Annotated in this window: 757 protein-coding genes, 15 tRNA genes, 3 rRNA genes, 2 other RNA genes, 12 pseudogenes and 4 riboswitches (2 of these 793 running past the window's edge); of the genes and pseudogenes, 353 read left to right on the top strand and 436 right to left on the bottom strand. The window is 72.4% G+C overall.

Annotated features, from left to right (window positions below):
- The 7 genes from murD to rsmH form a co-directional block, all read right to left on the bottom strand.
- Nucleotides 1-814, bottom strand: the 5' portion of a protein-coding gene (gene murD, locus PV796_RS27930) for a UDP-N-acetylmuramoyl-L-alanine--D-glutamate ligase (RefSeq protein WP_274916156.1). 638 nt of this gene lie to the left of the window's left edge; the window shows 814 of its 1,452 coding nt (coding positions 1-814); it begins with the start codon at nt 812-814; the stop codon falls past the left edge of the window.
- Nucleotides 811-1,875: a phospho-N-acetylmuramoyl-pentapeptide-transferase gene (mraY, locus tag PV796_RS27925; protein ID WP_274916155.1), complete on the bottom strand. Its 1,065-nt coding sequence runs from the start codon at nt 1,873-1,875 to the stop codon at nt 811-813. The genes murD and mraY overlap by 4 nt, the downstream gene beginning before the upstream one ends.
- A gap of 5 nt (nt 1,876-1,880) precedes the next feature.
- Nucleotides 1,881-3,323 (bottom strand): UDP-N-acetylmuramoyl-tripeptide--D-alanyl-D-alanine ligase, encoded by a 1,443-nt coding sequence (locus PV796_RS27920; protein ID WP_274916154.1) that lies wholly within the window; start codon nt 3,321-3,323, stop codon nt 1,881-1,883.
- A 62-nt stretch (nt 3,324-3,385) separates the two neighbouring features.
- Nucleotides 3,386-5,125 carry a UDP-N-acetylmuramoyl-L-alanyl-D-glutamate--2,6-diaminopimelate ligase gene (locus PV796_RS27915; RefSeq protein WP_274916153.1) on the bottom strand — a complete coding sequence of 580 codons (1,740 nt, stop codon included), beginning with the start codon at nt 5,123-5,125 and terminating at the stop codon, nt 3,386-3,388.
- A gap of 18 nt (nt 5,126-5,143) precedes the next feature.
- The gene (locus PV796_RS27910; RefSeq protein ID WP_274916152.1) at nt 5,144-7,117 is read right to left on the bottom strand and encodes a peptidoglycan D,D-transpeptidase FtsI family protein; all 1,974 of its coding nucleotides are present in this window, start codon (nt 7,115-7,117) and stop codon (nt 5,144-5,146) included.
- Nucleotides 7,118-7,222: 105 nt separating this feature from the next.
- Nucleotides 7,223-7,846 (bottom strand): septum formation initiator family protein, encoded by a 624-nt coding sequence (locus tag PV796_RS27905; protein ID WP_274916151.1) that lies wholly within the window; start codon nt 7,844-7,846, stop codon nt 7,223-7,225.
- Entirely contained in the window at nt 7,843-8,802 is a 960-nt protein-coding gene (gene rsmH, locus PV796_RS27900) for a 16S rRNA (cytosine(1402)-N(4))-methyltransferase RsmH (protein WP_274916150.1), read from the bottom strand. The genes PV796_RS27905 and rsmH overlap by 4 nt, the downstream gene beginning before the upstream one ends.
- 492 nt (nt 8,803-9,294) lie before the next feature.
- Here rsmH and PV796_RS27895 point away from each other — a divergent pair, with 492 nt between their 5' ends.
- From PV796_RS27895 to PV796_RS27880, 4 genes are all read left to right on the top strand, one after another.
- The gene (locus PV796_RS27895; RefSeq protein ID WP_274916149.1) at nt 9,295-9,852 is read left to right on the top strand and encodes a beta-class carbonic anhydrase; all 558 of its coding nucleotides are present in this window, start codon (nt 9,295-9,297) and stop codon (nt 9,850-9,852) included.
- A gap of 259 nt (nt 9,853-10,111) precedes the next feature.
- Nucleotides 10,112-11,137: an AAA family ATPase gene (locus PV796_RS27890; RefSeq protein WP_274916148.1), complete on the top strand. Its 1,026-nt coding sequence runs from the start codon at nt 10,112-10,114 to the stop codon at nt 11,135-11,137.
- Nucleotides 11,137-12,519: a DUF58 domain-containing protein gene (locus tag PV796_RS27885; RefSeq protein ID WP_274916147.1), complete on the top strand. Its 1,383-nt coding sequence runs from the start codon at nt 11,137-11,139 to the stop codon at nt 12,517-12,519. Before PV796_RS27890 ends, PV796_RS27885 begins: the two co-directional genes overlap by 1 nt.
- On the top strand, nt 12,516-14,930 hold the full coding sequence (locus tag PV796_RS27880; RefSeq protein ID WP_274916146.1) for a transglutaminase family protein: 2,415 nt from the start codon (nt 12,516-12,518) through the stop codon (nt 14,928-14,930). Before PV796_RS27885 ends, PV796_RS27880 begins: the two co-directional genes overlap by 4 nt.
- Before the next feature lie 439 nt (nt 14,931-15,369).
- Here PV796_RS27880 and PV796_RS27875 read toward each other — a convergent pair whose 3' ends face one another.
- The 3 genes from PV796_RS27875 to PV796_RS27865 form a co-directional block, all read right to left on the bottom strand.
- The gene (locus PV796_RS27875; RefSeq protein ID WP_274916145.1) at nt 15,370-15,768 is read right to left on the bottom strand and encodes a DUF3040 domain-containing protein; all 399 of its coding nucleotides are present in this window, start codon (nt 15,766-15,768) and stop codon (nt 15,370-15,372) included.
- Between the two features lie 387 nt (nt 15,769-16,155).
- The gene (locus tag PV796_RS27870; protein WP_274916144.1) at nt 16,156-16,911 is read right to left on the bottom strand and encodes a methyltransferase; all 756 of its coding nucleotides are present in this window, start codon (nt 16,909-16,911) and stop codon (nt 16,156-16,158) included.
- 105 nt (nt 16,912-17,016) lie between these two features.
- Complete coding sequence (locus PV796_RS27865) at nt 17,017-17,550, bottom strand: SAV_6107 family HEPN domain-containing protein (RefSeq protein WP_274916143.1); 534 nt, start codon at nt 17,548-17,550, stop codon at nt 17,017-17,019.
- Between the two features lie 232 nt (nt 17,551-17,782).
- On the opposite strand from PV796_RS27865, the gene PV796_RS27860 reads away from it, so the two are divergent.
- The 5 genes from PV796_RS27860 (at nt 17,783) to PV796_RS27840 (ending at nt 23,978) form a co-directional block, all read left to right on the top strand.
- A complete protein-coding gene (locus PV796_RS27860) occupies nt 17,783-18,574 on the top strand; it encodes an ATP-binding cassette domain-containing protein (protein WP_274916142.1) in 792 nt (263 codons plus the stop codon).
- Nucleotides 18,546-20,753 (top strand): YhgE/Pip domain-containing protein, encoded by a 2,208-nt coding sequence (locus PV796_RS27855; RefSeq protein WP_274916141.1) that lies wholly within the window; start codon nt 18,546-18,548, stop codon nt 20,751-20,753. The genes PV796_RS27860 and PV796_RS27855 overlap by 29 nt, the downstream gene beginning before the upstream one ends.
- Before the next feature lie 35 nt (nt 20,754-20,788).
- Nucleotides 20,789-21,403, top strand: a complete 615-nt coding sequence (locus PV796_RS27850; RefSeq protein WP_274916140.1) for a TetR/AcrR family transcriptional regulator — start codon at nt 20,789-20,791, stop codon at nt 21,401-21,403.
- Nucleotides 21,404-21,763: 360 nt separating this feature from the next.
- Nucleotides 21,764-22,384 (top strand): DUF4126 domain-containing protein, encoded by a 621-nt coding sequence (locus PV796_RS27845; protein WP_274916139.1) that lies wholly within the window; start codon nt 21,764-21,766, stop codon nt 22,382-22,384.
- Between the two features lie 70 nt (nt 22,385-22,454).
- The gene (locus tag PV796_RS27840; RefSeq protein WP_274916138.1) at nt 22,455-23,978 is read left to right on the top strand and encodes a phytoene desaturase family protein; all 1,524 of its coding nucleotides are present in this window, start codon (nt 22,455-22,457) and stop codon (nt 23,976-23,978) included.
- 84 nt (nt 23,979-24,062) lie between these two features.
- Here the strand turns inward: PV796_RS27840 and PV796_RS27835 are convergent, their stop codons facing one another.
- From PV796_RS27835 to PV796_RS27815, 5 genes are all read right to left on the bottom strand, one after another.
- Nucleotides 24,063-25,118 carry a hypothetical protein gene (locus tag PV796_RS27835; protein ID WP_274916137.1) on the bottom strand — a complete coding sequence of 352 codons (1,056 nt, stop codon included), beginning with the start codon at nt 25,116-25,118 and terminating at the stop codon, nt 24,063-24,065.
- 36 nt (nt 25,119-25,154) lie between these two features.
- Nucleotides 25,155-26,072 (bottom strand): methylenetetrahydrofolate reductase [NAD(P)H], encoded by a 918-nt coding sequence (gene metF / locus PV796_RS27830; RefSeq protein ID WP_274916136.1) that lies wholly within the window; start codon nt 26,070-26,072, stop codon nt 25,155-25,157.
- Between the two features lie 133 nt (nt 26,073-26,205).
- A complete protein-coding gene (thiE, locus tag PV796_RS27825) occupies nt 26,206-26,856 on the bottom strand; it encodes a thiamine phosphate synthase (protein ID WP_274916135.1) in 651 nt (216 codons plus the stop codon).
- A 103-nt stretch (nt 26,857-26,959) separates the two neighbouring features.
- Nucleotides 26,960-27,325: an Rv2175c family DNA-binding protein gene (locus tag PV796_RS27820; RefSeq protein WP_274916134.1), complete on the bottom strand. Its 366-nt coding sequence runs from the start codon at nt 27,323-27,325 to the stop codon at nt 26,960-26,962.
- A 110-nt stretch (nt 27,326-27,435) separates the two neighbouring features.
- A complete protein-coding gene (locus tag PV796_RS27815) occupies nt 27,436-28,707 on the bottom strand; it encodes an NAD(P)/FAD-dependent oxidoreductase (RefSeq protein ID WP_274916133.1) in 1,272 nt (423 codons plus the stop codon).
- Between the two features lie 140 nt (nt 28,708-28,847).
- Nucleotides 28,848-28,960, top strand: a riboswitch (TPP riboswitch).
- On the opposite strand from PV796_RS27815, the gene thiO reads away from it, so the two are divergent.
- The 3 genes from thiO (at nt 28,958) to PV796_RS27800 (ending at nt 31,282) form a co-directional block, all read left to right on the top strand.
- Complete coding sequence (gene thiO, locus PV796_RS27810) at nt 28,958-30,190, top strand: glycine oxidase ThiO (protein WP_274916132.1); 1,233 nt, start codon at nt 28,958-28,960, stop codon at nt 30,188-30,190. Its footprint overlaps the riboswitch before it by 3 nt.
- Nucleotides 30,187-30,438, top strand: a complete 252-nt coding sequence (thiS, locus tag PV796_RS27805) for a sulfur carrier protein ThiS (protein ID WP_274916131.1) — start codon at nt 30,187-30,189, stop codon at nt 30,436-30,438. Before thiO ends, thiS begins: the two co-directional genes overlap by 4 nt.
- A 7-nt stretch (nt 30,439-30,445) precedes the next feature.
- Nucleotides 30,446-31,282 carry a thiazole synthase gene (locus tag PV796_RS27800; protein WP_274916130.1) on the top strand — a complete coding sequence of 279 codons (837 nt, stop codon included), beginning with the start codon at nt 30,446-30,448 and terminating at the stop codon, nt 31,280-31,282.
- 27 nt (nt 31,283-31,309) lie between these two features.
- Here PV796_RS27800 and PV796_RS27795 read toward each other — a convergent pair whose 3' ends face one another.
- The gene (locus PV796_RS27795) at nt 31,310-31,711 is read right to left on the bottom strand and encodes a MerR family transcriptional regulator (protein ID WP_274916129.1); all 402 of its coding nucleotides are present in this window, start codon (nt 31,709-31,711) and stop codon (nt 31,310-31,312) included.
- A 203-nt stretch (nt 31,712-31,914) separates the two neighbouring features.
- On the opposite strand from PV796_RS27795, the gene pknB reads away from it, so the two are divergent.
- Entirely contained in the window at nt 31,915-33,885 is a 1,971-nt protein-coding gene (gene pknB, locus PV796_RS27790) for a Stk1 family PASTA domain-containing Ser/Thr kinase (RefSeq protein WP_274916128.1), read from the top strand.
- A 76-nt stretch (nt 33,886-33,961) separates the two neighbouring features.
- Entirely contained in the window at nt 33,962-34,861 is a 900-nt protein-coding gene (locus PV796_RS27785; protein ID WP_274916127.1) for a deoxyribonuclease IV, read from the top strand.
- Nucleotides 34,862-34,890: 29 nt separating this feature from the next.
- Here PV796_RS27785 and PV796_RS27780 read toward each other — a convergent pair whose 3' ends face one another.
- Entirely contained in the window at nt 34,891-35,511 is a 621-nt protein-coding gene (locus PV796_RS27780; RefSeq protein WP_274916126.1) for a sulfite oxidase-like oxidoreductase, read from the bottom strand.
- A gap of 156 nt (nt 35,512-35,667) precedes the next feature.
- Here PV796_RS27780 and bfr point away from each other — a divergent pair, with 156 nt between their 5' ends.
- Complete coding sequence (gene bfr, locus PV796_RS27775) at nt 35,668-36,144, top strand: bacterioferritin (protein ID WP_274916125.1); 477 nt, start codon at nt 35,668-35,670, stop codon at nt 36,142-36,144.
- A gap of 37 nt (nt 36,145-36,181) precedes the next feature.
- Here bfr and PV796_RS27770 read toward each other — a convergent pair whose 3' ends face one another.
- Both PV796_RS27770 and PV796_RS27765 read right to left on the bottom strand, forming a co-directional pair.
- Nucleotides 36,182-36,505, bottom strand: a complete 324-nt coding sequence (locus PV796_RS27770; protein ID WP_274916124.1) for a (2Fe-2S)-binding protein — start codon at nt 36,503-36,505, stop codon at nt 36,182-36,184.
- Between the two features lie 156 nt (nt 36,506-36,661).
- Nucleotides 36,662-38,011 carry a class II 3-deoxy-7-phosphoheptulonate synthase gene (locus tag PV796_RS27765; protein WP_274916123.1) on the bottom strand — a complete coding sequence of 450 codons (1,350 nt, stop codon included), beginning with the start codon at nt 38,009-38,011 and terminating at the stop codon, nt 36,662-36,664.
- A 263-nt stretch (nt 38,012-38,274) separates the two neighbouring features.
- Between PV796_RS27765 and PV796_RS27760 the strand changes: the two genes are divergently transcribed.
- Complete coding sequence (locus PV796_RS27760) at nt 38,275-40,398, top strand: anthranilate synthase family protein (RefSeq protein ID WP_274916122.1); 2,124 nt, start codon at nt 38,275-38,277, stop codon at nt 40,396-40,398.
- On the opposite strand, the gene PV796_RS27755 is transcribed toward PV796_RS27760, so the two are convergent.
- The 5 genes from PV796_RS27755 to PV796_RS27735 form a co-directional block, all read right to left on the bottom strand.
- On the bottom strand, nt 40,364-41,380 hold the full coding sequence (locus PV796_RS27755; protein ID WP_274916121.1) for a 2-hydroxyacid dehydrogenase: 1,017 nt from the start codon (nt 41,378-41,380) through the stop codon (nt 40,364-40,366). The genes PV796_RS27760 and PV796_RS27755 overlap by 35 nt on opposite strands.
- 144 nt (nt 41,381-41,524) lie before the next feature.
- Complete coding sequence (locus tag PV796_RS27750) at nt 41,525-42,553, bottom strand: 6-phosphofructokinase (RefSeq protein ID WP_274916120.1); 1,029 nt, start codon at nt 42,551-42,553, stop codon at nt 41,525-41,527.
- 189 nt (nt 42,554-42,742) lie between these two features.
- Nucleotides 42,743-43,414, bottom strand: coding sequence for a response regulator (locus PV796_RS27745; protein ID WP_274916119.1), 672 nt, complete (start codon nt 43,412-43,414; stop codon nt 42,743-42,745).
- 66 nt (nt 43,415-43,480) lie between these two features.
- Complete coding sequence (gene macS, locus PV796_RS27740; RefSeq protein ID WP_274919273.1) at nt 43,481-44,695, bottom strand: MacS family sensor histidine kinase; 1,215 nt, start codon at nt 44,693-44,695, stop codon at nt 43,481-43,483.
- Between the two features lie 191 nt (nt 44,696-44,886).
- Nucleotides 44,887-45,588: a lysophospholipid acyltransferase family protein gene (locus PV796_RS27735; protein ID WP_274916118.1), complete on the bottom strand. Its 702-nt coding sequence runs from the start codon at nt 45,586-45,588 to the stop codon at nt 44,887-44,889.
- Nucleotides 45,589-45,850: 262 nt separating this feature from the next.
- Here PV796_RS27735 and PV796_RS27730 point away from each other — a divergent pair, with 262 nt between their 5' ends.
- Together PV796_RS27730 and PV796_RS27725 are read left to right on the top strand one after the other, a co-directional pair.
- The gene (locus tag PV796_RS27730; RefSeq protein WP_274916117.1) at nt 45,851-46,648 is read left to right on the top strand and encodes an alpha/beta hydrolase; all 798 of its coding nucleotides are present in this window, start codon (nt 45,851-45,853) and stop codon (nt 46,646-46,648) included.
- Nucleotides 46,635-47,243 carry a hypothetical protein gene (locus PV796_RS27725; protein ID WP_274916116.1) on the top strand — a complete coding sequence of 203 codons (609 nt, stop codon included), beginning with the start codon at nt 46,635-46,637 and terminating at the stop codon, nt 47,241-47,243. The genes PV796_RS27730 and PV796_RS27725 overlap by 14 nt, the downstream gene beginning before the upstream one ends.
- 54 nt (nt 47,244-47,297) lie before the next feature.
- Here the strand turns inward: PV796_RS27725 and PV796_RS27720 are convergent, their stop codons facing one another.
- The 6 genes from PV796_RS27720 to PV796_RS27695 form a co-directional block, all read right to left on the bottom strand.
- The gene (locus PV796_RS27720; protein ID WP_274916115.1) at nt 47,298-47,993 is read right to left on the bottom strand and encodes an endonuclease/exonuclease/phosphatase family protein; all 696 of its coding nucleotides are present in this window, start codon (nt 47,991-47,993) and stop codon (nt 47,298-47,300) included.
- Between the two features lie 182 nt (nt 47,994-48,175).
- Entirely contained in the window at nt 48,176-49,117 is a 942-nt protein-coding gene (locus tag PV796_RS27715) for an ROK family glucokinase (RefSeq protein WP_274916114.1), read from the bottom strand.
- Between the two features lie 61 nt (nt 49,118-49,178).
- Entirely contained in the window at nt 49,179-49,652 is a 474-nt protein-coding gene (locus PV796_RS27710) for a DUF5304 domain-containing protein (protein WP_274916113.1), read from the bottom strand.
- A gap of 109 nt (nt 49,653-49,761) precedes the next feature.
- Nucleotides 49,762-50,970 carry an ArsA family ATPase gene (locus tag PV796_RS27705; RefSeq protein WP_274916112.1) on the bottom strand — a complete coding sequence of 403 codons (1,209 nt, stop codon included), beginning with the start codon at nt 50,968-50,970 and terminating at the stop codon, nt 49,762-49,764.
- 2 nt (nt 50,971-50,972) lie between these two features.
- Nucleotides 50,973-51,458 carry an SRPBCC family protein gene (locus PV796_RS27700; protein ID WP_274916111.1) on the bottom strand — a complete coding sequence of 162 codons (486 nt, stop codon included), beginning with the start codon at nt 51,456-51,458 and terminating at the stop codon, nt 50,973-50,975.
- A gap of 137 nt (nt 51,459-51,595) precedes the next feature.
- Nucleotides 51,596-52,372 carry a metallophosphoesterase family protein gene (locus PV796_RS27695; RefSeq protein WP_274916110.1) on the bottom strand — a complete coding sequence of 259 codons (777 nt, stop codon included), beginning with the start codon at nt 52,370-52,372 and terminating at the stop codon, nt 51,596-51,598.
- A 270-nt stretch (nt 52,373-52,642) separates the two neighbouring features.
- On the opposite strand from PV796_RS27695, the gene PV796_RS27690 reads away from it, so the two are divergent.
- Entirely contained in the window at nt 52,643-54,439 is a 1,797-nt protein-coding gene (locus PV796_RS27690; protein ID WP_274916109.1) for an AMP-dependent synthetase/ligase, read from the top strand.
- Nucleotides 54,440-54,484: 45 nt separating this feature from the next.
- Here the strand turns inward: PV796_RS27690 and PV796_RS27685 are convergent, their stop codons facing one another.
- Nucleotides 54,485-55,627, bottom strand: a complete 1,143-nt coding sequence (locus PV796_RS27685) for a glycosyltransferase family 4 protein (RefSeq protein ID WP_274916108.1) — start codon at nt 55,625-55,627, stop codon at nt 54,485-54,487.
- Between the two features lie 188 nt (nt 55,628-55,815).
- Here PV796_RS27685 and PV796_RS27680 point away from each other — a divergent pair, with 188 nt between their 5' ends.
- Nucleotides 55,816-57,147, top strand: a complete 1,332-nt coding sequence (locus PV796_RS27680) for a glycosyltransferase 87 family protein (RefSeq protein WP_274916107.1) — start codon at nt 55,816-55,818, stop codon at nt 57,145-57,147.
- On the opposite strand, the gene PV796_RS27675 is transcribed toward PV796_RS27680, so the two are convergent.
- The 5 genes from PV796_RS27675 to PV796_RS27655 all read right to left on the bottom strand — a co-directional run bounded on the left by PV796_RS27675 (nt 57,104) and on the right by PV796_RS27655 (nt 62,796).
- Nucleotides 57,104-58,495 carry a hypothetical protein gene (locus PV796_RS27675; RefSeq protein ID WP_274916106.1) on the bottom strand — a complete coding sequence of 464 codons (1,392 nt, stop codon included), beginning with the start codon at nt 58,493-58,495 and terminating at the stop codon, nt 57,104-57,106. The genes PV796_RS27680 and PV796_RS27675 overlap by 44 nt on opposite strands.
- A gap of 53 nt (nt 58,496-58,548) precedes the next feature.
- A complete protein-coding gene (locus PV796_RS27670) occupies nt 58,549-59,595 on the bottom strand; it encodes a C40 family peptidase (protein WP_274916105.1) in 1,047 nt (348 codons plus the stop codon).
- A gap of 235 nt (nt 59,596-59,830) precedes the next feature.
- The gene (locus tag PV796_RS27665) at nt 59,831-60,856 is read right to left on the bottom strand and encodes a C40 family peptidase (protein WP_274916104.1); all 1,026 of its coding nucleotides are present in this window, start codon (nt 60,854-60,856) and stop codon (nt 59,831-59,833) included.
- 308 nt (nt 60,857-61,164) lie between these two features.
- Entirely contained in the window at nt 61,165-62,481 is a 1,317-nt protein-coding gene (locus PV796_RS27660) for an NYN domain-containing protein (protein ID WP_274919272.1), read from the bottom strand.
- Nucleotides 62,482-62,556: 75 nt separating this feature from the next.
- Nucleotides 62,557-62,796, bottom strand: coding sequence for a hypothetical protein (locus tag PV796_RS27655; protein WP_274916103.1), 240 nt, complete (start codon nt 62,794-62,796; stop codon nt 62,557-62,559).
- A 186-nt stretch (nt 62,797-62,982) separates the two neighbouring features.
- Between PV796_RS27655 and PV796_RS27650 the strand changes: the two genes are divergently transcribed.
- Both PV796_RS27650 and PV796_RS27645 read left to right on the top strand, forming a co-directional pair.
- Complete coding sequence (locus tag PV796_RS27650) at nt 62,983-63,714, top strand: rhomboid family intramembrane serine protease (RefSeq protein ID WP_376565913.1); 732 nt, start codon at nt 62,983-62,985, stop codon at nt 63,712-63,714.
- Nucleotides 63,711-63,992, top strand: coding sequence for an Lrp/AsnC family transcriptional regulator (locus tag PV796_RS27645; RefSeq protein WP_274916102.1), 282 nt, complete (start codon nt 63,711-63,713; stop codon nt 63,990-63,992). The genes PV796_RS27650 and PV796_RS27645 overlap by 4 nt, the downstream gene beginning before the upstream one ends.
- A 796-nt stretch (nt 63,993-64,788) precedes the next feature.
- Here PV796_RS27645 and PV796_RS27640 read toward each other — a convergent pair.
- From PV796_RS27640 to ctaE, 6 genes are all read right to left on the bottom strand, one after another.
- The gene (locus PV796_RS27640; protein ID WP_274916101.1) at nt 64,789-66,159 is read right to left on the bottom strand and encodes an aminotransferase class V-fold PLP-dependent enzyme; all 1,371 of its coding nucleotides are present in this window, start codon (nt 66,157-66,159) and stop codon (nt 64,789-64,791) included.
- A 204-nt stretch (nt 66,160-66,363) separates the two neighbouring features.
- Nucleotides 66,364-66,481, bottom strand: a riboswitch (SAM riboswitch).
- Between the two features lie 84 nt (nt 66,482-66,565).
- On the bottom strand, nt 66,566-67,630 hold the full coding sequence (trpD, locus tag PV796_RS27635) for an anthranilate phosphoribosyltransferase (protein WP_274916100.1): 1,065 nt from the start codon (nt 67,628-67,630) through the stop codon (nt 66,566-66,568).
- 141 nt (nt 67,631-67,771) lie between these two features.
- On the bottom strand, nt 67,772-69,409 hold the full coding sequence (qcrB, locus tag PV796_RS27630; protein ID WP_274916099.1) for a cytochrome bc1 complex cytochrome b subunit: 1,638 nt from the start codon (nt 69,407-69,409) through the stop codon (nt 67,772-67,774).
- Entirely contained in the window at nt 69,406-70,449 is a 1,044-nt protein-coding gene (qcrA, locus tag PV796_RS27625; protein ID WP_274916098.1) for a cytochrome bc1 complex Rieske iron-sulfur subunit, read from the bottom strand. Before qcrA ends, qcrB begins: the two co-directional genes overlap by 4 nt.
- Nucleotides 70,446-71,255, bottom strand: coding sequence for a cytochrome bc1 complex diheme cytochrome c subunit (gene qcrC / locus PV796_RS27620; protein WP_274916097.1), 810 nt, complete (start codon nt 71,253-71,255; stop codon nt 70,446-70,448). Before qcrC ends, qcrA begins: the two co-directional genes overlap by 4 nt.
- A gap of 77 nt (nt 71,256-71,332) precedes the next feature.
- Complete coding sequence (ctaE, locus tag PV796_RS27615) at nt 71,333-71,953, bottom strand: aa3-type cytochrome oxidase subunit III (RefSeq protein WP_274916096.1); 621 nt, start codon at nt 71,951-71,953, stop codon at nt 71,333-71,335.
- Nucleotides 71,954-72,237: 284 nt separating this feature from the next.
- Between ctaE and PV796_RS27610 the strand changes: the two genes are divergently transcribed.
- On the top strand, nt 72,238-72,651 hold the full coding sequence (locus tag PV796_RS27610; RefSeq protein ID WP_274916095.1) for a hypothetical protein: 414 nt from the start codon (nt 72,238-72,240) through the stop codon (nt 72,649-72,651).
- A gap of 27 nt (nt 72,652-72,678) precedes the next feature.
- Here PV796_RS27610 and PV796_RS27605 read toward each other — a convergent pair whose 3' ends face one another.
- The 4 genes from PV796_RS27605 to ctaC form a co-directional block, all read right to left on the bottom strand.
- Nucleotides 72,679-73,956: a L,D-transpeptidase gene (locus PV796_RS27605; RefSeq protein WP_274916094.1), complete on the bottom strand. Its 1,278-nt coding sequence runs from the start codon at nt 73,954-73,956 to the stop codon at nt 72,679-72,681.
- Nucleotides 73,957-74,087: 131 nt separating this feature from the next.
- Complete coding sequence (locus tag PV796_RS27600; protein ID WP_274916093.1) at nt 74,088-74,486, bottom strand: cytochrome c oxidase subunit 4; 399 nt, start codon at nt 74,484-74,486, stop codon at nt 74,088-74,090.
- The gene (gene ctaD, locus PV796_RS27595) at nt 74,483-76,213 is read right to left on the bottom strand and encodes an aa3-type cytochrome oxidase subunit I (RefSeq protein ID WP_274916092.1); all 1,731 of its coding nucleotides are present in this window, start codon (nt 76,211-76,213) and stop codon (nt 74,483-74,485) included. Before ctaD (PV796_RS27595) ends, PV796_RS27600 begins: the two co-directional genes overlap by 4 nt.
- Nucleotides 76,210-77,172 (bottom strand): aa3-type cytochrome oxidase subunit II, encoded by a 963-nt coding sequence (ctaC, locus tag PV796_RS27590; protein ID WP_274916091.1) that lies wholly within the window; start codon nt 77,170-77,172, stop codon nt 76,210-76,212. Before ctaC ends, ctaD (PV796_RS27595) begins: the two co-directional genes overlap by 4 nt.
- 282 nt (nt 77,173-77,454) lie before the next feature.
- On the opposite strand from ctaC, the gene PV796_RS27585 reads away from it, so the two are divergent.
- Nucleotides 77,455-78,855, top strand: coding sequence for a cysteine desulfurase/sulfurtransferase TusA family protein (locus PV796_RS27585; RefSeq protein WP_274916090.1), 1,401 nt, complete (start codon nt 77,455-77,457; stop codon nt 78,853-78,855).
- 57 nt (nt 78,856-78,912) lie between these two features.
- Here PV796_RS27585 and PV796_RS27580 read toward each other — a convergent pair whose 3' ends face one another.
- On the bottom strand, nt 78,913-79,887 hold the full coding sequence (locus tag PV796_RS27580) for a carbohydrate kinase family protein (RefSeq protein WP_274916089.1): 975 nt from the start codon (nt 79,885-79,887) through the stop codon (nt 78,913-78,915).
- 308 nt (nt 79,888-80,195) lie between these two features.
- On the opposite strand from PV796_RS27580, the gene PV796_RS27575 reads away from it, so the two are divergent.
- Nucleotides 80,196-81,659, top strand: a complete 1,464-nt coding sequence (locus PV796_RS27575; protein ID WP_274916088.1) for a hypothetical protein — start codon at nt 80,196-80,198, stop codon at nt 81,657-81,659.
- Between the two features lie 82 nt (nt 81,660-81,741).
- Here PV796_RS27575 and erpA read toward each other — a convergent pair whose 3' ends face one another.
- Nucleotides 81,742-82,095: an iron-sulfur cluster insertion protein ErpA gene (erpA, locus tag PV796_RS27570; protein WP_274916087.1), complete on the bottom strand. Its 354-nt coding sequence runs from the start codon at nt 82,093-82,095 to the stop codon at nt 81,742-81,744.
- A gap of 329 nt (nt 82,096-82,424) precedes the next feature.
- Between erpA and nadA the strand changes: the two genes are divergently transcribed.
- Together nadA and PV796_RS27560 are read left to right on the top strand one after the other, a co-directional pair.
- On the top strand, nt 82,425-83,660 hold the full coding sequence (gene nadA, locus PV796_RS27565) for a quinolinate synthase NadA (protein WP_274916086.1): 1,236 nt from the start codon (nt 82,425-82,427) through the stop codon (nt 83,658-83,660).
- A 293-nt stretch (nt 83,661-83,953) separates the two neighbouring features.
- Nucleotides 83,954-84,871 (top strand): MBL fold metallo-hydrolase, encoded by a 918-nt coding sequence (locus PV796_RS27560; RefSeq protein ID WP_274916085.1) that lies wholly within the window; start codon nt 83,954-83,956, stop codon nt 84,869-84,871.
- 124 nt (nt 84,872-84,995) lie between these two features.
- Here PV796_RS27560 and PV796_RS27555 read toward each other — a convergent pair whose 3' ends face one another.
- The 5 genes from PV796_RS27555 to PV796_RS27535 form a co-directional block, all read right to left on the bottom strand.
- The gene (locus PV796_RS27555; protein ID WP_274916084.1) at nt 84,996-88,169 is read right to left on the bottom strand and encodes an efflux RND transporter permease subunit; all 3,174 of its coding nucleotides are present in this window, start codon (nt 88,167-88,169) and stop codon (nt 84,996-84,998) included.
- A 233-nt stretch (nt 88,170-88,402) separates the two neighbouring features.
- On the bottom strand, nt 88,403-89,089 hold the full coding sequence (locus tag PV796_RS27550) for a response regulator (protein WP_274916083.1): 687 nt from the start codon (nt 89,087-89,089) through the stop codon (nt 88,403-88,405).
- A 16-nt stretch (nt 89,090-89,105) separates the two neighbouring features.
- Nucleotides 89,106-90,416 (bottom strand): sensor histidine kinase, encoded by a 1,311-nt coding sequence (locus PV796_RS27545; RefSeq protein WP_274916082.1) that lies wholly within the window; start codon nt 90,414-90,416, stop codon nt 89,106-89,108.
- Nucleotides 90,417-90,497: 81 nt separating this feature from the next.
- Nucleotides 90,498-90,776 (bottom strand): PspA-associated protein PspAA, encoded by a 279-nt coding sequence (gene pspAA, locus PV796_RS27540; protein WP_274916081.1) that lies wholly within the window; start codon nt 90,774-90,776, stop codon nt 90,498-90,500.
- Between the two features lie 80 nt (nt 90,777-90,856).
- A complete protein-coding gene (locus tag PV796_RS27535; RefSeq protein ID WP_274919269.1) occupies nt 90,857-91,639 on the bottom strand; it encodes a PspA/IM30 family protein in 783 nt (260 codons plus the stop codon).
- 342 nt (nt 91,640-91,981) lie between these two features.
- On the opposite strand from PV796_RS27535, the gene PV796_RS27530 reads away from it, so the two are divergent.
- Nucleotides 91,982-92,578 (top strand): DUF3043 domain-containing protein, encoded by a 597-nt coding sequence (locus tag PV796_RS27530; RefSeq protein WP_274916080.1) that lies wholly within the window; start codon nt 91,982-91,984, stop codon nt 92,576-92,578.
- 65 nt (nt 92,579-92,643) lie between these two features.
- Here the strand turns inward: PV796_RS27530 and PV796_RS27525 are convergent, their stop codons facing one another.
- Entirely contained in the window at nt 92,644-92,856 is a 213-nt protein-coding gene (locus PV796_RS27525; protein WP_274916079.1) for a hypothetical protein, read from the bottom strand.
- Between the two features lie 210 nt (nt 92,857-93,066).
- Here PV796_RS27525 and PV796_RS27520 point away from each other — a divergent pair, with 210 nt between their 5' ends.
- From PV796_RS27520 to PV796_RS27465, 12 genes are all read left to right on the top strand, one after another.
- Nucleotides 93,067-94,311, top strand: coding sequence for a bifunctional adenosylcobinamide kinase/adenosylcobinamide-phosphate guanylyltransferase (locus PV796_RS27520; protein ID WP_274916078.1), 1,245 nt, complete (start codon nt 93,067-93,069; stop codon nt 94,309-94,311).
- A gap of 62 nt (nt 94,312-94,373) precedes the next feature.
- Nucleotides 94,374-95,021, top strand: a complete 648-nt coding sequence (locus PV796_RS27515) for a class I SAM-dependent methyltransferase (protein ID WP_274916077.1) — start codon at nt 94,374-94,376, stop codon at nt 95,019-95,021.
- Nucleotides 95,022-95,118: 97 nt separating this feature from the next.
- A complete protein-coding gene (cobT, locus tag PV796_RS27510) occupies nt 95,119-96,165 on the top strand; it encodes a nicotinate-nucleotide--dimethylbenzimidazole phosphoribosyltransferase (RefSeq protein ID WP_274916076.1) in 1,047 nt (348 codons plus the stop codon).
- A gap of 104 nt (nt 96,166-96,269) precedes the next feature.
- Nucleotides 96,270-98,018: a phosphatidylglycerol lysyltransferase domain-containing protein gene (locus PV796_RS27505; RefSeq protein ID WP_274916075.1), complete on the top strand. Its 1,749-nt coding sequence runs from the start codon at nt 96,270-96,272 to the stop codon at nt 98,016-98,018.
- Entirely contained in the window at nt 98,015-98,731 is a 717-nt protein-coding gene (locus PV796_RS27500; protein WP_274916074.1) for a hypothetical protein, read from the top strand. The genes PV796_RS27505 and PV796_RS27500 overlap by 4 nt, the downstream gene beginning before the upstream one ends.
- 52 nt (nt 98,732-98,783) lie before the next feature.
- Nucleotides 98,784-99,590 (top strand): adenosylcobinamide-GDP ribazoletransferase, encoded by an 807-nt coding sequence (locus PV796_RS27495; protein ID WP_274916073.1) that lies wholly within the window; start codon nt 98,784-98,786, stop codon nt 99,588-99,590.
- Nucleotides 99,591-99,780: 190 nt separating this feature from the next.
- The gene (locus PV796_RS27490; RefSeq protein ID WP_274916072.1) at nt 99,781-101,325 is read left to right on the top strand and encodes a leucyl aminopeptidase; all 1,545 of its coding nucleotides are present in this window, start codon (nt 99,781-99,783) and stop codon (nt 101,323-101,325) included.
- A gap of 313 nt (nt 101,326-101,638) precedes the next feature.
- Nucleotides 101,639-103,027, top strand: coding sequence for a dihydrolipoyl dehydrogenase (gene lpdA / locus PV796_RS27485; RefSeq protein ID WP_274916071.1), 1,389 nt, complete (start codon nt 101,639-101,641; stop codon nt 103,025-103,027).
- 53 nt (nt 103,028-103,080) lie between these two features.
- Nucleotides 103,081-104,817 carry a 2-oxoglutarate dehydrogenase, E2 component, dihydrolipoamide succinyltransferase gene (gene sucB, locus PV796_RS27480; protein ID WP_274916070.1) on the top strand — a complete coding sequence of 579 codons (1,737 nt, stop codon included), beginning with the start codon at nt 103,081-103,083 and terminating at the stop codon, nt 104,815-104,817.
- Nucleotides 104,818-105,013: 196 nt separating this feature from the next.
- Nucleotides 105,014-105,637: a GntR family transcriptional regulator gene (locus tag PV796_RS27475; RefSeq protein ID WP_221909007.1), complete on the top strand. Its 624-nt coding sequence runs from the start codon at nt 105,014-105,016 to the stop codon at nt 105,635-105,637.
- Between the two features lie 316 nt (nt 105,638-105,953).
- On the top strand, nt 105,954-108,629 hold the full coding sequence (gene aceE / locus PV796_RS27470) for a pyruvate dehydrogenase (acetyl-transferring), homodimeric type (RefSeq protein WP_274916069.1): 2,676 nt from the start codon (nt 105,954-105,956) through the stop codon (nt 108,627-108,629).
- Nucleotides 108,630-108,851: 222 nt separating this feature from the next.
- Nucleotides 108,852-109,979, top strand: coding sequence for a helix-turn-helix transcriptional regulator (locus PV796_RS27465; protein ID WP_274916068.1), 1,128 nt, complete (start codon nt 108,852-108,854; stop codon nt 109,977-109,979).
- Here the strand turns inward: PV796_RS27465 and PV796_RS27460 are convergent.
- The gene (locus PV796_RS27460) at nt 109,939-110,901 is read right to left on the bottom strand and encodes an SDR family oxidoreductase (protein ID WP_376569491.1); all 963 of its coding nucleotides are present in this window, start codon (nt 110,899-110,901) and stop codon (nt 109,939-109,941) included. The two genes, PV796_RS27465 and PV796_RS27460, sit on opposite strands and share 41 nt — an antisense overlap.
- Nucleotides 110,902-111,027: 126 nt before the next feature.
- Entirely contained in the window at nt 111,028-112,932 is a 1,905-nt protein-coding gene (locus PV796_RS27455) for a hypothetical protein (RefSeq protein ID WP_274919267.1), read from the bottom strand.
- A gap of 174 nt (nt 112,933-113,106) precedes the next feature.
- Between PV796_RS27455 and PV796_RS27450 the strand changes: the two genes are divergently transcribed.
- The 3 genes from PV796_RS27450 (at nt 113,107) to PV796_RS27440 (ending at nt 116,050) form a co-directional block, all read left to right on the top strand.
- Entirely contained in the window at nt 113,107-113,625 is a 519-nt protein-coding gene (locus PV796_RS27450) for a DUF4240 domain-containing protein (RefSeq protein WP_274916067.1), read from the top strand.
- 85 nt (nt 113,626-113,710) lie between these two features.
- Nucleotides 113,711-114,604 (top strand): TIGR01777 family oxidoreductase, encoded by an 894-nt coding sequence (locus PV796_RS27445; RefSeq protein WP_274916066.1) that lies wholly within the window; start codon nt 113,711-113,713, stop codon nt 114,602-114,604.
- 174 nt (nt 114,605-114,778) lie between these two features.
- On the top strand, nt 114,779-116,050 hold the full coding sequence (locus PV796_RS27440; RefSeq protein ID WP_274916065.1) for an FAD-dependent oxidoreductase: 1,272 nt from the start codon (nt 114,779-114,781) through the stop codon (nt 116,048-116,050).
- 24 nt (nt 116,051-116,074) lie between these two features.
- Here the strand turns inward: PV796_RS27440 and PV796_RS27435 are convergent, their stop codons facing one another.
- A complete protein-coding gene (locus PV796_RS27435; protein ID WP_274916064.1) occupies nt 116,075-117,526 on the bottom strand; it encodes a regulator in 1,452 nt (483 codons plus the stop codon).
- Nucleotides 117,527-117,838: 312 nt separating this feature from the next.
- Between PV796_RS27435 and lipB the strand changes: the two genes are divergently transcribed.
- The 4 genes from lipB to PV796_RS27415 all read left to right on the top strand — a co-directional run bounded on the left by lipB (nt 117,839) and on the right by PV796_RS27415 (nt 120,899).
- A complete protein-coding gene (gene lipB / locus PV796_RS27430) occupies nt 117,839-118,654 on the top strand; it encodes a lipoyl(octanoyl) transferase LipB (RefSeq protein ID WP_274916063.1) in 816 nt (271 codons plus the stop codon).
- A gap of 141 nt (nt 118,655-118,795) precedes the next feature.
- Nucleotides 118,796-119,746, top strand: coding sequence for a lipoyl synthase (gene lipA, locus PV796_RS27425; RefSeq protein ID WP_274916062.1), 951 nt, complete (start codon nt 118,796-118,798; stop codon nt 119,744-119,746).
- A 222-nt stretch (nt 119,747-119,968) separates the two neighbouring features.
- Nucleotides 119,969-120,184, top strand: a complete 216-nt coding sequence (locus PV796_RS27420) for an SCO2195 family GlnR-regulated protein (protein ID WP_274916061.1) — start codon at nt 119,969-119,971, stop codon at nt 120,182-120,184.
- Nucleotides 120,185-120,194: 10 nt separating this feature from the next.
- Nucleotides 120,195-120,899, top strand: a complete 705-nt coding sequence (locus PV796_RS27415; protein ID WP_274916060.1) for a DUF4191 domain-containing protein — start codon at nt 120,195-120,197, stop codon at nt 120,897-120,899.
- A 1,082-nt stretch (nt 120,900-121,981) separates the two neighbouring features.
- On the opposite strand, the gene PV796_RS27410 is transcribed toward PV796_RS27415, so the two are convergent.
- Nucleotides 121,982-122,203 carry a CarD family transcriptional regulator gene (locus PV796_RS27410; RefSeq protein WP_274919265.1) on the bottom strand — a complete coding sequence of 74 codons (222 nt, stop codon included), beginning with the start codon at nt 122,201-122,203 and terminating at the stop codon, nt 121,982-121,984.
- Nucleotides 122,204-122,425: 222 nt separating this feature from the next.
- Here PV796_RS27410 and PV796_RS27405 point away from each other — a divergent pair, with 222 nt between their 5' ends.
- The gene (locus tag PV796_RS27405; protein ID WP_274916059.1) at nt 122,426-123,442 is read left to right on the top strand and encodes a DNA-directed RNA polymerase subunit alpha; all 1,017 of its coding nucleotides are present in this window, start codon (nt 122,426-122,428) and stop codon (nt 123,440-123,442) included.
- Nucleotides 123,443-123,908: 466 nt separating this feature from the next.
- Here the strand turns inward: PV796_RS27405 and PV796_RS27400 are convergent, their stop codons facing one another.
- Nucleotides 123,909-124,376, bottom strand: a complete 468-nt coding sequence (locus tag PV796_RS27400) for an RDD family protein (protein WP_274916058.1) — start codon at nt 124,374-124,376, stop codon at nt 123,909-123,911.
- A 285-nt stretch (nt 124,377-124,661) separates the two neighbouring features.
- On the opposite strand from PV796_RS27400, the gene glnA (PV796_RS27395) reads away from it, so the two are divergent.
- The 4 genes from glnA (PV796_RS27395) to PV796_RS27380 all read left to right on the top strand — a co-directional run bounded on the left by glnA (PV796_RS27395) (nt 124,662) and on the right by PV796_RS27380 (nt 130,366).
- Nucleotides 124,662-126,071 (top strand): type I glutamate--ammonia ligase, encoded by a 1,410-nt coding sequence (gene glnA / locus PV796_RS27395; protein WP_274916057.1) that lies wholly within the window; start codon nt 124,662-124,664, stop codon nt 126,069-126,071.
- A 617-nt stretch (nt 126,072-126,688) separates the two neighbouring features.
- Nucleotides 126,689-127,222 (top strand): hypothetical protein, encoded by a 534-nt coding sequence (locus tag PV796_RS27390; RefSeq protein WP_274916056.1) that lies wholly within the window; start codon nt 126,689-126,691, stop codon nt 127,220-127,222.
- 380 nt (nt 127,223-127,602) lie between these two features.
- Complete coding sequence (locus PV796_RS27385) at nt 127,603-129,582, top strand: hypothetical protein (RefSeq protein WP_274916055.1); 1,980 nt, start codon at nt 127,603-127,605, stop codon at nt 129,580-129,582.
- Nucleotides 129,583-129,619: 37 nt separating this feature from the next.
- Nucleotides 129,620-130,366 (top strand): hypothetical protein, encoded by a 747-nt coding sequence (locus PV796_RS27380; protein ID WP_274916054.1) that lies wholly within the window; start codon nt 129,620-129,622, stop codon nt 130,364-130,366.
- Nucleotides 130,367-130,528: 162 nt separating this feature from the next.
- Here PV796_RS27380 and PV796_RS27375 read toward each other — a convergent pair whose 3' ends face one another.
- Together PV796_RS27375 and PV796_RS27370 are read right to left on the bottom strand one after the other, a co-directional pair.
- Nucleotides 130,529-131,062 (bottom strand): NUDIX domain-containing protein, encoded by a 534-nt coding sequence (locus PV796_RS27375; RefSeq protein WP_274916053.1) that lies wholly within the window; start codon nt 131,060-131,062, stop codon nt 130,529-130,531.
- A 1-nt stretch (nt 131,063) separates the two neighbouring features.
- Nucleotides 131,064-132,419, bottom strand: a complete 1,356-nt coding sequence (locus PV796_RS27370) for a tetratricopeptide repeat protein (RefSeq protein ID WP_274916052.1) — start codon at nt 132,417-132,419, stop codon at nt 131,064-131,066.
- Between the two features lie 232 nt (nt 132,420-132,651).
- Between PV796_RS27370 and PV796_RS27365 the strand changes: the two genes are divergently transcribed.
- The 4 genes from PV796_RS27365 (at nt 132,652) to PV796_RS27350 (ending at nt 135,695) form a co-directional block, all read left to right on the top strand.
- The gene (locus PV796_RS27365) at nt 132,652-133,401 is read left to right on the top strand and encodes a hypothetical protein (protein WP_274919264.1); all 750 of its coding nucleotides are present in this window, start codon (nt 132,652-132,654) and stop codon (nt 133,399-133,401) included.
- A gap of 80 nt (nt 133,402-133,481) precedes the next feature.
- Nucleotides 133,482-134,393 carry a phosphotransferase family protein gene (locus PV796_RS27360; RefSeq protein ID WP_274916051.1) on the top strand — a complete coding sequence of 304 codons (912 nt, stop codon included), beginning with the start codon at nt 133,482-133,484 and terminating at the stop codon, nt 134,391-134,393.
- Nucleotides 134,394-135,086, top strand: coding sequence for a class I SAM-dependent methyltransferase (locus PV796_RS27355; RefSeq protein WP_274916050.1), 693 nt, complete (start codon nt 134,394-134,396; stop codon nt 135,084-135,086).
- Between the two features lie 30 nt (nt 135,087-135,116).
- Complete coding sequence (locus PV796_RS27350; RefSeq protein WP_274916049.1) at nt 135,117-135,695, top strand: hypothetical protein; 579 nt, start codon at nt 135,117-135,119, stop codon at nt 135,693-135,695.
- 95 nt (nt 135,696-135,790) lie between these two features.
- Here the strand turns inward: PV796_RS27350 and PV796_RS27345 are convergent, their stop codons facing one another.
- The 4 genes and pseudogenes from PV796_RS27345 to PV796_RS27330 form a co-directional block, all read right to left on the bottom strand.
- Nucleotides 135,791-137,467, bottom strand: coding sequence for a relaxase/mobilization nuclease domain-containing protein (locus PV796_RS27345; protein WP_274916048.1), 1,677 nt, complete (start codon nt 137,465-137,467; stop codon nt 135,791-135,793).
- A complete protein-coding gene (locus PV796_RS27340) occupies nt 137,457-138,185 on the bottom strand; it encodes a hypothetical protein (protein WP_274916047.1) in 729 nt (242 codons plus the stop codon). The genes PV796_RS27345 and PV796_RS27340 overlap by 11 nt, the downstream gene beginning before the upstream one ends.
- 186 nt (nt 138,186-138,371) lie before the next feature.
- Nucleotides 138,372-139,544, bottom strand: a pseudogene (locus tag PV796_RS27335) (DUF3631 domain-containing protein).
- Between the two features lie 526 nt (nt 139,545-140,070).
- Nucleotides 140,071-140,301 (bottom strand): helix-turn-helix domain-containing protein, encoded by a 231-nt coding sequence (locus PV796_RS27330; RefSeq protein WP_274916046.1) that lies wholly within the window; start codon nt 140,299-140,301, stop codon nt 140,071-140,073.
- Between the two features lie 33 nt (nt 140,302-140,334).
- On the opposite strand from PV796_RS27330, the gene PV796_RS27325 reads away from it, so the two are divergent.
- The 4 genes from PV796_RS27325 (at nt 140,335) to PV796_RS27310 (ending at nt 143,802) form a co-directional block, all read left to right on the top strand.
- Complete coding sequence (locus tag PV796_RS27325) at nt 140,335-140,583, top strand: hypothetical protein (RefSeq protein ID WP_274916045.1); 249 nt, start codon at nt 140,335-140,337, stop codon at nt 140,581-140,583.
- Nucleotides 140,584-140,732: 149 nt separating this feature from the next.
- Entirely contained in the window at nt 140,733-140,999 is a 267-nt protein-coding gene (locus tag PV796_RS27320) for a helix-turn-helix domain-containing protein (RefSeq protein WP_274916044.1), read from the top strand.
- On the top strand, nt 140,992-142,269 hold the full coding sequence (locus PV796_RS27315) for a tyrosine-type recombinase/integrase (protein WP_274916043.1): 1,278 nt from the start codon (nt 140,992-140,994) through the stop codon (nt 142,267-142,269). The genes PV796_RS27320 and PV796_RS27315 overlap by 8 nt, the downstream gene beginning before the upstream one ends.
- Before the next feature lie 135 nt (nt 142,270-142,404).
- Complete coding sequence (locus tag PV796_RS27310) at nt 142,405-143,802, top strand: hypothetical protein (protein WP_274916042.1); 1,398 nt, start codon at nt 142,405-142,407, stop codon at nt 143,800-143,802.
- A gap of 649 nt (nt 143,803-144,451) precedes the next feature.
- Here the strand turns inward: PV796_RS27310 and PV796_RS27305 are convergent.
- From PV796_RS27305 to PV796_RS27280, 6 genes are all read right to left on the bottom strand, one after another.
- Nucleotides 144,452-145,498, bottom strand: coding sequence for a hypothetical protein (locus PV796_RS27305; RefSeq protein ID WP_274916041.1), 1,047 nt, complete (start codon nt 145,496-145,498; stop codon nt 144,452-144,454).
- Nucleotides 145,498-146,076, bottom strand: a complete 579-nt coding sequence (locus PV796_RS27300; RefSeq protein ID WP_274916040.1) for an RNA polymerase sigma factor — start codon at nt 146,074-146,076, stop codon at nt 145,498-145,500. The genes PV796_RS27305 and PV796_RS27300 overlap by 1 nt, the downstream gene beginning before the upstream one ends.
- Complete coding sequence (locus PV796_RS27295; RefSeq protein WP_274916039.1) at nt 146,073-146,324, bottom strand: hypothetical protein; 252 nt, start codon at nt 146,322-146,324, stop codon at nt 146,073-146,075. Before PV796_RS27295 ends, PV796_RS27300 begins: the two co-directional genes overlap by 4 nt.
- 310 nt (nt 146,325-146,634) lie before the next feature.
- Nucleotides 146,635-147,675 (bottom strand): beta family protein, encoded by a 1,041-nt coding sequence (locus tag PV796_RS27290; RefSeq protein ID WP_274916038.1) that lies wholly within the window; start codon nt 147,673-147,675, stop codon nt 146,635-146,637.
- 240 nt (nt 147,676-147,915) lie between these two features.
- Complete coding sequence (locus tag PV796_RS27285; RefSeq protein WP_274916037.1) at nt 147,916-148,188, bottom strand: hypothetical protein; 273 nt, start codon at nt 148,186-148,188, stop codon at nt 147,916-147,918.
- Between the two features lie 126 nt (nt 148,189-148,314).
- Complete coding sequence (locus tag PV796_RS27280; RefSeq protein ID WP_274916036.1) at nt 148,315-149,886, bottom strand: AMP-binding protein; 1,572 nt, start codon at nt 149,884-149,886, stop codon at nt 148,315-148,317.
- Between the two features lie 591 nt (nt 149,887-150,477).
- Here PV796_RS27280 and glnII point away from each other — a divergent pair.
- The 4 genes from glnII to PV796_RS27260 all read left to right on the top strand — a co-directional run bounded on the left by glnII (nt 150,478) and on the right by PV796_RS27260 (nt 153,901).
- Nucleotides 150,478-151,500, top strand: coding sequence for a glutamine synthetase (gene glnII / locus PV796_RS27275; protein WP_274916035.1), 1,023 nt, complete (start codon nt 150,478-150,480; stop codon nt 151,498-151,500).
- 139 nt (nt 151,501-151,639) lie between these two features.
- A complete protein-coding gene (locus tag PV796_RS27270; protein WP_274916034.1) occupies nt 151,640-152,197 on the top strand; it encodes a DUF6891 domain-containing protein in 558 nt (185 codons plus the stop codon).
- 68 nt (nt 152,198-152,265) lie between these two features.
- The gene (locus PV796_RS27265; protein WP_274916033.1) at nt 152,266-153,057 is read left to right on the top strand and encodes a rhomboid-like protein; all 792 of its coding nucleotides are present in this window, start codon (nt 152,266-152,268) and stop codon (nt 153,055-153,057) included.
- Between the two features lie 214 nt (nt 153,058-153,271).
- Entirely contained in the window at nt 153,272-153,901 is a 630-nt protein-coding gene (locus PV796_RS27260; protein WP_274916032.1) for a winged helix-turn-helix domain-containing protein, read from the top strand.
- Here the strand turns inward: PV796_RS27260 and PV796_RS27255 are convergent.
- Together PV796_RS27255 and PV796_RS27250 are read right to left on the bottom strand one after the other, a co-directional pair.
- Nucleotides 153,877-154,773, bottom strand: coding sequence for a lysophospholipid acyltransferase family protein (locus PV796_RS27255; RefSeq protein ID WP_274916031.1), 897 nt, complete (start codon nt 154,771-154,773; stop codon nt 153,877-153,879). The genes PV796_RS27260 and PV796_RS27255 overlap by 25 nt on opposite strands.
- On the bottom strand, nt 154,770-155,540 hold the full coding sequence (locus PV796_RS27250) for a GNAT family N-acetyltransferase (RefSeq protein WP_274916030.1): 771 nt from the start codon (nt 155,538-155,540) through the stop codon (nt 154,770-154,772). Before PV796_RS27250 ends, PV796_RS27255 begins: the two co-directional genes overlap by 4 nt.
- A 540-nt stretch (nt 155,541-156,080) precedes the next feature.
- On the opposite strand from PV796_RS27250, the gene PV796_RS27245 reads away from it, so the two are divergent.
- The 5 genes from PV796_RS27245 (at nt 156,081) to PV796_RS27225 (ending at nt 162,272) form a co-directional block, all read left to right on the top strand.
- Complete coding sequence (locus PV796_RS27245) at nt 156,081-156,314, top strand: DUF397 domain-containing protein (protein WP_274916029.1); 234 nt, start codon at nt 156,081-156,083, stop codon at nt 156,312-156,314.
- Between the two features lie 93 nt (nt 156,315-156,407).
- Nucleotides 156,408-158,408, top strand: a complete 2,001-nt coding sequence (locus PV796_RS27240; RefSeq protein WP_274916028.1) for a hypothetical protein — start codon at nt 156,408-156,410, stop codon at nt 158,406-158,408.
- A gap of 199 nt (nt 158,409-158,607) precedes the next feature.
- Nucleotides 158,608-159,531, top strand: a complete 924-nt coding sequence (locus PV796_RS27235) for a metal-dependent hydrolase (protein ID WP_274916027.1) — start codon at nt 158,608-158,610, stop codon at nt 159,529-159,531.
- 175 nt (nt 159,532-159,706) lie between these two features.
- Nucleotides 159,707-161,059 carry a PDR/VanB family oxidoreductase gene (locus PV796_RS27230; RefSeq protein WP_274919262.1) on the top strand — a complete coding sequence of 451 codons (1,353 nt, stop codon included), beginning with the start codon at nt 159,707-159,709 and terminating at the stop codon, nt 161,057-161,059.
- Nucleotides 161,060-161,576: 517 nt separating this feature from the next.
- On the top strand, nt 161,577-162,272 hold the full coding sequence (locus PV796_RS27225) for a TetR/AcrR family transcriptional regulator (RefSeq protein ID WP_274916026.1): 696 nt from the start codon (nt 161,577-161,579) through the stop codon (nt 162,270-162,272).
- A 223-nt stretch (nt 162,273-162,495) separates the two neighbouring features.
- Here PV796_RS27225 and pulA read toward each other — a convergent pair.
- The 6 genes and pseudogenes from pulA to PV796_RS27195 all read right to left on the bottom strand — a co-directional run.
- A pseudogene (pulA, locus tag PV796_RS27220) lies at nt 162,496-165,180 on the bottom strand (pullulanase-type alpha-1,6-glucosidase); the annotation flags it as partial.
- Nucleotides 165,181-165,437: 257 nt separating this feature from the next.
- Complete coding sequence (locus PV796_RS27215; protein WP_274916024.1) at nt 165,438-166,484, bottom strand: LacI family DNA-binding transcriptional regulator; 1,047 nt, start codon at nt 166,482-166,484, stop codon at nt 165,438-165,440.
- 299 nt (nt 166,485-166,783) lie between these two features.
- Nucleotides 166,784-168,490 (bottom strand): annotated as a pseudogene (locus PV796_RS27210) (alpha-amylase family glycosyl hydrolase); the annotation flags it as partial.
- Between the two features lies 1 nt (nt 168,491).
- Nucleotides 168,492-169,298: a sugar ABC transporter permease gene (locus PV796_RS27205; protein ID WP_274916023.1), complete on the bottom strand. Its 807-nt coding sequence runs from the start codon at nt 169,296-169,298 to the stop codon at nt 168,492-168,494.
- Between the two features lie 92 nt (nt 169,299-169,390).
- A complete protein-coding gene (locus PV796_RS27200; RefSeq protein WP_274919258.1) occupies nt 169,391-170,269 on the bottom strand; it encodes a carbohydrate ABC transporter permease in 879 nt (292 codons plus the stop codon).
- Between the two features lie 65 nt (nt 170,270-170,334).
- Complete coding sequence (locus PV796_RS27195; protein ID WP_274916022.1) at nt 170,335-171,609, bottom strand: extracellular solute-binding protein; 1,275 nt, start codon at nt 171,607-171,609, stop codon at nt 170,335-170,337.
- A gap of 224 nt (nt 171,610-171,833) precedes the next feature.
- On the opposite strand from PV796_RS27195, the gene PV796_RS27190 reads away from it, so the two are divergent.
- The 3 genes from PV796_RS27190 to PV796_RS27180 all read left to right on the top strand — a co-directional run bounded on the left by PV796_RS27190 (nt 171,834) and on the right by PV796_RS27180 (nt 175,597).
- Entirely contained in the window at nt 171,834-173,480 is a 1,647-nt protein-coding gene (locus tag PV796_RS27190) for a glycoside hydrolase family 13 protein (RefSeq protein WP_274916021.1), read from the top strand.
- Nucleotides 173,481-173,505: 25 nt separating this feature from the next.
- Nucleotides 173,506-174,588 carry a LacI family DNA-binding transcriptional regulator gene (locus PV796_RS27185; RefSeq protein WP_274916020.1) on the top strand — a complete coding sequence of 361 codons (1,083 nt, stop codon included), beginning with the start codon at nt 173,506-173,508 and terminating at the stop codon, nt 174,586-174,588.
- A gap of 142 nt (nt 174,589-174,730) precedes the next feature.
- On the top strand, nt 174,731-175,597 hold the full coding sequence (locus PV796_RS27180; RefSeq protein ID WP_274916019.1) for a phosphatase PAP2 family protein: 867 nt from the start codon (nt 174,731-174,733) through the stop codon (nt 175,595-175,597).
- A 141-nt stretch (nt 175,598-175,738) separates the two neighbouring features.
- Here PV796_RS27180 and PV796_RS27175 read toward each other — a convergent pair whose 3' ends face one another.
- On the bottom strand, nt 175,739-177,388 hold the full coding sequence (locus PV796_RS27175; RefSeq protein WP_274916018.1) for an amidohydrolase: 1,650 nt from the start codon (nt 177,386-177,388) through the stop codon (nt 175,739-175,741).
- Nucleotides 177,389-177,437: 49 nt separating this feature from the next.
- Nucleotides 177,438-178,973 carry an APC family permease gene (locus PV796_RS27170; RefSeq protein ID WP_274916017.1) on the bottom strand — a complete coding sequence of 512 codons (1,536 nt, stop codon included), beginning with the start codon at nt 178,971-178,973 and terminating at the stop codon, nt 177,438-177,440.
- 182 nt (nt 178,974-179,155) lie between these two features.
- Here PV796_RS27170 and PV796_RS27165 point away from each other — a divergent pair, with 182 nt between their 5' ends.
- Nucleotides 179,156-179,776 carry a TetR/AcrR family transcriptional regulator gene (locus PV796_RS27165; protein WP_274916016.1) on the top strand — a complete coding sequence of 207 codons (621 nt, stop codon included), beginning with the start codon at nt 179,156-179,158 and terminating at the stop codon, nt 179,774-179,776.
- 19 nt (nt 179,777-179,795) lie between these two features.
- On the opposite strand, the gene PV796_RS27160 is transcribed toward PV796_RS27165, so the two are convergent.
- The 4 genes from PV796_RS27160 to PV796_RS27145 all read right to left on the bottom strand — a co-directional run bounded on the left by PV796_RS27160 (nt 179,796) and on the right by PV796_RS27145 (nt 186,189).
- Nucleotides 179,796-182,819: a bifunctional [glutamine synthetase] adenylyltransferase/[glutamine synthetase]-adenylyl-L-tyrosine phosphorylase gene (locus PV796_RS27160; protein WP_274916015.1), complete on the bottom strand. Its 3,024-nt coding sequence runs from the start codon at nt 182,817-182,819 to the stop codon at nt 179,796-179,798.
- A 51-nt stretch (nt 182,820-182,870) separates the two neighbouring features.
- Nucleotides 182,871-184,232 (bottom strand): type I glutamate--ammonia ligase, encoded by a 1,362-nt coding sequence (gene glnA / locus PV796_RS27155; protein WP_274916014.1) that lies wholly within the window; start codon nt 184,230-184,232, stop codon nt 182,871-182,873.
- Between the two features lie 311 nt (nt 184,233-184,543).
- Nucleotides 184,544-185,431 (bottom strand): alpha/beta fold hydrolase, encoded by an 888-nt coding sequence (locus tag PV796_RS27150; RefSeq protein ID WP_274916013.1) that lies wholly within the window; start codon nt 185,429-185,431, stop codon nt 184,544-184,546.
- Nucleotides 185,428-186,189: a DUF998 domain-containing protein gene (locus tag PV796_RS27145; RefSeq protein ID WP_274916012.1), complete on the bottom strand. Its 762-nt coding sequence runs from the start codon at nt 186,187-186,189 to the stop codon at nt 185,428-185,430. Before PV796_RS27145 ends, PV796_RS27150 begins: the two co-directional genes overlap by 4 nt.
- A 466-nt stretch (nt 186,190-186,655) precedes the next feature.
- On the opposite strand from PV796_RS27145, the gene PV796_RS27140 reads away from it, so the two are divergent.
- A complete protein-coding gene (locus tag PV796_RS27140; RefSeq protein ID WP_274916011.1) occupies nt 186,656-188,605 on the top strand; it encodes a multicopper oxidase family protein in 1,950 nt (649 codons plus the stop codon).
- Nucleotides 188,606-188,717: 112 nt separating this feature from the next.
- Nucleotides 188,718-190,472 carry an NAD+ synthase gene (locus PV796_RS27135; protein WP_274916010.1) on the top strand — a complete coding sequence of 585 codons (1,755 nt, stop codon included), beginning with the start codon at nt 188,718-188,720 and terminating at the stop codon, nt 190,470-190,472.
- On the opposite strand, the gene PV796_RS27130 is transcribed toward PV796_RS27135, so the two are convergent.
- From PV796_RS27130 to PV796_RS27115, 4 genes are all read right to left on the bottom strand, one after another.
- Nucleotides 190,444-191,697, bottom strand: coding sequence for an MFS transporter (locus tag PV796_RS27130; protein WP_274916009.1), 1,254 nt, complete (start codon nt 191,695-191,697; stop codon nt 190,444-190,446). The genes PV796_RS27135 and PV796_RS27130 overlap by 29 nt on opposite strands.
- Nucleotides 191,698-191,894: 197 nt before the next feature.
- Nucleotides 191,895-192,815, bottom strand: coding sequence for an endonuclease/exonuclease/phosphatase family protein (locus tag PV796_RS27125; protein ID WP_376567432.1), 921 nt, complete (start codon nt 192,813-192,815; stop codon nt 191,895-191,897).
- A gap of 328 nt (nt 192,816-193,143) precedes the next feature.
- Complete coding sequence (locus PV796_RS27120; protein WP_274916007.1) at nt 193,144-193,809, bottom strand: TetR/AcrR family transcriptional regulator; 666 nt, start codon at nt 193,807-193,809, stop codon at nt 193,144-193,146.
- Nucleotides 193,806-195,437, bottom strand: a complete 1,632-nt coding sequence (locus PV796_RS27115; protein WP_274916006.1) for an MFS transporter — start codon at nt 195,435-195,437, stop codon at nt 193,806-193,808. The genes PV796_RS27120 and PV796_RS27115 overlap by 4 nt, the downstream gene beginning before the upstream one ends.
- 212 nt (nt 195,438-195,649) lie before the next feature.
- Here PV796_RS27115 and panB point away from each other — a divergent pair, with 212 nt between their 5' ends.
- The 3 genes from panB (at nt 195,650) to PV796_RS27100 (ending at nt 198,541) form a co-directional block, all read left to right on the top strand.
- The gene (gene panB, locus PV796_RS27110) at nt 195,650-196,579 is read left to right on the top strand and encodes a 3-methyl-2-oxobutanoate hydroxymethyltransferase (RefSeq protein WP_274916005.1); all 930 of its coding nucleotides are present in this window, start codon (nt 195,650-195,652) and stop codon (nt 196,577-196,579) included.
- Nucleotides 196,580-196,673: 94 nt separating this feature from the next.
- Entirely contained in the window at nt 196,674-197,714 is a 1,041-nt protein-coding gene (locus tag PV796_RS27105) for an ATP-binding cassette domain-containing protein (RefSeq protein ID WP_274916004.1), read from the top strand.
- Nucleotides 197,711-198,541, top strand: a complete 831-nt coding sequence (locus PV796_RS27100; RefSeq protein WP_274916003.1) for an ABC transporter permease — start codon at nt 197,711-197,713, stop codon at nt 198,539-198,541. Before PV796_RS27105 ends, PV796_RS27100 begins: the two co-directional genes overlap by 4 nt.
- Before the next feature lie 53 nt (nt 198,542-198,594).
- Here PV796_RS27100 and PV796_RS27095 read toward each other — a convergent pair whose 3' ends face one another.
- On the bottom strand, nt 198,595-201,927 hold the full coding sequence (locus PV796_RS27095; protein WP_274916002.1) for a BTAD domain-containing putative transcriptional regulator: 3,333 nt from the start codon (nt 201,925-201,927) through the stop codon (nt 198,595-198,597).
- Nucleotides 201,928-202,127: 200 nt separating this feature from the next.
- Between PV796_RS27095 and PV796_RS27090 the strand changes: the two genes are divergently transcribed.
- Entirely contained in the window at nt 202,128-202,934 is an 807-nt protein-coding gene (locus PV796_RS27090; protein WP_274916001.1) for a site-2 protease family protein, read from the top strand.
- A 13-nt stretch (nt 202,935-202,947) separates the two neighbouring features.
- Here the strand turns inward: PV796_RS27090 and PV796_RS27085 are convergent, their stop codons facing one another.
- The 7 genes from PV796_RS27085 to PV796_RS27055 all read right to left on the bottom strand — a co-directional run bounded on the left by PV796_RS27085 (nt 202,948) and on the right by PV796_RS27055 (nt 209,144).
- Complete coding sequence (locus PV796_RS27085) at nt 202,948-203,166, bottom strand: hypothetical protein (RefSeq protein ID WP_274916000.1); 219 nt, start codon at nt 203,164-203,166, stop codon at nt 202,948-202,950.
- Between the two features lie 110 nt (nt 203,167-203,276).
- A complete protein-coding gene (npdG, locus tag PV796_RS27080; RefSeq protein ID WP_274915999.1) occupies nt 203,277-204,032 on the bottom strand; it encodes an NADPH-dependent F420 reductase in 756 nt (251 codons plus the stop codon).
- A gap of 43 nt (nt 204,033-204,075) precedes the next feature.
- Nucleotides 204,076-204,930, bottom strand: a complete 855-nt coding sequence (locus tag PV796_RS27075) for a carbohydrate ABC transporter permease (protein WP_274915998.1) — start codon at nt 204,928-204,930, stop codon at nt 204,076-204,078.
- Nucleotides 204,930-205,829, bottom strand: coding sequence for a carbohydrate ABC transporter permease (locus PV796_RS27070; RefSeq protein ID WP_274915997.1), 900 nt, complete (start codon nt 205,827-205,829; stop codon nt 204,930-204,932). The genes PV796_RS27075 and PV796_RS27070 overlap by 1 nt, the downstream gene beginning before the upstream one ends.
- Complete coding sequence (locus tag PV796_RS27065) at nt 205,826-207,160, bottom strand: ABC transporter substrate-binding protein (protein WP_274915996.1); 1,335 nt, start codon at nt 207,158-207,160, stop codon at nt 205,826-205,828. The genes PV796_RS27070 and PV796_RS27065 overlap by 4 nt, the downstream gene beginning before the upstream one ends.
- Entirely contained in the window at nt 207,157-208,248 is a 1,092-nt protein-coding gene (locus PV796_RS27060; RefSeq protein WP_274915995.1) for a sialidase family protein, read from the bottom strand. The genes PV796_RS27065 and PV796_RS27060 overlap by 4 nt, the downstream gene beginning before the upstream one ends.
- A gap of 212 nt (nt 208,249-208,460) precedes the next feature.
- Nucleotides 208,461-209,144 carry a FadR/GntR family transcriptional regulator gene (locus PV796_RS27055; protein ID WP_274915994.1) on the bottom strand — a complete coding sequence of 228 codons (684 nt, stop codon included), beginning with the start codon at nt 209,142-209,144 and terminating at the stop codon, nt 208,461-208,463.
- 173 nt (nt 209,145-209,317) lie between these two features.
- Between PV796_RS27055 and PV796_RS27050 the strand changes: the two genes are divergently transcribed.
- Together PV796_RS27050 and PV796_RS27045 are read left to right on the top strand one after the other, a co-directional pair.
- Nucleotides 209,318-210,277, top strand: a complete 960-nt coding sequence (locus tag PV796_RS27050; protein ID WP_274915993.1) for a dihydrodipicolinate synthase family protein — start codon at nt 209,318-209,320, stop codon at nt 210,275-210,277.
- Nucleotides 210,278-210,371: 94 nt separating this feature from the next.
- Nucleotides 210,372-211,079 carry a hypothetical protein gene (locus PV796_RS27045; protein ID WP_274915992.1) on the top strand — a complete coding sequence of 236 codons (708 nt, stop codon included), beginning with the start codon at nt 210,372-210,374 and terminating at the stop codon, nt 211,077-211,079.
- 18 nt (nt 211,080-211,097) lie between these two features.
- On the opposite strand, the gene PV796_RS27040 is transcribed toward PV796_RS27045, so the two are convergent.
- Entirely contained in the window at nt 211,098-211,340 is a 243-nt protein-coding gene (locus PV796_RS27040; protein WP_274915991.1) for a hypothetical protein, read from the bottom strand.
- A 67-nt stretch (nt 211,341-211,407) separates the two neighbouring features.
- On the opposite strand from PV796_RS27040, the gene map reads away from it, so the two are divergent.
- Complete coding sequence (gene map / locus PV796_RS27035; protein ID WP_274915990.1) at nt 211,408-212,265, top strand: type I methionyl aminopeptidase; 858 nt, start codon at nt 211,408-211,410, stop codon at nt 212,263-212,265.
- 173 nt (nt 212,266-212,438) lie between these two features.
- Nucleotides 212,439-213,119 (top strand): biliverdin-producing heme oxygenase, encoded by a 681-nt coding sequence (locus tag PV796_RS27030; protein WP_274915989.1) that lies wholly within the window; start codon nt 212,439-212,441, stop codon nt 213,117-213,119.
- A gap of 40 nt (nt 213,120-213,159) precedes the next feature.
- Here the strand turns inward: PV796_RS27030 and PV796_RS27025 are convergent, their stop codons facing one another.
- Nucleotides 213,160-213,966, bottom strand: a complete 807-nt coding sequence (locus PV796_RS27025; protein WP_274915988.1) for a PhzF family phenazine biosynthesis protein — start codon at nt 213,964-213,966, stop codon at nt 213,160-213,162.
- 244 nt (nt 213,967-214,210) lie between these two features.
- On the opposite strand from PV796_RS27025, the gene PV796_RS27020 reads away from it, so the two are divergent.
- Entirely contained in the window at nt 214,211-215,197 is a 987-nt protein-coding gene (locus PV796_RS27020; protein ID WP_274915987.1) for a hypothetical protein, read from the top strand.
- A gap of 46 nt (nt 215,198-215,243) precedes the next feature.
- Here PV796_RS27020 and PV796_RS27015 read toward each other — a convergent pair whose 3' ends face one another.
- Both PV796_RS27015 and PV796_RS27010 read right to left on the bottom strand, forming a co-directional pair.
- Nucleotides 215,244-215,984, bottom strand: a complete 741-nt coding sequence (locus PV796_RS27015) for a bifunctional DNA primase/polymerase (protein WP_274915986.1) — start codon at nt 215,982-215,984, stop codon at nt 215,244-215,246.
- A gap of 149 nt (nt 215,985-216,133) precedes the next feature.
- Nucleotides 216,134-216,733 (bottom strand): TetR/AcrR family transcriptional regulator, encoded by a 600-nt coding sequence (locus PV796_RS27010; RefSeq protein WP_274915985.1) that lies wholly within the window; start codon nt 216,731-216,733, stop codon nt 216,134-216,136.
- Between the two features lie 179 nt (nt 216,734-216,912).
- On the opposite strand from PV796_RS27010, the gene PV796_RS27005 reads away from it, so the two are divergent.
- Nucleotides 216,913-217,086, top strand: coding sequence for a DUF6243 family protein (locus tag PV796_RS27005; RefSeq protein ID WP_274915984.1), 174 nt, complete (start codon nt 216,913-216,915; stop codon nt 217,084-217,086).
- Between the two features lie 26 nt (nt 217,087-217,112).
- Here the strand turns inward: PV796_RS27005 and PV796_RS27000 are convergent, their stop codons facing one another.
- From PV796_RS27000 to PV796_RS26990, 3 genes are all read right to left on the bottom strand, one after another.
- Complete coding sequence (locus PV796_RS27000) at nt 217,113-218,066, bottom strand: small ribosomal subunit Rsm22 family protein (RefSeq protein ID WP_274915983.1); 954 nt, start codon at nt 218,064-218,066, stop codon at nt 217,113-217,115.
- Between the two features lie 40 nt (nt 218,067-218,106).
- Entirely contained in the window at nt 218,107-219,159 is a 1,053-nt protein-coding gene (locus tag PV796_RS26995; RefSeq protein WP_274919257.1) for a serine hydrolase domain-containing protein, read from the bottom strand.
- An 86-nt stretch (nt 219,160-219,245) separates the two neighbouring features.
- Nucleotides 219,246-220,574 (bottom strand): Bcr/CflA family multidrug efflux MFS transporter, encoded by a 1,329-nt coding sequence (locus PV796_RS26990; protein WP_274915982.1) that lies wholly within the window; start codon nt 220,572-220,574, stop codon nt 219,246-219,248.
- A gap of 1,066 nt (nt 220,575-221,640) precedes the next feature.
- On the opposite strand from PV796_RS26990, the gene PV796_RS26985 reads away from it, so the two are divergent.
- Together PV796_RS26985 and PV796_RS26980 are read left to right on the top strand one after the other, a co-directional pair.
- A complete protein-coding gene (locus PV796_RS26985; protein WP_274915981.1) occupies nt 221,641-222,594 on the top strand; it encodes an SDR family oxidoreductase in 954 nt (317 codons plus the stop codon).
- 67 nt (nt 222,595-222,661) lie between these two features.
- Nucleotides 222,662-223,561 (top strand): PhzF family phenazine biosynthesis protein, encoded by a 900-nt coding sequence (locus PV796_RS26980; protein WP_274915980.1) that lies wholly within the window; start codon nt 222,662-222,664, stop codon nt 223,559-223,561.
- A gap of 218 nt (nt 223,562-223,779) precedes the next feature.
- On the opposite strand, the gene PV796_RS26975 is transcribed toward PV796_RS26980, so the two are convergent.
- From PV796_RS26975 to PV796_RS26960, 4 genes are all read right to left on the bottom strand, one after another.
- A complete protein-coding gene (locus PV796_RS26975; RefSeq protein WP_274915979.1) occupies nt 223,780-224,208 on the bottom strand; it encodes a hypothetical protein in 429 nt (142 codons plus the stop codon).
- Between the two features lie 204 nt (nt 224,209-224,412).
- Nucleotides 224,413-224,937: a hypothetical protein gene (locus PV796_RS26970; protein ID WP_274915978.1), complete on the bottom strand. Its 525-nt coding sequence runs from the start codon at nt 224,935-224,937 to the stop codon at nt 224,413-224,415.
- Between the two features lie 202 nt (nt 224,938-225,139).
- Nucleotides 225,140-227,176 (bottom strand): PIG-L family deacetylase, encoded by a 2,037-nt coding sequence (locus PV796_RS26965; protein WP_274915977.1) that lies wholly within the window; start codon nt 227,174-227,176, stop codon nt 225,140-225,142.
- A 17-nt stretch (nt 227,177-227,193) separates the two neighbouring features.
- Complete coding sequence (locus tag PV796_RS26960; RefSeq protein WP_274915976.1) at nt 227,194-229,038, bottom strand: stealth family protein; 1,845 nt, start codon at nt 229,036-229,038, stop codon at nt 227,194-227,196.
- A 273-nt stretch (nt 229,039-229,311) separates the two neighbouring features.
- Between PV796_RS26960 and PV796_RS26955 the strand changes: the two genes are divergently transcribed.
- From PV796_RS26955 to PV796_RS26945, 3 genes are all read left to right on the top strand, one after another.
- Complete coding sequence (locus PV796_RS26955; protein ID WP_274915975.1) at nt 229,312-230,307, top strand: hypothetical protein; 996 nt, start codon at nt 229,312-229,314, stop codon at nt 230,305-230,307.
- Nucleotides 230,307-233,138, top strand: coding sequence for a stealth conserved region 3 domain-containing protein (locus PV796_RS26950; RefSeq protein ID WP_274915974.1), 2,832 nt, complete (start codon nt 230,307-230,309; stop codon nt 233,136-233,138). The genes PV796_RS26955 and PV796_RS26950 overlap by 1 nt, the downstream gene beginning before the upstream one ends.
- A 129-nt stretch (nt 233,139-233,267) precedes the next feature.
- Nucleotides 233,268-234,365, top strand: a complete 1,098-nt coding sequence (locus PV796_RS26945) for a hypothetical protein (protein ID WP_274915973.1) — start codon at nt 233,268-233,270, stop codon at nt 234,363-234,365.
- Between the two features lie 302 nt (nt 234,366-234,667).
- On the opposite strand, the gene PV796_RS26940 is transcribed toward PV796_RS26945, so the two are convergent.
- The 3 genes from PV796_RS26940 to PV796_RS26930 form a co-directional block, all read right to left on the bottom strand.
- Nucleotides 234,668-235,510 (bottom strand): class I SAM-dependent methyltransferase, encoded by an 843-nt coding sequence (locus PV796_RS26940; RefSeq protein ID WP_274915972.1) that lies wholly within the window; start codon nt 235,508-235,510, stop codon nt 234,668-234,670.
- A gap of 619 nt (nt 235,511-236,129) precedes the next feature.
- Nucleotides 236,130-236,726: a hypothetical protein gene (locus PV796_RS26935; RefSeq protein WP_274915971.1), complete on the bottom strand. Its 597-nt coding sequence runs from the start codon at nt 236,724-236,726 to the stop codon at nt 236,130-236,132.
- Nucleotides 236,727-237,021: 295 nt separating this feature from the next.
- Nucleotides 237,022-237,312: a hypothetical protein gene (locus PV796_RS26930; protein ID WP_274915970.1), complete on the bottom strand. Its 291-nt coding sequence runs from the start codon at nt 237,310-237,312 to the stop codon at nt 237,022-237,024.
- Nucleotides 237,313-237,780: 468 nt separating this feature from the next.
- Between PV796_RS26930 and PV796_RS26925 the strand changes: the two genes are divergently transcribed.
- From PV796_RS26925 to PV796_RS26915, 3 genes and pseudogenes are all read left to right on the top strand, one after another.
- Nucleotides 237,781-237,960 (top strand): hypothetical protein, encoded by a 180-nt coding sequence (locus PV796_RS26925; protein ID WP_274915969.1) that lies wholly within the window; start codon nt 237,781-237,783, stop codon nt 237,958-237,960.
- Between the two features lie 571 nt (nt 237,961-238,531).
- Nucleotides 238,532-238,759, top strand: a pseudogene (locus PV796_RS26920) (chaplin); the annotation flags it as partial.
- A gap of 481 nt (nt 238,760-239,240) precedes the next feature.
- The gene (locus tag PV796_RS26915; protein ID WP_274915968.1) at nt 239,241-239,405 is read left to right on the top strand and encodes a hypothetical protein; all 165 of its coding nucleotides are present in this window, start codon (nt 239,241-239,243) and stop codon (nt 239,403-239,405) included.
- A 753-nt stretch (nt 239,406-240,158) separates the two neighbouring features.
- Here PV796_RS26915 and PV796_RS26910 read toward each other — a convergent pair.
- From PV796_RS26910 to PV796_RS26900, 3 genes are all read right to left on the bottom strand, one after another.
- The gene (locus PV796_RS26910; protein ID WP_274915967.1) at nt 240,159-240,716 is read right to left on the bottom strand and encodes a hypothetical protein; all 558 of its coding nucleotides are present in this window, start codon (nt 240,714-240,716) and stop codon (nt 240,159-240,161) included.
- An 877-nt stretch (nt 240,717-241,593) separates the two neighbouring features.
- Complete coding sequence (locus tag PV796_RS26905) at nt 241,594-241,938, bottom strand: hypothetical protein (protein WP_274915966.1); 345 nt, start codon at nt 241,936-241,938, stop codon at nt 241,594-241,596.
- A gap of 126 nt (nt 241,939-242,064) precedes the next feature.
- On the bottom strand, nt 242,065-242,607 hold the full coding sequence (locus tag PV796_RS26900) for a hypothetical protein (protein WP_274919409.1): 543 nt from the start codon (nt 242,605-242,607) through the stop codon (nt 242,065-242,067).
- A gap of 962 nt (nt 242,608-243,569) precedes the next feature.
- On the opposite strand from PV796_RS26900, the gene PV796_RS26895 reads away from it, so the two are divergent.
- From PV796_RS26895 to PV796_RS26885, 3 genes are all read left to right on the top strand, one after another.
- Nucleotides 243,570-243,812 carry a hypothetical protein gene (locus PV796_RS26895; RefSeq protein ID WP_274915965.1) on the top strand — a complete coding sequence of 81 codons (243 nt, stop codon included), beginning with the start codon at nt 243,570-243,572 and terminating at the stop codon, nt 243,810-243,812.
- A 323-nt stretch (nt 243,813-244,135) separates the two neighbouring features.
- A complete protein-coding gene (locus PV796_RS26890) occupies nt 244,136-244,417 on the top strand; it encodes a hypothetical protein (protein WP_274915964.1) in 282 nt (93 codons plus the stop codon).
- 126 nt (nt 244,418-244,543) lie between these two features.
- Complete coding sequence (locus PV796_RS26885) at nt 244,544-244,873, top strand: hypothetical protein (protein ID WP_274915963.1); 330 nt, start codon at nt 244,544-244,546, stop codon at nt 244,871-244,873.
- Nucleotides 244,874-245,273: 400 nt separating this feature from the next.
- Here the strand turns inward: PV796_RS26885 and PV796_RS26880 are convergent, their stop codons facing one another.
- The 4 genes from PV796_RS26880 to PV796_RS26865 form a co-directional block, all read right to left on the bottom strand.
- On the bottom strand, nt 245,274-245,552 hold the full coding sequence (locus PV796_RS26880; RefSeq protein ID WP_274915962.1) for a hypothetical protein: 279 nt from the start codon (nt 245,550-245,552) through the stop codon (nt 245,274-245,276).
- Between the two features lie 278 nt (nt 245,553-245,830).
- A complete protein-coding gene (locus PV796_RS26875) occupies nt 245,831-246,658 on the bottom strand; it encodes a hypothetical protein (RefSeq protein ID WP_274915961.1) in 828 nt (275 codons plus the stop codon).
- Nucleotides 246,659-247,434: 776 nt separating this feature from the next.
- Nucleotides 247,435-247,719 carry a hypothetical protein gene (locus tag PV796_RS26870; RefSeq protein ID WP_274915960.1) on the bottom strand — a complete coding sequence of 95 codons (285 nt, stop codon included), beginning with the start codon at nt 247,717-247,719 and terminating at the stop codon, nt 247,435-247,437.
- 301 nt (nt 247,720-248,020) lie between these two features.
- Complete coding sequence (locus PV796_RS26865; RefSeq protein WP_274915959.1) at nt 248,021-248,257, bottom strand: hypothetical protein; 237 nt, start codon at nt 248,255-248,257, stop codon at nt 248,021-248,023.
- 2,231 nt (nt 248,258-250,488) lie between these two features.
- Between PV796_RS26865 and PV796_RS26860 the strand changes: the two genes are divergently transcribed.
- Nucleotides 250,489-250,749, top strand: coding sequence for a hypothetical protein (locus PV796_RS26860; protein ID WP_274915958.1), 261 nt, complete (start codon nt 250,489-250,491; stop codon nt 250,747-250,749).
- A gap of 300 nt (nt 250,750-251,049) precedes the next feature.
- Entirely contained in the window at nt 251,050-251,424 is a 375-nt protein-coding gene (locus PV796_RS26855; RefSeq protein ID WP_274915957.1) for a hypothetical protein, read from the top strand.
- Between the two features lie 1,379 nt (nt 251,425-252,803).
- Here the strand turns inward: PV796_RS26855 and PV796_RS26850 are convergent.
- On the bottom strand, nt 252,804-253,070 hold the full coding sequence (locus PV796_RS26850; protein WP_274915956.1) for a hypothetical protein: 267 nt from the start codon (nt 253,068-253,070) through the stop codon (nt 252,804-252,806).
- Nucleotides 253,071-253,903: 833 nt separating this feature from the next.
- Here PV796_RS26850 and PV796_RS26845 point away from each other — a divergent pair.
- Entirely contained in the window at nt 253,904-254,155 is a 252-nt protein-coding gene (locus PV796_RS26845) for a hypothetical protein (RefSeq protein WP_274915955.1), read from the top strand.
- Nucleotides 254,156-254,257: 102 nt separating this feature from the next.
- Here the strand turns inward: PV796_RS26845 and PV796_RS26840 are convergent, their stop codons facing one another.
- Nucleotides 254,258-254,665 (bottom strand): hypothetical protein, encoded by a 408-nt coding sequence (locus tag PV796_RS26840; protein WP_274915954.1) that lies wholly within the window; start codon nt 254,663-254,665, stop codon nt 254,258-254,260.
- A gap of 476 nt (nt 254,666-255,141) precedes the next feature.
- Between PV796_RS26840 and PV796_RS26835 the strand changes: the two genes are divergently transcribed.
- Nucleotides 255,142-256,041, top strand: a complete 900-nt coding sequence (locus tag PV796_RS26835) for an alpha/beta fold hydrolase (protein WP_274915953.1) — start codon at nt 255,142-255,144, stop codon at nt 256,039-256,041.
- A 137-nt stretch (nt 256,042-256,178) separates the two neighbouring features.
- On the opposite strand, the gene PV796_RS26830 is transcribed toward PV796_RS26835, so the two are convergent.
- From PV796_RS26830 to rnpB, 3 genes are all read right to left on the bottom strand, one after another.
- Nucleotides 256,179-256,403 (bottom strand): hypothetical protein, encoded by a 225-nt coding sequence (locus tag PV796_RS26830; protein WP_274915952.1) that lies wholly within the window; start codon nt 256,401-256,403, stop codon nt 256,179-256,181.
- A gap of 725 nt (nt 256,404-257,128) precedes the next feature.
- On the bottom strand, nt 257,129-257,569 hold the full coding sequence (locus tag PV796_RS26825) for a hypothetical protein (protein WP_274915951.1): 441 nt from the start codon (nt 257,567-257,569) through the stop codon (nt 257,129-257,131).
- Between the two features lie 567 nt (nt 257,570-258,136).
- Nucleotides 258,137-258,535, bottom strand: an RNA gene (gene rnpB, locus PV796_RS26820) — RNase P RNA component class A.
- Between the two features lie 77 nt (nt 258,536-258,612).
- On the opposite strand from rnpB, the gene PV796_RS26815 reads away from it, so the two are divergent.
- On the top strand, nt 258,613-259,419 hold the full coding sequence (locus PV796_RS26815) for a MerR family transcriptional regulator (protein WP_274915950.1): 807 nt from the start codon (nt 258,613-258,615) through the stop codon (nt 259,417-259,419).
- Complete coding sequence (locus PV796_RS26810; RefSeq protein WP_274915949.1) at nt 259,416-260,072, top strand: hypothetical protein; 657 nt, start codon at nt 259,416-259,418, stop codon at nt 260,070-260,072. The genes PV796_RS26815 and PV796_RS26810 overlap by 4 nt, the downstream gene beginning before the upstream one ends.
- A 48-nt stretch (nt 260,073-260,120) precedes the next feature.
- On the opposite strand, the gene PV796_RS26805 is transcribed toward PV796_RS26810, so the two are convergent.
- Nucleotides 260,121-261,605, bottom strand: a complete 1,485-nt coding sequence (locus PV796_RS26805; RefSeq protein ID WP_274915948.1) for an RNB domain-containing ribonuclease — start codon at nt 261,603-261,605, stop codon at nt 260,121-260,123.
- Between the two features lie 141 nt (nt 261,606-261,746).
- On the opposite strand from PV796_RS26805, the gene PV796_RS26800 reads away from it, so the two are divergent.
- Both PV796_RS26800 and eda read left to right on the top strand, forming a co-directional pair.
- Nucleotides 261,747-262,595, top strand: a complete 849-nt coding sequence (locus PV796_RS26800; RefSeq protein WP_274915947.1) for a YaaA family protein — start codon at nt 261,747-261,749, stop codon at nt 262,593-262,595.
- Between the two features lie 67 nt (nt 262,596-262,662).
- The gene (eda, locus tag PV796_RS26795; RefSeq protein ID WP_274915946.1) at nt 262,663-263,331 is read left to right on the top strand and encodes a bifunctional 4-hydroxy-2-oxoglutarate aldolase/2-dehydro-3-deoxy-phosphogluconate aldolase; all 669 of its coding nucleotides are present in this window, start codon (nt 262,663-262,665) and stop codon (nt 263,329-263,331) included.
- A 157-nt stretch (nt 263,332-263,488) separates the two neighbouring features.
- Here the strand turns inward: eda and PV796_RS26790 are convergent, their stop codons facing one another.
- The 4 genes from PV796_RS26790 to PV796_RS26775 form a co-directional block, all read right to left on the bottom strand.
- A complete protein-coding gene (locus PV796_RS26790) occupies nt 263,489-264,643 on the bottom strand; it encodes a bifunctional RNase H/acid phosphatase (RefSeq protein ID WP_274915945.1) in 1,155 nt (384 codons plus the stop codon).
- A gap of 3 nt (nt 264,644-264,646) precedes the next feature.
- Entirely contained in the window at nt 264,647-265,390 is a 744-nt protein-coding gene (locus tag PV796_RS26785) for a zinc ribbon domain-containing protein (RefSeq protein ID WP_274919256.1), read from the bottom strand.
- On the bottom strand, nt 265,387-266,274 hold the full coding sequence (locus PV796_RS26780) for a Nif3-like dinuclear metal center hexameric protein (protein WP_274915944.1): 888 nt from the start codon (nt 266,272-266,274) through the stop codon (nt 265,387-265,389). The genes PV796_RS26785 and PV796_RS26780 overlap by 4 nt, the downstream gene beginning before the upstream one ends.
- A 137-nt stretch (nt 266,275-266,411) precedes the next feature.
- Nucleotides 266,412-267,440, bottom strand: a complete 1,029-nt coding sequence (locus PV796_RS26775; protein WP_274915943.1) for an ABC transporter substrate-binding protein — start codon at nt 267,438-267,440, stop codon at nt 266,412-266,414.
- 226 nt (nt 267,441-267,666) lie between these two features.
- On the opposite strand from PV796_RS26775, the gene PV796_RS26770 reads away from it, so the two are divergent.
- Together PV796_RS26770 and PV796_RS26765 are read left to right on the top strand one after the other, a co-directional pair.
- Nucleotides 267,667-269,193, top strand: a complete 1,527-nt coding sequence (locus PV796_RS26770) for a hypothetical protein (RefSeq protein WP_342456931.1) — start codon at nt 267,667-267,669, stop codon at nt 269,191-269,193.
- A gap of 8 nt (nt 269,194-269,201) precedes the next feature.
- A complete protein-coding gene (locus PV796_RS26765) occupies nt 269,202-269,357 on the top strand; it encodes a hypothetical protein (RefSeq protein WP_274915942.1) in 156 nt (51 codons plus the stop codon).
- A gap of 97 nt (nt 269,358-269,454) precedes the next feature.
- Here the strand turns inward: PV796_RS26765 and PV796_RS26760 are convergent, their stop codons facing one another.
- The 3 genes from PV796_RS26760 to PV796_RS26750 form a co-directional block, all read right to left on the bottom strand.
- Nucleotides 269,455-270,396, bottom strand: a complete 942-nt coding sequence (locus PV796_RS26760) for a 3-oxoacyl-ACP reductase (protein ID WP_274915941.1) — start codon at nt 270,394-270,396, stop codon at nt 269,455-269,457.
- 26 nt (nt 270,397-270,422) lie between these two features.
- Entirely contained in the window at nt 270,423-271,499 is a 1,077-nt protein-coding gene (locus PV796_RS26755) for a Zn-dependent alcohol dehydrogenase (protein ID WP_274915940.1), read from the bottom strand.
- A 102-nt stretch (nt 271,500-271,601) separates the two neighbouring features.
- Nucleotides 271,602-272,489, bottom strand: coding sequence for a MaoC/PaaZ C-terminal domain-containing protein (locus PV796_RS26750; protein WP_274915939.1), 888 nt, complete (start codon nt 272,487-272,489; stop codon nt 271,602-271,604).
- A gap of 505 nt (nt 272,490-272,994) precedes the next feature.
- Between PV796_RS26750 and PV796_RS26745 the strand changes: the two genes are divergently transcribed.
- On the top strand, nt 272,995-274,263 hold the full coding sequence (locus tag PV796_RS26745; protein WP_274919255.1) for a sensor histidine kinase: 1,269 nt from the start codon (nt 272,995-272,997) through the stop codon (nt 274,261-274,263).
- Nucleotides 274,260-274,865 (top strand): response regulator transcription factor, encoded by a 606-nt coding sequence (locus PV796_RS26740; RefSeq protein WP_274915938.1) that lies wholly within the window; start codon nt 274,260-274,262, stop codon nt 274,863-274,865. Before PV796_RS26745 ends, PV796_RS26740 begins: the two co-directional genes overlap by 4 nt.
- Before the next feature lie 42 nt (nt 274,866-274,907).
- On the opposite strand, the gene PV796_RS26735 is transcribed toward PV796_RS26740, so the two are convergent.
- From PV796_RS26735 to PV796_RS26720, 4 genes are all read right to left on the bottom strand, one after another.
- Nucleotides 274,908-276,353 (bottom strand): MFS transporter, encoded by a 1,446-nt coding sequence (locus tag PV796_RS26735; RefSeq protein WP_274915937.1) that lies wholly within the window; start codon nt 276,351-276,353, stop codon nt 274,908-274,910.
- Nucleotides 276,354-276,473: 120 nt separating this feature from the next.
- Complete coding sequence (locus PV796_RS26730; protein WP_274915936.1) at nt 276,474-276,647, bottom strand: hypothetical protein; 174 nt, start codon at nt 276,645-276,647, stop codon at nt 276,474-276,476.
- A gap of 89 nt (nt 276,648-276,736) precedes the next feature.
- Nucleotides 276,737-277,930, bottom strand: a complete 1,194-nt coding sequence (locus PV796_RS26725) for a lipid-transfer protein (RefSeq protein WP_274915935.1) — start codon at nt 277,928-277,930, stop codon at nt 276,737-276,739.
- Between the two features lie 28 nt (nt 277,931-277,958).
- Nucleotides 277,959-280,145, bottom strand: a complete 2,187-nt coding sequence (locus tag PV796_RS26720; RefSeq protein WP_274915934.1) for an acyl-CoA dehydrogenase — start codon at nt 280,143-280,145, stop codon at nt 277,959-277,961.
- A gap of 498 nt (nt 280,146-280,643) precedes the next feature.
- Here PV796_RS26720 and PV796_RS26715 point away from each other — a divergent pair, with 498 nt between their 5' ends.
- From PV796_RS26715 to PV796_RS26700, 4 genes are all read left to right on the top strand, one after another.
- Nucleotides 280,644-281,303 carry a class I SAM-dependent methyltransferase gene (locus PV796_RS26715; protein ID WP_274915933.1) on the top strand — a complete coding sequence of 220 codons (660 nt, stop codon included), beginning with the start codon at nt 280,644-280,646 and terminating at the stop codon, nt 281,301-281,303.
- A gap of 19 nt (nt 281,304-281,322) precedes the next feature.
- Nucleotides 281,323-282,210, top strand: a complete 888-nt coding sequence (locus PV796_RS26710; RefSeq protein ID WP_274915932.1) for an N-acetylmuramoyl-L-alanine amidase — start codon at nt 281,323-281,325, stop codon at nt 282,208-282,210.
- Between the two features lie 194 nt (nt 282,211-282,404).
- The gene (locus PV796_RS26705) at nt 282,405-283,229 is read left to right on the top strand and encodes a DUF5336 domain-containing protein (protein ID WP_274915931.1); all 825 of its coding nucleotides are present in this window, start codon (nt 282,405-282,407) and stop codon (nt 283,227-283,229) included.
- A gap of 174 nt (nt 283,230-283,403) precedes the next feature.
- A complete protein-coding gene (locus PV796_RS26700) occupies nt 283,404-284,414 on the top strand; it encodes an LLM class F420-dependent oxidoreductase (protein WP_274915930.1) in 1,011 nt (336 codons plus the stop codon).
- Between the two features lie 630 nt (nt 284,415-285,044).
- Here the strand turns inward: PV796_RS26700 and PV796_RS26695 are convergent.
- From PV796_RS26695 to PV796_RS26680, 4 genes are all read right to left on the bottom strand, one after another.
- Nucleotides 285,045-285,632 carry a hypothetical protein gene (locus tag PV796_RS26695; RefSeq protein WP_274919254.1) on the bottom strand — a complete coding sequence of 196 codons (588 nt, stop codon included), beginning with the start codon at nt 285,630-285,632 and terminating at the stop codon, nt 285,045-285,047.
- 166 nt (nt 285,633-285,798) lie between these two features.
- Nucleotides 285,799-286,869 carry a prenyltransferase gene (locus PV796_RS26690; RefSeq protein WP_274915929.1) on the bottom strand — a complete coding sequence of 357 codons (1,071 nt, stop codon included), beginning with the start codon at nt 286,867-286,869 and terminating at the stop codon, nt 285,799-285,801.
- On the bottom strand, nt 286,866-287,687 hold the full coding sequence (locus tag PV796_RS26685; protein ID WP_274915928.1) for a class I SAM-dependent methyltransferase: 822 nt from the start codon (nt 287,685-287,687) through the stop codon (nt 286,866-286,868). The genes PV796_RS26690 and PV796_RS26685 overlap by 4 nt, the downstream gene beginning before the upstream one ends.
- Nucleotides 287,688-287,762: 75 nt before the next feature.
- Complete coding sequence (locus PV796_RS26680; protein WP_274915927.1) at nt 287,763-289,181, bottom strand: glycosyltransferase family 4 protein; 1,419 nt, start codon at nt 289,179-289,181, stop codon at nt 287,763-287,765.
- Nucleotides 289,182-289,419: 238 nt separating this feature from the next.
- Here PV796_RS26680 and PV796_RS26675 point away from each other — a divergent pair, with 238 nt between their 5' ends.
- Nucleotides 289,420-290,043: a TetR family transcriptional regulator gene (locus PV796_RS26675; RefSeq protein ID WP_274915926.1), complete on the top strand. Its 624-nt coding sequence runs from the start codon at nt 289,420-289,422 to the stop codon at nt 290,041-290,043.
- Between the two features lie 101 nt (nt 290,044-290,144).
- Here PV796_RS26675 and PV796_RS26670 read toward each other — a convergent pair whose 3' ends face one another.
- Both PV796_RS26670 and PV796_RS26665 read right to left on the bottom strand, forming a co-directional pair.
- Nucleotides 290,145-290,378 (bottom strand): ferredoxin, encoded by a 234-nt coding sequence (locus tag PV796_RS26670; protein WP_274915925.1) that lies wholly within the window; start codon nt 290,376-290,378, stop codon nt 290,145-290,147.
- Complete coding sequence (locus PV796_RS26665) at nt 290,378-291,829, bottom strand: aldehyde dehydrogenase (protein WP_274915924.1); 1,452 nt, start codon at nt 291,827-291,829, stop codon at nt 290,378-290,380. The genes PV796_RS26670 and PV796_RS26665 overlap by 1 nt, the downstream gene beginning before the upstream one ends.
- A 341-nt stretch (nt 291,830-292,170) precedes the next feature.
- Between PV796_RS26665 and PV796_RS26660 the strand changes: the two genes are divergently transcribed.
- From PV796_RS26660 to PV796_RS26635, 6 genes are all read left to right on the top strand, one after another.
- The gene (locus tag PV796_RS26660) at nt 292,171-293,265 is read left to right on the top strand and encodes an MBL fold metallo-hydrolase (RefSeq protein ID WP_274915923.1); all 1,095 of its coding nucleotides are present in this window, start codon (nt 292,171-292,173) and stop codon (nt 293,263-293,265) included.
- 108 nt (nt 293,266-293,373) lie between these two features.
- Nucleotides 293,374-293,458: riboswitch (cobalamin riboswitch) on the top strand.
- Nucleotides 293,459-293,655: 197 nt separating this feature from the next.
- Nucleotides 293,656-295,005 carry a prenyltransferase/squalene oxidase repeat-containing protein gene (locus PV796_RS26655; protein ID WP_274915922.1) on the top strand — a complete coding sequence of 450 codons (1,350 nt, stop codon included), beginning with the start codon at nt 293,656-293,658 and terminating at the stop codon, nt 295,003-295,005.
- Nucleotides 295,005-295,679, top strand: coding sequence for an SCO2322 family protein (locus PV796_RS26650; protein WP_274915921.1), 675 nt, complete (start codon nt 295,005-295,007; stop codon nt 295,677-295,679). The genes PV796_RS26655 and PV796_RS26650 overlap by 1 nt, the downstream gene beginning before the upstream one ends.
- Entirely contained in the window at nt 295,676-296,830 is a 1,155-nt protein-coding gene (locus PV796_RS26645) for a CbiQ family ECF transporter T component (RefSeq protein ID WP_274915920.1), read from the top strand. The genes PV796_RS26650 and PV796_RS26645 overlap by 4 nt, the downstream gene beginning before the upstream one ends.
- A gap of 52 nt (nt 296,831-296,882) precedes the next feature.
- Complete coding sequence (locus PV796_RS26640) at nt 296,883-298,532, top strand: ABC transporter ATP-binding protein (protein ID WP_274915919.1); 1,650 nt, start codon at nt 296,883-296,885, stop codon at nt 298,530-298,532.
- Entirely contained in the window at nt 298,529-299,455 is a 927-nt protein-coding gene (locus PV796_RS26635) for an ECF transporter S component (protein ID WP_274915918.1), read from the top strand. The genes PV796_RS26640 and PV796_RS26635 overlap by 4 nt, the downstream gene beginning before the upstream one ends.
- On the opposite strand, the gene PV796_RS26630 is transcribed toward PV796_RS26635, so the two are convergent.
- The gene (locus PV796_RS26630; RefSeq protein WP_274915917.1) at nt 299,439-300,608 is read right to left on the bottom strand and encodes a steroid 3-ketoacyl-CoA thiolase; all 1,170 of its coding nucleotides are present in this window, start codon (nt 300,606-300,608) and stop codon (nt 299,439-299,441) included. The genes PV796_RS26635 and PV796_RS26630 overlap by 17 nt on opposite strands.
- Before the next feature lie 277 nt (nt 300,609-300,885).
- Between PV796_RS26630 and PV796_RS26625 the strand changes: the two genes are divergently transcribed.
- Entirely contained in the window at nt 300,886-302,118 is a 1,233-nt protein-coding gene (locus PV796_RS26625) for a cytochrome P450 (RefSeq protein ID WP_274915916.1), read from the top strand.
- Here the strand turns inward: PV796_RS26625 and PV796_RS26620 are convergent.
- Together PV796_RS26620 and ctaD (PV796_RS26615) are read right to left on the bottom strand one after the other, a co-directional pair.
- Nucleotides 302,090-302,464 carry a hypothetical protein gene (locus PV796_RS26620; protein WP_274915915.1) on the bottom strand — a complete coding sequence of 125 codons (375 nt, stop codon included), beginning with the start codon at nt 302,462-302,464 and terminating at the stop codon, nt 302,090-302,092. The genes PV796_RS26625 and PV796_RS26620 overlap by 29 nt on opposite strands.
- 8 nt (nt 302,465-302,472) lie before the next feature.
- Nucleotides 302,473-304,146: an aa3-type cytochrome oxidase subunit I gene (gene ctaD / locus PV796_RS26615; protein WP_274915914.1), complete on the bottom strand. Its 1,674-nt coding sequence runs from the start codon at nt 304,144-304,146 to the stop codon at nt 302,473-302,475.
- A 117-nt stretch (nt 304,147-304,263) separates the two neighbouring features.
- Between ctaD (PV796_RS26615) and PV796_RS26610 the strand changes: the two genes are divergently transcribed.
- The 5 genes from PV796_RS26610 (at nt 304,264) to PV796_RS26590 (ending at nt 309,008) form a co-directional block, all read left to right on the top strand.
- On the top strand, nt 304,264-304,803 hold the full coding sequence (locus PV796_RS26610) for an RNA polymerase sigma factor (protein ID WP_274915913.1): 540 nt from the start codon (nt 304,264-304,266) through the stop codon (nt 304,801-304,803).
- Entirely contained in the window at nt 304,796-305,836 is a 1,041-nt protein-coding gene (locus PV796_RS26605) for a CU044_5270 family protein (RefSeq protein ID WP_274915912.1), read from the top strand. Before PV796_RS26610 ends, PV796_RS26605 begins: the two co-directional genes overlap by 8 nt.
- Before the next feature lie 401 nt (nt 305,837-306,237).
- A complete protein-coding gene (gene proP / locus PV796_RS26600; RefSeq protein WP_274915911.1) occupies nt 306,238-307,716 on the top strand; it encodes a glycine betaine/L-proline transporter ProP in 1,479 nt (492 codons plus the stop codon).
- 259 nt (nt 307,717-307,975) lie between these two features.
- The gene (locus PV796_RS26595) at nt 307,976-308,305 is read left to right on the top strand and encodes an antibiotic biosynthesis monooxygenase family protein (RefSeq protein ID WP_274915910.1); all 330 of its coding nucleotides are present in this window, start codon (nt 307,976-307,978) and stop codon (nt 308,303-308,305) included.
- A gap of 139 nt (nt 308,306-308,444) precedes the next feature.
- Nucleotides 308,445-309,008, top strand: coding sequence for a GNAT family N-acetyltransferase (locus PV796_RS26590; protein ID WP_274915909.1), 564 nt, complete (start codon nt 308,445-308,447; stop codon nt 309,006-309,008).
- Here PV796_RS26590 and PV796_RS26585 read toward each other — a convergent pair.
- Nucleotides 308,998-311,085 carry an MFS transporter gene (locus PV796_RS26585; protein WP_274915908.1) on the bottom strand — a complete coding sequence of 696 codons (2,088 nt, stop codon included), beginning with the start codon at nt 311,083-311,085 and terminating at the stop codon, nt 308,998-309,000. The genes PV796_RS26590 and PV796_RS26585 overlap by 11 nt on opposite strands.
- Nucleotides 311,086-311,417: 332 nt before the next feature.
- Here PV796_RS26585 and PV796_RS26580 point away from each other — a divergent pair, with 332 nt between their 5' ends.
- Nucleotides 311,418-312,407 carry a peptidoglycan-binding domain-containing protein gene (locus PV796_RS26580; RefSeq protein WP_274915907.1) on the top strand — a complete coding sequence of 330 codons (990 nt, stop codon included), beginning with the start codon at nt 311,418-311,420 and terminating at the stop codon, nt 312,405-312,407.
- Nucleotides 312,408-312,682: 275 nt separating this feature from the next.
- Entirely contained in the window at nt 312,683-313,345 is a 663-nt protein-coding gene (locus PV796_RS26575; protein ID WP_274915906.1) for an HAD-IA family hydrolase, read from the top strand.
- A 38-nt stretch (nt 313,346-313,383) separates the two neighbouring features.
- On the opposite strand, the gene PV796_RS26570 is transcribed toward PV796_RS26575, so the two are convergent.
- A complete protein-coding gene (locus tag PV796_RS26570) occupies nt 313,384-314,130 on the bottom strand; it encodes an ABC transporter permease (protein WP_274915905.1) in 747 nt (248 codons plus the stop codon).
- Nucleotides 314,131-314,439: 309 nt separating this feature from the next.
- Here PV796_RS26570 and PV796_RS26565 point away from each other — a divergent pair, with 309 nt between their 5' ends.
- Together PV796_RS26565 and PV796_RS26560 are read left to right on the top strand one after the other, a co-directional pair.
- Nucleotides 314,440-314,904 (top strand): DoxX family protein, encoded by a 465-nt coding sequence (locus PV796_RS26565; protein WP_274915904.1) that lies wholly within the window; start codon nt 314,440-314,442, stop codon nt 314,902-314,904.
- Between the two features lie 151 nt (nt 314,905-315,055).
- The gene (locus PV796_RS26560; RefSeq protein ID WP_274915903.1) at nt 315,056-315,688 is read left to right on the top strand and encodes a DedA family protein; all 633 of its coding nucleotides are present in this window, start codon (nt 315,056-315,058) and stop codon (nt 315,686-315,688) included.
- A gap of 27 nt (nt 315,689-315,715) precedes the next feature.
- Here PV796_RS26560 and PV796_RS26555 read toward each other — a convergent pair whose 3' ends face one another.
- The gene (locus PV796_RS26555) at nt 315,716-316,651 is read right to left on the bottom strand and encodes a universal stress protein (RefSeq protein ID WP_274915902.1); all 936 of its coding nucleotides are present in this window, start codon (nt 316,649-316,651) and stop codon (nt 315,716-315,718) included.
- Nucleotides 316,652-316,906: 255 nt separating this feature from the next.
- Here PV796_RS26555 and PV796_RS26550 point away from each other — a divergent pair, with 255 nt between their 5' ends.
- The 4 genes from PV796_RS26550 (at nt 316,907) to PV796_RS26535 (ending at nt 320,614) form a co-directional block, all read left to right on the top strand.
- Nucleotides 316,907-318,070, top strand: a complete 1,164-nt coding sequence (locus tag PV796_RS26550) for a class I SAM-dependent methyltransferase (protein ID WP_274915901.1) — start codon at nt 316,907-316,909, stop codon at nt 318,068-318,070.
- A 206-nt stretch (nt 318,071-318,276) separates the two neighbouring features.
- A complete protein-coding gene (locus tag PV796_RS26545) occupies nt 318,277-318,933 on the top strand; it encodes a nucleoside/nucleotide kinase family protein (protein WP_274915900.1) in 657 nt (218 codons plus the stop codon).
- Nucleotides 318,934-319,088: 155 nt separating this feature from the next.
- Nucleotides 319,089-319,769, top strand: a complete 681-nt coding sequence (locus tag PV796_RS26540; RefSeq protein WP_274915899.1) for a MarR family winged helix-turn-helix transcriptional regulator — start codon at nt 319,089-319,091, stop codon at nt 319,767-319,769.
- The gene (locus tag PV796_RS26535; protein ID WP_274915898.1) at nt 319,766-320,614 is read left to right on the top strand and encodes an alpha/beta fold hydrolase; all 849 of its coding nucleotides are present in this window, start codon (nt 319,766-319,768) and stop codon (nt 320,612-320,614) included. The genes PV796_RS26540 and PV796_RS26535 overlap by 4 nt, the downstream gene beginning before the upstream one ends.
- 168 nt (nt 320,615-320,782) lie before the next feature.
- Here the strand turns inward: PV796_RS26535 and PV796_RS26530 are convergent, their stop codons facing one another.
- The 3 genes from PV796_RS26530 to PV796_RS26520 form a co-directional block, all read right to left on the bottom strand.
- The gene (locus PV796_RS26530) at nt 320,783-321,286 is read right to left on the bottom strand and encodes a VOC family protein (protein ID WP_274915897.1); all 504 of its coding nucleotides are present in this window, start codon (nt 321,284-321,286) and stop codon (nt 320,783-320,785) included.
- Nucleotides 321,287-321,369: 83 nt separating this feature from the next.
- The gene (locus PV796_RS26525; protein ID WP_274915896.1) at nt 321,370-321,921 is read right to left on the bottom strand and encodes a DoxX family protein; all 552 of its coding nucleotides are present in this window, start codon (nt 321,919-321,921) and stop codon (nt 321,370-321,372) included.
- A gap of 567 nt (nt 321,922-322,488) precedes the next feature.
- A tRNA-Val gene (locus tag PV796_RS26520) sits at nt 322,489-322,563 on the bottom strand.
- A 172-nt stretch (nt 322,564-322,735) separates the two neighbouring features.
- On the opposite strand from PV796_RS26520, the gene PV796_RS26515 reads away from it, so the two are divergent.
- From PV796_RS26515 to PV796_RS26490, 6 genes are all read left to right on the top strand, one after another.
- A complete protein-coding gene (locus PV796_RS26515) occupies nt 322,736-324,148 on the top strand; it encodes a hypothetical protein (RefSeq protein ID WP_446750632.1) in 1,413 nt (470 codons plus the stop codon).
- Nucleotides 324,149-324,358: 210 nt separating this feature from the next.
- A complete protein-coding gene (locus PV796_RS26510) occupies nt 324,359-325,168 on the top strand; it encodes a DUF4383 domain-containing protein (RefSeq protein WP_376567942.1) in 810 nt (269 codons plus the stop codon).
- A 233-nt stretch (nt 325,169-325,401) separates the two neighbouring features.
- Nucleotides 325,402-326,118 (top strand): FadR/GntR family transcriptional regulator, encoded by a 717-nt coding sequence (locus PV796_RS26505; protein WP_274915895.1) that lies wholly within the window; start codon nt 325,402-325,404, stop codon nt 326,116-326,118.
- A gap of 211 nt (nt 326,119-326,329) precedes the next feature.
- Complete coding sequence (dgoD, locus tag PV796_RS26500; protein ID WP_274919251.1) at nt 326,330-327,478, top strand: galactonate dehydratase; 1,149 nt, start codon at nt 326,330-326,332, stop codon at nt 327,476-327,478.
- Between the two features lie 252 nt (nt 327,479-327,730).
- Nucleotides 327,731-328,678 (top strand): sugar kinase, encoded by a 948-nt coding sequence (locus PV796_RS26495; protein WP_274915894.1) that lies wholly within the window; start codon nt 327,731-327,733, stop codon nt 328,676-328,678.
- Between the two features lie 92 nt (nt 328,679-328,770).
- On the top strand, nt 328,771-328,992 hold the full coding sequence (locus tag PV796_RS26490) for an FmdB family zinc ribbon protein (RefSeq protein WP_274915893.1): 222 nt from the start codon (nt 328,771-328,773) through the stop codon (nt 328,990-328,992).
- Between the two features lie 60 nt (nt 328,993-329,052).
- Here the strand turns inward: PV796_RS26490 and PV796_RS26485 are convergent, their stop codons facing one another.
- The 4 genes and pseudogenes from PV796_RS26485 to PV796_RS26470 all read right to left on the bottom strand — a co-directional run bounded on the left by PV796_RS26485 (nt 329,053) and on the right by PV796_RS26470 (nt 334,331).
- Nucleotides 329,053-329,664 carry an O-methyltransferase gene (locus tag PV796_RS26485; protein WP_446750701.1) on the bottom strand — a complete coding sequence of 204 codons (612 nt, stop codon included), beginning with the start codon at nt 329,662-329,664 and terminating at the stop codon, nt 329,053-329,055.
- Between the two features lie 196 nt (nt 329,665-329,860).
- Nucleotides 329,861-330,667, bottom strand: a pseudogene (locus tag PV796_RS26480) (HAD family hydrolase); the annotation flags it as partial.
- Nucleotides 330,664-333,120, bottom strand: a complete 2,457-nt coding sequence (locus tag PV796_RS26475) for a phosphoribosyltransferase (protein ID WP_274915891.1) — start codon at nt 333,118-333,120, stop codon at nt 330,664-330,666. The gene PV796_RS26475 and the pseudogene PV796_RS26480, both read right to left, overlap by 4 nt.
- Nucleotides 333,121-333,158: 38 nt before the next feature.
- Nucleotides 333,159-334,331 carry an HpcH/HpaI aldolase/citrate lyase family protein gene (locus tag PV796_RS26470; protein WP_274915890.1) on the bottom strand — a complete coding sequence of 391 codons (1,173 nt, stop codon included), beginning with the start codon at nt 334,329-334,331 and terminating at the stop codon, nt 333,159-333,161.
- A gap of 205 nt (nt 334,332-334,536) precedes the next feature.
- Between PV796_RS26470 and PV796_RS26465 the strand changes: the two genes are divergently transcribed.
- Entirely contained in the window at nt 334,537-335,619 is a 1,083-nt protein-coding gene (locus PV796_RS26465) for a TerD family protein (protein WP_274915889.1), read from the top strand.
- A gap of 104 nt (nt 335,620-335,723) precedes the next feature.
- On the opposite strand, the gene PV796_RS26460 is transcribed toward PV796_RS26465, so the two are convergent.
- The 6 genes from PV796_RS26460 to PV796_RS26435 form a co-directional block, all read right to left on the bottom strand.
- Complete coding sequence (locus PV796_RS26460; protein WP_274919250.1) at nt 335,724-336,461, bottom strand: TerD family protein; 738 nt, start codon at nt 336,459-336,461, stop codon at nt 335,724-335,726.
- A gap of 100 nt (nt 336,462-336,561) precedes the next feature.
- The gene (locus PV796_RS26455; RefSeq protein WP_274915888.1) at nt 336,562-337,695 is read right to left on the bottom strand and encodes a DUF475 domain-containing protein; all 1,134 of its coding nucleotides are present in this window, start codon (nt 337,693-337,695) and stop codon (nt 336,562-336,564) included.
- Between the two features lie 209 nt (nt 337,696-337,904).
- Nucleotides 337,905-338,480: a TerD family protein gene (locus tag PV796_RS26450; protein ID WP_274915887.1), complete on the bottom strand. Its 576-nt coding sequence runs from the start codon at nt 338,478-338,480 to the stop codon at nt 337,905-337,907.
- 116 nt (nt 338,481-338,596) lie between these two features.
- The gene (locus PV796_RS26445) at nt 338,597-339,172 is read right to left on the bottom strand and encodes a TerD family protein (protein WP_274915886.1); all 576 of its coding nucleotides are present in this window, start codon (nt 339,170-339,172) and stop codon (nt 338,597-338,599) included.
- A 161-nt stretch (nt 339,173-339,333) separates the two neighbouring features.
- Nucleotides 339,334-339,792, bottom strand: a complete 459-nt coding sequence (locus PV796_RS26440; protein ID WP_274915885.1) for a peroxiredoxin — start codon at nt 339,790-339,792, stop codon at nt 339,334-339,336.
- A gap of 147 nt (nt 339,793-339,939) precedes the next feature.
- Nucleotides 339,940-340,362 carry a DUF3052 domain-containing protein gene (locus PV796_RS26435; protein WP_274915884.1) on the bottom strand — a complete coding sequence of 141 codons (423 nt, stop codon included), beginning with the start codon at nt 340,360-340,362 and terminating at the stop codon, nt 339,940-339,942.
- Between the two features lie 516 nt (nt 340,363-340,878).
- Between PV796_RS26435 and aceE (PV796_RS26430) the strand changes: the two genes are divergently transcribed.
- Nucleotides 340,879-343,626 carry a pyruvate dehydrogenase (acetyl-transferring), homodimeric type gene (aceE, locus tag PV796_RS26430; RefSeq protein WP_274915883.1) on the top strand — a complete coding sequence of 916 codons (2,748 nt, stop codon included), beginning with the start codon at nt 340,879-340,881 and terminating at the stop codon, nt 343,624-343,626.
- Nucleotides 343,627-343,724: 98 nt separating this feature from the next.
- On the opposite strand, the gene PV796_RS26425 is transcribed toward aceE (PV796_RS26430), so the two are convergent.
- The gene (locus tag PV796_RS26425; RefSeq protein WP_274915882.1) at nt 343,725-344,156 is read right to left on the bottom strand and encodes a peptidase inhibitor family I36 protein; all 432 of its coding nucleotides are present in this window, start codon (nt 344,154-344,156) and stop codon (nt 343,725-343,727) included.
- Between the two features lie 858 nt (nt 344,157-345,014).
- The gene (locus PV796_RS26420) at nt 345,015-346,616 is read right to left on the bottom strand and encodes an MFS transporter (protein WP_274915881.1); all 1,602 of its coding nucleotides are present in this window, start codon (nt 346,614-346,616) and stop codon (nt 345,015-345,017) included.
- Between the two features lie 115 nt (nt 346,617-346,731).
- On the opposite strand from PV796_RS26420, the gene PV796_RS26415 reads away from it, so the two are divergent.
- The 7 genes from PV796_RS26415 to PV796_RS26385 all read left to right on the top strand — a co-directional run bounded on the left by PV796_RS26415 (nt 346,732) and on the right by PV796_RS26385 (nt 354,965).
- Nucleotides 346,732-347,433: a TetR family transcriptional regulator gene (locus tag PV796_RS26415; protein WP_274915880.1), complete on the top strand. Its 702-nt coding sequence runs from the start codon at nt 346,732-346,734 to the stop codon at nt 347,431-347,433.
- A gap of 173 nt (nt 347,434-347,606) precedes the next feature.
- Complete coding sequence (locus PV796_RS26410; protein WP_274915879.1) at nt 347,607-348,821, top strand: alpha/beta hydrolase; 1,215 nt, start codon at nt 347,607-347,609, stop codon at nt 348,819-348,821.
- 199 nt (nt 348,822-349,020) lie between these two features.
- A complete protein-coding gene (locus tag PV796_RS26405) occupies nt 349,021-349,899 on the top strand; it encodes a DUF4429 domain-containing protein (RefSeq protein ID WP_274915878.1) in 879 nt (292 codons plus the stop codon).
- A gap of 92 nt (nt 349,900-349,991) precedes the next feature.
- A complete protein-coding gene (locus PV796_RS26400) occupies nt 349,992-351,407 on the top strand; it encodes a sensor histidine kinase (protein ID WP_274915877.1) in 1,416 nt (471 codons plus the stop codon).
- Nucleotides 351,404-352,084, top strand: coding sequence for a response regulator (locus PV796_RS26395; RefSeq protein WP_274915876.1), 681 nt, complete (start codon nt 351,404-351,406; stop codon nt 352,082-352,084). The genes PV796_RS26400 and PV796_RS26395 overlap by 4 nt, the downstream gene beginning before the upstream one ends.
- A gap of 220 nt (nt 352,085-352,304) precedes the next feature.
- Nucleotides 352,305-353,471 (top strand): alpha/beta hydrolase, encoded by a 1,167-nt coding sequence (locus tag PV796_RS26390; protein ID WP_274915875.1) that lies wholly within the window; start codon nt 352,305-352,307, stop codon nt 353,469-353,471.
- A 165-nt stretch (nt 353,472-353,636) separates the two neighbouring features.
- Nucleotides 353,637-354,965, top strand: coding sequence for an acyltransferase family protein (locus tag PV796_RS26385; RefSeq protein WP_274915874.1), 1,329 nt, complete (start codon nt 353,637-353,639; stop codon nt 354,963-354,965).
- A gap of 67 nt (nt 354,966-355,032) precedes the next feature.
- Here PV796_RS26385 and PV796_RS26380 read toward each other — a convergent pair whose 3' ends face one another.
- Entirely contained in the window at nt 355,033-356,055 is a 1,023-nt protein-coding gene (locus tag PV796_RS26380; protein ID WP_274915873.1) for an aldo/keto reductase, read from the bottom strand.
- 7 nt (nt 356,056-356,062) lie between these two features.
- On the bottom strand, nt 356,063-356,575 hold the full coding sequence (locus PV796_RS26375) for a MerR family transcriptional regulator (protein ID WP_274915872.1): 513 nt from the start codon (nt 356,573-356,575) through the stop codon (nt 356,063-356,065).
- A 186-nt stretch (nt 356,576-356,761) separates the two neighbouring features.
- On the opposite strand from PV796_RS26375, the gene PV796_RS26370 reads away from it, so the two are divergent.
- Nucleotides 356,762-357,583: a serine hydrolase domain-containing protein gene (locus PV796_RS26370; protein WP_274915871.1), complete on the top strand. Its 822-nt coding sequence runs from the start codon at nt 356,762-356,764 to the stop codon at nt 357,581-357,583.
- Nucleotides 357,584-357,612: 29 nt separating this feature from the next.
- Here PV796_RS26370 and PV796_RS26365 read toward each other — a convergent pair whose 3' ends face one another.
- The gene (locus PV796_RS26365) at nt 357,613-358,284 is read right to left on the bottom strand and encodes a pirin family protein (RefSeq protein ID WP_274915870.1); all 672 of its coding nucleotides are present in this window, start codon (nt 358,282-358,284) and stop codon (nt 357,613-357,615) included.
- 58 nt (nt 358,285-358,342) lie between these two features.
- Here PV796_RS26365 and PV796_RS26360 point away from each other — a divergent pair, with 58 nt between their 5' ends.
- The 5 genes from PV796_RS26360 (at nt 358,343) to PV796_RS26340 (ending at nt 363,340) form a co-directional block, all read left to right on the top strand.
- Nucleotides 358,343-359,527 (top strand): PucR family transcriptional regulator, encoded by a 1,185-nt coding sequence (locus PV796_RS26360; RefSeq protein WP_274915869.1) that lies wholly within the window; start codon nt 358,343-358,345, stop codon nt 359,525-359,527.
- Between the two features lie 89 nt (nt 359,528-359,616).
- Nucleotides 359,617-360,573: an ACP S-malonyltransferase gene (locus PV796_RS26355; protein ID WP_274915868.1), complete on the top strand. Its 957-nt coding sequence runs from the start codon at nt 359,617-359,619 to the stop codon at nt 360,571-360,573.
- A gap of 13 nt (nt 360,574-360,586) precedes the next feature.
- Complete coding sequence (locus tag PV796_RS26350) at nt 360,587-361,621, top strand: ketoacyl-ACP synthase III (protein ID WP_274915867.1); 1,035 nt, start codon at nt 360,587-360,589, stop codon at nt 361,619-361,621.
- A 107-nt stretch (nt 361,622-361,728) separates the two neighbouring features.
- Nucleotides 361,729-361,977: an acyl carrier protein gene (locus PV796_RS26345; RefSeq protein WP_030286801.1), complete on the top strand. Its 249-nt coding sequence runs from the start codon at nt 361,729-361,731 to the stop codon at nt 361,975-361,977.
- Nucleotides 361,978-362,053: 76 nt separating this feature from the next.
- The gene (locus PV796_RS26340; RefSeq protein ID WP_274915866.1) at nt 362,054-363,340 is read left to right on the top strand and encodes a beta-ketoacyl-[acyl-carrier-protein] synthase family protein; all 1,287 of its coding nucleotides are present in this window, start codon (nt 362,054-362,056) and stop codon (nt 363,338-363,340) included.
- 84 nt (nt 363,341-363,424) lie between these two features.
- On the opposite strand, the gene PV796_RS26335 is transcribed toward PV796_RS26340, so the two are convergent.
- Both PV796_RS26335 and PV796_RS26330 read right to left on the bottom strand, forming a co-directional pair.
- Complete coding sequence (locus PV796_RS26335; RefSeq protein WP_274915865.1) at nt 363,425-364,315, bottom strand: NAD(P)-dependent oxidoreductase; 891 nt, start codon at nt 364,313-364,315, stop codon at nt 363,425-363,427.
- A 109-nt stretch (nt 364,316-364,424) separates the two neighbouring features.
- Nucleotides 364,425-364,919 carry a DUF3145 domain-containing protein gene (locus PV796_RS26330; RefSeq protein ID WP_274915864.1) on the bottom strand — a complete coding sequence of 165 codons (495 nt, stop codon included), beginning with the start codon at nt 364,917-364,919 and terminating at the stop codon, nt 364,425-364,427.
- A gap of 326 nt (nt 364,920-365,245) precedes the next feature.
- Here PV796_RS26330 and PV796_RS26325 point away from each other — a divergent pair, with 326 nt between their 5' ends.
- Together PV796_RS26325 and PV796_RS26320 are read left to right on the top strand one after the other, a co-directional pair.
- A complete protein-coding gene (locus PV796_RS26325) occupies nt 365,246-366,184 on the top strand; it encodes an SGNH/GDSL hydrolase family protein (protein ID WP_274915863.1) in 939 nt (312 codons plus the stop codon).
- Between the two features lie 196 nt (nt 366,185-366,380).
- Nucleotides 366,381-367,082, top strand: coding sequence for a DUF4097 family beta strand repeat-containing protein (locus PV796_RS26320; protein WP_274915862.1), 702 nt, complete (start codon nt 366,381-366,383; stop codon nt 367,080-367,082).
- On the opposite strand, the gene PV796_RS26315 is transcribed toward PV796_RS26320, so the two are convergent.
- Entirely contained in the window at nt 367,069-369,624 is a 2,556-nt protein-coding gene (locus PV796_RS26315; RefSeq protein WP_274915861.1) for a beta-glucosidase family protein, read from the bottom strand. The genes PV796_RS26320 and PV796_RS26315 overlap by 14 nt on opposite strands.
- A 184-nt stretch (nt 369,625-369,808) precedes the next feature.
- On the opposite strand from PV796_RS26315, the gene PV796_RS26310 reads away from it, so the two are divergent.
- Both PV796_RS26310 and PV796_RS26305 read left to right on the top strand, forming a co-directional pair.
- Nucleotides 369,809-370,447: a TetR/AcrR family transcriptional regulator gene (locus PV796_RS26310; protein WP_274915860.1), complete on the top strand. Its 639-nt coding sequence runs from the start codon at nt 369,809-369,811 to the stop codon at nt 370,445-370,447.
- Nucleotides 370,448-370,905: 458 nt separating this feature from the next.
- Complete coding sequence (locus PV796_RS26305) at nt 370,906-372,432, top strand: nitrilase-related carbon-nitrogen hydrolase (RefSeq protein ID WP_274915859.1); 1,527 nt, start codon at nt 370,906-370,908, stop codon at nt 372,430-372,432.
- 215 nt (nt 372,433-372,647) lie between these two features.
- Here the strand turns inward: PV796_RS26305 and rbsK are convergent, their stop codons facing one another.
- From rbsK to PV796_RS26275, 6 genes and pseudogenes are all read right to left on the bottom strand, one after another.
- Nucleotides 372,648-373,586 (bottom strand): ribokinase, encoded by a 939-nt coding sequence (gene rbsK, locus PV796_RS26300; protein ID WP_274915858.1) that lies wholly within the window; start codon nt 373,584-373,586, stop codon nt 372,648-372,650.
- 233 nt (nt 373,587-373,819) lie between these two features.
- Nucleotides 373,820-375,741, bottom strand: a pseudogene (locus PV796_RS26295) (ABC transporter permease/substrate-binding protein).
- On the bottom strand, nt 375,731-377,413 hold the full coding sequence (locus tag PV796_RS26290; protein WP_274915857.1) for a sugar ABC transporter ATP-binding protein: 1,683 nt from the start codon (nt 377,411-377,413) through the stop codon (nt 375,731-375,733). The pseudogene PV796_RS26295 and the gene PV796_RS26290 overlap by 11 nt, the downstream one beginning before the upstream one ends.
- 210 nt (nt 377,414-377,623) lie before the next feature.
- Nucleotides 377,624-378,625, bottom strand: coding sequence for a LacI family DNA-binding transcriptional regulator (locus PV796_RS26285; protein WP_274915856.1), 1,002 nt, complete (start codon nt 378,623-378,625; stop codon nt 377,624-377,626).
- A 289-nt stretch (nt 378,626-378,914) separates the two neighbouring features.
- Nucleotides 378,915-379,343: an organic hydroperoxide resistance protein gene (locus tag PV796_RS26280; RefSeq protein WP_274915855.1), complete on the bottom strand. Its 429-nt coding sequence runs from the start codon at nt 379,341-379,343 to the stop codon at nt 378,915-378,917.
- A 692-nt stretch (nt 379,344-380,035) separates the two neighbouring features.
- Nucleotides 380,036-381,058 carry an NADP-dependent oxidoreductase gene (locus tag PV796_RS26275; protein ID WP_274915854.1) on the bottom strand — a complete coding sequence of 341 codons (1,023 nt, stop codon included), beginning with the start codon at nt 381,056-381,058 and terminating at the stop codon, nt 380,036-380,038.
- Nucleotides 381,059-381,146: 88 nt separating this feature from the next.
- Between PV796_RS26275 and PV796_RS26270 the strand changes: the two genes are divergently transcribed.
- Nucleotides 381,147-381,629 carry a MarR family winged helix-turn-helix transcriptional regulator gene (locus PV796_RS26270; RefSeq protein WP_274915853.1) on the top strand — a complete coding sequence of 161 codons (483 nt, stop codon included), beginning with the start codon at nt 381,147-381,149 and terminating at the stop codon, nt 381,627-381,629.
- A gap of 155 nt (nt 381,630-381,784) precedes the next feature.
- Nucleotides 381,785-382,408, top strand: coding sequence for a mycothiol-dependent nitroreductase Rv2466c family protein (locus tag PV796_RS26265; protein ID WP_274915852.1), 624 nt, complete (start codon nt 381,785-381,787; stop codon nt 382,406-382,408).
- A 294-nt stretch (nt 382,409-382,702) separates the two neighbouring features.
- Here the strand turns inward: PV796_RS26265 and PV796_RS26260 are convergent, their stop codons facing one another.
- On the bottom strand, nt 382,703-383,899 hold the full coding sequence (locus PV796_RS26260; protein WP_274915851.1) for a PucR family transcriptional regulator: 1,197 nt from the start codon (nt 383,897-383,899) through the stop codon (nt 382,703-382,705).
- 12 nt (nt 383,900-383,911) lie between these two features.
- Nucleotides 383,912-384,058 carry a hypothetical protein gene (locus tag PV796_RS26255; protein ID WP_274915850.1) on the bottom strand — a complete coding sequence of 49 codons (147 nt, stop codon included), beginning with the start codon at nt 384,056-384,058 and terminating at the stop codon, nt 383,912-383,914.
- A 339-nt stretch (nt 384,059-384,397) separates the two neighbouring features.
- Between PV796_RS26255 and PV796_RS26250 the strand changes: the two genes are divergently transcribed.
- From PV796_RS26250 to mreB (PV796_RS26200), 11 genes and pseudogenes are all read left to right on the top strand, one after another.
- Entirely contained in the window at nt 384,398-385,522 is a 1,125-nt protein-coding gene (locus tag PV796_RS26250; protein ID WP_274915849.1) for a DUF3068 domain-containing protein, read from the top strand.
- Between the two features lie 313 nt (nt 385,523-385,835).
- Entirely contained in the window at nt 385,836-387,152 is a 1,317-nt protein-coding gene (locus PV796_RS26245; protein ID WP_274915848.1) for a glycosyltransferase family 4 protein, read from the top strand.
- 7 nt (nt 387,153-387,159) lie between these two features.
- Nucleotides 387,160-387,885, top strand: a complete 726-nt coding sequence (locus PV796_RS26240; RefSeq protein WP_274915847.1) for a class I SAM-dependent methyltransferase — start codon at nt 387,160-387,162, stop codon at nt 387,883-387,885.
- On the top strand, nt 387,882-392,432 hold the full coding sequence (locus tag PV796_RS26235) for an alpha-(1->3)-arabinofuranosyltransferase domain-containing protein (RefSeq protein WP_274915846.1): 4,551 nt from the start codon (nt 387,882-387,884) through the stop codon (nt 392,430-392,432). Before PV796_RS26240 ends, PV796_RS26235 begins: the two co-directional genes overlap by 4 nt.
- Before the next feature lie 867 nt (nt 392,433-393,299).
- A complete protein-coding gene (locus tag PV796_RS26230) occupies nt 393,300-393,554 on the top strand; it encodes a hypothetical protein (protein ID WP_274915845.1) in 255 nt (84 codons plus the stop codon).
- 569 nt (nt 393,555-394,123) lie between these two features.
- Nucleotides 394,124-394,912 (top strand): class I SAM-dependent methyltransferase, encoded by a 789-nt coding sequence (locus PV796_RS26225; protein ID WP_274915844.1) that lies wholly within the window; start codon nt 394,124-394,126, stop codon nt 394,910-394,912.
- A 347-nt stretch (nt 394,913-395,259) separates the two neighbouring features.
- Nucleotides 395,260-396,000, top strand: coding sequence for a DMT family transporter (locus tag PV796_RS26220; protein ID WP_446750631.1), 741 nt, complete (start codon nt 395,260-395,262; stop codon nt 395,998-396,000).
- Between the two features lie 1,067 nt (nt 396,001-397,067).
- Nucleotides 397,068-397,262: pseudogene (locus PV796_RS26215) on the top strand (Trm112 family protein); the annotation flags it as partial.
- A 257-nt stretch (nt 397,263-397,519) separates the two neighbouring features.
- The gene (locus PV796_RS26210) at nt 397,520-398,359 is read left to right on the top strand and encodes an FkbM family methyltransferase (protein WP_274915843.1); all 840 of its coding nucleotides are present in this window, start codon (nt 397,520-397,522) and stop codon (nt 398,357-398,359) included.
- Entirely contained in the window at nt 398,343-398,975 is a 633-nt protein-coding gene (locus PV796_RS26205) for a hypothetical protein (protein ID WP_274915842.1), read from the top strand. The genes PV796_RS26210 and PV796_RS26205 overlap by 17 nt, the downstream gene beginning before the upstream one ends.
- Before the next feature lie 432 nt (nt 398,976-399,407).
- Nucleotides 399,408-400,439: a rod shape-determining protein gene (gene mreB, locus PV796_RS26200; protein WP_274915841.1), complete on the top strand. Its 1,032-nt coding sequence runs from the start codon at nt 399,408-399,410 to the stop codon at nt 400,437-400,439.
- Between the two features lie 89 nt (nt 400,440-400,528).
- Here mreB (PV796_RS26200) and PV796_RS26195 read toward each other — a convergent pair whose 3' ends face one another.
- Both PV796_RS26195 and trxA read right to left on the bottom strand, forming a co-directional pair.
- Nucleotides 400,529-401,125 carry a histidine phosphatase family protein gene (locus PV796_RS26195; protein WP_274915840.1) on the bottom strand — a complete coding sequence of 199 codons (597 nt, stop codon included), beginning with the start codon at nt 401,123-401,125 and terminating at the stop codon, nt 400,529-400,531.
- A 64-nt stretch (nt 401,126-401,189) separates the two neighbouring features.
- A complete protein-coding gene (gene trxA / locus PV796_RS26190) occupies nt 401,190-401,588 on the bottom strand; it encodes a thioredoxin (RefSeq protein ID WP_274915839.1) in 399 nt (132 codons plus the stop codon).
- Between the two features lie 470 nt (nt 401,589-402,058).
- Here trxA and PV796_RS26185 point away from each other — a divergent pair, with 470 nt between their 5' ends.
- Nucleotides 402,059-402,850, top strand: coding sequence for an MBL fold metallo-hydrolase (locus PV796_RS26185; protein WP_274915838.1), 792 nt, complete (start codon nt 402,059-402,061; stop codon nt 402,848-402,850).
- A 133-nt stretch (nt 402,851-402,983) separates the two neighbouring features.
- A complete protein-coding gene (locus PV796_RS26180) occupies nt 402,984-403,859 on the top strand; it encodes a glycosyltransferase family 2 protein (protein ID WP_274915837.1) in 876 nt (291 codons plus the stop codon).
- A 416-nt stretch (nt 403,860-404,275) separates the two neighbouring features.
- On the opposite strand, the gene PV796_RS26175 is transcribed toward PV796_RS26180, so the two are convergent.
- The 3 genes from PV796_RS26175 to PV796_RS26165 all read right to left on the bottom strand — a co-directional run bounded on the left by PV796_RS26175 (nt 404,276) and on the right by PV796_RS26165 (nt 404,681).
- A tRNA-Ile gene (locus tag PV796_RS26175) sits at nt 404,276-404,352 on the bottom strand.
- Nucleotides 404,353-404,530: 178 nt separating this feature from the next.
- Nucleotides 404,531-404,603, bottom strand: a tRNA-Asn gene (locus PV796_RS26170).
- A gap of 5 nt (nt 404,604-404,608) precedes the next feature.
- Nucleotides 404,609-404,681: transfer RNA gene (locus tag PV796_RS26165), tRNA-Asn, on the bottom strand.
- 213 nt (nt 404,682-404,894) lie between these two features.
- Between PV796_RS26165 and PV796_RS26160 the strand changes: the two genes are divergently transcribed.
- Both PV796_RS26160 and PV796_RS26155 read left to right on the top strand, forming a co-directional pair.
- Entirely contained in the window at nt 404,895-405,194 is a 300-nt protein-coding gene (locus tag PV796_RS26160; RefSeq protein ID WP_274915836.1) for a YtxH domain-containing protein, read from the top strand.
- A 66-nt stretch (nt 405,195-405,260) separates the two neighbouring features.
- A complete protein-coding gene (locus PV796_RS26155) occupies nt 405,261-406,712 on the top strand; it encodes an FGGY family carbohydrate kinase (protein WP_274915835.1) in 1,452 nt (483 codons plus the stop codon).
- A 16-nt stretch (nt 406,713-406,728) separates the two neighbouring features.
- Here the strand turns inward: PV796_RS26155 and PV796_RS26150 are convergent, their stop codons facing one another.
- From PV796_RS26150 to PV796_RS26120, 7 genes are all read right to left on the bottom strand, one after another.
- Entirely contained in the window at nt 406,729-408,093 is a 1,365-nt protein-coding gene (locus PV796_RS26150) for a sigma-70 family RNA polymerase sigma factor (RefSeq protein WP_446750700.1), read from the bottom strand.
- A 189-nt stretch (nt 408,094-408,282) separates the two neighbouring features.
- Nucleotides 408,283-410,190 carry a DNA primase gene (dnaG, locus tag PV796_RS26145; RefSeq protein ID WP_274915833.1) on the bottom strand — a complete coding sequence of 636 codons (1,908 nt, stop codon included), beginning with the start codon at nt 410,188-410,190 and terminating at the stop codon, nt 408,283-408,285.
- A gap of 78 nt (nt 410,191-410,268) precedes the next feature.
- Nucleotides 410,269-411,294 carry a threo-3-hydroxy-L-aspartate ammonia-lyase gene (locus PV796_RS26140; RefSeq protein WP_274915832.1) on the bottom strand — a complete coding sequence of 342 codons (1,026 nt, stop codon included), beginning with the start codon at nt 411,292-411,294 and terminating at the stop codon, nt 410,269-410,271.
- Nucleotides 411,295-411,303: 9 nt separating this feature from the next.
- Nucleotides 411,304-412,566, bottom strand: a complete 1,263-nt coding sequence (locus tag PV796_RS26135; protein ID WP_274915831.1) for an NAD(P)/FAD-dependent oxidoreductase — start codon at nt 412,564-412,566, stop codon at nt 411,304-411,306.
- Between the two features lie 268 nt (nt 412,567-412,834).
- On the bottom strand, nt 412,835-414,205 hold the full coding sequence (locus tag PV796_RS26130; RefSeq protein ID WP_274915830.1) for a deoxyguanosinetriphosphate triphosphohydrolase: 1,371 nt from the start codon (nt 414,203-414,205) through the stop codon (nt 412,835-412,837).
- 169 nt (nt 414,206-414,374) lie between these two features.
- A complete protein-coding gene (locus PV796_RS26125; protein ID WP_376569283.1) occupies nt 414,375-415,385 on the bottom strand; it encodes an adenosine deaminase in 1,011 nt (336 codons plus the stop codon).
- A 108-nt stretch (nt 415,386-415,493) separates the two neighbouring features.
- Nucleotides 415,494-415,949, bottom strand: coding sequence for a gamma-glutamylcyclotransferase family protein (locus tag PV796_RS26120; RefSeq protein ID WP_274915828.1), 456 nt, complete (start codon nt 415,947-415,949; stop codon nt 415,494-415,496).
- A 170-nt stretch (nt 415,950-416,119) separates the two neighbouring features.
- Between PV796_RS26120 and PV796_RS26115 the strand changes: the two genes are divergently transcribed.
- Nucleotides 416,120-416,812, top strand: a complete 693-nt coding sequence (locus PV796_RS26115; protein ID WP_274915827.1) for a SanA/YdcF family protein — start codon at nt 416,120-416,122, stop codon at nt 416,810-416,812.
- 37 nt (nt 416,813-416,849) lie between these two features.
- Here PV796_RS26115 and PV796_RS26110 read toward each other — a convergent pair whose 3' ends face one another.
- Together PV796_RS26110 and cutA are read right to left on the bottom strand one after the other, a co-directional pair.
- Entirely contained in the window at nt 416,850-417,833 is a 984-nt protein-coding gene (locus PV796_RS26110; protein ID WP_274915826.1) for a hypothetical protein, read from the bottom strand.
- 1 nt (nt 417,834) lies between these two features.
- Complete coding sequence (gene cutA / locus PV796_RS26105; RefSeq protein WP_274915825.1) at nt 417,835-418,212, bottom strand: divalent-cation tolerance protein CutA; 378 nt, start codon at nt 418,210-418,212, stop codon at nt 417,835-417,837.
- A 302-nt stretch (nt 418,213-418,514) separates the two neighbouring features.
- On the opposite strand from cutA, the gene PV796_RS26100 reads away from it, so the two are divergent.
- On the top strand, nt 418,515-418,883 hold the full coding sequence (locus PV796_RS26100; RefSeq protein ID WP_274915824.1) for a cupin: 369 nt from the start codon (nt 418,515-418,517) through the stop codon (nt 418,881-418,883).
- A gap of 27 nt (nt 418,884-418,910) precedes the next feature.
- Here the strand turns inward: PV796_RS26100 and PV796_RS26095 are convergent, their stop codons facing one another.
- Complete coding sequence (locus PV796_RS26095; protein WP_274915823.1) at nt 418,911-419,699, bottom strand: sulfite exporter TauE/SafE family protein; 789 nt, start codon at nt 419,697-419,699, stop codon at nt 418,911-418,913.
- A gap of 73 nt (nt 419,700-419,772) precedes the next feature.
- Between PV796_RS26095 and PV796_RS26090 the strand changes: the two genes are divergently transcribed.
- Complete coding sequence (locus PV796_RS26090; protein ID WP_274915822.1) at nt 419,773-420,651, top strand: aldo/keto reductase; 879 nt, start codon at nt 419,773-419,775, stop codon at nt 420,649-420,651.
- On the opposite strand, the gene PV796_RS26085 is transcribed toward PV796_RS26090, so the two are convergent.
- On the bottom strand, nt 420,648-420,938 hold the full coding sequence (locus PV796_RS26085; RefSeq protein ID WP_274915821.1) for a hypothetical protein: 291 nt from the start codon (nt 420,936-420,938) through the stop codon (nt 420,648-420,650). The genes PV796_RS26090 and PV796_RS26085 overlap by 4 nt on opposite strands.
- A 148-nt stretch (nt 420,939-421,086) precedes the next feature.
- Here PV796_RS26085 and PV796_RS26080 point away from each other — a divergent pair, with 148 nt between their 5' ends.
- Genes PV796_RS26080 through PV796_RS26070 form a run of 3 tightly spaced genes read left to right on the top strand, consistent with a single transcriptional unit; the run spans nt 421,087 to nt 423,417 of the window.
- A complete protein-coding gene (locus PV796_RS26080) occupies nt 421,087-421,917 on the top strand; it encodes a helix-turn-helix domain-containing protein (protein ID WP_274915820.1) in 831 nt (276 codons plus the stop codon).
- The gene (locus tag PV796_RS26075; protein WP_274915819.1) at nt 421,914-422,204 is read left to right on the top strand and encodes a DUF397 domain-containing protein; all 291 of its coding nucleotides are present in this window, start codon (nt 421,914-421,916) and stop codon (nt 422,202-422,204) included. Before PV796_RS26080 ends, PV796_RS26075 begins: the two co-directional genes overlap by 4 nt.
- A gap of 10 nt (nt 422,205-422,214) precedes the next feature.
- Nucleotides 422,215-423,417, top strand: coding sequence for a M20 metallopeptidase family protein (locus PV796_RS26070; protein WP_274915818.1), 1,203 nt, complete (start codon nt 422,215-422,217; stop codon nt 423,415-423,417).
- 30 nt (nt 423,418-423,447) lie between these two features.
- On the opposite strand, the gene PV796_RS26065 is transcribed toward PV796_RS26070, so the two are convergent.
- Nucleotides 423,448-423,717, bottom strand: a complete 270-nt coding sequence (locus PV796_RS26065) for a hypothetical protein (protein WP_274915817.1) — start codon at nt 423,715-423,717, stop codon at nt 423,448-423,450.
- Nucleotides 423,718-423,908: 191 nt separating this feature from the next.
- Here PV796_RS26065 and PV796_RS26060 point away from each other — a divergent pair, with 191 nt between their 5' ends.
- Entirely contained in the window at nt 423,909-425,891 is a 1,983-nt protein-coding gene (locus PV796_RS26060) for a glycoside hydrolase (protein ID WP_274915816.1), read from the top strand.
- A gap of 35 nt (nt 425,892-425,926) precedes the next feature.
- On the opposite strand, the gene PV796_RS26055 is transcribed toward PV796_RS26060, so the two are convergent.
- A complete protein-coding gene (locus tag PV796_RS26055) occupies nt 425,927-426,583 on the bottom strand; it encodes a response regulator transcription factor (RefSeq protein ID WP_274915815.1) in 657 nt (218 codons plus the stop codon).
- Between the two features lie 35 nt (nt 426,584-426,618).
- Nucleotides 426,619-427,941 (bottom strand): sensor histidine kinase, encoded by a 1,323-nt coding sequence (locus tag PV796_RS26050; RefSeq protein ID WP_274915814.1) that lies wholly within the window; start codon nt 427,939-427,941, stop codon nt 426,619-426,621.
- Nucleotides 427,942-428,003: 62 nt separating this feature from the next.
- Between PV796_RS26050 and PV796_RS26045 the strand changes: the two genes are divergently transcribed.
- On the top strand, nt 428,004-428,942 hold the full coding sequence (locus tag PV796_RS26045) for an oxidoreductase (RefSeq protein ID WP_274915813.1): 939 nt from the start codon (nt 428,004-428,006) through the stop codon (nt 428,940-428,942).
- A 192-nt stretch (nt 428,943-429,134) separates the two neighbouring features.
- A complete protein-coding gene (locus PV796_RS26040; protein ID WP_274915812.1) occupies nt 429,135-431,009 on the top strand; it encodes an APC family permease in 1,875 nt (624 codons plus the stop codon).
- Nucleotides 431,010-431,621: 612 nt separating this feature from the next.
- Here PV796_RS26040 and PV796_RS26035 read toward each other — a convergent pair.
- Nucleotides 431,622-432,164: a hypothetical protein gene (locus tag PV796_RS26035; protein ID WP_274915811.1), complete on the bottom strand. Its 543-nt coding sequence runs from the start codon at nt 432,162-432,164 to the stop codon at nt 431,622-431,624.
- Nucleotides 432,165-432,554: 390 nt separating this feature from the next.
- Here PV796_RS26035 and PV796_RS26030 point away from each other — a divergent pair, with 390 nt between their 5' ends.
- The 5 genes from PV796_RS26030 (at nt 432,555) to PV796_RS26010 (ending at nt 436,874) form a co-directional block, all read left to right on the top strand.
- Nucleotides 432,555-433,814, top strand: a complete 1,260-nt coding sequence (locus tag PV796_RS26030; protein ID WP_274915810.1) for an ABC transporter substrate-binding protein — start codon at nt 432,555-432,557, stop codon at nt 433,812-433,814.
- On the top strand, nt 433,811-434,734 hold the full coding sequence (locus PV796_RS26025) for a carbohydrate ABC transporter permease (RefSeq protein WP_274915809.1): 924 nt from the start codon (nt 433,811-433,813) through the stop codon (nt 434,732-434,734). Before PV796_RS26030 ends, PV796_RS26025 begins: the two co-directional genes overlap by 4 nt.
- Before the next feature lie 6 nt (nt 434,735-434,740).
- Nucleotides 434,741-435,577, top strand: coding sequence for a carbohydrate ABC transporter permease (locus PV796_RS26020; protein ID WP_274915808.1), 837 nt, complete (start codon nt 434,741-434,743; stop codon nt 435,575-435,577).
- Between the two features lie 96 nt (nt 435,578-435,673).
- Nucleotides 435,674-435,814, top strand: a complete 141-nt coding sequence (locus PV796_RS26015) for a hypothetical protein (RefSeq protein ID WP_274915807.1) — start codon at nt 435,674-435,676, stop codon at nt 435,812-435,814.
- A 109-nt stretch (nt 435,815-435,923) separates the two neighbouring features.
- A complete protein-coding gene (locus tag PV796_RS26010) occupies nt 435,924-436,874 on the top strand; it encodes a TauD/TfdA dioxygenase family protein (RefSeq protein ID WP_274915806.1) in 951 nt (316 codons plus the stop codon).
- 51 nt (nt 436,875-436,925) lie between these two features.
- Here PV796_RS26010 and PV796_RS26005 read toward each other — a convergent pair whose 3' ends face one another.
- The gene (locus PV796_RS26005) at nt 436,926-437,768 is read right to left on the bottom strand and encodes an ArsR/SmtB family transcription factor (protein WP_274915805.1); all 843 of its coding nucleotides are present in this window, start codon (nt 437,766-437,768) and stop codon (nt 436,926-436,928) included.
- A gap of 577 nt (nt 437,769-438,345) precedes the next feature.
- On the opposite strand from PV796_RS26005, the gene PV796_RS26000 reads away from it, so the two are divergent.
- The gene (locus PV796_RS26000) at nt 438,346-438,489 is read left to right on the top strand and encodes a hypothetical protein (protein ID WP_274915804.1); all 144 of its coding nucleotides are present in this window, start codon (nt 438,346-438,348) and stop codon (nt 438,487-438,489) included.
- 191 nt (nt 438,490-438,680) lie between these two features.
- Here the strand turns inward: PV796_RS26000 and ppdK are convergent, their stop codons facing one another.
- From ppdK to dusB, 3 genes are all read right to left on the bottom strand, one after another.
- Entirely contained in the window at nt 438,681-441,425 is a 2,745-nt protein-coding gene (ppdK, locus tag PV796_RS25995; RefSeq protein WP_376569523.1) for a pyruvate, phosphate dikinase, read from the bottom strand.
- A 325-nt stretch (nt 441,426-441,750) separates the two neighbouring features.
- Nucleotides 441,751-442,482: a type 1 glutamine amidotransferase gene (locus PV796_RS25990; protein WP_274915802.1), complete on the bottom strand. Its 732-nt coding sequence runs from the start codon at nt 442,480-442,482 to the stop codon at nt 441,751-441,753.
- 552 nt (nt 442,483-443,034) lie between these two features.
- Nucleotides 443,035-444,171: a tRNA dihydrouridine synthase DusB gene (dusB, locus tag PV796_RS25985; RefSeq protein ID WP_446750630.1), complete on the bottom strand. Its 1,137-nt coding sequence runs from the start codon at nt 444,169-444,171 to the stop codon at nt 443,035-443,037.
- A 65-nt stretch (nt 444,172-444,236) separates the two neighbouring features.
- Between dusB and PV796_RS25980 the strand changes: the two genes are divergently transcribed.
- Nucleotides 444,237-445,694 (top strand): MFS transporter, encoded by a 1,458-nt coding sequence (locus PV796_RS25980; protein WP_274915800.1) that lies wholly within the window; start codon nt 444,237-444,239, stop codon nt 445,692-445,694.
- Nucleotides 445,695-445,737: 43 nt separating this feature from the next.
- Here the strand turns inward: PV796_RS25980 and PV796_RS25975 are convergent, their stop codons facing one another.
- Complete coding sequence (locus PV796_RS25975) at nt 445,738-446,679, bottom strand: helix-turn-helix transcriptional regulator (protein WP_274919249.1); 942 nt, start codon at nt 446,677-446,679, stop codon at nt 445,738-445,740.
- A 182-nt stretch (nt 446,680-446,861) separates the two neighbouring features.
- Here PV796_RS25975 and PV796_RS25970 point away from each other — a divergent pair, with 182 nt between their 5' ends.
- The 3 genes from PV796_RS25970 to PV796_RS25960 all read left to right on the top strand — a co-directional run bounded on the left by PV796_RS25970 (nt 446,862) and on the right by PV796_RS25960 (nt 451,257).
- The gene (locus PV796_RS25970; RefSeq protein ID WP_274915799.1) at nt 446,862-448,316 is read left to right on the top strand and encodes an MFS transporter; all 1,455 of its coding nucleotides are present in this window, start codon (nt 446,862-446,864) and stop codon (nt 448,314-448,316) included.
- Nucleotides 448,317-448,457: 141 nt separating this feature from the next.
- The gene (locus PV796_RS25965) at nt 448,458-449,462 is read left to right on the top strand and encodes an aldo/keto reductase (protein ID WP_274915798.1); all 1,005 of its coding nucleotides are present in this window, start codon (nt 448,458-448,460) and stop codon (nt 449,460-449,462) included.
- 1,213 nt (nt 449,463-450,675) lie between these two features.
- Nucleotides 450,676-451,257 carry a TetR family transcriptional regulator gene (locus PV796_RS25960; protein ID WP_274915797.1) on the top strand — a complete coding sequence of 194 codons (582 nt, stop codon included), beginning with the start codon at nt 450,676-450,678 and terminating at the stop codon, nt 451,255-451,257.
- A 166-nt stretch (nt 451,258-451,423) separates the two neighbouring features.
- On the opposite strand, the gene PV796_RS25955 is transcribed toward PV796_RS25960, so the two are convergent.
- The gene (locus PV796_RS25955) at nt 451,424-452,806 is read right to left on the bottom strand and encodes a glycine--tRNA ligase (protein ID WP_274915796.1); all 1,383 of its coding nucleotides are present in this window, start codon (nt 452,804-452,806) and stop codon (nt 451,424-451,426) included.
- 220 nt (nt 452,807-453,026) lie between these two features.
- On the opposite strand from PV796_RS25955, the gene PV796_RS25950 reads away from it, so the two are divergent.
- From PV796_RS25950 to PV796_RS25935, 4 genes are all read left to right on the top strand, one after another.
- Entirely contained in the window at nt 453,027-453,989 is a 963-nt protein-coding gene (locus PV796_RS25950; RefSeq protein WP_274915795.1) for a metal ABC transporter substrate-binding protein, read from the top strand.
- Between the two features lie 73 nt (nt 453,990-454,062).
- Nucleotides 454,063-454,938 carry a metal ABC transporter ATP-binding protein gene (locus PV796_RS25945; RefSeq protein ID WP_274915794.1) on the top strand — a complete coding sequence of 292 codons (876 nt, stop codon included), beginning with the start codon at nt 454,063-454,065 and terminating at the stop codon, nt 454,936-454,938.
- Entirely contained in the window at nt 454,938-455,834 is an 897-nt protein-coding gene (locus PV796_RS25940) for a metal ABC transporter permease (protein WP_274915793.1), read from the top strand. Before PV796_RS25945 ends, PV796_RS25940 begins: the two co-directional genes overlap by 1 nt.
- A gap of 149 nt (nt 455,835-455,983) precedes the next feature.
- A complete protein-coding gene (locus tag PV796_RS25935) occupies nt 455,984-456,412 on the top strand; it encodes a Fur family transcriptional regulator (protein ID WP_274915792.1) in 429 nt (142 codons plus the stop codon).
- Between the two features lie 96 nt (nt 456,413-456,508).
- Here the strand turns inward: PV796_RS25935 and PV796_RS25930 are convergent, their stop codons facing one another.
- The 4 genes from PV796_RS25930 to PV796_RS25915 all read right to left on the bottom strand — a co-directional run bounded on the left by PV796_RS25930 (nt 456,509) and on the right by PV796_RS25915 (nt 458,661).
- A complete protein-coding gene (locus PV796_RS25930) occupies nt 456,509-457,327 on the bottom strand; it encodes an isoprenyl transferase (RefSeq protein ID WP_274915791.1) in 819 nt (272 codons plus the stop codon).
- Between the two features lie 102 nt (nt 457,328-457,429).
- Nucleotides 457,430-458,176 carry a DNA repair protein RecO gene (recO, locus tag PV796_RS25925; protein ID WP_274915790.1) on the bottom strand — a complete coding sequence of 249 codons (747 nt, stop codon included), beginning with the start codon at nt 458,174-458,176 and terminating at the stop codon, nt 457,430-457,432.
- Between the two features lie 57 nt (nt 458,177-458,233).
- The gene (locus tag PV796_RS25920; protein ID WP_446750629.1) at nt 458,234-458,467 is read right to left on the bottom strand and encodes a hypothetical protein; all 234 of its coding nucleotides are present in this window, start codon (nt 458,465-458,467) and stop codon (nt 458,234-458,236) included.
- Nucleotides 458,464-458,661 carry a hypothetical protein gene (locus PV796_RS25915; RefSeq protein ID WP_274915789.1) on the bottom strand — a complete coding sequence of 66 codons (198 nt, stop codon included), beginning with the start codon at nt 458,659-458,661 and terminating at the stop codon, nt 458,464-458,466. Before PV796_RS25915 ends, PV796_RS25920 begins: the two co-directional genes overlap by 4 nt.
- Nucleotides 458,662-458,780: 119 nt before the next feature.
- Here PV796_RS25915 and PV796_RS25910 point away from each other — a divergent pair, with 119 nt between their 5' ends.
- From PV796_RS25910 to PV796_RS25875, 8 genes are all read left to right on the top strand, one after another.
- The gene (locus PV796_RS25910; RefSeq protein WP_274915788.1) at nt 458,781-459,614 is read left to right on the top strand and encodes a helix-turn-helix domain-containing protein; all 834 of its coding nucleotides are present in this window, start codon (nt 458,781-458,783) and stop codon (nt 459,612-459,614) included.
- Nucleotides 459,596-459,865 (top strand): DUF397 domain-containing protein, encoded by a 270-nt coding sequence (locus tag PV796_RS25905; protein ID WP_274915787.1) that lies wholly within the window; start codon nt 459,596-459,598, stop codon nt 459,863-459,865. Before PV796_RS25910 ends, PV796_RS25905 begins: the two co-directional genes overlap by 19 nt.
- Nucleotides 459,866-460,097: 232 nt before the next feature.
- Nucleotides 460,098-461,663 carry an ATP-binding protein gene (locus tag PV796_RS25900; protein ID WP_274915786.1) on the top strand — a complete coding sequence of 522 codons (1,566 nt, stop codon included), beginning with the start codon at nt 460,098-460,100 and terminating at the stop codon, nt 461,661-461,663.
- On the top strand, nt 461,660-462,088 hold the full coding sequence (locus PV796_RS25895) for a roadblock/LC7 domain-containing protein (RefSeq protein ID WP_274915785.1): 429 nt from the start codon (nt 461,660-461,662) through the stop codon (nt 462,086-462,088). The genes PV796_RS25900 and PV796_RS25895 overlap by 4 nt, the downstream gene beginning before the upstream one ends.
- Nucleotides 462,085-462,447: a DUF742 domain-containing protein gene (locus tag PV796_RS25890; RefSeq protein ID WP_274915784.1), complete on the top strand. Its 363-nt coding sequence runs from the start codon at nt 462,085-462,087 to the stop codon at nt 462,445-462,447. Before PV796_RS25895 ends, PV796_RS25890 begins: the two co-directional genes overlap by 4 nt.
- A complete protein-coding gene (locus tag PV796_RS25885) occupies nt 462,422-463,048 on the top strand; it encodes a GTP-binding protein (RefSeq protein ID WP_274915783.1) in 627 nt (208 codons plus the stop codon). Before PV796_RS25890 ends, PV796_RS25885 begins: the two co-directional genes overlap by 26 nt.
- The gene (locus PV796_RS25880; protein ID WP_274915782.1) at nt 463,045-464,460 is read left to right on the top strand and encodes a cytochrome P450; all 1,416 of its coding nucleotides are present in this window, start codon (nt 463,045-463,047) and stop codon (nt 464,458-464,460) included. Before PV796_RS25885 ends, PV796_RS25880 begins: the two co-directional genes overlap by 4 nt.
- Nucleotides 464,376-465,608, top strand: coding sequence for a cytochrome P450 family protein (locus PV796_RS25875; protein WP_274915781.1), 1,233 nt, complete (start codon nt 464,376-464,378; stop codon nt 465,606-465,608). Before PV796_RS25880 ends, PV796_RS25875 begins: the two co-directional genes overlap by 85 nt.
- A 156-nt stretch (nt 465,609-465,764) precedes the next feature.
- Here the strand turns inward: PV796_RS25875 and PV796_RS25870 are convergent, their stop codons facing one another.
- Together PV796_RS25870 and leuA are read right to left on the bottom strand one after the other, a co-directional pair.
- Nucleotides 465,765-466,484, bottom strand: a complete 720-nt coding sequence (locus PV796_RS25870) for a TerB family tellurite resistance protein (protein WP_274919246.1) — start codon at nt 466,482-466,484, stop codon at nt 465,765-465,767.
- A 226-nt stretch (nt 466,485-466,710) separates the two neighbouring features.
- On the bottom strand, nt 466,711-468,468 hold the full coding sequence (gene leuA / locus PV796_RS25865) for a 2-isopropylmalate synthase (protein WP_274915780.1): 1,758 nt from the start codon (nt 468,466-468,468) through the stop codon (nt 466,711-466,713).
- Nucleotides 468,469-468,760: 292 nt separating this feature from the next.
- Here leuA and PV796_RS25860 point away from each other — a divergent pair, with 292 nt between their 5' ends.
- Both PV796_RS25860 and PV796_RS25855 read left to right on the top strand, forming a co-directional pair.
- Entirely contained in the window at nt 468,761-469,855 is a 1,095-nt protein-coding gene (locus tag PV796_RS25860) for a M4 family metallopeptidase (protein WP_274915779.1), read from the top strand.
- Between the two features lie 88 nt (nt 469,856-469,943).
- Nucleotides 469,944-470,210: a protealysin inhibitor emfourin gene (locus PV796_RS25855; RefSeq protein ID WP_274915778.1), complete on the top strand. Its 267-nt coding sequence runs from the start codon at nt 469,944-469,946 to the stop codon at nt 470,208-470,210.
- Between the two features lie 487 nt (nt 470,211-470,697).
- Here the strand turns inward: PV796_RS25855 and era are convergent, their stop codons facing one another.
- The 6 genes from era to PV796_RS25825 form a co-directional block, all read right to left on the bottom strand.
- Nucleotides 470,698-471,645 carry a GTPase Era gene (era, locus tag PV796_RS25850; RefSeq protein ID WP_376570346.1) on the bottom strand — a complete coding sequence of 316 codons (948 nt, stop codon included), beginning with the start codon at nt 471,643-471,645 and terminating at the stop codon, nt 470,698-470,700.
- A 97-nt stretch (nt 471,646-471,742) separates the two neighbouring features.
- A complete protein-coding gene (locus PV796_RS25845; RefSeq protein WP_274915776.1) occupies nt 471,743-472,105 on the bottom strand; it encodes a cytidine deaminase in 363 nt (120 codons plus the stop codon).
- Between the two features lie 1,028 nt (nt 472,106-473,133).
- A complete protein-coding gene (locus PV796_RS25840; RefSeq protein WP_274915775.1) occupies nt 473,134-474,453 on the bottom strand; it encodes a hemolysin family protein in 1,320 nt (439 codons plus the stop codon).
- A gap of 11 nt (nt 474,454-474,464) precedes the next feature.
- Nucleotides 474,465-474,962 carry an rRNA maturation RNase YbeY gene (gene ybeY, locus PV796_RS25835; protein ID WP_274915774.1) on the bottom strand — a complete coding sequence of 166 codons (498 nt, stop codon included), beginning with the start codon at nt 474,960-474,962 and terminating at the stop codon, nt 474,465-474,467.
- Nucleotides 474,963-475,003: 41 nt separating this feature from the next.
- A complete protein-coding gene (locus tag PV796_RS25830; protein WP_274915773.1) occupies nt 475,004-476,005 on the bottom strand; it encodes a PhoH family protein in 1,002 nt (333 codons plus the stop codon).
- Between the two features lie 322 nt (nt 476,006-476,327).
- Nucleotides 476,328-477,521 carry a carbohydrate kinase family protein gene (locus PV796_RS25825; RefSeq protein ID WP_274915772.1) on the bottom strand — a complete coding sequence of 398 codons (1,194 nt, stop codon included), beginning with the start codon at nt 477,519-477,521 and terminating at the stop codon, nt 476,328-476,330.
- Between the two features lie 67 nt (nt 477,522-477,588).
- Here PV796_RS25825 and PV796_RS25820 point away from each other — a divergent pair, with 67 nt between their 5' ends.
- A complete protein-coding gene (locus PV796_RS25820) occupies nt 477,589-478,929 on the top strand; it encodes a 6-phospho-beta-glucosidase (protein ID WP_274915771.1) in 1,341 nt (446 codons plus the stop codon).
- Nucleotides 478,930-479,625: 696 nt separating this feature from the next.
- Here PV796_RS25820 and PV796_RS25815 read toward each other — a convergent pair.
- The 3 genes from PV796_RS25815 to PV796_RS25805 all read right to left on the bottom strand — a co-directional run bounded on the left by PV796_RS25815 (nt 479,626) and on the right by PV796_RS25805 (nt 482,799).
- Nucleotides 479,626-480,255 carry an MBL fold metallo-hydrolase gene (locus PV796_RS25815; RefSeq protein WP_274915770.1) on the bottom strand — a complete coding sequence of 210 codons (630 nt, stop codon included), beginning with the start codon at nt 480,253-480,255 and terminating at the stop codon, nt 479,626-479,628.
- Complete coding sequence (locus PV796_RS25810; RefSeq protein WP_274915769.1) at nt 480,255-481,340, bottom strand: S-(hydroxymethyl)mycothiol dehydrogenase; 1,086 nt, start codon at nt 481,338-481,340, stop codon at nt 480,255-480,257. Before PV796_RS25810 ends, PV796_RS25815 begins: the two co-directional genes overlap by 1 nt.
- 127 nt (nt 481,341-481,467) lie before the next feature.
- A complete protein-coding gene (locus PV796_RS25805) occupies nt 481,468-482,799 on the bottom strand; it encodes an enolase C-terminal domain-like protein (protein ID WP_274915768.1) in 1,332 nt (443 codons plus the stop codon).
- Between the two features lie 221 nt (nt 482,800-483,020).
- On the opposite strand from PV796_RS25805, the gene PV796_RS25800 reads away from it, so the two are divergent.
- The gene (locus PV796_RS25800) at nt 483,021-483,815 is read left to right on the top strand and encodes an HAD family acid phosphatase (RefSeq protein ID WP_274915767.1); all 795 of its coding nucleotides are present in this window, start codon (nt 483,021-483,023) and stop codon (nt 483,813-483,815) included.
- 58 nt (nt 483,816-483,873) lie between these two features.
- Here PV796_RS25800 and PV796_RS25795 read toward each other — a convergent pair whose 3' ends face one another.
- Together PV796_RS25795 and PV796_RS25790 are read right to left on the bottom strand one after the other, a co-directional pair.
- On the bottom strand, nt 483,874-484,779 hold the full coding sequence (locus tag PV796_RS25795; RefSeq protein ID WP_274915766.1) for a ribonuclease Z: 906 nt from the start codon (nt 484,777-484,779) through the stop codon (nt 483,874-483,876).
- 6 nt (nt 484,780-484,785) lie between these two features.
- Nucleotides 484,786-485,145: a histidine triad nucleotide-binding protein gene (locus tag PV796_RS25790; RefSeq protein ID WP_274915765.1), complete on the bottom strand. Its 360-nt coding sequence runs from the start codon at nt 485,143-485,145 to the stop codon at nt 484,786-484,788.
- A 195-nt stretch (nt 485,146-485,340) separates the two neighbouring features.
- Between PV796_RS25790 and PV796_RS25785 the strand changes: the two genes are divergently transcribed.
- Entirely contained in the window at nt 485,341-485,772 is a 432-nt protein-coding gene (locus PV796_RS25785; RefSeq protein ID WP_274915764.1) for an OsmC family protein, read from the top strand.
- Between the two features lie 368 nt (nt 485,773-486,140).
- On the opposite strand, the gene PV796_RS25780 is transcribed toward PV796_RS25785, so the two are convergent.
- The 4 genes from PV796_RS25780 to hrcA all read right to left on the bottom strand — a co-directional run bounded on the left by PV796_RS25780 (nt 486,141) and on the right by hrcA (nt 490,264).
- Nucleotides 486,141-486,890, bottom strand: a complete 750-nt coding sequence (locus PV796_RS25780; protein ID WP_274915763.1) for a 16S rRNA (uracil(1498)-N(3))-methyltransferase — start codon at nt 486,888-486,890, stop codon at nt 486,141-486,143.
- Nucleotides 486,887-488,023 carry a nitronate monooxygenase gene (locus PV796_RS25775; protein WP_274915762.1) on the bottom strand — a complete coding sequence of 379 codons (1,137 nt, stop codon included), beginning with the start codon at nt 488,021-488,023 and terminating at the stop codon, nt 486,887-486,889. The genes PV796_RS25780 and PV796_RS25775 overlap by 4 nt, the downstream gene beginning before the upstream one ends.
- Nucleotides 488,024-488,110: 87 nt before the next feature.
- Entirely contained in the window at nt 488,111-489,247 is a 1,137-nt protein-coding gene (gene dnaJ / locus PV796_RS25770) for a molecular chaperone DnaJ (protein ID WP_274915761.1), read from the bottom strand.
- Nucleotides 489,248-490,264 carry a heat-inducible transcriptional repressor HrcA gene (gene hrcA / locus PV796_RS25765; protein ID WP_274915760.1) on the bottom strand — a complete coding sequence of 339 codons (1,017 nt, stop codon included), beginning with the start codon at nt 490,262-490,264 and terminating at the stop codon, nt 489,248-489,250.
- A 342-nt stretch (nt 490,265-490,606) separates the two neighbouring features.
- On the opposite strand from hrcA, the gene PV796_RS25760 reads away from it, so the two are divergent.
- The 3 genes from PV796_RS25760 (at nt 490,607) to PV796_RS25750 (ending at nt 492,696) form a co-directional block, all read left to right on the top strand.
- Nucleotides 490,607-491,359, top strand: coding sequence for an MBL fold metallo-hydrolase (locus PV796_RS25760; protein ID WP_274915759.1), 753 nt, complete (start codon nt 490,607-490,609; stop codon nt 491,357-491,359).
- A gap of 102 nt (nt 491,360-491,461) precedes the next feature.
- Complete coding sequence (locus PV796_RS25755) at nt 491,462-492,295, top strand: DUF3097 domain-containing protein (protein WP_274915758.1); 834 nt, start codon at nt 491,462-491,464, stop codon at nt 492,293-492,295.
- 125 nt (nt 492,296-492,420) lie between these two features.
- Entirely contained in the window at nt 492,421-492,696 is a 276-nt protein-coding gene (locus PV796_RS25750; RefSeq protein ID WP_274915757.1) for a DUF1876 domain-containing protein, read from the top strand.
- 135 nt (nt 492,697-492,831) lie between these two features.
- Here PV796_RS25750 and hemW read toward each other — a convergent pair whose 3' ends face one another.
- From hemW to lepA, 4 genes are all read right to left on the bottom strand, one after another.
- Nucleotides 492,832-494,064, bottom strand: coding sequence for a radical SAM family heme chaperone HemW (hemW, locus tag PV796_RS25745; protein WP_274915756.1), 1,233 nt, complete (start codon nt 494,062-494,064; stop codon nt 492,832-492,834).
- Between the two features lie 122 nt (nt 494,065-494,186).
- Nucleotides 494,187-496,229 carry a SpoIIE family protein phosphatase gene (locus PV796_RS25740; RefSeq protein WP_274919245.1) on the bottom strand — a complete coding sequence of 681 codons (2,043 nt, stop codon included), beginning with the start codon at nt 496,227-496,229 and terminating at the stop codon, nt 494,187-494,189.
- Between the two features lie 238 nt (nt 496,230-496,467).
- Nucleotides 496,468-498,357, bottom strand: coding sequence for an AMP-dependent synthetase/ligase (locus PV796_RS25735; protein ID WP_274915755.1), 1,890 nt, complete (start codon nt 498,355-498,357; stop codon nt 496,468-496,470).
- Between the two features lie 283 nt (nt 498,358-498,640).
- Nucleotides 498,641-500,512: a translation elongation factor 4 gene (lepA, locus tag PV796_RS25730; RefSeq protein ID WP_274915754.1), complete on the bottom strand. Its 1,872-nt coding sequence runs from the start codon at nt 500,510-500,512 to the stop codon at nt 498,641-498,643.
- 239 nt (nt 500,513-500,751) lie between these two features.
- On the opposite strand from lepA, the gene rpsT reads away from it, so the two are divergent.
- A complete protein-coding gene (gene rpsT, locus PV796_RS25725; RefSeq protein ID WP_274915753.1) occupies nt 500,752-501,018 on the top strand; it encodes a 30S ribosomal protein S20 in 267 nt (88 codons plus the stop codon).
- 509 nt (nt 501,019-501,527) lie between these two features.
- Nucleotides 501,528-502,574 carry a hypothetical protein gene (locus PV796_RS25720; protein ID WP_274915752.1) on the top strand — a complete coding sequence of 349 codons (1,047 nt, stop codon included), beginning with the start codon at nt 501,528-501,530 and terminating at the stop codon, nt 502,572-502,574.
- A gap of 378 nt (nt 502,575-502,952) precedes the next feature.
- Here PV796_RS25720 and holA read toward each other — a convergent pair whose 3' ends face one another.
- Entirely contained in the window at nt 502,953-503,939 is a 987-nt protein-coding gene (gene holA / locus PV796_RS25715; RefSeq protein ID WP_274915751.1) for a DNA polymerase III subunit delta, read from the bottom strand.
- Nucleotides 503,940-504,039: 100 nt separating this feature from the next.
- Between holA and PV796_RS25710 the strand changes: the two genes are divergently transcribed.
- Nucleotides 504,040-504,294: a hypothetical protein gene (locus tag PV796_RS25710; RefSeq protein WP_274915750.1), complete on the top strand. Its 255-nt coding sequence runs from the start codon at nt 504,040-504,042 to the stop codon at nt 504,292-504,294.
- A 67-nt stretch (nt 504,295-504,361) separates the two neighbouring features.
- Here PV796_RS25710 and PV796_RS25705 read toward each other — a convergent pair whose 3' ends face one another.
- The 8 genes from PV796_RS25705 to PV796_RS25670 form a co-directional block, all read right to left on the bottom strand.
- Nucleotides 504,362-505,168: an arylamine N-acetyltransferase family protein gene (locus PV796_RS25705; RefSeq protein ID WP_274915749.1), complete on the bottom strand. Its 807-nt coding sequence runs from the start codon at nt 505,166-505,168 to the stop codon at nt 504,362-504,364.
- The gene (locus tag PV796_RS25700; RefSeq protein WP_274915748.1) at nt 505,122-508,286 is read right to left on the bottom strand and encodes a ComEC/Rec2 family competence protein; all 3,165 of its coding nucleotides are present in this window, start codon (nt 508,284-508,286) and stop codon (nt 505,122-505,124) included. The genes PV796_RS25705 and PV796_RS25700 overlap by 47 nt, the downstream gene beginning before the upstream one ends.
- The gene (locus tag PV796_RS25695) at nt 508,283-509,341 is read right to left on the bottom strand and encodes a ComEA family DNA-binding protein (protein ID WP_274915747.1); all 1,059 of its coding nucleotides are present in this window, start codon (nt 509,339-509,341) and stop codon (nt 508,283-508,285) included. The genes PV796_RS25700 and PV796_RS25695 overlap by 4 nt, the downstream gene beginning before the upstream one ends.
- A gap of 449 nt (nt 509,342-509,790) precedes the next feature.
- Nucleotides 509,791-510,636 (bottom strand): DegV family protein, encoded by an 846-nt coding sequence (locus PV796_RS25690; RefSeq protein WP_274915746.1) that lies wholly within the window; start codon nt 510,634-510,636, stop codon nt 509,791-509,793.
- Between the two features lie 318 nt (nt 510,637-510,954).
- Nucleotides 510,955-511,788: a hypothetical protein gene (locus PV796_RS25685; protein ID WP_274915745.1), complete on the bottom strand. Its 834-nt coding sequence runs from the start codon at nt 511,786-511,788 to the stop codon at nt 510,955-510,957.
- Between the two features lie 609 nt (nt 511,789-512,397).
- Entirely contained in the window at nt 512,398-515,289 is a 2,892-nt protein-coding gene (locus tag PV796_RS25680) for a leucine--tRNA ligase (RefSeq protein ID WP_274915744.1), read from the bottom strand.
- 335 nt (nt 515,290-515,624) lie between these two features.
- A complete protein-coding gene (locus PV796_RS25675; protein ID WP_274915743.1) occupies nt 515,625-517,583 on the bottom strand; it encodes a S53 family peptidase in 1,959 nt (652 codons plus the stop codon).
- 385 nt (nt 517,584-517,968) lie between these two features.
- A tRNA-Ala gene (locus PV796_RS25670) sits at nt 517,969-518,041 on the bottom strand.
- 222 nt (nt 518,042-518,263) lie between these two features.
- Between PV796_RS25670 and PV796_RS25665 the strand changes: the two genes are divergently transcribed.
- Nucleotides 518,264-519,646: a glycosyltransferase 87 family protein gene (locus PV796_RS25665; protein ID WP_274915742.1), complete on the top strand. Its 1,383-nt coding sequence runs from the start codon at nt 518,264-518,266 to the stop codon at nt 519,644-519,646.
- A 288-nt stretch (nt 519,647-519,934) separates the two neighbouring features.
- On the opposite strand, the gene PV796_RS25660 is transcribed toward PV796_RS25665, so the two are convergent.
- The 3 genes from PV796_RS25660 to PV796_RS25650 are packed head-to-tail and all read right to left on the bottom strand — an operon-like array spanning nt 519,935 to nt 520,933.
- A complete protein-coding gene (locus tag PV796_RS25660; RefSeq protein WP_147245244.1) occupies nt 519,935-520,168 on the bottom strand; it encodes a hypothetical protein in 234 nt (77 codons plus the stop codon).
- 3 nt (nt 520,169-520,171) lie between these two features.
- The gene (locus PV796_RS25655) at nt 520,172-520,348 is read right to left on the bottom strand and encodes a hypothetical protein (protein WP_274915741.1); all 177 of its coding nucleotides are present in this window, start codon (nt 520,346-520,348) and stop codon (nt 520,172-520,174) included.
- Between the two features lie 57 nt (nt 520,349-520,405).
- Nucleotides 520,406-520,933, bottom strand: coding sequence for an MFS transporter (locus PV796_RS25650; RefSeq protein WP_274915740.1), 528 nt, complete (start codon nt 520,931-520,933; stop codon nt 520,406-520,408).
- Between the two features lie 23 nt (nt 520,934-520,956).
- Here PV796_RS25650 and PV796_RS25645 point away from each other — a divergent pair, with 23 nt between their 5' ends.
- Complete coding sequence (locus PV796_RS25645) at nt 520,957-521,736, top strand: MmyB family transcriptional regulator (RefSeq protein ID WP_274919243.1); 780 nt, start codon at nt 520,957-520,959, stop codon at nt 521,734-521,736.
- 22 nt (nt 521,737-521,758) lie between these two features.
- Here PV796_RS25645 and PV796_RS25640 read toward each other — a convergent pair.
- The 7 genes from PV796_RS25640 to PV796_RS25610 all read right to left on the bottom strand — a co-directional run bounded on the left by PV796_RS25640 (nt 521,759) and on the right by PV796_RS25610 (nt 526,329).
- Nucleotides 521,759-521,831 (bottom strand) — tRNA-Ala (locus PV796_RS25640).
- 114 nt (nt 521,832-521,945) lie between these two features.
- Nucleotides 521,946-522,599: a histidine phosphatase family protein gene (locus PV796_RS25635; protein WP_274919242.1), complete on the bottom strand. Its 654-nt coding sequence runs from the start codon at nt 522,597-522,599 to the stop codon at nt 521,946-521,948.
- Entirely contained in the window at nt 522,596-523,030 is a 435-nt protein-coding gene (gene rsfS / locus PV796_RS25630; RefSeq protein ID WP_274915739.1) for a ribosome silencing factor, read from the bottom strand. Before rsfS ends, PV796_RS25635 begins: the two co-directional genes overlap by 4 nt.
- Before the next feature lie 221 nt (nt 523,031-523,251).
- Entirely contained in the window at nt 523,252-525,117 is a 1,866-nt protein-coding gene (locus PV796_RS25625; protein ID WP_274915738.1) for an LCP family protein, read from the bottom strand.
- A 24-nt stretch (nt 525,118-525,141) separates the two neighbouring features.
- Nucleotides 525,142-525,753 (bottom strand): nicotinate-nucleotide adenylyltransferase, encoded by a 612-nt coding sequence (gene nadD, locus PV796_RS25620; protein WP_274915737.1) that lies wholly within the window; start codon nt 525,751-525,753, stop codon nt 525,142-525,144.
- A 52-nt stretch (nt 525,754-525,805) separates the two neighbouring features.
- Nucleotides 525,806-525,967, bottom strand: coding sequence for a hypothetical protein (locus tag PV796_RS25615; RefSeq protein WP_274915736.1), 162 nt, complete (start codon nt 525,965-525,967; stop codon nt 525,806-525,808).
- Nucleotides 525,968-526,176: 209 nt separating this feature from the next.
- On the bottom strand, nt 526,177-526,329 hold the full coding sequence (locus PV796_RS25610) for a hypothetical protein (protein ID WP_274915735.1): 153 nt from the start codon (nt 526,327-526,329) through the stop codon (nt 526,177-526,179).
- 130 nt (nt 526,330-526,459) lie between these two features.
- On the opposite strand from PV796_RS25610, the gene PV796_RS25605 reads away from it, so the two are divergent.
- A complete protein-coding gene (locus PV796_RS25605; RefSeq protein ID WP_274915734.1) occupies nt 526,460-527,554 on the top strand; it encodes a M48 family metallopeptidase in 1,095 nt (364 codons plus the stop codon).
- On the opposite strand, the gene PV796_RS25600 is transcribed toward PV796_RS25605, so the two are convergent.
- The 5 genes from PV796_RS25600 to proB form a co-directional block, all read right to left on the bottom strand.
- Nucleotides 527,517-528,641, bottom strand: coding sequence for an SCO2583 family membrane protein (locus PV796_RS25600; protein ID WP_274915733.1), 1,125 nt, complete (start codon nt 528,639-528,641; stop codon nt 527,517-527,519). The genes PV796_RS25605 and PV796_RS25600 overlap by 38 nt on opposite strands.
- A 59-nt stretch (nt 528,642-528,700) precedes the next feature.
- Nucleotides 528,701-529,318 (bottom strand): SCO2584 family spore wall biosynthesis protein, encoded by a 618-nt coding sequence (locus PV796_RS25595; protein WP_274915732.1) that lies wholly within the window; start codon nt 529,316-529,318, stop codon nt 528,701-528,703.
- An 86-nt stretch (nt 529,319-529,404) separates the two neighbouring features.
- Nucleotides 529,405-530,673, bottom strand: a complete 1,269-nt coding sequence (locus tag PV796_RS25590; protein ID WP_274915731.1) for a glutamate-5-semialdehyde dehydrogenase — start codon at nt 530,671-530,673, stop codon at nt 529,405-529,407.
- A 172-nt stretch (nt 530,674-530,845) separates the two neighbouring features.
- Entirely contained in the window at nt 530,846-531,352 is a 507-nt protein-coding gene (locus PV796_RS25585) for a hypothetical protein (protein WP_274915730.1), read from the bottom strand.
- A gap of 238 nt (nt 531,353-531,590) precedes the next feature.
- Nucleotides 531,591-532,688, bottom strand: coding sequence for a glutamate 5-kinase (proB, locus tag PV796_RS25580; protein ID WP_274919240.1), 1,098 nt, complete (start codon nt 532,686-532,688; stop codon nt 531,591-531,593).
- Nucleotides 532,689-533,152: 464 nt separating this feature from the next.
- Here proB and PV796_RS25575 point away from each other — a divergent pair, with 464 nt between their 5' ends.
- Entirely contained in the window at nt 533,153-535,240 is a 2,088-nt protein-coding gene (locus PV796_RS25575) for a hypothetical protein (protein WP_274915729.1), read from the top strand.
- A gap of 127 nt (nt 535,241-535,367) precedes the next feature.
- Here PV796_RS25575 and obgE read toward each other — a convergent pair whose 3' ends face one another.
- The 8 genes from obgE to PV796_RS25535 form a co-directional block, all read right to left on the bottom strand.
- Entirely contained in the window at nt 535,368-536,804 is a 1,437-nt protein-coding gene (gene obgE, locus PV796_RS25570) for a GTPase ObgE (RefSeq protein WP_274915728.1), read from the bottom strand.
- Between the two features lie 189 nt (nt 536,805-536,993).
- Nucleotides 536,994-537,248: a 50S ribosomal protein L27 gene (gene rpmA, locus PV796_RS25565; RefSeq protein ID WP_274915727.1), complete on the bottom strand. Its 255-nt coding sequence runs from the start codon at nt 537,246-537,248 to the stop codon at nt 536,994-536,996.
- 14 nt (nt 537,249-537,262) lie between these two features.
- Entirely contained in the window at nt 537,263-537,583 is a 321-nt protein-coding gene (gene rplU, locus PV796_RS25560; protein WP_018538042.1) for a 50S ribosomal protein L21, read from the bottom strand.
- A 245-nt stretch (nt 537,584-537,828) separates the two neighbouring features.
- Nucleotides 537,829-541,251, bottom strand: coding sequence for an Rne/Rng family ribonuclease (locus PV796_RS25555; RefSeq protein WP_274915726.1), 3,423 nt, complete (start codon nt 541,249-541,251; stop codon nt 537,829-537,831).
- A 214-nt stretch (nt 541,252-541,465) separates the two neighbouring features.
- On the bottom strand, nt 541,466-542,287 hold the full coding sequence (locus PV796_RS25550; RefSeq protein WP_274915725.1) for a TIGR03936 family radical SAM-associated protein: 822 nt from the start codon (nt 542,285-542,287) through the stop codon (nt 541,466-541,468).
- Between the two features lie 258 nt (nt 542,288-542,545).
- The gene (locus tag PV796_RS25545; RefSeq protein ID WP_274915724.1) at nt 542,546-543,079 is read right to left on the bottom strand and encodes a GNAT family N-acetyltransferase; all 534 of its coding nucleotides are present in this window, start codon (nt 543,077-543,079) and stop codon (nt 542,546-542,548) included.
- A gap of 130 nt (nt 543,080-543,209) precedes the next feature.
- Nucleotides 543,210-545,132 (bottom strand): TIGR03960 family B12-binding radical SAM protein, encoded by a 1,923-nt coding sequence (locus PV796_RS25540; protein WP_274915723.1) that lies wholly within the window; start codon nt 545,130-545,132, stop codon nt 543,210-543,212.
- Nucleotides 545,133-545,221: 89 nt separating this feature from the next.
- On the bottom strand, nt 545,222-546,796 hold the full coding sequence (locus PV796_RS25535) for a CYTH and CHAD domain-containing protein (RefSeq protein WP_274915722.1): 1,575 nt from the start codon (nt 546,794-546,796) through the stop codon (nt 545,222-545,224).
- Nucleotides 546,797-546,950: 154 nt separating this feature from the next.
- Between PV796_RS25535 and PV796_RS25530 the strand changes: the two genes are divergently transcribed.
- On the top strand, nt 546,951-547,391 hold the full coding sequence (locus tag PV796_RS25530; protein ID WP_274915721.1) for an ATP-binding protein: 441 nt from the start codon (nt 546,951-546,953) through the stop codon (nt 547,389-547,391).
- Nucleotides 547,392-547,407: 16 nt separating this feature from the next.
- On the opposite strand, the gene PV796_RS25525 is transcribed toward PV796_RS25530, so the two are convergent.
- From PV796_RS25525 to PV796_RS25485, 9 genes are all read right to left on the bottom strand, one after another.
- Nucleotides 547,408-548,622 (bottom strand): FtsW/RodA/SpoVE family cell cycle protein, encoded by a 1,215-nt coding sequence (locus PV796_RS25525; protein WP_274915720.1) that lies wholly within the window; start codon nt 548,620-548,622, stop codon nt 547,408-547,410.
- Nucleotides 548,619-550,760: a penicillin-binding protein 2 gene (mrdA, locus tag PV796_RS25520; protein ID WP_274915719.1), complete on the bottom strand. Its 2,142-nt coding sequence runs from the start codon at nt 550,758-550,760 to the stop codon at nt 548,619-548,621. Before mrdA ends, PV796_RS25525 begins: the two co-directional genes overlap by 4 nt.
- 54 nt (nt 550,761-550,814) lie before the next feature.
- Complete coding sequence (gene mreD, locus PV796_RS25515) at nt 550,815-551,507, bottom strand: rod shape-determining protein MreD (RefSeq protein WP_274915718.1); 693 nt, start codon at nt 551,505-551,507, stop codon at nt 550,815-550,817.
- Nucleotides 551,508-551,510: 3 nt separating this feature from the next.
- A complete protein-coding gene (gene mreC, locus PV796_RS25510) occupies nt 551,511-552,440 on the bottom strand; it encodes a rod shape-determining protein MreC (protein WP_274915717.1) in 930 nt (309 codons plus the stop codon).
- 240 nt (nt 552,441-552,680) lie between these two features.
- Nucleotides 552,681-553,700, bottom strand: coding sequence for a rod shape-determining protein (locus tag PV796_RS25505; RefSeq protein ID WP_003985182.1), 1,020 nt, complete (start codon nt 553,698-553,700; stop codon nt 552,681-552,683).
- A gap of 297 nt (nt 553,701-553,997) precedes the next feature.
- The gene (ndk, locus tag PV796_RS25500) at nt 553,998-554,411 is read right to left on the bottom strand and encodes a nucleoside-diphosphate kinase (protein WP_274915716.1); all 414 of its coding nucleotides are present in this window, start codon (nt 554,409-554,411) and stop codon (nt 553,998-554,000) included.
- A 248-nt stretch (nt 554,412-554,659) separates the two neighbouring features.
- The gene (locus tag PV796_RS25495; protein WP_274915715.1) at nt 554,660-555,001 is read right to left on the bottom strand and encodes a DUF4233 domain-containing protein; all 342 of its coding nucleotides are present in this window, start codon (nt 554,999-555,001) and stop codon (nt 554,660-554,662) included.
- A gap of 2 nt (nt 555,002-555,003) precedes the next feature.
- The gene (folC, locus tag PV796_RS25490; RefSeq protein WP_274915714.1) at nt 555,004-556,530 is read right to left on the bottom strand and encodes a bifunctional tetrahydrofolate synthase/dihydrofolate synthase; all 1,527 of its coding nucleotides are present in this window, start codon (nt 556,528-556,530) and stop codon (nt 555,004-555,006) included.
- Nucleotides 556,531-556,609: 79 nt separating this feature from the next.
- Nucleotides 556,610-558,058 (bottom strand): peptidoglycan D,D-transpeptidase FtsI family protein, encoded by a 1,449-nt coding sequence (locus tag PV796_RS25485; RefSeq protein ID WP_274915713.1) that lies wholly within the window; start codon nt 558,056-558,058, stop codon nt 556,610-556,612.
- 292 nt (nt 558,059-558,350) lie between these two features.
- On the opposite strand from PV796_RS25485, the gene PV796_RS25480 reads away from it, so the two are divergent.
- The gene (locus tag PV796_RS25480) at nt 558,351-559,577 is read left to right on the top strand and encodes a hypothetical protein (RefSeq protein ID WP_274919234.1); all 1,227 of its coding nucleotides are present in this window, start codon (nt 558,351-558,353) and stop codon (nt 559,575-559,577) included.
- Here the strand turns inward: PV796_RS25480 and PV796_RS25475 are convergent.
- Nucleotides 559,543-562,191: a valine--tRNA ligase gene (locus tag PV796_RS25475; RefSeq protein ID WP_274915712.1), complete on the bottom strand. Its 2,649-nt coding sequence runs from the start codon at nt 562,189-562,191 to the stop codon at nt 559,543-559,545. The two genes, PV796_RS25480 and PV796_RS25475, sit on opposite strands and share 35 nt — an antisense overlap.
- Nucleotides 562,192-562,363: 172 nt before the next feature.
- On the opposite strand from PV796_RS25475, the gene PV796_RS25470 reads away from it, so the two are divergent.
- Nucleotides 562,364-563,374, top strand: a complete 1,011-nt coding sequence (locus PV796_RS25470) for a hypothetical protein (RefSeq protein WP_274915711.1) — start codon at nt 562,364-562,366, stop codon at nt 563,372-563,374.
- Between the two features lie 72 nt (nt 563,375-563,446).
- On the opposite strand, the gene clpX is transcribed toward PV796_RS25470, so the two are convergent.
- From clpX to PV796_RS25445, 5 genes are all read right to left on the bottom strand, one after another.
- Entirely contained in the window at nt 563,447-564,730 is a 1,284-nt protein-coding gene (gene clpX / locus PV796_RS25465) for an ATP-dependent Clp protease ATP-binding subunit ClpX (protein WP_274915710.1), read from the bottom strand.
- 161 nt (nt 564,731-564,891) lie between these two features.
- The gene (locus PV796_RS25460) at nt 564,892-565,566 is read right to left on the bottom strand and encodes an ATP-dependent Clp protease proteolytic subunit (protein ID WP_274915709.1); all 675 of its coding nucleotides are present in this window, start codon (nt 565,564-565,566) and stop codon (nt 564,892-564,894) included.
- Between the two features lie 66 nt (nt 565,567-565,632).
- Complete coding sequence (locus PV796_RS25455; protein ID WP_274919232.1) at nt 565,633-566,235, bottom strand: ATP-dependent Clp protease proteolytic subunit; 603 nt, start codon at nt 566,233-566,235, stop codon at nt 565,633-565,635.
- Between the two features lie 289 nt (nt 566,236-566,524).
- Complete coding sequence (tig, locus tag PV796_RS25450; protein ID WP_274915708.1) at nt 566,525-567,910, bottom strand: trigger factor; 1,386 nt, start codon at nt 567,908-567,910, stop codon at nt 566,525-566,527.
- Between the two features lie 209 nt (nt 567,911-568,119).
- Nucleotides 568,120-568,196, bottom strand: a tRNA-Pro gene (locus PV796_RS25445).
- 135 nt (nt 568,197-568,331) lie between these two features.
- Here PV796_RS25445 and PV796_RS25440 point away from each other — a divergent pair.
- Both PV796_RS25440 and PV796_RS25435 read left to right on the top strand, forming a co-directional pair.
- Nucleotides 568,332-568,402 (top strand) — tRNA-Gly (locus tag PV796_RS25440).
- A gap of 116 nt (nt 568,403-568,518) precedes the next feature.
- Nucleotides 568,519-568,899 carry an ArsC/Spx/MgsR family protein gene (locus PV796_RS25435; protein WP_274915707.1) on the top strand — a complete coding sequence of 127 codons (381 nt, stop codon included), beginning with the start codon at nt 568,519-568,521 and terminating at the stop codon, nt 568,897-568,899.
- A 26-nt stretch (nt 568,900-568,925) separates the two neighbouring features.
- Here PV796_RS25435 and PV796_RS25430 read toward each other — a convergent pair whose 3' ends face one another.
- Nucleotides 568,926-569,120 (bottom strand): hypothetical protein, encoded by a 195-nt coding sequence (locus tag PV796_RS25430; RefSeq protein ID WP_274915706.1) that lies wholly within the window; start codon nt 569,118-569,120, stop codon nt 568,926-568,928.
- Between the two features lie 386 nt (nt 569,121-569,506).
- On the opposite strand from PV796_RS25430, the gene PV796_RS25425 reads away from it, so the two are divergent.
- Complete coding sequence (locus PV796_RS25425) at nt 569,507-570,727, top strand: cation:proton antiporter (protein WP_274915705.1); 1,221 nt, start codon at nt 569,507-569,509, stop codon at nt 570,725-570,727.
- On the opposite strand, the gene PV796_RS25420 is transcribed toward PV796_RS25425, so the two are convergent.
- A complete protein-coding gene (locus PV796_RS25420; protein WP_274915704.1) occupies nt 570,684-571,829 on the bottom strand; it encodes a PP2C family protein-serine/threonine phosphatase in 1,146 nt (381 codons plus the stop codon). The genes PV796_RS25425 and PV796_RS25420 overlap by 44 nt on opposite strands.
- 127 nt (nt 571,830-571,956) lie before the next feature.
- Here PV796_RS25420 and PV796_RS25415 point away from each other — a divergent pair, with 127 nt between their 5' ends.
- A complete protein-coding gene (locus PV796_RS25415) occupies nt 571,957-573,186 on the top strand; it encodes a GNAT family N-acetyltransferase (protein WP_274915703.1) in 1,230 nt (409 codons plus the stop codon).
- A gap of 31 nt (nt 573,187-573,217) precedes the next feature.
- On the opposite strand, the gene PV796_RS25410 is transcribed toward PV796_RS25415, so the two are convergent.
- Nucleotides 573,218-574,039 carry an Fpg/Nei family DNA glycosylase gene (locus PV796_RS25410; RefSeq protein ID WP_274915702.1) on the bottom strand — a complete coding sequence of 274 codons (822 nt, stop codon included), beginning with the start codon at nt 574,037-574,039 and terminating at the stop codon, nt 573,218-573,220.
- A gap of 108 nt (nt 574,040-574,147) precedes the next feature.
- Nucleotides 574,148-574,636, bottom strand: a complete 489-nt coding sequence (locus tag PV796_RS25405; RefSeq protein ID WP_274915701.1) for a ribose-5-phosphate isomerase — start codon at nt 574,634-574,636, stop codon at nt 574,148-574,150.
- 186 nt (nt 574,637-574,822) lie between these two features.
- On the opposite strand from PV796_RS25405, the gene PV796_RS25400 reads away from it, so the two are divergent.
- Complete coding sequence (locus tag PV796_RS25400; RefSeq protein ID WP_274915700.1) at nt 574,823-576,283, top strand: amino acid permease; 1,461 nt, start codon at nt 574,823-574,825, stop codon at nt 576,281-576,283.
- A 76-nt stretch (nt 576,284-576,359) separates the two neighbouring features.
- Here PV796_RS25400 and PV796_RS25395 read toward each other — a convergent pair whose 3' ends face one another.
- A complete protein-coding gene (locus PV796_RS25395) occupies nt 576,360-576,959 on the bottom strand; it encodes a biotin transporter BioY (RefSeq protein ID WP_274915699.1) in 600 nt (199 codons plus the stop codon).
- 339 nt (nt 576,960-577,298) lie between these two features.
- Here PV796_RS25395 and PV796_RS25390 point away from each other — a divergent pair, with 339 nt between their 5' ends.
- The 3 genes from PV796_RS25390 (at nt 577,299) to PV796_RS25380 (ending at nt 581,195) form a co-directional block, all read left to right on the top strand.
- Nucleotides 577,299-578,681 (top strand): amino acid permease, encoded by a 1,383-nt coding sequence (locus tag PV796_RS25390; RefSeq protein WP_274915698.1) that lies wholly within the window; start codon nt 577,299-577,301, stop codon nt 578,679-578,681.
- A 261-nt stretch (nt 578,682-578,942) separates the two neighbouring features.
- Nucleotides 578,943-580,367 (top strand): amino acid permease, encoded by a 1,425-nt coding sequence (locus PV796_RS25385; RefSeq protein ID WP_274915697.1) that lies wholly within the window; start codon nt 578,943-578,945, stop codon nt 580,365-580,367.
- A gap of 186 nt (nt 580,368-580,553) precedes the next feature.
- Entirely contained in the window at nt 580,554-581,195 is a 642-nt protein-coding gene (locus tag PV796_RS25380; RefSeq protein ID WP_274915696.1) for a superoxide dismutase, read from the top strand.
- 179 nt (nt 581,196-581,374) lie between these two features.
- Here the strand turns inward: PV796_RS25380 and PV796_RS25375 are convergent, their stop codons facing one another.
- Nucleotides 581,375-582,019 carry a DsbA family protein gene (locus tag PV796_RS25375; protein WP_274915695.1) on the bottom strand — a complete coding sequence of 215 codons (645 nt, stop codon included), beginning with the start codon at nt 582,017-582,019 and terminating at the stop codon, nt 581,375-581,377.
- Nucleotides 582,020-582,134: 115 nt separating this feature from the next.
- Between PV796_RS25375 and pepN (PV796_RS25370) the strand changes: the two genes are divergently transcribed.
- From pepN (PV796_RS25370) to PV796_RS25360, 3 genes are all read left to right on the top strand, one after another.
- Nucleotides 582,135-584,771, top strand: coding sequence for an aminopeptidase N (pepN, locus tag PV796_RS25370; protein ID WP_274915694.1), 2,637 nt, complete (start codon nt 582,135-582,137; stop codon nt 584,769-584,771).
- Nucleotides 584,772-584,895: 124 nt separating this feature from the next.
- A complete protein-coding gene (locus PV796_RS25365) occupies nt 584,896-585,909 on the top strand; it encodes a hypothetical protein (RefSeq protein WP_274915693.1) in 1,014 nt (337 codons plus the stop codon).
- A gap of 205 nt (nt 585,910-586,114) precedes the next feature.
- Nucleotides 586,115-587,146, top strand: coding sequence for an aspartate-semialdehyde dehydrogenase (locus tag PV796_RS25360; RefSeq protein WP_274915692.1), 1,032 nt, complete (start codon nt 586,115-586,117; stop codon nt 587,144-587,146).
- Nucleotides 587,147-587,262: 116 nt separating this feature from the next.
- On the opposite strand, the gene PV796_RS25355 is transcribed toward PV796_RS25360, so the two are convergent.
- Nucleotides 587,263-587,568: a type II toxin-antitoxin system PemK/MazF family toxin gene (locus PV796_RS25355; RefSeq protein WP_274915691.1), complete on the bottom strand. Its 306-nt coding sequence runs from the start codon at nt 587,566-587,568 to the stop codon at nt 587,263-587,265.
- The gene (locus tag PV796_RS25350) at nt 587,555-587,773 is read right to left on the bottom strand and encodes an antitoxin (RefSeq protein WP_274915690.1); all 219 of its coding nucleotides are present in this window, start codon (nt 587,771-587,773) and stop codon (nt 587,555-587,557) included. Before PV796_RS25350 ends, PV796_RS25355 begins: the two co-directional genes overlap by 14 nt.
- A gap of 75 nt (nt 587,774-587,848) precedes the next feature.
- On the opposite strand from PV796_RS25350, the gene pepN (PV796_RS25345) reads away from it, so the two are divergent.
- Complete coding sequence (gene pepN, locus PV796_RS25345; RefSeq protein ID WP_274915689.1) at nt 587,849-590,425, top strand: aminopeptidase N; 2,577 nt, start codon at nt 587,849-587,851, stop codon at nt 590,423-590,425.
- A 183-nt stretch (nt 590,426-590,608) separates the two neighbouring features.
- On the opposite strand, the gene alc is transcribed toward pepN (PV796_RS25345), so the two are convergent.
- From alc to PV796_RS25310, 7 genes are all read right to left on the bottom strand, one after another.
- Nucleotides 590,609-591,754 (bottom strand): allantoicase, encoded by a 1,146-nt coding sequence (gene alc / locus PV796_RS25340; RefSeq protein ID WP_274915688.1) that lies wholly within the window; start codon nt 591,752-591,754, stop codon nt 590,609-590,611.
- A gap of 96 nt (nt 591,755-591,850) precedes the next feature.
- Nucleotides 591,851-592,825, bottom strand: a complete 975-nt coding sequence (locus PV796_RS25335; RefSeq protein ID WP_274915687.1) for a LysR family transcriptional regulator — start codon at nt 592,823-592,825, stop codon at nt 591,851-591,853.
- Nucleotides 592,826-592,860: 35 nt separating this feature from the next.
- Nucleotides 592,861-593,799 carry a DMT family transporter gene (locus PV796_RS25330; protein WP_274915686.1) on the bottom strand — a complete coding sequence of 313 codons (939 nt, stop codon included), beginning with the start codon at nt 593,797-593,799 and terminating at the stop codon, nt 592,861-592,863.
- Between the two features lie 121 nt (nt 593,800-593,920).
- Entirely contained in the window at nt 593,921-594,901 is a 981-nt protein-coding gene (locus PV796_RS25325) for an acyl-ACP desaturase (RefSeq protein WP_274915685.1), read from the bottom strand.
- Between the two features lie 270 nt (nt 594,902-595,171).
- Nucleotides 595,172-595,408: a hypothetical protein gene (locus PV796_RS25320; RefSeq protein WP_274915684.1), complete on the bottom strand. Its 237-nt coding sequence runs from the start codon at nt 595,406-595,408 to the stop codon at nt 595,172-595,174.
- A gap of 770 nt (nt 595,409-596,178) precedes the next feature.
- A complete protein-coding gene (gene malQ, locus PV796_RS25315) occupies nt 596,179-598,311 on the bottom strand; it encodes a 4-alpha-glucanotransferase (protein ID WP_274915683.1) in 2,133 nt (710 codons plus the stop codon).
- 6 nt (nt 598,312-598,317) lie between these two features.
- The gene (locus PV796_RS25310; protein ID WP_274915682.1) at nt 598,318-598,617 is read right to left on the bottom strand and encodes a hypothetical protein; all 300 of its coding nucleotides are present in this window, start codon (nt 598,615-598,617) and stop codon (nt 598,318-598,320) included.
- 545 nt (nt 598,618-599,162) lie between these two features.
- Between PV796_RS25310 and PV796_RS25305 the strand changes: the two genes are divergently transcribed.
- The gene (locus PV796_RS25305) at nt 599,163-602,174 is read left to right on the top strand and encodes a beta-N-acetylglucosaminidase domain-containing protein (RefSeq protein ID WP_274919231.1); all 3,012 of its coding nucleotides are present in this window, start codon (nt 599,163-599,165) and stop codon (nt 602,172-602,174) included.
- An 85-nt stretch (nt 602,175-602,259) separates the two neighbouring features.
- Here PV796_RS25305 and PV796_RS25300 read toward each other — a convergent pair whose 3' ends face one another.
- Nucleotides 602,260-602,796, bottom strand: a complete 537-nt coding sequence (locus PV796_RS25300; protein WP_274915681.1) for an HNH endonuclease — start codon at nt 602,794-602,796, stop codon at nt 602,260-602,262.
- Nucleotides 602,797-603,087: 291 nt separating this feature from the next.
- Between PV796_RS25300 and PV796_RS25295 the strand changes: the two genes are divergently transcribed.
- From PV796_RS25295 to PV796_RS25265, 8 genes and pseudogenes are all read left to right on the top strand, one after another.
- Nucleotides 603,088-604,173 (top strand): mechanosensitive ion channel family protein, encoded by a 1,086-nt coding sequence (locus PV796_RS25295; protein ID WP_274915680.1) that lies wholly within the window; start codon nt 603,088-603,090, stop codon nt 604,171-604,173.
- 369 nt (nt 604,174-604,542) lie between these two features.
- Nucleotides 604,543-605,730: an ROK family transcriptional regulator gene (locus PV796_RS25290; RefSeq protein WP_274915679.1), complete on the top strand. Its 1,188-nt coding sequence runs from the start codon at nt 604,543-604,545 to the stop codon at nt 605,728-605,730.
- A 66-nt stretch (nt 605,731-605,796) separates the two neighbouring features.
- Complete coding sequence (locus PV796_RS25285) at nt 605,797-607,182, top strand: extracellular solute-binding protein (RefSeq protein WP_274915678.1); 1,386 nt, start codon at nt 605,797-605,799, stop codon at nt 607,180-607,182.
- An 11-nt stretch (nt 607,183-607,193) separates the two neighbouring features.
- Nucleotides 607,194-608,150, top strand: a complete 957-nt coding sequence (locus PV796_RS25280) for a carbohydrate ABC transporter permease (RefSeq protein WP_274915677.1) — start codon at nt 607,194-607,196, stop codon at nt 608,148-608,150.
- A gap of 27 nt (nt 608,151-608,177) precedes the next feature.
- Entirely contained in the window at nt 608,178-609,086 is a 909-nt protein-coding gene (locus tag PV796_RS25275; protein ID WP_274915676.1) for a carbohydrate ABC transporter permease, read from the top strand.
- A gap of 46 nt (nt 609,087-609,132) precedes the next feature.
- Nucleotides 609,133-610,122: pseudogene (locus PV796_RS42435) on the top strand (family 4 glycosyl hydrolase); the annotation flags it as partial.
- A 258-nt stretch (nt 610,123-610,380) separates the two neighbouring features.
- Nucleotides 610,381-610,692, top strand: a pseudogene (locus PV796_RS42430) (family 4 glycosyl hydrolase); the annotation flags it as partial.
- Nucleotides 610,683-611,675, top strand: a complete 993-nt coding sequence (locus tag PV796_RS25265; RefSeq protein ID WP_274915674.1) for an N-acetylglucosamine kinase — start codon at nt 610,683-610,685, stop codon at nt 611,673-611,675. The pseudogene PV796_RS42430 and the gene PV796_RS25265, both read left to right, overlap by 10 nt.
- 257 nt (nt 611,676-611,932) lie before the next feature.
- Here PV796_RS25265 and PV796_RS25260 read toward each other — a convergent pair whose 3' ends face one another.
- Nucleotides 611,933-612,238 (bottom strand): hypothetical protein, encoded by a 306-nt coding sequence (locus PV796_RS25260; RefSeq protein ID WP_274915673.1) that lies wholly within the window; start codon nt 612,236-612,238, stop codon nt 611,933-611,935.
- 172 nt (nt 612,239-612,410) lie between these two features.
- Nucleotides 612,411-613,103: a FadR/GntR family transcriptional regulator gene (locus tag PV796_RS25255; protein ID WP_274915672.1), complete on the bottom strand. Its 693-nt coding sequence runs from the start codon at nt 613,101-613,103 to the stop codon at nt 612,411-612,413.
- 324 nt (nt 613,104-613,427) lie between these two features.
- Between PV796_RS25255 and PV796_RS25250 the strand changes: the two genes are divergently transcribed.
- From PV796_RS25250 to PV796_RS25215, 8 genes are all read left to right on the top strand, one after another.
- Complete coding sequence (locus tag PV796_RS25250; RefSeq protein WP_446750699.1) at nt 613,428-614,855, top strand: hypothetical protein; 1,428 nt, start codon at nt 613,428-613,430, stop codon at nt 614,853-614,855.
- A gap of 14 nt (nt 614,856-614,869) precedes the next feature.
- Nucleotides 614,870-615,877 (top strand): glutamate ABC transporter substrate-binding protein, encoded by a 1,008-nt coding sequence (locus PV796_RS25245; protein ID WP_274919227.1) that lies wholly within the window; start codon nt 614,870-614,872, stop codon nt 615,875-615,877.
- A 150-nt stretch (nt 615,878-616,027) separates the two neighbouring features.
- Entirely contained in the window at nt 616,028-617,329 is a 1,302-nt protein-coding gene (locus PV796_RS25240; protein WP_274915671.1) for a hypothetical protein, read from the top strand.
- The gene (locus PV796_RS25235) at nt 617,326-619,980 is read left to right on the top strand and encodes a serine/threonine-protein kinase (protein WP_274915670.1); all 2,655 of its coding nucleotides are present in this window, start codon (nt 617,326-617,328) and stop codon (nt 619,978-619,980) included. The genes PV796_RS25240 and PV796_RS25235 overlap by 4 nt, the downstream gene beginning before the upstream one ends.
- Before the next feature lies 1 nt (nt 619,981).
- A complete protein-coding gene (locus PV796_RS25230; RefSeq protein ID WP_274915669.1) occupies nt 619,982-621,400 on the top strand; it encodes a PP2C family protein-serine/threonine phosphatase in 1,419 nt (472 codons plus the stop codon).
- A gap of 123 nt (nt 621,401-621,523) precedes the next feature.
- Nucleotides 621,524-622,375 carry a hypothetical protein gene (locus PV796_RS25225; protein ID WP_274915668.1) on the top strand — a complete coding sequence of 284 codons (852 nt, stop codon included), beginning with the start codon at nt 621,524-621,526 and terminating at the stop codon, nt 622,373-622,375.
- Nucleotides 622,376-622,428: 53 nt separating this feature from the next.
- Nucleotides 622,429-624,057 carry an FHA domain-containing protein gene (locus PV796_RS25220; protein ID WP_274915667.1) on the top strand — a complete coding sequence of 543 codons (1,629 nt, stop codon included), beginning with the start codon at nt 622,429-622,431 and terminating at the stop codon, nt 624,055-624,057.
- 123 nt (nt 624,058-624,180) lie between these two features.
- Entirely contained in the window at nt 624,181-624,585 is a 405-nt protein-coding gene (locus PV796_RS25215) for a globin (RefSeq protein WP_274915666.1), read from the top strand.
- A gap of 521 nt (nt 624,586-625,106) precedes the next feature.
- Here PV796_RS25215 and PV796_RS25210 read toward each other — a convergent pair.
- The 7 genes from PV796_RS25210 to PV796_RS25180 form a co-directional block, all read right to left on the bottom strand.
- The gene (locus PV796_RS25210) at nt 625,107-625,889 is read right to left on the bottom strand and encodes a hypothetical protein (protein WP_274915665.1); all 783 of its coding nucleotides are present in this window, start codon (nt 625,887-625,889) and stop codon (nt 625,107-625,109) included.
- The gene (locus PV796_RS25205; RefSeq protein WP_274915664.1) at nt 625,886-626,320 is read right to left on the bottom strand and encodes an acyl-CoA thioesterase; all 435 of its coding nucleotides are present in this window, start codon (nt 626,318-626,320) and stop codon (nt 625,886-625,888) included. Before PV796_RS25205 ends, PV796_RS25210 begins: the two co-directional genes overlap by 4 nt.
- A 5-nt stretch (nt 626,321-626,325) precedes the next feature.
- The gene (gene ettA / locus PV796_RS25200; RefSeq protein WP_274915663.1) at nt 626,326-627,990 is read right to left on the bottom strand and encodes an energy-dependent translational throttle protein EttA; all 1,665 of its coding nucleotides are present in this window, start codon (nt 627,988-627,990) and stop codon (nt 626,326-626,328) included.
- Nucleotides 627,991-628,301: 311 nt separating this feature from the next.
- Nucleotides 628,302-629,696 carry an LAETG motif-containing sortase-dependent surface protein gene (locus PV796_RS25195; RefSeq protein WP_274915662.1) on the bottom strand — a complete coding sequence of 465 codons (1,395 nt, stop codon included), beginning with the start codon at nt 629,694-629,696 and terminating at the stop codon, nt 628,302-628,304.
- Nucleotides 629,697-629,928: 232 nt separating this feature from the next.
- Entirely contained in the window at nt 629,929-630,558 is a 630-nt protein-coding gene (locus tag PV796_RS25190; RefSeq protein ID WP_446750628.1) for a single-stranded DNA-binding protein, read from the bottom strand.
- 245 nt (nt 630,559-630,803) lie between these two features.
- The gene (locus tag PV796_RS25185; RefSeq protein ID WP_446750698.1) at nt 630,804-632,588 is read right to left on the bottom strand and encodes a GTPase; all 1,785 of its coding nucleotides are present in this window, start codon (nt 632,586-632,588) and stop codon (nt 630,804-630,806) included.
- A 353-nt stretch (nt 632,589-632,941) separates the two neighbouring features.
- The gene (locus tag PV796_RS25180; RefSeq protein WP_274915660.1) at nt 632,942-634,705 is read right to left on the bottom strand and encodes a dynamin family protein; all 1,764 of its coding nucleotides are present in this window, start codon (nt 634,703-634,705) and stop codon (nt 632,942-632,944) included.
- Between the two features lie 309 nt (nt 634,706-635,014).
- On the opposite strand from PV796_RS25180, the gene PV796_RS25175 reads away from it, so the two are divergent.
- Nucleotides 635,015-635,090, top strand: a tRNA-Arg gene (locus PV796_RS25175).
- A 2,309-nt stretch (nt 635,091-637,399) separates the two neighbouring features.
- Here PV796_RS25175 and PV796_RS25170 read toward each other — a convergent pair.
- From PV796_RS25170 to PV796_RS25160, 3 genes are read right to left on the bottom strand one after another with little or no spacing between them, the layout of a single operon-like run.
- On the bottom strand, nt 637,400-637,627 hold the full coding sequence (locus PV796_RS25170) for a hypothetical protein (protein ID WP_274915659.1): 228 nt from the start codon (nt 637,625-637,627) through the stop codon (nt 637,400-637,402).
- On the bottom strand, nt 637,617-638,159 hold the full coding sequence (locus tag PV796_RS25165; protein WP_274915658.1) for a hypothetical protein: 543 nt from the start codon (nt 638,157-638,159) through the stop codon (nt 637,617-637,619). The genes PV796_RS25170 and PV796_RS25165 overlap by 11 nt, the downstream gene beginning before the upstream one ends.
- Entirely contained in the window at nt 638,160-638,402 is a 243-nt protein-coding gene (locus PV796_RS25160; protein WP_274915657.1) for a hypothetical protein, read from the bottom strand.
- A gap of 430 nt (nt 638,403-638,832) precedes the next feature.
- Between PV796_RS25160 and PV796_RS25155 the strand changes: the two genes are divergently transcribed.
- Complete coding sequence (locus PV796_RS25155; protein WP_274915656.1) at nt 638,833-639,963, top strand: hypothetical protein; 1,131 nt, start codon at nt 638,833-638,835, stop codon at nt 639,961-639,963.
- 147 nt (nt 639,964-640,110) lie between these two features.
- Here PV796_RS25155 and rrf read toward each other — a convergent pair.
- From rrf to PV796_RS25135, 4 genes are all read right to left on the bottom strand, one after another.
- Nucleotides 640,111-640,227, bottom strand: a 5S ribosomal RNA gene (rrf, locus tag PV796_RS25150).
- Between the two features lie 71 nt (nt 640,228-640,298).
- A 23S ribosomal RNA gene (locus PV796_RS25145) occupies nt 640,299-643,419 on the bottom strand.
- A gap of 304 nt (nt 643,420-643,723) precedes the next feature.
- Nucleotides 643,724-645,251: ribosomal RNA gene (locus tag PV796_RS25140) — 16S ribosomal RNA — on the bottom strand.
- Together the 16S, 23S and 5S rRNA genes form the textbook arrangement of a ribosomal RNA operon.
- A gap of 1,240 nt (nt 645,252-646,491) precedes the next feature.
- Complete coding sequence (locus tag PV796_RS25135) at nt 646,492-647,706, bottom strand: FAD-dependent monooxygenase (protein ID WP_274919225.1); 1,215 nt, start codon at nt 647,704-647,706, stop codon at nt 646,492-646,494.
- A 242-nt stretch (nt 647,707-647,948) separates the two neighbouring features.
- Between PV796_RS25135 and PV796_RS25130 the strand changes: the two genes are divergently transcribed.
- The gene (locus tag PV796_RS25130; protein WP_446750697.1) at nt 647,949-648,686 is read left to right on the top strand and encodes a TetR/AcrR family transcriptional regulator; all 738 of its coding nucleotides are present in this window, start codon (nt 647,949-647,951) and stop codon (nt 648,684-648,686) included.
- Nucleotides 648,687-648,809: 123 nt separating this feature from the next.
- On the opposite strand, the gene mreB (PV796_RS25125) is transcribed toward PV796_RS25130, so the two are convergent.
- Nucleotides 648,810-649,976, bottom strand: a complete 1,167-nt coding sequence (gene mreB, locus PV796_RS25125) for a rod shape-determining protein (protein WP_274915654.1) — start codon at nt 649,974-649,976, stop codon at nt 648,810-648,812.
- A gap of 165 nt (nt 649,977-650,141) precedes the next feature.
- The gene (locus PV796_RS25120; RefSeq protein ID WP_274915653.1) at nt 650,142-652,208 is read right to left on the bottom strand and encodes an FUSC family protein; all 2,067 of its coding nucleotides are present in this window, start codon (nt 652,206-652,208) and stop codon (nt 650,142-650,144) included.
- Between the two features lie 369 nt (nt 652,209-652,577).
- Here PV796_RS25120 and PV796_RS25115 point away from each other — a divergent pair, with 369 nt between their 5' ends.
- Entirely contained in the window at nt 652,578-653,597 is a 1,020-nt protein-coding gene (locus PV796_RS25115) for an alpha/beta hydrolase (RefSeq protein WP_274915652.1), read from the top strand.
- 111 nt (nt 653,598-653,708) lie between these two features.
- Here the strand turns inward: PV796_RS25115 and PV796_RS25110 are convergent, their stop codons facing one another.
- From PV796_RS25110 to iolC, 8 genes are all read right to left on the bottom strand, one after another.
- Nucleotides 653,709-654,569: an ABC transporter permease gene (locus PV796_RS25110; protein ID WP_274915651.1), complete on the bottom strand. Its 861-nt coding sequence runs from the start codon at nt 654,567-654,569 to the stop codon at nt 653,709-653,711.
- Entirely contained in the window at nt 654,566-657,277 is a 2,712-nt protein-coding gene (locus PV796_RS25105; protein ID WP_274915650.1) for an alpha/beta fold hydrolase, read from the bottom strand. The genes PV796_RS25110 and PV796_RS25105 overlap by 4 nt, the downstream gene beginning before the upstream one ends.
- Before the next feature lie 149 nt (nt 657,278-657,426).
- The gene (locus tag PV796_RS25100) at nt 657,427-658,542 is read right to left on the bottom strand and encodes a hypothetical protein (protein WP_274915649.1); all 1,116 of its coding nucleotides are present in this window, start codon (nt 658,540-658,542) and stop codon (nt 657,427-657,429) included.
- A 232-nt stretch (nt 658,543-658,774) separates the two neighbouring features.
- Nucleotides 658,775-660,268 (bottom strand): CoA-acylating methylmalonate-semialdehyde dehydrogenase, encoded by a 1,494-nt coding sequence (locus PV796_RS25095; protein WP_274915648.1) that lies wholly within the window; start codon nt 660,266-660,268, stop codon nt 658,775-658,777.
- 37 nt (nt 660,269-660,305) lie between these two features.
- Nucleotides 660,306-662,321 carry a 3D-(3,5/4)-trihydroxycyclohexane-1,2-dione acylhydrolase (decyclizing) gene (gene iolD, locus PV796_RS25090; RefSeq protein ID WP_274915647.1) on the bottom strand — a complete coding sequence of 672 codons (2,016 nt, stop codon included), beginning with the start codon at nt 662,319-662,321 and terminating at the stop codon, nt 660,306-660,308.
- On the bottom strand, nt 662,318-663,316 hold the full coding sequence (gene iolB, locus PV796_RS25085) for a 5-deoxy-glucuronate isomerase (RefSeq protein ID WP_274915646.1): 999 nt from the start codon (nt 663,314-663,316) through the stop codon (nt 662,318-662,320). The genes iolD and iolB overlap by 4 nt, the downstream gene beginning before the upstream one ends.
- A gap of 181 nt (nt 663,317-663,497) precedes the next feature.
- Complete coding sequence (locus PV796_RS25080) at nt 663,498-664,385, bottom strand: Cgl0159 family (beta/alpha)8-fold protein (RefSeq protein WP_274915645.1); 888 nt, start codon at nt 664,383-664,385, stop codon at nt 663,498-663,500.
- A gap of 290 nt (nt 664,386-664,675) precedes the next feature.
- Nucleotides 664,676-665,674 (bottom strand): 5-dehydro-2-deoxygluconokinase, encoded by a 999-nt coding sequence (iolC, locus tag PV796_RS25075; protein WP_274915644.1) that lies wholly within the window; start codon nt 665,672-665,674, stop codon nt 664,676-664,678.
- Between the two features lie 635 nt (nt 665,675-666,309).
- Here iolC and PV796_RS25070 point away from each other — a divergent pair.
- The 5 genes from PV796_RS25070 (at nt 666,310) to PV796_RS25050 (ending at nt 672,275) form a co-directional block, all read left to right on the top strand.
- Nucleotides 666,310-667,230, top strand: coding sequence for a sugar phosphate isomerase/epimerase family protein (locus PV796_RS25070; RefSeq protein WP_274915643.1), 921 nt, complete (start codon nt 666,310-666,312; stop codon nt 667,228-667,230).
- Between the two features lie 546 nt (nt 667,231-667,776).
- Nucleotides 667,777-668,805 carry a Gfo/Idh/MocA family protein gene (locus PV796_RS25065; protein ID WP_274919224.1) on the top strand — a complete coding sequence of 343 codons (1,029 nt, stop codon included), beginning with the start codon at nt 667,777-667,779 and terminating at the stop codon, nt 668,803-668,805.
- A gap of 741 nt (nt 668,806-669,546) precedes the next feature.
- On the top strand, nt 669,547-671,199 hold the full coding sequence (locus PV796_RS25060) for a sugar porter family MFS transporter (RefSeq protein ID WP_274915642.1): 1,653 nt from the start codon (nt 669,547-669,549) through the stop codon (nt 671,197-671,199).
- 161 nt (nt 671,200-671,360) lie between these two features.
- Entirely contained in the window at nt 671,361-671,750 is a 390-nt protein-coding gene (locus tag PV796_RS25055) for a peptidoglycan-binding domain-containing protein (protein ID WP_274915641.1), read from the top strand.
- A gap of 333 nt (nt 671,751-672,083) precedes the next feature.
- A complete protein-coding gene (locus tag PV796_RS25050; RefSeq protein WP_274915640.1) occupies nt 672,084-672,275 on the top strand; it encodes a helix-turn-helix transcriptional regulator in 192 nt (63 codons plus the stop codon).
- A gap of 94 nt (nt 672,276-672,369) precedes the next feature.
- On the opposite strand, the gene PV796_RS25045 is transcribed toward PV796_RS25050, so the two are convergent.
- Entirely contained in the window at nt 672,370-673,449 is a 1,080-nt protein-coding gene (locus PV796_RS25045; protein ID WP_274915639.1) for a LacI family DNA-binding transcriptional regulator, read from the bottom strand.
- A 401-nt stretch (nt 673,450-673,850) separates the two neighbouring features.
- On the opposite strand from PV796_RS25045, the gene PV796_RS25040 reads away from it, so the two are divergent.
- Both PV796_RS25040 and PV796_RS25035 read left to right on the top strand, forming a co-directional pair.
- Nucleotides 673,851-674,885, top strand: a complete 1,035-nt coding sequence (locus PV796_RS25040; RefSeq protein ID WP_274915638.1) for a Gfo/Idh/MocA family protein — start codon at nt 673,851-673,853, stop codon at nt 674,883-674,885.
- A gap of 38 nt (nt 674,886-674,923) precedes the next feature.
- On the top strand, nt 674,924-675,715 hold the full coding sequence (locus tag PV796_RS25035) for a TSUP family transporter (protein WP_446750696.1): 792 nt from the start codon (nt 674,924-674,926) through the stop codon (nt 675,713-675,715).
- A 96-nt stretch (nt 675,716-675,811) separates the two neighbouring features.
- Here the strand turns inward: PV796_RS25035 and PV796_RS25030 are convergent, their stop codons facing one another.
- Both PV796_RS25030 and PV796_RS25025 read right to left on the bottom strand, forming a co-directional pair.
- Nucleotides 675,812-676,462: a GNAT family N-acetyltransferase gene (locus PV796_RS25030; RefSeq protein WP_342456930.1), complete on the bottom strand. Its 651-nt coding sequence runs from the start codon at nt 676,460-676,462 to the stop codon at nt 675,812-675,814.
- 52 nt (nt 676,463-676,514) lie between these two features.
- Nucleotides 676,515-677,183 (bottom strand): DedA family protein, encoded by a 669-nt coding sequence (locus PV796_RS25025; protein ID WP_274915637.1) that lies wholly within the window; start codon nt 677,181-677,183, stop codon nt 676,515-676,517.
- 254 nt (nt 677,184-677,437) lie between these two features.
- Here PV796_RS25025 and PV796_RS25020 point away from each other — a divergent pair, with 254 nt between their 5' ends.
- A complete protein-coding gene (locus PV796_RS25020; protein WP_274915636.1) occupies nt 677,438-677,725 on the top strand; it encodes a heavy-metal-associated domain-containing protein in 288 nt (95 codons plus the stop codon).
- Between the two features lie 712 nt (nt 677,726-678,437).
- Here the strand turns inward: PV796_RS25020 and PV796_RS25015 are convergent.
- The 5 genes from PV796_RS25015 to PV796_RS24995 all read right to left on the bottom strand — a co-directional run bounded on the left by PV796_RS25015 (nt 678,438) and on the right by PV796_RS24995 (nt 685,462).
- Complete coding sequence (locus tag PV796_RS25015; protein ID WP_274915635.1) at nt 678,438-679,727, bottom strand: citrate synthase; 1,290 nt, start codon at nt 679,725-679,727, stop codon at nt 678,438-678,440.
- Between the two features lie 176 nt (nt 679,728-679,903).
- Entirely contained in the window at nt 679,904-682,162 is a 2,259-nt protein-coding gene (recD2, locus tag PV796_RS25010) for an SF1B family DNA helicase RecD2 (RefSeq protein ID WP_274915634.1), read from the bottom strand.
- A gap of 104 nt (nt 682,163-682,266) precedes the next feature.
- The gene (locus PV796_RS25005; protein WP_274915633.1) at nt 682,267-683,193 is read right to left on the bottom strand and encodes a sugar phosphate isomerase/epimerase family protein; all 927 of its coding nucleotides are present in this window, start codon (nt 683,191-683,193) and stop codon (nt 682,267-682,269) included.
- Nucleotides 683,190-684,317 carry a dihydrodipicolinate synthase family protein gene (locus PV796_RS25000; RefSeq protein WP_274915632.1) on the bottom strand — a complete coding sequence of 376 codons (1,128 nt, stop codon included), beginning with the start codon at nt 684,315-684,317 and terminating at the stop codon, nt 683,190-683,192. The genes PV796_RS25005 and PV796_RS25000 overlap by 4 nt, the downstream gene beginning before the upstream one ends.
- Nucleotides 684,314-685,462, bottom strand: coding sequence for a Gfo/Idh/MocA family protein (locus PV796_RS24995; RefSeq protein ID WP_274915630.1), 1,149 nt, complete (start codon nt 685,460-685,462; stop codon nt 684,314-684,316). Before PV796_RS24995 ends, PV796_RS25000 begins: the two co-directional genes overlap by 4 nt.
- A 200-nt stretch (nt 685,463-685,662) precedes the next feature.
- On the opposite strand from PV796_RS24995, the gene PV796_RS24990 reads away from it, so the two are divergent.
- Together PV796_RS24990 and PV796_RS24985 are read left to right on the top strand one after the other, a co-directional pair.
- Nucleotides 685,663-686,547 (top strand): sugar phosphate isomerase/epimerase family protein, encoded by an 885-nt coding sequence (locus tag PV796_RS24990; RefSeq protein ID WP_274915628.1) that lies wholly within the window; start codon nt 685,663-685,665, stop codon nt 686,545-686,547.
- 188 nt (nt 686,548-686,735) lie between these two features.
- Complete coding sequence (locus PV796_RS24985; protein WP_274915626.1) at nt 686,736-688,556, top strand: glycoside hydrolase family 3 protein; 1,821 nt, start codon at nt 686,736-686,738, stop codon at nt 688,554-688,556.
- A 109-nt stretch (nt 688,557-688,665) separates the two neighbouring features.
- Here the strand turns inward: PV796_RS24985 and PV796_RS24980 are convergent, their stop codons facing one another.
- The 3 genes from PV796_RS24980 to PV796_RS24970 form a co-directional block, all read right to left on the bottom strand.
- Nucleotides 688,666-690,084, bottom strand: coding sequence for a S28 family serine protease (locus PV796_RS24980; protein ID WP_274915624.1), 1,419 nt, complete (start codon nt 690,082-690,084; stop codon nt 688,666-688,668).
- Between the two features lie 83 nt (nt 690,085-690,167).
- Nucleotides 690,168-694,184, bottom strand: a complete 4,017-nt coding sequence (locus PV796_RS24975) for an ABC transporter ATP-binding protein (protein WP_274915622.1) — start codon at nt 694,182-694,184, stop codon at nt 690,168-690,170.
- A gap of 171 nt (nt 694,185-694,355) precedes the next feature.
- Nucleotides 694,356-697,187, bottom strand: coding sequence for a discoidin domain-containing protein (locus PV796_RS24970; RefSeq protein WP_274915620.1), 2,832 nt, complete (start codon nt 697,185-697,187; stop codon nt 694,356-694,358).
- 234 nt (nt 697,188-697,421) lie between these two features.
- Between PV796_RS24970 and PV796_RS24965 the strand changes: the two genes are divergently transcribed.
- Genes PV796_RS24965 through PV796_RS24955 form a run of 3 tightly spaced genes read left to right on the top strand, consistent with a single transcriptional unit; the run spans nt 697,422 to nt 701,162 of the window.
- Entirely contained in the window at nt 697,422-698,180 is a 759-nt protein-coding gene (locus PV796_RS24965; RefSeq protein ID WP_274915618.1) for an ATP-binding cassette domain-containing protein, read from the top strand.
- A complete protein-coding gene (locus tag PV796_RS24960; RefSeq protein WP_274915616.1) occupies nt 698,152-700,518 on the top strand; it encodes a YhgE/Pip domain-containing protein in 2,367 nt (788 codons plus the stop codon). The genes PV796_RS24965 and PV796_RS24960 overlap by 29 nt, the downstream gene beginning before the upstream one ends.
- On the top strand, nt 700,515-701,162 hold the full coding sequence (locus tag PV796_RS24955; RefSeq protein ID WP_274915615.1) for a TetR/AcrR family transcriptional regulator: 648 nt from the start codon (nt 700,515-700,517) through the stop codon (nt 701,160-701,162). The genes PV796_RS24960 and PV796_RS24955 overlap by 4 nt, the downstream gene beginning before the upstream one ends.
- A gap of 100 nt (nt 701,163-701,262) precedes the next feature.
- On the opposite strand, the gene PV796_RS24950 is transcribed toward PV796_RS24955, so the two are convergent.
- Nucleotides 701,263-703,002: a thiamine pyrophosphate-binding protein gene (locus tag PV796_RS24950; protein ID WP_274915613.1), complete on the bottom strand. Its 1,740-nt coding sequence runs from the start codon at nt 703,000-703,002 to the stop codon at nt 701,263-701,265.
- A 26-nt stretch (nt 703,003-703,028) separates the two neighbouring features.
- The gene (locus PV796_RS24945) at nt 703,029-704,567 is read right to left on the bottom strand and encodes a sodium:solute symporter (protein ID WP_274915611.1); all 1,539 of its coding nucleotides are present in this window, start codon (nt 704,565-704,567) and stop codon (nt 703,029-703,031) included.
- A 204-nt stretch (nt 704,568-704,771) separates the two neighbouring features.
- Here PV796_RS24945 and PV796_RS24940 point away from each other — a divergent pair, with 204 nt between their 5' ends.
- The 4 genes from PV796_RS24940 to PV796_RS24925 all read left to right on the top strand — a co-directional run bounded on the left by PV796_RS24940 (nt 704,772) and on the right by PV796_RS24925 (nt 710,192).
- Nucleotides 704,772-706,559 (top strand): PucR family transcriptional regulator, encoded by a 1,788-nt coding sequence (locus tag PV796_RS24940; protein WP_274915609.1) that lies wholly within the window; start codon nt 704,772-704,774, stop codon nt 706,557-706,559.
- A 291-nt stretch (nt 706,560-706,850) separates the two neighbouring features.
- A complete protein-coding gene (locus PV796_RS24935; RefSeq protein WP_274915608.1) occupies nt 706,851-707,312 on the top strand; it encodes a hypothetical protein in 462 nt (153 codons plus the stop codon).
- 254 nt (nt 707,313-707,566) lie between these two features.
- Nucleotides 707,567-707,956: a hypothetical protein gene (locus PV796_RS24930; protein ID WP_274915607.1), complete on the top strand. Its 390-nt coding sequence runs from the start codon at nt 707,567-707,569 to the stop codon at nt 707,954-707,956.
- 259 nt (nt 707,957-708,215) lie between these two features.
- The gene (locus tag PV796_RS24925) at nt 708,216-710,192 is read left to right on the top strand and encodes a WXG100-like domain-containing protein (RefSeq protein ID WP_274915605.1); all 1,977 of its coding nucleotides are present in this window, start codon (nt 708,216-708,218) and stop codon (nt 710,190-710,192) included.
- Between the two features lie 57 nt (nt 710,193-710,249).
- On the opposite strand, the gene PV796_RS24920 is transcribed toward PV796_RS24925, so the two are convergent.
- Nucleotides 710,250-710,525 carry a hypothetical protein gene (locus PV796_RS24920; protein WP_274915603.1) on the bottom strand — a complete coding sequence of 92 codons (276 nt, stop codon included), beginning with the start codon at nt 710,523-710,525 and terminating at the stop codon, nt 710,250-710,252.
- On the opposite strand from PV796_RS24920, the gene PV796_RS24915 reads away from it, so the two are divergent.
- Both PV796_RS24915 and PV796_RS24910 read left to right on the top strand, forming a co-directional pair.
- The gene (locus PV796_RS24915) at nt 710,524-715,137 is read left to right on the top strand and encodes a toxin glutamine deamidase domain-containing protein (protein ID WP_274915602.1); all 4,614 of its coding nucleotides are present in this window, start codon (nt 710,524-710,526) and stop codon (nt 715,135-715,137) included. The genes PV796_RS24920 and PV796_RS24915 overlap by 2 nt on opposite strands.
- A gap of 11 nt (nt 715,138-715,148) precedes the next feature.
- Nucleotides 715,149-717,386, top strand: coding sequence for an SUKH-4 family immunity protein (locus tag PV796_RS24910; protein ID WP_274915601.1), 2,238 nt, complete (start codon nt 715,149-715,151; stop codon nt 717,384-717,386).
- Nucleotides 717,387-717,462: 76 nt separating this feature from the next.
- On the opposite strand, the gene speB is transcribed toward PV796_RS24910, so the two are convergent.
- A complete protein-coding gene (gene speB, locus PV796_RS24905; RefSeq protein WP_274915600.1) occupies nt 717,463-718,434 on the bottom strand; it encodes an agmatinase in 972 nt (323 codons plus the stop codon).
- 146 nt (nt 718,435-718,580) lie between these two features.
- Here speB and PV796_RS24900 point away from each other — a divergent pair, with 146 nt between their 5' ends.
- A complete protein-coding gene (locus PV796_RS24900) occupies nt 718,581-719,366 on the top strand; it encodes a phosphatase (protein WP_274915599.1) in 786 nt (261 codons plus the stop codon).
- Nucleotides 719,367-719,491: 125 nt separating this feature from the next.
- Here PV796_RS24900 and PV796_RS24895 read toward each other — a convergent pair whose 3' ends face one another.
- The 3 genes from PV796_RS24895 to PV796_RS24885 form a co-directional block, all read right to left on the bottom strand.
- The gene (locus PV796_RS24895) at nt 719,492-720,382 is read right to left on the bottom strand and encodes an acyl-CoA thioesterase (protein ID WP_274915598.1); all 891 of its coding nucleotides are present in this window, start codon (nt 720,380-720,382) and stop codon (nt 719,492-719,494) included.
- Between the two features lie 97 nt (nt 720,383-720,479).
- Nucleotides 720,480-721,637, bottom strand: coding sequence for an acyl-CoA dehydrogenase family protein (locus PV796_RS24890; RefSeq protein WP_274915597.1), 1,158 nt, complete (start codon nt 721,635-721,637; stop codon nt 720,480-720,482).
- A 188-nt stretch (nt 721,638-721,825) separates the two neighbouring features.
- Entirely contained in the window at nt 721,826-722,479 is a 654-nt protein-coding gene (locus PV796_RS24885; protein WP_274915596.1) for an SACE_7040 family transcriptional regulator, read from the bottom strand.
- A gap of 146 nt (nt 722,480-722,625) precedes the next feature.
- Between PV796_RS24885 and PV796_RS24880 the strand changes: the two genes are divergently transcribed.
- The 4 genes from PV796_RS24880 to PV796_RS24865 are packed head-to-tail and all read left to right on the top strand — an operon-like array spanning nt 722,626 to nt 728,425.
- Nucleotides 722,626-724,254 (top strand): carboxyl transferase domain-containing protein, encoded by a 1,629-nt coding sequence (locus tag PV796_RS24880; RefSeq protein ID WP_274919221.1) that lies wholly within the window; start codon nt 722,626-722,628, stop codon nt 724,252-724,254.
- 8 nt (nt 724,255-724,262) lie between these two features.
- Nucleotides 724,263-726,308: an ATP-binding protein gene (locus PV796_RS24875; RefSeq protein WP_274915595.1), complete on the top strand. Its 2,046-nt coding sequence runs from the start codon at nt 724,263-724,265 to the stop codon at nt 726,306-726,308.
- On the top strand, nt 726,305-727,264 hold the full coding sequence (locus PV796_RS24870) for a hydroxymethylglutaryl-CoA lyase (protein WP_274915594.1): 960 nt from the start codon (nt 726,305-726,307) through the stop codon (nt 727,262-727,264). The genes PV796_RS24875 and PV796_RS24870 overlap by 4 nt, the downstream gene beginning before the upstream one ends.
- 6 nt (nt 727,265-727,270) lie before the next feature.
- The gene (locus tag PV796_RS24865) at nt 727,271-728,425 is read left to right on the top strand and encodes an acyl-CoA dehydrogenase family protein (protein ID WP_274915593.1); all 1,155 of its coding nucleotides are present in this window, start codon (nt 727,271-727,273) and stop codon (nt 728,423-728,425) included.
- Nucleotides 728,426-728,499: 74 nt separating this feature from the next.
- Here the strand turns inward: PV796_RS24865 and PV796_RS24860 are convergent, their stop codons facing one another.
- Nucleotides 728,500-730,098, bottom strand: a complete 1,599-nt coding sequence (locus PV796_RS24860; RefSeq protein ID WP_274915592.1) for a beta-N-acetylhexosaminidase — start codon at nt 730,096-730,098, stop codon at nt 728,500-728,502.
- 206 nt (nt 730,099-730,304) lie between these two features.
- On the opposite strand from PV796_RS24860, the gene PV796_RS24855 reads away from it, so the two are divergent.
- Entirely contained in the window at nt 730,305-730,580 is a 276-nt protein-coding gene (locus PV796_RS24855) for a hypothetical protein (RefSeq protein ID WP_274915591.1), read from the top strand.
- 84 nt (nt 730,581-730,664) lie between these two features.
- Nucleotides 730,665-732,491 (top strand): glutamine--fructose-6-phosphate transaminase (isomerizing), encoded by a 1,827-nt coding sequence (glmS, locus tag PV796_RS24850; protein WP_274915590.1) that lies wholly within the window; start codon nt 730,665-730,667, stop codon nt 732,489-732,491.
- Nucleotides 732,492-732,954: 463 nt separating this feature from the next.
- Here the strand turns inward: glmS and PV796_RS24845 are convergent, their stop codons facing one another.
- Nucleotides 732,955-733,476 (bottom strand): universal stress protein, encoded by a 522-nt coding sequence (locus PV796_RS24845; protein WP_274915589.1) that lies wholly within the window; start codon nt 733,474-733,476, stop codon nt 732,955-732,957.
- A gap of 987 nt (nt 733,477-734,463) precedes the next feature.
- Between PV796_RS24845 and PV796_RS24840 the strand changes: the two genes are divergently transcribed.
- The 3 genes from PV796_RS24840 (at nt 734,464) to PV796_RS24830 (ending at nt 736,543) form a co-directional block, all read left to right on the top strand.
- Entirely contained in the window at nt 734,464-735,735 is a 1,272-nt protein-coding gene (locus PV796_RS24840) for a GlxA family transcriptional regulator (RefSeq protein WP_274915588.1), read from the top strand.
- A 5-nt stretch (nt 735,736-735,740) separates the two neighbouring features.
- Nucleotides 735,741-736,361, top strand: a complete 621-nt coding sequence (orn, locus tag PV796_RS24835; protein ID WP_274915587.1) for an oligoribonuclease — start codon at nt 735,741-735,743, stop codon at nt 736,359-736,361.
- 106 nt (nt 736,362-736,467) lie between these two features.
- A tRNA-His gene (locus PV796_RS24830) sits at nt 736,468-736,543 on the top strand.
- Between the two features lie 94 nt (nt 736,544-736,637).
- Here PV796_RS24830 and PV796_RS24825 read toward each other — a convergent pair.
- Entirely contained in the window at nt 736,638-737,288 is a 651-nt protein-coding gene (locus PV796_RS24825; RefSeq protein ID WP_274915586.1) for an NAD(P)-dependent oxidoreductase, read from the bottom strand.
- Nucleotides 737,289-737,450: 162 nt separating this feature from the next.
- Between PV796_RS24825 and PV796_RS24820 the strand changes: the two genes are divergently transcribed.
- Nucleotides 737,451-738,359: a helix-turn-helix domain-containing protein gene (locus PV796_RS24820; protein WP_274915585.1), complete on the top strand. Its 909-nt coding sequence runs from the start codon at nt 737,451-737,453 to the stop codon at nt 738,357-738,359.
- 114 nt (nt 738,360-738,473) lie between these two features.
- Here the strand turns inward: PV796_RS24820 and PV796_RS24815 are convergent.
- The 3 genes and pseudogenes from PV796_RS24815 to PV796_RS24805 all read right to left on the bottom strand — a co-directional run.
- Nucleotides 738,474-739,397: pseudogene (locus PV796_RS24815) on the bottom strand (chitinase); the annotation flags it as partial.
- A 288-nt stretch (nt 739,398-739,685) separates the two neighbouring features.
- Nucleotides 739,686-741,110, bottom strand: a complete 1,425-nt coding sequence (locus PV796_RS24810; protein WP_274915584.1) for a sensor histidine kinase — start codon at nt 741,108-741,110, stop codon at nt 739,686-739,688.
- On the bottom strand, nt 741,107-741,817 hold the full coding sequence (locus PV796_RS24805) for a response regulator transcription factor (protein ID WP_274915583.1): 711 nt from the start codon (nt 741,815-741,817) through the stop codon (nt 741,107-741,109). The genes PV796_RS24810 and PV796_RS24805 overlap by 4 nt, the downstream gene beginning before the upstream one ends.
- 118 nt (nt 741,818-741,935) lie before the next feature.
- Between PV796_RS24805 and PV796_RS24800 the strand changes: the two genes are divergently transcribed.
- Nucleotides 741,936-742,490, top strand: a complete 555-nt coding sequence (locus PV796_RS24800) for a hypothetical protein (protein ID WP_274915582.1) — start codon at nt 741,936-741,938, stop codon at nt 742,488-742,490.
- Nucleotides 742,491-742,520: 30 nt separating this feature from the next.
- On the opposite strand, the gene PV796_RS24795 is transcribed toward PV796_RS24800, so the two are convergent.
- A complete protein-coding gene (locus PV796_RS24795; protein ID WP_274915581.1) occupies nt 742,521-743,381 on the bottom strand; it encodes a spermidine synthase in 861 nt (286 codons plus the stop codon).
- A gap of 158 nt (nt 743,382-743,539) precedes the next feature.
- On the bottom strand, nt 743,540-743,869 hold the full coding sequence (locus PV796_RS24790; RefSeq protein ID WP_274915580.1) for a chaplin: 330 nt from the start codon (nt 743,867-743,869) through the stop codon (nt 743,540-743,542).
- Nucleotides 743,870-744,086: 217 nt separating this feature from the next.
- On the opposite strand from PV796_RS24790, the gene PV796_RS24785 reads away from it, so the two are divergent.
- The 5 genes from PV796_RS24785 to PV796_RS24765 all read left to right on the top strand — a co-directional run bounded on the left by PV796_RS24785 (nt 744,087) and on the right by PV796_RS24765 (nt 748,865).
- Nucleotides 744,087-744,797 (top strand): hypothetical protein, encoded by a 711-nt coding sequence (locus PV796_RS24785; RefSeq protein ID WP_274915579.1) that lies wholly within the window; start codon nt 744,087-744,089, stop codon nt 744,795-744,797.
- 64 nt (nt 744,798-744,861) lie between these two features.
- A complete protein-coding gene (locus PV796_RS24780) occupies nt 744,862-746,040 on the top strand; it encodes a glycosyltransferase family 4 protein (protein ID WP_274915578.1) in 1,179 nt (392 codons plus the stop codon).
- 145 nt (nt 746,041-746,185) lie between these two features.
- A complete protein-coding gene (locus PV796_RS24775) occupies nt 746,186-747,481 on the top strand; it encodes a sugar transferase (protein ID WP_274915577.1) in 1,296 nt (431 codons plus the stop codon).
- Nucleotides 747,478-747,615 (top strand): hypothetical protein, encoded by a 138-nt coding sequence (locus PV796_RS24770; RefSeq protein ID WP_274915576.1) that lies wholly within the window; start codon nt 747,478-747,480, stop codon nt 747,613-747,615. Before PV796_RS24775 ends, PV796_RS24770 begins: the two co-directional genes overlap by 4 nt.
- Nucleotides 747,612-748,865 (top strand): glycosyltransferase, encoded by a 1,254-nt coding sequence (locus PV796_RS24765; protein ID WP_274915575.1) that lies wholly within the window; start codon nt 747,612-747,614, stop codon nt 748,863-748,865. The genes PV796_RS24770 and PV796_RS24765 overlap by 4 nt, the downstream gene beginning before the upstream one ends.
- Before the next feature lie 90 nt (nt 748,866-748,955).
- On the opposite strand, the gene PV796_RS24760 is transcribed toward PV796_RS24765, so the two are convergent.
- Complete coding sequence (locus tag PV796_RS24760; RefSeq protein WP_274915574.1) at nt 748,956-749,441, bottom strand: hypothetical protein; 486 nt, start codon at nt 749,439-749,441, stop codon at nt 748,956-748,958.
- Nucleotides 749,442-749,656: 215 nt separating this feature from the next.
- On the opposite strand from PV796_RS24760, the gene PV796_RS24755 reads away from it, so the two are divergent.
- Nucleotides 749,657-751,072 carry a tetratricopeptide repeat protein gene (locus PV796_RS24755; protein ID WP_274915573.1) on the top strand — a complete coding sequence of 472 codons (1,416 nt, stop codon included), beginning with the start codon at nt 749,657-749,659 and terminating at the stop codon, nt 751,070-751,072.
- A 31-nt stretch (nt 751,073-751,103) separates the two neighbouring features.
- On the opposite strand, the gene PV796_RS24750 is transcribed toward PV796_RS24755, so the two are convergent.
- Nucleotides 751,104-751,697, bottom strand: coding sequence for a histidine phosphatase family protein (locus PV796_RS24750; protein WP_274915572.1), 594 nt, complete (start codon nt 751,695-751,697; stop codon nt 751,104-751,106).
- A 281-nt stretch (nt 751,698-751,978) separates the two neighbouring features.
- On the opposite strand from PV796_RS24750, the gene PV796_RS24745 reads away from it, so the two are divergent.
- The 6 genes from PV796_RS24745 to PV796_RS24720 all read left to right on the top strand — a co-directional run bounded on the left by PV796_RS24745 (nt 751,979) and on the right by PV796_RS24720 (nt 757,692).
- Entirely contained in the window at nt 751,979-753,211 is a 1,233-nt protein-coding gene (locus PV796_RS24745; protein ID WP_274915571.1) for a hypothetical protein, read from the top strand.
- Nucleotides 753,202-754,749 (top strand): hypothetical protein, encoded by a 1,548-nt coding sequence (locus PV796_RS24740; protein WP_274915570.1) that lies wholly within the window; start codon nt 753,202-753,204, stop codon nt 754,747-754,749. Before PV796_RS24745 ends, PV796_RS24740 begins: the two co-directional genes overlap by 10 nt.
- Nucleotides 754,750-754,801: 52 nt before the next feature.
- Nucleotides 754,802-756,160, top strand: coding sequence for an AAA domain-containing protein (locus tag PV796_RS24735; protein ID WP_274915569.1), 1,359 nt, complete (start codon nt 754,802-754,804; stop codon nt 756,158-756,160).
- A 229-nt stretch (nt 756,161-756,389) separates the two neighbouring features.
- Nucleotides 756,390-756,773: a hypothetical protein gene (locus tag PV796_RS24730; protein ID WP_274915568.1), complete on the top strand. Its 384-nt coding sequence runs from the start codon at nt 756,390-756,392 to the stop codon at nt 756,771-756,773.
- Between the two features lie 147 nt (nt 756,774-756,920).
- Nucleotides 756,921-757,562 carry a bifunctional DNA primase/polymerase gene (locus tag PV796_RS24725; RefSeq protein WP_274915567.1) on the top strand — a complete coding sequence of 214 codons (642 nt, stop codon included), beginning with the start codon at nt 756,921-756,923 and terminating at the stop codon, nt 757,560-757,562.
- 56 nt (nt 757,563-757,618) lie between these two features.
- Nucleotides 757,619-757,692 (top strand) — tRNA-Lys (locus tag PV796_RS24720).
- An 84-nt stretch (nt 757,693-757,776) separates the two neighbouring features.
- Here PV796_RS24720 and PV796_RS24715 read toward each other — a convergent pair.
- On the bottom strand, nt 757,777-758,982 hold the full coding sequence (locus PV796_RS24715; RefSeq protein WP_274915566.1) for a M6 family metalloprotease domain-containing protein: 1,206 nt from the start codon (nt 758,980-758,982) through the stop codon (nt 757,777-757,779).
- 403 nt (nt 758,983-759,385) lie between these two features.
- Between PV796_RS24715 and PV796_RS24710 the strand changes: the two genes are divergently transcribed.
- On the top strand, nt 759,386-761,215 hold the full coding sequence (locus tag PV796_RS24710; RefSeq protein ID WP_274915565.1) for a putative bifunctional diguanylate cyclase/phosphodiesterase: 1,830 nt from the start codon (nt 759,386-759,388) through the stop codon (nt 761,213-761,215).
- Between the two features lie 25 nt (nt 761,216-761,240).
- Here PV796_RS24710 and PV796_RS24705 read toward each other — a convergent pair whose 3' ends face one another.
- The 3 genes from PV796_RS24705 to PV796_RS24695 form a co-directional block, all read right to left on the bottom strand.
- Complete coding sequence (locus PV796_RS24705; protein ID WP_274915564.1) at nt 761,241-762,371, bottom strand: LLM class flavin-dependent oxidoreductase; 1,131 nt, start codon at nt 762,369-762,371, stop codon at nt 761,241-761,243.
- 166 nt (nt 762,372-762,537) lie between these two features.
- On the bottom strand, nt 762,538-763,263 hold the full coding sequence (locus tag PV796_RS24700; protein WP_274915563.1) for a maleate cis-trans isomerase family protein: 726 nt from the start codon (nt 763,261-763,263) through the stop codon (nt 762,538-762,540).
- Between the two features lie 62 nt (nt 763,264-763,325).
- Complete coding sequence (locus PV796_RS24695) at nt 763,326-764,231, bottom strand: maleate cis-trans isomerase family protein (RefSeq protein ID WP_274915562.1); 906 nt, start codon at nt 764,229-764,231, stop codon at nt 763,326-763,328.
- Nucleotides 764,232-764,440: 209 nt separating this feature from the next.
- Here PV796_RS24695 and PV796_RS24690 point away from each other — a divergent pair, with 209 nt between their 5' ends.
- Together PV796_RS24690 and PV796_RS24685 are read left to right on the top strand one after the other, a co-directional pair.
- Entirely contained in the window at nt 764,441-765,424 is a 984-nt protein-coding gene (locus PV796_RS24690; RefSeq protein ID WP_274915561.1) for a D-2-hydroxyacid dehydrogenase, read from the top strand.
- 84 nt (nt 765,425-765,508) lie between these two features.
- Nucleotides 765,509-766,927 (top strand): amidase, encoded by a 1,419-nt coding sequence (locus tag PV796_RS24685; RefSeq protein WP_274915560.1) that lies wholly within the window; start codon nt 765,509-765,511, stop codon nt 766,925-766,927.
- A 376-nt stretch (nt 766,928-767,303) separates the two neighbouring features.
- On the opposite strand, the gene PV796_RS24680 is transcribed toward PV796_RS24685, so the two are convergent.
- A complete protein-coding gene (locus PV796_RS24680; RefSeq protein WP_274915559.1) occupies nt 767,304-767,804 on the bottom strand; it encodes a DUF3830 family protein in 501 nt (166 codons plus the stop codon).
- Nucleotides 767,805-768,037: 233 nt separating this feature from the next.
- On the opposite strand from PV796_RS24680, the gene ehuB reads away from it, so the two are divergent.
- The 6 genes from ehuB to PV796_RS24650 all read left to right on the top strand — a co-directional run bounded on the left by ehuB (nt 768,038) and on the right by PV796_RS24650 (nt 772,661).
- Nucleotides 768,038-768,889, top strand: coding sequence for an ectoine/hydroxyectoine ABC transporter substrate-binding protein EhuB (gene ehuB / locus PV796_RS24675; protein ID WP_274915558.1), 852 nt, complete (start codon nt 768,038-768,040; stop codon nt 768,887-768,889).
- Nucleotides 768,886-769,632, top strand: coding sequence for an ectoine/hydroxyectoine ABC transporter permease subunit EhuC (gene ehuC, locus PV796_RS24670; protein WP_274915557.1), 747 nt, complete (start codon nt 768,886-768,888; stop codon nt 769,630-769,632). The genes ehuB and ehuC overlap by 4 nt, the downstream gene beginning before the upstream one ends.
- A complete protein-coding gene (gene ehuD / locus PV796_RS24665) occupies nt 769,629-770,279 on the top strand; it encodes an ectoine/hydroxyectoine ABC transporter permease subunit EhuD (RefSeq protein ID WP_274915556.1) in 651 nt (216 codons plus the stop codon). The genes ehuC and ehuD overlap by 4 nt, the downstream gene beginning before the upstream one ends.
- Entirely contained in the window at nt 770,269-771,078 is an 810-nt protein-coding gene (gene ehuA, locus PV796_RS24660; RefSeq protein ID WP_274915555.1) for an ectoine/hydroxyectoine ABC transporter ATP-binding protein EhuA, read from the top strand. The genes ehuD and ehuA overlap by 11 nt, the downstream gene beginning before the upstream one ends.
- Nucleotides 771,079-771,648: 570 nt before the next feature.
- Nucleotides 771,649-772,407: an IclR family transcriptional regulator gene (locus PV796_RS24655; RefSeq protein WP_274915553.1), complete on the top strand. Its 759-nt coding sequence runs from the start codon at nt 771,649-771,651 to the stop codon at nt 772,405-772,407.
- Nucleotides 772,408-772,587: 180 nt separating this feature from the next.
- Nucleotides 772,588-772,661 (top strand) — tRNA-Lys (locus PV796_RS24650).
- Nucleotides 772,662-772,788: 127 nt separating this feature from the next.
- Here the strand turns inward: PV796_RS24650 and PV796_RS24645 are convergent.
- Both PV796_RS24645 and PV796_RS24640 read right to left on the bottom strand, forming a co-directional pair.
- Nucleotides 772,789-774,636: an AMP-binding protein gene (locus tag PV796_RS24645; RefSeq protein ID WP_274915551.1), complete on the bottom strand. Its 1,848-nt coding sequence runs from the start codon at nt 774,634-774,636 to the stop codon at nt 772,789-772,791.
- 530 nt (nt 774,637-775,166) lie between these two features.
- The gene (locus PV796_RS24640; protein WP_274915550.1) at nt 775,167-775,760 is read right to left on the bottom strand and encodes a lytic polysaccharide monooxygenase auxiliary activity family 9 protein; all 594 of its coding nucleotides are present in this window, start codon (nt 775,758-775,760) and stop codon (nt 775,167-775,169) included.
- Nucleotides 775,761-776,105: 345 nt separating this feature from the next.
- Between PV796_RS24640 and PV796_RS24635 the strand changes: the two genes are divergently transcribed.
- Complete coding sequence (locus tag PV796_RS24635; RefSeq protein WP_274915549.1) at nt 776,106-776,633, top strand: DinB family protein; 528 nt, start codon at nt 776,106-776,108, stop codon at nt 776,631-776,633.
- Between the two features lie 439 nt (nt 776,634-777,072).
- On the opposite strand, the gene PV796_RS24630 is transcribed toward PV796_RS24635, so the two are convergent.
- Together PV796_RS24630 and PV796_RS24625 are read right to left on the bottom strand one after the other, a co-directional pair.
- Nucleotides 777,073-778,371 (bottom strand): hypothetical protein, encoded by a 1,299-nt coding sequence (locus PV796_RS24630; protein WP_274915548.1) that lies wholly within the window; start codon nt 778,369-778,371, stop codon nt 777,073-777,075.
- Nucleotides 778,371-778,790 carry an SsgA family sporulation/cell division regulator gene (locus PV796_RS24625; protein WP_274915547.1) on the bottom strand — a complete coding sequence of 140 codons (420 nt, stop codon included), beginning with the start codon at nt 778,788-778,790 and terminating at the stop codon, nt 778,371-778,373. The genes PV796_RS24630 and PV796_RS24625 overlap by 1 nt, the downstream gene beginning before the upstream one ends.
- Before the next feature lie 619 nt (nt 778,791-779,409).
- On the opposite strand from PV796_RS24625, the gene PV796_RS24620 reads away from it, so the two are divergent.
- Nucleotides 779,410-779,483 (top strand) — tRNA-Lys (locus PV796_RS24620).
- 34 nt (nt 779,484-779,517) lie between these two features.
- Here the strand turns inward: PV796_RS24620 and PV796_RS24615 are convergent.
- Together PV796_RS24615 and PV796_RS24610 are read right to left on the bottom strand one after the other, a co-directional pair.
- The gene (locus PV796_RS24615; protein WP_274915546.1) at nt 779,518-779,796 is read right to left on the bottom strand and encodes a hypothetical protein; all 279 of its coding nucleotides are present in this window, start codon (nt 779,794-779,796) and stop codon (nt 779,518-779,520) included.
- The gene (locus PV796_RS24610; protein WP_274915545.1) at nt 779,780-780,169 is read right to left on the bottom strand and encodes a hypothetical protein; all 390 of its coding nucleotides are present in this window, start codon (nt 780,167-780,169) and stop codon (nt 779,780-779,782) included. The genes PV796_RS24615 and PV796_RS24610 overlap by 17 nt, the downstream gene beginning before the upstream one ends.
- A gap of 285 nt (nt 780,170-780,454) precedes the next feature.
- Between PV796_RS24610 and PV796_RS24605 the strand changes: the two genes are divergently transcribed.
- Nucleotides 780,455-781,234 carry an HAD-IIA family hydrolase gene (locus tag PV796_RS24605; RefSeq protein ID WP_274915544.1) on the top strand — a complete coding sequence of 260 codons (780 nt, stop codon included), beginning with the start codon at nt 780,455-780,457 and terminating at the stop codon, nt 781,232-781,234.
- Between the two features lie 81 nt (nt 781,235-781,315).
- On the opposite strand, the gene PV796_RS24600 is transcribed toward PV796_RS24605, so the two are convergent.
- From PV796_RS24600 to PV796_RS24565, 8 genes and pseudogenes are all read right to left on the bottom strand, one after another.
- The gene (locus tag PV796_RS24600) at nt 781,316-782,392 is read right to left on the bottom strand and encodes a 2-aminoethylphosphonate ABC transporter substrate-binding protein (RefSeq protein WP_274915543.1); all 1,077 of its coding nucleotides are present in this window, start codon (nt 782,390-782,392) and stop codon (nt 781,316-781,318) included.
- Between the two features lie 61 nt (nt 782,393-782,453).
- The gene (locus PV796_RS24595; RefSeq protein WP_274919220.1) at nt 782,454-783,251 is read right to left on the bottom strand and encodes an ABC transporter permease; all 798 of its coding nucleotides are present in this window, start codon (nt 783,249-783,251) and stop codon (nt 782,454-782,456) included.
- 120 nt (nt 783,252-783,371) lie between these two features.
- A pseudogene (locus PV796_RS24590) lies at nt 783,372-784,232 on the bottom strand (2-aminoethylphosphonate ABC transporter permease subunit); the annotation flags it as partial.
- Nucleotides 784,225-785,403 carry an ABC transporter ATP-binding protein gene (locus PV796_RS24585; protein WP_274915542.1) on the bottom strand — a complete coding sequence of 393 codons (1,179 nt, stop codon included), beginning with the start codon at nt 785,401-785,403 and terminating at the stop codon, nt 784,225-784,227. The pseudogene PV796_RS24590 and the gene PV796_RS24585, both read right to left, overlap by 8 nt.
- Nucleotide 785,404: 1 nt before the next feature.
- Nucleotides 785,405-786,142 carry a phosphonatase-like hydrolase gene (locus PV796_RS24580; protein ID WP_274915541.1) on the bottom strand — a complete coding sequence of 246 codons (738 nt, stop codon included), beginning with the start codon at nt 786,140-786,142 and terminating at the stop codon, nt 785,405-785,407.
- On the bottom strand, nt 786,136-787,257 hold the full coding sequence (locus PV796_RS24575; protein ID WP_274915540.1) for a TIGR03364 family FAD-dependent oxidoreductase: 1,122 nt from the start codon (nt 787,255-787,257) through the stop codon (nt 786,136-786,138). The genes PV796_RS24580 and PV796_RS24575 overlap by 7 nt, the downstream gene beginning before the upstream one ends.
- Before the next feature lie 281 nt (nt 787,258-787,538).
- A complete protein-coding gene (locus PV796_RS24570) occupies nt 787,539-788,324 on the bottom strand; it encodes a GntR family transcriptional regulator (protein ID WP_274915539.1) in 786 nt (261 codons plus the stop codon).
- 71 nt (nt 788,325-788,395) lie between these two features.
- On the bottom strand, nt 788,396-789,610 hold the full coding sequence (locus tag PV796_RS24565) for an ROK family transcriptional regulator (protein WP_274919219.1): 1,215 nt from the start codon (nt 789,608-789,610) through the stop codon (nt 788,396-788,398).
- Nucleotides 789,611-789,658: 48 nt separating this feature from the next.
- Between PV796_RS24565 and PV796_RS24560 the strand changes: the two genes are divergently transcribed.
- The gene (locus tag PV796_RS24560; RefSeq protein WP_274915538.1) at nt 789,659-790,777 is read left to right on the top strand and encodes a Gfo/Idh/MocA family protein; all 1,119 of its coding nucleotides are present in this window, start codon (nt 789,659-789,661) and stop codon (nt 790,775-790,777) included.
- Nucleotides 790,778-791,388: 611 nt separating this feature from the next.
- On the opposite strand, the gene PV796_RS24555 is transcribed toward PV796_RS24560, so the two are convergent.
- From PV796_RS24555 to PV796_RS24530, 6 genes are all read right to left on the bottom strand, one after another.
- Nucleotides 791,389-792,246 carry a fumarylacetoacetate hydrolase family protein gene (locus PV796_RS24555; protein ID WP_274915537.1) on the bottom strand — a complete coding sequence of 286 codons (858 nt, stop codon included), beginning with the start codon at nt 792,244-792,246 and terminating at the stop codon, nt 791,389-791,391.
- A 138-nt stretch (nt 792,247-792,384) separates the two neighbouring features.
- Nucleotides 792,385-793,395, bottom strand: a complete 1,011-nt coding sequence (locus tag PV796_RS24550) for a YidC/Oxa1 family membrane protein insertase (protein WP_274915536.1) — start codon at nt 793,393-793,395, stop codon at nt 792,385-792,387.
- 187 nt (nt 793,396-793,582) lie between these two features.
- Nucleotides 793,583-793,888, bottom strand: a complete 306-nt coding sequence (locus tag PV796_RS24545; protein ID WP_274915535.1) for a DUF6412 domain-containing protein — start codon at nt 793,886-793,888, stop codon at nt 793,583-793,585.
- Nucleotides 793,889-794,116: 228 nt separating this feature from the next.
- Complete coding sequence (locus tag PV796_RS24540) at nt 794,117-795,640, bottom strand: sodium:solute symporter family protein (RefSeq protein ID WP_274915534.1); 1,524 nt, start codon at nt 795,638-795,640, stop codon at nt 794,117-794,119.
- Nucleotides 795,637-795,921 (bottom strand): DUF3311 domain-containing protein, encoded by a 285-nt coding sequence (locus tag PV796_RS24535; RefSeq protein ID WP_274915533.1) that lies wholly within the window; start codon nt 795,919-795,921, stop codon nt 795,637-795,639. Before PV796_RS24535 ends, PV796_RS24540 begins: the two co-directional genes overlap by 4 nt.
- 834 nt (nt 795,922-796,755) lie before the next feature.
- On the bottom strand, nt 796,756-798,099 hold the full coding sequence (locus tag PV796_RS24530; protein WP_274915532.1) for a DUF445 domain-containing protein: 1,344 nt from the start codon (nt 798,097-798,099) through the stop codon (nt 796,756-796,758).
- A gap of 342 nt (nt 798,100-798,441) precedes the next feature.
- Between PV796_RS24530 and PV796_RS24525 the strand changes: the two genes are divergently transcribed.
- Nucleotides 798,442-799,752, top strand: coding sequence for an SGNH/GDSL hydrolase family protein (locus PV796_RS24525; RefSeq protein WP_274915530.1), 1,311 nt, complete (start codon nt 798,442-798,444; stop codon nt 799,750-799,752).
- 15 nt (nt 799,753-799,767) lie between these two features.
- Here the strand turns inward: PV796_RS24525 and PV796_RS24520 are convergent, their stop codons facing one another.
- The 4 genes from PV796_RS24520 to PV796_RS24505 all read right to left on the bottom strand — a co-directional run bounded on the left by PV796_RS24520 (nt 799,768) and on the right by PV796_RS24505 (nt 803,191).
- On the bottom strand, nt 799,768-800,478 hold the full coding sequence (locus PV796_RS24520) for a DUF1707 SHOCT-like domain-containing protein (RefSeq protein WP_274915529.1): 711 nt from the start codon (nt 800,476-800,478) through the stop codon (nt 799,768-799,770).
- Between the two features lie 35 nt (nt 800,479-800,513).
- A complete protein-coding gene (locus PV796_RS24515; RefSeq protein ID WP_446750627.1) occupies nt 800,514-801,536 on the bottom strand; it encodes an ABC transporter ATP-binding protein in 1,023 nt (340 codons plus the stop codon).
- A gap of 31 nt (nt 801,537-801,567) precedes the next feature.
- Nucleotides 801,568-802,332 (bottom strand): ABC transporter permease, encoded by a 765-nt coding sequence (locus tag PV796_RS24510; protein WP_274919217.1) that lies wholly within the window; start codon nt 802,330-802,332, stop codon nt 801,568-801,570.
- Nucleotides 802,333-802,396: 64 nt separating this feature from the next.
- Entirely contained in the window at nt 802,397-803,191 is a 795-nt protein-coding gene (locus PV796_RS24505; protein WP_274915528.1) for an ABC transporter permease, read from the bottom strand.
- A 352-nt stretch (nt 803,192-803,543) separates the two neighbouring features.
- Here PV796_RS24505 and PV796_RS24500 point away from each other — a divergent pair, with 352 nt between their 5' ends.
- On the top strand, nt 803,544-805,817 hold the full coding sequence (locus PV796_RS24500; RefSeq protein ID WP_274915527.1) for a transglycosylase domain-containing protein: 2,274 nt from the start codon (nt 803,544-803,546) through the stop codon (nt 805,815-805,817).
- 20 nt (nt 805,818-805,837) lie between these two features.
- On the opposite strand, the gene PV796_RS24495 is transcribed toward PV796_RS24500, so the two are convergent.
- From PV796_RS24495 to PV796_RS24485, 3 genes are all read right to left on the bottom strand, one after another.
- Nucleotides 805,838-806,158 carry a DMT family transporter gene (locus PV796_RS24495; RefSeq protein ID WP_274915526.1) on the bottom strand — a complete coding sequence of 107 codons (321 nt, stop codon included), beginning with the start codon at nt 806,156-806,158 and terminating at the stop codon, nt 805,838-805,840.
- Between the two features lie 31 nt (nt 806,159-806,189).
- Nucleotides 806,190-806,251: riboswitch (guanidine-III (ykkC-III) riboswitch) on the bottom strand.
- A gap of 58 nt (nt 806,252-806,309) precedes the next feature.
- Complete coding sequence (locus tag PV796_RS24490; protein WP_274919216.1) at nt 806,310-806,612, bottom strand: GroES family chaperonin; 303 nt, start codon at nt 806,610-806,612, stop codon at nt 806,310-806,312.
- 138 nt (nt 806,613-806,750) lie between these two features.
- A complete protein-coding gene (locus PV796_RS24485; protein WP_274915525.1) occupies nt 806,751-807,071 on the bottom strand; it encodes a DUF3618 domain-containing protein in 321 nt (106 codons plus the stop codon).
- Nucleotides 807,072-807,333: 262 nt separating this feature from the next.
- Between PV796_RS24485 and bcp the strand changes: the two genes are divergently transcribed.
- A complete protein-coding gene (gene bcp, locus PV796_RS24480) occupies nt 807,334-807,801 on the top strand; it encodes a thioredoxin-dependent thiol peroxidase (RefSeq protein WP_274915524.1) in 468 nt (155 codons plus the stop codon).
- A 33-nt stretch (nt 807,802-807,834) separates the two neighbouring features.
- Here bcp and PV796_RS24475 read toward each other — a convergent pair whose 3' ends face one another.
- Entirely contained in the window at nt 807,835-809,124 is a 1,290-nt protein-coding gene (locus PV796_RS24475; RefSeq protein ID WP_274915523.1) for a sensor histidine kinase, read from the bottom strand.
- On the bottom strand, nt 809,124-809,630 hold the full coding sequence (locus tag PV796_RS24470; protein ID WP_274915522.1) for a hypothetical protein: 507 nt from the start codon (nt 809,628-809,630) through the stop codon (nt 809,124-809,126). The genes PV796_RS24475 and PV796_RS24470 overlap by 1 nt, the downstream gene beginning before the upstream one ends.
- Nucleotides 809,631-810,079: 449 nt before the next feature.
- On the opposite strand from PV796_RS24470, the gene PV796_RS24465 reads away from it, so the two are divergent.
- On the top strand, nt 810,080-811,621 hold the full coding sequence (locus PV796_RS24465) for an MFS transporter (protein WP_274915521.1): 1,542 nt from the start codon (nt 810,080-810,082) through the stop codon (nt 811,619-811,621).
- 114 nt (nt 811,622-811,735) lie between these two features.
- Nucleotides 811,736-811,810: transfer RNA gene (locus PV796_RS24460), tRNA-Leu, on the top strand.
- A 57-nt stretch (nt 811,811-811,867) separates the two neighbouring features.
- On the opposite strand, the gene rdgB is transcribed toward PV796_RS24460, so the two are convergent.
- The 4 genes from rdgB to PV796_RS24440 form a co-directional block, all read right to left on the bottom strand.
- Nucleotides 811,868-812,500 carry an RdgB/HAM1 family non-canonical purine NTP pyrophosphatase gene (gene rdgB / locus PV796_RS24455; RefSeq protein ID WP_274915520.1) on the bottom strand — a complete coding sequence of 211 codons (633 nt, stop codon included), beginning with the start codon at nt 812,498-812,500 and terminating at the stop codon, nt 811,868-811,870.
- Nucleotides 812,501-812,509: 9 nt separating this feature from the next.
- Nucleotides 812,510-812,932: a hypothetical protein gene (locus tag PV796_RS24450; RefSeq protein WP_274915518.1), complete on the bottom strand. Its 423-nt coding sequence runs from the start codon at nt 812,930-812,932 to the stop codon at nt 812,510-812,512.
- Between the two features lie 206 nt (nt 812,933-813,138).
- A complete protein-coding gene (rph, locus tag PV796_RS24445; RefSeq protein ID WP_274915516.1) occupies nt 813,139-813,870 on the bottom strand; it encodes a ribonuclease PH in 732 nt (243 codons plus the stop codon).
- A gap of 122 nt (nt 813,871-813,992) precedes the next feature.
- Complete coding sequence (locus tag PV796_RS24440) at nt 813,993-814,232, bottom strand: glucose PTS transporter subunit EIIB (protein WP_078970859.1); 240 nt, start codon at nt 814,230-814,232, stop codon at nt 813,993-813,995.
- Nucleotides 814,233-814,453: 221 nt separating this feature from the next.
- Between PV796_RS24440 and PV796_RS24435 the strand changes: the two genes are divergently transcribed.
- Together PV796_RS24435 and PV796_RS24430 are read left to right on the top strand one after the other, a co-directional pair.
- Nucleotides 814,454-815,788 (top strand): PTS transporter subunit EIIC, encoded by a 1,335-nt coding sequence (locus PV796_RS24435; protein ID WP_274919215.1) that lies wholly within the window; start codon nt 814,454-814,456, stop codon nt 815,786-815,788.
- A 266-nt stretch (nt 815,789-816,054) separates the two neighbouring features.
- Nucleotides 816,055-817,308, top strand: coding sequence for a PTS transporter subunit EIIC (locus PV796_RS24430; RefSeq protein WP_274915515.1), 1,254 nt, complete (start codon nt 816,055-816,057; stop codon nt 817,306-817,308).
- A 107-nt stretch (nt 817,309-817,415) separates the two neighbouring features.
- Here PV796_RS24430 and PV796_RS24425 read toward each other — a convergent pair whose 3' ends face one another.
- From PV796_RS24425 to clpS, 8 genes are all read right to left on the bottom strand, one after another.
- A complete protein-coding gene (locus PV796_RS24425; protein ID WP_274915514.1) occupies nt 817,416-818,168 on the bottom strand; it encodes an MBL fold metallo-hydrolase in 753 nt (250 codons plus the stop codon).
- Nucleotides 818,169-818,521: 353 nt separating this feature from the next.
- The gene (locus PV796_RS24420; RefSeq protein WP_274915513.1) at nt 818,522-819,472 is read right to left on the bottom strand and encodes a PLP-dependent cysteine synthase family protein; all 951 of its coding nucleotides are present in this window, start codon (nt 819,470-819,472) and stop codon (nt 818,522-818,524) included.
- Nucleotide 819,473: 1 nt separating this feature from the next.
- Complete coding sequence (locus PV796_RS24415; RefSeq protein WP_274915512.1) at nt 819,474-819,782, bottom strand: MoaD/ThiS family protein; 309 nt, start codon at nt 819,780-819,782, stop codon at nt 819,474-819,476.
- A gap of 145 nt (nt 819,783-819,927) precedes the next feature.
- Entirely contained in the window at nt 819,928-820,062 is a 135-nt protein-coding gene (locus tag PV796_RS24410) for a putative leader peptide (RefSeq protein WP_342456966.1), read from the bottom strand.
- Nucleotides 820,063-820,290: 228 nt separating this feature from the next.
- Nucleotides 820,291-820,716 carry a M67 family metallopeptidase gene (locus tag PV796_RS24405; protein ID WP_274915510.1) on the bottom strand — a complete coding sequence of 142 codons (426 nt, stop codon included), beginning with the start codon at nt 820,714-820,716 and terminating at the stop codon, nt 820,291-820,293.
- Nucleotides 820,717-820,822: 106 nt separating this feature from the next.
- Nucleotides 820,823-822,271: an amino acid permease gene (locus PV796_RS24400; protein ID WP_274915509.1), complete on the bottom strand. Its 1,449-nt coding sequence runs from the start codon at nt 822,269-822,271 to the stop codon at nt 820,823-820,825.
- A gap of 350 nt (nt 822,272-822,621) precedes the next feature.
- On the bottom strand, nt 822,622-823,215 hold the full coding sequence (locus PV796_RS24395; protein WP_274915508.1) for a DUF2017 domain-containing protein: 594 nt from the start codon (nt 823,213-823,215) through the stop codon (nt 822,622-822,624).
- Entirely contained in the window at nt 823,212-823,544 is a 333-nt protein-coding gene (clpS, locus tag PV796_RS24390) for an ATP-dependent Clp protease adapter ClpS (protein ID WP_274915507.1), read from the bottom strand. Before clpS ends, PV796_RS24395 begins: the two co-directional genes overlap by 4 nt.
- A 161-nt stretch (nt 823,545-823,705) precedes the next feature.
- Between clpS and PV796_RS24385 the strand changes: the two genes are divergently transcribed.
- Nucleotides 823,706-825,034 (top strand): nicotinate phosphoribosyltransferase, encoded by a 1,329-nt coding sequence (locus PV796_RS24385; RefSeq protein ID WP_274915506.1) that lies wholly within the window; start codon nt 823,706-823,708, stop codon nt 825,032-825,034.
- Between the two features lie 137 nt (nt 825,035-825,171).
- Nucleotides 825,172-825,768, top strand: a complete 597-nt coding sequence (locus PV796_RS24380; protein WP_274915505.1) for an isochorismatase family protein — start codon at nt 825,172-825,174, stop codon at nt 825,766-825,768.
- A gap of 80 nt (nt 825,769-825,848) precedes the next feature.
- Here the strand turns inward: PV796_RS24380 and PV796_RS24375 are convergent, their stop codons facing one another.
- A complete protein-coding gene (locus PV796_RS24375) occupies nt 825,849-826,268 on the bottom strand; it encodes a hypothetical protein (RefSeq protein ID WP_274915504.1) in 420 nt (139 codons plus the stop codon).
- A gap of 117 nt (nt 826,269-826,385) precedes the next feature.
- On the bottom strand, nt 826,386-828,776 hold the full coding sequence (locus PV796_RS24370; RefSeq protein WP_274915503.1) for an immune inhibitor A domain-containing protein: 2,391 nt from the start codon (nt 828,774-828,776) through the stop codon (nt 826,386-826,388).
- Between the two features lie 425 nt (nt 828,777-829,201).
- Here PV796_RS24370 and PV796_RS24365 point away from each other — a divergent pair, with 425 nt between their 5' ends.
- The gene (locus PV796_RS24365; RefSeq protein ID WP_274915502.1) at nt 829,202-829,507 is read left to right on the top strand and encodes a hypothetical protein; all 306 of its coding nucleotides are present in this window, start codon (nt 829,202-829,204) and stop codon (nt 829,505-829,507) included.
- Nucleotides 829,508-829,528: 21 nt separating this feature from the next.
- On the opposite strand, the gene PV796_RS24360 is transcribed toward PV796_RS24365, so the two are convergent.
- Together PV796_RS24360 and PV796_RS24355 are read right to left on the bottom strand one after the other, a co-directional pair.
- Nucleotides 829,529-830,254, bottom strand: coding sequence for an RDD family protein (locus PV796_RS24360; RefSeq protein WP_274915501.1), 726 nt, complete (start codon nt 830,252-830,254; stop codon nt 829,529-829,531).
- A 104-nt stretch (nt 830,255-830,358) separates the two neighbouring features.
- The gene (locus PV796_RS24355; protein ID WP_274915500.1) at nt 830,359-831,783 is read right to left on the bottom strand and encodes an RDD family protein; all 1,425 of its coding nucleotides are present in this window, start codon (nt 831,781-831,783) and stop codon (nt 830,359-830,361) included.
- Between the two features lie 253 nt (nt 831,784-832,036).
- On the opposite strand from PV796_RS24355, the gene PV796_RS24350 reads away from it, so the two are divergent.
- Complete coding sequence (locus tag PV796_RS24350) at nt 832,037-832,513, top strand: SsgA family sporulation/cell division regulator (protein WP_274915499.1); 477 nt, start codon at nt 832,037-832,039, stop codon at nt 832,511-832,513.
- Between the two features lie 48 nt (nt 832,514-832,561).
- Here PV796_RS24350 and PV796_RS24345 read toward each other — a convergent pair whose 3' ends face one another.
- On the bottom strand, nt 832,562-834,046 hold the full coding sequence (locus PV796_RS24345) for a dihydrolipoyl dehydrogenase family protein (protein WP_274915498.1): 1,485 nt from the start codon (nt 834,044-834,046) through the stop codon (nt 832,562-832,564).
- A gap of 79 nt (nt 834,047-834,125) precedes the next feature.
- Entirely contained in the window at nt 834,126-834,416 is a 291-nt protein-coding gene (locus PV796_RS24340) for a hypothetical protein (RefSeq protein WP_274915497.1), read from the bottom strand.
- Nucleotides 834,417-834,863: 447 nt separating this feature from the next.
- Here PV796_RS24340 and PV796_RS24335 point away from each other — a divergent pair, with 447 nt between their 5' ends.
- Nucleotides 834,864-835,277: a hypothetical protein gene (locus PV796_RS24335; protein WP_274915496.1), complete on the top strand. Its 414-nt coding sequence runs from the start codon at nt 834,864-834,866 to the stop codon at nt 835,275-835,277.
- Nucleotides 835,278-835,328: 51 nt separating this feature from the next.
- Here PV796_RS24335 and PV796_RS24330 read toward each other — a convergent pair whose 3' ends face one another.
- The 3 genes from PV796_RS24330 to PV796_RS24320 are packed head-to-tail and all read right to left on the bottom strand — an operon-like array spanning nt 835,329 to nt 836,622.
- Complete coding sequence (locus PV796_RS24330; RefSeq protein ID WP_274915495.1) at nt 835,329-835,538, bottom strand: DUF397 domain-containing protein; 210 nt, start codon at nt 835,536-835,538, stop codon at nt 835,329-835,331.
- Nucleotides 835,539-835,592: 54 nt separating this feature from the next.
- Nucleotides 835,593-835,715: a DUF397 domain-containing protein gene (locus PV796_RS24325; protein WP_274915494.1), complete on the bottom strand. Its 123-nt coding sequence runs from the start codon at nt 835,713-835,715 to the stop codon at nt 835,593-835,595.
- A complete protein-coding gene (locus tag PV796_RS24320) occupies nt 835,678-836,622 on the bottom strand; it encodes a helix-turn-helix domain-containing protein (RefSeq protein WP_274915493.1) in 945 nt (314 codons plus the stop codon). The genes PV796_RS24325 and PV796_RS24320 overlap by 38 nt, the downstream gene beginning before the upstream one ends.
- A 187-nt stretch (nt 836,623-836,809) precedes the next feature.
- Between PV796_RS24320 and PV796_RS24315 the strand changes: the two genes are divergently transcribed.
- Together PV796_RS24315 and PV796_RS24310 are read left to right on the top strand one after the other, a co-directional pair.
- Nucleotides 836,810-837,142, top strand: coding sequence for a hypothetical protein (locus PV796_RS24315; RefSeq protein ID WP_274915492.1), 333 nt, complete (start codon nt 836,810-836,812; stop codon nt 837,140-837,142).
- Nucleotides 837,139-837,498, top strand: coding sequence for a hypothetical protein (locus PV796_RS24310; protein WP_274915491.1), 360 nt, complete (start codon nt 837,139-837,141; stop codon nt 837,496-837,498). The genes PV796_RS24315 and PV796_RS24310 overlap by 4 nt, the downstream gene beginning before the upstream one ends.
- Nucleotides 837,499-837,679: 181 nt before the next feature.
- On the opposite strand, the gene PV796_RS24305 is transcribed toward PV796_RS24310, so the two are convergent.
- Together PV796_RS24305 and hppD are read right to left on the bottom strand one after the other, a co-directional pair.
- Nucleotides 837,680-839,044, bottom strand: coding sequence for an FAD-binding oxidoreductase (locus PV796_RS24305; RefSeq protein WP_274915489.1), 1,365 nt, complete (start codon nt 839,042-839,044; stop codon nt 837,680-837,682).
- Nucleotides 839,045-839,144: 100 nt separating this feature from the next.
- Nucleotides 839,145-840,302: a 4-hydroxyphenylpyruvate dioxygenase gene (gene hppD / locus PV796_RS24300; protein ID WP_274915488.1), complete on the bottom strand. Its 1,158-nt coding sequence runs from the start codon at nt 840,300-840,302 to the stop codon at nt 839,145-839,147.
- A gap of 129 nt (nt 840,303-840,431) precedes the next feature.
- Between hppD and PV796_RS24295 the strand changes: the two genes are divergently transcribed.
- The 6 genes from PV796_RS24295 to PV796_RS24270 all read left to right on the top strand — a co-directional run bounded on the left by PV796_RS24295 (nt 840,432) and on the right by PV796_RS24270 (nt 845,352).
- Entirely contained in the window at nt 840,432-840,899 is a 468-nt protein-coding gene (locus tag PV796_RS24295) for an Lrp/AsnC family transcriptional regulator (protein ID WP_274915487.1), read from the top strand.
- Between the two features lie 95 nt (nt 840,900-840,994).
- Nucleotides 840,995-841,642: an ABC transporter permease gene (locus PV796_RS24290; protein WP_274915486.1), complete on the top strand. Its 648-nt coding sequence runs from the start codon at nt 840,995-840,997 to the stop codon at nt 841,640-841,642.
- The gene (locus tag PV796_RS24285) at nt 841,635-842,936 is read left to right on the top strand and encodes a betaine/proline/choline family ABC transporter ATP-binding protein (protein WP_274915485.1); all 1,302 of its coding nucleotides are present in this window, start codon (nt 841,635-841,637) and stop codon (nt 842,934-842,936) included. Before PV796_RS24290 ends, PV796_RS24285 begins: the two co-directional genes overlap by 8 nt.
- A complete protein-coding gene (locus PV796_RS24280; protein ID WP_446750626.1) occupies nt 842,933-843,817 on the top strand; it encodes an ABC transporter permease in 885 nt (294 codons plus the stop codon). Before PV796_RS24285 ends, PV796_RS24280 begins: the two co-directional genes overlap by 4 nt.
- A gap of 83 nt (nt 843,818-843,900) precedes the next feature.
- Complete coding sequence (locus tag PV796_RS24275) at nt 843,901-844,797, top strand: glycine betaine ABC transporter substrate-binding protein (RefSeq protein ID WP_274919213.1); 897 nt, start codon at nt 843,901-843,903, stop codon at nt 844,795-844,797.
- A 132-nt stretch (nt 844,798-844,929) separates the two neighbouring features.
- The gene (locus PV796_RS24270; RefSeq protein ID WP_274915484.1) at nt 844,930-845,352 is read left to right on the top strand and encodes a hypothetical protein; all 423 of its coding nucleotides are present in this window, start codon (nt 844,930-844,932) and stop codon (nt 845,350-845,352) included.
- Between the two features lie 26 nt (nt 845,353-845,378).
- Here the strand turns inward: PV796_RS24270 and PV796_RS24265 are convergent, their stop codons facing one another.
- The 4 genes from PV796_RS24265 to PV796_RS24250 all read right to left on the bottom strand — a co-directional run bounded on the left by PV796_RS24265 (nt 845,379) and on the right by PV796_RS24250 (nt 850,808).
- Nucleotides 845,379-846,167, bottom strand: a complete 789-nt coding sequence (locus PV796_RS24265) for a S16 family serine protease (RefSeq protein WP_274915483.1) — start codon at nt 846,165-846,167, stop codon at nt 845,379-845,381.
- 112 nt (nt 846,168-846,279) lie between these two features.
- Nucleotides 846,280-846,921 carry an IclR family transcriptional regulator gene (locus PV796_RS24260; RefSeq protein WP_274915482.1) on the bottom strand — a complete coding sequence of 214 codons (642 nt, stop codon included), beginning with the start codon at nt 846,919-846,921 and terminating at the stop codon, nt 846,280-846,282.
- A 390-nt stretch (nt 846,922-847,311) separates the two neighbouring features.
- On the bottom strand, nt 847,312-849,105 hold the full coding sequence (locus tag PV796_RS24255; protein WP_274915481.1) for a DEAD/DEAH box helicase: 1,794 nt from the start codon (nt 849,103-849,105) through the stop codon (nt 847,312-847,314).
- A 176-nt stretch (nt 849,106-849,281) separates the two neighbouring features.
- A complete protein-coding gene (locus PV796_RS24250; RefSeq protein WP_274915480.1) occupies nt 849,282-850,808 on the bottom strand; it encodes an MFS transporter in 1,527 nt (508 codons plus the stop codon).
- Between the two features lie 211 nt (nt 850,809-851,019).
- Here PV796_RS24250 and PV796_RS24245 point away from each other — a divergent pair.
- Nucleotides 851,020-851,094, top strand: a tRNA-Cys gene (locus tag PV796_RS24245).
- A gap of 73 nt (nt 851,095-851,167) precedes the next feature.
- Here PV796_RS24245 and PV796_RS24240 read toward each other — a convergent pair.
- From PV796_RS24240 to PV796_RS24210, 7 genes are all read right to left on the bottom strand, one after another.
- A complete protein-coding gene (locus tag PV796_RS24240) occupies nt 851,168-851,605 on the bottom strand; it encodes a hypothetical protein (protein WP_274915478.1) in 438 nt (145 codons plus the stop codon).
- Between the two features lie 663 nt (nt 851,606-852,268).
- The gene (locus tag PV796_RS24235) at nt 852,269-854,608 is read right to left on the bottom strand and encodes a xanthine dehydrogenase family protein molybdopterin-binding subunit (protein WP_274915477.1); all 2,340 of its coding nucleotides are present in this window, start codon (nt 854,606-854,608) and stop codon (nt 852,269-852,271) included.
- A 61-nt stretch (nt 854,609-854,669) separates the two neighbouring features.
- The gene (locus PV796_RS24230) at nt 854,670-856,640 is read right to left on the bottom strand and encodes a 2Fe-2S iron-sulfur cluster-binding protein (protein WP_274915476.1); all 1,971 of its coding nucleotides are present in this window, start codon (nt 856,638-856,640) and stop codon (nt 854,670-854,672) included.
- Entirely contained in the window at nt 856,637-857,533 is an 897-nt protein-coding gene (locus PV796_RS24225) for an FAD binding domain-containing protein (protein WP_274915474.1), read from the bottom strand. The genes PV796_RS24230 and PV796_RS24225 overlap by 4 nt, the downstream gene beginning before the upstream one ends.
- A 229-nt stretch (nt 857,534-857,762) precedes the next feature.
- Nucleotides 857,763-859,421 (bottom strand): beta-N-acetylhexosaminidase, encoded by a 1,659-nt coding sequence (locus PV796_RS24220; protein ID WP_274915472.1) that lies wholly within the window; start codon nt 859,419-859,421, stop codon nt 857,763-857,765.
- A gap of 235 nt (nt 859,422-859,656) precedes the next feature.
- Nucleotides 859,657-859,947: a DUF3039 domain-containing protein gene (locus PV796_RS24215; protein WP_274915470.1), complete on the bottom strand. Its 291-nt coding sequence runs from the start codon at nt 859,945-859,947 to the stop codon at nt 859,657-859,659.
- A complete protein-coding gene (locus tag PV796_RS24210; protein WP_274915468.1) occupies nt 859,934-861,118 on the bottom strand; it encodes an MFS transporter in 1,185 nt (394 codons plus the stop codon). Before PV796_RS24210 ends, PV796_RS24215 begins: the two co-directional genes overlap by 14 nt.
- Before the next feature lie 132 nt (nt 861,119-861,250).
- Here PV796_RS24210 and PV796_RS24205 point away from each other — a divergent pair, with 132 nt between their 5' ends.
- A complete protein-coding gene (locus tag PV796_RS24205; RefSeq protein ID WP_274915466.1) occupies nt 861,251-862,246 on the top strand; it encodes a LysR family transcriptional regulator in 996 nt (331 codons plus the stop codon).
- Between the two features lie 27 nt (nt 862,247-862,273).
- Here the strand turns inward: PV796_RS24205 and PV796_RS24200 are convergent, their stop codons facing one another.
- Nucleotides 862,274-862,957 carry a hypothetical protein gene (locus tag PV796_RS24200; RefSeq protein WP_274915465.1) on the bottom strand — a complete coding sequence of 228 codons (684 nt, stop codon included), beginning with the start codon at nt 862,955-862,957 and terminating at the stop codon, nt 862,274-862,276.
- A 242-nt stretch (nt 862,958-863,199) separates the two neighbouring features.
- Nucleotides 863,200-863,877, bottom strand: a complete 678-nt coding sequence (locus tag PV796_RS24195) for a YqgE/AlgH family protein (RefSeq protein WP_274915463.1) — start codon at nt 863,875-863,877, stop codon at nt 863,200-863,202.
- Nucleotides 863,878-864,172: 295 nt separating this feature from the next.
- Here PV796_RS24195 and murA point away from each other — a divergent pair, with 295 nt between their 5' ends.
- Nucleotides 864,173-865,519, top strand: coding sequence for a UDP-N-acetylglucosamine 1-carboxyvinyltransferase (murA, locus tag PV796_RS24190; protein ID WP_274915462.1), 1,347 nt, complete (start codon nt 864,173-864,175; stop codon nt 865,517-865,519).
- Nucleotides 865,520-865,725: 206 nt separating this feature from the next.
- On the opposite strand, the gene PV796_RS24185 is transcribed toward murA, so the two are convergent.
- The 4 genes from PV796_RS24185 to PV796_RS24170 form a co-directional block, all read right to left on the bottom strand.
- The gene (locus tag PV796_RS24185; protein ID WP_071961969.1) at nt 865,726-866,007 is read right to left on the bottom strand and encodes an HU family DNA-binding protein; all 282 of its coding nucleotides are present in this window, start codon (nt 866,005-866,007) and stop codon (nt 865,726-865,728) included.
- Nucleotides 866,008-866,252: 245 nt separating this feature from the next.
- The gene (locus PV796_RS24180) at nt 866,253-867,686 is read right to left on the bottom strand and encodes an NAD-dependent malic enzyme (protein ID WP_274915460.1); all 1,434 of its coding nucleotides are present in this window, start codon (nt 867,684-867,686) and stop codon (nt 866,253-866,255) included.
- 584 nt (nt 867,687-868,270) lie between these two features.
- Entirely contained in the window at nt 868,271-870,697 is a 2,427-nt protein-coding gene (locus PV796_RS24175) for a HelD family protein (protein ID WP_274915458.1), read from the bottom strand.
- 139 nt (nt 870,698-870,836) lie between these two features.
- Entirely contained in the window at nt 870,837-871,421 is a 585-nt protein-coding gene (locus tag PV796_RS24170) for a CGNR zinc finger domain-containing protein (protein WP_274915457.1), read from the bottom strand.
- A gap of 247 nt (nt 871,422-871,668) precedes the next feature.
- Between PV796_RS24170 and PV796_RS24165 the strand changes: the two genes are divergently transcribed.
- On the top strand, nt 871,669-872,442 hold the full coding sequence (locus PV796_RS24165; RefSeq protein ID WP_274915456.1) for a class I SAM-dependent methyltransferase: 774 nt from the start codon (nt 871,669-871,671) through the stop codon (nt 872,440-872,442).
- A 27-nt stretch (nt 872,443-872,469) separates the two neighbouring features.
- On the opposite strand, the gene PV796_RS24160 is transcribed toward PV796_RS24165, so the two are convergent.
- The gene (locus tag PV796_RS24160) at nt 872,470-873,666 is read right to left on the bottom strand and encodes a uroporphyrinogen-III synthase (RefSeq protein ID WP_274915455.1); all 1,197 of its coding nucleotides are present in this window, start codon (nt 873,664-873,666) and stop codon (nt 872,470-872,472) included.
- 814 nt (nt 873,667-874,480) lie between these two features.
- On the opposite strand from PV796_RS24160, the gene PV796_RS24155 reads away from it, so the two are divergent.
- Nucleotides 874,481-876,382 carry an asparagine synthase-related protein gene (locus PV796_RS24155; protein ID WP_274915454.1) on the top strand — a complete coding sequence of 634 codons (1,902 nt, stop codon included), beginning with the start codon at nt 874,481-874,483 and terminating at the stop codon, nt 876,380-876,382.
- Nucleotides 876,383-876,410: 28 nt separating this feature from the next.
- On the opposite strand, the gene PV796_RS24150 is transcribed toward PV796_RS24155, so the two are convergent.
- Both PV796_RS24150 and PV796_RS24145 read right to left on the bottom strand, forming a co-directional pair.
- Nucleotides 876,411-876,947, bottom strand: coding sequence for a DUF4232 domain-containing protein (locus PV796_RS24150; RefSeq protein ID WP_274915453.1), 537 nt, complete (start codon nt 876,945-876,947; stop codon nt 876,411-876,413).
- Between the two features lie 184 nt (nt 876,948-877,131).
- The gene (locus PV796_RS24145) at nt 877,132-878,124 is read right to left on the bottom strand and encodes a LysR family transcriptional regulator (RefSeq protein ID WP_274915452.1); all 993 of its coding nucleotides are present in this window, start codon (nt 878,122-878,124) and stop codon (nt 877,132-877,134) included.
- 135 nt (nt 878,125-878,259) lie between these two features.
- Here PV796_RS24145 and PV796_RS24140 point away from each other — a divergent pair, with 135 nt between their 5' ends.
- Nucleotides 878,260-879,534, top strand: coding sequence for an MFS transporter (locus tag PV796_RS24140; RefSeq protein ID WP_446750625.1), 1,275 nt, complete (start codon nt 878,260-878,262; stop codon nt 879,532-879,534).
- 108 nt (nt 879,535-879,642) lie between these two features.
- On the opposite strand, the gene ssrA is transcribed toward PV796_RS24140, so the two are convergent.
- The 5 genes from ssrA to ftsE form a co-directional block, all read right to left on the bottom strand.
- Nucleotides 879,643-880,011: a transfer-messenger RNA gene (ssrA, locus tag PV796_RS24135) on the bottom strand.
- A 125-nt stretch (nt 880,012-880,136) separates the two neighbouring features.
- A complete protein-coding gene (gene smpB, locus PV796_RS24130) occupies nt 880,137-880,637 on the bottom strand; it encodes an SsrA-binding protein SmpB (RefSeq protein WP_274915451.1) in 501 nt (166 codons plus the stop codon).
- 18 nt (nt 880,638-880,655) lie between these two features.
- Nucleotides 880,656-881,855 carry a S41 family peptidase gene (locus PV796_RS24125; protein ID WP_274915450.1) on the bottom strand — a complete coding sequence of 400 codons (1,200 nt, stop codon included), beginning with the start codon at nt 881,853-881,855 and terminating at the stop codon, nt 880,656-880,658.
- A gap of 67 nt (nt 881,856-881,922) precedes the next feature.
- Complete coding sequence (ftsX, locus tag PV796_RS24120; RefSeq protein WP_274915449.1) at nt 881,923-882,834, bottom strand: permease-like cell division protein FtsX; 912 nt, start codon at nt 882,832-882,834, stop codon at nt 881,923-881,925.
- 9 nt (nt 882,835-882,843) lie between these two features.
- On the bottom strand, nt 882,844-883,533 hold the full coding sequence (gene ftsE / locus PV796_RS24115) for a cell division ATP-binding protein FtsE (protein ID WP_100604605.1): 690 nt from the start codon (nt 883,531-883,533) through the stop codon (nt 882,844-882,846).
- 296 nt (nt 883,534-883,829) lie between these two features.
- On the opposite strand from ftsE, the gene PV796_RS24110 reads away from it, so the two are divergent.
- A complete protein-coding gene (locus PV796_RS24110) occupies nt 883,830-884,021 on the top strand; it encodes a hypothetical protein (RefSeq protein ID WP_274915448.1) in 192 nt (63 codons plus the stop codon).
- A gap of 134 nt (nt 884,022-884,155) precedes the next feature.
- Here the strand turns inward: PV796_RS24110 and PV796_RS24105 are convergent, their stop codons facing one another.
- The 4 genes from PV796_RS24105 to PV796_RS24090 all read right to left on the bottom strand — a co-directional run bounded on the left by PV796_RS24105 (nt 884,156) and on the right by PV796_RS24090 (nt 889,780).
- A complete protein-coding gene (locus PV796_RS24105; protein WP_274915447.1) occupies nt 884,156-885,073 on the bottom strand; it encodes an LPXTG cell wall anchor domain-containing protein in 918 nt (305 codons plus the stop codon).
- A gap of 332 nt (nt 885,074-885,405) precedes the next feature.
- Complete coding sequence (gene prfB / locus PV796_RS24100) at nt 885,406-886,521, bottom strand: peptide chain release factor 2 (protein WP_274915446.1); 1,116 nt, start codon at nt 886,519-886,521, stop codon at nt 885,406-885,408.
- Between the two features lie 137 nt (nt 886,522-886,658).
- A complete protein-coding gene (locus PV796_RS24095; protein WP_274915445.1) occupies nt 886,659-888,002 on the bottom strand; it encodes a serine/threonine-protein kinase in 1,344 nt (447 codons plus the stop codon).
- 179 nt (nt 888,003-888,181) lie between these two features.
- Nucleotides 888,182-889,780 (bottom strand): serine/threonine-protein kinase, encoded by a 1,599-nt coding sequence (locus PV796_RS24090; RefSeq protein ID WP_274915444.1) that lies wholly within the window; start codon nt 889,778-889,780, stop codon nt 888,182-888,184.
- 537 nt (nt 889,781-890,317) lie between these two features.
- On the opposite strand from PV796_RS24090, the gene PV796_RS24085 reads away from it, so the two are divergent.
- The 5 genes and pseudogenes from PV796_RS24085 (at nt 890,318) to PV796_RS24065 (ending at nt 899,781) form a co-directional block, all read left to right on the top strand.
- Nucleotides 890,318-894,133: an FtsK/SpoIIIE domain-containing protein gene (locus PV796_RS24085; protein WP_274919210.1), complete on the top strand. Its 3,816-nt coding sequence runs from the start codon at nt 890,318-890,320 to the stop codon at nt 894,131-894,133.
- An 855-nt stretch (nt 894,134-894,988) separates the two neighbouring features.
- Nucleotides 894,989-896,286: pseudogene (locus tag PV796_RS24080) on the top strand (ABC transporter substrate-binding protein).
- 13 nt (nt 896,287-896,299) lie between these two features.
- Nucleotides 896,300-897,613, top strand: coding sequence for a carbohydrate ABC transporter permease (locus PV796_RS24075; RefSeq protein ID WP_274915442.1), 1,314 nt, complete (start codon nt 896,300-896,302; stop codon nt 897,611-897,613).
- The gene (locus PV796_RS24070) at nt 897,610-898,536 is read left to right on the top strand and encodes a carbohydrate ABC transporter permease (RefSeq protein WP_274915441.1); all 927 of its coding nucleotides are present in this window, start codon (nt 897,610-897,612) and stop codon (nt 898,534-898,536) included. Before PV796_RS24075 ends, PV796_RS24070 begins: the two co-directional genes overlap by 4 nt.
- Before the next feature lie 258 nt (nt 898,537-898,794).
- On the top strand, nt 898,795-899,781 hold the full coding sequence (locus tag PV796_RS24065; protein WP_274915440.1) for a class I SAM-dependent methyltransferase: 987 nt from the start codon (nt 898,795-898,797) through the stop codon (nt 899,779-899,781).
- Between the two features lie 67 nt (nt 899,782-899,848).
- Here the strand turns inward: PV796_RS24065 and PV796_RS24060 are convergent, their stop codons facing one another.
- Nucleotides 899,849-900,532: a class I SAM-dependent methyltransferase gene (locus PV796_RS24060; RefSeq protein ID WP_274915439.1), complete on the bottom strand. Its 684-nt coding sequence runs from the start codon at nt 900,530-900,532 to the stop codon at nt 899,849-899,851.
- A 263-nt stretch (nt 900,533-900,795) separates the two neighbouring features.
- Here PV796_RS24060 and PV796_RS24055 point away from each other — a divergent pair, with 263 nt between their 5' ends.
- From PV796_RS24055 to galE, 3 genes are all read left to right on the top strand, one after another.
- Nucleotides 900,796-904,398, top strand: a complete 3,603-nt coding sequence (locus tag PV796_RS24055) for a bifunctional glycosyltransferase/CDP-glycerol:glycerophosphate glycerophosphotransferase (RefSeq protein WP_274915438.1) — start codon at nt 900,796-900,798, stop codon at nt 904,396-904,398.
- A 293-nt stretch (nt 904,399-904,691) separates the two neighbouring features.
- Entirely contained in the window at nt 904,692-906,371 is a 1,680-nt protein-coding gene (locus PV796_RS24050; RefSeq protein ID WP_274915437.1) for a glycosyltransferase family 2 protein, read from the top strand.
- Nucleotides 906,372-906,415: 44 nt separating this feature from the next.
- The gene (gene galE / locus PV796_RS24045; protein WP_274915436.1) at nt 906,416-907,384 is read left to right on the top strand and encodes a UDP-glucose 4-epimerase GalE; all 969 of its coding nucleotides are present in this window, start codon (nt 906,416-906,418) and stop codon (nt 907,382-907,384) included.
- A gap of 90 nt (nt 907,385-907,474) precedes the next feature.
- On the opposite strand, the gene PV796_RS24040 is transcribed toward galE, so the two are convergent.
- Nucleotides 907,475-908,572: a serine aminopeptidase domain-containing protein gene (locus tag PV796_RS24040; RefSeq protein WP_274915435.1), complete on the bottom strand. Its 1,098-nt coding sequence runs from the start codon at nt 908,570-908,572 to the stop codon at nt 907,475-907,477.
- 185 nt (nt 908,573-908,757) lie between these two features.
- Entirely contained in the window at nt 908,758-910,674 is a 1,917-nt protein-coding gene (locus PV796_RS24035) for a glycosyltransferase family 2 protein (protein WP_274915434.1), read from the bottom strand.
- Between the two features lie 145 nt (nt 910,675-910,819).
- Between PV796_RS24035 and PV796_RS24030 the strand changes: the two genes are divergently transcribed.
- The 3 genes from PV796_RS24030 (at nt 910,820) to PV796_RS24020 (ending at nt 914,992) form a co-directional block, all read left to right on the top strand.
- Nucleotides 910,820-913,498 (top strand): YfhO family protein, encoded by a 2,679-nt coding sequence (locus PV796_RS24030; protein WP_274915433.1) that lies wholly within the window; start codon nt 910,820-910,822, stop codon nt 913,496-913,498.
- Between the two features lie 61 nt (nt 913,499-913,559).
- Nucleotides 913,560-914,546, top strand: coding sequence for a glycosyltransferase family 2 protein (locus tag PV796_RS24025; RefSeq protein ID WP_274915432.1), 987 nt, complete (start codon nt 913,560-913,562; stop codon nt 914,544-914,546).
- The gene (locus PV796_RS24020) at nt 914,546-914,992 is read left to right on the top strand and encodes a GtrA family protein (protein WP_274915431.1); all 447 of its coding nucleotides are present in this window, start codon (nt 914,546-914,548) and stop codon (nt 914,990-914,992) included. Before PV796_RS24025 ends, PV796_RS24020 begins: the two co-directional genes overlap by 1 nt.
- Here PV796_RS24020 and PV796_RS24015 read toward each other — a convergent pair.
- Nucleotides 914,953-917,121: a PIG-L family deacetylase gene (locus tag PV796_RS24015; protein ID WP_274915430.1), complete on the bottom strand. Its 2,169-nt coding sequence runs from the start codon at nt 917,119-917,121 to the stop codon at nt 914,953-914,955. The two genes, PV796_RS24020 and PV796_RS24015, sit on opposite strands and share 40 nt — an antisense overlap.
- A gap of 155 nt (nt 917,122-917,276) precedes the next feature.
- Nucleotides 917,277-917,912: a TetR/AcrR family transcriptional regulator gene (locus PV796_RS24010; RefSeq protein ID WP_274915429.1), complete on the bottom strand. Its 636-nt coding sequence runs from the start codon at nt 917,910-917,912 to the stop codon at nt 917,277-917,279.
- A gap of 159 nt (nt 917,913-918,071) precedes the next feature.
- On the opposite strand from PV796_RS24010, the gene PV796_RS24005 reads away from it, so the two are divergent.
- Together PV796_RS24005 and PV796_RS24000 are read left to right on the top strand one after the other, a co-directional pair.
- On the top strand, nt 918,072-919,001 hold the full coding sequence (locus tag PV796_RS24005) for an ABC transporter permease (RefSeq protein WP_274915428.1): 930 nt from the start codon (nt 918,072-918,074) through the stop codon (nt 918,999-919,001).
- 4 nt (nt 919,002-919,005) lie between these two features.
- The gene (locus PV796_RS24000; RefSeq protein ID WP_274919208.1) at nt 919,006-919,809 is read left to right on the top strand and encodes an ABC transporter ATP-binding protein; all 804 of its coding nucleotides are present in this window, start codon (nt 919,006-919,008) and stop codon (nt 919,807-919,809) included.
- A gap of 182 nt (nt 919,810-919,991) precedes the next feature.
- On the opposite strand, the gene PV796_RS23995 is transcribed toward PV796_RS24000, so the two are convergent.
- Nucleotides 919,992-922,746, bottom strand: the 3' portion of a protein-coding gene (locus PV796_RS23995) for an NAD-glutamate dehydrogenase (protein WP_274915427.1). Its footprint extends 2,204 nt past the window's final position; the window shows 2,755 of its 4,959 coding nt (coding positions 2,205-4,959); the start codon falls outside the window, past its right edge — the gene reads right to left on this strand; the stop codon is at nt 919,992-919,994.

The following is a 922,746-nucleotide window of genomic DNA, read 5'->3' as shown; positions in this document are numbered from 1 at the left end:
CCTCGACGACGCCCAGTTGGGACGGGCCGGGGGTGCCGAGGGTGAAGCCGATCGCCCGGCAGCCCTCCTCGACGTCGGCCGCGCGGACCAGGTCCTCGGTCGCCGGGTCGGCCGCGTTGTAGACGCAGGCGACGGTGTTGCCCTCGTAGATCCGGCCCTTGTCGGCGGCGTACGCCTCCATGGAGCCGTGCCAGTCCAGGTGGTCCGGGGCGAGGTTGAGCACGGCCGCGGAGTGCGCCCGTACGGACGGGGCCCAGTGCAACTGGTAGCTGGAGAGCTCGACGGCGAGGACGTCGTAGGAGCTCTCCTCGTCGCGGCCCTCGCCGAGCACCACGTCGACCAGCGGGACGCCGATGTTGCCGACCGCGGCGGTGCGCAGACCGGCCGCGGTCAGGATCGAGGCCAGCATCCGGACGGTGGTGGTCTTGCCGTTGGTGCCGGTGACCGCCAACCAGGCCGCGGCGTTCGGGCCGCGCAGCCGCCAGGCCAGTTCGACGTCGCCCCACACCGGGACGCCGGCCCGCTCGGCCGCCAGGAAGAGCGGGCTGGTGGGCTTCCACCCGGGGGAGGTCACGATCGCCTCGGTGCCCTCGGGGAGGGTCTCCCCGTCGCCGAGCCGAACCGTGATCCCGAGCGCCTCCAGCTCGGCGGCCTGGGCCCGTTCGCGTTCGCCGTCGCTGCCGTTGACGACGGTGACGTGGGCGCCGAGGCCGGCCAGGGCGCGGGCGGCGGGGACGCCGCTCACGCCGAGGCCGGCCACGGTGAGGTGCCGGCCGGCGAAGTCCCGGGGCTCGCGCGGGTCGTACCCGGTCACTTCGCCGCCTGCCAACCGCCGTAGAAGATGCCCAGGCCGACGATCACGCACATGCCCTGGATGATCCAGAACCGGACCACCACAAGGACTTCGGACCACCCCTTGAGTTCGAAGTGGTGCTGGAGTGGCGCCATCCGGAAGACCCGTTTGCCGGTCATCCGGAACGAACCGACCTGGATGACCACGGACATAGTGATCAGCACGAACAGGCCGCCCAGGACGGCGAGCAGCAGCTCGGTCCGGGAGCAGATCGCCAGGCCGGCGAGCGCGCCGCCGAGGGCCAGCGAACCGGTGTCGCCCATGAAGATCTTGGCCGGCGAGGTGTTCCACCACAGGAAGCCGAAGCACGCGCCCATCAGGGCCGAGGCGACCACCGCGAGGTCGAGCGGATCGCGCACCTCGTAGCAACCGGGGCCCGCGGTGGGCAGGTTGGCGCAGGACTCCTGGTACTGCCAGATGCCGATGAAGGTGTACGCGCCGAAGACCATCACCGAGGCGCCGGTGGCCAGGCCGTCCAGGCCGTCGGTGAGGTTCACGCCGTTGGACATCGCCAGGATCATGAACAGCGCCCAGATGACGAAGAGCACCGGGCCGATCTGCCAGCCGAAGTCCTGGGTGAAGGAGAGCCGGTCGGAGGCCGGGGTGGCGCCGCGCAGGTCGGCGAACTGGAGCGAGAGCACCGCGAAGGCGATGCCGACGATCAACTGGCCGGCCATCTTCGCCTTGGCCCGCAGGCCCAGCGACCGCTGTTTGACGATCTTGATGTAGTCGTCGAGGAAGCCGACCAGGCCCATGCCCGCGAAGAGGAAGAGCACCAGGACGCCGGAGAACGTCGGGTCGCTGGAGGTGATCACCTTCGTCAGGGCGTAGGCGATGATCGTGGCCAGGATGAAGGAGATGCCGCCCATGGTGGGCGTGCCCTTCTTGCTGCCGTGGGTGCGCGGGCCGTCATCGCGGATGAACTGCCCGTACCCCTTCTTGGCCAGCAGCTTGATCAGCAGCGGGGTGCCGATCAGGGTCAGGAAGAGCCCGATCGTTCCGGAGAAGAGGATCTGCTTCATGGAGTTCATCGGGAAGCGGCCCCGCCCTCAGTGCCGCAACCGGCCTCGCCGTCCAGCAATGCCGCGGCCACCCGCTCCAGACCGACCGACCTGGATGCCTTCACCAGCACGACGTCTCCCGGTCGCAGCTCCCTGCGCAACAGGTCGATCGCCGCCCGCGTGTCGGACACGTGCACCGACTCCTCACCCCACGAACCCTCGTTCTTGGCGCCCATGTCGAGCCAGGCCGCTTCCCTGCCGCCGACCGCCACGAGCTTGCTGACGTTGAGCCGGACGACCAGCCGCCCGACCGCGTCGTGTTCGGCGAGCGACTCCCCGCCCAGCTCGGCCATCTCACCGAGCACCGCCCACGTCCGGCCCCCCTGTGCCCTGCCGGCGGTGCCCATGGCGACCAGCGCACGCAGCGCAGCTCGCATGGACTCGGGGTTCGCGTTGTAGGCATCGTTGACGACCGTCACGCCGTCCGCGCGCTCGGTGACCTCCATCCGCCAGCGGGAGAGCGTGCCGGCTTCGGAGAGCGCGGTGGCGATCTCGTCTACGGGCATGCCCATCTCATGGGCGACGGCGGCCGCGGCGAGCGCGTTCGACACGTGGTGCTCACCGTACAGCCGCATGGTCACATCGCTGCACCCGGAGGGTGTGTGAAGCGTGAAGGCGGGCTGTCCGAGGCCGATGAGCCGGACGTTCTCGGCGCGGACGTCGGCCTCCGCGGACTCGCCGAAGAGGATCGTGCGGGCCGTGGTGCGGGACGCCATGGCGCGGACGTACGGGTCGTCGGCGTTGAGCACCGCCACGCCGCCGTCCGCGGCCGCGGGCAACGACTCGACGAGTTCGCCCTTGGCCTGCGCGATCTGCTCGCGGCCGCCGAACTCGCCGAGGTGCGCGGTGCCGACGTTGAGGACCACGCCGATGCGGGGCGGGGTGAGCTCGGCGAGGTAGCGGATGTGGCCGACTCCCCGGGCGCCCATCTCCAGGACGAGGTGCCGGGTGGTGGCGTCGGCGCGCAGCGCGGTGAGCGGCAGCCCGATCTCGTTGTTGAGGTTGCCTTCCGGCCACACCGTCGGGCCGTGCCGCTGGAGCAGCTGGGCGATCAGGTCCTTGGTGCTGGTCTTGCCGGCCGAGCCGGTCAGACCGACGACGGTGGTGCCCAACTTCTCCACGACGGCGCGGGCGAGCGCGCCGAGAGCTGCGACGACGTCATCGACGACGATCGCCGGGACGCCGATCGGGCGGGCCGCGAGGACGGCCACCGCACCGGCTTCCACGGCGCCGGCGGCGAAGTCGTGGCCGTCGACGCGCTCACCGGCGAACGCAACGAACAAGCCACCCGACCGGACCGCTCGGGAGTCCGAGACGACCGGCCCGGTGACCTCGCGGTCCGGGTCCGGTATGTCGTGCTGCTGCCCGCCGACGATGCGTCCGATCTCGGCGAGGGACAGGGAGATCACAGGTCACCCCCGGAGCCGTGCAGGAGGTGCCAACAAGAGGATTGTGCGCGCATGGCGTTGTGTCATCCCTGGTGGTTCGGCTGCTGTGAGTGCTGCGACTGCTGTGCCTTCACGATCGCCTCGCGCAGCACCTGACGGTCGTCGAAGGAGCGGACCACTCCGGCGATGTCCTGGCCCTGTTCGTGGCCCTTGCCCGCGACGATCACGGTGTCGCCGGGCTCGGCGCGGGCGACGGCGGCGTCGATGGCGGCGGCCCGGTCCTCTTCGACGAGGACGGTGCCGCGTTCGTGGACGGGCACCTCGGCGGCGCCCGCGAGCATGGTGGCGAGGATCGCGAGGGGGTCCTCGGAGCGGGGGTTGTCGGAGGTCAGCACGGCGGTGTCGGCGAGCCGGGCGACCGCTGCGCCCATCGGCATCCGCTTCTGCTTGTCGCGGTCGCCACCGCAGCCGAGGACGGCGTGCACCTTGCCGGTGGTGACCTTGCGCAGGGCGCGCAGAACCGATTCGACGGCGTCGGTCTTGTGCGCGTAGTCCACGACCGCCAGGTAGGGCTGGCCGACGTCCACGCGCTCCAGGCGACCGGGGACGCCGGGGACCGCGGCGACGCCGTCGGCCGCGGTCTGCGGGTCCACGCCGGCGACGGCCAGGGCCGTGATGGCGGCGAGCGCGTTGGAGACGTTGAACGGACCGGCGATCGGGGAGGCGGCGCGCAGCGTCACGCCCTCGGGGCCGTGCACGGTGAACGTCGAGCCGAGCGCGCCGACCTCGACGTCGGCGGCGCGCCAGTCCGCGTCCGGGTGCCCCTCGGCGGAGAACGTGGTGACCGGGACCTCGGACTCGCCGGCGGCCAGCCGACGGCCGTACTCGTCGTCGAGGTTGACCACGCCGGCCTTGCTGCGCGCCTTGGTGAACAACTGCGCCTTGGCCTGGAAGTAGTCCTCCATGCCGGAGTGGAACTCCATGTGCTCCGGGCTGAGGTTGTTGAAGATCGCGACGTCGAAGACGCAGCCGTCGACCCGGCCGAGCACCAGCGCGTGGCTGGAGACCTCCATGGCGACCGAGCGGACGCCGCGCTCGCGCATCACCGCGAACAGCGCCTGGAGGTCGGTGGCCTCGGGGGTGGTCCGCTCGGACTTCAGCCGCTCGTCGCCGATCCGGGACTCGACGGTGCCGATCAGGCCGGTCAGCCCCCCGTCGCCGGCCTTCGCGGCGGCGGCCCGGAGGCCGCCCTCGATGAGGTAGGCGGTGGTGGTCTTGCCGGAGGTGCCGGTGATGCCGATCTGGAGGAGGTCCTCGCCCGGCGCCCCGTAGATCGAGACGGCCAGGGCGCCCATCCGGGCCCGCGGGTTGTCGACGGCCAGGACCGGCAGGCCGGTCGCGGCGGCGCGCTCGGCGCCCGTCGGGTCGGTCAGGATCGCGGCGGCACCGAGGTCGGCGGCCTGGGCGACGAAGTCGGCGCCGTGCAGGCGGGCACCGGGCAGCGCGGCGTAGACGTCACCGGGGCGGACCGCACGGGAGTCGTGGGTGATGCCGGTGGCCTGGACCGCCTCGGCGCCGTCCGGGAGCGGGAGCGCGAGCAGCGACGCGAGGTCCGCCAGAGGGGTGGGGCGAACCTCCTCGGGGCGCGGCGCACCCGGATATCTGCCGGGGCCGCCCTTCTCCGCTGCTTGGTTTTTGGGGGACTGATCAGCTTGTGACACGGCGGTGAGCGTACCGGGCAGAACGGGCTCGGGGCGAAGTGAGGGCTTCGCCGGGGCTCTGTCGCCGGGTAGTTGCGGGCCGTCAGGGGTGATGGTCGTCACGGCGGTGTTGCCTCGATTTCATTCGCCTGGCTTGAACGTGACCGGCAGTCGCGGCGGCTGCACACCGGTCGGGGGCACCTGGAGCGTCTTCAGTGCGAACGTCATGACCTGCTGGAAGATCGGGCCGCAGACCTGGCCTCCGAAGTAGCTGCCCTGCTTGGGGTTCTGCACGGCGCAGTAGACGGTGATGCGGGGCTTGTCGGCGGGCGCGAAGCCGGCGAAGGAGGCGGTGTAGCCGTGGTAGCGGCCGGTCTTGGGGTCCACCCGGTTGGAGGTGCCGGTCTTCCCGCCGACCCGGTAGCCGTCGATCTTCGCCTTGGCCCCGGTGCCCTCCTCGTCGGTCACCACCGACTCCAGCATGGTGGCCAGGGTGTCGGCCGTCTTCTTGCTCACCACCCGGTTGTGCGCGGGCTCGGGGGCCGGGGTGTAGTGGCCGTCCGGTCCGGTGGTGCCGCGGACGAGGGTCGGGGCGATCCGCTCGCCGCCGTTGGCGATCGTGGAGTAGACGGAGGCGGCCTGGACGGCGTTGAGGGAGAGCCCCTGGCCGAACGGGATCGTGTACTGCTGCGAGGTGTTCCAGCTCTGCGGCTTGGCCAGGATGCCGTCGGTCTCGCCGGGGAAGTTGAGCCCGGTGGGCCGGCCGATGCCGAACTTCCGCAGGTAGGAGTAGAGGACCTGGTTGGCCTGCGGCTGGGTGGTGCCCAGTTGGCCGGCGGCCAGGATCGTGCCGATGTTGCTGGACTTGGCGAGCACGCCGTTGAGCGTGAGGTGCCAGGTCTCGTGGTCGATGTCGTCCGAGAACAACCGGTCGCCGCGGTGCAGCCGGTTGGGCACGGTGACCCGGGTGTACGGGGTGGCCGCGCCCTCCTCCAGGACGGCCGCCATGGTCATCAGCTTGCTGGTGGAGCCCGGTTCGAAGGCATCGGTGAGGGCCGGGTTGCCCAGCGCGTCCGGACTGGCCTTGGACAGGTCGTTGGGGTCGAAGCCGGGCGCGTTGGCGAGCGCCAGGATCTGGCCGGTGCGGGTGTCCTGGACGACGACGTAGCCGCGGTCGGCCCCGGACTTGTCGACCTGTTCGCTGATGGCCTTCTGGGCCGCCCACTGGATGTCGCTGTCGAGGGTCAACTGCACGTCGGTGCCGGGTACGGCGGGGTGCTCCTGGGTGTCGGCGTTGGGCACCCGGCGGCCGCCGGACTGGGCGTAGACCAGCTTGCCGTCCGTGCCGGCCAACTCCTTGTTGAGCTGGGCCTCCAGGCCGCCGGCCCCCTTGCCGGCGCTGTTCATGAAGCCCAGGACGCCGGCGGCGAGTTGACTGTTCGGGTAGACGCGCTTGCGGTGCTTGTCGGCGAAGACCCCGACCAGGACGTTGGGGCGGGGTGCGCTCTTGGGGGCGGCGGCCGCCTTGGCGTCCAACTGCTTGCGGAGGTCCTTGATCTGCTTCCAGACCTGGGGGGTGCGCTGCCGGGCGAGCAGGACGTAACGGGAGTCGGGGCGGTCCAGTTTGGCGGCCAGGGTCTCCCGGGACTCGCCGAGGAGCGGCGCGAGGAGCGCGGCGGCCCGTTGCGGGCCGTCCTTGACCTTGGTCTTGTCGGGCGCCAGCAGGCTCGGGTCGGCGGTGATGTCGTAGGCGTCCACGGTGGTGGCGAGGTCCACGCCGTTGCGATCGGTGATCGCGCCGCGCTCGGCGGCGAGTTTGACCGGGACGTAGCGGTTCTCGTTGGCCTTGGCGGCGTAGGCCGCGGCGTCCACGCCCTGCACCTGCACCAGCCGGACGACGAAGGCCAGCATCACCAGCGTCAGCGCCAGCGCGACCAGGCGCAGCCGGGGACGCGGGTTGACCGGCCGCAGGGGGCCGCCGAGCTGCCGGAGGCGGCCCGCTCCGGCGGGACGGCGGGCCGCGGGCGGCTTGGGCGTACCGGGGCGACGGGCCGGCGGGCGGCCGCCGGACCGGGCCGGGCGCGGAACGCGACGGGGGTCCCGGGGCGTGCTCATGCCGCTCTCCCCCGGGCGCGCGCGGGGCACGGCGCGGCGCCGGGCGGCCGACCGGGCGCGGCGTGGGAACTGCGGCCGCGGAGTGCGGGTTCGGGCGTCACGGGATCACCTGCCGGGGGCCGACGGGGTGGGCGAGTCGGGCATGAGGACGGAGGCGGGCGCCGCGGGCGTGGCCAGCGGTCCCGGGGACGACGGGACGCCCGGCGTACTGGGCGCGAGCGGCCCGACCGGGGCCCGTACGGGCTGCGGTGGGGGCGGCGGGGCCGTGGCCGCCGGGGTGGGCCCGGGGTCCGTGGGCCGGGTGCCCTCCGGGCCGAGCGGCAGCGGCCCGGCCGACGCGGACAGCGGGCTCTCGGTGGACGAGACCGGGCCCGGCACGCCGCGGACGGTGCCGTCCGGCATCAGGAACGCCGGGTTGCCGCCGGGCACCATGCCCAGCTTGCGGGCCCGCCGCGCCAGCGCGTCCGGTGCGGAGTAGCCGTCCACCTCCTGTTGGAGCGCCTGCTGCTCGTCCGTCAGCTCGCCGGTCTTCCGCTCCAGCCTGCTCAGCTCGAACGACCCTTGGTTGAGCGCCGAGTTGAGCAGCAGCAGGGAGATCAGCCCGGAGCCCAGCAGCACCACGACGAGCAGCACGAACGGCGTGCGCGCGGCGGTGCCGGAGCGGGGGGCGGCGGGCAGCAGCGCGGCCAGGCGCCCTCTGCCGCGCGACCGGCCCCCCTGCCGGGTCATGCGATGTCCTCGCGGATGCGCTCGGCGCCGCGCAGCCGGGCGGGGGCCGCGCGCCGGTTCTCGGCGATCTCCTCCTCGGTGGGGAGCTCGGCGCCGCGGGTCAGCAGCTTCAGGCGGGGCTGGTAGCGCTCGGGGACGACCGGCAGGCCGGGCGGCGCGGTGTTGCTGGCGCCGGCCGCGAAGACCTGCTTGACCAGCCGGTCCTCCAGCGACTGGTACGACAGCACGGCGATCCGGCCACCCACCGCGAGCGACTTCACCGCGGCCGGGATGGCCCGCTCGACGCACGCCAACTCGCCGTTGACCTCGATGCGCAGCGCCTGGAAGGTCCGCTTGGCCGGGTTGCCGCCGGTGCGCTTGGCGGCCTGCGGCAGCGCGTCCCGGATCAGCTCGACCAGCCGCGCGCTGGTGGAGAACGGCTCCTTGTCCCGCTCCCGGACCACCGCCGCGACGATCCGCTTGGCCTGCTTCTCCTCCCCGTAGGAGCGCAGGATCCGCACCAACTCACCGGGCGGGTAGGTGTTGAGGACCTCGGCGGCGCTGATGCCGGTCGTCTGGTCCATCCGCATGTCGAGCGGGGCGTCCTGGGCGTAGGCGAAGCCGCGGTCGGCCTCGTCGAGCTGCATGGAGGAGACCCCGAGGTCGAACAGGACGGCCTGGACCCGGGGCAGCCCGAGCCGGTCGAGGACCTGGGGGAGCTCGTCGTAGACCGCGTGCACCAGGGTGGCGCGCTCCCCGTAGGGGGCCAGCCGCTCCCCCGCCAGCCGGAGCGCCGACGGGTCGCGGTCCAGCGCGACCAGGCGGGCCTCGGGGAACGTGGTGAGCAGCGCCTCGCTGTGCCCGCCGAGCCCGAGGGTGCAGTCGACGACGACCGCACCGGGCTCGGTGAGCGCGGGGGCGAGCATGTCCAGACACCGCTGGAGCATGACGGGTACGTGGCGGGTATTACTGCTCATGCGCCAGCCTCGCTTCGCTCAGCGGGCCTGCCGTCGCAGAGCGCGCACCTCTTCCTGATTCGCTCGCTGCGCTCGCTCATATGCCTTCCGATGGTGGGCGGCAGGTGGGTCCCCGGCCGTTGGCTGGGGGATGCCGCACGTACCGCTTGGTCCCCGCCCGCTCTGAAGGGGAAGTGGCCCTCCGGCGACGGGGAAGTGACGTCGGATGACCGGTGGAGCGGGAGGAGGCCGAACCGTACGTACGGTCACGCACGCGAGGGATCGAAGGATCCGAGGAGAGCGTCACGCCTCCCACTTCGCGCCACTTTAGTCCACCTGCCCTCCCGGTCAATCAACTGGTTCCGCGCGTCCCCCGCACGGTGCTCCCGGAGGTTTCCTCCCGCTTTCTACGGGGACGTCCAACCCTATGGACCGCCTCACGAGGTGTGATGTTGCCCCCTACGCCCACCTACAGGAGGGGCTGAAGCAACCATGAGCGATTACCGTGAATCCATGCCCATACCTGCGTCGCAGCCGCTGCCCCCGTCCGCCGACAGCGCCCCCACCGCCACCGGTACGGTCACCGACCGTCTCGTCGCGTCGAACCGGCGCTACGCCGCCGCCTTCACCGACCCCGGGATGGACGCCCGGCCGGTCCTCAAGGTCGCCGTCGTGGCGTGCATGGACGCCCGACTCGACCTGCACGCCGCGCTGGGGCTGGAACTCGGCGACTGCCACACCATCCGCAACGCCGGCGGTGTGGTGACGGACGACATCATCCGCTCCCTGACGATCAGTCAGCGTGCCCTGGGCACGCGGTCGGTCGTTCTCATCCACCACACCAACTGCGGTCTGCTCAGCCTCACCGAGGACTTCCGGCACGAGCTGGCGGCCGAGGTCGGCCAGCGGCCCACCTGGGCGGTCGAGGCGTTCAAGGACCTCGACGAGGACGTCCGGCAGTCCATGCAGCGGGTGCGCACCTCGCCGTTCCTGCTGCACACCGACGACGTCCGCGGATTCGTGTTCGACGTGACGACGGGTCTGCTGCGCGAGATCGATCCGCGGGACTGACCTGCGGCGGGATCCGCCGCGGCCGGCGGCGGATCCAACCCTCCTCTCCCCTCCTTTTCGCGCCCGGCTAGCCGGACTTGTCCGGTTGGCCGGGCTTGAACGGTGCGAGTTATCCACAGGTCATGACGCGAGGCCGCGCGGGCGGCAAGAATGCCTAGGTGACGTCGCCGCGGCCGCAGCCGGCCGCGGCGCGCACGCGGGGAGGGCCGGGTCCATCGAGGGGGCGGCGGCCACCCGGGGAGGGGCCGAGGAGGGCCGAGTGACGACGTATGACGAACGAGCGAGCCTTGCCGATCTGACCACCACCGTCGGGCGGGTGCACCGGTCGGTGGAGGGCGTGATCGAGGGCAAGCCGGAGGTCGTACGGCTCGCGCTGACCGTCCTCCTGGCCGAGGGACACCTGCTCATCGAGGACGTGCCCGGCGTCGGCAAGACGATGCTCGCCAAGGCGCTGGCCAAGTCCATCGACTGCTCGGTCCGGCGCATCCAGTTCACCCCCGACCTGCTGCCGTCGGACATCACCGGCGTCAGCGTCTACGACCAGCAGCGGCGGGACTTCGAGTTCAAGCCCGGCGCGATCTTCGCCCAGATCGTGATCGGCGACGAGATCAACCGCGCCTCCCCCAAGACCCAGTCGGCGCTGCTGGAGTCGATGGAGGAGCGCCAGGTCACCATGGACGGGCAGACCTACGACCTGCCCAGCCCCTTCATGGTCGTCGCGACGCAGAACCCGGTCGAGATGGAGGGCACCTACCCGCTCCCCGAGGCCCAACGGGACCGCTTCATGGCCCGGGTGTCGATCGGCTATCCCAGCCCGGCCGCCGAGCTGCAGATGCTCGATGTGCACGGCGGCGCCTCCCCGTTGGAGCGGCTGCGCCCAGTGACGCACGCCCACGAGATCGTGCAGTTGGCCGAGGCGGTGCGGGGCGTCCATGTCGCCGAGGCCGTGCGGCGGTACGCCGTCGACCTCGTTGCGGCCACCCGCAACCACCCCGATCTGCGGCTCGGCGCCTCGCCCCGGGCGACGCTGCACCTGCTGCGCGCCGCGAAGGCCGCGGCGGCCCTGGCCGGGCGGGAGTTCGCGCTGCCGGACGACGTCCAGTCGCTGGCGGTGGCGGTGCTCGCGCACCGGCTGCTGCCCACCGCCCAGGCCCAGTTGAACCGCCGCACCACCGAGCAGGTGGTGCTGGAGATCGTCGGGCGCACCCCGGTCCCGGACGCGGCCGCTCCGCAGTGGCGGCAGCCTGCCCGCGGCCAGCAGCCGCCCGGCGTACGGGGGTTGTGATGGCCGGCGGGGGGAGCGGTGTCACGCGGGAGCCGGGCGGGCTGCGCGCCGCCCTCGGGGGGCTGACGACCCGCGGGCGGTCGTTCCTGGCGGCCGGGTTGGCCGCCGCGGCCTGCGCCTACCTCCTCGGCCAGGCGGAACTCCTCCGGGTCGGGCTGCTGTTGGCCGCGCTGCCGCTGGTGTGCGTCCTGGTGCTGCACCGCACCCGCTACCGCGTCGCGGGCAGCCGCACGCTCGCGCCCGCCCGGGTGCCGGCGGCGGCCGAGTCCCGGGTCCGCCTCCGGGTGGAGAACGTCGCCCGGCTGCCCACCGGCGTCCTGATGCTCCAGGACCGTGTCCCCTACGTCCTCGGGCCCCGCCCGCGCTTCGTCCTGGACCGGGTCGAGCCCGGCGGCAGCCGCGAGGTGTCCTACCGCGTCCGGTCCGATCTGCGCGGCCGTTATCCGCTGGGACCGTTGCAGCTCCGGCTGACCGACCCGTTCGGCATGTGCGAACTGACCCGCGCTTTCACGGCGTTCGACACCCTGACGGTGGTGCCGCGCGTCGAGCCGCTGCCGCCGGTCCGGCTGGCCGGCGAGGCCGCCGGGTACGGCGACGGCGGCCACCGCTCGCTCGCGCTGGCCGGCGAGGACGACATCATCCCCCGCGGCTACCGCCACGGCGACGACCTGCGCCGGGTGCACTGGCGCTCCACGGCCCGGCACGGCGAGCTGATGGTGCGCCGCGAGGAGCAGCCGCGGAAGGCGTGCTGCACGATCCTGCTGGACACCCGGGCCGTCGCGCATCACGGCTCCGGGCCCGACTCGGCCTTCGAATGGGCGGTGGCCGGCGCCGCCTCGACCGCGCTGCACCTCCTGGAGCGCGGCTACGCCGTGCGGTTGCTGACCGACACCGGAAGCACGGTGCCCGGCCCGGCGGGCGGCGGCTTCGCCGGCGGCGAGTCCTCCGACACCGCGGGCCTGCTGCTGGACAGCCTCGCCGTCGTGGAGCACTCCGACGCGGCGGGTTTCACGGCGGCGTACGAGGCGCTGCGGGAGGGCGCGGAGGGTCTACTGATCGCCTTCTTCGGCGCGTTGGACGAGGAACAGGCCGCACTGGTCGGCCGGATCCGCCGGCGCAGCACCATCGCCGTCGCCTTCGTCCTGGACGGCGACGCCTGGTCCCGCGGGCCCGGCGGGATACGCCTCTCCCCCGGCGGACCCCCGGTCGCCGAGCGGCTGCGGATGCTGCGGGCGGCGGGCTGGACGGCGCTGCCGGTCGGGCCGGGGGTCGCCCTGGCCGATCTGTGGCGGGCGGCGGGCCAGTCGGAGACAGCACCGGCCGGGGCCGTCCCGGGGCAGGGCGGAGCCGGCGACACCGAGCGAAGTGGGGCGGACGCATGAGCGGGCGGGCGCGGCTGGCACTGGCGGCGATGGCGGCGACGCTGTGCGCCGGCTGCGCGCTGCTGCCGCTGGTGGACCCGGTCACCTGGCTGTTCCAGGCGGCGCTGCTGCTGGCGCTGGTGACGGCGGTGGGCGCACTGGCCCGGCGGGTCCCGTTGGCCCGCCCGCTGACCGTCGCCGCGCAGGCGCTGGCGGCCGTGCTGCTGCTGACGGCGGTGTTCGCCCGCGGCCAGGCGCTGGCCGGGCTGCTGCCGGGCCCGGACGCCGTCACCGCCCTCGTCGAACTGGCGCAGGACGGGGCCCGGGACGTCGGCCGGTACGCCATCCCGGCCCCGGTCACCCCCGGCATCAAGCTGCTGCTGGTCTCCGGGGTACTGCTGATCGGCCTGGTGGTGGACGCGCTGGCGGTCACCTACCGCAGCGCCGCGCCCGCCGGCCTGCCACTGCTCGCGCTGTACTCGGTGGCCGCAGGACTGTCCCAGGGCGGCTCGGGCTGGCTGTGGTTCCTGGTGGCCGCCGCCGGCTACCTCCTGCTCCTGCTGGCCGAGGGCCGCGACCGACTCTCCCAGTGGGGCCGGGTCTTCGGCGGCCCGCCGGCGCGCCGGCCGGGAGACTCCGACGGCGGCCGGATCCGGGTCCGTGCGGGCCGTCGGATCGGCGTGCTGTCGCTGGGCATCGCGCTGCTGGTGCCCGCCGCGCTGCCGTCCCTGAGCGGCGGGCTGCTCGGCCCGGCCCCGGGCGGCGCCGGCCCCGGCGGCGGGGGCGGCACCATCTCCGCGGTGAACCCACTGGTCTCGCTCCAGGACAGCCTCAACCAGCCGGAGGACCGCGAGGTCCTCAACTACCGCACCACCGCGGCCGACACCCGCGAGATGTATCTGCGGATCGTCGCCCTGGACCAGTTCGACGGCACGGCCTGGAAGCCCTCCGAACGCACCGTCACCGACGTCCCCGCCGAGCTGCCCCGGCCGCCCGGCCTGAGCTCCGACGTGTCCGTCACCCGGATCAACACCTCCATCTCCACCGCCCCGTGGTACGCCCAGAACTGGCTGCCGCTGCCCTACCCGGCGGACAAGGTCGACCTCCCCGGCCGTTGGCGCTTCGAGCCCGAGGGCCGCACCCTGGTCGGCGACCGCGGGCAGAACACCCACGGCCTCCAGTACCAGGTCGAGAGCCTCCAAGTGCGGCCCACCGCCCACCAGTTGGCCACTGCCCCGCCGCCCCCCGCTGCCCTGCGGCAGGAGTACACCAAGGTTCCGGACTCCCTCCCGGCCATCGTCGGCACCACCGCCCGCCAGGTCACCCGCGGCGCCCGCACCGCGTACGACAAGGCCGTCAAACTCCAGGACTGGTTCGCGCTCTACGGCGGCTTCAGCTACAACACCGAGGTCCGGGCCGGCAGCGGCTCCGAGGCGATCGCCCGCTTCCTGGCGGACAAGGAGGGCTTCTGCGTCCACTTCTCGTTCTCCATGGCGGCGATGGCCCGCACGCTCGGCATCCCGGCCCGGGTGGCGGTCGGCTTCACCCCGGGCACCCGGCAGCCCGACGGCACCACGTCGGTGGGGCTGAAGGACGCGCACGCCTGGCCCGAGCTGTACTTCCAGGGCGTCGGCTGGACCCGCTTCGAGCCGACCCCGAGCCGCGGCAGCGTCCCCGACTACGCGTACCCGGACCCGGCGCAGTCCACCAGCACCGGCGGTCCGGACCGGGCACCCGCGCCGTCCGAGCTGCCCGCCACCGGGCCGTCCGCGGCGCCGTCCTGCGCCCCCGGCGAGCAGCGCACGGCCTCCGGCTGCGCGGCCGGGGTCTCGATATCGACCACCGCCCCGCCCGGCGGCGGCCCCGCGCCCTGGGCACTCGCGCTGATCGCCCTGGCCGCGCTGGTGTTCGTGACGCTGTCCACGGTCCCGCTGCTGTGGCGGAGCCGGGCCCGCGCCCGACGGCTGGCGGGCGCCCCGGGCAGCGAGCCGACGGCGCACACCCTCGCCGTCTGGCAGGAACTGCTGGACACCGGCTGGGATTACGGGATCGTCCCGGACGAGGCGCTGACCCCGCGCTCGGCGGCCGCCCGGATCATTCGCATCGGGGAACTACAGCCCGACGCCGCGGACGCCGCCCGACGGGTCGCGACAGCGGTCGAGCAAGCCCTCTACGCCCCGCAACCAGCCCCGCCGGACGGGCTCGCCGCGGACGTCCGGCTGGTGCACGCCGGCCTGCGGGACGGCGCGCCCCGAGCACTGCGCCTGCGCGCCCGGTTCGCCCCGCGCTCCGCGGCCCGCCTCCGCTGGGCCGGTGCGTCCCGCTGGTCCGCACTGCGACGGCGCTGCCGGAACAGCCGCCCGGCAACCACGGCCCGACGCCTGGCGACCACGCTGCGCACGACGGGCTGGCGACGCAACGAGCGGGCCTAGGGCCCGACCGCGCCCGGGGCGACACCGCACCGGATTCCCGGTACGGCTCCCAACCGGCGGCCGCGCCCGCCCTGTACGCGCCCCGCGACGACCGCTACGCGTCGACGACCGCAACGCGCACGAGGGCCGGAGCCCGCACAAAGCAACGCGCGCACGCAGCGCAAAAAGTGTGGCCCCCGATTCCTCGGGGGCCACACGAAAGTCAAGGGCACGAGTGCCAACGCCAACGCCAACGGAATTCGACGACGCCGACCGGCATCACCACACATCGGCGCACAATCCACCGACGGCACAACTGGCCACGAATGCGGGGTACTCCGCGCACAGGAACCGCGAAATTGGCCGGATTCGCTGCGCTCGCCGCGGAGCAGATGGCCGGATACCGGCGCGCAGGCAACGGCCCGTCAACGGTCAGTGACCCCGCTGATCGTCAGCGACCTCAGTGGCCTTGCTGTTCGTCGCGGCGGCGCTGCCAGCGGTCCTCGATGCGGTCCATCATCGAGCGGCGCGGCCTGGCCTGGCGACGGGCCTGTGGCCCGCCCGCGGCCGCGGCGCGCTCCCCCGACTTGGGAGCCTTGCGCCAGCCGGTGACGGCCAGCACGGCGCAGCCGAGCATGACGAGGAAGCCGACGACACTGACCCAGATGAGCTGGGCGACCATGCCGGCCATGAGCAGGGCGATACCCACCAGGAAGCCCACGACCGCTTGGTAGACCCGTCGCCGGGTGTACGTACGCAGCCCGCTTCCCTCAAGCGCTGTCGCGAACTTGGGATCTTCGGCGTACAGCGCTCGCTCCATTTGCTCGAGCATGCGCTGCTCGTGCTCCGAGAGCGGCACGGAGTCCTCCTACTCGTCGGTCGCGGGGGGCGACCGGGTGCGACCCTTTCAGGATAGGCAGGGAATCGCCCCCGTGAAACCCGCCCCTCTACGCCAATTCACCGTCCGTACCGCCGCGGCGGCCGATGGTGATGCTGGCTGCATTCCCCACCCGCCAATCCGTCATGCCGGAACGTCGTACACCGATCATACGGGGCGAAGCGGCTGTTCGGGTGGCCTGTGGTCGACCGCATGCGATGCCCGTGGGCACGGCCGGGCGCCGGTCCGGGGCGCTCCCGGGTGCCGCACCGCCCGCGCCGTATGGGCCGCGCGGACCCGTACGCGGCGGCGCGGACCCGTACGCGGCCGGGGTGCGTCAGCGGTGCGCCGGTGCACCGCGGTGCACCGTCAGTCGCGCTCGGCGAGGACGTGGAGCTGGGTGGCGACGGAGTGGAAGGCGGGCTGCTCGGCCACGGCGGCCTCCAGCTTCAGCAGGGCGTCCATGGCGCCGGGCTCGGTGTCGACCAGGACGCCGGGGACGAGGTCGGCGAAGACCCGCACACCGTGCACCGCGCCGACCTGGAGGCCGGTGGCGGTGACCAGGTCGGTGAGCTGCTCGGCGGTGAACCGGCGGGGCACCGGGTCGCCCTCGCCCCAGCGGCCCGCGGGGTCGGCCAGGGCCCGGCGGGCCTCGGTGAAGTGGCCGGCCAGCGCGCGGGCGAGGACCGCGCCGCCCAGGCCGGCGGCGAGCAGGCTGAGGGTGCCGGCGGGGCGCAGCGCGCCGGCGGCGTTGCGCAGGCCCTCGGCCGGGTCGTCGACGTACTCCAGCACGCCGTGGCAGAGCACCGCGTCGTAGCCACCGCGCTCGACGACCTGGAACAGGCCGTGGGCGTCGCCCTGGACGCCGCGGATCCGGTCGGCGACCCCGGCCTCGGCGGCCCGGCGCTCCAGGGCGAAGAGGGCGTTGGGGCTGGGGTCGACGACGGTGACGCGGTGGCCGAGACGGGCCACCGGGACGGCGAAGTTGCCGCTGCCGCCGCCGGTGTCGAGGACGTCCAGGGCGTCCCGTCCGGCGGCCTTGACCCGGCGCTCCAGGGCGTCCTTGAGGACGTCCCAGACCACGGCGGTACGAAGGGATGCGCGGGGGCGCAGCGGGTCAGACACGGTGGGTGGCTCCTCGGCGGGGCATGAACATCCAGTCGTTCACCACCCTATTCCGTAATCCGACGGGTGCCGCGCCCGGCCCGCGCGACGCCGCAGGTCGCGCGGTCAGCCGGCGCGGCCCCAGCCCTCGCGGGGCGGATCCCCGGCCCCTTGCAGGGGCAGCGTGGGGTGCAGTCGCAGCATCCGCTCCACCAGGCGGAGGAACATCCCGGCGTCCCGCAGCAGGTCGTCGGCGTCGCGGTGGCTGGCCGCGCCCGATATGTCGGCCTCGGCCCGGGCCCGGCGGATGGCACCGGAGGCGAACAGGGCGCTCCACTCGGCGAGTTCGGGCGCGACCTCGGGCAGCACCTCCCAGGCGCTGCGGATGGCCGGTCGGCGGCCGCGCCGTCCGCGGTGCGCGGCGGGCTCCGGGCGGGCGCGCACGGCGAGGACCGCAGCGGCGGCGCGCAGCGCGGCCAGATGAGCAGTGGCAAAGCGCTCGTTGGCGGATTCCAGAATGGTGGCCTCGTCGAGGCCGTGCCGGGCCTTGGCGAGCAGGTCGAGGGCGGCGGGCGGGGCGGCCGCCCGGCGCGGGACGGGATGGACATCGCTCGGGGGACCGTACGCAGCGGAGCTGCCCGCGGCGGGACGAGCTGCCATGACGAACCTCCTGTCGTCGCACGCCACTTGGGAGCGGCATGACGATGCGGACCGTATGCACCCATCGTGCGGCACACCACTGACAATCGGCCTTGACCTGCGGTTTCACTGGAAAACGGACAGCCAATCGGCGTGCCGGGCACGGGATTTCGCGGATTTTTCGAGAATCCCTTGCGGAGGATGGGACCGGGTCTCTAAGTTGCACTGACCAGTCAGTGCAAGGGGAGGGATCGTGGACAGCACCCCGCACGGGGCGGCGGTCACGGCCGCGGGTCTCGGGGTCAAGGGCCCCCGCGGATGGGCGTTCAGGGACCTCGACATCACCGCGGAACCGGGCGCGCTGATCGCCGTGCAGGGCCCTTCGGGCACCGGTCGTACCTGTCTGCTGCTGGCGCTCACCGGCCGGATGAAGTCCGCGGCGGGCACCGCGGAGGTGGGCGGGGCGCCGCTGCCCAAGCGCATGGCCGCGGTCCGGTCGTTCACCGCGCTCGCTCACGTGCCCGGCGTCGCCGAGCTCGATCCCGCCCTGACCGTGGGCGAGCACCTGCGCGAACGCGCCCTGCCGCACGGGCGGTTCGGCGCCTCGCTGCGCACGCTGCCAAAGCCCCGACGGGAGCGCCGGGCGCGGGCCCGCGCTCTGGTGGACGGCGCGCTGACCGCCGCCGGGCTGGACCCCGCGGCGCTGTCCAAGGGGGTCGGCACCGCCGTGCGCGACCTGGAGCGGCTGGAGGCGCTGCGGCTCTCCGTGGCGCTGGCGCTGATCGGCGGCCCCCGGTTGCTGGCCGTGGACGACACCGACCTGAAGCTGTCGGACGACGAACGCGCCGCGGCCTGGGCGCTGTTGCGGGGGCTGGCCCGGGCCGGCACCACGGTGCTCGCGGTGTGCAGCGAGCCGCCGGCGGACGCCGCGGGCGTGGTGCTGGTGCGTACCGACCGCGCGGCGCCGGACGCCGACGCCCCCGGGGACGGCGGGCACGACGAGGAAGGGGCGGCCGATGCGCTCGCCGAAGCTGGCCGCGCTTGAGCTGAAGCGGTTCGGGAGGGGGAAGCTGCCGCGCGCCGCGCTGGCCGCCCTCCTGCTGCTGCCGCTCCTGTACGGCGCGCTGTACCTGTGGTCCTTCTGGGACCCCTACGGCCGGCTGGACCGGATCCCGGTCGCGCTGGTCAACGAGGACGCCGGCGCGGACGTCGGCGGGCAGCGGGTCTCCGCGGGCGACGGCATCGTCGCCGGCCTACGGGACAGCCACACCTTCGACTGGCACCAGGTGGACCCCGCGGAGGCCGGTCGTGGCCTGGAGGACGGCAGGTACTACCTCTCGCTCTCCATCCCCCGGGACTTCAGCCGGCGGATCGCCTCCAGCGCCGGGGACCACCCGGAGACCGGCGCCCTGAAGGTGCGCACCAACGACGCCAACAACTACATCGTCGGGCAGATCTCCCGGACGGTGTTCTCCGAGGTGCGCGCGGCGGCCTCGGCCAAGTCGTCGCGGACCTTCCTCGACAGGATCTTCGTGTCGTTCTCGACCCTGCACGGCAAGACCGCCCAGGCCGCCGACGGTGCGGACCGGCTCCAGGACGGCATCGGGCGGGCGAAGGACGGCACCGGCAAACTGGCCGACGGCCTGAACACCGCCAAGAACGGGAGCGCCCAACTGGTCGGCGGCCTGGGCGACCTCGACGCCGGCGCCGGGCGGCTCAACCGGGGCAGCGCCGCGCTCGCCAAGGGGGCCGGCACCGCCGCCGACGGGTCCCGTCAACTGGCCGACGGCTCCGGGCAGGTGGCCCGGGGCACCCAGCAACTCGCGGACACCGTCAACGGCGTCGTCGACAAGGTGGGGCCGTTCGTCCGGGCGCACGGCAAGGAGATCGGCGCGGCCGCCCGGCTGGTCGCGGACGGCGCCCAGGCGGTGCGCGACCACCTGGACAAGCTGCCCGCCGCGGCCTCCACGGGAGCGAAGCTGTCCCGGGGGATCTTCGACCACCTCGCCGCCTACTACCGGTTGCGCTGCGGCAGCGGCACCACCCCGGCGACCGACTGCGCCGAGCTCAAGCGCCTCACCGAGCAGGCCGGTACCGCGGCGGACACCGCCGAAGAGGTCAGCGGCTACGTCCACGACCAGAAGAACCTCGACCAGCTCGGCCGGGACCTGGACACCCTGCACTCGCTGGCCCTGGAGCTGGCCGCGCACGGCCCGACCCTCGGTGCCGACATGGACGCCGCCGTCCACAAGATCAACGAACTCAACGACGGTGCCCACAAGGTGTCCGCGGGCGCCCGCCAACTGGCCGCGGGCAACGCCCAGTTGGCCACCGGCGCGGACCGGCTCACCGACGGGGCGCGGCAACTGCACGACGGCACCGGGCGCGCCGCCTCCGGGATGACCGACCTGGACACCGGCGTCGGCCGGCTCAAGGACGGCGCGCGAACGCTGGACGGTGGGCTGTTCCAACTCTCCGACGGCTCCGCCCGGCTGGCCGACGGGCTGCACGACGGGGTCCGGCGGATCCCGGACTACGGCAAGAAGGACCGCGACGCGCGCACCCAGGTCATGTCCGACCCGGTGCAACTGGCGTCCGGTTCCGCCCACAAGGCGCCCAACTACGGCACCGGGTTCGCCCCGTACTTCATCCCGCTGTCCCTGTGGGTCGGCGCGATGGTGGCCTACATGCTCATCGCGCCGCTCAATCGGAGGGCGCTGGCGATGGGCGCGTCCTCCTGGCGGGTGGCACTGTCCGGTTGGCTGCCGGTGTTCGGCATCGGGGTGCTCCAGACCGCGGCGCTGATGACCGTGCTGCACTTCGCGCTCGGCCTCCAGATGGCCAGGGCGGCCGGCACGGTCGGCTTCCTGGTGCTGGTCACGGCCTGCTTCTCGGCGCTGGTGCAGTGGCTGAACGCACAGTTCGGACCGGCCGGCCGGATCCTGGTGCTGGCGCTGCTGATGCTCCAGCTCACGTCCGCCGGCGGCACCTACCCGGTGCAGACCAGCCCGGGCTTCTTCGGGGCCATCCACCCCTACCTGCCGATGAGTTACGTCGTCGAGGGGCTGCGCCGGCTCATCACGGGCGGCGGCCTGGCGCCCGTATGGCAGGGCGGCGCGGTGCTGTTGGCGTTCACCCTCGGGGCGCTGGCCCTGACCGCCCTGACGGCGCGCGGCCGGCAGGTGGTGCGGATGAAGGACCTCCACCCGGAGCTGAGCCTGTGAGCGGGCGAGCCCTGCCGACCGGCACAATCACCCCCATGGACAGCTCCCACACACGCCGCGACGCGACCCGGCGCAAGCTCTTCGAGGCCGCCGTCACGCTCATCGCCGAACAGGGCTTCTCCTCCACCACGGTGGACGAGATCGCCGAACGGGCGGGGGTCGCGAAGGGCACCGTGTACTACAACTTCGCGAGCAAGAACGTCCTCTTCGAGGAGCTGCTGCGGCACGGCATCGAGTTGTTGGCGTCCTCCCTCCAGGCGGCCGCCGACGAGGTCACCGACCGGGGCGGCACCCGGGTCGACGCGCTCGACGCGATGATCCGGGCCGGCCTGGACTTCATCGCCCACTACCCGGCCCTCACCCAGCTCTACGTCGCCGAACTGTGGCGCACCAACCGGGCCTGGCAGTCCACGCTCATGGTGGTGCGGCAGCGGGCCATCACGGTGGTGGAGGACGTGCTGCGGGAGGCGGTGGCCGCCGGGGAGTTGAGCGACGAGATCGACATCCCGCTGACCGCCTCGGCGCTGTTCGGCATGGTGCTGGTGGCCGCCCTGGACTGGCAGTCGTACCAGCCGGACCGGTCGATCGACGACGTGCACGCGGCGCTGTCGCGGCTCCTCCAGGGGCGGGTCACCGGCCGCCCCGTCTAGAGGGCGGGCCGGTCCGCCCGTTCGCCCCGGGTACGCACATGTGCGCTGCCCTGGCACGGATCGTTCCCCCGTCCGATCCGACCAGGGCAGCGCCGTGCCCCGTCGTTCCCCCGAGCTCCCCCGTCTCCCCCGTGGAGCCCCCCGACGTTCCCCCGTTCCGGCCGGGAGCCGCGCCGCTCCGCCGCCCCGTGTCGGCGGTGCGGCGCCGCTGCCCTTCCGTGGTCCCCACTCTTCCGTCCGGGCCGGTGCCGACCCATCCGCGTACCTACTCATCTCGGCGTCTGAGTACGGATACTCACCGCTGAGCATCCCTCCTCAAGCCGCCGCCAACGGGCCGGCGGACCGCCTACGATCGGCGGCGTGTCCGTACTTCCCTTGGTCTTCACCAGCGGCTGGGCGAGCGGGATCAACGCCTACGCCGTCGTCCTGCTCCTCGGTCTGCTCGGCGCGACCGGCGTCTCCGACGAGGTGCCCGCCGCGCTGGAGCGCCCCGACGTGCTGATCGCCGCGGGGGTGCTCTTCCTGGTCGAGGCGGTCGCCGACAAGATCCCGTACGTGGACTCGGTCTGGGACACCGTGCACACGGTGATCCGGCCGCTCGCCGGCGGCGTGGTGGCGGCGCTGCTGGCCGGGCACGACGGGTCACTGCCGCAGCTCGCGGCGGGCGCCGTGGGCGGCTCCACGGCGCTGGTGAGCCATCTGGTCAAGGCGGGCACCCGGATCGCGGTCAACACCTCCCCGGAGCCGGCCAGCAACATCGTGTTGAGCCTGGCGGAGGACCTGGGCGTCGCGGGGATCGTCGCGTTCGCGCTGTTCCACCCGTGGATCGCGGCGGGCATCGCGGCGGTGCTGCTGGTCGCCGGGATCGCGGTGGTGATCTTCCTGTGGTCGCGGATCCGCCGGTATCTGCGGCGGCGTCGGGAACGGCGCGCGCAGCGGAGGCCGGCCGCGGCCGACGGCGCGGCGCCGCCGGCCGGCTGAGCGCACCGCCGGCCCGGGCGGCGTCCGGCCGCGAGCGGCGTTGTCAGTGCCGCCGGATAAAGTCGCAGGCATGGCAAGGATTGTGGTGATCGGCGCCGGGATGGGCGCGATGGCGGCCGCCGCCCGACTGGCCGTCGCGGGCCACCGGGTGGCGGTGTTCGAGCGCGGCGCGACGTACGGCGGTGCGGTCGGTCGCCTGGAGCGGGACGGCTTCGGTTTCGACACCGGGCCCGGTCTGCTGCACCTCCCGGCGGTCTACCGCGATCTGTTCGTCAAGACCGGCCGCGAGCCCCTGGAGAGCCGCGTCGAGCTCACCCAGGTCGACCCGGCCGCCCGGCACGTCTTCGCCGACGGCACCGCCGTGAATCTGCCCAACGCCTCGCGCGCCGGCGTCCTTTCCGCCCTGGACGAGGCGCTGGGCGCGGGCGGCGGCGAGCGTTGGAGCACCCTGCTGGTCCGCGCCCGCGAGGCGTGGGACGCCACCCGCCGGCCGCTCCTGGAGGAGCCGCTGTGGGCGGACTGGCGGGTGCTGGGGCGCGATCCGTATCCGGCGGTGCGCCGGCGCGGCCTGTTCGGCCCGCGCGGCGGCAAGGGTCCGACCACGGCCACCCTCGCCGAGGTCGCCCGCCGCGAGCTGGCCGATCCGCGCCTGATCGCCCTGTTGGAGAGCCACGCCCTGGCGTACGGCTTCGACCCGCGCACCGTCCCGGCGAGCGCGGCCGTGCTGCCGTACATGGAGCAGACCTTCGGCAGTTGGTACGCGCGCGGCGGGATGCGGGCGCTGGCCGAGGCGCTGTACGAGCGCTGCCTGGCCCGCAAGGTGGAGTTCACCTTCGGGGCCGAGGTGACCGGAATCCTTCAGAAGGACGGCCGGGCCGCGGGCGTGGAGCTGACCGACGGGCGGGTGGCGGACGCGGAGTTCGTGGTCGCCGGCGTCGATCCGGTCCGGTTGCCGGGGCTCTGCGCGGGCCACGAGCCCTGGGGCGAGCACGACGTCCGGCCCGCTCTCGGGGCCGGCGACCGCGCCACCGCGCGGCTGACGGTCTGTCTGGCCCTGCGCGGCACCCGCCCCGCGGACGCGGTGCACCGCACGGTGGTGCACGCCCCGGACCGCGCAGCGGAGTTGGCCGGCGTCTTCGGCGACGGGCACGGCCTGCGCACCCCGTGCGCCCGCCCGACGGTCACGGTGCTGCGCCCCGACGACCCCACCACCCGCCCCGACGACGCGCACGAGGCGGTCACCCTGACGGCCACCGTCGCCCCGCACGGCCCCGTCGACTGGCTGGACCCCGAGGCGCTGGAGCGGGCCGCGGAGCGGATGATCGAGCGCGCCGAGGCGGCGGTGCCGGGGTTGCGGGAGCGGATGTTGTGGCGGCAGGTCCTGCCGCCGGCCGAGGGCTCCCTGGTGCCGGGACCGGCCCTGGCCGGCCGGGAGGGACGCTTCCTGCGGCCCGGCAACCGCACCCGGATACCCGGGCTCTACGGCGTCGGCGGCTGGTACCACCCCGGCGGCGGGCTGGCGCACGCCGGGATGTCCGGGGCGCTGGTCGCGGGCCTGATCGTCAACGGCGACGACTGGCACGGCTCGGAGTGAGACCGCACCCCTGAGGGCCCCGGCCGGGCCCGACTCGGGCCGGGGCGGCGGCGGTTGGCCTCCGTGACGGGACCGCCCCGCCGCTCAGTAGTGGTACCGCTGCTCGTCGTACCCCGGCTGCTGGGGCGGGTAGGGCTGCTGCTCCTCCGGGTGCCCGGTCTCGCGCTGCTGCGGCATCCAGACGCCGCCGGGCGGGGTCTCGGGCGGGTAGCCCTGCGGGTAGTGCTGCGCCGGCTGCCCGCCGAGGGGGTCGTAGGCCCCGGCCTGGTGGGGCGTCCGGCCGAAGGGGTCGGGCTCCTCGTAGGGGTCGTAGTGCGCGGCGTACTGCTGGGTGCCGATGTACGGGTCGGAGTAGGGCACGTGGCCGCCCTGGTAGGCGCCGTTGTCGTAGGACGGGTAGGGGTCGGCGTAGCCGTCGTGCCCGGGGGGCGGGGCGTAACCGCCGTCGTAGCCACGGCCGTTGGCGTCGCCGTCGGCGGTGGGGTTCCCGAAGAGGTCGTAGGAGGCGGCAGCGGCGGCCGGCGCGTCGGGGCGGGCGTCGGGGCTGTAGATGCCGTAGGCCGCGGTGTCGTCCGGCATCGGCTGCGGGGCGTAGACGGCGGTGGCGTCCACGGGGGCGTACCCGAAGTCCTGGGCGGCGGCGGGCACTTCGCCGACGGCGCCGAAGGCGGCAGTGGCGTCGGCGGCGCCGGGGGCGGACGGGTCCGGCTGCGGCGGGTACGGGCCCTGGTGTCCGGCGCCCTCCGTGCCGTGGCCGGCCGGATCGGGGTCCGGGGTGGCACCGGCGGCCGGGGCGGTCTCCTCCGTCAGCCCGGAGACCTGGAGCTTCGGCTCGGCGGCCGGGGCGCGGGACGAGCGGGCCCGGCGCCGGCGGCTCGGCTTGGGCCGCCCGCCGATCGTCCAGCCCTCCTCGTAGCCTCGGCGGACGGAGAGCGTCACGTAGGTCTGCCCGACCGCGAAGGCGATGGCCCCCAGCGCGATCACGATGACCGACGGGATGGCGACGCCGGCCACCACGCCGAGGAAGCCGCCCAGCGCCAACAGCCGCCACCGCAGCGGCGCCTTGTGCTGGAACAGGACCTCACCGAGCAACCACAGGGCGACCAGGCCGAACGCGAGGTAGAGGATCGTCCAGCCCATATGCGCCCCGCTTCCGCCGGATTCCGGCCACCGTGATCAGGACCGCTGGTGCAGCCCGAGGTTCTCGTAGATTTCCAGGGTCGCCGTGGAGTGGTTCAGGGTGATGAAGTGCAACCCGGGCACGTCCTCGGCCATCAAGCGCGCGCACAGCTCCGTCGCGTACTCGATGCCAATGGAGCGTACCGCCGCCGGGTCGTCCTTGACCGCGAGGATGCGCGATGCGAGCTCGGGCGGGAACGCGGCATTGCTGAGCTGCGCGAATCGCTCGATCTGGCGGACGTTGGTGACCGGCATGATCTCCGGGATGATCGGCGTCGAGCAGCCCGCGGCGGAGACCCGGTCGCGCAGCCGGAGGTAGTCCTCCGGGTAGAAGAACATCTGGGTGATCGCGAAGTCGGCGCCCGCGCGGCACTTGTCGACGAAGTACCGGATGTCGGTGTCCCAGTCCGTCGAGCGCGGGTGCATCTCGGGGAAGGCGGCCACGCCGACGCAGAAGTCGCCCGACTCCTTGATCAGTTGGACCAGGTCGGCGGCGTAGCGGATGCCGTCGGGGTGCCGGACCCACTCGCCCATGGGGTCGCCCGGCGGGTCGCCGCGGAGCGCGAGCATGTTGCGGATCCCGGCGCCGGCGTACTGGCCGATGATGTTGCGCAGTTCGGCGGTGGAGTGGTTGACCGCGGTCAGGTGGGCGACCGGGGTGAGGGTGGTGTCGGTGGCGATGCGTTCGGTGGCGCGGACCGTTCCGTCCCGGGAGGTGCCGCCGGCACCGTAGGTCACCGACACGAAGGTCGGGGCGACGGCCTCGATGCGGCGAATGGCGTTCCACAACGTCCGCTCGCCCTTCTCGGTCTTCGGGGCGGCGAACTCGAACGAATAGGACTGCTTGCCGGAGGCGAGCAGGTCGCGCACCGTCCGCGCGCGATCAGTCCTGGTGGAAGCTGTACCTAGGGCCATACGGGCAGGTTAACCACCCGCCGGACGGACACCAACCGACGGCGGCGTATTGGCTGGTTGGCGCCGGCGGTGTCCACAACGTGGACAACCCACGGCCCTCCGAAGGCCTCCTGGCGGACGCCTAAGACGCAGGTCAGCCGGTGTGGGAGCGGATCCGCTTGGCCAGCTCGGCGGCCGCGGCGCCCGGGTCGTCGGCCTCGGTGAGCGCGCGGACCACCACCACCCGACGGGCGCCGGCGGCCAGCACCTCGTCGAGGTTGCCGGCGTCGATCCCGCCGATCGCGAACCAGGGGCGCTCGGGGTCCTGCGCGGCGGCGTACCGGACGAGGTCCAGGCCGGGGGCGTGCCGGCCCGGCTTGGTGGGCGTCGGCCAACAGGGGCCGGTGCAGAAGTAGTCCACCCCGGGCTCGGTGAGGGCGGCGTCGACCTCGGCCTCGGCGTGGGTGGAGCGGCCGATCAGCGGCTCGGGGCCGAGCAGCGCGCGGGCGGCCGGGACCGGCAGGTCTCCCTGGCCGAGGTGGAGCACGTCGGCGCCGGCGGCGTGGGCGACGTCCGCGCGGTCGTTGACCGCGAGCAGCTTGCCGTGCCGGCGGCAGGCGTCCGCGAAGACCTCCAGGTGGCGCAGTTCCGCGCCGGCCTCCATGCCCTTGTCGCGGAGTTGGACGATGTCCACGCCCGAGGAGAGCACCGCGTCCAGGAACTGCGGGAGATCGCCCTGGCGGGTGCGCGCGTCGGTGCACAGGTAGAGCCGGGCGTCGGACAGGGCCTGTCGAACGGTGGTCATCGGGCGGCTTCCCCCTCGTCGGCGGCGTACGGGCCGGGTGGTGCCGGCCCGTACGCCGCGCGGTGGTGGTTACGGATGGTGGTTGCTGCGGGACGCGGGTGCGTCAGACGGCAAGCGCCTGGGCCCGCCGCTTGACCTCCGTGCCGCGATTCTCGCGCAGGGCCTGCGCCGGGGTGCCGGGCAGGGTGTCATCGGCGGTGAAGAGCCACTCCAGCATCTCCTCGTCGGTGAAGCCGTCGTCCTTGAGGAGGGTCAGCGTGCCGGCGAGCCCCTTGACGACCTTGCCGTCCTTGATGAATTCGGCGGGCACCTGGAGCACGCGGTTCTCACCGCGGCGCACGGCGATGAGCTGGCCCTCCTTCACCAGCTGTCGCACGCGGGTCACCTCGACGCCGCATTCCTCGGCGATGTCGGGGAGGGTGAGCCAGGCGGGGACGAGCCCATCGATGTTTACGTCAATCTCGGTCACAGGACAAGCGTGCCACCTCCCACTGACAGTCGGTAGCCGGGCCTCGCCGTGGAGCACGTCGGCACGTCGGCGGACGGGGCCGCGCGGGCCCGTCGTGCCGGTGGATCGCGCTACCGCACCGCCGACTTGAGCGGAACGGCCGCGTCCGCCGCGCGCTCCCGGTCCAGCAGCGCGCCCCGTTCGATGAGCCGGCGCCCCTGGGCCAGGTCCCGCGGGCGCCCCACCGCCAGCAGCGCGACCAGCCGGCCGGACGCCTCCCCGGCCCCCGCGCCGGGCTCGTGGCGGAGCCAGAGCACCGACCAGGCGGCGCCGGTCGGGTCGCCGCGCCACACCAGTTCGTCGGCGTCCCCGTGGTGGCCGGCGTACTGGACGAACCGCCCGAACTGCTCGGACCAGAAGTACGGGACCGGGTCGTAGACCATGCCCTCCGCGGCGCCGCGGGCGATGTTCTCGGCCACCGTGCGGGGGCCCTGGAGGGCGTTGTCCCAGTGGTGGACCAGGAGCCGGGTGCGGTAACGGGCCGAGGGGAACGAGGCGCAGTCGCCGACCGCGTAGACGTCGGGGACGGAGGTGCGCAGCCGCTCGTCGGCCAGGACCGAGCCGTCCTCGGGCGAGAGGGCGACGCCGGAGCCGGCCAGCCAGGCGGTGGCGGGCCGGGCACCGATCCCGACGACGACCGCGTCGGCGGGCAGGGTGGTGCCGTCGGCGAGGGTGACCGCACCGGGGGCGACGGAGGCGACCCGGGCGCCGGTGCGCAGCTCGGCACCGGCGTCGGCGTACCAGCCGGCCATGTGCGCGGCGACCTCGGTGGGCAGGGCGCCGGCCAGGGGGTGGTCGGCGGCCTCCACGACGGTGACCTCGCAGCCGGTCTCGCGGGCGGCGGTGGCGAACTCGGCGCCGATCCAGCCGGCGCCCACCACCACGATCCGGTGCTGGGCGGCGAGCACCGGGCGCAGCCGCTCGGCGTCGTCCAGGGTGCGCAGCAGGTGCACGCCGGGCAGGCCCTCGCTGCCGGGCAGGGTGATCGGTTCGGCGCCGGTGGCGAGCACCGCGTAGGCGTACCGGAGCGGGCCCTTTGCGGTCTCCACGACGTGGTCGTCCGGGCGCAGTGCGGTGACCGGGCGGCCGAGTTGCAGGTCGATGCCGAGGCCGGCGAAGTCGATGTCGAACGCGGAGCCCTCGGCCTTGCCGAGCAGCACGGCCTTGGACAGCGGCGGGCGGTCGTAGGGCTGGTGGGGCTCGTCGCCGAGGAGTGTGATCGCCCCGCGCCAGCCGTGCTCGCGCAGGGCCACGGCGGTCTGCACGCCCGCCATCCCCGCGCCGGCGATCACCACGCGCGGCGTGCGGTCAGGGGCCTGGGGAGAGTTGCTCTGCTCGCTCACCCGCTCACTCTAGGACGGCGGGCGACGCGGCCCGCAGCAGCGCGCAAGGAGATCTCTGACACAACGTCACCGGTCGGGGGCGGCCCGGTCCCGGTGCGCTCCCTTACGACGCGTCGCGGGCCCGTACTAGGGTGGCGGATGCACGCACTCGCGGGAGCCCGGACGGACCGGGCTGAGAGGGAGGCTGGCCGGCCTCCGACCGTACGAACCTGATCCGGGTCATGCCGGCGAAGGGAGGGGCTGGACGCCCATGCATCCATCTGCCACACCATCGAACCCACCACGACCTGACGGTCGGCACCCCGATGTGCTGGTCATCGGCGGCGGCGTCATCGGGCTGGTCACCGCCTGGCGGGCGGCCGGCCGGGGCCTGCGCGTCGCGGTGGCGGACCCCGCGCCCGGCGGCGGCGCGGCGCTCGTCGCGGGCGGCATGCTGGCCGCGGTCACCGAGCTCCACTACGGCGAGGAGACCCTGCTGGGGCTCAACCTGGCCTCGGCCGAGCGGTATCCGCGCTTCACGGAGGAGCTCCAGGAGGCGAGCGGTCAGCGCATCGGCTACCGGCGGTGCGGCACCCTGGCCGTCGCCCTGGACGCCGACGACCGTGCCCACCTACGGGAGCTGCACGCCCTCCAGGTCCGGTCGGGCCTGGAGTCCCAGTGGCTGACCGGGCGGGAGTGCCGCCGGCTGGAGCCGATGCTCGCCCCCGGGGTGCGCGGCGGCCTCCGGGTGGACGGCGACCACCAGGTCGATCCGCGCCGGCTGGTGGGCGCGCTGCTGGCCGCCTGCGAGCGGGCCGGGGTGGCCTTCCACCGGACGTCGGCGGAGCGGCTGACGACCGCCGGCGGGCGCGCCACGGGCGCCGAACTCGCCGACGGCACCCGCCTGGTGGCCGGGCAGGTCGTGCTGGCCGGCGGCAGCCTCAGCGGCCGGTTGGCCGGCGTCCCGGAGGCGGTGCGGCCGCCCGTGCGGCCCGTCAAGGGAGTGGTGCTGCGGCTGCGGCTGCCGGACGCGCTCCCGGGGGGCGGTGCGTTCCTCTCCCGCACCGTACGGGCCGTCGTCCGCGGCAATCCCCTCTACCTGGTGCCGCGGGAGAGCGGTGAGCTGGTCCTCGGTGCCACCCATGAGGAGCTGGGCTGGGACACCACGGTCACCGCGGGCGGCGTCTACGAGCTTCTGCGGGACGCCCACGAACTGGTCCCGGGCATCACCGAGTTGCCGCTGGCCGAGAGCCGCGCCGGGCTGCGCCCCGGCTCCCCCGACAACGCGCCGCTGCTCGGACCGACCGCGCTGCCCGGCCTCCACCTGGCCACCGGCCACTACCGCAACGGCGTCCTGCTGACGCCGCTCACCGGGGACGTGATGGCCGAGGCACTGACCACCGGGACGGTCCCCGAAGAGGCCCGCCCCTTCTCCCCCGCGCGCTTCGCCCCCACCCCCCAAGGGGCCCGGCGCGCCCACGCTTTCGAGGAGCTGCCCGCATGAACGCGCCCGGCACCCCCGCCCCGTCCGAGGTCCCCGACGGCCCCACGGTGTCCGTCTCCGTCAACGGCGAGGCCCGCCGGATTCCGGGCGGACTGACCCTCGACCGGCTGGTCGCCACGCTGTCCCGGGCCTCGGCCGGGGTGGCCGCCGCGGTCAACGAGACCGTGGTGCCGCGCTCCCAGTGGCCCGGCACCGCGCTCGGCGACGGCGACCGCGTCGAAGTGCTCACCGCCGTCCAGGGAGGCTGATCGCGCCATGACCGACACCGCAGTCGCACCGGATACCGCCTCCGCGGCGCCCGACGCCGACCAACTCACCATCGCCGGCACCTCGTTCGGCTCCCGGCTCATCATGGGCACCGGCGGCGCGCCCAGCCTCGACGTCCTGGAGCGCGCGCTGCTGGCCTCCGGAACGGAGCTGACGACCGTCGCCATGCGGCGGCTGGACCCGACCGTGCAGGGCTCGGTGCTGTCCGTCCTGGCCCGGCACGGGATCCGGGTGCTGCCGAACACCGCGGGCTGCTTCACTGCCGGCGAGGCGGTGCTCACCGCCCGGCTCGCCAGGGAGGCGCTCGGCACCGACTGGGTCAAGCTGGAGGTGGTCGCCGACGAGCGGACCCTGCTGCCGGACCCGGTGGAGCTGCTGGACGCCGCCGAGACCCTGGTGGACGACGGTTTCACCGTGCTCCCGTACACCAATGACGACCCGGTGCTGGCCCGGAAGTTGGAGGACGTGGGGTGCGCGGCGATCATGCCGCTCGGCTCGCCGATCGGCTCCGGCCTGGGCATCCGCAATCCGCACAACTTCCAACTGATCACCGAGCGCGCGGGCGTCCCGGTCGTCCTGGACGCCGGCGCGGGCACCGCCTCGGACGCCGCGCTCGCCATGGAGTTGGGGTGCGCGGCGGTGATGCTGGCGTCGGCGGTGACCCGCGCGCAGGAGCCGGAGCTGATGGCCGCGGCGATGCGGCACGCGGTGGCGGCGGGCCGGCTGGCCCACCGCGCCGGCCGGATCCCGCGCCGCCACTTCGCGCTGGCCTCCTCGCCCGCCGACGGCGTCGCCGAGCTGGATCCGGAGCGGCCGGCCTTCTAGAGCGCCCGACTGCGGTGTGGGGCGGCCTCAGGCCGGGCCGGCGGCCGCCCCGCGCCGGTCGGCGAACTCCTCCGGGGCGGCGGTGATCACCTCGTCGAGCAGGTCCCGGGAGGCCATCAGGGACTCGATGGAGTCGGTGAGCCGGGCCCGCTCCCGGTGCAGCTCGCCCACCAACTGCGGGCAGGTGGGCACCAGTCGGCCGTCGTCGTCGCGCAAGCAGGGCAGCACCTGCGCGATGGTCGCGGTGTTCAGCCCGGAGGTCAGCAGCGTGCGGATGCGGCGGACCTGGGCGACGTCGACCTCCTCGTAGCGGCGGTAGCCGGCCGCCGTCCGCTCCGGGCGGAGCAGCCCCTGCTCCTCGTAGTAGCGCAGCAGCCGCTCGGTGGTGCCGGTCCGCCGGGCCAGCTCACCGATGAGCAGCGTCGTCATCGCCTTCCCCCTTTGGTGCGGTGTGGTCGTGCGGGCGCACGACCTGGCCGCCGTCCAGTGGCGACCATGATCCGGTCCGGATTATTCCGGGTCCGGGCCGCCGCCCCCGCCCCGGCCCGGCCCGGTCACGGTTCCGCTGCGGTGTACCGGGGCGACGGCCGGAGCGTTTGGGCACGCCGGCGCGGCTCGTAGACTCGTCTGCCGTGGATACGACGCTGCAGGACCCGTTGGAGGGCCAGCTGCTCGACGGCCGCTACCGCGTCGAGGGGCGCATCGCCGCCGGGGGCATGGCCACCGTCTACCGGGCCGTGGACACCCGGCTGGACCGCGTGCTGGCGCTGAAGGTGATGCACCCGAGCCTGGCCGTGGACGGGGCGTTCGTGGACCGCTTCATCCGGGAGGCCAAGTCCGTCGCCCGGCTCGCGCACCCGAACGTGGTCGGCGTCTTCGACCAGGGCGCCGACGGCACCTACGTCTACCTGGCCATGGAGTACGTCGCCGGCTGCACCCTGCGCGACGTGCTGCGCGAGCGCGGCGCCCTCCAGCCGCGGGCCGCGCTGGACATCCTGGAGCCGATCCTGGCGGCGCTGGGGGCCGCGCACCGCGCCGGCCTGGTGCACCGCGACATGAAGCCGGAGAACGTCCTGATCGGGGACGACGGCCGGGTCAAGGTCGCCGACTTCGGCCTGGTGCGCGCGGTGGACACCCACACCACCGCCTCCACCGGCTCGGTCCTGGGCACCGTCTCCTACCTCGCGCCCGAGCAGATGGAGCACGGCACGGCGGACGCCCGGGTCGACGTCTACGCCTGTGGCGTGGTGCTCTACGAGATGCTCACCGGCGGCAAACCGCACACCGGCGGCACCGCGGCGCAGATCCTCTACAGCCACCTGCACGACGACATCACCCCGCCCTCGGAGCTGGTGCCGGGCCTGGCGCCGGAGCTGGACGGGCTGGTCGCCGCGGCCGCCGCCCGCTCCCCCGAGGAACGCCCGCGGGACGCGGTGGCGCTGCTGGCCCGGGCCCGGTCGGCCCGGACGCGCCTGACCGACGCCCAGCTCGACCTCGTCCCGCCGCGCGCCAAGGAGGCGGCCGCGGCCGACGAGGAGCGGACGGACGTGCTGCCGCGCCCGGCGGGGGTGCAGCTCGCGCTGCCCGTCGAGGGCGAGGCGGGGCTGGACCGCACCAGCCGACTGGAGATGCCGCCGGCCGGCGCCGTGCCCGCGGACAACCGGACCACCAGGCTCCGCCCGGCGTCGGCCCCGGCGGGCACCGACGGATGGCCCCAGCGGCGCCGGATCGCGACGATCGTGGCGGCGGTGCTGCTGGTCCTGGGTGTCGGCACCGGCGTCTGGTACATCAACTCCGGCCAATTCACCAGCGTCCCGGCGGTGTTGGACATGCCGCAGGCCAAGGCCGAGCAGACGCTGCGCGGCGAGGGCCTGCGGATCAAGGTGGCACGGGACTTCAGCCCCAACGTCGCGCGGGGGCGGGTGATGGCGACGGACCCGGCGACCGGCAAGCGGATCCGCGGCAACGGCACCGTCACCCTGACCGTCTCCCGCGGCCCGGAGAAGGTCACCCTCCCCGACCTGGCCGGCACCCCGCTCGCGGACGCCCGGCGCAAGCTGCGCGACCTCGGTCTGGTGCCGGGCACCGAGACCCGGCAGTTCAGCGACGAGGTCGCCAAGGGGTCGGTGATCGCCACGGACCCGGCGGCGGGCAGCACCCGGCGGCCGGACACCGCGGTGGGCCTGACCGTCAGCCGGGGCGCGCCACAGGACGTGCCGAACGTGGTCGGCAAGCCCCGCGCGGACGCCGCGACGGCCCTGAAGGAGGCCGGTTTCCGGGTGCGCTTCGCCGACCAACCGGTCTTCGCACCGCAGGACAAGGACACCGTGGCGCAACAGTCACCCGGCGCGGGCGGCACCCTCGGCAAGGGCGAGACGGTGACGTTGACGCTCTCCAAGGGGCCGGAGATGGTCGCCGTGCCGGACGTCGGCGGCAAGAACACCGCGGACGCCACCAAGGCCCTGACCGACGCCGGCTTCAAGGTCACGGTGGACAAGCCGTTCCTCTTCCCGCAGGACAGCGTCGCGTCCCAGTCGGTGGCCGCCGGCGACCAGGCGCCCAAGGGGAGCACGATCACGATCCGGCTCAAGGGGGCGCTGTAGGCGCGGCCCGCCCGAGGGAGCGGGCCGCGCCGGGTGGCCCGTGGGCGGCCACGGGGGACCTGGCACCCTTGGGAGGGTGAGCACTTCCCTGTCCCCCGAGGGCGCGGCCCAGCGCGCCCGCGCCCGCAATCCCGTCGGCGGCCACGTGCCGGTGGCCGGCGGCCTGGCCAAGGTCGGCCTCTCGTACGCCCGGCAGATCGACTGCGAGGCCGTCCAGGTCTTCGTCGCCAACCCGCGCGGCTGGGCGACCCCGCCCGGCAACCCCGAGCAGGACGCCGCGTTCCGCGAGCGCTGCGCCGCCGAGGACATCCCGGCCTATGTGCACGCGCCGTACCTGATCAACTTCGGCTCGCACACCGCGGCGACGGTGGAGAAGTCCGTGGAGTCGCTGCGCCACTCGCTGCGCCGCGGCCGGGAGATCGGCGCCCTCGGCGTGGTCGTGCACACCGGCTCGGCGACCGGCGGGCGCCCGCGCGAGACGGCGCTGGCGCAGGTCAGGGAGGTGGTGCGGCCGTTGCTGGACGAGCTGACGCGGGACGACGACCCGTGGCTGCTGCTGGAGCCCACCGCCGGCCAGGGCGCCTCGCTGTGCGCGCTGGCCGAGGACCTCGGGCCGTACTTCGACGCGCTGGATCGCCATCCGCGGCTCGGGGTGTGCCTGGACACCTGCCACGCGTTCGCCGCCGGGCACGACATGGCGGCGCCCGGCGGCACCAAGGCGCTGCTGGACGAACTGGTGGAGGTCACCGGCGAGGGCCGGTTGAAGCTGATCCACGCCAACGACTCCAAGGACGTGGTCGGCGCGCACAAGGACCGGCACGCCAACATCGGCGCCGGCCACATCGGCGCGGAGCCGTTCGCCGAGCTGTTCGCCCATCCCGCGACCGACGGCGTCCCGTTGGTGATCGAGACCCCGGGCGGCGAGGCCGGCCATGCGGCGGACGTGGCGCGCCTGAAGGACCTGCGGATGCCCTGAGGCGCTCCGGGCCGGGCGGCGCCGGGGCCTTACAACTCCGGCCCGTCGCCCGGCTCCTCCTGGTACGAGTAGCGCTGCTCGCGCCAGGGGTCGCCGAGGTTGTGGTAGCCGCGCTCCTCCCAGAAGCCGCGGCGGTCGGCCGTCATGTACTCGATGCCGCGGACCCACTTGGGGCCCTTCCAGGCGTAGAGGTGCGGCACGATCAGCCGGACCGGGAAGCCGTGTTCGGCGGTGAGCAGTTCGCCGGAGCGGTGGGTGGCGAAGATGCACCGCTCCCCGCCGAAGTCGGCGAGTTGGAGGTTGGAGCTGAAGCCGTACTCGGCCCAGACCATCACGTGCGTGACGTCGGGCGCGGGCGGCGCGAGCTCAAGGATCGTGCGGGTGCGCACCCCGCCCCACTCGGCGCCGAGCATGCTGAACTTGGTGACGCAGTGCATGTCCGCGACGACGGTGTCGTACGGCAGGGCCGTGAACTCCTCGTGCGTCCAACAGTGCTTGGCGCCGTCGGCGGTGGCGCCGAAGACCCGGAATTCCCAGCGCTCCGGGCGGAATTTCGGCACCGGACCGTAGTGCGTGACCGGCCAGCCGCGCTGGAGCCGCTGACCCGGAGGCAGCACCGGCTCCTCTTCGCGACTCTCCGGCTGACCCATGCCTCCATGGTGTCAGACGGTGCAGGGTGCGGATGACCAGGGTGGGACGGAATCAGGCAAACCGCACTAAGCGTGCACTTACTGGACGTTGCGCTCGGGGCGGTGCGAGGATGCGCGGCACCTGCCCAGTAACTCGCGTGAAAGGGGCCCGCAACCATGCAGGGCGACCCCGAGGTCATCGAATTCCTCAACGAGCAACTGACCGGCGAGCTGACCGCGATCAACCAGTACTTCCTGCACGCGAAGATGCAGGAGAACTTCGGTTGGTACAAGCTCGCCAAGTACACCCGCGCCGAGTCCTTCGACGAGATGAAGCACGCGGAGACGCTGACCGACCGGATCCTCTTCCTGGACGCGCTGCCGAACTACCAGCGGCTGTTCCACGTCCGCGTCGGGCAGACCGTCACCGAGATGTTCCAGGCCGACCGGCAGATCGAGGTGGAGGCCATCGACCGCCTCAAGCGCGGCATCGAGGTCATGCGCGCCAAGGGGGACATCACCTCGGCCAACATCTTCGAGGCCATCCTTGAGGACGAGGAGCACCACATCGACTACCTCGACACCCAGCTGGAGCTGGTCGAGAAGCTCGGGGAAGCGCTCTACCTCGCCCAGGTGATCGAGCAGCCGAGCTGAAGGCCGGCGGTGCGCGCCGGCGGGACGACCCGGGAGGTCACGCGGCCGCCGGGAGGCCCACGGGCCCCGGTGCGCCCTCCTCCACGGCCGGCGACAGGGGCACGGACTCCGGGCCCGGCGCGTCCGGCGCCTGACCCCACTCCGCGGACTGTGAGCGCAGCGCATCGGGGGCACCGCGGTCGATCAGCTCCCGGCGGGGGCACGCACCGCGACCCAGCAGCGCCTGGATGCGGCGGACGCAACTGCCGCAGTCGGTGCCGGCCTTGCAGGCGGAGGCGACCTGGCGGGGCGTGCAGGCACCCCGGTCCGCGTGCTCGCGGACCTGCTGCTCGGTGATGCCGAAGCAGGAGCAGACGTACACGCGGGTTCACCTCCAATAAGGGCGCCTCGACCCGATCCCCGTGATCGCCAGTGAGGTTACCCTTACCTTACCCGCCGCGGCGGGCGCCGAACAACGCACGGCAACGCAGTGGGGCGCGGATCACAGGATCCGCGCCCCACCGTCATGCCGCGCGCCTCACTGGTCGCGGTACATCTCCGCCACCAGGAAGGCCAGGTCCAGCGACTGGCTGCGGTTCAGCCGCGGGTCGCAGGCGGTCTCGTAGCGCTGGTGCAGGTCGTCGACGAAGATCTCGTCGCCGCCGCCCACGCACTCGGTGACGTCGTCGCCGGTCAGCTCGACGTGGATGCCGCCCGGGTGCGTGCCGAGCGCCTTGTGGACCTCGAAGAAGCCCTTGACCTCGTCCAGCACGTCGTCGAAGCGGCGGGTCTTGTGGCCCGAGGCCGCCTCGAAGGTGTTGCCGTGCATCGGGTCGGTGATCCAGGCGACCTGGGCGCCGGCGGCGGTGACCTTCTCCACCAGCTCGGGCAGCTTGTCGCGGATCTTGTCCGCTCCCATGCGGGTGATGAAGGTCAGCCGGCCCGGCTCGCGCTCCGGGTCGATCCGGTCGATCAGGGTGAGCGCGTCCGCCGCCGTCGTCGTCGGACCCAGCTTGACGCCGATCGGATTGCGGATGCGGGAGGCGAACTCGATGTGCGCGCCGTCCAGTTGACGGGTGCGCTCGCCGATCCAGACCATGTGGCCCGAGACGTCGTAGAGCTTGCCGGTGCGGGAGTCGGTGCGGGTCAGCGCCGACTCGTAGTCCAGGATCAGCGCCTCGTGCGAGGAGAAGAACTCCACCGTCTTGAACGCCTCCGGGTCCACCCCGCAGGCGTTCATGAAGTTCATCGCCCGGTCGATCTCGCGCGCCAACGCCTCGTACCGCTGGCCGGACGGCGAGGACTTCACGAAGTCCTGGTTCCAGGCGTGCACCTGGCGCAGGTCGGCGTAGCCACCGGTGGTGAAGGCCCGGACGAGGTTCAGCGTCGAGGCGGAGGCGTGGTACATCCGCTTCAGGCGCTCGGGGTCCGGGGTGCGGGCCTCGGGGGTGAACTCGAAGCCGTTGACGGAGTCGCCGCGGTAGGTCGGCAGGGTCACCCCGTCGCGGGTCTCGGTCGGCTTGGAGCGCGGCTTGCTGTACTGACCGGCGATCCGGCCGACCTTGACCACCGGGACGGAGCCGGCGTACGTCAGCACGGCGCCCATCTGGAGCAGGGTCTTGAGCTTGTTGCGGATGTGCTCGGCGGAGACGGCGTCGAACGCCTCCGCGCAGTCGCCGCCCTGAAGCAGGAACGCCTCACCTCGGGCGACCGCGGCGATCCGCTCGCGAAGCTGGTCGCACTCGCCCGCAAAGACGAGCGGCGGATAGGACGTGAGCTCAGCGATCACATCGCGCAGAGCCTCTTGGTCCGGCCAGTCAGGCTGCTGCGCCGCGGGCAGGTCTCGCCAGGTGTGGCCACCGGCGTGGGTTTCAGCGTTCACGGTCACATCCCCAACATTACGGGGTCCCCGGGGGGTGTCCGTCCGGCATCCGGACTGTGAGACGCGAGTGACCGGCGATCCGGTAGGGTTCCCGCCATGCAGACGCGACCGATCACGACCATGGACTGGTGGTGGACCGCCCAGCCGGCGGCCCACTGATTCGCGTACGCGCACAACGAACCGCGAAGGCCGCCCGAGGGGCGGCCTTCGGTGTTCCCGCGGCCGTTCCCTCCGCACCGGAAAGCATTCACCTCCCGGAAGGAACCGCCATGCACCCTCAGTCCCCGCCCGACGCCGCCGCGCTGGTCCAGCGGCTGCTCGACCCCGCCTGCCCGCCGTTCGCCCTGCTCCGCCGGCACGGTCCGGGCCGCGACGGCAGCGTCGTCGAGGTGCTGATCGGCGAGGTGACCGAGGTCGAGCGCCTGGCCGACATCCCGCTGGACACGGGGGTGCCCAACGCGCCGGTGACCGACGCGCTGGCCCTGGTCCCGTTCCGGCAGATCCGCGAGCGCGGCTTCCGGGCGCACGACGACGGCACCCCGCTGGCCGTGCTGCGGCCCGACGAGCACCACGAACTCCCGCTGCCCGCGCTGCTGTCGGCGCTGCCGGCGCACGAGGTGACGGTGGCCGGCGGAGCCTTCGACGTCTCCGACGCGGCCTACGCGGAGATCGTCGAGCGGGTGGTGCGGGAGGAGATCGGCACCGGCGAGGGCGCCAACTTCGTCGTCCGCCGCACCTTCGAGGGCGAGATCGCGGACTTCTCGGCGGCCGACGCGCTGGCGCTGTTCCGGCGGCTGCTGGCCGGCGAGCGCGGGGCGTACTGGACGTTCGTGGTGCACCGGCCGGGCGTGCGCACGCTGGTCGGCGCCAGCCCCGAGGTGCACGTCCGGATGAATACCGAGAGGGGCGAGCGCGAAGCGCTCTCATCCCGGGGCGGTGGCGGACGACGGATGGGCGGGACCGTCGTGATGAACCCCATCAGCGGGACCTACCGCTACCCCGCGCAAGGGCCCACCGCGGAGGGCCTGTTGGCGTTCCTCGGCGACCGCAAGGAGGTCGAGGAGCTGTCGATGGTGGTCGACGAGGAGCTGAAGATGATGTGCACCGTCGGCGACCGGGGCGGGGTGGTGGTCGGGCCCCGGCTCAAGGAGATGGCGCACCTGGCACACACCGAGTACGAGCTGCGCGGCCGCTCCACCCTGGACGCGCGCGAGGTCCTCAAGGAGACGATGTTCGCGGCGACGGTCACCGGGTCGCCGGTGCAGAACGCCTGCCGGGCCATCGAGCGGCACGAGCCGGTGGGTCCGGACGGCCGCGGCCGCGGCTACTACGCCGGCGCGCTGGCGCTGCTCGGCCGGGACGCGGGCGGCGCCCAGACACTGGACTCCCCGATCCTGATCCGCACCGCGGACATCGCCGCCGACGGCAGGCTGCGGGTGCCGGTCGGCGCCACCCTGGTGCGCGCCTCCGACCCGTACGGCGAGGTGGCCGAGACGCACGCCAAGGCGGCCGGGGTGCTGACCGCGCTGGGGGTCCGGCCGGCCCCCGCGCGGGCCGCGGCCGGCCCGGCGCCGCGGCTGGCCGACGACCCGCGGGTGCGGGCCGCGCTGGACGCCCGCCGCGCCGACCTGGCCCCGTTCTGGCTGCGGATGCAGACCACCGCTCCGGTCGCCGGGCTGCACGGCCACGCCCTGGTGATCGACGCCGAGGACACCTTCACCGCGATGCTGGCGCACCTGCTGCGCGCCGCCGGGCTGACGGTGACGGTCCACCGCTACGACGAGCCGGGGCTGCGCGCGGCCGCCCTGGCGCACCAGGGGCCGGTGGTGCTGGGCCCGGGCCCCGGCGACCCGACCGACACCGCCGACCCCAAGATGCGCTTCCTGCGCGCGCTCGCCGCCGACCTGGTCGCCGGCCACCGTCGCCCCACCGCCGTCCCGGAACCCACCCCCTCGGACCGCGCGCCCGGCCGTGCCTCGGCCTTCCCTAAGCGCTCGACCCCGTTCGAGCAGGGAACGCCCCGCTCCCCTCGTCGAGGCCCTTCGGGCCGCTCCCTTCTCGGCGTCTGCCTCGGCCACGAACTCATCGCCGCCGAGCTGGGGTTGGAGATCGTCCGCAAGGAGGTGCCGTTCCAGGGCGCCCAGGAGCGGATCGACTTCTTCGGGCGGCCCGAGACGGTCGGCTTCTACAACACCTTCACGGCCCGCTGCGACGACCGGACGGCGGTCGAACTGGCCATGCACCGCGTCGAGTTGAGCCGGGACGAGGCGAGTGGCGAGGTGCACGCGCTGCGCGGCCCCGGCTTCGCGGGGGTGCAGTTCCACCCCGAGTCGGTGCTGACGCTCAACGGCGCGGCGGTCACCGCACAGTTGCTGGCCGCTGTCCTCGTGTGACCAGCATGTTGCCGTTGGTGCGGCCGGCCAGATGGTCCTCGACGTTGACCACGGTGGTCTCGACGATCTGGCCGACCGCCTCCGCGGTGAAGTACGCCTGGTGCGAGGTGACCAGCACGTTCGCGAAGGTCATCAGCCGGGCCAGGGTGTCGTCGCCGATCACGTCCAGGGACTTGTCGTAGAAGAACAGCCCGGCCTCCTCCTCGTAGACATCCAGGCCGACGCCGGTGAGCCGGCCGGCCTTGAGCGCCTCCACCAGGGCCACGGTGTCGATCAGCCCGCCGCGGCTGGAGTTGACCAGGATCGCGTCGGCCTTCATGGCGGCCAGCGCGGCGGCGTCGACCAGGTGCCGGGTGTCCTCGGTCAACGGGACGTGCAGGCTGATCAGATCGGCCTCGGCGAACAACCGCTCCCGGGGGACGTAGCGCATGCCCAGCGCCAGGCACTCGGGGTTCTCGACGAGGTCCCAGCCGAGCAGTTCCATCCCGAAGCCGTGCGCGATCCTGGCGAAGGCGGCGCCGATCTTGCCGGTGCCGAGCACCCCGACGGTGCGGCCGTGCAGATCGCGGCCCATCAGGCCATCCAACCGGAAGTCGAAATTCCGGGTGCGGTTGGCGGCCGGGACCAGCCGCCGGTTCACCGCCAGCGCCAGCAGCCAGGCGAACTCCGCGACCGCGTACGGCGAGTAGGCGGAGACCCGGCCGATGGTCAGGCCGAGGTCGGCGGCGGCCTCCAGGTCGATGTTGTTGAAGCCGGTGGAGCGCTGGGCGACCATCTTGGTGCCGCCGGCCGCGAGGGTCTGCAGCACCTCGGCGGTCAGGTCGTCGTTGACACTGGTGGAGACGGCCTCGTAGCCGTGGGCGATGGGGGCGGTGTCGCGGTTGAGGAAGACGTCCAGACAGCGGACCTGATGACGGCCGGCGAACGCCTTCTCCAGGAGCGGCCGCTCGTCCGCCTGCACACCGAAGGCGACGATCTCCACGTTCTCTCCCGTTCTCCCCCGCCGGTGGCGGCGCGGCGGCGCCGGGCGGCGACGGTACGCACAAGCAATGGGCCGGACATATCGCGACATGGCGAATATACGGCCCATCGCCCGGCGGTGTCGCCCGGGGGGCGGGCGGCGGCGTCAGCCGAAGAAGACGCCGACCTCGGCGTAGAGCGCGGGGTCGACCGTCTTGAGCTTGGCGGTCGCCTCGGTCAGCGGCACCCGGACGATGTCGGTGCCGCGCAGCGCGACCATCTTGCCGAAGTCGCCGTCCCGCACCGCGTCGATGGCGTGCAACCCGAAGCGGGTGGCCAGCCAGCGGTCGAAGGCGCTGGGGGTGCCGCCGCGCTGGGTGTGGCCGAGGACCGTGGTGCGGGCCTCCTTGCCGGTGCGCCGCTCGATCTCCTTGGCCAGCCACTCGCCCACGCCGGAGAGCCGGACGTGGCCGAAGGAGTCGGTGCTGCCGTCCTTGAGGACCATGTCGCCGTCCTTGGGCATGGCGCCCTCGGCGACCACCACGATCGGCGCGTAGCTGGCCTTGAAGCGGGACTCGATCCAGCGACAGACCTCGTCGACGTCGAAGCGCTGCTCCGGGATGAGGATGACGTTGGCGCCGCCGGCCAGGCCGGAGTGCAGCGCGATCCAGCCGGCGTGCCGGCCCATCACCTCCACGACCAGCACCCGCATGTGCGACTCGGCGGTGGTGTGCAGCCGGTCGATGGCCTCGGTGGCGACGCCGACGGCGGTGTCGAAGCCGAAGGTGTAGTCCGTGGCCGACAGGTCGTTGTCGATGGTCTTGGGCACGCCGACGCAGGGCACGCCGTACTCCGAGCAGAGCCGGGCGGCGACGCCGAGGGTGTCCTCGCCGCCGATCGCGATCAGCGCCTCGGTCTCGTGCTTGGCGAGGGTCTCCTTGATCCGGCGGACGCCGTCCTCCTCCTTGAAGGGGTTGGTCCTGGACGAGCCGAGGACGGTCCCGCCGCGGGGCAGGATGCCGCGCACGGCCGGGATGTCCAGCCGCACCGTCCTGTCGCTGAGCGGTCCGCGCCAGCCGTCCCGGAAGCCGACGAAGTCGTATCCGTACTCCTGGGTGCCCTTGCGGACGATGCCCCTGATCACCGCGTTCAGACCCGGGCAGTCGCCGCCGCCGGTCAGTACTCCGACCCGCATCGCTTCACCTTCATCCCGTCCGTGGCCGCGTACGGCCGTCCGTGAACGTAACGACCGTCACGCTAATGGTGATCTGGGTCACCCAGGGATGGGGTGTGCGCCGATTCCCCTCCACGCCAAGGGAGTTGGCGCCCGCTCTTCACCCGTACGAGCGCAAGGGGCGGGGCACGGGCGGGCGCCGCCCCCGGGTCAGACGCCGTCCAGGCCGCGCTCGATGGCGTAGCGCACCAGCTCGACGCGGTTGTGGAGTTGGAGCTTGCCGAGGGTGTTCTGGACGTGGTTCTGCACCGTGCGGTGCGAGATGACCAGCCGCTCGGCGATCTGCTTGTACGAGAGCCCCTTGGCGACCAGGCGCAGCACCTCGGTCTCGCGCTCGGTCAGCCGGGGGGCGTCCGGTTCGTCGGCGGCCGCCGGGGTCGGCTCGGTCGCCAACCGGCGGTACTCGCCGAGGACCAGGCCGGCCAGGCCGGGAGTGAAGACGGGATCGCCGGCGGCGGTGCGGGTGACCGCGTCGAGCAGTTCCTCGGTGCTGGCGGACTTCAGCAGATAGCCGGTGGCGCCGGACTTCACCGCCTCCAGGACGTCGGCGTGCTCGCCGCTGGCGGAGAGCACCAGTACCCGCAACGACGGGTCGGCGCCGACCAGTTGCTTGCACACCTGGACGCCGGGCAGCCCCGGCAGATTGAGGTCCAGGACCAGCACGTCGGGCGCCGCCGCCTGGGCCCGGCGCACCGCCTGCGGCCCGTCACCGGCCGTCGCCACCACCTCGAACCCGGCCTCCGCCAGATCCCGGGCGACCGCGTCCCGCCACATCGGGTGGTCGTCGACCACCATGACCCGCAGGCCCGTCCCGTCACTCATGCCCCGCCTCGCTTCGCCCGCCCCGCCCGGCACGCACCGACGAGGGGCGGCGCCCACCGCGCTCGTTCACGCGCCGGTCCTCCCCCGTCGTCCGTCCCTGGGCGCGGCGCCCTTGGGAACCTTCAACTCCACTTCCGTGCCCTGGCCGGGGACCGAGAGCCACTCGGCGCCGCCGCCCAACTCCCGCAGCCGGCCGCGGATCGAGAGCGCCGCGCCGAGGCGGCCCTCGCGCTCGGCCGCGGCGAGCCGGCCCTCGGGGATGCCGGGGCCCTCGTCGCGCACCGTCACGACCACCGCGTCCGGCTCGTCCTCCACCAGGATCCACGCGCGGGCCTCGGCCCCCACGTGCACCCGGACATTGTCCAACGCGGCACCGACAGCAGCGGTCAACTCCCCCGCGGCGGCGGCCGGCAGCGCGACCGGGCCGCCGGGGCCGGACAGCGTCACCCCGGCCCCGGCATACGGGGCGAGCAGCGCCATCAGGTCGCAGGGACCGCCGCGGCCGGCCGGCGCCGGGCCGCGGGCCGCCGCGCCGACCGCCGTGGTGTCCGCCGGCGCCACCGCCACCCGTTGCCGGGGCACCAGTCCGCCGGCCACCAACGTGCGCAGCGCCACCTCCTGTTCGCCCGCCATCCGCCCCAGTTCGGCCGCCTCGCCGCCGATCGCGGTGCCGCGCCGCTGCACCATGGCGAGCACCTGGAGCACGCTGTCGTGGATGTCGCGGGCCAGCCGCTCCCGCTCGCGGGTGGCCGCCTCGATCTGGAGAGCGCGCGCCAGGGTGCGCTCACTGGCCCGCGCCACCTCGACGACGTAGCCGATGGCGACGCTGGCCACCCACACCAGGACCACGTTGTGGACGGTGTCCCGGGCCAGCTCCTGGCGCTCGACGAGGTTGGCCGCGGCCACGATGGTGGAGGCCACCGCCGCCCACCGCCAACCGCCCTTGATGGCGAAGCCCAACACGGCGCCCGCCGTCCAGATGGACGGGAGAGTCGGGCTGCCGTCCATGATGCGGGCCTGGGTGTCGATGACCGCGGTGAGCAGGATGCCGCCGACCGCGAAGCCGAGGTCGACGACGAGGAACCGGCGGGTGCAGCGCTCGGCGGAGGTCGTCCGGCGCCAGGTCAGCCCGGTCCAGAGGGTGAGCACGGCCATGTACGCGGCGGCGCCCAACGGGTGCGCGTAGTGCGGGTAGGCCACGGTGCACAGGCACAGCGCGTAGACCAGGGTCAGGATCCGGTAGCCGGTCAGCGCCCGCCACAGCGGCAGCTCGACGGACATCCGCAGCGCCTTCTGGCGGCCCCCGTCGGCCGCGCCCGATGCGTCACCGCCCGCGGTCCGGGCGTCCTGTATGTCGGCATCCGTCATGCGGGCCCCCACCCCTCACCGGGGGCCGCGCCGCCCCCGGTCTCGACTCGTCCTTCCGTCCGCCGCGGCGAACGGCCCCCACCGGCCCGGCGCCGCCCCGTGCGCTACGCCTTCTTCTGCGCCTCCGCGGCCTTGGCCGCCTCGGCGATCTGCCGCTTGGCGGCGGTCGCGTAGATGTCGACGTACTCCTGGCCGGAGAGCTTCATGATCTCGTACATCACCTCGTCGGTGATCGAGCGCAGGATGTACCGGTCGTTCTCCATGCCCTGGTAGCGGCTGAAGTCCAGCGGCTTGCCGATGCGGATGCCGGGCCGGACCATCTTCGGCAGCACCTTGCCCGGCGGCTGCACCTTCTCGGTGTCGATCATCGCCACCGGGATGACCGGTGCCCCCGTGGCCAGCGCCACCCGCGCCAGGCCGCCGGGCTTGCCGCGGTAGAGCCGGCCGTCCGGGGAGCGGGTCCCCTCGGGGTAGATGCCGAAGAGCTCCCCGCGCTCCAGCACCTCAATGCCGCTCTTGATCGCCGCCTCGCCCGCGCCGCGGGCGCCCGAGCGGTCCACCGGGAGCTGCCCCACGCCCTTGAAGAACGCGGCCGTCAACTTGCCCTTCACCCCTGGGGAGGTGAAGTACTCCGCCTTCGCGATGAAGGTCACCTTGCGGTCGAGCACCGCGGGCAGGAAGAACGAGTCCGAGAAGGACAAGTGGTTGCTCGCGAGGATCGCCGCACCCTCGGCGGGCACGTTCTCGATGCCTTCCACCCAGGGGCGGAACGCGAGCCGCAGCGAACCGCCGATGGAAAACTTCATTGCGCCGTAGATCAACCGACTGCCTCCTGTGTCTGACGCACTGACCTTAACCCCCGCGCGGCGCACCGGAGGCCGCGGCGGGCCATCGGGCCGCGCGCACGCCCGCCGGCGGGCCGCGCGCGGGTCCCGCCCGGGACGGCGCGCGCCCGGCGCACCGCGCTCCTCAGCCCACCGCTCCCACCGTCCACGGCCCTACCCCGCCGCGGTTACTTTGCGTACCCTGAAGTAACCCGCCAGCCCCTTCATCGATCGGAGTCCTCCGGTGCCGCTCCTCCCCGGAGCCGAGCCGTTCCGCCGTGACGGCGGAGACGTCGGCGTCCTCGTCTGCCACGGCTTCACCGGCTCCCCCCAGTCCGTCCGCCCCTGGGCCGAGTACCTCGCCGAGCGGGGTCTGAGCGTCACCGTCCCGCTGCTGCCCGGCCACGGCACCCGGTGGCAGGACATGCAGCTCACCACCTGGCAGGACTGGTACGCCGAGGTCGACCGGGAGCTGCGCGCGCTGACCGAGCGCTGCGGCACGGTCTTCGTCTGCGGCCTGTCGATGGGCGGCGCACTGGCGCTGCGGCTGGCCGCCCGGCACGGCGACACCATCAGCGGGGTGGCACTGGTCAATCCGGGCAACAAGGTCCACGAGCGGGCGGCGCCGCTGCTGCCGGCGCTGCGGCACGTCGTCCGGTCCACGAAGGGCATCGCCAGCGACATCGCCAAGCCCGGTGCGACCGAGGTCGGTTACGACCGGGTGCCACTGCACGCCGCGCACTCGCTACGGGCGTTCTTCCGGCTGGTCGACGACGAACTCCCGCGCGTCACCCAGCCGTTGCTGGTGATGACCAGCCCGCAGGACCACGTCGTCCGGCCCACCGACTCCGACCGCATCCTCAGCCGGGTCTCGTCCACCGACGTCCGGCACACCCGGCTGGAGCGCAGCTACCACGTCGCCACCCTCGACCACGACGCGGAGCGGATCTTCGCGGACACCCATGACTTCATCACCCGGCTCGCCCCCGAGGCCCGGCCGGACGCGGTCCAGGAAGGGACGGCGGCCAGTGGCGGAGCGTAGTCCCCGCGACCCCCGCGACCCGCTCGACGAGGACGCCGCCTGGGCGGAGATCGTGGCGGGCTACGGCGAGCGCCCGGAGTTCCCGGGCCCGGACGCCGACGAAGCGACCGGCGACGAGCGGCCGGAGGGCACCGCGCCGGCCGAGGGCGCAGCCGCCGCCCCGGACTCCCCCGCGCCGCGCCCCGCTGACGACGACCGGCCCGGCGCGGGCGCCCCGGCCCCGGACGCCCCCGGCGACGTCCCCCCGTCCCGCCCCGGCAGCTTCGTGGTCTTCGCCCCCGGCGTGGGCCCGCGCGACTGGTCGGCCCGCGAGCCCTCCGACGACGACTCCCACGAGGACGACGAGGGCCACTTCACGCCGCCCGAGCCGCCGCCGCTGCCGCAGGCCGACACCACCACCAAGTTCGCCTGGATCGCGGCGCTCGGCGGCCCGCTGCTGTTGGTCGCCATGGTCGTCCTCCAGCAGCCGCTCACCTGGTGGATCGTCGTCCTGGGCGTCGGCGGCTTCCTGGGCGGCCTGGTCACCCTCTTCGCCCGGATGAACAACGACCACGACGAGGACGACGACCTGCCGGGCGGCGGCGCGGTGGTCTGAGCGCGGGCGCCTGAACGCGGGGGTCTGAGCCGGCTGTTGCCGCGGGGCGGCCGGTCAGCCGTCGGCCGGCACCCGCAGGGCGGCCAGCACCGGCAGGTGGTCCGAGGCCGCCCGCAGGTCCGCCGGGCGCAGGCCGGGCAGTTCCCGCGGCACCCCGCACCCGAGCACCTCGACGCCCCCGGTGGCGAACACCGCGTCGATCCGCTGCCGGGGCTCGTGCGCGCCGGAGGTGAACTCGCCGCCGCACGGCGCCGCCGCCCAGCCGTCCCGGAGCTCCGCCGCGATCCGCCGGAAACTCCGGCCGTCCGGGCGGTCGTTGAGGTCCCCGCCGACCACCGCGTGCCGCACCCCCAGCCCGGCGACGCGCTCCAACAGCAGCCCGGCCTGCGCGTACCGCTCCCGCGCGGACAGGCTCAGATGGCAGCTCACGACGCCGAGCCGGGCCCCGCCGAAGCGGAGCACCGCGGTGGCCAGGCCCCGCTGGTGCAGCCCGGGGGTGCGGGGCAGCAGCACGTCCTCGGTGCGCTCGACATGGGCGCGGAGGGTGGCCAGCACCATCGGGCCGGCGGTCGTCGCGCCGCCGGTGACGTAGACCAGGCCGGCGGACCGGGCCAGCCGTTCGGCGGCCTTGCGCCAGCGGAAGAACCGCGGCGCCTCCTGGACGAGGACGACGTCGGGGGCGCAGGCCCGGATGACCCGGGCCAGCGCCGCCGTGTCGTCGCGCATCGAGCGGATGTTGTAGCTAAGCACCCGAACGACCCCGGAGCCGCTCCGCTCCGCCCCGCCTCGGCGCTGTCCCCCGACCTCAAAAGCAGCGCACGCCTCGGCGGCGGAGGCCGCAAGTCCGGTCGTGGGCACGGCCGTTGCGGTGTCGGGGCCGGGCCCCGCCGGGCCGGACGCGGGCCGTCCGGAGCGCTCGCCGCCCATCCGCGTCAGCCCTGGCGCGCCAGGTCGGCCGCGCCCACCAGCCCGGCCTTGCCGCCGAGTTGGGCGGCGAGCACCTGGGCGTGCGGCCGCCATTGGCTGCCGACCAGCCAGCGCCTGAAGGACTTGCGGATCGGGTCCAGGACCAGTTCGCCCTCGTCCGAGACCCCGCCGCCGACGATGAACGCCGACGGGTCGAAGAGCGAGGCCAGGTCGGCGAGGCCGGCGCCGGCCCAACGGGCCAGCTCGCGGAACGAGTCGATGGCGACCGGGTCGCCGTGCCGGGCGGCCTCGCTGATGTGCTTGCCCTGGATGCCCTCGGGGGTGCCGTCGCCGAGCGCGAGCAGCGCCGCGGCGCTCTCCGGGGTGGCGAAGGCGCGCTGTCGGGCGTAGCGCAGCAGGGCGCGGCCGGAGGCGTACTGCTCCCAGCAGCCCTGGCTGCCGCAGCCGCACAGCAGGCCGTCCGGGACGACCCGGATGTGGCCGAACTCCGCGGCGACGCCGAAGCGGCCGCGGCGCAGCTTGTTGCCGATGATGATGCCGCCGCCCAGGCCGGTGCCGAGGGTGATGCAGATGACGTCGCTGTGCCCCTTGCCGGCGCCGAACTTGTACTCGCCCCAGGCCGCGGCGTTGGCGTCGTTCTCGACCACCACGGGGAGGCCGACGCGCTGCTCGACCTTGTCCTTGAGCGGCTCGTGGCGCCAGTCGATGTTCGGGGCGAAGAGGACCGTGGCCCGCTTCTCGTCCACGTAGCCGGCGGCGCCGATGCCGACGGCCTCGACGTGGTGGCCGGCGCCGACCGTGCGGACGGCGTCGGCGATGGCCTCGGTCAGCTCATCGGTGGCTCGCGGGGTCGCTACCTTGCACGTCTCAAGGATCGAACCCTCTTCGTCGACCACGCCGGCCGCGATCTTCGTGCCGCCGATGTCAACGCCGATGGTGAGTCCCATGTGTCCCTCAGTTTTCGCTCGAACCCCGCCGTGACCCACGGTACCGGAGGCGGGGGGAGCGTCAGTCGAGGTCGATGCGTTCGGTGCCGGACGGGCCGTCGTCGCGCGGATCGTCGGACCGTCCCCCGGAGCCCTCGTCGGTGCGCGCCTCGCGGGTCCAGCGACGCTCGCTGCCCTCGACCGCCGAGCGGTAGGCGGCGAGGAGTTCGGAGCCGGCCGCGGCGAGGTGGTCGAAGACGTCGGGGTTGCGCTCGATGACCGGCTCGACGGCCGCCTTGGCCTGTCGCAGCAGCCCGCCCACCGCGCCACTGGCGGCCATCCCGCCGAGCGCGCCGGGCAGTTGGATGCCGGCCAGCTTGTCGGTGACCGCCTCGGCCAGCTTGCGCAGCTCGTCAGCGGCGCTGCCCGGCGGGGGGCCGTAGGCGGCCCGGCGGCGGGCCTGCTCCGCGGCGAGGTCCTCGGCGCAGGCCGTCTCCCAGGCGTCGGCGTCCGGCGCGGCGCTGTGGTCGGCGGGACGCTCGGTGGCATCACTCATGGCGGGCTCCGTGGGCTCCTCGGACGGTGCGGACCGGGACGGTGCGCTGCGGTGCGGGCACCGCGGGGCGGTGACCGCTTACGACGTTACCCGAACGGGGGTGCCCACTTCAGTCGCTCGGCGCGCTCCGCGGCCACAGTCCCGGGTCCGGGGTGAAGCGGATCTCCAGGGCGCCGTCGCGCAGCGCGGCGCCGGAGACGGTGCAGCGGCGCAGCGCCGAGGGCAGCGTCCTGATCCGCCGGAAGCGGCCGACGGTCACCACGATCTCGTCGCCGCGGCGCACCAGGCCCAGGCCGTCCCGTCGGGCGCCGGGCAGCGGTACCCGCCAGACGAGGATGCCGTCCGTGGCCAGCCGGTCCTCGACGGTCCAGGGGTCGGCGGGCGCGGCGGCCGGCTCCGTGACGTGCTCGGCGGGCGCGGGCAGCAGCGCGCCGAGCTCCGCCACGCCCTGCGGGTCGCGGCCCAGGTGCGGGACCTCGTGCACCGGGACGTCGGGGAACTCCTCGCGCAGCGCCTTGAGGGCGGTCTGTTGGCCGCCTGCGAGGCCGGCCAGGAAGGGGTCGGCGGAGCCGACCGGGAGCAGCCGGTTGACCAGGACGCCGTCGGTGCGGCGGCCGTGCAGCGCGAGCCCGACGCGCAGCGCGCGCAGGGTGGCGGTGGCGACCGGGCCGGCGTCGGTGACCAGCCGCACGGAGGTGCCGGGGGCGTCCACCACCCGCTGGACGGCGGCGAGTTCGTCCTCCCAGCGCTCGGCGGCCTCGTACAGTTTCTGGGCCGGCATGGGGACGCCGGCGAGCTGGGCGAGCACCGGGCGCAGCGCGCGGGCGGCCTGGCGCTCGGGCGGCAGCAGGCGGCGGAGGTAGCGGCGGACCTGCGCGGGCAGGGCCAGCAGCCGGATCGTTTCGGCGGCCGGTGGCGCGTCGACGACCAGCAGCTCCCAGTCGCCCGAGGCGTGCGCGGCGCGCAGCGCGTGCAGCAGCGCGAAGGACTCGGAGCCGGGGAGTTCGGTCAGTTCGTCCTCGTCGAGGGGGGCCGCGCCGAGCAGGTCGAGGGCGGCGCCGGCGCGCTCCTGGAAGGCGAGGAACTCCTGGCGGAAGCGGTCCGCGGGGTCGATCCGGCGGGCGTAGAGGCCGGGGGCCCCGGCTATCTCGGTCGGTTCGGCGGTGCCCGGGCGGGCGTCGAGGACCACCTCCGGGGCGCTCGCCTGGGTGGTGAGCAGGAGGGTCCGGGCGCCCCGGCGGGCACCGGCCAGGGCGGTCGCGGCGGCGAGCGTGGTGCGGCCCGCGCCGCCGGGGCCGGTGACGAGGACGGTCCGCACGCTCAGTGCTTCTCGGCCTCGTCGGCGGGGGCGGCGGCGGACGTCGCGGGGTCGCCCTCCACGCGCTTCTTCAGGCCGGCCAGCGCCCGGTCGATGATGACCTTCTCGGCCTTGCGCTTGATCATCCCGAGCATCGGGATCTTGACGTCGACGGTGAGCTGGTAGGTGACCTCGGTGCGGGCGCCGCCGTCCAGCGCGGCGAGCCGGTAGGACCCGTCCAGGACGCGCAGCATCTGCGACTTCACCAGCGACCAGCTCACCTCGTCCTCGCCGGTCCAGGTGTAGGCGAGGGTGTGGTCGTCCTTGATGGCGCCGGCGTCCAGCACCAGGCGCACCTTCTCCGCGCGGCCCCGGTCGTCGCTGGCGAGGATCTCGGCCTCCTTGACCTCTCCGGTCCACTCCGGATAGCGGTCGAAGTCGGCGATCACTCCCATCACCTCGGCCGGTGCCGCCTCGATCGTGATGTTCGAGCTGGTGTGTTCGGCCATCGCCGTGACTCCTCCATACCGATTCATGCCGGTCCGCCGACCCTGCGGGGAAGACCCCGTTCCCAACGGTGTCGCTGCTGCTGAAGGCTACCGCGCGGCGGGGGACGGACCGACACCAGCGGGCCGCCGCGACGGGCTCACCACTCCAGCACGTAGGGGGTGCCGGTCGCGTTGAAGTGCCCGACATTGACGCATTCCGTACCGCCGATCCGCACCCGGTGGGCGAGCGGCTGATGGACGTGGCCGAAGAGGGCGTAGCGCGGCCGGGTGGTGCGGATGGCGTCCAACAGGGCGGCGCTGCCCCGCTCGAAGCGGCGGGCGACGGTGTCGTAGCAGAGCTCGGGGACGTCCGGCGGGATGTGGGTGCACAGCACGTCCACCTCGCCGAGCGCCTCGACCTTGGCGGCGTACTCCTCGTCGCCGATCTCGTAGGGCGTCCGCATCGGGGTGGTCAGCCCGCCGCCGACGAACCCGAAGACCCGGCCGCCGATCTCCACCCGCTCGCCGTCGAGGACGGTGGTGCCGGGCCCGGCGTACTCGGGCCAGAGCCGCGGCATGTCGACGTTGCCGAAGGTGGCGTAGGTCGGGGTGGGGAAGGCGGCGAAGAGGTCGGTGTACTGGCGGCGGACCGCGGCCTCGATGACCTCCTCCCGGCTGGCGCCGCTCGCGTCCAACTCGGCCCAGAGCCGGCGGCCCAGCGCGCGGGCCTCGTCGAAGCGGCGGGCGGTGCGCAGTGCGACCAGGGCGTCGGCGTTGGCGGCGCCGAAGAGGTCGGGGAAGATGCCGCGCGAGTGGTCCGCGTAGTCGAGGAAGAGGACCAGGTCGCCGAGGCAGACCAGGGCGTCGGCCCCGTCCCCGGCCGCCGCCAGGTCCCGACTGTTGCCATGGACGTCACTGACCACATGCACGCGCATGGCGTCACCCTAGATCGCGTCGGGCGGCGGCGGGAGGCCGGTGCCGGCCCCGCGGTTACTTTCGGGTCACCTCTGGGCTGGTCTAGTCTGCGCGTGCAGTCCCCATGACGTGTCCCCAGCATGTGACGCATCGAACATCTGGCCGTAACCCCCTATCCCAACGCACTACCGATGGGTAACGTCCGGGCCGTCCAATCCCCCGCATGATCATGGACCGCAGCCGGTGCGCACACAGCGTCGTGGCGCCGGCGCTTTCAAGGAGCAGCAGTCTTGCGCGAGTTCAGCCTTCCGGCCCTGTACGAGGTCCCCGCGGACGGCAATCTGACGGACCTGATCCGCCGCAACGCCGCGCAGCACCCGGACGTCGCGGTCCTGGGGCGGAAGGTCAACGGCGCCTGGGAGGACGTCACCGCCACCGTCTTCCTCGCCGAGGTCCGGGCGGCCGCGAAGGGACTGATGGCCGCCGGGATCCAGCCCGGCGACCGGGTCGGCCTGATGTCGCGCACCCGTTACGAGTGGACGCTGCTGGACTTCGCCATCTGGAGCGCGGGCGCCATCACCGTCCCCGTATACGAGACCAGTTCCGCCGAGCAGATCCAGTGGATCCTCGGCGACTCCGGCGCGGTGGCCTGCCTGGTGGAGACGCCCGCCCACGAGGCGACGGTGGAGTCGGTCCGCGACCGGCTGCCGGATCTGGCGAACATCTGGCAGATCGAGCGGGACGCGATCGCCAGACTGCGGGCCGCCGGGGACGGGATCACCGACGCGGAGGTCGACGAGCGCAGCGCGCTGGCCGACGCGGACTCCCCCGCCACCATCGTCTACACCTCCGGCACCACCGGCCGCCCCAAGGGCTGCGTGCTCAGCCACCGCAGCTTCTTCGCCGAGTGCGGCAACGTCGTCGAGCGGCTGCGCCCCCTCTTCCGCACCGGCCACTCCTCCGTGCTGCTCTTCCTGCCCGTCGCGCACGTCTTCGGCCGGCTGGTGCAGGTCGCCTCCGTCATGGCCCCGATCAAGCTGGGCCACGCGCCGGACATCAAGCACCTCACCGACGACCTGGCCTCCTTCCGGCCGACGCTGATCCTGGGCGTCCCCCGGGTCTTCGAGAAGGTCTACAACGGCGCCCGGGCCAAGGCGCAGGCCGACGGCAAGGGCAAGATCTTCGACAAGGCCGCCGAGACCGCGATCGCCTACAGCCGCGCCCTGGACACCCCCGGCGGCGCCTCCTTCGGCCTCAAGCTCCGCTACAAGCTCTTCGACCGCCTCGTCTACGGCAAGCTGCGGGCGGTGCTGGGCGGCCGGGCCACCCACGCCATCTCCGGCGGCGCCCCGCTCGGCGAGCGGCTCGGCCACTTCTACCGCGGCATCGGCTTCACCGCCCTGGAGGGCTACGGCCTCACCGAGTCCTGCGCGGCCACCGCGTTCAACCCCTGGGACCGGCAGAAGATCGGCACCGTCGGGCAACCGCTGCCCGGCTCGGTGGTCCGGATCGCCGACGACGGCGAGGTGCTGCTGCACGGCGAGCACCTCTTCACCGAGTACTGGAACAACCCGACGGCCACCCAAGAGGCGCTCTCCGACGGCTGGTTCCACACCGGCGACCTCGGCACCCTCGACGAGGACGGCTACCTCGCCATCACCGGCCGCAAGAAGGAGATACTCGTCACCGCGGGCGGCAAGAACGTCGCTCCCGCGGTCATCGAGGACCGCATCCGCGCCCACGCGCTGATCGCCGAGTGCATGGTGGTCGGCGACGGCCGTCCGTTCATCGGCGCGCTGATCACCCTCGACGAGGAGTTCCTGCCCCGCTGGGCCGAGGAGCACGGCCGCCCGGCGGACGTCACGCCCGCCCAACTCGCCACCGACCCCGAGCTGTTGGCCGCCGTCCAGCGCGCCGTCGACGACGGCAACGCGGCGGTCTCCAAGGCCGAGTCGGTCCGCAAGTTCCGCATCCTGCCGACCCAGTTCACCGAGGAGTCCGGGCACGTGACGCCGTCGCTGAAGCTGAAGCGGAACGTCGTCGCCAAGGACTTCGCGGAGGAGATCGAGGCGATCTACCGCGCCTAGGGCGTGTCCGGTGGGCCGGGGCCGGGCCGGGGACGCGGCGTGCGGCTACAGCAACTCCCGCAGCCTCTCCGCCAGTAGGTCCCAGCGCCACTTCTCCTCCACCCAGGCGCGGCCGCGGGCGCCCATGGCGCGGCGCAGGTCGGGGTCCTTGAGGAGGGCGACGATGCGTTCGGCGGCGGCCGTCGGGGAGCCACCGGGCACCACCCAGCCGGTCTCGCCGTCCAGCACCGCGTCGGGGGCGCCGCCCGAGTCGCCCGCGACGACCGGGAGTCCGGTGGCGGACGCCTCCAGGTAGACGATGCCCAGGCCCTCGACGTCCAGGCCACCGCGCCGGGTGCGGCACGGCATCGCGAAGACGTCGCCCGCGCCGTAGTGGGCGGGCAGCTCCTCCCACGGGACGGCGCCGGTGAAGCGGACCGCGTCGGCGACGCCCTTCTCCCTCGCCAGCGCGTGCAGTTGCTCCTCGTACGGGCCGCCGCCGACGACCAGCAGCACCGCGTCCGGCACCTCGGCGAGGATCCTCGGCATCGCCTCGATCAGGGTGTCCTGCCCCTTGCGCGGGACGAGCCGGGAGACGCAGGCCACCACCGGCCGGTCGGCGAGCCCGAGCCGGGCCCGTACCGCGTCGCCGCCCGAGCCCGGGTGGAAGGTCTTCTCGTCGACGCCAGGCGGGAGTTGGGCCATGCGGGCGGCGGCGGCCGGGGTCAGCGCGGCGGCGATCCGCGAGCGGGTGTACTCGCCGAGGTAGGTGAGGGTGTCGGTGCCCTCGCCGATCCGGCGCAGCAGTTGGCGGGCGGCCGGGAGCTGCGCCCAGCCGGCCTCGTGGCCGTGGGTGGTCGCCACGATCCGCTCCGCGCCGGCCGCGCGCAGCGCCGGCGCCATCAGCCCCAGCGGCGCGGCGGCCCCGAACCACACCGAGGAACAGCCGTGTTCGCGCAGCAGCGAGACCGCCCGCCGGGTCACCCGGGGCGTCGGCAGCAGCATCGTCGTGGCGTCCCGGACCACCGGGAACGGCTGCTCGGCGTCGAAGGCGGCGGTGGCCGCCCGGCCCTCCTCGCTCCGTTTCCAGGTGGAGGCGTAGACGACGACCTGGGCCGGGTCCAGCCGCAGCGCCATGCTGTGCAGGAATGCCTGGATGCCGCCGGGCCGGGGCGGGAAGTCGTTGGTGACGATGAGGGTCTTGTGCACGGTGGTCTCTTTAGGCGGTCGCGGTCTCTCGGCGGGCGGGCCGCGGGGCGGCCAAGGGCTCCGGGGCCGACAGTACCGGGTGGCCGCTCCGCCCCGGGCGCCGCGCCCCGCCACGCCCGCACCCGGCCTGCCCGGCGGACGTCGCGCCCGCCCGGCATCATGCAGGCACCACGACCGACGGGGTGACGATGACGAGCACCGACAGCCAGGCGGACGCGACGACGGACCCGGCGGCGGACCGCCCCGGCCGACTCCCCCGGGCCGCCCGCTCGACCGCGGTGGCCTGGGCGACGTGGGCCGCGACCCGCGCGCTGCTCCTGCTGTGCGTGCTGGGGGTGTTGACGCTCCCCGGCCCGGACGTCACCACCGACGTCTCGGTGATCTACCGCGGCTGGGCCGACGTCCTGGCCTCCGGCACCTTCCCGCTCGACGACGTCACCTGGCAGTACCCCCCGGCCGCCGCGCTGCCGATCCTCGCCCCCCGCCTGCTGCCGTTCCTCCCGTACGCCACCGCGTTCTTCGCCCTGCTGCTGGCCGTGGACGCGGCGGCGCTGGCGGTGCTGCTGCGCGCCGGGCGCCGGCCGGGGCACCGCCGCGCGGGGGCCTGGGTGTGGATCGCCGGCGTCGCCCTGCTCGGCCCGACCGCATACGCCCGCTACGACCTGCTGGTGGCGGCGGTGGCCGCGGCGGCGCTGCTCGCGGCGGCCCGCCGGCCGCGCACCGCGGGCGCGCTGCTCGCCTGCGGCGCCCTGCTGAAGGTGTGGCCGGTGCTGCTGCTGGTCGGGGCGCCGCTACGCGGCCGCCGGGCCCGCACCCTGTGGTGCAGCGCGATCGGCTGGGTCGCGGGTCTGCTGCTGGTCGCGGTCCTGGCCGCGCCGGGCGCGCTCGCCTTCGTCGGCTTCCAGCGCGACCGCGGCACCGAGGTCGAGTCGCTGGGCGCGCTGGCGCTGCACCTGGCCCGGCACGCCGGCTGGCCCGGCGCGGTCCAACTCCACTACGGCTCACTGGAGTTCCTCGGCCCCGGCGTCCCCCTGGTCAGCGCGGTGGCGCTGGCCCTGTCCGGCGCCGCGCTGGCCTGGCTGGTCCACTGGCGGCTGCGGGCGGACGGGCCGACCCCCGCGACGCTCGGCGACGCCGCCTTCACCGCCGTCCTGCTCTTCGTCACCACGAGCCGGGTGATCAGCCCGCAGTACCTGCTGTGGCTGGTCGGCACGGCCGCGGCCGGCCTGACCGTACGGGCCAGCCGGCAGGGCCCGCCGGCGGTGCTGGTGCTGCTGGCCGCCGGGGTGACGCTGCTGGAGTTCCCGGCCCACTTCGCGGACGTGGTGGCGAGCACCCCCTGGGGCATCGCGCTGCTGACCGCGCGCAACGGCCTCCTGCTCGCCGCGTCCCTGCTCGCCTGCCACCGCCTGTGGACCGCCGGCGGTCGCGGCCGGCCCGCGCCCGACGCCGGCGTCCCCGGCGCCCGCCCCTCGCTCAGTCCAGCTCCTGACGCACATACGCCCGCCACATCGCGGTGAACTCGGCCATCCCGACGCCCAGTTGGGTGCGCATGGCGCGCTCCACCACCGCGGTGCCGCGGGCGGTCCGCGGGGCGCCGCCCACCGCGGGGGCCGCCGAGCCGGGCGCCGCCGACGGGGCGGGGGTGCGCGCCTCCATGGGGGCCGTGCCCGGACGGGACGCGGCGGTGCGCAGCCCGCGCCGGCCGATGTCCCGGTAGAAGGCCATCAGCCGCGCCTCGCCCCACCTGTCGGCGATCATCCGGCAGGCCAGCCAGCCGCCCTCGTACGCGGTGGCCAGCCGCTCCGCGCCGGACCGGAAGCCGAAGTCGGCGTCGCTGGGCAGTCGGGCCGGCGGGTGGCCGGCGGTGACCGCGCGGGTCAGCTCCGGCGCGGTGGTCGCGGGCCGGCGGCGCACCTCCCGGTAGGCGACCCAGTCCGCGAACCCCTCCGAGAGCCACAGCGGAGTGGCCGGGGTGGTCAGCGCGCGGGTGGCGACATGGGTGGTCTCGTGGGTGAGGACGACCGTGCGGCCCAGGTCGTTGAGCTCCTCGTAGGCGTCGGGGTTGACGATCACCCGGTCCGCGGGGGCCGCGCTCTCCGCGCCCGCCTCCCCCGTCGTGACCGCCGCGATCCCGGAGTACCCCGACGGGTCGTCGCTGCCCATCAGTTGGGCCATCCGCTCGACGGTGTCGGGCGCCTCCACCACCACCTTCCGGGCCCACTTCTCCTTCCAGGCGGCGGAGACCGCGGGCACCGCCGCGTCCACCCGCTTCGCCAGATCGCGCAGCCGCGCCGGGTCGCCGGCCCCGCCCAGCACCAGGCCATACCGGCCGCGCACCACCGTCACCGGGCCCTGGTCCCAGAGCTGACGGGTGCCGACCCGGCCGTCCGCGGCGCCGTCGGAGTCGGAGCTGACCAGCCAACGGCCGTCCCGCTCGGTCAGGGTGAGGTACTGGAAGCTGGTGACCGGCGCGGTGTCGAAGCCCTTGAGGCGGTAGCGCAGCCGCACCTGCGCGGCCAGCCGCTTCCCGCCGCCCATCGGCAACGGGAAGGCGCCGGTGGCGACCAGGTCGTAGCGCCAGTCGGCGAGCGGGACGGCGGCGAGGTGGTCTGCGACCTCGCGCTGCCGGGCGCGGAAGCCGGTGGCCCGGGGGTCGACGGAGGACAGGAAGGCCCCGGTGTCGTGCCGCCGGACGGCGTCGGCCCGCGCGTCGAGCATCTGTTGGGCCCCCGGGTACTGCGCGGTGGGCCCCTCAGCGGGCGCGCACCCGGCGAGCGGGACCAGCAGCGCGCACAGCGACACCGCGCAGCCGACCGGCCGTGCGACCCGCCCCGGCCCCCTGCGTCGCGCCCTCTGGTCCGCCATGCGGCCGATCGTAAGGGCGGCCCGGCCGGCACAAAAACGCAGGGGCGGACGGCTCAGGGCCTGGTGACCGACGAGACCGGCATCATGCCGACCGGGTCGTAGCGCACCCGGGCGCCCGGATAGGGCGCGTGCACGACCTGCCCGTTGCCGACGTACATCCCGACGTGGCTGGCGTCCGAGCGGTAGATGACCAGGTCGCCGGGGCGGGCCTCGGACAGCGGGATCCGGGTGCCGGCGCCGCGCTGGGCCTGGGAGGTGCGCGGCAGCGAGACGCCGGCCTTGCCGTAGGCCCATTGGGTGAGGCCGGAGCAGTCGAACGACGAGGGTCCGGTGCTGCCCCAGGCGTAGGGGGAGCCGATCGCGGCGCGCACCGCGGCGACCGCGGCCGCGGCCCGGTCCGTGCCCGCCTCGATCCCGGTCAGGTCCGGCACCTGCTCGTCCCGCCCGTCGCTGCGGGTGACCCGGTCGTACGCGGCCCGGGCCGGCGCGGGCAGGGCGTTGAGCAGCCGCCGCGCGGTGGCCAGCTTCCGCTGGACGTCCTTCTTGTGCTTGGCCACCTCGACGCGGCCGGCCTCCAGTTGGGCCAGCTTCCGGGCCGCTTCCCGGCGCTGCTGGTCCAGTTGACGGGTGGCGGCCTGGAGCCGGTGCAGCTCGCGGGCCTGGGTGCCGCTGAGCCGGTCCAGCGCGGACGCCTTCTCCAGGTAGCTTTCGGGCCGTTCGGAGAGCATCAGTCGGACGCCGGGGTCGATCCCGCCGGACCGGTACTGGGCGGCGGCCAGCGCGCCGAGCCGGGACCGCATGCCGTTGACCTGCTCCAGGGTGCGCGCGGCGCGGTCCTGGAGGGCGGAGACCTCGCCGCGCAGTTGGGCGGTGTGGGCGCTGGCCTCGTCGTACTTCTCGGTGGCCCGCTCGGCCTCCTCGTAGAGCTTGCCGACCCGGGCGGCGGCGTCCTGGCGGCCGGCCGAGGGGTGTTCGACGGGGTCGGCGCTGGCCGGCTGGGCCGACAGCGCGGCGGCCGCGGTCGCCAGGGCGGCGGACAGGACGGTGACCGAGGCGAGGGTCGTCTGACCGCGCTGCGAGGTACGGCGATGGGACACCACGAGGGCCGCAACTCCTTCCGTGTGCAGCCCCTGCCGCCCGGGCGGGACGGTCGGTGATCCGGCGACTGCGAGGGCAGACAGTAACCGCGCCGCGGTACGCCGGCCAAAGACCGCTTTTCGTACCCAAAAAGCCGCTCCGCCGGTGACTTCGCAGGTCACCGGCGGAGCGGCAGGTCAGTGGCGGGGGCCGCAATTCGCCCGATCGGGCGGTGGGTTGCGGGTGTTGTGAGTCTTTTCAGACCCGCACGCCGAACTGGAACGGCATGTTGTTGATCGACTCGTAGCGCACCGCGGCGCCCGGCTTCGGGGCGTGCAGCACGGTGCCGTTGCCGGCGTAGAGGCCGATGTGGTGCAGGTCGCCGTAGAAGAGCACCAGGTCGCCGGGCTTCAGGGCGCTCTCCGAGCCGATCCGGGTGCCGGCGTTGGCCTGCTCCTGCGAGGTGCGCGGCAGCGACTGGCCGGCCTGCGAGTACGCCCAGGACGTCAGGCCCGAGCAGTCGAAGGAGGACGGGCCGGTGGCGCCCCAGACGTACGGGGAACCTATCTTCGACTGGGCGGCGGCCAGGGCGGCCGCACCGCGCTGCGAGGCCGGCACGTCGTCGCCGAGGTTGACCCGGTCGTTGCTGCGGTTGGCCCGGTCGTCCGCGGCCTGCATGGCCGCCCGCTCCTTGGCGGTCAGGGTGTTGAGCAGCTCCTGCGCCTTGGCCAGCTTGGCCTTGATCTCGTCCTTCTTGTCCCCGAGCGACTTGCGGGTCTCGGAGAGGTCCTGGATCTTGCTGGCGGCCTCCGCGCGCTCCTGGGCGAGTTGGCGCTGCTTGTCCGCGATGGTCTTGAGCTGCTCGGCCTGCTTGCCGCTCAACTGGTCGAGCGTGGCGGCCTTTTCGAGGTAGGTGTCCGGATTGCCGGAGAGGAACAACTGGACCGAGGGGTCGATGCTGCCGCTGCGGTACTGGCCGGAGGCGATGGCGCCGAGGCCCTTGCGGAGCTGGTTCAGATCGCCCTGGCCGCGGGCCACCTTGTCCTGGAGGTCGTCGACCTCCTTCTGGAGCTTGTCCTGCTGCTCCTTGACGCCGTTGTACTTCTCGGTGGCCTGCTCCGCGTCGTTGTAGAGCTTGTCGACCTCGGACTTGACGTCCTTCTTCGACTGGCTCGGATCGGCGTGCGCCGCCTGGGACGAGAGGGCGACGGCCGCGGCGGCGGTCGCGGTGAGCACGGTCACACGAGTACGGCTCGGCTGCTTGGGTCGACGGTGGGACGCCACGGGGGCGAGCTCCTTCTTCCTCCAGCCGCCTACCGGGAGTGGGGGGAGCTTGGGGTCCCCGGCTCCGCGCGAACGCCGCGGACTCGGCGGTACCTTCACTGACCGTCCCGGGTGGATGATCACCTGTATGAAGGTTCGAGGCCCGACCTTAGTAACCGAGTTGTGATCGCTTCAAATCCTCACGGGGAATTTCTGCACCGTCGCCCCCAACTTTTACCAACATCACACGGCCAGTAAGCGGCATTTGACGCTCCGATACGAAGCGCGGGCGCATGCCCCCGGCGATATTCCGGTCTGGGTGTGAAATGTCAGGTTCGGGCAAGTCGCTTGAGCAGCAAGGCGGATGCCACCGGCCGGGCCCCCGCCTTGGCGACCCCGTCGGCCACCTCACGGTCCGAGGAGACCACCACCACCGGGCGGCCCGCCGGCTCGGCCCGCACCAGCTGCCGGATCAACTCGTCGGCCGTCACGCCCGGTTTGCTGAACAGCACCCGCACCCCGCGCGGCGGCGCCAACAACACCGGCGCGGCCAACTCCGCCCCGTCGAAGACGCACGTCATCTCCGCACCGGTCTGGGCCGCCAGCACCGCCAACCCGCCCAGCAGCCGCAGCCGCTGCTTCTCCAACGGCATCGTCGGATAGCCGGTCTTGGTGACGTTGTAGCCGTCGACGACCAGATGCGCCTGGGGCAGCGCCAGGAGTTGGTCCAGCAGCGCCGGATCGGTCTCCGACAGCGCCCGGGTCGCGATGTCCTTGGGCGTCATCCGGCCCGGCTCGACCGCCTCGACGGTGTCCGCGGGACGCCCCGCCGCGGGCGGCAGCGCCAACTCCCGGCGCAGCCCCTGCGCCGCGTCCAACACCGTGTCCAACAGCAGCCGCAGCCGCATGTCCTCCACGCTGCGCCCCTCGCGGGCCGACCGCCGACTGGCCTCCAACGCCGCCTCGGCCTCCGCGATCCGCGCCTTGAACCGGCGCACCTCGCTGTCCGCCGCCGCCTTGTCGGTCGCCGCCCGCTCCCGGACCTCGGCCAGCGCGGCCTCGACCTTGCGGACCGCGGCCTCCCCGCGCCGGATGTCGCTGAGCGCGCTGCGCAGCTTCCGCTGCAACGACTCGTTCTCCTTGCGGGCCGCCTCCAGATCCGCCCGGACCCGGTCCGCCTCGCCGCGCGCCTCGCCGCGCGCCTGCGCCAACTCCTCGCGCAGCCGGGCCAACTCCCGCTCGGCCTCCTCGCCGGCCCGCTCGGCGCGCGCCCGCTGCGCCTCCTCGCCGGCCGCCGCGACCAGCTTGACCCAGCCCTCGGGCCGCAGCACGTACGCCGCCGCCGCGACGTCCAGCGGATCGGCGGCGGCCGGCAGGGTCCCCTGCTCCAGCGCCTCGGCGAGCTCCGGCTGCGCCTGCCGCAGCTTGCCCGCGATCCGCTGCCGGAACACGGCGTCGCCCTCCAGCGCCGCGGCCATCGCGTTCCCGGCGAACTTGGCCCGACGGGTCGGGGTGAAACGGGCGTACTGCCGCAAGGGGGGCGGGAGTTCGGAGACCGTCAGCGCCCCGAACCACTCCGCGGTGAGCGCCACGACGCGGCGCCGTACGCCCTCGGGCAGTGGCTGATCGAGCACCTCGTCGGCCACCCCTCCGGGCGCGTCCGCACGCTCCGCCCCCAGCTCCCCTTCTGGACGTTCCACCACGGCTGCATCGCTCCGATCTCAGGCGCTCGCGCCCGGACGGTCCACCAGCTCGATCTGGTCGACCGCGTTGCACCAGCGGCAGCGCACGGACTCCACGGTCTCGCTGACGACCTCGCGCTCCTCCACCGACGGCTCACCGGCCAGATCCAGGTGCACGTACTCCACCACCTTGGACCGGCGGGTCACATCAAACCGGGTGAGATTGCCACAGAGCACACAGCGCCACCGGGTTTCCGCCGTCGGCAGGGGAACAGCCATCGTGTCGTCCTCTTTCGTACTCGTGCTGCGGTGCGCCCCGCGCGGGTGCGCCGCCGGACTGCGGAAATACGCAAGGTACTGCCTGTAACCCTACGGCCTGGCAGGGGGCCGGCGCGGGCCCGCCCGGAAGCCGGGACGCGGCGAGGCACTCTGTCCCGTGTGCCCGCATTGCGCCATGATCACTTCATGACGGCGCCGGCCCACCCCGCCCACTCGCTGCGCGCGGTGTTCTCACGGATGACGAACGTGCTGATCGCGCTGTGCTGCACGCTCTTCGTGCTCGGCCCCGCCTCCGGCCTGCTGCGGACCTACGGCACCGGCGCCGCCCTGCTCCGCGCCCAGAACGCCTACTTCGCGCACTGGGGCGTGATTCCGCTCGAACTGTGGAGGGGCTCCCCCCAAGCCCTGCTCACCCCGCTCACCGCGCTCTTCGTGCACGGGAGCTGGCTGCACCTGCTCGGCAACGTCCTGTTCCTGTACGTCTTCGGCGGCATGACCGAGACCCGGATGGGCCGGCTCCCCTTCACCGTCTTCTACCTGGCCGTCGGCTACCTCGCCCTGATCGGCTACGCGGCCGCGCACGCGCACTCGGACCAGACCCTGGTCGGCGCCTCCGGCTCGATCTCCGGTGTCCTCGGCGCCTTCCTCTTCCTCTTCCCCCGGGCCCGGGTCACCAGCCTCTTCCCGTTCCTGTTCTTCCTCCCCCTGCGCTTCCCCGCCTGGATCGTGCTGCTCTTCTGGTTCTGCCTCCAGTGGCAGGCCGCCCAGCACGACCCGGCCGGCCCCGGCGTCGCCTACCTCGCCCACGTCGTCGGCTTCGCCCTCGGCTTCCTCTACGCATGGGCCCGCTACGGGCGGGATACTCTGGGGGCCACCAGGGGCAATGGACCGTCGGCCGAGGAAGAGAGCCAGCCGTGATCACGTCGATCGTGCTCATCAAGACCAGCGTGGACCAGATCCCGGAGATCGCCGAGCAGATCGCCGCGCTGGAAGGCGTCAGCGAGGTCTACTCGGTCACCGGCGCCCACGACCTCATCGCGATGGTCCGGGTCGCCCACCACGACGACCTCGCGGACGTCATCCCCGGCCGCATCAGCAAGGTCCCCGGCGTCGCCTCCACCGAGACGCACATCGCGTTCCGCACGTATTCACAACACGACCTTGAGACGGCGTTTTCCATCGGCCTCGACGCGTGACGCTGCGCTGGGCTTGGCTTCCCACGTTGTCGGCCGTCCCGCCGTGGGGGTTGCTGTCTTTGCGCCTGCGGCGCAAGCGCGTTGGTCCGCTGCGCGGGGCTGTCGGGTTGCGGTGACGGGCCGGAGGGGGCGATATGCCAGACTGCTTCGCTTTACGTCTGGCATATCGCCCCCTCCGGCCCGTCACCTCCCGTTGGGTGGGTGGATTTCTCTGGGATGGGGCTGGCCACTGTGGTCCGCTGACGGTCGCCGCCCGGGCGCTCGGGCCACCTGTCCTCTTACGGTCACCACTCAAGCTCACACGTCCTCTGACCGTCACCGCGCAGGCTCATACGTCTTCTTACGGTCACCACCCAGCCTCACGCGTCCCCTCACGGTCACCACTCAAGCTCACGCGTCCTCTGACCGTCACCACCCAGCCTCACGCGTCCCCTCACGGTCACCGCTCAAGCTCATGCGTCCTCTGACGGTCACCACTCAACCCAGCGGCCCGAGTTGACCCACCGACAGGACGTGGCACCCACCGTTTTTCACCCACCCCCAACGGGAGGGGACGGGCCGGAGGGGTGGGTGTGCAGGACGTAAAGCGAAGCAGTCCTGCACACCCACCCCGCAGGCCCGTCACCGCACCCCAACAGCCCCGCGCAGCGGACAACAACCCCACCCGCCCCGCGCAGCGGACACGTCGGCCCGCCCCGCGCAGCGGACCGGCAGCGGACCGCCCCGCGCCGCAAGGCGCAAAGAACAGCAACCCGCGCGGCGGGAGAGCCGACAACGTGGGAAGAAACAACCTGCGCTACGCGCAGGGCACGCAACGGCCGTCCTCCACCCGGTACTTCCACCGTGCGCCGTCGGCGACGAGTTCCCGGACCGCCCGGACGAACCGGGCGATGTGCTCGTCCGGCGTCCCCGCCCCGAAGCTGACGCGGATCGCGTTCAGGGAGCGTTCGCCGGGGGCCGCCTCGGGGGCGCCGCACTCGCCCGGGTCCTGGGGGGCGCTGCCCAGGAGCGTGCGGACCAGGGGGTGCGCGCAGAACAGGCCGTCGCGGACGCCGATCCCGTACTCCGCGGAGAGGGCCGCGGCGAAGTGCGAGCTGTTCCAGCCGTCGACGACGAAGGAGAGGACGCCGACGCGCGGCGCGTCGGCGCCGAAGAGGGAGAGGATCCGGACCTCGGGGACATCGGCCAGGCCCGCCCGGACCTGGGCGATCAGCTCCTGTTCGCGGGCGACGAGGCCGTCGAAACCGGCCTCGGTGAGCGCCCGGCAGGCGGAGGCGATGGCGTAGGCGCCGATGACGTTGGGGGATCCGGCCTCGTGCCGGGCGGCGGTGGTGTGCCACTCGACGTCCACCCCGCCGTCGGCCCGTCGGGCCACCGTGCGGCTGGCGCCGCCGCCGGCCAGGTACGGATCGGCGTCCTGGAGCCAGTCGGCGCGGCCGGCCAACACCCCTGCGCCGAACGGCGCGTACAGCTTGTGGCCGGAGAACGCGACCCAGTCGACGTCGAGTTCGGCGAGGTCCACCGGGTGGTGCGGGGCGAGTTGGGCCGCGTCCAGCACGATCCGGGCGCCGTGGGCGTGCGCGGCGGCCGCCAACTCCCGTACCGGCCACAGCTCCCCGGTCACGTTCGAGGCGCCGGTGACGCACACCAGCGCGGGGCCGTACGGCTCGCGGGCGGCCAGCGCCTGCTCCAGGGCGTCCACCGCCTGCCGCGGGGTGCGCGGCGCGTTGAGGTACGTCACGGCCAGGTCCGCGCGGCGCTCCCAGGGCAGCAGCGAGGCGTGGTGCTCGGTCTCGAAGACGAACACCCGGGTGCCCTGCGGCAGAGCGGCGGCCAGCAGGTTCAGCGAGTCGGTGGTGGAGCGGGTGAAGACGAGCTGGTCGTCGGGGCGGCAGCCGAGGAAGTCGGCGACCGTCTTGCGGCTGTTCTCGAAGAGGTCGGTGGAGAGTTGAGAGAGGTAGCCGGCACCGCGGTGGACGCTGCCGTAGTACGGCGCGTAGCCGGCCACGTCGTCCCAGACCCGCTGGAGCGCGGGGGCGCTGGCGGCGTAGTCCAGCGCGGCGTAACCGGCCTCGCCGCCGGTCACCAGCGGGACGGTGACGTCCCGTCCCAGCACGGGCAGCGGGGCGCAGACGGCGCGGTCGGCGGCAACGGCGGAAACAGACATGGCGAACTCCCGTGAGAGGTAAGCGAGTTCACCGCGGTGGGGGCGTCCTCGGGAGCCCGGGAGGGGCGCGGAGGAACGGCCGGGCACGGCACCGCGGTGTGAAAGGAGAGAAGAGCTGAGGAGCGCGGGAACGGGGCCGACGGCCCTAGCGCATTCGCTGCATCACGGGGGTAGCTCCCTCGGGGACCAGGATCCCTGGCGAGGGATCCGCGCTTGCCGCAGACCTCGCTGCCTGCGGCCTGGTCATCACCCGGGGCACCCCGCCACGGAAGGAGGGTTGCCGGACAGCGGGCCGGGGCCTGTGTCGCTGTCACTCGTGACCTGGGCATGAATCATGCCACACGATCTTCGGGGCGCAAGCCCCGGTCCGCATTCCGGACCGGGACCTGCGTCACATCCGCGGCCGTCAGGCGTTGCTGGCCGCCGCCCAGCGCTCCAGGGTCCGCTTGGCCGCCCCGGAGTCGAGGGACTCGGCGGCCCGGCCGAGGCCGTCCCGGATCCGCTCGGTCAACGGGGCGTCGGACGGCTCCAACGCGGCCAGCGCGGCCGCCGCGTTGAGCAACACCGCCTCCCGCACCGGGCCGGTCTCGCCGTCCAGCAGCCGGCGGGCCACCTCCGCGTTGTACGACGCGTCCGCGCCGCGCAGCGCCGTCACCGGCACCAGGTCGATGCCGACGTCCCGGGGGTCGAACGGCTCCTCGCGGACCGTGCCGTCGCGCACGATCCACACCCGGGAGGTGGCGGTGGTGGTCAGCTCGTCCAGACCGTCGTCGCCGCGGAAGACCAGCGCGGAGGAGCCGCGCTCGGCGAGCACCCCGGCCAGGATCGGCGCCATCTTGGCGTCCGCGACGCCGGTGGCCTGGGCCTTGACCCGGGCGGGGTTGGTCAGCGGGCCCAGCACGTTGAAGGTCGTGCGGATGCCCAACTGGCCGCGGGCGGCCGCCACATGGCGCAGCGCGGGGTGGAACTTGGCCGCGAAGCAGAAGGTGATGCCGGCCTCCTCGGCGACCTCCACGACCCGGCGCGGGCTCAGGTCCAGATTGACGCCCAGCTTCTCCAGCACGTCGGAGGCGCCGCTGGCCGAGGACGCGGCGCGGCTGCCGTGCTTGACGACCTTGGCGCCGGTGCCGGCGACCACGATCGCCGACATGGTGGAGATGTTGACGGTCTTCGCCCCGTCGCCGCCGGTGCCAACGATGTCGACGCTGGGGCCGGGCACGTCGATCAGGCTGGCGTGCGCGTACATCGTCCGCACCAGGCCGGAGATCTCCGCGACCGTCTCGCCCTTGGCCCGCAGCGCGACCGCGAAGCCGGCGATCTGCGCGTCGGTGGCCTGGCCGCGCATGATCCGGTCCATGACCCAGGCGGTGTCGTCCGCGGTGAGGTCGTGGCCGTCGAGGAGGGTGTTCAGCACGACCGGCCAGGAGCGGTCCGCCACGCTGCCGCCGCCCGCCGGGGTCACAACGTTCATGGTCCACGCTCCTGGTTCGTGTCGTGCCTGTGTCGTCACCCTATCGACCTCCGCGGACGCCGAAGGGCCCCGTCCACAGGAATGGACGGGGCCCTCTGGGTGGCGTACTACCAGCGGTGCGCGCGCGGGCGCCCGCGGGGATCAGTGGTGGCCGTGGCCGCTGGTGATCTCCTTGTACTCCTCGACGGTCGGCTTGGCGATGACGTTGTCCTCGCCGTAGTAGCCCTTGGAGAGCTTGGCGCGCAGCTTCTGCGTGCGCTTGAGCTTGCGTCGAACGCCGTTCTCGTCGACCTCCGGACCGAGTTCGAGCGGCTCGGGCTGCTCGTGCTGGGTCAGGAAGTGCAGCTGCTCCTGGTTGAGCGGCTCGTGGACCTCGATGAACTCACCGTGCGGCAGGCGCTTGATGATGCCGGACTCGCGCCCGTGCAGCACCTTGTCCTTGTCGCGGCGCTGAAGGCCCAGGCAGATCCGCTTGGTGGCGATGAAGGCCAGCACCGGCCCGACGAAGAACGCGATCCGGACGAACCAGGTGATCGCGTTGATCGACAGGTGGAAGTGCGTCGCCCACAGGTCGTTGCCGCCACCGATCAGCATCACGAAGTACGCGACGAGCCAGGCCACACCGAAGCCGGTGCGGGTCGGGGTGTTGCGCGGGCGGTCCAGGATGTGGTGCTCGCGCTTGTCGCCGCGGACCCAGGACTCGATGAACGGGTAGACCGCGATGGCGACCAGGACCAACGGGAAGATCAGGATCGGGATCAGCACACCGAAGTTGATGGTGTGGCCCCAGAAGTTCCACTCCCAGCCCGGCATGACACGCACCAGGCCCTCGGCGAAGCCCATGTACCAGTCCGGCTGCGCACCGGTGGACACCTGGTCCGGCCGGTACGGGCCGATGGCCCACACGGGGTTGATGCTGGCGACCGCGGCGATCACCGAGATCACACCGAAGACCAGGAAGAAGAAGCCTCCGGCCTTGGCCATGTAGACCGGCAGCAGCGGCATGCCGACCACGTTGTTGTTGGTCTTGCCGGCACCCGGGAACTGCGTGTGCTTGTGGTAGAAGACCAGGATCAGGTGCGCCACCAGCAGGCCGAGCATGATGCCCGGCAGCAGCAGCACGTGGACCGCGAAGAACCGCGGGATGATGTCGTGCCCGGGGAACTCGCCGCCGAAGATGAACATCTGCAGGTACGAGCCGACCAGCGGCATCGCCAGGATGACGCCCTCGATGAAGCGGACACCGGTGCCGGAGAGCAGGTCGTCCGGGAGCGAGTAACCGGTGAAGCCGGTGAACATGCCCAGGACGAACAGCAGGAAGCCGAACAGCCAGTTGACCTCACGCGGCTTGCGGAACGCGCCGGTGAAGAACACCCGCATCATGTGGACCATCATCGCGGCCAGGAAGACCAGCGCCGCCCAGTGGTGGATCTGCCGGATCAGCAGACCACCGCGCACGTCGAAGCTGATGTTCAGCGTCGACTCGAAGGCCTGGGTCATCTTGATCCCGTGCATCGGCACGTAGGACCCGTGGTAGGTGACCTCGGCCATGCTCGGGTGGAAGAACAGCGTCAGGTAGACACCGGTCAGGATGATGATGATGAAGCTGTAGAGCGCGACCTCACCCAACATGAAGGACCAGTGGTCCGGGAAGATCTTGCGCATGTTGGACTTCGCCAGGCTGTAGATGCCCAGCCGGCCGTCGGCCCAGTCGGCGATCCGCTCGCCCCGCGGCGCCTGGCCACGGCGCGTGGTGGTCGCGGTTGTCTCGTTACTCATCCGCGCTCCCAGAAGCTCGGGCCGACGGGCTCCGCGAAGTCGCTTACGGCTTCGAGATAGCCGTCCTTCACCGTGATGTGCAGCTGCGGCAGGGCGTGACCGGCCGGGCCGAAGATCACGCGACCACCATCAGAGAGGTCGAAGGTCGACTGGTGGCAGGGGCACAGCACGTGGTGCGTCTGCTGCTCGTACAGGGAGATCGGGCAACCCACGTGGGTGCAGATCTTCGAGTACGCCACGATGCCCTCGTGCGACCAGGCCAGTTCCTGCTTGTCCTTGATGTTCTGCGGCTGGATCCGCACGAGCATCAGGGCGTCCTTGGCGATCTTGTTGGCGAAGTCCTCGTCGCTCTCCTCCAGGCCCTGGGGCTTGGCGAACGTGAGGGAGCCGACCGCGATGTCCTCGGGACGCAGCGGGAGGTTGGTCGACTGGTTGACCAGGCGGACGCCCTTCTTCCAGCCGGTGGTCCGCAGCTTCTTCTCGGGCAGCGGGCCGAGGTCACGCAGCAGCACGACGCCGGAGAGCGGCACCAGGGCCATCGCACCGAACATCGTGTTGCGGATCAGCTTGCGCCGACCGAGCTGCGACTCCTTGGCGCCCTCCGCGAAGTCCGCCAGGACCTTCGCCTTGACGTCGGGGGTGGCCTCGATCGGGTGCCGCTCCTGCGCCACCTCCTCGTCCGACATCAGCGTGCGGGCCCAGTGGACCGCGCCGGCGCCGATGCAGAAGAGCGCCACACCCAGCGTCAGGCCGAGCGCGAAGTTCAGCCCGCTGATGTGCCCCAGCGGGAAGATGTAGACGATCTTGTCGATCGGGATGGCCACGTACGACGCGATGAACGCGACGGTGGCGAGCATGGACACCATGAAGAGAAGGGCGACGGTGCGCTCGGAGCGCTTGGCGGCCTGCTCATCGATGTCCTGGACGCGGTGCTCGTGGGGCGGCAGCCCGGGGTCGGCGAAGGGGTTGTCCGCCTTCCCTACCGCGCCCTCGTGAGTCGTCTCCCGCTCACTGGGAAGGTTTTCTTCTGTCTCACTCATGACTTCTTGGCCTTCGTAGTCCGGGCTGCGACCCAGATGGCGACCGCGACACACGCACCCAGCCCGAAGATGTAGCCGAAGAGACCTTCGGTCACCGGGCCCAGACCACCGAGTTCCATACCGCCCGGGGTCGCGGTCTTGTCGCCGTTGACGGCGCCGAGGTACGCGACGATGTCCTTCTTGTTCTGCGGGCTCAGCGTGCCGTCACCGAAGGAGGGCATGTTCTGCGGGCCGGTCTGCATGGCCTCGTAGATGTGCTTCGGGTCCACGCCTTCCAGCGTCGGTGCGAACTTGCCGTTGGTGAGGGCACCGCCCTTACCGGTGAAGTTGTGGCACTGCGCGCAGTTGGTGCGGAACAGCTCGCCGCCCTGGGCGACGTTGGCGCCCTCCGCGCTGTACTGCGACTTGTCGGGCACGGACGGGCCCGGGCCCAGCGACGCGACGTAGGCCGCGAGCTGGTCGATCTGCGCGTTGGTGTAGATGTTCTTCTTTCGCGGCACCTGGGCGCCGGGCTGCTGGGCCGGCATACGGCCGGTGCCCACCTGGAAGTCGACGGCGGCGGCGCCCACGCCGACCAGGCTCGGGCCGTCGGAGCTGCCCTGACCGCCGGTGCCGTGGCAGCTTGCGCAGCCCACGGCGAAGAGCTTCTTGCCCTCCTTGATGGCAAGAGACTGGGCGGTGTCATCGGCTTGAGCCTTGTCCGCCGGCGCGAACGCGGCGTACAGCCCCCCAGTGACCGCCAGCGCGAAGAGTAGGACGACGAGCGCCGCCAGCGGATGGCGCCGTCGTGCGGAGAGCTTTTTCACGGATTACCCCGGTGTCAGGATCTTCTGCGTCGATGCTTTGGCTATGTCTGTCCGATATACGAGTCCTGCCGGACCTGTTACCGGATCAAGTAGATCGTGGCGAAGAGGCCGATCCAGACGACATCGACGAAGTGCCAGTAGTAGGACACGACGATGGCCGCGGTGGCCTGTGTGTGGGTGAACCTCTTGGCCGCGTACGTCCTGCCCAGGACCAGCAGGAAGGCGATCAGACCGCCCGTCACGTGCAGTCCGTGGAAACCGGTGGTCAGGTAGAACACCGAGCCGTACGGGCCGGACGAGAGCGAGAGGCCCTCGTGCTTGACCAGATCGGTGTACTCGAAGACCTGACCGCCGATGAAGATGGCACCCATGATGAAGGTGACCACGAACCACGCGCGCAGCTTCTTGACGTCGCCGCGCTCGGCGGCGAAAACGCCGAGCTGACACGTCAGTGAGCTGAGCACCAGGATCGTGGTGTTGGTCGCGGAGAACGGGAGATTGAGCGCATCGGCGGAATGCTTCCAATACGCCTCGCCCGTTACGGACCGGAGGGTGAAGTACATCGCGAAGAGGGCCGCGAAGAACATCAGCTCGGAACTCAGCCAGATGATGGTTCCGACGCTGGTGAGGTTCGGCCGATTGACCGACGGGTGCGCGTGCCCGGTATCTACTGTCGTTGCTGTCGCCACGACCGACATTATGTCGGTCGCTTATCCCGCCCTCACTCCGGGGGGTGCCGTTCGGTGTGTCAAGGCCCCATGGCCTGCTCGTTCGAGGCGTCCCGACGGTCGCCCGATGGGGGGAAGCCCGCGGCATCGAGCGACCGTCGGCCCCTGGAAAACCCGGTCCTGACGGGGCGTCGGCCATCAACGGGGGCCGTACGGCCTCTCCTATCGGGGCCCCGTCCGGGAGTAGCATCGCGCAACGGTTTGATCCAAAAGCCGTGCCGCTACGTAGATGCCGCGACAAAGGTGGAGGAACGATGCAGGCGACTGCCACGGTGCTGGTCTACAGCGACAACGCCAACACCCGCGAGCAGGTCCGGCTGGCGGCCGGACGGCGCCCGGCCCCCGACGCCCCGCAGATCGAGATCCTGGAGTGCGCGACCGCCCCGGCCGTCCTGGAGGCGCTGGAGCAGGGCGGCATCGACGTCTGCGTGTTGGACGGCGAGACCGCGCCGGCGGGCGGCATGGGCGTCTGCCGGCAGATCAAGGACGAGGTCTTCCAGTGCCCGCCGGTGCTGCTGCTGATCGGTCGCCCGCAGGACGCCTGGTTGGCCACCTGGAGCCGCGCGGACGCCGCGGTGACCCATCCGTTGGACCCGGTGGCGTTCGCCGACGCACTGGCCGGCCTGCTGCGCCGACGGAGCCTCACCCAGGACGTGGTGCCGGCCTGAGGGCCCTGAGCGGTCGCTGAACGGCCCTCAGACCTGCGGACGCAGCCGGGCGTCGGCGGCGGCATTCTGCTCGCGCTCGGCCGTGCCTGTGGTCATGGGGGCCTTGTTCTTGAGCGCGCTGCCGGCCCGCCAGTCCTTCCAGGGCATGTTCCAGTCACCGAAGCCGTTGTCGAACGGCGTCATGGTGTCGCCGCTGCTGTTGACGACCTTGACGACATCGCCGACCCGGACGGTGTTGAAGAACCACTGGGCGTTGCCGGTGGACATGCCGGTGCAGCCGTGGCTGACGTTGGCGGCGCCCTGGGAGCCGACCGACCAGGGGGCGGCGTGCACGTACTCGCCGCTCCAGGTGACCCGGGTCGCCCAGTAGACCGGCAGGTCGTAGGAGTCCGAACTCCCCTCGGCGATACCGACGGTGGCGCTGCGCATCCGCACGAAGCTCTCCTTGCCGAGCACGACCTTGACGCCGTTGCGGGTGGAGAAGCCCGGCTTGCCGGTGGTGACCGGGATGGTGTTGATGACCTTGCCGTTGCGCGTCACCGTCATCTGGTGCGCGCCGGCGTCGGTGACCGCCTCGACCCGGTCACCGGTGGTGAGCCGAACGGGCTTTGCGGGGCCGCCGTAGAGCCCACCGGCGATCTTCAGGCCGTCGAGGTTGCTGTGCACGGCGACGGTGGCGTGGGCCGGCCAGTAGTCCTTGGGGCGGAAGTGCAGCTTCTTGTTGTCCACCCAGTACCAGGCGCCCTCCACACGGGGCGACGAGTCGACCTTCAGGGCGCTCTCGACGATGGCCCGGGCCTTGGGGTCGGTGACCGGCTTGCTGAGCTCGGCGGTGACCGGCTCGCCGACGCCGTACTCCCCGCTCTGCGGGCCGAACTTGACGGTCAGCCGGTCGCCGACTTCCTTGGTGTTGACCACCAGGGTCTTGCGGCCCGGGGTGCCGTCCTCCTCCTCGGTGCTGACCTGCACCGTGTAGCGGGTGCCGGCGGCCAGCGGCACGGTGGTGCGCCAGTGCCGTCCGTCGGCGCTCAGTTCGCCGCGTACGTAGCGGCCGGTGACATCGGTGGCGGTGACGTCCGTGATCCGGGAGTCGTCCCCCTTGAGGGAGACCTCAAGCGGCTTGTCGGGGTCCGCCTTCTGCCTGCCGTCCGTCGGGGTGTTCGCCGATATCTGGTCGGACGCGTCGTAGGGATTGGCCGAGAGGGTATCCGACGACGAGCCACCGCACGCGGTGGTGCTCACCGCGAGGGGCACGAGCAGGAGGCCGCAGCTCAGCACCTTCCGGGTTCGAGGTCTGTGACTCATGCCCCAAACGTAGGAAGAATCCCCCTTGGTGGCGCGCTGGAGGACTGCAAACGGGTCGGGCCCGGACACCTGTTGGGGTGTCCGGGCCCGACCCGTGCGGCGTGTCTGCCACGCTTCTCGCCTGGTGCGTACTACTGGGTGCGGTTCTCGCCGCGGTAGTACTCGAAGACCCAGCCGAAGAGGGCCGCGAGGATCACCGGCAGGGAGAAGTACAGCAGCCAGAAGCCGAAGACCACGCCCAGGAAGGCGAGCGCGCCGCCGATGCCCAGGAAGAGCGGCTGCCAGCTGTGCGGGCTGAAGAAGCCCAGTTCACCGGCGTCGTCGGCGACCTCGGCGTCCTCGTTGTCCTGTGCGCCCGCGTCGACCCGCCGGGCCGTGAAGGCCAGGTAGTAGCCGACCATGATGCACAGGCCGAACGCGAGGAAGAGCGCCGTGGTACCGGCCGGCTCCTTCGACCACACGCCGTAGACGACTGCCATGGCGAGGATGAAGACGCTCAGCCAGATGAACATCTTGCCCTGGATCTTCACTTGCCCGCCTCCTTGCCGCCGGCCAGCGCCTTGTCACCCTCGCGACCGTTGTGCAGCGCGTCGAGCGCCGCGATCTCGGGGTGGTGCAGGTCGAACGCCGGGGATTCGGAGCGAATCCGCGGCAGGGTGAGGAAGTTGTGCCGCGGCGGCGGGCAGGAGGTCGCCCACTCCAGCGAACGGCCGTAGCCCCAGGGGTCGTCCACCTCGATCTTCTCGCCGTACTTCGCGGTCTTCCAGACGTTGTAGAAGAACGGGAGGATCGACATGCCGAGCAGGAACGAGCTGATCGTGGAGATGGTGTTCAGCGTCGTGAAGCCGTCGGCGGCGAGGTAGTCCGCGTAGCGGCGGGGCATGCCCTCGGCGCCCAGCCAGTGCTGGACCAGGAACGTGCCGTGGAAGCCGATGAACAGCGTCCAGAACGTGATCTTGCCGAGGCGCTCGTCGAGCATCTTGCCGGTGAACTTCGGCCACCAGAAGTGGAATCCGGCGAACATCGCGAAGACGACGGTGCCGAAGACCACGTAGTGGAAGTGGGCCACGACGAAGTACGAGTCGGAGATGTGGAAGTCCATCGGGGGCGACGCCAGGATGACGCCGGTCAGACCACCGAAGGTGAAGGTGATCAGGAAGCCGATGGCCCAGAGCATCGGCGTCTCGAAGGAGAGCGAGCCCTTCCACATCGTGCCGATCCAGTTGAAGAACTTCACGCCGGTCGGCACGGCGATGAGGAACGTCATGAAGGAGAAGAACGGGAGCAATACGCCGCCCGTCACGTACATGTGGTGCGCCCACACCGTCACCGAAAGGCCGGCGATGGAAATCGTCGCGGCGATCAGGCCGATGTAACCGAACATCGGCTTCCGGGAGAAGACCGGAATGACCTCGGAAATGATGCCGAAGAACGGTAGGGCGATGATGTACACCTCTGGATGGCCGAAGAACCAGAAGAGGTGTTGCCAGAGCAATGCGCCGCCATTGGCCGCGTCGAATACGTGGGCACCGAATTTGCGGTCCGCCTCCAGGGCGAACAGCGCGGCGGCCAGCACCGGGAAGGCGAGCAGGACCAGCACACCGGTCAGCAGCACGTTCCAGGTGAAGATCGGCATCCGGAACATCGTCATGCCGGGGGCGCGCATGCAGATGATGGTGGTGATGAAGTTGACCGAGCCGAGGATCGTGCCGAAGCCGGAGAAGGCCAGACCCATGATCCACATGTCGGCGCCGACGCCCGGCGAACGCACCGCGTCCGAGAGCGGCGAGTAGGCGAACCAGCCGAAGTCCGCGGCGCCCTGCGGGGTGAGGAAGCCGGCGACCGCGATGAGCGAGCCGAAGAGGTAGAGCCAGTAGGCGAACATGTTCAGCCGCGGGAAGGCGACGTCGGGCGCGCCGATCTGCAGCGGCATGATCCAGTTCGCGAAGCCGGCGAACAGCGGCGTCGCGAACATCAGCAGCATGATCGTGCCGTGCATCGTGAACGCCTGGTTGAACTGCTCGTTCGACATGATCTGCGTGCCCGGGCGGGCCAGTTCGGCGCGCATGAGGAGCGCCATCAGGCCGCCGATGCAGAAGAACGCGAACGACGTGACCAGGTACATCGTGCCGATGGTCTTGTGGTCAGTGGTCGTGAGCCACTTGACGGCAGCGATACCGGGTTGCTTCTTGCGTACGGGTGGTGCTGCCGGAGCCGATTCGGCGGCGGCACCCTGAGGTTCGTTGAGGATGCTCACTGGTTCTTGGTCTCCGCATTCCTGGCGTGGTCAGTCTGCTTGATACCCGCCGGCAGGTACCCGGTCTGACCCTTCGCCGCCAGGTCCTTCAGGTGCTGCCGGTACTTGGCAGGCGAAACGACCTTGACGTTGAAGAGCATCCGGGAGTGGTCGACGCCGCAGAGCTCCGCACACTTACCCATGAAGGTGCCCTCCTTGTTGGGAGTCACCTCGAAGACGTTGGTGTGGCCCGGGATGACGTCCTGCTTCATCAGGAACGGCACCACCCAGAAGGAGTGGATGACGTCGCGCGAGGTCAGCACGAACTGGACGGTCTCGCCCTTCGGCAGCCACAGCGTCGGACCGGGGTTGCCGGTCTGCGGGTTGCGGGTGGCCGGCGTGCCGTAGTCGTAGACGCCCTCCGCACCCTGCGGCGCGGACTTCTTCCACTTGTCCGGAATCGCGGCGAGCTCAGGAGAGTTGATGTTCGTGGTCGACTTGTTGCCGTCCACGTTCTCCAGGTAGTTGAACGCCCAGCTCCACTGGAAGCCCACGACGTTGATGACGTGGTCCGGCTTCTTGGAGGTCTTGAGGAGCGCGCTCTCATCGCGGGCGGTGAAGTAGAACAGCACCGCGATGATGATGAACGGGACGATCGTGTACAACGCCTCGATCGGCATGTTGTACCGCGTCTGAGCGGGGACCTCCACCTTGGTCCGGCTACGGCGGTGGAAGATCACGCTCCAGATGATCAGGCCCCACACCAGCACGCCCGTTGCGAGGGCGGCGGCCCAGGAGCCCTGCCAAAGAGAGAGGATCCGCGGCGCCTCGTCGGTGACGGGCGTTGGCATGCCGAGGCGGGGGAAGTCCTTGTATGTGCAACCGGTCGCGGTTGCCAGGACCAGGCCCGCAGCAAGCACCTGCGGCAGCTTCCGCCGCATCGGGCGCCGCGACGAGCGGTCGGAGCCGTTGGGACTCACGTAGCGCCTTCCCGAGAGTCTCGCCCGAGCGGTCGGCTGCGGCCTTACTCGCTGGTCGGTCGCCGCCCTGCTTCGGGCAGGGGTTTGGATGTTTATGCGGACCAAACCCTACTGGACGCTATTTGGGGTCGCGCGGGGAGGGTGCCCAACGCGCCGCGCGGCGCCCCTAAGGGGTGGCCGAGCCCGTACGGGGCAGGCGTTTCGGGGCCCGACGGCCGCCCGCCGTCGGGTATCTGACGGGCCGCCCGGCAACGGCCGCACCGGTGCTCTACCGTCTCGTACGTGCCCTACTTCGACGCCGCCTCCGCCGCCCCGCTGCATCCCGTCGCCAGGGAGGCCCTGCTCGCCGCGCTCGACGAGGGGTGGGCCGACCCAGCCCGGCTGTACCGCGAGGGCCGGCGGGCCCGGCTGCTGTTGGACGCGGCGCGGGAGGCCGCCGCGGGGGCGGTCGGGTGCCGCGCCGACGAGCTGACGTTCACCCCATCGGGGACGCATGCGGTGCATTCGGGCATCTTCGGTGCGCTGGCGGCCCGTCGGCGAGTGGGGCGGCGGCTGGTGCACTCCGCCGTCGAGCACTCCTCGGTGCTGCACGCCGCCGAGGTGCACGCGGCGGACGGCGGGACGGTGACGGAGGTTGCGGTGGACCGGGCGGGCCGGGTGGCGGCCGCGGCGGTGGCCGCCGCGCTCGGCGGGGACGCCGCGCTGGTGTGCCTGCAGTCCGCCAACCACGAGGTGGGCACCGAGCAGCCGGTGGCGGAGGTGGCCGCGCACTGCCGGGCGGCCGGGGTGCCGCTGCTGGTGGACGCGGCGCAGTCGTTGGCGTGGGGACCGGTGCCGGGTCCCTGGTCGGTGCTGACGGCGAGCGCCCACAAGTGGGGCGGGCCGCCCGGGGTGGGGCTGTTGGTGGTCCGCAAGGGGACCCGGTTCGCGCCCCAGGGACCGCTGGACGAGCGGGAGTCGGGCCGTAGCCCGGGGTTCGGGAACCTGCCGGCGGTGGTGGCCGCGGCGGCGGCGCTGCGCGCCCTGCGGGCCGCCGCGGAGGGCGGGGCGGACGAGGCGGGGCGGCTGCGCGGGTTGGTGGACCGGATCCGGGCGCGGGTGCCGGAGCTGGTGCCGGACGTGGAGGTGGTCGGCGATCCGGTGCGGCGACTGCCGCACCTGGTCACCTTCTCCTGCCTCTATGTCGACGGGGAGGCGCTGCTGCACGAGTTGGACCGCGCCGGCTTCTCCGTTTCCTCCGGTTCGTCCTGTACGTCCAGCACGCTGACGCCCAGCCATGTGCTGCGCGCGATGGGGGTGCTGTCGGAGGGCAACGTCCGGGTCTCGCTGCCGTGGGGCGCTCAAGAGGCGGACGTGGAGCGGTTCCTGGCGGTGCTGCCGGAGGTGGTCCGGTCGGTGCGGGAGCGGTTCGGGGCGCCGGCGGCGGGGCCGGTGCGGCCGGCGGCGCCGGAGGCCGCACCGGGCGTCGTGGTGGACGCGCTCGGCCGGCGCTGCCCGGTGCCGGTCATCGAGTTGGCGAAGGCGATCGGTGAGGTGCCGGTCGGCGGGACGGTGACCGTGCTGTCCGATGACGCGGCGGCGCGGCAGGACATCCCGGCGTGGTGCGCGATGCGGGAGCAGGAGTACGTCGGCGAGGAGCCGACGGAGCGCGGCGTCGCGTACGTGGTGCGGCGGCGCGGTTGAGCGCGGGCCCGTCCGGGGCGGCGCGGTGTGCGCGGCTCCCGGACGGGCCCGGTGGCTTCAGAGCAGGTGCTGCTGGACCTCGCCGGCGGCCTCGTGGCCGTACGCCTTGGTGAAGCGGTCCATGAAGTGGCTGCGGTGCAGCTCGTACTCCTGGGTGCCGACGGTCTCGATGACCAGGGTGGCGAGCATGCAGCCGACCTGGGCGGCGCGCTCCAGGCCGACGCCCCAGGCGAGGCCGGCGAGGAAGCCGGCGCGGAAGGCGTCGCCGACGCCGGTGGGGTCGGCCTTCTCCTTCTCCTCGGGGACGCCGACCACGAGGTCCGGCTGGCCGACCCGCTCGATGCGGACGCCGTTGGAGCCGAGGGTGGTGACGCGGGTGCCGACCTTGGTGAGGATCTCCTCGGCGGTCCAGCCGGTCTTGGACTCGATCAGCCCGGCCTCGTACTCGTTGTTGAAGAGGTAGGTGGCGCCCTCCATGAGGGTGCGGATGTTCTCGCCGTCCATCCGCGCGATCTGCTGGGAGAAGTCGGCGGCGAACGGGATTCCGCGGGTGCGGCACTCCTCGGTGTGCCGGATCATCGCCTCCGGGTCGTCCGCGCCGATCAGCACGAGGTCCAGGCCGCCGACCCGCTCGGCGACGGTCTGCAGCTCGATCAGCCGGGCCTCGCTCATGGCGCCGGTGTAGAAGGAGCCGATCTGGTTGTGGTCGGCGTCGGTGGTGCAGACGAAGCGGGCGGTGTGCAGGACCTCGGAGATGCGCACCGAGCGGGTGTCGACGCCGTGCCGGTCGAGCCAGGCGCGGTACTCCTCGAAGTCGTTGCCGGCGGCGCCGACCAGGATCGGCCGGATGCCGAGCTGGCCCATGCCGAAACAGATGTTGGGCGCGACCCCGCCGCGGCGGACGTCGAGCTGGTCGACGAGGAAGGAGAGGGAGACCGTATGCAACTGATCGGCGACCAACTGGTCGGCGAAGCGGCCGGGGAAGGTCATCAGGTGGTCGGTGGCGATGGAGCCGGAGACTGCGATACGCACGGCGGGTCTGCTCCTGCGGAGGGCGTGGGGTTGGCGGACGGAGGGCAACGCTACCGGGCGGGGCCGTTGGCGACTGCCGGTTCCCGGTCATCCGGGCAGCAAGAAAACACCTCATAATAGGGCGACTCACAGGCGCGGAGGGCGGGCGCCTCGCGTCGGGCGGCCCGGCCCGTGAGGGCCGTCACAGGCACCGTGGGGCGAACGGCGGTCGGCGTGCGGGGAACCGCATGCGCCCCCGCTCCGTCCCATCGGCGTCCACCCGCTGGGTGGCACGTCAGATGACCGGCGGAGCTTAAAGGAGCGAAGCGGTGAGTACCGAGGACACCCCCCAGAGCCAGGACACCCCGCAGGCCCCCCGTCCGGCCCGGCGCGGCCGGCGCACTCCCCTGGTCGTCGCGTCGGTCGCCGGCGCGGTGCTGGTGGCCGGGGGCGGCGCGTACTGGGCCTCGTCCGCGTCCGGAAGCGCGGGGGCGGGCGCGGCCAAGGGCGCCCCGCCGCCGCTGGTGCTGGACTCCGCGTCGATCGCGGTCGGTGAGCCCGGGCCGCAGCACGACCGGTACCGGGTGACGGGGCAACTGCCGGACGGGCCACGGTCCGCGCCCGTCTACCGGCCCGCGGGCGACGTGGGCCAGCCGGCGGTGGAACGGCTGGCGAAGGCGTTGGATGTGTCCGGATCGGTGCGGTCGGACGGCGCCTGGTGGCAGGTCGGCGGGCCGGGTCCGGACGGGCGGGGCAGCACGCTGCGGGTCGCCAAGTCCGGCGCGGGGAGCTGGACGTTCAGCCGGTACGGCGGCGGGAACGACACCAAGTGCCCGCTGACGGACGGGGGGTCGGGCTGCCCGTCGTACCGCGGGGGCACGGACGGCGGGGGCGGGGACGCCGGCGGCGGGCCGGTGTCCGAGGCGAAGGCGCGGGAGGCGGTCCGCCCGGTGCTGGCCGCGGTCGACCAGTCGGACGCCCGGCTGGACGCGGGCCAGACGTACTCCGCGGTGCGGGTGGTGACCGCGGACCCGGTGGTCGGCGGGCTGCCGACGTACGGCTGGCAGAGCCGGCTCCAGGTCGGCTCCGACGGGCAACTGGTGGGCGGCAGCGGCGAGTTGGCGAGCCCGGTCAAGGGCGCGGAGTACCCCGTCCGGGACGCCCGGACCACGCTGGGCACGCTCAACGGCGGCGACCGGACGATGCGGCCGCTGGCCAACTGCCCGTCGGTGCCCACCTTCCAGCACAAGGACGCCAAGGCCGCGCAGGGCGGGATCGCGCCGTGCGAGCCGGCCCCGAACGGGAAGCAGCCGACCCCCGAGGTGACCGGTGCGGTCTTCGGGCTGGCCGCGCGGTTCTCGCAGGGCGGGGAGGTGTTGGTGCCGTCCTGGCTCTACACGGTGCGCACGCCGGGCGCCACGGGCGGGTCGGCGAGCACCTCGACGGTGGCCGGGACCGCGGTGGACCCGGCGTACCTGCGCGGCAGCGGGCCGGCGTCGCCGCGGCCGTCCACGCCCGGGGCGATGTCGATGGCGCTGTCCGGCTACGCGGTGGCCGACGGCGGCCGGACGCTGACCGTCCACTTCTGGGGCGGGGTGTGCAGCACCTACGAGGCGCGCGTGACGGAGTCGTCCGACGCGGTGCGGGTCTCGGTCACCGGTAAGGAGAAGCGGCCCGGGCAGATCTGCGTGAAGATCGCCAAGGACTTCACCAAGACCGTGACGCTGCACGCGCCGCTGGACGGCCGGAAGGTCGTGGACGGGACGTCCGGCAAGGCGGTCCCGCTGCACTGAGCACTCCCCCGCACACGACGGAGGCGGCGCCCCCATCGGGAGCGCCGCCTTCGCACGTCGTGGCCCGTGGGCCCGGCCCGCCCTAGCTGAAGGAGTCGCCGCAGGCGCAGGAGCCGGTGGCGTTCGGGTTGTCGATCGTGAAGCCCTGCTTCTCGATCGTGTCGACGAAGTCGATGGAGGCGCCGCCCAGGTAGGGAGCGCTCATCCGGTCGGTGACGACCTTGACGCCGTCGAAGTCCTTGACGACGTCACCGTCGAGCGAACGCTCGTCGAAGAAGAGCTGGTAGCGCAGGCCGGAGCAGCCGCCGGGCTGAACCGCCACCCGCAGCGCGAGATCTTCCCGGCCCTCCTGCTCCAGCAGGCTCTTGACCTTCGACGCGGCCGCGTCGGACAGGATGATGCCGTCGGTGACGGTGGTCTCGTCCTGAACGCTCATCTACATCTCTCCCGGGTTGTACGGACCGCTTGCCATCGGTTGCGAACAACTCCAACCGGCGGCGTCCCGGATTAATTCCGGCTGCGCGTGATCTGTCCTTCTCTTCTTCTCATGCTCGCACACCGGCGGTGGGACGCCGGTGTGCCTTCCTGCACACGGCCGCCCGCGGGGCCCGGCGGTTGATGCGTCACATCGACACTATGGCCATCGTCAAAGTGACGTGAAGCGGCTATGATAGATAGCGTCAAATAGACGAAAAGGCGGAGCCGCAGCGCATCCCGCCGTCCCCGCAGAGACCGTCCGCAAGGACTTTCCGCAGAGAAGAGAGGGTGCGTGTCGTGACCACCGCCCAGCCCCTGGACGTCCAGCCGACCCCGCTGGCGCTGCTCCTGCTCGGCCGCGAGGCCGACCCGAGGAGCGAGCGCGGCGTGGAGTGCCCCGGCGATCTGCCGGCCCCCTCCGACCCGGACCTGGTCGAACGCGCCCGCGCCGCCAAGGCCAAGCTGGGCGAGAAGGCCTTCGTCCTCGGGCACCACTACCAGCGCGACGAGGTCATCGAGTTCGCGGACGTCACCGGCGACTCCTTCAAGCTGGCGCGGGACGCCGCGGCCCGGCCGGACGCCGAGTACATCGTCTTCTGCGGTGTGCACTTCATGGCCGAGTCGGCCGACATCCTCACCGGCGACGACCAGCAGGTGATCCTCCCCGACCTGGCGGCGGGCTGCTCGATGGCCGACATGGCCACCGCCGAGCAGGTCGCCGAGTGCTGGGACGTGCTGACGGAAGCCGGGGTCGCCGGGACGACGGTCCCGGTCTCGTACATGAACTCGTCCGCCGACATCAAGGCGTTCACGGGCAGGCACGGCGGCACCATCTGCACCTCGTCCAACGCCAAGCGGGCGCTGGAGTGGGCGTTCGCGGAAGGGGCGGCGCGAAGCGCCTCGATCGAGGGCGGTGGGGGGCCACGGGTGGGCGAGAAGGTGCTCTTCCTGCCCGACCAGCATCTGGGGCGCAACACCGCCGTGCGGGACCTGGGCATGTCCCTGGACGACTGCGTGGTCTACAACCCGCACAAGCCGAACGGCGGGCTGACCGCGGACGAGCTGCGCGGCGCGAAGATGATCCTGTGGCGCGGCCACTGCTCGGTGCACGGCCGCTTCTCGCTGGAGTCGGTCGAGGACGTCCGCGCCCGGATACCCGGCGTCAACGTGCTGGTCCACCCGGAGTGCAAGCACGAGGTCGTGGCGGCGGCGGACCACGTCGGGTCGACGGAGTACATCATCAAGGCGCTGGAGGCGGCGCCGGCCGGCTCGAAGTGGGCGATCGGCACCGAGTTGAACCTCGTCCGCCGCCTGGCCAACCGCTTCGCGGCCGAGGACAAGGAGATCGTCTTCCTCGACAAGACGGTCTGCTTCTGCTCGACGATGAACCGCATCGACCTGCCGCACCTGGTGTGGACACTGGAGTCGCTGGCCGACGGCAAGGTCGTCAACCGCATCCAAGTCGACGCGGAGACCGAGCACTTCGCCAAGCTGGCGCTGGAGCGGATGCTGGCGCTGCCGTAGCGGCGACGGGAACGGCGCGGGCGGGGCGGCCCCTTGGTGGGGCCGCCCCGCCCGTTGTCCGCCGCCCGTCACCCGGAGCCCGGACTCCCGACCAAGGGCCGGGCCGACTCCCCCCTGTGTCACGGACATGACACTCAATAGGGAACCCTCGCCGTGAGAGACCCCGTGACCAGCAGAAACAAGACTCCGCACCCCTTCCTCTTTTCCGGCACGGCGCGGGAACCTCGGGACCACGGGAACCAGGGAAACCATCGGGCCCGGCAAGGCCCAGGGGTCGAGGAGGCAGAGGGACCGTGAGCAGCACCGAGGACGACCGTGCGGCGCGCCAGGCGGGGAGCGCCGCGGGCGACTGGTACGTGGACGACCGCTGCACCAACTGCGATGTGGCGCGGCAGCTCGCGCCGGGGCTGATCGGGGAGGTCGACGGCCGGTCCGAGGTGGTCCGGCAGCCGCGCGGGGCCGAGGAGGAACGGCGGTTGCACGCCGCGGCGTTCGCCTGCCCGACGCGTTCGGTGCGGCGGCGGGACGGGCGGGTGGCGGCCGAGTGGGACCCGTTCCCGCTGCGGCTGGACGACGCGGTCAGCTACTGCGGGCACACCTCGCGGCACACCGCCGGCGCCAACGCCTATCTGCTGCTGCGGCCGGACGGCTCCCAACTGATGGTCGACACCCCGCGGTTCGCCGAGCCGCTGGCCGCGCGGTTCGAGGCGGCCGGGGCGGTGACCGACGTGCTGCTCACCCACCGGGACCACGCCGCGCACGGCCGCCGCTACGCCGACCGGTTCGGGGCCCGGCTGTGGATCCACGAGGGGGATCTGGACGCGGCGCCGGACGCGGACCGGGTGCTGCGCGGCACCGACCCGGTGGAGATCGTCGAGGGGGTGGTGGCCCATCCCCTGCCCGGGCACACGGTGGGCAGCGTGCTCTACGTCGCGGACGAGCGGTACTGCTTCAGCGGCGACAGCTTCTACTGGTCGCGGGCCACCGGGGACATCGAGGTGGCCGAGAGCGTCACCTGGTACTCCATCACGGAGTTGGCGGCGTCGCTGGCCCGGACCGTGGACCGGTTGCGCTTCTCCTGGCTGCTGCCCGGGCACGGGGACCGCAAGCGGCTGCCGGCGGCGGAAATGGGGCGGCGGATGCGGGAGTTGGCCGCCCGGACCCGGGAACTGCGGCCGCGGGCGGTGGACTTCACGGCGGTGCGGTGGTGACCGGGGGCCGGGCGGCCCCGTGACGCGAAGAGCCCCCGCGGCCGCTGGTGCGCGGCGGCGGGGGCTCCCCCTGTGGCCCTTTTCGGTCAGGCCGTTCCTCCAGGGCATCCGGAGCGGACGGGCGTCACACCCCGGCCGGCTCCGGCGTCCGGTCGGCGTCCGCGGGGGCCGCGGGGCCGCCGTCCTGCCCGGCCCGCTTGGCCGCCTTCTTCTTCGCCCGGCGCTCCTTGCGGAGCTCGATGATCGCGTAGAGCGTCGGGACGAGGAGGAGGGTGAGCAGGGTGGAGGTGATCAGACCGCCGATCACGACCACGGCCAGCGGCTGGGAGATGAAGCCGCCGTCTCCGGTGATCGACAGCGCCATCGGCAGCAGCGCCATGATCGTGGCCAGCGCGGTCATCAGGATCGGGCGGAGCCGGTGCCGGCCGCCCTCGATGACCGCCTCGACGACGCCGTAGCCCTTGGCGCGGTACTGGTTGATCAGGTCGATCAGCACGATGGCGTTGGTGACCACGATGCCGATCAGCATCAGCATGCCGATCATGGCCGGGACGCCCATCGGGGTGCCGGTGGCCACCAGCAGGCCGAGCGCGCCGGTCGCCGCGAAGGGGATGGAGATCAGCAGGATCAGCGGCTGGACGATGGACCGGAAGGTGCCCACCAGCAGCAGGAAGACGATCGCGATGGCCGCCAGCATGGCCAGGCCCAGCTTGCCGAACGCGTCGGTCTGGTCCTGGGAGACGCCGCCGACGGTGGCGGTGGCGCCGGCCGGCAGCTTCAGCGAGGTGATCTCGCTCTGCAGCTTGGCGGAGACCGCGCCGGTGTTGTCGCCGGTCGGCTTGGCGGTCACGGTCGCCGAGCGGGCACCGTCGATCCGGGTCATCTGGACCGGCCCGGGCACCGTCTTGACGGTGGCCAGGTCGCCGAGGCGGGCCATCCCGGACGGGGTCGGCAGCGGCAGGTCCTTCAACTGGGCCTCGGTGGTGGCCGGGTGGGCCGACCTGATCACCACGTCGCGCTCGGTGTCGTCCAGCACGGCCTTGCCGCTGGGGGTGCCGGAGACCGCCTGGGCGACGGCCGCGCCGAGCGTGGCCTGGCTGTAACCGGCCGCGGCGGCCTTGTCGTTGGGCGTCACGGAGATCCGCGGCACGCTCTGCGCCAGGTCGCTCTGGACGTCGGTGACGTGGTCCAGGCCGGCGACGGCCTTGCGGACCTGCTCGCTGGCCTGCTTCAGCACGCCGGCGTCGGCGGCCTTGACCACCACGCTGAGGTTCTGGTTGCCGAAGCCGCCGCCGCCCGCGGTGACGGAGGTGTCGCCGGCGGCCGGGCCCAGCTTGGCCAGCGCGGCGTGCAGGTCCTTGGTGACCTTGTCGGAGTCGGCGGAGCCCTTGAGCTTGACCTGGTAGCTGGCCTGGTTGGCGCTGGAGCCGCCGCCGAAGGCCGCCATCATCCCGGAGGAGCCGACGGTGACCTGGTAGTCCTGCACGTCCTTGTTGGCCGCGAGCACCTTCTCGACCCGCTTGGCCTGCGCGTCGGCCGCGCTCAGGCTGGTGCCGGGCTTGAGCTCCTGCTTGATGCTGAGGGTGTCCTGCTTGCCCTGGTCGAAGAAGGTGGTCTTCAGCAGCGGCGCCATGCCGAAGGTGCCGAGGAGGATCACCACGGCGATCAGCAGGCTGATGCCGCGACGGCGGGTGGCGAAGCGCAACACCGGGACGTAGAGCCGCTGCAGGGCGCTGCGGGACTCCTTCTCCTCGGCCTTGCGGCGCAGTTCCTCGGGGTCGGTGCCGGCGGGTATCTGCGGGGCGCGCAGGAACCAGTACGACAGCACCGGCACCACGGTCAGCGACACCAGCAGGGAGGAGAGGAGCGCCACCGTGACGGTGATGGAGAAGGAGCCGAAGAGGGCGCCGACCATCCCGCCGACCACGCCGATCGGGAGGAAGACCGCGACCGTGGTCAGCGTCGAGGAGGTGATCGCGCCGGAGACCTCCTTGACGCCCTTGAGGATGGCCTCGCGGCGCTCCTCGCCGTAGCCCAGGTGCCGCTTGATGTTCTCCAGGACGACGATCGAGTCGTCCACGACCCGGCCGATGGCGATGGTCAGGCCGCCCAGGGTGAGCATGTTCAGCGACAGGTCACCGGTCCACAGCACGATCAGGGTGATGACCACGGACAGCGGGATGGAGACCGCGGTGACCAGCGTCGAGCGCAGGCTCAGCAGGAAGACCAGGATCACGATCACGGCCATGACCAGGCCGAGCAGTCCCTCGGTGGTCAGCGACTCGATGGACTTGGAGACCTGCGGCCCCTGGTCGGAGGCGATGGTGACGCGGGAGCCGGCGCCCAGGTCCTTGTGGATGGCGTCCAGCTTGCCCTTGACGGCGTCGGAGATGGCGACCGCGCTGCCGTCCTGGTTCATCGTCACGCTGACCGAGAGGCTGGGCTTGCCGTCGGTGCGGGTGAGGGAGGTCGGGGTGGCCGAGGTCTCCTTGACGGTGGCCACGTCGCCGAGCCGGACCGCCTTGCCGCCCTGGCCGCCGCCCGTCCCGCCGGCCGCGGGGGTGACCATCAGGTCCTTGATCTGCCCGACCGAGGTGAAGCCGGCGCCGACCTGCACGGTCTTGCTGCTGCCGTCCTCGGAGAAGGCACCGGCCGGCACCGCCGTGCCACCGGCCTGCAGCGCCTGGCCGAGCGCGGCGGAACTCAGGCCGGCCGCGGCCAACTTGGCGTCGTCCGGGGTGACCGCGACGATCCGGTCCTGCACCCCGCTGACGTTGACCTGGCCGACGCCGTCGATGTTCTTCAGGTCCGGGACGACGGTGCGGTTGAGCTGGTCGGCGAGGGTCTGCTGGTCCTTCGTCGTGGAGGAGACGGCGAGGACGACGGTGGGCAGGTCGTCCGTGCCGCCGGAGACCACCTGCGGGTCCACGTCCTTGGGCAGCTTCGCCCGGGCCCGGTTGACGGCCTGCTGGACGTCGGCGACCAGGGTCTTGGAATCGTTGCCGTAGTCGAACTCCGCCATCACGACGCCCGAGCCCTCGCTCGACGTCGAGGTGACGCTCTTGATGCCGTTGACGGCCTGGAGGCCGTTCTCCAGCGGCTCGACGACCTGCTTCTCGACGACATCGGGCGAGGCGCCCTGGTACGGGGCGACCACCGAGACCATCGGCAGGTCGATGGAGGGCAGGAGCTGCTGCTTGAGCTGCGGGATCGCGATGGCGCCGAAGGCGATCGCGACGATCGACATCAGCGCTATCAGGCCCCGTTGTACGAGGCTGATTCGGGACAGCCAGGACATGGGTGCGGGTCTCTCTTCTGTTCAGAAAAGCGGGTATCGGGGGCGGGGAACGCCGGCGGAGCCGCGTTCGGGCCCGACGGAGGGCCGAAACCGGCCCACCTACACCCTCCGTCACGGCCGGGCCGGTTTCCCTCGCTCGCAGGTCGGTTTCCGGCCGCCCCCCGTACCGCGTCCGTAGTACGGGCCCCTCCACCCGCCCTGCACCCCTGGGCGTACGGGCGCCCGCTCCGGTCTCAGTGCGCCCGCGGGCGGACCAGCCCCGACTCGTAGGCGATGACGACGAGTTGGGCCCGGTCGCGGGCGCCCAGCTTGGCCATCGCGCGGTTGACGTGGGTCTTGACGGTGAGCGGGCTGACGTCGAGCTGCTCGGCGATCTCGTCGTTGGAGAGCCCGCCGGCGACCAGCACCAGCACCTCGCGCTCCCGGCCGGTGAGCGTGGCCAGCCGCTCGGTCTTCGGGCCGCCGGCCCCGTCGCCGCCGGTCCCCTCGCCCTGCGCGAGGAACTTGGCGATCAGGCCCTTGGTCGCGGCCGGCGACAGCAGCGCCTCCCCGCCGGCCGCGATCCGGATCGCGTGCAGCAGTTCGTCCGGCTCGGCGCCCTTGCCCAGGAAGCCGCTGGCGCCGGCCCGCAGCGACGCCACGACGTAGTCGTCGACCTCGAAGGTGGTCAGGATGACCACCTTCACGCCGGTCAGCTCCGGGTCCTGGCCGATCATGCGGGTGGCGGCCAGGCCGTCGGTGCCCGGCATCCGGATGTCCATCAGGACCACGTCCGGGCGCTCGGCGCGGGCCAGTTCGTACGCCTGCGCCCCGTCGGACGCCTCGCCCACCACCCGCATGTCCGGCTCGGAGTCGACCAGGATCCTGAACGCGCTGCGCAACAGCGTCTGGTCGTCGGCCAACAGCACCTTGATGGTCATCCAGCCGCCCTCGCCCTCATGTCGTCCCCGCGGTGCGCGCGCCGCCCAACGGCAGCGTGACCCGCACCTGGAAGCCGCCGGCCGCGCGGGGCCCGGTGGCGACCGTGCCGCCCAGCGCCTGCACCCGCTCGCGCATCCCGATCAGACCATGGCCGCCGCCGGGCTCGGTCACGGCCCCCTCCTCGGAGCCGTGACGCCCGCCCGCCGCGGCACCGGAACCGTCGTCGAGGACGGTCACGGTCAGCGCGCCGTCGGTGTGCGCGATCCGCACCGTGGCGCGGGCGCCGTCGCCGGCGTGCTTGCGGACGTTGGTGAGCGCCTCCTGGACGATCCGGTAGGCGGTCAGGTCCACCGAGGCGGGCAGCGCCGGCCCGGGCCCGGGCGGCAGCTCCAGGGCGACCGGCAGGCCGGCCCGGACGAACCCCTCGACGAGCTGGTCCAGGACGCCGAGGCCGGGCGCCGGTTCGGTGGGCGCCGTCGGGTCGTCGGACTGCCGCAACAGGCCGACTGTGGCGCGCAGTTCGTCCAGCGCCGACCGGGACACCTCCCGGACGTGCGCCAGGGCCTGCTTGGCCTGATCGGGCCGGTTGTCCATGACGTGCGAGGCGACCCCGGCCTGGACGTTGACCAGGGCGATGTGGTGGGCGACCACGTCGTGCAGCTCGCGGGCGATGCGCAGCCGCTCCTCGGCGACCCGGCGGCGGGCCTCCTCCTCGCGGGTGCGCTCGGCGCGTTCGGCGCGCTCGCGGATGGCGTCGACGTAGGCCCGGCGGCTGCGGACCGCGTCGCCGGCGGCCGCGGCCATCCCGGTCCAGGCGAAGATCGCGAGGTTCTCCTGGGCGTACCAGGCGCGGTGGCCGAAGAACATCGCGGCGGCGGTCAGCACGACGCAGGTGAGGGCGCCGATCCGCCAGGTGGTGGGGCGGTCGGTGCGGGAGGCGACGGTGAACAGGGCGATCACCGCGGCGCCGGCGACCGGGGCGCGCGGGTCGTTGGACTGGGCGACCAGTTCGACGATGGTCAGCGCGCCGGTCACGGCCAGCACCGCGCGGGGCAGTCGGCGGCGCAGCACCAGCGCGCCGCAGGCGAGGGCGGCCAACACCACGGTGGTGGCGGTGAGTTCGCGGGCGCCGAACCGGGGCAGGTGGGCGCCGTGCGGGCCGTGCGGCCCGGCCACCGCGCCGCACAGGATCGCCACGAACGCCACCGCGGCCACGACGGCGTCGAAGGTGAGCGGATGCGTCAGGTTCCACTGGCGGAGCCGGGCGACCCGGGTCGCGTCCGGGACGGCGTCGCGGCGCGCGGGGCAGGGGCTCGGGACGGTCACATCAGGAAACGGTAGCGCCCCGGTCCCACGCGGGGGCCGGGGCGCTGCCGTAGTGCGCTGGGTGTGCGGTGTACCGGCCGGTCAGCCGGGGATCAGGCCGTCGTCGCTGAGCATCTCCCGGACCTCGGCCAGGCTGGCGTCCGGGCCGGGGAGGATCAGTTCGGAGGGTTCCAGGGCGTCGTCCGGCAGCGGGGAGCCCAGGCGACGGACCGAGTCCAGCAGGGCCCCGAGGGTGCGCCGGAATCCGGCTTCGTCACCGCTCTCCATCTCGGCGAGCAGTTCGTCGTCCAGCTTGTTGAGCTCGATGAAGTGGGCATCGTCCAGCTTCACCTGCCCCTCCCCCATGATCCGTACGATCACGACGGTCTCCCTTGGTTCCGGTCGGGCGGGGTCGACGGCGGCGGACCGTCTCCTTTAACGGGGCGGCCCGCCGCCGTCGGTCACTGCTTGTCGAGACGCGGGTGCTGCTGCTGCGGGGCCTGCTGGGCGGCACCGCCCTGGCCGCCCTCGATGGCCTGCTGCTGGGCGGAGGGCCCGGCCAGCTCGGCCTTCATCCGCTGCAGCTCCAGCTCGACGTCGCTGCCGCCGGAGAGCCGGTCCAGCTCGGCGGTGATGTCGTCCTTGGCCATGCCGGACGGGTCGTCCAGCGCGCCGGAGGCCATCAGCTCGTCGATGGCACCGGCCCGGGCCTGGAGCTGCGCGGTCCGGTCCTCGGCGCGCTGGATCGCCAGGCCGACGTCGCCCATCTCCTCGGAGATGCCGGAGAACGCCTCGCCGATCCGGGTCTGCGCCTGGGCGGCCGTGTACGTGGCCTTGATCGTCTCCTTCTTCGTGCGGAAGGCGTCGACCTTGGCCTGGAGCCGCTGCGCGGCGAGCGTGAGCTTCTCCTCCTCGCCCTGGAGCGTCTGGTGCTGCGTCTCCAGGTCGGTGACCTGCTGCTGCAGCGCGCTGCGCCGGGTCAGCGCCTCGCGGGCCAGGTCCTCGCGGCCGAGCGCCAGCGCCTTGCGGCCCTGGTCCTCCAGCTTGGCGGACTGGCCCTGGAGCTGGTTGAGCTGCAGCTCCAGGCGCTTGCGGGAGGTCGCCACGTCGGCGACGCCGCGGCGTACCTTCTGCAGCAGTTCGAGCTGCTTCTGGTACGAGTAGTCGAGGGTCTCGCGCGGGTCTTCAGCCCGGTCAAGGGCCTTGTTGGCCTTCGCGCGGAAGATCATCCCCATCCGCTTCATGACACCATCGCTCATGGGCCTCGCGCGCCCCCTTCTGACCCGACTTTCATCGGGCTTAGGCTCCAGCACATCTACAGACCCCACAGTACGGGCCTTGCTTCCATTACCGCACTGTTCGGGCCCGGATGCGCTCCTCCTCCAGGACGATCAGGGCGCCCGGCTTCTCCAGCCCAGGGAGTAGGGCGGCCCCAAGGCGCCGCCGTACTGCCCGGTCTGTCCGCATGTGCCCGCGCGCGGGGCGGTCGCCGCCCGGTGTCGGGGGCGCCTCCCCGCAGTAGCTGAGACAGAGCGTTCCCGGTCGGCCCCTGGCTCATTCCCGGCGAGCACGTACTCTTGGGTGTTGTGTTCCGAAGCCGTTCGAAGGATGAGCAGGCCGCGGCCTCCAAGGTGACCGCGTCCGAGCCCCAGCAGCCCCGCGATCCGCAGGCCCCCAAGGGTCGCCCGACGCCCAAGCGCAGCGCCGCCCAGTCGCAGCGTCGCACGCGCGCGCAGACACCGACCAACCGCAAGGACGCCACCAAGGCGCAGCGGGAGGCCCGCCGCGCCGACATGGCCCGCCAGCGGGAGGCGCTGGCCAACGGCGACGAGCGCTATCTGCCGGTGCGCGACAAGGGTCCGGTGCGCCGTTTCGCCCGCGACTACGTCGACTCCCGGTGGTGCGCGGCGGAGTTCTTCCTGCCCGTTGCCGTGATCATCCTGGTGCTGACGATGATCCGGGTGCCGCAGATCCAGTCGCTGGCGCTGCTGCTGTGGCTGGTGATCATCGTGCTGATCGTCGTGGACTCCGCGGTGATCTGGTTCAAGCTGGGCAAGCGGCTCGAAGAGCGCTTCCCCAAGGAGAACGCCAAGGGCGCCCGCGCCTACGCCGTGATGCGCACGCTCCAGATGCGCCGGCTGCGGCTGCCCAAGCCGCAGGTCAAGCGCGGCCAGCGGCCCTGACCCCGTAGGCAGCACCCTCTAGGCAGCGGACACGGGGGCCGGCGCGCGCCGGCCCCCACTCCCGCTCACTCCTCGTCAGCGTGCAGGCTCATCGGCCCCGGGTAGATCTCGCTGCCGTCCTCGAAGAGCCGGACCTGGTCGACGCCGCCGTCGAGGAGGTTGCGCCACTGCTCCCCGATCCAGGACTCGGCGTCCCCCTGGGTCGTGAACTCCTCCGGTTCCACGGTGGGCACCGCCTCCGAACCGTCCGTCTTCTCGAACCGCCACGTCCACGCCATGTGCGCCTCCTGGAGTCCCACCGGGTCCGCCGATCCCCGGCGCGGGCCGGACACCCCGCCCCACGCCGTGCCTGGTGATCGTGGATCCCCACTTGATCGGAAGCCTAACGGCCCTGTCGAGAGGGACTCCGTACTCCCCGGCCGCCCAACGGCGGTGTCCGGTGGGCGCCCCGCGCGCTCGCGCCGTCCGAACACGAGAGACTTACGCGCGTGGACCTGACTCTCCTCGGCACCGGGGCCCCGCAGGGGCTGCCGCGCCCCGACTGCCCGTGCGCCGCCTGCGCGACCGCCGTCGGCGACGAGGCCCGGGCGGCGACCGCCCTGCTCGTCGACGGCGCGCTGCTGCTCGACCTGACGCCGGGGCCGGCGTTCGCGGCCGCCCGGGCGGGCCGGTCGCTGGGCGGGGTGCGTCAGGTGCTGCTCTCGCATCCGCACGACGGGCCGGCGCTGGAGGTGCCGGCGGGGCTGCCGCAGCCGGGCCGGGTCGCCGACGGGCGGGCGCTGGCGCTGCTGGGCGGGCACCGGGTGCGGGCGGTCGCGGTGGACGTCCCCGGCACCGGCTACGAGGTCACCGGCGGCGCCGGCGAGCGGCTGCTGTACCTGCCGCCGGGCGCGGCCCCGGCCGGGCTGGGCGAGGCCAACGGCGCCGCGGGCGGCCCGACTTCGGCGGCGGGCCGCCCGGGACCGTACGACCTGGTGCTGCTGGACGTGCTGGCGCGGCCGGAGGCGTTGGCCCGGCTGCGGGCGAGCGGCGCGGTGGACGCGGCGACCGACGTGGTCGCGGTGCACCTCGACCACGCGGTGCCGCCCGGGCCCGAACTCCACCGCCGGCTGGCCGCGTTGGGCGCCCGCGCGGTGCCGGACGGCACGTCCCTGGTGGTCGGCGAGTACCACGCGGTGCCCGATCTGCCGCGCCGGACGCTGGTGTTGGGCGGGGCGCGCAGCGGGAAGTCGGTGGAGGCCGAGCGGCGGCTGCTGGCGTTCCCCGAGGTGGTGTACGTGGCCACCGGCGGCACGCGACAGGGCGACGAGGACTGGGCGCAGCGGGTGGCACTGCACCGCGAGCGGCGCCCGGCGGGCTGGCGGACCGCCGAAACCTGCGATCTGGTACCGCTGCTGGCCGAGCCCCAGACCGCGCCGCCGCTGCTGATCGACTGCCTGGCGCTGTGGCTGACGCACGCCATGGACGAGGTCGGGGCGTGGGACGACGCGACCTGGGAGGCGGGCGGCCGGCGGGCGCTGCGGGAGCGCTGCGAGGCGCTGGTGGCGGCCGTGCGCGGGGCCCGGCGGCGGGTGGTGGCGGTGAGCAACGAGGTCGGTTCTGGCGTCGTCCCGGCGACCCCGGCGGGGCGCCGCTTCCGGGACGAACTGGGCCGGCTGAACGCGGCGTTCGGCGCCGAGTGCGAGCAGGTGCTGCTGGTGGTCGCGGGCCAGGCGCTTGCGCTGCGCGGCTGACGGCGGCCCGGCGCGGCCCGTGTCCGCTTGCCCTGGGGCGCGCCGAGCGGTCCGCTGGAGCCGTGACCGAACCTCTCCGGTATGACGGACCCGCCCCTCTCGTCGGCGCCGTCGGGCCGTCCTCGCTTCCGCCCGCCCCCTTCTCCCCCGCCGGCCCGTCCGCCGTGGCCGCCCCGGGCCGCGCCCCCGCCCGCCCCGGTGAGCTGAGCGCCACCGCCGAGGCGGCCGTCCGCGGCTATCTGCGGCACCGCCCGGACGCCACCGTGGTCGCGCTCGGCGAGGGGCTCGGCACCGGCTTCGGGCGGCTCGACAACGGGCGGCTGACCTGGCTGTCGGTGCTGCCGACGGCGGACGCCGCGGCCCGTCGGATGGTGCTGCCGGACGGGCCGCGGCGGCGCACCGTCGCCCGTACCGGGCCCGGCGCGGACTGGCCCGCCCTGGTGGGCCCGGTGGAGCGCGGGGTCGTCGTGGCGGTGTCGGGGGCGCCCGCGGGCACGCTCCGGGAGTTGCTGGGGGTGTGCGCGGCGCACTTCCCGGGCGGGGCGTTGGTGGTGGACGCGCTGCCCTGGTGGGCCGCGGCGCTGGCGCTGCCGGCCCGGCTCCACCCGGGCGTCGCCGCGGTGCGCACCCGGCCGCTGGCCGCGGGCGGGCGGTCCGGGCCGCGGCCGGTGGTCTGCGCGGTGCGGTTCGCGGCACGGGGCGCCCGGTGACGGACCGTCGGCGGAGCGCGGCGCGCACCGGCGGCGGCTGCGGCGCCGTCCCTGCCGCGCGCCGCGCCGGCGCGCCGATGCCGGTAATCTGCGCCCAATGAGCGCCCTGAACCTCGATGACTTCGCCCACCTGATCGAGCGCCCCGACGGCGATGTGCGCCGGGCCGCCGAGGAGCGGCGGTCCCGGACGGCCGTGCCGCCCGGCGCCCTTGGCCGGTTGGACGAGCTCGGCGGGTGGCTGGCCGCCGTCCAACAGCGGGTGCCGGTCCGGCCGATCGAGCAGCCGCGGGTGCTGCTGTTCGCCGGCGACCACGGCGTCGCGCAGCTCGGCGTCTCGGCCCGGCCGGCGGGCGGCACCAAGGACCTGGTGCGGGCCGTCCTGGACGGGGCGAGCCCGATCGCGGTGCTGGCGCGCAGCGCCGGGGTGCCGGTGCGCGTGGTGGACATGGCGGTGGACTGCGACCCGGAGGAGCTGCCGGCGGAGGTCACCCGGTACCGCGTCCGGCGCGGCTCGGGGCGGATCGACATCGAGGACGCGCTGACCGCCGACGAGGCCGAGGCCGCGTTCCGGGCCGGCATGGCGCTCGCCGACGAGGAGGCGGACGCCGGCACCGACCTGGTCGTCCTGGGCGACCTGAGCGTGGGCGGCACCACCGCCGCGGGCACCCTGATCGCCGCGCTGTGCGGCACGGACGCCTCGGTCGTCACCGGGCGGGGCGGCCACCCGATCGACGACCTGGCCTGGATGCGCAAGTGCGCGGCGATCCGGGACGCGCTGCGGCGGGCCCGGCCGGTCCTGGGCGACCAGTTGGAGCTGCTGGCGACCGTCGGCGGCGCGGACCTGACCGCGCTCACCGGCTTCCTGCTCCAGAGCGCGGTGCGCCGCACCCCGGTGATCCTGGACGGCGTGGTCTCCGCGGCGTGCGCGCTGGTGGCGCAGCGGGCCGCGTTCCGGGCGCCGGACTGGTGGGTGGCCGGCCAGGCGAGCGGCGAGCCGGCACAGGCCAAGGCGCTGGACCGGATCGCGCTCAACCCTCTGCTCGATCACGGCGTCACAGCGGGTGAGGGGACCGGGGCGCTGCTGGCCCTCCCGCTGGTGCGGGCGGCGGCGGCCCTGGCGGCGGAGCTTCCGGTACGCGACTGATCCGCCTACCGCGCCCGCGCGCCGCCCGGCCGCGACCGCACCGACGGTCCGGCGACGGCTCCCCGTAAGATCGCGTTTTGCACGTTTTATCGGGAGACATCGCTTTGAGTCCGGAGGAAGACCGCCCCCACGGCCGGTGGGCGCGGCGCGGTGCCGCATTCGGCATCTGGTACCTGCGCGCCGTCACGTTCATCAATGTCCTCGGGGCGGTGTGGGTGTCGTTCGGCAACGACATCCGGCGGCACAACGCCGCGGACTTCTTCACGCCGTACCTGCTCACCGCCGGCTTCGCCTCGGGCGCCTTCTCGCTGTTCCTGGCGGTGACGCTGCGCCGGCGGAAGCGGGCGGCGTGGATCTTGAACCTGGTGCTGTCCGGGGCGTTCCTGCTGTTGGTGTCCGTGGTGATGGCGCTCTTCCCGGAGTTCCGGGCGCACCCGCAGAACTGGGTGTCGCTGGCGCTGACGCTGCTGTTCACCGCGGCGCTGGTGGCCGGCCGCAGGGAGTTCTACGCCAAGGGCGACCGGGCCAACCCCAAGCTGGCGGCGCTGACCGCGGCCGGCGGCCTGCTGGTCACCTCGGTGCTGGCGGCCCTCCTGGTGACGGCCACCAACCAGGCGTCCGGCACCTCGACGTTCATCGAGCGCTGGCGGTACGGCCTGCTGCGGCTGGTGTCGCTGGCCGCCGGCGACCGCGCCTTCCCCGGGATCACCACCCCGAACTGGGTCAACGGCACCATCAACGTGCTGAGCGCGGCGCTGTTGGTGGCCGTGTTGTGGGCGGCGTTCCGGTCCGTGCGCAGCACCGACCCGATCACCGCCGACGACGAGGAGCGGCTGCGCGGGCTGTTGGCCCGGCACGGCGACCGGGACTCGCTGGGCTACTTCGCGCTGCGCCGGGACAAGAGCGCGGTGTTCTCCCCCAGCGGGAAGGCGGCGGTGACGTACCGGGTGGTCGGCGGGGTGTCGCTGGCGTCGGCCGATCCGCTGGGTGACCCGGAGGCGTGGCCGGGGGCGATCGAGCGCTGGCTGGCCGAGGCCCGGGAGCACGGCTGGGCGCCCGCGGTGATGGGCGCGAGCGAGGAGGGCGGCACGATCTACGCCCGGCACGGGCTGGACGCGCTGGAGTTGGGCGACGAGGCGATCGTGGAGACCGCCGAGTTCACGCTCGCCGGCCGGGCCATGCGCACCGTGCGGCAGGCGTACCACCGCATCGAGCGGGCCGGCTACACGGTCCGCATCCGGCGGCACGAGGACATCCCCGTCGACGAGATGGCGCGCCTGGTGCGCCTGGCCGACGACTGGCGCGACGGGGACACCGAGCGGGGCTTCTCGATGGCGCTGGGGCGGCTGGGCGACCCGGCGGACGGCCGCTGCGTGATGCTCGAATGCCGGGACGCGGACGGGGAGTTGCGGGCGCTGCTGAGCTTCGTGCCGTGGGGCGCGAAGGGGCTGTCGCTGGACCTGATGCGGCGGGACCGGGAGTCCGACAACGGGCTCATGGAGTTCATGGTGCTGGAGCTGATCCAGCGCGCGGACGAGGTGGGGATCACTCAGCTCTCGCTGAACTTCGCGATGTTCCGCTCCGTCTTCGAACGGGGGTCGCGGCTCGGCGCGGGTCCGGTGCTGCGCCTGTGGCGCTCGCTGCTCGGCTTCTTCTCCCGCTGGTGGCAGATCGAGTCGCTCTACCGCGCCAACGCCAAGTACCGGCCGGTCTGGGAGCCCCGGTACATGCTCTTCGAGAAGAGCACCGACGTGCTGCGGATCGGTATCGCCGCGGCCCGCGCCGAGGGTTTCCTCGAAGCGCCAGGTCTGCCGAAGTGGCTGAACCGCAAGCATTTGGAGAACGTGAGATGAATCGGGCCCGGGCGGCGCGGCGGGGAGTTGCCGCGCTGCGCCGCACCGCGCGCGCCGAATGGGGACCGCTCCTGGCGAAGGTGTGGTCGACGCTGGCGGTGCGAAGACTCCGGGCGATCCCGCTGACCTTGGGAGCGGTCTTCCTGACGCTGGCCTTCCACGTCGTCCAGAACCAGTCCTGGGGCCTGCACGCGGTGCAGAACATCGGCTCGGTGCAGGCATACGAGCACCTGTGGTTGGCGCTGCTGCGGACCCCGCTGTCGCTGTTCGTCCCGGCGCTGGACCTGCCGGTGTGGGGCGCGCTGGCACAGGTCCTGGTGGTCTTCGGGATCGCCGAGATCTGCCTGGGCCGCTGGCAGACGCTGCTGATCGCCTACGCGGCCACGCTCGCCGGGACGACGTACGCGCGACTCGGCCTGTGGATCGGCCCGGACAGTCCGATCGGGCTGCCGGACGCCGACAAGTTCGTGGTCGACACCGGCCCGTCGGCGGCGGTGGTCGGCCTGGCGGTGGTCGTCTGCTGGCGCTACCGGGCCCGCCTCACCTGCGTCGGGGTGGTCGTCGCGATGCTCGTCGAGGTGGCGTTCATCAAGAACAACCTGGCCGGCAAGGAGCATGTCGCCGCGGTGGCCGTGGCGTTGGCGATCTGCCTGGCCTGGGACTGGTGGCGGCCGCGCAAGCCGTACGACGTGCAGTTCGCGCGCGGCGGGTGAACGGCTCGGCACGGCCGGCGCTCGCGCCGCCCGCCCCGGGTACCCTGCCGCGGTGACCGACACCGCTCCCCCGTCCCCCGCCGCCTCCCCCGTCGACGCGCTGCGCTTCGCGTTCGGCACGCTGACCGTGCTGCCGGTGCGGGTGACCCGCTGGGACCGGGCCGCGGCGCGCGGCGGGATGCTGTGCGCGCCGGTGGCCGGGCTGGTCGTCGGCCTGGGCGCGGCGGCGCTGGGCGGGTTGGTGCTGCTGCTCGGCGGCGGGCCGCTGTTGGCCGCGATCGGCAGCGCGGTGGTGCCCGCGGTGCTCACCCGGGGCCTGCACCTGGACGGCCTCGCGGACACCGCCGACGGGCTGGGCAGCGGCAAGCCCGCCGAGGAGGCGCTGCGCATCATGAAGCGGTCCGACATCGGGCCGTTCGGCGTCATCACCCTGCTGTTCGCCCTGCTCGCCCAGGTGGCCGCGCTGTCCGGGCTGTACGCGGCGGGGTGGGCGGCCGGCGCGGCCGGCGCGGTGGTGGCGGCGGTCGCCGCCCGCGCGGCGCTGACCCTGGCCTCCCGGGCGGGGGTGCCGGCGGCCCGCCCTGAGGGGCTGGGCGCGGCGGTCGCCGGGACCGTGCCGGTGCCGCTCGCCGCGGGGTGCGCGGCACTGGTGGCGCTCGGCTGCGCGGCGCTCGGCGCGGGCGTCGGCGGACCGTACGGCGCGCTGCACGCGGGACTTGCCGCGCTGGCGGGGCTGGCCGCCGGGGAGCTGCTGCTGCGGCACTGCCGGCGCCGGTTCGGCGGGGTGACCGGCGATGTCTTCGGCGCCCTGGCCGAGACCGCCGGCCTGACCGCCCTGGTCCTCCTCGCCCTCGGCTGAACCGCACGCACCCCTCAACTCCCCTTCCCCCAGGGCGACTTGGCCACCACGCCCGACCAACGGCCGGCCACCCCTCGGGTCCCGGTGCCGTAACCGGCCCTGCCCGGCGGGCGGGCCGAGCGTAGGCTCGGCCGCAGCAGCGCACATGCGCACATACGGATACCCCTGACGGAACAGGACCTTCATCACCGTGACTGCACTGACCCTCAGTTCTTCCTCCGCCGCAACGGTGCGCGCGGATGCCGTCGTCGTCGGCGTGGCCAAGGGCGCCAAGGGCCTCCTGGTGGCCCCCGGCGCCGAGGCCGTGGACAAGGCGTTCGGCGGCAAGTTGGCCGCCGTGCTGGAGACCCTCGGCGCGAGTGGCGCCGAGGGCGAGGTGACCAAGCTCCCGGCGGCCGACGGCGTCAAGGCGCCGGTCGTGCTGGCGGTCGGCCTGGGCGACGCCCCGGCCAAGGGCGAGGACCACGACCACGAGGCGCTGCGGCGCGCGGCGGGCAGCGCGGCCCGGACGCTGACCGGCACCAAGAAGGCCGCCTTCGCGCTGCCGACGGCGGACGCCGGCGCGGCCGCCGCGGTGGGCGAGGGCGCGCTGCTGGGCGCGTACACCTTCACCGCGTTCCGCGGCGACAACGGCGGCGGCAAGGGCGCCAAGGGCAAGAAGAACGACGCCAAGTCGGCGCCGCCGGCCGAGGTCACGATCCTCGGCGGCAAGCCGCGGGACAAGGAGTTCAAGGCCGCCGCGGAGCGCGCCCAGGTGGTGGCCGCGGAGATGAACCGCGCCCGCGACCTGATCAACACGCCCTCCAACGCCCTGGACCCCAAGGAGTTCGCGGCCCAGGCCCAGGCCGCCGCCAAGGAGTTCGGCCTCACCGTCGAGGTGCTGGACGAGAAGGCGCTCAAGAAGGGCGGCTACGGCGGCCTGTTGGGCGTCGGCCAGGGCTCGGAGGCACCGCCGCGGCTGGTGCGGATCGCGCACACGCACGCCGACGCCGCCAAGACGCTGGCGCTGGTCGGCAAGGGCATCACCTACGACTCGGGCGGCATCTCGCTCAAGCCGGCCGGCCACAACGAGACCATGAAGTGCGACATGAGCGGCGCCGCGGCGGTCTTCGCCACGGTGGTGGCCGCCGCCAGGCTGAACCTCCCGGTGAACGTCACCGGCTGGCTGGCGCTCGCCGAGAACATGCCGTCCGGCAACGCCACCCGCCCCGGCGACGTCCTGACGATGTACAGCGGCAAGACCGTCGAGGTGCTCAACACCGACGCCGAGGGCCGGCTGGTCCTGGCCGACGCGCTGACCCGGGCCTCCGAGGAGGCGCCGGACGCGATCGTGGACGTGGCGACGCTGACCGGGGCGATGGTGCTGGCGCTGGGCCACCGCCACTTCGGGATCATGGCCAACGACGACGCCTTCCGCACCGCGATCCACGAGATCGCCGAGGAGGTCGGCGAGGACTCCTGGCCGATGCCGATGCCCGGCCACCTCCGCAAGGGGATGGACTCCCCCGTGGCCGACCTCGCCAACATGGGCGACCGGATGGGCGGCGGCCTGGTCGCCGGCCTCTTCCTGAAGGAGTTCGTCGGCGAGGGCATCGCCTGGGCCCACCTGGACATCGCCGGACCGGCCTTCCACGAGGGCGCGCCCTGGGGCTACACCCCCAAGGGCGGCACCGGCTCCGCGGTCCGCACCCTGCTGCGGCTGGCCGAGCACACCGCCGAGGGCGACCTCGGCTGACCGGGCTCCCCGGTCCACCGCACCAGAACGGCCCCGGGTCCGCCGCGCCCGGGGCCGTCGGTACGCTGACGGCGAAGCGTGTTCGCCCTGAACGAAATCCGCACGTGAGTACGTACGAGTAACCCCGCTGAGGCGGCCGATCCGCCGCCCGGAGCCCGGCCCCGCGTCCCGCCTTCGTTGAACAAGTGCGAAGATGGGTTCTCGGCAGGACAGGGCCCCCCTTACCCAGGGCCGAAGTTAAAGCGGCCGAACAACAGCCGCGATCCGGTCGTCGTGGACCGGCTCCGGCGCACCCATGCATGGAGGACGTGACGTGGCGAACGACGCCAGCACCGTTTTCGACCTAGTGATCCTCGGAGGCGGTAGCGGCGGTTACGCCGCTGCCCTGCGCGGGGCGCAGCTTGGTCTCGACGTCGCCCTGATCGAGAAGAACAAGCTGGGCGGCACCTGCCTGCACAACGGCTGCATCCCCACGAAGGCTCTGCTGCACGCCGGTGAGATCGCCGACCAGGCCCGCGAGGCCGACCAGTTCGGTGTCAAGACCTCCTTCGAGGGCATCGACATCGAGGGTGTCCACAAGTACAAGGACGAGGTCATCTCGGGCCTGTACAAGGGCCTCCAGGGTCTCGTCGCCTCCCGCAAGGTGACCTACATCGAGGGCGAGGGCCGGCTGTCCTCCCCGACCTCGGTCGCGGTCAACGGCCAGCAGGTCCAGGGCCGTCACGTCCTGCTCGCGACCGGCTCCGTGCCGAAGTCGCTGCCGGGCCTGGAGATCGACGGCAACCGCATCATCTCCTCGGACCACGCGCTCACGCTGGACCGCGTCCCGAAGTCGGCCATCATCCTGGGCGGCGGCGTGATCGGCGTCGAGTTCGCCTCGGCGTGGAAGTCCTTCGGCACCGACGTCACCGTCATCGAGGGCCTCAAGCACCTCGTCCCGGTCGAGGACGAGAACAGCTCCAAGCTGCTGGAGCGGGCCTTCCGCAAGCGGGGCATCAAGTTCAACCTCGGCACCTTCTTCGACAAGGCCGAGTACACCGCCGACGGCGTCAAGGTCACCCTCGCCGACGGCAAGACCTTCGAGGCCGAGGTGCTGCTGGTCGCCATCGGCCGCGGCCCGGTCTCCGCCGGTCTCGGCTACGAGGAGCAGGGCGTCGCGATGGACCGCGGCTACGTCCTCGTCGACGAGTACATGCAGACCAACGTGCCGACCATCTCGGCCGTCGGTGACCTCGTCCCGACCCTCCAGCTCGCGCACGTCGGCTTCGCCGAGGGCATGCTGGTGGCGGAGCGACTGGCCGGCCAGAAGGTCGTCCCGATCGACTACGACGGCGTCCCGCGCGTCACGTACTGCCACCCCGAGGTCGCGTCGGTGGGCATCACCGAGGCCAAGGCCAAGGAGCTGTACGGCGCGGACAAGGTCGTTGCGCTGAAGTACAACCTGGCGGGCAACGGCAAGAGCAAGATCCTCAAGACCGCGGGCGAGATCAAGCTCGTCCAGGTCAAGGACGGTGCCGTGGTCGGCGTCCACATGGTCGGTGACCGTATGGGCGAGCAGGTCGGCGAGGCCCAGCTTGTCTACAACTGGGAAGCCCTGCCGGCCGAGGTTGCGCAGCTCATCCACGCGCACCCGACGCAGAACGAGGCGCTCGGCGAGGCCCACCTGGCCCTGGCCGGCAAGCCCCTCCACTCCCACGACTGACCCCAGTCCCGGGCGCGACCACATCCGTACTTGCGATAGGAGCAACTGAAACCATGGCGGTTTCCGTAACCCTGCCGGCGCTCGGCGAGAGCGTCACCGAGGGCACCGTCACCCGTTGGCTGAAGGCCGAGGGCGAGCGCGTCGAGGCCGACGAGCCGCTGCTGGAGGTGTCGACCGACAAGGTCGACACCGAGATCCCGGCCCCGACTTCGGGTGTGCTGGCCTCCATCAAGGTGGCCGAGGACGAGACGGTGGAGGTCGGCGCCGAGCTGGCCATCATCGACGACGGCACCGGCGCCCCCGCCGCTGCCCCGGCTCCGGCCGCTGCCGAGGCCCCGGCCCCGGCCGCACAGCCCGAGCCGACCCCGGCCCCGGTGGCCGAGGCCCCCGCCGCCGCCCCCGCGGGTGGCGCCGAGGGCACCGACGTCCTGCTTCCGGCGCTCGGCGAGAGCGTCACCGAGGGCACCGTGACCCGCTGGCTGAAGGAGGTCGGCGAGGAGGTCGCGGAGGACGAGCCCCTGCTGGAGGTGTCGACCGACAAGGTCGACACCGAGATCCCGGCCCCGACCTCCGGCACCCTGCTGGAGATCCTCGTGGGCGAGGACGAGACCGCTGAGGTCGGCGCCAAGCTGGCGGTCATCGGCGCCAAGGGCGCGGCCCCGGCCGCCGCCCCCGCCCCGGCCGCTCCGGCTCCGGCCGCCGCGCCCGCGCCCGCCCCGGCGCCCGCTGCTGCCCCGGCTCCGGTGCCCACCCCGGCCCCGGTCGCTGCCGCTCCGGCTCCGGCCCCCGCGCCGGCTCCGGCTCCGGCTCCGGTCGCGCCCGCCCCCGTCACCCCCGCCCCGGCGGCCGGTGAGGCGGACGGCGCCTACGTCACCCCGCTGGTGCGCAAGCTGGCCGCGGAGAACGGCGTCAACCTCGCCACGGTCAAGGGCACCGGTGTCGGTGGCCGGATCCGCAAGCAGGACGTCATCGCCGCCGCCGAGGCACTGAAGGCCGCCACCCCGGCCCCGGCCGCCCCGGCCGCCGCCGCGCCCGCCAAGGGCGCCCCGGTCATCGAGGCGTCGCCGCTGCGCGGTCAGACCGTCAAGATGCCGCGGATGCGCAAGGTCATCGGCGACAACATGATGAAGGCCCTGCACGGCCAGGCGCAGCTCACCACCGTGGTCGAGGTGGACATCACCGCGATCATGCGGATGCGCAACAAGGCCAAGGACGCGTTCGCGCAGCGCGAGGGCGTCAAGCTCTCCCCGATGCCGTTCTTCGTCAAGGCCGCCGTCCAGGCGCTGAAGGCCCACCCGGTCGTCAACGCCCGGATCAACGAGGCCGAGGGCACCATCTCCTACTTCGACACCGAGAACGTCGGTATCGCGGTGGACGCGGAGAAGGGCCTGATGACCCCGGTCATCAAGGGCGCGGGCGACCTGAACATCGCCGGCATCGCCCGTAAGACGGCGGAGCTGGCGGGCAAGGTCCGCGCCAACAAGATCACCCCGGACGAGCTGTCCGGCGCGACCTTCACCATCAGCAACACCGGTTCGCGCGGCGCCCTGTTCGACACGGTCATCGTGCCGCCGAACCAGGTCGGCATCCTGGGCATCGGTGCCACCGTCAAGCGTCCGGTGGTCATCAACCACCCGGACCTGGGCGAGACCATCGCGGTGCGCGACATGACCTACCTCGCGCTCTCCTACGACCACCGTCTGGTGGACGGCGCCGACGCCGCCCGCTACCTGACCACGGTCAAGCAGATCCTGGAGGCCGCGGAGTTCGAGACCGAAATCGGTCTCTGAACGTCTGAACAGCCCGCGCTCGCGCGGCGAGCGAGGATCGCAACCGACCGCCGACTCCCCCTGGGGAAGCGGTAGTTGAGCAAGGGGCCGGCCCCGACTCGGCACGACGAGTCGGGGCCGGCCCTTTTGCGCGTCCGCCGGCGGCGATAATGGCCACGCACGCCTCGCGGCCCCACCCGCTCTGAAGGAGCACGTCATGACCCCGCCCGTCGTCCACTCGCTGCGCGAGCAGATCCGCGAGCACATCCTGGAGGGGATCGTCAGCGGTCGCTGGCAGCCGGGCGAGCGGATCGTCGAGCGGCGGATCGCGGTGGAGCTGGAGGTCAGTCAGACGCCGGTCCGGGAGGCGCTGCGGGAGCTGGAGTCGCTCCAACTGATCGAGTCGGCGCCGAACAAGGGCGTCCGGGTCCGCAATCTCACCGCGGACGACCTCAAGGAGAGCTACCCGGTCCGGGCCGGACTGGAGCAGGTGGCCGCGGAGTTGGCGGCCGGCCGGCTCGCGGAGGACACCGCGGCGCTGGAGCGCGAGGTGGCGGCGCTGCGGGAGGCGGACGCGGCCGGCGACGGCGAGGCGCAGGTGCGGCACACCGTGGCCTTCCACCGGGAGATCGTGCGGGCGGCCGGGAACGCGGTGCTGCTGCACACCTGGGAGTCGTTGGGCGTGGAGGTGTGGACGACGCTGTCGATCCGCTGGTTCAGCCCTGAGCCGCGCTCGCACGCCCAGGACCACCAGGAGTTGGTGGACGCCTTCCGGCGGCGCGACCCGCGGATCGGGGCGCTGCTGAAGGCGCACGTGCTGAGCTGCGCGCCGAGGGTCTGAGGGCGCCGGGCAAGACGGCGAGCCCGGCGGTCCCGCGAGCGTGTGGCGGGGCCGCCTCGTCGTGTCCGGGCGACAGGCGGCGGGCCGCCGGCTCCGGGGTGTGCCGGTGACGCTCCGGGGCGTAACGGAGGCGGACTCCGGAGCTGGCACGGAGTGCCCCGAATTGCGACACCCCGTGCCGACCTGCGGTTTTTCTCTCGATCCACATTGATCGATCATCGATCACGGAGTTATCGTCGATGGCTGGGGCGCGACACCCCTGCCTGCCGAATGCCTGCCGAACTCGCATTCCCACCCGTCCGGAAAGGGGCCACCCATGCCCGATCCCGTGCGCCTGCCGTACAGCCAGCTCGACCAACTCCCGGACCGCGATCCCGAGGAGACGGCCGAGTGGCGCGAGTCGCTGGACGCCGTCACCAAGGCAGCGGGCCCGCATCGCGCCGCGTACCTGATGCGCCGGGCGCTGGAGCACACCGCGCGCACCGAGGGCGGCGAGCTGCCGTCCCTGCTGGAGTCGGACTACGTCAACACCATCCCGACCTCCGCGCAGCCGGAGTTCCCCGGTGACGAGGCCATGGAGGCCCGCATCACCGCCTGGAACCGCTGGAACGCGGCGGCGATGGTCACCCGCGGCTCCAAGCTGGGCCTGGGCGGCCACATCGCGACCTTCGCGTCGGCGGCCTGGCTGTACGAGACCGGCTTCCAGCACTTCTTCCGCGGCAAGGAGACCGACGGGTCCGGCGACCAGCTCTACATCCAGGGCCACGCCTCCCCCGGCATCTACGCCCGCGCCTTCCTCGAAGGCCGGCTGGACGAGGAGCAGCTCGACCACTTCCGCCAGGAGGCCGGCGGCGAGGGCCTGCCCTCGTACCCGCACCCGCGGCGGCTGCCCTGGCTGTGGGAGTTCCCCACCGTCTCCATGGGCCTCGGCCCGCTCTCCGCGATCTACCAGGCGCGCTTCAACCGCTACCTGGAGCACCGCGGCATCAAGGACACCGCCAACTCGCACGTGTGGGCGTTCCTCGGTGACGGCGAGATGGACGAGCCGGAGTCGACCGCCGCACTGGCGCTCGCCGGCCGCGAGGGCCTGGACAACCTGACCTTCGTCATCAACTGCAACCTGCAGCGCCTGGACGGCCCGGTCCGCCCCAACTTCAAGATCGTGCAGGAGCTGGAGGCCCAGTTCCGCGCCGCCGGCTGGAACGTCGTCAAGGCCCTGTGGGGCGAGGCGTGGGACGAGGTCTTCGCGCTCGACGCCGACGGCCTGGTGCTCCAGCGGCTGCGCGAGACCCCGGACGCACAGTTCCAGACCTACGCCACCCGGGACGCCGCCTACCTGCGCGAGCACTTCTTCGGTGCCAGCGACGCCCTCAAGGCGATCGGCGCGAAGTTCTCCGACGCCAAGCTGCTGGAGCTGTTCCAGACCTCCCGCGCCGGCCACGAGCCGCGCAAGGTGTACGCCGCCTACAAGGCCGCCGTTGAGCACAAGGGCGCGCCGACGGTCGTCCTGGCGCAGACCGTCAAGGGCTACACCCTCGGCGCGGGCTTCGAGTCCCGCAACGCCAACCACCAGATGAAGAAGCTGACGATGGCGGAGTTCCGCACCATGCGGGACCTGCTCGAACTCCCCATCCCGGACAGCGCGTTGGAGGGCGACCTGGTGCCGTACTGGCGCCCGGCCGAGGACTCCCCCGAGATGCGGTACCTGCGCGCCCGCCGCACCGCCCTCGGCGGCCCGGCGCCGGCCCGCAAGGTCGTGGCCAAGCCGCTGCCGCTCCCCGCGGACAAGGCGTTCGACGCGCTGAAGAAGGGCTCGGGCAGCCAGGAGATCGCCACCACCATGGCGTTCGTCCGGCTGGTCAAGGACCTGATGCGGGACAAGGAGACCGGCAGGCGCTGGGTCCCGATCGTCCCCGACGAGGCCCGTACCTTCGGCATGGAGTCGCTCTTCCCGACCGCCGGCCTGTACTCCCCCAAGGGCGCGACGTACGACCCGGTCGACCGGGACCAGTTGCTCTGGTACAAGGAGGCCAAGGACGGCCAGATCCTCAACGAGGGGATCACCGAGGCCGGTTCGCTCGCCGACTTCACCGCCGCCGCCACGTCGTACGCGACGCACGGCGAGCCGATGATCCCGTTCTACATCTTCTACTCGATGTTCGGCTGGCAGCGGACCGCCGACCAGTTCTGGGCGCTCGCCGACCAGTTGGGCCGCGGTTTCGTGATCGGCGCCACCGCGGGCCGGACGACGATGACCGGCGAGGGCCTCCAGCACGCCGACGGCCACTCGCACCTGATCGCCTCCACCAACCCGGCGGCGCTCTCCTACGACCCGGCGTTCGCCTACGAGGTCGCGGTGATCGTCAAGGAGGGCCTGCGCCGGATGTACGGTCCGGACGCCGAGGACGTCTTCTACTACCTGACGGTCTACAACGAGACCAAGGTGCAGCCGGCGATGCCGGAGGGCGTCGAGGAGGGCATCCTCAAGGGCCTCTACCGCTTCCAGGAGGCCACCGCCGTCGAGGGCGCCGAGACGCCCCGGCTCCAGCTGCTGGCCTCCGGCACCGCGATCCACTGGGCCCTGGAGGCGCAGCAACTGCTCGCCGCCGACTGGGGCGTGGCCGCCGACGTGTGGTCCGCGCCGTCCTGGACGGAGCTCCGTCGGGACGCCCTGGAGTGCGACGCGGCCCGCCTGGAGGGCGAGGACCGGGTCCCGTACGTGACCCGTGCGCTGGCCGGTGCGCCCGGCCCCGTCGTCGCGGTGAGCGACTGGATGCGGGCGGTCCCGGACCAGATCGCCCCGTGGGTCGAGCAGGACTGGGTCTCCATCGGGACGGACGGCTTCGGCCTGTCCGACACCCGGGAGGCGGCCCGCCGTCACTTCGGCGTCGACCCGCAGTCGGTGGTCGTCCAGGCGCTGGCGGCCCTCGCCCGGCGCGGGGACGTCAAGCCGGAGAAGGTCAAGGAGGCCCGCGAGCGCTACGGGCTCTGAGGGCCGGTCCCTCGCTGCGCGTGGCCGCTCCTCCGGAGCCGCCGCGCGCGGCGAGGGCCCCTGACGCGGGCGGTCCCGGCCGACACCGGGCGCCGCCCGCCCATCCGCTCCCGTGCGGAGACCACCCACCGCGCCCGGGGTCTCCGTACGGGATTCTTCTTCCCACCCGCTTCCCGTCCCAGGTCAGCGGGGGTTGTCAGTGGTGCCGCGCATGATGGATGCATGCGTGCCGCGCGGCTGATCAAAATGGTGTTGCTGCTCCAGTCCCGACCGTCGATGACGGCCGGCGAGTTGGCGCGGGAGCTGGAGGTCTCGGAGCGCACGGTCGCCCGGGACGTGCTCTCGCTCTCGGAGGCCGGGGTTCCCGTCTACGCGGACCGCGGCCGGGCCGGGGGCTACCGCCTGATAGGCGGGTACCGCACCCGGCTGACCGGCCTCGGCCTGCGCGAGGCGGAGGCGCTCTTCCTGTCCGGAGTGCCCTGCGCGCTGCGGGAGATGGGGCTGGCCGACGTCGCCTCCGCGGCCCGGCTGAAGGTGTCCGCCGCGCTGCTGCCGGAGTTGCGGGACGCCGCGTCCGGCGCCGCCCAGCGGTTCCATCTGGACGCGCCGCGCTGGTACCACGATCCCGAGCCGCCCGAGCTGCTGCCGGTGATCGCCGACGCGGTGTGGGACGACCGCCGGCTGACGGTCCGCTATCTCCGGGCGGACCGCGAGGTGGTCCGCGAGCTGGAGCCCTACGGCCTCGTACTCAAGGCCGGCGTCTGGTACTTGGCGGCCCGCGCCGCACCCGCGGGCGCCGACGGCGCACCCCGGACCGACTTCCGGGTCTACCGCCTCGACCGCTTCGCCGCGGCCGAACCGCTCCTGCCGGCGGGCCCGAGCGGGCCGTCGGCGCCCCCCGGCCCGGTGGACTCCGGCCGCTTCGTCCGCGATCCGGGGTTCGACCTGCCCGCGTTCTGGGCCGAGCGGGCCGAGCAGTTCCGGCGCTCGCTGCTGCGCGAGGAGGTGGTGCTCCGGCTCACCCCCCGCGGCGTGCGGCAACTGCCGTACGTCACCGAGCCGGCCGCGGCCCGGGCGGCCGTCGAGCGGGCGACGGCCGACGGCGGTCCCGACGCGCGGGGGCGGCTGACGGTCACCCTCGCCGTGGAGTCCGAGGAGGTCGCCTACGCCCAGTTCCTCTCGCTCGGCCCGGAGGGCGAGGTGCTGGCGCCCTCCGGGCTGCGGGAGCGGTGCGCGGCGGCCGCCCGCCGCGCCGCCGCGCTCTACGGCCCCGCGCAGGAGCCCGCCGACGACTCCCCCGCCGCCGCTCCTAGCGGTAGTCCTCCTCGGTCGCGTTCCGGCCGCCCATGACCACCTCCGCGAAGTAGCGGTCGGCGTCCGGCTGCGAGCCGTCGGCGTCGGTGACGCCGTACTCCCTCGCCAACTGGCCGCTGGAGAGCGACTGTCCGGACCAACGGGCCCGGTCCGGGTCGGCGGCCAGCGCCCGCACCGCGCGGCCGATGAGCACCGGCGACTCGGCGATGGCGAAGTGCGGCTCCTTGGCGATCGCGTCGCGCCAGGTCGCCTCGGTGACGCCGAAGTAGTCCAGCATCTCCTCGGAGCGCAGGAAGCCCGGGGTGAGCGAGACCGCCGTGCCGCCGTACTCCCTGAGCTCGCTGGCGAGCCCGAAGGCGATCCGGTGCGGGACGTTCTTGGTGACGTCGAAGCAGAGGCTGTTGCGGTAGGTGCGGTTGAACTCCACGGTGCCGTCGGTGACTTCGATGACCAGCCCGCCGGGCCGCCGGATCAGCAGCGGCAGCGCGAAGTGGCTGGTGATGACGTGGGTGTCGATGCCGAGCCGGAACATCCGCAGCCCGTTCGCCAGGTCCAGGTCCCACACCTTGGTGTCGAACTGGATCAGCCGGTCGCCGCCCCAGACGCTGTTCACCAACACGTCCAGCCGGCCCTGTTCGCGGTCGATGCGCTCGACCAGCGCCCTGACCTGATCCGGCTCCAGGTGGTCGGTGGGCACCGCGATACCGGTGCCCCCGGCCGCGGTCACCCGCTCCGCGGTCTCCTCGATGGTCTCCGTGGGCCGGCCGACCTCGCTGACCGACTCCCGGGTGGTGCGCCCGGTGACGTACACCAGCGCGCCGCCGCGGCCCAGTTCGACGGCCATCGCCCGCCCCGCGCCCCGGGTCGCCCCGGCGACCAGCGCCACCCGCCCGGTCAACTCGCCGTCGGGCTGCCGCCCGCCCGGTGCCTGCCCCGCCGTCTTGTCCTGCGTCGTCACGTGTCGCTCCTCGCTGTTGCCTGCCGTGCGCTCGTACGCGGCAACGCTGACAGCCAATCCCGACACCTCCTGTCGGGATTGGCTGGGCGGTGGGAATCCGGCGGGCCCGGCGCGCGCCCCGGGCCGCTACGGCCGCAGCGCCCGCAGCGGTCGGCCGTCCCGCAGCCGCCCGGTGACCCGCGCCGGGGCGTTCGACGCGGCCGGGGCCGCCAGCGCCGTCGCGTCGGCCGTGGCCCGCACCCCGCCGGCCACGTCGATCCCGGCCACGTCGCTGCTGCCCGCCGCGAGCAGGTACCACTTCCCGGACTTCGCCCGCCAGTGGACGTCGCCGAGCACATCCTGGCCGAACGGGCTGCACACCGCCGTGTCGGCCTCCCGCCCGACGATCCGCCCCGGGTCGGCCGGCCCGGCGGCGGGTGGCTGGAACTGGAGCATGACCCGGCCGGGACCGCGCCAGGTGTCGGCGCGGTTGCACACCCAGCTCGCGGTGCCGCCGCCCTCGGGGAGGTCCTGCTGCGCGTAGGCCCAGTTGTTGACGGTCCGTACGCCGGTGCCGCGCAGCGACCGCAGGGTGCACGCGGTGCGGGCCCAACTGCGCAGCGCGGGGCCCCCGGTGGCCTCCCCCGGGCCGCCCGGGCCACCGGCCGCCGGCGGCCCCAGGTACGTCAGGCGCACCGGCGCCAGGTCGCCGAGGTCGGTCACCAGGAAGGAGCGGCGGTCGTCGAGCCGCGGCGAGGAGCGGAACGCGGCCACCGGCCAGTGCCCGCAGGCGGCGCCGTCCGCGGGCGGCAGCGGAATCCGGTCGGTGACGCCGTCCGGGGCCAGGTGCAGCCCGCGCGACGGTGCGTCGGGGGCGAGCAGGTCCCGGGTGGCGACGTCGGCGACCCAGGGCGCGATGAGGTACCGCAGCCAGCCGTTGCCGCGGCCGATCACCAGGCCGCCGGCGGAGGCGAGGTCGGCGCCGTCGACCCGGGCGAAGTGCAGGGTGGGCGTGGCGCCGGCCGGTTCGGCGTAGCGCACCAGCCGCTCGCCGTCGTGGAAGACCACCACCATGACGTTGTCGATCAGGCCGGCGTACAGCAGCCGGGGCGGGGCGGCCGGCGGCCGGGTGGCGGTGTCCGCGGCCGCGACGATCCGGGTGCCGGGCGGCGGCGCGGCCCAGACCCGCAACGCCCGGGCCAGCAACTGCCGGTCGCCGGCCTCGCGGCCGCGCGGCGGCCAGGCGGTGAAGTCCACCCGGGAGGTGCGCGCCCACTGCTCGTTGGGCGCCCGCAGCAGGCGCCCGGGGTCCAGGGCCTGTTGGGCCGCGGTGGATACGGGCCCGGGCGCGGGCCGGCCGTCGGGCAGCGCCAGCGCGACCACCCCGGCCGCCAGCACCGCCGCCAACGCGGCCGTCGCCCGCACCCGTTGCCGGCGACGCAGCAGGTCCGTCGGGCGGGCCTGCACCGTGCAGGGGTCGAACTCCGCCGAGTTCAGCAGCGCGGCGGCGCCGGCCCCGGTCCGCCGGTCCAGTTGACCGGCCGCCCGCAGCGCCGCGTCCGGGTCCGGCACCCCCGCCCGCGCCAGCACGGCGCGCGCCGCGTCCGCCTCCAGCCCCTCCAGGTACCACAGCCCCATCGCGGCCCTCACGGCGGCGGGGGCGGCCGACAGCGCCTGGTCCAGGGCGAGTTCGTCGGCGCCGCCGGCCCGTGGGAAGAGCCGCAGCCCCCACACGAACGGCACCGTCGGCAGCAGCACCGCGGGCCGCTGCCGCTGCTCGTAGGCGAGCGCCAGCTCCAGGGTCCGCTGCCGCACCAGCTCGTAGCCGGAGCCGGCGGCCTGCGGACCGCGCTGGGCCGGCAGCGCCCCGGCCCGCCGGCGCGGCACCCGCCACGGCAGCGCCCGCTGCACCAGTCCGTGCGCGGTGAGGACCTTGCGGTGGCGGCCCATCGACGGGGGCAGGACGAGGTAGGCGAGGCGGACCAGGTGCGGGTAGTGCTCGACGAGGGCCGCCTCGGCGCGTTCGACCTCGGCCCGGGTGCGTTCGTCCATGGGCATGGCGGGGCGCCCTTCACGGAGTGGGAGTGCGATGGGGGATTTCTGGTGGTCTGGTCTGCCGTCGTTGCATGCCACACAACGAGGGAGTCCCGGCCCGGTCACCGCCCCGCGGGCCCCGGGGGCACTCCGCGTGCGGGCCGCGGCGCCAGGGCCGATGCTGGAGCGGTGATGGACGAGACGGAGTTCTGGGAGCTGATCGACGGCTCCCGCGCGGACTCCGCGGGCGACCCCGAGGAGCAGGCCGACGCGCTGGTCGACCGGCTGCTCCGCCTCGACCCGGACCGGGTGCTGGACTTCGCCCGGCACTTCGAGGCGCGCTACAACCGGGCGTACACCTGGGACCTGTGGGCGGCCGCCGCGGTGCTGCTGGACGGCGCGAGCGACGACGCCTTCGACGCCTTCCGCTGCTGGCTGATCGGCCGGGGCCGGCACGCCTTCGAGGGCGCACTGCACGATCCGGACCACCTCGCCGCCCTGCTGCCCCACTTCGACGAGGACGCCGACGGCGACGCCGAGGACCTGGGCTACGCGGCCGACGAGGCGTACGAGCAACTGACCGGCACCGACCTGCCCGACCTCGGCCTGCCCCCGCCGCCGCCCGAACCGCTCGGCCCCTACGTCGACATCGAGGACGACGCGGCCCTGGCCGAGCGCCTCCCGCGACTGTGGGACCGCTTCCGTCGCTAGGGCCGGTCCCCGGCTCTGCTCCGTCGGACGGGTCCCAGGCCCCGCCCTCCCCCGTGCCGCCCGGAGTTGCGGGCAGGATGGCCCCATGCGGATCGCGATCACCGGCTCGACCGGACTCATCGGCACGGCCCTCGTCCGTAACCTGCGCGCGGACGGCCACGACGTCGTCCGGCTCGTCCGTCGGCAGCCGGCGGCCGCCGACGAGGTGACCTGGGACCCCAAGGGGGGCTGGCTCGACCCGGCCGCGCTGGACGGCTGCGAGGCGGTGGTCCACCTCGCCGGGGCGGGCGTCGCCGACCACCGCTGGACCGCCGCGTACAAGCAAGAGCTGCGCGACAGCCGGGTGTTGGGCACCCGGACGCTGGCCACCGCGCTGGCCGCGCTGGACGTCCCGCCGCGGGTCTTCGTCTCGGGCAGCGCGATCGGCTACTACGGCGACACCGGGGACCGGCGCACGGACGAGGCCGCGCCGGCCGGCACCGGTTTCCTGCCGGAGCTCTGCGTGGCCTGGGAGGACGCCGCGACGCCCGCGCTGGACGCCGGCATCCGGACCGTCTTCGCCCGCACCGGCCTGGTCGTGGCGCGCTCCGGGGGCGCCTGGGGGCGGCTCTTCCCGCTCTTCCGGCTGGGGTTGGGCGGCCGGCTCGGCGACGGCAGCCAGTACTGGAGCTTCATCTCCCTGCGGGACCACCTCGCGGCGCTGCGCCACCTGCTGGCCACCGAGGAGCTGTCCGGACCGGTCAACCTCACCGCCCCGGAGCCGGTCACCAACCGGGAGGCGACGGCGGTGATGGGCCATCTGCTGCGCCGCCCGACGCTGTGCACCGTGCCCGCGCCGGTGCTGCGGCTGGCCCTCGGGGAGTTCGCGGGCGATGTGCTGGGCAGCCAACGGATCGTTCCGCGGCGGCTGTTGGACTCCGGATTCGCCTTCGCGCATCCCCGGATCACCGACGCGGTGCGGGCCGCCCTGGGGTCGTAGGGCGGCCGGGGCCAGGGGGTGGCAACGGGACGCACCGACGCGCCCCCAGGGCGCCCCTGTCGGCCGGGCCGCGGTGCTCCTTACGGTCCTCGGACACACCACTGGGCTTCCCGGACGGCCACACCGGGCAGGAGATCCGTGCGCTGCCGCTGGGACCGACCTCGGGAGGGGCATGTGCTGCGCACCGCATCGGCCGTCGACGTCGTCATCGTGGGGGCCGGGCCAGCCGGTCTCGCCGCCGCCCGCCATCTGACCGGGGCCGGGCTCACGGTCACCGTCCTGGAGGCCACGTCGCGGGTCGGCGGCCGGTCCGTCACCGACGAGGTGGACGGCTTCCGCCTGGACCACTGCGGCCGCCCGCTGGCGGTCTCACCGACCGCCTTGCGCCGGACACCCGGCCTGGCGGAGCTGCCACTGCGCCCGTTCGGGGCCGGCTTGAGCCTGCACAACGGCCAACGAACCCACCGCGTCAGCCCGTTGCGGAGCACAAGGGGCGCACTCTCCGCGGCGCGCGCCCTCACGCGCGCCGACCGCCGCACCGAGCGTTCCGCCACCGCCCCGCCGCCCGACCGCCCGGTCAGCGACGCGCTGGCCGGCCGCCCGGCGTTCCCGCCGCGCACCCACGACACCTTCCTGCGGCCGCTGTTGGGCGCGCTGCTGTGCGATCCCCGGCTGCTCGGCTCCAGCCGGGGCGCCGCGCAGGTGCTGCGGGCGTTCGCCGAGGGGCGGTTGACGCTCCCGGCGGGCGGCGCCTGTGCCGTCCCCGAACTGCTGGCGGCCGGCCTGCCGCCGGGCACGGTGCGGACGTCGGTGACGGTCACGGCCGTCGACACCAACGGGGTCGGCACCCGCGAGCACGGCCGGATACCGTGCCGGGCGGTGCTGGTGGCGACCGGCGCGCGGGACGCCGCCCGCCTCCTGCCCGGGCTGCGGCTGCCCGCCTTCCACCCGGTGACGGTGCTGCACCACACCGCGTCCGCCCCCGCCGGCGCCCGCGGCGGCCCCGGCCGGGACACCGCGCTGATCCTGCCCACGGACGGCCCGGTCGGCTTCAGCTACCTGGCCGGCGCGATCGACCCGTCGCGCACCCCGCCCGGCCGCCCGCTGGTCACCACGGTCGTCCTCGGCGCCGCCGCGGCGCTGCCCCTGGACGCCCTCGACAAGACCGTCCGGCCGCAGCTCGACCGGATCTACGGGATGCGGGGCGACGACTGGCAGTTGCTGACGGGCCATCACGACCCGTACGCGGTGCCCGCGATGGCCGTCCCGCACGACCCGCAGCGCGCGGTGCGGGTGCTGTCCGGGCTGTACGTCTGCGGCGACCACCGGGACACCAGCACGCTCCAGGGGGCGCTGCGCTCCGGCCACCGCGCCGCCCGCGCGCTGCTCCAGGACTTCGGCCTGCCGGCCCGCCCGGAATCGGACGCGGTGCGGGCGGCGGCGTGACCGGGCCGCCGCGCCGCCCGCCGCTCACCCCAGGGCCGCCACCCGCTCCCGGTAGCCGCGCACCGCCGCGGCGTCCCGATAGGGCTCCAACCGGCGCTCGAAGTCCCGGACGTACTCGTGCGCCCGCACCGACCGCATCTCGGACGCCTGCAGGGCCGCCTCGGCGCCCAGGGTGCACGCCTGCTCCAGCTCGCCCAGGCCCAGCCGCGCGGTGGCCAGCACCACCCGGCAGAACAGCCGGCTGCGGGCGAACCCGGCGGCGCGCAGTTGCAGGGAGCGCTCGGCGTGCTGGGAGGCGGCGCGGTACTGCTGAAGATCGCGGTGGCAGTGCGCGAGCTCGTCGGCGAGCTGTGCCTCGTCGAAGAAGCGCGCCCAGTACGGGGTGTCGTCCCCGGGGCGGGCGCTCTCCAGGGACCGTTCGGCGCGGGCCAGCGCGGCCGTGCAGGCCCGGACCTCGCCCAGCACACCGTGGCCGCGCGCCTCGGCGGCGTGCAACAGCGCCTGCACCGTGGGCGGGACGCTGCTGCCGACGCCCTGTTGGGCGACGCGCGCCAGTTGGACGGCCTCCCTGCCGTGGCCCAGATAGACCGCCTGCCGGCTCATCGTCACCAGGACGTAGGCGCCGTACGCCCGGTCCCCGGCTGCCTGGGAGAGCCGCAGCGCCTGGACGAAGTACCGCTGCGCCAGGCCGTGCGCGGCGATGTCGTAGGAGGTCCAGCCGGCCAGCCGGGTCAGGTCGGCGGCGGCCGCGAACAGCCGGCGGCCGACCGCCTCCCCGTAGGTGCCGCGGAGCATCGGCTCGGCCTCGTGCTCCAGATAGCGCACCAGCGCCTGACGGGCGTGGCCGCCGCCGTAGGCGTGGTCCAGGGCGCGGAACAGCTCACCGACCGAGCGCAGCGCCGCGATGTCGCCGGAGGTGACCCGGCTGCCCTGGACGCGGTCCACCCGCTCGGTCTGGCGCTGCCGGGGCACCGCCAACGGCCGGCCCTGGAGGGGCACCCGGTCCTCGACCGACTGGTCGCCGTGCGCGACCCGTTCGTCGGGCCGGCCGATCAGCCAGTCCCGGCTCGGCACCACCAGCCCGGCCGGGGTGAACGCGATCTTGCGGAGCTCGGCATGGCTGCCGGAGTCCTTGCGCCACAGCCCGCTGACGATGTCCACCGCCTCGGTCGGGACCGAGGCGAACTCCAGCCCCGCGTACACCGGCGCACAGGCGTCCAGGCCGAGGTCCTGGGCGGACAGCCGGCGCCCCAGCCGGCGGGTGAAGACCTCCGCGATCAGGGCGGGGGTGGTGCCTCTGGGCTGCTGCCCGCGCAGCCAACGCGTCACCGAGGTCTTGTCGTAGCGCAGGTCGAGGCCGTGCTCGATGCCCAGTTGATCAACCCGTCTGGCCAGCCCTGCGTTGGAGAAGCCCGCCTCGGCGATGAGCGCGGCGAGCTGCCGATTGGGCGTGTGGTGCGGGGGTCGTTCCGTCATCAGCTTTTCCGGTCTCCTGCCTTCCGGGCCGGGCCGCCGGGCTCGACTGACCCCGTCCGGCATGCTCTTCGCCCTTGTGGAACGGCGTGAATGTAACGGCCTTCGGCGCCGTTCTCGCCGCCTCTGACCCGCGTTCATCCGATCGTGTGAGCACGTCACAGGCGCGTCGGCGGCCGCACGGCGCACCGGCCCCGTGCTGGGGGCGCACACGGCGGCCGTACAGTGGCATGGGCGCGAGAGGCAATCGGAAGTGCCCCGAAAGAGGCACGCGACGTCGCATGGAACTGCGACAAGGTTCGAAGGGGAGCTGCCGTGACTGCGATCTCTCGGGGGGAGACCCCCGCACCCGAGGGGCTGCGCTTCGTCCGTCTGGGCTTCGGCGCGGACGCCGTCGAGTACGAACCGGCCTGGCAGGAGCAGCGCAGGATCCACGCCGCCCGCTTCGCCGACGAGATCCCCGACACCTGCCTGCTCTTGGAGCACCGGGCCGTCTACACGGCGGGGCGGCGCACCTCCGACGACGAGCGGCCGCTGGACGGCACCCCGGTCGTCGACGTGGACCGCGGCGGGAAGATCACCTGGCACGGCCCCGGCCAACTGGTCGGCTACCCGATCCAGAAGCTGCCGCGCCCGGTCGACGTGGTCGCACACGTGCGCCGGCTGGAGGAGGCCCTGATCCGGGTCTGCGCCGACTTCGGCGTCGAGGGCACCCGCGTCGAGGGCCGCAGTGGCGTGTGGGTCCTGGGCGACCCGGTCGAGCAACGGCCGGCCCTGGGCGGCCTCCAGCTCGACTTCGACCCGCGGGCCACCGACGAGCTCTTCGACCCGCGGCTGAACGGCCCGGAGTACGCGCCGTCCAACGCCGGCCAGCGCCGCGAGGACCGCAAGCTGGCCGCCATCGGCATCCGCGTCGCCAAGGGCGTCACCATGCACGGCTTCGCCCTCAATGTGAATCCGGACACCACCTCGTTCGACAAGATCGTGCCCTGCGGCATCCGGGACGCCGGTGTCGCCTCGCTCTCCAGCGAGTTGGGCCGCGAGATCACCATCGCCGAGGTCCTCCCGGTCGTCGAGAAACACCTGCGGGACGTCCTGGAGAACGCCGAGCTCCTCCCGCGCGCGCTCTGACCCCCGCCCCGCGGTCCGGCCCGCGGGAATGCCCTCCTCCCCCCGGAGGTTGGCCGAGCACGACCCGCACGCGGATCTGCGTGCGAATTGACGGGCGTACCCTGGTGTACGTCGAAGAATCGAAGTTGTTAGGGAGCCGACGTGTCCGCAGTCGCACCCGACGGACGCAAGATGCTGCGCCTGGAGGTCCGCAACAGTCAGACCCCCATCGAGCGCAAGCCCGAGTGGATCAAGACCCGGGCGAAAATGGGTCCCGAGTACAACCACCTCCAGGGCCTGGTCAAGAGCGAGGGCCTGCACACGGTCTGCCAGGAGGCGGGGTGTCCCAACATCTTCGAGTGCTGGGAGGACCGCGAGGCGACCTTCCTCATCGGCGGTGACCAGTGCACCCGCCGCTGCGACTTCTGCCAGATCGACACCGGCAAGCCGCAGGCGCTGGACCGCGACGAGCCCCGCCGGGTCGCCGAGTCCGTGCAGACCATGGGCCTGAAGTACGCCACCATCACCGGCGTCGCCCGCGACGACCTGGAGGACGGCGGCGCCTGGCTCTACGCCGAGACCGTCCGCCAGATCCACGCCGCGATGCCCGACACCGGCGTCGAGCTCCTCATCCCCGACTTCAACGCGATCCCCGAGCAGCTCGCCGAGGTCTTCTCCTCCCGTCCCGAGGTGCTGGCCCACAACGTCGAGACGGTCCCGCGGATCTTCAAGCGGATCCGCCCCGGCTTCCGCTACGAGCGGTCGCTCGACGTCATCACCCAGTCCCGCGAGGCCGGCCTGGTCACCAAGTCCAACCTGATCCTGGGCATGGGCGAGACCCGCGAGGAGATCAGCCAGGCGCTGGCCGACCTGCACGAGGCGGGCTGCGAGCTGATCACGATCACCCAGTACCTGCGCCCCTCCGTGCGCCACCACCCCATCGAGCGCTGGGTCAAGCCCCAGGAGTTCGTGGAGCTCAAGGAGGAGGCCGAGGAGATCGGCTACGCCGGCGTCATGTCCGGCCCGCTGGTCCGCTCCTCCTACCGCGCCGGCCGCCTGTACCAGCAGGCGATCGAGCGGCGCGAGGTCGAGGCGTCCAGTCAGGCGGTTTGACGCGCCCGGCGCGCCAACTTGTGAAGCGTGGCACATGCTTGGGAGACGCGGCCCCGCACTCCCCCCGGCAGGGGGGTGTGGGGGCCGCGTCAACGTTTCATAGGTGTTTGACCGGCAGGTCATCCGTTGGTAACACCCTTCGGTGACGATGGATGCACGCACCGTTCGACACCTCCCACCCGCCCCCTGTTCGCTTCCGTTCGTCCGAGGGAGACCATCACCATGGAGGCCGCGCCGCTTCGCGCCACCGCCCGCCCCATCCCCTCCGTCACCGGTGCCCTGCGTGCCATCGAGGCCGTCCTGCTCCGCGGCGGCCAGCGCACCGCCCGCCGCAACGCCTGGACGTCGGTCCTGGAGGACCGCCGCCGCGCCAAGGACCGGTACGACGCCGAGTACGTCCTGGAGGCCGCGGCCACCGGCCGTCCGCACGCCACGTAAACTTCGCTGTATGGCGAGGAAGGCAAACTCAACCGGCGCTGGCGGCGCTGAGAACCCCGGGCGACTGAAGCAGATCGCCCTGACCTACAAGATGACCCGTCGGGTCGATTCCAAGGTCGGTCTTGTCGTCGCTGGCACGGGCATCGTCGTCTTCGGCGTGCTCCTCACCATCGGCTTCCTGATCGGCCACCCCGTCTACGCGGGCGTCCTGGGCTTCGTCCTGGCGTTCCTCGCGATGGCGATCATCTTCGGCCGGCGCGCGGAGCGGGCGGCCTTCGGGCAGATGGAGGGCCAGCCCGGTGCGGCGGCCGCCGTCCTGGAGAACGTCGGCCGCGGCTGGACGGTGACCCCCGCGGTCGCGATGAACCGCAGCCAGGACGTGGTGCACCGCGCCGTCGGCAAGGCCGGCATCGTCCTGGTCGGCGAGGGCAACCCGAACCGGCTGCGCGGCCTGCTGGCCGCCGAGAAGAAGCGGATGGCGCGCACCGTCGCGGACGCCCCGGTGCACGACGTCATCGTCGGCGACGGCGACGGCCAGGTCCCGCTCAAGAAGCTCCGCACCCACCTGCTGAAGCTCCCGCGCGTCCTCCCCGGCGCCCAGGTGACGGCCGTCAACGACCGCCTGCGCGCCCTCGGCGACCTGATGAGCAACATGCCCGTCCCGAAGGGGCCGATTCCTGGGCGTGGCATGCGAGGACACTCGCCGCGAGGATGACGCCTGTCTTCACCTCTCCCGTCAGGACCATTGACGGGAGAGGGTAACGGGGCGCGGCAGGAAGGCCCTCCGCGCCCTTCAGGGCCTCCGTGACGCGTTCCCATCGGCCAGAGGCCACCCAGCACCTCCAGCGCCCGATGAGTCCCGTAGAGCCGCACTCGGCGTTCAACTCGGGCCGGGCGGCCCCGGTTTGGGCTTTCTTCAGGAAAGCCTCAAGGATCGTTCGGGGCGCGGGCCCGCCCCTCTGGCGAGGGACCGTCCCCCATGGGGAAAGTTCTCCGAGGCCATCACCAGTTCCCAGGTGTGGTCACAAAGCATCGGCACCAGGCGGCCGTTCTCGCGGAACCAACGCCCGATCGGGCACTCCAAGCCCTCCAGGTTCGGCGGGGCCCACCAAGTACGATCTCGGCGCTGAGCAGCCCCATGAACTCCACCTGCCGCTCCTCACCGGAGTCTTCGAGACGAGCGTTCACCCTCTGCCCGATCTCCTGTAGATCCTTGGCACGCTGGGGCATCACTCCGGGCATCGGACCACTGCTGGTCATCGACTGGGCTCCGAGCGAGGCCGAGGGCGACAGAGTTCTGTACGTGTTCGATGGCGGGCAGCTCTCCCCGGGCGAACTCGCCGGGATCAAGCTCGCGTCCGATGAACTGCTAGCGGCCGAGTTCCGCCTTGTGGACAACCTCAATGAAGCTGTTGATCCCCAGACTCGCGCGCCGCGTCAAGGCAGCGATCACGGCCAGAACCGAGGCGCACCCCACGTATCCGGAGCACGGTCAGCCGCCACGGGGATAGGCACTGTCTGACCTGGGACGACTCCGGGCGGCTGGGGTGTAGCGGGCCGTGATCGCCCTCTTGACCAGGTTCGTCCTCCGCCGAATCTCCGGGTGGGTGCCGCCAACCCCGTCAAGCTCAAGGACGAGGCCCTACAAGGGATTTGCCGTCAGGGGCGGCGATGCTCCAGCGGCACAGCAGGGCTCCCCTTCCGGCGCGGAGAACATCGACGTCAGGTCGATGAGAGCTTTCCCTTTCGCTACAGGTCCCCCAAGGGGCCTGGCGTGCCGTGACCGGGCACAGCGGCCTACAGCTTGGTCATCTTGTGGTACGGGCTCAAGATCCGCATGCTCGTCGAGCCGAAATCCACGAGCGCCGCGATTCCGTCCTCGATGCCGGTTACCCGGCCGAGGCCGTACATGTCGTGTGTGACCTGGTCGCCCACAGCGAAGTGCTTGGGAACCGGCGTGACCGGGGCGTTGAAGGGGCTGGTGGGCAAATGACGCTTCGGTGCATCAGGCTTTGTCATCGCCCTCAGTATGCACCCACGAACTGCGCTGGCGGCCTGGCCTTCCAGGCGCACGCGTAGCTTGCCATCGGAGCCAACCCCGGCGGAACTGAGCCCACCGGCCAGCAGACTGGCTGGACGGAAGAGCGGGTCAGCCTCGTAGGAGGCCGAGTCGCCCGTACTCTTCGTGGTGTCCACGGCGTCAAATAGTGGGCGGCCACAAAAGAAGGATCTGATCCGTACATGCTGATTGCTCAGCGTCCCTCGTTGACCGAAGAGGTCGTTGACGAGTTCCGCTCCCGGTTCGTCATCGAGCCGCTGGAGCCGGGCTTCGGCTACACCCTCGGCAACTCTCTCCGCCGCACCCTCCTGTCGTCGATCCCTGGCGCTGCTGTCACCAGCGTCCGCATCGACGGTGTCCTGCACGAGTTCACCACCGTGCCCGGCGTCAAGGAAGACGTCACCGACCTGATCCTCAACATCAAGCAGCTCGTCGTCTCCTCCGAGCACGACGAGCCGGTCGTGATGTACCTGCGCAAGCAGGGCCCCGGCGTCGTCACCGCCGCGGACATCGCGCCGCCGGCCGGTGTCGAGGTGCACAACCCCGACCTGGTCCTGGCCACGCTGAACGGCAAGGGCAAGCTGGAGATGGAGCTGACCGTCGAGCGCGGTCGCGGCTACGTCTCCGCCGTCCAGAACAAGCAGGTCGGCCAGGAGATCGGCCGGATCCCGGTCGACTCGATCTACTCGCCGGTGCTCAAGGTCACGTACAAGGTCGAGGCGACCCGTGTCGAGCAGCGCACCGACTTCGACAAGCTGATCGTCGACGTCGAGACCAAGCAGGCGATGCGTCCGCGCGACGCCATGGCCTCGGCCGGCAAGACCCTGGTGGAGCTGTTCGGCCTCGCCCGTGAGCTGAACATCGACGCCGAGGGCATCGACATGGGCCCGTCCCCGACGGACGCCGCGCTCGCCGCCGACCTGGCGCTGCCGATCGAGGAGCTGGAGCTCACCGTCCGCTCCTACAACTGCCTCAAGCGCGAGGGCATCCACTCCGTGGGTGAGCTCGTGGCGCGCTCCGAGGCGGACCTGCTCGACATCCGCAACTTCGGCGCGAAGTCGATCGACGAGGTCAAGGCGAAGCTGGCCGGCATGGGCCTGGCCCTGAAGGACTCGCCCCCCGGGTTCGACCCGACCGCCGCCGCCTTCGGCGCGGACGACAGCGCGGATGCGGGCTTCATGGGGACCGAGCAGTGGTGAACACCGCCCCGTCATCGACACCGCGTCGAGACGGGGCTGCCGGCACCGGTCGGCACCCGTCTGCCTCGACACTCCCCAGGTCCGTGACCATGCGCGCAGAGTGAACGCGAAAGCCACCTGGGAGAACGCTCCCGAAGGGGCCGATGCCGAAGGGCATGCGGATGCCGAAGGGCGGCGGCAAGATGCGCTGACGCGCTGCCTGCCCCGTACACACCTATGCGTCTGCGCCCCGAGACCGACGGTCGGTTTCGGGGCGCAGACGTATGTGTGGGGAGACGTATGCGGGGGCGAGTTGGCGCCCGCGCTCGTCGTCGGGGCGCTAGGGGCGTCGTCAGGCGCGCTGACCGACCGTCATCGGAATCGCTGGCCGTCGTCGGGCGCGCGGATCAAGTCCGTACTGCCCGGGCGCCTGGATCAGGTCCGTACTGCCCGGAGGTGGGTCAGATCCCGACTGCCCGGACGGCGATCAGATCCGTACCTGGACCGCGCGGCCGAGTCGGTCGTGCAGGCCCCGGCCGTCCCGGTCCCAGATCACCGCGGGGATCACCAGCACCAGCAGCACCGTCCGCAACACCACCCGCAGCAGGCCGATCCGGCCGCCGCCCTCGGCGACCACCCGCAGCCCGAGCAACCGCTTGCCGGGGGTGCAGCCGATGGTCCCGACGGTCAGCACGCTCATCACCGCGAAGACCGCCAGCGCCCAGTTGCTCGTCGACTGCGCCTTGCCGCCGCTGAGCAGCCCGTACGCGATGAGCAGGCAGAGCGCCCAGTCGATGAAGAGCGCGCCGAAGCGCCGGCCGACCCGCGCGATCGAGCCCGGGCCCTCCTCCGGCAACCCGAGCCGTTGCCCGCGGTACCCGAAGTCGACACCCATGTCCTCGGCCGCCGCCCGGGGCCCGGACATCCACGATCCGATTGCTTGCCTGTTGTCCACCCGTCCACGGTACTGCGACCGCATACGTTCCCCGGGCGGCGGGTTCCCGCACCCGGCGCCGGCCGCTGCCTCGCGAACGCCCCTTCGTGGGCTGCCGCAACGGCCTCCCGGAGGCGCACACTGGGGGGTGAGATCGACCGCGTGCCGGTTAACCTCGGCGAAACAAATGGGTCATGCTTGGGAAATCCCGCCTGCCTATGGTCGGGCGAGCGCGCCCCGCACATGGTCGCGCTCCGAGTCGCAACCCCGCGTCCGCCGAGCGGTGACCGGGCTAGGAGGAGTTGGATGTTCCAGAACGCCGACGACGCGAAGAAGTTCATCGCGGATGAGGACGTGAAGTTCGTCGACGTCCGTTTCTGCGACCTGCCGGGCGTGATGCAGCACTTCACGATCCCCGCCGCGGCGTTCGACCCGAGCGAGGACCTGGCGTTCGACGGTTCGTCGATCCGCGGCTTCCAGGCGATCCACGAGTCCGACATGGCGCTGCGCGCGGACCTGTCGACGGCCCGTGTGGACCCGTTCCGCCAGGAGAAGCACCTCAACATCAACTTCTTCATCCACGACCCGATCACGGGCGAGCAGTACAGCCGCGACCCGCGCAACATCGCCAAGAAGGCCGAGGCGTACCTCGCCTCCACCGGCATCGCGGACACCGCGTTCTTCGGCCCGGAGGCGGAGTTCTACGTCTTCGACTCGGTCCGCTTCGAGACCTCCGCGAACCAGGGCTTCTACCACATCGACTCCGAGGCCGGCGCCTGGAACACCGGTGCCCGCGAGGACAACCGCGGCTACAAGGTCCGCTACAAGGGCGGTTACTTCCCGGCCCCGCCGGTCGACCACTTCGCCGACCTGCGCGCCGAGATCTCCCTGGAGCTGGAGAAGTCCGGCCTCCAGGTCGAGCGCCAGCACCACGAGGTCGGCACCGCCGGCCAGGCGGAGATCAACTACAAGTTCAACACCCTGCTCGCCGCCGCCGACGACCTGATGCTGTTCAAGTACATCGTCAAGAACGTCGCCTGGCGCAACGGCAAGACCGCCACCTTCATGCCCAAGCCGATCTTCGGCGACAACGGCTCCGGCATGCACGTCCACCAGTCCCTGTGGCAGGGCGGCCAGCCGCTCTTCTACGACGAGCAGGGCTACGCGGGTCTGTCGGACACCGCCCGCTACTACATCGGCGGCATCCTCAAGCACGCCCCGTCGCTGCTGGCGTTCACCAACCCGACCGTGAACTCCTACCACCGCCTGGTCCCCGGCTTCGAGGCCCCGGTCAACCTGGTCTACTCGCAGCGCAACCGCTCCGCCGCCATGCGCATCCCGATCACGGGCTCCAACCCGAAGGCCAAGCGCGTCGAGTTCCGCGCCCCGGACCCGTCGTCCAACCCCTACCTCGCCTTCTCGGCCCTCCTCCTCGCCGGCCTCGACGGCGTCAAGAACAAGATCGAGCCGGCCGAGCCGATCGACAAGGACCTCTACGAGCTCGCCCCGGAGGAGCACGCGGGCGTCCCCCAGGTCCCGACCTCCCTCCCCGCGGTCCTCGACGCCCTCGAAGAGGACAACGAGTACCTCCAGCAGGGCGGCGTCTTCACCTCCGACCTGATCGAGACCTGGATCGACTACAAGCGCACCAACGAGATCGCCCCGATCCAACTCCGCCCGCACCCGCACGAGTTCGAGCTGTACTTCGACATCTAAAGGGTGGGGTCGGGTGAGCTGGGCCTGAGGCTCGGAAACCTGCTATGACCTGGGAAAACACTGCTCGACAGTGCTCGCTGTTCCCAGCTGTTTTCCAGGGTCTTGTGCACCGGGTGTGCACCGGCCGTCTCGGCGCCTGACCCACAATCAGATACGCGAGTGAGGGCCGCCATCTCCGGGAGGAGGTGGCGGCCCTCACTCGCGCGATGAAACGGATTGCGGTCGCCACACGGGCAGGGGTGGCGGACCCGTCAGAGCCTGCCTTCAGCTGCCAGATAGGGCGCCTCGAAGCTGTCGGCGCTGAGATTCTGGATTACACCCCGAAACCGGTCGAGGCTGGTTGAACGTCACCTCGGCAACATGCCATGCGCGGACAACAGCACCATCTAGGCCCGCCGCAAGATCACCTGCGGCCGCAAACCCAGGCCACATCGTCCGCAGCTAACCCGGTGGCCCATATGTCTGCTGCATCCTTGAATAGGGGTATCTCAGGCTTCGACCCAATAGCTGGCGAGGTGCAATTTTAAGCCAGTTCCCGCAAGTGAGTAGAGAGCGGCGCGGGATGGCGGCGAGAATCCGTTTGAATGACCTGGCCGCCTCGGCATCCTGGGAGTACCGTGACGGATTTTTCCGCCTTGTCTGCTGTGATCGGCGCCGGACTGACCCCCACTATGACGTTCCTCTATCAGCGTCTCGAACGGCTTTTGGATCGCGGCGCTGCCTCGGAGCCCGATCCGGAGATTCCTGCCGAACTGACCGGCACCCTCACCCTCCCGCTACAGGTCGATGTCGGCCAGCTCGCCGCACGTCGGCAGGAGTTGGAACAGCTGCGCAGCGAGTTGAGCGTGTACCACCGGGGGAGCGCGCGCATCGACCTGACTGATGCTCCGCTACTGCAAGCGTTGGGACGGCTTCGCGGCAATTTGGAGGAAATCTACGGCCAGCGCCTGACTTTCGTTGGCGAAGAACGTCAGGAATCGGGGCCCTTCGTGCGCCAGCACACCGACCGCGTCGCGGGCCAGCAGACCGGAATGCACGCCGATGAGATCACTGGAGAAGCCAGTGTGATTCAGGAAATCGGCACCGTGGAACAGGGCGGCGTCAACATCGGCATGCGCGCGCGCCGAATCGGCGGCCCACGGCCGTCATAAACGCCCCGTACGTCGGAATGTCAGTGCCCGTCAGCCGTCTGCGAGATGTAGGAATGACCACCGAGAGCGACACCGCAACCCCGCCTCAGCCTGACACGCCGCCGAGCCCTTCCGCTCCGCCCAACGCCCGGGAAGACTTGAGCGACACTCCATCTTCTGGCTTCGAAGGCCCTTCTCCGGCGAGCACTCCAAGGCCCTCCGCAGGGGGCGGGCAGCCTTCGGCGGACGACTCCGAGCCGCCGACGTCTACTCAGGGTGCCCCCTCTCCCGACGGCCAGGCGGCTCCCGAAGGTCCGCGCGAGCCGTCGAGGGCTGAGCGGGAGGAGGAAATTCCGGACGCGGAGGGTGGCTCGGCTGCCGACTACGACCCTCATGTTTCGGTGGAGCAGCGATTCGGACGTAACTACGGCGTTGCTATCGGCGTCCAGATCGCTCAGGAGATCCACCGGTTGCGTGGTGACCTGCTGAACCCGGACTGGATCGCCCAGCGTCTGGCAACCTACGAACGGCCCCCTGAGGAGCGGGCTGCGCTGACCGGCATTCTCTCTCGGGGGAATGTGCTCGTGCTGCACGGCCCGGAGGGTGCTGGCCGCTACACCGCTGCCCTGGACGCCCTTCACCAGAAGGTGGGCACATGTATTCGACAGGTGCGGCGCGAACCTGGGGAGCCCTTCAACGGCGCCGAGGGGCTGCAGGGTAAGAACACCGGCTGGATCCTGGACCTGCGTGACGAGGGGGATAAACGCCACTCGGGGATCGGCCCCGCCCTGGCTGAGGACGCCCCACATCTTCAGGACTCCGACTCCTACCTGGCCGTCCTCATCAGCACCGAAGCCTGGGAACGAGCCGCCAAGGGAACCACCGACCTCGACCATGAACTCGCGTATCCCGACTCTGAGCAGGTCCTGCGAGCCCACCTGGAGAGGGTCGCGCCGCCGGTGGAAGCGGATCGTTGGCTCAACGCCGAAAAGATCACCGAGGGCATCAAGGACCTAGTACCGGCTGGAGTGGTCGAGTGGGCCCACATCATCCGGGAGGCCGAACGCCTTGAAGAGGAGACGGAACAGTCCTTCGAGGAGTTGGTCGACCATGTCGTCGCGGCAGCGGAAGACTGGCGCACCCGGCTGTTGGAGTGGCACAACGAACACGGCGATAGCGCCCACCGCAACTACCTCCTCGCTGCATCTGTCTTGGAGGGTGCCCCGACGGAGATGGTGTACGAAGCTGCCGATGCCCTCGCCCGCGCTCTGGGCGAGACTCCTGCACCTCACACCGGCCAGCAGGGCCTAGGCGTCATCGCCCTGACCGATGCCATCGAAGCCGACCTGACGGAAGAGGACACCATCGCCTTCCGCCGGCCTCGCTTCGCCGAGGCCATCGTCGACTACTTCTGGGCTGACCGTCCCCATCTCATCAAGAACTTCACTCGCTGGACCGCGGCGCAGACCAACGACAAGGATCTGCCAAATAAGATCACTGACCAGCTAGCTGACCGGGTGATTGGCTGGGCGCTGGACTACATGCACCGCAAGCGCACCACAAAGCTACTGCGTGAGATCGCCGAGCAGTGGGCTGAGTCCCTTCCCGAGCAGGCTTGTGACCTCCTCACCGCAGCAGCTCTTGACCCCGAGACCAGTCGCCGCGCCTGCACGGTCTACCTAACCTGGGCCCGCCGCGGCGACGAGGAAGTTCCGCCTCGCCTCAAGGTGGCGCTGGCCAAGGCGTGCGAACGTCTCGCCGCTGCCTACCCGACCATGATGCTTTTGAGGTTGACCGAACTGGCAGCCCACACCGAAAAGGAGGAGGTTCTCGGCACGGTCGGACAAGCGCTGACTGTGCTGTGGGACCAGCCCAAACAGCGGCAGGCCATCCAGGAAAGGCTCAAGGAGTGGGCTGCCAGTACACAGGAAGGTCGCCGTACCGCCGCCCACCACGCGTTCGTTCACCTAGCCGCACGCACCACTGAAGATGGCCGCCCCGTCCTGCTGACCGCAGCACGCGAGGACGCCCACGGGGGCTGGCATGCTGCCCGCTGGCGAGGCTTGCTGGACAACAGCGTGACTCTCCAAAAGCCCCTTGGGAAGGCACTCAACGTTTGGATGGACGCGGCAGTCGCGCACTCTGATTTGCGTGAGCCGATCCTGGCCATCCTCCAGTACGCCGTCTATCAACCGCAGACCGATCCCGTCTATGTGGCCGACCGCTTTCTCTCTCTCCACCGCCTGCTCTACGCCTGGGCGCCCGTACAGTCTTCGCATTCGTCTACCGTGCAGGAGCGCCTGCGGGACCAGTTGGTCGTTGTCCTGAACCGCGCTGACCCAGCTGCCCCCATCTCTGAGCCGCATGCCCCAGTGGCCTAGCAAGTCGTGGCGTCGGCGGCGTCACGGCAGACTGGTTTTGAGCTGCACCCTGCCCAGCCGAACCCCCGGATATCACTTCGAGGCGCACTTCACCGGTGCCTGGCAGGACCTGCCTGGACGTCATCGGCACCAGAATCCGCATGACGCGGCCGCCACCCATGTGCTGAACGTGGCCCAGGGAATCGCTGGAAAACGGCAGCTCAGCCAGGAGGCGGCTGCCCAAGCAGCCATCAATAGCCGCCTGGGCCAGGCTGCCGACATGCCGGGCGCCCCCGTCCGACTGCTATGGGCGCGCGTCCAGCTGACTGCCGACCCTCACCAAGCCGCCGACATCAACCGTCTCCTACGCGACCAGCACCAGGCTGAACGACGTGCCCGCGACGACCAACATCGCCTCCAACGAGCTCAAGATCTGCGTGATGCCCTACTCAGCGACCCATCTCTGGCTTTCGCCTACTGGTTCCTCGACCACCCTGAGGCCATCGACACGGAAACTGTGACACGGGTTGAAAGGCTTGTTGCCTCTGCGGCTTCTTATGCTCCACACAACGCATGGGTACAAGTGGCTGTGCTGCTACAGGACTTCGTGCGGGACCTGCCCGGAGACGCTCAACAGCACCTGGTCACCAGCCTGGCTCATATATTTGACCGCTACGGTCAGCCGGAACGTGCTCAGAGCCTGCGAGCCCTGAGAGATGAGATTGTGACGCCACAGCACCTTTCATCGGACCCGCTATCGGCGGATTCGCGCGAAGGGGGGACGCCTGGCGCGGCGCTGAATTAGGGGCAGGGGAGAACTGACTGGTCTGAGTTCTAGTTGATCCGTGGCTCATTCGTTCCGCGCCCGGAACCGCGCTCCCGGCGGTACCGAGCGCGCAGGGCGGGCGTGGTCGTGAACCATGTGGATTGTCGTGGGCCGCTGTCGACGTCTCCGGGGCAGCGGGCTCTATCGCCAGCCGTCAAGGGAGACCTCCGGGCCTCCCGCGAGATGCCGCTGTAGAGCGCTTGAGGTGGTTTCGACAAAGTTCTCGGGGATGGCGTCGACGTCGACCCAGCGGACCTGTGCGTGCTTGCGCGGTTCGCGGTTTTCGGGTTCGCCGGTCCAATCGTGGGCGGCGAAGACGACGGTGAGGAAGCCGTTGGGGGCTTCGACGCCCCAGGCGCCGTGGATGATGTGGGCGACCTTCAGGGACTCTGGCTTAACCGTTAGCCCCGTCTCCTCGTAGAGCTCGCGGACGGCGGTCTCGGTAATCGGTTCTCCGGGTTCGCTTTTGCCGACGGGGAGGTCCCACATGCCCTGGGCGAACTTGGCGTTCTGGCTGCGCTGGAGGAGGACGACGCGGTTGGTGGCCTTGTCGTGGACGATGACGGCGGCGACCAGCAGGGTCATGGAGTCGAGGGCGGGCTTGAGCGCTTTGGGCTGATCGTCGGTTGTCGGCTGAGCCACGGTGGTCCCTTCGTCGGCCGGGTCGATGGGCATGTTAGGCGAGTGCTTCTCGTGCGCGGCGGGCGAGTTCGGCTGCGCCCGGCACTTTGCGCCGCTGGTAGACGGCGAGAGTGGATCTGAGCGATGTGATCGCCTTGCGCGTCCGGTCGGACGTCATGCCTTCCATGAGGGTCAGGGCTTGCGACCAAGCGGCGACGGCCTCGTCGGCGCGGGCCTGGGCGGCGAGGCTGTCGCCGAGGTCGGCGTAGGTGAGGGCATGGACGCGCTTGTACTTCTGAGGGTCCCAGCGGATGAGGGCGTCGCGGTGCTGTTGTTCGGTGCCGATGTGGTCGGCGAGGTCGGTCAGGGTACGTGCGGTGTGGCTGGCGACGGTGCCGGCGGCTGGGCCGCTGACGCGGGAGTAGCTGGGCTGCGGCCCGTCGTCGCGGAGGAGGGCGTCTTCGGCTGCGAGGAGGGCGCGGGCTGCGGCAGGTTTCTCGCCAATGGCGGCGTAGGCGCGGGCGTGGGTGATGTGGAGGAGGGCTTCGGTCTGGCCGTCGACATGGCCGAGACCGCGGGCGAGAGCGCCTTCGACGAGGTCGACGCAGTGGTGGGACTGTTTGAGGCTGAGGGCCTGGTGGGCGAGGGCGCGCATCATCCAGGCGGCGTGGCCGTGGGGGTCGGCTTCGTAGGCGAGTTGGTAGCCAACCTGGTAGTAGCGCTGGGCGGCGCCTTCCTGGCCGAGGTCGTGGTGCTTCCAGCCGGCCAGGTAGGCGAGTTCGGCGACGGCGCTGAAGGCGGCTTGGCGTAAGGCTTCGTTGGGGAAGCGTCCGTGGAGCATGGGGGCTGCGGTGTCGGCGAGGTAGGCGGTGACGGTGGTCAGGCCGTGGCCGCCACCGAGGCGTTCGTCGGCCGCGCTGAAGGCGGTGGTGATCTGGCGTACGACGTCCACGTCCTCTACTCCGACCAGGGCCGTGCCGGTGCGTGCGCGGAGCATGCGAGCGGTGACCTCATGGTCGTAGGCGAGTGGCATGGCGACGCCGGCAGTGGTGAACGCGGCTACCGCGAGGAAGCGGCGACGTTCGACGTCGGCGCGGCCGAGGTCGGTGGCGGCGAGGACCGGATCCGATTCCGTTGGCGCTTCGGCGTCGGCTGGGCGCAGGCCGATCTCGGTTTGGGTGATGGTGCGGCCTGCTCGGCGGGACAGGGCTTCGGCGAGGTACTGGCCGGTGTGGCCGGTGGGCTGGCGGATGCCGTTTACCCAGTGGGAGATGGCCGACTTGTTGGTCTGGACGATCTCGCCGTTTTCCGCGGCGACGCGTCGCACGTCCTTGGCCAGGGTCTCGTAGGTGCAGCCGATCGCATTGATCGCCTCGCGCAGGCGGGAGTTGGGTGCTCTCTGCGCTGCCACGATCGCCTCCGATCCGGAGCTGTAAACCGCGTATACCGCTTCAACTCCCGCTAACCGTACCCACTGTGCGTGAGGGAGGGTTCACTAATCACCAGCCGCCCGGAACGGCGCGACCGTGATCCAGGCTCCCCCTTGGGCCGGGCGGCTTCCCGAAGTTCCGTACGCCTACACCGGCTTCGGGCCGCCCTGTGCCTGAAACCGGCCGAACAGAGACGGAGACACGGTGACCACCATCGAGACGATCGACACGACGGCCATCACGGTCGAGTTGCCCGAGGCGTTCGACGAGCGCTGGAGCCGCCTGCCCGGCATCCAGGTCGAGGACCGGCGCATCACCATCGACCCGGCCGAGTACTTCTTCCGCTTCGAGTCCCACTCCTGGCTCGTCGCCGACTGGGAGCTGGTCAAGTCCCAGCTCCTGGAGGTGGATGAGACGGCCGAGAGTGCGGTCGAGCAGCTTGCCCTCGACTTCATCAAGGCCCATGGACGTTCCACGGCGGATGCGGGCCTGGTCCTCCATACCGCGTACGAGGTGTACGCGTACCTGTTCCGTGACGAGCACCTGGCCGGCCTCGGCCTGCCGCAGATCACGGCGGAGCACCTGCGGATGCTGCGCGAGGCCGCCACGCTGATGACGCTGAACAAGGTGGAGCTGGACGGGCGCATCTCCAACGTCGGCCCGTGCTGGTTCTTCCCCGCCGCCACCTCCGTCGTCTTCGACCTGGACGAGGAGATGGGCGGGCTGCTCGACGAGGTTTACCACGGTGGCTGGTTCAACGAGCACCGCCGCATCGAGTCCATCAAGGCCCACGCCGCCCTCGGCGGCCGGCTGGTGCACGGTTGCCAGTCCGTGCCGGACCAGTCCGGCGGTGTCGTGGCGCCCTACGGTGCGTCGATGGCCGTTTTCCGAGACGACCTCGCTGCCTTCAAGGCCGGCTGGATCGAGCAGGTCTACGCCCACCGCGTGAGCCCTGCCGCGTAGTCCCCTTCGACCAGGCTCCGGGGCGGGCCGTCACCACTCGCCCGCCCCGGACGCCTCCAACCCCATACCGGAGCCCCCGCATGGACGCGAACCTCAACGCCGATCTCCTGGACAACCTGCTCACCATCGCCGGACGATCCGCCCCAACGCGCGAGAAGGTGCGCGTGTGGTCCATGTCGGGCATCGAGCGTCTGACCTTCCCGGACGGCACCACCACCATCTTCAAGTACGCCAAGAAGCCGTTCGACAACGAGGACCGGGCCCTCCGCCTGGCCCACTCCCACGGCGTCCCGGTCCCGCAGGTCCACGCCTCCGCCGTCGTGGGCGGCTGGCTCGGCATGCTGTTGGAAGACCTCGGTCCCGCCGTCCGAGAGGCCGACGACCTCGACGGTGCCGCAGCGGCCGTGGTCCTCCACCGCACCCCTACGGCTGCCGCACTGCCGGTCCTCGATCAGGAACGGCTGCGCACACTGCCAAGCCGAGCCCTGGATCACCTCGATCAACTCCGCAAGGAGGAACGGTGGCAGGATGCCGATGACGTCGAGGACGCCCTTGACCGGATCGCCCGCGCCGCCGAGGCCCGCTCGGCCGGGGCGACGGTGGCACCGTTCGGTTGGGTCCACTCGGAGTTCCACCCCACCAGCCTCCACATCGGCCAACGCGGCTGGAAGCTGCTCGACTTCGCCCGCGCCTTCACCGGCCCCGGGCTGCTCGACCTCGCCAGCTGGCACGGCACCCTCGACGCCCCCGACCCCGTACGCCTGCGCGTCTTTCTGGAGGTGTACGTCACCGAAGGCGGCACTCCCGATGCCCTCTCTGAGCGTGGTGGGCTCTCCGCCGAGAAGTGGGCGCTGGGCTGGCACCGCATGTGGGCCGTCGAGTGGTTCATGGAGCAGGCCATCCGCTGGATCAACGACCCGTCCACCGACCCCGCGTACATCAAGACCGTCCGTCGCCACATGACCGACGTCCTCCAGCTCTTGGAGGTCTAGATGCTCGCCCAGGCTTCCCCGTGGTACGTCCACGCTCTCCAGCGCACCGAGGCCGGCCCCGCCGAACCGCTGTCCGTGCCGGCCCGGATGGAGTGGACCACGCGGCCCGGCCGAGGCCCTGGCGCCGAGATATTCGGCATGGACCTGCGCGGCAAGCGGGCGCTGGAACTCGGCTGCGGCCCCGGCCACAACGCCGCTTACCTCGCCACCCGCCACGGAGCCCGAGTCACCGGCGTCGACCTGATCGGGCTGCAGGTCCGTCGAGCCCGCTCGCACTACGGACGGTTGGGCAACCTGACCTTCGTCGCCGGCCATGCCCTGCACTACCTGCAGGCATCCGACGAGCGGTTCGACGCGATCTACTCCGTCTTCGGCGCGGTTGGCCTTGTCACCCCCGAACTCCTGCTGCCTGCCATCGCCCAACACCTCCAGCCAGGCTGCACGTTGGCCTTCTCCACTCCTCATCCCCAGCGCGGTGGCAGACGCTCCGTCGCCGAGGATCGGCCCTGTCGTGACTACGTCACCTTGCCCGACCGCAGTCGGATCCCGATCGCCCGCTGGGACTTCGATGCCGGCCGCTGGGAGAAGCACCTCGACCGAGCCGGTCTCTGGCTCACCTCGGCCCGGGAGTTCCACGACGCCCGCGCGGGCGGCTGGCCCGCCACCTTGCTGATCACCGCACGCAAGCTCTGACCCCGCCCCGGCTTCCTACCGGAGGAACCGATGCGCCTGCCCTACCTGCTTCTCGACATCGACGGCGTCCTCATACCGTTTCCCGACGACCACGGGAACACCCCGGCCACCCACGCCCGGCATGAGGTCGTCCCCACCGGCCGCAGCGCCGACGCCCCAGTCACGGTCTGGCTCAACTCTGCCGACGGCCCCATGCTCATGGACGTGATCCGCACCGGGCTGGTCACGCCCGTCTGGTGCACCAGTTGGCGCCAGGACGCCACCACACTGATCGGGCCGCTCCTCGGCCTCCTACCCCTGCCGTACGTCGACCTTCCTCGTCCGCAGATCACCACCAGCCACCCCAACGGCTACCTCTGGAAACGCGACCACGTCGATGCCTGGCTCGGCGACGCACCCGCCATCTGGATCGACGACGACTTCACCAACCTCGACCACGCCTGGGCTACGGAACGCACCGTCCGTGGTGCGGCAACTCTTCTTCTCCAGCCCGATCCCTACGTCGGGCTGCGGGCCGAGCACTTGATGGAAGCTCTGGAATGGGCCGGACAGCTGCCCGCCGCGCCGACTTGTGAGTCTGGTGATTCGCGCGGAAGCGAAGCAGCCTGACATCACATCACATCACGGCACGGAGGACTGGTGCCCTCGCCGCAGGGAGCGGTGAGGGCACCAGGCTGGGTCGGTGGCGCCAACGACACCAGGGGCTATCGGCGTCGGCCTCGTTCCTCGGGCCTGCTGTTCACCGTTGTGGTCGTGGAATGGAACGCTGGGGACGCGGCGGGCGTGCCAACGGTACTGCTTCGCTGGCGTGCTGCTTGTGCGCGCCTGTTCGGCTGGGCGGTGATGCGCCAGTTGAGGACTTCGGCGGGGCGTTCGGCGGTGTCGAGTTCTCGGTGGGCGGCCACTTCGGCCAGGAGGTGGCGGGGTTTGTGGCCAGCTGTCTCGGCGCGGGCGAGGGTGGTGGTCAGGGCGGGCCAGGCGGGGTCGGTGAGGATGCGGTCGGCGTGGTCGGGGATGGCTGCCTGCACGTCGGCCTCGAATCGCCGGGCTGTGGCAGGGCGGGGCGCACGGCGGGTGAGGTCCACCAGGACCGGCTCGGCCGCTTGGCGATAGCTGCCTTGTAGATGGCGGGCGGCTTGTTCGGCTGCGGCGGCCTGCTGTTCGTGGCCGCGCTGCGCGTGCCACTTGGCGGCGGCGCGGGCCACGTGCAGGGCCGCGAAGACGACGGCGATGGCCAGGCCGCCGGGAATGTTGGGGGCGTAGGCGAGTTCCTTGGCGGCTTGGCGTAGTTCGGTGGCGGCCTGGTGGTCGGCCCGGATCGCCGAGCGACGGGCGCGGTTGAACGTCCTTGCTGCCGCTTGCAGTTCGGCCTGACGCGGGCCGGGTGTGGTACGGGCCAGGTTGTGGAGGGTGTCGCCGAAGGCTTCCAGGTGCCCCTGGGCGATGGCGTCGTCGCCCGCGTCGAGAGCCGAACGGGCAGAGCGTATGGCGGATTCGGTACGGCACCACGAGTGGGCCGGGTCCGCCACCTGCTGGGGACGGTCGGCCACCTTCTGGGTGGGGAGGCGTTCGGTCAGGCGGTTGTAGGACAGGTCGGGGGCGAGCTTGGAGCCACCGAAGAAGATGGTGTCGCCGGGTGCGGCCAGGCTGTAGCCGTCCACTTCGCCGGTCTTGGTGCTGATGCGCGGCTTGACCTGGATGCCAAGCGAGCCCAGCACGGTGAAGTACTCGTCGATGCTGTGGACGGAGGCGGCGACCGCGTACGCCTGCTCGCGCAGCCACTCCCGCGTGGTCACGTTCTGCCCCTGGCGCTCGGCCTTGGCCCGCTCTGCTCCGGTCGGCGTGCGGGACGCGGTGAGGTCGCCGGACTTCAGGCGGCGCAGCCCGAACTCGGCCTCGATCTTGCGGCATTCCTTCTGGGCCCGCCAGCCGTCCCGGTTCGTCCGGGGCCGGCGGCCGTCGGCGCGGACGGTGGTGGCCAGGATGTGGATGTGGTCGTCCGCGTGCCGCACGGCGATCCATCGGCAGGCTTTCTCGTCGCCTTCGGGTGCGATGCCGGTGGCGTCGACGACGCGGCGGGCGACCTCGGCCCACTCGGCGTCGGTCAGGTAGCGGTCACCAGGCGCGGTGCGTACCGGGCAGTGCCACACGTGCTGCGGTGGCCTCTTGCCGAGTTCGCGGGTGCGTAGGTCGACGTGGTGGTCGAGGCGCTTGGCGAGTTGGGTGTAGGTGACGGTGGGGTCACGGCCGGGGTCGGGGGCGCCGGCCATGTCCCAGGCGGCCACGACGTGCGGGTCGGTGTGCTCGTCCCGCCGACCCGGCCCGAAGAGGTAGTTGATCAGGCCGCGGGTGTCGGAGCCGGTGGAGACGTCAGGCACCATGAGCGGCGCCTTCCGCCAGGAGCTGGTCCATCAGCCGGTAACTGGCCTCGGCGGCCTGCTCGATGTGGTCGAGTACGGCTTCGGTGCGCTCGGGTATCGCGCCGGAGTGGATGGCCATGGTGATCTGGTTGAGGTTGGTGCCAATCCGGTTCAGCGCCTTGGTGTGTACCTCGACGGCCTCCACCAGCGGCCGGACGGGGTCGTCCTCTGGGCTGCCGACCATGTTCGCCTCACCGCACGCGACCGCGAGGGCGGCGTCGCCGACGAAACCGGCGAACGTCTGGCCACGCAGCTTGGCTTCGTCATCGATGGTCTGTACGGCGGTCGCGGTGAAGCGGATGTTCTTGACCTGGTCGCGCTTCTCGGTGGTGCGCTTGCGGTTCATCCGCGCGGGCAGCACCGGGGCGTCGGGCTCACGCCACGAGGGCTTCTCAGCGAGCGGTCGTACATCGGCGGGCACTTCGGTGTGCGGGGCGGCGGGGTGCTCGGCGCTGTCGGCGCGGGGCGTGGCGTTGGGCTCGGCCTTCCCCTCCCCCGGCTCGGGTGCCCGCTGGCGCCCGGCCCCCTCTTCCTCCGCCACCCCTGGGGCGGGGGCAAGCGCGGACGAAGCCTCGTTAGAGGCTCGTTCGCTCCAGCTTGCTGCTGTTCGTCGACCCAGGCCGAACCATCCCCTGCGGCAGCGAACGGGGTAGCGGTCGCCGGTGTCAGTCTCACGCATGGTGGTGCTCCAGTGGTGTGTGGGCGGGACTTCGTCACGTCCGTCGCATCCGTTGCAGGGCTGGTCAGAGCAGGTACGGACGCGGCTGCTGGTACGGAGAAGCCCGTCCCGATGAGGACGTCCGTCCCCGCGCTGACCTGCGCGGGGACGGACGCGACGGATTGCTACGGACCCAGGGAAGGCGGGTTAACGGGCGCGCTTAGGGCCAGTAGTGCCGCCGGGCGGACCGATGGGCAGCGACCCCGTCGGCGCGGCGGACGGCAGCCTGTGGGCCAGGCGCGCGGGCGCGGCCCCCTGTCCCGGGCCAGATGCCGTCTCACTGAGGTCAGGGCAGTGCCGGGCCCAGGCGTCCAGGAACCGATTGCGCATGTACGCCTTGGCCTGCCTGCCCTTGTCGAAGCGGTAGTTGGCCGGGCGGATGTCGAAGTCCCGCAGCAGGATGCTCAGGTGGTAGGCGTTCAGGCCCTTGGTGCCGTACTCCGCCCACGGGGCCTCGGCGTCCTGGATCAAGGCGGCGACCAGATCCTGGCTGGACAGCGCCTCGGGGTTGTTCTCCCGCTCGAAGATGCGGTGGATGTCGCGCAGCAGCCGCGTCTTCAGGCTGGTCTGCTCGTCCTGGACCGCCTCGTGCCGGGTCATGGCCAGGCAGGCGGCGCGAGCGCTGGTGGGCCAGTGGCCGCCGGCCAGGTCGGCGATGATGACCAGCGGCTCCCAGGTGTCCGCCGCCCGGTCCTCCACCGGCATCTTGGGCACCATGCGGGCAGCCGTGCTCCGCAACGGGACCAGCCAAGCAGCCAACTGGTCACGCAGCGCGTTGAGTTCGGGCACCGCGTACCGCGACCGGAACGGAGCGACCTTCTCACCGGGCTTGCGTTACTGCATCCGCAGCACGACCGCCCGGTCCGTGATCGTGTCCGGAAGGTCACCGATTCCCGCGATCGCGGCCATCGCGAAGGTCGGGAACGGGGTGGGCTTGTGCTCGGGTCCGGAGATGCGCCAGGCGGGCCGGTTGCGCTGATGGCCCGCGTTCAGCAGACCGCGCAGGATCTCACTGTCGCCACTCGCCTTGGGGCCGAAGATGGTGTCCGCCTCGTCCACCAGCAGGGTGGGCGGGATCTTGCCGATGACGCGGAAGATGACCGCCGGGGAAGTGTTCACCGTCATCATCGGCTTGTGGACGGTCTCGTGGAGCACGTCCAGGACACGGGACTTGCCGCAGCCCTTCGTCGGACTCATCACCGCCAGGCGAGGTGCGTGCTGCAACGCGGTCTGGATGTGCGTCGCCGCCACCCACAGCGTGACCGCGGTCAACGCCTCCTGGCTGGGCAGCACCACGTACTTGCCGATCGCCGCCCGCAACTCATCCAGCAGCGCGGCACCGTCACCGGCCGCCTCGACGCCGGCGCCTTCGTGGTCCCCGATGCCCGATCCCTCATCGGGGACCGGGGCATTGTGCTGCACGGCCTCCGCCAGGGGACCGTCGGTCCCCAGCGACTGCCGGGGATCAGAATCACGGTCCCCGTTGCGGTCCCCTGGTGCAATGCCCGCAGCTTGGGGACCGGTCCCCGTTTTCGCGCCGCTGGCCTGCACGTTTCCGCTGGGCGTGGATATCGGGACCGCGGCTTTCGGGGACCGCTTGTCCGCCTGGTCCGCGCGGCGATAGGGGATGCCCTGACCGGGGATCGCGGCCGTAGGCCAGATCGTGGGGGATGTGTTCGTGGTGGTGGGGGACGTAGAGTCCTCCATAGACGTTCCTCTCTGGCAAGGGGCAGGACGGGCTAGGTCCCGCCCCTTGCAGGCTCGTTCGTTCAGGGATGAGTGCTGTGCAGGGGAATCTCCGGCCCTCGGCGTTGGCGCGCCGAGGGCCGCACTGCTCCGGCGCCGGCTATGCCGTGAGGTCGTACGCGGACTGGGCAGTAAGCCACGCATCCACCTCCGCCCAGCGGTAGCGAAGGTGTCGGCCGACCTTGAGGGCGTTCGGGCCGATCCGGCGGTGCCGCCACTGGTAGAGAGTCTTCACCGGCACACCGAGGTAGGCGGCGACGTCCTCCGGCGTGGCCAGCGGCGCACGATCCTCCGTGCCGGAGGGCGCTGCGAGGCGTGGGGTTTTGGGCATGGGGCTCCTTCGCGGGGATTCGGGGATTCGGGGATGGACAAGATAGCCACAGGTTTCCTGCCGCATCCAGCAGCATTTTGCGGACACTCCGGCGGCCACACCAAACGGCGCCTCGCCGAGTGGACTAAAACCGTAGACCCTAATTCGCTGTTGATCTTCATCAGCGAAAAGCCCCGCGCCACATCTGTCCGTTTCTTGCCGGAAAATCCCAGCGGTGCCGACCGGATCGCTGGCCGCGAACGCCGAGGCCAGCGGGGCTGCGAAGGGGGTGCTGTTGCCTAGTGCCGCAGCGGCGGCGCGGACCGTAGCACAGAATTCCGGCCTCACCGAATCGGACGTCACGGTCGACAATTCCCCGCGCCTACGAGTACTGGAGAGTTTTAGAACTAACTCTTGCCACGACCCGGCAATTCGAGTTACAGCTGTCCGTCATGGCAACACGACCCGTAGAAACAGGCCCCGCCGGAATCCAGGCTGCCCGCAATATCGAGCACCTGCGCCTGGCCCGCGCCCACTCCCAGCAGCAGCTCGCCGAGCGCTGCACCGCCCTCGGACGACCGCTCACCAACACCGCCGTCAGCCGCACCGAACGCGCCCGCCGCCGCTGCGACGTCGACGACCTCGTCGTCATCGCCACCGCCCTCCGCGTTGCTCCTGCCTCCCTGCTCCCGGTCTCCCTGGCGGCGCCACGTGGCTGAGCCGTACGACCGCTGGCACAAGAAGCGGCCGCAGGCCGACGAGGAGAAGTGCACGGCCCACAACAAGGTCCCCTCTCGCGAACACGGTCGCGGCAAGAGGTGGTTGGCCCGGTGGCGCGACCCCGACGGCGAGCAGCAGAGCGAGAGCTTCGACCGGTACGAGGACGCCCGGCAACATCTCACCAAGATGCAGGGCAGCGTCGACGACGGCACGTATGTCGACCCCAGGAAGGGCGAGGCCCAGCTCAAGGCAGTGGCCGAGCGGTGGTTGGAGAACCAGACGTTCGACAATCCTCGGACCCACGCACAGTACGAGTCCCGCGTCCGCAACCACATCATCGGGCCGCTGGGCTCACTCAAACTGCGCCAGATCAAGTCGTCCACCGTGCAGACCTGGATCAAGCGCCGGCTGCAGGTGCTGGACGAGACGACCGTCGGGCTGATCTTCACGCACCTGTCGTCGATACTGGCCATGGCCGTGGACGACGACCTGATCGCCAAGAACCCTTGTGAGACAGGCTCGGTGAAGCGCGTCAAGCCGAGGCGCTCGAAGAAGGCGGCGAAGGACGTGCCGCTGTCCTGGGAACAGACGGACGCCGTGCGCGAGCACCTACCCGACCGCTACCAGGCCACCGTCGACTGCGGCCGAGGACTCGGCATGCGACAGGGCGAGATCTTCGGGTTCAGCCCCGAGGACGTCAACTGGCTGCAGAAGGACAAGGTCGTTCACATACGCCGCCAGATCACCCACGACCGCGGCACGCTCGTCTTCGCCCCTCCGAAGGGTGGCACCGATGATGACCCCAAGGACCGCTTCGTGCCGGTCGGCGACGAGTTGGCCGTGCGGCTCGCCGAGCACATGCGCAAGCACCCGCCGGTCGAGGTCACCCTGCCGTGGATGACCAAGGACGGTGAACCGGTCACCGTGCGCCTGGTGTTCACCACGCGGGAGCGCAAACCGCTGAACAAGAACTACTTCAACTACCTCTGGAAGGAGGCTCTGGAGGCGATCGGGGCGATAAATGCCCTCAACGACAAGCCCGTTGGCAAGGGGCGCAAGTGGGAAGAGTGCCGGGACAAGATGATGCACGCTCTGCGGCACCTCTTCGCTTCCGAGGCTATCAACGAAGGTGTCGACGTCTACACCCTCGCCGATCTCCTCGGCCACGAGGATCCGGCGTTCACGCTGCGGCGGTACGTCCACCGCGTGACGGGCGCGGTCGAGAAGGCCCGCAAGGCGATCGGTAAGCGGTACCGGTTCGCGGCTTAACCGAGATGACTCGCCAGATTCCCGAAGTGTGGCCGGCGGACTATGCCTTGACCGGAATAGTTCTGGGATGGCCCACGGAGCTGCCAGCGTGCCGGGGCCGGGCGGCGCACAGGGATGTGACGGCAGAATCACCTTATGAGCACGTCGACTTCAGCATCGGGCCCAGCCACGCAGCCCTTCAACCGCCGCGTCCACGTCGTCGCCTCAGTCCTGAACCGCCCTGAGGAGCTGGACCTGCTCCGGCAGGTGTGCGACGCGATGGGCTGGCCCCTACGCGAGCCGCTGGCCGGGGAGACCACGGTGACCACGGAGACCAGCTGGACGCTCCGCGTGATCGAAGTCCGTATCCGCGGCGTGCGCGAGACAGCGGTGGAACAGGCGGTCGCCACCCTGGACACGCTGGCCCAGAACGCCGAACTCTCCCTGCACTGCCGTGACGCCACGCTCGTGGAGCGCGTCCACCAGCCGCAGATCGAGTGGCACCTGCGGGGCAGGCGGAGGCCAGTGAACCGACGGCTCCGCCACGCCCTCCACTCGGCCATGCGGACGGGCGAGCACGACCCGCATGCGGGCACTGTCCGGCTGGTCCGCGTCCCGGCCGGGCTCGACGAGCCCCGGGAACGCCGCCTGGCACGCACCCGACGCGCCGCCAGGGCCGCGCTTTCGCACCACCCGCTGGTACTGCGGCGACTGGACCCGGGCGTCCATGAAGTCGGCAGGCCCTCAGCGTCCCGGGGCTGGCATGCTCTGGCCGCCCTAGCGCTCGTCGTTACTGCGACAGCGATCTGTCTGCTCGGCGCCGGGCTCTGGCCCGCGATCGGCGCGGACAGCCCACGGATTGGCGGCCCGCTCGTGGTTGCGGTCGGAGGCTACCTGCTGGGTGGAACGTACCTGGCGGCGCGGCGCACCCCCACGCACCGCGCGCTTCCGTGGCTCGTCCCGCTGGCAGTACCGCTCGTGGTTCCCCTCGTGCCGTGGCTCGGGACGCTCGTCCAGCGGGCCTACTTGTCGGCATTTGGGGTGCGCCCCGCGCCAGAGACCGACGGGCTGGGCGACATCCAGGCGGGGCTCTGGGTGCTGTGTGTGTTCGTCTCGGCTGCGCTGCTGCCGGTGGCGTACCTGGGTTGGATGCGGCTCCTCGCCCCCTCCCTGCGGGTCCAGGGGCTGTGGCTGTCCTGGGCACCCGCGATGACCCTGGGTATAGGCATGGGCATGCTATTCAGCCTGCTCGTCCTCCACACGGCGGCCCGCAACGGCGCGGAGAACCGCGCGCTCGCCTCGGCTGGCCGGGACATCCCGGAGTACTTCGGCGTCAGCGCCGAGTACGCGTGCGTGGAACCGACCTCTTCCGAGGCGCCATACTACGGGACACCGCCTCCCCACGACCATCCGGTGGTGATCTTCACGCAATCCGGCGACCGAGTCGAGTTCTGGGATCCTGCCAGCAGCCGGAAGACGAGCATCCGTTTGGAGGATGCCCGTATTAGATTCGTCTCCCATCGCGCCTCGCCGTGCGCCAAGGCCGCCCGGTAGCGCGCTCACAGAGCTCCCGACGAGTGGAGCTCGTCCGGCCGGCGGCGACCAGTGATGCGCCGCCTCAAATAGGTCATGGCCCGGCTGAGGGTGCGCTAACCGGTCAGCAGGCCCAGACAAACACCTGCCTTCCCTGCCATGTGCACCGATTGTGCACCGGACCCGTCGGTCAGCATGGATCCGCGCAGGTCAGACGGTTCGTATAGCTGTACTTCGACATCTAAGAACACCGCGGATCCGGGTGGGATTCTGCCTCCCTGGGCCGTTTTAGGACCGTCGGCCGTGTGCTTCCCGTTTCGGGAGCACACGGCCGACGGTTGTATACGGGGACGGTGCAACCAGCCCCTGTTTTTGTCACAGGTCCGCGTGTTCACCAGTGTCCTGTATGCAGGAAGCGCCTTGAAGGTAATTACCTCGCTGCGTTTGCGGGCCCTCACTTGCTTCGACCGGTGCGTCGGGGTTCTTTCCCCTCGACGGTCGACCACGTTGACGCCCCGTCTGCATCTTCTTCGTTGCGGACCGGTGAATGGGGTTACCGGTGACGACACCCGACGATTGTTGATCGCTCGGCGCACTCAGCTTCTCCGCCCGGTTTCCTGGCACCGGTCAGAGTTCCACCCTGGCTCGACGCGGATCGCAGAAACGGGCCCTAGCCCATTCCGGCCAAGTCCCGGATGGTTGCGGTACCCGACCGGACGATCCAGGTCTTACTGCCCGGTGTGGTTTCCGTCGAACGGTCCTTGAGGTCTCCGACATCCACTGCCGGTGGCCACTTCGTTCCGTGCTCGGACCAGCGCACCCTGCTGAGGTCAATGCCGTTCAGGTCGGCGGAACTCAGATCGGCTGTAGTGAAGTCGTGCAGGAACGCATGCAACGAGTCCTTGTCGAAGGCAGGCAGTTCCCTGCGGAGTGCCAGACCGATGGCGCGACCAACCTGGTTGACCCGGACGTCAACGAGAGCACATGTCAGGGCCCGGGCACGGCCGAGGTCACCGCCCATGCCCCAGGCGAGGCCGAGGACGGCGTTGAGGTCGCGGGCACGGTTGCGAGCGGCGCCGAGATCGTGGACACGGGCGATGTTGAGGTCACGCGCGATGTTGAGGTCGTGGACGAGATCGCGAGCGCGGGCCGTGTTGAGACTGCCGGCGAGATTGCCAGCGAGGACACAGGCGCGGGTGAGATCGCGATCCAGGTCGTCGTCGACACTGAAGTCGCAGCCGAAGTCGAGGTCGCGGGCACGGCTCAGGTCCAGAGCCAGGTCTCGGGCAAGGTTGAGGGCACGGTCAAGGACGAGGTCAGGGTCTGGGTTACGCATGAGGTCGAGAGCCCGGCCGAGGTTGTAACTTGCCGCAGTGACCTCGGGGTTGCCCCGAAGAGCCATGCGGTCGGTTGGGGCGACAGAGTGAAAGGTGCCCCTTACACGTGCGTGTTGGTGCGGCACCTCGCGTACGACAGGACGTGTGGTGGGCGGAGGCTGGACGGGAGCGGGCAGAATGGCTTTGAGGCCGGCTTCAGCGTCGAGGATGGCGTCGAGGCCATCCACGGCAGAGTCATGGCGGGACTGGAACAAGACTTCACGCAAGCCTGCCTCGGTGTCGAAGACTATGTCCAGAGTGGTGAGCAGGGTGTGCTGGTGCTGGTCGAGCCACTTGTTCACGGCCTGGCCGCCGGAGCCTCGTTCCAGGCGATGGGTCACTATTCCTCCTCCCGTACCCCGAGGTAGGCGACCGCGGCGCGGCGAGCCTTTTTGAGGTTGGCGCGTACGGTGTCGGCCGGCAGATCGAGCTCGTTCGCGATGTCTCCAGGCGTGAAGCCGGCCATCGTCCAGGCCAGGATCTGACGCTGTCTGGGCGGCAAGCTGCGCAAGAGGGGCAGCGCGTCGTGCCGGGCCTCCCACTCCGCTATGGCATCCGGGCGGGTCAGCAGTGATGTCGGTTCAGGAAGGTCGTCGACCAGGTCTTCTTCGACGGCAGCAATCTTTCGGATCAGCGCTCGGGAAGCCACCTTGTACGCCCAGGCTTTGGGCGTACGCAGGTCATTCCAGCGCCGATAGGCAGTGGTCATGGTGTCCTGGGCGATGTCCGCAGCAACATGCACGGTGGCACCCTGGTTGATCAGGAAGGCCGCCAGTGGCCGAATGGTTTCGCGATAGAAGGCGGAGAACTCCGCATCCGACTCGTGCCGTAACTGGTGGTGTTCCTTGGACGGACCGTGGCTTATGACAGGAGCAGTCGCCGAGGAGTTGGCGCCTTCTTCTGGATCGTAATCACTCACGCCGCCCGGTCCTCCCGGTCGGTCGAGCCGTGAGTGATTTCCATACGGAAGCAACATTCTCTGCCACACCGTTCTTCGAGCTTCAACCGGGCGCCGTTGGCCACCGCCTCGGCAACACCGACTACGTACTGATGCCGGGCTTGCTCACGACGCACCCGCCAACGCAGCCGCATCCAAAGGCTCAGCAGGGCACACGACTTGGTGGCGATGATCGATCCAATGGTGATGACAACTGTCGCGGTATTCATCTTGTCCTTTCCCGAACAGGCGATGAACCCAGGGCGCCCTCCATCTAGTAAGAGCCTCCATAGGCCTTGATCGTGAACTCGGAACCGAGACGTTCTCCCGGCCGCGTCCCGCAGCCGTTACCCGCGACAGGGAAGACGGGCGGGCGCTTGAACAAACGACCGGGGCGGCCAACTTCAACGACCGGTGCTGCCGAACGTCGGGTCGACTCCTCGACGAAGCCCCCCGCACGGACATCTCGGAGAACGACGTCATGACCGACCTCGATGCCCTGGAGAGGCAGGCTGTATTGGGGCACACCCTTCGCAGGGGTTACCCCAACTCCGTTGCCACGACGGCGAGATGGTGTGAGGTGGCCCAAGCCCTCCACTCCGTGCCGCCGCCCGCCTTCGGTCGACGGCGTCGGGCGCATTCCAGCACCTGCTGGTCGCCCCATGATGTACCGGAGCCGGCCGTGGGCCAGTACGGCGAGGCCACCAGATCCTCGCTCAGTACGAAGAAGTCGTCGTTCCCAGCACGGATGCGGGGGTAGACGAACACCTGCCAGTCGGTCTTGGTGGTGTAGCGCATATTGGGGTCAGGAGGGCGACGGGACTTCGCCGGCATGTGCGGGTGCGTCACTCCGAAATCCCCGAAGTCGGGCGGCTCGCCGTTCCAGCGTTCGGTGACTTGCTGCCATAGGCGCGCGTCGTGGCGGGCGACGGCGGTGGCCTTCCCCCGCGGGAAACCCTTGAGGTTCGGCGGGAAGCCCCCGGCAGCCACGCAGACGTGGCGCCACGGCCATCGGGCCAGCCGGTCCAGGGCTGCCAGCAGGCACCCTTCCAACGTCTTGGCACGGGCCCCGGCGTGAACGGGTCCCGCGTCCAGGAGCAGGTCCGTCTCGTCGACGTCCACGGAGAGGGCTTTCAGCAGCCGTCGGACACCGTGCAGGTCGGGAGAGGGCGACGGCATCGCCGCGGACGGTGTGACGGGAATGCGCAGGCAAACGCCCCTCCCATGTCCAGCCACGGCCTCGCGGGCTTCACGCACCGATTCCTGGCCATCCGTGAGCCGCACTACCGGGCACAGTTCGATGCCTCTGAGTGCGAGAGACTCACTGATCCGTGCCACGGGCCCGCCAGCGTCTTCCTGCAGGACCTGCTGCGTGGGCAGTGCCCCGCAGTCGACCGTCAGCATCTCGCCCAGCGGGACAGCGTCCATGGCATGACGGCAGAACGTTTCGAGGACGTCCCGCACATCAGGGTCGGGCACGATCTCCATCACTGGTCGGAGCCGCTCCCTCACGTCGGAGGTCGCGTGCTCCAGAGCTCTGAACTCACCCGCCTTGCCTTTGAGAATCGGCACATAGGCCATCCCCGCCCCCATGTCCTCTGCCCCGCCCCGCCTCGCCGCTCGGCGCATGGTGCTCGACGCTTGTGCGGCCACTGTCAGGGTGACCGAGGCTGGGCTGGATGAACAGGGCAAATCAGGCTGATGAGGATGGAGCGTTCTACTCATCGGCAGCCGCTCGCCGGCACTCGTCGACTCCCGCCCCGGGTGCGTATGTGGCGTCCCAGGGCGGGCGGTTGGCGGTACTCACCCCCGCCGCGGCGTTCAGCAGTTGTCGTAGAGGAGGGCGCGGACCAGGCGGCAGGTGGTGTCGGAGGGGTGGTGGACGCCTATGGATTGGGCGGTGGTGCGGATGGTGGGGTTGGTGGCCTGTTCGGGGCGGTAGGTGCCGGTGTCGAGGAGGGCGATGGCCAGGCGCATGGCCTTCAGGCGGCGGTGGTGGGATTCGTACCGCTCGCGGGGCCAGCCGGCGGGGAGCGGTTTCTTGGGCAGTGGGTGGGTCGGGAGGGGTTTCGTCATGGGTGCGGCAACGGCCATCCGGCGGACCTCCTGGAGCTCGGTGGACCCTCACTTTCTGGTTCCCATTTTACTGCGGGGCACTGACAAAAGCCCCTGGCCAGGGGGGATTTGGGCGGGGAGCGGACTCGGTGTGCGGGGGAGGGATCAGGGCGTGGGGTGGGGCAGGTTGCGGAGGAGGTTCTTGTCGGGTTTGCCCACGGGGGTGAGGGGGATGGCGTCGAGGAGGTGGATGGCGGTGGGGGCGTAGAGGGCGCCCTTGTGGGTGGTGATGTAGGTGCGGAGGGTGGGGAGGGTGAGGTCGTCGGCGGAGTGGCCGGGGGCGGGGACGAGGGCGATGTGGACCTCTTCGGTCTCGTCGGGGGTGCGGACGCCGTAGACGGCGGCGTGGGCGATGGCGGGGTGGGTGTGGAGGAGGTCCTCCAGTTCGGCGGGGTGGACGTGGCCGCCGACCACGATGATGACGTCCTTGAGGCGGTCGACGAGGTAGAGGCGGCCGTCGGTGTCCAGGTAGCCGACGTCCCCGGTGTGCACCCAACCGCCGCGCAGCACCTGGGCGGTGAGGTCGGGGCGCTTCCAGTAGCCGCGCATGGCGCCGGCGGAGCGTACGTGGACCTCGCCGGGCTCACCCGGCGGCAGGTCGCGGCCCTCGGGGTCGCGGATGGCGAGGGTGACACCGGGGAGCGGGCGGCCGACGGTCATCGGGGCGTCGGGACGGATGTCGGCGTGGTCCGCGGGGCCGGCCTCGGTGATGGCCATCGCCTCGGACTGGCCGTACCAGCCGTAGAGGACCGGGCCGAACGCCTCGGCCGCCTGCCGCATCCGGGGCGCGGAGGCGGGGCAGCCGCCGTAGGTGATGCGGGTGAGGGAACCGAGGTCGGTGGTGCGGAAGGTGGGGTCGTCGAGGAGGCGGTAGAGGAGCGGCGGCAACAGCCAGAGGTGGGTGATGCGTTCGCGGGCGACGGTGGACAGGACGGCGGCCGGGTCGAAGTCCCGGTGGAGGACGACGGTGCCGCCGGCCACCAGGGTGAGGTCGCTCATGATGCCCGCCATGTGGGCCAGCGAGGTGCAGGCCAGGAGGCGGGGCGGATCGCCGGCCGCCCCCAGGGGCGCCTGGGCGAGCATCGCGGCGAACGGGGCGTGCGCCATCTGAACTCCCTTGGGGACGCCGGTCGTTCCGCCGGTGTGGCGGATGCACCAGTCGTCCTCGGGGCGGGCGGTCCCGGCGACGGTGGGGGTGTCGGGGAGGGCGGCGCAGGCGGCCAGCAGGTCGGGGCCGAGGGGGGCGGCGTCGGCGGGGAGCGGGCCGAGGGTCATGACCTGGGGGCGAGGGCCGGTGAAACCGTCCAGGAGGGCGTGGGCGGTGTCGTGGAGGTCGGGGTCGACCAGGAGGAGGGTGGTGTCCGCGCTCTCGACCACCCGGGACAGCGTCTCGGCGGCCATCCCGTCGTAGAGGAGCACCACCCGCGCGCCCGCGAGGTTGACGGCGTAACGGGCGGCGAGCGCGTCGGGGCGGTTGCGGCTGAGGACGGAGACCGTCCGGCCGCGGCCGGCGCCGTGGGCGGCGAGGACGGCGGCCATGCGGTGAACGGTGGCGCTCAGGTGGCCGGCGGTGACGGTGTTGCCGTCGGGCGCGGTGACGGCGGGGCGGTCGGGGTCGCGGGCGAGGGCGGCGAGGAGGAGCTCGACGTAGCTGGTGAACGGCGGTTGGGACGACATGGTGGGTGCGCTCCTGGTGAGGACGGAGGGACGGGCCGGCAGAGGTGACGCTAAGCGGCGGACGGTCGTGCCTTCCACGACCAAATACGCCATGTGGTCATGCCTTTGGGGCCATGAGCGGGAGGTGGGGGTAGGGGTGGGGCGGAACGCGTCGCACGTTTTGGGCATTCCGCTTGTTTTCGTGGCGAATTGGACGGGGGCGGATCGCCGGCCGCCTCCTACAGGGCGCGACGGCAACGGCCCGGCGGGGCTACGGTTCCCGCCTCCGCCGGCCCACCGCCTCTCGCCGCGACGGCCGGCCGCGCCCGACTGGCACGTCGACGACACCGCGGCCAGCCTGCGCGTCGAGGCGCCCGAACTGGGGCGCGGGATCCGGAACTTGGGGTCCGAGGGGCTGCTGCGGGAGCATGGGCGAGTGGCATCGCCAAGAGATTGTCAGGCGTTTTGCGGTGAATCGTCGCAGAATCAGAGGATGTCCGACTGGGTAACCTGCGGTTCACATACGGGCAACGGACGGGAAACGGCCTGTTGCGAGAGTGCAGCGGTACGCCCGCACGCGTACCCGCACCGACCCGTATTAAGAGGACCTTCGTGACCATCAAGGCCGAGTACATCTGGATCGACGGCACCCAGCCGACCGCCAAGCTCCGCTCCAAGACCAAGATCTTGCAGGACGGCAGCAAGCTGCCCCGTTGGGGCTTCGACGGATCCAGCACCAACCAGGCCGAGGGCCACGCATCGGACCTCGTGCTCGACCCGGTCTTCAGCTGCCCGGACCCGATCCGCGGCGGGGACCACCTGTTGGTGCTCTGCGAGGTACTGCACACCGACCTCACGCCGCACCCCTCCAACACCCGGGCCCTGCTGCGCCCGGTGGCGGAGCGCTTCGCCGCCCAGGAGCCGATCTTCGGCATCGAGCAGGAGTACACCTTCCTCAAGGGCGAGCGCCCGCTGGGATTCCCCGAGGGCGGCGGCTTCCCGGCCCCGCAGGGCGGCTACTACTGCGGCGTCGGCGCCGGCGAGATCTTCGGCCGGGAGATCGTCGAGCAGCACCTCGACCGCTGCCTGGCGGCCGGCCTGGGGATGTCCGGCATCAACGCCGAGGTGATGCCCGGCCAGTGGGAGTTCCAGGTGGGCGCGCTGGCCCCGCTGGAGGTCTCCGACCACATGTGGGTGGCGCGCTGGCTGCTGCACCGTACGGCGGAGGAGCACGGCGTCACCGCCTCCCTGGACGCCAAGCCGGCCCAGGGCGACTGGAACGGCGCGGGCGCGCACACCAACTTCTCGACCCGGGCGATGCGCGAGGGCTACGACGCGATCATCACCGCCTGCGAGGCGCTGGGCGCGGACGGCAAGCCGCTGGAGCACGTCCGCCAGTACGGCACCGGCATCGAGGAGCGGCTGACGGGTGCGCACGAGACCGCGCCCTGGGACAGCTACTCGTACGGGGCCTCGGACCGCGGCGCCTCGGTGCGCATCCCGTGGCAGGTCGAGGTCGAGAAGAAGGGCTACATCGAGGACCGCCGGCCGAACGCCAACGTGGACCCCTACGTGGTGTCCCGGCTGATCGTGGACACCTGCTGCGCGGAGTTGGAGCGGCGCGAACAGGTGTGAGGCCCGGCGCGGAGCGACGCGCGGGTGAACGGGGCCGGACCGGCTGGTCCGGCCCCTTCCGCGTGCCCGGGTGACCGGCGCGGGGTCAACCGCCGGGCGGCCGGGGCCGGTTGTCAGTGGCGGGTGGCACGCTGGGGACATGCTTGCGATCACCGTCACGACCGCGTCCGGGCCGGGCGCCTGCCGCCCGGCCGCGGACGAACTGACCGCGCCGCCGCGGCGGATCGGCGCGGCCGACGACCGCCTCGTCACCGCCGAGCGCGTCCCCGCGGCGGACCGCGCCTTCCTCCAGAGCTGGCGGGAGGGCGACGGACCGTTCGCCGTGGAGTACCGCGCACCCCGCGCGCTCGGTGAGATATCCGGCGAACGGGCCGCGGGCGACCAGGGGTTCGTCTTCTTCTCCCACCATGGCGCCGAGGCCGCGACGGAGGGGCACGGCCTCTCGGTGCGCTACGGCGCGTACGCCGACTACGGCGCGGACCGCGCGGAGACCGGGCGGACGGTGGCGGCCGAACTGGCCGGCGCCGGGCCCTCGGTGGAGGGGGACGGCGACTCGGCGGAGGTCATCGAGATCTTCCCCGCTGCACTGGCGCAAGCGGCTGTCCTTCGGGGTGTGAGGCGGCGCGGCGGGCGGCCCGGGGAGGGCGGGGTGCGGCGGGGTACGACGCGAAGGGAACGAGACGAACAGTCGGGGTGAAAGGCATGAACGTGGATATGAGGGGGCGTTGGGGGCGAGGTGTGCCGGGACGTCGGGCGCTGCCGTGGATGACGCCGCTGTATGTGGGGGCGCTGCAGCTCGGGGTGTACGCCACCGCCCGGCTGCCGGCGTCGCGACGTACGGCGCTGCTGCGGGCGCACTCCACCAACGTGGCCAATCTGCGCGCCGGCCGGTGGGGCACGCTGGCCACCAGCGCGGCCTTCGCGGAGCGACCGATATCGCCGGCGTACGGCGTCGCGCTGCTGGCGGCGCTCGGGACGGCCGAGGCGCGGTGGGGCGCCGGGTGCACGGCGGCGGTGTTCGCGGCCGGGCACGTGGGTGCCAGCCTGTTGATCTACGCGGGCCTGCGGGGGCGGCCCGGGGCCCGGCCGGAGGCGGTCGCGCCGCCGATACCGGGTGCGCCCGGCGACGCCGGCGCCGCGGGCGGGGCCACCGCGCACGCCGTCGACGTCGGGGCGAGTTACGGCTTCTACGCCACGCTCGGCGCGCTGGCCGCGTCGCTGCCGCACCGGGGTGCGCGCGTGGCGGCGTCCGGCGGGCTGCTGGCGCTGGGCGCGGTGCCGGTGGTCCGCCGCGGCCGGACGTTCACCGATGCCGGGCATCTGACGGCGCTGGCCCTCGGGGTGGCGGTCGGGGCCGTGCGCACAGCGGCGCGGGGACGTTTTCCGGCCACCGGGCGGGCGTCCGCAGAAGCGGCCGCTTCGACAACTCCGGTGCGGGAAGCGGCAGTCAGCGCCGGCCCGCCCTCGGCGCGCGGGGGTGCGCGACCGGCGGGCGACGGGATCGCGTCACAACGGGGGTGGTGTGAAAGACAGATCAAGGGCCGTCTGGTTCAATAGGGCCATGGCCAGCCTTACAGACACCGCGACGGGTCGCAGCGACCTTGAGCCGTTCTGGCCGTCCCGACAGGCGCACGCCTTCGACCGTCTGTGTTGCTGCGCGCACTGAGCGCGGGCCCGCATCCTCCTTCCCGACACCGCTGACCGGTGTCCCGGCCTAGCCCGCGCGCATGACCTCCCCGACGGTCCCCTTGCGCGAAAGAGCTGACGTTCGATGGCCAATCTCCGTACCGTTCCTGCCGATTCCCCCACGGCCGCCGTTCCCCATCCGCCCCACCACCGCCACCGGCTTCGGGCGGTGGCACCCGACGAAGCCCCCGCCGCCGCCCGTGGAGCCGCCCCCGAGCTCCGTCCGGGGATAGCGCCACGGCACAGCGCCCAACAGGTCGCCGAGCTGCTGAACTCCGGCGCGACCTGGCTCCCGGCGCCGCAGCACAGCCTGCCCGCCCTGCCCGGCCAGCCGCCGATGGTCGGCTACCTCGTCCTGGTGCCCGCCGAACAGACCCCCGGCCCGCCGCAGCCGCCCGCCGAGCCCGCCCCTGCCGCCCGGACCGGCGACGAGACGGTGCGGATCGACCCCGAGCAGCGGACCGTGCACGTCCTGGGCCGCCAACTGGACCTGACGTACCTGGAGTTCGAGCTGCTGGCCCATCTGGTCGCGCATCCGCACCGGGTGCACACCCGCGACCAGTTGGTGACCACGGTGTGGGGCTACGGGCACGTCGGCGACGGCCGCACCGTCGACGTCCATGTGGCGCGACTGCGGCGGAAGTTGGGCGCCGAGCACCGCAGCTCGATCGTGACCGTCCGCCGGGTCGGCTACAAGTACGTGCCGAGCGCCTGACCGGCCCGTTGGGGCACCCGGTCGCCGCCGAGCACGACGCGCTCGGCGGCGGCCGCCAGTGTGCGCCGGTCCAGGTCGCGGCCCGCCGTGGGGAGCGCCGGGTGGACGGTGACCCGTACGGCCAACCCGTGGGCGGTGAGCACCCGGTGGAGCGAGGCGGCGAAGGTGTCGGCCCCGCAGAAGGCGGCCACCGTGGTGGGGCGGTCCTGTTGGGCGTAGTCGACGGTCACCGGGCGGACCGGGGCGCCGGCGTCCAGGGCGGCCTGGAAGGTGGCCCGGCGGAAGGTACCCCGGTCCGCGGTGCACCAGGTGGTGGCCTGGGGGAAGACCACCACCGAGCGGCCGGCGGCCAGGAGCGCGGCCAGTTCGGCGACGGTGTGCGGGAGTTGGCGGGGGCTGGTGCGGTCGATGAAGTGCGTGCCGGCGCGGCGGGCCAGGCCGCCGACCAGCGGCCACCGGCCGACCTCGCGCTTGGCGAGCAGGGTGACGGGTTCGACCGCGAGCAGGGCGACGATGTCGAGCCAGGAGATGTGGTTGAGCACGATGAGGGTGCCGGGGGTGGTGGGGAGGATGGGGGCGTCGGCGGTTCCCGGGGGGCGCTCCCCCGGCGCCGTCCCCGTCACTGACAGCGGGGTCGGCCCGGCCTCTATGCCCCGGGCCTCCAACGTGACGCCCAGCGCCGCCAGTAGGGCTCGGGCGTGGCTCCGTAGCCGTACCGGGTCGGTCAGGTGCGGGCCGTCCGTCAGGGCGCGGCCCACCGCGCCGCTGAACACGGCGGCGCGGCGGACGGTACCGGAAAACGGGACGGGCGGAACGGCGTGCGCGGCGCAGTTCGGGGCGCAGACCGGGCTGACGTCCCAGGGGCCGTTCACCGGTCCCCCAGGAAGAAGCGGCGGTAGCGGTCGCTGAGTTGCTCGATGTCCAGGACCGTGAAGAAGTCGGCGACCCCGAAGGCGGGGTCGTGGGCGGGTGCGCCGCACAGCCAGGCGCCGATCCGGAGGTAGCCGCGCAGCAGCGGCGGGAGTTGGGCGACGGCGGGGCGTTCGGGCAGCGGGGCGGTGGGGTGCCAGGGGCGGCGCGGGCTGACCAGGAACGCCGGCGGCGCGGCGTACCGGGTGCGGGCCAGGGCCCAGGCGTGCGCGGCGGAGGTGCCCCCGTCGGCGAGCGGTACGGAGGCGCAGCCGGCGAGGTAGCGGTGGCCGGAGAGCAGGGTGTAGCGGGCCAGGGCGGCCCACATCTGGTTGATGACGGCGCCGTTGCGGTGGTCGGGGTGGACGCAGGAGCGGCCGGCCTCGATCAGGGCGGGGCGCACCGCGTCGAGGACGGTGAGGTCGAACTCGCCGTCGGAGTAGAGGCGTTGGGTGCGCCCCGGGGGCACCAGCCGGTAGGTGCCGACGACGGTGCGGGTGGGGTGGTGGAGGACGACGAGGTGGTCGGCGAGGTCGTCGACCGGGTCGACGTCGTGGCCGGGAAGCGGGGTGTCCAGGGTGGCGCCGCACTCGTCGGCGAAGACCTGGTGGCGCAGGCGCTGGGCGGCCCGGACCAGGGCGGGGGTGTCGGCGATCAGGGCGGTGTAGTCGGGGGTGGCCGGGGCGGGAGCGGCGGGGCGGCCGGCGGACGTGGTCGGTGCCGTGCTCATCAGGGCCTCCGTGGGTGGAGCCGGGTCCGCTCCCTACGGGTGCGCGACCCAATGACCTGGGGATCTCCTACGCGGCAGACTGTTCCCGCGCCCGAGGACCGGGGGCGTGAAGCGCAGGGAGCGTACGGGTGAGGGGCGGCGGAACACTGGACGGCGCGGCCCCAGGCGCGCGTTCCCTGGCGTCCCCGAGGGCGCGCTGCGTCCCACCCGTCCCCTTGGGCAGCATGGGGTGTCGCCCCGCCTCCTTGGAACGGCACTCCTCCTCCTTGGGACGGCGCTCCGCGGAACTCCCGTTGGTGGGCGACGGGTTCAGGCACGCATTTCGGCCAATCGGCGGGGCAGTCAGCCGGACCGTCGGCAGGGCATGCGGCACGGCGCGTGGCACGGCAGCCGGCAGAGCAACCGGGCGGGCCCCATGGCCCGGTATCCCGCCGGCTTCGGTAACCGGCAGCGTGGGCGGCCCAGTTCGCCGGTGGAAGCCGCTCCCGGCGCCGCGTACGCTGGCCGGCGCACAGCTCACGCGAGTAAGGGGAGCAGGACATGGGCACCGCAGCCGACAAGGAATGGCTCTACAGCCTCGACATCTCCGACGCCACCTGGCAGCGCCCGCCCGGCGACCCGGAAGCGGAAGCGGTGGAGATCGCCTTCCTGGAGGGCGGCGCGGTGGCGATGCGCAACTCCACCGAGCCCGATGTCGTGCTGCGCTACACCGAGGCCGAGTGGCGGGCGTTCGTCCTGGGGGCCCGGGACGGGGAGTTCGACCTTCCGGGCTGACGTCCGCCAACGGGCCCGCGCGGGGGCGGTCACCCGTCCGGGGCGGGCCCGGTCCGCCGGTGACCATCACAGGATTCACTCGTTCCACGGAATGTGGAGCAGCAGCAGGCGGCAACCCCGCGCCCGGACCGCACCTCCCCCGTCAGGCACGCCGACGGGGGTGAGCCGATCGACGTCGAGCAGGCCGAGGCGGCCCTGGTCGAGCACTATCCGCGGCTGGCCAGGTTGGCCTATGTGGTGCTGCCGCCGGGCCCGCACCGCGGCCGGCGGGTGTTGGCCGCGCACGCGGTGGTGCAGCGGGCGCTGCCGCGGCGGCCCGGTCCCGGTACCGCCCTGCCCGCCCAACGTGGCGGGGACCCGGCCGTCGATCCCGGTTACGCCCTGATGCGGCTGCGGGTACTACGGGCGGCACTGGCCGTCGGGCGGCGCCGCTGGCAGCCGGCGGCGCCGCTCCCCCAGGTCTGGGGCCTGCGGCTGTTCCCGCGCTCCGGCGGCGCCGATGAACTCGCCCTGGACCAGGCCCTGTCGACGCTGTCGGCGCCGGCCCGGGCGGCGTTCATGCTGCGTGATCTGGAGCGGCTGTCGGCCCTGGAGACGCGGCGGATCCTGGAGGCCGCGGGGGTGGCCGACACCCGCGGGGCGCTGGCCGAGGCGGAGCGGGCGGCGCTGCCGGCCGGGAGCCGGGACCGGGCGCTGCTGGAGTCGGTGGAGTTCGATCCGTGCGCCCTCCAGGCCCGGCCGACGGACCTGATCCGGCGGCGGCAGCACGGCCGGGCGGCGCTGGCGGCCGGCGCGGCGGTGGCGGTGTGCGGGGCGCTGCTGGGGCTGCCGGGCGGGGGGTGGGGCCCCAGCAGGGCCGCGGCCCCGCCGTACGCCCGTAATACCGCGGCGGAGGCGGCACTTGATCCGGGGCGGCTGGCGGTGTCCTCCCCGACGGCCTGGAAGACCGCGGCGCGGCCGGACTTCTCGACCTGGCCGGCCCGCGGCGACCGGACCGGCGACAAGGCGCTGCTCCGGCGGGCGTTGACGGTGTGGGCCCGGCCCGGCCCCCAGGTGTCGGTCACCGCGACGCCCGGCACGTCCGCGGGGCCCGCGGCCGGGCCGCCCCAACTCCTCTTCGCGGGCGTGGTGGACCGCGTCGTGGTGGTGCTGTTCCACGACGGACTGCGGGTGGTGCGGTACGCCGAGCCGACCGACGGTCAGCCGCGGGACGACGGCACCGGGACGGCGCTGGACTTCGCCCGGACGGACGGGGCGGCGGCGGACTCGTCGACCGCCCTCGTCGCGGACCGCGCCTCGGGCAACGCCCGCTATCTGACCGCCCCTTGGGTGACGTCGGTGCGGGCGGTGGACCTGGTGAGGCCGGACGCGGCGGGCCAACGGGTCACCGTCGACGCCGACGGCCTGACCTCCCCCGTCCCGATTCCGCGCCCCAAGGAGAGGTGTGGCGGCTGGCCCGCCCTGAGGGTCGGCGGGCGCCTGGACGGGCAACCGGGCGGCGTGCCAGGCTCGCGTCCCGGTGGCGAGTTGCTGACCGACCTGGGCGAACTGGCGCCCGCGCGGCTCACGTACGGCCCGCCGGACGCCCCGGCGTCGGTGTCCGGCCCCGAGGGGCGTACGGCCTGGGCGCGGACCGCGTGCCAGTTGTCCGCGGTCCGTTCGCAGGGCGTGCGGGCGGTGAACACCTGGCGGTTCGCCCAGCAGGCGCTCCCCGGGGGCGGGGGCACCGCGGCCTGGCTGTGTACCCGGGCGGAGACCTGGCGCGGGGCGGGCAGCCGGACGATGACGCAGTTCCAGGTGCCGCCGCCGAGCGGGCAGCCGTACGCGACGGGCGCGGTGACCGCCCGCGCGGACGGCGGGACGGCCTGCGGCCCGCGGGCGCCCCGGGTGTTGTCGGGCGTGCTGTGGAAGAGCCGCATCGGCCGGTGGTGGCTGCTGGCGGCGGGCAGCGACCAGGTCACGTCGATCACCGCGACCGACGGGGTGCGGGGGCGGGTGCCCGGCCGGCTGCTGACCGTCCTCGCGACGGCGGGCGCGCACGCCGAGCTGACGGGGACGCTGACGGGCGGCGGGACGGTGCACGGGCTGCGGTGAGGCGGAGGGCCGTTGTGGGTGAGGTTACGGATGGGGCGGGGTGGAGCACGGCACGGATAGGTGGGCGCGTGGGCCGCGTTGGGGACGGGGGCGCCGCCCAGGGCGGCGCGGCCACCGCTCGTTCCTGACGCCCCTCTTCCCGCCGGTTTTGGCCGTCCGAGGGGTACCGCCATTCCTTACCCGCCAGTACATTGACGCCATGTCTAATACGGCCTCGTTGCGGCCCCAGCCGGTCGCGTCCGAGCACACCCCGCTGAAGGCCCGGAACGTCGCCTTCGACTGGGCGGAGACCCCCCTGCACTGGATCCCCGGTGATCCGTCCAGCACCCACACCATCAACGTCCTGCACCTGCTGCTGCCGGCCGGCGAGCGCTGGTTCGTGCACGTCTACAAGCAGGTGCTGCCGTACATCCGCGATCCCGAACTGCGCGCGGACGTCATCGGGTTCATCGGCCAGGAGGCCATGCACTCGCAGGCGCACGACGACGTGCTGCCGCACCTGACGGAACAGGGGCTGGACCCGACCCCGTACACCGCGCAGGTCGACTGGCTCTTCGAGAAGCTGCTCGGCGACCGGACGCTCCCCCCTGGGCGGGCCCGCAGGTGGTGGCTCATGGAGCGGGTGGCGACGATCGCCGCCATCGAGCACTACACCGCCTTCCTGGGCGACTGGGTGCTCAACGCCGGGGCCCTGGACGCCAAGGGCGCGGATCCGACCATGCTCGACCTGCTGCGCTGGCACGGCGCGGAGGAGGTCGAGCACCGCTCGGTGGCGTTCGACCTCTTCATGCACCTGGACGGCGGCTACCGGCGGCGGGTGCGGACGTGGGCCACGGCCTTCGGCGCGCTGGTGTTCCTGTGGCAGCGCGGCATCCGGTTCTTCATGGCGAACGACCCCACGCTCCTCAACGGGAAGGCCGCCGTACGGGACTTCGTACGGGGCGGCCGGCAGGGCGTGCTGCCGACCACCGGGGCGATCGTCCGCTCGGTCCCCCAGTACCTGAGCCGCGCCTACCACCCGTCGCAGCACGGCGACACCGAGCAGGCCCTCGCCTACCTCGACCGTTCGCCCGCGGCAACCGCCGCCGCCACCGCGCCCGTTGCCGCCCCCGGAGGAGCCTGAGATGTCCGCGCCTGCCCGTGTGTTTCCGCCCCCGTCTCCGTCTGCCGGCCGCGGTGACCGCTCCCGTAAGGGGGCTTCCCTTACGGGGCCTTCCCCTAAGGGGCTGGCGCTGCCGTCGTCGTCCCGTATAGCCGCATCCGCGCTCAACGGGCCGTTGCGGAACGGTGGTTCGCCACTGCGTACCGTGCTGGTGGTCGCCGGGGCCGCCCTCCTGGTCAGGCGGGCGCTACGCCGACGGATCCGCCAGTCGCCGCTGTGGCCGATGCCGGCGCTGGAGCAGCCGATCTCCGGGCGGGGGCGCGAGGCGGCCCGGGCGGCGCGCGGGGGTTCGGGGCGCGCGGCGCCCTTGCGACTGCGGGTGGCCGAACGGACCGTGGCGGCCGAGGGTGTGGTGGCCCTCCGCCTGGAGGGCGAGCGGCTGCCCGACTGGGAACCGGGCGCGCACATCGACCTCGTACTGCCCTCGGGCACCGTGCGGCAGTACTCGCTGTGCGGCGAACCGGCCGACGCCGTACGGGCGGACGGCGGTTCGTACACCATCGCGGTCCGGCTGATCGAGGACGGGCGGGGCGGCTCCCGGGAGGCGCACGAGGCGCTCCGCGCGGGCATGACGGTCGAGGTGCGCGGGCCCCGCAACCGCTTCCGTCTGGAGGACCACCACGCCTATCTCTTCATCGCCGGCGGGATCGGCATCACCCCGATCCTCCCGATGGTGCGGCAGGCCGAGGCGGAGGGGGTGCCCTGGCGGCTGTTGTACGCGGGGCGGTCGCGGTCGTCCATGCCGTTCCTGGCAGAGGCCGAGAAGCTGGCCGGGGGCGGCGGGGTCGGCACCTTCGGGGGCGGTGGTGTTGATGGTGACGGTGATAACGGCAGTGGGTCGGGGGGATTTGGGGGGCGCGGACGGCTGACCGTGGTGGCGGAGGACGAGGACGGGCGGCCCGACCTGGCCGCGGCGCTCGCCGATGCGCCGCCACACGCCGCCGTGTACTGCTGCGGTCCCGAGCCCCTGATGAACGCCGTGGCCGAGCTGCTGCCCAACGGGCCGGCGGGCCTGACCCTGCACACGGAGCGGTTCGCCCCGGCGGGAAACGTGGCAGGGGGCGCTGCGGGTGGTGCGGTGGGGAGCGTGGGAGTAGCTTCCGCTTCCGGTTCAGGGGCGGAATCAGGGTCCGTCGCGGGTGACGGGGCCGTACCGGGCGAAGGTTTGCCGGGCGAGGGCTTGCCGGGCGGCGAAATGCCGGGCGAGGACGCCTCGTTCGAGGTGGAGTTGCGTCGGAGCGGTCGTACGGTGACGGTGCCGGCCGGCACCAGCGTGCTCCGGGCGATCCGCGAACAGGCCCTGCCCGACCTGCCGTACTCCTGCGAGGAGGGCTTCTGCGGCACCTGCCAACAGCGGGTCCTGGCGGGTGAGGTGGAGCACCGCGACGAGCTCCTGACGGACGCGGAGCGCGCGGACTCCCTGCTGATCTGCGTGTCCCGGGCGAAGCCGGGGGCGGGTCCGGGAGCGGGGCTGGTGCTGGATTTGTAGAGGTTGGCGTCTGCGGGCTCGGGGTGAGCCCTTAGTTGGTGTTGTCCTGGGTCGGTGTTGCCCTTGGCCGGCGCTGCCCGTGCCCCGGTGTCGCCCTTGGCTGGTGTCGTCCTTGGCCGGCGCTGCTCCTGGCCGGTGTTGCCCTTGGCCGGTGTAGTCCTGGCAAGGCACGACCCTTGCCGCAGCACGCTCTTTGCCACGGCACGGCCCTTGTTGGGGCCGGGCGTTGCTGAGCCCGGCCTTGATTTTTCCCCGCCGCCCACCCCCCTTCGGGGGGTGGGCGGGTGAGGAGCGTCGGAGGTGAGCGGGCACAGGGCAGTGGAAGAGGAGCGTCGGAGGTAAGCAGGCACAGGGCAGTGGAAGGAGGGCCGGAGGGAGCGCTGCCCCTTGGCATCGCCCCTCTGGCATCGCCCCTCTGGTGTCGCCCCGTAGCGTCGCCCGGGCGCGGCTCATGCCGTTGTCCACAGGCTCCGTTCGCGCGGTGGTGCCGTCGTAGGGCGGTCGTTAGGGTGAGCGCATGACGAACGGGGCACGCCGCAGGATGGGGGTCGAGGAGCGACGCGAGCAGTTGATCGCCGTCGCGCTCGGCCTCTTCAGCCACCGCTCCCCCGAAGACGTCTCGATCGACGAGATCGCCGAGGCGGCCGGCATATCAAGGCCGTTGGTCTACCACTACTTCCCGGGCAAGCAGCAGCTCTACGAGGCCGCCCTGCGGCGCGCCGCGGACGAGCTGACGGCGCGCTTCATCGAGCCCCACGAAGGGCCGCTCGGCGCCCGGCTGTTGCGCGTCATGGAGCGGTTCTTCGACTTCGTGGAGGAGCACGGGCCCGGCTTCTCGGCCCTGATGCGCGGCGGCCCGGCGATCGGTTCGACCCGCACGAGCGCGATGATCGACGGCGTACGCCAGGCCGCGTTCACGCAGGTCCTCGCCCATCTCGACGCCCAGGACCCCTTTCCGCGGCTGGAGTTGGTGGTCCGCTCCTGGGTCTCGCTCGCCGAGACCACGGCACTGCTGTGGCTGGACGGGCGGCGGATACCCCGCGGCGAGCTCGAACGCCAGTTGGTGCACGACTTCGCGGCGCTGGCGGCGGTCAGCGCCGCGTACGACGAGCGGATGGCGCAGGTGGTGCGCCGGATACTGGCGGACGAGCCCGCGGACGGGATGTTCGCGGATCTGGTCGGCCGGCTGTTGCAGTTGCCCCAGCCGGCCTGACGTCGTCGAGTGGGCACCGGGCGCCGGTCCGGCAGCACTGGCTGAGTTCCGGACCGACCGGACCAGCCCTCTCCTCGCACCCGATCCTGCCCCATCCAGCCCCTGCCCAACGCCGGTCCGAGCCCGCCCAGTCCCCGCCCGAAGTCGGTCCGGGCCCACCCGGTCCACCTCCAATGCCGGCCTGTCGCCTGCCTGTTCTGCGGCCCGGTGTCGGCCGGGATCCTCACCCCCGCCGGAACACCGCGACCGTACGGGGCGGGACGGTGAAGGTGCCCGTGGTGGCGTCGTAGGCCGCGGTCGCGGTGGTGCGGTCGGCGCCGTGGGCCTGAAGGGGGTGCAGGGCGTAGGGCCGGCCGGCGAGGGTCGGGACGGTTTGGGGCTGTCGTTGTGGGGTGGCGTTGAAGACGACGACGAGGTCGGCCAGGCGCATGGTGAGCACGCCGGGGGTCTCGTCGGGGCCGGAGAGGGGGAAGGAGAGGGCGGACTGTACGGCGGCTGCGGTGGCCAGGCCGAAGGCCGGTTCGGTGGCGTGGATGCGCAGCAGGTCGCGGTAGGCGGCCGAGGTCGCGGTGAGGGTGGCGCAGTCCGGACGGAGGGCCGGGTCGGCCAACAGGGGCTTGGCGTAGGGCCACTTGTCCTTGTTGTCGGCGGCCGGGGGCAGGCCGTGGCCGAAGCCGTTGTCGGCCGTGCCGCCCCGGGGGCCGTCGGTGCAACTCCAGTGCAGGGCGTTGAACCAGTCGCCACTGTTGAAGGAGTTGCGGTCGAGGGACTTGGAACGCAGGAGGTCGGAGCCCGCCTGAGAGAGCGCCGGGCCCTGTGAGAGTGCGGCGGTGGCCAGGGCGACGACCTGCATCCGTGCGCGGTCGGCGGCGGAGGTGTGCGGCGGCAGCTTGTAGGCGAGGGCGTCGTAGAGGGTCTCGTTGTCGTGGGCGTCGACGTAGGCGAGGGCGTCGCCCGGGGCGGCCGCGTAGCCGGCGGGGGCGCCGTTGTAGTCGACCTGGGAGCCCTTGACCCGGCGTCCCGTGGTGTCGGTGAAGGCGTAGTCGGCGAGGTTGCCGGTGAGGCCGACCTTGATGAGGTCCTGGTAGTGGAGGAGGCGGGCCCGTTGGGCGGCCGGGTCGTCGCCGTTCCGTCGAGCCCGGCCCTCGGCCTTCGACGCGCCCCCGGAAGCGCTCCCGGGGGAAAGGGCCGTGCCCGGTGCCGAGTTGGGGTCGGTGAACAGGCCCGAGGCGAAGCCCTGGGTGCGGGGGTCGGCGTCGAAGGGGCCACCGCCGCGGACCGCGTCACGCGCCCGGTCGCTGAAGGTGGCGATGCCGGTGCCGGCCATGTTGCGCTGGGTGGCCTGGACGAAGCGGGCGTCGTCGGCGACCTCGCCGAAGTTCCACCCCTCGCCGTAGAGGATCACGGACTTGCCGTCGATGCCGTCCCGGGCCGGGGTGAGGGCGTCCAACGCCCTGCGGACGGCGAGGATGTTGGCCTTGGGGTGGTGGCCCATGAGGTCGAAACGGAAGCCGTCGACCTTGTACTGCTTGGCCCAGGTGACCACGGAGTCGACGACCAGCTTGCCCATCATGGTGTGCTCGGGCGCCGTGCCCGAACAGCAGGTGGAGGTGGCGACGCTGCCGTCGTCGAGCAGCCGGTGGTAGTAGCCGGGGACGATGCGGTCGAGGACGGAGTGCGGGTCGTCCTGCCCGCTGGCGGCGGTGTGGTTGTAGACGACGTCCATGACGGTGCGCAGGCCGATGCCGTTGAGGCCCTGCACCATGCGACGGAACTCGACGTTCCGGGCCGTCCCGGAGGGGTCGGAGGCGTAGGACCCTTCCGGGACGGTGTAGTGCAGCGGGTCGTAGCCCCAGTTGTAGCCGTCCCGGTCGGCGGTCTTCGCCACGCACTCCTGTTGGCGGGCGGAGTCGGGGGGCAGGGCGGGCAGGTCGCAGTCCGGGCTCCGCTGGTCGGCGCGGCGTTCGGGGACGGAGCCGAAGTCGAAGGCCGGCAGCAGGTGGACGTGGGTGGTGCCGGCCTCGGCCAGGGCCTTCAAATGCCGCATGCCGGCGGAGCCGGTGTCGGTGAACGCGAGGTACTGGCCAGGGTGGTGGGAGGTGCGGTCCGCGATGGAGAAGTCACGGATGTGCAGCTCCTGTATCCGGGCCCGGCGCAACTGCACGGGGGCGGGCTTGCGCAGCGTCGCCCAACCCTTAGGGGCCAATCTCGGGTCGGCCAGGTCGACGACGAGGCTGCGGGCGGAATCGGTGGTCAGTGCGGTGGCATACGGGTCGGTGACGGCGTTGGTGGCGATCCGGGCGGCGCCCGGCGCCCAGACGGTGACCAGGTAGCGGTACGGCTTACCGGTCCAGTCCCGGCCGCCCCGTACGCTCCACACCCCGGTGGCATCGTCCCGGCGCATCGGAACCCGGCGGCCGGCCAGGTCGAGCGCGACGGTGCGGGCGGTCGGTGCCCAGACGGAGAGGGTGGGGCGGCCGGCGCGGAACACCGGCCCCAGGGCGGCGTGTTGGGCGCGGGCGCCGTAGAGGTCGTCGAGGACGCCGGGGATCTGCACCCCGGTGGTGTGCCGCCCGCCGGTGGTGTCCTGGGTGGCGATCAGTCGCTCCCGTAGGGCGGTGGGGGCCAGGGCGCGGTCGCGGGGGTCGACGGTGAAGGCCGGGTAGCCGGTGAGGTGCGGGTAGGCGGCGCGTTCGGCGGGGGTGAGGGTGCCGGGGGCGAGCCGGAGGCGGCCCGTATGGCGCGCGTCCTCGCCGAACTCCAGTTGGGCGAGGACGCGTTGAGCGCCCTTCCAGACCACGGTGGTGCGGTCGATCCACTGGGCTTCGGCCTTGGCGGGGGTGCCGGAGGGGGCCGCCTGGGCGCGGGGCTGCGTCGGCAGGGCCAGCGCGGCGGCGCCGGCGCACAGGGCGAGGAGGACGGCGAGCCGGCGGCGGGCGGGGTGCGCGGTGGAGGGCATGGCCCCTGGTTCTAGCCGCGATGACCGGTCGCTGCAAGACCTTTCGCAAGAGATTGCAACGGTGTTACGTTCCCTGGCGAGCCGGTCCGGTCGGCCGGAGGCCCACCCGTGGTGGGTCCTACGCGCCCGGCCGGCCGGACCGGCCACCAACTGAGGCCCGCACAGGGCGGGATGACCGGATGGCCGGATGACGGGAGAGCCGGAGGTCAGGTCGCCACCGGCCCGGTGGAGCCGCGCACCACCAGCTCGGGCTGGAAGACGAACTCGGTGCGCTGGACGGGGTTTCCCTGGATCTCCTCGACCAGCGCGCCCACCGCGGCGGTCGCCATCGCCTGCACCGGTTGCCGCACCGTGGTCAACGGCGGGGCGGTGAAGGCGATAAGCGGGGAGTCGTCGTAGCCGACGACGGAGAGCCGGCCGGGGACGTCGAGGCCCCGCTGGCGGGCCGCGCGCACCGCGCCCAACGCCATCAGGTCGCTGCCGCAGACGATGCCGGTACAGCCGTCGGCCAACAGGGCCGAGGCCGCGGCGTGGCCACCCTCGACGCCGAACAGGGTGTGCCGGACGAGCCGTTCGACCCGCCGCCTCGGAAGGCCGAACGCCTCCCCCAAGGCGGCCGCGAAGCCCTCCGCCTTGCGGCGGGAGGGCACATAGCGGGCCGGGCCGACCGCCAACCCGATGCGCTCGTGGCCGAGTTCGACGAGGTGACGCACGGCCATCCGGGCCGCGGCGCGGTCGTCGGGCGAGACACAGGGGGCGTCGACCCGCTCGTTGTAGCCGTTGATCAGGACGTAGGGCACGCCCCGGGACGTGAGCCGGGTGTAACGGGAGGGGTCGGCGGCGGTGTCGGCGTGCAGGCCGGAGAGGAAGACGATGCCGGTGACCCCGCGCTCCTCCAACTGCTCGACGAGCTCGTCCTCGGTGGCACCGCCCGGCATCTGGGTGCACAGCACCGGCGTGTAGCCGTGGCCGGCCAGGCACTGCTCGATGATCTGGGCGAAGGCCGGGAAGATCGGATTGGTCAACTCCGGGATGACCAGGCCGACCAGGCCGGCGCTCCGCCGGAGCAGCCGGACCGGCCGTTCGTAGCCGAGGACGTCGAGCACGGCGAGCACCCGCTGCCGGGTCCCCGCCGCCACGCCCGCGCGGCCGTTGAGGACGCGGCTGGCGGTCGCCTCGCTGACCCCCGCCTGGGCGGCGATGTCGGAGAGTCGCGGGGCGGTTCGGGGGGCCGGTCGGGTCACTCCTCCCACCAGATCGTGATGTCGCCCGGAATTTCACGAAGTTCAGAAACTTCGGGATTTCCGGGAACCCCCAAGTCACGGGGGACGTTGGACGGTTGACGGGTCGATGAGCCGGACGAACCGAGCAGCCCGGACGAACTGGGCAAGTCGGACGAACCGAGCGAGTCGGAGACACCGGTCGAGTCGGAGAGAAGAGAGGAGACGGGGGATGACGAGGACGAGCGGGACGAGCGGAGCGAGGAGCCCGAGGGGGACGCAGGAGACGAGGCCGATGCCGGCGCCGCATCCGTATCCGCATCCGCATCCGCATCCACATCCGGGGCGAACGGCGCCTGTGACGAGAGCAGTTGACGAACGGGGGGCAGGGGCAGCCGGACGGCCTCCGTCGTGGTGTTCACCGTGCAGATCAGTCCGCCGGTGCGACGGAAGGCCAGCACACCATCCGGGGCGGGCAACCACTCGATCGCCTCCCCCGCGCCGAGGCCGGGGTGGGCGCGGCGCAGGGCCAGCGCGCTGCGGTACAGCTCCAGGGTGGAGGCCGGGTCGCCGGTCTGGGCCTCGACGGTGAGCGCGGCCCAGTCGTCGGGCTGGGGCAGCCAGACCTCGCCGGCGCCGAAGTCGTACGGGGGCCGGGTGCCGCTCCAGGGAAGCGGCACGCGACAGCCGTCGCGGAGGCCGTCCTGCCCGTTGGCGCGGAAGAAGGACGGGTCCTGGCGAGCCTCGTCGGGGAGGTCGATGACCTCCGACAGTCCCAACTCCTCACCCTGGTACAGGTAGGCCGAGCCCGGCAGCGCCAGCATCAGCAGGGTGGCGGCGCGGGCGCGGTCCAGGCCGCCGCCGAGGCGGGTGCGGTGGCGCACGACGTCGTGGTTGGACAGGACCCAGGTGGCCGGTGCGCCGACGGCGCGCAGGGCGGTGAGGGAGGTGTCGATGGCGGCGCGCAGATCGCCGGCGTCCCAAGCAGTGTTCAGGTAGTGGAAGTTGAAGCCCTGGTGCAGCTCGTCCGGGCGGACGTAGAGCGCCAGCCGCTCGACGGAGGGGGCCCAGGCTTCGGCGACGCCGATCCGCTGCCCGGGGTACTCGTCGAGGATCGCGCGCCAGGAGCGGTAGATGGCGTGCACGCCGTCCTGATCGAAGAAGGGGAGGATCTGTGAGCCGATGAGACGGGCCTGTTCGCCGCGGCCGATGTCGGGCAGGCCGGGCGCCTTGACCATGCCGTGGGCGACGTCGACGCGGAAGCCGTCCACGCCCAGGTCGAGCCAGAAACGGAGGATGGAGCGGAACTCGTCCTGGACGGCGGGGTGGTCCCAGTTGAGGTCCGGCTGTTCGGGGGCGAAGAGGTGGAGGTACCACTCGCCGTCGGGGAGGCGGGTCCAGGCAGGGCCGCCGAAGAGGGACTCCCAGTCGTTGGGCGGGAGTTCGCCGTCGCGACCGCGGCCCGGGTGGAAGTGGAAGCGTGCGCGGTGGACCGAACCGGGGCCCTCGGCGCGGGCGCGGCGGAACCACGGGTGCTGGTCGGAGCAGTGATTGGGGACGATGTCGATGATGACGCGAAGACCGAGGCGGTGGGCCTCGTTGAGGACGGCCTCGGCGTCGGCCAGGGTGCCGAAGAGCGGGTCGATGGCCCGGTAGTCGGCGACGTCGTAGCCGGCGTCGGCCTGCGGGGAGGCGTAGAAGGGGCTCAACCAGACCGCGTCCACGCCCAGCTCGCGCAGGTGGCTGAGCCGGCTGCGGATGCCGGGCAGGTCGCCCATGCCGTCGCCGTTGCCGTCGGCGAAGCTGCGTGGGTAGATCTGGTAGATCACCGCGTCACGCCACCAGTCGGTGGCCGACGGGACCGTTGACGTCGGCGAAGTCGGCAAAGTCGGCGAGACCAGTGGAGCCGATGAAGCCGACGGATTCGACGGAATCGCCGGAATCGACCGCGAAGTGGCGCTGGCGACAGGGGGGTTGGTGCCCGGCTCCGGGTGCCCGGCGGGGGCGGTGTCGGGTGGGGCGATGTGCTGTCGGGTCATGTCATCCCTTGGTGGTGCCGGCGGTCAGTCCGGAGACGAGGTGACGTTGGGCGAAGGCGAAGACCAGCGCGGCCGGTACGGCGATGAGCACGGCGGCGGCGGTCATCGAACCCCAGTCGTTGGTGTACTGGTTGACGAAGGTCTGCAGCCCGCCGGCGAGGGTGAGGTTCTCCTCGCCGGTCATGAAGGCGGAGGCGTAGGCGACCTCGGCCCAGGCCGTGACGAAGGTGTAGAAGCCGGTGACGGCGAGGCCGGGACGGGCGAGCGGGAGGACCAACCGCCAGAAGGTGCCGAAGGGGTTGAGGCCGTCGACCCGGCCCGCCTCGTCGATCTCCATCGGGATGGTGTCGAAGAAGCCCTTCATCATCCAGGCGCAGAACGGCACGGCGATGGTGAGGTAGGTGAGGACGAGCCCGGCCGGCTGGTTGAGCAGGCCGAGCGAGGCGAGCAGGTTGTAGAGCGGGACGATCAGCACGGCGACCGGGAACATCTGGGTGATCAGCAGCAGCCACATCAGCGGGCGCATGCCGGGGAAGCGGAAGCGACTGACGGCGTAGCCGGTGGTGGCGGCGATGAACACCCCGAGGACGGTGGTCAGTCCGACGACGACCACGGAGTTGCCGAACCAGGTGAGGAAGGAGGTGCCGGTCAGGACGTGGGTGTAGTTGGCGAGCGTGAAGTGGGAGACGAGTCCGGTGGTGAAGGCGTCGTTGGTGGGTTTGAAGGAGGTGATCAGCAGCCACAGCGGCGGGAAGACCGCGACGACGGTCGCCAACAACAGGGCCAGATGCAGCCCGACGGAGGCCAACGGATGCCGCTCGGAACGAGAACGAGGGCGAGAACGAGGGCGAGGGTGGGAGCGAGTACGAGAGCCAGGACGAGAATCGGGACGTGCCACGTTCACCACACCTCTCCCTGTTTGCGCAGCGTTCGTCGGTAGCCGACGGCGACGAGGGCGAGGAGAGCGAGGATGACCACGCCCCAGGTGGCGGAGGCGGAGAAGTTGCGGGGGCTGTCGACGAAGGAGAGCCGGTAGGCGTAGGTCACCAGGATCTCGGTGGCGTCGCCGGGTCCGCCCCTGGTGAGCAGGAAGATCACCGGGAACATGTTGAACGTCCAGATGGTGGAGAGGAGGAGCACCGTGCTGCTCACCGCGCGCAGGCCGGGCGCGGTGATGTGGCGGAAGCGCTGCCAGGCGCCGGCGCCGTCCATCTCGGCGGCCTCGTAGAGCTCGCCGGGGATCGACTGGAGCCCGCCGAGGAGGGCGACGAGCATGAAGGGCACGCCCAGCCAGACGTTGACCGCGATCACCGAGAGCTTGGCCCAGGTCGGGTCGTTGAGCCAGGGCACTCCGTCGATGCCGCCGCCGGCCAGCACCTTGTTGAGCAGACCGTTCTTCTCGTTGTAGAGCATCCGCCAGGTGAAGACGGAGACGAAGGCGGGGATGGCCCAGGGCAGGATCAGCGCCAGACGGTAGACGGTGCGGCCGCGCAGCCGGCGGTTGAGCAGGGTGGCCAGCGCCAGGCCGATCAGGAAGGTGAGCACGACGCAGGCGAGGGTCCAGGTCACGGTCCAACCCAGCCGGCCCCAGAAGACGCCGTCGGTCAGCACCGCGCGGTAGTTGGCCAGGCCGGTGAAGTGATAGGTGGCGGGGAGGTGGTTCATGCCGATCGAGCGCTCGACGTTGGCCTCGTTGGCATCGGTCAGGGAGAGGTACAGGCCGCGGACGAGGGGGATCCCGATGATGACGCCGACGACGAGGACGACCGGGGCGGCCATCGTCCAGGCGTACCAGTGGGTGGCGAGCGCCCGGCGGAGGCGGGCGGGGAGCGTCAGGTCGGCCGTCACCTGTAGTCCTTGAGCAGCTTCCGGTAGGCGTCCCCGACGGACGTGGCGGCCTGCTCCGGCGTGGCGGCGCCGGTGAGGACCTTGTTCATCTGGACCTTGAGCGGCTCGAAGAGAGAGTTGCCCTCGGCTATCCAGGGGCGCTGGACGGCGCCGTCGACGGCGGGCTTGAAGAAGGCGACCATCTCGTTGTGCTGGACGGACGGGGCGTTGTAGACGGACTTGCGGGTGGGCAGCAGGCTGAGCCGCTCGGTGGTCTGTTGCTGGACCTTGGCGGAGCTCATGTACTTCACGAAGGCGTAGGCGGCGTTGAGGTTCTTGCTGCCGGCGTAGACGGAGAGGTCCCAACCGCCCTGCGGGGAGCCCTTGGCGGTGGATCCGCCGGGGACGGGGGCGACGCCGAGGTTGCGCTGGTCGGCGAACGCCTTGCCGGCGCGGGCGCCCTCGATGTCCCAGGGGCCGTCGATCGCCATCGCGACGGTGCCGTCCTTGAGGGCCTTGAGCTGGTTCTCCTGGCCGTCGGTGGCGTCGGTGACGGCGGCCTTGGAGTCCACGAGTTGCTTGAGGGTGCGGAAGGCGCGGACCCCGGTGGCGTTGTCGATGGTGATCTTCTTGTGTGCCGCGTCGACCATGTCGCCGCCCTCGCCGTAGAGGTAGGGCAGGAACCAGTAGGGGTCGTCGCCGCGCAGGTAGAGGGCGGTGGCGCCGGTCTTCGCCTTGATCTTCGCTGCCGCGGCGCCGAGTTCGGCGAAGGTCTGGGGAACGGGGACGCCGGCGTCGGCCAGCAGCTTCTTGTTGTAGAAGAGCGCGAGGGTGTCGATCACCTGGGGCGCGGCGTAGGTGCGGCCGTCGAACTTGGTGGAGCCGACGGCCTGGGGGAGGTAGTCGGCGGTGTCGGCCAGGGCCGGGGTGCCGTCAAGCGGGGCGAGGTAGCCGAGGTTGGCGAAGTCGGCGACCCAGGCGACGTCGGTGCGCATCACGTCGGGGGCGCCGGCGCCGCCGCCCGCGGCGTTCTTGAACTTGGCGTTGGCGTCGCCGAACGGGACGTTCACATAGGCGACGTGGACCTTGGGGTGCTCCTTCTGGAAACCCTCGGCCAGTTTCCGGTAGGTGGCCTTCTCGGCGTCGTTGGAGGTGTCCCAGAAGGTCACGGTTCCGGCCAGTTCACCGCCGGTCGTGCCGCCGCCGTCACCCCCGCCCCCACATCCCGTCGCCGCCAGTGCCAGGCCCGTCACCAGCGCGGTGGCGAGCGCGCCACGTATGCCACACCGCATCTGAACTCCTTAGGGGAAAGCCTCGGTTGGCGGTCTGGAACGTAACAGCGCCGCAAACAATCCGAAAGATGTTGCGAGAGTTTTCTGCAAGAATTCCGGAAGCCGCTGCGGCACCATGGCTGGAACCGGACGCCCCGGGGCTCGCGCGCACCGTCACCCGCCGCCTGCCCGCGCGTTGACTTCCGTGGAAGCACCTTCGCCTCATGACCTGACAGGGACGGCAGATGACCCAGGAGCTCACTTCCCCCAGCCCCGCCCCCCAGGCCGCCGGACCCGACGGAGCCCGGGGGTGGTGGCGCGACGCCGTCATCTACCAGGTCTACGTCCGCTCCTTCGCCGACAGCGACGGCGACGGCATCGGCGATCTGCGCGGGGTGCGCGACCGGCTCCCGCACCTCAAGGAGCTGGGCGTGGACGCCGTCTGGCTCACCCCGTTCTACGCCTCGCCGCAGGCCGACGGCGGCTACGACGTCGCCGACTACCGCGCCGTCGACCCGCTGTTCGGCACCCTCGCCGACGCCGGCGACCTCATCCGCACCGCCCACGACCTGGGCCTGCGGGTGATCGTCGACGTGGTTCCCAACCACACCTCCGACCGGCACCCGTGGTTCCAGGACCCCGAACTCGCCCGGCAGCGCTATGTCTTCCGCCCCGGCAAGGGCGCGCACGGCGAACTCCCGCCCAACGACTGGGAGTCCGTCTTCGGCGGCCCGGCCTGGACCCGCACCGACCGCGGCGACTGGTACCTGCACCTCTTCGCCCCGGAACAGCCCGACCTGGACTGGGAACGGCCCGAGGTCCACGAGGAGTTCGCCGCCATCCTGCGCTTCTGGCTGGAGCTGGGCGTCGACGGCTTCCGCGTCGACGTGGCGCACGGCATGATCAAGGCGCCCGGTCTGCCCGACATCGGCCACGGCGAACAGGCCCGCCTCATCGGCTCCCAGGTCCTCCCCTTCTTCGACCAGGACGGCGTGCACGCCATCCACCGCACCTGGCGCCGACTCCTGGACGAGCACACCGGGAGCAGCGGTCGGGAGGTGATCGGGGTCGCCGAGGCATGGGCGCCCAGCGTCGAGCGGCTGGCCCTCTACGTCCGCCCGGACGAGCTCCACCAGGCGTTCAACTTCCAGTTCCTGAACACCCCGTGGGAGGTCGCGGCGCTGCGCGAGGTCATCGACTCCTCGCTGGCCGCCACCGTCGCCGTCGGCGCGCCCACCACCTGGGTGCTCTCCAACCACGACGTCGTCCGGCACACCACCCGCCTCGGCGGCCTCGCCCGGGCCCGCGCCGCCACCCTGCTGATGCTGGCGCTGCCCGGCTCCGCCTACCTCTACCAGGGCGAGGAGTTGGGGCTGCCGGAGGTCGTCGACCTGCCGGCCGAGGCGCGCCAGGACCCGGCGTTCTTCCGCGGCCGGCTCGGCGTCGACGGGTCGGAGGCGGTCGGCGCCTCCGGCACCAGCGGCCAGGACGGGTTCCGGGACGGCTGCCGGGTGCCGCTCCCCTGGTCCGGCGAGCTGCCGCCGTACGGCTTCGGGCCCGGCGGGAGTTGGCTGCCGCAGCCGGCCGACTGGGGCCGGCTGAGCGTGGCGGCGCAGACCGGCGACCCGGCCTCCACGTTGGAGCTCTACCGCAGCGCGCTGGCGCTGCGCCGCCGGCTGCCGGGGCTGGGCGACGGGGAGATGGCCTGGCAGCCCGCCCCCGCAGGGGTGTTGGCGCTCCGCCGCCCCGGGATGCTGTGCGCCGTCAACACCCTCGACCGCGACGTGGAGGTGCCGGTGCCCGGTGAACTCCTGCTCGCCAGCGCGCCGGTGGCGGCCGACGGCGGCTCGGCGGTGCTGCCGGGGGACAGCTGTACCTGGTGGGCAATCTGAGATGCGCCCGGTACAGTCCAGTGCCATGACCGCCCGGCTGGCCGATATCGCAGCACAGGCGGGTGTCAGCGAGGCCACCGTCAGCCGGGTTCTCAACGGGAAGCCCGGCGTCTCCGCCACCACCCGCCAGTCGGTGCTGGCCGCCCTCGACGTGCTGGGCTACGAGCGGCCGGTGCGGCTGCGGCGGCGCAGCGCGGGCCTGGTCGGGCTGATCACCCCGGAGCTGGAGAACCCGATCTTCCCGGCCTTCGCCCAGGTCATCGGGCAGGCGCTGACCCGGCAGGGATACACCCCGGTGCTGGCCACCCAGACCCCCGGCGGCTCCACCGAGGACGAGCTGACCGAGATGCTGGTGGACCGCGGGGTGGCCGGCATCATCTTCGTCTCCGGGCTGCACGCCGACACCGACGCCGACATGGCGCGCTATGCGCGGCTGCGCGGCCAGGGCGTGCCGTTCGTCCTCATCAACGGCTTCTCCGACCAGGTGCAGGCGCCCTTCGTCTCCCCCGACGACCGGACCGCGGTGGAGCTTGCGGTGACCCACCTCACCGCGCTGGGGCACCGGCGGATCGGGCTGGCGCTCGGACCGAAGCGGTTCGTGCCGGTCCAGCGGAAGATCGACGGTTTCCTGGCCTGCGTCGAGGAGCAGCTCGGCCTGGACCGGGCCGCGGCGGAGCCGTTCATCCAGCACTCCCTCTTCACCCTGGAGGGCGGCCAGGCCGCGGCGGGCACGCTGATCGAGCGCGGGGTGACGGCGATCGTCTGCGCCAGCGACATGATGGCGCTGGGGGCGGTCCGGGCGGCCCGGCAGCGCGGGCTGGACGTGCCGCGGGAGATGTCCGTGGTGGGCTTCGACGACTCCCCGCTGATCGCCTTCACCGATCCGCCGTTGACGACGATCCGGCAGCCGGTGCCGGCCATGGGGCAGGCGGCGGTGCGGGCGCTGCTGGAGGAGATCGGGGGCACCCCGGCGCCGCACACCGAGTTCGTCTTCCATCCCGAGCTGGTGGTCCGGGGCTCGACGGCGTCGGCGCCGAAGGCGGCACCCGAGGCGAAGCCGGCGCCGGGGGCGGCGAAGGTGCCCCGCCCTGCGCGGGCCTCCCGGTAGGAGCGGGCCCCGCGGACGCACGGCGTTGTCCCCCGGGCATCCCCTAGGGGACGACCCCTCCTCCTGAGGTGCGATACGGGGTGTTGCTGACCCCACCAGAGGCTGATCGGCCACAGATCCCTTTCTGGCAGACTGTCTGCCTATGGGTGAAGCGCACGTGAGGACTCTGGACGACCTGTCAGCCGCCCCGCCGACCAGCGGGGAGCGGGCGGATCGTCCGGCGGAGAAGGGCCGGCTGGCCCGGTTCAGAACCCCGCGCTCGCCCCGGCTCTGGTTCGAGATCCTCCTGATCGCGGTGAGCTACTGGGTCTACTCGATGATCCGCAACGCGGTCCCGGAGCAGAAGGCGCAGGCGCTGCGGAACGCCGACTGGATCTGGCGGGCCGAGCACACCCTGGGCATCGCCGTCGAGCACACCGTCAACCACGCCGTGAATTCGGTCACCTGGCTGATCGTGTCGATGAACTACTACTACGCGACGCTGCACTTCATCATGACGATCGGGGTGCTGGTGTGGCTCTACCGCTGGCATCCCGGGCGGTACGCGGCGGCCCGGCTGGCGCTCTTCGCGACCACCGGCGTCGCGCTGATCGGTTACTACTTCTACCCGTTGGCGCCGCCCCGGCTGATGCCGGACGGTGGCTTCGTGGACACCGTCATCGAGCACGGCACCTGGGGCTCGATGGCGTCCGGGAACCTCGCGTCGATGTCCAACCAGTACGCCGCGATGCCGTCGATGCACATCGGCTGGTCGCTGTGGTGCGGCCTGACCATCGCGCTGCTGGCGAAGCCGGTGTGGGCCAAGGCGCTGGGCCTGCTGTACCCGGCCACGACGCTGACGGTGATCGTCTCCACCGCCAACCACTTCTGGCTGGACGCCTTGGGCGGGGTGCTGTGCCTGGCGTTCGGCTATGCGCTGGCGTACGCGTGGTACGGGCGGCTGCCGCACCGGCTGGCGCGGTACACGGGGACGGCGGGAGTGAAGGTGCCGAGTCCGCTCAAGGCGTGAGCGGTGCGCGGGGGGTGACCCGCGCGCACCGGGCGGCGGCGGGCCGCGGGCGTTCCCGATTCCGGGCGCCCGCGGCCCGCCGTCGTCGGTGGGCGGACCGGTGGGCGGGCATCGGCCGCCGCGCGGTCCGATCGCCCGTGGTCAGAGCGTGGCGCGGTGGGTGAGGTGCCCGCCGGTGACGGTCAGGCGGACGGGGGCGGTGGCCACCTCGTCGGCGGGGGCGGTGACCGGGTCGACGGCGAGCGCGGTCAGATCGGCGCGGAAGCCGGGCGCGATCCGGCCGGCCTCGGCCTCCTCGCCGGCGGCGAGCGCGGCGTGTGCGGTCAGGCCCTCCAGCGCCTGCAGTCCGGTCAGCGCCTGGCCGGGGGTGACCGGCGCGACCTCGGGACAGCCGGCGGGGCGCCGCAGCCGGGCGGTGGCCAGCACCTGGCGGGGGTCGTGGTGGGCGATCGGCCAGTCGGAGCCGAGGACCAGGACGGCGCCGGCGTCCCGCAGGTCGCGGCAGCGCCAGGCGCGTCCGGCCCGCTCGGCGCCGACCCGTCGGGACCAGGCGTCGGTGTGGTCGGCGCGGGTGTAGTGGGTGTGAGTGGGCTGCATGGAGGCGGCCACGCCGAGCCGGGCGAAGCGCGGCAGTTGGGCGTCGGGAACGGTCTCGATGTGCTCGATGCGGTGGCGGTGCCGGGCGCCGGGCCGGGGGTCGCCGAGCAGTTCCACGGTGTCCAGGACGTGGCGGACCGCGGCGTCGCCGATGGCGTGGGTGGCGGTGCGCACCCCGGCCCGGTCGAGGTGGTGGACGGCGTGGGTGTAGGCGGCGGGGTCGGGCCAGAACGCGTCGGTGCCCTGGCCGTGGCAGTCGGGCCGCTCCAGCCAGGCGGTGCCGCCCTCGACCGTGCCGTCCATGAAGAACTTCACCCCGCCGATCCGCCAGTGCCGGCCGGCCCGGCGCTGGAGCGCGACCAGGTGGTCCAGGCCGTCGGCGTCGATGCCGGGCATGCACCAGGGGGCGAGCCGCAGCCGGACCGGGAGGTGGCCGTCCGCCTCGATGCCGGCGAGGAGCTCCGGCGCGTCCGCGTCCTCCATGTCCATGACGTGGGCGCCGGTGAGGCCGGCCGCGGCCATCTCCCGTAGCAGGCCCAGCAGTCGGAGCCGGCGGTGGGCGGACGAGGGTCGCGGCATGGCGGGCAGCACCAGGTTCATCGCGGCGTGCTCGACGAGGTGCCCGGTGGGACGTCCGACGTCGTCGCAGACCACGCTGGCGCGCTGGGCGAAGTCCCGCGGCCCGGTGATCCCGGCGGCCTTCAGCGCCCGGCCGCTGGCCAGCGCCGAGTGGCCGTCGTAGAGACGGAGGAAGGCGGGGGCGCCGCCGAGCGCGTCCTCGATCAGGTCGCGGTGGATGGGGCGGTCGCCGAAGGCGTTGTGGTCCAGGCCCCAGCCGGTGAGCCAGCCGCCCCGGGGCACTTCCCGTACCGCGGCGGCGAGTTCGGCGCGCAGTCCGGCGAGGTCACGGACGGCGGTCAGGTCGAGTCCGGTGGCCATCTCGACGCCCCACAGAGGGTGGCTGTGGCCGTCGGTGAGGCCGGGGACGAGGGTGGCGCCGGCCAGGTCGATGACCTCGGTGGCGGCGCCGCGCCAGTGCCGTACGTCCGCCGCGTCGCCGACCGCGGCGATCCGCCCGTCCTTGAGGGCGACGGCCCCGGCCCGGGGGCGGTCCGGGTCCAGGGTGCGGACCCGGGCGCCGACCAGGATGGTGTCGGCGGCGGCGAGCGGGACGCGGGACGGGCTGGGCGGCACGGTAACTCCTCGGTGTGGGGCGGGCGTTGGGGCCGGGCGGGGTAGGCGGTCAGCCGCGGGCGGCGGCCTCCTCGGGCGGTGCGCCGGCGGGGTCCGGGGCGGCCGGCTCGGCCCGTTCCTCGTCAGGATCGGCCGCGAAGCCCGCGTAGACGGCGGGGCGGGTGCGGCGGAGGCGGCGGGCCAGCAGCAGGCCGGCGGTGAAGGTGGCCGGGACGATCAGGACGAGGACGGCGTTGGTGCCGAAGTCCGCGCCGGTCAGGCTGTCGATCTTGGAGATGACCAGCCACAGGGCGCCGCACATCAGCACTGCGGCGAGCAGCGGCGCGACCTTGGTGCGCAGCGCCCCCTCCTGGTGCCGGATGCGCCGGAAGTACAGCAGCACGGCCACCGCGGTGAGCACCTGGAGCGCCATCAGGCCCAGGATCCCCGGGGTGTTCATCCACAGCAGCAGTTGGGTGTAGGGGTCGGCGCCGGCCACCGCGAAACCGACGATGACCAGGACGGCGAGGACGCTCTGCACCACGCCGGCGACGTACGGCGAGCGGTGTCGCGGGTGGACCCGGCCGAGGGCGGCGGGCAGCACGCCCTCCTCCGCCATGGCCAGGCCGTAGCGGTTGATGGCGTTGTGGAAGGCGAGTTGGGAGGCGACGATGCTGGTGACGATGAACAGGTGCATCAGGCCGGTGGCCCAACTGCCGACGTAGTGGGTGGTGGCGGTGAAGAAGAGGCCCGCGGGGTCCTCCGCGGCGGCCTGGAGGATCCGGTCGGAGCCGTACGCCTGGATGATGATCCAGATGGTGAAGGCGTAGAAGACGCCGAGGAAGGCGACCGCGATGTAGGTGGCGCGCGGGATGGTGCGACGCGGGTTGCGGGCCTCGCGGCGGTAGATGGCGGTGGACTCGAAGCCGGTGAAGGCGGCGAAGGCGAAGGCCAACACCGCGCCGGTGCCGGGGACCAGGACCGCCTCCGGGGTGAAGGAGTCCAGCGTCAGGCCGTCGGCGCCGCCTTGCAGCAGGACGCCGCCGGCGAGCAGCAGGAGGATGCCGGTCTCGGCGACCAGCAGCACGCCGAGCACCTTGGCGCCGAAGGTGATGCTGCGGTACCCGAGGTACCAGATGACCACGACGCCGACGAGCGCGATCAGCGGCCAGGGGACGTGCACGCCCCAGAACGCCTGGAGGGCCTCCTGGGTGGCGGTGGCGAGCAGGCCGTAGACGCCGATCTGCATGCCGTTGTAGGCGAGCAGGGCCACGGTGGCGGCGCCGAAGCCGGCCGGGCGGCCCAGGCCCCGGGTGATGAAGGCGTAGAAGCCGCCGCCGTTGCGCACGTGCCGGGCCATGGTGGTGAAACCCACCGCGAACAGGGCGAGGGTGGCGCCGGCCAGGGCGTAGCCGACCGGGGCGCCGACGCCGCCGGCGCCGAGCGCGATCGGGGAGGTGCCGGCCATGACCGTGAGCGGGGCGGCGGCGGAGATGACGAAGAAGGCGATGTCGGCGACGCCGAGGGTGCCGCGGCGCAGCGTGGCGCCCTCGGCGTCGGTCGGGGGTGGCGTTGCCCCGTTGTGGGACGCGGAATCTACGGCCATGGCTCGGTTGCCCTTCTGCGACCGGAGGGGAGAGGGAGAGCGGCCGTGCGCGTACGGGGTGGGACGGCGAGGTGACCGCGGAAAGAGGGAGAAACCTATAGCCTTTTGGTTTATGGACCGTACCCCGAGTCGTACGATTCCGGAAGACCCCCCAATGGGGTCTTTTGTCAGGAGGGGGCACCATGGGGCGGCCGCACAAGGCGCTACTGGACCGGGCACGGATCGGCGAGACCGCGCTCCAACTCGTCGACGAGAAGGGCGACTTCAGCATCCCGGAGGTGGCCCGGCGGCTCGGCGTGCAGACCGCTTCGGTATACCACCACGTGGACGGCCGGGCCGGGGTGATCGAGTTGCTACGGGAGCGGGTCACCGAGGCGATGGACCCCGACACCCTGCGCGACGCCCCCTGGGACGAGGCGCTCGCCGCCTGGGCGCACTCCTACCGCGCCGCGTTCGCCGCCCACCCGCGGACCATCCCGATGCTGATGACCGCGCCGGTCCGCGCACCGCGGGCGCTCGCCCAGTACGACCAGGTGGCCGGGCTGCTGCTGGACGCCGGCTTCGCCCCCGAGGCGGTGCTGGCGGTGATCACCGGCCTGGACAACCTCGTGCTGGGCTCGGCGCTGGACATGTCGGCGCCGGAGCGGATGTGGGAGGCCGCCGGCGCGGCCGACGCGCCGCGGCTGGCCGCGGCCCAGAACGCCGCGGGACCGGACCGCGCCGACACCGCCTTCGGGCTCACCCTCGCCGGCTACCTGGCGCACCTCCGGGCGCTGCGCGCCGACCGCGCGACCGCGCCGTAGCCCCTGGGGCGCCCGCGCCCTACCCTCCGTAGAACAGCTCCTCCACCACGGCGCGGGCCCGCCGGGTGGTCCGTCGGTAGTCGTCGACCATGTCCCCGACGTGGCCCTCCTCGTAGCCCAAGTAGCGGCCGACGGCGGCCAGTTCACGGCCGTCCGCGGGGAAGGTGTCCCCGGGCCGGCCGCGCACCAGCATCACCGCGTTGCGCACCCGGGCCGCCAACACCCACGCCTCGTCCAGCGTCCGGGCCTCGTCGGTGCCGAGCAGCCCGGCGGCGTGCGCGGCGGCCAGCGCGTCCCGGGTCCGGGTGGTGCGCAGCCCGGGGAGCTCCCAGCCGTGCCGCAACTGCATCAACTGGACCGTCCACTCCACGTCGCTCAGGCCGCCGCGGCCCAACTTGGCGTGCGTGGTGGGGTCCGCGCCCCTGGGCAGCCGCTCGGACTCCATCCGGGCCTTGAGCCGGCGGATCTCGCGGACCGCGTCCTCGCCCAGCCCCTCGGCCGGGTAGCGCAGCGGGTCGATCAGCTCGACGAACCGCTCCCCCAGCTCCGCGTCGCCGGCCACCGGCTCGGCGCGCAGCAGCGCCTGCGCCTCCCACACCAGCGCCCAGCGCCGGTAGTACGCCGCGTACGAGGCCAGCGAGCGCACCAGCGGGCCGGACTTGCCCTCCGGGCGCAGGTCCGCGTCGATCGGCAACGGCGGGTCGGTGGAGGGGAGTTGGAGCAGCCGGCGCATCTCGTTGGCGACCGCGTGGGCCGCCTTGGCGGCCTCCTGCTCGTCGGCGCCCTCGCGCGGCTCGTGGACGAAGAGCACATCGGCGTCCGAGCCGTAGCTCAGCTCGTGGCCGCCGAAGCGGCCCATGCCGATCACCGTGAACCGGGTGGGCAGGGTGTCGCCCCAGTGCGCGCGGACCGCGGCCCGCAGGGCGCCGGCGAGGGTGGCGGCGTTGACGTCGGAGACCGCCGAGCCGACCGTGTCGACGGCGTGGCCGTGGTCGGTGTCGGCCGGGCTGGACTCGGTGCCGAGCGCGCCGATGACGTCCGCCGCGGCGGTGCGGAACAGCTCCCGGCGGCGCACCCCGCGGGCCGCCGCCACCGCCGCCTCGGCGCCGTCCGCGCGGCCGACCGCGGCCAGCACCTCCTGCTCCAGGGCGGCCCGGCCGCGCGGTTGGAGCCCGTCGGCGGCGCCCAGCAGGGCGACCGCCTCGGGGGCGCGCAGCAGCAGGTCCGGGGCGAGCCGGCCGGCGGACAGCACCCGGGCGAGGTTCTCCGCCGCGGCGCCCTCGTCGCGCAGCAGCCGCAGGTACCAGGGGGTCTTGCCGAGCGCGTCGGAGACCTTGCGGAAGTTCAGCAGCCCGGCGTCCGGGTCGGCGGAGTCCGCGAACCAGCCCAACAGCACCGGCAGCAGCGTCCGTTGGATCGCCGCCTTGCGGGTCACCCCGGACGCCAGCGCCTCCAGGTGCCGCAGCGCGGCGACCGGGTCGGCGTAGCCGAGGGCCTCCAGGCGGTGCCCGGCGGCCTTCGCCGACAGCCGGGCCTCGCCGACCTCCAGGTGGGCGACGGCGTCCAGCAGCGGCCGGTAGAACAGCTTCTCGTGCAGCCGGCGCACCTCGCGGGCGTGCCACTTCCACTCCCGGCGCAACGACGTGACCGGCTCGGTGCGCAGCCCCAACGACCGTGCCAGGCGCCGCAGTTCGGACTCGTCCTCGGGCATCAGATGGGTGCGGCGCAGCCGGAACAACTGGATCCGGTGCTCCAGGGTGCGCAGGAAGCGGTAGGCGGCGTCCAGCGCGGCGGCGTCCTGGCGGCCCACGTAGCCGCCGGCCGCGAGCGCCGCCAGGGCGTCCAGGGTGGTGGCGCTGCGCAGCGTGGCGTCGGTGCGGCCGTGCACCAACTGCAGGAGCTGGACGGCGAATTCGACGTCCCGCAGGCCCCCGGGGCCCAGCTTGAGCTCCCGGTCCACCTGGGCGACGGGGATGTTCGCCACCACCCGGCGGCGCATCTGGCGGACGTCGGCGACGAAGTTCTCCCGCTCGGCGACGTCCCACACCATCGGCGCCAGCGCGTCGACGTAACTCTGGCCCAGCGCCAGGTCGCCGGCCATCGGGCGGGCCTTGAGCAGCGCCTGGAACTCCCAGGTCTTGGCCCATCGTTGGTAGTAGGCGAGGTGGCTGGTCAGGGTGCGCACCAGCGGGCCGTTGCGGCCCTCGGGGCGCAGGTTGGCGTCCACCGGCCAGATGGTGCCCTCGATGGTGCTGTCCGAGCACAGCCGCATCATCCGGGAGGCGAGCCGGGTCGCGGCCTGCAGCGCCTTGGCCTCCTCGGCGCCCTCCCGCGGCTCGGCGACGTAGATGACGTCCACGTCGGAGACGTAGTTGAGCTCCCGTCCGCCGCACTTGCCCATGCCGATGACGGCCAGCCGGACCTGCGCGGCGTCGCCGGGCTGCTCCTCGTAGGCGATCTCCAGCGCGGCGCGGACGGTGGCGGTGGCCAGGTCGGCGAGTTCGGCCGCGGTCTCGGCGACGTCGATGGTGCCGCACACGTCGCGGGCCGCGATGCCGAGCAGGCAGCGGCGGTAGGCGACGCGCAGCGCGTCCGCCCGCGGCCGGTCGGCGCCCGGCCCGTCCCAGATGCCGTCCGCCAGCGCCTGCTCGAACTCCGGGGTGGTGGGGTGCAGATCGACCGATTCGTAGGTGACCAGCGACCGCCACTCCCCCGGGTGCCGGGCCAGGTGGTCGCCGAGCGCCTCGGAGGCGCCCAGCACCCCCAACAGCCGGTCGCGCAGCGGCTTGGCGGCCGCGACGGTGGTCAGCAACTCCTGCCGCTCCGCCGGGTCGAGCGCCTCCACCAGCCGGGCCAGGCCGCGCAGCGCCAGGTCCGGGTCGCAGGTCCCGCCCAGCGCCTCCAGCAGCACCGAGTCGTCGCGTACGGGGGCGAGTTCGGGGGCGTCGAGCAGCTTCCCGGCCGCCGAGGGGTCGGTGAAACCGTGCCTCAACAGCCGGGTGAAGGTGCTGCTCCGCCGTCCCTGCGGAGCGGGTAGTGCCATGGCGCGGCCTCTCGACGGCGGGTCGGCGCGGACCCGAGGGGTGGTCCGGCCTCAGAGCACCGGCAGCATCTTCCGCAGCTCGAAGGCGGTGACCTCCGAACGGTACTCCTCCCACTCCTGCTTCTTGTTGCGCAGGAAGAAGTCGAAGACGTGCTCCCCCAGCGTCTCGGCCACCAGCTCACTGCGCTCCATCAACTCGATGGCCTCGCCGAGGTTCTGCGGCAGCGGCTCGATGCCCATCGCCCGGCGCTCGGAGTCGGACAGCGCCCACACGTCGTCGTCCGCGCCGGCCGGGAGTTCGTAGCCCTCCTCGATGCCCTTCAGGCCGGCCGCGAGCAGCACCGCGTACGCCAGGTACGGGTTGGCGCCGGAGTCCACGGAGCGGACCTCGACGCGGGTGGAGCCCATCTTGCCGGGCTTGTACATCGGGACGCGGATCAGCGCGGAGCGGTTGTTGTGGCCCCAGCAGATGTAGGAGGGGGCCTCGCCGCCGGCGCCCGCGGTGCGGTTGGCGCCGCCCCAGATGCGCTTGTAGGAGTTGACCCACTGGTTGGTGACGGCGGAGATCTCGGCGGCGTGCCGGAGCAGGCCGGCGATGAACGAGCGGCCCACCTTGGAGAGTTGGTACTCGGCGCCGGACTCGTGGAAGGCGTTGCGGTCGCCCTCGAAGAGCGAGAGGTGGGTGTGCATGCCCGAACCCGGGTACTCCGAGAAGGGCTTGGGCATGAAGGTGGCCTGCACGCCCTGTTCCAGCGCGACCTGCTTCATCACCAGCCGGAAGGTCATGATGTTGTCGGCGGTGGAGAGCGCGTCGGCGTAGCGCAGGTCGATCTCCTGCTGGCCGGGGGCGCCCTCGTGGTGGCTGAACTCCACCGAGATGCCCATCGATTCCAGCATGGTGATGGCCTGCCGACGGAAGTCCATCCCGACGTTCTGCGGGGTGTGGTCGAAGTAGCCGGAGGAGTCGCCGGGGATCGGCCGGGAGCCGTCCACCGGCTTGTCCTTGAGCAGGAAGAACTCGATCTCGGGGTGGGTGTAGAAGGTGAAGCCGAGGTCGGAGGTCTTGGCCAGGATGCGCTTGAGGACGAAGCGCGGGTCGGCGTAGGAGGGTGAGCCGTCGGGCATCAGGATGTCGCAGAACATCCGGGCGGTGCCGGGGGCCTCGGCGCGCCAGGGCAGGATCTGGAAGGTGCCCGGGTCCGGCTTGGCGATCATGTCGGACTCGTAGACCCGGGCGAAGCCCTCGATCGCGGAGCCGTCGAAGCCGATGCCCTCGTCGAAGGCCTGCTCCAGCTCGGCCGGGGCCACCGCGACGGATTTCAGGAAGCCCAGGACGTCGGTGAACCACAGCCGGACGAAGCGGATGTCGCGCTCTTCCAGGGTCCGGAGCACAAACTCCTGCTGCTTGTCCATGGTTCACCAATCCTTGCAGGTCATTCGGCCTGTCCACGCGGGGATCATCGCGTCGTGGCCCACCAGTATCACGTCAGGGGGTTACCGTCACATTACGCACCCTTGGCCTGAATCAGAACCGTTCTCCGTCCGCCCGCGCCAGGCATCTTCCCCGCGCGAGGCCGGGTCTGCGCGGCCGACGGCCACATTCCGGGCGGCTTGATCCAGTCTTGGAGGCGGCGTGGGGGGCCGTTGACCGGGTATTGAGCGGCCCGTTCCTTGCCCTTCCGGCGGTTGTTCCGGCGGTCGTTGCCGGACTGCGGCGCGGAGCGTCAGCGTTCCGGGGCCGCCGGGTCGGCGGCGAGGTCCAGTACGGCGCGGGCGATGGTCTCCGGGGCGTCGGCCATCATCAGGTGGCCGGCCGGGGCGGCGACCGTGCAGCGGCCGCCCAACAGCTCGGCGAGCGCCCGCTGGCGGGCCAACCACCGCTGGTCGCGGGCGCCGCCCCCGCCGTCGTGGGCCGCGAGGACGGCGACCGGGACGGCGGGCAGCGGGCGGTCCGCGCGCAGCGCGGCGAGGTCGGCGGCCTGGTAGGGGTAGGTGGCGTTCTCCAGGACGCAGGCGCGCACGACCCGGCTGGTGCGGTAGCCGGCGGCCTCCCACGGGTGCGGCGGGTGGCTGCCGACCGTGGTGGCGCGCCCGATCAGCCGCCGGGTGGCGGGCCCGAGGGCGCGCGGCATCCCGGCGGCCGACAGCGCCCGGGCCAGCGCGCCGGCCCACGCCGTCCGCACGGCGCGCGGCAGTCGGGGCCGCGGGTCCTCCTCGACGCTGCCGTCGACGAGGACGAGCCCGGCGCAGCGGTTCGGGTGGAGCCGGGCGAACGCCTCGGCGTGGAAGCCCGCCAGCGAGTGGCCGACGACGGTGGCCGGCTCCCGGTAGTCGAGCGCGTCCAACAGTCCGGCGATCCGGTCCGCCTCGCCGGCCAGGTCGGGCGGTCCGCCGGCCGGGGCGCTCAGGCCCAGGCCGGGGCGGTCGAAGCGGACGACGGTGCGGTGCGGGACGAGCAGCGCGGCGACCGCGTCCCAGTCGAACCAGGCCATGCCGAGGCCGCCGCTGAGCACGACGACGGGGCCGCGGCCCTCGCTCAGCACGTGCAGCGGCAGCCCGCCGACGCGCACCATCCGGCCGGGGGCGGGGCGGGGTTCTGCGGAGCGGTTCATGGGGCTCGGTCTCCTGGCGGCGGGTCCGCTGGGCGCGGCGTCGGTACGGACGGAGGGTCGGGCCGGACCCGGGTGTCGGGGCGGGCCAGGCAGCCGGCGAGCACGGCGAGGTAGACGGCGACCAGCAGCACCTGGAGGCGCTGGCCGACGCCGAGCGCCCAGGTCGCCCGGCCCGCGGTGAGGACGGCGATCTCGGCCATCGTCCAGGCGGTGGCGGCGAGTTCGGCCAGCACCAGCGCCGGGCCGAGGCGGGCGAGCGCGGGCCACTGGCCGTACCGGCGGGCGGCGACGGTGAGCAGGATCAGCGCGGCGAGCGCGCCCAGCATGGCCAGGGTGCTGCTGACCGCGTGCGCGGTGTGGGTGGCCGGGACCAGCCCGGCGGTCTCCCGGGCGGCGCAGACCGGGTCGCTGATGGGCGGGCAGCTCAGCGGCAGTCGGGAGTCCAGCGCGGTGGCGGCGCCGAACAGGGCCAGCGCGGCCAGGCCGGCGGTCGTCCAGGGCCGCCGCCGGGTCGCGGCGAGCGCGAGCAGCGCGCCGAGGAGCACCAGCAGCCCGGCGACCAGGTCGGTGGCCCGGAACAGTCCGCCCAGCGGCTGGTCCGCGGCGGCCAGTTCGCTCACGTACGCCCGCACCGGGTCCAGACCGGTGGCGATCACCAGCTCCAACACCCAGGCGGTGTAGGCGAGCGCGCCGAGGAACAGCACGGCGGCGGCCGCCGTACGGGCACCGGGGGCGGGGCGGGTCGGGCGCACGGACATCCTGGTGTTCGGGTGGAAACCGACGATTCGTCCGGAATGCCGGGTTCGCCGGGGGCGAGGGAAGGCCAAGAATAGGCGGGCGGTCCACGGGGCGCGGCGAGCGCGGCGCGATGGGTCACCTCCGGGGTGGGCCCCGGGGCCCAGGGTGCGCCGTGCAGGTCTCCGACCGTCGAGAGGTGCGCGATGGGTGATCACCGCAGGGCCGCCACCCGGCCCGGTCGCCCACCGCGCGGCCGGTGGCCGATATCCCCGGCCAGCGCGTCAACCAGGCCGCGCCCGACCGCCGGCTGAGTGCGCCGGAGCACTTCCCGCCACCCGCCCGGCCTCCCCGACGGTCCCCCGCCCCGGCCCCGCCCCGGCTCTCCGCGGCGCCCCCGTCAGGCCGGGCCGGGAGATCTCGCACCTACCGGGGTCCGCGGTCGCTCTCGCTCCCCGTTCCCTGACTTCGCCACGAGGTGCTCAACTCATGGACTCTCCTTCCACACACTCCAGACGCGCCCTGCTCAGCGCGGGCATCGCGGTCGCCGGCGGCGGCCTGCTGGCCTCGTCCGCCGGTACCGCCAGCGCGACCCCACGCCCGGACGCCCGGCGCGCCCACGACCACGCACGCGGCGGCCGCTACGTCGACCCGCGCGGCCCGGAGGTCGCCGAGGTCGAGCGCCGGCGCAACGACTCCGGGCGGGTGCGCCGGCTGCACATGGAGGCCCAGAAGGCCCGGATCGACCTCGGCAGCCTGTCCGTCGACACCTGGGTGTACGGCGACCAACTGCCGGGCAAGGAGATCCGGGTCACCGCGGGCGACACCCTGTCGATGACCTTCGTCAACCACCTCCCGCAGTCGACCACGGTGCACTGGCACGGGCTCAGGCTGCGCAACGACATGGACGGCGTCCCCGACATCACCCAGCGCGCCATCAGGCCCGGCAGCTCCTTCCACTACCGCTTCCGGGTCCCCGATCCGGGCACCTACTGGTTCCATCCGCACGTCGGCGTCCAGCAGGACCACGGGCTCTACGGCCCGCTGATCATCGACGACCCCAGGGAGCCGTTGGAGTACGACCACGAGTGGGTGGTCGTCCTGGACGACTGGCTCGACGGGGTGGACGGCAGCAACCCGGACACCGTGCTGAACGAGCTCAACCACGGTCGGGGCTCCATGCACGGGCACGACGGCTCCGACCACGGAGGCGGTCACAGCGCCATGGCCGGACCCGGATCCGACCACGGCCACGGGCGCACGAACGACCACGGCGCCGGGCACAGCACCAGCAGCCCCGAGCGCCACGACCGCGACGAACACGACAGCACGGGCGGCGAAACCAGGCCCCCCGGCTGGGGACCCGCGGTCTTCCCCAACGTGGACCTCGACCGGCTCGTGCCCGACGTGGACGGCTCGCGCCTGGGCACCCTGGGCCTGGGCCTGGCGGACCAGAGCCTGCACGACGTCGGCCTGGGCGACGTGCCGCTGCCGGGCACGAGCACCCGCGCGGCCGTGGGCGCCGCGCCCATGCCCGCGGCACGGGCGGGCCGCGGGGCGCGCCGCGACGACGGTCCAAGACACGACGGCCGCTCCGGGCCCAGCCGCCTCCTGAGCGACAGCAGCCACAGCGCCGTGCTGAAGAGCATGCCCGGGAACGTGAATTACCCCTACCACCTCATCAACGGCCGCACGAAGAGGGCGCCGGAGACCTTCCGGTGCCGGCCCGGCGACCGGATCCGGATCCGCTTCATCAACGCCGGCGGCGACACCGCCTACCGGGTGGCGCTGGGCGGGCACCGGATGACCGTCACGCACACCGACGGCCACCCCGTGGAGCACGCCCGCGCCGAGCAGTTGCTGATCGGCATGGCCGAGCGCTACGACGTCCTGGTCACCGCCGGGTCCGGGGTCTTCCCGCTGGTCGCCATCGCCGACAGCAAGGGTCCGGGCAAGAGCGCGCTAGCCGTGCTGCGCACCGCGAGCGGCCGGGCTCCGGATGCGTCGGCCCACCCCAGGGAGTTGGAGGGGCGGCTGATGACCGCGGACCGGCTCCGGGCGGACGAGAGCGTGCGGGCCCGGATCCGGCAACCGGACCGCACCATCAGCCTGCGGCTCAACGGCAACATGCGGAGCTTCAACTGGGCGATCAACGGGCGCCCGTACACCCCGTCGCAGCGCTACCCGGTCCGGGAGGGAGAGCGGGTGCGGTTGGTGTTCCGCAACCGCACGAAGATGTGGCACCCGATGCACCTGCACGGTCACAGCTTCACGCTCCCCGACGGCGGGCCGCGCAAGGACACCACGATCATGCGGCCCGGTGAGCGCCTGGCCGTGGACCTGGACGCCGACAACCCCGGGCTGTGGATGCTGCACTGCCACAACATCTACCACTCGGAGTCCGGGATGATGACGGTCCTCGGCTACCGGCAGAAGTGACCGCCGGGACCGGACTCCCCGTCTCCACCGCGGCCCCCTGTGACGTCGTCGCAGGGGGCCGCGGCACGGCGTCGCACCCCCATTGCGTCAGAAAGACGATTAGACTGGCGGGGTGCCTCAACTTCGTCTCGCCCTCAATCAGATCGATTCCTGTGTCGGCGACATCGCGCGGAACGCCGAGACGATCGTGCACTGGACCCGGCACGCCGCCGGCCAGGGCTCGCACCTCGTCGCCTTCCCCGAGATGGCGCTGACCGGCTACCCCGTCGAGGACCTCGCGCTGCGCGCCTCGTTCGTGACGGCCAGCCGGGCCGCGCTGACCGAACTCGCCGGCCGGCTGGCCGCGGAGGGGCTGGGCGACGTCCCCGTCGTCGTCGGCTACCTCGACCGCTGCGCACAGGCGCTGCCCCGCTACGGCCGGCCGGCCGGCGCGCCGCAGAACGCGGCGGCGGTGCTGCACCGCGGCGCGGTCGCGCTCTCCTTCGCCAAGCACCACCTGCCCAACTACGGCGTCTTCGACGAGTTCCGCTACTTCGTCCCCGGCGACACCCTGCCCGTGATCCGGGTCCACGGCGTCGACGTGGCGCTGGCCATCTGCGAGGACCTGTGGCAGGAGGGCGGGCGGGTGCCGGCCGCGCGCAGCGCCGGCGCCGGGCTGCTGCTGTCCGTCAACGCCTCGCCGTACGAGCGGAACAAGGACGACACCCGGCTGGAGCTGGTCCGCAAGCGGGCCCAGGAGGCCGGCTGCACCACCGCGTATCTGGCGATGATGGGTGGTCAGGACGAGTTGGTCTTCGACGGCGACTCGATCGTCGTCGACCGGGACGGCGGGGTGATCGCGCGAGCCCCGCAGTTCGCCGAGGGGTGCGTGCTGCTCGATCTGGAGCTGCCCGCCGCGGCGCCCGAACCGCCGTCCGGGGTGCTGGACGACGGGCTGCGGGTGGACCATGTGGTGCTCTCCGCAAAGGAGTTGGCGCCGTACCCGCCGCAGACGGCGGGCGGGATCGCCGCGCGGCTCGACGATCTGGAGGAGGTCTACACCGCGCTGGTGGTGGGGCTGCGCGCCTACGTCGCCAAGAACGGCTTCGGCAGCGTGGTGCTCGGGCTGTCCGGCGGCGTCGACTCCGCGCTGGTGGCCGCGCTCGCCTGCGACGCGCTGGGTGCCGGCCAGGTGCACGCGGTGGCGATGCCCTCGCGCTACTCCTCCCAGCATTCCCTGGACGACGCCGCCGAGTTGGCCCGCCGTACGGGGCTGCACTTCCGCACGGTGCCGATCGGGCCGATGTTCGACGCCTACCTGGGGGCGCTGGGGCTGACCGGGCTCGCCGAGGAGAACCTCCAGTCGCGGCTGCGCGGCACGATCCTGATGGGGATCTCCAACCAGGAGGGGCACCTGGTGCTCGCGCCGGGCAACAAGTCCGAGCTGGCATGCGGCTATTCGACGCTCTACGGCGACTCGGTCGGCGGCTACGGCCCGATCAAGGACGTCTACAAGACGGTCGTCTACGAGCTGGCGCACTGGCGCAACCGGGCCGCCGCCGAGCGCGGCCAGACCCCGCCGATCCCGGAGCACACGCTCAGCAAGCCGCCCAGCGCCGAGCTGCGGCCCGGCCAGGTCGACACCGACTCACTGCCGGACTATCCGGTGCTGGACCGGGTCCTGGAGCTGTACGTCGACCGTGACCTGGGCCGGGCGCAGATCGTGGCGCAGGGCTTCGACGCGGCGCTGGTGACCCGGGTGCTGCGGCTGGTGGACCGCGCCGAGTACAAGCGCCGGCAGTACCCGCCCGGCACCAAGATCTCCGCCAAGGGCTTCGGGAAGGACCGGCGGCTGCCGATCACGAACCACTGGCGAGAGGGGGCGTGACGGCGTCCGCCGCCGCCCGGTCCGGGGCCGCCGGCCCCGGCTCGCCCTCGCCGCCGCGCGCCACGATCTTGGTGGTCTCGGGGGCGCCGCGGTCCAGCAGGCCGGCGACCAGCGCCACCACCAGGCCGGCGGCGGCCAGTACCGCGCCGGCCAGGGTGGGCGAGGTCCAGCCCCAGCCCGCCGAGAGGACCAGGCCGCCGATCCAGGCGCCGCCGGCGTTGGCGAGGTTGAACGCCGACTGGTTGGAGGCGGCGGCCAGGGTGGGCGCGTGCTGGGCCTTGTTCATCACCAGCATCTGCAGCGGTGTGGTGGTCAGGAAGCCGACCGCGCCGATCAGGACGACGCTGACCAGCGCCGCCCACTTCACCGTCGCGACGAAGTGGAAGACGGTCAGGACGACGGCGAGCGCACCGAGGGCGGCGTAGAGGGTGGGGCGCAGCGCCCGGTCGGTGAGCGGCCCGGCGGCCAGCGCGCCCAGCGTCATGCCGATGCCGAACAGCGCCAGGACCACCGGGACGGTGCCGGCGGCGAAGCCGGTGACCTCGGTCATCATCGACGCCAGGTAGCTGTAGACGGCGAAGACGCCGGCGAAGCCGAAGACGGTGGTGAGCAGGCCGAGCAGCACTTGGCGGTTGCCGAGCGCGCGCAGCTCGCCGCCGAGGCCGGTGCGCGCCTCGGCGGGCAGCGGCGGGATCAGCCGGGCCAGGGCGGCCATCGCGACCAGGCCGATGACGGCCACGACGAGGAAGGTGGCGCGCCAGCCGAGGTGCTGGCCGAGCAGGGTGGCGGCGGGCACGCCGACGATGTTGGCGATGGTCAGGCCGAGGAACATGGTCGCCACCGCGCGGGCCCGGCGGCCCTCGTGCACCATCCGGGCCGCGACCACCGCGCCGACGCCGAAGAACGCGCCGTGCGGCAGCCCGGCCAGCAGCCGGCCGGCGACCAGCAGGCCGAAGGTGGGGGCCAGGGCGGAGGCGAGGTTGCCGACCGTGAAGACCGCCATCAGTGCCACCAGCATCCGCTTGCGGGGCACGCGGGAGCCGAGGGCCGTCAGGAGCGGGGCGCCGATGACGACGCCGAGGGCGTAGGCGGAGACGAGGTAGCCGGCGGTGGGCACGGAGGTGCCCAGATCGTCCGCGACGTCGGGCAGCAGGCCCATCATCACGAACTCGGTGGTGCCGATACCGAAGGCCGAGATCGCGAGCGCGAGCAGAGCCAAGGGCATGGAGAACCTTTCGGGGTTGGGGGGAGGTGCGCGGTGCACCGCGCGGGCGTTCTGCGCGGAACGCCTAAGTTCGAGTACGGAACAAAGTGTTCCAGGCCCAGTATTCCGACGCGAAAACGGCATGTGAAAAGCCCGCGTCGGCGGGACGTCCCGGGGGCCGTCCGACCGGCGCGGGCCTCTGGCCCGGCCGCGCTCCTTTAGACCTTCAGGGTCGCCGCCACCGGCCGGTGGTCGCTGCCGGTCGCCGGCAGCACCCACGCCTTGACCGGGTCGATGCCCTTCACCAGGATCTGGTCGATCCGGGCCATCGGGAAGTCGGTCGGCCAACTGAAGCCGAAGCCGTCGCCCGCCGCCCCCTGGGCGGAGCGGAGCTGGGAGGTCAGCGGGGCCAGTGAGCGGTCGTTCATGGTGCCGTTGAGGTCGCCGAGGAGCATCACCTGGCGGACCGGGTCGGCGGCGATCGCCTCGCCGAGCGCCCGGGCGCTGCCGTCCCGCTGGTTCGCGGTGAAGCCCTTGTCGACGTGGACCCGCACGGACGGCATGTGCGCGACGTAGACGGCGATCTGTCGGCCGTCGGCTGCGGTGAGGGTGGCGCGCAGCGCCCGGACCCAGCCGATCTTGATGTCCACCGGGCGGATATCGGCCAGCGGGCGCTTGCTCCACAGGCCGACGGTGCCCTGCACCGTGTGGTACGGGTAGGTCGCGGCCAGGCCCGCGCGGTAGGTGGGCAGCGCCGTGCCGGTCAGCTCCTCCAGGGCCACCACGTCCGCGCCGGAGGCCACGATGTCGCGGGCGGTGCCGGCCGGATCGGGGTTGCCTGCGTCGACGTTGTGGGTGAGCACGGTGAGGTTGCCGCCGGTGCCGGACTTGTCGGTGATCTGCCCGCCGAAGAGCGCGACCCACGCGACGGCCGGCAGCACCAGCGCCACCAGCGCCGTCGCCGAGCGGCGCAACAGCGCGCAGAGCAGCAGCAGCGGGACGCCGAGCCCCAGCCACGGCAGGAAGGTCTCCAGCAAACTGCCCAGATTTCCCACGGTGTTGGGGATCCGGGCGTGCAACACCATCGCCAGCCCGAGGGCCACCGCGAGCACCGCCAGGATGATGCCGCGGCGCCACATCCCCTCCCTGCGCCACCAGTTGCGCAGGCGCCCCGGCCGGGAGCCGGTCCGCTCGGGCCCCTGGCCCTGTCCCGCTTGCGTCACGTACGCCTGCGCCATTGTGCTGTCCTCACTGCCTTGCCGCCCTGCTCCGGTGCGCCTCACCTGTGATCATCGACCCTAGGTGATGGCGGTGAAACGCTCTCTTAGATCCGCGTGCCGCCGGACCCTCTTCGACGTTCCGCAAGGGATGACGGGCCGTCCGACGCCTCGGGTTCCGGATCGACGCTTCGTGACGGCGGCTGTGACAGAACGGGCATGGTCCGGTCACACGTCCCCCCGCCGAGGGTCACCCGGCCTTCGCGTCCGGCAGCGCGGGACGGGGCCGGACGCCCTCCAGCACCGTGTCGACGATGGCCTCCGCGAACCCCTCGGGCAGCTCCCGCCACTCGCGCAGCAGGGCGCGGGCCAACATCGGGCCGACGAAGAGGTCGGCGAGGGTCTCCAGGTCCTGGTCGGTGCGGACCTCCCCGGTGGCCATCCCGCGCCGCAGCACCCCTATGAGCGCCTCGTGCCGGGCCCGGACCACCGTCTCGTGGTACTCCGTCCACAACTCGGGCTGGGCCTCGACGTGGCTGACGACCGTGCGCAGCACCGCGGAGCTGCGCTTGGCCAGGCCGCGGTGGCGCCAGAACTCCAGCAGCGCCACCAGGTCCTCGCGGACCGAGCGGCCCAGCAGCGGCGGGTCGGGCGCGTCCAGGGACCGCATCACGTCGAGCAGCAGCGCGCTCTTGCCGGACCAGCGGCGGTAGAGCGTGGCCTTGCCCACGCCGGCCTCGCGGGCGATCCGCTCTATGGAGAGCTCCCCTATCGGGACGCCGTCCTCGATCAGGCGGAGCACCGCCTCGACGATGGCGGAGCCGGCGGCGGCGCTGCGCGGGCGGCCCCGGCGCGCGGGAGCCGGCGCCCCCGCGCGCGGCCCGCGCGCCGACCCGCCGTCTTCCGCCGCCTTCATCGCGCTGCGCCCGCCTTCCGTCCGTCCTGCGGCTCCGTCGGATGTGGAGCCGGGGCCATTTTGCCCGGCAGGAATGCCGCGACCACCAGGACCCCGAGCATCGAGACGACCGCCGAGCCCAGCGCGGTGACGTGCATGGCGTGCAGGAAGGCGTCGTCGGCCCGGGCGATCAGCGGGCGGGCGAGTGCCGGGTCCAGTCGGGCGGCGAGGCCGAGGGTGGCCTCGATGGACTCGCCGGCCGCGTCCCGCACCGGGCCGGGCAGGCCGGGCAGCGCGTCGACGGTGCCCTGGATGCCGGTGCGGTAGCTGGTGGACAGCAGCGAGCCCAGGACGGCGACGCCGAGGGTGCCGCCGACCTGCCGGAAGATGTTGTTCAGCGCCGAGCCGGAGCCGGCCTTCTCGCGCGGCAGCGACTGCATGATCGTGACGGTGACCGGCGGCATGATGTGCGCCATCCCCGTGCCCTGGAAGAAGAACAGCGCCTCCAGCACCCAGATCGGGGTGGTCCTCCCCAGCAGCAGCATCCCGGCCATGGTGACGGCCACCACGAGCATGCCGACGGTGCACACCGCGCGGGCGCCGAACCGGTCCACCGCGAGCCGGGCCCGCGGCGCGAAGATCAACTGCGCGGCGGCCAGCGGCAGGATCAACAGCCCCGAGTCCAACGGGCTGTAGCCGCGCACGCTCTGCACGTAGAAGACGATGAAGAACGTGACGCCCATGAGCGCGAAGAAGACCAGCGCGATGGCGGTGACCGCGGCCGAGAAGGCCGGCCTGCGGAAGTAGCCGATGTCGATGGACGGGTGGTCGCTGCGCTTCTGGTGGACGACGAAGCCGGCCAGCACCACTAGGCCGGACAGGACCGTGGCCAGCACCACCGGGTCGGTGAAGTCGGCGAGTTGACCGCCCTTGATGATCCCGTAGACGAGCAGGACCAGGCCGACCACGGAGAGCAGCACGCCGAGCGGATCGAGCCGCCCGGGGGCGGGGTCCTTGGAGTCGGGCACCAGGATCACCATCGTGCCCAGCGCGAACAGCACGATCGGGACGTTGATCAGGAAGACCGAGCCCCACCAGTAGTGGTCGAGCAGCAGCCCACCGGCGATCGGGCCGACGGCGATGGCCAAGCCCACGCCGCCGGCCCACACGCCGATCGCCCGCGGCTGCTCATCCCGTTCGAAGACGTTCATCAAGATGGCGAGGGTGGCCGGCATGACGAAGGCGCCGCCGAGGCCCATCAGGGCGCGGAAGGCGATGAGTTGGGCCGGTGAGGAGGAGACCGCGGCGAGCACCGAGCCGGTGCCGAAGACCGCCAGGCCGAAGAGGAGCACCTTCTTCCGGCCGAGGCGGTCGCCGAGCAGACCGGAGGTGAACAGCAGGCCGGCGAAGACCAGCGTGTAGGCGTTGATCGCCCACTCCAGCTCGCTCTGGGTGGCGCCGAGGCCGTGCGGGGCCGGGGTCGCGATGGTCTTCATCGCGACGTTGAGGATCGAGTTGTCCAGCACCACGATCAGCAGGCTGAGCATCAGGACGGTGAGGATCACCCAGCGCCGCCGGTGGATGTGCTCGGGGATGCGGGGGGCCGCGGGAGCGCCGGGTGCGTCGGGTGGCGTCGGTGAGGTGGCCATGGCGCCACCATACGCCGCTTCCGATACGGAACCGTTCCGTATTGACAGGAGCGTCGGGAGGTACCACCGGTTCGCGGGAACGCCCTCCGCCTGCGGGGGGACCGGCCGCTCCGGCCGCCCCCTTTTGCTCCCCGGGCGGGCCGTGCCAGCATGGACGGGAGTCCGGAGACACCGTCAGGGTGCTTCGAGATGAGGAAACAGGAGCCGTCACCATGACGCAGCTTTCGCCTGCCCGGAAATCGGCCACGGGGGCATCCCAGGAGCCCGCCGCCCAGCCCGCCGGCGGGTCCGCCGCCAAGGCCGGCAAGGAGAACCCCAAGTCCCTCTACGGGGGCACCCGTTCGCGGCGGATCACGGTCCGCGACATCGCCGCCGCCAAGGAGCGCGGCGAGAAGTGGCCGATGCTCACCGCCTACGACGCGATGACCGCCTCGGTCTTCGACGACGCCGGCATCCCGGTGCTGCTCGTCGGCGACTCGATGGGCAACTGCCATCTCGGCTACGAGTCGACCGTGCCGGTCACGCTGGACGAGATCACCGTGCTGTCCGCGGCGGTGGTCCGCGGCACCACCCGCGCCCTGGTCGTCGCCGACCTGCCGTTCGGCTCGTACCAGGAGGGCCCGGTCCAGGCGCTGCGCAGCGCCACCCGGCTGGTCAAGGAGGCCGGGGTGGGCGCCGTCAAGCTGGAGGGCGGGGAGCGCTCCGCGCACCAGGTGGAGCTGCTGGTCTCGTCCGGCATCCCGGTCATGGCGCACGTCGGGCTGACCCCGCAGTCGGTGCACGCCTACGGCGGCTACCCGGTCCAGGGTCGCGGCGAGGAGGCCGCCCAGCAACTGCTGCGGGACGCCAAGGCGGTGCAGGACGCCGGGGCGTTCGCGGTGGTGCTGGAGGCGGTGCCGGCCGAGTTGGCCGCCGAGGTGACCCGCTCGCTGCACATCCCCACCGTCGGCATCGGTGCCGGCGCCGAGTGCGACGCCCAGGTACTGGTGTGGACGGACATGGCGGGCCTCACCGCGGGCCGGGTGCCGAAGTTCGTCAAGCAGTACCTGAACCTGCGCGAACTGCTGGGCGGCGCGGCCAAGGAGTTCGCCGAGGACGTGGTCGGCGGCGCGTTCCCCGCCGCCGAGCACACCTTCCACTAGGAGAGTCCGGCCGACAGGCCGCCGGCCGCCGTTGTCCACCGGCTGTCGGCGGCCTGTCGGTGCGTTGTCGGTGGTCCCTGGCACTGTTGGGGGCATGACGCGACAGACGAAGAACACCAGGGGCGGCAACGCCGTTGAGGTGCGCGGTCTGGTCAAGCACTTCGGCGAGGTGAAGGCCGTCGACGGGGTGGACCTGGACGTGCAGGAGGGCACCGTGCTCGGTGTGCTCGGCCCGAACGGCGCCGGCAAGACCACCCTCGTACGCTGCCTGTCCACCCTCCTGGTGCCGGACGCCGGCCGCGCCGTGGTGGCCGGCTTCGACGTGGTGCGCCAGCCCCGCGCGCTGCGCCGCCGGATCGGCCTGACCGGACAGTACGCCTCGGTCGACGAGAAGCTCTCCGGTTTCGAGAACCTCTACATGATCGGCCGCCTGCTCGACCTGGGCCGCAAGGACGCCCGCGCCCGCGCCGACGAGATGCTGGAGCGGTTCTCGCTCACCGAGGCCGCCAAGCGACCGGCCGGGAAGTACTCCGGCGGCATGCGCCGCCGGCTCGACCTGGCCGCCTCGATGATCGGCCGCCCCTCGGTGCTCTACTTGGACGAGCCGACCACCGGCCTGGACCCGCGCACCCGCAACGAGGTGTGGGAGGAGGTCCAGCGGATGGTCCGCGAGGGCGCCACCGTCCTGCTGACCACCCAGTACATGGAGGAGGCCGAGCAACTCGCCCACGAGCTCGCGGTGATCGACCGCGGCCGGGTGATCGCCGAGGGCCGGGTCGAGGAGCTGAAGGCCAAGGTCGGCGGGCGGACGCTGCAGATCCGGCCGGCCGACACCGGCGAACTGGACCGGATGACGGGCGCGTTGGCCCAGGCCGGCCTGGACGGCGTCGGCGGGGCCACCGCCGACCACGCCGAGGGCGTGGTCAACGTGCCGATCCTCAGCGACGAGCAGTTGACCGCGGTGGTCGGGGTGCTCGGCGCCCACGGCTTCGCGCTGGCCGGCATCAGCACCCACCTGCCCAGCCTGGACGAGGTGTTCCTGGCCGTCACCGGCCAGAAGAGCAGCGGGACCGACGAAGCGGACGGCGCGCAGCCGTCCGACGAACACGAGCAGTACGCGGAGGTGGGGGCATGAGCGCCGCCACGATCACGACGGGCACCGCCCGACCCACCACCGACGAGGGCCGGATCGGCCTGCGCAGCAATCTGCGGCACATCGGCGCGCTGGCCCGGCGCAACCTCGTGCAGATCAAGCACGACCCGGAGACGCTCTTCGACGCGCTCCTGATGCCGATCGTCTTCATCCTGCTGTTCGTCTACGTCTTCGGCGGCGCCATCGCCGGCAAGGGCAACCAGCACGAGTACGTGCAGTACCTGGTGCCCGGCATGATGGCGATGATGGGCATGAACATCGCCATGGCGGTGGGCTCCGGCGTCAACGAGGACTTCCGCAAGGGCGTGATGGACCGCTTCCGGACGATGCCCATCGCCCGGTCCTCGGTCCTGATAGCCAAGATCGTCGTCGAGGTCGGCCGGATGCTGCTGGCCACCGCGATCCTGCTGGGCATGGGCTTCGCGCTGGGCCTGGAAATACGCGGCTCGGTACTGGAGTTCGTGGCTGCGATCGCGCTGTCCACGCTCTTCGGCGCCGCCCTGATGTGGATCTTCATCCTGCTGGGGCTGAGCGTGAAGACCCCGCAGGCGGTGCAGGGCATGGCGATGCTGGTGCTGATGCCGCTCCAGTTCGGCTCGTCGATCTTCGCGCCGACGCAGTCGATGCCCGGCTGGCTGGAGGGCTTCACCAAGGTCAACCCGCTGTCCAACCTCGCCGACGCGGCCCGCGCGCTGATCAACGGCCACGGCGCGGTGGCCCACCCGGCGCTGATCACGCTCGGCTGGGCGGTCGCCATCACCGCCGTGACCATGCCGCTGGCCGTGCGGAAGTTCCGCACCAAGACCTGACGCAACCGCCCGCGGGGGCCTCCCGCGGGCGGTCAACGCCCGCCCGGCTCGCGTCAGATGAGGGCGGTGGCCTCGTCCAGCGAGAGCTCGCCGCCCTCGGCCAGCGCGGCCGCGTACGCCGCGTCGCCGAGCAGCGCGCGGGCGGCCGCCTCGGTGCGGGCGCGCTCGTCCCGAATGATCCGCGGCACCATGTGCGAGCGGGCCCGCCCCGCCTCGTAGGCGCCGACCAGCCGGGCCGCGTCCCGCGCCGCGTCCGCGCCGCGCACCGCCAGCAGCGCCCGGGCGCCGGTCAGCAACTGCACCAGCGGCAGGTCCGGCGCGACGATCTGCGCCAGCGGGTCCCGGGTCAGCGCGATCGCCCTGCGCGCCCTGACCAGGAGGTCCGGGCCGTGCTGCCCCTCGTCCACGTCCAGCGAGACCAGCGAGCCCTCCAGCACCCCCCGGAAGATGTCCGGGCCGTGCGCGGCGAACGCGTCCCGCACCAGGAGGAGTTCGCGACGGGCCTCCTTGGTGCGCCCGGCCACCTGCAACCACATGGCCAGCGTCATGCGGGTGAACGGCACCGCGTCCCGGCCGCTGTGCCGGTCCTCCGCCTCGGCCAGCACCTCCCGCAGCAGCCGCTCACCGTCCTCGGGCCGGCCGTCCTCGATCATCACCGCGCCCAACCGGGCCCGCAGCACCAGGGTTTGGCCGTGCGCGCCCAGATCCTCGGCGTGCACCATCGCCGCCCGGTAGTCGCGCGCCGCGGCGTCGAAGTCGCCGCGCTTCTCGGCGCTCTCGCCGCGCCCCGCCAGCGCCTCCGCCGCGCCCCAGCCGTCGCCGAGCCGCAGGAAGATCCGCAGCGCCTCGTCGGCGTCCAGCATCGCCTGGTCCAGGCCGCCGGCATGGTCGTTGAGCACCTTCGAGCGCATCTGCAGGACGTAGGCCAACTCCCAGTCGTAGCCGTGGCCGCGGCACGCCTCGACGGCGACGTCGACCAGCTCGGCCAGCTCCTCCCAGCGGCCGTCGATCAGCACCGCGTAGTACCACATCACCCCGGGCACCTTGCAGGTCTGCGGCATCCCGCCCCGGTAGGCGGCGATGATCCCGGCCAGCTCCTGCTGCATATCCGGGCGGCGCAGCGCCTCCAGGTCGCTGTCCATGGCGGACAGCGACACCAGCCGGACCTGGCGACGGGCCTCCAGCAGCAGTTCGGGGGGCATCGGCGGGGGCGCGTCGATGGGCTGCACATGCAGGTCGGGGGCCGGTTCGACGGGCGCGACGAAGGGGTTGGGGCCCAGTTCGCCGACGGCCGCGGCCCAGGTGCGGGCGTCGCCCCGGTGGTCGCGCAGCGACCAGAACCACTGCAGGGAGAGCACCAGGCACAGCGCCTCCTGCTCGTCACGGGCGGCGATGGCGCGGCGCAGCGCGGTGCGCAGGTTGTCGTGCTCCAGCTCCAGCCGGTCGATCGCGCCGCGCTGCTTCGGGCCGCGCAGCAACGGGTCGAGGGTACGGGCCAGTTCGCGGTGGGCGACCAGGTGGCGGCGCTCCACGGCGGCCCGTTCGCCGGCCTCGTCCAACCGCTCGCCGGCGTACTCGGCCACCGTCTCCAGCAGCCGGTAGCGCATCTGCCCGGTGCCGTCGCCGTCGCCCGGGGCGGCGACCACCAGCGACTTGTCGATCAGCGAGCCGAGCAGCCCGGCGACCTCATCGGCGGCGACGCCGTCGCCCGCGCAGACCTCCTCGGCGGCGGCCAGTTCGCAGCCGCCGGCGAAGACCGACAGCCGCCGCAGCACCGCCCGTTCGGGCGCGTCGGTGAGGTCCCAGGACCAGTCCACCACCGCACGCAGCGTCTGTTGGCGCGGCAGCAGGGTGCGGCTCCCGGTGGTGAGCAGCCGGAAGCGGTCGTCGAGCCGGTCCGCGATCTGGCGGGGCGTCATCATCCGGAGCCGGGCGGCGGCCAGTTCGATCGCCAGCGGCAGCCCGTCCAACCGGCGGCAGATCTCCGCGCAGGCCGCCGCGGTCTCCGCGTCGGCCGCCACGTCGAAGCCGGGGCGGGCGGCGGCCCCGCGGTCGGCCAGCAGCCGCAGCGCCACCGGGTCGGGCAGCGGCTCCACCGGCCGCACCACCTCGCCCGGTACGGCCAGCGGCTCCCGGCTGGTGGCCAGCACGGTCACGCCCGGGCAGGCGGTCAGCAGCCGCTCGACGAGCTCCGCGGCGGCGTCGATGACGTGCTCGCAGTTGTCCAGCACCAGCAACATCCGGCGGCCCGTGCAGTGTTCGGCGAGCCGGGCGTGCGGGTCCGTCACGTCGGAGGCGTGCCGCAGCCCGTCGGCGGTGGTGCCGAGGACCACCGTCTCGCGGGCGCCGAGCGCGGTCAGCACCGCCTCCGGCACCGTCCGCGGATCGTCCACCGGCGCCAGCTCGGCCAGCCAGACGCCGTGCGGCCAGGCGTCCGGCAGCGCGGCCGCGGCTCTCTCGGCGCCCTCCTGGGAGAGCCGGGTCTTGCCGGCGCCGCCCGGGCCCAGCAGCGTCACCAGTCGGTGCGCGGCCAGGTCGCCGCGGAGTGCGGCCAGGTCCTGCTCCCGGCCGACGAAGGAGGTGAGGCGGGCCCGGAGATTGCCGGTCAGGGGCGTGGCGGCGGGCGACGGGGCGGGCGGGGGCGGCGGCGCGGGCGCCGCGGCGAGGTCGGGTCGCAGCAGTTCGGCGTGGAGGGCGCGCAGCTCCGGGCCGGGGTCGGCGCCCAGGCGGTCGGCGAGGCCGGTGCGTATCTCCTCGTAGGCGGCGAGCGCCTCGGCAGAGCGACCGGCGTCCCGCAGCGCGCGCAGCCGCAGCACCTGGAGCGGCTCGTCCAGCGGGCGGTCCTGGCAGAGCGCGGTCAGCGCCGGCAGCGCCGCGGCGGCCCGGCCCAGGTCCAGGTCGGCGGCGAGCCGGAGCCGCTGGGCATCCAGCCGGCGGCTCTCGGCGCGGGCCGCCTCCATGGCCGCGTCGGGCAGGTCCACCAGGGCCGGGCCGCGCCAGAGGGCCAGGCCCTCGTCCAGCAGGGCGGCCGCCCGGGCCGGGTCGCCGGCGTCCAGCGCCCGGCCGCCCTCCGCCGTCAGCCGCTCGAAGCGGTGCAGGTCCACCGCGTCCGGCTCGGCGGACAGCAGATAGCCGCCGTCGACGGAGGCGATCGCGGACCGGCCCAGGGCGCGGCGCAACCGGCCGACCAGCGCCTGGAGGGCGCCGGGGGCGTCGGCCGGCGGGTCCGCGCCCCAGACGTCGGCGATCAGGGCGTCCGCGGGCAGCGCCCGGCCGGGGTGCAGCGCGAGCGCGGCGAGCAGCGCGCGCAGCCGGGCGCCACCGAGGGCGACGGGGGTACCGTCGGCCCGGCCGGCCTGGGTGGTGCCGAGAATTCCGTAGCGCACCGGGACATTGTCGCCCGCCGCCGGAACTCCCCGCGTACCGAGCCGCGTTTTGCGGAAACGGGACGCCCTCACCGGCCCGCGCCCGGGGCGGCCGATCGCCACGGCCCGTGCGCCGACGGCCGCACCGCGGATACGGTCGGGGGCGGCCCGCCCGGCCCCGGCCGGATCCCGCCCCCGAACGACCCTGGAGCCCCGCACCGATGACCACCGCCGTCCCGCGCGCCGAACGCCGCGTCCATCCGGTCTTCCTCGCGCTCGTCGCCGTCCTCGCGGTCTCCGGATGGGCGGTGTGGAGCGGCACGCTCGCGGCCAACACCGGTTTCGCGGTCTTCCTGTTCGTGGTCGCCGGCTGGGTGGTGTCGCTGTGCCTGCACGAGTACGCGCACGCCCGCACCGCGCTGCACGGCGGCGACCTCACGGTCGGCGCGAAGGGCTATCTCACCCTCAACCCGCTGGTCTACTCGCATGCGCTGCTGAGCATCGTGCTGCCGGTGCTCTTCGTGATCATGGGCGGGATCGGGCTGCCGGGCGGCGCGGTCTTCATCGAACGCGACCGGATCCGGGGCCGCTGGCGGCACAGCCTGATCTCGGCCGCCGGCCCGCTGACCAACGTGCTCTTCGCGGTCGTGATCAGCGCGCCGTTCTGGCTGGGCGCCCTGGACGGCATCCCGGACACCTTCCGCTACGCGCTGGCGTTCCTGGCCCTGCTCCAGGTGACCGCGGCGATCCTGAACTTCCTGCCGGTGCCCGGGCTGGACGGCTACGGCGTGCTCGAACCATGGCTGTCCCGCGGGCTGCGACGCCAGGTCGAGCCGTTCGCGCCGTTCGGGATGCTGGTGGTCTTCGGGCTGCTGTGGGTCCCGGAGGTCAACCAGGTCTTCTTCGAGCTGGTGCACACCGTCCTGCGGGGGCTGGGCGTGCCGGCCTGGGACACCTACTGGGGCCAGGAGTTCTTCCGCTTCTGGCAGGGCGAGCCGCAGGTGCCGCAGGTCGGCGGCGTGGGGTGAGGGCCCCGGCGGGTCAGCCGGACGCCTCCGCCTGGCGGGCCCGGGCCAGCTTCGCCCTGCGCAGGTAGAACCACGCCATGTTGCTGGAGACGCCGGCCATCAGGACCCAGACGATGCCCACGAAGCTGCCCCGGACGAAGGACACCACCGCCGCGGCGGCGGCGAGCAGGCACACGGCGAGGGAGAGCAGCGCGAGGCGCCGGTCCGGTCCGGGCGGGGGCAGCGAGGGCATGGGGTCGACTCCTGTCGGTCGTGCGGTCGGCACCAGTGTCCCAAATGCCCCGCGACGCTCGCGCCGCCCCCTCCCCCGCCCGTACCGGGCGGGGGAGCTCAGCGGACGGCTCAGACGTCGGTGACCCGCAGCCCGGCGTGCGCCTTGTAGCGGCGGTTGACCGAGATCAGGTTGGCGACCAGCGACTCGACCTGGTGGGCGTTGCGCAGCCGGCCGGCGAAGACCCCGCGCATCCCCGGGATGCGGCCGGCCAGCGCCTGCACCAGGTCGGTGTCGGCCCGGCTCTCGCCCAGCACCATCACGTCGGTGTCGATCTCGGCGATCTCCGGGTCCTGGAGCAGCACCGCGGAGAGGTGGTGGAACGCTGCGGTGACCCGGGACTCCGGCAGCAGCGCGGCGGCCTGCTCGGCGGCGCTGCCCTCCTCCGGCTTGAGCGCGTAGGCGCCCTTCTTGTCGAAGCCGAGCGGGTTGACGCAGTCGATCACCAACGTGCCGGCCAGTTCCTCGCGGAGCGCCTCCAACGTCTTGGCGTGGCCCTCCCAGGGCACCGCGACGATCACCACGTCGCTGCGCCGCGCGCAGTCGGCGTTGGCGGCGCCCTCCACGCCCAGGCCGCCCAACAGGGGCTCCGCGGCGGCCGCTTGGGCGCGCTCGGCGGCCCGGGAGCCGATGATCACCTTGTGGCCGGCCCGGGCGAACCGGTAGGCCAGGCCGCGGCCCTGGTCGCCGGTGCCGCCGAGCACACCGATCACCAGGCCGGAGACGTCGGGCAGGGCCCAGGGGTCGCGGGCGGCCGGCTTGGCGGCGTCGGACGAACCGGCGGACGGGGTCGCGGACGGGGTCGCAGCAGCGTCAGAAGTAGTCATGACAGCGATACTGTCACGCCGCGGCCCGGCCCTCGCGGCGCGGTCACGCCTTGACGCTCCCCTCGGTCAACCCCGTGCGCCAGTACCGCTGGAGGACCGTCATCAGGACCATCAGCGGCAGCACCGACAGCAGCGCGCCGCCGACCGTGTACTGGTAGAGAACCGGCTGCCGGTCGGCGTAGCCGATCCAGGTGGTCAGGCCCAGTTGGACCGGGTAGAGGTCGGAGTCGGAGAGCATCACCAGCGGCAGGAAGTAGTTGTTCCAGATGTGCACGAACTGGAACAGGAAGACGGTGATCAGCGCCGGCCCCATCAGCCGCAGCCCCAGCCCGGCGAAGATCCGGCCCTCGCCCGCCCCGTCGATCCGGGCCGCCTCCAGCAGCGCGTCCGGCACCGCGGCGGCCGCGTAGATCCGGCACAGGTACACCCCGAACGGGCTGACCACACTGGGGATCAGCACCGCCCAGTAGGTGTCGGCCAGCCCCAGCGCGCTGAAGAGGAAGTACAGCGGCAGCGCCAGCGCGGTGCTCGGGATCAGCACCCCGGCCAGCACCAGTCCGAAGACCGTCTCCCGGCCCCGGAACGGGAACTTGGCCAGCGCATAGCCCGCCGCGGCCGACAGCAGGGTGGCGCAGAGCGCGCCGAGCCCCGCGTACAGCAGGGAGTTGGCGAACCAGCGGAGGTAGACGCCGTGGTCGTAGGCGAGGACATCGGTGAGGTACCGGACCGGCCGCGGGTGGGCGGAGAACCAGAAGCCGAAGGTGCCGAAGAGATCGGCGCTGCTCTTGGTGGCCGAGACGACCAACCAGTAGACGGGCGCCAGGAAATAGAGGGCGGCGACGGCCAACAGGGAGGCGGTGATGATCCGGTGGCGGACCGTGGCGGCCTGGGCGCTCATCAGGGCTGCCTCCCGCGCCCGCCGACCAGCCGCAGGAAGCCGAACGAGGCCGCGCACGCCACCAACGCCAGCAGCACCGCCTCGGCCGCCGCCCGGTGCGCGTTGCCGCCGACGAACGCCTCGCTGTAGGCGTGCAGGTTGGGGGTGTAGCCGGAGTCGATGGAGGAGGTCAGCGGGCGCAGCACCATCGGCTCGGCGAACAGTTGGAGGGTGCCGATGATGCTGAAGACCGTGGTGAGCACCAACGCCGGCCGGATCAGCGGCAGTTTGATGTGCCGGGCCACCTGCCAGCCGCTCGCGCCGTCGATCCGCGCCGCCTCGTACAACTCGCCGGGCACGGACTTGAGCTGGGCGATCAGCACCAGCATGGTGTAGCCGGTGAACTGCCAGGTGACGATGTTGGCGAGGGCCCACAGCACGCTGCCCCGGGAGAGGAAGTCGACGTCCCAGCCGACCGCTTGGGCGATCCGCACCAACGGGCTGAGGCCGGGGACGTAGAGGAAGCCCCACAGGATCGAGGCGATCACCCCCGGCACCCCGTACGGCAGGAAGAACGCGCCGCGGAAGAAGGGCACCCAACGGGCGGCGGCGCTGTCCAGGAGCAGCGCAAGGACGGTGGCCAGCGCCGTCATCAACGGGATCTGCACGGCGCCGAAGAGCAGCACCCGGCCGAAGCCGGCCAGGAATCGGTCGTCGGCCAACGCGCGGCCGTAGTTGGCGAGACCGGCGAACACCTCGTGCTGCCGCCCCAGGCCGAGCGGGCCGGTGCGCACGGTGCGCCGCAGGCTGGTCCACACCGCGTAGCAGACCGGAGCGAGGTAGCACAGCGCGAAGAGGGCGAGGAACGGCAGCACGAAGCCGGCCGCGGCCCGCGCGCCCCGCCCGCGGCGCCCGCTCATCCGCCGGCCTCCGCCTTCAGGCCCTTGTCCCGCAGGTCGGCGACGGTCCGCCGCTGCACCTTCGCCAGTGCCGAACGGAACGAACTGCCGTCCGCGAGCGCGTCGGTGAGGGCGTCCCCGAGGTCCTGGAAGAGCGCGTCCACGTCCGGCCCCCACTGCCAACTGGTGTCCACGTGCGCGCCCGCGTCGGCGAAGACCGCCCCGTACGCCTGGCCGCCGAAGAAGTCCCGGTCGGCGTCGAGGGCGGCGGGGCGGTAGCCGGACGTGACGCTGGGGAAGCCGTAACCGCCCCTGAGGAGCAGGGCGATCGACTCCGGGTCGGTGTTCAGCCAGAGGGCGAAGTCCAGGGCGTCCCTCGGGTAGCGGGCGGCGGCGAAGACGGCGGTGGTGGAGCCGCCCCAGTTGGCGGAGGCCCGCTCGCCGGGACGCCACTGGGGCAGCGGGGCGGCCCGCCAGCTCCCCTTGGTGCCGGGCGCGTTGCCGGCCAGCAGGGCGTCGCCCCAACTGGCGCCCACCCAGGCGGAGATGGCGCCGGTCTGGAGGTCCTTGTACCAGGCGTCCCGGCGGTCCGGGATGGTCTTGACCAGCCCGCGGCGGACCAGCGCCTCCCAGAAGTCGGCGACCCTGCGGGTGGGCCCGTCGTCGAGGTGGACGATCCACGTGTCGCCCCGGGTGGCGAACCACTTGGCGCCGGCCTGCCAGGCCAGGCCGGCGAAGCGGTTCCCGTTGGTCGGCGCGAAGGTCTCGATCCAGGCGCCGTGCCGCCGGACCGCCTCGGCGGCCACCGCGTACTCCGCCCACGTCCGCGGCACCCGCACGCCCCACCGGTCGAAGAGGTCCTGCCGGACGAAGAGCCCCATCGGGCCGCTGGCCTGCGGGATGGCGTAGATGCCCGGGCCGAAGACGGACTGCCGCCACTGCCAGGCCAGGAACGCCCCGCGGTGCCGGGCGGCGCCCAGTGGGGCGAGGTCGCGCAGCCCGTTGTCCAACAGGAAGCTGGGGATCACCGGGAACTCGATCTGGCCCAGGTCGGGCGGGTTGCCGGCCTTGATGGCGGCGTGCATCTTCGCGTACTGCTCGCCGTTGACCGCGGACACCTTCTCGACCCTGACCTGGACCTCGGGGTTGCGGCGGTTCCACAGGTCAACGGGCCGGTCGATGCCCGGCACCCAGGTCCAGAAGGTGAGGGTGATCCGCTGCCCCCTCCGCCGCACCCGGGGCGCGCCAGCGCCGCCGGCGCCGCAGCCGGCGAGCGCGCACCCGGCCGCCGCCGCCCCGCCCAGGACCGTGCGACGACGGACCGCGCCGCGCGGGGCGCCCGCGCCGGTCACACCAGCCCGTCCAGGGGGATGCGACGGAAGGTGAGGGTCTCGTAGGCGCTGAAGTCGCCCGTCTCGTGCAGGAGTCCGACGGTGTCCCGGTCGAGCCGGACGAGGTCACCGTAGCCTGCCGGCCGCCCGTCGACGGTGTGCGCCGGCCGCCAGGTCAGCCCGCCGTCCCGGCTGGCGCGGACGGTCATCAGGGCGCGCGCGTCGGGGTGCGCGGGGCCGGAGAAGAGCAGTGCGCCGCGGTCGTCGAGGTGCAGGACACTGCCCTGGACCTGCGGGCCGGCCAGCCCCGCCTGCGGCCGGAAGGGGGCGGCCAGGCGCTCCCCGCCGTCCGTCGAGACCGCGTCCAGGCGGCGCCAGGCGGCCGTCGCGGCGTTGCGGGCGTTGAGGTAGACGGTGCCGTCGGGGAGTTCGGCGGCGGTGGTCTCGTTGGGCGCGACGGTCGCGGCCGCCCCGAGGCCGGCGGCGCCGATCCGCCAGGTGGCGCCGTCGTCGTCGCTGAGCAGCAGGTGCCCGCCCTGGTAGCGGGGCTCGGTGCCGGTGTCCCCGGGGGCGGTGGGCGGAACGGAGTGGTTGGCGGGGACGACCAGCCGGCCGGCGTGCGGGCCGTGGCGCAACCGGAGGGCGTGCCCCGGCCCGGTGGCGTACCACCGCCACTCCGGCGGCTTGGTCCGGTCCGTGATCTCCCGCGGTGGGCTCCAGTTCTCACCGTCGTCGTCGCTGTGCTGGAGCCAGACCCGGCGGCCGTCGGCGGGCCGGACCAGGCCGCGGCAGATCCGGTCCTCGGTGGCGTCGGCGGCGGCCCGGACGTGGACCAGGAGCACCCGGCCGCCGGCGAGGACCACGGGGGCGGGGTTGCCGGCCGTGGCGGTGCCGTTGCGGGCGACGCGGCGGAGCGGGCCCCAGGTGCGGCCGCCGTCGGTGGAGCGCTTGAGCACGATGTCGATGTGGCCCGCGTCACCGGCCGAGTCGACCCGCCCCTCGGCGAACGCCAGCACCGCCCCGGAGCGCGCCCGCACCACGGCCGGGATCCGGAAGCTGGCATACCTCTCGGTCCCCGCCCGGTACGGCACGGAGCTGGCATACGTCACGGGTCACCCCCTGCACGGGCCGGACGTAGGATGTCCCTTATCCTGCGGACCATAAAGAGCGCCCAACTACCCGTCAAGGCACGGCACATGGCGCGTTTCCGTGTCGGCAACGACACCACTGACGCGGGATGAAATCCCGGTGAACGGGACGACCCCGGCATAGCGGAACCCCGGGACACCCGCCCCGAAAAAGGACCGCCCAGGGCGCGCTCCTACGGGGCCAACCGGCGCCGGATGCCGTCGAAGTGCCGGTGCATCGCCGCCACCGCCCGCTCGCCGTCCCCCGCCTCCAACGCGTCCACGATGTCCGCGTGTTGGCGGTACGTCACCTCCGGATCAGGCCGGCCCTCGGCGAGGTCCTCCCGCACCCGGCTCAGCGCCGCCCAGAACGCGTCCAGCACCTCGCTCAACAGGTGGTTGCCGAGCGACCGGTACAGCGCGAGGTGGAAGGCCCGGTCGGTGCGGCTCATCACCCCGCCGCCGCGCGCCTCCATGGCCATCTGCTCCACCAGCGACTTGAGCCGCGCGAGGTCCCGCTCCGACACCCCGCGCGCCACCGTGCCGATCAGCCCCGCCTCCAGCGCCTCCCGGACCTCCATCAACTCGTAGAGGCTGGGCTCCCCTTGGTGGTGCCGGACCGCGGCCCGGAAGGCGATGCCCTCCACGAACGGCTCCAGGCTGAGCGCGCCCACGTAGGTGCCGAACCCGTGCCGGATCTCCACGATCCGCATCGCCTGGAGCGCCTTGAGCGCCTCCCGCACCGAGTTGCGGCTGACGTCGAGCATGGCGACCAGGCCGGCCTCGGTGGGCAGTGGATCGCCCGGCACCAACGCATGGTCCAGGATCAACTGCTTGATCCGCGCCTGGACGTCCTCGGTCATCGTCGCTCGCGCCATCCCCATCGCCCCTCTTCCGTCTCCCACGCCTCATGTGCCGCGCGCCGCCACCCCGTTCGGCCCGCACCGGGGCCGGAATCCTTGACCGGGTACCCGCGCGCACGCCTATTGTGGCCGCGGCACGAGACATCCCAGGTCCGATGTCCCAGCTCAGAGCCGCCCTTGGAGCCCCCATGGCACTCCCCGCCCCGCTGCACGGCGTCATCCCCCCGGTGTGCACCCCGCTCGACCCGCACGGCGAGGTCGACACCGCCTCCCTCACCCGCCTGGTCTGCCACCTCCTCGACGCCGGCGTCCACGGCCTGTTCGCCCTCGGCTCCACCAGCGAGACGGCCTATCTGACCAACCATCAACGGGCCACCGTCCTGGAGACGGTCCGCACCGCGGCCGCCGGCCGGGTACCGGTCCTCGCCGGGGTCATCGACACCACCACCGCCCGCGTCCTGGAGCACGCCCGCACCGCCGCCGCGCTCGGCGCCGACGCCTTGGTCGCCACCGCCCCCTTCTACACCCGCACCCACCCCCGCGAGATCGCCGCCCACTACCGGCACCTGCGCGCCGTCACCGGCCTGCCCCTGATCGCCTACGACATCCCGGCGGCCGTGCACAGCAAGCTGCCCCCGGCCCTGGTCCGCGAACTGGCCGAGGACGGCACCCTCGTCGGCCTCAAGGACTCCAGCGGCGACGACGGCACCCTGCGCCGGCTCCTGGTCGCGCTCGGCGGCCGCACCGCCCGCGCCACCGGCCCCGCCCCCGCCTTCGCCGTCCTCACCGGCTCCGAACTCACCGCGGACGCCGCCCTGTTGGCCGGCGCCGACGGCGTCGTCCCCGGCCTCGGCAACGTCGACCCGGCCGGCTACGTCCGGCTCTACGACGCCGCCCGCGCCGGCGACTGGCCCCTGGCCGCCGCCGAACAGGAGCGCCTGGTCGCCCTCTACGCCCTCACCGACACCGGCCCGGAGGCCGACATGGGCCGCAGCTCCTCCGCCCTCGGCGGCTTCAAGGCGGCGCTCCACCTGCTCGGCGTGATCGCCCACCCCGACACCGCCGTCCCGCAGATCCCGCTGAGCGCCGCCTCGATCGCGGAGGTGGGACGTCGGCTGACGGAGGCGGGGCTGCGCCCCGACGCCTGAGGAGCCACCGCCCCACCCCGTCCCACCGCTCGAACGAGTGACACCCCGCCCGCCGGGCCCCACGGGGCCCGCTCGTGCGGCAGCATGCCGCGCCATGGATGCCGTACGCGTCGCCCTGCTGCGCGAGGTCCTCGCCGGGACCGAGTGGATCGCGGCCACCCGCCGCTTCGCCGGTTCGCTGCGGAGCGCGGTCGCCCCGCACGGCGGCGGCCTGCTGCTGGTCGGCAGCGCCGGCTACGAGCCCTGGCACCTGGCCGCCCACCTCGACGACGAGGCCGCCTGGTCCGGCCTGCCGGAGCTGTCGCCGACGCTGGTCCGCCACCGGGTGCCCGCCGGGGCGCCGCCGCACCTCGCGGTCGGCCCGGGACGGCTGGCGGCCGCCGGACGCGGCGCGACGCTGCTGGTGGTGACGCCGGAACGACCGGACGCCGGCCTGTTGGAGCGGGTGCACGACGCTCGCCGCAACGGCGCCACCGTGCTCGCCCTGGACTCCGGCGACCGCGACCTGCACACCCTGGCCCACGACGCCCTGACCACCGCCCCACCCCCACCGGGGACCGCCACCCGCCACGCCCCGGAGCCCGCCCCCGACCTCACCCCGGACGCGAACCCCGGCCTCCCCCTGAACCTGCCCCCGGGCCTGGACCCGGCCCCTCTCCTCGACCTCGACACCGTCCAACACCTGGTCAGCGCCGCCGCCGGCGAGAACAGCCGGCCCGCCCCGCGCCACCACCGCCGGTTCCGTGACCGCCTCGCCCGGCTCGCCGAGGGGCTGGCCGCCCCGCCGCCCCCGCGCTGGTGAGCCCGGCCGGCCCGGCGGCTACGCGTCGTCGCCGTCGCCGCCCCGGCCGCCCTTCCCCATGTCGTGCCACTTGGGGTCGGTCTCCCACTCAAGGTTCCGCTCCCGGGCGGTCTCCATGGCGTGCGCCGCCTCCTCGCGCGTGCCGTACGGGCCGAACCGGTCGGCGGCGCGGCACTGCGGGCCCTCCTCGACCGCCTGGTGCTTGAGGCAGTAGAACCACTCGCCCGGCTTGCCCACCGTCCGCCTCTTGAACAGCGCCATTGCCGCCTCCTGTGTGTGGCTCCCGTGCCCCCATCCTGCCCGACGGCCCGCGGATACACTCGCTGGCATGTCTGGCCAGTCGCTTCTTGTCCCCGGGGAGATCTCCCCCGCCCGCCACGTCCCCGCCTCGATCCGGCGCCCCGAATACGTCGGCAAGCCAGCGCCGACCCCGTACACCGGGCCGGAGGTGCAGGACGCCGACACCATCGAGCGGATGCGGATCGCCGGCCGGATCGCCGCCCAGGCGATGGCGGAGGCCGCCAAGCTCATCGCGCCCGGCGTGACCACCGACGAACTCGACCGGGTCGCCCACGAGTTCATGTGCGATCACGGCGCCTACCCCTCCACGCTCGGCTACCGCGGCTTCCCCAAGTCCCTGTGCTCCTCGGTCAACGAGGTCATCTGCCACGGCATCCCCGACTCGACCGTCCTGAAGGACGGCGACATCGTCAACCTCGACGTGACCGCCTACCTCAACGGCGTGCACGGCGACAACAACGCCACGTACCTGTGCGGCGACGTCGACGAGGAGTCGCGGCTGCTGGTGGAGCGCACCCGGGAGGCGCTCAACCGCGCGATCAAGGCCGTCAAGCCGGGCCGCCAGGTCAACATCATCGGCCGGGTCATCGAGTCCTACGCCAAGCGCTTCGGCTACGGAGTCGTCCGTGACTTCACCGGTCACGGCATCAACTCCTCCTTCCACTCCGGCCTGATCGTTCCGCACTACGACAGCCCGCACCACACCACCGACATCAAGCCCGGCATGACCTTCACCATCGAGCCGATGCTGACCCTGGGCACGCACGAGTACGACATGTGGGAGGACGGCTGGACCGTGGTCACCAAGGACCGCAAGCGGACGGCGCAGTTCGAGCACACGCTGGTGGTCACGGAGACCGGGACGGAGATCCTCACGCTGCCGTGACGGCGCTTACGCCGGTCTGATCCGGACGGGAGTAGCGTTTTTACCGACAGGTTGTCGGGAACAGGTTGACCAGGGCCCGCCCCGCGTAGTTAGGTAACCCTAAGCTGACGCCGGCGCGCACGCATCAGCCTGTTCCCGCCCGTCCGCGCACTCCCGGCTCCCGGAGGCCCACCTTGGAAGCGTCCCGCCCGACCCCGTCCGCCGACGCCCCGTCCTTCTCGACGGCCATCCGCACGGCGTCGCACGAGCAGCACACCGAGGCCGAGGGCTCCTCGTTCATGAGCCACCTCCTGGGCGGCGAACTGGGCGTCGCCGCCTACCGCCGCTACACCGAACAGCTCTGGTTCGTCTACCGCGCGCTGGAGGACGTCCCCCAGGCCCTCGCCGCGGACCCGGTCGCGGGCCCCTTCCTCCGCCCTGAACTCGCCCGCACCGCCGAGCTGGAGCGCGACCTCGCCCACCTCGGCGGCCCCCAGTGGCGCACCGCCCTGGAGCCCCTCCCCGCCACCGCCGCCTACGCCGACCGCATCGCCAGCTGCGCCCGCGACTGGCCGGCCGGCTACGTCGCGCACCACTACACCCGCTACCTCGGCGACCTCTCCGGCGGCCAGATCATCCGCGGCACCGCCGAGAAGACCTGGGGCTTCGCCCGCAAGGGAGACGGCGTCCGCTTCTACGTCTTCGAGGACATCGGCAACCCGGCCGCCTTCAAGCGCACCTACCGCGAACTCCTCGACGCCCTCCCCGTCGACGACCTCGAAAAGCACCGCGTCATAGACGAGTGCAAGCGCGCCTTCACCCTCAACACCGCCCTCTTCCACGACCTGGGCAAGGAGTTCCCCCGCACGGCCTGAGCCCCACCCGCCAGCCCGCCCCCGTCGCCTCAGAGGGCGCCTAGAACACCACCGGCCCCTCGGCCCGCACCCGCCCGCCGATCTCCACCGCCCCGTCGCCGCACGGCCGGGCATGTATCCACGAGCCCGCCCCCTGACGGACGTTCAGGGGGCGGCCCAACCGGTGCGCCAGCAGGAGCGCGGCGGCCCCCGTCGCCTCGTCCTCGACGATCCCGTCACCGCGCCGCGGAAACCCCCGCGCCCGCACCGTCCCCGCCGCCTCGTCCTCCCAGGCCCAGGCGTAGAGCCAGCCCTCCCCCGGCGGCGGCGCGGGCAACGCGTCCACCTCGGCGACCGAGCCGTACCGCTCGGTGCGGCGCCCGGGCACCCAACTGGCCCGGCCCCGCACCCAGGTGAGGTCGCCGTCATACCGCACCCCCACCTCCCCCGCCGACGGCCGCAACGCCCGTACCGGCCGCCCCACTTCCCGCAACAACCATGCGACGCCGACGAGCGGATGCCCGGCGAAGGGCAGCCGCACGCTGGGCGTGTGGATGTCCACGTCGACGACACCCCACTCCCCCCGCCCCTCCGGGCCGCCGCCCCTCGCGGCGGCGGCCGAATCGAGGAACACCGTCTCGCTGTAGCCGAGTTCGGCGGCGAGGGCGGCGCGCTCGGCCTGCCCGGGGAGAGCGGCGCCCTCCCGCATCACGGCGAGCGCGTTGCCGCCCCGCCCGTTCGCCCCGCAGAACACCCGCAGCAGATCCACGCCCTCGCCGCCACCGCCCCCGCAACTGCCGCGGCTACCGCTGCCACCCCCTTCGCCGCCTCCTCCGACTTCCGCGCACCGCTCGCTCCGCTCGTTCATCCGCACATTGTCGGCCGCCCGACCGCCAGTTGGGGAGGCGGGCGACCGCGGGTGCGATCGAGATCGGCGGGCGGGTCGGGGCCGATGCGCGGGAGCCGGGCGCAGGCGGCGTGGAGGGGTCGCACAAACGAGCCGAGCTGCCGGGACGACGGGAGGCGGGGGGCACCGGGTATGGTTGCCGCCGAATCGTGCCACCCCGGCGGTTGTCCGTCCGCCTTGGTCGCCCCGAAGGAGCCCGAGCCCCATGACACGCAGGTCGCCGTTCCGGGTGCCCGCAGCAGTGACGTCGGCAGCAGCCGCGCTGGTGATGCTCAGCGGGTGCATGACGGTGCACGGCGAGCGCGAGGAGCTGCCCGCGGTGTCGCAGGCCGACGCCACCAAGGCGCTCAAGCAGTTCACCGACGGTTTCAACAAGGCCAACCGCACGCTGGACCCGAAGGTGAACGCCTCGTTCGAGGACGGTGCGCTGCTCGCCATCGGCCAGGCGGGGATAAAGGCCGCGCGCAGCGTCCGCCCCAACGGCAACCCGAACTTCACCCCGCTCGCGTTCTCGGACGCGCACTTCACCGTGCCCCGGCAGAAGGGCTGGCCGAAGTTCTTCGTCGGGGACGCGCTCAGCAACCGCCGCGGCCAGAACGGTCAGAACACCCGCTGGTTCCTGGTGTTCAGCCGGAACAGCTTCAACGCGCCGTGGCGGGCGGCGTACTTGGCGACGTTCCCCGGCAACAAGGCGCCGCAGCTGAAGGTCACCGACGGCTTCGCCGAGGCGGTGCCGACGGACGGCTCGTCGGGGCTGACGGTCGATCCGGGCAAGCTGAGCCAGGCGTACGCGGAGTACCTCAGCACCGGTAAGGGCGACGCGTTCGCGCCGGGCCGGCAGACCGACGGGTGGCGGGCCCAGCGGGCGAAGGACGCCAACAAGCCGGGGGTCCGGATCCAGTGGGAGGACCAGGCGTCGAGCCTGCCGCCGGTGGCGCTGCGGACGACGGACGGCGGGGCGTTGGTGTTCTTCTCGACCGTCTACCACCAGCAGAAGACGGTCTCCCAGGGGTGGACGATCACGGTGCCGGCCGAGGTGCGCGGGATCATGGACAACCCGGTGGCCAAGACCGAGCGGATGGCGTTCACGTCGGTGTCGGGTCAGGCCGTCACGGTGCCGGCGAAGACCGCCGGGGGCAAGATCAGGGTGCTGAACCGGATCGAGGCGCTGGTCTCGGCGAAGGCCCAGTAGTCCGGTAGGAGCCGGAAGCCCGGAGTCCGGGGCCAGGGAGGGACGGTCAGCGACCGATGGGCCAGGCGGCCGTTTCGTGGTCCGGTTCGCGACCGATGAACTCGGCGCAGGCGTCGGTGAGCGTCTCCAGCAGCGTCAGCGGGTCCGGCAGCGGGAGTTCGGGGCCGCGCAGCCAGCTCACGACGGGCTGGTCGCCGGGGAGGGCGGAGGGCGGGAGCAGGACGTAACTGCCGCGGCAGTGCCAGCGGAAGCCGGGGTGCTCGTCGAGGGTCTCGGGGTGGCAGTCCAGCTCGCACGGCCACCACTCGTCCTCGTCGTCGGGGGTGCCGCGGGTGGCGGTGAAGAACAGCATCCGGCCGTCGCCGAAGCCGGCGCCGCTGAGGCTGACGGGACCGACGTCGACGCCGGCGGCCTCCAGGCGGCCGAGCGCGGCGCGGCCGGCCTCGACGGGGACGTCGAGGACGTCGTGGGCCATGCCGGTGGCGGTGATGAAGTTGGCCTGCGGGAGGGTGCGGACCCAGGCGGCGACCTTGTCGTGGTCGGTGGTGGCGACGGTCTGCCAGCCGAAGGAGATGGGGTGGCGGCCGGGGGTGGGACAGCCGATGCGCTCGCAGGAACAGCCGTAGCCGGAGGGGTGGGCGGCGGGGGCGACCGGGAAGCCGGCGGCGACGGCCGCCATCAGCAGGTCCGCACGGCCGGGCGCGGCCGTTGATCCCGTGTCCGTATCGCCGCCCGTTCCGCTCCTCGGCCGGCGCAGCCACTGGGAGAACCTGCTCTTGCGTTCCATCTATCCCCTCACTTCGAGTCACTTCGAGCGGTGGTCTGGGGTCAATGCTGCCACCATCCTGGGCGCCAGGTGACCGGTGTGCGGATCCGGGGTGAACGCGGCACGGGCGAACAGGGCATTTCACGCCAACGCCGCCCGTCGCCGGGGTCTCAGTCGCGTGGGCGCAGGCCGCGGAGCACCTGGTCGACGAGGGTGTCGACGTAGGCGTGGGTGAGCTCACCGGTGCGCATCAGCCAGCGCTGTGAGAAGGGACTCAGCAGCATCTCGGCGGCGATCCGGAGGTCGATGTCCGGGTCGAGTTCGCCGGCGTCCCGGGCGGCGCGGAGCCGGTCGACGTAGACGCGGGTGCCGGGTTCCATGAGGCGGCCGACGAAGGTGCGGGAGAGTTCCTCGTCGTTGGCGCCGGCGGCGGCGAGGGCGCGGTAGGGGGCCTGCCAGGCGGCGTCGTTGAACTCGTCGGCGGTGGCGCGGAGCACGGTCTTGAGGTCGGCGGCGAGGTCGCCGGTGTCGGGCAGGCCCTCCTGGTCGTACTCGTCGACGACGGAGCCGAAGGCGTCGAGGAGGACGGCGGCCTTGGAGGGCCACCAGCGGTAGATGGTCTGCTTGCCGACGCCGGCGCGGGCGGCGATGCCCTCGATGGTGAGCTTCTCGTAGCCGACCTCGCCGACGAGGGTGAGGGCGGCGTCGAAGATGGCGCGGCGGGAGCGTTCGCTGCGGCGGGTGGGGTCGGGGGCTGCTTTGTTGGCCATGGAGGGGAGTGTAGCGAGAGGGAGGCGAGACGTATCGTCTTGACGAGACGGGTCGTCTCATCTGAAGATGGTGACGAGCGAGGGGCGAGACGGATCGTCTCGCACGGCGTGGGTGCCGCGCGCGTGCAACGCCCCTCCCGCACCGGAAAGTTGACCCTCCACAGGAAGGAACTCCCCGCATGACCAAGGGACATGGGATGTTGGGCGTCGGCGGTACCCGGAGCAACCTCTCGCGGGGCGCGCTGCGCGGCGGCGCGGGCGGCCGCGCGCAGGGGGCGTCCGGGACGCCGGACCCGCAGGAGCGACGGCGGGAGCTGCTACGGAAGATGCAGGAGCGGACCCGGAAGGAGTGAGCCCCGGCCGCGGCCGACGGCCGACCTCAGTGCGGCCAGGCGTCGCCCCAGGCCGCGTCGCGCGCCTCGCGGTAGGCCGCGCCGTGCCGCTTGGTGACGGTGTCGCGGCGCAGGCCGTCGTCCACGGTGCACAGATCCAACAGGACCTGGCCCTTGCGGAGTTGCGGCTTGCGGACGACCCGGGCGGCGGCCGGCCCGGCCGGCAGGCGGGTGGCGGCGACGTAGGAGAACTTCTCGTCCTCGTAGGCCAGGGAGCCGCCCTTGACCTGACGGTGCAGCGAGGAGCGGCTGACCCGGGCGGAGAAGTGGCACCAGTCCTCCCCCGGGACGATCGGGCAGGCGGCGCTGTGCGGGCAGGGCGCGACGATCCGCAGGCCGGCGGCGACCAGTTGCTCGCGGGCCTCGCGGATCCGCACGTAGCCCTCGGGGGTGCCCGGTTCGATCAGGACGACGGACTGGGCGCCGGCCGCGGCGGCGACCACCGCGCGGCGGTCCTCGGGGCGCAGTTCGCCCAGGACGTAGGAGACGGTGACCAGGTCGGTGCCGTCGGGGACGGTGAGGCCGTCGCCGAGCACCTGGCGGCGCCAGGTGACGTCCGGGAGGGTGCCGGCGGCCAGTTCGCGGCCGAGGTCGAGGGCGGGCTGCGCCCAGTCCAGGACGGTGCTGCGCGGGCCATCCCAGGTGGCGGCGGTGGCCCAGGTGGCCGCGCCGGTGCCGCCGCCGACGTCGACGTGGGTGGCCGGGGACCAGTCCGGGACGCGGGCGGCGAAGGCGGCCAGCGCGGCGCGGACCGCCGCGAAGGTGGCCGGCATCCGGTAGGCGGCGTACGCGGCGACATCGCCGCGGTCCCGCAGGACGGGGGCGTCGGTGGGGGTGCGGCCCCGGTAGTTGGCGATCAGCCGCTCGACGGCCTGCGCGGCCTGCTTGGGGGGCAGGCCGTCGAGCAGGCCCGCCAGGGCGGCGCGCAGTTCGTCGTGCATTCGGGAAAGTTTACGGGGCCTGAGGGCGGGGCCGTGCCGGTCAGGCGGCGGCCACCGCGCGGGCGAGGCGGGTGGCGGCCGCGGCGCGCGGGGCGCTGCCGCCGGCCCGGCGGCGCGGGTGGACGGTGTTGGCGAGCAGCACCAGGAAGGTGTCGGTGGCCCGGTCCAGGACGAGGCTGGTGCCGGTGAAACCGGTGTGGCCGGCGGCGCCCCGGCCGGCCAGCTCGCCCATGAAGTACCGCTGGTCGACGGCGAAACCGAGGCCGGGCGGGTCGAGCAGGGCGGCGACCGCGGCCGGGCCGAGGATCCGGGTGGTGCCGTACGCGCCGCCGTTGAGCAGCGTCCGGCAGAGCACGGCCAGGTCCTGGGCGGTGGAGAACAGGCCCGCGTGGCCGGCGACGCCGCCGAGCGCCCAGGCGTTCTCGTCGTGCACCGCGCCGCGCAGCAGGCCCCGGTCGGCCTTGGCCCACGGGCGTCGCTGGTCCTCGGTGGCGGCCACGCCCTGCGGCGCGAGCGGGCCGTAGCCGGTGCTGGTCAGGCCGAGCGGGGCGGTGATGTCGTCGCGGACCAGGGCGTCCAGGCCGCGGCCGGTGCGGCGCTCCAGGAGCAGTTGGAGGGCGATGAGGTTGAGGTCGGAGTAGCGGTGCCCGCCTCGCGGGCCGCCGGTGGGGGCGGCCGCCTCAGCCCACAGCAGCGCCAGTTGGTCGGCGCGGTCGCGGTGCGCGTGGAAGGGGAGTTCGGGGGCGAGGCCGGAGGTGTGCCGGAGCAGGTCGCGGACGGTGATGCCGGGGGCGAAGGCCGGCAGGTGGGCGGCGACCGGCCCGTCGAGGGCGAGCCGGCCGCGCTCGACCTGTTGGACGGCGACGAGGGCGGTGAACAGCTTGCTGACCGAGGCGAGGTCGAAGACGGTGCCGACCCGCATCGGCTCCCACTGGTCGCGGGGCAGGTCCAGGCCCCGGTCGTGCTCGGGGTCGTAGCCGCGGTAGCGGACCGCCCAACCGGTGGCGGCCTCGACGGCGACGACCGGGCCGCGGCCGGCCAGCACCACCGCGCCGGGACACCACGGCGGACGGCCCTCGGGCAGCGCGCACACGCCGGCCACCAGCCGTGCCGTCCAGGCGGGGTGCAGTCCCGCCTCGGCCGGTGTCCCGGCCTTGAGTCTCGGGGCGTTCGGTGCGTTCAGAGCCCAGTCCTCTCGCCGGCGGTGCGTCCCTTCTTACGCTGCCACGGACGACACATTCCCAGGAAGCTCACGAGCGCGAGAACGGCGCACGAAAGCTGGACGACGGCCATCGGTACGGCCGTCCGCTCGCCGGCGATGCCCACCAGCGGCGAGGCGACCGCGCCGAGCAGGAACGTCGAGGTGCCCAGCAGCGCGGAGGCGGAGCCGGCCGCGTGCGGGGTGCGCAGCAGGGCCAGGGTGTTGGTGCTGGGCATGATCAGGCCCATCGCGGACATCAGCACGAACAGCCCGGCGGCCACCGGGACCAGCCCGGCCTTCCCGAACACCCCGGAGGAGAGCAGCAACAGGGCGGTGGCGGCCAGCGCGACCACGACCAGGCCGACGCCCAGCACCTTGTCCAGGCCGACCCGGCCGACCAGCAGCTTGCCGTTGATCTGGCCGACCACGACCAGCCCGACGGAGTTGAGGCCGAAGAGCAGGCTGAAGGTCTGCGGGGAGGCGCCGTAGATCTCCTGGATGACGAACGGCGAGGCGGAGATGTAGGCGAAGAGCACGGCGAAGGCGAAGGCGCCGACCAGGAGGTAGCCGGAGAAGACCCGGTCGGCGAGGAGGTCGCGCATGGTGCGCAGCGCCGGACCGAGCCCGCCGGGCTGCCGGCGCTCCGGCGCCAGCGTCTCGTCCAGCCGCCACCAGACCAGGAGGGTGAGCAGCACGCCGACCACGGTGAGCACCACGAAGACGCCGCGCCAGTCGGTGATCCGGAGGATCTGGCCGCCGATGAGCGGGGCGACCACCGGTGCCACCCCGGAGATCAGCATCAGCGTGGAGAAGAACCGGGCCATCGCCACGCCGTCGTAGAGGTCGCGCACCACGGCCCGGGCGATGACGATGCCGGCGGCGCCGGCCAGCCCCTGGAGCAGCCGGAAGGCGATCAGGATCTCGGCGTTGGTGGCGACCGCGCACAGGGCGGTCGCCAGGACGTAGACGACCATGCCGATCAGGAGGGGCCGGCGGCGGCCCCACTTGTCGCTCATCGGCCCGACGATCAACTGCCCCAGCGCCATGCCGGCCAGGCAGGTGGTGAGGGTGAGTTGGACGGTGGCGGCGGGACTGTGCAGGGCGGCGGTGACCTGCGGCAGGGCCGGCAGATACATGTCCATGGAGAGCGGCGGCACCGCGGTGAGACCGCCGAGGACGAGGGTCACGAGCAGACTGGTGCGGCGGGGCGCGGCCGCCGGATCGGCGGGCGCGCCCCGCCCCCCTATGTCGGGCCGTTCGCGGGCAACGTCCTGGGTCTCGGCGGCGGGAGCCCCGGGCTCCGTCATGAGCGTCTCCATGGGTCGGTGGTGTCGCCCATGTTTACACGTGGGCCTGCGGCCGGCTGTTCCCCACGTTGTTGGCTGTCCCGCCGTGGGGGTTGCGGCTCCGCTGCGCTTGGCTTGCTGCCCACGTTGTTGGCTGTCCCGCCGTGGCGCCTGCGGCTCCGCTGCGCTTGGCTTGCCGCCCACGTTGGTGGCTTTCCCGCCATGGCGCCTGCGGCGGGCGGTGCCGGTCCGCTTGCGCGGGGCGGGCCGAGTTGTCTGGTCCGCTGCCGGTCCGCTTGCGCGGGGCGGGTGGGTTGTTGTCCGCTGCGCGGGGCTGTTGGGTGCGGTGACGGGCCTCCGGGGTGGGTGTGCAGGACTGCTTCGCTTTACGTCCTGCACACCCACCCCTCCGGCCCGTCCCCTCCCGTTGGAGGGTGGAAAAGACGGTGGGTGCCACGTCCTGCCGGTGGGTCAACTCGGGCCGCTGGGTTGAGTGGTGACCGTCAGAAGACGCATGAGCTTGAGCGGTGACCGTCAGAGGACGCGTGAGGCTGAGTGGCGACCGTCAGAAGACACGAGAGCCCGAGCAGTAACCGTAAGAAGACCGACAGCCCAAGCCGTAACCGTAAGAAGACGCGGGAGCCCGAGCCGTGACCGTAAGAAGACCGACAGCGCGAGCGGTGGCCGTAAGAGGACTGACAGTCCAAGCAACTGGGCGGGGGCGGTGACCGTTAGGCGACCACCATGATCAACCCCCACCCAGAGGTAACCACCCTCCAACGGGAGGGGACGGGCCGGAGGGGGCGGTGTGCCAGACGTAAAGCGAAGCAGTCTGGCATGCCGCCCCCGGAGGCCCGTCACCGCAACCCAACAGCCCCGCGCAGCGGACACATCGGCTCGTCCCGCGCAGCGGATCGGCCCCGCTCAGCGGACCAGACAACTCGACCCGCCCCGCGCAGCGGACCGGCAGCGGACCGGCAGCGGACAGTCGACAACAAGCCCGCGCCGCAAGGCGCAAAGAGCAACCCCCACGGCGGGACAGCCGACAACGTGGGAAGCAGCCCGCCGCAGGCTTACGCTGAGCGCCATGCCATACGACACAGAGCGACGAGCAGCGGCGGCACAGGCGGAGCCGTCGGTGCGGGCGGAGCCGTCGGCGCGGGCCGGCCACGTGGGTGGGACCGCGACCGCGCCCCGGCCGACGCTCCCGGCGCCCTCCTCGCCGGGCCGCACCCCGCTGACGGCCCCGGCTCCCCAGGAGGTCCGGGAGGGCGGCGCGGCGGGGCGGAGGGTGGCCGTGGTCACGGGGGCCGGTTCGGGCATCGGGCGGGCGGTCGCGCTGGCGCTGGCCGCCGACCACTGGGCGGTGGTGCTGGCCGGCCGGCGCGTCGAGGCCCTGGAGGAGACCTCCCGTCAGGTGGGTTACGCGGGCGTCGAGGGTCCCGCGGTGCTGCCCGTTCCGACCGACGTCACCCGCCCCGAGCAGGTCGACGCCCTCTTCGCCACGGCCCGCGACCGCTTCGGCCGGGTCGACCTGCTCTTCAACAACGCGGGCGCCTTCGGCCCGCCGGTCCCGTTGGAGGAGCTCTCCTACGACGACTGGCGGGCGGTGGTCGACGTCAACCTCAACGGCGCGTTCCTGTGCGCTCGGGCCGCGTTCAGGACGATGAGGGAGCAGGAGCCGCAGGGCGGCCGGATCATCAACAACGGCTCCCTCTCCGCCCACGTGCCGCGGCCGCACTCGATCGCGTACACCGCCACCAAGCACGCGATGACCGGGCTGACCAAGTCGCTGTCTCTGGACGGCCGTCCGTACCGGATCGCCTGCGGTCAGATCGACATCGGCAACGCGGCCACCGAGATGACCGGCCGGATGCGGACCGGGACCCTCCAGGCCAGCGGCCGCACCGAGGCCGAACCGGTGATGGACGCCGCCGACGTGGCCCGTACGGTGGCGCACATGGCGGCGCTCCCTCTGGAGGCCAATGTGCAGTTCGCGACGGTGATGGCGACCACCATGCCGTACATCGGGCGGGGTTGAGGGGCGGGCCGGACCACCGCGGGCCCGCCCGGGAATAGCCGGGCGGCGGCGGGTGGTTCGCACGTCCATGACACTCGACACCACCGCCGCGGCGCCCGCCCGCACCCCCCAGGTCCTGCGCTACACCGCGTTCTCGGCCGACCCCGCGGGCGGTAATCCGGCCGGCGTCGTCCTGGACGCCAGCGGGCTGGACGACGCGGCGCAGTTGGCGATCGCCGCCGAACTGGGGTATTCGGAGACGGCGTTCCTGACCGCGCCGCCCGAGGGGCTGGGCGAGCCCGGCCGGGCGTTCACCATCCGGTACTTCAGCCCGCTCGCCGAGGTGGCGTTCTGCGGCCACGCCACGGTCGCCACCGCGGTCGCGCTGGCCGAGCGGCACGGCCCCGGCGATCTGGTCTTCGCCACCCAGGCGGGCCCGGTCCCGGTCACCGTCGATCGGCAGGGCGGCGCCCTGCGCGCCACCCTGACCAGCGTCGAGCCGCGCGTCGAGCCGGTCGCCCCGGCCGATGTCGCCGAGGCGCTGGCCGCGTTGGACTGGCCGGCCGCCGACCTGGACCCGGCGCTGCCGCCCCGGATCGCCTACGCCGGCGCGCGCCATCTGGTCCTCGGCGCGGCCACCCGCGAGCGACTGGCCGTGCTCGCCTACGACTTCGACCGGCTGGCCGCCCTGATGCGCCGACTGGAGCTGACGACCCTGCAGTTGGTGTGGCGGGAGGGAGACACGGTCTTCCACGTCCGCGACCCCTTCCCGGTGGGCGGCGTGGTGGAGGACCCGGCGACGGGCGCCGCGGCCGCCGCGTTCGGCGCCTACACCCGGGCCCTGGGCCTGGTCACCGCCCCGGCGACGCTCACCCTCCACCAGGGGCACGACCTGGGCCGCCCCGGCCTGTTGACGGTCGACCTGCGCCCCGGCGACCCGCGTTCCCACGTCAGCGGCACCGCCGCCCGGATTCCCACCGGGGCTTAGGACGCTGCTGACGGATCTCCGTGGGGGGAGGAGCGGTGTCTTGGCGCGTGGGCGATCGCAGGACGCCGGGGTGTTGCGACGACCACTGGAACGGAAGAGGCGTGGGGGAGGGCCGTGCCAGACACCGCGACGCCGTGGAGATCCGTCAGCGGCGCCCCAGGGCCCGGGCTTCGTCCACCGGCCGCCGGCCGGGCGCGCGGAACCCAACGACTGCGGCCCTAGCGGCCGTTGCCGGGCGCTCCCCCGCCCCCGACTCCGCACGCGCGCCCGCCCCGCGGCTCACAGGACACCGTGATCACCCGGCCTCCCGCGGACGGCTCTCCGGCGGACGGCTGGGCGATCGACGGTCGCACCGTCAGCGTTCCCCCGCCCCCCTCGTGGCGCCCGGCCCCGAAGGTGTCGTCGCGCCAGCCGAGCAGCGCCGACGCCACCACCACGATCAGCACCAGCACCGCGAACAGCAGCAACGGCCGCGCCCGCACCAGCCGTTGGCGCAGCCGCGCGGACCGCCGCCCGTTCCCGCGGTACCCGGCCCTGGCCCCCGCGCCCATGCCCGTGCCCGGCGTCGCCCCTGGTCGACGGTTCCGGCCCAACGCCCGCGCGATCCGTCTCTTCCAATACACCAGCCGGTAGTAGTGCTTCAGCACCGCGGCGCCCCCTCATGTGACTGCCCGGGAAAGCACGAGAGTACTGCCCGCCGGCGTCCGCGCCGCCGGGCAGTACCCCTCGCCGGCGGCCCGGGGCGGCCGGCGCACCGGACCTCCGCTCGGCGGCCGCCGCCCGCGCACGGCAACGGCCCCGTTCCGGCCCCCGAGCAGGCGGGGCGGAACGGGGCCGGCGGCCCGACATGGTCAGCTCAGGCCGGGCAGGCCCTGGATCGGAGACTGGCCGGTGGACGTCAGTGCCTTCGTCGGCAGCGCGCCCGTCAGCGTCTTGCCGCCGAGCGTGTCCGTCACCGCCTTCCCCGGCAGGGCGTCGGTCACGCCCTTCCCGCCCAGCGCGCCGGCCGGCAGGCCGCCGACGAGTCCGCCGTCGGCCGTCGCCGCCCGCGCCGTCCGGCCCAGGAGCTCGCCGCCCGCCTCGGCGGTCGCCCCCACCGTCTGCGCCGCCGGCGGCGTCACCTTCGCGGCGGCGTCACCCAGGGCCCCGGCCTCCGCGGGCACCACGTGGTCCACGGCCTTGTGCTGGACCCCGCCCGCGACCCCCGTCACCTGCTGTGCGACGCCGCCCACCGTGCCGCCCAGCCCGCTGGGGTCCACGTTGGTCAGCCCGCCCCCGTCGGGCAGCTTCGGTACGTCGGCGGCGTGGGCCCCGGCAGCCGATCCCAGCGTCATCGCGGCCGCGGCCATGCCCACTGCCGTCAGAACTCGTCGCATCAAGGCTCCTCGTGAATGGAGATGTGCTTGTGTGATGAGAACGATGAGCTACGCACCCGGACACGCGACGGCGACAGCGTCCGGCGCGGGGGGCGCGAGGGGGGCGGGTGCGGCGACCGCTCGCGCCGTGCGGCCAACGACCGCCCGCGTGCGGGGTGTTGACCCCGCGCGGTACGGGAGCGGGGTCAACACCCGGTTGCGGTCACTGCACCAGGGCCGTCTTGAGGGTCGCGTCGGGGGCGAGCCGGGCGAGGACGGGGCGCTGCAGGGCGTCGGTGGCCAGGGCGGCCGTGCCGGTCAGCGCGCCGGTGAGGGTGCGCCATCGGGGTGCCTGCGGGGTGCCGAGGGTGGCCAGGCTGGTGGTGCCGTCGTTGTTGCGGGCCGCCAGGAGCACCCCGTCGCGGGTGGGGTGCAGGACGAGCGGGCCGTAGCCGCGGGCGGCCAGTTCCAAGCCCTCGGTGCGCCAGGTCCGGCCGTCGGCGGGCAGCCGGTAGACGAGCGGGCGGGCGGACTTGGCGGCGCGGTAGGCCAGGAGGACCGATCCGTCGGGCCGGGCCAGTGCGGTGGGCGGGTCGGCCGGGGTCGGCAGGCCGGTGCGGCGGAGGAAGAACGGGCCGCCGGCGCGCTCCTGTTGCCAGTGGTGCACGGTGCTGTGTCCGGTGCCGAAGACGTGGACGCGCCCCTGGGTGTCGGTGACCGCGCTCAGTCCCTCCTGGACCTCGGCCGCCTCCAGGTGTGTCCAGTCGTCCCAGTGGCCGTCGGGGTGCCGCTGGCGGACGGCGACGGACTTGGCCCAGTTGCGGGCGAACAGCCATGTCGTGCCGTCGGTGGTGCGGACCGCGACGGGGCCGCCGACCCGGCGGCCGTGGTCCGGGTCGTGGTCGGGCGTGCCGAGGCTGGACCAGGCGGCGAACGCCCCGCCGGGACGCGGCTGTTCGGTCATCACCAGCTCGCGCCGGTTGTCCCGGGCGGTGGGGCCCAGGGCGGCGATGCGTTCGGCGAAGAGCTGCCAGCGGCCGTCCGGGGTCAGCAGTGCGCGCAGGCCCGGTAGCAGTCCGGTGCCGTCCAGCGGCGTGGGGTTGGTCCAACGCCCGCTGCCCCGCCCGGTTTCCCGCCACATGACGGCCCGCCCGGCGAGGACGGCGAACGCGGTCAGCCGCCCGTCGGGGGCCTGCTGCACCTGCGGGGCCGCGGTCGGGTAGCGCAGGGTGGTGCGCTGGAGCCAGCCGGTCCGGTAGGAGCGGTTCTGGCCGACGTCGTAGTCGCCGCAGCCGGCCGGGAAGCCGCACGAACCCGGGGTGCCGCCATAGGCGTTGAGGACCTGGGCCTTGGCGCGGATGAGCTGGGTGGGGAGGTTGTCCGGCCAGCGTTCGTTGTAGTAGCCGCGGTAGGCGGTGACGGCGTGCAGGCGGCCGCCCCCGGGGCCCTCGTAGCGGGCCAGGGCGGCGTAGGTGAACAGCGCGGCGGCGGTGTGGTCCGGGTGGTCGGAGTAGCCGGGCTGGTCGTGGTGGAGCCGGTGCCGTGCGTCGTGCACCTGCATGTCCGGGTCCGGGTCCAACGTCCGTACGAGCGTGGGTCGGTAGCGGTTGAGGAGGTGGACCAGGGCGTCGATCAGGCCGGCCCGGGTGATCTGGTGGGAGGTGCGGACGGGGGACGCGGTGCTGACCAGGGTGCTGGTGACCATGGTGGGGTCCGCCCACAGGTGGGGCAGGCCGCGCTTGCGTCCGTACTGCGGGAGGGAGTGCTGGCGGACGCCCAGGAAGACCAGTTGGATGCCGGCGTGGCCGTCCAGGGTGTTCACCTCGATGAGCGTGCCGTCGGGCAGCGCCAACGCCTCCATCCGCCAGGGCGCTTCGGGGTTGCCGGTGGCCATCAGGGCGTACGCCTGGCGCAGGCCCTGGCGCCGGGAGCCGGCGTAGGCGGCGAGGTCGGGCTTGGGGCGCGGCTGACCGGGCACCTTGTTGACGCCGCCGGTCTCACCGCAGTTGAGGTAGACGCTGACGATCTGGGCGTTGGCGCCGATGGTCTGCTGGACCTCCGGGTTCATGAAGTACAGGTCGTCGTCCGGGTGGGCGAGGACCTGCATGACCCGGCTGCCGTTCTGACCGTCCTCGGCGGCCGCCACCGCGCCGCGTTTGGCGGCCGGCAGGGAGGCCGTCCGCGGTGCGCCGCCGCATCCCGCCGCGGTGAGGGCGACGAGGCCGGCGACGAGGGTGCGGCGGGTGGGCTGTAGGCGCACGGAAGCTCTCTTGCAGGTCAAAGGGGTCGTTCGAAGCGGCTGGGGACCGGGAAGTAGGACTCCAGGAAGGGGCGCAGCAGGGCGGTGCTGCGGTCGAAGTCGTCCTCCGTGGAGAGGGTGTCGTTGAGGCAGAACACCCCCTTGTCGCGCTTGAGGAGGAGCCGGTCCAGCCGGTTTGCGGTGTTGGGGTGGGAGACGTCGAGGTAGACGTACTCCACTTCACCGGGCAGGGCGCGCCGGGTGTGGAAGGCGTAGTAGTGGTAGAGCGACGAGGGGATGGCGATGTCGCTGCCGCTGCGGAACCGCTGGGCGGCGGTGCTGCGGTGCTGCTCGCCGAACTCCCGCTCGATCTCGGCGAGGACGCTGCGGGTCAGCGCGTGCGGGACGTGCCGCATCTTGCTGACGGGGGTGGTGCCGAACCGTTCCTGTATCAGCGCGCGGTTGTTCTTCCCCGCGATGGAGACCGGTACGTCCTGCGGCGAGGGCGGTCCGAGCGGGACCAGCGCGGGCGAGGGGAAGAACTTGGTCAGCCCGTTGGCGAGGAAGAAGTCCTTGGGCGCCCGCTCGGAGCCGAGGAAGACGTCGTCGTTGAAGTAGAGGAAGTGTTCGGCCAGGCCGTCGATGCGGTGGAGTTGGCTTTCGATGGCGTGGGAGTTGAAGGTGGGCAGGTGGGTGGGGTCGGCGAAGATCTCGCGGTGGCTGACGACCTTGATGCCGGGTTGGGTGGTGTCGAGCCAGGCGGGGGTCTGGTCGTCGGTGACGAGGTAGATGTTGCGGACCCAGGGGGCGTACATCGCCAACGAGCGCAGCGAGTACCGCAGTTCGTCGTGGTTGGCGTAGCGCGCGGCGTTGGCGGCCTCTTCGTGGTACGCGGTGCCGGCGAACCCCGCGCGGCGGCGCTGCCACGCGGGGTCGGCGCCGTCGACCCAGGTGTAGACGACGTCGACGGGGAACGGGATGTCCTGCGGGACCTCGGTGGTGAACTCCTCGCGGGTGCGCACGGTCACGGGTGAGGCGTCGCGGGTGCCGTGGGGCGCGGTGAAGGCGGCCACGGGGACGCGGAGGAAGGGCGCGTCGGCGGGGACGGAGTCGGTGATGGGGTTGCGCCGCGGGGCGGTCAACCGGTCGCCCTCGCGCTTCCAGAACTCGATGGTGCAGCCGTGTTCGGGGCCGAGGACGAGCCGGTGGGTCGGCTCGGTGCGGTACCAAAACAGGCGCAGCGTCGTGCTCTTGGCACTGCGTCGCCACGGGGCGGGCCGGTAGGCGGGGGTGACCCGGTCGCGCTCCTCGCCCTGGGGGCCGAGGTAGAGGGGCAGCGTGCGGCTGAGGTCTTCGAGGGCGGCCAGCGCGCGCTCCCGGTCGTCGGCGGCGACGGCGACGGTGGTGCCGCCGGCCTCCGGCCCGCGGACGCAGAAGTGGTCGACGTCGGCGCGCTCCAACGCGGCGGTCACGGCACCGACGTTGGCGCGCCGGGCCGATTCGGGCGAGAGGCGTTCGTCGACGCAGGCGATCCGGGCGCGACCGTCGACGGCCAGCACGACGCCTTCCGCGGCGTCGATCAGCACGCGGCGCCTGGCGGTGAGGCCGGCGCAGCGCAGCCGCTGGACGTTGCGGCCGAGGGCGTCAGCGGTGACGAACCGCTTGACGTTGCGCCGCATTTCGGGCGAGTACCGGCCGGCTATCGCACGGCGCACCCGCTTGGGCAGGACCTTGCGGTAGACGGCGACGAGGGGCGATGCCTCGGTGTTGACGCCGCCGTCACCCCCAGGGACCGCGCCGGTCGTGCGCGGCTTGGGTTCGGGCTCGGGCCTGCTGGGTGCTGCGCTCCGCTCCGTGGGCCGCGCGCTGTCGATCTGCTTCATTCCTCTTGATCCCCCGGTCCACGAAGACGATTTCGCCCTCTAACACCAAAAATTTACCAATACACTACCTTTAACATGAGAAGTAAATGAACATTCGAGCGATCTTCCGTCAACGCCTCGGAAGAGGGCGAATGGGGCGAGGGGGATCCATGCGGCATGGGTGATTTGAGTCACTTGATCATGCTGAATCACGCGAAATTTTTTGCCCGCGCCATGCACATGCTTGACACTGAGCCCCGGCCACCGGGCCACGAGGAGAGATGACGAAGCGCCATGAGTGAAGCCCTGCTGTCCCACGCAGTGGCGGCGGCCAAGCGTGCCCGCCGCACCGCGGGCCGCGTCCGCCGTCGCGTGGAGCAGATCAACACCGTGCCGGCGCTCGGCACGCGCGCCCGCCCCCGGCCGACCCTCCCCCCGACCCACCTCTCGGTCCTCGCCGGCCGCACCCTCAACATCGCGGTGCCCTGGCCCCGAGGCGCCGCCGACGTCGCGGAGGCCCGCCTCGTCCTGGAGCGCCGGGGACGGCAGCGGACCGTTCCGCTCGCGCGGGAGCCGCAGCCGGACGGCCAGCTCCTGCTCACCGCCACCGCTGCGCTGCGCCACGCGCGCCGCGACGAGCCCGGCGTCCCCGGCCCCCGACTCGACGACGGCATCTGGCGGTTGACCGTCGTCGTGGTCGACGCGCGGGGCCAGCAGACCCGCTGCGGGATCGCGGCCCCCGACGCACCGGCCGCGGACGGCCCCACCCTCCCCAACCCGCCCAGCGCCACCAGCGGTGCCACGTTCCGGCCGGTGCGGTCCGTCGACGGCCACGCCATGATCAAGGTCGTCGGGCCGCGCGAGCACGCCGAGTTGCTCCGCTTCGACCTGCGCTGGGACCGGATCACCGTGCACGGCCGGCTGCTCGCCGCCGGCGCCCCGCACGCCGACTACACCGCGGAGGCGGTGCGCCGCGGCTCCGGCACGGTCGTCGCCGCCACCCCCACCTGGGACGGCGACCGCTTCACCTTCGACGTGCCGCTCGCCGCCATGACCCGCGGCACCCGGACCCAGCGGGTGTGGGATTTCCAACTCCGCCACGGGCGCGCCCGTCTCAAGCTCGCGCGTCGACTGACCGACGTGCGCCGCCCCAAGAAGGTCTTCCGCACCCCGTTCCGGACGATCGCCACGGACGACGGCGCGCTGCTGCGCGTGCACGCCCATCTCTCCGCGGCCGGAACCTTCGCGGTCAGCTGCGCCCCCTTCACCACCACCGAGGAAACCGCCTGATGAAGATCACGTTCCTGCTCACCTGGGGCGACGAGATGGGTGGCACGGAGATGGCCACCTACACCCAGGCGGCACATCTGGCCCCGCGCCACGAGGTCGAGGTCCTCAGCGTCCTCAAGACGCGCGAGGAACCCTTCTTCACCGCCGGCCGCGCGATACCCCGGCGCTACCTGGTCGACCGCACCGGCCCCTACGGCCGCCCGGTGCGCGACAGCGGACTGGACGAGCAGGCGTGCCGCACGCTGACGTCCCTGCCCAGCGAACTCATCAAGCCCACCTGGGAGTCCACCTTCGACCGGCTCACCGACGTCGAGATGGCCGCCGCGCTCGGCTCGCTGGACACCGACGTCCTGGTCACCACCACGCCCGCGCTGATGGCCGCCGCGGCCGAGCTGGTGCCCTCCCGCGTGATCACCGTCCACCAGGAGCACCGCGCCTCCCAACTGCGCGACGTCTCCGGCGAACCGCTGCTGGTGTACGCGCCCCGCATCGACGCCCTGGTCTCGCTGACCGAGCGCACCAACGACTGGTTCGCCGACTCCCTCGGCGCGACCGCCCCCGAGTTGGCGCACCTTCCCAACGCCGTCCCCGGTGGCTTCCGCCCCCGCTCCGACCTGGACGGCAAGACCATCGTGCTGGCCGCCCGGATGACGCCGGAGAAGCAGCTCGACCACGCCATCGAGGCGTTCGCCACCCTCGCCGACCAGCATCCCGACTGGACGATGCGGATCTTCGGCGACGGCCCGCAGGAGGTGCGGCTGCGCCGCCTCATCGACGGCCTGGCGCTGCACGACCGGGTCCAACTCCTGGGCCGTTCCTCGGAGATGGAGCACGAGTGGGCCAAGGCCGGCCTGGCCCTGCTGCCCTCCCGTAACGAGGCGTTCCCGCTGGTGCTGCTGGAGGTCTTCGCCGCCGGCGTACCGGTCATCGCCTACGACATCGTCACCGGCCCCGCCGAGATCGTCCGGCACGGCGTCGACGGCCTGCTCGTCCCGCCCGGCGACAAGGACTCCCTGGCCGTCGCCATGGACAAGCTGATGTCGGACGACGCCACCCGCCGCGCGTACGGCCAAGCTGCCCGCGAGGGCGTCCACGAGCGCTTCGGCGCCGAGCGGATCACCGCTCAGTGGGAGGAGCTCTTCGCCCGCCTGGTGGCGCGCCGCGACGACCCGCGGCGGCTGGCCGACCGCGCCGACCGCACCGCCCGCCGGATTGCCGCCGGCGGCAGCCGCAGCTTCAACGTGGCCGCGCCGATCAGCGCGTTGGCCGGCTCCGCGGACGAGCAGAAGGCCCGCGAGGTCCTCCTCCAGGCCCAGGACCGCACCGGCAGCCTGGTGCGCTCCGCCGGCCGCCTGGCCGAGGTCCGCGACGACGTCCTCGCGCCGCGCATGGCCGAGTGGAACCTGGAGATCGCCGCCTCCGCACTGACCGCGCACGCCGTCCCCTACGTCCTGCTGCGCGACGGCGGCACCAACTACCGCGTCGCCGTCGAGGTCGAGCGCCGCGAACAGGCCCTCACGGCGCTCGCCACCGAACTCCACGGCAAGCCCGTCTACGCGGAGTTGATCACCCCGCGCGGGGCCGCGCCCGGCGCCGTGCTCGCGGAGCGGCTGCGCGAGGTCGGCGAGGTGGCCGGCGTGCGCGTCTTCAAGCCGCTGACCACCGAGAGCCGCACCCTGCGCTACGGGCCCGCGTACGGCTGCACCGTGGAGTTCTGGACCGAGAACGCCGAGGACGAGGAGATGCCCGGCTGGCGCAGCACGCCCCGCGGCTCCACCCTGCTCGGCCCGCGCCTGCCCTCGCTGGCGGCGGACGCCACCCTCCGCGTCGGCGAGCGCGACCACCCCACGATGGCCGCCTTCACCGACCGCCTGATGTGGGACGTGACCTTCCCCATCGACGTCGTCTACACCTGGGTCGACGACACCGACCCCCAGTGGCGCGAGCGTCGGGACGGTGCCAAGCGCGCCGCGGGCCTGGCCGACGGCGGCGCCGACAGCGGCGACGTCCGCTTCCGCAACCGCGACGAACTGCGGTACTCGCTGCGCTCGTTGGCGATGTACGCCCCCTGGGTCCGCAACATCTACCTCGTCACCGACGACCAGACCCCCGCCTGGCTCGACACCACCCAACCCGGCATCAAGGTCGTCAGCCACCGCGAGATCTTCGCCGACCCCACCCACCTGCCCACCTTCAACTCCCACGCCATCGAAAGCCAACTCCACCGCATCGACGGCCTGGCCGAACACTTCCTCTACTTCAACGACGACGTCTTCCTCGGCCGCCCGCTCACCCCGAACGCGTTCTTCACCAGCAACGGCACGGCGCACTTCTTCCGTTCGCCCACCGCCGTCCCGCCCAGCGCGCTGTCCGAGGACGACGAGGGCTACTTCGCCGCGGCCAAGAACAACCGCGGCCTGCTGCGGCGCGAGTACGACCGCACCGCCACCCACGGCTTCCTGCACGCCCCGCACCCGCTGCGGCGCAGCGTCCTGGCGGAGCTCGCCGAGAAGTTCCCTAAGGAGATCACCACCACCGCGGCCAGCCGTTTCCGGGCGACCACGGACCTGTCCGTCGCCTCCTCCCTCCACCACCACTACGGCTATCTGACCGGCCGTTCCACCCCGGCGACCCTGTCCTGCTCGTTCGTCAACGCCGGCGACTACACCCATCACACCCGCCTCAGCCGCATGCTGGCCAGCCGCAGCCACAGCGTCTTCTGCATCGGCGAGTCGGCCGACGCCGAGGTCCCCGCCGACGAGCAGGACCGCGTCCTACGCGCCTTCCTCGGCGCGTACTTCCCGGTCCGCTCGCCGTTCGAGCGAAGCTGACGACCGCGCCTCCGACCCGGCCGAAGCGCCGGGTCGGAGGCGCTCGTGCACACCCCGGACACCCCTGCTCCGGCGCGCAGCACCCGATCACCATCGAGCCCGAAGGCCGACCCGGGGAGAATCGCCCGCATGCACGTCACGAGCCCCTCCGCCGCCCGCCCACGGACCGGACGCTTCGTCTCGACGCGGCTGGTACCCCTGCTCCTCTGCCTGCTGACGCTTGTCGGCGCCGGATGCGTCGCCACGTTCGGCCTGGCCCCGGAGGAACGGCGGGCGCGGGAGTGGCGGGCCGCGACCCCCTGTCCGACCACCGCCGCGGCCGACGTGCGCGCGGACTGTCTGACCACCCTGCCCGGGGTCGTCGAGCGCCTTGAGACGCAGCAGAGGGGTGAGGGCCGGGCCCGCCACTCCGTCCTCCGCCTGTACTTCCGCGACGCCGAGCCGATGGACCGGCTGGACGTCGAATTCGATCCCGGTGCCTACTACGCCCCCGGCGACCGCACCACCCTGACCTGGTGGCGCGGCCATTTGATGCGGATCACCACCGCACAGCAGCACACCAGCGACCTCGACGCCGTGCCACGCCCCGGCGACCTGGCCGTCGGCCTCGCCTTCGGTCTCCTCCTCATCACCGGCTGCACCATCGGCGTGCTGGCCCGACCCCGGCCCCAACGCCGGGGGCAGCCCGTCGGCCCGGGCCACCCGGCAGAACCCAACGGCCTCGCCTTCCTCCTCCCCCTCGCCGCCACCGCGGCCTGGACGCTCCCGATGGCCGGCCTCCGACCGAGCCCGCCCACCGCGGAACTGGTGGGCGCCGTCTGCACCATCGCCGTCCTCGCCCTCATCCTGCTGGCCTGGCACCTCAGCGGCCGGGCCCGACCCGTCGCCCCGCGCCCACTACCCGACGGCGAAGACGCCTTCCTCCGCGCCTACTTCCTGGACGAAACCCCGTACAACCCCCACCACATGGGCTCCCACATCGTCCTCGGCGCCGGCCCCATGGCGGTGGTCCCCCACAACGGCCCCGGCCGCCTCGCCGCCAAGGAGATCCCCACCGACCGCCTCACCGTCCAGGCGATACGCGGCCCCCACCGAGACGAGGAGACCGTCCCCACCGACTGGTACGTCGCCGACCTCCTCGACGACGGCACCCCCGTCCGCCTCACCGCCGCCCCCGCCAACCTGCTCCTCCTCATCCAACAACTGGAAGCCCAAAAGACCGGCTAACACGCCCCCTTGCGGTCACCCTCGCCGCCCTCCGCCGTCTACGTCCCTTCCTCCCGTAGGGACTTCGCAATCAACCTTCGGGCGCTTACCGCGCATCGCGGGCGCCCCATCCGTCGAGTCATCGAAATTCCAACCCTCTTCGCCTTCCCGAATTCCTACCGCGAGGCCGACTTCGACTGGAACACCGCACACAACTCGCTGCCCTTTCCTGTCGAGGGTCACGAGCCGGGTCTGCGCTCCGCTCCAGAGTGAGAGTGCAGAAGGACAACTATCGGGTTTCTTCAGCGCGTTGTCCGTTCACGCTAATCTGCGAAGTTCGCGACCGCCGTCACCAGCACCAGAGCGTTACGGATCCCGATTCGGCTGAGGGCGGGAGCCACTGCGCCGTGGTAGACGCCTCGTCCTGCGGGCGGCAGAAGCTGACGGACCGTGGTGACGGCCGGATGCGCAGTGCGCACCCGTGAGAGTTCGCTGCGGTTGATTCCCCACGGCATGGGCGGCGCCGTAAAGCCTCGTTTGTTGCGCACGGCGCCGGTCAGCGTACGGTTGCTGAACCAGCGGGGCACGGTGTCGAAAACGAGGGAGCCCCCGGGAAACGCTTGAGCGCACCCTGCAATCAAGTCCCTTACCTGGAAAGGGTGTAGGTACATCAGGAGCCCCTGAGCGGTGATGAGCACTCCTCGTGACCGGTCGACCTCGTCGCACCAAGAAAGGTCGAGCGCCGAACAGGCAATGGTGCGTCGGCGATCACCATCCGGGAGCAAGGACCAACGCAGCTCGGCAGTCTCCGGGAGCTCGACACCCAGCCACTGGGCACGGCCGTTGTCGCAACGCCAGAACTGAGTTTCCAGCCCCTCAGCCAGCTGAACAACGGTGCCGTAAGGGTGGGCGGCCAGGAAGTCCCGCACCGCGTCATCGAACGTACGGACTCGCAACGCATGGCCTTGCGCAACGAGGTCGACCGGTCTCCCGAAGTTCCTCTCGAAGGGGTAGTCGAGCTCTTCAACCAGTTCCACGGCTTTGGGGTCATGAAGTACCGGTCGCGAACGGCCTGCCTCCCCCGCACGCTGATACAGATTCCACAGCAACATCTCTGGAACACCGCTCAGGGTGACGGCACACCCAGCACCGGAGCCACGGTCCATCGAACTACTCCTGCCTCGGCACAGCCGACCACAACGGATGGAGTGGCTCAAGGTAAGTTGCCCGGCGAAGTCGTACGGAGCGGCTCGCCGATGTCCAAGGTATGACCGGCCTCTCGCCGTGAATTGGCCCGACACGCTAGCGACTCTCCGCCTCGCCTACCGGACGTGTAAGTAGCCGCGGACGACGTGGAATTGACGCTGGCCGTCGAGAGCGATGCTCGGAGCCCGTGGATCGGCGGGGGCAAGGAGGGCGCACCTTCCCCGATGGTCCCGTGACGGACTCCGATCAGGCCCGCGCACACAACGCGCGTCGGGAAGTCACGGACCCGCTCTCAAGTCAACCAGTGCGCGGTCGAGTTGGCTGCCGAGACCGATTCCGCCCACCGACGTCTCACAGTCCACAACGGCCACCACCAGGCCCGGACTATGATCACCGCGGCTGGATCGGCCGAGGCCAGGGCACCGCCGTGAACGACCGACGGGTGGACAAGGACGACCCGCCAGCGGAAGAAGTTCCCCTCGAAGCTCCTCGCGCCGTGATGCCGCAAGTCCGGCTGACAGAACCCCACTTGTCCTCAACCAGATCAATTCGGAGCGCCGAGAGCCCGGCGCGACTGGACTACCGCGCCCAACGTCCCATGGTCGGCGCGGTGCCGATCAGGCACTCGATGTCCGTCGGGAAGCCAACGAGGGCGTGGGCGGTCAGGCGCAGGTGGCCCTCAAGGCAGACCAGGCTGTCCTGTCTCTCGCCGACGAGGATGAGCGGAGGAAACCGCTCGCCCCTGACGAGTGCGTGGGCTGCTTCGACGAAAGGTTCGTTGGGCACGTCGAACGCCCGTAACCCTGCCTTGATGCGTGCGGCCGCGTCGGTCGGTCGACGGCTGCCACCCGATAGTTCGACCCAGTAGGAATAGTCGAGGTAGCGCACGCTGGCCGCCTCGCCGGCGGTCAGCAGCGCCCTGGTCCAGGCGACCTGAGCGGGGAAGTTCTCGAACAGATCACGGTCCTCGCCGTACCCGCGCACCGCGGCGAGCAGAGCGCGACGTGCCAGGTTCGCTCCGGCGTCGGAGAGGTCCGGATGCGTCAGCAAGCGCTCGGCCCGCCCGGCTGCCGCCAGGTGGGACCGGAGGTTCTGGCCGAACCTCCGGCTGGACAGTTCGCCGCGCAAGAAGCAGGCGACCATCTCGTCCTCACTGCTCAAACCCAGTACCTGCACGACCGTCAGCATAGGGTCGAGCTCTGCACCCGGGCGTCGGCGACGGCCCGGTCCGGCCCCTCGCCATCCTCGGCTACTGCGCGCCCCACCAACTCGTCGTGCGACAACGGGAGATGCGCGGCGACGGACGGAGCGCCGGAGACGCCATCAAGGGCGATGGCGCCGCCAGGCCCTGCTCAAGAACTGCCGCACGCGCCCCCGGGCAGACGACGGACGGCTGGGCCCCAGGAGGAACCAAAAGAGCTCCGGCGCCAGGTCCGAGACCCGGCGCCGGAGCGGGCGCTACTTACCGCGCCTACTTGCTGAATGCGCTGTTGGTGCAGCCCATGGTCGAACCCATGTGGGTGTTCTGTGCGCCCGGCGCACCCTCGCCGCCCAGCAGGTTGCCACCCAGGCCGTTCCCGATACCGACCTCGCCGAGGACATCGAGGTTGGTGTCGTGCGACCGGCACGAGGCACTCTGCCTGATGTCGAAGCGGGCGCCGCGACCGCCCATGTCGCCGTCGGCGTAGGCGGTGCTGGCGCCGAGGATGCTGATGCTGCCGAGGGCGGCGGCAACGACAGCGGCCTTGTGAAGCATGCGCATTTTTTCTCCGGTGGATTGAGCGAATGAGGCCGATGCGTACGGACTTCGTACAGCTGGGAGGTTAATGCGAACCGTGCGCGAAGTCGCCGCACGACGCGCCGGATTGTATGATGTCGGTTTTTGATTTGTCATGGGTTGTGTTTTGCGCGCCCGAAAGTCTCCCGCAAGCGCAACAACCGCACAACAATCAACCATTCGGCCGCATGAATCACACAACGTTCAAGCGAACGGCACATCACTCGCACCCTACAGCCTTCGACCTTTCTCCCCATTGCCCGAGCGGGACTTTTGAGGAGCATGAGAACCAAGCCGTTTCTTTCGCCGTCCCGACGAAATCCTGTTCGCACTTCCCGCGCTCGCGCGATCAGGTGATTGCTTGGCGTGGACCAGGGACTCCGCCTCGCTTGAAGTGCCAGGGTGACCTGTGCCGGCAACAAATCAAGGCCACGCAATGAAGCAGGAGCCACTATGCGTCGTGCACTCGCCGCTTCCCTGGGGGCCGTCGCCCTCATTGGGATCCTCTCCGCACCCGCCCATGCCGGTGGTACCGGTACGGGCCTAGGAGGGGCACTTGGCAGCCCCCTGAAGCTCGTCACCAACCTCGGCCCCCTGCACCTCGGTCGGCTGCCGCTGCTCGACCGACGCTGAGTTCCACGTCCTGGCTCAGTCAACCGAGGTCGAGCGGGGCAGACGCATCGTGTCCGGCGAAGTCCTGCCACTCTCGCCGGACACGTTGTTGCATTCGGGCGCGACCAGCAGGCACATTGCCTCAGCCTTCGAACCGCCGACTGGAAGATTCACCCACTTCACCCCCACCGGGGCGAAGCAAATTCCTGTGAATTAAATACCAGTTGCGATGTGTCGATAATTCTCAGGCAGAGAGATCCCCCGGCGCGCGGCCGGGGCTCATGATCCCCTGCTTCCCATTCGCTCGGGGCAACCGTCCCTCCGAACCGAACCTGCACGCCGATCCGCAACCTCGGAATTCCCACCCCGACATCACCGAGCGAGCGCCAATTCCCTTGAGCGTCTTTCGTGAGCCGATGACATTCAAGTATGAATCTTCATAGAATCGGAACTATGGGCACTCCGTGGATGGGCGAGCATGCACATCGAGCTGAAAGAGTGACGGAAAAGGCATATTCAGAGCTTTTGGCCCACATCCTCGTTGTGTGTTGTGCGGTCCGTGGATGTGGCCGCACCGTCAAGGAGGAGTCACGTGATCAAAAGGGTCATTGCCACTTCTGTTGCCACGAGTGGCCTGCTGCTCGCCGGCGCTGGTATGGCCGTCGCCGACGCCGGGGCCGAGGGGGCGGCTGCCGGGTCTCCCGGTGTCCTGTCCGGGAACCAGCTCCAAGTGCCTGTTCACATCCCGGTCAACGCGTGCGGCAACACCGTGGACGTCGTCGGAGCGCTCAATCCCGCATTCGGTAACCACTGCGCCAACACATCGAAGAAGCATGTGCGCACCCACCACCGGGTGCAGGAGAACCTGCCGCCCGTGGCGCACGACAGACATCCGGCTCAGCACCGGTCGCCGGCCCCTCGGATGCACCACCATCACCACGTCAATGTGCCTGCTGCTCACCCGCAGTTGGCAAAGACTGGTGGGGACGAACAGCTTCGCCTGGCGGCCGTGATGAGTGCCGGGCTGTTGACAGGCGGCTTCCTCCTCTACCGTCGAGGGCGTCGTCTTCGCGTCAACTGAGCGAGCGGAGCGGTCACTTCACGTGAGCGTCCCGCGCAGTACGCCCGGGTGCACATTCCCGGGAAGATCAGACAGCCTGGTGGCAATTTATTGACTGATTCCACCAGGCACGTCGATGAGCCCGGACTTCACAGCCCGGGTCGCTAGGTGGTCGGTGCTGGCAGTTCATCGCAATCGTCGGTGAACTGCCGTCCAGCAGGCACTTCGATCCGCCGCGGATATGTCACTGTTCCAAACCGGGTCGGTGGGCGGTCTCGCCGGTAGGACCGTCGCCATGGCCGGGGCGATCACGGGCACCTCGCTCGCCAACCCCGTTCGTCGAGGGCTCTTCTCCGACCAGGTCGGCATCCGCTCGGACCACATCATCGGCCGGACGCGGAGATGAGGGGTCGTGCGTCGTGCCCCTGTTGCGTACCGCGCCGACAAGTGGGTCTCCGGCTGACTGGCCGGCCCGCTGGCCCCTCGCGCTCGTGGCGGACGGCCACTTGCCGCTGGTGTTCCGGTCCGGGGTCGTGCCGTTGAAGGCCGGCTTCGGCCTCCTCGCTCAGGCGCCGCCGGCGATTGTGTCGACCACTTCCTCCAGGACCACCTGCCAGTCCCCCAACTGCCCCTCCGCAGCGCAGCATCTCGCCGAGCCAGAACCCCTCGCGTGCCGTCGCGCCGAAGCCTCCGCAGGCGGCATCGACACCGAACCGTCGCTCTGTATCTGCCAGTTGCACTCACGCCGTACCAGAGGGGAACTACCGAATGCCCTCCACGCGCTGGCGGTCGCTTCAAAGCACCGCCCCATCAATTCAGCAGCGTGAGGCCGGGATCGGGATTGCCTGGCCCGGCCATTCGGTCGTGGGCATCCAGCAGCGGATGCGAATGCCGGAAGGGGCTGTGGTGTCCGGCCCGTAGACCGGACACCACAGCCCCTTCCTGTTTGCTTGCGGAGGGCGATGTTGTTGTGGCTCGTACGCTTGCGCTGGCGAGTGCATTGCGCGCCGGCAGAGCCCTCACCGCTGAGCACATGGCCCAACGCGCCTTTCGGCACCCCGGCCTGGGCTGGGAAATTGACGCTCAGGTCGTGCGACCGAGGTCTCTCCGAGAAAGCCTGCGGAGCCGAGGCAGGAGCAGCGATCTACGAGGCCGGCAATTACCGAACAGGCGCTTGCTGGACGGCAGTCTGCGGGACGACCTGCTGTGCCGGGGCCTGCGCCTGCGGGGCGATCTGCGGAGTCGCGGCCTGAGGAGCACTCTGCGGCGCGGATGCCTGAGGGGCGACCTGCTGGACCGGTGCCTGGGGGATCATCTGCTGGACCGGAGCCTGCGGGGCAACCTGCGGCGCGGAGGGCTGGGGGGCGATCTGCTGAGCCGGAGCCTGTGCCTGCTGGGCCGGCGCCTGCGCCTGGGGGGTCATCTGCTGGACCGGAGCCTGCGGTTGCGGGGCAACCTGCGGCGCCGCGGCCTGGGGAGCGAACTGCGGCGCCACGGCCTGAGGAGCAAGCTGCGGGGCAGCCTGCTGGCCACCGTCCCCCTCACGACCGTGCGACTCGCCGCCACGCGAGGTGGCCCCGGAAGCCGATGCCGAGACGGCCCAGGCCCCCGCTTCCGGACCGGAGCCGTACCCGTCAGCAAAGCTGACGCCGGTACCGGCGATGGACAGGCAGCCGACCGCTGCGACAACAATGGCAACACTCTGAAGTCTGCGCATGGAACCTTTGATCCTCGGGTTTCGTGTGGTTGGAGGTGACACCCCTCGACTACTTAATGTGAGTATAGGGAACACACACAGTAGTCAACGATTTCCGCCCCCTACACAATTCGTGTCGGACCCGCAACCGGAGGCCCGCTCCTGCCCGACCGGCCCGGAGACCGCCCCCTTCGGCCCCATGAGAGAGCGAGCCAAGAGGCCAGCCGGGGACCGGTCTCCGCTTGATGCGCTGCAGCGGAGCCAGGCCCCGCCGGGGGCACCGCGAGCTGGCGCGACCGCCCCGGAGGCGCCCCAACTCCGTAGCCACGACTGGCTGCACAGACACAGGAGACCGGGCCGCAAGCCCCGCCCGATGGTGCCGCGAGAGCACGGACTGACGCGCTCGACCCGAGTGGACGCGCTCAGGCTCCGGCCCCGGTCCGCTCCTTGAACGGGCTGCCGTCCCAGGCGCGAGGTCGACCGCTTCGGACGCGGGAGCCGAAGTGCCCGGAAGCACACACCGGTTGGCGGAAACCCCGGATGGGTCAGCGGCCGGGGTGGGCCATCAGCAAACCACGACAAGGAGCTACGCACGTGCGAGACGCACACGCATCACGTACCCCCGCGGCGTTCGGCGGTGACGCCTCAACAACTACCTCCACCGCCAAGCGGACAGCGCAGCAGACCTGACCGCACTGGCGCATCGGGCCGAGGAGCAAGCCCGCCACCGGCGCTTCGGCGGCCCGATCCGCGAGCGAGCCGCCCATGCCGGGCGCGCCTTGCGCCTGGGGGAACTTCCCCAACGGGCACGGGGTGCGGATTGGACAGCCGGAGCAGCGAAGAGCAAACACGAACGGCCGGGCTCGGATTACCCGGCCCGGCCATCGGTCGTGGGAGGTCAGAAGTGCGACCGCCTGAGCCCCTTGGGGAGCGAGAACCTGTTGGAGCAGTCCATACGAGGACCAGCCTCCGTGAACTTCCTGCCACCCAGGAGGCCGCTCTCAGGGAATACCACACGGTGCCGGGACGAGGTATGGCACCGCTGGTACTGCCTGACGATAACGTGCTTGCCGTCCTTGGTGGTGAAGCTGGCCTCTTTCTTGTGGACGCAGGTCCGGCCGTCCGCGTCGCCACGGGTGCAACCGCTCCCGTCTGCAGCGTAAGCCTGGGGGCCGACGGCACAGGTACCGGCGAGGCCACCCAGCAACGCTGCAATGACCGCGAACTTCTTCCCACTGACCATGTACTGGGATCCTTTGTGATTGAGGCTCGGGTGCGGACACCACGAGCGGGTCCGCACCCGAGCTTTAGGGACACCGGAAGGGCGCTCAGCATCCGGCCCACGGACCAGACGCCACAGCCCCTTCGGTTACTTGCGGAGAGCGACGTTGTCGCAGCCCATGCGCGAGCCCTGGTGAGTGCGCTGCGCACCCGCGGCACCCTCGCCGTTGAGTGCGTTGCCCAACACGCCGTTCAGCAGCCCGGCTTGGCCGAGGACGTTGAGGTTCAGGTCGTGCGACCGGCACATGGTGTGCTGGTCGACGTCGATGTTCGTGCGCTTCTCCGGAGCCGTCTGCTGGGCCGGGGCCTGCGGAACGTACTGCGGGGCCGGAGCCTGCTGAACCGGGGCCTGCTGGATGGGTGCTTGCTGGACCGGGGCCGGCGGAGCGTACTGCGGGGCGGGCGCTTGGGGGGCGGCCTGCGGGGCGGGGGCCTGCGCCTGCGGAGCAGCCTGCGGACCGCCATCCGACCCGCCGCCACGCGAAGCGGCACCTGCAGCGGATGCCGAGACGGCCCAGGCACCGGCCTCCGGACCGGAGCCGTACCCGTCAGCAATGCTGACGCCGGTACCGACAGTGGACAGGCAGCCGACCGCTGCGATGACGATGGCGACACTCTGAAGTCTGCGCATGGAACCTTTGATCCTCGGGTTTCGTGTGGTTGGAGGTGACACCCCTCGACTACTTAGTGTGAGTATATTTAACACCCAGAGTAGTCAACGCTTTTCGTCCATACACAATTCGTGTCGGGCCCGCAACTTGAAGCCTCCCCCTCGGCCCTCGACGAAGAATCACCACGGCGCACGCCAGCCCTCCACTCCCCGGGCGGTGAGCCCAAAGCAATTCCTTCGATTCACGCACGACGCAGTCAACAGGCCCACGCATGAAGCGAGTTGATCGAATGGCGCGCCTCTCCGCCACCACGTGCGACGGACCTCCAGACGTCATTGCCACAGCCCGCCCTGCCCTGTCGGGGTAGAAACGAGCCTCCCCCCCGACGGGGGCACGGGGCGCCACCGACAGTCACCCGTTTGCCCGCGGCGGCATTCCGCCGCCACCCGGCGAGGAGTACGGAAGTCCACGGTTTTCCCTCGACGAACATCACCACAAGCCCCCCTGCGGCGACGAACAGTTGCCGAGCACGCCAGCCGTCACCAGAAAGCCGCACACTTCGCCCCTGGAGCTGCTCACGCATCACGGCCAAGTCGGCCTTGCACGCCAAAACACATATTCAGAGCGCGAGTTCGATATTGCGATATTCACCCACTGACCGCCAGTCAAGAAAGGGCATGGGACGGGTGAACTGTCGGCCCGAGCCGACCACTTCGCCCACAGGGCAGTTCGCCACCGCGCACCCGGGACCCACCACTCGACGTCGCACAGCCAGCGAATGCAGTTCACCCAACGAACCCGGAGCTCCCCCCTTGCGGGCAAGGGCGAACGCAAGCTCCACTCACGAACCCCGGGGCTTCACCCCGGAGTTCGACACAAGGCGCGAAGCGGAGTAGAACCCCACTTTGACTACTGCTAGTGTTCGCGCAGCCACAAACAGCAATTGGGCTGCAGAATAGATACCGAAGGGCCGAGGGGTTCCATGCGCAAGATTCAAAAGGTCATGCTCGTCGCTGCGGCGGCCAGCGGCCTGACCGCCATCGGTGCCGGAGCCGGCACCGCCTACGCTCACGGCGGCGCCAGGCAGCACGTCGACCTCTTCCGTCCGTACCAGGAGTGCAGCCCGCAGACGGTGGCCGACGCCAACCTTCCGCTCGGTTTGCTTGCCGTACCCGAAACGTGGGGCACCACCTGCGGCCAGTTCAACCACGCCTTCCGCAAGTAAGGCACCGGGTCAGCCGCACCCGACGCCAAACGCGGGCCCTTCGGGATTGTTCCCCCGAAGGGCCCGCTTTGTTTTGGGGCGGGCAATAGGATCACTCGCAGTGCGGCTGAATGGGTGATTCGCCTAGCATCACCTGCCCCACCTCCGGTTCGTTGAGGACCCAACTCGCCCGGGACGTGGGAATGTTCAAGGGCTGAAGCCTGTCTATCGCGCCCATAGCATTCGGCGCGTCGCACAGCAACTGCGGATCTTTTGTATTAACTAACCGTAACTGCATGAAGTGATCACCCAGAGATCGCTTCAGACCAATCTATGGAGAAGAAATGCGCAAGATCCACAAGGCTGCTGTCGTGACCGCTGCCATCGGCAGCCTCGGGTTCCTGGGCGCCGGCACGTCGTATGCGTACGGCGGTGCGGGCGACCACGTCGCCATCAGCCAGGGATCCCAGTGCCGGTCGCACGACCTGAACCTCGACGTCCTCGGCGAGGTCGGCATCCTCAACGGCCTGGCGAGCAACCTGATCAACGGCGAGGGCGCCGCGGGCGCGCAGGCGTCCCCGGTCGGCTCGGGCATGGGCTGCAACAACAGCGCCCTCAGCAAGTAACGGGAAGGGGGGCCGGTGCCCGGGAATGCGGACCCAGGGAACCGGACCCCCTTCCGATTCTCCGAGTTCGGGTGCGGACCGGAATCGGCACGCTGCCCCGAGCATCAATCACAAAGGAACACGGTCATGTTCAGTGGGAAGAAGATCGCAGCCGCCTCAGCATTGCTGGGTGGTCTCGCATCCGCCAGCGTCATCGCCACCCCGGCGAACGCCGTAGCCGCCAACGGCCTCTGCTCACGCGACGTCCAGGGCAATGTCACCTGCCTTCAGAGGAGCACCGGCACGAACCAGGACGGCGGATACACCCTGAATCAGTCGCAGACCTGCCAACCGACGTCGCCCGTGACGCTTCCGACACACGGCATTCTCAACCCCGGGAGTGCGCAGATCGGGCCCGCCATCACGTGTTCCAACACCGCGCCGATTCCCGGGGACCAGATGAACGGCATGAACTGAGGCTCCACACAAGGGCGGGTACTCGGCAAGCTGTCGAGACCGCAGCGCGGCGACCGGGGCGCCTCCCACGTCCTGGTCGTACCACGGCCGGTCGGGGTTAAGCCCTCGTGGTGCAATCCAGTACACGGTCGACGCCCCGTGATACCTCGTAAGGGCAGGACATGCCAGCTCGCCCTACGGATCCGCACTCGTTTGGAAGCGGGGGTGCGGACCATCGGGCGGCTTCATAAACCAGCGATGGCCGGAACGAGTTCAACTCGGTCCGGCCATCGCTGGTTTACATCCTTGAGACTCGCGGAAGCCTAGAGGTCTGGCATCGCTCAGGAACAAGTAAGTCCCGGCTCCGAGTTCATTGTTCGGAGCCGGGACTTCTATCGACTACTGCGCATTTGACGCCCGCTCAGAAGGCGGCGTTGTCACAGCGCATGTTGGAGCCCAGACGCGAGCTCTGCGCACCCGCTGCGCCCTCACCGTTGAGCGCGTTGCCCAGCACGCCGTTGAGGACGCCGACAGCACCGAGTACATCGATGTTCATGTCGTGCGACCGGCACTCCGTGCCCTGCTTGATGTCGAAGTCGTGGCCCGGCTCGCCATGGGCGAAGGCGGTGCCAGTCCCCAGTGCGCCGACGCTACCGAGGGCGGCGACGGCCACGACAGCAGCCTTGTGGAACTTGTGCATTGCTTCTCCGGTGGTTGAGTTGGTTGCGATGCGTACCCGATCGGGGCTTGCCACTACACGCGCCTCACGCCGAGTGCCCCACAGCAGGACATGGCATCGGCTCGTGCGAGGAAAGTGGTCGTTCTGGTCTAGCGGAACACCTCAGGGGACCGGCGACAGGTACGCATTCGTTGAGGGATATCGCCGGTTCCACCAGGCATTCGACGGTGAGGGGAACGGCACCGTCTCCGTTGCTCCGGACCGCAAGGACGGCACTCCAAGCGTCCTTGGGTGAGGGATCAGACGTGGGGCAGATCCAGTTGGCCCACCGGAGGTGCCGCCAGTCGCCCCATTCCGAGCGGATTGACCTGCGGGACGCTCGGTGAGACCAACGGGTCGACCAGCGGGCTGACTTGGGGACTGATCTGCGGGTTGACCTGGGGACCGGATTGCGGGGGAAGGACCTGCGGAACCGCGACCTCAGGCGCCACACGCGGCGTAACCTGCGGGGCTGCCTGGGGAGCGACCTGCCCGCCAGGTGCCGGAGCGGCGGCTTGCGGAGACTGCTGCGGACCATTGGCCGAGGAAGTGGTGGCCTGCGCAACGCTGTGCGAAGCAGCCCATGCGCTGGCATGTGGGCTTTCCTGTTGCGGCCCGTACTGCTGCTGCGGAGCGGGCTGTTGGGCGTACTGCGGCGGAGCAGGCGGAGCGTACTGCTGCTGAACGGGCTGCTGCACGTACTGCTGCGGAGCAGGCTGCTGGGCATACTGCGGCGGAGCAGGCGGAGCGTACTGCTGCTGAACGGGCTGCTGCACGTACTGCTGCGGAGCAGGCTGCTGGGCATACTGCGGCGGAGCAGGCGGAGCGTACTGCTGCTGAACGGGCTGCTGCACGTACTGCTGCGGAGCAGGCTGCTGTTGAGGAGGAGGTGGAGCGTACTGCTGCTGAGTGGGAGCTTGCGGAGCCGAGGGCTGCTGAGCGAACCCCGGCGCCGTCGACTGCGGGGCGGGGGGCGTGGCGGCGCCGTTGTATCCGACAGGAGCATCGGCGTAGCTCACGCCGGCCCCGATACTGGACAGACCGCCGGCCGCTGCCACGACCAGCGCGATCTGCTGAAGCTTACGCATGGAACCCTCAGCCCTTCATTACCTACATGGAAACCGATTACTTATCGCTGTCTTGTCCACAAGCAGAGGCAGCTCGGGGCTCCACACCCTGTGCACCTCGGGAGAACCACGCCGGAAGCATCCTGCCGGTCCGCAACCATGCCGAACGCGAAACCCTGCAATGCTCGTTGGAGCTGACGACACCGTCATCGCCTGGCCTCCGAACTACACCGGGTCGCACGCCAACATCATCGCCGGGAACTGCCCGGCACCAGGGTCACGTCGTCCCAGCCGATGCCCCACAGCCCCACTCGCTGTCCTCTCCGAGGAACGGAACACCCCCCGGCCTGGTAACGGGAACCCGAGTGCACTCACCCATTTGCCCACGACCAAGGGTCATTCGAAGCGCTGGGGGCGACTTTGGGAGCGTTGCGGTCCGCCTGGGCGCCCTGCCACCCCTCCGCACACGGCCGATTTCTCGTTCAGCTGCTTGCTTTCCCTTTGCCGGGCTGCCATGTCCGTGTCGCGGGTCGCCTGAGAGTTGCCCCGGAGAAGTGCGACCACAACCGAGAGGGACTTCACGGAAGTCGTGAAATCCGCCGGGATGGATCTAGAAGCCGTCATGAAGATTCCGATTAATTCGGATAATCCGATTTCATTCACCCAAGGAAAAGTCGTCACAACGCTGAGGGAACTCGCGTTCAAGTGCATTTACACCAAGCAAAAAGGGGTCCCGACACCCAGCCTTGCGGCTCGGTGTCGGGACCCCTTCGGGTGACCTACGCGATGGGCGTCGATCAGAAGGCGGTGTTGTTGCACCCCATGGTCGAACCCAGGTGGGTGGACTGCGCGCCCGGCGCACCTTCGCCGTTGAGCGCGTTACCCAGCAGGCCGTTGAGGACCCCAACCTCGCCGAGGACATCGAGGTTCAGGTCATGCGACCGGCACTGCGAGCTCTGCCTGATGTCGAACTGACCTCCGCCGACACCACCGCGACCGTCTGCGTTGGCGGTGCCGGCGCCGAGGAAGCCGACGCTACCGAGGGCGGCGGCCACGACGGCAGCCTTGTAAAGCATGCGCATTGTTTCTCCGGAAAGATTGAGCCGATGCGGTCTGTGATGTACCGACTTCGTACAGACAGGGAGGCTAATAGGAAATATCCGTCAACTCTGCGCGACGCGCCGCATTATGAGATGGGGCAGTCGGGAATTGCATCGCCGTCGCCGTAGTTCGAGGTCCTGACCTGGCAATATCGGTGACCTGCGGTGCGGAGATCCACCTGTTCGGCGGCGTAATCCAAACGTTCCGCGGCCCCGAGCCGCAATCGGACCCTCCGGGGCGTACCCGCGAAGGGTCCGATTGCGGCGCGCGGCCGCAGTTGACCTACCTCGCGGTGGCCAAGGCGTTGGCCTGGGAGTTGGTCTGGGCGCAGGTGAATCCGCGGGTCTCGGGAGTGGCGAGCACGCCGATCGGGACGTTGGCGTCGAGCAGCGACTGCGGGCTGCACTCCTGGGCCGGCCGGAACAGGTTGTTCTGCTCGGACGGGGCGGACTGCGGCAGGACCTGAGCGACCTGAGGAGAAAGGTGGGGGCTGATCTGGGGGTTGACCTGTGGGGACACCTGCGCGCCTTGCGGCTGAGCGACGGACTGCGGAGCAGCGTGCTGCGGTCCGCCACGCGAGCCGTAAGCGTGCGACGTGGCGCCCGAAGCGGTCCAGGCGGCGGCCTGATTGCCGTCAGGCCCCGGCGCGTTCTGCGGTGTGGGGCCATATCCCACAGGAGCGTCGGCGACACTCACACCGGCGCCGATACTGGACAGACCGCCGGCCGCTGCGACGACCAGCGCGATCTGTTGAAGCTTACGCATGGAACCCTCAGCCCTTCATTACCTACATGGAAACCGATTACTTATCGCCGTCTTGTGCGCGAGTAGAGGCAACCCGGGGCTCCACACCCTGCACACCTGAAGACAGCGCACCGACACCACCGCCGCGCCCCACCTAGCTCAGGAACAAGACGCCCTGGTCGACGGGCCGCAGTCCCAACCGCTGCCCTCTCCCAGCGAGGAACGGGGAACCATGTGTCGCGGTAACGGCAGCCTCTGCGCACTCACCCGTTTGCGCGCCCTCAAGAATCATTTGGAGTGCCGGTAGCCGCCCTTCACCAGCAGTCCTGATCTACTCCCGAACTCCGGCGAGTTGGCACGCGCCACTTGACGCCAACCACTTGCCATCAGCCCAACTCGGCGCAGGGTACGCAAGGTTCGTGACGATCTTTTGCCGCCCACCAATACCCGTGGGGAGGTGAACGGGCGATAGCCAGACGGGTCGTTGACGCTTCAGCCCACCACGGCGGCCGCATCCCTAATTCTGCATGAAGAAGTTATTTTCCGAATGCCTCAGGGGCGAAACCTGCTGGCAACCCTGCACGCAGAGCAGGAGAACGGCGGCCAGCGCGGAAGGGCTAATAACACGCTGACCGCCAACGTCCTCCCATCAGAAAGAACCCTGCCATGCTACGCCCTTCACGCTCCCTACTGTTCTCGGGTCCGGAACCTTTGCCCAACTCACACTCGCTGGCGGCCCAGAAGCCTGTCTCATCGATGTTGATTCCGGCCTCCGTACGGCTACGGTCGATGGATTCCGCACGCCAAGTACCGGTCACTTGAGTGGACTTACGTTCCTATCAAACCCGGAGGAAACTCGGTCGGCGGCGATCGGACGTCACCTGCTTCGTGAGTGGCTCGCCTCTCCGTCCCTCCCCTACTCCGACAGCCCTAATTCCACGCAATATTCATCTACCACAACGTCTTGAGGAACCGGGAAGCACTGGCTTGCCTGTTCCCATTCACACTGTATATGTCTATTTTGCAGGGCAGTTGGTCCTGGCTCGTGAGAGCCAAGCAGTCTCCGGATGTCCCCGAGACTTGCGGTGGGTGCGTGTCACGATCAAAACGGTCAGGTCGATCCCCACCGGCGGTTCTGAAGAGCGCTGAGCGACTACTCGGAGCCGTGCGGCGGCCTCAGCGGAACGTCACGCGGCCAACACCCGACCCACAGACCGTACTTGTCATCGCGAGGGAGGGTCGACCGGCCCGGAACGTACAAAGACCCGGGACGAGTAGCGGCGCCGTCCTGGGGCAGTAGGCGAAGCGACACGGTCCCACGCGGCCCTGCGGAATCAGATCAACCCGGACTGGGCCAAGCCAGTATCGAGGTCGGTACACGCACGACCCGCAACTCAACTCCCGTGCAGCAAACGACTATTCGTCTTCGGCAGACGACCACATCGTTGGACCGGGATATGATGGTCCCCACGAAGCACGGCCTCCTTGTCAGGGGCAGTTGCGCCTCCAAAGTCGGGGCGGCTTCCTTGGCGTCGTCGGCCCGAGAGGAAAGCGGTCGAGCGAGCACGGACTGGGTCGCCTCCGTAGCGCCCGCGCCTGACGGTCTTGTGCGGTCACGACAGTCAGCTAGCCATGGATCGAGGGCGGCCTCCTCGTCATGGAAGGGCCTTTGAATCAAAACAGGCATAGTCGTCGGACCACGGGACGCCCGAGCTCGTGACGAAAATTGCTGGGTCTTCTACATACGCGTCCTGTGTCGTCGAGACGGCACCGCCGTCCGAGAAACCTCGTCCGTCACGCTGCCGCAGCGAGTAAGACGGCTCAGGCGAGCCGCCCCTCTCCGGATGCCTGCCTGCGTAGTTCTGGCACTCCGCAGGATCCCCGAACTCGGGTGCCATACCCCGGATGCCGGTCTCGATGAGCGGCGTGGAACTTATCGCATTAGCCTCCGAGAGCAGCCCGAAGTGGATCTTTGATGTTCGCTGTACTCGACTCAAGGAGAATCAATGCGCAATCTTCAGAAAGCTGCTGTCGTGGCGGCTGTTCTTGGTAGCGTCGGCCTCCTCGGTGCCGGCACCGCCTCCGCCCAACCCACGGAGCGAGCTGGCGGAATGGGCGGTGGGTGCCGCACTCACGACTTGAACCTCGACATCCTCGGCCAGATCGGGATCCTCAACGGCCTGCTGGGGAACGCGATCAACGGCGAGGGCGCACCGGGTGCGCAGGTCAGTCCCTTGGGTTCCGACTGCGGCCACGGCGGCATCTGAGCGCTGCTTCACCGCGGTCATCGGAATGGGTTCGGTGTTCGGGCTACAAGCCCGACGCCGAGCCCGTTTCGGCTTTCGACAGGAAACCGCCCGGGAGCAAGGAGGATGCCAGCTCAGGCACGTGGACCCGATGGCTGGCGAGACGCGTTACCTGACGGTGTGGGGTGACCAGCAGAATTTCCTCTTGCCGCGCTGCGTCAACCAGTAACTACTCGGCAACGAAGGCTAGATGGTCGACAGTGCTCGCCGAATACGGCGACAATCCGTAACCGTGGATTGTCTCAACTTCACACATGCCTAATGGATTCCACGATGGCGTGCTTCAAGGAGACGCTGCTCATCGCGCTCACCGAGAAGGCGACGGTCGACCTCCGTGAAGCGCTGGCCGACTCCATTGGGCACATCCCTTCCGGGGATGACTTCTCGACCGCACGTCGAGCTGCACGCAGGGTCGCCCGAGAGGGATCAACGGTGCTGATGTCCGCTTTTCCTGATCAGCCGGAAGGCGTCGAGCACCGGCGATGGGAGCGTCGTGCGGTTCTCTACCTGACGGCCGATGAGCAGGTGGTGGTCGATCTCGCACATCGAGTCGAAGTAGCCACCGGCATCGGGGGGAACGCTGTCCGGGAAGGGAAGCAGCGCCTGCACAACGGACACTTCCTTCCAGGCGCGTGACCCCTGTGCCTGGAGGGCTTCCGCACGTCGTCACTTGACGGATCGATCCCCAACGAGGGCTGGTGGGATGTGCAGTTGCTGAGCACGACGGCCCCAAGCTCGACAACACGTTCGTGGAGTCACGTCTGGCTCCGTAAGCATGAGCGGCCTGTGCCTGGTTCGGCTGTGGCTCAACAGGTCCGCCCGGCGACGGCGCTGTGCGATCGGGTGAACAATGGGGTGGCACTGAAGCAGCCCGGCGGGCCTGCCACTTGAGGGTCCGTGACGTTGTCACACTGCCCGACATGCACAAAGTCGTCCCGCTCCAGGTCCGGGAGGCTGCTCGGCAACGGACCTGCGTGGACTGCCGGGCCGCCCCTGGCGAGAAGTGCGTCCCTGGGCCGGACGGCCGCTCCACCTTGCACACGGCCAGGCTCCGCTCCGCCGAGCTGGCGCTGGCACCACTGCCGCCGCGTCATCCCCTGCTCCCCGACGGCGACCGCATCTACCCGAAACTCACCGTCGAGGACCCCGGTTCGCTGATCTTGTCAGTACACACCGAGGTGGTGCGCACCCTCACTCTCCATACGGAAGAGCTTGGCGCCCTCTGCATCAGCGCCTTGGATCAGGCCGGGTTGCTAGACCCCTGTGTGTTGACCAACTCGTTGCTGCTGATGTTGATCGGTCCGGCTGCGTGCCTGACGGAGGAGGAGCGGATGGGCCTCGTGCGGCGCTTGGTCGCTCGCGGCTTCCTCGAAGCTCACCACTCCGGTGTTCTCCGGCCCGCTCCCCTGGCGGTCCGCATCGTGGAGCGTCGGGAGTTGGACCTGCGGTTCAAGACCGAGCGGAAATGCGCCAAGCCGCCCGGTCCAGTGGGATCGCGGACTGGTTCCACGGAACATCCGGGTCGCCGTGGTTCGGACAGTGGCGACGGTGTGGCCCGACACCGTCGTCGGCTCCCCTCGGCCGGGGTTACCAACCGCTCCAACTGGCAGGCGAGTCCAGCCCATACAGGCGATGCCGTTGCCTCTGATCCGCAGGACCCTGGTACACCTGCCGGGCCACCCCGCCCGAGGGACGGCACAGACCGTTGACCTCCTGATTGCCGCCCACGTGAGCGAGACGTACATCCGCCCGTGGCGCGACGCCGGAGGCAGGACAGCTGGCCCAGGACAGACTGACTGCGTCATTGACCGTGGGCTCACGTTCGTCCCGGATCCCATCTGATCGTCACGCCCACCGGACCGTCTGGAACGGTCGCTTACGAATTCCTCGACAGCATGGAGCCGGCCCCGGCGTGTGACTTGCCGGGGCCGGCCCAGAGCGGCCTGGCACGAACAGGCGGAGCTCCGCCACTTATTGTTGCCTACCGCCATTCACGGCGGCTGGCAACGCGGCCGTCAGATGAGCCAGCCGAGCAACCCGTAGCGCTGGAAACGATCGCCGTAGAACCGGTCGAAGCCCCGGCCGCAGTCACAGTCACGGCGCTCCTCGTGACGTTTGTTGTGGCGGTCGGAAAGCGAGGGGGCAGACTGGGCAGACCCTGCGGAGGCGGTGGCCGGTGCAGGCGTCGCGGAGGCCGTTCCCGTACCTACCACCACGGTGCCAGCCGCCAGAACAGCGGCTGCCGCCCCGAGAACCGCGCGCTGCATCAGACGAATACGCATGGGAGAAGCTCCTTCTGACTGGGACGGCCCGTGCCGCCCTCGACTCAAGAAGTACGCCGATTTCCCGATCTTCTCCCGCCCAGCGGTCCGTACGGGTGATCAGATAGTCCGTCAGGGTTCGCAGGGCCCTCGGTACATCGGTTGGCTCAACTTTTGTTCACGTCAACTCCCCCATGCCGCGGGGCATCTGACGGTTTGTGTCGCAGCCTCCGGAAGGTGTCGTCCTTCGGCACCATGACTCCTCGGTCGACGCACCCGGCTCGGGTATGTTGCCCGGCCGGGTCGAATCCCGGCACGGCGTGCTCTGGCGTACTGGTGTCCAGAATCGGGCCAGGATGGCCAGGTCGTTGTGTTCCTGCGGGATGAGGCGTAGGCCCCGTCGTTCCTGCTTGCGGAGTACCGCGTCGAACAGACGAGCGCGCCAGCGTTCCCTGTGCGTCAGGTACGCGTTTCGCGAGGAAGGACCCGATTACCAGAGGTGCACGGCCGGCGTCGGCCTTCCAGGGAATCTCTGGAAACGGCTGTCCCCAACGCCACCCCGCGCAGCCCCTTCATGGACTTCTACGACCGCACCGAGCACGAAGGGTCAGCCCAATCCATCTACCTCACCCTCGGCTGCTGCGATGAATCCGAAGCGTGCGGCTACCGGTGCCTGGCACCCCTGCGGCCCGAATTGGTGCGGAACCGAGCGGTGAGCACGGCACTGGACATTCTTGAACCTCGCTGGCCTTGCTTAACCCGTGGTTGGCTGCCGACGAGTTGCCTCAAGGTCATGTGGAAATGGGCGCTGTTGCCGCACCGCCAGCCGCTCGCCAAGGCCGTGAATCGCTGGGATGACCTCGGCGCTCAGGGTCGGCTTCGTCATCCCTGACCTGGTGGCCATAGGGTTCCGCAAACCCATGGCGAACAACGACGTCGAAGACGCAGACGGCGGCGACGAGTCAAGCCCACACGTGGCAAACCACGGGACCGAGGAGAGCACCGAGGGCGCCACGGTGGTCTCGCTGCAAACTCGGCGCCCGCCGCCCGATCTGCTTCCTGGGTTTCCGAACATGACCAAGTACGACTGCGTTCATGCCCGGTAACTCACGCCACTGCACGGAGGAAGGGCACGAGCGCGCGACGGCATGGCCACCATTGCCCAGGAACCTCAAGGACAGCTCTCCAAGCGCCCTTAAGCGGAAGGCTCAGACAGTGCCGGGCAGGTCCACCTGACCCACGAGGGGCGCAGCGAGTCGTCCCAACCCGAACGGGTTGACCTGCGGGACGTTGGGTGAAATCAACGGATTGATCAACGGGTCAACCTGAGGGTTGAACTGAGGGTTGACCTGAGGCGCGGGCTGCGGGGAGAAGACCTGCGGAACTTCGACTTCGGGCGCGACCCGCGGTGCCGTTTGAGGCGCGACCTGCGGGCCAGGCGCCGGTGCCGGAGCGGCTGCTTGCGGAGCAGGCCCCGGAGACATCGGCAGCGGAGCGCTGGACGGCGCGACGCCGTTGTATCCGACAGGAGCGTCGGCGTGGCTCGCCCCAGCACCGATAGCGGACAGACCACCGGCCGCCGCGACGATCAGCGCGATCTGCTGAATCTTGCGCATGGAACCCCAGACCTTCATTGCCTTCATGGAAACCGATTACTTATGACTGCCTTCCTCATGAAACGGAACACTCCCTGACCTGGTAACGGGAGCCGGAGCACAATCACCCATTCATCTACCATCAGAACCTCTTTGACCGGCAACGGCCTTTCTTCGCACGCGTGCCCGATCTGTCCAATCCGTGAAGAATTGCACCTACGACTGAAATTACGAAAGTCGCACATTGATCGACGGGCGGCGATCAGATCGCACCCGCCCTCCGCCCTTCCGGTCACTTGTAACAAGATAAATAAATACACCAACCAGTGGCGATAGAGGTACTCGCCATCAAGTTCTCGCGTGTTGCGCGCACGCCTTCGTGGACACAAAGGAGCACCTGAGTCACGATGCCAAGACTCCTCGGTTCGGGCTCGCGAACTACGGGCAACCGGGAGACCAGGATTTCCCGGTGGAGTTCTCACCAAGGAGGAGCTTTCGTGTCCATCGACACCACCAAGGCATGCACGGATTTTCAAATCACCGAACACCTCTTCTCGTTCCAGGGGTTCGAGTATTACGTTCGAGTGGTTCCCTCTCGGGAGCCTGTGACCGTTCCCATCGTCATGCTGGGCGGATCCTCGCAAGATCGCTACACATGGCCGCGGCACGAAGAGAGGCTCATCCGGGCTGGCACCGTAATCACCGTGGATTTGCCTGGGTATGGAAATTCAGACTTCCTCCCATCGGAATTCGGTCTAGATTTCCTCGCTGACGCCCTGCATCACGCCCTGGACTCTCTCGGGCATTCCGCGGTGAACCTTATGGGGGCGTGTTACGGAGGCGCCGTGGCGCTGCGGTTCACCCAGCGCTATCCGGCAGCGGTGCGGCGCCTGTGCCTGGCTGGAATGATTTTGGAAGTGCCCGAGTACTACGTGAAAGCTGTGTCTCGGTGGACGGATCTGCTGGGAAGAGGCGACAGAGCTGGGGTCGCACGCGATCTGGTCGATCTCTTCACCTCCCCACCGACGGCCGGCACGGTACGCAAGCACAAAGTCATGTCCAGGATCCTCTTTAAGCAATTCATGGATCGCACCGATCAGGGTGTGCGTATGGACCTGGAACATAGTGCTCGACTGTTGCGTCACGGCATGTATGCGGAAGGGACATTGCCGGACATCCCCTGCCTAGTCTTCACCGGGGAGCACGACATTCTCACTCCCCCTCATCAGGGGCGAAAAGTTGCCGCTTTGTTCCCACAAGCCCAATTCACCACGATCAAAGAAACTGACCACCTGTGCGGCTTGGAGCGCGTAGAAGAGACCGCAGAGCTATGGGCACGCTTCTTCAGCGACCAGCCGTACGATGACCTGGGTTTCTTCCATCCGCTCGAAGGGTGAGAGCGTCGAGATTTACGTTCCCGCGTCGGGCCTTGGGAATTCCGGAGCAGGGTGGCGGCGGGCGATGGGTAAAGTCGTTGGCCAGCCGCCCCTTCACGTTCGCTCTGACGAGCCACCGCCGTGCAGAACTCGTAGCATTAGCCAAATAGACCCAGCACCTGATTCAGGTGCGAGTCAGACAGCGAGTCGAAGGCTGGACTCATTTCTTCGTGAGGCATGACTTCTCCCAACTGGAAGTGACCTCGACTTGGGTTCTGCCTGGTGCCTCCTTGTGCGCTCTCGACGGCGCTGGCCTGTCCAGCAGCGCCGAGAGCTGCAGCTCCGGCGAGCGCCATAGCGGCAACGACCTTGCGGATGCGCATAGTTCCTCCTGAAAATCACGATGGCGGTTCCCCGTAATTTGCCTTGACCGCAATTTCCTTTTTCATGTCCTAGGTGCAGGTGTTTCAGCCAAACAGACGACCACCCGTGCCTCAGAGGCTTTGTGTGGTCGAGCTTGGTCCAAGGCGGCAGCAATTTGGCGGGCCTCGCAGGTGGCTGCTCTGCCTACCCGGGATTCTCCCGCGTCGCCCACTACGACAACGTCGAACCCGTCGGGCTTCGCGCATGGTGCCCCGGTCGCCTAGCGGTCGACGGCCGGAACGGAATCGACATCCGAGGCCGTGGGGAATCGTCGAGACCGGCGACGTGCGCGATCGCCACGAGATGGGCCTGACGTCAGCTGCATGACGGCGTGGCCGATGGAATCGCGCGGGGTGTGATGCGATGGTCGCGTGTGTCGTCGTTGGCTGCGGCCGTTCCGCTCCCCCGTGCTGGCTGCAGTCGGGCGACAGCCGCCTGGCCTGAGGCGGTCGGTTGGCCCGGTCTAGCGCCGCGACCGGGCCAACCGTAATCCGGCTCGCGAGGCGGGGAACGGCCGGGCTTCGGGGGCGGGCATGCCCAGCAGCATCGACCTCACCGCCGCCTCGGCACTGACGCTCTCATGACTCGCGACGAGATCGCCCGCCTCGTCCGTTCCCTCGCAACGTCACCGCCGCTCGGGATACGGGCCGAACCTACCGGCCAGCAGAAGCGGCCTAAGGCACGGTTACCCGCGCCGTGATCCGGCTGCGAGGGTAGCCATTGGCCAGCTCATCGCGGAAATGTCCGCGATGAGCTTCGTGCGCAACTCGCTCTCCACCACAAGTTGGGTACTGCCGGCCTCAGGGCCGACATCCCAGGCGAGGGTGACCGTGGTGAGGGCGCGAACGGCATCGGAATTGCGGTACCGAACATCCCATTTGGTGGGGAGACGTTGGGCACGCAGAACGCCGTCGGCCGGATTGGTCTCCTCCCAGGCTGCCAGGCGACATTGGAGGTCGTGCGTGAGGTAATGGGCGCGAAGTCGCTTGGCCAGGAAGGGGTCGGTGCCATTGAATACGGTATCGACATAGGCGCCGAAGAAGCTGGCCACCCGGTCTACTGCTGAGTCCAGACTCCCAATGCGGATCGTGTCCTCGTGCATCCGGATCACCTGGACGTCCGGCATGAATTCTCCTCTGATGCAGCGCTGTTGAGACTGGCTTTGGAGCTGACGGTGGGTGATGGAACGTCTCGAACCTGCCCCGTCAGATGGTCGCGAGACATTTCGGCATCCTGGCCGTCTCCGACCTGTCGAACATCCCCTGCCAATCCGGGGCGCGCAGCGGGTAGTTGGCGGCAGTGTACCGAGCGGCAGGTGTGCCGCCAGCATATGCAGAGTGCGGCGGAGCCGCTATGCACAGCGTTGAGCGCATCCGGCATACGGCAACCCACAAGAGCCGTATGACGTAAGGGTGTTATGTGCGGATCTACGGGGTCCCTGAATTGATGTCCCCTCGACTGTCCGGCCTTTCTGGACGGTCACCGCCAACGTTCCAGGGTGGGGCCGTTCGTCTGCACCTGAGGTACCGCTTACTCGTGCCCCTGACGGTCTGCGTGTGCAGGCGCGGCGGTGCGCGTTCAGTGCGCATTCACGGCCGGAACTCCTGGGGGAACCGCAGGTCAGGGGAGTGTGTTCATTGCGGCTTCCGATGCCCCCAGCCGGCGCGTTTTCGCAGGTCAGGGGCTTAGGCGGCGGACGAGTCGGCCTGTACGCCGGGTTCTGTCTCCGGGCGACCTTGCGGTCGGCCGGGAGGCGGCCATCCATCTAGGACTGCCGTTGCCGGCAGTCTCGTGCGGTCTACCCGCGGACTCGGGCGGGCAGCCCTCGATCGTCCGCGCAGGGCCATCAAGCGATGGCCCCTCTTGACCTTGCTCCGGGTGGGGTTTACCTAGCTGCCCAGGTCACCCTGGGCACTGGTGGTCTCTTACACCACCGTTTCACCCTTACCTGGCCGTGAAGCCAGGCGGTTTGCTTTCTGTGGCACTGTCCCGCGGGTCACCCCGGGTGGGCGTTACCCACCACCCTGCCGTGTGGAGCCCGGACGTTCCTCGGGGGGATCGGTGATCCCCACGCGGCCGCCCGGCCGGCTCGTCCGCCGTGCCGACCATGCTACCTGGCGGGCGCCGGTCGCTTGACCTTGCCGTTGCGTCAACGTTTCTACTGGCCCCATGCGGATCGGGGAACTCGCCGGGTTGGCCGGCGTCAGCACGCGGACGGTACGCCACTACCACCAGCTTGGGCTGCTGCCGGAGCCGGTGCGGCGGGCCAACGGCTACCGGGAGTACGGGCTGCGCGACGCGGTGGCGTTGGCGCGGGTACGGCGGCTGACGGAGCTGGGGCTCGGGCTGGAGGAGGTCCGGGACGTGTTGGCGGACGACGCCGGAAGGGAGTTGCGGGAGGTGCTGACGGAGCTGGACGCGGATCTGGCGCGGCAGGAGGAGGCGCTGCGGGTCCGGCGGGTGCGGCTGGCGGAGCTGCTGCGGCGGGCCGAGGAGCCGGGCGGGTTGCCGGAGGAGGGGCCGGTGTCGGAGCAACTGGCCGAGCTGTTCGGGGAGATGGCGCGGGCGTCGGCGCGGCTGCCGGGGCCGGAGCCGGCGATGGCGGCGCGGGAGCGGGAGGTGCTGGCCCTGCTGGAGACGTCGGGGGACGGTCGGGTGCAGGGGGCGATGGCGGCGGCGCTGCGGGAGGCGATGGCGGCGCCGGGGGCGATGGAGCGGGCGTACGCGGTGTACGGGTTGTTGGACGGGCTGGTGGGGGCGGCGGTGGACGATCCGCGGGTGGCAGGGGCGGCGCGGGCGCTGGTGGAGTGCGTGCCGGAGGGGGCGGTGGAGGCGGTCGCCGCCGGGGCCGGGGGCACGACGGACTTCGGGCCGGGGGCGGAGTTCTGGGCGGAGCTGATGGTGGCGGAGTTGGCGCCGGCCCAGGTGGCGGCGGTGCGGCGGGCGGTGCGGATGATCGAGGAGCGGGCGCGGTGAGCGGGGCCGGGTTGGGGTTCGGGGCACGGGTGGGGCGGCTGGTCCGGCACGAGGGGCGGTGGCTGGTGAGCCTGGTGTGGTGGGTGGTGCGGCACCGGGGCGGGGTGCCGGCGGGCGCGCGGGCGCTGCCGTATGCGGGGGCGCAGGCGGCGCTGCTGTACGGGCTGACGTTCGTGTGCGGGGTGGAGACGGTCGGGGCGAGCCTGCTGGTGCGGGACCTGCCGGTGGTGCACGCGGTGACGTTGGTGGTCGACGTCTACGCGGTGCTGATGGTGCTGGGGAACCAGGCCGCGGCGGTGACCAGGCCGCATGTGGTGGGGGCGGACGGGGTGGTGGTGCGCGACGGTGCCCGGATGGCGGTGCGGATCCCGTTGGAGCGGATCGCCTCGGTGCGGTACGACCTGCGGTTCGGGCGGGGCGCGCGGGACGACGGGGTGCTGGAGCTGGCCGTGGGCGGGCAGACGTCGGTGACGTTGGAGCTGACCGGGCCGGTGGAGGCGGTGCGGCTGCTGGGGCGGCGGGAGGTGGTGCGGACGGTGCGGTTCCACGCGGACGACGCGCGGGGCGCGGTGGCCGCGGTGCGCGGGGCGGTGGCCGAGGCGCGGACGTCCGGGCGGGCGGCGGAGCCCGGGGAGTCGGTGGCGCCGGGGTGAGGGGGCCGGGCGGGGCGGAGCGGCCCGGTGGGCGGCACGACCGGGCCCTCACACGGGCGTGAACTGCACCGGTTCCCGGCCCGGTTCGGCCGTGGAGAGGCGGACCCGGATGCGGTCGCCCAGGGGGAGGGCGGGGCCGCCGGGGGCGGCGCGGACCGGGCCGATGACGGCGGGTTCGTAGAGCTGGACGGTGCCCTGGGTGGGGTCGTCCTGGTGGCGGTCGACGACCAGGGCCTCGAAGGTGTCGCCGACCCGGTCGCGCAGCAGGGCCGCCTCGACGAGGTCCACGCAGGCCCGCTCGACCTGGTTGGCGCGCTGGGTACCGAGCTCCATCTCGCGCGGCAGGGCGGCCAGGGCGGCGCGGACCCAGCCGGGCGGGGTGCGGCCGGCCGCGGCGGCCAGGCAGAGCTCGGAGGTGTAACGGTCGACGAGCCGGCGCAGCGGGGCGGTGGCGTGCGCGTAGGGGGCGGCGACCGCGGCGTGCACGGCGGTGGTGGCGGGCGGGGCGGTGCCGTCGAAGGTGGTGTAGCCGGCGCCGCGGAGCAGGGCGGTGCACTCCTGGAGGAACGCGGCGTGGCGGGCGCGCCGCGGGTCGAGGGTGCGGATCAGCGCCGCGTACGAGGTGTGGTGCGGCCAGTCGACGCCGAGGGCCTGGGCGGTTAGGCGGAGGCGGGCGACCGAGCCGTCGGGGGCGGAGGGGAGGGTGCGCAGGATGCCGGTGCCGGAGGCGAGCATCAGCTCGGCCGCGGCCATGCCGGTGAGCAGGGAGATCTGGGCGTTCCAGGCGGCGGCCGGCAGGGCGGCGCGGTAGGCGAGGGTGTAGCGGCCGTCGCGTTCGACGATCTCCTGCTCGGGCACGTTGAGGGAGATCGCGCCGCGGACGGTCTCCAACTCCTCGCGGCGCAGCCCGATCTCGCGGAGCAGGGCGAGCGGTTCCTCGGCGGTGCCGTCGTCGAGGACGCGCTGGACGCCGGCGTAGTGCAGGCGGGCGCGGGAGCGGACCAGGGCGCGGCGGACGGCGGTGCCGGTCAGCGCGCCGTCGGGGGCGAGGTCGAGCTGCCACAGCACGGCCGGGCGGTCCTGGTCGGGCAGCAGGCTGGCGGCGCCCTCGCTGAGCACGGTGGGGTGCAGCGGGACGTGCTCGTCGGGGAAGTAGAGGGTGGCCACCCGGTGGTGCGCCTCGGCGTCCAGGGCGCCGCCGGGGGTGACGAAGGAGGCGACGTCGGCGATGGCGTAGTGGACGCGGTAGCCGCCGCCCCGGCGGCGGGCCAGGTACATCGCCTGGTCCAGGTCGCGGGAGCCGGGCGGGTCGAGGGTGAAGAGGGGCAGGTCGGTGGCGTCGTGCAGGGTGTGTTCGGTGGCGACCTCGCCGTCGCCGGCCGGGATGCGGGGGGCGCGGGCGGCGCTGTCGGCCTCGGCCTGGGCGGTGGGCGGGAAGTGGTCGGGGATCTCCATCCGCGCGCGCAGGTCGTGCAGGGCGGCCCGGAGCGGGGCCTCCGCTGTGTCGGTCACATGCATGTGGCGACGGGGCATGGCATCGAGCGTATGACCGCCCGGCGCTCCCGGCGCGCCGTACGGGCGACGGGCGGGGACCGCGGCCGGGCGGCCCGGCTCTTAAGCTCTTGTGCCGGGGGCCGCACCCCCTTCCCGTACCACCCGTGAAGGAGAAACACCGTGCTCGTGCTGTTGCCGCCGTCGGAAGGTAAGGCCGCGGGAGGGACCGGGGAGCCGCTGGAGCTGGGGGCGTTGTCGCTGCCGGGGTTGGCCGCGGCGCGCGCGCAGGTGCTGGACGAACTGGTCGGGCTGTGCACCGCGGATGCCGCCAAGGCCCAGGAGGTGCTGGGGCTCAGCGAGGGCCTGAAGGGCGAGGTCGCCAAGAACGCCGGACTGCGCACCGCGGGCACCCGCCCGGCCGGCGAGATCTACACCGGCGTGCTCTACGACGCCCTGGGGCTCGCGTCCCTGGACGAGGCGGCACGGAAGCGGGCCGAGCGCGCACTGCTGGTGTTCTCGGGGCTGTGGGGCGCCGTGCGGATCGACGACCGGATCCCGTCGTACCGCTGCTCGATGGGGGTGAAGCTGCCGGGGCTGGGGGCGCTGGGCGCGTACTGGCGCGGCCCGATGGCGGAGGTCCTGCCTCAGGCGGCGTCGGAAGGGGCCCCGCGCGGCGCCTTTGGCAGGGGCGGTGGTGGGCGGCGGGCGGGCGGCCTCGTGCTGGATCTGCGGTCGGCGGCGTACGCCACGGCCTGGAAGCCCAAGGGCGAGGTCGCCGAGCGGACCGCGACGGTGCGGGTGCTCCAGTCGAAGATCGTGGGTGGGGTCGAGAAGCGGTCGGTGGTCAGCCACTTCAACAAGGCGACCAAGGGCCGGCTGGTGCGGGACCTGCTGGTGGCCGGCGTCGAACCGGCGGACCCGGCCGAGCTGGTGGAGGCGCTGCGCGGGCTCGGCTACGCGGTCGAGGCGACGGCCCCGGCGCAGGCCGGCAGGCCGTGGGCACTGGACGTGATCGTCACGGAGCTGTAGGCCCGCACCGGGCGGTCGTTGCAATATATGCAACGCGCGTTGCGGAGAATGGCTGGCCCGCCGCAGTATGGGCGGCGTGACTGACGCCGCCCCCGCTCCCGTGCCCTCCTCCCCCGCCCCCTCCTCGGCGCTCGGCCTCGCGCCGGTGATCCCCGTGGTCGTCCTCCAGGACGCCGCCGACGCCGTGCCGCTCGCCCGGGCACTGGTCGCCGGCGGGCTGCCGGCGATCGAGGTGACGCTGCGCACGCCCGCCGCGCTGGACGCGATCCGGGCCATCGCCGACGAGGTCCCGGGCGCGGTGGTCGGCGCCGGCACCCTGCTGACCCCGGAGCACGTCGCGGCCGCCACCGCGGCCGGGGCGCGCTTCCTGGTGAGCCCCGGCTGGTCGCCGCGGCTGCTGGGCGCGCTGCGGGACGCGGAACTCCCGTTCCTGCCGGGCGTCTCGACGGCTTCGGAGGTGGTGACCCTGCTGGACGAGGGCGTCACCGAGATGAAGTTCTTCCCGGCGGAGGCGGCGGGCGGCACCGCCTACCTGAAGTCGCTGGCCGCCCCGCTCCCGCGGGCCCGCTTCTGCCCGACCGGCGGCATCGGCCTGGCGTCGGCCCCCTCCTACCTCGCGCTCCCCAACGTCGCCTGCGTAGGCGGCACATGGATGCTGCCGGCCGACGCCCTGGCCGCCAAGGACTGGCCCCGGATCGAGCAACTGGCCCGCGAGGCGGCGGCGTTGACCAACTGACCCCACCACGACGCACCACACCACAACACGGCCCGGCACACCGACAACGGTGCACCGGGCCGAAGAACGCCCACGAACGACCCGCCCCGGAACTCCCGGTCCCACGGACGAACGGGGGCCGCCCCACCGGGCCTTACCGCCCCGGCCCCACCGGCCCCTACCGCAAGTGCGACGTCTCGTTGAACAGCCGCACCGACGCGTTGCCGTCCGCGTAGTACGCCACCGCGGAGAGCGAGGCCGCGGAGAGCTCCATCCGGAACAGCGAGTCCGGCGGGGCACCGAGGGCCAGCCGGACCAGCGTCTTGATCGGGGTGACGTGGGTGACCACCAGGACGGTCTTCCCGGCGTAGCGGGCGAGCAGCCGGTCGCGGGCGACCACGACCCGACGGGCGACCGCGGCGAACGACTCGCCGCCTCCCGTGGGCGCCGCCTTGGTGGAGCCGAGCCAGGCGTCGAGGTCCTCGCGGTACCGCTCGCGGACCTCGGCGAAGGTCAGCCCCTCCCAGGCGCCGAAGTCGGTCTCGCGGAGCCCCTCTTCGACCCGGACGTCGAGGCCGAGCCGGTCGGCGATGGTCCCCGCGGTCTCCCGGCAGCGGCGCAGCGGCGAGCTGACCACGGCCTGGACGGTGCCGCGGGCGGCGAGCGCGGCGGCGGTCGCCTCGGCCTGGCGGCGGCCGGCGGCGGAGAGTTCGGGGTCGGTGCCGCCGCTGCCGGAGAAGCGCTTCTGCGGCGTCAGCGCGGTCTCGCCGTGCCGGAGCAGGACGAGGGTGGCGGGGACGCCGAGGTCGGGCGCGGCCCAGCCGGCCGGCGGCGCGGCGGGCGCGGCATCCGCCGGCCCAACTGCCTTTGCACCGGCCGCGGCGAGCGCCGCGCGGGAGTCGCGCGGCTCCCACTGCCGGCCGTCCCGGCCCGCGTCCATCGCCTCGTTGGCGAGCCGGTCGGCGTGCTTGTTGCGGGCGCGGGGGATCCACTCGTAGCTGACGCGGTCGGACGGGAAGACCGCCGCGGCCTCGGCGGCCAGCGGCTTCATGTCCGGGTGCTTGATCTGCCAGCGGCCGGACATCTGCTCCACGACCAGCTTGGAGTCCATCCGGACGTGGACGGTGGCCTCCGGGTCCAGGGCCTTGGCGGCGCGCAGCCCCGCCAACAGGCCCTTGTACTCGGCGACGTTGTTGGTCGCCGTCCCGATGTACTCGGCGGCCTCGGCCAACGCCTCGCCGCTCGCCGGGTCGAGGACGACCGCCCCGTAGCCGGCCGGCCCCGGGTTGCCCCGGGACCCGCCGTCGGCCTCCACGATCAGCTCGCGGGGCACGGCCTACAACCCCGAGTCGGGCGTGCGGACCAGGATGCGGCTGCAGTTCTCGCACCGGACGACGGCGTCGGCGGCGGCCGTGCGCACGTCGTTGAGCTCGGTGATGTCCAGCTCCAGCCGGCAGCCCTCGCAGCGGCGCTGGGAGAGGCGGGCGGCGCCGATGCCGCCCTGCTTCGTGCGGATCCGGTCGTAGAGCGTGATCAGCGCCGCGGGGATGTCGGCGACGGTGAGTTCGCGCTCCTTGTTGATCGTGGCGACCTCGGCGTCGATCTCGGCGTTGGCGGTGTCCCGGCGGGCGGTGGCGTCGTCGACCTTGGACTGGATGGCGGCGACCCGGTCGGTCAGCTCGCGGACCCGCTCCTGGGTGGCCTCGCGGCGCTCCATGACCTCCAGGACGACGTCCTCCAGGTCCCCCTGGCGCTTGGCCAGCGAGGTCAGTTCGCGCTGGAGGTTCTCCAGGTCCTTGGGGGAGCTGACGGCGCCGGAGTCGAGGCGCTTCTGGTCGCGGGCGGCGCGCTGGCGGACCTGGTCGACGTCCCCTTCCGCCTTGGTCTGCTCGCGGCTGGTGTCGCTCTCCTCGGTCTGGGCGGCGACGAGCAGATCGCGCTGCTGGGTGAGGTCGCCCTCCAGGGTCGCGAGCTCGGCCAGCTCGGGGAGGTTCTTGCGCCGGTGCGCGAGCTGGGTGAGCCGGACGTCGAGGTCCTGGACGTCGAGGAGGCGGATCTGGTCGGCGGGCGCGGCGTTCAGCGGGGGGCTCCTGTGGTGTGCGAGTTTTCCGGGTGGCTGGTGAGCGGGGCGGACGCCGCGTGGGCGGTCCAGGGGTCGGTGACCGTGCGGGAGACGTGCGTGCGCAGTCCCCATCCGTGCCGGTCGGAGACCGCGTCGAGTTGGGCCGCGGCCTGCTCGCACCACGGCCACTCGGTGGCCCAGTGGGCCACGTCCAGCAGGGCCAACGGGCCGTTGTGCCCGGTGGTCTGCGTGGCCTCGGAGGCCGGGTGGTGGCGCAGGTCGGCGGTGAGGAAGGCATCCACACCGGCCGCCCGCACGTCGTCGAAGAGGCTGTCGCCGGAGCCGCCGGAGACCGCGAGGGTGCGGATCTCGCCGTCCACGTCGCCGGCCGCCCGGATGCCCTGCGCGGTGGCGGGCAGGCGGGCCGCGGCGTACGCGGTCAGCTCGGCCAGCGTCATCGGGTGCGGGAGTTCGCAGATCCGGCCCAGGCCGCGGCGGCCGGCCGGATCGCTCGGGTCCGGCACCAGGGGGCGCAGGATCCGCAGGTCCAGCGCGCCGGCCAGGGCGTCGGAGACGCCGGGGTCGGCGGTGTCGGCGTTGGTGTGCGCGACGTGCAGGGCGATGTCGTGCTTGATGAGGGTGTGCACGACCTTGCCCTTGAAGGTCGAGGCCGCGACCGTCGTCGTCCCGCGCAGGTAGAGCGGGTGGTGGGTGACGAGCAGGTCGGCGCCGAGCTGCACCGCCTCGTCGACGATCTCCTGGACCGGGTCGACGGCGAACAGCACCCGGCGGACCTCGGCGTCGGGGTCGCCGCAGACGGTGCCGACGGCGTCCCATCCTTCGGCCCGCTCGGGGGGCCAGAGGACGTCGAGCGCGGCGAGGACTTCAGACAGTGCGGGCACGGGGGGAAGGTTACCCTCCCCCCGCGCCCGCGCGCCGGGCCCCGGTCGGCCGAGGCAGCGGGCCGCCGCTCCGGGGCGCGGCCGGCCGCCAGTTGACCCGGCGGCCGCTTCGCGGAACGGCTCCCGTCACCAGGCCGCTACTTCACGAGCAGGGCGCGCAGATCGGTGAGGACGCTGTCGGCCGCGGTGACGCCGAGGCCGAGGTACCAGGTCTCGTCCTTGACGTTCTTGGCGTGGCCGTCCTTGACCGCCTTGAGGTTCTTCCACAGCGGGTTCTGCTCGGCGGTGTCCCGCTTGGTGGACTTGGGGTCGCCGTAGACGCCGGTGAAGATCCAGTCGGCGTCGGCCTGGTTGATGTTCTCCGGGCTGACCTCGACGGCGAGGTCGTCGGCCTGCTGGTTCTTGGGGCGGGGCAGACCGACGTCCTTCAGGACGGTGCCGATGAAGGAGCGCTGGGCGTAGAGGCGGGTGAACTGCGGCATGTAGCGCAGCATCGACACGGTCGGCTTGTGCGGGCCGATGTCGTCGCCCAGCTTCTCGGCCTTGGCCTCGTAGACGGCCAGCGCGGTCTTGGCCTGTGCCGTCTTGTCGAGGGCGGCGGCGTTGAGCAGGTAGTTCTGCTTCCAGGTGAAGCCGGGGCGGATCGAGAAGACGGTCGGGGCGATCTTGCTGAGCTGCGGGTACTGCTTCTCGGCGCGCAGCTTGCTGCCCAGGATGAGGTCGGGCTTGAGGGCGTTGATGGCCTCCAGGTTGAGGCCGTTGATGGTGCCGACGCTCTTGGGGTGGCCGGCGTCCTTGGCGAGGTAGTCCGGGAGCGCGGCGTCGCCCTCGGTGGGCGCGTAGCCGACCGGCTTGATGCCGAGCGAGACGACGTTGTCGAGCTCGCCGACGTCGAGGACGACCACGCGCTTGGGGGCGGCGGGAAGCGTGGTGGTGCCCATGGCGTGCCGGACGGTGCGCGGGAACTGGCCCGGCTTGGCGTCGGTGCCCATCTTCGCGGTCTCGTCGGCGGCCTTGCCGAAGTCCTTGCCGCCCTGGGCCACGGACTTCGAGCCCGCGCCGCGGTCGCTCCCGCCGTCCGCACCGGAGGAGCCGCAGCCGGCGAGCGCGAGGGCGCCGGCGGCGACGAGGGCTAGGGCGGCGGCGCCGCGGCGGCGAAGGGGCATCGCGTCACTCCAGATCGAGGGGGCGCCGGGCGGGCAGGGCGGAGCCGCCCCGCCGCCGACGGCAACTTAGGTCGCCCTAACTTTAAGCATCCTTGAATCACTGAGCACACCCACCCCTCTCCTTACCGGCGAACCGGACAAGGGCCACCCTTATGCGTGAAGAGCGGCAACTCTCGTTGATCGGCCGGAAGTGCGAAAACTAACGTCCCGACGGGAGGTGGCACCGATGACGATCCGTGCCAGTGAGAACACCACGGCGCCCGGCGGCCCGCCCCGCGCGGCGCTGACCCTTGCGGCGGACGGCTCGTACGCCGCCCGGCTCGCCCGGCACGACGACGCCGCCGGGAGCTGGTTCCCGGAGCGCTGGACGATCGGCGGCCCGGAGCCGTACGCGGTCCCGCTGGCGGGCAGCCAGCCCGAGGAGCCGGACAGCGGGCTGCTGCCGCTCGCGGACGGCCGGGTGGTGATCGTCCGCCGGGTCGCCGACCGTTTCACCGTCTCGGTGCTCTCCCCCACCGGGCCCGGCACCCACGAGGTCCTGGTCGGCGCGGTGGCGGCCGGGGCGCTCGCGCTGCTGCCGCCCGCCCCCGGCGGCCGGCTCGGCTATGCGCTGGCGCCCGGCGCGGAGCACACCGCGGTGTGGCGGGTGCACGGCGGGGCGGCGGGCCCCGAGCGGGTCGCCGTGGTGCCGGGCCGCTGCACCGGCGGCGCCTGGCTGGATCGCGACGGTCGACTGCTGGCCGTGGACCGGGAGTTGGCCGGCCGCACCAAGACGGTGGTGGTCGACCTGGCGCGCGACGGGGAGGTCAGCCCGCTGCTCCAGATCACCGAGGAGAGCGACGACCGGCTGTTGCTCGCCGATCCGGACAGCGGGCTGCTGCTGGTCCGCTCCGACGCCCCCGGCCACGAGCGGGTGGGCTGGGGCGTGTTGGGCAGCAGCCGGCCGGTGCGGTTCCCGGAGTGCCTGCGGGTGCCGGGGGCGACGATGACGCCGTTCGCCGTGCAACCGGGGCGGACGCTGCGCCCGGAGAGCTGCGCGGTGGCGTTCCGGCTCGACGCCCCGGGCCGTCGCGACGACCCCGACGGCCGCGATGCCTCCGGCGGGCCCCGGCTGGGCGTATGGCGGCCCGCACAGCGGCAGTTGCGGCAATTCCCCGCCCCGGACGGCTGGTTGGCGGGCAGCGGCCGGTGGACGGCGGAGGGCGAGCTGCTGCTTCCGTACGCGACGGCGGCGGTGCCGTGCGGGGTGGCCCGGATGGCCATACCGCTGGGGCCGGTTGCGGAGCGGATGATTCCGGCCGAGGCGCCGGACGCCGGGGCGGCCGGCGCACCGCCCGGCGCCAGCTCGACCGGCGCCGCCGCGTCCGATACCGCTCCCTCCGGCACCACCACCCCCAACGCCATTGCGGACGCAAAGATTCCGGCGGTTCCGAAGGGCGTCGGCGGTGCGGAAATTGCCCCGGATGCGGGCGATAACGGCGTCAACTCCACAGCATCTCCACAACCGAAGTCCCGCAGCGCGGAACCGCACGACGGGCCTGCGCATCCCCGCCTGTGCAGGCCAGTTCCTCTGCAACAGGCGCCTCTCCCGTCCCGAGAGCCACAGTGGAGCGCTGATTCCCGCCCCGTTAGTATTCCGGCGGGGGCTGTGCAGCCGGTTGACCCGGCCACCGACGGCACCGCACGGGACGCGTCCCGGCGGGAGCCGGCGGAGGTCCCGACGCGTACAGCCATAAGCGATCTGACGGAGTGACTCTTTTCATGTCCGAAGCCCGAACCGACACGACCCAGGCGCGCCTCCAGGAGGCAGCCGCCGAGGCCGCAGGCTCCGGCAGGCACCGCGGCCCGGCCGCCACCTCGGAAGAGGGGCAGGCCGCGCAGGGGCGGCACCGCCGCGACCACCAGGCGCAGACCTGAGGAGCGGACCGGAGAGCTCAACGGCCGTGGCCGCCACCCGCATCGTGCGGGCGGCGGCCACGGCCGTTCCGTGTCCCGGGCGTCCGCGGTGCGCGCGTCAGTCGTGCTTGAGGCCCAGCACCTCGGCGGCCGCGAAGGTCTCGTGGGCCGGCCGCCCCGCGTAGTACGGGGTGAGCAGGCCGTCCAACTCCTCGTAGCTGAAGACGTCCTTTGCGGTGTCGAACTTCGCGGCGATCCGCGGGCGTTCGGCGATCGCGACCATGCCGCCGTGGACGACCAGGAGTTGGCCGTTGATGCCGGCGGCGGCCGGCGAGGCGAGGTAGCCGACGAGCGGCGCGACGTGCTCGGGCGCCAACGGGTCGGGCCGGCCCTCCTCGGGGACCGCGAAGCCGGCGAAGACGTCCTCGGTCATCCGGGTGCGGGCGCGCGGGCAGATGGCGTTGGCGGTCACGCCGTACTTGGCCAGCGCCAGCGCCGTGGAGGTGGTCAGGCCCACGATGCCGCCCTTGGCCGCCGCGTAGTTGGGCTGGCCGGCCGAGCCGGCGAGGAACGCCTCGGAGGAGGTGTTGACGATCCGGCCGAAGACCGGGCCGCCGGCCGCCTTGGAGCGGGCGCGCCAGTGCGCGGCGGCGAAATGGGTGGTGTTGAAGTGGCCCTTGAGGTGCACCCGGATCACCGAGTCCCACTCGTCCTCGGTCATCGAGAACACCATCCGGTCGCGCAGGATGCCCGCGTTGTTGACCAGGACGTCCAGTCGGCCGTAGGTGTCGATCGCCAACTGGACGAGCGTGCCGGCCTGTTGGTGGTCGGCGACGTCGCCGGTGTGCGCGACGGCCTGGCCGCCGGCCGCGCGGATCTCCTCGGCGACGGCTTCGGCCGGCGCCCCCGAGGCCGCCCCCGAACCATCCCTGCCCGGCTGGCCGAAGTCGTTGACGACGACCCGGGCGCCGAGCCGGGCGAGTTCCAGGGCCTCGGCCCGGCCCAGGCCGCGCCCGGCGCCGGTGACGAGCGCGGTCAGGCCCTCCAGTGGCTGTGCCATGCGTGTCCTCTCCCGTCCCGTCGACGTCAGATCTCGATGCAGGTGCGCAGCGCGGTGCCCGAACGCATCTGGTCCAGGGCGTCGTTGATGCCGTCGAGCCGGACCCGGTGGGTGATCAGCCCTTCGAGGTCGATCCGGCCGGCCCGCCACAGGGCGATGGCCCGCTCGTAGGAGCGCAGCACGTCCGCGCCCCCGTAGAGGGACGGCAGGATCCGCTTCTCGTCGAAGAACAGCTCGAACATGCTGACCTGGAAGGTGTCGTCCAGCGCGCCGGCGCCGACCACGCAGAGGGTGCCGCCGCGCCGGGTGGTCTCGTAGGCGGTGCGGGCGGTGGCGGACTTTCCGACGACCTCGAAGACGTAGTCGAAGCCCTCGCCGGCGGTGATCCTGGCCTTGGCGTCGGCGAGTCCGTCCGGGGCGACGGCCTCGGTGGCGCCGAAGCGGAGGGCGGCCTCCCGGCGGCTCGCCACCGGGTCGACGGCGACGATCTGGGCGGCGCCGCAGGCCCGCGCCCCCTGGAGGACGGAGATGCCGACGCCGCCGCAGCCGATCACCGCGACCGACGAACCGGCCTCCACCTTGGCGGTGTTGAAGGCGGCACCGAGCCCGGTGGTGACCCCGCAGCCGATCAGGGCGGCGATCTCGTAGGGGACGTCGTCGGGGATCGGGACCGCACAGTTGGCGGCGACCACCACCTCCTCGGCGAAGGTGCCGGTCCCGGCGAAGCCGAAGACGTCTCCGCCCGGGCGCCGGAAGTTGGGGGTGCCGGCGTTCATGAAGCCGGCCAGGCACAGGTGGCTCTGGCCGCGCCGACAGGACGGGCAGCTCCCGCAGGCGGGCAGCCAGCACATCAGGACCCGGTCGCCGGCCTTCAGGTCGGTGACCCCGTCGCCGACGTCGAGGATCTCCCCGGCCCCCTCGTGCCCGGGGACGAACGGCGTGGGTTGGGGCAGCACCCCGCTCATCGCGGAGAGGTCGGAGTGACACAGTCCGGTGGCCCGGATGCGGATCCGGACCCGGCCGGGCCCGAACCCCACCGCCTCGACGTCGTCGAGCACCTCCAGCTCGCTGTGTCCCGTCTCGTGCTGTACGGCTGCGCGCATGCGAGCGCCTCCTCTCGTACGTACGGCTTTCCGGCCCCGCCCGGCGTGTCGCCGCGGCCCGGCGGCCGCGCGCCCGGCGCCGGACGGGCTTGGCGTGCGCGGCTAGTCGTGCTCGACCACGGTGTCCGCCAGGACCGGCGCGTCGTCCCGCTCGACCGCGGTGACCGCGACCCGGATGCGGCCGCCGCCCTCGCGCTCCTCGCGCCACAGGCGGATCCGCAGCGTCTCGCCGGGGAACACCACGCCCGCGAACCGCGCCGTGTACGACCGCACCCGGGTGACGTCGCCGCCCAGCGCGGCGTCCACCACCGCCTTCAGCGTCACCCCGTACGAGCACAGGCCGTGCAGGATCGGCCGGTCGAAGCCGGCCAGCTTGGCGAACTCCGGGTCGGCGTGCAGCGGGTTCCAGTCGCCGGACAGGCGGTAGAGCAGCGCCTGGTCGGCGCGGACCAGGCGCTCGGTGGTCAGGTCGGGCGCCCGGTCGGGCAGTTCGCCGCGGACCGACGGGCCGCGCTCGCCGCCGAAGCCGCCCTCGCCGCGGACGAAGATCTGGGTGTCGCAGGTCCACAACGGCCCGTCCTCGTCGGCCACTTCGGAGCGCAGCACGATGACGGCGGCCTTGCCCTTGTCGTAGACGGCCGGGACGGTGGAGGTCTGGGTGGCGCGGCCGCGCACGGGCAGCGGGCGGTGCACGGTGACGGTCTGCCCGCCGTGCAGGACGGCGGCCAGGTCGACGTCGATGCCGGGGGCGGAGAGGCCGCCGGCCAGCGCCATCCCCCCGCCGGCGACGGTGGCGAAGCTGGGCAGCACGTGCAGGGCGCTCTCCAGGGTGTAGCGGAGCTCGTCGGGGTCGGTGGCGGCGCCCGGCCTCTCCGGGGTGGCCGCGCCGGCGCCGATGCCGAGGTGGTAGAGCTGGACGTCCTTGTGGTCCCAGGCGAGTTCGGTGGTCCGCGGCTCGGCGGAGGTGGCCTTGGCGGCGTCGATGGGCATGGGGGTGCTGCTCTCCTTCACCACGGTGTCGAGACCCCGGCCCGGCCGTCCGCACCGTCGGCCGTGCCGGGGTCGTCTCGGATCGGCGGGCCCGCGCTCGTCGGCACAACTCTTCTAGAACGCGTTCTAGCCGATGGCAGTCATGTATAGCCGATGCGGGCGGCACTCGGAAGACCCCTGACGGTATGTCAGATACCGTGCGGTGGCGGCTCCTACGGGAACGCGCCCGCCACACGGCGCGCGCCGGCCGTGACATTTGTCAGTGGTCTTTCCCCACATTCGGCACTGCCGCCGGGTCGCGACGCTCCGTAACGTCGTGGGTGTCGGGCGGCGCGCGCGGCGGCGGCACGGGGGGCGCCGCCGCGCCGGGCCCGCAGACAGTGGCAGTGCCGGCCGGCCGGCTGGCACACTTCGGCGGTCACGCGCCGCGAGCGCGGGCGGCCGGCGGCTGGGAAGATCACAGGGAAGGGCACGGAGCGGTGAGCGGGACGAGGCAGTGGGCGACATGAGGCCGGAGCGCGGACGGCGGGAGCGGGACGCGGCGCCCGACGGCGCGGCGGACCGGCACGGGTGCACGGCGGCGGAGTCGACCGAGCGGGTGGACAAGGGACCCGGCCGGTACGCCTTCCTGCCCTGGCTGCTGATGGGGATGGGCGCGTTCTCCAACATCATCCAGGGCAAGACCGGCAATCCCTGGCTGGCCGGCGCCGGGCTGCTGACCTTCAACTCCCTCTACATCTCGGTCGTCTTCTCCGCCTTCAACCCCCGCCGGCGCGACACCCGTTACCCGCTCTACGCCCTGGCCGCGCTGACCGTGGTCACCGTCGTCATCGCGCTCGGCTTCGGCGGCGAGTGGTTCCTGTTCTTCCCGCTGCTGTCGCTGGCCTCCGGCACGGTGCGGGCGCTGCGCGGCAAGCCGCTGGCGATCTGGCTGATCGTGCTCAGCGGCTCGGCCGGGTTCCTGTCCGGCTGGCACGGCGACGAGCCCTGGGGCTCGTTCGGCATCGGCTACGGCACGTTCCTGTCCGGAATGGTGACGGCCACCGTCCTCAGCCTCTTCGACACCATCAACGAGCTGCGGGCCACCCGTCAGGAGCTGGCCCGCAGCGCCGTGGAGAAGGAGCGGCTGCGGTTCTCCCGCGACCTGCACGACCTGCTGGGGCACACCCTGTCCGTGGTGGTGGTGAAGGCGGAGGCGGTGCGCCGGCTGGCGCCCCGCGACCTCGACGCGGCGCTGGCCCAGGCCGCGGACATCGAGGCGGTGGGCCGGCAGGCGCTGACCGAGGTCCGGGAGGCGGTCAGCGGCTACCGCGAGGGCAGCCTGGGCACCGAACTCGACCGGGCCCGCTCGGCGTTGGACGGCGCCGGCATCGAGCCGGTGGTGCGGCGAGCCGGTCCGCCGCTGCCGCCGCAGGCCGAGGCGCTGCTGGGCTGGGTGGTCCGGGAGGGCGTCACCAATGCCGTCCGGCACAGCGGTGCCACCCGCTGCGAGATCGAGGTGCACACCGACGACGAGCGGGTGCGGCTGACGATCACGGACGACGGGCGGGGTCCCCTGGGCTCCGGATCGTCCGACGCGGACGGGGCGGCCGCCCCCTCGCCCGGCGCCGCCGCGGGGCCGGTGGGCGGCACGGGCCTGACGGGGCTGGCCGAGCGGCTGGCCGCGGCGGGCGGCACGCTGCGCAGCGGCCCCGACGGCCGGCGCGGCTTCCGAGTGACCGCCGAACTACCGGTGGGCGCGGGCGATCTGGCGGATGAGGAGTGGGCCGGGTGATCAGGATCCTGCTGGCCGAGGACCAGCGGATGATGCGGGGCGCGCTGGCGCTGCTGCTCGACCTCGAAGCGGACATGGAGGTGGTGGCCCAGGTGCCGGCCGGCGACGAGATCGTCCCGACGGCGCTGGCGTCCCGGCCGGACGTCGCGCTGCTGGACATCGAACTGCCCGGCCTGAGCGGGTTGGACGCCGCCGCCGAGCTGCGCGACCAACTGCCGTCGTGCAAGGTGCTGATCGTCACGACGTTCGGGCGGCCCGGCTATCTGCGCCGCGCCATGGAGGCCGGGGCCTCCGGCTTCCTGGTGAAGGACGGCCCGGTGGAGGATCTGGCGGCGGCGATCCGCCGGGTGCTGGCCGGGGAGCGGGTGATCGATCCGGGGCTGGCCGCCGCCGCGTTGAGCGCCGGGCCCAATCCGCTGACCCCGCGCGAGCGCGAGGTGCTGACCGCCGCCGTGGACGGCGCGACGATCGCCGACATCGCCGCCAAGCTGCACCTCTCGCAGGCCACGGTCCGCAACTACCTCTCGGCCGCCATCGGCAAGACCGGCACCCGCAACCGCATGGAGGCGGTCCGCGCGGCCCGCCGCAACGGCTGGCTGTAGCGGGCGCGTTGGGGCCGCGGGGGGGGCGGCCCGGCGGCGGCTTCAGCCCTGGTCGGCGTCCGCGCGCCGGCGGGGCAGCGCGAGGAGCATCAGCACGATGCTGCCGACCAGCACCATCCCGCCGACCAGGAAGGCCATGCCGTAGCCGCTGGCCAGGGCCGCCCGGCCGTGGCCGGCGGCGATCTGGGAGGCCGCGACGGTGGAGAGCACCGACAGGCCCAGCGCGCCGCCCATCTGACGGGAGGTGTTGATCAGGCCGGAGACCAGGCCCTGTTCGGAGGGGCCGGCGCCGGAGGTGGCGATGGCGGCGGTCGGCGTCGCGGTCAGTCCGGCGCCCAGCGCCATCAGGATGCCGGGGCCGAGGATCGTCCCGAGGTAGGTCCCGTCGACCGTCAGCGTGCTCTGCCAGAACATCCCGCACAGCGAGATCACCGCGCCGCAGACCGCCAGCGTCTTGGCGCCGAGCCGGTTCATCAGGTGGGGCGCCGCCTTCGAGCCGAGCACGATCGACAGCGAGTGCGGCAGGAAGGAGAGCCCGGCCTGGAGGGGGCTGTAGGAGAGGACGTTCTGCGTGTAGAGCGACAGGAAGTACCACATGGAGAACATCGCGGCGCCGGACAGTACCATCGCCGCGTTCGCCGAGGAGACCGACCGCAGCCGGAACAGCCCCAGCGGCATCAGCGGCGCCTTGGTGCGCGCCTCGACGGCGACGAAGGCGGCGATCACCAGCAGTCCGGCGGCCAGCGGCAGCAGGGCGGCCGCCGATCCCCAACCGTGCGTCTCGGTCTGCACGATGCCGTACGCCACCAGGCCCAGCCCGCCGGTCACCAGCAGTGCGCCGGGCACGTCCAGCCGCCGTCCGGAACCGTGCCGGCTCTCGGCCAGCCACAGCGCCGCACCGGTCAACACCAGTGCGCCCACCGGCACGTTGATCAACAGCACCCAGCGCCACGACAGGTACTGGGTGAGGACGCCGCCGACCAGGCCGCCCACCGCGCCGCCGCCGGCGCCGACCGCCGTCCAGGTCGCGATCGCCCGGGTGCGGGCCGGGCCGGCCGGGAAGGAGGTGGTGAGGATGGTGAGGGTGGCCGGGGAGAGCACCGCGGCGCCCACGCCCTGGATGGTGCGGGCGGCGATCAACTGCCAGGGCTGCTGGGCGAGTCCGCCGGCCAGGCTCGCGACGGTGAACAGCGCCAGCCCCACCACGAAGATCCGCTTGCGGCCGAAGATGTCGGCGGCCCGGCCGCCGAGCAGCATGAAACCGGCGAAGGTGATCACATAGGCGTTGACGATCCACTGGAGGCCCAGCTCGGTCAGGCCGAGGCCGGTCCGCATGGCGGGCAGCGCCACGTTGACGACGGAGACGTCCAGCACGACCAGGAACTGTCCGGCGCAGACCAGCAGCATCACCAGCCAGGCCGGCGCCGCCGTCCGGCGCGCGGTCGCGGACAGCGTGGAAGGGGTGGCTATCGGGGGCATGCCGGCCATGCTCGCACCGCACGCGCGCCCCGCGCATCGGGATAACGGTGCATTCGCCACGCGTGCGGGCCTAGGACGCGGGACGTAGGCCGGGCCCGGGGTCCGTGACCCCGACCCCGTGCGCCGCGCCTACGCCTCCTGCGCGCGCCGGCCGCGCAGCAGCCGCAGCCCGCCCGCGCAGGCGAGGCAGACCGCGCCGGAACCGAGGCTCAGCACCGCCCGGAGCGAGCCGTCCCACAGCGCGTAGGTGGCGAGGTTGAAGACGAGGGCGGCCACGAGCAGCAGCCAGAGCAGGGCCTTCATGGTGGGGAGGGGCTCCTCAGGTCAACGGGAAGACGAACGTCACCCGACGGTACGCGAACCGGCCGGCGCACCGCACCGGCCCCCGGCGCTCACCTCCGCAGCAGCGTCACCACCGCCGCGCCGCCCAGGCCGATGTTGTGGGCGAGGCCGACGCGGGCGCCGGGGACCTGCCGGTCGCCGGCCGTGCCGCGCAACTGCCAGACCAGTTCGGCGGCTTGGGCCAGGCCGGTGGCGCCCAGCGGATGCCCCTTGGAGATCAGGCCGCCGGACGGGTTGACCACCCAACGGCCGCCGTGGGTCGTGGCGCCGTCGGCGATCAGCTTCCCCGACTCTCCGGGCGCGCACATCCCCAGCGCCTCATAGGTCAGCAGCTCGTTGATGGAGAAGCAGTCGTGCAGCTCGATGACGTCGACGTCCTCGATGCCCAGGCCGGCGGCCGCGTAGACCTGGCGGGCCGCTTCGCGGGTCAGCGGGGCGCCGACCACGTCGATGCAGGAGCCGGAGGCGAAGCTCTCCTCGGTGTCGGTGGTCATGGCCTGGGCGGCGATCTCCACCGCCCGGTCGGCCAGGCCGTGTGCGCGGACGAACCGCTCCGAGGCGACCACCGCCGCGGCGGCGCCGTCCGAGGTCGGCGAGCACTGGAGCTTGGTGAGCGGCCGGTGCACGGTGCGCGCGGCGAGGACCTCCTCGACCGTGTACGCGTCCCGGAACTGGGCGTGGGGGTTGTGCACGGAGTGCCGGTGGTTCTTGGCGCCGACCATGGCGAGCTGTTCGGCGGTGGTGCCGTGGCGGTCCATGTGCTCGCGGGCCGCGTTGCCGAAGATCTGGGCGGTGGGCGGGGTCATCTCGACGCCGTGCGCCGCGGCCATCACCCCGTAATGCCGGGCAACGGGGGAGGTCTTGACGTCACCGCCGTCCGAACCCCCGCCCAGCGCGCCGCGCTTCATCTTCTCGAAGCCCAGCGCCAGGACGCAGTCGTTGAGGCCCGAGGCGACGAACTGGCGGGCCATCATCAGCGCGGTGGCGCCGGTGGCGCAGTTGTTGTTGACGTTGTAGACAGGGATGCCGGTCCGGCCCAGTTCGTAGACGGCGCGCTGGCCGGCGGTGGACGGCTGGAAGCAGTAGCCGACCGGCGCCTGCTCGATCGCGTGGTAGTCGACGGCGGCGTCGGCGAGGGCCGCGCCGCCCGCCTCCCGCGCCATGTCCCAGTACTGCCAGTCGCGGGTCTCGGGCTTCTCGAAGCGGGTCATCCCGACGCCGATGATGTACGCCGTGCCGGCCATGCGGACCTCCTGGGCCAGATGCGTGCGGTCAGATGAGGGGGCGGGGCTCGGGGTCGCGGGGCAGGCCGAGCAGGCGCTCCGCGACGACGTTGAGCTGGATCTGGGTGGTGCCGCCGGCGATGGTCAGGCAGCGCGACATCAGGAAGCCGTGCAGGGCCCGTTCGCCGGGTCCCTCGTTGACCGCGCCGGCCGGGCCGAGGAGTTCCAGGGCGAGGTCGGCGACCTTCTGCTGGTGCGCGGTCTGCACCAGCTTGCGGACGCTGGCGCCGGCGCCCGGCTCCTCGCCCGCGACCCGCTGGAGGGTGGTGCGCAGCCCGATGCAGCCGAGCGCGTGCGCCTCGGCCACCAGCGCGCCGACCCGGGCGCGGAGGGCGCCGTCGAGGTCGGCGGTGCGCGCCAACAGGGCCTCCAGGCCGGTGTCGAAGGCCACTTGGTCGGCCATGTGGACGCGTTCGTTGCCGAGGGTGGTGCGGGCCACCCGCCAGCCGTCGCCGACCGCGCCGACCGCCGCGTCCGCCGGCAGCAGCACGTCGTCGAGGTAGACCTCATGGAAGAGGGCGTCGCCGGTGATCTCCTTCAGCGGACGGACGTCGACGCCCGGGCTCGCCATGTCGACGACGAAGAAGGTCAGGCCGCGGTGCTTGGGCGCGTCCGGATCGGTGCGGGCGAGCAGGATGCCGTGGCCGGCGGTCCGCGCGGCCGAGGTCCACACCTTCTGGCCGTTGACCCGCCACCGGCCGTCCGCGGTCCGCTCGGCGCGGGTGCGCAGCGACGCCAGGTCCGATCCGGCCTCCGGCTCCGAGAAGAGCTGGCACCACGTCAGGTCGCCGCGGAGGGTGGGCGGCAGATACCGCTCCTGTTGGGCGGCCGTGCCGTGGGCGAGGAGGGCCGGCACCACCCAGGTGGCGATGCCCAGTTCGGCCACCCGGACGCCGGCGGCGGCCATCTCCTGCTGGATGGCGAGCTGTTCCACGGGCCCGGCGCCCAGTCCGTAGGGGGCGGGGAGGTGGGGCGCGGCGTATCCGGTGGGGGCCAGGGCGCGGCGGGCGGCGACGGGGTCCAGGCCGCGTACCCGCTCGGCGGCGGCGCGCGCCGCGTCCCGGAACTCCTCGGCCCCGGCCGGGAGTTCCAGGCGAAGGGCACGACGGGCGCCGGCGGCGGCGAGGCGGGCGGCGCGCTGCCGGTGGGCGTCGCCGCCGCCGAGCAACTGCCGGGCGGTGATCGCCCGGCGCAAAGAGAGGTGGGCGTCGTGCTCCCAGGTGAAGCCGATACCGCCGAGGACCTGGATGCAGTCCTTGGCGCAACTGACGGCGGCGTCCAGGGCGGTCGCGGTGGCCAGCGCGGCGAGCAGGCCGCGCACCTCGGGCCCCGCGTCGACGGCCCGGGCGGCGTCCCAGACCAGCGCGCGGGCCTGCTCGCAGCGGACCAGCATGTCGGCGCAGAGGTGCTTGACGCCCTGGAACTGGCCGATGGGGCGGCCGAATTGCTCGCGCACCGCGGCGTGCCCGGCGGCGGTCTCCAGCGCCCGGGCGGCGGTGCCGCAGCCCTCCGCGGCGAACAGCAGCCCGGCCAGATCGCGGACCAGCGCGCCGTCGACCGCGAGGCGCCGCCCGCCGGGCACCGCCGTCCCGTCGGCGCGGACCTCGGCGGTCGGCCGGGTCGGGTCGGCGCTGTCCTGGACGCGGACGGCGAGGTCGGCGGCGTCCACCGCCAGCCACACCGTCCCCGCGGCGGCCTCGGCCGCCAGCACGATCAACTCGGCGTCGCCGCCGGCCAGGACCGGGGGCGCGGTGCCGTCCAGGAGATAGCCGTCGGCGCCCTCCACGGCGGTGAGCGAGCCGCTGCCGAGGGCGACGGCGGCGGTCCGCCCGCCGGTGGCCAGCGCCCGCACCAGGTCCCGGGGCGCGCCCCCGCGGTGCAGCAGCGCGGCGGCCAGCACGGTGGGCAGATGGGGGCCGGGCAGCACGGCGCGGCCGAACTCCTCCAGCACGACGGCGAGATCGAGCAGTGCGCCGCCGCCCCCGCCGTCCGCCTCGGGGAGGTGCAGGCCGAGCAGCCCCTGCTCGGCGAGCCCGTCCCAGTGGGCGGGCCGGCCGGTCCGCGCCGGCGCGGCGTCGAGCAGCTTGCGCACGTCCTCGGGCGGTACGGCCCGCGCGACCCAGCCGCGCACGGCCTCCGCGAGGTCCCGGTGGTCCTGCGTGATTCCGATGCCCATGCCCGGCAGAGTAGAACACGTTCCAATCTGACGGAAGGTCAGATGCGTGGCCGGCGCCCGCCGGTGCTTCGACGGATCGGACGCGGTCGGCCCGCCCCTCCCCCGCCCACTCCCCCGCCCAGGAAACGGCCTGCCGAATTCCGCACCGGCCCTCCGCTATTCCCCTCCCGCCGCGCCGCGGGCGGTTTATCGGCGGCCCTTATCCCGCCCCCTATGGGAGTTCCGGGGTGCGTTCCCCGGGCCGTTCCGGTGCGCCTTCCCGCCGCCTCCGAATACGGCGAATTCCCGACCGCGGTAACACCCGGGGAACCAGAAGCCGGATCATCCAAGAGCCATGACCGGACAACGCCCGCCCGAAGACCACACGCAGACGCAGACGGACACACGAAGGCCGAAGGCCGCACGGCAACCGTGCGAAATCCCACCCCCGTTCCGCACCCCACCCCCCATACGGCACCATCCCTCTCGCAGGATCCGTCCACCCACAGGAGGAAACCCATGACCGCCCCCACGGCACCGCTCGCGCTCCGGCCGGAGATCCTCGCCGCGTTCGAGGCGGCGAAGGGCTTCATGCCCGTGGACGAGGGACTCGCCCTGTACGCGGCGGCCGGCGAGGCGGCGGCGCTGGGGCTCCCGCTGGTGGAGATCGGCACCTACTGCGGCCGCTCCACGCTGCTGCTCGCCGAGGCGGCGCGGGCCGCCGACGTGATGGCCGTCACGGTGGACCACCACCGGGGCAGCGAGGAGCAGCAGCCCGGTTGGGAGTACCACGACCCGGAGGTCGTCGATCCGGTCGTCGGGCGGATGGACACCCTGCCGACCTTCCGCCGCACGCTGCACGCCGCGGGCCTGGAGGACCGGGTGATCGCCCTGGTGGGCCGCTCACCGCGGATCGCCCGGGTGTGGCAGGCGCCGGCCGGCCTGGTCTTCATCGACGGCGGCCACACCGACGAGCACGCCACCGCCGACTACGAGGGCTGGGCCCCGCGCGTCGCCGACGGCGGGCTGTTGGTGATCCACGACGTCTTCCCGGACCCGGCGGACGGCGGCCAGGCCCCCTACCGCATCTACCGACGGGCCCTGGAATCCGGCGCGTTCACCGAGGTCTCGGCGCACCGTTCACTGCGCGTCCTGCGGCGTACCGGCCCCGGAATCTGAGCCGGCTACCATCGCGCAGATGTCGAACGGCACCTTCCCCCCACCCCGCCGCCGTCCGCGCGGCACCCTGCTGATCGCGCTGGCCGTGGTGGTGGCCGTCGGCGTCGGCGGCTGGCTGGTCTGGCGGCCGCCGGCCGGCGGCCACTCCCCCGCCGGCGCCGCCACCTCGCCGGCGCCGGGCGGCACCCCCACGGCGGGCGCGGACCGCCCGGCCCCCACCGGTGCCCCGCACGCCGGCCTCAAGGGCAGGACCGTGCTGCTGGACCCCGGCCACAACCCGCACAACCGCGACCACACCGCCGAGATCGCCCGCCCCGTGGACGTCGGCAACGACCGCAAGGAGTGCGACACCACCGGCACCGCCACCAACGACGGCTACGCCGAGGCGGACTTCACCCTCGACGTCGTCCGGCGGGCCCGCGCGCTGCTGGAGGCCGCGGGCGCCCGGGTCGTCCTCACCCAGGACGGCGACCGGCCGTACGGACCGTGCGTGGACGCCCGCGCCGCCGCGGGGAACCGGGTCCACGCGGACGCCGCGGTCTCCGTCCACGCCGACGGCTCGGTCCCCGGCAACCGCGGCTTCCACGTCATCCTCCCGGCGCGCGTCACCGCCGGCGCGGCCGACACCTCCCGGATCGTCGCGCCCTCGCGGGACTTGGGCGAGCGGCTGGCCGACCGCTTCGCGGCGACGACCGGAAGTTCTCGTTCCAATTACCTGGGGCACGGCACCGGGTTGGACGTCCGCTCCGATCTCGGCGGGCTGAACCTCTCCACCGTGCCGAAGGTGTTCATCGAGTGCGGCAATATGCGCGATCCGAAGGACGCCGCGCAATTGACCGACGCCGCTTGGCGGGAAAAGGCGGCCCGCGGGATCACGGAGGGCATTACGGACTTCTTGACGCGCTGAACGGACTTCCCACCGCCCGCCGAACGGACTTCCGCCCGCGGGCCGCGCCGATACCGCGGGGCGGTCCACAGGATTCGGCGCTAGGTTCCCCTTTACGATGGGGCCCCTCGCCGTGCCTCGCACCGCGCGCCAGCGACCGCGTCGACGCCATCACGCGGCCGACCAGGAACACGAAACCGACAAAGGACCTTTACGTGAACATCCGCTCCCTCAGTCGAGGCGACGGCGTGGTGATCGGAGCAGCGGTAGTGCTGTTGATCGCCTCGTTCCTCAACCTCAACTCGTACGGCGATGCAAACGCCTGGCAAGCGCTGCACCTGTTGATGAGCATCTACCTGGCCGGCGTCATCGCGGCCGCGCTGATCGTCACCGCGCGGGCGCTGCCGCAGCCGCGCAAGGTCGCCGGGCTGGAGCTCGGGCAGTTCGGCGTGGCACTGTCCCTGTTCGCCGCCTGGACCGCGTTCTGGGCGATCATCGACAGCCCCGGCGCGGGCATCGGTCTGATCCTCGGCCTGATCGCCGCGCTGGCCCTGGCGGGCGCCGCGGTCGCCACCCCGCTCGTCCCGGCCCTGAAGGTCGCCCTGGTCGGCGCGGACCGCCCGACCCCGGTGGCCGGCCCGTACGGCGGCGGCGCCCAGTCGCCCCAGGGCTACGGCTACCCGGCCGGCGCGCACCAGCAGGGCGGCTACGGCTACCCCGGCGGACAGTCCTACGGCGGCCAGCAGGCCCCGGCCGGTGACGCCGGCGCCACCGTCGGGCACGCGGCGGGGGCGGCGGCCGGCGGCGCGGCGGGCGCCACCCCGGCGGCCGGCACCCCGGCCGACTTCGCGCCGTTCTGGTTCGCGGTGCCGGTGGCCCGCCCGCTCTACGGCGAGGACGGCTCGCCCTCCCCGATCGCCGAACTGGCGCCCGGCACCTGGTACCTCGCGGTGGACCAGCGCGGCGCCGCGCTGATCGCGCAGACGCAGGACGGCCGGCGCGGCATCCTCCAGGACACCACCGGCATCCAGCGCGGCTGACCGGGCGCCGCCGGCGCCCCGGACGCCCACCGCACGGCCCCCGCCTCCCGCAGGCGGGGGCCGTTGCCATGTCCGCACCGCCCCCGTACAGTGCACCGACGCACCACCGCTACCTGACGTTCCGTCATATCTCACCACACCGCCAGCCGTTGACTGGTGGCTAAGGGGCGGCCCATGCGACTCGGCCTGGCACTCGGCTACTGGGGCCGCGGCCCCGACCCCCGGCACCTCGACCTCGCCCGCGAGGCCGAACGCCTGGGCTACGACTCGGTGTGGACCGCGGAAGCCTGGGGCTCCGACGCGTTCACCGCGCTCACCTGGATCGCCGCGCACACCTCCCGCATCAAACTGGGCACCGGCATCGCCCAGATGGCCGCCCGCACCCCCACCGCCACCGCGATGCACGCGCTCACCCTCGACCACCTCTCCGGCGGGCGGCTGATGCTGGGGCTGGGGCTGTCCGGGCCGCAGGTCGTGGAGGGCTGGTACGGCCGCCCGTTCCCCAAGAGCCCGCTGACCGCCACCCGGGAATACGTGGACGTCGTCCGCCAAGTCCTGCGCCGCCAGGGCCCGGTGGCGTCCGACGGCCGCTTCCACCCCCACCCCTACCGCGGCCCGGACGGCACCGGCCTCGGCAAGCCGCTGAAGCCCATCACGCACCCGCTCCGCGCCGACCTGCCCATCCTGCTGGGCGCGGAAGGCCCCCGGAACGTCGCCCAGACCACCGAAATCGCCGACGGCTGGCTGCCGCTGTACTGGTCGCCCACCCGCCCCGAGGTCTACGGCCCCTCCCTGACCACCGCCCCCGACGGCTTCCTGATCGCCCCCATGGTGCGCGCGCAGGTCTGCGACGACATCGCGGAGGGGCTCCTGCCGGTGAAGGCGATGCTGGGCTTCTACGTCGGCGGCATGGGCCACGCGGCGAAGAACTTCCACGCCGACCTGATGGCCCGCATGGGCTTCGAGGACGCCGCCCGCCGCGTCCAGGACCTCTTCCTCCAGGGCCGCCGCGAGGAGGCGGTCCTCGCCGTCCCCGACGCCTTCGCCGACGAGATCTCACTCGTCGGCCCACCCCAACGTATCGCCGAACGCCTGGAGTTGTGGCGCACCGGCCCGGTCACGGACCTATTGATCACGGCACCGGACCCGTCGACGTTGCGAGTGTTGGCCGACCTCTCCGCCTAACGGCGGTGGGCTTCCCACGTTGTTGGCTGCCCCGCCGCGCGGGTTGCTGTTCTTTGCGCCTTGCGGCGCGGGCCGGTCCGCTGCGCGGGGCTGTTGGGGTTGTTGTCCGATGCGCGGGGCTGTTGGGTTGCGGTGACGGGCCTCCGGGGTGGGGGTGCCAGACTGCTTCGCTTTACGTCTGGCACCCCCACCCCTCCGGCCCGTCCCCTCCCGTTGGAGGGTGGGAAAGACGGTGAGTGCCACGTCCTGCCGGTGGGTCAACTCGGGCCGCTGGGTTGAGTGGTGACCGTCAGAGGATGTGCGAGCGTGAGCGGTGATCGTAAGAAGGCGCATGAGCTTGCGTGGTGACCGTAAGAGGACGAGGACGCGTGAGCCTGTGTGGTGACCGTCAGAGGACCACTCAGGTCCAGCCCCATCCCAGAGAAAACCACCCCTCAACGGGAGGGGACGGGCCGGAGGGGGCGGTGTGCCAGACGTAAAGCGAAGCAGTCTGGCACACCGCCCCCGGAGGCCCGTCACCGCAACCCAACAGCCCCGCGCAGCGGATCGGCCCCGCGCAAGCGGACCGGCCAGCGCCGCAAGGCGCAAAGAACAGCAACCCGCGCGGCGGGAAGGCCGACAACGTGGGAATCAACCACCAAGTTGCGAGGTGCTAGGGACTTGGTCGGTCACCGTCGCTCCGCTCTTTTTCCCCGCGTCCTTGACGTCGCCGATGACGTTCTGGAACTTGCCGACGTCGTCGGGGCTGGCCTCGCCCTTGCGGAGCTTCGTGCCGAGGTCCTTGAGGGAGTCGATGCCGCCGTTGATCGGGGCGAGGGCCTTGGAGAGCGTCGGGTCGCCCTGGGCGTTGCGGACCGCGGCCTTGAGGCGGTTGTAGGTGAAGACGCCGGCGAGGCCGGCCTTGATCAGCGTCCGCTTGCGGTGGTCGGCGCCCTTCTTGAAGCCGCCTTCCTTGTACGGCTTGATGATCCACTTGTAGGTGGCGCCGGCCGCCAGGCCCGCGTTGGTGACGAAGCGGGTCTTGGCGAACTTCTGCTTCTCGAAGGAACTGCTGGGGCTGGGCGAGCCGCTGGCGCCGCCCTCGTCCTTCTTCGAGCCGCCGCAGGCGACGGCGCCCAGGGTCAGCGTGCAGGCCAACAGCAGGGCGACGACGGCCCGGCGGAGGGCCGCACGGTCGCGGGACGCGGGGTGGTGGGCGGGGGGCTGCGGATCGGTCACGGCACGCGGAATGGACACGGCACGCCTCCGGCGGGCATCTCGGCGGGGAACATCGTCCGCAGCCTGACCCGCCCGCCGGTGGGACGCCACCGGTAAACGGCCAACCGGGGGTGGCCGGATCCCGCGCCCCGCGCTGGCTTACGCGGGGCGCTCCACGGGGGCGCCGTTAACGGCAGCAGTCCGGCGCCAGCCCGGAGGGCAGCCGTTCGCCGCCGAAGACCGAGGTGGTCGCCTCGTCACCGCCGAGGGCGGCCACCGCCAACAGCAGCGAACCGGCCGTCCAGGAGGTCAACTCCCGTGGCCATATCGCCTCGTCCTCGAAGACGTAGCCGGTCCAGTACATGCCGTTCTCGGCGCGCAGGTGCTGGATCCAACCGAGGATCGACACCGCCCGGTCGGACTCGCCCATCGCCCAGAGCGCCAGGGCCAGTTCGGCGCTCTCGCCGCCGGTGACCCAGGGGTTGGGCGACACGCAGCGCACGCCGAGGCCGGGGACGACGAAGCGGTCCCACTCCGCGTCGATCCGGGCCCGGGCCGCCGCGCCGCGCACCGCGCCGCCCAGCACCGGGTAGTACCAGTCCATGGAGTAGCGGGACTTGTCGAGGAACCGCTCGGGGTGGTGGCGTATCGCGTGGCCGAGCCGGCCGAGGGCCAACTCCCAGTCGGGCTGCGGCTCCTCGCGCTGCTCGGCCAGCGCCAGGGCGCAGCGCAGTGCCTGGTAGACGGAGGACGAGCCGGTCAGCAGCGCGTCGCGGACCGGCGTGCCGTCGTCCTCGCGCTTCCAGCCGATCTGGCCGCCGGGCTGCTGGAGTTCCAGCACGTACTCGATCGACGCGTAGACCGCCGGCCACATCCGGTCCAGGAAGGTCTCGTCGCCGGTGGAGAGGAAGTGGTGCCAGACGCCGACCGCGAGGTAGGCGCAGAAGTTGGTCTCCCGGCCGCGGTCGGTGGGGGCGCCGGCGTCGCCGTCGGCGTAGGCGGCGTACCAGGAGCCGTCCGGGTTCTGGTGCCGGACCAGCCAGTCGTAGGCGGCCTCGGCCCGCTCGTGTTCGCCGGCCGCGTCCAGTGCCATGGCGGCCTCGGTGTGGTCCCACGGGTCGAGGTGGTGGCCGCGGAACCAGGGGATGGCGCCGTCCGTGCGCTGGGTCGCCAGGATGCCCGCGACCGTGTGGGCGGCCTGGTCTGCGGTGAGCACCCCCGGCAGGACGAGCCGTTCGGTGCGCCCGGGGCTCGTCACGTGGCGGCCCCGCGGGTGGCGGCGGGCTTGGTGGACCGGGCGCGCCGGGCGGCGGGCTCCGCCGCGGGCCGCGCGGCCGCCTCGGGCTCGGCCGCCGCCTCGGGCAGGTGCGGCTTGGTGGCGTAGGCGACGAAGCTCTTGCCGATGAGGGGGTTGAGGGCCTGTTCGGCGAGCCGGGTGGCCAGCGGCTTCTTCATGATGTCCCAGACCAGCAGCTTGTGGTACGCCTTCACCGGCAGCGCAGCGTCGTTGTCCACGCCGAAGGCGCACTTGAGCCACCAGTAGGGGCTGTGCAGTCCGTGGGCGTGGTGCGTCCCGTACGGTTCGAGGCCGGCCTGGCGCATCTTGTCGAGGAGTTCGTCGCCGCGGTAGATGCGGATGTGGCCGCCCTCGACCTCGTGGTAGGCGTCGGAGAGCGCCCAGCAGATCTTCTCCGGGCCGTAGCGCGGCACGGTGACCGCGATCCGGCCGCCGGGGCGCAGCACCCGGACCATCTCGGCGAGCACTCCCTTGTCGTCCGGGATGTGCTCCATCACCTCGGAGATGATCACGACGTCGAAGCTGGCGTCGGGGAACGGCAGCGCCAGCGCGTCGCCCTCCATGGCGGTGGCGGTGGCGCCCGCCGGGGCCTCGCCGGCCTCCTCCATCGCCGCGAACCACTTGGCGACCTCGCGGATCTCCTCGCCGTTCTGGTCCAGGGCGACGACCTGCGCGCCCCGCCGGTAACACTCGAAGGCGTGCCGGCCCGCGCCGCACCCCAGGTCCAGGACGCGGTCGCCCGGGGCGAGCGGGAATCGGGAAAAGTCGACGGTCAGCACGGCGTTCGCTTTCGTCCGGCGGTCAGGGGCGGGGGGAGGTACGGCGGTGGCGGCGGGCGGTCGGCGCGGCGGGGGTCATCGGCGGCCGGTGAACCGGGGGGCGGCGCCGGCCCGTTGGCGGTCCATGGCCGCGCGGTAGCGGTCGGCGGTGCCGATGGCGGCCTGCCGCCAGGTGAAGCGGGCCAGCACCCGCTCCCGGCCGGCCGCGCCCAGCCGGCGGCGCAGCGGCTCGTCGCCCAACAGCCGCAGCAGGCCGCTGGCGAGCGCCCCGGCGTCGCCCGGTGGCACCGCGAGGCAGGTCTCGCCGTCCGGCCCGGCGACCTCGGGGATGGCGCCGCCGGTGGTGGCCAGCAGCGGGGTGCCGGTGGCCATCGCCTCGGCGGCGGGCAGCGAGAAGCCTTCGTAGAGGGAGGGCACGCAGGCGACTTGGGCGCCGCGCACCAGGTCGACGAGTTCGGCGTCGGTGATGCCCTTGACGAACTCGACGGCGCGGGACAGGCCGAGCCGTTCGATGGCGGCCGCGACCGGTCCGCCGTCGGCGCGCTTGCCGACCACGACGAGGTGCGCGTTCGGGTGCTCGGTGCGGACCTTGGCCAGCGCCTCGACGAGGTGGATCAGCCCCTTGAGGGGGACGTCGGCGCTGGAGGTGGTGACGATCCGGCCGGGCACCTCGGGGACGGCCGGGTCGGGGCGGAAGAGGTCGGTGTCGGCGCCGATGGGGACGACGTGGATCCGGTCGGGGCGGACCCCGAGGTCGTCGACGATCTCCTGCCGGGAGGAGCCGGAGACGGTCAGCACCGACGGCAGCCGCCGGGCCACCCGCTTCTGCATGCGGGTGAAGCCGTACCAGCGGCGGACCGAGGCGCGCCGCCTCCAGTCCTGCGCGGCGGCCAGGTCGAGCCGGCGGTCGACGGTGATGGGGTGGTGGATGGTGGTGACCAGCGGGGCGCCGAGCGCGGTGGGCCCGCCGAGCAGGCCGTAGCCGAGGGTCTGGTTGTCGTGGACGACGTCGAACTGGCCGCGGCGGGCGGCGAGATGGCGCCGGGCGCGCAGGGAGAAGGTGAGCGGTTCGGGGAAGCCGCCGGTCCACATCGTGCCGACTTCGAGGGCGTCGATCCAGTCGCGGAACTCGTCGCGCCCGGGCGTGCGGAACGGGTCGGGCTGGCGGTAGAGGTCGAGGCTGGGCAGCTCGGTGAGCGTCACCGTGCCGGACGCCGTCCGGGAGGCGCCTTCTTCGCCGGGCCCGCCCTCGACGAGGAGGGGCCCGTCGTCCAGGACCGGGTACGGCTGGGCGCCGATGACCTCGACGGTGTGGCCGAGGCGGGCCAGTTCGCGTGAGAGGTGTCGGACGTAGACGCCCTGACCGCCACAGAACGGGTTCCCCTTGTACGTGAGCATCGCGATCCGCAGGGGACGCTCACGGTCCATCGGAGCGGAGGCCGAGGGGGTCTCCGCCGGGCGGGGCGCGGCTTCCTGGACGGCCTCAGCGGTCACGCACGGCCCCCTTCTCACTGGACTTTCGCCGGAGCGTAACCGCTGGCGGTAATCTAGAACAAGTTTCAGAACTGCAAAGCTACTGATCAGTTCACCGGTATGCGAATCTACCGGGCGGGAACGGAGCGGAAAGAGCCACACCGGGTGATTCGCGCCACGGCCCGGCCCCTGCCATGCTGTGCCGATCGCACCACCGGCACGCACCGCATCGCGGACGGAAAGCCACGGAATGGGACACATGACTACGGAATCCAAGGCGGCCAGGCCGGCGCTTCCGGCGAGTCCTCCCCTGACCGAACGTCAGGAGGCCCGGCGCCGCCGCATCCTGCACGCCAGCGCCAAACTGGCCGGCCGCGGCGGCTTCGACGCCGTCCAGATGCGCGAGGTGGCCGAATCCTCCGGCGTCGCGCTCGGCACCCTCTACCGCTACTTCCCGTCCAAGGTGCACCTGCTCGTCGCCACCATGCAGGACCAGCTCCAGCACCTGCACGAGACGCTGCGCAAGCGCCCCCCGTCGGAGGAGGACCCCGGCGCCCGGGTCGCCCAGACGCTGATGCGGGCCTTCCGCGCCCTGCAACGCGAACCGCACCTGGCCGACGCGATGGTGCGGGCGCTGACCTTCGCCGACCGGTCCGTCAGCCCCGAGGTGGACACCGTCTCCCGACTGACCACCGCGATCATCCTCGACGCCATCGGCCTGGACGGCCCGCCCACCCCCGAACAGCTCTCCGCGGTCCGCGTCATCGAACACACCTGGCACTCCGCCCTGATCACCTGGCTCTCCGGCCGCGCCTCGATCGCCCAGGTGAAGATCGACATCGAAACCGTCTGCCGTTTGATCGATGTGACGGCGCCCCGTTAACTCCCCGACTCCACCGGGTAGTTGGCCCGCAAGGGGCCCTCGCGACCCTTACGGGTCCGCCCACCCCACCCCCTACGGGCCCGCTCCCCCACCCCCGCCCCTCACTCCTCCGGCGGGAAGACCGCCTCCCCGCTCCCCGCCCCGGTGATCGCGATCGCCTCCACCGGGCAGCCCTCGGCCGCCGCCAACACGCTCTCGTCGGCCTCGGTTTCCGGCTCGACGGGATGCGACTGCCGCGCCCCGTCCAACCGGAACCGCTCCGGCGCGGTCCCGGCGCACAGCCCCGACCCGATGCACACCCCCCGGTCCACCGCCACCCGCCAGCGCTCACCCATCAGGCACCCGCCGGCAGGTGGATCATCTTGTGCTCCAGGTATTCCGCGAACCCCTCGGGCCCGAACTCCCGCCCGATCCCGGAGTTCTTGTAGCCGCCGAACGGCCCGAGCATGTCGATGCTGAAGGTGTTCACCGAGTACGTCCCGGTCCGCACCCGCCGCGCGATCTCGATGCCGCGCTCGGTGTCCGCGGTCCACACCGACCCCGACAGCCCGTACTCCGAGTCGTCGGCGATCCGCACCGCCTCCTCCTCGTCCCCGTACGGCAACAGGCAGATCACCGGCCCGAAGATCTCCTCCCGGGCGATCCGCATCCCGTTGTCGACCCCGCCGAAGAGCGTGGGCTCGACGTACCACCCCACAGGCCGCCCCTTCGGGCGCCCGCCGCCGGCCAGCACCTTGGCGCCCTCCCGCTGCCCCAACGCGATGTAGTCCAACGAGCGTTGCTGCTGTCGGCGGGCGACCAGCGGGCCCACCTCGGTGGCCGGATCCAGCGGGTCGCCGACGACCAACGCCCCCGCCGCCGCGGCGAACCGCTCGGCGATCTCGTCATAACGGCTGCGCGGGGCGAGGATCCGGGTCTGCGCCACGCACGCCTGCCCGTTGATCATCCAGGCGAACGGCGCGATCCCGGCCACCGCCGCGTCCAGGTCCGCGTCCGGCAGGATCACCGCCGCGGACTTGCCGCCCAACTCCAGCGTCACCCGGCTGAGGTTGCGGGCCGCGACCTCCATCACCCGCTTGCCCGCCGCCACCGACCCGGTGAACGACACCTTGTCCACGCCCGGGTGCCCGACGAGGTACTCGCTCACCTCCCGGTCGGCCGGCAGGATCGACAACACCCCGTCCGGCAGCCCGGCTTCGGTCACGATCTCCGCCAGCAGATACGCGTCCAACGGCGTCTCCGGCGAGACCTTCAGCACCACCGAGCACCCGGCCAGCAGCGCCGGCGCCAGCTTGGCGGCCGCGGTGAACTGCGGGACGTTCCACGGCACCACGGCCGCGACCACCCCCACCGGCTCCCGGCGCACCAGCAGCGGCCCGAGCGCCCCGGCCCGCCGCTCCTCGAACGTGAACTCCCGCGCCACCGTGAGCGCCGCGTCCCAGACCATCATCGCGGCCAGCGACTGCACCATGACGCCCGAGGTGACCGGCGTCCCGTTCTGCGCGCCGATCACCCGCGCGAACTCCTCGCTGCGCGCGGCGAACGCGTCCTTGATCCGGGTCACCACGGCGATCCGCTCGTCCAGCGGTGCGTTCGCCCACGCCCCCGACGCGAAGGACGCCCGGGCCGTCGCCACCGCGCGGTCCACGTCGGCGCGCGAGGCGTGCGGCACCCGGCCGATGACGCGTTCGGTGTGCGGCGAGACGACCTCGATCGTGTCCGGGCCGGCCGGATCGACCAACTCACCGCCTATATAGAGCTTTCCGTGCTCGACGAGGTCGCTCATCGCTGCCGCCTCCCGACGGTCTCGACGGTCTGGTGACACTCCGTACGCCATGGGCCGTTGGCCGGCCCCGGGGCCGTTGAGTGGCCGCTGGTCGGACTGTTGCTCGAACCGTCCGCTGTCGCGGTTGCTCATCTGACGCTTCATCAGAAAGCTTCGCCCCAGAACTGATACCAGTTCCCCGTCACGGAGTCCACGGCGCCGACGCGAATCCCGGCCCGCCCGGCCTCCCCAACTCCCCACCGAGACGCGGATGTTCCGGACCGTTCTGGAACGCGTTCTAGTTCTGTCGCGCGTCCTCGTTATAGTTGACGGCGACAACGGCACAGGAGGGGGCGGGACCGATGGCACCTCAGGTGATCGACCACCGGGGCGGGGTGTGGAGCATCGCCGTCCCCATCCCGGACAACCCCCTCGGCCACACCCTCGTCCACCTCCTGGAGACCGACCGCGGGCCGGTGCTCATCGACACCGGCTGGGACGACCCCGACTCCTGGGACACCCTCACCGCCGGCATCGCCGCCTGCGGCTTCGCGCCCGCCGACGTCCACGGCGTGGTGATCACCCACCACCACCCGGACCACCACGGGCTGTCCGCGAAGGTGCGGGAGACCTCCGGCGCATGGGTCGCCATGCACGCCGCGGACGCCGCGGTCGTCCGCCGCACCCGCGAGGCGGCACCGGGACAGTGGCTCGACTACCTCGTCGCCAAGCTCACCGCGGCGGGGGCGCCGGACGCGCACATGGAGCCGCTGCGGGCGGCCCGCGCCCGGCGCCGCGAACGGAAGCTGCCCGGGCCGCGGCCCGCACTGCCCGACCGGGACATCGAGCCCGGCCAGCTCCTCGCCCTCCCCGGCCGCCGGGTCCGGGCGATCTGGACGCCGGGCCACACACCGGGCCATGTCTGCCTCCACCTGGAAGAGGCCCACCCGGCGCGCACCTCCTCCACGATCCCCGCCAGCCCGACCTCCGCCGCCCCGACCGGCTTCGGGCGCCTCTTCTCCGGGGACCACCTCCTGCCGAGCATCACCCCGCACATCGGGCTGTACGAGGACCCCGACGACGTGCCGTCCGACCTGCTCGACCGGGGCGATCCGCTCGGCGACTACCTCGACTCCCTCGAACGCGTCGCCCGCCTCGCGCCGGCCGAGGTGCTGCCGGCGCACCAGCACGCCTTCCCGGACGCGGCGGGACGCGTCCGGGAGCTGATCGCGCACCACGAGGAGCGCCTCACCGACCTCCGCGCACTGCTGCGCGAGCCGCTCACGGCCTGGCAGCTCGCCGCGGCCATGCAGTGGAACCGCCCCTGGGAGCGGATACCCCCCGACTCCCGCAACATCGCCGTCTCCGAGGCGGAGGCCCACCTCCGCCACCTGATCAAACGCGGCCACGCGCAACCGCTACCAGGCCCGGACCCCGTCCACTACCTGGCCGTCTAGGGGGCGGGACGGGCCGGGCGGGGCCGGGAGCGGAGGGGCCGGAACGGCGTGAGGGGCCGGCCTCCGGAGCGTTAAGGTGTGCGGGACAACTTCATCCGTACCCGATCGGGGGAAGCCGGTGGAAATCCGGCACTGACCCGCAACCGTGAGTACGGCCGCGCCCAGCGGCGCGGGCGTACGAGTCGGAGCACCCGGCCGGGCACGACCAAGGCTCCCGCCACCGGACCCACCACACGCACGTGGACGGCCGGTGCGCGGCACCGTCGAGGTTTACGGAACTGAGCCCGGTGCCACCGCGCCGCACCCCGGGGTGCGCGCGGGCGGTCGCCCGAGTGCGGCTCGGCTCCGTGAGCCCGCCGCGACCCCGACCGATCCGAGAGGCACCCCCCGATGGCCCCCATGGCTCCCCAGGCCCCCGCGCCGCAGTCGCATCCCGCCGCCCCCCGGGCGCGCCGCGCCGCTACGGCGCTGGCCACCCTGGCGACCGCCGCGGTGCTGGCCGGTGCCGCGGCCCCCGCCGCGTTCGCCGACGAGTCGGCGGACGGGCAGAAGCAGAAGCAGCAGTTGCCGAAGGGGCTGTACGGGAGCAAGGACCCGCAGTACGACGGGGTGTGGCGGCAGTCGCTGGCGTTGCTGGCGCAGCACACGGTGGGAGTGCGGCCGGCGGGGTCCGGGGTGGACTGGCTGGCGGGGCAGCAGTGTGCGGACGGGGCGTTCGCCGCGTTCCGGGCCGACCCCGGCAAGGGGTGCGACGCCGGCACGATGCGGGACACCAACCAGACGGCGGCCGCGGTGCAGGCGCTGACGGCGCTCGGCGGGCACGGGGACGCGGTGCTAAAGGCCGTGCGGTGGCTGAAGTCCGTGCAGCACGAGGACGGCGGCTGGAGCTCGATGCCCGGTGGGCAGGGCGGCGAGGTGAGCGACGCCAACTCGACGGCCGTGGTGATCGGGGCGCTTGCCGCGGCGGGCGAGAAGCCGGAGTCGGTGACGGCGAAGGGCGGCAAGTCGCCGTACGACGCGTTGCTGGCGTTCCGGCTGGGGTGTGCGGCGAAGGACGGGGAGCGCGGGGCGTTCACCTTCCAGTTGAAGAACGCGGCGCCGAACGCCGACGCGACGGCGGCCGCGGTCACCGGGGCGCTGGGCAGGGGCTTCGTGGTGGCGCCGGCGGCGAAGGACGCGGACCGGCCGGTGAAGGCGTTGGACTGTACGAAGGGCAGCCCGTCGGGGAGTGGCGCCGAGGCCCGGGGCGCGGTCGCGGACGGGGGCGCCGGGTGGCTGGTCGGGCAGTTGGACGCCGGGGGGCAGCATCTGAAGTCGGCGATGCCGGGTGCCGAGCAGCAGCCCGATGTGGGCAACACCGCCGATGCCGTGGTGGCGTTGGCGGCCGGTGCGCACGGCGCGGCCGCGCAGAAGCCGCTCGGGTGGCTGGAGAAGAACGCGGCGGGCTGGGCGAAGCAGGGCGGTCCGGCCGCGTACGCCCAGTTGATCTTCGCGGCGCACGCCGCCGGCGCCGACCCGCGGTCGTTCGGCGGCACCGACCTGGTGTCCGCGCTGAACGCCACCGGGCCCGAGCCGGCCGGCAGCGATGCCGCGTCGCCGGCCGCGGACAAGGACGCGAAGGACACCAAGGACAACGGCGGCGGCATCGGGGTGTGGTGGGTGATCGGCGTCGGGCTGGCCGTCGGTGCCGGCGTCGGCTTCCTGATCAGCGGCCGCAACAAGTCCAAGACCGGGCTGTGATGCGGGCGCGGCGGGCCGCCGGGGCGCTGTTGCTGGCGGGGGCGGTGGCCGGCCTGGGCGCCGGGCCCGCACAGGCGCAGGGACAGCAGTACCGGTACTGGTCGTTCTGGGACGGTAAGGGCGCTTCGTGGGCGTATGCCACGGAGGGGCCCGGGACCGCGCGGCCGGCCGACGGGGCCGTCGTGGGGTTCCGTTTCGCCGTGAGCGTGGACTCCGCGAAGGCGGCCACTCCGCGCACCGCCCCGGACTTCGCCGCGCTGTGCGACCGGACGCCGGCCCGCGCCGGGTCCAAGCGGGTCGGTGTGGTGGTCGACTTCGGCACGGCGGCGGATGCGCCGTCGGGCGAGCGTCCGCCGGCGGAGCGGTCGGGCTGTGCGCGGGTGCCGGCGGACGCCCCGGCCGGTGAGGCGCTGGCCGCGGTGGCCAAGCCGTTGCGGTACGACGCCAGTGCCCTGCTGTGCGCGATCGCGGGCTATCCGCGGTCGGGGTGTGCGGAGCAGGTGGCCGGCGACGGCGGGACGGGGTCGGCGGGTCCGCCGGCGAAGCCCGGTGCCGGCGGCAAGGGCGGCGAGGACGACGGCGGAGGGCCGTCGGCGGGGCTGATCGGCGGGATCGGTGCCGTGGTGGTGTTGGGCGCGGCCGGTGTGTGGCAGGCGCGCCGGCGGCGCGGATGAGCGCCCCGCGGGCCACCCGCAGTACCGCCCTGCACGCCGGCGCCTGGTGGGTGTGGGCGCTGGGGTTGGCGACGGCCGCGTCGCGGACCACCAATCCGTTGCTGCTGGGGCTGCTGGTGGGGGTGGCCGGTTATGTGGTGGCGGTGCGGCGGACGGATGCACCGTGGGCGCGTTCGTACGGGGCGTTCGTGAAGCTGGCGCTGGTGGTGTTGGGCATCCGGTTGGTCTTCGCGTTCGTGCTGGGTTCGCCGATCCCGGGTACCCACACCCTGGTGACGTTGCCCGAACTCCCGCTCCCGGATTGGGCGAAGGGGGTGCGGGTCGGTGGCCGGGTGACCGCGGAGGGGATGGTCTTCGCGCTGTACGACGGGTTGAAGCTGGCCGCGTTGTTGATCTGCGTGGGGGCGGCCAACGCGCTGGCGAATCCTGCGCGGTTGCTCAAGTCGTTGCCCGGTGCGCTGTATGAGGCGGGGGTGGCGGTGGTGGTCGCGATGACGTTCGCGCCGAATCTGGTGGCGGACGTGCAACGGCTGCGCGCCGCGCGGCGGTTGCGGGGGCGGCCGGACCGTGGGGCGAAGGCGTTGTTGCAGGTGGGGGTGCCGGTGTTGGAGGGCGCGTTGGAGCGGTCGGTGGCGTTGGCCGCGGCCATGGACGCGCGGGGTTACGGCCGGAGTGCGCAGGTGCCGCGGGCGGTGCGGCGGCTGACGGCGGTGTTGACGTTGGGTGGGCTGCTCGGCGTGTGTGCGGGGGCGTACGGGTTGTTGGCGGATGCCGGGGGCGGCTACGGGCTGCCGTTGTTGGCGGCCGGTCTGGCGGCGGCGTTGGCGGGGTTGTGGTTGGGCGGCCGGCGGTCGGTGCGGACCCGGTACCGGCCCGAACGGTGGGGGGTGCGGGCCTGGTTGGTGTCGGGTTCGGGGGTGGCGGTGGCGGCGTTGATGATCGCGGCGAACGGCTATGCGCCGGGTGCGCTGCATCCGCCGGCGGTGCCGTTGACGGCGCCGGTGTTGCCGCTGTGGCCGGCGCTGTCGTTGTTGGTGGGGCTGGTGCCCGCGGTGGCGGCGCCGCTGGTGTCCGGGGCGCGCGCCGGTGGGGGCGCCTTTGACGTCCGCCCGGCCGGTCGTCGCGATGCCGACCCCGATCCGATCCGTTGATGAAGTCGCCGGAAGTCTGAAGTTGCCGAAGAGTCGTTGAAGGAGCCGCGCAGTGATCCGCTTCGAGCAGGTCTCGGTCACCTATGGGGAGGCCGCCGAACCGGCCGTCCAGGGGGTGGATCTGACCGTGCCGGAGGGGGAGTTGTGCCTCCTCGTCGGGCCGTCGGGGGTCGGCAAGTCGACCCTGTTGAACGCCGTGTGCGGGCTGGTGCCGCACTTCACCGGCGGCACGTTGCACGGCCGGGTGACGGTCGACGGGCGGGACACCCGTACCCATCCGCCGCGGGAGTTGGCCGACGTGGTGGGGACGGTGGGCCAGGACCCGTTGGCACACTTCGTGACCGACACCGTCGAGGACGAGCTGGCGTACGGCATGGAGTCGTTGGGGTTGGCGCCGGAGGTGATGCGCCGCCGGGTCGAGGAGACGCTGGACCTGCTGGGTCTGGCGGAGTTGCGGGACCGGGCGATCGGCACGCTGTCGGGCGGGCAGATGCAGCGGGTGGCGATCGGTTCGGTGCTGACGGCGCATCCGAAGGTGCTGGTGTTGGACGAGCCGACGTCGGCGTTGGACCCGGGGGCCGCGGAGGAGGTGCTGGCCGTGTTGCAGCGGCTGGTCCACGATCTGGGGACGACGGTGCTGATGGCGGAGCACCGGTTGGAGCGGGTGGTGCAGTACGCGGACCAGGTGATCCTGCTGCCGGGGCCGGGTGCGGCTCCGGTGATGGGTGATCCGGCCGGGGTGTTGGCGGCGTCGCCGGTGCGGCCGCCGGTGGTCGAGTTGGGGCGGTTGGCGGGCTGGTCGCCGTTGCCGTTGTCGGTGCGGGACGCGCGGCGCAAGGCGGCCGGGCTGCGGGAGCGGCTGTCGGGGGCGGCGGCGCCGGCGGGCGCGGTGGGGCGGCCGGCGGCGGGCGCGGTGGGGCGGCCGGCGGCGGGCGCGGAGCCGGTCGCGGTGGTCGAGGGGTTGGCGGTCCGTCGGGGGCGGGTGCCGGTGTTGGAGGGGGTCGGGCTGTCGGTGCGGCCGGGTGAGACGGTCGCGTTGATGGGGCGCAACGGGGCGGGCAAGTCGACGTTGTTGCGGACGCTGGTGGGGATGCATCAGCCGGCGTCGGGGTCGGTGCGGGTGGGCGGTGCGGTGCCGCACCGTACGCGGCCGCGGGATCTGGTGCGTCGGGTGGGGCTGGTGCCGCAGGAGCCGCGGGACCTGTTGTCGGCGGACACGGTGGCGGCGGAGTGCACGGCCGCGGATCGGGATGCCGGGGCGCCCGAGGGGCGGTGTGCGGAGTTGGTGGCCCACTTGTTGCCGGGGGTGCGGGCGTCGGCGCATCCGCGGGATCTTTCGGAGGGGCAGCGGTTGGCGCTGGCACTGGCGGTGGTGCTGGCCGCGCGGCCGCCGCTGCTGTTGTTGGACGAGCCGACCCGTGGGCTGGACTACGCGGCCAAGGCCCGGTTGGTGGAGGTGTTGCGGGGGTTGGCCGCCGAGGGGCAGGCGTGCGTGCTGGCGACGCACGATGTGGAGTTGGCGGCGGAGTTGGCGCACCGCGTGGTGATCCTGGCGGAGGGCGAGGTGGTCGCGGACGGCCCCACGGAGGACGTGGTGGTCTCGTCGCCGGCGTTCGCGCCGCAGGTGGCGAAGGTGTTGTCGCCCCTGCCGTGGTTGACGGTGTCGCAGGTGGCGCGTTCGTTGGCGGGGGCGTCGGCGTGAGGGCGCCGGTGGGCCGGGTGCGGGCGGTCCGGCTCGGGCCGCGGTCGGTGGTGGCGCTGTGCCTGGTGTCGGCGATCGGGGTGGTGGCCTTCGGGTGGCCGTTGTTGGCCGGTTCCGGGTCGGGGTTGGCGCATTCGCAGGATGCGCCGTGGTTGTTCGCCGCGTTGTTGCCGTTGCTGTTGGCGGTGGTGGTGGCGACGATCGCGGACGGTTCTTCGGGGGCGGCCGGGGGGACGCCGGGGCTGGACGCGAAGGCGATCGCGATGTTGGGGGTGTTGGCGGCGGCGGGGGCGGCGTTGCGGCCGTTGGGCGCGGGCACGGCGGGGATCGAGCCGATGTTCTTCCTGATGGTGCTGTCGGGGCGGGTGTTGGGGCCGGGGTTCGGCTTCGTGCTGGGGTCGGTGGCGATGTTCGCGTCGGCGCTGTTGACGGGTGGGGTGGGCCCGTGGATGCCGTTCCAGATGTTGTCGATGGGGTGGGTGGCGATGGGGGCGGGGTTGCTGCCGGGTGCCGGGCGGTGGCGCGGGCGCCGGGAGTTGGTGATGTTGGCGGGGTACGGGGCGGTGGCGTCGGTGGCCTACGGGACGGTGATGAATCTCCAGGGGTGGCCGTACATCGGCGGGCTGGCGTCCGGGGTCTCGTTCGTGCCGGGTGATCCGCTGTCGGCCAACCTGCCGCGGTTCCTGGCGTATTGCCTGGCGACGTCGTTGGGGTGGGACCTGCCGCGGGCGGTGGTGACGGTGGTGTGCACGCTGACGCTCGGGGGGACGGTGCTCAGGGCGCTGCGCCGGGCCACCCGCCGGGCGGCGTTCGAGGCACCGGTGGCGTTTGCGGGGCCGTCGGGCGGGTCGGCGGCGGCGCCGACGGCCTCGGGCCCGGTGGACCGGCCGGCGCAGGACGGGCGCGCTACAGGCGCTGGATGATCGTCGCGGTGGCCAGTGCGCCGCCGGCGCACATGGTGATCAGGGCGAACTCCTTGTCGCGGCGCTCCAGTTCGTGCAGGGCGGTGGTGAGCAGGCGGGCGCCGGTGGCGCCGACGGGGTGGCCGAGGGCGATGGCGCCGCCGTTAACGTTGACCTTGGCGAGGTCCTGGTCGAAGACCTGGGCCCAGGAGAGGACGACGGAGGCGAACGCCTCGTTGATCTCGACGAGGTCGATGTCCTTGAGGGACATGCCGGCCTTGCCGAGGACGGCGCGGGTGGCGTCGATCGGCCCGTCGAGGTGGTAGTGGGGGTCGGCGCCGACGAGGGCCTGGGCGACGATCCGGGCGCGCGGGGTGAGGCGGAGGGCGCGGGCCATCTTCTTGGAGGCCCACAGCAGCGCGGCGGCGCCGTCGGAGATCTGGGAGGAGTTGCCGGCGGTGTGGACGGCGGTGGGCATGACGGGCTTGAGGCCGGCGAGGGCCGCCATGGTGGTGTCGCGGAGTCCCTCGTCGCGGTCGACGAGGCGCCACATGCCGTGCCCGGCGGCCTGTTCGTCCTCGGTGGTGGGGACCTGGACGGCGAAGGTCTCGCGCTTGAAGCGTTCCTCGGCCCAGGCGGTGGCGGCGCGCTCCTGGGAGAGCAGGCCGAGGGCGTCGACGTTCTCCCGGGTGAGGCCGCGGTGGCGGGCGATGCGTTCGGCGGCCTCGAACTGGTTGGGCAGGTCGACGTTCCACTCCTCGGGCCAGGGCTTGCCGGGGCCGTGCTTGGAGCCGCTGCCGAGGGGGACGCGGGACATCGCCTCGACGCCGCAGCCGATGCCGATGTCGATGACGCCGCCGGCGATCATGTTGGCGACCATGTGGTTGGCCTGCTGGGAGGAGCCGCACTGGCAGTCGACGGTGGTGGCCGCGGTCTCGTAGGGCAGGCCCATGGTGAGCCAGGCGTTGCGGGCGGGGTTCATGGACTGTTCGCCGGCGTGGGTGACGGTGCCGCCGACGATCTGCTCGACGCAGTCGGGCTGGAGGCCGGTGCGGGCGAGGAGTTCGCGGTACGTCTCGCCCAGGAGGTAGGCGGGGTGGAGGTTGGCGAGCGCGCCCTGGCGCTTGCCGATGGGGGTGCGTACGGCTTCGACGATGACGGGTTCGGCGGCCATGACTCAACTCGTCCTCTCCTCGCGTCCGCGGCCGTCGGGACGGCCGCGGAGGGAAGAACTAGTACGCGTTCTAGTTCTGCGAACAGTCTCGTGAGCCGCCCGGTGCGGCGCAAGAGGGCTGCAGCGCCCTTGTGCGCAAGAGGCGTTGCCGTGACCCTTGCCACTTGTGGAACACGTCATTACCTTCACCGCGAACTACATCTGATGGGCCGTCAGAGAAGGTGTCGGGTGGCGGTGTCGTCAGGGTGATAAGCCGTCGTTGGACCAGGAGTCGCCGATGCACTGCCCCGCGCTGCCCGATGGGTTCGACTTCACGGACCCCGACGTCTACCAGTCCCGGGTCCCGCTCCCGGAGTTCGCACGGCTGCGCCGGACCGCACCGGTGTGGTGGAACGCCCAACCGCACGGCATCGCCGGCTTCGGCGACGACGGCTACTGGGTCGTCACCCGCCACCAGGACGTCAAGGAGGTCTCCACCACACCGGAGGTCTTCTCGGCCAACCTCAACACCTCGATCATCCGCTTCAATCAGGCCATCTCCCGCGACCAGATCGAGGTCCAGAAACTGATCATGCTGAACATGGACCCGCCCGAGCACACCCGGGTCCGGCAGATCGTGCAGCGCGGCTTCACCCCGCGGGCCGTCCGCGCCCTTGCGGACGCCCTCCGCCGACGGGCCGAGCACATCGTCGAGGAGGCCCGGAACAAGGAGACCGGCAACTTCGTCACCGACGTCGCCTGCGAACTCCCCCTCCAGGCGATCGCCGAGCTCATCGGCATCCCACAGGAGGACCGAGCCCGGATCTTCGACTGGTCGAACAAGATGATCGCCTACGACGACCCGGAGTTGGCCATCACCGAGGAGGTCGGCGCCAACGCGGCGATGGAGCTGATCGGGTACGCGATGAACCTCGCCGCGGCCCGCAAGGAGTGTCCGGCCAAGGACATCGTCAGCCGGCTGGTGGCCGCCGAGCACGAGGGCAACCTCGGCTCCGACGAGTTCGGGTTCTTCGTGCTGCTGCTGGCGGTGGCCGGCAACGAGACCACCCGCAACGCCATCACCCACGGCATGCACGCCTTCCTCACCCACCCCGAACAGTGGGAGCTCTACCAGCGCGAGCGCCCGGCGACCGCCGCCGAGGAGATCGTGCGCTGGGCGACCCCGGTGGTCTCCTTCCAGCGCACCGCCACCCAGGACACCGAACTGGGCGGCGCGCGCATCAAGAAGGGCCAGCGGGTGGGGATCTTCTACTCCTCCGCCAACCACGACCCGGACGTCTTCGACCACCCCGAGGTCTTCGACATCACCCGCGACCCCAACCCGCACCTGGGCTTCGGCGGCGGCGGACCGCACTTCTGCCTCGGCAAGTCCCTCGCCGTCCTGGAGATCGACCTGATCTTCAACGCCCTCGCGGACGCCGTGCCCGGGATCTCCCTGGCCGGCGACCCGCGACGACTGCGCTCCGCCTGGCTCAACGGGGTCAAGGAACTCCGGGTGCGTTACCGGTGAGGGTGAGCACCGCCAGGGCGAGCACCTCCAGCACGCCGATGCCGAGCAGCGCGACCACCATCCGGCGGCGCACCGTGCGGTAGGCGACCTCGTATTCGGCCCGCAGTGCGGCGCTGCGGGCCGCGACGCGCTCCAGGTAGGAGCGGGTGGTCTCGTGCTGCTCGCGGCAGTAGTGGGCGGCGACGTCCTCCCGTTGGGCGGTGGTGAGCCAGGGCAGCCGGGCGCAGAACTCCGCCGCCCGCGTGCGGGCCCGTTCCCGCTCCGCCTCCCACAGCAGGAAGCCCTCGATCTCGTTGATCGCCTCGGCCATCCGGACGTCCCCGCCCGCGCCGGTCTCGTCGTTCATGGGACCCCTCATGCCTCGATCGCGGCCGCGATGTCCGGGTGGTGCAGGTCGAACGCCGGGGATTCGGTACGGATGCGTGGCAGGCTGCGGAAGTTGTGCCGCGGGGGCGGGCAGGAGGTGGCCCACTCCAGCGAACGGCCGTAGCCCCAGGGGTCGTCCACCTCGATCTTCTCGCCGTATTTGGCGGTCTTCCAGATGTTGTAGAGGAACGGCAGGATCGACATGCCGAGCAGGAACGAGAAGATGGACGAGACGGTGTTCAGGGTGGTGAATCCGTCGGCGGCGAGATAGTCGGGAATGCGGCGCATCATGCCCTCGGCGCCCAGCCAGTGCTGGACCAGGAACGTGCCGTGGAAGCCGATGAACAGCGTCCAGAAGGTGATTTTCCCGAGGCGCTCGTCGAGCATCTTGCCGGTGAACTTCGGCCACCAGAAGTGGAATCCGGCGAACATCGCGAAGACGACGGTGCCGAAGACCACGTAGTGGAAGTGGGCCACCACGAAGTACGAGTCGGAAATGTGGAAGTCCATCGGCGGCGACGCCAGGATCACGCCGGTCAACCCGCCGAAGACGAAGGTGATCAGGAAGCCGATGGCCCAGAGCATCGGCGTCTCGAAGGAGAGCGAGCCCTTCCACATCGTGCCGATCCAGTTGAAGAACTTCACCCCGGTGGGGACGGCGATGAGGAACGTCATGAAGGAGAAGAAGGGGAGCAGCACGCCGCCGGTGACGTACATGTGGTGCGCCCACACCGTCACCGAGAGGCCGGCGATGGAAATCGTCGCGGCGATCAGGCCGACGTAACCGAACATCGGCTTCCGGGAGAAGACCGGAATGACCTCGGAAATGATGCCGAAGAACGGCAGGGCGATGATGTACACCTCTGGATGGCCGAAGAACCAGAAGAGGTGTTGCCAGAGCAAGGCGCCGCCATTGGCCGCGTCGAAGACATGCGCACCGAATTTGCGGTCCGCCTCCAGGGCGAACAGCGCGGCGGCCAGCACCGGAAAGGCCAACAGCACCAGCACGCCGGTCAACAGCACGTTCCAGGTGAAGATCGGCATCCGGAACATCGTCATGCCGGGGGCGCGCATGCAGATGATGGTGGTGATGAAGTTGACCGCGCCGAGGATCGTGCCGAAGCCGGAGAACGCCAACCCCATGATCCACATGTCGGCGCCGGCCCCCGGGGAGTGGACCGCGTCGGAGAGCGGCACGTACCCGAACCAGCCGAAGTCCGCGGCCCCTTGGGGCGTGAGGAAGCCGGCGACCGCGATCAGCGAGCCGAAGAGGTAGAACCAGTAGGCGAGCATGTTCAGCCGGGGGAAGGCGACGTCGGGCGCGCCGATCTGCAGCGGCATGATCCAGTTCGCGAAGCCGGCGAACAGCGGCGTCGCGAACATCAGCAGCATGATCGTGCCGTGCATCGTGAACGCCTGGTTGAACTGCTCGTTCGACATCAACTGGTGGCCGGGCCGGGCCAGTTCGGCGCGCATCAGCAGGGCCAGCAGACCGCCGACGCAGAAGAAGGCGAAGGCGGTGACCAGGTAGAGCGTGCCGATGGTCTTGTGGTCGGTGGTCGTCAACCACTTCACCGGGTTCCGCGGCGCGGCGGGCCGGGCGGCGGCGGGCCGCCGCGCCGCGGGCCCGGTCGCCGGGGACGACATTGCGGGGAGCTTCATGCTCCGTTGGTGTCCGGCGGCCCGTGGATCGTCACTGCCGGCGGGCCGGTGGGGCGGGTGGGATGGGTCACGTGGGTGGGGTGTGAAGATCGGGGCGTTGCCGGACACAGGGGGTTCATGAGCACGGACGACGCCTTCGCCGCGGCCTATCGCGCGCACTACTGGGCGGTCAGCCGCTTCGTGGCGCGGCGGTTGGACGCCCCGGCACACGAGGTCGAGGAGGTGGTGGCGGACGTCTTCTCCATAGCCTGGCGGCGGCGGGCCGAGCTGCCCGATCCGCCGCTGCCCTGGCTGTACGGGGTGGCCCGGAACTGCCTGGCCAATACGGTGCGCGGGATGGGCCGTTACCGGCGGCTGCTGCACCGGCTGGGCAACCACGAGGCGGCGCACGGCCGGCAGACGGTGGCGAGCCCGGACACCGAGCGGCCCGGTTCCTGGGTGCACGAGGCGCTGGACCGGCTCTCGGCCGCCGACCAGGAGGTGTTGCGGCTGACGGCCTGGGAGGAACTGGGCGTGGAGGAGCTGGCGGTGGCCCTCGGCTGCGGCCGGAGCGCGGCGGCCATGCGGCTGCACCGGGCCCGGCGCCGCCTTCGCGCGGAGATCGACCGCACCCGGACCGCGGTGTCCGTACCAGGAGGAGGCGACGGTCATGAGTGAGGAACTTGAGCTGCTGCGCGCGGCGAACCCGGTGCCGGCCGGCGAAGGGCGGTGGCGGGACCGCCCGTTGGACGCCACCGCGGAGCGCGCGCTGAACCGGCTGCTGCACGGCGCCCGCACCCGGCGGGCCCGGCGGCGCCTGGTGCTGCGCGCCGAGGCGGCGGTGCTGGCGCTGGTCGCGGCGCTCGCCTTCCTGTTCACCGATGCCGGCAGCGGTCGGGCCGTCGCGGCGCCGGCGGCACTGGTCCCCCGCGCGGGCGGCGCGGCCCCCTCGTTGGACGCGCTGGCCCGCCTCGCCGAGGAGCGGGCCGGGGCCGCCGGCCCCGGGGACGGGCCGCGGCGCGGCAGCCATCTGCAGAGCTGGAGCCTGTCCATGGGGACCGGCCCGGACACGACGCCCCCGGTGACCGTGCCGGAGGAGCGGATCACCCGGTGGAACGCCGACGGCAGCGGCTCCGAACTGGTCGTCGCCACCGACCCGTTGCACCCGGGTCGGCCGGTCATCCACGAGGACGCCGGCGGCCACTGGCGGACGGTCAGCGACGGGAAGGTGCTGCACCGCGCGACCTATCCGCCCGGCTCCGGCGCGGGCCACGACGGCCTGGCCGCCCGGACGAGGCCGCCCACCGACCCCAAGGCGCTGCGCGCGCTGCTGACTTCGCTGTACGGCGCGGCCGGCACCGACGACAAGAGCACGGCGGCCGTGCCGCGGCTGCTGATGGCGCTGTCCGCGTTCCGTCAGGAGTGGACGCCGGGGCCGCGGGAGTCCGCCGCGATCGTGCGGGTGTTGGCGGACACCGGGGGCCTGCGGCCGGCCGGCGCGGTCACCGACCGCCTGGGCCGGCGCGGGCTGGCGTTCGTGCACGACGGCATGGACGGCGCCACCGACGCCGCGGACGCCACCCGCCAGATGGTGATCTTCGATCCGCGCACCGGCCAACTCCTCGGCACGGAGATCACCTTCACCGAGAACCTGCCCGACTTCCGGATCACCGCGGGAGAGGTGATGTCCTACGAGGCGTGGATCCCGTAGGGCGGGCACCGACGCGTCTGCCCGACTGGCGGGGCGCTGTCCGCTCGCCGATCCTGGAGGAACGCGACGATCCCCCGGCGCGGTGGTGCCTCCCGCACCGCCGCGCCGTTCCCGTATGCGAAGCCACGAACACGCCCCGGAACCCCCAATTCCGTGTGACCCACGCCACGATGACGCCCTGGTTGCAGCCAATCCCCGCGACATGGATCACAGACCGACCCCCGTAAAAAAAGTTAGCGGATGCACGTTTACCCAGCGGGGAGCGGGTAGGCGAGTGGCTGCGCATTCGATCGCGCACTGTCCGTGATGACCCGGTCTGCCCGTATGGTCGTCCTTTGCGCCGTCAGGCCATGGCGGGGCAGTCCTTGTAGTCGTCCCAGAGAGCGCAGGCGAGCGAACACGTGCCGACGCAGTCCCCCCTCGCACCCGGGTCCCCTACCGGCGTCGGCAAGAAGGCCGACGCGGCCTCCCCGCCCCAGCAGGAGGCACCCCAGCAGGCACCGGGCGAGGTCACCGTCGTCGACCCCGCGATGGTGAAGCGCGCGGTGTCGGCGGCGGCCCTCGGCAATGCGATGGAGTGGTTCGACTTCGGCGTCTACAGCTACCTCGCGGTCACCCTGGGCCACGTCTTCTTCGCGTCCGGGAACTCGACCACGCAGTTGCTGTCGACCTTCGGCGCCTTCGCCGCGGCCTTCCTGGTGCGCCCGATCGGCGGGATGTTCTTCGGCCCGCTCGGCGACCGCATAGGCCGCCAGAAGGTCCTCGCCATCACCATGATCATGATGGCCGTCGGGACCTTCGCCATCGGCCTGATCCCCTCGTACGACGCGATCGGCGTCGGCGCGCCGATCCTGCTGCTCGTCGCCCGCCTGGTGCAGGGCTTCTCCACCGGCGGCGAGTACGGCGGCGCCTCCACCTTCATCGCCGAGTACGCGCCGGACAAGAAGCGCGGATTCCTCGGTAGCTGGCTGGAGTTCGGCACCCTCGCCGGCTACGTCGGCGGCGCCGGCCTGGTCACGCTGATGACCGCGCTGCTGTCCACCGACGACCTGCACTCCTGGGGTTGGCGGATCCCGTTCCTGATCGCCGGCCCGATGGGCCTCATCGGCCTGTACCTGCGGATGCGGCTCGAAGAGACCCCGGCCTTCGCCCAGTTGGAGAAGGAGGCGCACGCCAAGGAGAAGGAGCGCCGCCAGGCCGAGAAGAAGATCGGCATCCGCGAGATGATCTTCGGCCAGTGGCGCGCGATGCTGCTCTGCGTCGGCCTGGTCCTGGTCTTCAACGTCACCGACTACATGTTGCTGTCGTACATGCCGAGTTACCTCACCTCGGAGCTGAAGTACGACGAGACGCACGGCCTGTTGGTGATCCTGGGCGTCATGGTCGCGATGATGTGCGTCCAGCCGTTCGTGGGCAAGCTGTCCGACCGGTTCGGCCGCCGCCCGGTGATCGGCGCCGGCTGCGTGGGCTTCCTGGTGCTGTCGGTGCCGGCACTGCTGCTGATCCGGCAGGGCTCGCTGGCCGCCATCGCGCTCGGCCTCGGCGCGCTCGGCCTGCTGCTGGTGTGCTTCACCGCCTCGATGCCCTCGGCGCTGCCCGCGCTCTTCCCGACCAAGGTGCGCTACGGCTCGCTGTCGATCGGCTTCAACCTCTCGGTCTCGATCTTCGGCGGCACCACGCCGCTGGTGGTCACCGCCCTCATCGGCGCGACCGGCAACAAGATGATGCCCGCCTACTACATGATGGCGGCCGCCGTGATCGGCGGCATCGCGGTCCTGCTGATGTCCGAGAGCGCCGGCAAGCCGCTGCCCGGTTCCCCGCCGGCGGTGGAGACCGAGGCCGAGGCCCGCCGGCTGACCGGCACCGCCGCGGCCCGCTGACCCGCTCCACGTCTTGCACGACGGCCGGGCGCCGGGACCTTTGAAGGTCCCGGCGCCCGGCCGTTTCGCGTTCCCTCCGGCCCTCCCCCGGACGCCCCGGTCACCCCTCGCCGTGACCAGCGGCCCGCGCCGCGCCCGTTGGGGCGCCCGGCCGGCCCGGGAGCCGTCCTCACGACGCCTTGACCGGCCGATGTAGGAGACTGCACGCACCCGGTCGATTACGGCGCCGGTGAGGCGTCCGGTTTGTGAAAGGTGTCATGTGCCCAGCATCGTCAAGATCAATGTGCTGACCGTCCCCGCCGAACAGCGGGAGGTCCTGGAGAAGCGCTTCGCCTCCCGTGCCGGGACGGTGGACTCCGCGGACGGCTTCGAGTGGTTCGAGCTGCTGCGCCCCGTCGAGGGCACCGACCAGTACCTCGTCTACACCCGGTGGCGCGACGAGGAGTCGTTCCAGGCGTGGATGGAGGGCCCGATGAAGGCCGCCCACCAGCACGGCGGCGAGGGCGGCGAGCGCCCCAAGCCGGCCGCGAGCGGCTCGACGCTGTGGTCCTTCGAGGTCGTGCAGCAGGCGGCGCCCAAGAGCGCCTGAGCTCCCCTCCCGTATGCCGCGGCCGGCCCCCGGAAGCAACTCCGGGGGCCGGCCGCGGCGTTGGGAGGCCGCACCGGCGCGCCGGCCCACCGGGAAATGCGCTTGCGGATCGCCGCCCCGGCGCCGGGAGAATGGCGCCATGCGCGACTCCGCCACCCACCCCTGGACGATCGAAGCCGAGCCGGCCGGTTCGCCGGTGGCGCGCGCGCTGCTGCGGGAGTACTACACCGACGTGGCCGACCGCTACTACGTGCTCCACGAGGGGCGCCGCTCGACGCCCCGGGAGATCGACGAGGGCGTCGCCGGGTATCCGCTCGGTGATCTGGCGCCGCCGCGCGGGGAGTTGCTGGTGGCGCGGCGCGACGGGGAGCCCGCCGGGTGCGCCGGGGTGCGGCTGCTGGACGCCGGGACGGCCGAGCTGAAGCAGGTGTTCGTGCGCCCCGGCAGCCGCGGGCGGGGCGCGGCGGACGCGCTGCTGCGCGCCGCGGGGGCGACCGCGGCGCGGCTGGGCGCCGGGCGCATCCGACTGGACACCCGGCTGGACCTCACCGAGGCCGTCGCCCTCTACCGCCGGCACGGCTACGCGGAGATCACCCCGTACCGCTTCGACGACCCTTACGCCGAGGTCTACTTCGAGAAGCTGCTGACGGCCGCGACGGACGGCGGGCCGCCCAACGGGACGGCGCCGCCGCCTATTTGGTGAGGTCCGGCGGCCGCGGCGACCGCGCGCGGCTCGGGTTCCGCGGCACCGGCTGGCGGGCGTCGCCGTCGTACGGCTCCTCCTCGTCCGAGCCGCACAGCTCCGCCGTGAGCTCCTGGACGAGTTCGGTGAGGTCGGTGGGCCGGTCCTTGGTCCACCAGTCGCCCAGCAGCTCCGCCAGCGACTCCTGACGGGCCTGGGAGAGCCGCTCCGCGACCTCCCGGCCGTCGTCGGTGAGCAGCAGCATCAACCCCTCGCGCTCGGCCAGCCCGCGCTCCTCGATCTGGCGGACGCCCTCGGTGACCACCCCGAGCGGCACCCGGGTGCGTTCGGCGAGCAGGGCCGGCTCGACCGACCCGTAGCGGTGGATGCGCAGCACCAACCAACTGGCGGCCGGCCTGAGGTCCAGCCCGGCGCGGGCGGTGATCTTCTCGTAGATGTCCTTGCGGCCCGCGATGCTGCCCAGTTTGGACAGCGCGCGGGCGACCTCCTCCCGGGAGGACCGCTGCACCGGGTTGGAACAGAGCACCTCGCTGGTGTCGGGGGCGGTGACGCTGCCGCGCAGCGGCTCCTCCTTGAGGAACCAGGCCAGCACGAAGGCGACCAGGACGACCGGGACCGCGTAGAGGAAGACGTCGGTGATGGAGCTGGAGTAGGCGCCGAGGACGCCGGCGGCCTGCGCGGGCGGCAACTGGCCGACGGTGCGCGGGTCCTGGGCGATCGCCGCCGGCGTCACGCCGGGCGGGAGCGACTGCCCGGCCAGGGCGTCGGCGATCCGCGGGCCGAGCCTACCCGTGAAGATCGTGCCGAAGATGGAGACGCCGAACGAGGCGCCGATGGAACGGAAGAAGGTGGCGCCGGAGGTGGCCACCCCCAAGTCCCGGTAGGGGACGGCGTTCTGCACGATCAGCACCAGCACCTGCATGACCAGGCCGAGCCCGAAACCGAAGACGAAGAAGTAGATGCTCATCCGGACGACGCCGCTGGACGGGTCGAGCCGGTGCAACAGCAGCAGGCCGAGGGTGACCACGGCGGTGCCGGCCACGGGGAAGAACTTGTAGCGGCCCGTACGGGAGACGATCTGCCCGGACCCGGTGGACGACAGCAGTATGCCGAACACCATCGGCAGCATGTGCACGCCGGACATGGTCGGCGACACCCGCTGCACGACCTGGAGGAACGTCGGCAGGTACGTCATCGAACCGAACATCGCGAAGCCGATGACGAAGCCGATGACCGCGCAGAGGCTGAAGGTGCGCAGGCGGAACAGCCGCAGCGGGATGACGGGTTCCGCGGCCCGGCGCTCGACGACCACGAAGGCCGCGAGCAGCACCACGCCGAGCCCGGCGAGCAGCGCGGTCTGCCAGGAGCCCCAGGGGTAGCTGACGCCGCCGAGCGAGGTCATCAGGACCAGGCAGGCGGCGACCGCGGCGATCAGGGCGGTGCCGAGGTAGTCGATGCGGTGCGGGGTGCGGCGGGCCGGGATGTGCAGCGCGGCGGCGATGACGGCGAGCGCGACGGCACCGATGGGGACGTTGATGTAGAAGACCCAGCGCCAGCTCAGGTGGTCGACGAAGAGGCCGCCGAGCAGCGGCCCCAGGACGCTGGTGCCGCCGAAGACGGCGCCGAACAGCCCCTGGTAGCGGCCGCGTTCACGGGGCGGCACGATGTCCCCGACGATCGCCATGGACAGCACGATCAGGCCGCCGCCGCCCAGTCCCTGGAGGGCGCGGAAGGCGATCAACTCCCCCATGTTCTGCGCGATGCCGCAGAGCACCGAGCCGATCAGGAAGATCACGATGGCGGCCTGGAACAGCTTCTTGCGGCCGTACTGGTCGCCCAACTTGCCCCACAGGGGCGTGGCGGCCGTCGACGCCAACAAGTAGGCGGTGACCACCCAGGAGAGGTGGTCCAGCCCGCCGAGGTCGCTGACGATGGTGGGCAGCGCGGTGGCGACGATGGTCTGGTCGAGCGCCGCGATGAGCAAGCCGAGCAGCAGCGCGCCGATCGCGACGAGGACCGTCCGTCGGGAGCGGTCCACCTCACCGGGAACGGCCGGAGCGCTGGTGTCCTGCGCCATGAGCGTCTTCTCCCTTGGGGGTGGGGTGCTTGCCAGGGAGCGTCCCTTGCGTTTTCTGCCGTGTCCGTCCCTGTGCGTGTGGCGGTGGTGGCCGTGGCTGTCGTGACTGTTGTGGTTTGTGACTCCATCGTGGGTGGTTCCATCCGAAATGGCCCGCTGAGCGGCGGGTCGGCGTCCCGGGAGGCACGGGGTCCGGTGGCTGCCCCAGGGGCGGCGGGACGGTTCGGGCGGTACCGGGAGACGTCGGACGGATGTCGGGGAGCGCCTGCGGGGAGCGGCGACCGCTTGAATAATCGGCTGCCGGTTCACGCCTCCAGAGAGGGGACCTCGCGATGGCAGCAGCCACCTGCCCGCACTGCTTCGCCCCGGTACGCGGGGACGGCCGGCCGACCTGTCTGTGCGCGGCGGTCGAGGCGGAGGACTTCGATCCGCTGCGCATCCGCCCGTACGTCTCCTTACGGGAGCACCCCCACGAGCCGGACGGGGAGGCCGGCGGAGGTCGGGAAAGCGGGGACGACCGGCGAAACGGCGCCGGTGCCCCGCCGGGCGGTTGGCGGGACCGGCGGGAGGAGTTGGCGGACCTCCCGGGTGTGGACGCCGCGGTCCACCGGGCGCCGTGCCCCACGGGGCCGACATCCGAGACCTTCCTCTCCTCCGACGCGCCCCCAAAGGGCGCGAGCACGCCCGTACCGCCCCCGGAAGGCGCGGCGCCCCCACCGCCCTCCGGGCCCGGCCCGGAAGTGCCCGCCGTCCCCGGCCCCCGCCGCCCCCGCCCCGCCGTATGGGCCGGCACCGGCGCCGCCGTGGCCGTCGCGGCGATCGTCATCGGCACCGTCGCGCTCCCGGTGGGCGGGCGCGACCGCGCGGCGCCCCCGGACCGTGGTTCCTGGGCGCCCACCACGGTCGTCCCGACCCCCGTCACCTCCGCGCCGACCTCCGACCGCCCCTCCCCCGCCACCTCGCGCTCCCGCCGGCCGCCCGGCGTCACGCCCCGCCCCTACCGGACGCGGGTCCCGCCGACACCCCCTCCCGTACGGGCGTCCGGCAGCGTCGCGGCCCCTTCGGGCGGCACCTCCCCCAGCCCAGCGCCCACCGGGCCGATCGTGCTCCGCGAGGGCTCCAGCGGCCCGGAGGTGGTGGAGCTCCAGGGGCGCCTGCGGCAGACGGCGCTCTATACGGGGGCGGCGGACGGCCGTTACGGCGCCACCGTGCGGGACGCGGTGGCGCGCTACCAGGAGACCTACGGGGTGCACGGTGATCCGGACGGCGTCTACGGGCCGGCCACCCGCGCGTCCCTGGAGGCCCGCACCGTGCAACCGTGAGCCGGGAGACCCCTCACCAGGTGCGCGCCCGGGGCCGTCGGGCACGCGTCATCGGGTGCGGCCGGCGGGCGCCGCGGACGGACCTCTCCCCCGGGCCGTGACGAATGCCATGCCGTTCCGGGGCGGTGTGCGGTTGTCGCTGCCCCCGGGCTTTTTGTATCGTGAAAAAACAAAGTGGTTCCGCCCGCACCCCCTGACCGGCGGGCGGGGCCACTTGTTCTCTTTTCCGCCGCCTGACAGTCCGCTGCCAGCCCTCCGCGCCCAGGAGCCCGCCGATGACGGCCACCACCACGCTCACAGCCCGCGCACTGCTGCTGGACATGGACTCGACGATCGTGAACTCCGAGGCCGTGGTGGAGCGCTGCTGGCGGCGCTGGGCGGCCGAGCAGGGGCTGCCGGCGGAGGACGTCCTCAAGGTCGTCCACGGGCGGCAGGGCTGGGCCACGATGGCGGCGCTGCTGCCGGACCGCCCCATGGAGCAGAACCTGGCGGACAACCGCCTGATGCTGGCCCAGGAGACCGCCGACACCGAGGGCGTGGTGCCGGTGCCGGGCGCGCCCGCCTTCATGGCCGCGCTGGCCCGCCTCCCGCACGCCCTGGTCACCTCCGCCGACCGCGCGCTGGCCGACGCCCGGATGGGCGCGGCCGGGCTGACCATGCCCGAGGTGCGGATCACCGCGGAGTCGGTGAGCGCCAGCAAGCCGGACCCGGAGGGCTTCCTGAAGGGCGCCGCCGAGCTGGGGTTCGCGCCCGAGGACTGCCTGGTCTTCGAGGACTCCGAAGCGGGCATCGAGGCCGGCCGGGCCGCCGGCATGCGGGTCGTCGGGGTCGGCGACCGCGCCGCCCGGTTCACACCCACCGCGCACGTCCACGACCTGACCCAGATCCGCATCGAGGCCCTGGTGGACGGCGGCATCGCGGTGCGCATCACGGGCTGAGACGCCCCAGGGGCGCGTACTCCGGCGTGCGCGCCCGGTCAGCCGCCCGTCGGCGCCCGGTGGAGCAGCCCGCGGGCTATCAGCTCCAGGACCACCGCGCAGGACACCGCCTGTACGGCCAACAGCGCTACCAGGACGAAGAGTTGCACGGCACCGGCCTGTACGGGCGAGGCGCCGCCCAACAGCATGCCGACGAACGCCCCGGGAAGGGTCACCAGACCCACCGTGCGGGTCTGGTCGAGCCCCGGCAGCAGCGCGTCGGACGCGGCCGGCCGGGCCACCTCCATGCGCGCCTCCCGCTCCAGTAGGCCGAGCGCCAGCCCCGCCTCGAACTCCCCGTGGCGCGAGTGGAGTTCGTCCAGCGCCCGCCGGCCGCCGAGGACGGTGGCGGTCAGCGCGCCACCGATGAGGATGCCGACGACCGGGATCAGACTGAGGCCGCGCGGCGGCACCAGGCCGGTGAGCAGCAGCACCCAGACGACCGGCAGCACCCCGGCGGCGATCGGCACCGCGGCCCACCACCAGGTGCGGTTGGCGGTGATCCGGCGGCCCGCCGTGCGGACCGCCACCGCAAACATCAGCACCAGGAAGCACAGCAGCCACGGCAGGGCGTGCACGACCCAGCCGATGAGGTAGGAGACGGCGGCGAGTTGGGCGGCCGCGCGCAGGCCGGCGAGGGCGATCGCGCGGGCGTGGCCGAGGCGGGCCACCGCGGCGGCGGCCACCGCGGCGACGAGGAGGACGGCGAGGACGATCCCCAGGGTGGGGTTGACCGGCAGCAGCACGCGCTCACTGTAGGCCGGCGGTCACGCCCTGGTGAGACGGCCTCTTCGCGCGCCCCCCGTCGCCCGCACGAAGCCCACGCCGGCACATCGGGCGACAGGAGCAGGGAAGGGGCGCGCGCCACGACTCAGTGGCGCCGGCGGCGCCGCGCACCGCACGCACCCCAACAAGTGCATTGGTTCGGACCAATAGCTCCGCCTTTGATGCGGAATGTTGAACTTGCAAGCATTAATTAGGTTCCCCTAATCTACAAGACTCCGGCGGGCGCGTCGTCCCCCGCGCCCGCTCGTCCCCGACAACAGGAGTCCCAGATGTCCGCTCCCTTGAGCTCCTTCACCCAGCGAACGACCCCGCACGTCCTGGCGCTCTACCGGATCGTCGTCGGACTGCTCTTCGCCTGCCACGGGGCGTCCTCGCTCTTCGGCGTCCTCGGTGGCGCGATGGGCAACGGCCACTCCGTCCCCGCCGGCGCCTGGCCCGCCTGGTACGCCGCGGTCATCCAATTCGCCGGCGGCCTCCTGGTGTTGCTGGGCCTGGGCACCCGCCCGGCGGCCCTCATCAGCTCCGGCTCGATGGCCTACGCCTACTTCACGATGCACCAGCCGCACGCGCTGTGGCCGATCCAGAACGGCGGCGAGGCGGCCGCGATGTTCTGCTGGGCCTTCCTGCTGATCGTCTTCACCGGCCCCGGCTCCTGGGCGCTGGACCGGCTCTTCTTCGGCTCCCCGGAGCAGCGGCCGGAACCGGCCGCCACGCGGGAGCCGAGCGCCGCCTGACGCTCTCCTGACACCGGCGGTGGGCCGGGGCGGGCCGCTGCCCGCCCCGGCCCACCGGTCCGTTTCGGCCAGGCGTACGCTGTATGGCCGTAGTGCCGCCCCTGCCGCGCCTGAGCGACGTCGCGGCGGGGTCCGGACCGGGAGCAAGACGATGGTGGAGAGCCTGGGGTCGCTGAGCGGCACCCCTTGGGTGTACGTGATCGTCGGCCTCTCCGTGGTCCTCGACGTCTTCGTCCCGATCCTGCCGAGCGGGGTCCTGGTGATCACCGCGGCCACCACCGCCGCCGGTTCCGGCACCGCCGCCGACGTCGCCTCCCCCGGCGCCAACCACCTGGCCGAAATGGCCTCCTTGGTGCTCTGCGCCGCCACCGCCTCGGTCCTCGGCGACCTGGTCGCCTACCGGCTGGCCTGGCGCGGCGGCGACCGCTTCGACCGCGCCATCGGCCGCTCCCGGCGGCTGTCCGCGGCCCAGGCGCGGTTGGGCGCGGCGCTCACCCGGGGCGGCGGCTCCATCGTCGTGCTGGCCCGTTTCGCGCCCGCCGGGCGCTCCGTGGTCAGCCTGGGCGCCGGGGTGGCCCACCGGACGGTGCGCGAGTTCCTCCCCTGGTCGGCACTGGCCGGCCTGATATGGGCGGCGTACAGCGTCAGCCTGGGCTATTTCGGCGGGCAGTGGCTCGGCGCCTCCTGGGTGAGCACCGCCCTCTCCGTCCTCGCGCTCTTCGTCGCCGGCTCGGTGGCCGCCTACGTCGTCCGCCGCCCGGAGCGGGAGACCGCGGCGCACTGACCGGCGGCCGCCCGCCACGCGCCCGCCTCAGGCCGCGGAATCCCCGTCGTCGGCCGGGGCGTCGGCCGCGTCCTCGTCGCTGGTCTCCGGCACCACGGCGACCGGGCAGACCGCGTGCAGCAGCACCGCGTGCGCCACCGACCCGAGCCGCGGGCCGATCGGCAGCCGGCGCCGATGCCGGGCCACCACGACCAGATCGCTCGCCACGGACGCCGCCACCAACTGCCCGGCGGCGTCCTCGGCACGCAGTTGCACGGTCACCTCGACCTCGGGGTGGCGGGCCCGGTGCGGCGCGAGCGCGTCCACCAACTGGACGCCGAGGGCGTCCTCGTACTCCTCCTGCGTGGCCTCGTAGACCGCCGCGTACTCGAAGGCGGGCGGCAGCAGCATCGGCCAGGTGTAGCCGGAGACGACCTGGAGGCGGGCGCCCCGCCGCGCGGCCTCGGCGACCGCGAAGCCGATCGCGGCGGGCTCGTCGGAGGACGCGTCCACGCCGAGGGTCACCCGCCGCACGGCCGGCGGCACCGCCTCGCCGTCCGGGCCCTGCCGAGTGCCGGCGCGGTCCGGCCGCGGCACCACCACGACCGGGCAGGCGGAGCGGGCGGCGCAGGCCAGCCCGTTGGAGCCGAGCAGCAGACTGGTGAAGCCGCCGCGGCCCCGCGATCCCAGGACGAGCAGTTGCCCCTCGGCCCCGAGGGCGGGCAGTTGGTTGTCGGCCAGTCCGCTCAGGCCGCGGAACTCCACGTCCGGCAGGTCCGCGAGGTAGGGCCGGTCCTGGAGGTCGGCCAGGACCGGGTCGCCGCCCCGTTCACCGGCCGCGGCGCGCTCGGCGGTGGCATACGGCCACACATGCACCACCCGTAGGGGCGCCGACCGTGCCCGGGCCGCGTCGGCCGCCCAGCGCAACGCCCGCTCACTGTCCGGGGATCCGTCCACGCCGACGATGACCGGCAAGCTGCCCATACACTCCTCCACCCTTGAACCCGTATACGCGGGCGTCTCGCCCGAGTACGACCGATCTGACCGTACTGCACGCCATTTGACCGGCTATCCCCATCCTGCTCCCGCGCCCACGGGCGGGGCAGGGCCGAAGGGCCCGCCCCCGGAACCGAGTAGAGTCGAACGTCATCACCACCCCACCCCTCTCCCCAGGGCGCGCTGCCGCACCCGGCGGCACCAGGGCGCGGGTTTCGAACCACTGACGCGAGGCACACCGTGGTGAACCACCCCCCGGTCGTCGAATGGACCGAGGACGACCAGGTCCACACCGCCCGTTGGCGTTCCGAGAACGGCGCCCGGCCGCCCCACCGGATCGCCCTCGCGGACGACCGCACCCGGGCCGATGACGCCTACCGGCTCGCCTGCGAGGGCACCGCGCTCCTGTGGCGCGGCGACTTCCACAACGCCCGCCAGTTGTTGACCGCGCTGGCCCGCCGGGTGGACCGCCGCCCGCGCAAGGCGCCGCCGGCCGACGTCACCCAGGCGTTCCACCTGCACCGCGCCGCCCAGAACCAGCGCGCCCGCATCCTGGGCATGCTGCTGATCCCCTTGGACGCGCGGTTGGCCGTCCCGCTGCACCGGGCGCCCGACGTCCGCGAGGCGTGCGCCCGGGCCTACGGCGCCCCCGACGAGGCCGAGTTGCCCGCCGGCGCCACCGGGGACACCGCCTCCCTGGTCTCCCTACGGGAGCTGCTCGGCGTGATCGGCGCCGACGAATGGCGCCGCAAGGGCGTGGAGATCCCCGCCCTCGGGGGCGACCGGATCCATCCGCACTACGGCGTCTTCTCCCCGGCCCGCGGCGAGTACGTCGACCTGGTCGCCGAGGCCCCGCTGCCCGGCCGGGAGCTGGCGTTCGACATCGGCACCGGCACCGGCGTCCTGGCGTCGGTGCTGGCCCGCCGCGGCGTCCAACGGGTGGTGGCCACCGACCAGGATCCGCGCGCCCTGGCCTGCGCCCGGGAGAACACCGAACGGCTGGGCGTCGCGGACCGGGTGGAGATCATCGAGGCGGACCTCTTCCCGGCCGGCCGCGCCCCGCTCGTCGTCTGCAACCCCCCGTGGGTGCCGGCCAAGCCCACCTCCCCCGTGGAGCGCGCGGTCTACGACCCCGGCAACCGGATGCTGCACGGCTTCCTGGCCGGTCTGGCCGACCATCTGACCCCGGGCGGCGAGGGCTGGCTGATCCTCTCCGACCTGGCCGAACACCTCGGACTGCGGCCGCGCGCCGCGCTGCTCGACGCGTTCGCCGTGGGCGGCCTCACCGTCCTCGACCGGCTTGACATCGCGCCCCGCCACCCGCGCGCCCGCGACACCTCCGACCCGCTCCACGTGGCCCGCGCCGCGGAGGTCACGTCCCTGTGGCGCCTGGGCGCGGAACGGTGAACGAGGCGGAGGCGCGGGAGCGTTGCTGACGGGCGGGGGCGCGTCCCGTTACTGACGGGGCGACGGCTCGTCAGTAACGGGGGGAGGTCCAGGGAGGACACACCACCGATGCCCCTGATCGCACACCGGGCGCAGCGGGTCCCGCCCGTACGGTCCGGTCGGCCACCCGGTGGCCACCCCGGCCGATCAGGCACGATGGACCCATCATGAACCTCGACGACCTCGTGGCCCGTGCCCGCCGTCTCGCCGCCTCCGCGACGCCCGGCCGGCGCCGGCTGCTCGGCATAGCCGGGCCGCCGGGCGCCGGAAAGTCCACCCTCGCCGTCCGGCTGGCGGCGGAATTGACCGGCCAGGCCGCGCTCGTCCCCATGGACGGCTTCCACCTCGCCGAGGCGGAACTACGCCGCCTGGGCCGCACGGAGCGCAAGGGCGCGCCGGACACCTTCGACCCCGCCGGCTACGCCTCACTGTTGGCCCGGCTGCGCGCCCCCGAATCCGGCACGCCCGTCTACGCCCCGGCGTTCGACCGCCGCCTGGAGGAGCCGGTCGCCGGCAGCATCCCCGTGGCGCCGCACATCCCGCTCGTCATCACCGAGGGCAACTACCTCCTGCTGCACTCCGACCCCTGGGCGGGGATCCGTGAACTCCTCGACGAGGTCTGGTACATCGAGCTGGACGGCCCGGAGCGGGTGCGGCGGCTGATCGACCGGCACGAGCGGTTCGGTCGACTGCGCACCGACGCCGAGGACTTCGTGCGCACCTCCGACGAGGCCAACGCCCGCCTCGTGGCCGCCACCCGGCCGCGCGCCGACCTCGTCGTCACGTTCACCGACGACGAGGCCCCGCTCCCGCTGGACGACTGACCCGCCCCACCGGCGTCCCACCCCCGCGCCAACTCCGCACCGCCGCACCGCCGTTCCGCACCCGACGGCGGTTCCGCGCGGTTTTCCACACGCCTTCCGAAACGACATCGAAGATGTCATCATGACAATATGAGTGTCGATGAGGGGGGTTCATCATGAGCACCATCGAAGGGAGTTCCGGTCCGCGCGAACCGCGCGGCCGGACCGGTCACCACGTCGACGCCGACGGCGGTCCCGGCGCGACCGAGGACCTGCTGTACGACGTCATCCGGCGACTGTGGCCGCTGCACCGGACGATCGTGCGCGCGGTGGAGCGCGAGCTCGAAGGCACCGGCATGACCGCCGGCGAGCACGCCCTGCTCGACGCGCTGCGCGCTCAGGGTCCGCGCACCGTCCCGCAGTTGGCGCGCTCACTGGGGCTGGACCGACAGCCGGTGCAGCGCTGGGTGAACCACGCGGCGGAGCTGGGCCTGGTCGTGACGGCCCCCAATCCCGAGCATCGCCGCTCGTCCCTGATCCGACTCACCGACGAGGGCGCGGAGGTGATGCGCGGCATACAGGACGCCGAGGCCGCGGAGCTCCGCCGCGGCCTGGCCGACCTGTCGAGCGGCGAGGTCCGCACGGCGCTGCGCGTCCTGGACCGGCTCGGCGAGGAATTCCGGCACTTGGCGGACGGCTCGCGCGTTCCCTCGGAGGAAAGCGGCAATCCCGAAAAGCGGGACGCCGCGGCCCCGGACGCCACACCGGCCGCCATACCGCCCACAATCGGGCATCGGCCCCCGGCGCCCACCCGTCCGACCGACCACCCGTCCCCCACAGAACGGCCCGCGCAGTGACCCACGACTTCCAGGCATGGTCCGAGATCGACAACGACACCGTGCCTGTCGACGACGGCGAGTTGTTCTACGAGACGGCCGGCTCGGGGCCCGCGGTGGTGCTGCTGCACGGCGGGATGCTCGACCAGCACATGTGGGACGAGCAGTTCGCCTGGTTGGTGAACTCCGGCCTGCGGGTGGTCCGTTACGACTCCCGCGGCCACGGCCTCTCCTCCACGGTGACCGGCGACTGGGCCAACCACGACGACCTGGTCGCGCTGTTGGACGCGCTCGACATACCGCGCGCCGTCCTGGTCGGCCTCTCGCACGGCTCCAGGGTCGCGCTGGACACCGCGCTCGCCCACCCGGACCGGGTCACGGCCCTGTTCCTCGCCTCCCCCGGGATCAGCGGTCGCGCCTTCACCGACCCCTTCGTCCTGGAGCACATCCGGGAACAGGTCGCCGCGATCGGCGCACCGGACGGCGCGGAGCGCTATGTGGAGCACTTCCTGCGGATGTGGGTGGACGGGCCGTACCGCGCGCCCTCGGCGGTGTACCCCGGCTTCCGGGAGCGGATGCGCGCCTCCGCGTGCGCCAATGTGGAGGTGCACGCGGACGGCGTGGGCGTGGGCATGCCGCAGGAGGTCGGGGCGTTCGACCGCCTCGGCGAGATCCGGGTGCCGACCACCGTCCTCGACGGCGACCTCGACTCCACCGACATCTCCGCCAACGCCCATGCGATAGCGCTACGGGTCCCCGGCGCCCGCCGCATACGCATCCCCGGCGCCGGCCACATGGTCAACCTGGAGAACACCCCGCACTTCGACCAGGAGCTCCACGCCTTCCTGTCATCCCTGGCGCTCTGACACGGAGCGGGCCAGGCTCCGGGGGCCGGGCACAGCCGACCCCCGGGGCCTGGCCGACTCCGGGGGCGTGACTGGCTTCCGGGGCCCGACCAACTCCCGCGTCGCGCCTGGTTCCCGGGGGAGCCACGGCACGTCCAAGGGGTCAGCCGGTCCCACCCCTGCGACGTCTCAGGTGGCCGAGCCGGCCGCCGCGCCCGTCAGCAGATCGGGGCCCCAACGCTCCAACTCCGCGGCGAGGTCGAGCGGCAGCACCCGGGCCGCCCCGTCCTCCGGCCCCGGCCAGTCCTCCTTCGGCACCCGCCACATCACCTCGAACTCGTTCCCGTCCGGGTCCCGGGCATAGAGCGACTTGGAGACGAGGTGATCACTGGCGCCGACCAGCGCGCCCCGCTCCCGCAGCCGCGCCCCGACTGCCGCCAGGTCACCCAACGTCCCGACCTCCCAGGCCAGGTGGTAGAGCCCGATCCGGCCGCCCTCCGGCCCGGGCGCGTCCCGCCCCACCGCGAACAGCCCCAGGTCGTGGTCGTTCTGCGAACCGGGCGCGCTCAGAAAGGCCGCCCGCCCCGGAATCTCCACGTCCACCGTGAACCCGAGCACCTCGGTGTAGAACGCCACCGACCGCGCCACCTCACGGATGTACAACACCGCATGATTGAGCCGCCGTACGGACATCGATCCTCCGATCTTCCCTCAACTCGTTCCCCGCCCCTTCGCCACCGCCGCGGTCGGGCCCCCGGCTCCCGGGGGCTCGGACCTCACTTGCGGAGCACCAACACAACCGCCGCGAACACCACGGCCAGAACGAGCGCACCCGCGCCGTACACCAGCCGGTGCGCGCGCAGTACGGGCAGGAAGCGGTCGACGGCGTAGCGGCCGGGCCCGGTCAGCGCCAGCGCGGCCGCCCCGGTGACGAGCAGCAGCTCGTACTCCACGCCCTCGGGCGCGAAGAAGCCGCCGCCCCACTTCACCGCCAGCGCATTGATCATCGTGCCGACCACCGCCGCGGCGGCCAGCGGCGTGAGCAGCCCGAGCACCAGCCCGAGCCCGCCGAGCGTCTCGGTGAGACCGGCGCACACCGCCATCACCTTGCCCGACGGGTAGCCGCTCGCCGTGAAGAACTTCGCGGTGCCGTCCAGCCCGCCGCCGCCGAACCAGCCGAACAGCTTCTGCGTACCGTGCGCCGCCATGGTCAGCCCGAGGACCAGCCGCAGCACCAGCAGCCCGACGTCATAGCCGTGCAGAGAAGGGGCATACCGCACCGCGACACCGGCAGGCTCGGCCGCGGACGCACTGTGGGAGGTTGTCATGACAAACGCTCATTCCATCCGAACCGTCCGACGGACCGCCCACGCGGACCGTCGCGTAACCACTCCCAAGCAATTTACTTGAAAGTTCAAGCCTCACGCTCCACGATACACATGCAGGCAGAAACCCCCAAGGATCAATCGGCGCATTCCACCCTCCCCCCGGAACCGGAACACCCCTCGGCTCCAGGCACACCGGAGGCCCAACAGCACGCCAATACAGGAGAGTTGAGGCCCTGCGAGCGTTGAAGCCCGCGCGCGCCGAAGGCATACAGATACAGACCCTGACGGCGCACGGATCTTGGGGTCGTACGGATCTTGGAAGCGTGCGGAGCCTGGAAGCGCGCGGGCCTTGGAGGCGCACGGCCTCTGACCGGTTGATCGGCGGGCGCGCGAGGCCGGCCGCGGAGGGGGGCCACGCGGTGGGCACAGGAAGGACGAAGGCCCAGGTCCCCATGGGGGCCTGGGCCTCGATGACGTCGGTGCCGGCGAGGGCGTCCGGAGCAGGGACTGCCGTCAAGATCTACCGTCAACGCCCCCGCGGAGAGATCTCCACGGGGGCGTTTTGACTGGTGGGCACAGACGGATTTGAACCGCCGACATCTGCTTTGTAAGAGCAGCGCTCTACCGCTGAGCTATGCGCCCTGGACGAGCCGACAGACTACCTTGCCGCGGGGGCGGACCTGCAAACCCGGCCGTGGGGCAGCGGGCGCGCGGGGGCCGTGGTGGGTGGGCGTGAACTCTGCGGGCGGGATGTTCGTTCAGGTGGGTGGGAGAATGTCAGCCGGTCCTGGGGCGATCCGATCGGGAGAGGGATGTGACGGGGACACACATGGAGCCGTGGTCGCGGCCGTCCGGGCGGCGGGACCGTCGTCGCGCCCGCGGGAGCCAGGTCCGGCAGACGGCCCGGGAGTTGGTGGGGCTGGTGCTGTTGCCGTTGCCGCTGCTGGTGGCGGTGGCACCGATGGCGTTCGCCGGGGGCGGCACCCGGCGGTGGTTCGGGGGGCGTGGGGAGAGCCAGCGGGCCGATGCGCAGGCCGCCAAGGACGCCGCGGCGGCCGCGTTCTACGACCTCGACACCGCTCACCGGGACCTTGCGATCTCGGTGGAGACGGTCACCGCCGTCGACAACTCGCCGCGGGGCCGGCAGGCCGCGGCCGAGTACCAGAGCTTCGGGGCGCGGATCGACCAGGTCAGCCAGGGGTACATCACCGCGGTCGACTCCCATGATCTCGATCGGGACGACATCGACGGCGCGGCGCTGGCGCGGGCGCGGGCGGATCTGACGCGGGCCCGCGAGGAGCTGGAGCGGGTCCGGTCGGAGCTGGACTGGTTCGCGCAGAGCCTCGCGCCGCTGTTGGAGAACGCCGAGACCCAGTTGGCGCGGGTCGCGCCGGCCGTCGAGCAGGCCCGGCAGGCGCTGCTGGCGGCGAGCAACGCGCTGGACGCGGTGCGGGCGCAGGCTCTGCGGGCCGACGACCTGGCGGCCCGGTTGGCGGCGCTCGGACCCGAGTTGACCAAGCTCAACCAGGGCGCCGCGCAGCACGGTGTACCGGAGACGATCCGGCGCGCGGAGGAGGTGCAGCGGCAGGCCGGGGCGCTCCGGTCGGAGGCCGAGCGGCTGCCGGCGACCGCGGCGGAGATCGACAAGCGGCTGGTGTCGCTGCGCACCCGTGCGGAGGCGATCACCACCCGTGCCCAGCAGGTCGCCCCGGTCCTCAGCGAGCTGCGGAGGCGGTACAGCGCGGCGTGCTGGCAGGACCTCCAGAAGGTGCCGGAGCAGGCGGTGGACGCCGTCGAGCGGGCCCGGGCCGCGCTCCGGGAGGGCGAGCAGGCCCGCGGGGAGCAGCGCTGGGCGGACGCCACCAGCCAGTTGGCGACGGTGCGGGCGCTGCTGAACTCCACCGACGAGGCGGTGTCGGCGGCCGGCGACCGGCTGCGCCGGCTGGACGCGGTGGCGGCCGACCGGCAGCAGGAGATCGAGCGGACCCGTTTCGCGATCCGGGACGCGCAGCGGCTGGCGATGGCCGGGCGCAGCACGCCCGATCCGCGGCACGCCGGCCCGCTGGACGAGGCGGTGGCCCGGTTGGACCGCGCGGTCGCGGGGCTGGAGGGGCGGCACCCGGACTGGTGGCACTTCCTGACCGAGACGGAGGCGGTGCGGGAGACGGCGGCCCGAGTGGTGCAGGGGATCCGGGAGCAGCGGGGCGGGGGCGCGGGCGCGCGCTGAGGCCGGCTGCCGCGCGCCCACACCATTGGTGTGGGGAGGGAAGCGTCGCGGCGCGCGTCGCGTCGTGAGGCCCGTCGCGCGTCCCGTCATGCATCCGCCGTGCGCCCCGTCGCGCCTCCCGTCCGCAATGGCATGAACGGCGCCCGTGCCCGATGCTGGAGTCGGAGTGACTACGGCCCAGGCGGCTCATCTGCGCAAGGGAGGCCGGACATGGCTGCTACCGGTGCAACAGGCCACACGCTGCACAGGCCCACGAACCCCCTCAATCGGTTCACGAAGCGCCGCGCCCAGTTCAACAAGCACCTACCGGTGGATCATCGGCTGAACCAGGTCTACCGCGTCGGCGCCGGGCTGATGGGGCTGGTGCTGGTCGCGTTCGGCGTCCTCGGCCTGACCCACAACATCGGGTTCTTCGACACCGGCGGCGCGACCGTGGCCGGGCTGAACACCAACGGCTCGCTCAGCGTGCTCTCGATCGCCATCGGCGCGCTGCTCATCGTCGGCATGACGATCGGCGGGAACTTCGCCTCCACCCTCAACGTCGTGCTCGGCGGGCTCTTCCTGTTGAGCGGCTTCGTGAACCTGGGGCTGCTCCAGACCGACTCCAACTTCCTCGCCTTCAAGATCCAGAACGTCTACTTCAGCTTCGTGGTGGGGCTGCTCCTGCTGGTGTTCGGGATGTACGGGCGGGTCAGCGGCGGGCTGTCGCACGACAACCCGTACTGGCGCGCCCGGCACCCGGAGGAGGCCGAGCGGTTCGAGAGCGGGCAGTTGCACCCGGTGTCCGGGATGACCGCGGGACGGCAGTCGGCGCGGGTGCGGATGCAGGGCGCCTGGCACGGCGGCATGGGCTCGCTCGGGCCCGGTACGAGCGTCACCGGCCCGCGTCAGCGGCACACCACGGGCGCGCACGCCGAGGCCGGCACAGCCGAGAAGGGCGCGGCGGGCTCCGGGGCGGGGCCGGGCGGCAGTGGCGGTGCCGGTGGTGCGCCGCCGGCCGGCAGCACCGGGGAGCTGTGACGGCAACGGGCTCCGGCCGGCGCCGGGCTCCGGGGCGTGGCGGGATGTCTATCGGCAGGCGTACGGGGTGGGCGTGCGGTGCGCCGTGGCGTGACGTCCGCGGGAACCGGGCCGGCGGGCGACCGGCGGCGGACGGCGGAGCGCACTCCCCGCCCCACCGCTCGCCAACTACCGCAGCGCCGCCCCGAAACCCCCGGCGCTCCGGCCCGCCGCCGCACCTCACCACCCGGTACATGGGAGCAACGATGGGGCAGTTGGGGAATCCCGGCTCGTACGCGGGGCACGGGCAGCACGGGGCGGCCGTCGAGGCGCTCGCCCAACGGATCGTCACCGGCACCTACGGTGAGGGGGACGTGCTCGCCCTCCAGAAGGTGATGGCGGAGCTGGGCGTCAGCCAGACCGTGCTGCGCGAGGCGGTGAAGGTGCTGGCCACCAAGGGGCTGCTCGCCACCCGGCAGAACCACGGCACGTACGTCCGCCCCCGGGAGGAGTGGAACCTCCTCGATTCCGACGTGCTGCGCTGGAAGTTGGCCGCCGGCGCCTCGTCCGACTTCTACGCCGACATGCTCGAACTCCGCCGGTCGATCGAGCCCGCGGCGGCCGCGCTGGCCGCGGAGCGCCGCACCGACGACGACCTCGAAGCCCTCAACGCCGCGCTCAGCGCGATGTCCGCGACCGAGGACGACCCGGTACTGCTGGTCCGCGCCGACGCCTCCTTCCACACCGCGCTGCTGCTCGCGTCCAACAACCGCTTCTACGCGCAGATGCACCGGGTGATCGTGCCCGTGATCATCCAGCGCGGCCGGGAGGTGTACGCGTCCGGCGGCGCCTTCGCGCACCCGCACCCCGTGCACGCGGCGGTGGCCGAGGCGGTGCGCGACCGGGATCTGGACGGCGCGTACATGGCGATGCTGGAGCTGCTCGACAAGTCGGCGCGCGAGCATCCTTGAGCGCACTCGTACCCGTGCCCGTACTCGCACCTGCACACGTACTCGCACTCGGCCCCGGAACCAGCCCCGGTTCCGGTTCCGGTCTCACAACGGCAGGTGCCGCCGAGCGGCATGGGTAGACCACAGGGGAACGCACTCCACATCCCACGGTCCCCCCTCTCCCCTCGCCTCTCCTCGCTGGAAGGACGGTCGCCGCGTCATGGCCCGACCCATGAAGATCAGCCGTATCGAGACCTTTCTCGCGCCGCCGCGCTGGCTGTTCGTGCGGATGGAGACCGACCAGGGGGTGGTGGGTTGGGGCGAGCCCGTGGTCGAGGGGCGGGCGGAGCCGGTCCGGGCGGCGGTGGCGGTGCTGGCGGAGTACCTCCTCGGGCGGGATCCGGCGCGCATCGAGGATCACTGGCAGGTGCTGACGAAAGGCGGCTTCTACCGGGGCGGCCCGGTGCTCTCCTCCGCCGTCGCCGGTCTGGACCAGGCGCTGTGGGACATCAAGGGGAAGCAATGCGGGCTGGCCGTGCACCAGTTGCTGGGCGGGCCGGTCCGCGACCGGGTGCGGGCCTATGCCTGGGTCGGCGGCGACGAGCCGGCGCAGATCCGGGACGCGGTGACCGCGCAGGTCGAGGCGGGCTTCAGCGCCGTGAAGATGAACGGCTGCGGGCGGATGTCCCCGTTGGCGACCCGCGCCGAGGTGCGCGACTGTCTGCGGCGCGCCGAGACCGCCCGTGAAGTCCTCGGTGAGGACCGGGACTTCGCCCTGGACTTCCATGGTCGCGTCACCCCCTCCAATGCCCGCAGGCTGCTGCCGTTGCTGGCGGAGTCCGCCCCGCTGTTCGTCGAGGAGCCCGTCCTCCCCGAGCACGTGGCCGCCCTCCCCGGCCTCGTGGCGGCGTCCGGCGTTCCGCTCGCACTGGGTGAACGTCTCTACACCCGCCGTGAGTTCCTGGTCCCGCTCCAGGCCGGCGTCGCCGTCGTACAGCCCGATGTGTCGCACGCCGGCGGGATCTCGGAGCTGCGTCGGATCGCCGCCCTTGCGGAGCCCTACGGGGCGCTGCTCGCCCCGCACTGCCCGCTCGGGCCCCTCGCCCTCGCCGCCAGCCTCCAAGTCGCCTTCACCACCCCGAACTTCCTCATCCAGGAACAGTCCCTGGGGATCCACTACAACCGGGACGCCGAGCTGCTGGACTACGTCGTCGATCCCGCGCCGTTCCGCTTCGACCGCGGGGCGCTGCTGCGGACCGACCGTCCGGGGCTCGGGGTGGAGGTGGACGAGGCCGCCGTCCGGGCGGCCGACGCGGCGGGCGGGCACGCCTGGCGGAACCCGGTCTGGCGGCACGAGGACGGTTCGTTCGCCGAATGGTGAGGGGAAGAGTGAGGAGAAGGGGACGGGGAGGGAAGAAGTGATGGGAGGGGCGCGAGGTTTCCCGGTCGTCCATCGGGGCGCGGGCCGGCACGCGGAGAAGCAACACCCAGGGGAGGGCACGTGGCAGGCGAGCGGGTGGCGGGCGGCGCAGGAACCAACGCACAGGGCGGCATAACGACACCATCCACACCACCCACACCATCCGCACCGCCCGCACCACCCCTGCCGCCCTCGCCGCCCGTTGACGGGGACGTGCTCACCTTCGGGGAGACCATGGTGGCGCTGCGCGGCAGCGGCCCGCTGAAGCTGGGCGGCACGATGCGGGTCTCGGTCGCCGGCGCGGAGAGCAACGTGGCGATCGGCCTGGCCCGGTTGGGCCATCGTGTCCGGTGGACGGGCGCGGTCGGCGCGGACGAGGCGGGGGAACTGGTGCTGCGGACGCTGCGGGCCGAGGGCGTCGAGGTGTCCGGCGCCACCGTCGACCCGGACGCGCCCACCGGACTGCTCCTCTTCGAGCCGCGGCTGCCGGAGCTGACCCGGGTCCACTACTACCGCGCGGGGTCGGCCGGTTCGCGCCCCTCGGCGGCCGCCGTCGAGCGGGCCTTCGCCGCGGCGCCGCCCCGGGTGCTGCACCTGACCGGCATCACCCCGGCACTGGGGCCCACGGCCCGCGCAAGCGCCAACCTCGCCCTCGACCTGGCCCGCCGGCACGCCACGCTCGTCTGCCTGGACGTCAACTTCCGCGCCCGACTGTGGAGCGCCGCCGAGGCCGCCGACGTGCTGCGCGACTGGCTCCCCTTCGTGGACGTGCTGATCGCCTCCGAGGACGAGCTGCCGCTGTGCCTACCGGCGGCCGGACGCCACCCCGAAGGCCCGCCGCCGGCCCGGCTGTTGGCCGCCGGCGTCCGCGAGGTCGTGGTGACGCGCGGCGCGGACGGTGCGACGGCGTATACCGGCGACGGCGACCCCCGCCACCAACCCGCCGTGCCGGTACGGGCGGTGGACCCGGTGGGCGCCGGCGACGCCTTCGTGGCCGGCTACCTCTCGGCGCTGCTGGACGGCGCGGACGCCGCCGGGCGGCTGGCGCGGGCGGTCACCACCGGGGCGTTCGCGGCCGCCTCCCCGGGCGACTGGGAGGGCGCGCCGACCCGCGCGGAGCTGGACCTGCTGGCCGCGCCGCCGGGCACGGTCGTGCGCTGAGCACCGGCCGCGGTCCGCCCCGTACCGCTCCGGCCCGGCCGGCGGGGCGGACGGCGGGGCGGGGCTCCACGGCGAAGCCATACCCTGTGCCCATGCCCCGTTACGAATACCGCTGCCGCCCCTGTGGGACCACCTTCGAGCTGAACCGGCCGATGGCCGAGTCGTCCGCCCCGGCGGCCTGCCCGGAGGGCCACCAGGACACCGTGAAGCTGCTGTCCACCGTCGCCGTCGGCGGGACCGCGTCCGCCCCCGGCCCGTCCGCCGCGCCGGGCGGCGGGGGTGGCGGCTGCTGCGGGGGCGGCTGCTGCGGCTGAACACCGGCCGCCGGCCGCCGCACCACGGTCACGGGCCCCGGCCCCTCGGCCGTCGTCGCCCTACCGCCTGCGGGCCAACGTCACCCCGTCCGCCACGGGGAGCAGCACCGCCTCCATCCGGGCGTCCGCGCGCACGTGGTCGTTGAACTCCCGGATGGCCAGGGCCGGTCCGGTGGTCGCGGGGTCGGTGACCCGGCCGTGGAACAGGACGTTGTCGGCGACGAGCAGGCCGCCGGGGCGCAGCCGCGGCACCAGCTCCTCCCAGTAGCCGAGGTAGCCGTCCTTGTCGGCGTCGAGGTAGGCCAGGTCGATGTGGGGTTCGGGCGGCATCGCGCGCAGGGTCTCCAGTGCCGGTGCGATCCGCAGCTCGATGCGGTCCGCGACCCCGGCCTTCGCCCAGGCTTCCCGGCCGTACGCGGTCCACTCCTCGGAGACGTCGCAGGCGATCAGCGTGCCGTCGGCGGGCAGCGCCCGGGCCATGGCGAGCGTCGCGAAGCCGGTGAAGGTGCCCACCTCGACCACGTGGTGGGCCCCGGTCAGCCGGATCAGGAACGCCAGCAGCAGCGCCTGTTCGGGGGCCGACAGCATGCCCGCCGCGGTGGGGAACCGCTCGCGGGTGCGGTCCGCGAGCTCCTCCAGGGCGGGGTCCAGCGGCGGGTTGTGCGCCAGCATGTAGGCGTACAACTCCGGCGTCAGCGGGGTGTTCTTGGGCTCGGCCAAGGTGCTCTCCTCCCGATCGCGGGCAGCCTACGACCGGCCCCCGCGCCCTGTCAGCCGCCACGCTCCGGCCCGCCGACGGCGCACAACGGCGCGTGGACGCGCACCCCGCCGGCGGTCCCGCTCCCCCGCGCCCGTCAGCGCCCCCCCCGACGGCGCCCACCATCGCCCGCACGATCGCCTCCCCCGCGGCCACGCCCCGCTCGGCGAGCGCCGTGACGTGCGGCGCGCCCCAGTCGGTGTCCGCCAACTCGCCGTGCCCCGGCCGCCACCCGCGGTCCGCGGCCAGCAACAGGTCGGTGTCGAGCAGCGAATCGCCGGCGCCCAGGAACCCGGTCGCGCCGGTGCGGCGGGCCACCTCGGCGACCGCGGCGCTCTTGGTGAGCGGGCGAGGCACGACGTAGAGCTTGCGGCCCTGGAGGGAGACCGTCCAACCGCGCGTCCGCGCCCACGCGGTCAGGTCGGCGACCCAGTCGGCCGGCAGCAGCGGGCGCTCCACGACGAGGTAGGCGAAGAGGTCCTCGGCGGTGCGTCGGCTGCGCAGCCACACCGGGTCGGTGGTGCGGGCCAGGTGGGCGTCGATCTCGTCCAACGGGGCGCAGTGGGCCGCGAGCCGGTCGGTGACGGTGCGCTGCCAGTCGGGGTCGGAGACGCCCTGGACGAGCAGGTGGCCGCCGTTGGCGCAGACCGCGAACTCCGGTGGCGGGCCGGGGAGTCGGATGCGCCCGTATTGGGCGCGGGTGCGGGTGGTGGCCGGGACGAAGGTGGCACGGCCGGCCAGTTCGGTCAGCAGCGCGGCGGCCGTCTCGGTGAGGTAGGAGAGCGGCCGGCCCTCGTAGACCTCGACGCAGAGCAGCCGGGGGGCGGCCTCGTCGGGTCCGGTGAGGTGCAGCGCGGCGGCCGAGTAGATGAGCGTGCGGTCGAGGTCGCTGGCGACCAGCGGGGCGGGCGTGGTCATCGGCCGGCCACCGCCGTGCCGTCGGCGCCGGTGGCCGCGCGGGTGTAGCGGGGGTGAATCAACCCGACGCAGGTGTACGGGAGTTCGTCGACCTCCTCGATGGGCACGCCGCGCTGGTCGGCCAGCAGCCGGACGTGGTCGAGGTCGGCGCCGGCGCCGCGGCGGGCGAGGATCCGCCAGGGGACCCGGCGCAGCAGCACCCGGGTGGTCTCGCCGACGCCGGGCTTGACGAGGTTGATGTCGTCGATGGCGTACTCCGCGCTGATCCGCTCGACGGCCGCCCAGCCCGCCCAGGTGGGGGTGCGGTCGGCGGCGGCCAGTGCCCGCGCGTCGGCGACGGCCTCGCCCGCGACCGCGTCGAAGTGGGCGGTGACGGTGTCCAGGAACTCCGCGGACAGGTCGCCGCCGGCCAGTTCGCGGTAGAACTTGGCGCCGTGGAAGTCGTCCGGGCCGATCAGGTCGGCGCGCAGCACGGTGCGCGAGACCAGCCCGGAGACGGTGGAGTTCAGGCAGGCGGACGGGATCAGGAAGTCGTCGCGGGTGCCGTAGGTGGACACGCAGCCGCCGGGGTCGGCGAGGACCGCCAGGCGCGGGTCGAAGCCGGGGAAGTCGGCGAGCGCCGCGGTCAGTTCGCACGTGATGGCGCCCTTGCCCGTCCAGCCGTCGACGAACACCACGTCCGCCGGGTCGTGGTGGGCGGCGAGCCAGCGCAGGGCGGTGGGGTCGATGCCGCGGCCGCGGACGATGGAGACGGCGTAGTGCGGCAGCTCCAGGCCGTGGTGCTGGCGGGCCCAGCGGCGCATCAGGATGCCGACGGGGGTGCCGGCACGGGCCAGGGAGACCAGGACCGGGTTCGGGCCCCGTTCGCCGAGCACCGTCTCGGTCACGGTGCCGACGGCGCGCGCCATCCGGCCGGCGCCGGTCCGCAGCGCGCTGCGGAACAACTCCTGGTATTCCGCGCTGGGTTGGTACTCGACCGCCAGCGACTCCGCGTAGTGGGCGCCGCCGCGCTGGATCGCCTCCTCGCGCTCCTCGGTGGGCGTCTCCAGGGTGACCCTGGAGAGGTCCTTGAGCAGCCAGCCGATCTCGTCGGGGGCGTAGGAGGAGAACGCGGGGCCGCGCAGCGGGCCGGGGAGGGCGGCGGGCGGGGTGTGGGCGGGGACGACGGCGAGCAGCAACCGGTCGGTGTGGCAGGCGAGTTGGGCGAGCAGGCCGCCGGGGGCGTGGAGTTCGGGGCGGTCGCCGGCGGAGTCGACGACCGCGACGACGGCGTCGAAGCGGCGCGCCGGGTCGCTGCCGGGGGCGACGTTGTAGGCGTAGCGCTCCCCCGGGCCGTCCGCCGGGCGGTCGTGGGCGGGGAAGGTCAGCCGGGTGCGGATCGCGTAGCCGGGGTCGTCCACGGCGAGGACCGGGGAGCGGGTGGTGGTGGAGAAGCGGACCGTGCCGCCGGCCGGGGCGAGGTGCGTGTCCAGGGCTCCGGCCAGCCGCAGCGGGGCGTACATCAACTCCTCGTTGCCGAGGACGAGGACGCGGCGGGCGCCGTCGAGGCGCGTCGCTATGCGGGCGGCCATGGCGGGCAGGTGCTCCTCCAGGACGGCGCGGTGGGCCGGGGTGAAGCCGTGCCGGCCGCCGTCGGGCAGCCCGGCGGGCCAGCCGAGGTCGATGCGTATCGCTTCCGGGCGGGCCGCCGCGCCCCTGGGTGCCGGGGTCAACTCCTCCTGGGCGGCGACCAGTTCGCGGCCGCGCTCCAGGACGCCGTCGGGCAGGTGGACGCCGCCGTCGGCCAGGGCGACCAGGTCGATGCGGGCGCCCAGGTCGGCGGCGCACTTCTCCAGCGCCTCGCGGTCGGCCTCCGCGCGCATGTCCACCAGGGCGACGATGACGTAACGCTCCCGGGGGTGGTGGGCGTGCAGCGCCCGGATGGTGTTGCGGACCGTGCGCCCGGTGGAGAACTCGTCGTCGACGAGGACCAGGGGGCCGTCCCCGGAGAGCAGGGTGCGGTCCTCGGGGAGCAGCAGGTGCGAGGTGGCGTGGCTGTGCTCCTCCTCGAAGCCGGCGGCGCGCGGCACGCCCGGCACCGGGCGGCGGGTGGAGTGCAGGTAGGGGGCGAGCGCCAGCCCGTCGGCGACCGAGTGGCCGAGCCCGGTGGCGGTCTCGGCGTAGCCGAGGACGACGGCGCGGGCGGCCTCCTCGTCCCCGATCAACGCGCGCACCCGGCGGCCCAGTTGGACGCCGGCGCCGTGTACCACCTCCGGGCGCTGCGGTACGTGCTTGCCGAGCACGTTGGAGACCAGCAGGTGGGCGCGCTTGGGGTTGCGCCGCAGCGCCAGCCCAAGCAGTCGGGGCAGTGCGTCCGCGCCGCTCAGGGTGACCCCGAGCCGCTCGGCGACCCACGCTCCGCTCCACGCCTCGGGCGCGCCGCGCTCCGTCGTCGGGTCCGTACCGTCGTTCATGCCGTCGCTCTCCACTGGGGGTCGGGGGCCGTCGGGCTTCAGGCCGGCGTCAGGCTGGCGGTCAACAGCTCCACGAAGCCGACGTCCTCGCGGGCCACGCCGAACGCCTCGGCGCGCAGCAGCGTCCGCTCGGCCCAGGCGCGGTGCGGCTTCACCTCGTTCATCTTGTTGGTGTAGGAGGAGCGCAGCACCCCGCCGGCGCCGCGCTCGGGCCGCAGGATGTCGGTGGCGTCGCTGTATTCCTCGTGGCTGACGACCGACAGGGCGTGCACGGGGGCGACGTGCGAGGGGTGGATGCAGGTCTTGCCGGTCAGGCCGTTGGCGCGGTCCAGTTCGATCTCGCGCAGCAGCCCGTCCATGTCGTGCTCGATCAGGTCGGAGCGCAGTTCCTCGGCCTCGCCCAGGAACGGGCTACGGCGAAGCTGCGGCTTGAACATCCGCTCGTGCAGCCGGAAGTACTCCCAGACCGGGCCGGTGACGGTGAAGCCGGTGCCGTCCGCGCGGCCGAGGACGTTGACCACGTCGGCGATCACGGAGGCGACGATCTGGACGTCGTAGGCGGTCATGTCGGGGGCCCGGCGCAGGCCGTAGGCGGAGCAGAAGTCGGTGACGCCGAGGCGCAGGGCGAGCACCCGGTCGCGGTAGCCGGCGACGGTGCGGGCGATGCCCGCCAGGGTCGCGGCGCGGCTCTCCAGGTGGAGCAGTTGCGGGGACTCCAGCACCGGCATCGCGAACAGCCGCCGCCCGCAGAGCGATTCGGCGTCCGCCAGCGCCTCCAGGAAGGGCAGCCCGTGCTCCGCGGTGAACTTGGGAAGTACGAATCCGGACAACCGTCGCACGGCCCGGCCCATCCGGCGCACCAGGTCGGGTATTTGGGCCGGCGCGCGGACGCGGATGAAGAGCAGGGGGAGGTCCGCGCCGCCGTCGGCGGCCTCGTCGAGCAGGGCGAACTGCCGGACGAGGTTCTCCTCGCCGGCCGCCACGTCGCCGTCGCCGATGGCGTCCTCCAGGCACAGCACCATGGACGTCACGCCGCGGGTGGTCTGCTTGCGGACGTCGTCGGCGAGGCGGGGGCGGGTGGCGGGGCTGTAGAGCGTGGCGCCGAGGGCGGTGGCGAGCACGCCGGCCGGGGACTCCGCCGTGAACTCCACCGGTTCCTTGTGGAACAGAGCCTTCCGGAGATCGGGCGCAAGGTGCCCAAAATGCCGCATACAACTCCCCGTATCAAGCGGCACTCGGGCGCCCCCGCCGCGTTCCGCTGTCTGGATCCAGCCGGTAATCGTACGTGCGTGGGGGGCTCGAAAGTTCCCGTCGGCCCGAAATCCCCGTGACACCGGGGGGCCGAGGGACATCGGGGAAGCGTGACGCCCGGCCCCCGCGTTGTGGCCGCCACCGGCGGGAAGGCAGGATTGCGGCATGACGCACGCGATGCTGAAAGGGTCGAACGTACCCCTGAACGCCACGGCCGTCCGGGCCGTGCTGCGCTGGACGCCGGGCGCCGGCGTCCCGGACGTCGACGCCTCGGCCCTGCTGGTGGGGCCGGACGGACGCGTGCGCTCCGACGAGGACTTCGTCTTCTACAACCAGCCGCGGCACCCCAGCGGCCTGGTCCGGCACCTGCCCAAGACCCGGCTGTCCGACGCCCTGACCGACACCATCGAGGCGGAACTGACGCCGCTCGACGCGTCGGTGGCGCGGCTGGTGCTCGCCGCCTCCTCCGACGGCGGCCCGTTCGCCGGGGTGCGCGATCTACGGGTGCTGCTCTACGACGCGGCGGCGGACGGCGCGGAGCCGCTCGCGGTCTTCGACGTGGTGCCCGACACGGGCGAGGAGACCGCACTGATCTGCGGGGAGCTCTACCGGCGCGGCGACGGCTGGAAGTTCCGCGCCCTGGGGCAGGGCTACGAGAGCGGACTGGTCGGCCTGGCAACGGAGTTCGGCATCTCGGTGGACGACACGGACGGGGCCGGTGAGACGAACGGGGCCGGCGGTACCGACCCGGCCCACGACGAGCGGCCCGCCCCCGCCCCGTCGGCCGCCGAGGCCCCCTCCCCTGAGGCGTCCGCCGCGCAGCCGCCGGACCCCACCGCGGCGGTCGAACGCCCCGCGGACGGTGCCCCGGCCGGCCCCGCGCCGGCCGGCCCGGTCTCGCCGCCGCCCGGCGCCTGGCCCGAGGAGGCCGGCGCACCGCCGGCCGGCGGTGCGCGCACGGACCCGGAGGCGGTCACCCAGCACGTCCCGGACCGGATGCCGGAGCCGTTCTCGGCCGCCCCGCTGCCGCCCGCGCCCACCGGCGGCTACGGCTACCCGGCCACCATCCCGCCCCCGCCGTCCCAGCCACCGGCCGGCTACCCGGGCCCGCCGCCGCAGCCCCTCTACCCGCCCCAGCAGCCGCCCGTCCCCGCCTATGGCTACCCGGCGCCGCCCCAGCCGCAGCCGTTCGCCCCCGACCCGTCGTTCGTCCTGCCGCCCCAGGGGCCGCAGTTCCAGCGCCGCTGACGCACGCGGGGCGGCCGGGCCAGGGGAGCCTCGCGCGTCCCCGCGGCCCGGCCGCCCCGTCCGTCAGCCGCCCGCCGCGCGCGGGCCGGCCGTGAAGTCCCGGCTCAGACCTGCGACTTGTAGCCCCGGCCCCACTGGAGCCCCCAGCCGTAGAGCCGGTCGAGCTCGGCCTGGAAGCCGTAGACGTACTTCACCTCGCGCCGCACCGTCAGGCCGTCCTTGCCGTTCTCCAGCATGAAGATGGCGCAGGACCGGGCCTGCGGCGCCCGCTCGTCCAACTTGACCTCGACCCGCGGGCCGGTGCTCGGGTAGAGGGTCACCACCGCGTGCGTGCGGTCGAACGCCGGGGTGCCGTCGTAGATGTAGACGAAGATCAACATCCGCTTGATCTCGTCCCGGTGGTCGAGATTGACGTAGAGCGTCTCGCCGGAACCGGAGCCGAACCGGTCGTCGCCGCTGAGCTTGACGAACGGCGGGGCGTTGAGGTCGCCGAGGAAGTTGCCCAGCGGCTGCACCACGCCCTTGGAGCCGTCCTTCAGCTCGTACATGCAGGCCAGGTCCAGGTCGACGTTGACCACGGCCTGGCCCTGCGCCTGGACGACCTCGGGCCGGAACAGCCGGCCGGGATTGCGCAGCAGGCTCCCGGAGCGCTGCCCGGCGCGCTCACCGAAGTCCGAAGTGCGCATCTGCCAGCTCAGGTTGACCCGCAGATGCCCGGCGGCCGCCCCCTGCTTCGTCAGTGAGACGACCGGATTCCGCTTCGTCAGCTCGACGACGTACGACGCGCCACCGCCGTCGAACTGCGGCGCATTGCCGCGCCACAAGTTCCCCAGGAACGACACCTTGCCCACCCCATCGTTGTGGCCCATAAACCCTGCGGGGCGGCCGTTGGGTGTGTCCCCGTGGCCGCCCCGCAGAAAGCGTTCCTCATTCAGAGGCCGGTCACACTCGGGACGTCACTTCCGGGTGCGCCGGGACGTCCTGTCCGGGCCTGCCCTCGCGCCGGTTGCGCAGCACCGAGGAGCCGAAGGAGAGCGCGATCAGCACCACACCGACCAGGCCGGTGATGACCTCGTTGACCTCGTACCGGATGGTGACGAGCAGGATGACGCCCAGCGCGCCGATCGCGTAGTGCGCACCGTGCTCCAGGTAGACGTAGTCGTCCAACGTCCCCTTGCGGACCAGGAAGACGGTCAACGAGCGGATGTACATCGCGCCGATGCCCAGGCCCAGCGCCATCTCGAAGATGTCGTTGGTGATGGCGAACGCGCCGATGACGCCGTCGAAGGAGAACGAGGCGTCGATGACCTCCAGGTAGAGGAACATGAAGAACGCCGCCTTGCCGGCCAGCCCCACCACGGAGCCGCCGCCCTTCTTGGCCACCGCGGCCCGCTCCGCGCCGTCCTCATCGTCCGTCTCGTCGTCCTCCAGGCGGCCCTCGAAGTAGCCCGAGACGCCGCCGACGACGAGATAGGTGATCAGGCCCGCGATGCCTGCCAAGAGGACCGTGACGGTCTTGTCCCCGCCGCCGTGCGCCGCGTGCGGCGCCACCGTCAGGGCGCTGACCAGCAGGGCGGCCAGGGCGACGATGATCGAGAGGGTGTCCAGCTTGCCGATCCGGGCGAGCGGCTTCTCGATCCACGACAGCCAGGTGTGCTCGCGGCCCTCGAAGAGGAAGTCGAGGAAGATCATCAGCAGGAAGATGCCACCGAAGGCCGCGATGGCCGGGTGGGCGCTGGTCACCAGTTCCTGGTAGTGCGCCTTGTCGTTGATGGCGAGTTGGACCGCCTCAACGGGCCCCATCTTCGCGGTGACCGCGACGATGACGACCGGGAAGACCAGCCGCATGCCGAACACCGCGACGAGGATGCCGATGGTGAGGAAGATCTTCTGCCAGAAGGCGTTCATCTTGCGCAGGATGCCTGCGTTGATGACCGCGTTGTCGAACGAGAGCGAGATCTCCAGGATGGAGAGGATCCCCACGACCGCGAGGCCCTGCCACCCCCAGAGAACGCCCGCCAGGCCGAGGCCGAGCACCGTGATGGCGAACGACCAGCCAAACGTTTTCAGGAGCACTGCCCTACCCAATCCTTCGCTGTGAGGGTCCCCCGCGCCCAGTGCGCGGCGCTTTGCGAAACATTGACCGAAGTCTAGAGCTCCCCTCCCCCGGCCGGGGCGGTCGGCCCCCGCCCGGCCGGAGAACCGCAGGTCCGTGCCCGGTCAGCTCCGTGGTACCCCCCGCGCCGGGTCCGGATGCGCGGGGGACGACATCGGGAGCACCGCGTTCACTCCACATTGACCCCGAAGTCCAGGGCGATGCCGCGCAGACCGGAGGCGTAACCCTGGCCCACGGCGCGGAACTTCCACTCGCCGTTGCGGCGGTAGACCTCACCGAAGATCATCGCGGTCTCGCCGGCGGCGTCCTCGCTGAGGTCGTAGCGGGCGAGCTCGCCGCCGTCGGCCTGGTTGACGACCCGGATGAAGGCGTTGCTGACCTGACCGAAGCTCTGGCCGCGCAGATCGGCCTCGTGGATCGAGACCGGGAAGACGATCGCGTCCACCTGCTCGGGGACCTGGGTGAGGTCGATCAGGATCGTCTCGTCGTCGCCCTCGCCGTCGCCGGTGAGGTTGTCACCGGTGTGCTCGACGGACCCCTCCGGGCTCTTGAGGTTGTTGTAGAAGACGAAGTACTCGTCGCCCAGCACCCGTCCGGACCCGCACAGCAGCGCGCTGGCGTCGAGGTCGAACGGTGCGCCCGTGGTGGAGCGCGCGTCCCAGCCGAGGCCGACGGTGATCTGCGTGAGGTTCGGCGCGGCCTTGGACAGGGAGACGTTGCCCCCCTTGGCGAGCGTGACGCTCATGGTGTGGTTTCCTCCCCGGTGTCGGTGCGGGGCACCACCGGCGCCCCGCCAAACGCGCCCGGCGCCGCACTCCCCGGACGGGGGCGTACGGCGCCGGACGCGAGTCGCGCGTGCGGTCAGACGTTGACGCCGAAGTCCTGCGCGATGCCGCGCAGGCCGGAGGCGTAACCCTGGCCGATGGCACGGAACTTCCACTCCGCGCCGTTGCGGTACAGCTCGCCGAAGACCATGGCGGTCTCGGTCGAGGCGTCCTCGCTGAGGTCGTAGCGCGCCAGCTCCTTGCCGTCGGCCTGGTTGACCACGCGGATGTAGGCGTTGCGGACCTGGCCGAAGCTCTGCTGACGGGTCTCGGCGTCGTAGATCGACACCGGGAACACGATCTTGTGGACGTCGGCGGGAACGCCGGCGAGGTTCACCTTGATCGCCTCGTCGTCGCCCTCGCCCTCACCGGTGAGGTTGTCGCCGGTGTGCTCGACCGCACCGCACGGGCTCTTGAGGTTGTTGAAGAAGACGAAGTTGAGGTCGTTGTCGACCTTGCCCTGGTCGTTCGTCAACAGGGCGCTGGCGTCCAGGTCGAAGTCGGTACCGGTGGTGGTACGCGCGTCCCAGCCCAGACCGACGAGGATGGCGGTCAGATTGGGGGCTTCCTTCGTCAGCGAGACGTTGCCGCCCTTGCTGAGGCTGACTCCCACGAGTCCTCCCGTGAATTCGAGGGGTACGTGCTGTGCGCCCCCATCGTGCATGGCATCGGATCAACGAACCGATCCTAGTGACGGGTTCCCGCCGGGCGCAGATATCGCGAACGGATCCCGCACGCACGTCCGTCGAACCGCCACGCACCACCCCGCCGCACCTAGAGGGCTTCCAGCGCCCTGACGTAGTCGTTCAGGTCGCGGGCGTCCGGCAGGCCGTTGACGACCGTCCAGCGCACCACGCCCTCCTTGTCGATGACGAAGGTGCCGCGGACCGCGCAGCCCTTCTCGTCGTCGAAGACGCCGTACGCCCTGGACGCCTCGCCGTGCGGCCAGAAGTCCGACAGCAGCGGGTAGGTCAGCCCCTCCTGCTCGGCGAAGATCCGCAGCGAGAACGGCGAGTCGTTGGAGACCGCCAGCAACTGCACGTCGTCGTTGACGAACTTGGGCAGTGCGTCGCGGAGCGCGCACAGCTCACCGGTGCACACGCCGGTGAAGGCGAACGGGTAGAAGAGCAGGACGACGTTCTTCGCACTGCGGAAGTCGGAGAGCCGGACCAGCTCGCCGTGCTGGTTCTTGAGCTCGAAATCCGGAGCCTTGGTGCCGACCTCGATCGCCATGGGCCTTGCGTCCTTCCGCGTCACTGACCAACTGGACGCGACCACCCTACGCGCCCGCCCAAACGGCCCGCGCACCCCGTCTGAACTGCGTCGAGCCCCCTCCGGCGGCGGCCGGAGGGGGCTCGACGAGGGACGTCGGTGGCGCGGTCAGCGCTTGGGCGAGATCAGCCGGCTGCCGGTCCAGTCCTTGCCCGCGTTGATGCTCCGAGTCTGGGACAGACCCGAGGTCTGTGCAGCCTCGTTGATGTCGCTCGGCTCGATGTAGCCGTCGCGACCGGTCTTGGGCGTCAGCAGCCAGATCTGGCCGCCTTCGTCGATCAGACCGATGGCGTCCACCAGCGCGTCCGTGAGGTCGCCGTCGTCGTCCCGGAACCACAGGAGGACGACATCAGCGACGTCGTCGTAATCCTCGTCCTCAAGTTCCTGGCCGATGATGGCCTCGATGCCTTCGCGGAGCTCCTGCTCGACGTCGTCGTCGTAGCCGATCTCCTGGACCACCTGTCCGGGCTCGAACCCCAGCTTGGTCGCAGGGTTGGTCCGCTCCTCCGCGTGGTCCGCGGTCGCGCTCACGGATTGCCTCCTGTCATGTTTCGGAAAGTACTCAGGGACTCCGCGCGTGCGCGGAGCATTGGGCGTAGTCCACACGTGCCGGGCGGATCGCGCAAGTACCCGGCTATCGAGACCGCCGAAACGGTGACGATCGACGGGCCTGCGACCGCCGCCCCGCCCCCATCAGGACACCATGAAGTGATACGCACCACAGCATTGTGCCGGGTATATGGGGTAGGGGGGAAGGAATAGCCCCCGCGCAGGGTATCGGAGCGTCTCGACCCCGCCGCCGGAAGCCGTCCGACCGCACGCCGGCGCGTTCGCAGATGGGCGTAAGGTTGCGATTTGGCCGACCACAGAGTCGGCCCTTTCAGCGCCATCTCTCAGCGGGTGGTTACCCATCGGTAGAGGTGACGTATCCCAGTGGCTCGGTACACGATGGAAGACGGCGCGACACAAGGCATAACCCGCATTCGTTCCCGTGCGCAGCGGCAATAGCAGGCAGAGCACGACACGAACCGAACACGAAGGAACAGCGTGGCTTCCGGATCCGATCGAAACCCGATCATCATTGGCGGCCTTCCCAGCCAGGTCCCGGACTTCGATCCCGAAGAGACCCAGGAATGGCTCGACTCGCTCGACGCGGCTGTCGACGAGCGAGGCCGGGAACGCGCCCGCTACCTCATGCTCCGCCTGATCGAGCGCGCCCGTGAACGCCGGGTCGCCGTGCCCGAGATGCGCAGCACGGACTACGTCAACACCATCGCGACCAAGGACGAGCCCTTCTTCCCGGGCAACGAGGAGATCGAGCGCAAGGTCCTCAACGCGACCCGGTGGAACGCCGCCGTGATGGTCTCCCGTGCCCAGCGCCCGGGCATCGGCGTCGGCGGTCACATCGCGACCTTCGCCTCCTCCGCCTCGCTGTACGACGTGGGCTTCAACCACTTCTTCCGCGGCAAGGACGAGGGCGACGGCGGCGACCAGATCTTCTTCCAGGGCCACGCCTCCCCCGGCATCTACGCCCGCGCCTACCTGCTGGACCGGCTCTCCGACGCGCAGTTGGACGCCTTCCGTCAGGAGAAGTCCAAGGCCCCCAACGGCCTGTCCAGCTACCCGCACCCGCGGCTGATGCCGGACTTCTGGGAGTTCCCGACCGTCTCGATGGGCCTCGGCCCGCTCGGCGCGATCTACCAGGCCCGGATGAACCGCTACATGGAGGCACGCGGCATCGCCGACACCTCCAAGTCGCACGTGTGGGCCTTCCTCGGCGACGGCGAGATGGACGAGCCGGAGTCGCTCGGCCAGCTGTCCATCGCCGCCCGCGAGGGCCTGGACAACCTGACCTTCGTCGTCAACTGCAACCTCCAGCGGCTCGACGGACCGGTCCGTGGCAACGGCAAGATCATGCAGGAGCTGGAGTCGCAGTTCCGCGGCGCCGGTTGGAACGTCATCAAGCTGGTGTGGGACCGGAGTTGGGACCCGCTGCTGGCGCAGGACCGCGACGGCATCCTGGTCAACAAGCTCAACAGCACCCCCGACGGCCAGTTCCAGACCTACGCCACCGAGACCGGTGCCTACATCCGCGAGCACTTCTTCGGTGACGACCACCGGCTGCGGGCGATGGTCGAGAACATGACCGACGACCAGATCCTGCACCTGGGTCGCGGCGGCCACGACCACCGGAAGATCTTCGCGGCGTACGCGGCGGCCAAGGCCCACAAGGGTCAGCCGACCGTGATCCTGGCCCAGACCGTCAAGGGCTGGACCCTCGGCCCCAACTTCGAGGGCCGCAACGCCACGCACCAGATGAAGAAGCTGACGGTCGAGGACCTCAAGCGCTTCCGCGACCGGCTGCACCTGCCCATCCCGGACAAGGACCTGGAGGACGGCCTGCCGCCGTACTACCACCCGGGTCGGAACTCCGAGGAAATCCAGTACATGCACGACCGCCGCAAGGGGCTGGGCGGCTATGTGCCGACCCGGATCGTGCGCGCCAAGCCGCTGGCGCTGCCCGGCGACAAGGCGTACGCCACCGCCAAGAAGGGCTCGGGACACCAGAAGATCGCCACGACCATGGCGTTCGTCCGGATCCTGAAGGACCTGATGCGGGACAAGGAGATCGGCAAGCGCTTCGTGCCGATCGCCCCGGACGAGTACCGGACCTTCGGCATGGACGCGTTCTTCCCGTCCGCCAAGATCTACAACCCGCTGGGCCAGGCGTACGAGTCGGTCGACCGCGAACTGCTGCTGGCCTACAAGGAGTCGCCGACCGGTCAGATGCTGCACGACGGCATCACCGAGGCCGGCTGCACCGCGTCGCTGATCGCGGCCGGCTCCGCGTACGCCACCCACAACGAGCCGCTGATCCCGGTCTACGTCTTCTACTCGATGTTCGGCTTCCAGCGGACCGGCGACCAGTTCTGGCAGATGGCCGACCAGCTCGCGCGCGGCTTCGTGCTCGGCGCGACCGCCGGCCGCACCACGCTGACCGGTGAGGGCCTCCAACACGCCGACGGCCACTCCCAGTTGCTGGCCTCCACCAACCCGGCCTGCGTCGCCTATGACCCGGCCTACGGCTACGAGATCGGGCACATCGTCAAGGACGGTCTGCGCCGCATGTACGGCGAGACCGCCGACGGCCAGCCGGGCGAGGACGTCTTCTACTACCTCACCGTCTACAACGAGCCGATCGTGCACCCGGCCGAGCCGGAGGACGTCGACGTCGACGGCATCCTGAAGGGTCTGCACCGGATCAAGCCGGGCGAGCAGGGCGAGCACCGGGCCCAGATCCTCGCCTCGGGCGTCGCGGTGCCGTGGGCCGAGGAGGCCCAGCGGATCCTCGCCGAGGAGTGGAACGTCAAGGCCGACGTGTGGTCGGCGACGTCCTGGAACGAGCTGCGCCGCGAGGCCGTTGAGGTCGAGCGCCACAACCTGCTCCACCCGGAGGAGGAGCAGCGCGTGCCGTATGTGACGCGCAAGCTCCAGGGCGCCGAGGGCCCGAAGGTCGCGGTCTCGGACTGGATGCGGTCCGTCCCGGACCAGATCGCGCGCTGGGTGCCGGGCACCTACCAGTCGCTGGGCGCCGACGGCTTCGGCTTCGCGGACACCCGCGGTGCCGCCCGCCGCTTCTTCCACATCGACGCCCAGTCGATCGTGCTGGCGGTGCTCACCGAACTGGCCAAGGAGGGCAAGGTCGACCGCTCGCTGCTCAAGCAGGCGCTCGACCGCTACCAGCTCCTGGACGTGACGGCCGCCGACGCGGGTGAGGCCGGCGGCGACGCCTGACCCTCCCGCGGCCGACCGCCGCACCGTCTCCCCCGCGCCCCCCGACCGGCGAAGCCCGCCGGTCGGGGGGCGCGGCGCGTGTGCCGCGGGTGATCGGTTCAGTGCTCCCACAGCTTGAACGCCCTTACCTGGTAGGGGGATCGGGGCACCCAGCTACCGCCGCCCGGGTAGGTGTCGAACTCGCCGGTCTCGGCGCAGACCGCGCTCTGGTAGGTGGTGACCGGCCGGCCGGTGCGGTTGGCGAGCGAGGCGGCGGTCATGCCCTTGGGCAAGGTCACGCAGCTTTCGAGGTCGGTGTCGGACAGTTCGTGGGTCTGTCGTCGGCCGCCGTACTCCGGCCGCGCCCAGAGGCAGAGTTGGCCGGCCGAGCAGTCGCCGGCCGCGGGGGCTCGGCCACCGCCGGTTGTGCGGGTGACCGGTGCACCCAGCGCGGACGGGGTGACCAGCACGGCGGCCAGCGCGGCGAGGCCGGTGACGAGTGCGGTGCTGCGAAGCGTGCGGGACGTGCGGGACGTGGTGTGGCTGCGCATAGGAGTCTCTCCCCCGTGTCGGGCCGTGGTGAGCCGCGCGGTCCTCGCGCGGGTCACGACGGTGGTGTTCCGCTGCGGGCGGGTGCCCGCAGCGGCTTCGGGTTCGAGCGTGCGGCGGAACGATCGCCTCCGCCAAGGCCGCGGCGACTGCTCCACCCGGATCAGGTATGGGGATAACTCGGCGGGCCTCAACCGGCGTTCGGGCGCGGCCCGTTGACACGTCCTGCCGCGCTCTGGACGGGGCGCAGGAACCGTTCTTCCCAAGCCCGGCACGGGAGTTGGGCCACACCGTTGCCCAGGAGGAGCGGATGCGGCGCGACGGTTCCCGTTTCCGGCCACCCTAATGAGGGATAAGGACCTCCGACGGAGGCCAACTGCCGCTTGGGGGGAGAGGGAACGGTGGCAGACGACGGCCCACAGCGAAGGTTGACGGTCAGGGGGCGGCGCGGGGCGCTACGCGTGCGTTCGGGGAGGAAGGCGGGGAGGGGCGGTCGCCGGTTGGTCGGCGGTAGCGCGCAGCGGACGACGGAGGGCGGCGCGCGGGCGATTTGTCGACCCGTCGCGGGGAGCGTCCGCTCAACGGTCCGGCCGGGCGGCGTCGTTGAGCCGGCGACGCGGCGGGGGCACCCGGCGTTGGGCACGCAGCGCGGCCGCAGTGGCAGCCAGGGCGCGACGCTGCGCGCATGCCTGCCAGCATCTGCCACGGTTTGACGTCACCACACGACCAGCTACCCCACCGGCCATTCCCCTCCCCTCCCCCACCAACACGGCGACGCGCGGCCGACCGAGGGAATGCCTCGGTCGGCCGCGCGTCGTTGGGTGACCCGGTGGTGTCGCGGAACTCCGGTGTGGCGGCGGTCAGATGTGGCCGACGCCGGCGCCCGCCTCGGCGTTCGCGCCGCGCTTGGTGAAGAGCGCGACCACGGCGGCGAGGATCGCCACGCCGCAGGCGACCGTGAAGGCCAGGCCCATGCCGGAGACGAAGGTGTCGTGGGCGACCGCGGTGATCTTCTCGGCGAACAGCTTCGGGGTGCCCGGCGGCACCGGGGCGATGCCTGCCGAGACCGCGTCGGACGCCTGGGACAACTGCTCGGGCTTGAGCGGCGGAAGGCCGGCGCCCTGCCAGTTGCCCGCCAGGTCGTGGTCGACGCGGGAGGCCATCACCGCACCGAGGACGGCCGTACCGAGGCTGCCGCCGACCTGCATACCGGCCTGCTGGAGACCGCCGGCGACGCCGGACAGCTCCAGCGGGGCGTTGCCGACGATGACCTCGGTGGCGCCGACCATGACGGGCGCGAGGCCCAGGCCGAGCAGCGCGAACCAGACGGACATCGGGCCGGTGGTGGTGCCGGCGTCCAGCCCGGACATGCCGAACATCGCGACGGCGGTGACGACCATGCCGCCGACCAGCGGGATCCGCGGGCCGAACTTGGTGATCAGCGCGCCCGCGAGCGGCGAGCCGACGATCATCATGCCGGTCAACGGGAGCAGGTGCAGGCCGCTTTGGACCGGGCTCATGCCGTGGACGTTCTGGAGGTAGAACGTCACGAAGAACAGGCCGCCCATGAAGGCGAAGGCCATCAGCACCATCAGGATGGTGCCCGCGGTCAGCGGCACCGAGCGGAACATCCGCAGCGGGATCAGCGGCTCGCGGACCTTGGTCTCCAGGAAGGCGAAGAGCCCGAAGAGGACGACCGCGCCGATCAGGAAGCCCCAGGTCGTCATCGAGCCCCAGCCCCACTCCGTGGCCTTGATCAGCGGCCAGATGAGGCAGAACATCGCGCCGGACAGCAGCACGATGCCAGGGATGTCAAAGGACTTGGGGGCGTTCTCCGCGCGGTGGTCCTTGAGGATCACCAGACCGAGGGCCAGGGCCAGCAGGCCGACCGGCACATTGATGAAGAACACGGACTGCCAGCTCACGTGCTCGACCAGCAGTCCGCCGACTATCGGGCCGCCGGCGGTGGAGGCGCCGATGACCATGCCCCAGATACCGATGGCCATGTTGAGCTTCTCGGCGGGGAAGGTGGCTCGCAGCAGGCCCAGCGCGGCCGGCATCAACAGCGCGCCGAACACGCCCTGGAGCACGCGGAAGAAGATCACCAGCGCAACCTGGCTGGAGAATCCGATGGCGGCGGAGGAGGCGGCGAAGCCGAGGATGCCGATGAGGAAGGTCTGGCGGTGGCCGAAGCGGTCACCCAGCTTGCCGGCCGTGATCAGCGAGACGGCCAGGGCGAGCATGTAGCCGTTGGTGATCCACTGCACGTCGGCGAGCGACGCGTTCAGGTCTTGCTTGATGGCCGGATTGGCGATGGCGACGATCGTGCCGTCGAGCGCCACCACCATCACGCCGATGGCGACGGAGAAGAGGGTCAGCCAAGGGTGGCCCCGCAGCCCCTTGTGAGGCTCCGGTAGGGGAAGTTCCGGTGCGACGTCGGCGACCGGGGTCTGTGAGCTCATACTCCGAGGCTAATGTCAGCCACTGACAGTTGACAAAACAATTCATGAGTCGGTAACTGTCATTTACCTCACAGGTATCCTGATCAGCGAGAACACCACCGAAAGGCGGCGCAGGATGGCGGAGCCGACGCCGCAGACACCCCCCTCCAGCGGGCTGCGCGAACGCAAGAAGCAGCGCACCCGGGACGCCCTGATCCGCGCGGCGCTGGAGCTCTTCACCGAGCAGGGCTACGAGGCCACGACGATCGACGAGATCGCCGAGGCCGTGGAGGTCTCCCAGCGCACCTTCTTCCGGTATTTCGCCAACAAGCAGGAAGTGGTCTTCGCCGTCCAGGACATGGTCGAGGCCCGGTTCCTGGAGAAGCTGCGCGCCCGCCCGGCGGACGAGCCGCCGCTGACGGCACTGCGCAGCGCCGTGATGATCGCCTGGGACGAGATCGGCAGCGCCATCACGTCGGTGATCCCGGTGGACCTGCACATGCGCGCGTTCCAGATGATCGAGTCGACGCCGGCGCTGATCGCCGCATATCTGCGACGCTCCACCGAACTGGAGGAGCAGATCGCCCAGTTGATCGCCCAGCGCGAGGGGGTGGACGTGGACACCGACCCCCGTCCGCGGGTGGTGGTCGCGGCGTTCAGCGGGGTGATGCGGGTCGCCGGCAAGGTGTGGGGCGAGGGGCACGACTGCAGCGTGGCGTCAATCCGCGAGGTGACCCGGTCCTACCTGGACCACATCGGGCCGGCGATCGAGGCCGACTGGCACCCGATCCCGATCCCCGTCAGCGTCGACCGCACACACGCCCACGACCAGGCGTAACGGCCCCTGTACGGGGGCGTGATCGGTTGCTGCGCGAACGCGATCGACCCTGCACGACCAGTCACGAGACGCCTTTGCATTATGTCCGTTTTGGCGCAAATACCCTGTCCGAAACGTGAGATGCCTCACGGGGGTCGTCGGGCACCCTTCCCCGTCTCCTAGGGTGGCCCGCGGTGAATTCTTTCCCGGGCCTCGGCCCCTCCTCCGGTTTTCTGCAGTCCACCGCATGGCGCGGCTCGCTCGCCCTGCTGGTGGTGTTCGTGATGCTCGCCCTGACGGGCTGGACGGCCATCAGAAACACCAAGGAGGACGCCAACCCGCTGGCCACGGCGCGAGCCGCCTGGCGGCACGCCACGTTCCACGGGCGGCCGCTACCCAACCCCGACGCCGCGCCGGCCACCCTCCGCGCGTTCTTCACCAGCCTCGGCCGGGCCGAGCGCCAGCAGTTGGCGACCCGTTATCCGCTGGTCGTCGGCAACATGGGCGGAGCCCCCGTCTCCCTCCGGTACAGCGCCAACCGGTCGGCGATCGACGACGCCCGCAAGATCGAGAAACGCCGCATGGGCGACCACCGGCTCACGCCCGTCGGCCGCCAGGAGGCGAGCCGGCTGATGCACCGCATGGAATCGCTGATGAGCCCCGGCCGGCAGATCCTGGCCTTCGACCCGGCGGGCGACGGCCGGGTCGCGGAGGTCTTCGGCGACCTGACGACGGCCGACCGGGTCTCGGTGGTGGTGCCCGGCGTGGACACCAACCTGTCGACCTTCGAGCGCACCGCCAGGGCGACCGCCGCCCCCGTGGGCATGGCGAAGTCCCTCTACGGCGCCGAGCGGAGCGCCCGTCCCGGTGCCCGTACGGCGGTGATCGCGTGGGCTGACTACACCACACCGTCCGGGCTCGGCGTCGAGGCGGTCACCGGGCAGCTCGCCGAGGCCGGCGCGGTCCGGCTGCGCGCCCTGGTGAACGCGCTGCCGTCCGGCGACTCGGTGTCGCTGTTCTGCCACAGCTACGGGTCCGTGGTCTGCGGGCTCGCGGCCCGCGAACTGCCCGACAACGTCACCGACATCGCGGTGGCCGGCAGCCCCGGCATGCGCGCCGGAAGCGTGTCGGATTTGGGCACCCGCGCCCGGGTCTGGGCGATGCGGGACGCCGACGACTGGATCCAGGACGTGCCGTACCTGGAGGTCGGTGGGCTCGGCCACGGTGCCGACCCGGTCGACCCGTCCTTCGGCTCGAGGATCTTGTCCGCCCAGGGGGCGGACGGGCACGCCGGTTACTTCGCGCCCGGCACCCAGAGCCTGCACAACTTCGCACTGGTCGGGGTCGGCGCCCTCGGCTCGGTGGACTGCTCGGCCACTGACCCCCGGTGCAGCGCGGACCTGGCCTGACGGCCGGTCGCACCGGAACGGTCGCCGTGGGGTACGGCCCGGCGCCCGGGGACGGGCCGCGCCCCGCGGGAACCAGGGCAGGGCCGAGTGACGTGAACAGGGCAAGGGCAGCCACCGGGTCACCGGGGCGTCCCTTGGCGCGGAGCACAGGTGTCCGGAAGGGGGACGGGCGGGCAACCACCCGCATACGATGAGCCACATGGGTGATGTGCTGGCCGGTTTTCACGCCGTCTGGGAGTTCGATTCGGACTCCGTACTCATCCGCTTCGAACGGGGTATCCGCAGGCCGAGGCTGTTCCAGGCACTGGGCGAGCGACGCATTCCCTACGAGGCGCTGAGATCCGTCGAGGTCTCTCCGGGCCGGCGCGGCACGGTGGCGTTGCACGCCGTGCCGCGGCAGGGCGCCGACCCCCTGATGGAGGCGGCGAACGGGCAGCTCAAGGAGGACTCCGACCCCTACCGCCTGGTGCTGCCCGCCGAGCGCGAGGCGCTGGCCTCGTACTACGCCGACGAGCTGCGCAGCGCCCTGGGGCCGGCCGCCAAGGAGCCCGCCGACCGGCATCTGGTGGCCGCGCCGGATCCCCCGCTGCACTTCAAGGCGTACGACGGCAAGGCGTCCTTCGACGGCAGTTCGGTGGCCTTCCGCTGGTTCTGGACCGGCGCCTCGTCGGCGAAGTGGAAGAGCGGCGACCAGACCTTCGCGGTCGGCGGGCTGTCCGGTGTGGAGTGGCGCTCGCCCGAGGTCCTCAACGGCTATCTGCGGCTGCTGGAACGCGACGCCCCCGAGACGCGGTCGGGCGAGGCGGACCAGGACCCGGCCGCGGTGGTCTTCGGGCTCGGCTACGGCCCAGTCCACGAGTCCCTGCCGTTCGCGGCTGCCGTCCTCCAGGCCGTGCGGGCCGCCGAGGCGGCGCCGGAGGGTCCGGAGCGGGCGTCGGCGCGGCGCTCCCGCGGCACGGGCCGGGCCCCCGCCGACATCGCCGACCGGATCCGGCACCTCGGTGAGCTGCACGAGGCGGGCCTGCTGACGGACGCCGAATTCAGCGCGAAGAAGGCGGAGTTGCTGGCGGAGCTGTAGCCGGCCGCCGGCGTCATACCGTGGTACGGGAGCGAAGCCCGCCCCACGGTATGACGCCGGGGTCCGGACGTTCCGCTTACATTGATCCCGCGATGTCCACACGATCTTTCACCCCCGAAGACGGGCCGACCGGCGACGACGGACGCCGGTCGGGCCGCGCTCAGGCCATGCGCGCCGCCCGCTGGGTGGTGCGGATGGCGCGCCCCCCGCTGCGCGTGCTCGCCGCCGAGCTCGGCACGCCGCACCGCCCCGGCACCCCACTGTTCGGCAGCTCCCCGCGCCGCTGGGTGCGCCTCCTGCCGTACGCGGTGGCCTTCGTGTTCGCGGTGACGCTGCTGCCGACGGGGATCAACGTCCTGCACAGCGACTACGGCATGGCCGGTGGCGTGGCCGGCGCGCTGGCCACCGCGCAGAGCGTGCCGCTGCTGCTGGCGGTGACCAGACCGCTCCAGGCGTGGTGGGTGATCTTCGCCGCGGACGTCGTCTGCGCGGGCGTGCTGAGCGGGCTCGACGGCGTCGTCGGCCGCCCCTGGCCGTGGCCGCCCACGGTGATCGTCGGCTATGTCGCGCTGATGGTGGCGCTGTCGATGCGCGAGCGCCGACGCACCCTGATCGCGGTCTGGCTCTCGACCGGGGCGGCGGGCATCCTCTTCAAGGCGGTCGTGCCCGCCGGCAGCCAGAGCTCCTGGGTGCTGATGTTCGTGCTCGCCGGCGTGGTGCTGCTGCTCGGCGGCGCACTGCGGGAACGGGGCGACGCCCAGCGGAAGTTGCAGGAGCAGGAGACCATCAGCGAGGCGGAGCGGGCCCGGCGCACCCTGCTGGAGGAGCGCACCCGGATCGCCCGCGAGCTGCACGACGTGGTCGCCCACCACATGTCGGTGATCACCGTCCAGGCCGACAGCGCCCCGTACCGCATCAGCGGGATACCCCAGGAGGCCCAGGAGGAGTTCGGGGCGATCGCGGCGAGCGCCCGCGAGTCGCTGGCGGAGATGCGCCGGCTGCTCGGGGTGCTGCGCAGCGAGGAGACCGAGCGGCAGGGCGCCCCGGAGAAGGCCCCGCAGCCGGGCGTCGGCCAACTGCGGAAGCTGGTCGAGGCGACCGTACGGGCCGGTGTGCCGGTCGAGTTGGTGCTGCCGGACGAGCCGGTGGTGCTCGAACCGGCCGTGGACCTGTCGGCGTACCGCATCGTCCAGGAGGCGCTGGCCAACGTGGTGCGGCACGCCCCGGGCGCCCCGACCAGGGTGTCGGTGACGACGACCGGCGACGGCACCCGACTGACGGTGCTGGTGGTCAACGAGCCGCCCGCCCCGCCCGTTTCCGCCCCGCTGGAGACCAGCGGCACCGGGCACGGCCTGGTGGGCATGCGGGAGCGGGTGCGCCTGGTGGACGGCACGCTGGACACCGGGCCGCTGCCCGACGGCGGCTTCCGGGTCGCCGCCCAACTCCCCCTGTCCGCACCGCCCACAACGCCCACGCCCCCCTCAGCGAAGGACTCCGAAGCCCCATGACGACCCGCGTGATCATCGTCGACGATCAGGCCATGGTGCGGGCGGGCTTCGCCGCGCTGCTCGCCGCGCAGAGCGACATCGATGTGGTGGGCGACGCCGCCGACGGTGTGCAGGGCGTGGAGTTGAGCCGGCGGATGCACCCCGATGTGGTGCTGATGGACGTCCGGATGCCGGAGATGGACGGGCTGGAGGCGGCCCGGCGGCTGCTCGACCCGCCGGTCGGGGTCACCCACCGGCCGAAGGTGCTGATGCTCACCACCTTCGACGTCGACGACTACGTCTACGAGGCGCTGCGCGCGGGCGCGTCCGGGTTCCTGCTCAAGGACGCGCCCCCGGCCGATCTGATCTCCGCGGTCCGGGTGGTGGCGGCCGGCGAGGCCCTGCTCGCGCCGTCAGTGACCCGCCGGCTGATCGCCGACTTCGCCCGCCAGCGCCCGGCGCCCCGCACGGACCGCACCGCCCTGCGGCTCAACGGCCTCACCCCGCGCGAGACGGAGGTGTTGGAGCTGATAGCCCGAGGGCTGTCCAACCAGGAGATCGCCGAGCGGCTGGTGCTCGCGGAGCAGACGGTGAAGACCCACATCGGCCGGGTGCTGGCCAAGTTGGAGCTGCGCGACCGCGCCCAGGCCGTGATCTTCGCCTACGAGTCGGGGCTGGTCTCGCCCGGCGAGCGGTGAGCGGTACTACCCGCGTTTCGGGTTGTCCGCACCCGGCCTTCGGGATAACCCCACCGACCCTGTGAGGGCAGCCCCCGACCCGTCCTCCCGGGGTACGACGGCCGGCCGTCACCCCCTACCCCGGTATCACCCGGGAGTTGGCCCCGCGGTGTGACGCCGCCCCACCCACCGGCTTTCTACCTTTCCCTCCGCCACACCGCTGGAAGAGGGAGAGACCATCATGACCGTGCTGCGGAACGCCGTCCGGCGCAGCAAGCGGACGCTCACCGCCGCCGTCCTCGCGCTCACCGTCGTTGCCGGGACCGGGGGTTGGGCGGCCGGTTCCGCGCAGACCGCGGTCACCGGCCCGGCCCCCGGCGCCGCCGCCTGGCGCGCCGACCACGCGCTCGGCGTCCGGCTGCCGGACCCGGCGAGCGCCTCCCCCACCGAGGTCGCCCGGTTCTTCGCCGGCCTGACCGGCGCCCAGCGGCAGGCGCTCGCCGTCCGGCACCCGCTCACCGTCGGCAACCTCGACGGGACCCCGATCGCCCTGCGGTACGAGGCCAACGCCCGTGCGCTGCGCGTGGAACGGGACCGCGCGCTGGCCCGGGCCACCGACCCGGCCGGCACCCTCCAGGACCACCAGCAGGCCAAGAAGGCGGCCGCGCGCTATGCCGCGCTGCTCGCGCCGGGCCGCCGGATCCTCGCCTTCGATCCCCGCGGGCGCGGCCAAGTGGCCGAGGTCCACGGCGACTTGGCGACCGCGCAGCGGACCTCGGTGATCGTGCCGGGCTCCGACATCGACCTGACCACGTTCGACCGCGCCACCGACCCGTACGGCACGCCGACCGGGATGGCCACGTCGCTGCGCCGGCAGATGGCCGCCGAGGCGCCCGGCGTCCGGACGGCGGTGATCGCCTGGGTCGGGTACACCACCCCGGTCGGCCTCGGCCCGGATGCCGCGACCGGCCGGCTCGCCGAGGCCGGCGCGCCCCGGCTGACCCGCTTCCTGGCGGGTCTGGCCGCCACCGGCACCCCCGCCCCGGCCGTGCTCTGCCACAGCTACGGGTCGGTGGTGTGCGGCCTGGCCGTCCCGCACGCCGGCCGCGGTCGCCTCTTGGACCTGGTGGTCTTCGGCTCGCCCGGGATGCGCCGGGACAACGTGGCGGAGCTGCGCACCACGGCCCGGGTCTGGGCGGCGCGGGACGCCTCGGACTGGATCGGCAACGTCCCGAACGTCGAGCTGCTGGGGCTGGGCCACGGTGCGGACCCCACGGACCCGGCGTTCGGCGCCCGTCGGGTGCCCGCCCAGCGGGCCGAGGGGCACACCGGCTACCTCGCCCCCGGCACGGACTCCCTGCGCAACTTCGCCGCGATCGCGCTGGGGCACTACGGCGCGGTGCGGTAGGGCGCCGCGTCACCGACGGCGCCCCGCCGGCGGCCGACCGCACCGCCCCACCGCTCACCCCACCCCGAACGGTCCCCTCAGCACGCGCTCTCCCCACCGGCCCCATGGGCCCTGCGGGCCCCAACGGCCCCTCCGTGCACGGAACTTCGGACTCAAGGACGCCCCATGACCATCGAGCACCTCGCGCCTACCAGCAGACCCGTCAGCCCCACCGGCCCTACCCAACCCGCCGGCCCTGACGGCACCGCGCACCACCGCCTCCGCACCGCGCCCCGCTCCCTCCGGGCCCGGGCCGGCGCCGTCGTCCGCGCCGTCGACGCCCGCACCCCCGCGCACCGCGACCGGGCCATCGACGGGCTGCGCGCCCTCGCCCTGCTCTCCGTCCCCACCGGGCACTGGCTGCTCGGCGGCTTCGCCCGCGACGCCGACGGCACGCTGCACAACGCCAGCCCGCTGACCGCCCTCGGCTTCCTGGCCCCGGCGAGCTGGCTGCTGCAGATGCTCGGCGTCTTCTTCCTGGTCGGCGGCCACGCCTCGGTGCGGTCCCTGCACCGGGCCCGCGCGCGGGGCGGCTCGACGACCGGGTGGCTGGGCGGTCGGATCGCCCGCCTGGGGCGCCCGGTGCTGGGCGTGACCGCCGTCTGGGCCGCGCTGATCCCGCTGTTGCACGGGCTGGGGGTGCCCACCGCGACGCTGCGCACCGGGGCGACGCTGGTCATCCAGCCGCTGTGGTTCGTCGGCGTCTATGCGGTGGTCACCGCGCTCACCCCGTATTGCGCCGCGGCCGCACGGCAGTTGGGCATCTGGAGCGCGGCGCCGCTGCTGGTGGCGGTCGCCGTCGTGGACTTCCTGCGCTACGGCCCGTTCGCCGCGGCCGTGCCGTCCTGGCTGGGCCTGCTCAACCTGCTGCCCGGCTGGCTGTTCGCCTATCAGCTCGGGGTCTGCTGGGGCGAGCGGCGGCTGGGCCGGCGCACCGCATGGGCCCTCCTGCTGGGCGGGGCCGCGCTGTTCGCCGCGCTGCTGCTGTTCTTCCACTACCCGGCGAGCATGGTGGGCGTCCCCGGCCAGGACCGGACCAACTCCCATCCGCCGTCGCTGCTGGTCCTGGCGCTGGCCGCGGCCCAGTCCGGCGCGGCGGTGCTGCTCCGGGACCAACTGGCCGTGCTGCTGCGCCGGCCCGCCCTGTGGGCGCCGGTGGTCGTCATCAACCTGTCCGCGATGACGATCCTGTGCTGGCACCAGACGGCGATGTTCGCGGCGGCCGTGCCGGCGTCGTTCGCGGGCGCCGTACCGGGCCTCACCACCGTGCCGGACGCGCCCGGTTGGGTCCTGGCGCGGCTGGCCTGGATACCGGTCTTCGCGGTCCTGCTCGTCCTCGTCGGGCGGGTCACCCGTCGCTTCGAGGCGCCGTGGACGGGGACCGGGCGGGCCCTTAGGGCGTCCGCGGCGGTGCTGGCGACGGCCTTCGCGCTGTTCGCGCTGGGCTACGCCTGACGGGCGCGCGGGGCGCCGCGGCGGGCGGTACCCGCCGCGGTGCCCCGCGGTGTCCTTCGTCGCGGCCCTACTCGCGCCCGGCGGAGGTGAACGTCATGTCGGCGTAGCGGTCCCCCGCCACCTTGCCGGCGATCGGCTCCAGCAGCGCCAACTCCTCCTGGCTCAGCGTGATCCGGGTGGCGGCCGCGTTCTCCTCGACCCGGCCGGGCTTGCGGGTGCCGGGGATCGGGACCACCGCCAGCTCGCGCACCGCGGCCTGCTGCTGCACCCAGGCCAGCGCGATCTGGCCGGGCGTCGCGCCGTGCGCCTGCGCGATCGCGCGGACCGGCTCCAACAGGGCGGCGTTGGCGGCCGCGTTGGCGCCGGTGAAGCGGGGCTGCTGGCGACGGAAGTCGTCCTCGGTCAGCTCCTGGTCGGCGCGGACGAAGGAGCCGGTGAGGAAGCCGCGGCCGAGCGGCGAATACGGGACGAGGGCCACGCCCAGTTCCGCGGCGGCCGGCACCACGCCGGCCTCGATGTCGCGGCTGAACAGGGACCACTCGGACTGCACCGCGGCGATCGGATGGACGGCCTGGGCGGTGCGCAGTTCGGCGCCGGTCACCTCGCTCAGCCCCAGGTACTTCACCTTCCCCTCGGCCACCAGCTCGGCCATCGCGCCGACCGTCTCCTCCAGGGGGACGCGCACATCGCGGCGGTGCATGTAGTAGAGGTCGAGCTGCTCGACGCCCAGGCGCCGGAGGCTGCCCTCGACGGCCTCGCGGATGTAGGGGCGGTCGTTGCGGATGACGCGCTTGGACGGGTCCTTCGGGTCGGGACCCAGCGCGAACTTGGTGGCCAGGACGACCTCTTCGCGGTGCGCCCGGACGAAGGGCCCGATGAACTTCTCGTTCTCGCCGGAGCCGTACACGTCGGCGGTGTCGAAGAGCGTGATGCCCAGTTCCAGCGCGCGCTCCAGGGTGGCCCGCGCCGCCTCGGGATCCTCCGTGGGGCCGTAGGCCCAGCTCATGCCCATGCAGCCCAGGCCCTGGACGCCGACCTGCGGGCCGTCGGTGCCCAGCCGGACGGTGTCGATCTTCGTGTCGTTCGCCATGAGTTACTCAGACCCTCTCGGACGCCCGACGGGCGTCGGCGTAGATACCGATCTTGTAGTCGAGGACGTCGAGCGTGCTCTCCAGCTCGGCGATCCGCCGCCGGACGTCCTCGCGGTGCCGGGTGAGCAGCAGCTCGCGCTCGGCGAAGGTGGCCTCGCCCTCCCGCACCAGCTCCGCGTACCGGACCATGTCGGCGACCGGCATCCCGGTCAGCCGCAGTTTGGCGACCAGATCCAGCCAGTCCAGGTCGCGGTTGGTGAAGCGGCGCTGCCCGGTGTGCGTGCGGTCCACGTGCGGCATCAGCCCGATCCGCTCGTACCAGCGCAGGGTGTGGGCGCTGAGCCCGGTGTGCTGGGCGACCTCGCTGATGGTGTACCGGTCGCGGCCGGTCGGCTGCGGGTGGGCGACGGGCGTGCTGCAGCCCAGGGCCGTGGCCGGCCGCGGCCGGCCAAGCGCCGCCCCGGGCGGGCAGGTCACGATCGAGCCGCTGATCACCGGTTCGCTCTGGGTCACCGTCATGCCGCGTCTTCCCCCTACTCGTCCCCGGGGCACGCGCCACCGGACGTCGTCGCGCCGCCGGACGTCCCGCCGGCGCCTTCGACCCGCACAACGCTAGAGAGTTGGAGTGCACTCCAAGCAAGCACCGATCTCCGGCAGCCTTGACCGGAATTTGAAGGCGTGGGGGCACCCCGTAGGCTCGGGGCCATGCAGAGCCTGGGGTTGATCGAGAACTGGCCGGTGCCCACCGCCGCGGCCGCCGTCGTACGCGCCGACGGCTCGGTGGCCGGAGCGCACGGCCCGTTGGAGCACCGCTTCCCGCTGGCGTCGGTCACCAAGCCGCTGGCCGCCTACGCCGCGCTGCTCGCCGTCGAGGAGGGCGCCGTCGAACTGGACGAGCCCGCCGGCCCGGAGGGCGCCACGGTCCGTCATCTGCTCGCCCACACCTCGGGGCTGGCCTTCGACGAGGCGCGCCAGGTGGCCGCCCCCGGCAGCCGCCGGATCTACTCCAACGCCGGCTTCGAAGCGCTCGGCGACCACCTCGCCAAGGCCACCGACATCCCGTTCCCCCAGTACCTGCACGAGGCGGTGCTCGCCCCGTTGGGCATGACGTCGACCGAACTGGCCGGCTCGCCCGCCAAGGACGGCGTCTCCACCGTCGCCGACCTGACCCGCTTCGCGGCCGAGCTCCAGGCGCCGCGGCTGCTGGCGCCGGAGACCCTCGCCGCGGCGACGCGGGTGGTCTTCCCCGGCCTGACCGGCGTGCTGCCGGGCTACGGCCACCAGAAGCCCAACGACTGGGGCCTGGGCTTCGAGATCCGCGACGGGAAGGCGCCGCACTGGACCGGCGCCGGGTCGTCGCCGCGCACCTTCGGGCACTTCGGGCAGTCCGGGACGTTCCTGTGGGTGGACCCCGTCGCGGGGGCGGCCTGTGTGGCGCTGACCGACCGGGCCTTCGGCCCCTGGGCGATCGAGGCGTGGCCGGCGTTCACCGACGCGGTGCTGGCCGAACTGGCCGGAAACCACTGACCCGTTGGCACCGGAGCCGGCGCGCGGTCTCACCCGTGGACCGGCTCCGCCCCCATCTCCCACACCAGGCACTCCGCACCCGCAGGGGCCACCAGTTCCAGCCCTTTTCCGTCGCTGATCCGGCCCGCGTCCCCGGCCGCCAACTCCTCGTCCCCGAGCCGCACCGCGCCCCGTACGACGTGGACATGGACCCGGGCGGCCTGAGGGACGGCGGTGCGCCCGCCCGCCCGGAGGCGGTGCACATGCAGCGTGGCGCCGGCCCGCGGCAGCGCGTAGGGCGTGCCCTCGGGGAGCCCGCGCACCACCTCGTACTCCGGCTCGCCGCCCGGGATGTGCGGCGTCAGCCACATCTGGACGAAGCGCAGCGGCGTCGCGCCGTCGTTGCGCTCGACGTGCCGCACCCCGCCGGCGGAGCTGAGCCGTTGCAGGTCGCCGGGGCGTACGGTCGTGGCATGGCCCGTCGAATCGCGGTGGGTCAACTCGCCCTCGACGACCCAGGTGACGATCTCGGTATCCCGGTGCGGGTGTTCGTCGAACCCGGCGCCCGGCGCCAGGCGCTCCTCGTTGCAGGCGATCAGCGCGCCGAACCGCAGGTTGTCCGGGTCGTAGTGGGACCCGAAGGAGAACGCGTGCAGCGACTCGATCCCGGCGTCCGCGTCGCCGCCCCGATACCGTTCCTCGCCCCTGCGCACCTGAATCATCGGGCCACCGTAGCCCCACCGCTCCACCCCCTCATCCCGATAGGGCAGGCTTGGTCCCGTGTCTGAACCCGCATCGCGCGACGCGCACCCGCACTCCGCGACCCTCCGACGGCTGGAGAACTCCTCCGGCAAACTGGCGGCCGCGGCGATCTCCCGTATGGACGCCACACTGCCGTGGTACCGCGCGATGCCCCCGGAGAACCGTTCCTGGATCGGCCTGGTGGCGCAGGCCGGCATCGCCGCGTTCACCGAGTGGTTCCGGCATCCCGAGACGCCGCAGGCGATCAGCACCGACGTCTTCGGAACGGCGCCGCGCGAGCTGACCCGGGCGATCACCCTGCGCCAGACCGTGGAGATGGTCCGCACCACGATCGAGGTCATGGAGGCCGCGATCGACGAGGTCGCGGCGCCGGGCGACGAGTCCGTGCTCCGCGAGGCGCTGCTGGTCTACGCCCGCGAGATCGCCTTCGCCACCGCCCAGGTCTACGCCCAGGCCGCCGAGGCGCGCGGTGCCTGGGACGCCCGCCTGGAGTCCCTGGTGGTCAACGCGGTGCTCTCCGGGGAGGCCGACGAGGGCGCGGTCTCCCGGGCCGCGGCGCTCGGTTGGAACGCGCCGGAGCACGTGTGCGTGGTGCTGGGCACCGCGCCGGACGGCGACAGCGAGTTGACCGTCGAGGCGATCCGGCGGGCCGCCCGGCACGCCAAGCTCCAGGTGCTGACCGGCGTCCTGGGCAGCCGGCTGGTGGTCATCGCGGGCGGCTCGGACGACCCGCTCAAGGCGGCCAAGGCGCTGATCGGCCCGTTCGCCGCCGGGCCCGTGGTGGCCGGCCCGGTGGTCGGTGACCTGCTCGCCGCGACCCGCTCGGCACAGGCCGCGGCCGCCGGGCTACGGGCCTGCGCGGCCTGGCCCGACGCCCCCCGCCCGGTGCTCGCCGACGATCTCCTGCCGGAGCGCGCGATGGCCTCCGACCCGGTGGCGCGCGAGCAGTTGGTGGAGGAGATCTACAGACCGCTGGAGGAGGCGGGGTCGGCGCTCCTGGAAACGCTGAGCGTCTACCTGGAGCAGGCCAGCAGCCTGGAGGGCGCCGCCCGGATGTTGTTCGTCCACCCCAACACCGTGCGCTATCGGCTCCGACGTGTGACAGACGTCACCGGCTGGTCACCGTCCGATGTGCGCTCCGCGTTTACGCTGCGTATCGCGCTGATCCTGGGGCGCCTAGCTGACGGTGAGACACAACCCTAGACTTTTGTCGGACATCAACAATTCCCCCGATGGTTCTTCGTCCCTGTCCCCACGGGCGGGCGGGACCTCCCACAAGAGAGAGTGTGAGGGTGCTCGTACTCGTCGCTCCCGGCCAAGGCGCTCAGACGCCCGGCTTCCTGATCCCCTGGCTCGACCTCCCCGGAGTCGAGGACCAGCTCCGCGAATGGTCCGAGGCCATCGACCTGGACCTCGTCCACTACGGCACCAAGGGCACCGAGGAGGAGATCCGCGACACCGCGGTGGCCCAGCCGCTCCTCGTGGCGGCCTCCCTGATCTCCGCGCGACAGCTCTTCCCGACCGTCGACGACGTCGCCGCCCGCACCGGCGCGGCGGCCGGCCACAGCGTCGGTGAGCTCGCCGCCGCGGCCCTGACCGGCACGCTCTCCGACGCCGAGGCGATGTCCCTGGTGCGCCGCCGCGGGCTGGCCATGGCCGAGGCCGCCGCGGTCACCGAGACCGGCATGGCGGCGCTGCTGGGCGGTGCCGAGGACGTCGTGCTGCCGCACCTCGAACAGCTCGGCCTGACCCCGGCGAACGTCAACGGCGCCGGCCAGATCGTCGCCGCCGGCACCGCCGAGCAGATCGCCGCGCTGGTCGAGAACAAGCCGGAGGGCACCCGTCGGGTCGTGCCCCTGAAGGTCGCCGGCGCGTTCCATACTCACCACATGGCCCCCGCCGTCTCGGCCCTGGAAGCCGCGGTCACCGAGCTGTCCCCGGCCGACCCGTGCACCCGTTACGTCTCCAACAAGGACGGCCGGGTGGTCACTTCCGGCCAGGACCTGGTGCAGCGGATGGTCGGCCAGGTGGCCAACCCCGTGCGCTGGGACCAGTGCATGGAGACCTTCAAGGAGCTCGGGGTCACCGCGCTCATCGAGGCCGCTCCCGGCGGCACCCTCACGGGCCTGGCCAAGCGCGCGCTGCCCGGCGTGCGGACATTGGCCCTGAAGACGCCCGATGACCTCGACGCGGCCCGAGAGTTGATCGCCACCGCAGCGGACGCCGCTCCCGCAGCCCCGGCCGAATAGGAGTCCGTAGCGCATGACCTCGAAGATCAAACCCTCCAAGGGCGCCCCGTACGCACGGATCATGGGCGTCGGTGGCTACCGCCCGACCCGGGTCGTCCCCAACGAGGAGATCCTCAAGCACATCGACTCGTCCGACGAGTGGATCCGCTCGCGCTCGGGCATCGCCACCCGCCACTGGGCGGGCCCCGAGGAGACCGTCGCGACCATGTCGGTCGAGGCGTCCGGCAAGGCCATCGCGGACGCCGGCATCACGCCCGAGCAGATCGGCGCGGTGATCGTCTCCACCGTCTCGCACTTCAAGCAGACCCCGGCCATCGCGACCGAGATCGCGCACCTCGTCGGTGCCGGCAAGCCGGCCGCGTTCGACATCTCCGCGGGCTGCGCCGGCTTCGGCTACGGGCTGACGCTCGCCAAGGGCCTGGTCACCGAGGGCTCCGCCGAGTACGTCCTGGTGATCGGCGTCGAGCGGCTCTCGGACCTGACGGACCTCAGCGACCGCGCGACGGCCTTCCTGTTCGGCGACGGCGCCGGCGCGGTGATCGTGGGCCCGGCCAAGGAGCCGGCGATCGGCCCGACCGTCTGGGGCTCGGAGGGCGACAAGTCCAACACCATCATGCAGACCGTCGCCTGGGACAGCTTCCGCATCGGCGACGTCTCCCAACTGCCCGTCGACAGCGAGGGCAACGTCAAGTTCCCCGCCATCACCCAGGAAGGCCAGGCGGTCTTCCGGTGGGCGGTGTTCGAGATGGCGAAGGTCGCCCAGCAGGCGCTGGACGAGGCCGGAGTCAGCCCGGACGACCTGGACGTCTTCATTCCGCACCAGGCCAACATGCGGATCATCGACTCGATGGTGAAGACTCTGAAGCTGCCGGAGAGCGTCACGGTCGCCCGCGACGTGGAGACCACCGGCAACACCTCGGCCGCCTCGATTCCGCTCGCCATGGAGCGGCTGTTGGCGACCGGGCAGGCCAAGAGCGGGGACACCGCGCTGGTCATCGGCTTCGGGGCGGGTCTCGTGTACGCCGCGACGGTCGTTACTCTCCCCTAGGCAAGATCTGCACGGACCAGCACCGCGACCAGGTGCCGCCCGCCGTGCAAAGCTTCGCCGCTTCACCGCAAAACAAACAGTTTTCCGCTAATCGAAGGAGCGCCATCATGGCCGCCACCAAGGAAGAGATCGTCGCCGGTCTCGCTGAGATCGTGAACGAGATCGCCGGTATCCCCACCGAGGACGTCCAGGTGGACAAGTCCTTCACCGACGACCTGGACGTTGACTCGCTGTCCATGGTCGAGGTCGTCGTCGCCGCCGAAGAGCGCTTCGACGTGAAGATCCCGGACGACGACGTCAAGAACCTCAAGACCGTCGGCGACGCGACCGACTACATCCTCAAGCACCAGTCCTGATCTGGCGCAGCGCATGTCGCCACCCGGCGGTGGCGCCGTCGATTCAGACCCCTCTACCCGTGGAGTAAGAATTCCCGTGAACGCGACCAATCGCACCGTGGTCGTCACCGGTATCGGCGCAACCACACCGCTGGGTGGCGACAGCGCTTCGACCTGGGAGGGCCTGCTCGCCGGCCGTTCCGGTGTCAGCCCCCTTGAGCAGGAGTGGGCGGCCGAGCTGCCCGTCCGCATCGCCGCGCAGGCAGCGGTCGACCCGACCGAGACGCTGCCCCGGGCCCAGGCTCGCAAGCTGGACCGTTCGGCGCAGTTCGCGCTGATCGCGGCCCGTGAGGCGTGGGCGGACGCCGGCTTCACGGCGAAGGCCGGCGAGCCGGACACGGCCGCCGGGCCGGCCGGTTCGGTCAACCCCGACCGGCTCGGCACCGTCATCGCCTCCGGCATCGGCGGCGTGACCACGCTCCTGAGCCAGTACGACATCCTCCGGGAGAAGGGCGTCCGCCGGGTCTCCCCGCACACCGTGCCGATGCTGATGCCCAACGGGCCGTCGGCCAACGTCGGTCTGGACGTCAACGCCCGCGCCGGTGTGCACACCCCGGTGAGCGCCTGCGCCTCCGGCTCCGAGGCCATCGGCTACGCCATCGAGATGATCCGCACGGGCCGCGCCGACGTCGTCGTCGCGGGCGGTACGGAGGCGGCCATCCACCCGCTGCCGATCGCCGCGTTCGGCAACATGATGGCGATGTCGAAGAACAACGAGGACCCGCAGGGCGCCTCCCGCCCCTTCGACACCGAGCGCAACGGCTTCGTCCTCGGTGAGGGCGCCGGCGTGATCGTCCTGGAGTCGGCCGAGCACGCCGCCAAGCGCGGCGCCCGGGTCTACGCCGAGGCGGTCGGCCAGGGCATCTCTGCCGACAGCCACGACATCGTGCAGCCCGAGCCCTCCGGCAACGGCATCGCGCACGCGCTGCAGAACCTCCTCGACAACAGCGACCTCGCCCCGTCCGAGATCGTGCACGTCAACGCGCACGCCACCTCGACCCCGCAGGGCGACCTCGCCGAACTGAAGGCGCTGCGCAAGGTCTTCGGCAACGACGTGGACCACATGGCGGTCTCCGCCACCAAGTCGATGACCGGCCACCTCCTGGGCGGCGCGGGCGGTGTGGAGACGGTCGCCACCATCCTGGCGCTGTACCACCGGACGGCCCCGCCGACGATCAACATCGAGAACCTCGACCCCGAGGTGGAGGTGGACATCGTCCGCGACGAGGCCCGCGCGCTGCCCGCCGACGGCCGGCTCGCGGCGCTGAACGACTCGTTCGGCTTCGGCGGCCACAACGTGGTCCTCGCCTTCCGCACGGTCTGACGTCACGCCCCGTAGGACGGACGCTTCAGGGCCCGCCCGGTCCCAACGACCGGGCGGGCCCCTGTGCTTCGCTGTGCCGGCCGTTCAGCCGACGAAGCTGGCGAAGTACGCGGCCACGCCGTCCTCGCCGCCGTGGCCCTGTTCCTCGGCCCGGCGGAGGCGCTCCGCGGTCGCGGCCGCCAGGTCCATCCGCACGCCGGCCGCCTCGCCGGCCTCGTTGACCAGCCGGGCGTCCTTGCGCGCGGCGGAGACCGTGAAGCTGGGCTCCAGGTCGCCGGTGAGGAGCAGCTCCGACTTCATCCGCAGGTAGGGCATGTCGAGCGAGCCGCCGCCGACCGCCTCCAGGAAGGCCCGCGGGTCCACGTCCAACCCCTTGGCGAGCGCCAGGGTTTCACCGGTACCGCCGATGATGGTGAGCACCCAGCTGTTGACGACCAGCTTGAGGCGGCTGGCGGCCCCGCTCGCGGCGTCCTCGCCGACCCACTGGGTGCGGCCGCCGACGACGTCGAGCACCCGCCCGGCGCGCTCGCGCAGCTCCTGGGGCCCGGCGGCGAGGACGATCAACTGCCCTTTCTCGGCGGGTGCCTTGGTGCCCAGTACGGGGGCGTCGACGATCCGGAGGTCCCGTTCACCGGCGAACCGCACGAGCGGTTCCAGGGCGGCCGGTCCGACGGTGCTCATCTGGAGCCAGAGGGTGCCGGGCGCGAGCCGCAGGGCGGCTTGACGCATCGCGTCGAGGACGGCGGGACCGTCGAGCAGCATGGTGAGCACGGTGTCGGCACCGTCCACCGCCTCGGCGGGGGTGTCGGTGACCCGTACGCCGTCGGCGGCCAGCGGTTCGGCCTTGGCGCGGGTGCGGTTCCAGGCGCGGACGTCCAGCCCGGCGCGGGCGAGGTTGCGGGCCATCGCCGCACCCATGATCCCGGTGCCGAGGACGGCGACCGAGGCGGCGGGGGAACTGTTGTTGTCAGCCATGCCGGCACGCTAGGCGTTGGAGCGGACTCACGGTCAACCGCGCGCCGAGGTGTCGCGGGACGGTCCGCCACAAGGCTCCGTACGGCCGCGCACGGCCTCGTACGGGTCGTCAGACGACCTGGTGGAGCCAGCGCACCGGGGCGCCCTCGCCGGCGTACCGGAAGGGCTCCAACTCGTCGTCCCAGGGCTTGCCGAGCAGCTTGGCGACCTCGGCGGCGAGCTCGGTCTCGCCGCGTGCGGAGCGGTCGACGGCGGCGCGCAGCCGGTCCTCGGGGATGAGGATGTCGCCGTGGATGCCGGTGACGGCGTGGAAGATGCCCAGGTCGGGGGTGGAGCTGTAGCGCTCGCCCTCGGCGGTGGCGCAGGGCTCGGCGGTCACCTCGAAGCGGAGCAGGTGCCAACCGCGCAGCGCGGAGGCCAGCTTGGAGGCGGTGCCGGCCTCGCCCTGCCAGGAGAACTCGGCTCTCCAGGTGCCGGGCGATGCCGGCTGGCGGATCCAGTCGAGGTTGACGCGCACCCCGAGGACGCCCGCCACTGCCCATTCGACGTGCGGGCACAGCGCGCGCGGAGCGGAGTGGACGTACAGAACTCCACGTGTCGTCACCGGGACCTCCCGTGCGGATCGAGGTTCGCCTTCCCCAGCGGCCTCGTGCCCGTTCCGGTCGCGGCCGGGACAGCTATCGACATTCTGCCCCAGTGATCACTTCGGCACCAGCATGCGAGGTGACCTACAGTAAACACCACTAGGCGGAATTTGCCGCAAATGGGACAGGAAATGACGTGTTGTAATTTACCTGTGTCGACTGCACGTACGACTTCGGGTCACCACCCGGCAGGCACGGGGCAAAACTACCGCGCGGCGACAAACCCGAAGTGACGTACCGTCGATACCCGAAGAGATATCACTCGCACGCCGGAGGGGGACAGGGGATGACGACGATCGATCGACCCGTTCGCCCTCGGCGTCACCGTCTCGTCGCCCGCGCCGCCCTCGCCTCGGCGACGACCTGCGCGCTGCTGGGCGCCCTCACCGCCTGCGGCGGCGACACCGCACCGCACGGCGGCGCCTCGGCGAAGCCCACCGCGAAGCCGACGCCGGCCTGGCGGACCGACCCCCGCTCGATCGCGGCGCTGGGCGACTCCATCACCGCCGGCTTCGACGCCTGTACGGTGCTCTCCGACTGCCCTGAGGTCTCCTGGTCCACCGGCACCAGCCCCAAGGTCAACAGCCTGGCCCGACGGCTGTTGAAGGAGAACCCGGCCGCCCGCAGTTGGAACTACGCCAAGACCGGCGCCCTGATGAGCGATCTGCCGCAGCAGGTCACCGAGGCCGCCGCCCGCAGGCCGGAGTTGGTCACGGTCCTGATCGGCGCCAACGACGCCTGCCGCAGCGACGTCCGCGCCATGACCTCACCGGCCGCCTTCCGCACCGGCTTCGAGCGGTCCATGAAGACGTTGCGCAAGTCCCTGCCGCACACCCAGGTGTATGTCGCGGCGGTGCCGGACCTGTTGCGCCTGTGGTCCGAGGGACGCAAGAACCCGCTCGGCAAGCAGGTGTGGAAGCTGGGCCTGTGCGGGTCGATGCTGCGGGACCCGGACGATCTGACGAAGCCGGCGCAGGACCGGCGGGCGTCGGTCCAGGAGCGGGTGCGGGCGTACAACACGGCGCTGGCGGAGGTCTGCGCCGAGGACGCGCTGTGCCGCTTCGACCGGTCGGTCTTCGACTACCGCTTCACGGGAGGGCAGTTGAGCACCTGGGACTGGTTCCACCCGGGGCTGCGCGGCCAGCAGGAGCTGGCGGAGCTGGCGTTCCGGACGGTCACCCGCAAGGAAAACCCCCTGAAGAGTGAGGCCGCTTCCGGCGGGTGAGGCGCCCACCCTCACACCGCCTCAGGGAAACCCTTAAGGGCGCGGCGGTGCGGCTCATACCGTGCGGGGACACGGAAGGTCATACCGTGCGGCGACGTGCGCGGGGTGCGGAGGGGGGAGGATGAAGGTCGAGCGGGTCCGACCCGGTCCGCTCGCTTTTGTACCGACCGTCGCCACTGCCTCCGGGGGAATCACCATGGCCCGTCTCCGTGCCGCCCATCTCATCCTGCCCTGCGCGGCGTTGACCCTGCTGACGACCGGCTGCTCCCTGGTGGTGGGCGGCCCGCAGAAATCCGACCAGCGGACGTACGGCGTCGACGGCACGGTCAGATCGCTCTCGGCGACGACGCACGGCGGGGACATCGAAATCGTGCCGGTGGACGCCGGAGGGACGGTCAAGGTGACCGAGAAGCTCAAGTACGACGACGCCAAGCCGGAGACCAGCCACACCCTCAAGGACGGCCGACTGACGCTGACTTCGGAGGACTGCTCGTACGGGCACCGCTGCGAGGTGGGCTACCGCGTGCTGCTGCCGCGCGACGCCTCGGTCGATCTGCACACCAGCGGCGGGAACGTCACCGTCCGCGGCGCCGGCGGCGGGATCACCGCGGTCACCAGCGGCGGCGACGTCACCGTCGAGGACACCACGGCCCGCACGGCGAAGCTGAAGACCAGCGGTGGGAACGTCGAGGCCACGCTCGGCGCGGTGCCCGACGAGGTGTCGGCCCACACCAGCGGGGGTGACGTCACCGTCCGTGTGCCGAAGGGCAGTTACGCCGTCGATGCGGGCACCAGCGGCGGGAGCCGGAAGGTGACCGTCGCCACGGACGAGGGCTCGGCGCACAAAATATCCGCGCGCTCCAGCGGCGGCGACGTCTCGGTGCTCACTCAGCAGTGACCCGCGCGGTCAGCCGGAGGTCACTGCTGCTGCGACCGACCTCGACGGCGTAGGTGCCCGGGATCCGGCGCCAGCCGTCGTCCGGTTCCGACCAGATCTCGAAGGCGCGGCCCGGCAGCGGGATTTCGGCCTCCGCGCTCTCGCCGGGACCTGCCTCGACGGTGGCGAAGCCGGCCAGCCAGCGCACCGGTCGCTCCGGCGCCTCGGAGGTGTCGCCGGTCGGCGCGAGGTAGATCTGGACGACCTCGCGGCCGGGACGGTCACCGGTGTTGCGCACACGGACGCGGACGGAGTCGGGGGTGGTGTCCGCGCACTCGTACTCCCAGTCGGTGTAGCCGAGGCCGTGGCCGAAGGGGTAGGCGGGCGCGATCGTGGTGCGTTGCCAGGCGCGGTAGCCGATGAAGAGCCCCTCCGCGTAGTCGAGCGTGCCGTCGGTGGGGGTGACGGTGGTGACCGGGGCGTCGGCCAGGCGAGCCGGCCAGGTGGTGGGGAGGCGACCGCCCGGTTCGTGAGCGCCGAGCAGGACGTCGGCCAGCGCGGCCCCGGCCTCCTGTCCGGGAAACCAGCTCAGCAGCACGGCGGGCACCTCGTCGCGCCAGGGCATCTCCACCGGAGAGCCGGAGTTGACCACCACGATGGTGCGCGGGTTGGCGGCGGCGACCCGGGCGACCAACTCGTCCTGCCGGCCCGGCAGTCGGAGGTCGGTGCGGTCGAAGCCCTCCGACTCGACCTCCTCGGTGGTCGCCACGACGACGACCGCGGCATCCGCGCCGGCCGCGGCACGGACCGCCTCCGCGATCTCGGCGTCGTCGTCGAGCTGCGGTTCGCCGTGGCCGAGGGCGAAGTTGAGGGCGTCCATCCCCTCCCCCAGGCCGAGGCTGTGCGGAACGAACCGCAGGGTGAGCGGCAGTTCCTGGCCGGCCGCCAGGTCGGCGCTGATCCGGTGTTCGCCGGGCTGCATGAACGCCTCGAAGGGGTCGGCGCCCGCCAGCTTGGCACCCTCGCCGTCGAAGAGGACCGCGTCGCCCACGGTCAGCCGGAGCCGACCGGTGCCGGCCACCGTCAGGGTGTGGGTGCCGCTGGTCCGCGGGGTGAAGCTGCCGGTGAGTTCGACGGCGTGCAGGTCGCGCCGGGTGACGCCATCGGGGAAGCTGCCCAGCGCCTGGACATGACCGTCGAACTGCGGCGTCTGGGCGAGCAGTCGGCCGTCGGCGGCGAGGTAGCGGGCGGTCAGGGTGAAGCCGTCCCGGGCGTGCGGGACCCGGGTGCGCGGGTCGGCGCCGGTCGCGAAGACCACCTCGACGTCGTCGGGGAGCGCGGCGCGCAGGCCCGCGAGCGGGGAGACGATCCGCGCGGGGAAGACGGTGGCGGAGCCGCCGCCGAGCACCCGGGCGTCGCGGGCCGCGGCACCGATGACGGCGACCCGGCGGAGCGCGGCGGCATCGAGCGGCAGCACCGGCCGGGAGCCGCCCTCCGGAGCCCGCTCCGCCGGCTCGTTGCGCAGCAGGACGACGGCGCGGCGGGCCACTTCGCGGGCGACGGCCCGCCCGTCGATGCCCCGGGGCGCCTCGGCCGGGTCCACCGCGGGCGGCGCCCCGTCCAGCGCACCGGCCCGGGCGGCGAGCAGCAGTACCCGGCGCACCGCGGCGTCCACCTCCGACTCGGCGACCTCGCCCGCGCGGACGGCCGCCGCGAGCGGGGCGCCGAAGACCGTGCGGGGCCCCGGCATCGCCACATCCAGGCCGCCGCGCAGGGCCCGGACGGTGTGCCGGGCCGCCGTCCAGTCGGAGACGTTGACGCCGTCGAAGCCCCATTCCCCGCGCAGGACTTCGGTGACGAGGCGGTGGTGCTCGGTCATCGTCGTGCCGTTGACCTTGTTGTAGGCGGTCATGACGCCCCAGGGGCGGGCGTGGCCGACGATGTGCTCGAAGGGGGCGAGATAGAGCTCGCGCAGCGGGCGCGGGGCGATGCGGTTGTCGACCGTGAAGCGGTCGGTCTCGGCGTCGTTGCCGACGAAGTGCTTGACCGTGGTGCCGACGCCACCCTCCTGCACACCCCGCACATAGCCCGCGCCGATCACGCCGGTCAGCAGCGGATCCTCCGAATAGCACTCGAAGTGCCGGCCGCCCAGCGGCGAGCGGTGCAGGTTGACCGTGGGCGCGAGCAGGACGTGCACGCCCTTGCGACGGGCCTCCTGGGCGAGCAGCTGGCCGGCCCGGCGGGCCAGTTCGGGATCCCAGGTGGCGGCCAGAGCGGTGGGGCTGGGCAGCGCCACCGACGGGTCCTCCGCGCTCCAATATCGGCCCCGGACCCCGATCGGCCCGTCCGACATCACCAGCGACCGCAACCCGATCGCCGGCACCGCCGGCAGGCTCCACATGTCCTGTCCGGAGAGCAGCCGGACCTTGGCGTCCAAGTCGAGCGCCCCGAGCGCCCGTTCCACCACGGCGGAGTAGTCGCGGGAGCAGGGGGCAGAGTCGGGGGCGGGGGCGTAGTGGGGAGCGCTGGCGGTGGTGGGGCGGGTGGGCGGCTGATCGGTCATGCGCGGCGCTCCCTTGCGTCGTCCGTCGTCCGTTGTGCGTCGTCCGTCGTGCGTCGTGCACCGGAGTGCGGCCCCCGGCCGAATTCTGGCCGCCATACCGGACGGGAGGTAGGCATCGTTACTCCTCCGTTATTCGAGAGTCGAGGGCAACGGGAGGGCGGGGCAGCGGAGTTACGCTCGGCCGGTGAGTGCACGGGAGCAGGACGCGGCCGGTGGTTTCCGCCGTGCCGGAGGCGGGCGGGAGGCTCAGCGCGCGGAGCGACGGGCGGCGATCCTGGAGGCCGCCATGGCGCTGATCGCCGAGCGCGGCTACCGCCGGACCTCGCTCGCCGCCGTCGCCGAACGGGCCGGGCTCACGCAGCAGGGCCTGCTGCACCACTTCCCGACCAAGGAACTGCTCCTGGTAGGGGTCCTGGAGGCGCGCGACCGCTGGGACACCACCGCGGCCGCTTCCGGCAGTTGGCGCACCGACACCCTCGCCCAACTCGTCGACTACAACGCCACCCGCCCCGGCATCGTCCAGGCGTACACCGTGCTCTCCGCTGACAGCGTCACCGAGGACCACCCGGCACGCGACTTCTTCGAGGCCCGCTTCCGTGCGGTGCGCGAGTCCCTGACGGCGGCGCTGCGGGCCGAGTTCGGCGACACCCTCCCCGGCGGGCTCACCCCGGATCGGGCGGCGCCACTACTGGTCGCCATACTGGACGGACTCCAACTGCAGTGGCTACTGGACCCGGAGCGGATCGACATGCCGGCGTCGTTCCGGGACTTCCTGACGCTGTTGGGGAGTGGAGAGCGGGCACGGGGGACGGGCGCGGAGTAGGGCCGTATCCGTAACCGGGTCAGTGGGTGGGTGAGTGGGTGGGTGCGGGCGGGCGGGTCGCGGTGGAAGTGCCGTGCGGGTGTGGGGGATTGGGCGGGGCTGGGGCTGGGACTGGGGCTGGGGCTGGGGCTGGGGCTGGGGCTGGGGCTGGGGCTGGGGCTGGGGCTGGGGCTGGCTGAGTAAGCCACACGTGCCGGCCCGTTCCGGTCCGGCATGGCTTGCTCCGTTGGATCGACTTATCGATAACACCCTGACGCTGGAAGGGGGTTGGGTCGGGAGGAGGGGCGGGCGGCCGGCTTGGGGGGATGGCCGGGTGGGGGCGCTTTCGGGGTGCACCTCGGTTGGCCGGTCGATCGCTCGACCGGGCAGCCGGGCGGGCGGGGCGTCGGTTTTGTGGGGCCCGGCGGAGTTATCCACAGGGCGCCGCGAGCGGAGGGTGGGGCGGGCATCATGGGGGAATGATCATCGCAGCCGCACAACTCCCCTCCGTAGCAGGAGATATCGCCACCAACGCCAGGCGGATGGCCGGGCTCATCGCGGAGGCCGCCGAGCGCGGCGCCGGGCTGGTGGTCTTCGCCGAGCTGGCGTTGACCCACTACGACCTCCGGCTGTTGGTCGCCGACCCGGCGGGGCTGACGGTGCTGCCGGACGACCCCCGGCTGGCGCCGATACGCGACGCATGCCGGGCGACCGGCGTCGCGGCAGTGGTCAACTGCCCCGGGAGCAGCGCCGAGGGCGGCGCGAAGCCCACCATCGCCAGCTTCGTCTACGGGCCGGACGGCACCCTGCTCACCCGCTACGACAAGCGGCATGTGCACGAAACGGAGAGCGCGACGTTCGCATCGGGCAGCGAGCACGGCCGGTTCACGCTCGGCGGGATCCGGTTCGCGCTCGCCACCTGCTTCGACAGTTCGTTCGCCGAGATGCCGGAGCGGGCCGCGGCGGACGGCTGCCGGGTGTACCTGGCCAGCGCCTTCCACAGCGAGGTGGAACGGGTGACGCGGTACGGCGAGTTGGCGCATCGGTACGGGATGCACGTCCTGTTGGCGAACGGCATCGGGGTCGGCAGCCCCGGGCCGGCCATCGGGCTCAGCGGCTGCTGGCTGCCGTCCGGCGAGCGGACGGGGACTGCCGCGGCGGGACCGGCCGGCGACGGTGCGGAGTTGGTGCTGAGCGATGTCCGGGACGCGATCACGTTGATGGCCGACCCGGTGGTGGCCGCGGTGCCGGTCCGGGAGTGCGGTGAACCGCTGGTGGACGTGCGCACCGCGGCGCCCCGGCTGCTGGCGGACGATGTCACCGCCGTGGAGGCGGGTGCGGACGGGGGTGGTGCGTTCAGGTATCTGCGGGAAGGGGTGTTGCGGCGGCTGTTGGCGGCGCAGGAGACGTTGCCGGACGGGCTGCGGTTGCGGTTCGCGGAGGGCTACCGCCCGCCGGCGCTCCAGCGCCACTACTTCACGCGGTACGGGGACGAGCTCCGCGCCGCCCATCCCGACTGGGACGACGCGCGGGTCCACCGAGCGGCCAGCCGCTTCGTGTCCCCGCCGGAGGTCGCTCCGCACAGCGCGGGCGGTGCGGTGGATCTCACCCTGGTCACGGCGGACGGCACCGAGGTCGATATGGGGACACCGCTCGATGCGTCCCCGGAGGAGAGCGGTGGCGCGTGCTACACCTCCGCGCCGGGCCTGACGCCCGCGGTCCGCGCCAACCGCCGGACGCTGGCCGCCGCACTGCGCGGGGCGGGCCTGGTCAACTACCCGACCGAGTGGTGGCACTGGTCCTACGGCGACCGCTACTGGGCGTGGGCGACGGATGCGGAGCATGCGCTGTACGGGCCGCGGGAGCTCGGGGCGGAGCCCGGGTCCGGGGGCGTGTACGCCAAGGGCGGCACGCACCGTGGGGAAGTCGGTACCGGCGGCGGTGGCAGGGGCGGCGCCGGCGGGGATGGCATGAGCGCCGCGTTCCACGTGGGAGTCGAGCGGTGAGGCACGGGGGGCGAGGCCGGCGATTCGAGGCGGCGCGGCGTTCAACCGCCGCACCGCACCGCCTCGTTGGCCCCGCCCGCCCGCAGCCCATCGGAGCGTCCGCAGTGACGGGACGGGGCTCGCCCGGCCCAGCCGACTCGACCAACTCCCCCGCCCCACTCGGCCCGGCCGGCTCCCCCGCCCCGGTCGGCTCGCCCGTGCTGCGCGGCTCGGCGCTACCGCCGCTGCGTCGGGGCCGACTGCTCGGACGGTTCCGGGAATTGGGACAGTTCCTCGGTCGTGGGGTACGACGGTTGGGCGCCGGGCTTGGTGACGGCGGCGGCGCCGACGCGTACCGCGAAGCGGGCCGCCTCGGTGAGGGTGGCGCCCGCGGCGAGTCGGGTGGCCAGGGCGCCGGTGAAGGCGTCGCCGGCGCCCGTGGTGTCCACGGCCTCGACCCGGATGCCCGGGACGGTGGTCGTCCCCGAGGCGTCCAGCACCAGCGCGCCGTCGCCGCCGAGGGTGACCACGACGGAGCGGGCGCCCCGTTCGCGCAGTGCGGCCGCCCACTGGGCGGGGCTGCCGTCGGTGCGGCCGGAAAGCTGTCGGGCCTCGTGCTCGTTGACCACCAACGGGTCGGCGACGGCCAGGAGTTCGGGGGCGAGGCCCTCCGGTGCCGGGGAGGGGTTGAGGACGACGCGGGTGCCGGCCTCCTCGGCGGCCGTGGCGGCCGCCCGGACGGTCTCCAGCGGGATCTCCAGTTGCAGGGAGACCACCGAGGAGGCCGCGATGACGTCCTTGGCGGCGGCCACGTCGTCCGGGGTGAGGGCGGCGTTGGCGCCGGGCGAGACGACGATGCTGTTGTCGCCGTCCGGGCCGACGATGATCATTGCGGTGCCGGTGCGGGCCTCCTCGTCCACGATGACGGGAGCGACGTCGGTGCCCGCCGCGCGCTGAGCGGCCAGCAGCAGTTCGCCGTAAGCGTCCCCGCCGACCCGGGCCAGCAGGGCGGTGCGGCCGCCGATCCGGGCCGCCGCGGCCGCCTGGTTGGCGCCCTTTCCGCCGGCCGATTCCACCAGGTCCGTGCCGAGCACGGTCTCCCCCGCGCCGGGCCGTCGGGTCACCCGCACGGTCAGGTCCGCGTTGGCCGAGCCGACCACCAGGACGTCGTACATGCGCCGTTCCTCTTCTTCTCTGTCCGGCCGGTCCGGTCTTTCTCCGGCCGACCTGTCCCGTTCTCCGCCCGGCTTGTCCAGGCTGCCCGATCCGTCCGGCCGGTTCGGTCCCGCCGGCCCGCCCGGGCGTCGTTCCGTTGCGTCCACACGCCGCCCGTCGTTCCGCCGTCCTGCCCGGCGGCGGCCGGTGGGCAGCGGCGGCGGGCCGTCCGACCCGGTGCCCGACGGGGCCGTCAGTCGCCGAAGGCGGCGGCGTTGGCCGCCGTCACCAGCACCACCGGCACCTTGACCGTCCGCGGCAGCGTCTCACCGCGGGCCGCCTTCAGCGCCCAGTCCACGGCCTGTTTGCCGAGCAGCTTGGGCTGCTGGGCGACGGTGGCGGTCAGGGTGCCGGCGCGGACGGCCCGGACCCCGTCCGGGGTGCCGTCGAACGCCACCACCTTCACGTCCTTGCCGGAGCGGGCCCCCAGCGCCTTGGACGCGCCGAGCGCCATCTCGTCGTTGGCGGCGAACACCCCACCGATGTCGTGGTGCGCCTGGAGCATATTGGACATCACGTCCATGCCCTTGGTCCGGTCGAAGTCCGCGGGCTGTCGGGCGACGACCTGGATGCCGGGGTACCGCTTGATGCCCTCCTCGAAGCCCTGGCCGCGTTCCCGGGCGGCGGAGGTGCCGGGCTGGCCTTCGAGGAAGGCCACCTTGCCCTTGCCGCCGAGCGCCTCGGCCAGGGTCTTCGCGGCGAGCCGGCCGCCGGCGACGTTGTCGGAGGCGATGGTCGAGCCGACCTGTCCGCCGTTGACACCGCGGTCGATGGAGATCACCGGCACCTTGGCCCGGTTGGCGACGCCGACGGCCGGGACGGCGGCGTCGGAGTCCACCGGGTTGATGATGGCCGCCTTCACCTGCTGGCTGGTGAAGGTCTCCATCTGGTTGATCTGCTGCATCGGGTCGTTCTGCGCGTCGGTGATGTTGATGTGCAGTCCGCGGGCGTCCGCCTCGGCCTGCGCGCCCTCCTTGATACCGACGAAGAACGGGTTGTTCATGGTCGACAAGGCGAGTCCGAGGTCGGTGTTGCCGCCGCGGTCGCAGCCGGTCAGGGCGAGGGCGCCGACCGCGAGGGCCGCGCCGAACAGTGCCGTGCGCCGCCTCATCGCGCGCTCCGGCGCCGCAGGGTGTCCAGGAGGACCGCGAGCGCGATCACCAGACCGGTGGCGACCTGCTGCCAGAAGGCCGAAACGCTCAGCAGGTTCAGGCCGTTGCGCAGCACCGCGAGGATCAGCGCGCCGATCAGGGTGCCCGACACCTTTCCGGAGCCGCCGGAGAGGCTGGCCCCGCCGATGACGACGGCGGCGATCGCGTCGAGTTCGTAGCCGCTCGCGGCCTGCGGCTGGGCGGAGGTCAACCGGGCCGCCAGCACGATGCCGGCGACGGCGGCGAACAGCCCGGACAGCGCGTAGATCACCAGCTTGCGGCGCTTGACGTCGATGCCGGAGAGGCGGGCCGCCTCCTCGTTGCCGCCGATGGCGAACATCGCGCGGCCGGTGTACGTGCGCGCCAGGACCAGCGCGGCGATCAGCCCCATGGCGATCATCACGAGGACGGGGACCGGCAGCCAGCCGCCCAGGGTGTCACCGAGCGCGTTGACCGCGCCGGGGAAGGGGATCGGCGAGCCGCCGGAGATGACCAGGGCCAGGCCGCGGCCGACCGACAGCATCGCCAACGTGGCGATGAAGGCGGGCAGTCGGCCGTACGCGACCAGGGCACCGGAGAGGAGGCCGGAGGCCGCGCCGACCGCGAGGCCGAGCAGCACCGCGAGCCAGACCGGCAACCCTTCGTGGGTGGCGGCCCAGGCGACGACCGTGGCGGACAGCGCGGCGACCGAACCGACCGACAGGTCGATGCCGGCCGAGACGATCACGAAGGTGACGCCGAAGGCCAACACCGCGGTGACCGACGCCTGCACGCCGACGTTGAGGAGGTTCTGCCCGTTGAGGAAGTCCCGGGACAGCACCGCCATCACCACGACCAGGGCGATCAGCCCGCCGAGCGGGCCGTTGCGCAGAACGGCCCGGGAGAACCACGGCCCGAAGCCGTCCGGGGCCGGGCCCCCGTCCGCCGCTCCTGGGGCGGTTGCGGTCTTCACCTCAGCGGACATCGGAGCCCTCCATTGCGCTCTCGTTCGTGTGCATCTCGCCGGTGGCGCCGTGCGGGGACTGCAGCGCCAGCTCCATCACGGCGTCCTGGGTGGCCTCGCCGGCGGGCAGTTCACCGGTCAGTCGGCCCTGGGCCATCACCAGCACCCGGTCGCTCATGCCGAGCACCTCGGGCAGATCGCTGGAGATCATCAGCACCCCACAGCCGGCCGCGGTCAGCTCGTTGATGAGCTGGTAGATCTCGACCTTGGCGCCGACATCGATGCCGCGCGTCGGCTCGTCCAGGATCAGCAGCCGGGTCTTGGCCAGCAGCCACTTGCCGATGACGATCTTCTGCTGGTTGCCGCCGGAGAGGGTGCGGGCGGACTGCCCCAGGCCGCTCATCCGGACCTTCAACTGCTCGGCGACGGCGGCCGCTTCGCGCCGCTGGCCGCGCCGGTCGACCAGTCCGCCGCGGGTGTCCCGGTCGAGCCGGGCCAGCGTCAGGTTGTCCTGGAGCGAGGCGTCCAGGACCAGGCCCTGGCCCTTGCGGTCCTCGGGCACCAGGCCCAACCCGGCCCGCATCGCGGCCCGGACGTCCCCGCCGGCCAGCGGCTCGCCGGAGACCTCGACGGTGCCGGCGTCGTAGCGGTCCACGCCGAAGACGGCGCGGGCGACCTCGGTGCGGCCGGCGCCGACCAGTCCGGCCAGCCCGACCACCTCGCCGGCCCGGACCTCGAAGTCGACGCCGTCGAAGACCGGTCGGGTCGGGCCGCCGCCGGTGCCCCTGGCGCCGTTCCGGGTCAGGCCGCGGACGCGCAGCAGGGGCGCGCCCGGCTCGTCGGGGCGGCGCCGGGGGTACTGCTCGGCGATGTCCCGGCCGACCATCAGCCGGATCAGCTCGTCCTCGTCGGTGGCGGCGGGCACCTCGTCGACGGAGCGGCCGTCGCGCAGCACGGTGACCCGGTCACCGAGGGCGCCGATCTCGTCGAGGTGGTGGGTGATGAAGATGATGCCGACGCCGGCGTCGCGCAGTTCGCGGACGATGCCGAAGAGCGTCTCCACCTCCTCGGCAGTGAGCACCGCGGTCGGCTCGTCCATGATCAGGACGCGGGCGTCCAGGCTGAGCGCCTTGGCGATCTCCACCATCTGGAGCCGGGCGATGCCGAGTTCGGCGACCGGGGTGTTCGGGGAGACGTCCAGGCGCACCCGGCGCAGCAGCTCGGCTGCGCGGGCGCGCATGGCCTTCTTGTCGACCAGGCCGAGCGCGGTGCGCGGCTGACGGCCGAGGAAGATGTTTTCGGCCACGGTCAACCCGGGGACGAGGTTGAACTCCTGGTAGATGGTGGCGATGCCGAGCCGTTCGGCGTCCTGCGCGGAGCGGATCTGCACCTCGCGGAGCCCGTCGGACGCGCCGCCGCCGGCCGGTGCCGGGCGGGGGTGCTCCCGACGGTTGCCGAACCCCTCGTCGTCGCGTACGAGGATGCGGCCGCCGTCCGGGCGGTGGGCGCCGGAGAGCATCTTGATCAGGGTGCTCTTGCCCGCGCCGTTCTCGCCGAGCAGCACGTGCACCTCGCCGGCGCGCAGGCTCAGGTCGACGCCGTCCAGCGCGCGGACGCCGGGGAACGCCTTGGTCACCCCCTCAACGCGCAGCAGTTCGCGGCCGTCCGGTACGTCGTCGTTGACGCCGGTCATGCGCTGCCCCTCTCTTCCTGGGTCGGTTACCTCGGCTGGCTGGTTCTCGCCGGGTGGGGTGCCCGGCCGGTCGTCGTGCGGCGGACCCGGTGATGCGGGTCGCGCGGTCCGTACGGTCCGTGCGATGCGGTCGGGCCGGTTGCGGAGCCGGACCCGGTTGCGGTTGCGGTTGCGGTTTCCGCGGGCGGGTGTGTCGGTGGGCGGGTGTGGTCAGTGGGCGGTGGGTTCGCCGCAGGAGTGGCGCGGCACAAGACGGGCGGGCAGCAGCACCGATCCGGTGGGGCGCCCCTCGATGCGCTCCAACAGGGTGCGGACGGCGGCCCGGCCGAGTTCGCGGGTGGGCTGGGCGATGGCGGTCAGCGGCGGGGCGGTGTGCGCGAACCACGGCACGTCGTCGTAGACCACCAGCGCCATGTCGTCGGGGACGCGCAGCCCGCGGGCGCGGAGCTCGTCCATCGCGCCGAGCGCCATGAGGTTGTCGGTGGCCAGCACCGCGTCCGGGGGTTCGGGGAGGTCGAGGAAGCCGCTCATCACCCGGCGGCCGCCGGTGGGTTGGAGGTCGGGCGTGGCGCCGACCCGCTCGTCGGGCAGGGCGATGCCGTGCTCGGCCAGGGCCGCGCGGAAGAGTTCCAGCCGCTCGTCGCCGGTGGGGGTGCCGGCCGGGGCAACGATGATCGCGGGGCGGCGGCGGCCGAGCGCGGCGAGGTGGGCGGCGAGGTCGGTGAGCGCGGCCCGGCCGTCGGCGCGGACGCAGGGGGCGTCGATGCCGGGGACCGCGCGGTCCAGCAGGACGAGGGGGGTGCCGGAGGCGACGACCTCGCGGAGCATCGCCGAGCCGGTGCCGGCGGAGCTGACCAGCAGGCCGTCGATCCGGCGGTCGAGCAACGTGCGGATGTAGTCGTCCTGTTGGGCGGGGCGCTCGCCGGCGTTGCCGATAACGAGGCTGTAGCCGAGGCCGCGGGCGGCGTCCTCGACGGCGTCTGCCAGCTCGGTGAAGAACGGGTTGGTGAGGTCACTGATCACCAGGCCGAGCGTGCCGGTGCGGGCGGTGCGCAGGGCGCGGGCGACGTTGTTGGGGCGGTAGCCCAGTTCCCGCACGGCGGCGAGCACCCGCTCGCGGGTCTCGGCAACGCGACTGTTGCCGTTGAGGACCCGGGAGACGGTGGCGACGGAGACCCCCGCCCGCTCCGCCACCTCCTTGATGTTCGCCATGGCACCGTTGCCGTTCCGTCGTCGTGTAATCGATTACGTGTGCTGTGTGGGGGATACGAAATCGATTACATGGCCGGGGCGTCAAGAGTCCGTGAACGTTGCCTGCGTCACAGGGGCGGGAGGAGTGGGGCGGATGTGGGGACGACTGAGGGCCGCACCCTGGGGGTGCGGCCCTCGCGGTGGCGGTGCCGATGCCGGCCCTTGCCGGGGCCGGTGCGGCCGGCCTGGTTGACTGCCCGGCCGGCTCAACTGCCCCGGCCGGCCTGGCCGCTCAGGCGCCTGAGCGGCCTCAGCCGACGGTCAGCGTGACCTCGATGTTGCCGCGGGTGGCGTTGGAGTACGGGCACACCTGGTGCGCCTTCTCCACGAGATCCTTGGCGGTGGCCGCGTCGACGTTGGGAATCGAGGCGACGATCTCGACCGCGAGGCCGAAGGCGCCCTCCGGGGTCTTACCGATGCCGACCTTGGCGGTCACCCGGGAGCCGGAGACATCGGCGTTCTCCCGGCGGGCGACGACGCTGAGCGCGCCCTGGAAGCAGGCGCTGTAACCGGCCGCGAAGAGCTGCTCCGGGTTGGTGCCGGCGCCGCTACCGCCCTGCTCCTTGGGCGGGTTGACGACGACGTCCAGCTTGCCGTCATCGCTGGCGACGCGGCCGTCGCGGCCGTTCTCGGCGGTGGCGACGGCGGTGTAGACGACGTCGACGGTCTGGATGGACATACCGAATCCTCCTGTGGTTCGCCGCGACTCGCGCCCACTCATCGCGACGGCTTGCCGCCGAGCCTAACCGGCGGAGGCACCACGGCGGGAGGTGAGTCTCACAGTGCGGAGGGCCGCCGGCGCCCGGTCGAGCGGCGGGCGACCGGAGGTGCCGCGGGCGGCCGGTGCCGTGGTTCCTCGCGGAGCCTTGGTCCCTCGCGGCGCCGTGGAGCGGCGCGGCGCCGTTGACGTGGGCCTTGCCCGGGTCCGCCCGGGCGCTCCCGGGCCCGCGGCAACGCCGTTGGCAGGCCACCGCTCAGGGCACCCAGGGTCGCCCGAGGTCGCCCCGGGATCGCCCGGCGGCCCCGGGTCGGTTCCCCCAGCCCGCGGCAACGCAGTCGCCAGACACCCCTCCAACACCACTGCCACCACAAGGCGTTCGGCGGGCCGCTTCTGTTTTCGTCTCCGTATTCGTCTCGGCTCCCGCCTCCGCCTCCGGTTAGTTCATGACGGAGACGCTGGACCGCGGGGCCGTTGGGCCGGGAGCCGCGGGGCCGTTGGACCGCGGGAACCGTTGGACCGCGAGGACGGGCGAGGCGAGGCGGCGCCGTCGAGCGCCGAGGCGCACGGGACGCGCCCCGCGCCGGACGGTGCCCAGACGCCGCGGCACGCCCTCGACGACGCCCCGCCCGTCAGCCCGTGCTCCGCCGCCCTCAGCCCTCCAAACTCACGATCATCTTCCCCGTGTTGGCGCCGCGGAGCATGCCGAGGAACGCCTCGACGCCGTTCTCGATGCCGGAGACCTTGGTCTCGCTGTACTTCAGCTCGCCGGAGCGGATCCAGGCCGAGACCTCCTCGACGAACTGCGGCTGGAGCGCCTGGTGGTCGGCGACCAGCAGGCCCTCCAGGCGGAGGCGCTTGCCGATCACCAGCGGGAGGTTGCGCGGGGCGCAGCTCGGCTCCGTGGCGTTGTACATCGAGATCATGCCGCAAATGGCCGCCCGGCCATGGACGTTGAGCGCGCTGATGGCGGCTTCGAGGTGATCCCCGCCGACGTTGTCGAAGTAGACGTCGATGCCGTCGGGGGCGGCGGCCTTGAGCTGCTCGGTGACGTCGCCGTTCTTGTAGTTGAAGGCGGCGTCGAAGCCGTATTCCTCGGTCAGCAGGCGGACCTTCTCGTCGGAGCCGGCGGAGCCGATCACCCGCGAGGCGCCCTTGAGCCGGGCGATCTGGCCGACCTGGCTGCCCACGGCGCCGGCCGCGCCGGAGACGAAGACGGCGTCGCCCTCCTTGAACTCGGCGACCGCCAGCAGGCCCGCGTACGCGGTCAGGCCCGGCATGCCGAGGACGCCGAGGTAAGCGGTGAGCGGGGCGAGCGAGGCGTCCACCTTGCCGGCGCGGGCGGCGTCGAGGACGGCGTGCTCGCGCCAGCCGAGGCCGTGCAGGACGTGGTCACCGGCGGCGAAGCCCTCGGCACGCGAGGCGAGGACCTCGCCGATCGCGCCACCGTCCATCGGCTGACCCAACTGGAAGGGCGGGGCATAGGACTTGACGTCGTTCATCCGGCCGCGCATGTACGGGTCGACGGAGAAGTGGAGGTTCTTCACCAGGATCTGGCCGTCGGCGAGCTCCGGCAGCGCGACCTCGCGCAGCGCGAAGTCGTCGGGAGTGGGCCAGCCCTGCGGGCGGGCGACGAGGTGCCATTCGCGGCTGGTGGTCGGCAGCGGTGCGGACATGAGCGTGATCCTCCAAATGCTTCAGGTTCTGAAACAATAATGCTGCTGAATATTTCAGGTTGTCAAGCAATTGGGTATCCTGGTGTGTATGACCCCGCGCCCAGACCCGCTGACCGTCGAGGTGGTCGAGCTCATCGGCACCGTCGTCGCCCGTTACCACGAGGAGTACGAGCGCGCCGCGGCCGATCACTCCCTCACCGGGGCCCAGGCCCGGCTGCTGCGCCTGCTGGCGATGGAGCCGATGCCGATGCGCCGGCTCGCCCAGTGCCTGAAGTGCGAGCCGTCGAACGTGACCGGCATCGTGGACCGCCTGGAGGCCCGCGGCCTGGTGGAGCGCCGCCCCGATCCGGCCGACCGCCGGGTCAAGCTGGCCGTGCCGACCGACGAGGGCCGCGCGACGGCCGAACGGCTGCGCACGTCGCTGGACTTCGCCGGCGAACCGCTGGGCCGGCTGACGGCCGCCGAGCGCACCCTGCTCAAGCAGTTGCTCCAGCGGATGCTGGGCCTCGGGGAGGAGGCGGCCGAGGAGATCACCGAGCCGGGAGCGGGCCGGGCGAGGCCGGGCCGATGAGCCGCGGACGCGTTGGGTCGGCACGGCACGGAGGCGCCGGGCCAACGGGGCGCGCAGAGACCCACCCGGCGACCGACCGGTGACGGAATTGGCCCAAGGTCGACGCGACGGAGCGTCCCGGGCAGCCGGTCCGGGGGCGCCTTAACCTGGTCCCCATGACGCACCAGAGCCCCACCCGCCACACCGTCGACTTCTATTTCGACCCCATCTGCCCGTTCGCCTGGATCTCCTCCCGTTGGATCCTGGAGGTGGAGCGCCTCCGGGACCTCGATCTGCGGTTCCGGGTGATGAGCCTGTCCGTGCTCAACGAGGGCCGCGAGGACCTCTCCGAGAAGTACCGCGAGCTGCTGGACACCGGTTGGGGCCCGGTCCGGGTGTGCATCGCGGCTGCCCAGGAGCACGGCGAGGAGGTGCTGCGCGACCTGTACACCGCGCTCGGCACCCGGATCCACAACGAGGGCCGGGAGGACACCGCGGCCGTCATCGAGGAGGCCCTCGCCGAGGTCGGACTGCCGGCCGAACTGGCCCGCGCCGCCGGGCAGGACACCCGCGACGACGCGCTCCGCAAGAGCCACCACGAGGGCATGGACCCGGTCGGCGAGGACGTCGGCACGCCCACGATCCACATCGACGGGGTGGCGTTCTTCGGCCCGGTCCTGATGTCGATCCCCCGGGGCGAGGACGCGGTGCGGGTCTTCGACGGCGCTCGGCTGCTCGCCGGCTACGACCGGTTCTTCGAGCTGAAGCGGACCCGCACCGGCGAATTCGACTTCAGCTAGCGTCAGTTGAGGGCGGCGGGGGCGACCGCCCCCGTATTCTCCCCTGTGCCCGCCGTTGCGTCCGCCGTCGCCCGTATACCGCCCCGCGCGCGCAACGGCCAGGACCGCGGCCATCACGCACGCGGGGCGGGGCGGCGTTCCCGTCAGGCGCCACGAGCGGAGCCCCGCGGCACGGGCATCCGGGAGCGAGGCCCGCACCGTAGGGGCCCCGGGGAGGGAGAGGAAGAGGACCACCACCCAGGCGTCCGGGCCCGAGCACCCCACACACCCCACCTCCCCCAAGCGCCCCAAGCATCAGCCGAGTTCGCCGCGGAGGCGGCGGGCGCGGAGGACGAGTTCCAGTTCGAAGCGGCGGTCGGGGTCGTCGAGTTCGCCGTCCCAGAGTTCGCGGATCTGGCGGAGGCGGTAGCGGACGGTCTGGGGGTGGACGCCGAGGCGGGTGGCGATCTCGGGGGCGCCGCCACGGGTCTCCAGCCAGGCGAGCAGGGTCTCGGCGAGCCGCCGGCCGTGGGTCGGGCCGCAGTGCGCCAGCGGGGCGAGCCGGCGGCGGGTGAGGTCCTCGATGAGTTCGCCGGGCGGCAGCAGGACCAGTGCCTCGGTGTGCTCGGTGCACTGGAGGAGCTCGCCGGCGGGCAGCAGTCCGCGCTCCATCAGATCGACCGCGGAGGCCGCCCAGCGCAGCGACTTCGCCGCGTCCAGCGGGGGCACGGCGGGCCCGATGGCGCCCGACCAGCCGGCCGCCGCGCGGGCCAACAGCTCCCGGCGGCCCGGCGCCTCCGGGTCCGGCACCACCAGCCGGGGCCGTTCGCACTCCATGTCCAGCAGGATCCCGTCGGCCACCGCGGGCGCCACGGCCTCCCGGTCCGGGCGTAACAGGACCGCCACCGCGACCCGTTCGGGCAGCGGCCAGCCGAGCAGCCGGGCCCGCTCGGTGAGCAGGGGGTGGTCCGGTTCCGCGAACAGCTGGTCCATCAGGCGGCGTTGCATGCGGAGCCGTTCGCCGGCCTGGCGGGCGGCGGCCTCCGCATAGCCGCGGACGGACTCGGCGACCAGCCCGTCGAGGTACTCGAAGCCGGACTCGGCCAGTTCGTACATCGCGGGGGCGGGAATGGCGACCTCCTGGCCGATCTCGGCCAGCCGCCGCCAGGCCAGCCGCACCCCCAACCGGTAGATCGCCTGGAGGACGTCCAGGCTGCGGCCCTGGATGCCCTCGCCGCGGCCGAACTCCTGGAAGACCCGTGGGTGGACGAGCGGCCGTTCCATCCCGTTGGTGAGGTGGGCCACGAACTGCTCCAGGGACTGCCGGATGCCCACCAGAGCCCGCGGTTCGCCCGACTCGTCGAGGATCAGCGGGAGTTGGGGGTACTCGCGGCGGATCTCCCGGAAGATCTCGTGCGCCAGGGAGGGGACCTCCGCCAGGGCCAGGGTGGCGAACCGGTGCACCTGTTGGGGCGGGACCTCCCGCCACGCCGAGCGGACCGCGATCACCACGACGGGGCCCCCTTAGGCGCCGGGCCGGCCGAAGGTCACCAACGGCACGTTCGGCTGCGCGGGCGTGGCCTCCAGGGTGGCGACGATGGCCAGCGCGGCGGCCACGGCCAGGGCGGCGGCGGCCACCGCGGTCAGCGCGGCGGCGAGGGTGCGGTGCATGGCGCGGCGGTCCCTTCGTCGGCAGCCGGTACCGGGAGCGCGGCACGCGCCGGCACCGGAGAGCGGCACAGGAGGAGCGGCGGGAGCACGTCGCTGCGCGGGCGGTCGCGGGGCGGACGCCCGCGGCCCTGCGCCCCACAGAGGCGGTGACGGCTCGGGTGACCGGCGGCGGTGCCGCGTTCCCACCGCGCGGCGCCGCTTCGGTCACGGTGCCTGCCGAGTGTGGAAGGGCATTGACGCGCTGTCAAGGGTTCGCTTACGTTCCCGGCCCATGACGCCGCGCCGCGGCGCCGCACGTGCACCAGGGCGTGTTCCCTCACCGCTTCCAGGAGTGCTCGTATGCGTCAGCTTCCCCCTTCCGGCCAGCAGCCCGGGCACGAGGGTCACCCCGGAACCGCCGGTCGTCCAGGCCCCGTTGGCCCTGCGGGTCCCGCGGCGGCCGCGGACACCGTCCCCGTTGACCCCATCGCCTCCGTTGACCCCACCGCCCCCGTCAGGCCCGTCCGCCGCCCCGCCTCCCCGCTGTCCCTGGCGCTGTTCGGGGTCGGCGTGTTCCTGCTGGTGCTGGCCCCGTTGCTGGTCTGGTACGTGGCGCCGCGGGCCGCGGCCACCCCCGTCGACGTCGACGTCACCACGGTCTTCACCGGCACCGGCAGCTACTTCGACACCGGCTCGCTGACCACCCGGGACCGGCAGCGGATCACCATCACCCGGCACGTGGTGGGCGACGTCGCGGCGAGCGAGCAGAGTGGGCGCGCGGTCTGGGACGTGTCCACTACGGTCGACACCCCGCGGACGCTCCCCTTGGCGGACCCGCGCAAGGCGCTCCAGTGGACCACCGGCCGCTGGGTCACCGACCGGCGCAGCAACGCCCCCGTGCACTGCTGCGGCGAGGCCCCCACCCAGTACGACGGGGACGCCTACCTCAAGTTCCCCTTCTCCGTGGCGAGGCGGACCTACCGCTGGTGGGACGACACCCTCGGCGCGGCCGTCCCGCTCCGCTTCGCCGGCACCACGCGCCTGGCGGGCATCACCGGCTACCGCTTCACCGGGACCGCGCCGGCCACCCGGACCGGCACCCGGCAGGTCCCCGGCCGGCTCGTCGGCCGCCCCGGGCAGGGGCAGATCCAGGCCGAGGAGTGGTACGCGAACACCGGTATCAGCCTGGTCGTCGAGGAGCGCACCGGCCGGATCGTCGACGCGTCGATCTCGCCGGTCAAGACGCTGCGGGCGCCCGGTGGCCGGCGGGACGCGGTGGTGCTGCTGCGCGGCCGGAACCTCGCGTTCACCCCCGCCACCCGGCGGGCGCAGAGCGCTCTGGCACGGGCCGACAGCGGGAAGTTGGCGCTGGTCGGCCGGACGCTGCCGGCCGCGTCCGTGGCGGCCGGTGCCCTACTGGCGCTGGCCGGCGGGGTGTTGCTGGCCCGGGGTGGGCGGCGGGGTGGCCGATTCTCATCGGTGTGACGAAACAACGACCCGGTCCGGAGCGGATTTTGTCACCTCGGTGAGTAGCCGGGGGCGCTTCGGGGCGCGAACACTGGCCCTCCAACCGGACACCCGCCCCCACGCGCACCACAGTTCCACCCCCCCAACCGGAACACGCCCCCTGCCGCACGCCCCACCAACCGCTCACCCCTGTCACACCCCGCGCACCCCCTGCACCACCCGCACCCCTCACTGCCACGCAAACACAGCACGCCCCGCACGCCCCGCACGACTCAGCACGCAGTACGTCCCCCACCGCAGGTACCGCACCCTGAGACGAGTTGGATCCCACATGCCTCAGCATGTACCCCCGTCCCCACCGCTGCCCGCGTCCCCAGCGGCCGCACCCGCTCCCCTAGAACCACCCGCACCTCTCGCGCCACCGGCGCCCCGTACGCCGTCCACGGTCACCGCTCCGGCCGCGTACCCGTTCCCTGCCGCGCCCCCGTCCCCGGTCGCGGACGAGCCCCCGCGCCCCCGCCGGATCGTGTTCCTGGCCCGCCGCGACCTCGCCAACCCGGCCGCCGGCGGCTCCGAGTTGCTGGTGGACCGGATCGCCGCCGGACTCACCGCCCACGGGCACGAGGTCACCCTGCTGTGCGGCGGCCCCACCTCCCCGGCAGGCCCGCCCCCCGTCGAGATCCCAACTTTCCCCGGAGGCACGGGCGTTCGCGAGACCGCCCCCGCCTACCGCGTCCTGACCGCCGGCGGCGACGCCGGCCACTTCCTGCGCGTGCCCCGCCAGGTGACGCGCCGTGCCGGCGGCTGCGACCTGCTGGTCGAGGTCTGCAACGGCATGCCGTACCTCGCGCCCCTCTGGCACCGCGGCCCCACCCTGTGCCTGGTCAACCACGTCCACACCGACCTGTGGCGGATGCGCTATCCGGCGCCGGCGGCCCGGCTCGGCCGCCGGCTGGAGCACTGGGCGCTGGCCGGCACCCACCGCGGCAACCTGATGGTCGCGGTCTCCGACTCGACCGCCGCCGCGCTGGCGGACCTCGGCGTCGCGCCGGAGAGGATCCGGCTCGTCCACAACGGGGTCGAGGAGCCGGGCCCGCTGCTCCCCGAGGCCCCCGAGCCGCTGTTCCTGGCCATGGGGCGGCTCGTCGAGTACAAGCGGGTCGACCTGCTGCTGCGGCTGTGGGAGCGGGTCCGCCCGGTCACCGGCGGCCGGCTGGTGATCGTCGGCGACGGCCCGGAACACAACCGGCTGGCCGCGCTGGCCGGTCCCGACGTCGTCTTCACCGGCCGGATCTCCGAGCAGCGCAAGCACCAACTCCTGTGCTCCTCCTGGCTACTGCTGCACCCCTCCCTGGTGGAGGGGTGGGGCCTGGTGGTGATGGAGGCCGCCGCGCGGGGCACCCCCACCGTCGGCTTCGACATCCCCGGCCTGCGGGACTCCGTCGAGGACGGCACCACCGGGCTGCTGGCCCGCGGCGAGAGCGCCTTCGCCGCCCACTGGTGCACGCTGGCACTGAGCGCCCGCCGGCGGCACGCCCTGGGCGCCGCGGCCGCCGACCGCGCCGCCCGCTTCAGATGGAGCCGGACCGTCCGGAGCTTCCGGGCGGTCGCCACGGAGGCATACCTCCGGCCGCTCGCCGGGCGGTGACCGGCCCGTGCGCGACCCCTCGCTGGGCAGGTCCCTCGCCCTCTTCCGCGCCTTCCTGAACGAGCCCACCGACCCCGACCACTGTTACCGGCTGCTCGCCCGGGACGCCGCCAACCAGGTCGAACGCTACGCCCCGTTGAGCGGCGCGGTGGTCGTCGACGTCGGCGGCGGCAGCGGCCACTTCACCGAGGAGTTCCGCCGCCGCGGCGCCCGCGGCTACCTCTTCGAACCCGACACCGCGGAACTGGCCGCCCGCGGCCGGATCACCGACGGGGCGGTGCTCGCCGACGGCTATCTGCTGCCGCTCGCCGACGGCACCGCCGACGTCTGCTTCTCCTCCAACGTCCTGGAGCACGTGGCCGATCCGCAGACCTTCCTCAGCGAACTGGTGCGGGTCACCCGCCCCGGCGGCCTGATCTATGTGGCGTTCACCAACTGGCTCTCCCCCTGGGGCGGCCACGAGACCGCGCCCTGGCACTACCTCGGCGCCGAACGGGCCCGCCGCCGCTACCAGCGCCGCACCGGCCGCCCCGCCAAGCACACCCTGGGCCAGAACCTCTTCGCCGTGCACATCGGCCGCACCCTGCGCCAGGTCCGCGCCCGGGACGACGTCACGCTCGTCACCGCCCGCTCCCGCTACGCGCCGTTCCTCGCCGAGGCCATCCCCCGCCTCCCCGGCGTCCGCGAGATCGCCACCTGGAACCTCCTCCTCATCCTCCGGCGGTTGCCATGACCCAGACGCTGCAGAAGTCCCCGTCCCCCGGAGCGCCCGACGCCGGCGGCACCCCGGTCACCGCCCCCGCCCCGCCACCCGACGAACCCCGGCGCAGGCGCTGGCTGTTCGCCTTCTGGGCGGCCGTCCTGGTCGCGTTCCTGGCCCCGTCCCCGGGGAAGATGACGTTCGAGACGAAGCTGGGGGTGGCCGTCGACCCCTGGCGCTTCCTCACCGACCTCGGGCAGTTGTGGCACGACCGGGCCGGCTTCGGCGGCCTCGCCGACCAGTACATCGGCTACGCCTTCCCCGCCCTCCCGTATTACGGCACCGCCCACGCGGTGCACCTGCCGGTCTGGCTCGCCGAGCGGCTGTGGATGTCGCTGATCGTCACCACCGCCTTCTGGGGCGCGCTGCGGCTCGCCGAGCGGCTGCGTATCGGCGGCCCGCGCAGCAGGCTGCTGGCGGCCGCCTGCTACGCCCTGTGGCCCGCCTTCACCATCGTCGTCGGCTCCACCTCCGCCGCCGCACTGCCCGGCGCACTGCTGCCCTGGGTCCTGCTGCCGCTCACCGACGGGCGGCCCACCGCCCGTACCGCGGCGACCCGTTCGGCACTGCTGATCCCCCTCATGGGCGGCGTCAACGCGGCCTCCACCCTCGCGTCCCTGTTACCGGTGCTGCTGTACGCGCTGTCCCGTACGGGAGCGCGCCGCCGCACCCTGCTCGCCTGGTGGCTGCCCGGCGTCGTCCTGGCCACCGCCTGGTGGACGGTGCCGCTGCTCCTCCTGGGCCTGCACGGCGAGAACTTCATGCCGTACATCGAGCAGGCCGACACCACCACCGCCACCATGTCCGCTACCGAATTGCTGCGCGGCGCCGGCAACTGGGTCGGCTACCTCAACTTCGGCAAACCCTGGCTGCCGGCCGGCCAGACCATGACCGGCAACGCCTTCGCGGTGTGCGGCTCCGCCCTCGCCACCGCCCTGGGCCTGGCCGGCCTGGCCCGCCGCAACCTGCCCGAACGGCGCTGGCTGCTGCTGACCGTGCTGACCGTCGCGCTCATCGGGCTGGCCGGCTACGGCGGCGCCCTCGGCGGCCCGCTGCACGCCATCTGGCAGGAGTGGCTGAACGGCTGGCTGCGCCCGTTCCGCAACATCTACAAGTTCACCCCGGGCCTCGGCCTGGCGCTCGCCCTGGGCCTGGCCCACCTGCTCGGCACCCTCCGGTGGACGGGAACCGGGCGGCGCGCCGCCCGCCTGACCGCCGGCCGCCTGCCCACCACAGCGGCCGCGCTGCTCGTCCTCCCGGCGCTGGCCCTGCCCTACCTGGGCGGCACCGTCCTCCAACCGGGCGCGTTCCGCCAACTCCCCACCTACTGGCAGCAGACCGCCTCCTGGCTCAAGGACCACACCCACGGCAGCCGCTCCCTGGTGGTCCCCGCCACCGCGCACGGCCTGTTCACCTGGGGCTCACCCATCGACGACCCCATGGACGTGCTCGCCCAATCCCCGTGGGCGCAGCGCGACTTCGTGCCCTTCGGGACGCCCGGATCCCGCCGCGCCCTGGACGCCGTCGAACAGGCCCTGCTCACCGGCGCCGAGGTCCCCGGCCTGCGCGACTACCTGCACCGGGCCGGCATCCACGACGTTGTCGTCCGCAACGACCTCGACCCCGACCAGATCGGCTACGTCCCCCCGCAGACCGTCGAGCACACCCTGGAGGCGTCCGGCTACCGCAAGGCCGCCGCCTTCGGCCCGCTCACCACCGCCGGCCGGATCCCCGCCGAGACGCCCGTCCAGATCCAGGGCCTCTACCCGCGCCAGCGCTCCGTGGAGATCTACCGACCACAAGGGGTCGCCGAACCCGGCCCCGTCACCGCCCCCGCCACCGCGGACACCGCCCAACTCAGCGGCGGCCCGGAGGCCCTGCTCCAACTCTCCGTCGACCCCGCACTGCGCGACCGCCCCACCGTCCTCACCGGCGACCCCCACCCCGGCGTCGACGCCCCGCCGCTGCAACTCACCGCCGACGGCCTGCGCCGCGCCGACACCCGCTTCGGCCTGGTGGGCAGCAACACCTCCTACACCTACACCGCCGACGAGACCAACCTGCCCGGCAGCCTCCAGGACCCCGGCCGCCCGCCCCGTCAGATCCTGCCGATCCCCGGCATCCAGCACCAGACCACCGCCGTGCTCCGCGGCGCCGCCGCCGTCACCGCCTCCTCCAGTGGCAACTGGCTCTTCCACCTGCCGCAGTACGACCCCGTCAACGCCTTCGACGGCAACCCCGACACCGCCTGGGCCGAGGGCAGCGCCGGCAACCCCGTCGGCCAGTGGATCCGGATCACCTTCAACGCGCCGACCAACATCCCCGCCACGCTCTCCGTCACGCCCCTGCGCGGCGACGGACTGCGCGCCGCCCCCACCTCCGTCCGCGTCCAGACCGACCGCGGCCGCGCCGACAGCCAACTCCGCCCCGACGGCTCCCGCCAGCAGATCAAGGCCCCGCCCGGCAAGGCGGCCTGGCTCCAACTCACCATCCTGGGCACCCAGACCCCGCGCGCCGGACTCTCCGGCGCCGGCTTCACTGAGATCTCCGTCCCCGGTGTCCAGGTGTCCCGACTCCTTCAACTCCCCACCGACGCCCGGCATTCCGACGCCCCGTCGCAGATCGTCTCCCTCCATCGGGGCAGCGACCCCGGCGGCCTCTCGCCCGTCTCCGCCGAGGTCGGCCTGCACCGCCAGTTCGACACCGGCCGCACCGCCCCGTACACCGTCTCCGGCACCGCCCTCGCCGTCCCCGGCCCCGCCCTCGACCGGCTGCTGGACCGGGTCGCCCCCGACCAGAAGGACCGCATCACCGCCACCGCCGACTCCACCAGCTTCGGCTTCGGCCAGTCCCTCAGCCCGCGCAACCTCGTCGACGGCGACCTGACCACCGCCTGGATCGCCGGCGCCAAACCCACCATCCACCTGCGCTGGCCCGGCAAGAAGAAGATCGACCGGATGGTGCTGGCCGCCGCCGGCGGCATCTCCACCCGCCCCGAGCAGATCCAGCTCAACTCCCCCTACGGGGCGGCCACCGCGGCCGTCGACGAAAACGGGCTGGCCCGCTTCGACCCGATCACCACCGACCGCCTCGACATCACCATCAGCAAGGTCAAGGAACTCTCCCTCAGCAACCCGGTCGCCGGCCAGGCGCTCCAGCTCCCCGTCGGCCTCAGCGAGATCTACCTCCCCGCCCTCGACGCCTACCGCACCCCGCCCCCGGCCCCCGACCGGCGCTTCGCCCTCCCCTGTGGCCAGGGCCCCCCGCTCGCCGTCGACGGCATCCTCTACGCGACGAAGGCCAGCGGCTCCGTCCGCGACCTCACCGAGCGCCGCCCCGTCACCGTCCGACCCTGCGGCCCCGCCGTCACCAACGGCCAGATCCTCATGCGCGCCGGCCAACACCGCGTCGAGACCGGCGACCAGGGGCCGTTGACGATCACGGACGTGACGCTGAGCACGGGGACCGGGACCGGGGTCGCCAACGGGGCCGACGCCGGCGCACGGCCTGCCGCTGCGGCGGGCGGGACGACCGCCTCCACGGACGGTACGGCCGCCTCCGCCGCGCGCCCGCCCGCCCCGGCCCGCTCCGTCGCCGTCAAACAGTGGTCCGGCGACCACCGCACCGTCGCCGTCGGCGCCGGCCGCGCCGCCTACCTCCAACTCCACGAGAACGCCAACGACGGCTGGCGCGCCACCCTCAACGGCAAACAGCTCACCCCGCTCCGGGTGGACGGCTGGCAACAGGCGTTCCTCGTCCCGGCCGGCGCCGCCGGCACCGTCGAACTCAGCTACGCGCCGGCCACCTTGTACCACCTCGGCCTCATCGGCGGCATCCTGGGCATCGCCCTGCTCATCGCCTCCGCCCTGATCCGCCGCACCCCGCGCACCCCGCCAACGGCACCGCAGCAACCCCCCGCCCCCTCCTGGGTCCTGGGCACGCTCGCCCTGACCGTGGTGGTGGCCCTGGCCGCCGGCCCGTACGCACTCATCGTCCCGCTCCTGGCCCTGGTGGCCCGCCTCCGGCCGCGGGCGCTGGCACCGCTGGCCGGCACCGCGATGCTCGCGGCCGGCATCACCGCGGCCCTCGGCGCGGGCCACCCGCTCGCCGACAGCTCCGGCGCCTTCAGCGCCCCCGCCCAGGCCCTCGCTCTCCTGGCCCTCACGGCGGCGGTCGTCACCTGGCCGACCCGCGCCGGGAACGGTGCCGGGGCGGGCAACGGCCCGGGCGTCCCAGGGATGGGGAGTGGACCGGGCGGCGGTTCGAACAAGGGGGGCAACCAGGGGAGTTCGGGGAAGGAAGACGGCCCCGGCACCCCCTCGGTCACTCCGGATACCCCGGCCCCCTCAGCCACTCCAACCGCTTCGACCACTCCGAATGCTCCGGCCGCTCCGGCCGAGGGTGGCGCGCCCGACGGCGGGGCCGCGCCGCCGGCCCGTACACCGCACCGGGACACGGGAGCCGACCCCACGGCCCCCCTCCGCCCGCCGCTCCCCGACCCGGAGGACACCCCACAATGACCGCCCTCCAACCGGCCCGGCACGACCCACCGGACGGGCGGGACACCCTCGCGCGGGAAGGTCGGGCCCCCACCACCGGGACCGGCCCCGCCCCCCGCGTCCGCTTCCCCCTCGTCGACGAGATCTCCCGCCACTGCCTGGAGGACGACGAACCGGAGACCGTCCACGTAGAGGTCCACCTCCCCGGCCGACTCGACCACGCCCGGCTGCGCACCGCGTTCCACCGGGCGCTCGCCCGCCACCCCCGCGTCCTGATGCGCCAGGTACCGGCCCGTTGGTGGCACCGCCACTACTGGTGGCAGCTCACCCCCACCCCCGACACGGACCCGGTCGTCTTCCCGCCCCCGGGCCCCGACGCCCTCGCCCGCGCCCGGTCCCGGGCGCTCACCGACTGCCCTCCCCTGGACTCCGCACCACCACTGCGCCTAGAGGTCATCGAACCCACACACCCCACCACGACCGACCCCCAACCAGCCCCTCCCCAGGGCACGGTGCTCCTGCTCACCGCCCACCACACCGCACTCGACGGCCCCGCCGCCCTCCGCATCCTCGCCACCACCGCCGAACTCTATGGACACACTCACCCCGCCCCACCCACCACTCCCCATTCCCACCACACCCCCGCCCCTCCATTCCCCTCGCCCGCCCCAACCCCCTCATCCGCCCCGCCCACATCGCCCCCTCCCACTCAGCCCCCCTCCAACACCCCACCAACGAACCCGCAAAGAAGCCTCACCGACGCCACCCTCCCCTCCCCGGCAACGGCATACTCCTCACCCACCTCCCCCTGCCCACCCGCCCCCACACCCCACCGGCACCCAAGCCCCCTACACCATCAACGACCAACTCCTCGTCGCCACCTACCTGATGACCACCCACTGGAACGCCCGGCACGACCGCCCCACCGCCCCCGTCGTCATCACCATGCCCATCGACGACCGGCCGCGGGGCCCCCAGATGCCCATCGGCAACGGCACCCGCCTGGCCCCGGTCCACTTCCCCGCCCCACCCAGAACCGGCGACGCCCCCACCCCGTCCGACCTCCTCCACCACACGGCCGCCCGCACCCGCGCCCTGAAATCCACCCGAGACCACAACTCGGCCTGGCCGGAACCCTGTTGACCGCCCTCCCGCTCCCCATCGGCGCGCGCCGCGCCCTCACCGAGCCCTGCGCGCCCTCGCCGCCCCTGGGCGCCCACCGCCCTTCTCTCCAACATCGGCCGCATCCCCTATCCCCTGGACTTCGGCGCCGAGGGCGGCCGGGCGACCGCGGTGTGGTTCTCCGCCCCGGCCCGGATGCCCCGCGGGTTGAGCATCACCGCCGCGGCCACCAGCGACGGCGACCGCATCCACCTCGCCCTCCGCTGGTCCCGCGCCCTCGTCGACGACGCGGCCGCCGCCCGCCTACTGGACCTCTTCCGCTCCTCCCTCGCCGCCACCGCCCGGCCCCCACAACCAGAAGCCAACCGGCCTTCACCGGACCCCACTTGGCCCCCTGAACCGGAAGCCAACCGACCACCACCGGAATCCACTCGACCCCCGGCCCCGGAATCCGCCCGACCAACACCGCCACCACCGCCACCACCGCGAACCTCCTGGCCACCACCGATACCAGCCCGGCCGCAACCGGAGTCCCCACCCAACCGGTCACCCGCGGAAGGCGCCGGCCCACCGGCCGAAGGAGCCACCCCATGACCGCCCTGCAGAACTTCTACGAGAACCCCGCGGTACCGGTCGCCTCCGGCCCCGCCCGCAGCCGACGCCAGGCCCGACTCCTGGCGCGCGCCCTCGGCCCGGTACGCGCCGGGGCGCCGCCCGCCACCGTCCTGGACATCGGCTGCGGCGACGGCACCGCCGCCGCCACCGCCGCGGACGCCCTCGGGGACCACCGCATCATCGGCGTCGACTGGTCCCAGGACGCCCTCCGCCGCGCCGCCACCCGCCTCCGCCACGTCGTACGCGGCGAACTCACCGACGGTGGGCTGCCGTTCGCCACCGGCTCCGCCGACGCCGTCCTCTTCAGCGAGGTCATCGAGCACCTGGTCGACCCGGACGCCGCCCTGGACGAACTCCGCCGCGTCCTCCGCCCCGGCGGCCACCTCCTGCTCTCCACCCCGAACCTCGCCGCCTGGTACAACCGCGGCCTCCTGCTCGCGGGCGTCCAACCCGTCTTCTCCGAGGTCAGCCTGCGCGCCATCCACGGCCGCCCAGGCACCCAGGTCGTCGGCCACCTGCGCCTCTACACCGCCCGCGCCCTCCGCGCCTTCCTCACCGCATCCGGCTTCGACGTCATCCGCATCGCCGGCGCCCCGTACCACGACGTCCCCCGCCCCCTCCGCCCCCTCGACCGCGCCGCCTGCCACGCCCCCTCCCTCGCCTCCATCCTCCTGGCCCACGCCCGCCCCACCGCCCCCATCCCCACCCCTTCATCACTAATCGCGCCCCATAACAATCCGTGGGAACAAAACCACCCTCCGTAATCGTTGCCGAAACAGCAAGGAAGGAGGCCCCCGCAAGGCCCACCCGGCCCCGCCCCAACGCCCCCAACCACCAAGCCAGTCCACCAAGTCCAGCCCCCTCAACCACACCAAGCCAAGCCGAAGCAGATCGAGAACAGGAGCGGTCAAAGGAACACAGGAACAGCCACCGGAACCGGAAGAAGGAGGGAGAAGAAGGAGGGAGGAGGGAGTAACGCCCAAACAGGACAGCCAAACAACCCAAGAAGCAGCAGGAACAAGCAACCCAGGAAGCTGCGGGAACAAGCCGCAGGAACAGGTAATCCAGCTGCAGAAACAGGTAACCCAGGAAACGGGAAGGAGGCAGGCCCATGCTCTGGTGGGGCGTGGCATCCGCGCTACTCGCCAACGTCCTCTACAGCACCGGCTTCGTGCTGGAGAAACGCGCCCTCGCCACACTCCCCCCGCTCAGCACCCGCCGCCCCGCCCTGCTCATACGCCACCTCCTCAACAGCCCCCTGTGGCTCGCCGGCTCACTCACCCTGGCCGCGGGCTTCGCCGCCCAACTCGCCGTCTACCGCGCCCTCCCCATAGCCGCCGCCCAAGGCATCTTCATCTCGGGCCTGGTCCTGCTGCTCCTCATGTCCTCGGTGGTACTGGGCGAACGAACCAGCGGCCGCGAGCGGCAGAGCATGGCGGCGATCCTGGTCGCCCTCGGCCTGGTCGTCGCCTCCCTCCGGAACGAGGACGCCCAGGCCATCGCCCGCACCGCGCCCCCCGCAACCCTGCTCGCGATAGCCGTGCCGTCCCTGACCGCGGGGCTCCTCCTGCACCGCTCGGCGGAACTCCGCGCCCGACGCCGCCACCGCCTACCAACCGCCGGCGTCTCCTACGGCGTGGCCATCGGCCTCCTCTACGGCGTCAGTTCCCTGGCCATCAAGGGCGTCTCCGGCCTGCTCACCTTCCACAACATTCCCGCCGCCGCCCTTGCCCTCCTCCGCTCCCCCTACCCCTACCTCCTCCTCGTCACCGGAGTCACCGGCCTGGTCCTGTCGCAGACCGCCCTCCAGCGCTGCCGGGCCTCGGTGATCGTCCCGTCTGCACCACGGTGACCTGCGTCTTCACCATCGCCTGCGGCACCCTCGCCTTCGGCGAACCCTTACCCGGCGCCCCCCTCCGCCTCGCCCTACGCCTCGGCGGCACGGCCCTGGCCCTAACGATCCTCCTGGTCCTCCCCCGCCACGAGGACCCCTCACGCCCCCACCACCCCACCCCCGCCCCGCCCAGCCGAGCCGCCGCCCCACTGGCGCCCCCTCAACTCCCTTCTCCGGCTCAACTCCCTTCTCCGGCCGCCCCACACGCCCTCGCGCCAGCGCCCCCGCCCGCCCCCAATCCGCTGCCCCCGCGCGCCACCGCGCTGCGGCCGCCGCCGCACGTCCCCGCGCTACCACCGGCCTGCGCGCCGGAGCCACCACTCCGCCCGCCCAAGCCGCCGACCCATCACACACCCGGCCCCCCGCCGAGTCCCCACACCCGCGCGCTTCCGAACGGCGCAACTGCGCACCCAACGTCACCTCCAGCATCAAGAGCCACGCCCAGACCTGCCCCGAAGCCCGGGCCCAAGCCCCCGCCCGGGCCGCCCCGGACCACCAGGTCATCCGTCAGAGACGACCAACCTCCCCACACGTCAACCAGCCGTCAGGCCAGGCAATTAGGCGGCCGAAAGGGACGGCTAGCGCGGGAGGATCCGCGTGACTCGTGAGAGGAGCAAGAGAGATGAGTGGTGCGAGAGATGCGGGAGAGGTAAGGGGAGTGAGAGGTGTGAGCGACCCGAGAGACAGGAATCGCGGCACGAGAAGCACGGCAAGCACAAGAAGCACAACATCCACGACAAGCACGAGAAGCACGACAAGCACGACAAGCAACCGACTCCATGAGAGGGCGTGAGAAGCGTCAGCCAGGGATCAGGTGCCGCCCAACCCGGCCCGCGGGCGCGGCGGCCGGTGTGGGCAGTCGGACGCGGACCCCTTGGCGCATCGAGCACCACGCAAGTCGACCATCAAGCGAGCGAGGACGAGCGAGGAAGGAGCTGATTGATCGATGGTGAGGTTGAGGATGGCGTTGGTGTGGTGGGGGTCGGTGTGGTCGAGCGGGGAGTGGGCGGAAGGAGGGGCGCGTCGTGAAGGCTGACGATCCACTGTTGGAGATTCTTGCGTGCCCGATCGACAAGGGGCCGTTGATGTTGCTGGCCTCCGAGGAAGCGCTCTACAACCCGCGGCTGCGGCGGCGCTATCCGATCCTCGACGGGATACCGCAACTACTGCCGTCCTCCGGCGAACAGGTCTCGGACGCGGAACACGAGCGGCTGGTGCGCAGCATACGGGCGCGCGAGGACGAGGGGACCGGGGTGGCGTCCGGGGCGCGGACCGGGGCCGGCGCCGAGGCCGGCACCAGGACCGAGACCGGGACCGAGACCGAGACCGGGACCGGGACCGAGACCGGGACCGGGACCGAGACCGGGACCGGGACCAGCACCGAGACTGGGAGCAAGACCGGAAGCAAGACCGGGCCGGGGGTGGCACACGGTTCAGGTTCGGGGTCGGGTTCGGGGTCAAGTCCGGGAGCAGGGTCATGACGCTTGCGGCGCGGGTGGGGCGCTGGTTACCGGGGCGCCTGGTGTCGGCGCTGGCGGCCGGGCTCTACCCGCGGTTCGAACCGGAGTTGGCCCGGCTGGACGACTTCTGCCCGGCCGGCGGCACGGCCGTGGACGTCGGGGGCTGGTACGGCCCGTGGACCCTGCGCCTGGCGCGGCGCGCGGACCGCGTCGTCACCGTCGAGCCCGTCCCGCACCTGGCCCGCCTGCTCGCCTCCGTCACCCCCGCGCACGTCGACGTCGTATCCGCCGCGGCCACCGACCACACCGGTTGCGCCACGCTCTGGTTGCCCCCGGACGGCCGCGGCGACCGCGGGGTCTCCTCGCTCGTACGCCGCGACGTGCACTCCGTCACCCTGGACGTGCCCTGCCTCCCTCTGGACGCGCTGAGGCTCACCGCCGTCACCCTCATCAAGATCGACGTGGACGGCGGAGAACTGGCCACCCTACGCGGCGCGGCACGCACCATCGAGCGCGAACACCCCGCGCTCTTCGTGGAGTTGGAGACCCGCATTCAGCCGCTCGCGCCCGTGCTGGAGTGGACGGCCACCCGCGGATATTGCGGCTGGGTCCTGCCACGCGACCGTTGGCTGCCGCTGGCCGACTTCGATCTGTCCACCCATCAGTCCCACACCTCCCACCTCGCCGAACACGGCCTGCTGAGGCGTTCCCTCGCCCCGCACCGCCGCTACGTCAATTCCGTGCTCTTCCTCCCCGACGGCGCCCGGCCCGGCTCCGCTCACACCGCGCCGGTCGCTGCCTCGGCATCTCCCCCGGCCGCCATCCGCGACCATGTCCATCATGAACCCCGCCACTGACAACGACCCACCCACCGGCTCCGCCGCCCCCTCCGACCTGCCGGGGCCGCTCGCGTTCCAACTCGTGCTGCTGCGTCGGATGGCCGACCACCACCCGACCCTCGTCGAGGACGCCCTCCGCCAACTCGGCGTCTCCCGGGCGCAGATGCGCGAGGCCAACCGCCGCTGGCAGGCCCGGATGCACAGCCCCCGAGCCCGCGCCGGAATCCAGCCCTACCGGGCACTGCTCGGCGCACCGGAGGCCGTCACCACCCGCCGGATCGGCGATCTGACCTGCGAGGCGCTCACCTGGCCGGTCCCCCTCTGGCCGGATCTGCGGTTCGAGGTCCTCACCGCTCCCGGGGGCAGCGCCTGGAACGCCTGGCTCGTACGCGCTCCGGGCGCCGCCGGCCCGGAGCTCCGTACGACCGCGGACCTCGCCCCGTGGTCCTGCACCGTCGACGAGGTCGCCCGCGCCTTCGCCCCGGCCCGCCCGATGGAGGGCAGCGCCCCAACCCGCTGGCGTCTGGCCTGCACCGCCCCCGACCCGGACGGCGCCCCACAGAACGTCATCGCCGAGTTCACCTGGGGCCTCTACCAGCGACGGGCCGACGTCGACGGGCCGGCCAACGCCTAAACGGGACGGACATCGCCCCAGCACCTCAACGCCTCAACGCCTCACGGGCGCCCGCACCGGATCGGCGGTGAAACAGGGTTGACGACTCGTCACGTCTCCTCACACCTGGTCGCATATCGCCACTGAGAGCCGCCGAGCGCTGCGCAGCACTTGCCCGCTGCCCTTCCGGCCCCGGCCCCCGGCCTCCCGGCCCACCGAGCCACGGAGCCGTCAGACCGCTGCGCTACGAAGCCCCGGAGCCGCTGCTCCCCCTTGGCCCCGCGGCCGCCCCAACTCCCCCTCCCCACCCCCGTCCCCCGACCGGACGCGCTCAGCGCGCGGGGGCGGTTGGCGGCCCGGAGGATGGCGCACGAGCGCTCACGTGCGGGCGCTCGTAACCCAGTACCGGCCCACCGGGGACGTTCCCATCGGCCCATCGGGGAGGAATCCACCATGACCATCAGCCTCGCCCAACTGCGCCGCTGCTCGGCCGCCGTCGACCTCGGCGCCGCCCGGACCAGGGTCTACGTCAAGAACCAAGGGCTGGTCGTCGACGAACCGACCGTCGCCGCGGTCAACACCCGCACCGGCTCGATGCTCGCCGTGGGCGCCCAGGCCGAGGTGATGGACGGCCGCACCCCCGACTACATCCGGGTCGTCCGGCCGGTCTCCAACGGGACGGTCGTGGACATCGACATGGCTCAGCGGCTGTTGCGGCACCTGGTCGGCGACAAGCTGCGCAAGACCTGGCGGCGGCGTCCCTCCATGCGGGCCGCGGTGTGCCTCCCGTATGGCAGTGAGCCGCTGGCGCAGCGGGCGGCCGTGGAGACCCTGACCGGGTTGGGCGCCCGCCGGGTCGAACTGGTCGACACGCTGGTCGCGGCGGCCGTGGGCTGCGGGCTCCCGGTGGAGCAGCCGGAGGCGACGATGATCGTGGTGTGTGGTGCGGGGACCACGCAGGTCGCGGTGCTCTCGCTCGGTTCGATCGTGGCCGCCGAGACCGTTCCCGTGGGCGGCAACGCCATCGACCACGCGGTGATCCAGCACCTGCGGCTGCACCACGATCTGATGCTGCCCAACCAGTCGTCGCGTCCGCTGCACCTGATGTTGTCCGGGGACGGCGAACTCGCCCCGGGCTCCACGGAGGTGCACGGGCGGGACGTGGTCAGCGGGCTCGCCCGGTCCGTGCACGTGGACACCGAGCGGGTGCGGCGCGCGATCATCACTCCGCTGACGGCGATCCTGGACGGCATCGGGGCGGTGCTGCGCCGCTGCCCGCCGGACCTCGTCGCCGACCTGGGCGAGCGCGGCATCATGCTGGCGGGCGGCAGCGCGCTGATCCCGGGGTTGGAGCCGATGATCCACGAGGCCACGTCGATGCCGGTGCACATCGCGGACCAGCCGGGCACCTGCGCGGTGCAGGGACTGGGCGCCATGATCGAGGGCAAGGTGCAGCCGCTGCATCTCGACCCGTTGGCGCCGTAGGTGGGGCAGGGCTCGTTGCGCGGCCGGTAGGCGAAGCCGCGGGAGCGCTCGGCCCGCGGGTCCGGGCCCGCTCCCGCCGGCCCCGTCGCTCAGAGGCTGCGGGCGTTCCAGGCGACCACCGCCGGGCGGCCGTGTTCGGTGCCCAGGACGCCGATCGCGCCGGTGCCGAAGGTGAACAGGCCGCCGGCGGCGGGCGGGAGGCCCAGGCGGCGGGCGGTCAGTACGCGCAGGAAGTGCGCGTGCGCGACCAGCGCCACGTCGCCCTCGTCGGTCTCCAGGTGGGGGGCGACCAGTGCCAGTACGCGGTCGGCACGGGCGCCGACCTCCTCGGGGGACTCCCCGGGGTGGTCGGCCGGTCCGGGTGCGACGCCGTCGTCGAAGAGGTACCAGTCGGGTCTGCTGCGGTGGATCTGGGCGGTGGTGATGCCCTCGTCGCCGCCGTAGTCCCATTCCCGCAGGTCATCGACGATCTGTGGAGTGGGGAGGCCGGCCAGTTCGGCGGTGCGCAGGGCGCGCGTCATGGGGCTGGCGTAGACCTGCGCGATCTTCCGGCCGGAGAGCAGCGGCCGTAGCGCGCGGGCCTGCTCCTCGCCGTTGGCGGTGAGCGGGAGGTCGGTCCAACTGGTGTGGCGGCCGTCGCGGCTCCACTCGGTCTCGCCGTGCCGGACCAGCAGCAGCTCGCTCATGCCGGGAGCTCGTTTCGCTCGCCCTCGCCCGCGTGCGGCGCGCGCCGGCTGGTGGTTCGCCCGGTCACTCGCCCTGCGCCTGCTCTCCGTTGCCGCCCTGTGCCTGCTGGGCCTCGGCGACCGAGGCGCGGACCTCTTCCATGTCGAGGGCGCGGGCCTGGCCGATGACGTCTTCCAGGGCGGTCTCGGGGAGCGCGCCGGGCTGGGCGAACACCGCGATGTTCTCGCGGACGATCATCAGGGTGGGGATGGAGCGGATCTCGAAGGCGGCGGCGAGTTCCGGCTCCTTCTCGGTGTTGATCTTGGCGTAGAGCAGGTCGTCGTGCTTCTCGGACGAGCGCTCGAAGACCGGCCCGAACTGCTTGCAGGGGCCGCACCATTCGGCCCAGAAGTCGATCAGCACGAAATCGTTGCCGGAGACGATCTCGTCGAAGTTTTCCTTGGTGAGTTCCACGGTGCTCATAAGCGCTCCCTGCTTCCGGGGTCGGGGCCTTGGCGCGTTGCCGCTTCGGCCTTCGAGGACGGCTGTGGTGGTGTGGCTGGTTCGGTGCGGTGGCTGGTTGCGGCTCTGCGGTCGATTCCGGTGCGGGCCCGGTGTCGGGGTACGACGCTACGCCCCGACCGGAGCGCGTCCGCACCGGCCGTGCCCACGGCATCCGCGGGCGCCCCGGCCGGCGTCCGGCGTCCCGTCACACCTTGCGTAACGGGAGCAATCCATGCGGTATTCCGCACACCGGCCCTCCAGCCGTTCGGTCCGAACCGTCCCGCTCCCCTGCCCACCCCACACCGTCCTAGACGTCCCGTGGCCGACGTCACGTCCCCCGCGACGTGCGCGCCCCCTCCGGCCGCCGTCCGCTCCCGTCTGCACGCCCGGCCCGGCCCGCCGCCGCGCCCTACGATGGACGGGGGCGCTCCGGAAGGAGGCGCGGCCGTATGGAGACGCGCGTCGATGAGATCGCCGACGGGATCTACCGGATCTCCACCTTCGTTCCCGATGTGGCCGGGCCCGCGGGCTTCACGTTCAACCAGTTCCTCATCGATGCGGAGGAGCCGCTCCTCTTCCACACGGGCATGCGGCACCTCTTCCCGAGGGTTTCGGAGGCCGTGGGTCGGATCGTGCCGGTGGATCAGTTGCGCTGGCTGGCGTTCGGGCATGTGGAGGCCGACGAGTGCGGGGCGATGAACGCGTTCCTGGCCGCGGCGCCGCGCGCCGAGGTGGCGCACGGCCTCCAGGGGTGCCTGGTGTCGCTGAACGACCTCGCCGACCGGCCGCCGCGCCCGTTGGCGCACGGCGAGACGCTCGACCTGGGTGGCAAGGAGGTGCTCCGGCGTCGGGTGCTGCACCTCAACACCCCGCACGTGCCGCACAATTGGGAGGCGCGGGTGCTGTTCGAGGAGACCACCGGCACGCTGCTGTGCGGCGACCTGTTCACCCAGCTCGGCGACGGCCCGCCGGTGACCGATCACGACCTGGTGGAGCCGGCGTTGGCCGCGGAGGAGACGTTCCGCCAGACGTCGTGCCTGACGGCGGCGGTGGAGACCATGCGGTCGTTGGCGCACCTCGCCCCGCGGACGCTGGCGGTGATGCACGGCTCGTCGTATTACGGTGACGGGGCGGCGGCGCTGCGCGCGTTGGCCGACGGCTATGCGGAGCGGTTCAGTCCGGAGGTGGCCTTCGCCGCCCGTCCGAGCGTCCTCGCCGGCTCCAACGCCCCGCGGGGCTGAGCTCCGACGCGGTGCCCGTCGGCCGGCCGGTCGGGGGCCAACGGAACGTCGCGGGGCCTGCGTCGTGGTGCGAAGTGGTCTGCGGTGACGGCTAGCATCGCTGAAGAGACCGCCAAGAACGGAGTGTTCATCTGTGCGTCAGTTGCGCGTAGGCGTCGCCATCTTGACCATGGGAAACCGCCCCGCCGAACTCCGGGACCTGCTGGATTCGGTGGCGAAGCAGGATCTCCCCGCGACGCACATCGTGGTCGTCGGCAACGGCTCGCCGCTGCCGCCGCTGCCCGAGGGCGTGACCGGCGTCTCGCTCAGCGAGAACCTGGGCGTCTCCGGTGGCCGGAACGTCGCCCTGGACGAGCTGCGCAAGCTGGGCGACCTGGACGTGGTGGTCGATCTGGACGACGACGGGCTGCTGATCAGCACGGACGTCTTCAGCCGGCTCGCGGAACTGTACGAGAGTGACCGGGAGTTGGGGATCGTCAGCTTCCGCATCGCCGACGAACTGGGCCGCACCCAGCGCCGTCACGTCCCGCGCCTGCGGGTCGGCGATCCGCAGCAGGGCGGGCTGGTCACGACGTTCCTGGGCGGCGGGCACGCGCTCTCCGTCCCGATGCTGGACCGGATCGGCGGCTGGCCGGACGAGTTCTTCTACGCCCACGAGGAGACCGATCTGGCCTGGCGGGCGTTGGACGACGGCTGGCGGATCCGTTACGCGCCGGAGCTGGTCCTCCAGCACCCGTACACCTCGCCGACCCGGCACGCGGTCTACCACCGGATGGTCGCGCGGAACCGCGTCTGGTTGGCGAAGCGCCATCTGCCGGCCGTCCTCGTCCCCGTGTACCTCGGTGTCTGGGCGGCGCTGACGGTCGTCCGCGGCCGCTCGGTGGCGGGCCTGCGCGCCTGGGCCGCGGGCTTCGCCGAGGGGGTTCGCACCCCCTGCGGCCGCCGCCGCCCGATGCGCTGGCGCACGGTGTGGCGCATGACGCGCCTGGGCCGCCCGCCGATCATCTAGCCGGCGCCGGCGGTTCGCCGGGCCGTGGCTGCGGGCTCCGTCACCAAGTGGGCGCCCCTGAGGGGGTTTTCGGCCCCTCGCCGCCCACCGGGCGTTGCGGGCCCCGCTCTTCGGGCGCCCGCTGCCCAACGTCGCCGGAATCGACGCCCACGACCGACGGAACCGCCCGGCGCCCCGACGCGCACCTGACGGCGCCCCGGCCACCCCGAAGCCCCCCTCCGGTCCCGCGGGGCGCGACATCGCCGCACAGGCGCGCCCGGCACCCGCGGACACCGACCCGCGGGCCAGGCGTTGGACGCCCGCCCCCTGTAGACCCCCGCGTTCCCGATCGCAACGCAAAGACGGTGGTCACCGCTTCGTGCGATGACCACCGTCTTGGTGTTTGCGCAGGCACAAGGTTTCTGCGCCGGGGTCCGTGGTGGGGCGGGTGGGACTCGAACCCACGGCCGACGGATTATGAGTCCGCTGCTCTAACCGGCTGAGCTACCGCCCCTCACGGCGCGTCGCGCACATTTGTGCGCGCCGTCTGCCGCAGCATAGCCGCTCATACGATCTGCTGCCCGTGCGGGCTGCCGTCGGGCGACCTTGCACGCCCAAGAGGACTGGGATCAGGCGGGGTTCGGTTCCCGAACGCAAGAAAAAGGACCCCTTCCGGGGTCCTCGTTCCTCTGCTCCCCCGACTGGACTCGAACCAGTAACCCTCCGGTTAACAGCCGAATGCTCTGCCAATTGAGCTACAGGGGATTGAGCTCCCCCGACTGGACTCGAACCAGTAACCTGCCGGTTAACAGCCGGCTGCTCTGCCAATTGAGCTACAGGGGATTGCTCTGCTTGCCTCGAATGCATCGCTGTCCGGGGCTCCGGACGGCGTGCGCTCGCTGCGACACATACATTAGCGCAAGCAGGGGGGTGCTCCGCCAATCGGTACCGCCACCAGCTCTTCCGCGGGTGGTCCGTGCCGGTGGGCAGGTGCCCAGCCCGGCGTCGGTGCCGGCCGGCACCGACGGGATCGAGCGGCAAGGGAAAGGTGGAGCGATGCGCTACCGGCTCACGTTCGTCGCGGGACTGGCGGTGGGTTACGTGCTCGGCACCCGGTCCGGGCGGGAGCGGTACGAGCAGCTCCGGAAGGGGGCGCAGCGGATCGCGCAGAACCCGGCGGTGCGGAACACCGCCGAGGCGGCGGCGCTGGGCGGGCGGCAGGTCGCGTCGAAGGCGTTCGCGACGGTGTCGGAGAAGGTCGGGGACCGGTTGCCGGGGCCGGTGGCGGAGCGGGTGCTGTCGCTGCGGGAGCAGCGGGCGGCCGACGAGGACGACTGGGGCACCAGCAATACGTGAGTTCGGGGGGCGGCGGGCAAACCCTGACGCTTTCCCCGTGGTCGGCATGGGGCATCATCTGGGGCCATGGGGATAGTCGCCGGGTTGGACAGTTCGTCCGAGAGCACACGGATCGTCGTCTGCGATGCGGACACGGGTGCCGTCATCAGGCAGGGGTACGCGCCGCACCCCGTGGAGAAGGGGCCGGAGGCCGATCCGCAGGCGTGGCTGATGTCACTCGGGGAGGCCGCGGGGAACGGGCTGCTGGAGGGCGTGCAGGCCATCGGGGTCTCGGCCCAGCAGGGTGGTCTGCTGGCGTTGGACGTCGAGGGCGATCCGGTGCGGCCGGCGCTGGTGGGCAACGACAAGCGGGCGCAGAGTTCGGCGGCTGACCTGGTGGATGCGCTGGGCGGGCGGGCCGCGTGGGCGCAGGCCGTGGGGGCGGTGCCGCAGGCGCAGCACCCGGTGACGAAGTTGCGGTGGTTGGCGCGGAACGAGCCGGCGCAGGCGGCGCGGATCGCAGAGGTCATGCAGCCGCACGACTGGTTGGCGTGGCAGTTGCTGGGGCGGCCGGCGCGGCGGACCACGGATCGGGGCGGGGCCTCGACGACCGGTTACTGGTCGGCGGCGAGCGGCGCGTACCGGCCGGATCTGGTGGAGCTGGCGCTCGGGCACCAGGTGCGGTTGCCGGAGGTGCTGGGGCCGTCGGGGACGGCGGGTTTCACGCCGGAGGGGCTGCTGATCTCGGCGGGGACCGGCGAGACGATGGCGGCGGCGTTCGGGCTGGGCGTCGGGGTGGGCGATGCGGTGGTGTCGCTGGGGGCCTCGGGGTCGGTGTTCGCCATCCATGAGGAGGCGTTGGCGGATCCGAGCGGGACGATCACGTCGTTCGCGGACGCGACCGGGCGGCATCTGCCGGTGGTGCACACCACCAACGCGGTGCGGGTGTTGCGCGGGACGGCGGAGATGCTGGGGACGGATCTGGCGGGGCTGTCGGAGCTGGCGCTCACGTCGTCGCCGGGGGCGTACGGGATGGTGATGTTGCCGTATCTGGAGGGCGAGCGGACGCCTCATCTGCCGCACACCGCGGGCTCGTTGCACGGGATGCGGCGGGAGAGCATGAAGCCGGAGCATCTGGCGCGGGCGGCCGTGGAGGGCATGCTGTGCGGGCTCGCGGACGCGTTGGACGTGCTGCGCGGGCGGGGGGTGGCGGTGCGCCGGGTGTTCCTGTTGGGGGCGGCGGCGGAGTTGGGTGCGGTGCAGGTGGCCGCGCCGGGGCTGTTCGGGGCGCAGGTCGTGGTGCCGCAGCCGGCCGAGTACGCGGCGCTGGGCGCGGCCCGGCAGGCGGCGTGGGCGTGGCAGGTGGCGCACGCCGGTGCGGAGGGCGGTGCGACGTACCCGGAGCCGCCGCGGTGGCCGGCGGCGGCGAGCCAGGTCTTCGAGCCGGGTGACCAGCTGCCGGTGTGGCAGGCCGTGCGGCAGCAGTACGTGGCGGTGCGGGACGAGACGCATCCGGGGGCGTTCCAGCGGGAGGGCTGAGCGGGCCGGTGGCCGGTCAGTCGAGGTAGCCGCGGAGTTGGTCGGCGAAGGCGTGGTCGCGGAGTTTGCCGAGAGTCTTGGACTCGATCTGGCGGATGCGTTCGCGGGTGACGCCGAAGATCCGGCCGATCTCCTCCAGGGTGCGGGGGCGGCCGTCGACGAGGCCGTAGCGGAGCTGGACGACCTTGCGTTCGCGTTCGGCGAGGGTGGAGAGGACCGCGTCGAGGTGTTCGCGGAGCAGCAGGAACGCGGCGGTCTCGACGGGTGAGGCGGCGTCGCCGTCCTCGATGAGGTCGCCGAGGGCGACGTCGTCCTCCTCGCCGACGGGGGCGTGCAGGGAGACCGGTTCCTGGGCCAGCCGCAGGACGTCGGTCACGCGTTCGGGGGTGAGTCCGAGGTGGGCGGCGACCTCTTCGGGGGTGGGTTCGTAGCCGCGTTCCTGGAGCATGCGGCGCTGGACGCGGACGACGCGGTTGATCAGTTCGACGACGTGGACGGGGACGCGGATGGTGCGGGCCTGGTCGGCGAGGGCGCGGGACATGGCCTGGCGGATCCACCAGGTCGCGTAGGTGGAGAACTTGTAGCCGCGGGCGTAGTCGAACTTCTCGACGGCGCGGATCAGGCCGAGGTTGCCCTCCTGGACGAGGTCGAGCATGGTCAGGCCGCGGCCGACGTAGCGCTTGGCGACGGAGACCACCAGGCGGAGGTTGGACTCGATCAGGCGGCGCTTGGCGATGCGGCCGCGGACGACCAATGTGTCGAGGTCGTGGGCGAGTTGGGAGTCGAGGTCGGGGGTGTGGGTGAGTTTCTCCTCGGCGAACAGGCCGGCCTCGACGCGGCGGGCCAGGTCGACCTCCTCGGCGGCGCTGAGCAGGGGGATCCGGCCGATTTCGCGGAGGTACTGGCGGAAGAGGTCGGAGGAGGGGCCGCCGGTGTCGGGTCGGGGGGCGGCGTCCTCGGTGTCGCTGGTGTCCTCGGTGGCCGTGGTGTCTCCGGTGGCCACGATGTCTCCGGCGCCCTCCGTGTCCCCGGTGTCCCGTGAGGCGGAGGGTTCGGGCGGGTCCTGGGCTGGTTCCGTGGTGAGGAGTTCGGCGGCCGGGGGTTCGGGCTGTTGGGGCACGGTGACCGGCACGGTCAAGAGGCCGGTATCAGGTGGTGCGGTCGGTGCGCCGCCGGCAGGTGCGGCGGAGAGGGTCCGGGTCTGCACGGGGGCGACCTCCAGGATGATCGCGGCTGGGGCGGCACGAGGACCGGGGCGGAGGCGACCGAGCCGCCGCGTCCGCCCCGCGTCACGAGCGGCTGCGCGGGGGCTCACGGACCGCATGGCGGGGCGTGCGGGCGGATGCGCCGCGCTCCGGGGACGTGAGGCACCGCTCCTCAGTGTGGAGTACGACACGTGGCCGCACGAGGGGCGTGCGGGCACTTTTTGAGTCCGGTCCGTGACCAGTTCGCTACCCGGAGGTTCCGGGCGGGGGCAGCGGGGCCCGGGGTGCGGGTGGGGCGGGAGCAACTGGGGCCTGGCGCACGGGCCTTGGCCGGGGCCGGCCCTGGCCTCACAGGGCAATACGCCCTAGAGGGCGGCGGCGCCGCGTTCGCGGAGGGTCTGGCCGTACTGCTGGAGGACCCAGGCTTCCTTGTGGACGGCGGCGGCGCCCTCGTGGTCGCCCAGGAGCTCGCAGCGGCGGGCGGCGCCCTCCAGGCTGGCGATCCGGGCGTCGACGGCGGCCATGCGGACGCGCACCAACTGCTCACCGGCGTAGGCCGGATCGGGGTCGCGGCGGGTGTGCAGCGGCTCGACGGAGAGCTCGGTGATCATGGAGCGGATGGTGTCGTCGGGGGCGGCGTCCATGATGCGGGCGGTGTAGTCGGCGTCCGCGGCGGACACCCCGCCGGCCTCCTGGATGCACTGGCGGACCACGGCGTACGGGGGCGCGGTGAACTCGTCGGCACCGTAGGCGTCGAAGGTGGGGGCGACCAGGTCGGGGCGCTGGAGGGCCAGCTTGAGCAGCTCGCGCTCGACCATGCGGGCGGGGCTGCGGAGGTTGAGGGCCGGGCCGCGCTGCTGGGTGGTGGGGGCGGGCGCGGTGGGGCCGGCGGGGCCGCGGGCGGCGGCGCGGGCGGGGGCCTGGGGGGACCGGTCGTCGCGGCTGCGGGCCAGGCCGCGCACCCGGCGGACGATGGCCTGCTCCTCGGCCTGGCTGGTGATGCCCACGAGGCCGACGAGACGGATGGCGTAACGGTCGCGCAGGCCGCGGTCCTTGATGGCGGCGACGACCGGGACGGCCTCCTCGACGGCGGCGATCCGGCCCTCCTCGGTGTCGAGGTTGTAGCGGGTCACGATGGAGCGCAGGGCGAAGGCGAAGAGCGGGGTGCGGGATTCGACGAGGGTGGCGACGGCGTGGTCGCCCTCGGCCAGCCGCAGGTCGCAGGGGTCCATGCCGCCCGGGGAGATGGCGATGGAGGTCTCGGCGGCGAACTTCTGGTCGTCCTCGAAGGCGCGCAGGGCGGCCTTCTGGCCGGCGGCGTCGCCGTCGAAGGTGAAGACCACCTCGGAGCCGGAGTTGTCCATCAGCAGCCGACGGAGGATCTTGATGTGGCCCTCGCCGAAGGCGGTGCCGCAGGTGGCGATGGCGGTGGTGACGCCGGCGAGGTGGCAGGCCATGACGTCGGTGTAGCCCTCGACGACCACCGCGCGGTTGGTCTTGGCGATCTCCTTCTTGGCGAGGTCGATGCCGTACAGGACCTGGGACTTGCGGTAGAGCGGGGTCTCGGGGGTGTTGAGGTACTTGGGGCCGTTGTCGTCGTCGCGCAGCTTGCGGGCGCCGAAGCCGACGACCTCGCCGGAGATGTCGCGGATCGGCCACATCAGGCGGCCGCGGAAGCGGTCGATGGGGCCGCGGCGGCCCTCCTGGGCGAGGCCGGAGAGGACGAGCTCCTTGTCGCTGAAGCCGCGGCCGCGCAGGAAGCGGGTGAGGTGGTCCCAGCCGGCGGGGCTGTAGCCGATGCCGAAGTGCTGGGCGTGGGCCTGCTCGAAGCCGCGCTCGGCGAGGAACCTGCGGGCGATCTCGGCCTCGGGGCCGTCGAGTTGCTCGGTGTAGAACTGGGCGGCGGCCTTGTGGGCCTCGACGAGGCGGGTGCGCTCGCCCTGCTGGCGGCCGGGGGTGTAGCCGCCCTCCTCGTAGCGGAGGGTGATGCCGGCCTGGGCGGCGAGGCGCTCGATGGTCTCGGCGAACGAGAGGTGGTCGATCTTCATGATGAAGTCGACGGTGTCGCCGCCCTCCTGGCAGCCGAAGCAGTGGTAGAGCCCCTTGGCGGGACTGACGTGGAAGGAGGGGGACTTCTCGTCGTGGAAGGGGCACAGGCCCTTGAGATTGCCACCGCCGGCGTTGCGGAGCTGGAGGTACTCGGACACGACGGCGTCGATCGGGACCGCGTCCCGCACCGCCTTCACATCGTCATCGTTGATCCTGCCTGCCACGGGTGAATTCTACGGGGGAGGTACGACAGCTCCCGGCGGGCGGACCCCGCAGCGGATCTTCATCGGTGGTGGGGCGGCTCAGCCGAGCAGTTCCAGGAAGCGCGGCAGGCCGATGTTGCCGCCGGAGACGAGCACGCCGGTGCGGGCCGGGAGGGGGTCCAGACGGCCGGCGAGCAGGGCGGCGAGGCCGGTGGCGCCGCTGGGCTCGATGACGATCTTGAGGCGTTCGAAGGCGAAGGCCATGGCGGCGCGGATCTCGTCGTCGGTGACCAGGACCACGGAGTCGACCAGCCGCTGGTTGATCGGGAAGGTCAGGGCGCCGGGGGTGTCGACGGCCTGGCCGTCGGCGATGGTGCGGGGCACCGGGATGGTGACGCGGTGGCCGGCGGCCAGGGAGCGGCGGGTGTCGTCGCCGGCCTCGGGCTCGACGCCGATCATGCGGATGCCGGGGACCAGGGCGGTGGCGGCGGTGGCGCAGCCGGCCATCAGCCCGCCGCCGCCGACGGGTACCAGGAGGGCGTCGAGCGGGCCGGTCTCCTCGATGAGCTCCAGCGCCGCGGTGCCCTGTCCGGCGATGACGTGCGGGTGGTCGTACGGGGGGATCAGGGTCAGGCCGCGCTCCTGGGCGAGGCGGCCGCTGACGGCGGCGCGGTCCTGGGTGTAGCGGTCGTAGCTGACGATCTCGGCACCGTAGCCGGCGGTGGCGTCCCGTTTGCTGCGCGGGGCGTCCTCAGGCATCACGAGGACGGCGTGGGTGCCGAGTTCGCGGGCGGCGAGGGCGAGGGCCTGGGCGTGGTTGCCGGAGGAGTGGGCGACGACGCCGCGGGCCCGTTGCTCGGGGGTGAGGCGGGCCAGGGCGTGGTAGGCGCCGCGGAACTTGAAGGCGCCGATGCGTTGGAAGTTCTCGCACTTGAGGAACGCCTCGGTGCCGGTGCGCGCGTCGAGGGTGCGCGAGCGCAGCACCGGGGTGCGGTGGGCCACGCCCGCCAGTCGCCGGGCGGCGTCCCGGACGTCGTCGAGGGTGACGGCCGGGGCGCCGGTGTCGTCGACCACCGGTGGGTCGCTGTCAGCGGGACCGGTGGGGCGGGTGGGGCCTTCGCTCATACGGGCACGCTACGTCAGCAGGGCCGTCAGCGGAATGGTCGGATCGGCCAGCTTGTCGGGGTCCAACGGGGCGCCGGAGCGGATGAGTTGCTGGATCGGCCCGGCGACGTCCCAGACGTTGACGTTCATGCCGGCCAGCACGCGGCCCTGGTGGAGCCAGAAGGCGGTGAACTCCCGCTTGGCGACGTCGCCGCGGCAGACGACCTGGTCGTAGGAGCCGGGCGGGGCGTAGCCGGAGTACTCCATGCCGAGGTCGTACTGGTCGGAGAAGAAGTACGGGACGCGGTCGTAGCTGATGTCCTGGCCGAGCATGGCGCGGGCGGCCGCCGGGCCGCCGTTGAGGGCGTTGGCCCAGTGCTCGACGCGCAGCCGGGTGTCCAACAGGGGGTGGTCGGCGGCGGCCACGTCGCCGGCGGCGTAGATGTACGGGTCGGAGGTGCGCAGCGCGGCGTCGACGGCGATGCCGCCGCCGTCGGCGCGGTCGACGACGGCCAGGCCGGCCTGTTCGGCGAGGGCGGTGCGGGGGGCCGCGCCGATGGCGGCGAGCACGTCGTGGGCGGGGTGTTCCTCGCCGTCGTCGGTGCGGACCGAGACCACCATGCCGTCCTGGCCGACGATCTCGGTCAGGCGCGCGCCGAAGTGGAAGCGGACGCCGTGTTCGCCGTGCAAGTCGGTGAACAGGGCGCCGAGTTCGGGCCCGAGGATGCCGTGCAGGGGCGTCGGCTCGGGCTCGATGATGGTGACCTCGGCGCCGTAGGTGCGGGCCGCGGCGGCGACTTCGAGGCCGATCCAGCCGGCGCCGGCGATGACGAGGTGCCCGTTGTCGCGGCCCAGGGAGGCGAGCACACCGCGGAGCCGTTCGGCGTGGGCGAGGCGGCGGAGGTGGTGCACGCCGGCCAGGCCGGTGCCGGGGACGTCCAGGCGGCGGGGTTCGGCGCCGGTGGCCAGCAGCAGCTTGTCGTAGGCGATCAGGGTGCCGTCGCCCAGCCGGACGGTGCGGCCCGCGGGGTCCAAGTGGACGGCGGGCTGGCCCAGGTGGAGCTCGATCCGGGCCTGGGCGTAGAAGGCCGGTTCATGGACGAAGACGCTGTCCCGCTCGTCCTTGCCGAGCAGGTACCCCTTGGACAGCGGGGGGCGCTCGTAGGGGTGGTCGCGCTCGTCACAGATGAGGATCACCCGGCCGGTGAAGCCTTCCGCGCGGAGTGTCTCCGCGGCCTTGGCCCCGGCCAGTCCACCCCCGACGATGACGAACGTCTGGTGTGCGTCGACCACTTGCTTCCTCCTCGTTGCGGTGCCGTACGTCCGCGTCCGTGAACGCCCCCGTTGATGCCCCCCGTTGGTGCCCCCGTATGCGCTGCTCCCCGTTTCCTCCTCGCTTCCTTGACGCATCGCTTCGTTGGTGTGTCGCTCTGTTGGTGTGTCGTTGCCTTGATGCGCCGGGCGGTCTTCGGGTTCCGTTGCGCCGGTGCGTGGACGAGGGTCCCGCACGGAGCGTGAGGGGGGAAGAGGGGCTGCCCCCCAAGGGTCACCCAGGGTTGCCCTAACCGTTACCAGGGGGACGCGTGAGGCGGGCGTGAAGACTACGCGCCGAGGCGTCGGTGAGCGCGGCGATCTGGTCGATCACGGCGCGCATCCTGGCGGTGTCGTCGCCGGCCGCCTCGAACAGCGAACGGAACTGTGGGTCAAGGCCGTCGGGGGCGCGGGCGAGCAGCGCCTCGGCGAGTTCGGCGATCACCACGCGCTGGTCGGCGCGGAGCGCTTCCTGGTCCGGGCGCTGTATGACGTAGCGGTCGGCGACGGCCTTGAGAACGGCGCATTCCAGCCGGGTTTCGGCCGGAACCACCAGCTCCGCGGCGTACCGGGTGAGCCGTTCGCCGGCTCCCCCGGGGCCCGTTCGGCTTCCGGAGGGTCCGAAGCGGTCCCGGGTGGCGGTCTCGGCGGCCAGGCAGAAGCGGCCGATGAGTTGGCTGGTGGCGTCCTTGAGGCGGGCCTGGGCGAGCGCGGTGCCGTCGTAGCCGTGCGGCCACCACGCCTGGTCCAGGAGGCGGTCCAGAGCGGCGGCGAGGGCCGCCTCGTCGGCGCCCGGGGCGTAGCGCTCCGCGGCGAGGGCGAAGATCTCGGCGCGCTCGGGGTCGGCGAGCAGCACATTGGGGTCCAAGTGGCCGGCGTGCAGCCCGTCCTCGACGTCGTGCACCGAGTAGGCGACGTCGTCGGACCAGTCCATGACCTGCGCCTCGAAGCTGCGGGCGGCGCTGGGGGCGCCCTGCCGGAACCAGGCGAACACCGGCAGGTCGTCGGCGTAGACGCCGAACTTGGCGGCGGTCGGCCCGTCGGGGTGTCCGCCGCGCGGCCAGGGGTACTTGGTGGCGGCGTCCAGGGTGGCGCGGGTGAGGTTGAGCCCGACGCTGACGGGGGCGCCGCCGTCCGAGGCGGGCACGAACCGCTTGGGTTCCAAACGGGCCAGCAGGCGCAGCGATTGGGCGTTGCCCTCGAAGCCGCCGCAGGGCGCGGCGATCTCGTTGAGCGCCTGTTCGCCGTTGTGCCCGAAGGGCGGGTGGCCGAGGTCGTGCGCCAGACAGGCGGCCTCCACGAGGTCCGGGTCGCAGCCGAGGGCGGCGCCCAATTCGCGGCCCACCTGGGCGCACTCCAGGGAGTGCGTCAACCGGGTGCGCGGGCTGGCGTCCCAGTCCTGGGTGGCGCTGCCGGGGGTGACGACCTGGGTCTTGCCGGCTAGGCGGCGCAGCGCAGCGGAGTGCAGGACCCGGGCGCGGTCGCGCTGGAAGGCGGTGCGTCCGGGGCGCTTGTCCGGTTCGGGGACCCAGCGTTCGGCGTCCGCGGCGGTGTAGCCGGGGAACTGTGCGCGCGGGTCGTGGCCGCCGCGGGGCCCGGTGGCCGATGGTGTGCCCGTCATACAGCGACGGTAGCTCTGTCTCTGCCCTCGATGTCGGATCCGGTACGCGTGCAGCACCCGGTCATGACGGTGCAATACGGGACAGGGCGGAAGGGGCCCTCCCCGGGGCGGGCGGTGTGCCGGGCCGCGCCCGAGGGCGGCGGCCCGGCACAGCGCCCGGTGACCGGCTTCAGTGGGCGTCGAGTTCCTTCAGGTACGCGGCGCGGGTCTCGTCGTCCAGGAAGGACGCCTCGAAGGAGTTGCGGGCGAGCGTCCGCAGGGTCCCCTCGTCCAGGGCGAGGGCGTCGCGTACGGCGGTGAAGTTGTCGTCGGCGTAGCCGCCGAAGTACGCGGGGTCATCGGAGTTGAGGGTCACCAGCAGTCCGGCGTCGAGCATGGCGGGCAGCGGGTGGTCGGCGAGGTCGTCGACGACCCGCAGCCGGACGTTGGACAGCGGGCAGACGGTGAGCGGGGTCCGGTCGGCCACCAGGCGGGCGACCAGGCGCTCGTCCTCCATGCAGCGCACCCCGTGGTCGACGCGGTCCACCTTGAGCAGGTCCAGCGCCTCCCAGACGTAGGACGCCGGGCCCTCCTCGCCGGCGTGCGCGACGCACTTGAGGCCGGCCTCCCGGGCCAGCGCGAAGACCTCCTGGAACTTCGACGGCGGGTGGCCGACCTCGGCGGAGTCCAGGCCGACGGCGGTGATCCGGTCCAGGAAGGGGCGGGCCGCCTCGAACGTCTCCAGGGCCGAGTCGGCGCTCTCGTCGCGCAGGAAGCACATGATGAGCCGGGTGGTGATGCCGTAGGTCTCGGGTGCGGCGTCCAGGGCGCGGGCGAGGCCGCGGACGACCGTCCCGATGGGGACGCCGCGGGAGGTGTGCGCCTGCGGGTCGAAGAAGATCTCGGCGTGCCGGACGCCCTGCTCCTTGGCGCGGGCCAGGTAGGCGTGCGCCAGGTCGGCGAAGTCGTCCTCGGTGCGCAGCACCTCCATCAGCGCGTAGTAGAGGTTGAGGAACGACTGGAGGTCGGCGAAGGAGTAGGCGCGGCGCAGCTCGTCCTCGGTGGCGTAGGGCAGGGTGACGCCGTTGCGGGCGGCGAGCGCGAAGGCCAGGCCGGGCTCCAGGGTGCCCTCGATGTGGAGGTGCAGTTCGGCCTTGGGCAGGGGGCGGTGGGCGGCGGTGTTCGGGGGGTTGGAGGCCACGGGTGACACCTGTTCTGCTGTGCTGCGGGGGCGGGTTGGCGCCTCGGCCGTGCGGAACGGCGCGTCCCTGAGGGGAACGGGTCGCCCGTACGGGACGAGTCGTCCAGGTTATCCGGGGGACTGCGGGGCGGCGCGGCCGGTCCAGCGGCCGTCGGCGAGCGGGGTGCCGGTGGTGCGCAGGCGGGTGGCGAGCGGCTCGCCGGCCAGGTAGACCCAGGCGCGCGCGGTCCGGCCGTCGGGGCGGACGGCCTCGGTGGCGACCCGTTCGTAGAGGTTGCCGGCGCCCACGGGGGTGCCGGGGGTGTAGCCCTCCAAGAGGTCCAGCGCGGACCGGACGGCCTCGTAGTCGGCGGGTCGGGGGTGGATCAGGGTGCCGTGCACCACGGCGTCGGCGGGCCCGGCCGTGGCGTAGGGGTAGCCGGGGCCCTCGTAGAGCAGTGCGCCCGTGATGCGGGCCGTCTCCTCGGCGGCGGTCCGGCCGCGCAGGGTGCGCCCGTAGTTGGCCTCGCCGGGGCGCAGCGTCCCGTAGACGAAGAACGGCAGGCGCTCGGCCTGGGTGGTCATCGCGGTCCTCCACGGGCGGTGCGGTGTGACGTTGCCGACGGCGCCTGACGCCGACGGGGCGCGCGCTCACTGCAACCATGCCAGCCCGCACCACGTCGCAGCTTGCGGGAAGCGAGCACGGACGGTCCCGGCGCGACGGGCGGCGGGCTCCGGGGAAACGGGGGCGGGACATGCGGGGGTTGCGGGCGCGCCTGGGGTGGCTGCGGCGGGTCCGGCCGCCGCGGACCCGGCGCGGACAGCGCCGGGCGTTCCAGGCGGTGGTGACGCTGTCGGTGCTCGCGCTGCTGCCGGCGACCTGGTTGAACGCCACCGCGGGAGGGCGCGTCCGCACGGTCGCCGACGTCCCGGCCGCCCCGGTGGCGGTGGTGTTCGGCGCCGGCCTGTGGAACGGTGAGCCGTCGCCGTACCTCGCCGACCGGCTGGACGCCGCGGTCCGCCTCTACCGGGCCGGCACGGTGCGCGCGGTCCTGGTCACCGGCGACAACGGCCGCACCGACTACGACGAGCCGGACGCGATGCGCGGCTATCTGGTGCGGCACGGCGTCCCGGCGCGGAAGATCGTCGGCGACCACGCGGGCTTCGACACCTGGGACTCCTGTGCGCGCGCCCACCGCGTCTTCGGGGTGGACCGGGCGGTGCTGGTCAGTCAGGGGTTCCACATCAGGCGGGCGCTGGCGCTGTGTTCGGCCGCCGGGATCGACGCGTACGGCGTCGGGGTCGCCGCCGAGCACGACGTGACCTGGGCGTACGGCGGGGTGCGGGAGATCCTCGCGGCGGGCAAGGCGACCGCGGAGGCGGTGCTGCGGCCCGATCCGCACTTCCTCGGCCCCAAGGAGAACGGCCTGGCGGCGGCGCTCCGTTAGGGCACCACCGCCAGGCCGTCCTCCTGTGGCGCGCGGGCTAGTCGTCCTCCTCTTCCTCGCGGCCGCTGGCCCTGCTGGCGCGGTCGTAGAGGCTGAGGATCTCCTTGCCGAAGTACGGGCTGTAGGAGGTGCGGTCGCTGTGCGGGCCGCGGGGGCCGCCGCCGTTGACGCCGCCGATGACGCCGATGACCCGGCCGGTGTGGGTGCGCGGGTTGTAGCCGGCGATCCAGGGGCTGCCGGAGGTGCCGCCGTAGAACCCGTTGCACTCCATTTGGAGTTGGCGGGTGCCCGCCAGGCGCCGGGTGGTGGTGGCGCAGCGCACGGCCCGGTCCGCGGGGTCGCTGTGGACGCTGGGGTAGCCGATGACGCTGACCTGGTTGCGGTAACCGGGCGTCCCGGTAAGGACGTTGGCGCCGGTGACCTCCTCGATGCGTCGGCCGGAGCCGTCCGGGGCGACGGAGGCGAAGGCGAAGTCGAGGTCGGCGCCGTCCCCGTCGGTGGCCCGGTCCGAGTAGGCGTAGGTGTCCTCGATGGCCCACACCCCGTAGGGCTGGCCGTCCTCCCCGGACCGGTACTGGGGGACGAACGCGGCGCGCGCGCCCGGGTTGCAGTGCCCGGCGGTGAGGAGCAGGTTGCCGTGCGGGCTGTGCACCACGCTGGCGGTGCAGTGGTGTTCGCGGGCGTCGCCGTCGACGGAGAACAGCACGCCGACGGACGGGATGCCGTCGAAGTGCTCGGCGGTCGGGGCCCGTTGGGAGGACACCGCGGCCGCGGCGGCGCCGCGCTCGGGCGGGGCCGCGTGCGCCATCCGCCGGGGCGTCCAGAAGGCCGCGGCGTCCTTGCTGGTCCAGGTGGTGTGCGGGCGGGACTGGTGGCCGTGGGTGGACTGGACGCCGTGCGCCCCCGGTTCGGTCCCGGCCGCGTGGCCGGCCGGGGAGGCGGCGAGGCCGAAGGCCATGCCCAGGGCGACGGTCACCGCCCTGGCCCGCCGGCGCGTCCGGCACTGTGCTCTGCTCGGCACGTCAGCTCGTCTCCTTCACGACCCAGGCGAGGTACCCGGCGCCCCCGTGGGTGACCGGGGTGGCGATGATCTCCGGGGTGTCGTAGTCGTGCGCGTCGAGGAGGTACGCCTCCAGGGCCGCGTAGCGCGCGCTCGCCGTCTTGAACAGCACCTGCCACTCCTGGCTGGTCTCCACGGCGCCGTTCCAACGGAACACCGAGGTGACCGGCGCGCTGATCTGGGCGCAGGCGGCGAACCGGCCCTCGATGGCGCCGCGCGCCAGCCGCTCGGCCTTCTGCGCGCTGTCGATGGTCGTCATGACGGTCAGGAACCTCGCCGGTGGCCCGTTCGGTGCGGGGACGGCGGCGGGGGGTTCGTTCAGGGCGGTGGGGTCGGCCACGGTCACACAGCCTTCGCGATCGGTGGGGGGACTGCGGGTCGCACGGTGTCGTTCTCCAGCCCGTCGATCTTTCAATCTTTCGATCAAGGGATCCTGCCGCATCGTACGGACCTCGATGATCAACGGGCGTACGGCGGGCCGCCGTAGGCGGTCAAGCACCCGGACGTCCCATCGGGCCCGGGGCGTGGAGGGCCGGTTCCCGGCGCCCCGGTTGCGCCGTGCGGGGCACGGAGAACGATGGAGGAGGAGGCCCCGCCGCCGACCCGCCCCGCAGCCCGGTCCGCATCCGAAAGGCGCGCGCCATGGTGAACCTCGAAACCCTCGTCCGTGACCAGCTCGACGACGCCAGGGCCTCCGCCCACGGACGCAGTGCCCACCTCTTCGTGCACGACGGGCCGCTGCGCCAGACCGTGATCGCGCTGCTGGCCGGCACCGCGCTGGACGAGCACAACACGCCGCCGGCGGCCAGCCTCCAGGTGCTGCGCGGCCGGGTCCGGCTGACCGGACCGGGCGGCGGCGAACAGGAACTGACGGTGGGTCATATCGCGCCGGTGCCGCACGCCCGGCACGGGCTGCGCGCGATCGAGGACTCGGTGGCGCTGCTGACGGTCGTGACGGAGGTCGGCGAACGGGCCCCGGGGGTCGGGGTGCGGACGCCGGTCCACGGCTGACGCCGACCGGCCGGGAACGCGGTCCGCTCAGGCGGCGAACCACTGGTCGTACGCCAGCTTGCACAGCAGGACGAGGACGACGAGGACGAGGACGCCGCGGACGAAGCCGGTGCCCCGCTTGAGCGCCATCCTGGCGCCGACCGTGCCGCCGACGAGGTTGAACAGCGCGAGCAGCGCACCCAGTTGCCACAGCACCGTGCCCTGGAGGGCGAACATCGTCAGCGCGCCGATGTTGGTGCAGACGTTGACGACCTTGGCGGTGGCGGACGAGGTGACCAGGTCCATGTGGAGCAGGGCGGCCAGCGCCACGACCAGGAACGCGCCGGTGCCGGGCCCGATCAGGCCGTCGTAGAAGCCGATGCCCAGGCCCGCGAGCAGGACGGCCGCCAGCATCCGCCGCCGGGAGACCGGGCCGGCGGGCGCCGCGGCGGCCCCGAAGGCCGGCCGGACGAGGACGAAGACCAGGACGCCCACCAGCACGGCCATGATCAACGGGCGGAGCACCGCGCTGTTGATCCCGGCCGCGAAGAACGCCCCGCCCACCGAGCCGGCGAGCGCCGCGCCCCCGATGCGCAGCGCGGTGCGGACGTCGATCGGCGCCTTGCGGACGTAGGTGACGGCGGCCGCGGCGGTGCCCACGATGGCGGTCGACTTGTTGGTGCCGAGGACGAACGCGGTGGGCGTGTGCGGCAGCCCCACCAACAGGGCCGGGAGCAGCAGCAGGCCGCCGCCGCCCACCACCGCGTCGATCCATCCCGCGGCGAGGGCGGCCAGGCACAGCAGGGCGAGCGTGAACAGCGATATGTCAGAGGGCACCAGGCGATCTTAGGGAGCGGTCGGGCCGGCGCGGGGCTCCCCTTCGTGATCTCCGGTGCCTAGGCTCCCGGACATGGACATGCGGATGACCTTCTCCGTCGGGGGGACGCTGCCGGTGCGGCGGCTGGGGTTCGGGACCGGGGGCCTGGTCGGCCCCGGCTACTGGGGACCGCGCCACGAGGACCCCGAGCGGTCGGTGGCGCTGCTGCGGCGGGCCGTCGACGCCGGCGTCACGCTGATCGACACCGCCGACAACTACGGACCGGACGTGGCCGAGGAGTTGGTGGCCCGCGCCCTGCACCCGTACCCGGACGGGCTGGTCATCGCCACCAAGGGCGGCGTCGTCCGCACCGGCCCGGACGTCTGGCACCTCGCCGGCCGCCCGGAGCAGTTGCACGCCATGTGCGACGCGAGCCTGCGACGGCTGCGCGCCGACACCCTCGACCTCTACCAGCTCCACCGGCTGGACCCCGACGTCCCGATGGCGGACCAGTTGGGCACCCTCGTGGAGCTCCAACGCGCCGGCAAGATCCGTCACATCGGCCTGGACAGCGTCAGCGCGACGGAGCTGTCCCGGGCCCGCGAACTCGCCCCGATCGCCACCGTCCAGAACCGCTACAACGTGCTGGACCGCGCCTCCGAGGACGTACTGACGCTGTGCGAGCGGACCGGGACGGCGTTCCTGCCGTGGTTCCCGCTCGGCCATGGTGCGTTGGCGGGCAGCGGTGCCGACGATGCGCTGGCCGCGATCGCCGCCACCCACGGCGCGACCACCGGCCAGATCGCCCTGGCCTGGTTGCTCCATCGCTCCCCCGTCCTGCTGCCGACCCCCGGCACCGGCTCCCCCGCCCACCTGGACGAGAACCTCGCGGCGGCGGACATCTCCCTCACGGAGGCGGAGTTGAGCCAACTGGACGGGCTCGCGGGCGCTGCCCCGGGCGGCGGCGCCTAGGCTCCCGGAACGGCCAGCAGGCGCGCGCCCCGGCTCTTCGCCACCCGTCGCACCTCGACCAGCGATTCGGTCAACTCCACCGCGAGCAGATGGAGTTCGCCGGCGGTCCAACTCCGGGCGGCGAAGACCCGCTGCGCGTCCTCGATAAGCCCACCGGCGAGGAGGAGCTGGGCCTCCTCGATCTCGTCCGCCATGCGGGAGAGGAAGCCGCCACCCTCGCTGACGAGGTAACAGGGCTTACCGTCCAGGCTCGACCACGGCAGAAGCCGCGGCGAAACGTCCGTCATTTTCATCAACCTCCGCCCATACGTTCTGTAGCCATTCGGTCACCCAAACCACCCTGCGGGCAATAGAATTGCGGCACTTGAGCGGCGGTGCGCAAGTCCGCTGCCTGCCGCGATGCTGGACACGACCCCATGGCGAGAGGTCACGACCTTGGACGAGACGACCCCGTCCCCGCACTTGAACCCGCTCCAACGCTTCGGGCACGACGTCAAACAGGTGAGACTCGCCCGCAAGCTGACGCAGAAACAGCTCGGCAAGGCGGCGGGCTACTCGGAGGCGTACGTCAGCAGAGTCGAGGCGGGAAAGATGCTCCCCCGCCCCAGCATGAAGTTCGCCCGGGGCTGCGATCTCGCCTTCGGCACGGGCGAGTTGTTCACGGGCATGCTGCGACGGATCGACGAGGGGGACCATCCGTCGTGGTTCGTTCCGTATCTGAACTTGGAGCGGAAGGCGACGCGAGTTCTGGACTACTCGGCGAACCTCGTGATGGGCATTCTTCAGACGGAGGCGTACGCGCGCGCCATCTTCAGTACGTACTTCTCCCACGAGGACGGGGACTTGATCGAAGCCAAGGTGGCCGCCAGGCTCCGACGGCGCGAGGTGTTCGATCGGGACTGCCCGCCGACCCTGTGGTCGATCCTCAACGAAGCGTGCCTGCGAACGGTGGTGGGCGACAGCGGGGTCATGTCTCTACAGCTCAAGTACCTACTGGAAACGGTCGAATCGCCCCACATCACGCTTCAGGTCATGCCGTTCTCGGCAGGCGCTCCCGCTGCGTCCACCAAGCCATTCACTGTGATGCGATTCAAAGACACGCCCACGGTGCTCTACACAGAAACCCGGGTAGGAGGACGAATGCACGACTCCGCACAAACGGTCGAAGCCGCACTGGATGACTACGATCTCCTCCGGGCGCATGCCTTGGCACCCGATAAGTCACTGACACTGATCAAGAAGCTGCTGAAGGAGTACCAAGAATGACTCCCGACTTGGATCTGGCCGCCGCCACTTGGATCAAGTCCTCCTACAGTGACGCCAACGGCGGCCAATGCCTGGAGTTCTCCCGTGACTTCATATGGATCAAGTCGTCCCACAGCGACGGCAGCGGCGGCCAATGCCTCGAAATCTCCCCCACCCACTCCATCACCCACGGCATCGTTCCCATACGGGACAGCAAGGTTTCGGACGGGGACGTGATCACCATCCCCGCGGCGGGGTGGTCCTCGTTCCTCCGGGCGGTCAAGAATGGGGAGTTGGCCGCCGGCTGAGGAGGACCTCGTGGACCTGCGTGACGATGCCCGTGCCCTGTCCGACGACCTCGTGCGGCTGCGCCGCGCCCTGCACCGGATTCCGGAGACCGGGCTCGAACTCCCCCGCACGCAGGAGGCGGTGCTCGCCGAACTGGACGGCCTGCCGCTGGAGGTGCGCACCGGCGAGCGGTTGAGCTCGGTGACGGCGGTGTTGCGCGGGGGCGCCGACGGGGCCGCGGCCGGGCCCGCGGTGCTGCTGCGCGGTGACATGGACGCGTTGCCGGTCGCCGAGCGCACCACCGTGGACTTCGCCGCGGACAACGGGCGGATGCACGCCTGCGGGCACGACCTGCACACCAGCATGCTCGTCGGGGCGGCCAGACTCCTCGCCGCGCACCGGGACCGGCTCGCCGGGGACGTGGTGTTCATGTTCCAGCCGGGCGAGGAGGGGCACGACGGGGCCCGACACATGCTGGCCGAGGGGGTGTTGGAGGCGGCGGGGCGACGTCCGGTGGCGGCGTACGCGCTGCACGTGCTGTCGGCGGGGGTGCGAAGCGGGGTCTTCGAGGCGCGCGGCGGGCCGATGATGTCGGCGTCCAACGTGCTGCGGGTGACGGTGCGCGGGGCGGGCGGGCACGGGTCGATGCCGCACCGCGCCAAGGACCCGGTGCAGGCGGCGTGCGCGATGGTGACGGCGTTGCAGGCGTGGATCACGCGCAGCTTCGACGTGTTCGACCCGGTGATCCTGTCGGTGGGGATGTTCCACGCGGGGACGCAGGTGAACGTGATCCCGGAGACCGCGGCCTTCAACGCGACGGTGCGCAGCTTCTCGGCCGCGGCGCAGGCGCGGGTCAAGGACGGGACGGTGGAGGTGTGCCGGGGCGTCGCGGCGGCCCATGGGGTGGCGGTGGAGGCGGAGTTCGTCGAGACGTACCCGGTGACGGTGAACGACGAGGCCGAGGCGGACTTCGTGGCGCGGGCGGTGCGGGAGGCGCTGGGCGAGGAGCGGTTCGTGCGGCGGCCGAACCCGGTGCCGGCGTCCGAGGACTTCTCGCGGGTGCTGGGCGAGGTGCCGGGCGTGATGACGATGCTGGGGGCGCCGCCGCCCGGCGCGGACCCGGAGCACACGCCCAACAACCATTCGCCCCTGGCCGAGTTCGACGACGCGGTGCTGGCGGACGGGGCGGCGGTGTACGCCGAACTCGCGGCGCGGAGGCTGGCGAAGGGGTAGGGCGTCGGGGTTCGGGCAGCGGCGCGGAGTTCAGGCGTCAGGTATGTCCGGCTTGGCCGCGCTGAGCATGTTTCCGGGAATCACGACCAACCGTTCGTCCTCGGCGAGCCGCACGCCGTCGGGGAGGCTCGGGCCGTAGTGGGCGGTGAGGTCCCGGCCGATCACGGCCACATCCCCGTTGTCGAGCTGCCAGATGTCCGGGCACTCGTCCTTGCCGTCGGAGTGGTCGAGCTCGTGCGCGGTCTTCCCCAAGCGCCGTCGGAACCGCGCCGACGGATCGGGTTTCCACGTGCGGCCCATGCTGCTCTCCCTTCTGACAGAACCGATACGCACACAGCACGCCGAGCGCACAAGGCACACGCAGGTCGCGCAGAGCTCGGGAATCTACGCATCGGCAAGGGGGACGGGAACCCATCCAACCAGCCATCCCCCGTGGCCCGTTCGCCCCCCTTCTTAGAACGTTCTTAAACCCCCGCACTATCCACATGGTCATGACATCCAAACTCACGCGAGTGATTGCCGTGTCCATGGCGCTGACCGCCACCACGTTCGGGGTTTCCGGGTGTGGGAGTGCGCAGGCCGGGACGGTGGAAGGCGGGCGGTTGACGCTGCCGGTGGAAGGGGGGACGGCGAGCGTGGACACCGCGACGTTGGCGGTGAGCGCGCGGGCCGGGGACGGGACGCGGTTGGTGCTGTCCGAGGGGGCGAAGGCTGGGCTCGGGCAGCCCGGGCCGGTGACGCGGACGGCGGACGGGGCGCGCTGGTCGTATCCGGGCAAGGGGCTGACGGTGACGGCGCGTTCGCAGCAGGGGCGGCTGGCGATCCGGGTCCGTTCGGACCGGGACCAGTCGGTGAGCTGGCCGGTGACCGGGACCGACCGGGCCGCGTCGGACGTGCAGGTGCCGCGCGGCGAGGGGTTGGACATTCCGGTGCGGGACGCGTTCTGGAACTCCGAGCGCGGCGGGCTGGCCGGCAGCACGGTGGACGTGGGGGCGGACCTGGCGCTGCCGTTGTGGGGGTACGCGATGGGCGGGGACGCCTCGCGGGGCAACGGGGCGCGGCACGGGGTGAGTTATGTGACGCCGACGGACATCGGGACGTCGCTGCGGTTCGCGTCGGAGGGCGGGGCGCTGCGGGCGACCGCGGCGCACGCCTTCGACGCGGGGGACGGCACGCGGGACTACGAGGTGTCGTTCGCGCTGACGGACGGGAACCCGGTGGCGCCGGCGGCCGACTACCGGTCGTACCTCGCGCAGCGCGGGCAGTTGGGCAGCCTGCGGGAGAAGATCGCGAAGAATCCGGCCAACGGGAAGCTGCTGGGCGCGTTCCACGCGTATGTGTGGGGCCAGGCGCGGACCGCGGAAGGGGTCGAGCGGCTGCGGAAGTTGGGCGTGGACCGGATGTGGCTCGGGTACGACGCCGGGCCGGATCCGATGGACGCGGCGGCGGTGCGGGCGGCCAGGCAGGCCGGGTACCTCGTCGGGCCGTACGACTCGTTCGCCAACGGGCAGGATCCGAAGGCGGCGGACAGTCCCACGTCCAAGTGGCCGGGGACGGTGTATCCGGACTTCTGCGTGCGGAAGGCGGACGGTTCGGCGGAGACCGGGTTCGGGGGGCGGGGGTGCTACCTGAGCTCGCGGGCGTTCGAGAAGGCGGAGCCGACCAAGCACTATCTGGCCGACCGGACGCGGGAGATGACCGCCAACGGGGCGGACAGCTACTTCCTGGACGTGGACGCGACCGGCGAGGTGTTCCGGGACCACGGCGCGGGCCACGAGATGACCAAGGCCGGGGACCGGGCGAACCGGCTGGCCCGGATGGGGCGGCTGGGGAAGGGCTTCGTGCTCGGGTCGGAGTCGGCGCAGCCGTGGGCCAACGGGGTGTTGGCCTTCGACCACGGGTCGGGGACGCCGGTCGCCGACGGGCTGTGGCCGCTGGAGCGGAACAAGGACACGTGGGGCGGCTACTACCCGGAGAACGCGCCGAAGATGTTCTTCAAGCCGGTGACCCTCCCCGCCGACCTGGCCACGGCCATGTACGACCCGAAGTACCGCGTGCCGCTGTACGAGACGGCGCTGCACGGCTCGTTGGTCAACGCCGAGCGCTGGGAGCTGTCCTACGACAAGCTGCCGGCGCAGAAGACCACCCGGGCGCTGCTGGCGATGCTCAACAACACGCCGTTGAACTTCGTGCTGGACGGGCCGTCGATCCAGAAGAACGGGAAGGAGCTGGCGGCGTTGCAGAAGTACTTCGCGCCGCTGCACAAGGCCGCGGGGACCGAGGAGATGACGTCGTTCCGGTGGTTGACCGGTGACCGGAGCGTGCAGCGGACGGTGTTCGGGAACGGGACGCTGACGGTGACCGCCAACTTCGGCAGCCGGGCGTACGACGGGCTGCCGGGCGGGTGCGTGGACGCGCGACTGCACGGCGCGAAGCAGCCGCGGCGACTGTGCCCGGCGCAGGTCAACAGCTAGGGAACAGGGGCCTCTTGGGGCGGTCCGGTCCTGCGTTACCGGGCCGCCTCCAGGTAGCGCAGGACCGCCAGGACCCGGCGGTGGCCACTCTCCGAGGGCGGGAGGTCCAGCTTGCCGAAGAGGTTGGCGATGTGCTTCTCCACGGCCCGCTCGGTGACGGTCAGCGCGGCGGCGATGGAGTGGTTGGTGCGGCCCTGGGCCATCAGGGCCAGCACCTCCCGCTCGCGCGGGGTGAGCGCGTCCAGGGCGGTGGCGCGGCGGACGGCGCCGAAGAGCTGGGTGACCACGTCGGGGTCGAGGGCGGTGCCACCGCGCGCCACCCGGTGCAGGGCGTCGACGAACTCGCCGATGTCCACCACCCGTTCCTTGAGCAGGTAGCCGACACCGGCGAAGCCCGCGCCGGAGCCGAAGAGGCGGTCCGCGTAGGCGGTCTCCACGTACTGGGAGAAGAGCAGCACGCCGGTGCCGGGGTGGGACTGCCGCAGCGCGACGGCGGCCCGCAGGCCCTCGTCACGGTGGCCGGGCGGCAGCCGGATGTCGATCACCGCGACGTCCGGGCGGTGCGCGTCGACGGCGGCGAGCAGCGCCTCGGCGTCGGCGACGGCGGCCGCGACCTGTACGTCGCGCAGTTCCAGCAGTTGGACCAGGCCCTCCCGCAGAATCGCGGAGTCCTCGGCGATGACGACGCGCATGGTTCCTGTCCGTGGGGAGTGGCCAACGGGTGTGGTCAGCCCGCCCGTTGGGCGGCGGGGTGCGCGGCCGGGTACGGGAGGCGGACCGTGACCACGGTAGGCCCTCCGGGCGGGCTGTCGCAGGTCAGGGTGCCGTCCACGGTGCGGACCCGGCCGAGCAGGCCGGTCAGGCCGCTGCCCGCGCCGGGGACCGCGCCGCCGCGCCCGTCGTCCCGTACGGAGAGCAGCAGCGCGCGGCCGTCGCCGTGCACCTCGATGGCGGCGGCGGTGGCGCCGCTGTGCTTGACGGTGTTGGCGAGGAGTTCGGCGGCGCAGAAGTAGGCGATGGACTCCAGGGCGGGGGTGGGGCGGTGGGTGAGCGTGGTGTGCAGGGCGACCGGGAGCGGGGCGTCGGCGGCCAGGGTGGCCAGCGCGGTGGCCAGTCCCTCGTCGAGCGCGGGCGGGTGGATGCCGCGGACCAGGTGGCGCAGGTCGGTGATGGCCTGGGTGGCGTTGTCCTGGGCGCGGGCGACGGCGGTCAACAGGCGGTCCCGGTCGGCGTCCTGGGTGAGCAGCTCGCGGATCAGGGTGAGGTGCATGCCCAGGCCGACCAGGCGGGCCTGGGTGCCGTCGTGCAGATCGCGTTCGATCCGGCGGAGGGTGGCGGCGGCGTCCTCGACGGCGTGCGCCCGGGTCTCCTCCAGGGTGCGGATGCGGGCGTCGGCGGCGCTGGGGCCGAGCAGGGCGCGCAGCAGCATCCGGTGCGGGGCGCCGGCCCGGCGGACCAGGTGGGGCGCGAGCAGCGTCAGCAGCGCGCCGGCCGCCACGACGAGCGTCCAGCGCGGCCAACTGTCGAACTCCACGCCGTGGATCAGCAGTCCGACCCGATGGACGGTGCCGTCGGGGTCGCGCACGGTGACGTAGTTCCAGTGCCGCAGGACGGGGTGGGCGAGCGCCAACGGGCCGTAGAGATAGCCGAGGACGGCGGCGAGCAGCGGCGGCAGTGCGGTCAGCGGGGCGAGGACGGTGGCGGCCACCGCGCGCCAGCCGGCCCGGTCGCCGAGGAGGGCGCGCCGCCAGCCGAAGGCCCCGGGGGCGGTGCGCCGCCCGGCGGGCGCGATCGTCTCTCCCAACAGGGCGCGGGACAGCGCCCGTTGGAGGTCGCCCAGGGCGAGGGCGCCGCGCACCGTCAGGGCCAGCAGCCAGGGGCCGAGCGCCGTCCAGGACAGCACCGCCCCCACGGCCAGGCCCACCAGCACTACCGCCGCGCCCGGCAGCGCGAGCACCGGCCCGATCAGGGCGTACAGCAGGGCGGCCAGGGCGCGCGGCGCGAACGGGGCGGCGAGCAGCGCGCGCAGGCGGCGGGTCAGGCGGGGCATGCCCCCAGGATCCCCTCCCGGGGCCGGGCGTAGGCTGGGCCTCCCCTACCGAGGAGTACGGCGTGACCCGGTGGAACACCAGCCACATCCCCGACCAGACCGGCCGCGCGGCGATCGTCACCGGCGCCAACAGCGGCCTCGGCTACGTCACCGCCCGTGAACTAGCGCGGCGCGGCGCCCGTGTGGTGCTGGCCTGCCGCAGCGCGGAGCGGGGCACGGCCGCGCTGGCCCGGCTGCGTGCCGAAGTCCCCACCGCCGAGGCGGAGTTCCGTGCGCTGGACCTGGCCGACCTGGCGTCCGTGCGGCAGTTCGCCGAGGGCCTGACCGACTTCTGCGGCGACCGGCTGGACCTGCTGATCAACAACGCCGGTGTGATGGCGCTGCCGTACCGCACCACCGCGGACGGCTTCGAGATGCAGTTCGGCACCAACCACCTGGGGCACTTCGCGCTCACCGGGCTGCTGCTGCCCAAGCTGCTGGCGACGCCCGGCGCGCGGGTCGTGACGGTCTCCAGCATGCTGCACGTGCTGTCCGACGTGCGCCTGGACGACCTCAACAGCGAGACCTCCTACCACCGTTGGCTCGCCTACGGCCGTTCCAAGAGCGCCAACCTGCTCTTCACCCACGAGCTGGCCCGGCGGCTGGCGGTGGCCGACTCGCGGGTCGTCGCGGCCGCCGCGCACCCCGGCTACGCCCACACCAACCTCCAGACCGCGGGGGTGCGGATGGAGGACCGGCAGGGTGCTGAGCGGGTGGTGGAGCTGGGCAACCGGCTGATCGCCCAGCCCGCGGAGGGCGGGGCGCTGGGCACGCTGTGCGCGGCCACCGCCCCGCACATGCGGCCGGACGCCTTCATCGGCCCGCGCAACGGGCTCCGCGGCGCCCCGGCCCGCTCCTTCCACGCCCCGTGGACCCGCAACGGCGTCACCGCGGAACGACTGTGGACGGCCTCGGAGGAACTCACCGGGGTGCGCTACGACTTCGCCGTCCCCGGAGCCTGAGCCGGGGCGCTTTCGGCAGGTGAGCGCCGGGTAGCGGCCGCCGGAGCCGGGAGTTGCGACAAGACGGCGTCAAAATCCCGTGAAGATCGCCCCGTCGGCCGCCAAGGCCGCGCCAAGGTGTCTCGCCGCCCACCTCCGTGGCCCGCACGCTGGGCTGGTCCCAGCCAGTGCCGCACGGAGGTACGACGAACAATGTCGACGGTGTCGCAGCCCGCAAACCGGCCCGAGCAGCCGCCCCCGGCGACCACACCCGGTCACCACACCGACGCCGCCCCCGGCGCGGCCGAGGACCGGCACCGCCTCACCTCCCTCCAGGGCCTGGCCGCCCTCTCCCTCGACGCGATGGCCTCCGTCGCCTACGGGCCGGAGTCGATCGTGCTGGTCCTGGCCACGGCCGGCGCCTACGGTCTGGGCTTCACCCTCCCGGTGACCCTCGCCATCGCCGCGCTGCTGGCCGTCCTGGTGCTCTCCTACCGCCAGGTCATCGCCGCCTTCCCCAACGGCGGCGGCTCCTACGCGGTGGCCAAGACCCATCTCGGGCGCCGCTCCGCCCTGGTGGCCGCGGCCTCCCTCGTCCTGGACTACATCCTCAACGTCGCGGTCTCGGTGACCGCCGGCGTCGCCGCCCTGACCTCCGCCTTCCCCCACCTCTACGGGTCCCGGGTGTGGATCTGCCTGGCGGTGCTGGTCCTGGTCACCGGCATCAACCTGCGCGGGATCGCCGACTCGGCACGGGCGTTCCTGCTGCCCACCGCGGTCTTCGTGGTCTCGATCCTGGCGATGATCGTGGTCGGCCTGTTCCGTGACGCGCCGGCCTCCACCGTCACGGCCGCCGGCCACGCCTCCGTCCTCGCCCACAACGCCACCTCCGTGGGCGCGTTGCTGCTGCTGAAGGCGTTCGCGTCCGGCTGCTCGGCGCTGACCGGTGTCGAGGCGGTCGCCAACGCGGTGCCGTCGTTCCGCGCCCCGGCCCCGAAGCGCGCCCAGCGCACCGAGGTCGCGCTGGGCGCCCTGCTCGGCGCCATGCTGATCGGCCTGTCGCTGCTGATCGGCCGCTTCCACCTCCAGCCGGTCGAGGGCGTCACCGTCCTCGCCCAGCTCGCGGACGCCTCGCTCGGCCACAACTGGGCCTTCTACGTCGTCCAGTTCGCCACCATGGTGCTGCTGGCGCTGGCCGCCAACACCTCCTTCGGCGGCCTGCCCGTCCTGATGGGCCTGCTCGCCCGCGACAACTACCTGCCGCACGTCTTCGGCCTGAAGGCCGACCGCCAGGTCCACCGGCACGGCGTGCTGGCGCTGGCCGCGGTCGCCGCGGCCCTCCTGGTCTTCTCCGGCGGCGACGTCAACACCCTGGTGCCGCTCTTCGCCATCGGCGTCTTCGTCGGCTTCACGCTCTGCCAGGCCGGCATGGTCCGCCACTGGCACCTGGAGAGGTCCGCCGGCTGGCTCGGCAAGGCCCTGCTCAACGGCTTCGGCGCGGTGTTGACCGCCGCCGCGGCGATCGTGGTCACCGCCACCAAGTTCACCGACGGCGCCTGGCTGGTCGTGATCGCGCTGCCGCTGCTGGTCCTCGCCTTCGAGGCCGTCCACCGGGCGTACGGGCGGATCGGCGACAGCGTCGCCCTGGGCCGGGTCCCCGAACCGCCGCGGCGCGCCCAGTCCCTCGTCGTCGTGCCCGTCTCGCACCTGTCCCGCCTGACGGGCGAGGCACTCAACGCGGCGGTCTCCCTCGGCGACGAGGTCATCGCGGTCACCGTCACCTACGGCACCCCCGACGACCGCCCCGCCACGGAGGCGCTCCGCCGCGACTGGGAACTCTGGAACCCGGGCGTCGACCTCCTCGAACTCCCCTCCCCCACACGCTCCTTGGGCCGCCCGATCACCTCCTACGTCCAGGACCTGACGGACCGCCGCCCCGACGCCCGCATCACCGTCCTGATCCCCGAGGTCGAACCGGCCCACCTGTGGCAGCGGGTCCTCCAGAACCAGCGCGGCGCGGTGCTGGCGCATGCGGTGCGGCGCGACACGGATGCGGCGATCTGTCGCCTTCGTTTCCGCCTGAGCTGACGCCGAAGGTACGGTCCCGTACGTTGCCGGCTGCCCCGCCGTGGCGGCTGATGCCGCAGGTCCCGTACGTCGTCGGCTTCCCCGCCGTGGTGGGGTTTCCGCCTTCGGCGGAAGGGTTGTTGGGGCGGGGTGCCCCGCTGGGTGGTGGGTGCCGGGTTCGGTGCCTCCGGGGTGGGTGTTTCGGACTGCTTCGCTTTACGTCCGAAACACCCACCCCTCCGGCACCGCCCCCTCCCGCACGTGGACGGGACCCCGCCCCGGTAGGAGAAGAGGTACAAGCACCACCCCGATTCCTGCTCCCCCCTCCGGCGGAAGCAGGGATACAGACAGCACCCCACTCCGCCCCCTCTCCTCTCACCCCCACCGGGCGGAGGCGCCCACCCAACGGGAGGGGGCGGGCCGGAGGGGGCGGGGTTTTCGGACGTAAAGCGAAGCAGTCCGAAAACCCCGCCCCCGGAGGACCGCACCCGCCACCCACCACCCAGCGGGGCGCCGCCGCCCAACACACCCCTCCGCCGAAGGCGGAGAACAGCAACCCCCGCGGCGGGGCAGCCGACGACGTACGGGACCTGCGGCGTCAGCCGCCACGGCGGGAGAGCCAACAACGTGGGGTCAGACCCAACCCACCGCGGCGACCACATCCGCCGCGACCGCCGGCACGGACCGCCCATCAGTGGGCACCCGCAGCACGTCATCGGCCACCCGCGCATCCAACATCCGGGCCTTGCGGGCGCTGTTGGCCAACTCCTGGGCGAGCTCCGAGCCACGTTCCCGGCCGGTGAGCCGCGCCTTGGTGGTGGCGTCCGTGGCGGTGAGCAGCACCCGGACGATCCGCACCCCGGGCCCCATCGCCCGCTCGAACATCCCCGCGCTCTCCGGCAGCACGCTCACGGTGTTGGTGTAGAGCAGCCGCCGACAGCCGACCCGGGCGTAATTCGCCCACACCGCCGCCAAGTTGCGCTCGGTGATCGCAGAGCGCGACGGATCGCCCTCCGGCGCCGGGTGGATCTGCCCCATGAAGTCCCCCTCCACCACGGCGTGCCCCACCCCCGCCCCCCGCAACAGTGCCGAGACCTCCCACGCCACCGACGTCTTCCCGACCCCGGCCCGCCCCCCGAGAAGCAGCGCCTCGCCCTCCACCTCGTACATCCCCATCCCGTAAGGGTGACAGCCCCAACGCCCCGCGGACGAACGGTTTTCCCCACCCCCACCCCGCCCTCCCCTCTCCCCCACCGGGCGGAGGCGCGTCCACCGACGGGAGGGGGCGGGCCGGAGGGGGCGGGGTTTTCGGACGTCAAGCGAAGCAGTCCGAAAACCCGCCCCCGGAGGACCGCACCCGCCACCACAGACCCACCAGACGCCCCCGCCCAACACACCCCTCCGCCGAAGGCGGAAACCCCACCACGGCGGGGAAGCCGACGACGTACGGGACCTGCGGCATCAGCCGCCACGGCATCAGCCGCCACGGCGGGAGAGCCAACAACGTGGGAAGCAAACCCAAAACGTGGGGGTTCACGCCGCCGCGATCCGGCAAAGTTACGTCCCATGACGGTGATCGGCAGAAGACGGCTCCTCGCCGCCGCAGGCGGCCTCGCACTGGCCGGCGCGACGGCCACGGCCTGCGGCACCAACACCGGGCGCAACAACACCGGTTCGGGCCCAGCGCTAGCGCAGTGGTACCACCAGTACGGCGAACCCGGCGCCCAACAGGCGGTGCGGCGTTACGCCGCCGCGTACAAGAAGGCGAACGTCAGCGTCCAGTGGCGGCCGGGCGACTACGACCGGCAGACCGCCGCCGCGCTGCTCACCGACTCGGGCCCCGACGTCTTCGAGGTCAACGGCCCGCTGCTGGAGCAGATCCAGGGAGGTCAGGTGGCGGACCTGACCGACCTCGTCGCGCCGGTGAAGGACGACTTCAACCCGGCGGTGCTGGCGCCGAAGATCTGGCGGGACAAGATCTGGGGCATCCCGCAGACCGTCGACACCCAGGTGCTCTACTACCGCAAGAGCCTGCTCAAGGAGGCCGGCGTACAGCCGCCGCAGAGCGTCGACGAACTGGTGGACGCGGCCGGGAAGTTGACCACCGGCAAGGTGAAGGGGCTGTTCCTCGGCAACGACGGCGGCGCCGGGGTGCTCAGCGGGACACCGCTGTTCGCCGCGGGGCTGAGCCTGATCACCGAGGACGGCAAGCCGGGGTTCGACGATCCGGCCGCGGCCCGGGTGTTGGCGAAGATCCGGCAGTTGTACGCGGACAGGTCGCTGCTGCTGGGCGCGCCCACCGACTGGTCCGACCCGGCGGCCTTCGTCCAGGGGCTGACCGCCATGCAGTGGTCGGGCCTGTGGGCGCTGCCGCAGATCACCAGGGCGCTGGGCGACGACTTCGGGGTGCTGCCGTTCCCGAAGGACGGCCCTGCGGGGAAGCCGACCGTCCCGGTGGGCGCCTACGCGTCCGCGGTGAACGCCCGCAGCAAGGACCCGGCGGCGGCCAAGGCGTTCGCCAAGTGGCTGTGGATCGACCGGACCGACTTCCAGCAGGACTTCGCGCTGTCCTACGGGTTCCACATCCCGGCCCGGCTCTCCCTGGCGAAGCGGGCCCGGCAGCTCCGGCAGGGGCCGGCGGCCGAGGCGGTGCGGCTGGCGACCGAACACGGCTACGCCGAGCCGCTGTTGTGGACCAGCGCGGACCGCAACGCCTACCAGGACGCGCTGAGCCGGATCATCAAGGACGGGGCGCATCCGGAGACCGAGTTGCGGGCGGTGCTGCGGAAGGTCGGGGCCGAGCTGGCCCGGGTCAAGAACACGTGAGCGCGCTGACGGCCCGGCTGCTCGGCCCGCAGCGGCGGAATCTGTGGTTCTGGGTGTTCGTCGGGCCGTTCGCGGTCGGGCTGGGCCTGTTCACCTACGTACCGCTGGCGTGGAGCGTCTACCTCAGCTTCTTCGACGCGCACAACACGGTGAACCCGACGCACTTCATCGGCCTGGACAACTACGCCGCGATGCTGGGCGACGACGCGTTCCTCGGCAGCCTGGGCACCTTCCTGCTGTTCACCGCGTTCATCGTGCCGGCCACCTTCGCGCTGTCGCTCGCGCTGGCGCTGATGGTCAACCGGCTGCGGGTGGCCCGCGCGTTCTTCCGCTCGGTGTTCTTCCTGCCGACCGCGTGCTCGTACGTCGTGGCGTCGCTGATCTGGAAGCTGTCGCTGTTCAACGGGGTGCGCTTCGGGCTGGCGAACACGGTGCTCGGCTGGTTCGGGATCGACCAGGTGGCGTGGCTGTCCACCACCAGTCCGCCCTGGTACTGGCTGGTCATCGTCACCGTGCGGCTCTGGCTCCAGGCCGGCTTCTACATGATCCTCTTCCTGGCCGGACTCCAGCGGATCTCCCCGCAGTTGTACGAGGCGGCGGCGGTGGACGGGGCCCGGCCGGGCTGGCAGGTCTTCAGGCACCTCACCTTCCCGCAACTGCGGGCCACCTCGGTGGCGGTGCTGCTGCTCCTGGTCATCAACTCCTTCCAGGCGTTCGACGAGTTCTACAACCTGCTGAGCGACGCCCGCGGTTACCCCCCGTACGCCCGCCCACCGCTGGTGTACCTCTACTACACCGCGCTCGGCCGGGACCAGAACCTCGGGCTGGGCAGTGCGGGCGCGGTGATCCTGGCCCTGATCATCGCGGTGGCGACGGTGGGCCAGGCCCGTTGGTTCGGACTCGGCCGCAAGGAGGAGTGAGACGCCGTGCACGATGCCCTGACCCGGGCCGGACGGGCGCTGCGCGTGGTGCTGTTGGTGGCGCTGGCGCTGCTGTTCCTCGTCCCGTTCTATCTGCTGGTCCGCAACGGCCTGGCGAGCGAGTCCGACATCACCGCGCCTGACTGGACGTTCTTGCCGCGTACCGTGCACTGGTCCAACCTGACCGAGGTGTTCGCCGACCCGGATCTGCCGCTGGCCCGGGCGCTGGTCAACTCCGCGGTGATCGCGGTGTCGACGACCGTCGGCACGGTGGTGCTGGCCTCGATGGCCGGCTACGGCCTGGCCCGCATCCCGTACCGGTACGCCTCGGTGGTCTTCTACGCCGTCCTGGGCACGCTGATGGTCCCGGCGGCGGTGACCTTCGTCCCCAGCTTCGTCCTGGTCTCCACACTCGGCTGGATCTCCACCCTGCGCGGGTTGGTCATCCCGACCCTGTTCAGCGCCTTCGCCTGCTTCGTCTTCCGCCAGTACTTCCTGGGCTTCCCCAAGGAGTTGGAGGACGCGGCGCGGGTGGACGGCCTGGGGTACTGGCGGACGTACTGGCGGATCGTGGTGCCCAACGCCCGGCCGGTGTTCGCGGCGGTCGGCACCATCGTCTTCATCGGGGCGTGGAACTCCTTCCTGTGGCCGCTGGTGATCGGCCAGGACCAGTCGGCCTGGACGGTGCAGGTGGCGCTCTCCACGTTCACCACCGCGCAGAACCTCAATCTGCACGAGTTGTTCGTGGCCGCGGGCGTCTCGATCGTCCCGCTGGTGGTGGTGTTCCTGCTGCTCCAGCGGTACATCGTGGCGGGGGTGGAGCGCAGCGGCATCGACGACTGAGCCGGCGCCCGTCCGCCCCGCGTCACCGGGCGGGCCTCGTGGCCCGGTGGCCCGAACCCGTGGGCACCGGGCCGCGGATGGGGTACGGTGCGTGCCATGTGCACGCACCCGTTCGTCCGTGAGGCGGCGCCGCGCGACCGCGGCCCCCACGGCGCGTGCGCACCCCGCGGCCTGAGCTTCCTGCGCCGCCGCGGCCGGGTGGGCTCGCCCCCGCCGGCCCGCTGTCCCGGCGTCTGAGACCCCGCGGCACTCCCGCCGGACGCCCGCGCGCCCCGTGCCGCCGCACCCTCCCCTTCTCCTTTCCCACCCTTCTCCCCTTCCCCAACTCGGCCCGAAGGAGGACCCGTTGACGCTCCTCAACGCCCCCGACTCCCCCGCTCCCGCCCCCGCCCTGCGCCCGCACCGCATCCCCGCCGACGGCCTCTACGAGGGCCGCCGGATCCTGCGCCGCACCCCGGAGGACTGGCCGGACCGCCCCTACGAGCTGTTCGAGGTGGTGCCGCTGGCCGCGACCATCGGGGCGGAGATCAGGGGACTGGATCTGGCCCGCCCGCTGTCCGCCGCGCTGCGGGCGGAGCTGAACCGGGCGCTGCTGGAGTGGAAGGTGCTGTTCTTCCGTGACCAGCACCTCAGCCCGGCCGCACAGCGTCAATTCGCTTGCCATTGGGGGGAGTTGGAGACCAACCCGCTACTCGCCCCGGGGGACGCGAAGGAGGTGGTCCGGTTTGACAAGGCGGCCGGTGGCGTGCCGACGTTCGAGAACGTATGGCACACGGACGTAACCTTCCGCGAGCGGCCGGCGATGGGCGCGGTGTTGCAGTTGCGCGAGGTGCCGGAGTCGGGCGGGGACACGCTGTGGGCCGATATGGCGGCGGCGTACGACAATTTGCCGCCGAAAATCCGGGAGCGGATCGATGGGGCCCGGGCCGTGCACGACTATCTCCCGGGGTTCTCCCGTTTCTACTCCGCCACTCAACTTGCGCCGTTCCAGGATGAGTTCCCGCCGGTTGTCCATCCGGTGGTGCGCCGGCACCCGGAGACCGGGCGGCGGATGCTGTTCGTCAACGCGTCGTTCACCACCCGGATCGTGGGCCTGCCGCAGGAGGAGAGCGACCGGCTGCTGCGGTTGCTGTTCCAGCAGGCGCAGGTGCCGGAGTTCCAGGTGCGGTTCCGTTGGCGGGCCGGCGACGTGGCGTTCTGGGACAACCGCGCCACCCAGCACTACGCGGTCTTCGACTACGGGTCGCGGCGGCGGGTGGCCGAGCGGGTGGCGATCGCCGGGGACCGGCCGTTCTAGGCGCGTGGTGATCTCGGGCCTTCGGGCCGGGTCCCGGGCCCGCGGCGGGGCTCACCGCTCGAAGGCCGCCGTCCCGTCGAGGCGGGCGCCGCGCAGCAGTGCGGCGCCCAGCGGCGTCAGGGTGTGCAGCACGGCGTTGCCCTGGCGCAGCGTGGAGAGCAGGCCGGCGTCCCGCAGGACGGTGGCGTGTTGGCTGGCGGAGGCCAGCGAGACGTCGACCCGGCGGGCGAGTTCGCTGGTGGTGCAGCCGACGCCGATGCCGTGCAGGATCGCCGAGCGGGTCTGGCCCACGAGGCGGCCCAGCGAACGGTCCGGCGGGGCGGGCCGGGTGAGCCGGGGCGCCGGGTGCTCGACCGGGTAGACCAGGACGGGCGTCAGGTCGGGGTTGTAGAAGGTGACCGGGGTGCGGCGGCAGAAGTACGAGGGCAGCAGGAGCAGCCCCCGACCGCCCAGATGGAGGTCCCGGTCGACCGGGTAGTCGGCCTCCAGGACGGGCGGGCGCCAGCGCATCATCGGGGGCAGCGACGCCAACAGCCGGTCCGCGCCGCCGTCCAGGAGGGCCCGGCCGCGGGCCGCCCGGTCGGCCTCTATGCGGCTCTGGACGCGGTGCCAGTAGGGGGCGACGGCGGCGTCGTGATAGCTCTGCAGTATCCCGGCGAGCCGGCCCAGCGCCCGGGTCTCGCCGTCGGCCATGGCGCGTATCCAGGCGGGCAGCGGACGGCCGGCGACCGGCGTGAGCCGGACGAGTTCGTCGTGCAGCCGGCCGGCGGGCGTCTCGCGCAGCGCGGCGAGCGCCTCGTCCATGCCGAGCAGGCCCTCCGCGGGCGTCAGGAAATCCGGGAAATAGCCGCGGCTGGGCACCAGCGGTGCCAGCAGACGCGTTTCGCCATTCAACCTTCCGCGGGTTTCCGATCGCCAACCACCGAACGTGGAATCGTCGCGCCGATCGCGAAGTCGGTGAAAGCTTAAGACCGTCTCCCACAGCGCATCGGGGCGTGCGGCTATCCGCACGCGGGCCAGATCGAGTCCACTGAAATGGACGCGTAACACTGAACCCCCACTCTTTGGTTATCTCCCTGGGCCCCCGGCACGCCTGAGTATGCACGCCGCCACGTGCGGTCACCATGCCCTTTTGGCCAGACTTGAAAAGGGTCGCGAGGGGCCCTGCCTGCGGTGAATGCTGGAGGCAATTCAACGGCGGTGCGCACGGCCCGGATTGCTCGATCCCGTGGGGGGTGATGGGCAAACAACCGGCCCCGCGGCGTCCGTTGGAGGCCGCCTCCCACGCCGACTGGGAGGACGGCAGCTCCCGAGGGGGGAGTCCGGAGAAACGAAGGCGGCACCTGTGCGCACAGGTGCCGCCTTCGCCGTGCGTCAAATGGCCCTACACCGCGGGGCGTTGGCCGTATACGGTCGTCGGCGAAGCGCCGGGCCCGCCCCGCACGGCCCCGACCGCCCGGCGGAAGCCGCCATGACCACCCTCGCCGCGACCGGGCACCTGGACCCGGCGGGCCGCACCGCGCGCCTGGTCCAGGACGCCCTGGCGGAGCTGCTGCACGCACAGCCGGCCGGAAACTGGTCGGCGTCAGTACGGCGGGCCTGCCGGTCGAGGTGATCTGGCCGGCGGGCGCCGTGCGCGGCGCCTGACCGCGGCCGGCGCGGCCCGCGGGCGCGCACGGGGCCGAGGGCGGCACCTCCGCACAAGGTGCCGCCCTCGGCGGGTACCGGAGTGGCGACGGGCGTTGAGGGTTCAGGGCGGCCCGCCGCCGGTTCCGGGGGTTCGGTGGGGCGCGGTGGCCCCGTTGGTCAGCGGCTGTCGCTGCCCTTAGGACCCGCAGAAACAGCCGCCGCGCGGCCCGCTTCCAGGCGGGCGACCGGGATGCGGAACGGGGAGCAGGAGACGTAGTCCAGGCCGACCTCGTGGAAGAAGTGGACCGAGTCCGGGTCGCCGCCGTGCTCGCCGCAGACGCCCAGCTTGAGGTCGGGGCGGGTGGCCCGGCCGGCCGCCGCGGCGCTGCGGACCAGGGAGCCCACACCGTCCCGGTCGATGGTCTCGAACGGGCTGACCCCGAAGATGCCCTTCTCCAGGTAGGCGGTGAAGAAGCTGGCCTCCACGTCGTCGCGGGAGAAGCCCCAGACGGTCTGGGTGAGGTCGTTGGTGCCGAAGGAGAAGAAGTCGGCGGACTCGGCGATCTGGCCGGCCGTCAGCGCGGCCCGGGGCAGCTCGATCATGGTGCCGAGGGTGAGCCTGAGGCTGACGCCGCGGGCCTTCTCCACCTCGGCGATGACCTGCTCGGCCTCCTCGCGGACGATCTCCAGCTCCTGGACGGTGCCGACCAGCGGAATCATGATCTCCGCGCGCGGGTCGCCCTTGGCGTTCTTCCGTTCGGCCGCGGCCTCCGCGATGGCCCGCACCTGCATGGCGAACAGGCCGGGGATGACCAGGCCGAGGCGGACGCCGCGCAGGCCCAGCATCGGGTTCTGCTCGTGCAGCTTGTGCACGGCCTGGAGGAGGCGGAGGTCGTTCTCGTGCTTCTCGTGGCGGGCCTCGGCGAGCGCGACCCGGACCGAGAGGTCGGTGATGTCGGGCAGGAACTCGTGCAGCGGCGGGTCGAGCAGCCGGACGGTGACGGGCAGGCCGTCCATCGCCTCGAACAGCTCGATGAAGTCGGCCTTCTGGAGCGGCAGCAGCTCGGCGAGGGCGGCGTCCTTGTCGGCGTCGGTGTCGGCCAGGATCAGCCGCTCGACCATCTCCCGGCGCTCGCCGAGGAACATGTGCTCGGTGCGGCACAGGCCGATGCCCTGGGCGCCGAACCGGCGGGCGCGGGCGGCGTCCTCGGCGTTGTCGGCGTTGGCGCGGACCCGCAGCCGGCGGACCCGGTCCGCGTAGGCCATGATCCGGTGCACGGCCTGCACCAGCTCGTCGGCGTCGTCGGCGCCGGCGTGCATCCGGCCCTCGAAGTACTCCACGACCGGGGACGGCACGACCGGGACCTCACCGGCGTAGACCTTGCCGGTGGAGCCGTCGACGGAGACGACGTCGCCCTCCTCGATGACGGTGCCGTCGGAGGTGGTCAACCGGCGGGCCTTGGTGTCGACCTGGAGCTCCTCCGCGCCGCAGACGCAGGTCTTGCCCATGCCGCGGGCGACGACGGCGGCGTGCGAGGTCTTGCCGCCGCGGGAGGTGAGGATGCCCTCGGCGGCGATCATGCCGTTGAGGTCGTCGGGGTTGGTCTCGCGGCGGATCAGGATGACCTTCTCGCCGGAGCGCGACCACTTGACGGCGGTGTAGGAGTCGAAGACGGCCTTGCCGACCGCCGCGCCCGGGGAGGCGGCGATGCCGCGGCCGATCAGCTCGGACTGCGCGTCGAGGTCGAAGCGGGGGAACATCAGCTGCGCCAACTGCGCGCCGGTGACCCGCTGGAGGGCCTCCGCCTCGTCGATCAGGCCCTGGTCGACGAGTTGGGTGGCGATCCGGAAGGCGGCGCCGGCGGTGCGCTTGCCGACCCGGGTCTGGAGCATCCACAGCTTGCCGCGCTCGATGGTGAACTCGATGTCGCACAGGTCCTTGTAGTGCGTTTCGAGCGTCTCCATGATCCGCATCAGCTCGTCGTACGACGCCTTGTCGATCGACTCCAGCTCGGCGAGCGGCACGGTGTTGCGGATGCCGGCGACGACGTCCTCGCCCTGCGCGTTCTGCAAGTAGTCGCCGTAGACGCCCTGGTGGCCGCTGGCCGGGTCGCGGGTGAAGGCGACGCCGGTGCCGGAGTCGGGGCCGAGGTTGCCGAAGACCATGGAGCAGACGTTGACCGCGGTGCCGAGGTCGCCGGGGATGCGCTCCTGACGGCGGTAGAGCTTGGCGCGGTCGGTGTTCCAGGATTCGAAGACCGCGCGGACCGCGAGGTCCATCTGCTCGCGCGGATCCTGCGGGAACTCCCGGCCGGTCTCCTTGGTGACGATCTGCTTGAACTGGCCGACCAGTTCCCGCAGATCGGCGGCTTCGAGGTCCACGTCGACGGTGACGCCCTTGGCGTGCTTGGCCTCCTCCAGCGCCTCCTCGAAGAGCTCGCCGTCGACGCCCAGCACGGTCTTGCCGAACATCTGGATCAGGCGCCGGTAGGAGTCCCAGGCGAACCGCTCGTCGCCGGCCTGCGCGGCGAGGCCGGAAACCGACGCGTCGGAGAGGCCGATGTTCAAGACGGTGTCCATCATGCCGGGCATGGAGAACTTTGCCCCGGATCGCACCGATACCAGCAGAGGGTCGTCGGCCTGCCCCAGCTTCTTCTCCATCGTCCGCTCAAGGGCGTCGAGATGCTCGGAGACCTCGGCACGCAGTGCCGCCGGCTCGCTGCCGCTCTCCAGGTAGACCTTGCAGGCTTCGGTGGTGATCGTGAAGCCGGGCGGGACGGGAAGCCCCAGGTTGGTCATCTCCGCGAGGTTGGCGCCCTTGCCACCGAGGAGGTCCTTGAGGTCCTTGTTCCCCTCGGTGAAGTCGTAGACGAACTTCGCTGAGGAAGACTGGCTGACGTGGGGATCTTGTGTTTCCGGCACGGCTCTGACTCCTCGCCGACGGGCTGCCCTGACGGCGAGGAACATACCCAGATCGAAGGCGTATGGGTACGTCCACTTGGTCGACATACGTGCGTAACCCGGCGTCAGCCAGCAGATCGAAAGTGATCATGCATTTCGACCATCGTTTACTACCTGAATGCATGACTGCGCTCCGCAGTCACAGGCAGTTGAATCACTACACACCGCACCCATTCGCTTGATGGATTGAACGGAAGAGGATTGGCACCCGGTGCCACCTATGCGAGAGATGGAGCCCGCCCGATAGCGCTCATCTGAGCGCAACCCCTATCAAGGGTGGCGAGAATCACGCGCTCATGTGTGCGGCAGTACCGTCATTTGGACCCGTCGCGGCGACGCGATCAAGGAACGCATCGACCAGAACCCGGGCCCGCTCCCGTGCGGCGGGCAGCTCCGCGCGCAATTCGGCCACCAGCCGCTCCGGGTCGACGCCCACCCGGGCCGGGAGCTGCGGATCGACGCCGGCGAACCAGGCCCGCAGCACCTCGGGCGTCACCTCCGGGTGGAACTGCACGCCCAACGACCGCCCACAGACGAACGCCTGGGACGCGACCTCGTTGCGGGCCAGCTCGCGGGCGCCGGGCGGCAGGTGCCAGCGGTCCCCGTGGAACTGGAACCACGGCCCGGGGCCGACCAGTTCGGGGGCGTCGGTGGCTAGCCGGCGCCAGCCCAGCTCGAAACGGGGCGCCGGCGCCACCTCCCCGCCCAGCGCGACCGCCAGCGCCTGCCCGCCGAAGCAGATGCCGAGCACCGGGACCCCGGCGGCGTGGGCGGCGCGCAACAGGGCCAGTTCCGCCTCGATCCAGGCGTTGCGGCGGGTCACCGACCACGGGGCGCCGAGCGCCAGGATCAGGCCATAGTTCGTCGCCGGCGGAAACGCCACCTCGACGTCCGGAGTCGTATACCGGCTGGCGGGGACGACCAGCAGCTCATCGAGCCGGTAGCCCCGTTCGACCAGCCGCTCGCCGACGTGGCCGGCGCTGGACATGTGATCGTGCACGATGACCAGGGCGCGCATCGCCGTCACTTCCCTCCCGTGCCGCGGGCCCAACGGCCCGTGCTGGACGGTGCGTTCGCCGGCCCCCGCGGGCCGGTCCCCCGGTGCCGCATGGTGCCGCCCGACCGGCCCGCCCGGAAGAGGGCGGGGCGCGGCGGCGCGAGCGGGCGGGCCGGTTCCTCCTTCTCGTGCCCCGTACACGAATTCCGGTTCCGCGGTCCGCGCCTTTTTCTTTCTCGGCCGCGGCTTTCCCGCGCGCCGTGCCGTACCGGATCGTTTCGCGCCGTTCCGCGCCGTCGGCGAGCCATTCCGCGCGGTATTCGGAATTCCCCTTCCGAGGGCGCGAGTTGTTCCGGGTACGGATCATTCCGACCGTTCCGCGCGATCCGTTCACGGCGGCGCGGATCGCCGACCGCGGATACGGATTCCGGAATGCGGCGACCCCGATACCCATACCGGGATCAGCATCGGTATCGGGACCGGGGTCGGCGGTATCGGTATCGGGATCGAGTTCGGGGCCGGTGAACTGCTCGCCCGTTAGGGGGAGTTGATAAGGAAAGGAAGCCGGTGCGGTCAGCCGCCGGAGGTGTCCAGTTCGGCGTCCTCGCCGATGCCGGCGCAGTCGTAGGGGTCCTGGAGCCAACCGTCCGGCAGCACCACGCGGTTGTTGCCGGAGGTCCGGCCGCGCGGGCCGTCGGCGCCGGCCGGCCACGGCTGGTCGAGGTCGAGCTCGTGCAGCCCCTCCGCCAGCTCGGCCAGCGACGAGCTGATCGCCAGCCGCTTGCGCATCTCGGAGCCGACCGCGAAGCCCTTGAGGTACCAGGCGACGTGCTTGCGGAAGTCGATCACGCCGCGGGCCTCGTCGCCCAGCCACTCGCCGAGCAGGGTGGCGTGCCGCACCATGACGGCCGCGACCTCGCGCAGACCGGGGGCCGCGGGCGCGCCGCCGCCCTCGAAGGCGGCGACCAGATCGCCGAAGAGCCAGGGGCGGCCCAGGCAACCGCGGCCGACCACCACGCCGTCGCAGCCGGTCTGCCGCATCATCCGCACCGCGTCGTCCGCCGACCAGATGTCGCCGTTGCCGAGCACCGGGATCTCCGGGACGTGCTCCTTGAGCCGCGCGATGGCGTCCCAGTCGGCGGTGCCGCCGTAGTGCTGGGCGGTGGTGCGGCCGTGCAGGGCGATGGCGGTGACGCCCTCCTCGACGGCGATCCGGCCGGCGTCGAGGTAGGTGAGGTGGTCGTCGTTGATGCCCTTGCGCATCTTCATCGTCACCGGCAGCGCACCGGCCCCGCTGACCGCCTCGCGGAGGATGGCGCGCAGCAGCGGCCGCTTGTACGGCAGGGCGGAGCCGCCGCCCTTGCGGGTCACCTTGGGGACCGGGCAGCCGAAGTTGAGGTCGATGTGGTCGGCCAGGTCCTCTTCGACGATCATGCGGACGGCCTTGCCGACGGTGGCCGGGTCCACGCCGTAGAGCTGGATCGACCGCGGGCGCTCGCTGGCGTCGAAGCGGATGAGCTGCATGGTCTTCTCGTTGCGCTCGACCAGCGCCCGAGTGGTGATCATCTCGCTGACGTAGAGGCCCTTGCCTCCGCTGAACTCCCGGCACAGCGTCCGGAACGGGGCGTTGGTGATCCCGGCCATGGGGGCCAGCACCACGGGGGGCTGCACCGCGTGCGGGCCGATCTGCAGCGAACTCATGCACCCCATTGTCCCGCACTGGACCGGAGGCCCCGCCGGGGGCCGAACGGACCGGATCGTTGTAGCGTTCAACCATGCCTGACCTCAGCCGTCGGCGGCGTCTGCTCGTCCTGGCGATCTGCTGCATGAGCCTGCTGATCGTCAGCCTGGACAACACCGTCCTCAACGTCGCCCTGCCCTCGATGCAGCGCGAGCTGCACGCGTCGGTCTCCGGGATGCAGTGGACGATCGACGCCTACACCCTGGTGCTGGCCGCGCTGCTGATGCTCTCCGGCTCGACCGCGGACCGGCTCGGCCGGCGGCGGGTCTTCACGGCCGGACTGGTGGTCTTCGCGTTCGGCTCGCTGCTGTGCAGCCTGGCGCCCGACCTGGGGTGGCTGGTGGTGTTCCGGATGGTGCAGGCGGTCGGCGGCTCGATGCTCAACCCCGTCGCGATGTCGATCATCACCAACACCTTCACCGACCCCCGGGAGCGGGCCCGCGCCATCGGGGTGTGGGGCGGGGTGGTCGGCATCAGCATGGCCGCCGGGCCGGTGATCGGCGGGCTGTTGGTGCAGAACGTCGGCTGGCGCTCGATCTTCTGGATCAACGTCCCGATCGGCGCGCTGGCGCTCTTCCTCACCCTCCGCTACGTGCCGGAGTCCCGCGCACCCCGGCCGCGCCGGGTCGATCCGGTCGGCCAACTGCTGGTGGTCACGCTCCTCGGCTCGCTGACGTACGCGATCATCGAGGCCCCGTCGACCGGTTGGGACTCGGCGGAGATCCTGGGGTTCGTGATGGTGGCGCTGGTCTCGCTGGTCGCCCTGATCGGCTACGAGCGACGGCGCCGGGAGCCGCTGATCGACCTGCGGTTCTTCCACAGCGCGCCGTTCGCCGGCGCCACCGTGATAGCGGTCTGCGCCTTCGCCGCGCTCGGCGGCTTCCTGTTCGTCAACACCCTCTACCTGCAGAACATCCGCGGCCTGTCCGCCCTGGACGCCGGCCTCTACATGATCCCCATGGCCGGCATGACGCTGGTCTGCGCGCCGCTGTCCGGGCGGCTGGTCGGCGGCCGCGGGCCGCGGCTGCCGCTGCTGCTGGCCGGCTGCGCCATGGCGCTCAGCGGCGCCCTCCTCGCGGCCTTCAACACCGAGTCGGCGACCGGCCTGCTGTTCGCCGGGTACGTCCTCTTCGGCATCGGCTTCGGCCTGGTCAACGCCCCGATCACCAATACCGCGGTGTCCGGCATGCCGCGCTCCCAGGCGGGCGTCGCGGCGGCCGTGGCCTCCACCAGCCGGCAGGTCGGGCAGTCCCTGGGGGTCGCGGTGTTCGGCGCCGTCCTGGCGGGCGGGGCGCACGCCGGCGCCAGCCACCCCGAATTCCTGGCCGCCGCCCACCCGGCCTGGTGGATCATCGTCGGCTGCGGCGGCGCCATCTTCCTGCTCGGCGCCCTCACCACCGGCCGTTGGGCCCGCACCACCGCCGAGCGCACCGCGGCCCTCTTCGAGGACGGGACCGCCCCGGACCACAGCCGGGCGTGCGCCGGCTCGTAACGGCACCGGCACGGCACGCCATCGGCCGCCCGGGAGGGCCGCGCTACGGCGCCAGCGCCACGGCCGCCCGGTCGACCGCCGCCCCGGCCCCCCACCCCGTCGCCGTCCCGCTCGCCCTCCGCACCAGTGCGTCCAGCTCCCCCAGTCGCTCCCGGGTCGCCTCGTCGACCGGGGTGTAGCTGAGCATCTTCGAGCCGTGATTGGGCCCCAACCACAGGTTGGTGCTGGTCAGTTGGAGGATGCCAACGACCGGGTGCCGGAAGACCTTGACCGCGCTGGTGGTGCGCTCGACCTCGTGCTGCGCCCATATCCCGCGGAACTCCGGCGACGCCTCCGTGAGCCGGGCCACCAGCGCCTTCCAGCCCGGCTCGGCGAGGTGCTCGGCCATCGAGGCGCGGAACTTGGCGGTCATGGTCCGGACCGTGGCCTCCCAGTCGACCAGGCTGGCCCGCCACCCGGGGTGGGTGAAGGCCAACCACAGGCAGTTGCGGTCCTCTTCGGGCAGCGCGTCCAGGTCGCACATGAGCTGCCCGTAGGCGCCGTTGTAGGCGAGGATGTCGAACCGGCTGTTCTGGATGATGGCCGGATACGGCGCCAGTTGGTCCAGGACCTCGCGCAGCGCCCGGGGTATGCCGGTGCACTCCTTGCCCGGCAACGGGTCGACCGCCCCGGCCAGCGCGAAGAGGTGGCTGCGCTCGGCGCGGTCCAGTTGGAGGGCGCGGGCCACCGCGTCCAGCACCTGGGGGGAGACGTGGATGTCCCTGGCCTGCTCAAGCCACGTGTACCACGTCACGCCCACGGCGCCGAGTTGGGCGACCTCCTCGCGGCGCAGGCCCGGGGTGCGGCGGCGACTGCCGCGCGGCAACCCGACCTGCTCGGGGGTGATCCGCTCGCGCCGGCTGCGCAGGAAGGCGGCCAACTCCGCCCGCCGGACCGCGTCGTCGGCGCGGTGCCCGGCCCCGCGCGGCGGCGCCGTCCCTGCCATGCTCGTCGTGCGCGGCGCCCTGCCACCCGGCCGGGCCGCCGCGCTGGCCCCCGTCGCGTCTACGGTCGCATCCACGGTCATGCGTCCAGCGTGCCGCAGCCCGCAGCCGGTTGCCAGGTAGCGCTGGTACCAGGATAAGGACACTCTGGTACCCGGCTGAGCGGGGCGGGATTCTCGTTCCCGTGAGCGAAACCCCGATAGCGACCGCCGTCCCGGATACCCCGTCCACCGCCGCCCGTCCGCGCCCGGCGGCCGCCCCGCTGCTGACCCCGCTGGGCCTGCTGACCGTCCTCCTGGGCGCGGCCCTGCCGATGATCGACTTCTTCATCGTCAACGTCGCCCTGCCGACCATCGACCGCGATCTGCACGCCGACCCGGCGACGCTGGAGATGATCGTGGCCGGCTACGGCGTCGCCTACGCCACGCTGTTGGTGCTCGGCGGCCGGCTCGGCGACATGGTGGGCCGGCGCCGGCTGTTCCTGTGGGGGCTGGCCGCGTTCGGACTGACGTCGCTGGCCTGCGGGTTGGCCCCGGACGCCGGGACGCTGGTGGCCGCCCGGGTCGCCCAGGGCGCGGCCGCGGCGCTGCTGCTGCCGCAGGTGCTGGCCACCATCCAGGCCGCCACGACCGGCAGCCGGCGCGCCAGGGCGGTCAGCCTCTACGGCGGCACGGCCGGGGTCTCCAGCGCCGTCGGCCAGGTGCTCGGCGGGCTGCTGGTCTCGGTGGACCTGGCGGGCAGCGGCTGGCGCGCGGTGTTCCTGGTGAACGTCCCGATCGCCGCCGTGGCCCTGTTGCTCGCGGCCCGTACGGTGCCCGAGAGCCGCTCGCCGCACCCCAGCCGGGTGGACGTCCCCGGCACCGTGCTGCTCGCCGTCGCGATGGTCGCCCTGCTGCTGCCGCTGACCGAGGGCCGCGCCGCCGGCTGGCCCCTGTGGTCCTGGCTGCTGCTGGCCCTCTTCCCGTTCGCCGCCGGGGCGTTCTTGATGGTGGAGCGCCGCGCGGAGCGCACCGGGCGCACGCCGCTGATCCCGCCCTCGCTCCTGCGCATCCCGTCCGTCCGCAGCGGTCTGACCATGATCGTGCCGTTCTCGGTGGGCTTCGGCGGCTTCATGTTCGTGATCGCGGTCGCCCTCCAAAGTGGGCTGCACTACGGGCCGTTGGCCGCGGGCATGTCCCTCTTCCCGCTCTGCGTCGCCTACTTCCTGGCGTCGCTGGCCGGCCCCCGTCTGGTGCACCGCTTCGGGCGCAAGGTGATCATCACCGGCTCGCTGATCCAGGGGACCGGGCTCGTCGCCCTGGCCCTGACCGTGCACGCGGGCTGGCCCGCCGTCCCGGTCGCGGCGCTCGCCCCGAGCATGACGGTGCTGGGCCTCGGCCAGGGCCTGGTGCTGCCGGTGCTGCTGCGGATCGTGCTGAGCGAACTGCCGGTCACCCAGGCCGGGGTGGGCGGCGGCGTCATGGTCACCACCCAGCAGTCGGGCCTGGCCCTGGGCGTGGCGACGCTCGGCACGCTCTTCCTTGCCCTGCTCCCCTCCGCCGGCATCCGCGACGGGTTCCTCGCCGCCCTGCTGACCCAGTTGGCCATCGTCGCGGGCACCACCCTCCTCGGCCTCCGACTCCCCCGCACCATGCGCTGACGTCGGGCGGGACGGGGCCCATCACCCTCACGAATGACAAATATTGAAATCTGTCAGCCGTCATGCGAAGGTGGATACGGCGACGACGGGCGACCACACCCGCCGTCGCCCCTCCCCACCCCTTCCACCCAGGAGCACGACGTGCAGACCCGCACCCTCGGCACCACCGGCCCGCAGACCTCCGCCCTCGGCCTCGGCTGCATGGGCATGTCCGCCCTCTACGGCGACGCGGACCGCGCCGAATCCCTCGCCACCCTCCACGCCGCCCTCGAAGCGGGCATCACCCTCCTCGACACCGGCGACTTCTACGGCATGGGCCACAACGAGCTGCTGATCAACGAGGCGCTCCGCACCGCCCCCGCCGCCGCCCGCGAAAAGGCCCTGCTCAGCGTGAAGTTCGGCGCCCTGCGCACCGTCGAGGGCGGCTTCAGCGGCTACGACGGCCGCCCCGCCGCGGTGAAGAACTTCGCCGCGTACTCCCTCCAGCGGCTGGGCACCGACCACATCGACGTCTACCGCATCGCCCGCGTCGACCCCGACGTCCCGATCGAGGAGACCATCGGCGCCATCGCCGAACTGGTCGAGGCCGGCCACGTCCGCCACATCGGCCTCTCCGAGGTGGGCGCGGACACCCTCCGCCGGGCCGCCGCCGTCGCCCCGATCTCCGACCTCCAGATCGAGTACTCCCTGCTCTCCCGCGGCATCGAGGACGCGATCCTGCCCACCGCCCGCGAGCTGGGCATCGGCATCACCGCCTACGGAGTGCTCTCCCGCGGCCTGATCAGCGGCCACTTCGCCCGCGACCGCAAGCTGGCCGCCAACGACTTCCGCGGCATGTCCCCCCGCTTCCAGGGCGACAACCTCGACCGCAACCTCGACCTCGTCGACGCCCTCCGCAAGATCGCCGACGAAAAGGGGATCACGGTCGCCCAGACCGCCATCGCCTGGGTCCTCTCCCGCGGCACCGACATCGTCCCCCTCATCGGCGCCCGCCGCCGCGACCGCCTCACGGAGGCGCTCCGCGCCCTCGACGTCACCCTCACCCCCGCCGACCTCACCGCCATCGAACGAGCGGTTCCCGCAGGGGCGGCCGCAGGAGCCCGGTACCCGGAGAACCAGATGGCCCACCTCGACAGCGAACACTGAGCGGAGCGGGCCTACGGCCCGCCGCGCCACGAGGCGGGCCTCAGCCCACGTTGCCGGCTCTCCCGCCGTAGCCGCCTACGGCGGGCGGGGTCCGCTGCCGGTCCGCTTGCGCGGGGCGGATCGAGTCGTCTGGCCCGCTGCCGGTCCGCTGCGCGTGGCGGGTGGGGTTGTTGTCCGCTGCGCGGGGCTGTCGGGGTGCGGTGACGGACCTCCGGGGTGGGTGTGCAGGACTGCTTCGCTTTACGTCCTGCACACCCACCCCTCCGGCCCGTCCCCTCCCGTTGGAGGGTGGTGAAAAACGGTGAGTGCCACGTCCGCCCGGTGGGCCAACTCGGGCCGCTGGGTTGAGTGGTGACCGTCAGAGGACGCCTGAGCTTGAGCGGTGACCGTCAGAAGACGCATGAGCCTGCGTGGTGACCGTCAGAAGACGCATGAGCTTGAGCAGTGACCGTGAAAGGACGCGTGAGCCTGCGTGGTGACCGTCAGAGGACGCGTGAGGCTGAGTGGTGACCGTCAGAGGACGCGTGAGCCTGAGCAGCGACCGTGAAAGGACGCGTGAGGCTGAGCGGTGGCCGCAAGAAGAACACGAGAGCCTGAAGGGTGACCGTCGGTGGACTGGCGGCCCAAGCAACTGGGCGGGGGCGGTGACCGTTAGGCGACCACCATGATCAACCCCCACCCAGAGAAATCCACCCCCACAACGGGAGGGGACGGGCCGGAGGGGGCGGTGTGCCAGACGTAAAGCGAAGCAGTCTGGCATGCCGCCCCCGGAGGCCCGTCACCGCAACCCAACAGCCCCGCGCAGCGGACAACAACCCCACCCGCCCCGCGCAGCGGACCAGACAACTCGCCCCGCCCCGCGCAGCGGACCGGCAGCGGACCGGCTCGCCGCAGGCGGCACGGCGGGAAAGCCACCAACGCGGGCGAGGCCCCGCGCAGCGGCACGGCGGGAAAGCCACCAACGCGGGCGAGGCCCCGCGCAGCGGCACGGCGGGAAAGCCAGCAACGTGGGCAACAAGCCAAGCGCAGCGGATCGGCCCGCGCCGCAGGCGCAAAAGACAGCAACCCGCGCGGCGGGAAAGCCAGCAACGTGGGCAACAGCCGGCCGCAGGCCCACGGTGGGAAAGCCGACAACGTGGGAAGCAAGCCAGTCGCAGACGATACGGTCCATACATAAGAAGAGCACCGCTTTCGTGAAAGGCCAGCCCCTCCCATGCCCCCCGAGACGTTGACGCCCGAGCGGATCCTCGAAGCCACCGAGGAGGTGCTGCGCCGGTATGGGCCGGCGAAGGCCACCGTCGTCGATGTCGCGCGGGCGCTGGGCGTGAGTCACGGCAGCGTGTACCGCCACTTCCGTACGAAGACGGCGCTGCGGGAGGCGGTCACGGCGCGTTGGTTGGACCGTACGAGCCGGGAGTTGGCGGCCATCGTCGAGGAGGACGGCCCCGCCGAGGAGCGGCTGGGCCGCTGGTTGGCCACGCTGTTCCAGGCCAAGCGGCACAAGGCCGGTGACGACCCCGAACTCTTCGCCACGTACATGACGTTGATCGGGGAGAGCGGCGGCGTGGTCGACCGGCACGTCAGTGATCTTGAGGGGCAGTTGGCCGAGATCATCGAGGCGGGCGTCACGGAGGGCGCGTTCCGCGCCGACCCGCCCACCACCACCGCGCACGCCGTCTTCGCCGCCACCGGCCGCTTCCACGACCCCTGTTACGCCGAGGAGTGGTCCCGCCCGGAGATCACCACGGACTTCGAGACGGTGCGGGACCTGGTACTGCGCGGCCTGCGGCAGTAGCCGGCACCCGGGCAACGCACCCGGGCAACGCGAACGCCGGCCGGTCCCCGAAATCGTCGGGGTCCGGCCGGCGTTCACGTTGTGGCCCTACGGGGCGGCGGGGCGGGCCGCGGCCCAACGGCCGTGGCCCGCGCCGCCGTCGTCGGCCACTCCGCCGTCCGGCGGTTCAGCAGCCGAGCAGTCGCGCACCCAGGTAGGACTGGATCTGGTCCAGGCCGACCCGCTCCTGCTTCATCGTGTCGCGCTCGCGCACCGTGACCGCGTTGTCGTCGAGGGTGTCGAAGTCGACGGTGACGCAGAACGGGGTGCCGATCTCGTCCTGGCGGCGGTAGCGGCGGCCGATGGCGCCGGCGTCGTCGAACTCGATGTTCCAGAACTTGCGGAGGTCCGCGGCCAGCCCCTTGGCCTTCGGGGAGAGCTGCGGGTTGCGGGAGAGCGGCAGCACCGCGACCTTCACCGGCGACAGGCGCGGGTCGAGGCGCAGCACCGTGCGCTTCTCCAACTTGCCCTTGGCGTTGGGCGCCTCGTCCTCGGTGTAGGCGTCGAGCATGAAGGCGAGCATGGTGCGGCCGACACCGGCCGCCGGCTCGATGACGAACGGGGTGTAGCGCTCGCCGGCCTCCTGGTCGAAGTAGGAGAGGTCCTGACCGGACGCCTTGGCGTGCGAGGAGAGGTCGTAGTCGGTGCGGTTGGCGACGCCCTCCAGCTCGCCCCACTCCGAGCCGCCGAACTGGAAGCGGTACTCGATGTCAGCGGTGCGCTTGGAGTAGTGGGAGAGCTTCTCCTTGGGGTGCTCGTACCAGCGGACGTTCTCCTCGCGGAGACCGAGGTCGCGGTACCAGTTCCAGCGCTGCTCCATCCAGTACTCGTGCCACTGCTCGTCCTCGCCCGGCTTGACGAAGAACTCCATCTCCATCTGCTCGAACTCGCGGGTGCGGAAGATGAAGTTGCCCGGCGTGATCTCGTTCCGGAAGGACTTGCCCATCTGGGCGATGCCGAACGGCGGCTTCTTCCGGGAGGTCTGCTGGACCTGGGCGAAGTTGGTGAAGATGCCCTGGGCGGTCTCGGGGCGCAGGTACGCGACGGACGCGGTGTCCTGCGAGGGGCCGAGGTGGGTGGAGAGCAGACCGGAGAACTGCTTGGGCTCGGTGAAGCCGCCCTTGTTGCCGCAGTGCGGGCAGTTGACGTCGGCGAGGCCGTTCTCGGGGAGGCGGCCGTGCTTGGCCTCGTACGCCTCCTCCAAGTGGTCGGCGCGGAAGCGCTTGTGGCAGGAGGTGCACTCGGTGAGCGGGTCGGTGAAGGTGGCGACGTGGCCGGACGCCTGCCACACCTCGGGGGCCAGGATCACCGAGGAGTCGAGGCCGACGACGTCCTCGCGGGAGGTGACCATGGCGCGCCACCACTGGCGCTTGATGTTCTCCTTGAGCTCGACGCCGAGGGGACCGTAGTCCCAGGCAGCGCGGGAGCCGCCGTAGATCTCGCTGCAGGGGTAAACGAAGCCACGGCGCTTGCTCAGGCTGACGATGGTATCGATCTTGTCGGCGGCCACGGTGCTCTCTTCAGTACGACGTCGGACGGTGGACAGGGGCGCGGTGCGCCTCGACGAAGGGTGCTGCTCAGGGATCGCGCGAGCGAATAGTTCAGGGTAGCGGCGGGCGTACCCCCCGGACCAAATCGATAAAGGATCGCTTCCGGCCGGTTCTGTTCGGCCTGTGACCTGGCACGCACTTTGTTGACAATCATTTCCATGTTTGTTGAAAATGACTGTCATGAACGTACGCTCCCGAATATCCACCGTGGCCGTCGCCGGAGCCGCGGTCCTCGGTCTCGCGACCCTCGCCGCCTGCTCCCCCAGCGCCTCCGGGCGCTCCGACGACGGCAAGCTGAAGGTGACGGCGTCGTTCTATCCGCTGCAGTTCCTCGCGGAGCAGATCGGCGGCTCGCACGTGGAGGTGTCCAACCTCACCAAGCCGGGCGTGGAGCCGCACGACCTGACGCTCACCGCCAAGCAGACCGCGCAGCTCAGCGAGTCCGGCGCGATCGTCTACCTCAAGGGGCTCCAGCCCGCCGTGGACGACTCGGTCAAGCAGTCCGGCGTCCAGCACATCGCCAACGCGGCGGAGCTGACCCGCACGGAGGTGCACGGCACCGAGGTCGACGGGCACCACCACACCACCGGCGACAACAGCTCGCACTCCGACGCCGAGCCCGGCCAGGACCCGCACGTCTGGCTGGACCCGGTGAAGTTCGCCGAGGTCGCCAAGGGCGTCAACAAGACGTTCGCCGAGGCCGATCCGAAGAACAAGGCCGCCTACCAGAAGAACACCGATGTGCTGGTGGAGAAGCTGGACAAGCTGAACACCGACTTCAAGGACGGCCTGAAGAACCGGACTTCGGACACCTTCGTCACCACGCACGCGGCCTTCGGCTACCTCGCCGAGCGCTACGGCCTGGTCCAGGAGGCGATCAGCGGCCTGGACCCGGAGTCCGAGCCCAGCGCCAACCGGATCAAGGAACTGCACACCCTGGCGCAGTCCCACCACGTCTCCACGGTGTTCTTCGAGACGCTGGCCAACCCGGCCACCGCCAAGACCCTCGCCGGCGACCTGCACCTGAAGACCGATGTGCTGGACCCGCTGGAGGGCATCACCGACAAGTCCCGCGGCAAGGACTACTTCTCCGTGCAGCGCGCCAACCTCGCCGCGCTCCAGAAGGCGCTCGGCGCCAAGTGACCCGCCCCGCGCACCCCGTGCCCACCCGGCACGCCCCGCCCGCCACGACGCACCGCACGACGGAGGTCAGCAGATGAAGGACACCGGCCAGGCCGTCATAGCGGCGACGGCCGAGGAGTCGCCGGACGCGCAGGCGCCGGCGGCCATCGAGCTGCGCGGCGCGACCGCGTCGCTGGGCGCCCGCCCGGTGCTGCGCGGCGTCGACCTGACCGTGCGGACCGGCGAGGTCGTCGCGCTGCTCGGCGCCAACGGGTCCGGGAAGTCCACCGCGGTCCGCTCGGTCATCGGGCAGGTCCCGCTGACCGGCGGCGAACTGGCGCTCTTCGGCACGCCGTTCCGCCGCTTCAGGGACTGGGCGCGGATCGGCTACGTGCCGCAGCGCACCACGGCGGCCGGCGGGGTGCCGGCGACCGTCCGCGAGGTGGTCACCGCCGGCCGGCTGGCCCGCACGAAGCTGGGTTTGCTGCGCAGGGCGGACCGGGCGGCGGTGCACCACGCACTGGAACTGGTCGGGCTGGCCGACCGGATCAAGGACTCCGTCAACGCGCTGTCGGGAGGTCAGCACCAACGGGTGCTGATCGCCCGGGCGCTGGCGGGTGAACCCGATCTGCTGATCATGGACGAGCCGATGGCCGGCGTGGACCTGGCGAGCCAGGAGGTGCTGGCCACCGCACTGCGCGAGCAGGTCGCCCGCGGCGCCACGGTCCTGCTCGTCCTGCACGAACTGGGGCCGCTGGAGCCGCTGATCGACCGCGCGGTGGTGCTGCAGGACGGCTGCGTCGTCCACGACGGCCCGCCACCGGAGGCCGTCGGCCAGCACGCCCTGCCCGGCCACGACCATGCCCACCCGTCGCCCGCCGCCGCCCCAAGTGGAGGTGCTTCGCACCACTGCGTTGGATCGCACGCCGACGCGTCGGCCGAACCGTTCCGAACGGGGCTGCTGAGCTGATGGAACTCCTCAACTACGCCTTCATGCAACGGGCGTTGATCGCCGCCCTGATCGTCGGGATCACCGCCCCCGCCATCGGCATCTACCTCGTCCAGCGCCGCCAGGCCCTGATGGGCGACGGCATCGGCCACGTCGCGCTGACCGGCGTCGGCCTGGGCTTCCTGCTCAACACCAGCCCGGTGTGGATGGCCACCGTGGTCGCCGTCGTCGGCTCGGTGGTGATGGAGCTGATCCGCTGGTACGGCAAGACCCGCGGCGATCTGGCGCTGGCCATGCTGTTCTACGGCGGCATGGCGGGCGGCGTGATGCTGATGAACCTCTCCGACGCGGGCTCCAGCGCCAACCTGGGGACGTACCTCTTCGGTTCGATCACCACCGTCTCGCCGCAGGACATGATCACGATCTATGTGCTGGCCGCCCTGGTGCTGGCGATCACGCTCGGGCTGCGCCGCCAGCTCTTCGCGGTCTGCCAGGACGAGGAGTTCGCCCGGGTCACCGGCCTGCCGGTGCGGCTGCTGAACCTGCTGATCGCGGTCACCGCCGCGGTCACCGTCACGGTCGCCATGCGGGTCGTCGGCCTGCTGCTGGTCAGCGCGCTGATGGTGATCCCGGTCGCGGCCGCCCAGCAGCTCAGCCGCAGCTTCGCGGCGACCTTCGCGACCGCGGTCGGGATCGGCGTGGCGGTGACGCTGACCGGCACCACCACCTCGTACTACGTCGACGTGCCGTCCGGCGCGACCATCGTGCTCTTCGCCATCGTGCTGTTCGTGGGCTTCACGGCGCTGGCCACCCCGCTGGCCAGAAAGCGCGCGCGGGCCGGCGCGACGGACGGTAAGGGGTGCACCCTGGAAGTACCGGGCGGCCGCACCCCCGTCGAGGACGACGTCCGGGTGTGACGGGCGGCGCAGGCACCGCGGTGTGGGACGGCCCGGATGAGGGATACATAGGAGAGAGCGGTAAGCACCGCACCGGGCTCCCGGTCATCACCTGGCACAATGGCCAAACGCATGCGCGGGAGATGTCCTGACGTCCTAGGGAGGCAACGGTGGCGACGAGCGCGGGTTCTCCGGTCCGCGGCCGGTCGACGCGGCAGCGCACCGCGGTTTCGGCCGCACTCGACGAGGTCAATGAGTTCCGCAGTGCGCAGGAGCTGCACGACATGCTCAAGCACCGGGGCGACTCGGTCGGGTTGACCACCGTCTACCGGACGCTGCAGTCCCTCGCCGACGCCGGCGAGGTGGACGTGCTGCGCACCAGCGACGGCGAGGCCGTCTACCGCCGGTGCAGCAGCGACGACCATCACCACCACCTGGTGTGCCGCGGCTGCGGCACGGCCGTCGAGGTCGAGGGCCCGGCGGTGGAGAAGTGGGCGGACCAGATCGCGGCCGAGCACGGCTTCCGCGATGTCGCGCACACCGTCGAGATCTTCGGCACCTGCGGTGAGTGCGCGGCCAAGAAGGACGCGAACGGCTAGGGCGCCCGGCGCGCACACCGCACGCGACCACAACGCCGAACGGGCCGCCTCCCCACACCGGGGAGGCGGCCCGTTCGCCGTCGTCGGAGCGCGCCTTTAGGTGGCCGTCTCGCCCGACTCCAGCGGCGCCGCGCCGAACCGGCGGTCCCGCTTCGCGTACTCCAGGCACGCCTCCCACAGGTTCCGCCGATCGAAATCCGGCCAAAGGATGTCCTGGAACACCATCTCCGCGTAAGCGCTCTGCCAGATCAGGTAGTTCGAGGTGCGCTGCTCACCGGACGGCCGGACGAACAGGTCCACGTCGGGCATGTCCGGGTAGTACATGTACTTCGCCACGGTCTTCTCGTTGACCTTGGACGGGTCCAGCTTCCCGGCCCGCACGTCCGCCGCGATGGCCGCCGCCGCGTCCGCGATCTCGGCCCGGCCGCCGTAATTCACGCAGAAGTACAGCGTCATGGCGTCGTTGTTCTTGGTCTGCTCCTGGGCGACCTGGAGTTCCTGAACGACGGACTTCCACAGTTTCGGCATCCGGCCCACCCACCGGATGCGGATGCCCAGCGCATCCATTTCGTCCCGGCGCCGACGGATCACGTCCCGGTTGAAATTCATCAGGAAGCGGACCTCGTCCGGCGACCGCTTCCAGTTCTCGGTGGAGAAGGCGTAGAGCGAGAGGTTCTTCACGCCCATTTCGATGCAGCCCTTGAGAACGTCCAACACGACGCCCTCACCGACCTTGTGGCCCTCCGTGCGCGGCAATCCGCGCTCCTTGGCCCACCTCCCGTTGCCGTCCATCACGACCGCGACGTGGTTCGGCACGAGCTCGCCGGGGATCTTCGGCGGACGCGCACCCGACGGGTGCGGCTCGGGCGTCTGGTATTCACGTCGGTTGCGCCCCAGAATCCCGCGTACTGCCATGCGCCCCACGTCTCCTATGCAATATCGATGGACGGTGTTGTTCCGGCGGGTGCCGTGCCGTTGTGGCCGAACGGGCGGCCCGGAACCGGACCGGTCCCCCCGCTATTTCTCCACATAGCGGAGGGACCGCAGACCGCGCTCCAAGTGCCAGTGCAGATACGCCGCGACGAGGCCGCTGCCCTCCCGGACATGCCGCGCCTCACAGGTGTCCGCGGTCTCCCAGTCGCCGGTCAGCAGCGCGCCCAGGAGCCCGATGGCCTCTGAGGAGGGTACGACGCTTCCGGGCACCCGGCAGTCACCGCACACCACCCCGCCCGACGCCACCGAGAAGAACCGGTTCGGACCGGGCATTCCGCACCGCGCGCAGGAGTCGAAACTCGGCGCATAACCGTTCACCGCCAGCGAGCGCAGCAGGAACGCGTCCAGCACCAGGTGCGGGGCGTGCTCCCCGTTGGCCAGCGTCCGCAACCCGCCGACCAGCAGCAGGTACTGCTGGACGGCCGGCTCGCCCTCGTGGTCGGTGAACCGCTCGGCGGTCTCCAACATGGCCGTGCCAGCCGTGTAGCGGGCGTAGTCGGTGACGATCGCACCACCGTACGCAGCGATCGTCTCGCTCTGCGTGCACAGCGGCAGCCCGCGCCCGATCAGCTCCCCGCCGCGTGCGAAGAACTGCACGTCCACATGGGAGAACGGCTCCAACCTGGCGCCGAACTTCGACTTCGTCCGCCGCACGCCCCGCGCCACCGCCCGTACCCGGCCGTTGCCGCGGGTGAGCAGGGTGATGATCCGGTCCGCCTCACCCAGCTTCTGGGTGCGCAGCACGATGCCGTCGTCGCGGAACAGAGTCATACGGCCATTCTCGCGCACCACCGGCCCCGCCCGTCCCGCGGCTCGGGCCGCGCCCGTTCACCAGGCCCGCTCCCCGCGACTGCGGGCGTTGGCGTACGCGGTGTCCGCCCGCAGCCGCTCGGCGACGGTGGCGCACCGGGTCGCCTCGGGGGCGCAGTCCCACTCCCGGCCGCCCCCGACCGGCCGCAGCCGGAGGCCGACCCCGGCCCGCCCCACCACCTGCCCGACCCGCCCGTCCCGGACGTCCACGACGTACGCCCCGAACGCCGGGACCACCACCGCCGCCCTCACCGCTCCCCCAACGCCTTGGCCAGCCGACGGGCGGTGTCGGTATTGCAGCGCCCCAATTCCACCAGGGGCGGCATGGTGCGGTGCGCGTACGAAACCGGGTCGAGGCCGAGCGACGGCAAAATGATGCCAGCTCGGGCCAAAGCCTCGCGCAATTCCGTGAGCGCGCTTTCCACTTCGGTCAGTTCTTTCCCCATCGTCACCACTTTCCGCGCCGAGTCTTTTTCACCGTTCGCAGCGAAAGCGTGCCGGCGCGGGGCTAGCCTGGGCAAGCAGGCGAGCGCTGCAACTACCGGGCAGGGATAGGAAGTTAACCATGGCCAACGCCTCACGCCAGGTGCTCTGGGAGTATTGGGGAGCGGAACTCAAGCGCCACCGGGAGAACGCCGGTCTGACGCAGGACATGTTAGGAGAGAAGGTCTTCGTATCCGGCGGCTATATCGGCCAGTTCGAGCAGGCGATCCGCCGCCCCCAACTCGATGTGGCGATCCGCATCGACCAGGTTCTACAAACCGACGGTTTTTTCGAGCGCACGTGGCGCAAGCTGATTGATGATCAGCGGTATGCGGATTACTTCGCGAGAGTCGTGGATCTTGAGCGGCAGGCCACGAAGATCTGCGAGTTCGCGCCGTCGGTGATCCCAGGACTCCTGCAGACGCCCGAGTACGCCCGGACCGTCACCATCGCGGCCAACCCGTTCGTCACCGACGAGTACGTCGAGGAGATGGTTGCAGCTCGTATAGAGCGAGCCGAGATCCTCAACGGCCCGCACCGGCCCGAGTATTGGTGCGTGATCCACGAGAGCACGCTGCGCACCATGGTGGGCGGGCCAGCCGTGATGGCCGGGCAGCTCGACCACCTGGCCCGGCTCGTACGGGAGCGCGGGATCCTGGCGCAGGTCCTCCCGCACGAGGAGGGGGCGTATGCCGCCATGACCGGCGATGTGAGACTCATGGAGTTCGATGATGCGCCGCCAACCGCCTATACAGAGACGGCGTTTTCGGGAACGCTGCTCGACGACCCAGCCGTGGTGAAGCGCGCCCAACGCGCCTACGATCTCATCAGGGCCACAGCGCTTTCACCGAAGGCGTCCCTGGCCCTGATCGAATCAGCGGCGGAGGAATACCGACAATGCGCGAGTGCGACCTGAGCACGGCTCAATGGTTCAAGAGCAGCTACAGCAACGGCGAAGGCGGGAACTGCGTCGAGGTCGCCCGCTGGCGCAAGAGCACCCACAGCGGCCACAACAACGACGACTGCCTGGAGGTCCGCGACGACCTCCCCGGCCTCGTCCCCGTCCGTGACAGCAAGGACCCGCACGGTCCGGCACTGGTCTTCCCGGCCGATGGCTGGACTTCGTTCATCGGCGCGCTCAAAGGCGGCCGTTTCAGGACCGCCTGACCGCATTTCACCCACGAGGTACCCGTGGCCCCGCCGTCCATTCAGGACGACGGGGCCGCATCTCGTTACTGAGCGGTCATCAACAGCTAACGTGACCTTCGGTACTTCTCCGTCCCCGCACGTCAAGGACCCCTGTCGGCGTGTCTAGCGGCAGGTAGCATCCGGTGAGGTTCGGCGGCACGGCAGCCGTGGCGACCGAGACATCCCCGTAAGCCCCCGAACGAGGATCTCGATGACATCCATACCGCAGGCGCTGTTGTGGTGCCTTGGCGCAGGAACGGCCGCCGCCGTGGTGTTGGCGGCGCTGCTGCTCCGCGTGCGCAAGGAGCGCGCCGGACTCAGGACCCGCTTGAGCGCCGCCGAAGAGCACAGCAGCGCCACGCTGCACAACAACACGGAGTTGACCGCCAGAATCCGGGCGACCGAGGTCGAGATCCGGCACCTGGCCGAGGCCCGGCTGCCCGATCTGACGCTGGCGTTGGCGCATCCGCACGTGCCGGTGCGCGGGCTTTCGGACAAACGATTCGCCGGTTCGGAGACCGACCGGGCGCTGGGTGCCGTGCTGGAGCAGGTCAGCTCGGCGATCACCAAGGAGCGCACCCGGGTCGACGCGGCGGCGCAGTCCACGCTGCGCGGCGCGACCACCACCATCCAGGCGCTGCTGTACCAGGTGCAGACCTCGCTGCAGACGATGCAGCACAAGTACGACGACCCGCAGATCGCGCAGGACCTGCTGGACGCGGACTTCGTCAACGAGCAGGCGCTGCGCCGCGTGCAGGCCACCGGCGTGGTCTGCGGCGCCTGGCCGGGCCTGACCCGCGAGGACTCCTACCTCTCGGAGCTGGTGGTCGGCGCCTCGTCGCGGCTGCGCGGCTACGAGCGGGTGCAGATCAGCAACCAACTCCGGGACCCGGTCGCGGTGGTGGCGCGCGCCGTCGAGCCGATCGCGATCACCGTCACCGAGCTGCTGGCGAACGCGCTGCACCACTCGCACCGCGAACTGCCGGTCACCGTCACGCTCCAGCAGGGCAACCGCGGCGCGTCGGTGATCATCGACGACTACGGCGTCGGCATGCACGACGACGAGCTCAAGCACGCGATGGAGCTGCTGGCCAGCAACGACGACCTGTTGCTGACGCAGCTCGGTGACCCGCCGCGGTCCGGATTCGCCGCTGCCGGCCAGTTGGTGCGGCAGTACGGATTCGGAGTGCACGTGGAACCGTCGCCGTACGGAGGGGTCCGAGCCGTGGTCTACATACCGGGCGATCCGCTGTTGACCGTCCTCGACGAGGGCGCGCGTCCGATGTCGGTGATGGCGCCGATGCCGCACCGCGCTCCGGGCGGGCCGCGGGACCGGGTGGCGGCGCCGTCCGCGATGCCGACCGGTGCCAGTGCGCCGGCCACGCCCGCGGGGGCCGCGCCGCTCGCGCAGCCCGCGCCGGTGGCCGAGCGGCCCGCGGAGCCCGTCGCGCCGGCCGTCCCGGCCGCGCAGCCGCTGCCGTCCGTGCCCGAGCAGGCCCAGCAGCCGCGCGCCGAGGGTGAGTTGCCGCGTCGGCGCCGGCGCCGGCCGCAGTCCGAGCAGCCCGAGGACCGTTCGGACACCCTCAACCTGCGCTCTCCGGAGGAGACCGGGTCCCGCTGGGCGGCGCTCCAGCGCGGCACCGAGACCGGCCGGGCGGCCGCGGCCCAACCCGAGCCCGCACAGCCAGACTTCCCGCAGTCGCACGACTTCCAGCAGTCGTCAGACTTCCCGCAGTCCGACTACCCGCGCAGTCCCGAAGGGAACGCCCAGTCATGAACAGCCCCACCCGTCGCCGTGTCACCGAGGACAAGTCCTGGGTGCTGGCTCCCCTGTTGGAGCTGCCGCATGTCGTCCACGCCGCCGTCATCTCCGGCGACGGCTTCATCGAGGGGGCCTCGCCGGGGCTGTCGCGGGAGGCCGCGGAGGGCGTCGCGGCGATGATGTCGGCGCTCCAGGGCGCCGGGCGCGCGGTGACCGCGGCGTTCGCGGAGAAGGACGACGCGCGGCTGCGGCAGACGGTGATCGAGTCCGAGGAAGGTTTCGTTTTCGCGATCCCGGCGGGGGAGAACACCTGCCTGGCTGTTTTCGCCGATCCGGAGGTGAATATGGGCGTCGTCGCGCACCACATGCAGATCCAGGTGACGACCCTGGGCAAGAAGGTCATGAACAGCCCGGCTCGGGACCTCGGTAGCCAGGCATGACGCCGCGCCAGAGCAGCGGACGACGTCTCGTACCGGCCTATCTGGCGACCGGCGGACGCGCCCGTCCGAGCCGCAACACGTTGGACCGGCTGACCGTGCTGATCAGCGTGGACATGCCGATCACCAGTGAGGTACGCCCCGAAGAGCACCGGATCCTGGAGCTGCTCCAGCCCGGCGCGCTGACTCTGGCCGAGGTGGCCGCCCACCTTCACCTGCCCGTGAGCGTGGTGAAGGTGCTGGTGGCCGACCTCGTCGATGCCGGGCGCCTGCACGCCCGAGTCCCCATACCCGAAGCCGAGCAATTCGACCGGCAGATCCTGGAGAGGGTTCTCGATGGACTCCGCTCTCTCAAGTCCTAGCGCCGGCGCCGGGACCGACCGCATGTACCTCTCCGGCGCGGACCAGACGCTGGTGAAGCTGTTGGTCGCCGGCCCGTTCGGGGTCGGCAAGACCACCCTGATCCGCGCGCTGTCGGAGACCCCGCCGCTGCACACCGAAGAGGTGATGACGCAGTCCGGCGCGCTCGTCGACGACCTCGCCGGCGTGCGGGAGAAGACCACCACCACCGTCGCCATCGACTTCGGGCGGCTGACGCTGCCCGGGGACCTGGTGCTGTACCTCTTCGGCACGCCCGGCCAGAAGCGGTTCCGCCCGCTGTGGCAGGACATCGCCCGCGGTGCGCTGGGTGCCCTGGTCCTCGCCGACACCCGCCGGCTGGCGGACTCGTTCGAGGTGATGGACATCATCGAGGAGGCCGGGCTGCGCTACGCGGTCGCGGTCAACACCTTCCCCGACGCCCCGCAGTACGACGTGGACAGCCTCCGCGACGCGCTCGACCTGCACCCCGACACCCCGTTGGTGCTGTGCGACGCGCGCGACCGGGACCAGTCCGTCGACGCGCTGATCGCGCTGGTCCGCCACGTCCTGGCCCACACGCCCGAGGAGACCTTGAACCCGTGACTTCCCCGCACCAGCCGGGCGCCGCCCCGCCGCCGTCCCGCCCCGGGCAGGGCTTCCCGCCACCGGAGGCCGCCGCCCCGCCGGGCTGCCCGGCGCACGCGCAGGCGCCGGCACCACCGGACCCGCACGCGCATGTGCGGCTCTACGGCCCGGACTTCGCCGCCGACCCGCACAGCGTCTACGCGCGGCTGCGGCAGTACGGGGCGCTGGCGCCGGTGGAGATCGCGCCCGAGGTGACCGCGCTGCTGGTGACGGACTACCGGGCCGCGCTGGAGCTGCTCAACGACGACAGCACCTGGTCCAAGGACTCCCGGGCCTGGATGCAGACCGTCCCGGCGGACTCCCCGATCCTGCCGATGCTGGGCTGGCGGCCCAACGTCTTCTTCAACGACGGTGCGGCGCACGTCCGTTACCGCGACGTCATCGTGGACAGCTTCAAGCTGGTCGAGTCGCACGAGCTGCGGGCCCGGGTGCACCACGCCGCGGACACCCTGATCCGGCGCTTCGGCGACCGCGGCGAGGCGGACCTGATCGCGGAGTACGCGCGGCTGATCCCGCTGCTGATGTTCAACACCCTCTTCGGGCTGCCCGATTCCTACAGCGACCGGCTGATCGCGGCCATCGCGGGGATGCTGGAGGGCAATTCGCCGGAGGAGGCGACGGCCGCCAACGAGGCGTACACGCAGTACATCATGGAGCTGGTCGGCGCGAAGAAGGCCGAGCGCGGACCGGACCTCACCTCGTGGTTCATGGACCACCCCAACGGTCTGAACGACGAGGAACTGATCCACAACATCATCCTCGTGATGGGCGCCGGCAACGAGCCGCTGGCCAACCTCATCGGCAACGCGCTCGCCCGGATGCTCTCCGACGACCGTTACTACCACACCGTCTCCGGCGGCGCGCTGACCGTGCACGACGCCATCAACGAGGTGCTGTGGAACGACCCGCCGCTGACCAACTACTCCGCGCACTACCCGGTCCGGGACGTCTTCTTCCACGGCACCTGGGTGCGCGCCGGCCAGTTGGTGATGGTCTCCTACGCGGCGGCCAACAGCCAGTTCGACACCACGGCCACGCACGGGCCGGGGTCGGGCAGCGGATCGCACCTGTCCTGGGCGGCCGGTCCGCACGCCTGCCCGGTCAAGCGGCACGCGCTGCTGATCGCCGTCACCGCGATCGAGCGGCTCACCGCCTGGCTGTCGGACATCGAACTCGTCGGCACGCCCGACGCGTTGACGTGGCGCAACGGGGCCTTCCACCGGGCCCTGGCCGCCCTCCCGGCCCGTTTCACCCCCATCACCCCGGATCAGGCAGGAGCCACGCCATGGCACAACAGCGAGAGCAGACCTTCGTCATCGACCCCGCCGGAACCGACATCCACGGCGAAGGAGCCCGCCTGCGCGCACTAGGCCCGGCCGCCCGGATCGAACTTCCCGGTGGCATCAGAGCCTGGGGCGTCACCGGTCACGCCCTGCTCAAGCAACTCCTCACCGACGACCGGGTCTCCAAGAACCCGCGCGACCACTGGCCGGAGTGGCAGCGCGAGGAGATCCGCGGCAGTTGGCTCCAGTCGTGGATAGGCGTGACGAACATGTTCACCGCCTACGGCGCCGACCACCGCCGGCTGCGGAAGCTGATCGCCCCGGCGTTCACCGCGCGCCGCACCGACGCCATGCTGCCCCGGGTGGAGCGGATCACCGAGGACCTGCTGGACGGGCTGGCGGCGCGCCCGGCGGGCGAGGTCGTGGACCTGCGGCAGTCCTTCAACCTCCCGCTGCCGATGCAGGTGATCTGCGAGCTGTTCGGCTACCCCGAGGGCGAGCCGCGCGTCGAACTGGCCCGCGTCATCGCCGAGATCATGGACACCACGGCCACGCCGGAGCAGGCCACCGCGACCTGGTTGGCGGTCAACAAGCTGCTCGGCTCCCTGGTGGCCGCCAAGCGCGCCGAGCCCGCCGAGGACCTGACCAGCGCGCTGGTCGCGGCCCGCGACGACGAGGGCCAGGCGATGACCGAGCAGGAGCTCCTCGACACTCTGCTGTTGGTCATCGGCGCCGGCCACGAGACCACCGTCGACCTGCTGGGCAACGCGGTGTACGCGCTGCTGACCCACCCCGACCAACTGAAGCTGGTGCGCGACGGCCAGGCGTCCTGGAACGACGTCATCGAGGAGACGCTGCGCTGGACGCCGAGCATCGCGAGCCTGCCGCTGCGGTTCGCGGTCGAGGACATCGAGCTGCCGCACGGCGAGGTGATCCGCACGGGCGAGGCGATCCTGCCGATGTACGCGGCGGCCGGCCGGGACACCGAGCAACACGGCCCGGACGCCGCCGCGTTCGACCTCCGGCGCGCCGACCAGGAACACCTGGCGTTCGGCCACGGGGTGCACCACTGCATCGGCGCCCCGCTGGCCCGCCTGGAGGCCCGCACCGCCCTCCCGGCCCTCTTCGCGCGCTTCCCGGACATGCAACTGGTCGTCCCCGACGAGGGGTTGGCCCCGGCGGGCGGCTTCATCGCGGGCGGACTGGCGAGCCTGCCGGTGCGGTTGACGCCGTGAGGCGTCCGCGACCGGTCCCTACAGCCCGGTTGTAGTCCGGCCAGCGGGCTGAACGACGCATCACCCGCCCGACGTTCGACGCCCCGCGTCGCCCCCGGCTCGTAGCCGGCGGCGACGCGGGGCGTCAGCGGTTCCGGAGGGAGACCTCTCCCCCGCTCAGCCGGGATACCGCGGCGTCCGCGCCGCCGCAGCCACCAGCCGGTCCACGTCCTGCGGGCGGAGCGTGAGCGCATCGCCCGCGGTGCTCAGCACCTCGCGCTCGGCGGGGCTGCACGGGCCGTCGGCCAGCGCGATCCGGGCGCCCTGGAGGAGCAGCGACTCCCGCCCGGCGGGGGCGAGATGGGGCGCCAGCGGCTCCAGCGCCTCGTGGAGCTCTATGGCCAGCGCGGTGCCGCAGGGGTCGAGCCCCCGGTGTGCGCAGTGGCCGCCGGTGGCCGCCTCGTAGGTGCCGGTCATCCGGCCGGTGTCGGCGGCGAGCGCGGCGAGCAGGGTCAGCAGGTGGTCCTCGGTGCAGTCGGCGGAGCCGGCCGCGCGGACCGCGGTGACCGCGGCGTCCCGGACCGTGCGGGAGGCCGTGCCGCCGGCCGCCAACAGCGCCAGGGTCAGGGTGTGGACGGCGTCCCGGAGCATCGCCGAGAGCCGTACGGTGGTCGGGTGGTCGAGCGCGTCCAGCCCGAAGCGGCCCTGGCAGGCGACGCATTCGAGGATCGGGCCGGCGTCGCCGCGGCCGAGGACGGGGACGCCGAGGACGAGCAGGCGGCGCCGGCCGGTGCGGCGGAGGTAGTTGCGGTCGCCGCCGCAGTCGGGACAGAAGAACTCACCGTCGGCAACGGTCCGCCACGAGGTGCGCACCCCCACCACACATACGTTGCGCATCACGTCAGCCCTCCGCCATGCCGCGGCCTCTTCGCCGTTCGTTACGTGATGTTAGCCACATCGGTGATGCGGCGTCAGTACCTCGTATCGGACAACGGCCGGACGCCTGGCCGGAATACCGGCGCGGATGCGTACGCGATGTGTACGGGACGCCGGGCGCACGGGACGGCCCCGCCGCTCCGGGCGGGAGCGACGGGGCCGTAGCGCGCAGGGGGTGCGAACGGGCTCAGCGCGCCGCGCGGTTGACGGCGGAGACCACGGCCTTCAGGGAGGCGCGGGTGGTGTTGGCGTCGATGCCGATGCCCCACAGCACCTTGCCGTCGATGGCGCACTCGATGTACGAGGCGGCCTGCGCGGAGGCGCCCTCGCTCATGGTGTGCTCCTGGTAGTCGAGCAGGCGGGCGTCGATGCCCAGGCCCTGGAGCGCGTGGAAGAACGCGGAGATCGGACCGTTGCCCGACCCCACCAGTACGGACTCCACGCCGTCCATCTCGGCCTCGACGGTGAGGGTGTCCACGCCGTCCTTGTCGGTGGTGGTCTGGCCGGCCTTGAGCTGGATGCGGCCCCACGGGTTCAGCGGGTTGGGCAGGTACTCGTCCTGGAAGGTGTCCCAGATGTCCTTCGGGGTGACCTCGCCGCCCTGGGTGTCGGTCTTCTCCTGGATGATCCGGGAGAACTCGATCTGCATCCGGCGCGGCAGGTCCAGCTTGTGGTCGTTCTTCAGGACGTAGGCGATACCGCCCTTGCCGGACTGCGAGTTGACGCGGATGACCGCCTCGTAGGAGCGGCCGACGTCCTTGGGGTCGATGGGCAGGTACGGCACCGCCCACTCGATGTCGTCGACGGTCTTGCCCTGGGCGGCCGCGTCGGCCTCCATCGCGTCGAACCCCTTCTTGATGGCGTCCTGGTGGGAGCCGGAGAAGGCGGTGTAGACCAGGTCGCCCGCGTAGGGGTGGCGCGGGTGGACCTCCATCTGGTTGCAGTACTCGCTGGTGCGACGGATCTCATCGATCTGCGAGAAGTCGATCTGCGGGTCGACGCCCTGGGAGAAGAGGTTCATGCCCAGGGTGACCAGGTCGACGTTGCCGGTGCGCTCGCCCTGCCCGAACAGGCAGCCCTCGACGCGGTCCGCCCCGGCCATCACAGCCAGTTCGGCCGCGGCCACGGCCGTCCCGCGGTCGTTGTGCGGATGCGTCGACAGGCACACGAACTCCCGCCGGCTCAGGTTCCGACTCATCCACTCGAACCGGTCGGCGTGCGTGCTGGGCGTCGAACGCTCCACGGTGGCCGGCAGGTTGAGGATGATCTCGCGCCCCTCCTCGGGCTGCCAGACGTCCATCACGCCCTCGCAGACCTCCAGCGCGAAGTCCAGCTCGGTGTCGGTGAAGATCTCCGGGCTGTACTGGTAGCCGAAGACGGTCTCGTCGCCCAGCAGCTTCTCGGCGTACTCCACCACCAGCCGGGTGCCGTCCACCGCGATCTGCTTGACCTGCTCCTTCGAGCCGCGGAAGACGACCCGGCGGAAGGTGGGGGCGGTGGCGTTGTAGAGGTGGACGGTGGCCCGGGGCGCACCGCGCAGCGACTCCACCGTCCGCTCGATCAGCTCCTCCCGCGCCTGCGTCAGCACGGAGATCGTCACGTCCTCCGGGATGGCACCGTCCTCGATGATCGACCGCACGAACGCGAAGTCGGTCTCGCCGGACGACGGGAAGCCGACCTCGATCTCCTTGTAGCCCATGCGCACCAGCAGGTCGAACATCTCGCGCTTGCGGGCCGGCGACATGGGGTCGATCAGCGCCTGGTTGCCGTCCCGCAGATCGGTGGAGAGCCAGCGCGGCGCCTTGGTGATCCGCTTCTCCGGCCAGCTCCGCCCGGTCAGTTCCACGGCCTCGAACGGGCGGTACTTGTGGACCGGCATGCCGGAAGGGGCCTGCGTGTGGGTGGCGTTGGTGATCGGCGTGGGGCGGCCGACGGGCTGCGACATTGCGTAGGGCTCCTCGGGGAGATCCATTGGACGGCCGACGGTCGAACGCAGCACCAGATCCCGCGGGGAGGGGGTCGGCCTACGACTACAGGCCCTCGCCGCGGCAGCTAAGGAGAAGCAGCCCGAAACGCATGATGCACAGCACGTTAGCGGAGGCGCGGGGGAGCCGCAGTCGCGTATCAGTATGCGGGACCGCCCGGACACAGCGGCGAAAATGCGACCAACCACACGTTTTCGGGAACTTCGGCCGCTGCCAGTGACAGACGCATTACGCAATGCCACCGTTTTGTCTATGAGCGAATCCGTGACCCCCCAACAGCGCACCGCGGCGGCCCCCACCACGCCCACCTTCTGCACCATCATCCCGCCGCACATCCTCGGCAAGCTGTCCGAGTCCGACGATCCGGCCCACCACGAGCCGGCCCGCCGCACCCTGGAGCACGACGCCCTCCACCGCACCCGGCGCAACGACCTGACCGCCCAACTGATCGCCCCGGACGAGGCCCGGGCCGACGCCGACAAGCCCCACCGCACCATCTACGACGCCGGTCACCAGCAGAACCTCCCCGGCACCAAGGTCCACGCCGAGGCCGACGGCCCCTCCAAGGACGCCTCCGTCAACCGCGCACAGGCCGGCCTCGGCGCGACCTTCGAGTTCTACCTCAAGGCGTACAACCGCAAGTCCATCGACGGCGCCGGCCTCCCGCTCGACGCCACCGTCCACTACGGCCAGAAGTACGACAACGCCTTCTGGGACGGCCAGCGGATGGTCTTCGGCGACGGCGACGGCACCCTCTTCAAGGACTTCACCATCCCCGTCGACGTCATCGGCCACGAACTCACCCACGGCGTCACGCAGTACACCGCCGCCCTCGACTACCAGGGCCAGTCCGGCGCCCTCAACGAGTCCCTCTCCGACGTCTTCGGCTCCCTCATCAAGCAGTACGCCCTCAAACAGACCGCCGACCAGGCCGACTGGCTGATCGGCGCCGACCTGCTCGCCCCCGGCGTGCACGGCCAGGCCCTGCGCTCCATGAAGGCCCCCGGCACCGCCTACGACGACCCGCACCTGGGCAAGGACCCGCAGCCCGCCACGATGGCCGGCTACGTCCAGACCGCCGACGACAACGGCGGCGTCCACCTGAACTCCGGCATCCCCAACCACGCCTTCTACCTCGTCGCCAGCGCCCTCGGCGGCAAGGCGTGGGAGCGCGCCGGCCAGATCTGGTACGACGTCCTCACCGGCGGCCACCTGGCCAAGACCGCCCAGTTCGCCGACTTCGCCAACCTCACGGTCCAGGCCGCCCAGACCCGCTACGGCGGTTCGGGCGCCGAACACGAGGCCGTCGTCAAGGCATGGTCGACGGTGGGCGTCACCGGTAAGTAACCCCTCAGGGGCGGGGGTCGCGCCTCCCTGGGTCGCGTGTCACCTCCTGGCGCGCGACTACTCCCGCCCCAACGGGTAGGACTCCCCCATGCACATCCACATCCGCCGCACGGGCGGCTTCACCGCCATCGAGCGACGCGCCGAGGTCGACACGACCGACCGCCCCGACGCCACCGCATGGCACGCCCTCGCCGCGCACGCGATGGCCGCGGCGCACGCCGCACCGCCGACCGGCGTCCCCGACGGCTTCCGTTACGCCCTCACCGTCGACGGCAAGACGGCCTACTGCGCGGACCCCGATCTCACCGACGAGCAGCGGGAGTTGATCACTCGCGTGCTCAAAGAAGGCGCGTAGGTTTTTGCCTCCCACGTTGTTGGCTTTCCCGCCGCGGGGGTTGCTGTTCTTTGCGCCTGCGGCGCAGGCTTTGTTGGCCGCTGCGCGGGGCTGTTGGGTGCGGTGGCGGGTCTTCGGGGCCGGTATGCCAGACTGCTTCGCTTTACGTCTGGCATACCGGCCCCGAAGACCCGCCACCTCCCGTTGAGGGGTGGGAAGAAGGTGAGTTGGGGCCGAGGTGACGGGTCCTCTTACGGTCACCACTCAACCCAGCGGCCCGAGTTGGCCCACCGGCAGGACGTGGCACCCACCATCTTTCCCACCCACCCACGGGAGGGGACGGGCCGGAGGGGTGGGTGTGCAGGACGTAAAGCGAAGCAGTCCTGCACACCCACCCCGCAGGCCCGTCACCGCACCCCGAAAGCCCCGCGCAGCGGACCAAAGCTCTTGCGCCGCAGGCGCAAAGAACAGCAACCCCCACGGCGGGAAAGCCGACAACGCGGGAAGCCTAAAACCCCAGCTTGCGGAGCTGCTTAGGGTCCCGCTGCCAATCCTTGGCGACCTTCACGTGGAGGTCGAGGAAGACCGGCGTCCCGAGCAACGCCTCAATGTGCTTGCGGGACTTCGTGCCGACCTCCTTCAACCGCTTGCCCTTGGGGCCGATGATGATCCCCTTCTGGCTGGGGCGCTCGATGTAGACGTTGGCGTGGATGTCCAACAGCGGCTTGTCGGCGGGGCGGTCTTCGCGAGGCAGCATCTCCTCGACGACGACGGCGATCGAGTGCGGCAGCTCGTCGCGGACGCCCTCCAGTGCCGCCTCGCGGATCAGCTCGGCGACCATCACCTGCTCCGGCTCGTCGGTGAGGTCGCCCTCCGGGTAGAGGGCCGGGCTCTCGGGGAGCAGCGGGACGAGGAGGTCGGCGAGGAGCGAGACCTGCTTGTCGCCGACGGCCGACACCGGAATGATCTCGGTCCACTCGATGCCCAGCTCCTTGCCGAGCTGGTCGATCGCGAGGAGCTGGGCGGCCAACGCCTTGGAGTCGACCAGGTCGGTCTTGGTGACGATGGCGACCTTGGGCGTCTTCTTGATGTCGGCCAGCTCGCTGGCGATGTAGCGGTCGCCGGGGCCGATCTTCTGGTCAGCCGGGAGGCAGAAACCGATCACGTCGACCTCGGACCAGGTGGTGCGGACCACGTCGTTGAGCCGCTCGCCGAGCAGCGTGCGCGGCTTGTGCAGGCCCGGGGTGTCGACCAGCACGAGCTGGGCGTCGGGGCGGTGCACGATGCCGCGGACGGTGTGGCGGGTGGTCTGCGGGCGGTTGGAGGTGATCGCCACCTTCGTCCCGACGAGAGCGTTCGTCAGGGTGGACTTGCCCGCGTTGGGGCGGCCGACGAAGCAGGCGAAGCCGGCGCGGTGCGGGACGGTGGACTCGGTACGAACGCTCATGGCGCCCATTCTCCCCGATCCCCGCGGTCGCTCCGACCATCCGCCGCTCCGTCCGACGGGGGAGCCGGGGCGGGGCGCGTCGGTACGGCGCCCCGCCCGGGGACGGTCAGACCGACGGACCGGCCGCGGTGCTGGCGCGCAGGGTGCCGTCAGGGGCGGCCACCAGGACCGGGGTGTCCGGGCCGCCGAGGTCGCGGACGGCCGCCCGGTCGGCGTCGGCGGCCTGCTCGGCGTCGGTGACCACGGCCGCGGCCTCCAGGGACGTGGCGCCGCTGGCGACGGCCATCGCGACGGCCGTCTGGAGCGCGCTGAGCTTGAGGGAGTCCAGCGCGACGGTGCCCGCGACGTAGGTGCGGCCGGTCTCGTCGCGGACGGCGGCGCCCTCCGGGACGCCGTTGCGGGCCCGCGCCGAACGCGCGAGCGTGATGATCTTGCGGTCTTCGGGATCCAGCGGTGCGGAGTCGGTCATGCGCCCCAGCGTATTCGCTGCGCTTGGCGGGCTTCCCACGTTGTTGGCCGTCCCGCCGCGGGGGTTGCTCGCCGTTGATTACGCCAACGGCGCGGGACGGTGCCGGTCCGCTGCCGGTCCGCTGCGCGGGGCGGCTTGAGTTGTCTGGTCCGCTACGCGGGGCGGGTGGGGTTGTCTGGTCCGCTGCGCGGGGCTGTCGGGTTGCGGTGACGGGCCTCCGGGGGCGGCATGCCAGACTGCTTCGCTTTACGTCTGGCACACCCCCCCCTCCGGCCCGTCCCCTCCCGTTGAGGGGTGGGAAGAAGGTGAGTTGGGGCCGGCCACTGTGGTCCTCTGACGGTCACCACCCAGTTGCCAGGGCCACCCGTCCTCTTACAGTCACCACGCAGGCTCAAGCGTCCCCGTACAGTCACCACGCAGGCTCACACGTCTTCTGACGGTCACCACTCAACCCAACGGCCCGAGTTGACCCACCGGCAGGACGTGGCACCCACCATCTTTCACCACCCTCCAACGGGAGGGGACGGGCCGGAGGGGTGGGTGTGCAGGACGTAAAGCGAAGCAGTCCTGCACACCCACCCCGGAGGTCCGTCACCGCACCCCAACAGCCCCGCGCAGCGGACCGGCAGCGGACCAACTCAGCCCGCGCCGCAAGGCGCAAACAGCAACCCCCACGGCGGGAAAGCCGACAACGTCCGTTGGCTGAAGCACCGCTTGCCCCGCTCCCCTGTACCGGGGCACCCGGCTCTTCAGCCAACGTCGTTTCCGGATCCGCCTCGCCGGCGGCGCTCGCGCATCAGACGCGCGGGTCGCCCTTCCGTCGTCACCGCCCGCCGCCAGGCGGCTCGCGACCGGCGCCGACTCGAAGATCCTTCCACGGGCTCAGCGAGGGAATCCAGCGCTCCCGGACATGGCTTTGAGGATATTTCCGGTGCACTGCCGATCAGTTGTGGTGTGGGGCCGAGCGGCCCGGAATTGCGGGCGCCCGCGGCCTTTCGGCCGCGGGCGCGAGGTGGGTGGGCGGGCAGTCAGCGACCGACGCCGTCACCCTCCGCAGCCGCCGCGCGGACCGGCTCGCAGAGCACCGTGACGATCTTGTTGCGGCGGCCGGCCGGCGACTCGGCGATCAGCCGCAGCGCCTTCAGGTCCGGGTCCGAGCCGTCGTCGGAGAGGTCGACCTCGACGGTCGCCCCGGCGATCGGGACCCGACCCAACAGCTTCGCCAGCAGCCCGCCGACGGTCTCCACGTCCTCGTCGTCCAGCTCCGCCAGCCCGTACAGCTCGCCCAGCGCACCGATGTCCAGCCGGGCGGTGACGCGGTACCGGCCGGCGCCCAGGTCCTGCACGGGCGGCAGTTCGCGGTCGTACTCGTCGGTGATCTCGCCGACGATCTCCTCCAGGATGTCCTCGATGGTCACGATGCCGGCGGTGCCGCCGTACTCGTCGATCACCACCGCGACGTGGTTGCGGTCCCGCTGCATCTCGCGCAGCAGGTCGCCGGCGTTCTTGGTGTCCGGGACGAACACCGCCGGGCGCATCGCGGTGGACACCAACTCGGTCTCCGCTTCCCGGCTGATGTGCACCTTGCGGGCGAGGTCCTTGAGGTAGACGATGCCGACGATGTCGTCCTCGTTCTCCCCGGTCACCGGGATGCGGGAGAAGCCGGAGCGCAGGGCGAGGGTGAGCGCCTGGCGGATGGTCTTGAAGCGCTCGACGGAGATGAGGTCGGTGCGCGGCACCATCACCTCCCGGACGAGGGTGTCGCCGAGTTGGAAGACGGAGTGCACCATCCGGCGCTCCTCGTCCTCGATCAGCGACTCCTTCTCGGCGAGGTCCACCAGCGACCGCAGTTCGGCCTCGGAGGCGAACGGGCCCTTGCGGAAGCCCTTGCCGGGGGTGAGGGCGTTGCCGAGCAGGATCAGCAGTTGCGGCACCGGGCCCATCACCCGGGCCAGCGGCAGCAGCACGTACGCCGCGGCGGTGGCGGTGTTGAGGGGGTGTTGGCGGCCGATGGTGCGCGGGGAGACGCCGACGGCGACGTAGGACACCAGCAGCATCACCGCGATGGCGACGGTCAGCGCCTCCCACGTCGTGTCGAACGCGCGCAGGCAGGCGTAGGTGACCAGGGCGCCGGCGGCCACCTCGCAGCCGACCCGCACCAGCAGCGCGAGGTTGAGGTAGCGGGTGGGGTCGGCGGCGACCGCGGCCAGCTTGGCGCTGCCGCGCCGGCCGGAGCGGACCGCCTCCTCGGCGCGGAAGCTGGTCGTCCGGGTCAGCCCGGCCTCCGCGCAGGCGGCGAGCCAGGCGACGACGACGAGGAGTACCGCGACGGCGATCAGGGTGGTCATGGCGGGCCCCGTCAGGTGACGGTCGGGGCCGGCGAGGGGCCGGTCATCCCGCGCTCCGCCCGCCAGCCGTCGATGATCGCGGCCTGCAGGCCGAACATCTCGACCTTCTCGTCCGGCTCCTCGTGGTCGTAGCCGAGCAGGTGCAGCACGCCGTGCACGGTCAGCAGTTGGAGCTCCTCGTCCATGCTGTGTGCCGTCGGGGCCGCCGCGCCCTGCTGCACGGCGACCTCCGGGCAGAGCACGATGTCACCGAGGAGCCCCTGCGGGGGCTCCTCCTCGTCCTTGGCCGGCGGCCGCAGTTCGTCCATCGGGAAGGACATGACATCCGTCGGGCCGGGCAGGTCCATCCACTGGAGGTGGAGCTGCTCCATGGCCTCGGCGTCCACGACGATGACCGACAGCTCGGAGAGCGGGTGGATCCGCATCCGGGCCAGGGCATAGCGGGCGACGTCGAGGATCGCCTGCTCGTCGATGTCCGTGCCGGACTCGTTGTTGACGTCGATCGACATGGGGAAGTGGGTCTCGCTTCTTTTGAATCGCGCGGCGCGGGCTATTTGCCGTTGCGGCTGTCGTACTTCTCGTAGGCGTCGACAATACGGCCGACCAGCTTGTGCCGGACCACGTCCTTGCTGGTGAGCTCGGAGAAATGCACGTCGTCGACGTCGGTCAGGATCTCCCGGACCTGGCGCAGACCGCTCTTCGTGCCGCCCGGCAGGTCGATCTGGGTCACATCGCCGGTGATGACTATCTTCGAGTCGAACCCGAGCCGGGTGAGGAACATCTTCATCTGCTCGGGATTGGTGTTCTGCGCCTCGTCGAGAATGATGAAGGCGTCGTTGAGGGTCCGGCCGCGCATGTACGCCAGCGGCGCCACCTCGATCGTCCCGGCCGCCATCAGGCGCGGGATGGAGTCGGGGTCGAGCATGTCGTGCAGGGCGTCGTAGAGCGGGCGGAGGTAGGGGTCGATCTTCTCGTAGAGCGTGCCGGGCAGGAAGCCCAGGCGCTCGCCGGCCTCGACCGCGGGGCGGGTCAGGATGATCCGGTTGACCTGCTTGGCCTGGAGGGCCTGCACGGCCTTGGCCATGGCGAGGTACGTCTTGCCGGTGCCGGCCGGGCCGATCCCGAAGACGATGGTGTGCTTGTCGATGGCGTCGACATAGCGCTTCTGGTTGAGCGTCTTGGGGCGGATGGTGCGGCCGCGGTTGGAGAGGATGTTCTGAGTGAGCACCTCTGCCGGGGTCTCGCTGGCTCCGTCGCCGTTCTCCGCCGCGCGCAGCATGGCGATGGAGCGTTCCACTGCGTCCTCCGTCATCGGTTGTCCGGTGCGGAGCACCAGCATCATCTCGTCGAAAAGGCGCTGCACGAGGGCGACTTCCCGGGCGTCGCCGACGGCGCTGATCTCGTTGCCGCGGACGTGGATGTCGGTGGCGGGGAAGGCGTCCTCGATCACACGCAGGAGCGCGTCGCCGGATCCGAGGACCGTCACCATCGGGTGCTTGGCCGGGACCGTGAACTGGGCGCTCGCCTGCGCTCGTGTGGGTGTCTGCGTCATGGGTAGGCCGGGTGGCCTGCTCAACCCCCATCCTTTGCTCATCACAGGTGCGGCCCCTCAAGGAAGGCGTCCGCACTGGCTCCTTGCGTTACCAGAGTACGACGGGCCACTGACACGCCGGCCGGCTTTTCCGGCAGGTGGGGGCGCGGGGGCGTTTCGGCCCCGGGCGCGAGGCCGTCCGCCCGGGGAAGGCCCCTCAAGTCCCGCCCGCCAGGCGGCGCTTCCGGGGCGACGCCGGGTGCGGGGGCGTCGAGCGCGCCCGTCGCAGTGGGCGATGGCGCGGGTACGTTCCGTACGGGCGCAACGCCCACCGCGGCGTCGTTCAGGCCGGCCGGCGGAAGCCGATCGTGGGGACCGCGCGGGCCAGCGGGGGCGGTCCTGCGGGGCGCGCGGCGTCGGTCCCGCCGGGGGCGCCGACGGCCGTGCCGGGGGCCGGCAGCACCGCGTCCAGGAACCCGTACTGGCGGCGCAGCCCGGCGCCGACCGCGGTGTCGCAGGCCCGGACCCGGCGCCACCAGGCGGCGATCTCGGCCCATCCGGGCGCGGAGAGCGAGCCGCCGAACTCCTGCACCGACAGGGCGGCGCTCAGCCCGGCGAAGGCCAGCCGGTCCGCCAGCGGCCACGCGGCGAGGGTGCCGGTGACGAAGCCGGCGACGAAGACGTCCCCGGCGCCGGTCGGGTCCAGCGCCTCCACGACGATGGCGGGCACCTCGGCGGTCTCGCCGCTGCGGGAGTCCACCGCGTAGGCGCCCTCGGAGCCGAGGGTGACCACGGCGAGCGGGACCCGCTCGGCCAGCTTGTGGGCGGCGGTGCGCGGGCAGTCGGTGCGGGTGTAGCGCATCGCCTCCTCGGCGTTGGGCAGGAACGCCTCGCAGTGTTCCAGGTCGGCGAGGTCGGCCGGGTCCCAGCGGCCGGAGTCGTCCCAGCCCACGTCGGCGAAGAGCCGGCTGCCGCGGCCGGCCGCGCAGCCCAGCCAGCCCTCCCGGCGGCCGGGCACGAGCGAGGCGACGCAGGCCCGGGACGGCGGCGGGCAGCCGGGCGCGTGCCGGCCGTCGAAGACGAAGTCCGGCGGCGGGGCCTGGTGGCCGTGCGAGACCATGGTGCGCTCGCCCTCGTAGGCCATCGAGACGGTGACCGGGGAGTGCCAGCCGGGGACCCGGCGGGAGAGCGACAGGTCGATGCCCTCGCCCTGCTCCAGCAGCTCCCAGCAGTACTCGCCGTACATGTCGTCGCCGAACGCGGCGGCCAGGGAGGTGCGCAGCCCCAGCCGGGCCAGCGCGGTGGCCATGTTGGCGACGCCCCCGGGGCTCGATCCCATGCCGCGGGCCCAGGATTCGGTGCCGCGGACCGGGGCGGTGTCCAGGCCGGTGAAGATGATGTCGAGGAAGACGGTGCCGGTGAGGTAGACGTCGGTGGGCGGATCGCCCTCGCGGCGCACCCCGGCCAGCGGATCGAGCCCGGGCGGCGCGGCGGCCGGTCCCGCGGGCGGTTGTACATCGCGTCGGCCACTGTTCACCGCGCTCGCCCCTCTCCTACGCAACTCGTGCCGCCAGTGTGCCTGATGCTGCGGTACGTTCCGCCCCATGAGGCTCTCCATTCTCGGCGGTGGCGGCTTCCGGGTCCCGCTCGTGTACCGCGCGCTGCTCGACGATCCGACACGCTCCGTCTCCGAGTTGACGCTGTACGACACCGATCCGCGACGGGTCGCGGTGATCTCCGACGTGCTGGCCCGGCTGTCGCGGGGCCGTACCGAAGCGGTACCCGTACGGGTGGCGGAATCACTCGACGCGGCGCTGACGGGCGCCGACTTCGTCTTCTCCGCCATCCGGGTCGGCGGCACCGCGGGCCGCATCCGGGACGAGCGAATCCCGCTGTCCGAGGGCGTGTTGGGCCAGGAGACGGTCGGCGCGGGCGGCGTCCTCTACGGGCTGCGGACGATCCCGGTGGCGCTGCACATCGCCGAACGGGTCGCGGCGCTCGCTCCGGGGGCGTGGGTCATCAACTTCACCAATCCCGCCGGGATGGTGACCGAGGCGATGGCTCAGGTACTGGGCGACCGGGTCATCGGGATCTGCGACTCCCCCGTGGGGCTGGTGCGCCGGGCGGCCCGCGCGGCCGGCGCGGACCCGGCGGCCCTGGAGGACCCGATCCGCTCCGGTTACGACTACGTCGGCCTCAACCACCTCGGCTGGCTACGCTCGTTGACCCTGGACGGCACCGATGTGCTGCCCGGCCTGTTGACCGACGAGGCGGCCCTGGGCTCCTTCGAGGAGGGCCGGCTCTTCGGCCCCGACTGGCTCCGCGTCCTCGGCGCCCTGCCCAACGAGTACCTGCACTACTACTACTTCCGCCGGGAGACCCTGCACTCCGTACGGGACACCGCGCAGACCCGCGGGGAGTTCCTGGACCGGCAGCAGGGCGGCTTCTTCGAACGGGCCGCGACGGCCGGTTCCCCGGACGCGGTGTACGAGCTGTGGGAGCGGACCCGGTTGGAGCGCGAGGAGACGTACATGGCGCACAGTCGGGAGGCCACCGGCGGCTGGCAGCGGGACAGCGCGGACCTGGAGGGCGGTGGCTACGACCGGGTCGCGCTGGCCCTGATGCACGCCATCGCGGGCGACTCCGGGCGGCGGCTGATCCTCAACGTCCGCAACGGGACGACGGTGCCGCAACTGCCGTCGGACGCGATCGTGGAGACGGTCTGCGAGGTGACCGCCAAGGGGGCCCGACCGCTGCCCTGCGCGCCGCTGCGCGAGGACCAGTTGGGGCTGATGCTCCAACTCAAGGCGGTCGAGCGCGCCACGGTCGACGCCGCCCTCTTCAAGGACCGCGACGCCGCCCTACGGGCCCTGGCCCTCCACCCGTTGGTCGACTCCGCAACGGTGGCCGCCCGCATCCTCCAACGAACCGCCACCGGCGCTTGAAGCACGCTCGCGTCTCCGATCCGCTCCGGGCCACTGCGATTTCCTCTGGCTCCTCGCTGATCCGCTCCGGTCCGCTCCGGTCCGCTGCGATTTCCTCTCGTCCTCTTTGACCCCCCTGCCCCCTGTCCGCTGCCCCCTGTCCGCTTCTCTCCCCTTTGATCCGATCTGGTCCGCTCCGGTCCTGCCTGATCCTCTCCGGCCTCCTCTGCCCCCTCCCGATCTCCTTTGGTCCTCTCCGATTTCCTCTGGCTCCCCCTCTGGCAACCTCTGAAATACCCTGCGCCTCCCGTACGTTGAGGCTCCGCAGGGGGCCCGCGCACCCCTTACGGGATGCGTTCGCCCAGCCCCGAGGGGGAGTCCCCCAAGGGACCCCCATGGGGGCGCGTCCGCGGAATACCTTGCGGCTTCGGTGCGTTGAGGCCCCGCAGGGGGCTCATGCATCCCCTACGGGATCCGTTCGCACGCCCCCTCAGGGAAGGCGCGACGGCCTGCACAGGGTCTACGTGAGGACCCAACAAACAGGGTCTACGCGAGGGCCCGAGGGGGCGTGGCCCTCGGGCGTGCCCTACGCCGTCGGCTTGTCTCCGGCGCCGCGGAAATACCCGGTGCCTCCTGAGCGTTGAGGCCCCGCAGGGGGTTCATGTGCCCCCTACGGGATGCGTTCGCACGCCCCCTCAGGGAAGCGCTCCCTCGCCCCTAATGCCCCCGCGCCACCCATTCCTCCAGGTGTGGGGCCTCCGTGCCGATGGTCGTCGAGTCGCCGTGGCCGGTGTGGACGGCGGTGTCCGGGGGAAGGGTCAGCAGCCGGTCGCGGATCGAGTCGATGATCGTCGGGAAGTCCGAGAAGGAGCGGCCGGTGGCACCGGGGCCGCCCTGGAAGAGGGTGTCCCCGGTGAACACGGCCTTCAGGTCGGGGGCGTGGAGGCAGACCGCGCCGGGCGCGTGGCCGGGGGTGTGCAGCACTGTCAGGTCGGTGCCGGCGATGGTGAGCACCTGACCGTCCGACAGGTCCCCGTCGGGGGCGGTGTCCGGGTGGGTCTGCTTCCACAGCGGCAGGTCGTCGGGGTGCAGCAGGATCCGCGCGCCCGTGCGGGCGGCGAGCGCCGGGGCCGCGTCGATGTGGTCGTTGTGCGCGTGGGTGCAGATGATCGCGCGCAGGGTGCGTCCGTCGAGGGCCCGGAGGATGGCGTCGGCGTCGTGGGCGGCGTCGATGACGACGGCCTCGGAGCCGTCGCCGACGATCCACACGTTGTTGTCGACGTCCCAGGTGCCGCCGTCGAGGGAGAACGTCCCGGAGGTGACGAGGTGGTCGATGCGGGCGGTCATCACAGCACCACCACCGAACGCAGCACGTCGCCGGCGTGCATCCGGTCGAAGGCCCGCTCCACCTCGTCGATGGCGATGGTCTCGGTGACGAACGCGCCGAGGTCGATCCGGCCCTGCTGGTGGAGGTCGATCAGCATCGGGAAGTCCCGGGACGGCAGGCAGTCGCCGTACCAGGAGGACTTCAGGGCGCCGCCGCGGCCGAAGACGTCCAGGAGGGGGAGTTCCAGGGTCATCTCGGGGGTGGGGACGCCCACCAGGACGACGGTCCCGGCCAGGTCGCGGGCGTAGAACGCCTGCCGGTAGGTCTCCGGGCGGCCGACCGCGTCGATGACGACGTCGGCGCCGAAGCCGCCGGTGAGCTCCCGGACCGCCTCGACGGGGTCGGCGGCACGGGAGTTGACGGTGTGGGTGGCGCCCATGGAGCGGGCGGTCTCCAGCTTGCGGTCGTCGATGTCGATGGCGATGATCTTCGCCGCGCCGGCCAGCCGGGCCCCGACCACCGCCGCGTCGCCGACCCCGCCGCAGCCGATGACCGCGACCGAGTCGCCGCGACCGACGTTCCCGGTGTTGATCGCGGCGCCGATGCCGGCCATCACGCCGCAGCCCAGCAGCCCCGCGACGGCCGGCGCGACCGCCGGGTCGACCTTGGTGCACTGGCCGGCGGCGACCAGCGTCTTGTCGGCGAACGCCCCGATGCCCAGCGCCGGGGACAGCTCGGTACCGTCCTTGAGCGTCATCTTCTGGCGGGCGTTGTGGGTGTTGAAGCAGTACTGGGGCCGCCCGCGCAGGCACGCCCTACAGGAGCCGCACACCGCGCGCCAGTTGAGGATGACGAAGTCCCCTGGGGCGACGTCGGTGACGCCCTCGCCCACCGACTCCACGATGCCCGACGCCTCGTGGCCGAGCAGGAACGGGAAGTCGTCGTTGATGCCGCCCTGCTTGTAGTGCAGGTCGGTGTGGCACACCCCGCACGCCTGGATCTGCACCACGGCTTCCCCGGGCCCCGGGTCGGGCACCAGGATCGTCTCCAGCCGGACCGCCTCGTTCTTGCCCGGCGCCACGACGCCGCGCACTTCCTGTGCCATCGGTACCGCCCCTCTTCAAAGATCACGTACGGGACCACTGTGACGCACCGCCGCCGGGTTGTGCCACACCGCACGCGGCCGCGGCGCGTGCCCCGTTGGTGAGACGGGTGGTTGCCGCCCGCCCGTCTCACCAACGGGGCACGGCCGGGGCGGTCCAGTCGGGGTGGGCGCGGCGCATCGCGGCGGCGTCGTCGCGGTCCCGGTGGGTGCCGTCGTCGGCCAGCCAGCGCTGGTGCAGGGCGGCGAGCCGGTCGCGGTCGAGGGTGACGCCGAGGCCGGGGGCGTCGCCGACGTCCAGGTGGCCGTCGCGGAAGACGGGGCGTTCGGCGAGGACGTCCTCGGTCTGCCAGGGGTAGTGGGTGTCGCAGGCGTGGTCCAGGTTGGGCACGGTGGCCGCCACGTGGGTCATGGCGGCGAGGCTGATGCCCAGGTGGGTGTTGGAGTGCATGGCCAGCCCGAGGCCGAACGTGCGGCAGAGGGCGGCGAGTTCGCGGGTGGCGTGCAGGCCGCCCCAGTAGTGGTGGTCGGAGAGCACGATCCGTACGGCGTCGCGGGCCACCGCCTCGGGTATCTCCTCGAAGGTGGTGACGCACATGTTGGTGGCGAGCGGGATGGGTGTACGGGCGGCGACCTCGGCCATCGCCCCGGTGCCGCTCACCGGGTCCTCCAGGTATTCCAGGACGTCCGCGAGGGCGTCGGCCACCTGGAGCGCGGTGGGCACCGTCCAGGCGCCGTTGGGGTCCAGCCGCAGCGGCCGCCCGGGGAACTCCTCGGCCAGCGCCCGGATCGCGGCGGTCTCCTCCTCCGGTGCGAAGACGCCGCCCTTGAGCTTGAAGGACGTGAAGCCGTGCCGGTCGGCGAAGCGGCGGGCCTGGGCGACGATGCCGGCCGGGTCCAGGGCGGCGCCCCAGTCGTCCGTCTCACCGGGGCCTTCGGGGTGGCGTTGCCAGCGGTAGAAGAGGTAGGCGCTGTAGGGGACGCGGTCGCGCACCGCGCCGCCGAGCAGGGCGTGGACGGGCAGGCCGGCGGCGTGCCCCCAGGCGTCCAGGAGGGCGACCTCGAAACCGGAGCGGACCGAGCGGCGCAGTTTGCCGGCGGTGCGGACGCCGCGCAGCCCGGCGGCGTCCACGCCCTGCGCGCCCCCGTTCCCGCCGTGCGCGCCGGCTGCTACGAGGGAGTCCGCGCCGGTCCGTTCGGCGAGCGTCGCCAGGCCGTTCAGGTCCGTGACCGATCGGCCGACGAGGGCGTTGGCCAACGGGCGGGCCAGGGCGAGGTATTCGGTGTCCCCGTAGGTCTCGCCCAGGCCGGTGGCGCCGCCCTCGGTGACCACCTCGATGATCAGGCGCGGGGTGTACGGCTGGTGCACGCCTTGGGTGTTGAGAAGTGGGGGGTCGGCGATCAGGACCGGGGTGAGGCGGACCTCGGCGACGAGCAGGTCCGCGGGGCGGGGGGCGACCATCGGCGTTCGTCTCCATATGTAGACAACATCCATGGATCGGGATGGAGGCTAAGGAGCGGGTCGGTATACCGTCAAGGGGCTTACCGGACAGTCCAGTTGAGCCCCGGTTCGGACACCCGGTCCCCACCCTTTATCAATCCGTTAGTCTCCGCGCGTAGATAGTCGCGCACCGCCTCTGTTACACCTACCCGGGACCACCCTGATTCCTGAAGGAGCCGCGCATGCCCCGTCCCGTCCTCTCCCGCCGCGTCCGCCTGGGCGGCGCGGTGGCCGCCGTCCTCGTCGCCGGGACCGCGGTGTTCGGCGCCGGCCAGGCCACCGCCGAGCACTCCGTGCCGCGCACCGACAAGGAGATCCCCAACCTCACGCAGGTCGAGGACAAGATCAAGGCGTACTACGGCGACACGGTGACGGCCGACGGCGAGCACTACGCCTCCCCCACCAGCAACTACGCCCGCCAGGTCCGCGGCATCGAGGCCAAGGCGCGCACCTACCTGGCGCACGCGCTGGCCAAGAAGGACACCGGGAAGGCCAAGCCGGCGATCGTCCTGGACATGGACGACACCACGCTGCTGACCTACAACTACGAGCTGAAGGTCGGCTTCAACTTCACACCCAAGTCCCAGGACGAGTACCTCGAACACACCGACATGGCCGCGGTGTTCGGCATGAACGACCTGGTCACCTGGGCGCACAAGAAGGGCGCCGAGGTCTTCTTCGTCACCGGCCGCAAGGAGGCCCAGCGCGACTGGAGCGTGCGCAACCTCAAGAACGTTGGCTACGACGTCCCGTTGGACCGCGCCCACGTCTACCTGCGGGACAAGGAGCACCCGCCGTCCTACCTGCCGTGCGGCACGACCTGCTCGACCATCGGCTTCAAGTCGGGCACCCGCAAGCACATCGAGTCCCTCGGCTACCGCATCGTCGCCAACTTCGGCGACCAGTACAGCGACCTGGAGGGCGGCGCCGCGCGGCGCACCTTCAAGCTGCCGAACCCGATGTACTACCTGCCGTGAGGCGTGCGGCCCCGGCGCTCGCCCAGGGGCGCCGGGGTCCCGCTCTACGGGCCGCGGGTCAGCGCCTCTTGGGCAGCGGGATCCGCAACAGGTCCCTGGCGACGGTGAGTTCGCCGGCGAAGCCCACCGCCCGCGCCTGCCGCTCGAAATCCGCGGGATCGGCGTAGCGCTGCGAGAAGTGCGTCAGCACCAGGTGCCGCACCCCGGCGTCGACGGCCACCTTCGCCGCCTGGCCGGCCGTCAAGTGTCCGTGGTCCTTCGCCAGTTGGACGTCCTCGTCGAGGAACGTGGACTCGATCACCAGCATGTCCACGCCGTCCGCGAGGGCGTGGACGCCGTCGCACAGCCGGGTGTCCATGACGAAGGCGAAGCTCTGGCCGGGCCGCGCCTCGCTGACCTCGTCGAGGGTCACGCCGCCCAGTTCGCCGTCCCGTTGGAGGCGTCCGACGTCCGGTCCAGCGATGCCGTGGGCGGCCAGCCGCTCCGGCAGCATCCGCCGGCCGTCCGGCTCGGTGAGCCGGTAGCCGTACGACTCGACCGGGTGCGAGAGCTTGCGCGCGGTCAGGACGTAGCTCTTGTCGCGGTCCAGTTCACCGTCGGCGGAGACCGGCCGCTGGGCGATCTTGACGGTCTCGCGGTAGGCGGTGGCGTACCGCAGCCGCTCGAAGAACCGCTCGCCGCTGGCCGGGTAATGGGCCGTCACCGGGTGCGGCACCCGGTCGAGGTTGATCCGCTGGATCACCCCGGCCAGGCCCAGCGAGTGGTCGCCGTGGAAGTGGGTGATGCAGATCCGGTTGAGGTCGTGGGCGGCGACGCCGGCCCGCAGCATCTGCCGCTGGGTGCCCTCGCCCGGGTCGAAGAGCAGCCCCTGGCCGTCCCACCGCAGCAGATAGCCGTTGTGGTTGCGGTGCCGGGTGGGGACCTGGCTGGCGGTCCCGAGGACGACCAGTTCGCGTACCGACATGGCTCGTTATCCGGGAGGCCACTGGAGGCCGCGGCCCCCGAGGACGTGCAGGTGCGCGTGGAAGACGGTCTGGCCGGCGCCGGCGCCGGTGTTGAAGACGACCCGGTAGCCGGTCTCCTCGATCTGGTCCGCGGCGGCGACCTCGCGTGACTCGCGCAGTATGTCGGCGATCACCTCGGGCTCGGCGCCGGCGAGCGACGCCGCGTCCGGGTAGTGCGCCTTGGGGATCACCAGGACGTGCGTGGGTGCCTGGGGATTGATGTCGCGGAAGGCGACGGTGGTCTCCGTCTCACGGACGATCGTCGCCGGTACCTCTCCCGCCACGATCTTGCAGAACAGGCAGTCGGCCTGCGGTTTTCCCGCCACCGGTGGGCTCCTCCCGGGTCGCGCGGCGTGCGCCGTACGCACCGTGCGTACGCCCTCCGGATGCTAGCCGATCACCCCGGGCGGCCCCGCGGGCCGGTCCAGGAGGCCCGGAGTCGATCCTGCGGATCGCGACCGGTCTGACCCTAAGCTGACCTCTCAAGACCGCATTGGCCCCACAAACGGGAGTTATGCACCATGGCAACCACGCGCACCGCCAAGACCCATTGGGAAGGCAACCTCCTCCAGGGCAAGGGCACCGTCGCCCTGGAGTCCTCCAAGGTCGGCACCTACGACGTGAACTGGCCCGCCCGCGCGGAGCAGCCGAACGGCGTCACCAGCCCCGAGGAACTGATCGCGGCGGCCCACTCCTCCTGCTACTCGATGGCCCTCTCGCACGGCCTGGCCGGCAAGGGCCACACCGTCGAAAGCCTCGACACCCAGGCCGACGTCACCTTCCAGCCCGGCGAGGGCATCACCGCGATCGCCCTCACCGTCAAGGCCCGCGTCCCCGGCCTCTCCGCCCCCGACTTCCAGTCCGCGGCCCAGGACGCCAAGCAGAACTGCCCCGTCAGCCAGGCCCTGGCAGGCGTCAAGAACATCACCCTGACCGCCGAACTCCTCACCTGACCAACCCGGGCCCCCAGCCTGGGCATTGACCTCCAGAGCACCACAACGCCCAACCCCCGCCGCCCCCTTCACCACCCCCAACGGGAGGGGGCGGGCCGGAGGGGTGGGTGTGCAGGACGTAAAGCGAAGCAGTCCTGCACACCCACCCCGCAGGCCCGTCACCGCACCCAACAGCCCCGCGCAGCGGACAACAACCCCACCCGCCCCGCGCAGCGGCACCGCCCCGCGCAGCGGAGCCGCAACCCCCACGGCGGGAAAGCCAACAACGTGGGAACCAGCCGGCCGCAGGGCGACGGCGGGAAAGCCGACAACGTGGGACCCAGCCGGCCGCAGGCCCACGGCGGGGAAGGCGACAACGGGGGCCGAACCTAGCCCCAGCGCCCCGTGCGCCCCAGCAGCAACGCCACTGCCGCCGTCCCCGCGGTAGACGTCCGCAACACGCTCGCCCCCAACCGATACGGCTTCGCCCCTGCCTCGGCGAAGAGCGCCAACTCCTCCGGCGCGACGCCCCCTTCTGGGCCGACGACCAGCACGATCGAGCCCTGGGTGGGGAGTTCGGCGGTGGCGAGCGGGCTGCTGCCCTCCTCGTGGAGGACGGCGGCGAAGTCGGCGTCGGCGAGCAGCTCGGCGACCTTCTTGGTCGACAGCGGGTCGGTGACCTGCGGGAAGGTCAGTCGGCGGGACTGCTTGCCGGCCTCCCGTGCGGTGGCCCGCCATTTGGCGAGCGACTTGGCGGCCCGTTCGCCCTTCCACTGGGTGACGCAACGGGCCGCGGGCCACGGCACGATGGCGTCCACCCCGGTCTCCGTCATGGTCTCCACGGCCAGTTCCCCGCGGTCGCCCTTGGGCAGCGCCTGCACGACGGTGAGGGTGGGCGCCGGCGGCTCCTCGGTGCGCAGCGCGGTGACGGCGACGGTGAGCCGGTCCTTGCCCTCGACGGCGGCGACGGTGCCCTCGGCGCCGGTGCCTGCGCCGTCCGTCAGGACGATCTCCTCGCCGACGCGGAGCCGCCGCACCGACACCGCGTGCCGACCCTCGGGGCCGTCCAGGGTGAGCGTGCCGCCGGCCCGTACACCGGCGAGCGCCTCGACGTCGACGAGGAAGACGGGGGCGGTCATGCCGCACCTCCGCCCGTGCCGCAACCGGCATCTCCGCCCGTGCCGCAACCGGCTTCGGGCAGGCGGCCGTTGGCCAACGCGGCGCGGGCGGCGTCGAGTTCGGCCATCAGGACCTCCACCAACTGCCCGGCGGGTAGCTCCCGTGCCAGCCGATGGCCCTGCCCCGCCCAGAGGTTCATCCCCTGGGCGTCGCCCGCCTTGGCGGCGGCCTTGCGGACCGGGGAGGTGAGGTAGTGCACGGCCGGGTAGGCGGCCGGGGCGTACGGGCCGTGCTCGCGAAGGAAACGGTTCACCAGTCCGCGGGCCGGCCGCCCGGAGAACGCCCTGGTCAACTCGGTATGGGTGAACAGGGGGTTGATCAACGCCTGCTTGTGCAGCGGGTGGGCGCCGGACTCGGGGGTGATCAGGAAGGCGGTGCCCAGCTGCGCCATCGTGGCGCCGGCGGCCAGCACCGCGGCGATCTGGGCGCCGCGCATCAGCCCGCCGGCGGCGATCACCGGGATCTGCACCGTCTCCCGCACCTGCGCCAGCAGCGCCACCAAACCCAGCCCGGCGCCGGTGCCGTCGGCGTGTGGGTCGTCCCGGTGGGTGCCCTGGTGGCCGCCCGCCTCCACGCCCTGCACGCACACCGCGTCGGCCCCCGACCACTGCGCGGCCTGCGCCTCGGCGGCCGTGGTGACCGTGACGATGGTGTACGTACCGACCTTGGCGAACGCGTCGAGGACCGCCCGCGAGGGGCATCCGAAGGTGAAGGAGACCACCGGCACCGGGTCGTCGCGGAGGATCGCCAGCTTGGCCTCGTAGCCGTCGTCGGCGGGGGCGTCCGCGTCGCCGAGCTCGGTCTCGTACCAGGTGGCCTCGCCGGCGAGTTGCTCGCGGTAGACCGCGACGGCGGAGGCGTCGGCCAACGGGGGTTGCGGCATGAAGAGGTTGACGCCGAAGGGCCGGCCGGTCAGCCCGCGCAGTTGCTTGATCTCCTGGTACATGCCGTCGGCGGTCTTGTAGCCGGCCGCCAGGAAGCCGAGGCCGCCGGCCTCGCAGACGGCGGCGGCCAACTCGGGTCCGGAGCCACCACCCGCCATCGGGGCCTGCACGATGGGGTGGCGGCAGAGATCGGTGAGCGCGGTGGGCATGCCCACATCGTGTCACGCCCCTCGCCCTGCCCAGAACCGGGGCGACGGCCGCGGGAAACCCCCTGACCACCGCCCCGACCCGTGCGCCTACCGCCCGTTGAACGCGTCCTTCAACCGCGAGAACAGCCCCTGTTGCCCGGGCTGGAACTGTCCCTGCGGGCGCTCCTCGCCGCGCAGCTTGGCCAGCCGGCGCAGCAGTTCCTCCTGCTCGGGCTCCAGCTTGCTCGGGGTCTGCACCTCGACGTGGACGATCAGATCGCCGCGGCCGTTGCCGCGCAGGTGGGTCACGCCGCGGCCGTGCAGCGGGATCGACTGGCCGGACTGGGTGCCGGGCCGGACGTCGACATCCTCCATGCCGTCGAGCGTCTCCAGGGGGCACTTGGTGCCCAGCGCCGCCGCGGTCATCGGGATGGTGACCGTGCAGTGCAGGTCGTCGCCGCGGCGCTGGAACACCGGGTGAGGCAGCTCGTGGATCTCGACGTAGAGGTCGCCGGCGGGGCCGCCGCCGGGGCCGACCTCGCCCTCGCCGGCCAACTGGATCCGGGTGCCGTTGTCGACACCGGCCGGGATCTTGACCGTGAGGGTGCGGCGGGAGCGGATCCGGCCGTCGCCCGCGCACTCCGGGCACGGGGTCGGGACGACCGTGCCGAAGCCCTGGCACTGGGGGCAGGGTCGGGACGTCATGACCTGGCCCAGGAAGGACCGGGTGACCTGCGAGACCTCGCCGCGGCCGCGGCACATGTCACAGGTCTGCGCCGAGGTGCCCGGCGCGGCGCCCTCGCCGCTGCACGTGGTGCAGACGACGGCGGTGTCGACCTGGATGTCCTTGGTGGTGCCGAACGCGGCCTCGCTCAACTCGATTTCGAGGCGGATCATCGCGTCCTGGCCGCGGCGGGTCCGCGAGCGCGGGCCGCGCTGCGAGGCCGTGCCGAAGAACGCGTCCATGATGTCGGAGAAGTTCCCGAAGCCCGCGCCGAAGCCGCCCGCGCCACCGGCGCCGCCGGCCTGCGAGAGGGGGTCGCCACCGAGGTCGTAGACCTGCTTCTTCTGCGGATCCGACAGGACCTCGTAGGCGGCGTTGATCTCCTTGAACCGCTCCTGGGTCTTGGGATCCGGGTTCACATCCGGGTGGAGCTCGCGCGCCAGCCGCCGGAAAGCCTTCTTGATCTGGTCCTGCGAGGCGTCACGGCTGACGCCGAGGACCGAGTAGTAATCCGTGGCCACTTACGACTCCGCGAGGATCTGTCCGACGTAACGTGCCACTGCGCGTACCGCTCCCATCGTTCCGGGGTAGTCCATGCGGGTCGGTCCGACCACGCCCAATTTCGCGACGGCCTCGTCGCCCGAACCGTATCCGACGGTGACGACCGAGGTGGACGTCAGGCCCTCGTGAGCATTCTCATGCCCGATGCGTACGGTCATGCCCGAGTCGTTGGCCTCCCCGAGCAGCTTGAGCAGCACCACGTGCTCCTCAAGGGCTTCCAGCACCGGCCGGATGGTCAGGGGGAAATCATGCCCGAAGCGCGTCAGATTGGCGGTGCCGCCGATCATCAACCGCTCTTCGGTCTCCTCCACCAAAGTCTCCAGCAACACCGACAGTACTGTCGATACGGTGGCCCGGTCGTCCTGTTCGAAGGATTCCGGGAGATCCTGCACGAGCTGCGGGACGTCGGTGAAACGGCGGCCGACGATCCGGCTGTTGAGCCGGGCGCGCAGGTCCGCCAGGGACGTCTCGCCGAACGGCGTCTGGCAGTCGATGAGCCGCTGCTCGACGCGGCCGGTGTCGGTGATCAACACCAGCATCAGCCGGGCCGGGGCCAGCGCCAGCAGCTCGACGTGCCGGACGGTGGACCGCGTCAGGGACGGGTACTGCACCACCGCGACCTGTCGGGTGAGCTGCGCCAGCAGCCGCACGGTGCGGCCCACCACGTCGTCGAGGTCGACGGCGCCGTCCAGGAAATTCTGGATCGCCCGCCGCTCGGGGACGGACAGCGGCTTGACGCCGGCCATCTTGTCGACGAAGAGGCGGTAGCCCTTGTCGGTCGGGATCCGGCCGGCGCTGGTGTGCGGCTGGGCGATGAAGCCCTCGTCCTCCAGGGCCGCCATGTCATTGCGGACGGTGGCCGGGGAGACGCCCAGCTTGTGGCGCTCGGTGAGGGCCTTGGAGCCGACCGGCTCCTCCGTCCCTACGTAGTCCTGGACGATGGCGCGCAGCACTTCGAGCCTGCGTTCACTGAGCATTTCCGCCACCTCCAGTCGGCCGTCCCGCCGGTCGTCTCTTCACTGGCACTCACCTGGCCCGAGTGCCAGACCCGCAGCCAGTGTACGGCCGGGCGGAGCGGATACAGCAAGGGCGGGCGCACTGAGGGCTTACCCACCACCGCCTGATCCGACCCGGGGCCGCCCCGGAGAGTTCCCTGAGCGATCCCTTGGAAATCCCTTATACGACGGCTCGTTGGCGCTCCGGGCCCGCGCCACAGGCGCATCGCGGTGCGCCCCACGAGGTGCTCGTGCCCGCCGGCTTTCCGCCGGGTTTCCACCGGGTGCGGGGCAACGCTATCGCGGGGGCGCTAGCGTCCTGCCATGCGCACCACTTGGGAAGAGGCCGGCTGGGAGCGGCTCGGCACCGGCGTCGTCCGGCGCCGGATGCCCGGCTGGGACGAGACGATCGGCATGATCGCCGGCGCCGGCGGGGTGTTGCTCGTCGACACCGGTCCGACCCTCGCCGCCGGGGCGGAGCTGCGCCGCACGGTCCGCGGGGTGCTGGGCCGCGATGTGACGCATGTCGCGCTCACCCACCCGCACTTCGACCACGTACTGGGCACCGCGGCCTTCGCCGGCGTCGAGGTGTACGGCGCGGCGGGGGTGGCCGGGCTGCTCCGGGACGGCGGGGAGGCGCTGCGGCAGGACGCGGTCCGGCACGGCGTGGCCCCGCAGGCCGCCGCCGAGGCCGCGGACCACCTGGTCGTCCCGCGCCACCAGGTGGACGACCGAACGACCCTCGACCTCGGCGACCGGGAGGTGCTGTTGGCCGCCGTCGGCCCCGGTCACACCGCCCACGACCTGGCCGTCCTGGTACCCGGCCGGCCCGGTGAACGGGACGTCGTCTTCTGCGGCGATCTGGTGGAGGAGTCCGGCGAGCCCCAGGCGGGTCCGGACGCGGTGCCCGGGCGGTGGCCCGCCGCGCTCGACCGGCTGCTGACGCTGGGCGGCGAGGACGCCCACTACGTGCCGGGGCACGGCGCGGTGGTGGACGCGGCCTTCGTCCGCGCGCAACGGGACGCCCTGGCCGCTCGCTTCGGAACCGCCAACTCGCCCCGCCACGACCGCCGTTGACCTCGCACTCTTCCCGGTGTGCACACCGGCCCACCGCCCGTGGCGCCGCTCCTCCCCACCCGACCGACCGTCCGATCCCCGACCCGTAGGGAACCAACCCCCATGCACAGCAGGCACTACAGCCCCGACCTCACTCCCCCCTGGAAGAAGCCGAAGCCGGTGCCCGAGGTGCCGGCCGATCCCGGGCTGGTCGTGGAGGAGGTGGCCACGGGCTACTGCGGCGCGGTCATCCGGTGCGAGAAGACCGCCGAGGGCACGACGGTGACCCTGGAGGACCGCTTCGGCAAGCAGCGGGTGTTCCCGATGGCGCCGCGCGGCTTCCTCCTGGAGGGCCGGACCGTCACCCTCGTCCGGCCGCCGGCCCGCCCGGCGGCGAGCGGGCCGGCGCGCACCGCCTCCGGTTCCCTCGCGGTCCCCGGGGCCCGCGCCCGGGTCGCCCGCGCCGGCCGCATCTACGTGGAGGGCCGGCACGACGCCGAGTTGGTGGAGCGCGTCTGGGGCGACGACCTACGGATCGAGGGCGTCGTGGTGGAGTACCTGGAGGGCATCGACGACCTCCCGGCCATCGTGGCGGCGTTCTCCCCCGGCCCGGACGCCCGCCTCGGCGTCCTGGTGGACCACCTGGTCCCCGGCTCCAAGGAGTCCCGGATCGCGGCGTCGGTGACGGACGGGAACGTGCTGGTCGTCGGCCACCCGTACATCGACGTGTGGCAGGCGGTGAAGCCGTCGTCGGTCGGCATCGCGGGGTGGCCGCAGGTCCCTCGGGGCCAGGACTGGAAGACCGGGGTGTGCCGGGCGCTGGGCTGGCCGGAGAACACCGGCGCGGCCTGGCAGCGGATCCTGTCCCGGGTGCGGTCGTACAAGGACCTGGAGCCGGCGCTGCTGGGTCGGGTGGAGGAGCTGATCGACTTCGTGACGGCGCCGGAGGGCGCGTGACGGCGCGGAGGGCTCCGTGCCGGCGGCCGGCGCCCTAGGGAGGGCAGGGCGCCGCCCCGGTGCACGTCGTGCGCGGGGGCGGTGGCGAGCGCACTCTGGTAGCAGCGATGCCGGAGGTGACCGCCATGTTGAAGACCGCTGTCGGATGGCATGTCGAGATGGAATTCGAGGAGGACGTCCACCGCACCCGGGCCGCCGCGATGGTACGGCTGCCGGACGGGACCGAGGTGCGGTCCCATGGTTATGCCAGCCGCCATCCCGCCGACGGGAACCAGCCCCGGGTCGGCGAGGAGGTCGCGGGGGCCAGGGCCCTCAACGACCTGGCGATGCAACTGCTGACCAAGGCCCACGACGAGATCGACTCGGCGTCGGGCCGGTCGTCCCGCCCGTTGACGCACTGATCGAATCGAGGAGTCGGGGGGTGACGCCTTGGCCCTCGACGCGTCAACGCCCTGAGCCGTGGTGAAGTCCCCGGCGCCTTGGGGGCGTTGGGGGACGGGGCACGGGGTTCGAGAGCGAGCGGGGCGACCGGGGTGTCAGTCCACCAGGTCGCGGACGACCGCGTCCGCGAGGAGCCGGCCGCGGAGCGTCAGCACCGCCCGCCCGGCCTCGTACGGGCCGGGCGCCAGGAGGCCGTCGGCCAGCGCGCGGGCGGCGGCGCGGGCGCCCGCGGGGGCGAGGAGGTCCAGCGGGCAGCCGGCGGCGAGCCGGAGCTCCAGGAGGATCCGCTCGACGCGGCGGTCCTCGTCGGCCAGCACCTCGCGGCCGGCGCCCGGTGAGCGGCCCTCGGCGAGGGCCTGGGCGTAGGCGGCGGGGTGCTTGACGTTCCACCAGCGGACGCCGCCGACGTGGCTGTGCGCGCCGGGTCCGGCGCCCCACCAGTCGGCGCCGGTCCAGTACAGCTCGTTGTGGCGGCAGCGGGCGGCCTCGGTGGTGGCCCAGTTGGAGACCTCGTACCAGGAGAAGCCGGCGGCGGTCAGGCGCTCCTCGGCGATCAGGTAGCGGTCGGCGTGCACGTCGTCGTCGGTCATCGGGACCTCGCCGCGGCGGATCCGGCGGGCGAGTTGGGTGCCCTCCTCGACGATCAGGGCGTAGGCGGAGATGTGGTCCGGGCCGGCGGCGGTGGCGGCGTCCAGGGAGGCGCGCCAGTCGTCGTCGGACTCCCCGGGGGTGCCGTAGATCAGATCGAGGTTGACGTGCGCGAAGCCGGCCGCGCGGGCCTCGGCGACGCAGGCTTCGGGGCGGCCCGCGGTGTGCGTGCGGTCGAGGATCTTCAGGACGTGCTGGCGGGCGCTCTGCATGCCGAAGGAGACGCGGTTGAAGCCGCCCGCGCGCAGCTCGGCGAGGTAGCGCGGATCGACGGACTCCGGATTGGCCTCGGTGGTGATCTCGGCGTCGGGCGCCAGGCCGAACTCGTCGCGCAGCGCGGCCAGCATCCGGCCGAGGTCGGCGGCGGGCAGCAGGGTCGGGGTGCCGCCGCCGACGAAGACCGTCTGTACGGGACGGGGGTCGTCGCCCAGTACCTTGCGGGCCAGCCGGACCTCCTCGACGAGGGTGTCGGCGTAGTTGTCGCGGGAGGCCAGGGCGCCGCCGCGGCCGCGCAGTTCGCTCGCGGTGTAGGTGTTGAAGTCGCAGTAGCCGCAGCGGGTGGCGCAGTACGGCACGTGCAGATAGAAGCCGAGGGGGCGCTCGGCGGCGCCGGTCAGCGCATGGCGGGGCAGCGCCCCGTCCTCGGGCATCGGCTCACCATCTGGCAGTGCGGAAGGCATGGGGTCCATTGTCCGTCATGCCGGAGGGTTCCGGTTCGGGGTCCGGAATACCTCCCCCGCCCGCCCGGTTGTGGCCCCGCAGGGGGCCCTCGCACCCCCTACGGGACCCGTTCGACCGCCCCCTACGGGCGCCCACCCCCGCCCGCCGCCTGGAGCACCATCAAGGCCAGGTCGTCGTCGGGCGGGGTCGGCCCGAAGGCGTGGACGGTGCGGCGGATGTGTTCGGCGATGGCCTCGGCGCTGCGGCCGGCGGTCGCGGCGAGCGCGCCGGCCAGGCCGTCCTCGTCGTCGAAGAGCCGCCGGCCGCAGCGCCGCTCGGTCACCCCGTCGGTGACGCACAGCAGGGTCTCCCCGGGGCGCAGGTCGAAGGACTCGCTGACGTAGACCGCCTCCTCGACGACGCCCAGCAGCATCTGCGGCGCCGCCACGACCCGGACCGCCCCGTCGGTGCCGAGCACCAACGGGAGCGGGTGGCCGGCGCTGGCCAGGGTGCAGCGGGCGCCGCCGGTGCCGCCGCCGTACGGGACGATCTCGCCATAGAGGAGCGAGAGGAAGCGGGCCTGTTCGCCCTCCTCGCGGATCTCCACGGGGGACTCCGCGCCCGCGCCGGCCGCCGCCACCGCCGCCGCGACCGCCGCGACGGAGTCCGAGGCTTCCCTGGCCATGGTCTTGTTGAGCCGGTCGAGGACCTCGGAGACGCCGAAGCCGTCGCGGGCCAGCAGCCGCAGCACGGGGCGGGCGAGTCCGGTGACCGCGGCCGCCTCCGGGCCGCTGCCGCAGACGTCGCCGAGGGCGAAGCACCAGCGGCCGTCGCCGGCCTCGAAGAGGTCCCAGAAGTCCCCGCCGGCCCAGGCGCCCTCCCGCGGCTCGTAGACCACCGCCGACGCCACCCCGGGGACCCGGGCCCGCCCCTGCGGCAGCAGCCGGCGCTGGAGGACCCGGCTGATGCGTTCCTGGCGGCTGTAGGCGCGGGCGGTGGCGACCGCGCGGGCGGCCCGGCGGCACAGGTCCTCGATCAGCGCCACCGCCCCACCGGGGAACCGCCGCAGTCCGGCCCGGCCAAGCAGTACGGTGCCCAGCCGCCGGCCGCCGGTGACCAGCGGGCAGGCCAGCGCCGCGCCGTCGAACTCCCCGTCGCCGACCGGCCCGTCCGGCCACGGCCAGGGCACCGGCACCGGCCGGTTGCCGGCGGCGTCGGTCCTCAGGCCGGGCGGCTCCTTCTCCAATGCGGTGCGCAGCGCGTCGATCCGGCCCTCGTACATGTGCCAGACACGGGCGAGCCGCGGCGCCTCGCCGTCCTCGGTGAGGCCGCGGCCGGGGGCGCCGCCGTCGCCGTCGTGCAGCCACACCGCGCACCAGTCGGCGAGCCGCGGGACGATCAACTGGGCGGCCAGCGAGGCGACCTGGTCGGCGTCGAGCTGCCCGGAGAGCAGGTCGGACGCCTCCGCGAGGAAGGAGAGCGCACCGCTGTCGACGCCCCCGCGGCCGGGGTCCGGCCGGTCCTCGGGCGGGGCGGGGCGGCGCGGCACCGGGGCGAGGAGTTCGGAGGTCCGCAGGGCGCGCCGGAACGCCTGGCCGCCGTGGGCGTCCGCGGTGGCGTAGGCGTCGCAGGCATCGTCGACGGTGTCGGGTTCCGGCCAGCTCGCGTCGGGGCCGCCGACCGGCAGGCGGAACCACACCGTCTTCATCGCCCGCCGGTAGGTGACGCCCCAGGCTTCGGCGACCGCGCTGATCAACCGGAGCCCGTGGCCGCCGCCTTCGGGGGCGCCGGTGTCCTCGCGGGCCCGTACGGGCTGGGTGGGGTGCCGGTCGGAGACCTCGACGACCAGGCCGGGGCGGGGCGGTTCCTCGGGGGCGGCGTCCGGGAGGTCGTCGGGGTGCGGCAGCGACTCCTCGGCGGGGTCGAGCCGGCAGAGGAGCTCGACGGTGGTGCCCGCGTGCACCACCGCGTTGGTCACCAACTCGCTGACCAGCAGCACCGTTTCGTCCGCCAGCCGCTCGGTGAGGCGGTCGGCGCCGGGCAGGCCCCGCGCGCGCCAGTCGGCGAAGGCGGCCCGGACGAACTGCCGCGCGGCCGCCGCGGCCCGCGGGTCCCCGGGCAGCGTGGCACGCAGGGAGCGGGCGGCGGCCCCTGCGATGTCGTTCCGTCCGGCCGTAGTTGTCATCCTCATTGAGCAACTCCCGAGCGGTTCCCCAGCGGCGCCGGATGCGCCTCCCGTCAGGGTGACAGAACGAGCGCGCTCATAAGCGGTGAGTCACGGAAGTGCGTGGTCAGAGGTGGTGACGCGGCTGACGCATGACGTGATCGGTGGCCCCGGACCTCCCTGGGGGCGACGGCGGACGGGGTGCGGTGCGGGGCGGCGCGGGCCCGCCGGGGCGTGCGCCCGCACCGCGCCCTCCCGGCTACGCCTCCCGCGCGCCGGCGTACATCTCGTCGAGCAGGTCCTTGAACGCCCGCTCCACGACCGGTCGTTTGATCTTGAGGCTGGGGGTGATCTCCCCGTGCTCGATGTCCAGATCGCGCGGCAGCAGCCGGAACTTGCGGATCTGCTGCCACCTCTGGAGCCCCTCGTTGACGCGCTCCACGTAGCCGTCGATCAGCGCGCGGACCTGGTCGGTGGCGACGACCTCGGCGTAGCTCTTGCCGCCCAGGCCGCGCTCCTTGGCCCAGGTGAGGATGGTCGGCTCGTCCAGGGCGATCAGGGCGGTGCAGAAGTTCCGGTTGGCGCCGTGCACCACCACGTTGGAGACGAACGGGCAGACGGCCTTGAACTGGCCCTCCACCTCGGCGGGGGCGATGTACTTGCCGCCGGAGGTCTTGATGAGGTCCTTCTTGCGGTCGGTGATCCGCAGGTAGCCGTCGGCGGACAGCTCGCCGATGTCGCCGGTGTGGAACCAGCCGTCCTCCTCCAGCACTTCGGCGGTCCTGTCGGCCAGGCCGTGGTAGCCCTGCATGATGCCGGGGCCGCGCAGCAGGATCTCGCCGTCCTCGGCGATCCGCACCTCGGTGCCGGGCAGCGGCTTGCCGACGGTGCCGGTGCGGTACGCCTCGCCGGGGTTGACGAAGCTGGCGGCGCTGGACTCCGTCAGGCCGTAGCCCTCAAGGATGTGGATGCCGGCGCCGGCGAAGAAGTAGCCGATGTCCGGGGCGAGGGCGGCGGAGCCGGAGATCGCGGCGCGCAGCCGGCCGCCGAACGCCTCGCGCAGCTTGGCGTAGACGAGGGCGTCGGCGACCTTGTGCTTGGCGGCGAGCGCGAACGGCACCGAGGCGTTGCCGGTGTGCCGGAAGTTCTCCTGAGAGGTCTTGGCGTACTCCCGGGCCACCCCGGCCGCCCACTGGAAGATCTTGTACTTGGCGGCGCCGCCCTCCCGGGCCCTGGCCGCGACGCCGTTGTAGACCTTCTCGAAGATCCGCGGGACGGCGGCCATGTAGGTGGGCCGGACCACCGGCAGGTTCTCGATGATCTTGTCGACCCGGCCGTCCACCGCGATCACGTGGCCGACGGAGATCTGCCCGGCGGTCAGCACCTTCCCGAAGACGTGCGCCAGCGGCAGCCAGAGGTACTGCTCGTCGTCCGCGGTGACCATCCCGGTCGCCTGGATGGCGCGGGCCATGTACGCCCAGCAGTCGTGCGCCAGCCGGACGCCCTTGGGGCGGCCGGTGGTGCCGGAGGTGTAGATCAGGGTGGCCAGTTGGTCGGCGCGGAGCGCGGCGACGCGTTCCTTGACGCACTCCGGGTGCTGCTCCAGATAGGCGGTGCCGCGCTTCTCCAGTTCGGCGAGGGAGAGCACCCACCCCTCGGGGTCGTCGTCGGCGGGCCGGGCGTCGGTCTCGTCGATGACCACGACGTGGGCCAGCTCGGGGAGTTCGGCGCGTTTCTCGCGGGCCTTGGCGAGCTGTGCGGCGTTCTCCGCGATCAGCACCCGGCTGCCGGAGTCGGCCAGGATGAAGGCGGTCTCGTCGGCTTTGGTGGAGGGGTAGACGGTGGTGGTGGCGGCGCCGGAGCAGAGCACGCCGAGGTCGGCGAGGATCCATTCGACGCGGGTGTTGGCGGCCAGTGCCACGCGCTCCTCGGGGCGGACGCCGAGCGAGATCAGCCCGGCGCTCGTGGCGAGGACCCGCTCGGCGGCCTGGCCCCAGGTCAGCGTCTTCCAGTCGTCCGGGCCGGTGCCCGAGGCCGGCGGGACGGGGTAGCGGTAGGCCTCGGTATCCGGGGTGGCCGCGACCCGCTCCAGGAAGAGGGTCGCCACCGAAGGCGGCCGGTTGTCGATCAGCGTGTGAGTGTCGGTCACGGCGTCCTCCGGGGCCCGCTTCGTTGCTGGTGACTCGCGAGTAACCTTTGAGCAGTGATCAGAGTAGAGCGCGTGACGCCGCCGTGTAAGGGGCTGCACCCGACTGGTTCACGATGTGACCCGCGGGAAAGGTGCACATGACACGCGCTTGACAGGCGGGCTGACCCGGAACGACAACGGGGCGCCGGCCCCCGTCAAGGAACCGACGCCCCGCGAGCGGGCGCAGCGTCCACTCCGCCCAACTACGCCCCGCTTCTTGCTACTTCTTCTTCCTCCTGCTCCGCTACTTCTTCTTCGCGTCGCCGTCGGAGTCCGAGGACAGCACCGCGATGAAGGCCTCCTGCGGGACCTCCACGCTGCCGACCATCTTCATCCGCTTCTTGCCTTCCTTCTGCTTCTCCAGCAGCTTCCGCTTACGGGAGATGTCACCGCCGTAGCACTTGGCGAGGACGTCCTTGCGGATGGCGCGGACCGTCTCACGGGCGATGACCCGGCTGCCGATGGCGGCCTGGATCGGCACCTCGAAGCTCTGCCGCGGGATCAGCTCGCGCAGCTTGGCCACCAGCCGCACGCCGTACGCGTACGCCTTGTCCTTGTGCGTGATCGCGGAGAACGCGTCGACCTTGTCGCCGTGCAGCAGGATGTCGACCTTGACCAGGTCGGCGGTCTGCTCGCCGGTGGGCTCGTAGTCCAGCGAGGCGTAGCCGCGGGTCTTGGACTTGAGCTGGTCGAAGAAGTCGAAGACGACCTCGGCGAGCGGCAGGGTGTAGCGGATCTCGACCCGGTCCTCGGAGAGGTAGTCCATGCCCAGCAGCGCGCCGCGGCGGTTCTGGCACAGCTCCATGATCGCGCCGATGAACTCGCTGGGCGCCAGGATCGTGGCCCGGACCACCGGCTCGTGCACCGTGTCGATCTTGCCGACCGGGAACTCGCTGGGGTTGGTGACGGTGTGCTCCGCCCCGTCCTCCATCTGCACCCGGTAGATCACGTTGGGCGCGGTGGCGATCAGGTCGAGCCCGAACTCCCGCTCCAGGCGCTCCCGGATGACCTCCAGGTGCAGCAGGCCCAGGAAGCCGACGCGGAAACCGAAGCCCAGGGCCGCCGACGTCTCCGGCTCGTAGACCAGCGCGGCGTCGTTGAGCTGGAGCTTGTCCAGGGCGTCGCGCAGCTCGGGGTAGTCCGAGCCGTCGAGCGGGTACAGCCCGGAGAACACCATCGGCTTGGGGTCCTTGTAGCCGCCCAGCGGCTCCTTGGCGCCCTTGGTGAGCTGGGTGATCGTGTCGCCGACCTTGGACTGCCGGACGTCCTTCACCCCGGTGATCAGATAGCCGACCTCGCCGACGGACAGGCCGTCGGCCGACTTCATCTCCGGCGAGTTCGTCCCGATCTCCAGCAGCTCGTGCGCGGCGCCGGTGGACATCATCTTGATCCGCTCGCGCTTGCTGAGCGTGCCGTCGACGACCTTCACGTACGTCACGACGCCGCGGTACGCGTCGTAGACCGAGTCGAAGATCATCGCGCGGGCGGGGGCGTCCTTGACGCCGACCGGGGCCGGCACCTCGCGGACGACCCGGTCCAGCAGCTCGGGCACGCCGACACCGGTCTTGGCGGAGACCTTCAGCACGTCCTCGGGCTCACAGCCGACGAGGTTCGCCAGCTCGGCGGCGAACTTCTCGGGCTGCGCGGCCGGCAGGTCGATCTTGTTGAGGACGGGGATGATCGTGAGGTCGTGCTCCATCGCCAGGTAGAGGTTGGCGAGGGTCTGGGCCTCGATGCCCTGGGCGGCGTCGACGAGGAGGATGCAGCCCTCGCACGCGGCGAGCGACCGGGAGACCTCGTAGGTGAAGTCGACGTGGCCCGGGGTGTCGATCATGTTCAGGATGTGGGTCGTGCCACTTCCCTCTTCGCCCTCGGAGGGCTCCCAGGGCAGCCGAACCGCCTGGGACTTGATCGTGATGCCGCGCTCGCGCTCGATGTCCATGCGGTCGAGGTACTGCGCGCGCATCTGCCGCTGGTCGACGACACCGGTGAGCTGGAGCATCCGGTCGGCGAGCGTCGACTTGCCGTGGTCGATGTGCGCGATGATGCAGAAGTTACGGAGGAGCGCCGGGTCGGTACGGCTCGGCTCCGGCACGTTCGTAGGGGTCGCGGGCACGCAGGGTCCATTCAGTGAACGCGGGTAGGCGGGACTCGTGTCTTGTGAGGTCTCCCCCATCGTCCCATGAGCGCCGGGGGTGGGGCGGTTCGGGCATCCGGGACGGGCGGGGCGGGGGCCGGCCCGTAGCCCGGTTTGGGCGCGCGTAAACCCTGCTGGTAGCCTGGTCCACTGCGCTTCGTGCCCTCTCTCGTGCGAGGCGCAACTCGAAACTCCAACGAACCTGAAAAGGCTCTTTCGTGGCGAACATCAAGTCCCAGATGAAGCGGATCAAGACCAACGAGAAGGCTCGTCAGCGCAACAAGGCTGTCAAGTCCTCGCTGAAGACCGCGATCCGTCGCACCCGCGAGGCCATCGAGGCCGGTGACCTGGAGAAGGCCACCGCCGCGCAGGCCCTGGCGGCCCAGAAGCTCGACAAGGCCGTCAGCAAGGGTGTGCTGCACAAGAACAACGCCGCCAACAAGAAGTCGGCGCTGGCCAAGAAGGTCGCCGCCCTCAAGGGCTGACCTCCACCCGACCGCGCCCGTCGCGGTCACCCTGCCGTTCAGGGATCCAGCGGCCCCTCTCACCGCTCCCTGCCGGTGCACCACCGCGCCGCACGCGGCCTGCGTTCGCCACGCGGGTGCGGCGCCCAGGCTCTCCGCGGAATCCAATCCGCAGAGCAGCCACCTCTCAGCTAGATCCACCCGCCGTGGAGATCCACGGAGATCCACGGTGTGTGGAGCGGAAGACCTCGCCAGTGCCTTTTGGCCCGGCGGGGTTTTTCGTTGGGGCGGGCGGGGGTTGGGACTGGAGGGCTGCCGGTGAAGACCGGGGGTTCTGCTAAGGGTTGGGGAGCTGGCGGGTGGTGGGGCTTTCGTTGCCTGGTGAGTTGGTCGCTACGGAGCTGGGTGCTCGTCGCGCGTGAGGGTGCGGGGACGCGTGGAGAGCCCCGGGACGCTGAACTGCCGGCCGTAGAGCGGGCGGGCCGCTACGGGCCGGATCCGATGCCGGAGTTGTCCGCTACGCTGCCGCCATGTCCAACACGGGGGACCAGAACGATCCCTTCCCGGTGCCACAGCCTCCCGCCTACGGCCCGCCGCCCGCACCGCAACCGCCGGTGCCCGCCCAGCAGAACCCCTACGCCCACCCGCTCCCGCAGGGCCCCCAAGGTCCGCAGAACCCACCGGGTCCGCCCCCGGGAGCACCGTCCGCGCCGCCCCGAGTACCGGGCGGCTACGGCTATCCGACGCCAGGCACCCCGGGTGTACCGGGCGCGGCCTACGGGGCACCGCCCGGCGGCGGCCCGGGCGTTCCCCCTGGTGCCCTCCCCGTCGCCCTCCCCGGCATCGAGACGCGCCGTCAGGGCACCGCTGCCTCCGCCTCCGGCTGGCTGTGGGCCGTCGGCGGCGCGGTGGCCGCCACCGCGATCGGGGCGTCCGTGCTGTTCGCCACCGGCGCGTTCTCCTCGGAGCCCGACCCCGAACTCAAGGGCTACGCCTACCGGTCCGACCTGTGCGCCGCGACCTCCCTCACCCCGTTCGAGAGCGCCGGGTACAAGGCGAAGCCGAGCCCCGGCGGCGGCACCGGCTCGGGTTCGGGCACGCCCGGCGCACCGAGCCCGTCGTCCCCGCCGAACCCGCAGCACAGCGGGACCCGGATGAACTCCATGGACTCGATGTGGTGCAACGTCTCCCTCGCCGCGGGCAACACCGGCCCCACCGCCGGCTACTCCTCGACCTGGATCTACAGCTCCGCCACCCTGCACAAGAAGGCCGACCCGGCCCCGGAGTTCGCCGACATCTACCGCTCCTACGAGAAGCAGCAGACCTCGATCGCGTACAAGGTCGAGCCCGTGTCCGGCATCGGCGACGAGGCGTATCTCATCACCCGCAACGACGCCCCCGGCAGCAACAACAACTCCTACGTGATCCTCGCCGTCCGCGACGGCTGGATGACGTACCAGTCGACCTGGTCCAGCTATACGGCGAGCAGCAGCGGCGCCAAGCCGCCGACGCCGGCCGAGATCGCCACGATGCTGGAAACCAGCGCGAAGGAGACCCTCCAGCAGTTGCAACGCTGAACCGCCGGGCCGGAGCGCCGAGGTGGCCGAGAAGGGGCGCCGACGGGTGAGGTGCCGGGGCGAGTACCGGGTTGCGGTGTCGCCCCCTGCCGCGCCGAACTGCGGTGCGGGGCAGCGGAGATGGGCCGGGTGGGGGGCTCGGGTGAGGGTGCGCCGCGGTGGCGCCCCGCGCTGAACCGCGGTGGCGCCGGGCTTCGCCGATCGACTGACCGACCGATCGGCTGGCGTATGACCGGTCGGCTGGCGTATGACCGGTCGGCTGCCGCGTGGGGCGCTGGCTCCGCGGCGCCAGCGCACCTCACCGCCACTGCCACCGGCGCCCGCGCCACCGCCCGCGCCATCAGCTCGCCGCCTGGCCGCCTCGCCGCCGCCCTGGCGCTATCGCCGCGAGCGGGCCGCCCGTGCGATCGCCACCACGGCCTTCTCCAGGGCGTATTCGGGGTCGTCCCCGCCGCCCTTCACCCCCGCGTCGGCCTCGGCCACCGCGCGCAACGCCGCCGCCACGCCGTCCGCCGACCAACCGCGCATCTGCTGCCGGACCCGGTCGATCTTCCAGGGCGGCATGCCCAGTTCGCGGGCGAGGTCGCCGGGGCGGGCACCGCGCGGGGCGGAGGCCAGCTTGCCGATGGACCGGACGCCCTGCGCCAACGCGCTGGTGATCATGACGGGGGCGACCCCGGTCGCGATCGCCCAGCGCAGCGCCTCCAACGCCTCGGCGGCCCGCCCTTCGACCGCACGGTCGGCGACGGTGAAGCTGGACGCTTCCGCGCGGCCGGTGTAATAGCGGGCGACCACGGCGTCGTCGATCATGCCCTCGACGTCGGCGGCCAACTGCGCGCACGCCGACGCCAGCTCGCGCAGATCGCTGCCGATGGCGTCCACCAGTGCCTGGCAGGCTTCCGGCGTGGCCGAGCGGCCGGACGCCCGGAACTCGCCGCGGACGAAGGACAGTCGGTCCGCGGGCTTGGTCATCTTGGGGCAGGCCACTTCGCGCGCCCCCGCCTTACGGGCCGCGTCCAACAGCCCCTTGCCCTTGGCGCCTCCGGCGTGCAGCAGGACCAGGGTGATCTCCTCGGCGGGCGAGCCGAGGTACGCCTTCACGTCCTTGACGGTGTCCGCCGACAGGTCCTGGGAGGCGCGCACCACCACGACCTTGCGCTCGGCGAAGAGCGAGGGGCTGGTCAGCTCGGCGAGGGTGCCGGGCTGGAGCTGGTCGGGGGTGAGGTCGCGCACATCGGTGTCCGCATCGGCCGCCCGGGCAGCGGCCACCACCTGCTGCACCTCGCGGTCGAGCAGCAGCTCCTCCTGGCCCACCGCGATCGTGACGGGGGCGAGCGGGTCGTCGTTAGCTGTCTTCCTGGCCATCGCGTCCAGCATCCCACGCCCCACTGACAACCCCGCCCGCACCGGGCACCGGGCGCCCGCCCCGGTGCTCCGCCGCTCGCCCCTGACCGACAATGGACCGGTGAACGACACCCACAACGGACGCCACGTCCTCGTCCTCCCCGACCGCGACGCCGCCGAGGAGCTGGTCGAGGCCCTGACGGAACGCTTCGGCGTCACCGAGGAACCCCAGCTCGTACGGGACGCCCTGGCCGGCGAGGACGACGCCGAGGACGCGCAGTGGCTGGTCGTGGTCGAGGACCCCGACGCCTCCTACGACGCGGCCGGCCTGGCCGCCCTCGCCGGGGAGTGCGACGGCTGGCGCGAGGCCGAGTAACGCCAGAGGCGCCGCGACCGGAGGCAGCAGACCCCGAGGCATCAGAGCCGAAGGCACCAGCGGGGGTTCAGCCCTCCCGCCCGTCCTCCTCCCCCGCGCGCCCCTCCAGGACGAGGACCGGTTCCCGGTCCAACACGATGCCGAAATGGGTCCGGTAGGCCGGCAGGACCTCCGCCGCACTCAGCTCGCGCTCCTCGCGGACGCCCTCGGCGCCGGTGAGCACCAGCGTGCGCCCGGAGAGCGTCACCCGGCCCGTCTCCGTGAGCCGCGAGCAGACCAGTGACCGCCTGAAATGCGACCTGGGCGACGTCCGCTGCCACCAGCAGCCGGCCTCGAAGTCCGCGAGCTCGCGCGGGCGTTGCTCCAGCCTGTACTGCGGCTCCCCGTCCCGGGAGACGTCGAGGTCCCCCTCCCCGGTCTCCACTATGCGGAAGCGCCCGCCGGGGTCCATCTGCTCCGCATCGCCGTCGAGCCGCAGCGGGTGGTGGCTGTGCCGCCCGAAGCCGACGTCCACGAGCCAGGACCCGGTGGACGTGCGGACCCGCAGCGCCAGGTGGTCGTAGGGAATCCCGATCCCCTCGGGCCCGAACACCCGCGCCGAGAGCAGCTCGACCTCGTACCCCAACGCCCGGAGCAGCGCCGCGAACGCACCGTTGAGCTCGTAACAGAACCCGCCGCGACCGGCCTCGACGATCTTGTCCAGCAGCGGCTGCTCCGCGAGCACGATCTCCTCCCCCAGATGAATGGCGAGGTTCTCGAACGGCACGGCCCGCAGATGACGCAGTTGCAGCGCACGCAGCGCCTCGTCGTCGGGTGCGCCCGGCCGGTCAGCGGATATCCGCCGGAGGTAAGCATCCGCGGTGGCCTCGTCCATCAGATATGCGTCCTCTCCCTGTGTCGTCTCTCCATCGTCGCTGGTGCATCGGTCGTCGCTGCCGCAAGGGCCGTCGCAGCGTCGCCGGTGCACGGGGCGTCGCTGATGCGCTGGTCGTCACCGGTGCACGGGGCGTCGCTGATGCACTGGTCGTCGCTGGTGTACCGGCCGTCTCCGTATGTATGAGCCGTCTTCGCTGCATCGGTCGGCTCTGCTGTGCCCATCGGCCGCCCCGACGGCTGGACCGCCGTCTCGACCGGCTTCTGGACCGGCATCCAGGTCGATATCCGGTCCCGGTCCCGGTCCTGGACCCGACCCCGCGTCCGCCCCCGCCGCCGGAACGCCCCCTGGGCCGGCGTCCGCCGACCACCGCGGACAGCTTGCCGGAGGTGCCGACGACCGCGATGGCGCCGTCGGTGTCGGTACGCAGCACCAGGGTGCCCCGGGCCCGCAGCGCCGCGATGGTGCGCGGTGCGGGATGCCCGTACGGGTTTCCGGCGCCGCAGGAGACGAGCGCCAGACGCGGTATCAGGCGCTGCATCAACTCGGGGTCCTGATAAGCGGAACCATGGTGTGCCACCTTCAGGACGTCGACGGCGGCCAGCTCCGGGTGGGCGGCCAACAACGCCTGCTGAGCCGGTGGTTCGAGATCGCCCAGCAGCAGGACGGTCAGTCCCTCCGTCCGGACCAACAGGGCGACGCTCGCGTCGTTGGGCCCGGAGAACTCGCCACCATCGGGCAACGACGGCCCCGGCTGGCCCGCACCCGCCTTCGGCAGCGACGGAGCGGTCGGCCAGAGGACTTCCCACGTAAGCGCCCCGAGATGACGCCGCTCCCCCGGCGCCGCACGGATGACGGGTACCTTGGCCTCGGTCGCCACAGCCCGTACGAACTTCGCCTGACTGTAGGGCTCTTGGAGCGTCGTGGTCTCGATCGCTCCGACCGAACGCCCGCGCAACACCCCGGGCAGACCGTCCACATGGTCCGCGTGAAAGTGCGTGAGAACGAGCAACGGGATCTGGTGCACGCCCAGCTCGGTCAGACAGCGGTCGATGGCACGGGGCTCGGGCCCGGCGTCCACCACCAGCGCCGTACCGTCGCCGGCTGCCAGCACCAACCCGTCGCCCTGCCCCACATTGCACGCCACCACCCGCCAGTCCGGCGGTGGCCAGCCGGTCAGCACCCGGGTCAACGGCGCGGGGCGGAACACCGCCAGGACCACGGCCAGCGCGCACAGCACACTCAGCCAGCGGCGGCGCAGCACCCGCCGGCCGACCGCCAACAGCACCACGGTGACGACGGCGAGCGTCAGCCCGCCCCACCAGCCTCCCGTCCACTCGACCTCCGCGCCCGGCAGCTCCGCCCCCGTACGGGCGACACCGGCGATCCACTCGGCCGGCCAACCCGCGCACCACGCCAGCAACTTGGCGACCGGCAGGGCCACCGGAGCCACCGCGAGCGCCGCGAATCCCAGGATCGTCGCGGGCGTCACGGCCAGTTCGGCGAGCAGGTTGCAGGGCACGCCGACCAGTCCCACCCGCGCCGCGATCACCACGATGACCGGCGCGCAGACCGCCTGGGCGGCGGCCGCGGCAGCGATCACCTCGGCGAGTCGGGACGGCACCCGGCGACGCTGGAGAGCGGCGCTCCAGCGGGGAGCGAGCAGGAGCAGCGCGCCCGTCGCCAGGACGGAGAGCAGGAAGCCGTAACGCCGGGCCAGCCACGGGTCGTAGAGGATCAGGAGCAGGACGGCGGCGGCGAGCGCGGGAAGCAGCGTGCGCCGGCGGCCGGTACCGATGGCGAGCAGGGTGATCAGCCCGCAGGCGGCGGCCCGCAGCACGCTGGGGTCCGGGCGGCACACCACGACGAAACCGAGCGCGAGGGCGCCGCCGACCAGCGCGGTGCCGCGCAGCGAGAGTCTCAACCGGCGTGCCAACCCCCGCCGTTCGGCCTGGCCGGCGAGGTGCGGTGGGCCGATCAGTACGGTGAGCACGATGGTCAGGTTGCTGCCGGAGACGGCGAGCAGATGCGTCAGATCGGTGGCGCGGAAGGCGTCGTCGAGATCGGCCGGCACCCGTGAGATGTCGCCCACGACGAGGCCCGGCAGCAGTGCACGGGCGTCCGGGCGCAATCCATCGGTCGCCTCGCGCAGCCCGGCGCGCAGTTTCCCGGCCAGTCGTTGGAGGGCGGACGGCGGCGCCACCACGGCCGGAGGCCCGGCGGCGGTCACCCGCAACACGGCGGCCGTCCGGTCCGCCGCCATCAGCGCCGGCGCGGCACGCGCCGTCACCCGGATCCGAGTCGACGGCAGCAACCTCCGCCACTCCGGCGCCAACCCGCCCCCTCCCCCATCAGCACTCCGCCCCGCCCCCGCTTCCCCTGCCTTCCCCGCACTCTTCACCCCCTTCGCACCCTTCGTTTCGTGCTGCTGCACGACCGCCAGTACGGGGGTGCGGGCGGCGGTTACCGTCCCGTCCGGGGCCGTGGTGCGGACGGCGTCAGCGGTGAACACCAGTGCCGGCGGCGTCCGTTGCGACCCCCGCACCTTGGGCCGGGTCAACCGGGGATCTCCGGTCAACTCCAGCTCCACCGTGAGCTGGGCGTACCGCTGCGCCAAGGTGGGCAGCGGCCCGCGCCGCACGTCCGCGGCATGCAGCGCCGCGGACGCGGCCGCCGCCGCGGCGCACAGCAACACCGCCGCCAACGCCACGAGCGCCCCCGCGGCGCGTCCGCGCCTTGGCCCACGGCCCCGCGCGAACCGGCCGGACGCCGGACCACCACGGCCCTCGTCCTCGGCACCTACGGCACGAGAACGGGCGGACGTGCCGAGCGCCAACACCCGCAACGCCCCGGCCCGCCAGAGCGCGAACACCGCGAGCACCACGGCCACCGTGCACCCCACGGCCACCGCACCACCCGGCGCGCCCAACGCCACCGCTGCCGCCGCCCATGCCGCCACCGCGGGGCCGACGAGCCGCAGGTCAGCGGGCGCGTTCCGTGCGGTATCCGCCGCGCCCTCCGCCGTGGTGCTGCCCACCGTGGCGTCCTTCGCCGGCCCACCATCCGTCGACGCCACGGCATTACGGGGCGAGGTGGCGCCCTCCCCTGCCGACGTCATGGCGTAACCAAGGAGCGCAGATCGGCAAGCCGCCGCTCGCCGATGCCGGCCACCTGACGGAGCTGGTCCACCGACGTGAACCCACCGTGCCGGGTGCGGAATTCGATGATGCGGCGGGCCAGGACCGGGCCCACTCCGGGCAAGGCGTCAAGCTGCTGTTCCGTCGCGGAATTGAGGCTCACCGGCCCGCTCGCCAGGCCCGACGCGCCACTGCCCGAACTCCCCGAACCGCCGCTCCCGGCCGCACCACCCAGCGCACCGGCCCCTGCGCCCGCGCCCACTGTCCCAACCGCGATCTGCTCGCCGTCGGTCAGCAGCCGCGCCCGGTTGAGCCCGCGGAGGTCCGTCCCGTTCACCACGCCGCCCGCGGCCTCCAGCGCGTCGGTCACCCGCGAGCCCGCCGGCAGCCGTTGGATTCCCGGCCGCCGTACCTTCCCCACGACGTCCACGACCAACACCCGGCCGGCCCCGCCCGGCGGCGCACCCGTGGTCGCACCGGAGGATTCGGCATGTGCCGACGGCACCGAAGGAGCCGGCGAGCGACCGCCTCTTCCTGGCACCGCAACCGCCCCCTCGGCACTCGGCGCCCGCACCGGCTCCGGACTCGCCGCCCAAAAGTGTTGGACGGCGAAACCCACGCCCACTAAGAGCACCAGGACCAGCGCCACCAGCGCCTTCGGGTCCGTGCCGCACCGCAACTGGAGCCACAGCGGCAGCCGTTCACGCACCGCGGGCCACCAGCGCTCCGCCCTGCGAGCACCCGGAGGGTCGTGCTCACGAGGAGGCGGTGCACGATGCGGATGCGGCCCTTCCGCACCCGAGTCGGACCGGCCACAGCCACCGCCGGGAGCATACGCACCAAGGGCATCCGCCCCCACACCCGCGCCGGCTCCCACACCGGCGACGACTCCTGCACCGTCGTCAGCTCTCCCACCCGCCTCCGCGTGCCCCGTTCTCCTCAGACCACTGCCGCTCTCGCCCTCCTCACCACTCCCTGCCCCCGTTCCACCGCCTTGAGGGACGGCGCCGAAGATCACCGCGGCCCGAGCCCGCATTCGCTCCCGTTTCCACTCCCGAACTCGCTCCCGCTCCCCTCTGCCCCACCGCGCGGACGCCACGGGGGCGGTCGACGACCCGAGGGACGACGGGAGGCGCGGCCCGGCCAAGGGCTCGGGGGCGGAAACCGATACCGACACTGACGTGGAATCCGGCAACGAAGCCGTGCGAAATGCGTTCATGAACCCGACGGTAGGCACTTCGCACGAATCTCGCCGATCCGCGTCAAATACCGTGGATAAATGGGGAGTTGTGGATAACTCCATCACTCACACGGGCACCCCGAGCCAAGAGCCGCCGCACCACCAACACCGGCCGCACCACCATCACATCGGCGTTTTGCCGACGTCGTGAGGCGTGGCGTCACATCGACGTCAGGCAGGTCGCCCCGCAACCGACACCCACCGCGCTCCCACGCTCCGACGCCTCGACACCCCGCGCGTCACCCTCACCTCGGCGAGACCACGGCCCCCAGCAGCCCCGGCCCGGTATGCGCGCCGATCACCGCGCCGACCTCGCTCACGTGCAACTCGTTCAGACCCGGCACCCGTTCGCGGAGCCGTTCCGCCAACGCATCGGCCCGCTCCGCCGCCGCGAGGTGATGGACCGCGATATCCACTTGACCCTCCCCCGCACCCTCAACGGCGATCTCCTCCAGGCGCGCGATGGCCTTGGAGGCCGTGCGGACCTTCTCCAGCAGTTCGATGCGCCCGTCGGCGAGTTGAAGGATCGGCTTGACGGCGAGCGCCGAGCCGAGCAGTGCCTGCGCCGCGCCGATCCGACCGCCGCGCCGTAGGTAGTCGAGGGTGTCGACGTAGAAGTAGGCGGAGGTGCCCGAGGCGCGTTTCTCGGCGGCGGCCACCGCGTCGTCGGCGTCCCCACCGGCGTCCACCGCCTCCGCCGCGGCGAGCGCGCAGAACCCGAGGGCCATCGCCACCATCCCGGTGTCCACGACCCGTACCGGGACCGGGGCGTCCTTGGCCGCCAGCACCGCCGCGTCGTACGTGCCGGAGAACTCCGACGAGAGGTGAAGCGAAACGATGCTGCTCGCTCCGGCCCCGGCGAGGGCGCGATACGTTTCCGCAAATACGGCGGGGCTCGGCCGGGAGGTTGTGACGGGCCGGCGCTTCTGGAGCGCTTGGGCAACGGATCTCGCGGAGATCTCGGTGCCCTCTTCCAGGGCCCGGTCCCCCAGGACGACGGTCAGCGGCACGGCCGTGATGCGGTGGCGTTCAACGGCCGCGCGCGGCAGGTAGGCCGTGGAATCGGTGACGATCGCGACATGGCGGGACATGACTGGGAGGTTATCCGGGGACGCAGGTGCCCGACAGTGCGGGCCCCTACCGAAGATCTTCCAGGTTTCGCCAAGCCTCTGCCAAGTCCGCCCAGGTCACGGCCAGTCGGGGCGGGAGGGGCCGGGCTCCGGCTGCCGTGTGTGGACGCTCTTAGGGCTTCCCTCCCCAAGCCCACCCACCACCGCCACCACCGCCACCGCCTCGCCCCGCTCGCCGATCCCCCACCTCACAGCTCACAGCTGACAGCTCACAGCTCACAGCTCACAGCTCACAAAAGGGTCCGAGGAGGGGTCTCGCGGCGAGCGAACGGGACGCGCTTACCCGGCTATACCGCCGTTGCCTTCCGACCGGCCGCGGGACGTTTCCCTCTGCGGGGTCTTCTCCCACGAAAACGTCGGCCGAGTACGCGGGTCCCGGGCGGTGATCGCCGGGGCCTCATCCTCCACCGGGCCCCAGGAATAGCCCTCAGTACCCGGCGCAGAGGCAGCGCCGAAACCGGACCCCGTACCGGCTCCGGCCCCGGTCGCCGCCGAACCCGTCCCAGGTCGCGAACCCGTAGCCGGCCGTCCGCCTTCCCTGCGCTGCTGCTGATCCCCTCCCGCCGCATCGTCCGTCCAGTGCCGCAGGGCCCCCGCCTCCATGTCGATCTGGTCGCTCAACGCGGCCAGGTCGTCCTCGGCGAACTTGCGGGCCCGGTCGCGGGCGGCCCAACGGAGCGACTCCGCGGAGTGCGTGATCCGCTCCAGGCGCTCCCGGAGCTCGGGGAGGCGGGCCGCGATGGTCGGCTTGCTGGGCTCGCGCTCCAGTCGGCGGAGGTCGTCGTCCAACTCCCGCCCATGCACCGAGAGTTGCTCGAAGAGTCGGACCGCCTCGGCGAGCGAGGCATCGTCGGCGGAGCCGGCCCGCAGGACCTCCTGGGTGGCGCGCATCGACGTGCGCAACGTGAGCCGCAGTTGGGCCAGTTCGCCGACCACTCCTGGCTGGGTGAACTGCCGGGCCCGCAGCGTGGTGTCCTCGACCGTCCGCCGGGCCTGGGCGACCTTGCGGTCCACCCCGCGCTTCGCCGCCTGCACTGCCTTGACCATGAGGAACACCCCGGCGACCACGAACAGCACGAAGAGCAACCCGAAGATGGCGACGGCAACTTCCATGGGCACTCCCCTGAGGCGTAGGCGGCGCCGGCTCTACGCCGACGCCCGTACCTCCACGGTAAACGCGTCGAGCAGGTCACGGGTTCCAAACGAACCCCCAACCTGCCCGTAGGGGAAACCACCTATACGCTCGCGGAACACCGCCCCCGCACACCCCTCACTCCCCCAAAAGGGCAGGTCAGGCACTGTGTCATCACACCCCAGCGGCCAGCCGCCGACCCGACCCCGTCGACCACCACCGACCACCACCAACCACTTCACTCCATCCCACCTCAGCCTCAACCCACCCACACGCACGCACCCGCACCCGCACCCGCACCCGCGGAGGGAAAGGACCGGGGCAAAGCGAAAGAGCAGAGAAGGGCAAGAGGCAAGGAGCAAGGAGCAAGGGGCAAGAGGCAAGAGGCAAGGGGCAAGAGAACGAGACCACCACACCAAAACCAAGGCCACCAACGTCAAGGGGACGCCCCCACCCGTTCGGCAGGAACGCCCCCATCACGCGAGACCGCAGCTCACCAGCCCCGTCCCGCAGGACCGACGCTCAGGAGCCCACCCCAAGGGACCGGTACTCCCGAGCCCCGCCCCGTAGGAGCGGCGCCGATCAGTCCCTCACGCAGGCACGATGTTCACCAGCTTCGGGGCGCGGACGATCACCTTCCGGATGCCCGCGCCGTCCAGTGCCGCGACGACCGCCGGCTCGGCCAGCGCCGCCGCCTCCAGGTCCGCGTCGGAGATCGCCGGTGCGACCTCCAGGCGGGCCTTGACCTTGCCCTTGATCTGGACGACGCAGGTCACCGTCTCGTCCACGACGTACGCCGGGTCGGCGACCGGGAAGTCGGCGTGCACCACGGACTCGTTGTGCCCCAGCTTGCGCCACAGCTCCTCGGCGATGTGCGGCGCCAACGGGGCGACCAGCAGCACCAGCCGCTCCGCCACGGTGCGCGAAACCGGGCCGCCCACCTTGGTCAGGTGGTTGTTCAGCTCGGTGATCTTGGCGATGGCGGTGTTGAAGCGCAGGTTCGCCATGTCCTGGGCGACGCCGTCGATCGCCTTGTGCAGGGCCCGCAGGGTGGCCTCGTCCGGCTCGGTGTCGACGACGGTGACCTCGCCGGTCGCCTCGTCCACCACGTTGCGCCACAGCCGCTGCAGCAGGCGGTACTGGCCGACGACGGCGCGGGTGTCCCACGGGCGCGACACGTCCAGCGGGCCCATCGCCATCTCGTACAGGCGCAGGGTGTCCGCGCCGTACTCGGCGCAGATCTCGTCCGGCGTGACCGCGTTCTTCAGGGACTTGCCCATCTTGCCCAGCAGCCGGGAGACCTTGCCGCCCTCGTAGTAGAAGACGCCGCCGTCGTGCTCCTCGACCTCCGCCGCCGGGACGGCGATGCCGCGGGCGTCCCGGTAGACGTACGCCTGGATCATGCCCTGGTTGTACAGCTTGTGGAACGGCTCGACGGACGAGACGTGCCCCAGGTCGTGCAGCACCTTGGACCAGAAGCGGGCGTACAGCAGGTGCAGCACCGCGTGCTCGGCACCGCCCACGTACAGGTCGACGCCGCCGTGCGGCTGGCCCTCGCGCGGGCCCATCCAGTACTGCTCGACGGCCGGGTCGACCAGCGCCTCGTCGTTCTTCGGGTCCAGGTAGCGCAGCTCGTACCAGCACGAACCGGCCCAGTTGGGCATGGTGTTGGTCTCGCGCCGGAAGCGCCGCACCCCGCGCCCGTCGCCCAGGTCCAGCTCGACGTTGACCCACTCGTCATTACGGGACAGCGGGGTCTCGGGCTGGGTGTCGGCGTCGTCCGGGTCGAAGGTGCGCGGCGAGTAGTCGTCGACCTCGGGCAGTTCCAGGGGCAGCATCGACTCGGGCAGCGAGTGCGCCACGCCGTCCTCGTCGTAGACGATCGGGAACGGCTCGCCCCAGTAGCGCTGGCGGCTGAACAGCCAGTCGCGCAGCCGGTAGTTGACGGTGCCCTCGCCGATGCCGTTGGCGGCCAGCCACTCGGTGATCTTCGCCTTGGCCTCGGTGACGCCCAGGCCGTCCAGCGAGACGGTGTCGCCGGACGAGTTGACCAGCTTCGCGTCGTAGGCGGCGAACGCCTCGTCCCAGGTGGCCGGGTCGGTGCTGCGGCCGTCGGTCGGCTCGACGACGCAGCGCATGGGCAGCTCGAAGGCGCGGGCGAAGGCGAAGTCGCGGCTGTCGTGCGCCGGGACGGCCATGATGGCGCCGGTGCCGTAGCCCATCAGCACGTAGTCGGCGATGAAGACCGGGACCTGCTCGCCGCTGACCGGGTTGGTGGCGTAGACGCCGGTGAAGACGCCGGTCTTGTCCTTGGCCTCGGCCTGCCGCTCGACGTCGGACTTGGCGGCGGCCTGCTTGCGGTAGGCGGCGACGGCCTCGGCGGGGGTGGCGTGGCCGCCGGTCCACACGTCGTGGGTGCCCTCGGGCCAGGCGTCGGGGACGATCGAGTCGCTACCGTTGCCGGCGATCAGCGGGTGCTCGGGGGCCAGGACCATGTAGGTCGCGCCGAACAGGGTGTCCTGGCGGGTGGTGAAGACCGTGATCTTGTGGGCGTCGCCGACCGGGAAGTCGACGCGGGCGCCTTCGGAGCGGCCGATCCAGTTGCGCTGCTGCAGCTTGATGGCCTCCGGCCAGTCCAGCGCGTCCAGGTCGCGCAGCAGCCGGTCCGCGTAGGCGGTGATGCGCATGTTCCACTGGCGCAGCTTGGCCTTGAAGACCGGGTAGTTGCCGCGCTCGGAGCGGCCCTCGGCGGTGACCTCCTCATTGGCCAGCACCGTGCCCAGTCCGGGGCACCAGTTGACCGGGGCGTCCGAGGCGTAGGCCAGGCGGTACTCGCCCAGGACCTCGGCCCGTTCCAGGGCGCTCAGCGCGCTCCAGGGCCGCCCGTCGGGGGTGGGCCGGGTGCCGGCCTCGAACTGGGCGACCAGGGTGTCGATCGGCCGCGCCTTGTCGGCCTCCGGGTCGTACCAGGAGTTGAAGATCTGCAGGAAGATCCACTGGGTCCACTTGTAGTACGCCGGGTCGATGGTCTCGATCGAGCGGCGCTGGTCGTGGCCCAGGCCCAGGCGGCGCAACTGGCGCCGCATGTTGACGATGTTGGCCTCGGTGGAGACCCGCGGGTGGGTGCCGGTCTGCACGGCGTACTGCTCGGCGGGCAGGCCGAAGGCGTCGAAGCCCAGGGTGTGCAGGACGTTGTGGCCCGTCATGCGGTGGTAACGGGCGTAGACGTCGGTGGCGATGAAGCCCAGGGGGTGGCCGACGTGCAGTCCCGCACCGGAGGGGTACGGGAACATGTCCATGATGAACTTCTTGGGACGGGACACCGCCTCGGCGTCACCGGCCAGTTCCCCGACCGGGTTCGGGGCCTCGTAGGTCCCCTCCGCCTCCCAGAAGTCCTGCCAGCGTGCCTCGATGTTGGCGGCCAGCGCGGCCGTGTAGCGGTGCGGCGCTGCCACCTCGGCAGCGGTAGTCGTCTCGCTCATCGTCCTCAAAGCTCCATCGATCGTCTCTGCCTGCGGCTGCTGCGGACACGGTTTCTGCGGAAATTCTGCGGAAACAAAAATGCCCCTCGCTCAGGAGGGGACGCCGCGCCGATTCCGACCCGGGCGGCCACAGCGAAGGGCCCGGTCGGGACTGATCAGCGCGGCCCGCTAAGCAGAAGGCGTACGGCACACATGGCGTCAGGGTACCGCAGGGCACACGGGGCCCGCTGCCGGGATTCCCCCCGGCCGCGGGCCCCGCCCGTCACTTCCGGCCTACCGCGGCGCCCGTGGGCTCATGGGCCCGGGGCGGGTGGCGCGGGTGCGGCACCCCTTTGTCAGGGGCGGTAGGAGTTCACATAGCCGGCGGCGGGGCTGCCGACGCCGGTGACGTCGTCGTAGCCGACGGTGGCGTGCAGCGAGCTGTCCTTGCCCAGGCTGCGCAGCGAGACGATGGTGCCCTTGCTGGCGTCGATGCCGTTGGCGAAGTCGACCCGGACGACCGCCAGGTCGCGGCCGGCACCCAGCGGGTGGTCGGTGACGTCGTGCAGGGCGGAGGTGCCGTAGCGCTGGTAGATGGCGGGGTTGGCGAAGCCGATGGCGATGCCGTGCCGGGCCTGCTGGGCGAGCGCCTGGACGCCGGCGATCACCGGCGCGGCCAGGGAGGTGCCGCCGATGCGGTACTCCTCGTAGCCCAGCTTGCCGTTGGGCAGGGTCTGGGTCTGGCCGACCAGGAAGCCGGTGTTGGGGTCGGCGACGGCCGAGATGTCCGGAACGGTGCGCTTGGCGTCGCCGCCGTTGGCCTTGGACAGCGCGTCCGGGACGACGCCCCGCTGGTAGAAGGGCTGCGCGACGGTCTTGCTGGTGCCGCCGCCCGCGCCCCCGTTGAAGGCACCGGGGAAGTCGGTCCAGTCGTTGCCGTCCTTGGAGAGCACCGCCTTCTGGGTGCCCCAGCCGGTCTCCCACTGGTAGGTGTTGCCCTTGCCGACGGCCAGGGAGGTGCCGCCGACCGCGGTCACCCAGGCGGAGTTGGCGGGGGTGTCCACCTGCTTGGTGCCGGTTTTGGCGACCTCGTCACCGTTGTCGCCGGAGGAGAAGTAGAAGCCGATGCCCTCGACCGCGCCCTGCTGGAAGAGCTGGTCGTAGGCGGCGGCGCTGTCCGGGGTCTCGCTGGCCTCGACGTCGCCCCAGGAGTTGGAGACGATGTCGGCCAGGCGCCCGTCGACGACCCTGCCGAGCGAGTCCAGCAGGTCGTCGTCCTGGCAGGAGGCCGCGCCGACGTAGACGATGTCCGCGGCGGGGGCGACCGCGTGGACGGCCTCGACGTCGAGGGTCTCCTCCCCGTACCAGCCGGCCGCGCCGCAGTCCGTGATGTGCGTGTAGTCCTTCGGCAGGACCTGGGAGAGCTGGCCCTTGCGGTAACGGGCGTCGCCGTTGCGGGCGGCGTAGGTGTCCGCGTCCTTGGCGATGGTCGGCGAGGCGTAGGCGTCGGTGATCGCGACGGTGACGCCCTTGCCAGTCCAGTTCTTCGCCCCGTAGGCGGCGCGCAGTTGCTTGCCCGTGTAGCCCTTGATCGCGTACGGCGCCTTGGTCCCGTACGCCGACGGCAGGTTCTTGTCCGTACGGGAGCCGTAGTAGGTGGAGAACGGCCCGGAGTTGCGGAAGACCGGGGAGGGCGGCGGCAGTTCGGTGGAGTGGTGCTGGGCAAACCGGGGCGCGTTGTCCAGGCCGGTGACCGTCAGGACCGCGTCGGCCACGGAGGCGGGCGCGGAGGCGGTGGCGGACGGGGCGTGGTAAGTGTGGCCGCCCTTGCGGTAGTTGTGCAGGTCGGTGGCGAAGGCCCGCTCGGCGGCGGCCGCGTCGCCGGTGACCGTCACGTACCGGTTGGTGGTGCCGGTGACCGTCAGGCCGGACTTCTTCAGCCAGCCGGTCACCCTGGCTATCTGGTCCTGCGTGGCGCCATAACGGGCGCGCACCTGGGCGGGGCTCAGGTACTTCCCGTACGCGGCCGAGTGCGGGTCGGAGACGGCCTTGGCGTAGTTCGCGAGGCCCTTGGCGTCACTGCCGGCCAGGTAGACCCGGGCGGTGACCCCGGCGGAGCCGGCGGTGGCCCCCTGGTCGGCCCGCTCGGTGGCCCACTGCGGCTTGGTGCCCAGAAGCGCATGCCGGCCCCCGTCGTGGCCCGCGGCGTCGGCGGCCGGGGCGCCGAGCGCGAGCGCTCCGGCGACCATCGGCAGTGCCGCTGCCAGGGCCAGACCGGCGCGGACGCGCGGAGATCTGGTGCGGCTTGCTCTCATGAAACCCCCTGCTGTGGCGATGCGGTGCGCTGCGTGGTGTCGCCGCACCGGTGCGCCGGTGCGCGCAAACCCATCAGCCGTGAATGCGTCGGATGTGACGCTCACGCGGTTCGCCACTCTTTCGGTGAACGGTTCATGTCAGGGTTATGCGATCACCAAGAAGGGACCAAGGAAGGGCAAGACACGGGCCGAAATGGTCACCGAGGAACGCTCAACTCACCGCAGCGAGCGCATTGTTGACCGAATATCAGGGCAACTCGGGACGATCACCGCACCAGTTGGCACACCGTTTGCCGCACCCCGGCCAACGTGGCCCGCGGGTGCATCATCCCTGTACACACGACAGAGCGGGTCGTCCGTGATGGACGACCCGCTCTGTCTTCTGTGGAGCTAAGGAGAATTGAACTCCTGACCTCCTGCATGCCATGCAGGCGCTCTACCAACTGAGCTATAGCCCCAGGTTTTACTGGTCTTGCCTCGCTGCGGTTTTCCTTCCGGCCCCCCGCTGCGGCATCGCCTACATTACACGGACCCCCCGGGCTTCTGCCAAATCGCCCTCCCGTCACCCGCCCACCGCCCCCGGGACGGGGCCCTCCGGACCGCAGCGCCGAGGCCCCTTCGACGGGACCCGAGGTACTGTCGGCGAGCCGTGCCCGATTCGTCCAGGGGAGCCGTACGCCGTGACCGTGCTGGATCCGGACCAGCCCGCCGACCTCCGCGGCCCGCGCCCCCGCGCGGGCGCGCTCCGCCGCCACCCCGTGGCCGCGGCGGCGCTGGCCTGCCTGATCTCCTTCACCGCCTTCTGGATCGCGCAGCGGCTGGCGCACGTCTCGATGGTGGACCTCATGGTCTACCGCGCCGAGGGCGAGACGGCCCGCGACGGCAAGGACCTCTACGACATGGTGGCCACCTCCGCACGGCTGCCCAACACCTATCCGCCGTTCGCGGCGCTGCTGTTCATCCCGCTCACCTTCTTCGGCGTCCCAGTGATGCGCACCCTGGCCACGGCCGGGAACCTCGTGCTGCTCGTCGCCGTCGTCCACCTCTCCCTCCGTCTGGTCGGCCGGCCCCGGCGGCTCCCCCCGCTCGCCGCGACGCTGGCGCTGTCCGCGCTGCTGGTGTGGTGCGAACCGGTCTGGACGACGCTGCGCTACGGCCAGATCAACCTGCTGCTCGCCGTGCTGGTGCTGTGGGACCTGACCCGCCGGGACACCAACCGGTGGGCCGGCATCGGCATCGGCATCGCGGCCGGCATCAAGCTGACCCCGGCACTGTTCGCCGTCTTCCTCGCCCTGGCCGGCGCGGTCCGCGCCGTACGGATGCTGCGCTCAGGCGCCGGGTGGCGCGCCGCCTGGAACCCCTGGCTGCGGCAGGCCGCCGTCGCCACCGGAACGTTCTGCGCCACCGCCCTCCTCTCCGCGGTCGCGCTGCCGCGCGACTCGCACCGCTTCTGGACCGAGATCGTGTTCGCCGCCGACCGGGTCGGTGAGGTGGAGATCACCGCGAACCAGTCGCTGCGCGGCGTCCTGGCCCGGCTGCTGCACACCCACGACCCTGGTGCCGCCTGGCTCGTCCTGGCCGCGCTGGCGGCCGTCGCCGGGCTGGCGTTGGCCGCCGCGGCGCTGCTCCGCGGCGAACGCGCCTGGGCGACCCTCACCTGCGCCGCCACCGCCCTGCTGATCAGCCCTATCTCCTGGTCGCACCACTGGGTGTGGAGCGTCCCGATGCTGATCCTGCTGGGCTCCGAGGCACTGCAGCGCACCGGCGCCGCGGCCCGCCGCTGGTGGGCGGCGACCGTGGCGGTGGGGCTGCTGTTCTGCTCGTTCGCGCTGTGGTGGGTGCCGCACCGCTGGCACCAGCACGAGGAACTCCACCAGAACGCCGGCCAGATGCTGCTCTCCGCGGTCTACCCGCTGGCCGGTCTCATCCTGCTGGCGCTGGCCGCGGCCCGGCTCAGGCGACCGGTCGCCACTCCCCCGATATCCGCTCCCGAAGCCCCGTCCGCGTCCACGTCTGCGTCCACGTCTGCCTCCGCATCCGCGTCCGGTCCTCCCGGTCGGTGACGCCTTCCGAGCGCACCCCTACGCTGCCAACCGCCGTCATCTCCACCCCCGTACGAGCCCCCTTGTCGGGCGGAACCTGCCGGGCCCGCCGCCGCTGACGCCCCCGCCGCCGGCGTACCAGCAGCGGGTTCTGATGGCGTCAACGCCCTGCCGCGCCGCGGAAGTTCCGCATCAGCGCAATCGATCGAAAGTGATCGAACATGCCTCATGCGGCACGGAAGCGGTACGTAAATTGACCGCTCGACGGCGGGCCGGATCACTGCGTCCTGGCCGGACGGAGGCCCCAACTCAGGCCGTGGCGAAGGAATAGAAGCGTTTCAGCGTGCAGTGCTCCTCCAGCAGCCGACCATAGATCGGCTCTCCGTCGAGCTCCCGATAGGTCTCGATGGGGTCACCCTTTATGACCAGGGCGCGCGCGCATTCCTCGCACCAGTACTGGTAGTCGGCGTTGACCGGTTCCATGTCGCGGACGATCGGCGTGCCGCTGCCGCACCAGTCGCACTTCCTGCTGTGGGCGCCCATCCATCAGCTCCAACTGCGGCCGCAGGCCGTACAGACGAAGGAAACACCGCCGTTGTCGCCCAGCACCTGTGCGACGTGGGACGAACCGCACGAGGGGCACTGGAGAGCCGCGCCCGACGTGGCGCGCGCGGCGGGCGGTCCGGACAGGTCGCCGACCCGCCCATGGATGCTCATGGGCATCGCGATCTCTCCTCCCCTGGCTGCGCCGTCCGATTCTGCCACGGACCGCCCACCGGGTCAGGTCCGCCTGCGGAGCACCCCGATCGCACCGCCGAGCGCCGCCGCGCCGGTCAGCGCGAGAACGCTCCCCCACAGGGCTCTTGAGCCGTCTCCCGCCCCTTCCGTCGCCACGCCATTCAGGAAGAGCGCGCCGAAGAGCGAGGTCCCCAGCACCAGCCCGACCTGATTGACGGTCACCACCAGCCCGCTCGCGTCCGCCGCGTCCTCCTTGTGGGCGGATGCCAGCGCGGCGGCCAGATTGGCACTGTGGGCACAGCCGAACCCGGCGCCCAGACCGGCGGACGCCAGGAGCACCCATCCTCCGCCGCCCCCATCCTTGAGCCCCAGCCCGATCCCCAGCAGCGCCGCGCAGATCAGCACGAACCCGCCCGGGACCAGCAACGGGCGCACCCGACGCGGCAGATGCCGCCGCCACAGCCCCACGGCCCCGTAGGCCAGCGCCGTCGGCACGAACGTCAGCCCGGTGCGCAGCGCGCCGTGGTGGAGCGTGTTCTGGAGGTGCAGCGTCAGCACGAACGGGTGCACGGCATCATCGACGCCCTGGTGCCCTGCCCGCGGATGTCTACAACACCCGCTACGACGTCCTCAACGCCCGTTACGACGTCCTCGCCGCCAACTCCGCGTACCAGGGCGTCTTCCCGGCCGTCGCGCTCGCCCGCGGCCCGGCGCGCAACGCCCTGTGGCAGTTGTTCACGACGCCCCCGTGCTGCTCGGCGGTCCGCAACCGCGACGAGGAGTTCCCGGCGCTGGTGGCCCAACTCCGCGGCGCCTACGGGCGGCACGTCGGCGAGCCCGCCTGGGAGGCCCTGATGTCCCGCCTGTCCGGGGCCAGTACGGAATTCGCGCGCCTGTGGGCGACCGGCGACGTCGCCCCGCACGGCCGGCGCGTGAAGGTGGTCCAGCACGCCTCGGTCGGCGAGATACGGCTGGTCTCCTCGTCCCTGGCGGTCAACGGCGCCCCCGAGACTCGGATCGTGGTCTACACCCCGGCCGACGGGGAGAGCCGACGGCTGACGGCGGTGCTGCGCACGGTCCACTACCCGCTCCTCGGCTGCCCCGACCATCTGCGGCCCGCCTCCGAGATCCGCGCGGGCCTGGAACGGACGTGGGAGCGCGGCGCCAACGCCCCGGAGGAGCCGCCCCGAGGCGCGGTGAGGCACCCCACAGCCCCTGAGCCAACTGCCCCTGTCTCCCTCCCCCCTGCCCGACGGCGCCGCCGGGCAGGGGGCGGAGCGCCCGTCACGCTGCCGCCCCTCCGGGAGCCCGGAGGAAGCGCACGGGGAACGCACGGGACCGCGCGACAACGCAGAAGATCCCGTCTCCGATGAGGAGACGGGATCTTTCGGGTTGTGGAGCTAAGGAGAATTGAACTCCTGACCTCCTGCATGCCATGCAGGCGCTCTACCAACTGAGCTATAGCCCCGGGTCTTGTTCCGTTCCCCCGGGGTTTCCCCCGGCGGCGCCGCGAACAAGAAGAACTCTAGCCTGCGACCTGCCCAGATGTGAAATCCGGTCCGGTCGCCCCCGCACCGGGGACTCAGTCGTCGTCGCCGAGCACCGGCTCCGGCAGGGTGCCGGCGTTGTGCTCCAGCAGCCGCCAGCCGCGGGCGCCCTCGCCCAGGACGGACCAGCAGCAGTTCGACAGCCCGCCCAGCCCCTCCCAGTGGTGGGACTCCAGGCCGAGCAGCCGCCCGATGGTGGTGCGGATGGTGCCGCCGTGGCTGACGACGACGAGGGTGCCCTCGTCGGGCAGCTTGTCGGCGTGCCGCAGGACGATCGGGGCGGCCCGGTCGGCGACCTCGGTCTCCAGTTCGCCGCCACCGCGGCGCACCGGCTCACCGCGCTTCCACGCGGTGTACTCCGCGCCGAACTGAGCCAGGATCTCGTCGTGCGTCAGGCCCTGCCAGGCGCCCGCGTAGGTCTCCCGGAGCCCGGCGTCGTAGGTGACGTCCAGCCGCGTCAGGGCGGCCAGCTCACCCGCCGTCGCCATGGCGCGGCTCAGGTCGGACGCGATGATGGCGTCCGGCCGGAGGGCGGCCAGCAGCCGGGCGGCACGGCGGGCCTGGGCGACGCCGGTGTCGGTCAGTTCGATGTCGGTCGAGCCCTGGAAGCGGCGCTCCAGGTTCCAGGCCGTCTGGCCGTGACGCCACAGGACGAGGCGGCGGCCCCGGCCGCCCTTGGTGCCGTTCAGCGCAGCTCTCCGTCCTCTTCACCAGCGGTGGTCTTGGCGTGCTCCGCCGCCTTGCCGCGGGTGGCCTTGGCCTCCTCCGGGAGGTCGATCTCCGGGCAGTCCTTCCACAGGCGCTCCAGGGCGTAGAACACCCGCTCCTCGCTGTGCTGGACGTGGACGACGATGTCGACGTAGTCGAGCAGCACCCAGCGGGCCTCGCGGTCGCCCTCGCGGCGGACCGGCTTGGTGCCGAGGTCCTTGTTGAGGCGTTCCTCGATCTCGTCGACGATCGCCTTGACCTGGCGGTCGCTGGGCGCGGAGGCCAGCAGGAAGGCGTCGGTGATCGAGAGGACGTCGCTGACGTCGTACGCGATGATGTCGTGCGCGAGCTTGTCGGCGGCCGCCAGGGCGGCGGCGTTGATGAGCTCGATGGAGCGGTCCGTGGCGGTCACAAGCGGCTTTCCGGGTCGAGGGGCCCGCCCCTCCGGCGGAACGCAGGACGTGCCGGCGGAGCATGCCGCACCGGCGGTCCTGGGCGGCCGGATCGGCGGTCAGGTACCTCTTTAGGGTCTCACGGACCGCCGACACTCCCGGCGGGGATTTCCACCCCACCGGGAGCAGCCGGCATCCTGCCTGGTCAGCCCGGGCACCGCGGTCCGTGGCCGGCCCGATATCAGCCCTTGTAGTCCTGGCCCAGGACCACGGCGATGTCCGCGTTCTCGGGGACCTTGCCCTGCTGGACGGCGCCGGCCGGCAGGCCGAGGGTCTTGGCGACCTCGGTGGCCTTGGCCCGCTGCGAGGCGTCCCCGTACGTCACCTTGGACGCGGCCGCGGTGCTGCCGCTGCCGGCGTCGACGAAGGTGTAGCCGCCGTTGAGGAGCGCGACCTGGGCCTTGCCGGTGGTGGCCTTGTCACCGGTGGCGTTACTGACCGCGACCCGCGGTGTCACACCCGGTGAGGTCTTCTTGACCGTGCCGCCCAGGACGTCCTTGATCACGCCGGCCGCGGTGCCCTGGCTGATCGTCCCGTCGGCCTGCACCGGCAGCATCTCGGTGTCGTACTTGCCGGTCTTCGCCAGCTCCGCCCGCTGCGCCAGCGAGCTGCCCAACTGGGCCTCGGTGAGCGGCGGATCGAGGATCTGGAGCAGCGACTTGACGGTGGCGGTGGCGCCGTCCGCGTCGGAGGAGACCTTCTTGAGGGTGGCCTGCATGACCTGCCCGAACCGCTGCAACTGCTTGGTCTGCGAGTCCCCGGGCCCCTGGTAGGTGGCGTAGGCGACGGCCGCCTGCCCGTTGAGGAGCTGGCCGGCGCCCTGTTTGACGACCGGGGCATCGTCCTTCTTGCCACCGGGGACGGCGGCGTCGGTGTCGACGGTGATCCCGCCGACCGTCTCGACGAGGTTCTCCAGATACGGGGTGTCCAGCCGCCAACTGGCCTTGAGGTCGGCGCCGAGGAGAGTGCCCAGGGATTCCCGGGTCGTGTCGGTGCCGTCGTCCTTGACGGCCTTGCCGAGCGTCGTGGTGGTGCCGTCGTCCTTGGTGACGATGAGGCTGTTGGGCAGCAGGAGGGTCGTGCCCTTGTGGGTGGTCTCGTTGTCCACCAGGAGCGCGGTGGAGCTGTTCCCGCTCTTGGTGTCGCGCAGGTTCACCACGAGGACGTCCCGCTTCTGCCCGCCGGCCGCGGCGTCGGCGCCGCCGCCCGCGCCGGACAGCCCCGGCAGCTTGCCCGCCCACCAGAGATAGCCGACGCCGCCGGCCACCAGGAGGGCCAGCACGACGCAGAGCGCGATGAGCCGGCTGCGGCCGCGCCGCTTGGCCTCCTCGCGCCGCTCGGTGCGGCTCTCGGTGAACTTCAGCCAGTCGATGACGTCTTCGGAGTCCCCATCCGGGTCCTCGACGAACGCGAACTGCTCGGTGTGGTACTCCTCACCGGCGCCCGTGGGGCCCTTGGAGCCGGGGGGCTCCGGCGGCTCCTCCGGGGCGGCCGCCGGCGGCGCGCCGGGCCGCTCGTGGCCAGGGTGCGCGGGCTGGGACGGCTCATGCCCCTGGGGCCCGGCGGCCGGCTGCGGCTCCTGGTAGGAGAACTGCTCGTACGGCGACTGCTGGACCTGCTGCGGAATCCAGTCCGCGGCAGGGGGCGCACCCTGGTGCGGCGGGCCCTGCTGGGGCTGGGCGTACGGGTCGTACTGCTGGGGATAGCCGGTCTGTTGGCCCTGCTGGCTGCCGTAGCCGTCGTAGCCGTACTCCTGCTGTCCCGGGTAGGACTGCGGGGCCGGCGGCGCCTGGCCGGCCTGGGCCCCGTAGGGGTCGTAGGAGCCGTACGGGGCGGGGGTGCCGGGTGCGGCCGGCTGCTGCCCGTAGGGGTCGTAGGTCTGCTGCCCGTACGGCGCCTGCGCCTCGTACTGCTGTGGCGCCTCCGGGTGCACCGGCCGCCCGTACTGGTCGTAGGCGTAACCCTGGCCCGGTTGCCCGTGCTGCTGGGCGTACGGGTCCTGGGCATATGGGTCCTGCGGCCCGTACGGATCGTGTCGGTCGCTCACCGGTGCCCCTCTCCATCTGCCCCGTCAGCGGTCGTCGCGGTACAGCTGCTTTTTGTCGATGTAGCGCACCACACCGTCCGGTACGAGGTACCAGACCGGATCCCCCTGGGCGACGCGCGCCCGGCAGTCGGTCGAGGAAATGGCCATCGCGGGCACCTCGACCAGGGACACCGCCCCCTCGGGCAGCCCGGGGTCCGCGAGGACGTGGCCGGGCCGGGTCACCCCGATGAAGTGGGCGAGCGAGACCAGCTCCGCCGCGTCGTGCCAGGTGAGGATCTGGCTGAGCGCGTCGGCGCCGGTGATGAAGAAGAGGTCCGCGTCCTCGTGCTCCGACCGTAGATCACGCAGCGTGTCTATCGTGTACGTCTTGCCGCCGCGGTCGATGTCGATGCGACTGACGGAGAACTGCGGGTTGGACGCGGTCGCGATGACCGTCATCAGATAGCGGTCCTCGGCCGGGGTCACCCTCTTGTGACTCTTCTGCCACGGGTGCCCCGTGGGCACAAAGACGACCTCATCGAGGTGGAACTGGCTGGCCACCTCGCTGGCGGCGACCAGGTGTCCGTGATGGATCGGGTCGAACGTCCCGCCCATCACGCCGAGCCGCCGCTTCACGGGCCCTGTGTGCTCTCCCATGCGTGCAGACCCTACTTGGCGGGACGCGGTGCCGGGGTCTGGGTGTACGGGCTTAACGGTCGCGGTTGAAGCGCGTGGTGATCCAGAGCAGGAGAAGCAGGATGAAAAGGGCGCTGCCGCCGGTGAGGAAGGGACTCAGGCTCTCGTGCTGGCCCCCGTGCCCGGCATCTTCGGCGAGGGAGACCAGGGACTGTGCGGTGGAGTGCAGGCTCATCGTTGGCTGGACCAATCCGGGCGGGTGTCGGACAGAGGCTTCCGCCACATCGTAAGCGCCACGTCACCGGGGGCTCACGCCGACTCCGCCCGAAGGCTCCCCGCCCCGTTCACCGACGGGCGTCGGCCGTGCCCGAAGTCGGGCCCCGCGGGCGGCAGTCTGGGTGGATCGGCCCCGGTCGGTCGGCCCCGTTGGCCGGCCGGTTCCGGTCAGTCCTGGTTGCCGTAGCCGCGCAGCAGGAACCAGGCGAGCAGGCCCGCCCCCACCACGCCCACGACGATCACGGTGCGCAGGAGCCAGCCGGGGCCACCGCCCCGGGAGGTCTCCTCGGCGGCGGCGAGAAGCAGGCTCGGATGCGGCATGGCGGTGGCTCCCTTTTGTGCGGGCCTGAGTGGGCAGTGGTGCGCTCGTCAGCGTACGCCCGGGCATCCATTCCGCTGTCAGTGGCGTCCTCTAGGCTGAATCACACGCAGTCGAACAGGGGAGGCCCCAATGACGGAGAGCCCAGACGGCGGCGCGAAGGTCCCGAGCAGGAACCGCAGGCGGTTCCCCGGCATCTCGTCGCGGTCCTACGAGCACCCGGCGGACCGCTCGGCGCTGGTCGCGCTGCGCAAGCTGAGCGGGTTCGACACCGTCTTCAAGACGCTGAGCGGGCTGCTGCCCGAGCGCAGCCTGCGGCTGCTCTTCCTGTCGGACTCGGTCCGCGTCAGCGACCAGCAGTTCGCGCACCTCAACGCGATGCTGCGGGACGCCTGCTACATCCTGGACCTGGAGAAGGTCCCCCCGATGTACGTCAATCAGGACCCGCAGCCCAACGCCATGTGCATCGGCCTGGACGAGCCGATCATCGTGGTGACGACCGGTCTGGTCGAGCTGCTGGACGAGGAGGAGATGCGGGCCGTCATCGGCCACGAGGTGGGCCACGCCCTCTCCGGGCACGCGGTGTACCGCACGATCCTGCTGTTCCTGACCAACCTCGCCACCAAGGTCGCCTGGATCCCGCTCGGCAATGTCGCGGTGATGGCGATCGTGACGGCGCTGCGCGAGTGGTTCCGCAAGTCGGAGCTGTCGGCCGACCGGGCCGGCCTGCTGGTCGGGCAGGACCTCCAGGCGTCGATGCGCGGCCTGATGAAGCTGGCCGGCGGCAACCACCTGCACGAGATGAACGTCGACGCGTTCCTCAAGCAGGCCGAGGAGTACGAGTCCGGCGGCGACCTGCGGGACTCCGTGCTGAAGATCCTCAACCTCCTGCCACGCAGCCATCCGTTCACCACGGTCCGCGCCGCCGAGCTGAAGAAGTGGGCCGAGAGCCGCGACTACCAGCGCATCATGGACGGCCACTACCCGCGCCGCGAGGAGGACAAGGACACCTCGGTCTCCGACTCCTTCAAGGACTCCGCGGCGCACTACGCCGAGTCGGTGCGCACCAGCAAGGACCCGCTGATGGGCCTGGTGCGCGATCTGGCCGGCGGCGCCGGTGACTTGGGCGGCAAGCTGCGCGACACGGTCTTCGGCACCCGCCCCAACGGCACCGGTGACCAGGGCGGCGCTAGTGGATCGGATGACTCGGGTCCGGCTGGGAAGTAGCCGAAAGCTCGCCGCAGAGCGAGGCGTTGGCCCGGCCCCGGGCGTAGGGGTCGGTGCCTGCGGGCCGGTCGGTGCCGGCGTGCTGGCCGGCGAGCAGCGGGCGCAGCGCATCGGCCGGCTGTGAGGAGCAGGACAGCGGCCCGGCCTGGAGGTCGCTCTGCGCGACGGCCAGCCGGTGGTCGGCGAGGTCGTCCCGGTTGATCCGGAAGTGCAGTTCGCGGCGCACGGTGACGAGCGAGGCGGCGCCCGGCGTCGACCGGCCGGTGTGCTGCCCGGCGCCGTCCGCGGGGGCGCCGGGGGCCGGCTGCACGGCGTAGACGAAGGTGTAGTCGGCGGCGATGTCGAGGGTGTCCGCGCTCAACTCCGTGGCGCTCAGCGTGCCGTTGACGCGGACGTTGTGGTCGGCGAGCCGGACCAGCTTGGGGTCGAAGCGCACCAGCCAACCGGTGGCCGCGTCCTGGCCGTTGTCGTCGGGGTGCGCCACGCTCCGGTCGAACTGGTCGAGTTGGCCGGTGTCCAGCAGCAGCCGGACGGGGCGCACCGAGCCGCCGGTGAGGGTGGCCGGGTCCACCGACGAGCGCACGAGGTACTCCTTGGCGATGGTCAGCGCGGTCACGATCTGGTCGCCGGAGAAGTGCGTACTGCGCTGCACGGTGGGGAGGTTGATGCCGGCGGCGCCGATCCGGTAGTCGGCCGCCGGGCTGTGCGCGAAGAGGTCCGCCGGGGTCGCGCCCGGTACGGTGCCGGGCGGCGCCAGCGGCACCACCGCGGACCGCAGCGGCTGCGCGCGGGCCGGTTCGGGCGCCTTGTAGGGGTGCCGGACGCCCATGTAAACGGCCGCGCCGAAGGCCAGCACGATCAGCAGCACCAGCAGGACCGCCTGTCGGGACCCGCCCGGCCGCAGCCATGTGTGGCGGGTCTTCACCGCCGGTGCGTGGTGCTCGCCCAAGCGCTCGTCGGCGGAGAATTCCTGCAATCGCGCCGCGCGTACGAACCGCTCGTCGAAGACCACGGATCGGTACTCGTCCTCACCGCCTCCCGGGGCGCCGTCGGGCATCCCCTCGGGAGGGTCACCAGGCCCGGTCATACAACAAGGGTAGGTCTGACGGGGCCGAGGTAAACGCGGGGAGGCGGTACAACTTCGGGTCAGCGCGACCCGGAGCCCGCCGAGAACGACGGACGCGGCGGTTCCGCGGAGCCGACCGTGGGTACTCCGGGGCGCGGCGAGGTGAGCGGGTCCGCGCCGGCCTTCGGGGAGGCGCCGGTGGACGGGGGGTCGACGCCGGTGGAACTGGCCGGCGGGGCGGGGCTCTGGCCGCGCCCGGAGGCGCCCCGGTAGACGGCGCTGAAGGCCAGCGCCACCAGCCCGACGCCCATCACCACGGCCAGCACCCAGGCCATGGGGCGGTGCCAGCGGGCGGTGCCGCGGTAGGGGCGCAGCGCGCCGCCGTACGGACCGTAGGGGCCCTCCGGGGCGTGCTCGTCGGGATCGTCGGGCCGGGCGCCTGGCCCGTCGCGGTCGTAGTCGTCGTCCGGGCCCAGGCCCGCGCCCAGGCGGGCGGCCGCCTCGGCCTCCGCGCGCGCCTCGGCGGCGGCCAGCATCCGCTCGACCGCCGAGGGCTCATGGATCGTCGCGGCCCGTACGAATTCCTCGTCGAAGACCACGGATGCGAACTCCCCGTCCGCTCGTCCGTGGCTCCCGTGGTGGTGCTCGTCGGGCTCTTCGCCGTCCGGGAACGGCATGCCCCCCACGTCGTCCGGCACCCGTCCAGGGTAGCCCCGGCCGGACTTTTTGGGCAGGGAGGAGAGGGGGCGGATAGGGGCGGAACGGGGCCGTCCGCCCGGGGGTCTCAGCGGGTGTGGCCGTCGCCCGTGACGATGTACTTGGTGGAGGTCAGCTCGGGCAGGCCCATGGGGCCGCGGGCGTGCAGCTTCTGGGTGGAGATGCCGATCTCGGCGCCGAAGCCGAACTGGCCGCCGTCGGTGAACCGCGTCGAGGCGTTGACCGCGACGGTGGTGGAATCCACCAACTGGGTGAAGCGGCGGGCGGCGGCCTGGGAGCCGGTGACGATGGCCTCGGTGTGGCCGGAGGTCCAGCGCCGGATGTGGGCGACCGCGGCGTCCAGGTCGGGCACGACGGCGGCGGCGATGTCGTAGGAGAGGTACTCGGTGGCCCAGTCCTCGTCGGTAGCGGGGGCGACCAGGCCGGGGCCGGCCTGCTGCCAGGCGGCGTCGCCGTGCACCACCACGCCGGCCTGGGTCAGCGCCTCCAGGGCGCGCGGCAGGAACTTCTGCGCGATGCCGGCGTGCACCAGCACGGTCTCGGCGGCGTTGCAGACGCTGGGACGCTGCGCCTTGGAGTTGACCAGGATGTCGATGGCCATGTCGAGGTCGGCGGCCTCGTCGACGTAGACGTGGCAGTTGCCGGTGCCGGTCTCGATGACCGGGACGGTGGACTCCTCGACGACGGTGCGGATCAGGGCGGCGCCGCCGCGCGGGATCAGCACGTCGACCAGGCCGCGGGCGCGCATCAACTCACGCACCGAGTCGCGGCTCTCCCCCGGCACCAACTGGACGGCGTCGGCCGGCAGTCCGGCGCTCTGCACGGCGCCGCGCAGGACATCCACCAGGGCGCTGTTGGAGGCGTAGGCGGAGGACGAGCCGCGCAGCAGCACGGCGTTGCCGGACTTCAGGCAGAGCGCGGCGGCGTCGACCGTGACGTTGGGGCGGGCCTCGTAGATGATGCCGATCACGCCGAGCGGGACCCGGACCTGGCGCAGGTCGAGGCCGTTGGGCAGGGTCGAGCCGCGGACCACCTCGCCGACCGGGTCGGGCAGCGCGACGACCTTGCGGACGTCGTCGGCGATGGCGGCGATCCGCTCGGGGGTGAGGGTGAGCCGGTCCACGATCGACTCGGAGGTGCCGGCGGCGCGGGCCTTGTCGATGTCCTCGGCGTTGGCCGCGACCAGGGTGTCGGTCTGCGCCACCAGGGCGTCGGCGATGGCGAGCAGCGCCCCGTCGCGGGCCGTGCGCGGCAGCGGGGCCAGGACGGCGGCCGCCTCCTTGGCGCGGCGGGCGGTGTCGAGGACGGGCGAGGACGGGGAAGCGCTGCTGGTCATGGCGGCAGCCTAACGCCGCGCCGGCCGGCGGCCGCGACGGATCCCACAGAGCGGGACGCCGGTCACACCGGCGCCGGGCCCTGTGGACGACGCCACGGACCGCGCGGTACCGCGACGGTTCGCGGGCCCGCCCCACGGACCACGGCCCCGGCCGCGCTCCGTCGGGCGGGCCCTAGTAGGGATGGACCCCCACCGGTGAGGCCGGCGGCGGCCCGTAGCCCTCCGCGACGCGCTGGTGGTAGGTCTCCCGGTCGATGACCTCCAGGCCGACGATCTCCCAGGGCGGCAGCTTGGCCGTCGAGCGGTGCTCGCCCCACAACCGGAGCGCGACCGCGGCCGCGTCGTGCAGGTCCCGGGCCTCTTCCCAATAGCGGATCTCGGCGTGGTCGTTGGCGTAGCGGCTGGTCAGCAGGAACGGATGGTCGTGCGCGAGCTGTTCCAGCGCCCGCCGGACCTCCTTCAGCGGGGCCTCGGCGCCGGAGACGCTGAGGGTGACGTGCCAGAGTCGGGACACCTCCCGGCGCTCCTCCTCCCGCGCCCGCGGCGCCGTCCGGTCCCGCTCCGCCCGCCGGTCGCCCTCCGGCCGGGCGGCGCCGCCGGCGCTCCCGGTGGACCCGACGCTGGTCAGTGTGCGCTCCGCCGTCCCTCGGGCCGGAGCCCCTGGGCGCCCTCGTGTCACCGGCGGCCTCCTGTGATGCGAATCGCTCCGCCCCCTTGAGGTGCGGAGCGCAACTGGTGCGGTCGTCCTTCGGCGTGAAGCGCTCGCGCGCTGCGGGCGCCGCTCCCCTACGGCGCCCCCGCAACAAAGTTGACCAGCCCGCGGCCGCTCGCGGGGCGGTTTTGCCGAAGGTCCCCAATGAAAGGCTGACGGAGGGTCGGTCCCGTACGGGCCGCGCCGCGGCCCCGTGGGCGGGGCGTCAGCGGTGGAGCAGCACCAGGTCGTCGCGGTGCACGACCTCCCGCTCATACGCCGGTCCGAGCTCGCGGGCCAGGTCCCTGGTCGAACGACCAATCAATCGGGGGATTTCCCGGGCGTCGAAGTTGACCAGTCCACGGGCGACGGCGTGGCCGTCGGCGTCCCGCAGCTCGACCGGGTCGCCGGCGGAGAACTCGCCCTCGACGCCGGAGATGCCGGCCGGCAGCAGCGAGGAGTTCCGCTCGACGACGGCCCGCACCGCCCCGTCGTCCAGGACGAGGGCGCCCTGCGGCGTCGAGGCGTGCGCCAACCACAGCAGCCGGTCGGCGGAGCGGCGGCCGGTGCGCAGGAAGTGGGTGCCGGTGTCGGCGCCGGCCAGGGCGTCGCCGGCGTGCACGGCGGAGGTGAGCACGACGGGGACGCCGGCCGCGGCCGCGATCCGGGCCGCCTCGACCTTGGTGACCATGCCGCCGGTCCCGACGCCGGACTTCCCGGCGCTCCCGATGGAGATGCCGGTCAGGTCCTCGGGCCCGGCGACCACGTCTATCCGGGACGCGCCGGGGGTGGCCGGGTCGCCGTCGTAGAGGCCGTCCACGTCGGAGAGGAGGACCAGCAGGTCGGCGCGGACGAGGTGGGCGACGAGGGCGGCCAGCCGGTCGTTGTCGCCGAAGCGGATCTCGTCGGTGGCGACGGTGTCGTTCTCGTTGACGATCGGCACCGCCCCCATGGCCAGCAGTTGGTCCAGGGTGCGGCAGGCGTTGCGGTAGTGGGCCCGCCGGCTGGTGTCGTCGGAGGTCAGCAGCACCTGGCCGACCCGGCGGCCGTAGCGGGCGAACGAGGCGGTGTAGCGGGCGACCAGCAGGCCCTGGCCGACGCTGGCGGCGGCCTGCTGCCGGGCCAGGTCGCGGGGGCGGCGGTCGAGCCCCAGAGGGGCGAGGCCGGCGGCGATGGCCCCGGAGGAGACCAGCACGATCTCCTTGTCCTGGTGCTTGGCCAGCACGTCCACCAGGGCGTCGACGCGGTCCGCGTCCAGGCCCCCGGCGGCCGTGGTCAGCGAGGAGGAGCCGACCTTCACCACGATCCGGCGGGCGTCGGCCACGTCCTGGCGGCCCGGGTCGCCGCCGGCCGGCGCCTCCGGGGCGCCACCGCCCTCGGCGAAGGCCCCGCGGGCCGCTCCTTCGTCGTGCCTTGCCCCTGCCACCTGCATACCCCTGTGCTCGCGGTCCCTGAAGACGTACGGAAGCCGTACAGCCGCAATCTACGGCAGCGGCCCCGGCGGACGCCTCGTCATATCGCCTGGCGGACGCCCCCGCGGACACCGGGAGCGCGCCGTAGGGGATATCTAAGTAAGTGAACTAAGACGGAAAATGCCACTCGTAGGTTGCGTTCGATTGGTCCGTTTCGCGGTGAAGAGCGCCACAGCAGATTGTCACCAAGGCCAACGAGGTCATACGGTCGGGTGTCCATCGGTCCCGTTTCGCCGCCTCGGCGGCGTCGCAGCGCGGGACCCGGTCGCCGTCCCCGGCCTCCCCCTCGAACTTTCTGCTGCCAGGAGCCCTCCCCGTGCCTTCCGCCGGAATCGCCCCCAGACGAGCCGTCCAGCTCGCGGCACTCTTCGCGATGATGTTCGCGTTCACCGCCCAGTTGCTCGGCGCGCTGCTGCCCGTCATTCCGCTGTTCATCGCAGCGTCCGTGGTCAACCTGGCTCTTGACCTGGTCCTCCAGCATCTGCAACCGGGCCTGCTCGCCCTCCTCGGCCGGATCCGGTTCGACGTGACGGTACGTCAACTGTTGCGGGACATGTTGATGCTGGTCGGCCTCCTGCACATCGACGGCATCAACCCCCTGGAGGAGCAGGCCCCCCTCACCATCACCCTGCTCGCCTTCTACGGCACCCACTTCGTGTGCCAGACCGTCGCCGTCCTGGTCCGCCGGTCCCGCAGCCTGCCGTTCGTCACCCGCAACATCGACGCCGGCGCGCTGGGCCTCACCGACGCCCCGCCGCGGCTGCTCTACCGCCAGACCGGCCGCCGCCTGCTGCGCTTCTCGGTGCCCACCACGGCCGGCCTGATGGTCACGGCCGTCACCGGCAACGTCCTGTGGGGCGGCCTCGGCCTCGCCGTCGCACTGCTGCTCTCCGCCGGCGGCACCCTCTACCTGAGCACCTGGCTGCTGCCCGGGAAGGGCGTCATCGACGAACAGCGCGCCCTGGCCTGGCTGGACGCCTGGCTGGCCGCCTACCGCCCCACGGTCGGCATGTACTTCTCCGGCGGCGCCACCTCCGCCTACCAGGCCAACATGTGGCTCGACACCCTGGCCGACCTGGACGGGAAGCCGATCATCGTGCTCCGCGAGCGGTTCATGGTGCAGAAGATCGAGGCCACCGACATCCCGATCGTCTGCATCCCCAAGGTCACCCACCTGATGCGCCTGGAGCACTCCACCCTCAAGGTGCTGCTGCACCCGGCGAACTCCGGCAAGACCTCGCAGATCCTGCGGATCCCCTCCATCAAGCACGCCTTCATCAACCACGGCGAGAGCGACAAGCTCTCCTCCTGCAACCCGTACGCCAAGGCGTACGACGAGGTGTGGGTGGCCGGTCCGGCGGCCCGGGACCGCTACCAGCTCGCCGACATCGGCGTCGAGGACAAGGACGTCGTCGAGGTCGGCCGCCCCCAACTGGCGCCGATCCGCCCCTACGAGGGCGCCCCCCTCGCCCGGTACACCACCGTCCTCTACGCCCCCACCTGGGAGGGCTGGGACGGTAATCCTGGCAACACCTCGGTGATCCTGGCCGGCGAGAACCTCGTCCGCGCCCTGCTCGCCGACCCCACGGTCCGGCTGCTCTACAAGCCGCACCCGATGACCGGCTCGGTGGAGCCGCGGGCCGGCGCCGCCGACGCCCGCATCCAGGCGCTGATCGCGGAGGCCAACGCCCGGCGCGGCGGCGCCCTGCCCGGCCCGGAGACCACCGCCGAACTGGCCCGCCGCACCGTCGAGTTGGACCGGCTGACCACCGCCGACTTCCGCAAGAACGCCGACGAGTTGGAGCGGATGCGGCTCCAGGGCACCCCCGAGGAGGGCCGCGCGGCCGCCGTCGAGGCCGCGGTCGCCGCCTGGGAGGGGGCGTACTGGGACTCCTTCCCGGAGTGGGAGCACCAGGTCATCACCACCGCGCGCCCCGGCATCTTCGCCTGCTTCAACCAGGCGGACCTGCTGATCAGCGACGTCTCCAGCGTGGTCTCGGACTACCTGACCAGCGAGAAGCCGTACGCCGTGGCCAACACCTCCGGGCTGGCCGAGGACGACTTCCGGGCGGCCTTCCCGACCGTGCGGGCGGCCACCATCCTCGCGCCCGACGCGTCCGGCGTGCCCGCGCTCCTCGACGCGGTGCGCACCCCGGAGCGGGACGGTCTGGCCGCGGCCCGCGCCGAGCTCAAGGAGTACCTGCTCGGCCCGTCCGACCCGCCCTCGTCGGTCCGCTTCGACCGGGCCGCGGTGGAGCTGTGCGGCAGGGCCGACGAGCGTCGGCGGCGGATGGAGAGCCGGCTCTCCGGCATCCCCGTCCAGCGCTCGCAGCAGGGCGTGACCGCCGCGGAGACGACCCGCAACGGCACCGGCGGCGCCCCGGACACGACCGCCACCGTCTAGCCGTCCGGCGGGCCGCTCGCGCGGGTCCCGTCAGAACGCCCGCAGGCCCGGGAGGAGCGCTCCTCCCGGGCCTGCGGTCATGGTGCGGGGCGTTCGTCGAGCGGCCGGGCCGCCGCGAACTCCGCAACTAGAACGGCGAGAAGCCGTCGTAGTCGCTCTGCGCCTCGTCGCGCTCCGCGTCGCGGTCGCGACGGCGCTGGGCGGCCGGGCGCGGGGCCTCGAAGCGGTGGTCCTCACCGCGCCGGCCCAGCATCTCCGCGCCGGCCGACATCGACGGCTCCCAGTCGAAGACCACCGCGTCGTCCTCGGAACCGATCGCCACGCCGTCCATGGCGCGGGCGCCCGCCTTGAGCAACGCGTCCTCGACACCGAGGCGGTTGAGCCGGTCGGCGAGGTAGCCGACGGCCTCGTCGTTGTTGAAGTCGGTCTGACGGACCCAGCGTTCGGGCTTCTCGCCGCGGACGCGGAAGAGGCGGTCGGCCTCCTTGGTGACCGTGAAGCCCGCGTCGTCGACCGCCTTGGGGCGGATCACGATCCGGGTGGCCTCCTGCTGCGGCTTGGCGGCGCGCGCCGCGGCGACGATCTCCGCCAGGGCGTAGGACAGCTCCTTCAGGCCCTGCCGGGCCACCGCGGAGACCTCGAAGACGCGGTAGCCGCGCGCCTCCAGGTCCGGGCGGATCATGTCGGCGAGGTCCTGGCCGTCCGGGATGTCGACCTTGTTGAGGACGACCACCCGCGGCCGGTCGCCGAGACCGCCGTACTGGGCCAGCTCCTCCTCGATGACGTCGAGGTCGGAGACCGGGTCGCGGTCCGACTCCAGGGTGGCGGTGTCCAGGACGTGGACGAGCACCTCACAGCGCTCGACGTGCCGCAGGAACTCCAGGCCCAGGCCCTTGCCCTGGCTGGCGCCGGGGATCAGGCCGGGGACGTCGGCGATGGTGTAGACCGTCGCACCGGCGGTCACCACGCCGAGGTTGGGCACCAGCGTCGTGAACGGGTAGTCGGCGATCTTCGGCTTGGCCGCCGAGAGCACCGAGATCAGCGAGGACTTGCCGGCGCTCGGGTAGCCGACCAGCGCGACGTCCGCGACGGTCTTGAGCTCCAGCACGATGTCCCGGGCCCCGCCGGGCTCGCCGAGCAGCGCGAAGCCGGGGGCCTTGCGACGGGCGGAGGCCAGCGCGGCGTTGCCGAGGCCGCCGCGGCCGCCCTGGCCGGCGACGAACTGGGTGCCCTGGCCCACCATGTCGGCCAGCACCTCGCCGTTCCCGTCCAGGACGACGGTGCCGTCGGGCACCGGCAGGATCAGGTCCTTGCCGTTCTTGCCCTCGCGGTTGTCGCCCGCGCCCGGCTGGCCGTTGGTGGCCTTGCGGTGCGGGTGGTGGTGGTAGTCCAGGAGCGTGGTGACGTCCTGGTCGACTACGAGGATCACGTCGCCGCCGCGGCCACCGTTGCCGCCGTCCGGACCGCCGAGCGGCTTGAACTTCTCCCGATGGACGGAGGCACAGCCGTGGCCTCCGTTACCCGCGGCGACGTGCAGCTCGACGCGGTCCACGAAGGTGGTCATGGTGGGGGTGCCTCCAGATCAGCGGGGTCTTCTACGTACTGAGCGGGTGTCCGTGCGACACCCGGCCCACCGCGCGCACGGCGGGCTGTCTTCCTCTTAACGCGCCAAGGGCGGACCGGTCTTCCCGCTTGACGCGAGAAGAGGCGGTCCGCCCCTGACAACGTGCTTCGACGTGCGTCCTGGCCCGAATTACTGGGCAGGGACGATGTTCACGACCTTGCGGCCGCGGAAGGTGCCGAACTGCACCGCACCGGGCTGCAGGGCGAACAGGGTGTCGTCGCCACCGCGACCGACGCCCGTGCCCGGGTGGAAGTGGGTGCCACGCTGGCGGACCAGGATCTCACCGGCGAGAACGGTCTGACCGCCGAAGCGCTTCACACCGAGCCGCTGAGCATTGGAATCGCGACCGTTCCGAGTGGACGATGCGCCCTTCTTGTGTGCCATGTCTCCTCAGTCCCTTACTTCGCCGGAGCGTCGATGCCGGTGATCTTCAGCGCCGTGTGGAGCTGGCGGTGGCCGATCCGCTTCTTGTAACCGGTCTTGTTCTTGTACTTCTGGATCCGGATCTTGTCGCCCTTGTGGTGGTCGACGACCTCGGCCTGGACCTTCACGCCCGCCAGGACCCACGGGTCGCTGGTGACCGCGTCGCCGTCGACGACCAGCAGCGTGGAGAGCTCGACGGTGTCGCCGACCTTGCTGGTGGAAATGCGGTCAACTTCGATGACGTCGCCAACAGCAACCTTCTGCTGGCGTCCGCCGGTGCGCACGATCGCGTACACGCGGAACTCTCTCTCGCTAGGTTTCGATCCTCTGATGCCAGCCGCCCTCACGGGCTCAGGGACGTCCCGTGGAATCCAACCTGTGGATGACAAGTGGACGAGCGGCCTCCCTCGGCGGAGCCGAGAGGTGTGTGCTCAGAAGTGGTGGTGTCCACAGACACCGACGGTCAAGGTTACGGGGCCTTGACCAGGGGGTCAAACCGGCCCCGGACCGCCTCTTCGACGGCCCGGGGCCGGGCGTTGCTCTAGTCCTCCGCGGAGGCGGACACCGACGCGGCCGAGGACTGCTCGGCGGCCGCGGTCTTCTTGGCCGCCGCCTTCTTCGTCGTGGTCTTCTTCGCGGTGGTCTTCTTGGTCGCGGCCTTCTTGGCGGTGGTCTTCTTCGCCGCCGTCTTCTTGGTCGCGGTCTTGGCCGTGGTCTTCTTCGCCGCGGTCTTCTTGGCCGTGGTCTTGGCGGTGGCCTTCTTGGCCGTCGCCTTCTTCGCCGTCGCCTTCGCGGTCTTCTTCGCCGCGGGCTCCGGCTCAGCGGCCTCGGCCGGCTGCTCCGGGGCCGTCTCGGGCTCCGGCTCGCTGGCCGGCGCGGTGATCACGATGGTCCCCGCGGCCTCACCGGCGGCCTCCGGCGAACCGGTCGGCGCGGACACCCGACGGGTGGCCCGACGACGCGGACGCGCCGGCGCGGGCTCCGGCTCGACAGCGGCCTCGACCACGGGCGCCTCGACGACCGGCTCCGGGGCCTTCTCGGGCTCCGGCTCGGCGGCCGGCACCACGATCGCGGCGGCCTCCTCGGTGGCCTTGGGGGTACCGGCCGGCGCGGACGCCTTCCGGCTCGCCCGACGGCGACCCCGGCCCCGACCTGCAGCGGCGGCCTCGGCCTCGGCGGGGCTGCCGAACCACTCGTCGGCACCGTCCACCGACGGCTGCAGTTGGGCCTCGGTCACCGCGACCGGCTCCAGCTCCGGAGCCTCCTCGACGGCCGACACCGGCACCTCGACCTCGACGGGCTGCTCCGGCTGGGCACCGTTCGCCCCGGCCTTGCCCTTCTTCTTGCGCTTGCCGCCACCGCCGGCCACCGTCGGCTGGTCCATGTGGACGATGACGCCGCGGCCGTTGCAGTGCACGCACTGCTCGGAGAACGACTCCAGCAGCCCCTGGCCGACCCGCTTGCGGGTCATCTGCACCAGGCCGAGCGAGGTGACCTCGGCCACCTGGTGCTTGGTCCGGTCCCGGCCCAGGCACTCCAGCAGCCGCCGCAGCACCAGGTCCCGGTTGGACTCCAGCACCATGTCGATGAAGTCGATGACGACGATGCCGCCCAGATCGCGCAGCCGCAGTTGGCGCACGATCTCCTCGGCCGCCTCCAGGTTGTTCCGGGTGACGGTCTCTTCGAGGTTGCCGCCCTGCCCGGTGAACTTCCCGGTGTTGACGTCGACCACGACCATGGCTTCGGTCTTGTCGATCACCAGCGAACCGCCGCTGGGCAGCCAGACCTTGCGGTCCAGCGCCTTCATGAGCTGCTCGTCGATCCGGTACGTCGCGAAGACGTCGACCTCGGACGTCCACCGCTGGAGCCGGTCGACGAGGTCCGGCGCGACGTGCGAGACGTAGCCGTGGATGGTCTCCCAGGCGCCGTCACCGCTGACGATGACCTTGGAGAAGTCCTCGTTGAAGATGTCGCGGACGACCCGGACGGTCATGTCCGGCTCGCCGTAGAGCAGGCTCGGCGAGCCGGTGGAGGCCGCCTTCGCCTTCTTCTGGATCTCTTCCCACTGCGCCTGCAGCCGCTCGACGTCCCGGCGCAGCTCGTCCTCGCTCGCGCCCTCCGCGGCGGTGCGCACGATGACGCCCGCGTCCTCGGGAACGATCTTCTTGAGGATCTGCTTCAGCCGGGCCCGCTCGGTGTCCGGGAGCTTGCGGCTGATGCCGGTCATCGAGCCCTCGGGCACGTAGACCAGGTAGCGGCCGGGCAGCGAGACCTGGCTGGTCAGCCGGGCGCCCTTGTGGCCGATCGGGTCCTTGGTGACCTGCACCAGCACCGACTGGCCGGACTTCAACGCGGTCTCGATGCGGCGCGGCCCGTTGGCCATGCCCAGCGCCTCGAAGTTGACCTCGCCGGCGTAGAGCACGGCGTTGCGGCCCTTGCCGATGTCGACGAAGGCGGCCTCCATCGACGGCAGGACGTTCTGCACCTTGCCCAGGTAGACGTTGCCGACGTAGCTGGTGGCCTGCTCCTTGTTGACGAAGTGCTCGACCAGCACGTTGTCCTCAAGGACGCCGATCTGGGTGCGCTCGCCGCTCTGCCGGACCACCATCACGCGCTCGACGGCCTCCCGGCGCGCCAGGAACTCCGCCTCGGTGATGATCGGCACCCGGCGACGGCCCTGCTCGCGGCCCTCGCGGCGACGCTGCTTCTTGGCCTCCAGGCGCGTCGAGCCCTTGATGGACTGCACCTCGTCGGCGCCGGTGCCCTCGTCCTTCTTGCGGGGCTCGCGGACCTTGACGACGGTGCGCTCGGGGTCGTCGGCGTGCGCGGGCTCGGCCTCGGCGCTGTCGCCACCGCGGCGGCGGCGACGCCGACGGCGACGGCTGCTGCTGGTGCTGACGGAGCCCTCGGCCTCCTCCTCGGCCTCGGCCGGCTCCTCGCCCTCGGCGATCTCGGCCTCCTCCTCGGCGGCACCGGCCTCCGCCGACTGCTCCTCGGCGCCCTCGGCCGCCTCGCCGCGACGACGGCGGCGGCCGCCCCGGCGACGCCGGCGCGAGGGACGCTCGCCCTCTTCGCCGACGTCCTCGGCGTGCTCCTCCTCGGCCTCAACGGCCTCGGTGGTCTCGGCGCTCTCCTCGGTCACCTTCTCCTCGACCTGCGCCGGGGCCACCTGCTCGGCCTCGGCCGGCTCACCACGGCGCCGACGACGGCGACGGTTGGCGGCGGGCGCCTCCTCCACCGGCTGCTCGGTCGCGGCGGCCTCCTGGCGGGCGGCGGCGTGCGCGACGGCGGCGCTCTCCGGCGTCTGGAACATCGGCTCGGAGGAGAAGACCGGCGCCTGGAAGACGGCCGTCGGCGGGCGCTGCGCCCGGCGGCGACCCCGGGCCGGTGCCTCCGCCTTCTCCTCGGCGCGGGGCGCCTCGGCGGCGGCCGGCTCCGCGGGCCGCTCGGTCCGACGACGCCGGCGCCGCGGGGCCTCGGCCTCAGCGGGCTCCTCGACGGCCGGCTGCGCGGCGGCCGGCGCGGCACTCTCCTCAACAGCGGCCTGCGGCGCACCGGCCGGCGCCGTGGCCTTACGCGTCGCCCGACGACGCGCACGCGCCGGACGCGCCTCCTCCTCGGCAACCACAACCGGCGCCTCGGCAACGGCCGGCGCCTCGGCGGGCTGCTCCGGGGTGGCCGCGGGCGCGCCGGCGGGGGCGGTCGCCTTGCGGGTCGCCCGGCGGCGCGGGCGGGCCGGCCGCTCCTCGGCGGCGGGCGCGGGGGTCTCCACGGCGGCGCTCGCCACCGGGGTCTCGGTGCTCACGACCGTGGTCTCGGCCGCGGTAGCGCTCGGCGGGCCGGCCGGGCGGGACGCCGCGCGGCGCCGGCGGCGCGGCGGCAGCGTGTCGCTGGGCGAGGTGTCGTTGTTGCCAGCACGGTCCGCGGACCGGGTGGATTCATTGGGCTCAATAGATTCGAGCATGCGGGCGGTTCTCCCGTCACGCTCCCGGGCGCCACGCCTGATTCCGGCCGCGGACCGCGTGATGAGCGCGGTACCACTGTCCGGGGCGCGGGCGCCGCACGGGAGCTGTCGTCTCGCTCGCCGGGCCCGGGGACCGGACCGGCGAAAGTCTCCTGGTCAGTGCGTCCGCCGAACCGGGGTGATTCCCTGGTCATCGGCGACGCGACGACGCGTCCTACGCAGTGCCGTCCCCGGAAGTCGCCGGGGCCCCGCTCTGCGCCTTCGCGGTACTCAGCCCGGCGGCCGTTGATGAAGCGGCCGTGGCAGCGTCGCGGTCGGGCGCCAACGGATCGGTTACCGAACCGGTCTCCTCATCGAGCAGCCCCTGCGCCAGCCTGGTCACCGCTGCGGGGACCGGCGGCGCCAGGTCGGCCGTAACCCGGAGGCCGGACAGGACGTCGTCGGGTCGAACGGCAGGTGTCAGATGCCGAACAACCAGCCGCAGTATCGCACAGGCACCGCCGCCGGGCCTATCGCCGGGCATCGGGGCCACTGCACACTCGGCCGGGCCGGCCTCAAGCCGCGCCACCGCGCCCCGGGCGTCGAAGGTCCGCATGCCGTTCTTGGTGCGGCGCTCGACCGGCACCTCCGCGGCGGCGAGGAACGCCTCGACGGCGCGCCCGGCCTCCTCGGGGGTGACCCCGTCGAGCCGGAGCTCCCACACCGACGCCTGGAGCCGGTCGGCGAGGCCGCTGGTGTGCGCCTCCACCGCGTCGGTCACGTCGAGGCCGGTCGGGAGGGAGGCGTCGAGCAGCGCCCGGACGGATTCCGGGTCGCGGTGTTCGGTGAGCTGGATCTCCAGGTACTCGGCCTCGCTGCCGGTACCGGTCGGTGCGGCGTTGGCGTACGACACCTTGGGGTGCGGGGTGAAGCCCGCCGAGTAGGCCATGGGGACCTCGGCGCGGCGCAGCGCCCGCTCGAAAGCGCGCTGGAAGTCGCGGTGGCTGGTGAACCGGAGGCGGCCGCGCTTGGTGTAGCGCAGTCGGATGCGCTGCACCGCCGGTGCGGGCGGCGGGCCTTCGGGCTGTCGCTTGCCCAGTGTTACTTCTCCTTGGTGTCAGGGCGCGGCTGGTGCCGCCCCGTCCGGATCGTCACCGCGTGAGCGGGGACACATCGTGCCCGGACGTCTTTACCTAGAGTACGTGCCGTGCCCCCGGTCGGTTCCCGGCGGGGCGCCCCGGCCGTGCCCGGCGGCCCCGTCCGCCCGGCGAAATCCATTCGGACGGGTGGGACGCCGGCGGCCCGGACTCCGCCCTCACGCGGAGATCCAGTACCGAAGCCTCTCCGCCCGGCGGTCCTCGAAAACCCCGCCGCACGCCTCGATCACCCGGCGCGAGCCGGCGTTGGTGTCGTCGCAGGTGACCAGCACCGGATCGAGGCCCAACTCGCGGTGGGCGTACGGCAGTACGGCGCGCAGCATCGCGGTGGCGTGGCCCCGGCGGCGGGCGGTGGGGCGCACCGCGTAGCCGATGTGGCCGCCGAGGTCCCGCAGGGACGGGGTGAGCCGGTGCCGGACGGTGATCCGCCCCAGGAAGGTGTCGCCGTCCACCCACCAGAGCGTGGAGAGGGGGACCGCGCCGTCCGCCCGCTCGTCCAGTGCGACCCCGCCGACCTCGCGGACGTAGGCGGCGAAGCCCTCGGCGGACGGCCAGCGGGTGTGCCAGGTCCGCAGTTCGCGGCCGAGGCCGGAGTCCGGGGAGCGGTGCACGCCCTCGGCGCGGAACTCCGCCATGGCGGCGCGGAAGGAGTCGTGGACGCGGACGGTGGGTGCGGTCAGTCGTGGGGTCATGGCCCTCATTCTGCGGGCGCGTGCCGGCGGCGGATACGCCTCCGGCCCGGCCCCGCACGGGGCGGGAACGGGCCGGAGGCGCACGCGGTGCGGGACGGGCGTCGGCGGGAGGCCGCCGCCCGTCCGGGGGTCACTTCACGACGGACAGCGGCAGCAACTTCTTGCCGGTCGGGCCGATTTGGATGGAGGTGTCCATCTGCGGGCAGACGCCGCAGTCGAAGCACGGGGTCCAGCGGCAGTCCTCGACCTCGGTCTCGTCGAGGGCGTCCTGCCAGTCCTCCCACAGCCAGTCCTTGTCGAGACCGGAGTCGAGGTGGTCCCAGGGGAGGACCTCCTCGTAGGTGCGCTCGCGGGTGGTGTACCAGTCGACGTCCACCCCGAAGTCGGGCAGCGTCTTCTGCGCGCACTCCATCCAGCGGTCGTAGGAGAAGTGCTCGCGCCAGCCGTCGAAGCGGCCGCCGTCCTCGTAGACGGCGCGGATGACCGCGCCGATCCGGCGGTCGCCGCGGGAGAGCAGGCCCTCGACGATGCCGGGCTTGCCGTCGTGGTAGCGGAAGCCGATGGAGCGGCCGTACTTCTTGTCCCCGCGGATCTTGTCGCGGAGCTTGGCCAGGCGGGCGTCGGTCTCCTCGGAGGAGAGCTGCGGCGCCCACTGGAAGGGGGTGTGCGGCTTGGGGACGAAACCGCCGATGGAGACCGTGCAGCGGATGTCGTTGGACTTGGCGACCTCGCGGCCCTTGGCGATGACGTTGATGGCCATGTCGGCGATCTGCAGCACGTCGTCGTCGGTCTCGGTCGGCAGCCCGCACATGAAGTAGAGCTTCACCTGGCGCCAGCCGTTGCCGTAGGCGGTGGAGACGGTCCGGATCAGGTCCTCTTCGGAGACCATCTTGTTGATGACCTTGCGGATCCGCTCGCTGCCGCCCTCGGGGGCGAAGGTCAGGCCGGAGCGGCGCCCGTTGCGGGTGAGCTCGTTGGCGAGATCGATGTTGAAGGCGTCGACGCGGGTCGACGGCAGCGACAGGCCGATCTTGTCTTCCTCGTACCGGTCGGCGAGGCCCTTGGCCACGTCGCCGATCTCGGTGTGGTCCGCGGAGGACAGCGACAACAGGCCGACCTCCTCGAATCCCGTGGCCTTCAGGCCCTTGTCCACCATCTCGCCGATGCCGGTGATGCTTCGCTCCCGTACGGGACGCGTGATCATGCCGGCCTGGCAGAAGCGGCAGCCGCGGGTGCAGCCACGGAAGATCTCGACCGACATCCGCTCGTGGACGGTCTCGGCCAGCGGGACGAGCGGCTGCTTGGGGTAGGGCCACTCGTCGAGGTCCATGACGGTGTGCTTGGAGACCCGCCACGGGACGCCGGAGCGGTTGGGCACGACGCGCGAGATGCGGCCGTCGCCGAGGTACTCGACGTCGTAGAACTTGGGGACGTAGACGTTGCCGGTCCGCGCGAGGCGGAAGAGCAGTTCGTCGCGGCCGCCGGGGCGGCCCTCGGCCTTCCATGCCCGGATGATCTTGGTGATGTCCAGGACGGCCTGCTCGCCGTCGCCGATGACCGCGCAGTCGAGGAAGTCGGCGATCGGCTCGGGATTGAAGGCGGCGTGGCCACCGGCCAGGATCAGCGGGTGGTCCTCGGTGCGGTCCTTGGCCTCCAACGGGACGCCGGACAGGTCGAGGGCGGTGAGCATGTTGGTGTAGCCGAGCTCGGTGGAGAAGCTCAGGCCGAGCACGTCGAAGTCGCCGACGGGGCGGTGGGAGTCCACCGTGAACTGCGGCACCTGGTGCTCGCGCATCAGCGCTTCGAGGTCGGGCCAGACGCTGTAGGTGCGCTCGGCGAGGACGCCCTCCTGCTCGTTGAGCACCTCGTAGAGGATCATGACGCCCTGGTTGGGCAGCCCCACCTCGTAGGCGTCGGGGTACATGAGAGCCCAGCGGACGTCGCAGTCCGACCACTCCTTGACGGTGGAGTTCAGCTCACCGCCGACGTACTGGATGGGCTTCTGCACGTGCGGCAGCAGAGCTTCGAGCTGCGGGAAGACCGACTCGGACATCTCGAACCTTCGTGGGCTGACAGGGGGCGACTCACAAGCGTAACCCGCCCGGGGGCGGCCCTTTGACGGCCGAGGCCCCGGCCCGCCGGTCACCTGCGCAACGCGTCCCGGTGTTTACGGCGCGAGACCTCCGCCCACAGGGCCGGCAGTTCGCGCTCCCGCTCGGCGGCCAGCGCCTCCTCGCGGCCGTAGAGGAGGCCGAAGGTGAAGCCGCTCTCGCCGGCCCGGCGGGCCTGGGTCGCCAGGTCACGGAGGGCGGCGCGGGCGACCACGCTGTCCTGGTGGTCGCCGAGGAGCTGCTGGAGCTGCTTGGTGCGCCGGGTGAAGGCGCGGGCCGGGCGACCGAGCGTCGGGGTCGCCGCCTCCGCCGCGTACCGGGCGCGCTTGGCGGCCTTGCGGGCGCCGTGCAGCGCCGCGTCGCGGTCCGGCCCGGCGGGGGCGGCGAGGGCGGCCTCGACGCGGCGGGCCAGCCGCCGGTAGTCCTTGAGGACCGCGCCGGCGACGACGGCGGGCGCGGGGCGGGCGGCGGGGGCGCGCAACGGCGGGGCGTCGAGCAGGGCGTGCAGGTCGTCCAGGAGGGCGAGGTGGCGCGGGCCGTCGAGGGCGGCGAGCAGGCGGTCGCGGGCGCCGGCGCGGCGCCGGACCGACCAGGTGCGCAGCCGGGCCGAGACCGGCCCCAGCCGCAGGGTCCGGGGGACCTCGGCGAGCGCGGCGGTGAACCGGTCGGCCAGCACCTCCTGGTCCCGCCCGGCGCCCAACTCGGCGGCCAGCCAGCGCAGTTCACCCCCGAGTGGGTCGGTGACGATCCGGTCCAGGACCTTGCCGTAGGTGCGGAAGGCGCTGCGCAGCCGGCGGGTGGCGACCCGCATCTGGTGGACCGCGTCGGGCAGGTCGCGCCGCGCCGCCGGGTCCAGCTCGACGATCGCGCGCACCTGGGCCCGGACGTAGCGGAGCACGACGTCGCCGGCGGTGCGCCCGCGCCCCTCGTCGGCGCGCTCGGCGCCCTTCCCGGTGGGCCGCGCGGCCCCTTCGGGCGCGGTCTCCGCCAGGGCGCGGGCCAGTTTGGACGGCGCGGCCGACGGGCGCGCCCCGGCCTCGACCAGCAACTGCTCGACCTCGTCCAGCAGTTGCCGGCCGGCGCCGCCCTCGGGGTCGAGCTCCACCTCGATCTCCCGCCAGCGGGCCTCCCCCGCACCCTCCGGGTGCAGCCGCGTGGCCCGTACGTCGTCCACCGCGACCTCGGCGAGCGGTGCGCCGGCGGCGTCCCGTAGGACGTGCGCGGTGCGCCGGGTGCGCAGCCGCACGACGGGCAGGAGCGGGGCGCCGCGGACGCGGGAGCGGACCAGGGCGGTGAGTTCGGGGGGCGGGGCGTCGGCGAGCGGGGCGCGGATCTCGTCCCGCACCGCGCCGACGACCTCGGGGAGCGCGACCGGGAGCTTGAGGTGCCAGCCCGCGTCGGGGCCGCCGGTGCGCCGCCGCAGCGTGATCCGGTCCGCGGCCAGGCGCTGGTCCGCGGTGTCGTAGTAGACGGCGTCGAGGAGCCGGGGGCGCCCCTCCGCCACCGTCGCGACCCGGCCGACGCGGGTCAGGTCGGGCAACTGGTCGGTGGCGACGGCCGGATCCGTCTCGTACTTCCGCTCGATCTCCCGCACGGTGTCCGCCATGCATCGAATCTAGTCAGCCGTAACGCGCCCGACCAGCCGTCCGACAGCGGTCCCCGGCCGAAGTAGGTGGCACCGCCGACACACGGTGTCTTACGGTGTGTGACAAGCCGTCCACACAGCGTGGCAATCGGCTCGATCCACACCGGGAGAAACCGTGCACCCCGACACCGCAGCCGTCGCCCGGCCCCCTCTCCGCGTCGCGGCGGGCGCCCGTCCGTACCTCCTCACGGCGCCGAGCCGGCCCACCGCCCCCAAGGCCGCCCGGGACTTCGTCCGCGCGGTGCTGCGCCACGGCCCGCTCGCCGCGCTGCGCGAGACCGCCGTGCTCCTCACCTCCGAGGCCGTCACCCGGGCCCATCTGCGCACGCCGGGCTCCGCCGACATCCTGCTGCGGGTACTGACCGCGGCCGACTCGCTGCGGATCAGCGTGCACGACGAGGGAACGGCCACCGTCCCCGCCCAGGGGCCGGGCGACCGCGACTCCGCGCACGGCCTGCTGCTGATCAGTCGGCTCGCCGACGACTGGGGCACGACCCCGTTCGAGGGCCCGGCGCACACCACGTCGCTCTGGTTCGAGCTGCACGGCGGGCGCTGACCCCGGGCACGAGGGGTCAGCGGGAGGCCGAGACCGGCCGCTGGACGCGGATCGACTGCAGCAGCCCGATCGCGATCCACACCGCGAACATCGACGTGCCGCCGTAGGAAACGAACGGCAGCGGCAGGCCGGTGACGGGCATGATGCCCAGGGTCATGCCGATGTTCTCGAAGGCTTGGAAGGCGAACCACGCGATGATGCCGGCGGCCACGATCGTGCCGTAGAGCTCGCCGGTCTCGCGGGCGATCCGGCAGGCCCGCCACAGCACCACGCCGAGCAGCAGGATGATCAGGCCCGCGCCCAGGAAGCCCAACTCCTCGCCGGCGACGGTGAAGATGAAGTCGGTCTGCTGCTCGGGGACGAACTGGCCGGTGGTCTGGCTGCCGTGGAAGAGGCCGGAGCCGCTCAGCCCGCCGCCGCCGATGGCGATCCGGGCCTGGTTGGTGTTGTAGCCGACGCCGGCCGGATCCAGGCTCGGGTTGGCGAACGCGGCGAACCGCGCGATCTGGTACGCGTCCAGCAGCCCGAGCTGCCAGATGGCGAGGCAGCCGACCACGCCGGTGCCGAGCAGCCCCAGGACCCAGCGGTTGGAACAGCCGCTGGCCAGCAGCACGCCCAGGATGATGGCGCCGAGCACCATCACCGAGCCGAGGTCGGGCATCAGCAGGATCACGCCGACCGGGACGGCCGCCAGGCCGAGGGCCTGGAAGACGGTGCGGTGGTCCGGGTACGGGCGGTCGCCGGCGTCGACCCGGGCGGCGAGGATCATCGCCATGCCCAGCGTGATGGTGATCTTGGTGAACTCCGCGGGCTGGAGCGAGAAGCCGCCGGGGATCGCCAACCAGGAGCGCGAGCCGTTGATGGTGGCGCCCAACGGCGTCAGCACCAACAGCGCCAGCAGCACCGAACCGGCGAAGAGGAACGGGACGGCGCCGCGCAGCGTGCGGTGGCCGAGCCAGACGGTGCCGGCCGCCAGCCCGATGCCGATCGCGGTGTTCAGCAGGTGGTGGACGAGGAAGAAGTACTGGTCGCCCTTGTTGAGTTCGGTGCGGTTGCGGGTGGCGGAGTAGACCAGCAGCGACCCCAGGAGGGAGAGCACCAGACAGGACAGCAGCAGTATCCAGTCCAGCCGGCGCACCACCGAGTCACGCGCCATCAGCCGGCCCCAGACGCCCTGTTCGGGGCCGTAGCGGCGGACGGAGAAGGTCCGGGACAGAAGCGGTGTGGTCACTGCGGGGGGCTCCCGGAGGGGGACGGCGAGGGGCTCGACGGCGCCTTGATGGGCGGGGACGGGATGGTGCCGTCACTCTCGATCTTGGGCAGCTTGCTCTCCGCGTGCGGGAGCAGCGCCGCCTTGTCGTCGATCTCGCCCTTGTCGTTGACGCCGTAGAGCGCGTTGTAGATGTTGCGGACGGCCGGTCCGGAGGCGCCGGATCCGGTACCACCCTGGGCGATCGTCATCACGATCGTGAAGTCCTTGGTGTACGTCGCGAACCACGAGGTGGTCTGCTTCCCGTAGACCTCGGCGGTACCGGTCTTGGCGTGCATCGGGATCTTGTCCTGCGGCCAGCCCTGGAACCGCCAGGCGGCGGTGCCCCGTTCGGTCACGCCCTGGAGCGCGGCGCCGATCTGCTGGAGGGTCTGCTGACTGTCCGGCAGCCGGCCGTGCGACCGGGGCTTGATCATCTGCACCTTCTTGCCGTTGGGGCTGACGACCGCCTTGCCGATGGTCGGGGTGTAGAGGGTGCCGCCGTTGGACAGGGCCCCGTAGATGGTCGCCATCTGGATCGGGGTGACGAGGGTGTCGCCCTGGCCGATCGCGTAGTTGATCGAGTCGTAGGCGTGCAGCTTCATGCCTTCGAGGCAGTTCTCCCGCGCCAGCTTGGAGACGTAGTCGTCGGCGTTCTTGGGGTGCGCGCACCAACTGTCCTTGTTGGCCACCCAGAAGGCGTTCTTCCACTGGCGGTCGGGGACCCGGCCCTTGACCTCGTTGGGCAGGTCGATGCCGGTCTCCTTGCCGAGGCCGAACTGGTGGGCCGTCTTGTAGAACCAGTCGTGCGGGTCCTTGACCGGCTTGTCCCCGCCGTCCTTCTTCCACTCGTCGTGGCCGATCCGGTAGAAGACGGTGTCGCAGGAGACCTCCAGCGCCCGCCCCAGGCTGATGTCGCCCTCCGATTCGCCCTCGAAGTTCTTGAAGACCTGGCCGCCGATGCTGTACGAGCTGGTGCAGGGGTAGTGGCCGTCGAACGGGTAGCCCGCGTTGACCGCGGCCGAGGTCGAGATGACCTTGAAGATCGAGCCGGGGGCGGCCTGCCCCTGGATGGCGCGGTTCAGCAGCGGGTAGTTGGACGACTTGCCGGTGAGCTGGGCGTAGTCCTTGCCGGAGATCCCGCCGACCCAGGAGTTGGGGTCGTAGGTCGGGTTGGAGGCCATCGCCACCACCCGGCCGGTCTTCGCCTCCATGACCACCACGGCGCCCGAGTCGGCCTTGTAGTTGGTGCCGGTGTTCCGGTCCACCTGGGTGCGGGCCGTCTTCATGGCCTCGTCCAACTGCTGCTCCGCCAGCGCCTGGACGCGGGCGTCGATGCTGGTGATCAGGGTCGAACCGGCCTGGCCCTTGTCGCTGTCGGCCTGGCCGATGACCCGGCCGAGGTTGTCGACCTCGTAACGGGTGACGGCGGCCTTGCCGCGCAGGTAGTCGTCGTACTGCCGCTCCAGTCCGGAGCGGCCGATCTGGTCCGAGCGCAGGAACGGCGAGGGGCCGTCCTTGGCCTTCTGGATCTCCTGGTCGGTGACCGGCGAGAGGTAGCCGAGGACCTGGGCGGTGTTGGCCTTGCCGGGCGCCGGGTAGCGGCGGACGGCGGTGGGCTGGGCGCTGATGCCGGGGAAGTCCTCGGAGCGCTCGCGGATCTGGAGGGCCTGCTGGGTGGTGGCCTTGTCGGTGATCGGGATCGGCTGGTACGGCGAGCCGTTCCAGCAGGGCTGCGGGGTCTTGGCGTCGCAGAGCCGGACCTTGTTGCGGATGTCCTGTGTGGACAGGCCCAGCACCTTGGCCAGCCGGCCGAGGACGGCCTTGCCGCCGTCCTTCATCTTCAGCAGGTCGGTGCGGTTGGCCGAGACCACGAGCCGGGTCTGGTTGTCGGCCAGCGGCACCCCGCGGGCGTCGAGGATCGAGCCGCGGGTGGCGGGCTCGACGACCTGCTGGACGTGGTTGGACTTGGCCTTCGCCGCGTACTCCTGGCCGTTGCGGATCTGGAGGTACCAGAGCCGCCCGCCGAGCGTGAGCAGCAGCGAGAAGACCAGGATCTGAATCGCGATCAGCCGGATGGTGATCCGGGAAGTCCTCCCGGTCTCGGGAATGTTACTCATGGCGCGCAGCGCCTCCTTGGGGGGGGGTGGCGGCGGGCGACGGGTGGGCGTTGCTCACAGCCTCTTGACCCCCTTGATGCCCTTGACCCCCTTGCGTCCGCCCCCGGCCGGCCTGGGCACCCGGCCGGTACGGATCGCCTTCATCGCGTGACGACTGGCCTTCAGCCCGGTACCCGTCGTGAGCCAGGCCGGGTTCCGCCCGACCACCGCGCCGGTGCCGCCGCCGGTGTCGGTGGCCAGCGGGTCGTGCTCCGTGCGGCGCGCCACCGCCATCACCAACGGAACGGTGAACGGGGCGAGCAGCAGATCGTAGAGGGTGGCGCTGAGCACCAGCCCGACCAGACCGACGTGCCGGGCGGCGGTGTCACCGACCAGCGAGCCGACCCCGGCGTACAGCAGCGTCGAGCCGACCGCGGCGCCCAGCACGACGATCAGCGGCAGCGTCGCCGAGCGGTGCTGGCCGCCGTCCGGCTTCGTCAGGCCCGCGGCGTAGCCGATGACGCACAGGACCAGGGCGTACCGGCCGATGGCGTGGTCGGCGGGCGGTGCGAGGTCGGCGAGCAGCCCGGCGCCGAAGCCGATGAGCGAGCCGCCGACCTGCCCGTAGACCAGGGCCAGGCCGACCACGACGAGCATCAGCAGGTCCGGTACCGCGCCCGGGAGATGGAGTCTGGCGAGGATGCTGACCTGGATGATCAGGGCGACCACCGCCAGCGGGGTGGCGAGCAGGATCCGGTTGATGCGCATCGGTCAGCTCCTGGGTGAAGCGCTCTCGGAGGGGGTGGCCGTGACGGTGACCGTCGGCGTCGGCCGGGGCTTGACCGGGGGCGGCAGGACCGTGTCCCGCGGGTCCTTCCGGGGCGGCTGGACGACGATGCCGACGACGTCGAGCGACGAGAAGGAAACGAACGGCCGGACCTGGAGGGTGCGGGTCAGATCGCCGTTGAGCGGCTCGACCTTGCTGACCGTGCCGACCGGCACCCCGGGCACGAACGGCTTGTCCTTGCTGGAGCCGAAGGTGACCAGCCGGTCGCCCCTCTTCACATCGGCCTTGCCGTTGAGCAGTTGGACGCGCAGCGAGCGGACGCCCTGACCGTTGGCGAAGCCGATCTCGTTGGTCTTCTCCATCCGGGTGCCCACCGTGAACTCCGGGTCGGCGGCGAGCAGCACGGTGGAGGTGTGCGGAGTGACGGTGGTGATCCGGCCGACCAGCCCGTCGCCGTTGAGGACGGTCATGTCGCGGGCGATGCCGTCGCGGCTGCCGGCGTCGATGGTGACGGTCCAGGAGAAGCCCTGCGCCGACCCGATGGCGATGACCTCGGCGCCCTTGATCGCGTACTGGCCGGTGGCCGCGGTCTTGAGGATCTTGTCGAGCTCGGCGGCGCGGTTGCGGTTGCGGTCCGGGGTGCCCAACTTCAGCTTCAGGGCGGCGTTCTGGTGTTCCAGCTGGCTGATGCGGTCGTGGCGCTCACCGGAGTCCCGCACCGCGCTGACGGCGTTGCCCACCGGGTTGACGACGCGGGCCACGCCGCGCTCCACCGGGCCGAAGGCGGAGGCGGCGGCTTGCCGGGCACCGTCGAGCGGGGACTGTTCGCCGCCGCGGATATCGACCGTGATCAACGCGAACGCGATCGCGACCAGCAGCACCAGCAGCAGCCGGCTCTCTCGTGTGTCCCTCACGTGCGGCGGCCGTGTCCTTCCTCGTAGGACCGGCCGGCTGCGGGCCCCGCCGGTCTCGTTCGGGGGTTGAGCGTTGTGCCTTGCTGTGACGGTGCGGTGGTGGATCGTCAGTGCACCGTGTCTGTGGGGGCGTTGCGGTTGTGTGCCGGCGATCCGCCGGGCGGATCGGCCGTTTCCGTATGGTGCCCGACCCGTGCGAACGGGGTGTGACGCCGCCGCAACGGGTCGGGACCGCCTGCGTCAGCGGCGCGGCTGGGAGTCCAGGACCTGCTGGAGCGCCTCGAACTCCTCGACGCACTTGCCGGAACCGAGCGCGACGGAGTCGAGCGGGTCCTCGGCGATGTGGATCGGCATGCCCGTCTCGCGGCGCAGCCGCTCGTCCAGGCCACGCAGCAGCGCGCCACCACCCGTCAGAACGATGCCGCGGTCCATGACGTCACCGGACAGCTCCGGCGGGCACTTGTCGAGGGTCGTCTTGACCGCGTCGACAATGGAGTTGACCGGCTCCTCGATGGCCTTGCGGACCTCCGCCGCCGAGATGACGACGGTCTTGGGCAGCCCGGAGACCAGGTCGCGACCGCGGATCTCGGTGTGCTCGTCCTGCTCCAGGTCGTACGCCGAACCGATGGTGATCTTGATGGACTCGGCGGTGCGCTCGCCCAGCAGGAGGCTGTACTCCTTCTTGATGTGCTGGATGATCGCGTTGTCCAACTCGTCGCCTGCCACCCGGATCGACTGGGCGGTGACGATGCCGCCGAGCGAGATGACCGCGACCTCGGTGGTACCGCCGCCGATGTCCACGACCATGTTGCCGGTGGCCTCGTGGACCGGCAGGCCCGAGCCGATCGCGGCGGCCATCGGCTCCTCGATGATGTGCACCTGGCGGGCGCCGGCCTGGGTCGACGCCTCGATGACCGCGCGGCGCTCAACTCCCGTGATTCCGGAGGGAACACAGACCACCACCCGCGGCCGGGCCAGGTAGCGCCGCTTGTGGATCTTGAGGATGAAGTAGCGGAGCATCCGCTCGGTGATCTCGAAGTCGGCGATCACGCCGTCCTTCAGGGGCCGCACGGCGACGATGTTGCCGGGCGTCCGGCCGATCATCTTCTTCGCCTCGGCGCCGACCGCCAGGATGCCGCCGGTGTTGGTGTTGATGGCCACGACCGACGGCTCGTTGAGGACGATGCCGCGGCCCCTGACGTACACCAGCGTGTTGGCGGTCCCGAGGTCGACAGCCATGTCACGGCCGATGAACGACATGTTGTTCCCCATGAGGATACGTCTGGCCTTCCCAACTGGAGCGAATGCTTACTTTGAGGTCGGCAGGAGGTGATGCGCCGGTGCGGCGCGGAAGCCTCCATCGTAGTTCGTAGTGTTCCCACACGAACACGGCGGGAGGTCGTTCCGCCATTGTCAGCCGTACACGTACTCGCCCCCCTTAATGGTGACGTCGTGTCGCGCGAACGCGTTCCCGCGCGCCGGCCGCAAACACCGAGGGGCGACCGATGATTTCATCGGTCGCCCCTGGTCACAAGGGGGTTGGGCGCTAACTTCCGATCAGGAAATCCCGGGGAAGAAAATCTTGATCTCGCGCTCGGCGGACTCTTCGGAATCCGAGGCGTGGATCAGATTTTCCCGGGTGATCGTTCCGAAGTCCCCACGAATGGACCCACTGGGAGCGGCAATCGGGTCAGTGGGGCCGGCCAGCGCACGGACGCCCTCGATGACCCGCTCACCCTCGATGACCAGGGAGACGACCGGCCCGGAGGACATGAACTCCACCAGCGGCTCGTAGAAGGGCTTGCCGACGTGCTCGGCGTAGTGCTGCTCCAGCACCTCGCGGTCGAGGGTGCGCAACTCCAGCGCGGTGATCGTCCAGTTCGCCTTGCGCTCGATGCGACGGATGATCTCGCCGACCAGACCGCGCTTGACGGCGTCGGGCTTGAGAAGGACGAGGGTGCGCTGGCTCACGGAGGGACTCCCTGCTATCTGAACGACGGTCAGCGGCGCCAGGCTATCGCCTGGACACCGGAGCGTTCGCTGCCGGGTACAGCGCACTCCAAAGCGCCCCCGGCGCGAGGCCACCGCCGAGTCCGTCCATCACGCGCCCACCCGTCACCGGACCCCGAAAGCCCCGCGCCGCAGGCGTAACCAACGGCGAGCAACCCCCGCGGCGGGCGCGCCGGCAAGGCGGGAAGCCAGCCGGGCGCAACGGAAGGTCAGCCGGCGGCCGCGGACTCCGCGAAGCGGGCCTTCGCCTCGTCGATCTTCCGTCCGTAGTGGACCGAGGCCCACCACAGCGCGGCGAAGACGGCGCCGAGGAAGTACATCGTGGGGACGACCAGGCCGCTGGCGATCAGCGCGATCTGGAGTGCCCAGCCCAGCTGGATGCCGCCGGGGCGGGAGAGCATCCCGCAGAGCAGCACGCTCAGCAGCATCGCGATGCCGCTGACGATCCAGATGGTGACCCGGGAGAGGTCGGTGAGCTGCATCGCGACCAGGCCGGCGAAGCCGATCACGAAGAACTCCCCTATCAGGGTGCTGGCACACAGCGTGCGCATGGTTACTTCCTTCCCAGGAGCAGCCGGGCCTCGCCGACCGTGATCACCGAGCCGGTCACCAGCACGCCGGCGCCGGAGAACTCGCCCTCCTCCTCGGCGAGGGTGATCGCCGCCTCCAGCGCGTCGTCCAGCCGCGGCTCGACCTGGACCCGCTCGGCGCCGAAAACCTCCACCGCGATGGCCGCCAACTCGTCCGGATCCATCGCCCGTTGGCTGGAGTTACACGTCACCACGACCTCGGCGAAGATCGGCTCGAACGCCTCCAGCACGCCCCGGACGTCCTTGTCGGCGCTGGCGCCGACGACACCGATGAGGCGGCTGAAGCCGAACGCCTCGCTGACCGTCTCGGCCGCGGCCCGGGCACCGCCCGGGTTGTGCGCGGCGTCCAGCACCACCGTGGGGCTGCTCCGGACGACCTCCATCCGGCCGGGCGAGCTGACCGAGGCGAAAGCGGAGCGGATGATGTCGAGGTCGAGGGTGCGGGTGTGCCCCGCGCCGACGCCGAAGAACGCCTCGACGGCGGCGAGCGCGACCGCGGCGTTGTGCGCCTGGTGGGCGCCGTGCAGCGGGAGGAAGATCTCCGGGTACTCGCCGCCCAGGCCGCGCAGGGTCAGCATCTGGCCGCCGACCGCCACCTCGCGGGAGAGCACCCCGAACTCCATGCCCTCGCGGGCCACCGTGGCGTCCACCTCGACGGCGCGCTTGAGCATCACCGAGGCCGCGTCCACCGGCTGCTGGGCCAGGACGACGGTGGCGTCCTTCTTGATGATCCCGGACTTCTCGCCGGCGATCTGCTCGGGCGTCTCCCCCAGCCGGTCGGTGTGGTCCAGGGAGATGGGGGTGATCACCGCGACGTCGGCGTCGATGACGTTGGTCGCGTCCCAGGTGCCGCCCATGCCGACCTCGACGACCGCGACGTCCACCGGGGCGTCGGCGAACGCGGCGTACGCCATCGCCGTCAGCACCTCGAAGAAGGAGAGGCGGTACTCCTGCTGGCCGTCGATCATCTCGACGTACGGCGCGATGTCGCGGTAGGTCTCGATGAAGCGCTCGGCGGAGATCGGGCCGCCGTCGAGGCTGATCCGCTCGGTGACGGACTGGATGTGCGGGCTGGTGTACCGGCCGGTGCGCAGCTCGAAGCCGCCGAGCAGGGCCTCGATCATGCGGGCCGTGCTGGTCTTGCCGTTGGTCCCCGTGATGTGGATGGAGGGAAAGGCCCGCTGCGGGGAGCCGAGGACGTCCATGAGCGCGGCGATGCGCTCGATCGACGGGTCCAGCTTGGTCTCGCCCCAGCGGCCGGCCAACTCCTCCTCGACGGCGCGCAGCGCGCGGTCGACCTCCGGGTCGACGGGGCGGGCCGGGACTTGGTCCCCCCGCGGCGGTCCGGCCTGCGTGCGCAGGGTCCGGCTGCCGGCCTCGATCACCGCGAGGTCGGGGTCGCGTTGCGTCTCGGCCTCGACCATGTCGTCGAAGGCGTCCGACGGGTCGGGAGTCGGGTCGGGGTCGTCGTTCTGGGGGCGCTCGCTCACGACGACAAGTCTACGAGGCACCACCGACAACGGGCCTGCGCCGCCCCCGCTCCCGCTCAGGCGGCCGCCGAGCCGCCGGTCAGGACAGCGCCGCCTGCATCATCGCCTTGGCGATCGGGGCCGCGAGGCCGTTGCCGGAGACCTCGTTGCGGGCCGCGTGCCCGTCCTCGACCATCACGGCCACCGCGACCCGGTTGCCCTTGCCGTCGTCGCCGTAGGAGACGAACCAGGCGTAGGGGGTGCCGCTGTTGTTGACGCCGTGCTGGGCGGTGCCGGTCTTGCCGCCGACGGTCACCCCGTCGATCTTCGCGTTGGAGCCGGTGCCCTTGTCCACGACCGTCTGCATCGCCGAGCGGAGCTGGTCGGCGGTCCCCGACGACATCGCCTTGCGGTAGGTCTTCGGGCTGTTCTGCTGGAGGGTGTTGCCGCCGCCGTCGGTGACCTTGTCCACCAACTGCGGGCTCTTCAGGTCGCCCCCGTTGGCGATCGCCGAGACCACCATCGCCATCTGGAGCGGGGTGGCCTGGTCGTCGAACTGGCCGATGCCGGAGAGCGCGGTCTGCGCCTGGTCCATGTCCTTGGGGTAGACGCTGGAGGTGGCGCGCACCGGGACGTCCATCTTGGCGTCGTTGAAGCCGAACTTCTCGGCCTGCGCCCGCACCTTGTCCTTGCCCAGGTCGACGGCCATCTTGGCGAAGACGGTGTTGCAGGAGTACTGGAGCGCGGTGCGGATGGTGGCGTTCTCGCAGGGCGCCGAGGCGCTCTCGTTGGTGAGCTGGGTGCGGGTGTTGGGCAGGGTGTACGGGTTGGGGCTCTGGGTGGGTTGGTCCACGGAGGAGTACAGGCCGTTCTCCAGCGCGGCGGCGGCGACCACCAGCTTGAAGGTGGAGCCGGGCGGCAGCGGCTGGCGCAGCGCGCGGTTGAGGTTCGGCTGGTTGCCGTCCTTGGTCAGGGCCTCCCACGCCTTCTGGTCGGCGGTGCCGGAGCCGGCGAACTTGCCCGGGTCGTACGACGGGGTGCTGACCATGCCCAGGATCCGGCCGGTCGCCGGGTCCAGGGCGACGGCCGCGCCGGTCTTGCCACCGAGCGCCTCGTAGCCGGCCTTCTGCACCTTGGCGTCGATGGTGGTGGACACGTCGCCGGCCTTGGGGCGCTCGTGCAGCAGGGTGTCGGCGGGGGTCTGGAGGCGGCTGTCGGAGCCGCCGAGCAACGGGCCGTAGAGGCTCTCCAGTTGGGTGCTGCCGAAGATCTGCGAGGAGAAGCCGGTGACCGGGGCGTAGAGGGCGCCGTCCTTGTAGGTCCGCTTGTACTTGAGCGAGGAGGAGGTGGGGGTGGAGCCGGTGACCGGCTGGCCGTCGACGAGGATGTTGCCCAGGGGTGCCGAGTACTTGGCGATGTTCACCCGGGGGTTGTGCGCGTTCTCCCGGTAGTCGCTGGCCTTGGCGCCCTGGATCCAGGTGGCCCACCCCATCAGCACCAGGATCAACGCGAGGGAGAAGACCGAGATCCGTCGCAGGGGTCGGTTCATGGGCGCGGCTCCTCGGTGCTGGGGGCGGACCGGACATGCGTTTCCGCCGGAACTCCGGCATTCCGGCATTCCGGTCCACGGTGCCTCGGCTTCATGAGAGCGTCATGAGAACCGTGTACCTGCTGGGTGTGAGCGATCGAACCTCCGGGCGGGACAACCTTTCCGCCGCCGCGCCCCCTCTTGGTCGGCGGGGTCTACGGGCGTCGTCGGGTCGACCGGCGACGGCTAAGTGCAAAGCAAGAAAAGTCAGGAAAGCAGGAGCTGAAGAGGCGTGCCGGCAATCAGTCAGCGGATGCATTTGGTGCTGCTCACCGCCTGGACCGTGCTGTGGTTCATGATCGTCGAGCCGCACGGCGGCTTCTCTTGGCACTACCTCCGCGCCGGCGGCGCGCTGATCTACCAGGGCGGCGACGGCACCGGCGGCCTCAACCTCTACGCGCACCACCCCGAGCTCCAGATGGGGCCGATCAGCTTCCTGACGGCCGGGCTGTTCAACCCGTTCCCCGAGGCCACCGGCCAGTTCCTCGCCGCCGCCCTGATGTCCGCCCTGGGCCTGGTCATCCTGGTGCTGGCCGGCCGTAGCGCCGCCCACCACTTCCTGGGCACCGGCACCAACCACCAGCGGCTGCGGCAGCGGGTGTTGATAGCCGGGCTCGCCTTCATCCCCATGTGGATCGAGGTCGCGGTCCGCTTTGGGCACCTCGACGACGTGCTGGCACTGTTCTTCACCGCCCTCGCGGTCCGCTCCGTCACCCGCGGCAACGCCGCCCTGACCGGCGCCTTCCTGGCCCTGGCGATGGACTCCAAGCCGACCGCGCTGGCCTTCGTCCCGCTGCTGCTGGCGCTCCCGAGGCACAAGTGGCTCAAGGCCGGCCTGTGGTGCGCGGGGCTGGTCGCCGTCGCCTGGCTGCCGTTCTTCATCGGCGACACCCAGTCCTTCGCGGCCGCCAAGTTCGCCATCCCCAACCACCCGGCGTCCGCGCTGCGTTGGCTGGGCGTGGCCGCCCCCGAGACGCCCGGCTGGGACCGGCCCGCGCAGTTCGCGCTCGGGCTGGTGCTGGGCGGGATCGCGGTCTGGCGCGGCCGGTGGGCGGCGGTGGTGCTGCTGGGCGCCAACGCCCGGATCGTGCTCGACCCCAGCGTCTACACGTACTACACCGCGTCGGTACTGCTCGGCACGCTGCTGTGGGACGTCATCGGGCAGCGCCGGCTGGTCCCCTGGTGGAGCTGGCTGGCGCTGCTCATCCTCTACGGCAGCGTCTTCGCGGTCCCGGACGACTCCGCGCGGGGCCTGATCCGACTGGCGTTCGTCGCGGTCTCCACGGCGTATGTGCTGCTGTGGCCGGTCCGCGAACGGGGCGGCCGCGGCGGGCCCCGCGGACAGCGCGCGCGCCGGGCACGGAACGGGCCCCCCGCCCATGAGGACGAGGGGCCCGTGGTGCCGGAGGCGGCGTGGCCCGGCGCGCGGCCGGAGCCGCCGGCGACTACGCGCTGGGCAGGGCCGCCAGCTGTGCAGTGATCCGCTCGATGTCGGCCTCCGCGGTCGCCAGCCGACCGCGGATCTTCTCCACCACCGGCTCCGGCGCCTTGCCGAGGAACGCCTCGTTGCCCAGCTTGGCGGTGGCCTGCTTCTGCTCCTTCTCGGCCGCGAGCAGGTCCTTCGTCAGCCGCTTGCGCTCCGCCTCGACGTCGATCGCGCCGGAGAGGTCCAGGGCGACCGTGGCCCCGGCGATGGGCAGCGAGGCGGTGGCGGCGAAGCCCTCGCCGGCCGGCTGCAGGCGCAGCAGCGAGCGCATCGCGGCCTCGTGCGGCGCCAGCGGCGTACCGGTCAGGTCCAGGCGTGCGGGGACCTTCTGGCCCGGCTGGAGGCCCTGGTCGGAGCGGAACCGGCGGACCTCGGTGACGACCTGCTGGAGCGTGACGATCTCCCGCTCGGCGGCCTCGTCGCGGAAGCCGCCCGCGGTGTCCGCGCCGGGGACGGCGACGGCGGTCGGCCACTCGGCGATGACGATCGACTCGCCACCGGTCAGCGCGGTCCACAGCGACTCGGTGACGAACGGGACGACCGGGTGCAGCAGCCGCAGGGTGACGTCGAGGACCTCGCCCAGCACCCGGCGGGAGGCGTCGGCGGCCGGGCCGCCCGCCATGAACGTCGTCTTGGACAGCTCGACGTACCAGTCGAAGACCTCGTCCCAGGCGAAGTGGAAGAGGGCGTCCGACAACTTGGCGAACTGGTAGTCGTCGTAGTACGCGTCGACCTCGGCGACGACCGCGTTGAGCCGGGAGAGGATCCACCGGTCGGTCGCCGACAGCGCCTCGGCGGGCGGCAGTTCGCCCTCCACGGTGGCGCCGTTCATCAGCGCGAAGCGGGTGGCGTTCCAGATCTTGTTGGCGAAGTTGCGGGAGCCCTGGACCCAGTCCTCGCCGATCGGGACGTCAACGCCCGGGTTGGCGCCGCGGGCCAGGGTGAAGCGGACCGCGTCGGAGCCGTAGGTGTCCATCCAGTCCAGCGGGTTGACCGCGTTGCCGAAGGACTTCGACATCTTCTTGCCGAACTGGTCGCGGACCATGCCGTGCAGCGCGATGGTGTGGAACGGCGGGGTGCCGTCCATCGCGTACAGGCCGAACATCATCATCCGGGCGACCCAGAAGAAGAGGATGTCGTAGCCGGTGACCAGGACGGAGTTCGGGTAGAACTTCGTCACGCTCGGGGTCTGCTCGGGCCAGCCCAGCGTGGAGAACGGCCACAGGCCGGACGAGAACCACGTGTCGAGGACGTCGGTGTCCTGGTGCCAGCCCTCGCCGGTGGGCGCCTCGTCGTCGGGGCCGACGCAGACGACCTCGCCGTTCGGCCCGTACCAGACCGGGATGCGGTGGCCCCACCACAACTGCCGCGAGATGCACCAGTCGTGGAGGTTGTCGACCCAGCCGAAGTAGCGGGACTCCATCTCCTTGGGGTGGATCGCGACCTTACCGTCGCGGACCGCGTCACCGGCGGCCTTCGCCAGCGGGCCGACCCTGACCCACCACTGCATCGACAGCCGCGGCTCGATGGTGGTCTTGCAGCGCGAGCAGTGCCCGACGGAGTGGGTGTACGGGCGCTTCTCGGCGACGATCCGGCCCTCGGCGCGCAGTGCGGCGACGATCGCCGAGCGGGCCTCGAAGCGGTCCAGCCCCTGGAACGGGCCGTGCGCGGTGATCACGCCGCGCTCGTCGAGGACGGCGAGGTTGGCCAGGTCGTGCCGGCGGCCGATCTCGAAGTCGTTCGGGTCGTGGGCCGGGGTGACCTTGACCGCGCCGGTGCCGAACTCCGGGTCGACGTGCTCGTCGGCGACGACCGGGATGCGGCGGCCGGTCAGCGGCAACTCGATCTCGGTGCCGACGAGATGGGCGTACCGCTCGTCCTCGGGGTGGACGGCGACGGCGGTGTCACCGAGCATCGTCTCGGCGCGGGTGGTGGCGACGACGATCGACGTGTCCCCTTCCCCGTACCGGATCGAGACCAGCTCGCCGTCGTCGTCCTGGTACTCCACCTCGATGTCCGAGATGGCGGTCAGGCAGCGCGGGCACCAGTTGATGATGCGCTCGGCGCGGTAGATCAGCTCGTCCTCGTAGAGCCGCTTGAAGATCGTCTGGACGGCCTTGGAGAGGCCCTCGTCCATGGTGAACCGCTCGCGCGACCACGCGACGCCGTCACCGAGCCGGCGCATCTGGCCCGAGATCTGGCCACCGGACTCGTTCTTCCACTGCCAGACCCGCTCGACGAACGCCTCGCGCCCGAGGTCGTGCCGGGAGACGCCCTCCTTGGCGAGCTCGCGCTCGACGACGTTCTGGGTGGCGATGCCGGCGTGGTCCATGCCCGGCTGCCACAGCGTCTCGTAACCCTGCATGCGCTTGCGGCGGGTGAGGGCGTCGATCAGCGTGTGCTCGAAAGCGTGGCCCAGGTGGAGCGAGCCGGTGACGTTGGGCGGGGGGATGACGATGGTGTACGGCGGCTTCTCGCTCTTCTCGTCCGCCTCGAAGTAGCCCCGCTCTACCCAGCGCTCGTACAGCGGCCCCTCTACATCGGCCGGCGTGTACTGAGTCGGCAGTTCGGGGACGCTGTGCTTGGGATGCTGAGTGTTCTCGGTCACGACCGACAGTGTACGGGCGCGGATGTGGCGGCTTCGAATCGGTTTCGCCCCCGGGGCACCGCCTGTCAGCGGCGTCATACAGGATGTCGGCAGCGCATAAACATCACGCCCGACGCCCGGGTGCCGCCCGCGGCGGTCCGACGTCATCAGCAGTCACGAGGGGAACCGCTCCATGAGCTTCAACCAGCCGCCGCCGGGCCCGTACGGCCAACAGCCCCAGCAGCCCGGCCCGTACGGCCAGCCGCAGCCGCCCGCCCCGCAGCCCGGCTACGGCTACCCGCAGCAGGGCGGCCCGGTGCCTCCCCAACAGGGCTACGGCTACCCGCAACAGGCCCCCCAACAGTTCCCGCAGCAGGGCGCGCCGCAGCAGTTCCCCCCGCAGCAGGGCGCCCCGCAGCAGCCGTACGGCCAGCCCGCCCCGCCCAACTACGGCCAGCAGCAGCCCTTCGCCGGCCAACAGGGACAGCAGGGTCAGCAGACGCCCTACGGGATGATCCCCCCGGAGCCGGAGACCGGCGGCGGCAACGGCAAGAAGATCGGCCTGATCATCGGCGGGGTCGCGGTGGTCGTGGGGATCGCCGTCGGCGCGTACTTCGCCTTCGGCTCGGGCGGCAAGGTGAAGCCGTACACCATCGCGCTGCCGGACAAGCTGCTGAGCGGGCAGTTCAGCAAGGCGCCGACGCGCGACGACGGCGCCGGCACCCAGGACCTCGCCAACAACAAGGACGCCAAGGCCCTCGGCATCACCGACGGCAAGGGCGTGCAGAGGTTGTACCAGGGCTCCAACGGCCTCACGATGCAGGTCTTCGGTTTCTACGGGAACGTCGGCGACCCGCAGGGGACGGTGACCCGGATGTTCTCCAAGATCAACGACAACACGAAGCAGTCCGCCGGCAACGCCAAGGTGGAGGACGTCACGCCGGTCACCGAGTACTCGCCCAACGACTTCGACGGCGACGTGATGAAGTGCCGTACCCAGAAGGTCGAGGTCGCCACGAACGGCATCACCATCCCCGTCACCTCCTCCACTTGCATCTGGGGCGACAGCAGCGCCGTCGGCGTGGTCTACATGGTCGCGCCGCCCAAGACGAACAGCAGCGGCAGTTCCGCCACCACCCCCGGCGCCAAGGAGCTCTCCGAGACCACCGCCAAGGTCCGCAACGAGGTCCGCAAGGACAAGTGACCCGCCCGCGGACGACAGCACCGCCCGGCAGCAACTCGGCTGCCGGGCGGTGCTGTTGGAAGGGCGGGGCGGCTACGCGCTCTTCTCCTGCGGCTCGCCGGAGTCGCCGCGGGTGCGCGGGACCAGGGTCGGGTTGACGTTGGAGTGCACCACGTCCGCGGTGATGACGACGCGGGCGACGTCCTTGCGGGACGGGATCTCGTACATCACCGCCTGGAGGACCTCCTCCATGATGGCGCGCAGACCGCGGGCGCCGGTGCCGCGGAGGATCGCCTGGTCGGCGATGGCCTCCAGGGCCGGGCGGTCGAAGTCCAGCTCCACGCCGTCGAGTTCGAAGAGCCGCTGGTACTGCTTGACCAGGGCGTTGCGCGGCTCGACGAGGATCTGGAGGAGCGCCTCGCGGTCGAGGTTGTGGACCGAGGTGAGGACCGGGAGGCGGCCGATGAACTCCGGGATCATCCCGAACTTCACCAGGTCCTCGGGCATGACGTCCTGGAGCTGGTCCTTGGACTCGATCTCGCGCTTGGAGCGGATGGTGGCGCCGAAGCCGATGCCCTTGGCGCCGGACCGGGCCTCGATGATCTTCTCCAGGCCCGCGAAGGCACCGCCGACGATGAACAGCACGTTGGTGGTGTCGATTTGGATGAATTCCTGGTGCGGGTGCTTGCGGCCGCCCTGGGGCGGGACCGAGGCGGTGGTGCCCTCCAGGATCTTGAGCAGCGCCTGCTGAACGCCTTCGCCGGAGACGTCCCGGGTGATCGACGGATTTTCGCTCTTCCGGGCGACCTTGTCGATCTCGTCGATGTAGATGATGCCGGTCTCGGCCTTCTTGATGTCGAAGTCCGCGGCCTGGATCAGCTTCAGCAGGATGTTCTCGACGTCCTCACCGACGTAGCCGGCCTCGGTGAGCGCGGTCGCGTCGGCGAAGGCGAAGGGGACGTTGAGCATCCTGGCGAGGGTCTGCGCGAGCAGGGTCTTGCCGGAGCCGGTGGGGCCGAGCAGCAGGATGTTGGACTTGGCCAACTCGATGCCCTCGTCGCCGCGTCCCGGGGCGTTCTCGCCCGCCTGCACGCGCTTGTAGTGGTTGTACACGGCCACCGAGAGCGCCTTCTTGGCGGCTTCCTGGCCGACGACGTAGCCGTTGAGGAACTCGTAGATCTCGCGGGGCTTGGGGAGTTCCTCCCAGCGCACCTCGGAACTCTCCGCGAGCTCCTCCTCGATGATCTCGTTGCAGAGATCGATGCACTCGTCGCAGATGTACACACCAGGTCCCGCGATGAGCTTCTTCACCTGCTTCTGGCTCTTTCCGCAGAACGAGCACTTGAGCAGGTCTCCGCCGTCACCGATGCGTGCCACGAGGTGAATCCCCTTCGCCTGGGATCCGCATTGCTCCGCGGACCCGGGTGCTTGCCTATCGACGGTACCTTGCCGAGCCCCCCGTACGGGCCCCCCTTGGACCGACTCGGTTCACTCGGTCCAAGGGGGCGACGCTCCGGCGCGATTCGCGAAGAACGCGATCAGACGGAGACGGAGGTCTTCCGCGTGGAGACGATCTGGTCGACCAGACCGTACGCCAGGGACTCCTCGGCGGTCAGGATCTTGTCACGCTCGATGTCCTCGCGGATCTTCTCGATCGGCGTGGAGGAGTGCTTGGCCAGCATCTCCTCCAACTGCGTGCGCATCCGCTGGATCTCGCGGGCGGCGATCTCCAGGTCGGAGACCTGGCCACGGCCGGTCTCGCTGAACGGCTGGTGGATCAGGATCCGGGCGTTCGGCAGCGCCATGCGCTTGCCCGGGGTGCCGGCCGCCAGCAGCACGGCCGCGGCGGAGGCCGCCTGGCCCATGCAGACCGTCTGGATGTCGGGCTTGACGAACTGCATCGTGTCGTAGATCGCCGTCAGCGCGGTGAACGAGCCACCGGGGCTGTTGATGTAGACCGAGATGTCGCGGTCCGGGTCCATCGACTCCAGGCACAGGAGCTGCGCCATGACGTCGTTGGCGGAGGCGTCGTCGATCTGCACCCCGAGGAAGATCACCCGCTCCTCGAAGAGCTTCGCGTACGGGTCGTACTCGCGCACGCCCTGCGAGGTGCGCTCGACGAAGCGCGGAACGATGTAGCGGGACTCCGCGGGCATGCCGGAGAACTCGGCCTGCGTGCGCTCGTAGAGACCGCTTCCGGGGTAGTTGTTCATCTGGAGGTTCACCGTCCTGGTGGCGAAGTGGGGCTGGGGGTCGACTGCGGGGCGTGGGCCGGGGGCTCAGGCCCCGGTGCCGCCCCCGCCCGGAACGCCGGTGGCGGAGGGCATCACGTCGTCGATGAGGCCGTACGCCTTGGCCTCCTCGGCGGAGAACCAGCGGTCGCGGTCGGCGTCCTTGGTCCACTGCTCCAGCGTCTGGCCGGTGTGCGCGGCGGAGAGCTCACCCAGGCGCTTCTTCGTGCGGAGCAGTTGCTCGGCGTGGATCTTGATGTCCGAGGCCGAGCCGGCCAGGCCGGCGGAGGGCTGGTGGATCAGGATCTCGGCGTTCGGCAGCGCGAAGCGCTTGCCCGGGGTGCCGGCGCTCAGCAGGAACTGGCCCATCGAGGCGGCGAGGCCCATGGCGATGGTGACCACGTCGTTCTTGATGTACTGCATGGTGTCGTAGATCGCCATGCCGGCCGTGACCGAGCCGCCCGGGGAGTTGATGTAGAGGTAGATGTCCTTGTCCGGGTCAGCGGCAAGGAGCAACAACTGCGCCGTGATCTTGTTGGCGATGTCGTCGTCGACCGGCTGGCCGAGGAAGATGATCCGCTCGTTGAGCAGCCGGTTGTAGACCTGTTCGCCGAGGCCACCGGAGATCGGCTCAGCGGCGGCGGAAGGCATCGGGATCGTCACGTGTCCACCTGCTCGTTGTCGAAACGGCTCGGGGCCGTCTTCAGCGTCGTCTTCTGAGGCCGGGGACCGCGCCGCGTGGTGCGCCCCACGCACTGTCAGCAACTCCCCTGCCCTCGTATCTACGGACCCTAACGCGCTGGTCGGCGGGCGCCATCCCGGAGCGAGAACTGTTCGCTGTGAGCGCAGGCTCACGGACCGGGACGACACACGGGCCCGAACACGCGGACGTGCGCGTTCGGGCCCGTGATCAGGTACGTCGGCGAGATCGCCGGGGCGGTCAGCCCTCGGTCTTCGCCGCCTTCTCGTCACCCTCGGCCTCGGCGACGACGGCCTCGGCGGCCTCCGTCTCCTCCTCGTCCTCCAGGTCGACGACCTCACCGTTGGTGTCCTTGACCGTGGCGGCCTCGACGACCACCGCGAGGGCCTTGCCGCGGGCGACCTCGCCCACCAGCATCGGCACCTGGCCACCCTCGACGACCGCCTGGGCGAACTGGTCGGGGCTCATGCCGGAGGACTGGGCGCGGCGCATGAGGTGCTCGGTGAGCTCCTCCTGGCTGACGTTCAGCTTCTCCTTGTTGACCAGCTCGTCGAGGACGAACTGGGTCTTGATGCCCTTCTCCGCCTGCTCCTTGGTCTCGGCGTCGAACTCCTCCTCGGTCTTGCCCTGGATCTCCAGGTACTTCGCGAGGTCGAGGCCCATCTGACCGAGCTGGTGGTGCTCCAGGTTGTGCTTGCGGGTGCGGATCTCGTCCTCAAGCAGCTTCTCGGGGATCGGCACCTCGATCAGGCCGAGCAGCGCCTCCAGGACCTTCTCCTGGGCCTGGGTGGCCTGGTCGAACTTCTTCATCCGCGCCAGCCGCGTGCGGCTGTCGTCCTTGAGCGCGTCGAGGGTGTCGAACTCGCTGGCCAGCTGGGCGAACTCGTCGTCCAGCTCGGGCAGTTCGCGGGCCTTGACCTCGGTGACGTCGACCTTAACCTCGGCCTCCTTGCCCTGGGCGGAGCCGCCCTTGAGCTCGGAGGTGAAGGTGGCGCTGCCGCCGGCCGAGAGGCCCTTGACGGCCTCGTCGATGCCGTCGAGGAGCTCGCCGGAGCCGATGGTGTAGCTGACGCCGTTGGCGATGCCGTCGGCCAGCACCTCACCGTCGACCTTGGCCTCCAGGTCCACGGTCACCACGTCGCCGTCCTCGGCGGCGCGCTCGACCACGGAGGTGGAGGCGAAGCGCTCACGGAGCTGCTCGACGGACTTCTCGACGTCCTCGTCGGACACCTCGACGGCGTCGACCTCGACCTCGATGCCGGAGTAGTCCGGGATCTCCAGGGCCGGGCGGATGTCGACCTCGGCGGTGAAGGCCAGCAGCTCGTTGTCCTTGAGCTCGGTGATGTCGACCTCGGGCTGGCCGAGGACGTTGAGCTCGGCCTCGTTGACCGCGTTGGTGTAGAACTTCGGGAGCGCGTCGTTGACGGCCTCTTCGAGCACGGCGCCACGACCGAACCGCTGGTCGATGACGCGGGCAGGGATCTTGCCCTTGCGGAAGCCCTTCACCGTGACCTGCTGGTTGATCTTCTTGTACGCCGCGTCGAGGCTGTCCTTGAGCTCCTCGAAGGGCACCTCGACAGTGAGCCGAACCCGGGTCGGGTTCAGGGTCTCCACGGCGCTCTTCACGGTTCGGTCTCCTTGGGCTGACTTTGGGGTATTGCCTTAGATCCGCCGGCTCCGTCATGTCCGGGACCGGCCGATCGCGCCCGGTCCTTAAGACACACGGGCACGCAGCTTGCATAGTAACCGCAAGGAGGAGGGCGCCCACAACGCGATCTTGAAGGACCGCTTATGCCCGCTTTGTGCGCCTAAGGCACGCGGGACGGGCGCCGAACTGGTCGGGGTGGCCGGATTCGAACCGACGACCTTCCGCTCCCAAAGCGGACGCGCTACCAAGCTGCGCCACACCCCGTCGGTGCGACACGTAGGGTACATGGCCGCGGGCCGTACGGCTGCCCGTTATTCGGGAGCGGGGTGCGGTGTGCGGTCGACGGGCTTCACCCGCTACGATGCTCTGCGTGCCGGGGTCCCAGCGACCGTGGTGCTCGCGGGCGTAGCTCAATGGTAGAGCCCCAGTCTTCCAAACTGGCTACGCGGGTTCGATTCCCGTCGCCCGCTCAACAAGGGGAGCCCCGGGTCGTACGGCCCGGGGCTCTTCGCGTTCCCGGGCGCCGCGAGCGGCCCGCGCGCTTCGCCGCTTCTCTCCCACGACGGGACTCCCTAGGGTGGCCGGCATGGAGATCTGGATCAATCCCGCGTGCTCCAAGTGCCGTTCCGCGGTGGGGATTCTGGACGCCGAGGGCGCCCAGTACACCGTGCGGAAGTACCTGGAAGACCCGCCGACCGCCGACGAACTGCGCGCCGTGCTGGAGCGGTTGAACCTGGAGCCGTGGGACATCACCCGCACCCAGGAAGACGAGGGCAAGGCGCTGGGCATCGGGACGTGGGAGCGCACCGGCGCCGCACGGGAGCGGTGGATCGAGGCGCTGGCGGCGCACCCCCGGCTGATTCAGCGGCCGATCATCACCGCCGACGACGGTTCGGCCTTGGTCGGGCGCAGCGAGGATGCCGTGCGTGACGCGCTGGCGCGGACCGGGGGCGGACGGACCCCCTGAGTCCGGTCCGCGGACCCGAACCCGCGCTAGAACGTGATGTGGTTGATGGTCTGCGCGATGGAGTTCAGGAACCGGTTGATCGACGGCGCCACCCCCGTGGAGGCGAGGAAGAAGCCGAACAGTATGGCGACGAGCGCCGGACCGGCCTTGATCGCCTTCTGTCTGATCAGCACGACAAGGATGATCCCCAACATCAGGACAACTGATAGCGACAGAGCCACAACTGATCACACCCTCGGTCGGAACGCCTCACCGGCCCTGGGGCATGCCGCGCACACCCCCGGCACCCATCGTGCCACCAACTCCCTGCCCATTGCAGGCGGGTGACGAATCATCGGCCAACGCTTTGCCCGTTCGCGGCAGTTACGGCAAAGCCACTTCCGAACGTCCCGCCGGGCCCTCGACCCCGGCGGGACCGGCCCCCAAAAGAGGCCGCACCCGCTCACAACGGTCACCGATCGGCCACCTTGTTAATGGTTTGGTAATCTAAATATTGACCAGTCCTTGACATTGTCTTGACCTTGCGTGCGACCCGTGCCCCGTGCCTGGGCGCACGCCGACGACCAGGAGGAACGGGCCCATCGGACACGCAGACACCCTGATCGCCATGGGCGGTGCCTTTCTCGCCGCCGCCGTCCTCGCCCGCCTCGGCGGCCGGATCGGACTCCCCACCATCCCGCTGTTCATCCTGGCCGGAATCCTGCTCGGCCCGAACACCCCCGGCATCGTGCTGGTCGCCGACCCGCACGACCTGGAAATGCTCTCCCTCCTCGGCCTGGTGCTGCTGCTCTTCTACCTGGGCCTGGAGTTCCACGTCGACGACCTCAAGGCCGGCGGCCGCCGGATGGCGCTGGCCGGCGGGGCGTACCTCATGCTGAACGTCGGCGCCGGGCTCGGCTTCGGCTTCGCGCTCGGCTGGGGCACCTCCGAGGCGCTGGTGCTCGCCGGGGTGTTGGGCATCTCGTCGTCCGCGATCGTCACCAAGGTGCTGGTCGACACGGGGCGGTTGGGCAACCCGGAGACCAAGCCGATCCTCGGCATCATCGTCGTCGAGGACATCTTCCTGGCGCTCTACCTGGCCGCGCTGCAACCGGTGCTCTCCGGAGCCGACTCGCTGGCCTCGGCGGCGCCGGCCGCCGGGAAGGCGTTCGGCTTCCTGCTGCTGCTCGCCGCGGCCGCCCGTTGGGGCACCCGCGTCATCGGCCGGCTGATCGCCACCAAGGACAGCGAGTTGCTGGTGATCTCCTTCCTGGGGGCCGCCGTTCTGGTCGCCGGGATCTCCGAGTGGTTCGGGGTCGCGGACGCCATCGGGGCGTTCATGGTGGGCCTGATGCTGGGCGGGACGAGCACCGGGCCGCGGATCCGCAAGCTGGTACACCCGCTGCGGGACGCGTTCGGGGCGATCTTCTTCTTCGCGTTCGGGCTCTCCATCGACCCCGGCGACCTGCCGAGCGTGGTGTGGCCGGTGCTGATCGCGGTGACGCTGACCCTGCTGATGAACGTCCTGGCGGGGCTGGTCGCGGCCCGGATCTACGGCTTCGGGCCCGGGCCGGCCGCGAACATCGCCACCGCGCTGCTGGCCCGCGGCGAGTTCGCGCTGATCCTGGCGACGATGGCGGCGGGCGCCGGGCTCGACGAGCGGCTGGCGCCGTTCATCGCCGGCTATGTGCTGATCCTGGCCGTCCTCGGGCCGCTGGCGGCCGGCCGCTCCGGGCTGTTGGCCCGGATCCTGCCGGCCGGCGGGGCTCCGCGGGCCGCCGTGGCGGGGGTCGAGCCGGAGGCGGTCAGCCGTCCCGACACAGCAGCAACAGCGCCCGGTCGTCGTTGACGTCCTTGGCGACCGCCTCGATCAGATGCCAGGCGGCACCGGCGAAGCCGGCGTGCACATAGCGCTCGGCCTCGCCGGTCAGCCGGTCGATGCCCTCGGCGATGTCGCGGTCGGCGGCCTCCACCAGGCCGTCGGTGAAGAGCATCAGCACGTCGCCGGGGCGCAGCGTCCCCTTGACCGGGTCGAACTGGGCACCGTCGTAGACCCCGAGCAGCGGGCCCTCCCCCGACTTCTCCTCCCAGCGGCCGGTGCCGGCGCTGAGTTGGAGGGCGGGGAGGTGGCCCGCGGAGAACAACTCGTAGTCGCCGGACTCCAGGTCCAACACGAGGTGGACGGAGGTGGCGAAGCCCTCGTCCCAATCCTGGCGCAACAGATAGCCGTTGGCGGCGGGGAGGAAGCCGTGCGGCGGCAGCGAGCCGAGCAGGCCGCCGAAGGCGCCGGAGAGCAGCAGCGCGCGGGAGGCGGCGTCCATCCCCTTGCCGGAGACGTCGGTGAGCACGACCTCCAGGATGTTGCCGCCCTGGGTGCGGGAGGCCACCACGAAGTCGCCGGAGAAGGACTGGCCGCCGGCCGGGCGGAGCGCCATCTCGTGGTGCCAACCCTTGGGCAGCCCGGGCAACTTGCTCTGCACGCGGATCCGTTCGCGCAGGTCGAAGAGCATGGTGCCGCCGCGCCGCCAGGGCACCCCGACCCGGCTGCGGAACTGCGCGACCAGCAGCCCTGACAACCCCACCGCGGCGACCACCAGGACCGTGCCCGGGGTGATCCGGTCCGGCCCCTGGTCGTACGGGCCGAACAGCGCCGCCTCGACGATCAGTGCGGCCGCGGAGGCCGCGTACAGGACCAGGAGGTTGGCCGGGCGCAGCAGCAGTCCGCCGGCGATGATCGGGAGGACCAGCGCGGTCGGTGCGATCCACTGCGGGCACCAGAGGGTGCCCAGGGCGATGGCGGGGACGGCGGCGAGCAGGGCGGCCAGCGCGACCCAGTCGGAGCCGTCGCCGCGGAAGTAGTCGACCCCGGCCTTGCGCATGCCGATGCGGGCCCGGTGCAGGCGTTTGTGCACCCGGGCCCTCGGACTCTCCGCTCCCGCGCCGCGTGTCATTGCCCTGGGACCTTATCCACCCATTCGGCGGCGCGTCGATTCGTCGCACATCAACCCGGGGATTTGCAGGGAATTCGCGTTCGAAATACGGTCGCGCGGCCGGCGGGCGGACTGCTAGGGATGCCTCATGACAACAGAGTTGCGGCCGTTGCGGGAGACCGATTGGGATGCCTGGTTCGACACCCTGGACGTGGTGTTCGGTGGGGTGCCGGACGGACCCGAGAGGCGCGCGTGGTGGCGCACGGTCACTGAGGTGCCGCGGAACATCGCGGTCTGGGACGGCGACGCGATCGTCGGCACGACCGGGGCGTTCTCGTTCGGGTTGACCGTGCCGGGCGGCGCGGAGGTGGCCGCGGCCGGCGTCACGACCGTCGGGGTGCTGCCCACCCACCGCCGGCGCGGGGTGCTGCGCTCGATGATGCGGCACCAGTTGGCGGACGTGCGCGAGCGCGGCGAGGCGCTGGCGGTGCTGACCGCCACGGAGCCGGCGATCTACGGGCGGTTCGGCTACGGCGCGGCCACCCAGGAGCTGCGGATGTCCGTGGACACCGTGCGGCTGGCGGCCCCCGCGCTGCCGGGCGTGGACGACGTCCGACTGCGGCTGGTGGACCCGGTGGCCGGGCTCGACGCGTGCGAGCGGGTCTACGGGCGCCTGGTGCCGGCCCGGCCCGGGATGCTGGCCCGGCGCCCCGGCTGGGCGCGCCAGGGGGTGCTCGACCCGGAGAGCGAGCGGCGCGACGCCGGCCCCCTCCAGTGCGTGCTGGCCGAGGTGGACGGCGAGGTGCGCGGCTATGCGCGCTACGCGGTCAGGCCCGACTGGGACCAGGCCGGCCCGCGCGGGGTCGTGCAGCTCCGACAGCTCGACGCGCTGGACCCGGTGGTCCACGCGGCGCTGTGGCGGCACCTGTTCGGCATCGACCTGACGGCTTCGGTGGTGACGCGCAGCCGGCCGGTGGACGAGCCGCTGCTGCACCTGGTGCCCGACCAGCGGCGCCTGGACGTCGGGGTGCGGGAGGCGCTGTTCCTGCGGCCGGTGGAGGTGGGGGCGGCGCTGGCGGCCCGGACGTACCGGACGCCGGTGGATGTGGTGTTGGAGGTCGCGGACGACTTCTGCCCGTGGAACGCGGGGCGCTGGCGGCTCTCCGGCGACGCCAAGGGGGCGAGCTGCGAGCGGACCACCGACCCGGCCGAACTCGCGCTGTCGGTACGGGAGTTGGGGTCGGCCTATCTGGGCGGGTTCACGCTGTCGGCGCTGGCCGGGGCCGGGCGGGTGCGGGAGCTGCGGCCGGGGGCGCTGGCGGCGGCGTCGCTGGCGTTCGGGTCGGACCCGGCGCCATGGCTGCCGCACGGGTTCTGACCGGGGGCCGGCGCGGGCCCGTGCGGCGCCCTCAGGGGCGGGCGGCGGCGGGCTGGCAGCCCGGGCACCAGAAGAGGTTGCGGGCGGCGAGGTCGGCGGTGCGGATCTCGCTGCCGCACAGGTGGCAGGCGGCGCCGGTGCGGCGGTAGACGTAGACCTCACCGCCGTGGTCGTCGACCCGCGGCGGGCGGCCCATGGCCTCCGGGGTGTGCTCGGGGCGGACGGTGTCGATCCGGTTGTTCCGCACGCCCTCCCGCATCAGGGCGACCAGGTCGGCCCAGATCGCGTCCCACTGCTGCCGGCGCAGGTCGCGGCCGGGGAGGTAGGGGTCGATGCCGTGCCGGAAGAGGACCTCGGCGCGGTAGACGTTGCCGACGCCGGCGATCACCTTCTGGTCGAGCAGCAGCGCCGCGAGGGTGGTGCGGCTGCGGGCGATCCGGCGCCAGGCGCGGTCGCCGTCGTCGTCCGGGCGCAGCGGGTCGGGGCCCAGCCGCTCGTGTATCGCCTGCTTCTCGGCGTCGGTGATCAGCGCGCAGGTGGTCGGGCCGCGCAGGTCGGCGTAGTGGTCGGCGCCGACCAGCCGCAGCCGGACGGTGTCGGTGGGCGGGGGCGCCGGGGTGGCGCCGAAGCCGAGCTTGCCGAAGAGGCCGAGGTGGATGTGGACCCAGCGGTCGGGGGCGAAGCCGAGGAAGAGGTGTTTGCCGTGGGCCTCTGCCGCCTCCATGACCTGGCGGTCGACGAGGGCGGCGCCGTCGGCGAACTTGCCCTGCGGGCTGGTGGCGCGGACCGGGCTGCCCTCGAAGCGGTCGCGGTGGTCCGCGGCCAGGCGGTGGATGGTGTGCCCCTCGGGCATGGGGTGGTGGCCTCCGGCGGATTCGTGTCAACTACGGCCCGGTGGGCCGGTTTTGTGCCCGCCCGTTCCGCCCCGGCGGAACGCGTGCCCACAAAACCGGCCGAAGGATCAGCCCTGCTGGGGGTGGTGGGCCGGGATCGGGGGGAGCTCGCCGGTGGTCTCGTAGCGGGAGAGCATCTCGATGCGGCGGGTGTGACGCTCCTCGCCCGAGTACGGGGTGGTGAGGAACACCTCGACGAAGCGGGTGGCCTCGTCCTGGGTGTGCATCCGGCCGCCGACGGAGATGACGTTGGCGTCGTTGTGCTCGCGGCCCAGCTTGGCGGTCTCCTCGCTCCACGCCAGCGCGGCCCGCACGCCCTTGACCTTGTTGGCGGCGATCTGCTCGCCGTTGCCGGAGCCGCCGATCACGATGCCGAGGCTGTCCGGGTCGGCGGCGGTCCGCTCCGCGGCGCGCAGGCAGAACGGCGGGTAGTCGTCCTGAGCGTCGTAGATGTGGGGACCGCAGTCGACGGGCTCGTGGCCGTTGGCCTTGAGCCAGTCCACGAGGTGGTTCTTGAGGTCGAAGCCGGCATGATCGGAGCCGATGTACACGCGCATGGCATGAGTGTGGCACGTCGCCGCCTGGGTAGACGCCACGGGGCCGCGGCCCGTCCCGGCGCCGCGGTTCACTTCTTCAAGGCAACCCACCGGTAACGACACGATCGGGATTCAGCTCTTCCAAACGGTCGTTAACAACGTTCTAATGCCTGGGTTCGACACGAGAACCACTGAAGGACGGTGCACATGGGCGCGCACCCGCCTACCTCCCACGCGGTCCCCACTGCCGGCGAACCCGGCGGCGGTACCGCGGGCCGGTCCCCCGACGGGCTCCAGGCCGGCCTCAAGAACCGCCATCTGTCGATGATCGCCATCGGCGGAGTGATCGGCGCCGGCCTGTTCGTCGGTTCCGGTGCCGGCATCGCGGCTGCCGGTCCGGGCATCCTGCTCTCCTACGCGCTGACCGGCCTGTTGGTCGTGCTGGTGATGCGGATGCTGGGCGAGATGGCTGCGGCCTCCCCCACCTCCGGCTCGTTCTCCGCGTACGCGGACCGGGCGCTCGGCCGCTGGGCGGGCTTCACGATCGGCTGGCTGTACTGGTTCTTCTGGTCGGTGGTGCTGGCGGTCGAGGCGACCGCGGCGGCGGCGATCCTGACCAGCTGGATACCGTCGGTGCCGCAGTGGGCCTGGGCGTTGCTGGTGATGATGGTGCTGACCGGCACCAACCTGGTCTCGGTGGGCTCGTTCGGCGAGTTCGAGTTCTGGTTCGCCGGGATCAAGGTCGTGGCGATCGTGATCTTCATCGTGGTCGGTGCGCTGGCGATCTTCGGACTGCCGCCGGGACACCACGCAGTGGGCACCGGCAACCTGTTCGGACACGGCGGGTTCCTACCGAAGGGACCAGGGGCGATCCTCTCCGGGATGCTGCTGGTGGTCTTCTCCTTCATGGGCAGCGAGATCGTCACGCTGGCGGCGAGCGAGTCGCCGAACCCGGTGGCGGCCGTCCGCAAGGCCGTCAACAGCGTGATCTGGCGGATCGCGCTGTTCTACATCGGGTCGATCGCGGTGATCGTGACGCTGCTGCCCTGGGACGACCCGGAGGTGGCCAAGAGCCCGTACGTGGCGGTGCTGAAGTCGCTGCACCTCCCGTACGTGGACGTCCTGATGGACATCGTGGTGCTGACCGCGGTGCTGTCCTGTCTGAACTCCGGCCTCTACACGGCGTCCCGGATGGCGTTCTCGCTCGGTGAGCGCGGCGATGCGCCGAAGTCGTTCGCGACGGTCAACAAGCGCGGCGTGCCGGCGGTGGCTATCTGGGCGTCGGTGGCCTTCGGCTTCGTCGCGACGATCTTCAGCTACACCTCGAAGGACACCATCTTCCAGTTCCTGCTCAACTCCTCGGGCGCGGTGGCCCTGTTCGTCTGGCTGGTGATCTGCTTCTCGCAGCTTCGGATGCGGCGGATCATCGAGCGGGAGATGCCGGAGCGGCTGACGGTGCGGATGTGGCTGTACCCGTGGCTGACCTACGCCACCATCGCGCTGATCATCTTCGTCGTGGGCTACATGTTCTACGACAAGAACGGCCGGCAGCAGATGGTGCTGTCGGTGGTCGCCGCCGTGGTGGTGCTGATCGCCGGGCTGCTGCTGGACAAGCGGCGGCCCCGCGAGGTGGCGCAGCAGCCGGCGGTCACGGAGGAGAAGGCGTAGCCGGTCCGGACGGAGAACGACGGGGCCCGCACCCCTGCGAGGGGTGCGGGCCCCGTCGGCGTCCGGGGTGGCGTCGTCAGCCGCGGCGGCCGGCCAGCTTCCAGGCGGTCGGCAGGGCGCCCATCGCCAGGGCGATCTTGAGGGCGTCGCCGACCAGGAAGGGCACCATGCCGACGGCGACGGCCTGGCCGAGGGAGATGCCGGTGCTGAGCGCCAGGTAGGGCACGCCGATGCCGTAGATCAGGGCGTTGCCGGCGGCCATCGTGACGGCGGTGCGCAGCACCCCGCGGTCGCCGCCGCGGCGGGCCAGCGCGCCCACGGCGGTGGCGGCGAGCAGCATGCCGAGGACGTAACCGAAGGTGGCGCCGCCGGCCCCCGACGCGCCACCGGCGAACCACGGCACGCCGGCCATGCCCACCAGGGCGTAGAGGGCCAGCGACAGCAGCCCGCGGCGGGCGCCGAGCGAGGCGCCCACGAGGAGCGCGGCGAAGGTCTGGGCGGTGACCGGGACCGGGGAGCCGGGGACCGGGACCGCGATCTGGGCGGCCAGGCCGGTGGCCACGGCGCCGCCGACGACCAGCGCGGCGTCGCGGACGCGGGCGCGGCTGACGGAGGCGGCCGGCAGCAGGTCGGCGAGGACCGTGCCGGAAGTGGCGGTGGGGACGGCTGTGCTCATCGAGGACTCCGCGGGTGTGAGTGCGGACCCAGGGCTCGGATCCGGCGCGACGGAATGACGTTAGTTCAGAGGGCGGCGTCGATCATCGGTGGCGCTGACAAAGCCGTACCTGCCGGCTTGGGGAGTTCCGGACAACGGCCAGAACTCCCCAGCCCGTTCGGGAGCGGGACCATCTGCGCAGGTCACGTGATGCGCATCACGGCGAACGCCGCGGCATGGGGCCGGTTTTGTGGTAGTCGCGCACGGCCGGGGACACTGGGACGGCTCCGCGGTCATCTGTGGAGTTCCCCCAAACCGGGCGGCGTTCGTCGCCCTCGCGCCCCTGCGGAGTACGAGCCCATGCACGACGCACCGCCCCTGGTCGAGAAAGAGCCGCTGTCCGGTGGGCTCAAGCAGCGCCATCTGACGATGCTGGGCCTGGGCGGGGTGATCGGCGCGGGGCTGTTCGTCGGTTCCGGTGCCGGCATCGCGGTGGCCGGTCCCGGGATCGTGCTGTCGTACCTGATCGCCGGCGGGCTGGCGATGCTGATCATGCGGATGCTCGGGGAGATGTCGGCGGCGATGCCGGCGTCCGGGGCGTTCTCGGTGCACGCGGAGCGGGCGCTCGGGCGCTGGGCCGGCTTCAGCGTGGGATGGCTGTACTGGTTCCTGCTGGTGGTGGTGTTGGCGGTGGAGGCCACCGGGGCGGCCCAGATCGCGCACGGCTGGGTGCCGTCGGTGCCGCAGTGGGGCTGGGTGCTGATCTTCATGGTCTTCTTCACCGCAGCAAACCTGGCCGCGGTGAAGAACTTCGGTGAATTCGAGTTCTGGTTCGCCACGTTGAAGGTCACCGCGATCGTGCTGTTCCTGGCGCTGAGCCTGCTGGCGATCTTCGGGGTGCTGCCGCACACCGAGCCGGTCGGACTGACCAACCTCACCGGGCAGGGCGGGTTCCTGCCGCACGGCTGGTCCGGGGTGATCTCCGGGGTGCTGGCGGTGGTGTTCGCCTTCGGCGGCCTGGAGGTGGTCACCATCGCGGCGGCCGAATCGGACGACCCGGCGCGGGCGGTGGGCCGGGCGGTGCGCAGCGCGGTGTGGCGGATCCTCTTCTTCTACGTCGGCTCGATGCTGGTCATCGTCTCGGTGCTGCCCTGGTCGTCGATGCAGCCCGGCAAGAGCCCGTACGTGATGGTGCTCGACCACATCGGGGTGCCCGGCGCCGGACAGATCATGAACATCGTGGTGTTCGTGGCGCTGCTGTCGGCGCTCAACGCCAACCTCTACGGCTCCTCGCGCATGGTGTTCTCGTTGGCCGAGCGCGGGGAGGCGCCGCGCGGGCTGCTGAGGGTGACGCGCGGCGGGGTGCCGCGGCGGGCGGTGCTGGCCTCGGTGGCGTTCGGCTTCGCCTCCGTGCTGCTGAACCTCAAGTGGCCGGATTCGGTGTTCCTGTACTTGCTCAACGCGGTAGGCGCGGTACTGCTGTTCGTCTGGGGGCTGATCGCCGTCTCCCAACTGCGGCTGCGGCCCCGGATCGAGCGGGAGGCACCGGAGCGGCTGATGCTGCGGATGTGGGCGTTCCCGTATCTGACGTGGGTGGCGCTGGTGGCGATGGGCGCGGTGATCGTGCTGATGCTGACCGATGCCACGGCCCGGCCGCAGTTGCTGTGGTCGGCCGGCGCGACCGCGGCGGTGCTGGCGGTCGCGGGCCTACGGGAGGTGCGGGCGCGGCGGTCCCGGAGCTGAGCGTGGCGGGGCGGCTGACCGGGCACTTCGGGACGGAAACGAGACGAGCGTCACACGTCATGACATTCAACGATGTGTCAGGCACGCTCGGTCACGATCCCGTCTGAATACCGAACAATCGCTGCACGACTGTTGCCCTGAGCGGACGCGGCCGCTCAGACTGAGCCAGCTTTGCCGAGGACCCCGGAGTGAGCCGTCCGCGGCCCCGGGAGAACGCAGCCCTCGCCCCGCCCGCATCTCACCTACTGGGACAGGTACGACATGAATCGGACACCCTCGTCCGCCGCGTCCGACGGAGCGCGCGCCGCCGCTCCGGGCGCCGGCCAGGACGGCGGCGCACTGTCGCACGGCCTGAAACAGCGCCACCTCTCGATGATCGCCCTCGGTGGCGTGATCGGTGCCGGCCTGTTCGTCGGCTCCCGTGAGGGCATCGCCGCGGCCGGACCGTCGATCGTGCTGGCGTACGCCGTCTCCGGTGCGCTGGTCATGTTGATCATGCGGATGCTGGGTGAGATGTCCGCGGCCCGCCCGGCCTCCGGTTCCTTCTCGGTGCACGCGGAGCGGTCCATCGGCCCCTGGGCCGGCTTCACCGCGGGCTGGATGTTCACCGCGCTGCTGTGCGTGGCGGTGTCCGTCGAGGCGCTCGGCGCCGCGGACGTGTTGCACCAGTGGTTCCCGGCCACCCAGCCGTGGATGTGGGTCCTGCTGATCATGGTGGTCTTCACCGTGACCAACCTGACCGCGGTCTCCAACTTCGGCGAGTTCGAGTTCTGGTTCGCCGCCCTGAAGGTCGCCGCGATCGTCGCCTTCCTGGTCCTCGGCGTCCTGGCCATCCTCGGCCTGCTGCCCGGCAGTTCGGCGCCCGGCACCTCCCATCTGACCGGCGACGGCGGCTTCCTCCCCAAGGGCATGGACGGCCTGATGGTCGGTCTGCTGGCGTCGGTGTTCGCGTACGGCGGCCTGGAGACCGTGACCATCGCGGCCGCCGAGTCCAAGGACCCGGTCCGCGGTGTGGCCCGTGCGGTGCGCACCGCGATGTGGCGGATCGCCCTCTTCTACGTCGGCTCGATGGCGGTCATCGTCACCGTCATCCCCTGGAGCGCGCCGTCGATCGCCAAGAGCGGCCCGTACGTTGCGGTGTTGGACTACCTCAAGATCCCGGCGGCCGGCCAGATCATGAACGTGGTCATCCTGATCGCCCTGCTCTCTGCGGTGAACGCCAACATCTACGGCGCCTCGCGGATGGCGTACTCGCTGATCAGCCGCGGCCAGGGCCCGTCCTTCTTCGGCAAGGTGAGCGGCGGGGTGCCGCGTCGGGCGGTGCTGCTCTGCGTCGCCTTCGGGTTCCTCGCGGTGCTCCTCAGCTTCCTGTGGCCGACCACGGTCTTCCAGTGGCTGCTCAACATGGTCGGCGCCGCCGTCCTGGTGGTCTGGGGCTTCATCGCCGCCGCCCAGCTGCGCACCCGGCGGCAGTTGGAGCGCGAGGCGCCCGAGAAGCTGGTCGTGAAGATGTGGGCCTTCCCCTTCCTCACGTGGGTGGCGCTGGCCGGCATCGCCCTGGTGCTGGTGCTGATGCTGCGCGACGACAGCCAGCGGATCCAACTGCTCTTCACCGGCGGCTTCGGCGTGGTGCTGACGATCATCGGCCTGGTCCGGCAGCGGGCGCTGGCGACCGGCACGCAGTAGGCCGCGGCGGCCCATCGGCCCCTCCGCTCCCAGGCGGGGCGGGACCTCCTCCCGAGGTCCCGCCCCGCCTGGTTCTTTGGGACCAGGAAGCCCGCCACGACGGCCCGGTGATCACTGCTGCTGATAGCGTGCTTCTGCACATTGATTGCAACTACGGCGCTTGCGCAGCTTGGAGGCGGGGTCGGCATGGCGACCTACACACTTCCGGAACTCCCCTACGACTACTCGGAGCTGGCCCCGGTCATCAGCCCGGAGATCATCGAGCTGCACCACGACAAGCACCACGCGGCCTATGTGAAGGGCGCCAACGACACCCTTGAGCAGCTCGCCGAGGCGCGCGACAAGGACCAGTGGGGCAACATCAACGGTCTGGAGAAGAACCTCGCGTTCCACCTCTCCGGCCACATCCTGCACAGCATCTACTGGCACAACATGACCGGCGACGGCGGCGGCGAGCCGCTGGACAAGGACGGCGTGGGCGAGCTCGCCGACGCCATCGCCGAGAGCTTCGGCTCGTTCGCCAAGTTCAAGGCCCAGCTCTCCAAGGCGTCCGCCACCACGCAGGGCTCCGGCTGGGGCGTCCTGGCCTACGAGCCGGTCACCGGCCGCCTCATCGTCGAGCAGATCTACGACCACCAGGGCAACGTCGGCCAGGGCTCGGTGCCGATCCTGGTCTTCGACGCCTGGGAGCACGCCTTCTACCTGCAGTACAAGAACCAGAAGGTCGACTTCATCGAGGCGATGTGGAAGGTCGTCAACTGGCAGGACGTGGCCAAGCGGTACACGGCCGCGAAGGAGCGGGCGAACAACCTGCTGCTGGCTCCCTGAGCCGGCGGCCCCTCGGCCGCCGGCGTGCTGAGCCCGCGGCTCGTTGAACGTCCTGCCTCGTGATCGTCTTCTCACCGTTCGCTTGGCAGGCGCATAGGGCAGGGCCCCCGCGAGGACGTGACTCGCGGGGGCCCTGTCGCGCTGTCGGCCGCACGCCGGATGGGCACGGACAAGAGGCGTCAGTCGAACGTCGGCGCCGCCGTCCGCGTGCGCTTGATCTCGAAGAAGCCGGGGGTGGAGGCGACCATCAGGGTGCCGTCCCAGAGCTTGGCGGCGGCCTCGCCCTTGGGGGCGGGGGTGACCACCGGGCCGAAGAAGGCGATCTGGTCGCCGTCGGGGCCGGGGACCGCGATCACCGGGGTGCCGACCTCCTGGCCGACCAGGTCGATGCCCGCCTTGTGGGAGGCGCGCAACTCGGCGTCGTAGGTGTCCTGGTCGGCGTAGTCGATCAGATCGGCGGGCAGGCCGGCGTCGGCGAGGGCGGCGGCGAGGGAGTCGCGGTTCACGCCCTCGCCGCGGGTGTGGAAGCGGGTGCCGAGCGCGGTGTAGAGCCGGCCGACGACCTCGTCGCCGTGGAGCTGCTGGGCGGCGCTCACGACCCGGACCGGACCCCAGGACTTGCCGCCGGGGCGCATGTTCTCCGCGTACTCCGGGGGGAGTTCGTCGAGGCGGTTCTCGTTCAGCACGGCCAGGCTCATCACGTGCCAACGCACCTGGACCGGGCGGACCTTCTCCACCTCCAGCATCCAGCGGGAGGTCAGCCACGCCCAGGGGCAGAGCGGGTCGAACCAGAAGTCTGCCGGGGTCTTCGTGGTCTCGGACACGAGGTCTCCTCTATGAGAGCGTCAACAGCGTTGTTCCGTGCCGGCTTCAACCGCCGGGGCGCGTGCCATGATTCCCCGTGTTCGATATCCGAGACGAGGGTGAGGGAGGCACACCGTGCCAGGCGAGAATCTGTCCCGGGAAGAGGCACGTGAGCGGGGCCGGCTGCTGACGGTCGAGGGGTACCACGTGGCGCTGGACGTCCGCTCAGCGGTCGCCAGCGGCACGGACGCGGCCACCTTCCGCTCCCGGACGACGATCCGGTTCCGGTGCGCCGAGCCCGGCGCGACCAGTTTCGCGGACCTCCTGGCCCCCTCGGTCGCCTCGGTCACCCTCAACGGGCGGGAGTTGGACCCGGCCGAGGTCTTCGACGGCACCCGGATCGCGCTCGCCGACCTGGCCGCCGAGAACACCCTGGTCGTCGACGCGCGGTGCGCCTACAGCCGCACCGGCGAGGGCCTGCACCGCTTCGTCGACCCCGAGGACGGCGAGGTCTACCTCTACACCCAGTACGAGCCCGCCGACTCCCGCCGGGTCTTCGCCAACTTCGAACAGCCGGACCTGAAGGCCCCGTTCACCTTCGAGGTGACGGCGCCGGAGGGCTGGCTGGTGCTGAGCAACGGCGTCCAGGAAGGCCCCGTCGAGGCGGTGCGCGAAGCGCTTCCACTGAAGGGTGGTGGCGGGCGACGGGCGGGCAGCGTGCGGCGGTTCGCGACCACCAAGCCGATCTCGACGTACATCACCGCGGTGATCGCCGGGCCGTACCACTACGTGACCGACACCTACCGCCGCACCTTCGAGGACGGCACCGAGCTGACGGTCCCGCTCGGCGCGCTGTGCCGCAAGGGGCTGGCCCGGCACTTCGACGCGGACGACGTCTTCACCGTCACCAAGCAGGGCCTGGACTTCTTCCACGACCACTTCGACTTCCCGTACCCGTTCGGCAAGTACGACCAGGCGTTCGTGCCGGAGTACAACCTCGGCGCGATGGAGAACCCCGGCTGCGTCACCTTCCGCGAGGAGTTCATCTTCCGCGGCAAGGTCACCGAGGCGTCCTACGAGCGCCGGGCCAACGTCATCCTGCACGAGATGGCGCACATGTGGTTCGGCGACCTGGTCACCATGGACTGGTGGGACGACCTGTGGCTGAAGGAGTCCTACGCGGACTTCATGGGCAGCTTCGCGCAGGTCGGCGCGACCCGCTTCACCGACGGCTGGATCACCTTCGCCAACCGCCGCAAGTCCTGGGCGTACCGGGCCGACCAGCTCCCCTCCACCCACCCGATCACCGCCGACATCCGCGACCTGGAGGACGCCAAGCTCAACTTCGACGGCATCACCTACGCCAAGGGCGCCAGCGTCCTCAAGCAGTTGGTGGCGTACGTCGGCCAGGACGCGTTCCTGGAGGGCGCCCGGCGCTACTTCAAGCGGCACGCCTACGGCAACACCCGGCTGACGGACCTGCTGTCGGTGCTGGAGGAGACCTCCGGGCGGGACCTGGCGGCCTGGTCGCGCGCCTGGTTGGAGACCGCCGGCGTCAACTCCCTCACGCCGCAGGTGACGTACGACGCCCAGGACCGGATCACCGAGCTGAGCATCCTTCAGGAGGCGTCGCCGGACCATCCGGAGCTGCGGCCGCACCGGGTCGCGGTCGGCCTCTACCGCCGGCTGGACGCGGACTCGGCGCTGGTGCGCTACGCCCGCGCCGAGGTGGACGTGACCGGGCCGCGGACGGCGGTTCCGGAGCTGGCCGGGGTCGAGCGCCCGGAGCTGGTCCTGGTCAACGACGAGGACCTGACGTACTGCAAGACCCGTTTCGACGAGGGGTCGTTGGCCACCCTGCGGGCCCGCCTCGGCGACCTCACCGACCCCCTGGCGCGGGCGCTGTGCTGGGCGGCCCTGTGGGGGCTGACCCGGGACGGGCTGATGCCGGCCCGGGACTTCCTCACGCTGGTACGGAAGTTCGCCGGCGCGGAGACCGTGATCGGGGTGCTCCAGTCGGTGCTGGGCCAGGCGGAGAGCGCGCTGACGCACTACGTCGCGCCGGAGTACCGCGAGCGGGCGGCCACTGAGTTGGCCGAGGGCGCGCTGCGCGAGCTGCGGCTGGCCGAGCCGGGCAGCGGCCACCAGCTCAGCTGGGCCCGGCACTTCGCGGCGGTGGCCACCACGCCGGCCGATCTCCAGTTGCTCCAGGGGCTGTTGAAGGGCACCGCGAAGATCGACGGGCTGGCGGTGGACCAGGAGCTGCGCTGGGCGTTCCTGCTGCCGCTGGCCGCGCACGGGGTCGCCGACCGGGCGGCGCTCGACGCCGAACTGGCCCGCGACGACACCGCGTCCGGCAAGCGCCACCAGGTGCGCTGCCTGGCCGCCCGCCCCTCGGCCGAGGTCAAGGCGGCCGCCTGGATCGACGTGGTGGACTCCGACGCGCTCTCCAACGCCCTGGTCGAGGCGACCATCAGCGGCTTCGCCCAGCCCTCGCAGCACGCGCTGCTGGTGCCGTACGCGCCGCGGTACTTCGCGGCGATCGAGCGGATCTGGCGGGAGCGGTCCATCGAGATCGGGATGTCCGTGGTGCGCGGGCTGTTCCCGTTCTGGCAGCCGGACCGGTCCGCGCTGGACGCGACGGACGCCTGGCTGGCCGAGCGTGCCGAGGCGGCGCCCGCACTGCGCCGACTGGTGCTGGAGGAGCGCGACGACCTGGCGCGGGCGCTGCGCGCACAGGCTTGTGACGAGGCGGCCGGACCGAGGCCGTAACCCGGTCCTCGACCAGCCTTAATCGGCCGTCGAACGCCCGTACTTGAGGGCATTATTGTCCCGCTTGTGCCACAGGCGGGTAACAACGGTTAGGGGGTGGAGCGGGGCCGGGAATCGACCGGACATGAGCCACGACACCCCGCTCTCCCCGCTCCCCCTCCACCACCTCTCCGACGGCCGCTGCCCGGTGTTGACCACCCATCAGCTCCGGGAGCACGGCGTACCGTCCGCCGAGATCACCGAGCGCTGCCGGCCGGGCGGCCCCTGGCAGCAACTGCTCCCCGGCGTCCACCTGTTGCACCAGGGGCCGCCCACCAGCGAGGAGCGGCTGCACGCGGCGCTGCTCTACGCCCGGCACCGCGCGCCGTCGGTGCCGACCCAGGCCCGGGTCCCGGAGTCCGGCCCGGAACCGATGGTCACCGGGCTGGCGGCGCTCGCGCTGCACGGCTTCTCGGCCGCTCCCCCGCTGCTCGCCCTGGACCGCATCGACGTGCTGGTGGCCCGCACCCGGCGGCTGCGCCCGGCCGGCTTCGCCGGGATCATCCGGGGTGCGGACCTGCCGGACGCCCAGGAGATCACCGGGGTACCCACCGCGCCCGTCCCGCGGGCGCTGTCGGACGCGGTGGCCATGCTCACCGACCCCACCGTGGTGCGCCGGCTGCTGACCGAGGCGGTGCGCGGCGGGCACTGCGAGGCGGCCGCGGTGGTGCGGGAGCTGAGCCGCGCCCGGCTGCTGACCCGGCCGCACGTGGTGGACGCGGTGGACGCCCTGATGGCCGAGGGCCGGGCCCTGGCCGAGCAGCAGCTCTACGACATGGTGCGCGGCTTCGGGCTGCCCGACCCGCTGTGGAACGTCGACCTGCGGCTGCCGGGCGGCCCGTACCTGGGCGCGGTGGACGCGTACTGGTCGGACTACGGGGTGGCGGTGGAGATCGACACCCGGACCCCGCACCCGTCCGGCGAGCCGCCCCGCGACGCCTACCGGGAGCAGTTGGAGCGGCTCGGCATCATCCTCGTCCGCTGCCGGCCGCGCACCCTGCGGGAGGCCCCCGAGCAGCAGGCGACGGTGGTCCGCACGGCGCTGATGGCGGCGACGGACCGGGAGCCGCCGGCGTACGTGGTGGTCCTCCCGCACTGAACCGCCGGCCCGCTCGGCACCCCGCGCCACGGACGGTGACCTCCGGGCACGTTCCGTGGGCAACCAGGCGCCCCGCATCTCCATCTATTGGAACGGATTGGACAAGGCGACGGGTCTCACACACATGATGGGAACGCCACTGAGCAGGTGTTCCAGCAGACACCCGGAGCCGGGCCAGCGAGCCAGGCCAGAACGAAGGAGTCCCATGAGGATCGGAATCGTCGGCGCCACCGGACAGGTCGGCGGCGTGATGCGGCGCATTCTCGCCGAGCGCAACTTCCCGGTCGAGCAGCTCCGGCTGTTCGCCTCGGCCCGGTCCGCTGGACGGACGCTGCCCTGGCAGGACACCGAGATCACGGTCGAGGACGCGGCCACCGCGGACTACTCCGGCCTGGACATCGTGCTCTTCTCGGCCGGCGGCGCGACCTCCAAGGCACTGGCGGAGAAGGTCGCCGACGCCGGCCCGGTCGTGATCGACAACTCCTCCGCCTGGCGCCGCGACCCGCAGGTGCCGCTGGTGGTCGCCGAGGTCAACCCGCAGGCCATCGCCGACCGCCCCAAGGGCATCATCGCCAACCCCAACTGCACCACCATGGCCGCCATGCCCGTGCTGCGCCCGCTGCACGACGAGGCCGGGCTGGTCTCCCTGGTCGTCGCCACCTACCAGGCGGTCTCCGGCAGCGGCCTGGCCGGCGTCGCCGAGCTGGACGGGCAGGCCCGCAAGGTCATCGAGCAGGACGCCACCAAGCTCACCCACGACGGCTCGGCCGTGGAGTTCCCGGCCCCGGACAACTACGTCCGCCCGATCGCCTTCAACGTCCTGCCGATGGCCGGCAAGATCGTCGACGACGGGCTGAACGAGACCGACGAGGAGCAGAAGCTCCGCCACGAGAGCCGCAAGATCCTGGACATCCCGGAGCTGAAGGTCTCCGGCACCTGCGTCCGCGTCCCGGTCTTCACCGGCCACTCCCTCCAGGTCAACGCCCGCTTCGCGCGCCCGATCTCCCCCGAGCGCGCCCAGGAGCTGCTGGCCGGCGCCCCCGGCGTGGCCCTCTCCGACGTCCCCACCCCGCTCCAGGCCGCCGGCCAGGACCCCTCCTTCGTGGGCCGGATCCGCCGCGACGAGACCGTCGACAACGGCCTCGCCCTGTTCGTCTCCAACGACAACCTCCGCAAGGGCGCGGCCCTCAACGCCGTCCAGATCGCCGAACTGGTCGCCGCCGAACTCCACGGCTGACCCACCGCACCACGCCGACGCCGGGGCCCGTACGGATCAACGTCCGCACGGGCCCCGGCGGTTGGGTGGGGCGCCTCAGAGCGACAGATGCCGACGCAGGGCGACGTCGATCTCCCTCATGCGCTGCTGGGCACCGAGCCGAGGAAGCGGAGCAACCGCTCCGGAGCCAGTGAGCGCACCTGTTCACACTGCACCTTGGAGTCCTTGAGCAGGCCGCTTTCGTCAGCCGGCAGGAGCACCTGGAACGGGTAGACCCGAGAGACGTTGGTCGTCAGTGGGACCGCGGTGACCACGCCCCTCCTGGTCCGGTCCACCACCTCGTTAGCTCCGTCGTTGGAGACGACCACCGCGGGGCGTGGCTTGTTGGCCTCGCCGCCGCGCGTCGGCGCGTAGTCGACCAGGTAGATGTCACCGCGCCTCATCAGTCAGCCCGTCCCCCGTGAATTGGTCCCAGAACGCCGCGTCCTCGCTCGCGTCCCATTCGGCGAAAGCCGCCTCGTAATCCGCCCGCAGTTCGGCCTCGCGCAGTTGCTCGATGGCGGCGTGTATCACGGCCGACCGGGAGTCCACCGCTCTCTTGGCGGCGTACGCGTCGACGAACTCAACGTCCTCCTGCGCCACAACCACCGCCCCCGTCCCGACCCCCGCCGTGGAAGGATGGCCCGACGATGCGCTAACGATCGGGAGTAGGGAGACGAGCGGGTGCCTGGTACGAATCTGACCCGGGAAGAAGCTCAGGAGCGGGCGCGGCTGTTGACCGTGGACGCGTACGAGATCGAGCTGGACCTGACCGGGGCGCAGGAGGGGGGCACGTTCCGGTCCGTGACGACGGTCCGGTTCGATGCCGCGCAGGACGGCGCCGCGTCCTTCATCGACCTGCTCGCGCCGACGGTGCACGAGGTGGTGCTCAACGGCACGGCGCTGGACGCGGCGGAGGCGTTCGCGGACTCGCGGATCGCGCTGCCCGGGCTGCGGGCCGGCCGCAACGAGCTGCGGGTGGTCGCGGACTGCGCGTACACCAACACCGGTGAGGGCCTGCACCGGTTCGTCGATCCGGTGGACCAACAGGCGTACCTCTACACGCAGTTCGAGGTGCCGGACGCCCGGCGGGTGTTCGCCAGCTTCGAGCAGCCGGACCTGAAGGCGACGTTCCAGTTCACCGTGACCGCGCCCGAGGGCTGGACGGTGATCTCGAACTCGCCGACCCCCGAGCCGGCGGAGAACGTCTGGCGCTTCGAGCCGACGCCGCGGATCTCCACCTACATCACCGCGCTGATCGTCGGCCCGTACCACAGCGTGCACAGCACCTGGGACGGCGCGGACGGCCGTTCGGTGCCGCTGGGGATCTACTGCCGGCCGTCGCTGGCCGAGCACCTGGACGCGGAGGAGATCTTCGCCGTCACCCGGCAGGGCTTCGACTGGTTCCAGGAGAAGTTCGACTACCCGTACCCGTTCGCCAAGTACGACCAGCTCTTCGTGCCGGAGTTCAACGCCGGCGCGATGGAGAACGCCGGCGCGGTGACCATCCGCGACCAGTACGTGTTCCGCTCGAAGGTGACCGACGCGGCCTACGAGGTGCGCGCCGAGACGATCCTGCACGAGCTGGCGCACATGTGGTTCGGCGACCTGGTCACCATGGAGTGGTGGAACGACCTGTGGCTGAACGAGTCGTTCGCCACCTACACCTCGATCGCCTGCCAGGCGTACGCGCCGGGCAGCAAGTGGCCGCACTCCTGGACCACGTTCGCCAACTCCATGAAGACCTGGGCCTACCGGCAGGACCAACTGCCCTCCACCCACCCGATCATGGCCGAGATCCGCGACCTGGACGACGTCCTGGTCAACTTCGACGGCATCACCTACGCCAAGGGCGCCTCGGTCCTCAAGCAACTGGTCGCCTACGTCGGCATGGACGAGTTCTTCACCGGCGTGCAGGCGTACTTCAAGGCGCACGCCTACGGCAACACCCGCCTGTCCGACCTGCTCGGCGCGCTGGAGGAGACCAGCGGCCGGGACCTGGCGACCTGGTCGAAGAAGTGGCTCCAGACCGCCGGCATCAACGTGCTGCGGCCGGAGATCGAGGTGGCCGCGGACGGCACCGTCACCGCCTTCGCGGTGCGGCAGGAGGCCCCCGCGCTGCCCGCCGGGGCGACCGGTGAGCCGGTGCTGCGCCCGCACCGGATCGGGATCGGCTACTACGACCTGACGGACGGCAAGCTGGTCCGCACCGGCGGGATCGAGCTGGACGTGGACGGCGAGCGCACCGAGGTTCCCTTCCCCGAGGGCTTCCGCCGGCCGGACGTGATCCTGCTCAACGACGGCGATCTGTCGTACGCCAAGGTGCGCCTCGACGAGGAGTCGCTGAAGGTCGTCACCGAACACCTCGGCGACTTCACCGAGTCGCTGCCGCGCGCCCTGTCGTGGGCCTCCTCCTGGGACATGACCCGGGACGGCGAGCTGCCCGCCCGGGACTACCTGGCGCTGGTCCTCTCCGGCATCGGCAAGGAGACCGACATCGGCGTCGTCCAGTCCCTGCACCGCCAGGTGAAGCTGGCCCTCGACCTCTACGCGGCGCCGGAGTGGCGCGAGACGGGGCTGGCCACCTGGACCGAGGCGACGCTGGAACACCTGCGGGCGGCCGAGCCGGGCAGCGACCACCAGCTCGCGTGGGCCCGGGCGTTCGCCGCTTCGGCCCGCACGGACGCGCAACTGGACGTGCTCCAGGGGCTGTTGGACGGAACCGAGGAGATCGCCGGGCTGGCCGTGGACACCGAGCTGCGCTGGGCGCTGCTGGAGCGGCTGGCGGCCACCGGCCGGGCCGACGAGCCGGCGATCGCCGCCGAGTTGGCGCGGGACGCGACCTCCGCCGGCGAGCGGCACGCCGCGACCGCCCGCGCCGCCCGGCCGACCGCGGAGGCGAAGGCCGAGGCGTGGGCGTCGGTGGTGGAGTCGGACAAGCTCCCCAACGCCGTCCAGGAGGCCGTCATCGCCGGCTTCGTCCAGCCCGACCAGCGGGAGCTGCTGGCGCCCTACACCGCCAAGTACTTCGAGGCGGTCAAGGGCGTCTGGGCCAACCGCAGCCACGAGATGGCGCAGCAGATCGTGGTGGGCCACTACCCGGCCCTCCAGGTCTCCCAGGAGACCCTGGACGCCACCGACGCCTGGCTGGCGGCGCACGACCCGAGCCCGGCGCTGCGCCGGCTGGTGACGGAGTCCCGGGCGGGCGTCGAGCGGGCGCTCAGGGCCCGGGCGGCGGACGCGGCGGCCGGCGCCGCCTGACGGCCGGCGCGAACAGCAGTGCGGGGCGTGCCCCGGAACCGGGTCGGTTCCGGGGCACGCCCCTTGGGTGAGCGGGGAGTTGGAGCGCCCGACGGACGGCGCGTCAGGAGCGGGACCGTCCGCCGGGCGGGTCGTGGCGCCGGGCCCCGGCCCCCTCCCCCGGGGCCCGGCCGGCGGTGCGGGTCAGCCGCTCAACTCGTCGAAGCGGCGGACCAGTTCGGCCCGGCCGGCCTCGGTGAGGTCGCCGTGCACCCGCATCCGGGCCAGGCCGCCGTCGGGGTAGACGTCCAGCCGGACGTGGGTGGCGGTGACCCGGCGGGGCAGCGCGAAGCGGTGCGGGGTGTCGGGCTGGAGCCGGGTCCTGGGCAGGATCTCGAACCACCCGGACTCCTCGTCCGGGTTCCCGTCGCAGCCCGAAAGCCGAGCCCAGCCGGCGGAGTTGCCCTTGAGGTAGGCGGTGTCGATCTCGATCGCGCGCAGCTCGCCCTGTGCGGCCAGCTTGAACCGCACCCAGTCGTTGGTGCCCCGCACCCGGCGGCGGCGGTTCTCCCAGCCGTCGTCCATCTTGCGGGAGAGGTCGGGCTGGATGATCTGGGTGGGCGAGGAGTAGAAGCGGTCGGAGGCGTCCTCGACGGTGCCGCCGTGCAGCACCGACGCCAGGTCCAGGGTGCCCAGCACGTCCAGCCACTCCGGGTCGGGTATCACCTCGCCGTGGACCCGGAGGCGGGCTATGCCGCCGTCGGGGTGCTGCTTGAGGCGGAGGTGGGTGAAGCGGCGCTCGGCGGTGATCTCGAAGCCGTTGGCGGCGTGGCCGCGGACGGGGGTGCGCGGGACGATCTCCTCCCACTTCACGCCGTCGGCGAGCAGCTCCTCGGGCCCGGGGCTGCCGGGCAGCGCGGTGGCCTCGACGGTGACCTGCTGCGGGTAGTTGCCGCGGAAGTGGGCGGTGTCGACGATGATCCCGCGGATCACGCCGGGGGCGGCCAGGCGGATCAGCGCCCAGTCGTGCTCGTCCTCGGTGGGGAAGGGGTTCTCGCCGTCGGCGCCGCGCCGGCGCCGGGTCTCCCAGCCGTCCATGATCTTGCCCTTGTGGCCGAAGCGCTCGGGGTCGAAGACCGCCGGGTCGGACTTCAGCAGGTTCTCCCGCTCGGCGAAGAACTCGTCGTTGGCGGCGAGCACGCCGGCGCCGAAGCGGCGGTCGGCGAGGTCGACGAGCGAGGTGAAGGCGAAGTCACCACCGCGGTAGTCGGCGTACGGATCGCCGCCTGCGTACGGCTGGGCGTCGTTGGCGTGCGGATCGGTGGCATCGGCTGCCGGGGTGGCGGACATGCGTTTCCCTTCTGCTCCTGCGGACGGTGCTGGGGACCGGTCCACCGTCGCAGTGGGACACCCGACAGGTCCATCGAAAGTTTTTGAGGAATATCTTCAGCCGGACTGAAAGGTTGCCGGTCCGCCGTCGCTTCCGGTGCGGCCCGCGGTCGCCTGGCGGGCGGCGGCCTGGCGCAGCGCGGCCAGCACCCGGGCCAGCCCCGGCGCGCCCTCGGAGCCCCGCCGGGTGGCCGCGACGACGTGCCGGCGCGGCTGGTCGGCGTGGAGCACCCGCAGCGCGACCCCGCTGCCGTGCCCCGGCGCCCGCAGCCCGCCCGCCATCGCCATCCGCGGCACCAGCGCCACCCCCATGCCGGCGGCCACCATCGCCCAGATCGCGCTCCAGTCCGCGGCGGCGTGCGCCTGCTCCGGGACGAAGCCGGCGTTCTCGCAGGCGGCGGTGGTGATGTGGGACCAGGGGCCGCTGCTGCCGAAGATCCACGGCTCGCCGGCCAAGTCGGCCAGCCGCAACCCCGGTTCGCCGGCCAACGGGTGGCCGGCCGGCAGCGCCACGTCCAACGGGTCGGCGAGCAGCGAGACCCGGGTGAACTTCGGGTCGCGCGGGGTCGGCGCGTGCGCGGCCAGCGACAACGCCAGGTCCACGCTGCCCTCGGCGAGCAGCTCGTAGGCCGCCTCCGCCTCGGCCTCCCGTACGGCGACGGCCAGGCCCGGGTGGGTGCGGCGCAGCTCCTGGAGGGCCGGGACCACCAGCGCCGGGATGGCGGTGGAGAACGCCCCGACCCGTACGGTGCCGGCCTCCCCCTGGAGGTAGCCGAGGAGGTCCGCGTCGGCCCGCTCCAACTGCGCGAAGACCGCGTCCGCGTGCCGCAGCACCAGTTGGGCGGCGCCGGTGAGCCGGACCCGCCGGCCGTGCGCCTCCAGGAGCGTCACCCCGAGGGACTTGGCGAGCCCGGTCAGCTGCTGCGAGACCGCCGAGGGCGTCATGTGCAGCGCCTCGGCGGTCGCGGTGACCGTGCCCAGCTCCTGGAGCGTGCGCAGGATGCGGAGCTTCTTGATGTCCCAGTCGGCCATGCGGGCAGCGTACGCACCCGGCGCGGCCGGGGCGTTCACCGCGTGCGGCCCGCCGCCCCCAGGGCCACCCCGGCGACGATCAGCGCCATGCAGACCACCTGGACCGCGCCGACGCCCTCGCCCAGGAGGGCCAGCGAGAGCAGGGCCACGCACACCGGCTGGAGGTAGTACACCGCCCCGGCGCGGGCGGCGCCCACCAGGGCGATCGCCTTGTTCCAGGTGAAGTAGGCGACGGCGGAGGAGCACACCCCGATGTAGAGCAGCGGCCCGACCGTCCCCGCGGTGAGCGGGAAGCCGCCCTCGACGGCGAGGCTGACCCCGTAGGCGGGCACCAGCATCGCCGCCCCCAGGGCGAACGTCATGAACAGGAACGCCAACCCGCCGATCCCCTCCGGCCGTCGGCGCAGCAGCGCGCTGTACCCGGCGAAGGTCGCGGTGGCGGCCACCATCCACAGGTCACCGCCGGCGAAGTCCAGGTGCAGCACCGCGGTGGGCGACCCCTTGCCCACCAGGGTGACCACGCCCAGCAGTGCCAGCACCATGCCCGCGACGCGCCGGGCGCCCAGCCGCTCGCGCCCGCCGCGCCCCCCGCCGACCAGGTCGAACAGCGCGATCATCATCGGCGAAGCGGCCGCGATCATCGCCATGTTGGTGGCCGAGGTGCTCCTCCCGGCCGTGTAGATCAGGGTGTTGAAGAGCGTGACGCCCAACAGGGCGGCCAGCGCCAGGAATCCGAGGTGCGCCCGGATCACCGCCCACTGCCGCCGGACCTGCCCCAGCGCGAACGGGGCGACCGCCACCAGCGCAACGACCCAGCGCCAGAAGGCGGTTTGGACGGGCGGCACGGTCGCGTGCAGCGCGCGGGCGATGACGAAGTTGCCGGACCAGACGACGGTCGCCGCCAGGGCCAACGCCAGCCCCACGGCCTGGGTGGACGGTGTGCGGTGTGCGCGGACCCGCTCCAGGACTGCCACGGTTTCCTCTCCCTCGACGGTGGATACGGATCACCGTGGCAGCCCGGAACACATCAGGTCCATCGAAAACTTCGCCCTATTTCTTTCAGTAAACCTGAAAGGTGGCGCTCATGGGCCGCCCTCAGGCGCGGCCGGCCGCCCGCCGCCGCGCCAGGATCGCCGCCTGCCGCTCGTCGAAGCGGCGCGCCTGCCCGTCCAGGCCGTCCAGGAACGCCCCCAGCTCCTCCTGCGCGGCCAGCCCCTCCGGGCCCAGCCCGCCGCGCTCCAGCACCTTCAGATAGCGCAGCACCGGCTGGAGCACATCGTCGTGGTGGATCCGCAGGTTGTAGATCCCGCCGAGCGCCATCCGCGCGGCGGACCGCTCGAAGCCGGGCATACCGTGACCGGGCATCCGGAAGCCGGTGACCACGTCCCGCACCGCGCACATCGTGCGGTCCGGGGCCAACTCGAAGGCGGCGCCCAGGAGGTTGCGGTAGAAGACCATGTGGAGGTTCTCGTCGGTGGCGATCCGGGCCAGCATCCGGTCGCACACCGGATCGCCGGAGTGCCGGCCGGTGTTGCGGTGCGAGATCCGGGTGGCCAGCTCCTGGAAGGCCACGTACGCGACCGAGTGCAGCATGCTGTGCCCGTTGTCGGACTCGAACCCCTCCGACATGTGCGCCATCCGGAACCGCTCCAGCTCGACCGGGTCCACCGCGCGGCTGGTCAGCAGGTAGTCCCGCATCACGATGCCGTGCCGGCCCTCCTCCGCGGTCCAGCGGTGGACCCAGGTGCCCCAGGCGCCGTCCCGACCGAAGAGGGTGGCGATCTCGTGGTGGTAGCTGGGGAGGTTGTCCTCGGTGAGGAGGTTGACCACCAGCGCGATCCGCCCGATGTCGCTGACCTTGGACTGCTCGGGCGCCCAGGGCTCGCCCTCCAGCACCCCGTCGAAGTTCCGCCCGTCGCTCCACGGCACGTACTCGTGCGGCATCCACTCCTTGGCGATCGCCAGATGCCGGTTGAGCTCCTTCTCGACGACCTCCTCCAGGGCGTAGAGCAGCCGGGCGTCGGTCCAGGCGGCCTGGCCGCGCGCTCCGTCGAGGCGGTCGGGGGCGATGGTCACGGGGAACTCCTGGGGACGACGGACCTACGGTTCCGTAGGTCAGGACTTACGGCCCCGTAGGTTACGCCATCGTAGGTACGCCCCAGGTAAGCATCCCGTCAACGGACAGAATGCCCCTAAATCTCCCAACTGCGGCCCCATATCCGACATTTACCGCCACCCTCGACCACCCCGGACAACGCAAAAAGGGGCGCCCACCGGTCCGGGAAGAACCGGTGGGCGCCCCTTCGATAAGGCGTCACGCGGGCGGGCGGCCCGCTGCGGGCTGGGTCAGCCCTTGACCTTCTTGCGGGACTTGTCGGTCAGCATGACCAGCCCGGCAATGATCAGGAAGAGCACGATGGGCGTCACGACGAAGAGGCCGACCGTCTGGATCACACTCAGGCCCGGCCCCGGGTCGTCTCCATCGTCGCGGGTGAGCGCAAACGCGGGAGACGACATCAGCAGCATCAGCGCGGTGCCGGCGGTGATGGTTCCGGCGCGCAGGGCGTTCTTCTTATTGCTCACCCGTTCAACGTAGCGGATGGCGCGCGGGGGCGCGCCTTTGGGTCCCAGGTTGCCGCTGCGCTTGGCTTGTTGCCCACGTTGCCGCTGCGCTTGGCGGGCTTCCCACGTTGGTGGCTTTCCCGCCGTGCCGCTGCGCGGGCCTCGCCCACGTTGGCGGCTTTCCCGCCGTGCCGCTGCGCGGGGCCTCGCCCACGTTGGTGGCTTTCCCGCCGTGGCGCCTGCGGCGGGCCAGTCCGCTGCGCGGGGCTGTTGGGTTGCGGTGACGGGCCTCCGGGGGCGGCATGCCAGACTGCTTCGCTTTACGTCTGGCACACCGCCCCCTCCGGCCCGTCCCCTCCCGTTGAGGGGTGGATTTCTCTGGGACGGGGCTGGTCCTTGTGGTCCTCTGACGGTCACCACACAGGCTCACGCGTCCTCGTCCTCTGACGGTCACCGCGCAACAAGCTCATGCGTCTTCTTACGGTCACCACTCAACCCAGCAGCCCGAGTTGGCCCACCGGGCGGACGTGGCACCCACCGTTTTTAACCCACCTCCAACGGGAGAGGACGGGCCGGAGGGGTGGGTGTGCAGGACGTAAAGCGAAGCAGTCCTGCACACCCACCCCGGAGGTCCGTCACCGCACCCCGACAGCCCCGCGCAGCGGACAACAACCCCACCCGCCCCGCGCAGCGAACCGGCAGCGGACAACAAACCCGCGCCGCAAGGCGCAAAACACAGCAACCCGCGCGGCGGGACAGCCAACAACGTGGGAACCAGCCGGCCGCAGGCCCTACGTGGGAGGTGCAAGCTCGCGCAGCAGCGCGCGCAGACGACGGGACGACGTGACGGCCTCCAGGGGCATCGGGCGGCCGTCCGGGCCGGCTACGGGGAGGCGCCAGTTTGGGTACTGGGTGCCCGTGGTGCCGGGGAGGTTTTGGGGGCGGCGGTCGCCCACCGCGTCGGGGAGCCAGACGCCGACCATGCGGGCCGGGGTGCGCAGCAGGAAGCGGTGGACGGCCTTGACCACCGCCTCCTCGTCGCCGGTGCCCTCCGGCAGCAGGCCGTGGCGGGTGAGGGCGGCGAACCACTCGCGGAGTTCGTAGGAGGCCCGGGCCCGTTCCCGTTCCTCGGGGGCGGCGAGCAGGCCGAGGCGGGCGCGCAGGGCGACGTCCTCGCCGGTGAGCCGGGCGGCGGTGGGCGGCAGGTCGTGCGTGGTGACGGTGGCCAGGCAGGCGGCGCGCCACTCGCCGGGGGCGAGGATGCGGGGCGCGTCGGCGGCCGGGGACGGGGCACCGTCGGCGTCCTCGGGCGCACGGGGGCCGTAGTCGCGTTCGAACCAGAGGACGGATGTGCCGAGGACGCCCCGTTCCGCGAGGGCCTCGCGGACGCCCGGTTCGACCGTGCCGAGGTCCTCGCCGATCACCGCGGCGCCGGCCCGGTGGGCCTCCAGGGCGAGTACCGAGAGCATCGCCTCACCGTCGTAGCGGACGTAGGCGCCGTCGGTCGGCGGGCGGCCCTCGGGGACCCACCAGAGGCGGAAGTGGCCCATCACGTGGTCGATGCGGAGCGCGCCGGCGTGCCGGAGGAGGCCGCGCAGCAGCTCGCGGTAGGGGGCGTAGCCGGTGGCGGCCAGGGCGTCGGGGCGCCAGGGCGGCAGGCCCCAGTCCTGGCCGCGGGGGTTGAAGGCGTCCGGCGGGGCGCCGATGGACATGCCGGCGGCGAAGGCGTCCTGCTGGGCCCAGGTGTCCGCGCCGGAGGGGTGGACGCCGACGGCGAGGTCGTGGACCAGCCCGATGGGCATGCCGGCCTCGCGGGCGGCCCGTTGGGCGGCGGCGAGTTGCTGGTCGGTGAACCAGGCGAGTCGGGAGTGGAAGTCGATGCGGTCCAGCAGCCGGTGGCGGATCCGGGCGGTCTCCGGCGAGCGGGGGTCGCGCAGGCCGCCGGGCCAGCCGCGCCAGTCGGTGCCGTGCCGCTCGGCGAGCGCGCACCAGGTGGCGTGGTCATCCAGGGCCCGGCCCTGTTCGGCGAGGAAGTCGCAGTAGGCGGCGCGGCGGCCGGGGCTGAGCGGGACGGCGCAGAGGAGTTCCAGGGCCTCGCGCTTGAGAGCCCAGACCGCGTCCCGGTCGATCAGTCCGCCGCGCAGCAGGACGTCGTCACGCAACTCCCCGGCGCGGGCGGTGAGTTCGTCGATGCGGGCGCGGGCGGGGCCGGAGAGGTGGGCGTACTCGGGGAGTTGCTCGATGCGGAGGTGGACCGGGTCGGGGAAGCGGCGGGAGGAGGGGCGGTAGGGGGACGGATCGGTGGGCCGGCCGGGCACCGCCGCGTGCAGCGGGTTGAGTTGGACGAAGCCGGTGCCCAGGGTGCGGCCGGACCAGGCGGCGAGGTCGGCGAGGTCCCCGAGGTCGCCCATGCCCCAAGAACGGCGGGAGAGCAGGGAGTAGAGCTGGACGAGGAAGCCGTGGCTGCGGCCGGGCGGGGCGGGCACCGCGCCGGGGGCGACGATCAGCCGGGCGCGGGCGGTGCGGCCGTCGGGGGCGTCGGCCCTGAGGTCGTGGACGCCCAGGGGGAGCGCGGCGAGCGCCGCCGGGCCCTGGGGGTCGCCGTGCCCGGTGCCGTCCCGTACTTCCGCACCGAGGAGCGTGCCGTCCTCGGCGCGCACGCTCAGGGTCGTGCCCTCGGGGAGGTCCGGCAGGCGCGGCGGGCGGCCGGCACGGGCGGTGACCGTGGGGGGCAGCAGGGCGCGGCCGGCGGTCTCCGCGTGAGCGGCCAGGGCCTCGCTGACGGCCTGCGGGGTGGAGGCGTCGACGCCCAGGGCGGCGAGCACGGCGACGACGGTGTCCTCGGTGACGTGGACGGTGCGGCCCGGTGCGGGCTCGTAGGACGTGGCGATGCCGTGGAGCCGGGCGAGCCGGGCGCGGCCCATGGCTGCTCAGACCTCCATCGACTCCGTGCCCAGGCCGGCGGCCGTCGGCTCGCTGGTCAGCGGGAGTTCGGCGGCGATGGGGACCTCGCTGGTGAGCGGGGCGCTGTCGGCGAGCGGGGGCTCGCTGGTCAGCGGCGGCTCGGCGAAGCGGAACGAACCGGAGCCCTCCAGGCCGGAGTCGGGGCCGGAGACGCCTTCGTAGGGGTCGGGTTCCGTGCTGAGCATCGAGGGTCCCCCCGGCTCGAACGAGGCTGAGAGTTTGGGGGACACGAGCGCGTCGAGGAGCAACTGAGCGGATGCGGCCACGAGGGGCCTCCCGTTCATCGGTAATGGGACACGTCTGGCCCTACCCCGTCCCGGCGGGCGCAGACGTCTCTACCCAGTAAACGTGACTCACGTCACAGTAGAACCTCCGCGGGCGATTTGACGGTGGAGGGCGCGGTGCGGCGCACAGAACGTCGAAGGATGGGGGGTCGCGGCGTAATTTCTGCGGGAGGGGCGCGTCATGAATGTGTCGCGACCGGGGGAGGAATAGGGCGAATCGGTGGCCGGCCCGGGGTGGGCCGGAGGCCCGGTTGACACCCTCGCCGCCGCAATGGTGGGCTCGCTGCCGAAGGTCTGTCCGAAACGGTCCGGCAGGGTGCTTCGGGCCCCCGGATCCACACCGCGCGCACCACGACACCACGCCCGCCCGCGGCTCCCGCCGGGCGGGCGCGCGGGCGCGTCGCGACGGCCCGCAGGGAGCACAGGGGGAACCGGCGGGAGCCGGGGAGCGCGAGATGACGGGGACACGAGGAGCGACCGTGCGAGTCCGGGGTGTATGGGGCGGCAGGGGCGGCGGCCGGGCGCGGGTGGCGGGCACCACCGCGCTGGCGGCAGCGGTCATCACGGGACTGCTCGGCGGGGCACCGACCGCGCAGGCGGCGCCGGCCGACTCCGTCGCCGGCACCCCCGACCAACCGGACCGCCCCACCGACACCGGGGCGCCGCCCGCGGTCTGGCCGCGCCCCCAGACGATCCAGCGGCTCGGCGCGGCGGTCCCGCTCGGCCCGACGGCGGTGCTGGTGGCCGCGCCGGACGCCGACCCGTACGCCCTGGACGTGCTGCGCGGGCTGCTGCGGGACGCCGGGGTGCGCACCGTGCGGCAGGCCGCGCCCGGCGACCATGTGCCGGCGGGCGGGCCGGTGTTGCTGGTCGGCGGTCCCGCGCAGGACGCGTTGCGGGCGCTGCGGGCGCCGGCCCGCGGGGACCTGCCGTCGGGCGGCTACCGGCTGGCCGTGGGCCAGGTCGCCGGCCGGGACACCGTCGCGCTGGACGGCGTCGGGCCCGACGGTCTCTTCCACGCCGCGCAGACCCTGCGCCAGTTGGTGACCGACGGGCCGGATCAAAAGGAGGCATCGCGCAGCGATTCCGGCCGGGGCGGTGGCGGGAGTCGGGTGGGCGGGCGGCAGTTGGCCTCGGTGAGCGTGCGGGACTGGCCGGCCACCGGGGTCCGCGGCACCGCCGAGGGCTTCTACGGGCAGCCGTGGACCCGTGCGCAACGGCTGGCCCAGCTCGACTTCATGGGCCGCACCAAGCAGAACCAGTACCTCTACGCCCCCGGGGACGACCCCTACCGACAGGCCCGTTGGCGCGACCCGTACCCGGCCGAACAGCGCGCCGACTTCCGGGCGTTGGCCGAGCGGGCCCGCGCCAACCACGTCACCCTCGGCTGGGCGGTGGCGCCGGGGCAGTCGATGTGCCTGTCCTCGCAGGACGACCTGCGGGCGCTGCGCCGCAAGGTGGACGCCATGTGGGCGCTGGGGGTGCGCTCCTTCCAACTCCAGTTCCAGGACGTCAGCTACAGCGAATGGCACTGCGCCGCCGACGAGGAGACCTTCGGCTCCGGCCCGCAGGCCGCCGCCAAGGCCCAGGCCGGGGTCGCCAACGCGCTGGCCCAGTACCTCGCCGAGCGGCACCCGGGCGGGGCGCCGCTGTCCCTGATGCCGACCGAGTTCTACCAGGACGGCGCGACCGCCTACCGCAGCGCGCTGGCCGCGGCGCTCGACGACCGGGTGGAGGTGGCCTGGACGGGCGTCGGGGTGGTGCCGCGGACCATCACCGGCGGCGAACTGTCCGCCGCCCGCCAGGCGTTCCGCCACCCGCTGGTCACCCTGGACAACTACCCGGTCAACGACTTCGCCCAGGACCGGCTCTTCCTCGGCCCCTACACCGGCCGCGAACCGGCCGTCGCCACCGGCTCGGCGGCGCTGCTCGCCAACGCCATGGAGCAGCCGCTGGCCTCCCGCATCCCGCTGTTCACCGCCGCCGACTACGCCTGGAACCCGCGCGACTACCGCCCCGCGCAGTCCTGGGAGGCGGCCATCGACGACCTCGCGGGCGGCGACGCGAAGGCCCGTACGGCGCTGCGGGCGCTGGCCGGCAACGCCTCGTCGTCCATGATCAACCGCACCGAGTCGGGGTACCTCCGCCCGCTCATCGAACGCTTCTGGCAGGCCCGCGAGGCGGCCGTCAACGGCGGACGGCCCGGCGACGACCCGGAGTTCGCCAAGGCGGGCGCCGCGCTGCGGGCCGCCTTCCGCGCCATGACCACCGCGCCCCAGGGGCTGACCGCCGACCTGCGGGCCGAAGTGGGGCCGTGGGCCGAGCAGTTGGCCCGCTTCGGGGACGCCGGCGCGCAGGCCGTGGACACCCTGCTGGCGCAGGCGCGGGACGACGGGGACGCGGGCTGGGCGGCGCAGCGCGCGGTGCGGCGGCTGCGCGGCCAGATCGACGGCAGCCCGGTGACGGTCGGCAAGGGCGTGCTGGCGCCGTTCCTGGACCGGGCGATGTCCGAGGCCGACGCCTGGACGGGGGCCCGCGGCGGCGCCCCGAAGCCGGACCGCGGCGACGGCCGGACGTCGCTGACCGTGCCCTTCGCCCGGGTCCGCCCGTTGACGGCGGTCACCGCGCTCACCGAACCGGGGCCGGCCAGCGGCGCGGTGTCCCTGGAGGCGCATGTGCCGGGGGCCGGCTGGCAGCGCCTGGGCGCGCTGTCCGCGACCGGCTGGACAGAGACCCGCACGGCCGGAATGCGCGCCGACGCGGTGCGGGTGGCCTGGGACGGCGATGCCGCGCCGCCCGCCGTGCGGGCGCTCGTCCCCTGGTTCGACGACACCCCGCAGGCCGGCCTGGAGCTGTCCCGCACCGCCCTCGACGCCCAGACCGGCGGCCGCACGGAGATCCAGGCCCGGATCTCCTCGCACCGTCCCGGCGCGGTCCACGGCCCGTTGAAGGTCACCGCTCCCCAGGGGATCACCGTGCGCGCGCCCGGCGAACTGACCGCTCCCCGGGGCGGCACCGCCCTCGTCCCGCTCACCGTGGACGTCCCCAAGGACACCCCCTCCGGGACGTACCGGGTCTCGGTCGCCTTCGCCGGCCAGGAACAGCAGTTGACCGTGCGGGTCTTCCCGCCCACCGGCGGCCCGGACCTGGCGCGCGGCGCACCGACCACCTCCTCCGGCGACGAGACGGACGACTTCCCGGCGTCCGCGGCCACCGACGGCGACCCCAAGACCCGCTGGTCCTCCCCCGCCGAGGACGACGCCTGGCTGCAGTTCACGCTGCCCGAGCCGACCCGGCTCGGCCTGGTCGTGCTGCGCTGGCAGGACGCCTACGCCGCCGCGTACCGCATCCAGGTCTCGTCCGACGGCCGCACCTGGCGCACCGCCGCCACCGTCCGCGACGGCAAGGGCGGCCGGGAGGCGATCCGGATGGACGCCGAGGACGTCCGCTACGTCCGGGTCCAGGGCGACAAGCGGGCGACGCGGTTCGGGTACTCGCTGTGGGAGGTGGAGGCGTACGCGGTCACGCCCGCGTCCTGAGCCCGGTACGGCGCGGGGCCCGGCGGGTGCTCGTCCCGCCGGGCCCCGGGCCGGGCCGCGGCCTCACTGACGCAAAAACCCGGATCTACGCCGATACGGCATCGATCCGGGCCAACGCGTCATCCGCGCCGTACGGCTGCAAATAAGGCAGCCAGCGCGGATCCCTATGCCCCGTGCCGATGATCCGCCAGGCCAGTCCCGACGGCGGTGCGGGCTGATGGCGCAGCCGCCAGCCGATCTCGGCGACATGGCGGTCGGCCTTGACGTGGTTGCAACGCCGGCACGCGGCGACGACGTTCTCCCAGGTGTGCTGGCCGCCGCGGCTGCGCGGGACGACGTGGTCGACGCTGGTTGCGACGCCACCGCAGTACATGCACCGCCCACCGTCCCGGGCGAAGAGCGCCCGGCGGGTCAGCGGGACGGGGCCCCGAAAGGGCACTCTCACAAACCGCTTCAAGCGGACCACGCTCGGAGCGGGGATGACACGGGTCGCGCTGTGCATCAGGGCGCCGGATTCCTCAAGGCTGACGGCCTTCTCATTGAGGACGAGGATGAGCGCACGGCGGAGCGGTACGACGCCGAGCGGCTCGTACGACGCATTGAGGACCAGGACATGCGGCACGGGTGCCTCCTTGTACGCCGGCGGCGCGTGGCTCGCGCCGGGACGATCTCCCCACAGTGTCCCCCGGTGCCTGGTCACGGCGCCACCATGACCGGGTAACGGGCCGGAGGTGTTTTCCACCACAGCGCCGCAGATCCCACCAGATCCGGCACTTTCCGGCCGTCCCGGGCGCCCCATGATCGAACACAGGCTCGGACCGCCCGCGTTGCCCCGTTAGTGTGTTAGGTCTGCCCGGCCCCTCGGGTCCTCCCTGGCGGCCCGGGTGCGCTGTCCCTCACGGAAGGTTCCGCTGTGTACTGGTCCGCCCCGATGGTCGCCGCCGCGCCGCCGCGCTCCGCCGCGGCCGGCTCAACCGGTCCGACCTCCCTCGACGAGGCCACCCAGAAGGCCACCAACGCCGCCGACTGGGTCCAGGCGAACTGGGGGACGTGGCTCACGTCCGGACTCCAGATCATCCTGATCATCGTGATCGCGGTGGTCCTGCGGCACGTCATACGCCGCACCATCACCAAGCTCATCGAGCGGATGAACCGCACCGCGACCGCCGCCCAGGGCACCGCGCTGGGCGGGCTGCTGGTCAACGCCGAGCGGCGGCGGCAGCGGTCCGAGGCGATCGGCTCGGTGCTGCGCAGCGTCGCCTCCTTCCTGATCATGGGCACGGCCGCGATGACCGTGCTCTCGGTCCTGCAGATCAACCTGGCGCCGCTGCTGGCCAGCGCGGGCGTGGCCGGCGTCGCGATCGGTTTCGGCGCCCGCAACCTCGTCACCGACTTCCTCTCCGGCGTCTTCATGATCCTGGAGGACCAGTACGGCGTCGGCGACGAGATCGACGCGGGCGTGGCCACCGGCACGGTCATCGAGGTCGGGCTGCGGGTCACCAAGCTGCGCGGCCCCAACGGCGCGATCTGGTACATCCGCAACGGCGAGGTCAAGCGGATCGGCAACCTCAGCCAGGGCTGGTCCACCGCCCACGTCGACGTCCTGGTCTCCGCGGACCAGGACCTGGAGCGGGCCCGTTCGGTGATCGCCGAGGCCGGTGAGGAGATGTCCAAGGCCGAGCCGTGGAACGAGCAACTGTGGGAGCCGGTGGAGGTGTTGGGCCTGAGCGAGGTCTCGCTGGACACCGTCACGGTCAGCATCTCGGCCAAGACCATGCCGGGCAAGGCGGGCGGCGTCGAGCGCGAGCTGCGCTGGCGGGTCAAGCACGCACTGGACGCGGCCGGCATCCACCTGGCGCCGCGCCCGGCCCCCGTGGAGGGCGAGGCGGCGGCGGCCGACCCGTCCGCCGCGATGGCCGCCCCCTCGGCGCTGGGCAACCCCACCTCGCCGCAGTCGTTGGCGACGAACCCGATACCGCCGCCGCAGCTCAACAAGTAACGCGCCACCACAGAAGGGCATGTGACTCGGCTCACATGCCCTTCTGTCATGCGTACCGTCGTCCCGCTTCGGGTGCGAGGGGTCGGCAGCGTCAACGGGGAAAACAGGGAAGAGGGCCTGATCCTCCGGAACGGTGGCCCGACCCCCTGGGGCACCGAGGGGCGCACCGGCCGAACGCCGGGCGCCCCTCGCGCAGTTCCCGCGCCCTCGCCCGTACGCGCCGCACGAACTCGCGGAACCGAAAGCCGCGTTGGGACCATTGACGCACCCCTGACCGGCGGCCTACCTTCCTTGCCAGCAATTGGAAGGTTTCCTAACAGACACCTTCCGGACAGTTTCCGCACGGAACTACGGGGTGGGGGCAGCGACATGGCCGGAGCTGGACAGGGAACGCCGGGCACCCCCAGGGTGCTGCGCGCCATGAACGACCGGGCCGCGCTGGACCTGTTGGTCTCCCAGGGGCCGCTGACCCGCACCCAGATCGGCGAGTTGACCGGCCTGTCCAAGCCCACCGCCTCCCAACTGCTGGGCCGGCTGACCGCGGCGGGGCTCGTCCGCACCACCGGGAACGTCATCGGCCGCCCCGGCCCCAGCGCCCAGCTCTACGAGGTCAACCCGGCCGCCGCCTACGTCGCCGCGCTCGCCGTCGACCAGGAGGGCCTGACCGCGGCCGTCGCCGACATCACCGGGCGGGTGCTCGGCGAGGCGCGGGTCGACACCGACGCGGTCCCCGCGGACGCCACCGACCTCACCGCCCGGCTGGTGGTCCGGGCCGTGGACGGCGCGCTGGCCAAGTCCGGCCTGGAACGCGGGCAGTTGCACCGCGCGGTGATCGGCACGCCCGGCGCCCTCGACCCGGGCACCGGCCTGCTGCGGTACGCGCCCCACCTACCCGGCTGGCAGTCCCGGGCGCTGCGGGAGGAGTTGGCCGAGGCCCTCGGCGTGCCGCTGGTCATCGAGAACGATGTGAACCTCGCCGCGGTGGCCGAGCAACACGACGGCGCCGCCCAGGACTTCGACGACTTCGTGCTGGTGTGGGTCGACGAGGGCGTGGGCGCCGCGATCGTGCTGGACGGCCGGCTGCTGCGCGGCGCCACCGGGGGCGCGGGCGAGATCGGCTATATGCCGCTGCCCGGCGCGCCGTTGGCCCGGGACGGCGACCGCAGCGCCGCCCGGCCGGACGCCGGCGGCGGCTTCCAGCGGCTGGTCGGCGCGCCCAGCGTCGTCGAACTCGCCCACGAGCGCGGCGCGTCGGACGTCCGCACCGTCGCCGAGGCGCTGGCCCTCAGGGACGTGCGGGTCGAGGTGGCGCGGCGGCTGGCGACCGGGCTGGCCGCGGTGGTCGCGGTGGTCGACCCCCGGCTGGTGGTGCTCTCCGGCGAGGTCCCGCAGGCCGGCGGCGAGCCGCTGCGGGCCCTGGTCGAGGAGGAGTTCACCGGCCTGGCGCTGCCCCGCCCCGAGATCCGGATCAGCGACATCGCCGGCAACCCGATCCTCACCGGCGCGCTGCGCACCGCGCTCGCCGAGGCCCGCGACGCGGTCTTCGACACCGCCTGACCTCCGCACGCCCCGGCCGGGGAGCCCCTACGGGCCCCAAGGAACCCTTGACGTAAGGAAGTCCGCATGCCGCTCCCCCACCCGGCCGCCCGCATCCGTCCTCGTCCCCGTGGCCGGTTCCGCCGTCCGGGCCGCCGTCTGCTGGTCGGGCTGGCCGCCGTCGGGGTGCTCACCGCGGGGTGCGCCCACCCCAGCGTCGGCAGCGACCGCGACGACCCCAGCAAGCCCGTCACCCTCACCTTCTGGCACGGCTGGTCCGAGGCGGGCGAGGTCAAGGCGATCGACGACAGCATCGCGCGGTTCGAGAAGCTGCACCCCAACATCACCGTGAAGGCCGTCGGCAACGTCTCCGACGACACCATGAACCAGGCGCTGCGGGCCGGCGGCAGCGACGCACCCGACGTGGTGTCCTCGTTCACCACCAACAACGTGGGCCAGTACTGCTCGTCCGGCATGTGGGCGGACCTCGACCCGTTCCTGAAGAAGAGCGGCGTGGTGAAGGAGAAGGTCTTCCCGAAGACCCTGCTCGACTACACCCGATACCGCGGCCGGCAATGCGCCCTCCCCCTGCTCGCCGACACCTACGGCCTCTACTACAACAAGGACGCCTTCCGACGCGCCGGCATCGACCGGCCGCCGCACACCATGTCGGAGCTGAAACGGGACGCCGCGAAACTCACCCGCCGCGCCCCGAACGGCTCCTATCGACAAGTCGGCTTCATGCCCAACTTCCGCCTCTACCAGAACAGTCCGGACCGGCTCTTCGCCCAATGGGGCCCCACCTACTTCGACCACAGCGGCAAGGCGCAGCTCGCCGAGGACCCCAAGACCCGGGAATTCTTCACCACCCAGCGGGCCCTCATCGACGCCCAGGGCGGCTATTTCGCGATGGAGAAGTTCCGCGCCGGATTCGGCGACGAAATGTCCTCGCAGAACGCCTTCCTGCGGCAGAAGGTGGCCATGCACATGGACGGCGAATGGCGCGGCCTGCTCCTCAAGGAGGCCAAGGCGCCGTTCGCCTGGGGCGTCGCGCCGATGCCGGTGCCGGACGACCAGGCGGACACCTACGGCCGCGGCTACCTCACCGGCACCATCGCCGGCATCGCGCACAGCAGCCAACACCAGAACGCGGCATGGGAGTTGGTGAGATTCCTGACCGTGAACACCGACCAGGTCGTCGCGTTCGCCAACGCCATTCACAACGTCCCGTCCACCAATGCCGCGCTCACCTCCCCCAAGCTGGACGCCGACCCGGAATTCCGCACCTTCCTCGGCATCGCCCGCAATCCGCACAGCACCGCACTGCCCCCGTCCAACAACGGCGACATGTACGTCACCTCGCTCCAGGACTTCGCCTACGCCGAGGAGGCCGGAAAGGTCCCCGACCTCGGCGCGGGACTGCGCCGACTCGACGCGCGGATCGACGCCGACAACCTCCAGTCCGAGAACTGACGGAGCCCGCCATGGCAGCCACCCTCCCCACCGCGCCGGCGCTGCGGCGCAAACACCTCCGCGAACGCCTGCGCATCCTGGGATTCCTCTCCCCCTGGCTCGTCGGATTCTCGGTGTTCTTCGGCTATCCGCTGATCGCCACCGTCTATTTCTCCTTCATGCACTACAACCAGATCGAGCAACCCACCTTCGTGGGCCTGCGGAACTGGACCTACGTCCTGACCCAGATGCCGCTCTTCGGGCCGGCGCTGTGGAACACGCTCTGGCTGGTCGTGGTGATGGTGGCGCTCCGGGTCGTCTTCGGCCTGGGCATCGGCCTGCTGATCACCAAGGTGAAATCGGGCGCCGGATTCTTCCGCACCGCGTTCTACCTCCCGTACCTGGCACCGCCGGTGGCCGCCACCGTCGCCTTCGTCTTCCTGCTCAACCCGGCGACCGGCCCGGTCAACGAGATCCTCGGATCGCTCGGCATCCCGGCCCCTCAGTGGTTCAACGACCCGGCCTGGTCCAAGCCGTCGCTGGTGCTGCTGTCCCTGTGGGGCATCGGCGACCTGATGGTGATCTTCATGGCCGCGCTGCTGGACGTCCCCAAGGAGCAGTACGAGGCCGCCGAGTTGGACGGCGCGGGCGCCTGGGGGAAGTTCCGCTATGTGACCTGGCCGTCGATCACCCCGATCGTGCTGTTCGCGGTGGTCACCGGCGTGGTCCAGACCATGCAGTACTACACCCAGGCGCTGGTCGCCGGGAAGCTGGCGTCCGGCGTCACCATCGGCCCCGGCAGCGTCATCCAGCCCGGCTATCCGGACCACTCCACCCTGACCGTGCCGCAGCTCGTCTACTCGGTGGGCTTCCAGAACTTCAACACCGGTGCGGCCTGCGCCCTTTCCCTGGTGCTCTTCGCCCTCGCGATGGCCGTCACCACCCTGTTGATGCGCAAGCGCGCCGGCCTGCTCCCGGCGGAGGACTGACCCGCCATGACGGAGGACTGACCCGACGTGACCAGCACGACGCTCGCCCGCCGCCGCCCGGCGCGGGCCACCGCCCCCGGCACCGCCGGCTCCCCGGCCGCCCGCGCCCGCCGCAAGCGGCTGCTGCACTGGATCGCCGTGCACGCGCTGGCGATCGCCGCCGCCCTGTTCTTCCTCCTCCCCTTCGTCTTCGTCTTCCTGACCTCCGTCATGACCGACGACCAGGCGATGAGCGGCGAACTGTGGCCGCACCAGTGGAAGTGGTCCAACTACACGGCGGTGTTCACCACCCCCGGCTTCCTCGACTGGTGGAAGAACTCCCTGCTCTACGCGGGCCTGGGCACCCTCTTCACGGTCTGCTCGGCGGTCCCCGTCGCCTATGCGCTGGCCCGCTTCCGCTTCCGCGGCCGCCGCACCGCGATGATCCTCGTGATCGCCACGATGATGCTGCCGCCCCAGGTCATCGTCATCCCGATGTATCTGGTGTGGGCCCAGCAACTCCATCTGACCGGCTCCATCTGGCCGTTGGTCATCCCGATGGCGTTCGGCGACGCCTACTCCATCTTCCTGCTGCGACAGTTCCTGCTGACGATCCCGCAGGAGTACGTGGAGTCCGCGAAGGTGGACGGCTGCGGCGAAGTGCGCACCCTGCTGCGGATCATCGTCCCGATGGCCCGCCCCGGCATCGCCGCCATCGCCCTCTTCCAGTTCTTCTACTGCTGGAACGACTACTTCGGCCCGCAGATCTACGCCGCGCAGAACCCGGCCGCCTGGACGCTCTCCTACGGCCTGGAGTCCTTCAAGAGCGCGCACAGCGTCAACTGGAACCTCACCATGGCCGCGACGCTGCTGGTCATGGCCCCCGTCATCCTCGTCTTCTTCTTCGCGCAGAAAGCCTTCGTCGAAGGCGTCACACTCACCGGAGTGAAGGGCTGAAACGGACATGCTGCCAACTTCCGGGGCGCGCGCCCCGTACTCCCGCATCAAGATCGCCGTGGTCGGCGGCGGCTCGACCTACACCCCCGAACTCATCGACGGCTTCGCGCGGTTGCGGGACGCCCTGCCGGTCGCCGAGCTCACCCTGATCGACCCGGCCACCGACCGGCTGGAGCTGGTCGGCCAGCTGGCCCGGCGGATCTTCGCCGCCCAGGGCCACCCGGGCCGGATCACCTGGACCGACGACCTGGACGCCGGCCTCGACGGCGCCGACGCCGTCCTCCTCCAACTGCGGGTCGGCGGGCAGGCCGCCCGCAACCAGGACGAGACCTGGCCGCTCACCTGCGGCTGCGTCGGCCAGGAGACCACCGGCGCGGGCGGCCTGGCCAAGGCGCTGCGCACCGTCCCGGTCGTGCTGGACATCGCCGAACGGGTGCGCCGGCGCTGCCCGGACGCCTGGATCGTGGACTTCACCAACCCGGTCGGCATCGTCACCCGGGCCCTGCTCAACCACGGCCACAAGGCCGTCGGCCTGTGCAACGTCGCCATCGGCTTCCAACGCAAGTTCGCCCGCCTGCTGGGCGTCGCCCCCGAGCGGGTGCAGTTGGAGCACGTCGGCCTCAACCACCTCACCTGGGAGCGCGCCGTCCGCGTCGACGGCGAGGACGTGCTCCCCAAGCTGCTCGCCGAGCACGGCGGGGCCATCGCCGACGACATCCGGATGCCCCGCGCGCTCCTCGACCACCTGGGCGTCGTCCCCTCCTACTACCTGCGCTACTTCTACCAACACGACGCGGTCGTGTCGGAGTTGCGCACCAAGCCCTCGCGCGCCGCCGAGGTCGCCGCCATCGAACGCCAGCTCCTCGACCTCTACGCCGACCCCACCCTCGCCGAAAAGCCAGAACTCCTCTCCCGCCGCGGCGGCGCCTTCTACTCGGAAGCGGCGGTGGCCCTGACGTCGTCCCTGCTCGGAGGTGGCCGCACCGCGGGTGGGGCCGGGGCGCCGGTTGGGCTCACTGCCGCTGGTGGGCGTGGGGTTGGTGGTGCCGAGGCTGCGGGTGCCGGGAGCACGGGCGCCGGCGCCGGCGCTGGGGCTCCGATCGTTGGAACTCCGTTTGGTGGGGCTCCGGTTGGTGGGGCTCCGGTTGGTGAGGGCGTTGGTGCTGTTGGTGCTGACGGTGACGGCGGGGTTGTCAGTGCCGTTGGCGGAGCCGGTGCTAATGGTGGCGGCAGTGCCATCGGTGTCGGCGGTGCTACAGGTGGCGGCGCTGACGCCGCCGCCGTCGGTGACGTTCAGATCGTCAATACGCGGAACAACGGAACGTTGCCGTTCCTGCCGGATGATGCGGTGATCGAGGTGCCGGCGGCCGTTGGCCCCGGGGGGGCCTCCCCCCTCCCCCTCCGCCCCCTCGCCCCCCTGTTCGCCGGATTGGTCGGCAACGTCACGGCCTACGAGGACCTGGCCCTGGAGGCAGCCCTCAAGGGCGGCCGCGACCGGGTCTTCTCGGCACTCCTCGCACACCCCCTCATCGGACAGATCGACTACGCGGACCGGCTCACCGACGAGCTGATCGCACACAACCGGGAGCACCTCACGTGGGCCTGACCGGCACGGCGCTCGCCATCGACGCGGGCAACAGCAAGACCGACGTGGCCCTGGTGGCCACGGACGGCCGGGTCCTCGGCCGGGCCCGCGGCGGCGGCTTCCAACCGCCGCTGGTGGGCACCGCCCAAGCCGTAGACGTCCTCACCCCCTTGATCACCTCGGCCCGGGCGCAGGCCGGACTGACCGGCGACGCCCCGGTCACCCAGCTCTCCGCCTTCCTCGCCAACGCCGACCTCCCCGTCGAGGTGACCCGCCTGACCGCCGAACTGACCTCGCGCGGCTGGGCGGAAGCCGTCACCGTCCACAACGACACCTTCGCCCTGCTCCGGACCGGACTCCCCGACGGCGGCGAGCAGTTGGGCGTCGCCGTGGTCTGCGGCGCCGGCATCAACTGCGTCGGCCGCGGCCGCGGCGGAGCCACCGCCCGCTTCCCGTCCATCGGCCGCATCTCCGGCGACTGGGGCGGCGGCTCCTTCCTCGCCGACGAGGCGCTGTGGCACGCGGCACGCGCCGAGGACGGCCGGGGCGCCCCCAGCGAACTCGCCCGCGCGCTCCCCGCCCACTTCGGCCTGACCACCATGCTGGAGCTCATCGAGGCCCTACACCTGCACCGGATACCCGACGCCCGCCGGCACGAACTCGCCCCCCTCCTCTTCGACATCGCGGCGGGCGGCGACGCCGTCGCCCGCTCCATCGTGGGGCACCAGGCGGAGGAGGTCGCCACGATGGCCACCGTCGCCCTCCGGCGGCTCGACCTCCTCGCCGAGCCGACCCCGGTCATCCTCGGCGGCAGCGTCCTCGCCGCCCGGCACCCCCTCCTCCACGACCTTCTCACCCAACTCCTCGCCGAACGCGCCCCGAAGGCGCTCCCGCACGTCCTCACCGCCCCACCGATCCTCGGCGCCGCCCTGGACGCACTGGACCGGGCGACCCCGACGCCCCACCCGAACGCCTATCAACGGCTGCGAACGGAGTGGCCGTAGACCGGACCGGACCAGATCGGACCGGACCGGACCGGATCAGACTGGACTGGGTCGGACCCGGCCGGATCGGATCGGACCAGGCCAAGCCAGGCCGACTCGGGTCGTGTCGGGCCGACTTGGCTCGGCTCGGCTCAGGCCGGCTCGGGTCGGCTCGACCACGGCGGACCGTGCGCCTCGGCGCGGGCCGGGGGATGCGACACGGGGTCGCCCCAACCGGCCCTGCCCGGCGGCCTCGTGGGCGTGCGTCGCGAGCGTGCTCACCCCACCTGCACGCAGTCGCCTCTTCGCGTCTCGATGCGTTCGCCGGGGGTGAGGAGGAGGTCGGGCGGTGCGGGCGAGTGGTCGCGTTCCGTGATGATGATGAGGGGATGGTCGGTGTCGTTGATGATGAGGGTGGGGGTGCCGTCGGCGGAGTGGTAGACGGGGTAGGTACCGGCCGGGTTGATGTAGGTCGTGCCGCCGATGGTGAGGAAACCGCTGGCCGTAGTGGGGTGTTCGGGGACCGTCGGGGCGCCGGCGGCGGCCTTGAGGAGGGGGCTCAGGAGTCGGGTGATGCGGCGCATGGCGTGCCTCCGTTGCGTGGGTGGGGTCGGCGGGATCGCCAACCCTTCGTCACTCAGCGTAGTTTGAGAGGGATGCGTTCGGCAGCGGCGCGTGGGGTGAGGCAGGGGCGCGAGGAGAGATGGCCCGCGCCCCTCGGTGAGGGGCGCGGGCGGGCGGGAGTTGGCCCGGGGCTCAGTCGTCGAGCGGGAGGGCCAGGTCACGGACGTGGCCGGCGAGGAGGAGGACCGCGGCGTCGACGGCGGCCTGCGGGTCCTGGGCACGGATGGCGTCGGTGAGGCGGGAGTGCGGGTCGGTGGGGGCGGCGTCGGCGGTGTCCAGGCAGGCGGCGCGGCGGAGTTCCGCGCGCAGGGCGACGCTGAGCGAGCGGTAGATGTCGGCGAGGACGGGGTTGGCGCTGGCCTCCGCGACCAGGACGTGGAACTCGGCGTCGGCGGCGGTGAACGCGTCGCTGTCGTGCGTCGCGAGCGCGACCCGACGGCGGTCCAGGGCCGCCTCGATGCCGGCCAGTTGGGCGTCGGTGCGGTGTTTGGCGGCCTGACGGGCGGCGACCACGTCGAGACCCTGGCGGACCTGGGTGACATGGCTGAGCTCGGCGCGTTCCAGGCGGCGGCGGAGGGCGACCGCGCTGTCGTCGTCGGAGATCACGAACGTGCCGTCGCCCTGCCGGGGTTCGAGGAGGCCGGTGTGGACCAGGGAGCGGACCGCCTCGCGGACCGAGGCGCGGCTGACGCCGAGCGCCTCGGAGAGCGCGCTCTCCGGCGGGATGCGGCTGCCAACGGGCCAGACGCCGTTGACGATCTGGGTGCGGATCTCGTCGGTCGCACACTCCACGAGCGACACCCGGCCCTTACGGACGGTCTGCACGCGCTCACTCCTCCCCGGGGCGGCCGACGGCGGCGGGCCTCCGGTCCCGGTCACCTGATGTCCGGCGACTCCTCGCAAGGGTAATGCGGGGGCGGTGCACGGCGCGCTGCCCCGGAGGGGCACGGCTCCGGGAACCGGGGCGTGCCGGGCGGCGTGATGAGTCGTGACGGCCTGCGGCGGGCGTCGGGGCGCGCCCGTGGCGGGTGGCGATCCGAACAAGATCGGGTCAAGTCCGGTGTGCTGGTCGGGCGCTGCGGACATACTGACCGCCATGTGTCCGTGCCCGCAGCCAGCGCCCCAGGGGGTGGTTCTTCGGTGACGTCGGTGACGCCGGTCTCCTCGGTGACGTCCGCGCCGTCCGCGACCCCGTACGCCCCCGCGCCGGTCGTGGGACCCGGCGCGCGCCGGCGCACCGCGTGGGCCGAGGGGCTGGACCGGCTGCGGGCCGCCGCGACGACGGAGCCGGGACGGCTGCGGGCGCTCGGGGCGGTGCTGGCGCTGCTGGTCGTGGTGTTCGGTGCGGCCACCGCCTGGCAGGTGTCCGACCGTTCGGCGGCCGCCGACGACGTCGTGCGGCGCAGCCAGCCGCTGACCGCGGACGCGGCGGACGTCTACCGCTCGCTGGCGGACGCCGACACCACCGCCGCCGCCGGGTTCCTGGCCGGCGGGGCGGAGCCCGAGGCGACCCGGCAGCGGTACGCGGCGGACCTCGCCAAGGCGTCGCACCTGCTGGTCAAGGCGGCGGCGAACGCGCGGGTACCGGACGCGGAGGGCGGCCCGGCGGACCCGGCCGGGGCGCAGATCGCCCGGCTGAACCGGCTGTTGCCGCGGTACGCGGGCCTGGTGGAGACGGCCCGGGCCAACAACCGGCTCGGGCTGCCACTGGGCGGCGCCTATCTGCGGTACGCGAACGAGCAGATGCGCTCGGAACTCCTGCCGGCCGCCCGGGCGTTGTACGTGGCGGAGACGGAGCGGCTGGCCGCGGACCACCAACGGGCCACGGCCTGGCCCTGGTTCGCACTGGCGGCGGGGGTGATGGCCATCGGGGCACTGGCCTGGGCGCAGCGCCGGCACTACCGACGCACCAATCGGGTGTTCAACCGCGGTCTGCTCGCGGCGACGGTGGCGACGGCCGCGGCACTGCTGTGGCTGGCGGCGGGGCACACGGTGGCGCGCGCCGGGCTGTCCGACGCGTACGGGCACGGCGTCCGCTCGTTGGAGGCGCTCAACGTCGCCCGGATCGAGGCCCTACGGGCGCGCGGGGACGAGAACCTGACGCTGGTGGCGCGCGGCGCGGTGCTGACCAAGGACCAGAAGGACTTCTACGAGGTCGACTACCAGGCGGGGATGCGCGCGCTGGCCGGCCCCGGTCCGAAGGCCACCGGTGAGCTGGGGAGGGCGCTGGCGCTGTCGGACGACGCGGCGGGCCGGAGCCCGGTGCGGGACGCGGTGGCGGCCGCCGGGCAGTGGCGGGACCGGCACGCCGAGGCCCGACGGGCGGACGACCGGGGCGACTACGAGCGGGCGTTGGCCAAGGTGATCGGCGGGACGGGCTCCACCGGGGCGTCGTTCGACCGGGTGGACACCGGGCTGGGCCGGGCGCTGGTCCACGAGCAGCAGCGGTTCCGGTCGACGGCGGACGGCGGGCGCGCGGCGTTCGACGGGCTGGCGGTGGGCGGCGCGGCGCTGGCCGTATTGGCCGCGGCGGCCGCGCTGCTGGGTGTCGGGCGCAGGCTGTCGGAGTACCGGTGAGGGGGTCTGGGGAGATGGTGGTGCGCGGGCGGAGGCTGCGGGATCTGCGGGCCGTGCTGGCGCCGGTCGCGGCGGGCATGGCCGTGATGGCGGCGGCCGCGACGGTGTTGGTGCCCGCGCTCGGCCATGGTGGCCACTCCCAGGGCCCCGGGCCGGCGGCGATGCACCGGGCGTACGGGCCGGGTGCCGGCCGCGCGCAGCCGGCCGCGGCGGGCTGCACGCCGGCCACCGCGACCCGGAGCCTTAGGCCCTCGTCGGCCGACGGCCCGGCGGTGGAGCGGATCAAGAAGAAGGGCCAACTGGTCGTCGGGGTGGACCAGAACACCTACCGGTGGGGCTACCGCAATCCGGACACCGGCCAGTTGGAGGGCTTCGACATCGATCTGGCGCGGGCCATCGCCAAGGACATCCTGGGGCCGGACGCCAAGGTCGTCTTCCAGGCGGTGCCGACCAACCAGCGGATCCCGGCGGTCCAGCAGCGCGCGGTCGACATGGTGGTGCGGACCATGACGATCAACTGCGAGCGCACGTCCCAAGTGGCCTTCTCCACAGCGTACTTCCAGGCCGGGCAGCAGGTGCTCGCCCCCAAGACGTCGCCGATCACCGCGTTCGACGACTCGCTGCGCGGCAAACGGGTGTGCACCGCGGCCGGTTCGACGGGCGAGGCGGAGCTGGCGAGACGGAGCCACGGCGCGCGGGTGCTGACCGCGCCCAACCAGCTGGACTGCCTGGTGCGGCTCCAGTTGGGCGAGGCGGACGCGGTGGTCACCGACAGCGCGCTGGCCGCGGCGCAGGCGGCGCAGGACCCGACGGTGGAGCTGAAGGGCAAGCAGTTCACCGACGAGTCGTACGGGGTGGCGATCAACAAGGCCGATCCGGACCTGGTGCGCCGGGTCAACGCGGTCCTGGTCGACTACCGCAGCGGCGGGGACGACAGCCCCTGGATGCGGGCGTACCGGAAGTGGTTGAAGGCCGATCTGCCCGGTATATCGGGGCCGCCGGCGCCCCAGTACAGCGACTGAGGCGGTCCGGCGACGGCCGGGTGCCCCACGGGGCGGCCGATGGGGTCACTATGGAGGGGCTGGAGCGGGAGAAGGGGTTGTCGACCAAGGACCGGCGAGCGCCGGGGGCATCAACCGCCGTGCACGGTACGCGTATTGGAGAGGTGAGCGATGGGGGTCCCTGGACCCTTCCCCGGCTCGGCGGGGAGACCCGATGCCCCGGTGTGGGACCGGGAGGAGGTGGACCGCGCCCTGGCGCGGCTCGGCGCCGAGTACGAGGCGCTGGAGACGTCGCTGCTCGCGCTGCAGGACCACGCCGGCCGCCGGCTCCTGGAGGGCGCCGAACTGTCGGGCGTCACCAAGGAGCGCTGGGCCGAGACGGAGCGGTCGATCGCGGTGCTGTGGGCGCTGTTCGACGCCTATACGGAGGCGTTGACGGCCGCCCGGAAGCTGCGGGCGCGCCGGCGTTGGCCGTCCACCGAGGAGCTCGCGGAGCTGTCGGAGCTGTTGCGGCACGGCGAGGTGACGGTGCCGGCCGCGGCGATCCACGACGTCGGCGGCGGGCGGCTGGGCCTGCCAGAGCTGGTCGCCCGGATGACCGGGCTCTACGCGCGCTCGCTGGACGTGATCGTGGCGGCCGACGCGGTGTGGTCGGCGCTGCCCGCCCGGATAGACCTGCTGGCCGAGGAGTTGCGGCGGACCCGGTCGCTGGCCCACTCGGTGGGGGTGCGCCCCGGTGAGCATCCGGCGGGCGACGATCTGGAGCGGATCACCGCGGAGTTGGCGCGGCTGCGCGCCCAGGTGATCGTGGATCCGTTGGCGTTCTGGGCGTCGGCGGGGGCCGGCAGCGCGGCGCCCGGCGGAGGCCGTCCGGACACCGCCCGCTACGACCGGGCGGCGCGGGCGCTGGAGGACATCCGGCGCGAGGTGGCGGCGGTGCTGGACGTGCGGCAGGACGCGGAGCGGCGGCTGATGCTGCTGCGGGACGTGCTGTCGCGGGCGGACCGGACGCTGACCGAGGCGCGGCAGGCGCGCGGCGAGGTGCTGGCGAAGATCGCCGCGACGGAGGTGCCGGCGGTCAGCGGCCCGTCGACGGCGCTGCACGAGCAGTTGGTGACGGCCGCGGAGTACCGCCGGCGGGCGCTGTGGCACCGGTTGTCACCGCTGCTCGATAGCCTGGAGGAGCGGGCGGAGGACGAACTGCGGCGGGCCCGCGAGTCGTTGACGGCGGTGACCGCGCCGCTGGCGGTGCGGGCCGAGCTGCGCGGCCGGTTGGACGCCTGCCGGGCGCGGGTGGCACGGCACGGGCTGGCGGCGGATCCGCTGCTGGTGGAGCGGTACGACCTGGCGCGCCGGATGCTGTGGAGCGCGCCGTGCGATCTGCGGGTCGCGGAGCAGGCGGTTTGGCGTTATCAGGAGGCGGCGGCGGAGGCGATGGTTCCGGAGCCGCGGAACGGCCGGGGGGAGAGTTGAGCGAACGGGACGGGGGACGCTGCCAGCGCCGGGAGTGCGAGGGGCACTACGAGGACGTCGGCGGCGGTGAACTGTACTGCGACGTCTGCGGGTTGGCGCCGGTGGTCTCCGTCGAGGGGCTGCTGTCGGTGACCGCGACGGTGCTGACGCGGCGGGCGGAGGCCGGGGGCGCGACGGTCGCCGCGCCGCCGCCGTCCGGGGCCCGCGCGCGCCGGGCGGCCGGAGCGCACGTCCCCGAGCGGTCGGCGGACGGCGACGGGCCCGGGAGCGGGTCGGCGAGCGGGTCGGGCAGCCGGGCGCCGGTGGTGGTGCGCGGCACCGGCGGCGGGCCGGGCGCGGGCTCCGGGAGCGGTTCCGGGGCCGCGCGCGGGCGGCTGGGCGCGGGGCTGGTGACGGTGCCGCAGGTGCCGCGGCGCGATCCCCTGGCGGCGGTGCTGGACGATCCGCAGGTGCCCGAACGCAAGCGGTTTTGCAGTCGGGGGGAGTGCGGGGCGCCGGTGGGCCGGGGCCGGGACGGCCGGCCGGGCCAGCCGGAGGGCTTCTGCACCAGGTGCGGGCATCCGTACAGCTTCGTACCGAAGTTGCGGTCCGGGGAGCTGGTGCACGACCAGTACGAGGTCGCGGGATGTCTGGCGCACGGCGGGCTGGGCTGGATCTATCTGGCCCGGGACCGCGCGGTGGACGACCGGTGGGTGGTGCTCAAGGGGCTGCTGGACACCGGCGACGAGGAGGCGCTGGCGGCGGCGGTGTCCGAGCGGCGGTTCCTGGCCGCCATCGAGCACCCGAACATCGTCCGGATCTACAACTTCGTGGAGCACCTGGACCGTTCGACGGGCAGCCGGGACGGCTACATCGTCATGGAGTACGTCGACGGCACCTCCCTGAAGGACCTCGCCAACGAGCGGCGCACGCCCCAGGGGCGGCGCGACCCGATGCCGGTGGAACAGGCGTGCGCGTACGGCATCGAGGCGCTGGAGGCGCTCGGGCACCTGCACGCCCGGGAGTTGCTGTACTGCGACTTCAAGGTCGACAACGCCATCCAGCAGCACGACCGGCTGAAGCTGATCGACCTGGGCGCGGTGCGGCGGGCGGACGACCACGAGAGCCCCATCTACGGCACCATCGGCTACCAGGCGCCCGAGGTCGGCGAGGCGGGCCCGTCGATCGCCTCCGACCTCTACACCGTCGCCCGCACCCTGGCCGTCCTCACCTTCGACTTCCAGGGCTACACCAACGTCTTCGCCGACTCCCTGCCGGATCCGGACCACATCGAGGTGTTCCGCCGCTACGAGTCCTTCTACCGGCTGCTGGTGCGGGCCACCGACCCCGATCCGGCGCGCCGCTTCGGGTCAGCGGAGGAGATGGCCGAGCAGCTGACGGGGGTGCTGCGGGAGGTGGTGGCGCTCCGTACGGGCGAGCCGCGGCCGGCGCTGTCCACCTTGTTCGGGCCGGAACTCCGGGTGGTGGGCACCGAACTGCTGCCGCCGCCGGCCGGCGACAGCTCGCTGCTGGGCGCCCGACGGGCCGGCCGGCGGCGGGCCGCCCGTACTACGGGCGCCGAGGACCCGGCGCGGGCGGCGGAGCGCCCGGCGCCGCTCCCGTTGGACGTGGCCGCCGCGGCGCTGGCGCTGCCGGTGCCGCGGGCCGACCCGGACGACCCCAACGCCGGCTTCCTGGCCGGGCTGCACGCCGCGACGCCGGCGGAGCTGCTGGGCGCCCTGCGCGCGGCGCCCGCCGACTCGCCGGAGGTGCGACTGCGGGCGCTGCGCGCCCAGTTGGAGCTGGCGGCGGACCCCGGCGCTCCGGTGCCCGGCGCACCGCCCCCGGCAACGGGGTGGGACGGCACCGCCCCGCCCACGGGTGACCAGGTGGACACCGACGGCCCGGTGGGCGCCGACCCCGCGTCGGACGCGGACGACGGGAGCGGGGACTGGCGGGCGGTGTGGCACCGCGGGCTGGGGGCGCTGGCCAGCGGCGACCGGGAGGGCGCGGCGCTGGCGTTCGACGCGGTCCTCGACGCCTTCCCCGGCGAGCCGGCGCCGAAGCTGGCGCTGGGCATCAGCGCCGAACTACTGGGGCAGTTGGACAACGCCGCGGAGTACTACCGACTCGTGTGGGCGACCGACCACGGTTATGTGAGTGCCGCGTTCGGGCTGGCCCGGGTGCGGCTGGCGGCCGGCGACCGGGAGGGCGCGGTGGCGGCACTGGAGTCCGTCCCGGAGGCGTCCATCCACTACACGGCGGCCCGGATCGCGGCGGTGCGGGCCCGGCTGCGGCAGCGCTCGCCCCAAGAGCCCCTGCTGCCGGATCTCACGGCCGCCGCCCAACAGGTCGAGACGCTGGCCGACTTCGGGCTGGACGACCGGCGCCGGGAACAACTGGCCACCGAGGTACTGGGCGGTGCCCTGGACTGGGTACTCTCCGGGAGCCACGGCGACGGGCCCGGCCACGGGGCCGGGGCCGACGGGCCGGACGGGCCGGTGCTTCCGCGGCAGCGGCCGGCGCTGCTCGGCAGTCCGCTGGACGAGCGCGGGCTGCGGTTCGGGCTGGAGCGGTCGTACCGCCTGCTGGCGCGGCTGGCGCAGCGTGGTGAGGAAAGGATCGAACTGGTGGAGCGGGCCAACCGCTTCCGCCCCAGGACATGGGTGTGACATGGGTATGAGTGGGCCGTCCCGGTGCCGGAACTGCGCTGAGCCGCTCGTCGCGGGGGACAACTACTGCGGGCGGTGTGGCGCCGATCCCCTGGCGCCGGCCGGGTTCGGCGGGGCCGCGGGATTCGGGGCCCCGCCGGCGGCGGGCTACGCGGCGGGCCCGACGGCACAGGCGGGCCCGCCACCGCCCGACCCCACGACCCGCCTGTCGTTCGGGGACGCGGTGGCGCCGCCGGCCGGTGGCGCCGCGGACCGGCCGGCCGACCCGCGAGTGGTCGGCTACGAGGCGGTCGCGGACGCCGCCGCCGGCACCCGGCCCGAAGGGGACGCCCCCGCCTGGGCGTTGACCGGCGCCGACGCCGGAGCGGAAGCGGAGCCCACCGCGGGCGCCCGCACCGCCCCCCTGCCCGGGACCGAAACGGAATCCGTAGCGGCGGACGGGGCGCCGACCGCGGCCTCGGACGCACCGGGGCCCGACGCGGCTTCCGGAGCGGCGTCCGGAACCCCCGCCGCGGCGGCCGCCGACCCCGACCCGGCGCCCGCCGCGGCCGGATCCGGAGCCACCCCGCCGGCCCCGACCGCGCGCGAACGGGACCACTTCGAGCGGGAGTCGGCCGGCGCCGCTGCGGTCAGCGACCGCGGCCGCCGGCACCACCGCAACGAGGACTTCTTCGCCCTGGCCGACACCGCGCTGCCGGACGGCTCGCCCGCGGTGATCGCGGTGGTCTGCGACGGCGTCTCCTCGGCGACCCGGCCGGACGACGCGTCCCTGGCCGCCGCCGAACGGGCCGCCGGGGCGCTGCGGATGTCGCTGCCGCGCGGCGAGCACCCGCAGCAGGCGATGCACGACGCGGTGCTGGCGGCCTCGGCGGCGGTCGACGCGCTGGCCGACGACCCGTCGATAGCGCACCACGAGTACCGCCAACAGAACGCCCCCGCCTGCACGTTCGTCGGCGCGGTGGTCGGCGGCGGGCTGCTGACCATCGGCTGGGTCGGCGACAGCCGGGCGTACTGGATCCCCGACGACCGCACCGCACCGCCGGTCCGGCTCACCGAGGACGACTCATGGGCCGCCCAGATGGTCGCGAACAACCTGATGACGGCGGCCGAGGCCAACGCCGACGAGCGGGCGCACGCCATCACCGGCTGGCTGGGCGCGGACGCCTACGAAGTCGAGCCGCACGTCGCGGCGTTCCGGCCGGACGGGCCGGGGAGCGTGGTGGTGTGCACGGACGGGCTGTGGAACTACGCCGAGTCGGCCGCGGCACTGGCCGCGGTGCTGCCCCTGGACGCGCCCGCCCGGCCGCTGCACGCCGCGCGGACGCTGGTCGGCCACGCCCTGGACGGCGGCGGCCACGACAACGTCACGGTCGCGGTGGTGCCGTTCCGGGCGGCCGCGACGGGGGCAGGATCGGCCTGAGCACCCGCGCGCCCCTCCCCCTCAGCTACCGGGGAGACCCCCGGCCCGGCCGTCAACCCCGCGCCGTCCGCCCACCGGTGGCCCGGCCGGCCGGCGGCGGCCACAAGGAGCGGAACGTCACCCATGGCCAACTTCGCCAAGTCGCGGGCACCGCGCTTCACCGCCGAGGTGCACCAGAACCCCCATCTGCCCGAGGGCGGGCGGGAGGTGCACGCCGTCATCACGGTCACCGCGACCGGCGGCGGCTCCACCGGCGGGCGCCCGGTGCCCCTACCGCGGCCGGAGCCGGTGGTTCCGGTCGCGGCCGCACAAGAAGGCGGGACCCTCGGCCCGGATGCCGGGGTCGTCCTGCGGGTGCGGACCCCGATGGGCGCCGAGGTGCGGTCGCTGCGCCAAGTGGCGCCCCCCGCCGGGGAACTGACCGGCCGGCGAAGAGCGTCGGGGCCGCGCGCGGGCGACTACCCGACCGGCCCCTGGGGCGACGAGTCCCGCGACTTCCACCTCTGCCTGCGCGTCCCGGACCCCGGGCTCGGCCGGGAGATGCTCGCCGCCCGGATCACGGTGCTGCTGCCCGCGCCCGACGGCAGCGCGCCCCGGGCCGTGGCGCAGGGCCTGGTGCGGGCCGTATGGACGGACGATCCGGCCGCCGCGGTACGGATCGATCCACAAGTGGCGCACCACACGGGACGGTCCGAACTGGCCCAAGCCGTTCAGCAGGTACTGGATGCGGCGAAGTCCCAAGATGCCGGTCGTGCCCTGGCGGAACTGCGGCGCGCACGCCGACTGGCCGTTGCCCCGGAGGACGGGGACACTACGAAACTCCTTGCGAAGGTGGTGGACGGCGTCGACACCGCGACCGGTACTGTGCGACAGGCGGCGAAGGCGACCGAGGCCCCGCGGGAGAGTTCCCGGGAGGCGTCCGGCCCCCGTTCCTCGCCCGGAGAAACCGCAATGAACAACCATGAACAGCCATGAACAGCACTGATCAGTACCACCGGAAGTAACGGTACGGAGGGGGAAGAACCGACATGCCTACCTGCCCGAGCGGCCACCAGTCGGCGGCCGAAGACTGGTGCGAGGTGTGCGGCCAGCGCATGGCGGGCGCCGTCCCCCCGCCGCCCTCCCTGCCCGCCGGTTTCCTGAACGCGCCGCCGCCCGCCGAGCCGACCGGCCAGCCCGGCCCGCCGCCCGCCCAGCCCGGCCCCCCGCCCGGTGGCCCGGAGGGCTTCGGCGCTCCCGGTGGCTTCGGTGGCCCTGGCGGGCCCGGTGGTCCCGGTACTCCGCCGTCCGGCGCGCCGATGCCCGGCCCCGGCGGCCAACCGCCGCAGGGCGGCTACGGGTTCCCGCCGCCCGCACCCGGCCCCGGTGCTCCCGGTGCTCCCCAAGGTTTCGGCGGGCCCGGTGCGCCCGAGGGCTTCGGAGGTCCTGGCGGTCCGGGCGGACCCGGTACCCCGCCGCCCGGTGCGCCCCTGCCCGGCCCCGGCGGCCAACCGCCGCAGGGCGGCTACGGCTTCCCGCCGCCCGCCCCCGGCGCGCCCGGTGGCCCCATGCCCGGCGGCCCCGGCCCCGGGCAGGCCGTTGAGCCGCAGGCGTGCCCGCAGTGCCGCGCGCCGCGCGAGGGCGCGGCACCGTTCTGCGCCGAGTGCCAGTACAACTTCCTCACCAACTCCCCGGCGTCGTTCGCCCCGCCGCCCGGCGCCCCCCTGCCCGGCCCCGGCGGCCAACTGCCGCAGGGCGGCTACGGGTTCCCGCCGCCCGCACCCGGCCCCGGTGGCCCCGGTGCGCCCGGTCCCGGCCCGCAGGGCGCCCCGGGCGGCCAGCCGCCCCAGGGCGGTTACGGCTTCCCGCCGCCGGGGGCCCCGCAGCCCCAGCCGCCGGGCCCGCCGCCCGGTATGCCCGGCCCCGGCGGCTACCCGGGCCAGCCCGGCCCGCCCCCCGGCATGCCCGGCCCCGGTCAGCCCGGCCCGCCGCCCCAACAGGGCGGCGACGACTGGACGCTGAACCCGCCGGCCCAGCAGCACGCCGCGCCGATGGCGCCCCCGCAGCAGCCCGGGCCCGGCCCGCAGGCCCCCTTCGAGCAGCAGCCGCCGGCCCCGTTCCCGCCGCAACAGCCGCCGCAGCCGGGCCCGTTCGAGCAGCAGCCCCCGCAGGGCGGCCCCGAGCAGTTCGGCCAGCCGGGACCCGGCGGCCAGTGGGGCGGCGCCCCCGGCCAGGCCCCGGCGCCGCCGCAGGGCCCGCCGCCGGTCGTCGGCGACGGCTGGGTGGTGGCCGTCGCGCCGGACCGCGAGTACTTCATGGCGATGATGAGCCGCAGCGGCCCGGAGGCGGCGGGGCTCAACCTGCCCTCGTACTCCCCCGAGCAGGTGCTGCCGCTCGCCAACGGCCAGATCTCGGTCGGCCGGCGCCGGAACAGCACCGGCGAGTCCCCGGACGTCGACCTGGGCCGGACCCCGGAGGACCCGGGCGTCTCGCACCAGCACGCCCTCCTCGTCCAGCAGCAGGACGGCAGTTGGGCCGTGGTGGACCAGAACTCCACCAACGGCACCACGGTCAACCTCACCGAGGAGCCGATCCAGCCGTACGTCCCGGTGCCGCTCCACGAAGGCGACCGGGTGCACGTCGGCGCCTGGACGACGCTGACCGTCCGCCGCGGCTGACGCCGGGGCGCCACCCACCCCAACTCCGGGGCGTGATCGACCGATCACGCCCCGGAGTTGCGTCGTGTCGCGGACCGCCCTAAGTCCGGAGTCCTCGGTCGGGGCGTCTGCCACCATGGACCGGTGAACAACATTCCGCACGGCACTCTTCAGGAGCAGACCTTCTACGAGCAGGTAGGCGGCGAGGACACCTTCCGCCGCCTGGTGCGCCGCTTCTACGAGGGCGTCGCCGAGGACCCGCTGCTGCGGCCGATGTACCCGGAGGAGGACCTCGGGCCGGCCGAGGAGCGCCTCGTCCTCTTCCTCATGCAGTACTGGGGCGGCCCCCGCACCTACAGCGAGAACCGCGGCCACCCCCGACTGCGGTTGCGGCACGCCCCGTTCACCGTCGACCGGGCCGCGCACGACGCCTGGCTGCGGCACATGCGGGACGCGGTGGACTCCCTCAACCTGTCCGAGGAACACGCGACGCAGCTGTGGAACTACCTGACGTACGCGGCCGCCTCCATGGTCAACACCGCCGGCTGAGAGAACGGTCACACCGCCCGGGCCGCCGCGCGTCGCCACCGTCCGGCACCGCACCCGCCGAGCCAAGAGCCGCCGCCGGCGCGCCCACACCGGAGGACCGGGACGCTCCGGGGGCTCGCACCGCGTCCGGCACCATCGCGCAGCGGGTACGCGTGCACCGCACGCTGCTGAGACCGCCGCCCCGGCGTTCGGCGGCCGCGCCACCCTCGAACTCCCCGACGCGCCGGGCGCGTTGCAACGGTCGCTTGCCGCCCAGCCCGTCCGGCGGGTGAGGACGAACCCGCGCGGGGCGACAAGCGAGGGCCCGCAGCAGCGAGCGGACAGAGGAGGCCCCGGGCCCAACCGGGAGCCGGGGGCAGGAGAAACGGGCCCCAAGGGGGCCGGGGCCCGGCCCGGTTTCGGGAAGGGGCGGGTCCGGGGCGCCTCGCACCAACGACGGCGGAGCGACGTCACGTCAGGGCGCCGAGGGCACCAAGACGTCAGGGCCGCAGGGCGACAGCCCCACACCCCCACGGCGGCCCTCAAACTGGCGTAACCGTAAGCCCCGACAACCCCGTCCGCCCCGCAGGTCCCCCTACCCGCACGGCAACCGACCCATACGGCGTGCTCAACCGCAGCCACCCTCCGGCAGCCAACAACGCCACCACCGGAGCCGCACCACCAACACCGGCACGCGCCCCCGGCACCCCGGCCCCCGTCGCACCCCGCAAGAACCCGAGCGACTGCGCCGCATGCACCACCCGCAACGGCAGCTCCGTATCGCCGAGCGTCCGCGACCAGATCTCCCGCCCGATCCGGTCCCGCTCGCTCCGAGTACGCCCCTGCGGGGGCAACGCCTCGTCCCGGGCCCGGAATTCGGCCACCGCGGCGGACACCGTACGCACCAACGCGTCCGGCGACGGCAACCCGGGCACCCGCGTCCAACCGCCCCGCGGCGGCAACACCCCGGCCCACGGCGGCCCGGTCACCGCGGCGGGCACGATGACGCTGCCCTCCGACTCCGTGATCCCTTCGAGCAGTTCCCCGGCCGAGACGGTCACGTCCAGCCCGAGACCACCCACACCGCCCTCAACGCCAACGGACGCACCACCGGGCGCACCGGCACGGGCATCGGCGCCCCGCTCCGCCAAGCGCGCCGTCCGAATGGCCAACACCTCGAACGACGGCGGACGGCCGAAGACGGCCAACACGCCGCCCCCGGCCTGGAGCCGCACCGCGGCCCCCCGGTCGTAGTGGATCAGCCGGCCGAGGAAGGCGGCGAGATCCGCTGCCTCCCCGGCGTCGGCGAACCGCAACACCGTCATCCCGCGACGGCCCCTTCCTGATGCGCGGCGTCGTCCAGGTATTCCTTGAGGATCGCCTTCTCCTCCGCCATGAGGCGACGCGGCCGCCCCGCGGCGAAGTCGAACGGCACGACCACGGTCGCGGCCCGCAGATAGACCGTGTCCGCGTCCTTCACCTCGTACCCCACCGTCAGCGACGCGGCACTGATCTTCTTCACCCACAGCTCGACGGTCACCGGCTCCGGCCGGTACACCAACTGCCGCAGGTAGTCGACCTCGTGGCGCGCCACGACCGAGCCGCCCTTGAACGCCGCACTGTCGCCCCCCGGCGCCAGCCGTCGCATGTAGTCGATCCGCGCCTCTTCGAGGTAGCGGACGAACACCGCGTTGTTGACATGGCCGTTGGCGTCCATGTCCGACCAGCGCAGGGGGCAGGAGTACAGGTACCGCACGGCGGTCAGCCCCGGGTCAGCTTCTTGTACGTCGCCCGGTGCGGACGGGCCGCGTCGGCACCCAGCCGCTCGATCTTGTTCTTCTCGTACGACTCGAAGTTGCCCTCGAACCAGAACCACTTGGAGTTGCCCTCGTAGGCCAGGATGTGCGTGGCGACACGGTCCAGGAACCAGCGGTCGTGGGAGACGACCACGGCGCAGCCGGGGAAGTCCAGCAGCGCGTTCTCCAGGGAGGACAGCGTCTCGACGTCGAGGTCGTTGGTCGGCTCGTCGAGGAGCAGCAGGTTGCCGCCCTGCTTGAGGGTGAGCGCGAGGTTGAGGCGGTTGCGCTCACCGCCGGAGAGCACGCCGGCCGGCTTCTGCTGGTCCGGGCCCTTGAAGCCGAACGCCGAGACGTAGGCCCGCGAGGGCATCTCGACCTGGCCGACGTTGATGTAGTCGAGCTCGTCGGAGACCACGGCCCACAGGGTCTTCTTGGGGTCGATGTTCTCGCGGCTCTGGTCGACGTAGGAGACCTTGACGGTCTCGCCGACCTTGATGTCGCCGGCGTCCGGGGTCTCCAGGCCCTGGATCATCTTGAACAGCGTGGTCTTACCGGCACCGTTGGGGCCGATGACGCCGACGATGCCGTTGCGCGGCAGCGTGAAGCTGAGGTCCTCGATGAGCACCTTCTCGCCGAACGCCTTGCTGAGGTTGTTGACCTCGACGACGACGTTGCCCAGACGGGGGCCCGGCGGGATCTGGATCTCCTCGAAGTCCAGCTTCCGCATCTTGTCCGCCTCGGCGGCCATCTCCTCGTAACGCGCCAGACGCGCCTTGGACTTGGCCTGCCGCCCCTTGGCGTTGGAGCGGACCCACTCCAGCTCGTCCTTCAGGCGCTTGGCGCGCTTGGCGTCCTTCTGGCCCTCGACCTTCAGACGGGTCTGCTTGGTCTCCAGGTACTTGGAGTAGTTGCCCTCGTAGCCGTGCAGGCGGCCGCGGTCGACCTCGCAGATCCAGCCGGCGACGTTGTCGAGGAAGTACCGGTCGTGGGTGACGGCGACGACGGTGCCGGGGTACTTGGCCAGGTGCTGCTCCAGCCACTGCACCGACTCGGCGTCGAGGTGGTTGGTGGGCTCGTCGAGGAGCAGCAGGTCGGGCGCCTCCAGCAGCAGCTTGCACAGCGCGACGCGACGGCGCTCACCACCGGAGAGGTTGGTGACCGGCCAGTCGCCGGGCGGGCAGCCCAGCGCGTCCATGGCCTGCTCAAGCTGGGTGTCGAGGTCCCAGGCGCCTGCGTGGTCCAGGTCTTCCTGGAGCTTGCCCATCTCCTCCATCAGCGCGTCGGAGTAGTCGGTCGCCATCAGCTCGGCGACCTCGTTGAAGCGCTTGAGCTTGTCCATGATCTCGCGCGCGCCGTCCTGGACGTTCTCCAGGACCGTCTTCGACTCGTCGAGCGGCGGCTCCTGGAGGAGCATGCCGACGGTGTAACCGGGCGAGAGGAAGGCGTCACCGTTCGACGGCTGCTCAAGACCGGCCATGATCTTCAGCACCGTGGACTTACCGGCGCCGTTGGGGCCCACGACGCCGATCTTCGCGCCCGGCAGGAAGGCGAGCGTCACGTCATCGAGGATGACCTTGTCGCCGTGCGCCTTACGCGCCTTGCGCATCGTGTAGATGTACTCAGCCAAGAGAAACCGTCCGGCAGTTTGGATCTATCAGGTGGTCTGGTGGCTCCGCCGCGTGGGCCGTGGTGCGGCGTGGCCGCGCGAAGGCAGATACACCCCATCTTGCCGTACGTCCATCGCAGGACGGAAACGGGTTCCGGGAGATGGACGGCGAAGGCCCCGGAGCGGACGTTACGCTCCGGGGCCTTCGCGCTGCGCGCTGGGTGACCACCCGCTCACGGCGTGCCGACGGCCCGCTCACCGGTGGTCACCGCGTCGCGTACGGCGGTGACGGCTGACTGCCTCCGCCTGTCCCGCTCACGCGGATGCCTTGCTTACGCCCGGGTCTTCTTCTTGCGCAGGAAGAACACCGCCGCGCCGCCGACCACGACGAGGGCGACCGCGACGCCCGCGATCACCGGGGTGGCGCTGCTGGAACCGGTCTCGGCGAGGTCTGTGCCGTGACCACCGGTGCTGCCGGCGCTGGTGCCGCCGGCCGAGGCCGGGCTGGGGTGCGGCGAGGGCTGGCCGCCGGTACCCGCGGTCTTGCAGTCCAGGACGCCGGAGAAGGTCTTCTTGAAGCCCTCCGCGCCGGTGATCGTGATCTGGTACGGCTGGTCCTCGCCGACCGGAACCGTCACCGTCTTGGACGCGCCCGGCGCGACCTCGTAGTCCTTGCCGGAGAGCTGGAAGCGGAACGCCTGGTCGCCCTTGTTGGTGGCGGTGACGTCCACGCCGCCCTTGGAGCAGTTCTTCTCCGCGGTGATCGCGGGGATCGCGCCCTGCTTCTTCCAGGAGACGGTGGCGGCCGCGGAGACCGTGGACTCGCTGGAGCCGGCCAGGATCTGGGTCTGGCTCTTGGCGTGTTCACCGATACCGGTGAAGGCCCGGCCCACCGGGACCTTGGTCGCGGCCTGCGCGGTCAGCGAGGTGTTGCCGTCGGCGGTCCCCTTGGGGACGTCGAAGAACAACTGGGTGCCGTCGGCGGCGCTGGTGACCGGCTTGCCGTCCTTGCCCACGATCTTCACGCCGGCCGGCACGTCCGACGCCGGGGAGACGGTGACGCTGTCGGCGTTGGTGTGCACGGTGACCGGGCCGATCTTGCTGCCGGACTTCCCCGAGACCGCCGGCGGGTCCAGGATCAGCGACGCCTTGGGCTCGGAGACGCTCTGCGCGCTCCTCTCCAGGTAGTCGGCCAGCTTCTCGGCGGCCGGGTCGACGGCGTCCACCTTGGCGTGGTCGGAGAAGCGCCAGATCGCGACCTGGGTGCCGGCCGCGGCGGTCTTCTCCGACAACTGCCCGGCACCGGCCTTGGCGGAGAGCGCCGCCAGGTCGTTCACCTGCGGGTAGGAGTTCTGCAGGATCCAACGGATCTTGCCCGCGTCCGCGTTGTTGTGCAGCGACGACGCGCTCCACGGCACTTCCTGGTAACGCGCCTGCTGCTGCGTCGGGTTGTGTATGTCGATGCAGTACGTCTGCAGCGTGCCGCCGTGGTCGACCGACATCTCGAAGAGGCCGGCACCGATGCGCTGGTCCCCTCCGTTGCCGTGCACCACGGCCTGGTCGAAGGTCTTCAGACCGCCGAGCGTCGCGGTGGCGCCCCCGTGCGACATGGCCGGGTCGTCCGCCGCGGCGGTCCCCGCGGTGGCTATCGTGCCCGCCGCGATCAGGCCCGAGGCCACGACCGCGGCGGCAAGGCGGGCTGCGCCCCGCCCCTTCATCGAAAGCATGATTTCCCCTCTGGGCGAGGCGGTCGGCTTGAGAGGAGCCTCGCCGGAAAGATCCCAAGAACTCAACGGCCGAACTGGTCAGCCTGGTCAGCCCCCGTGAGTACTCGTCGGATCCTATGGAGCGGGCACATCACGGCCCCCGGTAATAGCGTCCTATAAGCGATCCGAATCGCAATCGTTACCGAATACCTGCATCACGGGCCGACATTATCGACAAATCACTGATGCGTTTTCAGGGCACAGACACCTTCTGTGGCGAATTGCCGGGCCCTCTCGCCGCCCCTGTCGACGCCGCCGCCCGACGATCCGCGGGCCCCCTCATTCCCGCCGTCGTATCCGATTCAACCTTTCCCAACGCCCCCACTTCCGCCCCCCGTTGACTCCTCTCGGACACATTCCGCACCCTCACCACCCGACGGAATGCGGACGTCCCGCGCGAAAGGTCGTGCCCGATCGCGAAGGCGTCGACCTCGACCGCGAACCAGCGCTGTCCCCCCTTCTCCGGCGCCTGTTCCCCCTCCCGCACCCGCAACCTCCCCTGTACGACGAGCGGTTCGCCGACCGCCACCGATGCCGCGACATTGTCCGCGAGCGCGCGCCAGGACCGCACGGTATAGAAACTCGTCTCCCCGTCGGTCCAGCACTCCCGCGCCTTGTCCCACCGCCGCGAAGTCGCCGCCATCCGGAACCGCGCCACCGGAACCCCCGCCGCGGTCTCCCGGTGCTCCACCGCCGTGGCCACGTTCCCCACCAGCGTCACCATCGTGTCGTTCATGAAAGTCCCCCGTTTCCGCGTTACTTCGTCGCGTCGTTCCTTCTTTATGACATCGCTTCCACACGCCACTTCACTTCGCTGCTTCACTTCGCTGCTTCAGCCGTCGCTTCGGCCGTCGCTTCGGCGCGCGGTGTTGCTTTGCGGTGCCGCCGCGCGGTTCCGTGTGGCTGGGTGCCGTTCCGCGCTGGGCTTCGCGAAATCCATGTTGCACGGAATCGACGCGGGCCGCGGCGGGCTGTGGACAGTCCCGCCGGCGAACACTCCCACCTGTGGACAACTCCGCCACTCCTCAGGGGAGTTCGGCACTCCATCCACCGCACCGCCGCGCCACCTCACACGCCCGACGCCACCGCGTACCGCTCCCGCACCTCGCGGTACCGCAGGAGTTCCGCGGCCACCGGCTCCAGCACCCGCGCCCGCCCGCACCCGGCCGCCGCCCCCCGCAACCGCCGCTCGGCCTCCTGCCCGTACCGCCGGGCCGGCCCCCGGGCCGCCAGCCCGCACAGCCAGGTCAACGCCGGCCCGCCCACCGAGCCCACGACGGCGGGCACCAGCCCCGACAACCACTCCGACGTCGCGACCACATCCGTCACAGAACCCAACACCCACAACACACCGACCACTTGCAACACGAACAGCAACCCCTGCAGCGCGGCCGCCACCGACCACCACCGCGGCTTCCCCTCCGGCCCGCGGCGCAACGCCCCCTCGGCCTCGGCCGCCACCGCGTCCAGCGCCTCCGGCAGCCCCTCGGCGCCCCGCACCGCCGCCTCCCGCACCGCCTGCGCCCACGGCACCGGAAGCCCCTGCGCCGCCTCGACCGCCACGCCCCGGACCGCCTGCTCCACCACCGGCCGCGCCGCCGCCCGCCCGTCTTCACCCCACCCGGAGCCAACAACCGCCGCGGAAGCGGTACGTCCCTTTCCGCCTCGCCCCTCCCCAACACGGTGCTCTTCCTCGTTCCGGAGCCGCTCCTCACCACGGCCCGCCTCGGCACCGGCGTCCCCCGCCCCGGTACGCGGCCCGGCGATCCGCACCGCCCCCGTGCCGTTGCCGCCCCCGCCCGCCGCCGTCATCGCGCCCGGCCGCGCCGCTCTCCAGCCCTTCCGCCGGGACCGCAGCCGCGACCACGGTGAGCCGCACGCCCGCTCCGCGAGCCACAGCCAGTCCCGTTCCGCCGCCCGCCCGGTGGCCGCCGCCCCCACCGCCTCGGCCAGCCGGTCGTCGAACTCCTCCCTGGCCCGTTCGGTCAGCCCCACCCGGCTCTCCGCGACATACGCCGCCCGCAGCCGTTCCGCCGCGGTGTCCACGTCCGCCGTCAGCCGGCGGTCCGCCGCGCCCCGTTCGGCGACGAACTGGGCGAGCGCCTCCCGTAGTTCCGCCACCCCTTCACCGGTCGCGGCGGAGAGCGCCATGACCTCCGCCCCCGGTTCCCCGTGCTCGCCGAGCGCCAACCCGTCCTCGTCCAGCAGCCGGCGCAGATCGTCGACCACCTGGTCGGCGGCGTCGCCCGGTAGCCGGTCCACCTGGTTGAGCACCACGAACGTGACCTCGGCGTAGCCCGCCAACGGCCGCAGATACCGCTCGTGGAGCACCGCGTCCGCGTACTTCTCCGGGTCCACCACCCAGATCACCGCGTCCACCAACTTCAGCATGCGGTCGACCTGTTCGCGGTTGCTGGTGGCCGAGGAGTCGTGGTCGGGAAGGTCGAGCAGGACCAGCCCGGCCAGTTCGGGGCTGCCCTGTGCGGGGGTGTGCCGGCGGTGCACCGGCACCCCGAGCCGGCGCAGCAACCCCTCCGCGCCCGGCCGGCCACCGGACCAGACGCAGGCCACCGATTCGCCGGTCGTCGGTCGACGCGCGCCGACCTCCGAACGGGGCGCCCCCGCCAGGACGTTGAACAGCGACGACTTCCCGCTGCCGGTCGCCCCCGCGAGGGCGACGACGGTGTGCTCGCCGGACAGCCGGTACCGCTCGTCCGCCGTCTCCAGCACCCGCCCGGCCTCGTCCAACGCCGTCCCGTCCAGCCGGCTCCGGGACAGCGCGATCAGCTCCCGCAACGCGTCCAACCGGGACCGCAGGCCCTCTCCTACGGCCCGTCGCGCCCCACCAGGCACCCACTTGTACCCGGGCCCACAGGCATCGACCTCGACGCCCGCCTCATCGACACCCGCACCCGTCCCCTGAGCCACAGAAGCATCAACTGCCTCTCCCGCCCCACGAGGTCGCCCCGCGCCACCTGACTCGCCGCTCTCTCCCGACATCAACGGAACTTCCGCCCCGCCGGCGCCCGCCTCGGCCTGCCCCCCGCCCCTCGACGCCCTGCGCCGCACCCGCCGCGCAATCACCCCGTCGTCCCACGCACCGCCGTCCCGCGCCCTCTCGTCCCAAGCCGCGCCCTCTCCTGCCCCTTCCTCGCTCATCGCCGGCTCGCCCACCCTGCTCTCCGCCCCTCGCTCCGCGGACTCCCTCACCCCGTCACCGCCTCCCGCTCACAGCGGTCCGCCACCGGGCGCCCGCGCTCCGTCTCCCACTGACCCGCCCGATCCGCCCGCTCCACGGAGCGCCTCCGACGCTGCTCCCGCTGCACCACCGACAGCGCGGCGATCAACTCGGCCTGTTGGTCCGGCGCCACCGTCAACCGGTCCAACGGGGCCAGCCGGCGCTCCCGTTCACCGTCGAGGGCGCGTTCCAGGTACGTGGTCAGCAGCCGCGCGCCCTGGTCGCACAACCGCAGCGCGCTCTGCGCCCCCAAGAGGTCGGCGAGGTTCTCCCCCGCCGTACGAGCCCGACGCCCGCCCAACAGCGCGGTGGCCAGTAGGGCCGCCGGTTCCTCGGCGTCCACCGGGTCGTTCCGTTCGCCGGCCTGGCCGCCGCGCGCCTCGCGGGTCTCCTCCTCGGCGAGCTCCTCCAGGCAGCGCCGCCAACGCCGGACGACCACGCCGATCCGCCCGGCGGCACCCGCGGCCCCGTCCGCCGCGGTCCGTACCACCTCGGCCGCGGCGGGATCGTGCCGCCAGGCCCCCGCCGCCCGCTCGTCGGCCGCCTCGACGGCGCAGGCCAGCAGCGCGGCCAGGCCCTGGGTCAGCGCGTCCAGCAGTTCGTCGGCGCGGCCACCGAGCCTGTGCGCGTGCCAGTGCGCGCGGGCGTCACCGGCCAGGACCTCGCCGGCCGCGACCTCGCCCCGCACCCGCTCCGCGGCCGCCTCGTACGCCTCCTCGACCCGGCCGGCCAGCCGCAGCGCCGCGGCGTGCTGCGCGGCGGCGGCCCCGGCCAGCGCGGGCAGCCGGCTGCGCAACGAGGCGATGACCCCGGAAGCGGTCCGTTCAGCGGCCGCATTACGGGCCACGGGGTCCTGCGCATGCCGTTCCAGCCACTCCCGCAGCCCGGCCACCGCAGTCGCGGGCAGCAACCCACGGCCCCCGCCCGCCGATTCGGGCAGCTCGGGAATGGTGAACCGGGGCACATGGCCGAGCCCGGCGCGCTGCAACAGTTCGGCGTAGCGCGCGGAGATCTCGGGGGCGATCTGGTGCGGCACCCGGTCCAGCACGGTGACCAGCGTGACGTCGTACTCCTTGGCGGTGCGCAGCAGATGCCAGGGCACCGCGTCCGCGTACCGGGCCGCCGTGGTGACCAGGACCCAGACGTCGGCCGCGCAGATCAGCTCGGCGGCCAGCTCGCGGTTGCCGGCCACCAACGAGTCGATGTCCGGGGCGTCCAGCAGCGCCAAGCCACCGGGCAGCGCGGAATCCGTCTCGATCCGCACGGTCGGCGCCCCCGGCTCACACCCGTCCCGACCGCGCCCCGCATCGCTCCCGCCCTCCCTGCCATCGCCCCGCGCGGTCCCTTCACCGCCGTCCTGCTCCGGCACCCACACCCGGGCGAACCCGGGCAGCACCCGCTGCCCGGCGAACCAGCGGTGGTCATCGGGATGGCAGACCAGCACCGGCGTACGGGTCGTGGGCCGCAGCACCCCCGCCTCCGAGACCCGCCGCCCCACCAACGAGTTGACCAGGGTGGACTTGCCCGCCCCCGTGGAGCCCCCGATGACGGCGAGGAGCGGTGCCTTAGGGGCGCGCAGGCGGGGCATCACATAGTCGTCCAGTTGGGAGAGCAGCTCGGCCCGGTTGCGCCGGGCGCGGGCGGCGCCCCCGAGCGGCAGCGGAAAACGTGCGGCGTCGACACGGTCCCGCAGAACGGACAGTGCATCGATCAGCCGGGGTCCTACGTCCAAGGTCGCCACATGTGAAGAATGCCCAATTTCGGTAGCTTTTTGAAGCGTATAGCCCCTTGTGTGCGCCGCAAGAATCACGCAGAACAAGAAAGGGACATATAGGATTTTAAGGAAATCCGAGACGCAGGCATAACGAGTACACAACACCCGCCACGCGAGGCGCCAAAAGCCGTGCAGGATTCGTACCTGCCTGCGATTATCGGGATCGCTTCACCGAACCTCCACAACGTGCCACGGAGGTGAAGCAACCGGGACGAGGCACCCGGACCTCTATCCTGGTCCGCGGTCCGTGATCCACGCCCACCACCGGCCCCCGTAGCTCAGTGGATAGAGCAGGTGCCTTCTAAGCACTTGGCCGCAGGTTCGAGTCCTGCCGGGGGCGCCAGGCCAGGCCCTCCTTCGGGAGGGCCTTTTTGCTGGTCAGCAGCCGCGTGACCAGCAACAAAGGAACGCCGGACGCCCCCCTGGTGTTCCAGGAAGCGTCCGGCACCGTCCGGCTGCCACCGGGGCGTCGACGGGTAGCTGTGCTGCGTCGAATGCGCGTCGAAGTCCTCCGGGGCCCTCAGCCGATCTCGGGCACCTCCGGGAGATCTCCCTTGACCTCCATCCGACGCTTGAAGTCCGGCAACTGCCCTCGACGCGGCCGGCGTAGACGGCCGTGGCTGGGCGCCCGAGAGGGGCGGTGCCACCTGAAGCACGACTGCACACGTCCTGCACCGCGAACCGCACCACCCGCACTCCACACCCTCGCCGGGCTCCCCCTGCGCTCGCGACACTCGCGACATCGGACTACGCGTCATCATCACCAGCAACACTGCCAGCAGCAGCCCACGCCGACTTCAAAGCCTCAACTCGCCGCCTGAAGAAACGCGGCACCCAGGGCGTCACCTGAACCACCGCTCCGCTCGACCGTATTCAGGAAGTCCAGAATCCTCATTGCTCTATCCCAAGCGGCATAAGGGCAGTTGCATTGCGGCGCAGAGGTCACGTCGTTCCCGCCCCCACGCCCAGTCGCCTTCCTGACGATCGGGAACCGCACCTACCGACGCCTTCCACTCCATCCGCCGCACTCCCGGCACATTCGGTCCGGCTCCCACTGCACCCGACGTACCCAGCCCTGCACCCCCAGGGCACACCCCGACCCGGAACCGCCACCGCCCCATCGAACGGACCCGATACCCCTCGCCGGCCGACCGACCCCACCGAATCGAGACCGCCCAGCCAATCCACCGCCCCAGATCCGCCACTGCCGCGACGCCGTAAGGGACGGCTCACGATGCCGCTCCACCTGCGCCCGGCAGTCAAATACGTCGATCTACTCAATCTGGCCGGAATCATCACAGCTACCGAACTCGCCCACACTTTCCTTGAAAGCGAAGCGAGGAAGCGGACTCCGGTATGCGCAGGGGGCTCGCAGGCGCGGGGGGCGTTATAGGTAGATCGGGATGCCTTTGCTGAACGAACATACAGTCGTTCTCCTCTGCGGGTGGCTCGACGGGCTCCTGACCTGCGGTTACGGGCAGGACTGGGTGTCGCATCCAAGCACGTACACGGAAACGCCTGTGGAAACGGCGGGGGAAACGCCAACACATACTTCATGCCTCACAAAGGTGGCTCGCAATGACGCTGAGCCGCGCCTTTGCTCAACTACCGGTGCCGCCCAGCCCAATTGGCCTCACTCTCGCCAGAATCTCCTCAAAGCCCTGCCAACACACCCTCGTTGTACCCGAACCGATTACCTCCCCTACAACGCCGAGAAAGCAAGGAATTATCGAGACGTCCGCAACTCACCCTGCGGCGAGCGAAATCCGACCTCCGCCACCCACCACTGCCCAACCACTGCCATCCGTCCAACTCGGGCATGAAGCCGTCTTCGACGGGCACCTGGGCAGAAGTCCCCGTCTCACGGCCCCTGACCTGTGGTCTCCCGCCAAGCCCACGCAGGTACCCTTCGTCGCGCAAGCGGGGAGTGGCTTGCGGCAGGACACTGGTGCCGTCACGAGGGTCACCGTCCTACCCGGGGTGGCCCGACAACCCCACTCGGCGGCCGCCGCCTTGGCCGCTCCCGTGGTGATACGGGTGAAGCGGGCCAGTTGCTCAGGAGCAGCCAGTCCGGCCCCGTCTCGGAGTAGGCGCTGGCCTGGATGACGCAGCTCTCCTCGCCTCCCTCTCCCGAGCCCTTCTCCTTCGCGCAGCCGACCACCACGGCCGCCCGCAGGGTGCCGTCACCCGGCGCGTTCAGCACGCCGTGCCAGCCGTTGCCCATCGGCACGACCAGCCGACCGCTGGTGGCATAACTGGCCTCCCGGCCAAGCGCGCACAGCAGGTCAGTCGCTGACTTCGTCCTGCGGCAGAACGCCCCGGCATGCCTGCGCCACGGCGTGGTCGTCGCGCCAACTACCCTTACGCGCCCCAGTAGTAGAGCGCGCCCGGAAGGAGGTGGACCTGCTGCCCGACAGCCGGATCGTGGCGGTCTGCACGCGCGGCAGGTACCGGCAGGCGAGGGGAGTTCTCGACCTTCCTTTACCGGATCCGGCGCCGAGGGGCTGAACGGATTGCGGCCTACCGGCGCCGGGGCCGTGAAGGCACCCAGGTCGGTTGCCACCCTGCGGCGCCAGTCGGTAGCCCTGATTGGCGAGCCATGCCGGAGCCCGGCCATACTGCCGCTCGGCTGCGAACAGCCGGTACCTCGACTCAGTGCCGAGCAGGCAGCACGCAACCGAGTTTCAACAGCGAGACGCGGAAGGCCGGCAGGTCTCCCGGCGCCACCATGAGGTGTTGCTGACCGATCCGTGAGCACAGCGCACCAGCTCCACGGTCGCTCGCGATCACCACGGCCTGTGCCTCGTCCACACGCTCCAGCACATGGCTGGTCCCCAGATCCCGAACCTTCTCGGTGCGCGCGGCCGCGTCAGCCAGCAACGCCGTGACGGTCTGCGGGAGTTGCTCCCCTACGTCGTTGTCGGTGAGGAAGCGGCGCAGCTCCTCCGGGCCCGCGGCCCGTGTGCAGGGCCTTGAGCAGGGAGGCGGTGGACAGCGTCCAGACGCGGTCGGCGGACCGGGGGGCGAACGCATCGAGCAGCAGCGACGCGGCGGGGGTCAGCGCATCCAACGCCACGACGTCGAAGTTCGGCAGGATCCTGACCGGACTCCGCGCCTCAACGGCGGGCGCCGGACCCGGCCGGTACTCGTCGACGCGCCCCGCCGCGTACGCCCCGAGCGGGTTCAACCGGACGGCAAGCAGCCCGCCGTAGCGGCTGAACTGCTCCAGCCGGTCGGCGCCCCACATGTGCCGGAAATCGTCCCGGGCCCCCTCCGGGGCGACGTACCGGACGTCGACGAGCCCGAGGGTGGCCGCGTACTCAAACAGCACACAGAGGGCGTAACGGCCCTGCACCACCGGCCAGTCGTGGTGTCCGTCGTAGCCGAGGCTGCCGTACTGCGCTTCCTGCACCTACAGCTTCCACAGCACCCGGCCGGAGCGGACCGGGTACGGGGCGTGCCCGGCGGCCCGCATCGCCTTGAACAACTCGTCCGCCGTCGCCCATTCCCCGGGCTGGCAGCGCTCGGCGAGCGCCACGCCCACCGCCTTGCGGCGCGGACCCGCCGCGCTGAGAACGTCCGACGCGCGCTGCCCCTTGACCTCCTCGATGCGGCTGAACCATCCAGCACCCCGCGGTTCAGCCAGCGCCGCCACAAGTGACGGATCGTCTCGTGAGCCGGCCAGCCCAGTGCCTTGCGCCCCTGCTCGGTCAACTCCAGCCGGCCGCTGGACACTTCTGAGAGACCGCCGGCTTGCAGCAGCGGCCAGCAAAGGCCCTGACCGCCTCGTCCTCGTAGAAGTCACCGTCGGTGAGAACCTCTCCCAGCGCGCGGATCGTGGCCGCGGAAGGGCGCTTCGTCTTGTCGCTACACCGCACCCTGCCCGCGACCACCAGCCTTAGCACCGCGGCCAGTTCCGCCGTTGCCCCACGCTCCGTCGTCCGCTCGGTTCACACGCCCGCCACAGCACGCTCTCTCTGAACCGCTCGCCTCGACTCACCTTACGGCGTTCGCATCCGGCGCCCGGCCGCCTCCGCGGCCGCTCAACGTCCACGCCGACTCACGGCGGCGGTAGGGTCCGCCCCGTGAGCGAGTACCAGTATTACGAGTTCCAAGCCCTCGACCGCCCGCTCAGCCACGCGGAACAGGACCAGCTGCGGTCCATCTCCACCCGGGCCCGGATCACCGCCACCAGCTTCACCAACACCTACAACTGGGGGGATCTGAGCGGCGATCCGCGCCGCATGGTCGAGCGCTACTTCGACGCCCATCTGTACGTCGCCAACTGGGGTACCCACCGGCTGACGCTCCGCCTTCCCAAGCAAACCCTGGACCTGCCCACGGTGCAGCCCTACTGCCTGGACTTCCACGTCGACGCCTGGACCACCCGCACCCACCTCCTGCTCGACCTCACCAGCGAGGACGAAGACGGTAACTGGATCGAGGACGCTGACGACTCACTGGCCTCCCTCATCGGCGTACGTGACGAGCTCGCCGCGGGCGACCTGCGCCCCCTCTACCTCGCGTGGCTGTCCGCACTCTCCGGCCGGGAACTTGAGGACGATGACGAAGAGGATTACCAAGCCTGGTCCGAACCGTCTGTCCCGGCCGGGCTCGGTGAACTGACCGCCCCACAACGGGCGCTCGCCGACTTCCTGCGCGTGGACAACGACCTCCTGGAAATCGCCACCCGGGCTAGTTCCACCACGCCCAGGAAACCGGCCAAGCCTACGAAGAAGGAACTCGCCCCGCTCATCGCCGCGATGCCACAGAAGGAAAAGGACGCGCTGTTGCTCCGGTTCGCCCTCGGCCCGGAACCCCGGCTGCACACCGACCTCCTGCACCGCCTGCGTGGCACCATCGCCCCCGCCACCACTCCTGGGTATCGCTCCGCCACCCAACTCCTGGAAGCAGCCCGCACCTTACGCACAGAACGTCAACGGCACACCGAACGCGAACGGGCCAAAGCGCGCGACCAGCACCTAAGCGCCCCCGCGAGCGAGCTCGAATCCGCCTGGCGGCAGATCGAAGCGCATATCGCCACCAAGAAGACCCGTGCCTACGACCAGGCCGCCACCCTCCTCGCGGAGCTGCGCGACGCCTACGCACACACCGGCCAAGACACAGAATTCCGGCGACGCCTCTCTCGCCTCCGCGAAAGCAATCAACGCCGCCCCGGCCTCATCCACCGCCTCGACCGCCGCGGCCTCCGTTAGCCCGTCTCGACCCTGATCGCTGCAGCTCAGAGCCACACCGTGTCGATAAATACCAACGCCTGCTAAACGCCCGTCACGAATGGGCACAACGCAAAAAAGGCTCCGGCCCCCGAATCTTACGATTCAGGGGCCGGAGCCATAAAAGGAGTTCGGCGGCGTCCTACTCTCCCACAGGGTCCCCCCTGCAGTACCATCGGCGCTGAAAGGCTTAGCTTCCGGGTTCGAAATGTAACCGGGCGTTTCCCTAACGCTAAAACCACCGAAACACTATGAAACTTAGAACAACCGTTGGTCTGTTCGTGGCTTCAGAACCAACACAGTGGACGCGAGCAACTGAGGACAAGCCCTCGGCCTATTAGTACCAGTCAACTCCACACCTTACGATGCTTCCATATCTGGCCTATCAACCCAGTCATCTACTGGGAGCCTTACCCCATCAAGTGGGAGGGAGCCCTCATCTCGAAGCAGGCTTCCCGCTTAGATGCTTTCAGCGGTTATCCTTTCCGAACGTAGCCAACCAGCCATGCCCTTGGCAGAACAACTGGCACACCAGAGGTCCGTCCGTCCCGGTCCTCTCGTACTAGGGACAGCCCTTCTCAAGACTCCTACGCGCGCAGCGGATAGGGACCGAACTGTCTCACGACGTTCTAAACCCAGCTCGCGTACCGCTTTAATGGGCGAACAGCCCAACCCTTGGGACCGACTCCAGCCCCAGGATGCGACGAGCCGACATCGAGGTGCCAAACCATCCCGTCGATATGGACTCTTGGGGAAGATCAGCCTGTTATCCCCGGGGTACCTTTTATCCGTTGAGCGACGGCGCTTCCACAAGCCACCGCCGGATCACTAGTCCCTACTTTCGTACCTGCTCGACCCGTCAGTCTCACAGTCAAGCTCCCTTGTGCACTTACACTCAACACCTGATTACCAACCAGGCTGAGGGAACCTTTGGGCGCCTCCGTTACCCTTTAGGAGGCAACCGCCCCAGTTAAACTACCCACCAGACACTGTCCCTGATCCGGATCACGGACCCAGGTTAGACATCCAGCACGACCAGAGTGGTATTTCAACAACGACTCCACACCAACTGGCGTTGGCGCTTCACAGTCTCCCACCTATCCTACACAAGCCGAACCGAACACCAATATCAAGCTATAGTAAAGGTCCCGGGGTCTTTCCGTCCTGCTGCGCGAAACGAGCATCTTTACTCGTAATGCAATTTCACCGGGCCTATGGTTGAGACAGTCGAGAAGTCGTTACGCCATTCGTGCAGGTCGGAACTTACCCGACAAGGAATTTCGCTACCTTAGGATGGTTATAGTTACCACCGCCGTTTACTGGCGCTTAAGTTCTCAGCTTCGCCTGAACGAATCCAGACTAACCGGTCCCCTTAACGTTCCAGCACCGGGCAGGCGTCAGTCCGTATACATCGCCTTACGGCTTCGCACGGACCTGTGTTTTTAGTAAACAGTCGCTTCTCGCTGGTCTCTGCGGCCACCCCCAGCTCAGACAGAAAATGTCATCACCAGAAATGGCCCCCCTTCTCCCGAAGTTACGGGGGCATTTTGCCGAGTTCCTTAACCATAGTTCACCCGAACGCCTCGGTATTCTCTACCTGACCACCTGAGTCGGTTTAGGGTACGGGCCGCCATGAAGCTCGCTAGAGGCTTTTCTCGACAGCATAGGATCATCCACTTCACCACAATCGGCTCGGCATCAGGTCTCAGCCTTAACATGTGACGGATTTACCTACCACACGGCCTACACCCTTACCCCGGGACAACCACCGCCCGGGCTGGACTACCTTCCTGCGTCACCCCATCGCTTACCTACTACAAGTCTGGTCCGTCGGCTCCACCACTCCCCTTTGCCCGAAGGCTCCAGGGCGGCTTCACGGACTTAGCATCGCCTGATTCAGTATTGGGCGCTCCAAAGCGGGTACCGGAATATCAACCGGTTGTCCATCGACTACGCCTGTCGGCCTCGCCTTAGGTCCCGACTTACCCTGGGCAGATCAGCTTGACCCAGGAACCCTTAGTCAATCGGCGCAAGAGTTTCCCACTCTTGTATCGCTACTCATGCCTGCATTCTCACTCGTGAACCGTCCACAACTCGTTTCCACGGCTGCTTCACCCGGCACACGACGCTCCCCTACCCATCACCACACCCGTTAGGGCTCTCATGGCAATGACACGACTTCGGCGGTGTACTTGAGCCCCGCTACATTGTCGGCGCAGAATCACTTGACCAGTGAGCTATTACGCACTCTTTCAAGGATGGCTGCTTCTAAGCCAACCTCCTGGTTGTCTCTGCGACTCCACATCCTTTCCCACTTAGCACACGCTTAGGGGCCTTAGTCGATGCTCTGGGCTGTTTCCCTCTCGACCATGGAGCTTATCCCCCACAGTCTCACTGCCGCGCTCTCACTTACCGGCATTCGGAGTTTGGCTAAGGTCAGTAACCCGGTAGGGCCCATCGCCTATCCAGTGCTCTACCTCCGGCAAGAAACACACGACGCTGCACCTAAATGCATTTCGGGGAGAACCAGCTATCACGGAGTTTGATTGGCCTTTCACCCCTAACCACAGGTCATCCCCCAGGTTTTCAACCCTGGTGGGTTCGGTCCTCCACGAAGTCTTACCTCCGCTTCAACCTGCCCATGGCTAGATCACTCCGCTTCGGGTCTAGAGCGTGCAACTCAACGCCCTCTTCGGACTCGCTTTCGCTACGGCTTCCCCACACGGGTTAACCTCGCTACACACCGCTAACTCGCAGGCTCATTCTTCAAAAGGCACGCAGTCACGACGCAGAAACAAAGTCTCTGCGCGACGCTCCCACGGCTTGTAGGCACACGGTTTCAGGTACTATTTCACTCCGCTCCCGCGGTACTTTTCACCATTCCCTCACGGTACTATCCGCTATCGGTCACCAGGGAATATTTAGGCTTAACGGGTGGTCCCGCCAGATTCACACGGGATTTCTCGGGCCCCGTGCTACTTGGGTGGCTCTCAAGCAAGCCGCTGACGTTTCAGCTACGGGGGTCTTACCCTCTACGCCGGACCTTTCGCATGTCCTTCGCCTACATCAACGGTTTCTGACTCACCGACCGGCCGGCAGACCGATCAAGAAAGCTCCCACAACCCCGCACTGGCAACCCCTGCCGGGTATCACACCAATACGGTTTAGCCTCATCCAGTTTCGCTCGCCACTACTCCCGGAATCACGGTTGTTTTCTCTTCCTGCGGGTACTGAGATGTTTCACTTCCCCGCGTTCCCTCCACACTGCCTATGTGTTCAGCAGCGGGTGACAGCCCATGACGACTGCCGGGTTTCCCCATTCGGACACCCCCGGATCAAAGCTCGGTTGACAGCTCCCCGGGGCCTATCGCGGCCTCCCACGTCCTTCATCGGTTCCTGGTGCCAAGGCATCCACCGTGCGCCCTTAAAAACTTGGCCACAGATGCTCGCGTCCACTGTGCAGTTCTCAAACAACGACCAGCCACCCGTCACAACCTGCACCAAGCAGACCTACACCGGGACCGGCACACCGAAGGACGAGCAACGCTCGCACCCTCAGACACCCAACAGCGCGCCCAACACAACCAGCCAAGACCCCGCGTTCCACGCCGAAGCAGTACTAACAGTCCCAAACCGATCGTGCCGAATAGTCAACGTTCCACCCATGAGCAACCAGCATCAGACACTCGCCGATGTACTGGCCCCTGACCAAGCACAAAACTTGGTAAGAAGTGCTCCTTAGAAAGGAGGTGATCCAGCCGCACCTTCCGGTACGGCTACCTTGTTACGACTTCGTCCCAATCGCCAGTCCCACCTTCGACGATTCCCTCCCACAAGGGGTTGGGCCACCGGCTTCGGGTGTTACCGACTTTCGTGACGTGACGGGCGGTGTGTACAAGGCCCGGGAACGTATTCACCGCAGCAATGCTGATCTGCGATTACTAGCAACTCCGACTTCATGGGGTCGAGTTGCAGACCCCAATCCGAACTGAGACCGGCTTTTTGAGATTCGCTCCACCTCACGGCATCGCAGCTCATTGTACCGGCCATTGTAGCACGTGTGCAGCCCAAGACATAAGGGGCATGATGACTTGACGTCGTCCCCACCTTCCTCCGAGTTGACCCCGGCAGTCTCCTGTGAGTCCCCATCACCCCGAAAGGCATGCTGGCAACACAGAACAAGGGTTGCGCTCGTTGCGGGACTTAACCCAACATCTCACGACACGAGCTGACGACAGCCATGCACCACCTGTACACCGACCACAAGGGGGCGACCATCTCTGGCCGTTTCCGGTGTATGTCAAGCCTTGGTAAGGTTCTTCGCGTTGCGTCGAATTAAGCCACATGCTCCGCTGCTTGTGCGGGCCCCCGTCAATTCCTTTGAGTTTTAGCCTTGCGGCCGTACTCCCCAGGCGGGGAACTTAATGCGTTAGCTGCGGCACGGACGACGTGGAATGTCGCCCACACCTAGTTCCCAACGTTTACGGCGTGGACTACCAGGGTATCTAATCCTGTTCGCTCCCCACGCTTTCGCTCCTCAGCGTCAGTATCGGCCCAGAGATCCGCCTTCGCCACCGGTGTTCCTCCTGATATCTGCGCATTTCACCGCTACACCAGGAATTCCGATCTCCCCTACCGAACTCTAGCCTGCCCGTATCGAATGCAGACCCGGGGTTAAGCCCCGGGCTTTCACATCCGACGCGACAAGCCGCCTACGAGCTCTTTACGCCCAATAATTCCGGACAACGCTTGCGCCCTACGTATTACCGCGGCTGCTGGCACGTAGTTAGCCGGCGCTTCTTCTGCAGGTACCGTCACTCTCGCTTCTTCCCTGCTGAAAGAGGTTTACAACCCGAAGGCCGTCATCCCTCACGCGGCGTCGCTGCATCAGGCTTTCGCCCATTGTGCAATATTCCCCACTGCTGCCTCCCGTAGGAGTCTGGGCCGTGTCTCAGTCCCAGTGTGGCCGGTCGCCCTCTCAGGCCGGCTACCCGTCGTCGCCTTGGTAGGCCATCACCCCACCAACAAGCTGATAGGCCGCGGGCTCATCCTTCACCGCCGGAGCTTTCCACACGAAACCATGCGATCCCGTGTCATATCCGGTATTAGACCCCGTTTCCAGGGCTTGTCCCAGAGTGAAGGGCAGATTGCCCACGTGTTACTCACCCGTTCGCCACTAATCCCCTCCCGAAAGAGGTTCATCGTTCGACTTGCATGTGTTAAGCACGCCGCCAGCGTTCGTCCTGAGCCAGGATCAAACTCTCCGTGAATGCTTTACCCGACTGCGTTTAACTAAAAACCGCCGGTGAGACACTCGCGTTGAGCGGAACCACAAGGAGGAATAATCCCCGTGGTTCACAGCGTCCTCGCTGTGTGCGCCTCCCAAGAAACTTGGAAGGACTTTTCAAAGGAACCTCATCCCCCACGATGTGGGGAACGGGGTATCAACATATCTGGCGTTGACTTTTGGCACGCTGTTGAGTTCTCAAGGAACGGACGCTTCCTTCGGCCTGCCCTCGCGGGCTTCCTCCGGGCGCTTCCCTTCGGTCTTGCGTCTCCGACTCTATCAGATCCTTTCGGCCCTGATTTTCGCCGGTGCGATTCGACCTTTCGGCTTCTTCGCGATTCCAACCTTACCAGATCCGTTTCCGTCTCCGGCCCCCCGTTGGAGCGGGGTTCGACCGCTTCGCTTTCGCTTTTCGGCCTTTCCGACTTTATCAGATCTTCCTTCGTTCCGGGCGGCTCCAGGAGGAGCTGCGGTCGGTTCGAATTTCGTTCCGATTCCCCGTCGGCGGGGTGATCACTACGTTAGCGGAATTCCTCGGTGACGCCTAATCAGACGCCCGGAATGAATTTCGACATGCGGAATTCAATCCCGTTGAAGGGCCGTGCAGTAGTGAGGTGCCGCTGAAGTGCGGCGTAGTGGCTGCCGTGGAACCTGTCGGCTCCGTGGCAACTCGAAGACTCTACATGACCTCGCGGGTGCGGAACGACTTGGGAGCGCGTCCACGGTGGGTGGAGCTGGCTCCACCCGCTGAGTCGCCCCCCGAAGGGCCTGGTCATCGAGTTGCCGGTGAGCGTGGGTGCTGTCTTCTCGCTCCGCTGACGGCTCGTTGCTGGCTGCTGGCCGGGGGGTGTGCTGAACGTCGTCGACAGCCGTGGCGGCGGCAGCGGCGATGGCGCCTCGACGGGCTCGTCGCCTCCGTCAGGAGAGCTGGAGGTGTCTGTGTTTGGTGCTTGAGTGCTGAGTACTTACGGGACGTGGGGGGCTTCGGGTGCCCGCGTGACTGTGGAGGTGCGTCGAGTCACGGCTTGGGCGCGCTTGCCACGGGGATGCGCTGGAGGCGCTCTGTCGGAGCTTGGGGAAGACCGACACCGGGAGCAGGGCCGCCTCTGTGGCCATCTGCGGTGGGTGAGCTGCACGATCGGGGAGGGGGAGCCGGACCGCAGAGCGGTGATGCGTAGTGGTCGGTGCTGGGCAGGGCCTTTTCTTAGGAGGGGCTGTTGTTGTTAGGGGTGGGGAGTGGGTGTGTTGAGGAGGGTGGGGTAGTCGGGGAGGGGGATGGCGGCGGAGGTTTGGTGGGCGGCTCGGAGCATGGCGGTGAGGGCGGCGGGGTTGTTGAGGGTGGCGTTGCGGGTGGTGAGGGCTTCTTGGGTGGGTGGGGCCAGGAAGGTGCCGGTGGTGCGGCCGCCTTCTTGGCAGCGGGTGACGTAGGGGCGGAGCCGTTGCTCGTAGCGGGCGAAGGCTTGGTGGTGGTCGCCGGTGGCCAGGGCCAGTTCGCCGGCGAGGACGTAGGCGCCGACGAGTGCCGAGCCGGTGCCCATGCCGCCGACGGTGGCGCCGTGGGCGGCGTCGCCGAGGAGGGCTATGCGGCCCGTGGACCAGGTGGGTACGTCGACGCGGCTGATGGAGTCGAAGTAGAGGTCGTCGGTGTTCCAGAGGGTTTCGATGAGTTCGGTGGTGCGCCAGCCGGCGCCCTCGTATGCCTGGGCAATGGCCCTGCGTGAAGCGTGCGGGTCGCGGCGGTCGTAGGTCAGTGGGTCGGAGGCGAAGACGCAGAAGGTCTCGCCGTTGTAGGACGCTTCGGTGGCGCGGCGGGGGACCCGGCCGACCGTTATCAGGCGGCCGGGTTCGTTGTAGCCGACGGCGCGGGCAGCGAGGTCCGGGGCCTCACTCGTGGGGAGGTCCCAGCCGGCGACGTAGTAGCCGAGGTGGCTGACGAATGAGGATTCCGGGCCGAAAGCGAGGCGGCGGACGGTGGAGTGCAGGCCGTCGGCGCCGATGACCAGGTCGAAGGTGCGGGGTGCGGCGCGCTCGAAGGTGACGTGGACGCCGTCGGTGGTTTCGGTGAGGGAGGTGAGTGAGTCGCCGAAGAGGTATTCGGTGGGGGTGGTCTGGGTGTGGGTGTGGGCGTAGAGGAGTTGGGAGAGGTCGGAGCGGAGGATTTCCATGTCACCGGCGGCGAACTCGGAGGGTAGGGCGGCCACTTGATGGCCTTGGGCGTCTATGAAGGTCATCGGGGTGCCGTCGGTGCGGTGTTGCTTGAGCTTGTCGAGGAGGCCCATGCGGTGGAGCACCGTCAGGTGGGCCTCGCCTCGGAAGTCGACCGCGAAGCCGCCGCCCCGCAGAGCGGGGGCGAGCTCGACCACGGTGGGGCGGTAGCCGTAGCGGGCGAGCCAGTAGGCGAGTGCCGGGCCGGCGATGCTGGCGCCGGAGATCAACACGGAGCGGGCCGGCGGCGGAGTCGTCAGGGGCGTCGTTGAGGGCCTTGCGGCGTTGGCACTGAGGCCGGAGTTGGAGTGGGAGTTGGACATGGGGGTCCCCCGTCTTGGTGCGCCGTGGAGTGGAGTTGGCGGTGCGGTGGTTCGGCGGCGCGGATGAGTTAACTGTATCCGGCGGACACAGATATGTATACCCTCGGACACAGTTTTAGGATGCGGGGGTGGATGGAGACGGGAAGAGCAGTGTGTTCGGGGAGCAGGCGGGCAGCGTGGAGCTGTTGTGGGGCGGGCGCGGGAGGCCCAGTCGGGGGCCCAAGCCGGCACTGAGCCTGGAGCGCATCACGCGGACGGCCATCGGGCTCGCCGACGTAGGCGGGCTCGGCGCGGTCTCCATGCAGCGCGTGGCGGCGGAGTTGGACTTCACGAAGATGTCGCTCTACCGGTATGTGCCGGGCAAGTCGGAGCTGGTTGCGCTGATGATCGACGCGGCAATGGGGGAACCGGCGGAGCTGGCGGGCGCCGCGACCGGCGACTGGCGGGGCGCCCTGCGGGAGTGGGCGGAGCGGCTGGCGGCGGTCTACCACCGGCATCCGTGGCTGTTGACCGCCATGGTGGGGCCGCGGGTGATGGGCCCGCATGAACTCGGCTGGACGGAGCGGGCGTTGGCGGCGCTGTCCGGTACCGGGTTGTCGGGCGGCGAGCAGTTGGACGCCGTCGTGGTGGTGAGCGGGCACGTCCGGGCGATCGCGCAGGTGTCGGCGTCGATGTCGACGTCGATGGGGGTGGGCAGCGCGCGGGCGAAGGGGCCGGAGGCGGTGATGAGCGCGGCGCTGAACGAGTTGCTCGTCGGGCGGTCCGAGCGGTTCCCGGCGCTGGCGGCGGCGGTCGCGGACGTGGCGGGGGGCGAATCCTCTGATCGGGCCGGGGAGTTCGGGCTGGAGCGGATTCTGGACGGGTTGGCGGCCTATGTGGAGCGCGGGTAGCAGGGCTGAGGCCGGGCCGGGGAGCGTACCCGCGCGCCGGCTTCCTCGCGTTCTTCCGCACGTCACGTCCTTGCGCTGTCGGCCTCCTGGGCGGGAGGCCGACAACGCGAGGAGGAGGCCGCGTTACAGTCGCACCGCCCTGCGGGGCTGTTCCTTCGCGCCCGTCAGGAGGCCGTGCAGGGTGGCGAATTCGTCGACGCACTTGGCGGTGCCGTTGACGACGCAGTCCAGGGGGTCGTCGGCGACCATGACGGGGACGCCCATCTCCTGGCGGAGGCGGCGGTCCAGGCCGTGGAGGAGGGCGCCGCCCCCGGTGAGGGCGATGCCGCGTTCGATGATGTCGCCGGAGAGCTCCGGCGGGCACTCGTCGAGGGTGCGGTGGACGGCGCGGACGATGGCCTCGACCGGTTCGGCGAGGGCGGTGCGGATCTCCTCGGCGGTGACCTCCAGGAGCCGGGGCAGGCCGCTGAGGTGGTCGCGGCCGCGGATGGTGTAGGAGGCCGGGAGGGGGGACTCGTGGGGGCGGGTGGCGGCGTCCGCCTCGGCGTCCCCGTCGGCGTCGGTGTCACCGGCGGTCGTGGTGGCGCGGGTGAGGGAGCGCAGGAGGTCGGAGTCGATCGGGTCGGGTTCCCACGTGGCCGAGCCGATGGCGATCTTGATGTCCTCGGCGGTGCGTTCCCCGATGGCCAGGCCGTGTTCCTTCTTGATGTACGCGGCGATCGCGGTGTCCATGGCGTCGCCGGCGACCCGTACGGACTGGGCGGTGACCAGGCCGCCCATGGAGACGACGGCGACCTCCGTGGTGCCGCCGCCGATGTCGACGACCATGCAGCCGATCGGCTCGTCCACCGGGAGGCCGGCACCGATCGCGGCGGCCATCGGCTCCTCGATCAGGTGCACCTCGCGGGCGCCGGCGCCGCGGGCGGAGTCGATGACGGCGCGCCGTTCCACCCCCGTGATCCCGGAGGGGACGCAGATGACGACGCGGGGGCGGGAGAAGCGGCGGCTGGGCAGGGCCTTCTTCATCAGGGCGCGGAGCATCTGCTCGGCGGCGTCGAAGTCGGCGATGACGCCTTCCCGTAGGGGGCGCATCGCGGTGATCCCGGAGGGGGTGCGGCCGATGGTGCGTTTGGCTTCCAGGCCGACGGCGACGACGTCGCCGGTGGCGTTGACGGCGACCACGGACGGCTCGTTCAGCACCACGCCTTTGCCGCGGGCGTAGACGAGGGTGTTGGCCGTGCCGAGGTCGATGCCTATGTCGTACGTGCCGGACGAAGTGCTGGACGCCATGGGGAGTTCGCTTGCTCTCTCTCGGGAGGACATTGCGCCGCAGAGGCCGCCATTGGCCGACCAATGACGGGAATTGCGGGCAATTATCTAGACTACTGGGGGTGCTGAATGGTTCCTGCGGGAGCCGATGCGCCGGCAAAATCCCGGGACGCGGGGCGGCGGGGCTCAGGGGTCGGGCGGCAGAGCCTCGGCGAGCTCGTCGAGGGCGTCGAGGAGGAGTTCGGCGACGCTGACGGGAAGACCCTGGTGGGCCTCCTCGGCGCGCCAGCGCTCCCAGGCGGCGCGCGGCGCGCTCCAGTCCAGGGGGTCGCCGTCGCGGACGGCCCGGGCCGCGTGGTCCAGGGCGGGGCGGAGCGCGGTGGTGAACGCGGCGGCACCGGGCGAGGGTTGGGCGTCCTTGTCGGGCAGATGGGCCTCCAGGATCATCGTGACCCGGCCCATGGTGGCGAGCGCGGCGTTGGCGTTGCGGGCCGCGTGCAGGGAGAGGCCGTGGTGGCGGACCGGCTCCTTCTCGGCGCGGGCCTCGGTGACCTCCCAGGCGGCGCGGGCCGCGCGGCCGTCCAGCAGGGTCTCGCGGACCTGGCGGGGGCGGCGTTCGGCGGGGCGGGCGTGGGCGTCGAAGACGGCCAGGGCGTAGCGGCCGTTGGCGGCGAGCCAGTCGGCGAGGCGGTCGCGGAGCCGGGGCGTCTCCCAGGCGGGGAAGAGCGCGTAGGAGAGCATCGCCAGCACCCCGCCGATGAGGGTGAGCACGATGCGTTCCTCGACGGTCTGCTCCCAGCCCGCGCCGGCGATGCCGAGCAGGAAGACGACGTAGGCGGCGACGCAGGCCGAGGTGACCGAGAAGCCCGTGCGCATCAGCAGGTACATCAGGAACACGCAGAGCAGGGCGAGCGCGGCGCTGGTGTAGACGCCGGGGTGGGCCAGCGCCATCAGGGCACCGGCGACGGTGACGCCGACGAGGGTGCCGGCGAAGCGGGCGACGCCGCGGGAGTAGGTCTGCGCGAAGTCGGGGCGCATCACCATGACGGAGGCGAGCGGCGCCCAGTAGCCGTGGCCGAAGTGGAGGGCGGCGCCCAGGAGATAGCCGACGGCGGCGACCGCGGCGACCCGTAGCGCGTGCCGCAGGATCCGCGAGGACCAGCGGGCCTCGCGGCGCAGGGCGCGCAGGGCGACCGGCACCAGCCTGGGGACGCTGGGGCGCAGCAGGTGGCCGCGCTCGGCCGCGGTGGTGGGGCGGGTGGCCTCGACGGGCTCGTCGGTGAGCTCGACGGCGTCGGCGAGGAGGGAGATCAGCCGGTAGGCGGCGCGGCGGCCCGGGCCGGTGAGCATCGGCCCGGTGGGCGGGACTTCGAGGGTGGCCATGGCTTCCGGGGCCAGCCGCACCGGCCTGGCGTGCCGTACGGCGTGTGCGACGGCGTCCAGGACGGTGGCGGCGGCGCCCAGCAGGTCCCGGACGCGGTCGCGTTCGGGACCTTCCAAGGGGGCGCCGACGACCGGGTCGGCGAGGGAGGCGAGGACCGGGCGGACGCGTTCGGCGAGGCCGCGGGGGCCGTGCAGTTGGACGGGGCGGCGGCGGGCCTGGCGGGGCGTCACGGCGGAGGCGAGGCGGGCGTCCATCAGGGGCGCGGGGTCGAAGGGGGCGACCGGGTCGTGCCGCAGCCGCCGGGCGTAGTCGGCCTCGGCGGCCAACGCGTCGGCGAGGGCGTCGCGCTGGATGCCCCAGGGGCGCACCGGGAACAGGACGATCAGGGCGGCCTGGACGAGGCCGCCGAAGGCGATCAGCGCGGCGTGTTCCAGGGCGCCGACGACGGACGTCGGGAGGGTGACGGTGATCAGCATGATCGCCACGGTCTGGGTGCCGGCGAGCCCGGAGACCGGGCCGATCGCCCAGGCCATGCCCGCCAGGAACGTCCAGCCGACGAGCAGCGCGACGAACGCGACGACATGGGCGGCGGCGAGGTAGCCGAGGAAGGTGGAGACCGCCAGCGCGCCGGCGACGGCCAGCGCCAGGACCGGGCGGGGGCGCATGCTGCGTTGGAAGGTGACGATGCCGGAGGCGAAGGCGCCGAAGGCCGAGGAGACCGCGAGGGCCGGACTGCCGCGCCAGAGGCACAGGCCGATGACGACGGCCACACCGACCGTGCCGCGGACCGCGATCACCGGGGTGAGCTTGGCCCGCTCGATGCTCAGCCCGGAGCGGGCGGCGTCCCTCAGCGCGCGCGACCAGGTCATAGCCCGAGGATACGGGCCGGGAGCCGGGGTGACGGGGTGTCGGACCCGGGGTGCCCCGGAGCGTGTGCCGGTGGTCCGGGCGGCGGGTCGGGGGCGCGCGAACAAGTCTGCGCGCGGCGGGATATCGGATGCGGCGGGCGAGCGGCGCAGAGGGTCCATCTGGCATCAACGGCGCGCCCCCACCAGGAAAATCACGGTAAACCGGATCTCCGTTGAGCGTAAACACCACAGGTCAGAGCGGGGTGCGGACTTTGGGGAGCGGACGGTGCGAGGAAGCAGACACGCCCGGAGGGAAACCTGTGCCCGCCCCGTCCCCTCTTGCTGGCCGGTCGGGACGTCTCCCGGCCCGTTCGCCAAGGAGAAGGCCCCGTGCGCAAAACCCTTTTCAAACCGGTGGTCGCGTTGATCGCCCTGACCGTCATCGGCACCGCGGCAGGCTGCGGCACGAGCGACTCCCAGAACACCCCCGTCCGCTTCAGTGGCCCCAAGACGGGCGCCGCCATGCAGACCGCGCCGACCAGCAAGAACTCGCTGGTGCAGATGCCCACCCACCCGATCAGCTTCCAGGAGACCAGCAAGGTCGGCGGGGCCGGCGGGAACACTCCCATAGCCGTGACCAACTACCACGGGAAGAAGTCCGGCTTCACGGGGAAGGTGTGGGTCTGGGCGCCGCCGGAGTACTACGAGAAGAAGAACGCGAACAAGGGCTTCCCGGTCATGGAGGCGCTGCCCGGCGCCTACGGCTACCCGGTCAACTACTGGATCGGCTCCGACCTCAAGCTGGAGGAGAGCCTCGCCTCCTGGTCGAAGGCCGGCAAGAGCCTGCCGTTCATCGTGGTGATGCCGGTGCTCAACCCCAACGACAAGCAGTACTACGACGGCAGCGACATCCCGGGCCAGCCGAAGATCGGCACCTGGTTGAGCAAGGACGTCCCCGACCTCGTCCGGGAGAACTTCCGCACCCTGAAGACCCGCAACGCCTGGTGCATCATGGGCTCCTCGTCGGGCGGCTTCTCGGCGCTGAAGAACGTGCTGCAGAACCCCAACGACTTCAAGGTCGCGATCCCCAACGGGCCGGACATCGTGCCGGACTCGCCGCTGTGGCGCGGGCACCTGTCGGCGATGCGGGAGAACAACCCCGAGGTGCTGGCGCACCGGCTGATCGCCCGCGGCGGACCGGACGTCTACCTGGCCTTCCAGGACGGCTCCCAGGAGAACACCGTGCTGCCGAAGGTGCGGAAATTCATCGCCCAGTACGGCCACGGGCCGGTGAAGACGCGGCTGCAGATCGTGCCGAACGGCACGCACAGCGGCGCCACCTACGTCCAGGGCCTGGGCATGGGCACGATGCAGTGGGTCAGCGCCCAGATGCAGGGGCCGACCGGCTGAGCACGGGCCGGCCTCAGGACGGTCGCGGCGGACAACGGGTCCGCCGCGGCCGTCTTGTGTGTGCCCGACCCGCTCTGGGGCCTGCCCGATGGGTCAAGGGTCGGACGGGCCCTAGGACACCACGTCCTTGCGAGCGAAGCCGCGGAAGGCCAGGGCTATCAGCACCAGCGCGTAGGACACCGAGACCGAGGCGCCCTGGAGCATGCCGGACCACTCCAACTGGGGCTGGAGGGCGTCCACCCAGGAGAACTGCCAGTGCGCGGGCAGCACATCGCGCCAGCCGCCGAGCGCGGTGACCTGGTCGAGGACGTTGCCGACGATGGTCAGGCCGACGGCACCGCCGACCGCGCCGAGCGGGGCGTCGGTCACCGTGGACAGCCAGAACGCCAGTGCCGCGGTGACCAGTTGGCCGACGAAGACATAGCCGGTCACGATCGCCAGTCGCACCACGGCCTCGCCCGGGGGGAGGGTGCCCCCGGTGGGCAACTGCAGCGGCCCCCAGCCGTACGCGGCGGTGCCGACCGCCAGCGCGACCAGCGGCAGCAGCAGCATCGCGGCGGCGCTGAACGCCAGCCCCACCGTCAACTTGCTCAGCAGCAAACGGGCGCGCGGCACCGGCGCGGCCAAGAGATAGCGCAGCGAGGACCAGCTCGCCTCCGAGGCGACGGTGTCCCCGCAGAACAGCGCGACGGGCACCACCAGCAGGAAACCGGCGGAGACGAACAGCGCGGTGGCGGTGAAGTTGGCGCCGGAGGCGGTGGCGGTGGCCATCAGGCTGATCCGGCCGCTGCTGCGGGCGCTGGGGTCGCCGCCGATCGCGAACGCCACGACGAGGACGAACGGCAGCAGCGTCAGGACCGCGGCGATCACCAGGGTGCGGCGGCGCAGCAGTTGGCGGCGGGCCTCGACGCGCAGCGGGAGGGTGCGCCGGGCGCGGTAGCCGGGCGCCGCCACCGGGGTCGTCGCGGTCATCGTCGGTCTCCTTGGATCAGGGTGAGGAAGGCGTCCTCCAGGCGGCCCTGCGGGCCGACACGGTGCACCGGGACCTCCAGCCGCACCAGCTCGGCCAACAGCCGTGGGACGCCGGCCGGTTCGGCGAGCCGGACCAGCAGGCCCTCGTCGGCGCGGACCGCCGAGACCACGCCGGGCAGCGCGCCGACCTTCTCCACCACCGCGTCCGGCAGCGGCGCGGCGGCGCCGACGCCGATCAGCACGGTGTCGCCGGCGCCCACGATGTCGGCCACCGGGCCGGCCCGCACCAGTTGGCCGCGGTCCATCACGACCAGGTGGGTGCAGCTCTGCTCGACCTCGGACAACAGGTGGCTGGAGACGATGACGGTGCGCCCGTCCGCGGCGTAACGGATCATCACCTCGCGCATCTCGCGGATCTGCGGCGGGTCCAGGCCGTTGGTCGGCTCGTCGAGGATCAGCAGGTCCGGCAGGCCGAGCATGGCCTGGGCGAGGGCGAGGCGCTGCCGCATGCCCTGCGAGTAGGTGCGGACCGCGCGGTCCAGGGCGGCGCCCAACCCGGCGATCTCAAGGGCCTCCTCGGTGTGCGCGTCGGCCGCCGGCCGACCCGTCGCCCGCCAGTACAGGTCGAGGTTGGCCCGGCCGGACAGGTGCGGCAGGAAGCCGGGGCCCTCGACGAACGCGCCGACCCGGGACAGCACCGGCGCGCCCGGCCGGATCGCCCGCCCGAACACCCGGACCTCGCCGCCGTCCGGGCGGATCAGGCCCATCAGCATCCGCAGGGTGGTGGTCTTGCCCGCGCCGTTGGGCCCCAACAGGCCCAGCACCTGGCCGCGTTCGACGCGGAACGTCAGGTCGCGTACGGCGTACCGCTCCGCGGACGTGGCGTAGCGCTTGGTCAGGCCGGTGATCTGGAGCGGGACGTCGGCCAGGGCCGGGTCGGGGGCGGGCGCCGCGGTCCGCCGGCGGGCGGTGAGCAGCAGCGCCCCGGCGGCGGCCGCGGCCGCCGCGGGCAGTATCCACGTCCAGGTGGGCAGCGGGGCGGCGGCGCTGCGCAGCTCCGGCACGGTGGGCACGTCGAGCTCGCCGGAGGCCAGGGAGGCGGTGTAGGTGGCGGGCTCGGCCGGGGTGGCGTAGCCCAGGTCGGTGGCGGACAGGACCAGGCGCAGTCGGTGGCCGGCGGCGAAGTCGTGGTCGACGGCGGGCAGTTGGAGCCGCACCGTGCGGCCGTCCCGGGCGCCCTCGACGCGGTAGGGCGTGACCAGTTGGGACGGCAGCACCTGGCGGCGGCCGTCGGGGGCGACGTCGTAGAGCTTGGCGAAGACCACCGCGTCCGGGGAGCTGGAGCGGATCCGCACGGTGGCGGTGGGGCTGCCGGTGAGGTGCACGGGGGCGCGCAGCGGGGCGGTATCGAAGTGGGCGTACTGGCCGGGGAAGTCCAGGGAGAGGCCGCCGGCGCCGAGGGCGGAGAGGTTGCCGAGGGCGCCGGCGCCGGGGACGGCGGAGATCGCGGGCGGTGCGGCGCCGGCGGGGTTGGCGAAGCGCTGCTCCTGGCCGGTCAGGGCCAGGCGGCGGGGGTCGTGGCCCAGGCCCGGATAGCGGTCGGCGCTCGCGCCGCGCAGCCGGACGGTGCCGGCGGTGGTGTCCACCGCCCCGCTGCGACTGACCCGGAACGCCGGCCCGGTGGCGGCGTGTTCGTCGCCCTTGAGGTAGCGGTCGAACCACGCCGCGGTGCGCGCGGTGAGCCGGGCGGTCTCCCGGTCGCCGCCGTCGTGCCCGCCGGCGGTCCAGTCGACGGCTACGGGGGCGCCGTTGTGGCGGAGCGCCCGCGCCATGGCGTCGGCCTGGCCGAGCGGGAACAGCGAATCGGTCTGGCCCTGCATGAGCAGGGCGGGCACCTTGATGCGGTCGGCGACGGCAGACGGGCTGCGGGCCGCGAGGAGTGCGCGGGCCTCGGCGTCCGGCTTCCCGCTGACCGCGACCCGTTGGTACATCGCGCACAAGGCCGGCTGGAAGCGGCCGCAGCCCCCGGCGCCGGCGGGGCCGGGGGCGGACGGGGCGGGGGCGCCGGTGGGCGAGCCGGCCGACCCGGTGGTGAAGAAGATCCCGGTCCACAGCTTCTTGAACACCCCGTTGGGGAACAGGGCGTCGGCGAGATTCCAGTAGGTGATCTGCGGTGCGATGGCGTCGACCCGCGGATCGTGCCCGGCGGCCAGCAGCGCGACCGCGCCGCCGTACGAGGCCCCGGCGATGCCCACGCGCGGGTCGCCGGGCTTGTCGAGCCGCACCTCGGGGCGCTTGGCGAGCCAGTCGATCAGCCGGCTGACGTCGGCGACCTCGGCGGCCGGGTCGTTCAGCCCGATCGCGCCGGTGGACCTGCCGAAGCCGCGCGCCGACCACGTCAGCACCGCATAGCCCTTGCGGGCCAACTGCTCGGCCTCGGGCCGGACCTCGGCCTTGCTGCCGCCGAAGCCGTGGGCGAGCAGGACCGCGGGACGCCGCCCGGCGCTGCCGCCCGCGGTGAAGAAGGAGGTGTCGATCCGCACCGTCGCCCGACCTCCGGGCGACGCGGGCATCGCCAGGACGTGGTCCTCGCGGTGCACGGCGGGCGGCGCGTCGGAAGCGGCGGCCACCCACGTGCCGCCTCCCACGAGGAGCGCGAGCGCGCCCACGATGGCGTAGAGCCGGCGGCCGCGCAGTCGGAGATCCATGACTGAATCCTAGGTACCGGCACTGACAACCGCCCCGTCCCGCGGACCGAACCGGGCGCCCTCCCACCGCAGTAGCCCGCCCCGGGCCCGTACCGCGTCCGTCGTACGGGCCCGGGCCGGGCGCGCGGGGCCGGCCTCCCCTCGTCGGCTCAGTACCGCAGCGGGCCGTAACCGCCCTGCGGGGGCTGCCCGTTGCCGGGCGGCACGGGCGGGCCGCCGACCGGGGGCATGGGGGGCGGGCCGGGCTGCTGCCAACCGGCCGGCGGCGGCCCGACGGGGCCCGGGACGAAACCGGCGGCGAACGCGGGCGCCGGGACGGGCTGTTGCCAGGCCGGCGCGACCGGCTCGCCGCGGGCCATCAGCGCCACCAGCACCAGCGAGCCGAACAGGTCGAGCGCCAACTGGGCGTCGCCGATGATGTTCATGCCCGGCAGCACATCGCTGATCTTGAACAGGGTGCCGGTGCCGATGCCCTCGATGACCGTCAGCACGGCGTTCGGCAGCAGCGCGAGGGCCAGGCCGAAGGAGAGACCGCGGGCCGCGCAGCCGCGGGCCAGGCAGTTGATCCCGACGATCGCGGTCAACAGGAAGAACACCACCGCGTACCAACCGGGCGCCAGCGACAGCAGGGTGGACAGCACCCCCTTGCCCAGATAGAGCATCTGGAAGGACTCGCCGCCGACCTGGACCAGCAGGTAGACCTGCCAGACGACATAGCCCAGCGCCATCGCGCCGAGGACCAGCCCGCCGAGCACACCGGCGGCCGCCGCCGGCCGGGCCGGCGGGCCACTGGGCGCCGGGCGCGGCCAGGACCGCATCCCGGCCAGCAGCACCACGCCGGCGACCAGCGTCAGCAGGAACAGCGCCAGGCTGGAGAGGAAGACCCCGTCGAAGGTCGCGGTGCCGGCCTTGGCGCTGCGGAACCAGCGGTCGTCGTCGGTGTGGCTGCCGACGCTCACCAGGGCCTGGAGGGCGGTGGCGAACGTGGCGGTGGTGGCCACGGCCAGCAGCCCGCCGGCCGAGCGGCGGCCAGCGAACGCCGCCACGGCGGCGGTCGCCTGGAGCAGGCAGAAGCCCAACTGGACGGGATTGGTGACCTCGTTGGGGCCCGGCCCGTGCGCGCTGGTCCAGCCGTCCCAGACGCCGACGATGCCGAACTCCCCTATGTCGACGGCGAACCAGCACGCCGTCCACAAGAAGAACAGTAGGCAGAGAATGCCGCCAGTGATCCGCGCGCCCTTGGCCAGCGCCATGCCTCGCGCCATGTCGTCCCCCGTCGTGTCGATACCGCACCGCCTGCGCACGCAGGCGACCCGCCACCGTAGCAACGGAGTTGGCCGCGGTCTCCTCCCGGGCCACGGTCCGCTGCCGCCCGGACGCCGGGGGTGACGGCCGGGCGGCAGCGCGCCCGCGGGTGCCCCGCCGGCGGCGGCCGGCGGGGCACCGGGACGGGGCGCCCGCGAGGGGGCGCCCCGTCGGCCGGGAGCGGGGCGGGCGTCAGTGGTTGCTCGGGAAGCCCAAGTTGATGCCACCGTCGGACGGGTCGGGCCAGCGGGTGGTGACGACCTTGCCGCGGGTGTAGAAGTGCACGCCGTCGTTGCCGTAGATGTGGTGGTCGCCGAAGAGCGAGTCCTTCCAACCGCCGAAGGAGTGGTAGCCCACCGGCACCGGGATCGGGACGTTCACCCCGACCATGCCGGCCTCGACCTCCAGTTGGAAGCGGCGGGCCGCGCCGCCGTCCCGGGTGAAGATCGCGGTGCCGTTGCCCCACGGGGAGCTGTTCATCAGCTCGATGGCCTGCTCGTACGTCTCGACGCGGACGACCGAGAGCACCGGGCCGAAGATCTCGTCGCGGTAGGCGTCCATCTCCGGCGTGACGTTGTCCAGCAGCGAGACGCCGATCCAGTGGCCGTCCTCGTGGCCCTCGACGGTGTAACCGGTGCCGTCGAGGACGACGTCGGCGCCCTGCGCGGCGGCGCCGTTGACGTACGAGGCGACCTTGTCGCGGTGCGCCTTGGTGATCAACGGGCCCATCTCGGAGGCCGGGTCGTCGCCGGGGCCGATGCGGAGCCGGTCGGCGCGCTCCTTGATCTTGCCGATCAGCGGGTCGGCGGTGTCGCCGACCGCGACGACCACGGAGATCGCCATGCAGCGCTCGCCGGCCGAACCGTACGCGGCGTTGATCGCGGCGTCGGCGGCCAATTCGAGGTCGGCGTCCGGGAGGACCAGCATGTGGTTCTTGGCACCGCCCAGGGCCTGGACGCGCTTGCCGTTGGCGGTGCCGGTGGTGTGGATGTAACGCGCGATGGGGGTGGAGCCCACGAAGGACACCGCGGCCACGTCCGGGTGCTCCAGCAGGGCGTCGACGGCCACCTTGTCGCCGTTGACGACGTTCAGCACGCCGTCGGGCAGGCCCGCCTCGGCGGCCAACTCGGCCAGCTTGAACGCGGCGCTGGGGACCTTCTCGCTCGGCTTCAGGACGAAGGTGTTGCCACAGGCGATGGCGAGCGGGAACATCCACATCGGCACCATGGCCGGGAAGTTGAACGGCGTGATGCCGACGACCACGCCCAGCGACTGGCGGATCGCGGCCACGTCCACCCGCGTCGACACCTGGGTGGAGAGCTCGCCCTTGAGCTTCTCCGGGATGCCACAGGCCAGTTCGATGATCTCCAGGCCGCGGGCGACCTCGCCCAGCGCGTCGGAGTGCACCTTGCCGTGCTCGGCCGTGATCAGCCGGGCCAGTTCCTCACGGTGCGCGTCGACCAGCTCGCGGTACTTGAAGAGCACCGAGGTGCGCTTGGCCAACGAGCTGTCGCGCCAGGTGCGGTACGCCTCCTTGGCGGTGCGGACGGCGGCGTCCACCTCCTCGACGGAGGCGAAGGCGACCTGCTTCTCCTGGGCGCCGGTGGCCGGGTTGTAGACCGGCCCGAAGTTGCCGGAGACGCCCTCCACGGGCTTCCCGCCGATCCAGTGGTTGATGGTCTTCATGCGAGGGGCCTTTCCGTACGGTGCGGCGATGCGGATGTCAGAGGTGGCGGCGGCGCGCGGCGGCACGCTCGTCGTACGCCTTGCGGGCGGCGACGGCCGCCGGACGCGTCGCGGTCTCGGCAACGGGTACATCCCACCAGGCCGCGGCGGGCGGCGCGCCCGGCACTGTGTCAGATGTTTCCGTCTCCACATAGACACATGTGGGTGTTTTTGCGCCACGGGCCTCGGCGAGGGCGGTGCGCAGCTCGGCGACCGTCGAGGCGCGCAACACCCGCATCCCCAGGGAGGCGGCGTTGGCGGCGAGATCCACGGGCAGCGGCTCGCCGGTGTACGTGCCGTCCGCGGCGCGGAAGCGGTAGTCGGTGCCGAAGCGCTCGCCGCCGGTCTCCTGGGAGAGACCGCCGATGGAGGCGTAGCCGTGGTTCTGGACGAGGACGAGGGTGATGTTGATGCCCTCCTGGACCGCAGTGACGATTTCGGTGGGGTTCATCAGGTATGTACCGTCGCCGACGAGCGCCCACACCGGGCGGTCCGGGGCGGCCATCTTCACCCCGATCGCGGCCGGGATCTCATAGCCCATGCAGGAGTAGCCGTATTCGAGGTGGTACTGCCTGCGGGACCGGGCGCGCCAGAGTTTGTGCAGGTCACCGGGGAGGGAACCGGCCGCGTTGAGGACGATGTCGGTCCCGTCGACGAGCCCGTCCAGCGCCCCGAGGACCTGGGTCTGCGACGGCCGTGCGGCGGGGTCGTCGGCCGCGTAGGCGGCGTCCACCCGCCGCTCCCACTCCGCCTTGGCCGCGGCGTACTCGGCCTCGTAGGCGGCATCGACCCGGTGGCCGACGAGGGCCCCGCCGAGCGCCGCCAGCCCGGCGCGGGCGTCGGCGACCAGGGCCAGGGCGCCCAGCTTGTGGGAGTCGAAGGAGGCGATGTTGAGGTTGACGAAGCGGACCCCCGGCTCGGCGAAGAGGGTGGCGGAGGCGGTGGTGAAGTCGGTGTAGCGGGTGCCGACCCCGATGACCAGATCGGCCCGCCGGGCCAGCCCGTCGGCGGTCGCCGTGCCGGTGTGACCGATCCCACCGACGTCCGCCGGATGATCGAAGGCCAACGAGCCCTTGCCCGCCTGGGTGGACGCCACCGGGATGCCCGTCGCCTCGACCAACTCCCGCAACGCCTCCTCCGCCTCGCTGTGGTGCACCCCGCCGCCCGCGACGATCAGCGGCCGACGGGCCGCCCGCACGGCCCGCACCGCCTCCGCCAGCGCATCGGCGTCCGGCGCCGGGCGGGGAACCCGCCACACCCGGTCGGCGAAGAACTCCTCGGGCCAGTCGTACGCCTCGGCCTGCACGTCCTGCGGCAGGGCGAGGGTGACGGCACCGGTCTCCACCGGATCGGCGAGCACCCGCATCGCCTGAAGGGCGGCCGGGATCAGCGCCTCGGGGCGGGTGACCCGGTCGAAATACCGGGAGACCGGACGCAGCGCGTCGTTCACCGACACATCGCCCGCGGTGGGGACTTCGAGCTGCTGGAGCACCGGATCGGCGGGCCGGGTGGCGAACACGTCGCCGGGCAGCAGCAGCACCGGGAGGCGGTTGACGGTGGCGAGCGCGGCACCGGTGACGAGGTTGGTGGCGCCGGGCCCGATGGACGTCGTCACCGCCTGCGCCGACAGCCGGTCGCACTGCCGCGCGTACCCCACCGCCGCGTGCACCATGGCCTGCTCGTTCCGCCCCTGGAGGTACGGCAGCCTCGGCGGCCCGTCGGCCGCCTCCCCCAGGGGCGCGGCACTGCCGGACTCCAACAACGCCTGCCCGATCCCGGCGACATTGCCGTGCCCGAAGATGCCCCAACAGGCGGCGATCAGCCGGTGCCGGCGACCGTCCCGCTCGGTGTACTGGTGCGCCAGGAACTCGACCAGGGCCTGGGCCACGGTCAGACGGCGGGTGCGCGGAGCGGACGGGTGCGCGGGGGTGTCGGTGAGGGGCGCGGCGGCGTGACTCGACCGCTCCGTCGGGGAGTTGGTCGGCTTCATCGGGGGGTTGGTCGGCGCGGTCATCGCGGGTCTCCTGCCGGGGCCGGTGCTGCGTACAGAGGGAGTCGGGGGTCGACCGGCTGCTCCGGCCACGTCGTGCGGATCCAGCCGTGGTCGGGGTGGTCGCAGATCAACCACGCGCGCTCCGCGCCCGGACCCGCCATGACGTTGAGGTAGTACATGTCGTGCCCGGGGGCGGCGATCGACGGGCCGTGCCAGCCGTCCGGGATCAACACCGCATCGCCCGTACGGACCTCGGCGAGGACCTCCGTACCGCGCCCGTGCCCGGACGGCGTCACCCGCTGGTAGCCCAGGCCGTCCGTCCCGTGGGCGGCCGCGATCTCGAAGTAGTAGACCTCCTCCAGCTCGGACTCCTCCCCGGGACGGCACTCGTCGTGCTTGTGCGGCGGATACGACGACCAGTTGCCGCCCGGGGTGAGCACCTCCACCGCGATCAGCCGGTCGCACTCGAACACCCCGGCCGCGCCGAAGTTGTTGACCTGCCGGGAACAGGACCCGGTCCCCCGCAACTCCACGGGCACATCGGACGCGGCGCCGTACCGGGCCGGCAGCCGACGCTCGCAACGCGCCCCGGTGAGCGCGAACCGCCCGCCGGCCCCGCTTCTGATGCGGACCTGCGCGTCCCGCGGCACGTAGGAGAAGTCCGTCACACCACTGAACACGCCCTCCCGTCCGGCCAGTTCGAAGCTCACCCCCTCGGGCCCGTCCGTCCGGACCGTGCAGCCACCGGAAAGCGGCAGCACGATCCACTCACTGTCACCGGTGGCGAAGGAGTGCTCACCACCCGGCGGCAGTTCGAGGATCCGCAGCGAGGAGTACCCCCAACCGGCCTTCTCGGGCGAGACGTCGAGGGCGTAGGGACCGGCGGCGCCACGGCCGGCCGCGATATGGAACTCGGCGGAGGGGGCGGGGGCATCGTCGTTCCCGCGGGTCGCGGGGGGCGCGGGGGTCGTTGTGGTCTCGGGGTTCTCGGGGGTTTCTGCAAACTCAGCACTCATGACTACAAGTCTCCTACTCACCACTGACAGTGACGCTGACGGCGACGCGGCGGTGCCGCGGCAATGGCACAACGCGGCTGCGGGCTGCGGGCTGCGGGCTGCGGGCTGCGGGCTGCGGGCTGCGGGCTGCGGGCCCAACTCCGGGCCGACTTCGGACCGGCTTCGGCCGCATCATGCGGGTCTAGAGCAGCCCCACGGCCGTGTCGACCGCGGCCGCCACATCGCCGTCCGCCGGGTAGAGCAGGGAGCGGCCGACGACGAGCCCGTGCACGGTCGGCAACCGGAGCGCCTTGCGCCACTTCTCGTAGGCGGCTTCCTGATCCCGCACGGTCCCGCCGACGTTGCCGCCGAGGAGCACCGTGGGCAGCGTGGAGGTCTCGCAGACCCGGGCCATCGCCTCGGGGTCGTCGGTCACCGGCAGCTTCAACCAGGTGTACGCGGACGTACCGCCGAGGCCGGAGGCGATGGCAACGGAACGGGTGACGGCCTCCGGACTGAGGTCGTTGCGGACCACACCGTCGACCCGGCGGGAGAGGAACGGCTCGACGAACGTGGGCAGTTCGCGTTCCGCCATCGCGTCGATGGCGCGGGCCGTGGCCTCCAGTGTGGTCAGCGAGCCGGGGTCGTCGTAATCGATGCGCAGCAGGAGCTTGCCCGCGTCGAAGCGGAGCCGGGCGATGTCCTGGGGGCGGTGGCCGGTGAACCGGTCGTCCATCTCGAAGGAGGCGCCCGCGATGCCGCCCCGGTTCATGGAGCCCATGACGACCTTGCCTTCGAGGGCGCCGAGCAGCAGCAGGTCCTCCAGGATGTCGGCGGTGGCCAGCACCCCGTCGACGCCGGGCCGGGACAGCGCGAGGACCAGCCGCTCCAGGAGGTCGAGGCGGTTGGCCATGGCCAGTTGGCGGTCACCGACGGCGAGCGCACCCCGGGCCGGATGGTCGGCGGCCACGATCATCAGCCGGCCGTTGTCGCCGAGCAGCGGGCGACGAGTACGGCGGGCGGCGGCCTCCGCGACGGCTTCGGGATGCCGGGCGCGTAGCGCCGGGAGGTCACTGATCCGAGGAGTCAAGGCTCAACTCACCTTCTTGAGGGCGGGGGGTGGGGGGTGAAACAGGGACAAGGGGGAAGGGGAGGCACGGGCCATTCAGGAGCGCAGGGCGAGCCGTCTCAGGAACGCAGGACGAGTCACCCCCCTCCGCTCCGAGCCGACATGAGCCACTTCGCATCGTCACGAGTCGCTGCGAGTCGCTGCGAGTCGTCATGAGCACTTCGCATCGTCATGCGTCGCCACGAGTCGAGAGGAGTCGCCGCGAACCGCTCTGCCGCGTCGTCAGGAGCCGGGGTGTCGCGAGGTGCCGCTCACCTCCCCGCCAGGAACTCCTCGACCTCCGCGGCCGTCGGCATCGCGGACGAGCACGCCAACCGGGAGGCGACGATCGCCCCGGCCGCATTGGCGTAGCGCATCATCGGCTCCAACTCCCAGCCGGCCAACAGCCCGTGGCACAGCGCCCCGCCGAACGAGTCCCCGGCGCCGAGCCCGTTGACGACCTCGACGGGGGTGGGCGGCACCTCGATGCTCCGCCCGTCCCGGTGGACGGCGAGCACCCCCTTGGGGCCCTGCTTGATGACGGCCAGTTCCACGCCCTTCTCCAACAGCGCCTCGGCGCACGCCTTCGGGTCCCTGAGACCGGTGGCGACCTCGGCCTCGTCGACGTTGCCGACGGCGACGGTGGCGTGCCGCAGTGCCGCCTCGTAGCACGGCCGGGCGGCTGCCATGGCCGCGGCACCGGACGCCCCGCCGTCCCCGGAGGCGCCGCCCTCCCCGCCCCAGAACATCGGCCGCCAGTCCAGGTCGAAGACCGTGGTACCGCCGCCCCTCTGGGCACGCGCCTCCAGCGCGGCCAGTGTGGCGCCACGGCTCGGCTCCTCGCACAGTCCGGTACCCGTGACCCAGAAGATCCGGGCCGCGGAGACCGCCTCCAGGTCCAACTCCTCGGGGTGGATGACCAGGTCGGGGGCCTTGGGGCGACGGTAGAAGTAGAGCGGGAAGTTGTCCGGCGGGAAGATCTCGCAGAAGGTCACGGGGGTGGGGAGGCCCTCCACCGGGGTCACCCAACGGTCGTCGACGCCGAAGCCCCGCAGCGCCTGGTGGATGTACTCCCCGAACGGGTCGCGCCCGGTACGGCTGATGACGGCGCTACGACGCCCCAACCGGGCGGCGGCCACCGCCACGTTGGTGGCGGACCCGCCGAGGAACTTCCCGAACGTCTCCACCTGGGCGAGCGACACCCCGGTCTGCAACGGGTAGATGTCCACCCCGATGCGCCCCATGGTGATCAGGTCGTGCGGCTCGGTCATAGATGCCCCTTCGGGTCGCCCGGTGCGACGGCGGAGGTCCCCCTGCCCAGGTGTCCAAGCCCTCAAGAGCACAACTCACATACTCAAGAGCGCAATCGAGGGCGCGGGGAGGCCGGCGCAGCATCGGGTCGAGTCGGTCGATCGGAACCGGCTCTCCCCGCCGGTTCCAGCTCCGACCAAAGGTCTAACCGCCACCCACAAACCCTGTCAACACTTTGTCCTTACATTATGACGTCAACCACTCCCCTCCAGCCTCAATTCCACCCCACAACACCCTGCACCCATCCGCCCCAAATACCCCATTCTGCAAACTTTCGCCTACTCCCCCACACGCCTCTCCCCTCCCTCGCTCCTCACTCGCCGCACCACACCCCGCACCCCGCACTCCCACCGCACCCCACGCCCCGAACTCCGCCCACCCAGACGCCTCTAGGCACCTCGCACCGCAACACACCCGCGCCGCCACCAGGCGCGCACCCCATCACCCCCTCCTCCCCCAACCCCCTCTCTCAAAGTCCTTAAGTCCTTATGTCAGGACGAAGTCTTGACACTCCCCAGGGCGGCAGAGAGGCTGTGCCCACAACCCACCTCAGCGCCTCCCGGTCACCGCCGACCGGCGAGAGGAGAGCCGCAGCATGTCCGTACCCCCTGCCGCCTCGTCCGTTCTGGACCGCCTCCGTATCGGTTCCGCCCCCGACTCCTGGGGCGTCTGGTTCCCCGACGACGAGCAACAAGTCCCCTGGCAGCGCTTCCTGGACGAGGTCACCGAGGCCGGCTACGAGTGGATCGAGCTCGGCCCGTACGGCTACCTGCCCACCGACCCCGCCGTCCTGCGCGAGGAAACCGGCCGGCGCGGCCTCACCGTCTCGGCCGGCACCATCTTCACCTCGATGCACCACGGCCCGTCCACCTGGGACAAGACCTGGGCCCACGTCTCCGAAGTCGCCTCGCTCACCCAGGCGATGGGCGCGAAGCACCTCGTCGTCATCCCCTCCTTCTGGCGGGACGACAAGACCGCCGAGATGATCGAGCCCGCAGAGCTGACCGTCGAGCAGTGGAAGCACCTGACCACCGGCACGGAACGGCTGGCGAAGCAGGTGCGCGACGAATTCGGCCTGGACATCGTGGTCCACCCGCACGCCGACACCCACATCGACACCGAGGAGCACGTCGAGCGCTTCCTCGACTCCACCGACTCCGACCTGGTCAACCTCTGCCTGGACACCGGCCACTACGCCTACTGCGGCGGCGACAGCGTCAAGTTGATCCGCACCTACGGCGAGCGGATCGGGTACCTCCACCTCAAGCAGGTGGACCCGGACATCCTCAGCGACGTCGTCGCCAAGGGCACGCCGTTCGGCCCGGCCGTGCAGCAGGGCGTGATGTGCGAGCCGCCGCTCGGCATCCCGGCGCTGCCGCCCGTCCTGGAAGCCGCCCAGGAGTTGGGCGTCGACCTCTTCGCCATCGTCGAACAGGACATGTACCCGTGCCCGCCCGATCAGCCGTTCCCGATCGCCCAGCGGACGCGCCGCTTCCTGCGGTCCTGCGGAGCCTGAACCCTGGCCCCGGCCTCATGCGCCCCGCCCCCTCAACTCCCCTGGATGCGCGCCCCCTTCCGAGTGTGAGCGTGTTGCGTGCCTCGCGCTGAGCCTGCTGCCCGGTGCGTGCTTGCGCTTGCCTCGTGCCGCCTCCTCATACCCCGGCAACGATTACGGAGCGTGATTCGTTCCCGCGGTTTGCGTTACTGACGAGGTCTTCTGTCCATACACCGACGAGGCGTTCTGTCCATACACCGACGAGGCGTTCTGTCCATGCACTGATGAGGTGTTCTGCCCATGCGGAGACCGCTTGGAACACGGAGTCGGGGACAGACAGGGGCCGAACACGGAGTCACGGAGTCGGGGACATGGACCGGAGTCAGGGATAGGGATCCGGATAAGCCGGAGCCAGAGATGCAGAGCCAGGGGTACGGCAGATACGGAGCCAGGGATACGGCGCAACATCGCCATACAGCGGCGCGGGCGAGATGTAGCGGCGCGGTAGATGAAGGAGAACAACGAAGTGGAAGGAAGTGGAAGGAAGTGGCAGACGGGATGGGTGAGATGGGTTCGCAGGGTGCGCGTGGCTCGTTGGGCGTGGCGGTCATTGGGACCGGGCGGATGGGGGCCGACCATGTGCGTCGCATCAACGATGTGATCAGTGGGGCCAGGGTTGCGGCAGTGGCGGATATCGATGCCGAACGGGCCGCACGGCTGGCCGAGGGCATCGACGGGGCCACCGCGTACAGCGATCCGGCCGCGGCCATGGACGACCCCGGCGTCGACGCCGTACTGATCGCCTCGCCGGGCCCGGCCCACGAGGCGACGCTGCTCGACGCCTTCGCCCGCGACCTCCCGGTGCTGTGCGAGAAGCCGCTGACCCCGGACGCCGCCTCCGCCCTCCGGGTCCTGGAAGCCGAGCAGAAGCTGGGCCATCGGCGCGTCCAGGTCGGCTTCATGCGCCGCTACGACGCCGGGTACCGCACCCTCAAGTCCCTTCTGGACAAGGGCACGTACGGCCGTCCGCTGATGTTGCACAACAAGCACCGCAACGCCGACACCCCGCCGGGTTTCACCAACGCGATGATGATCAACGACTCGGTAGTGCACGAGATCGATGTGACCCGCTGGCTGTTGGACGAGGAGATCACGGCCGTCCGCGTGCTGCGACCGGCGCCCACCGGCAACGCGCCGGAACGACTCAGCGACCCGCAGCTCATCCTCTTCGAGACATCCGGCGGCCAGGTCGTGGACACCGAGTTGTTCGTCAACTGCGGTTTCGGCTACCAGGTCAACTGCGAGGCGGTCTGCGAGAACGGCACCGCGCGGATCGGCGACGACCACGGCGTCTTCGTCAACACCGCGGGACAGTGGGGCGGCACCATCACCCCCGGCTTCGTGGAGCGCTTCGAGGACGCGTACGACCGGCAGGTGCAGCGTTGGGTGGACGCCACCCGGCGCGGCGAGGTCGAGGGCCCCAGTTGTTGGGACGGGTACGCGGCGGCCGCGGTATGCAAGGCGGGGGTCTTGGCGCAGGCCACCGGGGACCGAGTCGTCGTCGAATTGATCGAGCGGCCGGATCTCTATCGGTAAGCGGTAAGCGGTAAGCGGTAAGCGGTAAGCGGTAAGCGGTAAGCGAATGAGGTAACGCAAGCGATGTGCCCATATCCAACACACCCGTAGCCGAACTGTTCCGGTGGCTGGCGACGAACATCGTCCGACCATCCCCGGACCGTGATCCGTTCCTCAGGTCTGCTTCTCGGGACTGCTTCGCGGGCTTGTTTATCAGACCCATTCCTCAGACCCATTCTTCAGACTCGTTCCTCAGGTCTGTTTCCCCGCTCCCCTCGGTGCCGCTTATCGCGGCACCGCCTACCGCGCCTGCTCGATCCCCGTTGCGGCGCGGCAACCAGCCGGCATACGCCGCCAATTACGCGAGTTACATGAGTTACGTGAGTTACATGAGTTGCCTCAGTAACGTCACGTCAGCGCACGGCCCTCCATCGCGTCGGCGCCCCGTCGTTCCGGCGACCTACAACCTAGTGACCTGGCGACCGGCCGGCTGCTCACCGATCCGATACTTCGTCGATCTGGATTGCGTCGACGGGTAATTCGTCGGCCGACGTTCATCCCACCCAACTCGGCTTTCCCTCCGCCTTCTTCAGATCAGCCAGCGAAAGGCCGCATCATGTGTACTGCGCACGGTCCATGCACGCCCTACGGGGCATTGCCGTCAACATCATCGGCGTCTGCGGCCACTTCCGCATTGACGGCGTGCACGGCGCTCACTGCGACGGTGTCGACGCATGACGTTCCGGCGAACGGGAGCTGAGAATGGCGCCCCCCAGCAGTCAGTCCGCGTCCACCGTCGGACCCAACTCTTCTCCGACCTCCCCCAATTCCCCCACCTCCCCCTCTTCGCACGGCGGCACGCCCCCCTCCCGAAATGCCCGGCGGTTCATCGTTGCCATTGCCGCGATCGCCGCGCTCGGCGGTGCCCTGTTCGGATACGACACCGGGGTGGTGTCCGGCGCGCTCCCCTTTATGGAGCAGCACTTCGGCCTCACGTCCCTCAGTGAGGGCGTCATCACCAGCGCGCTCCTGATAGGCGCGGCGTTCGGCTCGTTGGCCGGCGGCCGGATGTCCGACGCGCTGGGGCGGCGCAACTCCCTGTTGTGGGCTGGCGCGGTGTTCATCGGCGGGGCGGTGGCGGTCGCGTTGGCGCCGAGCGTGGCGTTCATGACGGTCGCGCGCTTCGTGTTGGGCCTGGCCGTGGGCAGCGCCTCCGTCATCACCCCGCTCTACCTCTCCGAGATCGCGCCCGCGCACATCCGCGGCCGGCTGGTCTCGTTCAACTCCCTGATGATCGTCAGCGGCCAGTTGCTGGCGTACCTCGTCAATGCCGTGCTGGCCCATTGGGAGGCGTGGCGCTGGATGTTGGGACTGGCCGCGCTGCCGGCTGTGGCGTTGTTCCTCGGCGTCCTCTTCCTGCCCGATACACCGCGCTGGTACATCAGCCGGGGGCGGCAGGACGAGGCTGCCGCGGTGCTGCGCCGTACGCTGCCCGCCGACGACGTCCCGGACGAGCTCCACCGCATCGAGCACGCCCGCAACCTGGAGGCCGACGCCCAGCGCGGGGCCTGGCAGGAGCTGCAACTCCCCTGGGTGCGACGGTTGCTGCTGGTCGGCATCGGGCTCGCGATCGTCCAACAGATCACCGGGGTCAACGCGGTCATCTACTTCGCCCCCAAGATCCTTTCGACGACCGGCCTGGGCACCAACGCCGCGATCACCGCCACCATCGCGGTCGGCGCCGTCTCCGTCGTCGCCACGGCGATCGGCATGTCCTTGATCGACCGGGTGGGGCGACGTCCGATGCTCCTCTGGGGGCTCTCCGGGATGACGGTGTCACTGGCCCTCCTCGGGGCGGCGTTCCACCTGCCGCACTCCACCGCCGTCAGCTACCTGGTCCTCGCGCTGATGGTCCTCTACATGGGCTTCATGCAGGCAACGCTCAATACGGGCGTGTGGCTCCTGCTCGCCGAGATGTTCCCGCTCAAGGTCCGCGGACTCGCCATGGGCGCGGCGGTGTTCGTGATGTGGCTGGTCAACTTCGGGATCGCGCTGTGCTTCCCGATGTTGCTCGACGCGGTGGGCGCCGCGGTCACGTTCTGGCTGTTCAGCGCGATGTGCGTGCTGTCGCTGCTCTTCTGCAAGCGGTACGCGCCGGAGACGAAGGGGCTGGCGCTGGAGGACCTGGAACACGAACTGCGCCGCTCCGCCGAGCGAGCCGTCCCGTCAACGACCGTGACCACTACGGCAGCCACAAGTACCGGTACGGATAGAGATACGGATACGGATACGGCCTCCACCACGGTCGATCAGTCAGCCGATGACTCCGTCGATGACACCGCCGGCGGCACGGCCGGCGAGACGACCGGCGGCACGGCCGGAAGTGGAAGCCGCGGCCCCACCTACGGGAACTGAGGCGAGGGAGCGCAGAGGAGAGGCAAGGAGAGGCGAGGCAGGGAGGGGAGAGGCGAGGGCCAGGCGTCGCGGAAGAAGCGGTGGCCGGCGCCATCCCCGCACCAGCGCATCGGGTGTATCCCAGGGTTTCGGAGCATCCGAGGCGTCCAACGGGGGAAGCAATGGACTCCGTGAAAGCCACAAGAACGGGCTTCGGGGCATCAATCGCGGGACTGCTGCTGGCCGCAGAGGTGCTCGCCGGCCCGGCGTCCGCCGCCAAGCCGCCGTCGGCCACCGAGCGGACCGGACAGGATGGCGCCCCCGTCCGCCCCGCCGCCCTCGTCGCCTGCGCCTTCGCCAACGGGGACGCGCTCACCGTCTACGGTCAACGCGGCACCCTCGTCAAGCAGGTGCAGTGCCTCCTGGCCAACCGCCGCTACCTGACCTGGAAGGACCTGACCGGCCGCTTCGACGCGAAGACCCGTAGCGCCGTGCGGAAGTTCCAGTCCAAGCACCACCTTCCCGCCAACGGCAAGGTCGACAAGGAGACTTGGCACGCCCTGTATTCGTGATCCCCACCCCTCCGCCGGCCTGCACTCGCCACGCCCAAGAACAGACATGTCTCGCCACAGGCGCACCTACAGGGGACATCTCGCCCACGGCGGACGGTACCCGACCGCGGATCATCCGCTATGCAGGCGTCTGTCCCATTCCTGTCACGGCTGTCGCCCCTCCGTCACGGCTGTCACCGTGGGGCAGGTCTTTCGTCACAGCCCTTCAACAGCCCCACGCCGACGGTCACTCACCGTCGTTGTCCGGGCACAGGGTGAGTGATCACCACGCCGTACGCAGCCCTCGCCGGCTCGCCGGTCGACCCTGCGGGGGCGCCAAGGAGGTGCGCAGAGATGACTGACCGAAGGCTCTGGTCGTACAAGGAAATCGCCGCCCATATCCAGGTGCAGACGGACACCGTGCGCTCTTACCGCAAGCACGGCCTACTACCGGAGCCCGACTTGGTGGAGGGCGGCAAACCGTACTGGTACGCCGACACCGTCAGAGCCTGGGTGGCGCAACGCCCGGGCCATCGCGGACGTTAGGCGGTGCATGAGCGGGTGGCCGTGGGCGACGCCGACCCGAACCCGGCTCGACCTCGTCCGCGGCCACCGCGCGCAACCCCCGTCCCGTTTCCCGTTACGACGCTTCGCAACCCTCCCCCGGTGGCGCCGCCGAGCCCCTCACCTCTAGTTCCGGGGCGACGAGTTGGTGGTCGGCGGGTGCATCGGGGTGTGTCATCCGGTCCAACAGGCAGCGGGCGGCACGGCGGCCCACCTCGTGACTGGCGTTGTTGACCGAGTTCAGCCAGAGGTGGCGGATGCGGGCGAGATAGGTGTTGTCGTAGCCGACGAGGGAGAGGTCGGCGGGGACGTCGAGGCCCAGTTCTCCGGCCGCGGACAGGGCCCCGATGCCGGAGAGGTCGTTGAACGCGAAGACGGCGCTGGGGCGGTGGCCGTCGCGGGCCGGGCCGAGCAGCCGCACGGCGGCGCGGTAGCCGCCCTCCTCCGTCCCGTCACCGTCCGCCACGAGGGCGTGCGCGGCCAGTCCGTGGTCGCGCATCGCGGCCTCGAAACCGCGCCGGCGCAACGCGCCGACCACCCCCAGGCCGGCGATGTGGGCGATCCTGCGGTGCCCGAGGCCGATGAGGTGCTCGGTGGCGAGGCGGGCGCCGCGTTCGTCGTCGTTGGCGACGATGTCGACGCGCGGCAGCCGGGGTTCATGGTTGCCGGCGATGACGGTCGGCAGCCGCTCGGCGACCTCGGCGAGCCCCTCGGTGTCCGGGAGCGTGCCGACGACGACCAGGCCGTCGACCCGGAGTTCCTGGAAGGTACGGGCGAACTCCTGGTCCGTGCGCCGGTCCAGACGCCCGTCGGCCATCAACATCCGCAGACCGTGCGCCTGCAGCAGCGAGTTGAGGCCGTCGAGGACGTCCACGAACCACGGGTTGCGCATGTCGTTCAGCAGCACGCCGACGGTGTGGGTACGCCGGGCGACCAGGCTGCGGGCGGCGGCGTTGGGCCGGTAGCCCAGCTCGTCGATGGCGTCCAGGACGGCCCGCCGCTTGGCCTCGCTGACCCGCGGCGAATCCTGGAGCACGAGCGACACCAGCGACTTGGAGACGCCGGCACGCTCGGCGACTCCACGGATCGTCGGGGGCCGGTCTGCACCGGGCGCCTGCTTGAAGGGGTCGCCCGGCGAGGCGTTGGACCGTTCCATGAGAGCGGATCCTTTCATCGGGCCAGGTCAGCGTCAACGTGGGGGCGGGACGAGGTCAGTACGGGTCGACGGTGGGCGCCGGCCACTTCCTCTTCTACTCACCCAGCAGCGCCATCACCCCCTCCCCCACTGCACGTTCACCTCCCCGCTGCACCACCAGTGCGCCGCCCGTGCGCCACCAGTCCGCCACTGCATGGGGATTGACATCCAGACATACGGACATGCAGGGTGCCGGATGAGACACCCGTTGGACCGTTCCAATATTTTCCGCATCTCCCCTTCTCCGCTGCACATCCCGGCCGGAGACTCGGCCCGGCCCGGGCAGTACCCCTCCTCCAACCCCCGTCAGTGGGCTGCTCCCTCCCCTCCCACCCGACCCCCTCCCACCCGAAGGGACCCCCATGAAGATCGGTCTGATCGGCACCGGGCGCATCGGCGCGTTCCATGCCGCGACCCTCCAGAACGTCCCCGGCGTCACCGGCCTCATGGTCGCCGACGCGGACCCGGCGCGGGCCGCCGCGCTCGCGGACACCCTGGACGTGACGGCCGCCGAGAGCATCGAGGCGATGTACGCGGCAGGGGTGGACGCCGTGGTGGTCACCGCCGCGACCAGTGCGCACGCCACGCTGATCCATCAGGCTCTGGACGCCGGCGTGCCGGTGTTCTGTGAGAAGCCCGTGGCCCTGGACGTGCCCGGCACGCTCGCCGTCGTGGCGCGCACCGAGGCCGGCACCGTGCCCGTACAGATCGGTTTCCAGCGCCGGTTCGACGCCGGGTACCGCGCGGCCCGGGAGGCGCTGCGCTCCGGTGAACTGGGCTGGCTGCACACCCTGCGCGCCTGCACCAGCGACCAGTCGCCGCCGCCGGCGGCCTTCATCCCGACCTCCGGCGGGCTGTTCCGGGACTGCAGCATCCACGACTTCGACATCATGCGCTGGCTGACGGGTCGCGAGGTGGTCTCCGTCTATGCCCAAGGCGCCAACCGCGGCGCGGACTTCTTCGCCGAGGGCGACGACGTCGACACCTGTGCCGCGCTGCTCCGCTTCGACGACGACACCCTGGCCACGGTCACCGCGACCCGCTACAACGGGGCGGGCCATGACGTCCGGCTGGAGGTCTGCGGCTCCGAGGGCGCTCGGTTCGTCGGGTTGGACGACCGGGCGCCGATGCCGTCCGCCGAGACGAAACTGTCCTGGCTGCGGGCGGACGTCCCGTACGCCACGTTCATGGAGCGGTTCCACGACGCGTACGTGACCGAGTTGGGCGTCTTCGTCGAGGTGGCCGCGGGCCGGGCGCCCAGTCCTTGCACCCCCGCCGAGGCGTTGGAGGCGCTGTACGTCGCGGAGGCGTGCGACCTCTCGCGGCGGACCGGTCAGCCGGTGGCCGTCGCGGACGTGCGGGCCGCCGCGGGCGGCGGGGCGGCGCCCGGCGCGTGACCGGCAGCGGTGCCGTAGTCGGTCTCGCGGCCGGGCAGTTGACCGTCGGCCCCGTGGCGCGGTGGGGCGTCGTACCGTTCGCCGTGCTGGTGGTCGCCGCGCTGCTGGTGGGGGTCTCCAAGACCGCCGTCAGTGGCGTGGGCACGCTGAGCGTGGCGCTCTTCGCCGCCGTGCTCCCGGCCAGGGAATCCACCGGGGTCCTCCTTCCGCTCCTCCTCGTGGGCGATGTGTTGGCCGTCCGCGCCTATCGCGGGCACGCCGACCGGGCCGTGCTGTTCCGGCTGCTGCCGTCGGTGGCGGCCGGGGTGCTGCTGGGCGTGGCGTTCATCGCGTGGAGCGACGACACCGTCGTGCGGCGCACGATCGGCGGGCTGCTGCTCGCCGTCGCGCTGCACCACGTGTGGCAGCGGGTCCGCGCCCGAGCGGCGGTGCGCGACGTGCGGCGGCCGACCCCCGCCGGAGGCGCAACGGGAGATCAACACCGCCTGCGGACGGCGGTGTTCGGGCTGCTGGCCGGTTTTGCCACCATGGTCGCGAACGCCGGTGGGCCGGCGATGTCGCTGTACCTCCTCTCGTCGGGCTTCGCGGTGCTCGGGTTCCTGGGCACCGGTGCGTGGTTCTTCCTGCTCGTCAATCTCGTGAAGGTGCCGTTCAGCGTGGGGCTGGGGCTGATCACGGCGAACGGGCTCGCGCTGGACGGGCTGTTGGCGCTCGCCGTGGTGGCCGGTGCGTTCGTCGGGCGGGCGCTGGTGCACCGCATCGATCAGAGGGTCTTCACCTGGCTGGTGCTCGCCTTCACGGCGCTCGCCAGCCTCGCCCTGCTGCGCTGAGACGGCGGCTGCGGCGCAGGCGGAGGCGCAGCGCGGGATGCCGACGGCGTCCCCAAACGGGGTCGACGGCGCTCCTCCCGGGGAACCGCCCCCGGCCTACCGCAGCGTCGCCCGCCACTCGTTGGCCCGTATCAGATGCCCCTTGGGGTATTCGACGTCGCACGTCCCCATGAAGGCGAAGCCGGCCTTGCGGCATACCGCGTTGGACGCGGCGTTGGCCGCGGAGGGGAAGGCGTGGACGGCAGGGTGGCGGCCTTCGACGGCGGCCGCCGCGAGGACCTGGTGCACCGCGGCCGCCGCGATGCCACGGCCCTGGAAATCGGGGAGCACACTCCAACCCGCCTCATAGACGGGCTTTCCCCTCCGCTCCGTCTCCCAGAAGCCGACCGTGCCCACGGGCTCGCCCTCCGGGAGGAGCACGATGCGGTACATCCGGCCGGGGCCCTCGTCGTCGAGGTCGCCGAGGTATCTGAGGTGGCGCCGGGCGAGCTGCTCCGCGGTCTCGGGGCCGCCCAAGTGTCGTGTCATCTCGGGGGTGTTTGCCTTGCGCAGCAGGTCGAGGCCGTCCGCCGGCCACGCCTCGATCCGCACGTCGGGCGGGATGCGCGGCACGTGCGGTTCGACCGTCCGCGCACCTTTCGTCGCCCGCACCGCCTCGGCCTCCCCCGCTCCAACTCCCCTTGATTGAGCGTCTCGTTCCGTCACTTCGACTTTTCGTTCCGCCGCTTCGGCTTTTCGTTCCGTCATGACACCAACGGTACGGACGACCACTGACAGTCATGCCGCGCCCGGCCTGCGATCAGGCTGCGGCGGTGGATGACGTCTGCTCGTCACCCTCTTCGCGGTCGGACGGCGGGGCGGATCGCGGGTTGAGTCGCGCGCATTCGCCGGGAGTTCGCCGGTCGGCCTGGGCGCGCGGGCCGCGGCGGCGGGTGGCCCATTGGACGGCGGTTCCGGCGGTGGCGACGAGGACGGAGACGCCGATGCCGATGGCGGCGGCGTAGAGGCGGTTTCCGGCGGCGGCGGTGCCGAGGTAGCCGAGGCCGACGGAGTAGGTCGCCCAGAGGGATTCGGCGAGGCCGGCGCCGAGCAGGTACTTGCGCGGCGGGTAGCGCAGCGCGCCGGAGGCCAGGGCGCCGGCGATCCGCCCGCTGGGCAGGAACCGCACGGCGACGACGAAGGGCACGCCGTGGCGCCGGATGTGACGGGCGGTCCATTCGAGGGCGGCGCGGCGGCGCGGGCGGCGCAGCAGCCAGGCGCGGACGGGGCCGCCGAAGCGGCGCGCGGCGAGGTGCATCAGCATGTCGCCGAGCAGGGCGCTGCCCGCGACGGTCACGAGGACGAGCGGGAGGACCGTGTGGCCTTCGGAGGCGAGGACGCCGGCGGAGACCAGGACCGCGGAGTTGGGGACCAGTGGCGGCAGGGTGGTGAGCGCCAGCAGGCCGTAGAGGGCGAGCATGCCGTCCATCCGGCCGCCTCCTCGGATTCGCACCCCGAGTCCGTATCCCCAGGCTGACGCGCGGCGGGGCGGGCGGCAACGCGTGCGGGCGGGGAGGCCCAGACTGGATTCATACCCCTAGGGGGTATACAGTGGTCGAAGTCGGGGCCGACATCGACCGCCACTGCGTTCCCTCACGCCACTTGGGCACCACACTGAGCGCAACGGCCGTATCGGCCCGCACCGACACATGTCGGCACACACGGCACCACGAGGAGAGACCCATGGCTGAGAACAGCTCCTGCTGCACCCCTGACGGCTCCTGCCAGACCAGCGGCGACACCGCCGTCGAGGTCGGCGCGGTGACCAGCACCTACAAGGTCACGGGCATGACCTGCGGGCACTGCGAGGGCGCGGTGTCGTCCGAGATCGGCGAGATCTCCGGGGTGAGCGCGGTGCAGGCGGTCGCGGCGTCCGGCCTGGTGACCGTCACGTCGAAGGCGCCGCTGGACGAGGCCGCGGTGCGCGCGGCGGTCGACGAGGCGGGCTACGAGCTCGCGGGCCGGGTCTGATCCGCGGGCGAATCCGCGGCGCTCCACGACGACGAGGCGCAGGACGCACCCGCTCACGGCGGGACGGCCTGCGCCTCGCGCCTACGCGCTTCCGGTGGGCGGGAATCGCCCCCAGAACGGACACCCACGGTAATCGCGGCAGACCGGGACGATCAGCTATGAACGGTCACAATGCCAGGACGACGGCACAAGAATTCACATCGCCCTCACAACTGGCACAACACCCATACCTCCGGGCGCCGATCTCCCAAAAGAAGCCCTTGACCAGATTCGCCCCTATATGGCATGAGACTCAGATCACACTCTTCGGAACGTAACCATTGAGGGGGGTCGCGAGTCTAACCGGGCAAGTGCAAGCACCCCGGCGGGGCTTGCACTGCGAAAGCCGTGTCGGTCTTGGGGGACCGTCTCGGCTCTGCGTTGGCCGGGGCGACGCGCCCGGGGAGCTTTGAGCGGCCCTCCCGTATGTGCGCGTCCCGGCAGAGCGCGGTGCAACCCGGAACGCCCGGCCGGATCCCGTGGGGGGAATCCGCACCGGGACATGGGAAGCGCCCCGCACTCTGGACCCGTGGGGGGATCCGGAGGCGGGGCGCTTTCGCATAGGCGCGCCCGCGTCACGGCACCGGAAGGGGCGCCACGATCGCGTTTGCGCGATTATCGATCACCAGTGCGTAACGGCCGGTCCTGTCCGGCCGTTACGCAGCGGCCGGACTCAGCGCTCCTGGACGGGCACGAAGTCGCGCTCGACGATGCCGGTGTAGACCTGGCGCGGGCGGCCGATGCGGGAGCCGGGCTCCGTGATCATCTCGTGCCACTGGGCGATCCAGCCGGGCAGCCGGCCGAGCGCGAAGAGCACGGTGAACATCTCGGTCGGGAAGCCCATCGCCCGGTAGATCAGGCCGGTGTAGAAGTCGACGTTCGGGTAGAGCTTGCGCTCGACGAAGTAGTCGTCGGCCAGCGCGTGCTCTTCCAGCTTCAGGGCGATGTCGAGGAGCTCGTCCTCCTTGCCCAGCGCCGAGAGGACGTCGTGCGCCGCCGCCTTGATGATCTTCGCCCGGGGGTCGAAGTTCTTGTAGACGCGGTGCCCGAAGCCCATGAGCTTCACGCCGTCTTCCTTGTTCTTCACCTTGCGGATGAAGGTGTCGACGTCGCCGCCGGCGTCGCGGATGCCCTCCAGCATCTCCAGCACCGACTGGTTGGCGCCGCCGTGCAGCGGGCCCCAGAGGGCGTTGATGCCGGCCGAGATCGAGGCGAAGAGGTTCGCCTGCGAGGAGCCGACCAGGCGCACGGTGGAGGTCGAGCAGTTCTGCTCGTGGTCCGCGTGCAGGATCAGCAGCTTGTCGAGCGCGCTGACCACGACCGGGTCCAGCTCGTACTCGGCGGCGGGGACCGAGAAGGTCATCCGCAGGAAGTTCTCGACGTAGCCGAGGTCGTTGCTCGGGTAGACGACCGGGTGGCCGACCGACTTCTTGTACGCGTAGGCCGCGATGGTCGGCAGCTTGGCCAGCAGGCGGATCGTGGAGATGTACCGCTGCTGCTCGTCGAACGGGTTGTGGCTGTCCTGGTAGAACGTCGACAGCGCGCTGACCACCGAGGACAGCATGGCCATCGGATGGGCGTCCCGCGGGAAGCCGTCGAAGAAGCGCTTGACGTCCTCGTGGAGCAGGGTGTGGTACGTGATGTCCTGCTTGAAGGTCGCCAGCTCGTCGACGGTCGGCAGCTCACCGTTGATGAGGAGGTAGGCGGTCTCCACGAACGTGCTGCGCTCCGCGAGCTGCTCGATCGGGTAACCGCGGTACCGCAGGATGCCCTTCTCACCGTCGAGATAGGTGACCGCGGATTTATACGCCGCGGTGTTGCCGTAACCGGAATCCAGGGTCACCAGACCGGTCTGGGCGCGCAGCTTCGAGATGTCGAAGCCCTTGTCGCCGACCGTGCTCTCGACGACCGGGTAGCTGTATTCGCCGTCCCCGTAACGCAGTACTACAGAGTTGTCGCTCACGTCATCCCTCACCGACGTTGTGCCTCTTCTTCGAGGTGCCCTGACTGCCTATACCTTCCCCCATTTGGACCTTGGATGTGCACTCGGGGTCGGCCATAGGGCCTCAACGCGGCACTCAGTGCCGCGTTGGAGTCCATCCTGCTCCCGTTCGCCCCGATTACGAAAGGGGGGAGACCTCAGATCGCTCCGGAGAGTCGGTGGGCGAGCGCGGTGTGCCTCCGACCGGCGGATACCGTCCGCACGGCCTGCCCGAGGGCCCTACGGGAGCCGACCAGCACCACCAGGCGTTTCGCCCGGGTGACGGCGGTATAGAGCAGATTGCGCTGGAGCATCATCCAGGCGCTGGTGGTGACCGGAATCACCACCGCCGGATACTCGCTCCCCTGGGAGCGATGGATCGTCACCGCGTAGGCGTGGGCCAGTTCGTCCAGTTCGTCGAAGTCGTAGGGGACCTCCTCGTCCTCGTCGGTGAGGACCGTCAGTTGCTGCTCGACGGTGTCGAGGGCCGTGACCACGCCCACCGTGCCGTTGAAGACGCCGTTGCGGCCCTTCTCGTAGTTGTTCCGGATCTGGGTGACCTTGTCGCCGACGCGGAAGACCCGGCCGCCGAAGCGGCGCTCCGGCAGATCGGGGCGGGCCGGGGTGACCGCCTGCTGGAGCAGGCCGTTGAGCGAGCCCGCGCCGGCCGGGCCGCGGTGCATCGGGGCGAGCACCTGGATGTCCCGACGGGGGTCGAGGTCGAACTTCGCCGGGATGCGGCGCGCCACCACATCGACCGTCAGCCGGGCCGCCTCCTCCGCGTCCTCCTCGGGGAAGAGGAAGAAGTCCGGAAGGCCACTGGTCAGCGGCGGGACGCCGGAGTTGATGCGGTGCGCGTTGGTGACCACACCGGACTGCTGGGCCTGGCGGAAGATCCTGGTCAGACGGACCGCCGGCACGATCCCGCCCTTCGCCCGACCGGCACCCCCGTCCGACCCGCCACGCGGGGCCCCTTCCCCGGCCAGCAGGTCGCGCAGCACCTCGCCGGCGCCGACCGACGGGAGTTGGTCCACGTCCCCGACCAGGAGCAGATGGGCACCCGGCGGCACCGCCTTGACGAGCTTGTTCGCCAACAGCAGATCGAGCATCGACGCCTCGTCGACCACCACCAGATCGGCGTCCAACGGGCGGTCGGCGTCGTAGGCGGCGTCCCCGCCCGGCCTGAGCTCCAACAGGCGGTGGACGGTGGACGCCTCCGCGCCGGTCAGCTCCGCCAGCCGCTTGGCCGCCCGGCCCGTGGGGGCCGCGAGCACCACCGTGGCCTTCTTGGCGCGGGCCAACTCGACCACCGAACGGACCGTGAACGACTTGCCGCAGCCCGGCCCGCCGGTGAGCACCGCGACCTTGCTCGTCAGCGCCAGCCGGACCGCGTCCCGCTGCTCCGGCGCCAACTGCGCCCCCGTACGCCGGGAAAGCCAGGCCAGCGCCTTGTCCCAGTCCACGTCCTGGAACACGGGCATCCGGTCGTCGTCGGTGCGCAGCAACCGGGACAGCCGGCCGGCCAGGGAGATCTCGGCGCGGTGGAACGGCACCAGATACACCGCGGTGACCGGCTCGCCGCCCTCCGGGCCGGGCACCTTCTCGCGGACCACGCCCTCCGGGTCCTCGGCCAGCTCGGCCAGGCAGTCGATGACCAGGCCGGTGTCCACCTGGAGCAACTTCACCGCGTCCGCGATCAGTTGCTCCTCGGGCAGGAAGCAGTGCCCCTGGTCCGTGGACTGCGAAAGGGCGTACTGAAGGCCGGACTTGACCCGATCCGGACTGTCGTGCGGGATGCCCACCGACTGGGCGATCTTGTCGGCGGTCAGGAAGCCGATGCCCCAGACGTCGGCGGCCAGGCGGTAGGGCTGGTTCTTCACCACCGAGATCGACGCGTCGCCGTACTTCTTGTAGATGCGCACGGCGATGGAGGTGGAGACGCCGACGCCCTGGAGGAAGACCATGACCTCCTTGATGGCCTTCTGCTCCTCCCAGGCGGCGCCGATCAGTTTGGTGCGCTTGGGGCCCAGACCGGGCACCTCGATCAGGCGCCCGGGGTCGGCCTCGATCACGTCGAGGGTGTCGATGCCGAAGTGCTCGGTGATGCGGTCGGCGATCCGGGGGCCGATGCCCTTGATGAGGCCCGAGCCCAGATAGCGGCGGATGCCCTGGACGGTGGCGGGCAGGACGGTGGTGTAGTTCTCCACCGTGAACTGCTTGCCGTACTGGGGGTGGGAGCCCCAACGGCCCTCCAGGCGGAGCGACTCCCCCGGCTGCGCCCCCAACAGCGCCCCGACGACGGTCAACAGCTCGCCGGAACCACGGCCGGTGTCGACGCGGGCGACCGTGTAGCCGTTCTCCTCGTTCGCGTAGGTGATCCGCTCCAGGACCCCCTCCACCACAGCTCCATTGACCATGCCTCGACGGTACCGCCGGGGGGTGACAGCGGGGGCGGGCGGGAGCGCGGCCCCCGCCCCCGCTTCCCCTTCGGGGGAGGCGTTCAGGCGGGGCCCGGCGGAGGTCAAGTGACGTGGTGGGTGAAGCGGGTGATGATCTCCGTGAGGACTTCGGTGCCGTCGCGGGACCACAGGGACGGATTGAAGATCTCGACCTCGATGGGGCCCGCGTAACCGGTGGCGTCGACGCGTTCGCGGAACCAGCGCAGGTCCACCGAACCGTCGCCCAACTGCCCGCGTCCCAGGAGGACGCCCTCGGGAAGTGGCGTGATCCAGTCGGCGAGTTGGAAGGCGGCGATCCGGGAGGGGGGTGAGGCGGGCGAGGAAGGTGCGGGGGGTGCTGGCCGCCGTTCCGGGTCGGTCGCTCCCCCGGCCACTGCCCCGCTCGCGCGGGCCAGTTGGGTGGCGAGGGTGTCGTCCCACCACAGGTGGTAGGTGTCCACGACGACGCCCACCTGGGCGGCGGGGAAGCGTTCGGCCAGGTCGAGGGCCTGGGCGAGGGTGGAGACCACGCAGCGGTCCGCCGCGTACATCGGGTGCAGCGGTTCCAGGGCCAGCCGTACGCCGTGTGCGGCGGCGTACGGGGCGAGTTCGGCGAGGGCGTCGGCGACCCGTTCGCGGGCGCCGGGCAGGTCCCGGCTGCCGGGCGGCAGGCCGCCGGAGACCAGGACCAGGGTGTCGGTACCGAGCGTCGCGGCCTCCTCAATGGCGGCCCGGTTGTCCGCCAGGGCGGCCGCGCGCTCGGCGGGGTCCTCGGCGGTGAAGAAGCCGCCCCGGCAGAGGGTGCTGACGGTGAGGCCGGCGACGCGGAGGAGGCGGGCGGCGGCGCTCGCCCCGTAGGCGTGCACCGGCGCGCGCCACAGGCCGACGGCCCGCAGGCCGGCCCGGGCGCAGCCGTCGGCCAGTTCGGGCAGCGACCACTGTCTCAGGGTCTCCTGGTTGAGGCTCAGGCGGGAGAGGAGCCGGGCGCGGGAGGGGTTCGGGTCCGTCATGGGGTGCCTGGCTCCTCGATGCCGTGGACGGCCAGGAGGGCGCGCATTCTGGCGGCGGCCAGGTCCGGGTCGGGGAACAGGCCGAGCGCGGCGGCGAGTTGGTGGGCGCGGCGCAGGTGGGTGAGCGAGCGGGCGGACTGGAGGCCGCCGACCATGGTGAAGTGGGACTGGTGTCCGGCCAGCCAGGCGAGCAGGACCACGCCGGTCTTGTAGTAGCGGGTGGGTGGCTGGAAGAGGTGGCGGGCCAACGGGACGGTCGGGTCCAGGGCGGCGCGGAAACCAGCCGGGTCGCCGGCGTCCAGGCGGCGGACGGCCGCGGCGGCCAACGGGGCGAGCGGGTCGAAGACGCCCAGGAGGGCGTCGCTGGAACCGTGGGCGTCGCCGGCGATCAGTTCCGGGTAGTGGAGGTCGTCGCCCGTGTAGCAGCGGACTCCCTCGGGGAGTCGGCGGCGCAGCGCGACCTCCCGGTCGGCATCCAGGAGGGAGACCTTGACGCCGTCCACCGCGCGGGAGTTGTCGGCGACGATGTCGAGGAGGGTCTCGGTGGCGGTGTCGAGGTGCGGGCTGCCCCAGTAGCCGGCCAGCGCCGGGTCGAACATCGGGCCGAGCCAGTGCAGGATCACCGGACGGGTGGTCTGGCGCAGCAGGTGCCCGTAGAGCTCGCGGTAGGTGTCGGGGCCGGCCCCGAGGGCGGCGAGTTGGCGGGAGGCCATCAGGACGGGTTGGGCGCCGGCGTCCTCGGCGACGGCGAGCTGCTCCTCGTAGGAGGCCCGGACGTCCGCCAACGTGGCGCCGGTCGGCGGGAGTTGGTCGGTGCCGGCGCCGCAGGCGAGGCGGCCGCCGACGGTGCGGGCCTCGGTGGCCGAGCGGCGGATCAGCTCGGCGGCGCCGGCCCAGTCCAGGCCCATGCCGCGCTGCGCGGTGTCCATCGCCTCGGCCACGCCCAGCCCGTGCGCCCAGAGGTGGTGGCGGAAGGCGAGGGTGGCGTCCCAGTCGAGGGCGGCCGGGCCGTCCGGGGTGGTGTCGGCGTGCGGGTCGGCGACCACGTGGGCGGCGGCGAGGACCGTACGGGAGCGCGGCTGTGGGGGCCGCCCGTTGGGGGACGCGGCCGGCGGGCCCGTCAACGGGACAGTTCCGGTACGGGGAGCCGGCGGCCCTCGGCCGAGGAGCGCAGGCCCAGTTCGGCGAGTTGGACGCCGCGGGCGCCCGCCCAGAGGTCCCAGTGCCAGGGCCCGTCGGCCGCCACGTGGCGCAGGAAGAGCTCCCATTGGGCCTTGAAGGCGTTGCCGAACGCGGCGTTGTCGGGGACCTCCTGCCACTGGTCGCGGAACGGCTCGGTGGACGGGAGGTCGGGGTTCCAGACCGGTTTGGGGGTGGTGGCGCGGTGCTGGACGCGGCAGCGGCGCAGCCCGGCGACGGCGGAGCCCTCGGTGCCGTCGACCTGGAACTCCAGCAGTTCGTCGCGGTGGACCCGGACCGCCCAGGAGGAGTTGATCTGGGCGAGGACGCCGCCGTCGAGTTCGAAGAGGGCGAAGGCGGCGTCGTCCGCGGTCGCCTCGTACGGGGCGCCGGATTCGTCCCAGCGGCGCGGGAGGTGGGTGGCGACCCGGGCCTGGACGGCACGGACCGGCCCGAACAGCTCGTGCAGGACGTACTCCCAGTGCGGGAACATGTCGGAGGCGATCCCGCCGCCGTCCGCGGTGCGGTAGTTCCAGGAGGGGCGCTGGGCCACCTGCCAGTCGCCCTCGAAGACCCAGTAGCCGAACTCGCCTCGTACGGACAGGACTCGGCCGAAGAAGCCGCCGTCCAGGAGGCGGCGGAGTTTGCGCAGCCCCGGGAGGAACAGCTTGTCCTGGACGACGCCGTGTTTGACGCCGGCCTCCTGGGCGAGCCGGGCGAGTTCCACGGCTCCGGCGAGCCCGGTGGCGGTGGGCTTCTCCACGTAGAGGTGTTTTCCGGCGGCGATCGCCTGCTTCACGGCCCCTTCGCGGGCGGCGGTGATCTGGGCGTCGAAGTAGATCTCGACGCTGTCGTCGGCCAGGACGGTGTCGAGGTCGCGGCTCCAGGCGAGGCCGTGGCGGTCGGCCAGCGCCCGCACGCGCGGTGCGGAGCGGCCGACCAGGACCGGCTCCGGCCAGAGCACCGTGCCGTCGTCCAGGGGGAGTCCGCCCTGGTCGCGCAGGGCGAGGAGGGAGCGGACCAGGTGCTGGTGGTGACCCATGCGCCCGGTCACGCCGTTCATGGCGATGCGTACGGTCCGGCGTGTCACGGCCCGGCCTCTCTCCCGCGTGCGGCGGGGGTGGAGTGGGGACAGGGGGTGCGCGAAGTGGTGCCTGTGGACGGTCGGCGGGGGTGCCTGTGGATAGTGAGCGCGTACGTCGTGAGGGACGCTAACCTGCGGAGCAGATCACCAACAAGGGTGCGTAACAGGCGTTGATCCGCGTGCAGTTGTGACGGTGGGAGGCCGGTATGAGAGGCGGCGTGGCCGGGGGCGGTGGCCCGGTGGGGGTGCGGGCGGCGTTCTCCACGCTCGGGGTGCCGGGGGTGCCGGTGGCCGAGGTGGTGCGGTGGGCCGTGGCGTGCGGCTATCAGGGGGTGGAGTTGCGGGCCCACCCCGAGGAGCCGGTGCATCCGGGTCTGGGGGTGCGCGAACGGGCGGCGGTGCGGGGGCGGTTCGCGGCGGCGGGGGTGGCGGTGCTGGCCGTCGCCGGGTACGCGCGGGTCGCGGCGGAGTGTGCCGATGCGCCGGCGGAGGCGGCGCTGGCGCACGAGGTGGCCGAACTGGTGCACCTGGCGGCCGACTTGGGGGCGCGGTACGTCCGGGTCTTCCCCGGGGGCGGGGGCCGTCCGGCGGAGCGGGCGGAGGCGGACGCGGTCCGTCGGCTGTCCGCGGTGGCGCCGCTGGCCGCGGAGCGCGGGGTGCGGGTGCTGTTGGAGACCCATGACTCGCACCGCACCGGCGCGGCGGCGGCCCGGATCCTCGCGGCGGTGGACCATCCGCATGTCGGGGCGGTGTGGGACGTGCTGCACAGCTGGCTCGGTGGGGAGGCGCCGGCCGCGACCCGGGCGGCGTTGGGTCGCCACCTGGGGTACGTACAGGTCAAGGACGTGGCGTCGGCGCGGGATCTGACGCCGCTTCCGTTGGGGGCGGGGGTGCTGCCGCTGGCGGAGGTGGTGGCGGCGCTCGGGCCGGTGGACGGGGGATGGCTGTGTTGGGAGTACGAGAAGCGGTGGTATCCGGGGGCGGCGGAGCTCCCGGAGTTGTTGGCGGGGGGCCGGGCCTATCTGGAGCGGCTGATCGACGGTGCGGCCGGGGGCGGGGGTGGTGGCCGGGGCCGGGAAGGCGGCGGCTGACGGTCGGCCGCGCGGGCCGCCGTACGGGGGCGCGGCGGGCGCCCCCACCACACCCCCGCGCCGCCCGCAATCCCTGGGCGGCGCCGGCCCCCGTCGTCGTTGACCGGTCCTGGTTTTCCGGCTATCCGTGGCTCCTCGGACGTTCTCTTTCCTCCATGCGTTCGAGGAAGCCCCCGGAAGGAGCGCAGATGCACTCCAGACGTACCGTCCTGACCACCGCCGCCGCGGCCGCCGCGGTCGCCGCCCTGGGCGCCGGCCCGGCGGACGCCGCCCCCTCCCCCGTCCCGTCGCCCCCGCACGCCACCCGTGAGCGGCTGCGCCGGCTCATCGCCCGGATGACGCCGGAGGAGAAGGCCGGGCAGCTCTTCGTGATGCGGGTGTACGGGCACTCCGCGACCGACCCCGACCCTGCCGACGCCGCCGCCAACCGCAAGGAGATCGGCGTCGCCAATGCCGCCGAGCTGATCGCCAAGTACCACGTCGGCGGCATCATCTACTTCGGCTGGGCGCACAACACCCGCGATCCGCACCAGATCGCCGCGCTCTCCAACGGCATCCAGGAGGCCGCCGCCGCCCAGCGCGTCCCCGTCCCGGTGCTGATCTCGACCGACCAGGAGCACGGCACGGTGGCCCGGATCGGGGCGCCGGCGACGCTGCTGCCCGGGGCGATGGCGCTGGGCGCCGCCGGGTCCGTCGACAACGCCCGGGAGGCGGGGCGGATCTCCGGGCAGGAACTGCTGGCGATGGGGATCCGGCAGGACTACGCGCCGGACGCCGACGTCAACGTCAACCCCGCCAACCCCATCATCGGCGTGCGGTCCTTCGGGGCCGATCCGCAGGCCGTGGCCCGTATGGTCGCCGCCCAGGTGCACGGCTACCAGGGCGCGGGGGTGGCGGCCTGCGCCAAGCACTTCCCCGGGCACGGCGACACCGACACCGACAGCCACGTCGGGCTGCCGTACATCCACCACTCCGCCCAGGAGTGGGAGCGGCTGGACGCGCCGCCCTTCAAGGCGGCGATCGCGGCCGGGATCGACTCGTTGATGACCGCGCACATCGTGGTGCCGGCCCTCGATCCCAGCGGCGATCCGGCGACGCTGTCCCATCCGATCGTCACCGGCGTGCTGCGGCGGCGGCTCGGCTACGACGGGGTGGTGGTGACGGACTCGCTGGGCATGCAGGGCGTCCGGGTGAAGTACGGCGACGCCCAGGTGCCGGCGCTGGCGCTGAAGGCCGGCGTGGACCAGTTGCTGAACCCGCCGGACCTGTCCGTCGCGCACACCGCGGTCGTCCGGGCGCTGCGCGACGGGGAGTTGAGCGAGCAGGAGATCGACGCCAAGCTGCTGCGGATCCTGCTGCTGAAGGAGCGCCGGGGGCTGTTCGCCGATCCGTACACCTCGCGGCAGCAGGTGGACCGGGTGGTCGGGGTGCGCGCGCACCGGGCCGCCGCGGACCGGATCGCGGACCGCACCACCACGCTGCTGCGCAACGACGGCGGGCTGCTGCCGCTGTCCCGGCGGCGGACCGCCCGGCTGCTGGTGGCCGGGGCGGATCCGGACGCGCCGTCGGGCACCGGCGGGCCGCCGACGAAGGTGCTGGCCGAGGAGTTGACCGAGTTGGGCTTCGCGGCGACCGCGCTGTCCACGGGGACGGCACCGTCCCGGGAGCTGATCGCCCAAGCGCGGGCCGCGCTGGCCGAGCGGGACGCGGCGGTGGTGGCGACGTATGACGTCACCGCGTCGTCGGCGCAGCGCGCGCTGGTCAGGGAGCTGTTGGCGACGGGGAAGCCGGTGGTGCAGTTGGCGGTCCGGAATCCTTACGACATCGCGGTGTTGGACGGGGTGCGGGCGGCGCTGGCGAGCTATTCGTGGACGGACGTGGAGCTGCGGGCGGCGGCCCGGGTGATCGCCGGGCGGCGGGATCCGGCGGGCCGGCTGCCGGTGCCGATAATGCGCGCGGACGCGCCGCACCGGGCGCTGTATCACCTCGGGCACGGGCTGCGGTACTAGCCGCGAAGTCCGGTGGGTGCGCTCCCGTTTCCCGTCGTACGGCGGAAAACGGGAGCGCACCCTCGTGCCTACGGGCCGCGCGGGTGCGGGCCCACCGGCGTGGCAGTCCCTACGGGCGCAGGGTCAACTCCCGGTGGTCCTGCGGCCGGTCCAGGGTGGTGTTGTAGGGGGGCTGGACGAGGGACCGGCCGCCCGCGGGCACCGGCAGGCCGGCCCAGGTGAGGAGCGAGGCGGTGGCCTTGGTGCGGTCGGCGTCCTTGAGCTGGGCGATGTTGGAGCCGTGGTTGCCGCCGGGGACGGTGTAGAGGTACGAGTCCCGTGCGCCGCGGCCGAGTTGGAAGTGCTTGGCGTTCCAGGGGTCGAACTGCCCGTTGACGAACATCATGCGGGTGGCGTGCTGCCGCACCCAGCGGTCGACGTCGGGCATCGCGCGCCGGTCGAAGGGCATGGGGATCGATCGGGGCACGAAGCTGCGGGAGTTGTTGATGCCCGGGTAGCGCAGCAGGCCGCGGAGGTTGGGGTAGTGGTACTTGGGCTCACCGAGCTGGGTGCCCGCCTGGTAGTAGTACGGCTGGTACTTCTCCAGGCCCTGGTCGGTGTAGGAGTCGAAGCCGCCGACCTTGTCGATCCAGGTCCACAGGGTGTCGGTGGAGGCGGTGGGGGCGGGCAGCTCGGCGCAGGCGGTCTTGGCCGGCTGGTACTGCCAGAAGCCGAAGACCAGGTCGGTGACGAGGACTTCGTAGGCCCGGTCGGCGTTGCCGATGAGGCGGAAGGTGCGCTTGTTGTCGGCGGCCCACTTCTCGTAGCGGTTCACCATCTCGTCGCGGCGGAGCAGCGCCTCGCGCTCGATCTTGCCGACGGCGGTGCGGCAGGCGGGGGTGCCGACGGTGGCGAAGAAGCGGTCGTAGGGGCGGCTGTCGGCGCGGTCGGTGTTGTTGGGGGCGACGTAGGCGACGGTGCCGTTCATGTCGTGCGGGAAGAAGCGGCGGTAGTAGGTGGCCGTCATGCCGCCCTTGCTGCCGCCGGTGGCGATCCAGTTCTTGGGATAGACGGCGTGCAGGGCCTGGAAGATGCGGTGCTGGTCGGTGGCGGCCTGCTTGATGTCCAGTTTCTTCCAGTCGGTGGGCACCGGGCGGGAGGGGGTGAAGTAGCGGTATTCCAGGGAGACTTGGTTACCGTCGATGATCTTGGTGGGTTCGCTGCGGGACGGCGTGGTGCTGACGTTGTAGCCGGAGGTGTAGAAGACCGTCGGGCGGTCCACGGACTTGTGGAGCACGGTCAGCCGCTGTTGGAAGGTGCCCCGGTCCGGGTGTCGGTGGTCGATCGGCTGGGTGTAGTCGAGGACGAAGTAGCGGTAGCCGTCGACCGGCTGCTCCTCGATGAGGTGCATGCCGGGGATCGCCAGGAGGCGGTCCTTGATGTCGGTGCCGTCCCGGCCGGCGGCGGAGGCGACGGTGGTCGGCGCGCTGACGCTCACCGCGCTTATCAGTGCGGCGAGCGTCAGCAACCATCTCTTGCGCGTGCGCATGGGCCCTCCCGTGGATGACTTCAGGTCGGGCCGAACCTATCGGCGCATCCGGGGCGCCACCAGCCCCCGCCCGCGCGCGGCGCTCACACCCGCAGGGCCTCCTCCTCGCCGGTGAAGGTCCGCCACAGCTCCGCGTACCGGCCGCCGTGGGCGAGGAGTTGGGCGTGGGTGCCGTCCTCGGCGATCCGGCCGCGGTCGAGGACCACCACCCGATCGGCGCGGGCGGCGGTGGTGAGCCGGTGGGCGACGATCAGGGTGGTGCGCGCGGCAGCGCTCGGTGAGGGGTGGTGGTCGGGCGAGGGGCTGGCCGTGGTGCGGGACCCGGTGTCGGCGCGGCGGGCGGAGAGCCGGTCGGTGGCTTGGTTGACGACGGCCTCGGTGGCCAGGTCCAGGGCGGCGGTGGCCTCGTCGAGCAACAGGACGTCGGGGGCGGTGAGTTCGGCGCGGGCCAGGGCGAGGAGCTGGCGCTGGCCGGCGGAGAGGTTGCGGCCGCGCTCGGCGACCTCGTGGAGGTAGCCGCCGTCGAGGGTGGCGATCATGGCGTGGGCGCCGACGGCCCTGGCGGCGGCTTCCACTTCGGCGTCGGTGGCGTCCGGGCGGCCGTAGGCGATGGCGTCGCGGACCGTGCCGGCGAAGAGGTAGGACTCCTGGGGGACGACGCCGAGCCGGCGGCGGTAGCCGGTCAGGTCCAGCTCGCGCAGGTCGGTGCCGTCGACGCGGACCGCGCCGGAGGTCGGGTCGTAGAAGCGGGCGACCAGCTTGACGAGGGTGGACTTGCCGGCGCCGGTCTCGCCGACGAAGGCGACGGTCTGGCCGGCGGGGATGGTCAGGTCGACGCCGGTCAGGGCCGGTTCGTCGTGGTCACCGTAGTGGAAGTGGACGCCGTCGAAGGTGATGTCGCCGCGCAGTGCGGGGACCGGGCGGGGGTCAGCGGCGGGCGGGGTGGAGGTGGGCTGGGCGAGGAGCTCGCGGATCCGGCCGAGCGAGACGGACGCCTGTTGGTAGCCGTCGAAGACCTGGGAGAGCTGCTGGACGGGGGCGAAGAACAGGTCGATGTAGAGGAGGTAGGCGACCAGGGCGCCGACGCTGAGGGTGTGCCCGGCGATCCGGTCGGCGCCGACGATCAGCACCAGGGCGGACGCCACCGACGACAGCAGTTGGACGAAGGGGAAGTAGACGGATATCAGGAACTGGCCGCGCACCCGGGCCCGGCGGTAGGCGTCGCTGTGCGCGGCGTACCGCTGCGAACCGTGGCCCTCGCGGCGGAACGCCTGGACGATCCGCAGCCCGGCGACGTTCTCCTGGAGGTCGCCGTTGACGGTGCTGATCCGCTCGCGGGCGAGCTCGTACGCCTTGACGCTGCGCTTGCGGAAGACGTAGGTGCCGAGGATCAGCGGGGGGAGGGTGACGAAGACGACCAGGGCGAGCTGGACGTCGATGACGAGCAGGGCGACGAGTATGCCGAGGAAGGTGAGGACCGAGACGACGGCGGTGACCAGGCCGGTCTGGAGGAACGTGGACAGGGCGTCGACGTCGGTGGTCATCCGCGTCATGATCCGGCCGGTCAGCTCGCGCTCGTAGTAGTCCAGGCCGAGGCGCTGGAGCTGGGCGAAGATCTTCAACCGGAGCGAATACAGCACGCGTTCGCCGGTGCGGCCGGTCATGCGGTTGGCGCCGATCTGGGCGGCCCATTGGGCGATGACCACGGCCAGGGCGAGGGCGGCGGCGGTCCACACGCCGGCGAGGACGCCGCGCCGGACGCCGTCGTCGATGCCCTGTCGGATGAGGACCGGCAGCAGCAGCGAGGCGAGGGCGTCCACCGCGACCAGCAGGAAGGCCAGCAGCAGCGGCCCGCCGAAGCCGTGCAGCAGCCGGCGCAGGCCGTAGGAGCGCTCGGGGCGGACGGCGGCGGCCTCGTCGATGTCGGGGGTGTCGGTGGCCGGGGGCAACGCGGCGACCTGGGCGAGGAGTTCGGGGGTGGCGGGGGTGCCGGCCATGGCGGCGGCGACGCCGGGGCCGGCGGCGGTGGCCGCGCGGGGCGCGGTGCCGGCGGCGCCCTCCTCGGCCTCCTGCTCGCGGCGGACCCACAGCTCGGGGGTGATGCCGCCGGTGGCGGCCGCGGCGGCGGGGTCCTCGGCGGGCCCGTCCGGATCGGCGTCGACCAGGGCCTCGGTGCGGAACCGGCGGGGGTCGTCGGTGGCCGGCTCCAGCAGGGCGGTGGTGCCGGATGCCGCGTACTCGCCGTCGAAGGAGCCGGCCACGGCGCCGGCGGGGTCGTGCGGGACGCCGCCCAGTTCCTCGGGGTCGGTCAGCAGCCGGCGGTAGAGGGGGCAGCGCTCGGCGAGCTCCTCCTGGGTGCCGATGTCGACCAGGCGGCCGCCGTCGAGGACCGCGACCCGGTCGGCGAGGGCGAGGGTGGAGGCGCGGTGGGCGATCAGCAGCGTGGTCCGGCCCGCCATCACGCCGCGCAGCGCCTCGTGGATCTCGTGCTCGACGCGGGCGTCGACGGCGGAGGTGGCGTCGTCGAGGACCAGCAGCCGGGGGTCGGTGAGGATGGCGCGGGCCAGCGCTATCCGCTGCCGCTGGCCGCCGGAGAGGGTCAGGCCCTGCTCGCCGACCTCGGTGTCGTAGCCCTGGGAGAGCTCGGTGATGAAGCCGTCGGCCTGGGCGGCGCGGGCGGCGGCGCGGATCTGCTCGTCGGTGGCCTCGGGGTGGCCGTAGGCGATGTTGTCCCGTATGGAGTCGGAGAACAGGAAGCTGCTCTCGGGGACCAGGCCGATGGCGGCGCGCAGCGACTCCAGGGTGAGGTCGCGGACGTCGTGGCCGCCGACCAGGACGCGGCCGGCCGTGACGTCGTAGAAGCGGGGCAGCAGCAGGGAGACGGTGGACTTGCCGCTGCCGGAGGTGCCGATGACGGCGACGGTCTCGCCGGCGTCGATGCTCAGCGAGAAGGCGTCCAGGACGGGGCGGGGTGCGGGCGCGGCGTCGGCGTCGGCGTCGGACCGGCCGGCCGCGTCGGGGGCGGCGGCCGGGGCGTGGTGGGGGCCGTAGCCGAAGGTCACCTCGTCGAAGACCACGGTGGCCGGGGCGTCGGCGGGCAGCGCGTGGGCGTCCGGGCGCTCGGTGATGGTCGGCTCGGTGTCGATGAGCTCGTAGACCCGCTCCACGCCGGCCCGGGCCTGCTGGGCGACGGTCAGCATCATCGCCAGCATCCGGACCGGGCCGACCAGCTGCGCGAGGTAGGTGGAGAAGGCGACGAAGGTGCCGAGGGTGATGTGGCCCTGGGTGGCCATCCAGCCGCCGAGCGCCAGCATCGCGACCTGGCCGAGGGCGGGGACGGACTGAAGGGCGGGGGTGTAGCGGGAGTTGAGGCGGACGGTGCGCAGCCGGGCGGCGAACAGTCGGCGGCTGACCGCGCGGAGCTTGCCGGTCTCCTGGTCCTCCTGGCCGAAGCCCTTGACGACCCGGACGCCGGAGACCGCGCCGTCCACGACGGTGGCGACCGCGGCGGCCTGCCCCTGGGCGTACCAGGTGGCGGGGAAGAGGCGGGTGCGGCTGCGCCGGGCGATGAGCCACAGGGCCGGGGCGACGGCCAGCGCGACGACGGTCAGCAGCGGCGAGAGGAAGGCCATCACGGCCAGGGAGACGGCGAAGAGCAGGACGTTCCCGATCATCATCGGGAGCATGAACAGCAGGCTCTGGATGAGCTGGAGGTCGCTGGTGGCGCGGCCCACGACCTGGCCGGTGCTGAGCTCGTCCTGCCGGCGGCCGTCGAGCCGGGCTATCGCGTCGAACATGCGGGTGCGCAGGTCGTGTTGGACGTCCAGGGCGAGCCGGCCGCCGTAGAAGCGGCGGAGGTAGGTGAGGACGTAGACCACGACGGCGGCGGCGATCAGGAGCGTCGCCCAGGGGGCGAGGGACCGCTCGTGCCGCACGATCACGTCGTCGATGATCAGCTTCGGGATGAGCGGGACGAGGGCCATGACGGCCATCCCCGCGAGCGAGGCGAGGAGCGCCAGCAGGGCGTCCCTGCGGTAGCGCCAACAGTCCCGGCTCAGCCGCCGAGCCCAGCCTTTGTGTGTCGTGTCCGTCCCCGCCACCCGATGCCTCCCGTGCGTCGTCTGTTCGCACGGGCCAACGCCCGGGGCCCGGGATTTCATCCCGCCGCAATAATCCGACGCGCGAAATCCGGGACATCCCGCAGGGCGGGCCGAAGATCCCCTACGGGATGCCCCGGACCAGGGCACCGGGGTGTGGCCACCGGAGCTGGCTCACCGGGCCCGGGCCACCTCCAGTTCCGCCAGGCCCGGGTGCGGGGCGGGCTTGCCGCCGGGCGCGGGCCGGGTGTCCCCGTGGACCACGATGCGGACGTACCGGGCCGGGCTGCGGCCCGCATAGCCGGTGCCCGTCCAGTGGGTGCCGTCCCGGGAGACCTGGACGTTGTAGGAGCGGGGGCGGGTGGCGGTCCAGTGCGGGGTGATCTGTCCGACGGTGACGGTGCGGCCGAGGTCGACGGTGAGGGTGCCGTCGGCGGCGTTCGGGACCCAGGCGGTGGTGGCGTTGCCGTCGACCGCGGCGGCGGCGTAGGAGCCGGGCTCCTCGGAGGTCGCGGTGGCGGTGGCGCAGCGGGCGACGTCGGTGGTCGGGGCGAGGTCGGGGCGGCGGGTCTTGAGGACGGCGGGGACGCCGCGGCTGACCAGCTTGTCGCCCTCGGGGGTGGCCAGCGGCAGGGCCGGGCCGGCGGTCAGGGTGACGGTGGTGTGGTGGGCGCCGAGCGCGACGTCGAAGGTGCGGCCCTGCCAGTGCAGGCCGCGCAGGGTGACGCCGCCGGCCAGTTGGGGCGGCAGCAGCGGGTCCAGGTGGACCCGGTCCTCGGCCATCCGCAGGCCGGTCAGGCCGTGGGTGAAGACCTGGAGGAAGCCGCCCTTGCCGGTGAGGAAGTCCTGGGCGGGGCGGCCGGCGTGCGGGTCGCCGGCGCCGGCCTTGGCGCCGCGGGCCTCGGAGAACTCCGCGAACGGGCCGCGGACGAACGGCCGGATGGCGCGCTGGAGATAGGTGTACGTGGCGCAGCCCGGCTCCCCCAGGGCGGCGGAGTCGATGGCGTGCACGGAGTCGGTCATGGCCGGGCCGTCGGGGTCGGTGTGGGCCGCGTAGTAGTCGAGGGTGGCCGCGGCCTGCTGCCGGGTCATCGGCCACTGCAGGGGGTACATCAGCAGGACCGTGTCGGCCTGCTTTATGGTCGTCCCCTTGTAGCCGGCGTACTGCTCGAAGACCTTCTTGGCGGGGTCGTAGGGGATGCGCAGCTTGTCGGCGACGGTCTTCCAGGCGGCGGGGACCGGCCGGCCCAGGAGGGCGGCGGCGCGGGCGGCGTGGCGCAGGGCGGTGGCGGCGCCGGCGTTGGTGAAGACCCCGTCGTTGACACCGTTGCTGTACTCGTCGGGGCCGGCGACGTCCTTGATCGAGTAGCTGCCGTCGGCGTTGCGGGTGGCGCGGGAGGCCCAGAAGTCGGCGATGCCCTGGAGGACGGGCCAGCCGCGGGACGTGAGCCAGGCGGTGTCCTTGGTGGCGAGGTAGTACTGCCAGGCGGCCAGCGAGATGTCGCCCATGAGGTGGTTCTGGGTCCTGCAGTGCGGCGGGTCCCAACTGTGGCACTCGGTCCACAGGTCGCCGGTGCTGCCGCTGGTCCAGGAGTAGAACAGGCCCCGGTAGCCGAGGCGGCGGGCGTTGGCGCGGGCGGCGTCCCGGGTGCGGTAGCGGTAGTCGACGATCGAGCGGGCGAGGTCGGGGTGGGTGGCCAGCAGCCCCGGGTACATCCAGGTCTCGGCGTCCCAGAAGATCTCGCCGGCGTAGTTGTCGCTGGTCAGGCCGGTGGGACCGACGCTGTTGGCGCTGCCGCGGCGGGTGGCGGACAGCAGGCCGTACTCGGCGGAGCGGATCCACGACTGGAGGGCGGGCTGCCCGGGCACCTCGATGTCGCTGCGCCACAACGCCCGCCAGGCGGCGCGGTGTTGGGCGGTCAGGGCGGTCCACCCGCGGTCGGCGGCCCGGCGGGAGGCGGTTTCGGCGGCGGTGCGGGGCGTACGGGAGGTGAGCGCGGCGTCCACGCCGACGTACTTGGTGAGCTCGTAGGTGTGGTTGCTGCGGACCGGGAAGGTCAGCCGCTGGTGGGCGGTGAGGTCCTGGGCGGTGGTCGAGGCGCCGGAGCGGGCGGTTCCGGCGCGCGGCTCGGGGCGGGGCCCGCCGGCGTGGACGCCGTCCCCGGCGCGGAGGGTGGAGGCGACGGCGCCCGCGGTGTCGGTGCCGTCGGTGCGGAAGCCGACCGCGACGGTGCCGTCGCGTCCGCCCGGTGCCGGCCCCGCGGGGTGTATCCGGCGGGCGCCGCGGCCGTCCAGGGTGTCGGTGACGGTCGCCTCGCCGCTCCAGTGGGGCGTCATCCGCAGCCGGACCGCGGCGGTGTGCGGGTCGGCCCGGTCGGCGAGCACCTCGTAGACCAGGTCGGTGGCACGGCCGTCGGCGGCGGTCCAGGTCAGCGAGGTGCGGACGGTGCCGCAGCGCAGCGAGACGGTCTGGCGGTAGTGGGTGAGGCGGACCGGGGCGGTGGCCGAGGAGAAGGTCTCGGCGTGCGTGCCCCCGGTGGCGACGTCGAGGGTGCTCCAGGTGGGGAGCGCGGCGATGGCCTGGCGGCCCTTGAGGTCGGCCGGGCCCTTGGCGTAGAGGCCGGAGACGAACGAGCCGTCGTATGCGGGGGTCTTGAGCGGCCAGCCGGTGGTGCCTCCGGGGGCGGCGTAGCCCGTCCCGTTGGGCGGCACCCGTCCGCCGAGGTAGCCGTTGCCGACGTAGGCGTGGTAGTCGCCGGTGGCTTCGGGGGAGGTGGCGGTGGCGGCCCAACCGGGGGCGGTGCAGGAGCGCTGGGCGCCGTCGGCGGTGGGCGGGCGGTCCGCGGCGACGGCCGGGGCGGCGGGGGCGAGGGCCGCGACCAGCGTGCCGGCGAGCAGTGCGGCGAGCGGGCCGCGCGGGCGGCGGGGGTCGGTGCGAGGGGCCGACGGTATGCGTCCGACGGCGGCGTGGTCGTGGTGGTGCGGCGTCCGCTCCGTGTGGTCCATGGCTCTCCGTCCCCGCGCGCCCGGGCCGCGTCTGCGGCCCGGACCCAGCCTCGGCTCTGACCGACGTCTGCGCACCCTATGGCCCGACCGTCCCTGCGGTCACCCGTTTCCCCGCGGATTCGTCGACTTCCGGCCGGACCGTCGATTTCCGGCCGTGCGCCGCCCCCGATTGGTCAACGAGGGCCCGCGTACGGCACACTTTTAGACTGACCAGTCAGATCAAAAGGAGGGGTTGTGGAGACCACCCGTCAGGGGGCGGCCGTCAACGCCCGGGGAATCGGAGTGAAGGGCCCACGCGGGTGGGCCTTCAGAGGCGTCGACATCACCGCGGACCCCGGGTCGCTGATCGCCGTGCAGGGACCGTCCGGTTCCGGCCGCACCTGCCTGCTGCTCGCGCTCACCGGACGGATGCGGCTCACCGCGGGCGCCGCCGCGGTCGCCGGCTTCCCGCTGCCCAAGCGGATGGGAGCGGTCCGCAGCCGCACCGCGGTCGCGCACGTGCCCGGCGTCGCCGACCTCGAACCGGCCCTCACCGTCGCCGAACACCTCCAGGAACAGGCCCTGTTGGGCCACCGCGGCACGCCCCTGTGGGGCCGCCGCCGCAAGGAGGCCACCCGGGCCCTGGTCGACGCCGCGCTGGCGACCGCCGGCCTCGACCCGGACACCCTGCCCAAGGGCCTGCGGACCTGCGTCCGCGACCTGGAGCGACTGGAGGCGCTGCGCCTGTCGGTGGCGCTCGCGGCGATGCACCAGCCGCGCCTGCTGGCCGTCGACGACCTCGACCTGAAGCTGTCGTCCGAAGAGCGCGCCGCCGCCTGGCAGTTGCTGCGGGACGTGGCGTTGACCGGCACCACCGTGGTCGCCGTCGCCTCCGACGCCCCGGCGGACGCCCTGGTCGTGTCGACCGCCGCGGCCGCCACCCCCGAGACCCACCAGCCCGAAACCCACGAGGAGGAAGCGGCGCATGCGTTCGCCGAAACTGGCCGCGCTTGAGCTCAGGCGCTTCGGCAGGGGCACACTCCCCCGCCTCGGCCTCGTCGCCCTGATGCTGATCCCGCTGCTGTACGGAGCGCTCTACCTCTGCTCCTTCTGGGACCCGTACGCGCGGCTGGACAAGATCCCGGTCGCGCTGGTCAACGAGGACCAGGGCGCCACCTCCGACGGCAAGAAGCTGACCGCCGGTGCCGACCTGGCGTCGAACGTCAAGGACAGCAAGACGTTCGACTGGAAGGAGGTCAGCTCCAAGGACGCCGCCAAGGGCCTGGAGCAGGGCAAGTACTACCTCTCGCTGACCGTCCCCAAGGACTTCAGCCAGAAGATCGCCTCCAGCGGCGGCAACGAACCGCAGACCGGCGCGCTCCAGGTGCGCACCAACGACGCCAACAACTACATCGTCGGCTCCATCTCCAAGACGGTGTTCTCGGAGATCCGCGCCAAGACGTCGGCGAAGTCCACCCGGGCCTTCTTCGACAAGATCTTCGTGTCGTTCTCGGACCTGCACGACGAGACCGCCAAGGCCGCCGACGGGGCGGGCAAGGTGGATGACGGGCTGGGGACCGCCAGCCAGAAGTCCGGCGAACTCGCCGACGGCCTGAACAAGTTGAACGACGGCGCCGGCAAGCTGGACAAGGGCGCCGGCGACCTCAGCAACGGCGCCGGCAAGCTGGGCAAGGGCGCGGGGGACCTGAGCAACGGCGCGGGCAAGATCGACAAGGGCGCGGGAGACCTGAGCAACGGCGCCGGCAAGCTGGACAAGGGCGCGGGAGACCTGAGCAACGGCGCCGCGCAGGCCGCTTCCAAGGCCAAGGAACTCAGCCAGGGCGCGAGCCAGGTCGCGGACGGCACTCAGCAACTCGTCGACACGGTTGACGGCGTTGCCAAGAAGGACCTGCCCTTCCTGAAGGAGCACGGCGAGAAGGTCGCCAAGTTCGCGCAGGTCGTCGCCAACGTGACCCAGGACCTCGACGATTTCCTCGGCAGGCTGACCAATGCCCCCAAGGTCGCGGCGGGAACGCAGAAGACCGCCGACAACTACCAGTCGCTCTACGCGGCGCAGTGCACGGGCGGCAACTCCGAAGCCAACTGCGCCAAGATGAAGCAGGACGCGAGCGACGCCACCGACACCGCCAACGACGCCAAGCAGCTGAACAAGGCCGTCGCCGGCATCGACCTCAGCCGCCTGCGCACCCAGCTCCGCGACGTGCACCAGGGCGCCCAGATGGTCGCCGACCAGGTGCCGGACGTCGTGAAGAACGCGGACGGCCAGCTGGCCAAGCTGAATCAGCTCAACGCCGGTGCCCACAAGGTCGCCGACGGCGCCAGCCAGTTCGCCAACGGCCTGGGCACCCTCTCCAACGGCGCCGGCGACCTCGCCAACGGCGCCGGTCAGCTCCACAAGGGCGCCGGCGACCTCGCCAACGGCGCGGGCCAGCTCCACAAGGGCGCCGGCGACCTCGCCAACGGCGCGGGCCAGCTCCACAAGGGCGCCGGCGACCTCGCCAACGGCGCCGGTCAGTTGCACGACGGCCTCGGCACCGCCCACGACGGCGCCGAGAAGCTCAGCGGTGGGCTCTACCAGCTCAAGGACGGCGCCAACCAGTTGGCCAGCGGCCTGCACAGCGGCGTCGCCAAGATCCCGGACTACGACAAGAAGGACCGCGACGACCGGACCGACGTGATGTCCGACCCGGTCAAGCTGGCCGCCAAGTCCATGCACAAGGCGCCCAACTACGGCACCGGCCTCGCCCCGTACTTCATCCCGCTGTCCCTCTGGGTCGGCGCGATGGTCGCGTACATGCTGCTGGCGCCGCTCGGCAAGCGGGCGTTGGCCGCGGGCGCGCCCGGCTGGCGGATCGCGCTCGGCTCCTGGCTGCCGGCGTTCGCCATCGGCGTCGTCCAGGTGCTGGCCCTGATGGCCGTGCTGCACTGGGCCCTCGGCCTGGAGATGGAGCGCGCGGGCGCCACCATCGGCTTCCTGATGCTGGCGACGGCCTGCTTCACTGCCGTCATCCAGTTGCTGAGCGCCTTCTTCGGCCCGGCGGGCCGGGTGTTGACGCTGGTCATCCTGATGCTCCAGCTCACCTCGGCGGGCGGCACCTACCCGGTGCAGACCAGCCCGGGCTTCTTCTCCTTCATGCACCCGCTCCTGCCGATGAGTTACGTCGTCGACGGCCTCCGACGGCTGATCACCGGCGGCGACCTGGACATCGTCTGGCAGGGCAGCATCGTGCTCGCCGCGTTCACGCTCGGCGCGCTGGCCCTGACCGCCCTCGCGGCCCGCAGCCGCCAGGTGGTCCGGATGAAGGACCTGCACCCGGAGCTCAGCCTGTGAGCACCCGCTCCGGGAGCGGGGGCGGCGCCGTCACCGGCGTCGCCCCCGCGGCCTCCCGCCGTGCCTCGACCCGGCGCCGGCTCTTCGACGCCGCCGTCACCCTCATCGCCGAACAGGGCTTCTCCGCCACCACCGTCGACGAGATCGCGGACCGCGCCGGCGTCGCCAAGGGCACCGTCTACTACAACTTCAGCAGCAAGAACGTCCTCTACGAGGAACTCCTGCGGGACGGCGTCGACCTGCTCGCCGCCTCCCTGCGCACCGCCGCCGATGGCACCGTCGCCGGCGGCGGCACCCGGGTCGACGCCCTCGACGCGATGATCCGCGCCGGCCTGGACTTCATCGCCGGCTCCCCCGCCCTCACCCAGCTCTACGTCGCCGAACTCTGGCGCACCAACCGCACCTGGCGCGCCACCCTCACCTCCGTACGGGGCCGCGCCCTAGCGGTGGTCGAGTCGGTCCTCCAGGACGCCGTGCGCTCCGGTGAGTTGAGCGACGAACTCGACGTCCCGCTCACCGCGTCCGCCCTGTTGGGCATGGTGCTGGTCGCCGCGCTGGACTGGCAGTCGTTCCAGCCGGAACGGTCGGTCGACGAGGTGCACGCCGCGCTCTCCCAACTGGTGCAGGGGCGCGTGGGGGCGTAACGCGCCGCCACACCTCCGGGCCCGGTAGACCTCGTCTCCGGGTCCGGTTTTTCTTCTCCCTTCGGAGCCCCCCGCCTGGCGCCCGGTGCTGCCCCCGGCGTCAGTCCGGCAGGTGCGTGGGGGCGAACATCCGCAGCCGGGCCGGCAGGACGACGACCGAGGGGCCGGGGGCGGCCAGCGCCGCCGCCAGGTCCGCGCCGAGCCGCTCCGGGTCCGTCCGGACCGCCGGCACCCCGAACGACTCCGCCAGCGCCACGAAGTCCGGCCGGGTCAGCTCGGTGGCCTCGGCCGCGGTCGCGCCGAACGCGTCGGTCATGTACTCCCGCAGGATGCCGTAGCCGCCGTCGTCCACGATGAGCCAGGTCACCGGGAGGTCGTACTGGCGCGCGGTGGCCAGTTCGGCGAGCGAGTACATCGCGCCGCCGTCGCCGGAGACCGCCAACACCGGGCGGTCCGGGGCGGCGAGGGCCGCGCCCAGCGCCGCCGGGAAGCCGTAGCCGAGGCCGCCGGCGCCCTGCGCGGAGTGGAACGCGTTGCTCCGCCGCGGGTCGAAGGCCGACCAGGCCCAGTACGCCAGGATCGTCATGTCCCAGCAGCTCACCGCGGTGTCGGGCAGCGCCGCGCGCACCGCGGCGAGGGCCTCCCGCTCCAGGTCGAGCCGCTGCCCGTCCAGCCGGCCGCGCACCCGCTCCAACAGTGCGGCGACGGCGGCTTCGGGGGACGGCGCATCGGGGCCCGGACCCTGGAGTCGCTGCGGCGGCTGTTCCGGGAGCCGCTCCGGCCATGGGTCCTGGCCCGGCTCCGGGAGCTCCGCCAGCAGTGCGGCCAGCGCCGCGCGGGCGTCCGCGTGGATGCCGAGCGCGGCGTGGTTGGACTCCAGCTTCCCGAGGTCGGCCTCGATCTGGAGGACGCGGCCGCGCGGCCGGAACGTGTGGTAGTTCGACGAGAGTTCGCCGAGCCCCGAACCGACCACCAGGAGGACGTCCGCCTCCTCCAGGAAGTCGGTGGCGTACCGGTCCTCCAACCAGGACTGGAGGGAGAGCGGATGCTCCCACGGGAAGGCGCCCTTGCCCCCGAAGGTGGTCGCCACCGGCGCCCGCAACCGTTCGGCCAGTGCCAGCAGTTCACCCTCCGCGCCGGCGCGCACCACCCCACCGCCGGCCAGCACCACCGGCCGCCGGGCCGCGCCCAGCCGCCGGGCCGCCTCGGCGATCACCTCCGGGCGCGGCGCCAATGTCCTTGGGGAGGCGGCCAGTTCGGCGACCACCGGGACGTCGACCGGTGCCAGGAGGACGTCCTGCGGGATCTCCAGCCACACCGGCCCGTGCGGGGCGCTCAGCGCCGACTCCCACGCCGCGGCCACCGCGGACGGGATCTGGGAGGCCGTACGCACCGTGTGCACGGACTTGACCACGGGCCGGAACGCGGCCGGCTGGTCGACGAGTTCGTGCAGATAGCCGTGGCGGCCGCCGCCGAGCCCGGCCACCGGCACCTGGCTGCCGATGGCCAGGACGGCGGCCGAGCCGGCGGCCGCCTCCTGGAGCGCGGGCAGCGTCAGCAGCGCGCCGGGACCGGTGGAGACCAGCAGCGGCGCGACCCCGCGGGTGGTCCGCGCGTAGGCGTCGGCGGCGAAGCCCGCGTTGTTCTCCACCCGCAGCCCCACGTACCGCACGCCGGGCGCGCGCCGGAGCGCGTCGAACAGGCCGAGCGCGTGCTGGCCAGGCAGCCCGAAGACGGTGTCGGCGCCGAGCGCGGTGAGCGACTCGATCACCAGGTCGCCACCTGTACGGGGCGTGAGGGGCGGCACGGTCGTGGGGGCGGGGGTCGGGGCGGTGCTCATGGGGTGCTCTCTCCGTGTCGTTGTGGTCAGTTGCCGGACGGGCCCGGGGCGCTCGACGCGGCGGGGGCCGACGGGCTCAGCCGCTCCTGCCAGGCCGCCAGGATCGCCGCGTCCGTGGGACGGGTGGCCAGGCTGACCGCCACGTAGGCCACGAGGGAGGCGATCAGCCCGTAGTAGATGGGCTCGTTGGCGAGCACCCCGAGGGCGACCATCAGGCCGACGACGGTCAGCCCGCCGACCGCCACCGCGGCCAGCGCCCCGGCGGCGTTGCCGCGCCGCCACAGCAGCCCCCCGAGAATGGGCACCAACAGACCGCCCACCAGGAGGTTGTAGGCGAGGGTGAGCGCCTCGACGACGTCGTTCAGCGCGATCGCGATGACGATCACCGCGACGCCCATGAAGAGGATGAACAGCCGGTTGCCGCGCACCTCGTCATGGGGTCGGGGGTCTTGGCGGGGCCGCGCGGCTTCCTGGGGGTCAGGGGCCTCGTGGGGGTCAGGGGCCTCGTGGCGCGGGCGCAGCGGTCCCGGCGACCGCAGCCGCCGCACCCGCGCCCAGATGTCGTTGTTGGCCACCGTGGCGCAGGCGATCAGCGCCCCCGACGACGTCGACATCACCGCCGACAGCGCGGCCGCCAGCACCAGGCCGCGCACCCCCACCGGCAGCGCGTCCTTCACGATCGTCGCGAACGCGTCGTCCGGGCTGCCCAGTTGGGGGTAGAGGACCTTGGCCGCGGTACCGATGACCGCCCCCGCCAGCGCGTACACCAGACAGTACGTGCCGGCCGCGGTGCCGCCCAGGCGCGCCACCCGGTCGCTGCGCGCGGTGAACACCCGCTGCCAGATGTCCTGCCCGATCAGCATCCCGAAGGAGTAGATCAGCACATAGGTGAAGACGGTGCGGCCGCCGATGCCCAACGGGGCGAAGTAGTCGGCCGGCAACTGGGACACGAGCCCCGCGAAGCCGCCCGCCTTGATGACGGCGAGCGGCAGCAGGAGCAGCAGCACCCCGATCGTCTTGACGACGAACTGCACCATGTCGGTCAGGGTGATCGACCACATCCCGCCGAGCGTCGAGTAGGCCACCACGATCGCCCCGCCGAGGACGATCGCCAGCGTGCGGTCCAGCCCGAAGAGGACGTCGAAGATGGTCGCGTAGGCGATGGTCGAGGTCACCGCGAGCATCAGGGTGTACGCCCACATGACCACGCCGGAGATGATCCCGGCGGCGCCGCCGTAGCGCAGGTCCAGCATCTCGGAGACGGTGTAGACCTTCAGCCGGGCGATCCGGGCCGAGAAGAAGATGCTCAGGGCCAACAGCCCGAGGCCGATGGTGAAGACCATCCAGGCCCCGGACAGCCCGTACTGGTAACCGAGGCCGACGCCGCCGATGGTGGAGGCGCCGCCGAGCACGATCGCGGCCATGGTCCCGGAGTACATCGCGGGGCCGAGGCGGCGCCCGGCGACCAGGAAGTCACTCTTGGAGGTGGCGCGCCGCATGCCCCACCAGCCCATACCGAGCATGCCGGCCAAGTAGAGAACGATCACCGCGTAGTCGACAGCCATGGGCCGTCCCTTCCAGTTGCCTGCGAGCTGCGCCAAGGGGAGAGGGGGAGGGCGGAGGTGTTGCACCTGTGGATGTGAGGGAGGGGAGTTGCGAGCGGGGCGGTGGGGACATCCCGTCTCGGGCGTTGACCCTAGGAGGCGCGCGGGCGACGCTGAAGTGTACGTTTCCTCCACTCCGACGCCCCTTACGTGGAGGATCCGCACATGCCGCGCCCGCTCCCCCCGCCGTCCACCCCGCCGGTCCCCCTGGCGGGCCTGCTGGCCCGTAGGGACCTGGGTCTGCGCCAACTGGCCGGCCCCCGCGAGGGCGTGACGCTCCACTGGGTGCACACCTCGGAGATGGCCGACCCGGTGCCGTATCTCCTGGGCGGCGAGCTGCTGTTGACCGCCGGTGTCCACTTGGCCGAGGCGGTGGCCGCCGGGGACGGCGACGCCCTCGACGCCTACCTGGACGGCTATGCCGCCCGTACGGTCGCGGCCGGAGCCGCCGCCCTCGGTTTCGGGATCGCGCCGGTGCACCGGACCGTCCCGCGCGCCCTGGTGGACGCCTGCGAACGGCACGGGCTGCCGCTCGTCGAGGTCCCGGAGGGGACGCCGTTCACGGCCGTGGAGAGCGCCGTCTGGCAGGCCGTCACCGAGGCCCGGCACCGCGAACTGACCCGGATCGGCGAGGCCCAGCGCGCCCTGGCCGCGGCCGCCGCCCGCCCGGAGCCGGCGACCGCGGTGCTCCGCGCGCTGGCCCGCCACGCGCACGGCTGGGCCGCGCTGCTCACCCCCGACGGCACCGAACACGGCTCGGCCGGGGCACTCCCCGCAGCCGCCTGCCGGGCCGCCGCCGTCCGCCTGGCCGGCGTGGTCGCCGCCGACGGCCCCGCCTCGGCCGCCGACTCCCTCCCGGGCACCCACCTGACCGCCTACGGCCTTACGGGAGGCCAGGGTTGGCCGAAGAGGAGAGCAGCCGCGGAGGGGGACAGGGCGGCCAACGGGAGCGGAGCGGCCAACGGGGAACGGGCGGTGGCCAACGGGAGAGGGGCAGCGAACGAGCGAGGGGTAGCGGGGCGGACACCTGGCCAGCAGGGGCTCGCCCTGGTGGTCGCCACCGGCCCCGACGACCCGCCCGCGCACACCATCGCCGGCGTCGCCGCCGTCCTCCTCTCTCTGATCACCAGCCCCTCCGCCGCCACCACCATCACCGGCGCCGACGCCCCCGGCGGCCCGCCCGGCGCCGAACTCGCCGCGGCCCTGGCCCACCTCCTCCTCGGCGCCCGCCCGGCCGACATCGCCCCACTCCTCGGCCCTCCCCTCTGGACCGTCGTCCACGCCGCGCCCCGTCGGGACACCCCCGGCACACCGGCCACCCTGGCCGCCGCGCTCAATACCCCGCTGGTGGCCGCGGATCCGCCCCCGGGCAGCGCCCTACGCGCCCTCGTCCCGGCCGACCACGCATCCGCCGACCGCGCGCCAGTCGCCCTCCCCGGTTGGACGCTGGGCATCAGCGCCCCCGTCCCGGTGGCCGAACTGCCCACCGCCGACCGGCACGCCGCGACCGCCCTCCGCCGCGCCCTCGCCCGCCGCACCGGTGCCGTACGCCATCACGCCGCCGACCCGCCCGGCGTCCGCACCCTCATCGACCCCACGGACGCCCACCACCACGCCCGGTCCCTCCTCTCCCCCCTCCTCGACTCCCCTCCCCTCCTCACCACCCTCCACAACTGGCTCGCCCTTCACGGAAGTTGGGACCGCACGGCCACCGCCCTGGGCGTCCACCGCAACACCGTCCGCCAACGCATCACCCGCATCGCCGCCCTCCTGGACACCGACCTGGACGCCCCCGACGCCCGTATGGAGCTGTGGTTCGCCCTCCGCACCCTGGAGGAGCCCACGGGGCCCACGGAGCTCCCGGAACTCCCGGACGCCCATCGCACCCGGGACGCCGACCGCACCTCCCGCCTACAACACCCACCGGATGACGCCCCCTTCGGGGACCGGTAGGGACAGCCGGCGACAGGACATGACAGGAAGGGAACAAAGCCACTGAATCGACGAACCGACCGAACCGACCGATCCACCCAAGTCGCCACAACACCCCACCCTTTCCCCACCAGCGCCATCGCTCCCACCCCTCCCACGTACCATCCGCGCAGGTGAACCACGTACGCTCGCAGAGCGTCGACTAAGTTGACCGGGGGTCCAGAGCCGGGGCTCTGACTTGGCCTTGACTCCGGTGTGACCTCACGTCAAGGCAGTCGACGTGACCAAGCAGGCAACACGGGAGGGACCTCCATGACGGACTCCGCATCCGGCACTCCGGCCGGCGGCGCGGGCGCCAGCCACGGCGGCAACGCGAGCGGCAACGCGGGAGCCCCGGAGGGAGCCACCGGCGGCCAGCCGCCCGTGCCGCCGCCGTACCCGCCGAGTGCCGTCCCCGGCCAACAGCCCGGCGCCACCCCGCCCAAGGTGATCCCGACCTCCGCCGAGCACGCCCGGGAGATCGGCAGCGCCTACTTCCCGCCGGTCGGCTCACCGGGCGGCCCGGTCTCCCTCTTCGTCCACGAATTCGCCGAGGGCTACCTCATCCACGCCGGCTGGCCCGCCCCGGAGGACCCCACCGCCCCGCCCGCCAACCCCGGCGGCACCAACATCGTGCTCACCAAGGCCAACGGCGATGTGACCACAGTGCCCAACTTCCCCCCGGAATCGGCCATCGCGGTCTACCGCCAGTGGTACCGCCCCGGAACGGCGTGACGGGCGCGACCCGAGACCAACGCCCATCGCCGTCACCCGCCACCCGCCACCCGTCCGTACGTGGGCACGACACGAGTGGGCACAACGGGCGCAACAGATGTGTGGGTGACATGACGGTCATGGATGCAGCCGGCACGACGACTTAACAGTGACGGCCCTGTGACACAAGCGCCTTGATGGATAGTTGAACGGCGCGACTAGAATTTACCCACGACCCAACGGTATGTAACGAGCTCTGAGCGGGGGGAACGGCAATGGCCGGCGACGGTCTGCAAGCAGACGTACCGTCACTGAAGTCGGGCGGCAGCGCCTTCACCAACATCGGCGAGCGCTATCAGAACGCCGTCGAGAAGCTGAAGAACGGTCTGACTGACCTCGAAGGCAAGGACGTGCCCCCCTGGGGCGACGACGACATCGGCTCCAAGTTCGGCGTCGTCTACGAGGGCCTGCGCGACGGCATGTACGAGTCCATGGGTCACCTCGCCGCCAAACTCCAGGAGATCGGCGGCGGGTTGAACACCATGGCCGACAACCATGAGGGCAACGAGGACTTCACCCACGCCCTGATGCAGCAGCACGTCGCCAACGAGGAAGCTGAGAGCAAGGAAATCAGCGCCCTCAAGCGCCCCAACGTCGGGGCCTGAGCCCACCACCGCGCCCGTCCTGCCTCACCACCTCATCGGGCGCGATCTTCCCGTTCGTCCCGTCCGCCCCAGCCGTCCCGCTGCGTGGCGGCCGGCGGCGGGACACCGCTCACCGGCCCGAGTGGCCATCACGACCTGACCGACCTGAACCACCTGCCTGCCCAACTGCCCACGGCACCCGTGCACTTCGCCCCCGGCGGGGCGCGCGACCGCCGTCCGCACCTCACCCACCGCTTCGCCGTCCTACGGGGGATTCCCAATGTCAATGATGCTGCCGGATTGGCTGGAGTGGGTCCTCCAAATGCTCGGCTACGACTGGCCGACGGGCGACGAGGACAAGATGAACGAGTCCGCCAGCCAGTGGCGGGAGTTCGCGAACGCGGTGGAACAACTCCAGTCGGAGGGCGTCACCGCCGCCGGCAACGTCCTGTCGGCGAACAGCGGCGACAGCATCGACGGGTTCAGCAAGACCTGGGACAAGTTCTCCGACGGCGGCAACGGCTACCTCAACGACGCCCGTGAGGCGGCCGAGTTGATCGCCGTCGCGATGGACGGCGGGTCGGTGATCATCGTCGGGATGAAAGTCGCGGTGATCGCCCAGTTGGCGATCCTCGCGGCGGAGATCATCGCGGCCCAGGCGGCCGCACCGTTCACCTTCGGGCTCTCCGAAGTCGCAGCGGCCGGCGCCACACAAGTCACTCGCCTCATCGTCCGTCGCATCCTCAAGGAAGCGCGCGACGCACTGGTCGAGGCGATCGTGAACACCGTCAAGCAGCCGGCCATGGACGCGCTCCAGGCGATGATCTCCGACGCCATCGCCCAGGGCGTCAACATGTCGTTCGGCGCCCAGAACGGGTTCGACGTCAACCGCAGCCTCAAAACGGGCACCGACTCCGCCACGGACTCCCTCAAGAACACCGGCGAGAACCTCGGCACCAACTTCCGCGACGCCCTGGGCGGCAAGGCCGGCCAGCACGCCCGCGGCGGCCTGGACCACGCGGCGGGCCGCGGCGGCGAGCACGGCGGCGACGGCGAACACGGCGGCAGCGGCAGCGGCAGCGGGGAACACGGCGGTTCGGGTTCGGGGGCCGGGTCGGGTTCCGGCTCAGGGGCCGGCTCCGGCGGCGGGGAGCACGGCGGCTCCGGCGGCGGGAGCGGCTCGGGTGCGGGGTCTGGGTCCGGGTCTGGGTCCGGTTCCGGATCGGGCTCCGGTTCCGGCGGACACTCCGGCTCCGGCTCCGGAACCGGCGAGCACTCCGGCTCGGGCAGCGGCTCCGGCTCCGGCTCCGGCGCGAGCGATCACGGCGGCTCAGGTTCGGGCTCGGGCTCGGGCTCCGACAACCCGTCCCATGCTCCGCGCCCGGGCGACGGCCCCTCCACCACCCCCGAGCACAACAACTCCGGGTCCGGTACTGGGTCCGGGTCCGGGTCCGGATCGGGTTCCGGTTCAGGATCCGGTTCCGGTTCCGGTGGCGACCACGCCAGGCCCACGCCCCAACCGCTACCGGACGCGGCACACCGCACCCCGTTCGACGAGGGCTTCCAGGGCGGCGCCAACCACGACCCGTACTCCGGGGCCCACTCCCCCAACACGGGCTCGACGCCCGAATCCGGCCACGGTGGTTCCCCCTCCGACTCGGGCCACAACCCGAACTCCGGCCACCCCGACGGCGTCAGCACCCACCCCACCCCGGACCAGAACCCAAGCCCGAGCCCACACAACGTCGGCCCCGTCAGCACCCACCCCACCCCGGACAACGCCCCCCACTCAGCGCACCCGGACGACGGCGTCGGCACCCACTCGACCCCGAACGCGCCCCACCCCGACTCGGTCACCACCCACCCCACCCCCGACCACACCCCGGACGCACAGGGCAACCACCCGCCGCAGGACAACCACCCGCCGCAGAACCACACCCCCGACGCGCAGGGCAACCACCCCACCCCGGACCCGGTCAGCACGCACCCGACCCCCGAGCACGCCCCGGACCCGGTCAGCAACCACCCCACCCCTGACTCCACCGGGAACCACCCCACCCCGGACCACGCTCCGGACTCCGGCACCTCTCACCCCACCTCCGACCACACCCCGGACGCACAGGGCAACCACCCGCCGCAGGACAACCACCCAGCGCAGGACCACACCCCGCAGTCGACGCACCCGGACGGCGGCGTCGGCACCCACCCGACCCCGAACGCGCCCCCCCGACTCGGTCACCACCCACCCCACCCCTGACCACACCCCCCACGCACAGGGCAACCACCCCACCCCCAACCAGAGCCCAAGCCCCCATCACGTCGGCCCCGTCAGCACCCACCCCACTCCGGAGCACAACGCCCCCACCCCGTCCAACTCCCCCACCCACGACGGGCCCGCGCACGGCGTCCAGGGCTCCAGCTCCGAACCGTCGCCGTCCCCCACCCCCCATTCGCCCCCGCCCCACGACGGCGGTACCGGCAGCGGCAACGGCGGCAGCCACGACAACACCAGCGGCAACGGCAACGGCAACCACGGCAACGGCAGCGACCACGCGGACTCGTCCAACTCCTCCTCCGGCGGAGCCGGCATGGGCAGCCGCCCCTCCATGCCGCACATGGGCATACCCACCCAGGGTGCGCCCGTTCAGCACACGACGAGCCAACAGCCCACCCAGCACCGCGATCCCGCACCGGGCGACCCCATGCCCCATGCCGGCGACGACCACGACACCACCGTGCGCACCCAGTCCGCCGACACCATGACCGCGCCGCCCCCCACCCAGCACGCCGACACCGCAACTGGCGGCCCGAACACCCCGAATTCCGGAACCAGTTCGCCCCAGTCGTCGCAGGGCTCTGCGCCCACCTCCGGCCCGATGATGGGCATGCCCACCTCCGTCCCCAACCACGGTGGCGGCGCCGGCGCATCGGGGGCGAGCGCTCCGCACTCCTCGTCCGCCCGCCCGACGGCCGACGGTCCCAGCCAGCCCAACCGCCGCCCGGACGGTTCCCAGCCGACCCGCGACGTTCCCCAACAGCGCTCCCCGGAACGCTCGGCCAACACCCCGCGACCGGAGAACTCCCGCACCAACACCCCCACCGCGCAGGGCCCTAACCGCCTCCCCAACGGCTCCCAGTCCGGCCGCGACGGCTCCCGGCAACAACGCCCCGAGCCCACCACGAACCGGCCGACCCCCCAGCCCCACCCGAACCAGCCCCACAACCAGCCCCACACGGACGCGAACCAGCCCCACGCGGACACCAAGCACCCCCAGCCCACCCAACACCCGGAATCCCAGCAGCCGCGCCCGGACGCCAACCAGCACCACCCGGAAACCAAGCAGCCGCGTCCGGACTCCCCGCGTCCGGAATCGCCCCATCCGGATTCCCCGCGTCCGGACGCCAACGGCGCCAAGCCGGAGCACCCCAACACCCCGCACCCGGACGTTCCCAAGGCCCAACACCCCGACGCCCCGCACCCGGACGCGCAGAGCAACCACCCCAAGGACGACCACCCCACCCAACGTCCGCAGGACCACCAGCCGGAGCACCGCCCCGAGCAACCCGAACATCGCCCCGAGCAGTCGAACCACCGTCCCGAGCAGCCTGAGCATCGCCCCGACGCCAAGCGTCCGGAAACGTCCCGGCCCGAGGACCACCGCCCGAACTCCAACTCCCAGGAGCACCAGGGGCAGCCGCACTCCCCCAACCCTCAGCAGCACCCGCAAAACCACCAGGGTCAAGGCCAGCACCAGCCCCAACACCCACAGCAACACCAGGACCAGCACCACCAGCCACAGCCACAGCAGCCCCACCAACAGTCACATCCCCAACAGAACCCTCAACACCACCAGCAGCAGCCTCACCAACAGCACCAGGCTCAGCATCCCCAACAGCCCACCCCGCAGAGCCACCACCCCCAGCAGGGAAACCAGCAGCAACACGACCAACAGCAAGCCCCGCATCAGCAGCAACAGCAACAGCAACAGCAACACAGTCAGCACCAACAGCAGCCGCAGGACCATCACCAGCAGCAGCCTCAGCACCCCCAGGATCAGCACCAACAGCAGGAGCAGCAGCACCCCCCGAAGCCGAACCTGAACGGCGTCCGGGCGAGCCTCAACCACCACCCCGGCGGCCTGTATTCGCCGTTCCCGCACGACCAGCAGGCGCTGGAGCACAACTTCCCGCGGAACCCGGACGGCACCCCACAGGTGCACGCCGACCCGTTCCAGCCGTGGGCCAAGTACCAGAACGACGGCGGCCCGACGGTGCCCGGCCGGTCCAACAACTGTGCCGACTGCACCCGTTCGTTCATCGAGTCCTGGTACGGCAACCCCCAGGTCTCGGCGGTACGCACCTACGACAGCGACGCACACGGCAACCTGGACCGCGCCAGCGGTGAACGCGACGGCACCAACAACATCCAGAAGTGGGCCGGCACCAACTTCCGCCACTCGGGCCAGAACGCCCACGAGAGCTACAACAACATCGCCCACGAGCTCCAGAAGTCGGGCCACGGCTCGGCCTCGGCCGTCCTGGTGACGTGGCCGAAGAACGCGGACGGCTCGGGCGGCGGCGCCCACGTCTTCAACGCGGTCAACCACAACGGCAAGGTCGTGTGGGTCGACAGCCAGACCGGCGAGATCAGCCACAAGCCGATCCACACCAACGCCGAGGGCGTCTGGCACCTCACCCTCGACGGCAACCGCCAGCCCTTCGACCCCACCGCCGCCCACCACAACAACCAGGGCCAGGGCCAGGGCCAACAGCACCACCCCCAACAGCAACAGCAACAACACCCCCAGCAAAACCAGCCCCACCCCCAACAGCAGCAACACCCCCAGTACGGCCAACAGCCCCACCAGCAGCAGCCACAACAACAGCCGCAGCACGGGCAGCAGCAGCCGTACCCCCAACACAATCAACAACAACAGCAGGGGCAGCAGCACGGGCAGCAACAACACCCGCAGCAACAGCAGTACGGCCAACACCAACCCCAAAACCCGTACCAGCAGCACCAGGGCCAGCAGCCGCAACACAACCCGTACCAACAGCCCCAACCCCACGCACAACAGCCTCAGCCGCAGCCACACACCCAGCAGCCCCAGCACAACCAGCCGTACCCGCAGCAGCAACACCAGCAGCCCCAGTACGGCCAACACCAGCCGCAGCAACACCAACAGCACAACCCCTACCAACAGCCCCAGCAGCAGCACCCTCAGAACCCGTATCAGCAACACCAGGGCCAGCAACCGCAGCACAACCCGTACCAACAGCCGCACCAGAACCAACAGCCGCACCAGCCCTACCCCCAACAGCACACCCCGGGCCCCAACCAGCACCACCAGCCGCAGCCGCAGCCGCAGCACCCCAACGTGCAGCACCCGCAGCAGCCGCACGCGCAACAACCCCCACACCACCAGCCGTACCCACAGCAGCAACACCACCAGCAGCCTCAGCACGCACAGCAACCGCACCCACAACACCAGCCGCAGCAACACGTCCCGAACCAGCAGCACGGCGGCAGCCACCACCCGGCGGGGGCCCCGGAATCCCACTCAGGCGGCCCCGAGCACCGGCACGGCGCTACACCCCCGCCCAGCAACCCGGGCATGAACCCGGCGCACAACCAGCACCCGGGCAACCAGGGTCCGTTCAAGCGCGAGCGGTCGCCGGAAGGCATGGACTGGGAACCGCAGCACCCGGAGCCCAAGCGCAACAAGCTCGATGGTGACGGCGACACGCACATGTCGGAGACCGGCTCTCACCACGTCAACCACTCGACACCGCACAACGAGAACCACAACCAAAGCCCTCACGAGAACAACCCCGAAAACCACCACGAGCAGCAGCCCAACACCCACAACACCGACCCCAACCACAACAGCAACCACCACAGCACCGAGCCGAACACCCACGCCCCCGACCAAAACCACAACCAAGGCGCCCACGACACCCACATGTCGGACGCCAACCACGCCACCGACCACGACCGGCGTCCGCTGCCGAAGCCGGAAGACGCGAACCATAAGCTCCACCACCTCTCCCCGGACGAGGAACAGCACGCACTACGCAAAGAGTCGGACGTCCACCGCATCGAGTTCGACCACGTCCACGACCGGATGCGCCACTGGGCGGAGAACGGGCAACTAGCCAAGGTTCTGAAGGATGCCCACCAACGCCTGGAGACGGAACGCGCGGCGCTCCAGAAGGGCGAGCAGCCCCCGCCGACCGCGTTCACCCACCAGGAACTGGAGCGCCACCTAGGCGACGACTTCCGTCGGATGAACGACGGCGAGCGCATGGCGGTCGTCGCTACGCTCGCGCGCACCAGTGTCAACTACCACGAGACACAGGGCGTCGGCCACAATCCGAAACACGACTCCACCCCCTATGCCGGCGCGACCCGCGCTGACGGAACCCCGGACCGGGTCCGGGATTCCAAGCGGTCTGCGAACGTCGATATACGCGAGAAGGCCAGGGGAGCAATCCCAAAGCCATACCACGAGAACTCGGAGACGAAGCAGGCGCTCGACTCGCTGCGCGAGCAACTCAACAAAGACAATAAGGGACGGAAGATCAGGGGCATAAATCCGGTCGTCAATTCATTCCCGGATCATAAGCCCGACTTCTCAGGCAAGAACTATGCGGTAATCGAAGTCAGGGATCACAAGGGCAACGTCACTTATGCCGTCGACGCATCAATCTCTGCCGGCAGCAGCGGGTTCACCCCCCATCACTCCGAAGAGCACTTGCTGATGTGGATCGACCGACAGAATTCCTTGCAACCCGAGGGGCAGAAGTACGAGGTCCACAGCCTGTATACGGAACGCGAGCCCTGCGGCAAAGGCGAGGGGCACGCCCATTGCTCCGTGCTACTCAAAGATAACGAATACATGCGCGGCAAGAACGTGTATTACAGTGCCACATACCGGGATGACCCACAAGGCATCACCGACCGCAACGCATACCGCCAGGAGTTGAAGGAAAAGGCCGCCGGAGAGTACGCGAAGGCGAATAGCCTAGCCGACGAGAAGGCTCGCCATAAAGCGAACGAAAGGATCAACAACAGAATCGCCGCCAAGGTCAAACTGAAGCAGACGGACCGCGAGGTCAAGGTAGATGCCGAGATGGAGAAGCATCTGCACCTCGTGGCGGAAGTCTGGGCCAAGTCGATGAAGCACGTCACCTCTTCGTAAGAGAGCTCCACATGACCGAGATGCCTCCTGAAATTCCGCTCCGTTCCCCAGAACAGGCCGTGGCTCAGGTCCTGGACTGGTGGGAGAACGGCCGCGACGACGCGGGCCGGGTGAACCTCGCCGTCGAGCAGGACGGTCCGGCCGTCAGCGCCGTGTTGCGGGAGCTCCACCGTCGGGTCCCCGGCAGCGTCCTGCTCGACGCGACCGGCAAGACGGCGGACGGGCTCCTCAACGAGCTGCTGGACGTTCTCGGTGTACCGGAGTCCCCCCGCTTCCCGTGGAACTGGGACGACCAGGTCAAGCGCCTCGGCACCCACCACCTCGTGCTGATCGACCACTCGTCGTCCGCCGGCCCCACCCGCCGCTCCGCGCAGACCGAGCTGGTGGTGCGGCGGCTGGCCGAGCAACTGAGCCTCGCCGATGGCCTTGGCGCGGTACTCGCCGTGCCGTTGGACCACGATCAGCGGCTCGGCAGCATCACCCTGCGTCTGGACACCGCTCCGACCGGGGAGGACCCCGACACGCCCGAGCCGGCCGATCTGCCGTTCCCCGTCCGTGCTCTGGCCCTCTCCGAGCCCCGCCTCGTCCCCCTGCCCGTATGGCGCGAGCTGATGACGGCGGCCACCACCGCAGGGCTCGATGCCTCCCCGGACGGAACACAACCACCTGCGGCGGAAGCCGACTTGGAAGCTCTGGCCCGGCAGTTGCCCAGCCTCCTCCACTACGCGGACGGACTGGTCTCGTTCGCCGACGAGGGCCTGGCCGCCGCGATCCGGCGGGCCCAGGACTCGGACGTGACCGCCGCCGTCGGCCGCCACTTGGTCACCTGGCTACGCCAGCACGCCCCCGACTTCCAACACCCCGACGGCTGGGCCGCATCCGGTCCCCTGGGCCGCTACGCCACCGACGGCATCCTCATGCACGCCGTCCAGGCGGGTCTCTTCGACGAGTTGGTCGCCGACGGCACCGTTGTCGCCCACCTCCCGCAGCCCACCCTTCTCGACGCCGCCCACTGCGCCTACGACGGCTCCCTCCTAGGCAACAACGCCGCCGCCGACGCCGTGTACCTCCTCATGTACGCCCTCACGCGACTGCCCCAGCCCGCATGGGCGGCCTGGCTGCACCTCGCGGCGACCGCCCGCGGCGATATCGCACTCGCCGACGGCATCACCCGCTCGGGCATCCAACTCCCCTGGCAAACCCTCTGGACCCACTGGCGCCCCCCGGGCGGCTACCACCACAGCTACCTCCACCCTGGAGCGATCGGCGACTTGCACCCCGTCCGTTGGGAGGGTCGCCCGGCCGTCCTCTCCGACGGCGACGACGGCACCCACATCTGGGACCCGACCTCCGGCGAACTCCTCGCCGGCCCCTGGACGACGGACGAGGACTTCCCCACCGACGCCCGGCCCGCTCTCACTTGGCATTCCGGCGACCACACCGTCCCCGGACCCACCTCACTCCAGGACCTCCGCGAGCACGCGGACACGTCGGAAGTCTGGGTTGGCGCCCTTGAGGGACCTCTCTACGTCTCTCTGACGATCGAGCCCGCCGGGGCCGCCACGCGTCTCATCGTCGTGGCCGGAGACAGCGGCCTCTTCGCCGTACGACCACAGCCGGACGTGGATCCGGACGACCTGCATCAGCCCTACGTAAGGCAGCTACTCGGCGCTCTCACAGCCGCCGGCCCCACCACCCCCGCCAACGCCCCCGCCCCCTCCCCCCAGGACCTCGCCGCCATCTTCGGCGCCGACGCCTACGTCACCACAGCCCCCGAGCGGCTCCCCGACGACCTCACCGACCCCACCGCCCGCCGCGTCCTCACCGAGACCGGTCTCCCCGCCTTCGACGACCAGGGAATCGCCCTCGACCCCTCCGCCCCCGACTTCCTCGACGAGGTCTCCTGGGCGGAGGGCTTCCCCGAAGAGCCGGACGAGACCGGCCCGTTCTACCGGATCGGCATCTGGATGGGCGGCGATGTCGTCGTCGACGGCCCGAGCGGGCACGTCCTGCGCTGCCCCGGCTACGCGGACGACACCATCGCCGAGGGCGGCGCCCTGGTCGCCACCGACCTGGAGCACTTCCTCACCATGGCCGCCCTCTTCGTCACCGGTCGCCGCATCCTGATGAGCCTCGACAGCCGCGACGAGGCCCACCTGCTGCGTCAGCACATCGAAGACGCGCTGTTCGAGGTCGACTGGGAGTGTTCCGACGCCGGCGCGTGGGTCTACCCCCTCCACAACGAGTAACCGAAAGTCACAACGACAGCCGCCGGTGGGCCCGTTGGCCCACCGGCGGCTGTTGTCTGCCGTCCGTGCTGCTCCGTCAGCCGCGTGCGTCCGCGATCTGGCGGGACATGATCGTGGTCAGCTCGTAGGCGGTGTGCGAGGCGGCGACGGCGGTGATCTCGGCGTGGTCGTAGGCGGGGGCGACCTCCACCACGTCCGCGGAGACCAGGTTGCAGGACGCCAACCCGCGCAGGATCTCCAGCAGTTCGCGGGAGGTCATGCCGCCGGCCTCGGGGGTGCCGGTGCCGGGGGCGTGCGCCGGGTCCAGGCAGTCGATGTCGATGGAGATGTAGAGCGGGCGGTCGCCGATGCGCTGGCGCAACTGGTCGGCGACCTCGTCGGCGCCGCGACGGTAGACGTCCGCGGAGGTGACGATGCCGAAGCCCATCTTCTCGTCGTCGGTGAGGTCCTTCTTGCCGTAGAGCGGACCGCGGGTGCCGACGTGGGAGAGCGCGGAGGTGTCGAGGATGCCCTCCTCGACGGCCCGGCGGAACGGCGTCCCGTGGGTGTACTCCGCGCCGAAGTAGGTGTCCCAGGTGTCCAGGTGGGCATCGAAGTGCAGCAGCGCCACCGGCCCGTGCTTCTTGGCGACCGAGCGCAGCAGCGGCAGCGCGATGGTGTGGTCGCCACCGAGCGTCATCATCCGGGCACCGGAGGCCAGCAGGTCGTCCGCGGCGGCCTCGATGGTCTCCACGGCCTCGTTGATGTTGAACGGGTTGGCCGCGATGTCCCCGGCGTCCGCGACCTGCGCCAGCGCGAACGGCGAGGCGTCCTGCGCCGGGTTGTACGGCCGCAGCAGCCGCGACGCCTCGCGGATCGCGTTGCCACCGAAGCGGGCGCCCGGCCGGTAGGAGACGCCGGTGTCGAAGGGGACACCGACGACGGCGACATCGGTACGGCCGCCGACCTCGTCGAGGCGGGGCAGCCGGGCGAAGGTCGCGGGCCCTGCGTAGCGCGGAACACGGGAGGAGTCGACGGGGCCCACGGGCCCGTTCGATGCGGTGGTCATGGAGGTCAGGCTAGGGATCACCGCACTCCCCGCTCCATGGACATTTACGGCCCCCGAACCCCGCCGATTCGACATTCTGTCCACCTTGCGTTGTCCGGCGGGTGGAACGCCCCGCCGCCGTAAATCCGGCCGGGCACAATGACGCTATGCCGATAGCCGCTGCTGCCCCCTCGCGTGCCGAACTCGTCGACCATCTCGTACGGACCCGGATCGCGGGTGAGGTCGCCACCCCCCGCGAGAACAACCTCCTCCACTACCGCCGGCTCGCGAACGGCGACCGCCACTACTGGTTCGGCCTGGAGCTGGGCGACCGTTGGACGGACGAGCAGGACGTGCTGGCCGTGATGGCGGAGCGCTGCGGCGTCAGCGACGACCCGAACCACCGGCAGGGCCAGGACACCATCGACCCGGAACTGACCGTCGACGCGCTGGACCGCGCGGCCGCCGTGCTGCGCAAGGCCGCCGCCGACCGCCAGCGGGTCCTGTTCGCCACCGGCCACCCCGGCGGTCTGCTGGACGTCCACCGCGCCACGGCCCAAGCGCTGCGCGCCCACGGCTGCGAGATCATGGTGATCCCCGACGGGCTCCAGGCCGACGACGGCATGGTCTTCCAGTTCGGCGACGTGGCGATGCTGGAGCGCGGCGCCACCTTGTGGCACACCCACTCCCCCGCTCCGATGGCCGCGATCCTCGACGCCCTGGCCCCCGCTGACCACCCCGACCTGGTCATGGCCGACCACGGCTGGGCGGGCTGCGCCGCCCAACGCGCCATCCCCGCCATCGGCTTCGCCGACTGCAACGACCCGGCCCTCTTCCTCGCCGAATCCGAGGGCACCCTCCAGGTGACCGTCCCCCTCGACGACCACGTCCGCAGCCCCCGCCACTACGACCCGCTGACCAACTACCTGCTCAACGCGGCGGGGTTGGACTGACCCCGCCTCCAACGGAGAGCCGACCAGGACGGCCCGCAATCAACCCCCCGCCGCCACGGCGAGCCACCACCAACCGCCGGGGCCGCGGAATGCCCAACCCGCCCCCACCCCCACGCGGAAAGCCCTCACCTCGGCACCCGCACAACCCCCTCCTGCATCACCGTCACCACCAGCTGGCCGTCGGCGGTGAAGATGCGGCCCTGGCCGAGGCCGCGGCCGGACTGGGAGGTGGGGGACTCCTGGTCGTAGAGGAGCCACTCGTCGGCACGCAGGGGCCGGTGGAACCACATCGCGTGGTCGAGGCTCGCGCCGACCACGTCGCCGACCGCCCATCCGCCGCGCCCGTGCGCCAGCAGGACCGAGTCCAGCAGCGTCATGTCGGAGACGTAGGTGACCAGGCAGACGTCGAGGAGCGGGCGGGGGATCGCGCAGTCGTCGTCCAGCTTGTCCTGGGTGCGGAACCAGACCTGGGAGCGGGGTTCGCGCGGTCGGCCGACGGTGGCGTAGGGCGGCTCGTCGACGTACCGCAGGTCGATCGCGGCGCGGGCCTGACGCAGCCGCTCGGCGACCTCCGGTGAGAGGTAGCGCTCGGCGTGGCGGGGCAACAGCTCGGTGGCGGTGGGCAGTTCCAGCGGGTCGGGCGCCGCCGGCATCGTCTCCTGGTGCTCCAGCGCCGCCTCCTCGTCCGCGTGGAAGGACGCGGTGAGGTGGAAGATCGGCTTGCCGTGCTGGACGGCGACGACCCGGCGGGTGGTGAAGGACCGGCCGTCGCGGATCCGGTCGACGGTGTAGACGAGGGGGGCGCCGGGGTCGCCGGGGCGGAGGAAGTAGGCGTGGAGCGAGTGGGGTGGCCGGTCCGCGGGGACCGTGCGGCCCGCCGCCACCAGGGCCTGCGCGGCGACCTGGCCGCCGAAGACCCGGGGCACGACCGAGGCCCGGCTCCACCCGCGGAAGATGTCCTGCTCGATCCGCTCCAGGTCGAGCAGGTCGAGCAGTGACCGGAGTGCGTCGTTCACGCGCCCCCGCCCCCTGTACCCCTGCCGATGCCCATGAGTCCCCCGTTTCCCGCGATCCGGCCCCGGTCCCGACCTCGGCCCTGGTTTCCCAACCGCCCTACAGGCCCATGGACTTGGCGATGATGGACTTCATGACCTCGCTGGTGCCGCCGTAGATGCGGTTGACGCGGTTGTCGGCGTAGAGGCGGGCGATCGGGTACTCGTTCATGAAGCCGTAGCCGCCGTGCAGTTGGAGGCAGCGGTCGATGACGCGGTGGGCGACCTCGGTGCAGAAGAGCTTGGCGGAGGCGGCCTCGGCCGCCGTCAGCTCGCCGGCGTCGAGGGCCTCCAGGGCACGGTCGGCGACGGCCTCGGCGGCGTCCACCTCGGCCTGGCAGGCGGCCAGTTCGAACTTGGTGTTCTGGAAGGAGGCGACGGCCTTGCCGAAGACGGTCCGCTCCCGGACGTACTCCTGGGCGAACCGGACGGCGGCCTTGGCCTGCGCGTAGGCGCCGAAGGCGATGCCCCAGCGCTCGGAGGGGAGGTTCCGGCCGAGGTAGGAGAAGCCCTTGTTCTCCTCGCCGAGCAGGTCCTCGACGGGCACCTTGACGTCGACGAACGCCAACTCGGCGGTGTCGGAGACCCTCAGGCCCAGCTTGTCCAGCTTGCGGCCGATGGAGTAGCCGGCGGACGTGGTGTCGACGGCGAAGAGGGAGATGCCGTGGCGACGGTCGTCCTCGCGCGGCGCCGCGGTGCGGGCGCAGACGATGACGCGGTCGGCGTGCACGCCGCCGGTGATGAAGGTCTTGGCGCCGTTGAGGACGTAGTGGGTGCCGTCCGCGGAAAGCTTGGCGGTGGTCTTCATGCCGGCGAGGTCGGAGCCGGTGCCCGGCTCGGTCATCGCCAGCGCCCACATCTCCTCGCCGGAGACGAACTTGGGCAGGTAGCGCTTCTTCTGCTCGTCGGTGGCGAGCATCTGGAGGTAGGGCAGGCCGAGCAGGACGTGGACGCCGGAACCGCCGAAGGAGACGCCGGCGCGGGCGGTCTCCTCGTACATCACGGCCTCGAACTTGTGCGAGTCGATGCCGGCGCCGCCGTACTCCTCGGGGACGCGGATGCCGAAGATGCCCAGCTCGGCGAGCTTGTAGTAGAAGTCGCGGGGGACCTGGCCCGCGGCGTACCAGTCGTCGTGGACGGGCACCACCTCGGCCTCAATGAAGGCGCGTATGGTCGCGCGGAACGCCTCGTGGTCCTCGTTGAACACCGTGCGACGCATGCTCCGGGCCTCCCTCACCATGCACTCGGCTAAGCGGTTGCTCAGCCGAAAGCTACCCGGCGGTCACCTCGCTGTCCAGGGGTTGTCCAGCAGGCGGGAGAGCGGGCGAGAGCAGGTGGGAGAGCCGCCAGGAGGGGCCGCGACGGGCCGCCGGGCGGCGCGGGCGCCGCCCGGCCGGGGGCAACCGCTCAGCCGGCCCGTCGGGACGCCGCGGCGGCCGTCCGCCCCGCGCCCGGCCCCGCCCCGTCGCCGTCCACCGCCCCGAACGCCCCCAGCGCCAGCCGGTGCAGCAGCCGGGCCATCTCCGTGCGGCCCGGGAGGGAGCCGGGCCGCCCCAGGTGCGGAGTGGAGTTCAGCAGCCCGAAGACCGCGTGCACCGCCGCCCGCACCTCGGACTCTGACGACTCGGGGTGGACCTGCCGGACGACCGCCACCCACAGCTCGACGTACTGCCGCTGGAGCTGCCGCACCCGCTTGCGGTCGGCGTCCCGCAGCCGGTCCAACTCGCGGTCGTGCAGGGTGATCAGGGGCCGGTCGTCGAGCGCGAAGTCGATGTGGCCGTCGATCAGCGCGTCGAGCACCGCGGCGGGGGTCTCGCCGCCCTCCTCGATCCGCATCTGCCCGCCGGCCAGCAGTCGCTCGCTGATCCCGACGAGGAGCTCGGCGAGCATCGCGTCCTTGCCGGCGAAGTGCCGGTAGAGGCCGGGCCCCGAGATGCCCACGGCCGCCCCTATCTCGTCCACGCCGACGCCGTGGAAGCCGCGCTCGGCGAAGAGGCGGGCGGCCTCCTTGAGGATCTGCTCGCGGCGGCTGGTCGGGGCGGGGACGTGCGCATTGCTCATGACGTCGATTGTAGACAGCCGGGTTAGTGGTCGTTAACCTGAAGGGGATGAGGTTAACGCCTATTAACTCGCCCGGCCTCGGGAGAACCCCCGCGGCACCGGGCGGGCAGCCGACCCAAGCGAGGGGGCCCATGGCGATGGAGGCCATCGAGCAGGCACCGGTGCTGGCCAGCACCGCCGACCCGGCGTCCGACGCCTGGCGGTCCAACGAGGCCGCGCACCGCGAACTGGCCGGGCAACTGCACGCGAAGCTGGCCGCGGCCCGGCTGGGCGGCGGCGAGAAGGCCCGGGCCCGGCACACCGCCCGCGGCAAGCTGCTGCCCCGCGACCGGGTGGACGCCCTGTTGGACCCAGGCTCCCCGTTCCTGGAGCTGGCGCCGCTGGCCGCGGACGGGATGTACGACGGGGCCGCCCCGGCCGCCGGGGTGATCGCCGGCATCGGCCGGGTCAGCGGCCGGGAGACGGTGATCGTCGCCAACGACGCCACCGTCAAGGGCGGCACGTACTACCCGATGACGGTCAAGAAGCACCTGCGCGCCCAGGAGGTCGCGCTGGAGAACCGCCTGCCCTGCCTGTACCTGGTGGACTCCGGCGGCGCGTTCCTGCCGCTGCAGGACGAAGTCTTCCCCGACCGCGAGCACTTCGGCCGGATCTTCTACAACCAGGCGCGGATGTCCGGCGCCGGCATCCCGCAGATCGCCGCGGTCCTCGGCTCCTGCACGGCCGGCGGCGCCTACGTCCCGGCGATGAGCGACGAGGCGGTGATCGTGCGGAACCAGGGCACGATCTTCCTCGGCGGACCGCCGCTGGTGAAGGCCGCCACCGGAGAGGTCGTCAGCGCCGAGGAGTTGGGCGGCGGCGAGGTGCACTCCCGCACCTCCGGCGTCACCGACCACCTCGCCGAGGACGACGCGCACGCCCTGCGGATCGTCCGCACCATCGTCGCCACCCTCGGCGACCGCCCGCCGCTCCCCTGGACCGTCCGGCCCGTCGAGGAGCCCAAGGCCGACCCCGCCGGGCTCTACGGCGCGGTGCCGGTGGACTCCCGCACCCCCTACGACGTCCGCGAGGTGATCGCCCGGATCGTCGACGGCTCGCGCTTCGCCGAGTTCAAGGCCGAGTACGGCACCACCCTGGTCACCGGCTTCGCCCACCTCCACGGCCACCCGGTGGGCATCGTCGCCAACAACGGCATCCTGTTCTCCGAATCCGCCCAGAAGGGCGCCCACTTCATCGAGCTGTGCGACCAGCGCGGCATCCCGCTGCTCTTCCTCCAGAACATCTCCGGCTTCATGGTCGGCCGCGACTACGAGGCCGGTGGCATCGCCAAGCACGGCGCGAAGATGGTCACCGCGGTCGCCTGTACCCGCGTCCCCAAGTTGACCGTCGTCATCGGCGGCTCCTACGGGGCGGGCAACTACTCGATGTGCGGCCGGGCCTACTCCCCCCGCCTGATGTGGATGTGGCCCAACGCCAAGATCTCGGTGATGGGCGGCGAACAGGCCGCCTCCGTCCTCGCCACCGTCAAGCGCGACCAGTTGGCTGCGTTGAATTCCGGTGCAGGCGAGGAGTGGAGCGCCGAGGACGAGGCCGCCTTCAAGGCCCCGATCCTCGCCCAGTACGAGACCCAGGGCAACGCCTACTACGCGACCGCCCGACTGTGGGACGACGGGGTCATCGACCCCCTGGAGACCCGCCAGGTCCTCGGCCTGGCGCTGACCGCCTGCGCCAACGCCCCCCTGGGCGACCCCGGCTTCGGCGTCTTCCGGATGTGAGAGGACCTATGACCAGCTTCGCCACCGGCCTGTTCGACACCGTCCTGGTCGCCAACCGCGGGGAGATCGCGGTCCGCGTCATCCGGACGCTGCGCGCCCTCGGCATCCGCTCCGTCGCGGTCTACAGCGACGCGGACGCCGACGCCCGGCACGTCCGCGAGGCCGACACCGCGGTCCGGATCGGCCCGGCCCCGGCCGCGGAGAGCTATCTCTCCATCGAGCGCCTGCTGGACGCCGCCGCGCGCACCGGCGCCCAGGCCGTCCACCCCGGCTACGGCTTCCTCGCCGAGAACGCCGCCTTCGCCCGCGCCTGCACCGACGCCGGGCTGGTCTTCATCGGACCGCCGGCGGACGCCATCGACCTGATGGGCGACAAGATCCGAGCCAAGGAGACGGTCCGCGCCGCCGGCGTCCCGGTCGTCCCCGGCTCCTCCGGCAGCGGCCTGACCGACGACCAACTGGCCGCCGCCGCACGGGAGATCGGCATGCCGGTGCTGCTCAAGCCGTCCGCGGGCGGCGGCGGCAAGGGCATGCGCCTGGTGCGGGACGCCGCCCTCCTGGCCGACGAGATCGCCGCCGCCCGCCGCGAGGCCCGCTCCTCCTTCGGGGACGACACCCTGCTGGTGGAGCGGTGGATCGACCGGCCCCGGCACATCGAGATCCAGGTGCTGGCCGACGGCCACGGCAACGTCCTCCACCTCGGCGAGCGCGAGTGCTCCCTCCAGCGCCGCCACCAGAAGATCATCGAGGAGGCGCCCTCGCCCCTGCTGGACGAGGCCACCCGGGCCGCGATGGGCGCGGCGGCCGTCCAGGCGGCCCGCTCCTGCGGCTACCGCGGCGCCGGCACCGTCGAGTTCATCGTCCCCGGCAAGGACCCGGCCGGCTACTGCTTCATGGAGATGAACACCCGCCTCCAGGTGGAACACCCGGTCACCGAACTGGCCGTCTCCCTCGGCCCGGACGCCGGCCCGCTCGACCTCGTCGCGTGGCAGGTGCGGATCGCCGCCGGCGCCCGCCTGCCCCACACCCAGGAGGAGGTCACCTTCACCGGGCACGCGATCGAGGCCCGGATCTGCGCCGAGGACCCCTCCCGCGACTTCCTGCCGACCGGCGGCACCGTGCTGACCCTGCGTGAGCCGGCCGGCGACGGCGTGCGCACCGACTCCGGCCTCACCGAGGGCGTCGAGGTCGGCAGCCGCTACGACCCGATGCTCGCCAAGGTCATCGCGCACGGCCCCGACCGGGCCGGCGCCCTGCGCACGCTGCGGGCCGCGCTGGCCGCCACCGTCACCCTCGGCGTGCCCACCAACGCCGGCTTCCTGCGCCGGCTGCTGGCCCACCCGGACGTGGTCTCCGGCGAGTTGGACACCGGCCTGGTGGAGCGGGTGGCGGCCGACCTGGTGGCCGCCGGGGTGCCGGACGAGGTGTACGCGGCGGCCGCCGCGGTCCGGCAGGCCGCCCTGGAGCCGGCCGCCGACGAGGCCGGCTGGCGCGACCCGTTCGCCGCCCCCACCGGCTTCCGGCTCGGCGGCGAGCCCGCCCCGGTCCGCCACTGGCTGCGCGTCCCCGGGCACGACCCGGTGGCCTACGACGTCCGTCCCGGCACCGCCCCGGAGCGTTACGAGGTCACCGCGGACGAGGTGACCGTCACCGTCGACGGCGTCCGGCACGCCTTTCACCGCGGCGGCGACTGGCTGGGCCGGGACGGCGACGCCTGGCACGTCACCGACCACGACCCGGTGGCCGAGGCGCTGCGCGCGGCGGCCCGCGGGCACGGCGTGGACACCCTCGCCGCCCCGATGCCGGGCACCGTCACCGTCGTCAAGGTCGCGGTCGGCGACGAAGTGAGCGCCGGCCAGGGCCTGTTGGTGGTGGAGGCGATGAAGATGGAGCACGTGATCTCCGCCCCGCACGCCGGGACGGTCACCGAGTTGGACGTCACCCCCGGCAGCACGGTGGCCATGGACCAGGTCCTGGCCGTCGTCGCCCCGCACGAGGACGCCGCACCCCAGGACGACACCGCCCCGCGCGCCGACGAGGAGACCACGGCATGACCGAGCCGATCGCGACCCCGGCCGCCGGGCTGCCGATGGAGGTGGCCGCCGAGGGCCTGCCCACCCGCGTGCGGATCCACGAGGTCGGCCCGCGCGACGGCCTCCAGAACGAACAGACCGTCGTCCCCACCGAGACCAAGGCCGAGTTCATCCGCCGCCTGGCCGCCGCCGGGCTGCCGGTGATCGAGGCCACCAGCTTCGTGCACCCCAAGTGGGTGCCCCAACTCGCCGACGCCGAGCGGCTGTTCCCGATGCTGGACGGGCTGGACCCGCGGCAGCTCCCGGTGCTGGTGCCCAACGAGCGGGGCCTTTCCCGGGCCCTGGCGCTGGGCGCCCGCCGGATCGCGGTGTTCGGCAGCGCCACCGAGTCGTTCGCCAGGGCCAACCTCAACCGCACCGTCGACGAGGCGCTGGCCATGTTCGAACCGGTGGTCCGCCGCGCCCGGGACGAGAAGGTCCACGTCCGCGGCTACCTCTCGATGTGCTTCGGCGACCCCTGGGAGGGCCCGGTCCCGATCGCCCAGGTCGTGCGGGTCTGCCGGGCCCTGTTCGACCTGGGCTGCGACGAGTTGAGCCTGGGCGACACCATCGGCGTGGCCACCCCCGGCCACGTCCAGCACCTGCTCGCGGCGCTCAACGAGGCGGGCGTGCCGACCTCCGCGCTCGGCGTCCACTTCCACGACACCTACGGGCAGGCGCTCGCCAACACCTTCGCCGCGCTCCAGCACGGCGTCACCACCATCGACGCCTCGGCGGGCGGCCTGGGCGGCTGCCCGTACGCCAAGAGCGCCACCGGCAACCTCGCCACCGAAGACCTCGTGTGGATGCTGCACGGCCTCGGCATCGAGACCGGCGTCGACCTGGAGCGACTCACCGCGACCAGCGCCTGGCTGGCCGGGGTCCTGGGCCGCCCCAGCCCCTCGCGCACCGTCCGTGCCCTCTCCCACAAGGAGTGAGTGACCATGTCCCTGGACCACCGTCTACCCGACGAGCTGGAGGAACTCCGGCGCACCGTGGAGGCGTTCGCGCACGACGTCGTCGCCCCGGAGATCGGCGCGTACTACGAGCAGCACGCCTTCCCCTACGACATCGTCCGCCAGATGGGGCAGATGGGTCTGTTCGGCCTGCCGTTCCCCGAGGAGTACGGCGGGATGGGCGGCGACTACCTGGCGCTGGGCATCGCCCTGGAGGAGCTGGCCCGGGTCGACTCCTCGGTGGCCATCACCCTGGAGGCCGGCGTCTCGCTGGGCGCCATGCCGATCTACCGCTTCGGCACCGAGGAGCAGAAGCGGGAGTGGCTGCCGAAGCTGTGCAGCGGCGAGGTGCTGGGCGCGTTCGGCCTCACCGAACCGGACGGCGGCTCGGACGCCGGCGCCACCCGCACCACGGCCGTCCGTGACGGCGAGGACTGGGTCATCAACGGCAGCAAGTGCTTCATCACCAACTCCGGTACGGACATCACCGGTCTGGTGACCGTCACCGCGGTCACCGGCCGCAAAGCCGACGGCTCCCCGCTCATCTCCGCGATCATCGTGCCGTCCGGCACCCCCGGCTTCACCGTCGCCGCCCCGTACTCCAAGGTCGGCTGGAACGCCTCCGACACCCGCGAGCTCTCCTTCTCCGACGTCCGCGTCCCGGTCGGCAACCTCCTCGGCGAGGAGGGCCGCGGCTACGCCCAGTTCCTGCGCACCCTCGACGAGGGCCGGATCGCCATCGCCGCCCTGGCGACGGGCCTGGCCCAGGGCTGCGTCGACGAATCGGTCAAGTACGCCAAGGAGCGGCACGCCTTCGGCCGCCCGATCGGCGCCAACCAGGCCATCCAGTTCAAGCTGGCCGACATGGAGATGCGCGCCCACACCTCCCGACTGGCCTGGCGCGACGCCGCCTCCCGCCTCGTCCACGGCGAACCGTTCAAGAAGGAGGCGGCGCTCGCCAAGCTCTACTCCTCCGAAATCGCGGTGGACAACGCCCGCGAGGCCACCCAGATCCACGGCGGCTACGGCTTCATGAACGAGTACCCGGTCGCCCGCATGTGGCGCGACGCCAAGATCCTGGAAATCGGCGAGGGCACCAGCGAGGTCCAACGCATGCTGATCGCGAGGGAGTTGGGGTTCTAGGGGCGACCCTTAGGGGGCGGGCGCCTTGCCGCGCCCCCTGGGTCGGCCGTGACGCCCGCGGGGGCCACCCCACCTCACCGCCCCACCCAAGGCACCTCCGGCGCCCGGTAGTAGTCGATGCCCTGGGCGTCCCAGCGTGGTCCCTGGGCGGCCAGGCGCGCCTTGTACGCGTCCCAGTCGTGCGTCCGCGCCGGCGACCAGCCCAGCTCCGCGATTCCGGCCAGCCGCGGGAAGGCCAGGTATTCGAGGTTGGCCGAACTCTCCAGCGTCTCGGCCCACATCGGCGCCTCGACGCCCAGCACCGCGCCGGCCGGCACCCCCGCCAGATAGTCGCCCGGGTCCCAGTCGTAGGAGCGCCGGACGCTCACATAGCCGGCCCACGTAAGGCCCAGCGGGGTGTCCTTGTCGTACTTCATGTCGAGGTAGGCGCGGTCGGCGGGCGACAGGACGAGCCGGGTGCCGCGCCGGGCCGCGTCGACGACCCGCTGCCGCTCCGCCGCGCCCGTCTTGTCCCGCCCCCAGTACTGGGCGATGGCGCCCTTGACGGGGTGCGCCCCGGTCAGCTCGTGCCAACCCACCACGGTCTTCCCGTACTTGGCGACCAGCGGCTGCACCGTGTCCATGAAGGTGACGTAGTCCGGGTGACTGGTGGAATGCGACTCGTCGCCGCCGATGTGCAGATAGCGGCCGGGGGTGAGCGCCGCGAGCTCGCGGAGGACGTCGTCGACGAACTCGTAGGTGATCTTCTTGGAGACGCACAGCGAGCTGAAGCCGACCTTGGTGCCGGTGTAGAGCGGCGGCGCCTTCCCGTCGCAGTTGAGGTCGGCGTACGAGGCGAGCGCGGCGTTGGTGTGGCCGGGCATGTCGATCTCGGGGATCACGGTCAGATAGCGGCTGGCCGCGTAGCGGACGATCTCGCGGTAGTCGGCCTTGCTGTAGTGGCCGCCACGGCCGCCGCCGACCTCGGTGGAGCCGCCGTAACGCGCCAGCCGCGGCCAGGAGTTGATCGCGATCCGCCAGCCCTGGTCGTCGGAGAGGTGCAGATGCAGCGCGTTGACCTTGTACTGGGCGAGCTGGTCGATGTACCGCTTGACCTGCTCGACGGTGAAGAAGTGCCGGGAGACGTCCAGCATCGCGCCGCGGTAGGCGTAGCGCGGGGTGTCGAGAATGGTGCCGCCGGCTACCCGCCAGGGGCCCGGTTGCCGGCTGCGCTTCTCGACGGCGGCCGGCAGCAGTTGCCTCAGGGTCTGCACGCCGTGGAAGAGGCCGGCGGGGCGGGCGGCGCTGATGGTGACCGCGCGGCCGCCGGAGGTGAGCCGGTAGCCCTCCTCGCCCAGCCCGCGGGCGTCCCGGCCGCCGAGCCGGAAGACGATGCCGTCCGCGCCGCCGCGGGTGGTGACCGGCAGCGGGAAGCCGGTGGCCGACCGCAGCAGCCCGGCCAGATAGCCGGCGATCCGCCGTGCCTCGCCGGAGCCCGCGGGCACCCGGATCCGGGTCCCGCTGCCGAGCGTGAACGCGCCGCCGCCCGGGCGGACCGCGGCGGGCGCCGGGACGACCCGGTCCAGCGGGGTGGCGGCGGCCGGTGCGCCCGGCGCGGGGGCGGCGGACGCGCCCGCCGCGGTCCCCGCCGCCGCGACCAGCAACAGCGGAATCAGCAGTCTTGGTCGTCTCATGGACGTCCCTTCGGCGAGCTACGTCGGCGGCACGTTCTGTGGCGGCACGTTTCTGCATGGCGTGGAGCGACCGGATGGCTACCATGCGTACCGCGCACCCGGGGGTCGGTCAAGGTGCAGACCAATTTCCGCATGCGTTCCGCGCTCCCTGCCCGATATCGGGCAGATTTCTTGCGATTCTCTCCGACGCCCCGCAATATCGACGGGTGCTCGAACGCCGCCCGTCCCACGAGGACCTCATCGACCACCTGGTCCGCAGCACGCCGCTCCAGCGCGGCGAGGCGGCCCGGGTGGTGCTGGACGTGCTGGCGTACTTCGACGAGACGACGGAGGGCTTCGTCCGCCGCAGACACCGCGAACTGCAGTCCCAGGGGCTGCGGAACGAGGCGATCTTCGAGCGGATCTCCCACGAGCTGCCGCACCGCGCCGTGTCCCCACCGCCGCTCTCGCTCCGCCAGTTGCGCCGCCTCGTCTACGGCTGACGGCCGCAGCGGAACCGGACCACAGCCCCGGACGGATCGAAGACGACCGGGCACCCACCGAACGCCAATGAGAAGGGTCACCGTATGTGCGGGATCGTCGGATACATCGGCAAGCGCGATGTCGCGCCGCTGCTCCTTGAGGGCCTGGCGCGCCTGGAGTACCGCGGTTACGACTCGGCCGGCATCGCCCTCCACGCGAGCGGCACCGGCAAGGCCGGCGGCCTGAAGACCGCCAAGGCCAAGGGCCGGGTCCGCGAGCTGGAGTCCCGGCTGCCGAAGCGCTTCGCCGGCACCACCGGCATCGCGCACACCCGTTGGGCCACCCACGGCGCCCCCACCGACGAGAACGCCCACCCGCACCTCGACACCGAGGGCAAGGTCGCCGTCGTCCACAACGGCATCATCGACAACGCCGCCGATCTGCGCGCCCGTCTGACCGCCGACGGCGTGGCCTTCGCCTCCGAGACCGACACCGAGGTGCTCGCCCACCTCATCGGCCGCTCCGCCGCCCCCAGCCTGGAGGAGAAGGTCCGCGAGGCGCTCCGCCACATCGAGGGCACCTACGGAATCGCCGTCCTGCACGCCGACTTCACCGACCGCATCGTGGTCGCCCGCAACGGCTCCCCGGTCGTCCTGGGCATCGGCGAGCACGAGATGTTCGTCTCGTCCGACGTCGCCGCGCTGGTCTCGCACACCCGCCAGGTCGTCACCCTCGACGACGGCGAGATGGCCACCCTCAAGGCCGACGACTACCGGACCTACACCACCGAGGGCTCGCGGACGACGGCGACGCCGGAGACCGTCGAGTACGCGGCCGAGTCCTACGACTTGGGCGGCCACGACACCTACATGCACAAGGAGATCTCCGAGCAGGCGGAGGCGGTGGACCGGGCGCTGCGCGGCCGGATCGACGACCGCTTCTCCACCGTCCACCTCGGCGGCCTCAACCTCGACGCCCGCGAGGCGCGTGCGGTGCGCCGGGTGAAGATCCTGGGCTGCGGCACCTCGTACCACGCGGGCCAGATCGGCGCCCAGATGATCGAGGAGCTGGCCCGCATCCCCTCGGACGCCGAGCCGGCCTCCGAGTTCCGCTACCGCAACCCGGTCGTGGACCCCGACACCCTCTACGTCGCGGTCTCCCAGTCCGGTGAGACCTACGACGTGCTGGCCGCCGTCCAGGAGCTCAAGCGCAAGGGCGCCCGGGTGCTGGGCCTGGTCAACGTGGTGGGCTCGGCGATCGCCCGGGAGACCGACGGCGGCATCTACGTGCACGCCGGCCCGGAGGTCTGCGTGGTCTCCACCAAGTGCTTCACCAACATGGTGGTCTCCTTCGCGCTGCTCGCCCTGCACCTGGGCCGGATCCGGGACCTGTCGGTCGCGGACGGCAAGCGGATCATCGAGGGCCTGCGGAAGCTGCCCGGCCAGATCGACGAGATCCTCAAGGGCGAGGACGAGATCAAGCGACTGTCGGCGCTGTACGCGGACGCCAAGTCGATGATGTTCATCGGCCGGGTGCGCGGCTACCCGGTGGCCCGCGAGGCGTCCCTGAAGCTCAAGGAGGTCTCGTACATCCACGCCGAGGCGTACCCGGCCTCGGAGCTCAAGCACGGCCCGCTGGCCCTCATCGAGCCGGCGATGCCGACGGTGGCGATCGTGCCGGACGACGACCTGCTGGAGAAGAACCGCGCCGCGCTGGAGGAGATCAAGGCCCGCAGCGGCCGGATCCTCGCCGTCGCGCACGACGAGCAGGAGAAGGCCGACCACACCATCGTGGTGCCGAAGAACGAGCCCGAGCTGGACCCGATCCTGATGGGCATCCCGCTCCAACTCCTCGCCTACCACACCGCGTTGGCCCTCGGGCGCGACATCGACAAGCCCCGCAACCTCGCCAAGTCCGTGACGGTGGAGTAGGACCCACACGGCCGGTGGATCAGATCTTCACCGATCCCACCGAAGCGACGATCGGGCAGCTCCCGCGGCGAGCGACCCGTTCCGCGAAAGCAGCGGCGGTTCAGCCGCGAAGACCGCTGGCTCCGCGTGCGTGCCACCATACGCACGCGGAGCCGGCGCCTCCCCTTGCCGGCGTCGCCCATTACGCCGGCGGGATGCCGCCACCCCGGGATCCGTCACTTCCCGGTCGGCAGCACGCGGTTGCGACGGTTTTCTACCCGTCACAAGCGCACAACCAACCTCCGGACGACAACCGGACGCCCGCTACCCACAATCCTCATGACGTCCCCTCAACTGTGGACGCGCGAAGGAGAATCGATCAACCGGTCGGGCGCACAAGGGAGTTGACCCGCGCGCCGGCGCGCGCCGCCGACGGGTGCACGGGGGCGCATCGGGGCGCACGCGGCAACGACCCTCGCGGGCCTCAGGGGATGACCATGACCGGCCGCTGCGCGCGGCGGGCGAGCCGGCCGGCGACCGAGCCGAAGATCCGGCCGACGATGCCGTGGGTCGAGCCCACCACGATCGCGTCGGCCTCGTACTCCCGGCCGACCTCCTCCAGCTCGTGGCAGATGTCGCCGCCGCGCTCGACGAGGATCCAGGGGACCTCGGCGAGGTGGTCGGCGCAGGCGAGCTCCAGCCCCAGCACCTCGGTGCGGTGGTCGGGGACGTCGACGAAGACCGGGGGCTCGCAGCCCGCCCAGACCGTCGTCGGCAGCCGGTTGGCGACGTGGACGATGATCAGGCCGGAGCCGTGGCGGCGGGCCATACCGATTGCATACGCCAACGCGCGTTCGCTCGACATGGAGCCGTCGAAGCCGACCACGACGCCGTGCTGGAAGGCGGGATCGCAGGCGTGGCGCTTCTGTTCCGCTGCTTCGAGGTCCGCCGTCGGATCGGCGACCTGCTTGCGGTCCGCGGGTTCGGGGGATTCGTGACCGGCCATGGGTGTCTCGGCGAGAACGTCCTCTTGCGGAGGGGCGAACGGGGAACGGCGATTGACTTGATCCGGCAGTTGACCTGGGCGACTCGACCGAGGAGCCGGCGCCTTAGTTCAAAGAGGAACGATACGACTCGGAATCGTCTTCCCAAGCCGATACCCCAAGAGTACGGCGCTACTCCTCCACTGCCCAGAACGCACACGGTCCGGTGAGGGCCTCCAGGAGCACCCGGGGCCGCAAGCGTTCCCCGGAGCATGCCGGAGCGTGGCGCGGTTGGCAATGCCCCGCCATGCCCCCGTACGTACCCCGGCGACACCTTGTGAACGTCGCCGGCGGTGCGGTAGTGGCCGGACGGCGTCGAGCGCCATGTCCCCGGCGCCGCCCAAGAGATCACTCAACTCGGTGAGCTCCGGCGCGACCACGCGACGGCATCGGGTCGACCCCGACGCCCCTCACCTTGATCACCCGCACCACCCCCGAACAAAGAAGGGCGCCCCCGCCCCCGACTCCCCGCGGGCGGACGGATGGTGTGCCGGTGGCACGTACCACGAGCGCAGAACACCACCCGAACAAAAGCGGACGTAATGGGACGGAAGCACGAGGGGGCGGACGGTACAACGAAAGGCGTACGCCGGTCGATTGAGGCGTTCGCAAGTCTGCGCAGGACCGTTTTCGGCCAACTTCGAGCCCTGGCTGAACCCTTGCCCCTGACCCCCCTCAACCCAGGTGTGAGCTGGGCGGAAAGGACCGGTGGGCATGGTTGTGCCCTACTGCGAACGGGCAGAGCCGAGACGCGCACTTTTCATGCAGGGCCGACGAGTGGAACGCTTCGTGATCGAATGCTTCGCGCCAAGTTGCCATATCGACATACCAGTGGGTGGTGAACTTGGCGCTCCATCCTCACGGGGCACAGTAGATTCGATCTTGGTTGGGACGGCGGGGGAACTGTGCAGGACCGAGAGGGCGAGACGACCGAGGGGGGCTTAAGTGCCATGAGCCAGGACTCCGCTGCTGTACCAGACGCCGCACGCAAGCTCGCCGCCCGACGACGCCGCGAAATAGTCGCGGTGCTCCTCTTTAGTGGCGGCCCCATTTTCGAGAGCTCTATTCCGCTCTCGGTCTTCGGCATCGACCGACAGGATGCCGGTGTTCCGAGGTACCGACTACTTGTGTGCGCTGGCGAAGATGCGCCTTTGCGCACCACCGGGGGGCTCGAACTATCCGCCCCCTACGGGCTGGAGGCGATCTCCCGCGCCGGGACGGTCGTCGTGCCGGCCTGGCGCTCCATCACCCAGGCCCCGCCGCCCGCGGCGCTCGACGCACTGCGCCGCGCGCACGAGGAGGGGGCCAGGATCGTCGGGCTGTGCACGGGGGCGTTCGTCCTCGCCGCGGCCGGACTGCTCGACGGCCGCCCGGCCACCACGCACTGGATGTACGCGCCGACGCTCGCCAAGCGTTATCCGTCCGTCCACGTGGACCCGCGCGAGCTGTTCGTCGACGACGGCGACGTGCTCACCTCCGCGGGCACCGCCGCCGGCATCGACCTCTGCCTGCACATCGTGCGCACCGACCACGGCGCCGACGCGGCCAACGCGCTCGCCCGCCGCCTGGTCGTCCCGCCCCGGCGGACCGCGTCCGACCTCGGGCACCAGCGCTACCTGGACAGGTCATTACCAGAGGAGATCGGCGCCGACCCGCTCGCCGAGGTCGTCGCCTGGGCGCTGGAGCACCTCCACGAGCAGTTCGACGTGGAGACGCTGGCCGCCCGCGCGTACATGAGCCGGCGCACCTTCGACCGGCGGTTCCGCTCCCTCACGGGCAGCGCACCGCTCCAGTGGCTGATCACCCAACGGGTCCTCCAGGCCCAGCGGCTGCTGGAGACCTCCGACTACTCGGTGGACGAGGTCGCCGGCCGCTGCGGGTTCCGCTCGCCGGTCGCGCTGCGCGGCCACTTCCGACGGCAGCTCGGCGCCTCGCCCGCGGCCTACCGGGCGGCCTACCGCGCCCGTCGGCCGCAGAACGGCGCGCCGGAGCCCACACTGCGACCGGAGCGGGCCGACCGTCCGCCGGAGCGCGAGCGGGCGGCGCTGGCGGCCGAGCGGTTCTCCGCGGCCGCGCTGGGCGGGCACGGGTTGGCCGCCGAGGCGGTCGACGCGGGCAGGCCGCAGCCGGAGGGGTATGCCGCACGTCTTCCGGAGACCCCGGTCGGCCGCGGGGCCGCTCGCCCCGTGCTCCCCGGCCAGCGGGAGCGCCCCGTAGGGTGAGACGTATGAACGATCGCATGGTGTGGATCGACTGCGAGATGACCGGACTCTCGCTGGCGAGTGACGCGCTTATCGAGGTGGCCGCCCTGGTCACCGACTCGGAACTGAACGTGCTGGGTGACGGAGTGGATGTGGTGGTCCGTCCCCCGGCCGAGGCGCTGACCACCATGCCGGAGGTGGTGCGGCAGATGCACACCGCCTCCGGGCTGCTGGCCGAGCTGGACGCCGGGACGACGCTGGAAGCGGCCGAGGCACAGGTGCTGGAGTACATCAAGCAGCACGTGCCGGAGCCGGGGAAGGCGCCGTTGTGCGGTAACTCCGTCGGGACCGACCGCGGCTTCCTGCTGCGCGACATGCCCACCCTGGAGAGCTATCTGCACTACCGGATCGTCGATGTGTCGTCCGTGAAGGAACTGGCCCGGCGCTGGTTCCCGCGGGCGTACTTCAACAGTCCGGACAAGAACGGCAACCACCGGGCGCTGGCCGACATCCGTGAATCCATCGCGGAGTTGCGCTACTACCGGGAGGCCGTGTTCGTGCCCCAGCCGGGGCCGGACTCGGAGACCGCGAAGGCCATTGCGGCCAAGCACAAGCTGCCCGCCGAACCGGAGTCGGCGAAGCAGTGACGCAGCTCGCTCCCGGGGACACGAAACCTGGGAGCGAGCACCCCTCCGGAGCCTGTACACTTTTTCTCAGCCGGTGGGGAAAAGGAACCACACAGCACCGGTCTTGGTGGGTATAGCTCAGCTGGTAGAGCACCTGGTTGTGGTCCAGGATGTCGCGGGTTCGAGTCCCGTTACTCACCCCAGCATCGAGGCCCCCGATCTTCGGATCGGGGGCCTCGGGTGTTTTCCGGGTCAAGTGCCGCCGCACACAAGGGCGGCGGGCCACCGGACGGATGCTCAGTAGCCGACGGTGAAACGCTCGCCGATGTGGCGCGGCTGCTCGATCTCGTCCAGGAGGGCGACGGCGTAGTCCTCGGCGGAGATCCGGCTGCTGCCGTCCTCGGCGACGATCAGGTCGTCGATGGCGGTCCGGTAGGTGCCGGTGCGCTCGCCGGGCTCGATGGTGGCGGCCGGGCTGAGGTTGGTCCAACGGACGTCGGAGACGGTGCGGTAGAAGTCCAGCGCGTCGCCGTGCGCGTGCATGATCTGGAGCAGGAAGACCGGGAGGCGGTCGGCCTCCCAGACCTGGGTGCCGTCCGGCTTGCGGAGCGAGCCGGCACCGCCGACCGAGAGCAGCCGCGGCGCGTCGTTGCCCAGCGTCCGCACGCCGGCGACCAGCGCCTCCGCGGCGGGCCGGATGGTGGCGATGTGGCCCGGGCCGTCGCCGCCGCCGACCGCGCTGACCACCACGTCCTGGCCCTTGACGACCTCGGCGACGGACTCCGGGTCGAGGACGTCGCCGGTGACCACGGTGAGGTGGGGGTCGCTCTTGGTGAGCTTGGCGGGGTCGCGGACGACCGCGGTGACCTGGTGGCCGCGGCGCAGGGCCTCGTCGAGGATGCGGCTGCCGATGGTGCCGTTGGCCCCGAAGAGAGCGATCTTGGACATGGTGGGTTCTCCCAGTGGTTCCTTGAGGGGGCGAGGTATGCCCTACGGACCGCGGTGTTCCGGTCGCCGAGGTGTGGCTGCCGTTTTCCGCCATCAGCGGTGCTGACGTCTCCTACGCTAGGGGTACGAACGGGAGATTCCGGGGTAGCGAGGCGACGGGTCATGGTGAATAAGCGACAGGATCCCCGAGAGGATGCAGGGGCGATCCGCGAGGTGCCGTTCTCCGCGCCGGTCGGGCGGCCCGCCGGGGTGGAGGTGCTGACCCTCGCCGAGCTGCGCGAGCGCGCGGAAGCCTGCCAACTGTCGACGCCGCACCGGCCCGGTTTCCACCACCTGCTGGCCCTGGACCGCGGGCGGCTGATCCACTCCGTCGACTTCCGGGAGCACCTCCTCACCCCCGGGGACCTGCTGTGGTCACGGCCCGGACAGGTGCAGCACTTCGGCGATCTGGCGGGCGCGGAGGGGCGGTTGGTGCTCTTCGAGTCCGATTTCCTGGACCCGGCGACCGCCACCGCGGCCCGGATCGAGGACTGGTACGGGCCCGCCGTACGACGCCCCGAGGGTGCCGCCGCCCGCGCGCTGGACGAGGCCCTGGGGCATCTGCACCGCGAGTTCGGGACGTTGGGCGGGCTGCCGCTGGAGGTGCATCTGGACGTGCTGCGGCACCTGTTGGCCGTCCTGGTGCTGCGGGCCGCGCACCAGGGCGGGCCGGCGGACGGGCCGGACGGTGGGACGTGCGAGGCGGGCGAGACGTATCTGCGGTTCCGGGACGCGGTGGAGCGCGGGTTCACCCGCAGCCGCCGGGTCGCCGACTACGCCCGGTCGTTGGGGTACGCGCCCCGCACGCTCTCCCGGGCCACCGAGACGGCGGCCGGCGTCGGGGCGAAGGAGTTCATCGACCGGCGGGTGGTGCTGGAGGCCAAGCGGCTGTTGGCGCACGGCGACCAGCCGGCCTCGCGGATCGCGGACCGGCTGGGTTTCGCGGACGCCACCAACTTCAGCAAGTTCTTCCAACGGCAGGCCGGGATCACGCCGATCGCGTTCCGGGCCGCGGTGCGCGCCGGCGGCTGACCGGCGGCCGTCCGCCGTACCGAGAAGGGGGCGGGGCGCGGCGGGTGGGGGTGGGGGCCGCCGCGCCCCGCCGTAGGAGCGGTCCGGGACGTGGGGGCCCGGACCGGTGGGGGGTCAGCCGGTGTAGGCGGCGAACGCCTTGCTGAAGGCCAGCGGGGCCTGGGCGAGGGAGCTGCAGGTCGGCTGGGCGGAGCGGGACGGTCCACCGGGGCAGGGCTTGTCGCGGGTGGCGGACCACATCGACAGTCGGGACAGGTGCTTGCTCTGGGCGAACTTCACCAGGGCGGCCGCGTCGTCGAGCGTGAAGACCTCGCCCTGGACGTCGTTGACGCCGATCATCGGGGTGAGGGCGACGGCCTTCCAGGCGTCCGCGTCGCTCAGGCCGAGGGTCTTCTTCACCTGCCCCTGGGTGGCGGTGGCGGCCCGGGTGGCGTAGGTGCCCATGTTGCCGCCGTAGGAGGAGCCGTAGTCCATCGCCATGATGTTGACGGCGGAGATCTTGACGCCGTTCTTCTTGGCGTCGGCGAGGAGGCCCACGCCGTCCGGGGTGAGGCCCTCGGGCATCACCGGGAGGGTGAACGAGACGTCCAGGCCCGGGTGTTGCTTCTGGAGCTGGGCGATGGCGCGGGCCCGACGGGTGTTGGCGGCCGCGTTCGGCAGCGCGCCGCCCTCGATGTCGAAGTCGACCTTGGTGAGCTTGAACTGGTCGATGGCCTTGCCGTAGGCGGCGGCCAGTTGGGACGCGGAGGAGCAGGCGGCGGCCAGTTCGGTGCCGTTGGCGCCGCCGAAGGAGACCCGGACGTCGCCGCCGGCCTTGCGCAGCGCCGGTATCTGCTGGGCCACCGCGTCACCGCCGAGGTCGCCCGAGCCGCCCCACTTGGGGACGCAGCCGCCGGCGGAGGTGAGGAAGGCCAGGGTGAACTCCTTCACCCCGGCCTTCTGCGCGGTGCCGGTCAGGTCGTAGGCGGGGTAGAGGGAGGTGTCCACGTACGGGGAGAAGCCGGCGCGGGCGGCGGCGCCGGGCTGCGGGGCCTTGGTGGCCAGCGCGGAGCCGGCGACGGCGATCCCGCCGCCGACCGCCAGCGCGCCGGCCATCGCGGTCCCGATCAGCTTGGTGGTGCGGCTCGTACGGCGCCGGTGTGCCGAGGAACTCATGGCGTGCCTGCCTGTCGTCGCATGGGGTGGGGGCACACCTCCAGGGCCTGTCCGACGGCCCAGGGCCCAGGGGTGCGCCCCGCACGCTAGCGGCAGCGAAACGGACAAATGCCGGTTTCGGTACGGCGGTTGGGGGACTTATGGCCGCGTTAAGGAAGCCGAAGGGGGCGGTTAAGGCCGGCGGTCCCCGGCGTCCGGCGCGGTGCGCGCACCCCGTCGGCGGCGGGCGCCGAGCCGGCGGCGCAGCCGGTGCCCGCGCCGGGTGCCGCCGGCGGCGCGCCGGCCGTCCAGCGCCAGCCAGACCCGGACCTCGGTGCCGCCGAGCACCGAGCGGCCGATCCGCACGTCGCCCCCGGTGGACTCCGCGAGCCGGCGGACGATGTCCAGGCCCAGCCCGGTGGAGCCCGCGCCGCCGCCCCCGTGGCCGCGGCGCAGCGCGGCGGCCGGGTCGGCGATGCCCGGCCCGGCGTCGGAGACCAGCACGATCACCGCGTCGTCGGCGTTGTGGACGTCGACGGCGAACGCGGTGCCCTCGGGGGTGTGCCGGAAGACGTTGCCGAGCATGGCGTCCAGGGCCGCGGCCAGGTCGGGGCGGGCGGCCGGGACCCGCACCGGGCGGTCCGCGCCGGCGACCCGGACCGTGCGGCCCTCGTCCTCGGCCAACGCCGACCAGAAGTCCATCCGTTCGCGGATCACCTCGGCGGCGTCGCAGCCGGCCGCCGCGGCGGCCTGGGCGCTCTGCTCCCGTTGGGCGCGGGCGGTGCGGATGATCTGGTCGACCTCGCGCTCCAACTGCTCGACGGCGGCCCGGGTCTGCTCGGCGGCCGGGCCGTCGCCGAGCGAGGCGGCGTTGAGCCGCAGCACGGTCAGCGGGGTGCGCAGCCGGTGCGAGAGGTCGGCGGCCAACTCCCGCTCGTTGGCTAGTAGTTGGACGACCTGGTCGGCCATGGAGTTGAACGCGCTGGCCGCCGAGCGCAATTCCTTCGGGCCGTCCTCCCGGACGCGGACGCCCAGGTCACCCCGGCCCAGATCGTGGGCGGCGACGGCCAGTCGCCCGGCGGGACGCACCATCCGGGTGCCGAGCCGGTCGGCGACCGCGACCGAGCCGATCACCAGCGCCAGGCCGACGCCGGCCAGGATCGCCCAGGAGGTGGCCACCCCGTTGGTGAGCGCGGCATCGGGGACGTACACCTCGATGACGGCGATGCCGGAGGCGACCGCGGTGGGTTGGAGCAGCGCGGTGCCGCCGGGCACCTGGGCGATGGAGGCCCGGCCGAGCCGGACCGCGGCGGCGATGTCGGCGGGGGCGGCCCGGCGGGCGCCGATCTCGGCCGGCCCGCCGCCCTGGGCGCCCGCCGGGACGTGGATGCCGATCCGCTCGCCGGGGCCGGTCTCGGCGCTGGCCAGGGCCCGTTCGAGCTGGGTGCGGTCGGTGGTGATGGCGAGCACCGGCCCGAGGGCGGCGGCCTGCCGCTCGGCGCCCCCGTAGGCACGGTCGGACGCCATCTCCTTGACCACCAGCCCCAACGGGACGGCGAACGCGACCACGACCATCGTGGTGACCGCCAGGGCCACCTTCACCAGCGCCCACCTCACGGCGCGGCACCCCTCACCGCGGGGGGCTCCAGCTTCACGCCGACGCCGCGCAGGGTGTGCAGGTACCGCGGCCGGGCGGCGGTCTCCCCCAACTTCCGGCGCAGCCAGGAAAGATGGACGTCGATGGTCTGGTCGTCCCCGTAGGACTGCCGCCACACCTCGGCCAGCAGCTCCTTGCGGGGGACGACGACGCCGGGGCGCTCGGCGAGGAAGGCCAGCAGGTCGAACTCGCGGCGGGTCAGGTCGAGCGCGGCGCCGTCCAACTCGGCCTGGCGGCGCAGCGGATCGATGGCCAGCCCGCCGACCCGGATCACTCGTGAGGGCGGTTCCGCCCCGGGGGCGGCACCCCGGGACCTGCGCAACACGGCGGCCATCCGGGCCGAGAGGTGCTCGACCGAGAACGGCTTGGTGAGGTAGTCGTCGGCGCCGTCGTTCAACAGCCGGACGATCTCGGCCTCGTCGTCCCGCGCGGTGGCGATGATCACCGGGACGTCGGTGATGCCGCGCAGCATCTTCAGCGCCTCGCCGCCGTCCAGATCGGGCAGTCCGAGGTCGAGGACGACCAGGTCGAAGCCGACGTGCGCGACCTCGCGCAGCGCCTCCAGGGCGGTCGCGACGCTGCGCACCGCGTGCCCGGCCTCGGTCAGGTGCCGGATCAACGCGGAGCGTACGAACGGGTCGTCCTCGACGACGAGCACTCGTGCCATGGGCCGCACCGTACGCCATACGAGCGGGTTTCCCGCCCCGAGGTTGACGGCCGGACGCCGCCGCCCCCGGTACCGGGCGGGCTGCGAGCGGCCCTATGGGTGGGGCAAGATGACGCAGATGCAACGAGGTCTGGTTCACGCGGCGGCCTGGACGCTGGCGACCGGCGCCGCGGTCACCCTGTCGTGGTTCGGCGTGCACACCGTGCTGTCCGGCACGGCCTACGACGCACCGCGCGCGCTGCCCCTGTCCGACCAGGTGGACTCCTCGGCCCTGCCGCAGGTCTCCTCCACGCACCGCCCCAAACCGTCCGCCCCGCCGTCCGCGAGCCCCACCCCGTCCTCCGACGACCGCCCGGCGCGGACCACCGCCCCGGCCCGCACCGCCACCAGCCCCTCCGCCACGCCCACGAACACCCCGGGCACCAACCCGCCCCCGGCCGCCGGCGGCCGGGTCCACAACTACGCCACCCCCGGCGGCCGGGTGGTCCTCTCCCTGGGCACCGACTCCGCCGAGTTGGTCTCGGCGACCCCCAACCCGGGCTGGGAGATGCAGGTCTGGAGGCAGGACCAGTGGCTCCGCGTCGACTTCACCGGCAACGGCGCCCACACCTCGGTGATCTGCACCTGGAACGGCCACCCACCGGTAGTGGAAACCCTCAACCGCACCACCTGACAAGGCAATTGACGGCCCGCCAGGCCACTCTCACATGAAGGCGCCGGCGGGCGGAGCCGGGGAGAGCACCGCGGTGGCGTCGGTGACCGGGGCCGCGCCGCCGGTGAAGTCCAGCAGCGCCCGGCCGTGTTCGACCCGGCCGGCGTGCGGATCACCGGCCGCCCGCCGGGTCAACTCCGCGACCGGCAGCGGCAGGTCCCCGGCGAGCAGCACGGCGTTGCCGAACCGCCTGCCGCGCAGCACGGCCGGCTCGGCGGTCAGCGCCAGCTCGGGGAAGACGGTGTGCACGGTGGCGATCTGCCCGCGCAGGAACGTCAGCGGCGGCCCGTCGGCGAGGTTGGCCGCGTAGAGCCCGCCGGGCCGGAGCGCCCGCCGCACCTCCGCCACGAATTCGCCGCTGGTCAGATGCGCGGGCGTACGGGCCCCGGCGAAGACGTCCGCGATGACCAGGTCCGCCCAGCCGTCCGGGATCTTGGCCAGTCCGGCGCGGGCGTCCGCACCGCGCACCCGTATCCGCCAGCCGCTCTCCAACGGGAGCCGCTCGCGGACCAGTTGGACCAACGGGGTGTCGATCTCCACGACCTGTTGGGTGGAGCGCGGCCGGGTCGCGGCGGTGTACCGCGCCAACGTCAGTGCGCCGCCGCCGAGATGGACGACGCGCAGCGGTGCGCCGGGCGGGGCGGCCAGATCGGCGATGTGGCCGAGCCGCCGCTGGTAGGAGAATTCCAGGTGCGCCGGGTCGTCGAGGTCCACATGGGACTGCGGGGCGCCGTCGATCAACAGCGTCCATCCGCGCGGCCGGTCCCGGTCGGGCCGCAGTTCCGCGATGCCGCCACCGACCGTGCCGGTGACGGACTCCGGGCCGCCGCGCCCGCGCCTAGTTCTTCCCATGTCACCAGTATGGCGTGCCGCCACAGTGGCGAATTCGCTGGTCAGGTGCTGTGCGGAGGCCGGGTGGTGGACCGCCCGGCGGCCTTGGCCGTGGGCGGTCCACCCCTGTCATGCCAGGAGCCCAAGCCGGTCCGATGTCCCTTCGGACCGGCACCGGATCACTTGTTGAGGCAGTGGTTACCGAAGGCCGGGTTGAGCAGCCCGATCACGTCGATGCTGTTGCCGCACACGTTGATCGGGAGGTCGATCGGGATCTGGATGACGTTGCCGCTGAGGACGCCCGGCGAGTGCGCGGCGAAGCCCTTCGCGTGCGCGCCCCGGCCATGGCGGCCACCCTCGTCGTAACGCCCGAAGTCACGGCCGTGGTGGTGCCGGCCTTGACGCCCGTGGTGACCACCGTTGTCGCCGGCGGTTGCGACACCCGCGCCCCCCAGCACCAGGGCTGACGAGACCGCGGCCATCGCGGCGGTCTTGATGAACCGCTTCATCCCATTCTCCTTTCAGTTCGCGAATGGGGCATCGGACACAACGAACAATATGGGTCACGGATACGGCCGTTACCACTTGAGGTGATTCATTAGGCTGTCTGGCTGGTATTCCACGGATCGGAAACCCGGACCACAGCGCGGCGTGCCTGCCGCGATTTCCAGCATGATTTCTGTCAGAGTGCTCTCCTGTTTGACTGATTGAAGTCGGAGAGAAGAGATGCGGAAGTCGATGGACCGCACCGGGCGCGGCGCCGTATGCGCGGTCGCCGCCCCGGCTTTGTCGGCCGCGCTGACTTCGGCAGTGGCCGCCCCGCCCCCGCGGGAATCCTCCCCAATTCCCTTCGCCGAGCGCTTCCACGCGGCCGGGCACGGCGGCATCGCCCGGGCCGCCAACTCCTGGGTGACCTGGCGGCGGGACTGCGCAACGGCCGCGCGCGCCGGCGACTACCAGGCGTCCGCGGGGAGTTGGGCGCTGGTTGCCGTCTGCGGGAACCGCAGGGTGCCGTTGCGGCGGCCGGCGGTGCGGGACGGAGGTGAGGCGCGGGACGGGCGCCGTCGGACATTCGCGGTGCGGCTCGCCGGATTGCGCCTTCGCGCGCACACCCGGGGGCCGGCCGGCGTCGTGACGTATCACGGAACGTCCGGAAACGGGAGCGAAAACTCCGCCCGGGCCGGCCGGATTACTCCAGTCGTGCTCCGGCATTCCGCCGAACTGGCGAATGCGGCGACGAACCCAACTTATTCGGATTTCAACCGGAAGCGGCCCGGTGCGCCCGCTTGCCGAAACGCTCCCGGCTTCGATTCCGAGGTCCTCGACCCGACGCCGGCGCTCCGGTACGGGGGCGACCGGTCGACATTCCGCTTCACCACCCGAAAGGCGGGCTATTCGCTCGGCGCGCTCTTCGTCCAGGCCGGCCTGCGGCACTGAGCGAGAAGACGCCGGCAATTCCCGCGAAAGTTCTGACGGCTCGGTAATCAGGGGAGCAGTGCGCGTGTTGCCACCAGACCTGCCGCCCCAGGAGCGGCTCACGGTCCTGCATGTGTCCCGGTCGGTCGACGGCGGGCTCGCCCATGTCGTCGCCGGTCTGGTGCGGTCGCAGGTGGCGGCCGGGCTGCGGGTGGTGGTGGCCGCGCCGCCCGGCGGCACCCTGCACGCGGCGGCCGCCACCGCGGGCGCCGAGGTGGTGCTGTGGCCGGCCGGCGCCTTCGCGGCGGCGCTGTCCGGGGCCCGACGGCTGGCCCGGCTGGTCCGGCGCACCGGCCCGCACCTCGTCCACGTCCACGGCGCACGGGCCGGGGCCGCCGCCCGGTTGGCGGTGCGCGGGCGGATCCCGACGGTGTACCAGCCGCACTGCTGGCCGTTCGAGGCGGCCGGCGCGCTGACCGTGCGGGCCGGGGAGGCCCGGGAGCGGCGGGTGGTGCGCTGCACCCACCGGGTGCTGTGCGCGAGCGAGGCCCAACGGGCGCGCGGGACGGCCGCCCGGTTGGCGGGCCGGTGGGTGGTGATCACCAACGGCGTGGACCTGCGGCGGTTCTCCCCGGGGGACGACGACGCCCGGCAGGAACTGCGCGATGCCCTGCCCGCGCTGTGCGACGCCGTGCCGGCCGGGGCGCCGCTGGTGGTGTGCGTGGCGCGGCTGTGCTCGCAGAAGGGCCAGTCGACGCTGTTGCGGGCCTGGCCCAAGGTGACCGCGGCGGTGCCGGGCGCCCGTCTGGTGCTGGTCGGCGACGGGCCGGACCGGGTGGCGCTGAGGCGGACCGCGCCGCCCGGGGTGGTCTTCGCGGGCGCCGCCGAAACCACCGTCGGCTGGTACCGGGCCGCGGACCTGGTGGTGTTGCCGTCCCGTTGGGAGGGGATGGCGCTGGCCCCGTTGGAGGCGATGGCGTGCGGCCGGCCCGTGGTGCTGAGCGACGTCGGCGGGGCCCGGGAGTGCCTGCCGCCGGACGCCGCCGACGCCTGCCTGGTGCCGCCCGGCGACCCGGCCGCGCTCGCCGGGGCCCTGACCACGCTGCTGACCGATGCCGAACGGCGGGGCGCGCTCGGCGAGCGGCTGCGGGACCACGTACGGATGGCCCACGACGCGCAGCGGACGGCGGGCGCGGTGCTGAACGTCTACCGGGAGCTGCTCGCCGTGCCGCCCGTCCTGACCGCGGCGCGGGCCGGGCGATGACGGCCGGGCGCGCGCACACTCCCCCCGGCCCGCGCCGGGCGGAGCCCCAGGCCGCCGGCCGGGGCGCTGCCGCGGCCCGCCGCCCCGGTCCGTACGGGCCGGGGCGCGGCGCCCGCCCCGGTGTCCGCGGCGGGGGGGGCGGGCCGTGCCGCGGCGCGCCGTCCCCGTCCTGCTGGCCGCGGCCGATGCGCTGGCCGCCGCCGGCGCGGTCCTCCTCGTGGGCGCGGATCCGGCGCTGCTCGCCGGGCTGGTGCCGGTCCTGCTGCTGCTCACCGCGCGGGCCGGGCTCCACCGCCCCGGCCCGGCCCCGGCCGCCTTGGAGGAGGTGGCGCCGCTGCTCTGGCGGGCCGCGGCCGGCTGGTGCGCGGTGGCCGCGGCGCTGGCCGCGCTGCAACCGGGACGGGCGTTGGGCCCGGTGGCGCTGCCCGCCGGGGTGGTCCTCCAGGCGGTGTTGGCGGCCGCCGGGCGGGCCGTGGTGTACCGGGCGCGGCGCGCCGCCGCCCGGCGCCGGCCGCGGTCGGCGCTGCTGGTCGGCCCGGAGCCGACCGCCCGGCAACTCGCCGCGGCCCTGAGGGCACACCCGGAATACGGACTGCGCCCGGTGGGCGTGGTGCCCACCGGGCCGGCCGTGCCCGACGGGACCGGGGCGGGCGCCACGGTGCCCCTGCTCCGCTCGTCCGAGGCGCTGACCCGCGCGGTCATCCGGCACACCGTCCGCGACGCGGTGTTCCTCCTGCCGCCGGAGAGCGACCCGTACGCCGCGGCGCTGCTGCACCGGTTCCTGCGGCAGGGCGCGGCCGTCTGGCTGGCCGGGGCCGCCGCGGGCCACGACGGGCAGCCGCCGGCGCCCGGCACCGGGCACCTGTGGGGGTTCGCCTGCCGGCCGCTGCGCACCGGCCGGCGCCGGCCCGGCGGCCCGGCCAAACGGGCCCTGGACCTCGTCCTGGCTTCCGTGGCGCTGCTGTTGACGGCCCCTCTGCTGGCCACCTGCGCGCTGGCGGTCCGGCTGGTGGACGGGCCCGGGGTGCTGTGCCGGCAGGACCGGGCCGGCCGGGACGGGCGCCGCTTCGCCCTGCTGCGGCTGCGCACCGCGCGCCCCGGGGCCCGGCCCGGCCGCCTCGGCAAGTGGTTGCGCGCCACCTCGTTGGACGGGCTGCCACAACTCTTCAACGTGCTGCGCGGCGAGCTGAGCCTGGTCGGGCCGCGCCCCGAACGCCCCTCGCGCGCCGCCGAGTTGGCCCGCCGCCACCCCGACCGGGTCGCCGCGATGCCGCCGGGCCTCACCGGCCTGGCGCAGGTGCACGGGTTGCGCGAGGGCGCCAGCGCCGAGGACCGGGCGCGGTTCGACGCCCGCTACGCCGACGGCTGGTCGCCGGGCGCGGACCTGCGCATCCTGCTGCGGGCGACGGCCCGCCGGCTGCTCCGCAGGGAGGGCCGATGACCGCGGGCGCGCCGACCCGGCCCGCGCTGGCCGGCCGCCCCCGACCGCCGCACCGCCGTCCACTGCCCCCCGACGCGGCCGATCCGGCCGCCGACCAGGCCACCCCGGCCGCTACCCCTGGAGGGATCCGGTGAAAGTCCTGCACGTCATCACCGGCCTCGAAGTGGGCGGCGCGGCGCAGCAGTTGCGGCTGCTGCTGCGCCGGCTGCCCGCCCACTGCGAGGTCGTCACCCTGACCAACCCCGGCCCGCTCGCCGAGGCCATCGAGGCGGACGGCACCCCCGTCACCCACCTCGGCATGACCGGCCACCGCGACCTGTCCGCACTCCCCCGTCTGGTCGACCTGATCCGCGCCAGCGGACCCGACCTCGTCCACACCCACCTCTACCGAGCCTGCGTCTACGGCCGGATCGCCGCCCGGCTGGCCGGCGTCCGCGCCGTGGTCGCCACCGAACACTCGTTGGGCGACGCGGTCATCGAGGGCCGGCGGCTGACCCGCGGCGTCCGCACCCTGTACCGGGCCACCGAGCGCCTGGGCTCGGCCACCGTCGCGGTCTCCGACACCGTCGCCGCCCGACTGCGCCGCTGGGGCGTCCCCGCGTCGCGGATCCACGTGGTGCCCAACGGCATCGAGGCGCACCGCTTCGCCCACGACCCCGCCGCCCGGGACGCGGTCCGGGCCCGACTCGGCCTGCCGCCCGACGCGTTCGTGGTCGGCGGCGCCGGCCGCCTGGTCCCCGGCAAGCGGTTCGACGTGCTGGTCCGGGCGATCACCCAGCTCCCCGGCGTGCACCTGATGTTGGCCGGCGACGGGCCGGAGCGGGCGATGTTGGGGCGGATGGCCGGGCAGTTCGGGTCCGGCGACCGGATCCACCTGCTCGGCGCCCGCGGCGGCGCGGACGGGCCGGCGGCCGGCGACGGGGCGGACATCCCCGGCCTGCTGTCGGCCATCGACGTCTTCGTCTCGCCGTCCCCGGACGAGGCGTTCGGATTGGCGACCCTGGAGGCCCTGGCGTCCGGGCTGCCCGTCCTCTACGGCAGTTGCCCGGCCGTCGACGACCTGCCCGCCGACCAGGCCCCCGGCGCCCGCCGCGTCACCCCCGGCGTGCACGAACTGGCCATCGCGCTGAGGGAGTTGCGGCGCGACGGCGCGGACCGGCTGCCGGTGCCGCCGGTGGTACGGCGGTACGACATCGACCGCAGCGCCCAGGAGCTGATGGCCGTCTACGACCGGGCGCTCGCCGCGACCCGTCGGCCCTGCCCGGCGGCCGAGCCGCCCGCCCCGCCCGCCGGGCCCCCGGCCCAGGGCCTGCCCCCGGGCGTCTCGTTGCCCGACCCGTCCCCGGCGCCGGAGCCCGGCGGGCACTCGCTCTCGAAGCGCTGACGGCGGAGCGGTCGGAGCGGAAAACGGTGGAGGGGCGGCCCGGGCCGCCCCTCCACCGTTTTCCGCGTCGCCTCACCGACAGCGGTCGACTCACTGACAGCGGTCGACCGCCTCGATCGTGCGGGCCGCCTCGCCCAACGCCGCCCGCAGCACCACCGGGTCGGTGGCGTCGGCGTACGCCCCCTCCGGCGGCACCAGCCAGCCGGTGCCCTTCACCGGCGGCTCCGCCGCGGCCCCGTCGTCCGGCCCGCCGAAGCGGACCCCGCGCCCCGACGTCTGCGTACAGGCGCTGCCCGGCACGTCCCACCCGTCGGCCGTCCCCGGCGGGACCAGGAAGCCGAGGGTGTCGCAGGCGCCGTCGTGCAGGACCGGGCCGACGCCGTCCCGCAGCCGCAGGATGTCCACCGCCTCCAGCCCCTGCCGGGCCGGCACCGTGACCAGGTCACAGGGCTGGGCGGCGCTCCCCACGGTCGCGCCGCACCCCTCGCGGTCCGCGACCCGGCCGGCGGACCCGCTGCCGCCCCTGCTGACGCCGGTCTCCCACACGGAGAACCCCTCCTCCTGCACGCGCCACACCCTTTACACCGTCTCCAACGGGAAAACGCGTCAACGGCTACGGCGGCGGAACGCTGCAAAGGATGGCGCTTCATGGCAGATCACGGGTGAGATATTCCGGTTTGTTGCCAAACCCAGGGTGGCGGACCCGTCACAGCGGGTACGGTCGTCCCCGCCGCACCGCCAGAACGCGGCGAGGCCACGATGGCACGGAACAGGGCACGGGGAGGTCGCCCATGGCGTCGCAAGCTCCACGTTCAGCGTCGTCCCACACCGCCCCCGCCCGCCCGAACACCGCCTTCCGGCAGTTGCGCGGCCGACTGTCGCCCGGCGAGTTCGCGGCGACGGTCCGCCGGTCCGCCCGCGAGATCGGCGAACGGGTCTCGTGCGACGCCCGCTACGTGGGCCGCGTCGAGTCCGGGGAGATCCGGTGCCCGAACTACGCCTACGAGCGGGTGTTCCGGCACATGTTCCCGGGGCTGACGCTCCCCGACATGGGGTTCGCGCCGCGGGAGACGGTCCGCGGACGGGGGGCGCGGACGGGGGCCGCCACGCCCCTGGCAACCGACCACCGCGATACCCGTATCCAGAACTCCGAGGAGAGCGACGTGCTACGTCGCGCGTTCATCACCGGCGGCCCGGCGGCCGCCCTGGGCCTGGCCGGCCTCTATCCGGCCGGCCCCGACGACCCGGCCGGCGCCGTGCCCGGACCCCGCACCGCCCCCGGCACCCGGGCCGGCGCCGCCGAGGCCACCGCCGTCGAGGAGGCCGTCCGCAAGATCCGGCTGCTCGACGACCGGCACGGCGCCGACGGCCTCTACCAGCGCGCCACCCAACCCCTGCGCGCCGCCTACGAGCTGCTCGACGCCGGCATCCAACGCCGGTCCGTCTACGACCGGTTGCACGCCGGCGCCGGCGAACTCGCCCTCTCCGTAGGCTGGTTGGCGCATGATTCCGGCCGCCTCGACGACGCCCGCTCGCACTACGCGGAGGCGCTGTCCACCGCCCGGGTCTGCGGCGACGCCGCCCTGGAGGCGCACGCGTTCTGCAACACCGCCTTCCTGGCCCGCGACGCCGGCCGGCCGCGCGAGGCGGTGCGGGCCGCGCAGGCCGCCCAACAGGCCGCCAAGCGGCTCGGATCGCCCCGTCTGCGGTCGCTGCTGGCGCTGCGCGAGGCCGGCGGCTGGGCGGGGCTCGGCGACCGCACCGGCTGCGAGCGGACCCTGGTCCGGGCCGAGCGGCTGTTCGCGGCCGGGCCCGGCGAGCGCGACCCGGAGTGGATGAGCTTCTACGGGGAGGCCGAACTGGCGGGCCTCACGGCGCAGTGCTGGTCGGCATTGGGTGAGAAGGGGCGCGCAGCGGAGCACGCGCGCCGGGCGGTGGCGCTCCAAGACCCCCATTTCACCCGGAACATCGCCCTGTTCACCGCCGAACTGGCCGGCAACCTCGCGGCCGGCGGCCTCGCCGAGGAGTCCGCCACGGCCGCCCTACGGGTCCTCACCCTGCTCACCCAGGTCCGCTCGGCCCGCATCCGGGCCATACTGAACGGCACCGCCCGAGCGCTCGGCCCGTACCGCGACCGCGGCCCGGTCGCCGACTTCCTGGAGCGGTACGCGACGACACAGGTGGGGGCGCGCGGCGCTAGGGCCTAGGGCGTTTCTGACGGATCTCCGCGGCGTCGGCTCACTCCAGGTGGCCGGTCTCGTTCCAACTCTCCACGGCCGGCTCGCCGTACGCCCAGCCCAGCACCGACAGGGACGTCGGCGCCAGACGGAGCCGGGCCGCGAACGAGACGTCCAGACCCAGCCAACGCGCCCCCAGGACGCGCAGGATGTGACCGTGCGCGAAGACCAGCACGTCGCGGTCGGCCGAGCGCGCCCAGGACACCACCTCGTCCGCGCGCGCGGCGACCTCGGCGAGCGTCTCGCCCTCGGGCACCCCGTCCCGCCAGATCAGCCAGCCCGGCCGCCCGGCCTTGATCTGCGCCGGCGTCAGCCCCTCGTACGCGCCGTAGTCGACCTCCAGCAGCGCGTCCCACTCCTGGGCCCGCGCGCCGAAACCGGCCAGTTCGCAGGTCTCCTTGGCGCGCACCAGGGGGCTGGTGCGGACCTCAACGTCCGGCAGGCCGTCCCAGGGGGCGCGGTGCAGCCGCTCGCCCAGGAGCTTGGCGCCCTGCCGCCCCTCGTCGAGCAGCGGGATGTCGGTCCGTCCGGTGTGCCGGCCGGAGACGGACCACTCCGTCTGCCCGTGCCTGGCCAGGAGAATGCGCGGTGCCATGGGTCGTACCTCTCGCCGGGTTTCCGGCTTGTCGTCGTGGGTGGCTGGGCGCGGGCGGCGCTGACCGCGGCCCTCCATCATCGCGCACCTGGCCGAAACCCGACCCGCGCTCCCTGGAGAGCGGCCCGGAGGCCGCCGTCCCGGCGGAGCCGGTTCCGGTGTGGCGGGTGCCAGGTGCCACACTTCGGCGGGTGAACGTTTCCCGCGAAAGCCGACCCGCGGCGGCCCCACCGGGGGCCCCGTCCTCAGGCGGCGCGGCGGCAGCCGCTCCAGTGGAGCCGGTGCTCGCACCGGGTGGCCCGGGGGAGCCGAGGCAAGGGCACCCGGCGCCCGTTCCGAGCCTGCGCCAGCGCCTGACCGAACTGCGCGGCCCCGGCGTGCGCCCCCGGTCGCTGGACGCCCGCGCGCTCGCCGCGCTCGCCGCCAACCCCGGCTGCCGGCGCCGGGCCCTGCTGGACGGCGCGGGCGTCGACAAGGCCGGCCTGGCCCGCGCGCTGGGCGCCCCCGCGGCCTACGGCCAGTCCCAGTTCGCGCTGGTCCGCGGCAACTCCTTCGAGGCGCGGGTGAAGGCCGACGGCGGCGCGGAGCTGCTGCGGCTGGTCTGCGAGCGGCTGGCCCCGGGCACCGCCCTCCCGGAGGACGACGCGGTGGCCCGCCCCGACCTGTCCGCGTCCGGGCCCGAGGGCCGCGCGGCGCGCACCGCCCTGGCGCTGCGCGAGGCCGCCACGGCCGGCGGCTGGGCGCTGCTGGACCACCCGCTGCTGGCCATGGAGGTCGCCGGCTCCCCCGCCTACCTGGAGCCGGACGCGGTGGTGGTGCATCCGGACGGCACCTGGACCGTCGTCGAGATCAAGTCATTCCCGATGATCGACGGGGCCGCGGACGCCGCCAAGGTCGGGGCCGCCGCCCGGCAGGCGGCCGTCTACGTCCTCGCCCTGGAGGCGGTCGCGGAACGCGCCGCGGCGCACACCGGCCGCCCCGCCCGCGTCCGCGACCGGGTGCTGCTGGTCTGCCCCAAGGACTTCTCCAACCTCCCCACCGCCGCCCCCGTCGACGTCCGCAAGCAACTGGCCACCACCCGCCGGCAGTTGGCCCGCCTCACCCGCGTCGAGGAGATCGCCGCCGCGCTCCCGGAGGGCACCACCTTCGACCTCGGGCCCACCGACGGAGGCCGGACCGCGACCCGCCCGGCGCCCGAGCTGACCGAGGCGGTGGAGGCGGTCCCCGCCGCCTACGCCCCCGAATGCCTGGCCGCCTGCGAGCTCGCCTTCCACTGCCGCAAGCGCTCCCGTCAGGACGGCTCCGTCGAGTCCCTGGGGCGCGGCGCCCGGGGCGAGTTGGGCGGGCTGCGCACCATCGAGGAGGCACTGGCGGCCGCCGCCGGCGCCCCGGGCCCCGACCCCGACGACCCGGCCGTGCAGGCCCTGCGCACCGCCGCCGCCCTGCGCGCCGAAGCCCTGGCCGCCGCCGGCGCGCACACCGTGCCCCAGGAGGAGACGGACGCATGTCGCTGATCGAGACGCTGGCCCGGATGGAGGCGGTGGCCGCCGGCCGCGCCCAGCCGCTCGCCACGGTCCGCCACCGCCACCTCTCCGCCCGCCCGTTGGTCCTCGTCCCGTTGACCACCGCGGGTGAGGCCGGCGCCCCCCTGGGCGCCCTGGTCGGCACCGACCGGGAGAAGCCCCTGCTGCTGGCCGTCCCCCAACCCCGCGACCGCGACCTGCGGTTCGCCTTCCTCGCCGACCTGGCCGAGGCGGTGCTGCCCTACGTGGACGGCTTCGCCGACGACGTCGAGTTCGAGGAACGCAAGGAGACCGACGCCGAGACCGGCAAGAAGGTCCCCGTACAGGTCGAACTCTGCACGGACGCGCCCCAGTTGATCGTGCCCAGCGGGGCCGGCATCGACTACGTCCGCCTCCTGGGCCGCTCGATGCGGTTCCGCCGGACGACCGAACAGGACCCGGAGACCCCCTATCCCGCCCCGCCCCATGTCCCGTTGCTCGGCCGCTGGTTCACCCACCTCGGGGAGCGGGCCCGGGTACCGGGCTCCTGCCTCCTCCTGGCCATGACCGACCTGTTGACCCGCCACTGGGCGACCGGCCAGAGCGTCCTGGAGGACCAGCACCTGGGCGCGCTGCTCGCCTGGATCGCGCCGCCGCCCGGCGTACCGGCCCAACGGGCGGCCGAGTTCGCCGAGGCGGCCCGCGACGCGGACGGCCAACTGCACTGCCCGCCGGCCGGCCCCGCCACCGACCCGGCGTTCGACAACCGGTTGCTGGCACCCGCCATGGCCCGCTACGACGCCCAGACCCCCGGCGCCGAAGAGGACGTCCGCACCCTCGTCGAGAGCCAGCTCCGCCCCACCTGGGACGCCGTCTGGCAGGGCCTGGGCCTCCTCCGCGCCCTCCCCGAGGGCGCCCGGGCCCCCGACCGCTGGAAGCGCGACCGCTGGTCCTACACCGCCCACCGCGACCGCATCCGCGCCGGCGAGCCGCCGCAGCCCACCCAGGACGACGCGGTCACCGCCGCCCGGAAGCTGGCCTCCCGGGAAGCCGCCCAGGCCCAACTGGACGCCCAGGAAGCCCTGGACGACCCCTTGGTGATGGCCGCCCGCCGACTGGCCGGCGAGGCGCTCCAGGGCACCGTCACCGCCGTCGAGATGGCGTTCTCCGAGGGCAAGCGGCCGATGCCGCGCCCCCTGGTGACGCTGCACACCGGCGACCGCCCCCAACTGGCGGACGGCACCAAGCTGTACCGCCCGCTCCCCGACGGCCGCGCCCAGACCGCCGAGTTCGTCGCCTACGCCGCCGGCGCGGAGGCCGCGCCGGTCATCCGGCTCACCGGCGGCATGGGCCGCGGCCGCACCCCCGAACCGGGCACCGTCCCCGACCCCGGCGACACCCTGTGCTGGACGCTCTTCGAACACGCCCCGCGCGGCGGCCCCGGCCTCCCGGAACCGGAGGACACCCCCTGGACGCACGGCGGCCCCCCGCCCACCCCAGAGGACACGCCCCCCGCCACCGACCCGGTCACCCCAGAGGACTTCCTCTGACCCACCGGGCCCCACCAACCACCCACCAACCGACTCCCGGGAGCGCCCCGGCATGACGCCCCCTCCGCCCCTGCCCGCCCCGCCGCCGACCGACCCCGCCGCGGCGGCGGCCGCGGCGACCGACGCGATCCTCCACGACACCCTGCACAGCACCCGCCGCGGCGTCGTCGTCGACTCCCCGCCGGGCGCCGGGAAGTCCACCCTCGTCGTCCGCGCGGCCCGCGAACTGGCCGCCGCCGGCCGCCGGTTGATGATCGTCGCGCAGACCAACGCCCAGGTCGACGACCTCGTCCTGCGCCTGGCCGCGAAGGACCCCGACCTCCCCGTGGGCCGGCTGCACTCCAGCGAGCCCGGCGCCTACGACCCCGCCCTCGCCGAACTCCCCGCCGTCCGCGCCTCCGCCAAGATCGCCGACCTGGCCGCCCAGGACGTGGTGGTCTCCACCGCCGCCAAGTGGGCCTACACCAAGGTCGAGGAGCCCTGGCGGCACGCCATCGTCGACGAGGCGTACCAGATGCGGTCCGACGCGCTGCTGAGCGTCGCCGGCCTCTTCGAACGGGCCCTGTTCGTCGGCGACCCGGGCCAGCTCGACCCGTTCAGCGTCGTCGGCGCCGACCAGTGGGCCGGCCTCTCCTACGACCCCTCCGCCAGCGCGGTCGCCACGCTCCTGGCCCACAACCCGGACCTGCCGCAGCACCGCCTCCCCGTCTCCTGGCGCCTACCGGCCTCCGCCGCGCCCCTCGTCTCCAGCGCCTTCTACCCCTACACCCCGTTCCGCAGCGGCACCGGGCCCGACGACCGGCACCTGGCCTTCGGCGTCCCCGGCGACGGCTCGCCCGTCGACCGCGTCCTGGACGAGGCCGCCGAGTCCGGCTGGGGCCTCCTGGAACTCCCCGCCCGGCACACCCCGCGCACCGACCCGGAGGCGGTCCGCGCCCTCGCCCTGGTCGTCCGCCGCCTCCTGGACCGCGGCGGCGCCGCCACCAGCGAGCAGTCCGACGCGCCCGCGCCGCTGACCGCCGCCCGGATCGCGGTCGGCACCGCCCACCGCGACCAGGCCGCCGCGGTCCGCGCCGCCCTGACCGACCTCGGCGTGAGCGGCGTCACCGTCGACACCGCCAACCGCCTCCAGGGCCGCGAGTTCGACGTCACCGTCGTCCTCCACCCGCTCTCCGGCCGCCCCGACGCGACCGCCTTCCACCTGGAGACCGGCCGCCTCTGCGTGCTCGCCTCCCGCCACCGCCACGCCTGCATCGTCGTCTGCCGCGCCGGCGTAGCCGACCTCCTCGACGAGCACCCCGCCACGGAACCCGTCCAACTGGGCGTCACCGTCAAGTTCCCCGACGGCTGGGAGGCCAACCACGCCGTCCTGGCCCACCTCGCAGAACACCGAGTCCCCATGCGCCCGTAGCCCCACCGGCCACCAACGCCACACGGCCACCAGCCCCACCGCCGGAAAGCCGACAACGACACCCGCCGACAACCGCGCAGGCCGACAGCCAGCAGACCAAGCGGGCCCGTCGTCGGAGGGTCGGCGACGACGCGCGCCGGAGGGGATGTCCCCGCCCCCACGCGGGAAGCCGGCCCCCTTGCGCGAGGCGCGACAATGGATTGCGGCACACAACCACGGAGGTAGGTACATGTCCGAGCCGCAGCCGGCTCCCGATCCACGCGGTACGGCACCCGCCCCCCGCCGCATGAGGCCCGCGCAGCTCCTGTTCGAGCCGCCCGAGGCGACCACCGACCCCGAGCACTTCTTCGGGCTGGAGTCGCTGGAGGACCCCGGCGCCCTGCTCGGCCGGGCGACCGAGCTGACGCTCGCCTTCCGCGCCGCGGCCGACCGCGCCACGGAGTTCCAGGCGATCGCCGCCGCTCAGCTCACCGACCCCGGCCGCTTCGACCGGCTGCCGCTGGCGGTGGTCGCCGAACGGGCCGACTGGACCGAGGACTACGCGCAGAAGATGGTCGAGTTCGGCCACAGCCTGCTGCGCAGCGGCGGCACCCTCCCGCCCGACCTCGGCTGAGCCGCGACCGCCCCGCCTCATGCCCACGCCCCAAGATCATGAGCCGTTGGCATATGCGGGAAGGGGAAGATACTCCCCGGCCCGGCGAGCTGTCCCGGTTTCCGGCAATCAGGCATGCGGGGTCGCGGGAATCGGTAGACCTGTCCCATGAGCGACTGGCTGCCTGAGACCCCCCGGAACCTCGCCTTCCCCACCACGGCGTACGTGACGCTCGCCGGGGCCGACTGGCTCGCCTCCGCCAGCCCGCACCCCGAGGGCATGCACATGCTGTGGGCGGAGCGGCCGACCGCGCCGAGCGTGCTGCCGTGCGGCGTGGCCTTCGACGTGATCGACGCCCCCGCGCTCTTCGGGCGGCGCATGGTGGACCGCCTGTGGTCGGCCGGCCCCGGGTCGGGCCCGGTGGCCGCGCACCGCGGCCGGATCCTGCTGTTCGCGGCCCCCGGCACCGCCCACCGGCTGCCCGCGCTGCTGGCGTGGGAGGAGTGGGGCAGCGCCGTTCCGCCGCTGCTGTGCCACGGCGGCGGGGACGCGGTGACGGTGCCGCCGCTGCACCCCCGCCCCCGTAAGGCCGCCCGCGGGGACGGCGGGGATTCCGGGGAGCCCGCGGCCTCCGGATCGCGCTGGCTGGTGGCGCCGGACGTCCGCGAGCCCTGGCTGCCGGGGCCCGACGTCCTGCTGTGGGCCTGCGTGCGGGCCGCCCGCAGCGCGCTCGGCGCGGACCGGGAGACCGCCCGCCCGCACCGCGAACCCGCTGCTCAGGGCGCGGATGCCGCGCTCGCGGGAGGCTGAGCGGAAGCGATTTTTGCCCTCCCCGGCCAGGATGCTAATGTTTTCCCCGTCAGCAGGCGCCGCTAGCTCAGTTGGTTAGAGCAGCTGACTCTTAATCAGCGGGTCCGGGGTTCGAGTCCCTGGCGGCGCACAGACGGTCGAAGGCCCCCACTCCGGTGGGGGCCTTCGGCGTATCCGGGTGCAGTCGCGGCCGAGCAAGGGCGCGACCGGGGCGTCAGGGAGTGCTGCGGGTGACCTTGACCGCCCATTCACCGGTGCCGGTCCGGCCCTCGACCTGGATGCGCACGCCGTCCTCGCGGTCGTTCATGCTCTCCCCGACGCCGAGCGGGGCGTCGGCGAGCGGCGGGTTGACCGAGGTGCCCCAGCAGGCGGAGGTGCCGGGGTGGCCGTCGAGCACCTTCACCGGTCCCGAACCGGAGGCCGTGGAGCTGCGGACGCGGTAGACGAGGATGCCCTCGGTGCAGAGGGTGCGGTCGTTGCCCTCGGCGCCGCGGGCCTCCATGGCGAGGGCGCTGTCCGGGCCGGTGCGGACGACGAGGAGGCGGGGGCGGCGGTGTTCGCCGGGGGCCTCGGGGGCGGAGAGGGTGCGCAGGGTGTGCATCCGGGGGCGGTCGGGGTTGACGCAGTCGACCTGGCCGTCGGTGATCCAGCCCAGGCGCCACTTGTGCCAGGCGAACGGCTCGGGGGCCAGGCCGAATTGGCTGCCCATGAGGTCCCAGTCGCCCACGTAGGTGTCCCAGTCGCCGCGGCCGTTCTCCGGCCGGTGGTAGAGGTCGGGGAGGTCGAAGACGTGGCCGGTCTCGTGGGCGAGGACGTTGCGGTCGGGCGGGCTGTGCTCGAAGACGGTGACGAAGCGGCGGAGTTCGACGCCGTCGGCGTGCATCGGCTGGTCGAGGTTGACGACCTTGGTGGCGTCCGAGTCGACGCCGGGGGCGTTGGGGTCGGCGACGAGGTAGATGAGGTCGTAGCGGCTGAAGTCGACGGTGGGGTTGGCGGCGGCGACCGCGTCGCGGAGGTAGGTGGACCGGCGCCCGGAGTCCCAGTCGCGCTGTATGCCGTACCAGGTGGAGGGGCGGGGCATGCGGACCCAGCGGTTCTGGATGTGGGGGCGGAGGTGGAACCTGCCGTAGGAGGCGCGTTCGAAGAACCGGGAGGTGGCCGGGAAGTAGTCACCGGAGAGCTGCTGGGGGCTGGTGGTGGGCTTCGCGTCCGGGAAGGACAGGAAGATCATCACCGCGTGGAGGGTGTGGACCGGGCGGGGGTAGGCGGAGTTCCAACTGTCGACGCCCTCGGAGTGGTGGGCGTCGGTGCGTCCCAACGCGCAGGAGAGGGCCGCTTCGGAGGCGGTGGCGGGGCCGGTCACGATGGAGGTGGCGATCAGCGCGCTCAGGGAAGTGGCCACGGCTGCGACGCGCCGCATGCGTCGGCGGTCCACCCCGTGGGGTGTCTGGGCGCGCGGCACGTGGACCTCCAGGGACGGATTCGGGACACCCATCTACCCTGAGGTGATTTCATGCTCTTCGTCCCGATATGGCAGCCCATATGGGTGGCGAGCGCGCCACCCTTGCTCCGTAACGGAAAGTCACAAGCGACTAAAGGGGCAATCGGGATGAACAGAGCCGGGCAGAATTGGCTGAACTTCCGTCATGCGTGCGGATGGTCACGGCTTCGTCGCTGGATCGGCCCTCGGGCCAGCCTCTATGATCGCCACACTTTCCAGGGCGAGGTCCCCCCTCCGTCACGAGACAAGCGCCATGCGGGAGCGAGCAGTGAGCGGACACTCCGACAGCACGGGCCGCACGCCCGGAGCGACACTGCCCTCGGTGACGGACCGTGAGGGTGCGACCAAAGAATCGGGTGCCCGGCCCGCTCGCCCCGGCGCCGCCGACGCCTCGGCGCGCTGCGACGGCACCGCCGCCTCGCTCGGCGACTACCGCGCCGCCTTCCACGCCGCGAGCCTCCCGATGGCGGTCCTCAACCGCGACGGGCTGGTGCTCGCGGCCAACCCCGCGCTGGGCGACCTGGTCGGCACCGACCCGGACGACCTGGTGGCGGCCACCGCCGCGGACCTCACCGACCTGGGGGCCGATCCGCGGGTGTGGACGGCCTACCGCGAGGTGCTGTGCGGCCGTAGCGACCGGCTGCGCTGCACCCGGCGGCTGAAACGGTCCGACGGGACGTCGGTGTGGGTGGAGGTGACCGTCGAGCCGGTCACCGAGGGGCCGTTGGGCGGCGAGGAGCGGGTGCTGCTGTCGGCCGCGGACATCAGCGACCGGCACGATCTGCTGGCCCGGTTGCGGCACTTGCAGATGCACGACCCGGTGACCCGGCTGCCCAATCGCGCGCTGTTCTTCGAGCGGCTCTCGGCGGCGCTGGAGACGGCGGCCTTCGACCGGGCGGGCACCGGCCGGATCGGACTGTGTTACCTGGACCTGGACGGCTTCAAGGCGGTCAACGACACCCTGGGGCACCGGGTCGGCGACCGGCTGCTGGGCGCGGTGGCGCAGCGGCTGACGCGCTGCGCGGAGCAGGCCACGGAGCGCGGGGCGGGCCGCGGCGGTCACCTGGTGGCCCGGTTGGGCGGCGACGAGTTCGCGTTGCTGGTGGAGGACTCCACCGGCACCGACCAGGTGGCGGAGCTGGCGCAGTCGGTGTTGGACGCGCTCCAGCGGCCGTTCGACCTGGCGGGGCAGCGGCTGTCGGTGTCGGCGAGCATCGGCGTCGTGGAACGGGCGGCCAGCGGCACGACGGCGACGGGGTTGATGCAGGCCGCGGACACCACGCTGTACTGGGCCAAGGAGGACGGCAAGGCCCGTTGGACGCTCTTCGACCCGGAGCGCAACGCCCACCGGATGACCCGGCAGGCGCTGTCCAGCACGCTGCGGCCGGCGGTGGACCGCGGGGAGTTCACGCTGGAGTACCAGCCGCTGGTGGGGCTGGGGGACGGCCGGGCGGAGGGCGTGGAGGCGCTGGTGCGGTGGCGGCACCCGCAGTTCGGGGTGTTGTCGCCGAATCGGTTCATCGCGCTGGCCGAGGAGAACGGCGCGATCGTCGAGCTGGGGCGCTGGGTGCTCTCGCGGGCCTGCTATCAGGCGCGGGCCTGGCAGTTGGCGCATCCCGGGGACCAACCGCTGTTCGTCAGCGTGAACGTGGCGGTGCGTCAGGTGTGGGATTCGGACCTGGTCGCGGACGTGGCCGGAATCCTGGCGGAGACCGGGCTGCCGCCGCGGCTGCTGCAACTGGAGCTGACCGAGTCGGCGGTGATGGGGTCGGCGGGCCGGCCGTTGCAGGCGTTGCAGGCGCTGAGCGACATGGGCGTGCGGATCGCCATCGACGACTTCGGCACCGGCTACTCCAACCTCGCCTACCTCAGCCGACTCCCGGTGTCCGCGCTGAAGTTGGACGGGTCGTTCGTGCACGGATTCCGCTCGCAGGAACACCCCAATCCGGCCGACGAGATGATCGTGGAGGCGCTGGTCGCGCTGGCGCACCGGCTGGGGCTGACGGTGACCGCGGAGTGTGTGGAGAGCGCCGAGCAGGCCGAACGACTGCGCCGGATCGGCTGCGACACCGGGCAGGGCTGGCTGTACTCCCGGCCGGTGGCCCCGGACCGGGTGGAGGCGCTGTTGGACGCGGGGCGCGCGTGCGGTTGAGCCGTCGCGCGCCCCGCGTCGTGCGTCAGCCCTGCGGGAGCCCGTAGGCGTCGGCAATGAGCTCGTAGGAGCGGCGGCGGGCCTCGCCGGTGTGGGCGTTGGCGGTGATCATCAACTCGTCGGCACCGGTGCGCTTGGCGAGGTCGTCGAGGCCCTGGCGGACGGCGTCGGGGGTGCCGTGGAGGACGTTGCCGAGCCAGCCGTCGACGAAGTTCCGCTCCACGTCGCTGAATTGGTGGGCGGCGGCCTCCTCGGGGGTGGGGACGAGGCCGGGGCGGCCGGTGCGCAGCCGGAGCATGGCGAGCGCGCCGGTGCGGACCTGGCGGTCGGCCTCCCGCTCGTCCTCGGCGGCCAGCGCGGAGACGCCGATCAGGGCATAGGGCTCGGCGAGCACCGCGGAGGGGCGGAACGAGGAGCGGTAGAGGTCCAGGGCCGGGAGGGTGTTGGCCGCGGAGAAGTGGTGGGCGAAGGCGAACGGCAGGCCGAGCGTGCCGGCGAGTTGGGCGCTGAAGCCGGAGGAGCCGAGCAGCCACAGGGGCGGGCGGTGCGGGGACTGGACGCCGCCGGGCGCGGTGGCCTGGACGGGGCCGGGGACGGCGTGGATCCGGGCGTAGGGGTGGCCGGCGGGGAAGTCGTCGTCGAGGAAGCGGGTCAACTCCGCGAGCTGCTGCGGGAATTCGTCGGCGCCCTCGTGGAGCCGCTCGGTGCGACGGAGCGCGGCGGCGGTGGCGCCGTCGGTGCCGGGGGCGCGGCCGAGGCCGAGGTCGATGCGGCCGGGGGCCATCGCCTCCAGGGTGCCGAACTGTTCGGCGATGACCAGGGGGGCGTGGTTGGGCAGCATCACGCCGCCGGAGCCGAGCCGGATGCGGTCGGTGTGGGCGGCGAGGTGGGCCAGGAGCACCGCGGGCGAGGAGGAGGCGACGCCGGGCATGGAGTGGTGCTCGGCGACCCAGTAGCGGTGGAAACCGCGGCGCTCGGCGGTGCGGGCCAGTTCGACGGAGGTGCGGACGGCGTCGGTCGCGGTGTTGCCGGCGCCGACCGTCACCAGGTCGAGCACGGAGAGGGGGACGGGTGCGGTGCCCGGGGCGGTGGCCCGGATCCCGTCGTCCCCGGGACGGCCGTTGCTGCCCGGGGTCTGCTGGTCTTCGCCGCTCACGGTGCGGGTCCTCCTCGCGTCGCGCGTTTCGCCGTCGGTGGCTTGCGAGGAGGGTAACCGGAGAAGTTCTCCGGTTATTCCCGGGGCGGGGCGCGGATTCCGGCCATGACGCGGCTCCCGGCCGTGACCGGGAGCCGAGGGGGTGCGGGCGCCAGTGCCCGGGCCGTTAGGCGCCGGCCGGACGGGAGAACAGCGCGCCCAGCTCCGGGCAGGCCAGCGGGCGGTCGAGCAGCCGCAGGCCCTCCCAGACCGTCACCTGATTGGCGGTGAGCACCGGTTTGCCGAGCGCGGCTTCGAGGGCCGGCAGATGGGCGGCGGTGTGCAGGGCGGTGTCGGGCAGCAGGACCGCCTCCGCGTCGGGGTGGTCGCCGGCGCGGGCCAGCGCGAGCACTTCCGCCCGCCCCCAGGTGCCGACCTCGGCGGCCGTGATGATGCCGCTGCCGCGGGTGGCGACGACCTCGATGCCGGCGGCCTTCAGGAACGCGTGGAAGCACTCGGCGACATCGGCCGGGTACGTGGCGGCGATCGCGACCCGACGGACGTCGAGGGCCGCCACGGCGTGCGCGAAGGCGAAGGAGGTACTGGAGGCCGGCAGCCCGGCCCGCGCCGACAGCTCCCGCACCTGCTGCTGGGCGCCCTCCCGGCCGTAGATGAAGCTGGCGCTGGTGCAGGCCCAGACGACGGCCTCGGCACCGCGCTCGCGCAGCGCGTCGACGCCGGCCGCGAGGCGGGCCGCGGAGCCCATCTCCAGTAGGGCGTCAACGCGGTGGGCGTCCTCGCCGATGTCGGTGTGGACGAGCGGCAGGCGGACCGCGCCGCCCAGGAGCGCTTCGAGCCGGGGGTAGTCGTCCTCGGCGGAGTGGCCGGGGTAGAGGAAGCCGACCGATGCCATGCAGTTCTCCCTACGGGTGGGGGCGAGCGGCGTGCGGTGTACGGGGCGCGGCGGACCGGGCGTCAGACCGGGGGCTGGCCCGGGTCCTCGGGGAGGTACGGGGGCGGTTCGGGGCCGTCGCCGGGCTCCGCGTCGGGCGGGGCCGGCGGTCCCGCGAAGGCGGCCTCGGGGGTCGGTCCGGGGCTGCTCCGCGGCGGGGGTTGGGTGCCGGTCATGGCGGCCGGGCCGCTGCGCGCCACCGGATCGAGCAGCGCCTGGTACGGGCCGACGGCCTCGGCGCCGATGGCGCGCAGCGCCGCCCACATCGTCACCTGATTGGCGGACAGCACCGGCATCCGCAGCTCGGCTTCCAACTGGGGGATGACGTCGTAGGTGGGCAGGTTGGTGCAGCTGATGAACAGGGCGTCGGCGGCCCCGATGACGGCGGCCCGGGCCATGTCGACGACGTCGCGGTAGGGGACCTTCCAGATGTGCCGGGTGAGCCCCAGATAGGCGCGGCCGGTGACGGTGACACCCGCCTCGCCGAGGAACTCCTCCAGGGAATCGGTGACCGATTTGGTGTACGGGGTGACGACGGCGATGCGTCGGGCGCCGATCTCGTGGAGCGCTTCGATCGCGGCGCCCGAGGTGGTGAGGGCGGGGACCTCCCCGGCCTGTGTTATGGCCGCGCACATCGCGCGTTCGCCCGCGAGGCCGCCGACGAAGCTGCCGGACGTACAGGCGTAGGCGATGACCTGCGGCGATACGGCACACAGGGCCTGGACGGCGGCGTCCAGGGTCTCGTGCTCGCTCACCAGGCGGGCCAGGTCGAGGCTGACCTCGACCGGCACGAAGGGAGTTCGGGTGAGGTGCAGGGACACATCGTCGGGTACCCAGCGCCACAGTTCGCGGTCGAGGGCGAAGTCGAAGGGGGCGACGACGCCCACGCCGAGCTGCGGCTGCGGGCCACCCAGAAAGGAGACGTCCATAAGGGCCCCTAGAGGCGCGAAGGGGTATGTGGCACGGCCAGTGGCCGGAGAGGTTGTGCAACACACCGGACAAGCCGGGGACGTCGGGACAGAGCCGTTGTTGACACGGTAGATACGACTTCTTAGCGTGGTCAATCCTCGCATCTCAGGCATCTGTCGGCGCCCTGTTCCTTGATACGGGGCACTCGTTTCAGAACGGTTTCTGGCCTATGTCCGAAAGCACCGGCAGCACCGAGCACACCGTCCTCGTTCTGGGCTCCGATCCCCTCCCCCAACTGGATCGGCTCGCCGGTCGGGCCGAGGTCGTCTTCGCCGACGAGAAGACCCTGGCCGGCCTACTTCCCACCGCTGACGTGCTGTTGGCCTGGGACTTCACCTCCGATGCGATCCGGGAAAGCTGGCCGGAACACGGCCCCCGGCCGGGGTGGGTGCACACCGCGAGCGCCGGCGTGGACCGCCTGCTGTGCCCGGCGCTGGTCGCCGACGACACCGTCGTCACCAACGCCCGCGGGGTCTTCGAGCAGCCGATCGCCGAGTACGTCGCGGGGCTGGTGATCGCCATGGCCAAGGACTTCTACGGGAGTTGGGAGCTCCAGCGGCAGCGGCGGTGGCAGCACCGGGAGGCGCTGCGGCTGGCCGGCACCCGCGCGGTGGTGGTGGGTTCCGGGCCGATCGGTCGGGCCATCGGCACCACCTTGCTGGCACTGGGTGTCGCGGTGGATCTGGTCGGCCGCCGGGAGCGGGCCGGCGACCCCGCGTTCGGCCGGGTGCACGGGGCCGGGGCGCTGAACGGGCTGCTGCCGCAAGCGGATTGGGTGGTCTGCGCGGCGCCGCTGACCGAGGAGACCCGGGGGATGTTCGGGGCCGAGGCGTTCGCGCTGATGCCGCGCCGGGCCCGGTTCGTCAACGTCGCGCGGGGGCCGCTGGTCGTCGAGGAGGCGCTGGTCGCGGCGTTGCGCCAGTGGCGGATCGCGGCGGCGGCGCTGGACGTCTTCGAGGCCGAGCCGCTGGGCACGGACAGTCCGCTGTGGGATGTGCCGCACCTGATCGTCTCCCCGCACATGAGCGGCGACACCCTGGGCTGGCGGGACGCGCTCGCCGAGCAGTTCCAGGACAACTTCGACCGGTGGGCGGCCGGGGAGCCGCTGCTGAACGTGGTCGACAAACGCCTCGGGTACGTACCGGTGCAGTGACCGCGCGGGCCGTGGCGGGCCCGACCCGCGCGGTCCGTGCCCCGCCCGCCGTCCCGCCCGGGGCGGCCGACGCTCGGAGGACGCATGACCAACGGACCGACCCGCCTCACCGACCTCACCGCGACCCGGCTGACGGCCGGCTACGCCGCCGGCGAGTTCTCCCCGGTCGAGGTGGCCGAGGCGGTGCTGGAGCGCGCCGAGGCCGCGCAGGCCAGCGTCAACGCCTTCACCCGGATCGACGCCGAGCAGGCGCTGGCGCAGGCGGCGGCCTCGGCGGAGCGCTGGCGGCGCGGGGCGCCGGACGGGCCGGTGGACGGGGTGCCGGTCACCGTCAAGGACCTGCTGCTGACCCGGGGGACGCCGACGCTGCGCGGGTCGCGGACGGTGCGGGCCGACGGCGCGACGTGGGACGAGGACGCGCCGGCGGTGGCCCGGCTGCGGGAGTCCGGGGCGGTGTTCGTCGGCAAGACCACCACGCCGGAGTTCGGTTGGAAGGGCGTCACCGACTCCCCGCGGCACGGGGTGACGGGCAACCCGTACGATCCGGCGCGCACCTCGGGCGGTTCCAGTGGGGGCAGCGCGGCGGCGGTGGCGTCGGGGGCGGGGCCGTTGAGCCTGGGCACGGACGGCGGGGGGTCGGTGCGGATCCCGGCGTCGTTCTGCGGGATCTTCGGGCTGAAGGCGACCTACGGGCGGGTGCCGGCGTATCCGGCGAGCCCGTTCGGGACGCTGGCGCACGTGGGGCCGATGGCGCGGGACGCGGCGGACGCGGCACTGTTGATGGACGTGATCTGCGGCCCCGATTGGCGGGACTGGTCGCAGTTGGCCCCTCTGGACGGGTCGTTCAGGGAGGCGGTGACCGGGGGCGTGGTCGGGCTGCGGGTGGCGTACAGCCCGTCGCTGGGTTGGGACGTGCCGGTGGCGCCGGAGGTGGCGGCGGCGGTGCGGCGGACGGTGGACGCGCTGGCCGGACTCGGCGCGGCCGTCGAGGAGATCGACCCGGGGGTGGCGGACCCGGTGGAGGCGTTCCACACGCTGTGGTTCAGCGGCGCGGCCCGGCTGGTGCAGCCGCTCCCGGAGGCCGAGCGGGAGTTGCTGGACCCGGGGTTGCGGGAGATCTGCGCGCAGGGCGCCCAATACGGCGCGCTGGACTACCTGGCGGCGGTGGACGTGCGGATGGCGCTGGGGCGGGCGATGGGGCGGTTCCACAGCGTCTACGACCTGTTGGTGACGCCGACCGAGCCGATCACCGCGTTCGCCGGCGGCTTGGAAGTGCCGGCTGGTTCCGGCCACGCGCGGTGGACGGGGTGGACGCCGTTCACCTACCCGTTCAACCTCACCCAGCAGCCCGCCGCGACCGTGCCCTGTGGGGTGGACGGCGACGGGCTGCCGATCGGGGTGCAGTTGGTGGGCGCGCGGCACGCGGACGCGCTGGTGCTGCGCGCCGCGCACGCGCTGTACGAGGCGGGGGCCGCGGGGATCCCGGGGCCGCCGGTTCCGTAGGGGCGCTCGCTCGGGACGGTCCGTGGGGGCGTTCCGTGGGGCCGTTCCGTAGGGGGCGGTCGAACGGATGCCGTAGGGGGCGGCTGGGCCCCCTGCTGGGCCTCAACGCGGTGGGGGCGGTGGGTATTTCGGGCGGCCGCCGCCCCCAACGGCCCGCCCCAACGGCCCGCCCAGGTGGGCGCTCCCGGTAGCCGCCCCGGCGGGCGGGCCGGCTAGGGCGCTTCTGACGGATCTCCGTGGAAGAAGGAGCGGCGTCTGGCGCGTGCGATCGCAAGGCGCCGGGATGTCTTCATAGCGGAGCTATGGGGACATGTCGGCAACGCCGCGAGCGGGCGTGCCAGACGCCGCGACGCCGCGGAGATCCGTCAGAAGCGCCCTAGGCGCGGCGGAAGGCGAGGGTCTCCCCCAGGGCGCCGGCCCGCCAGAGGTCCTGGCAGGCGTCGGCCATCCGGTCCAGGCCCTCGACGACCGCGCCCCAGACGATGCCCGGCACCCAGCCCGCATCCCCGTTGATCAGCAGGTTGTTGCGCTCGTAGAAGAGCGCGAGGTCGACGACGGTGGCGCGGCCGCGGTGCTTGGCCGCGCTCTCGTAGCCGTAGGAGGCGGTGCCCAACTGGGTGTCGCTGAAGGTGAAGTAGCACAGGTCGCCGGGGATCGGCGTGATGGTGGGGTTCTCCAACGGCGGTTCCTCGGGGGCGAAGGGCGGGACCAGGGCGTAGATCTCGTTGCGGGCGTACTTGGCGTGGTAGACGTCGCCGCCGAGCGGCAGGGCGTCCCAGATGGCGGCGCAGGTGAGCGGGGCACGATCGTCGAGCAACTTGGCCGTGCAGCTCACGCCGCGCTTGTCCAGGGAGACTTCGATGAAGCGATCGGTCATATCCCGAGCGTAGGGGGCAATACCGGCGTACGGAACATCTCCCGCGGCGATGTGCGGGGCGGGAAATGATCGGCATAGGCGTGAACGGTCCGGGTAGCCGCGCGCCCATGGCTCGCCCACGGAGCAACACCTCGGACAATCAGGGGCCACACCACTGACAACCCGGCTCCCGGAGACCCGAGATATCCAGACATCGGACGAGCGGCATCCGTCGCCGGTCGCTGCTCACGGGGGTGGCGGCGCTCGGCGCAGCGGGGTCCATCGGCGCGGCGAGCGGGTGCAGCCGGGTCCCGACCGCGAAGACCACCGGCGGCGGGCAACTGCTGGAGCGGCTGCGGAAGAAGGGCTCGGTCACCCTCGGCCTGGCCGGCGAGCAGCCCTACGGCTACATCGGCACCGACGGCAAGATGACCGGTTCGGCACCCACCATCGCCCGGGTGATCTTCAAGCGGCTCGGCGTCCCGCGCGTCGAGCCGTTCCCCACCGACTTCGGCTCGCTGATCGTCGGGCTGAACTCCCGGCAGTTCGACGTCGTCGCGGCCGGGATGTACATCACCCCCCAGCGCTGCGCCCAGGTGATCTTCGCCGATCCCGAGTACCAGATGCTGGACGCCTTCCTCGTCCGCAAGGGCAATCCGCTGAAGCTGCGCACCTACGAGGACATCGCGCGCACCCGAGCCCGGATGGCCACCGGCGTCGGCTACGCCGAGATCGACTACGCCAAGGCCGCCGGGATCACCAACATCACCACGCTTCCTGACCAGTTGGCGGGTCTGCTGGCGGTGGAGCAGGGGCGGGTGGACGTCTTCGTCGGCACCGCGGTGACGGTCCGCAACGTCGTGCGGCAGTCGCGGACCACCCGGGCGGAGGCCACGCCCGAGGTCACCCCCCATCTGGACGGGAAGCCGGCGATCGACGTGGGCGCCTTCGCGTTCCGCACCCCGGAGACCCTCCTCCGGGACGCCTTCAACCGGGAGCTGCACAGGATGAAGCGCTCCGGCGAACTCCTGGACCTGATGCGGCCGTTCGGCTTCACCGCCCGGCAGATGACGAAGATCACCGCCAAGGAGAAGTGCCGGCCATGAGCGACATCACCTGGGGTCTGTGGCAACTCCTCCTCAAGGGCGTGTGGGTCACCGCCCAGCTCACCGTCTACAGCACGGCGCTGGCCGCCGTGGCGGCGTTCGGCATCGGCCTGGCGCGCACCCACCGCCGGTGGTTCGTGCGGTTCCTGTCCGGGGCCTACTTCGAGATCTTCCGGGGCACCTCCGCACTGATCCTGATGTTCTGGGTGTTCTTCGTGCTGCCGTTGGGGTTCGGCTGGCAGCTGGTCCCGATGTGGGCCGCGGCGCTGACACTGGGCCTGACGTACGGCGCGTACGGTTCCGAGGTCGTCCGGGGCGCGATCGCCGCGGTGCCGCCGGCCCAACGGGAGGCGGCCGTCGCGCTGAGCTTCTCGCCCGCGCAGACGCTGCGGAAGGTCGTCCTGCCGCAGGCGTGGCCGGGCATGGTCCCGCCCTTCAACAACCTGCTGATCGAACTGCTCAAGGGCACCGCGCTGGTGTCGATCCTGGGCGTCGGCGACATCGCCTTCGGCGCCGCCCTGGTACGCAACGCCACCACCCAGAGCGCCCCCGTCTACACGGTCATCCTGGTGATGTACTTCGCCCTGGCGTTCGCCCTGACCCGCGGGATGCGGGTGGTGGAGCGGCGCGCCAAGGCGGGCGTCGGGCAGGCCCCGACCGGGCGGCCACGGCCGCGGCTGCGCCCGGCGACCGGTCCGGCGGTCACCGGCACCGCCGCTCCCGCGGAGGGTGAGGCCCGATGACGTTCGACTGGTCCGCGGTCGGCCACTTCCTGCCGACGTTCTGGAAGGGCCTCCTGGTCACCCTGGAGGCCCTGGTCCTGGGTTCGTTGATCGCCTTCGCGCTCGGCCTGGTCTGGGCGCTGGCGCAGCGCTCGTCCCTGAAGGCGGTGCGCTGGCCGGTGACCGCGTTCACCGAATTCGTGCGCAACACTCCCCTGTTGGTGCAACTGTTCTTCCTGTTCTACGTGATGCCCGAGTGGGGCGTGACGCTCAGCGCGCTGGCCACCGGGGTGATCGGGCTGGGTCTGCACTACTCGACGTACACCGCCGAGGTCTACCGCTCCGGCATCGACGGCGTCCCGGCCGGCCAGTGGGAGGCGGCCGTCGCGCTGAGCCTGCCGCGCCGCCGCACCTGGACGGCGGTGATCCTGCCGCAGGCGGTCCGCCGCGTCGCGCCGGCCCTGGGCAACTACGTCATCGCGATGTTGAAGGACTCGCCGATGCTCTTCGCCATCGGTGTGCTGGAAATGCTGGGCCAGGCCCGGCAGTTCTCGTCGCAGACCTTCCAGACCGTCGAGCCGTACACGGTCGTCGGCGTCGCCTTCATCGCCCTCGCCTACCCCGCGTCCCTCCTCCTGCGAGCCCTGGAGCGCCGCCTTGCCCGCTGACCAGCACACCCCGAACGCCGCGCCCGCGGCCGAGACCACCGAGCTGATCCGCTTCGACGGGGTCAGCAAGCGGTTCGGCGCGCACACCGTCCTCGACGCCCTCGACATAAGCGTCTACACGGGCAGGCACGTCACGCTGATCGGCCCGTCGGGCTCCGGAAAGACCACGATCCTGCGGCTGTTGATGACGCTGCTCAAGCCGGACGGGGGCACCATCAAGCTCGGTGGCCGGTACCTCACCCACGAGGAGAGGGGCGGCAAACTGGTCCCGGCGAGCGACCGTTACAGCCGCGAGGTGCGCAAGAACATCGGGATGGTCTTCCAGCAGTTCAACCTCTTCCCCAACATGAAGGTGCTGCGGAACATCACCGAGGCCCCGGTGCACGTCCTGGGCCTGGACGCGGACGCGGCCGAGGAGCGCGCCCGCGAACTCCTCGAACTCGTCGGCCTCACCGCCCATCTGGACAAGTACCCCTCGCAACTCTCCGGCGGTCAGCAGCAGCGGGTCGCCATCGCCCGGGCCCTGGCGATGCGCCCGCAGGTCCTGCTGCTGGACGAGGTGACCTCGGCCCTCGACCCGGAACTGGTGGCCGGCGTCCTGGACCTGCTGCGGGACATCGCCCACTCCATGGACATCACCATGCTCTGCGTCACCCACGAGATGAACTTCGCCCGGGACATCTCGGACTGCGTGCTGATGTTCGACGCCGGGCGGGTCATCGAATCCGGCCCGCCGGAGCGGATCTTCACGGCCCCGGAGCACGAGCGGACCCGGGAGTTCCTGAGCGCGGTCCTGTAGGGGCGTGGCGAGCGGCCCGTGGAAGGGGCGCCGCCCTGGGGCGTGCGGGAGCGCGACACGTGGTGCGCGTTCCCGCACGCCCCATCCGCGTCCCGGCCATCGGACACCCGGACGCCGGGCCGGGCACGCCACCGCCTTTGAGACATCCGAGACCTCTGAGGCACGCGGTACGCATGAGGCTTACGCACACCAGGCGGAAGGGCGAGCATCCGTAGCAGAACTGGGGCGCCAGAGCCTCAGGCGAAAACCCGACACTCCGTCAACTCCGCACGTCACCAAGGGCCGTCAACCCCCGCCGTCAGCGCCCCACCCGGACCGCTCCCGACCCCCCGTTGCCGCCGGTCCGCGCGCTATCCGCCGACCCGTTCATGACCTGGGCATATGCCAGCGTGCAGGGCGCCTGCACAGACGCGTGAACTACCCCGCTTTTCAGTCAAGACCCCCTCCATCCGGGCCCGTTGACCGCTATCGTGATACGAGCCCGTTGACCGGAAGCGGCCCGCGTTCTGCGTAGGTCGCGCCCGATCGGCGGTCACGACGCAAGCGGTACCAACCTCCTAGGGGGACACCGTGGCGCTGAAGCCCGAGCCGACCGCGCCGTTCCATTCGGTGCAACACGCCCTTCGCGTTCTCGAAACGATCTCGCGGCACGCCGATGGCGTGACCGATGCGCAGATCGCCCGCGAGACCGGTTTGTCGGCGGCCCACCTCGCCCAGATGCTGTCCATGCTGCGCCGCGAAGGCTACGCGCATCAACTCGCCGACGGTGCATACGTCGTCGGCGAGTCGCTGCTGTTGCTGGGCTCGGGCTCCGACCGCAGCCGCGCCCTGCGCGACAAGCTGCAACGCACACTGGATCAGCTACGCGATTCGGTCGGAGCCGCGGTCTACATCAGCCGGTACATCGACGGCGAGGTGAAGATCCTCCACTACGCCGACGGTCCGCTGGCACCGAAGGTCAACGAGTGGGCCGAGTTCCGTCGCACCGCGCACGCCAGCGCGGTCGGCAAGTGCCTGCTGGCCCAGCTCGACTACGACGGTCGGATGGACCACCTCTCACGCCACAAGACCGCCCGGCTCACCTCCCGGACGATCACCAACGAGAAGGTGCTGTTCCACAAGCTGGACAGCCAGCCACCGACCGTTCCCGTCCTGGATCTCCAGGAGTACGCGGTCGGCACGGTCTGCGCCGCGGTTCCGATCACCGCCGGCAAGACGGTGGGCTGCCTGGCCCTGTCCATGCCGCTGGAGAACGCGCACCGCCTCCGGCAGGCCGCCGACACCCTGAACCGCAAGGCCGCGCCCGTTTTGCTGTCGTTGGCGATCTGAGGCGGGGCGCCCGTTACCGGCGCCGCTGCTGGGGTGCCCGCCGGGATGGCCGGCGGGGTCACTTCGGTTGCCGGGGCGCCCGGAGGCTGAGGCCGAGGGCCCCGTGGGGCGTCGCGGGAGCCGTCGCCGGGGTGGTCATGAGCACCCCTCTCGACCAGGTAGTATTTCTTTCGTCAGCGCGCGCCGCTAGCTCAGTTGGTTAGAGCAGCTGACTCTTAATCAGCGGGTCCGGGGTTCGAGTCCCTGGCGGCGCACGTAGGAAGTGGGCGCCCTCGGTTTACCGGGGGCGCCCACTTCGTTTTCGACCCTTCGCGCTCTTCGCCCTCGCTCTCGCTGGCTGGTTTCCGTTGTGAGGTGAGCGCGGGCGTCCTGTGTGCGGGGTCACCGGTCCAGGAGATGTTCCCGGTTGTGCGCGCGGTACTGCGCCACGAGGGCGGCCCGGTCGTCGTCCGTGAGGAGGCGGTAGCGCCAGAGGGCGGTGCCGGAGGGGCGATCGGCGGGGTGCGCGGTCGCGCGGGGCTCGATCGGGCGCCACCAGACCGGATCCGGGCCCCGGAAGCCGGCGTTCCGGAGGGCGGCCCGGCGCACCTTGTTGGTCGCGGTGACCGGCAGCGCGTCGACGATCCGGAGGAAGCGGGGCGACATCTTCGTCCCGAGGTCCGGCTGGGCGGCGAGGAAGGCCGCGAAGCCCTCCGGATCGAAGGCCGCGCCGCCGGGCAGTGCGAGGGCCGCCATGACCTGGTCGCCGGCGACCGGGTCGGGCACGGCGTAGACGGCGGCGCCGGTGACCGGGGCGTACCGGGCGAGGATGTTCTCGATCATCGCGGCGGCCAGGTTCTCGCTGTCGACCCGCAGCCGGTCGTCCGTCCGCCCGGCGAAGTGGAAGAACCCCGCCGCGTCCCGGAAGAACAGGTCACCGGTCCAGTACCAGCCCGCACCGACGCGGCCCTGGGCCCGGCCCCGGGTGCGCGCGGCGGTGGCCTCCGAGTTGCGCCAGTAGCCCTCGAAGGCGCTGCGGCCCCGGTTGACCAGCTCCCCTATCGCCTCGTCCCCGTTGACGAGGCGACCGGCCCGGTCCCACCGGGCGCGCGGCAGTTCGTCGCCGGTATCCGGGTCGACGACGGCGAGGTCGTCACCGGGGGCGGGGCGGCCCACGGCTCCGGGCGGGGTGTCCGGGGTGCGCTGGAGCGCCGCGCCGCCCTCGGAGGAGCCGTAGCCCTCGACCAACCGGACGCCGAAGCGGTCGGCGAAGCGGGCGATGTCGACGGCGCCGGCCTCCGTGCCGAATCCGGTGCGCAGGGGGTGATCGCGGTCGTCGGGGGCGGGCGGGGTGGCGAGGAGGTACTGGACGGCCCGGCCGACGTAGGTGAAGTAGGTGGCGCCGTAGTGGCGCACGTCGGGGAGGAAGGCGGAGGCCGAGAAGCGGCGGCGCAGGGCGACGGCCGCGCCGCCGGCGAGCGCCGGGGCCCAGCCGGCGATCACCGCGTTGCCGTGGAACATCGGCATGCAGAGGTAGTGGACGTCGTCCTTCCGCACACCGAAGTAGCGGACCAGGGACTGGCCGGCGGCGGCCAGCCGGCCCTGGGTGCAGAGGGCGGCCTTCGGGGCGCCGGTGGAGCCGGAGGTGAAGTAGAGGAGCATGCGGGTGCCGGGGCCCGGGGCGGTCGCCCGCCGCCGTTCGCCGCTACGAAGGGCGGTGCCGAGGGCGTCCGTTGGCCGCGCGCCCTCATAGGGGGCGAGCAGTTCCCGGTAGGCGGGGTCGTCGGTGATCAGTACGCGCTCGGGCGGGACGGGCAGGTCGAGCCCGGCGAGCAGCGGGAGGTGGGCGCGTTCGGTGATCAGCAGCGCGCAGTCGGTATGGGCGATGTCGCGGGCGAGTTCGGGGCCGCGGCGGGTGGGGTTGATGCCGGCGACGGCGGCCCCGGCGAGCGCCGCGGCGTTGAGCCAGAGCGGGAACTCCGGGACGTTGTCGAGCAGCACCCCGATATGCGGCTCCGCGCCCGACGGCAGCGCCTCGCCCAGCAGCGCGGCCCGCGCGGCGGCCGCGCCGGCCACCTGGTGGTGGGTGAGCGCCGCCTCCCGGTACTTGAGCGCGATGCGGTGGTCCCCCCACTGCGCTTGAACGAGCTCGGCGACGGTGCGGGGGCCGGATGCACGACTGGCGGCGGGAGGGTGGGCGTGTGTGTCGGGGGTGAGCGGGCTGTCGCTGCGCGAACTGTCGGCCACCATGGCGGCGGAGCTTAGCTGACGCATCGTCAATTTTGGAGAGCCGGGGTGGGCGGCGACTCACTAAGGACAGGGAAGAGGACAGGGAACTGGAAGAAGGAGGCCGCCACTCCAGAGAACTACTTCCTCGGCCCCATCACCCCCTGGGTCGACCCCCACCTCCCCAGAACACCAACCCGTGGCGCGATGCCCACCAACTCCCGCCGCCCATACCGTTCTTACACAACGAGACGGCGAGCGACAGGCGACAGGCGACAGGCGGAACCGCACAGCAGACACGCACGGTACCGGGGCGGCGAGGGCCTCCCCGGCGAGAGGACAGGGAGACCCGATGAAGACGCAGCAACTACCGCCGGAGCAACGACCGAACGCCGCACACGCCACGTCCGGTCAGGCGAGCAGGACCAAGAACGGGACTGAGGACAGGAACAGAGGCAGAGGCGGTGGTGGCGGTGGCAGGGGCGGGGATAGCGGCAGAGACAGAGGCGGGCGTAGAGGCGGAGCCACCACTGGGGGTAGCGACCCGAGCGAGGTCAGGACAGGTCGACGTCCGAGCAGGCGTAGAACGCGTTGCCCGTGTCGGCGATGTTCCATACGCCCAGGATGATGTGGTGCCCTGACTTGAGGGTGGGGACGGTGCCCTGATGCTGCACCGTCTCCCCCGGCCGCGCACCGCCCATCGGGACCGTCATGAACGGTTCGGGTTCGAGGTCGGCGCGGGTGAGCGGCTTGGTCGGGTCGTAACTGTCCTTGGTGATGAAGTACTCGAAGTCCGCCGTCGCATGACGCGCGGTGATCCGCCAGGTGAAGGTGTAGCCCTGCCCCGGGGAGAGTTTGGTCGTGGGCCACGCGCCACCACGGGGGTCGTCGAGCTGAGCGAAACCGTCGTGCCCGCCGGAGCAGATCTTGCCGTCGGCCGGCCCGGCGGCCGGGAATCCCTTGGGCGCCTCGACGCTCTGGGGCTCGTACTGAATCGCACCGCAATCCTTGACGGTTCCGTTGGCGCAGAGCGCCTGACGACTCGGGGGCGCATCGCTGTAGCCGTGACTGGAGGCGCTACCCGTTGCGAGGAAGGAGGCTCCGACGACACCTAGGCCGATCACGGCGGCGGTGAGCTTTTTCCGCATGCTTCGCTCCTGGAGAACGTGGGGGAAGGGAGTTCTGCAAGCCAAGTGCAACGCGGCGCAGTGCCATGCGCGGCAACTGCGATGCGCGGCACCGAAGTGTGGTCCAGACCAACCGGCAGACTAGTGAGGGGAGTTGACCATGTCCAGACCATGAAGCGTTCATGTCCGAGCGGCATCGAGACGACATCGGCGGCATCGGCCGCATCGCTCGCCCACGATGCCGCTCGCTCACCACCCCGTTCACCGCGGAGCGCGCTCCACGGCCTTCCCCGCACAACGTTCCCCTCGGGGCTCCCCCTGTGGCGGTCACCGTATGGGGCGGCGGCCCGTGTGAGAGTGGCGCGCATGGGTACAACACCGGACGGCCGCCCCATTCCGCCCCCGCAGGCCGGAGAGCGTCAGATGCTGGAGAGCTGGCTGGACTTCCACCGCGCCACGCTGGAACTGAAGTGCGCCGGCCTCGATGACCATCAGTTGAGGACGGCCTCGGTGCCGCCGTCGTCGATGACGCTGTTGGGCCTGGTCCAGCACATGGCAGAGGTCGAACGCAACTGGTTCCAGCGGGTGTTCGCCTGCCAGGATTCGCCGCCACTGTACGAGGAGGGCGCGGGCGACGGCTTCGCGGTCATCCCCGGCCGCGGAGGCGGCGAGGTCATGGGTCGCTGGCGCGCGGAGGTCGCACGGAGCAGGGAACTGATCGCCGGCTCGTCGTTGGAAGACACTGGCAAGCTCTCGGAACAGGAGGCCGCACATGTGGGCGACCAGGGCGTCTCGCTGCGTTGGATCTTGGTTCACATGGTCGAGGAGTACGCACGCCACAACGGTCACGCAGACCTGATCCGGGAACGCATCGACGGCACCACGGGCGCCTGAAACACAGGCCGATGCCTGAGTCACAAGTTGATGCCTGAGACATAGCTCGACGGGGGCGGGAGGGGCGGGGGCAGAGGTCGGCCTCAGGGAAGGGAGAGAAGGGAGCTCCAGAAGCAACCGGCCCAAGCCCGCACGCACGCCACATCCCCTCCCCCGCCCCGCACAAGCCACCAGGCTCAAGCGCCCCGGCGCCGGTAGGGCAGGCCGCCAGGACACCGGCAGAACACCAACAGGGCCTGACGGGGCACCGACAGGACCGCCGGCACGGCGTTAACGGGGGCACCCATCGCGCTGCCAGAGCGTCGAGTTGGTATCGCCGCGTGCAGTGCGGCGCCGTGCGCGAGCAGTCGGGCCCGGGCCGCGGGAGTAACCGGAATCCCTGGAGTCCCCAGGGTCCCTGGAGTTCCCGGAGTACTCGGAGTTCCTGGGATCCCTCAGGTCAGGCCGCTGCCTCTCGGACGGGGCCTGGGGTAGGCGCGGCGGCGGTTTGGACTAGGGCGGTGTAGGTGCGGCGGAGGGCGATGAGGGATTCCTGGGCCTCGCGGTAGACGGCGGCGTCGGGGCCACCGCGGTGGGCGAGGGTGCGGACGGGGGCGCAGTGGCGGTCCATGGCGCTGAGCCAGGCGCGGTGTTGGGCCGGGAGGTGGCGGCGCAGGTGTTGGCGGCGGCCCTCGCCGAGGCGGCGGCCGCCGATGCCCAGTACGGCGTCCGCGGCCTGGAGGACCGGCGGCTCCAGGGCGCCCTGTTCGGCGAGCGCGCCGAGTACCGCGCGCTGCTGGTCGGTGGCCGGGGCGGCGGCCAGTTCCGTTGCCTCGGAGTGGAGTTGGGCGCGCAGGGCGTGCTGGATACGGACCAGGCGGCGCAGCGCCGTCGGGGTCGAGGAGTCGTCGGGGGCGCGGCCGGCCAGGGTGTCGGCGAGGCGGAAGAGCCAGATGCCGTGCGCCTCCAGGCGGGTCGCGGCGAGCATCAGCCGGTCCAGGCGGCTGAGCGGCTGGCCTTCCGGGGCCCAGCGGACGATCGGCACCAACTGTTCGGTGCGGGCCAGTTGGTCGATGGGGATGTGGCGGCGCGGTTTGCGTTCCGGGGCCCAGTTGTGGAGCGCGAGGGTGGGCAGGGCGACGAACTGGTCGTGGTCGATGCGGTGCGCGATGGCGGACCAGAGTTCGAGGAAGGCGTCGTTGGCGACCTCGCGGGCGGCCGGCGCCTGCGGGTCGAGGGCGCCCCAGCCGCAGGCGACCGCGATGACGGCGACGCGCATCGCGGCGGCCTCGGCGTTGCGGGGCGAGAGGCGGGAGACGCGCTGCCGCAGGGCGGCCAACTCGTCGGCGCGGTCGGCGCGTTCGATGACGGCGGCGGCGGTGGCGCGGTCGGGCGCGACGGCCGCTTCGCGGGCCATGGCGTCCAGCCGGGTCCAGGTGCCGATCATGGAGCGGACCGGCGGCCGCTCGGGGAGGAAGCCGTGCGCGCACGGGTCGTGCGGGGCCGGGGCGCCGGACGCGTCGCAGTCGGCGGCCGCGGCGTCAGCCGCGTCCGTGGAGCCGGGGCTCGTGCCGTTCGGGCCGCCCTGGACGGGGATGCGGACGGCGGGGTCGGCGCCGGCCCGGGCGGCCAGGGTGCGTGCGGCCGCGGTCCGCGCGTCGGCGGGCGCGGGGGCGCCTGGGGCGCCCGTTGCGGTGGTGGGCGTCGCGCGTATCGCGGGGCGGGCGTCGGGCGTCGTCGTCATGGGAGTGGGAGTCATCAGCACTTCCCCGCTAGCAGGCGGGCCAGGTGGGCATCCATATCGAGATAGCGGTCTTCGTGGCCGGGCGGGACGATGGCCGCGGTCTGCTCCAGCCAGGCGGTGAGCTCCGTCGCGCGCACCCTCAGCTCGCAGACGCTGTCGTCGGTGGCGAGCTCGATGTGTACGTGTCGGGGTCCGGCGGCGCGGCGGGTGGGCCACACCCGTACGTCACCCTCGCCGACCTCTTCGCACAGTCCGCCGAGCAGCAGGTCGCGGGCGAACAGCCAGGTGGCGACCGCTTCGCCGCGGCTGAGGAAGGCGACCTCGACCTCGTAGGGGCGGTCGCTGCGGTAGCCGAACCGGCCGGCCACCGGAACCGTTTCGTCCGGCCCGAGGAGGAGCTGCATCTCAAGGGTGCGCTTGGCTGTCGACACCACGACGATCAACCTTTCCGAAGAGGGGCGAGTCCCGGGGCCCCGGGTCGGGGCTCGCGTCCTAGCAGACGTCGGCTCGGGGTACGGGGTTGCAGGTGACGGCGGAGTAGTGATGGACGCCATGATCCGCGGGGGAAGGGCGGGCGGAGGTCCGGGCTCCCGGTCGGGCGGGGGGTGGCGCGCGCGGTGCCGGGTGCGGGGTGTCCGGGGACCGTCATGCCAGTTCTCCTCCGGGCCGGCTGCTCGTGGGGGCCGTGCGCCCCGGCGTCGGCCCGCCGCGCCCCGGCGCTGGCGTCAGCCTCTCAACTGGCAGGAGATACCGCATGTTGACGGGGCAACTGTTGCGCTACGGCTACGAACTCGATCTTCACAGACCAATTCGGGCGCGACGGCAGGCAAAGGTCCCGAGGTGGAGGGGCTTTCGCCCCGGGCGGGAGGGGGTGTTGATGAGGTATAGGGCGACGGAGGGGTGGGGTGGAGTGCAGTGGTGGGCGTCGAGTGGTGGGCGGGACGAGAGAGGTGGGCGCGGGGTGGCGGGGATCACATGGGGTGGGTGCGTGGGTGGGGCGTTCTTGGGTACGGACCACCCTCGGAGTTCGTGTAGAGTTTTCTTCGTCAGCGCGCGCCGCTAGCTCAGTTGGTTAGAGCAGCTGACTCTTAATCAGCGGGTCCGGGGTTCGAGTCCCTGGCGGCGCACGTAGGACTGAGGCCCCTCGCATTGCGGGGGGCCTCAGTCGTGTTGTGGTGACGGCGCGGTGTCGCGGGGCGGTGGGGGTCCGGTGGCCGGGGCGTGGCCCACGGTGGCGTCGCCGGTCGTGGGCAGGAGCGCGGGACTGCTGGTCAGCGGGGCGGGTGCGCCGCCGCAGAGCCAGCACGCCAGCAGCAGGGCGGCCCAGGCGATGCCCCAGAGGGGCCGGGTGCCGGGTCCCCGTTGGCGCGGTGCCGCGAGGTCCGCCGAGGTGTCCGCCCGCTCGGTGGGGGCGGTCCGTTGTTCAGTCTTCGTCGGCACCGTCGCTCCCGTGGCGTTCGCGGCGGAGGCGGAGTCTGAGGCGGAGCAGTTGGCCCGCGATGACCAGGATGACGCCGCCCGCCAGGACGAGGGCGACGGCGGAGGTGCTGCTCAGTTCGCGGTGGGCGACGACCCGGTCCGGTACGAGGTGGGTCCGGGCGGGCGGGGTGAGGGCCAGGTGCGTCCCGGTGGGGAGGGTGGGCCGGGTGCCGTGGGCGACCGTGGGCGGCGGGCGGTGTGGGCCGGGGGCGGCCGGAGTGGCGGCGGCGGTCTGGGCGGTGCGGGCGCCGCGTTCGTCGTCGGCGTGCGCGGGAGCCGTCGTCACCGCGCACGCCGCGACCGCGGCACAGAGTGCGAGCTGCGGTGAGCGCATGGTGTACCTCCGGTTACTCCGAAGGTCCGCCGGTCCGCCGGTGGGCGCATCCGGGGCGGTGTGGGGCTGCGCCGATCGGGTGGGCGGGGGCACCGACGGCGGGGGCTTGCCGCTGGCGGCTTGCGTGAAGGGGACGGCGGGGCTCCGTGCGGACCCGCTCGTACGCCCTCGTTTCGTCGCCGTCGAAGGCGGCCGGGCGGGTGCGGCGTCCTGGCGCGGTGTGCGGGGGGCTTCGGAGCGTCGCTCCCATGGCATGTGAGCTGGGGCGCCTCTTACGGTAGGGCCATGACTGAGCGCAAGCCCATCGAATCGTGGCTCACCGATATGGACGGTGTGCTGATGCACGAAGGCGTCCCCGTGCCGGGCGCGGATGCCTTCATCAAGAAGCTCCGGGATTCCGGCCGTCCTTTTCTGGTGCTCACCAACAACTCGATCTACACACCGCGGGACCTGCACGCCCGGCTCAACCGGATCGGGCTGGACGTGCCGGTGGCGAACATCTGGACGTCGGCCATGGCCACGGCGACGTTCCTGGACACCCAGCGGCCCGGTGGCACCGCCTATGTGATCGGGGAAGCGGGCTTGACGACCGCCCTGCACGACGCGGGGTACGTACTGACCGATGTCGATCCGGATTTCGTGGTCCTGGGGGAGACGCGGACGTACTCGTTCGAGGCGTTGACGAAGGCGATCCGGCTCATCAACGGTGGTGCGCGGTTCATCGCGACGAATCCGGACAACACCGGCCCGTCGCCGGAGGGGGCGTTGCCGGCGACCGGTTCGGTGGCCGCGTTGATCACCAAGGCGACGGGGAAGGAGCCGTACTTCGTCGGGAAGCCGAATCCGTTGATGATGCGCCATGCGCTCAATGTCATCGGGGCGCATTCGGAGACCTCCGCGATGATCGGCGACCGGATGGACACCGATGTGTTGGCGGGGTTGGAGGCCGGGATGGCGACGTTCCTGGTGCTGACGGGGCTGACGTCGGCGGAGGAGGTCGACACCTATCCGTTCCGGCCGACGAAGGTGGTGGACTCGATCGCCGATCTGGTGGATCTGGTCTGAGCCGGGGCGGGCGGCCCGGCGGGCCGTTACGGGTCGGGGCCGGAGCGGGTGGTCCCGGCTCCGGCCCCGGTGCGCTGGGGGTCAGCTTCCGGTGGCCGTCCGCCAGGCGTTGACGTAGGTGTCGAGGTTCTTGTCGATGTCGTTCCAGTCGGGCTCGAAGATGTCGACGCCGTTCATGATCTTGGCGAGGGCGGCGGCGTTGGCGTCGGTGAGCTTGACGTCCTTGCGGGCGGCGAAGCCGCCGCCGATGGCGGAGACCTCTTCCTGGACGGGCTTGCTGAGCAGGTAGTCGAGGAACTTGCGGGCGCTGTCGGCGTGCGGGGCGTCCTTGACCAGGCCGGCGGCGTAGGGGAGGGAGAAGGTGGTGGGGCGGGCGCCGGGCTTGGCGGCGGGGAAGAAGATGCCCTGGTTGGGCATGGTCTTGGTGTTGGCGTAGTTCATCTGGACATCGCCGTTGGCGATGAGGAGTTCGCCCTTGTCGGTCTTGGGGGCGAGCTGGCCGGTGGAGGAGGACGGGCCGACGTTGTTGGCCTGGAGCTTCTTGAGGAAGTCCATGGCGGGGCCCTGGCCGCCGAAGTCGTGCAGGGCCTTGATGAGGACGGCGGTGCCGTCGCCGGCGACGCCGGGGGTGGAGTACTGGAGCTTGCCGGCGAAGCGGTGGTCGGTGAGGTCCTGCCAGGTGGCCGGGGGCTTGGCCAGTTCCTTCTTGTTGTAGATGAAGCAGAAGTAGTTGTTGACGACGGAGACCCACTTGCCGCCCGGGTCCTTGTCGGCGGCGGCGACCTGGTCGGAGCCCTGGGGGCGGTAGGTGTCCAACAGGCCCTTGCCGTCGGCCTGTTGGATGAAGGGCGGCAGGGTGATCAGGACGTCGGCCTTGGTGTTGGTGCGTTCGCGGGCCAGGCGCTGGACGGCGGCGCCGGAGCCGGACTCGACGTAGTTGACCTTGATGCCGGTCTGCTTCTGGAAGTCCTTGAAGACCTTGTCGTAGAAGCCGTCGCCCTTCTCGCTCTTGAGGCCGTCGGCGCTGTAGACGGTGATCTCCTTGGCGTTGGGGTCGGCGGCGGAGGCGCCGCAGGCGGTGAGGGAGCCGGCGAGGGTGAGGGCGGCGGCGCCGGCGAGGAGGGGGCGGGACGGGCGGCGGGGCGGGTGACTGGGCATGGCGGGGGCTCCTGGAACAGGTCGCGGGAGGAGGGGAGTTGGGGGGTGGGAGTGGTGCGGGCTAGCGGTGGGTGGCCCTGGTGCGGAGGCGGGAGACGGCGAGGAGGACGAGGAGGGTGGTGGCCATGAGGACCACGGCGAGGGCGGCGCCGGTGAAGAGGGCGCCGCGGTCGGTGGCGGCGAAGATCTGGACGGGCAGCGGCATCCAGTCCGGCGGGTAGAGCATCATCGTGGCGCTCAACTCGCCCATGGAGAGGGCGAAGCACAGGCCGGCGGCGGCGGTCAGGGACGGCAGCAGCAGGGGGAGTTTGACCCGCCACAGGACGTAGGCGCGGCGGGCGCCGAGGCCGGCGGCGGCCTGCTCGTAGGCCGGGTCGAGGCGGGCCAGGGCGGCGGTGACGGACTGGTAGGCGAACGCGGTGACCAGCACGGTGTGGGCGATGATCACGATCTGTGGGGTGCCGTTGAGGAGGAACGGGGGTTGGGAGAAGGCGACGAGGAGGGCGAGGCCGACGACGACGGAGGGGACGGCGACCGGGAGCAGGAAGAGGGCGTCGAGGATCCGGCGGGTGCGGCGGCCGAGCCTTTCGGCGGCGAGGGCGGCCCAGGTGCCGAGGGTGAGGGCGAGGACGCTGGCGGCGAGGGCGGTGAGCACGCTGGTCAGCAGGGCGGTGAGGGCGTCGCCCTGGGCGATGTCCTGATAGTGCGTCAGGGTCAGGCCGGAGGGGAGGGCTCCGCTCCAGCCGCCGGCGACCGAGGCGGTGGCGATGACCAGCAGCGGGAGGGCGAAGACCGGTACGAAGAGGAGGGCGAACGCCGCCCAGATGACCCGTCGGGCGGCTGCGCTATGCACGAGCACGGTCGGCACCTCCTGCGGCGAGGACGGGGGCGGTGGGGGCCGGGGGTGGGGTGTTCGTGGGTCAGAGGATACTGGCCCGCGTGGGGGGCGGGGGGTGGGCGTGCGCCGGAGGGTTCTGGCGGTGCCGGTGGTGCGGGACATCACCGTCCGGTAGAGGGCGTAAAGGGCCACGGAGAGCGCGATGTTGATGACCGCGACGACGCAGGCGCCGGTGTAGTCGCCGTCGAGGATCGCCTTGGTGTAGACGAGCGTCGGCAGGGTGACGACGTTCTTGGCGCCGGTGAACAGGACGATGCCGAACTCGTTGAGGCACAGCACCAGGACGAGGGCGCCGCCGGCGGCCAGTGAGGGCAGCGCCTCGGGCAGGATCACCGTCCGCACGATCCGCCAGGGGCGGGCGCCCAGCGAGCCGGCGGCCTCCACCTGGGCGGTCTCCACCTGGGAGAACGCGGCCAGGAGGGGGCGCATCACGAACGGGGTGAAGTAGGTGACCTCGGCGAGCAGCACGCCCCAGGGGGTGTGCAGGAAGTTCAGTGGCCCGTGGGTGGCGCCGGTGACGTCGGTCCAGAGGCCGTTGGCGATGCCCACGGTGCCGTAGAGGAACAGCAGGGCGAGGGTGATCAGGAAGGAGGGGAAGGCGAGGAAGAGGTCGATGAAGCGGGCCAGTGCCTTGCCGCCGGGGAACGGGACGAAGGCGATGACCAGGGAGAGCGCCAGGCCGAGGAGGAGCGCGCCGAGGGTGGCGCCGACCGCGATCAGCACGGTGTTGGTGAGCGCGTCCTGGAAGGAGGTGGCGGTCAGCACCGTGGCGTACGGGGCGGTGGAGGGGCCGCCGCCGTCCTCGGGGGTGAGGGACTGGCGGACCACCAGGGCCAGCGGGTAGAGGAACACCACGGCGAGGGCGGCGACGGGCGGTAGGGCCCAGAGGGCGGTGGTGCGGCGGGGGCGGGGCCCGGCGCGCGGGGTGGTGCGGTCAGGCATCGGGGGCTCCGGCGTCCGCGGGGCCGGTCGGGGTGGGGAGGCCGGCGGGGAGGAGGACGGCGTCCTCGGGGGCGAAGTGCAGGGCGAGTTCGGTGCCCAGCGGCGGGGGGTCGCGCAGTTCGCGCAGGTCGGCCAGGACGCGATGGCCGTCGACCGTGACGTACAACCGGTGGGTGGCGCCGCGCCATTGGACCTCGGTGACGGTGCCGCGCAGGGTGTTGCCGTGGCCGTCGGGGGCGGCTTGGAGGCCGAGCAGGTGCGGGCGGACGCAGAGGGTGGCGGTGGCGCCGGGCGCCGCGTCGCCGGTGGGGACGGTCAGATGGCGGCCGGCGAACTCCACGCCGCCGGCGCGCACGGTCACCGGCAGCAGGTTGGCGGTGCCGACGAAGGAGGCGGTGAACGTGGTGCGGGGGCTGCGGTAGAGGGCCTGCGGGGTGTCGCACTCGCGCAGCCGGGCGGATTCCAGGACGGCGATCCGGTCGGCGAGGGTGAGCGCCTCCACCTGGTCGTGGGTGACGTAGAGGAGCGAGAGGTCGGGCAACTCGCGGTGCAGGCGGGCGAGTTCGGCGAGCATGCCGGAGCGCAACTGGGCGTCGAGCGCGGAGAGCGGCTCGTCGAGCAGCAGCACACCGGGGCGGATGGCCAGTGCGCGGGCGATGGCGACGCGCTGTTGCTGACCGCCGGAGAGTTCCCGGGGGTGCCGGTGGGCGTGGCCGGCCATGCCGACCATCTCCAGGGCCTCGGCGACCCGGCCGGGGATCTCGGCGCGCGGCGCCTTGTGCGCCTTGAGGCCGAAGGCGACGTTCTCGGCGACCTTCATGTGTGGGAAGAGCGCGTACTGCTGGACGACCATGCCGATGCCGCGCCGGTGGGGCGGCAGGTCGGTGACGTCCCGGCCGCCGATCAGGACGCGGCCGGAGACCGGGCGGACGAAGCCGGCGACGGCCCGTAGGGCGGTGGTCTTGCCGGAGCCGGACGGGCCGAGGAGGGCCATCACCTCGCCCGGTTCGACGGTGAGGTCGAGGCTGTCCAGGACGGTGTGCTCGTGGTGGCGGCCGTAGGCGACGGTGACGCGGTCGAAGCGGATGCCGGAGGCCGGCGCGGGCGCGGTCGGTGCGGGCGGCGGCGTGGACACGGCGGGTGGGGCGGGGGCCGTGGAGGGGGCGGGCATCTCACACCACTCCCAGCAGGGCGGGCAGTTCGGCGATGGAGTCCAGGACGTGGGTGGCGCCGGCGGTGCGGAGCCGGTCGGCGTCGTGGGCCCCGGTGAGCACTCCGGCGACGACCGTGGCGCCGCTGCGGCGGCCGGAGGTCATGTCGTAGGAGGTGTCGCCGGCCACCGCGATCTGCGCGACGTCGTCGGCGGCGCCGGTGCGCAGCAGGGCGGCCAGCACCATGTCGGGGTAGGGACGGCCGCGGCCGCCGGCGTCGGCCGGGCAGAGGGTGAGGGCGACCAGGTCGCGCCAGCCGAGGGCGTCGAGGATGGCGTCCTGGGTGACCCGGGCGAAGCCGGTGGTGAGGACGACGGTGCGGCCGGCTTCCCGGAGGGCTTCGATGGCGTCGCGGGCGCCGGGGACGGGAGCGACCTGCCCGTCGTCGACCAGGGTGCCGTAGGCGGACTCGAAGGCGCGGTTGGCGCGTTGGGCGGCCTCCTCGGTGGCGACCGGATCGCCGCCCGGGTCGGCGAACAGGTGCCGGAAGACGGAGATCTTGGACTCGCCCATGGTGGCGCGGACGTAGGCGAGGTGTGTGGCGTGCTCGGGGCTGCCGGGCTCGACGCCCATGTGGCGGGCGGCGGCGTCGAAGGCCCGCTCCACCAGTCCGCCGTCGGCGACGGTGGTGCCGGCCATGTCGAGGACGACCAGCCGGGTGTCTTCGGGGTGCGTGGGGTGCGTCAACGGGCTCACCATCCCAGGGTGTTGGCGGTGGTTTCGGCGATGGCCGGGGAACAGGTCATACCGCGGCCGCCGGGTCCGGTGACCAACCAGACGCCGTCGGCGACCTGTTGGCGGTGGACGACGCGGCCGGGGTCGGTGCACTGGGCGTAGACGCCGGCCCAGCGGTGGCGGATACGGGGCAGCGGACGGCCCAGGATCGCCTCGACGACGCCGGTGAGGTGCTCGTAGGGCTCCTCGACGGTGTCGAAGGCGAACGGCGCCTCGTACTCGTGGGTGTCGCCGATGGTCAGGCCGCCGTCGGCGCGCTGGACCATCAGCAGCTGCATCTTGTGGGCGGCGGCGGTGGGGGCCTGCGGCTGGCCGGCGTTGAGGGCGTCGAGGGCGTCGCCGCGGTAGGCGGGGTAGTAGCGGAAGCTGTCGGCGTCCGCGAGGGAGGTGGTCAGCGCCTCGCCGAGCGGGTCGGTCTGCATCATCTGCAGCCGCACCCGGCGCACCGGCAGGTCGGGGACGAGCTCGCGGACCAGGCCGCCGAGCCAGGCGCCGGTACACAGCACCACCGCGTCGCCGTGGTGGGTGACGCCGTGGTCGTCGCGGACGGCGCGGTCGCCGACCACCTCGCGGACCTCGCGGCCGCCGAGGTAGGTGTACCGGCCGGAGGTCAACAGGGCGTCCTTCAGGGCGCGTTGGGCGACCCGGGGTTCGACGGCGGCGTCCCGTTCGCACCACAGGGCGCCGGTGAAGTCGCCGCGCAGTGCGGGGTTGAGGGCGCGGGCCTGTTCGGCGTCGAGGTAGCGGTAGCCGCGGGCGGCGGCGTCCGGGCGGCGGGTGGCGGCCTCGGCGACGGCCCGTTCGGCGTCGTTGCGGACGACGGTGAGCGAGCCGAGGGCACGGAAGCCGATGCCCGGGACGCGGGCGCCGATGGCTTCCCAGAGTTCGCGGGCGCGCAGCGCGGTGTCCAACTCCTCGCCGCCGGCCCGGCCGCTGACCCAGATCTGCCCGAAGTTGCGGACCGAGGCGCCGCGGGCCTCGGCCTCCCGCTCGATGTGGAGGACCTCGTGGCCCCGTTCGACTGCGTGCCAGGCGTGCATGGTTCCCAGCACGCCGGCTCCGACGACTATGACTCGCATGCCCCAGACGGTCGCGGCGGCGGGTGGCCCGCGGGGGAAGGTTCGGCGTCGCCTCGGTTAACAACCCTTCAAAGTTGGCCTAGACCCGTTATCATTCTGTGATTCTTGACGATGTCGGCACGTGCGGATGGCGGTCGGCGCCTCTGGGCGGCGATCGGCAAGTCCGGGCGCCGGCCGCCCTGTTCGGGTGGCGCCCGGCGCTTCCGAGTAGCCACCCACGCCTCCGGGTAGCGGTCGGCAAGGGGCCCACCCACCCCCTACGGGTCCCGACCCCCACTCCCCTACGGGCCGTCGCCCCGCCCCGCGCCCCCGTTCCCCAGGTGGGTGGTGAAGGAGAAGCGGTCGCCCCGGTAGAGCGAGCGCACCCGCTCCAGCGGGCGCCCCTGGGTGTCCCGGGACCAGCGGTGGATCAGCAGCATCGGCAGCGCGCCGGGCGTGCCGATCAGCAGCGCCTCCCGCGGGGTGGCCAGGACCGTCTCCAGGCGCTCGTCCGCGTCGCCGAAGCCGATGTCGAGCCGCTCGTGGAGGTAGGCGTAGAAGGACGAGTCCGGCTCGAAGTCGGCCGCCAGGTCCGGTGCCCGGTCGACCGCGACATAGGTGCTCTCCAGGCCGACCCGTTCGTCGTCGGCGAGCAGCACCCGCTCCAGGTGCCACACCGCGTCGCCGGCGGCGAGCCCGAGGTCGCGGGCGAGCGCCGGCGGGCTGGGGAAGCGGTCGAGCGAGACCAGGTGCCGGCCGGGCCTGCGGCCCTGGCGGCGGACGCCCTCGGTGTAGCTGGCGAGCGAGAGCGGCTGCTCCATCTTGGGCCCGGCGACGACCGTGCCGCGCCCCAACCTGCGCAGCCGCCCCTCCAGCACCAGTTCCCGCAGCGCCTGGCGCAGCGTCTCCCGGGACACCTCGAACCGCAGGGCCAACTCCCGCTCGGCGGGCAGCGGCTCGCCCTCGCCCAACTCGGCCAGCAGGGCGGCGATTTCGACCTTGGCCGCGTAGTACTTGGGGATGCGTCCGTGCTCGGGGACGCCGGACCGGATGGGTGCGCCAGGATCCTGGCCGTACGGGAACTCCACCCGGCGATCTTCGCACCAGCGGCGCCCGGGGAGCGTCGGCCCCGACGCGCCCCGGTCCGCGCGGTCGCCCGCTAACGGAACAATCCGCCCCACACCAGCTCCGCCGCGCCGTCCGCGACGACCCGGGACCCGCCGCCGGCCAGCGCCACCGGGACCGCGGACGCGCCCCCTCGGCCGCCGCCGGACGCCGCCCCCGGCCGGCCGCGCAGGGCCGCGTGCTCGGCGAGGACCGCGGCCACACCGTCCCGGAAGCACTCCGGGTGCGCGAGGACGGTACGGCCGCCGAGCAGCACCCGGTCGACGTCCAGCAGCTCGACGAGGTTGGCCGCGGCCACCCCCAACACCCGGGCCGCGGCCGCCGGTTCACCGTTTGCCACCGCCTCCAGGCACAGCGCCTCGACGCAACCGCGCCGCCCGCAGGTGCACCGCACGCCGTCCAACTGCACCACCTGGTGGCCGAACTCGCCGGCGCCGGTGTGCGGCCCGCGGTAGAGGCCACCGTCCAGGACCAGTCCGGCGCCGAGCCCGGTCCCCAGATGCAGATAGGCGAAGGAGGCGCCGCCCTCCCCCGGCGCGCGACCGAGGCCGAGGGCCGCCGCGTTGGTGTCCTTGTCGACGACGACGGGCAGGCCGAGGCGGTGCGCCAACGCGTCCCGCAGCGGGAAGCCGTCCCACTGCGGGGCGCCGGTGACCTGCCGCAGCACCCCCGTCGCATGGTCCAGCGGCCCCGGGCAGGCCACCCCCGCGCCGAGCACCGGCGGGCCGTCGGCGGCCACCGGCAGCGCCGCGACCCCGCGTACGACGGCGTCCAGCACCGCCCCGGCGCCCGCGCCGAAGTCCAGCGGCGCGCGGTGGACGGCGACCGGCCGGCCGGCGAGGTCGGCCAGCACACAGGTCAGCTCGTCGCGGTCCAGGTGGACGCCGACGGCGTGCCGGGCGTCGGGGACCAGCCGCAGGACGGTGCGCGGCTTGCCTCCGGTGGAGGCCCGGTGGCCCGCCCCGGCGACCAGGCCGACGGCCCGCAGCCGCGCGGTGATCTTGCTGACCGCCTGCGGGGTGAGCCCGGTCCGCTCGGCCAGCTCCAGCCGGCTCACCCCCTCCTCCCCCGCCGCCCGCAGCAGCCCCAGCACCAGGGCGGCGTTGTGCCCGCGCAGGGCGAGGAGATTGGCGCCGGGCGCGGACGAGGCCGGGGCGGCCTCGGGTGCCACGGCACCGGCCGGCCGGTCGTCGATCTGCGGACGCTCGGGCCCGCCCTCAGGGGCGTTGCTGCTGCTCACACCCCCCATTCTCCGCATCGCTTGCACTTTCGCAACGCCGTTGCGAAAGTGGGTCGCATGAGCGCCCCCGAAGCCCGCACCGCCACCGCGTCCCGCACCGCCCCCGTCCGCGTCGGCCTGATCGGCTACGGCCTGGCCGGCTCCGTCTTCCACGCCCCGCTGATCGCCGCCACCGACGGCCTGCTGCTCGACACCGTCTCGACCCGCAGCCCCGAACGGCAGGCGCAGGCCCGCGCCGAACACCCGCAGGTCCGCACCGTCGCCACCGCCGAGGAGGTGCTGACCCGGGCCGCCGACGGCGCGCTCGACCTGATCGTGCTGGCCTCGCCGAACAAGACGCATGTCCCGCTCGCCACCGCCGCGTTGGAGGCCGGCACGCCGGTCGTCGTCGACAAACCGCTGGCCGCCACCGCCGCCGAGGCCGAGCGCCTCGCCGCGCTCGCCGACCGCCGCGGACTGCTGCTCTCGGTCTTCCAGAACCGCCGCTGGGACAACGACTTCCGCACCGTGCGCCAACTCCTCGCGGACGGCACGCTCGGCGACGTACAGCGCTTCGAGTCCCGCTTCGAACGCTGGCGGCCCCAACCCAAGGGCGGCTGGCGCGAGTCCGGCGACCCGACGGAGCTCGGCGGACTCCTCTACGACCTCGGCAGCCACCTCGTCGACCAGGCCCTGACCCTCTTCGGCCCGGCGCTCTCCGTCTACGCCGAGACCGACATCCGCCGCCCGGGCGCGGAGGCCGACGACGACACCTTCCTCGCCCTCACCCACGCCGGCGGCGTCCGCTCCCACCTGTGGGTGAGCGCCACCACCGCCCAACTCGGCCCGCGCTTCCGGGTCCTGGGCAGCCGGGCCGGCTACGTGAAGTACGGCCTGGACCCCCAGGAGGCCGCCCTGCGCGCCGGCCTCCGCCCCGGCACCGAGGGCGACGCGTGGGGCGTCGAACCGGAGTCCTCCTGGGGACACCTGGGCGCGGGCGAATCCCCCCTGACCGGGGGTGGCGCACCCGTGCCCACGCTTCCGGGCGACTACCCCGCGTACTACGCCGGGGTCGCGCGGGCGTTGCGCAGCGGCGGCGAACCGCCGGTATCCGCGCGGGAGGTGGCGGCGTCGCTCCGCGTCTTGGAGGCGGCGAGGCGCTCCGCGGAGGTGGGAACAAGCGTGGCGCTCCGCTGAAGGTGCCGCACGTTGTTGGCTTTCCCGTCACGGGGGTTGCTGTTTTGCGCCTTGCGGCGCGGGCGGGGCCGATCCGCTGCGCGGGGCCTCGCCCACGTTGTCGGCTTTCCCGCCGTGCCGCCTGCGGCGGGCCGATCCGCTGCGCGGGGCTGTTGGCTGCGGTGACGGGCCTCCGGGGGCGGCATGCCAGACTGCTTCGCTTTACGTCTGGCACACCGCCCCCTCCGACCCGTCCCCTCCCGTTGAGTGGGTGGATTTCTCTGGGATGGGGCTGGCCACTGTGGTCCCCTGACGGTCACCGCCCGGATCGCTTGGGCCACCCGCCCCCTGACGGTCACCACTCAACCCAGCAGCCCGAGTTGACCCACCGGCAGGACGTGGCACCCACCGTTTTTCCCCACCCCCAACGGGAGGGGACGGGCCGGAGGGGTGGGGGTGCCAGACGTAAAGCGAAGCAGTCTGGCACCCCCACCCCGGAGGCCCGTCACCGCACCCCGACAGCCCCGCGCAGCGGACAACAACCCCACCCGCCCCGCGCAGCGGACCGGCCCGCGCCGCAAGGCGCAAAGAACAGCAACCCGCGCGGCGGGAGAGCCAACAACGTGGGATGCCTAAGCCAACCGCAGGGACTGACGCTGGCGCCCCAACCCCTCGACCTCCAGTTCCACCACATCCCCCGCGCGCAAGTACGGCTTGGGTTCGGGTTGGCCCATGGCGACGCCCGCCGGGGTGCCGGTGTTGATCACGTCGCCCGGGTACAGGGTCATGAACTGGCTGACGTAGCGGACCACTTCGGCCACCGGGAAGATCTGCTCGGCGGTGGTGCCGTTCTGCTTCAGTTCGCCATTGACCCAGAGGCGGATGCCCAGCGCCTGCGGGTCGGGGACCTCGTCGGCGGTCACCAGCCAGGGGCCCAGCGGGTTGAACGTCTCGCAGTTCTTGCCCTTGTCCCACTGGCCGCCGCGCTCGATCTGGAAGGCGCGCTCGGAGACGTCGTGCGCCACCGCGTAACCGGCCACCGCCGCCAGCGCCTGCTCGTGGGTGTCCAGGTAGCGGGCGGTGCGGCCGATGACCACCGCCAACTCCACTTCCCAGTCGGTCTTCACGCTGCCGCGCGGGATCAGCACCGGGTCGTCGGGGCCGACGACGGTGTCCGGGGCCTTCATGAAGATGATCGGCTCCTCGGGGGTGGTGGCCCCGGTCTCGCGCGCATGATCGTGGTAGTTCAGCCCGATGCACACGACCTTGCCGATCCCGGCGACCGGCGGGCCGATCCGCAACCCGTCGGCGTCGAGCGCGGGCAGGTCGCCGGCGGCTGCGGCGGCCCGGACCCGGGTCAGCGCGGCGTGGTCCGCGAGCAGCGCGCCGTCGATGTCCGTGACCAGGCTCGACAGGTCCCGCAGCACGCCGTCCGCATCGAGCAGCGCCGGGCGTTCCGCCCCCACCGTTCCGACACGCAGCAGCTTCATCGTCACAACTCCCGTGGTCGAAGGGTCGGTCGGGGGGAGGTCCCCCGGACCGGCCGATGGGGGACGGCCATCGAGCGATTCGGCCGATCGTCCAAGAACGGGGTCCACTCCGCAAGACCCCGTTCACGGACTGGACCGTTACTGCGGGGTAGTAACGATCGGTCCGGAGCCCTTTCCGCCCCGGTCCCCGCCGGCCGGCTTACCCGACCGGGACTGCCGCGCCACGGTGTTGGCCCGGGCCCGGGCCGCCCGCTGGCGCGCGGCCCGGCTCTTCGGACCGCCCGACCGCGACGGCGCGAGGGGGGAGGGCGCCGACGGCGCCGGCTTCTCCTGGACGTCCCGGGTCTCCTGCGGACCCTGCGTCGCGTCCGGGGCTCCCCGAACAACGCCGCGGTCCGGCTCAACGACGTTGCCCCGTACGGCCTTCCGCCGGGTGCCCGGCGTGCGGTCCCGGTGCAGCAGGGCCCGCTCACAGGCCGTCCAGGTCGTGGTGGTCACCACGTAGAGCCCGGCGGCCAGCGGCACCACCGCGAGGGTGATCAGGGTGCCGAACGACAGCAGCGGCATCAGCTTGTTCAGGGCGCCCGTACCGGGGGTCGCGGTGTTCGCCGCGGGGGTCGGGGCCGCGGCGGCCGCGGCCCGGGCGCGCCGGTAGTTCCAGGTGGCCACCGCCGCGATGACGGCGAACAGCGCGAGGTAGACCAGCCCTTGGGGTCCGGCCACCCCGCCGTCGGCGAGCGCCCGGCGCCAGGTCCCGCCGAGCGGGGCGCCCAGCAGCGTATGGCTGAGCAGGGTGCCGCTCCCGGTGGAGAAGAGGTGGTACATCACGAAGAAGACCGGGAGTTGGAGCAGCGTCGGCAGACAACCGGCCAGCGGCGAGGAGCCGTTCTTGGCGTACAGGTCGGCCGTCGCCTGCTGGAGCCGCTCGCGGTCGCCGCGGTACTTGCGCTGGAGGGCGGCGACTTGAGGGGCGAGGGCGGCGCGGGCCTTCTCACCGCGGGCGGCCGCCCGGGCGAGCGGGTGCAGGGCGGCGCGGACGCCGAGGGTGAACAGGACGATGACGGCCGCGGTGGCCGCGCCGCCGAAGAGCGGTTCGACGACCTCGGCGGCGCGTTCCAACGCCCCGCCGAGGATGGTGAAAACGGACATGGCTGAGCCCTCCACGGGTCTCGTCGTGCCGAAGGAAGAGGAAGACGGCATGACGAACCGCGCGGACCCGCGCCGACGCAGGAGCAGTACGGGATGGACGTCCGGAGGCGTCCGGTACTGCGTGTCCGTGCAGCTCCGCGTACGCGCAACTTGTGCGTGTGCGGCGTACGGAAACGCGTCGGGGCGGCTACGCGGCCGTCGGGAGGGCGCGGCCGGGAGCTCGGGGGCGCGGGCGGCCCGCGGCGTCGGGGTCGCGTTGGGGCAGGAAGGCCGTGCGGCGTTCTCGGTCGCGGATGGCCGTGCGTATGCGGCCCGGTGGTACGGGGCGGGCGGTGGCGGCCAGGGCGAGGGCGCTGCACAGCAGCAGCACCGCGGCGGTGGTCGCGGCGGCGGCCAACGTCGTGGTCAATCCGGTCTGCGCGAGCAGGAGTCCGGCGAGCAGGAAGAACAGCGCGCTGGTGTAGAGCCGCCAGGCATCTGCGATGCGGAACATCCGGCGTCCCCCCTTCCGCGCTCCCCCGCGCATCTCGACCGACGCCTCAGCGGCCGTCGGTCCGACCGTCCGTTCAAGAGTAACCGCACGCACGAGCGATCACGATCGTCCGTTCGGAGATTCACTCTTGATGGTGACGGGGCGACGTGGCGGTGACGGGGCGGCCGCCGTGGTGCCGGACGGGAGCCCGGCACCACGGCGGCCGATGGACGAGAGGGCGCGGGCCGGTCAGCCCACGGACACCCCGGGCCCGACCCCGGCCGCGCTCTCGGCCCTCGGGAACTCGTCGTCCAGCGCCAGGACTTCGGCGTCCGGGCGGTCGTCGGAACGCTCCCGGGGGCCGAGCCAGGTCACCGCGAGGGCGACCGCCACGTTCAGCGCGAGGCCGACGATGCCCGCGTTCATGCCCCAGATCGGGTCATGGCCGCCGAAGACCAGGACGCAGACCAGGGCGAAGCCGGCCGCCAGGCCGCTCACCGCCGCGTACATCGTCAGGCGCCGCCACACCAGTCCCAGTAGCAGCATCGGCACCAGTTGCGCCATGCCCTCGTACGAGATCAGGGAGAGGCGGACCAGGGTGTTGGGGGCTGTGTAGGTGAGGAGCAGCGCCAGGCCGCCGGCGGCGACCACGACGACCTGCGACCAGAGTTTCTGACGGGACGCCAGCTTCGGTACGGCGCCCAGCACGCTGCGTCCCCACATGGTGCCGATGACCAGCATGAAGATCGCCATCGGCACGATCGAGGAGAGCGCGGCGGCCACCCCGATCACCCCGACCGCCCAGGCCGGCAGGGAGTCCACGACCAGTTTGAACAGCGCCAGGTTGGAGTCGGCGCCGGCCAGGCCGGGGACGACGAACAGCGCCGCCAGCCCCAGCAGCATCGGCACGAACAACAGGACGTTGTAGAAGGGCAGATACATGGCGTTGCGGCGGAGCGCGTCGGCGTTCCGGGCGCTCAGGTAACCGGCCACGGTGGTCGGGAAGATCACCACCGTAAGGGAGTTGATGACCGTGGTGGTGATGAACCAGGACTGGCCCAGGCCGCCGGAGGCGTGGCCGGGGAAGGTCAGCCACTGCGGCTTCTCGGCCACGATCCGGTCCAGGAAGGGGCCGTAGCCGCCGAAGTAGTGCAGCGGCACGTAGACCGCGAGGAAGCCGAGGGTGACGATGACCAGGATGTCCTTGAGGACCGACACCCAGGCGCTACCGCGCAGCCCGCTGACGACGACGAACGCGGTGGTGACCGCGAAGCCGATGAAATAGGCCCAGTTGAGGCTGATCGCGCCGTAGGAGAGGGTCGAGACGACCACGCCCATGCCGGTGATCTGGAGCTGGATGTAGGGCAACAGGCAGACGGTGGCGAGGACGGCGACGGCGGCGCCGAGCCAGGGCCGGCGGTAGCGGTGGGCGACGATGTCGGTGATGCCGACCAGGCCGTGGCGGCGGGCGTAGGCCCACAGCATCGGGCCGACGACGTAACCGATCGCGTAGCCGCAGGACATGTAGGCCAGGACGTAGAGGACGGGGGCGCCGAAGTTGTAGCCCCAGCCGGCGGCGCCGAGGTAGCTGAAGCTGGTGTAGCTCTCGCCGGCCATCAGCACCCAGATGAAGACGGTGCCCAGACTCCGGCCGCCCACCGACCACTCGGTGAGCCCGCCGCCGGCACCCCGGCCGCGGACCGCGAGCAGCCCGAGGGCGACGGTCAGCACCATGAACCCGGCGAAGATCGCGGTGGCGACGGTGGCGTTCACGCGCGACCCCCGGTCGGCGCCTCGCCCCGGCCGTGGCCGCGCCGCAGGTCACCGCGGCGCGCCAGCCAGACCGCCAGCGGGGTCAGCAGGGTGGCGAGCAGCATCCAGAAGAACAGGAACGGCAGGCCGAGGACGGTCGGGGTGACCCGGTTGACGAGCGGCAGCACCACCAGGAACAGCACATAGGGCAGCAGCAGCCAGAGCAGCGCAGGACGCCGTCTCGTCGCGCTCGGCCTGCGCCCCACGTTTTCGGCTTTCCCGCCGTGGGTCGGAATTCGCACGTCGGCCGAGCCTAGTCGCTGCGCTTGGGCTGCTTCCCACGTTGTTGGCTATCCCGCCGCGCGGGGTGCTGCTCTGTGCGCCTTGCGGCGCGGGCGATGCCGGTCCGCTGCGCGGGGCGAGGCGGGTTGAGTTGTCCGCTGCGCGGGGCTGTTGGGTTGCGGTGACGGGCCGACATGTCCGCTGCGCGGTGCCGCTGCGATGGGCGGATGGAGTTGTTGTCCGCTGCGCGGGGCGGGTTGAGTTGTCCGCTGCGCGGGGCTGTTGGGTGCGGTGACGGGCCTCCGGGGGTGGTGTGCCAGACTGCTTCGCTTTACGTCTGGCACACCACCCCCTCCGGCCCGTCTCCTCCCGTTGAGGGGTGGATTTCTCTGGGATGGGGCTGGTCCTGAGTGGTCCTCTGACGGTCACCACGCGCGCTCACGCGTACTCGTCCTCTTACGGTCACCGCTCACGCTCACGCGCCCTCTGACGGTCACCGCTCACGCTCACACATCCTCTGACGGTCACCACTCAACCCAGCGGCCCGAGTTGACCCACCGAGAGGACGTGGCACCCACCGTTTTTCCCCACCCCCAACGGGAGGGGACGGGCCGGAGGGGTGGGTGTGCAGGACGTAAAGCGAAGCAGTCCTGCACACCCACCCCGCAGGCCCGTCACCGCACCCCAAAAGCCCCGCGCAGCGGACCACAACCCCACCCGCCCCGCGCAAGCGGACCAGACAACTCGACCCGCCCCGCGCAGCGGACCGGCAGCGGACCGGCCCGCGCCGCAAGGCGCAAAACACAGCAACCCGCGCGGCGGGACAGCCACCAACGTGGGGAAAAAGCCCGACGTCAGCCGAACACGTTGGAGATGGCGTAGATGCACAGGCCCGCCAACGCCCCCACCACCGTGCCGTTGATGCGGATGAATTGGAGGTCGCGGCCGATGTGGGCCTCGATCTTGCGGGAGGTGTGGGTGGCGTCCCAACCGGCGACGGTGTCGGTGATCAGGGCGGTGATCTCGCTCTGGTAGGTAGTGACGACGTAGACCGCGGCACCCTCCAGCCAGCCGTCGACCTTGTCGCGCATCCGCTCGTCGGCGGCCAGGCGGCCGCCGAGGGAGAGCAGTGCCGAGCGGACCCGCAGCCGCAGTTCGCTGCGCTCGTCCTCGGCGGCGGCCACGATCATCGCGCGGACCGCGCCCCACGCGGAGGCGATCAGGTCCTGCACCTCGCCGCGGCCCAGCACCTCGGACTTGAGGCGTTCGACCTTCTCGCGGGTGGCCGGGTCGGACCGCAGGTCGGCGGCGAAGTCGGTCAGGAAGCGGTCCACCGCGCCGCGCGCCGGGTGGTCGGGCATGTCCCGCATCTCGGCGACGAAGCGGAGCAGTTCCTTGTAGACGCGGTCGCCGACCTTGCGGTCGACGAACCGGGGGGTCCATCCGGGGGCGCCGCCGGAGACCGCGGCGAGGACGGAGTCGGCGTGGTCGACCAGCCAGTCGTGGGCGCGGGTGCAGACCAGGTCCACGACCCGGGAGTGGCCGCCCTCGTCGACGACCTTCTCCAGCAGGGCGCCGATGCCGGGCGCGATCTCGGCGGCGTCGGCGCGGCGGGTGATGGCCTCGCCGACGACCGCCTGGACGTCGGAGTCGCGCAGCACGGTCAGCGCGCCGCGCAGCGCGGTGGACAGTTCGGCGGTGACCCGGTCGGCGTTGCCGGGTTCGGCGAGCCAGCGGCCGAGGCGGGCGCCGACGCCGACCGAGCGCAGCCGGCGGCGGACGACCTCGCCGGAGAGGAAGTTCTCCCCGACGAAGTCACCGAGGCTCTGGCCGAGTTGGTCCTTCTTGTTCGGGATGATCGCGGTGTGCGGGATGGGCAGGCCCAGGGGCCGCTTGAACAGGGCGGTGACCGCGAACCAGTCGGCCAGCGCACCGACCATGCCGGCCTCGGCGGCCGCCGCGACATAGCCGGTCCAGCCGCCCGCGCCGGCCGCGCCGGCCCACTTGGCCAGCGCGTACACCAGGGCGACGGCCAGCAGCAGCCCGGTCGCCAGGGCCTTCATCCGGCGGACGCCGCGCCGCTTCTCCGCGTCGGCGGCGCTCCCGCCGAGGCCGCCGGACACCGTCCGGGTGCCCGGGGCGCCGCCGGCGGGCACCGGCTCCGCCGTCCGCGCCGCCTCCGCCTGGGTGTGTTCCATCCGCTCCACCACTCCCACCGTCTCCCCCGCCTTCCGTAGGCCGTCCGGTCCGTCCGCGCGGACGGATCCCGTTGGTTGCCGGGATCCGTCCGCACCGGCCGTACGCCCGTATGTGTCCCACAGTGCCCTACTCGGGGAGCGGGCAACGAGTTCCCGGCGTCCAGGGCGGCGGGCGGCCCCCGGGGGGTCCGTGGGATCATGGCCCCCCGGCCGGACCGCGCCGGCGCCACCGCTCGCCGGGCCTCTCGCGTCCGGACGGAGCGGACCGGTCCCGAGCGTCCCGCCGCCCGCATCCGCCCGGAGCGCGCAGCTCCGCCTAAGCCCCCGGGAGACGCCTCCGGCATGACCAGACGTGTGGGATACGCCCTGCTCGCCGGCCTGGTGGCGGTGGTGGTGCTGATCTCGGCGGGAATATTCGTCGGCTTCGGCGGCACCCGCGGCCCCCTGGTCGGCGCTCCGCACGAGCCGCGGACGTCGGCCGCGCCGGCGGTCTCCGGGCGCTGGGTCGGCACCTGGTCGGCGGCGGTGGCGTCGGCCGAGCCCGGCACCCAGGACGGCTACGCGGAGATGTCGATCCGCAACGTCGTGCACACCAGCGTCGGCGGTTCCAGTGCCCGCATCCGGCTGTCGAACCTCTACGGCACCCGCCCGCTGCCGCTCAGCCACGCCTCGCTGGCGCTGTCGGCCGGCAGCGGCGCCCCGATCGCCACGGCCGGCTCGATGCGCCGGCTGACCTTCGACGGCAAGCCGGCGGTGACGATCCCGGTGGGCGGCGAGATCACCAGCGACCCGGTCCGGCTGACGGTCCCCGGCAACGCCGACCTGTTGGTCACCACGTACTCCCCGGCCCCCTCCGGGCCGGCGACCTACCACCCGTACGCCCGCCAGACGTCCTATCTGGCGCGCGGCGACCGCACCGAGGACGCCACCGGCACCGCCTATACCGAGCAGAGCCCGTACTGGCGCTATCTGACCGGTGTGGACGTGTGGAGCACCCGGGCGCGCGGCGCGGTGGTGGCGATCGGTGACTCGATCACCGACGGGATCACCTCCACCCCGGGCGCCAACCACCGCTGGACGGACTTCCTCGCCGCCCGGCTGCGCGACGAGCCGGGCGCGCCCCGCTACGGCGTGCTGAACGCCGGCATCAGCGGCAACCGCCTGCTGACCGACGGAAACCCGCTCTCCCCCACCAACGGGCCGAGCCTGCTGTCCCGTCTGGACCGCGATGCGCTGTCCCGTACGGGGGTGAAGGCGGTGGTGGTGGAGATCGGCGTGAACGACCTGTTCAAGGCCCCGCGCCAGTTGGACCCGCAGAAGGTGGTGGCGGGCCTGCGGGACGTGGTGCGGCGGGCGCACGGCCACGGGCTGCGGGTCACCGGCAGCACCCTCACGCCCTTCGGCGGGCACCGCGGCTACTCCCGGCGGCTCAACGAGGTACGCGAACAGGTCAACCAGGAGATTCGTTCCGGCACCGTCTTCGACGAGGTCGTCGACTTCGACCGGGCGCTGCGCGATCCGGCGCACCCGCTGCGGCTCAGGCCGGCGTACGACTCCGGCGACCATCTGCACCCCAGCGACGCCGGCTACCGCGCGATGGCCGACGCGCTGGACGTCGACCACCTCCGCCAGGCCGCGCCCGCGGCGCTCTGACGGCGGCGGGCCCGGTCAGTCCAGTTCCCGGCCGTTCCGGCGCTCGTCCTTCAGACGGCGCCGCTCCTCCTTGCGTTCGTCCTTCAGGCGGCGCCGCTCCTCCCTGGGCAGCTTGCGCTCGACGCTGACGCCGCCCATCAGGGCCAGGCCGGTGACGATGACCCGCGGTGCGCCGGGGTCGCCGGGCACGCCGTCCTCACGTGCGTCGAAGCCGCCCATGATGCCCATTCCGCGGGTCTCGACCTCGATGCCGGGCGGCACGATGACGTTGACGCCGCCCATCAGCGTCCAGACGCTGATCTCGACCTCCGGGGCGGCGAACTGGGCCTCGCGCAGGTCGAGTTCGCCGCCGCCCATGCAGCAGATCGCGACGAAGCGGCGGCCGATGGTCCACCGGCCCTTGCGCTCGAAGCCGCCCAGGAGCGCGATGCCGGTGGTGGCGCCGCCCGCGTCCGGGCGGATCCGCCCGGCCCAGGCGGTGCCGGTGCCGGCCGGCGCGGGCTCCTTGCGCAGCGACAGCGGGGCGGGGGCCGCACCGCCGACCGGCAGGTCGGCGGTGAGGTGCTCCAACTCCCCGTAGGTGCGGGCCTTGTAGGCGGCGTCCAACCGCTCGTCGAACTCCGCCATGTCCAGCCGCCCCTCGGCGACGGCGTCCCGCAGGATCTCGGCGACCCGCTCGCGGTCGGCGTCGGAGGCGCGCAACTGGGGAAGCCGTTCGTCAGTCATACGGACAGACTAGGGCTTGCCCGGTGGGTCGGGCCCTAGAGCCGGGCGGGGGCGTCGTCGTCCGGTGTGCGGCGGGCCGCGCCGCCGCCGGCGTAGAGCTCGGCGATCAGGGTCTCGATGTCGGGCTCGCGGACCGAGAGGTCCACCAGCGGGTAGCGGGCGGCGACCTCGGTGACCAAGGGGGCGGCGCTGCGGACGGCCGGGAAGGCCAGCCACTGGCGGGCGCCCTCGACGCGGACGGTGCGGGCGCCGGGGATGCCGTCGATGGGCGGGAGTTCCCGTTCCAGGTGCACCACCAGGGTGCGTTCGCCGTCCGCGGCGGCGCGCAGTCCGTCGAGGTCGCCGTCGAAGACGAGCCGGCCGTGGTCGATGACCATCACCCGGCGGCAGAGCTGTTCGATGTCGGTGAGGTCGTGGGTGGTGAGCAGGACGGTGGTGCCCCGTTCGGCGTTGACCTCGCGCAGGAAGGAGCGGACCTTGGCCTTGCTGACGACGTCCAGGCCGATGGTGGGTTCGTCGAGGTAGAGCACCTCGGGGTCGTGCAGCAGCGCGGCGGCGATGTCGCCGCGCATCCGTTGTCCCAGGGAGAGTTGGCGGACCGGTACGTCCAACAGGGGTGCCAGGTCGAGGAGTTCAATGCAGCGGGCGAGGTGGGTGCGGTAGGTGGCGGGCGGGACCCGGTACATCCGGCGGACCAGTTCGTAGGAGTCCTTCAGGGGCAGGTCCCACCAGAGGGTGGTGCGTTGGCCGAAGACCACGCCGATGCGGCGGGCGAGGCGGGCGCGCTCCTTGGAAGGGTCGATGCCGGCGACGCGGAGCCGGCCGCCGCTGGGGACGAGGATGCCGGTCAGCATCTTGATGGTGGTGGACTTCCCGGCGCCGTTGGGGCCGATGTAGCCGACCATCTCGCCGCGCGGGACGCGGAAGGTGAGGCCGTCGACGGCCCGCACCTCGTGCCGGGTCCGGCGCAGTCGGCCGGCCCGGCGGCGGACGGTGAAGACCTTCTCGACGTCGGTCAGCTCGATCAGCGGGTCCGTGCCCGGGTCGATGATGCGCAACTCCCTGTCCTTTTCCGTGCGTTGGGGTGGCTCAGCTGCCGGTGCTGCGGTAGGCGCGGACGCCGTGCCGCCAGGCCAGCGCGGCGCCGGCGACCATCAGCGCGGCCACGGCGGGCCCGAGGAAGGCGGTCCAGCCCGGCAGGTGGAGGGGGTAGGGGCGGCCCAGCACCCACAGCGCGGGCAGCCAGTTGACGAAGGCCAGCGGGATGACGAAGGTGACCCCGCGGACCAGGTCCCGGGCGAACACCGTCGGCGGGTACTGCAGGAGGGCGTTGCCGCCGTAGGTGAGGGAGTTCTGGAGCTCGGCGGCGTCCTGCGCCCAGAACTGGAAGGCGGCCCCGGCGGTGTAGACCGCGCCGAAGATCGCCGTGCCGCACACCGCCATCAGCGGCACCATCAGGATGCGGCCGGCGGTCCACGCCACGTCGAGGTGGCCGATCGACCACAGCAGCACCAACAGCCCCTGGGAGGTGCGGCCCAGGCGGCGCAGTGCGAACCGGTCGGCGGCGATCTGGGCGTAGACCGGGGCGGGGCGCAGCAGCAGGACGTCGAGGGTGCCGTCGCGGATCCGGGCGCCGAGCCGGTCGAGGCTGCCGACCAGCAGGTCCGCCAGGCCCAGCGCGAGGCTGCAGGTGCCGTAGAGGAAGGCGACCTCGGGGAGGGCGAAGCCGCCGAGCGCGTGGACGCGGGAGAACATCAGCCAGATGGCGACGAAGTCCAGCCCGCTGGCGGCGAAGTTGCCGAACGTCATCAGGGCGAACGACGTCCGGTAGGCGAGCGTGGAGCGCACCCACATCCAGGCGATCAGCCCGTACGCGGTGAGGCCGTGCCGTAGGGTGCGCAGCCGGCCGTCCGGTGCGTCAGCCACCGTGGACCACCACCTTGCGGGTGGCGGCGGACTGCACCAGGCGCCCCAGGGCCAGCAGCGCGAGCGCCCAGGCCGCCTGGAACGCCAGCCCGCGCAGCAGCGCTCCGCCGGTCCGCGCGCCGATCAGGACGTCGGCCGGTACCTGGAGCAGGGCCGCCCAGGGCAGGAGTTGGGCGAGGTCGGCGAGGTGGCCGGGGAAGACCCGCAGCGGCAGCACCATCCCGGAGAAGAACATGCACGACAGGCCGCTGACCATGGCCAGTCCGGAGCTGTCCAGGAGCCAGAACGCGGACAGCGCGACGAGGTAGCGCAGGCCGAAGCTGACCACCGCGCCGAGCGCCGCGGACAGCAGGAACCAGCCCCAGGTCAGCGGGTCGTCGGGGAGCGCCAGCGGGAACGCCAGGGCGCCCACCGCCACCGGAACCAGTCCGCGGCCGACCAGTTGGAACCCGGCCCGGCCCAGATCGGCGGCGAGCCACCACAGTTGGAGGTCGGCGGGGCGGTAGAGGTCCACCGCGACGTCGCCGCTGCGGATGCGGTCCTGGAGCTCGTCCACGCCGCCGGTGGCGATCATGACGACGGACAGCAGCGCCTGTCCGGTCCAGGCGAAGGTCAGCGCCTGCGCGGGTCCGTAGCCGCCCAGGTGCGGCCGTTGGTTCCACAGGGCGAGGTAGGTGTAGGCGATGATGAAGCCGAAGGCGGTGTTGGTGATGAGGCCCGCGGCGGTGGCCGCGCGGTAGGTTGCGTACCGCCGGAAGCTGCCGGCCGCCACGGCTACGTACAACACGCCGCGCTCCCCCAGCTCTTGGTCGGTTCCGTCCGGTGGTCGTGCGGACGGCGGAACCCGAGAGCCTAGGGCGGGCCCGGGGCGGGCACCATCGATTTATCGCCCGTTCGGGTGAGGTAGGGGCGCCATTCAGCCGGTCACCGGGCGGACGCGGGTGCGCGCCACCGCCGATGGCCGGAATAGATGGTGCGAAAGTTTCCTAACGGGCGTCAGCTGCGTTTCCCGACATAGCGCGTGACCCACCGCATATCACTACGTACCACCCGCACCCTCTCCGGCACGACGCCGGCCCTGACACGACACCGCCCCGCCGCGGCACGACCTCCGGCGGCGGCCGAGGAGTCACACAGACATGAGCGACGACGCGCGGCACGACGGCACCGAAGGCGAGCACGACGGCACCGACGAGGACGCCACCGCCCGCCCCCGGCGCACCGGCTGGCGCCGGCTGCTGCCCACCTGGCGGGGGCTGGTGGGGTCGGCCCTGCTCCTCCTGCTGGTGGTCGTGGGCGGGCTGGTCGCCGGCTACCTCCTCGTCGGCATCCCGCCCGCCAACAGCGCCGCGAAGGCGCAGAGCAACGTCTATCTCTACTCCGACGGAACGGAGTTGGCCCGCGACGGCGACGTGAACCGGGAGAACGTGCCGCTCGGCCACGTCCCCAGGAACGTCCAGCGGGCCGTACTGGCCGCCGAGGACCGGGACTTCTACACCGAGTCCGCGGTGGACCCGGCCGCGATGCTGCGGGCCGCCTGGAACACCGTCCTCGGCAAGGGCAAGCAGTCCGGCTCCACCATCACCCAGCAGTACGTCAAGAACTACTACCTGGGTCAGGAGCAGACCGTCACCCGCAAGGCCAAGGAGTTCTTCATCGCCATCAAGCTGGACCGCGAGGCGAGCAAGGACGACATCCTCCAGGGCTACCTCAACACCAGCTACTACGGCCGCAACGCCTACGGCATCCAGGCCGCCTCCCAGGCGTACTACGGCAAGAACGTCGACGCGCTCAACACCGCCGAGGGCGCCTACCTCGCCGCGCTCCTCAACGCCCCCAGCGCCTACGACATCACCGCCCACCCGGAGAACCGGCCGCGGGTGGTGTCCCGTTGGAACTACGTGCTGGACGGCATGGTCAAGCAGAAGTGGCTCAGCCGCGCCGAGCGCGCCCGGATGTCCTTCCCCGCGCTGAAGCGGGCCCGCACCTCCGCCGGCCTGTCCGGCCAGCGCGGCTATCTCGTCGAGGCGGTCCGGGACTACCTCACCGACCACAACGTGCTCGACGAGAACACCCTGCGCGCCGGCGGCTACCGCATCACCACCACCATCGACCACCGGCGCCAGAACGCCCTCGTCAAGGCCGTCCAGACCCGGCTGATGGACAGGCTCAGCGACGGCCGCCGGGTCGACGGCTACGTCCGGGCCGGCGGCGCCTCCGTCGACCCCGCGACCGGCCGCGTGGTCGCCCTCTACGGCGGCATCGACTACGCCAAGCAGTACGTCAACGGCGCCACCCGGCGCGACTACCAGGTCGGCTCCACCTTCAAGCCGATCGTCTTCGCCTCCGCCGTCGACAACGGCTCGGTCACCCAGGACGGCGCCCCGATCACCCCCAACACCGTCTACGACGGCACCAGCAAGCGGATGACCCTCAGCCACGGCCGCGCCACCGGCTTCGCCCCCGGCAACGAGGACGACCGCTCCTACGGGCCGATCACCGTCTCCGAGGCCACCGACAAGTCCGTCAACGCGGTCTACGCGCAGATGGGCATCGACGTCGGCCCGGACACCGTCCGCAAGACCGCGGTGTCGCTCGGCATCCCGGCCAAGACGCCCAGCCTCGGCGCCTCCCAGGGCGCCATCTCGCTGGGCACCGCCACCCCCAGCGTGCTGGACATGGCGCAGGTCTACGCGACGCTGGCGCACCACGGCAAGCAACTGCCGTACACGCTGGTCGACAAGGTCGCCAAGGCCGGCGACGCCCTCGACCTGCCGGAGCGCGAGGAGAGCGCGGCCATCGGGCGGGCCGCGGCCGACACCACCACCCAGATCCTGCGCAGCGTCGTCGACGGCGGCACCGGCACCGCCGCCCAAGGGGCCGGCCGCCCGGCCGCCGGCAAGACGGGCACCGCGGAGAACGACAAGGCCGCCTGGTTCGCCGGCTACACCCCCGAACTGGCCACCGTCGTCGCGGTCCTCGGCCAGCACCCGGAGACCGCCGCCCAGGAACCGCTGTACGGCGCGGCCGGCACGGCCCGTCTCAACGGCGGCGACTTCCCCGCCCAGATCTGGGCCGACTACACCGCCGCGGCGCTGCGCGGCCGGCCGGTGCGCGACTTCGACCTCCAACTCCAGGACGGTGCCGAGGAGTCCACCTCGGCCGCGCCGTCCGCCAGCGGCTCGGAGTCGCCGAGCGGTTCGGCCTCGTCGAGCACCGGTCCGACCGGCGGCACCGGTCCAACCGGCACCGGGGCGCCGACCGGGACCGGCGCCCCCACCGGGCCGACCGGTGAGCCGACCCTCCCGCCGATCCCCACCGAGCAGCCGACGACGGCCGAGCCCACCGAGCAGTTCCCGATCTTCGGCCCGCCCAACGGCGAGGAGATGGCGCGGCGTTGGGGCGGCGGCTGACGACCGCGGGCGGTGCCCCTTCAGTGGCCCGAGGTCATCTTCAGCCCGACGACGGCCACCAGCAGCAGGCAGATGAAGAAGATCCGCGCGGCGGTCATCGGCTCGCCGAGCACCAGCATCCCGACCACCGCGGCGCCGGCCGCGCCGATGCCGACCCAGACGCCGTAGGCGGTGCCGATCGGCAGGGTGCGGGCGGCGTAGGAGAGCAGGACCATGCTGGCGACGATGCCCGCGCCGGTGGCGAGGCTCGGCCAGAGCCGGGTGAACCCGTCGGTGAACTTCATGCCGATCGACCAGCCGACCTCCAACAGGCCGGCGATGAGGAGCAGGACCCATGCCATGACGGCACCTCCGTGAATGGACTTCAACAGGGGTGCGTCGTCTTGTCCTGACCCGGTACGGCGCGTCTCGTCGGGTTGTCCCCGAGGCTAGCAAAAGGCTCCCCCGCAGGTGGTGACGGCGATCACCACCCGCGGGGGAGCCGGTGTGTGCTTACAGGTACAGGCCGGTCGCGTCGTCCGTGCCCTCCAGGCGCTCCGCGGCCACGGCGTGCAGGTCGCGCTCGCGCATCAGCACGTACGCCACGCCGCGCACCTCGACCTCGGCCCGGTCCTCCGGGTCGTACAGCACCCGGTCGCCCACCTCGACGGTCCGTACGTTCTGCCCCACCGCGACCACCTCGGCCCAGGCCAGGCGACGTCCGACCGCCGCGGTCGCGGGAATGACGATGCCCCCGGACGAGCGGCGCTCGCCCTCGGGGATGTCCGTCCGGACCAGCACGCGGTCGTGCAGCATCCGGATCGGCAGCTTGTCGTGGGTGTCCTTGGCGTTATTCGGGCTCACGGCATGACCGTACCTGTCCGACGGCGGCACCCCTGCACCGCGGGCCGCTTCCGGTACGGCGGAAGGGACCCGCGACGGCCCCCAACGGGGCTACTTGCGGCGCTTCTTGGCACCCGCGGCGAGCAGGCCCACCACGGCCACGCCGATCATGGCCACCGGGATGATCCGCTCCAGCCGGGGCGCACCGTCCTCGGACACCAACTGGCCCCGCACGTCCGAGACCAGGCGGTTGACGGCGACGTAGGCGCGGCCCGCGGTGCGGTCCACGGCCGCCGACGCCTTCGCCTTCGCGTCATCCATGATCGTCTTCGGGTGTAGCCGGACGCCGATCTCGTCGAGCGTCCCGGCGAGATCCTGCCGCCTGCGGACGATGTCCGCCTCGATCTGCGCAGGGGTCCTGGCTTCCGACACCGCGCCGCCTCCGTCATCTCGTGCCGATGGGTACGGAGGCCGGACTCGGGGCCCCGTACGGAACCGGCCACCTCGATCAGGTGCCGATTCGTGTAGGACAGTCTGTCAGCTCCCACCGGGGTGCGCCCCACAGCACCCCCGTTTCGCCCCGCGGCCGCGCCCCGCCGCCGACCGGCGAAGTCCGCGGCGCCGCGCTGGCCTAATGTCGGTGACGCACCACGCCCATCCGCAAGCCCCACCGCAAGGAGACGGAAGACCCGCCATGAGTGAGCGACTCCAGCCCGGCGACACCGCGCCCGCCTTCACGCTCCCCGACGCCGACGGCAAGCAGATCTCGCTCGCCGACCACAAGGGACGCAAGGTCATCGTCTACTTCTACCCGGCGGCGCTGACCCCCGGCTGCACCAAGCAGGCGTGCGACTTCACCGACAACCTCGACTTCCTCGCCGGCCACGGCTACGACGTCATCGGCATCTCCCCGGACAAGCCGGAGAAGCTGGCGAAGTTCCGCGAGAAGGAGGAGCTCAAGGTCACCCTGCTCGGCGACCCGGACAAGGAGGTGCTGACCGCCTACGGGGCCTTCGGCGAGAAGAAGCTGTACGGCAAGACGGTCACCGGCGTGATCCGCTCCACCGTCATCGTCGACGAGGACGGCAAGGTCGAGCGGGCGCTGTACAACGTCAAGGCCACCGGCCACGTCGCCAAGATCATCAAGGATCTGGGGCTGTAACGCCCCGACCGGGCCGCCGGGCGGCGACCGGCGCTACGGCGCCGTCGCCGCCTCCGGGGTCTCCGGTGCCGTCGTCGCGGCCCGGTCCGGCAGTTCCAGTACGGCCTCGGCGCCGCCGCCCGCGGCGGTGCCGAAGTCCAGCCGCGCGCCCAGCACCTCCGCCTGGCCGGCGGCGATCGTCAGCCCCAGCCCGTGCCCGGTGCCGCGCTCCGGCGCCGCGGTGCGGAACCGCCGCGGCCCCTCCGCGCGCAGCTCCGCCGGATACCCCGGTCCGTGGTCGCGCACCACGATCCGCGCGCCGATCACCACCACCTCGATCGGCGGCTCGCCGTGCTTGGCCGCGTTCGCCAGCAGGTTCACCAACACCCGCTCCACCCGCCGCCGGTCGGTCTCCACGATCATCGGCTCGCCCTCGACGCTCACCGACACCGCCAGGTCGTCCACCCCGCGCTGCCGCGCGGCCCGCTTGACGATCCCGCGCACCAGCGACGGCAGCTCACAGGCGTCCAGGTCCGCCCGCTCCACCCCGGCGTCCAGCCGGGAGACCTCCAGCAGGTCCTCCACCAGCCGTCGCATCGCCTGCGCCCGGTCCCGCACCAGCTCCACCGCACGCGGCTGCGGCAGCAGTTCCGCCGCCGCCACCAGACCGGCCACCGGCGTGCGCAGCTCGTGCGCCACGTCGGCGGTGAACTCCCGCTCGGCCTCCACCCGCGCCGCCAGCGACGTCGCCATGTGGTGGACGCTGCGGCCCAGTTCGGCCACCTCGTCCCGGCCGTTGCTGGCCAGCGCCTCCGCGTCCGGCGGCTCGCCCGCCGCGATCCGTCGGGCCGCCGCCGCGCTCAGCCGCAGCCGCCGCGAGAGCCGCTGCGCGACGAACCACGACACCACCGCCATCAGCACGACCGTGCCGAATCCGGCGATCAACAGCGCCCGGTCCAGCGCCACCTGCGCCGGATCGTCGTCCGGGTACGCCGCCGACACCGACAGCGAGCGGGCCGGCCGGGCAGCGTCGCCGCCGCCGACCCCGGTCGCCGCCCACACCCGCGGGTCATCGCCGCCGCTCAGATAGGTGCCCGAGCGGCCCCGGAACACCGCCTCCCGCAGCGGCGACGGCAGCGTCGCGTCGTCCAACTGCGCGCCCAGCGCCAGCGTCCCGTCCCGCTCGTAGATCGTCAGCGCCGAGCTCAGCCGGACGTCCTGGTACGCCCGCGCCGACCGCTCCCGCTCGGCGTCCGCGATGTGGTGCACGGCGAACCCGAGCACCACCACCGCGAGCGCCGTCATACCCGAAATGGCCAGGGCGATCCGGCCTCGAATGCCCATCACGCGAGGTTGTACATCTCCGTCGTGTCGCCGAGCGGGGTGGACCCGTCATAGGTCACCTCCAGGCCCGTGAAGGCCCGCGCTCCGTCGACCTCCTTCGCGCCGTAGAGCCGGAACGTCGCCCGGTACCCGGCGTCCGTCCCGACGCCCGCCGCGGTCTTCTCCACCTGGACCACGCCCCGGCCCTCGGCTTCCTCACCGTCGTAACGGACCCAGGTGATCCCGGTCGCCACCATCCCGGCGTCCGCACAGGTCAGCGTGATCACCCGGGGCCGGATCTCCGGCTCCCCGATCCCGCAGTCCCGCACGCCCGGCAGCCCCTCGGTGGGCCCGGCGGCCGACTTCACGTCCTGGACGGCCGAGGTCCGCGGCGCGGCGTCCACCGCCGAGGCGCGGTCCGACGCCTGGCTGAACCACACCCCGCCGGCCGCCAGCGCGGTCACCACGACAAAGGCCACCAGGGCGGTCCGCCCGCGCCTGAAGCGGGCCCCTTCGCGGTCGGTCATCACACACTCCTCCCGGGGCGCCCTCGCCCCGATACCCCGCCAGCAATCACGACCACCGCCGCGGTCCCGCGCCGGGCCCGGGAGCCCGGCCACCGCGCGCACGGCACCGCGCGGCGGGTGCCACCTCCTGCGGCGAAAGGGCACCCTTCGACGGGCCTGCGACTAAAAGGTGCGGTTTCGCCACCGTCACTCTCCTCTTCCCCGGACACAGGCTGATTGCCCGAATGCCGCGGTGACCACTCGGCTTTGTACCAGTCCTGTAACAGGCCGTTCCGCCGCGGCGCCTCATCACCCCTCTGACGTGCGCCGACCGGACCGGCTCCACGTGACATACCTCGCGTTCGCCGCCCACAGTGTTTTGACCGGGCCTCCAGCGTGCAGGCGCACCCGTCGTAGTTCCCACGCCCGCGCAGCCGAAGAACCGCGCCGACCAACGGGAGGACCGCCGCGTGCCGCACCGCAGTACCGAGGACAGCCACTTGGCGCCGGATCGCGACCTGGAGGCGCGCCGGCGCCACTGGGTGCTCTTCCGCGCCATCGACCGACGCCGCAATCCCCCGCTCCGCCGCACCGACATCACCGTCACCGACGAACCGACCGTCCGCCGCGCGGTCAAGGCCGCCGCGCTCGGCAACGCCATGGAATGGTTCGACTTCGGTATCTACAGCTACCTGGCCCTGACCATCGGCAAGGTCTTCTTCCCCAGCGGCAGTTCCACCACCAGCCTGCTGTCCTCCTTCGCCACCTTCGCCGTGGCCTTCCTCGTACGGCCCCTGGGCGGCGCCTACTTCGGCCCGCTCGGCGACCGGATCGGTCGCAAGAAGGTCCTCGCGCTCACGATGATCATGATGTCGTTGGGCACCGTCTGCATCGGCCTGATCCCGTCCTACGACACCATCGGCCTGCTCTCCCCCGCCCTGCTGATCTTCTTCCGACTGATCCAGGGCTTCTCCACCGGCGGCGAGTACGGCGGGGCCTCCACCTTCATCGCCGAGTACGCCCCCGACAAGAAGCGCGGCTACTTCGGCAGCTTCCTGGAGATGGGCACCCTGATCGGCTACACCGGCGCCGCCGGCATCGTCCTGGTGCTCAACACCGTGCTGGGCCCGGAGACGATGGTCCAGTGGGGCTGGCGCCTGCCGTTCCTGATCGCCGGCCCGCTCGGCCTGGTGGGCCTCTACCTCCGGCTCCGGCTGGACGAGACCCCGGCCTTCCAGAAGTTCGAGGCCGCGCAGGCCCACGGCTCCACCGAGGCCCACGCGCGTACCGAGGAGGAGCCCTCCCACCTCTCGGCCAACCACCCCGGGAAGAAGCTGGGCGAGATCTTCACCCAGAACTGGCCCGCGATCCTGCTGTGCATCGCCCTGGTCGGCGCCTACAACATCACCGACTACATGCTGCTGTCGTACATGCCGACCTACCTGACGGACACCCTCGGGTACAACGAGACCCACGGCCTGCTGGTCCTGCTGGTGACCATGGTCGCCCTGATCTGCCTGCTGCCGACCGTCGGCAAGCTCAACGACCGCTACGGCCGCAAACCCCTCCTGATGACCGGCATGCTGGGCTTCTTGATCCTGGCGATACCCGCGTTCCTCCTGGTCAAGATGGGCTCGCTGGTCGCCGTCTCGGGCGGGATGGCCCTCCTGGGACTCTCCCTGGTCTGCCTGCTGGGCACCATGTCCGCCGCGCTGCCGGCGCTCTTCCCCACCAGCGTCCGCTACGGCTCCCTGTCCATCGGCTACAACCTCGCGGTCTCCCTCTTCGGCGGCACCACCCCGCTGGTCATCACCGCCCTGATGGACGCCTTCGACAAGAACGTGATGGTGCCCGCCTACTACACGATGGGCGCCGCCCTCGTCGGCGTCGTCGCGGTCGCCGTCATGAAGGAGACCGCCCAGCAGCCGCTGGACGGCTCCCCGCCCTCCGTGGCCACCGAGGAGGAGGCCCGCGCCATCATCGCCTCCCGCACCCACGAACCCCGCTTCTGAGGGGCGCCCGCCCGCCGGCAACTCGGCGCCCCCGCCGCCCCGTTCGGCCGTCCGGCCGCCGACTCGACCGGCCCCTGACCGCCCGCGGAGGGGACCCAGTAGAGTTGGCGCCGCGGGCCCGTACCCCAGCTGGCCAGAGGGCGCCGGTTTAGGTCCGGTGTGTCGTGGGTTCGAGTCCCACCGGGCCCACCGCGACGAAGACGGCCTCCCTTCCGCGGAAGGGAGGCCGTCTTCGCGTTCTCCGGGTCAGCCCAGCAGCTCCCGCACCACCGGCGCCAGGGCGCGGAACGCCTTGCCGCGGTGGCTGATCGCGTTCTTCTCGGCGGCGGTCAGCTCGGCGCAGGTCCGCCCCTCGCCGAGCGGCTGGAGGATCGGGTCGTAGCCGAAGCCGCCGGTGCCGGCGGGGGTGCGGCGCAGGACGCCCTCCAGGGCGCCCTCGACGACGCGTTCGGTGCCGTCGGGGAGGGCGAGGGCCGCGGCGCAGGCGAAGTGGGCGGCGCGGTGCTCCTCGGCGATGTCGGAGAGCTGGGCGAGCAGCAGGTCGAGGTTGGCCTGGTCGTCGCCGTGCCGGCCGGCCCAGCGGGCGGAGAAGATGCCGGGGGCGCCGCCGAGGACGTCGACGCAGAGGCCGGAGTCGTCGGCGACGGCCGGCAGGCCGGTGGCCTGGGCCAGGGCGTGCGCCTTGAGGAGCGCGTTCTCGGCGAAGGTGACGCCGGTCTCCTTGACGTCGGGGACGTCCGGATAGGCGTCCGCGCCGACGAGTTCGACGTCGAGGTCGGCCGCGTCGAGGATGGCGCGCAGCTCGGTGATCTTGCCGTTGTTGCGGGTGGCGAGGACGAGGCGGCGGGGGGCGGGGCGGTCGCCGGTTTGTGACTCCATGGGACGCGATTATCCCTTGTCGCCCGGGGTGCACACGGCGGTGATCCGGCTCGCCGCCTCGCCGATGGGGGCGAGGTTGGGGGCCTTGTTGTTCTCGACGGCCGTGCGGGCCTCCTTGATGCCGCCGTTCATCTTGCCGACCGCCTCGCGGAGTTCGGGGTCGTGGGCGGAGGCGCTGAGCTTCTTCAGGTCGGCGTCGAGGGCGTCCAGGGCCCGGTTGGCCTCCTCGGGATCGTCCAGGGCCCGGTCGGCGGCCTTGTTGAGCTTGTCGACGCCGTTGACGACGGCGGTGGCGGTTTTGGCGCAATCCACCGCCTTCTGGACGGCGCTGCACGCGGCCAGCGCCGGCGTCGCGAGGGCCAGGACGGCTGCCACGGCGAGCGCCTGGGCGGCGGGGCGGCGCGGGCTGGGGCGGCGGTGGGGACGGGCCATGGACGTTCCTTCCCTTGGGGCGTACGGGGGGGGTGCGCACGCGAGCCGGGTGCGGCGGCGGCGCGCCGCGGGCTCGGCAAGGGAGGAAACGCCGGGCGGGACAAGGGGGTTGACCGGCCGGCGGGGGCGGGGGCGAAGATCAGCCAGCGGGCGGGTGCGGGGCGCCGGGGCCGGGCCCCGGTTCCCGCACCCGGCGGCGGCCCGGGTCAGAGGGTGCGGGCCAGCGCCTTCTGCTGGGCGGCGTCGAGCGCGGTGCAGCCCGAAACGGCCAGGTCCAGCAGGGAGTTGAGCTCGTCGCGGTCGAACGGCGTTGCCTCGGCGGTGCCTTGGACCTCGACGAAGCGGCCGTCGCCGGTGCAGACGACGTTCATGTCGGTCTCGGCGCGCACGTCCTCCTCGTAGCAGAGGTCCAACAGCGGGACGCCGTCGACGATGCCGACGCTGACCGCGCTGACGGTGCCGGTCAGCGGGCGGCGGCCGTGCTTGATCAGCTTCTTGCCCTGGGCCCAGCCGATCGCGTCGGCGAGAGCGACGTAGGCGCCGGTGATGGCGGCGGTGCGGGTGCCGCCGTCGGCCTGGAGGACGTCGCAGTCCAGGACGACGGTGTTCTCGCCGAGGGCCTTGAAGTCGATGACGGCGCGCAGCGAGCGGCCGATGAGGCGGGAGATCTCGTGGGTGCGGCCGCCGATCTTGCCGCGGACGGACTCCCGGTCGCCACGGGTGTTGGTGGAGCGGGGCAGCATGGCGTACTCGGCGGTGACCCAGCCCTCGCCGGTGCCCTTGCGCCAGCGCGGCACGCCTTCGGTGACGGAGGCGGTGCAGAAGACTTTGGTGTCGCCGAAGGAGACCAGTACGGACCCTTCGGCGTGCTTGCTCCAGCCGCGTTCGATGGTGACGGGGCGGAGCTGTTCAGGGGTACGGCCGTCGATACGAGACATGGTTCAGACCCTATCGGCTGCGCCGAGGGCCTCGTTCCGGTGCCGGGGAGCGGCGGGAACGAGGCCCTTTGCGTTCGACCGCGCGTCAGGGGCGGGCCCCGGCGCGGTTCACGAACGGTGGCTCACATCATGTCTTCGATCTCGGCGGCGATCGGGTCCGCGTCGGTGCCGATGACGACCTGGATCGCGGTGCCCATCTTCACGACGCCGTGGGCGCCGGCGGCCTTGAGAGCGGCCTCGTCGACGAGGGAGGCGTCGTTGACCTCGGTGCGGAGGCGGGTGATGCAGCCCTCGACCTCTTCGATGTTGTCGAGCCCGCCGAGCCCGGCGACGATCTTCTCAGCCTTGCTGGCCATGTCCACTCCTGCTTGTCTCGGCCGTCGGCGGTTCTGCCGCTCGGTTTGCACACGGTAACGCACGTTCAGCCCACTTCTATGGGCGTTCGTCCGTTACCTGGCGAAGGATGGCGATCACCAAAGGAGGCGTCCGGAACGCACTCCGACAACTGGTCTACACCACAGTATGCGGCACGCGGCGGACGGGGCGTCCCCGGGCCGGCGCCTCAGGCGGGCGGAGGGTGCGGATGGCTGCGGACGCGGCGGGCGCGAGGCCGGGGAAGGGGCCGGCGCAACCGGTCCGGAAGCGGGCGCAGGCGCTGTTCCAGGGCCTGCAGAAGATGGGTCGCAGCCTCCAGTTGCCGATCGCGGTGCTGCCGGCGGCGGGCATCCTCAACCGGCTCGGCCAGCCGGACGTGTTCGGCGCCAAGGGGCTCGGCTGGGAACACGTCGCCAAGGTCTTCGCGGGCGCCGGCGGGGCGCTGCTGGATTCCGGGCTGGGGCTGCCGCTGCTCTTCAGCATCGGCGTGGCCATCGGGATGGCGAAGAAGTCGGACGGCTCGACGGCGCTGGCGGCGATCGCCGGATTCCTCGTCTATTACGCGGTGTTGCACCAATTCCCGGTGCGCTGCCCGACGGGGCAGACCTATACGCAGGCGGGGTTGTGGAGCGGGGTGTGCGTCGATGCCGCGGGGAAGGCGACGCCGGCGACGTTCCAGAATCCGGGGGTTTTCGGCGGCATCGTCATGGGCTTTCTCTCCGCGTGGTGTTGGCAGCGGCTGCACCGGGTGAAGCTGGTGGACTGGCTGGGCTTCTTCAACGGCCGCCGGCTGGTGCCGATCGTGATGGCCTTCGTGGGGCTGGCGTTCGCGGCGCTCTGCCTGTGGGTGTGGCCGCCGGTGGGCGACGCGCTGACCTCCTTCAGTCACTGGCTGACGGAGTTGGGCGCGTGGGGTTCGGGGATTTTCGGGACGGCGAACCGCGCGCTGCTGGTGATCGGGGTGCACCAGTTCCTGAACACCTTCGTCTGGTTCCAGTTCGGGAGTTTCACCACGCCCGACGGCACGGTGGTGCACGGCGACATCAACCGCTTCATGGCCGGCGATCCGACGGCCGGTCAGTTCACCACCGGGTTCTTCCCGATCATGATGTTCGCGCTGCCGGCCGCGGCGCTGGCGATCGCGCACTGCGCCCGCCCGCACCGCCGCAGGGAAGTCGCCGGAATGATGCTCTCGGTCGGGCTGACCTCGTTCGTGACCGGGGTGACCGAGCCGGTGGAGTATTCGTTCATGTTCATCGCCCCGGTGCTGTACGGGATTCACGCGGTGCTGACCGGAACGTCACTCGCGGTCACCTGGGCACTGGGGGTGCACGACAGCTTCAGTTTCTCCGCGGGGTTGATCGACTACGTCATCAACTGGAGCCTGGCGACGAAACCGTGGCTGATCATTCCGATCGGCCTGTGTTTCGCCGCCGTCTACTACCTCCTCTTCCGTTTCGTCATCACGCATTTCGATCTGGCGACGCCGGGGCGGGAGCCGGCCGAGGTCGGTGACGCCATGGAACGGGAGAACGTCAAATAGTGACGGGAGAGCCCCAAATAGCGTGCGGGCGGCCGGGATTACCCGCGCCGCCCGCTCTTTTTCCCCGCCTTCGTCGGCCCCCGGGTTCGCACCCCCGGGGGCCGATGGTCATGTGGTCCATACCACTTGGAAGAATGGATTCCTTTACTCCCCCGCTACGTGCTAAGAATGGTCTAAACCACCAGGTGGTTTAGACCAAGGTGTAGACCAACGGCGGGCCGTCTCCCCCTTCTCTCCCAGGGCCCGCGTCCTCCAGGAGGAATCCGATGAGTTCGGCCACCGCCACGAAGGCGGCCCCCGCAAAGAAGCGGGGATCCGGCCTGTTGCAGGGCCTGCAGAAGATCGGCCGCAGCCTCCAGCTGCCGATCGCCGTCCTGCCCGCAGCCGGCATTCTCAACCGCCTCGGCCAGCCGGACGTCTTCGGCGACAAGGGCCTGCACTGGACCGCCGTCAGCAAGGTCTTCGCCGCCGCCGGCGGCGCGGTCTTCGACAACCTGCCGCTGCTGTTCTGCATCGGCGTGGCCATCGGCTTCGCGAAGAAGGCCGACGGCTCCACGGCGCTCGCCGCCCTGGTCGGCTTCCTGGTCTACAGCAACGTCCTCAAGGCGTTCCCGGTCACCGAGGGACACATCGAGAACGGCAAGTGGGTCGAGCCCGTCGTCAACAACCCCGGGGTCCTCGGCGGCATCGTCATGGGCCTGCTCGCCGCGGTCCTGTGGCAGCGCTACCACCGCAAGAAGCTGGTGGACTGGCTGGGCTTCTTCAACGGCCGCCGGCTGGTCCCGATCATCATGGCCTTCGTCGGCACCGCGGTCGGCGTCCTCTTCCTGCTGATATGGGAGCCGGTCGGCAACGCCATCTCCGCCTTCGGCGAGTGGATGACCGGCCTGGGTGCGATCGGCGCCGGCCTCTTCGGCCTGATCAACCGCGGGCTGCTGCCGATCGGCATGCACCAGTTCGTCAACACCGTCTCGTGGTTCCAGATCGGTGACTACACCGACGCCGCCGGCAAGGTCGCGCACGGCGACATCGGCCGCTTCTTCGCCGGCGACCCGACCGCCGGCCAGTTCATGTCCGGCTTCTTCCCGATCATGATGTTCGGCCTGCCGGCCGCCGCGCTGGCCATCGCGCACGCCGCCCGCCCCGAGCGCCGCAAGGCCGTCCTGGGCATGATGATCTCGCTCGGCCTGACCTCGTTCGTCTGCGGCATCACCGAGCCGATCGAGTTCTCGTTCATGTTCATCGCGCCGGTGCTGTACGCGATCCACGCCGTGCTGACCGCCGTGTCGATGGCCGTCACCTGGGCGCTCGGCGTCCACGACGGCTTCACCTTCTCCGCCGGCGCCATCGACTACCTGCTGAACTGGAAGCTGGCCACCGAACCGTGGCTGATCATCCCGATCGGCCTGGCGTTCGCGGCCATCTACTACCTGCTGTTCCGCTTCGCCATCGCCAAGTTCAACCTCCCCACCCCGGGCCGCGAGCCCGAGGAAGAGGTCGAGGACCTGACCAAGGCGTAGCCCCCGCGGCCGCACACCAAAGGGCCCCGGAACCGCAACACGCGGTTCCGGGGCCCTTGTCGTTGCCGCCCCCCGTTGCCGTCCCGCCGCGGCGCGGCGGGGCGGGCTCAGATCTCGTAGACCGCGCCGGCCTTGGCGACCTCGACCGGCCCGTCGTAGACCTTCTGGGCGTCGCGGACGCTGATGTCGGGGTCGGTCCACGGCGGGATGTGGGTCAGCACCAGCCGGGACGCGCCGGCCCACCGGGCGTGCTCGCCGGCCTCCCGGCCGTTGAGGTGGAGGTCCGGGATGTCCTCCTTGCCGTGGGTGAAGGACGCCTCGCACAGGAACAGGTCGGCACCCTCGGCCAGAGTGGTGAGCGCCGCGCAGGGGCCGGTGTCGCCGGAGTACGTCAGGGTGCGGCCGCCGTGCTCGATCCGGAAGCCGTACGCCTCGACGGGATGGCTGACCCGCTCCGTGCGCACGGTGAACGGGCCGATGGTCGTGGTGCCCGGGGTCAGCGTCCGGAAGTCGAAGACCTCGCTCATCGCCTTCTCGTGCGGGAGGTCGTCGTGCGCGGCGGTCAGTCGGCGCTCGGTGTCGGCCGGTCCGTAGACCGGCATCGGCGCGCAACGGCCGCCGTCCGGGCGGTAGTAGCGGACGACGAAGTAGCCGCACATGTCGATGCAGTGGTCGGCGTGCAGGTGCGACAGCAGCACGGCGTCCAGGTCGTACAGACCGCAGTGGCGCTGCAACTCGCCGAGGGCGCCGTTGCCCATGTCGAGGAGCAGCCTGAAGCCGTCGGCCTCCAAGAGGTAGCTCGAACAGGCCGATTCCATGGAGGGGAACGACCCCGAGCATCCGACGACGGTGAGCTTCATACGGGCGTGAACCTCCATGGGCTGGGGGCACCCCCACCCGGCGATGGCCGGGGAGGGTGGCGGCCGGCGGTGCCGAAAACGGTCCCGACGCGGTGCCGTGCGGAGCTGCTGCCGGGTCCTTGGCGGTCGGTGCGGTGCCCACGAGCGTACGGCGCGCAGGGGCGCGCGGCGCCGTAGGTGGGGCGAGCTGTGGGCGGAATCACCAGTCCGGGTGGGGTGGAGTCGCGGGCCGCACCGCGCTTCCGGTGGGCGGAAGTTCCGCCCGGAAGTCCTCGCGCGCCGCCGTGCGCGGCGGATGCACGAAGGGGTGGCTCCGGCGGTCGCCGCGAGCCACCCCCTCCGGGTGCGTGGGCCTACGCCCAGAGCTGCCCGTGCAGCGTCGCGATGGCCGCCTCGGTGGACTCGGCGGTGTAGACGCCGGTGGAGAGGTACTTCCAGCCGCCGTCGGCGACGACGAAGACGATGTCGGCGCTCTCGCCCGCCCGGACCGCCTTGCGGGCCACGCCGAGGGCGGCGTGCAGCGCCGCGCCGGTGGAGATGCCGGCGAAGATGCCTTCCGTGGCGAGGAGTTCACGGGTGCGGCGGACGGCGTCCTCGGAGCCGACGGAGAAGCGGGTGGTGAGGACCGACGCGTCGTAGAGCTCGGGGATGAAGCCCTCGTCGAGGTTGCGCAGGCCGTAGACGACGTCGTCGTAGCGCGGTTCGGCGGCGACGATCTGCACGCCGGGGACGTGCTCGCGCAGATAGCGGCCGACGCCCATCAGCGTGCCGGTGGTGCCCAGGCCCGCCACGAAGTGGGTGACCGAGGGCAGGTCGGCGAGGATCTCGGGGCCGGTGGTGGCGTAGTGGGCACCGGCGTTGTCGGGGTTGCCGTACTGATAGAGCATCACCCAGTCCGGGTGCTCGGCGGCGAGCTCCTTGGCGACCTTCACGGCGGTGTTGGAACCGCCCGCCGCGGGCGAGGAGATGATCTCCGCGCCCCACATCGCGAGCAACTCCCGCCGCTCGGCGGAGGTGTTCTCCGGCATCACGCAGACGATGCGGTAGCCCTTGAGCTTGGCCGCCATGGCGAGCGAGATGCCGGTGTTGCCGCTGGTGGGCTCCAGGATCGTGCAGCCGGGGGTGAGCCGGCCGTCCTTCTCCGCCTGCTCGATCATGTGCAGCGCGGGCCGGTCCTTGACGGAGCCCGTGGGGTTGCGGTCCTCCAACTTCGCCCAGATGCGGACGTCCTCGGAGGGCGACAGGCGCGGCAGACGGACGAGCGGGGTGTTCCCGACCGCCGCCAGCGGGGAGTCGTACCGCACCTCAGACCCGCCCGACGGAGCCGGACATCGCACCGGAGCCCCCGGCGACCGCCGGCAGGATCGTCACGCTGTCGCCGTCGGCGAGTTCGGTGCCGATGCCGGCGAGGAAGCGCACGTCCTCGTCGTTGAGGTAGACGTTCACGAAGCGGCGCAGCTCGCCGCCGTCGTCGACCAGGCGCTCGCGGATGCCGGCGTGCCGGCCGTCCAGGTCCTTGAAGAGTGCGTCGAGGTTGACACCGCTGCCCTCGACGGCCTTCTGGCCGTCGGTGTAGCTGCGCAGGATGGTCGGGATGCGGACCTCGATGGCCATGGGAGTGCTCCTGTCGGAGTTCGACGATGCGGGGGCGGGTGCGGTGCTGCGTGCGGTGCCGTGATGGCACACGGCGGCGGTGCGTACCGGGCGGCGCGGGACCGTGCGGGCGGCTGCGGCACGGCGCCTCGGCGGCGGGCGGCGGTTACGCGGCGCAGCGCGGACAGATGGCGCTGGAGAGGCGGCACAGGTCGATGTGCAGCCGGGCGACTCCGCTGCCGAAGGCGCCCAGGAGGCCGGACGCGGCGCGGCGCGTGGCCAGCGGGGCGTGCGTGCGCACACCCGGCGCCACCGTCCTCGGCTCGCTCGTTCCGCACACGACATGGTCAACCATGCGGTCATCGTATCGATTCCCGGTCCGGGTTCTGGAACCTCGTCCCATGATGCGGACGTTCGCCGTACGCCAGGTGGGACGCGGATCGGGCCCGGTCCTCGGCACCCGCCGTGACCGGGGGCGAACCTCCAGGTCACGGCCGTCGCTCGGCCCCGGCATGAGGTCGGCCACGCGTCACGCGTAGCTCTCGACTATCCGGACCTCTTCCTCGGTGACCTCGCCGTCCACGATGCGGAACGAGCGGAACTGGAAGGGGCCGGCGTCGTCGGCGTCGGCGGTGGAGACCAGGACGTAGTGGGCGCCGGGCTCGTTGGCGTAGGAGAGGTCGGTGCGCGAGGGGTACGCCTCGGTGGCGGTGTGCGAGTGGTAGATGATGACCGGTTCCTCGTCCCGGTCGTCCATCTCGCGGTAGAGCTTGAGCAGATCGGCGGAGTCGAACTCGTAGAACGTGGGCGAGCGGGCCGCGTTGAGCATCGGGATGAACCGCTCGGGGCGGCCGCTGCCGGCCGGGCCGGCGACCACGCCGCAGGCCTCGTCGGGGTGGTCCTGGCGGGCGTGCGCGACGATCTGGTCGTGGAGGGCCTTGGTGAGGGTCAGCATGCGGCCCACAATAGACAGCCGGGCCCGCGCGTACCGACAGGTGGTACGTGCGGGCCCGCATGCTGGACAGGTGGTGCTTTTCGGCCGGTTGTGGTGCTCCCGGTCGTCAGCCCTTCTCGGCCGGTTCGGCGGGCGTCCGGGCCAGCAGTGCGGCGTCCCGGCGCTTGATCGCGAGGTAGCCGACGGCCAGCATGACCGCCCAGACGGGGGCCGCGTAGAGCGAGATCCGGGTGTCCGGGTCGACGCCCATCATCACGATCACCATGCCGATGAAGGCCAGCGCGAAGATCGAGGTGAACGGGGCGCCGGGGGCCTTGAATTCGGACTGCGGCAGCTCGCCGCGGTTCGCCTTGGCCCGGTAGCGCAGGTGCGACAGGAGGATGACGATCCAGGCCCACATGCCGGAGATGGTGGCGAAGGAGACGACGTAGTTGAACGCGTCGCCCGGCCACTCGTAGTTGATGTAGACGCCGACCAGCATCAGCGCCACGGAGATGCCGGTGCCCCACGTGGGCAGGCCGTTCTTGCTGAGCTTGGTGAAGAACTTCGGGCCCTGGCCGTTGAGCGCGAGGTCGCGCAGCATCCGACCGGTGGAGTACATCCCGGAGTTGGCCGAGGAGAGCGCCGCGGTGAGCACGACGAAGTTGACGATGCCCGCACCGGCCGGCAGCCCGATCTTCTGGAACGCGGCGACGAACGGGCTCACGCCCGGCTTGAAGTACGTCCAGCTCACGACGGACAGGATGATGATGAGCGCGCCGACGTAGAAGAGACCGATCCGCCACGGCACGGTGTTGATGGCCTTGGGGAGCACCTTCTTCGGGTTGGTCGCCTCGCCCGCGGTGACGCCGACGAGTTCGACGGCGAGGAAGGCGAACATCACGATCTGAAGGGTCATCAGCGTGCCGCCGATGCCCTTGGGGAAGAATCCGCCGTCCGACCAGAGCAGGGTGAACGAGGCGGTGTCACCGGCCTTGGAGAAGCCGAGCGTGATGACGCCGAGGCCGATCAGGATCATGCCGATGATCGCGGTGACCTTGACCATCGAGAACCAGAATTCCAGCTCACCGAAGATCTTCACCGAGATCAGGTTGATCCCGAACAGTGCGACGGTGAAGACCAGCGCGGAAACCCATTGCGGTATTCCCTTGTTCCAATACTGGACATAGGTGGCCGCGGCGGTCACTTCCGTGATGCCGGTGACGACCCAGAAGAGCCAGTACGTCCAGCCCGTGACGAAGCCGATGAACGGGCCGAGGAATTCCCGGCCGTACTCGGAGAACGAGCCGGAGACGGGCCGGTACATGAGCAGTTCGCCCAGGGCCCGCATGATGAGGAAGATGACCAGACCGACGATGGCGTACGTCAGGATGATGCTCGGTCCGGCCTTGGAAATGGCCTTGCCTGCTCCGAGGAACAGACCGGTACCGATGGCGCCACCAATGGCGATCATCTGGATCTGGCGATTGCCAAGACCCCGCTGGTAGCCCTCTTCGGGAGCCCCTCCAGCTGCCTCGTTGCCGTCGCGATGCTTGTCGACCTGCACAGAGGTCATGAGTGGTGCGCCTTTCTCCATTCCGACCCGGTTGACGTCCGGATCGGGTCCCGATCCCCCCGGATGGAGTTCCTGCACGCCGACGGTCGGTCGGCTCAGCGCTCCCGCAGCGACAGGGGTGGCGTCACTCACGGCAGGTCGAGAACTTTTATCACGACCTGCCGGAGATCGACCAGAGATCGAGTGAGGCATTCCACAGAGAAATCAGGACAAAGCGCGAAATCCTCAACACAGCGCACGGTCGTGTTAACGCGATCGTTATCCGGATTTGAGCCTCCGCTGAGCGAACGGAGGGTAACGGGCGGACCGATGCGCCCCGTTGTGCGCCGGCGCCGCCCACGGCCCCGCTCTCAGCCCATCAACGCCTCGACGAGCGTCTCCTGGAGACCGCCCAGCCAGAAGTAGGCGAGCACCATCGGCTTGCGCGGATCGCCGTCCGGCAGCCGCAGCAACTCCCCGCCGTCGTCCTCGTCGGTGACCTCCAGGCGCGTGCCGATGGCCAGCCGGAGGTCGTTGAGCGCGCCCAGCCACTGCCGGCACTCGTCGGGCTTGAGCCGCAGCACCGCCCCGCCGTTCTCGGCCGACAGCGCGTCCAGCGCCCGGACCAGCGCCAGCGCGTCCTCGCGCTTGCGGGCCCGCAGGTCGTTCTCGGTGTAGCGGCGGAACTCGGCGGAGGCGGCCCGGACATCGTCGTCCGGCACTCGGTCCGGGCCGCCGTACGCGTCGGGGAAGAGGCGGGCCAGCACCGGGTCCGACGGCGGCTCACTGGGGCCCTCGGCGAAGAGCGCGGCCAGCATGTCCTGTTCGCCGCCGGCCTCGGGCTCGGCACCCGGACCGATCAACTCCAGCAACTGCACGGCCAGGCTGCGCAGGATGGAGATCTCGACCTCGTCGAGCGGGGCGGCGGCGCCGCCCCCGGGCAGCGGTTCGAACTGGCCGGTCATGCGCGGTCCTGCTGGAGGGTCGCCCACAGGCCGTAGCCGTGCATCGCCTGCACGTCGCGCTCCATTTCCTCGCGGGAGCCGCTGGAGACCACCGCGCGGCCTTTGTGGTGGACGTCGAGCATCAGCCGGTGCGCCTTGTCCTTGGAGTAACCGAAGTACGTCTGGAAGACGTAGGAGACATAGCTCATGAGGTTCACGGGGTCGTTGTGAACGACCGTGACCCACGGGACGTCGGGCTCGGGCACCACGTACGGGGCCTCGTCGGTCTCCGGACGCTCGATCTCGACCGGGACGCTGAGGCTGCCGTGATGTGGCCGCAGGGTGCTCATGGGTGACGGGTGGGCGCTCACAGGGCCCATGCTGCCACCCAGGGGCGATGGACGCACAAACGACCCCGAGGCGCCCCGCACCGCCGCGCCGCCCGGAGCGCGGAACGGCCCTTCGGACCACTATCGTCAAAGTGACGAGTACGAGGGGTAGCATCTCCCCTATGAACACAGCAGACCTGGGGCTGCCGGTGGCCGTGCCGTCGACGGCGCTCTTCACCGACCAGTACGAACTCACCATGCTGCAGGCCGCGTTGCGGGCCGGCACCGCGGACCGGCGGTCGGTCTTCGAGGTCTTCACCCGGCGGCTGCCGGAGGGCCGGCGCTACGGCGTGGTGGCGGGCACCGGCCGGGTCCTGGACGCCGTGGAGAACTTCCGCTTCGACGACACCATCCTGGGCTTCCTGCGGGAGCGCGGGATCCTCGACGGACCGACCCTGGACTGGCTGGCCGACTACCGCTTCCGCGGCGACATCTGGGGCTACCCGGAGGGCGAGGTCTACTTCCCCGGCTCGCCGATCATGCGCGTCGAGGGCACCTTCGCCGAGGCGGTGGTGCTGGAGACGGTGATCCTGTCGATCCTCAACCACGACTCGGCGGTGGCCGCGGCCGCGTCCCGGATGGCGGTGGCCGCCGGCGACCGGCCGCTGATGGAGATGGGCGCCCGGCGCACCCACGAGCTGTCGGCGGTGGCCGCGGCCCGCGCCGCGTACGTCGGCGGCTTCCACGTCACCTCCGATCTGGCGGCCGGCTTCCGCTACAACATCCCCACCGTCGGCACCAGCGCGCACGCCTTCACGCTGCTGCACGACAGCGAGCGGGACGCGTTCACCGCCCAGGTCGACACGTTGGGCAGCGGGACGACGCTGCTGGTGGACACCTTCGACGTCACCGAGGCGGTGCGGACCGCCGTGGAGGTGGCCGGGCCCGGCCTCGGCGCGGTGCGGATCGACTCCGGCGACCTGCTGCTGATCGCACACCGGGTGCGGCAGCAACTGGACGAACTGGGCGCCACCAAGACCAAGATCGTGGTCACCAGCGACCTCGACGAGTACGCCATCGCCTCGCTGGCCGCCGCACCGGTGGACGCGTACGGGGTCGGCACCCAACTGGTGACCGGCAGCGGGCACCCGACCTGTTCGATGGTCTACAAGCTGGTCGCCCGGGCGGACAGCGACGAACCGGGCGCGCCGCTGCGGCCGGTGGCGAAGAAGTCGATGGGCGCCAAGTCCTCGATTGGCGGCCGGAAATGGGCGGCGCGGCGGCCGGACGAGCACGGGGTGGCGGAGGCCGAGGTGGTCGGCACCGGGCCGGTACCGGCCGAGTTGACCGACCGGCTGCTCCAGGTGCCGCTGGTCACCGGCGGCACGGTGGTGGCCCGGGAGCCGCTGGACGCGGCGCGCGCCCGGCACATCGCGGCCCGCGCCGGGCTGCCGCTGTCGGCGACGCAGCTCTCCCGCGGGGAGCCGGTGCTGCCCACCGAGTTCGTCTGACCTGACCCGTCCCGCACCCTCGGCGGGCGGGCGCGCGAACCGCGCCCGTCCGCCCCTCCCCCCGCGCGCCCGCAGTGGCTACCCTCGGTCACACCACATCCCGCGCCCCTCTCCCCTCCAGCCGGAAGGCACGCACCATGCACCGGGCACTGATCGTCGTCGACGTCCAGAACGACTTCTGCGAGGGCGGCAGCCTCGCGGTGGCGGGCGGTGCGGACGTCGCGGCCGCCATCACCGATCTGGTCGGCGCCGCGGCCGGCAGCGGCTACCGCCACGTCGTGGCCACCCGCGACCACCACATCGACCCGGGTGACCACTTCTCCGACCACCCCGACTACCGCACGTCCTGGCCCGCGCACTGCGTGGCGGGCACCGAGGGCAGCGGCTTCCACCCGAACTTCGCGCCGGCGATCGCCTCCGGCGCGGTCGACGCGGTGTTCTCCAAGGGCGCCCACACGGCCGCGTACAGCGGCTTCGAGGGCACCGACGAGAACGGCGTCCCGCTGGCGGAGTGGCTGCGCGAGCGGGGCGTGACCGACGTCGACGTGGTCGGGCTCGCCACGGACCACTGCGTGCGCGCCACCGCCCTGGACGCGCTCGCCGAGGGGCTGCGCACCCGCGTCCTGCTGGACCTGACGGCGGGGGTGGCCCCGGAGACGACGGAACGGACGCTGGCGGAGCTCCTGGAGGCGGGGGCGGAGCTGAGCGGCAAGCCGGTGGTTGTCGGCGGCTGAGGCGCCCCTGGCCGCCGTGCCGCGGCCCGGCGGCCGGCTCGTCCGCACGCGCCGGACGGGCTGGAACCGGCGGCCCGCACTCACACCCCGGACGGGCTGGACTTCGGCGCTGACCAGCCCATCTGCGGCCAGTCCGGGTGCGGGCGGGTGGCTGTCGCGGCGGGCTTTTGGGGGCGGAGGAGGGTGCGTATGGGGTGCCAGGACTCGGTGTCGTCGTCGGGGGCCTCGCGCCAGACCAGGCCGTCGGGGTGGTGGAGCACCGCGGTGATCTCGTCGGGGGTCGGCGGCTCGGTGTTGCCGCGCAGGTAGACGGCGCGCAGGCCGAGGTTGCGCAGCCTGGTCAGGGCGCGCGAACGGTTCACCGCGTGCACCAGGACGCGGATGCGGCGGCCGCCGTCGTACGGGTCGCAGAGCGGCCCCTGGCCCGGCCTGGGCAGCGAGAGGGCGACCACCACGCTTCCGCCGGGAAGCCGCGCGAAGCCACCTCTGGTCATCGTCATATCTCCCCCGTGAGACTCGGCGTCAACAAGGAACTGTAAGACGCATCTAAACGCCTAACGGCCGCCGCCCGCTAGGGGGCGGCGGCCGATACGGCCCTGACCTGCGGGTTTTACGTTCTACTTGCCGGCAGGGCCAACCGTGAGGATCACCGAGGAGCCGTCCCTGGCCTCCTTGCCGACCGTGATCTTGGTGTTGGTGTCAGGAACGCGCACCCCGCCGGTCGGGTTCGCCGGGTCGACGTAGGAGCCGTGGCGGTCGTCGAAGACCGGCACCCCGGGCTTGGCGGCGATCTTCACCGCGGCGCCGTCCTTGTGGAGGGTGAGGGCGTCGGTCCGGGCGTGGGTGAAGGTGGAGTCGTAGGACTGGAAGCGGTTGCGCATCAGCGAGCCGTCGGCCCAGCGCTCGGCCCGCGGGTGCGCGTCGACCGGGAGGATGCGGCCGACACCGGGGTGCACGCCGACGTTGTTGTCCCGCTGCGAGGTGTCCCAGAGCCAGATCAGCACGCCGTTCTGGTACGGGAAGTGCTCGACCCAGGACGGGCGGGTGCTCTTCCAACCGAAGTTGTACGGGCCGGACTTGAGGGTCCGGTCGTAGGAGACGTACTGGCGGTTCTCGGCGAGGTAGTACTGCGGGTAGTCCTTGGTGAAGGACGCGCCGATCCGGGAGAAGCCGTCGGCGGTCCAGCCGTTGTCGCCGGTCTCGGCGCCGTCGGTGAACAGCGGGGCGCCGTCGGCGGTGAGGGTGAGGGCGTCGGCGGTGAAGCCCTTCTGCGCCACTCCGCCGTCGGTCTGGTAGCGGAAGCGAAGGCCGATCTTCTTGCCGGCGTAGGCGTCCAGCGGGAAGGAAAGGGCCTGGTGAGCGGCGACGGTGCCGGTCAGGGCCGGCTTGCCGGAGGCGTCCCGGGGCAGCGGCGCGCCGCCCGCGGTGCCGTCCAGTGGCGTCCAGGTGGCGCCGCCGTCGGTGGAGACCTCGGTGTAGAGGAAGTCGTAGTCCTTCTCGATGTCCCACCAGCCCTTGAGGGTGAGCGCGGCGGTGGACCTGCCGGTCAGATCGACCGTCCTGGTAAGGGTGTTGGCGAGGTTGTCGCCCATGCCGCTCCACCACTGCGCGGCGCCCTCGGCCGGCTTGACGATCTCGGTGGTGACCTTCTTCGCGGGCAGCTCGACGACCAGGGCCTGTTTGTTCTTGGTGTTGTACTCGGCGACGCCCAGGGTGTGCCGGGAGGGCGTCGCGGCCTTGGCGGTGGCGTAGTTGAGCCAGCCGAGTTGGAGCTTGTCCCAGGCGCCGAGGTCGCCGGGGAGGTCGCCGATGGCGCCCTTGCCGCGGCCGAGCCAGGAGCCGGCCGACATCAACGACCAGAAGTCCACCGAGGATTCGCCCTTGCCGGTGGTGTCGTACTCGTCCGGCAGGCCGAGGTCATGGCCGAACTCGTGGGCGAAGACGCCGAGTCCGCCGTTCTCGGGCTGCATGGTGTAGTCGCCGACCCAGAACCCGGTGTCGCCGATCTGGGTGCCGCCGGCCCTGTTGTCCGCGGGCCCGGTCCTGCCGGCGTCGGTGCCGTACGCGTACCAGCGGTGCGCCCAGATCGCGTCGGTGCCCTGGGCGCCGCCGCCGGCCGACTCGTCCTCGCCGGCGTGCACGATCTGGAAGTGGTCTATGTAGCCGTCGGGTTCGTTGAAGTTCCCGTTGTGGTTGTAGTCGTTGCGGTCCCACTGGTCGTACTGGGCGAGGTCGGCCTTGATCTGGGCGTCGGTGCGGCCCTTGGCCTTCTGGTCGGTGACCCACTGGTTGACCGCGTCGCGGATCAGGTCCCAGGCGTTGGGGCAGTTGGTGGATCCGCAGTAATTGGAGCCGTAGCGTGCCTCGTTCCACGGGACGCGGACCCAGTCGGAGACCTGGCCGTCCACGGAGTAGCGGCCCGAGGACTGCCGCTCGTAGAACTTCGCCAGCGACTCCTTCTTCTTGTCGTGCGAGAAGTACAGGTCCTGGTAGTGCTGCCGGTCGAAGTCCGGCTGCCAGGCGGTGCTGTTGTCCTTCTTCGGGTCCGGCTTGGCGATCTGGTTGTGCGCCGGTCCTGGGGTGCCGCCGTACTTCTTCACCGGGGGCAACGGGCCGTTGCCGTCCGGGTCGTACGTCGTGGTGTCGTCGACCTTGTCGCCGAAGTCCACCAGGATCGTGAAGATCTTGTCGGTCTTCTGCCGGGCGAGCTCGACGTACTTGCCCTTGCCCAGCTTGACGACCTTGGAGCCGCCGCGCTCGCTGGCCTGCGCGTCGCCGGAGATGACCTGCCGGAGCGCCTCGGTGCGCTGCGCCGTCCGGCGTTCGCTGAAGGGGCCCTTGAGGTCGTGGGCGTCGGCCCGTTCGGGGGCCGGGTCGTGGCGGACGGCGGCCGCGGCGGCCGGCGGGGCGTCGGCGGCGGCCGTCCCGGGAGCGAGAACGGCCGCCCCGGTCGCGGCGAGCGCGGTGGCCAGGACGGCCGCTCCGTAGAGTCTTCGGTGGCGTCTCACGTGGTAAAGCCCTCCCCATCAACTGGTCAACTATGGAGGGCATTTGACCGGATGCATCGGGGAAAAGACAGATCTTGACGTGTGTGCGAGCGCCCAAGTACGTTATCCGGCTCGCTTTTCACAGTTAACGGACAGCGGATGCACAGATTCCGGATGATGCGCCGGACGGCCGGCCACTCCAGAGGGATATGCCCGACGGGCATGCGCCCCCGCCGCCAACAGGCCGGACGCCGCGCCGGGCGTTCCGTCACACCGCTCCGCCACCGTCCCGTGCGCCCCCGTGCTCCGGGCCGGTGGGTTAGGCCACGCTTACCCGCCGTTCCGCTCGGGCACAAGGAACCGTAGGCTCGCCCGTTGGCACACCGTCGCTCGCCCGACGCCCACAACTACCCTTCTGTCGCCCCTTTTTGAGGACGGAATCCGCCATGCCTCGTCCGACCGCCACCCAGCTCGTCTACGGTTCGGCCACCGTCTTCCTCTCCACCCTCGCGATGCTGCTGCTCTCGCAGACGCAGACCGGGATCGGGGTCGCGGTCATCGCACTGGCCGGCCTCGGGCTGGGGCTGCTGGTCGCGATGACGGTGCCGATGCCGGGGATGTCGCGGGTGGTGCGCCGGGGCGGCGCCAAGGCCCCGGCCCGCGACCGGGCCCCGCTGCGGGCCGTGCCGACCGCGGGCGGGCGGCTGCCGCGACAGCGGACCGGCGCCCGGGTCGGCGGGCGCACCCGCTGAGCCCCCGACGGACCCTCACCCTCAGTCCGTGGCCACCACCACGGTCCGGGCCGCCTTGTCGTGCAGGCACTGCTGGTACGGCTTGTCCCAGGTGCACCACAACACGTTGATCAGCCAGAAGATGAAGCCGCAGCAGGGGATGATCTCCGGCAGGGTGTAGACCGCGGCCCGGGTCCACCCGGCCACCGGCGTCGGGATGGCGCCGTCGGCGAGCATCGCGACGCGGATCCGCATCGCCATCTTGCCGACCGTCTGGCCGCGGGCGGTCAGCATCAGCCCCTCGTAGATCAGGTAGACCAGCATCGTCACGCCGGACACCGTCGCCTGCTTGCTGGTCTCCACGTTGCTGGTGCTGAAGTAGTCCACCCAGCCGACGATCGCGTTCATGATCAGGGTGACCGGGACGCCGATGAGGATCGCGTCGATGATCCGGGCCAGGAGGCGCTTGCCGCGGTGGGCCAACGGCGGCATCCCCGCCAGGGGGTCGGCCCCGTACTCCCCCGCGCCGTAGGGGCCGCCCGCCGAGGGGCCGCCGTAGGGGCCGCCCCCGTAGGACGGTGGCGGTCCTGCTCCCGGGGGCGGCGGGCCTCCGGGGGGTGGGGGGCCGCCCGGTGGCGGGGTGCCGGCGCCCTCGCCCGGGCCGGCGTCGTGCGGGGCTCCGCCCGCGCCGGGCTCGGGCGGCTGCTTCTGGAACGGGTCGTTCTCCGGCGGTTCGCCGGGGCCGGGGCGGGGCTGGTCGGTGCTCATGGCCCGAGTCGACCGCCTGCGGCCGGGCGTCGCATCCGCCGGCGTCCGATCGGGGTACCCGGGCCGTCAGGGCGGGTGACGGCCCGGGAACGCGGGGGTGACGGTCAGTCGGACGCCCGGTCGGCGGCGACGAAGGTGCGGGCCACCTTGTCGTGCCAGCACTGCCGCCAGGGCTTGTCGACCAGGCACCACAGGGCGTTGACGACGCCGACCACCGCGACGCCGAGCACGCCGTAGACCAGCCAGCGCTTGACGGCCTGCATCGGCTCCGGGGTGTCGTGGCTCTCGATGTCCAACACCCGCACGCCGCACAGCTTCTTGCCGAGCGTGCGGCCCCACTTGAGGGTCGGCAGCACCTCGTAGAGGCCGCCGCCGATCAGGACGACGGCCAGGATCGTCAGGAAGACGGGGGCGGTGGTGCCGTCGACCAGATAGACCGTCACTTGATGGCCGGACTGCCTGGCCGCCTCGACCTTGGCGTCGAGGTGGTCGGTGACCGTGGACCACAGCGGCTGCGCCACCGCGAGGGCGACCACGGCCAGCACCAGGGTGTCGATCAGCCGGGCCGCCAACCGCCGCCCCAGCGCGGCCGGATGGCCCTGCGCGGCCTGCGCGGCGGCGAAGAAGACGTCGGCGGTCGGCGGCTTCCAGGGGATGACGCCGTCGTCGCCGGCGGGGCCGCCCTGCGGCGGCGGGCCGGGCGCGGGCGCCGGGGTGGCCGGGGGCTGCTGGGCGGCCGGCGGACGGGGTGCCTGGGGGCCCTGCGGGGCCGGCGCCCCGGTGGACGGCAGGGATTGCGGTGCGCCGCCGGCCTGGGGCTGCTTGCCCACCGACGGGAGCCGGAAGGCCATCGTCTCGTTCTTGGCGGCGGGCCGGGGGCCCTCGGCGGCCTCCGGGCGGACCGCGCGGAAGGCGGTGGTGCCCTGGTCAGCGGCGGGTGCCTGGCCGGGCCGGACGGCGCGGAACGCGGTGGTCCCCTGGTCGCCGGAGCCGCGGCCGGCCGCCGGGGCGCCGGTGCGGAACGCGACCGTCCCGTCGGCCGGGACGTCCGCCGGGAGCGCGGCCGCGCCGGCGCCCGCGGCCTCCTCGGGCTCCGCGGCGCGCTGCGGCGGGAGCCCGGCCCCGGGACCGCCGGCCTGGGCGCCCGCGGGGGCCTGCCCGGCCGGGCCCCAGGAGATTCGGCCGTCCTCGCCGAAGCCGGCCTGCCGGGAGGCGTCGGCGTGCCAAGAGGGCGCCCCGTCCTGGCCGGTGCCGGCGGCCCCGGGCGGCGTCGCGGCACCGGGACCGGTCGCCGCCGCGTCGTCCAGGAAGACCGGGCCGGTCTCCTCGACGGCGGCCGGCGCGGGCGTCACCGGGGCCACGCCGGGCGGCGGCGCCGGCATCGGCTCGCCCTCGGCAGGGGCCGGACGGCTGGTGCCCGGGACCCACGCGGCGCCGTTCCAGTAGCGGATGTAGCCGGGGATGGACGGGTCCGGGTAGAAGCCTGGCGTGGGGTTGCCGCCGGCGGATCCTGCGGTGGGGGAGCTCATGTCCGAAGTCCCGTATCTGTTCTCGGCTTGGTGAATGTCGGGGGCAGTCTGCCGCAACGCGGCGCCCATATCCATCGGGCCCCGCGTCGTAACCGTGTTCCTCCCCTGCCCCGACAGCCGCCGCGGAAGCGGGAGATGGGCGCGGAAAAAAATTTCTCCGAAGTCGTGTAAGAGTCCGGCCGCCGGCCGCTCTCTCCTTGCGCGGGCCCGCACACGGACCCGCGCGAGGAAGTTCGGAGAGAGGCGGAAAGCAATGAACACAGTGGTGGAACGAGAGTTGGAACTGGGCCTGGTGCTGTCGCCGGAGCGCTCCATCCCGGTCCCGGCGCGACTGACGTACCGGACCGATGACCCCTATGCCGTCCACATCGCCTTCCACGTCGGGTCGGACTGCCCCGTCCACTGGACGTTCGCCCGGGAGTTGCTCGTCGAGGGCGTCTTCCGACCGTCCGGCGAGGGCGACGTCCGGGTCTGGCCGACGAAGCTGAACGGTCGCAGCCTGGTCTGCATGGCGCTCACCTCGCCCGACGGGGACGCCCTGTTGGAGGCGCCGGCCGCCGCGGTGTCGGCCTGGTTGGAGCGCACCCTGCGGATCGTCCCGCCGGGCACGGAGAGCACCCACCTAGGCATCGACAAAGGGCTGAACGCGCTGCTCGCCCTGACGTCCCGGGACGACGCCGGTCCGGGCGGCGCCTGGCCGTCGGACGAATCACCCGAACCGGGGGCGTGAGCGGTGGCCCCCCGTCCCTTCCCACCGAGCGCCCGCCGCGCCGGGGAGTTACGCCCCCTCGTCGCGGTACGCCTCCAGCAGCCGCAGCCACACCTCGCTGATCGTCGGGTAGGCGGGAACCGCGTGCCAGAGGCGTTCCACGGGCACCTCACCGGCGACCGCGACGGTCGCCGCGTGCAGCAGTTCACCGACCCCGGGACCGACGAAGGTGGCGCCCAGCAGCACCTCCCGGTCCAGGTCGACGACCATCCGGGCCCGGCCGCGGTAGCCGTCGGCGTACAGGGACGCCCCGGCCACCGCGCCCAGGTCGTGGTCGACGACCCGGACCCGGTGGCCGGCGCGCTCCGCCTCCGCCGCGGTCAGGCCCACCGAGGCGGCCTCGGGGTCGGTGAAGACGACCTGCGGGACGGCGTGCCGGTCCGCGCTGGCGGTGTGCGCGCCCCAGCGGTCGGTCTCCAGCAGCGGGACCCCGCGGGCCCGGGCGGCGATCGCGGCGCCGGCGATCCGGGCCTGGTACTTGCCCTGATGGGTGAGGAGGGCACGGTGGTTGACGTCGCCGGCGCCGTAGAGCCAGCCGCCGGGCACGCCGGTCACCCGCAGGGTGTCGTCCACCTCCAGCCAACCGCCCGGCGTCAGGCCGACGGTCTCCAACCCCAGGTCCTCCGTACGCGGCGCCCGCCCCGTGGCGATCAACAACTCGTCGGCGACGATCTCCCCGCCCCCCGCGCCGTCCAGCAGCACGGTGACCGGCCCGCCCGGCGCCTCCCGGCGCACCTCGCGCACCTCCACCCCGGTCCGCAGGAACACCCCCGCCTCGGCGAGCGCCTCCGCGACCAGGTGGCCCGCGAACGGTTCCATACGGGGCAACAGCCCGTCCCCGCGCACCAGGAGCGTCACCGAGGCCCCCAACGCCCGCCAGGCGGTGGCCATTTCGACGCCCACCACGCCACCACCGACGATCACCAGCCGCCCCGGCACGCTCCCGGAGCTGGTGGCGTCGCGGCTCGTCCACGGCTTCGCCTCGACCAACCCGGGCACGTCCGGCAGCACCGGGCGGCTGCCGGTGCACACCGCGACCGCGTGCCGCGCGTGCAGCGTCCGCCCGCCGTCGACGACCACCTTGCGCGGCCCGGCGAGCCGTCCCCGGCCGCGCACCAGGTCGATGCCGGCCCCGTCCAGCCAGCGGACCTGCCCGTCGTCCTTCCAGTACGAGGCGAACGCGTCACGGTGGGCGAGCACGGCCGGCGCGTCCAGCGGCCCGTCGACCGCCTCCGGCACCCCCGGCACCCGGCGCGCCTCGGACCGCGCCACCACCGGCCGCAGCAGCGCCTTACTGGGCATGCACGCCCAGTACGAGCACTCCCCGCCCACGAGTTCGTGCTCCACCAGCACCGCGCTCAGACCGGCGGCGTGCACCCGGTCGGCGAGGTTCTCGCCGGTCGGCCCGCCGCCCAACACGATGACGTCGTAGAGGTCCTCGTACCCGTCGCTTGAGGCTTTCGCATCCGCTCGGGTCGTTCCGTTCGCTGACATCGGCGCTCGCTCCCTGCTGCGCATGGATGGGCCGGGCCACGTCCCGGGCCCTCCCGGCCATCGTCGGCCCGTCGCGGCCTCACCGCATCCGGCGCTCGACCGCTTCCTTGGCCTCCGCCAGCCCCGCGCCGGTCGCCTCCCGGTACACCTTGATCGCGTGGATCGTCTTCCCCTCGGCGAGCAACGCGTCCACTTCGGCCATGCGCGGCTCCGCCGGCTCCGCCACCTCCAGGTGCGCCATCAGCAGATCCACCTTCTGCTCCAGCCGCGCCAACCGCCGCTCCAAGGGCTTGGTACGGCGGTCGAAGGAGGTCGCGAGCACGGCGACGGCCAGCACCAAGACGGCCAGGGCGGAGAGTGTGGTGTCCATGGCAGAAGCCTAGGCGGCCCGGGCGGGACGGGTGTGCACGGCCTTCCCCGAGCCGTCCGCGGGGTTCCGAAAACCGCCCGGGCGGCGACCGCGTGACCGCACGCCGACGCCCCCAACGGCGGTCGCCGGAGCGCGCATCGGGGGCGTGCGCGGGCCCGCGCCGCACTTTCACCACCGCGGGTGGCGTAGCCACGCCAACGGGTGACGACGACGGGAGCCACTGGCGGGTCGGGGGCGCGGTTGGGTGCACTCATCTACGGCCGCGCCCGCCCCGGCTCACCGGATGCGGGCGCGCCCCGGAACGCAACGCCGTTGCGACGACGGGCACTTGCCCGCGCCGCGCGACCCCGGCGGACGAGCCCCGGCGCGAAGAGCGCGCCCCTCGTGGCGTTCCGGTACGTCCCGTGTTCCACGTTCCACCACACCACCACACCAGGAGGACTTGGCATGAAGGCACGACGGGTCTGGACGACGGCGGGCCGGCTGACGGCGGCCGTCGCGGGAGTGCTCGCGCTGGCCGGCGCGGTGCCGGCGACCGCGAGCGCCGCACAGCCGCAGCAGGAACCGGTGCCCCTCTACCGGTGCGTGCTACTGGAGACCCACGACCTGCCCCACGCCGTGGGCCACCATTGCGAGGCGTTCAACAGCGCCCCGCACGAGGGCCCCATCTACGGACCCTTCGTCATCGAGAGCCCACGCGAGGCGGTGGTCTGCGAGGCGTCCCGCCCGTCCTCCGGCTTCGCCCAACTGCCGGACCGGGTCGACGGCCGCCAATGTCACGGCATCGAACGCCCGGGCTATCCCGGCGAGTTCCCCCAGTCACCCCAGTCACCCCAGTCACCGGGGTCGCTTCAGGGATGACCTGACGGTCTCGGCGTAGCGAGGGGGACGGCGGGTGACCCGCCGTCCCCCTCAGCCGGTGAACGCGCCGCCCTTGACCGCGGCGACGAACGAGGCCCAACCGAGCGCCGGGAAACGCAACTCCGGCCCCTGCGGGACCTTGCTGTCACGAACGGGGACGACTCCGGGGGAGCCGGGGGCCGCCTCGACGCAGTTGCCGCCGTTGTCGTCGCTGTAGCTGCTCTTGATCCAGGTCGTGGAGTTCAACTCGTGCGCGTCCATGGCGCGATGCCCTTCCCTCTGGGGTGCCGCAGCCGCTTACCGACTCTCAGGCGGTCAACTTCCCGCCTTTACCGCCGAGATGAAGGCCGACCAGCCACCCGCCGAAACCATCAGCATGGGACCGCTCGGGTCCTTCGAATCACGAACGGGGACGACGCCGGGGAAACCGGGGGCCACCTCGATGCAGTTGCCGCCGTTGGCGCCGCTGTAGCTGCTCTTGATCCACGTCGCCGTGCTGAGGCCGTTCCTGTCCATGATGCCCGTACCCTTCCAATGCTTCGCTGATCAGCGAAGCAGACTCCCGAGCAGACAGGGCGTCCGCCCTGAGCACATCATAGGTCTGACTGTGGCGCGCGTAGACGGCCGGATCGTCGTTGAAATGGCCGCTGTTCAGCGATTCCGAGTAGACCCACTCGCGCCCGTCGGGCAGCTTGATCAGCGACATCGACGTGTCGGGGCGGACAAGTTCGGCGAGATGGGCCGGGGCGACCTGTACGCGGATATTGGGCCGCCGCCCCACGGCGAGCAGATGCGCGCACTGGTCACGCATGACGGCTGAACTCCCCACCACGTTGCGCAGGCAGCTTTCGTCGAGGACCGCAACGTACAGCGGGCCATCCTCGGCCAGGAATCGTTGCTGTCGGCTCAGTCGCGCTCGTACGCGCTCTTCCACGTCCTCACCGCTGGCGACGCGGGAGAACAACGCCCGTGCGTAGTCCTCCGTTTGAAGCAGACCAGGCACGACCTGGTTCTGGTACTCGCGCAGGGCGACCGCCACCGCATCCATATCGGCCCGACGCTGGAACCAATCAGGATGCCCCACCTCCGGATACCAGTCGATCTTCCCCCACATCTTCAGCAAGACCCCGCCCGTGGCGAGGAGTTCGTCGCACTTCTTGGCGAAGGTGCCGTGCGGGACGCGGGTGCCCGCCTCGACACGCGCCACCTGCGACCGGTCGCACGGGATCTTCCCCGCCAGTTCCTGCTGGGTGAGCCCCGCCGCCTCCCGGTAGTGCCGCAACACCTCCCCGAACACGGCGGCGTTGGTGGCGGCCGTTCCCCCCGTGGCATTGCGTCGACTCACGCTTCCCCCTTCGTGACAGTAGGCGAGTGGCACGCGCCGGGCATTACACCCCGGGACTCCGCAGAGCAACGCTGCACCTACCCAACGTAACGGGTCGAGGGCGGCGCGACCTGCCGTTCACGCAAGACCCCCGCGACCGTGCGACCGGTCCGGGGGCGTGGCCACCAACTACACCGGAGTTGACGACATGACGCACCGTATCGCGAGCCTGTTCCTGCCGCTGCTGCGGCTGTTACTTCCGGCCGCCGGGCGGCACCGGGCGGACGGGACCCCCGCCGTCGCCGCGCACCGCATCGACGCGCCGCGGCCCGTCCCGCCGCTGCGCTCCCCCGCCCGGCCGCCGACGCTCCTCCGCGGCGAGGACAGCCCGCTCGTCCGCCCGTACGTCCTCGGCGTCGAGGAACGCCAGGGGCTGCGGCGCGGGCGCCGAAGGGCGCTGTGGCTGGCCGTGCACGGCGTCGACGTCGACCCGCTCCGCCTCCACGGGGCGCGCGCCCGGGGCATGGAGGTCGCCGCATGAGGGATCACGCCGACGAGGCGCCGCGGCTGCTGCCGTGGACGACCCCGGACGGGAACCCGTGCTACCTGCTCCCCGGCGACGGGACCGGGTACGTCTCCCGGCTGGCCGACCGGATGGAGGCCGAGCAGCTCGGCGCCGCCGCCGTGCTCATCGAGGAGGCGGAGCGAATCCTGACCGAGCGGCGCTGGACGCCCGGCGAACTCCAGTTGCTGACCGTAGACTTGAAGAACTCGCTGGCCGCCACCTACCGGGTCGCCACGAGCCGCGGGGCGCGGCTGCCCGTGCCGGACGACGATCACGAAGAGGACGGCCCTGGCGAGGCTCCCGAGGGCGGGGACGAACGGCGACGACCGTAGCCGTCCCGGCGCCCAGGCGGCGAGGGGCTCCACCCCTTCCGCCCCCGGCTCATCCCAACTGGGGCTGACCCGGGGGCGGATGGGCGGGCGGAAGGGGCAGGGGGCAGGGGCACGGCCCCTGGGTGGGTCCCCTAGGGGCCCGAAGCCATGGGCACGACAGGGGCGGGCGCCCCCTCGGGGCCTAGAACAGTTTGCCGGGGTTGAGGATTCCCAAGGGGTCGAAGACCGCCTTGATGCCGCGGTGCAACTCGACGCCGTCCGGGCCGAGTTCCCGGGCGAGCCAGTCCTTCTTCAGGACGCCGACGCCGTGTTCGCCGGTGATGGTGCCGCCCAGCCGGAGGCCGAGGGCCATGATGGCGTCGAACGCCTCTCGGGCGCGGCGCTCCTCGTCGGGGTCGGCGGGGTCGAAGCAGACCAGCGGGTGGGTGTTGCCGTCGCCGGCGTGCGCGCAGACGCCGATGGTCAGGTCGTGCTCCTCGGCGATGGCGGCGGCCCCCTCAAGCATCGCGGCGAGCCGCGAGCGGGGCACGCAGACGTCGTCGATGAGCATCGCGGGCTTGATCTTCTCCAGGGCCGGGAAGGTCAACCGGCGTGCCTGGAGAAGGAGTTCGGACTCGGCCGCGTCGTCGGCGGGGACGACCTGGGTGGCGCCGGCCGCCTCGCACAGCGCGCCGACCGCGGCGAGGTCGGCGGCCGGATCGGGGGTGTCGAAGGCGGCCAGCAGCAGCACCTCGGTGGTCTCCGGAAGGCCCATCTGGGCCATCGCGTTGACCGCGCGGATGCTGGTGCGGTCCATGAGCTCCAGGAGGGAGGGGGTGTGCCCCTCGGCCATGATCCGGCAGACCGCGTCGCCGGCCTCCGTCACCGACCCGAACTCGGCGACCATGGCGAGCTGTTGCGGCGGCTCGGGCTTGAGTGCCAGGGTGGCGCGGACCACGACGCCGAGGCTGCCCTCGGAGCCGACGAAGAGACGGGTGAGGTCGTAGCCGGCCACACCCTTGGCGGTGCGCCGCCCGGTCTTGATCAGCCGGCCGTCGGCCAGGACGACCTCCAGGCCGAGCACGTACTCGGCGGTGACGCCGTACTTCACGCAACACAGGCCGCCGGCGGCGGTGCCGATGTTGCCGCCGATGGTGCACGACTCCCAACTGGACGGGTCCGGCGGGTAGTAGAGGCCGTGCTCGTTGACCGCGCGGGACAGGACGGCGTTGATCACGCCCGGCTCGACGACCGCGATCCGGTCGACGGGGTCGATCTCCAGGATGCGGTCCATCTTGACCAGGGAGAGGACGATGCAGCCGTCGGTGGCGTTGGCGGCGCCGGAGACGCCGGTGCGGGCGCCCTGCGGGACGACCGGGACGCGCAGCGCGGTGGCGGTCCGCATCACGTGCTGGACCTGCTCGACGGTGCGCGGCAGGACGACCGCGGCGGGGGTCCCGGCGGCGCAGAAGTTGGCGTTGTCCCGGGCGTAGGAGTCGGTGACGTCGGGGTCGGTGAGCAGCGCGTCCTCGGGGAGCCCGGCGCGCAGGCGTTCGATGAGGTCCATGTCCGTAGCGTCGCATCCGTGGGCCGCGCACGGAAGATCGTGTTCGGCCCACGGAAGAGACGAATGCCCCCAGCCGGGGTCGGTGCCGGCCGGGCGACCGTCAGAGGTTGCCGCGGCGGTCCTGTTCGCGCTCGATGGCCTCGAAGAGGGCCTTGAAGTTGCCCTTGCCGAAGCCGAGGGAGCCGTGCCGCTCGATCATCTCGAAGAAGACGGTCGGGCGGTCCTGGACCGGCTTGGTGAAGATCTGGAGCAGGTAGCCGTCCTCGTCCCGGTCGGCGAGGATCTTCAGCTCGCGCAGCTCGTCGAGCGGGACGCGGGTCTCGCCGACCCACTCGCCGAGGGTGTCGTAGTAGGCGTCGGGAACGTTGAGGAACTCCACGCCGGCGGCCCGCATTTGACGGACCGAGGCGACGATGTCGTTGGTGGCCAGCGCGATGTGCTGGACGCCGGGGCCGCCGTAGAACTCCAGGTACTCGTCGATCTGGGACTTCTTCTTGGCGATCGCCGGCTCGTTGAGCGGGAACTTCACCTTCTTGGTGCCGTCCGCGACGACCTTGGACATCAGCGCCGAGTACTCGGTGGCGATGTCGTCGCCGACGAACTCCTTCATGTTGGTGAAGCCCATGACCTTGTTGTAGAAGGCCACCCACTCGTCCATCTTGCCGAGTTCGACGTTGCCGACGCAGTGGTCGATGGCCTGGAAGAAACGTTTCGTCGGAGCGGCGACGAGCGGCTCGGAGGCGACGAAGCCGGGGAGGTAGGGGCCGTCGTAGTCGGAACGCTCCACAAGGGTGTGCCGGGTCTGCCCGTAGGTGGCGATGGCGGCCCGGACGACCGTGCCGTGCTCGTCCTTGGTCTCGTAGGGCTCCTCCAGGCCGGTCGCGCCGTGCTCGACGGCGTAGGCGTACGCCGCCCGGACGTCCGGCACCTCGACGGCCAGGTCGATCACGCCGTCGCCGTGCGCGGCCACGTGCTCGGCCAGGAAGCGGCCCCAGTCGGTGGTCGGCTTGATCACGGAGGTGAAGACGAACCGGGCGCCGCCGGATTCCAGGACGTAGGAGGCCGTCTCGCGGTTGCCGGTCTCCGGTCCCTGGTAGGCGACGCGCTTCATGCCGAAGGCGGTGGCGTAGTAGTGGGCCGCCTGCTTGGCGTTGCCGACGGCGAAGACGACCGCGTCCATCCCCTTGACCGGGAAGGGGTCCGCCTGCCGGGCCGTGGCCGGGGTGGTGGGCTGGGTGTGCATCGTGGTGTCTGCCATGGCGGCAGAGTCCCGCCGATCCACAAGGTGCGCAATAGTTCGCGCATCTGCTGGGCATTGTGTATAGCGGTGCGCCGGTTCCGCCGGGCGTTCTGTACAGGATGACCATCGAAATCGGAGGTTTCGGCCGTGGCGATCGATCATTTGGACGGGGCGCTGCTGGAACTGCTCGCCCGTGAGCCGCGGATCGGCGTCCTGGAGGCGTCGCGCCGGCTCGGGGTGGCCCGCGGAACGGTGCAGGCACGCCTCGACCGGCTTCAGTCGAATGGCGTGATCAGGGGTTTCGGGCCGGACGTGGACCCCGCGGCGCTGGGGTATCCGGTGACCGCGTTCGCGACCCTGGAGATCAAACAGGGGCAAGGCAGCGATGTGCGGGCCCACTTGGCGGGCGTTCCGGAGGTGCTGGAGCTGCATACAACGACCGGACACGGGGACATGCTCTGCAGGCTCGTGGCACGGTCGAACGCCGATCTCCAGCGGGTGATCGACCGGGTCGTGGGCTTTGATGGCATCGTGCGGGCATCCACGGCCATCGTCATGGAAAATCCGGTTCCGCTACGGATCATCCCGTTGGTGAAACAGGCCGCGGGCGGGTGACCGGAAGGGAGTCGGCGCGCGGCGCCGACGGGTAACGGGCGGCACTCCGCCGACGGGGGCGGGTCCGGGTTGAGCGAGGGACCGAGGAGGCGAGAGTGAGCTTCTGGGAGTACGTCGGCAGCCGGCACGTCCAGTTGCTGACCGACACGTATCAGCACGCCAGCGCCGTCTTCCAGTGCATGGTGATCGCGACGGTGTTGGGCGTCGCGCTCGGTGTGGCTACCTACCGCAGCGAATGGGCCGGCGCGCTGGCCACGACGACCACCGCGACGATCCTGACCATCCCGTCCCTGGCCCTGATCGGCCTGCTGATCCCGATCGTCGGCCTCGGCGTCGCGCCGACCGTCGTGGCGCTGACCCTGTACGGGCTGCTGCCGGTGGTCCGCAACGCCATCGTGGGGCTGCGCGGGGTCGATCCGGCGCTGGTGGACGCGGCCAAGGGCATCGGGATGTCGCGGGCCGCCCGGCTCTTCAAGGTCGAACTCCCGCTGGCCTGGCCGCCGATCCTCACCGGCATCCGCGTCGCGACCCAGATGCTGATGGGCATCGCGGCCGTCGCCGCCTTCGCCTCGGGCCCCGGCCTCGGCAACGAGATCTTCCGCGGGATCGCCTCGCTGGGCAGCGCCAACGCGCTGAACCAGGTGCTCTCCGGGACGCTCGGGATCGTCGTCCTGGCCCTGCTCTTCGACGCCGGCTACGTCCTGATCGGGCGCCTGACGATATCCAGGGGGATCCGTGCCTGAGTCCTACGGGAGCGACCGCGGCGCCAAGGGCGCGCGCCCGCCCGCCTCGACGGGCGCCGCGATCCGGTTGGAGAACCTCACGAAGGTCTACCCGGGCAGCACCGCCCCGGCGGTGGAGGACGTCAGCATGGAGATCGGGGCCGGCGAGACGGTGGTCTTCGTCGGGCCGTCCGGCTGCGGCAAGTCCACCACGCTGAAGATGATCAATCGGCTGATCGAGCCGACGTCGGGGCGGATACGCATCGGCGACGAGGACGTCACGGGCATCGACCCGGTCCGGCTGCGCCGCAAGGTCGGCTATGCCATCCAGGCGTCCGGGCTCTTCCCGCACATGACCGTGGCGCAGAACATCGCGCTGGTGCCGAAGATGACCGGTTGGTCGGCGGCCCGGACCAGGGAGCGGGTCGAGGAGATGCTCGACCTGGTGGGCCTGGACCCGGGCGAGTTCCGGCACCGTTATCCGCGCCAGCTCTCCGGCGGCCAGCAGCAGCGGGTCGGGGTGGCCAGGGCGCTCGCCGCCGATCCGCCGGTGCTGCTGATGGACGAGCCGTTCGGCGCCGTGGACCCGATCACCCGCGACCACCTCCAGGACGAGCTGATCCGGCTCCAGCACGAGCTGCACAAGACGATCGTCTTCGTCACCCACGACTTCGACGAGGCGATCAAGCTGGGCGACCGGATCGCGGTGCTCCGCGAGCGCTCGCACATCGCCCAGTTCGACACCCCCGAGGCCATCCTCACCAACCCGGCGGACGACTTCGTCTCCGGCTTCGTGGGCGCCGGGGCGGCGCTGAAGCGGCTGAACCTGACGCGGGTGCGGGACGTGGGGGTGGTCGACTTCCCCACCGCGCAGCTCGACGACCCGCTCCAGTCGATCTTCGATCTGCTGCGGGACGGCGGCACCAACGAGGTGCTGCTGCTGGACCGCCACCGCCGCCCGTACAAGTGGCTGCGCCGCGCGGACCTCTCCCTGGCCAAGCAGTCGCTGGCCCGGGCCGGGACGCTGGTCACCGACACCGTCACCCGGGACGCGACGCTGCGCGACGCCCTGGAGGCGGTGCTGACCGACAGCGCGGGCCGGGTCGCGGTCACCGGGCGGCGCGGCGAGTACACCGGTGTCGTCGACGTGGGGACGCTGATGAACAACGTCCACGAACTGCTGGAGGCGGACCGGCTGGAGGCGCTGGAACACCAGCACCAGTTGCGGGCGTTGCGCGCCCACCGGACCCAGCGCGACCTGGAGGGCCGCAGCGGCTCGGGCGGACCCGAGGGCGGCCCCGGGAGCCGGGCGTGAGCCCGGGGGCGTCGCCGGCCGGCGGGGGCCGCAACGGGCCGCCGGAGGGCCCCGGCGGGGCGCCGCTGCCGGGCGACGCGGCGGCCGCTGAACGGGAGTTGGCCTCGGGAGCGGCGCCGAGCGGTGCCGGCGGGCCCGGTGGTCGCCGGATCGGCTGGCGGAAGTGGACGTTCATGCCGGCCTTCCTGACCGCGGCGCTGCTGACCACCTGGCTGTGGTTCCGCGGCGCGCGGCTGGACTCGATCGCCCACCAGGCCGTCGACCACGGCAAGGTGTGGCTGGCGCTGCGCCAGCATCTGCAACTGACCGCCGTCTCCACGGCGTTGGTGCTGGTGATCGCGATCCCGCTGGGCATCGCGCTGACCCGGCCGCGGCTGCGCCGGGCCGCCCCGCCGGCGATGGCGCTGGCCAACCTCGGGCAGGCGGTGCCGGCGCTGGGCCTGCTGGTGCTGCTGGTCATCTGGCTGGGTATCGGGGCCGGTTCGGCGATCGTCGGCATGGTGATCTACGCGGTGCTGCCGGTGCTGGCCAACACCATCGCCGGGCTGCGCGGCATCGACCCGACGCTGACCGAGGCGGCCCGCGGCATCGGGATGTCGCCGCTGGGCGTGCTCGTCAAGGTCGAACTTCCGCTGGCCGTCCCGCTGATCCTGGCCGGGGTGCGCACCGCGCTGGTGCTGAACGTGGGCACCGCGACGCTGGCCACGTTCGGCGGGGGCGGCGGGCTGGGCGACCTGATCTCGGCGGGGATCATCACCCAGCGGATGCCGGTGCTGGTCCTGGGGTCGGTGCTGACGGTGGCGCTGGCGCTGCTGGTCGAGTGGCTGGCGTCGCTGGCCGAACTGCTGTTGCGGCCGCGCGGGTTGGAGGTTCAGACGTGAGGGGGCGCAGGCGCCGGGGGGCCGTCGCGCTGCTGGTCATCGGGGCGCTGCTGGGGGGCTGCGGGCTGGTCAGCGGAAGTCCGATGTCGGACGACGTCATACCGGGGACGGTGGGCCGGGGGCTGCCCCTGAAGGACGCCGACCTCACCGTCACCTCCAAGGAGTTCACCGAGAACATCATCCTGGGGCAGATCATGGGGCTGGTCTTCAAGGCGGCCGGCGCCACCGTCATCGACAAGACCAACATCCAGGGCACCATCGGCGCCCGCGAGGCGGTCCGCACCGGCACCGCGGACGGGATGTACGAGTACACCGGCACCGGCTGGATCACCCACCTCGGGCACACCACGCCGATCCCGGACCCGCAGCGGCAGTGGGAGGCCGTACGCGACGCCGACCTGCGCAACGGCATCGTCTGGCTGCCGCCGTCCCGGCTGAACAACACCTACGCGCTGGCGCTGAACGCCGCCAACGAGAAGAAGTACGGGGTGCGCACCCTCTCCGACGTCGCCGCGCTGCTGAAGCGGAACCCGGGCGCGGTCACGCTGTGCGTGGAGAACGAGTTCGCCAGCCGCAACGACGGCCTGCCCGGGATGGCGAAGGCGTACGGCATGAACATCCCGCCCGGCAACATCCGGCGGATGACCGGCGGCGTGGTCTACACCGAGGCGGCGCAGGGGACGGCCTGCACCTTCGGTGAGGTCTTCACCACCGACGGCCGGATCAAGGCGATGGGGCTGATCGTGCTCAAGGACGACCGGCACTTCTTCCCCAACTACAACGCGGCGCCGGAGATCAACGCCGCGGCGCTGCGCAGCCATCCGCAGATCGCCGAGGTGCTCGCCCCGGTGACGGCCGCGCTGGACAACGCCGTCGCCCAGAAGCTCAACGCCAAGGTGGACGTCGAGGGCCAGGACCCGCACCAGGTCGCCAAGGCGTGGCTGGTGAAGGAGGGGTTCATCAAGGAGGGCGGGGGTTAGGGGCGTTCGCGGCACCCGGCCCGAAAACGGCCCACACCCCTCACGGGATCACGTAGGGTGTGCGTCACTCGAAAACGAACATGTATCGCAGTCGCGCGCCATCGCGACCGCACAGGGGGAAAGGCACGACCCATGCAGGCATCCCGCATCCGCCGCCGTCTCGCCGGCGCCGCCACCGTCGCCGCCCTGGTCGGGGCCGGCGTCCTGGCCACCGCACCGATGGCCGCGGCCAAGGCCAACCTGATCGCCATCGACAAGGTCGCGCTGGCCGCACCGGGCCTGACGGTGGACGTCACGTACTCCTGCGACCCCGGCATGAACCACCAACTGGTCGCCAACGCCGAGGAGATCACCGCCTCGAAGGCTGCCGCGCACGGGGCCGGCACGCTCAAGGTCGACAAGCTGGTCTGCGACTACGCCGACCACACCGCCCAGGTGAAGCTCAAGACGGGCTGGGGCACCTTCAGCAAGGGCCAAAAGGTGAAGGTCACGGTCTTCTACTTCGACGACGACGGCTTCCGCTACGCCGACCGGGAGACCACCGCGACCCTCTGAGCCGGCCCGCCCTCAGGGCCCCGGGCTCAGCCGGTCGTGCAACTGGGCACGTCACCGCCGGAGTTGAGGGCCTTGAGGGCGTCCACCGCGCCGCCCAGGGTGGTGACGGGGATCAACCGCATCCCCTTGGGGAGCTCGGCGCGCGCGTCGGCGCACTCCTGGCGGGGGACGAGGAAGACCGTCGCGCCGTCGCGGTGCGCGGCCTGGGTCTTGAGGGCCACCCCGCCGACCGCGCCGACCGCGCCGTCGGCGTCGATGGTGCCGGTGCCCGCGACGGTCCGGCCGCCGGTCAGGTCGTGCCCGGCGCCGTCGCCGTTCAGCTTGTCGACGATGCCCAGCGCGAACATCAGGCCGGCGCTGGGCCCGCCGATGTCGGCCAGGCTCAGGGTCACCTTGACGTCCCTAGGGGACTTCCCGAGCCGGTTCAGGGCGGCCTGGGTGGCGCTGTCCTGCGACTGCTTCATCTGCTCCGCGTTGTGCTCGGCGATCTCCTCGGTGTTGTTGCCCACCGGGTAGACCGAGTCGCGCGGCATCACCGCCTCGTCGGTGCGGAACCAGGCCCGGACCACGTCCGGCAGGTGGATGGAGGCGGCCGGCCCGGTGGCGGTGATCGAGGTCATCCGGAGCTGCCCGCCGGTGTCGCGGGTGGGGGCGCCGGAGATGGTGATCACCGGCTTGCCCTTGTCGTCGCCGAGGACGTTGGCCGTGACGCCCGGATACGCGACCGAGTACGGCAGCGGAGCCACCGCCGCGGTGACGAGGAGGGCGAGGACGAGGACGGTGCAGGCCAGCAGGGCACGGGCGCGGGAAGACACCCCGCCACCCTAATTGACCCCCGCCCCGCCCGCCCCGTGCGGCGCCGGTGCCACACGGCAGCGCCACAGGGTCACCACACGGAATCCGCGCGTCACCGCGGGCCGGGGCCCGTCAGCGCAGCGCCTCGGCGACCTCCCGGGCCGCGTCCACCACCCGCGGCCCGATCCGCTCCGCGACGCTGTCCGTCAGCATCACCACGCCGACGCTGCCCTCTATGCCGCTGACCCCCAGCAGCGGGGCCGCGGCGCCGCTGGCGCCGGCCTCCAACTCACCGTGCGTCAGGGCGAGTCCGGCGTCATGGAGGCGGCCCTGGCGGGCCTTGAGTATGGCCCGGCCGGCGGCGCCGCGGTCCAGCGGGTGACGGAAGCCGGCGCGGTAGGCGACGTGGTAGTCGGTCCAGGTCGGCTCGACCACCGCGACCGCCAGCGCCTCGGTGCCGTCGACCAGGGTGAGGTGGGCGGTGGCGCCGACGTCCTCGGCGAGCGAGCGCAGCGCGGGCAGCGCGGCCTCCCGGACCAACGGGTGGACCTGGCGGCCCAGACGCAGCACGCCGAGGCCCACCCGGGCCCGGCCGCCGGCGTCCCGGCGCACCAGGGCGTGCTGCTCCAGCGTGGCCAACAGGCGGTAGACCACGGTGCGGTTGACGCCGAGCTTGTGCGAGAGCTCGGTCACGGTCAGCCCGTGGTCGGTGTCGGCGAGAAGTTTGAGGACGCGCAGTCCCCGGTCGAGCGTCTGGGAGGTCTCCGCGGTCACGACGCCCCCTCCTGAAGTGAGTTGGCGGCGTCCGTACGTAAGGAGCGCTGCTCGTCCCGGAACAGTGCCCATGGGCCGCCGGCCGCTTTGCACCGGCTGCGCTCCGCGGCGACGCTGCCACGGGGCGTGTGCGTGAGCCGGACAGTAGCGAGCTGCTCCGCTCAGCGGAAGAGCACGTCCAGAATCCGGTCTCTGTCGCCCGGAATATCCGCTTTCGTCCGCACCGCCGTTCCTCCCGTCACTACCGTGGGCGCGCCGGTGCGCCCCGCGCGCACGCCCCGGCCGCGCGGTCCGCGGCGCGCGCCCGGACGGGTCCGCACACCAACTCCCTACGGAATCCTCACGAGAACTCCCCGGCGCGGCCGGACGATGCGCCCCCGGGCACCGCCGTCACCGCATCCGCGTGGCCCACTCCCGGACCTTGCTGATCCGCTCGTTGAGCTGCCCCGCGGTCGCCTCCGCGCTCGGCGGGCCGCCGCACACCCGGCGCAGCTCGGTGTGGATCACCCCGTGCGGCTTGCCGCTCTGGTGAACGTACGCGCCGACCAGCGTGTTGAGCTGCTTGCGGAGCTCCAGCAACTCCTTGTGCGTGACCACCGGCCGCCGCTCGGCGGGGATCTCCAGCAGGTCCGCCTCGCTGTCCGGCTTCTTCCGACTGTGCGCGATCTGCCGGGCCTGCCGCTTCTGCAGCAGCAGTTGGACCTGGTCGGGCTCCAACAGCCCCGGAATGCCCAGGTAGTCCTGCTCCTCCTCGCTGCCGGCGTGCGCCTGCATGCCGAACTCGGCGCCGTCGTAGAGCACCCGGTCGAAGACCGCCTCCGACTCCAGCGCCTCGAACGAGAACTGCTCCTGCTCCCCGGTGTCCTCGTCCTGCTCCTTGTTCGCCTCGTCCATCTCCTTCTCGGACTCGGCGTACGGGTCCTCCTCGCCGTCCTTCTTCGGCTTGTCCAGGACGTGGTCGCGCTCGACCTCCATCTCGCCCGCGAAGCCGAGCAGCATCGGGACGGTGGGCAGGAAGACGGACGCGGTCTCGCCGCGCTTGCGGGACCGCACGAAGCGGCCGACCGCCTGCGCGAAGAACAGCGGGGTGGAGATCGTGGTCGCGTAGACGCCGACCGCGAGCCGGGGGACGTCGACGCCCTCGGACACCATCCGGACCGCGACCATCCAGCGGTCGTCGGAGTGCGCGAAGTCGTCGATGCGCTGCGAGGCGCCCGTGTCGTCGGAGAGCACCAGGGTCGCGCCCTCGCCGGTGATCTCCCGGATCAGCTTGGCGTACGCCCGGGCCTGCTCCTGGTCGGAGGCGATGACCAGCGCGCCGGCGTCGGGAATGGCCTTGCGGACCTCGGTCAGCCGGCGGTCGGCGGCCCGCAGCACGTTCGGCATCCACTCGCCGCGCGGGTCCAGCGCGGTGCGCCACGCCTGGGAGACCGCGTCCTTGGTCATCGGCTCGCCCAGCCGCGCCGCGATCTCGTCGCCGGCCTTGGTGCGCCAGCGCATGTTGCCGCTGTAGGAGAGGAATATCACCGGCCGGACGACGCCGTCGGACAGCGCGTTGCCGTAGCCGTAGGTGTAGTCGGCGGACGACCGGCGGATGCCGTCGTTGCCCTCCTCGTACGACACGAACGGGATCGGGTTGGTGTCGGAGCGGAACGGGGTGCCGGTCAGCGCCAGCCGCCGGGTCGCCGGCTCGAACGCCTCCAGGCACGCCTCGCCCCACGACTTGGAGTCGCCGGCGTGGTGGATCTCGTCCAGGATGACCAGCGTCTTGCGCTGCTCGATGCGGTTGCGGTGCAGCATCGGGCGGACGCCGACGCCGGCGTAGGTGATCGCGATGCCGTGGTACTCGCGGCTCAACGGGCCGGCGCTGTACTCCGGATCGAGCTTGATCCCGATCCGGGCCGCGGCCTCCGCCCACTGCTTCTTGAGGTGCTCGGTGGGCGCGACCACCGTCACCTGCTGCACGACGTGATGGTGCAGCAGCCACGAGGCGAGGGTGAGCGCGAAGGTGGTCTTCCCGGCGCCGGGGGTGGCCACGGCGAGGAAGTCCCGGGGCTGGGTCTGGATGTACCGGTCCATGGCCGCCTGCTGCCAGGCACGCAGCTTGTTCGCGGTACCCCAAGGGGCCCGCCCCGGGAAGGCCGGGGACAGGTGATGGCTGTTGGTGGCGCTGCTGGTAGTCACGGTCTCCGTCGGCTGAGGTCGGCGATCGGCAACCGCGTCAGCCTACCGGTGCCCCGCTGGCCGCCCACCGCCGAACGCCCGCTCCCGCCCGAGGGTGGGAGGGAGGTCACATCCGGGGTCACATCCGGGGTCACACCCGGGGGTTGCGTCTCACAGCGCGTCGGGGGCGCGGGGCACTAACCCGCCCTCGGCCGCAGCCGGGTGGCGACCGCCGCGCCAGTCGCCGCGACCACCGCCATCGCCGCGAAGACCGCCAGGAACGCCGCGGGGTGGCTCACTGCGGAGGCGGTCGACGCCGCACCGGCCGCGGCGGTCGAGCCGCCGCCGAAGGCCACGAAGAGCACCCCGCTGACGCCGACGAAGGTCACATTGCCCAGCGCGTCGGACATCTGGAGCGACGAGGAGTTGCTGCCGGCCTCCTCCAGGCGGGACAGCTTCAGCAGCAGCACGCCGCCGCTGGAGATGTTCAGCCCCATCCCGAACCCGCCGATCGTCCACGCCGCGGCCACGATCCAGACCGGCACCCCGTCGATCAGCACCAGCGGCACCAGCACGATCGCCGTCGCCAACAGGGCCATGCCCAGCCCCATCAGCCGCTCCCGGTGCCGCTCCAGGCCCGGGCGGCTCTGGACGTAGGAGCCGAGCGCCCAGGTCAGTCCGCCGCCGGTGAGCGAGAGCCCGGCCAAGGTCGTGGACAACCCGCGCTGACTGACCAGCAGCAGCGGGATGAAGCTCTCGGCGGCGACCAGCGCGCCGGCCGCCAGGCCCCGCATCAGCACCACGGCCGGCAGCCCGCGGCCGGCCCGGAACGTGCCGGGCGGCAGCAGCCGCACGATGGCCGGGGCCAGCAGCGCCAACCCGACGGCGGCCGGCAGCAGCGCGGACCAGCCGATGTGCTGGCCGGCGTACTGCAACAGCGACGCCCCCACCGCGACCGCCAGCGCCAGCAGGCAGCGGCGGCTGCCGAGGATCCGCCGGAAGCCGCCGTCCGGTCCCGGCACGGTCCGCGGCAGCTTCCGCAGCGCCGGCAGCATCACCGCGAGCGGCAGGAGTATCAGCACCGGTATGGACAGGAACACCCAGCGCCAGCCGACCTGTTCGGTGATCGTCCCGGCGACCAACGGCCCGACGATCACCGGCACCACCCAGGCCGCCGAGAACGACGCCATGACCGACGGCCGCAGCCGCTCGGGATAGCCCCGGCCGACCACCACGTACAGCGACACCACCGCCAGGCCGCCGCCCAGCCCCTGGACGCCGCGCCCGGCGACGAACATGCCCATGTTCTGCGCCCCGCCCGCGACCAGCAGCCCCGCGCCGAACGCGGCGATCCCGCTGAACAACGGCGCCAGCGGCCCCCGCCGGTCGCTCCACACCCCGGCGAGCGCCATCGCGAACAGGCTGGCCGTGAAGAACGCCGAGAAGGCGAACGCGTACAGCCCGATCCCGTCGAGGGCACGGGCGGCCACCGGCATCGCGGTGTTCACCGCGCTGGCCTCGAAGGCGATCAACGAGACGACGGAGACGATCCCGAGCGTCAGCGCCCGGTGATCCCGCCCGAGAACGCCGCCCGCGGACGGCGCCCGTTCCTCGTTCCGTTCCCCGTTCCGTTCCTGGTTCCGGTGCTCGGTGGCGGGTGCGGCGGTGCTGCCCGTCGCGGCCGTGGCGGCCGCGTCTGCGGGGCTCGAAGGGTCAGCGGTCATCGGGCCAGCGTAAGGGCCGTAGAAGCACTGCGCCCCTGTCCGGAGACGGGGATCACCTAGGCCGTCGGTCTTACGCCACGAGTCGCCCCTCGGCCCGGCCGACGGTCACCACCCGTTCATGAACCACGTGTTGCAGCCTCATGGCGGCCCGCCCGCACCCCTTGTCCGACCCCCCACCCACCGGCCTAGAGTCGGGAACGCACCGCACACCGGCCGTGTGCCCGAGTGGTTCAGGGACTCGCCTGCAAAGCGAGTTACGTGGGTTCGAATCCCGCCACGGCCTCCAAGAGAACGCCCCCGCACCCGAGTTGCCCCGCCGGGGCCCGCCACCACCCCGGCAGGCCGGCCGGGCCGGCCCGTCAGCCGCACGTGGCCGGCGGGCCGGTCCAGGCTCGGTGGAGGCGGTTGATGGCGGCGATGTCGGGCAGGTCCTTCGGGCGGCGGGCCTCGTTCTTCCAGCGCCAGACGTCGCCCAGGCGCATGAAGGGGATGCCGTCGATGCGGTCGGCCTCCTCGATCAGGCGGTCGGTGGACCAGCCCGGCGTCCAGCGGTCCACGATCTCGATCGCGGCCGTGGGGTGCAGGACCCGCAGGCCGTGGCCGGACACGGTGGGCTGCGGGGCGCCTATGGTCAGGGCTCTCTGCCAGGCCGCGCCCCGGGCCAGGACGTCGAGATCGCCCATCCGCGGCCGTAACCCCCGCACATAGAGCGCGGCGGAGCCGCACACCACGTATTCGCCGCGCGGTAACTCCAGGGCCCGCAGGGCTTCGAACAGTCCATCGGTGTCAGTGAGCATCAATTCCTCCTTGAACAAAGGGAAGAGACCCGGCGCCGCGGTGGCATGAGGAGAGCCGACCGCGCAGGCGCGCGGTCGGCTCCGGTCAAACGGCCCGCGGCGGCCCCTGGACGCATCCGGGACCGCCGCGGGCGGAATGCGACGGGCCTGCGCCGTGCCGGACCGGCACCGACGACGCCCGCACTGTCTGGAGTGGTGAACTCCGTCTTCTTCACCCTCCCCCTGTTGAGTTCTCAAGGGGCAGACGCTACCTTCACCTGCTTTTCCATGGGGGTTCACCCGGTGTTCCTTTATGCAGATCGCTTCAGGTTTCCGGCGGAACTGCGGTCCCCCGCAGCCGCGTTGGCGGCCGAGCGGACGGCGCTCCGCAACGGCGGGTGCACCCAACTCCCGTTGTGGTGACGGTGGTTGCTGCCCCGCTCCCGTTGCGGCACCGGCGGTTGGCGGCGCGGCTCCGCCCGTCCCCGTGGACGTCGTGAAACGGAGCGCGCCGTTTCGGTACGTGGAACGCAGGCGGCCGAGCGGGCCGGCGAACCGGCCCCTCGGCAGGTGGCGGAAAACCTCCGTCGACGCACCGCCGCCGCGCGACCTCGGCGCGACGGCATCAACGGGCGGGCCTCAAGAGGCAGGCGTCAACGGGCGGGCTGCAACGCCACGGCGTCACTAGGGCAGTTGCACCGGCTGCGCCACCGCCGCCTGCGGTCGGATCGGCAGGCGGCCGATCGGCCGGCCGGTCGCGGCGCGGACCGCCGACGCCACCGCGGCCGGCGAGGTCACCACCGGCACCGCGCTGACCGCCTTGGCGCCGAACGGGGCGACCACATCGCGCTCCTCGACCAGCTTGGCGATCCGGATGTCCGGGGCGTCCAGTGAGGTCGGCAGCGCATAACCGGTCAGGTCGGGATGGCGGACCTGGCCGCGGGTGGTGCGGAGGTTCTCCATCAGCGCGGCCCCCAGGCCCTGGGTCACCCCGGCCTCGATCCGGGCGCGCAACTGGCGCGGGTTGAGCACCCGCCCCACGTCCTGGGCCACGGTCATCTCCACCACCCGCACCGTGCCCAACTCGATGTCCACATCGGCGACACAGCGGATCGCGCAGAAGACCAGGCCGACGAACGCATCGCCCTGGCCGGTCTCGTCCAGCGGCTCGGTCGGATGCGGCCGGCACTGCGCGGTGGCCCACAGCTCCTTGCCGTCCAGCGCCTCGGCGACGGTGGTGCTGAGCACCCCGTCGTACGAGGTGATCTTGCCGTCGGCGATCTGCAGCAGCTCGGTGGACATCCCGAACTTGTGGGCCAGCGGCTGGAGGAGCTGGGTGCGGACCATCTTCGCGGCCCGCTCGATCGCCCCGCCGGAGACCCAGGTGTGCCGGCTGTGGCAGGCCCGACCGGCCGGCGGCTGGTCGGTGTCCACGCCCGCGACGTGCACCTCCTCCACGCCCAGGGTCTCCTGGACGATCTGGCGCGCCAGGGTGGCGAAGCCCGAACCGGTCTCCACGGCGGCGCAGATGACGGTGGCGACCGAACCGCTGACCTTGACGGTGGCGGTGGACACCTCGTCGGCGCCCTCCGCGCCGAGCATGTGCACCATGCCCAGGGCGTAGCCGACGCCGCGCCGGACCGCGCCCGGCTCGCCCGCGCCCTCGGGCCCGCCCGGCAGCAGCCACTCCGCCTCGGGGGTGTCCTTGGGCAGCTCCGGCAGCGGCGCCTCGGTGACGGCGGTCAGCAGCTCGGCCACCGGGGCGGGGCAGGTGACCGTCTGCCCGGTGGGCAACAGGTCGCCGGTGGCCATCACGTTGCGCCGGCGGATCTCGTCGGGCTCCAGGCCCAGTTGGGCGGCCAGCTTGTCCATCTGGCCCTCATAGGCGGCGCAGACCTGGAGCGCGCCCTCGCCGCGCAGGTGGCCGGAGGGCGGGTTGTTGGTGCGCACCGCCCAGCCCTCGACGACGGCGTGCGGGACGACGTACGGGCCGCAGGCGAACGAGACCGCGGCGGCCAGCGCCTCGGAGGAGGTGTCCGCGTACGCCCCGGCGTCCATCAGGATCTGCGCCTCCACCTTCACCAACGTGCCGTCGGCGTCGGCGTGGTGCCGGTAGCGCAGCAGCGTCGGGTGACGGTGGGCGTGGGTGAGGAAGGACTCCTCCCGGGTGGCGGCCAGCTTCACCGGGCACCCCGTACGGAGCGCCAACAGCCCCAGGGACAACTGGACGCTGGGGTCCTCGCGGTCGGCGGTGGCCCCGGGCACGCCCGTCACCACGACCCGGACCTGCTCCCGCGCCAGCCCGAAGGAGGCGGCGGCCAGATCGCGGTCGGTGTGCGGGTCGGTGGAGGCGGAGTAGATCTCCACCCCGCCGTCGGGCCGCGGCACCGCGAGCCCGGCCTCGGCCCCGATGGGCGCGGGGTCCTGGCGGCCGATCCGGTAGAAGCCCTCGACCATCACCTCGCCGACCGCCTCCGGGTCGCCGAAGCGGAGCGGGATGTGCCGGATGAGGTTGCCATCCGGGTGCAACGGCTCGGCCTCGAAGGCGAGTTGGGGGTCGGTGACGGCCTCCTGGACCTCGTACTCGACGACGATCGCGGCGGCCGCCAGCCGGGCCGTGTCGGGGTGGTCGGCGGCCACCGCGGCGATCGGCTCACCGTGGTGGCGGACCTCGTCCTTGGCGAACACCGGGCGGTCGGCGGTGCCCCGGCCGTGCCCCTTGTCGCCGGGCACGTCCTCGTGGGTGACGACCGCGTGCACGCCCGGCATCTCCGTGGCGTGCCGGGTGTCCACGGAGCGGATCCGCGCCCGGGGGTGCGGGGAGCGCAGCACCGCCGCCCACAACAGGCCCTCGGCCCACAGGTCGGAGGCGTACGGGAAGGTGCCCTCGGCCTTGGCCGCCGCGTCGGCGGGCGCCAGGGAGACGCCCAGCCCCTGCGCCGGCGGTTCGACGGGGATCTGGGCGCCCGTCGCGGGCGTCGCGGTCGCGGCCCCGACCCCGGCCCCGTCAGTCGTACCGCTCATGCCACGTCCCCACTCCGCTCGCCCCCGACGGCGCGAGGCGCGCACCCCCTGGTGGTCTCACTCATCCGGCGCCTCCCGGCTGCTGCTCCTGGTGGTGCGGTGCCCCGTCCATCGGGTCGGCGGGACCGGCCTGGTGGGGGATGCGGGCGGTCTCGGCCGGCGCCTCCCCGGCGGCCTCGGCGCGGGACGCGACGACGTCGGCGACGGCGTCCAGGACCCCCCGGTAGCCGGAACAGCGGCAGAGGTTGCCGCAGAGCGCCTTGCGGGTCTCCAACTCCGTGGGGGCGTGGTTGCCCTCCAACAGGTCGTGGACGGTCATCGCCATGCCCGGTACGCAGAAGCCGCACTGCACGGCCCCGGAGGCGGCGAGCGCCTGCTGGACGTCGGAGGGCACGCCGTTCTCCGCCAGCCCCTCGACGGTGCGGACCTCGCTGCCGGCCGCGGTGGCGGCGGGCACCAGACAGGAGGCGACCAGCCGCCCGTCCACCTGGACCGAACAGGCCCCGCACTCCCCTTGGGAGCAGCCGTCCTTGGCCCCGGCCAGGCCGAGCCGCTCGCGCAGCACGTACAGCAGCGACTCGCCGATCCATGCCTCGGTCACCGGGCGGTCGACGCCGTTGACGCGCAACACGTAGGAGGCGGAGGGGTGTTCGTCGTGGCCGTCGGGGGCGGCCGGCGCCGGCTCGGACGGCGCGGGGTGCGCCGTCGCGGCCTCGGCGTCGGGGGTGGCCGGTTCGACGGGCGGCGCGTCCGTGGCGGTGGCCGGGGCCGCCGGCTCAACGGCGGTCGGCCCGGCGGGGGGTGGGCCGGAATCCGCAACGGGATCCGCGGCCGGGCCCTCCGGGTGGCCGGCCTCGACGACGTCCGGGACTGCGGCCGCGGGGGCCTTGGGGGCGCCCTGCGGGCCCGCCGGCGCCGGCTCGGCGGGCAGCGCCCGCGCGGGCGCCTCGGGGGCCGTCTCCGCGCCGCGCTCGGCGGGCGCCACCGGCCCCGCCACGTCGTGCTCGACGGCCGGCGCGTGGGGCTCGCCCTCCGGGGCGGCGGCCGCCCGGCCCGCGTCGACGACGAACTCCCCCGTGGTGTCGGACTGTTCGCCCTCCACCACCGGGATCGACCAGCTTTCGGCGCTCCCGGGGGCGGGCACCTCCGTGGCGCCTTCCTGGCCGGTGGGCGCGTCCTCCTGGTGGACCGGCTGCCCGGCCGGCGGCCACTGGGCCAGCGCGTCGGCGGGCAGCGACCAGTGGCCGGTCGCCCCGCCCGTACCGGACGCGGCGGCGCCCCGCGCGTACGGGTCGTCGGCGGGCGCCGGGTACGGCTCGCCCGCGCCGGCCGGAGCGCCCCCGTCGGCGCCGGTGCCGGCCCCGCTCGTGGCGTCCAGCCCGGCGCTGAAGTTCCAGTGTCCTGTGGCGCCCTGGCCCGGCACCCCGGTGCCCTCGTACGGCGCGGGGTAGCCGCCGTCGGCGTGCGGCGCGGCGCCGCCGTGGCCGGTCAACTGGTCGTCGCCGACGCGGTACTCGCCGGACTCCTCAAGGACGTCGTCGGCCGCCGGCACGCGCCACGCTCCGCCGGCCGCCTCCGGACTGCCGGCGACCGGCCAGTGCACCTGCTCGCCGCCCCACGGCTGGGCGCCCTCGGGCGCGTTGGCCTGGTAGCCGGCGGGCGGGCCCTGGTGCGGTGCGGGCTCCTGCCGGCCCGTCTGGTCGGTGTATCCGGCCGCGGGGTCGGCGTACCCGGCGGACTGGTCGGCGAACGGCATCGTCCACTGCCCGGTCGCCGCCGGGTCGGTGCCGGCGCCCGGGTGCGCGGGGGCGTGCGCGGGGAACGAGGCGGGCGGGGTGTAACCGTGGCCGGGGGCCGCCAACGGGTCGCTGCCCGGAGTGCGGTAACCGGCCCCGTACGCCTCGGTGGTGAAGCCTTCCGGAAGCTGGACGAAGGCGGTCGCCTCCGCCTCGTACTCGCCGCCCGGCGGCAGCGGCTGCCAGCCCTGCTCCGGATGCGGCTGCTGCCGGCGGCGGTTGTCTGCTTCGCTCACGAGAGCGCCCTCCCAAGTGCGCGGCGGGCCAGGGCTGCCACCGTACGGCGCAGGTGCAGAGCGGCCGGCGGCAGGGCCGCCGGTTCGGAGCCGTCCTGCGGCGGCGCCGGGTCGGGGATGCAGGCGGCGGCCACGTAGTCGCCGAAGGCGGCCAGCGCCTCGGGGACCAGGCCGCGTTCGCCGTCCCAGTCGATGAGCGAGGCCACCCACTGCTCGGCCTCCAGGGGCCGCAGCGGCATGGCGGCGACCGCGCCGACCGCGCAGCGCACCGAGCGCCGGGCCGGGTCCAGGACCAGCGCGACGGAGGCGGTGGCGCGGCCGGGGCCGGTGCGCCCGGTGGCCTTGAGGAAGGTCTGCGGGGCGTGCAGCAGCGGCACCCGGACGAAGCCGACGAGCTCGCCGGGGCTCAACATGTCCCGGCCGGTGAGCAGATGACTGACCGGGATCTCGCGGCGGGCGCCCCCGGGGCCGGCGATGACGACCGTGGCCTCCAGGGCGGCGAGCACCGGGAGGGTGTCGCCCGTGGGGGCGCAACTGACGATGTTGCCGCCGAGGGTCCCGGCGTTGCGGATCTGCGGCGGGCCGGCCGCGCGGGCCGCGGCGGCCAGTCCCGGGATGAGCGCGGCGAAGTCGGGGCGTCCCATACGGGCGAGGGTGAGGCCCGCCCCCAGCAGCGCGTGGCCGTCCAGGTATTGCCAGCCGCGGATCTCGCTGATCCGGCCGAGGCCCACCAGGCCCGCTGGTCTGAGGAGTCCGGCGTTGACCGCCGCCATGAGGTCCGTGCCGCCCGCGACGGGCACGGCGGCGGGCATGGCCGTCAACGCCGCCACCGCCTCGTCGAGCGAGACCGGCAACGTCACCGATTGCGACGCGTGCGGTGCGTGCGTGGTCAACCCAGCTGCCCCTTCCCCGGTGTCCCGGCATTCCGCTCCGCCGTACGGTACGTGCTCACGACCCGGACGTGGCAACTCTGGCACATCTTCGCGGACCCGGTACGCGAGGGTGCGCGAAGGGTGTTCCGTCCCGAAGAGGGCGCTGGTCCGGATTCGTCCCCCCGGTTCCGGTGAACGGGCACCACCGTTCCAGGGTCCGGCCGGACAGGCGCCCTCCTTGGACGAGGGCTCACACGTTTGGGGGCGACCCGTCGAAGGGGCGTCCGAGGATGCCGGGACGCCGCTGCCACGGGAGGGGGCCACCGGGCGGGCGGTAGCCGACGCCGAGGGCGTCGAGGCGGGCGTAGTGCTCGGTCATCCGGCCGGTGAAGTCCTGGTAGTCGCGGGCCTCCGGGGCCGGCAACCGGGACCAGGCCACCTCGGCGAACGCCACCAGCCGCGGGAAGAGCTGGTAGTCCAGGCGCGGTTGACCGTCCATCGCCTCGGACCAGGCGTTGGCCTGGGTGCCCAGGACCCGCTCGGCCTGTTCGCGCGTCAACTGCGGCGGGACCGGCTCGAACCGGTAGACGTCCTCCAGGGTCCGCACATAGCCGATCGGCACCGGCTCCTCGGGCGAGGCGTGCTGCCGGTAGTCCAAGTACACCTGCTGCGAGGGGCACATGACGACGTCGTGGCCGGCCTTGGCGGCGGCGATGCCGCCCTCGTACCCGCGCCAGGAGGAGACCGTCGCGCCCTCCGCCAGGCCCCCTTCGAGGATCTCGTCCCAGCCGATCAGCCGGCGGCCGCGGTCGGTCAGCCAGCGGTCGAAGTGCCGGATGAACCAGCTCTGCAGCCCGTCCTCGCCGTCCAGGGACAGCTCCGCGATCCGCTCCTGGGCGGTGGCCGAGGCCCGCCACTGCTCCTTGGGGCACTCGTCGCCGCCCACGTGCACGAAGCGGGACGGGAAGAGGGCGAGCACCTCCTCCAGCACGTGCTCGTAGAACCGCAGGGTGGTGTCAGTGGGCGCCAGTACGTTGGGACTTACGCCCCAGGTGTCCCAGACCTTCAGGGAGGTGGTGTCGATGACGTCGGTGTTGCCCAGCTCCGGGTACGCCGCGATGGCGGCCTGCGAGTGCCCGGGGATATCGATCTCGGGGACGACGGTGATCTGTCGCTCGGCGGCGTAGGCGACGATCTCGCGCAGATCGTCCTGGGTGTAGTAACCGCCGTGCGGGCGCGGGTCCCACAGCGGCGAGTCGCGGTGGCCGAGTTTGCTGCGCTCGCGCCAGGCGCCGGTCTCGGTCAGCCGCGGGTAGCGGCGGATCTCGATCCGCCAGCCCTGGTCGTCGGTGAGGTGGAAGTGCAGGACGTTGAGTTTGTGGGCGGCCATCAGGTCGAGGTAGCGCAGCACCCCTTCCTTGGGGAGGAAGTGCCGGGCGACGTCCAGCATCAGGCCGCGCCAGCCGAAGCGGGGGGCGTCCTCGATGGTCTGCTCCGGCATCCCGGGGGCGCGCTCCGGGTCGAGCGCGGAGCGCCGGAAGGCGGCCGGGCCGAGGAGCTGACGGAGCGTCTGCGCGCCCCAGAAGACGCCGGCCGGGCTGCCGCCGGTGAGGCGCACGCCCCAGCGGGCGTCGGCGTCGAGCCGGTAGCCCTCCGCCGGCAGCGTCGCGTCCAGGGCCAACGTCAGGGTGTCGGGCGCCTCGGCGGAGCCGGGCGGCAACGGGAGGGCGAAGGCGGCGCCGAGGGTGGCGCGCAGCCAGCGGGCGGTGTCCTCGGTGCCGGGGGCGGCGGCCAGCGCGGTCTGCGCGCCGAGCCGCACGGTCCGGGGGCGGGCCCCGCCGTCGCCCAGGTCGCGGCTGAGCGGCGCCGGGATCAGACCTGTGGGGGAATCGGTCTCCAGAGCTGTCACGACGTGAAGTCTTCACCGCGTCGCCGCGGAAGGAAACCACGGCGGCGACAGCCGTCGGCGCGCACTCCCCGGGCCGGCGCCCGCCGGGGCCACCGCGACGGGCGGTCCGGGCACGGCAACGGGCCCGGGCCCTCAAGGGACCCGGGCCCGTGCGGACCGAGGGTGGGCCGGCCGCGCTCCGGGGCCTCGACGCCGCTCGGCGCCGGGCCTGTGGGCGGCCGCCCGCCCGGGGCGGCTACTTCTTGCCGCCGTCCTTGCCCTTGTCCTTGTCGCCACCGGCGCCCATGGACTCGAAGATCTCCTTGCACAGCGGGCAGACCGGGTACTTCTTCGGGTCGCGACCCGGGACCCAGACCTTGCCGCAGAGCGCCACGACGGGCGTGCCGTCGAGCGCGCTCGCCATGATCTTGTCCTTCTGGACGTAGTGGGCGAAGCGCTCGTGGTCGCCGTCGCCGTGCGACACCTGCGGTGTCGGCTCTACGAGGGTCCCCGTACCTGCCCCGCGCTCGGGCTCAAGAGTGCTCATAACTGCCAAGGGTACTCACGCCCGCCGCGCCCCGGGAGCGTCGGCCCGCTGCCAGATGCACCACCAGCCCCAGGGCCGCGACCCCGGCCGCAGCCCACGGCAGCGCGTCCGGCGCCAGCCCCGCCGCCAGGGCCAGTCCGCCGAGCGCCGAGCCGACCGCGCTGCCCAGGTAGAGCGCCGAGTTGTTCAGCGCGAGGGCCACGGTGCCGCGCTCCTCACCGGCGGCCTTCAGCAGCCGGTGCTGCTGCGGCACCTGGAGCGCCCAGCCTGCCGTGCCCCAGGCCACCAGCGCGACCACCGCGCCGGGCAGCACCGCGCCGGCCAGCGTCGGCAGCAGCGCCTGGGCGGCGACGATCACCAGCAGCACCCCGCCGACCAGCGGCCGCACCCGACCGGTCCGGTCCACCAGCGGTCCGGCCAGCACGCTGCCCAGCACCCCGCCGGCGCCCCAGGCCCACAGGTAGGGGGTGACCTCGTGGACGCCGCCGGCCGCGGCCAGCACCGGCGCGAGGTAGGTGTAGAGGCCGAGGCTGGCCACCGCGGCGAGGAAGGACACCGTGACGACCGGCGCCACCGCGCGGTCGGTGAGGGCCGCGAGCCGGGCCCGCATGGGCACCGCGGGCCCCGCCGGCACCGGCGGCAACAGCGCCGTGAGCCCGCCGAGAGCGACCGCGCCCAGCCCGGTGACCAGCCAGAGCGTGGCCCGCCAGCCGGTGTGCTCGGCCAGCAACACCCCGATCGGCACGCCCAATACGGTGCCGGCGCTCATCCCGCCCATCACCAGGGCCAGCGCCCGGCCACGCTTCGCCTCGGGGACCAGCGCGGCGGCGGCCGCCGTGGACAGCGCGGAGTAGACCCCGGCGCCGGCGCCCGCGACGATCCGGGCGGCGAGCAGCGCCCCCAGCGAAGGGGCCAGCGCGGTCAGCCCGTTGCCGACGGTGAAGACCGCCAGCGCGGCCAGGATCAGCAGCCGGGGCCGCACCCCGGAGAGCAGCCCGGCGACCAGCGGCGCGCAGATCGCGTAGGCGAGCGTGAAGACCGTGACCAACTGACCGGCCAGGGACAGCCGGGTCCCGACGTCCTGGGCGAGGACCGGTAGCAGCCCCGCCATCACATACGCGTCCAGGCCGAGGGTGAACGCCCCCAGCGTCAGCAGCCAGACCTTGCGCACCGCGCTCAACTCCCCTGGCCGGACCGGGGCCGGGGACCCTCCCCGGTCCCCGGGCGGACCACTGCGGGGAAACGTAGGAAGTCTCCGGATGCCCGCGGAAATGCCCGTACGGAGCACTTATGCTGGGGCCGCATGAATGGTGTCCGCGGTATCTGCGACGACGGGACCGCGGCGCGGCCCACCCCCGACGACGCCCGACACGGCGCGCCCGCCCTCCACGACGCGTACGGCCCCACCGCCCCGGACGCCGATCCGCTCGCCGACCCGATCCTCGACGGCGTCGAACTCCGGCATCTGCGCGGCTTCCTGGCCGTCGCCGACGAGCGCAGCTTCACCCACGCCGCGGACCGACTGCGGACCGGCCAGCCCGCACTGACCCGCGCCGTCCGCGCCCTGGAGACCGCCCTCGGCGTCCGGCTGCTGGACCGGACGACCCGCCACGTCGCCCTGACCGACGCCGGCCGCCGCCTCTACGCCGACCTCGCGCCGCTCCTCCCCCGGCTCGCCACCGCGCTGCGCTCCCCCACCGGACCGGCGCTGCTGCGGCTGGGCTTCACCTCCCTGCTGCCGACCGCCTGCCGTGCGCTGATCGCGGACTTCGAGGCGGCGACCGGGGCCGGCGTCCGGCTCGTCCGCCGGGACGCTCCGCTGGCCGGACTGGAGACCGGGGAGTCGGACGTGGCGGTGCTGCGCGGCGAGGTGCCGCCCGATGCCGGGCTGCGCACCGCCCTCCTGCTCCGGGAGCCGCGGGTGGCCGCCGTGCCGCGCGCCGCCGCCCCGGGCAGCCTGGCCCGCCGCCGGGTCCTGGACTGGGCCGAGCTGGCGGAGCTCCCCCTGGTGGTCAACACCGTCACCGGCGCCACCCGCCCCGAACTGTGGCCCGCCGACCGGCGCCCCCAACTCGCCTGCACCGCGGGCAACTTCGACGAGTGGCTGGAGGCGGTGGCGGCCGGTCACGGGGTCGGGGTGGCTCCGGAACCGGTCGCCGAGCGCCATCCGCACCCCGGTATCCGCTACGTCCGGCTGAAGAACGCGCCCCCGGTGCCCGTCCACCTCGCCCTGCCGGCCCGCGACGCCCACCCGCTGGCCGCGCGCTTCCTCACGCTGTGCCGCGGGCCCCGCCCCTGACCGGCGCCGCCACCGCTCCGGCCGCCGCTACGCCACCACCGCCGGCACCCCGGCCCGCTCCCCGGCCGTCAGCCCCAGCTCCGCGGCGAACGCCAACGCGGCCTGCGGGCGCACCTCGTACCAGCAGTCCCGTCCGCAGACCGCGTCCAACAGCGCGGCCACGTCCACCGCGCCGACCGTGCGGTCCGCGGCGGCCGCGAGGAACGCGCGGACCTCCGCCACCGGGTGCACCTCGGTCTCCATGAGGGCCACCAGCCGCTCCGTTATCTCCTCGACCGCCGCCCCGCCGGGCGCCGCCCAGCTCATCGCCATCGCCAGCCCGTCGTCCGGCAGCGCGGCGGGATACGGGGCGCGCGCCCAACCGCCGTCCTCGTACCAGTAGACGAAGCCGAGGAGGTCCCCGTCGGCCTCGGCCCGGAGCTGCTCCCTGGGCAGCCACGCGGGGCCGCCGGCCAGGAAGTCGATCCGCCGGTCGCCGGTGCGGGTGTAACTGCCGTCCGCGTCATGGCCGCAGAGCAGCGCGCGGCCGTCCTCGTACACCCGCAGGCGCCACCAGTACGCCCCGCCGCCGTTCCAGCAGTGCAGCCCCTGCGGTCCGACGGTGTACTCGTCCCCGTCGTCCGTGGCCGCGGCGACCACCGCCAGCGTCGCGGCCCGCGCCCATACCCGCCCGGGATCGTCCAGGTCCCCCGGCACGCTCGGCCTGTGCATGACGCTCTCCCCCGTCCGTCCGGCGCGACCGCGATGCGGGTGTCCCCGACCCGCCCGGAACCGTGGTTCCGGGACGCGTCCGCGCAGCGTTCCTCCACCTCTCGAACGATAGCGACGGGGTCTGACAATCCCCCATGACGAAGCCGTCACAAAGCACCCGGGCCGCCCGGCAACACCCGGGCGGCCCGGCGCAGTTCAGCGAGTCAGTTGAGCGACTCAGTTCAACGGCGCAGTTCAACGGCTCAGTTCAGCGACGGATCGTCCGGATACGTCGCCACCATCGCCAGCTCGTTGCGCTGCCGGCGCAGCACGGCCCGCCACAACTGCTCGGGATCGGGCGAGGAGACGTCGCCCGGCTCGGACTCGACGACGTACCAGGCCCCCTCCACCAACTCGTCCTCCAACTGGCCGGGGCCCCAGCCGGCGTACCCGGCGAAGATCCGCAGGCTGCCGAGGACCGTGGCCAGCAGCTCCGGCGGGGCCTCCAGGTCCACCAGCCCGATCGCGCCGTGCACCCGCCGCCAACCCAGCGGCTCGTCCCCGGGCCCGGCACCGTCCGCGGCGCCCGCGGCCTGCGGGAACCCGTCGCCCGCGGCGCCCGCGGACGCGCCGGCACGGGTGCCGCTCCCGGCGGACGCGGCGCCCTCACCGGGCGGCCCGCCGGGCACCACGGCCACCCCGAGCGCCGAGTCCAACGAGACCGGGCCACCCTGGAAGACCACGCCGGGCTCCCCGGCCAGCTCGGCCCAGGGGGCGAGGATGTCGGCGACACCGACCGGGGTGGGGCGGTTGAGGATCACGCCGAGGGAACCCTCCTCGTCGTGGTCGAGGAGGAGCACCACCGCGCGGTCGAAGTTCGGGTCGGCGAGCGCGGGTGTGGCGACGAGCAGCCGCCCTGTGAGCGAGGACACCTCGGTCATGGCCACATGATCCCGCACTTCCGCCCGGAAGGGGGAGTCAACGCCCGGACCCACCGGGAGAGCAGGGCAGGCGTACGGCGGCAGGCCCCGGCGCACGACTTCTGCCCCCAGATGCACCATTCGCGACATTCAACGCGTTCGCCACAAAAGGCGATTACGAATCAAAGGCGGACCGTAGCGGAGTGTGTTGTGACAAAGCCATTACACGGTGGAGACCGGGACACCGCCACGGGCACCCCCTCGGGCGCCCTTACCATTTCTCGTGGCCCAGTCCGACTCCAGGAACGCGAGATCCATGACCGTCTCTACTGACGACGTACTGCTTGTCCACGGCGGCACCCCGCTGGAGGGCGAGATCCGGGTTCGCGGTGCGAAGAACCTCGTCCCCAAGGCCATGGTCGCCGCCCTGCTGGGCAGCGGTCCGAGCCGGCTGCGCAACGTGCCCGACATCCGGGACGTCCGCGTGGTCCGCGGGCTGTTGCAGCTGCACGGCGTCACGGTGCGCCCGGGGGACGAGCCCGGCGAGCTGGTCCTCGACCCCTCGCACGTGGAGAGCGCCAACGTCGCGGACATCGACGCGCACGCCGGCTCCTCGCGGATCCCGATCCTGTTCTGCGGCCCGCTGCTGCACCGACTGGGCCACGCCTTCATCCCGGGACTGGGCGGCTGCGACATCGGCGGCCGGCCGGTGGACTTCCACTTCGACGTGCTGCGCCAGTTCGGCGCCAAGATCGAGAAGCGTGACGACGGGCAGTACCTGGAGGCGCCGCGCGGGCTGCGCGGGACCAAGATCCGGCTGCCGTACCCGTCGGTCGGCTCGACCGAGCAGGTGCTGCTGACCGCCGTCCTGGCCGAGGGCGTCACCGAGCTGTCGAACGCCGCCGTGGAGCCGGAGATCGAGGACCTGATCTGCGTCCTGCAGAAGATGGGCGCGATCATCTCCATGGACACCGACCGGACCATCCGGATCACCGGTGTCGAGAAGCTGGACGGCTACACCCACCGCGCCCTCCCGGACCGCCTGGAGGCCGCCTCCTGGGCGTCCGCGGCGCTGGCCACCGAGGGCAACATCTACGTCCGCGGCGCCCACCAGCGCTCGATGATGACGTTCCTGAACACCTTCCGTAAGGTCGGCGGCGCCTTCGAGATCGACGACGAGGGCATCCGCTTCTGGCACCCGGGCGGCTCGCTGAACGCCATCGCCCTGGAGACCGACGTCCACCCCGGTTTCCAGACCGACTGGCAGCAGCCCCTGGTGGTCGCCCTGACCCAGGCGTCGGGCCTGTCGATCGTCCACGAGACGGTCTACGAGTCCCGGCTCGGCTTCACCTCCGCCCTCAACCAGATGGGCGCCCACATCCAGCTCTACCGCGAGTGCCTGGGCGGCTCCGCCTGCCGCTTCGGCCAGCGCAACTTCCTGCACTCCGCGGTCGTCTCCGGCCCCACCAAGCTCCAGGGCTCCGACCTGGTCATCCCCGACCTGCGCGGCGGCTTCTCGTACCTGATCGCGGCCCTGGCCGCCCAGGGCACCTCCCGGGTCCACGGCATCGACCTGATCAACCGCGGCTACGAGAACTTCATGGCGAAGCTCGTCGAGCTCGGCGCCAAGGTGGAGCTCCCGAACGGCTCCCTCCGGGACTGAGCCCCCGCGGACACCCAAAGCGCCGCCCCGTCGCACCCCAGCGACCGGGCGGCGCTTCTGCCTTGCCCCCAGAGGCCCGCGAACGGCCCCGCTGGACGTCACCAGCCCAAGGCCGGCCGCAGGCCCCCTGAGCCCCCTCCGCGGACACGAACGAAGGCGGCCACCCTCCGGGGAGGGTGGCCGCCTTTCAGGCCGTGGGAAGGGCCTTACTTGCCCTTGGCGGCTTCCTTGAGCTTGGAGCCCGCGGAGACCTTCACGCTGTAGCCGGCCGCGATCTGGATCGGCTCACCGGTCTGCGGGTTGCGGGCGGTACGAGCGGCACGGTGGGTGCGCTCGAAGGTCAGGAAGCCGGGGATGGTGACCTTCTCGTCGCCCTTGGCGACGATCTCGCCGACGGTCTCGGCGAGCGCGGCCAGAACGGCGTCGGCGTCCTTGCGGGTCACCTCGGCGCGATCGGCCAGTGCGGCCACCAGCTCACTGCGGTTCATGTATGTACTCCCGTGTTCTTCTTGCCAATGCGGCGTGAGATCGAAGCCGATGCTGCCAGGGCCCTCGAACGGCCCACGGAACGGGGTCCGTCCTTCAGCTCCCTCGCGCCTGAGGTCCCCCTGGACATTGTCCTGGGAGAGCATCCTGCCCCCACCTGCGGCGGTAAAGCCAATCCGGCACCCCTGGAGGGTCACCCGCCACCCTATGGGTGGCCCGCTGGGGGCAGGTCATGCGACGCGCCGGCTCAGGCACCCGTGGCGGCTGTCACAGCCTCGCCCGCGGCCTTCGCCGCGTCCCGCACCGCGCCGGCCACCGCACCCGCGACCTTCTCGTTGAAGACGCTGGGGATGATGTAGTTCGCGTTGAGCTCGTCGTCCAGCACGACGTCGGCGAGGGCCCGGGCGGCGGCCAGCATCATCTCGGTGTTCACCGTACGCGACGCGGCATCGAGCAGGCCGCGGAAGACGCCCGGGAAGACCAGCACGTTGTTGATCTGGTTGGGGAAGTCCGAGCGGCCGGTGGCGACGACGGCGGCGGTCTGCCGGGCGAGGGCCGGGTCGACCTCCGGGTCCGGGTTGGCCAGCGCGAAGACGATCGCGCCGTCGGCCATCTTGGCCACGTCGTCGCCGTCGAGGACGTCGGGCGCGGAGACACCGACGAAGACGTCGGCGCCGACCACGGCCTCCTTGAGGGTGCCGGTGACGCCCTCGGGGTTGGTGTTGTCGGCGATCCAGCGCAGCGCCGAGTCGGGGTCGGCGTCGACGAGGTCGGGGCGGCCGGCGTGCACGACACCGTGGATGTCGGCGACCACGGCGTGCTTGACGCCGGCGGCCAGCAGCAGCTTGAGGATGGCGGTGCCGGCGGCGCCGGCACCGGACATCACGACCCGCACGTCCTCGATCTTCTTGCCGACCACCCGCAGCGCGTTGGTGAGCGCGGCGAGCACCACGATGGCGGTGCCGTGCTGGTCGTCGTGGAAGACCGGGATGTCCAGGGCCTCGCGCAGCCGGGCCTCGATCTCGAAGCAGCGGGGCGCGGAGATGTCCTCCAGGTTGATGCCCGCGAAGCCGGGGGCGATGGCCTTGACGATCTCGACGATCGCGTCGGAATCCTGGGTGTCCAGGCAGATCGGCCAGGCGTCGATGCCGGCGAAGCGCTTGAAGAGGGCCGCCTTGCCCTCCATGACGGGCAGCGCGGCCTTGGGTCCGATGTTGCCCAGGCCGAGCACCGCGGAGCCGTCGGTGACCACCGCGACGCTGTTGCGCTTGATGGTGAGCCGGCGGGCGTCCTCGGGGTTGTCGGCGATCGCCTGGCAGACCCGGGCGACGCCGGGGGTGTAGACCATGGACAGGTCGTCGCGGTTCCGGATCGGGTGCTTGGAGGACATCTCGATCTTGCCGCCGAGGTGCATCAGGAAGGTCCGGTCGGAGACCTTGCCGAGCGAGACGCCCTCGATGCCGCGCAGTTGGGAGACGATCTCCTGGGCGTGCGCGGTGGAGGTCGCGGCGATCGTGACGTCGATCCGGAGCTTCTCGTGGCCGGAGGCCGTCACGTCGAGGCCGGTGACCGACCCGCCGGAGGACTCCACGGCCGTGGTGAGCTGACTGACGGCGGTGCCGCTAGCGGGAACTTCCAGTCGCACCGTCATCGAATACGAGACGCTAGGCGCCGTTGCCATGGCCGACTTCCTCTGCTTTCCCTGGTTTGGCTCTGAGCGACCCCGGGACTCAGGGGTGCCCGAGCCGGAGCGCGTCGTTGGATCGTCCCACCTACCAGCCGGTATGCGGTAACCAGCCGCTAGTTTCGGAAAGACTCTTCCACCATACGAGAGTTGACCCGTAGAGCGGAACCCCCTCCGAACGTCGGGAACCGGCCACGGCGCCCCGGACCGGCGGCGCCACCAGCGCGGACGCCGAGGGCGCCCCGGTGGAAAACGACCGCGGGCGCCTCTCCCGTAGGAAGAGGCGCCCGCGCCGTGTGGTTCATGACACCGACCCGCCATGCTCGCCTCGCGGCAAGTGGTCGCTCGTAGCGACGATGGTTGGGCCCGGGGGCTTGGATCGAGCCGGTGCCGCCACCAAGGCTAACAAACCATCCCGGCAAGCGAATCCCGTCTCGCACGCCCGATTTCACAACCCCTCGTACGGCGGCGCGCCCCCGGCTCCGCCCCGGTGGACGGGTGCTAGGGCGCTTCTGACGGATCTCCGCGAGCGGGCGTGCCAGACGCCGCTCCTTCCGCCAGGGAGATCCGTCAGAAGCGCCCTAGTCGCGCAGCAGGTCGGGGACGCCGTTCTCGTCCGGGTCGTCCGGGGCGGCGGAGAGGACGGTGAGCTGCTGGGTGGCGCGGGTCAGGGCCACGTAGAGCACCCGCAGCCCGGCCGGGGACTCGTCGGCGATCTCGGCGGGCGAGACCACCAGGGTGGCGTCGTACTCCAGCCCCTTGGCCTCCAGGGAGCCCAGGGCGACCACGCGGTCGCCGAGCCCGGCCAGCCAGGCGCGGGCCTGCTCGCGGCGGCGCATCGCGACCACGACGCCGACCGTGCCCTCGACCTCGGCGAGCAGTCGCTCGGCCTCGGCGACGGTGGCCCGGGCCAGCGCCCCGTCGGCGCCGCCGGCGGTGTCGTCGGTGACGCGGAAGCGCGGCTCCAGGCCGGTCGAGCGGACCGCCCGCGGGGCCGGAGTGCCGGGCATGGCCAGCGCCAGCACCCTGGACGCCAGCTCGGCGATCTCGGCCGGGTTGCGGTAGTTCACGGTGAGCGTGAAGCGGCGGCGCGGACGGGTGCCGAGCGCCTCGTCGCGGGCCTCGGCGGCCTCGTCCGGGTCCGACCAGGAGGACTGCGCCGGGTCGCCGACCACGGTCCAGGTGGCGTGCCGGCCGCGCCGGCCGACCAGCCGCCACTGCATCGGCGTCAGGTCCTGGGCCTCGTCGACGATGACGTGGGCGTAGTCGGTGCGCTCCTCCTCCAGCCGCTCCCGGCGGCTCCGGCCGGACGAGAAGCGGTCCGCGTAGGTGGTCAGCTCCTCCAGGCCGGTCAGTTGGTCCAACGGGTCGGCCTCGCGGGGGCGGGCCGGACGGGCCGGGGCGCCCAGGATCTGCTGGAGCTCGTCCAGCAGCGCGATGTCGTGCACGGACAGTGGGCCGTGCCCGTCGTCGCCCACCCGCCGCAGCGAGCGGGCCAGTTGGCGGGCCTCGCGGGCGGTCAGGAGGCGGCGGGCCCAGCGGCCCAGGCGGCGCTCGTCGGCCATCGCGGCCAGGACGCCGCGCGGGGTAAGCTCCGGCCACCAGGCGTCCAGGAACTCCTGGAACTCCGGCTCGGTGGTGAGGTCCTCGTCGAAGCCCTGGCGGACCTCGGCGGCCAGCTCCGGGTCCGGGTAGCGGCGGGCGGCGCCGGACTTGGCCCACAGGGCGTCCAGGATGAGCCGACGGGCGCGCGGGCGCAGGAGGTTGACGGGGGCGGTGCCGCCCAGCGCGGACTGCCGGATGGCGGTCAGCTCGGCCCCGTCCAGTTCGAGGCGGGCGCCGAACGCGACCACCCTCAGGCGGGACGGCGGGGCCGCCGCGGCAGCCGGGGCGTCCGCCTCGGCGAGGTCCTCCAGGGACAGTTGGGCGTCCTCCGCGGTACGGGCGCGCGGCGGGGCGGGGGCCGTCCCTTCCAGCGCCCCGCGGGCCGCCTTGCGCAGCAGCCTGACCATCCGCGCCGAGCCCTTGATGCGGGAGACCGCCGGCGGGTCGTAGGCGGTCGCCTCGGCGCCGTCGACGAGCGAGCCGAGCGCCCGGATGGCGACCTGGCCCTCCTCGCCGAGCGAGGGCAGCACGCCCTCGGTGTAGGCGACCAGCAGCGGGGTCGGGGAGACGATCAGGATGCCGCCGGCGTAGCGGCGGCGGTCCTGGTAGAGGAGGTAGGCGGCGCGGTGCAGGGCGACCGCGGTCTTGCCCGTGCCGGGGCCGCCCTCGACCTCGGTGACGGAGGCGGCGGGGGCCCGGATCACCATGTCCTGTTCGGCCTGGATGGAGGAGACGATGTCCCGCATGGTGTGGCTGCGGGCCCGGCCCAGCGCGGCCATCAGCGCGCCGTCGCCGACCGCCGGCAGCTCCTCGCCGTTCAGCGTGGCGGTGACCTCCGGGCGCATCAGGTCGTCCTCGACGCCCAGCACCTTGCGGCCCTTGGAGCGGATCACCCGGCGGCGGACGACCCGGCCGGGGGCGACCGGGGTGGCGCGGTAGAAGGGCGCGGCGGCCGGCGCCCGCCAGTCGATGACCAGCGGCGAGTAGTCCGCGTCCAGGACGCCGAGGCGGCCGATGTGCAGCGTCTCGGCGATGGCGGCGCGGCCGTCCTGGACGGCGCCGTCGGCGGGCTCGACGGAGGTGAAGGCGCCGTCCGGGCCCTTCTTGCCGTCCTTGCCCAGGAGCAGGTCGATCCGCCCGAAGAGGAAGTCCTCGTACTCGGAGTTGAGTCGGTGGAGGTGGACGCCGGCCTGGAACACCTGGGCGTCGCGCTCGGCGAGCGCCCCGGGGGTGCCGACCTGGCCGCGCTTGGCGGCGTCGTCCATCAGGAACTCGGCCTCGTGGATCTTCTCCTCAAGGCGCCGGTAGACGCGGTCGAGATGCGTCTGCTCGGCCTCGATCTCGTGGTCCCGAACGGAATCCGGTGTGTGATCCGGTGCGTGCGTGGCATTGTGCGCGGCCACCCAAGCCCCCTTCTGCTGTGCGTAGGGCAGCCGTCAACCGTACGCGAACCAGCCACGTCGCGCACCTGGAGGGGCGGACAAACACGGACGGAGTCGGTCGGATGTTGACGCCGGACGCGGCCGGGGCGGGCGGGTCCGGTCATCCGGCGCGCCCGATCCGGCGCCGGTGCCGGGCCACCCGGGCGCGGTTGCCGCAGACCTCGCTGGAGCACCAGCGGCGGCGCCGGCCCCGCGAGGCGTCCAGGTAGACCAGCGAGCAGCCGTCGCCCGCGCACTGCCGGAGCTGGCCGCGCGCCACCGGGTCGGCGAGCAGCGCGACGGCGTCCCGGGCCACGGCCGCCAGTAGCCCGGCGCAGTCCGGCGGTTGGGCCAGGACGCCGGTCAGCGCGCCGTCCGGGCCGCGGACGACGTGCACGACGGGCGGCGGGGCGGCGCCGGCCGCCGCGTTCAGCAGTGCCAGGTCGGACGCGGCGGCGCGGCCGAGGAGTTCGGCGCGGACCGCCCGGCCGAGCGGCTCGCGCAGCGCCCGGAAGCGGGCCACCCAGCGGACGTCGACGCCGTCCAACGGGGCGCCGGGCGGCACCACTTGGGCGCCGGCCAGCCAGGCGGCCAACGGGACGGGGCCGGTGAGCCGTTCGCCGGCGGCCGGGTTGCCGCCGGCGGTGGCCACCAGGTCCAGGCAGACCCGCCCGCTGTCGAACCGGAAACCGTAGGGGGCTGCCATGTGCCTGTCACTCCTCGGGAAACGGACACGGGGGACGCGGGGAAGGGGGCGGAGGGGGCGTACGGGAGCGTTCTTAGGGTGCCTGGCCGCGCCGTCCGCCGGAACCCCACGGGCGGGCCGCGCCGCGCACCGGCCGGCCCGCGGGTCGTCGTCCGCTCCGCGCCCGGCCACGCGCGCCCACTAGACGCGTGACGTAGACGCCAGGTGTAGACATCGAGCGTATACATGTGATGTATAGTCCGGCGGCATGTCCTCTCCGCTGCTCAAGAACCGCGCCAGCCTGACCCACAAGCTCGGTTACGCGGTCCGCAACCCGGCCCGGATCACCCCCTACCTCAAGCGCACCGCCCGCGACACCTGGCTGCGCCTGAAGCACCCCGACCACGTCGCGTACTACCGCGCGGTGATGGCCTCCGACACCGGGCGCAACCCGGAGGCCGCGGTCGGCAGTCGCAGCCACGAACGCTGGCTGGCCCTGGGGGAGATGCAGTTCGACTACCTCGTGGAGCACGGGCTGCGCCCCGAGCACCGGATGCTCGACATCGGCTGCGGCAACCTGCGCGCCGGCTGGCGCTTCATCGCCCACCTGGACGCCGGCCACTACTACGGCATCGACATCTCGCCGGACATCCTGATAGCCGCCAAGCGGACCCTGGCGTCCTACGAACTCCAGGACAAGCTCCCGCATTTGACGATCACTCAGGACCTGAAGTTGGAGTTCCTGCCGTCCGGGCACTTCGACGTCGTCCATGCGCACAGCGTCTTCTCGCACTCGCCGATCCACGTCATCGACGAGTGCCTGGCGCACGTCGGCCGCATCCTGGCCCCCGGCGGGTTCTTCGACTTCACCTTCGACCGCACCGAAGGCGCCGAACACCAGGTGCTGCGGGAGGACTTCTACTACCGGACGGAGACACTGCTGCGGCTGGCCCGTAAGCACGGGCTCCAGGCGCGCTTCATGGAGGACTGGGAGACCCGGCCGCACGGCCAGTCCAAGATCCGGGTCGCCAACCCGGCCTGAGGGAGCGGCCGTTGCCCTCCGCTCCCGTTAGCCGACGCCGGGCGGGGCGTCGCCCGTAGGGGCGTCGGGCGCGAGCCGGTAGCCGCCCCCGGGCGCCGGGTGGATCAGCCCGGACTCCCCCAGCGCCGCCCGTAGGTGCGCGACCGCGGCCTCCAGGTCGGCCTCCGTCGCGCGCCCACCCCCGGCGGGGCCCGGCAGCGCCCGCAGCAGGTCGGCGCGGGGGACCGCCTCGCCGGGGCGGCGGGCCAGGGTGCGCAGCAGCGCCATCCCGGCGGGCGGCACCGGGCGCGGCGCCCCGTCCACCACGGCGGTCCGGGCGCGGACCTCCAGCCGCCGCCCGGCAACCGCCAACGGACGTGCCCGTAGCGGGAGTTCCCGACACAGTAGCTGCACCAACGGGCCGAGCCGGAAGCGCTCCGGCTCCAGGGTGGGCACGTCCAACGCCGCCAACGGGGCCGCGGTCACCGGTCCCACGCACACCGCCGGCACGTCCCGTCGCAGCGCGGCCAACAGCCCCGGCCGGATGCCGCGTTCGGCGGCCCGGCGCAGCAGGGAGGTGACGGCCGGGGCGCTGGTGAAGGTCACCGCGTCCACGCCGCGCGCCAGGACCGCGTCCAACAGCCCGTCCAGCGGCCCGAGGTCGACCGGCGGCAGCCACCGGTACACGGGTACCGGGACGACGTCCGCGCCGGCGGCCCGCAGCGCCCCGACGAACTCCGGCTGCGGCTCCCCGTGCAGTTGGACGGCGATCCGCCGGCCGGCGACGCCCTCGGCCAGCAGGTGGTCGAGCACCCCGGCCAGCGACTCCGAGGCCGGCGACCAGCGCTCGGTCAACCCGGCGGCCCGGATCGCGCCGCGCACCTTCGGGCCGCGGGCCAGCAGCTCCGCGCCGGCCAGCCGGCCGCGCAGCGCCTCGCCCAGCCCCCAGTCGTCCGCCGCCGCCAACCAGCCGCGGAAGCCGACGGCGGTGCTGGCCACCACCGCGTCCGGCGGCCCGGCGACCAACGCACGGGTGACGGCGCGGAGTTCGGCGTCGTCCGCCAGCGGCACGGTGCGCAGCGCCGGGGCGTACACCACCTCGGCGCCACGGCGCTCCAGCAGCGCGCCCAGCTCCGCCGCCTTGCGGGCCGCGGTCACCGCGACGGTGAACCCGTCCAACGGGCGCGGCGCCCCCTCCGGCACCGCCGACCCCGGCCCGCCCGTCTCCTGCTCCTGATCCCGCATCCCGGTCCGATCCGTCGCGCTCCACCTGGCGTGACCCGCCGCGCCTGCGGACCGCGCGCCTGGTGCGCCAGTATTTCCGGCCGCCCGCGGGGCCCGCCGCCCGGGGTGGCGACCCGACGTCAACGGGCACCGGGCGAGGGGCGACCATCCCGCCACCGGGCCGGCTCGGCCACGGCCGGTCCGCGCCCCGACCGCCACCGGGCCCGCCCGTCGCACGGGCGCCGGTTCGCCGCCCCGTAGACGCATCTGACCTGCACGAAACCTCGATCCGGCGCGGTGCAGAGGCATGCGAGGGGCCGCCGCGGCACGCCCGCGGCGTACGGGCCGGGGGTGGCGCGCCGCCATGCACCACGCGCCCCTCCCCTTCACCCGTACGGGGTAATGGCACGTGCCCCGGACACTGCCAGCCTTTTAATCCGACGCAGGACGTAACCAGCCCACCACGCTCCGTCGCCGCCACGGGAGGCGCCTCCCGTGGCGGCGGGCGACCGTTCGCCCCTGCCAGGGCGCCACACCCACCCCCGCAGGGATGCCGGGCTCCCGGACAACCGGAAGGAAAGGGATGCGATGCACCGATCACCCCAGCGGGGCGGGGACCCCCTCGACCCCAAGCCGGGGGACGGCGGACGGCACGGCTCCTGAACCTCCCCAGCCACCCACCGGTCGGGGCGCCCCGACCGCCGCGCGATCCCCCGCCGGGGCACTCCCAGCCCCGGCCCCGAGGCCCGTCCGGCCCAGCCGCGGCCGGACGGCCCCGGGCCCGCCCGCCCATCCCCGCCCCGTCGTGACGCCCCGAGGCCAAGGAGCGGTCCCCGTGGACTTCCTGGTGTTCCCCGACCACCCCGTCGCCGCCCGGCTCGCCGCCGGACTGCCCCGGACGCCGGCCACCCACACCGTCGCCCACCCCTCCGGCCGCCCCTGGATCGTCGGCCACTGGCGGCGCGAGGAGCTGGTGACGGCCCGGGTCGGCCCGCGCTGCGCGATGCTGCTCGGCACCACCTCGGCCACCCCGGACGACCTGGCCCACCTGCTGCACCGGCTGCGCGACCTGGACGACCTCGCCGAGCTACGCCACGAACTCCCCGGCAGCTTCTTCCTGTTGGCCTGCACGGGCGCCGAGATCCGCAGCCGGGGCAGCCTCTCCGCGATCCGCCGGCTGCACCGCACCGCCCTCGGCGGCATCACGGTCGTCGGCAACCGCCCGCAGGACCTGGCCGCGCTGGCCCGCGCGGCGGCCGCCGCCGGACTGCCCGGCGCCCCGCGCACCGGCACGGTCGACGAGGAGGCGCTCGCCGCCCATCTGCTCGCCCCCGGCGCCCCGTTACCGCTGGCGCGGCGCACCCCCTGGCGGGCCGTGCACGCCGTACCGCCCGACCGCTGCGCCGCCCACGACCCCGCCGGCCGCTACCGCGAGCTCCGCTGGTGGCGCCCGCCCGAGCCCGAACTCCCGCTCCCGGACGCCACCGAGGCCGTACGCCAGGCCCTCAGCGCGGCCGTGCACGCCCGCACGAAACGGGCGACGCTCAGCGCCGACCTCACCGGCGGCCTGGACTCCACCAGCATCTGCTTCCTGGCCGCGCGCGACGGCACCGAGCTGATCACCACCGGCTGGGAGGGCCGCGACCCGGCCGACGACGACCCCCTGTGGAGCGCCCACAGCGCCTACCGCCTCAGCCTGGTCCGCCGCGCCGGCCGCCACCTCTCCCTCCCGTACACCGACGCCCCCACCTGGTACACCCCGCCCGAGCACCCCGGGCACACCGACCCCGCCGGGCCGCTCGCCGCCGTCCGGGACGCGGCCCGGCTGGTCCACCAGGCGCACCTGGTCGCCGCGTTCGGCTCCCGGATGCACCTGACCGGCGTCGGCGGCGACGAGCTGTTCGCGCCCCGGCCGCTGGCGCTCAACTCCCTCGCCCGCGGCGACCTGCGCACCGCCGTCCAACTGGCCCGTCGCGCCCGGCGCATCGCCCCCCAGTCGCTGCCCACCACCGTGCGCACCCTCCTCGGCGGCCGCTCCTACCCCCGTTGGCTGGCCGCCGGCGCCGACCGGATCACCCCGGGCGCGCGCCGCCGCGCCCAGGGCGCGGACTGGGAGGAGGTGCCGGCGATGCCGCCCTGGGCGCACCCGGACGCGGTCGCCACGGTCCGCCGGCTGTTGCGCGAGGCCGCCGCCGCGGCACCCGAGCCGTTCGACCCGCTGCGCGCCCAGCACGAGGTGGCCGCCGCGGCCGTCCGGGCCGGCGAACGGGTGCGCGGCATCGACGCGTTGACCTCGGGCTGCGGGGTGGCGTACGAGGCGCCGTTCCTGGACGACGCGGTGATCGAGGCGGCGCTGGCCGTCGGGCTCGCCGACCGGGTGCCGGGCGGCGGCAAGCCGGTGCTGGCCGCGGCGATGCGCGGCACGGTGCCCGGGCCGGTCCTGGGCCGCGGCGGCCGGCGCGCGCACAGCGCCGAGCTCCACGCGGGGCTGCGCCGCAACCGCCGGGCGCTGGCCGCGCTGTGCGAGGACTCCAAGCTGGCGGCGCTGGGCCTGATCCGCCCGGAGGCACTGCGTCCGGTGCTGACGTCCCTCCAGCCGGACACCGGCGCGCTCCGGCCGCTGGACCCGACGCTGGCCGCCGAGTTCTGGCTGCGCGCGCTGCCGTCCCCGCAGGCGCACGACGCGCCTCCGCCGCCCGCCGCCCGACTGTCGGCCCCGGCCGCGGAGAACGGCTAGGGCTCGGCCGCCCGACAGGTTCGGCCGTTCAGCCGGTCCGCTCGGTGGGCGGGGCCATCCAGACGGTCTGCTCGCAGATGTTCATCCGGGTCTTCTTGCCCTTCTCGTCCCGGACCTTTATCACCTTCTGGTGGCGGTCCCGCGGCGCGCCCACCACCACCTCGTCATTGCTGACCAGGCAGTCGGCCGGCGACATACCCGGCCCGTGGTCCTTGTAGCGCAGGTTGGTGGTGACCGTGCCGCCGCGCGCCACGTCTATCGGCATGGTCCGGCCCTGCCCCTTGCCGTCCGACTCCGGCCCCTTGCCCACGTGGACCGCGAACGTGGGGAAGCCGTCGAACACGCACGGCTGCGATCCCTTGTTGACGACCGAGAGGCGGGCCTCCCGGTGGGTGCTGTGCGGCGCCGCCTTGAGGACGGTGACCTTCCAGCCCAGGCCCTTGGTGCGGCAGTTGGCGTGCAGCGCCGCCATCCGCCCCGAGCCGCAGCCCGTCAGACCCAGCCCGGCGGTCACGGTCAAGGCGAGCGCCGCCGTCGTCGTCGCGAGCACGGAACGTCGCTGCACGACTCCCCCTGTTCCATCCGTTCGTCCTGTTCGCACACATCGTTCGCACGCGATGTCCTTCCGTAAGGAAGGGTTTTCGGCGCCGTAGGTTGCCTGCATCCGGGGAGAGATATGCGTCACGTAAAAGTTTTCGCCCGCGGGACCGCCGTGCGCGGTCCGTCGCACCCCCGGCGCACGCCGGATCTTACGGCCCCTCAGCACCCGCCGACGCCACCCCCATCGCCTCCGCGTCCGCCGCCGGCAGCCACCACGCGCCGCCGGGCAGCGCCCGCCAGCCCTCCCGCGCCCCCAACTCCCGGGCGGCGTCCCGCAGTGCGGCCAACCCGGGATGCCGCAACCCTCGTCGCCACACCATCCCCACCGGCGACAACGGCACCGGATCCACCAACGGCCGCAACACCATCCCCGGCACCTCGATGAACTCCGCACTCGCCAGCACCGACCAACCGCGCTTGCGCACCACCCGCACGAACTCCTCCGCCCCCGCGATCTCCGGGAACGGCGCCGCCATCGCGATCCCCCGCCCCGCGAAGAGCCGCGCCGCCAGCTCCGTCCACTCCGCGGTCCGCGGGTTCCCGGCCGCCGCGTAGAGGGTCTCGCCGGCCAGCCCGCGCAGCGGCACGCGGCCGGCGGCGGCCAGCGGATGGTCCGCGCGCAGCAACACCGCCATCGGCTCCAGCCGCACCGGCTGGTGGGCGAGCCCGGCCCGGGCCGGGGCCGACAGCCCCGCGAACCGCCCGAACGAGACGTCCAGCCGCCCGGCGGCCAACTCCGCGGCCGCACCGGTCAGTCCGCCGTGGTACCGGGCGATCAACTCGCAGCTCTCCGGCAGCCGCCGCCGCGCCGCCGCCAACACCCGGTGCGCGGTGCCGACCGGCGCCCCCACGTCCACCACCAGCGGCCGCCCCGGCTCCGACCGGAAGGCCGCGGCCAGCTCCTCCTGGGCCGCCAACACCCGCCGCGCGTACGGCAGCAGCCGCTCGCCCTCGGCGGTCAGCGCCACCCGCCGGGTGCTCCGGACGAACAGCTCGGCCCCCAACTCCCGCTCCAGCCGCCGGACATCGCGGCTGAGCGCCTGCTGGGCGACGTACAGCCGGGCGGCGGCCCGGGTGAAGTGCAGCTCCTCGGCGACGGCGGTGAACGCCCGCAGCAGCCGCGGTTCGATGTCGTACGGCACCGGCCCATCCTCACACCGGACGCCCGCCACCACACCGCGTTGACGCACCTCACGGGCCCGCCCCCGACACTCACACCGCAGGCGCGTCAATCGGCCCGCGCAGGTGTTGGACGCCCCGCCGCCCCCACCGCGACCGTGAACGACGTGATCCTCTTCCTCGCCGCCCGCCCGATCTCGCCCCCGCCCGTACGCCGCCCCCGCCGCCGCTCCCCCTACGCCCGGCTCTTCGCCGTCCCCGGCGCCCGCGCCTTCACCGCGGCCAACCTGCTGGCCCGACTGCCGATGGGCATGCTCAGCGTCAGCGCGGTCCTGATGATCGCCGGCAGCCGCGGCTCCTACGCCCTGGCCGGGGCGGTCACCGCCACCGGACTCGCCGCGACCGCGCTGGTCGGCCCGTGGACGGCCCGCCTCATCGACCGCCACGGCCAGGCCCGGATCGCCGTACCGGCCACCGCCGTTGCGGTCCTCGGCTCGCTCTCGCTGCTGCTGTGCGTCCGCGCCGGCGCCCCGGACTGGACCCTCTTCGCCTCCTACGCCGCCACCGCGACCACCCCCAACACCGGCGGGATGTCCCGCGCCCGCTGGGCCCACCTCCTGCGCGCCGACCCCGCCGCCCGGCACGCCGCCAACTCCTTCGAGCAGGCCGCCGACGAACTGTGCTTCCTGCTCGGCCCGCTCCTCGCGACGCTGCTGTGCACCGCCGTCGCCCCGGAGGCCGGCACCGCCGTCGCCGCCGCCCTGCTCCTGACCGGCGTCCTGCTCTTCGCCGCCCAGCGCCGCACCGAACCCCCCGCCGTCCCGCGGCCGCCCGGCCGCCCCGGCTCCCCGCTGCGCGCCCCCGGCCTGCCCCCACTGCTGCTCACCTTCGTGGCCACCGGCGCGGTCTTCGGCTCCCTGGAGGTCGTCACGCTCGCCTACGCGGACGCGCACGGCTTCCGGGCGGCGGCGGGCGGGCTGCTCGCCCTCCAGGCGACCGGATCGGGCGCGGCCGGGCTGCTGTTCGGCCTGCTGCCCCCGGCGGCCCGGCCCGCCCGGCGCCTCCTGCGCTGCACCGCCGCGATGGCCGCCCTGCTGACACTGCCGCTGCTGGCCGCCGCAACGGGCGCCCCGCCGCTGCTCGCCGCGGCCCTGCTCACCGCCGGCACGGCCACCGCCCCGACCATGGTCACCGGCATGGGCCTGGTCCAATCCCGCACCCCCGCCGGCCGGTTGAACGAGGGGATGACGCTGGCGGTGACCGCGCTGCTGACCGGCATCGCGGCCGGCTCGGCCACCGGCGGCTGGGCCGCGGACCACCTGCCGTCCCCCGCCGCCGGCTACGCCGTCCCGGCCGCGGCGGCCGCCCTGTCCCTCGCCCTCACCGCGGCGACGGGCACCCGCGCGCCCCACGAACCGGCCCGCCGCACCTGACGACGGAGCCCCCGCCCGACGGCGGCGCCCCGCCCCGCGAAAGCCGCACACAAACGACGACAGGCGACGCCGCCCGCGCTTTTCGCGGGCACACGTCGCCTGTCGTCTTCGTGGAGATGGCGGGAATCGAACCCGCGTCCAACGGTGCGGAATCAGGGCTTCTCCGAGTGCAGTCCGCTGCGCTTTTCTCGGCCCCGGAGATCACACGGACAAGTCTCCGACGGGCCCAGCCACTGTTTGATTTCCCTCTTCACCCCGTGACCGGGATCGAGGTTTAGTCCCCTAGCTGATGCCAGGATCCGGGTCGGGAACAGCCCCGGGCTGACACTTCGCAAGTCGCTACTTAGGCAGCGAGGGCGAAGGAATCGCGCTTGGTGTTGGCGATTATTGGTTTCGGCATGTGGTTTACGAGATCATTGCCGCTTCCTCGACTCGCTTCCCCTGCTTCGACATCCGCTGTCGAAACCGATCATCCCCATGTTTTCTTTTCAAAGGTGGTGCCACACCCTCGCGGGGTGTGTCCCCATCGTACGTGACCACCGCACGCGCGTGCCAGCACATTTCCCGGCGGCCGCTCACGGCCCGGGCCCGGCCGCCGGGAGCTACGCCCGCTGCCGGCGCCGGACCGCCGAGATCGCCCGCTCCGTCTCGCGACGGTCCTGCTTCTCGCGCAGCGTCTGCCGCTTGTCGTACTCCTTCTTGCCCTTGGCCAACGCGATCTCGACCTTGGCCCGGCCGTCCTTGAAGTACAGGGCCAACGGCACGATCGTGTGACCCGTCTCCTGGGACTTGACCTCCAGCTTGTCGATCTCGACCCGGTGCATCAGCAGCTTCCGCTTCCGCCGCGCGCTGTGGTTGGTCCAGGTCCCCTGCGCGTATTCCGGGATATGGACGTTGTGCAGCCAGGCTTCCCGATCGTCGATCTGGACAAATCCGTCCACCAGGGACGCCCGCCCCTGACGCAGCGACTTCACCTCGGTGCCGGTCAGCACCAGACCGCACTCGAAGGTGTCCAGAATGTGGTAGTCGTGCCGCGCCTTCTTGTGCTGCGCGACGAGCTTGCGCCCGTCGTTCTTCTCTTTGCCCTTGCCCTTGGTAGCCATAGTGCGGCCATTTTCGCACTACGCACCGGTGCCGAGGCCACTCAATACTGTGCGGGCCCGTTCTTCGGCGTGATCCGGGGCGATCAGGTCCGGGGTGATGCCGGCGCCGTCCACGGCCCGGCCGGACGGAGTGCGGTAGTGGCCGACGGTCAGCTCCGCGACCGAGCCGCCCGGGAGCCGGGTGGGCATCTGGACCGAGCCCTTGCCGAACGTCGGCGAGCCCACCACGACGGCCCGGCCGCGGTCCTGGAGGGCGCCGGACAGCAGCTCGGCGGCGCTCATCGTGCCGCCGTCCACCAGCACCACCAGCGGGGTCCGGGGATCACCGACGCCCTGCGCGTACAGCGCGCGCTGGCTGCCGTGCACGTCGTAGGTGGCGACCAGGCCACCGTCGAGGAAGTCCGACGCGGTGGCGACGGCCTCGCTGACCAGGCCGCCGGTGTTGCCGCGCAGGTCTAACAGCAACCCGTCCCGCGGGTCGGCGGTGCGCAGCGCGCGGCGGACCGCGGCGCCGGTGCCCTTGGCGAACGCGGTGATCTTGATACGGGTCGGGCCGTCGCCGCCGGCCGGCCGGTCCACGGTCACGTTCTCGGTGTGCAGCCGGGTGCGGTGCAACATCGCGCTCCAGTGGCGGGCGCCGCGGTCGAGGTCCAGCCGGACGGGCGTGCCGGGGGCCGCCCCGGAGCCGTCCGGGCCGTCGCCGCGCAGCCGGCCGACGGTCTCGGTGACCGGCCGGCCTCGGGCGGGCCGGCCGTCGACGGCGTCGAGCCGGTCACCGACGGCGATCCCGGCGCGCTCGGCGGGGCCGCCGGGCTGGACCCGGGACACCGTGATCCGGCCATCGTCTCGCTGCCGCACCCACAGCCCGACGCCGACGTAGGAGCCGTCCAACTGGGCCTGGAAATCGGCGAATTCGCCGGGGGTGTAGACCGCCGACCAGCGGTCGCCGCTGCGGCTGACCACGTCATCGGCCGCCTGGGTACCGGACTTGCCGTCCGCGACGGCCCGTTCGGCGGCCCGGGCGGCCCGTTCGGCGGTCGCCGACCCGGCGGGCCCGTCGTCGGCGGGGCGGCCCTGGGCGGCCGGCTCCGCGGTGTCTCCGACGTCGTCCCAGGTGCCGGTGGCCGCCCCCGCGGCGAGCACGCCGGCGAGGAACAACGTCAGGGCCGCCCCGCGGCGGATGCGGCGGGGCCGACCGTACCGACACGGGCCCGACATGGCGGCGAGTCTAGGCGACGAAAGGGCGCCGTACGGGGAGTTGACCGTACGGCGCCCTTGGCGAAGCTCACACCTTGAGGTACTTGCGCAACGCGAAGAACGCGGCGAGCGCGGGCATCAGCAGCCCGATGAGCAGGACCAGCGGCAGCACCGCCAGGACGGAGTCCCAGCCGATGAAGTTGACCACCTGGATCTGCTTGGCCAACCACTGGTTGATCATGAAGTACTTGCCGCCGACGAGCAGCACACAGGCGAACACGGCGCCGATGAGGCCGGCGATCGCCGCCTCCATGATGAACGGCATCTGGATGTAGAAGCTGGACGCGCCGACCAGCCGCATGATGCCGGTCTCCCGGCGGCGGCTGAACGCGGAGACCCGCACGGTGTTGACGATCAGCATCAGCGCCACCACCAGCATCAGGCCCATCACGCCGAGCGCCGCGTACCGCATGCCGTCCAGGAGGCGGAACAGCGGCTCGACGGTGTCCCGTTGGTCCTGCACCTGCTCCACGCCGGGCCGCTCGGAGAACGCCGACTTGATGACGTCGAACTTGGTCGGGTCCTTGAGCTTGACCCGGAAGGACTCCGGCAGTTGGTCCGGCGTCACCAGACCGGCGACGGGGGTGTCGCCGAACTGCTCCTTGTAGTGCTTGTACGCCTGGTCACTGGTCTCGTGCTGCACGTTCTGCACCAGCGGGAGCCGGTTCAGCTCGGCGAGGATGTCGTCCTTCTGCTGCTGGGTCGCCGCGCCCTTGGCGCAGTTGGCGGCCGTCTCGGCGTCGTTCTTGTTGCAGAAGAAGATGGAGACGTTGACCTTGTCGTACCAGTAGCCCTTCATCGTGCTGACCTGGTCGCGCATCAGCAGCGAGGCACCGAAGAGGCCGAGCGAGAGGGCTACGGAGACGATGACGGCGAAGGTCATCGTGAGATTGCGGCGGAGACCGACGCCGATCTCCGACAGGACGAACTGGGCGCGCATGGCGTCCTTTCAGTGCTGGTAGCCGTACACGCCGCGCGACTGGTCGCGTACGAGCCGGCCCTTCTCAAGTTCCATGACCCGCTTGCGCATCTGGTCGACGATCTGCTGGTCGTGGGTGGCCATGACCACCGTCGTGCCGGTGCGGTTGATCCGGTCCAGCAGCTTCATGATGCCGACGGAGGTCTGCGGGTCGAGGTTGCCGGTGGGCTCGTCGGCGATGAGCAGCAGCGGGCGGTTGACGAACGCCCGCGCGATGGCGACGCGTTGCTGCTCACCACCGGACAGCTCGCCGGGCATGCGGTCCTCCTTGCCGCCGAGGCCGACGAGTTCGAGGACCTCGGGCACCGTCTTGCGGATCTGTCCGCGCGGTTTGCCGATGACCTCCAGGGCGAAGGCGACGTTCTGCCCCACCGTCTTGTTGGGCAGCAACCGGAAGTCCTGGAAGACCGTGCCCACCTGGCGACGCATCTGCGGCACCTTCCAGTTGGAGAGCTTGGCCAGGTCCTTCCCCAGTACGTGGACGGCGCCGTGACTGGCGCGCTCCTCACGTAGGAGCAGCCGCAGGAAGGTGGACTTACCGGAGCCCGAGGAGCCCACCAGGAAGACGAACTCGCCGCGCTCGATCTCCAGGGAGACGTCCCTGAGGGCGGGGCGGTTCTGCTTCGGGTAGGTCTTGGAGACGTTGTCGAATCGGATCACTGATGCACCACGGTCGACCTGGGTAGGGGAACGGGTTGCCGGTCGTGGCTCCCGTCGGTGAGCGTGACCCTACGCGAACCTCACGTGGCCGCGAAGCCGCCGACGGGGGTTGGTGCGTTTCTTCACTGTGCCTACGGGACAAAAGACGCACAATCCGGGCGACGGGCGGGCGCGTTTCGCGCGGGCGGGGCCGGAACGCTCCATGGGCGCGCGCCGTACCACGGCGGACCTGGCACAGTGGTAGTGGGAACCAACGCGCCTCCTGGTGCGTTGGTCCAGTGAAGTAAGGAGGTCGCATGACGTACGACCGATTGGTGTGCGCCAACTGCGCGGCCCCTGTGAGCGAGGGCCGCTGCCCTGTGTGCCGGGCCAGCAGGGAACGACTCCAGCAGCAGGCGGGCTTTTTCGGCCAACTGAACCCCGTAGTGCTGGCGGCCTTGCTGGTCGCGCTGATCGCGCTCGCGGTGCTGCTCCGCCAGGCCGTCTGAGAGCGGCCGCGGCGCCGCCTTCGTCACGACGCCGCCACGCAGGGTGCGCGAGAACCGCCCCTCACCCCACCTTGACGCCCGAGGGGCCCGGGACGGCGTGCGTCCCGGGCCCCTCGTCGCGTAACGCGTCGGCGTCAGGCGGCCGCCGCGCCGTTGCCCTTGTTCATCAGGCGCGGCAGGACCCGGAAGCCCACGCCGCCGGCGATCATCGTCGCCGCACCGATCAGCAGGAAGGTCGTGCCGGACGAACCGGTCTCGGCGAGCTGACCGCCCTTGGCCTGCTGCTTGGCCTGGCCCGGGGTGTCGACGACCTGCTCCTTGCCCTGGCCGGGCTGGTCGATCGGCTTGGAGCCCTCGTTGTCGGTACCGGTACCGGTGCTGTCACCGCCGGTGGTGCTGCCACCGCCGGTGCTGCTGCCACCGGAGTGGCCACCGGTGCTGCTGCCACCGGAGTGGCCGCCGGTGCTGCTACCGCCGGAGTGGCCGCCGGTGGTGCTGCCACCGGTCTGACCACCGGAGGTCTGGCCGCCGGAGGTGTGACCACCGGTGGTGTCGCCACCCGTGGTCTGACCGCCGGTCGTCTGACCGCCCGTGGTGTCGCCGCCGGTGGTGTCGCCACCGGTCGTCTGACCACCGGAGGTGTCGCCGCCCGTGGTGTCGCCACCGGTCGTGTCGCCACCGGTCGTGTCACCACCGGTCGTGTCGCCACCAGTGGTGTCACCGCCGGAGGTCTTACCGCCCGTGGTGTCACCGCCGGAGGTGTCGCCACCGGAGGTCTTGCCGCCCGTGGTGTCACCGCCGGTCGTGTCGCCACCGGAGGTCTTACCGCCCGTGGTGTCGCCACCCGTGGACTCACCACCGGTGGAGGTGCCGCCGCTGGTGTCGTCGCAGAACAGCTTGAGCACGTCCCACGGCTTGCAGACGGTGCCCGCAGCCTGGCCCTGCCCGGTCTCGGCGGCGGACGCCGCGCCGGCCGCGGTCAGCGACGCACCGGCCGCGATCACCGCACCGGCCGCAATGCGCGCCACGCGCAGCCGCGTCTTCTTCGTCATGTACTGCTACCCCCAGTAGCTGAACTCGTCATTGGAGCACCGCCGCACGGGGCAACGACCGATGGGGGTGTGCGGACCGACGCCCCGCGATCGCGGGCGGGCCCTTCGTCTCCCCGTTCCTACACGCGCCCCATGACACACGCATGCCGCGCTCAGCCTTCCCAGTTCTCGGAACATCGTCAAGGCCGAATAAAGGCTTGATGCCTGAATTGCCATGAGTTGGGCGATACATGGACGTACGACTGTGACCTAACCGCCACCACAAACGACAACTGCCTCCCCAGGGGAGGCAGTTGTCTCGTGCGGCACGCGGAACTTTGTCCGCTTTCGGCTTACTTGGCCTGCTGCTCGCTCTGCTTGCGCCAGCGGATGCCGGCCTCCAGGAAACCGTCGATGTCGCCGTCCAGCACGGACTGCGGGTTGCCGACCTCGAAGTCCGTACGCAGGTCCTTGACCATCTGGTACGGGTGCAGGACGTACGAACGCATCTGGTTGCCCCAGGAGTTGCCGCCGTCGCCCTTGAGGGCGTTCATCTTGGCCTGCTCCTCCTGGCGGCGCCGCTCCAGCAGCTTCGCCTGGAGGACGTTCATGGCGGTGGCCTTGTTCTGGATCTGCGAGCGCTCGTTCTGGCAGGAGACCACGATGCCGGTGGGGAGGTGGGTCAACCGGACCGCGGAGTCGGTGGTGTTGACGCCCTGTCCGCCGGGACCGGAGGAGCGGTAGACGTCCACCCGCAGATCGCTCTCGTCGATCTCGATGTGGTCGGTCTGCTCGACGACCGGCAGCACCTCGACGCCCGCGAACGACGTCTGGCGGCGGCCCTGGTTGTCGAACGGCGAGATGCGCACCAGGCGGTGGGTGCCCTGCTCGACGGAGAGCGTGCCGTAGGCGTACGGCACCTGGACGGCGAAGGTGGTCGACTTGATGCCGGCCTCTTCGGCGTAGGAGGTCTCGTACAGCTCGGTCTTGTGGCCGTGGCGCTCGGCCCAGCGCAGGTACATCCGCTGGAGCTTCTCGGCGAAGTCGGCGGCGTCCACCCCGCCGGCCTCGGCGCGGATGCTCACCAGGGCCTCACGGGCGTCGTACTCGCCGGACAGCAGGGTGCGGACCTCCAGCTCGTCCACCGCCTTGCGGACGTCGACGAGCTCGCGCTCGGCCTCGGCACGGGTCTCCTCGTCGCCCTCGGCCTCGGCGAGCTCGAAGAGCACCTCAAGGTCGTCGACGCGGCCGCGCAGCTCCTCGGCACGGCGGAGCTGACCCTGGAGGTAGGAGAGCTGGCTGGTGATCTTCTGCGCGTTCGCCGGGTCGTCCCACAGGGACGGCGCCGCGGCCTGCTCCTCAAGCACGGCGACATCGGCCCTCATCTTGTCGAGGTCCAGGACGGCCTCGATCGACTCCATGGTCGAGGAGAGGGACTTCAGCTCTTCGGATACATCGACGACTGCCACGCACCCAGCCTAACGGCTGCTACCGACAATCTGTCCCGGAGCGTTGTCGACCCCGGCGCCCCGGGCCGGCCGGGAGCGGGCCGCGCAGCCGCTCCGCGCGGCCCGACCGAAGCCCCCGTCACGGCGTCCGCCGCAGGTCACGGGGCCTGTCGCGGGTCCTGCGGTAGCTGCTGCGGCGGGTCCTGGTGCGGCAGGTGCACGCCGGGGGAGAGGTCGCGCGGTGCGTCGTCGCCCCCCGAGGCCAACAGGCCGGCGACCGCGGCCGCGACCAGGACCAGGGCGGCCGCCACGCCCAGCTTGATCCGGCGCAGGCGCACCGCCTCCGGGGTGGAGCGGTGCCGGGCCGAACCCGCCCGGCGCTCCCCCGCGGCCCGCGGCGTACGGGCGGTGCCGTGCGCACCGCCGGCCAGCTCGTCCGGCTCGGGGACCCGCATGCTGGTGTGCGTCTCCCGGTTGGAGTCCGGTGTGGCGCCCTGGACGAGGGGGACCGCGCCGCGCGGCGGGCCCTCGGGGGCCGTCGCCGGATAGCGCGCCTCCTGGTGGGCGCCGGCGGGCGCGCCCTCCGGGTCGTCGGCCGCCTGCTCGTCACCGGGCTCGTCGATGTCCAGCGGCGGGATGCCGGCCAGGTCCGGCAGGATCTCCCGCAACCGGGCGGCCAGTTCAGGGGCGCGCAACCGGGAGGCGGGCGCCTTGGCCAGACACTGGATGAGCAACTGCCACAGCTCGTCCGGGATGCCGGGCAGCGGGGCGACGCTCTCGGTGACGTGCCGGCGCAGCACCGCGCCCGGGTGGCCGCCCCCGAAGGGCGTGAAGCCGGCGAGCATCTCGTACAGGACGGTCGCCAGCGCGTAGACGTCCACCGAGGCGCGCGGCGGCAGCCCCTCGATGATCTCCGGGGCGAGGTAGTCGGGGGTGCCGATGACCTTGGTCGAGCGCAGCGCGCCGGACGTCCCCCCGGCCTGGGCCTGGGAGAGGGTGCGGCGGGGTGTGTCGACCAGGCGCGCGATGCCGAAGTCGGTGAGCAACGCGGGGTGCGCGCCACCGGGGCCGAGTGGCCCCTGCATGTCCAAAAGGACGTTCTCCGGCTTGACGTCGCGGTGCACGATCCGGGCGGCGTGCGCGGCGACCAGGCCGTCGGCGACGTCGGCGGCGATGGCGACGGCGGCCTCCGGGGCCAGCCGCCGCTCGCGCTCCAGACGGGTGCGCAGGTCGGTCCCGCGGATCAGGTCCATGACGAGCGCGAGGTCGGCGCCGTCGACGACGAGGTCGCGGACCCCGACGACGCGCGGGTGCGCGAGGCTGAGCAGCGCCGCCCGCTCCTGCACGAAGCGGCCGACGAGCTCCTGGTCGGAGGCGAGGTCCTCGCGCAACAGCTTGATGGCCACGGCCCCTTCGGGCCCCTCGCCCAGCCATACCGTGCCGGCACTGCCGCGCCCCAGGATCTGGTGAGCGGTGTACCGGCTGCCGATCTTCCGTGCCAAGACTGCTCCGACGTGTCGGGCCCCCGAGCGTGCTGCGGGGGCTGAGGTTGGCGTCAAAGCTACGCGGGCGCCAGAGGGTTCAGTGCCCCCAATAGCGGCAACCGTCACTTCTGTACGGGAATTCACCGGCCCGATGTCGACAAATCCATCAAGCCGTCGACGCTCGCCCGTACGGACCGTCAGCCGCCGAGCTTCTGTACGAAGTGCTGGATCTGGCTGAAGACGTGCCCGACCTGCTCGAAGAAGCTCCGGCCGGTGCCGATCCACTGCTGGAGCGGGGTGAACTCCCAGACCAGCCAGCCCGCCACGAACAGCAGCAGCACCGTGAACAGACAGCCCTTCAGGCAGCCCAGGCCGGGGATCCGCATCGGGTTGGCGCTGCGCCGGCGCGGCTCGCGCGGGGGCCGGGGCTCCCGGGCGGGCGGCGGGGCCGGCTCATAGCGCTGCGGCGGCGGCTCCTGGCGGCGCTGCGGGGCCGGCGGGCGCTGCTGCGGGTAGCCGCCCTGCTGGCCGGCGTACGGGGCCGGGGCGGGCGCCGGGCGGCGCTGCGGGCGACGGCGCAACGGGTCGTCCTGCGGGTCCAGGTACTGCACCTGGGTCTGGTCGTTGCGGTCCCGGGCGGCGCGCAGTTGGGACTCCCAGGGGTGCGGCCCCTGGGGCTCCTGGGGGCCGGCCATGGGCATGCCCGCCGGCATCGGGGGCACCGGCGGCATGGCCCGGGTGGGCGCGGGGCCCCCGGTGGACGGCAGCACGCTGGTCGCCGCACCGGGGTCGTAGGAGGCCGCGTTGGTCGGCAGCACCTGGGTGGGCGCCGCGTCGCCCGTCCCCTGGCCCTCGCCGGTGCCGGGAACGGTGGCCGGGTCCGGGTCCGGGACGAGCAGCGCGGCGACGCCCAGCGCCGCCCGGGCCTGCTCGGGGGTGGCGTTGGCGCCGATGCCGGCCGCGACGGTGCGCAGCCCGCGGGCGAGGTTCTCGGCGCTGGGCCGCTCCTCGGGGCGCTTGCGCAGACAGCGCTCGACGATCGTCCACATCGGCCCGGGAACCGAGGCGGGGCGCTGCGGCTCCTCGCCCAGGTGCTTGTGCAGCACCTCCAGGGCGGTCGCGCCGCCGAACGGCGGGCGGCCGGTCAGCAGCTCGTAGAGCAGGATGCCGGCGCCGTAGATGTCCACCGCGGAGGTCTGCGGGCGGCCCTCGGCGGACTCCGGCGCCACGTAGGCGGGGGTGCCGACGAACTCGTGCGTGCGGGTCAGCCCCGGGGAGTCCGCCAACCTCGCGATGCCGAAGTCGGTCAACATCGGGTGCATCTCGCCGCTGCCGTCCGAGCCGGCGAGCAGGACGTTGGCCGGCTTGAGGTCGCGGTGGACGACGCCGTCGGCGTGGCTGGCGGCCAGCGCGTCGGCGACCTGCGCGGTGAGCAGGGCGGCCGCCACCGGGCTGAACGGGCCGTTGTCGCGGAGGTAGCGGTGCAGGTCGGGGCCGTCGACCAGGTCCATGACGAGCGCCAGCAGGTCGCCCTCGACGACCAGGTCGCGGGTCCGGACGATGTTGGGGTGGGTGAGCCGCAGCAGGACCGAGCGCTCCCGTAGGAAGCGCATCACCACGTCCGCGTCGGACGCCAGCTCCTCCTTGAGGACCTTGATCGCAACCGTTTCGCCGGGCTCCCCCGGGACGGCGGCCTCGGCGCCGGCCGTCTCCCTCTGGCGGGCACGCCAGACGGTGCCCGTGGCGCCGCGTCCCAGCGGCTCCTCAAGCAGGTACTTGCTGCCTACCGGCCGCACGTCATGCGCTCCCTGGTCGTGGTGGATGCTTGGCTCTGGCCCGCTGGGTCAGCTCGCGGCCCGTCCGCCCCACTGTAGTGCCGTCGCACAAACATTTCGGTTCGGCAGACGGGTCGGGGCTCTTCGGAAAGACGCCGGTTACGGGCCATTGGTTGCCCGGATTCCGGACGCCTCCGGGCCGGTCAGTACGGGGGCGTCCGGCGGTCGCGTCAAGGCGCCGGCGCCTCGCGTCAGCGGTCCGGGTGGCGTCCGTCGCTGATCGCTTCGACGACGCTTGATGATCGAAATCGGCCGGTTCGCTGCCCGTAACCAGGCGGTTTTCCGCCGAGCGCCGACCAATCAAGATCATTAAAGGGCGGTCGGCGGGCGTGTTGTCAGTGGCAGGTGCGAGGATGCATCCCAGCACGCACGCGGTAGGGGCGCGCGGTCACTGTCGCGACGTGCATGGGACATGTCCGTGCCGACGTGCCCGGGGTGCGGTGGGGGACGAGCGGAGCCCCTGCCGATCATTCCCGGCAGAAGGGACCGTTGACGGCGATGCAGATCCGGCTGACCGTCCTCGGGCCGCGCAGCGGCCACACCACGCGGGCCTGCGACGTCCTCGTGACGGCCCCCGCCGGCACCGCCCTGGCGACGGTGGCCGGCTCGCTCGCGGCGGCCGTGGCGGGCTCCGGCGCGGACGTCGGCACCACCGGCGGCAGCGCCCCCGTCGTGCTCTACGCCGGCACCGAGCGGCTCGACCCCCAGCGCGCGGCGCTCGGCGAGCCACCCCTGATCGACGGCGCGGTGCTCTCCCTCCAGGGCCCCGGCCCCGCCCCGGCCCACGGCCTGCCGCACGGCTCCGCCCAACTGCGCGTGGTCTCCGGCCCCGACGCCGGCGGCGTGCACCTGCTGCACGGCGGCCAGGTCCGCGTCGGCCGCTCCGCCGACGCCGACGTCCCCCTGGACGACCCCGACGTCTCCCGCCTGCACTGCGCCGTGACGGTCGAGCCCGACGGCGCCGTGTACGTCGCCGACCTGCGCTCCACCAACGGCACCGCCGTCGACGGCACCGAACTCGGCGACCTGGCCGTCCCGTTGCCGCCCGGCGTCCTGCTGCGCGTCGGCGAGTCCGCGCTGCGCCTCCAGGCCCCGCCGCGCACCCCGGAGGTGACCCTGACCGCCACCCCCGACGGCGAGGGCCACCTCCGGGTCGTCCCCGGAGGCATCGCCCCCGGGGCGGCGGCCACCGGGGAGACCGCGGCGGGCGTGCTGTACGCCGACGCCGGCCGGGCCCTGGACGACGGCAGCGGACCGACCACCGCCGCGCCCCAGGCGCTCGACCCGGACGGCCGCTTCGCGGGCGGCTCCCGGCGCCAGGAGACCCCGCTGCGCGGCTTTCCGGCCCCGGCGCCCGGTGACCACCGCGGCACGACGGACGCCCCGGAGGGGACCGACCCCCACGCCCCCGGGCAGACCGTGGACGGCCTGTTCCCACCCGCCGCCCCGGCCACGCCCCGCCAGGGCCCCGCCCCCACCGCCTACGGGCCGGACGCCACCGACGCCCCCGGCATGGCCTACGGGACGGGACACCCGACCGCGCCCACACCCCCCGGGACGGCCAACGGGCAGGAGGCCGCGGCCAGTTACCGCACCGACACCGGAGCGGGCTTCGACACCGCGCCCGCCGGTGGACAGACCCACGGCGGACAGCAATCCCTGGTCCCGCCGGACCCTGCGGGCACCCGTAAGTCCGGCCGGCGCGGCGGCCTCGGCGCCTGGGCGCGCCGCCTGGCCGGCGGCCGCCCCGCGGCGGAGGAGCCGCAGCAGGAGCCGGCGCCTCAGACCGCGTACCGCGACGCCGCCGGGACGGCCCCCGCGGACGACCAGGACCGCCCGGCCGCCGAGCCCCCCAGCGCGCCCTCCGCCCCCGCCGCACACGACCGCTGGCCGGACGCCGCCGGGATCCTACTCACCGCGCTAGGCCCGGGTCCCCGGCTCTGGGAGCGCGGCCCGGACCACCCGGACGCGTTCACCATCCGCCTGGGGACGGCCGAGCGGGACGGCGGTCGCACCGCCGCGCCGGTCGCCGTCGAGCTGCGTCGGGCCGGCGCCCTCGGGCTGGCGGGGCCGCGCGAGCGGCTGGTCGGGCTGGCCCGGTCCGCGGCCGCGCAGGTGGCCGCGCTGCACTCCCCCGGCGCGTTGGAGATCGTGCTGATCAGCACCGACCGGGCGCGCCCCGTCGAGGAGCGGGTGGCCGACTGGTCCTGGCTGGGCTGGCTGCCGCACGTCCGCCCGGCCCGCGGCCAGGACTGCCGACTGCTGCTCGCCTACGACAAGGAGCAGGCCGCGGCCCGCACGGCCGAACTGGTGCGGCGGCTGGACGACGGCCCATTGGGGCCCGGCTGGCCCAGTGCCGAGCGCGCCGAGGTGGCCGCGGTCGCCGCCCGCCACCAGGGGCCGCACACCCTGCTGATCGTGGACGGCGACCCCGGCTCGTCGGCGCTGCGCGAGACCACCGCGCGGCTGGCGGCGGGCGGCCCGGCGGCCGGCGTCCACGTCCTCTGCCTGGCCGAGACCCCGGCCGCCTCCCCCGCCTTCCCCCTGGCGGCGACGTACGAGGCGGCGCGGGCCGCGTCGCCGGCGTTCGGCGAGTGCGGGGCGGTGGCGGTGCTCAGCGGCGACGTCGCCACCGCCCTACGGGTGATCCAGCCGGGCTCCGGACCGAACGGCACGGTCGCGACCGTGGACGCGGTCTCCGCCGCCTGGGCCGAGCGGTTCGCGCGGGCGCTGGCGCCCCTACGGGAGGCCGAGGCGAGCGGCCGACCGGGCGGGCCGACCGCGCCGCGCGCCGCCATACCGCTGCCGGAATCGGCGCGGCTGCTGGACGAGTTGGGGCTCGCCCGGGCCACCCCCGCTTCCCTGATGGCCCGTTGGGCGGCCGCGCAGGACACCGACCGGCCCGGCGCCGCCGCGGTGCTCGGCGCCGGGCCGCACGGCCCCGTGGTCGCCGACCTCGCCGCCGACGGCGCCCATCTGCTCGTCGAGGGCGCGCCGGCCACCGGCAAGACGGAGCTGCTGCGGTCGCTCGCCGCGTCGCTGGCCGCCGCGGACCGCCCGGACCGGCTGTCGGTGGTGCTGGTGGACGGCACCGGCTCCGAGCGCGGCGAGGGCCTGCGCGCCTGCACCGAACTGCCGCACGTCACCACGCATTTGGCCGCCTCGGACCCGGTGCGGATGCGGGAGTTCGCCCAGGCGCTCTCCTCCGAACTGAAGCGGCGCGCCGAAATACTGGCCGGCACCCCCTTCTCCGAGTGGCGCACCAAGCACCTCCCGGCCCCGCGCATCATCGCCCCCCGCCGCTCCACCGAGGGCAGTTCCGCGCCCACTCCCTCGCCCTTCCCCACCGCCACGGCGAGCGCCTCAACGCCCCCGCCCGCGACCCCCTCCGTCACCTCAACCCCACCCGCCACTTTCACAACGGGTAACGAATCCCAGGAACAAATCACTCTCCGTAATCGTTGCCGGAACAAGGAAGGAGGCAGCGGCGCCCAGGCGGACCCCGCGGACCCCACCCGCACGGGCACCCTCCGCCTCCGCACCCGCCCGGACACCCCCGCGCAGGACCCCCATCGCTCCCGCGACCACCAACCAGACCACCCCAACCACCGCCCCGACCACCAGGCCACCCAACAGCCGTACCAGGCGCCGCAGATCAGCCCAGCCCCCTCCGCCGGACCCGGCACGGCCGCACCCGCACCCGCGGCCGCGTCCGCACCCCCGGCCGCATCGGACGCCCCAACGGCAGCCGAGGCAGCCGCCCGGGCCGCGGCGCCGATGCCCCGGCTCTTCGTCCTGGTCGACGACTTCGACGCGCTGGTCTCACCGGCGCTGGGCAGTACGGGCCGCCCGGCCGCCGGTTCCGTGGTGCGCGCCCTGGAGGCGGTGGCCCGGGACGGCGCGGCCCTGGGCGTGCACCTGATAGCCGCGACGGGGCACCCGGACCGCACGGAAGGCACCGCGACCGCCGAACGGGCCACCCTGCGCGTCCAGTTGGGCGCCGTCGACGACCCGGGCGAGGACGCGCCCGGCTCCGGCTCCGAGCCGGTACCGCCCGGCCGCGGGCGGCTGCACCGTACGGCGGACGGCACGTCCGTCCCGTTCCAGGCCGGCCGGGTCACCGGCCGGATACCACGCACGTCGACGCTGCGGCCGACCGTCGTGCCCCTGGAGTGGTCCCGGATGGGTGACCCGCCGGCCCGGCGCCCGCTGCGGGAGTTGGGCAACGGCCCGACGGACCTCGCCCTGCTGGCCAGCGCGCTCCAGCGGGCGGCGCAGTCCTCGGGAGCGACGCCGGGGCAGTCGTTGATGTGACCGCCCGGTAGCCCACCGCGCCTGGTTGCCCATCCGGCCGGACCGGGCGGATGGGCAACCAGGTGGACCGATGTGTGCCGTCGCGCTGGCCGTGTGGGGGGCGTGGGGCGCTTGAGTGCCCGAGTATCCGTTGCCGGGCGTAGTGGCTGGCGGGGTTGGCGGGGCGGCCCGTAACGGGGCTATCACAAAAGGGGAGTTGGCGCGGGCGGCGGTATTGCGGAGCCGGTGGTGGGGGCGTAGGACTACGGCACCACCGCGTCGCGATCGGCGGCGCGTCACGAGCGGCGCCGCAGCGCGATCGGCACCGCAGCGCGATCGGTGGCGCGTCGAGGGGCGCAGCGCGGGCGTCACGGCAGTGCGGGCGTCATGGGAAGCACGAGCAGCGCGGCATCAGGTACGGCACGACACAGCGCGGCACAGCACAGCGCCGCGATCGGTGATCACTGCACCACGCGAGCGGTAGCGAAGCGCGACACGCACCGCACCGCGCCAGCGGTGGGCAGCACAGCACGCAGCACAGCACGCACGGAGTACACGGCACGGCGCCGCGGCGCCCGCGCTGAGGCGGGCGACGGGGCGTCCCGGCGGGGGCGAGGGCTACTAGCTACCTGGCTACGGGGAGGCGACGGGGATGCGTAGACGAGTCGGGCGGATCGGGCGGAGAGGTCAGGCGGCGGGGCGGACGCCGGTGGGGCAGGCAGGGTGGGCCTCCTGCTCGCGCCGCATGGGTCGCACGGGCCGCAGCGCGGGGCGGGCCGGTGCGGAGCCTCGAACCGGGCCTGCGTATCGGGTGGTTGGGCGGCGGCGCAGGGCCGTCGTTGGGGCGGTTGTGGTGGGCGTGGCGATGGCGGTGGGTTGGGTGGGTGTGGAAGTGGGGGTGGTGGTGGAGGTGGGGGAAAGGTGAGGGGGATGGTGGGGGGACTGCGCCCAGCGTTGCGTTGCCGAAGTGGGGTGGGCAGCGGGTGCAGGTGGCGGCGGTGTGGACGGGGGTGGAGCGGGACAACTTCGCGAAGGTGTTGGCGGAGTTCGAGAAGCGGACCGGGGCGAAGGTGGACTTCGTGCCGAGCGGTGATGACATGGCCGGGTTCGTCGGGTCCAAGATCGCGGGTGGTGGGCCGCCGGACGTGGCGCTGTTGCAGCAGGTCGGGGTGTTGAACGAGTTCGCCGAGAAGGGGTGGCTCAAGCCTCTCGGGGCGGACGCCAAGGCGGAGTTGGCGAGGAACTTCGGCAAGGGGTGGCGGGATCTGGGGGCCCACAAGGGCACCGAGTACGGGGTGTACTTCAAGGCCAGCAACAAGTCGTTGGTCTGGTACAACGCGAAGGTCTTCGAGAACGCCGGGGTGTCGGAGCCGAAGACCTGGCCGGAGTTCTTGAAGGTGGCGCGGACGGTGTCCGAGTCGGGGGTGGAGCCGGTCTCGGTGGGCGGGTCGGACGGGTGGACGCTGACCGACTGGTTCGAGAACGTGTATCTGTCGCAGGCGGGCCCGGAGAAGTACGACCTGTTGGCGAAGCACGCCCTCAAGTGGACCGATCCGTCCGTGACGCGGGCGCTGACCACGTTGAGGCAACTCTTCGGCCACAAGGAGCTGTTGGCGGGCGGCAACGCGGGGGCGTTGCAGACGGACTTCCCGACGTCGGTGACGCAGACGTTCAGCGGCGGGGACACCCCGAAGGCGGCGATGGTGTCGTCGGCCGACTACGCGGCGGCGGACATCGCGCAGACGAAGGCGAAGGTCGGGACGGACGCGAAGGTGTTCCCGTTCCCGGCGGTGGGCGCCAAGGCGCCGGTGGTGACCGGCGGGGACGTGGCGGTGGCGCTGAAGGGCACCAGGGCGGCGCAGGCTCTGCTGACGTTCCTGGCGTCGACGGACGCGGCCAAGATCTGGGCGCAGGCGGGCGGATTCGTCTCGGCGAACCGGGGGTTGGACCGGGCGGCGTACGCGGATGACGTGATGCGGAAGATCGCGGGGGCGTTGATCGCGGCGGGCGATGACTTCCGGTTCGACATGTCCGACCAGGCGCCGGCGTCGTTCGGCGGCAAGCCGGGGCAGGGCGAGTGGAAGGACCTCCAGGACTTCCTGAAGGACCCGGGGGACGTCGCGGGCACGCAGCAGCACTTGGAGCGGGACGCGGCGAAGGCGTTCGGGCACTGAGCGGGTGAGCGGGATGAGGGCAGGGGTTGGGGTGGGGCCGCGGCGGGTGGCCAAGCCGCGGGTGGGGGTGGCGGCGGTGTTCCTGTTGCCGGCGTTGGTGGTGCTGGGGGCGCTGGTGGTGTATCCCATCGGGTTCTCGGTGTATCGGAGCCTGTTCGACGCGTCGGGCAACGGCTTTGTGGGGCTGGGGAATTACGGGGCGATGTTCTCGGACGAGGCCATCCGGACGGCGCTCGGGAACACGGTGGTCTGGGTGGTGGTGGCGCCGGCGGTGTCCACGGCGCTGGGGTTGGTCTTCGCGGTGCTGACCGAGCGGGTGCGGTGGGGCACGGCGTTCAAGCTGGTGGTGTTCATGCCGATGGCGATCTCGATGCTGGCGGCGGGGATCATCTTCCGGTTGGTGTACGACCAGGATCCGCAGCGGGGGGTGGCCAATGCGGTGTGGGTGGCGGTGCACGACACGTTCGCCAAGCCGGCGCCGTTTCCGGGGGCGAAGCCGCGGCCGGGTGCGGATCTGCGGCCGTCGGGCGGTGGGGCGTTCAGCACGCGGTCGGTGGCGCGGGCGGGAACGTCGGTGAATCTGCCGTTGGTGGCGGTGCAGCCGTCGGATGTGCGGGGGGCGCGGCAGGCGGTGCTCGCGCGTCCGCGGCCGGGGAAGGTCACCGGTACGGCGTGGCTGGATTTCACCCGTGGGGGTGGGGGGCGGCCGAACGTCATCGATCCGGGTGAGCGGGCGTTGGCGGGGCTGACGGTGCAGGCGGTGCGGGGCGGCCGGGTGGTGGCGTCGGCGGTGACGGGGGCGGAGGGGACGTATGTGTTGCCGGCGGAGGCGGCGGGGGCTCAACTGCGGTTGCCGGCGGCCAACTTCGCGGCGGCGTACAACGGGGTGGACTGGCTGGGGCCGGCGCTGGTCACACCGGCCATCATCGGGAGTTATGTGTGGATGTGGGCCGGTTTTGCGATGGTGTTGATCGCGGCGGGGCTGGCGGGGGTGCCTCGGGAGTTGTTGGAGGCGGCGCGGGTGGACGGGGCCGGTGAGTGGCAGGTGTTCCGCCGGATCATGGTGCCGTTGTTGGCGCCGGTGTTGGTGGTGGTGCTGGTGACGCTGATGATCAATGTGCTGAAGATCTTCGATCTGGTCTATGTGATCGCGCCGGGCTCCAGCCTGCGGTCGGCCAATGTGCTGGCGTTGCAGTTGTTCCAGTCGTCGTTCGGGACGGATGTGGACGAGGGGTTGGGCAGCGCGATCGCGGTGTTCCTCCTGGTGCTGGTGGCTCCGGTGATGTACGTGAATCTGCGCCGGATGCGGAAGGAGCGCCGCCGATGACCTCGTCGATCCCGGCCGTGGAGGGGGCCGCGGCGCCGGCCGGTCACGAGGTTGGTCGGCGGGCGCGCGGGGGTCCGTCATGGGTGGCGCGGTGGGCGGCGCGCGCCGGGGGCGGTGCGGTGCGGGTGTTTCTGGTGCTGGTGGGGCTGTTCTGGCTGATGCCATCGGTGGGGTTGCTGATCTCGTCGTTGCGCAGTCCGGCGGAGATCGCGGAGTCGGGCTGGTGGCGGGTGTTCGCCCGGCCCGCGCAGTTGACGTTCGACAACTACGCGGCGCTGCTGTCGAACGGGAAGGTGATGGGGTCGCTGGTGACCACGGCGGCGATCACCGTGCCGGCGACGGTGTTGGTGGTGGTGATCGGTTCGTTGGCGGGCTATGCCTTCGCGTGGCTGGAGTTCCCGGGGCGGGACGGCTGGTTCATGGTGGTGGTGGGGTTGTTGGTGGTGCCGGTGCAGGTGGCACTGATTCCGGTGGCGAAGCTGTTCGGTGCGGTGGGGTTGTTCGAGACGACGGCCGGGGTGGTGCTGTTCCACACGGCGTTCGGGCTGCCGTTCGCGGTGTTCCTGCTGCGGAACTTCTTCGCGGAGATCCCGCGGGAGCTGTTGGAGGCGGCGCGGCTGGACGGGGCGGGTGAACTGCGGTTGTTCACGCGGGTGGTGCTGCCGCTCGGCGGTCCGGCGATCGCGTCGTTGGGGATCTTCCAGTTCCTGTGGGTGTGGAACGACATGCTGATCGCGTTGATCTTCGCGGACAGCGGGCATCCGCCGATCACGGTGGCGTTGCAGCAGGAGGTGCGGCAGTTCGGCAACAACATCGACGTGCTGGCGCCGGGGGCGTTCCTGTCGATGGTGGTGCCGCTGATCGTCTTCTTCGCCTTCCAGCGGCAGTTCGTGTCGGGGGTGATGGCGGGCGCGGTGAAGTGACCGCGGCGTACGGGGCGGGTGGTGCGGGTTCCTGGGCCGAGCCATGACCGTTGTGGGAGGCGCCGCTCACCTTCCGTTCACGTTCCTGGCGGACGATGGCGGCCGCTTCGTGAAACGCATGGTGCGGCGGGGGTCCTCCTGGAGCCCGCCGCACCACGGCGCGGCGGCGCCGGGGGACGGCCCGCGGCCCCACGTCCGCACCGCGCCCGCGTGCCGTGCCTCGCCATCGATTCCCGACCGTCTGGAGACGGACCGCAGATGACTGCCGTTACCGCAGACCAGAGTGCCGACCAACTGCCGCGCCCCAGCCGGCTGTCCGAGGTCAAGGGGTGGTTCTTCACCGCCGATCAGCTCCTGTTCGACTGGTTCCTGCGCCAGCAGCAGGACCGGGAGGTGCCGGGCGACCTGCTCGAACTGGGTGCGTACATGGGCAAGAGCGCGATCTTCCTGGGGGCCCGGCTGCGCCCGGACGAGCGGTTCACGGTCTGCGACCTGTTCGACTCGCCGGCCGAGGACGCCTCCAACTCCAAGGAGATGGCGAAGTCGTACGCGACGCTGACCCGGCGGGCGTTCGAGGCCAACTACCTTTCGTTCCATGAGGAGTTGCCGGTCATCGTGCAGGGGTTGAGCTCGCTGGTGAGCGAGCACGTCGAGGCGGACAGCGTGCGGTTCGCGCACATCGACGCCTCGCATCTGTACGAGCACGTGCACGGCGACATCCTGGCGGTGCGGGAGCTGCTGCACGACCGGGGTGTGGTGGTGATGGACGACTACCGGGCCGAGCACTGCCCGGGGGTGGCCGCGGCGACCTGGCAGGCGGTGACGGGCCACGGGCTGCGGCCGATCTGTCTCACCGGCACCAAGTTCTACGGCACGTGGGGCGATCCGGAGCCGTACCGCAGCGCGCTGTTGGGGTGGCTGGCCGGCCGCGGTGACGTCTGGCACGAGGTGCAGCAGGTCAACGGTGCGCCGCTGGTGCGGCTGAGCGCCAAGGGGGCGAAGGAGCCGGCGCATCCGGTGTCGCGGCACCGGAAGTCGGAGGCCGAGCGGAAGCCGGCGGCGGCGCCGGTGGACCAGGAGTCGGCGGGGGCGGCCCGGTCGGCCGCGGCGCGTCCGGCCGGGCGTCCGGTGGTTTCCGCCGCGTCGGGCGGGGTGCTGCGCCGGGTCGCGGTGGACGTGCTGCCGCCGATCGTGACCCGGGCACTGGCGCGGGCCCGTCAGCGGTCGCGGGCGGCGCGCGGCTGAGGCGCGCGCGGGGCGGCGGGCCTTGGGGGCGCGCCGGCCCGTCGGTGGCCCGCGTCGGGGCACCGCGTCATCCCCGGGGCACCTGTGCGACCAGGACGAAGCAGTTGGCCGCGAGGACCCGCCCGGCGGTCCGGGGCAGCGGGTGGGAGTAGGTGCGCCGCACGGCCAGCCCGGTGGCCTCGGCGAAGGCCCGCAGCAGGGTGAAGTCGGTGAAGCGGACGGGTTCCGGGCCGGCGCGGTGGCCGGCCTCCTGGGCGGTGATCAGCAGCACCCCGCCGCCGGGCCGGACGTAGGGGACGTAGGCCCGCAGCAGCTCCTCGACCTGTTCGTCGTCGAGGTGTTCCAGGACGTGGGCGGTGAGCAGCGCGTCGAAGGCGCCAGGGCGGGCGTGCGGGCCGGTCAGGAAGGCGTCGGCGGTGTAGGCGGTCAGGCCGCGGGCGCGGCAGTGGGCGACGGAGCGCGGGTCGTGGTCGATGCCGACGCTGCCGGGGGCGCAGCCGGCGAGGGTGTCGCCGTCGCCGCAGCCGATCTCCAGGACGCGGCCGGGGCCGATCCGGCGCAGTTGCCGGGCGAACGGGGGCCGGGCGGGCCGCAGTCGGGCCAGTGCGCCGGGTTCGCCGGGGGTGGGGAGCCGGACGGTGGAGGCGGCGGGGGCGGTGCCGGTGGGGCGGGTGTGAGTGCCGGGGGCCGGGGCCGGGGCCGCGGTGTCGGGGCGGTCGGTGGCGGCGGAGCTGTCGGTTCGGCCGGGCATCGCGGGGCGGTCACCTTCCTGGTCGGCGGCGGGGGCGGTGCCGGTGTCCGGGCGGGGGCACCGGTCGTGCGGGTCGCGTTGTCCACGGTGTACGCCATGGCGCCGTCCGGACCGGACCGCCGCACCTTCGCCTCACCCTTTCAGCGCAGCGTCGGTGACCGGGTCGGCGATGGACGAGTTGAGGGACGAGTCGGCCGCATCGCCCCGTGTGCGTCCCGGGGTTGCTCCCGTGGTCCGCCCGTCCGGAAAGGCTCGTTACGCCCATGAAGCCTCGGCTCACCGTCGTCGTCCCGGTCCCGCGCGGTGTGGGGGCCGCGCGCCATGTCCAGGAGTGTCTGGCGTCGGTGGCGGCGCAGACGTTGGCGGAGTTGGACGTGGTGCTGGTGGACGACGGGCCGGCCAACGGGCCAAAGGGTCCGCCGGCGGCGGTGCGGCGGGTGGTGGAGCGCGATCCGCGGTTCCGGGTGGTGCACCACGAGGGCGGGGGCCTGGGTGGGGCGTGGAACTTCGGTGCCCGGCACGCGTTTCCGGACACCGGGTACCTGGCGTTCCTGGCGCCGGACGATGCGCTGCTGCCGCGGGCGTACGCGGACCTGGTGGGGCTGTTGGACGCGTCGGGGGCGGAGCTGGCGACCGGCAACGTCTACCGGTTGGGGCCGGCGGGCCGCAGCCAGTCGTCGGACCATCCGGCGGGCCGGGAGACGGCGCTGCGCACCCATGTCACCGGGGACCCGGCGCTGCTGCGGGACGGGCTGGTGGCGAACAAGGTGTTCCGGCGGGCGTTCTGGGACCGGCATCGATTCGCCTTTCCCGAGGGCGAGTTGGGCGACGAGGCGGCGGTGGCGCTGCCGGCGCACGTGCTGGCGGAGGCGGTGGACGTGCTGCACGAGCACGTCTGTTACCGGCGGCTGCCGGAGGGGCCCGAGCGTCGGCCGCGGCCGACGGCGCAGGCGGTGCGGGACCGGTTCGCGGCGGTGGCGCGGATGCGGGCGCTGCTGGCCGATCCGGCGCGGCCGGCGGGCGGCGGGCTGCGGGCGGAGTACGACCGGGTGCAGTTGACCGGGGGGCTGGCGGACCTGGTGGCGGCGGTGCCGGGGGCGACGCCGGAGGTGCGGACGGCGTTCCTGGACTGTGCGCGGGACTTCCTGGCGCGGACCGATCCGCGGCTGCTGCGGGCGCTCCCGGTGGAGTTGCGGATGCGCTGGTATCTGGTGCGGTCGGGTCGACTGGCGGACGTGGCGGCGCTGTTGGGGCACGAGGCGCGCAATCCGGGCGGGTTCGTGGTGGCGGGGCCGCCGCTGCGGCGGCGGGCGGTGTTGCCGCCGGAGGCGCCGCTCGCGCTGCCGGCGGGGGTGGTGCGGCTGTCGCGGGCGGACTTCCCGGTGCGGGCGGAGGTCCGGGAGGCGGTGTGGCGGGGCGGGGTGCTGCTGCTGCGCGGCTGGGCGTACGTGCGGAACCTGCCGGCCGCGACCCGGCACGGCGGTCTGCGGACGGCGGTGCTGTCGTGCGGGCGGCGGCGGATCGTGCTGCCGGTGCGGACGGTGGCGATGCCGGAGGCGACCGCGGCGTCCGGGCAGGAGCTGCACTGCTACGACTGGTCGGGGTTCGAGCTGCGGGTGGATCCGGCGCGGCTGTTGCGGAAGGTGCCGCCGCGCAGCGGCGACGTTGAGGGGATTGGGGCCTCCCCTGCTCGAACGGAGTTGAGAGCTTGGGGACGGTCGGGCGACGGGCGGGCCGAGTGGCGGGTGGAGCTGCTGTTGGCGTCGGCCGGGGTGGTGGTGGCGGGCGAACTGGCGGCGCCGGAGAGCGGGTCGGGGGCGGAGCCGTCCGGGTACGAGGGCGCGGGCGGGGTGTGGGTGGTGCCGCGGTATGTGGACGGGCGGCTGCGGATCGCGGTGGCCCGTCGGGTGCGGCGGTTGGCGGGGCCGCCGGTGGTGGCGGGCGGGGCGCTGGAGTTGGCGGTGGTCGCGCCCGGTCCGGCGCCGGTGGCGCTGCGGTTGACGCACCAGGGGACGGGGACGGTGGTGTCGTTCCCGGCGGAGGGGGCGACGGACGGGGGCGGTCGGTGTCTAGTCCGGGTGCGGTTGGACGCGTGGGACGCGGCCCGGCCGGTGCGGGACGGCGAGCCGGCCGCGGTGCCGCCGGCGCACACCGAAACCTGGCTGCCGGAGCTGGTGTTGGCCGACGGCGGGACGGACGTGGTGGCCTGTCCGTCGGGGACGGCGCCGGTGGCGCATCCGCTGCCGCACGGCCGGGAGGTGGTGGCGGCGGCCGCGACGGGCGGGGAGTTGGTGCTCCAGGACCGGGTGCCGCAGGCGTCGGTGGACCGGGTGGTGTGGCGGACGGACGGGACGCTGTTGTTGGCGGGGGCGCTGCCGGACGCCGCGCCGGCGGCGCCGGAGGTGGTGCTCAAGCACTCCGCGCACGCCGACGAGGTGGTCTTCGAGGCCGTGCACGACGACGGGCGGTTCCACTGCGCGTTGCCGCTCGCGACGCTGCCGTCGTGGGCCGGGGAGGTGCCGCTGCGGGAGGGCCGGTGGACGGTGCACCTGCGGGAACAGGGGGCGGTGGGCTCGCCGTTGGACCCGCCGGTGCGGTGCGTGCCGGCGGTCTTCGACGGGCTGCCGGTGTCGCGGACGGTGCGCGGCAAGCCGTTCGTGCTGGACCGGGTGCGCCGCGACGAGCTGTTCGTGGCGGCGGGTCCCGCGGTGCCGCCGGTCGATCGGGGCCCGTACCGGCGCCGGGTGCTGCGCGAGCAGCACTATCCGCTGCACCGGTCCCGTCCGCTGCGCGAGACGGTGCTCTACAGCAGCTTCGGGGGCCGGGCGTACGGGGATTCGCCGCGGGCGGTGCACGAGGAACTGGTGCGGCGGGGGCTGGAGGTGACGCATCTGTGGGCGGTGCGGGACGGGCAGACCGCGGTGCCGCCGACGGCCCGTCCGGTGATGGTGGGCAGCGCGGCGTGGCACGGGGCGTTGGCGCACAGCCATTGGATCGTCACCAACACGCATCTGCCGCGGTGGTTCGTGCGGCGGGCCGGGCAGCGGGTGATCCAGACCTGGCACGGGACGCCGCTGAAGCGGATCGGGGCGGATCTGATGGGGACGCTCTGCGAGGGGCTGGCGCATCTGGCGCCGCGGCCGCGGTTGGGCCGGCAGTGGAGCGTGTTGCTGTCGCCGAACGCGGCGAGCACCCCGGTGCTGCGGTCGGGGTTGGGCTTCGGCGGGAAGCTGTGGGAGACCGGGTTGCCGCGGACCGACGCGCTGCACGCCGCGGACCGGGACGAGGTGGCGGCCGCGGTCCGGGCGCGGCTGGGGATCGGGCCGGATCAGAAGGCGGTGCTGTACGCGCCGACGCCGCGGGACGACGTGGCCTACGACGCCTCGCACCACCGGCTGCACCTGCCGCTGGACCTGGACGCGGCGCGGGCGGCGCTGGGCGGGGACCATGTGCTGCTGGTGCGCAGCCATCCGCAGGTGCCGGACCGGTTGCCGGGTCACCACGCGCCGTTCGCGGTGGACGTGTCCTCGTATCCGGACGCCACCGAGCTGCTGTTGGCGGCCGATGTGCTGGTGACCGACTACTCGTCGCTGGCGGCGGACTTCGCGGGCACGGGCCGTCCGATGCTGTTCCTGACGCCGGATCTGGCGCACTACCGGGACGCGCTGCGCGGTTTCAGCCTGGATTTCGAGGCGCGGGTGCCGGGTCCGTTGCTGTCGTCGACGGGCGAGTTGATCGAGGCTCTGGGGGATCTGCCGGGAGTGGCGCGGGCGAGCGCGGGGGCGTATGCGGAGTTCCGGAAGCTGTTCTGTCATCTGGACGACGGCGGGGCGGCGGGCAGAGTCGCGGAGCTGATCCTTCAGTGAGCGGCCGGGCGCCGGGGAGGCGGACGGATCGGGCCGGTGGGCGGTGGCCGGATCGGCATCCTCCGGCGTCGGCGTCGTTACAGCATGTACCGGCGTCCTTGCGGGGCGTTCGCGCGGGTTAACGTACGGCGCTGTCCCGGGGCTCGGCGGGTTAAGAGACGGCAATGAGGCGGAAAAAGAGGGTGGCCGGTGCAACCGCTCGGTGGTTTTCGACCTCTGACCCTGATGAACAGGGGTCCGAAACCCGCTCGCGCCAAGAGCTGCTGTCGACACGAAATGTAGATTTAGTGACTGTGAATGAAGCCCTTGAGCCACAGCCTGGGCCTACCCTCACGCCCACCGCACAGGTCAGCGTCGTCGTCATCGCGTTCAACGACGCCGGGCACGTGGCCGACGCGGTGCGCTCCGCGCTCGCGCAGGGCGACGCCGTCGCCGAGGTGGTCGCGGTGGACGACGCCTCCACCGACGGCACCGGCGCGGCCCTGGACGCCCTGGCCCGCTCCGAGCCGCGGCTGCGGGTGCTGCACCGGGGGGAGAACAGCGGTGGTTGCGGGTCCCCGCGCAACGACGGGGTGCGGGCCGCCGCCGGCCGCTTCGTGATGTTCCTGGACAGCGACGACGTGCTGCCGCCGGGCGCGGTGCCGGCCCTGCTGGCCGCGGCGCAGAAGCACGAGGCGCCGGTCACCGCGGGCGCCTGTGTGCGCCGGGAGCTGCCGGCCCGCCGGGACGTCCCCTGGCAGCCCGGCCTCTACCGCGAGCCGACCGTGCACGACAGCCCGGACGCCGCGCCGCAGTTGGTCCGCGACACCCTGTGCGTCAACAAGCTCTACGACCGCGCCTTCCTCATCGACCACGGCATCGCCTTCCCCGAGGGCCGCTACCACTACGAGGACTTCGTCTTCACCGCCCGCGTGCTGGCCGCCGCCCCGAAGATCGCCACCGTCCCCGACACCGTCTACGTCTGGCACGTCCGGCGCGCCGCCGCCAAGCAGTCGATCTCCCTGGACCGCAAGGACGTCGCGAACTGGCGGCAGCGCATCGAGGCGCACCGCACGGTCCTGCGGACCCTGCGCGATGCCGGGCGCGACGGTCTGGCGCGGGCCGCGGCCACCAAGTTCCTCGACCACGACCTGCGGATGTACGTCCGGGAGCTGCACACCCGCGGCGCGGACTACCAGGGCGAGTGGTGGCGGCTGACCCGCGAGCACCTGGCGTCGTTCGAGGAGGCCGAGCTGCGCGCCGCGCACGCCCCGGCCCGCTGGCTGGCCCGGGTCGTCCTGGCCTCCTCCGCCCCGCGCGACCTGGACCGGCTGACCCAGCTCGCGGCGCGCCCCGGCCGGCTGTTGCCGCCGTACCCGACGGGTCCCGACGGCGGCCCGGTGTGGTCGACGGACCTGCCCCAGGTGCGCCTGGACGGCCTGGTCGCCGAGGACGGGGTGGACGCCGCGGACGAGGACGTGCCGGGCTTCGACGCGTCGCCGCGGCTGCCGGTGACGGTGGACGCCGATCCGGTGCTGGGCGCCAGCGGCGGTCTGCTGCGGCTGCGCGTGCACGACCTGTACGGCACGGTGGCCGCGGCCGGCCCGGTCAGCGTCGAGGTCGCGCTGCACCGGCGGCGCGACGGCCGGCCCGGCCCCGTCTACACCGCCACCCTCACCCCCGCCGCCGACGGCACCGCCTGGACGGCGTCGGTGGGGCTGGACCTCGCCCCGCTGATCGAGCTGCCCGGGGCACGGCCCGCCGACCCCGAACCATGGGACCTGTCGGCGCGGCTGACCTGCACGGACGGCACCACGACCGGCGTCGGCCTGCGGGCCGTGGGCAACGGTCTGACGCGTCGGGTGCTGCCCAGTCGGCGCCATGTGGTGCTGCTCGCCCAGCCGTACGCGACGACGGGCGGAGCCCTGTCGTTGCGGGTGGCGTCCGGGCCGCGCAGCGTCTGGCGGATCGCCGCCCGGAAGCTGCACCGCTGACCCGGGCACCCCTGTCCCTCTGTTCCCAGCCTAGGATTGGCGCTATGTCTTACCTGATCACGGGTGGTGCCGGTTACATCGGCTCCCATGTCGTAAGGGCCCTGCGGCAGGCCGGCGAGTCGGTTGTCGTCCTCGACGATCTGACGACGGGCGTCCGCGCCCGGGTGCCGGAGGACGTGCCCCTGGTCGTCGGCTCGACGCTCGACCGCGCGCTGCTGGACGCCACGATCGCCGAGCACGGCATCACCGACGTCGTCCACCTGGCCGCGAAGAAGCAGGTCGGCGAGTCCGTCGAGCTGCCGCTGCACTACTACCGCGAGAACGTCCACGGTCTGCAGACGCTCCTGGAGGCGATGGCCGCCGGTGGCGTGCCGCGGCTGGTGTTCTCCTCCTCCGCCGCCGTCTACGGCATGCCGGACGTGGACCTGGTCACCGAGGACACGCCCTGCGTGCCGATCAACCCGTACGGCGAGACCAAGCTGGTCGGCGAGTGGATGGCGCGGGCGGTCGGCAAGGCCCACGGGATCTCCACCGCCTGCCTGCGGTACTTCAACGTCGCCGGCGCGGCCACCCCGGAGCTGGCCGACACCGGCGTCTTCAACATCGTCCCGATGGTCTTCGAGCGGCTCACCCAGGGCGCCGCGCCGCGCATCTTCGGTGCCGACTACGACACGCCCGACGGCACCTGCATCCGCGACTACATCCACGTCGCGGACCTCGCCGACGCCCATGTCGCGGCCGCCCGGGCGCTGGCCGAGCCGGGCCCGGTGCGGGACCTGACGCTCAACATCGGCCGGGGCGAGGGGGTTTCGGTCCGCGAGATGGTGGACCTGATCGCCGAGGTCACCGGGCACCAGGGCGTGGTGCCCGAGGTCACCCCGCGGCGCGCCGGCGACCCGGCCCGCGTGGTGGCGGCCGCCGACCGGATCACCAAGGAGCTGGGCTGGCAGGCCCGGTACGACGTCCGCGACATGATCACGTCGGCGTGGGCGGGCTGGCAGCACCACGCCTGAGCCCCGCCGGGGCCGACGCCCGGATCCGCCTGCGCACCGCCCGCCCCCGTCTTCCGGGGGCGGGCGGTCGTGCGTGGTGCGGCCGGCGGTTCAGCCCGTCGGGCGCTGGCGCCAGGGGTGGACGAAGTCGTGCAGGGCCCGCCGCGCGGCGGGGGCGAGCACCGGCTCGTTGGTCGGGGTCCCTGCGGGGTGCAGAAAGTGGTCGAGGCCGGGCAGCACCCGCAGCCCGGGCCCGGTGGTGCGGGCCGCGGCGAGGGCGGCGCGCAGCGGCCAGGTGGTGCGGCACGGCACGTTGGCGTCCGCCGTGCCGCAGGTGATCAGGGTGCGGGTGCCGGGCGCGACGCCCCGGGCGACGGACGGCGGGTAGAGGGCGTCGTCGCTGCGGACGAAGTCCGCGTTGACCGGCCCGAAGACGCCGCCCAGGAGGGTGGCGAGGGAGGGCAGCAGGCCCGAGGTGTCGACCGGGCGCCCGGCGCGGAAGTCGGCGATGGCCCTGGCGATGTCGCGCTTGTTCAACTCCGCCTGTGCCGGCGTGAGATGGCCGGCGGCGACCTCCTGGTCCAGGCCGTCCGCCAGTTGGAAGTCCAGCATGTCCAGCAGGCGCAGGTCCTGCGGGGCGAGGAGCGCGAGGCCGGCGGGCTTGGCCGTCACCGCGCGGTCGACGAGCAGCGCCTGGAGCCCGCCCTCGCTGTGTCCGACCACGAGCGGGGCGCGCGGATCGGCCTCCGGTTGGGCGCGCAGGGCGCGGTAGGCGGCCACGGCCTGGCGGGTGTAGGCGGCCATGTCGGGGGCGCGGTGCCGGCCGCCCAGGCCGGTCCGACCGGTGCCGTACTTGTCGAACCGCAGGCTCATCACGCCGTCCCCGCCGAGGGCGCCCGCGAGCAGGGACAGGGTGTGCGGGGTGTGGGCGGGCGGTTGGTCGCCGTTGCGGTCGGTCGGTCCGCTGCCGGGGATCAGCAGTGCCGCGGCCAGCTTGCGGCCGGGCCGGTGGGCGGGGATGTGCACCGTGCCGTAGGCGGTGGTGCCGTCCGCGGTGAACTGGATCTCGCGGTCCGCTGCGGGCACGAGGGCGGCGGCCCGCGGGGCGGCGGACGCGGGCGTCGCGCTGAACGCCGGGCCGGCGACGGCGGCGGCCGCCGCCGCGAGCGCGGCGAGCACCCTGCCGCGCCGGAGCGTGCGTGAACGCATGGATTCCCCCTGTGAGTTGAGGCGGCGAGCCGGAACGTGCTCTCGCCACTTGTTCTAGCTTTTATAGAACAAGTGGCTGCCGGGCGGCTACCGGAAGAGCGCCGAGAACGCGCCAAAGTCACGGAACACGCAACGGCCGGGCCGCTCCGCCTCGTTCGGCGGAACGGCCCGGCCGGGTCCGGTCGTCAGCGGCGCGCGCCCGGCACCGTGAGGGTCAACGGGCCACCGCCGTCGGCGACTTGGACCGGGAGCTCGCGGCGGAGGGCGCCGGCGGTGAGGCGGAGGGTGACCCGCCAGTCGCCCGGGGGGCCACCGCGCAGGCGGGCGTGGGCGCGGTAGCGGTCGCCGGCGGCGCGCTCGACGGTGGTGCGCAGGGCCACGGTGCGGGTGGCGTCCCGCAGCACGAACTGGAGGGTGGCGTCGACGGGACAGCCGGGGAGGGTGAGGCCGGCGGCGACGGTGGTGCGGCCGGTGCGGGTGCGGGCGGCCGTGCCGTGCAGGTCGGCGCCGAGCGGGCGGCGGGCGCCGTCGTGGTCCAGGTCCAGGTGGAGGTGGCCGTGCGGGGAGGAGAGGAACAGGGCGGCGACGGTGGGACCTTCGGGGCCGTGGCTGATGACGCGGGGGGCGGTGTCGGTGACCGGGCCGCCGCCCTCGGGGACGAGCCAGACCTCGCGGCGCAGGGCGGGGGCCGGGGCGTCGGCGGCGTCCGGGGTGCCGTGCGCGGTGATCCCCAGCTTCAGCGCCCAGACGCCGTCCGCCAGAGGGGCGCCGCCGGCCGCGGTGGCCGGGTCGAGGGCGGCGTGCCAGGTGTCGCCGTCGGGGTCGTAGGCGGCGGGGATGCGGTGGTGGGCGCCGCTGCGGTGCAGGACGAGTTCGACGGCGTCGGCGCCGACGGTGCGCAGGGTGGCGGTGCCGCGGAGGTGGAGGAGGCCGCCGATCCACTGGACGCCGTCGAGGCACTGCCGGACCGTGATCCGGTCGGTGAGGTCGAAGAGGGTGTCCGGCAGCGGGTGGTCCGCGTCGCGGAAGTGCGGGTAGGCGGCGTAGGCGCGGCCGTCGTCGAGGCGGGGCGGGCCCAGGGTCCGGTCGGGGCCGGCGTCGGCGGCGACCACGGCGTCGAGTTCGGCGTCGAGGCCGGCGCGCAGGCAGTGGGCGCGCAGCCGCAGGCCGGGCGGGAGGGCGGCGAGCACCCGGTCGGTGAGGTAGGCGTCGACGAGGGGGCGGGCGGCCTCGCGCATGGCGCGGCGGCCGGTCTCGTCCCGGGCGAGGTAGGGGGCCGCGAACGGCATGAGTATCTCGCCGTGGAAGTGGCGGATCAGGAGTCTGTCGCGGTCTTGGCCGGGCGGGACCTCGGCGGCGAGGTCGGCCAGGACGGTGCCGATGTAGGCGAGGTAGGCGGGCCAGTCCATGTCCTGGCGGGAGGCGTTGCTGTCGTCGTCCCGGCCGTGCAGGTAGTAGCAGTCGTAGTCGGCGAGGACGGAGACGACCTCGGCGCGCAGCAGGGCGGTGATCCCGAAGGGGAGGTCCTCGGCGAGCAGGCGGCCCTCGACGAAGCGCAGCCCGTGGCGCTCGACGAAGGAGCGGCGGAAGAGCTTGTAGGCGGCCAGGGTCCAGTAGACGGGCGAGTCGTAGATCGAGACGCGGGGGCTGGTGGTGCGCAGGTCGACGGGGGCGCCGCGGCCGCCGGCGCCGACGATGCGGCCGTAGACGACGTCGGAGCCGTGCTCCTCGGCCATCGCGACCAGGCGCTCAAGGGCCTCGGGGCCGAGGTGGTCGTCGGAGTCGAGGAAGAAGACGTAGTCGCCGGTGGCGTGCTCCAGGCCGACGTTGCGGGGCTTGCCGGCGCCGCCGGAGGGCGGTTGGTGGAGGACGGTGAGGTGGGGGTGGGCGGTGGCGGCCTCGTCCAGCCAGGCGCCGCTGCCGTCGGTGGAGCCGTCGTCGACGGCGATGATCTCGATGCGGTGCCGGTCGAGGGTCTGGGCGAAGACCGAGCCGAGGCTGCGGTCGAGGTACCGGCGGGTGTTGTGGACCGGCACGATCACGGTGACGGTCGGCGCTGCGGGGCGCTGGTCACCGTCGTCGACGGCGGTGTTCTGGGGCACGGGAAACGTGGCCTCCGTTCCTTTCTGCGGGTCCTCGCCCTACCCCACCCCCTCCGGGGTAAAACGGACTAACGCGACATCAAGCCAGACAACTCGTTCGCTGCCTGTCTGTGCGCGGACTGCGCGCCGACCTGGAAGGAGCGCGGTGAGCCTGACACCTTCCGCACCCCAAGAGGGGGTCCGGACCCCGGAGGTTGCCCGGACCCCACCCGGCGCGACGCGCGCCACACCCGCGGCCCGGGCCCGGCGCCTGGCCTCCCCCGGCCTCGCGGCACTGCTGTCCATGGGAGCGTACTGCCTGGCCCTGGCCGCCTACGGCGGCTACCCGTTCGGGCCGCGCTCCCGCGCCGTCAACGACCTGGGCAACCAATTCGTGCCCTTCCACGCCCGGTTGTGGGACCTGCTGCACGGCACCGCCCGCGGCGACCTGCTCTTCAACTGGGGCAGCGGGTACGGCGTGCCCTTCCTGGCGGACTTCGTCACCTATCTGCTGAACCCGTTCTCGCTCCTGGTGGGCCTGTTCCCGCGGGCGCTGGTGGACCTGCCGGTGTTCCTGGTGACGCTGCTGAGCATCGGGCTGGGCGCGGCGCTGATGACCGTCCTGCTGGGGCGGCTGCGGCCCGGGCCGGGCGCGCTGCGGGCGCTGCTGGGCCTCGGGTACGGGCTGTGCGGCTGGGTGTTGAACGACGGGCACGCCGACCCGATGTGGATGTGGGGGCTGGTCTCGCTGCCGCTGCTGGGGATCGCGGCCGACTGGTGCCTGCGGCGGGTGCACTGGGTCGCCGGGACGCTGCTGGTGGCGCTCGCCTGGGCCGGGAACTTCTACACCGCGGCGATGGCCACCCTGGCGACCGGGCTGGTGTTGGCGGTGCGGCTGCTGACCGGGGACGGCGTACCGGGCGGGGGTGGGCGGGTAGCGCCCTCTTCTGGAGGCCGGGTGGTGGGCCGGGCGGCGGCGATGGCGGCGACTGGGATCGCGCTGGTCGCGCCGGTGCTCACCGTGACGTTTCGGGCCAGCCGGGCCGCGCAGCCGCCGCCGGAGGCGGTGTACGGGGGCGCGCCGCCGCTGCTGGATCAGTTGGCGCGGCTGCTGTCGGGCGGGCACGGCGGGGCACCGGCGCCGAACGTCTTCGTCGGGGTGCCGGCGCTGCTGCTGGTGGCCGCCTTCCCGTTCGTCCGGGCGGTGCCGGCCCGGGCCCGGATCGGCTGGTCGCTGCTGGCGCTGGGCATCGGCGCCTCGTTCGTCTGGAAGCCGACGATCCTGCTGTGGCACGGCCTGGCGCTGCCCAACGGGAGCCCGTACCGGGCCGGGTTCGCGCTCGGCGGGGTGCTGGTGATGATCGCCTGGCTGGCGCTGGCGGCCCGCCCGCGGGGGCGGGAGCTGGCCGCGGGGGCGGCGTTGGTCGCGCTGCTGCTGGTGTGCTGCCGCAACCGCGGGGTGATGGGGCCGGCGGCCTGGGTCGTGGTGGTCGGCGTCGGGGCGGTGGTGCTGGCGGCGCTGCCGGCGCGGGACCGCCTCGCCCGGCGGCCCCGGGCGCGGGCGGCCCTCACCGCGGCGCTGCTGTGCGCCGGCACCCTCAGCGCGGCGTACACGGCGTTCACGGTGACCACCGAGCGGGCCCAAATCCCCTGGTTCCGGCCGAAGTTGACGCTCTCCCCGGGGGCGCTGGCGACCCGCCGGGGGCTGACCGCCCGCGACGACTGGCCGCGCTCCCGCACGGACCCGGGCCCGCACGAGTTCGCCGACAACGACCCGCTGCTGCTCGGCGGCGAGGGCGGCGCCTACTACAGCAGCTACGTGCCCGCGGCGACCGCCCGGACGCTGCACGGGCTGGGCGCCGGCTGGTACATCCGAGGGCGGCACACGCTCAGCTTCGAGGACCCGGTGGGGCAGGCGCTGCTGGCGGTGCGCAGCGCCCAGATGCCGCCGGTGCCGGGCGGCGGGCCGCGCGGCGCCTACGTCGTCGAGCGGGGCCGGCCGGCGCCGCTGCTGACCGTGCGGCGCGGCCCGCTGCCGGCGCCCGGCACCGCCCCGGACACCGTCTTCGCCCGCCAGGAACGGGTGTTGGGCGCCCGGGTCTACGAGGTGCCGCGCCTGACGCCCGGCCCGGGCCCGGCCCCGCAGCCGGCCCCCGGCGGCTGGCTGCTGCCGGACCGGCCCCTGCCCGCCGCGGACGCCGGCGCGGTGACCGCGCCGAGCACCGGGACCGCCTTCACCGTGCACTGCACCCCGGGCGGCCTGGCGCTCTGGTACGCGCCGTGGTTCGCCGGGGAGGTCACCGGGCCGGGCGGGCCGACCCGGGCGGTCGGCCGGTGGGACGTCACCGCCAATCCGCTGCGGCGGCTGGGCACCGTGCCGGCCGACGGGACGGTCACGGTGCGCTTCGCCGGGCCCGGCCACCCGTACGTGCCCGAGCGGGCCGTCGGCTGCCTCGCCCCGGGCCGGCTGGCCGCGGCGGTGCGCTCCCTGGAGGGGCCGACCGAGCTCACCGCGGGCGGCCACGACCTGACGGCGACGCTGCGCCCGGGGGCCGCCGGGACGGCGGTGCTCGCCCTGCCGGCGGTGCCCGGATGGAGCTGTTCGGTGGACGGCGGGCCGGCCCGCGCTCCCGGGACGCTCGGCGGGCTGATGGCCGTCCCGCTGCGCGCCGGCGCGACCCGGCTGAGCTGCGCGTACGCCCCGCCGGGGCTGACCGCGGGGCTGGCGGCCGGCGGGGCCGGGGCGCTGACGCTGGCCGCGGTGGCCGGCGTCGCGGCGACCCGCCGCGGCCGCCCCCTCGCCCGCACCGCATGCCCGAATAGTGCGTTTCACCCTAATTTGTAAAACTGCCTTCCAGGGGACGACCACCTCAGCCGTCCCCTGACCCCGGCGAAAAGGCCCGCTCATGAAGCTCTCCATCGTCGTCCCCTGCTACAACGAAGAAGCCGTGATAGGCCGCTTCGACGAACAGCTCCGCGCGGTGCTGAGCGGCCTCGCCGTCGAGTACGAGCTGTGCTACGTGGACGACGGCAGCCTGGACGGGACCCTGCCCCGGTTGCGCGCCCTCGCCCACCAGCACCGCGGCACCACCCGCTACCTCTCCTTCAGCCGCAACTTCGGCAAGGAACCGGCGATGTTGGCCGGCCTCAGGGCGGCCACCGGCGACGCGGTGATCATCATGGACGCCGACCTCCAACACCCGCCGGAGCTGATCGAGAGGATGCTCGACCTCTACCAGCTCGGCCACGACCAGGTCATCGCCCGCCGCAGCCGGGACGGCGACCGGCGCCTGCGCACCGTCCTCAGCCGGCTGTACTACCGCGCCGTCAACACCTGGATCGACGTCGAACTGGTCGACGGCGCGGGCGACTTCCGGCTGCTGTCCCGCAAGGCGGTGGACGCACTGCTCTCGCTGCCCGAGTACAACCGCTTCTCCAAGGGGCTGTTCTCCTGGATCGGCTTCGACACCGTCAGCTTCGACTACCGCAACGCCGCCCGGGGAGCCGGCGAGACCAAGTGGCGCTTCGGCTCCCTGGTCAACTACGGCATCGACGGGATGATCTCCTTCAACTGCCGCCCGCTGCGCGCCGCCATCTACGCCGGCCTGGGCCTGGCCTTACTCGCCGCGCTCTACGCCCTGTGGGTCGTCGGCGCGGCCATCGTCGGCGGGGTCACCGCGCCCGGCTACGTGACGCTGGTGGCCATCGTGGTCGGGCTGGGCGGCCTGCAGATGGTGATGCTCGGGCTGATCGGCGAGTACATCGGGCGGATCTACTACGAGACCAAGCGGCGGCCGCACTTCCTGGTCAAGGAGAGCGACGGCGCCGCGCCCGCCCCGGTGCACGCGCCGGCCCCGTCGGGGACCGCCGCCGTCGGCCCGCGGCCCCGCTGATGCGCGGCCCGGCCGCGGCCCTCCCCTGGGGCCAGGTGGTCCGGTTCACGGCCGTCGGCGTCGTCAACACCGGGACGTTCTACGCCTGTTACCTGCCGCTGCACCGGCTGCTGCCGTACTTCGCCGCCTACACGACCGGGTTCGTCCTCAGCCTGGTCGGCTCGTTCTTCCTCAACACCTACTTCACCTACCGCACCCGCCCCACCTGGAAGAAGTTCCTGCTCTTCCCGCTGACCCAGGTCACCAACTACGCGGTGCAGAGCGCCGGTCTGGTGGCGCTGGTGAGCTGGCTGGGGATGGACAGCGTGGCGGCGCCGCTGGCCGCGGCGCTGCTGGCGCTGCCGGTCACCTTCGTGGTCTCCCGACGGATCCTGCGGCCCCCGGCCCGGCGGGGCGCCGCGGCCGGTCAGCCCGAGTCGCCGGTGCGCTCCGGCGACCCGGCCTGAGCCCGCCAACCCTGGAACGGTGCGGTCTGCCCGGCCTTGGCCTGCCGGGCCGCGTACAGCCGGCCGTCGTTGCCGAGCGCGACCACCACCGCCCGGCCGGCCGCGTCGTGCGCCACCCCGGCCGCCGCCGAGTGCGGTAGCCGGCAGCGCTGCCAGGGCTTGGGCCCGGCCTGGGCCATCGCCACCCGGACGTCCCCGGCGTCGTCCCGGGCGGCCAGCACCATCCGGTCGGCGCCGCCGGCCGGCGCCAGCGCCACCCGTCCGTAGCCGCCGGCCCGTTCGCACTGCCCGGCGACCCGCCAGGTGCCGAGCGCCCGCTGCCGCTCCGCGAGCAGCACCCGCGCGGTCCCCGACTGCCGGTAGGCGATCCGCACCAGCCCGCCGGCCAGCGGGACGACGCTGATCGGCCCGCCCGGCTCCGGCAGCCCGGTCGTCGCGCCCGGGCGGGGCGCGGCCCCCGGCTCCTTGGACACCCAGTGCTGCACCGTCCGGACGCTCGGCGCGACCAGGTGGACCAGCCCGTCGGAGTCCACGCAGGCGTCGATGCCGTCCACGATCTGCGGGGACGCCTTGAGGGTGCCAACGCCGGCCGGCCCCTCCAGCCGGTCCCACGGCGACCACTGCCCGCCGTGCGGCCCGCTGCGGTGGCCGATCCCGCCGTCCCAGGTCCGCACGAAGAGGTGCACGGTGCCGTCCGGGGCGGCCACCGCGGCCGGGAAGCCGATCTCCAACGACCGGACCGGTTCCGGGTCCGGCGAGCCCAGCGACTCCCACGGCCCGAAGGCCGGCACCCCGTCCCGCCCGGTGCCGGTCTGCCGCGCGGCGACCAGCTCGCGGCGGTGTTCGGTGCCCGGCCCCGGCAGGATCGTCCGGGAGGCGAAGAGTTGCAGGGCACCGTCCGGGTGCCGCACCACGTGCACCTGCCCCTGGAGCAGCTCCCCGCCGATCCGCACCGGGGCGCCGAACCGCCCGCTGCCCGGCCGGGTCTCCGCCCAGCCGTACGCGGCACCGGCGAGCACCGCGAAGGCGGTCAGCCGCCCGTCCCCGGCCGGTCGCACCCAGGAGTTGGAGCCGGGGGCGCGCAGCCGGGTGCTGCGGGTCCAACTGCGCGGGCTGCCGTTCAGGGCGGTGCCGCCGACCTTGCGGTCGCCGCAGCCGGCCGGGTCCGCGCAGCGCCGGTGGTCGGCCCAGCCGTAGATGTTCAGCGTCCCGGCCTTGCGGCGGACCGTGGAGGGGTCCAAATCGCCCGGCAGCACGCCGAGTTCGTAGCCGAGGTAGCTCTCCACGACGGTGCGGACGGGGCGGCCGCGGCCCCAGTAACGGGCCAGCGCGGCCTGGGTGAAGTGGGCGGAGGCGGTGTGGTCCTGGTGGTCGAGGTAGCGCAGGCCGGCCAGTCGGGGATCGGGGGCCGGCAGCGGCTTCTTGTCGGAGTGCACCGCGTTGGGGTCCAGGGTGCGCACGACGGTGGGCCGGACCCAGTCCAGGACCGCGACCAGGGTGTCGGTCACCTCCTCGCGGCGGTAACGGAACTGCCGTTGGACGGGGCTGCCCTCGGGGCGCAGCGTCGGCAGCGCGTCGACCACCCCGAGCCAGAGGCCGCGCAGGCTGGTGGCGCGCGGCTGGTAGACCGCGCGGGCCTCGACCAGCTCCACGAAGACCAACTGGTGCTGCGGGGCGGCCCGTAGGGTCTGCACCTCCACCTGGAAGCCGGGCAGCAGGGTGCGGGCCTCGGCGTCCCAGACACTCCCCAGGTCGCCGGTGGCCATCTTGGCGTGCGCGGCGAGCAGCCCGTTGGTCCTGGCCCGGGCGAACGCCGACCGGTCGGGGACCACGTGGTCGTGCAGGGCGGTGTGGTTGGGCGCGTTCCGGCCGTCGGACTCGCCGCCGGTCAGACAGACCGTGACGATCCGGGCGCCGCTGCGGATGGCCTGCTGTAGCCCCGGGTTCATGAAGAACAGCCCGTCGTCGGGGTGCGCGATGACATGCAGGAACACCTGCTCGTCCGGCTCCTCGGCGGACTCCTGCTCGCGGGCCGGCGGGGGCGGGCGGGTCGCGTCGGGCGAGAGCCAGGCCCACACCCCGGTGCCCGCGGTGCCCGCGAGGACGACACCGCCGGTGGCCTGAAGCAACCGGCGGCGGGAAATCGACGCTCCTGACGGTCCTGACCGGGGCACGTGACCAGTATTTGCGGGCGACGGCGATCACGCGCTACCGAAATGCCCTTGTTTGCCGGTCTTTTCTCCGGGCCACCCGTCCGTCGAGGCCTCCCCGACGCCCCCGCTCCCTACTCCGCGCCCAGCGCCGCCGTCACCGAGCCGGCCAGCGCGTCGAGGTACCCCGCGGGCAGCTCGTCGCGGGTCACCAGCAGTCGCCAGTACAGCGGCCCGGTCAGCAGGTCGAGCGCCAACCGGGAATCCACGTCCGCGGGCAGCTCCCCGCGCTCCACCGCCCGCGCCACCACCGCCGCCGCGACGCCCTCCTGGCTGTCGTGCAGCGCGGTCTTCAGGGCCGCGGCCAGCTCCGGGCTGCGCGCCGCCTCGGCCAGCAGGTCCGGGATGACCTGCGAGGCCATCGGGTGCCGCAGCGCCCGCGCCGCGACCTCCAGCAGCATCCGCACATCGCCGCGCAGGGCCCCGGTGTCCGGGGCCGGCAACCCGGCCACCGCCACCGCCGACACCACGTCCAGGACCAGGTGCAGCTTGGAGCGCCAGCGCCGGTAGACGGCGGTCTTGCCCACACCGGCCCGGCGGGCGATGCCCTCGATCGACATCCGGGCGAAGCCGACCGCGGCCAGTTCCTCGAAGACCGCCGCGCGGATCGCGGCCGTCTTGTCCTCCCGCAGCACGGCGGCGCCCGCCGGGGCCCGACGCGCCCCGGTCACCGTCGGGCCTGACGCACTCTCGGTGCCGTTCTTTGCCATGCCTTGATCCTAGCGGTACGACGCTACGGTTGCGTTTCGACGTGCGCCCGCCCTACTGTCGACGTCACGACGATACGGACCCGTTCCATCGTCGCGTCGGACTCTGACGTCCGCGTGACCGGACTCTGACGTCCCCGTACGAAAGCGAAAGCGCCCCCCATGCCCCAGACCCTCGCGCCCCCGGCCCCCGCCCGGCCGACCGGCCCCGACGCCACCCCCGACCCGGAGCTGCGCGCCCTGGCCGAGCGCCACGGCCTCACCGTGAGCGGCGCCCGCCCCTCGCTACCGGAATACACCCGGCAGTTGTGGCACCGGCGGCACTTCATCACCTCGTTCGCCACCGCCAAGCTCACCGCGATGTACACCACCGCCAAGCTGGGCCAGCTCTGGCAGGTGATCACCCCGCTGCTCAACGCCGGCGTCTACTACTTGATCTTCGGCGTGCTGATCGGCACCAAGAAGGGCGTCCCGGACTACATCCCCTACCTGGTCACCGGCGTCTTCGTCTTCACCTTCCTGCAGAACTCGGTGATGGCCGGCACCCGGGCGATCTCCGGCAACCTCGGCCTGGTGCGCGCCCTGCACTTCCCGCGCGCCTGCCTGCCGATCTCGTTCTGTCTGGCCCAGCTCCAGCAACTGCTGTACTCCATGGCCGTGTTGCTGGTCATCCTGCTGGCCTTCGGACAGGTGCCGACCGGGTCCTGGCTCCTGGTCTTCCCGGCCCTGACGCTCCAGTTCATCTTCAACACCGGCCTGGCGATGGTCATGGCGCGGCTCGGCTCGCGCACCCCCGACCTGGCGCAGCTCATGCCCTTCATCATGCGGACCTGGATGTACGCGTCCGGCGTGATGTTCAGCATCAGCCTCATCCTCAAGGGCAAGCACCTCCCGCAGATCGTGGTGGTGCTGCTGAACGGCAACCCCGCCGCGGTCTACATCGACCTGATGCGCTTCGCCCTGATCGACAGCTTCACCAAGCACCAACTGCCGCCGCACGTCTGGGCGTTCGCGGCCGGCTGGGCGCTGCTGGCCGGGGTCGCCGGCTATGTGTACTTCTGGAAGGCGGAGGAGCGGTACGGACGTGGCTGACTTCATGACGGACCCCGACGACGCGGCCCGGCCCACGGTGCCGGACGAGAGCCGCGCCCCCACCGTGATCGCGGACGACCTGCACATCGTCTACCGCGTCTACGGCACCGGCGCCGGCAAGGGCAGCGCGACCGCCGCGCTCAACCGCATCATCCGCCGCGGCCCCTCCACCAGCGTGCGCGAGGTGCACGCCGTCAAGGGCGTCTCCTTCACCGCCCACAAGGGCGAGTCGATCGGCCTGATCGGCTCCAACGGCTCCGGCAAGTCCACCCTGCTCCAGGCGATCGCCGGGCTGCTGCCCGCCGAGCGCGGCAAGGTCTACACCCACGGCCAGCCCTCGCTGCTCGGCGTCAACGCGGCCCTGATGAACGACCTGACGGGCGAGAAGAACGTCATCCTCGGCGGTCTGGCCATGGGCATGTCCCGCGAACAGGTCCACGAGCGCTACGACGGCATCGTCGACTTCTCCGGCATCAACGACAAGGGCGACTTCATCTCCCTGCCGATGCGCACCTATTCGTCCGGTATGGCGGCCCGGCTGCGGTTCTCCATCGCGGCCGCCAAGGACCACGACGTGCTGCTCATCGACGAGGCACTGGCCACCGGCGACCGGGCCTTCCAGAAGCGCTCCGAGGCCCGCATCCGCGAACTCCGCGAAGAGGCCGGCACGGTCTTCCTGGTCAGCCACAACAACAACTCCATCCGCGACACCTGCGACCGCGTCCTGTGGCTGGAGAAGGGCGTCCTCCGCATGGACGGCCCCACCGAGGAAGTCCTCGAAGCCTACGAGGACTTCACGGGGGCGTAGGCCCCCACCCGTCACGAGCGCCGGACGGGACCGCCCGGCCCGCCCGGGCCCACTCCCGCGCCCCCACCCCAGGGGCCCACCGCACACCCGGCCCCCACACACAAGCGCCGGACGGGCACTTCCAGCCCGTCCGGCGCTTGCGCGCAACGGGGCGGCACCCCACGGGCGCCGCCCCACCCGCCTCAGCTGTGCGTCCGCAGCAACGTCCGCATCGTCCGCATGGCCACCGAGAGGTTCGCCAGGTCGAAGCCCTCGGACCCGTGGATCTCCTCCAGCGTGGACCGGGCCCGCGTCAGGATCGCCAGGTTGGTCTCCTCCCACGCCTTGAACCGCTCCTCCGGCGTCGCCGAGCCGTTGCCCACGGCCAGCACGTCCGAGGTGAGCGCGGCGTGCGCGGCGAAGAGGTCCTCGCGGATCGAGGCCCGGGCCATCGACTGCCAGCGGTCGTTCCGCGGCAGCTCCAGGATCCGGTCCAGCAGTTGGTTGATCTGCAGCCGGTCACCGAGGTCGTAGTAGACCTCCGCGACGGCCAGCGGCTCCTTGCCGGTGCGGTCCGCGATGGCGACGATGTCCAGCGCCGGGAAGACCGAGGAGAAGCCGGAGACCCGGACGGCCAGCGGCTCGGGCACCCCGGCGTCCGTCAGCTCCTCCAGGATCGTCTGGTACCACTCCAGGTCGCCGCCCTGGAGCAGCTTCGGCAACTCGGCCCAGACCTGCGCCACCCGCTCCGCGAAGAAGTCGATCGTCCCGGACAACTCCAGCGGCTGGCGGCGGTTGTTGAGCAGCCAGCGGGTGCCGCGCTCGACCAACCGGCGCGAGTGCAGCCGGATCCGGGTCTGCACGTCGGCCGCGACCACGTTGTCCAGCGCCTCGACGTCGTCCCAGACCTCGCCCAGGCGGAAGATCGCGCGGGCCGCGGTGTGCGCCCGGACGACCTCCTCCAGCGACGCCCCGGTCTCCTCCCGCATCCGGTGCAGGAAGCTGGTCCCGCCGGTGTTGACGGTGTCGTTGACCAGCACCGTGGTGACGATCTCGCGGCGCAGCGCGTGCCCGTCGACCTGGCCGGTGAAGTCCTCCCGCAGCGCGGTGGGGAAGTAGGCGTGCAGCAGGTGCTGGAGGTAGGGGTCGTCCGGCAGCCCGGTCTGGATCAGCGCGTCGGCGACGGTGATCTTGGTGTAGGCGAGCAGGACCGCGGTCTCCGGCTGGGTCAGGCCGCGCCCGGCGCTGAGCCGCTCGCGGATCTGCCGGTCGGTGGGCAGGAACTCCAGCGCCCGGTCCAGATGCCCGTCGCGCACCAGGCGGCGCATGAAGCGCTGCTGGGCGTGGAGCATGCTGGAGGACTGGGCGATGGCCAGCGCCAGCGCGGTGTTCTGCGCGTAGTTGTTGCGCAGCACCAGCGCGCCGACCTCGTCGGTCATCTGCGCCAGCAGCTTGTTGCGCTGCTTGACCGTCATGTCGCCGTCGGAGACGACGGAGTTGAGCAGGATCTTGATGTTCACCTCGTGGTCGGAGGTGTCCACACCGGCGCTGTTGTCGATCGCGTCGGTGTTGATCTTCCCGCCGGCAGCGGCGAACTCGATCCGGCCCAACTGCGTCAGACCCAGGTTGCCGCCCTCGCCGACGACCTTGACCCGCAGGTCCTCGCCGTTGACCCGGATCGCGTCGTTGGACTTGTCGCCCACGTCGGCCTGCGACTCCGCCGACGCCTTCACGTACGTGCCGATGCCGCCGTTCCACAGCAGGTCGACCGGGGCCTTGAGGATGGCCTGCATCAGATCGGCCGGCGTCATCTTCTTCACGCCGGGCTCGATGCCGAGGGCCGCCCGCACCTGGGCGTTGATCGGGATGGACTTGGCCGACCGCGGGTGGATCCCGCCGCCCTGCGAGAGCAGTTCGGTGTTGTAGTCCGCCCACGAGGAGCGCGGCAGCTCGAACAGCCGGCGGCGCTCGGCGTAGGAGGTCGCCGCGTCCGGCTTGGGGTCGAGGAAGATGTGCCGGTGGTCGAAGGCGGCCACCAGCCGGATGTGCTCGCTGAGCAGCATGCCGTTGCCGAAGACGTCACCGGACATGTCGCCGACGCCGACGACGGTGAAGTCCTGGGTCTGGGTGTCGTGGCCCAGCTCCCGGAAGTGCCGCTTGACCGACTCCCAGGCGCCGCGGGCGGTAATGCCCATGCCCTTGTGGTCGTAGCCGGCACTGCCGCCGGAGGCGAACGCGTCGCCCAGCCAGAAGCCGTAGGACTCGGCGACCTCGTTGGCGATGTCGGAGAACGTCGCGGTGCCCTTGTCGGCGGCGACCACCAGGTAGGTGTCGTCCTCGTCGTGCCGGACGACGTCCCTGGGCGGGACGACCTGGCCGCCGACGAGGTTGTCGGTGATGTCCAACAGGCCGGAGATGAAGGTCTTGTAGCTGGCGATGCCCTCGGCCAGCCACGCGTCCCGATCCTGCGCCGGATCGGGAAGCTGCTTGCCGACGAAGCCGCCCTTGGCGCCGACCGGCACGATGACGGTGTTCTTCACCATCTGCGCCTTGACCAGGCCGAGGATCTCGGTGCGGAAGTCCTCCCGCCGGTCCGACCAGCGCAGACCGCCGCGCGCGACCTTGCCGAACCGCAGGTGGACGCCCTCGACGCGGGGCGAGTACACCCAGATCTCGTACGCCGGGCGGGGCGCCGGCAGATCGGGGATGGCCTGCGGGTCCAGCTTCATGGACAGGTACGGGCGCCAGTTGCCCCCGCCGTCCTTCTGGTAGTGGTTGGTGCGCAGGGTCGCCTTGATGACAGTGAGGAAGGAACGCAGGATGCGGTCCTCGTCCAGGGAGGCGACCTGGTCCAGGGCGCCGTCCAGCTCCTCCAGCAGCCCGTCGATCAGCTCGGTGCCGGCGCTCTGCCGCTCCGGCGACATCCGCGCCTCGAAGAGCGAGACCAACAGCCGGGTG

The sequence above is a fragment of the Streptomyces sp. WZ-12 genome (assembly GCF_028898845.1).
In the GTDB taxonomy this organism is placed as follows: Bacteria; Actinomycetota; Actinomycetes; order Streptomycetales; family Streptomycetaceae; genus Streptomyces.
This window is presented reverse-complemented; position numbering and strand designations above follow the sequence as displayed.

Excerpts from the sequence above, each read along its gene's own strand:
- PV796_RS27555 (WP_274916084.1), bottom strand. The coding sequence starts at position 88,169 with ATGTCCTGGCTGTCCCGAATCAGCCTCGTACAACGGGGCCTGATAGCG.
- mreB (WP_274915654.1), bottom strand. The coding sequence starts at position 649,976 with ATGGCGTCCAGCACTTCGTCCGGCACGTACGACATAGGCATCGACCTC.
- PV796_RS27840 (WP_274916138.1), top strand. The coding sequence starts at position 22,455 with ATGGCAAGGATTGTGGTGATCGGCGCCGGGATGGGCGCGATGGCGGCC.
- PV796_RS25755 (WP_274915758.1), top strand. The coding sequence starts at position 491,462 with ATGCACAGCAGGCACTACAGCCCCGACCTCACTCCCCCCTGGAAGAAG.
- hppD (WP_274915488.1), bottom strand. The coding sequence starts at position 840,302 with ATGGCAGACACCACGATGCACACCCAGCCCACCACCCCGGCCACGGCC.
- metF (WP_274916136.1), bottom strand. The coding sequence starts at position 26,072 with ATGGCCCTAGGTACAGCTTCCACCAGGACTGATCGCGCGCGGACGGTG.
- PV796_RS24365 (WP_274915502.1), top strand. The coding sequence starts at position 829,202 with ATGCCTCGTCCGACCGCCACCCAGCTCGTCTACGGTTCGGCCACCGTC.
- PV796_RS26850 (WP_274915956.1), bottom strand. The coding sequence starts at position 253,070 with ATGCGTATTCGTCTGATGCAGCGCGCGGTTCTCGGGGCGGCAGCCGCT.
- PV796_RS27090 (WP_274916001.1), top strand. The coding sequence starts at position 202,128 with ATGACCACCGCCGTCCCGCGCGCCGAACGCCGCGTCCATCCGGTCTTC.
- PV796_RS25785 (WP_274915764.1), top strand. The coding sequence starts at position 485,341 with ATGGCAACCACGCGCACCGCCAAGACCCATTGGGAAGGCAACCTCCTC.
- PV796_RS26065 (WP_274915817.1), bottom strand. The coding sequence starts at position 423,717 with ATGGGCCGCACGTGGAAACCCGATCCGTCGGCGCGGTTCCGACGGCGC.
- PV796_RS25795 (WP_274915766.1), bottom strand. The coding sequence starts at position 484,779 with ATGTCGGTACGCGAACTGGTCGTCCTCGGGACCGCCAGCCAGGTCCCC.
- PV796_RS27295 (WP_274916039.1), bottom strand. The coding sequence starts at position 146,324 with ATGAATACCGCGACAGTTGTCATCACCATTGGATCGATCATCGCCACC.
- PV796_RS26465 (WP_274915889.1), top strand. The coding sequence starts at position 334,537 with ATGACGCACGCGATGCTGAAAGGGTCGAACGTACCCCTGAACGCCACG.
- PV796_RS26115 (WP_274915827.1), top strand. The coding sequence starts at position 416,120 with ATGCGGGGGTTGCGGGCGCGCCTGGGGTGGCTGCGGCGGGTCCGGCCG.
- PV796_RS26100 (WP_274915824.1), top strand. The coding sequence starts at position 418,515 with ATGGTGAACCTCGAAACCCTCGTCCGTGACCAGCTCGACGACGCCAGG.
- ftsX (WP_274915449.1), bottom strand. The coding sequence starts at position 882,834 with ATGCGCGCCCAGTTCGTCCTGTCGGAGATCGGCGTCGGTCTCCGCCGC.
- PV796_RS26605 (WP_274915912.1), top strand. The coding sequence starts at position 304,796 with ATGAGTGAGGAACTTGAGCTGCTGCGCGCGGCGAACCCGGTGCCGGCC.
- PV796_RS26505 (WP_274915895.1), top strand. The coding sequence starts at position 325,402 with ATGGGAGCAACGATGGGGCAGTTGGGGAATCCCGGCTCGTACGCGGGG.
- PV796_RS26950 (WP_274915974.1), top strand. The coding sequence starts at position 230,307 with ATGAAGATCACGTTCCTGCTCACCTGGGGCGACGAGATGGGTGGCACG.
- PV796_RS26925 (WP_274915969.1), top strand. The coding sequence starts at position 237,781 with ATGCGTCGTGCACTCGCCGCTTCCCTGGGGGCCGTCGCCCTCATTGGG.
- PV796_RS26345 (WP_030286801.1), top strand. The coding sequence starts at position 361,729 with ATGGCCGCCACCAAGGAAGAGATCGTCGCCGGTCTCGCTGAGATCGTG.
- speB (WP_274915600.1), bottom strand. The coding sequence starts at position 718,434 with ATGACCACCGCATCGAACGGGCCCGTGGGCCCCGTCGACTCCTCCCGT.
- PV796_RS26450 (WP_274915887.1), bottom strand. The coding sequence starts at position 338,480 with ATGAGCGTCACGCTCGCCAAGGGGGGCAACGTCTCCCTGTCCAAGGCC.
- PV796_RS24920 (WP_274915603.1), bottom strand. The coding sequence starts at position 710,525 with ATGCCGGCTCCGCCGGAGGAGGAGTTGGACGAGTCCGCGTGGTCGCTG.
- PV796_RS27160 (WP_274916015.1), bottom strand. The coding sequence starts at position 182,819 with ATGGCACTACCCGCTCCGCAGGGACGGCGGAGCAGCACCTTCACCCGG.
- PV796_RS26225 (WP_274915844.1), top strand. The coding sequence starts at position 394,124 with ATGACCGCCCTGCAGAACTTCTACGAGAACCCCGCGGTACCGGTCGCC.
- PV796_RS25600 (WP_274915733.1), bottom strand. The coding sequence starts at position 528,641 with ATGACCGGGCCTGGTGACCCTCCCGAGGGGATGCCCGACGGCGCCCCG.
- PV796_RS24795 (WP_274915581.1), bottom strand. The coding sequence starts at position 743,381 with ATGGGAAGAACTAGGCGCGGGCGCGGCGGCCCGGAGTCCGTCACCGGC.
- PV796_RS27345 (WP_274916048.1), bottom strand. The coding sequence starts at position 137,467 with ATGGTGCCTGACGTCTCCACCGGCTCCGACACCCGCGGCCTGATCAAC.
- PV796_RS24560 (WP_274915538.1), top strand. The coding sequence starts at position 789,659 with ATGAGCGCCCCCGAAGCCCGCACCGCCACCGCGTCCCGCACCGCCCCC.
- PV796_RS26385 (WP_274915874.1), top strand. The coding sequence starts at position 353,637 with ATGACCATCGAGCACCTCGCGCCTACCAGCAGACCCGTCAGCCCCACC.
- PV796_RS24875 (WP_274915595.1), top strand. The coding sequence starts at position 724,263 with ATGACCAGCTTCGCCACCGGCCTGTTCGACACCGTCCTGGTCGCCAAC.
- PV796_RS24055 (WP_274915438.1), top strand. The coding sequence starts at position 900,796 with ATGAAGCCTCGGCTCACCGTCGTCGTCCCGGTCCCGCGCGGTGTGGGG.
- PV796_RS25915 (WP_274915789.1), bottom strand. The coding sequence starts at position 458,661 with ATGGGGAAAGAACTGACCGAAGTGGAAAGCGCGCTCACGGAATTGCGC.
- PV796_RS25110 (WP_274915651.1), bottom strand. The coding sequence starts at position 654,569 with ATGACCGCGACGACCCCGGTGGCGGCGCCCGGCTACCGCGCCCGGCGC.
- PV796_RS24635 (WP_274915549.1), top strand. The coding sequence starts at position 776,106 with ATGGGTACAACACCGGACGGCCGCCCCATTCCGCCCCCGCAGGCCGGA.
- PV796_RS24885 (WP_274915596.1), bottom strand. The coding sequence starts at position 722,479 with ATGAGCAATGCGCACGTCCCCGCCCCGACCAGCCGCCGCGAGCAGATC.
- PV796_RS25290 (WP_274915679.1), top strand. The coding sequence starts at position 604,543 with ATGGCCGGAGCTGGACAGGGAACGCCGGGCACCCCCAGGGTGCTGCGC.
- PV796_RS24700 (WP_274915563.1), bottom strand. The coding sequence starts at position 763,263 with ATGGCATCGGTCGGCTTCCTCTACCCCGGCCACTCCGCCGAGGACGAC.
- PV796_RS26315 (WP_274915861.1), bottom strand. The coding sequence starts at position 369,624 with ATGACCGATCAGCCGCCCACCCGCCCCACCACCGCCAGCGCTCCCCAC.
- PV796_RS25830 (WP_274915773.1), bottom strand. The coding sequence starts at position 476,005 with ATGACGCAGACACCCACACGAGCGCAGGCGAGCGCCCAGTTCACGGTC.
- PV796_RS27340 (WP_274916047.1), bottom strand. The coding sequence starts at position 138,185 with ATGCGTGAGACTGACACCGGCGACCGCTACCCCGTTCGCTGCCGCAGG.
- PV796_RS25900 (WP_274915786.1), top strand. The coding sequence starts at position 460,098 with ATGACATCCATACCGCAGGCGCTGTTGTGGTGCCTTGGCGCAGGAACG.
- recO (WP_274915790.1), bottom strand. The coding sequence starts at position 458,176 with ATGACTCTGTTCCGCGACGACGGCATCGTGCTGCGCACCCAGAAGCTG.
- PV796_RS24205 (WP_274915466.1), top strand. The coding sequence starts at position 861,251 with ATGAATGGTGTCCGCGGTATCTGCGACGACGGGACCGCGGCGCGGCCC.
- PV796_RS25905 (WP_274915787.1), top strand. The coding sequence starts at position 459,596 with ATGCGCGAGTGCGACCTGAGCACGGCTCAATGGTTCAAGAGCAGCTAC.
- PV796_RS25845 (WP_274915776.1), bottom strand. The coding sequence starts at position 472,105 with ATGACCGACTCCGCACCGCTGGATCCCGAAGACCGCAAGATCATCACG.
- recD2 (WP_274915634.1), bottom strand. The coding sequence starts at position 682,162 with ATGGTCAATGGAGCTGTGGTGGAGGGGGTCCTGGAGCGGATCACCTAC.
- PV796_RS25610 (WP_274915735.1), bottom strand. The coding sequence starts at position 526,329 with ATGCCGCATCCGAGCCTGCTTCTCGCCGCCGCCGAGGAGACCTCCCGG.
- PV796_RS24405 (WP_274915510.1), bottom strand. The coding sequence starts at position 820,716 with ATGCTGACCCTCACCAAGGCCCTCCACGACCAGATCGTCGCGCACGCC.
- aceE (WP_274916069.1), top strand. The coding sequence starts at position 105,954 with ATGCCCGATCCCGTGCGCCTGCCGTACAGCCAGCTCGACCAACTCCCG.
- PV796_RS25870 (WP_274919246.1), bottom strand. The coding sequence starts at position 466,484 with ATGCGCAACGTATGTGTGGTGGGGGTGCGCACCTCGTGGCGGACCGTT.
- PV796_RS26130 (WP_274915830.1), bottom strand. The coding sequence starts at position 414,205 with ATGACGGGCACACCATCGGCCACCGGGCCCCGCGGCGGCCACGACCCG.
- PV796_RS27260 (WP_274916032.1), top strand. The coding sequence starts at position 153,272 with ATGGCCAATCTCCGTACCGTTCCTGCCGATTCCCCCACGGCCGCCGTT.
- PV796_RS27290 (WP_274916038.1), bottom strand. The coding sequence starts at position 147,675 with ATGGCCTATGTGCCGATTCTCAAAGGCAAGGCGGGTGAGTTCAGAGCT.
- PV796_RS26825 (WP_274915951.1), bottom strand. The coding sequence starts at position 257,569 with ATGCCGGACGTCCAGGTGATCCGGATGCACGAGGACACGATCCGCATT.
- PV796_RS25805 (WP_274915768.1), bottom strand. The coding sequence starts at position 482,799 with ATGGTCGCCCCCCGCCCCGCGGACCTGCTCGTCGCCGAGGTCCGCCTC.
- PV796_RS25260 (WP_274915673.1), bottom strand. The coding sequence starts at position 612,238 with ATGCGCCGCATCACCCGACTCCTGAGCCCCCTCCTCAAGGCCGCCGCC.
- PV796_RS24770 (WP_274915576.1), top strand. The coding sequence starts at position 747,478 with ATGACCGCGGGCGCGCCGACCCGGCCCGCGCTGGCCGGCCGCCCCCGA.
- PV796_RS27010 (WP_274915985.1), bottom strand. The coding sequence starts at position 216,733 with ATGGCCAACAAAGCAGCCCCCGACCCCACCCGCCGCAGCGAACGCTCC.
- PV796_RS26915 (WP_274915968.1), top strand. The coding sequence starts at position 239,241 with ATGTCACTGTTCCAAACCGGGTCGGTGGGCGGTCTCGCCGGTAGGACC.
- PV796_RS27535 (WP_274919269.1), bottom strand. The coding sequence starts at position 91,639 with ATGAAGCGGATGGGGATGATCTTCCGCGCGAAGGCCAACAAGGCCCTT.
- PV796_RS26250 (WP_274915849.1), top strand. The coding sequence starts at position 384,398 with ATGCGTCAGCTTCCCCCTTCCGGCCAGCAGCCCGGGCACGAGGGTCAC.
- PV796_RS26090 (WP_274915822.1), top strand. The coding sequence starts at position 419,773 with ATGGACATGCGGATGACCTTCTCCGTCGGGGGGACGCTGCCGGTGCGG.
- PV796_RS24060 (WP_274915439.1), bottom strand. The coding sequence starts at position 900,532 with ATGCCCGGCCGAACCGACAGCTCCGCCGCCACCGACCGCCCCGACACC.
- PV796_RS27195 (WP_274916022.1), bottom strand. The coding sequence starts at position 171,609 with ATGCGGTGTGGCATACGTGGCGCGCTCGCCACCGCGCTGGTGACGGGC.
- PV796_RS27015 (WP_274915986.1), bottom strand. The coding sequence starts at position 215,984 with ATGGAACGCAAGAGCAGGTTCTCCCAGTGGCTGCGCCGGCCGAGGAGC.
- PV796_RS24605 (WP_274915544.1), top strand. The coding sequence starts at position 780,455 with ATGACTGAGCGCAAGCCCATCGAATCGTGGCTCACCGATATGGACGGT.
- PV796_RS27310 (WP_274916042.1), top strand. The coding sequence starts at position 142,405 with ATGAGCACGTCGACTTCAGCATCGGGCCCAGCCACGCAGCCCTTCAAC.
- PV796_RS26050 (WP_274915814.1), bottom strand. The coding sequence starts at position 427,941 with ATGCCCCGCCTGACCCGCCGCCTGCGCGCGCTGCTCGCCGCCCCGTTC.
- PV796_RS24805 (WP_274915583.1), bottom strand. The coding sequence starts at position 741,817 with ATGGCACGAGTGCTCGTCGTCGAGGACGACCCGTTCGTACGCTCCGCG.
- PV796_RS27675 (WP_274916106.1), bottom strand. The coding sequence starts at position 58,495 with ATGGCGGACCAGAGGGCGCGACGCAGGGGGCCGGGGCGGGTCGCACGG.
- PV796_RS24990 (WP_274915628.1), top strand. The coding sequence starts at position 685,663 with ATGAGAGGCGGCGTGGCCGGGGGCGGTGGCCCGGTGGGGGTGCGGGCG.
- PV796_RS25545 (WP_274915724.1), bottom strand. The coding sequence starts at position 543,079 with ATGACCCCACGACTGACCGCACCCACCGTCCGCGTCCACGACTCCTTC.
- PV796_RS26195 (WP_274915840.1), bottom strand. The coding sequence starts at position 401,125 with ATGAGCGAGCTGCTGCTGGTCCGGCACGGCGAGACCGAGTGGAGCCGC.
- PV796_RS24490 (WP_274919216.1), bottom strand. The coding sequence starts at position 806,612 with ATGCTGCACGACCGCGTGCTGGTCCGGACGGACATCCCCGAGGGCGAG.
- PV796_RS24305 (WP_274915489.1), bottom strand. The coding sequence starts at position 839,044 with ATGGACCTCATCGAACGCCTGCGCGCCGGGCTCCCCGAGGACGCGCTG.
- dusB (WP_446750630.1), bottom strand. The coding sequence starts at position 444,171 with ATGGGGTGCATGAGTTCGCTGCAGATCGGCCCGCACGCGGTGCAGCCC.
- PV796_RS24740 (WP_274915570.1), top strand. The coding sequence starts at position 753,202 with ATGTCGCTGATCGAGACGCTGGCCCGGATGGAGGCGGTGGCCGCCGGC.
- PV796_RS24680 (WP_274915559.1), bottom strand. The coding sequence starts at position 767,804 with ATGACCGATCGCTTCATCGAAGTCTCCCTGGACAAGCGCGGCGTGAGC.
- PV796_RS26655 (WP_274915922.1), top strand. The coding sequence starts at position 293,656 with ATGGCCCCCATGGCTCCCCAGGCCCCCGCGCCGCAGTCGCATCCCGCC.
- PV796_RS27475 (WP_221909007.1), top strand. The coding sequence starts at position 105,014 with ATGACCCCGCCCGTCGTCCACTCGCTGCGCGAGCAGATCCGCGAGCAC.
- PV796_RS26980 (WP_274915980.1), top strand. The coding sequence starts at position 222,662 with ATGACACTCGACACCACCGCCGCGGCGCCCGCCCGCACCCCCCAGGTC.
- PV796_RS26670 (WP_274915925.1), bottom strand. The coding sequence starts at position 290,378 with ATGGGTGAGCGCTGGCGGGTGGCGGTGGACCGGGGGGTGTGCATCGGG.
- PV796_RS24750 (WP_274915572.1), bottom strand. The coding sequence starts at position 751,697 with ATGGCACCGCGCATTCTCCTGGCCAGGCACGGGCAGACGGAGTGGTCC.
- PV796_RS25025 (WP_274915637.1), bottom strand. The coding sequence starts at position 677,183 with ATGGACGGCATGCTCGCCCTCTACGGCCTGCTGGCGCTCACCACCCTG.
- PV796_RS26745 (WP_274919255.1), top strand. The coding sequence starts at position 272,995 with ATGAGGCCGGAGCGCGGACGGCGGGAGCGGGACGCGGCGCCCGACGGC.
- PV796_RS24925 (WP_274915605.1), top strand. The coding sequence starts at position 708,216 with ATGTCAATGATGCTGCCGGATTGGCTGGAGTGGGTCCTCCAAATGCTC.
- PV796_RS25910 (WP_274915788.1), top strand. The coding sequence starts at position 458,781 with ATGGCCAACGCCTCACGCCAGGTGCTCTGGGAGTATTGGGGAGCGGAA.
- mraY (WP_274916155.1), bottom strand. The coding sequence starts at position 1,875 with ATGAAGCAGATCCTCTTCTCCGGAACGATCGGGCTCTTCCTGACCCTG.
- PV796_RS26590 (WP_274915909.1), top strand. The coding sequence starts at position 308,445 with ATGCGCGACTCCGCCACCCACCCCTGGACGATCGAAGCCGAGCCGGCC.
- PV796_RS25895 (WP_274915785.1), top strand. The coding sequence starts at position 461,660 with ATGAACAGCCCCACCCGTCGCCGTGTCACCGAGGACAAGTCCTGGGTG.
- PV796_RS26970 (WP_274915978.1), bottom strand. The coding sequence starts at position 224,937 with ATGCGACGAGTTCTGACGGCAGTGGGCATGGCCGCGGCCGCGATGACG.
- PV796_RS26930 (WP_274915970.1), bottom strand. The coding sequence starts at position 237,312 with ATGCGCATGCTTCACAAGGCCGCTGTCGTTGCCGCCGCCCTCGGCAGC.
- PV796_RS26625 (WP_274915916.1), top strand. The coding sequence starts at position 300,886 with ATGCACTGCCCCGCGCTGCCCGATGGGTTCGACTTCACGGACCCCGAC.
- PV796_RS25960 (WP_274915797.1), top strand. The coding sequence starts at position 450,676 with ATGCCCCCCGAGACGTTGACGCCCGAGCGGATCCTCGAAGCCACCGAG.
- PV796_RS26885 (WP_274915963.1), top strand. The coding sequence starts at position 244,544 with ATGTTCAGTGGGAAGAAGATCGCAGCCGCCTCAGCATTGCTGGGTGGT.
- PV796_RS26985 (WP_274915981.1), top strand. The coding sequence starts at position 221,641 with ATGCCATACGACACAGAGCGACGAGCAGCGGCGGCACAGGCGGAGCCG.
- PV796_RS27285 (WP_274916037.1), bottom strand. The coding sequence starts at position 148,188 with ATGGCCGTTGCCGCACCCATGACGAAACCCCTCCCGACCCACCCACTG.
- PV796_RS27750 (WP_274916120.1), bottom strand. The coding sequence starts at position 42,553 with ATGCGGGTCGGAGTACTGACCGGCGGCGGCGACTGCCCGGGTCTGAAC.
- PV796_RS27500 (WP_274916074.1), top strand. The coding sequence starts at position 98,015 with ATGAATCGGGCCCGGGCGGCGCGGCGGGGAGTTGCCGCGCTGCGCCGC.
- PV796_RS26030 (WP_274915810.1), top strand. The coding sequence starts at position 432,555 with ATGACGGTGATCGGCAGAAGACGGCTCCTCGCCGCCGCAGGCGGCCTC.
- PV796_RS26525 (WP_274915896.1), bottom strand. The coding sequence starts at position 321,921 with ATGACAACCTCCCACAGTGCGTCCGCGGCCGAGCCTGCCGGTGTCGCG.
- PV796_RS25100 (WP_274915649.1), bottom strand. The coding sequence starts at position 658,542 with ATGGCGCGAGGCATGGCGCTGGCCAAGGGCGCGCGGATCACTGGCGGC.
- PV796_RS25980 (WP_274915800.1), top strand. The coding sequence starts at position 444,237 with ATGCCTGACCTCAGCCGTCGGCGGCGTCTGCTCGTCCTGGCGATCTGC.
- PV796_RS27550 (WP_274916083.1), bottom strand. The coding sequence starts at position 89,089 with ATGACCATCAAGGTGCTGTTGGCCGACGACCAGACGCTGTTGCGCAGC.
- PV796_RS24950 (WP_274915613.1), bottom strand. The coding sequence starts at position 703,002 with ATGAGCACCGCCCCGACCCCCGCCCCCACGACCGTGCCGCCCCTCACG.
- PV796_RS27735 (WP_274916118.1), bottom strand. The coding sequence starts at position 45,588 with ATGAAGTTTTCCATCGGCGGTTCGCTGCGGCTCGCGTTCCGCCCCTGG.
- murA (WP_274915462.1), top strand. The coding sequence starts at position 864,173 with ATGACCGTCTCTACTGACGACGTACTGCTTGTCCACGGCGGCACCCCG.
- orn (WP_274915587.1), top strand. The coding sequence starts at position 735,741 with ATGAACGATCGCATGGTGTGGATCGACTGCGAGATGACCGGACTCTCG.
- PV796_RS25555 (WP_274915726.1), bottom strand. The coding sequence starts at position 541,251 with ATGCTCGAATCTATTGAGCCCAATGAATCCACCCGGTCCGCGGACCGT.
- PV796_RS24200 (WP_274915465.1), bottom strand. The coding sequence starts at position 862,957 with ATGCACAGGCCGAGCGTGCCGGGGGACCTGGACGATCCCGGGCGGGTA.
- PV796_RS25930 (WP_274915791.1), bottom strand. The coding sequence starts at position 457,327 with ATGGCAGTACGCGGGATTCTGGGGCGCAACCGACGTGAATACCAGACG.
- PV796_RS27710 (WP_274916113.1), bottom strand. The coding sequence starts at position 49,652 with ATGAGTGATGCCACCGAGCGTCCCGCCGACCACAGCGCCGCGCCGGAC.
- PV796_RS24980 (WP_274915624.1), bottom strand. The coding sequence starts at position 690,084 with ATGCGCACGCGCAAGAGATGGTTGCTGACGCTCGCCGCACTGATAAGC.
- PV796_RS24890 (WP_274915597.1), bottom strand. The coding sequence starts at position 721,637 with ATGCGTCGCACGGTGTTCAACGAGGACCACGAGGCGTTCCGCGCGACC.
- PV796_RS26675 (WP_274915926.1), top strand. The coding sequence starts at position 289,420 with ATGACTACGGAATCCAAGGCGGCCAGGCCGGCGCTTCCGGCGAGTCCT.
- PV796_RS26880 (WP_274915962.1), bottom strand. The coding sequence starts at position 245,552 with ATGCACAAGTTCCACAAGGCTGCTGTCGTGGCCGTCGCCGCCCTCGGT.
- PV796_RS25505 (WP_003985182.1), bottom strand. The coding sequence starts at position 553,700 with ATGTCGTTCATCGGCCGTGACATGGCTGTCGACCTCGGGACCGCCAAC.
- panB (WP_274916005.1), top strand. The coding sequence starts at position 195,650 with ATGACGCAGCTTTCGCCTGCCCGGAAATCGGCCACGGGGGCATCCCAG.
- PV796_RS24730 (WP_274915568.1), top strand. The coding sequence starts at position 756,390 with ATGTCCGAGCCGCAGCCGGCTCCCGATCCACGCGGTACGGCACCCGCC.
- PV796_RS24935 (WP_274915608.1), top strand. The coding sequence starts at position 706,851 with ATGACGGACTCCGCATCCGGCACTCCGGCCGGCGGCGCGGGCGCCAGC.
- PV796_RS25875 (WP_274915781.1), top strand. The coding sequence starts at position 464,376 with ATGGCACAACAGCGAGAGCAGACCTTCGTCATCGACCCCGCCGGAACC.
- PV796_RS26405 (WP_274915878.1), top strand. The coding sequence starts at position 349,021 with ATGGGTGATGTGCTGGCCGGTTTTCACGCCGTCTGGGAGTTCGATTCG.
- PV796_RS26895 (WP_274915965.1), top strand. The coding sequence starts at position 243,570 with ATGCGCAAGATTCAAAAGGTCATGCTCGTCGCTGCGGCGGCCAGCGGC.
- PV796_RS25590 (WP_274915731.1), bottom strand. The coding sequence starts at position 530,673 with ATGACCAGCAGCGCTTCCCCGTCCTCGCCCGTCCTCGACACCGCCCGC.
- PV796_RS25885 (WP_274915783.1), top strand. The coding sequence starts at position 462,422 with ATGGACTCCGCTCTCTCAAGTCCTAGCGCCGGCGCCGGGACCGACCGC.
- PV796_RS26955 (WP_274915975.1), top strand. The coding sequence starts at position 229,312 with ATGAGTGAAGCCCTGCTGTCCCACGCAGTGGCGGCGGCCAAGCGTGCC.
- PV796_RS27795 (WP_274916129.1), bottom strand. The coding sequence starts at position 31,711 with ATGACGACGCTGCTCATCGGTGAGCTGGCCCGGCGGACCGGCACCACC.
- PV796_RS24510 (WP_274919217.1), bottom strand. The coding sequence starts at position 802,332 with ATGTGGGTGCGCTCCACGCTCGCCTACCGGACGTCGTTCGCCCTGATG.
- PV796_RS25800 (WP_274915767.1), top strand. The coding sequence starts at position 483,021 with ATGCCCCGTCCCGTCCTCTCCCGCCGCGTCCGCCTGGGCGGCGCGGTG.
- PV796_RS25400 (WP_274915700.1), top strand. The coding sequence starts at position 574,823 with ATGGGCGCGCACCCGCCTACCTCCCACGCGGTCCCCACTGCCGGCGAA.
- PV796_RS27130 (WP_274916009.1), bottom strand. The coding sequence starts at position 191,697 with ATGCCCTTGGCTCTGCTCGCGCTCGCGATCTCGGCCTTCGGTATCGGC.
- PV796_RS27180 (WP_274916019.1), top strand. The coding sequence starts at position 174,731 with ATGGGTGAAGCGCACGTGAGGACTCTGGACGACCTGTCAGCCGCCCCG.
- PV796_RS25395 (WP_274915699.1), bottom strand. The coding sequence starts at position 576,959 with ATGAGCACAGCCGTCCCCACCGCCACTTCCGGCACGGTCCTCGCCGAC.
- PV796_RS27885 (WP_274916147.1), top strand. The coding sequence starts at position 11,137 with ATGGCCGGCGGGGGGAGCGGTGTCACGCGGGAGCCGGGCGGGCTGCGC.
- PV796_RS24940 (WP_274915609.1), top strand. The coding sequence starts at position 704,772 with ATGCCGCGCCCGCTCCCCCCGCCGTCCACCCCGCCGGTCCCCCTGGCG.
- PV796_RS27760 (WP_274916122.1), top strand. The coding sequence starts at position 38,275 with ATGCACCCTCAGTCCCCGCCCGACGCCGCCGCGCTGGTCCAGCGGCTG.
- PV796_RS24125 (WP_274915450.1), bottom strand. The coding sequence starts at position 881,855 with ATGTCGGGCCCGTGTCGGTACGGTCGGCCCCGCCGCATCCGCCGCGGG.
- PV796_RS26230 (WP_274915845.1), top strand. The coding sequence starts at position 393,300 with ATGACCACCCACTGGAACGCCCGGCACGACCGCCCCACCGCCCCCGTC.
- PV796_RS25540 (WP_274915723.1), bottom strand. The coding sequence starts at position 545,132 with ATGTCCGAGTCGGTCTTCCCGCAGCTCGAAGCTCTGCTGCCGCACGTG.
- PV796_RS27435 (WP_274916064.1), bottom strand. The coding sequence starts at position 117,526 with ATGACGGAACGACCCCCGCACCACACGCCCAATCGGCAGCTCGCCGCG.
- PV796_RS24400 (WP_274915509.1), bottom strand. The coding sequence starts at position 822,271 with ATGACCTCTGTGCAGGTCGACAAGCATCGCGACGGCAACGAGGCAGCT.
- PV796_RS26840 (WP_274915954.1), bottom strand. The coding sequence starts at position 254,665 with ATGCGCAAGATTCAGCAGATCGCGCTGATCGTCGCGGCGGCCGGTGGT.
- PV796_RS24025 (WP_274915432.1), top strand. The coding sequence starts at position 913,560 with ATGAAGCTCTCCATCGTCGTCCCCTGCTACAACGAAGAAGCCGTGATA.
- PV796_RS24105 (WP_274915447.1), bottom strand. The coding sequence starts at position 885,073 with ATGACGAAGAAGACGCGGCTGCGCGTGGCGCGCATTGCGGCCGGTGCG.
- PV796_RS25470 (WP_274915711.1), top strand. The coding sequence starts at position 562,364 with ATGAGCTTCAACCAGCCGCCGCCGGGCCCGTACGGCCAACAGCCCCAG.
- PV796_RS27640 (WP_274916101.1), bottom strand. The coding sequence starts at position 66,159 with ATGTCTGTTTCCGCCGTTGCCGCCGACCGCGCCGTCTGCGCCCCGCTG.
- PV796_RS25535 (WP_274915722.1), bottom strand. The coding sequence starts at position 546,796 with ATGGCGGACACCGTGCGGGAGATCGAGCGGAAGTACGAGACGGATCCG.
- PV796_RS24450 (WP_274915518.1), bottom strand. The coding sequence starts at position 812,932 with ATGGCCCGTCCCCACCGCCGCCCCAGCCCGCGCCGCCCCGCCGCCCAG.
- PV796_RS27375 (WP_274916053.1), bottom strand. The coding sequence starts at position 131,062 with ATGCCCATCGACCCGGCCGACGAAGGGACCACCGTGGCTCAGCCGACA.
- PV796_RS24735 (WP_274915569.1), top strand. The coding sequence starts at position 754,802 with ATGACGCCCCCTCCGCCCCTGCCCGCCCCGCCGCCGACCGACCCCGCC.
- PV796_RS27140 (WP_274916011.1), top strand. The coding sequence starts at position 186,656 with ATGGACTCTCCTTCCACACACTCCAGACGCGCCCTGCTCAGCGCGGGC.
- PV796_RS27100 (WP_274916003.1), top strand. The coding sequence starts at position 197,711 with ATGAGCGCCGCCACGATCACGACGGGCACCGCCCGACCCACCACCGAC.
- trpD (WP_274916100.1), bottom strand. The coding sequence starts at position 67,630 with ATGAACGTTGTGACCCCGGCGGGCGGCGGCAGCGTGGCGGACCGCTCC.
- PV796_RS26620 (WP_274915915.1), bottom strand. The coding sequence starts at position 302,464 with ATGAACGACGAGACCGGCGCGGGCGGGGACGTCCGGATGGCCGAGGCG.
- PV796_RS26770 (WP_342456931.1), top strand. The coding sequence starts at position 267,667 with ATGACGATCCGTGCCAGTGAGAACACCACGGCGCCCGGCGGCCCGCCC.
- PV796_RS27910 (WP_274916152.1), bottom strand. The coding sequence starts at position 7,117 with ATGAGCACGCCCCGGGACCCCCGTCGCGTTCCGCGCCCGGCCCGGTCC.
- PV796_RS26245 (WP_274915848.1), top strand. The coding sequence starts at position 385,836 with ATGCCTCAGCATGTACCCCCGTCCCCACCGCTGCCCGCGTCCCCAGCG.
- PV796_RS24495 (WP_274915526.1), bottom strand. The coding sequence starts at position 806,158 with ATGGCATGGGTCCTGCTCCTCATCGCCGGCCTGTTGGAGGTCGGCTGG.
- glnA (WP_274916014.1), bottom strand. The coding sequence starts at position 184,232 with ATGGACAAGCAGCAGGAGTTTGTGCTCCGGACCCTGGAAGAGCGCGAC.
- PV796_RS25020 (WP_274915636.1), top strand. The coding sequence starts at position 677,438 with ATGGCTGAGAACAGCTCCTGCTGCACCCCTGACGGCTCCTGCCAGACC.
- PV796_RS24110 (WP_274915448.1), top strand. The coding sequence starts at position 883,830 with ATGACGTACGACCGATTGGTGTGCGCCAACTGCGCGGCCCCTGTGAGC.
- PV796_RS27245 (WP_274916029.1), top strand. The coding sequence starts at position 156,081 with ATGGGCACCGCAGCCGACAAGGAATGGCTCTACAGCCTCGACATCTCC.
- hemW (WP_274915756.1), bottom strand. The coding sequence starts at position 494,064 with ATGCCTTCCGCACTGCCAGATGGTGAGCCGATGCCCGAGGACGGGGCG.
- PV796_RS24395 (WP_274915508.1), bottom strand. The coding sequence starts at position 823,215 with ATGACCGGCCAGTTCGAACCGCTGCCCGGGGGCGGCGCCGCCGCCCCG.
- PV796_RS25045 (WP_274915639.1), bottom strand. The coding sequence starts at position 673,449 with ATGGAACGGTCCAACGCCTCGCCGGGCGACCCCTTCAAGCAGGCGCCC.
- PV796_RS24725 (WP_274915567.1), top strand. The coding sequence starts at position 756,921 with ATGAGCGACTGGCTGCCTGAGACCCCCCGGAACCTCGCCTTCCCCACC.
- PV796_RS24910 (WP_274915601.1), top strand. The coding sequence starts at position 715,149 with ATGACCGAGATGCCTCCTGAAATTCCGCTCCGTTCCCCAGAACAGGCC.
- PV796_RS26660 (WP_274915923.1), top strand. The coding sequence starts at position 292,171 with ATGGCACCTCAGGTGATCGACCACCGGGGCGGGGTGTGGAGCATCGCC.
- PV796_RS24960 (WP_274915616.1), top strand. The coding sequence starts at position 698,152 with ATGCGTTCGCCGAAACTGGCCGCGCTTGAGCTCAGGCGCTTCGGCAGG.
- PV796_RS26845 (WP_274915955.1), top strand. The coding sequence starts at position 253,904 with ATGACCTCGGCGCTCAGGGTCGGCTTCGTCATCCCTGACCTGGTGGCC.
- PV796_RS25380 (WP_274915696.1), top strand. The coding sequence starts at position 580,554 with ATGGCGACCTACACACTTCCGGAACTCCCCTACGACTACTCGGAGCTG.
- PV796_RS27075 (WP_274915998.1), bottom strand. The coding sequence starts at position 204,930 with ATGAGCGCCCAGGCCGCCACGGTCCGCCACCGGATCATCACCGCCTCC.
- PV796_RS27800 (WP_274916130.1), top strand. The coding sequence starts at position 30,446 with ATGACCGACACCGCAGTCGCACCGGATACCGCCTCCGCGGCGCCCGAC.
- PV796_RS26580 (WP_274915907.1), top strand. The coding sequence starts at position 311,418 with ATGGCAGCAGCCACCTGCCCGCACTGCTTCGCCCCGGTACGCGGGGAC.
- PV796_RS25225 (WP_274915668.1), top strand. The coding sequence starts at position 621,524 with ATGGCCAACTTCGCCAAGTCGCGGGCACCGCGCTTCACCGCCGAGGTG.
- PV796_RS24275 (WP_274919213.1), top strand. The coding sequence starts at position 843,901 with ATGTCGGACGACGTCATACCGGGGACGGTGGGCCGGGGGCTGCCCCTG.
- PV796_RS26015 (WP_274915807.1), top strand. The coding sequence starts at position 435,674 with ATGTGCACGCACCCGTTCGTCCGTGAGGCGGCGCCGCGCGACCGCGGC.
- PV796_RS26270 (WP_274915853.1), top strand. The coding sequence starts at position 381,147 with ATGACCCCGCGCCCAGACCCGCTGACCGTCGAGGTGGTCGAGCTCATC.
- PV796_RS25390 (WP_274915698.1), top strand. The coding sequence starts at position 577,299 with ATGCACGACGCACCGCCCCTGGTCGAGAAAGAGCCGCTGTCCGGTGGG.
- PV796_RS26040 (WP_274915812.1), top strand. The coding sequence starts at position 429,135 with ATGTCGACGGTGTCGCAGCCCGCAAACCGGCCCGAGCAGCCGCCCCCG.
- PV796_RS25280 (WP_274915677.1), top strand. The coding sequence starts at position 607,194 with ATGGCAGCCACCCTCCCCACCGCGCCGGCGCTGCGGCGCAAACACCTC.
- PV796_RS25615 (WP_274915736.1), bottom strand. The coding sequence starts at position 525,967 with ATGAGCCTGCACTCCACCGCACAGTCCCTGGTCTCCCTCGCCGAAGAT.
- PV796_RS24160 (WP_274915455.1), bottom strand. The coding sequence starts at position 873,666 with ATGCGGGATCAGGAGCAGGAGACGGGCGGGCCGGGGTCGGCGGTGCCG.
- PV796_RS25660 (WP_147245244.1), bottom strand. The coding sequence starts at position 520,168 with ATGGGCGCCCACAGCAGGAAGTGCGACTGGTGCGGCAGCGGCACGCCG.
- PV796_RS24860 (WP_274915592.1), bottom strand. The coding sequence starts at position 730,098 with ATGAGACGACCAAGACTGCTGATTCCGCTGTTGCTGGTCGCGGCGGCG.
- smpB (WP_274915451.1), bottom strand. The coding sequence starts at position 880,637 with ATGGCTACCAAGGGCAAGGGCAAAGAGAAGAACGACGGGCGCAAGCTC.
- PV796_RS24790 (WP_274915580.1), bottom strand. The coding sequence starts at position 743,869 with ATGAAGCGGTTCATCAAGACCGCCGCGATGGCCGCGGTCTCGTCAGCC.
- PV796_RS24345 (WP_274915498.1), bottom strand. The coding sequence starts at position 834,046 with ATGTCAGCGAACGGAACGACCCGAGCGGATGCGAAAGCCTCAAGCGAC.
- PV796_RS27235 (WP_274916027.1), top strand. The coding sequence starts at position 158,608 with ATGTCTAATACGGCCTCGTTGCGGCCCCAGCCGGTCGCGTCCGAGCAC.
- PV796_RS25105 (WP_274915650.1), bottom strand. The coding sequence starts at position 657,277 with ATGGATCTCCGACTGCGCGGCCGCCGGCTCTACGCCATCGTGGGCGCG.
- PV796_RS26400 (WP_274915877.1), top strand. The coding sequence starts at position 349,992 with ATGTCCACACGATCTTTCACCCCCGAAGACGGGCCGACCGGCGACGAC.
- PV796_RS27280 (WP_274916036.1), bottom strand. The coding sequence starts at position 149,886 with ATGTCGTCCCAACCGCCGTTCACCAGCTACGTCGAGCTCCTCCTCGCC.
- PV796_RS26540 (WP_274915899.1), top strand. The coding sequence starts at position 319,089 with ATGAGCACCATCGAAGGGAGTTCCGGTCCGCGCGAACCGCGCGGCCGG.
- PV796_RS27835 (WP_274916137.1), bottom strand. The coding sequence starts at position 25,118 with ATGGGCTGGACGATCCTCTACCTCGCGTTCGGCCTGGTCGCCCTGTGG.
- PV796_RS24180 (WP_274915460.1), bottom strand. The coding sequence starts at position 867,686 with ATGGCAACGGCGCCTAGCGTCTCGTATTCGATGACGGTGCGACTGGAA.
- PV796_RS27405 (WP_274916059.1), top strand. The coding sequence starts at position 122,426 with ATGCTGATTGCTCAGCGTCCCTCGTTGACCGAAGAGGTCGTTGACGAG.
- PV796_RS27005 (WP_274915984.1), top strand. The coding sequence starts at position 216,913 with ATGACCAAGGGACATGGGATGTTGGGCGTCGGCGGTACCCGGAGCAAC.
- PV796_RS24565 (WP_274919219.1), bottom strand. The coding sequence starts at position 789,610 with ATGGGGGGTGTGAGCAGCAGCAACGCCCCTGAGGGCGGGCCCGAGCGT.
- glmS (WP_274915590.1), top strand. The coding sequence starts at position 730,665 with ATGTGCGGGATCGTCGGATACATCGGCAAGCGCGATGTCGCGCCGCTG.
- mreD (WP_274915718.1), bottom strand. The coding sequence starts at position 551,507 with ATGCGCATCAACCGGATCCTGCTCGCCACCCCGCTGGCGGTGGTCGCC.
- PV796_RS27895 (WP_274916149.1), top strand. The coding sequence starts at position 9,295 with ATGCCCATACCTGCGTCGCAGCCGCTGCCCCCGTCCGCCGACAGCGCC.
- PV796_RS24640 (WP_274915550.1), bottom strand. The coding sequence starts at position 775,760 with ATGCGGAAAAAGCTCACCGCCGCCGTGATCGGCCTAGGTGTCGTCGGA.
- PV796_RS24240 (WP_274915478.1), bottom strand. The coding sequence starts at position 851,605 with ATGCTCACTGACACCGATGGACTGTTCGAAGCCCTGCGGGCCCTGGAG.
- PV796_RS27850 (WP_274916140.1), top strand. The coding sequence starts at position 20,789 with ATGGACAGCTCCCACACACGCCGCGACGCGACCCGGCGCAAGCTCTTC.
- mrdA (WP_274915719.1), bottom strand. The coding sequence starts at position 550,760 with ATGAGTAACATTCCCGAGACCGGGAGGACTTCCCGGATCACCATCCGG.
- PV796_RS25855 (WP_274915778.1), top strand. The coding sequence starts at position 469,944 with ATGCACATCCACATCCGCCGCACGGGCGGCTTCACCGCCATCGAGCGA.
- PV796_RS27780 (WP_274916126.1), bottom strand. The coding sequence starts at position 35,511 with ATGGGTCAGCCGGAGAGTCGCGAAGAGGAGCCGGTGCTGCCTCCGGGT.
- ctaD (WP_274915914.1), bottom strand. The coding sequence starts at position 304,146 with ATGAAGCTCCCCGCAATGTCGTCCCCGGCGACCGGGCCCGCGGCGCGG.
- PV796_RS24215 (WP_274915470.1), bottom strand. The coding sequence starts at position 859,947 with ATGAGCACTCTTGAGCCCGAGCGCGGGGCAGGTACGGGGACCCTCGTA.
- PV796_RS25950 (WP_274915795.1), top strand. The coding sequence starts at position 453,027 with ATGAACGTACGCTCCCGAATATCCACCGTGGCCGTCGCCGGAGCCGCG.
- PV796_RS24525 (WP_274915530.1), top strand. The coding sequence starts at position 798,442 with ATGACCAGACGTGTGGGATACGCCCTGCTCGCCGGCCTGGTGGCGGTG.
- mreB (WP_274915841.1), top strand. The coding sequence starts at position 399,408 with ATGACCATCAGCCTCGCCCAACTGCGCCGCTGCTCGGCCGCCGTCGAC.
- PV796_RS27225 (WP_274916026.1), top strand. The coding sequence starts at position 161,577 with ATGACGAACGGGGCACGCCGCAGGATGGGGGTCGAGGAGCGACGCGAG.
- PV796_RS24010 (WP_274915429.1), bottom strand. The coding sequence starts at position 917,912 with ATGGCAAAGAACGGCACCGAGAGTGCGTCAGGCCCGACGGTGACCGGG.
- PV796_RS26265 (WP_274915852.1), top strand. The coding sequence starts at position 381,785 with ATGACGCACCAGAGCCCCACCCGCCACACCGTCGACTTCTATTTCGAC.
- PV796_RS26945 (WP_274915973.1), top strand. The coding sequence starts at position 233,268 with ATGCACGTCACGAGCCCCTCCGCCGCCCGCCCACGGACCGGACGCTTC.
- PV796_RS24555 (WP_274915537.1), bottom strand. The coding sequence starts at position 792,246 with ATGAAGCTGCTGCGTGTCGGAACGGTGGGGGCGGAACGCCCGGCGCTG.
- PV796_RS26870 (WP_274915960.1), bottom strand. The coding sequence starts at position 247,719 with ATGCGCATGCTTTACAAGGCTGCCGTCGTGGCCGCCGCCCTCGGTAGC.
- PV796_RS25425 (WP_274915705.1), top strand. The coding sequence starts at position 569,507 with ATGGGCGGTGCCTTTCTCGCCGCCGCCGTCCTCGCCCGCCTCGGCGGC.
- PV796_RS27855 (WP_274916141.1), top strand. The coding sequence starts at position 18,546 with ATGCGCTCGCCGAAGCTGGCCGCGCTTGAGCTGAAGCGGTTCGGGAGG.
- PV796_RS25655 (WP_274915741.1), bottom strand. The coding sequence starts at position 520,348 with ATGCCCATGAGCATCCATGGGCGGGTCGGCGACCTGTCCGGACCGCCC.
- PV796_RS24755 (WP_274915573.1), top strand. The coding sequence starts at position 749,657 with ATGGCGTCGCAAGCTCCACGTTCAGCGTCGTCCCACACCGCCCCCGCC.
- PV796_RS25210 (WP_274915665.1), bottom strand. The coding sequence starts at position 625,889 with ATGACGGTGTTGCGGTTCGCCGACGCCGGGGAGGCAGCGGATCTCGCC.
- PV796_RS26075 (WP_274915819.1), top strand. The coding sequence starts at position 421,914 with ATGACTCCCGACTTGGATCTGGCCGCCGCCACTTGGATCAAGTCCTCC.
- PV796_RS26210 (WP_274915843.1), top strand. The coding sequence starts at position 397,520 with ATGACGCTTGCGGCGCGGGTGGGGCGCTGGTTACCGGGGCGCCTGGTG.
- PV796_RS24330 (WP_274915495.1), bottom strand. The coding sequence starts at position 835,538 with ATGGACGCGCACGAGTTGAACTCCACGACCTGGATCAAGAGCAGCTAC.
- PV796_RS27190 (WP_274916021.1), top strand. The coding sequence starts at position 171,834 with ATGACCCAGGAGCTCACTTCCCCCAGCCCCGCCCCCCAGGCCGCCGGA.
- PV796_RS26875 (WP_274915961.1), bottom strand. The coding sequence starts at position 246,658 with ATGCGTAAGCTTCAGCAGATCGCGCTGGTCGTGGCAGCGGCCGGCGGT.
- PV796_RS24550 (WP_274915536.1), bottom strand. The coding sequence starts at position 793,395 with ATGTCCGTTTTCACCATCCTCGGCGGGGCGTTGGAACGCGCCGCCGAG.
- PV796_RS26155 (WP_274915835.1), top strand. The coding sequence starts at position 405,261 with ATGGGGATAGTCGCCGGGTTGGACAGTTCGTCCGAGAGCACACGGATC.
- PV796_RS26650 (WP_274915921.1), top strand. The coding sequence starts at position 295,005 with ATGCGGGCGCGGCGGGCCGCCGGGGCGCTGTTGCTGGCGGGGGCGGTG.
- PV796_RS24530 (WP_274915532.1), bottom strand. The coding sequence starts at position 798,099 with ATGGAACACACCCAGGCGGAGGCGGCGCGGACGGCGGAGCCGGTGCCC.
- PV796_RS27170 (WP_274916017.1), bottom strand. The coding sequence starts at position 178,973 with ATGGCCGTAGATTCCGCGTCCCACAACGGGGCAACGCCACCCCCGACC.
- PV796_RS26380 (WP_274915873.1), bottom strand. The coding sequence starts at position 356,055 with ATGGCGAACGACACGAAGATCGACACCGTCCGGCTGGGCACCGACGGC.
- PV796_RS26415 (WP_274915880.1), top strand. The coding sequence starts at position 346,732 with ATGGCGGAGCCGACGCCGCAGACACCCCCCTCCAGCGGGCTGCGCGAA.
- PV796_RS26890 (WP_274915964.1), top strand. The coding sequence starts at position 244,136 with ATGCGCAAGATCCACAAGGCTGCTGTCGTGACCGCTGCCATCGGCAGC.
- sucB (WP_274916070.1), top strand. The coding sequence starts at position 103,081 with ATGGCGGTTTCCGTAACCCTGCCGGCGCTCGGCGAGAGCGTCACCGAG.
- PV796_RS26325 (WP_274915863.1), top strand. The coding sequence starts at position 365,246 with ATGACGACGATCGATCGACCCGTTCGCCCTCGGCGTCACCGTCTCGTC.
- PV796_RS25385 (WP_274915697.1), top strand. The coding sequence starts at position 578,943 with ATGAATCGGACACCCTCGTCCGCCGCGTCCGACGGAGCGCGCGCCGCC.
- PV796_RS27360 (WP_274916051.1), top strand. The coding sequence starts at position 133,482 with ATGGACGCGAACCTCAACGCCGATCTCCTGGACAACCTGCTCACCATC.
- PV796_RS24870 (WP_274915594.1), top strand. The coding sequence starts at position 726,305 with ATGACCGAGCCGATCGCGACCCCGGCCGCCGGGCTGCCGATGGAGGTG.
- PV796_RS27050 (WP_274915993.1), top strand. The coding sequence starts at position 209,318 with ATGGCACTCCCCGCCCCGCTGCACGGCGTCATCCCCCCGGTGTGCACC.
- era (WP_376570346.1), bottom strand. The coding sequence starts at position 471,645 with ATGGGCGCCATGAGCGTTCGTACCGAGTCCACCGTCCCGCACCGCGCC.
- PV796_RS26335 (WP_274915865.1), bottom strand. The coding sequence starts at position 364,315 with ATGGCTGACAACAACAGTTCCCCCGCCGCCTCGGTCGCCGTCCTCGGC.
- PV796_RS25860 (WP_274915779.1), top strand. The coding sequence starts at position 468,761 with ATGAGCGAATCCGTGACCCCCCAACAGCGCACCGCGGCGGCCCCCACC.
- PV796_RS27680 (WP_274916107.1), top strand. The coding sequence starts at position 55,816 with ATGACGAGCACCGACAGCCAGGCGGACGCGACGACGGACCCGGCGGCG.
- PV796_RS27320 (WP_274916044.1), top strand. The coding sequence starts at position 140,733 with ATGGCAACACGACCCGTAGAAACAGGCCCCGCCGGAATCCAGGCTGCC.
- qcrB (WP_274916099.1), bottom strand. The coding sequence starts at position 69,409 with ATGAGTAACGAGACAACCGCGACCACCACGCGCCGTGGCCAGGCGCCG.
- PV796_RS26280 (WP_274915855.1), bottom strand. The coding sequence starts at position 379,343 with ATGTCCATCCAGACCGTCGACGTCGTCTACACCGCCGTCGCCACCGCC.
- PV796_RS24985 (WP_274915626.1), top strand. The coding sequence starts at position 686,736 with ATGCACTCCAGACGTACCGTCCTGACCACCGCCGCCGCGGCCGCCGCG.
- PV796_RS26960 (WP_274915976.1), bottom strand. The coding sequence starts at position 229,038 with ATGAAGCAGATCGACAGCGCGCGGCCCACGGAGCGGAGCGCAGCACCC.
- PV796_RS24820 (WP_274915585.1), top strand. The coding sequence starts at position 737,451 with ATGGTGAATAAGCGACAGGATCCCCGAGAGGATGCAGGGGCGATCCGC.
- PV796_RS27465 (WP_274916068.1), top strand. The coding sequence starts at position 108,852 with ATGCGTGCCGCGCGGCTGATCAAAATGGTGTTGCTGCTCCAGTCCCGA.
- PV796_RS27000 (WP_274915983.1), bottom strand. The coding sequence starts at position 218,066 with ATGCACGACGAACTGCGCGCCGCCCTGGCGGGCCTGCTCGACGGCCTG.
- galE (WP_274915436.1), top strand. The coding sequence starts at position 906,416 with ATGTCTTACCTGATCACGGGTGGTGCCGGTTACATCGGCTCCCATGTC.
- PV796_RS25680 (WP_274915744.1), bottom strand. The coding sequence starts at position 515,289 with ATGAGCGAGACGACTACCGCTGCCGAGGTGGCAGCGCCGCACCGCTAC.
- PV796_RS24065 (WP_274915440.1), top strand. The coding sequence starts at position 898,795 with ATGACTGCCGTTACCGCAGACCAGAGTGCCGACCAACTGCCGCGCCCC.
- PV796_RS26815 (WP_274915950.1), top strand. The coding sequence starts at position 258,613 with ATGCGGATCGGGGAACTCGCCGGGTTGGCCGGCGTCAGCACGCGGACG.
- PV796_RS24040 (WP_274915435.1), bottom strand. The coding sequence starts at position 908,572 with ATGCGTTCACGCACGCTCCGGCGCGGCAGGGTGCTCGCCGCGCTCGCG.
- ehuD (WP_274915556.1), top strand. The coding sequence starts at position 769,629 with ATGACGTTCGACTGGTCCGCGGTCGGCCACTTCCTGCCGACGTTCTGG.
- PV796_RS24865 (WP_274915593.1), top strand. The coding sequence starts at position 727,271 with ATGTCCCTGGACCACCGTCTACCCGACGAGCTGGAGGAACTCCGGCGC.
- PV796_RS26530 (WP_274915897.1), bottom strand. The coding sequence starts at position 321,286 with ATGTCCGTACGGCGGCTCAATCATGCGGTGTTGTACATCCGTGAGGTG.
- PV796_RS25495 (WP_274915715.1), bottom strand. The coding sequence starts at position 555,001 with ATGCGCACGCTGTGTGCCAGCACCCTGATAGGGGAGTTCTTCGTGATC.
- PV796_RS26440 (WP_274915885.1), bottom strand. The coding sequence starts at position 339,792 with ATGGCGATCGAGGTCGGCACCAAGGCTCCGGATTTCGAGCTCAAGAAC.
- PV796_RS25890 (WP_274915784.1), top strand. The coding sequence starts at position 462,085 with ATGACGCCGCGCCAGAGCAGCGGACGACGTCTCGTACCGGCCTATCTG.
- PV796_RS24685 (WP_274915560.1), top strand. The coding sequence starts at position 765,509 with ATGACCAACGGACCGACCCGCCTCACCGACCTCACCGCGACCCGGCTG.
- PV796_RS26305 (WP_274915859.1), top strand. The coding sequence starts at position 370,906 with ATGATCATCGCAGCCGCACAACTCCCCTCCGTAGCAGGAGATATCGCC.
- PV796_RS26085 (WP_274915821.1), bottom strand. The coding sequence starts at position 420,938 with ATGACGGACGTTTCGCCGCGGCTTCTGCCGTGGTCGAGCCTGGACGGT.
- PV796_RS24845 (WP_274915589.1), bottom strand. The coding sequence starts at position 733,476 with ATGGCCGGTCACGAATCCCCCGAACCCGCGGACCGCAAGCAGGTCGCC.
- PV796_RS27055 (WP_274915994.1), bottom strand. The coding sequence starts at position 209,144 with ATGGCGCGAGCGACGATGACCGAGGACGTCCAGGCGCGGATCAAGCAG.
- PV796_RS25120 (WP_274915653.1), bottom strand. The coding sequence starts at position 652,208 with ATGACCTGGTCGCGCGCGCTGAGGGACGCCGCCCGCTCCGGGCTGAGC.
- PV796_RS24310 (WP_274915491.1), top strand. The coding sequence starts at position 837,139 with ATGAGGGATCACGCCGACGAGGCGCCGCGGCTGCTGCCGTGGACGACC.
- trxA (WP_274915839.1), bottom strand. The coding sequence starts at position 401,588 with ATGAGCACCGTGGAACTCACCAAGGAAAACTTCGACGAGATCGTCTCC.
- PV796_RS25410 (WP_274915702.1), bottom strand. The coding sequence starts at position 574,039 with ATGCCCGAGGGGCACACCATCCACCGCCTGGCCGCGGACCACCGCGAC.
- PV796_RS24970 (WP_274915620.1), bottom strand. The coding sequence starts at position 697,187 with ATGGACCACACGGAGCGGACGCCGCACCACCACGACCACGCCGCCGTC.
- PV796_RS27455 (WP_274919267.1), bottom strand. The coding sequence starts at position 112,932 with ATGGACGAACGCACCCGGGCCGAGGTCGAACGCGCCGAGGCGGCCCTC.
- PV796_RS27040 (WP_274915991.1), bottom strand. The coding sequence starts at position 211,340 with ATGGCGCTGTTCAAGAGGCGGACGGTGGGCAAGCCGGGCGAGTGGTTC.
- PV796_RS24500 (WP_274915527.1), top strand. The coding sequence starts at position 803,544 with ATGAGCGACGACGCGCGGCACGACGGCACCGAAGGCGAGCACGACGGC.
- PV796_RS25975 (WP_274919249.1), bottom strand. The coding sequence starts at position 446,679 with ATGGCAGGGACGGCGCCGCCGCGCGGGGCCGGGCACCGCGCCGACGAC.
- PV796_RS27415 (WP_274916060.1), top strand. The coding sequence starts at position 120,195 with ATGGCGAGGAAGGCAAACTCAACCGGCGCTGGCGGCGCTGAGAACCCC.
- rdgB (WP_274915520.1), bottom strand. The coding sequence starts at position 812,500 with ATGGAGTCACAAACCGGCGACCGCCCCGCCCCCCGCCGCCTCGTCCTC.
- PV796_RS25840 (WP_274915775.1), bottom strand. The coding sequence starts at position 474,453 with ATGACCACCCTGATCGCCGTCGCGGTACTCCTCGTCGTCGTCGCCTGG.
- PV796_RS26735 (WP_274915937.1), bottom strand. The coding sequence starts at position 276,353 with ATGGCCGGCATGCCCCCGATAGCCACCCCTTCCACGCTGTCCGCGACC.
- PV796_RS24380 (WP_274915505.1), top strand. The coding sequence starts at position 825,172 with ATGCACCGGGCACTGATCGTCGTCGACGTCCAGAACGACTTCTGCGAG.
- PV796_RS27695 (WP_274916110.1), bottom strand. The coding sequence starts at position 52,372 with ATGCGCGTGCATGTGGTCAGTGACGTCCATGGCAACAGTCGGGACCTG.
- PV796_RS26775 (WP_274915943.1), bottom strand. The coding sequence starts at position 267,440 with ATGCCCCTTCGCCGCCGCGGCGCCGCCGCCCTAGCCCTCGTCGCCGCC.
- PV796_RS26000 (WP_274915804.1), top strand. The coding sequence starts at position 438,346 with ATGACCACCCTCGCCGCGACCGGGCACCTGGACCCGGCGGGCCGCACC.
- PV796_RS27605 (WP_274916094.1), bottom strand. The coding sequence starts at position 73,956 with ATGAGTCACAGACCTCGAACCCGGAAGGTGCTGAGCTGCGGCCTCCTG.
- PV796_RS25050 (WP_274915640.1), top strand. The coding sequence starts at position 672,084 with ATGACTGACCGAAGGCTCTGGTCGTACAAGGAAATCGCCGCCCATATC.
- PV796_RS24825 (WP_274915586.1), bottom strand. The coding sequence starts at position 737,288 with ATGTCCAAGATCGCTCTCTTCGGGGCCAACGGCACCATCGGCAGCCGC.
- PV796_RS24475 (WP_274915523.1), bottom strand. The coding sequence starts at position 809,124 with ATGGGCATTCGAGGCCGGATCGCCCTGGCCATTTCGGGTATGACGGCG.
- PV796_RS27655 (WP_274916103.1), bottom strand. The coding sequence starts at position 62,796 with ATGGCTGTTCCCCTGCCGACGGCGGAAACCCGGTGGCGCTGTGTGCTC.
- PV796_RS24085 (WP_274919210.1), top strand. The coding sequence starts at position 890,318 with ATGCAGATCCGGCTGACCGTCCTCGGGCCGCGCAGCGGCCACACCACG.
- PV796_RS27200 (WP_274919258.1), bottom strand. The coding sequence starts at position 170,269 with ATGGCCGCCCCGGTCGTCCTCGTCGTCGGCGTCATCATCGGGATCCCC.
- rbsK (WP_274915858.1), bottom strand. The coding sequence starts at position 373,586 with ATGTACGACGTCCTGGTGGTCGGCTCGGCCAACGCGGACCTGACCGTG.
- PV796_RS25690 (WP_274915746.1), bottom strand. The coding sequence starts at position 510,636 with ATGTCCCGCCATGTCGCGATCGTCACCGATTCCACGGCCTACCTGCCG.
- PV796_RS25940 (WP_274915793.1), top strand. The coding sequence starts at position 454,938 with ATGGAACTCCTCAACTACGCCTTCATGCAACGGGCGTTGATCGCCGCC.
- PV796_RS26255 (WP_274915850.1), bottom strand. The coding sequence starts at position 384,058 with ATGCACCGCACCCTCGCCGCCGCGCTGACCGCGGTGGCCGCCGCCGCC.
- PV796_RS26425 (WP_274915882.1), bottom strand. The coding sequence starts at position 344,156 with ATGCGCAGCCACACCACGTCCCGCACGTCCCGCACGCTTCGCAGCACC.
- PV796_RS25240 (WP_274915671.1), top strand. The coding sequence starts at position 616,028 with ATGGGGGTCCCTGGACCCTTCCCCGGCTCGGCGGGGAGACCCGATGCC.
- PV796_RS27085 (WP_274916000.1), bottom strand. The coding sequence starts at position 203,166 with ATGCCCTCGCTGCCCCCGCCCGGACCGGACCGGCGCCTCGCGCTGCTC.
- PV796_RS26365 (WP_274915870.1), bottom strand. The coding sequence starts at position 358,284 with ATGATTCAGGTGCGCAGGGGCGAGGAACGGTATCGGGGCGGCGACGCG.
- PV796_RS26700 (WP_274915930.1), top strand. The coding sequence starts at position 283,404 with ATGCGACTCGGCCTGGCACTCGGCTACTGGGGCCGCGGCCCCGACCCC.
- PV796_RS24315 (WP_274915492.1), top strand. The coding sequence starts at position 836,810 with ATGACGCACCGTATCGCGAGCCTGTTCCTGCCGCTGCTGCGGCTGTTA.
- PV796_RS25675 (WP_274915743.1), bottom strand. The coding sequence starts at position 517,583 with ATGAGAGCAAGCCGCACCAGATCTCCGCGCGTCCGCGCCGGTCTGGCC.
- PV796_RS27410 (WP_274919265.1), bottom strand. The coding sequence starts at position 122,203 with ATGACAAAGCCTGATGCACCGAAGCGTCATTTGCCCACCAGCCCCTTC.
- PV796_RS25095 (WP_274915648.1), bottom strand. The coding sequence starts at position 660,268 with ATGAAGACCATCAACCACTGGATCGGCGGGAAGCCCGTGGAGGGCGTC.
- PV796_RS26910 (WP_274915967.1), bottom strand. The coding sequence starts at position 240,716 with ATGCGCAGACTTCAGAGTGTTGCCATTGTTGTCGCAGCGGTCGGCTGC.
- PV796_RS25220 (WP_274915667.1), top strand. The coding sequence starts at position 622,429 with ATGCCTACCTGCCCGAGCGGCCACCAGTCGGCGGCCGAAGACTGGTGC.
- PV796_RS26220 (WP_446750631.1), top strand. The coding sequence starts at position 395,260 with ATGCTCTGGTGGGGCGTGGCATCCGCGCTACTCGCCAACGTCCTCTAC.
- PV796_RS25750 (WP_274915757.1), top strand. The coding sequence starts at position 492,421 with ATGTTGAAGACCGCTGTCGGATGGCATGTCGAGATGGAATTCGAGGAG.
- PV796_RS24020 (WP_274915431.1), top strand. The coding sequence starts at position 914,546 with ATGCGCGGCCCGGCCGCGGCCCTCCCCTGGGGCCAGGTGGTCCGGTTC.
- PV796_RS24415 (WP_274915512.1), bottom strand. The coding sequence starts at position 819,782 with ATGGCCATCGAGGTCCGCATCCCGACCATCCTGCGCAGCTACACCGAC.
- PV796_RS24470 (WP_274915522.1), bottom strand. The coding sequence starts at position 809,630 with ATGACCGACCGCGAAGGGGCCCGCTTCAGGCGCGGGCGGACCGCCCTG.
- PV796_RS27185 (WP_274916020.1), top strand. The coding sequence starts at position 173,506 with ATGACCGCCCGGCTGGCCGATATCGCAGCACAGGCGGGTGTCAGCGAG.
- glnA (WP_274916057.1), top strand. The coding sequence starts at position 124,662 with ATGTTCCAGAACGCCGACGACGCGAAGAAGTTCATCGCGGATGAGGAC.
- PV796_RS25480 (WP_274919234.1), top strand. The coding sequence starts at position 558,351 with ATGCATTTGGTGCTGCTCACCGCCTGGACCGTGCTGTGGTTCATGATC.
- PV796_RS26760 (WP_274915941.1), bottom strand. The coding sequence starts at position 270,396 with ATGGCACAGCCACTGGAGGGCCTGACCGCGCTCGTCACCGGCGCCGGG.
- PV796_RS25195 (WP_274915662.1), bottom strand. The coding sequence starts at position 629,696 with ATGCTTTCGATGAAGGGGCGGGGCGCAGCCCGCCTTGCCGCCGCGGTC.
- iolD (WP_274915647.1), bottom strand. The coding sequence starts at position 662,321 with ATGACCGCGCCGACCAACCCCCCGATGAAGCCGACCAACTCCCCGACG.
- PV796_RS24580 (WP_274915541.1), bottom strand. The coding sequence starts at position 786,142 with ATGGTGAGCCCGTTGACGCACCCCACGCACCCCGAAGACACCCGGCTG.
- qcrA (WP_274916098.1), bottom strand. The coding sequence starts at position 70,449 with ATGAGTGAGACAGAAGAAAACCTTCCCAGTGAGCGGGAGACGACTCAC.
- PV796_RS26900 (WP_274919409.1), bottom strand. The coding sequence starts at position 242,607 with ATGCGCAGACTTCAGAGTGTCGCCATCGTCATCGCAGCGGTCGGCTGC.
- PV796_RS26545 (WP_274915900.1), top strand. The coding sequence starts at position 318,277 with ATGAACCTCGACGACCTCGTGGCCCGTGCCCGCCGTCTCGCCGCCTCC.
- PV796_RS27270 (WP_274916034.1), top strand. The coding sequence starts at position 151,640 with ATGCTTGCGATCACCGTCACGACCGCGTCCGGGCCGGGCGCCTGCCGC.
- PV796_RS24165 (WP_274915456.1), top strand. The coding sequence starts at position 871,669 with ATGTCCTCTCCGCTGCTCAAGAACCGCGCCAGCCTGACCCACAAGCTC.
- PV796_RS24000 (WP_274919208.1), top strand. The coding sequence starts at position 919,006 with ATGACGGACCCCGACGACGCGGCCCGGCCCACGGTGCCGGACGAGAGC.
- PV796_RS25945 (WP_274915794.1), top strand. The coding sequence starts at position 454,063 with ATGAAGGACACCGGCCAGGCCGTCATAGCGGCGACGGCCGAGGAGTCG.
- PV796_RS27880 (WP_274916146.1), top strand. The coding sequence starts at position 12,516 with ATGAGCGGGCGGGCGCGGCTGGCACTGGCGGCGATGGCGGCGACGCTG.
- PV796_RS25365 (WP_274915693.1), top strand. The coding sequence starts at position 584,896 with ATGAGCCACGACACCCCGCTCTCCCCGCTCCCCCTCCACCACCTCTCC.
- PV796_RS25990 (WP_274915802.1), bottom strand. The coding sequence starts at position 442,482 with ATGCGCGCCCTGGTCATCGTGCACGATCACATGTCCAGCGCCGGCCAC.
- PV796_RS26560 (WP_274915903.1), top strand. The coding sequence starts at position 315,056 with ATGGTGGAGAGCCTGGGGTCGCTGAGCGGCACCCCTTGGGTGTACGTG.
- PV796_RS26555 (WP_274915902.1), bottom strand. The coding sequence starts at position 316,651 with ATGGGCAGCTTGCCGGTCATCGTCGGCGTGGACGGATCCCCGGACAGT.
- PV796_RS25685 (WP_274915745.1), bottom strand. The coding sequence starts at position 511,788 with ATGGAAGTTGCCGTCGCCATCTTCGGGTTGCTCTTCGTGCTGTTCGTG.
- PV796_RS26205 (WP_274915842.1), top strand. The coding sequence starts at position 398,343 with ATGAACCCCGCCACTGACAACGACCCACCCACCGGCTCCGCCGCCCCC.
- PV796_RS24610 (WP_274915545.1), bottom strand. The coding sequence starts at position 780,169 with ATGCGCTCACCGCAGCTCGCACTCTGTGCCGCGGTCGCGGCGTGCGCG.
- PV796_RS26235 (WP_274915846.1), top strand. The coding sequence starts at position 387,882 with ATGACCCAGACGCTGCAGAAGTCCCCGTCCCCCGGAGCGCCCGACGCC.
- cobT (WP_274916076.1), top strand. The coding sequence starts at position 95,119 with ATGAGCGCCCTGAACCTCGATGACTTCGCCCACCTGATCGAGCGCCCC.
- PV796_RS24340 (WP_274915497.1), bottom strand. The coding sequence starts at position 834,416 with ATGGACACCACACTCTCCGCCCTGGCCGTCTTGGTGCTGGCCGTCGCC.
- PV796_RS25070 (WP_274915643.1), top strand. The coding sequence starts at position 666,310 with ATGTCCGTACCCCCTGCCGCCTCGTCCGTTCTGGACCGCCTCCGTATC.
- PV796_RS25780 (WP_274915763.1), bottom strand. The coding sequence starts at position 486,890 with ATGACCGCCCCCGTCTTCCTCGTCGACGTCGAGGCGCTCGCCGGTGTA.
- PV796_RS27105 (WP_274916004.1), top strand. The coding sequence starts at position 196,674 with ATGACGCGACAGACGAAGAACACCAGGGGCGGCAACGCCGTTGAGGTG.
- PV796_RS24070 (WP_274915441.1), top strand. The coding sequence starts at position 897,610 with ATGACCTCGTCGATCCCGGCCGTGGAGGGGGCCGCGGCGCCGGCCGGT.
- PV796_RS26420 (WP_274915881.1), bottom strand. The coding sequence starts at position 346,616 with ATGAGCTCACAGACCCCGGTCGCCGACGTCGCACCGGAACTTCCCCTA.
- thiO (WP_274916132.1), top strand. The coding sequence starts at position 28,958 with ATGCATCCATCTGCCACACCATCGAACCCACCACGACCTGACGGTCGG.
- iolC (WP_274915644.1), bottom strand. The coding sequence starts at position 665,674 with ATGACCGAGCCGCACGACCTGATCACCATGGGGCGCATCGGGGTGGAC.
- PV796_RS25030 (WP_342456930.1), bottom strand. The coding sequence starts at position 676,462 with ATGACGGAACGAAAAGCCGAAGCGGCGGAACGAAAAGTCGAAGTGACG.
- rpmA (WP_274915727.1), bottom strand. The coding sequence starts at position 537,248 with ATGGCACACAAGAAGGGCGCATCGTCCACTCGGAACGGTCGCGATTCC.
- PV796_RS26565 (WP_274915904.1), top strand. The coding sequence starts at position 314,440 with ATGTCCGCTCCCTTGAGCTCCTTCACCCAGCGAACGACCCCGCACGTC.
- PV796_RS25420 (WP_274915704.1), bottom strand. The coding sequence starts at position 571,829 with ATGACACGCGGCGCGGGAGCGGAGAGTCCGAGGGCCCGGGTGCACAAA.
- PV796_RS27525 (WP_274916079.1), bottom strand. The coding sequence starts at position 92,856 with ATGGCGTGGACGTGGCGGTTCGAGAAGACGGACGGTTCGGAGGCGGTG.
- PV796_RS25355 (WP_274915691.1), bottom strand. The coding sequence starts at position 587,568 with ATGAGGCGCGGTGACATCTACCTGGTCGACTACGCGCCGACGCGCGGC.
- PV796_RS25335 (WP_274915687.1), bottom strand. The coding sequence starts at position 592,825 with ATGGCCGACTGGGACATCAAGAAGCTCCGCATCCTGCGCACGCTCCAG.
- PV796_RS26630 (WP_274915917.1), bottom strand. The coding sequence starts at position 300,608 with ATGGCCGCCGAACCCGTCATCGTCGAAGCCGTACGCACCCCCATCGGC.
- PV796_RS27650 (WP_376565913.1), top strand. The coding sequence starts at position 62,983 with ATGACGGCGCCGGCCCACCCCGCCCACTCGCTGCGCGCGGTGTTCTCA.
- PV796_RS25820 (WP_274915771.1), top strand. The coding sequence starts at position 477,589 with ATGAGGCTCTCCATTCTCGGCGGTGGCGGCTTCCGGGTCCCGCTCGTG.
- PV796_RS26710 (WP_274915932.1), top strand. The coding sequence starts at position 281,323 with ATGTCGAACGGCACCTTCCCCCCACCCCGCCGCCGTCCGCGCGGCACC.
- PV796_RS27350 (WP_274916049.1), top strand. The coding sequence starts at position 135,117 with ATGCGCCTGCCCTACCTGCTTCTCGACATCGACGGCGTCCTCATACCG.
- PV796_RS24900 (WP_274915599.1), top strand. The coding sequence starts at position 718,581 with ATGCCGATAGCCGCTGCTGCCCCCTCGCGTGCCGAACTCGTCGACCAT.
- PV796_RS24520 (WP_274915529.1), bottom strand. The coding sequence starts at position 800,478 with ATGACTGACGAACGGCTTCCCCAGTTGCGCGCCTCCGACGCCGACCGC.
- PV796_RS26160 (WP_274915836.1), top strand. The coding sequence starts at position 404,895 with ATGCGCTACCGGCTCACGTTCGTCGCGGGACTGGCGGTGGGTTACGTG.
- PV796_RS26830 (WP_274915952.1), bottom strand. The coding sequence starts at position 256,403 with ATGCGCATCCGCAAGGTCGTTGCCGCTATGGCGCTCGCCGGAGCTGCA.
- PV796_RS25700 (WP_274915748.1), bottom strand. The coding sequence starts at position 508,286 with ATGACGTCGGCAGGGGAGGGCGCCACCTCGCCCCGTAATGCCGTGGCG.
- PV796_RS24335 (WP_274915496.1), top strand. The coding sequence starts at position 834,864 with ATGAAGGCACGACGGGTCTGGACGACGGCGGGCCGGCTGACGGCGGCC.
- PV796_RS24585 (WP_274915542.1), bottom strand. The coding sequence starts at position 785,403 with ATGCCCGCCCCCTCCACGGCCCCCGCCCCACCCGCCGTGTCCACGCCG.
- PV796_RS26375 (WP_274915872.1), bottom strand. The coding sequence starts at position 356,575 with ATGACGGTGACCCAGAGCGAACCGGTGATCAGCGGCTCGATCGTGACC.
- PV796_RS26370 (WP_274915871.1), top strand. The coding sequence starts at position 356,762 with ATGCAGAGCCTGGGGTTGATCGAGAACTGGCCGGTGCCCACCGCCGCG.
- PV796_RS24075 (WP_274915442.1), top strand. The coding sequence starts at position 896,300 with ATGAGGGCAGGGGTTGGGGTGGGGCCGCGGCGGGTGGCCAAGCCGCGG.
- PV796_RS27865 (WP_274916143.1), bottom strand. The coding sequence starts at position 17,550 with ATGGCAGCTCGTCCCGCCGCGGGCAGCTCCGCTGCGTACGGTCCCCCG.
- PV796_RS27355 (WP_274916050.1), top strand. The coding sequence starts at position 134,394 with ATGCTCGCCCAGGCTTCCCCGTGGTACGTCCACGCTCTCCAGCGCACC.
- PV796_RS25230 (WP_274915669.1), top strand. The coding sequence starts at position 619,982 with ATGGGTATGAGTGGGCCGTCCCGGTGCCGGAACTGCGCTGAGCCGCTC.
- PV796_RS27120 (WP_274916007.1), bottom strand. The coding sequence starts at position 193,809 with ATGAAGGCGGCGGAAGACGGCGGGTCGGCGCGCGGGCCGCGCGCGGGG.
- PV796_RS26055 (WP_274915815.1), bottom strand. The coding sequence starts at position 426,583 with ATGCGCGTCGTCATCGCCGAGGACTCCGCGATTCTGCGGGAGGGCCTG.
- PV796_RS25605 (WP_274915734.1), top strand. The coding sequence starts at position 526,460 with ATGACGGAGAGCCCAGACGGCGGCGCGAAGGTCCCGAGCAGGAACCGC.
- PV796_RS25415 (WP_274915703.1), top strand. The coding sequence starts at position 571,957 with ATGACAACAGAGTTGCGGCCGTTGCGGGAGACCGATTGGGATGCCTGG.
- PV796_RS24695 (WP_274915562.1), bottom strand. The coding sequence starts at position 764,231 with ATGGACGTCTCCTTTCTGGGTGGCCCGCAGCCGCAGCTCGGCGTGGGC.
- PV796_RS26715 (WP_274915933.1), top strand. The coding sequence starts at position 280,644 with ATGACCGCCCCCACGGCACCGCTCGCGCTCCGGCCGGAGATCCTCGCC.
- PV796_RS24600 (WP_274915543.1), bottom strand. The coding sequence starts at position 782,392 with ATGCCCAGTCACCCGCCCCGCCGCCCGTCCCGCCCCCTCCTCGCCGGC.
- PV796_RS26510 (WP_376567942.1), top strand. The coding sequence starts at position 324,359 with ATGGCTGCTACCGGTGCAACAGGCCACACGCTGCACAGGCCCACGAAC.
- macS (WP_274919273.1), bottom strand. The coding sequence starts at position 44,695 with ATGTCCGTCGAGCTGCCGCTGTGGCGGGCGCTGACCGGCTACCGGATC.
- PV796_RS25245 (WP_274919227.1), top strand. The coding sequence starts at position 614,870 with ATGGTGGTGCGCGGGCGGAGGCTGCGGGATCTGCGGGCCGTGCTGGCG.
- PV796_RS27250 (WP_274916030.1), bottom strand. The coding sequence starts at position 155,540 with ATGAGCACGGCACCGACCACGTCCGCCGGCCGCCCCGCCGCTCCCGCC.
- obgE (WP_274915728.1), bottom strand. The coding sequence starts at position 536,804 with ATGACCACCTTCGTGGACCGCGTCGAGCTGCACGTCGCCGCGGGTAAC.
- bcp (WP_274915524.1), top strand. The coding sequence starts at position 807,334 with ATGAGTGAGCGACTCCAGCCCGGCGACACCGCGCCCGCCTTCACGCTC.
- PV796_RS26290 (WP_274915857.1), bottom strand. The coding sequence starts at position 377,413 with ATGACCGGCGTCAACGACGACGTACCGGACGGCCGCGAACTGCTGCGC.
- PV796_RS26805 (WP_274915948.1), bottom strand. The coding sequence starts at position 261,605 with ATGCCCCGTCGCCACATGCATGTGACCGACACAGCGGAGGCCCCGCTC.
- PV796_RS26035 (WP_274915811.1), bottom strand. The coding sequence starts at position 432,164 with ATGGGGATGTACGAGGTGGAGGGCGAGGCGCTGCTTCTCGGGGGGCGG.
- PV796_RS24690 (WP_274915561.1), top strand. The coding sequence starts at position 764,441 with ATGTCCGAAAGCACCGGCAGCACCGAGCACACCGTCCTCGTTCTGGGC.
- PV796_RS27115 (WP_274916006.1), bottom strand. The coding sequence starts at position 195,437 with ATGGCCACCTCACCGACGCCACCCGACGCACCCGGCGCTCCCGCGGCC.
- PV796_RS26860 (WP_274915958.1), top strand. The coding sequence starts at position 250,489 with ATGCGCAATCTTCAGAAAGCTGCTGTCGTGGCGGCTGTTCTTGGTAGC.
- PV796_RS26485 (WP_446750701.1), bottom strand. The coding sequence starts at position 329,664 with ATGCTGGCGCACAACCCGCCGCTGGACCCCGCCCTGGAGGAGCTCGCG.
- PV796_RS26855 (WP_274915957.1), top strand. The coding sequence starts at position 251,050 with ATGGATTCCACGATGGCGTGCTTCAAGGAGACGCTGCTCATCGCGCTC.
- ybeY (WP_274915774.1), bottom strand. The coding sequence starts at position 474,962 with ATGTCGATCGACGTCAACAACGAGTCCGGCACGGACATCGACGAGCAG.
- PV796_RS27045 (WP_274915992.1), top strand. The coding sequence starts at position 210,372 with ATGGATGCCGTACGCGTCGCCCTGCTGCGCGAGGTCCTCGCCGGGACC.
- PV796_RS26940 (WP_274915972.1), bottom strand. The coding sequence starts at position 235,510 with ATGGACCGTGGCTCCGGTGCTGGGTGTGCCGTCACCCTGAGCGGTGTT.
- leuA (WP_274915780.1), bottom strand. The coding sequence starts at position 468,468 with ATGTCGCAGCCCGTCGGCCGCCCCACGCCGATCACCAACGCCACCCAC.
- PV796_RS27025 (WP_274915988.1), bottom strand. The coding sequence starts at position 213,966 with ATGAACGAGCGGAGCGAGCGGTGCGCGGAAGTCGGAGGAGGCGGCGAA.
- PV796_RS26585 (WP_274915908.1), bottom strand. The coding sequence starts at position 311,085 with ATGGCGCAGGACACCAGCGCTCCGGCCGTTCCCGGTGAGGTGGACCGC.
- PV796_RS24630 (WP_274915548.1), bottom strand. The coding sequence starts at position 778,371 with ATGACTCCCACTCCCATGACGACGACGCCCGACGCCCGCCCCGCGATA.
- PV796_RS24840 (WP_274915588.1), top strand. The coding sequence starts at position 734,464 with ATGAGCCAGGACTCCGCTGCTGTACCAGACGCCGCACGCAAGCTCGCC.
- PV796_RS24185 (WP_071961969.1), bottom strand. The coding sequence starts at position 866,007 with ATGAACCGCAGTGAGCTGGTGGCCGCACTGGCCGATCGCGCCGAGGTG.
- PV796_RS27125 (WP_376567432.1), bottom strand. The coding sequence starts at position 192,815 with ATGTGGCGCCGCGGCATCATCCTGGCGGTGCTCGCGGTGGCCCTCGGG.
- PV796_RS24005 (WP_274915428.1), top strand. The coding sequence starts at position 918,072 with ATGCCCCAGACCCTCGCGCCCCCGGCCCCCGCCCGGCCGACCGGCCCC.
- PV796_RS27265 (WP_274916033.1), top strand. The coding sequence starts at position 152,266 with ATGACGCCGCTGTATGTGGGGGCGCTGCAGCTCGGGGTGTACGCCACC.
- PV796_RS24930 (WP_274915607.1), top strand. The coding sequence starts at position 707,567 with ATGGCCGGCGACGGTCTGCAAGCAGACGTACCGTCACTGAAGTCGGGC.
- PV796_RS27610 (WP_274916095.1), top strand. The coding sequence starts at position 72,238 with ATGCAGGCGACTGCCACGGTGCTGGTCTACAGCGACAACGCCAACACC.
- PV796_RS25720 (WP_274915752.1), top strand. The coding sequence starts at position 501,528 with ATGTCCAACACGGGGGACCAGAACGATCCCTTCCCGGTGCCACAGCCT.
- ehuC (WP_274915557.1), top strand. The coding sequence starts at position 768,886 with ATGAGCGACATCACCTGGGGTCTGTGGCAACTCCTCCTCAAGGGCGTG.
- PV796_RS26575 (WP_274915906.1), top strand. The coding sequence starts at position 312,683 with ATGACGGCCACCACCACGCTCACAGCCCGCGCACTGCTGCTGGACATG.
- PV796_RS27150 (WP_274916013.1), bottom strand. The coding sequence starts at position 185,431 with ATGAACCGCTCCGCAGAACCCCGCCCCGCCCCCGGCCGGATGGTGCGC.
- PV796_RS24785 (WP_274915579.1), top strand. The coding sequence starts at position 744,087 with ATGCGGAAGTCGATGGACCGCACCGGGCGCGGCGCCGTATGCGCGGTC.
- PV796_RS25695 (WP_274915747.1), bottom strand. The coding sequence starts at position 509,341 with ATGCGGGCTCGGGCCGCGGTGATCTTCGGCGCCGTCCCTCAAGGCGGT.
- PV796_RS26470 (WP_274915890.1), bottom strand. The coding sequence starts at position 334,331 with ATGCGGCATTTTGGGCACCTTGCGCCCGATCTCCGGAAGGCTCTGTTC.
- malQ (WP_274915683.1), bottom strand. The coding sequence starts at position 598,311 with ATGGGCCGCGCCCGGCTCGCCCGGCTCCACGGCATCGCCACGTCCTAC.
- map (WP_274915990.1), top strand. The coding sequence starts at position 211,408 with ATGTCTGGCCAGTCGCTTCTTGTCCCCGGGGAGATCTCCCCCGCCCGC.
- iolB (WP_274915646.1), bottom strand. The coding sequence starts at position 663,316 with ATGAGTGCTGAGTTTGCAGAAACCCCCGAGAACCCCGAGACCACAACG.
- PV796_RS25460 (WP_274915709.1), bottom strand. The coding sequence starts at position 565,566 with ATGAACAACTACCCCGGAAGCGGTCTCTACGAGCGCACGCAGGCCGAG.
- PV796_RS24355 (WP_274915500.1), bottom strand. The coding sequence starts at position 831,783 with ATGAGCTCCCCCACCGCAGGATCCGCCGGCGGCAACCCCACGCCAGGC.
- PV796_RS26665 (WP_274915924.1), bottom strand. The coding sequence starts at position 291,829 with ATGAGCGACCTCGTCGAGCACGGAAAGCTCTATATAGGCGGTGAGTTG.
- PV796_RS26185 (WP_274915838.1), top strand. The coding sequence starts at position 402,059 with ATGGAGACGCGCGTCGATGAGATCGCCGACGGGATCTACCGGATCTCC.
- PV796_RS27145 (WP_274916012.1), bottom strand. The coding sequence starts at position 186,189 with ATGTCCGTGCGCCCGACCCGCCCCGCCCCCGGTGCCCGTACGGCGGCC.
- PV796_RS24375 (WP_274915504.1), bottom strand. The coding sequence starts at position 826,268 with ATGACGATGACCAGAGGTGGCTTCGCGCGGCTTCCCGGCGGAAGCGTG.
- PV796_RS26750 (WP_274915939.1), bottom strand. The coding sequence starts at position 272,489 with ATGCCCATCGACGCCGCCAAGGCCACCTCCGCCGAGCCGCGGACCACC.
- PV796_RS24715 (WP_274915566.1), bottom strand. The coding sequence starts at position 758,982 with ATGCGGCGCGTCGCAGCCGTGGCCACTTCCCTGAGCGCGCTGATCGCC.
- PV796_RS25285 (WP_274915678.1), top strand. The coding sequence starts at position 605,797 with ATGCCGCTCCCCCACCCGGCCGCCCGCATCCGTCCTCGTCCCCGTGGC.
- PV796_RS24425 (WP_274915514.1), bottom strand. The coding sequence starts at position 818,168 with ATGAAGCTCACCGTCGTCGGATGCTCGGGGTCGTTCCCCTCCATGGAA.
- PV796_RS24385 (WP_274915506.1), top strand. The coding sequence starts at position 823,706 with ATGAACACAGCAGACCTGGGGCTGCCGGTGGCCGTGCCGTCGACGGCG.
- PV796_RS24545 (WP_274915535.1), bottom strand. The coding sequence starts at position 793,888 with ATGTTCCGCATCGCAGATGCCTGGCGGCTCTACACCAGCGCGCTGTTC.
- PV796_RS25705 (WP_274915749.1), bottom strand. The coding sequence starts at position 505,168 with ATGGACGAGGCCACCGCGGATGCTTACCTCCGGCGGATATCCGCTGAC.
- rph (WP_274915516.1), bottom strand. The coding sequence starts at position 813,870 with ATGTCTCGTATCGACGGCCGTACCCCTGAACAGCTCCGCCCCGTCACC.
- PV796_RS24350 (WP_274915499.1), top strand. The coding sequence starts at position 832,037 with ATGAACACAGTGGTGGAACGAGAGTTGGAACTGGGCCTGGTGCTGTCG.
- ctaE (WP_274916096.1), bottom strand. The coding sequence starts at position 71,953 with ATGTCGGTCGTGGCGACAGCAACGACAGTAGATACCGGGCACGCGCAC.
- PV796_RS27450 (WP_274916067.1), top strand. The coding sequence starts at position 113,107 with ATGGACGAGACGGAGTTCTGGGAGCTGATCGACGGCTCCCGCGCGGAC.
- PV796_RS26645 (WP_274915920.1), top strand. The coding sequence starts at position 295,676 with ATGAGCGCCCCGCGGGCCACCCGCAGTACCGCCCTGCACGCCGGCGCC.
- PV796_RS26275 (WP_274915854.1), bottom strand. The coding sequence starts at position 381,058 with ATGTCCGCACCGCTGCCGACCACCAGCCGCGAATGGCACCTCGTCGCC.
- PV796_RS24435 (WP_274919215.1), top strand. The coding sequence starts at position 814,454 with ATGGCTGCGGACGCGGCGGGCGCGAGGCCGGGGAAGGGGCCGGCGCAA.
- nadD (WP_274915737.1), bottom strand. The coding sequence starts at position 525,753 with ATGGGAGAGCACACAGGGCCCGTGAAGCGGCGGCTCGGCGTGATGGGC.
- PV796_RS26395 (WP_274915876.1), top strand. The coding sequence starts at position 351,404 with ATGACGACCCGCGTGATCATCGTCGACGATCAGGCCATGGTGCGGGCG.
- PV796_RS24270 (WP_274915484.1), top strand. The coding sequence starts at position 844,930 with ATGCAGGCATCCCGCATCCGCCGCCGTCTCGCCGGCGCCGCCACCGTC.
- PV796_RS26120 (WP_274915828.1), bottom strand. The coding sequence starts at position 415,949 with ATGACCACCCAGGCCGAGCGCCTGCCGTTCTTCGTCTACGGGACGCTG.
- PV796_RS26285 (WP_274915856.1), bottom strand. The coding sequence starts at position 378,625 with ATGGCGAACATCAAGGAGGTGGCGGAGCGGGCGGGGGTCTCCGTCGCC.
- PV796_RS26390 (WP_274915875.1), top strand. The coding sequence starts at position 352,305 with ATGACCGTGCTGCGGAACGCCGTCCGGCGCAGCAAGCGGACGCTCACC.
- PV796_RS24575 (WP_274915540.1), bottom strand. The coding sequence starts at position 787,257 with ATGCGAGTCATAGTCGTCGGAGCCGGCGTGCTGGGAACCATGCACGCC.
- PV796_RS27325 (WP_274916045.1), top strand. The coding sequence starts at position 140,335 with ATGGACAAGATAGCCACAGGTTTCCTGCCGCATCCAGCAGCATTTTGC.
- PV796_RS26610 (WP_274915913.1), top strand. The coding sequence starts at position 304,264 with ATGAGCACGGACGACGCCTTCGCCGCGGCCTATCGCGCGCACTACTGG.
- PV796_RS25405 (WP_274915701.1), bottom strand. The coding sequence starts at position 574,636 with ATGCGCGTGTACATCGGCTCCGATCATGCCGGCTTCGACCTCAAGAAC.
- PV796_RS26905 (WP_274915966.1), bottom strand. The coding sequence starts at position 241,938 with ATGGTCAGTGGGAAGAAGTTCGCGGTCATTGCAGCGTTGCTGGGTGGC.
- PV796_RS24945 (WP_274915611.1), bottom strand. The coding sequence starts at position 704,567 with ATGGCTGTCGACTACGCGGTGATCGTTCTCTACTTGGCCGGCATGCTC.
- PV796_RS25740 (WP_274919245.1), bottom strand. The coding sequence starts at position 496,229 with ATGACAACTACGGCCGGACGGAACGACATCGCAGGGGCCGCCGCCCGC.
- alc (WP_274915688.1), bottom strand. The coding sequence starts at position 591,754 with ATGTCCGCCACCCCGGCAGCCGATGCCACCGATCCGCACGCCAACGAC.
- PV796_RS27070 (WP_274915997.1), bottom strand. The coding sequence starts at position 205,829 with ATGAGCGGGCGCCGCGGGCGGGGCGCGCGGGCCGCGGCCGGCTTCGTG.
- PV796_RS27330 (WP_274916046.1), bottom strand. The coding sequence starts at position 140,301 with ATGCCCAAAACCCCACGCCTCGCAGCGCCCTCCGGCACGGAGGATCGT.
- PV796_RS25360 (WP_274915692.1), top strand. The coding sequence starts at position 586,115 with ATGAGGATCGGAATCGTCGGCGCCACCGGACAGGTCGGCGGCGTGATG.
- PV796_RS26490 (WP_274915893.1), top strand. The coding sequence starts at position 328,771 with ATGCCCCGTTACGAATACCGCTGCCGCCCCTGTGGGACCACCTTCGAG.
- erpA (WP_274916087.1), bottom strand. The coding sequence starts at position 82,095 with ATGAGCGTTCAGGACGAGACCACCGTCACCGACGGCATCATCCTGTCC.
- PV796_RS26060 (WP_274915816.1), top strand. The coding sequence starts at position 423,909 with ATGACATCCAAACTCACGCGAGTGATTGCCGTGTCCATGGCGCTGACC.
- PV796_RS27445 (WP_274916066.1), top strand. The coding sequence starts at position 113,711 with ATGCGGATCGCGATCACCGGCTCGACCGGACTCATCGGCACGGCCCTC.
- PV796_RS24915 (WP_274915602.1), top strand. The coding sequence starts at position 710,524 with ATGGGCAGCCGCCCCTCCATGCCGCACATGGGCATACCCACCCAGGGT.
- PV796_RS24800 (WP_274915582.1), top strand. The coding sequence starts at position 741,936 with ATGCAACGAGGTCTGGTTCACGCGGCGGCCTGGACGCTGGCGACCGGC.
- PV796_RS24430 (WP_274915515.1), top strand. The coding sequence starts at position 816,055 with ATGAGTTCGGCCACCGCCACGAAGGCGGCCCCCGCAAAGAAGCGGGGA.
- npdG (WP_274915999.1), bottom strand. The coding sequence starts at position 204,032 with ATGACTACTTCTGACGCTGCTGCGACCCCGTCCGCGACCCCGTCCGCC.
- PV796_RS25065 (WP_274919224.1), top strand. The coding sequence starts at position 667,777 with ATGGGTTCGCAGGGTGCGCGTGGCTCGTTGGGCGTGGCGGTCATTGGG.
- PV796_RS25060 (WP_274915642.1), top strand. The coding sequence starts at position 669,547 with ATGGCGCCCCCCAGCAGTCAGTCCGCGTCCACCGTCGGACCCAACTCT.
- PV796_RS25005 (WP_274915633.1), bottom strand. The coding sequence starts at position 683,193 with ATGACGGACCCGAACCCCTCCCGCGCCCGGCTCCTCTCCCGCCTGAGC.
- PV796_RS26720 (WP_274915934.1), bottom strand. The coding sequence starts at position 280,145 with ATGGGCATCGGAATCACGCAGGACCACCGGGACCTCGCGGAGGCCGTG.
- PV796_RS25485 (WP_274915713.1), bottom strand. The coding sequence starts at position 558,058 with ATGAACCGACCCCTGCGACGGATCTCGGTCTTCTCCCTCGCGTTGATC.
- PV796_RS26140 (WP_274915832.1), bottom strand. The coding sequence starts at position 411,294 with ATGAGCGAAGGCCCCACCCGCCCCACCGGTCCCGCTGACAGCGACCCA.
- PV796_RS25815 (WP_274915770.1), bottom strand. The coding sequence starts at position 480,255 with ATGACCGCCCGCATCGACCACCTCGTCACCTCCGGGACGTTCTCCCTC.
- PV796_RS26320 (WP_274915862.1), top strand. The coding sequence starts at position 366,381 with ATGGCCCGTCTCCGTGCCGCCCATCTCATCCTGCCCTGCGCGGCGTTG.
- PV796_RS25760 (WP_274915759.1), top strand. The coding sequence starts at position 490,607 with ATGCGCACCACTTGGGAAGAGGCCGGCTGGGAGCGGCTCGGCACCGGC.
- clpS (WP_274915507.1), bottom strand. The coding sequence starts at position 823,544 with ATGAGCACCCTGCGGCCACATCACGGCAGCCTCAGCGTCCCGGTCGAG.
- thiE (WP_274916135.1), bottom strand. The coding sequence starts at position 26,856 with ATGACCACCGTTCGACAGGCCCTGTCCGACGCCCGGCTCTACCTGTGC.
- thiS (WP_274916131.1), top strand. The coding sequence starts at position 30,187 with ATGAACGCGCCCGGCACCCCCGCCCCGTCCGAGGTCCCCGACGGCCCC.
- PV796_RS24250 (WP_274915480.1), bottom strand. The coding sequence starts at position 850,808 with ATGACCGCTGACCCTTCGAGCCCCGCAGACGCGGCCGCCACGGCCGCG.
- PV796_RS26755 (WP_274915940.1), bottom strand. The coding sequence starts at position 271,499 with ATGCGCGCAGCCGTACAGCACGAGACGGGACACAGCGAGCTGGAGGTG.
- PV796_RS26990 (WP_274915982.1), bottom strand. The coding sequence starts at position 220,574 with ATGACGGAGCCCGGGGCTCCCGCCGCCGAGACCCAGGACGTTGCCCGC.
- PV796_RS24195 (WP_274915463.1), bottom strand. The coding sequence starts at position 863,877 with ATGACCGAGGTGTCCTCGCTCACAGGGCGGCTGCTCGTCGCCACACCC.
- PV796_RS25775 (WP_274915762.1), bottom strand. The coding sequence starts at position 488,023 with ATGCCCACCGCGCTCACCGATCTCTGCCGCCACCCCATCGTGCAGGCC.
- rsmH (WP_274916150.1), bottom strand. The coding sequence starts at position 8,802 with ATGAGCAGTAATACCCGCCACGTACCCGTCATGCTCCAGCGGTGTCTG.
- eda (WP_274915946.1), top strand. The coding sequence starts at position 262,663 with ATGGGCGGCGTGACTGACGCCGCCCCCGCTCCCGTGCCCTCCTCCCCC.
- PV796_RS24235 (WP_274915477.1), bottom strand. The coding sequence starts at position 854,608 with ATGAGCGGTACGACTGACGGGGCCGGGGTCGGGGCCGCGACCGCGACG.
- PV796_RS24170 (WP_274915457.1), bottom strand. The coding sequence starts at position 871,421 with ATGGCAGCCCCCTACGGTTTCCGGTTCGACAGCGGGCGGGTCTGCCTG.
- holA (WP_274915751.1), bottom strand. The coding sequence starts at position 503,939 with ATGGCCAGGAAGACAGCTAACGACGACCCGCTCGCCCCCGTCACGATC.
- PV796_RS26350 (WP_274915867.1), top strand. The coding sequence starts at position 360,587 with ATGACCTCGAAGATCAAACCCTCCAAGGGCGCCCCGTACGCACGGATC.
- PV796_RS24645 (WP_274915551.1), bottom strand. The coding sequence starts at position 774,636 with ATGGTGGCCGACAGTTCGCGCAGCGACAGCCCGCTCACCCCCGACACA.
- PV796_RS24360 (WP_274915501.1), bottom strand. The coding sequence starts at position 830,254 with ATGAGCACCGACCAGCCCCGCCCCGGCCCCGGCGAACCGCCGGAGAAC.
- PV796_RS26765 (WP_274915942.1), top strand. The coding sequence starts at position 269,202 with ATGTCCGAAGCCCGAACCGACACGACCCAGGCGCGCCTCCAGGAGGCA.
- hrcA (WP_274915760.1), bottom strand. The coding sequence starts at position 490,264 with ATGCTCAGTGAACGCAGGCTCGAAGTGCTGCGCGCCATCGTCCAGGAC.
- PV796_RS26730 (WP_274915936.1), bottom strand. The coding sequence starts at position 276,647 with ATGAAGGCCCTGCTCTGGCTGCTGCTCGTGGCCGCCCTCGTCTTCAAC.
- PV796_RS27700 (WP_274916111.1), bottom strand. The coding sequence starts at position 51,458 with ATGGCCGAACACACCAGCTCGAACATCACGATCGAGGCGGCACCGGCC.
- bfr (WP_274916125.1), top strand. The coding sequence starts at position 35,668 with ATGCAGGGCGACCCCGAGGTCATCGAATTCCTCAACGAGCAACTGACC.
- PV796_RS27745 (WP_274916119.1), bottom strand. The coding sequence starts at position 43,414 with ATGAGTGACGGGACGGGCCTGCGGGTCATGGTGGTCGACGACCACCCG.
- PV796_RS27020 (WP_274915987.1), top strand. The coding sequence starts at position 214,211 with ATGACACGCAGGTCGCCGTTCCGGGTGCCCGCAGCAGTGACGTCGGCA.
- PV796_RS25455 (WP_274919232.1), bottom strand. The coding sequence starts at position 566,235 with ATGCCTTCCGCCGCCGCTGAGCCGATCTCCGGTGGCCTCGGCGAACAG.
- PV796_RS27165 (WP_274916016.1), top strand. The coding sequence starts at position 179,156 with ATGGGGCGGCCGCACAAGGCGCTACTGGACCGGGCACGGATCGGCGAG.
- PV796_RS25040 (WP_274915638.1), top strand. The coding sequence starts at position 673,851 with ATGAAGATCGGTCTGATCGGCACCGGGCGCATCGGCGCGTTCCATGCC.
- dgoD (WP_274919251.1), top strand. The coding sequence starts at position 326,330 with ATGAAGATCAGCCGTATCGAGACCTTTCTCGCGCCGCCGCGCTGGCTG.
- PV796_RS27420 (WP_274916061.1), top strand. The coding sequence starts at position 119,969 with ATGGAGGCCGCGCCGCTTCGCGCCACCGCCCGCCCCATCCCCTCCGTC.
- PV796_RS26475 (WP_274915891.1), bottom strand. The coding sequence starts at position 333,120 with ATGAACGACGGTACGGACCCGACGACGGAGCGCGGCGCGCCCGAGGCG.
- PV796_RS27905 (WP_274916151.1), bottom strand. The coding sequence starts at position 7,846 with ATGACCCGGCAGGGGGGCCGGTCGCGCGGCAGAGGGCGCCTGGCCGCG.
- PV796_RS26725 (WP_274915935.1), bottom strand. The coding sequence starts at position 277,930 with ATGGCCGGCACGGCGTACATCATCGGCGTCGGGATGACCCGCTTCGAG.
- PV796_RS25435 (WP_274915707.1), top strand. The coding sequence starts at position 568,519 with ATGGAGATCTGGATCAATCCCGCGTGCTCCAAGTGCCGTTCCGCGGTG.
- PV796_RS25055 (WP_274915641.1), top strand. The coding sequence starts at position 671,361 with ATGGACTCCGTGAAAGCCACAAGAACGGGCTTCGGGGCATCAATCGCG.
- PV796_RS27715 (WP_274916114.1), bottom strand. The coding sequence starts at position 49,117 with ATGGGACTCACCATCGGCGTTGACATCGGCGGCACGAAGATCGCGGCC.
- PV796_RS25810 (WP_274915769.1), bottom strand. The coding sequence starts at position 481,340 with ATGGCACAGGAAGTGCGCGGCGTCGTGGCGCCGGGCAAGAACGAGGCG.